Here is a 673,787-nt window from a genome sequence, read left to right as displayed (position 1 = left end):
TGGACAGACGACGAGCCTGCGAGGAGACTGCCCGAAGGGCGAGCGCAGCGAGTCAATCCCCCCCTCACCGCCATATTCAAGAAAGAGCTCGTATGAAAGTACGGGCTTTTTTTCGCATTAAACCCCCGTCGATTACCGGATGATGACGCAATTTACAAGCGCCTTGTCCGCCTACCGCGAGCACAACGCCATCAGGCTAACTATTAGCCGGCGTAAAAAAACCGGGCGCTAAGGCCCGGTTTGTACGGCAGTGAAACGAAGATTAATGCGCGGCTTCCGGCTTGTGCTTTTGCGCACTCTGGAAGCCATACGTCAACGCATTTTTCTCTTTATCCAGCGCGACGGTGACCTGTCCGCCGTCAACCAGCGATCCAAACAGCAACTCATTGGCCAGCGGTTTTTTCAGGTTATCCTGAATCACACGCGCCATCGGTCGTGCGCCCATCGCCCGGTCATAGCCCTTTTCCGCCAGCCAGTCGCGCGCTTCCTGACTGACTTCCAGGGAGACGCCTTTCTGATCCAACTGGGCCTGCAACTCGACGATAAACTTATCGACAACCTGATGAATCACCTCGCCAGACAGATGATCGAACCAAATAATGTTGTCGAGACGGTTACGGAACTCCGGCGTAAACACTTTCTTGATCTCGCCCATCGCATCGGTACTGTTGTCCTGATGAATAAGACCAATAGATTTACGTTCGGTTTCTCGCACGCCGGCGTTGGTGGTCATCACCAGCACCACGTTGCGGAAATCCGCCTTACGGCCGTTGTTATCGGTCAGCGTACCGTTATCCATCACCTGCAGCAGCAGGTTAAAGACATCCGGGTGCGCTTTTTCGATCTCATCCAGCAACAGCACCGCATGAGGATGCTTAATCACCGCATCCGTCAGCAGCCCACCCTGGTCGAAACCGACGTATCCCGGAGGCGCGCCGATCAAACGGCTCACCGTATGACGCTCCATATATTCGGACATATCGAAGCGCAACAGCTCAATACCCAACGCTTTTGAAAGCTGTACCGTAACTTCAGTTTTCCCTACACCAGTTGGCCCGGCGAACAAGAATGAGCCGACAGGTTTATGCTCATGGCCCAGACCCGCACGACTCATCTTAATAGCTTCGGTCAGCGCCTCAATCGCGTTATCCTGGCCGAAGACCAGCATTTTCAGACGATCGCCCAAGTTCTTCAGCGTATCGCGATCGCTCTGCGAGACGCTCTTTTCAGGAATTCGCGCAATTCGCGCCACTACGGACTCAATATCCGCCACGTTGACCGTTTTCTTACGTTTGCTCACCGGCATCAGACGCGCCCGCGCGCCCGCTTCGTCAATCACGTCAATGGCTTTATCCGGCAGATGGCGGTCATTGATATATTTTACCGCCAGCTCGACCGCCGCACGCACCGCTTTCGCGGTATAACGCACGTCGTGGTGCGCTTCGTACTTAGGTTTCAAGCCGTTGATAATTTGCACCGTCTCTTCTACCGAAGGCTCGGTAATATCAATTTTCTGGAAACGGCGCGCTAATGCGCGGTCTTTCTCAAAAATATTGCTGAACTCCTGATAGGTCGTTGAGCCGATCACCCGGATCTTGCCGCTGGAAAGCAGCGGTTTAATCAGATTTGCCGCATCCACCTGTCCGCCCGACGCCGCGCCAGCGCCGATAATGGTATGGATTTCATCGATAAACAGGATGCTGTTGGTATCCTGCTCAAGCTGTTTCAGCAACGCCTTAAACCGTTTTTCAAAATCGCCGCGGTATTTGGTGCCCGCCAGCAGCGAACCGATATCCAGCGAGTAAATGGTGCAATCGGCCATCACTTCCGGCACATCGCCCTGCACGATACGCCAGGCCAGCCCTTCGGCAATCGCCGTTTTGCCAACGCCGGATTCCCCCACCAGCAGCGGGTTATTTTTACGGCGACGACACAAGACCTGGATCGCGCGTTCCAGTTCTTTTTCACGACCAATCAGCGGATCGATGCCGCCCACGCGAGCAAGTTGGTTAAGATTCGTCGTGAAGTTTTCCATACGTTCCTCCCCACCAGCTTGTTCGTCGCCAGTTGGCTGATTGCCGAGATCGGAAGATTGGCTCGGTTCGTCTTTTCGCGTCCCGTGAGAAATAAAGTTCACGATATCCAGACGGCTCACTTCATGCTTACGCAGCAGATAAGCCGCCTGTGATTCCTGTTCGCTAAAGATAGCCACCAGCACATTCGCGCCAGTCACTTCACTACGCCCGGAAGACTGAACGTGGAAGACGGCACGTTGCAGGACACGCTGGAAACTTAACGTCGGCTGCGTATCACGCTCTTCTTCACTGGCAGGCAGTACGGGTGTGGTTTGTTCAATGAAGGCTTCGAGTTCCTGACGGAGCGCCACCAGATCCACGGAGCATGCTTCCAGCGCTTCGCGAGCCGATGGGTTGCTGAGCAGCGCCAGCAACAGATGCTCGACGGTCATAAACTCATGACGGTGCTCGCGCGCTCTGGCGAAAGCCATGTTTAAACTGAGTTCCAGTTCTTGATTGAGCATAGGCACCTCCCCCAATTTTTATACCTGCATTCAGGCTTTTTCCAGCGTACACAGCAACGGATGCTCGTTCTCCCTTGCATACTTGTTCACCATCGCCACTTTGGTTTCCGCCACCTCGGCGGTGAACACGCCGCAGATGGCTTTGCCTTGATAGTGAACCGCAAGCATCAATTGCGTTGCACGTTCTACATCATAAGAAAAGAATTTTTGTAACACGTCAATAACAAACTCCATCGGAGTGTAATCATCATTGACTAATATCACTTTATACATAGATGGCGGTTTTAGCGCGTCGCGCACGCTATCTTCCACCAGCTGGTCAAAATCCAGCCAATCGTTCGTCTTACCCATCGTCAGTCGTCATTATCGGTTACGGTTGTCGGCAGGAAAATCTGCCGCTGACCAGAGTCTATGCACACAATCAATCTACCTCAATTGATAGATAACTAACATCTATCAGTACCATCCGCGACATCTGTCACATTCCCGGCAATAGCGTTAACTGCTTCAAATTTTTGATTCATTTTTACCCGATCCCCCCTGCCTGATGCTTGACGCCTCGCCTGATTTCTCTAAATTGTAATGTCGAGAGTTGGTGAGGTTTTGAACAGCCCCCACTCCGTCACCGGTTCATTCCATCTTACTTATATAAGATTTACGAAGGATGTCGAAGCATGGAAACGGGTACTGTAAAGTGGTTCAATAATGCCAAAGGGTTTGGTTTCATCTGCCCTGAAGGCGGCGGCGAGGATATTTTCGCCCATTATTCCACCATTCAAATGGATGGTTACAGAACGCTTAAAGCCGGACAGTCTGTCCGGTTTGATGTACACCAGGGGCCAAAAGGCAATCACGCCAGCGTCATCGTGCCCATCGAAGCAGAGGCCGTTGCATAGCTCCTCTGTCTCATTGTGTACATCCAGGAGGCAAAATGCCAGCCCGATCGGCTGGCATTTTTATTTAACGCCAGTTCCTGATAGCGACACTGTTACATCTTATCAGGCCGACAAATGACGTCAGCAAGATTACTCCCTTGCCAGCGCATCCACCGGGTCCAGTCGCGCCGCGTTTCTCGCCGGTAGCCAACCAAACAGTATCCCAGTAAACGTCGAACATAAAAACGCGCTCGCCAGCGCAGTCAGTGAAAAACCGATCTCCCAGCCGGGCAGGAAAAGCTGTAGCATAAATGCGATGAACATCGACAAGCTAATCCCCAGCGCTCCCCCAACCAGGCAAACCAGCACCGCTTCAATAAGAAACTGCTGTAGCACATCGCTGGCGCGCGCGCCTACCGCCATACGGATGCCGATTTCACGCGTTCGCTCGGTGACGGAAACCAGCATAATATTCATAACGCCGATGCCGCCGACAACCAGCGAAATGACGGCCACCAGCGTCAGAAATAACTGAAGAGTATAGGTGGTTTTTTCAGCCGTTTTCAGGACGCTGTCCATATTCCAGGTAAAGAAGTCTTTTTTACCGTGGCGTAAGGTGAGCAGGCGGGTAAGCTGCTGTTCAGCCTGATCGCTATCAACGCCATCTTTCACACGAACGGTGATCGAGTTAAGCCATGACTGACCCATTATGCGATCTGACATCGTGCTATAGGGCAACCAAACTTGCAACAGATTGCTATTGCCGTACATGGACGGTTTCTCTTCCGCCACGCCAATAACAATAACCGGCATATTACCCACCAGCACCACTTCCCCTACGACATTCGCTTTATTTGGAAATAGCTGGCGTCGCGTGTTGGCATCCAGCACCACCACCTGTGCGCGATCCTGTTGCTGTACAGCATTGAAGGTGTTCCCCTCCCTAAAGGACATGCCGTAAACGTTAAAATAATCGCCACTGACGCCATTAGCATTTACGGCAATATCAATATTGCCATAGCGAAGACGTAGGCTCTTTGAAACACTGGGCGTCGCAGAGTTAACCCACGGCTGTTTCTGAATAGCCACCAGATCGTCATATTTCAGCGCCTGTCGATACTGCGGGTTGTCGTCGCCAAAATCTTTGCCTGGATGAATATCAATCGTGTTAGTGCCCATAGCGCGGATATCCGCCAGTACCATCTGTTTTGCGGCGTCGCCGACCACCACAATCGACACCACCGACGCAATACCGATAATAATTCCCAGCATGGTCAGTAAAGTACGCATTTTGTTAGCGGCCATCGCTAACCACGCCATCGACAGCGCTTCGCGAAAGCTGCTGGCAAATTGCCGCCAGCCGGGAGCCGTATTAACTACGGCAACGTCAACGCCCTGTTCGCGTTTCTTTTCCTGCGCGGGCGGATTATGGACAATCTTGCCATCGTGAATTTCAATAATCCGCTCCGCCTGGGCGGCAAGCAGCGGATCGTGCGTCACAATGATCACCGTATGTCCGCGATCGCGCAGTTGGCGCAAAATCGCCATCACCTCTTCGCCGGAATGGCTATCCAGCGCGCCGGTCGGCTCATCCGCCAGAATCACCTGTCCGCCGTTCATCAGCGCGCGGGCAATGCTGACACGCTGCTGCTGTCCGCCAGAAAGCTGTGAAGGTGGGTAATCGACGCGATCGCTTAATCCCAGCCGCAAAAGCAACTCTCTGGCGCGCGCCTGGCGTTTTTTGCGTTCAATGCCGGCGTAGACGGCGGGGATTTCAACATTTTGCGCTGCCGTTAAATGCGACAACAGATGGTATCGCTGAAAGATAAAGCCAAAATGCTCACGCCGCAGCTGCGCCAGCGCGTCCGGGTCCAGCGTAGAGACGTCCCGCCCCGCCACCCGATAAGTGCCGCTGGTCGGTTTATCCAGGCACCCGAGGATATTCATCAGCGTTGATTTTCCAGAACCGGAAACGCCGACGATCGCCACCATCTCCCCGGCGTGGATTTGCAGGGAGATATCTTTTAACACCGCCACCTGCTCTTCTCCGGAGGGGTAGCTGCGACTCACATTGCGCAGTTCAAGCAATGCCGTCATGGCGTCGCTCCTGGCCTGCTCTCGCCGATGATCACCTCATCGCCCGCTTCCAGACCTTTAACCACTTCCACGTCTGTATCGTTACGCTCGCCAATGACCACTTCGCGCTCACGTTTTTCGCCGTTACGCAACAGCGCCACTTTATAACGATTGCCGCCCACCGGTTCGCCAAGCGCGGCGAGAGGAATAATCAGCACATTTTTGACATCCATGAGTTGAATATAAACCTGTGCGGTCATATCAAGACGCAAGATTCTTTTGGGATTCGGCACTTCAAACCGGGCGTAATAAAAAATAGCGTCGTTGACCTTTTCCGGCGTCGGCAGAATATCTTTTAAAACGCCTTCATAGCGCGTTTGCGGATCGCCTGCAATGGTGAACCATGCTTTCTGCCCCGCCCGAAGATGGATCACGTCCGCTTCCGAGACCTGCGCTTTTACCAGCATGGTGCTCATATCCGCCAGCGTCAGAATATTGGGCGCCTGCTGAGCTGCAATCACCGTTTGTCCTTGCAGGGTAGTGATTTGCGTCACTTCCCCCGCCATGGGGGCAACAATACGGGTATATTCCAGGTTGGTTTTCGCGGTGTCCAACGAGGCCCGATTACGTTTGATCTGGGCATCTATGGTGCCAATACGCGCCTGTTTAACCGCCATCTCCGTCGCCGCGGTATCCAGATCCTGTTGCGATACCGCCTGAGTCTTAGCTAACTGCTGCTGGCGCGCCAGCGTAACCCGCGCCAGCTTTAACTCAGCGGCTGCCTGCTGACGCTCCGCGTTCAGCTCCATCAGGGTGGCCTCGACCTCTTTTATCTGGTTCTCCGCCTGATCTGGGTCAATCACGCCGAGTAGCTGATCTTTTTTAACGTTATCTCCAATGGAGACCAGCAGCGTTTTCAACTGGCCGCTCACCTGCGCGCCGACATCCACTTTACGCAACGCGTCCAGTTTTCCAGTCGCCAGTACACTCTGTTCAAGATCGCCTGGCCGCACGATTAATGTCTGATAAGTTGGCAGCGGCGCATTTATCATTCGCCAGCTAACCATCCCCCCCACTAAAAGAATTAAAATAATGGCCAGATAACGCTTTTTAAATTTCTTTCCCTTAGCACGCATAGAAACCCTGACGGCAAAATTTTAACCAGAAAGTAAACCGTATCTAAACAAACCTAACACAATAAAGATAGCGTCGGCCTGTATTGACGATTGGTTAATGTTTCCTGTGGTTCAATCTCGACAATCTTATGTCGCGGATTACGATCATGACACAGCTTACAGATAATACCTGGTACACTTCAGATCACATCTCTCCTTTACAATTATTTATTCGTCTGACGCGCGGGCAATTACAGCCAGGAAAATTCTGGCGTAAAGCCAGCTTTCGTCGCAAGTTTTTAATCCGCTCATTAGTCATGCCGCGTGCGACCAGCCAATTACTGACCAATCTCACCCAATGGCCGGAGTTAAATACGTTACTTGCTCGTCAGCCGCGTTTGCCTATTCGGCTACATCGTCCTTATATGGCTGTAAATATTAAACGCGATTTCGCCTTAGACGCTCTGTGTTTTCATTATCAACAGATGCGCCAACTTTTATCGCGGGAACAACAAGTTAGCTATTTAAGTCAGTATGGCCTGAATCTTGCTAAATTTGAAACTAAAACCGGCGAGTTGTTTCAACTTGATTTAGTCAGTCTGGTCTCACTGGATAAAGAAGGTGAAAGCACTATTGTTGTTCGCGACGCACAGTTACGTATTCTGGCAGAGATCACATTTACCCTGTGTCGCTTTAACCAACAACGCACACTATTTATCGGCGGATTACAGGGCGCGGCAAACGACGTCCCTCACGAAATTATCCAGCAGGCGACCAAAGCCTGCCATGGTCTTTTTCCCAAACGCATCGTGATGGAGGCTCTCTGTCAGTTTGCGCAAGTCTTTCAGGCGGAGCAGATTATAGCCGTGAGTAACGATGCGCACGTTTACCGTAGCTGGCGATACATGGATAAAAAGACGCAAATGCATGCCGACTATGACGCGTTTTGGGAATCGTTAGGCGGTGAAAGAATTAAAGGGAATTACTATACGCTACCGCTGGCGATCGCCCGAAAAAGCGAAGCGGAGATCGCCAGTAAAAAACGGGCCGAGTATCGCCGCCGCTATGCTTTACTCGATAGCGTTGTCGAACAGGTTCCGGCCACATTCAAACGCTAATCCGCCCGGCCCCGCGCCAGCCAAACCACGCGCGAGAACATCTTTCTGAACAGCGGCGGCACGGCGTCAATTCCCCGCCGCCCGGCTTCCATCGCAACTTCAATCGCCAAATCCGGCTTTGACGAGCGGTGGATAGCTTTAGTGATAATTTTCCGGGTATTCATCGGTACATTAGGCGGAAGCTGCGCAACCCGGTGAAAAACATCGGCAAAGCCCTGACGATACATAAAATGTTCCATATCCAGCGCAGGCAGCGCCGTGAGATGTTCGCGTTCTTCTTCCCGATCGTTATTAAGCAGGCTGCGGACCGTCGCGGCATATTTTTTCCCCGCTTCGTCGCCATCCACCAGGACATGCCACTCGATTCCCATACGGCGGGCGAACTTCACCAGCGGTTTCAGACCGGACTGAGCAAACTCAATGACTTTAATGCCCTCCGCATCAAAATGATGTCCACACTGACGCGCCAGCTCATTAATAACCCAGGTTTCCGTCTCGCCTTCCACCAGTAGCCAGCAACGCGCAAACAGCGACGACGCGCGATTAAAGCGGATATGAAAGGCGATGCGCCGTCCATCTTCCGCGCTTAACCCGCCCGGGCCCAAACGCCAGGCGGCGACGCGGGAAGATTCGCGCACCAGCCGTACGACATGCTCCACCGGCGTTAGCGAGAGCAATTCGCCTGAGTTAGTCGTCGCTATCCGCTGTAGCGGTAACAGATTGAGCAATTGCCAGGCGACTGAAAGCATAATGGGATGTAAACGGGTTTCCGGATCTTCCACCAGAAGTAATGGTCGCGCGTCTTTATGTAACCGCAGCGTCCCTTTCGCCTGTAACAGCGTGGAGAAAAGCCCCAGCAGGATCACCCGATGCGACCGGCTGCCCGGTTTGTCGATCATCCGATTAATAATATCCAGATAGCGCCAGCTACGCTGCTCATTTTGCGAACGCCGGCGCATGAGTCGGTGACGCGCCTGTCCTGCGCCCTGCTCTGAGAAATAGTGTTCAAGCAGTTGCACCATCGCGGACAGTCCCTGACGAATCTGCCCGTCGGTTAAATTTTGCGGCCGGGTCGCCAGCTCACGCGCCAGAAAATCCAGCTGTCGGGCCGTGACTTCAACATCCGGCACATTGGGCACCGTACCGTTGCGAATACGTCGCATAAAGCGCGCATCGCGCAAACGTAGCACTGGCATCAGACGAACCAGATGGCGCACCTGATCGTTAATATTTTCCACCGGCAATGGCTGCCCATCGCTATTAAGAAAACTGCGTAGCGTCATCACGCTGCCATCAGCGCCGCACTCTCCCTCTAGCCGATAAAAAATACGGTGAAAATCATCCTCGCAAGGCGACCAGCATGCTTCCAGCGCTCGATAACGACGTACCCGATGCCGCCCTGGCTGCGTTTCGCGAAAAGTCAGAATAATATGCAGGTGATGCTCGCGTCCTTTTATGTCGCCAGGCGGAAACCAGAAATCCTCACGGACAAAATGGTAGAGATCGAGTTCCGGCGACAATAACAGAGTCAGCGCATCCAGCAGGCTGGATTTGCCCCAGGCGTTTTCCCCAATCAGCACGTTGTTTTGTTCCAGCATCAACGACAGTCGGTTGATACCGCGAAATCCCACTATTTCAACGCGTTCGAGAATCATGCTTCCTCCAGAAAAGCGTCACCACTCCATTAAACTCACCGCAGTATAACGGCAAATGCTTCCGCCTGGCGTGATATTCCCTCCTTTGCCTGAGGCAACTGTATGATAAATGTACGGCTGACGGTGTCGCTTTACTGATAGTCTGGAATTCGGTAGTGTCATGTACGCTATTCAAACAATAAAAAAGGGCCCGGCTGTTCATGTTTTCAGGACTTTTAATCATTCTGGTTCCACTGATTGTGGGCTATCTCATTCCACTGCGACATAAAGCCGCATTACAACTTATTAACCGGCTACTGAGCTGGATCGTGTATCTTATTCTCTTTTTTATGGGAATAAGCCTGGCGTTTTTGGATAACCTCGCCAGTAATCTGGTGGCGATTTTTCATTATTCCGCTGTCAGTATTACGATTATTTTATTGTGTAATATCGCTGCCTTATTGTGGCTGGAACGTATCCTCCCGTGGCGTCACCATCATCAGCAGGAAAAACTGCCTTCGCGTATTGCCATGGCGCTGGAGTCGCTGCAACTGTGCGGCGTAGTGGTATTGGGGTTTGTTATCGGCCTGAGCGGACTCTCTGTTTTACAGCACGCCACCGAAGCCAGTGAATATACGCTGATCTTTTTATTGTTCCTGGTGGGGATTCAGCTACGAAATAGCGGCATGACCTTAAAGCAAATTGTGCTTAACCGCCGGGGAATGATGGTCGCGGTCGTTGTCGTGGCAAGCTCATTACTGGGCGGCGTGATTAATGCGTTTATCCTGGGCTTACCGCTAAAAACCGCCCTGGCGATGGCGTCAGGTTTCGGCTGGTACTCTCTTTCCGGTATTTTGCTGACGGAGTCGTTTGGACCGGTTATCGGCAGCGCGGCATTTTTTAACGATCTGGCCCGCGAACTCTTAGCCATTATGCTTATTCCCGGCCTGGTTCGCCGCAGCCGTTCAACGGCGTTGGGCCTGTGCGGAGCGACCTCAATGGACTTTACGTTGCCGGTATTACAGCGCTCCGGCGGCGTAGAGATTGTTCCGGCGGCTATCGTACATGGCTTTATCCTCAGCCTGCTGGTCCCCCTCTTAATGGCGTTCTTCTCGGCCTGATACCTCTTTGGCGGTAGGCATCTGCCGCCAAAATTGCGCTAAATCAATCTCCTTGCACATTATGGCAGAAATCCCTTTTATCCCTTTGTTCACAGGCATAACCTTAAACATGTATATTAAATATAACTTTAAAAGGTGTGACCATGTTTTGTGTGCAATGTGAACAAACCATCCGTACACCAGCCGGAAACGGCTGCTCCTACGCGCAGGGAATGTGCGGTAAAACAGCTGAAACGTCCGATCTGCAAGATCTGCTGATTGCGGCTTTGCAAGGTTTGTCTGCCTGGGCGGTGAAGGCCCGTGAATATGGCATCATTAATCACGACGTTGATAACTTTGCGCCGCGCGCGTTTTTCTCCACGCTGACCAATGTTAACTTCGACTCTCCGCGTATCGTCGGCTACGCCCGTGAAGCGATTGCCTTGCGTGAAGCGTTGAAAGCGCAGTGCCTGAGCGTGGATGCCAATGCGCATTGCGAAAATCCGATGGCCGATCTGCAACTGGTTAGCGACGATCTGGGCGAACTGCAACGTCAGGCGGCGGAATTTACCCCGAATAAAGACAAAGCCGCCATTGGCGAGAATATCCTCGGCCTGCGTCTGCTGTGCCTGTACGGTCTGAAAGGCGCGGCGGCGTATATGGAGCACGCGCATGTTCTCGGTCAATACGACAACGACATTTACGCGCAGTACCACAAAATCATGGCCTGGCTCGGCACCTGGCCTGCTGATATGAACGCGCTGCTGGAGTGCGCAATGGAAATCGGCCAGATGAACTTCAAAGTGATGAGCATTCTGGATGCCGGTGAAACCACCAAATACGGTCACCCAACGCCGACTCAGGTCAACGTCAAAGCGACTGAAGGCAAGTGCATTCTGATCTCCGGTCACGATCTGAAAGATCTCTACAACCTGCTGGAGCAGACCGAAGGCACCGGTGTTAACGTCTACACTCACGGTGAAATGCTTCCCGCACACGGCTATCCGGAACTGCGTAAATTCAAGCATCTGGTCGGTAACTACGGCAGCGGCTGGCAGAATCAGCAGGTCGAGTTCGCCCGCTTCCCTGGCCCAATCGTGATGACCTCTAACTGCATTATCGACCCGACCGTGGGCAGCTATGACGACCGTATCTGGACCCGTAGCATCGTCGGCTGGCCGGGCGTTAGCCATCTTGAAGGTGATGACTTCGGGCCGGTCATTGCCCAGGCGCAGCAGATGGCGGGCTTCCCGTATAGCGAAATTCCGCATCTCATCACCGTCGGTTTTGGCCGTCAGACCCTGCTCGGCGCTGCCGATACGCTCATCGATCTGGTCAGTCGTGAAAAACTGCGCCACATCTTCCTGGTCGGCGGCTGTGACGGCGCGCGCGGCGAGCGTAACTACTTTACCGATTTCGCCACCAGCGTACCGGATGACTGCCTGATCCTGACTCTGGCGTGCGGTAAATACCGTTTCAACAAACTGGAGTTCGGCGACATCGAAGGGCTGCCGCGTCTGGTCGATGCCGGTCAGTGTAACGATGCTTACTCCGCGATTATCCTGGCGGTGACGCTGGCGGAAAAACTGGGCTGCGGCGTCAACGATCTGCCGCTATCGCTGGTGCTCTCCTGGTTTGAGCAGAAAGCGATCGTGATTCTGCTGACGCTGCTGTCATTAGGCGTGAAAAATATTGTCACCGGGCCGACCGCGCCGGGCTTCTTCACGCCGGATCTGCTGGCTATCCTCAACGAGAAGTTCGGTCTGCGCTCCGTGACCACCGTTGAAGAAGACATGAAGCAATTGCTGAGCGCGTAAGGAGGCCAATGATGACGATGCCAACCTCACAATGTCCCTGGCGAATGCAGGTGCATCACATCCGTCAGGAGACGCCGGATGTATGGACAATTGCGCTATTATGCCATGACTACTACCCTTACCGCGCCGGGCAGTATGCGCTGGTGAGCGTGCGTAATTCAGCGGAAACGCTGCGCGCCTACACCCTTTCGTCTACGCCGGGCGTCAGTGAATATATCACGCTGACCGTTCGTCGGATTGAAGATGGCACGGGTTCACAGTGGTTGACCCATGACATCAAGCGCGGCGATTACATCTGGCTGTCTGATGCAATGGGCGATTTTACCTGTGACGATAAAACAGAAGATAAGTTTCTGCTGCTCGCCGCCGGTTGTGGCGTAACGCCAATCATGTCGATGCGTCGCTGGCTGGCGAAATACCGCCCGCAGGCCGATGTGCAGGTCATCTTTAACGTCCGTTCGCCGGATGATGTGATTTTTGCCGACGAGTGGCGACAGTATCCGGTCACGCTAGTGGCGGAAAATCATGCCACGGAAGGTTTTGTCGCGGGCCGTCTGACCACGGAATTATTACAGCGCGTACCGGATTTGGCATCGCGCACCATCATGACCTGCGGCCCGGCGCCCTATATGGATTTCGTCGAACAGGGCGTGAAAGCGCTTGGCGTAACGCGCTTCTTTAAAGAGAAGTTCTTCACGCCGGTGGCGGAAACGGCAACCAGCGGCCTGAAATTCACCAAACTACAGCCAGCGCAGGAATTTTATGCCCCGATCGGTACAACGCTGTTGGAGGCGCTGGAGAGTAATAAAGTACCGGTTGCCGCTGCCTGTCGGGCAGGTGTTTGCGGCTGCTGTAAAACCAAAGTCGTTTCCGGCGACTATACGGTGAGCAGCACCATGACGCTGAGCGAGGCGGAGATTGCCGAAGGTTACGTACTGGCCTGCTCCTGCCATCCGCAGGGCGATCTTGTTCTCGCATAATCGGTAAACGTTCCATCGTAGGCCCGGTAAGCGTTAGCGCCACCGGGCGATTTACCACTCGCTTCATCCTTTCGCCCCTCTCTTCGCCAAAGAAAAACGTCATCGTCATCTTCAACTAAACTTGTAACCGTTATCACATTTAAGGAGATGGAGAACCATGAAACAAACCGTTGCTGCTTTTATCGCCAAAACGCTGGAACAGGCTGGCGTAAAACGAATCTGGGGCGTCACTGGCGACTCCCTGAACGGCCTGAGCGATAGTCTTAATCGTATGGGAACCATTGAATGGATGCCAACCCGCCACGAAGAGGTTGCCGCTTTCGCCGCCGGCGCACAAGCGCAGCTTACCGGCGAGCTGGCAGTGTGCGCCGGTTCATGCGGACCGGGCAACCTGCACCTGATCAATGGCCTGTTTGATTGCCACCGTAACCACGTCCCTGTTCTGGCGATCGCCGCCCATATTCCGTCCAGTGAAATCGGCAGCGGTTATTTCCAGGAGACCCACCCGCAGGAGTTGTTCCGTGAATGCAGCCACTATTGCGAGTTGGTTTCCAGCCCGGAGCAGATCCCGCAGGTACTCGCCATCGCCATGCGCAAAGCGGTGCTAAACCGCGGCGTCTCCGTGGTCGTACTGCCGGGTGACGTGGCGCTGAAACCCGCGCCTGAAAACGCCGTCACTCATTGGTACCATGCCCCGCACCCCGTCGTCACGCCGGCGGAGGAAGAGCTGAAAAAACTGGCGCAACTGCTGCGCTACTCCAGCAATATCGCATTGATGTGCGGTAGCGGCTGCGCGGGCGCGCATGAGGAGTTGGTCGCGTTGGCGGCAAAGCTAAAAGCGCCAATCGTTCATGCCCTGCGCGGCAAAGAGCACGTTGAGTACGATAACCCTTATGATGTGGGAATGACCGGCCTGATTGGCTTCTCTTCTGGCTTCCACACCATGATGAACGCCGATACGCTGATCCTGCTCGGCACCCAGTTCCCCTACCGCGCCTTTTATCCGAGCGATGCCAAAATCATTCAGATTGACATCAACCCGGGCAGTATTGGCGCGCACAGCAAAGTCGACATGGCGCTGGTGGGCGATATTAAAGCCACGCTTCGCGCCCTGCTGCCGCTGGTGGAAGAAAAAAGCAATCGTAAATTCCTCGATAAAGCTCTGGAGCACTATCAGGACGCCCGTAAGGGACTTGATGACTTAGCCAAACTCAGCGATAAAGCCATCCATCCACAATATCTGGCGCAACAAATTAGCCATTTCGCCGCTGACGACGCTATTTTTACCTGCGATGTCGGCACGCCGACCGTCTGGGCGGCCCGCTATCTAAAAATGAACGGCAAGCGCCGCCTGCTGGGCTCGTTTAACCACGGGTCAATGGCCAACGCCATGCCACAGGCGCTCGGCGCTCAGGCCACCGCGCCGGGTCGGCAGGTTATCGCGATGTGCGGTGATGGCGGCTTCAGTATGCTGATGGGCGATTTTCTCTCGGTGGTACAGATGAAGCTGCCGATAAAAATCGTCGTCTTTAATAACAGCGTGCTGGGCTTTGTGGCGATGGAAATGAAAGCCGGCGGCTACCTTACCGACGGTACCGAACTGCACGACACCAATTTCGCGCGTATCGCCGAAGCCTGCGGCATTACCGGTATTCGCGTGGAAAAAGCCGCAGACGTGGACGGTGCGCTACAGCGCGCGTTTTCCATTGACGGCCCGGTACTGGTTGACGTGGTCGTGGCAAAAGAAGAGCTGGCGATCCCGCCGCAGATCAAACTGGAACAAGCGAAAGGCTTTAGCCTGTACATGCTACGCGCCATTATTAGCGGCCGCGGCGATGAAGTGATCGAACTGGCGAAAACGAACTGGCTAAGGTAAAACAGTGCACATCACCTTTTAAAATCCAGGGATGTGCCATGATTGATTTACGCAGTGATACCGTTACCCGACCGGGCCGCGCCATGCTCGAGGCGATGATGACCGCCCCGGTCGGGGACGACGTATACGGCGATGACCCTACCGTTAACGCCCTTCAGCGCTACGCCGCCGACCTTTCCGGTAAAGAAGCGGCGCTTTTTTTACCCACCGGCACCCAGGCCAATCTGGTCGCGCTGCTTAGCCATTGTGAACGCGGCGAAGAGTATATCGTCGGTCAGGGCGCGCATAATTATCTCTATGAAGCTGGCGGTGCGGCGGTGCTCGGCAGCATTCAGCCGCAGCCCATCGACGCCGCCGCGGACGGTACGCTGCCGCTGGAGAACGTGGCGGCGAAGATTAAAGCGGATGACATCCACTTCGCGCGTACGCGCTTGCTCAGTCTGGAAAATACGCATAACGGGAAAGTGCTGCCGCGCGCGTATCTGAAAGACGCCTGGACGTTTACCCGCGAACGTGGGCTGGCGCTGCACGTTGACGGCGCCCGAATTTTTAACGCGGTGGTTGCCTACGGCTGTGAGTTAAAAGAGATTACGCAGTATTGCGACTCTTTTACCATCTGCCTGTCAAAAGGTCTCGGAACGCCGGTCGGTTCGCTGCTGGTCGGCAACCGCGATTACATTAAACGCGCGACGCGCTGGCGTAAAATGGTCGGCGGCGGAATGCGTCAGGCCGGGATTCTGGCAGCGGCCGGACTGTATGCGCTGAAGCATAACGTGGCGCGTCTGCAAGAGGATCATGATAACGCCGCCTGGCTGGCGCAGCAGCTTCGGGAAGCGGGCGCGGAGGTCATGCGCCACGAAACGAATATGCTGTTTGTTCGCGTTGGCGAAGCACAGGCCGCCGCGCTTGGCGACTATTTACGGGAACGGAATATCCTGATTAACGCCGCGCCGATTGTGCGTCTGGTGACGCATCTGGATGTCTCTCGCGAACAGCTTGCCGACGTCGTCGCCCACTGGCGCGCCTTTTTAGCCCGCTAAGGAGAGCAACGTGGCGCAACGCATTCTGGTTCTCGGCGCCAGCGGCTATATTGGCCAGCACCTGGTCTTTGCGCTAAGTCAGCAAGGGCATCAGGTGCGGGCGGCGGCGCGGCGCGTCGAACGTCTGGAAAAACAGCGCCTCGCCAACGTCAGTTGTCATAAGGTCGATCTGCACTGGCCGGAAAATTTACCCGCACTGCTTCGCGACATTGATACCGTTTACTATCTGGTACACGGCATGGGCGAAGGCGGCGATTTTATCGCCCATGAGCGTCAGGCGGCGCTCAACGTGCGCGACGCGCTGCGCCAGACGCCGGTTAAACAACTTATTTTCCTCAGTTCATTGCAGGCGCCGACGCATGAGCAATCCGATCACCTGCGCGCCCGCCAGCTTACGGCTGACACACTGCGCGACGCAGGCGTGCCGGTGACGGAATTACGCGCCGGGATCATCGTCGGCGCAGGCTCCGCCGCCTTCGAAGTCATGCGTGACATGGTTTACAACCTGCCAATACTCACGCCGCCGCGCTGGGTGCGTTCGCGCACCACGCCCATCGCTCTGGAAAATTTACTCTACTACCTGGTCGGCTTACTGGACCACCCTGCGCGCGAGCATCGTATTCTGGAAGCCGCCGGGCCGCAGGTATTAAGCTATCAGCAGCAGTTTGAACGTTTTATGGCCGTCAGCGGTAAACGGCGTCCGCTGATCCCGGTGCCTTTTCCGACCCGCTGGATTTCGGTCTGGTTTTTAAACGTCATTACCTCTGTGCCGCCGACTACCGCAAAAGCCTTAATCCAGGGGTTAAGGCACGATTTGCTGGCCGATGACGCCGCGTTAAAAAAGTTGATCCCCCAAACGCTTATCACCTTTGATGACGCCGTTCGCCGCACGCTAAAAGAAGAAGAAAAACTGGTGAACTCCAGCGACTGGGGCTACGACGCGCTGGCCTTCGCCCGCTGGCGTCCCGAATACGGCTATTTTCCAAAGCAGGCGGGCTTTACCGCGCAGACCCCGGCCAGCCTATCGGCGCTCTGGCAGGTCGTAAATCGGCTGGGTGGCAAAGAGGGCTATTTTTTCGGCAATATTTTGTGGCAGACGCGCGCCGCGATGGATCGTCTGGTGGGGCATAAACTGGCGAAAGGCCGCCCGTCGCATACCTTGCTCAAGCCTGGCGATACGGTAGATAGCTGGAAAGTGATCATTGTCGAACCAGAAAAACAGCTCACGCTCTTGTTTGGCATGAAAGCGCCGGGTCTGGGGCGGCTTAGCTTCACGCTGCACGATAAAGGCCGCTACCGCGAAATTGACGTGCGCGCCTGGTGGCATCCACACGGAATGCCGGGCCTGATTTACTGGCTACTGATGATCCCGGCGCACCTGTTTATTTTCCGGGGAATGGCAAGGCGTATTGCCCGACTTGCAGAACAAATCACAGAAAAATGAGAAAAAGTTGCTGTATTCTTTCGTGTTTCCCATTGCATACCGACGTAATTCACGGAAGAATGCGCACGACGGTTTATTAAACAATGCAATGGGTACAGACCTGATTTTAAACAATTAAATCAAAGTTGATTTTACATTTTAGGTGCGGAAAAAGCAAATTTAGGTACTGGAATTATTTTACACTCCAGCTATTCATTGCTTTATTTGTGCCGCCTTGCCTGTTTGATTGAACGTTTTGCTGTTTAATCCAGTTTTGCGCGGCGCGTTGAAGGGCTTTACCTAAATCCTGACCCTGTTTTGTACTTGATTGTACATTTCCATTTGTATTTCCTCCCTGATTATACACGTAAACCTGAATGCCGGAAACAGAAGAAGAACCGACACCTGATGTTTTCGTGGCGCTTAGATTTGGCACGCTTGGTACTGGAAGTGAATTATAATCCATTGCTGATTCAGTGGCTGAAACTCCACTTGAAGAACTACCAACACCAAGTAACCCGCCCATCCAATTACTAAACGGAGTAACAATAACATCCCTTACCATTACTTTTTCGATCATGATTAAAATATCTTTTAAATAATTTTTCCATTCCGCCTCCCCTGTTGTGAAAAAATCAGTTAATGAATCGGTCATATAATCTAAGGATTTATCCCATACTTGCGCAACTTGCAAAGCAACTTTATCAGATGTTTCTTGGTAACTTTTCATTCCTTTTTTAGCGCCAGCTAATACGGAATGAAGGTTATCCTCATAATTATTATATCCTTTTAGGTTATCCTCTAAAGCATCGCCGCGCATTTTATTTATATCAGCAATTTGTTTTACAAATTCAGGAGATGAGATTGATTTATGTTGATGTTCTGCCATGATTTTTAAGTTATCAATCATGTTATCAAACTGTTCGTTGATTTGTTCTTGCGTCTGCTCAAAATCATAAGCATCAGAAGATAAATCGCTAAAAGGTTGATTTTTATTCGCCCACCTTTTATTTATAGACAAATCCATTGATTTAAATTGCTCATTAACTCTAGTGCTATAATCACTTAATTGTTGAGCATATCTTGCGGCATCTGCGGCGGCTTTATTTGCGGCCCTTTGAGCAGCAGTTAAACCGTGATGACTAAAGGATGTATGATAGAAAGCGTTAAAATCATGGTATTCTTTTGTATCGCTTAAATCTTTTGATTTCGATGAATTTATTGAATTAGCAACATCCTTATGGTATTCATCAGTTTTTTTAATAATAAAATCTTTTCGTTGTCTCATCCCATTTAATATATTCTGTTGAACCTGAACCCCAGCAGATGAATAGCCCATAGCACCCATACCCATATAAGATAAAGCATCATCCAACCATGTTGATTGTTTTAGCTCACCCTGTTTCCCCTGTGATTCGGTTACTTCATTTTGCATCCCCTGCAATAACCCAGCCATAATATCAGAACCAGCGGTTTTATAATTCCCAGATTCAATATCTTTATTTACCTTATCAAGAAGACCGTCACCCATTTTATATAGTGCGGCATATCCTTTGGTTGCATCAGTTTGTGTTTCTGCAAGTATTTTCTCCATCGCTTCAGTTTGCTTATCACCGAATTCCTGTTGATATTGAAGAAGAAGAGAACCATTCTTTTTCAAAAAATCAGGTGTTAGCCCAGCATTAAGCGCATTGGAAATAAACTCTTCTTTAGCTTCCCTTGAAGCATATTTAATAGTTTGTAGACCGTTAACAATATCATCAACTTTCCCTGAAAATAATGCATTAGCATTACCGGATAATATTGATGATTGTTGTAAATCCCTTTGTGCTTGCGCGGCTTCCTGCATTGATTCTGTTAATTCTTCAATCCCTTCAATTAATCCGGTTACACCCATAATGATTCCAGTGCCAGCAAGACCGCCCAATCCGGCAGCGCCCATAAATATACTCGCAGAACCGCGAAGATTAGTCCATCGCCCCGACATAGCCTCATGAGACATTACGCCAAGCTCTCTTAATGCGCCGTGGTTTTCTTTAATTCCACTAATAAAATTAGTGAACCAGTTACCTCCAGTTTTTTTAGCGCTTTCTGCAATTTCAGCCTCCGCTCTAGCTAACTGGTCTTTTGTTTTAGATAGCAGACCAGAATAATAACCGCCAGCGTGCATGTTAATAGGCTTACTCATTTGGTCTGCTAATTTACTTGCGGCATCAGTAGCACCTTTAGCTGATTTAGCTAAATCATCTAAACTACCAGAAGCGGCGGTTATTTGTGATGTATCTACAGAAAAGCCTAATTCAGCATCTGTTCCAGACATTTTATTTTACCTCTTTAATGTATATTGGTTCGCTTCGCTCACGCCCCTGCGGGGCTGGTGGGTAAAGAAAAGGAAGTTTTTAAACCTTGTGTTAGAGTGATTTAATATGATGGGTTAAATTCCATTAACCCACACACTATTTGATTCTAAAGATAATTATGTATTTATACGTCCTGATATTTAATGCCCCTGTCTAATTAACATTTCCCGTCTTTTCCTTTGCTGACTCTTTTTTAATTCTTCCAAGTCCGCCTTCTCAGCATCATAGTCATAAAATTTTTGCGTGGAATATTTTGAATCTCCTTTTAGTTTACTGTTTCTTTCTGCACAAACATAAGCGGCCTCCCTTCGGGTTGAGTATTTAAAAACAGGCTTGTTCTTCTTGTTGTAAAAAGAATTAGGGTCTAAAGGTTCGGACTTCTTATGGTATACGACCGTCCAAAAAACATAATCTGGGTTCATCTTAATTAACCTTTTTACTTGGAGTTATTCTTAATCATCAATTTCTTGAGAATTTCATAACGGTTATCCTTTTCCGCTTCCACTTCATCGTTTTTACTGGCGATTTGCTCTTGTTTATAAATTTCAACATCAACCAAATCAAGCATTGTTCTAACTACGACTTTTCGCTTGTCATTTGATTTATTTAAAATGTTAATAAGTGAGCGGCGCTTGTCATTTGCCAGTGCCGTTGATGGAAATATCGACAAAGGCTTTAAATACGCATTACAGTACATAGTATCAGGGTTATCGCTATCCGTTTCAGGGTTGATAACAAATACTCCATAACGCCTTTTATCAGTGTTCATTTTTAAACTCCGTTCTTAATACATGGGAGGCAACTGCCATGATAACGATAAGCGCAATAATCATTTAGCATATCCTCTATAAAGCACAGTCTGGACTAGTAAGATAGTTACTTTCCTTTTTAATCATCCCTAAATAAATAGCGATAACATAATCTTTGCTGTACATTCCGGCCTCAGTTAGTTCGGCCTCGATTAATTTTAAATTTTCAACCTCGTCCTTTATCGGAAAGTTGTATGACATAGTGCTAAAAATTCTCTCACAATTATTATTCATTTAATCACCTCGTTAATTTCTTTATCTAAACGACAAACCAACATTCTGATAATCGCATTTCTACTAAGATTTACTCCGTATTTATCCTTATAATAAAGCTTATATTTTTCAATAATATTAAGCTCCTGCTCATCAATAGAGCATATAACACGTCGCATGGACATACATTCTTCCTCTTGTTCATTGAATGAAGCTATCATAATATAATCACCACACCATCAACAAGCGTTTGATGATATATTTTTGATGAAACTAACCTAAAGGATCAAATAATGATCAATACTGACGATACGTTACCTATAAGTAAAGAAGAAGCACTCTCACTAGTTAACAAAGCCGAAGCTAACCTATTGAAAGCAAAGGAAAGACTAGATTACTTCACCAGGAAAACATATTTAATTCAATTAACCATAAATAATAAAATCTACTTTTTATGTAATGATGATTCTTTAACTGAAAAATTCGGGGGCGCAATTAAATTTAAAAGAAAATGCGATGCACAACAAGAATTGATGTTTTATCTTGAAAGAATTGAAGCTGTAGGTAACCCAAAGATAAAAAGTGAAATCGTAATTGAAAAAGATCTGCTTAGAAATTTTATCTCACACACTGAGAAAAAAATTAACAATTAATCCCATTCTAATTATCGGTTCCAGTAATTACTATGCTATCAGGGTGGTTTAATCTAAATCACCCTATTTTTATGGATACACACAATGATTAGTCTGAAAAATATCTTAGTTGGTTTGATAGCGTTTTTGTCTTTACTTTTATCTGGGTGCGCCCAGTTTAACAGGCCAAGTAACATTAAAATTCAAAATGGTGATTATGGATTGGCACCTACAGATGAAGATAAAGTTGAAATTAAAGATTTTATACGTAGCAATTTAATTGACCCAAATTCAGCCATATTCAAAATTGACACCCCCAAAAAATACTGGCTAACTGATTATAAAGGAATCACACATTTTGGTTATTTTATTGGTGTACTGGTTAACGCTAAAAATAGTTTTGGAGGATATACGGGATGGCAACCTGAAGGTATTTTCTATAAAAATGGTTCAATGACTGATGTGACAGGAATTGAAATGTGCGACAACTGGGCATGTCAAGCTCACGGTTACGTGCAATAACAATCCAGCCATCAGTAAGGGGCGCTCCGTGCGCCTCTATACGGCTTCATCCTGACAGGTCACCCAATCATACCCTCTCACCTCTTGCGCTTGCTGGCGGTATAGTTCCGGCGCAAATCTGAGGCATCCAGCATCATGCCTATATCCACCCAATGACGAACACCAGTCACGCCATATATGTACAATTATCAACCAAAGAATTCACAGGAAGCATCAGGAGGCGATGGCGCACTAAGCCGTACAATCACCTTGCCTGACAGACGTTGGGCCCGCTGTGATGGGCTGACGCCGAGCGATAGGAGCTATCGACCTGAAGCAACATTTTCGTCCGCTTCCATTTAAAAATTACTCTTTCGACAATTTACATGTTGACGAAACAATATACCCACCAATAAATAATAAAGCGCCGACAACGTTAAATTCAAACTGATTAAATAAAAGCCCAATATTCAGCGTTTCAGAAAACCCACTAGTGGTTTTCATTGTTGCCCCGTACATTACAAGAATTCCACCAGCAATAATAAACATATATGCGAAAAACACTTTCATTAAAATATCTCAAATAATTTTAAAACTAAATTGTGTAGAATGTCACTAAAAATGCAATATGCCAAATGGCATAAACTATCAAGCCTTTTGGCTGTGATAAATTATGAATTAAAAAGCTGAAACACAATGATAATTTTAGAAATTAATTTATAGCCGTTAATGGTGATAACATCCATTCCCTTTTACTGGAGTAACGAAAATGACCAAAGCAGAAACCAAGCGCCATTTACATGGGGTTTACCTTGAATGGATTCAGGGAAATATGGATACCAGAGAAAAAGAATTATCTTTTCATGGATATATTTGCCATCTCCCAGATTTTTCAACTTTTAGATTTGGTGCTGCCCGCGACTATCAACAAACAGCTATGTGGGTTAGAGAATGGAATGAGCAATTAGGAATTAACAGCTAATCATATTGAGCTCATTGTTCGCTTCGCTCACGCCCCTGCGGGGCTGGTGGGGTAAAAAGAAAGTTGGTTTTGAACCCGCCTTTTCTCTACCTCACCACGCCGTAGGCGGTGGAGCGAAGCGGAACAATGCTAATTAAGTTGGCCTGTGAAATTCGTATTTTCTAACTAGTACATAAATACAAATTAATTAATATCCATTACGCACACGCGCGCGGCATACCCCACTACACAAGAAGTCAGTAAAACAAAATGCGCCCCTTAAATTAGAGACGCATTGATTTATTTAAATAGGCTTTCGAATTACACGATTTTTCGGAGAGCCATCTTTTTCATAATATCTAGAAGGCCAAATTTCTTGAGGTGAAACGCCGATTGCATTTGCAATAATTAATTCACCCCTAGGCCAGTCTCGATTTAATGCATTTAATAATGTCCCATCAGATAAACCATGTTCGCGAGATAATCCAGCCATACTTATTTTCTTTTTCTTTAATGCGGCAAGAATATCCGCCTTGTGCCAGTCTGTTTCCTGCATACTTGCATCCCCGTGGTGACGATCACGACGAGGTTTGCAGTACCAGCAAACAAACAAAACTGGCGAGCCTTTCGACTCCCTCGCCGTGACCGCCATAACTGACGTGCGCACGCGCATCGGCAATTGCTTGCCAATGGTTTTGTTTGTTTGGGGCTGCAAATCCCCACCAGCGCCTTTTTCACGCTGGCACACTGAATTTACCACAAACAGAAATAAACGAAAAATACAGACGGTAAATGAATAATATTCCACCACTTCTTTTTTATAAAACACCCTTGCAAAGCCTGACGCCGCTGGATTCCTGCTAAAATTGATCACGCAATGAGCAATTAAATGTTAATTTTTTGTGTTAAATGTTATCAAGACATTAAAGTCATAGGAAAGTCAGCGACTTTCTGACTCAACATTCCCAAGCGCCGCAAGGGTTAGATAGTAGTTTTATAGTAAGTCATAAAAGTCATATATCCCCATTAAAATCCTTATACCCCCCTTACCCCATATCCCCATGTTTTTACCCTGTTTTATACTGTGACTTTCTGACTTTTGATAAAATCGGCCTGAAACCCGCGCCATTACTGGGTTTTACGTGTCAAAACACGTCTGACTTTTCCATGACATATCATGACTCGTTTGATTTTTAACCACTGAATGCGTGTAAGCGATTCTGAGCGGTTTTGCGCTTGTCTAAGGTGATTGTATGGATTAGGTATCTTGATGGCGTCAGCGTGGCGCACGTTGAGGGATTTAGATGGGTATGATGCGGTCGATGAGGATTATCCAAGATGAGAAGGTGATATTTAATATGCAAATAAAAAACCCGCCATAATCGACGGGTTAAAAAAAGAAGTGGTGGAATATATTATTATTCAAAATTTATCGTATTTCGCAATTTATAGCCATGTGATTTAAATACATCTTCAAATTCATTTAAAAATTCAGGCTTAACATAATAATATGTTTGCTTTCCTAAATCCTTTTTAATTTCCATTCTGTAAATATGACCATTTCTACACATTTTCATTAATGCTGCATCGCTTTCTTTATCATTATTAATAGATGATTTGCGTTTTAACATTCGCTCCCTAATCCATTTCCCTGTTACACCGTCATAATTTTGTGCATTCCCTGATTTATCAGACTTGATTTCGTTAATCGCTTTAATTACTTCACCCTGCAAACGCTCTATATTGCTATCTTTAATGCTATTTACGGCGCTGCTATATGAATAATCAAGACAAAATCTAACAAAATCATATGCGGCTTGAGCGTTATCGTATTCAATATGTGTACTGTTTATATTGCTTGTTACCTGAAATACAATTGCTACTCGTTTCGTTAATTCTGCAAGCCTTGCATAAACACAACCGTATTTATCATCAGATAAAATCAAATCTTCTTCTATTTTTGTCACCGACTGAAAAAGTTTATCAACATTGACACCATCAATTAAAGTCTTGCAATCATTAGATATGAACAAGCGACCGGACTCAACCGTATTAAAGCGCATATAAATACTGCTAACAAATTCACCCACATTTATTGGCATTGGTGAATTTTTTGGTTCTTTACGCTTTCCAATTGTCTTGGCTTCAATAACTACCATTCTATTTAAAAAACCCGTCCCAGCCTCACGGCTTGAAAATGCACTCCAGAATACATCCGGCGTTGACACGCCAAAAATAGATGGGCAAGCATTTTTAATTACACTGTTATTTTTATTATTATCACTATTTGCACTTTTTGCCTCCGGTGAATATCCAGAATTAAAAGCGGTGAACATTTTAAGGATTGCTCGTTGAATCTGTGTATCTGTCTGAGATGCTTTTGGCGACATAATGCGCGCAATTAAAAATCCTAATTCATCTAACATGAATGTTTTTGCTGCATTTTCCGCAACTTCTTTAGACATACCCCCTTCAGATTTAAAATTATCTGCGCCTATTCTATTTTCGTCCCCAGAATCTTGTAAGATTTTGGAAAATAAATCCATCGTCTGAGTTTTACCAACTGATGTCGGGGCTAAAACTGCAATATATAAATTACTCGTTAGCGTTCCCTTATATGACCATCTGCCAGAAATTAAAGAAGCCATTGACGCAACGGAAAACGCCAATGCTAATTCAGGGCAATATGTTCTAGTGTTTTCAATTTGCCAATCAAACAAGCCAGTTAAAACAGGATTGTTATTTAATAGCTTATGATATGGTTTTACTTCGTCATAACTTGGCATTCCGTAATTATCATCAAGCGGGTTAATTATTAAATCACCTACCATCTTATCTAATTCCGTCTTAGGTGTATAATTATTAAAACAAGTGGTAGAATTTAATGTAACCGATGGGTATTTTTGTTCCACTACTTCGGGATCATCAAAATAACCGTGTCTTGCATAATATTCAAAATCCGCCATTAATTCATCGGGTGTTCGTTCACCAATAAATGAGTGCGACCCATCTTTGTAATAAATAAAATCTGAATCACTACCAACAATAATTCTGCTTTCATCTTCTTGTCTAAAGCTTATTGAACCATCTGAATAATAAGTAGTGCCTACATCTTCATCATGACAGACAACATAAATTTCCATACTCATTTTAACCCACCTTATTTCTTAAAGCGGTTAAAAAATTCTGTCACTTCTGATGCGCTAAAAAGAGCATAACGACCATTACCAACGCCGTAATTTATCGGAAAATCATTAGTATCAATGCGGTAACGTCTTGCATAATGCCACTCAGTAGCGGTAATACCAACTAGCTTTTGCGCGGCTGATGGTGAAATTAAATCTTCTGGGCGTGTTGACAGTACTTTATTAACAGGAGTAATATTGGCGGCTGTGATGTTCATTCGATGAACCTCCATAAAATATGTAGTTGATTGGTTTAAAAGCCCCTTAGAGTTGGCGCTCTTTGATAGGGGCTTTTTTGCGTCTGGTGATAAGTATACGCCGCTTTCTAAAAAGAAAATAGCCTTATATAACAATAAGTTACTGATATGAATTCATAACAATAGTCAGTGTTAACCTTGTATGTGGTTATTGATCGACTATATCTATCAAAAATAGACGCGGCTTAATATGCGCCATTCTGAGCAGTTTTATTGCTTACTTGAAGGATTGCATTACCTACCATGAGAAAACGCCGCACAATGCGATACAGAAAGCCGATTTTTTGATCAAATCGTAAAAAATCCCCATTTAAGGGGATTAATTAATTAATCTTTATTTGATATTCTATCGGCTATAATATTTCGTGGTCTATAACTTAGGCTATTAATGCTTCTGCGTAACTCGATTATCTCACTTTCCATATCTTGTATTTTTTCTTTCATTTCCGCATCATCTGCGGTTTTTAAGACGGCATTTTGAAATAAATCAACTAATGCTTTATGCGTTCTTTCTTCTTTTTCATCACTCTTTTTCATTCTTGAATATACAGTTTCTAAACATTCATAAATATCATTTATCTTCTGTACATCATCCTTAAACCATCCTTTTACAAATGAATTAGAGGCGCTTACAGCGCGATTTTCTATATCTTCACAATATTCCTTAATTTCTGAAAGGTCTATGTGCTGCGGTTTCTGCGGCGTGGTATTTCGCATTTTAAAAAAGCAAATAGTATAACCAATAGCCGCGCCAATTAATGCGGGTATACCTAAAATTAACAATGCATCATTCATTTATAAAAACTCCAAAAGATAATCATTAACGGGCAGGATCTTAGCGCCCCATAAATTCATTAGGCGCTTATAGTTAAGTGCCTGATATTCATAAAAGTTTTAAATATTATTTTACCTTTATGCACAACACCCCATTTAAAGCCGTGATTGCAAAGCGTCTGTAATGTGTCCTGTTTTTCCACATCAGAATTAATATGATACGACATGATAAATTTATTTTTTGCGTAAGCGTGCCTAAATTCCACCACTTTTATTTTTACAGGCAAGTGCAAGCCTCACACAAAAAACGTGGTGGAACATTTTTTGCTCACTGGTGTAACTGATGGTGTAGTAATCAGTTTTCCACCAGCGTTTTTACACTGGTGTAGGTGTCATATAGTTGACGAAAAATAAAAATTTAACCAATTTAAATTCATTATTTTTAATTGAAAAAATAAAACAGTATTAATTAATTATTGCTCTTTTAATTTCTATTTATCGAAATTGAATTTACATACAGTGGTTTGTTGTATGCTTTATGATCGACATGAACCATTAATGCTATTCATCATGATCCAACAAAAACATAAAAACACTTAGGAATGAATCTGATAGCTTATCTTAACAAAGGTCTCAGCACCAATGGAATCCACGCGCGACAAGGCTTACAGGCTTATTGTTGACATATTTTAAGGCGTTAAGTGCCATCAAAATATGCATTGCATTCATATCCTATTCTTATATCATTATGGCATTCAAACCAAGCTACAAAATAAATATATCACTAATGCTTAAATTAAAAGGTGCATCATCACAACTGGTACTATAAGAATCAATATACAATGAAATCAGCAGGAAACAATATGCTAAACCAATCAATTTAAAATTATTTTTAAGTACAAATGATAGTAATGTCGGGAAAGGAAGGATTCGATAAAAAGAGCATTCAGTGAAATGGTTCGCAAAGGCGTCATAGAAATGGATGGCAAAGCAATATCATTACCAACACCGCCAGTACCAATAATGACATGTATTTAATTTTAGGAAAAATAAAATGACCGACACAAATTACTTTGAAGAAAAATTGCGTTCAATGGCAATTGAAAAATACACCAAAGAAAATAAGAAATTAATCGCCGCACAAATCAATGAGCAATCCCAGAAAGTACAACTTGCAGGGCTTGTATGTGGTAAGGATGCAATTGCCCTTTCAGGCGTAACTTCCCCTATGTTCTATGCTGCAAAGCGTTTTAACCCAAAGGAATTTCCACAAGAAATTTACCATGAGACAGAGGGTTATATCTGGTATCGAAAGCAAGACATTGTAGACTTTTTTGCAAAACATCCAGCAAGACGATATGGTAGTAAATATAATGGCTAATTTCTTTACTGATTTAAATAACTATATTAAACAAAATCCTATTGAATACATGCGTGATTTTGGTATTGAAATTCTGGAGAACAAGAGTCAACCATGCCCTATTTGTGGTGGGTCAGATAGATTTAACTGGCGTAAAGCTGGTGACTATCCGCAGACAGGATATTGCCGAAAGGGATGTGGAATAAATGGCAGTAAGATATTACAGCCCCTTTATATAATAACTCAAAAGACCAGCTTACCATATAAGGACATAGGCGCACGTATTGGATTTAATAAATCGGAAAAATGGACTAACCCGAATCATTTTTATATGCGCCCTACGCCAAAACAGAAGAAACAGGAATTTAAACCTGCCGATTTAGATGATAAGAAACTTGAATTATTTACGCAAAGCATAAGCGAACACACGAAAAACGCCACATGGAAAGAATCACCTTACCTGCTAGCCAAAGGGATTAGAAAAATGATGTGGGTTGGCGGTCACGGTCAAACATTATTAGATTACTATCGCGCCGACAATACATTTTGCGCATTGCAACGACTGCCAGTAAGTGCCGATAAAACATTTATTAAAGATAGTCAATTGTCAGGAGCTTTTCACTGTGAGCGCAATCAGGATGGGAATATTGAAACAATATTTATTGGTGAAGGTTTTGGAACGGTTACGGCTTTTCAATACTCAATAAGTGAATTATATCCGGCATCATTATTTTTAACTGCCGGAAATAACAATAACTTACTGAACGTTGCCAAAGAAGCAAGAAGATATTACCCCAATGCTGATATATGCATTTTGACTGATAATGATAGTCATAAAGATAGTACAGGCTTAAAAGCCACCGTAAAAACAATGTCGCAAGTAAATAAATGTTGGTGGGCTATGCCCGTAACTACTGGTGAGGATTGGTGTGATGTTTTTCAGCGCGGAAAAATTGCAGTGCGTGATGAGTTTCGAAGGGTTCTTACAGACCGCAAACCAACAATACAGTAATAAATACAGATATTATAATTTTACTGATTTATTTTCTAAATTACACATTTATTGCTCGTTGCATGGGACTTATAAACGAATTGGTATATATCATATTTATGGTGATGAATGTCCGATTTGCCAGAACAACAGGGAAAAAACTTATTTTAATTACATTATTCTTTGCGGAGGGATTATAAAGATCGGAAGGACAGCTAATGTTAATGCAAGATTAAGTGAACTGTCTTTCAGGCTAGGAATAGGATGTACGCTGTATTCACTATTTTCCTACCCTTCCAGACAAATAGCCTGCATTGCCGAAAAGAAAGCACATGAAATTTTAAAGCCTTATCAAACATTACCTTTTAATTTAAAATTTGGCGGTTCATCAGAATTTTTTAATGTAGAACCATCAATAGCATTAAGCGCATTAGCATTTACAGGAGGGGATATTATATATCAACATTATTAGATTAATGCCCCTTACGGGGCTGCGCTTCGCGCTGGTGAGGTAGAGAAAAAGCGGGTTCAAAACCAACCTTCTTTTTACCCCACCAGCTCCGCAGGGGCGTGAGCGAAGCGAACAATATTACTTCAACAATGCCAAGTTAATTTTATTAATAACTAAAAATAAATGTTCTATATCGTCTAAGTTTTTATTTTTAGCCAGATAAATTTTACGCCCCGTATCTTTAAAGGCGTGACCTGTTATCTGGTCAATATGTGTTGTATTTATATTTTCATATTTGCTTGCGCGTGTTTCGAATGAATGGCGGAAAGAGTGAAACGTTAAATTATCTTCTAACGCTTCTGGGATAATCTTTTTTATGGTTTTATTTACTTCTTTACCAAGTGTATCCTTAGTGAAATACTTGTAATCTTCATTCCTGCAAGTACGAAACAACGATAAATCTAACTTAAACCACTTAGGGAAATCACCAAGCGGAATAAGGCGTTCACTTGCTGAATTTTTTACCGCACCATGAATATAAATACCTTTGGGTGCGCCATTTGCATCACATAAAAAATCTTCCTTAGCTAAATCTTGTAGTTCAGCTATACGCGCTCCTGTAAACATACCTAATACAATTAGTTGTTGAACCAGACTTTCACCATCATCACCATAAGTCCTTCTCTTACTGTTGTTGCAACTAAATCCCGCATGAATTAAATCAAGGATTCTATGACACTGTTCATTCGTGAAAGTCCCTCTCTTGTCATTATCTGAACGTTTATCTTTAAATTTAATATCTATTGCTCTATTCTCATTTATTATCCCTTTTACTTGCAGCCATTTAAAAAACGCAATTATTTTACTAAGTCTAAGATTTACCGTTGCTTTTAATGTATCTTCACTTTTACTTTTCCCTGCTTTTAATTTATCCTTGAAATATGTTTCTCGCATTTCAATAAAATCACCATGCGTCATTGAAGCTAAGTTTTTATCTATTAAATAAAATGATAATTCATTATAAGTTGTTTGATTTGTTTCTTCCGTACCTTTTGTCCATTCACCAGAGCTAATTTTTTCTTTTTGATATTTAGGAAACCAGTCCTTAAAAAATATCGCGTTATCTGTTTTCGCTTGATTAATAACGATAGTTTGCAATAAATCCCGCATGGTTATTTCTTCAGATTTTTCACAATCAATAAGACTGAATATTAATTGTTTAATCTTGAATCGATATTCAGATATACTTTCTGCTTTTAGTTGTCGTTGCAAATTAAAACCAATTTTTACCATTTTTAACATTTTTTGAGCGGTCATTAAATCTGTACATCTTTTCAACGAAACTATCACATCACTGTATTTTTTAGAGTGAATTTTCAGAATTTGCGAAGGAAGTTGTACCCTGACGCTGTAAGTGTTTCCACGGCGTTTAAGTGATGGATTTGGAAGGGGAAATTTAGGTACAATTTTAGGTACATCGTTTTTCCGCATCTTTTCGCAGCCCTTTGATTTTTAATCTTTTTGACTGCACCCATTGCATACCGACGTAATTCACGGAAGAATGCGCACGACGGTTTATTAAACACAGTGGATTGATATGAAGGTACTGGTTACCGGCGCCACCAGCGGCTTAGGTCGAAACGCGGTTGAATTTTTGCGCAATAAAGGCATCAGCGTCAGAGCGACGGGTCGCAATGAAGCGATGGGCAAGCTGCTTGAAAAAATGGGCGCGGAGTTCGTCCATGCGGATTTAACCGAACTGGTCTCCTCGCAGGCTAAAGTGATGCTCGCCGGGATCGACACGTTGTGGCACTGCTCCAGCTTTACCTCGCCCTGGGGAACCCAACAAGCTTTCGATCTGGCGAATGTTCGCGCCACCCGCCGCCTGGGAGAATGGGCGGTCGCCTGGGGCGTGCGCAATTTTATTCATATCTCCTCTCCCTCACTCTATTTTGATTACCACCATCACCGTGATATCAAAGAAGATTTCCGTCCGCATCGGTTTGCCAATGAGTTCGCCCGCAGTAAAGCCGCCGGTGAAGAGGTGATTAATCTGCTGGCGCAGGCTAATCCGCAAACACGTTTTACGGTGTTGCGTCCGCAAAGCCTGTTTGGCCCGCACGATAAAGTATTTATCCCACGTCTGGCGCATATGATGCACCATTACGGTAGCGTCTTATTACCGCACGGGGGCAGCGCGCTGGTCGATATGACCTACTATGAAAATGCGATCCACGCCATGTGGCTGGCCAGCCAGCCGGGCTGCGATCATCTGCCTTCTGGCCGCGCTTATAACATCACTAACGGCGAAAACCGCACCTTACGCAGCATCGTACAAAAGTTAATAGATGAACTGACTATCGACTGCCGCATTCGCTCTGTGCCTTACCCGATGCTGGATATGATCGCCCGCAGTATGGAGCGCTTCGGCAAAAAATCCGCCAAAGAGCCCCCGCTAACGCATTACGGCGTGTCAAAACTGAATTTTGATTTTACGCTCGATACGACTCGCGCGCAGGAAGAGCTGGGCTACCAGCCCATCGTCACGCTGGACGAAGGCATTGAACGCACCGCCGCCTGGCTACGCGATCACGGAAATTTACCGCGTTAATCCTGGCCGTACTTCTCCAGTAATGCTTCGGCAATCGCCTGCGTTTCGGCATCTGCGATACCGTTCCATTGCGCCGGACGGAAGTGCATCTGGAACGCCATAATCACCCGCTGCTGCTCGCGTGTCGTCATATCGGCTTTGACTTCATAACCATAGCGCGAGAGTAACGCAAGCACCGTTGCGGTATCGACTGGCGTATACGGCGCGCGTCCAGCCAGATAAAACGCCACACGCTGGGCGTCAGGCCAGGCGCCAATCCCCTGCGCCGCCAGCTCGCGCCACGGGAAGCGCGGGCCGGGATCGTCTTTACGCTGCGGCGCGATATCCGCATGGGCCACCACATTCTGCGGTTTGATGTCATAGCGCGCGATAATGTCCTTCGCTAACGGAATCAATGCCTGAATTTGCGCGGATTCAAACGGCGCGAAAGATTTCACCCCGCCGGACATTCGCCAGCCGCGATTTTCCAGCTCAATGCCAATAGACGTATCATTGAGACGCGTGGCGCCTCGCCAGAAACTGGCGCCCGCATGCCAGGCCTGATCCTGTTCCGGCACCAGTTGCCAGATGCGCGGTTTACCGCCATATAATGGCGGGGTTGCGGGAATCAGGTAATGCGAACTGACGTTGCGACCCGTTAACGTCGCCAGCGAAACGTCAAAGTTTTCCGCCGTATAGTGAATCACCAGAACTTTAATGCGCGGATAGGCCGCCTGCGCCCGATGTCGGGTATCAAGCTGATATCCCTCTTTATCGATAATTCCTTTTTCGCTCGCGCAGCCTGTTAACAGCAACGCGAGACCCACCAGCCACAGTAGCGCTCTCATCGGCGCGTTTTCACCGCCGTTCCGCTGACGCTGACCATCAGCATACTGCCATCCTTGCCGACAGTTTCGTAATCAATATCGATGCCTACCACCGCATCGGCGCCCAACGCTTTAGCCTGCTCGCCAAGTTCCTGGAAAGCGATTTCACGCGCTTTACGCAGCTCTTTCTCATACGCGCCGGAACGTCCGCCGACGATATCCCGAATGCCGGCGAAAAAATCGCGGAAAATATTGGCGCCTAAAATGGCTTCGCCCGTCACCACACCGCAATACTCCACGATGCTTTGTCCTTCCAGCGTTGGGGTTGTTGAAAACTGCATAGTGAATCTCCCGGGTTAGCTAAGCACACGATCTCAAACGCATTATCAAGCTGATACGCTATCATTGAAAGGATATAATTGATTATCGTAGATCGGTTTTTGCTCGATCGCCTATAAGGAAATCATCATGCGCTATTCTAAACTCTCTTTGCTCATCCCGTGCGCGCTTCTGCTTAGCGCCTGTACGACCGTCACTCCCGCCTACAAAGATAATGGCCCGCGTATCGGCGCGTGTGTGGAAGGCGGCCCGGACAGCGTGGCTCAACAATTTTACGACTACCGTATTCAACACCACAGCAATGATATCGCCGCGCTTCGCCCCTACTTGAGTGATAACCTGGCGAAATTGTTGACCGACGCCAGCCGCGATACGGAGCACCGCCAGTTGATGAGCGGCGATCTGTTCTCCAGCCGCGCTACGCTGCCGGATAGCGCCAACGTCGCCAGCGCATCAACCATTCCGAACCGAGATGCGCGCAACATTCCTCTGCGGGTGGCGTTAAAACAGGGCGATCAAAGCTGGCAGGATGAAGTGCTTATGATTCACGAAGGCTCATGCTGGGTGATTGACGACGTTCGCTATCTGGGCGGAGATGTCCATGCCCCTGCCGGTACGCTGCGCCAGTCGATAGAAAACCGTTAACAGCCAGTATTCCCCGCTTTTGCACCCATAACCCCGTAAATTGTCTGGCATTCTGCCCGGGATGCCGACAATTCTTCTTACCTACTATTCCTCCTGCTATTTTGTGCTATGTTTAGGGAAGAATGTGGGATATATTTAACTTTTAACGCATAAATATTGCATAACTATTCTGCGAAAGGTACTATCTGCGGCTTCAATAGCTATCAGACTGCCTGTATACGAGTGTCAATGAGTATTCAATTAAACGGCATTAATTGCTTTTACGGCGCGCATCAGGCGCTGTTCGATATCACGCTGGATTGCCCCGAAGGCGAAACGCTGGTGTTGCTTGGCCCAAGCGGGGCGGGTAAAAGTTCGCTGCTGCGTGTACTCAATCTGCTTGAGATGCCGCGCTCCGGCACTCTGACTATCGCCGGGAACCATTTTGATTTTACGAAAACGCCGTCCGATAAGGCGATTCGTGAGCTACGTCAAAATGTCGGAATGGTCTTTCAGCAATATAATCTTTGGCCGCATCTCACCGTTGTGCAGAATCTGATTGAAGCGCCCTGCCGCGTACTGGGTCTGACAAAAGATCAGGCGCTGGCGCGCGCAGAAAAGCTGCTGGAGCGTCTACGTCTGAAGCCATATAGCGATCGTTATCCGTTGCACCTTTCCGGCGGTCAGCAGCAGCGCGTCGCGATTGCCCGCGCGCTGATGATGGAGCCGCAGGTGCTGCTGTTTGATGAACCGACCGCCGCGCTGGACCCGGAAATTACCGCTCAAATCGTCAGTATTATTCATGAGCTGGCGGAAACGAACATTACTCAGGTGATCGTTACGCATGAAGTCGAAGTGGCGCGTAAGACCGCCAGTCGTGTGATTTATATGGAAAATGGTCACATCGTCGAGCACGGTGATGCGGGTTGCTTTGCCCACCCTCAGACCGAAGCGTTCAAAAACTATCTCTCTCACTAAGATTCGGGACAATGACAATGAAAAAAGTTCTGATTGCCGCGCTAATTGCAGGCTTTAGCCTTTCCGCTACAGCAGCCCAGACCATTCGTTTTGCGACCGAAGCGTCCTATCCGCCGTTCGAATCGATGGATGCTAATAACAAGATTGTCGGCTTTGACGTCGACCTGGCCAACGCGCTATGTAAAGAGATCGACGCCTCCTGTACCTTTACCAATCAGGCGTTCGACAGCCTGATCCCCAGCCTGAAATTCCGCCGCTTCGACGCTGTAATGGCGGGAATGGATATCACGCCGGAACGTGAAAAGCAGGTGCTGTTTACCACGCCATATTACGACAACTCCGCGCTGTTCGTGGGTCAGCAGGGCAAATACACCAGCGTCGATCAACTGAAAGGCAAGAAAGTCGGCGTACAGAACGGTACGACGCACCAGAAATTCATCATGGATAAGCATCCGGAAATCACCACCGTACCGTATGACAGCTATCAGAACGCGAAGCTGGATCTACAAAATGGCCGTATCGACGCTGTTTTCGGCGACACGGCGGTCGTGACCGAATGGCTGAAAGCCAATCCTAAGCTGGCACCGGTCGGCGATAAAGTCACCGATAAAGATTATTTCGGCACCGGCCTGGGTATCGCGGTACGTCAGGGCAACACCGAGCTGCAGCAGAAATTCAATACTGCGCTGGAAAAAGTGAAGAAAGATGGGACTTACGAGACCATCTATAACAAATGGTTCCAGAAGTAATCTTTGATGAACGAATTTTTTCCTTTAGCAAGCGCCGCCGGGATGACCGTCGGCCTTGCCGTCTGCGCGCTGATCATTGGCCTCGCGTTAGCCATGTTCTTTGCCGTCTGGGAGTCCGTAAAATGGCGCCCGATTGCCTGGATAGGCTCCGCGCTGGTCACTATTTTACGCGGCCTGCCGGAAATTCTGGTGGTGCTGTTTATCTATTTCGGCTCCTCGCAACTCCTGCTTACGCTGTCTGACGGGTTTACCCTCCATCTCGGCTTTACGCAGATCCCGGTGCAAATGGAGATTGAGAACTTTGACGTCAGTCCGTTCCTGTGCGGCGTGATTGCGTTGTCCCTGCTGTATGCGGCCTATGCGTCGCAGACGCTACGCGGCGCGCTGAAAGCCGTTCCGTCTGGTCAGTGGGAGTCGGGTCAGGCACTGGGATTATCAAAGACGGCGATTTTTTTCCGTCTGGTGATGCCGCAGATGTGGCGTCACGCCCTGCCAGGGCTGGGTAATCAGTGGCTGGTGTTGCTAAAAGATACGGCTCTGGTCAGCCTTATCAGCGTTAACGATCTGATGTTACAGACCAAAAGTATTGCCACACGCACCCAGGAACCGTTTAACTGGTACATTATTGCGGCGGCTATTTACCTGGTCATTACGCTGATCAGTCAGTACATTCTCAAACGCATAGACCTGCGCGCGACACGTTTTGAGCGGAGGCCAGACTAATGCTTGAGTACTTACCTGAACTGCTAAAAGGGCTACACACCAGCCTGACGCTGACCGTGGCTTCTATTGCCGTCGCTTTGGTGCTGGCGTTAGTTTTTACCATTATCCTGACGCTAAAAACGCCGTTCGTGGTGTGGCTGGTGCGCGGCTATATCACGTTGTTTACCGGTACGCCGTTGTTGGTGCAAATTTTCCTGATCTACTACGGACCCGGTCAATTCCCGACACTGCAAGAGTATCCGCTACTCTGGCATCTACTGTCTGAACCGTGGCTGTGCGCACTGATCGCGTTGTCGCTAAACAGCGCCGCTTATACCACGCAGCTATTTTATGGCGCGATTCGCGCGATTCCGGAAGGTCAGTGGCAGTCCTGCGGCGCGCTGGGGATGAGTAAGAAAGATACGCTGGCGATTTTGTTGCCCTATGCGTTTAAACGCGCCCTCTCCTCCTATTCTAATGAGGTAGTACTGGTCTTCAAAAGTACCTCTCTGGCCTATACCATCACCTTGATGGAGGTCATGGGGTACAGTCAGTTGCTCTATGGTCGTACCTACGATGTGATGGTATTTGGTGCGGCAGGCGTAATTTATCTGGTCGTCAACGGTCTATTGACGCTGATGATGCGTTTGATTGAGCGTAAAGCCCTGGCGTTTGAGCGGCGCAATTAACCAGGCAGGATAAGGCATTCTCGCCGCCGTTCGACAATGGTCAGATGGCGCTGCGCTTATCAAGCCTACGATGCATAATATTGAATAAACCCGACGGACAAGTGGTTAACTTGTCCGTCTTTTTTTATCCATTTTAAAATATTTAATCATTTTTATTGCATACAAATTCAATTAATGGCATTGTAAATCTATGCCGCAGACACGGCGCATAATCATAAGATTACGGGAGTGACATCATGAAAAAGTTAGTTCTGGCCGCATTACTCGCCTCTTTCGCCACTGGCAGCATCGCCGCTGAAAAAATCAATTTCGGGGTTTCCGCCACCTATCCCCCGTTTGAATCCCTGGATGCGAGTAATAAAATTGTGGGCTTCGATATCGATCTGGCAACCGCATTATGCAAGCAAATGCAGGCAGAATGTACTTTTACCAATCATGCTTTCGATAGTCTTATCCCGGCGCTGAAATTCAGAAAATATGATGCCGTCATTTCCGGAATGGACATTACCCCGGAGCGCAGTAAGCAGGTCGCCTTTAGCAATCCCTATTATGCGAACTCCGCGCTGGTGATTGCCAAAAAAGACACCTATAAAACCTTTACCGATCTAAAAGGTAAGCGTATCGGTATGGAAAATGGCACCACGCATCAAAAATATCTCCAGGATAAACATCCGGAGGTCAAAACCGTGGCCTACGACAGCTACCAGAATGCGATTATCGACCTGAAAAATGGCCGTATTGACGGCGTCTTTGGCGATACCGCAGTGGTCAATGAGTGGCTGAAAACGAATCCGCAACTGGGTCCGGCAACAGAGAAAGTGACCGATCCGCAATACTTCGGTACCGGACTTGGCATCGCGGTGCGCCCGGACAATAAGGCGTTGCTGGAAAAACTGAATGATGCGCTGGCCGCCATTAAAGCGGACGGCACTTATCAGAAAATCAGCGATCAGTGGTTCCCGCAGTAAGACGTATGTGATTAGCCCACCGTGTTGCGAAATGGCAGTATAAATACCTTATTCAGACCACGAAATCATCCTGGCCTGATAAGCGCAACGCCATTGAGCATTCTACAGTTTGTCATCAGTCTCAAACGCCTGCATCAACAGGCGATTCGGACTAATACTTGCCGGGTGACGCTGACGCGTACCCGGCTTATAACATTGTTACGTTTTTAGATAACATCCAGACCCAGACGGCGATACTGCTCCGCCGGAGCATCATTTTCTTTCATCAAACGGATAAGTAAGTTGATCATCCTTGCTTCGATGGCCTCATCATGAATAGGATGTTGCTGCTGCGGATCGTCTCTGAGATCAAACAAGAGATGACCAAAGCTATTCACACCTTTATATTTTTCCCTGGCCGGAATACGTAATACCTGAAGCCCTTTAGTGAATTTAAACGGAGGCGCCAGAGATAATTTTCCCAGTTCATCCACGTCATAACGCGCATTCATCTTGATCGGCATTAACGTGTAGTTCGCAATGTCATGCTCACGCCCCGGCTGCGCGGCCCGCATATAAACATACCGTCCGTCGGTAACATTAACATGTCCGCTAAACACGCCAAACAGCGCGCCTTCCCTGACGGGTTCATCACTGGCAATGACTTTCGCCAGCGGTTGGCCCTGCATATCTGCGGGAATAGGTTGTTGAAAATAATCCAGTAGCGTTGGCGCCCAGTCAATCATCTGCACCAGCGACTGCCGTCGCGCTCCGCATACCGCGCTGCGCGGGTCCCAGATAAACAGCGGGTTATTCGCCACCTCGTTATAATAGGGCATTTGATTTTTAGCCCACCAACCGTGCTCCCCCAGCAAGAAGCCGTGATCGGTACCGACAATCAGCATCGTATCGCGCCAGAGATCGTGTTCACCCATCAGATCAAGGATACGTCCAAGATTGCGGTCGCACATGGAAACCAGGGCCCGATAACGACAGCGAATATGCGCTATCGCCTCCTCGCTTTCACTGACTTTGCCGCGCGGCCAGTCATAATGCGGGCCTTGCCACTCATCGTCATAGAGCGATAAATATTCCTCGGTGGTATAAAACGGTTCATGCGGATCGAACGTCTCAACCTGCAATAACCAGTTATCTTCGGCATGATTTTTATGGATAAAATCGCACCCGGCGTCAAAAACTTTCGTCTGGGGAAAATCGGCTTCCTGCTGGATGTATTCGCGGTTCGCCCAGTCATGACGCCATAGCCCGGAAACGCCGCCTCCGGTTTGTTTTTGTGGAACGCGCAGTACTTCCGGAATGGGCGGCTCGCCAACACTTGCCTTCCAGTGATCGCCCTCCTGACCGCGTACTACGTCCCAGGAGCTATAGCGGTTATGGTAGTTACCGCCGCCGTCTTCCCAGTAATGCAAATGATCGCTGATAAGATGGGTGTAGATCCCCGCTTTTTTCAATAATTCCGGCATGGAATCATTAAAGGGTTCCAGCGGCCCCCACTCACGATGCAGGAAATTATAGCGCCCGGTGTGCAGTTCCCGACGGGCTGGCATACAGGGCATACTGCCGACATAACTATTGTCAAAGGTGGCGGCATGTGCCGCCAGGCGTTGAAAGTTAGGCGCTTTCGTTAGCAAATCGCCATAGGGCGGCAAATAGTTTTTATTCAGACTGTCAAACAGCAGAATAATCGCTTTCATGACTCAGCCTCATTTGTTGAGCAGGTGCGGAAAATTTTTCTCTACCACATCGTAAATCTGTTTACCTATTGATTCGCCATCCATGATATTTTCAATGGGAATGAGATATTGTCCGTGTTTAGGATCGAGGCTAACGACATCAAGCAATTTTTTTGAAATCGCATAAATATCTGCCCAGTCGGTAAATCCACCGACCTCTCCCGCTGCCGTATGCTCCATATCAAAAGAGAAGTCATATTTTGCTAACGCTTTTTTAACCACAGTCTGTAACATTACGCTACTGCCTACACCATAACCGCATACGAATAAAATATTTACAGAATCTTTCATAATAAAATCCTTTATATAAACCGAATCAATTAAATGGAATAAGGACCAAGATGGAACGTTGAAGCAATAAATTTCAGTAATTCACAAATCGCAGGCCACAGAGTCGCCCAGTCAAATATTCCCGTCCAGCCCACACCTTCTTTTGCCAGCCCGGTTAAAGGAATGGCCCATACCGTACCGAAAGTCTGAATAATCCCTAACAGGAAAGTACAAATAATAACGGAACGATATCCCCCCATTCGGTTGGCTAATACGCCGATGGGACCGCCGGAAAAGAAGAGCGGAACAAAACCAGGCAATACCATAATAGGGCTATGGATGAGCAGCAGAATGCCCATGGAAAAAATCGTGCCGAAGGTACAAAAGACGAATCCCAGCGTGGCCGCGTTCGGCGAAAAAGGTAATAAAGCAGCAACATCCACAGCCGGTATAGCGTTAGGAATAAAGCGATCCTGCCATCCTTTAAACGAACCGTTAATTTCGCCTACCATCATCCGCACGCCCTGCAGCAAGATGACCATATACATAGAGAATTGCAGGCCCAGATTGATGATATAGATATACCAGGGTTTGCCTTTCGCCATTAACTGTACGTTATCGATTCCTGTCGCCAATAAAAAACCGCCAACGAAGAGCGTCATCACAATGGCGATTGCCGTCACGTTGTGGTTAAAAATGGCTAACCAACCGGGAAGTTTCAGGTTTTCGGCGTCATGCTTTTCCGGATCGCCGAATTTATGCGCGAATTTCGAGAAAAACCACAGTCCCAACATCTGGTTATGCGCGATGGTAAAACCGGCGTTATTGGTCACTTTGGCGATGGGTTTAACAATAAGCGTGGTTGAAAACGCCCAAAAGACCCCGGTCAATACCCCGGCAATCACAATGGATTGTACCCAACCGAACCCCAGCCAGAAGACAATTAACCACAGTACCGCCTGTGAATGTGAGACCCCGGTATTACCGGTAAGAAATATACCTTTTGCGCCAGTATAACGACCAAATAAAACTAATATCAGGTTAGTAAAAAACGCCAGTACAAAAACGTATCCTACATAGCCAAAATTATCGCCCAGCGCTATTTGCGTCGCGGCTTTCATGGCGTATGAATCCATTAAGTATCCATGCACGCCATAAGCCTTGCTGACTGCCTCTGCAACCGGTTTAAAAGTGGCTGAAAATTGAAAGCCGCCAAATAACACCATCATCAAACCGACCATCGCGCTGATCATACCGGTGATAATTTTTATAGGCGTCTTTTTATCCAGCGCATAGCCAACACCGACTAATATCCCAATTAATATCGCCGGTTCAGTTAAAAACGTTTGAATAACATCTATAAATTTGGCAAACATCGTCTGAACGCCCTCCATAAGCGTGCCTATTCGTTGTCATGATTGACCCCTTTACTGACGTTACGTATTGCTTCGCTGATGCTATTGAAATTTACCCGATAAACCACCTTGTCTAATTTTGCCTTACACGCACTGTAATAATCAAAATTAGTCATTAAAAGATTTAAAGTGATTATTTGTGATTTGATTTGCAAAAATAGGATAATATATAACCATGATCGATCGGAGTTTTTTATCGATCGATCATGGTTATTATTATTTATGGATAATTAGACAGTTAATATAGATATTTTGTATGTCTGGCTTTTGGCGCTACAGCCTGCAAAGCAATGTTAACACTTCATAATGCGCGGTATGCGGGAACATATCGAAAAGCTGAACACGTTGAATACGGTAGTTCGGCAGATGGCGAATATCCTGCGCCATCGTCTGCGCGTTACAGCTTGAATAAATAATAAAACGCGGCGCCATTTGTGCAAGGTAATCGCACAACGGCTTGCCAATGCCACGGCGGGGAGGATTCACCAACACCAGGTCGGGCGTTTCGCCTTGTGCGGTGGCGAATTGGGTGGAATCCAACGCCTGGAAATGAAGGCGGGTCAATCCCAGCTCGGCAGCGGATTGCTTCGCGCAGGCAATCGCCTCCGGCGCGATCTCAATACCGGTTAATTGCATCTGCGGCGTCGCGCAGTGCAGGCCGAATCCGCCCACTCCGCAAAAAAGATCCCACATATGGCGTACCGGCAGTTGCCCTACCCAATCGCGCGCCGTTGCATATAATCGGCTGGCGACCGTAGGGTTGGTCTGAAAGAAACTTTGCGGACGAATCCACAGCGGCACATCGTTAAAACGTTCCGCCAGCGCCTGCTGATCCGTCAGATAGATTTCCGTCTCCCCTTCCATAATCGCCATATGTACCGGCTGAATATTTGCGGTGATCACCCTGAGCTGCGGCAGTTGCGCACGCAGCCACGGTAACGCTGCGCGAAGTTGCGTAAGTTTGGTTTCTGAACGCAACACGAAGCGTAGCATCATGCCGCCATCGAACTGACTTTCCGTCAGCAACAGGTATTTCAGTTCGCCACGTTTTCGCGCCACGTTATAAGGCGTGAGTCCGGCACGGGCAATAAAAGGTTTTAGCGCGCTGAATACGGGGGCAAAGGAGGCGGGATACAGCGGGCAGCCGCAAAGATCGACTGGCGTACCGTCGCGATGCAGCATCCCGAAGAGCGGTTTTTCTACACTACCGCTCACGACCATTTTCGCTTTGTTGCGGAAATGCTGTTCCGGGCCGCCAATCGACGCGCACCACTGTTCAACAGGCAGCCCGGTCAGCAAACGATGTAAATCGGCTGTTTTTGCGGAAAGTTGTTCATTAACCGACTGCGTAATCCATTGACAGGAACGGCAGCGACCCGCGTCATAGAGTGCGCACTGCATACCAAAAAACCTTCATATTATCCGGGGCGACGATTATACACATTATTGCAGCCGGAAGAACCGACGGCTGGGAGCGGGAATAAACAGCAGAAACAGAATTAAAAGATCGGGGAGTTTTTGCATGACCAGGGAATGCAGGATATCACGCTTCGATTCTCCCGCGATGCTAAACAACTCCGGATACCCGTAGCCTAACGACGCCGCCCACAGATATCCGCTCACAATAATTTGTGTCGCCAGGTACACCCAGCGCGCCCAGCTACGGCCTTTCACCAGCGAAAACGCACAATAAATTTCAACAAAGACCAGCACTAAGCTTGCCAGAAAGACAAGGGTTAAGCTCCACGTCTGTACACTGCGATGAATAAACTCGCCCATCCCGCGTATGCCGAGGGTATTCATAATCATCAGCACATCGAGACCGCGAATCAAAATAATCGCCATAGCCGCAACCTGCACCAGCGTAGGCACATTTAAACGGGCATGTGATGAGGTTGATTGCTTTATAAATCCCAATGAATGTCTTCCCTGAAAATGATGCCGCGACCCGCGCGGCAACGCATTGCCATAGTGGAAGATTTTAGTGGCTTCAGCCGCGTCTTGCACGCTGGATATCGCGAATCCGCTGTTTTTCCGCTCGCGCCATCAGGTACCAGGCAATAAATCCGACGATTCCTACCACGCCGAGGATTAACGTCGCCAGCGCGTTGATTTCCGGGTTCACGCCCATGCGCACGCTGGAGAAAACTAGCATCGGTAGCGTGGTGGCGCCGGGACCGGAAACGAAGCTGGCAATCACCAGATCGTCAAGGGAAAGCGTAAAGGCCAACAGCCAGCCCGAGATCACCGCTGGCATGATCATCGGTAACGTAATGACAAAAAAGACCTTCAACGGCGCCGCGCCAAGATCCATCGCCGCCTCTTCAATCGAACGATCCAGTTCGCGTAATCGCGAAGCGATCACCACTGCCACATAGGCGGTACAGAAAGTGACGTGCGCCAACCAGATGGTCAGCATCCCGCGATCGGAGGGCCAGCCGATAGCATGACCGAGCGCGACAAACAGCAGCAGCAGCGACAGCCCGGTAATCACATCCGGCATCACCAGCGGCGCGGTGATCATAAACGCAAAGCCGTTTGCGCCGCGAAACCGTCCAAATCGCACCATCACCACCGCGGCAATGGTACCGAGCACCACCGCCATCGTCGCCGCGCAGGCGGCAATTGTCAGGCTTAGGCCCACTGCGCTCATCATGGCGGTATCCCGAAAGAGCTCGCCATACCAGCGCGTCGACCATCCCGCCCACACCGTCACCAGCTTCGAACTGTTAAACGAGTAAATCACCAACATTAACATCGGCGCATAGAGAAAAGTAAACCCCAGCACCAGAATCAGAATGCGCCAGGGCGAGCGAACGACCGGTAAGTTATTCATCCGTGCTCCCCCACACTTTTTTGCTGATGTTTATGGAACCACATGATCGGTACTATCAGCAGCAGCAACATAATAATGGCGACCGCAGAAGCCACCGGCCAGTCGCGGTTATTGAAAAACTCCTGCCACAGAACGCGACCAATCATGATACTGTCCGGCCCGCCAAGCAGTTCCGGGATCACGAACTCGCCCACCGCCGGGATAAAAACCAGCATCGAGCCGGCGATGATTCCGCCTTTGGTGAGCGGTACAATGATGCTAAAAAACGTTTTCAGCGGTCGGGCGCCGAGATCCAGCGACGCTTCCACCAGCGAATAATCAATGCGCGTCAATGCGGTATAAATGGGCAGAACCATAAACGGCAGATAAGCATAAACAATGCCGATATAGACGGCCAGGTTAGTGTGCAGGATCGTCAGCGGCTGATCGATAACCCCTAGCCACAGCAACACATTGTTCAGCACGCCGTTGTTTTTCAAAATGCCCATCCAGGCATAGACGCGTATTAAAAAAGACGTCCACGAGGGCAGGATCACCAACAGCAGCAGGATATTGCGCGTGGAGGGCTTGCTGTGCGCCACCGCCCACGCCAGCGGGTAGCCCAACAGCAGGCAGCAGATGGTGGAAATACCGGCAATTTGTAACGATTGCAGATAGGCTTCGAAATAAAGCGGATCGTCGGTCAGTTGCAAAAAATTGCCGAGATTGAGCGTAATCGACAACTGACCGTCAGCCCATTCCAGCAGATCGGTATACGGCGGGATCGCCCTCGCCATTTCCGCCAGGCTTATCTTAAAGACGATAAGAAACGGCAGTAAAAACAGCAGAATGAGCCAGATATAAGGCAAAGCAATAACCAGCTTACGCCCATGTTTCATTTGCATCCGCGCCAACCATAGCGCCGCGCCGCCAGGTTTACTGATGCGTGCCGGAGGTTCAAGTGTGCTCATGTTTCCCCCTTATACCGTCAGGACCACGCAGCTATCCGCTTCCCAGCACAAACGCACTTCATCGCCCCAGGTCGGTAACCCTTTCCGGTAACGGTGCGCATTCTGCAGTTGAGCGCTGATCATCTGCCCGCTTTTTAGCCGCACATGATAAATAGACAGATCGCCGAGATACGCAATATGCGCCACTTCGCCGACGGCGAAATTATAGCCATCGGCAGGCGGCGACTCACACAGCATGATTTTTTCCGGACGTAGCGCCACATATACCGGCACATTATCAACGACAGAGGCATCTGCATCGACTTTTAACGGATGAACCAAACCGGGCGCGTCAATGACCAGACCGTCCTCTTCACGCGCTTTCAGTAAGCCCTCAAAAACATTTACCGATCCGATAAATTCGGCGCTGTAGCGGGTCGTCGGATGCTCGTAAATCTCCTCCGGTTCGCCAATTTGTACAAATTTTCCACGGTTCATGATGGCAATGCGCCCCGCCATCGTCATCGCTTCTTCCTGATCGTGCGTCACCATGACGCAGGTCACGCCGACGCGCTCAAGGATATCCACCACTTCAAGCTGCATCCGGTCGCGTAATTTTTTATCCAGCGCGCCCATCGGTTCATCCAACAAGAGCAGCTTAGGACGTTTCGCCAGGCTGCGCGCCAGGGCCACGCGCTGACGCTGACCGCCGGAAAGCTGATGCGGCTTACGTTTCGCAAACTCCTGCATGTGCACCAGACCCAGCATCTCATTGACGCGGCTGGTAATCTCCGCCTTTGGCAGTTTGTCCTGCTTCAGACCAAAAGCGATGTTCTGCTCTACCGTCATATGCGGAAACAACGCATAGGACTGAAACATCATATTAATCGGACGCTGATACGGCGGAACATGCGCCAGATCGACGCCGTCGAGCATAATTTGCCCGCTGCTCGGCGGTTCAAAACCTGCCAGCATCCGTAGCAGAGTCGATTTTCCACAACCTGACGCACCCAGCAGGGCAAAAATCTCGCCTTTATAGATAGTCAGACTGACATCATCGACAGCATGTTGCCCGTCGAATGACTTCGTCAGGTTGCGAATTTCCAGAAGCGGCGTCAGCGCTTTACGGGTTTTCACCTGCGGGCGGTGGGGGACATCATTCACAAGGCGCTCTCCGGCATAACACAATCAAACGATACAAACGGTGGAATGCCCGATAGCGCACGCTTATCAGGCCATACCGTTAATAAATTACTTACCGCTTTTCACCTTCGTCCATGCGCGGGTGCGGACGCGATCAATCTTCGGCTCCTGCACTTTCAGGGTAAACAACTTGGCCCGCACATCCGCCGGCGGATAAATTCCCGGGTTATCGCGCACCTGCTGGCTGACCAGCGCCGTCGCCTCTTTATTCGCATTGGCGTAGAAAACGTGATCGGAAATATGGGCAATCACATCAGGGCGCAGCAGATAATTAAGGAACTGGTAGGCCTCGTCTTTATTTTTGGCGTCAGCCGGCATGGCAAACACATCAAAAAACGCCATTGCCCCCTCTTTGGGAATCGAGAAAGAGATATTGACGCCATTTTTCGCCTCTTTCGCCCGGTTAGCGGCCTGCCAGACATCGCCCGCCCAGCCGATGGCCACACAGGTATCGCCATTAGCCAGATCGTTAATGTATTGCGAGGAGTGGAAATAGCGAATGTTTGGCCGTAGCTTCAACAACAGATCGGTTGCCGGGCCGGTGTAGTCATCCGCTTTGCTGCTATTCGGATCTTTACCCAGATAGTTCAGCACGGTGGCAAAAATTTCTTCAGGCGCATCAAGGAAAGAGACGCCGCAGCTTTTTAGCTTCTCCAGATTTTCTGGCTTGAGGACTAAATCCCAGCTATTCACTGGCGCATCATCCCCCAGCACCGCTTTCACTTTATCAACGTTATAGCCAATGCCCGTCGTGGCCCACATGTAGGGCATGGCGTATTTGTTGTCAGGATCGTGCTTCGCTACCAGTTTCAGCAGTTCAGGATCGAGGTTTTTCCAGCCGGGAAGTTTGCTTTTATCCAGCGGCTGAAAAACGCCCGCGGTGAGCTGGCGCTCAAGAAAACTGGCCGATGGCACCACCAGATCGAACCCGGTGCTGCCTGCCATTAACTTGCCTTCCAGCACTTCGTTAGAGTCAAAGACATCATAGATAACGTTAATCCCGGTCTCTTTTTCAAAGTTCGCCACCGTGTCCGGCGCGATATAATCTGACCAGTTATAAATGTGCAGCGTTTTTTGTTCGGCAGCGAGCGTGCCGACAGAGACGACCATCAAAGCACCCGCAACCAGACCCGATAGCCATTTTTTCTTTAAGGCGGTCATCATCGCTTTCCTTCTGAAATCCGTTAACAAATGAACCCATTAGGCGTGGTTTAAAACATGCCTGAAATGTGCATACCTTTTCATTTGATACAAATAAAGAAGAGAGGTCGCCCTCCCTGCCATCAAGCTCGCTATAGAAGCTTCGCAAGAATAACTTTAGCTAAGGTTTGAGGCTATAGCCCAGATTAAAAAACGCCTTTTATCAATTTTTTATGCAGGTTTTGTCTATGTGATAAAGCGAAATGGTCAGAAATGAGGTGAATAATTCTTTAAATAAAGGTTAACTGCAGCATAAAAAAACGTAAACAGCAGCCGCGCTGGCAGCGACTGCCTGATTATCGGGAGGGATCAGTGAAGAAAATGGTCAACCGCGCTGGTTTTTTGCGCGTCTTCTTCCGCGTTAAACAGAAGCTGATGCGCCCCGGCCTCAAGGATCACCATAGAAATCTGCTCTTCACTTTGGCGAACAAACCATTCGAACTGTTCGTAGGTGACGCCTTGCATAACGGATAAAGACTGGCACACAACCAGTTTTGGCAGATTATCATCCTGCATATCGAGAAAGGCTTTTACCGTCAACGAACTGGCGTTGATAGCAGAGAGATCGGCCGCCAGCGGCAGCAACGCGGAAGGCCTGACCTCCGCCATCGCGGAAAAAAGAATGGTGTTGTCCACCAAATCGATTTTAGCATCGTAGACGCCGTCAAAATTCTGCATATGCGGCAAATGCAGCGCCTGGCAGGTATCACATTCGAAGAAATTCATGCCCAGGTCGTCGAGCCATTGACGCAACGTATCCAGAGTGGGAACGACCAGTGATATCATAATAATGTGCTACCTCTTACGATGACGATGAAAAATTACCGGCACAGCTTACGCAAAAAGCGTGCTTCGTACTACGGCGGAATCCACGATTGCGATTAGCCGCCGATTTTAAGGCAAAATTCAGGCGTAGCGTGACGTTCTATCCACTGAATCATTCGCCCCGCGATATCCACGCCCGTAGTCTTTTCGATACCTTCCAGTCCCGGCGAGGCATTCACCTCCATCACCAGCGGCCCGCGCGCGGCGCGTAAAATATCGACACCCGCCACATCCAGCCCCAGCGTCTGTGCGGCTTTGATGGCGATATCCCGTTCACGGGGCGTGATCGTCGCGATGCTGGCCACCCCGCCGCGATGAAGATTGGAGCGAAAATCACCGGCTTTCGCGCACCGCTCAATCGCCGCCACAACCTCATTGCCGACGACCAGACAACGAATATCGCATCCTTTAGCTTCGGCAATGTATTCCTGAACCAAAATATGGGCATTCAGCCCCCGAAACGCATCAATAACGCTTTCAGCAGCCTGACGCGTCTCCGCCAATACCACGCCGATCCCTTGCGTGCCTTCTACCAGCTTCACGACCAGCGGCGCCCCGCCAACCATCTTAATAAGATCGCTGGTGTCATCCGGAGAATGGGCGATCCCGGTAATGGGAAGATCGATCCCCTGGCGCGCCAGAAGTTGTAGCGATCGCAGCTTATCGCGCGCGCGGGTAATGGCGACGGATTCATTCAGCGGATAGCTACCCAGTAGCTCAAACTGACGTAGCGCAGCGGTACCATAAAAGGTAATGGCCGAACCAATACGGGGAATAACGGCGTCATAATGGGGCAGACGACGCCCCTTGTAATGGATCGACGACGCAGCCGGATTAATATTCATATAGCAGGAAAGAGGATCGAGTATCTCGACCAGATGGCCGCGCCGCATCGCCGCTTCGCGCAGACGTTTGCAAGAATAGAGCGTTCCATCCCTGGACAATATGGCAATTTTCACCCTGCACCTCGCTGAAAACCCTGAAAAGCCCGCGTATCATACACTGGCCCGCAGGTTTTAGCGCGTCGCCCAGCCCTGTTTATGCAAATATTCAAGGATAAATGGGCGATTTTCTTTAATCAGGGTGCGACGGATATGATCGCTCCAGGTATCGCGTCGCGTATTACTGCCTCGGGTCAGATAATACTCAGCCAACTGCTCGTCATAGCGCGCCAGCAGCTTTTCATCAAGCGGTTGATACTGGTTCTCATGAACCACAAGCTCTGCAGGCAGGCGCGGTTTCAGATCCGGATTATCCGCAGGCCATCCCAAACACAGGCCAAAGAGCGGCAATACATGCTTCGGCAATTTTAACAGTTCGGTAACAGATTCAATATTGTTACGAATGCCGCCGATATACACGCCGCCTAACCCCAGTGATTCCGCCGCCGTCAGCGCATTTTGCCCCATCATCGCCGTATCGACGACACCGAGCAGCAGTTGTTCGGCAAGCCCCAACTGCGCGTCAGGGCAGATCTGCAAATGACGATTAAAATCGGCGCAAAATACCCAGAACTCAGCGGCCTGCGCCACATGCTTTTGCCCGCCCGTCAGGGGCACTAACGCCTCGCGCAGCGCCCGATCGGTAATACGGATAATAGAGCTGCACTGTAAAAAACTGGAACTGGACGTACTGCGCGCGGCGGCAATAATGGCTTCTCGCTGCGCGTCAGCCACGGGTTCATCGGTGAAATGGCGAATAGAACGATGGCCACAAAGAAGTTCAATGGTCGGACTCATTATGCTTTTCTCTATCTGAACGGGAAGAAATGTCGGGTGGACGTTTCATCAACTGCGGCGCCAGTAACTGCGCAATACGCCACATCATCGCCACCGCGGCGGGGAGGATCAACACGACGCCCAGGAAAACCATCAACACGCCAGCCAGCGGCGTATTGAACGGCGCGGGCAGCGTAAGGTAATGATTAAGCGATAGCAGAGCAAGCGCCAGCAAAATCATACCGAGGTATTCCAGTATCAGTACGCTTTTGGGTAACACGCCAATCGTGCGCATATCAAGCCTCCCGGTTAACTGACGCACAGTGTAGAACGTTCTGGTCCGGCGTGCTTAACAGATATAGCCCTGGGTTATCAAAGGAACAGGCGTAACCTGCTTTTCATCTGCCGTAAATCGCGGCATGATAACACCTGTTCGCCGTCTGGCTTTATGTTCGAGGAGAGATATGTTTACTGTTATTTTTGGCCGCCCAGGGTGCCCTTATTGCGTGCGTGCAAAAGAGTTGGCGGAAAAACTGAGCAAAGAACGCGACGATTTCAACTACCGCTATATTGATATCCATGCTGAAGGCATTACTAAAGCGGATTTGGAAAAAACCGTAGGTAAACCTGTAGAAACCGTACCGCAGATTTTTGTCGATCAAAAACATATCGGCGGCTGTACGGATTTTGAAGCATGGGCAAAAGAAAATCTGAATCTTTTCGCCTGATTGCTCTGGCAACGCCCTCTACCGGAGGGCGCTATCGGCGTTTTTTTCGCCGGTGGCTAAACAGGCTGCTAATAAACAAATAACAGAGCGCGCCTAACGCACACCAGAATACGGCGCTAAATAACCACGCCAGTTCTTGCCAAAACGATCGGGTAGGCATAAATACCACGCGCATTAACACCAGGCAAAACGGCGCCGCCAGCATCGCCCCGATCAGCGGTCGGATCACCTCGCGTCGGTGAGAACAAAAACTGGCCACCGCGCCAGGTAACGTAAAAAATAACAGTCCAATCTCAGGATGCCCTGCCGCGCGAAAAGCGCCTTGTACATGCATAGTTAATGAAAGACACACCACAATAAAGAGTACAAAGCAGCAGACAACGCTTGCCCACCCGTGTTTATGTTTCAATCGTTCCTCCTGACACTCTCTATCGAACACGCTTTCCGCCGTGAGGCATCCAGTCAGATAAAGTCATGTGGCATTCCATGCCAAAAACACACCTGCACGATTCTTATAGCCGTTAGTACGCAATAAGATTAAACTAGCAGGATATATTGTTGTGTTGTTTTTATTTGGATGCTGTATGCAATACGATTGCACCCTTAATTCATGATAAAAACAGTAGCGTAAATTACCATTTCTTTCAACAGCTTACTCGTAAACAAGAAGTTAGTCTCCGTGAATATAAACGTCGCAGATTTGTTAAATGGGAATTACATCCTGTTATTATTTGTGGTCCTGGCTCTTGGCCTGTGTCTTGGCAAGTTACGTCTGGGTTCAGTCCAACTTGGTAATTCCATTGGCGTTTTAGTGGTCTCTCTATTATTAGGGCAGCAACACTTTAGTATTAACACCGACGCGCTAAATCTGGGATTTATGCTGTTTATTTTTTGTGTCGGCGTCGAGGCTGGCCCCAACTTTTTTTCGATTTTTTTTCGCGACGGTAAAAATTATCTGATGCTTGCCCTGGTCATGGTCGGTAGCGCTCTGCTAATCGCCTTAGGCCTTGGTAAGCTATTCGGCTGGGATATCGGCCTGACGGCCGGTATGTTGGCCGGCTCAATGACTTCCACGCCCGTGCTGGTTGGCGCAGGCGATACCCTGCGACATTCCGGCATCGCCAGCACGCAACTCTCCTCCGCTCTTGATAATCTGAGCCTGGGTTATGCCCTGACCTATCTGATTGGGCTAGTCAGTCTGATCGTGGGCGCGCGCTACTTGCCTAAACTACAGCATCAGGATTTGCAAACCAGCGCCCAGCAAATTGCTCGCGAGCGCGGTCTGGATACCGATGCTAATCGCAAGGTTTATTTGCCGGTTATCCGCGCCTATCGGGTTGGCCCGGAGTTGGTGGCCTGGACTGACGGCAAAAACCTGCGCGAGCTGGGTATTTACCGTCAGACAGGCTGCTATATCGAACGTATTCGCCGTAACGGTATTCTGGCGAACCCGGATGGCGATGCGGTGCTGCAAATGGGCGATGAGATTGCGCTGGTCGGCTATCCGGACGCGCACGCCAGGCTCGATCCCAGCTTCCGTAATGGTAAGGAAGTGTTTGATCGCGATCTGCTTGATATGCGCATCGTAACGGAAGAAATTGTGGTGAAAAACCACAATGCGGTCGGTCGCCGCCTCGCTCAGCTCAAGCTGACCGATCATGGCTGCTTCCTTAACCGCGTCATCCGCAGCCAGATCGAAATGCCTATCGACGATAACGTCGTGCTGAATAAAGGCGACGTGTTACAGGTGAGCGGCGACGCCAGACGCGTAAAAACCATCGCCGATCGCATTGGTTTTATTTCGATCCATAGCCAGGTGACGGACCTGCTCGCCTTCTGCGCTTTTTTTATCATCGGGTTAATGATCGGGATGATTACCTTCCAGTTCAGCAATTTTAGTTTCGGCATCGGCAACGCGGCCGGATTGCTGTTCGCCGGGATCATGCTCGGTTTCCTGCGCGCTAACCATCCTACCTTTGGTTATATTCCGCAGGGCGCGCTTAACATGGTGAAAGAATTCGGCTTGATGGTATTTATGGCAGGCGTTGGTTTAAGCGCCGGCAGCGGTATCAGCAACGGTCTGGGCGCGGTCGGCGGACAAATGCTGATCGCCGGGCTTGTCGTCAGCCTGGTACCGGTGGTGATCTGCTTCTTGTTTGGCGCTTATGTGCTGCGCATGAACCGGGCGCTACTGTTTGGCGCCATGATGGGCGCGCGTACCTGCGCCCCGGCGATGGAAATCATTAGCGATACGGCGCGCAGCAATATTCCAGCGCTGGGTTATGCGGGGACTTACGCCATCGCCAACGTTCTGCTAACGCTGGCGGGGACGCTTATTGTCATCATCTGGCCGGGGTTAGGATAAAACTGAAGTTTGCCTTTAAGTGAAAAAATTTTGCCAATAGGTCGAACTTTTCGTTAAAGCATCAGTCATACCTATTGCCACTGCTTTTCTTTGATGTCCCCATTTTGTGGAGCCCATCAACCCCGCCATTTCGGTTCAAGGTTGGTGGGTTTTTTGTTGCCCGACGCAGAGTGACACGACATTGACTCTCCGGCGATTCGCTTTACCATCTGTAAAATCGCTTCACGCGCCAGCGGCGTTCGATCCGTCACAAAATGCAACGTCATCCCCTCGATAAACGCATCCAGCGCGCGGGCGGTCTGCGCGTCAAACCACTGCGCCAGCGTATTTTGGCTACGTTGCATCCAGTTTTGCATGACTATTTTTAACGCTGGCTTATCGCTGGCATAGGCATATAACTGATACATTAACGCCATATTATCCGGCGTCGTAACCTGCGAGCCGTAAATCATTTCCGTTATCGCCTGGCACGCCCCCTCCGCATCCGTCACCTGCGCAAAAAAGTCCTGGTATTGATGCGACATGTTCTCGGTGAAAAGTGTAAAAGCTTCACTCAATAACGCATCCATACCGGCAAAATAGTAGGTCATCGAGCCAAGCGGCACCTGAGCGATAGCGGCGATTTTCCGGTGCGTCACGGCATGAACGCCATAGGTCTTTACCGCTTCCAGTGTGGCCTGAATTATTTTTTCCCGTCGCTTAGGATCATTGGCGCGTCTTACGGCATTTTCTTTCATGATGAGTTCCACATCTCATTCAGGATGCAGGCTATAGTAACCTGCCGCTTACGCTGAAAAAATAGACAGTAAAAACTGTCTGCACAACGAAGTATGACGACGATATGTACAAATGTACACAAGCTTGCTAATGTTTACCTCTCGCTTCTATTTTCTGGCCTGACGCTATGACCGTCCTCTCCTCACGTAACGCCTTAAAACGCCGTACCTGGGCGCTGTTTATGTTCTTCTTTTTACCCGGACTGCTGATGGCCTCCTGGGCAACCCGAACGCCTGCTATTCGGGATATTCTTTCCGTCTCTACCGCGGAAATGGGGGCGGTCTTATTCGGGCTTTCTATCGGTTCAATGAGCGGTATTCTTTGTTCCGCCTGGCTGGTGAAACGATTTGGCACCCGAAAGGTTATTCGCACGACGATGACCTGCGCAGTAACCGGGATGGTTATTCTTAGCGTCGCGCTGTGGTGCGCCTCGCCGCTGATTTTTGCCCTTGGATTAGCCGTTTTCGGCGCCAGTTTTGGCGCCGCCGAAGTGGCGATTAATGTCGAAGGCGCGGCGGTCGAACGCGAGCTGAATAAAACCGTTCTGCCGATGATGCATGGTTTCTACAGTTTCGGCACGCTGGCGGGCGCTGGTGTCGGCATGGCGTTAACCGCATTAAGCGTCCCGGCTAACATCCATATCATCCTCGCGGCTGCCGTGGCGATCGCGCCCATTTTTATCGCCATTCGGGCGATCCCTGACGGTACGGGTAAAAACGCATCGGAAGATGCTCACCTTCAGGAAAAAGGATTACCTTTTTATCGGGACATCCAGCTTTTGCTTATTGGCGTGGTGGTGCTGGCAATGGCATTCGCCGAAGGCTCTGCGAATGACTGGCTGCCGCTACTGATGGTAGACGGACACGGTTTTAGCCCAACCTCCGGCTCTCTGATCTACGCCGGTTTCACGCTAGGTATGACCGTTGGCCGCTTTACCGGCGGCTGGTTTATTGACCGCTATAGCCGGGTGACGGTTGTTCGCGCCAGCGCGTTGATGGGAGCGCTGGGCATTGGTCTGATTATTTTTGTCGATAGCGACTGGGTTGCCGGCGTCTCGGTCATTCTTTGGGGCTTAGGCGCTTCGCTCGGCTTCCCGCTGACCATTTCCGCCGCCAGCGATACCGGTCCCGACGCGCCGACGCGCGTGAGCGTTGTCGCCACGACCGGCTATCTGGCGTTTTTGGTCGGGCCGCCGCTGTTGGGCTATCTGGGAGAGCACTATGGATTACGCAGCGCCATGATGGTTGTGCTGGCGCTGGTTATTCTGGCGGCGCTGGTGGCGAAGGCCGTCGCCAAACCTGTATCGACTCCGCAACCGGTGATGGAGCATAACGCATGAGTATCAAATTAATCGCCGTCGACATGGACGGCACTTTTCTGAGCGATCAAAAAACCTATAACCGTGACCGGTTTATGGCGCAGTACCAACACATGAAGCGGCAAGGCATTCGCTTTGTCGTGGCCAGCGGCAACCAGTATTACCAGTTAATCTCCTTCTTTCCGGAAATTGCGCACGAAATCGCTTTTGTCGCGGAAAACGGCGGCTGGGTGGTCAGCGAAGGAGAGGATATTTTTAACGGCGAGCTGACAAAAGCCGACTTCCAGACGGTTGTCGAACACCTGCTCACACGCGCCGATGTGGAGATTATCGCCTGTGGAAAAAACAGCGCCTACACGCTGAAACGGTATAACGATGCGTTAAAAGCCGTTGCGGCAATGTATTATCATCGTCTGGAGTTTGTGGATAATTTTAATAATATCAACGATGTCTTTTTCAAATTCGGCCTTAATATTACCGATGAACGGATACCGGAAGTACAGGCGGCGCTGCACGACGCCATTGGCGATATCATGGTCCCTGTTCATACCGGCTATGGCAGTATTGATTTAATAATTCCCGGCGTGCATAAAGCCAACGGCCTGCGTCTGTTACAGCAGCGCTGGGGCATTCATGATAGTGAAGTGGTGGTCTTCGGCGACGGCGGCAACGATATTGAGATGCTGCGTCAGGCCGGGTTTAGTTTTGCCATGTCGCACGCCAGCGAAGCGGTCGCGGCGGCGGCGAAATACCGCGCCGGATCGAACAACCAGGAAGGCGTGCTGGATATTATCGACAGCGTATTAAACAACGAGCCGCCGTTCAACGTCTAGCGGATACCTCTCTATGCCTGATAACAGAAAGCTTATCAGGCGTAGCCGCTCTCTCAGACTGTTTGCAAATTCCCCGTCCGCTTATCTTTTAAGAAGACCAGCATCAGCAGTAGCCAAAGAATACCGTTTGCCAGATTAAACAGGCTAAATAGCCCATTGCCGCCGCTTAACCAGGCATGTTTACTTACTTCAATGCCAACGGTAAAAATCAGCATTTGTAGCATTCCCATCGCCGCCGAGACCGTTCCTTTACTCATATCGCTGGAAAAGAGCGTCAAACGCACCAGTCCGGCATTCGCCAGCCCAATGCCAAAAGCGTATACGCTTAATCCCGCCGTCATCCATAAATAAGCATGGGATGAAACCACCGTCGCCGCCGCGGCGATGATCAGCCCCGCGACGATAGGCCAGCCGCCCATCACGATCAGCGAGCGAACCGTACGTCGGGAGGTTAAACGCGCCAACACCAGATTACCGGCAATGAGCGCGCCAAAAACGGGCACCTGTAGCAGACCATATTCATAGCTGCTGAGCTGTTCGCCGCTAATGATGATAATTGGCGACTGCGCAATCCAGGCCAACAGCGGCAGGCTGACAAATCCCAGCGCTAACGCCCCTGCGACGAACCGCCGGTTTTTTATCACCAGCCGATAATCCCGGCCCAGCGCCTTAAATGACAACGTTTCGCCCCGCCGCGTGGCGGTCTCCGGCATTGCGCGCTGTAGCCCGAAAAAGGCGATAGCGGCCAGTGCGGCAAATAAAATAAACATCCCCTCCCACGGCAGAACATGCACCCATGCCGCCCCAACCAGTGGTCCCAGTAGCGGCGCGATTAACGCCACGTTCGCCATCAGCGCGGTAATTTTTATACACACCGCCTCCTCAAAGGATTCCTGAATCGCGGCATACCCTACAGCGCCGATAAAACACAGGCTAATCCCTTGCAAAAAACGCAGGAAGGTAAATTGTTCGATGTTTTTCGCCAGTAACGTCGCCAGGCAGGTGACAATAAACCACACGACGCCCGCCAGCATCACGGGACGACGGCCAATCCGGTCAGACAACGGGCCAAGCAGCCACTGTAAGAACATACCGCCCGCCAGATAAGCGGTCATGGATGTCGGAACCCAGTCCAGGCCCGCCTGATACTGCTCAACCACCGCCAGCATACCCGGCTGGATCATGTCGTTGCCAATATAAGTAGAAAATTCGTACAGCACCAGACAGAGAGGAAAAAGCAACGCCTGACGTCCCAGCCTGCCGCCTGATTGTAAACGATTCTGCATACCATCTCTTCGCCAATAAAAACCGCGCAGAGTGTAATGAAAGTCGGGGAACTGAGATAGCGAATTATGAGGCTGCAAGGGAAATAGCGCACATTTTTACAGAAAGCCACTTAGCGCTTGCGTACTTTAAGGTTAATTTAAGTTTGCGCCGTTATCATCGACATTATTTTATGCCATTGTCTTAAATCTCTTCATGTTGCCGCCAAATAAGACAATACTGCTTTTCCTCCCTGTTACGCTGCATTTATGCTCAGTTTGCACGGGGATGAGCTGGCTATCCCTTTTGATTTCATTGCTCCGAGCCTGGATGTTATGCTGGAAAACCTTAACAACTCGCTGTTTTATTTTATTAACGCCACGCCTGATTCCGCGCAGTGGACAATTTCGCTCGCTATCTTTATCGCCAAAGATGTCATCAACATCGTCCCGCTCTTAGCCGTGGTACTCTGGCTGTGGGGTCCCCGCGATCGGGTCTGCGCCCAGCGTCAGCTGATCGTTAAAATCGGCATCGCGCTGATTATCAGTCTGGCGGTCTCCTGGACAATGGGACACCTTTTCCCGCACGACCGTCCGTTTGTCGATCATATCGGCTATAACTTCCTGCATCATGCCGCCGATGACTCGTTCCCCAGCGATCACGGTACGGTGATTTTTACCTTTGCGCTGGCGTTTTTGTTCTGGCACCGCCTCTGGTCAGGCATCGTGATGATGGCGATAGCTATTACCATCGCCTGGTCGCGCGTCTATCTCGGCGTACACTGGCCGTTAGATATGATTGGCGCGCTGCTGGTAGCGATGCTTGGCTGCCTGAGCGCACAGCTGATCTGGCAATGGTACGGCGCGCCGCTCTACCAGGCGCTGCAACGTTGTTACCGTTTCTGTTTCGCGTTGCCCATTCGAAAAGGCTGGGTACGTGACTAAACAGCGAAAAAAAGAGTAATATTAAGCGCTCTGTATGGTGCGGAGCGCTTATTTAACTCTCCAGGGGAACTATGGAAACGCGACGCGACGAGCGTATTGGTCAATTGCTGCAGGCCTTAAAACGCAGCGATAAACTTCACCTTAAAGAAGCCGCGACCCTGTTGGGCGTCTCTGAAATGACCATTCGTCGCGACCTGAACCATAAAAGCGCGCCTGTCGTGTTGCTGGGCGGCTATATCGTACTGGAGCCCCGCAGCGCCAGTCATTATCTGTTAAGCGATCAAAAATCTCGTCTGGTGGAAGAAAAACGCCGAGCCGCTCAGTTGGCTGCGGGCCTGGTACAAGCGCATCAGACGGTATTTATTGACTGTGGCACCACCACGCCGTGGATCATTGAAGCCATTGATAATGACCTTCCCTTTACGGCGGTGTGCTATTCACTTAATACCTTTCTGGCGCTGCAGGACAAACCCCATTGCCGCGCCATCCTCAGCGGCGGGGAGTTTCACGCCAGCAACGCCATTTTCAAACCGCTTGATTTCCATGAAACGTTAAACAATATTTGTCCGGATATCGCGTTTTATTCCGCCGCCGGCGTTCATACCAGTAAAGGCGCTACCTGCTTTAATCTGGAAGAGCTGCCGGTAAAACATTGGGCCATGACAATGGCACAGAGCCATGTACTGGTGGTGGATCACAGTAAATTCGGCAAGGTACGTCCGGCGCGGATGGGGGAACTATCACGCTTTGATACGATTATCAGCGACCGCCGTCCCGATGAGGCCTTTGTGGCCTACGCTAAAGCGCAACAAATTACTCTGATGTATTAACCGCCCGTTGCCGGATGCGACGCGCACCCGGCAACGGGGTTATTTTACGAGAACCAACTGCCAAACCACTGATGGAGTTTCATCAGCACAAAATCCCACATCCGGCTGAAAAATCCCCCCTCCTCGACGTTTTCCATCACCATTAACGGGCGTTGCTCAATGGATTTTCCGTTAAGCTGGAAATCGATGGTGCCGACAACCTGCCCTTTCTTCAACGGCGCCGTGAGCTGTGGTTCGTTCAACGTAAAGCTGGCCTTCAGGTTTTTAAGCTGCCCACGCGGAATCGTCACAGACCCCGCATCGCCCGCCCCCAAATTGACCTCAGGCTTATCGCCAAACCAGACCCGTTGCGTCACGAATGTCGCGTCAGGTTTAATCGGCGTGACCGTTTCAAAGAAGCGGAAACCCCAGGTCAACAGTTTTTCTGACTCATTAAAACGAATACGGTCCGTTTTCGCCCCCAGCACGACAGAGATCAGGCGCATATCGCCCTGGGTGGCGGAGGCGACAAGGTTATACCCTGCGCCAGCCGTTGTCCCCGTTTTCATGCCGTCGACATGCAGATTGGTGCTCCACAACAGGCGGTTGCGGTTCGGTTGACGAATATTATTAAAAGTAAATTCTTTCTCTTTATGAATGGCGTATTCGTCAGGCACATCGTGAATCAAGGCCTTGCCGAGCAACGCCATATCGCGAGCGGTACTGAACTGCCCTGGCGCATCAAGACCGTGTACCGTCTGGAAGGTTGTATTCGTTAACCCCAGTCGTTTCGCATAGGCGTTCATCAGGCCGATAAAGGACTCCTGGCTTCCGGCGACGTAGTCGGCAAGCGCGATACAGGCATCATTACCTGACTGAATGATGATGCCTTTATTAAGATCCGCAACCGACACCTGATCGCCTGGCTTCAGAAACATCACCGACGACCCACGTAGCGCCGGGTTCCCCGTCGCCCAGGCATCTTTGCCCACCGTCACCATATCGGTCAGCTTGATTTTCCCTGCCTTCAGCGCCTGGCCCACCACGTAGCTGGTCATAATTTTTGTCAAACTGGCAGGGTCGAGTTTCTCATCGGCATTGCCTTCCGCCAGTACTTTACCGCTGGCGTAATCCATTAAGATCCAGGCTCGCGCATCAACGCCCGGCGGCGCGATCGTTTGTTCCTCTGCCTTTACAGGCGAAGCGAAAAGGAATAAGAGAACCGAACCTGCCGCGAGGCTACGAAGGGAAGAAGCGTATTGCGTCATAGTACCACCCGAGTATCCATTCCAAAAACACACGTCACACCACCGTGTAATAAGTGCGGTGAGTAATAACGCACTCACGACGTTAAAGAAACCGTAACTTGGTAAAGTTTTTAAAGTTTATGCAATAACATCCCGTTACGCTTCCTTCATAACGATTTTTTTACAGACCATTGTGTAAATGTTAGGTTTATCTCACGGTAGGCCGATTACTGTCATCATCCTGATAAAACAGAAGGGGTTAATATGATTACGCTGTGGGGCCGGAACAACTCGACTAATGTTAAAAAAGTGTTGTGGACGCTTGAAGAGCTGGAACTGCCATACGATCAAATTCTGGCAGGCGGAAAATTCGGCGTTAACCAGGATGCCGACTATCTGGCGATGAATCCTAATGGGCTGGTGCCGCTGCTTAAAGATGATGAAACCGACCTGTTATTGTGGGAATCCAATGCCATTGTCCGCTATCTGGCGGCGCAATACGGCCAGAACCGGCTATGGGTTGATAATCCGGCGCGGCGTGCGGAGGGCGAAAAATGGATGGACTGGGCGAATCAAACGTTAAGCCCGGCGCACCGCGTGATCCTGATGGGTCTGGTCAGAACCCCGCCGGAAAAAAGCGACCAGGCGGCAATTGAAGCTGGTATCGAAAAGTGTGACAGCCTGTTTGCGCTTCTTGATGATGCTCTGGCCCACCAGCCGTGGTTCTCCGGAGATAACTTTGGCACCGGTGATATCGCTATTGCGCCTTTCGTCTATAACTTGTTGAACGTGGGTCTGAAATGGACGCCGCGCCCGAATCTGGAGCGCTGGTATCAGCAGCTTACCGAGCGCCCAGCGTTTCGCAAAGTGGTGATGATCCCGGTGACCTAACGCGTGGCTGCAGGACTTACCTTGAGTAACTGCCCGTCGGACTCATCGGTTAACACATATAAGTAGCCGTCAGGTCCGACACGCACATCCCGAACACGCTGCTTTCTGTCACCCAGAATACGGCCTTCTTCCGTCACCGTATTGCCATCGACGCGCATCACAATGACCTCTTTATCTTTTAGCGCGCCGATAAACAGTTTGTGCCGCCACGGCGCAAAAACGTCGCTGGCATAAAAAGCCATCCCGCTGATCGCCGGAGAATCCTTCCAGTAGTAAACCGGTTGTTCCGTTCCCTCGACAATTTCACCTTTGGCTTCCGGCACTTTCAGACCACTATAGTTGACGCCCCATGTGGCCAGCGGCCAGCCATAATTTTTGCCTTTTTCCGGGATGTTAATTTCATCGCCGCCGCGCGGACCGTGTTCATGCAGCCATAGCGCGCCGCTCCAGGGATTGATGGCCAGCCCCTGCGGATTACGAATACCGGCATTGTACATGGCAAGATCAACAACCTGCTCTTTCATGCCGGGCTGACAGGCGCGGTATTCATAGTCGACCTGAAAGCTGCGGCAACATGCCTGACAGCGGTAATGCTGGTACCCTGCACTCCCCGGACCATACTTTTTAACGGATGCCGTTTGCGCGCAAAACGGGCATTTCACATCGACTTTAACCATCATAAATCCTGCGATAAAAGTCGGTATTCGAAACGATAATCACCGATTGAATACATGATCGTTTTCTGGGGATTTCACTGCATGTCATGATGGTTTACTCCTGCGATGAATAAGAGAACGGCGTTTAACCGTAAAATCAACATGCAGCGGGTCGAGAATAAAGATTATTAACGGAGTGATACCGACTTGAATCCGCCGAGTACTTTTTAGAGTATGTTCCATTCTTCGCGCCGGAATCCCTGAGTAATAGCCTGTCTGATCTAAAATGGAGATCAGAAAAATATGACACAAGCTGTTGCATAACATGGATAAAATGGGTAGTCATGCAAGCGAGATAAGACAATGAATGTATTCATTACTGATGCTGGTCGCTTATCGTGGTTACAGTGTGATCCTTTTTGCTCCGCTGGTAGCACTTGGCGCAGTTCTGTTCACCCGTCCAGTGACGGTCGCCCCGGTTTTCAGTGATATATTTATGGATAAGTTGATCGGTTTTGTAAAACTTTATTTTCCTGTCTTTCTGCTGGGTGCAGTATTTGGCAAGCTGATTGAATTTGCTGGTTTTTACTACTCAATTGTCAGTGCTGTGACCTGTATGGTGGGCCAGAACAAAGCCATGCCGATGATTATTCTTGTATGCGCTTTATTGACCTATGGAGGCGTATCATTGTTTGTGGTGGCGTTTGCCAATCTGTTCTTTACTTGGCTGATTCCACATATTTACGGTGATCAGTTTATGATAAATCTGCCGGGGCTGAAAAAACCGCTGTAAACGGGTTAACCTGATGACCACGGGGAGCAGGTATTAGCATCTACGTTACAACGGTTCCGACAATATGTCTGACCTGACCCCCTGTCAGCGGTCACCAGCGTCCTACCAGATCCGCCCCGGATCATGGTAGGGCGGTGACACCGTCAGCCTACATTTTGTAGTTATCTCGACGTGACAGGAATTCGGATAGGCCGAAATACTCAGTCTGACTGAGTCTATAAAAAAGCAGCACACTGTATTATACGTTAATTATGAGCCACAACGATGCACTTTGATATAAAAGATTTAAAATTATTCCTTGCTATCAGTGAAGAAGGGAGCTTAACACGTGGAGCGGAAAAAACTTACATGTCTGCCGCATCTGGTAGCGTGCGTATACGTAATCTTGAACAGAGTATCAATCTGAGATTGCTGTATCGTAGTAGCAAGGGGATAACGTTATCCTCTGCTGGTGAAACATTTAAACACCACGCCAGCCTTATTGTGAATCAGATGGAAATGTTACGTAGCGATATGCAGGAGCATGTTAAAGGCATCAAAGGACATGTCAGAATATTTTCCAGTATAACTGCTATTGCAGAGTATCTCCCCCCATTGTTGAGCCATTTCCTTACACTATATAACGATGTGAATATTGATTTCAGGGAGTATCCAAGTCCGGAAATTGTACGTTCTGTTATTGAGGGGAAAACTGATCTCGGAATTGTTGCTGGTAATATTACAACAGATAATCTTGAAATACTGCCGTTCCGTACTGATAGGCTAGTGCTTATCACCGCGACAGACCATCCCTTTGCTGACAGAAAAAGCGTGACCTTTCATGAATTAATTCAATATGAACAAATCAGCCTGCCTGAAGGGACAGGAATGTTTGAATTTATCCGAAAAAAGGCAGAACTAGTACCATCTAAACTGAAAATTAGAATACAGGTCGGCAACTTTGAAACATTTTGCCGTATGGTTGAAGCAAAAGTGGGCATTGGTATAATGCCTCACTCTGCTGCATCCCGTTTGCGTCAGTTGCATGAATTTTCGATTATTGATCTTGATGAATTTTGGTCATTAAGAAAATTACAAATCTGCGCCAGAAGCTTTGACAAATTACCCGGCTTCACACAAAAACTGGTTACTATGCTCACAGCTCAGACTGAGTGATAGCGTTACATCCCTGTATAATTTGGTCCGTTGCCACCTTCAGGCGTAGTCCAGGTTATATTTTGTTTAGGATCTTTAATGTCACAAACTTTACAGTGAATACAGTTCTGTGAATTTATTTGCAGACGCATGTTTTGTGTTTCACTATCCTGTAAAAATTCATATACTCCGGCAGGGCAATATCGTTCTTCGGGGCCACCATAAATATCCAGATTAATGGATATAGGGATATTCTGATCACTGATTTTCAAATGTACTGGCTGGTCGTCATCATGCCAGGTGTTACTGAGATAGACGGATGACAAAATATCAAACGTCAGTTTACCGTCAGGTTTGTCGTACAGTTTTTTCTGGCTTTTGTTGGCCGGTTGCAGAGTGATATTGTCCGGTCGGTTATTTTTTACACGCCAGGGGATTTTTTTTATACCCATTCGGGGAAGCAGCCAATGCTCAATGCCAGTCATGATAAAACCTATCACACGCCCTTTTTTAAACCAGGGTTTGAAATTACTACCATTTTCCAGTTCCTGCCAAAGCCAGCTCTGTCGCAGTAATGTTTGATATTCTGTCAGTATGTCGTTTTTCCTGTTGTCCAGCAAAGCATTAAATATAGCGTCAGCCGCTATCATGCCACTTTTGATAGCTGTATGGATGCCCTTGATTCTACTTGCATTGAGCGTACCGGCATTACAACCAATCAGCAGACCACCAGGTAAACAGGGATCAGGCATAGACGCAATCCCGCCGTTATTGATTGCTCTTGCGCCATAACCAATACGCTTACCCCGGTCAATGTATTTGCGTATAGAAGGGTGTGTTTTCAGGCGCTGCATTTCCTGAAAAGGGCTTAACCAGGGATTTGAATAATCAAGTCCCACAACCAAACCTAGTGCAATTTTATTATCATTAAGATGATAGAGAAACCCACCCCCAAACGACTCTTTATCCAGAGGCCAACCTGTGGTGTGAATTACAAGCCCCGGGTGGGACTGGTCTGATGGAACCTCCCACAACTCTTTTATGCCTATGCTAAAACTCTGGGGTGCTTTGCCTGTATCAAGATGAAATTTTTTGATCAGTTCTTTAGCCAGACTACCGCGGGCCCCTTCGGCAAAAATTGTATATTTTGCCAGAATTTCTATTCCACTCTGGAACCCCTCTTTCTTGCTGCCATCCCGATGACGTCCCATATCACCAGTTACTACACCGATAATGTTAGTATCCTGATCATACAGTATCTCAGTTGCCGAAAAGCCTGCATAAATATCCACGCCTGACGTTTCTGCCTGACCGGCGAGCCATTTAATGAGATTACCGAGGCTTACGATAAAGTTTCCATGGTTGCGAAAATTATCAGGAATCAATGCATCCGGCAAATTAATACATTTTTCATTCGTCAGTAACAGTAATTTATCCTGAGTAACAGGCTGTTTAATGGGTGCGCCTCTTTCCTGCCAATCAGGAATTAGTTCATTCAGCGCTCGGGGATCCATGACTGCCCCACTGAGAATATGAGAACCAGGCTCAGCTCCTTTATCAAGGACGATAATGGACAGTTCTTTTCCTGCGTCATTTGCCTGTAATTTAAGTTTAAGAGCTGCAGATAATCCGGCGGGTCCTGCTCCCACAATAAGAACATCACATTCTATTGTCTCACGTGATTGCTGGGTATTAGAAAGTGTATCGTTCATTATTAACTCCTTAATTTTTCAGCACCGTAGGAACAGCTATATTATGTAAATAAAATTGCATTCATATTGTAACCAATGAAATAAATATCATAGTGATAAAACAGATGAAATGGTATAGGAATGTTCAACCTTAGAAAAAGGTGCCTATAAGACTATATAGCCAGTTATCAACTATTAAAAAAATGTCGGTGATGATGAAGCATTCCATAACATTTATATTTAGCTTTCTCCCTCAGATGAAAAATAATATACACAAATCATTTTTAAGCCGTTCATCATAATTGCAGGAAAAGTCCCTATTTTCTTGGCATTCTATTATAGTTACCCGCGAGAAATAATCAGCCAACTGTCGGGTACAGAAGGGAGCGGCAATGACATGTTCAATCGAGACTATAATGACTCCGGACAGAGGTAACTGTTTCATAATATTTTTCCAATTGATTTGACATCAGAATGAACGTGGCATCTCCAGCACATGCTCAGCGATATAGCTCAGGATCAGGTTGGTAGATATGGGAGCAACCTGATATAAACGTGTTTCTCTAAACTTTCGTTCGATATCATACTCACAGGCAAAACCATATCCACCATGAAATTGCAAGCAGGCATTGGCTGCTTCCCAGCTGGCTTTCGCAGCAAGGTATTTCGCCATATTAGCCTGTGCTCCACAATCAAGATGCTGATCAAAAAGCTCGCACGCTTTAAAACGCATCAGATTAGCCGCTTCCACTGCAATAAATGCTTCTGCAATAGGAAACTGCACCCCCTGGTTCTGACCAATGGGACGACCAAAAACCTCACGCTCGCAGGTATAGCGGGTAACACGATCCATAAACCAATATCCATCGCCTATACATTCTGCCGCAATCAAGGTACGCTCTGCATTTAAACCATCAAGTATGTAATGAAAACCCATACCCTCTTCACCAATAAGATTTTCTTCGGGAATTTCCAGGTTGTCAAAAAAGAGCTCGTTGGTTTCATGATTGACCATATTGGGAATAGGTCGTACTGTCATTCCATTTTTCATAGCTTCTTTAATATCAACCATGAAAATAGACATCCCTTCGGATTTACGTTTTACATTTGCAAGCGGAGTAGTTCGAACCAGAAGAATCATCCAGTCTGAATGTTGAACACGTGAAATCCAGACTTTTTGTCCGTTTATCACATACCGGTCTTCTCTTTTTACAGCTGTAGTTTTAATTCTGGTGGTATCTGTACCTGCTGTGGGTTCTGTGACGCCCATCGACTGCAGGCGCCATTCACCAGTAGCTATCCGTGGCAGCCAGAATTCTTTCTGTTTATCGGATCCATGACGTAACAACGTATTCATGTTATACATCTGACCATGGCAGGCTCCAGAGTTTCCCCCCGATCTATTGATCTCTTCCATGATAATAGATGCTTCAGTTAAACCAAGCCCTGACCCTCCAAATTCCTCCGGGATGAGCGCAGCCAGCCAACCAGCTTTGGTTAGTTTATTAACAAACTCTTCAGGATAGGCTTTTGCTTCATCTATCTTACGGTGATATTTATCATCAAATTCACTACATAATGAACGAACCGCATCACGAATATCCTGATATTTATCCTTTTCAATACTTTTCATAATTTTTTCCTCAATAAACCAGCGCCAACAGGGGGTAGAAAATGACCTTTTATCGGATGACCATCAGCAGATAGATCTGACTGGCGGTCGACAGGAAGAAAATAGAGCCAGTGCCATAATTCTGGCAGAACGCCCCCCTCTTTAAAGATTTTGATGTCTTTATCCAGAGTGGCGGCCAGCAGCTTAGCGGGACCGGGGTTAAGATAATCGGTGTTGCGCAGAATGCCAGGCTGCCAAATTTGAATATCGGTATATTGCATAAAAGTTACCTTTAAGGAGGAAAAAATATGATTTATAATTTATCGATAAGTTCAGGTACAGCTTTGAAAATATCAGCTACCAAACCATAATCCGCAATAGAAAAGATAGGAGCGTCAGGATCCTTATTAATAGCGACAATGACGCCTGACTCTTTCATCCCGGCAAGATGTTGTATGGCGCCAGAAATTCCCAGAGCAATATAAAGTTGAGGCGCAACGATTTTTCCGGTCTGGCCAATCTGATAATCATTTGGTGCATAACCAGCATCTACAGCAGCCCGGCTTGCCCCCACGGCAGCGCCTAATTTATCTGCCAGGTTATCAACAAGTTCTTTGAATGCCTGTGCACTTCCTACTCCTCGTCCACCTGATACTACAACTCTGGCGGATTGTAAGTCTGGACGGTTACTTTTATTAACATGTTGGCTAATAAATTTTACCTGATCTGAACCAAGAACAACCTCTGTAAATTCAATGGGGGCTTTTCCCTCATCTTCCGCAACCGCAGCCGCAGCCGCAAATGAGGTAGGACGAACAGTTATCACTTTATATTCATCATCACTGTGTACTGTGGCAATAGCGTTACCCGCATAGATTGGACGTTCAAAGGTATGTTGATCAATGACACGCGTAATATCACTAATCTGAGATACATCAAGTTTTGCTGCTAAGCGTGGCGCACAGTTTTTTCCAAAAGAGCTTGCAGGAAAAAGAATGGACTGATAATGATTTTTCCCACTATTCAAAAAATAGCTGATCTGTTTTTCCACATTCTCTGCCAGAAGGTGTTCGAATAGTGGGCTGTCAGCAACAAATACAGTGGATATCCCCTGAATATGACTGGCTTTAACTGCAATACTTTCTATACCATATCCTAACATAAGTATATCTATATCACTATTAATGGCTTTTGCCGCAGTGATAGTACTGAGTGTTGAAGGTAAAAGAGTATTGCCGTTATGTTCAGCAATAACTAAAGAAGCCATATTTTTCTCCTTAAATTACTTTTTCTTCGTTTTTTAATTTATCTAGCAGCGTGTTAATATCTGGAACGATTATGCCTGCTTTCCTTCTTGCTGGCTCATCAACTTTAATAATAGTCAATCTGGATGACGGGTTAATACCAAGTGAATCGAAATCTATCTCCTTAACAGGTTTCTTTTTGGCTTTAATAACATTCGGCAAGCTGATATTCCTCGGTGTATTCAGACGTAGATCTGTAGTGAGTACTGCAGGCAGGGATAAATTTAACGTTTCTAATCCTCCATCAACCTCACGAACAGCAGTTAATGAATTATCAGAAATAGTAATTTCACTAACATTAGTGGCTTGGGGAAGATCGAGTAATGCTGCCAGCATTTGGCCTACCTGATTACAATCATCGTCAATAGCTTGCTTGCCTAATAATATAATATCGGGTTTTTCATTCCGGGTAATAGCGGTGATAGTTTTGGCCACAATTAGTGGTGTAAGAGAGTTTTTTGTTAATATGTGTATTGCCCTGTCTGCCCCTGCTGCCAGTGCTGTACGCAATACATCCCCTACACCTGTGTTTCCTATAGACACTACAACAATCTCACTGATTAATCCCCGTTCTTTTAAACGTACTGCTTCTTCAACTGCAATTTCATCAAATGGATTGATACTGAGTTTTGAATCAGAAATATCAACATCAGAATGATCTTGCTTTATTCTAATTCTAACGTTATGATCGACAACTTGTTTTACACAAACTAAAGCTTTCATTGGTGACTCCTTCATATATTTACTAAATGCTATGAGCCAAAATCCTTTTTGCTTTTTCCAGTAACGGTTTATCCACCATTTGCCCTTCATGACTGAACGCTCCATGGGGATATTGAGCCAGTCGCATAATCTGGGGAACCCACTCGATTTCTTGTTTTAAATAGCTGAATGCTCTGTTTACATGTGAAATTTGTGGAGGGTGAATACATACCTTGCCACTGAACCCCATTTTACAGGAGTGAATAGCATTTTGTATTGTCAACTCGTTTTTCATAAATTCAGTTGTGATACCGTCAACAGAAGGATATGATCCAGCCAGGCGTGAAGTTATTACAATTTTTGCACGTACAGCAATCAGTACTTTTTCATCATTACTCATGAAATTCAGAGCATTTTCTCTGGCAATTATTTTTTTCTCAGATGACACCGCATTTTCTAAATCAAGGATTACGCTATCAGCCCAACTGCTATTTGCTTTTTCAAATCGTTCAGGTTGGTCCCCCGTAACGAAAAGAAAAAACCGTTCTAACGTTTGCATTCTCGTCTCTCATTTGAATGGAGCATCTGATAATTCAATATATCTTAAAAAAATAATTTTCTGAATTAGCTTTTATCTAACCCCCCATTAAAATTGGTTCAGGTTCGCTGATAACAGAAAGAAACATGTAATTTATTGTTACAATAACAAAGATAAAAATAAAATTTAATTATTTGATATAAATAACGTTTCAGAATAGTAAACTGCCGACATTCCGTACCTGTTTCAGGAGTGAATTCGACTATACCGTTCCCTAAGAACATCAACGATTGTCTGGTGAACCGAATTTAGTCACCTTTGGCGGAGAACAGGCTGGCATATAGGAGAGCATGACAACCCGGGTCATTCCCTCCGTGATTTTTTAGTAACACGCTGAAAAAGTATCTGAAACTTCATTCTGCAAGTGAGACTTTCCCCGAAGTCGATCGATACGTTTTATCTTGTGCCTGACCGATGCTACTCCTGACAAATCACGCCCAATACTGAATAAGTGTAAGAGATGCACCGTTAATCACTACACTGGTAGCCTCAATCAGAGATTGACGGCGGTAAAGGTGCAAAGGCTCCAGTATATTTTTAAAGGATTTTTGGCATAATGAACGAGCAGGCATAGTGATGATTTCCTTGAAAGTGTTAGCGCAATCAATTAGATCACATAACACTATGCCTGTCCTGGTTTGCTGGGGATTCCTCAGGAGTCGCCTCCCCCTTATTCAGACCTGTGTAAGCGGTGAATGTGCTTTCAGACTCTGAATACTCAGCGTCAAAGTTGTCAGACAGTTTTCAAGTTTATCTGCGTTGACGGCAATAAAGGTCGGACAATCATGGTGTCCGCTCATTAAACAAACGGCGGCGGCTGCAAGCGCGCCTTCGGCACGGCGCAGCGCGTTCCACTCTTCCTGATCGAGATGCAGTCCCTGCCGTAAAGCGTGATCGTGGAGCTCGCGATTCAGTTCAAAAAAATTGTCACGCAGAGTGTCACTTTCGCTGACTGACATATACCCCTTCGCTTTTCGCAATTGCAGATAAGCGGCAAGATCGATACGCGCGTTTATCAGCTTGTTGAGAAGATCGGTTCTCAGTCTGTCAACGACCATACCTTTTTTCCTCCTCTTTTCTACCAGGGTTCAACTTAATAGTATGGTCGTTTTTTAGACAAAGTGGTGTCAGAGATCAAGAATTTTCTTAGAATTGCCCTTTTTCACCTTTTGCTGATAACCACAACGGTTGATGCCGCCGCTCCCGATGAGATTGCGATACAATTTTTGTTCGGATATCTGTAGAATCCCTGCCCTGACCATTCCAATAAATGAACATTTTTTAAGCTATGAGTAATGTAACCCACCAGCCAAAGATCGGCTTCGTTTCCCTGGGCTGTCCGAAAAACCTCGTTGATTCGGAACGCATCCTGACTGAGCTGCGTACCGAAGGCTATGACGTTGTGCCACGCTATGACGATGCGGATATGGTTATCGTTAATACCTGTGGCTTTATTGACAGCGCGGTACAAGAGTCGCTGGAAGCCATTGGCGAAGCGCTGAACGAAAACGGTAAGGTAATCGTCACCGGCTGCCTGGGCGCAAAAGAAGATCAGATCCGCGAAGTGCATCCGAAAGTACTGGAAATCACCGGGCCGCATAGCTATGAGCAAGTTCTGCAGCACGTACATCATTACGTACCGAAGCCGAAGCACAATCCATTTTTAAGCCTCGTACCGGAACAGGGTGTAAAACTGACGCCGCGCCATTATGCGTATCTGAAAATTTCTGAAGGCTGTAATCACCGCTGCACGTTCTGCATCATCCCGTCGATGCGCGGGGATCTGGTCAGCCGTCCGATTGGCGAAGTATTAAGTGAAGCGAAACGTCTGGTTGATGCCGGGGTCAAAGAGATTCTGGTGATTTCGCAAGATACCTCCGCCTACGGCGTAGATGTGAAGTACCGCACCGGATTCCATAATGGCGAACCGGTGAAAACCAGTATGGTGAGCCTGTGCGAACAGTTATCAAAACTGGGCGTCTGGACACGTCTGCACTACGTCTACCCCTACCCACACGTTGATGATGTGATTCCGCTAATGGCGGAGGGCAAAATCCTGCCCTATCTGGACATTCCGCTGCAACATGCCAGCCCGCGGATTCTTAAACTGATGAAACGTCCTGGTTCCGTTGACCGCCAGCTGGCGCGCATTAAGCAGTGGCGCGAAATCTGCCCGGAACTGACCTTACGCTCCACCTTTATTGTCGGCTTCCCCGGCGAAACGGAAGAAGACTTCCAGATGCTGCTCGACTTCCTGAAAGAGGCGCGCCTCGATCGTGTAGGCTGCTTCAAGTACAGTCCGGTGGAAGGCGCAGGCGCGAATGACCTGCCGGATCAGGTGCCGGAAGAGGTGAAAGAAGAGCGCTGGAACCGCTTTATGCAACTGCAACAGCAAATCTCCGCTGAGCGCTTGCAAGAAAAAGTGGGCCGCGAAATTCTGGTGATCGTCGATGAGGTTGACGAAGAAGGCGCTATCGGACGTAGCATGGCGGATGCGCCGGAAATTGACGGCGCGGTCTATTTGAACGGCGAAACCAACGTCAAGCCGGGCGATATCGTGCGCGTGAAAGTGGAAAACGCCGACGAATATGATTTGTGGGGCAGTCGGGTTTAACGCCACCTCCCCCGGCGCGGGTGCCGGATGTGTTACCCCACCTGGCGAGCCCGTTCCAGGCCCGCCAGGCGTCAACGCCACCGGGCTGGCTTACCCCTTAATCTTCGGGTCCAGCGCATCGCGCAACCCGTCGCCTAACAGGTTAAACGCCAGCACAGTCAGGAAAATCGCCACCGCCGGGAAGAGCGCTACGTGCGGCGCGATGACCATATCCGCCCGCGCTTCATTGAGCATCGCTCCCCACTCCGGCGTTGGCGGCTGCGCGCCTAATCCGAGAAATGACAGGCTTGCCGCGGAAATAATTGACGTACCGATACGCATCGTAAAGAAAACCACAATTGACGAGACCGTTCCCGGCAAGATATGGCTAAACAAAATCGTCGTGTCGCTGGCGCCGATACTGCGGGCAGACTCAATAAACGTCTGCTGTTTTAAGACCAGGGTATTTCCGCGCACCAGACGTGCAAACGCCGGAATAGAAAAAATCGCCACCGCAACGATCACATTAGCAATACCGCTGCCTAACACCGCCACAACGGCAATCGCCAGCAAAATGCCGGGGAAGGCGAACAACACATCGCAAATGCGCATAATAAAACGATCCCACCAGCCTTCATAATATCCCGCCAGTAATCCCAACACCGTACCGATTATCGCGCCGATAAATACCGCGAACACGCCCGCCGCCAGTGAGATCTGCGCCCCAACGAGAACCCGGCTAAAGATGTCTCTTCCCAGCGAGTCAACGCCAAACCAGTGCTGCAAAGAGGGGCCATTGTTCAGGCTATCGTAGTCAAAATAGTTTTCCGCATCGTAGGGCGTCAGCCAGCGGGCAAAAATCGCCACCAGAATTAACGCCAGTACGAATCCCCCGGCGACCAACGCGACATGCTGGCGGCGAAAACGACGCCAGAACTCCCGCCATGGCGTGCGTATCTGGTCGGGTTTTACCACCGGCATAGCATGTAAAATCGCCTGACGGCGCCAGTTAAATAATCGCATCCTTACTTATACCTGATAGCCGGATTAATGGCGGCATAGAGGACATCCACCACTAAGTTGATAAGAATAAATTCCAGAGAAAACAGCAGCACTTCCGCCTGAATCACGGGGTAGTCGCGCATGTCGACCGAGTCGACCAGTAATCGCCCAAGCCCCGGCCAGTTAAACACTTTTTCGACGACGATCGATCCGCCAAGCAGAAAGCCAAATTGCAGTCCCATCATGGTGACGACCGGGATCATCGCATTGCGCAGGCCATGTTTTAACACCACCCACGTTTCACTGACGCCTTTCGCCCGCGCGGTCCTCATGTAATCCTCGCTCAGGACATCGACAAACGAGGAGCGCGTAAAACGCGCCATGACTGATGCCACCGCCGCGCCAAGCGTCAGGGAGGGTAAAATATAATGTTGCCAGCTATCCGCCCCCACGGTCGGTAGCCAGCCCAGATCCACGGAAAAAATCTGCATTAACAACATTCCCAGCGCAAAAGCCGGGAAAGAAATGCCGGTCACGGCAAGCGTCATTCCTACCCGGTCAGGCCAGCGATTACGCCACACGGCGGCGGCGATGCCGATCGCCATGCCAAACAGAACCGCCCATATCATACTGGTTATCGTCAGCCACAGCGTCGGCAAAAAGCGGCTGGCGATCTCCTCAGAAACCGGGCGGCGGGAAACCATTGACGTACCGAAATCGCCTTGTAAAACATGAGTGATGTAATGCCAAAACTGGACATGAAGCGGCTGATCAAGCCCCAGCTGCTGACGAACCAGCGCGATCACCTGCGCGTCGGCTTCCGGTCCGGCTATCAGCCGCGCCGGGTCGCCGGGCAACAAATGAACAAATAAAAACACCAGCACTGCCACAATCAACAGCGTAGGAATTAATCCCAGCAGGCGCTTGAGAACATAGTTAAGCATCACACGAACCTTTTACCGGATGGCGGACAACGCGCGCGCCATCCAGCCCCATCGCATTACTTACTTCAAATCCGCATCGTCAAAGCTGAAACCGGTATCCGGCATAATCCAGAAACCGGTCAAATTTTTACTGTGCGCAGAAACCAATTTCTCCACCACCAACGGTATCCAGGGCGACTCTTTCCAGATAATATCCTGCGCCTCTTTGTATAATCGTGTTTTCTCCTGCGGATCGTTGGTCTTTAAGGCCGCCGCCAAATCGCTGTCGACCTGCTTGTTGCTGTAAAAAGCGGTATTAAACTGCGTCGGCGGCCAGTTTTGTGATGCGAAGAGCGGCGATAACGCCCAGTCAGCTTCGCCCGTCGACGCCGACCAGCCGGTATAGAACATTCGCACGCCGCTCTCTTTTTGCCCTTTGCCCTCAACTTCCGCGGCGCGCTGGCCAGCGTCCATCGCGGTTATCCGGGCTTTAATGCCAATCTGCGCCAGTTGCTGTTGGGTAAACTGCAACACTTTTTGCGCGGTGCTATGGTTGTGCGATGACCACAGCGTGGTACTGAAACCGTCTGGATACCCCGCCTCTTTCAACAGTTCGCGCGCTTTAGCCGGATCATAGGGCCACGGCTGATAGCTTTGCGCATAGGCTATCGACGGCGGCACCACGCCCGTCGCCGGCGTGGCGTATCCGGCAAACGCCACTTTAACCAGCGCCTGACGATTGATAGCGTAATTCAACGCCTCACGCACCTTAGGATTATCAAACGGCTTCTGCGTCACATTCATACTGATATAACGCTGCATAATGGACGGGCTGGCGACCAGTTCGAGGTTTTTATTTTTCGCCAGTAACGCGGCCTGCTCATAAGGGATAGGAAAAGCAAATTGCGCTTCGCCGGTTTGCAGCATCGCCGCGCGGGTATTGTTGTCAGTAACCGGACGCCAGGTAATAGAATCCAGCTTGGGTAAGCCCTGCTGCCAGTAACCGGCGAACTTTTTCACTTTGACAAAGTCGGTCTGATTCCAGGTTTCAAGCTGGTATGGACCGGTACCGACCGGATGAAAACCAATATCCTTGCCATATTTTTCCAGCGCTTGCGGCGAGATCATCGCCGTCGCCGGGTGCGCCAGAATATTAATGAAAGCGGAGAACGGCTGTTTCAGGGTAATTTTTACCGTTGCCGGGTCGACAACCTCCGTTTTTGCGATATTTTTATACAGGTTATAACGCTTGAGGTGGTTATCCGGATTGCTGGCGCGATCGAGATTCGCTTTCACCGCCGCCGCATCAAAATCCGCGCCGTCCTGAAATTTCACCCCCTGCCGTAGGGTAATGGTGTAGGTCAGACCGTCATCAGAAACGGTATAGCCTTTCGCCAGGACGTTTTTTACCTTCATGTCTTTATCCAAGCCAAACAGCCCCTGATAAAATGACTTCGCCACCGCCTGCGAGAGCGTATCGTTGGCGTCATACGGATCGAGCGTGGTGAAATTAGACCCTACCGCCACCACCACATCTTTGGCCGCCAGGGCCGGAAAAGCCGCAATGGATGAGGCCAGTCCCAGCGCCGCCAGCCATTTATGCGTAATAAATTGCGTCATGTTGTTCTCCTGAAACCCTGCCTGTCTGAATGTTATAAGCGCGAGAGCGCATTATCCTGCAGCGGCCGCGCAACATAATGTCCCGGCCCGACCAACTGTAATGAAACGGCGGGCGTCTCTTCGCCACGTTTATGAATATTGCTGGGTATATCATCTGATAGCAGAACGCGCCGCGGCCGGTGTCTGGAGGGATCGGCAACCGGCACCGCCGCCATCAATTTACGCGTATAAGGATGCTGCGGATTTTCAAAAACGGCGCGCCGCGGCCCCATCTCAACAATTTGACCAAGATACATCACCGCTACGCGATGGCTAATTCGCTCCACGACCGCCATATCATGCGAAATAAACAGGTAGGCGATCCCCATTTCCCGTTGTAAATCGAGCAGTAAATTAATGATCTGTCCGCGAACGGAAACATCCAGCGCGGAGACCGCCTCATCAGCAATAATCACTTTAGGATTCAATGCCAGCGCGCGAGCAATGCAGATGCGCTGACGTTGACCACCGGAAAACTCATGCGGATAACGCCAGGCATGTTCAGGACGTAATCCGACACGCTCAAGCAACCAGGCCACGCGCTTTGCCGCAGCGTCCCCCTGCCCCAGGCCATGAATCCGTAAAGGTTCCATAATGGAATACCCCACGGTCTGGCGCGGGTCGAGCGAGGCGTAAGGGTCCTGGAAAATACATTGAATATCGCGGCGCAACGGCTGGAGTTTACCCGCAGACAGCGTGTCAATGCGCTGGCCGTTAAAGATAATCTCCCCCTGCCGGGATTCAACCAACCGCAGCAGCGCGCGTCCGGTCGTCGATTTTCCGCTACCGGACTCGCCCACCAGCGATAGCGTTTCGCCCGGCCAGAGATCGAAACTGATATTCTCAACGGCATGAACTTCACGCGTAACGCGGTTAAAGAGACCGCTACGCAGCGGGAATCGCGTCACCAGCCCCCGAACCTGGAGAATAGGCTCGCCTTCCACCACCGTGTCTTGCTCAATCTGCGATTCATAAAGGGCCGGTTCGTCAGCGGAAATCAACGGGAAACGGCGTGGCAGCGAGTGGCCGCGCATCGCGCCAAGCTGAGGGACGGCGGCCAGCAACGTTTGGGTATAAGGATGCGTCGGCGCATGGAAAATCTGCTCTACGCTGCCGGTTTCCACGGCCTCGCCTTGATACATCACCAGCACGCGATCGGCAATATCCGCCACGACGCCCATGTCGTGGGTGATAAAAATCACGCCCATCGACATCTCTTGCTGCAACACTTTGATAAGTTGCAGAATTTGCGCCTGGATAGTGACATCCAGCGCCGTGGTGGGTTCATCGGCAATCAATACCGCCGGACGGCAGGATAGCGCCATCGCGATCATGACTCGCTGGCGCATCCCGCCGGAAAGCTGATGCGGATAACGCGATAAAATCGCCTGCGACTCCGGGATCCGTACCTGATCGAGCATACGTTTCGCTTCCGCCAGCGCCTCTTCGTGGCTGGCGCCCTGATGCAAACGAATAGATTCGGCAATTTGCTCGCCAACGGTAAATACCGGGTTGAGCGAGGTCATTGGCTCCTGGAAAATCATGGCGATATCCGCGCCGCGCACACGCCGCATCTGCGCGTCACTCTGCTCAGACAACTCAATCACCTGGCGATTACGCCGACGCAACAGCATTTCGCCGCAGCGCACGTTCGCGCCCGACTGCTCAATCAGCCGCATTAACGCCAGCGCCGTCACCGATTTTCCCGATCCCGACTCGCCGACAATCGCCAGAGTCTCTCCACGCTTCAGGCGTAATGACACATTACGCACGGCGTCTATCTGTTGCCCTTCGTGGTGAAACGCGATATTCAGGCCACTGACGGACAGAACATCGCGGCTATCCAGTTCATCGCTGTGCGGCACCTGCGGCTCCTTATTCCCGGTAAATTCCTGTGGTAGGGGTATCCCCGGCATATCCCCAGGCGCGATACATCCCTTCGCTGTTAAACGGCAACGCGACATTACCTTCGTGATCAACGGCGATTAATCCACCGCTGCCGCCCAGCGCCGGTAATTTTTCCATCACCACGCGCTCGCAGGCGTCGGCAAGGCTGAGTCCGCCATATTCCATCAATGCGGCGATATCGTAAGCCGCGAGCGTGCGAATAAAGACCTCTCCCGTTCCGGTACAGGAAACGGCGACGCTGGCGTTGTTGGCATAACACCCTGCGCCGACCAGCGGGCTGTCGCCGACGCGCCCGGGCAATTTATTGGTCATCCCACCGGTAGACGTTGCCGCCGCCAGATTGCCGAATTTATCCCGCGCCACCGCGCCGACTGTACCCATTTTTTTCGTTTCGTCCAGCGGCGCGCCGCTGTGATCGAGCGCCATTTCGCCCGCCGCACGCGCCGCCAGCAATTGCTCGTAACGCGCCGGGGTGGAAAAGATATCCGGCGAAACGCGCGCCATCCCCTGTGAAAAGGCAAAGTTTTCCGCCCCTTCCCCCACCATGAGTACATGCGGGCTGCGCTCCATCACCAGTCTGGCGGCGAGCACAGGATGGCGAACATGACTCACGCCCGCGACGGCTCCGGCTTTCAGGGTATTGCCGTCCATCACGCAGGCATCCAGTTCATGAGTTCCGTCTCGGGTATAGACCGCGCCGATACCCGCATTGAAGAGCGGACACGCTTCCAGCAGGCGCACCGCTTCCGTCACTACATCAAGCGCGCTGTCACCTGCTTCCAGCATCTTTTGCCCGCTTTCGACAATCTCTGACAGCGCCTGGATATAGCGTAGCTCCTGCTCATGGCTCATTTGCGCGCGAGCAATCGCGCCTGCGCCGCCGTGAATCGCAATCACTGCTTTATTCATTTTTAGGGTCCATTAACGGTGGCACACAACTTTTACTATAACTATCAGAATTGTTGTGAGTTATTCATTCGATTTTTGAATATAGAAAGATGCGTAAGGTATGTAAAGGCGCAAGGCCGTCTCTAAGACCGAGGTAGCATACTGCCCGCCACTGTTTTCTGACATAATAGCCGGATTCGATTTTGCCTCGCAGGAGTATGTTCATGGAATTTTCCGCCGGATTGATGCCGCTTGAAACGGCGCTGACCCAGATGCTTTCACGTATTACCCCGCTCACCGCCGTAGAAACGTTGCCGCTGGTGAACTGCTTTGGCCGCATCCTGGCGACCGATATCGTATCTCCCCTTGATGTCCCCGGCTTTGATAATTCAGCTATGGATGGTTATGCGGTACGCGTGGCGGATTTGTCCGCCGATAAGCCGCTGCCCGTCGCCGGCAAAGCATTTGCCGGTCAGCCTTACCAGGGAGAGTGGCCTGCGGGAACCTGCATTCGCATTATGACCGGCGCCCCGGTACCGGCAGGTTGCGAGGCGGTAGTCATGCAAGAGCAGACGGAACAAACCGATGATGGCGTGCGTTTTACCGCCGATGTTCGTTGCGGACAAAACATCCGCCGCCGCGGCGAGGATATTCGCCAGGATGCGGTGGTCTTTCCGGCCGGTACGCGCCTGACTACTGCCGAACTGCCGGTGCTGGCGTCGCTGGGAATTGCCGATGCGCAGGTTGTACGTAAAGTGCGCGTAGCGCTGTTCTCGACCGGCGACGAGCTCCAGCTTCCGGGCCAGCCGCTAGAGGCGGGACAAATTTATGACACTAACCGTCTAACTATACATTTGATGCTGCAACAGCTTGGCTGCGAAGTGATCAATTTAGGCATTATTCCTGACGATCCCGGTAAGCTTCGCGCCGCGTTTATCGACGCCGACAGCCAGGCCGATGTAGTGATAAGCTCCGGCGGCGTCTCGGTTGGTGAAGCGGACTATACCAAAACCATCCTTGAGGAGTTGGGCGAAATCGCCTTCTGGAAGCTGGCTATCAAGCCAGGCAAACCGTTTGCCTTCGGCAAACTCAGTAATAGCTGGTTCTGTGGCCTGCCGGGGAATCCAGTCTCTGCGGCGCTCACTTTTTATCAACTGGTTCAGCCTTTACTGGCGAAGCTTGGCGGCAACACGGCAAGCGCTGTACCGCCGCGCCAGCGTGTACGCACAACATCTCGCCTGAAGAAAACGCCGGGGCGTCTCGATTTCCAGCGCGGCATCCTGCAACGTAGCGCCAACGGCGAACTGGAGGTCACGACCACCGGGCACCAGGGTTCACATATTTTCAGCTCGTTTAGTCTGGGCAACTGCTTTATTGTGCTGGAGCGTGAACGCGGCAATGTTGAGCCGGGAGAATGGGTGGAAGTCGAGCCGTTTAATGCTCTGTTCGGAGGCCTGTAATGGCGGAACTTAGCGACCAGGAGATGCTGCGCTATAACCGACAAATTATTCTGCGCGGCTTCGATTTTGAAGGGCAGGAAGCGTTAAAAGATTCGCGGGTATTAGTGGTCGGGCTGGGCGGACTCGGCTGCGCGGCAACGCAGTATCTGGCCGGCGCTGGCGTCGGGCAACTGACGCTACTCGATTTTGATACCGTTTCCGTTTCCAATCTCCAGCGTCAAACCTTGCACAGCGACGCCACGGTCGGGCAGCCAAAGGTAGAGTCCGCCCGCGACGCGCTGGCGCGAATCAACCCGCATATTACCATTACGCCCGTTAACGCGCGGCTGGACGACGACGCCATGACCAGCCTGATTGCCGGGCATTCGCTGGTACTGGACTGTACCGATAACGTTAGCGTACGTAATCAACTTAACGCCGGGTGCTATACCGCGAAAGTGCCGCTAATCTCCGGCGCGGCCATTCGTATGGAAGGACAAGTTACCGTCTTTACATATCAGGAAAACGAACCCTGTTACCGCTGCCTGAGCCGTCTGTTTGGCGAAAACGCTCTGACCTGCGTAGAGGCAGGGGTGATGGCGCCGCTGATTGGCGTGATCGGTTCGCTACAGGCAATGGAGGCCATTAAGCTGCTGGCGCATTACGGTCAGCCTGCCAGCGGAAAAATCGTCATGTACGATGCGATGACCTGTCAGTTCCGCGAAATGAAGTTGATGCGCAACCCCGGCTGTGAGGTCTGCGGGCAGTAGTCACTTTACAGATAAACATACCGAAGCACGGTTTATGGCCGTGCTGTATCAACAGATAATTACTGTCATCAGACGCAAAGCCAGCTTACCCAAGCTCCGACTGACGATCGGCTCAAGCAGCGCGGCATCATCTTAAACGCCATACCACAACCTCAAACCGTGATGTTGTACCTCATTTAACGCCTCTTTGTCAGAACCTCTCCATTCGTTGACGCACATCAAGATAACTTTCATTCGAAAGTAATTTAATCTTTATATGAAATAAGAGAGGCCGTTTATGATCTTCAATATTCAGCGCTATTCTACCCACGATGGCCCCGGTATCCGTACCGTAGTATTTCTCAAAGGCTGTTCGTTGGGCTGTCGCTGGTGCCAGAACCCGGAAAGCCGCGCCCGCGCTCAGGATCTGTTATACGACGCGCGGCTGTGTCTCGAAGGATGCGACCTGTGCGCGCAAGCCGCGCCGGACGTCATTGAGCGCGCGCTAAACGGCCTGCTCATCCATCGCGAGAAACTGACCGACGCCCATTTTTCCATCCTGGCGCATTGCTGCCCCACACAGGCGTTAACCGTGTGCGGCGAAATAAAAAGCGTGGATGAGATCATGGCGACGGTACTGCGCGATAAACCTTTTTACGATCGCAGCGGCGGCGGTCTTACGCTTTCCGGCGGCGAACCGTTTATGCAGCCGGAACTGGCGGCAGAGCTGTTTAAAGCCAGCCATGACGCCGGTATTCATACTGCGGTTGAGACCTGTCTGCATGTTCCATGGAAATACATTGCGCCCTCACTGCCTTATATCGATCTGTTTCTGGCTGATTTGAAGCATGTCGCCGACGGGCCGTTTAAGCAGTGGACCGATGGCAGCGCCTCGCGGGTGCTGGAAAATCTCAGGAAACTCGCCGCCGCGGGCAAAAAAATGGTGATTCGCGTCCCGCTGATTCAGGGATTTAATGCCGATGAGGAGGCCATTAAAGCCATTACCGACTTTGCCGCCGACGAACTGCACGTCGGGGAAATTCATTTTCTGCCCTACCACACGCTGGGCATCAATAAATACCACTTACTCAGTCAGCCCTATCATGCCCCGGATAAACCACTGGATGCGCCGGCGTTACTTGATTTTGCCCAGAAGTACGCCTGCCAAAAAGGTTTAACCGCGACCCTACGAGGATAATTATCATGACCCAACTGAAACTGGACACGCTCAGCGACCGCATTAAGGCGCACAAAACCGCGCTGGTACATATCGTGAAACCGCCGGTCTGTACCGAACGCGCACAGCATTATACCGAAATGTACCAGCAGCATCTGGATAAACCGATTCCGGTACGCCGCGCGCTGGCGCTGGCCCATCACCTGGCGGAACGCACTATCTGGATAAAACACGATGAACTGATCGTCGGCAACCAGGCAAGTGAAGTCCGGGCCGCGCCGATTTTCCCAGAATATACCGTCTCGTGGATTGAAAAAGAGATCGACGACCTGGCGGACCGGCCCGGCGCAGGTTTTTCCGTAAGTGAAGAAAACAAACGTATTCTGCACGACATCTGTCCGTGGTGGCGCGGTCAAACCGTCCAGGATCGCTGCTACGGCATGTTTACCGATGAACAAAAAGGGCTTCTGGCGACTGGCATTATCAAAGCCGAAGGCAATATGACTTCCGGTGACGCGCACCTGGCGGTGAACTTCCCGCTGCTGCTGGAAAAAGGGCTTGATGGCCTGCGCGATAAAGTCGCCGAGCGCCGCTCACGCATCAACCTGACCGTGCTGGAAGATCTGCATGGCGAGCAGTTCCTGAAGGCGATTGATATAGTGCTGGACGCGGTAAGCCAGCATATCACGCGCTTTGCCGCGCTGGCGCGCCAGATGGCAAGCGAAGAGTCCCGTGAAAGCCGTCGTAAAGAACTACTTACCATCGCCGAAAACTGTGAGGTGATCGCCCACCAACCGCCGCAGACCTTCTGGCAAGCACTGCAATTGTGCTACTTCATTCAACTGATTCTACAAATTGAGTCTAACGGTCACTCGGTGTCATTTGGTCGTATGGACCAGTATCTTTACCCCTATTATCGTCGCGATGTCGAACTAAACCAGACGCTGGATCGTGAGCACGCCATTGAACTGCTGCACAGCTGCTGGCTGAAACTGCTGGAAGTAAACAAGATCCGTTCCGGTTCGCACTCTAAAGCTTCCGCGGGCAGCCCGCTGTATCAAAACGTCACCATTGGCGGTCAGAATCTCATCAACGGTCAGCCAATGGACGCAGTGAATCCGCTGTCTTACGCCATTCTGGAGTCCTGCGGACGTCTGCGTTCTACCCAGCCCAACCTCAGTGTGCGTTATCACGCCAGAATGAGTAACGATTTCCTTGACGCCTGCGTCCAGGTCATCCGCTGCGGCTTTGGGATGCCGGCGTTTAACAATGATGAAATCGTCATCCCGGAATTTATCAAGTTGGGAATCGAACCACAGGACGCTTACGATTACGCGGCGATCGGCTGTATCGAAACCGCCGTCGGCGGGAAATGGGGTTATCGCTGCACCGGCATGAGCTTTATTAACTTCGCCCGCGTCATGCTGGCGGCGCTGGAAGGCGGTCGCGACGCCACCAGCGGCAAAGTATTTCTGCCGCAGGAAAAGGCGCTCTCCGCAGGCAACTTTAACAATTTTGACGAAGTGATGGCCGCCTGGGATACCCAAATTCGCTACTACACGCGCAAATCGATCGAAATTGAGTATGTGGTCGACACCATGCTGGAAGAGAACGTCCACGATATTCTCTGCTCAGCGCTGGTAGACGACTGTATTGAACGCGCGAAGAGTATCAAGCAAGGCGGCGCGAAATATGACTGGGTATCCGGTCTCCAGGTCGGTATCGCCAACCTGGGCAACAGCCTCGCCGCCGTGAAAAAACTGGTCTTCGAACAGGGTGTTATCGGTCAACAGCAGCTTGCCGCCGCGCTGGCCGATGACTTTGACGGCCTGACTCACGAGCAGCTGCGCCAGCGTCTGATTAACGGCGCGCCGAAGTACGGTAACGACGATGACAGTGTCGATACCCTGCTGGCGCGCGCTTATCAGACCTATATTGATGAGCTGAAGCAGTACCATAACCCGCGCTACGGTCGTGGCCCTGTGGGCGGCAACTATTACGCCGGTACGTCCTCTATCTCAGCAAACGTGCCGTTTGGCGCCGCGACTATGGCTACCCCGGATGGTCGCAAAGCGCATACACCGCTGGCGGAAGGCGCAAGCCCTGCATCGGGTACGGATCATCTCGGCCCGACGGCGGTGATTGGTTCCGTAGGCAAATTACCTACCGGTTCTATTCTCGGCGGCGTGCTGCTCAACCAGAAACTGAACCCAACGACGCTGGAAAACGAATCCGACAAACAGAAACTGATGGTTCTGCTACGGACGTTCTTTGAGGTGCATAAAGGCTGGCATATTCAGTACAACATCGTGTCACGCGAAACGCTGTTGGATGCGAAAAAACATCCAGACCAGTACCGCGATCTGGTCGTGCGTGTGGCAGGCTACTCCGCCTTCTTCACCGCGCTGTCGCCGGACGCGCAGGACGATATCATCGCCCGTACCGAACATATGCTGTAATTTGCCCAGGCGCCATCGGCAATATGTCCGAATTGCCTGATGGCGCTACGCTTAACAGGCCTGCGCAGGCCTGTTAATCAGAAGGGATCGGTGCCGTCAAGCACGGCCTGAATGACGTTGAGCGCGCCTTGATGGTTATTATCATCAGTGTGATAGCGTGAAAGCGCTTTGATATTGTCTGCAGCATTGCCCATGGCAAAAGAGTAATGCGCCATTTTCAACATTTCCGCATCATTACCGCTGTCGCCAATGGCGACGACATTCTGTGGCGACCTGTTCCAGCGCTTTAACAGACGACTGATGCCATTCGCTTTATGCAGTCCCGGGATAATCAGGTCGATAAAACCGAAGCCGCTGGTGACGGGCTTCATGATGCCATCCAGAGATACGTGCAGTTTGTCGATAACCAGCGGAATTTGTTCATCAGGCAAATTCAGGGAGAACTTAAACAGGATATCGTCAATGTCGTGATAATCGTTTACCGGCTGCAGGCGGTGATAATGTTTGGCCATCAGCGCCACGAAAGCCTCGGGAGCGTTTTTGCTGACATAAGCGCTTTTCAGACCACAGGCGACGAAGTTAAGCTGCTTATCCTTCAGCAGTTCGCCAATCACAATACGCGATTCATGCCGGGTTAGCTCCCCGTGAAACAACTGTTTGCCATGTTCATACACCAGCGCGCCATTTTCTGCGACGAAGGAAATTTCGTCTTTCAGCTCGGGGAAGAAGGAGATCAACTGATAGTACTGATTACCGCTAGCGACCACAAATTCGATATTACGTTTTTTCAGTTCCTGGTATTGCGCCATGAAGCGTACACGATCGTACTGCTTGGCATCGTCGAGAAAAGTGCCGTCCATATCGGTAACGACAACGTTAACGGTCATACTTAAGCTCCTGGCTGTAACTGCGACCAGAAACATTTTAATAACAATGTGAGCAGAACCACAAATTTATTTCGAATGAAAAGTGGCTGAACGAAAGGAATAGCCGCATAAGACATTAAGGCGTCCTGGCCACCTTACGTTTTCCTCTCGCTTCCCTCTTTGTGTTCCCCTGCAATATTTTAAACTTGCATTAACCTTATTTTAACTTAAAGTATCACATGTAACTAATTTTACTTTCGAACGAAAGACGATGAGGTTAATATGACGACTCCTTTTACCCACGAAACGCTGCCCGCCGACCCAAAAGCGGCCATTCGTCAGATGAAGCAGGCGCTACGCGCGCAAATCGGCGACGTACAGGCGGTGTTCGACCGTTTGAGCGCCACCATAGCAGCCCGGGTGGCGGAAATTAACGATCTGAAGGCGCAGGGACAGCCGGTATGGCCAATTATCCCTTTTAGCGAACTGGCGATGGGCAACATTAGCGATGCCACCCGCGCCGAGGTTAAGCGCCGCGGGTGCGCGGTGATTAAAGGTCATTTTCCACGCGAACAGGCGCTGGCATGGGACCAGTCGATGCTCGACTATCTGGACAAGAACCATTTTGACGAGGTGTATAAAGGACCGGGGGATAATTTTTTCGGTACGCTGAGCGCCTCCCGGCCTGAAATCTATCCTGTCTACTGGTCGCAGGCGCAAATGCAGGCCCGCCAAAGTGAAGAGATGGCGCTGGCGCAGTCGTTCCTCAACCGTCTGTGGCAGGTAGAGCACGACGGCAAGCGATGGTTTAATCCGGATATCAGCATCATTTATCCGGATCGCATCCGTCGCCGCCCGCCAGGCACCACATCCAAAGGACTGGGAGCGCATACCGACTCCGGCGCGCTGGAACGCTGGCTGCTACCAGCCTATCAGCAGGTATTCGCCAGCGTGTTTAACGGCAACGTCGAGCAGTACGATCCGTGGAATGCGGCGCACCGTACCGACGTTGAAGAGTATACGGTGGATAACACCACCAAATGTTCGGTATTTCGCACCTTCCAGGGCTGGACTGCGCTCTCCGATATGCTGCCCGGTCAGGGGTTGCTTCATGTCGTCCCTATCCCGGAGGCGATGGCGTATATTCTGCTGCGCCCGCTGCTGGATGATGTCCCGGAAGATGAATTATGCGGCGTCGCGCCGGGCCGGGTGCTGCCGATTTCTGAACAGTGGCATCCTTTACTGATGGCGGCGTTAACCAGCATTCCGCCACTGGAAGCCGGGGATTCCGTGTGGTGGCATTGCGATGTCATCCACTCCGTCGCCCCCGTAGAAAATCAGCAGGGCTGGGGCAATGTGATGTACATTCCTGCCGCGCCAATGTGTGAGAAAAATCTGGCCTATGCGCGTAAGGTGAAAGCGGCACTGGAGACAGGCGCATCACCGGGCGATTTCCCGCGCGAGGACTATGAAACCACCTGGGAAGGGCGCTTCACGCTGCGCGATCTGAATATTCACGGTAAACGGGCATTAGGTATGGACGTTTGACGGTCGTACAGCCCTGCCCGCTCAACTGCGGTGTGCCCTTTGCCTGGGCGCACCCGTCTTACCGAACCGACGCGCCAGGATACGTTGGCCCGGTAAGCACAGCGCCACCGGGCGTCAGTGTTTAGCTTTCAATCCCTTTACTACGCAAATAATCGTCGTAGTTGCCGCTGAAGTCCACCACGCGCTCTGGCGTAATTTCAATGACGCGGGTTGCCAGCGAGCTGACGAACTCACGGTCGTGCGAAACAAAGATCAGCGTGCCCTGATACAGCTCCAGCGCCATATTCAGCGATTCGATCGACTCCATATCCAGGTGGTTAGTCGGTTCGTCCATGATCAGGATATTCGGCTTTTGCATCATCAGTTTGCCGAAAAGCATACGGCCCTTCTCGCCACCGGAAAGGACTTTCGCAGGCTTTTTGATATCATCCTGGCTAAATAGCAGGCGGCCCAGAATACTGCGCACTGCCTGCTCGTCGTCGCCTTCCTGCTTCCACTGACTCATCCATTCAAACACCGTCAGGTCATTTTCGAATTCATATTCGTGGTCCTGCGCGTAGTAACCAATACGCGCGTTTTCCGACCATTTAACGGTGCCGTGATCGGCGTCCAGATCGCCAACCAGCGTCTTCAGCAGCGTAGATTTACCCACGCCATTGGTGCCGAGTACCGCCAGCTTCTCGCCGACTTCGAGCAGCAAATTGACATTTTTAAACAGCGGACCGTTATCAAAACCTTTCGTCAGCGCTTCCACTTCCAGAGCGTTACGGAACAGTTTTTTATCCTGCTCAAAACGGATGAACGGGTTCTGACGGCTGGAGGCTTTCACCTCTTCCAGCTTGATTTTATCAATCTGCCGCGCGCGCGACGTTGCCTGACGTGATTTAGAGGCATTGGCGCTAAAACGGCTAACAAAAGATTGCAGCTCGGCAATTTGCGCTTTTTTCTTCGCATTATCGGCCAACAGACGTTCACGCGCCTGAGTCGCCGCCGTCATATACTCATCATAGTTACCCGGATAGACGCGCAAGTCGCCGTAATCCAGATCCGCCATATGCGTACAAACCATGTTCAGGAAGTGACGGTCGTGCGAAATGATGATCATCGTGCTATCGCGCTCGTTCAGCACCTGCTCCAGCCAACGGATAGTATCAATATCCAGGTTGTTGGTCGGTTCGTCGAGCAACAGGATGTCCGGATTAGAGAATAACGCCTGCGCCAGCAGCACACGCAATTTCCAGCCTGGCGCGACTTCACTCATCAGACCGTAATGCTGCTCCAGCGGGATGCCCACCCCCAACAGCAGTTCGCCCGCGCGCGCCTCAGCGGAATAACCGTCCATCTCGCCGTATTTTACTTCCAGATCGGCGACTTTATAGCCGTCTTCTTCGCTCATTTCCGGCAAGGCGTAGATACGGTCGCGCTCCTGCTTGACTTCCCACAGTTCGCCATGCCCCATAATGACAGTATCAAGTACGGTGAATGTTTCAAAAGCGAACTGGTCCTGACGCAGCTTACCGATGCGCTCATTCGGATCGAGGGAAACATTGCCCAGCGTCGGCTCCAGGTCGCCGCCGAGGATTTTCATAAAAGTGGACTTTCCGCTACCGTTGGCGCCGATCAGGCCGTAACGGTTGCCGCCGCCAAATTTGACGGAAATGTTTTCGAACAGCGGCTTACTGCCGAACTGCATGGTAACGTTGCTGGAAACTAACACAGGCTTATCCTGAAAAAAGATGTGACAAACCGCTTATTATGCCACAAGTCTGAAATAAGATCGCGCCCTGTACAAAGGGCTACACTGAACCGTAAGGGAAAAAAACGTGATTTCGTACACATCTGAATTCCCTGTTTACTGGAATGCACCTATAATGCGCTCCCAACATGACAGAATTCTCAACCTACTAGCCTGCTTGGCACAGAATCTCGCATAACATGAATATGAAATTAACAACGCTTTTCGCGGCGGCTTTCGCTGTAGTTGGTTTTTGTAAAACAGCCTCAGCAGTCACTTACCCGCTGCCTACCGATGGTAGCCGTTTAATTGGGCAAAATCAGGTCATCACCGTTCCGGAGGGCAATACCCAGCCGCTGGAGTATTTTGCCGCGGAGTATCAGATGGGGCTCTCCAACATGCTGGAAGCCAACCCTGGCGTGGATACCTTCCTGCCGAAGGGCGGTACCGTGCTGAATATTCCGCAGCAGCTGATCCTGCCGGATACCGTACACGAAGGCATTATCATCAATAGCGCGGAAATGCGCCTCTATTACTACCCGAAAGGCACAAACACCGTTATCGTCCTGCCGATTGGGATCGGTCAGTTAGGTAAAGACACGCCTATCAACTGGACGACCAAAGTTGAACGTAAAAAAGCCGGTCCGACCTGGACGCCTACGGCAAAAATGCACGCTGAATATCGCGCCGCCGGCGAGCCGCTGCCTGCCGTCGTGCCTGCGGGCCCGGATAACCCGATGGGCCTGTACGCGCTGTACATTGGTCGCCTGTATGCTATTCACGGCACCAACGCCAACTTCGGCATCGGGCTTCGCGTGAGCCACGGCTGCGTGCGTCTGCGCAACGACGATATCAAATTCCTGTTTGAAAATGTGCCGGTCGGCACCCGCGTGCAGTTTATCGATGAACCGGTAAAAGCCACCACCGAGCCGGACGGTAGCCGTTACATTGAGGTGCATAACCCGCTGTCAACGACGGAAGCGCAGTTTGAAGGTAAGGAAGCGGTGCCGATCACGCTTAATAAGAGTATCCTGGCCGTCACCAACGAGCCTGACGTTGATCAGACCGTCGTACAACAGGCGGTTCAGGATCGTTCCGGGATGCCGGTTCGTTTGAACTGACAGACTCTGCCTGCGAAGCCCGATAGATACTATCGGGCTTCTCTTACGGTATCAGTTGCAATAATCCATATCCCACCAGCGCCGCCCATGCCAGCATCGGCAGTGAATAGAAATGAAATCGCCACCAGATTCGGCGATCGTTCGCCATCCGTAAAGCAATAAGATTTGCCAGCGACCCCGGCAGCAGACCAAACCCGCCGATATTCACCGCCCACGCCAGCAGCGTCGAGGCCGGTACATAGTTCAGCAGGAGAATGGTACTGGGCACATTACTAATAACCTGAGACAAGCCGATAGCGGTTAGCCAAAGTCCTAGTTGAGACAGTGCGCCAACCTGGTTGAAAACGCCCTGCAACGCCGGCAATTGCGTTAGCAGATGGACATCAATAAACATCGCCATAAATACCAGCAGCAGCGTCCAGTCCACGCTGACTATCACCCTGCGCGCCAGCACAATAAACCCAGCCGCCACCAACACCAGTCCCCATAACTCTTGCCTGAGCTCCAGCGCGGTAAGAAAAACGACATATAATCCCAGGCAACTCCACACCAGACGGGGCTGCCACTGCGGCGAACGCGTACCGGTATGGTACTGTAACGCCCTACCCGGAAAACAAAACCAGCACAGGAGCAGTAACGTCAGCATCATCATGACGGCAAGCGGCGCCATTTGCCCGCTAAATTCAGCAAAGGTTAAGCCGGAGCGTCCCCACAACAGAATATTTTGCGGATTACCGACAGGCGTCAGCAGCGAACCGGCGTTCACCGCCAACGCCTCAAAAATAATCAATCGGTTGACCGGAATCGCACACAGCTTTTTCAACGTTATCGTCAGCGGCACAACGATAAACAGCGCGACATCGTTTGTCAGAAAGGTCGACAGCGCCGCCGCAGCCAGCACCAGGAACATCGCCAGTTGCCGCTCGGTATGAAATCGGCGCGTCATCTTGCGTCCCAGCACATCAAAATAGCCGCTCAGCTCAACGCCTTTAGTGAGCAACATTAACCCACTGAGGGTAATAATGGTGTGCCAGTCAATCGCGCCAGGCCAGGCGCGGGGCGCAAAAGGAACAAACAGGCTTAGCGCCATCCCCACAATGATCAACAACTGAAAAAAACGGTCACGCCGCAGCGCCCGTAAAAAGGCCAGATTCATTCTGCAGATGTTCCATGCTGTTGCGTGAAGGCCAAAAAGGCATCCAATGTCTCCTGGCTGACATGGTGTTCCATCCCTTCCGCATCACGACGCGCGATCTCCGGGCTTACGCCTAATACCAGTAAAAAATTTTCGACAATTTGATGCCGCTCGCGGCTTTCCTGCGCCAGCTTCTCCCCTTCCGGCGTCAGAAAAACGCCGCGCCAGGGGATCATTTGAATAAATCCTAACGATGCCAGGCGCTTAAGCATTTTGGCCACAGTCGGCTGGGAGACGCCGAGCCGCGCCGCCATATCCACCTGACGCGCTTCCCCTACCTCAATAATTAAATCGGAAATCAGCTCAACGTAATCGTCTATCAACTCACGGCGATGCGCCTCTCTGACCTGACGAAATCCTTCAACGTGTTCTTCTACGTTCACCAATTGCGTCACTTTTTTTGTTGTTGGCGTACCTGCGCGACGACCCATTTTGCTTCCTCGTTTCTGTGACGCGTTAACGCGTCAGCTGACAGAGCGCTCATTGTAAACCAGAGTTGTCCGGGCACAAAAAATTAACGTTTTAGCAATAGCTATAAAACATAGCCTGTGCTATATCTGTATGTAATGCAGACATCCCTCACGGATCGATGGGATAGAAACATCAGGAGGTTTATATGAACGAATTTAAGAGGTGTATACGCGTGTTCAGTCACTCTCCCTTTAAAGTCCGGTTAATGCTGCTCTCTATGTTGTGCGATATGATCAACGGCAAACCGGAACAGGATAACCCTTCCACGAAATAACGCGGCGGTGCGGTACGCCGCTTTATTTTGCATCCTCAACGGAAATGGCGCCCATTTCCCCTGTTTTTTTGTGGTTTTGCTATTCTCTTCGCAAAACATTTTCTTTCCGGCGGTTGACCTTCTTACCCGCACGCTCTATCTTCTGGCAGCCCTGAATATTTTGCGACTCGCCGTTGCGAACCCAATACCTTTTTTACGCATAATCAGGCAGGTAATGACCCTTCGCGCCAGGGTTAGCACATGGCGTTTTTGCAATAGTGGCATATGAATTCAACCCTTATCGATTCACTTCTCGCCCGTCGTCGGGCTGTAAGCCCGTGGACGGGCCTCTACTTTTTACAGTCGCTGCTGATTAACCTCGCGCTCGGCTATCCCTTTAGCCTGCTTTATACCGCGGCGTTTACCTGCCTGTTGCTGCTGCTCTGGCGCTACCTGCCTCGCGGACAAAAAGCGCTGCTCGGCATCTGTTCGCTGGTAGCCGCTTGCTATTTTCCCTTTGGCCAGGCTTACGGCGCGCCGAACTTTAATACGCTGCTGGCGCTGCACTCCACCAATATGGAAGAGTCGAGCGAAATCCTGACCATCTTCCCGTGGTATAGCTACCTGACCGGACTTTTTATTTTTGCGCTGGGTATTATTGCGCTTCGCCGCCGAAAAGAAGAGGTCAGGCCGCGCTGGAATAGCCTCGACAGCCTGTGCCTGCTGATTAGCGTCGCGGCATTTTTCGTCGCGCCGGTACAAAATCTGGCGTGGGGCGGCGTTTTTAAGGTTATTGATACCGGCTATCCGGTTTTTCGCTTCGCCAAAGACGTTATCGTCAATAACAACGAAGTCATTGAAGAGCAGCACCGTATGGCGCAGCTATCCGGCATAAAAGATAGCTGGACGGTTACTGCGGTGAAACCCAGATATCACATCTATGTCGTGGTGATTGGTGAAAGCGCGCGACGGGATGCCATGGGCGCTTTCGGCGGCCACTGGGATAATACCCCCTTCGCCAGCCATGTGAATGGCGACTTCTTTATGGATTACATCGCCGCCAGCGGCTCAACGCAAAAATCGCTCGGTTTAACGCTCAATCGCGTGGTGGATAACAAACCGCAGTATCAGGATAACTTCGTCACGCTGGCTAACCGCGCCGGTTTTCAGACATGGTGGTTTTCCAATCAGGGGCAAATCGGTGAATACGACACGGCCATCGCCAGTATCGCCAAACGCGCCGATGAAGCGCATTTCCTGAAAAACGGCGATTTTGAAGCGGATAAAAATACTCGCGACGACGCGCTGTTAAGCATGACGGCGCAGGTATTGGCGACAGAACGCACGCAACCGCAGTTGATTGTGTTGCATTTAATGGGGTCGCATCCCCAGGCCTGCGACCGTACTCAGGGAAAATACGCGACGTTTGTCCAGTCGAAAGAGACGTCTTGTTATTTATACACCATGACGCAAACCGATGATTTACTCCGTCAGCTCTATACTCAGCTTCGTCATAGCGGCGACAGTTTTTCGCTCGTCTATTTCTCCGATCACGGGCTGGCGTTTAAAGAGCGCGGCAAAGCGGTACAGTACCTGGCGCATGACGACAAATTCCAGCAAAACTTCCAGGTGCCGTTTATGGTGCTATCCAGCGACAGTAAAGCGCATCGGATCATTAAAGCTCGCCGTTCTGCGAACGATTTCCTGAGTTTTTTCTCGCAATGGACAGGAATTAGCGCTAAAGAGATCAAAAATCGCTATCGATTTATTTCGGAGCAGAAAGCCGGGCCCGTTTATATCACCAATTTCAAATTACAAAAAGTGGACTATAACCATCTGGGCAGCGATATTTTTTCACTAAAATAATGCACGTTTCAGGCAAAAAAAATCCGCCCCGAAAGGCGGATTTTTCATTTTCACCGACGTGATTAGAAGCGGTAACCCACGCCAGCAATCCAGGTGCCAACGTCAACGCTACGAATACGGCTCTGCTCGTAAGAGAAGTCCAGAGCAACATTTTCCATCGGGTTGAATTGCAGACCAGCGCCATAGGAGAAGCCATAATCGCTGGTGTCATGTTTGTAGGTTGGGTAATCGGTCGTCTGGAATTTACCGTAACCCACACCGACTACACCGTAGATGCTCGCCCAATCGTTCAGACGGTAAGCCGGGCCGGCAGTGATGCCGTAGTACTGACCTTTGTTGTAATCGCCCGCACCGTTAGTACGATCTTTTTCGGTGTAGGTGAAGGAACCGATTACGCCCAGCGGGTTGTCGTCCTGCTCATAACGATACTTCAGGTTAAAACCGCTCATTTTATTCGCTACGCCCTGCGCGTCGCTCTGAGCGTAACCACCGGTAACGGTAGAAGTAGCAGCTACTGCAGTACCTGCGGAAAAAGCCAGAACAGCGGCCAGTGCTGAAAGACATGCAATTTTTTTCATAACCACCTCAAATGTGCTTCAAGTAAGTCCTAAGTTTTAAATATATCAAAAATTAATGGGAAACTCTTTGCGATTCACGGTGTCTAAGGGCGCCTTTCATGTAACAGAACGTTTCCATATCGCGCTATCTTATTCAATTAACATCACTTTTCCGGCTGATTGCACCAATAATGCGCGTGCGGCGCGATACATTCATCCAGATTATTCCTAAACTAACAGTCTATTTATCCATCAATTTAAGTTCATTTTATGGAATCCTGGAAATTTTTTTTCAACGAATCCTCAACCGCCGCGGGGAATTTCCATTACACTGCCACCTTTACTCGTACTGACATTTTTTGACAGGAGAAAGGATGCCGGGGTCAACACGTAAACTACCAGTCTGGTTGCCCATTTTGGTTTTGCTCATTGCCATGTCCTCTATTCAGAGTGGCGCTTCACTGGCGAAATCGTTATTTCCTCTTGTCGGCGCGCCGGGCGTAACGGCGCTTCGTCTGGCGTTGGGAACGCTTATCCTTATCGCCTTTTTCAAACCCTGGCGTTTGCGTTTTGCCAAAGAGCAGCGGCTGCCTTTACTGTTTTATGGTCTGTCGCTGGGCGGGATGAACTATCTATTCTATCTGTCGATTCAGACGGTGCCGTTGGGTATTGCGGTCGCGCTGGAATTTACCGGTCCTCTGGCGGTCGCGCTGTTTTCATCCCGGCGGCCGGTAGATTTTATTTGGGTCGTACTGGCTGTGCTTGGGCTCTGGTTCCTGCTGCCATTAGGGCAAGATATGTCTCACGTCGATCTTACCGGGGCCGCGTTAGCGCTCGGCGCTGGCGCCTGTTGGGCTGTCTATATTCTTACTGGCCAGCGAGCAGGCGCGGAACATGGTCCGGCCACGGTGGCGGTAGGCTCGCTGATTGCCGCCATCATTTTCGTGCCGATTGGCGCAGTTCAGGCTGGCGACGCGCTATGGCACTGGTCGATTCTTCCCTTAGGGTTAGCGGTCGCTGTGCTTTCTACGGCGCTGCCTTATTCACTGGAAATGATTGCGCTGACGCGCCTGCCAACCCGCACCTTCGGTACGCTGATGAGCATGGAACCCGCGCTGGCCGCCGTTTCCGGGATGATTTTTCTGGGCGAAACGCTTACGGGCATACAAATCATGGCCCTGTGCGCCATCATTGCCGCTTCAATGGGATCTACCCTAACGATTCGCCGCGAACCGCAAATTAAACAAGTTGACGTAAAATAGTTTCTTATTCTGCATGATGTGCATAATCATGCAGAATATCACCTCGTTATTCACCTTTTATTATCGCGCTATTACTTCGTCATTTTTTGTCATATTTTTTCTCATTTTTTACATTAAAATGAGAATTATTACCCACCAAACAGCAAACTCGTCTAACTAATTGATTTTTAATCATAATAAATATTAAATCTTGTCTGTACTATTAAAGTGATAGGTAAATTCAAAAAAGCAAAGTTAAAAACCGGTGCTATACTTATTTTCGTTAATTACCTGGGACACAAACATCAAGAGGATATGAGATTATGAGTACCGCTAAACTGGTAAAAACAAAAGCGTCTAATCTGCTTTATACCCGTAACGATGTATCAGAGAGCGATAAAAAAGCGACGGTTGAGTTGCTTAATCGTCAGGTGATCCAGTTCATTGACCTGTCGCTGATCACGAAACAGGCCCACTGGAACATGCGCGGTGCTAACTTTATTGCCGTTCATGAGATGCTGGATGGCTTCCGTACCGCACTGACCGATCATCTGGATACTATGGCCGAGCGCGCCGTACAGCTTGGCGGTGTGGCGTTAGGCACCACGCAAGTTATCAACAGCAAAACTCCACTGAAAAGCTATCCGCTCGATATCCATAACGTGCAGGATCACTTAAAAGAACTGGCCGATCGCTACGCTGTTGTCGCTAATGATGTTCGCAAAGCTATCGGTGAAGCCAAAGATGAAGACACTGCCGATATCTTTACCGCTGCATCACGCGACCTCGATAAATTCCTGTGGTTTATCGAATCCAACATCGAATAAATCTATCTCTACCCTGAATACTTCGAGTTGCAGGAAGGTACAAACGCAGCGAATCCGCAGGAGCCTGACTTCCGTCGGTAACTGAAGCGAACGCACCTGCAACTTGATGTACACAGGTATATAAGTCATCCCTATACCCCTGCCTGTCACAGGGGTTTTGCACTTAAATAGTGCACACGTCTTGTACTCCCCTCCGATAAAAGTGAATTATTTGTAATAATTACATCACACAATCGTTAATTAAAGATTGTTTTAACAACAATTTTTACGCTAAATAGACCCTGTATCTCTACTTTGTTATTCATGCACTAAATCAGTGCCCCGAAACGGTGCGGCATACTGGTTTTGCCCGACTTATTGTGCACAGGAATGATTCATGCTTCTGTTAAAACAATGAGTTACATAATTGGCATGATTTTTTCATTACGCTACATGTTCTCGCAGGGGATCGCCCCGTGGATAGAAAAGGAAATGCTATGAAGTCTCTATTAAAAGTTTCACTGGCTGCACTTACCCTGGCTTTTGCGGTGTCTTCGCACGCTGCGGATAAGAAACTCGTTGTGGCAACCGATACGGCGTTCGTTCCGTTTGAATTTAAACAGGGCGACAAATACGTCGGTTTTGATGTTGATCTGTGGGACGCTATCGCGAAAGAACTGAAGCTGGACTACACCCTGAAACCGATGGATTTCAGCGGCATTATTCCGGCATTACAAACCAAAAATATCGATCTGGCGCTGGCGGGTATTACGATTACGGACGAGCGTAAAAAAGCGATCGACTTTTCCGATGGCTATTACAAAAGCGGCCTGCTCGTGATGGTGAAAGCCAATAATAACGACATTAAAAGCGTGAAAGACCTCGATGGCAAAGTCGTTGCCGTGAAGAGCGGAACCGGGTCGGTGGATTACGCGAAAGCGAATATCAAAACCAAAGATCTGCGTCAGTTCCCGAACATTGATAACGCGTACATGGAATTAGGCACCAACCGCGCAGACGCCGTTCTGCACGATACGCCGAACATCCTGTACTTTATCAAAACCGCAGGCAACGGCCAGTTCAAGGCGGTAGGCGAATCGCTGGAAGCACAGCAATACGGAGTTGCCTTCCCGAAAGGCAGCGATGAACTGCGCGAGAAAGTCAACGGCGCGCTGAAAACGCTGCGTGAGAATGGCACCTATAACGAAATCTACAAAAAATGGTTCGGTACAGAACCTAAATAAAACGACCTGATGTTGGCTTGTGGCCCGGTAGTGAGGACGCTCACCGGGCCTACAGCTCTTTTTCGTGACGGATAAGACACTTTCACGCCATTTCCGCGCCGGATAGAGCATTTGACTATTTACACCACGGTAACAGGAACGACATATGCAGTTTGACTGGAGCGCCATCTGGCCCGCCATTCCGCTTTTACTTGAGGGCGCTAAAATGACCCTGTGGATCTCGGTCCTCGGTCTGGCTGGCGGCCTGGTTATTGGACTGGCGGCAGGTTTTGCCCGTACGTTTGGCGGCTGGTTCGCCAACCATATCGCCCTGGTTTTCATTGAAATTATTCGCGGCACGCCCATCGTTGTCCAGGTCATGTTTATCTACTTTGCCCTGCCGATGGCATTTAATGATTTGCGTATTGATCCGTTCAGCGCAGCGGTCGTGACAATTATGATTAACTCCGGCGCTTATATCGCGGAAATTACTCGTGGCGCAGTACTATCCATTCACAAAGGCTTTCGCGAAGCGGGTCTGGCGCTGGGCCTTTCTCGCCGGGAAACCATCCGCCATGTTATTTTACCGCTTGCTCTGCGCCGTATGCTGCCGCCGCTGGGCAACCAGTGGATCATTAGCATCAAAGACACCTCGTTGTTTATTGTTATCGGCGTAGCCGAGCTGACCCGTCAGGGCCAGGAAATTATTGCCGGTAACTTTCGCGCCCTGGAAATCTGGAGCGCCGTGGCCGTCTTCTATTTGATCATTACGCTGGTGCTGAGCTTTATTTTGCGTCGTCTTGAAAGAAGGATGAAAATCCTGTGATTGAATTTAAAAACGTTTCCAAGCACTTTGGCCCCACCCAGGTGCTGCATAACATTGATTTAAACATCCGTCAGGGCGAAGTGGTTGTGATTATCGGCCCTTCCGGTTCGGGTAAATCCACGTTATTACGCTGTATCAATAAACTGGAAGAGATCACCTCCGGCGATCTGATTGTCGATGGTCTGAAAGTCAACGATCCTAAAGTAGACGAACGGCTGATTCGCCAGGAAGCCGGCATGGTGTTTCAACAGTTTTATCTGTTCCCGCATCTGACCGCGCTCGAAAACGTGATGTTCGGCCCTCTGCGCGTGCGCGGCGTAAAGAAAGAAGAAGCGGAAAAACAGGCGAAAGCTCTGTTAGCGAAAGTTGGACTGGCGGAACGGGCGCACCACTACCCCTCCGAGCTTTCCGGCGGTCAACAACAGCGCGTCGCCATTGCCCGAGCGCTGGCCGTGAAGCCGAAAATGATGCTCTTTGACGAGCCAACCTCCGCTCTGGACCCTGAACTGCGCCATGAAGTGCTGAAAGTCATGCAGGATCTGGCGGAAGAAGGCATGACCATGGTCATTGTCACTCACGAAATCGGCTTTGCCGAAAAAGTCGCCTCACGGCTGATTTTCATCGATAAAGGCCGTATTGCCGAAGATGGCAGTCCGCAGGCGTTGATCGAAAACCCGCCAAGCCCACGTTTACAGGAATTTTTACAGCACGTCTCCTGAGATATCGCCCTTCCTGCCCTGCGGCAGGGAGGGCATCATGGAATAGTCCCATTTCATTTTCCCTTCCCTGCGCCATCTATACTTAGTGTTTTGCGTCTCTTTTCTCACTGGAGGAGTCATGCGGTGGACCCTGTTCATCCTTTTTTGTCTACTGGGCGCGCCTGCCCATGCGGTCGCCATACCCGGCGTGACCACGGGGACATCAACCAGTCAGCAAGCAGCGCCAGAGCCCAGTCCTGAACAAAAAAAAGCGGCCTATGCGGCCCTGGCTGACGTACTGGAGAACGAGGCTTCACGTAACGAATTAATAGCGCAACTCCGCGAAGCCTCAACCACGCCGCCGACCGAGCCAGCGCCAGCGCTTGCGCCGCCTGCGGCCAAAGATGAGAAAACGGTACTGGAGAACGTCACCACCGTTACCCGTCAGTACGGCGATGCTTTCGCTACCCGTTTCGCCCAGCTTTATCGCAACATCACCGATGCGCCGCACAAGCCGTTTAACTCGCAAACCTTCACCAACGCGTTAACCCACTTTTTATTTCTGGCCGTCGCGGTATTTGGTTTTTATAGCGTGATACGGCTTTGCGCCCTGCCGTTATATCGAAAAATGGGCCTGTGGGCACGCAAGAAAAACCGTGAACGCAGCAACTGGTTACAGCTCCCGGCGATGATCGTCGGCGCGTTTATTATCGACCTCCAGCTACTGGCGCTCACCTTATTTATCGGTCAGATGCTCAGTGATAATTTCCATGCGGGAAGTCGAACTATCGCTTTTCAGCAAAGCCTGTTCCTGAATGCCTTCGCGCTAATAGAGTTCTTTAAAGCGATTCTGCGGCTTATTTTTTGCCCTAATGTACCGGAATTACGCCCATTCGCGATTCAGGATGCGACAGCGCGTTACTGGAATCGCCGTATGAGTTCGCTTAGCAGTTTGATTGGCTACGGGCTGATTGTTGCCGTTCCGATTATTTCCAATCAGGTGAATGTTCAGGTTGGCGCGATGGCTAATGTGGCGATCATGCTCTGCATCACCATCTGGGCGCTGTACCTGATCTTTAAAAACAAAGCGGAGATTACGCAACATTTATTAAGCCTGGCGGAACGATCATTAGCCTTTTTTAGCCTGTTTATCCGCGCCTTTGCGCTGGTGTGGCACTGGCTGGCCAGCGCTTACTTTATCGTGCTGTTTTTCTTCTCGTTATTCGACCCAGGCAATAGCCTGAAGTTTATGATGGGCGCGACCGTGCGCAGTCTGGCGATTATTGGCATCGCCGCGTTTATCTCCGGCATGTTTACCCGCTGGATAGCGAAAACCATCACCCTGTCGCCCCACACGCAGCGCAATTACCCGGAATTACAAAAGCGGCTTAACGGCTGGCTCTCCTCGGCGCTAAAAGTCGCACGCTTTTTGACCGTCTGCGTCGCCGTTATGCTGTTGCTCAACGCCTGGGGATTATTCGATTTCTGGCACTGGCTACATTATGGCGCGGGGGAAAAGATGGTCGATATCCTCATCCGTATCGCGTTAATCTTATTCTTCTCCGCCGTGGGATGGACGATTCTCGCCAGTCTGATTGAGAATCGCCTGGCCTCCGATATTCATGGCCGCCCGCTACCCAGCGCCCGCACGCGCACGCTGCTGACGCTGTTCCGCAATGCGCTGGCAGTGATTATCAGTACCATAACCATCATGATCGTGTTATCGGAAATCGGCGTCAATATCGCGCCATTACTGGCTGGCGCGGGCGCGTTAGGTCTGGCTATCTCTTTCGGTTCGCAAACCCTGGTGAAAGATATTATTACCGGCGTCTTTATTCAGTTTGAAAACGGGATGAATACCGGCGACTTAGTCACCATAGGCCCGCTGACGGGGACGGTCGAAAGAATGTCGATTCGTTCCGTCGGCGTGCGGCAGGATACCGGGGCATACCATATTATCCCGTGGTCCTCGATCACCACTTTCGCCAACTTTGTGCGCGGTATCGGCTCTGTTGTCGCCAACTATGACGTGGATCGCCATGAGGATGCGGATAAAGCGAATCAGGCGCTGAAAGACGCGGTAACGGCGCTGATGGAGACGGAGGATATTCGCGGGCTGATTATCGGCGACCCCACGTTCGCCGGTATTGTCGGTTTAACGAACACGGCGTTTACTTTACGCGTATCGTTCACCACCCTACCACTCAAGCAGTGGACAGTGCGTTTTGCCCTTGATAGCCAGGTGAAAAAGCATTTTGATCTGGCTAATGTGCGCGCGCCGGTGCAAACGTATCAGGTTCTGCCCGCCCCCACCGGCGGCCCGTCGTCTGATTCGCTGCCGCCGCGCGAACCGACGATTTAGCGTTTGCGGGTGATAAAACGGCGACGCTGGTCGTCATCCATAAAGGTCCAGGCAATAAAGCGGCTTTGCTTTTGCCCCTGGGCCATCTCTTTTTTCACCACTTTCACCGCGCCAGCCTCCGTCAACGCCCGGTAAAGCGGCGGTAAATTCTCGCCGCGCGACACCAACGTCGTAAACCACAACACCTGACGGCGGAAGGATTGGCTTTCAGCAATCATTTTTTTAATAAAGGCGACTTCGCCGCCTTCGCACCATAGCTCCTGCTGTTGACCGCCAAAGTTCAGCGCATCATCTTTATTCTGCCCCAAATTGCGGCGCTTACGCTCGCTGCCCGCGCGGGCTGCGGCGGCGGAGTCGTGAAAAGGCGGGTTACAAAGCGTTGCGTCATAAAATTCATTTTTATGAATGATACCGGTAAAAATGGCCGCCGGATCTTTTTGCCGACGCAGACGAATGGCGCGGCTTAACCCCGTATTAGCCTGAATGATAGCCTGCGCGCTGGACATCGCTGCGTCGCTGACTTCACTACCGGTAAATCGCCAGCCATATTCATGGACGCCGATAAGCGGATAAATACAATTGGCGCCCACGCCCACGTCCAGAATAGTTGCCTGCGCCGGAATACTCCCTGTCGTTTCGCCAAGCAGATCCGCCAGATGATGGATATAATCCGCACGACCAGGCACCGGCGGACATAAAAACCCTGGCGGAATGTCCCAGTGTGTAACGGCATAAAAATGCGCCAGCAACGCCTTATTGAGCGCTTTTACCGCTTGCGGATTAGCAAAATCAACGCTCTGTTCACCGGCGGGCGTGCGGATAAGAAAGGACGTCAATTCCGGCGTGGTCTGACACAGTGCGGCGAGATCATAACGGTGTTGATGGCGGTTGCGCGGGTGTAACCCCGATTTCTGGGCGGACATGGCATTCTCCTTTTAGCAGCGGCGTAAGATACCCGTATAACGCCACGGGGTAAATATACCACCGCGAATTCCCTGCCTCGCTCGTTTGATCGGATATCTGAATGACATTGGTTCTGCTCATGGTCTGAAAAGATCGCGCGATGCGATTTTTTCACCTGACGGCGCTACACTTAACCTCAGGTACCCTAAAATCAGGAGAGCGTGATGGCATCCGGCTGGGCAAATGATGACGCAGTGAATGAACAAATCAACAATACCATTGAAGATGCCGTTGCTCGCGCTCGCGGCGAACTTCCCCACGGCGAAAGTCGCGATGAATGCGAATCGTGCGGCGACCCTATCCCTGAAGCGCGGCGTAAAGCCGTACCGGGCGTTCGGTTATGCATATCCTGCCAACAGGAGAAAGATTTACATAACGCAACATTTTCAGGATATAATCGTAGAGGTTCAAAAGACAGCCAGTTACGCTGACTTTTCTTTACCGAAACCGCCAGTATCATCCATTCCTTTACGCTCATGCTTTTTAGCGTTCTGCGTCGCAGAATGTGCCGTTAACCTCGACTCTGTAAAGCCAGATGACAAGAACGGTAAATTCCACCGTTGAATTAATTAATAATCAATAGGTTATTTGTCATTCAAAAATTTTGAGCAAGGCCGTCAATTCTATTCGATTTTATCTTTCGCAAAAAACCGTGATACTCATCACATCGACGGAACATCGTCCCATAAACAGAATAACCTGCGAGAGATTAATCATGAAAACCATTAAATATGCTGTTGCAGCCATCGCGCTTTCCACCCTTTCTTTTGGCGCTTTTGCCGCAGAACCGGTTAGCGCGTCTCAGACGCAAAACCTGCATAAAATCGGCGTAGTGTCTGCCGACGGCGCCACCACGCTGGATGGCCTGGAAGCTAAACTGGCTGAAAAAGCCGCCGCTGCTGGCGCAAGCGCTTATAACATCACCTCCGCCGTGGGTAATGACAAAATGAGCGGCACTGCGGTGATTTATAAATAATTTACCTGCCCGCCAGATTTCAGGCTGTAACATCGCTGTTGTTTGAATTCTGACGGGTATTACCCTCGTCTGTTTGCCAACAGACCCACTGCTCCAACCCTCATTAACCCTGTTTGTTACCCTTATTTGCCCGTCCGTCACTGGACGGGCTTTTTTTATTCGCTAAAAGTCTGTTCGACACGCGCAAGCCCGTCTTCTAACGTCGCCGCCTCTCTCGTCGCAACCAGACAACAGGCCATTTGCGTTTTTAATGATTGCGGCATCGGCTCGCGGCCGGCAAGGCAGCACTCAATCCAGCGCGCGGTGATTTCAGGATCTTTAGTCGCAGGCAGTGAAAGCGGCTCGTCGTGCGTGTCGCTCTGACGCTCATGCAGTACCTGCACGCCACGGCTATCAATCAGGCTGATTTGCGGACAGCGTTGCGGGTTGGCATAGACTTCGCCTTCGGTACCATGCATCAGCAAAGCCCGCCCGCCAATGCGGCTAAAAAAGGTCGCCACACGCGGGACATATTCAGGGTGAGAAACGCTTGATAAACGCAGCGCGGCATCCTCAGCAAATGGCGTCGCCAGCTTGGCCAGTGAATGCGCGCTGTTGCGCACACCCATCCGCCAGCGCATCGCCAGCTGTTTTTCCAGCGGCGGGCAGAGCGCGCTCACCGGGATAAACACCGGCTGGTGCCCGTCCAGTTTGGCCTGCGCTTGTCCACCGTGTAGAGTGGGGACAATCCCCATCAGCTCAAATATTGTTTCCGTCAGTACACGGGTCGGATCTTCGCTGACGCCGTGTACTACGACTGGAAAGCCCAATTTATGCAGCAGGATAGCCAGCAGCGGCGTTAAATTCGCCTGTTTACGCGCGCCGTTATAGCTGGGAATAACGACCGGCAACGGCCTATCTGCGGGCGGTGTCAGTTTGATGGTATGATTCTGCATGGCTTCATAAAAGCCCAGCATTTCGGCTTCGCCTTCGCCTTTAATACGCAGCGCCATCAATATACTGCCCATTTCCAGGTCGGGGATGTCGCCATTCAGCATTCGGGTATACAAACCGCGCGCGGTATCCAGATCCAAATCGCGGGCGTGATTTTTACCTCGCCCGATCTCTTTGATGATCTTGCGATAATCCATTGAAAGCTCCTTGAAGTGTGCTCACAGCATTAACGCCGTCGGCGGCGTGCAGGTTTTGCTTTTGGTTTTACTATAACGTCTGGCACGGCAGGCTGCTCTATCGGAAAAACAGGTAAAGCATTCAGTAAACGCTGTCCGTAGTTTTTGGTCAACAACCGCTTATCATAAATGACCACTTCTCCCCGACAGGCATGGCTACGGATCAATCGCCCTACCTGCTGAATTAAATTAAAAGACGCGCTTGGTAAGCTTTGTACCTCAAACGGATAACGATTCAGGCTTTTTAGCCATTCGCCTTCGGTGATCACGACCGGGCTGTCGATCGGCGGGAAGGCAATTTTATGGATATGGACCTGCGTCAGCAGCTCGCCTTTAAGATCCAGCCCTTCGGCAAAAGACTGAAGCCCAACCAGCACGCTGCGTTCGCCGCTCTCCACCCGTTTACGGTGCAGCTCCACCAGCCGGTAACGCGGCTGGTCGCCCTGGACCAGGAGGAGTAAGCGCACATCAGCGACATGCTCCAGAAAACGCTGCATCGCCCGCCCGCTGGCGAACAGTACCAGCATACCATGATGTTTTTTGCTCTCCAGTTGCTCACGAAAATAGGCCGCCATTTCGGCAATATGCTGCTCTTCGTTATCAATGGTGGGTTCGTAGCGCATTTGAGGAATCACCAGTTTCCCCTGTTCCACATGATTAAACGGCGAATCCAGCGCCACAAAGCGATCGCCGGCTTTTTCTTTTAAGCCGCTCATTTCCTGCAGGCGCGAAAAGCTATTGAGCGAGCGCAGTGTCGCCGAGGTGACAATAATGTGCGGTACGCTGCGCCATAACAATCTTTCCAGCTGATCGCTGACGCGGATACCGACACAATGGAACCAGACGTGGAGTTGCCCTTCGCGTATTTCACGCGTCGCCCATTTGGACACCGGCGCGCCTGAAGACTGCGCCATCGAAGCCAGCCGCCATAATTTACTTTGCGCCTCGAACATTCCCAGCGCCCGGTTCATCTGTAAAATCACCCGATGCAAACGCACAATATCGTGCGACCCGGTTTTTTCGCTGAGATCGTTGAGAAAGGATTCCGCCAGCCCACGCAGCGTCTCGGTCAGCTTCGCCAGTCGCTGACAGATTTCCATGACCTCATCAGGCAACTCGCCCATTGCAAAACGGTGCTCCGCCTCCTGCGCTGCGGGCATATACAGATTAAGAATGGCATTGAGCGAGGCGATCAGTTCGTATACCTCCTCGCAATGGGCGTTAAGTCGCTCAGGATTCGCTAACGGCGGCGTGGTTTTAGGGCGAAATTGCTCCATGCAGGTCGCCACCAGTTTGCTGAACAGATCCAGTTGCAAGCGATACCAGGAGGCGGTAATTTCCGCGCTCATCTCCAGCGCATCGCGAGCGACATCGGGCAGATGATGACCTTCATCCAGTACCAACAGCAGATGCTTTGGTTCCGGCAGTACGGCTTCACTTTCCATCGCCGCCATTACCAGCGCGTGATTCGCCACCACGACTTCCGCTTCCTGTATTTCACGTCGGGCGACAAAGAATGGACATTCGCGGTAATAGTGACAGTTGCGGTTCAGACAACTGGCTTTATCGGTACTTAATCGCCGCCACAGATCGTCGTCAATAGCAATGTCGGTATGATCCCGCAGACCATCCCATTTGTAACCGTCAAGATCCCCTTTCAGCCTGGCGCAGCGCTTTTGCTCTTCCTGGTTGTTAGGCGTCAGTTCGTCATCAAGAAAGGCGAGCAGATCCTGCTGCGTAGGCTCGCTACTGGCGAGCGCCGCCAGGTTTCGCGGACACACGTAACGCCCGCGGCCAAAGGCGGCGGTAAAGCGCAGATCGGGGATGATTTTTCGTAGCAGCGGCAAATCTTTGCTAAAGATCTGATCCTGTAACGCCACGTTAGCGGTACTGACCACCAGTGTTTTTTGCTCTTCCCGGGCAATGGCGATACCGGGAATAAGATAGGAGAGGGTTTTCCCGACGCCGGTCGGCGCTTCAATAGCCAGATGTCTCCCTTCTTCCCCGGCCAGCGTTCTGGCGACGTCAGCAATCATCTGCCGCTGCGGCGCACGGGGAATAAAGTCGGGGATCTGGTCCTGAAGCGCCTTATACCAGGCGGCGATTTGCGCTTTCAGCGCAGCGGTCAATGCCATGAGAAAACCTGAAGTACTGTATAAACAGCCACTATTGTGTCACATTTCAGGGGCGGGAAGTACCTTTTTTACCGGTTCTGGAAGGCGGCTCGCAACGCGATGTGTATTTTGCCGGATGGCGGTGCAAGCACCTTATCCGGCCTACGTATTTGCATAGTCCGTAGGCCCGGTAAGCGTCGCGCTACCGGGCATGTTGCCGGATAAAATTTACTGGGCAGGCGTGATTCTGCGCGGGCGACGCGGCGGACGTGCTTTGTCGCCAGCGGGTTTCCCCTCGCCTGTGCGCGGTTTTGGTTTCGCCTTCGCCGCCCCGCTATCCTGACGTCGCGGCTGCTGACTGCGCCCCGCTCCCCCCTGATTTTGTCCGCGACCACGACCGCCGCCGCCGCGCTGCTGACGGCCATTCTGAATCGGCTCCGCTTTAATCGACGGGTCCGGCTCATAGCCCGGCGTCGTAATGCGTGGGATCTCTTTTTTCAGCAATTTTTCGATATCACGCAACAGTTTATGCTCGTCAACACAGACCAGCGACAGCGCCTCGCCAGTTGCCGCCGCGCGACCGGTACGGCCAATACGGTGTACATAATCTTCCGGCACGTTCGGCAGCTCATAGTTGACCACGTGCGGCAGCTCTTCAATATCCAGACCACGCGCCGCAATATCCGTCGCCACCAGCACGCGAATATCGCCGGATTTAAAATCGGCCAGCGCGCGGGTACGTGCGCCCTGCGATTTATTACCATGGATCGCCGCGCTGCGAATACCGTCTTTGTTAAGCTGTTCCGCCAGATGGTTCGCGCCATGCTTGGTGCGGGTGAAGACCAACACCTGCTGCCAGTTGCCCTGGCCAATCATCTGCGACAACAGTTCACGTTTGCGTTTTTTATCGACAAAGTGCACGTGCTGCGTTACCTGCTCTGAGGCCGTGTTGCGGCGCGCCACTTCGATTTCCAGCGGGTTGCGCAACAGCTTTTCGGCAAGCGCTTTGATGTCGTCGGAGAACGTGGCGGAGAACAGCAGATTCTGACGCTTCGCCGGCAGTTTCGCCAGCACGCGACGAATGTCGTGAATGAAGCCCATATCCAGCATACGGTCGGCTTCATCCAGTACCAGAATCTCAATCTGATCCAGCTTCACGGCATTTTGATGTTCCAGGTCGAGCAGACGTCCCGGCGTCGCCACCAGCACATCCACGCCACCGCGCAGTTTCATCATCTGCGGATTGATGCTTACGCCGCCAAATACCACCAGCGAGCGAATATTGAGATATTTACTGTAATCTCTGACGTTTTCGCCAATTTGCGCCGCCAGCTCGCGGGTTGGCGTGAGGATCAACGCGCGCACCGGGCGACGACCTTTAGCGTGCGGCTGATGGGTAATCAGATGCTGCAACAATGGCAGGGTAAAACCCGCCGTTTTACCGGTTCCGGTCTGGGCGCTGGCCATCAGATCGCGGCCTTCCAGCACGGCGGGAATCGCCTGTTGCTGAATAGGGGTAGGTTCACGGTAACCCTGCTCGGCAATGGCGCGCAGGATATCAGGGTTTAATCCCAGGGAATCAAAAGACATAACTACTCCGGACCGCCCCGACCGTTGCCGGTGTAGTTTTCAGGGAGATGCTCAAATTTGGAATGACAAAAACCACAATGTCATGAAGGGGCGGAGTGTAGCAGTTTTTGTGATGCGGCGCATAAATTATCCCGGAAGGTGGCAAAGACAAATTAATCGACCACACTGGACAAGTGCCATTATGAGTCATAATCTTAATCAATCGATTGATTAAAAATTAGGGCGTGTGATGAATATTCCCACCACGACCACCAAGGGCGAGCAGGCGAAAAGTCAGCTCATTGCCGCCGCGCTGGCGCAGTTTGGCGAGTATGGCCTCCATGCCACCACGCGCGATATCGCCGCGCTGGCGGGGCAAAATATTGCCGCTATTACTTACTATTTCGGCTCAAAAGAGGATTTATACCTCGCCTGCGCCCAGTGGATTGCCGATTTTCTTGGCGAAAAATTTCGCCCCCATGCTGAAAAAGCGGAACGTCTGTTTAGCCAGCCTGTCCCTGACCGGGACGCCATACGCGAGCTTATTCTGCTCGCCTGCAAGAACATGATTATGCTGCTGACGCAGGAAGACACCGTTAACCTGAGCAAATTCATTTCACGCGAGCAGCTCTCTCCCACGTCGGCCTATCAATTAGTTCATGAACAGGTTATCGATCCGTTGCACACCCATCTGACAAGATTGGTTGCCGCTTATACCGGCTGCGACGCCAATGATACGCGCATGATTTTGCATACCCATGCCTTACTGGGCGAAGTGCTGGCGTTCCGTCTCGGCAAAGAAACTATTCTGTTACGTACCGGCTGGCCGCAGTTTGATGAAGAAAAAGCGGAGCTGATTTACCAGACGGTAACCTGCCACATCGATCTTATTCTGCACGGTTTAACGCAAAGGAGTCTGGACTGATGAAAAAACCTGTCGTTATCGGACTGGCAATCGCAGCGATCGTCGCTGTGATTGCCGGTGGAACCTGGTGGTATCAAAGTCGGCAGGACGATGGGCTGACGCTATACGGTAATGTCGATATCCGTACCGTCAATATCAGCTTTCGCGTCGGCGGCAGACTGGCGTCGCTGAATGTTGATGAAGGCGATGCCATCAAAGCCGGACAGGTGCTCGGCGAACTGGATCACGCGCCATACGAAAACGCGCTGATGCAGGCGAAAGCTGGCGTGTCGGTCGCGCAGGCGCAATATGATTTGATGCTGGCAGGCTATCGCGATGAAGAGATAGCCCAGGCCGCCGCCGCCGTCAGACAGTCGCAAGCCGCCTATGACTACGCGCAAAACTTTTATAACCGTCAGCAAGGATTGTGGAAAAGCCGCACCATTTCCGCTAACGATCTGGAAAACGCCCGCTCATCGCGCGATCAGGCGCAGGCAACGCTGAAGTCCGCGCAGGATAAACTGAGCCAGTACCGTACCGGTAATCGTGAACAGGATATCGCCCAGGCGAAAGCCAGCCTGGAACAGGCAAAGGCCCAACTGGCGCAGGCGCAGCTTGATTTACAGGACACCACGCTTATCGCGCCTGCCAACGGAACCTTGCTCACCCGCGCGGTCGAGCCTGGCAGTATGCTGAACGCCGGCAGCACGGTATTAACGCTCTCGCTGACCCGCCCCGTCTGGGTGCGCGCCTATGTCGATGAACGCAACCTCAGTCAGACGCAACCGGGGCGCGACATTCTGTTGTATACCGACGGTCGTCCTGACAAACCTTACCACGGCAAGATTGGTTTCGTTTCGCCCACCGCGGAATTTACGCCGAAAACCGTCGAAACGCCGGATCTGCGTACCGATCTTGTCTATCGCCTGCGCATTATCGTCACCGATGCGGACGATGCGTTACGCCAGGGGATGCCAGTCACGGTGAAATTTAATGACGAGGCACGGCATGAGTGAGGCCGTTATTACGCTGCACGGTCTGACGAAGCGCTTTGCGGGAATGGATAAACCCGCCGTCGCGCCGCTCGACTGTACCATTCATTCCGGTTATGTCACCGGGCTGGTAGGGCCGGACGGCGCAGGAAAAACCACGCTGATGCGTATGCTGGCGGGCCTGCTCAAAGCCGATGGCGGCAGCGCGTCCGTATTGGGCTTCGACCCGATACAAAACGACAGCGAGCTGCACGCGGTTCTGGGCTATATGCCGCAGAAATTCGGTCTGTATGAAGATCTTACCGTCATGGAGAACCTTAATCTCTATGCCGATTTGCGCAGCGTTACCGGCGAGATACGGGAAAAGACCTTTGCCCGTTTGTTGGAGTTTACCGCCCTCGGCCCTTTCACTGGCCGTCTGGCGGGGAAATTGTCCGGCGGGATGAAGCAAAAACTGGGGCTGGCCTGTACGCTGGTCGGCGAACCGAAAGTGCTGCTGTTGGATGAACCGGGCGTTGGCGTTGACCCGATTTCACGGCGCGAGTTGTGGCAAATGGTCCACGAACTGGCGGGCGACGGGATGCTGATTTTATGGAGCACCTCCTATCTGGATGAAGCCGAACAGTGTTGCGATGTACTGCTGATGAATGAAGGCGAGCTGCTCTATCAGGGCGAACCTAAAGCGCTGACGCAAACGATGGCCGGGCGTAGCTTTCTGATGAGCAGTCCACAGGAAAACAACCGTAAGTTACTACAGAGAGCGCTCAGACTGCCGCAGGTGAGCGACGGCATGATTCAGGGACGTTCGGTACGCCTGATCCTGAAAAAAGAGGCGACCGCAGCAGATATTCGTCAGGCCGAAGGGATGCCGGAAATCACCCTCAATGAGACCGCGCCGCGTTTCGAAGATGCGTTTATCGATCTGCTTGGCGGAGCGGGAACCTCGGAGTCTCCGCTGGGTTCAATCCTGCATACGGTTGAAGGCACTGCCGGCGAAACGGTGATTGAAGCGCAGGAACTGACAAAAAAATTTGGTGATTTCGCGGCCACGGACCATGTTAATTTCGTCGTACAACGCGGCGAGATTTTTGGCCTGCTCGGCCCGAACGGCGCGGGTAAATCAACCACCTTTAAAATGATGTGCGGCCTGCTGGTGCCGACATCCGGCAAGGCGCTGGTGCTGGATATGGATCTGAAAGTCAGCTCCGGCAAAGCCCGTCAGCATCTGGGCTATATGGCGCAAAAATTTTCGCTTTACGGCAACCTGACGGTTGAGCAGAACCTGCGTTTTTTCTCCGGCGTCTACGGTTTGCGGGGCCGCGCGCAAAATGAAAAAATTCAGCGCATGAGTGAAGCATTTGGTCTGAAAAGCATCGCGTCGCATCCCACCGATGCGCTGCCACTGGGTTTTAAACAGCGACTGGCGCTGGCCTGCTCGCTGATGCACGAACCGGATATTTTATTCCTTGATGAACCAACATCCGGGGTTGATCCCCTCACCCGCCGTGAATTTTGGCTGCACATTAATAGCATGGTGGAAAAAGGGGTCACGGTAATGGTGACGACCCACTTTATGGATGAGGCGGAATATTGCGATCGCATCGGACTGGTTTATCGCGGGAAGCTTATCGCCAGCGGTACGCCGGACGATCTCAAAGCGCAGGCCGCCGATGAGCAACAGGCCGATCCGACGATGGAGCAGGCCTTTATCACTCTCATCAATGACTGGGATAAGGAGCATACGCATGAGTAAGTCTCTCTCCTGGCGCCGCGTGCGTGCGTTGTGCGTCAAAGAGACGCGCCAGATCGTGCGCGATCCCAGTAGCTGGCTGATTGCGGTGGTGATCCCGCTGCTGTTGCTGTTTATTTTTGGTTACGGCATTAACCTCGACTCCAGCAAGCTGCGGGTGGGGATTCTGCTTGAACAGCAAAGCCAGGAGGCGCTGGATTTCACTCATGCGATGACCGGTTCACCCTATATCGACGCGACCATTAGCGATAATCGCCATGAATTAATTGAAAAAATGCAGGCCGGACGCATTCGCGGACTGGTGGTGATTCCGGTGGATTTCGCGCAGCAAATGGCGCGCGACGGTGACAGCGCGCCGATTCAGGTGATTACCGACGGCAGCGAGCCAAACACCGCCAACTTCGTTCAGGGTTATGTGGAAGGCATCTGGCAAATCTGGCAACAGCAGCGGGCGGAAGATCGCGGCGACACCTTTGAACCGCTCATTGACGTCCAGACGCGCTACTGGTTTAACCCGGCGGCGATCAGTCAGCATTTTATTATTCCCGGGGCGGTGACCATTATCATGACGGTAATTGGCGCAATCCTCACCTCGCTGGTCGTTGCCCGCGAATGGGAGCGCGGCACGATGGAGGCGCTGCTCTCAACCGAAGTGACGCGTGTTGAACTGCTGCTGTGTAAGCTTATTCCCTATTATTTTCTCGGTATGCTGGCGATGCTGCTCTGTATGCTGGTATCGGTGTTTATTCTCGGCGTGCCGTATCGCGGTTCGCTGGTGATTCTGTTTATTATCACCAGTCTGTTTTTACTGAGTACGCTGGGGATGGGGCTGTTGATTTCCACCATCACTCGCAACCAGTTTAACGCCGCGCAGGTGGCGCTGAACGCCGCCTTTTTACCCTCGATTATGCTGTCCGGATTTATCTTCCAGATAGACAGTATGCCTGCGGTGATCCGCGCGGTGACCTATATTATTCCGGCGCGCTATTTTGTCAGCACCCTGCAAAGTCTGTTTCTGGCCGGCAATATTCCGGTCGTGTTAGGCGTTAACGTACTGTTTTTAATCGCCTCGGCGGTGATGTTTATTGGCCTGACGTGGCTAAAAACCAAACGACGGCTGGATTAAATATGTGTATGGATAATTGTCGTCGTAGGCCGGATAAGGCGTTCACGCCGCCATCCGGCATTATGCCTGATGCGCTTTGCTTATCAGGCCTACAAACTGGACCGAGAGGACGGACATGTTTCATCGCTTATGGACATTAATTCGCAAAGAACTGCAATCGCTTTTACGCGAACCGCAAACGCGCGCGATCCTGATTCTGCCGGTGCTGATTCAGGTCATCCTGTTTCCATTCGCCGCGACGCTTGAAGTCACTAACGCGACTATCGCTATCTACAACGAAGATAACGGCAAACATTCGGTAGAACTTACCCAGCGCTTTGCCCGCGCGAAAGCGTTTACCCATGTGCTATTGCTGAACAGTCCGCAGGAGATCCAGCCGACTATCGATACGCAAAAAGCGCTGCTGCTGGTGCGCTTCCCGGCGGATTTCTCGCGGAATCTGGATACCTTCCAGCCTGCGCCGATGCAACTCATTCTTGATGGACGTAACTCTAACAGCGCGCAAATCGCCGCCAATTATCTGCAACAGATCGTCAAGGAGTATCAGCAGACATTGATGGACGGCAAGCCAAAGCCCAACAATAGCGAACTGGTGGTACGCAACTGGTATAACCCGAATCTGGACTACAAGTGGTTTGTGGTGCCCTCGCTGATCGCCATGATCACCACTATTGGCGTGATGATCGTCACTTCGCTGTCCGTCGCCCGCGAGCGTGAACAAGGCACTCTGGATCAGCTGCTGGTCTCTCCGCTCACCACCTGGCAGATTTTCGTTGGTAAAGCGGTGCCGGCGCTGATTGTCGCGACCTTCCAGGCCACGATCGTGCTGGCTATCGGCATTTGGGCATACCAAATTCCCTTCGCCGGTTCGTTAGCGCTGTTTTATTTCACGATGGTGATTTACGGGCTGTCGCTGGTAGGCTTTGGCTTGCTGATATCATCGCTTTGCGCCACGCAACAGCAGGCGTTTATCGGCGTCTTTGTCTTTATGATGCCGGCGATTTTGCTCTCGGGTTATGTCTCGCCGGTGGAAAATATGCCGGTCTGGCTGCAAAACCTGACGTGGATAAACCCTATCCGCCACTTTACTGATATTACCAAGCAAATTTATCTTAAGGATGCGAGTCTGGGGATTGTCTGGGGAAGTTTGTGGCCGCTACTGGTGATAGCGGCCACCACGGGTTCAGCGGCGTATGCGATGTTTAGACGCAAAGTGATGTAGCTTTTTATCTTTCGCCAGTAGCGAGACCACGGCGGGCCCGGCCAGGATAGCCAGCCCCGCCAGCGCCAGTAAGACATTGTTTTGCAATACGCGGGATAGCAGCCAGAGGACAATCAGCGCGGTGCCGAAGTACCAGGTGGTAGTCAGCTCTTCCAGCACATCCGCCACATCGCGCCAGCGTTGCTCATGATGGCGCTGCAACGCCAGCATCAGCAGTACCGTCACGCCATAAAGCACGCATAATCCCAGGCCGACGCGCACTAATGTGCCGCTCATCCAGCCTATTACCAGCATCGCCACTACCAGTAAATGCAACATAATCTGCCAACAACCGAGGCCGGTTGCGACACGAACGCGTTGTTGCCACTTCATGGCTTTTCTCCTGAAGCATTTTTCTCTCATTATTCAGAGTACCGAACTTTACGGAAAATTCCGTAAGACCGCATCTTTTTGTGACGACGACTACACTATTTCAATCAGGATAGTGACGCGGACAGGAAGAAAATGACTCAACACACGCGAAATTTTTCATTCAAAGTGCTCACAATTAATACGCACAAAGGTTTTACCGCCTTTAATAAACGCTTCATCCTGCCGGAGCTGCGCGACGCCGTCAGAACGGTCGGCGCCGATATCGTCTGTCTGCAAGAAGTGATGGGCGCGCATGAAGTACATCCGCTGCATATCGAAAACTGGCCGGACACTACCCACTATGAATTTTTGGCCGACACCATGTGGAGCGATTTCGCCTATGGCCGCAATGCGGTCTATCCGGAAGGCCATCACGGTAACGCGGTTCTTTCTCGCTATCCCATTGAACATTATGAAAATCGCGACGTCTCGGTCGGCGGTAGCGAAAAACGCGGCGTGCTCTATTGCCGCATTACGCCGCCCATGCTCAACCGCCCTATCCACGTCATGTGCGTACATCTCGGCCTGCGGGAGAGCCACCGCCAGGCACAGTTAACCATGCTGGCGGGATGGGTGAATGCCTTGCCGGAATCAGAACCGGTGCTGGTGGCCGGAGACTTTAATGACTGGCGGCAAAAGGCCGGCCCGCCGTTAAACGCGGCCGGGCTGGAGGAGATATTCACCCGTGCCCATGGCCGACCGGCGCGCACATTCCCGGTGAGTATGCCGCTGCTGCGACTCGATCGTATTTACGTCAAGAATGCGAACGCCAGTTCTCCTACGGCACTACCGCTGCGGAACTGGCGACATTTATCAGACCATGCCCCCCTTAGCGCGGAGATCCATCTATGAAATGCGGCTGGCGTGAAGGTAATCAAATTCAGCTACTGGAAAACGGCGACCAGTTCTATCCTGCCGTGTTTGAGGCTATCGCTCAGGCACAGCAAAAAATCATTCTGGAAACCTTCATCTTGTTTGAAGATGAGGTGGGTAAAAAACTCCATGCCGCTCTGCTAAAAGCCGCACAGCGCGGCGTAAAAGCCGAAGTATTACTCGACGGCTACGGCTCTCCCGATCTCAGCGACGCGTTTGTCGGCGAATTAACCTCGGCGGGCGTGATTTTCCGCTATTACGACCCCCGCCCGCGTCTACTGGGGTTGCGAACCAATATCTTCCGCCGAATGCACCGCAAAATTGTGGTAATTGATGATCGTATTGCCTTTGTCGGCGGCATTAACTACTCCGCCGAGCATATGTCGGATTACGGCCCGCAGGCGAAACAAGACTACGCGGTACGGGTCGAAGGGCCTGTTGTGGCCGATATCCTGCAATTCGAAGTCGAGAATCTGCCGGGGCAAAGCCCCGCGCGCCGCTGGTGGAAGCGCCATCACCAGGCTGAAGAAAACCGTCACCCCGGCGAAGCGCAGGCGCTGTTTGTCTGGCGGGATAACGAAGAGCACCGTGACGATATCGAACGTCATTATCTGAAAATGCTGACCCAGGCAAAGCGTGAAGTGATTATCGCTAACGCCTATTTTTTCCCCGGCTATCGCTTGCTCCACGCAATGCGTAAAGCCGCCCGCCGTGGCGTGAGCGTAAAACTGATTGTCCAGGGGGAACCAGACATGCCGATAGTCAAAGTCGGCGCGCGGTTGCTCTATAACTATCTGGTGAAGGGCGGCGTGCAGGTTTATGAATACCGACGCCGTCCGCTGCATGGCAAAGTGGCGCTGATGGACGATCACTGGGCCACGGTAGGGTCGAGTAATCTCGATCCGCTCAGCCTGTCGCTTAACCTTGAAGCTAACCTGATCATTCACGATCGTACCTTTAACCAGACCCTGCGCGATAATTTACAAGGCATCATCGTGAACGATTGTAAGCAGGTCGATGAGTCTATGCTGCCGAAACGCACCTGGTGGAACCTGACCAAAAGCGTGCTGGCGTTCCACTTTTTACGTCATTTCCCGGCGCTGGTCGGCTGGCTACCTGCGCATACCCCGCATCTGGCGCAGGTTCCCCCGCCTGCCCAGCCAGAAATGGAAACCCAGGATCGCGTTGATCCAGAAAATACAGGAGTGAAGCCCTAATGGCTAAATCGCATCCGCGCTGGCGGCTGGCTAAAAAAGTGCTGACCTGGCTGTTTTTTATTGCGGTCGTCGTTCTGCTGGTGGTTTATGCTAAAAAGGTCGACTGGGGTGATGTCTGGACCGTCATCCGCGACTATAACCGCACGGCGCTTTTAAGCGCTGTAGGACTGGTGATCGTTAGCTATCTTCTGTACGGCTGCTACGACCTGCTTGGACGGCTTTATTGCGGCCATAAACTGGCGAAGCGACAGGTGATGTTGGTATCGTTCGTCTGCTATGCCTTTAACCTGACGCTCAGCACCTGGGTCGGCGGGATCGGGATGCGTTACCGACTATACTCTCGCCTCGGGTTGCCCGGCAGTACTATCACGCGCATTTTCTCGCTCAGCATTACCACTAACTGGCTGGGCTATATTCTGCTGGGCGGCATCATTTTTACCTTCGGCGTTGTCCAGCTTCCCGACCACTGGTATATCGATGAAGGCACGCTACGTATTCTCGGTATCGTTTTATTGTTGATTATCGCGGTCTATCTGTGGTTTTGCGCCTTTGCAAAGCGGCGGCATATGACGATTAAAGGGCAGAAACTGGTGCTGCCATCATGGAAATTCGCGCTGGCGCAGATGGCGATCTCCAGCGCGAACTGGATGGCGATGGGCGCCATCATCTGGCTGCTGATGGGTCAGGATGTGAACTATTTCTTTGTGCTGGGCGTACTGCTGGTGAGCAGTATCGCGGGCGTCATCGTGCATATTCCGGCAGGCATCGGCGTGCTGGAGGCCGTATTCATCGCGTTGCTGGCGGGCGAACATACGTCGCAAGGCACGATTATCGCCGCCCTGCTCGCGTACCGCGTGCTTTACTATTTTATTCCCCTGTTGCTGGCGCTGGTGTGCTACCTGATCCTGGAAAGCCGGGCGAAGAAGCTGCGGGCGAAAAACGAGCGGGCGATGGCGAAATAAATTTAAGCAGACGCGTTTTCGCTTTCCAGCACAACGCGTTTTATCCGGTAAAAATAAACATATGCTGAGAAAAAAGACGTATTCATCTGTAAGCGGGAAAAAAGCAGCAATGACCAGCTAAACAGCAGCAGGAGCACTTCGTTAAACTCACCCATGAATACTGATGACAGGGTACAGAACGTTGCCAACGTAACGGAAATAATGGCCAGCAATAGCGCATAGCGGTAAATAATGACCCCGCTCATTCTTCCTTTAAGCAGCAGCTGATTTGACGGGGTAAGAAAAGCGATATAGCCCACGGCCAGGAAGAAGACCAGCTCCAGATGCTTTTTATTGTGCAGCTCAAACTGCGCAATAATCATGTTTATACTGACGATCCATGTCATCGTCATCATGATCGCCGTAAGCCCGATAACGCCTCCGTGAGGAATACCTTGTTCATACCAGTTTTTTTTGTAGTGGCTGGCCGGATACACAGGTAACTTAATCTCTGGCGGGATCAACTGCCCTTTTTTCACCAGCTCCGCCAGTGTTTTTCCTGTTAGCCACGTCATCAGGTTCATGGGCTTATCATTTCCTTGTCTGTGAGGTGAGATATTTTTGTAATGCGACTCGCACTAATCGACGCCCCAGGCAGAAACGAATCATCATCGTAAACGTTTCGCCATTCATCACCCAGCGGCAAAGCACAACCATAATAATCGCGATAACCAGATCGCCCCTTAATTCACCATTTTGCTGGCACAACACGTCAAATAATCCAGTACCGCAGAATACAATGTTTAATAAAAGCAGTAAAACGCAGAGGCGCAAACCCAGGATAAAACCTTTGGCAATAAGCCATAGCTCAGCCATAACGCATAACACCATACCTATAGCACTGCCAAAATAAATGATTATATTTAGCGGCCAATATAGAATAAACTTATCGAAAGCAAAATGCGCACTGCACACACCTCCCACAAGAAGCATAAAACTAAACGCGCAAACAGGCGCAGGATTGGGTAATGAATATTCCCATGACAATCCGTTAATAAAATGAGAAATCAGCGCTGGCGGGCATTTCTTATTAAAATCCTCGCCGCCATTTTTAATGGCGCGAGTGACGTCTTTAGCTTCACAAAACGCTAACCAAAATTGTTTGCCACATAATTTACTCATTATACCCATCATCACCAACCTGAATAAAAAACCTGCAACGCCTACGGCCTGAAAGATAATAGTATTTCCAGAATCATCAAAATGATATAACGACACAGCGTAACCACAGCATTAATAATGCCAAGGTAAAGCGTCAGCGCGCCAAATAAAGCGCAACGAGACAGGGATGAAAACTCGCTGTGGTATAACATGCGGGCATAACCATGAAGTGTCGATTTTTCTAGCGCTGTAATCAATGTCCACACCAATACCGTCACCACACTGACTATCCAGACCAGAGTGCTACTGGCCACCAGGCTATTGACAACTATCGCAGCGATGATCCCGCTTACCGCCATAAAAATTAACGGCCTGAATAGACCAGAACTGATATTCAGGTAGAAAATAAATAAAGCATTAAGACTAAACATGATTCCAACAATCACGAAAATGGTCGCGCCACCTGAGAAAAAGTAAGCTAATGACACGCCGGTAAGCGTAATGATGGCAATATATATCAACGTTACGGCAACAGTGCCAAAGCGGGAAAGACAGGTAACGGCCCCATACCCCAGGCCAAGCAAAAGTGCTGATACCCACAAAACAACAACAGGTTGAACGTAGGTTATCAAAAAATGAGTATACAACGTTAACCATATAATGCCGGCGGTACACCATAGTCCCAACGCAGTATACCAATAGGTAAGGGATAACATTGTCGCGGGAATAAATGCTATTTGCCGTATACGTATTGCAGCCAGAGGGCCCACTTGTCATTTATCACTCTTCACATGATCACGGTGATAAGAATGGCAAGCGCAGGAAAACATTTCTAAGATATTTATGCTGTTTCGCCCTAAATATATTCCTAAAAAAATCCTGGCGCAGGGCCAGGATTTTAAGAGATCAATATAATTAGCGGCGATTGCCAAAAATACGCAGTAACATCAGGAACAGGTTGATAAAGTCCAGGTACAGCGTTAACGCGCCGAGAATCGAATATTTACGCAGATTAGCGCTATCGCGGGTATCTATTTGCTCGCCGATATTCTTCAGTTTCTGCGTGTCATAGGCCGTCAGACCGACAAACACCACCACCCCGATATAGGTTACCGCCCACATCAGCGCTTCACTTTTCAGCCAGAAATTGACCAGCGAGGCCAGAACGATACCAATAAGCGCCATAAACAGCATATTGCCGAAACCGCTAAGATCGCGCTTAGTGGTGTACCCGTACAGGCTCATGGCGCCAAACATTCCCCCCGTCACCACAAAGGTGCTGGCGATAGAGGAGTAGGTGTAAACGATAAAAATACTGGATAACGTCAATCCGGTTAGCGCCGAATAGAGCATAAACAGCGTGGTCGCCATTCCGGCGCTAAGTTTATGCACCAGTCCCGACAGAACAAACACCAGCGCAAGCTGGGCAATAATTAAGCCAAAGAAGGTGATCTTACTGGAAAAGACAAACATCATGACGGCTGGCGTATTAGCCGCATACCACGCGATAAACGCGGTCAGTAACAGTCCGACCGTCATCCAGCCATACACTTGCGCCATATAGGTCTGCAGGCCGGACCGCGCCTGCACTATTGAATCAGATCGTGGAAATCTGTCCATGATGAACTCCTGTGTGGAAATGATACCCTAAAGCGTATCACATTCTGCTACCAACGTTTCGCCGACTGCTGGTCGCTGTCGCGCGCTTCGACCCAGCGATCGCCTTCCGGCGTGGCTTCACGCTTCCAGAACGGCGCACGGGTTTTCAGATAATCCATAATGAACTGGCCGGCGTCGAACGCGCTACTGCGGTGCGCGCTGGTGACGCCGACAAACACAATCTCATCGCCCGGCCATAATTCGCCAACGCGATGAATCACCGTGACCCGCCCCAGCGGCCAGCGGGAACGCGCCTTCGCGACGATCTCCGCCAGAGCTTTCTCAGTCATGCCGGGATAATGCTCCAGCGTCAGCGCCTTAACGCTATCGCCCAGGTTATGATTGCGCACTTTTCCGGTAAAGGTGACGACCGCGCCGTCTTCGTCGCGCGCCGCCAGCCAGGAATATTCCTCCCCGACGCTAAACGGCGCAGGGCCGACTACAATTCGCGTTTCGCGCATGTTAGCCCCCCGTGACTGGCGGGAAAAACGCCACTTCATCGCCCGCCGTCAGCGGATGGTCAAAACTTACCAGCGTCTGGTTGACCGCCGCCAACAGCTTGCCGTCTTCCAGCGCCAGCGCCCAACGATCGCTCTTTGTCGCCAGATGCTGTCGCAGCGACTCAACGGTGGAAAAATCTGCTGGAAGCTCCAGCGCGTCAGTTCCTGTAAGCTCGCGAACCTGGGCGAAGAAAAGCACCTTAATCATGCGCATCCACCTTAAAATCCCCCGATTTGCCGCCGCTTTTCGCCAGCAGGCGCACCGGACCAATTACCATATCTTTTTGTACCGCTTTGCACATGTCGTAGATGGTTAACGCCGCGACGGACGCCGCGGTTAATGCTTCCATTTCGACGCCGGTTTTACCGGTCAGACGGCACAGAGACTCAATACGCACACGGTTATGCTCCGGCTCGGCCTGAAGCTGAATCTCCACTTTACTTAGCAGTAGCGGGTGGCACAGCGGGATCAGCTCCCAGGTGCGTTTGGCGGCCTGAATACCGGCAATACGGGCGGTCGCGAAAACATCGCCCTTGTGGTGTTTGCCATCAACAATCATCGCCAGCGTTTCACTACGCATGGTAACGAATGCTTCCGCACGCGCTTCACGAACGGTTTCCGCTTTCGCGGAAACGTCCACCATGTGCGCTTCGCCTGCGGCGTTTATATGGGTTAATTGCGACATCGTTATTTCTTTAAATGAGGGTGAAAATTACATGGGCGTGTACGGGCATCCAACTGCGGCGCAATGATATTCTCCCATGCGGTTCTGCACGCTTTTGTGGAGCCCGGCATGGCGAAAATCAAGGTGTTATTCGCCACGCCAGCTACCGCGCGCGACTGCAGAGTTGCGGTGCCGATCTCTTCAAACGAGAGCATGCGAAACACTTCGCCAAATCCTTCCACTTCACGATCGAACAGCGGCAACAGCGCTTCCGGCGCCTGATCGCCTTCGGTCAAACCGGTCCCACCAGTTATCAATACGACCTGCACCTCATCACTGGCGATCCAGGCGGAAACCTGGGCGCGAATCGCGTAACGGTTCTCTTTAACGATGGCTTTCGCCACCACTTCATGCCCGGCCTCCTGCGCCGAATCACGCAGATAATGACCGGAGGTGTCGTCTTCTTCGCCGCGTCGGCTGGAAACAGTAAGAATAGCGATGCGGGTCGGGATAAATTCAGCGCTGACCTGACTCATCTGAAATCTCCTTATTAAGGATTAACCGCCAATGTAAGATAAATTTTGCGTAATACCAGTATTGCTCTGGTGAAGGAAATGGGTCTGCTTTTTCTCCCGCAACGCGTCGGAAATACGTTCCTCAAGCGCGTATTGCTGCGCATCATCCTGTAACAGGTCGCGTAAACTTACGCCGCCGTCGCCAAACAGACATAAATGCAGCTTACCGACAGACGAAACACGCAGGCGATTACAGGTGGCGCAGAAATCTTTTTCATACGGCATAATGAGGCCGATCTCACCGGCGTAATCGGGATGACAAAAAACCTGCGCCGGGCCATCGCTGCGCAGGCGTTGCTGGTGGATCCAACCGCGCTTAATCAGCTCGTCGCGTAATACCTGACCCGAAATATGATGTTTGCGGAAGAGATCGCTCCCCTCGCCCGTCTCCATAAGTTCAATGAAGCGTAGCTGAATGGGGCGAGGCTGAATCCAGGCAAGGAAGGTATCCAACTGATGGTGATTCACGTCGCGCATCAGCACGGTGTTGACTTTCACCTTTTCGAAACCGGCGTCAAAGGCGGCATCGATGCCCGCCATCACCTGGCGGAATTTGTCCTGACCGGTAATCGCATGGAACTGACGCGCATCCAGACTATCCACGCTAACATTGACGCCCGTCAGCCCCGCTTCGCGCCAGTTCGCGGCATCGCGCGCCAGTCGATAACCGTTAGTGGTCACCGCGATCTGGCGAATAGCATCATTTTCACCCACGGCGGCAATGATGTCGGTAAAATCGCGGCGTAATGAAGGCTCGCCGCCGGTAAGACGCACCTTCTCCGTGCCAAGACTGGCAAAAGCGCGCGTAACGCGACGAATTTCATCGACGGTAAGGAAACCGTTGTTAGTGACGCCGCCAGGTTTGTAGCCATCCGGCAGGCAGTAGGTGCAACGAAAGTTACACACATCGGTAATCGACAAACGCAAGTAGTAAAACTTACGCGCGAAAGCATCGGTAAGTTGTGAAGCCATGTACACCTTTCCAAATACGGGAGGCGGAGTCATTTCTTCCTGCGCCCTGGTGGCAAACGTTAAACGTTGTCACGGCCAAAGCACCGTATCAAAAATGACCCAGGTGCAGAGGCTAGAGTGTTTACTGTGGTTACGCCGATACTAGCGTGTAAATGACAATTTCGCCATCACGCTTTCGCTATATAAACATATACATAGCGATATGATCGTGCTATTTAGCGACAGAATACGTGAAAATCACACTTTTACATTGATATATATCATTTAGCCGTGGTAACGCCCTCGCTATAAAGGGGTAGTCGGGAATAATTAATTGTCTTTTAGCCGGTCGGCTAATTGCTGAAAACCCGCGACTTGCGCTACTGTAGCGCTGCTTATTTGACTTCAGGAATTTTTATGCGCAATCGTACGCTGGCTGACCTTGATCGTGTCGTTGCCCTCGGCGGAGGGCATGGATTAGGACGCGTCCTCTCCTCGCTTTCTTCTTTAGGTTCGCGCCTGACCGGCATTGTGACTACCACAGATAACGGGGGGTCAACTGGCCGTATTCGCCGCTCGGAAGGCGGAATCGCCTGGGGCGATATGCGCAACTGTCTGAATCAGTTAATTACCGAACCCAGCGTCGCATCCGCTATGTTTGAGTATCGTTTTGGCGGTAATGGCGAACTTTCTGGTCATAACCTCGGAAATTTGATGTTAAAGGCGTTAGATCACCTGAGCGTGCGGCCTCTGGAAGCGATTAATTTAATTCGTAATCTGCTTAAAGTGGACGCGCAGCTGATCCCGATGTCGGAGCTACCGGTAGATCTGATGGCGATTGACGAACAGGGGCATGAGATTTACGGCGAGGTGAATATCGATCAGTTAGCGACGCCGCCGCAGGAGATCATGTTAACGCCGAACGTGCCGGCGACGCGGGAAGCGGTACAGGCCATTAATGACGCGGATCTGATTCTGATTGGCCCTGGCAGTTTTTATACCAGCCTGATGCCTGGCCTGCTGCTGGATGAACTGGCGCAGGCGCTGCGGCGCACCCCGGCGCCAATGGTGTATATCGGCAATCTGGGCCGCGAACTAAGTCTGCCCGCCGCCAGTTTAACGCTGGTCGATAAGCTGGCAATGATGGAGCAATATATTGGCAAAAAAGTCATTGACGCAGTAGTGGTTGGGCCGCGAGTTGACGTCAGTGCGGTGAACGATCGGCTGGTGATTCAGGAAGTGCTGGAGGCCAGCGATATCCCCTATCGCCACGATCGTCAGTTACTACACAATGCGCTGGAAAAAGCGCTACAGGCGTTGGGTTAAGCCCGTTTACCGACGACGCTGCGCTTATCAGATGCCTGTTTACACCGAAGGGTAAACAGGCTCTCTCCCCCTTCTGATAAACTGCGTTCAGCTATCGCCAGTAGGCGCTCATGAGCGAGCTCACCTCTTTTTTCAGCAATATATTCTCCATGATCCCAGTAAAGTGGGTCTGATTGATCTCTTCCATTATCCGCATCCCAGCCATGCGCTCTGCGTCAGGATCACCCGCTATTCCTAACGCTTCCAGTTCAGCATTGACCCGGCTCTGATACTCATCCGTTTCAATATACTCAGCCCTTTTAGCCATCATTTCACGCCACTCTTCTGGCGCTATACGCTCCAGCACTTTATGCCACGGCCCCCACAGCGCAAACCATTTGTGAAAATCCCTATTTTCAGCAATTTTTATCCTTAATTCCGCCTCGTCAAGGTCAGACTCAGTGATACCCGAAACGTTATAAAATCGCATATCCTGGGTCATTGTTGTCAGCGACAGCGACTCTCGTAACTGATTCTGAAAACCCAGAAATACTTCGATTTCGTCAATAAAAAACAGCCGTTTTACCTTTTCTCTCGCGAGCGATTCTATTTGCTCCAGCCGAAAGATTTCACGCCCCGCCATAATCAGTTCCGCTAAGTGGCTATCAAAGACGCCTCTTTCAGCATCATGAACCAACGTCGCTTCCTGCATTTGGTGGTATGCCAGTGTGACCCGATCTTCACAGCTTATCGTTGCATCCATCGCTATAATAAATGCGGTTTCTCTTAGTGTGCTATCATCAGCCAGGCGCATTAGCCAGGCGGAGACTTGCTCCTTAAAATCCGAATGTCGGGTGTTCTGCGTATCGCCAAGACGATCCAGAAACATGCTGAAGGCTGCCGCGTTTACTTCCGTCTCAAACGCCCGCCATTGGTTGACGTCTTCCTCCTCGAGACAGGTTAGCCAACCCTGGACAGCTTCATGCAGTGGTCGAGTTACCCGAACAATTGAAAAGTCGCCCATGGCAAACAATACCCGGGGTCCCTGATAACCCGCAGAGGACATTAGCCGCTGCATATTCTGTATTGTTCGTTCTGAAAAAGGATTACGTTCTACGATTATTCTTGTAGGTTGAGGTCCTTCACCACGAAAATGGGGTAACGACTCCGGGAGACGGACCAGGCGATTGCGAGAGGCCTGCATTATTTGTAATGCCGCCGGGAGGTTTTCCGGTAGATTACTCAATGCGTTACGGGAAACGTCCAGCGTTGTTATCGTGGGAGGTAGTGTTTCAGGCAGAACAGTAATCTGATTTTTACTTACATCCAGGAACTGTAATTCTGGTGGTAACGATGCGGGCAGACTGGTTAAGGCATTTTCGCCGGCCTCCAGATTCTTCAGGCCCGGCGGCAATGTTTCAGGCAGAGCGGTTAACGAATTACTCTGCACATTCAAATGGGTAATCCCTGACGGAAGATGTTCTGGCAGTGTCCTTATGCGGTTATCATAAACGCTCAGGTACCGAAGTTCCTCAGGTAGATTTTCAGGTAAAGAACTAATTTTATTATGGAAAAGATCCAGCGATTGAAGCGCTGAAGGCAAACGTTCCGGTAATTCAGTAATACGGTTAATGCTCAGCTCCATTTTCTGTATGGTATCCGGTAACGTGGCAGGGATACTGGTTAGCCGATTACTGCTGGCATACAGGGTCTTTATATTTCCCTGTAAATTTTCCGGCAAACTTTTCAGTTCATTGTTATCGAGTGTCAGAGTAGTTATCTGCTCAGGAATACAGGCGGGTATAGTGGTAAGTCCTAATATTTTCAGACGGAGTTCCGTCTTATTATTTTTCAGGCAGTCACGCATCCGTTGTACGGCTTCTTCACGATTTGCTGCCTCTTCCGCTGGTGCCTCTTTTACCCACTCAGACCAGATTAACTCATAATTCACAGCAACTTTGGAGCCGGAAGCGCTACTCGCCTGCTCGCTTTCTGTTACACGGGTATAGGTGACTGACTTTCCCCCTCCCTCAACGGTATAGCCCTCTGTATTAAAAATTATAGACAGAATTTCCTGACTATTTTCATTCAAAATACAGTATTGGTCTGTCCCCCCTCTATTACTCTGAATATTATCCGCATACGCCGGGAAGGCTAACTCCCTCAAACATTCAAACTTGCTTTTGATCTCTTCTGGCGAGGCGGTTTCAGGTGGATGACAAAGATAAGCGATGCAGCTTTGTGCTTCAACCTGATGTTCTGAAGAGAAAAAGGCACTTATTTTATTCCATATCTCTTCTTTTAAAGGCACCTCTGTTGATGCCTCATTGCTAATACTTTGATGCCTTGCCGTAGATTGTATATTAGTAATATTAAACATATTTTCCCTACCTGATCTGAACGTAACCTAAAGTAACAGATAAGGATATTCTCAACTTTAAACAAGAGGTCATAGTCGTCATTATTTCGGACAAATCATTCAGTATTTGCAGCGCTTGACTTATAAATGCTCGCGCTTCCATCACCTCTTTTTTAAGTAGAATGATGTAATCTGTTGCCATGACACGCTTTCAACGAACTCACATAAGATTAAAATGACGATCATAAGGATAGCTATACCGATAATACGGGGCGTTTTTTTTCATAGCCGAGGAGAGAGGGAAAATTAGCGTTGGGTTCAGCCTCAACGCTAATTTTCTTCAGTTGTGATTAAACTAGCTACCCCATTGATGTTTTGAGTTTTTCGACAATCTCGTTAGTCAAAGCCTGTCACTGTTTTTCATTCCTGACTGACTTAGCCCTTACTATTGCACTGAAATTCTCAAAAGCGAGCCATGGTAACGATGACTCGCTGGCGATCGACACATTGTCAGGACGCCGCGATAAACAACTCGCGTAACTGATGCAACTGGTCGCGAATTTGCGCGGCTTCTTCAAACTCCAGATTTTGCGCGTGCTGCATCATTTGCCCTTCCAGTTCATGAATTTTCTGCTGCAACGCTTTCGGCGTCATATCCAGTTCGACAATTCCGGCTTTTGCCGTAGAACGGCCCTTGCCTTTCCCCTTCGCTTTGGTTTTCGCAATGTTCTGCCCCAGCGCCAGAATGTCGACCACTTTTTTGTTCAGCCCCTGCGGCGTGATACCGTGCTCTTCGTTGTACTTCTGCTGCTTCTCGCGACGTCGCTCGGTTTCGCCAATCGCCTTCGCCATCGACGGCGTGATTTTATCGCCATACAGAATCGCTTTACCGTTAACGTTACGCGCCGCGCGTCCTATGGTCTGAATCAGGGAGCGCTCGGAGCGCAGGAAGCCCTCTTTATCGGCGTCCAGAATCGCCACCAGCGAGACTTCCGGCATATCCAGCCCTTCGCGCAGCAGGTTAATCCCCACCAGAACGTCAAACTCGCCCAGACGCAAATCGCGGATGATTTCCATGCGCTCCACGGTATCAATATCTGAGTGCAGGTAACGCACGCGCTCGCCGTGTTCTTCCAGATATTCGGTCAAATCTTCCGCCATCCGTTTGGTAAGCGTAGTGACAAGGACACGCTCATTAATGGCCGCACGCTGACGAATTTCGGACAGCAGATCGTCCACCTGGGTCGCCACCGGACGCACTTCAATAATCGGGTCCAGCAGCCCGGTCGGTCGCACGACCTGATCCACCACCTCATCACCAGATTTTTCCAGCTCATAGTTGCCGGGCGTGGCGGAAACATAGATAGTTTGCGGCGCTAAGGCTTCAAACTCCTCAAACTTCAGCGGACGGTTATCCAGCGCCGAAGGCAGACGGAAGCCATACTCGACCAGCGTCTCTTTGCGCGCCCGGTCGCCGCGATACATGCCGCCTATCTGCGGGATGGTGACATGAGACTCATCCACCACCAGCAGTCCGTCGGCGGGCAGATAATCGAACAAGGTTGGCGGCGGTTCGCCCGGCCCGCGGCCCGACAGAAAGCGGGAATAGTTTTCAATGCCTGAGCAGTAGCCCAGCTCGTTCATCATCTCTAAATCGAACTGCGTGCGCTGGCTTAATCGCTGCTCTTCAAGCAGCTTATTATTTGCCAGCAAGACTTTACGCCTGTCCGCCAGCTCATCTTTTATCTCTTCCATCGCCTGCAGAATACGCTCGCGCGGCGTCACGTAGTGCGTTTTGGGATAGATGGTATAACGTGGCACCGTTGACTCTACCTGCCCGGTTAACGGGTCGAACAGCGACAGGCGTTCCACTTCTTCATCAAACAGCTCAACGCGTAACGCGATATCGTCAGATTCAGCCGGGAAGATGTCGATCACTTCGCCGCGCACGCGAAAGGTACCACGCTGAAAAGCTTGATCGTTACGGGTGTATTGCAATTCCGCCAGCCGACGCAAAATCGCGCGCTGGTCAATCAGCATTCCCACCGTCAGATGCAGCATCATTTTCAGGTAGAGATCCGGATCGCCCAGACCGTAAATCGCGGACACGGAAGCCACCACCACGACATCGCGTCGCTCAAGCAACGCTTTCGTTGCCGACAACCGCATTTGCTCAATATGTTCGTTTACCGAAGCGTCTTTTTCGATAAACGTATCCGAACTTGGCACATACGCTTCCGGCTGATAGTAGTCATAGTAGGAGACGAAATACTCCACCGCGTTTTCCGGGAAAAACTCTTTCATTTCGCCGTAGAGCTGCGCCGCCAAGGTTTTATTGGGCGCAAGCACCATCGTTGGCCGCTGCAAGTCCGCAATGACGTTGGCAATGGTGAATGTCTTCCCGGAACCGGTCACGCCCAATAACGTCTGATGCGCCAGCCCGTCCTCCAGCCCTTCTTCCAGACGACGTATAGCGTCCGGCTGATCGCCAGAAGGTTTAAAAGCGGAATTCAGTTTGAACGGTTTACTCATGAGCGGCTACCTGAAGGAGTGAGCGGGCAGGGGTGTAATTTTACTCTCGACGGTGAATATTGCCAATAAAAAATACTGGATGAAAAAACAGTAACACTCCAGTGTATAATGGCTATCGGCAGATACCCCACGCTATTTAGAGGTAAAACATAGACAGTCGCGGGGTAAAATTCCAGCAGTGTGCTGGTTATCCCCAGACCAGAGTCTTTTTTAACATTTGTCAAGTCGGATGATGAAAGTTTTATGTCAACGTATCCCCCTTCCTTTACAACCATTGATTTTATATAACTTGCTGTCTAGAAAGGGATATTTTCTCAAGCCGTCTTTCGCGCCAATTTAGTCGCAGGCCGCGTCGCCTCTCGCTTACGTTGTGTTTTCTAACTCTAATACACAAGGTTATCCACAGGAATAGTGGATAACTGCTTCCAGCCCGTATCCCCTGCCGCCTGGCAAAATCAGCCCCTGACGTTTTCGCCGGGCGATAAAAAAAAATTATCGCTATTTTTGGCAGATTATTGGCTAACGAGAAGGGAAAAATTGAGGCGTAGACGCTCACATTTTGCACATTTTTAGCCTGGCGACGTCAGGAGGGTCTGGCGAAAGAACAGCAGGATCGTCTGATCCTGCAAGAAGGCGGTTTTTAAGCGCGGTCAGGCGCGTTCCAGGGGGCTAAGGTCCAGATACTGTCCTGTCGCCGCCTGCGATGGAGAAACGCCCAGCCACGGGATTTCCCCTAACAGCGGGGCCGGGATGACGCGGCGAAGCGTCGCGAGATATTCACCATGACGCGCGCCCGGCGGCTGTATGTCGTTGGCTATCCATCCGACAAGCGGTAATCCGGCCTGTTCTACCGCCAGCGCCGTCAGCATGGCGTGATTAATACAGCCCAGCTTGACGCCAACAACCAGAATCACCGGCAGCTGCTCCGTCTGTACCCAGTCGGCAAACGTCAGCGTGGCAGAGAGCGGTGTAAACCAGCCGCCCGCCCCTTCTGTCAACACCCAGTCTGCCTGCGCCTCCAGCGTTCGCAATCCGCGTGATAATACCGCCGCGTCTATCGCCCGGCCTTCGTCGGCGCTAACGATGTGGGGAGAGGTAGGCTCGGCAAAAGTATAAGGATTGATAGCGGAATAAGGTTGCGGCAGGCTGCTGTTACGCTGCAAGGCCAGGGCATCGCCATTGCGTAGCCCGTCGGTTGTCATTTCGCTGCCGGAAGCGACGGGCTTATAGCCTACGGTTTGATAACCTAACTGCGTTGCGGCCTGCAATAAGGCGCAACTGGCAACCGTTTTACCGACTTCAGTATCAGTACCGGTCACAAAATAGCGTTTAGTCACGTTCAATCACTCCCATAAAAAGATGGTACGTCAGCGGATATTTCCCCTGCCGCTGCGGCCATGCCAGTTGAATCTGTCTAAGCCGGGCGCGGGTTAATACATCCGACTCCCGCCCTTCATGAAGATGGGTGGCGCCAATGCCTTTAAGCGAGCGCATCGCACTCAGGGCATCCTCAAACCACAATGTCATCGCCTGAGTATGACGAGACGCCCGCCAGCCGCGCAGCGCGTGGTCAATTGCCTCTTCCGGCAAAAAGCTATTCGCGTGAGCGCGATTATCGACGGCCTGCCATGCCTGACGCAGCTCCGGCAACGACCCCTGGCACAAGGTGGTAAACGCCACCACGCCGCCGGGCCGTACGACCCGGTACAACTCGCTCAACGCATCACGTAAATCGCCGCACCACTGGACCGCCAGGTTGCTCCAGGCCAGGTCAAAAACTTCGGCGTCATGGGGAATCGCTTCGATATCCGCCAGCAAATAGTGATGCGCCGCCTGACGATCGCGCGCCTGTTGCAGCATCGCCAGCGAAAGATCCAGGGCGGTCACTTCGCTCCCCCGCTCTCGCCAGTAACGACTCATACGTCCAGGGCCGCAGCCTGCGTCCAACACACTGGCAAACTGGCGGCCTGCCAACAGCGTCAGCAGCGCATCCGCGCTGTGTTGCTGCAAAGAGGCGTGTTGTTCATATTGCGATGCGGCCCGGCCAAACGCCGCCGCAATAGCCTGCTTATTCACCTGCGCCATGCAGCACCTCCAGCAGACGGTCTATATCGCACGCTTCATGCGCCTGCGTTAACGTTAAGCGCAGGCGCGCCGTGCCGACAGGCACCGTCGGCGGGCGAATCGCCGTCGCCCAGCATCCTTGTTGACGCAGCGCCTCCGCCAGGCGCAATGCACGGCTGTTATCGCCCACGATTAACGGCTGGATGGCGCTATGGGCATTCAGTAGCGTAAATCGGGACGCGTTAACGCCGGCCCGAAAGCGCTGCACCAGAGCGGCGAGTTTTTCGCGCCGTTCACCACCTTCATCGCTACGGATCACCGCCAGCGAGGCGCTTAACGCCTGCGCCTGGGCGGGCGGCATACTGGTGCTGTAAACCAGATGGCGGGCGAATTGCAGCAGATAATCCGCGACGCTTTCCGAGCAGAGCACCGCTGCGCCGCTGACGCCAAACCCCTTACCGAAAGTCACCACCAGCAACTCAGGCTTCACCCCCCGTTGCCAGCAGGTGCCCCGCCCCTCATCGCCAGTCACGCCGATGCCGTGCGCATCATCAACCAACAGCCAGGCATGATGCCTGCGGGCAATGTGCTGGATTTCCGCCAGCGGCGCGCTGTCGCCGTCCATGCTGTATACACCTTCTGTCACCACCAGTTGCTGACCCACGCAGGGCGATTGCAGTAAACGCGACAGATGCTGCGTATCGTTATGGATAAAGCGGCGAAGCTGCGCCGGACTCAGATTGGCGGCCTCCAGCAGGGAAGCATGACTCAACCTGTCGGCCACAATCCGGTCATTTTTTTTCATTAAGGCGGTAATGACCGCCTGATTCGCCGCAAAGCCAGAGATAAACAGTAGCGCGCGCGGATATCCTAACCATTGCGCCAGTTCCTCCTCTAACGCCCGGTGCGCCACGGAATAACCGCTGATATGACCCGACCCGCCGCTGCCGACGCCAAAACGCATCGCTGCCTGTTGCCAGGCGCGAATAATCTGCGGGTGTTGACTTAAGCCGAGGTAATCATTGCTGGAGAAGTTAAGATACTGTCGCCCGTTCGCTACCAGCCAGCGTCCGGCGCCCTGCGACACCACATAGCGGCGGCGCAACGTATCCGTCGCCCGACGCGCCGTCAGCGCATCGTCGACGCGTTGTTGCCAACTCATAAGGCTGCCGCGTTGTAATAATCATCGGTGTCAGGCGTCATCAGCGTCTGCTCCAGACGTTGCTGCTGCTCGTTATCGCCCGCCAGCACTCTGGTCTGCTGCGGATTCAGCCCCAGCTTACGGAATAACTGCAGATCCTTGTCCTCTGCCGGATTTGGCGTAGTTAACAATTTGCAGCCATAGAAAATCGAGTTCGCCCCGGCCATAAAGCACATCGCCTGGGTCTGCTCGTTCATCTGTTCACGTCCTGCGGAAAGACGCACGTATGAAGTCGGCATCATGATGCGCGCCACGGCGATAGTACGAATAAAATCAAACGCATCCACGTCATCGTTATCCGCAAGCGGTGTGCCTTTCACCTTCACCAGCATGTTGATTGGCACGCTTTCCGGCGGCGTCGGCAGGTTCGCCAACTGCAACAACAGACCGGCGCGATCGGTAACCGTTTCGCCCAGACCCACAATGCCGCCAGAGCACACTTTAATCCCTGCTTCACGGACTTTTTCCAGCGTGTCGAGGCGCTCCTGATAGGTACGGGTAGTGATGATATTGCCGTAAAACTCCGGCGAGGTATCGAGGTTGTGGTTGTAGTAATCCAGCCCGGCATTAGCCAGACGCTGCGCCTGGCTCTCGTTCAACATACCGAGCGTCATACAGGTTTCCAGCCCCATCGCTTTGACGCCCTGTACAATCTTCTCCAGATAAGGCATATCGCGTTCATGCGGATTCTTCCAGGCCGCCCCCATACAGAAGCGGGTCGAACCGGCGTTTTTCGCTTTACGGGCGGAGTCCAGTACCTGCTCTACTTCCATTAAACGCTCGGCTTCCAGCCCGGTTTTATAGCGCGAGCTCTGCGGGCAGTATTTACAATCCTCCGGGCAGGCGCCGGTTTTGATCGACAGCAGCGTACTAACCTGTACCTGCTGCGGATCGAAATGCTGGCGATGAATTTGCTGCGCTTCAAACAGCAATTCCAGCAGTGGTTTTTCAAATAATTCGGTTACTTGCGACAGTGTCCAGCGTGGGTGGCGAGCCATCGGGCTTCTCCAAAATATGTTGTTTGTTTTTGATATGGTGTAGACTCGTAAACCTAAATCTTTTTAATTTGGTTTACAAGTCGATTATGACAACGGACGATCTGGCCTTCGATAAACGCCATATTTGGCATCCTTACACTTCCATGACCTCGCCGCTGCCGGTATATCCCGTTGAGCGGGCCGAAGGCTGCGAGCTGGTTCTCGCCTCGGGCGAACGCCTGATTGAGGGGATGTCCTCCTGGTGGGCGGCCATTCATGGTTATAACCACCCGCAATTGAACGCGGCGATGAAAGCGCAAATTGACGCCATGTCGCATGTCATGTTCGGCGGCATAACCCATCAACCTGCGGTGAATCTGTGCCGTAAGCTGGTCGCGATAACGCCTGAGCAGCTGGAGTGTGTCTTTCTGGCCGACTCCGGTTCGGTGTCGGTAGAAGTGGCCATGAAGATGGCGCTGCAGTACTGGCAGGCGCGGGGCGAATCGCGTCAGCGTTTTCTGACGTTTCGCCACGGTTATCATGGCGACACGTTCGGCGCGATGTCGGTGTGCGATCCGGATAACTCCATGCACAGCTTGTGGAAAGGCTATCTGCCGAAAAATCTGTTCGCACCGGCGCCGCAAAGCCGGATGGATGGCGAATGGGATGAAAGCGACATCGCGCCATTTGCCCGCCTGATGGCCGCGCATCGCCAGGAAATAGCCGCCGTGATTCTGGAACCTATCGTTCAGGGCGCGGGCGGGATGCGCATATATCATCCACAATGGCTCAGGCGTATTCGTCACATGTGCGATCGCGAAGGCATTCTGCTGATTGCCGATGAAATAGCCACCGGGTTTGGCCGTACCGGCAAACTGTTCGCCTGCGAGCACGCCGGGATCGCGCCGGATATTCTGTGTCTTGGCAAAGCCTTAACCGGCGGCACCATGACCCTCTCGGCAACGCTCACGACACGCCAGGTTGCAGAGACTATTAGCAACGGCGAGGCGGGGTGTTTTATGCATGGCCCGACGTTTATGGGGAATCCGCTGGCCTGCGCCGTCGCTTGCGCCAGCCTGACGCTGCTGGAAAGCGGCGAATGGCGTCAGCAGGTGGCGTCTATCGAGTCTCAGTTACGCGCTGAGTTAGCCCCCGCGCAAAGTTCTCCCTGGGTGGCGGATGTGCGGGTGTTGGGCGCGATTGGGGTGGTTGAAACCACGCATCCGGTCAATATGGCGGCGCTTCAACGCTTCTTCGTCGGGCAAGGCGTCTGGATCAGGCCGTTCGGCAAGCTAATCTACCTGATGCCGCCCTACATTATTCGTCCGGATCAACTGCGCCGTTTGACCCAGGCGGTCAATGACGCGGTACACAATGAAACATTTTTTAGCCATTAATCAGCGGTAAGCGATGCTGCTTCTGGCTACACTTCTGGTGAGTCAAAAGGAGAGCGCATGAAACTTATCAGCAACGATTTGCGCGATGGAGATAAACTTCCTCATCGCCACGTTTTTAACGGTATGGGCTATGATGGCGATAATATTTCGCCGCATCTGGCCTGGGACGACGTGCCGATGGGCACCAAAAGTTTTGTCGTGACCTGTTACGATCCCGACGCGCCGACCGGCTCCGGCTGGTGGCACTGGGTGGTGGTGAACCTCCCGGCGGATACGCGCGTACTGACCCAGGGGTTCGGCTCAGGCCTGGTGGCCGTACCAGACGGCGTCATTCAGACGCGTACCGATTTCGGTAAAGCGGGCTACGGCGGCGCGGCGCCGCCTAAAGGGGAAACGCACCGCTATATCTTTACGGTTCACGCGCTGGACGTCGAGCGTCTTGACGTTGATGAAGACGCCAGCGGCGCGATGGTCGGCTTTAACGTGCATTTCCATTCGCTCGCCAGCGCCTCGATCACGGCGATGTTCAGTTAAACGCTGTGCCGGATGGCGGCGTAAACGTCTTACCCTGCCAACGGGTTGGGTAAGCCGAATAAGCGCCGCGCCATCCGGCAGCATTCACATAAAGTCCGGCACCAGACGCTGTAACGCGCCTTGCGCCAGCAGCGCCGTAGCACACTCAATATCGGGCGCGAAAAAACGATCCTGCGTATAGTGCGCCACCCGCTCGCGCAGTGTCTGCCGCGCCTGTTCCAGTAACGGGCTGGAGGTTAACCCTTCCCGTAAATCTATCCCCTGACAGGCAGCCAGCCACTCCACGGCAATAACGCCGCGGGTATTCGCTGCCATTTCCCAGAGTCGCCGCCCTGCCGCCGGGGCCATTGAGACATGATCTTCCTGATTCGCCGAGGTCGGCAGGCTATCCACGCTGTGCGGGTGCGCCAGCGCTTTATTCTCGCTGGCGAGCGCCGCGGCGGTGACCTGGGCAATCATAAAACCGGAATTAACGCCGCCATTTTTTACCAGGAACGGCGGTAACTGCGACATATGTTTATCCATCATCAGCGCGATGCGCCGCTCCGATAGCGCGCCGATTTCCGCTATCGCCAGCGCCAGATTATCCGCCGCCATGGCAACCGGTTCAGCATGGAAGTTACCGCCGGAGATCACCTCCCCCGCATCGGCAAAGACCAGCGGATTATCGGACACCGCATTGGCCTCAGCCAGCAGTACCTCTTTCGTCTGACGTAACTGGGTCAGACAAGCGCCCATTACCTGCGGCTGGCAGCGAAGGGAATACGGGTCCTGAACTTTATGACAGTGGTGATGTGATTCAGCAATGGCGCTGGTATCGGTCAGCAGATGCCGGAACAACCGCGCGACGTCAATTTGCCCCTGTTGTCCGCGTGCGGCATGAATGCGCGCATCAAAAGGACGGCGCGATCCCAGTACGGCTTCGGTGGTCAGCGCGCCACAGACGACGGCAGAGGCAAATAACTCCTGTGCCTCAAACAAACCGCGCAGCGCGAAGGCCGTTGACGCCTGGGTGCCGTTAAGCAGCGCCAGCCCCTCTTTGGCCGCCAGCGCGACAGGCTCCAGTCCGGCCTTTTTTAGCGCCGTCTGCGCCGGAAGCCATTCGCCCTGCCAGCGCGCTTTTCCTTCGCCAAGCAGCGTCAGCGACAGATGCGCCAGCGGCGCTAAGTCGCCCGACGCGCCAACCGAGCCTTTTGCCGGAATCAGCGGATACACGCCGGCATTCACCAGAGCGATGAGCGCCTCTATCACGCTCAACCGAATCCCGGAAAACCCACGCGCCAGACTATTGATTTTCAATACCATGATCAGACGCACCATCGCGTCATCCAGTGGGTCGCCTACGCCCGCGGCGTGAGACAGCACCAACGATCGCTGTAGATTTTGCAAGTCTTCATCAGCGATGCGCGTCTGCGCCAGCAGGCCGAAACCGGTGTTGATGCCGTAGGCGGTACGCCCTTCGGCAACGATATCATTGACGCACGCGACGCTGGCGTTAATGCCGTCAATGGCGCTGGCGTCCAGCCGAAGCTGTACCGGATGACGCCAGACATCGTACAGTTGAGAGAGGCTTAACTGCCCCGGAGTAAGTGTTATGGTGTTCATATCAGCCTTTCCCCTGCGTCGCCGCAACCATCGGTAAATTCAGACCTTGCTCAACAGCGCATTCCACCGCGAGATCATATCCGGCATCGGCATGGCGCATGACGCCCGTCGCCGGATCGTTGTGTAACACGCGGCGAATACGCGCGGCGGCCTCGTCAGTGCCATCACAGACAATCACCATACCGGCGTGTTGCGAAAACCCCATCCCCACCCCGCCGCCATGATGGAGCGATACCCATGTCGCCCCGCTGGCGGTATTCAGCAACGCATTTAACAGCGGCCAGTCGGAAACCGCGTCGGAACCGTCGCGCATCGCTTCGGTTTCACGGTTAGGGCTGGCGACAGAACCGGAATCCAGGTGATCGCGGCCAATCACAATAGGCGCGGATACCTCGCCGCAACGCACCATTTCGTTGAACGCCAGCCCCAGTTTTTGCCGCCACTCCAGGCCTACCCAGCAGATACGCGCCGGTAACCCCTGAAAATGAATGCGCTCGCGCGCCATATCCAGCCAGTGATGCAGATGTTTATCCTCAGCCACTATCTCTTTGACTTTGGCATCGGTTTTATAGATATCCTGCGGATCGCCGGACAGCGCCACCCAGCGAAACGGCCCGATGCCACGACAGAACAGCGGACGAATATAGGCTGGCACAAATCCCGGAAAATCAAAGGCGTTTTCCACCCCCATCTCTTTCGCCATCTGACGAATATTGTTGCCATAGTCAAAGGTCGGCACGCTCATTTGACTGAACGCCAGCATCGCCCGAACATGCGCCGCCATGGAACGTTTCGCTGCCTGCATCGTCCCGTGGGGATCGGATTGCGCGTTTTTCTGATACTCCTCCCAGCGCCAGCCGGAGGGTAAATAGCCATGTAGCGGATCGTGGGCGCTGGTCTGATCGGTCACCAGGTCCGGGCGCACGCCGCGATTAACCAGTTCCGGCAGGATATCCGCCGCGTTCGCGCACAGGGCGACGGACACGGCTTTCCCCTCGCGGGTGTAGCGCGTAATGCGGGCCAGCGCGTCATCCAGCGTGGCGGCCTGCTCATCCACGTAGCGAGTACGCAGACGAAAATCGATACGGCTTTGCTGGCATTCAATCGTCAGCGAACACGCTCCGGCCAGCGTCGCGGCTAGCGGTTGCGCGCCGCCCATGCCGCCCAGCCCGGCGGTCAGCACCCAGCGTCCCGCCAGCGTGCCGTTATAGTGCTGACGCCCCGCCTCGACAAAGGTTTCGTATGTTCCCTGCACGATTCCCTGACTGCCGATATAGATCCAGCTTCCGGCCGTCATTTGACCGTACATCGCCAGCCCTTTCGCATCCAGTTCGTTAAAGTGTTCCCATGTCGCCCAGTGGGGAACCAGGTTGGAGTTGGCGATTAATACCCGCGGCGCGTTGTCGTGCGTTTTAAATACGCCGACCGGTTTGCCAGACTGAATAAGCAACGTTTCGTCCGCCTCCAGCCGGGTGAGCGCATCAACAATAGCGTCATAGCATTCCCAGTTGCGCGCGGCGCGACCAATCCCGCCGTAGACCACCAGCTCATGCGGATTTTCCGCCACGTCAGGATCGAGATTATTCATTAACATCCGCAGCGGGGCTTCTGTCAGCCAGCTTTTCGCCGTTAATACCGTGCCTCTGGGCGCGCGGATAGTCTGCTGACGATACTTGCTTTCAGGCATAGCAATGACTCCTCATTATTATCGGTCTGCCATCCCCAAATAACGCTAAAACGCCACTATCAGGCACCGCCGCAGACCCACAGATAAGAATCAGACATATACTTGTCTATACAAGTAAGCACAAGAATAGAATTAACAAAAATAATACAATTTTGTTATATTGTGTCAGCAATCACGTTTTCCGGCAGCAGTCCGCTCAGGAGATAAATCGTCCCTGTAGCCGGTAGCGCGACCCGGGGAAAAGTAAGCGGGCGTGAGAAACAATCCGCGACGCGGACCAGGTTGTACGACGAATGAGCAGACAAGGCTCATGCTCTTTGATAGTTAACCACGCGCACTCTTGCGCCGTGGCGCGCACCGCCTCCACAATATGTTCCCCTTCCGTTAGCGGCGCGATCCGCGACAAATAAGCGTGCGGCGTGGTCTGACGGTAATCTTGCGTCAGGTAATCCACGGCAATATCCGCATTCACGCAGCGATCTTCAATTTGTACCGGCAGATCGTTTTCATAATGCACCATGATGGAATGGAAAATGACATCGCTCTCATTGACGTTGAGAGCGCTGGCCTGGATGGCGTTTGCCCGCACGCGCTCCAGCGTGAGCACCTCACAACGATGCTGATGACGGCGGGCGGCAATCTCCTCGGCGATACTGCGGACTTCAAACAGCGCGGACTGGCCTTTTGGTTCGGCGACAAACGTCCCCACGCCCTGTAAACGCACCAGCCACCCTTCATCCGTCAGCTCACGCAGCGCCCGGTTGATGGTCATTCGGCTAAAGCCATACTGCGCGACCAGTTCAGCTTCCGACGGAATGCGATCGTGCGGCTGCCAGACGCCGTCGGCTATTTTTTTACAGATGTCCTGTTTCACCGTTTCGTAAAAAGGCGCAGGCGCAGAACGGGAGCGGGATGAATACATGCGTGAAGCCTTCCTTATGCGGATAGTGTTTTCCGGATGACAGATTAACGCCACCAGTGCGCGATTTGCCAGCCAAGCCGCGCCGCCACGCGCGCCGCTGCGCCATCGTCATCAAAGCGTGGATTAAACTCAACCAGATCCGCCGCCTGTAATTTTCCGCTGCGGCAAACCGGCTCAATTAAACGCAGAACCTGTATCAGCGGCACGCCCAGCGCTGCGGGAGCGGAGACGGCCGGCATTTCCCAGACAGGCAATACGTCGAGATCGATAGTCAGATAAATTTTATCCACCTTGTCGATAAACTGCGTCATCTGCGCCAGCGCGTCATGGCAGTCAAGATCCTCCACCACGGTAACATTCCGCCACTGCGCTTCCCGCCACAACGCCTGCGTATTCGCCGCACGGCTCACGCCGAAACAGGCATAATGAAACGCGCGGCTCTGCGCGTCGCATAGCTGCGCCAGTTGACGAAACGGCGTCCCGGATGTTGCCCGGTCGGTCTGACGGAGATCCAGATGCGCATCAAGATTAATGATCCCTACGCTTTCCTGCGCAAACACGTCCAGCACCCCCGCGCCGTGTCCAAATGCGGTTTCATGCCCGCCGCCCAGCACCAGCGTGCGCATCCCGGCCCGCAGGCAGCGGCTTACCGCATCGCGCAAGGCCTGCTGCGCGCCTTCCAGATCGGGCGTCGGCGCAACCCAATTGCCTAAATCCACCAGCCGTTCATGTCCCTGATGGCTGGCCATATTCGCCAGCGCTTTACGCAACGCGTCCGGGGCGCCTGCCGCGCCGGGACGCCCTGCATTGCGTTTTACCCCCTCGTCGCAGGCAAATCCCATTAACGCGATCTTTTGCTGCCAGTTTTCGGGGGAAAAGGTCTCGCTGCGCGTGACGGTCTGAAACAGACGCCGCGCATCCGGCGCTTCTATACTGTCATCGCGCCCCTGCCAGAGCGCCGGAGAAGCCGGATACCATTGCGTCATGAGATTTGTCCTCTGTATACCCGCTGATATAAAGGGTTACGCCCCGGCTCATACACTATCTCTACCGGCTGTTCAGCATCCCATACCACAAAATCCGCCCGGTAGCCGGCCCTGAGCTGCCCATGCGTCGCCTGTCTTCCCAGCGCGCGAGCGGCATGGCGCGTAACGCCCGCCCATGCCTCTTCCGGCGTCAGACCAAACTGTACGCAGGCCATATTCATCGCCAGATGCAAACTGCAAAACGGGCTGGTGCCGGGATTGAAATCGCTGGCGACGGCGACAGGCACCTGATAGCGGCGCAGCAGTTCCACCGGCGGGCGCTGCGTCTCGCGCAGAAAATAAAACGCGCCGGGCAACAACACGCCGACAGTACCGCCGTCACGCATCGCCGCGACGCCCGCTTCATCAAGATATTCGATATGATCCGCCGATAAACCCTGATAACGGCTCACCAACTGCGTGCCGCCCAACAGCGAAAGCTGCTCAACATGGCCTTTAACGGGAATACCTAACGCCTTCGCCGTCTGCAACACGCGCTCACTCTGCGCCACATTAAAGCCGACGCTCTCGCAAAAGAGGTCTACCGCATCAAATAACCCTTTTTGCCAGAGCTGCGGAATCATCGTCTCGCAGACCAGAGTGATGTAGCCGTCCGGGTCGTCACGATACTCCGCTGGCGTAGCATGAGCGGCAAGTAGCGTGGGGCTAATGTCGATAGCGTTTTCGGCGGCAAGTTTTGCAGCGACGCGCAACAGCTTTTCTTCTGTCGCCAGCTCCAGACCATAGCCGGATTTAATCTCCAGCAGCGTAACGCCTTCGCTGGCAAGGCGCATCATGCGTTCGCGCGCCAGCAGGTAGAGCGTCTCTTCCGCACAGGCGCGGGTTGCTGATACCGTCGCGTTAATGCCGCCGCCCTGAGCGCTAATATGCTGGTATGACGCGCCGTTAAGCCGCTGCTCCCACTCTGCGGCGCGGTTACCGGCAAACACCAGATGCGTGTGGCAATCGATAAGTCCCGGGGTTACCAGTCGTCCCTGCATATCATGGATATTGTCCCCGCTGACAGGAAGCTGCGTCTCTGGCACGATATCGCAAATATGCCCTTCGCGTACAATCAGCGCCTGGTTATCCACCAGCCCGTACGGGGCTTGCCGCTGCGGGTCCATTGTCGCCAGCCTGATGTTTCGCCAGACAGTATCGCCCGGTAAAAGTTGCCGCATTCCTGTCGCTCTCTTGCCTGTCATGAGTTGTATAGACATTTATTTTCTTTCTGCTCCGGATTGTCAACTCAAAGCGCGAAAGTTGTTGCTTAATTGTGATAAAACTATCTGATGCTACAGGTGTTTCCAGCCTGAAAAGGAACTTTTTACCTTTTCGCCTTCCCGTTTCGTTCAACTTAGTATAAAAAAGCAGGCTTCAATGGATGTCATTTAACTTTTTCAAGCCCGGAGCAACCTGTGAATACATTATCGGTTTCCCGTCTGGCGCTGGCACTGGCTTTTGGCGTGACGCTGAGCGCCTGTAGCTCTACGCCACCCGATCAGATCCCTTCCGATCAAACCGCGCCTGGCACCGCCTCGCGCCCAATTCTGTCGGCAAATGAAGCGAAAAACTTCGTTGCGGCGCGCTATTTTGCCTCCCTGACGCCGAATACCGCCCCGTGGTCGCCGTCGCCGATTACCCTGCCCGCACAGCCTGACTTTGTGGTGGGGCCGGCAGGTACGCCAGGCGTTACGCACACCTCAATTCAGGCCGCGGTCGATGCGGCAATGGTTAAACGCACGAACAAACGCCAGTACATTGCTATTATGCCGGGCGACTATCAGGGGACCGTGTATGTTCCCGCCGCGCCGGGAAGTCTGACCCTGTACGGGACCGGTGAAAAACCGATCGATGTGAAAATTGGGATGGCGATTGATGGTGAAATGAGTGTCGCTGACTGGCGCCGCGCGGTGAATCCCGGCGGGAAATATATGCCTGGTAAACCCGCCTGGTATATGTTCGATAACTGCCAAAGCAAACACGCCGCGACGATCGGTGTGATGTGTTCTGCCGCGTTCTGGTCGCAGAATAACGGTCTGCAGCTACAAAATCTGACCATCGAGAACACGCTGGGCGACAGTGTCGATGCCGGAAACCATCCGGCGGTGGCGCTGCGTACCGATGGCGACAAAGTCCAGATTAACAAGGTCAATATCCTTGGCCGCCAGAACACCTTCTTTGTGACCAACAGCGGCGTGCAGAACCGTCTGCAAACCGATCGCCAGCCGCGTACGCTGGTGACGAACAGCTATATTGAAGGCGATGTGGATATGGTTTCCGGACGCGGCGCCGTGGTGTTCGATAACACCAACTTCCAGGTCGTCAACTCCCGCACACAGCAGGAAGCCTACGTCTTCGCCCCGGCGACGCTGTCCAATATTTACTATGGCTTTTTGGCGATCAACAGCCGCTTTAACGCCTCCGGCGATGGCGTTGCGCAGCTTGGCCGCCCGCTGGATGTCGACGCCAACACCAACGGTCAGGTAGTGATCCGCGACAGCGTGATTAACGAGGGCTTTAACGTTGCCAAACCGTGGGCCGACGCGGTCATCTCGAAACGTCCGTTTGCCGGAAATACGGGAACCGTGGATGACAAAGGCGAGGTGCTGCGTAATCTGAACGACACTAACTACAACCGCATGTGGGAATACAACAACCGCGGTGTAGGCAGTAAAGTGGTGGCGGAACCTAAGCAGTAATCGCCGTTCCGGTTCAGGCTTATAAACGGGCCGCCGCAGCAGATGTGGCGGCCCGTGGTTTTACTGCAAGCGATGTTTATTGAAATTAATCAGGCATCCCGCCGCCCTCCGGCACACAGCGCTTTAGTACGCGTTCACCACAACCCACATCGGCCCCTGGCCGACGGCATAACGGCCTTTTTCCGTCAGCAACCCCTGAGTGCCCGTAATTTCATAGACCGCGATATGATGTGATTTTTGACCCGCAGCAATCAGGTATTTCCCGCTATTGTCGATATTAAAGCCGCGCGGTTGGGCTTCCGTCGGCTGGAAGCCTTCAACGCTCAGTACGCTGCCGTCTTCGGAGACACTAAAGACGGTAATCAGACTGGCGGTGCGGTCACAGGCATACAAATGCCGTCCATCCGGCGTAATATGAATATCCGCCGCCCAGCGGGTATCGGAAAAATCGGCGGGCATCATATCCAGGGTTTGTACGCACTCTATCTCACCATGCGGATTTTTAAGCTGCCAGACATCCACCGAACTGTTCAGTTCATTGACGCAATACGCATATTGTCGATTCGGGTGGAAGACCATATGACGCGGGCCTGCCCCTTCGACTGTATTTACTTCCGCCGGCTCCTGGGCCACCAGATGGCCGTCATCGCTTAGCGTAAACAGACAAATGCGATCCTGTTTTAGCGCAGGCACCCACAGGGTACGGTTATCAGGCGTAATATTTGCCGAGTGGCAGCCGTCCAGCCCTTCCACCACATCCACCAGCTCAACCGGCAGGCCATCCTGTAAGCGCGTCACGCTGACATTACCGGCGTTATACGATCCGACAAAGACAAAACGACCATGATGATCGGTAGAAATATGGGTCGGGCTACCCGGCAGGGCGGATTCGGCGGCAAACGTCAGCGCGCCATCATCTGGCGCAATACGATACGCCAGGACACGAAACTCCGGGCGCACGCCGACATAGAGGTAGCGTTTATCCGGACTGACCACCATCGGCTGAACCTGACCGGGCACATCCACGACCTGCACCAGCGTCAGCGTCCCTTCGTGGTTCAGGCTCCAGACGTGAATTTGCTGGCTCTCAGGGCTGGCGGTATAGACTGTTTGTTTCATGAATACTCCTTTGCATATGGCATGTAGCTGCAATAACAGGACACAGCTTAACGTAGTCGCTTTTGACGGCGAATGCTGAATTCAGACGCAGAATTTTGTCTGCTTACCGTCCCGGTGTACCATGCCGACAGACGGAATTATTACTCTTAATCTGGAAAAAATTATGACTGCACGCGTGATTGCCCTCGATTTAGACGGAACATTATTAACCCCGCATAAAACCTTACTCCCCTCCTCGCTTGACGCGCTATCACGCGCCAAAGAGGCGGGTTTTCAACTTATCATTGTCACTGGTCGCCATCACGTTGCTATTCATCCTTTTTATCAGGCGCTGGCGCTGGAAACACCTGCTATTTGCTGCAACGGCACCTATTTGTATGATTATCAAGCTAAAACTGTCCTGGATGCCGATCCTATGCCCGTGGATAAGGCGTTGCAGTTGATTGATTTACTGGATGAGCATCAGATTCACGGCCTGATGTATGTTGATGACGCTATGCTTTACGAACACCCAACCGGTCACGTCGTGCGTACCTCCCGGTGGGCGCAGACCTTGCCGCCGGAGCAACGTCCGACCTTTACACAGGTTTCTTCGTTAGCGCAGGCGGCGCGCGACGTGAATGCCGTGTGGAAGTTTGCGCTTACCGATGAAGATATTCCCAGGCTACAGCGGTTCGGTCAGCATGTTGAACAAGCGCTTGATCTGGAGTGCGAATGGTCATGGCACGATCAGGTGGATATCGCGCGCAAAGGCAACAGTAAAGGCAAGCGCCTTACCCAGTGGATAGAAGCGCAGGGAGGGTCAATGAAAAATGTGATCGCTTTCGGCGATAACTACAACGACATCAGTATGCTGGAGGCGGCAGGCACCGGCGTTGCGATGGGCAACGCCGATGAGACGGTGAAAGCGCGCGCTGACGTTGTGATCGGCGATAACACTACCGATAGCATCGCCAAATTTATTTACACCCACCTGCTATAGTCAGGCGGTGATAGAAACGCTTTTCACCTGCGCGTAAAGCCACAGGCCAGGCTTGATATTCAGCTCATCCCTGGCCCACGGGCTTATTCGCGCCCACAGCGTTCTGCCGCCTATCTCAAGCTGGACTTCCACCTGCCCGTTATCGTCATAACAATTCGCCACTTTTGCCCGCAATACGTTGCGGATACTGGTCTGCTGCGGCGGCTGTAGTACCAGCGAGACATCCGACGCCTGTATACGAATACGCAGTGTGGATTGCAGCGGCTGATTGAGTTTATTTACCCACAGGTGCTGGTCGCCAAGCGCCAGAGCGGTCATGGCATAATGCGGGTGATGCTCCAGCACGCTGACTTTCAGAATACTGCTCTGTTGCTCTTTCGGCAGCCACGGGTGCATAACGCTGCTTCCCCAGACCTCCTCCAGCGGGCCAAACGCTTTAACCTGTCCATCCTCCAGCACCATGACTTTATCCGCCAGGTGGAGAATTTCATCAAGAGAATGGCTGACATACAGCATGGGAATATTGATTTCTCGCGCCAGCCGTTGCAGGTACGGCAGTAATTCGCGTTTTCGCGGGATATCCAGTGAGGCCAACGGTTCGTCCAACAGCAGCAACTCCGGGGCGGTGAGCAATGCCCGGCCTATCGCTACGCGCTGTTTTTCTCCGCCGGACAAGCTCCCCGGCAGGCGATCAAGCAACGCTTCAATTCCCAGCAGCGACACCAGCTTATCAAACTGACCGGTCATGCTTTTCGCCATGCCGTAACGCAAATTGCCGCGTACTTTGTAATGGGGGAACAGGCGCGCATCCTGGAAAACATAACCGATGCGGCGCTTTTCCGGCGTTAAACAGATACCGTTTTCCGCGTCATGCAACACCCGGCCATTCAACGCGATGCGTCCTTTTTGCGGGCGAGTCAAACCGCTGATGGCATTAATCAGCGAGGTTTTTCCCGCGCCGGAGACGCCAAAGATAGCCGTGATCCCACTGGCTGGCAGCGTTTCGTTGAGGGTTAAACAGTGCGTTCCCAGCGTCTGGGAAAAATTAAGCTCCAGCATGGTTAGCGCCCCGTCCGTTCACGGCTAATCCGCGCCAGCCATTCAGAAATCAACAGCGAAATCAGCGCTAATACAATCGAAATCACGCACAGCCTCGCCGCCGCGCTCTCCCCGCCCGGCGTCTGGATCAAGGTATACATGGCGGAAGGTATGGTGCGGGTTTCGCCCGGAATATTGGAAACAAAGGTAATGGTCGCGCCAAATTCGCCAAGCGAACGGGCAAACGCCAGCACCGTACCGACAATAATGCCCGGCAGGGTAAGCGGTAAGGTGATAGTCAGGAAAACGCGCCAGCGCCCGGCGCCCAGCGTTCTGGCGGCCTGTTCAAGCTTGATATCCACCCCCTCCAGCGCCAGCCGAATGGCCCGCACCATCAGCGGGAAGGACATCACCGCCGCCGCCAGCACGGCGCCGCGCCAGCTAAAGGCAAACGTGAGACCGAACCAGTCATACAGCCACTGGCCAATAAACCCGCGTCGCCCCATCGACACCAACAGCAGATAGCCGACCACCACCGGCGGCAGCACCAGCGGCAGATGCAGGACGCTATCAAGTAAGGCTTTGCCCGGAAACCGGCATCGCACCAGTAACCAGGCAAAAAAGATCCCAAACGGCAGGCTAAACAGCACGGCCAGGGAAGACACTTTCAGGCTAAGAAGGACAGCCTGCCATTCTGGATCGGTCAGTATCATTACTTCGTCGTAAATCCATAACGTTTAAAGATTGCCGAGGCCTGCGGTCCTTTCAGGTAATCATAGAACGCGCTGACGGTCGCATTTTTATGCCCCTCCACGATAGCGATGGGGTATTCCACTTTTTTATGTGAATCTTCCGGGAACGTCGCCACCACGTTGACCCCCTTGCTGGCGACCGCATCAGAACCGTATACAATGCCCAAAGGCGCTTCGTTACGTTCGACCAGCGCCAACGCGCCGCGCACATCCTCGCCCGGCGCCAGTTTCGGTTCAAGCGTTTGCCATGCGCCCAACTTTTGCAGCGCTTCTTTGGCATAAATTCCCGCCGGTACGTGTTGCGGATCGCCCACTGCCAGACGTCCGCCGTTCAGCAGACGAATCCAGTCCGTTTTGTTGTCGATGGTAAACGGTTTTTGCTCGCTGGCTTTCGGTGCCACCACCACCAGGCTATTGCCAAGCAATGTTTCGCGCGTCGTGGTATCCACCGCTTTTTTATCGGCTGCGTAATCCATCCATTTCTGGTCAGCAGAGATGAACAGATCCGCCGGCGCGCCCGCTTCTATCTGGCGCGCCAGCGTTGAAGAGGAGGCGAATGAGGAGACCACATCCACATTTTTCTCTTTTTTATATTCTGCCGCAATGTCTTGCATCGCGTTCGTTAGCGACGCGGCGGCAAATACGGTGATCTTGCCTTCATCCGCCAGCGCATGACCAGCGATGACGAAAGATAATGTCGCCCCTGCGACCAGGCGTAACCAGGAATGCGCCATCTGTAACTCCTTGTGCGTTTCGTTATGTAAACAACAATATAACGATAATCTCAGGGGTTTCCCAGCGGTTATTCATACCCATTAACGATTAAACACAGAAAATATCGGCAGGAAAAGCAGGATCTTGAGTAACAAAAACGCCCGACTGAGCGGGCGTTTGGGGAAATCAGCGGTTCTGTCTGGACTGGTCTTTCTGACCGATACCGGAAAAAATGTTGAACACCTCACCCAGACCGTAAATCAGACCGAGGATGATGGCCATCACTACCGGTACCATGATGACGGCGAATACCAGACTTTTTAATAACTCTAACATGGGCAACTCCAGATATAGTCCTTTTTGTATTTTAACCGCATCACACAGAAAAGCACTCCCCTTTTGTGCGGTCGGCTTTGCGCTGACGCGCTTTTCAGTCACAATAGTCTTTTTACCAGGAGCTGGTTATGCAGGCCGAAATCCTTCTTACCCTGAAACTTCAGCAAAAGCTTTTTGCCGATCCCCGACGTATCTCTCTGCTGAAACACATTGCGCTTTCCGGCTCGATTAGTCAGGGCGCGAAAGACGCGGGAATCAGCTATAAGAGCGCCTGGGATGCGATAAACGACATGAACCAGCTTAGTGAACATATGCTGGTTGAACGCGCAACGGGCGGCAAAGGCGGCGGCGGCGCGGTATTAACCCGCTATGGTCAGCGTCTGATCCAGCTTTACGATTTGCTGGGCCAAATTCAGCAAAAAGCGTTCGATGTGTTAAGCGACGATGACGCCCTGCCGCTTGACAGTCTGCTGGCCGCTATTTCCCGCTTTTCACTGCAAACCAGCGCCCGAAATCAGTGGTTCGGCACCATTACCGCCCGCGATCGCGATCAGGTGCAACAGCATGTCGACGTACTGCTGGCCGACGGCAAAACGCGGCTCAAAGTTGCGCTGACGGCGCAAAGCGGCGAGCGTCTCGGCCTGGAGGAAGGTAAAGAAGTGCTGATCCTGCTAAAAGCGCCGTGGGTTGGCATTACCCGGGATGCAGCCGTTGCGCGCGCCGCTGACAATCAGTTGTCGGGAACGATCAGCCATATCGAGCGCGGCGCGGAACAGTGTGAAGTGTTGATGGCGCTGCCGGACGGCCAGACGCTGTGCGCTACGATACCGACTGCGGATGCCGCCACGTTAAAGGAAGGCGATGACGTGATTGCCTGGTTTAATGCGGACAGAGTGATTATTGCAACGTTGTGCTAAGCACATTGACATCCGTTGCCGAAAGACGTATCCCTGTCATTCATCGCTGCAAAAAATGGGATGCAAAATGTCATCGTTGCAAATTTCGCAAGGCACGTTTCGTCTGAGCGATACAAAAACACTTCATCTGGATTCGCTGACGCTCAATGCGGGCGATAGCTGGGCATTCGTTGGGGCTAACGGGAGCGGGAAGTCGGCGCTCGCCCGCGCGCTGGCGGGTGAACTGCCATTATTAACAGGCGAGCGCCAGTGTCAGTTTACCCGCATTACTCGTCTGTCCTTTGAACAATTGCAAAAGCTGGTCAGCGATGAATGGCAACGTAATAACACCGATATGCTCAGTCCTGGCGAAGACGATACCGGGCGCACTACCGCGGAAATTATTCAGGATGATGTTCACCATCCTGCCCGCTGTGCGATGCTGGCGCAGCAGTTCGGCATTTCCGCTTTACTCAACAGGCGTTTTAAATACCTTTCTACCGGCGAGACGCGAAAAGCGCTGCTGTGTCAGGCGCTGATGTCTGAGCCGGAGTTATTGATCCTTGATGAACCGTTCGACGGACTTGACGTGACCGCCCGTCAACAACTGGCGCAACGCCTGACGGCGTTGAACCAGGCGGGTATGACCCTGGCGCTGGTACTCAACCGTTTTGATGAGATCCCGGACTTCGTGCAGTTTGCCGGCGTGCTTGCCGACTGTACGCTGGCGGAGACCGGAACGACGACAGAGTTACTGCAACGGGCGTTGGTCGCTCAACTCGCGCACAGCGAGCGTCTGACCGACGTACAATTACCCGAACCGGACGAACCTTCCGCCCGCCATGCGTTACCCGATGGCGAACCACGGATCGTACTTAACGATGGCGTAGTCTCGTATAACGATCGCCCTATCCTCCACCACCTAAGCTGGCGAGTAAATCCAGGCGAACACTGGCAGATCGTCGGTCCTAACGGAGCGGGTAAGTCTACATTGCTTAGCCTTATTACTGGCGATCACCCGCAAGGCTACAGCAACGATCTTACGCTGTTCGGGCGGCGGCGAGGAAGCGGCGAAACAATCTGGGATATCAAAAAACATATCGGCTACGTCAGCAGCAGTTTACATCTGGATTACCGCGTCAGTACCACGGTACGCAATGTCATTCTCTCCGGCTATTTCGATTCTATCGGCATTTACCAGGCCGTTTCAGACAGGCAACGAAAACTGGCGCAACAGTGGCTGGATATTCTGGGAATCGATAAGCGCACGGCGGATGCCCCTTTCCACAGTCTCTCCTGGGGACAGCAGCGGCTGGCGCTGATCGTGCGCGCGCTGGTTAAACATCCGACAGTGTTGATTCTGGATGAACCGCTGCAAGGGTTGGATCCGCTGAACCGCCAACTGGTACGCCGTTTTGTGGATGTATTAATTCGCCAGGGAGAGACCCAACTGCTGTTCGTTTCCCATCATGCAGAGGATGCGCCTGCCTGTATTACCCACCGACTGGAATTTGTACCAGAGGGCGAAAGCTATAAGTACGTTTCCGGACGATGCAATAATTAAATGTATTATCAGAATGGCGCCGCGCGCCATTCTGGAACCGCTCTCCTTTTATTAAGAATAATAATAACGGTCGATAAGCTTACTATCTCTTGAATCGCTGACCGCCTCATTGTCATAATAATCCTGAAATTTTCGACAATGATGTCGTATGTGAATATAAGGGATTCATTATGGCTTTTCGTTTTCCACAAATAATACTATTTTTACTGGCAGCCATGTTATTTTGCCCCGGCAGTTATGCTGAGCAAAAGCCAACCGCTGCGCAGGAAGCACGTAAAACCGCCGTTGAGGTCGCTGTTGAAGGCATGAGTCGCGCCGCCGTTGCGGGTCCGACAAAGATTAGTTTAGGTGATAAAGCCACGCTTAATCTGCCGGAAGGATTTACCTGGATACCCGCAAAAGAAGCGGCGGTATTTATGCGTGAAATTGGTAACTATGTTGACGATGAATATTTTTACGGTCTCGTATTTAAAAAGGAAATGAATGGATTTATTTCTATCGAATATGATGATTCTGGTTATGTAAAAGATGATGATGCAAAAAATTGGGATGCCGATGAATTAATGGATAACCTGCGCAAAGGCACAAAAGAAGCGAATAAAGATCGTATTGCAAAAGGCATTGAGCCGATAGAAATTATTGGCTGGATCGAGAAGCCTACCTACGATGCAACCAATCATCGTCTGATCTGGTCCGCCGCCATCCATGATATCGGCACCAACGAACCACTGAATGAACAAGGCGTGAACTACAACACCTATCTGCTGGGACGTGAAGGCTATTTTTCTTTAAATCTGGTGACCGACAGAGGTTCTGTTGACCACGAAATCCCTCTGGCGAAAAGAATTCTCAGTTTCGTCAAGTTCAACCCTGGACAACGCTACGCTGACTTCAACGAATCAACGGACAAAATAGCGGAGTATGGGCTCGCCGCGCTGATTGGCGGTATCGCGGCCAAAAAAGTAGGTCTGCTTGCTATGCTCGGTATCGCGTTACTTAAATTCTGGAAAGTGACCGCCATCGGCGTCGTCGCCGTCGGGGCGCTCGCCAGGAAGCTACTCTCGCGTAAAAAAGACTGACAGCCCCTGCCCCGTCCGTTTCATTTCCAGGCGCATAACGCGCCTTTTTTTCGGATAAAAAGCAGAAGCATTCTCAAGCCAGATGATTTGTAATCATTTAATCGATACAAATGCGTAAAATCACCAGTGTGTAAACGATTCCACTAATTTATTACATGTCACACTTTTCGCATCTTTGTTATGCTATGGTTATTCCATACCATAGGCTTAACGGAGCGAATTATGAGAGTATTGGTTACAGGTGGTAGCGGTTACATTGGAAGTCATACCTGCGTACAATTGCTGCAAAATGGTCATGACGTCGTCATCCTCGATAACCTCTGCAACAGCAAGCGCAGCGTGCTGCCCGTTATTGAACGTCTGGGCGGTAAGCACCCGACCTTTGTCGAAGGCGATATTCGCAACGAAGCGCTTATAACCGAAATTCTGCACGATCACGCGATTGATACCGTGATTCACTTTGCCGGCCTGAAAGCCGTCGGCGAATCGGTCGCCAGGCCGCTGGAGTACTATGACAACAACGTCAACGGTACGCTACGGTTAATCAGCGCCATGCGTGCGGCCAACGTTAAAAACCTTATTTTTAGCTCCTCTGCCACCGTTTATGGCGATCAGCCCAAGATCCCTTACGTCGAAAGTTTTCCTACCGGCACGCCGCAAAGCCCCTACGGCAAAAGTAAATTGATGGTAGAACAGATCCTCACCGATCTGCAAAAAGCCCAGCCGGAGTGGAGTATTGCGCTGCTGCGTTATTTCAACCCGGTCGGCGCGCACCCGTCGGGCGACATGGGAGAAGATCCGCAAGGTATTCCGAATAACCTGATGCCCTATATCGCCCAGGTCGCCGTGGGTCGTCGCGAATCGCTCGCCGTTTTCGGCAACGATTACCCGACCGAGGATGGCACCGGCGTACGCGATTACATTCACGTTATGGACTTAGCCGACGGGCACGTCGTGGCGATGGAAAAACTGGCGGACAAATCCGGCGTACATATTTATAACCTCGGCGCGGGTGTCGGCAGTAGCGTCCTGGATGTGGTCAACGCCTTTAGTAAAGCCTGCGGTAAACCCATTAATTACCACTTCGCGCCGCGTCGCGACGGCGATCTCCCGGCGTATTGGGCGGATGCCAGCAAAGCCGATCGCGAGCTGAACTGGCGCGTCACCCGCACGCTTGACGAAATGGCGCAGGACACCTGGCACTGGCAGTCACGCCATCCGCAGGGATACCCAGATTAAGGACGTTGTTATGACCCCATTTAATCCCATCGATCATCCGCATCGCCGTTATAACCCGCTTACCGGCCAGTGGGTTCTGGTTTCGCCGCATCGCGCAAAACGCCCCTGGCAGGGGGCGCAGGAAACGCCGTCTCAGCAAATGCTGCCGGCCCATGATCCCGACTGCTTCCTGTGTGCGGGCAATACGCGTGTCACCGGCGATAAAAATCCCGATTACAAAGGGACTTACGTCTTTACTAACGATTTCGCGGCGCTGATGGCCGACACGCCGGATGCGCCGGACAGCCACGATCCGCTGATGCGCTGCCAGAGCGCGCGCGGCACCAGCCGCGTGATCTGCTTTTCTCCCGATCACAGTAAAACGCTGCCGGAGTTGAGCCTGCCCGCGCTGACGGAAATCGTCAGAACCTGGCAGACGCAGACCGCCGAGTTAGGCAAAACCTATCCGTGGGTGCAGGTCTTTGAAAATAAAGGCGCGGCGATGGGCTGTTCGAACCCGCATCCGCATGGACAGGTCTGGGCCAACAGCTTCCTGCCGAATGAGGCCGAACGCGAAGATCGTTTACAAAAAGCCTATTTCGCCGAGCAGCGCTCGCCAATGCTGGTGGATTATGTCCAGCGAGAACTGGCGGACGGCAGCCGCACCGTGGTCGAAACCGAACACTGGCTGGCGGTGGTGCCTTACTGGGCGGCGTGGCCGTTCGAAACGCTACTGTTACCCAAAACGCATGTCCTGCGCATTACCGATTTAAGCGACGAGCAGCGCGACTCTCTGGCGCTGGCGTTGAAAAAGCTGACCAGTCGTTATGACAACCTGTTTCAGTGTTCCTTCCCCTACTCAATGGGCTGGCACGGCGCGCCGTTTAACGGTGAAGAAAACGCACACTGGCAGTTGCACGCGCACTTTTATCCGCCGCTGCTGCGCTCTGCGACCGTCCGTAAATTTATGGTCGGCTATGAAATGCTGGCGGAAACCCAGCGTGATTTAACCGCAGAACAAGCGGCTGAACGCCTGCGCGCGGTCAGCGACATCCATTTTCGCGAATCCGGAGTATAAAAATGAATCTGAAAGAGAAAACGCGCGCGCTGTTTGCTGAAATTTTCGGCTACCCTGCCACCCACACGATTCAGGCGCCAGGCCGCGTCAATCTGATCGGCGAGCATACTGATTACAATGATGGTTTTGTTCTGCCCTGCGCTATCGATTACCAGACCGTAATTAGCTGTGCGCCGCGCGACGATCGTACCATACGGGTGATTGCCGCCGATTACGACAATCAGGTGGACGAATTTTCACTGGATGCGCCGATCGTGACCCACGATAGCCAGCAGTGGTCTAACTATGTGCGCGGCGTAGTGAAACATCTGCAACAGCGTAACAACGCGTTTGGCGGCGTGGATATGGTCATCAGCGGTAATGTGCCGCAGGGCGCCGGGTTAAGCTCCTCCGCTTCGCTGGAAGTGGCGGTGGGCACCGTCTTCCAGAAGCTTTATCACCTGCCGCTGGACGGCGCGCAAATTGCGCTCAACGGACAAGAGGCCGAGAACCAGTTTGTCGGCTGTAACTGCGGCATTATGGATCAGCTCATCTCTGCGCTCGGCAAAAAAGATCATGCGTTGCTGATTGATTGCCGTACGCTCGGCACCAAAGCGGTTTCCATGCCGAAAGGTGTCGCCGTGGTGATCATCAACAGTAACTTTAAGCGCACGCTGGTGGGCAGCGAGTATAATACCCGCCGTGAACAGTGCGAAACCGGCGCCCGTTTCTTCCAGCAGCCGGCCCTGCGCGATGTCAGCCTTGAGGCGTTCAATGCCGTTGCCAGCGAACTGGACCCGGTAGTCGCAAAACGCGTTCGCCATGTATTGAGCGAAAATGCCCGCACCGTTGAAGCGGCAAGCGCGCTAGAGAAAGGTGATTTGCAACGTATGGGCCAACTGATGGCGGAGTCCCATGCCTCAATGCGCGATGATTTCGAAATTACCGTCCCGCAGATAGACACGCTGGTAGACATTGTCAAAGCGACCATCGGCGATCAAGGCGGCGTGCGCATGACCGGCGGCGGCTTTGGCGGGTGTGTTGTCGCGCTGATCCCGGAAGATCTGGTTCCCGCTGTTCAGCAGGCCGTTGCGCAACAGTACGAAGCGAAAACCGGAATCAAAGAAACCTTTTATGTATGCAAACCGTCACAAGGAGCAGGACAGTGCTAAATGAAACGCCCGCACTGGCCCCCGATGGTCAACCGTACCGCCTGCTAACCCTGCGCAACAGCGCAGGGATGGTGGTAACGCTGATGGACTGGGGAGCCACTCTTCTTTCCGCCCGTATACCGCTGTCTGACGGCAGCGTTCGGGAAGCATTGCTGGGCTGCGCCAGCCCGGAACACTACCCTGAACAGACGTCATTCCTCGGCGCCTCTATTGGCCGTTACGCGAACCGTATCGCCAATAGCCGCTATACGTTTGCCGGCGAAACCGTACAGTTAAGCCCAAGCCAGGGCGAGAACCAGCTACACGGCGGACCGGAAGGCTTTGACAAGCGCCGCTGGCAAATTGTGAACCAGAACGATCGCCAGGTATTATTCGCCCTCACCTCTGATGACGGCGACCAGGGCTTTCCCGGCCATCTTTGCGCCACGGCGCAATATCGTCTGACCGATGACAATAGAATCTCCATCACCTACCGGGCAACGGTCGATAAACCCTGTCCGGTGAATTTGACCAACCACGTCTATTTTAATCTGGACGGCGATCGGACCGACGTGCGCCAACATAAGCTGCAAATTCTGGCGGATGAGTATCTGCCGGTAGATGAATCCGGTATTCCACGCCAGGGGCTAAAATCGGTAGCCAATACCTCGTTTGACTTCCGGATGCCAAAAGTCATTGCCAGCGAGTTTCTCGCCGATGACGATCAGCGCAAGGTTAAAGGCTACGATCATGCTTTCCTGCTACAGACGCAGGGTGATGGCAAAAAGCCGGCGGCCCGTCTGTGGTCACAGGATGGAAAGCTACAAATGATGGTTTACACCACCGCCCCGGCGCTACAGTTTTATTCCGGCAATTATCTGGCGGGTACACCTTCCCGCGGGCCGGAACCTTATGCCGACTGGCAAGGGCTGGCGCTGGAGAGCGAACTGCTGCCGGACAGCCCGAATCATCCTGAATGGCCGCAGCCTGACTGTATCCTTCGCCCTGGCGAGGAGTACGCCAGCCTGACCGAGTATCAGTTTATTCCGTTCTAACGATATGCCGCTACATGCCCGATGACGCAAGCTTATCGGGCCTACGCGCCATTGCCCTGCTCAAACCTCCACCACTTAAAGACAAAATCGCAACTCTGAGTTCACAAGAACCTTACACTGCGCCACTATTTTCGCTATGGTTATGCGTAAGCATTGCCGCCAACACCTCGCGGCAATATAATGAGAATTATTATCATTACATATGATTTATAGGAGTGAGAGTATGGCTGTAACTAAGCTGGTTCTGGTACGTCACGGTGAAAGTCAATGGAACAAAGAGAACCGTTTCACCGGCTGGTATGATGTTGACCTGTCTGAAAAAGGCGTAAGCGAAGCAAAAGCAGCGGGTAAACTGCTAAAAGAAGAAGGTTTCAGCTTTGATTTTGCCTACACTTCCGTACTGAAACGCGCTATCCATACGCTGTGGAACGTACTGGATGAACTGGATCAGGCGTGGCTGCCGGTGGAAAAATCCTGGAAACTCAATGAACGTCACTATGGCGCGTTGCAGGGGCTGAATAAAGCGGAAACGGCAGAAAAATATGGTGACGAGCAGGTTAAACAGTGGCGCCGCGGTTTTGCCGTGACGCCGCCGGAACTGACTAAAGATGATGAGCGTTATCCGGGTCACGATCCACGTTATGCCAAACTGAGCGAGAAAGAGCTGCCGTTGACCGAAAGTCTGGCGCTGACCATCGACCGCGTTATTCCTTACTGGAACGACACCATCCTGCCGCGTATGAAGAGCGGTGAGCGCGTGATCATCGCCGCTCACGGTAACTCATTGCGTGCGCTGGTGAAATACCTGGATAACATGAGTGAAGATGAGATTCTTGAGTTAAACATCCCGACCGGCGTGCCGCTGGTGTATGAGTTCGACGAAAACTTCAAGCCGATCAAACATTACTATCTGGGTAACGCTGACGAAATCGCCGCGAAAGCGGCTGCCGTGGCGAATCAGGGTAAAGCGAAGTAATCACCTTTGCCGGATGGCGGTATAACTGCCTTATCCGGCCTACGAGCAATGGGTAGGCCGGATAAGCGCAGCGCCATCAGGCAATATGTCTTAAACAGCGATCACGCCGTCCAGCACCACCTGCAATTTCCCCTGCGAACAGCGCTCCACGCGTCCTCGTACCCGGTACACTTCAGCCAGACGCTCCGCAGTAATCACCGTCTCCGGCGCGCCGCTGGCGACCAGCCTGCCGTCTTTTAGCATCAGGACATGGTCACCATGACGCAGTGCAATATTAATGTCATGCGCCACGACTATCGTCACTCTATTTTGCGCCTGGGTATCCCGACGCACGAGATCCATTACGTGAAACTGATAGTTTAAATCCAGCGCGCTGAGCGGCTCATCCAGCAACAGAAGTTCAGGGCGACGAATCAGCGATTGCGCCAGACCCACTAACTGCCGCTGACCGCCGGAAAGCTGGTCGAGATACTGCAACGCCAGATGCGTTATGCCCAATTGCTCAAGGATAGCCAGTATCTGCGATCTGCCCTGCGCATTGTCTCTGCCGCCTGATGCCCGCAGTACCACGATAATCGACTCCAGAACATGCAGATGTACGCCCTGCGGTAATGACTGCGGCAAAAACACAACTTTCTGCGCCCGCTCGGCAAACGATAACGACATGAGATCTTCGCCATCAAGCAGCGCCTCGCCGTCGGCGTTATTCAGCCCGGCCAGCGAACGTAGTAACGTCGATTTACCACAGCCGTTCGGCCCCAGCAAAATGGTAATTTTCCCGCGCGGCAGTAAGGGAACGTTGAGATCTGTAATAACCGGCTGAGTGGAATAGCCGGCGCTAAATGAGCGGAGCATTAACCCGCGCATCAGAGACTCCCCCGATGTCGCAATACAATGCTTAAAAAGAACGGAACCCCGACCAGCGAGGTGACAATCCCCACCGGCACCATGACGCCCGGAACACTATTTTTCGCCGCAATAGAGGCCAGCGATAACACCAGCCCGCCTATCAGCACGCTGCCCGGAAGGTAGAAACGGTGATCTTCCCCCAAAAGTATTCGCGCAATGTGCGGTGCAACGAGACCAATAAAACCAATCGGCCCGACGAAAGCTACCGTCAGCGCTGATAACAAGCTGATACGCAACAATGACAGCAGGCGTAAACGGCGGACATGAATCCCAAAGCTCATCGCCCTCTCTTCGCCCAGACGTAATGCCGTGAGTTGCCAGGCGCTTCGTAACGCGCAAAAAAGCACAGCAATAAACACCACGGCCAGTACGCCCAATTTTTCCCACGACGCACGGACCAGGCTCCCCATCGTCCAGAATACCAGCCCCTGCAGCGTATCTTCATCAGCCACAAACTGCATAATGGCGACCAACGCGTTAAAGGTGAATACCAGCGCAATGCCGAACAACACCACTCCGGATGCGGCGACGCCTGTCCAACGGGTAATACCGTCCAATAGTAACGCGGATAAAAGTGCAAAGATGAACGCATTGGCCGGGATAAACCAGGTGGCTGGAATACCGGGAATACCGATCCCCAACACAATCGCCAGCGCAGCGCCAAAAGCCGCCGCGGACGATACGCCAAGGGTAAACGGCGTCGCCAGCGGATTATTTAAAATGGTTTGCATTTCGGCGCCCGCTAACCCTAACGCCATGCCTACCAGCAGCGCCATCAGGGCATAGGGTAAACGAATATCCCAGACAATAACGTGTATGCCCGCATTCACCTTTTCCGGCTGGAAAAGGGCCTGCCACAGCGCACTGAGCGGTAAACCAGAAGACCCACAGGTTACATCCACCATCAGTGAAGCCATCATCGCCAGCGCAATAGCTAACATGAGCACGGCCCGTTTGCGTATGAGCTGGCGATAGCGCGGAATGACGGGCGTGGAAGCGAGAGCGGGGGCTAAAAGTGATTTGTCCTGACAGGTCATGGTTCGGGCTACGTTATTAATCAGAGGAGAATTATAGCGCCGAATTATTTCGTTATATATTTATTTATATTTCGATTGATGACACGGTGGCCTATCTCACCGGTTTCCAAATAAAAAACCGGCCTTACGGGCCGGTTTAAGACGTAATGAAGATTAACCACGACGGGCTTTTACCGCTGTCGACAACTGACGAAGCAGCGCATCGGTATCTTCCCAGCCAATACAGGCGTCAGTAATGCTTTTACCGTAGGTCAGCGGCTGACCGCTTTCCAGACTCTGGTTGCCTTCTACCAGATGACTCTCGACCATCACGCCAATAATCGCTTTTTCACCGCCCGCTATCTGCTGGCAGACATCGGCGCAAACCTCCATCTGCTTTTGAAATTGCTTACAGGAGTTGGCATGGCTGAAATCGATCATGACCTGCGGCGTCAGTCCCGCTTTGGTGAGGCCTTCTTTCACCTCAGCAACATGTTGCGCACTATAGTTTGGCGCTTTACCGCCGCGCAGAATGATATGGCAGTCGCCGTTGCCGCTGGTATTCACAATCGCCGAATGACCCCATTTAGTGACGGAGAGGAAGCAATGCGGCGCGCCGGCGGCGTTGATGGCGTCAATGGCGACTTTAATCGTGCCATCAGTACCATTTTTAAAACCGACCGGACAAGAGAGGCCAGACGCCAGTTCGCGATGAACCTGGGATTCAGTAGTCCGCGCGCCAATGGCACCCCAGCTCATCAGATCGGCCAGATATTGCGGCGTGATCATATCGAGGAATTCGCCGGCGGCAGGCAGGCCGCTGTCGTTAATATCCAGCAGCAGTTTGCGCGCAATACGCAGACCGTCGTTAATCTGGAAGCTGTTATCCATGTGCGGATCGTTAATCAGCCCTTTCCAGCCGACGGTGGTACGCGGTTTCTCAAAATAGACGCGCATGACAATTTCAAGCTCGCCTTGAAGCTCATCACGTAGCGCCAGCAAACGGGCGGCATACTCTTTCGCCGCTGCCGGATCATGAATTGAACAAGGACCGATCACCACCAGCAGACGATCGTCATTGCCTTTGAGAATTTTATGGATGGCTTTGCGCGCGTGAGCAACGGTATTTGCTGCATTTTCCGTGGCGGGAAACTTTTCCAGCAGCGCGACCGGAGGTAATAACTCGTTGATTTCTTTAATGCGTAAATCGTCGTTCTGATAATTCATGTTTATTCCAGTGTTGCCGTACTTATCCCAATGAATGCAATCCCTCCAATCTATCTCTTCAATTAAATAGTGTAAACGGGCTTTTACACTTTGAACGGAATAATCCTGGAATTCAGGAAAAAAACGCACAAATGTAGCGAAAAATGGGATCTAACCTACACTTTTTAACTGTAACCACTCTGTTTATGAATTATTGCAAGATTCTCTGCTGCGTTAACCCGCGGCGGCGAACGCTTTTTATCCCTTATTTGAGGATTTGACTGACACGTGCACTGTTGGAAGAGGTTATCCGACATATCCACCATAACAGGAGCATCTTATGAAAATGACAAAACTGACTACGCTTTTACTGACCGCTACCCTCGGCCTTGCCAGCGGCGCAGCGTTAGCTGCTGAATCTAACGCGCAATCCAGTAATGGCCAGGCGAACTCGGCGGCAAATGCCGGTCAGGTTGCCCCGGACGCCCGCCAGAATGTGGCGCCAAATGATGTGAATAACAACGACATCAATACCAACGGCAATACTAACAGCACGATGCAGCATCCGGACGGTTCAACCATGAATCATGATGGAATGACCAAGGATGAAGAGCATAAAAATACCATGTGTAAAGACGGTCGCTGCCCGGATATTAATAAAAAAGTGGAAACCGGTAATGGCGTCAATAATGACGTGAATACCAAAACCGACGGTACCACACAGTAATGCAGAAAAAAGTCTGATAACGGGAGAGCTTTCGCTCTCCTTTTTATTTTGTCAGCGAAAAATCAGTATGATGTCTACAGTATTGATGAGAATAACAAAGGAATGACGTTATGGCGCACTCACACTCTCATGCCGATTCACACCTGCCGAAAGATAATAATGCTCGTCGCCTGCTTTTCGCCTTTATCGTCACTGCCGGATTTATGCTCCTTGAGGTGGTGGGCGGGATACTCTCCGGCTCTCTGGCGTTGTTGGCGGATGCGGGACATATGCTCACCGACGCGGCGGCCCTTCTCTTTGCGCTGCTGGCGGTTCAATTTTCCCGTCGCCCCCCGACTGTTCGCCACACTTTTGGCTGGCTAAGACTCACCACACTGGCGGCCTTTGTGAATGCCATTGCGTTGGTGGTCATTACCCTTCTCATTGTCTGGGAAGCGATAGAGCGCTTTTACACGCCACGTCCGGTGGCGGGTAATCTGATGATGGTGATTGCGGTCGCGGGTCTGCTGGCGAACCTGTTTGCATTCTGGATTCTCCATCGGGGAAGCGATGAAAAAAATCTGAACGTGCGCGCTGCCGCGCTACATGTGATGGGCGATTTGCTGGGTTCCGTCGGCGCAATAGTCGCCGCGTTGATCATTATCTGGACGGGCTGGACGCCAGCGGACCCGATTCTCTCTATTCTGGTTTCGGTACTGGTGCTACGCAGCGCCTGGCGTTTGTTAAAAGATAGCGTCAACGAATTGCTGGAAGGCGCGCCGGTTTCGCTGGATATTAATGCCTTACAGCGCCATTTAAGCCGGGAAATCCCCGAAGTCCGCAACGTACACCATGTGCATGTCTGGATGGTCGGCGAAAAACCGGTCATGACATTGCACGCTCAGGTCATTCCGCCACACGACCATGATGCGCTGCTGGAACGTATCCAGGATTTCCTGATGCACGAATACCATATTGCGCACGCTACGATTCAAATGGAGTATCAAGTGTGCCACGGCCCGGACTGTCATCTGAATCAGACGCCATCCGGGCATGTTCATCACCATTAACGGGAAAGCGCGCGCGATCCTCGCTCCCGCGCGCTGTTTATCCACAGGCGGCTACCGTTCACGGCGATAAATGTCAGGATCAGATATTCCAGCGACATCGCATAGACGCCCTGCAAAGCAAAAATAACCACACTGATCACGTTGATTATCACCCACAGGAGCCAGTTTTCGACATATTTGCGTGTCATCAGAATCATCGCCGCGATAGACAGCACCATCATGCAAGAGTCCCAGAACGGGAAGGCGTCCGGTTGCAGTACGGGCATTGTCACCTGTAACCCCAGCATCTGCATAATGGCGACGGCCACGCGCGTCAGGACGGCGAATACGGGATCGATATATAGCGTCATCAAACCAATGGCTATCACACATATCGCCAGCCATGCCATTGCTTTTGGCAACGGCAGCCAGCGGATTTTAAGCTCGGCTTGATTATCCTTTGTTTGCCGCGACCACGCATACCAGCCATAAATATTGGCGGCAAAGAAAAAGAGTTGCAGCAACAGGCTGGCATAAAGCTGGATCTGAAAGAAAATAATCGCAAACAGGGTGACGTTAACCAGTCCAAAAAAGTAGTTGCTGATCTTCTCCAGACTGGCAAGCCAAATACAGAGCAGGCCGGCGATGGTCCCTACCGCTTCGATCCACGAGAGATCGTACCCGCCAGCGCCAATCGGAATATGAATCAGTATGTTGTGCGTACTAAAAAAATCCATTCTCTCCCCCAAAGATTTCCGTCTTTACGCCCGAAGTGTAGTCGCAAAATCCAGCATTCGGTTGAGGGGCAGTAATGCGCCCTCGCGTAGCGCCGCATCAACCTGTATTTCATGCGCCGCGCCTCCCTGCTCCAGCCCTTCAGCAATGGCTTTCAGGCCATTCATCGCCATCCACGGACAGTGCGCGCAGCTACGGCAGGTCGCCCCCTCGCCAGCCGTGGGCGCTTCAAGCAGCTCTTTTTCAGGCACCGCCTGCTGCATTTTGTAGAAGATGCCGCGATCGGTCGCCACGATAAGCTGTCTGTGCGGCAGCGTTTTTGCCGCCTTAATAAGCTGACTGGTGGAGCCCACCGCATCGGCCATCTCGACAATGGACTGCGGCGATTCAGGGTGAACCAGAAGAGCGGCATCGGGATAGATTTTTTTTAAACGGGTCAACGCCTGGGTTTTAAACTCGTCATGCACGATACACGCCCCTTGCCAACACAGTACATCGGCCCCGGTCTGTTTTTGCACGTAATTCCCCAGGTGTCTGTCCGGCGCCCAGATAATTTTTTCCCCCAAACTATCCAGATGCTCAATCAGTTCTACGGCGATACTGGAGGTCACAACCCAGTCCGCACGCGCTTTAACAGCAGCCGAGGTGTTAGCATAGACCACTACGGTTCTGTCAGGATGCGCATCACAAAAAGCGCTAAATTCGTCTATTGGGCAGCCTAAATCCAGCGAACATTCCGCCGCCAGGGTAGGCATAAGAATGGTTTTTTCCGGGCTGAGGATTTTGGCGGTTTCCCCCATAAACCGTACGCCCGCTACCAGTAACGTGGATGCGGCGTGCTTCGCGCCGAAACGGGCCATTTCCAGCGAGTCGGAAATACAGCCGCCGGTTTCTTCTGCCAACTGTTGAATTTCCGGATCGGTGTAGTAGTGCGCCACCATCACAGCATCCCGTTCGCTGAGGAGTCGTTTGATTTTCTCACGATAAAATTGCTTTTCATCGTCGTTCAACGGCGTTGGTTTCGGCGGGAACGGGTAGATTGCGGCTTGTGGGTCAAACATTACGCTCATCGTGGTTTCTCGTTTTACTGACTTAACGAAACAACCGAATGAAAGCGTAATAAACGCCACAATCGGTTAATTTGTTTTATATGCTAAACAAGATAGCTGATTCAATAAGGAAAGTCACAATAATTACGTAGCCCCGTATCTGATGGCGGCGTAACGTCTTATCAGGCCTACGTGAGCGGTGCCGTCTGTAGGCCTGATAAGCGCAGCGCATCAGGCAAGACCCGAACCTGCGGCAGGTTCGAATCTTCCATATTGCAGATAGCAAAAAGGCGCCTTTAGGGCGCCTTTTTACATTGGTGGGTCGTGCAGGATGACTCGGCTTCGCCTCGCCCTACGGGCCGTCGCTGACGCAACGTTATCCTTCACGCTCAACATCTGAGTTTGATGTTAAATTGGTGGGTCGTGCAGGATGACTCGCTTCGCTCGCCCTTCGGGCCGTCGCCGTAAACGGCTCCGTTGTCTCACTGCGTTCGACCCGAACCTGCGGCAGGTTCGAATCTTCATATTGCAGATAGCAAAAAGGCGCCTTTAGGGCGCCTTTTTACACTGGTGGGTCGTGCAGGATGACTCGCTTCGCTCGCCCTTCGGGCCGTCGCCGCAAGCGGCTCCGTTGTCTCACTACGTGAGACCCGAACCTGCGGCAGGTTCGAATCTTCTATATCGCAGATAGCAAAAAAGCGCCTTTAGGGCGCTTTTTTACATTGGTGGGTCGTGCAGGATTCGAACCTGCGACCAATTGATTAAAAGTCAACTGCTCTACCAACTGAGCTAACGACCCCCTGGATAAGGGTTACTGCTTCAATCATTCAGGATGGTGGGTCGTGCAGGATGACTCGGCTTCGCCTCGCCCTTCGGGCCGTTGCTAAAGCAACATTATCCTTCACGTTCTCTACCAGTTACCACCTTGTATATTGGTGGGTCGTGCAGGATTCGAACCTGCGACCAATTGATTAAAAGTCAACTGCTCTACCAACTGAGCTAACGACCCATACGGGTGCTGCCTGAAAGATTTTACTCGGACCATCTAAAGATGGTGGGTCGTGCAGGATGACTCGGCTTCGCCTCGCCCTACAGGTTGCTGACGCAACGTTATCCTTCACGTTCAACATCTGAGTTTGATGTTAAATTGGTGGGTCGTGCAGGATTCGAACCTGCGACCAATTGATTAAAAGTCAACTGCTCTACCAACTGAGCTAACGACCCGAGTGGTGGGTGATGACGGGATCGAACCGCCGACCCCCTCCTTGTAAGGGAGGTGCTCTCCCAGCTGAGCTAATCACCCGATACTACGCTGGATATTACTGACTAACCGAAGTTAGTGGTGGGTTGTGCAGGATGACTCGGCTTTGCCTCGCCCTACGGCGCCGTTGCTGATGCAACGTTATCCTTCACGTTTTATTCTCGTTTCCACCGAACGATTGGTGGGTCGTGCAGGATTCGAACCTGCGACCAATTGATTAAAAGTCAACTGCTCTACCAACTGAGCTAACGACCCACTTTTACGTTGCTTTCGAGTTGTTTAATATCCCGTGGCAACGGCGGCATATATTACTGATTTCAGATTTGAGCGCAACAAAAATTTCGACGCAGGGGGCTCAACTGCTTAGGAATCGCACGACGCGACCAGAAAAAAGGCGTTTTCTGGTCGCATGGTACGCATTACATCGCGTTAAGGCGCTTTTGCGCCTGTTTCGCGCCATCAGTGCCAGGATATTTGTTAATCACCTGCTGATAAACCGCTTTCGCTTTTGCCGTATCACCTTTGTCCTGCATGATAACGCCAACTTTGTACATCGCGTCCGCAGCCTTCGGCGACTTAGGATAGTTTTTTACTACCGAGGCGAAATAATAGGCGGCATCATCTTTTTTACCCTTGTTGTAATTCAACTGGCCCAGCCAGTAATTGGCGTTCGGCTGATAAGTAGAATCAGGGTATTTCTTGATGAAGTTCTGAAACGCCACAATCGCGTCATCCTGGCGAGACTTATCCTGCACCAGCGCAATTGCCGCATTGTAATCGGTATTCGCATCGCCACTTTGTACCGGCGCCCCTGAGGTTGCCGTACCGGCATCCGGGGCGGGGGTCGCAGCGGTTGCCGCCCCGCTCTGGTCACCAGCTGCTGGCTGCGCTGCGCCGCCATTATTTAAGCTTCCCAGCTGCAGCATAATTTGCTTCTGGCGCTCCATCACCTGATTCAGTTGATACTGATTTTCCTGGATTTGGCCGCGCAAAGAATCGATATCAGACTGATTATCGGAGAGCTGCTGCTGAAGTTGGGTTAAAAGCTGGCTGTGAGCGTTAGAGATACGCTCAAGTTGAGTGACGCGGTCTTCGACCGAGCCTGAGCCGACACTACTGATTGGCGCCTGAGCAAAAGCGGCCCAGGGGGCCGCTATGCCAACCAGTAACGACAGACTCAACAGGTGATGTCTGAAGTTACTGCTCATGCAATTCTCTTAGTAAACCAGTACAGCGCGACGGTTCTTAGCGTAAGCCGCTTCGTCGTGGCCCAGTACGGCAGGTTTCTCTTTACCGTAAGAAACGATGGAGATCTGGTCAGCGGAAACGCCTTTACCCTGCAGGTACATTTTAACGGCGTTAGCACGACGTTCGCCCAGGGAGATGTTGTACTCAGGCGTACCGCGTTCGTCCGCGTGACCTTCTACGGTGACTTTGTAAGACGGGTTGCTACGCAGGAAGTTAGCGTGCGCATCCAGCATTGCCGCGAAGTCAGAACGGATATCGTACTTGTCGAGATCGAAGTAAACGATGTTGTTCTGCTGCAGCTGCTGCATCTGCAGACGCGCTTGCTCTTCAGATGACATGTTGCCGTTGCCGTTAGCGTCCATACCAGTGCCGGCGCCGTTCAGCATGCCGCCTTCGCTACCGTCATTGCTGGCGTTCTTGTTGGAAGAACATGCCGCGATTGCCATAACAGGCAGGGCAATCATCAGGCCCTTCAGCACTTTGTTCAGTTGCATTTCTTTAATTCCTTTAGTAATCAATTAATTATTATCACAGATACGGCGACCAGGCAGGCGATTTCACCTGACCATCAGTTGCCGGAAGACGCGCTTTGAAACGCCCATCTGTAGAAACCAAATTCAGCACAGATCCCATCCCCTGAGAAGAGCTGTAGATTACCATCGTGCCGTTAGGTGCCAGACTTGGCGTTTCATCCAGGAACGTTGACGACAGAACCTGTACGCCACCCGTCACCAGATCTTGTTTGGCAATGTGCTGCTGCCCGTTATTTGAGCTTACCATTACCATAAATTTACCGTCGCTGCTGACATCCGCATCCTGGTTTTGCGAACCTTCCCAGGTAATACGCTGCGCCGCACCGCCGTTAATGTTCATTTTATACACTTGCGGACGTCCAGCCTGGTCAGAGGTAAAGGCCAGAGTCTGGCTGTCCGGGAACCAGGTCGGCTCCGTATTGTTGCTACGCCCGTCCGTTATCTGACGAATCTGGCCGGAAGCAAGATCCATAACGTACAGGTTCAGACTTCCGGTTTTCGATAACGCGAACGCCAGTTTCGTCCCATCCGGCGAGAAGGCCGGCGCGCCGTTGTGACGCGGGAAGGACGCAACCTGACGCACTGCGCCGTTTGCCAGCGTCTGGATAACCAGCGCGGAGCGACCGCTTTCAAATGTCACGTAAGCCAGTTTTGAGCCGTCCGGAGACCACGCCGGAGACATCAACGGCTGCGGAGAACGGTGCACCACAAACTGATTGTAACCATCGTAATCCGACACACGCAGTTCATACGGGAACTGACCGCCATTAGTCTGTACCACATAGGCGATACGAGTACGGAACGCGCCCTTAATGCCCGTCAGTTTTTCAAAGACTTCGTCACTGGCGGTATGACCTGCATAACGCAACCACTGCTTGTTCACTTTATAAGAGTTTTGCGCCAGTACAGTCCCCGGCGCGCCTCCAGTGTCAACCAGCTGATAAGCAACATTGTAGGAACCGTCCGGATTCGGCGTGACCTGCCCAACGACGACGGCATCAATACCCAGCGCAGACCATGCGGTAGGCTGAACTTCCTGAGCGGTGGCTGGCTGCTGCGGCAGTCGGGACCGGTCTAACGGATTAAATTTACCGCTATTGCGTAAATCTGCCGCCACGATGCCGCCGATATCTTCAGGCGCAGCGCCCGGCCCGGCCCATTTAAAAGGCACAACGCCAATCGGTCGCGCCGAGTCCACCCCCTGGGTGATCTCGATACGGACTTCTGCGTGCAGCACCGCCGCCCACAGCATCAGAAAACCAAATGCTACTCGTAATGCCTGCTTCATCATATCTCCCATACCTGGGCCTGCGACCCACGATAATTTAGCAGAATGTTAACAAACTCAAATACACAAAACCACCAGGACCAGTAACAACTCAACTGCTCCAACTTCCATAAAGAAAAGTATCTACAGTTTAAAGTCTAGTTTGGCATCCTTTATTTTCTCATAAACAGCCTGGCTTGGCGGTTTAGGAATTTTCGCGGTTTTTGCCGCCATTAACGCCGCCTGACAAAGCGCCGGATCGCCGCCCTCAGACGTAATGCTTTTTAATGAGCCATCCGGCGCCAGGCTAATATGCAAGACACATTGTTTGCCCTGATACAGGCTCGCATCATACAGGCGGCTCTGAATGGCGACCTGAATCTGTTTCGCGTAGGCGCTGATATCAGCGCCTGTCGCCCCACCGTTAGCGCCCGATGTACCGCTATCTTTCGATGGCTGGCCATTCCCTTTCGCGCCGCCGCCGGTTTTCGGCGCATTCTTACCCGAGCTGAGATCGCCAAGCAGATCGTCGACGCCTTCTGCGGCGGCCGCTTTTTCGGCAGCCGCTTTCTTCTTAGCGTCCGCCGCTGCTTTCGCCGCCGCGGCATCCGCTTTCTTCTTCGCCTCCGCCGCCGCTTTCGCCGCCTCGGCATCCGCTTTCTTCTTCGCCTCCGCCGCTGCTTTCGCCGCTTCGGCCTCCGCTTTCTTCTTCGCCTCCGCCGCTGCTTTCGCCGCTTCGGCCTCTGCTTTCTTCTTCGCGTCCGCCGCCGCTTTCGCCGCTTCGGCTTCCGCTTTCTTCTTCGCGTCCGCTGCCGCTTTTACCGCCTCGGCCTCTGCTTTCTTCTTCGCGTCCGCCGCCGCTTTCGCCGCCTCGGCCTCCGCTTTTTTCTTCGCGTCCGCCGCCGCTTTCGCCGCTTCTTCGGCCTGTTGCTGCTGCTGTTGCGCCAGTTTTGCCGCTTCTTCAGCCTGCTTTTGCTGCTCCTGAGCCGCTAAACGTTCTTTCTCAAGTTGTTTCAACCGCTCCTGTTCGGCAGCCTGCTTCTGCTGCAGCTCCTCTGCTTGCTGCTGTTGCAGCTTTTTACGCTCTTCTTCCGCGCGTCTGGCGCTGGCCTGTTGATCCTGCTGACGGTTGTACTGCTGCACAACGGCGCCAGGATCGACCATCACCGCGTCGATAGCGGAACCACCGCCGCCGCCGGCAGAAGCCTCTATATGCTCATCAAACGAACTCCAGATCAGCACTGCAAATAAGATGATATGCAGCACGGCTGAAATAATTATCGCCCGTTTGAGCTTGTCGTTTTGTTCGGTTGCCTTTGACACTCTCGGTTCCCAAAAAACTGTTCGCCTGTTACTCGCCGTCTTTCAAGCCAACGGGACGCAGACTTCAGATTGGCTGCGTCATTAAGCCAACCGATTTTACGCCCGCGCTGTGTAACAAGTTCAGCGCTTTAATTATTTCATCGTACGGCACCTCTTTCGCGCCGCCGATTAAAAAGACTGTTTTCGGATTAGCCTGCAGATGACGCTTTACTTCTGCGATCACCTGTTCAGACGGCAGTTGATCCATTCGATCTTTATCAACCACTACGCTGTATTGCCCTACTCCGGAAACCTCAATAATGACCGGTGGATCGTCGTTACTACTGACCGCCTGCGACTGATTCGCCTCCGGCAAGTCGACTTCCACGCTCTGGGTAATGATCGGCGCGGTTGCCATAAAGATCAGCAGCAGCACCAACAGTACGTCGAGCAGCGGTACAATATTGATTTCGGACTTAAGTTCGCGACGACCTCGTCCACGCGTTCTGGCCATGGCTTACCCCTTGTTGCTTTCGCTTACGGTAAACGCCTGGCGGTGCAGAATCGCGGTGAACTCTTCCATAAAGTTGTCGTAATTCAGTTCCAGCTTGTTCACGCGCTGATTCAGTCGGTTGTAAGCCATAACCGCAGGGATGGCGGCAAACAAACCAATCGCCGTGGCAATCAATGCTTCGGCAATACCCGGCGCAACCATTTGCAGAGTCGCCTGTTTCACCGCGCCCAGGGCGATAAACGCATGCATAATCCCCCATACGGTGCCAAACAGACCGATATAAGGACTGATAGAGCCTACCGTGCCAAGAAACGGGATATGCGTTTCCAGCGTTTCCAGCTCTCGGTTCATGGAGATGCGCATCGCACGCGACGCCCCCTCTACCACGGCCTCCGGTGCATGGCTGTTGGCGCGATGGAGCCGGACAAACTCTTTGAACCCGCTATAAAAGATTTGTTCCGAGCCCGACAGACTATCGCGTCTCCCCTGGCTTTCCTGGTACAGACGCGATAGTTCGATTCCGGACCAGAATTTATCTTCAAACGCTTCCGCCTCACGCGCAGCGGCGTTCAGGATACGCGTTCGCTGGATAATGATGGCCCAGGATGCTATTGAAAAACCAATCAAAATCAACATGATAAGTTTAACCAGAAGGCTTGCCTTCAGGAACAAATCAAGGATATTCATGTCAGTCACTGCTTAAACTCCGCGACAATAGACTTAGGAAGCGCACGAGGCTTCATTTTGAGTGGATCAACGCAAACAATCAGAACCTCTGCTTCATTTAGCAGCGTGTTCTCTGCGTTGACAATGCGTTGCGTGAAAACCAAAGCGGTGCCACGCATTGACGTAATTTCTGTTTGAACTTCAAGCATATCGTCGAGCCGCGCAGGCGCATAGTATTCCAGCGTCATCTTGCGCACCACAAAGGCGACCCGCTCCGCCAGCAGCACCTGTTGGCTGAAGTGATGGTGACGCAGCATCTCCGTGCGCGCTCTTTCATAAAAAGCGACATAGCTGGCGTGATAAACCACACCGCCGGCGTCCGTGTCTTCGTAATAAACTCGAATTGGCCATCGAAACATATACTTATTCATCCCTGCAGCCTCTTTGTTGGCGTCATCCGCTTGCCGCCGTAATGCCTCAAGAATGCCGTTGTATATCGCCTTGTATTCACTTTACATCCCGGTAATGCAACAAAAGTAGAGCTTTTAAACGTTGCTACTATACGCGCGGGAATGAGGCTTGGGAATGGGGGGAAGTTAAGGGAGAGTAAAAATATATGGGCTTATGCAAGCCCCTATATTTTTAAGGAGGTTTCTTATTCACAAGAAGAAGAAAATCAGGCCGACGATAAGGACGATATCCGCAAGGAGCGGACAAAAAATCCCTTGCCAGTGTACGGATTCAGGGCGAAAACCCACGCCGTGGATTATGCCTGCGCAAACCGCCCACATCAGCAGTAATCCGTGCCAGATTTCAAGCGTGCTGGTCCTGGCGGCAAACCGTGACGGGTCCCAGAACATACATCCTGCCAGCACTATCGCCATCACGAAGGAAAGCGCCCTTAACGGGCGCTTGTCCATTACCGCATACAGTTTTGCGATAATATGGGTCATTAGCTTTCTTCTTGACCGGTTTTACCCGCTTCAACGTGCTCAAGCGCCAGGGCGGTAATGATCCCGAATGCACAGGCAAGAAGCGTTCCCAGAATCCATGCGAAATACCACATTTTAAGCTCCTTACTTAGTACAGAGAGTGGGTGTTGCTTTCAATATGTTCTTTAGTGATACGACCGAACATTTTCCAGTAACACCAGCTGGTGTAGATCAGAATGATCGGTACGAACACCGCCGCAACCCAGGTCATCAGGTTCAGCGTCATCTGGCTGGATGTCGCATCCCACATGGTCAGACTGGCATTCATCATCGTGCTGGACGGCATCACAAATGGGAACATAGCGATACCCGCCGTCAGAATAATGCAGGCCAGGGTCAGCGAAGAGAACAGGAATGCCCACGCGCCTTTCTCCATACGGGAAGTCAGGATAGTCAGCAGCGGCAGAACCACTCCCAGAGCCGGAACCAACCACAGGATCGGAGCATTATTAAAGTTCACCAGCCAGGCGCCAGCTTCACGCGCCACTTCTTTAGTCAGCGGGTTAGAGGCGGCATGATGATCAATCGCGGATGTCACGACATAACCATCAATACCATACATTACCCAAACGCCCGCCAGCGCAAAGCACACTAATGTCACCAACGCCGCAATCTGCGAGGTGGCGCGCGCGCGCAGGTGCAGTTCGCCAACGGTACGCATTTGCAGGTAAGTCGCCCCCTGCGTGATGATCATCCCTACGCTTACGATACCCGCCAGCAGACCAAACGGGTTCAGCAACTGGAAGAAGTTACCGGTGTAGTACAGACGCAGATACTCATCTACGTGGAACGGTACGCCCTGCAACAGGTTGCCAAAGGCCACGCCAATCACCAGCGGCGGCACAAAGCTACCGATGAACACGCCCCAGTCCCACATGTTGCGCCAGCGCGGGTCTTCAATCTTGGAACGGTAATCAAAACCGACCGGACGGAAGAACAAAGACGCCAGCACCAGGATCATCGCTACATAGAAACCGGAGAACGCCGCGGCGTAAACCATCGGCCAGGCAGCAAACAACGCACCGCCCGCGGTGATCAACCACACCTGGTTACCGTCCCAGTGCGGGGCGATAGAGTTAATCATAATTCGACGTTCGGTGTCGTTACGACCGAGGAAACGGGTGAGCATCCCCACCCCCATGTCGAACCCATCGGTGACAGCGAAACCAATTAGCAAAATGCCAACCAGCAGCCACCAGATAAAACGTAGTACTTCATAATCGATCATTTGACGACTCCTGTCTTAGCGTGCCGGCTGAGAAGTCACGGTGGACTGCTCAAAGTGATAGCGACCGGTTTTCAGGCTGCTTGGGCCAAGGCGTGCAAATTTGAACATCAGGAACAATTCTGCCACCAGGAACAGGGTATAGAGGCCGCAAATCAGGAACATGGAGAACAGCAGATCGCCCACGGTCAGCGATGAGTTCGCTACGGCTGTCGGCAACACTTCGCCGATCGCCCACGGCTGACGACCATACTCGGCGACGAACCAACCTGCTTCAACCGCAATCCACGGCAGTGGAATACCGTACAGCGCCGCGCGCAACAGCCATTTTTTCTCACCGATGCGGTTACGAATCACGCTCCAGAAGGAAAGTGCGATGATCGCCAGCAGCAGGAAGCCGCACGCCACCATGATACGGAAAGCGAAGTACAGCGGCGCAACGCGAGGAATGGAATCTTTCGTCGCTTGCTGGATCTGCGCTTCGGTCGCGTCAGTCACATTAGGCGTATAGCGTTTCAGCAGCAGGCCGTAACCGAGATCTTTCTTCATGCTGTTGAACTGGTCGCGAACGGCCTGGTCGGTAGAACCGGCGCGCAGCTGTTCCAGCAGTTCATAGGCTTTCATCCCGTTACGGATACGCTCTTCATGCTGAACCATGAGATCTTTCAGGCCAATAACCGGCGTGTCCACGGAACGCGTAGCGATAATACCGAGCGCATAAGGGATCTGAATCGCCAGATGGTTTTCCTGTTTGTCCTGGTCAGGAATACCGAACAAGGTAAAGGAGGCCGGAGCAGGTTGCGTTTCCCATTCAGCTTCAATCGCAGCGAGCTTGGTTTTCTGCACGTCGCCCATTTCGTAACCGGATTCGTCGCCGAGTACGATAACGGACAGTACGGCAGCCATACCGAAGCTGGCGGCAATAGCAAAGGAGCGTTTAGCAAAGGCGAAGTCACGACCTTTCAGCATGTAGTAAGCGCTGATACCGAGGATGAACATCGCGCCGGTGACATAGCCGGACGCCACAGTGTGAACAAATTTCACCTGTGCTACCGGGTTCAGCACCAGTTCAGAGAAGCTCACCATTTCCATACGCATGGTTTCGAAATTGAAATCCGCAGCGATTGGGTTTTGCATCCAGCCGTTCGCTACCAGAATCCACAACGCGGAGAGGTTGGACCCCAGAGCCACCAGCCAGGTGACGCACATATGCTGAACTTTACTCAGACGATCCCAGCCGAAGAAGAACAGACCTACAAAGGTGGATTCGAGGAAGAAGGCCATCAAACCTTCGATGGCCAGCGGCGCACCGAAGATGTCCCCAACATAGTGGGAGTAGTACGACCAGTTTGTCCCGAACTGGAACTCCATGGTCAAACCGGTAGCCACACCCAGAGCAAAGTTGATACCAAACAACTTGCCCCAGAACTTGGTCATATCTTTATAAATCTGTTTGCCGGAAAGGACGTATACCGTTTCCATAATGGCCAGCAGGAACGCCATACCGAGCGTTAGCGGCACAAACAGGAAGTGGTACATCGCGGTCAAGGCAAACTGTAAGCGCGACAGTTCGACTATATCTAACATCATGACTCCTTGCTCATCGCATGAAGACTCCGAGAGTGAACCCCGTTAGAAAGGGTCACACGCATGCCCCAATACAAATTTATTTGCGGCCTCTCATCGTACTATCCCCTCGGGAAGGAAACAGTAATGATGAAAGGTTACAAACATGTTAATAAAAAACCCAAATTGATCCCGCAAATATATTACGCCGTAAAACCCTTACAATAAACAGGTTTTTAGTGGGTCAGATTTGCTTTTTTCGACAGCGATCAATTTATGGCTAATCTATCGCTTTTCAGGGAATTTGATCACGGACAATTTAACCAGTTTTGATGCTCTTTTCCAACATTTAAATATTGATTAAAATCAATTTTTAAAGTTAATGTTAATAATGTTTATTCATTGAATGCATGGTGAATTTTTTGTTAACTTTTTGTTTTTACAAAGAGTAATTTCCAACCCTCTGCAAAAAGAGGCTTATTCGGTAAGGCTAAACATTTTGTGCGCTTTTTACTGCCCCGCATCCCGTAAAAAACATTGCACATTGATGTTCAATTATTGCTAAATAGCTCACAGATTTTTTCTGTAGGTTATCAACACTTATTATTTTATACATTTAATCTATTTTTATTTTACTTATAATTAACACCGCAAAGAAACTATCTCATTGCACACGCGCCATCATCCCACCGGGATTACCCTGCCCCAACTTCCCTTTCCCGACGACTAACGGCCAGGATCATCTTGCCAGGTTATCGCCTTAATTATCGCTAATAAGCTTTCCAGATAGCCAGAAACAAACATTTTATTCGCTAATTTTTCTTTATTTCAATAACACCGTATTTACCTCTCTATAATTATTATAGCGAAGATTCTGTTATCACCTTCACAGATTCACCCTCAATTTCTACGTCACTCATAGTGATAATTCTGTTTATTCGCAGCCATAAATACCCTTTAAACATGATTAATCACGAACGAATAGTGTCAATAAGTTCTTAATAATTTTTAAAGTTAACCTCTTTTAACCAGCAAAAGTTCATATAATTTATTAAACGATATCTTTAATACTTCAGGGAAATAATGCCGGTACTCTTATGATTAAAATAGCTGTTTTATTCTGCCATTAAACAAGCAGCCTGTGTAAGCGCGATACATCTGAGGAGGCATGTAGTTCGCACTCAGGCAAACATGCGCGGCCACAGAGTCAAGCGTCAATTTACTATAGAGGTTAGCGTCAACATAGTGTAATGCTGCAATGCGTTTTTTTCATGGAGAAAAGCGCATAATCCGTCTCCAGTGAGGTCGGCAGGTCTTTCACTAAGACAGCATCTGTATTTGCTGAAAAAGAGTTAACCGGCAAACTGAGTAAATTTACTGCCGCTGCCAGACGGTTATTATCAATTATTTTTAGACTCCACCATGTTTTTTTACTGAGGCATCATTTTCCTATAGCTCAATATTTACAAAGCCAATAATTTTATATCCCGGATGCTTCACCCGTACTTTGCCACAAACAATAAAGCCATAAAAAAGGCCACCGTAAAGGTGGCCAACCATGTCGAAAACGGACATTTATCTGTTCCCGCAGGAACAGCGAGTTTTATTTTATAATTGCTTTCAGCGCTTCGCCGATATCGGCCAGGCTGCGAACGGTTTTCACGCCCGCGGCTTCCAGCGCGGCGAATTTTTCATCCGCAGTGCCTTTACCACCGGCAATGATGGCGCCAGCGTGGCCCATACGCTTGCCTTTCGGCGCGGTAACGCCCGCGATATAGCCAACAACCGGCTTGGTCACGTGATCTTTAATGTAAGCCGCCGCTTCTTCTTCTGCGCTACCGCCGATCTCACCGATCATCACGATCGCTTCAGTCTGCGGATCTTCCTGGAACAGTTTCAGGATGTCGATGAAGTTAGAGCCCGGAATCGGGTCGCCGCCGATACCCACGCAGGTGGACTGGCCGAAACCGTAGTCGGTGGTCTGCTTAACCGCTTCGTAGGTCAGCGTGCCGGAACGGGAAACGATACCCACTTTACCCGGCTTATGAATGTGACCCGGCATGATGCCGATTTTGCATTCGCCCGGGGTGATCACACCTGGGCAGTTCGGGCCGATCATGCGTACGCCTGCTTCGTCCAGCTTCACTTTCACGGTCAGCATATCCAGCGTCGGAATACCTTCGGTGATGGTGATAATCAGTTTGATGCCTGCGTCGATCGCTTCCAGAATGGAGTCTTTGCAGAACGGCGCCGGGACGTAGATAACGGATGCGGTCGCACCGGTGGCTTCTACCGCTTCGCGCACGGTGTTGAACACCGGCAGCCCCAGATGCGTGGTGCCGCCTTTGCCCGGCGTTACGCCGCCGACCATTTGCGTACCGTAAGCAATCGCCTGTTCGGAGTGGAAAGTCCCCTGGCTACCGGTAAAGCCCTGGCAGATAACCTTGGTATCTTTATTAATTAAAACGGACATTATTTCCCCTCCACTGCGGCAACAACCTGCTGAGCTGCATCCGTCAGACTTTTCGCTGCAATAATATTCAGGCCGCTGTCAGCCAGTTTCTTCGCGCCGAGTTCGGCGTTGTTGCCTTCCAGACGCACCACCACCGGAACGTTAACGCCCACTTCTTCCACCGCGCCGATGATACCGTCGGCAATCAGGTCACAACGGACGATACCGCCGAAGATGTTAACCAGAACCGCTTTCACGTTGTCATCCGAGAGGATGATTTTAAACGCTTCGGTGACGCGCTCTTTGGTTGCGCCGCCGCCCACGTCAAGGAAGTTAGCCGGTTCGCCGCCATGCAGCTTAACGATGTCCATGGTGCCCATCGCCAGGCCCGCGCCGTTCACCATGCAACCGATGTTGCCGTCCAGCGCGACGTAGTTCAGTTCCCACTGCGCCGCCTGCGCTTCACGCGGATCTTCCTGAGACTGGTCACGCATTTCACGCAGATCCGGCTGGCGGAACAGCGCGTTGCCGTCAGCGCCCAGCTTGCCGTCGAGGCAAATCAGATCGCCCTGCTTAGTGATCACCAGCGGATTAATTTCGATTAGCGCCAGGTCGCGCTCAAGGAAAATGGTTGCCAGGCCCATAAAGATTTTGGTGAACTGCTGCACCAGTTTACCTTCCAGACCCAGTTTGAACGCCAGTTCCCGTCCCTGATACGGCATCGGGCCGGTCAGCGGATCGAGCGCGACTTTATGGATCAGATGCGGGGTTTCCTCCGCGACTTTTTCGATCTCTACGCCACCTTCGGTAGACGCCATAAAGACCACGCGACGAGAACTACGGTCAACCACCGCGCCGAGGTACAGTTCTTTGCCGATGTCGGTCGCCGCTTCAACCAGAATCTGGTTTACCGGTTGGCCATTAGCGTCTGTTTGGTAGGTCACCAGACGTTTGCCCAGCCAGTTTTCCGCAAAGGCGCGAATCTCTTCTTTGCTTTTTACTACCTTCACACCGCCCGCTTTGCCGCGGCCGCCAGCGTGAACCTGACATTTCACTACCCACGGGCCGGCGCCGATTTTAGACGCGGCTTCTTCGGCTTCACGCGGAGTAGTACAGGCATAACCCACCGGCGCCGGTAAGCCATAGCGGGCAAAAAGTTGTTTTGCCTGATATTCATGTAAGTTCATGTGTTCTGTCCATCCTTCAGGTAATCGTTATCTTTAGACCTGTAGGCCTGAAAGCTGCGCGCCATCAGGCATTACACCATCGCCGGATGGCGGCGTGAACGCCTTGTCCGGCCTACAGGTAGCAGGTGATGCTCTTGCTGACTACACGTCCAACAGCAGACGGGTCGGATCTTCCAGCAACTCTTTGATGGTGACCAGGAAGCCCACGGATTCGCGACCATCGATCAGGCGATGATCGTAAGAGAGCGCCAGGTACATCATCGGCAGGATTTCTACCTTGCCATCCACCGCCATCGGCCTGTCTTTAATAGCATGCATTCCCAGAATCGCGCTCTGCGGCGGGTTGATGATCGGGGTAGACATCAGCGAACCGAATACGCCGCCGTTGGTAATGGTAAAGTTACCGCCGGTCAGGTCTTCTACGGTCAGCTTGCCGTCGCGGCCTTTGACAGCCAGTTCTTTAATTTTTTTCTCAATGTCAGCCATGCCCAGCGTATCCACGTCACGCAGGACCGGCGTGACCAGGCCGCGCGGCGTAGACACCGCCATGCTCACATCAAAGTAGTTGTGATACACCACGTCATCGCCGTCGATAGAGGCGTTCACTTCCGGATAACGCTTCAGCGCTTCCACTACCGCTTTCACGTAGAAGGACATAAAGCCCAGGCGGATACCATGACGTTTTTCAAACACTTCGCCATACTGCTTACGCAAATCCATAATCGGCTTCATGTTGACTTCATTGAAGGTCGTCAGCATGGCGGTGGAATTTTTCGCTTCCAGCAGACGCTCGGCCACGCGCTTACGCAGGCGGGTCATTGGCACGCGTTTTTCGCCGCGCGCGCCCAGAGCGGGTTGTGCTGCAGGTTCAACAGCGGGTGCTTTAGACTCACCTTTCGCCAGATGTTTTTCCACATCTTCACGGGTCAGACGCCCACCCACACCAGTGCCTTTAATGGCGCTGGCTTCCAGATTGTGTTCAGCCAGCAGGCGACGGATCGCCGGGCTGAGCGCATCGTTGTTTTGTTCTTCCAGCGACGCCTGCTGGCGCTGTGCCGGCGTAGACGCTTTCTCTTCAGATTTCGCGCTGGTCTCTTTACCCGCGCTGTTGCCTTCACGCAGGCGACCCAGGATCTGGCGAGAGGTGACAGTCGTCCCCTCCTCTTCCAGAACCGCATCCAGAATGCCGTCCGCTGATGCCGGTACTTCCAGTACCACTTTGTCAGTTTCGATTTCTACCAGCACTTCGTCACGAACAACCGCATCGCCCGGTTTTTTATGCCAGGTGGCGACGGTCGCGTCCGCTACGGACTCAGGCAGGTCGGGAACAAGAATATCTACGCTACTCATTATTTATCCTTTATTTAATCGACGTTCAGCGCGTCATTAACCAGATCTTGTTGCTGTTTCTGGTGAACGGACATATACCCTACCGCCGGAGAGGCGGAGGCCGGGCGACCTGCATAACGCAGAGCGGCCCCAAACGGAATCACTTCACGGAAATGATGCTGACTGCAGTACCATGCGCCCTGGTTGAGCGGCTCTTCCTGGCACCAGACAAAATCATGGACGTGAGCGTATGGTTGCAGCGCTTCCTGCACCGCTTTATGCGGGAACGGATAGAGCTGTTCGATGCGCACGATAGCGACATCTTTCTGGTCGTTTTTGCGCCGTTGTTCCAGCAGGTCGTAATAAACCTTACCAGAACACATTACCACGCGTTTTACGGCTTTAGGGTCCAGCTCGTCAATTTCGCCAATGGCCGGCTGGAAGGAACCGTTCGCCAGTTCATCAAGCGTGGAAACCGCCAGCGGGTGACGCAGCAGCGATTTCGGCGACATCACCACCAGCGGACGACGCATCCCGCGCAGCGCCTGACGGCGCAGCATATGGTAGACCTGCGCCGGGGTGGACGGCACGCAAACCTGCATATTCTGCTCGGCGCAAAGTTGCAGATAACGTTCCAGACGCGCGGAGGAGTGCTCCGGTCCCTGCCCTTCATAGCCATGCGGCAACAGCATCACCAGACCGCACATCCGGCCCCATTTCTGCTCGCCGGAGGAGATGAACTGGTCAATCACTACCTGCGCGCCGTTGGCAAAATCGCCAAACTGCGCTTCCCAGATAGTCAGGGTACGTGGTTCCGCCGTGGCATAACCGTATTCAAAAGCCAGTACCGCTTCTTCAGACAGCACGGAGTCCCAGACTTTAAACTGTCCCTGACCGCTGTGAATATGCTGCAACGGCGTATACGTTGAGCCGTTCGTCTGGTTGTGGATCACCGCATGACGATGGAAGAAGGTGCCGCGACCGGAGTCTTCCCCGGACAGGCGCACCGGAATGCCTTCATCGACCAGCGTGGCGTAAGCCAGATTTTCCGCGCCGCCCCAGTCAAACAATTTCTCGCCTGCCGCCATTGCCTGACGGTCGCCATAAATTTTCGCCACGCGAGACTGCATTTCAATGGCTTCCGGCACGGTGCTGATACGTTTTGCCAGCTCCTGCAGGCGCTTCATTTCTACCTTGTTCGGGTATGCTTCATCCCATTCGTGGTTTAGATACGGCGACCAGGTGAACGAGTGCATATTCATCGGACGCCACTCTTTCACCACGCATTCGCCTGCATCCAGCGCATCGCGATAGAGGTTGACCATTTCGGTGGCATCTTCCAGCGTTGCGACCTTATCAGCTTCCAGTTTGTCGGCGTAGATTTTACGCGGCGTCGGATGCTTTTTGATTTTCTGGTACATCAGCGGCTGGGTTGCGCTTGGCTCGTCGGCTTCGTTGTGGCCGTGACGGCGGTAGCACACCAGATCGATGAACACATCGCGTTTAAAGGTATTACGGAAGTCCAGCGCCAGACGGGTCACAAAAGCGACGGCTTCCGGATCGTCCGCATTGACGTGGAAAATCGGCGCCTGGACCATTTTACCGATATCGGTGCAGTAAGGCGTTGAACGCGCATCCAGTGGGTTAGAGGTGGTGAAACCCACCTGGTTGTTGATAACGATACGTACCGTACCGCCCACTTCGTAACCGCGCGCTTTCGACATGTTCAGGGTTTCCTGAACCACGCCCTGGCCGGTCACCGCGGCGTCGCCGTGAATAGTGATCGGCAACACTTTGTTGCTGCTCGGTTCGTCCAGTCTGTCCAGACGGGCGCGCACGGAACCCATCACCACCGGGCTCACAATTTCCAGATGCGATGGGTTAAACGCCAGCGCCAGGTGAACCAGACCGCCTTCGGTTTCGATATCTGACGAGAAGCCCATGTGATACTTCACGTCGCCAGTACCCAGATGTTCTTTATGCTTACCGGCAAATTCGTCGAACAGATCCTGCGGTTTTTTACCCAGTACGTTGATCAGCACGTTCAGGCGACCGCGGTGCGCCATCCCCAGCACCACTTCGCGAGTGCCACTGTTACCCGCATGGCGAACCATCTCTTTCAGCATGGGTATCAGCGCATCTCCCCCCTCGAGCGAGAAACGTTTCGCACCGGGGAATTTGGCACCCAGATAACGTTCCAACCCTTCAGCGGCGGTCAGTTCGTTCAGGAAGCGTTTTTTCTCGTCAGCGCTAAAGGCCGCACGACCGGATTCGATGCGCTGTTGGATCCAGCGTTTCTCTTCGGTGCTGGTGATGTGCATATACTCAGCGCCAATCGGGCCGCAGTAGGTCTGTTTGAGCGCGTCGAGCAGCTCGCCCAGCTTCATCGTCTCTTTGCCGCTGGCAAAGGAGCCGACATTGAAGGTTTCCTGGAAATCGGTCTCGGTCAAATCATGGAAAGAAGGATCCAGATCCGCCACGCGTTCTTGCTTCCACAGTCCCAGCGGATCGAGGTTTGCATGCTGATGGCCACGGAAACGATAAGCGTTGATAAGCTGCAGGACTTTAACCTGCTTCACATTGGTGTCAGGGTCGGAAATCGTAGAAGAGTGACGTGAGCCAGCCAACGCCTGCCGCCGGAAATATTCACGTGTTTTTGAATGGAGTTGATCCGGTTTGACTCCGGTACCAGGTAACTGCTGGAACGTCAAACGCCAGTTAGCGTCTACCGAGTCAGGATCGGTTAAGAAGTCTTCATAGAGCTGTTCTATCCAGCTCTGATTCGAACCAGAGAGGTAAGAAGAGTCCAACCAGGCTTTCAAAGCGCTGTTCTGCATCGTGATCCCTTAAGCATCTTTTCTGCTTATTTAATACTCTAAATAGGTCACGTTTCAGGAAGGCGGCAAGCTTGCGAATCCCTGGGAGCTTACATCCAGTAAGTGACCGGGGTGAGCAAGTGCAGCCAACGCACATGCAACGTGAACTATGACGAGTATTTCGCCGTGGATACTAACCACGCATACGCTGTATGCGTGCCGGGGTTCACTTGTTGCGGACTGTCGTGTCATCTGCGTCCGCTAAGGAACCTTTAAAAACTGTCTAATAATCTTCGCTGTTCAGGCTACGACTGCGTTGCGGCCTTCGCTCACTCCGGTCACATAGTTAACTATGCTCCCGAAGATTCGTTCAGACCGCGCCTTGTCTCGCTCTGAACATCTCGATTATTACTAATCATATGGCAGTTTTTAGAGGTTTCCTGCACTTCTATTGCCTGATGGCGCTGCGCTTATCAGGCCTACGGGATTGCGCCTGTAGGCCTGATAAGACGGTACGTCGCCATCCGGCAACTACTACAACTACTTATGCACTACGCTGCAACAGCATCGACTTAATATGGCCGATAGCGCGCGTCGGGTTCAGTCCCTTAGGACATACACTGACGCAGTTCATAATGCTGTGACAGCGGAATACGCTGAATGCATCGCTCATCCCTTCCAGACGACTGTCGGTCTCGGTATCACGACTATCGATCAGGAATCGATACGCCGCGAGCAGCCCCGCCGGACCGATAAACTTATCCGGGTTCCACCAGAATGACGGGCAGGATGTTGAGCAACAGGCGCAAAGAATACATTCATACAGCCCATCGAGTTTTTCACGCTGCTCCGGCATCTGCAGATGCTCACGAGCCGGTGGATTTTGCCCATTATTCAATAAGTAAGGCTTAATCTTCTCATATTGTGCGTAGAATTGCCCCATGTCTACCACCAAATCGCGGATCACCGGCAAACCGGGCAGCGGGCGAATCACAATCTTCTTACCCGGCTGGTTCAGCGCCGAAATAGGGGTAATACAGGCCAGACCATTCTTACCGTTCATATTCAAACCATCAGAACCACACACGCCTTCGCGGCAGGAACGGCGGAAAGAAAGGCTGGGATCTTTTTCTTTAAGCTGGATTAACGCATCCAGCAGCATCATGTCGCGCCCTTCTTCGCCTTCCAGGGTGTAATCCTGCATACGCGGAGCGTTATCGACATCTGGGTTATAACGATAAATCGAAAATTCGAGTTTCATCATCCTGTCTCCGCAATTAATAAGTACGAATCTTCGGCGGGAACGCCGGACGCAGTTTCGGCTCCATATTGACGCTTCGGCGCGTCATGGATTCCGTTTGCGGCTGATACAGGGTATGACACAACCAGTTGGCATCATCACGCTCCGGGAAATCGAAGCGGCTATGCGCGCCGCGGCTTTCCGTCCGGAAGTTGGCTGATACGGCAGTGGCGTAGGCGGTTTCCATCAGGTTATCCAGCTCCAGACACTCAACACGCTGGGTATTAAACTCGCTGGACGTGTCATCCAGACGGGCGTTTTTCAGACGCTCGCGGATCACTTTCAACTGCTCAAGCCCTTTCGCCATCGCGTCGCCTTCACGGAATACGGAGAAGTTATGCTGCATACACTCCTGCAACGCTTTGCGGATAGCCACCGGATCTTCGCCATTGCGGTTATTGTTCCAGCGATTCAGGCGCTCCAGAGAACCTTCAACGTCAGACTCGCTGGCGTCGCGCAGCACGCCCTGCTCGGCGATGGATTCCTGTAAATGCAGCCCCGCCGCACGGCCAAAGACCACCAGATCCAGCAGTGAGTTACCGCCCAGACGGTTGGCGCCGTGAACCGATACACAGGCGATTTCGCCTACCGCAAACAGCCCCGGAATCACCACATCTTCGCCCTGCTCGTTCACGGTCAGCGCCTGACCGGTCACTTTAGTCGGAATACCGCCCATCATGTAGTGGCAGGTCGGGATAACCGGAATCGGCTCTTTCACCGGGTCAACGTGGGCGAATGTGCGGGACAGCTCCAGGATACCCGGCAGGCGAGATTCCAGCACCTCTTTACCCAGGTGATCCAGTTTCAGTTTAGCGTGCGGCCCCCACGGACCATCACAGCCGCGACCTTCACGGATTTCGATCATGATGGAACGCGCCACCACGTCACGACCCGCCAGGTCTTTGGCGTTCGGCGCATAACGCTCCATAAAGCGCTCGCCGTGTTTGTTCAGCAGGTAACCGCCTTCGCCGCGGCAGCCTTCTGTCACCAGCACGCCCGCCCCGGCGATACCGGTCGGATGGAACTGCCACATTTCCATGTCCTGCACCGGGACACCGGCACGCAGCGCCATACCGACACCGTCACCGGTATTGATATGAGCGTTGGTGGTGGACTGGTAGATACGGCCTGCGCCGCCGGTCGCCAGCACCGTCGCGCGGGCTTTGAAGTACACCACTTCACCGGTTTCGATGCACAGTGCGGTACACCCCACCACCGCGCCATCCTGGTTTTTCACCAGATCCAGCGCATACCATTCGGAGAAAATCGTGGTGTGGTTTTTCAAATTCTGTTGATACAGCGTATGTAGCAAGGCGTGACCGGTACGGTCAGCCGCTGCCGCGGTACGTGCCGCCTGCTCGCCGCCAAAGTTTTTCGACTGGCCGCCGAACGGGCGCTGATAGATACGTCCATCATCAAGACGGGAGAACGGTAGCCCCATGTGCTCCAGTTCCAGAATCGCTTCCGGTCCGGTCTTACACATATATTCGATGGCATCCTGGTCACCAATGTAGTCCGACCCCTTAACGGTGTCGTACATGTGCCATTCCCAGTTATCTTCATGGGTATTGCCGAGCGCCACGGTGATACCGCCCTGCGCGGAAACGGTATGGGAACGGGTCGGGAAGACTTTCGAGAGCAGCGCACAGGTTTGGCCGCTTTGGGAAATTTGCAGCGCCGCGCGCATACCTGCGCCACCGGCACCAATCACAACAGCATCAAATTCTCTGACTGGCAGTTTCATTACACACCCCACACCACAACAAATCCATAGATGACGTAAACCACCAGCGCAACAACAATAACGAGTTGCAGTATCAGACGCACTGCTAGTGGTTTAACGTAGTCGGTTAACACCTGCCACATGCCGATCCAGGCATGAATCAAGATGGAAAAAAGCGCCAGCAGGGTGAAGACTTTGGTGAAGGCCGATGAGAAGAAACCGGTCCAGGCTTCAAAGGTCAGTTCGCCGCTCGTGGCGAAAAAACCCACCATGTAGATGATGTATAACGTCAGAACGATAGCGGTAGCACGGACCAGGATGAAGTCATGTACGCCATTGCGTCCTAATGCGGAGGCGTTGCTTACCATACGAGGACTCCTGCGAGAAGTGAAAGCACGACAGTGATAACAAAAGAGATTTTGGCAGAGCGTTGACCCGCTTCGAATGTTTCTTCCAGATAGCCAAAATCCATTAACATGTGACGAATTCCCACGATGACGTGATACGCCAGCGCGGTAAGGATGCCCCACATGATAAATTTAACGATGAAGCCGTCCATGATATCGGCGGCCTGCTGGAATCCTTCCGGAGAAGAGAGGCTGGTGCCCAGTAGCCACAGTAGTATGCCGACTGCGATGAAAGTAATCACACCGGATACGCGATGGAGAATGGACGCTATCGCTGTGATGGGGAACCGAATCGTTTGTAGATCCAGATTGACAGGTCTTTGTTTTTTCACATTTCTTATCATGAATAACGCCCACATGCTGTTCTTATTATTCCCTTAAGACTTCGGTTACAGAGGTGAATCTACCTGTAGCCAGAAAGACGACGGGATTTCCTTCCTCCGGTCTGCGTGCGGGTCAGACAGCGTCCTTTCTATAACTGCGCGTCATGTAAAACACTGCTTCCAGTAGCTAAAACGACACGTTACAACGCTGGGTGGCTCGGGATTGCAGGGTATTCCGGAGACCTGGCGGCAGTATAGGACGTTCACAAAATCATTACAATTAACCTACATATAGTTTGTCAGGTTTTATCCTGAACAGTGACACAGGTCACGATAACAACATTTTTTTAATTTTCAATCATCTGATTTGACAAACATTAAACAAAATTGTTACAAACAACACCAGAAAAAGCATATAATGCGTAAAAGTTATGGGGTCACTCTTTCACCTGTTAATAAGTTATGCAACAGTACAATGATATTGACCCATTCTTTCAGGACAGTTATTAGTGATAGACAGGTTACATTACTCGGATTGCTACGTTCCTGATTTGCTGCTAATTCGAAATTAATCAATCCGTTACCTGCAAGCGCCCATTGCTCTGTACCCAGGTCATCCCCTCTTTCACAGAGCGGCGAGCCAAATAACAAACTGGTAACGGTTGATTGATGCATACACAGAATCTTCCCTGCGCTAACGACAGGGAAGGTGACGTGGAGAAGGCAAGTCTGAGTTCCGGCAGTCTTAAGCAATAAGGCGCTAAGGAGACCGTAAATGGCTGATACAAAGGCAAAAATCACCCTTACTGGTGACACTGCTATTGAACTGGATGTGCTAAAAGGTACACTCGGTCAAGATGTTATTGATATTCGTAGTCTCGGTTCAAAAGGAGTTTTTACTTTTGACCCTGGTTTCACCTCTACCGCATCCTGCGAATCTAAAATCACCTTCATCGACGGCGACGAAGGCATTTTGTTGCATCGCGGTTTCCCGATTGACCAGCTTGCTACCGATTCCAACTATCTGGAAGTCTGTTACATCCTGCTGTACGGCGAAAAACCGACGCAGGAAGAGTATGACGAGTTCAGAACGACAGTCACCCGCCATACGATGATCCATGAGCAAATCACTCGCCTGTTCCATGCTTTCCGTCGCGACTCACATCCGATGGCGGTAATGTGCGGGATCACTGGCGCGCTGGCGGCGTTCTACCACGACTCGCTGGATGTGAACAATCCGCGCCACCGTGAAATCGCGGCGTTCCGCCTGCTGTCCAAAATGCCGACCATGGCGGCGATGTGTTACAAATATTCCATCGGTCAGCCGTTTGTTTATCCGCGCAACGACCTTTCCTACGCCGGTAACTTCCTGAACATGATGTTCTCCACGCCGTGTGAAACCTATGAAGTGAATCCGGTACTGGAGCGCGCGATGGATCGTATTCTGATCCTGCACGCTGACCATGAGCAGAACGCCTCTACGTCAACGGTACGTACCGCAGGTTCAAGCGGCGCCAACCCGTTCGCCTGCATTGCCGCCGGGATCGCCTCCCTGTGGGGACCCGCGCACGGCGGCGCAAACGAAGCCGCGCTGAAAATGCTGGAAGAAATCAGCTCTGTTAAACACATTCCGGAATTTGTTCGTCGTGCGAAAGACAAGAATGATTCTTTCCGCCTGATGGGCTTCGGTCACCGTGTTTACAAAAACTACGATCCGCGCGCCACCGTGATGCGTGAAACCTGCCACGAAGTGCTGAAAGAGCTGGGCACCAAAGATGATCTGCTGGAAGTGGCGATGGAGCTTGAGCACATTGCGCTGAACGACCCGTACTTCATCGAGAAGAAACTGTACCCGAACGTAGACTTCTACTCCGGCATCATTCTGAAAGCGATGGGCATTCCGTCCTCCATGTTCACCGTGATCTTCGCCATGGCGCGTACCGTTGGCTGGATTGCACACTGGAATGAAATGCACACTGACGGCATGAAAATCGCCCGTCCTCGTCAGCTGTATACCGGCTACGATAAACGCGATTTTAAATCGGCGCTGAAGCGTTAATTGACAACCGGATGGCGACGCAACCCTCGCCATCCGGTACATTTTCCCTTTTTCTTATCCTCATTATTTTATTCTTATCCCGTTACTCTCTATGATTAATTAAGGTTTCGCTAAATATCATTCAGGGAGCATGGAATGCCGATTCTGCAGTGGTTTTTGTTGTTCCTGTTATCGCTGCTCATTTCCCTTATTTTTCTCTATCTGCACCTTCCGGCGGCAATGCTGCTCGGTCCAATGATTGCGGGTATCGTGTTGAGTTTGCGAGGTAGTACGCTACAACTTCCGCGCGGTATTTTTCTCGCCGCACAGGCGATTCTCGGCTGTATGATCGCCCAAAATCTAACCGGTTCGATATTGACCACCCTCGCCCTCTACTGGCCGGTCGTGCTTTTAGTGTTGCTGGTGACGCTGCTTTCCAGCGCGATAGTCGGCTGGCTGCTGGTACGCTACAGCTCGCTGCCCGGCAACACCGGCGCATGGGGGTCATCGCCGGGCGGCGCAGCGGCAATGGTAGCGATGGCGCAAGATTACGGGGCGGATATCCGCCTGGTGGCGTTTATGCAGTATCTACGGGTACTGTTTGTGGCTGGCGCGGCGGTGCTGGTGACACGCCTGATACTCGGCGACAGCGCGGCAGCGGTCAGCCAACAGGTGATCTGGTTTCCGCCGCTTAGCGGTAATTTATTGACGACGCTGCTATTAGCGATCGTGGCGGGCATTGCCGGTCGCCTGATGCGTATCCCTTCCGGCACGATGCTGCTCCCCATGTTGGCAGGCGCGCTTCTCCATTCGCAAGGCATCATTGAGATTGAATTACCCGAATGGCTGCTGGCCGTGGCGTATATGGCGATAGGCTGGCGTATTGGGCTGGGTTTTGACAGACAGGTGTTTTTTATGGCGCTGCGGCCATTGCCGCAAATCTTATTGTCAATTTTCGCGCTGATGGCGATTTGCGCCGCGATGGCGTGGGGAATGGCTTACTACATGCAGATTGATTTTATGACGGCTTATCTCGCCACCAGTCCCGGGGGTCTGGATACGGTTGCCGCGATCGCGGCAGGAAGCAGTGCCGATATGGCGCTCATCATGGCAATGCAAACCCTACGGCTGTTCAGCATTCTGTTAACTGGGCCAGCAGTGGCCCGTTTTATATCAACCTATGCGCCCAGACAACCTTTGTAGGACTGATAAGCGTCGCGCCATCAGGCAATAGCAGCTCGCCGATGGCGGTTCCGGCTATTTCTGGCAATGCGGGCACCAGTAAAACGGGCGTGAGGAAAGTGTTGTTTTTTCAATAATGCCGCCGCACCGCTCGCACGCTTCGCCGTCACGGTGGAAAACCTTAAAGCGAAACAGTGCGCCATGATGCTTGTTTTCATCCGCCTGACCGCGAGTAGTGTAGGAAAGGCGCGGAATATCCAACAGCGCGTGAGAAAGCGCATTCAGTTGCGCCTCGTTGAGATCTTTCGCTTTATGCTGTCCGGTTAACCCTACCTGCCAGAGGATTTCAACGCGCAGATAATTCCCCAATCCCGCCAGAAAGGCCTGATCCAGCAACAGTCCGGAAAATTGTCGGTTGCGAAAACGCGGCGACAGCAATCGAGCTTTAACCTCTTCCGGAGTGAGACGCGCGTCCAGCACATCCGGACCGACTCGCTGTAAAAAGGGGTGCGTCGTGAGCTGCTCTGCTGTCAGCATTTCGATATCAGACGCGCTATAAAGCAGTATAGTTTTATCCGCCGTTTGTAGCCTGACGCGCAATATACGCGTGGTCTGCGGTATTTCACCAGTGTCGATCACCCGCCATACGCCATAGAGTTGGTTGTGGCTGTAGAGCGTCAGGCCATTTGAAAAGTGGGTCAATAACGCTTTTCCCCGCGTCTCTATCCGGGTAACAATTTGACCGGTAAGCTGCGATTCATACGGTTTTAACTGTGCAAAGGCAAACCAGACATCGGTTAAGGGTTTGCCTTTGATTGCCGCCTCCAGATTATCCGCCGCACGACGAATTTCCGGGCCTTCAGGCATGATAATATCCTTTGTTAACAGTTGATTAATGGACTACACCGCCTCTGACTATCTGGAATGCACATCGAACGCCATAATGAACATCCACAGCCGTAATATAATAGCTTCAATCGTCTGGCTCTCAGGCAATAACGTGTATATTACGCGCATTGAACGCGGCGCGTAGCCTGCGTGCGAATGCAAGCGCATACTCGCCGTCGCCATGAATGCACACCGTTTGCGCCGTGACAGTCGTCCACACACCAGTAACGCTTTTCACTCTCCCGGCTTGTACCATATCCAGCGTTTGCGCCAGCACCTGCTCTTCGTCGTGAATCAGCGCGCCAGGTTGCGTGCGCGGCACCAGGCTACCGTCGGCCTGATAGCCGCGATCGGCAAACACCTCCTGCCGCGTCACCAGGCGATGGCGTTCACCGGCCCGGATCAGCTCACTTCCCGCCAGTCCAACCAGTATCAGTGACGGATCATAGTCGTGTACCGCTTTCGCAATCGCCTGTGCCAGATGGGGATCTTTCGCCGCCTGGTTATAGAGCATACCGTGCGGTTTGACATGGCGCATCACGCCGCCTTGCGCCTGAACAATCGCCCCCAGCGCGCCGATTTGGTACAGAGTCTGGGCGTATACCGTTTCCGGCGGCAAAACCATCGCCGTCCGCCCAAAATTATCCCGATCCGGAAAGCTGGGATGCGCGCCGATCGCCACGCCGTTTTTCAGCGCCTCGCGCACGCAGGTCAGCATGGTTTGCGCATCACCGGCGTGAAAACCACAGGCGATATTGGCGGAGGAGACCAGCGTTAATAATTCGCTGTCGCTGGCGCAACCTTCGCCCAAATCCGCATTTAAATCAATGTTCATGCTGAAGTCGCCAGGTAAGCTGTTCCAGATAGCGCTGACGCTCGCGGCGCGCGTTGAGCGCCTCTTCCAGCGAACATTGCACAAAATGGATCGGTTGCCCTAGCGGAATCTGCGCCAGATGGTACATATCTGCCTCGATGATGCAGGCAATGCGCGGATAGCCGCCAGTTGTCTGGGCATCATTCATTAGCACAATAGGTTGACCGTTGTAAGGCACCTGTACGACACCGGGCAGCAAACCGTGCGACAACAGTTCGCGATCCGTTGTCCGCGTTAACGATTGTCCCTGCAACCGATAGCCCATGCGATTACTTTGCGGACTGAGTTGCCACGGTGAACGCCAGAACGCTTCTTGCGAGGCGCGATCGAATTCACGGTATTCCGGCCCCGGCAGCGCACGGATGCGATTCCCCCACAGTAACTGCTTCACGCCCTGCGGCCCGCTAAACTGTCGCGATGGTTTACCCGTCGCCAACCGATCGCCATCTTTTAGCAGCCGTCCTTCCAGCCCACCGATACCGGACTTCAGATCGGTACTACACGATCCCATCACCTCCGGCACAGCAATACCGCCCGCCACCGCCAGATAGCTACGCATCCCGTGAAGCGGTCGATGCAGCGTAAGACGTTGACCCGCTTTTACCGGCAATCGCCAGCCTGTCCAGACCGGTTGATCATCCAACTGCGCTTCGCAGCCTGCGCCGGTAAGAGCGAACCAGGTCTCATTTTCAAATTCGACAACCAGTTGACCGAGAGTGATTTCCAGCGCCGGGGCATTCGCATCGTTCCCGACCAGGAGATTAGCGGTCTGAAAGGCGGGTTTATCCAGCGCACCGCAGTGACTCAGCCCCGACTGACGAAAGCCGTGACGCCCGCTATCCTGCACGGAGGTGTAAATCCCCGCGCGAATAATATTCAGCATATTCCCTCCTTTTGCGGCACAAAGCGTACGCTATCGCCAGGGCGTAGCAGAACCGGAGGCTCCCGCATCGGATCGAATAACTTCAACGGCGTGAGGCCGATCAGCTGCCAGCCGCCCGGCGTGGATAATGGATAAATCCCCGTCTGCGCGCCGCCGATGCCGACAGAACCGGCCGGAACCTGCAGGCGCGGCTCCGCGCGTCTGGGCATATGGAGCGGTTCTGGTAAATTCCCAAGATAGGGAAAGCCGGGCTGAAAGCCTACAAACCAGACGACATACTCAACGGAGGCATGTAGCTCCACGACCTGCTTTTCACTCAAACCGCTGTGCCGTGCCACCGCCGCCAGATCCGGCCCGCCTGCGCCGCCATAGATCACCGGGATCTCAACCGAACGCGAGTCCGGCTCCAGCGCCTCGCTCTCTTCCCACCAGCGCTGCAGACGCTCAATCGCATCCAGCGCCAGGGTTTGCGGTTCCCGCAAGATCACGGTGATATTGTTCATCCCGGGAATGGCTTCCACCACGTTCGGCATATCGACCAGACGCTGCGTCAGACGCCAGATGCGTTTCTGGCTCGCCAGCGTAATCGGCGGTTCAAGTTCCAGGACGACTGCCGTTTCGCCTAACAGATAACAACGCGCTCGCTGCACTTTATTACCTCTCAGTTATGCCGGGTTAGGGATATCAATAAACGTCACATCCAACGCCGTGTTTTCGTTCAACCATTCGCTCAGGGCGCGAATACCGCCGCGTTCAGTGGCATGGTGCCCGGCGGCATAAAAATGCAGCCCCTGTTCGCGCGCGGAATGAATGGTCTGTTCAGACACCTCGCCGGTAATAAAAGCATCCACGCCGAAGCGGGCGGCGCTATCAATAAAACTTTGTCCGCCGCCGGTACACCAGGCGACACGCTGCACATTCTCTGGCCCGGTATCGCCGCACCATAGCGGTTTACGCCCCAGACGCGCTTCAATCCATGAGGCCAGTTCCAGCCCCGGCACCGGCATTGAGAGCTCTCCCCACGGCACCAGCGGCTCAATTTCTCCTTTCACGGTAATGCCCAATAGCGCCGCCAACTGCGCATTGTTGCCCAGCTCAGGGTGCGCATCCAGCGGCAGATGCCAACCGTAAAGGTTAATATCATTTGCCAGTAACGTTTTTAAGCGACGGCGTTTCATGCCGCGAATAACCGGAGACTCGCCTTTCCAGAAGTAACCATGATGAACAATGACCGCATCGGCCTGCAAACGCACCGCCTCATCGAGCAGCGCCTGACTTGCGGTCACGCCGGTAACGATTTTCTGTACCGTCTCTTTTCCTTCGACCTGTAAACCATTCGGCGCATAATCGCTTATTGCCGCACTGTTCAGCTTGTCGTTAATCAGTTGTTCCAGCTCGGTGTTTTTCATCATCGCTCCCTTTAACCCACGTTCTACTTTCCCGTTACGGGTTCAGTCTCCGTTAACATAGCCTCCCGTTAGCCGTTCGTCGATAAACATTTGTTTGACACATCAAGAAACAATCACCCCCGGGTTTGGCGCAAATTACTTAGCAAAACACGATCGGTTTCATGTATATTTATGCAATCAGAACGCATATTGCGGAAAAAATCAGTTCTGTATCATGTTGGTAACTTTAAGGAAACACGGCGATACGGCAGGCTTAATAAGCCCACAAAGAAAGGCATTATCTGAGAATGCCGCGTTCTTGCCGCAGCGTCTCTATCCCGGAAATACGATGAATAAACAAGCATCTCAACCCCGCGCTATTTACTACGTTGTCGCCCTGCAAATTTGGGAGTACTTCAGCTTTTATGGTATGCGCGCCCTACTGATTCTTTATCTCACCAATCAGCTAAAATACGACGATAACCACGCCTATGAGTTATTCAGCGCTTATTGTTCGCTGGTCTACGTAACGCCGATTCTTGGCGGCTATCTGGCGGATAAGGTGCTTGGCAACCGAATGGCAGTCATGCTGGGCGCATTTTTAATGGCGATCGGTCATTTAGTGCTGGGCGCCAGTGAGATCGCGCCGACATTCCTTTATCTGTCGCTGGCGATCATTGTCTGCGGCTACGGCCTGTTTAAATCGAATATTAGCTGCCTGCTGGGCGAACTGTACCAGCCTGAAGATCCGCGCCGCGACGGCGGGTTCTCGCTGCTTTACGCAGCGGGTAATATTGGTTCGATCGTGGCGCCTATCGCCTGCGGCTATGTGCAAGAGGAGTACAGTTGGGCGATGGGCTTTGCGCTCGCCGCCATTGGTATGCTGGCGGGGTTAGTGATCTTCCTGTGTGGAAATCGTCATTTCACCCACACCACCGGCGTGAATAAAGCCGTGTTGTGCGCCAGAAACTACCTGCTGCCGAACTGGGGCTGGCTGTTAATTCTGCTGGTAGCGGCGCCGTTGCTGATTACCGTTCTGTTCTGGAAAGAATGGTCTGTCTATGCCTTAATCGTGGCGACCGCGATCGGCCTGGTCGTGCTGGCAAAAATTTATCGCCAGGCGCAAACGGCCAAACAACGCAAAGAACTGGGGCTGATTGTCACCCTGACCCTGTTCAGTATGCTGTTCTGGGCGTTTGCCCAGCAGGGCGGCAGTTCTATCAGCCTGTATATCGACCGCTTTGTGAACCGCGATATTCTGGGCTATTCCGTTCCTACCGCCATGTTCCAGTCGGTGAACGCCTTTGCCGTGATGCTGTGTGGGGTCGTCCTGGCCTGGCTGGTTAAAGAGAGCGTAAGCGGTAATCGCACCGTGCGTATCTGGGGCAAATTCGCGCTGGGTCTCGGTCTGATGAGCGCCGGATTCTGTATTCTGACCCTGAGCGCACGCTGGTCCGCCGCTTACGGACACTCTTCAATGCCGCTAATGGTGCTGGGACTGGCGGTGATGGGCTTTGCCGAGCTGTTTATCGACCCGGTCGCCATGTCGCAAATTACGCGCATTGACATCCCCGGCGTCACCGGCGTATTAACCGGAATTTATATGCTGCTGTCCGGCGCGATAGCTAACTATCTGGCAGGCGTCATCGCTGACCAGACTTCGCAAAGCGCCTTCGACGCCAGCGGCGCGGTTAATTACGCCATCAACGCCTATGTGGATGTTTTTGAACAGATCACCTGGGGCGCGTTAGCCTGCGTAGGGGTTGTCCTGCTGATTTGGCTGTATCAGTCCTTCAAATTCAAAAGCCGCGCGCTGGCCGTCGAATCCTGATAGCAGAAGGCCCGGTAGTTTGCGCTACCGGGCCTGTATCACGCCCCTTTTCTCGCCGCCTCATAGGCGGAAAGCGTCGCGATTCTCGCCTGTTTGTGCTCCACAATAGGCCGAGGATAATCAAGCACGACTCCCGCTTTTTCCGCCCACCGCCACGGCTCGTGAATCGCTTTTCCAGGGATATCGCGTAATGCCGGTAGCCACTGGCGGATAAATTCGCCGTCGCGATCGAACCTCTCTCCCTGAGTCGTGGGATTAAAAATACGAAAATAAGGCGCGGCATCAGTACCGGTTGAAGCGGCCCACTGCCAGCCGCCATTATTGGCGGCAAGATCGCCGTCAATAAGCTGCGACATGAAATAGCGCTCCCCTAACCGCCAGTCAATTAGCAGATCTTTTACCAGAAAGCTGGCGGTAATCATGCGTAAACGGTTATGCATCCAGCCCGTCGCGTTAAGCTGGCGCATCGCCGCATCGACAATGGGATAACCGGTTTCGCCTTTCTGCCATGCCTGAAAATAGTGCGGGTTCTCCTGCCACGCGACGCGTTTTGTCCAGCGGATAAACGGCTGGTGTTTGCATAAAGCCGGATACCAGGTCATTAAATGACGGTAAAATTCCCGCCAGATGAGTTCATTCAACCAGACGCTTCCCGGTCCGCCGTCCAGAGCCTGCGGCTGCTCCGCCAGTAATCGGTGCAGGCACTGTCGCGGCGACAGTCCTCCCGTCGCCAGGCTGGCGGAAAGCCGACTGGTGCCTTCAACCGCAGGGAAATCGCGCCGTGACGCATACCCGTCTGCGCCCTGCGCGCAAAACTGACGTAGCTGCGCGATAACCGCGTTTTCTTCCACCGGGAAAAGCGCGGCGTCAAACGCCTGTTGCGGGTAGTTAAGCGAGACTGGCGTTAAGGGTGTAGAAAGCGCGCCGCTCACCCGGATCTTCGGGGCCGGAACGCATGGCGGAATATCCTCTTTTAGCCGTTTCAACCAGGCGTTTTTAAACGGCGTAAAAACTTTATACATTTCATGATTGCCGGTCATCACCGCGCCGGGCGCCAGAATCACGCTATCGTCAAAGCCTTCGCAGATGACAGATGGCAGCGTTTTTTCCACCGCCGCATCACGCTGACGCTCGTTAAACTCATACTGATAGTTATAAAACAGATGGCTGACGTCATGCTGTCGGCAAACGTTTTTGACCGTTTCAATACTGGCGTTAAAATCCGCCACTTCATGAAACAGCAGCGGAATCCCTTTCTCTGCAAGGGCCGTCTGTAGCGCGTTGAGCTGCGCGCTGATGAATGCCGCCTGCCGCGGCGCCATATCATGGGCCTGCCACTGCGCGGGGGTGGAAATATAAAGCGCCAGCACCCGCGCGGATGCATCGCGGCAGGCGGCGGCCAGCGCAAGGTTATCCTGTAAACGCAGATCGCGCCTGAACCAGACTAAATGGGTGGGCATACAACTCCTGAAAGATGAAACGTCATGGCGAATAGCGTTAAACAGTGTAGACCCTGGCGCATAAAAAAACCGCCAGCGTGGCGGCTGACGGTTTTTCAGGCTGGTCGCGATTAATAAAAGTCGCAGGTGGCTTTTTCAGCCTGCGCCATCCATACCGGCTTATCACTGGTTTTCGACCAGACACGGTGCAGATAACTATAAAAACGCGCGCGGTCTTTCCAGAAGAGCATCACCGGCAGCGCCAGCACGCCTGCGATCACCGCGAAAGCACGACGGGCAAAAATGACATGCGCCGGATAGTCTTTATAGTGTTCCATACGTTTTCCCCCTTTATACCGACGCTACCCGCCCCGGTATAGATTGAATCGGTGAATAGCACCGAAAAATTGAACCTCGTTACCTGATTAAAATAGTACCGCTTTCGGTGTAATTTTACTACTCATCCGACCACTTATTTTCACGCTTTTCCAGCAGATTTACATTCAAAGCGTAAATTAGTTACAAAAAGGTTAAATTAATACTAAACATTAGTTAAATAATGGTCTTTGCCATTTTTATACTTTTTTTACACTCCGCCCGCCAATTTTTGCGAAATCTTTGCAGCCAAAAAATTACCTTTCTCAGGAGTAAAACAATGCCACTGGAGGTGCTCTGTGAGTGCAGGCGTGATAACCGGCATCGTGCTGGTTTTCTTACTTTTAGGTTATCTGGTCTATGCCCTGATTAATGCGGAGGCGTTCTGATGGCCGCGCAAGGATTTTTACTGATCGCCAGTTTTTTACTGATTTTATTGGTACTGGCGAAACCGTTGGGTTCGGGCCTGGCAAGGCTCATCGCCGCCGTTCCGTTGCCGGGCGTGGCTGGCATTGAGCGTATCCTCTGGCGAACTCTTGGCATTACCGACCACGAAATGAACTGGCGTCAGTATTTACTGGCGCTACTGACGCTCAATCTGCTGGGACTGGGCATCCTGTTTTGCCTGCTGTTCTGGCAGGAGTGGCTGCCCTTAAATCCGCAGCGGCTACCGGGTCTGTCCTGGGATCTGGCGCTGAATACCGCCGTCAGCTTTGTCACCAATACCAACTGGCAAGCCTACAGCGGCGAAAGCACGCTGAGCTACTTTAGCCAGATGGCGGGGCTGACGGTGCAAAATTTCCTGTCGGCGGCGACCGGGATTGCGGTGGTTTTTGCACTTATCCGCGCCTTTACGCGCCAGAATGTGCACACGCTGGGTAATGCCTGGCAAGATCTGGTACGCATTACGCTATGGATATTATTTCCTGTCGCGTTAATTATCGCGCTGTTTTTTATCCAACAAGGCGTACCGCAAAACCTGTCGGCTTATCAGCCCATCACCACTCTTGAAGGCGCTAAACAACTCTTGCCGATGGGTCCGGTTGCTTCGCAGGAGGCGATCAAAATGCTTGGCACCAACGGCGGCGGTTTCTTTAACGCCAACTCTTCGCATCCGTTCGAAAACCCCACCGCGCTCACTAATCTGGCGCAGATGCTGGCGATATTTTTGATTCCAGCCGCGCTCTGTTTCGCCTTTGGCGAAGCGGCGGGCGATCGCCGTCAGGGACGCGCGCTACTGTGGGCAATGTCATTCATTTTTGTGGTCTGCGTAGCGGTAGTGATGTGGGCGGAAGTTCAGGGAAATCCACATCTGTTGGCGGCAGGCGCGGACAGTAGCGTCAACATGGAGGGTAAAGAAACACGCTTTGGCGTGCTGGCCAGCAGCCTGTTTGCCGTCGTCACGACCGCGGCGTCCTGCGGGGCGGTAAATGCCATGCACGACTCGTTTACCGCTCTGGGCGGTATGGTGCCGATGTGGCTGATGCAAATTGGCGAAGTGGTCTTTGGCGGCGTCGGTTCAGGGCTGTACGGCATGTTGCTGTTTGTCCTGCTGGCGGTGTTTATCGCGGGGCTGATGATCGGTCGCACACCGGAATATCTGGGGAAAAAAATCGACGTGCGCGAAATGAAAATGACCGCGCTGGCGATTCTGGTCACGCCGATGCTGGTCTTGTTGGGTTCGGCGCTGGCGATGATGACGGATGCCGGACGCAGCGCAATGCTGAACCCTGGCCCGCACGGTTTTAGCGAAGTGCTATATGCCGTCTCCTCTGCCGCCAACAACAACGGTAGCGCCTTTGCGGGTCTGAGCGCTAACTCGCCTTTCTGGAATTGTTTGCTGGCGTTCTGCATGTTCGTCGGACGTTTCGGCGTGATTATTCCTGTCATGGCCCTCGCCGGATCGCTGGTCAGTAAAAAAGTACAGCCGGCCAGTCAGGGAACGCTGGCGACCCACGGCGCGCTATTTATTGGACTGCTCATCGGCACGGTACTGCTGGTCGGCGCGCTGACGTTTATTCCTGCCCTGGCGCTTGGCCCGGTAGCGGAACATTTCTCTTTACCTTGAGCGATGTGGAGTACATTGATATGAGTCGCAAGCAACTGGCGCTGTTTGAACCTGTTTTACTCGTACAGGCGCTAACGGATGCCGTAAAAAAATTAAGCCCACGCGCCCAGTGGCGTAACCCGGTGATGTTTGTGGTCTGGGCCGGCAGCGTGCTAACCACTCTGTTAACGCTCGCTATGGTAACAGGACAAATAGCGGGAAGCGCCTTGTTTACAGGGGTGATCAGTCTGTGGTTATGGTTCACCGTACTGTTCGCCAATTTTGCCGAAGCGCTGGCGGAAGGCCGCAGCAAAGCCCAGGCAAACAGTCTGAAAGGGGTGAAAAAGACCGCGTTCGCTCGCCGCCTGCGCGCCCCTCGCCATGATGCGCAGGCTGATAACGTGCCCGCCGCTGAACTGCGGAAAGGCGACATTGTCCTGGTCAAAGCGGGCGATATTATTCCCTGCGATGGCGAGGTCATCGAAGGCGGCGCCTCGGTGGATGAAAGTGCGATTACCGGCGAATCCGCGCCCGTGATCCGTGAGTCCGGCGGCGATTTCGCCTCTGTCACCGGCGGCACGCGAATTCTTTCCGACTGGCTGGTGATTGCCTGTAGCGTCAATCCTGGCGAAACCTTTCTTGACCGGATGATCGCGATGGTGGAAGGCGCACAGCGGCGGAAAACGCCTAACGAGATTGCCCTGACGATTTTGCTCATTGCCCTGACCATTGTCTTTTTGCTGGCGACCGCCACCCTGTGGCCCTTCTCCGCCTGGGGCGGTAACGCGGTCAGCGTCACCGTGTTGGTGGCGTTGCTGGTGTGCCTGATCCCCACCACCATCGGCGGGCTACTCTCCGCCATTGGCGTAGCCGGAATGAGCCGAATGTTGGGCGCGAACGTCATCGCCACCAGCGGCCGCGCCGTAGAAGCCGCGGGCGATGTCGACGTGTTACTGCTGGATAAAACCGGCACTATCACGCTCGGCAACCGCCAGGCGTCCGATTTTATACCCGCCCGAGGGGTGGACGAACGCACGCTGGCTGACGCCGCGCAGCTCGCTTCGCTGGCCGACGAAACGCCGGAAGGCCGCAGCATTGTGATCCTCGCCAAACAGCGCTTTAACCTGCGTGAACGCGATGTGCAGTCGCTTCATGCCACCTTTGTTCCGTTTACCGCGCAAAGCCGCATGAGCGGGATTAATATCGATAACCGGATGATCCGTAAAGGCTCGGTGGACGCGATTCGGCGTCATGTCGAGAGCAATGGCGGCCATTTTCCCGCCGATGTCGAGCAAAACGTCGAGAACGTGGCGCGTCTGGGCGCGACGCCGCTGGTGGTCGTGGAAGGCGCGCGCGTACTGGGTGTTATCGCCCTCAAGGATATCGTTAAAGGCGGCATTAAAGAACGTTTCGCCCAGCTACGAAAGATGGGCATTAAAACGGTGATGATCACTGGCGATAACCGCCTGACGGCGGCAGCGATTGCCGCCGAAGCCGGTGTGGACGATTTTCTTGCCGAAGCCACGCCGGAAGCCAAGCTGGCGCTGATCCGTCAATATCAGGCGGAAGGACGGCTGGTCGCCATGACCGGCGACGGCACTAACGATGCCCCGGCGCTGGCGCAGGCTGACGTCGCGGTGGCGATGAACTCCGGCACCCAGGCGGCAAAAGAAGCCGGTAATATGGTGGATCTGGACTCTAACCCGACCAAATTGATTGAAGTGGTGCATATCGGTAAGCAGATGCTGATGACGCGCGGCTCGCTCACCACCTTCAGTATCGCGAATGATGTAGCGAAATATTTCGCCATTATTCCCGCCGCGTTTGCCGCTACCTATCCGCAGCTAAACGCGCTCAACGTGATGGGGCTGCATTCGCCGAACTCCGCCATTCTGAGCGCGGTGATCTTTAACGCCCTGATTATTATTTTTCTGATCCCGCTGGCATTAAAAGGCGTGAGTTATAAGCCGCTTTCCGCATCGGCCATGCTGCGCCGTAATTTATGGATCTATGGTCTGGGTGGTCTGGTGGTGCCGTTTATTGGCATCAAAGTGATTGATGTGCTGCTGACCCTGCTGGGTCTGGCGTGAGGTGTATGATGATCGGTTTACGTCCTGCTTTTTCGACAATGTTATTTCTGCTGTTATTGACCGGCGGCGTGTATCCGCTTCTGACCACGGCGCTGGGGCAGTGGTGGTTTCCCTGGCAGGCTAATGGCTCGCTGATTCATAAAGACAATGTGATACGCGGCTCAGCGCTTATCGGACAATCGTTTACCGCCGCAGGCTATTTTCATGGCCGGCCCTCCGCCACCGCCGATACGCCTTATAATCCACTGGCGTCGGGCGGAAGCAACCTGGCCGCCAGCAATCCCGAACTGGATGCGCAAATTCAGGCCCGCGTCGCCGCGCTACGCGCCGCTAACCCCCAGGCGAGTTCCGCGGTTCCGGTTGAGCTGACGACGGCGTCGGCAAGCGGGCTGGATAATAATCTGACGCCCGGCGCCGCGGCATGGCAAATCCCCCGCGTGGCGGCGGCTCGCCAGCTTCCCGTTGAACAGGTCGCGCAACTGGTTGCAGAATATACGCACAGGCCGCTGGCGAGCTTTCTTGGGCAACCAGTGGTGAATATTGTTGAGCTTAATCTGGCGCTGGATGCGCTACAGGGACACAGAGCGAAATGAACGACGAACCCTTGCGTCCTGATCCGGATCGCTTGTTGGAACAAACGCCCCCGCCCCACCGGGGGAAGTTGAAAATTTTCTTCGGCGCCTGCGCAGGCGTCGGAAAAACCTGGGCGATGCTGGCGCAAGCGCAGCGGCTGCGAGCGCAGGGGCTGGATGTGGTGATCGGCGTGGTAGAAACGCATGGCCGTAAAGAGACCGCCGCGCTACTTGACGGGCTGACCATTCTGCCGCCAAAACGTCACTCGCACCGGGGGCGGCAAATCCGCGAATTTGACCTGGATGCCGCCCTCGCCCGGCGTCCGGCGCTGATTTTAATGGATGAGCTGGCGCACAGTAACGCGCCTGGCTCACGCCATCCTAAGCGCTGGCAGGATATTGAAGAGCTGCTGGAAGCGGGAATCGACGTTTTCACCACCGTGAACGTACAACATCTGGAAAGTCTGAACGATGTGGTGAGCGGCGTCACGGGGATTCAGGTGCGCGAAACTGTCCCCGATCCCTTTTTTGATGCCGCCGATGAAGTCGTACTGGTCGATCTGCCGCCCGACGATCTGCGCCAACGGCTCAACGAAGGTAAAGTGTATATCGCCGGTCAGGCGGAACGCGCTATTGAACATTTTTTCCGCAAGGGCAATCTGATCGCCCTCCGCGAGCTGGCGCTACGCCGGACAGCCGATCGCGTGGACGATCAGATGCGCGCCTGGCGCGCGCATCCGGGCGAAGAAAAAGTATGGCATACCCGCGATGCGATTTTACTGTGTATCGGGCATAACACCGGCAGCGAAAAACTGGTGCGTACCGCGGCGCGTCTGGCCTCCCGGCTCGGCAGCGTCTGGCACGCCGTCTATGTCGAAACGCCAACGTTACACCGCTTACCGGAAAAGCAACGACGGGCCATTTTAAGCGCGCTGCGCCTGGCGCAGGAGCTTGGCGCGGAAACCGCCACCCTGTCCGATCCCGCCGAAGAGAAAGCGGTCGTGCGCTATGCCCGCGAGCATAATCTGGGGAAAATCGTCATGGGCCGCCCGGCGTCGCGACGCTGGTGGCGACGTGACGCTTTCGCCGACCGTCTTGCCAGGCGCGCGCCGGATCTCGATCAGGTGATCGTCGCGCTGGAAGAACCGCCTGCCCGCGCGTTGGCGCAAACGCCTGATAACCGACCTTTTAAAGAGAAATGGCGTGGGCAGATTCAGGGCTGTCTGGTCGCCGTGGCGCTTTGCGCCATCACCACGCTTATCGCTATGCAGTGGCTTGTCACCTTCGACGCCGCCAATCTGGTGATGCTCTATTTGCTGGGCGTAGTGGTGATTGCGCTGCTTTACGGACGCTGGCCGTCGGTGGTGGCGACGGTGATTAACGTGGCGAGTTTCGATCTCTTTTTTATCGCGCCACGCGGTACGCTCGCCGTTTCGGACGTGCAGTATTTGCTGACCTTTGCCGTGATGCTGACGGTTGGTCTGGTGATTGGCAATCTTACTGCCGGGGTGCGCTATCAGGCGCGCGTCGCCCGTTATCGAGAACAGCGTACCCGCCATTTATATGAAATGTCTAAAGCACTGGCCGTCGGGCGTAGCGAACATGATATCGCCGCGACCAGCGAGCGGTTTATCGCCTCGACGTTTCAGGCGCGCAGCCAAATTTTATTACCTGATGCTAACGGTAAGTTGCGGCCTCTCACCCACCAGCAAGGCATGACGCCGTGGGACGACGCAATTGCGCGCTGGAGTTTTGATAAAGGCCAGCCTGCCGGCGCAGGCACCGATACCCTCCCAGGCGTGCCTTATCAAATCCTGCCGCTGAAAAGCGCCGATAAAACATACGGTCTGGCTATCGTCGAACCGGGTAATTTGCGTCAGTTAATGGTGCCGGAACAGCAACGCCTGCTGGAAACATTTACTCTGCTTGTCGCCAACGCGCTGGAACGACTGACGCTAACCGCCAGCGAAGAACAGGCGCGTCTCGCCAGCGAGCGCGAAAGTATTCGCAACGCTCTGCTGGCGGCGCTATCGCATGATTTACGCACGCCGCTGACGGTATTGTTCGGCCAGGCGGAAATTTTGACGCTGGATTTAGCCAGCGCAGGATCGCCCCACGCGCGTCAGGCCAGTGAAATCCGCCAGCATATTCTCAACACCACCCGGCTGGTGAATAATTTGCTGGATATGGCGCGTATTCAGTCCGGCGGGTTTAATCTTAAAAAAGAGTGGCTGACGCTGGAAGAGGTCGTCGGTAGCGCGTTACAGATGTTAGAGCCGGGTTTATTGCATCCGATTACATTGTCGCTGCCGCAACAGTTAACGCTTATCCATGTCGATGGCCCCTTATTTGAGCGTGTCCTGATCAACTTGCTGGAAAACGCCGTTAAGTACGCCGGGCCGCAGGCCAGTATCGGCATTGATGCTGCGGTTAAGGACGATCGTTTACAACTGGATGTCTGGGATAACGGGCCGGGTATTCCTGCGGGGCAAGAACAGAAGATTTTCGATAAGTTCGCCCGCGGCAACAAAGAGTCCTCCGTCCCCGGCGTGGGGCTGGGGCTGGCGATTTGCCATGCTATCGTAGAGGTACACGGCGGCACGCTTACCGCCTATAATCGACCGCAGGGCGGCGCCTGTTTCCGTGTGACGCTGCCGCAAGGAAAGCCACCTGAACTTGATGATTTTCATGAGGATATGTGACAAACGTTCTGATTGTTGAAGATGAACAGGCCATCCGCCGCTTTCTGCGCGCCGCGCTGGAAGGCGACGGCCTGCGCGTGTATGAAGCTGAAACATTACAACGTGGTTTACTGGAAGCCGCCACGCGAAAGCCCGATCTGATTATTCTCGATCTCGGCCTGCCGGACGGCGACGGAATCGATTTTATTCGCGACCTGCGTCAGTGGAGCGCAATACCGGTGATTGTCCTTTCCGCCCGCAGCGAAGAAAGCGATAAGATTGCCGCGCTTGACGCCGGAGCTGATGATTACCTGAGCAAGCCATTCGGCATTGGCGAGTTGCAGGCGCGTTTGCGTGTCGCGCTGCGACGGCACGCCGCCAGCCCTTGCGCCGATCCGATCGTCCGCTTTTCCGGCGTGACGGTCGATCTCGCCGCACGGTTGATCCACCGTGGCGACGAAGAAATCCATCTGACGCCGATTGAGTTCCGCCTGCTGGCGGTATTACTCAATAATGCCGGCAAGGTATTAACCCAACGGCAGTTATTAAACCAGGTCTGGGGCCCTAACGCCGTGGAGCATAGCCACTATTTGCGCATCTATATGGGACATTTACGCCAGAAACTGGAACAAGATCCCACCCGCCCACGCCATTTTATTACCGAAACCGGAATTGGCTATCGCTTTATGCCGTGAATAGCCATTCATTATTTTTAAATAACTTCTAATTTTTATGTCATTTATTTTCGGCGTCGCGAATAATTATTTTCGCGGCGATATTATATTTTATGAAGGATATAAAAAACATATAATTAACATTTAAGAAACAATCCGTTATTTCACAGCACGATATGCATAATCGCCGACTAATTATTTTTCAAATGATCGTTTTTTGTTGATCTGGTTCACAGATCGCTGGCGCTCCCTGGATAAAATATCCATGCTTTCAATAAATCAATGAAAGGACCTCAAAATGGAAAATAATAATCGTTTTATGCCCCATATAAGGCGGACAACGCATATTATGATGTTTGCCCACCGTAATAGTTTCGATTTTCATTTCTTTAATGCCCGGTAGTTTTTCTGCTACGGGTACTTCAGCATACAGGTCTTTCCGACCCTTATGTCATTCAGGTCTATTGCCTAAATAACTCGAATTGTTAAAAGCGACAGCACGGTAATTCCTTTACACCAAGCCAGCTAACCATCTGGTTTGACAGAAGAAATTCCGACTCAGCGCAATTTTAGTTATCACGGTTTCTGCCTGTATATCGTAGTACTCAACTCCTTAAATCCTGAATTTCCTGCAACCGGACGGGTTGGGATTTATTACATCTAAAATAAAGCTAATTTACTGATTTTTTTATCAGCGGGATAGCTTTGATTTTTTCCGGAAGAATCAGTTTCTCATGCGAGAAATTGAGGGCCTGCTATTACCTGAAATAAAGAGATGAAAAAATGTCAGAATTAAAAATTGCCGTTAGCCGTCATTGCCCGGATTGTTTTTCTACACACCGTAATATTGTAAATGTTGATGAGAGTCGTTTCATCGACGTGGCTGCCATCGTGTTATCCATCGACGACATTGAACACGGAAAACTCGATGAAATCGACGCAACGGGTTACGGTATTCCCGTGTTTGTCGCGACTCATGACGAAGGGCGCGTACCGCCTGAGTATTTGCCGCGTATCTCTGGTGTATTCGAATATAATGAATCCCGTACTGCCTTCTATGGTCGCCAGTTGGAAACCGCAGCAAGCCACTACGAAACGCAGTTACGTCCGCCGTTTTTCCGCGCGCTGGTGGATTATGTCAACCAGGGCAACAGCGCATTTGACTGCCCGGGGCATCAGGGCGGCGAATTCTTCCGCCGTCATCCTGCCGGTAATCAGTTCGTGGAATACTTTGGCGAAACGCTCTTCCGCTCCGACCTATGCAACGCGGACGTGGCGATGGGCGATCTGCTGATTCACGAAGGCGCGCCTTGCATTGCGCAGCAACATGCGGCGAAAGTCTTTAACGCCGATAAGACCTACTTTGTGCTGAACGGGACCTCCTCCTCTAACAAAGTCGTACTCAACGCGCTGTTAACGCCGGGCGATCTGGTACTGTTTGACCGTAACAACCACAAATCTAACCACCACGGCGCATTATTGCAGGCGGGCGCAACGCCAGTTTATCTGGAAACCGCGCGTAACCCGTATGGTTTTATCGGCGGGATCGACGCTCACTGCTTCGAAGAAGATTACCTGCGCGAGCTGATTAGCGAAGTCGCGCCGCAGCGTGCCCGCGAAGCACGTCCATTCCGTCTGGCCGTCATCCAGTTAGGCACCTACGACGGTACCATTTATAACGCCCGTCAGGTCGTCGATAAAATTGGTCATCTGTGCGACTACATCCTGTTTGACTCCGCCTGGGTCGGCTATGAACAATTTATTCCGATGATGGCCGATTGTTCGCCGCTGCTGCTGGAACTGAACGAAAACGATCCGGGTATTCTGGTGACGCAGTCCGTTCATAAACAACAAGCCGGTTTCTCCCAGACCTCGCAGATCCATAAAAAAGATAGCCATATCAAAGGGCAATCGCGCTACGTTCCGCATAAGCGCATGAACAACGCCTTTATGATGCACGCCTCCACCAGCCCGTTCTATCCGCTGTTCGCCGCGCTGGACGTTAACGCCAAAATGCACGAAGGCGTCAGCGGTCGCAATATGTGGATGGATTGCGTGGTTAACGGCATCGATGCCCGTAAATTGATCCTCGAAAACTGTCATCACATCCGTCCGTTCGTACCGGAACTGATTGATGGTAAGCCGTGGCAGTCATACCCGACATCAGAGATCGCCAGCGATCTGCGCTTCTTCCACTTCGTTCCGGGAGAACACTGGCATGCGTTTGAAGGCTATGCCGAACATCAGTACTTTGTCGACCCTTGCAAACTGCTGCTCACCACACCGGGCATTAATGCAGCGAGCGGCGAATATGAAGACTTTGGCGTTCCTGCCACGATCCTCGCCAACTTCCTGCGCGAGAACGGCGTTGTGCCGGAAAAATGCGACCTCAACTCCATTCTGTTCCTGCTGACGCCGGCAGAAGACATGGCGAAGTTACAACAGCTTGTCGCCCTGCTGGCTCGTTTCGAAAAACTGCTGGAAGCTGATGCGCCGTTAGCGGAAGTATTACCGTCCATCTACAAACAGCATGAAGCGCGTTATGCCGGCTACACCCTGCGTCAGCTTTGCCAGGAGATGCACGATCTCTATGCGCGGCACAACGTGAAACAGCTGCAAAAAGAGATGTTCCGTAAATCGCATTTCCCGAAAGTCAGTATGAATCCGCAAGAGGCCAACTATGCCTATCTGCGCGGCGAGGTCGAACTGGTTCGCCTGCCGGAAGCGGAAGGTCGTATCGCGGCTGAAGGCGCTCTGCCTTACCCGCCGGGAGTGCTGTGTGTAGTTCCGGGTGAAATCTGGGGCGGTTCTGTCCTGCGTTACTTCAGCGCCCTGGAAGAAGGGATCAACCTGCTGCCGGGCTTTGCGCCTGAACTGCAGGGCGTTTATATCGAAGAACACGACGGCCGTAAGCAGGTCTGGTGCTACGTCATTAAACCTCGTGACGCGCAGCGCTCCCTGCTGAAGGAGGAAAAATTATGAGTAAACCTAAATCCAATAAAATGGGTGTCGTGCAGCTCACAATTCTGACTATGGTCAACATGATGGGCTCCGGGATCATCATGCTACCGACCAAACTGTCTGAAGTCGGCACGATATCCATTATCTCCTGGCTGGTCACCGCCGTCGGCTCGATGGCGCTGGCCTGGGCGTTTGCGAAATGCGGTATGTTTAGCCGTAAATCCGGCGGCATGGGCGGTTACGCCGAATATGCCTTCGGTAAATCCGGCAACTTTATGGCGAACTATACCTACGGCGTCTCGCTGCTGATCGCCAACGTGGCTATCGCCATCTCCGCTGTCGGCTATGGCACAGAGCTGTTCGGCGCCGCGCTGACGCCGCTCCAGATCGGTCTGGCGACTATCGCCGTATTGTGGGTTTGTACCATCGCAAACTTTGGCGGCGCGCGTATTACCGGACAGATCAGTAGCGTTACCGTCTGGGGCGTCATCATTCCGGTTGTCGGCCTGTGCATCATTGGCTGGTTCTGGTTTAGCCCCAGCATGTACGTAGCGTCATGGAACCCGCACCATGTTCCGTTCTTTAGCGCGGTCGGTTCTTCCATCGCCATGACGTTGTGGGCATTTCTTGGACTGGAATCCGCCTGCGCCAACGCAGACGTGGTCGAGAATCCGGAAAAGAACGTCCCCATTGCGGTACTGGGCGGTACGCTGGGCGCGGCGGTCATCTATATCGTTTCGACTAACGTGATTGCCGGGATTGTGCCGAACATGGATCTGGCGAACTCCACGGCGCCGTTTGGTCTGGCGTTTGCACAGATGTTCACGCCTGCGGTAGGTAAAGTGATCATGGCGCTGATGGTAATGTCCTGCTGCGGCTCGCTGCTGGGCTGGCAGTTCACTATCGCTCAGGTCTTTAAATCCTCCGCTGACGAAGGCTATTTCCCGAAAGTCTTCTCTCGTGTAACGAAAGTCGACGCGCCGGTTCAGGGGATGTTGATTATTGTGATTATTCAGACTGGCCTGTCGCTGATGACCATTAGCCCGTCGCTGAATAGTCAGTTTAACGTCCTGGTTAACCTGGCGGTGGTGACGAACATTATTCCGTATATTCTGTCGATGGCCGCGCTGGTTATCATTCAGAAAATGGCGAATGTGCCGTCATCAAAAGCGAAAGTCGCTAACTTCGTGGCCTTCGTTGGCGCCATGTATAGCTTCTACGCGCTATATTCCTCCGGTGAAGAAGCCATGCTGTACGGCTCAATTGTGACCTTCCTCGGCTGGACGTTATACGGCCTGGTCTCACCGCGTTTTGAATTGAAAAATAAACACGGCTGATGGCGCGCCCGGGCTGCGGTAACAGTAGTCCGGGCATTTTCACTCTTTGAATAAGATAATAGAAATGAGTAATCCAGAACGGGAAGTCACTGATATAGCAGAAATACTGGCTATTCTCAGTAAACACGAAGTGTGTCGGATAGGGTTTAACGACAATCTCTGCCCGTATGTTGTCCCCGTAAATTTTGGCTACGAGTATCAGAACGGACGCTGGATATTTTATTTTCACGGCGCACGCACCGGGAAAAAGATGCGTCTGTTACGTAAGAACCCGGCAGTATGCATTGAAATGGACGGCGACCATGCATTACTACGTGCCGATGACCCCTGTGATTATAGCTACGCCTACACCAGCGTTTTCGCCACCGGACTGGCATCGATATTGCAAACACGCGAGGAGATGCGCTACGGCCTGGACGTCATTATGCGCCAGACCGATCCGGGAAAAACCTTCAGTTATCGGGAAGATATGATGAAAGCGGTTTGCGTGGTGCGTATCGAATGCGACACCCTCACCTGCCGCCGACATCTGGCGACTCAGAGCGAATAAGTCTGATATCACACGCGCCTTATCCGGCCTGGAGGCGATTTACAGGCCTGATAAGCGCAGCGCCGTTAATACAAAAAAGGAGCCGTAAGGCTCCTTTTTCTTTCGTATCACCCATCAGGCGTTTTTCAATACTTCGCTAACGATTTCAACGGCTTCTTTCTCAATCTGCTTGCGATGTTCTTCCCCCAGGAAGCTTTCGCAATAGATCTTGTAAGCGTCTTCCGTACCGGATGGACGCGCGGCGAACCAGCCGTTATCGGTCATTACCTTCAGGCCGCCAATCGATGCGCCATTACCCGGCGCTGCGGTAAGACGCGCGGTAATCGGGTCGCCTGCCAGCGTGCTGGCGCTGACCATTTCCGGAGACAGTTTAGACAATGCCGCTTTCTGGGCCGAGGTCGCTGCCGCCTGCAGACGGTTATAGCTCGGCGCGCCAAAACGCGCTGCCAGTTCATTGTAATGCTCTTGCGGGTTTTTCCCGGTAACGGCGGTGATTTCCGCCGCCAGCAGGCACATGATGATACCGTCTTTATCGGTAGACCACGGCGTACCGTCGAAACGCAGGAACGAAGCGCCCGCGCTCTCTTCCCCGCCGAAACCAAAGCTGCCGTCGAACAAACCGTCAACAAACCATTTGAAGCCAACCGGCACTTCCACCAGCTTGCGTCCCAAATCATTCACCACGCGGTCAATCATCGCGGAAGAGACCAGCGTCTTACCGACGGCAACATCTTTGCCCCACAGCGGACGATGCTGGAACAGGTAGTTAATGGCGACCGCCAGATAATGGTTCGGGTTCATCAGCCCTGCAGGCGTCACGATGCCATGACGGTCGTAGTCCGGGTCGTTGGCGAAGGCCAGGTCAAACTTGTCACGCAGCGCCAGCAAACCCGCCATCGCACATTCGGAGGAACAATCCATGCGGATCGCGCCGTCTTTATCAAGGTGCATAAAGCGGAAGGTTTGATCAACCTGATCGTTAACTAACGTCAGGTTAAGCTTGTAATGCTCAGCGATACGTTTCCAGTATTCAATACCGGAGCCGCCCAGCGGATCGACACCCAGCGTCAGACCGGCTTTCTGAATCGCCGCCATATCAACGATATCCGCCAGCCCTTCGACAAATGGCTGTACCAGATCTACCGCTTTAACGTGGCCCGAGGCCATTGCCGCATCCAGAGAGATGCGCTTAACGCCTTGCAGGCCGCCCGCCAGCAGCGCATTGGCGCGATCTTCTACCACTTTAGTGACGTTGGTATCCGCCGGGCCGCCATTGGGCGGATTATATTTAATACCGCCATCTTCCGGCGGGTTGTGCGACGGCGTAATGACAATACCATCTGCCAGCGGGCCGCCTTTTTTGTTATGGACCAGGATAGCATTTGACACGGCAGGCGTTGGCGTAAAGCCATTATTTTCCTGCACGATAACGTCTACGCCGTTTGCCGCCAGCACTTCCAGCACGGAAATGAAGGCCGGTTCCGAGAGCGCATGGGTGTCTTTCCCCACATAGCAGGGGCCGGTAATGCCGTTCTTCGCCCGCTCTTCAGCAATCGCCTGGGCGATCGCCAGAATATGCGGTTCGTTGAAACTGTGACGACCTGCGCTGCCGCGATGGCCGGAAGTGCCAAATTTCACGGCATGTTCTGCATTCCCTGCCTCCGGTTTCAGTACATAATACTGCGCCGTCAGTTGGGCGACGTTAATCAAATCACTCTGTTGCGCGGGTTGTCCTGCGCGGTTGTGGATTGCCATTGCCTGGTCCTTCTAATGCAAGGATTAAATTGTTCCGCAAACCTTTTCAATCAATTCCGCCGGGAATTGCATTGACTGCATGATGTGTTCGATCATGCTGCATTTACGGCCGGTGTTGGTGTTGGTGATCACCCAGTACGGCGTGCCGGGAACGTGCTTAGGTTTAGTTTGATTCCCATTTTTCAGCAGCGTTTGTTCATCCGCCGCAAAATAGACGCGCGTGCGGCCATGCAACGACTCCGTCGCCTCCGCAAACGCGTGGTGATCCAGTGAATAGAGTGTAGTCAGAATCAGCATAAAGCGGTTGACCGCTTTTTTCTGCTCGGCATATTCGTCAGACAACAGCAGCTCACGCATCGCGCGAACTTTGTCTTTTACCGGGTTGACCGGTTTCGCTTCGGCAACGGGTTGCGCCGCAGGCGTCCCCTTCACCGCTGAAGCCGTTGGCTGTGTCGTGGCGGAAAACTTCAACATACGCCGTAAAATGTCGGATGCGCTCTCGCCGATATGCTTGGTGTGGCTGGCAATATAGCTATAGAGTTCATCATCAACTTCAATCGTTTTCATCTTAATCCAGTGCGATGTCTTTGCTGAATACAAGTCATTGGGATTATAGGAACAAATCCCAACAGCGGATAGCGTTAAGCCCGGCTGACAAAAAAACTCGGAGTAAACCTTAGAGGTTGCAGCCCAGTGGCAGAATGGTCAACATAATACCCTAACCCGACAGAGCGAAAAAAAGAACTTTGCCATGAAATTAAACATCCGAGCGCAATCTGCACAAAACCTGCACAATAATTCCCCCATCGTTCTCGTTCATGGCCTGTTTGGCAGCCTGGACAACCTCGGCGTACTGGCGCGCGATCTGGTGACCGATCACGACATTATTCAGGTCGATATGCGCAATCATGGTTTATCGCCGCGCGATCCGGTCATGGATTATCCGGCAATGGCCCAGGATCTTCTGGATACGCTTGACGCGCAGCAGATTGAAAAAGCGACGTTTATTGGTCATTCCATGGGCGGAAAAGCGGTAATGGCGCTGACGGCGCTGGCGCCCGATCGCATCGATCGTCTGGTCGCGATTGATATCGCCCCCGTGGATTATCACGTTCGCCGCCACGATCGCATTTTCGCGGCCATTAACGCCGTCAGCGAATCCGATGCGACATCCCGCCAACAGGCGGCAGGGATTATGCGCCAGCACCTCAACGAAGAAGGCGTGATCCAGTTTCTGTTAAAATCCTGGGCTGAAGGCGAATGGCGTTTTAATGTTCCGGTATTATGGGAGCAGTATCCGCATATCGTCGGCTGGGAAACCATTCCGCCCTGGGAACATCCGGCGCTGTTTATTCCAGGCGGTAACTCGCCCTACGTGACCGAAGCGTACCGCGACGCGCTGCTGGCGCAATTCCCTTTGGCGCGCGCGCATGTGATCGCCGGCGCGGGCCACTGGGTACATGCCGAAAAACCAGAGGCGGTTCTGCGCGCCATCCGCCGTTATCTGCACGATAAACGCTAACTGATTAAAAACTCATCGCCTGTGCGCGATTACGCGCGCGGGCGTTGGCGTCGCTTCCTCGCTGATGTATGATGGCGCGCTATCCATCCGGGCATAAGCCTGGCTGATTGTTTCCCCCGAAGTCACCAAAATCATGGCCAAAGAACAAACGGACCGTACGACATTAGATCTGTTCGCGCACGAGCGTCGCCCGGGACGACCTAAAACGAATCCGCTTTCGCGCGATGAACAGTTACGCATCAACAAGCGCAACCAGTTAAAACGCGACAAAGTTCGTGGCCTCAAGCGTGTCGAATTAAAACTCAACGCACAAGCGGTTGACGCGCTGAATGAGCTGGCCGAAGCGCGCAACATTAGCCGCAGCGAGCTCATTGAAGAAATATTAATGAAGCAGCTTATGGCGCTGCGCGGCCAGGGTTTAGTCTGAAAATAAGTTTTGTTTCATATTTCGTGTAGCAGAGCGTGCAGTCCCGCGTGATTGCTGTTTCCGCATATCTGCCTGTTCTGCTATGATTGCCCTTATCCGTGGGCAATTCGCCACCACCATTTCAATAAGTTTCAAGAGGTTATTTTACTCATGGCAATCACTGGCATCTTTTTCGGCAGCGACACCGGTAATACCGAAAATATCGCAAAAATGATTCAAAAACAGCTTGGTAAAGACGTTGCCGATGTGCATGACATTGCAAAAAGCAGTAAAGAAGACCTGGAAGGGTATGACATTCTGCTGCTGGGCATCCCAACCTGGTACTATGGCGAAGCGCAATGTGACTGGGATGACTTCTTCCCGACTCTCGAAGAGATTGACTTTAACGGTAAGCTGGTGGCGCTGTTTGGCTGTGGCGATCAGGAAGACTACGCGGAATACTTCTGTGATGCGCTGGGCACGATTCGCGACATTATTGAGCCGCGCGGCGCCACGATTGTGGGTCACTGGCCAACCGCAGGCTATCATTTTGAAGCCTCTAAAGGTCTGGCTGACGACGATCATTTTGTCGGTCTGGCGATTGACGAAGACCGTCAGCCTGAACTGACCGCCGAGCGTGTTGAAAAATGGGTTAAGCAAGTTTCGGCTGAATTGCACCTCGACGACATCCTCAACGCCTAATCTTATGCGGCGCAGCGTTATATCTGCGCCGCATCAATAGACAAGACCAATCAAAATAATTGCTACAAATTTGTAACTTTCGCACCCATCCCTGTACAATGTCCGGGTGTAATCAGGTGGCGCCAGAATTTGCAGGCAAAACCACAGTTTTATTAACATCTGCGAGAGACTTGCGGTTTTCATTTCGGCATGGCAGTCCTATAATGATACGCATTATCTTGAGTGCAATTTCTGTCACTTCTCTAATGAAGTGAATCGTTTAGCAACAGGACAGATTCCGCATGACTGACAACAATACCGCATTAAAGAAGGCTGGCCTGAAAGTAACGCTTCCTCGTTTAAAAATTCTGGAAGTTCTTCAGGAACCAGATAACCATCACGTCAGTGCGGAAGATTTATACAAACGCCTGATCGACATGGGTGAAGAAATCGGTCTGGCAACCGTATACCGTGTGCTGAACCAGTTTGACGATGCCGGTATCGTGACCCGCCATAATTTTGAAGGCGGTAAATCCGTTTTTGAACTGACGCAACAGCATCATCACGACCATCTTATCTGCCTTGACTGCGGAAAAGTGATTGAATTTAGTGATGACTCTATTGAAGCGCGCCAGCGTGAAATTGCGGCGAAACACGGTATTCGTTTAACTAATCACAGCCTCTATCTTTACGGCCACTGCGCTGAAGGCGACTGCCGCGAAGACGAGCACGCGCACGATGACGCGACTAAATAAGTGTAAATCTTTCGAAGAGCCAACCGCCCGGTTGGCTTTTTTATATTCTCCTCTTTCCTGCTGCTTGATGTTGATTTAATGTAAAAAACGCTATCGCATCTCAGGAGAGCAGGAATGGAGCTTCGCCAGTTACGCTATTTCGTGCGTATTATTGAAACCGGCAGTATGGGTAGCGCCGCACAGGATCTTGATATTGGCGTTTCAGCATTAAGTCAACAGATGTCCCGTCTGGAAAACGAGCTTGCTATCCGTCTGCTGCAGCGCACCTCGCGCGGCGTAACGCCAACCAACGCCGGGCTGGCCTTTTATTCGCAGGCGCAACTCGCCCTGCGTCATGCCGACGATGCGATTCTCGCCGCCAGAGAAGCGCGCCTTTCCGGTCATGTGAGCGTAGGAATGGCCCCCAGTACCGCCTCCATACTGGGTATACCGTTTATCCATGCCATGCAGGAAAACTATGCCGATGTCCGACTGCATGTGGTGGAAAGCTTGTCCGGTAATCTGGAAAGAATGATCAATACCCGCCAGATTGATTTAGCCGTTGTCTTTCAAAAAGATAAAATCCTGCGCTGGAGCGCCAGACCGATCCTTGAAGAACAGCTTTTTCTGATTGGCTCCCATGCCCTGCTGGCGGCGCTTCCTGATAACCCGATCACACCTGAACAACTGGCAGGCATTCCGCTCATTATGCCAAGCCAGGGACACGGGCTGCGCGGCAGGCTGGACGCTGTCTGCCAGGAACATGCGCTTAACGTTGAAATCGTCGCGGAAATTGACGGCCTGGCGTTGTTGATGCGCGCCGTGCGCGACGATCTTGGCGCCACGTTGCAGCCCGGCGCGGCGATTTCTCATCTGGATAACGACGCGCTACGCGTGATCGGCGTCCATAATCCGGTACTCAGCCGCCCCAATTTTTTAGTCAGCCTGTCGGATGATGAACTGACGCCCGCCGGCCTTGCCGCCAGAGTAGTCCTTACCAAAGTTATGCGTCAGTTAGTCGACGCCGGTGAATGGCCAGGCGCAACCCTTTACGCTTACTAAACCCCTGTTTAGCGCTACCTGATAGCGCGCCGCTTATTTATCCGTATACATTTCAATTACAAATTTAACAAATAGTTAAATGGTACGGGAGTATAAGATGGTTGATGTACTGGTGATAGGCGGAGGCAATGCCGCATTATGCGCCGCCCTGACCGCACGGGAAGCGGGCGCATCGGTTCTGCTGCTGGAGGCTGCCCCGCGGGAATGGCGCGGCGGAAATTCTCAGCACACACGAAACCTGCGCTGTATGCATGATGCGCCGCAGGATGTGCTGGTAGAAAGCTATCCTGAAGAGGAATTCTGGCAGGATCTGTGGCGAGTCACCGACGGCAACACCAACGAGGCGCTGGCGCGGCTGGTCATTCGCACCTCTTCGCAATGCCGCGACTGGATGCGCAAACATGGCGTTAACTTTCAACCGCCGCTATCTGGGGCGCTCCACGTTGCGCGCACCAATGCGTTTTTTATGGGCGGCGGGAAAGCGCTCGTCAATGCCTATTACCGTAGCGCCGAACGGCTGGGCGTACAGATTCGCTATAACACGCCGGTTCACGCGCTTGAACTTCATGACGGCGAATTCGTAGCTGCGCTGGCAGGTAGCGAACGTATTACCGCCAAAGCCTGCGTATTAGCGGCTGGCGGTTTCGAATCAAACCGTGAATGGCTGCGGGAAGCCTGGGGAGAAAACGCCCGCGGCGAATGGCCCGCGGATAACTTTCTGATTCGCGGCACGCGTTTTAACCAGGGCGTATTACTCAAATTTATGATGGATGCCGGCGCGGATATCATTGGCGATCCGTCCCAGTCGCACTGCGTAGCGATTGATGCCAGGGCGCCGCTGTACGACGGCGGTATTTGTACTCGCGTGGATTGCGTATCGCTGGGTATTGTCGTGAATCGCGACGCCGAACGTTTTTATGATGAAGGCGAAGATTTCTGGCCGAAGCGTTACGCCATTTGGGGGCGGCTGGTGGCTCAACAGCCAGGACAAATTGGCTATTCGATTATTGACAGCAAAGCCATCGGCCACTTTATGCCGCCGGTTTTTCCTGGCGCGCAGGCCAATACGCTGTCAGAACTGGCCTGCCAGTTGGGGCTGGACGCGGAAAAATTTACCCATACCGTCACGCAGTATAACCAGGCCTGCCAACCCGGTCATTTTGATCATACCTTGCTTGATGACTGCGCCACCAAAAACCTGACGCCGGCGAAAACCCACTGGGCGCGCCCGCTTGATGCGCCGCCCTACTACGGTTATGCGCTGCGACCCGGCATCACGTTTACCTACCTGGGCCTGAAAGTTAACGAACGTGCCGCGGTGCATTTTGCCGGTCATCCAAGCCGCAACCTGTTTGTTGCCGGCGAGATGATGGCAGGAAATGTTCTGGGCAAGGGGTATACCGCAGGCGTAGGCATGTCTATCGGCACAACCTTTGGCCGCATTGCGGGAATAGAAGCCGCCCGCGCGGCGCACAAGGAGGCGCAGCATGAAACAGCTTGAAAAATTAATCATTGAGGCCACCGTGCTTACCGAACCGGAAGCCGAGGTCGAACGCGTCATGCAAGTGTGTAACGCATGTCGCTACTGCGAAGGTTTTTGCGCGGTATTTCCGGCGATGACCCAGCGGCTCGAATTCGGTAAAGCCGATATTCATTATCTGGCGAATTTATGTCATAACTGCGGTGCCTGCCTGCACGCGTGCCAGTACGCGCCACCCCATGAATTTGCCATTAACGTGCCGAAAGCGATGGCGCAAGCCCGCCTGGAGACGTATCAACAGTATGCCCAGCCCGCCGCTTTTGGCGCGTTATACCGCCGGGCGGGGATCACCGTCGCGCTGGCGCTGATAGTCGGTCTGACGCTCTTTTTATTACTGGCGATGGCGCTGAAAGGGTCGCTGATTCATCCACCGCTGGCCGGTGACTTCTATCAAATTTTTCCGCATAGCCTGCTGGCATGGATGTTTGGCTCAGTTTTTGTGCTGGCAATCGGTTTGCTTATGGCGGGCGTAATTCGCTTCTGGCGTGAGATCTCGCCGGGCGTACCGCGTTCGGCGGAGATTGCGGAAGCGTCGCACAATGCGTTAACGCTGAAATATCTCGACGGCGGTCACGGCAAAGGTTGTAACGAAGCGGACGATGCGTTCACGCTGCTGCGCCGTCGCTTTCATCACTTTACCTTCTACGGTTTTATGCTCTGTTTTGCCGCCACGGTCGTGGCGACGGGCTATCACTATGTCGCCGGTTGGGAAGCGCCCTACCCGTTTTTTAGCCTGCCGGTCATGCTCGGCACGCTGGGCGGTATCGGTCTGCTTATCGGCCCGGCCGGGCTACTGTGGCTCAATCTGCGGCGGTCGCCGTTACATGGCGATGCGCGCCAGAAACCCATGGATCGCAGCTTTATTCTGCTGCTGTTCTTAACCAGTCTTACCGGGCTGGCGCTGCTGGCAGGCAGAGACACCAGCGGAATGGGCATACTGCTGGCGCTCCATTTAGGCGTGGTGATGGCGCTCTTTCTCACCCTTCCCTACGGAAAATTCGCCCACGGATTTTTCCGCTGCGCGGCCTTACTCAAATGGGCAATTGAGAAGCGACGCGGAAAACATGCGGGGGATACAGGCAACTGACCCGCAACATCTTACCCATAAAACAATAAAGACAGTGGAGAGCAAACCCTATGGCACAACACACACCTGCAACATCGCGCGCCGGCACGTTCGGCGCAATACTGCGCGTGACAAGCGGCAATTTTCTTGAACAGTTTGATTTTTTCTTGTTCGGATTTTACGCCACCTATATCGCCAAAACGTTTTTTCCGGCGGAAAGCGAATTTGCCTCATTAATGTTGACCTTTGCCGTCTTTGGCTCCGGTTTTTTAATGCGCCCCGTCGGCGCGATTGTGCTTGGCGCCTATATTGACAGAATCGGACGTCGTAAAGGGCTGATGGTGACGCTGGCGATTATGGGCTGCGGTACGTTGCTCATCGCCCTCGTCCCCGGCTACCAAACGATCGGCCTGGCAGCGCCTGCGTTGGTGCTGTTAGGCCGGTTATTACAAGGATTTTCTGCGGGCGTTGAGTTAGGCGGCGTCTCGGTCTATCTGTCCGAAATCGCAACGCCAGGCAATAAAGGGTTTTATACCAGTTGGCAATCCGCCAGTCAGCAGGTCGCGATCGTTGTTGCCGCGTTGATTGGTTATAGCCTGAATATCACGCTGGGACACGACGCGATATCGGAGTGGGGCTGGCGAATTCCGTTCTTTATCGGCTGTATGATCATTCCGCTGATTTTTGTTTTACGTCGTTCATTACAAGAAACAGAAGCGTTTTTACAACGCAAGCATCGCCCCGACACCAGGGAAATTTTTGCAACTATCGCCAAAAACTGGCGCATTATTACGGCCGGAACGCTGCTGGTGGCGATGACCACCACAACGTTTTATTTTATCACCGTTTATACGCCGACCTATGGCAGAACCGTGCTTAATCTCAGCGCGCGGGACAGTTTGATCGTTACCATGTTGGTGGGGGTGTCCAATTTTATCTGGTTACCCATTGGCGGCGCGATTTCCGACCGGATTGGCCGTCGCGCCGTGTTAATGGGCATTACGTTGCTGGCGCTAATCACCACCTGGCCAGTCATGCAGTGGCTGACCGCCGCGCCCGACTTTACCCGCATGACGCTGGTACTGCTGTGGTTCTCTTTCTTTTTTGGCATGTATAACGGCGCAATGGTCGCGGCGTTAACCGAAGTGATGCCAGTCTATGTGCGTACCGTTGGTTTCTCACTGGCCTTTAGCCTGGCGACAGCGATTTTTGGCGGCCTGACGCCGGCCATCTCTACCGCGCTGGTAAAGTTAACCGGCGATAAAAGCTCGCCCGGCTGGTGGCTGATGTGCGCGGCGTTATGTGGACTTGCCGCGACGGCGATGCTGTTTGTACGTCTGAGTCGCGGCTATATCGCGGCAGAAAATAAAGCCTGAAAAAACCACGGGCGGAAAACATTCGCCCGTGGGTGGCAAGGCAGGGTTTTATTGCACGTTATTATGACTGCGAATTTCCTGCCAGACCTTATCGCAGTCAGCCTTGACCGCCTGATCGTTACCCGTGCGCGTCGCCTGAATGCACTGCTGATAGTCCAGTACCCGCACACTTTCTTCGTTAGCAAATTGCTGATGTTTGCGCTCTTTTTTAAGGACATTCAGTACGCTTTGGCAGGCCTCTATCTTCTCAGGCGAGCCCTGTGCGGTATTGATACAGGCGCTGTACGCCTCTTTCAGCCGGCTATCTTCTTCCGGCGCGGGTGATGACGCACAGGCCGTCAAACCGGCGGTCATGCTGGCGATGAGTAAAATTTTTTTCATAGGTCGTTCCTCAACAGCGCGGCAGACCGGCAGCCTGCCGCATCTGACATCAGAAAATAGTGAATGGCGCAATAACAATAAATTTCACGTCACGCTCATCCTGGAAGATGTTGCCGTAACCACCGCCCCAGCTTGGAATATTGGAGTGGTTGTCATATTCGGTGAAGTGCAGCTTGAACATGGTGCCTTTGGCACGCCCCTCCTGCAGGGTATAAACCGCATCCAGACTGTATGAGGACTCTTCGATAGTGCGGTTTTTGTCGTAGTAAGCATCCGGGTTACTTTGCCAGGTTGCCGGTTTGGCATCCCAGGCGTAAACGTAAGACGCGCCCACAGCCCAGCCCGGCAGATTCCAGTTTTTCAGGTCATACATCGCGCCGAAGAAAACCGCCTTTTCACCGTTAGCGTTAAAGTCGGAGCGGTTATCCCACCAGATATCCAGACGACCGTTTGAAGAGGCGTAGGTTGGCGTCATACGTTGCAGAAAATAGCCCTGCTGACCGTCCGCTTTCACCCAGGTGCCTTCCAGACGCAGGTCAACCACTTCCGCGACTTTGTAGCCGAAGGTCAACGCCTGCAGCCAGGCCGTACCGTCGTAAATATCATTCACGCTGCGATCGTCTACTTTGTCGCGCGCGCCGTAGAACTGGTAACTGGTGGTGAACGGATTGCCGCCTAAATCAAATTTATAGCTGGCCTTCGCGAAATATTGATCGACATAGCCTTCGGACTGACCAAACGCCGCTTCCAGCACCAGATCATTTTTAAAGTCGTACTTCGCGCCGATGGAGTGGAGATAATCTACATTGGTTTTTTTATCCGCCTGATAAAACTTATCCATTTCGGTATGCCACGGCGCTTTATATTCGTTAGTCCACATGTAGGAAAAACTTAACGCGCCCGCATCGCCATAGTCAAAACTGGCGCCGGCTTCCGCACCCTGATAGGTACCTGGCATAAAACTCCAGTGCGGCGCTAACAGCGTCTGACCGGTAGGCTGAATATAACCGGCGCGCGCCCAGACCGGGCCATATTTAAATTTCGCGGCGGCTTTATAAAGACTGATACCACTCTTATCGCCGGAATAGTCTTCGTCGTAGCCTTTATTCTTTTTCGAGAAGGCAATTTCGTTTGGATGACCGCTGTCGCCGTTTTCTGCCATTTCAATCGCGGTAAACGCTGCGATATCCAGACCGAACATATCCGCAGCGTAACCAGACTGAAAATCCAGGTTAGCGTTCCAGGTCGCATGAGAAAGGTTAGTTTTATATTTGTCGCCGTCGGTCACATCTTTGCGATCGCGTTCACGCTGCCAATAATAGATGCCGCCCGTTAACGTGGAGTCGTCGAAAAAGCCGGAGGCTTGCGCCTGCGGAACAACGATCCACCCCGACATTGCTGTGATACCGGCGATAGCCAGAGCCAGCGTACTACGTTTGCCACTAAACGTACGCATAAGTTAATCCTCTTTGACGTATAAATTGCTGCCGACAAAAGCGAACAGCGAAAAAATAAAAATAAAAAGTAGCGCTGAGAAACCTCATTTACTACGTTAAATAGACTATTTTTCGCGATGCGAATTATCAATCTCTTTCTGTAACCAGTATGTAATAATATGAGCAACCGCACATATTTAATTGCTTTCTGTTACATTCAACTGCTGGTGGGGGAAGCAGACCGCCAGAAAGAAAATTGACTTGTTTTCCATAGGCATGAAAATAATTGTCTCCTGTTGACCTGACGCTTATAACATTTAGATTAATAATCATTTATCAGATCAATAATTTTCAGAGAATAATTAATTCGCCTCGCAAAAAAGAGAATCGACTTAGAGCCTATCCCACCAGGCGTTATTGGCGCAGCCAGTTTGGACACGGACAGCGCGCAAAAACCGGAGCGTACACGTAGTACGTGAGGTTTGACTCGCTACGCTCGCCCTTCGGGCCGCCGCTAGCGGCGTTCAAAACGCTAACGCGTTTTGGCGAGCACTGCCCAGGTCCAAAATGGCAAGTAAAATAGCCCTAATGGGATAGGCTCTTGGAAATGCAGAGAAAAAACGCCGCAGAACGCGGCGTTGACAAGGTATTTTTACAGCATTCGCCTGTTGGCGCAGTGCTTATTCGCCCGCTTTCGCCCAGGTATCACGCAGGCCCACAGTGCGGTTAAAGACCAGCTTATCGGCCGTTGCATAGCGGCTGTCGAGGCAGAAGTAGCCTTCACGTTCAAACTGGAAAGCTTTCCCTGCTACCGCCGCTTTCAGTGACGGCTCGCCATAACCCTGCTTAATCACTAATGATTCGGGGTTGATAACGGACAGGAAGTCCTCCGCGGCGCCTGGATTCGGCACGCTGAACAGACGGTCGTAGAGACGAATTTCAATCGGCAGCGCATGTGCTGCGCTAACCCAGTGGATTACGCCTTTCACTTTACGCCCGTCAGCCGGATCTTTACTCAGCGTATCGGCATCATAGGTACAGAAGATGGTGGTGATATTCCCTTCGGCATCCTTCTCTACGCGCTCCGCTTTAATGACGTAGGCATTACGCAGACGCACTTCTTTGCCCATCACCAGACGCTTGTACTGCTTGTTCGCTTCTTCGCGGAAATCTGCGCGATCGATCCAGATCTCACCGCTAAACGGCACTTCACGGCTGCCCATCTCCGGTTTATTCGGATGGTTAGGCATGGTAACCATTTCGCTCTCACCCTGCGGGTAGTTTTCGATAACCAGTTTTACCGGATCGATTACCGCCATTGCGCGCGGCGCGTTTTCGTTCAGATCTTCGCGAATGCAGGATTCCAGCGACGCCATCTCAATGGTGTTGTCCTGCTTGGTGACGCCGATGCGTTTGCAGAACTCACGAATAGAAGCCGCGGTATAGCCGCGACGGCGCAGACCGGAAATAGTCGGCATACGCGGATCGTCCCAACCTTCGACGTGTTTGTCGGTCACCAGCAGGTTCAGCTTACGCTTGGACATCACGGTGTATTCCAGATTCAGCCGCGAGAATTCGTACTGGCGCGGGTGAACCGGAATGGTGATGTTGTCCAGTACCCAGTCGTACAGACGACGGTTGTCCTGGAACTCCAGCGTACACAGAGAATGAGTAATACCTTCCAGCGCATCGCTGATGCAGTGAGTAAAGTCGTACATCGGGTAGATGCACCACTTCGTGCCGGTCTGATGATGCTCGGCGAATTTAATGCGATACAGCACCGGATCGCGCATCACGATAAACGGCGACGCCATGTCGATTTTAGCGCGCAGACAGGCTTTACCCTCTTCAAAACCGCCGGTACGCATTTTTTCAAATAGCGCGAGGTTTTCTTCCACGCTGCGATCGCGGAACGGGCTGTTTTTACCCGGCGCGGTCAGCGTACCGCGGTATTCGCGGATCTGCTCCGGCGTCAGCTCATCAACGTAGGCCAGGCCTTTATTGATCAGCTCGACCGCATAGGCGTGCAGTTGGTCAAAGTAATCGGAGGAGTAGCGAATATCGCCAGACCAGTGAAAGCCTAACCACTCGACGTCGTTTTTGATCGAATCAACGTACTCGATATCTTCTTTTACCGGGTTGGTGTCATCGAAACGCAGGTTGCACTGGCCCTGATAATCTTGCGCGATGCCAAAGTTCAGGCAGATAGATTTCGCGTGGCCGATGTGCAGATAGCCATTCGGCTCCGGCGGAAAACGGGTATGGACAGTGGTATGTTTACCACTCGCCAGATCTTCATCAATAATCTGACGAATAAAGTTAGTCGGGCGGGCTTCAGCCTCACTCATCGTGGATTCCTCAAAGCGTAAACAACGTATAACGGCATATGATCTTATAAGCCGGACAGACTGACAACCTTTAGTTACTTAAAAAGTGGCTTTGCAGAAAATATTGGGGCTAATTGCGGTAAAAAAAAGCGGCGAAGGTTCCCCTCTGCCGCTTATGTTTTCTGTGATATCGCCGGATGACGTCTTACGCCTTATCCGGCCAGGAAGCGATTATTTGCTCTTGATCTCGTACAGTGGCGTTTGACCCGCTACCACGTGACCATCCGCTTTGATGACCAGAGCGCTGAAGTCATCGCTGTTGCTACAAACAACCGGGCTTATCATGGAACGCGCATTGGCATTCAGGAAGTCCAGATCCAGTTCCAGAACCGGCTGACCCGCCGTGACTTCCGCCCCCTCTTCTACCAGACGCTTGAAGCCCTGACCGTTCAGAGCGACGGTATCGATACCCATATGGACAACGATCTCCGCGCCTTTTTCGGTTTCCAGACAGAACGCGTGGTTAGTGTTGAAGATTTTCACGATAGTACCCGCGGCCGGAGAAACCACGGTTTTATCGGTGGGTTTCACTGCTACGCCGTCGCCGACCGCTTTGCTGGCGAAAGCTTCATCCGGTACCTGATCCAGCGCCACTACCTCACCGGTAATCGGAGAGACCAGTTCAGCGATAGTCACCGCATTCGGCACCGCCTGGGGTTTGGCCGCCGGAGCAGGTGTTGCAACGTGAGCCGCATCAGCAGACGCTGCCGCGACCGGCCCCCGCGCCACCACTTTCTTCATTTCATCGCCAATCGATTCCGCTTTCGCGCCGACAATAACCTGAATGGTCTGTTTGTTCAGTTTCACCACGCCGGAAGCGCCGAGGCGTTTGCAGGCCGCATCGTTGACACGAGCAGAGTCATTCACGGTCAGGCGCAGACGGGTAATACACGCATCGATCGCTTTCAGGTTGTCCGTACCGCCAACCGCAGCAATATAGCTGGTCGCCAGTTGCGTTAACCCTTCTTCGGTGTTGCTGTTGGCTTCTTCCGTTACCATCTCATCAACTTTATCTTCGCGGCCCGGCGTTTTCAGGTTAAACATACGAATAACCGCGCTGAACAGCAGGAAGTAGATGATAAAGAATACAACGCCCATCACCAGCAACATCCAGACGTTATTGCTGGCCGCTGGCAGGTTATACATCAGAACATAGTCGATCGCGCCTGCCGAGAAAGAGAAGCCTGCATGGATACCCAGCAGCGTCGCGACGAACAGGCTGATACCGGTCAAAATGGCATGCAGGAGGTACAGCAGCGGCGCCAGGAACATAAACAGGAATTCCAGCGGCTCGGTTACGCCGGTCAGAAACGCGGTGATCGCGACAGACAGCAGCATACCGCCCACCATCGGACGACGTTCTTTCGGCGCGGCGAAATACATCGCCAGAGCGGCGCCCGGCAGACCAAACATCATGATCGGGAAGAAGCCGGACATAAACATCCCCGCCGTGCCGTCGCCAGCATAGAAGCGGTTGATGTCGCCGTGGAATACAGTGCCTGCGGCATTGGTGAATTCACCAATCTGGAACCAGGCGATGGTGTTCAGTACCTGATGCAGACCGGTTGGGATCAGCAGACGGTTGATGAAGCCAAAGATACCGGAACCCAGCGCGCCTGCGGAAACGATCCATTCACCGCCCGCATGGATGCCATGCTGTACCGGCGGCCAGACGTAACCGAAAATAGCGGCCAGCACCAGACAGAAAAAGCCCGTTGCGATCGGCACAAAACGTTTTCCACCGAAGAAACTGAGAAAATCAGGCAGTTTGATACCAGACCAGCGATTATAAACCGCGCCGCCGACCAGACCGGTAATAATCCCCGCCAGCACGCCCATGTTGATTTCCGGGTTAATCGTCACCATCGCTTTGGTCATGACGAAGTAACCCACGGCTCCCGCCAGCGCTGCCGCGCCCGCGCTATCTTTAGACCAACTGGATGCCACGCCGATAGCGAAGACCAGCGCCAGGTTATCGAAAATAGACCCGCCCGCTTGCGCGATAAACGGCATATTCAGCAAATCTGGTTGGCCGAATCGCAGCAACAACGCTGCCACCGGCAACACGGCGATAGGGAGCTGCAACGCCCTACCCAGCCGCTGGAAAAAACCTAAAATATTCATCTTATTCCCCCTACGAGACGCCGATATGGCTTCTTTGAAGCCGTTTTTTATTGTGTTGCAAACGTTAAAAACGTGATGTTCTGTAATCGAACGGTGAGATCATCTTCTACAGAGTGTGTGGAAAATTAATTCGCCTCGCAAATTAAACGGGTGTTTTTTGTGATTATAATCACTAAATATCGTAATCACCCCCACCATCCACTGGCTAACACGGAAAACTTATTTTATGATTCAAAAAATCAGGACGGATTGAACACGAACCCTGGATATCCAGGTTACGCTTAATACGATCCGCCAAATTTTGACATTGATTATTGAGGTGAAGAATGAGACTGATCCCCCTGAGTACCGCAGAACAGGTTGGCAAATGGGCCGCTCGCCATATCGTTAACCGTATTAATGCGTTCAAACCGACCGCCGATCGTCCGTTTGTCCTTGGACTGCCTACCGGCGGCACGCCGCTAACGGCGTACAAAGCGCTGGTTGAGATGCACAAAGCGGGCGAGGTCAGCTTTAAGCATGTGGTCACCTTTAATATGGACGAATATGTTGGCCTGCCGAAAGAGCACCCGGAAAGCTACCACAGCTTTATGCATCGTAACTTTTTCGATCACGTTGATATTCCAGCAGAAAACATCAATCTTCTCAACGGTAACGCACCGGATATCGATGCAGAATGCCGTCAATATGAAGAAAAAATTCGTTCTTACGGTAAAATCCATCTGTTTATGGGCGGCGTCGGCAACGACGGTCACATCGCCTTTAACGAACCGGCATCTTCCCTGGCTTCCCGTACCCGTATCAAAACGTTAACCCATGATACTCGCGTAGCGAACTCCCGCTTCTTTGACGGCGACGTAAACCAGGTGCCGAAATACGCGCTGACGGTAGGCGTGGGCACGCTGCTGGATGCGGAAGAAGTGATGATTCTGGTGCTGGGCCATCAGAAAGCCCAGGCGCTGCAGGCGGCGGTTGAAGGCAACGTCAACCACATGTGGACTATTAGCTGCCTGCAACTCCATCCGAAAGCGGTTGTGGTATGCGATGAGCCGTCCACAATGGAACTTAAAGTTAAAACATTGAAATATTTCAATGAATTAGAAGCAGAAAATATTAAAGGTCTGTAATGTTGTCTCCGCCCCGCCAGTCAATGCGGGGCGGTAAATTTTTGATATCGGGGGTCAGAATGTATGCTTTAACCCAGGGCCGGATCTTTACCGGTCACGAAATTCTTGATGACCATGCGCTTGTTGTCGCTAATGGCCTGATTGACCGCGTTTGTCCGATGGCCGAACTGCCGCCGGGAATAGAACAACGCTCATTGAATGGGGCCATTCTCTCCCCCGGTTTTATTGATGTGCAGTTAAACGGCTGCGGCGGCGTGCAGTTTAACGATACCGCAGAAGCCGTCAGCGTTGAAACGCTGGAAATTATGCAGAAAGCCAATGAAAAATCGGGCTGTACTAACTTTCTGCCAACGCTTATCACTACCAGCGACGAATTGATGAAACAGGGCATTCGCGTCATGCGCGAATACCTGGAAAAACATCCACACCAGGCGCTGGGTCTCCACCTGGAAGGCCCCTGGCTTAATCTGGTAAAAAAAGGCACCCATAATCCTGATTTCGTGCGTAAACCAGACGCTGCGCTGGTCGATTTCTTGTGCGATAATGCCGACGTCATCACCAAAGTTACACTCGCGCCGGAAATGGTGCCTGCCGACGTAATCGCTAAACTGGCGAATGCGGGCATTGTGGTTTCCGCAGGCCACTCCAACGCGACGTTAAAAGAGGCAAAAGCGGGCTTCCGCGCCGGGATTACCTTTGCGACTCACCTGTTTAATGCGATGCCGTACATTACAGGGCGTGAGCCGGGCCTTGCTGGCGCTGTTCTGGACGAAGCGGATATTTATTGCGGCGTTATCGCCGATGGTCTGCATGTCGACTACGCCAACATTCGCAATGCCAAACGCCTGAAAGGCGACAAACTTTGTCTGGTGACAGACGCCACCGCACCGGCGGGGGCCAATATTGAGCAGTTCATTTTCGCAGGTAAAACAATATACTACCGCAATGGACTGTGTGTGGATGAAAACGGTACGTTGAGCGGTTCGTCCTTAACCATGATTGAAGGCATACGTAACCTGGTCGCGCATTGCGGCATCGCGCTGGATGAAGTGCTGCGCATGGCAACGCTCTATCCGGCACGCGCTATCGGCGTTGATAAACATCTCGGTAGCATTGCGCCGGGTAAAGTCGCCAACCTGACCGCGTTCACCCACGATTTTAAAATTATCAAGACCATCGTTAATGGTGACGAGGTCGTTGACTTGAGTAAGTGAGAATATGACACCAGGCGGACAAGCTCAGATAGGTAACGTTGATCTCGTAAAACAGCTTAACAGCGCGGCCGTTTACCGCCTGATTGACCAGCATGGTCCTATCTCGCGCATACAAATTGCCGAGCAAAGCCAGCTTGCTCCCGCCAGCGTAACGAAAATTACGCGTCAACTCATTGAACGCGGGCTGATCAAAGAAGTCGATCAGCAGGCCTCTACCGGAGGCCGCCGCGCTATCTCTATCGTCACGGAAACCCGCAACTTCCATGCCATTGGCGTTCGCCTGGGTCGTCATGACACCACTTTAACGCTCTACGATCTGAGCAGTAAAGTGGTCTCTGAGGAGCATTATCCGCTGCCGGAGCGCACCCAGGAGACGCTGGAACACGCGCTGCTCAACACCATCGCCGTCTTTATTGATAGCTGTCAGCGTAAAATTCGTGAATTGATCGCTATCTCGGTGATCCTGCCAGGGCTTGTCGATCCGGAAAGCGGCGTGATTCGTTACATGCCGCACATTCAGGTTGAAAACTGGGGACTGGTCGAAGCGCTGGAAAAACGGTTTCACGTTACCTGTTTCGTGGGACACGATATTCGTAGCCTGGCGCTGGCGGAACACTACTTCGGCGCCAGTCAGGATTGCGAGGACTCGATTCTGGTGCGCGTCCATCGTGGTACAGGCGCCGGGATTATCTCCAACGGGCGCATCTTCATTGGCCGTAACGGCAACGTCGGCGAAATTGGGCACATTCAGGTGGAGCCGTTGGGCGAGCGCTGCCACTGCGGTAATTTCGGCTGTCTGGAAACCATTGCCGCCAATGTGGCGATTGAACAACGGGTGCTGAATTTACTTAAACAAGGGTATCAAAGCCGTGTTCCGCTTGACGACTGCACAATTAAAACCATCTGTAAGGCGGCAAACCGGGGCGACAGCCTGGCCTCGGAAGTCATTGAGCATGTTGGTCGCCATTTGGGCAAAACGATCGCCATTGCTATCAACCTGTTTAATCCGCAAAAAATCGTCATTGCCGGCGAGATCATTGAAGCCGATAAAGTCCTGTTGCCCGCTATCGAAAGCTGTATCAATACGCAGGCGTTAAAGGCATTTCGCAAAAATTTGCCGGTGGTACGCTCCACGCTGGATCACCGTTCTGCTATCGGCGCATTTGCCTTAGTTAAACGCGCCATGCTCAACGGAACATTGCTGCAACGTTTGCTGGAAAGTTGATGCGCTCTTATAGTATCGGATTATTCACAAATTCCCTGGGTAGTTCATGACCATCAAGAATGTAATCTGCGATATCGACGGCGTGCTGATGCACGACAACGTAGCCGTACCCGGTGCGGCGGAATTTCTGACGGGGATTCTGGAAAAAGGTCTGCCGCTGGTGCTGCTGACCAATTACCCGTCGCAAACCGGCCAGGATCTGGCGAACCGTTTTGCTACCGCTGGCGTTAACGTGCCGGACAGCGTGTTTTATACTTCAGCAATGGCGACAGCCGATTTTCTGCGCCGTCAGGAAGGTAAGAAAGCGTATGTCGTGGGCGAAGGCGCGCTTATTCACGAGCTCTATAAAGCGGGTTTTACCATTACCGATGTGAACCCTGATTTTGTCATCGTTGGAGAAACCCGCTCCTACAACTGGGACATGATGCATAAAGCAGCATTTTTCGTCGCCAATGGCGCGCGCTTTATCGCCACCAATCCGGATACCCACGGTCGCGGCTTTTATCCGGCCTGCGGCGCGTTGTGCGCAGGCATTGAAAAAATTTCCGGCCGGAAGCCGTTTTATGTCGGCAAACCCAGCCCGTGGATCATCCGCGCGGCGTTAAACAAAATGCAGGCGCACTCGGAAGAGACCGTTATCGTCGGCGACAACCTGCGCACCGACATTCTGGCGGGATTCCAGGCCGGTCTGGAGACCATTCTGGTGCTTTCAGGCGTATCAACAATCAATGATATTGACAGTATGCCGTTCCGCCCAAGCTGGATTTACCCTTCCGTCGCTGAGATCGACGTTATCTAAACCTGTCCCCTGCCTGATGACGCGCCGCTTTCAGGCCTACGGTTCGAACAACATTGTAGGTCTGATAAGCGAAACGCCATCAGGAAAAACATAATTCAATTAAACCACGATAAAACTGAAGATCCATCAATAAATCCACGCAATACGTAATCATTTTTCACTAATCAACAATGACGATTGCATTTTTCATTTTTCAGACCGTAATCCCCTTGCGCCTTCCACGCCTTTGCGGCATTTTTTAGTCAAGCAAACACAAAAAGTACGACGCAACAGATTAACGGAGAAGGCTATGTGTTCTATTTTCGGCGTATTCGATATCAAAACAGATGCAGCGGAACTGCGTAAAAAAGCCCTTGAACTGTCACGCCTGATGCGCCATCGCGGCCCGGACTGGTCCGGCATCTACGCTTGCGATAACGCGATTCTCGCACATGAACGCTTGTCGATTGTTGATGTTAACGCCGGCGCCCAGCCCCTGTATAACGCCAGAAAAACCCACGTACTGGCGGTGAACGGTGAAATTTATAACCATCAGACGTTACGCGCGGAGTATGGCGATCGTTACGCGTTCCAGACAGGCTCCGACTGCGAAGTTATCCTCGCGCTATATCAGGAAAAAGGGCCGGATTTCCTTGACGATTTACAGGGGATGTTCGCCTTCGCCCTGTATGACAGCGAAAAAGACGCTTATCTGATTGGTCGTGACCATATCGGTATTATTCCGCTCTACATGGGCTATGACGAATTCGGCAACTTCTACGTAGCGTCAGAAATGAAAGCGCTGACCCCGGTCTGCCGCACCATTAAAGAGTTCCCGGCGGGCAGCTACCTGTGGAGCAAAGACGGCGAAATTCGTCAGTACTATCAGCGCGACTGGTTCGATTACGATGCGGTAAAAGACAACGTTACCGACAAAAACGCGCTGCGCCAGGCGCTGGAAGAATCCGTGAAAAGCCACCTGATGTCCGACGTCCCTTACGGCGTGCTGCTCTCCGGCGGTCTGGACTCGTCGATTATCTCGGCTATCACCAAAAAATTCGCCGCCCGTCGCGTCGAAGATCAGGAGCGCTCCGAAGCCTGGTGGCCACAGTTGCACTCTTTTGCAGTCGGTCTGGAAGGTTCGCCTGACCTGAAGGCGGCCCAGGAAGTGGCTAACCACCTCGGCACCGTGCATCATGAAATTCACTTCACCGTGCAGGAAGGTCTTGATGCCATTCGTGATGTTATTTATCACATTGAAACCTATGACGTGACCACTATCCGCGCCTCAACGCCAATGTATCTGATGTCGCGTAAGATCAAAGCGATGGGCATCAAAATGGTGCTCTCCGGCGAAGGCTCCGATGAGGTGTTTGGCGGCTACCTGTACTTCCATAAAGCGCCGAACGCCAAAGAGTTACATGAAGAGACGGTTCGTAAGCTACAGGCGCTGCATATGTATGACTGCGCCCGCGCCAACAAAGCGATGTCCGCCTGGGGCGTGGAAGCGCGCGTACCGTTCCTGGATAAAAAATTCCTCGACGTGGCGATGCGTATCAACCCACAGGATAAAATGTGCGGCAACGGCAAGATGGAAAAACACGTGCTGCGCGAGTGCTTCGAGTCTTATCTGCCGGCAAGCGTCGCGTGGCGTCAGAAAGAGCAGTTCTCTGACGGCGTAGGCTACAGCTGGATTGATACGCTAAAAGAGGTGGCGGCGAAACAGATTTCCGATCAACAACTGGAAACCGCCCGCTTCCGCTTTCCATACAACACGCCGTCGTCTAAAGAGGCGTATCTGTACCGGGAAATTTTTGAAGAGCTGTTCCCGGTGCCGAGCGCGGCGGAATGCGTACCCGGCGGCCCGTCCGTGGCCTGTTCTTCCGCCAAAGCCATTGAGTGGGATGAAGCATTCAAAACGATGGATGACCCGTCAGGCCGCGCGGTCGGCGTGCATCAGTCGGCGTACCAGTAAATTAACGATGACGAAAGAGCCCTTAGGGGCTCTTTTTTTATAGCAAACCACTTTCGGAAAAACGATTAATAACCAATAATTGCCGAATATTGCGCCACGCTGTTCGCAACCTAACCAAACAGACACTTTCCGACGTTTTTCGATGAAAAAGAGGTTGACGCTTCAAGGCTCAATACGCATAATGCGCCCCGCAACGCCGATAAGGTAACGCGAAAAAAAAGATGGCTACGTAGCTCAGTTGGTTAGAGCACATCACTCATAATGATGGGGTCACAGGTTCGAATCCCGTCGTAGCCACCATCTTTTTTGCGGGAGTGGCGAAATTGGTAGACGCACCAGATTTAGGTTCTGGCGCCGCAAGGTGTGCGAGTTCAAGTCTCGCCTCCCGCACCATTCACCGATAAGCGTTGTACGGATGGGGTATCGCCAAGCGGTAAGGCACCGGTTTTTGATACCGGCATTCCCTGGTTCGAATCCAGGTACCCCAGCCATATTTCTTCGAGTTTGCGGTTCACCGCGACGGTATTGGGGTATCGCCAAGCGGTAAGGCACCGGTTTTTGATACCGGCATTCCCTGGTTCGAATCCAGGTACCCCAGCCATCGAAGAAATCATCTGGCTACGTAGCTCAGTTGGTTAGAGCACATCACTCATAATGATGGGGTCACAGGTTCGAATCCCGTCGTAGCCACCATATTCAGAACGCGTCGAGGTATCCGACCGGTTCGAAAATAATTTGTTGGGGTATCGCCAAGCGGTAAGGCACCGGATTCTGATTCCGGCATTCCGAGGTTCGAATCCTCGTACCCCAGCCAGTTTTAAAGACGCTCTGCTAATGAGCGCAAGAAGTACGACAATTGGGGTATCGCCAAGCGGTAAGGCACCGGATTCTGATTCCGGCATTCCGAGGTTCGAATCCTCGTACCCCAGCCACCTTTAAAAAGCTCGCTTCGGCGAGCTTTTTGCTTTTCTGGCAATTCGGACTGCCTGATGGCGCTACGCTTATTAGGCCTACGGGCGAATACAGGCCGGGTAAGGTATTACCGCCACCCGGCATAACACAAACTACAACCCCAACGCATACTTCAGCGCCTGACGTTTTAGCACGCCTGCGCGCTGCGCCGCCATCAGCCCCATATTGCGTAAAATACGCAGCGGCGGCAATTCATTGCTGAACCCGGCATAAAACAGATCCATTCCACTTTGCATCATAAAATTATCTGCCATGCGCCGCGTCTGATAGCGTTTCAACACCGAATGGCTGGCCCAGGACTCGCCATAGCTACGGGCACTCGCCAGCACATCAATCAACGCATCAACATCCCGATACCCCAGGTTGACGCCCTGCCCGGCCAGCGGATGAATGGTATGCGCCGCGTCGCCTACCAGCGCCAGCCCCGGTTGTACATACTGCAACGCGTGACGACGGGTTAGCGGAAACGCGCCCGCCGCGACCGGCATCACCGCCCCCAGACGCGCCGGAAAATGCTGGTTAATTTCCACCTGCAATTGCGTCATCGATAAACTCTGTAGCTGGCGAATACGTGCCGGAGCGTCATACCACACCAGCGACGCCCAATCGTCGAACAGCGGCAAAAAGGCGCGCGGCCCCGTCGGCGTAAACTGCTGCCAGGTGCTGTCGCCTGGCGCATTTTCACACTTGACGGTGATAAGCATACACGACTGCGCATATTGCCAGGCATGAATGCCAATTCCCGCCATTTGCCGAACCTGCGAATTCGCGCCGTCGGCGCCAATCACTAACTTCGGCGTTACCCATTCGCCGTCGGCCAGTTCCAGCGCATAACCATCGTGGCGGCGGTGCAATGCCGCCAGTGAAGCCGGAACGCGCAGCGTCACGCCGGGGTGCGCTTCCAGCGCCTGCCATAGCGCCTGTTGCAGGACGTTGTTCTCTACCATATAGCCTAACAGCGGCAGCTTGAGTTCAGCGGCGTCGAACACCACATGGGCGTTTTCCCACTCCCAGGTCTCCAGTCGCCGATAAGGATGGCTACGCATCCCCTGCACCGCCTCCCAAACGCCCAGCCCCTTGAGCAGCGCCACGGATGCCGCGCTAATGGCCGAAATCCGCACGTCAGGCTGGCTGTCAGCCACAAACGGCGCAGGCGCGGCATGTTCTATTACCATCACCGTAAATCCTTGCTGCGCCAGACCCAGCGCCAGCGCGCCGCCGACCATTCCCCCGCCGACAATGGCAATTTCCGTTGGTTGATTTGTCATGGTCATTCATCCTGTTACGTTTTAGACAAGTTTACAGGATTTTTTACCCATTAGGGCTGACGTCAGTCATACTGGTCACAACCGCGCCAAAGCATTACACTATGCGCCCTGCTTTTCAGCCACTATTTCGCAAGAGCAAGTCGATGACTAAAAAACTCCATATTAAAACCTGGGGCTGTCAGATGAACGAGTACGATTCATCGAAGATGGCCGATCTGCTGGACGCCACCCACGGCTATCAACTGACCGACGTGGCGGAAGAGGCGGATGTGCTGCTGTTGAATACCTGCTCAATCCGCGAGAAGGCTCAGGAAAAAGTCTTCCATCAATTAGGTCGCTGGAGACTGTTAAAAGAGAAAAATCCCGATCTGATTATCGGCGTCGGCGGCTGCGTGGCTTCCCAGGAAGGCGAGCACATTCGTCAACGCGCCCATTACGTCGACATTATTTTTGGCCCGCAAACCTTACACCGCCTACCGGAGATGATTAACTCCGTGCGTGGCGACCGCAGCCCGGTGGTCGATATCAGCTTCCCGGAAATCGAGAAGTTCGACCGTTTGCCGGAACCGCGCGCAGAAGGCCCGACCGCTTTCGTTTCTATCATGGAAGGCTGCAATAAATATTGTACTTACTGCGTGGTACCGTATACCCGCGGTGAAGAAGTCAGCCGTCCCTCAGACGATATCCTGTTCGAAATCGCCCAGTTAGCGGCGCAGGGCGTGCGTGAGGTCAACCTGCTGGGCCAGAACGTTAACGCCTGGCGCGGAGAAAACTACGACGGCACCACCGGCACCTTTGCCGATCTGCTGCGTCTGGTTGCCGCCATCGACGGCATTGACCGTATTCGCTTTACCACCAGCCATCCGATTGAGTTCACCGACGATATTATCGAGGTGTACCGCGATACGCCGGAGCTGGTCAGTTTCCTGCATCTGCCGGTACAGAGCGGTTCCGATCGCGTGTTGAATCTGATGGGGCGCACCCACACTGCGCTGGAATATAAAGCAATCATCCGTAAACTGCGCGCGGCGCGGCCGGACATTCAGATAAGCTCTGACTTTATCGTCGGTTTCCCAGGCGAAACTACCGATGATTTCGAAAAAACCATGAAGCTTATCGCCGACGTCAATTTTGATATGAGCTACAGCTTTATCTTCTCTGCGCGTCCGGGAACGCCGGCTGCCGATATGGTTGATGACGTACCGGAAGAAGAGAAAAAGCAGCGTCTGTATATTCTGCAAGAGCGTATCAATCAGCAGGCGATGGCATGGAGCCGCCGTATGCTCGGCACGACACAGCGCATTCTGGTGGAAGGCACGTCACGTAAAAACATTATGGAACTGTCTGGCCGTACCGAAAACAATCGGGTGGTGAACTTTGAAGGCACGCCGGAGATGATTGGTAAGTTTGTCGATGTGGAAATTACTGACGTCTATCCGAACTCCCTGCGCGGAAAAGTGGTGCGTACCGAAGATGAAATGGGGCTGCGCGTCGCCGAAACGCCGGAGTCCGTCATTGCCCGTACCCGTAAAGAAAATGAGCTGGGGGTAGGATTCTACCAGCCTTAATCCTGCTGGAAAGGCAATAATGCCCGATGGCGCTACGCCTGTCGGGCTTCCTGGTCATGGCCTGTCGCCCGACGGGCCTTGCAATTTTCTCTCTCCATCCCCATCTTCATTGCAATGCTTGCGCCTTTTCCCTATGGCGTGAATAATTTCCTTAGATGCCGGTAAATGTTCAGCGTCCGGCGATACAGACACAAGAGGAACAGTTTGAATATAGACACTCGCGAAATTACCCTTGAGCCCGCAGACAACGCCCGTCTGTTGAGCCTTTGCGGGCCGTTTGATGACAATATTAAACAGCTCGAACGTCGTCTCGGTATTGAAATCAACCGCCGTGACAATCACTTTAAACTGACCGGTCGTCCGATTTGCGTGACCGCGGCGACAGATATTTTGCGAAGTCTGTATGTCGATACCGCACCGATGCGCGGCCAGACTCAGGATATCGAACCGGAACAAATTCATCTGGCGATCAAAGAAGCGCGGGTGCTGGAACAGAGCGCGGAAAGCGTGCCTGACTATGGCAAAGCGATTAATATCAAAACCAAGCGCGGCGTGATTAAACCGCGTACCCCGAACCAGGCGCAGTACATCGCCAATATTCTCGATCATGATATTACCTTTGGCGTCGGCCCGGCGGGTACCGGTAAAACTTATCTTGCGGTCGCCGCTGCGGTAGACGCCCTTGAGCGCCAGGAGATTCGCCGTATTCTGCTGACCCGTCCGGCGGTGGAAGCGGGCGAAAAACTGGGCTTCCTGCCAGGCGATTTAAGTCAGAAAGTGGACCCGTACCTGCGTCCGCTGTATGACGCGCTGTTCGAAATGCTCGGCTTTGAAAAAGTCGAGAAGCTGATTGAACGCAATGTGATTGAAGTCGCGCCGCTGGCCTATATGCGCGGACGCACATTAAACGACGCCTTTATCATTCTGGATGAAAGCCAGAACACCACTATCGAACAGATGAAGATGTTCCTGACGCGTATCGGCTTTAACTCGAAAGCGGTGATCACCGGCGACGTGACGCAAATTGACCTGCCACGCAACACCAAATCCGGCTTACGTCATGCTATTGAAGTGCTGGCGGAAGTCGATGAAATCAGCTTTAACTTCTTCCACAGCGAAGACGTGGTGCGCCATCCGGTCGTTGCCCGCATTGTTAACGCCTATGAAGCCTGGGAAGAGGCAGAACAAAAACGCAAAGCGGCGTTGGCGGCAGAGCGTAAGCGTGAAGCCCAGGAGCAGGAGCAGAAATGAGCCAGGTGATCCTCGATTTACAGTTGGCCTGTGAAAACCACGCGGGCCTTCCGGATGAAGCTCAGTTTCAACGCTGGCTGGACGGCGTTATTCCGCAGTTTCAGGAAGAGGCGGAAGTCACAATCCGTCTGGTGGATGAGGCCGAAAGCCACGACCTTAATTTAACGTACCGCGGGAAAGATAAACCCACTAATGTTCTCTCCTTCCCGTTTGAAGCGCCCCCCGGCATTGAAATGCCGCTACTGGGCGATCTGATTATTTGCCGTCAGGTCGTGGAGCAGGAAGCGCAGGAACAGAGCAAGCCGCTGGAGGCGCACTGGGCGCACATGGTCGTGCACGGTAGCCTGCATTTGCTGGGTTACGATCATATCGACGATGACGAAGCGGAAGAGATGGAGTCTCTCGAAACGGAGATTATGCTTGCTATGGGCTATGAGGATCCGTACATTGCCGAGAAGATTGCAGAATAGTAGCTTGCCGGATGGCGGCGCTTGCGCCTTATCCGGCCTACATTCATGCCTTTTGTAGGCCTGATAAGCGTAGCGCCATCAGGCAAAACATGCCGTCACAGCTGAGTATACGCATGACGAGCTTTGTATTAACTAACATGAGAACCCATACGACGCCATGAGCGACGACAATTCACACAGTAGTGACACAGTAAACAGTAAAAAGGGATTTTTTTCCCTGCTACTCAGCCAGCTTTTCCACGGGGAACCTAAAAACCGTGATGAGTTGCTGGCGCTGATCCGTGATTCCGGGCAGAACGAGCTTATCGATGAAGATACGCGCGATATGCTCGAAGGCGTAATGGACATCGCCGACCAGCGCGTTCGCGATATTATGATCCCGCGCTCCCAGATGATTACCCTGAAACGCAACCAGACGCTGGACGAATGTCTCGATGTTATCATCGAGTCCGCCCACTCGCGTTTTCCGGTGATCAGCGAAGATAAAGATCACATTGAAGGGATTCTGATGGCCAAAGATTTGCTGCCGTTTATGCGCAGCGATGCCGAAGCCTTCAGCATGGACAAAGTGTTACGCCCCGCGGTTGTCGTACCGGAAAGCAAACGGGTTGACCGTATGCTCAAGGAGTTCCGCTCCCAGCGCTACCATATGGCCATCGTTATCGATGAGTTTGGCGGCGTTTCCGGCCTTGTGACTATCGAAGACATCCTCGAACTGATTGTCGGTGAAATTGAAGATGAGTATGACGAAGAAGACGATATCGACTTCCGTCAGCTTAGCCGCCATACCTGGACGATTCGTGCGCTGGCGTCGATTGAAGACTTCAACGACGCTTTCGGCACCCACTTCAGCGATGAAGAGGTCGATACCATCGGCGGGCTGGTGATGCAGGCGTTCGGCCATTTACCGGCCCGCGGCGAAACCATTGACATTGATGGTTACCAGTTCAAAGTGGCGATGGCCGATAGTCGTCGTATTATTCAGGTGCATGTCAGGATCCCGGATGACTCGCCCCAGCCAAAACTGGACGAATAACAGCAATAGTGGACTAAAAATGGCATTTGCCTCGTTAATTGAACGCCAGCGTATTCGCCTGCTGCTGGCGTTATTATTCGGCGCCTGCGGAACACTGGCTTTCTCTCCGTATGACGTCTGGCCCGCAGCGATAGTGTCGCTTATCGGGCTGCAGGCCTTAACGTTTAATCGCCGCCCGCTCCAGTCTGCCGCCATCGGCTATTGCTGGGGACTCGGACTTTTCGGTAGCGGGATTAACTGGGTTTATGTCAGTATCGCGCAGTTTGGCGGCATGCCGGGCCCGGTTAACGTTTTTCTGGTGGTGCTGCTTGCAGCTTATCTCTCGCTGTATACCGGACTGTTTGCCGGGATTTTGTCGCGCCTGTGGCCAAAAACCAACTGGCTGCGCGTCGCTATCGCCGCGCCTGCAGTATGGCAAATCACCGAATTTTTACGCGGCTGGGTGCTGACCGGCTTCCCCTGGCTGCAATTTGGCTATAGTCAGGTCGATGGCCCGCTAAAAGGCCTGGCGCCGGTAATGGGCGTCGAAGCGATCAACTTCCTGCTGATGATGGTCAGCGGCCTGTTAGCGCTGGCACTGGCGACACGGAACTGGCGTCCGCTGGCTGTCGCCGTGATTCTGTTTGCTTTGCCCTTTCCGCTACGTTATATCCAGTGGTTTACGCTGGAACCGGCCAAAGCGACCCAGGTATCGCTGGTGCAGGGCGATATCCCGCAGTCGCTGAAGTGGGACGAAAACCAGCTACTGAATACGCTAAAAATTTATCTCAACGAAACTCGCCCAGAGTTAGGCAAATCACAGATTATTATCTGGCCTGAGTCGGCGATTCCGGATCTCGAAATCAATCAGCAGCCTTTCCTTCGTTCGCTGGACGAGATGTTACGCGAAAAAAATAGCACGCTGATCACCGGTATTGTCGATGCGCGTCTCAATAAACAGAATCGATACGACACCTACAATACGATTATTACGTTGGGCAAGGATAATCCATACAGTTATGACTCGCCCAATCGCTACAATAAAAATCACCTTGTGCCCTTTGGCGAGTTCGTTCCGCTGGAGTCTATCCTGCGTCCGCTGGCGCCGTTCTTCGATCTGCCCATGTCCTCCTTTAGCCGCGGCCCTTATATCCAGCCGCAGTTACATGCGCACGACTATAAGCTGACGGCGGCAATCTGCTATGAAATTATTCTTGGCGAACAGGTGCGGGATAACTTCCGCCCGGACACCGACTATCTGCTGACGATTTCTAACGACGCCTGGTTTGGTAAGTCCATTGGCCCGTGGCAACATTTCCAGATGGCGCGGATGCGTTCGCTGGAGCTGGCGCGTCCGTTGCTGCGCAGTACTAATAACGGTATTACGGCGGTGATTGGCCCTCAGGGCGAGGTTCAGGCGATGATTCCGCAGTTCACACGCCAGGTACTGACCACCAATGTCACGCCAACCACGGGGTTAACTCCCTATGCCCGTACCGGCAACTGGCCGCTATGGGTACTGACCGCGCTGTTTGCTTTTGGCGCGGTAGTGATGAGTCTGCGACAACGACGGAAATAATCTCTCCCCAGGCCGGATAGCGCTTCATTTATCCGGCCTGAAAATCCTCCTTTTTCCCCCATTCTGGCACGTCTATTGCTTTGTTAAACATGGCAAACCTGTTCTGGCTGCTTGTGCAACCTGGTCGCACCAAAATCGATCATCGGTAGCACCTGAACGGTGCAATGTAGGATTTTTGCCTCTGAACGGTGCGGCGCACTTCGCAAAAATAAACAATATCGCAGCAAAATATTTACAACAAGCCACACTAAATGTTAACAAACACACATAACACTGCACGCGCAAGTTGCAGGCAATAACAACATCACAATAGCTATCAATGCGTCGACGGCGCAGATGATAAAGGAGTTGGATATGCAATTACGTAAGCTAACCACAGCAATGCTGGTCATGGGACTGTCTGCGGGCCTTGCGCACGCAGAAGATGGCGCGCCTGCCGCTGGTAGCACCCTGGACAAGATCGCTAAAAATGGCGTGATCGTCGTCGGGCATCGCGAATCTTCTGTGCCCTTTTCTTATTACGACAACCAGCAGAAAGTGGTCGGCTATTCCCAGGACTACTCCAACGCCATTGTGGAAGCGGTAAAAAAGAAACTTAACAAGCCGGATCTGCAGGTGAAGCTGATTCCGATCACCTCGCAAAACCGTATTCCGCTGTTGCAAAACGGAACCTTCGATTTTGAATGTGGTTCAACGACTAACAACCTTGAGCGCCAGAAACAGGCCGCCTTCTCCGATACGATTTTCGTCGTCGGGACGCGACTGCTGACTAAAAAAGGCGGCGATATTAAAGATTTCCCGGATCTGAAAGGCAAAGCGGTCGTCGTCACCTCCGGGACGACCTCTGAAATTCTGCTGCATAAGCTTAACGAAGAGCAAAAGATGGGGATGCGTATTATTAGCGCGAAAGACCACGGAGACTCGTTCCGCACCCTGGAAAGCGGTCGCGCCGTCGCCTTTATGATGGATGACGCGCTGCTGGCCGGCGAGCGCGCCAAAGCCAAGAAACCGGATAACTGGGAGATTGTCGGTAAACCGCAGTCCCAGGAAGCCTACGGCTGTATGCTGCGTAAAAACGACCCTGAGTTTAAAAAGCTGATGGACGATACCATCGCCCAGGCGCAAACCTCCGGCGAAGCGGAAAAGTGGTTTGATAAGTGGTTTAAAAATCCAATCCCACCGAAAAACCTGAACATGAATTTTGAGTTGTCTGACGAGATGAAAGCCCTGTTCAAAGCACCGAATGATAAAGCGCTTAACTAACTAAAACTAAATGGGACGGGACTCCTGTCCTCTCGATTGTCGCTCAGCACGGACAGACTATAAGCCTGATGGTCGTTCCCCCTCGGGCCTGAAACCGCAAATCGCCGGGCAACAATCTTCGAGGGTAGCACTGCTACCCTTTTTTTTCGGAGTAGATGTATGTCAATAGACTGGAACTGGGGTATTTTTTTACAGGAAGCCCCCTTCGGCAATACCACCTATCTCGGCTGGCTATGGAGTGGTTTTCAGGTCACCGTAGCCCTTTCGATTACCGCCTGGATTATCGCTTTCCTGGTAGGATCTATTTTCGGCATTTTACGTACCGTTCCCAACCGTTTCCTCTCCGGACTGGGCACATTGTACGTAGAACTGTTCCGTAACGTGCCGCTGATCGTGCAATTCTTCACCTGGTACCTGGTGGTGCCTGAACTGTTGCCGGAAGATCTTGGCATGTGGTTTAAGGCGGAACTCGATCCCAATATTCAGTTTTTCCTCTCCTCAATGATCTGTCTGGGACTGTTTACCGCCGCCCGCGTTTGCGAACAGGTGCGCGCCGCGATTCAGTCTCTGCCTCGCGGGCAGAAGAACGCGGCGCTGGCGATGGGGCTAACGCTGCCGCAGGCTTATCGCTATGTCCTGCTGCCGAATGCCTATCGCGTTATCGTGCCGCCAATGACGTCAGAGATGATGAACCTGGTGAAAAACTCGGCTATTGCCTCAACCATCGGTCTGGTGGATATGGCGGCGCAGGCAGGCAAACTGTTGGATTACTCGGCGCACGCCTGGGAATCCTTCACCGCCATTACGCTGGCCTATGTGCTGATTAACGCCGTTATCATGCTGGTCATGAGCCTGGTTGAACGCAAAGTCCGCCTGCCGGGCAACGTGGGGAGCAAATAATGTACGAATTTGACTGGAGTTCGATTATCCCCTCACTGCCTTACCTGCTGGCCGGGTTGGTCATCACGCTGAAGATCACCGTCACCGCCGTTGTCGTGGGGATAGTCTGGGGAACCATTCTGGCCGTCATGCGCCTCTCAAGCTTTACCCCTATCGCCTGGTTTGCTAAAGCGTATGTTAACGTTTTCCGTTCCATCCCGTTGGTCATGGTCTTGCTGTGGTTCTATCTGATTGTCCCCGGCTTTTTGCAAAACGTGCTGGGACTATCGCCGAAAACCGATATCCGCCTGATCTCCGCGATGGTGGCATTCTCCATGTTTGAAGCGGCCTACTATTCCGAGATTATTCGCGCCGGTATTCAAAGTATTTCCCGCGGGCAGTCCAGCGCCGCGCTGGCGCTGGGGATGACCCACTGGCAATCGATGAAGCTCATTATTCTGCCGCAGGCGTTTCGGGCGATGGTACCGCTGTTGCTTACACAGGGCATCGTGCTATTTCAGGACACCTCTTTAGTTTATGTACTCAGCCTGGCGGACTTCTTCCGCACCGCGTCGACTATCGGCGAGCGTGACGGTACTCAGGTCGAAATGATTCTGTTCGCCGGCGCCGTTTATTTTGTTATCAGCCTGAGCGCGTCGTTGCTGGTCAGCTATTTGAAGAAAAGGACAGTTTAATGATTACCCTGAAAAATGTTTCAAAATGGTATGGTCACTTTCAGGTGCTGACCGATTGTTCAACAGAAGTGAAAAAAGGTGAAGTGGTGGTAGTCTGCGGGCCATCGGGTTCCGGTAAATCCACGCTAATTAAGACCGTCAACGGTCTGGAACCGGTGCAAAAAGGCGAAATTACCGTTAACGGCATTATTGTGAACGACAAAAAAACCGATCTGGCGAAACTGCGTTCCCGCGTGGGCATGGTATTCCAGCACTTCGAGCTATTCCCCCACCTGTCGATCATCGAAAACCTGACGCTGGCGCAGGTGAAAGTGCTGAAACGCGATAAAGCCGCCGCCCGCGATAAAGGCCTGAAGCTGCTGGAGCGCGTTGGTCTGTCTGCACATGCCAACAAGTTCCCGGCGCAGCTTTCCGGCGGTCAGCAGCAGCGTGTCGCCATCGCCCGTGCGCTATGTATGGACCCCATTGCCATGTTATTCGATGAACCGACTTCCGCACTCGATCCGGAAATGATCAACGAGGTACTGGACGTGATGGTCGAACTGGCGAACGAAGGGATGACCATGATGGTGGTGACGCACGAAATGGGCTTTGCCCGTAAAGTGGCTAACCGGGTGATCTTTATGGATGAAGGTAAAATCGTCGAAGATTCGCCAAAAGAGGAGTTCTTCGCTAACCCCAGTTCCGATCGCGCAAAAGACTTCCTTGCGAAAATCCTGCACTAATCTTCCCGGCGCGCACGTCAGAGTGCGCGCTATCTCACGCTTTACCGCTTCGCTTCTCGAAACGTATCCAGCCGGGCGTTAACCTTGTCACAAAGTACCGCTTACAAGGAGCCACAATGGCACTGCCCATTATTATTGATTGCGATCCGGGTCATGATGACGCGATCGCCCTCGTTCTCGCCCTCGCCTCCCCTGAACTGGAAGTGAAAGCGATCACTTCTTCCGCCGGCAACCAGACGCCGGAGAAGACCCTGCGCAACGTGCTGCGGATGCTGACACTGCTCAAACGCCCGGATATTCCGGTGGCGGGCGGCGCGGTGAAACCTCTCATGCGCGAACTGATTATCGCCGATAACGTTCACGGCGAAAGCGGTCTTGACGGCCCGGCGCTGCCCGAACCGTCATTCGCCCCGCAAAGCTGCACTGCCGTTGAGCTGATGGCAAAAACACTGCGCGAGAGCTCACAGCCAGTCACCATCGTCTCCACTGGCCCACAGACCAACGTGGCGCTGCTGCTGAATAGCCATCCTGAACTGCATACGAAAATCGCCCGCATTGTGATCATGGGCGGCGCGATGGCGCTGGGTAACTGGACGCCTGCTGCGGAATTTAATATTTACGTCGACCCGGAGGCCGCCGAAATTGTCTTCCAGTCAGGCATTCCGGTGGTGATGACCGGGCTGGACGTCACGCATAAGGCACAGATTCACGCCGCCGATATCGAACGCTTTCGCGCTATTGGCAACCCGATTTCCACCATCGTCGCCGAACTGCTGGACTTCTTTATGGAGTACCACAAAGACGAAAAATGGGGATTTGTCGGCGCGCCGCTGCATGACCCATGCACCATCGCCTGGCTGCTGAAACCGGAGATTTTCACCACCGTTGAGCGTTGGGTTGGCGTGGAAACTCAGGGGAAATACACCCAGGGGATGACGGTGGTGGATTATTATTTCCTGACGGGGAATAAGCCGAATGCAACGGTGATGGTCGATGTAGACCGCCAGGGATTTGTCGATTTGCTGGCGGAACGGCTGAAGTTTTACGCGTAATATTTGCCGGATGGCAGCTTCGCCATATCCGGCCTACGTGAACGATTTTTGGTAGGCCGGATAAGACGCACCGGCGCTCTTCCTCTCACGGCTCAAACGGTCTTCTCTGAAACTGGTCGTGCCCACACTTCGGGCAGCGCGGCAGCACATCCGGCGTATAAACCGCCAGGTGATAATGACACTTCTCGCACACCAGATTCCCCAATCCCACCACTTCGCCACTGTGATACACGCCGTGGTGATTCAAATCCTGAAACACCTCGCGCCATTCCAGCTGGGTTTTGTCGGTAATGTCCGCCAGTTCCTGCCAGAGACTCTCTTTAATCACCCGCAAGAAGACGCTATCTTCCTGGCTCTCTTCGTAGCTCATGGCGAACTCTTCCAGATCGCGTCTGACAGCGCGCGTCAGTTCGTCCACCTCGGTTCGCGTTAACTCCCCTGTTTGCATCACGCGCTGGCGCGCCTGCTCCACCAGCGCATCAATGTCGCGCTCGCCATTGCGTAAACGCTCGCTTAATGAGGCCACCAGTTCACGGTAATATTGAGCAACCTTGTTCATCACTTCACCTCTTGGATCGTTAACTGTCTATAATAATAGACGTTATTTGCGTTACGCTTTGCAAGGCTGCCCACAGAGTCTGTAAATTCTTGTCAGGCCGACTCACGTATCCAGCGCGTCAGCGAGGTACGATCGACATTTAATCGTTTCGCCACTAACGATTTATTATCCCTTTCCGCCTCTAATAATTTTCTCAAAATACGCAGGCGAATCGTTTTATAATCGCCAGCCAACATCTGGCAGTCGTGGCAGGTACTTGGCTCGCGTCGGCTCCCCTCTTCCAGATCGTCCAGCAAGAGGCGACCCTCATCCAGCGTTGCCGGGGAGTGATCAATAGAGAGCACCAGCCGTTCGATAATATTGCTTAACTGCCTGACGTTTCCGGGCCAGGCGAAGCGCTGAAGCTCTTGCCACAGCGCCGGGGTTAACGTTAGTGCCGGGCGTTTATAATGCTGGCTGAAACTGGTAAGCAGCGACAGGCCGATGGCTTTGATATCCTCCGGACGTTTGCGTAGCGGGATGGTGGTCACTTTTAATACGTTAAGCCGATAGTAAAGATCTTCGCGAAATGTCCCGTCCGCAATGAGCTTCGTTAATGTCTGATTGGTCGCTGCAATCACGCGAATATCAACAGGTATCATCTGGTCTGAGCCCAGCCGCATAATCTGCCGCTCCTGCAATACCCGTAATAAGCGCGTCTGTAGCGGTTTATCCAGCTCGCTAATCTCATCCAGAAAAATGGTACCGTGGTGCGCTAATTCAAACAGGCCTATTTTGCCTTTCGGCGACGCGCCGGTAAATGCGCCGGCGACATAGCCAAAGAGTTCGCTCTCCAGAATCTGAGGGGCCATCGCGCCGCAGTTAATGGCGACGAACGGGCCGTTGACGCGTTGGCTGGCATTATGAATACTTTGCGCCAGCACCTCTTTTCCCGTCCCGCTTTCGCCATTAATTAAGATAGTCGCGTCCGTACCGGCATAATTTTTAATGATCGCCAAACGACGCAGCATTTCCGGATTTTCGGTAAGCAGATCGTCGAAATGATAGCGGGCGCTCAAGCCGCGGCGAGACAGTTCCTGGCGGCGAACATGATGTTCCGCCCCCTGTAAACTGGAGACGGTTTGCATCGTCAACACCACCCGGCTTAACTGTCTGGCCGCAAATACCGGATACAGATTAACCACCATCGCGCCTTGCGGCGTATCGACGACTTTCGCGCTGACGGTTTTTCCCTCACGTAATGTATGCCGCTCCTGGTGCAATACCTGTTTCAGGAAAGATGCGTCATAAATTTCACCGGAGGCGTTAATTTTAAAAAGTTGGCTCGCATATTTATTGTAATGCAGTAACGCGCCGGTATCATCAAGCGTGATAACAGCTTTATCAAACTGATCGAGAATCAGCTGCAGATGATGGCGCTCCAGTAATTGGCTGCGAAAAGCCAGATATAATGAGCGGGCTTCTTCCAGAGCTTCGGTTATTGAGGCGGGGCTGGAATCAAGTAAACGGAATTGCGAGCCCAGCGGTGAAAAATAATCCTGACAAACGGTATCGCCAACAATGCAATCTAATGGCGTGGACGCTAATTGTTGCTTCAGGCAAGAAATCGTTTCTTTATCATTTCCCTGTAAGGTAAAAATTTTATAGTTAATATTTAACTGTTCCGCTACGCGCGCGCATCCTTTGATCACACTGGAAAAGCCGACAATACCGACAGTGCCTTTTTGTCCTTTAAAAGGGATAAGCGCATCAAGAATGTCGTAGCCGGACATTTTAATTTCGACTACCGGTAATTTACTGTGCTTTTTTAATATTTCCGCACAGCCGCCACGACTAATCAGTACCTGGTGCCCACGGGACTCTAATAAAGGTAGCTCATCCAGGATACGATTAAGCGTCGTTTGATGAATAGTGACGGCGTAATCCAACCGCGCGACCAGCGCCTCGGCAGCCTTTGCCAGTTGAGGGTAAGGAGAGACAAAACAGAGAGGAGATGCGGCTATATCTTTCGTCTTATTCATCACTCACCATCCTGTTGGTTTATGAACGGGCGAGACCGCCCGCCGTGATTTATTTTCCGCCGAAACGCTAACCGCCTGCGGCGGCTGGGTTCAGTTTACGATCGTAGCGTTTTTTTATCCATACGGTCAGGAAGGGGGCGCACAGAGCGGTAATAATCGTCGAGGCCGCCACCTGCGCCGCCGCCGTCGACGCCAGGTCGGTAAAATGCGGATCGAGCAGCGCGATTGCCGCTGGCGTCGCGACGGCGTTGCCAGAGGTAGTGGATACCGCCGCACCTGCCACGCCGCTGCCTCCCGTCAGACGATCGGCGAAAATATTAAAAAATCCGCCAATCGCCACCGTCATGAGTCCCAGTAAAATGCCTGAAGAACCTGCCGTGATAAGTCTTGCGAAATCAATACCGTATCCTAACCCAAAGGCAAAAAAGGGAATCGTTACCACGCTGCCCTGTTTAAGAAACTTGCGCATGTCCTCATCCAGATTACCCAAAATCATGCCAATGATAATGGGAATAATAACCGCCACCAGATTCATAAAGGGTATCGACACCATGCCTGCCGACCCTAACGCCAGCATGGTGAAAAAGGGACCATCGTTCAACGATATTACCGCAATCGCGCCGCCGTCGGTTTCATCGCCGTACTCCCCCACCAACGCGGCATATAACCCACTGTTCGAGTTGGTCATCGCCGAAATAATCGCTAAAGCCGACAGACCTAATAACCCATCCGGGCCGCAAAATTTTCCGACCAGAATGCCAATAATCACGCCGCTGGCAAATTTCGCAAAGGTGATCGCAGCGCCTTTTTTCAGCGCTTTCGGCGCGGCTTTAAACTGGATATCCGCGCCCATACAGACTAAAAACATGCCTAAAATCGCCATTGCGCCATGCGAAATAGAGGTGACAAAACCGCCTATTTCCAGCGCCTCCGGCGCAAAAGTTTTAAACAATGCGCCGATGATTAGCGGTACAACCATCATACCACCAGGAAAACGTTCCAGTGTTTTTTTAATTTTCATAGCTTATTCCCAGGAGATAACCGGACAGCTGGTGCTGCCCGATTTGGTATCAGAACGTCGGCGCGATCTTATAAATAGAGAATTCGTTATGACCTAAATCTTCTGATTTAGTCGTTTTCCCATTCGCGACGCGTAAAATTTCCTGATAAATTTCCTCGCCCATTTGCGTAATAGAAGCCTCGCCAGACATAATGGCGGACACATCAATATCAATATTGTCCTGCATCATTTCCCACGTTGCTTTATTACCCGTAATTTTTATTACCGGCGCTATTGGGTTACCGGCAGGCGTTCCGCGACCGGTAGTAAAAATAACGATCTGCGCTCCACCCGCCACCATGCCGGAAATAGATTCAATATCCTGCCCCGGGGTATCCATAATCCACAGGCCCGGATGCGTTGGGCTATCGGCATATTCCAGTACACCCTGTAGCGGCGCATGACCCGCTTTATGCATACAGCCTAACGATTTTTCTTCAATGGTAGTCAACCCGCCTTTAATATTGCCCGGCGTCGGCTGTCCCCCGCGAATATCCTCGCCCAGCGCTTTTGCTCGCGCCTCGCAGCCGACCACTAAATCAATGAGCTGTTGACCAACCTCCGGCGTCACCGCACGTTTCGCCATCACATGCTCGGCGCCAATAAATTCCGTCGTTTCAGAAAGAATTGAGCTTCCGCCGCAGCGTATCAGCTTATCCGAGGCGACCCCGCAGGAAGGGTTAGACGCCAGCCCCGATGTCGTATCTGACCCGCCGCACTCCATCGCCAGCAGCAGCTCGCTAACCGGTGCTTGCTGCGGTTTTTGCATGGAGAGTTGTTGCGCATAGTCGCGGGCCAGCGAAATCCCCCTGGCCTGACATTTAAGCGTGCCGCCCTCTTCCTGAATGGTAATGCAGGAGGTCGGTTTGCCAAATGCGGTAATCTCCTCTGCGATGCGTAGCGGCTCCGCGCCTTCACAGCCTAAGCCCACAACCACAATAGCGCCGACGTTGGGATTATTCGCCACATTAATCAATGTTTTTTCCGTCAGACGCGCATCGCCTGCCACCTGGCAGCAGCCAAAATCGTTATTCACCCATGTCGCGCCTTTTACCTGCCGGGCAATATCCTGGGCGACTTTATTCGCACAAACGCTGGTAGGTAAAATCAGTACATAATTACGGATGCCAAAACGGCCGTCAGGGCGGCGGAAACCCAAAAAAGTCTCATTGCTCATAATCATTTTCCCTTGTTTTATATTATTTCCAGTCACCACGTCCGCGTTCGCTTTCCACATTGTGGACGTGCACATAGTCGCCACTTTTTATTTCCTGAGTGGCGCGGCCAATGGATTCGCCATATTTATAAACTTCGCCATGAAAAGGCACATCGCAGATGGCGAATTTGTGGCCAAATGGCACATCCTGATGTAACACAACGCTTATCTCGCGTTCGCCAATGAACATTGTGGCGGTTTCGCCGGCCTTGAGCGCCGTAATAGCCGTCGCGACGCAATCCTGAGGGTGAATCACCACTGCATTTTTTTTCACGATTAACTCCTTTGCTTTAGTCCTGTCTTCCCTAATCAAAAGGCGTGCCATTTTTTAACTGCATGGTTTATATGACTTTATTTTTATGGGCCGATCTGGCGGTGACAGGAACTGCGGTAATTTGCCTCAGTCGTGTCGCATTTTGCGTCACCTCCTCATGAACGCCTGGCGCGACAAATGTTCTACCCCCTGTTTTGACGTGCGTGTTTGGGCTATGCTATGCGGATCTAAACACCACCTCTAAAGCTACATTTGTAGCTGTATCGAAAACAGGACTACTGGCTGCCATGCAAGAGCAATACCGCCCGGAAGAGATAGAATCCAAAGTACAGCTTCACTGGGATGAGAAGCGCACATTTGAAGTGACCGAAGACGAGAGCAAAGAGAAGTATTACTGCCTGTCGATGCTTCCCTATCCTTCTGGCCGACTACACATGGGCCACGTACGTAACTACACCATCGGCGACGTGGTTGCCCGCTACCAGCGTATGCTGGGCAAAAACGTGCTGCAGCCAATCGGCTGGGACGCCTTCGGCCTGCCGGCGGAAGGCGCGGCGGTGAAGAACAACACCGCGCCGGCGCCGTGGACGTACGACAACATCGCGTACATGAAAAACCAGCTCAAAACGCTGGGTTTTGGCTATGACTGGAGCCGTGAAATCGCGACCTGCACCCCGGAATACTACCGTTGGGAACAGAAGTTCTTCACCGAGCTGTATAAAAAAGGCCTGGTGTACAAGAAGACTTCTGCCGTTAACTGGTGCCCGAACGATCAGACCGTTCTCGCCAACGAACAGGTGATCGACGGCTGCTGCTGGCGCTGCGACACCAAAGTTGAGCGTAAAGAGATCCCACAGTGGTTTATCAAAATCACCGCTTACGCAGACGAGCTGTTGCGCGATCTGGATAAGCTGGACCACTGGCCTGATACCGTAAAAACGATGCAGCGCAACTGGATTGGCCGCTCTGAAGGCGTGGAAATCACCTTCGATGTGAAGGGTTACGATAACACCCTGACCGTCTATACCACCCGTCCGGATACCTTTATGGGCGCCACTTACCTGGCGGTGGCCGCCGGTCATCCGCTGGCGCAAAAAGCGGCGGCGAACAACGCCGAGCTGGCGGCGTTCATCGACGAATGCCGTAACACCAAAGTGGCCGAAGCCGAAATGGCGACCATGGAGAAAAAAGGCGTCGACACCGGCTTTAAAGCGATTCATCCGTTAACTGGCGAAGAGATCCCGGTCTGGGCGGCAAACTTTGTCCTGATGGAGTACGGCACTGGCGCGGTGATGGCCGTTCCGGGTCACGATCAGCGCGACTACGAATTTGCCTCCAAATACGGTTTGACCATCAAGCCGGTGATTCTGGCCGCTGACGGTTCCGAGCCGGATCTTTCCGAACAGGCGCTGACCGAAAAAGGCGTGCTGTTTAACTCCGGTGAGTTCGACGGTCTGGCCTTTGAAGCGGCGTTTAACGCAATTGCCGATAAACTGGCGGAAAAAGGCGTCGGCGAACGTAAAGTGAACTATCGTCTGCGTGACTGGGGCGTTTCCCGTCAGCGTTACTGGGGCGCGCCGATCCCAATGGTCACCCTGGAAGACGGCACCGTGCTGCCGACGCCGGAAGATCAACTGCCGGTTATTTTGCCGGAAGACGTCGTCATGGACGGCATCACCAGCCCGATCAAGGCCGATCCTGAGTGGGCGAAAACCACCGTTAACGGTATGCCGGCGCTGCGTGAAACCGACACCTTCGACACCTTTATGGAATCGTCATGGTACTACGCGCGTTACACCTGCCCGCAGTATCAGGAAGGAATGCTGGATTCGAAAGCGGCAAACTACTGGCTGCCGGTCGATATCTACATCGGCGGTATTGAACATGCCATCATGCACCTGCTCTACTTCCGCTTCTTCCATAAGCTGATGCGCGATGCGGGCATGGTCACCTCTGACGAGCCGGCTAAACAGTTGCTGTGCCAGGGCATGGTGCTGGCGGATGCGTTCTATTATGTCGGCGAGAACGGCGAGCGTAACTGGGTTTCGCCAGTTGACGCTATCGTCGAGCGCGACGAAAAAGGCCGCATCGTAAAAGCAAAAGACGCAGCGGGTCATGAGCTGGTCTACACTGGCATGAGTAAAATGTCCAAGTCGAAAAATAACGGTATCGATCCGCAGGTAATGGTTGAACGTTATGGCGCGGACACGGTACGCCTGTTTATGATGTTCGCTTCTCCGGCGGATATGACTCTGGAATGGCAGGAGTCCGGCGTAGAAGGCGCAAACCGCTTTATTAAACGCGTCTGGAAGCTGGTTTACGAACACACCGCTAAAGGTCCTGTCGCGGCGCTGAACGTCGATGCGCTGAGCGAAGATCAAAAAGCGCTGCGTCGCGATGTGCATAAAACCATTGCCAAAGTGACCGATGATATCGGCCGCCGTCAGACGTTCAACACCGCCATTGCGGCGATCATGGAGTTGATGAACAAACTGGCGAAAGCCCCGCAGGAAGGCGAACAAGACCGCGCACTGCTTCAGGAAGCGCTGCAGGCCGTCGTACGTATGCTTAACCCGTTCACCCCGCACGTCTGCTTTACCTTGTGGCAGGAACTGGGCGGCGAAGGCGATATCGACAACGCGCCGTGGCCGGTTGCCGACGAGCAGGCAATGGTGGAAGACACCACGCTGGTTGTCGTGCAGGTTAACGGTAAAGTTCGCGGTAAGATCACCGTTGCGGTGGATGCCACCGAAGAACAGGTGCGTGAACGTGCAGGCCAGGAACATCTGGTGGCAAAATATCTTGATGGCGTTACCGTGCGTAAAGTGATTTACGTTCCGGGTAAACTCCTCAATCTGGTTGTTGGCTAAGCGCGGGAGGAAGCGTGCGATATCTGGTAACACTGTTGTTATCTCTGGCGGTGCTGGTCACCGCCGGATGCGGCTGGCATCTGCGTAGCACTACGCAGGTTCCGGCTTCAATGAAAACGATGATCCTCGATTCAGGCGATCCGAACGGTCCGCTAAGCCGTGCGGTACGTAATCAGTTACGGCTGAATAACGTAAACCTGCTTGATAAAGACACAACGCGCAAAGACGTTCCGTCTCTGCGGCTTGGAACGGTGACTATTTCGCAGGATACGGCGTCAGTGTTCCAGGATGGCCAGACGGCGGAATATCAGATGGTAATGACCGTCAATGCCTCGGTATTGATTCCGGGCCATGACATCTATCCTATCAGCACGAAAGTGTACCGTTCGTTCTTCGATAACCCGCAGATGGCGTTGGCGAAGGATAACGAGCAGGCCATGATCGTTCAGGAGATGTACGACAAAGCCGCTGAACAGCTGATTCGTAAGCTGACCAGCGTCCGCGCGGCGGATATTCAGGCGACGAAAGAGGAGGCTACCGCCGACAATGAGACGGCGGCGCCCGCCTCTACGCCAGCACGCGTCTCCACTACGCTGAGTAACTAATGATCAGGTTGTATCCTGAACAACTCCGCGCGCAGCTCAACGAAGGGCTGCGTGCGGCATATTTATTATTGGGCAACGATCCGCTGCTGCTGCAGGAAAGTCAGGACGCTATTCGTCTGGCGGCTGCGTCGCAAGGCTTCGAAGAGCACCACGCTTTTACTCTCGATCCCAGTACCGACTGGGGATCGCTTTTCTCACTCTGCCAGGCGATGAGTCTGTTCGCCAGTCGTCAAACGCTGGTGCTGCAACTGCCGGAAAACGGGCCTAACGCGGCAATGAATGAGCAACTCGCCACGCTGAGCGAGCTGCTGCATGACGACCTGTTATTAATAGTACGCGGAAACAAGCTCACCAAAGCGCAGGAAAACGCCGCCTGGTATACCGCGCTGGCAGACCGTAGCGTTCAGGTCAGTTGTCAGACGCCGGAGCAGGCGCAGCTTCCCCGCTGGGTGGCCGCCAGAGCGAAAGCACAGAATTTGCAACTGGATGACGCCGCGAACCAACTGCTGTGCTATTGCTATGAGGGCAATCTGTTGGCGCTGGCGCAGGCGCTGGAACGGCTGTCGCTGCTTTGGCCTGACGGTAAGTTAACGCTTCCTCGCGTGGAGCAGGCCGTCAATGACGCCGCCCACTTTACCCCTTTCCACTGGGTGGATGCGTTACTGATGGGGAAAAGCAAACGCGCGCTGCATATTCTGCAACAGCTACGCCTTGAAGGCAGCGAGCCGGTCATTCTGCTGCGAACCCTCCAGCGAGAGCTGCTGCTGCTGGTAAATCTCAAACGTCAGTCCGCGCATACGCCGTTACGCGCGCTGTTTGATAAACACCGGGTCTGGCAAAACCGTCGCCCCATGATCGGCGACGCGTTGCAGCGTCTCCATCCTGCACAGCTTCGCCAGGCCGTGCAGTTACTGACGCGTACAGAAATTACGCTCAAACAGGATTATGGTCAGTCAGTATGGGCAGATCTTGAAGGGCTGTCGCTCCTGCTCTGCCATAAGGCGCTGGCAGACGTATTTATTGATGGGTGATATGAAATCGTTACAGGCTTTATTCGGCGGCACCTTTGATCCGGTGCATTATGGACATCTTAAACCTGTTGAAACGCTGGCGAATCTGATCGGCTTATCGCGGGTGATTATTATGCCTAACAATGTGCCGCCGCATCGCCCCCAGCCGGAAGCTTCCAGCGCGCAGCGTAAATATATGCTGGAGCTGGCTATCGCCGATAAGCCGCTTTTTACGCTGGATGAACGCGAGCTACAGCGAAACGCGCCCTCTTACACTGCGCAAACGTTGAAAGCATGGCGCGAAGAACAGGGTCCCGAAGCGCCGCTGGCGTTTATTATCGGCCAGGACTCTCTGCTTAACTTCCCCACCTGGCATGAGTACGACACCATCCTTGATAACACTCACCTGATCGTTTGTCGTCGTCCGGGCTATCCCCTTGAAATGACGCAGGCGCAACACCAGCAGTGGCTGGAACAGCATCTGACCCATACGCCGGACGATCTGCACCAGTTGCCAGCCGGTAAAATTTACCTGGCGGAAACGCCCTGGCTTAATATCTCCGCAACCCTCATCCGCGAACGTCTGGAAAAAGGCGAATCCTGCGACGATCTGTTGCCGGAAAACGTGCTGAACTACATCAATCAGCAGGGGTTATACCAGTAAGCACATTGCGCAGCGCCGACAGCAGACGCTCGTTTTGCGCAGCGCTGCGTATCGCCACACGATAATAGCGGCTGTCCAGCCCCGGGTAGTTAGCGCAGCTACGGATTAAAATCCGCTGCGTCAGCAACCGTCGCTGCAGGTCAATATCCTCTCGCTCACAGCGTAGCAACAGATAGTTTGCCCGCCCGGGATAGACCGTCAGCAGGGGGAGCTGACAAAGCGCCTGATAAAACCGGGCGCCCTCCTCCCGTAACCAATGCCAGGTCGCCTGTTGCCAGGCGCTATCCTGTAACGCTACCTCACCGGCAAGCGCCGCCAGCGCGTTAACCGACCACGGCATTTGTTGGCGACGCATCCGCGCCACCGCCGCGTCATCGCTGTTGACGAGATATCCCAACCGCAGGCCGGGAATGGCATAAAATTTGGTCAGCGAACGCAGCACCCAGATATGCGGATTATCTTTAAGAGCAGGAATAAAGCCCGCCTCATGCGGAATAAAATCGATAAACGCTTCATCCAGGATCAGGTTAATGTTCAGCGATTTGCAGCGATCGGCAATGGCCTGTAATAACTGCCGCTCCGGCAGCAGGCCGGTAGGATTATTGGGCGTACACAGAAACAGGCAGTCCAGATCGGGCGTCAACGCCTCAAGAATGGCATCGGTAAGCTGCCAGCCATCCGCTTCGCGTAGAGACCAACCACGAATTTCACAGCCACTTTGCGCCAGCGCCCGGCCATACTCCGCGAAACCTGGCGTGACAATCATTGCACGACGCGGTTTAAGACCGCTCGCCACGGTAAAGATTGACTCCGTCTCGCCATTTCCCGCCAGTATCCACGATGCCGGCACCTGATGATGACGCGCCAGCGCCTGGTGCAAATGAAAATAATCGGCGTCCGGGTAGCGCTCAATGCAGTCCAGATTGTCGATAAGCGCGCGTTTCACGCTGACAGGCATACCCAGCGGATTAATGTTTGCGCTAAAATCCAGTAACTGGTCAGGCGAGATGCCCAACACCGTCGCGGCTTCCCGAATATTACCGCCATGCGCGCTGTTGAATAACGCCATTATGCCTCCGGCCAAAAAATGCTATTTTAGTGAAAAAAACGTTGCGCAATCAGGGGCATTATCATGTTTTGCGCATTTAACCTCATGAGGAATACCATGCGATTGTGGCTGGTGCGTCATGGCGAAACCGAGGCCAATGTCGCCGGGTTGTATAGCGGACATGCTCCCACGCCGTTAACGGAAAAAGGGATTGGCCAGGCGAAAACGCTACATACTTTATTGCGCCACGCGCCATTTGACCGGGTGTTATGCAGCGAGCTGGAGCGCGCGCGCCATACCGCCCGGCTCGTACTGGAGGGCCGGGATGTGCCGCAACACATCTTACCTGAGCTTAATGAGATGTACTTCGGCGACTGGGAAATGCGCCATCACCGCGACCTCACCCATGAAGATGCCGAAAGCTATGCCGCCTGGTGTACGGACTGGCAGAATGCGGTTCCGACCAATGGCGAGGGTTTTCAGGCTTTTACCCGGCGCGTAGAGCGCTTTATCTCGCGACTCGACGCGTTTAGCGATTGCCAGAACCTGCTAATCGTCAGCCATCAGGGCGTACTCAGCCTGTTGATTGCCCGTCTGCTCGCGATGCCCGCCGCCTCGCTATGGCATTTCCGGGTAGAACAGGGATGCTGGAGCGCAATCGACCTGTGCGAAGGGTTCGCTACCCTGAAAGTATTAAATAGTCGTGCCGTCTGGCGGCCTGAGTGATGAATTTTCCGTTTTTTCTCGCCGCAGTGGTTTCGCCCATTGACAGCCCCCGACAGGCTGTTATTCTCCGCAGCCAGGCTTTTTTCACCTTGCAGAGCTTTGCAGAAATTGTTTTACAAAAATGGCGATGCTTTCTGTGACGTGGGATGGGATGATAATCTGGTTTTAAACGCCGATCCGGCGACATAAGTCCCGGTATCGCCGCTGATTCAGGTATACTACACGGCGTCCCGCCGGAAGGTTAGCGTTAACTCGCAACGCCTTACCGGTCCAGCCTGTTGGCCTTTTTCTATCGTTATAACGCAATTATTCACCCAGGGGGAAAACTTGCAGGGTAAAGCACTCCAGGATTTTGTTATCGACAAAATTGATGACCTGAAAGGTCAGGACATCATCGCCTTAGATGTTCAGGGTAAATCCAGTATCACCGACTGTATGATTATTTGTACCGGCACCTCCAGCCGTCACGTTATGTCTATTGCCGACCACGTGGTGCAGTCGTCGCGCGCGGCCGGTATGTTGCCGTTGGGCGTCGAAGGCGAAAATGCGGCTGACTGGATTGTCGTCGATCTGGGCGATGTGATTGTGCATGTCATGCAGGAAGAAAGTCGCCGCCTGTATGAACTGGAAAAACTCTGGAGTTAATGCGTGAAGCTGCAACTTGTCGCTGTCGGCACGAAGATGCCCGACTGGGTTCAAACGGGATTTACGGAATATCTGCGTCGTTTTCCGAAAGATATGCCCTTTGAGCTGATCGAAATCCCTGCGGGCAAACGCGGCAAGAACGCGGATATCAAACGCATTCTCGACAAAGAGGGCGAGCAGATGCTGGCCGCCGCCGGTAAGAATCGCATTGTTACCCTGGATATTCCAGGCAAGCCGTGGGATACGCCGCAGTTAGCCAATGAGCTGGAGCGCTGGAAACAGGACGGGCGCGACGTCAGTTTGCTGATTGGCGGCCCGGAAGGATTATCTCCCACCTGCAAAGCGGCAGCGGAACAGAGCTGGTCGCTCTCGGCGTTAACGCTCCCTCACCCGCTGGTTCGGGTTCTGGTTGCGGAGAGTTTGTACCGGGCGTGGAGCATCACAACCAACCACCCTTATCACCGTGAGTGATCGTGAAGTCTTGAGAAGATTAAGCAGCGGATGAAACGACAAAATTCTTTTCGTGACTATACGGCTGAGTCCGCACTGTTTGTGCGTCGGGCGCTGGTCGCCTTTTTGGGTATTTTGCTGCTGACCGGCGTACTGATCGCCAATTTGTATAATCTGCAAATCCTTCGTTTTACCGATTACCAGACCCGCTCGAACGAAAACCGTATCAAGCTGGTGCCAATTGCGCCAAGCCGCGGGATAATCTACGACCGTAACGGCATTCCCCTTGCGCTGAACCGCACTATCTATCAGATTGAAATGATGCCGGAAAAGGTGGATAACGTTCAGCAAACGCTGGATGCGCTACGCAGTGTGGTCGATTTAAACGACGACGATATCGCCGCCTTTAAAAAAGAGCGCGCCCGATCCCATCGCTTTACTTCTATTCCGGTGAAAACAAACCTGACGGAAGTTCAGGTCGCGCGCTTTGCCGTCAACCAGTACCGTTTTCCGGGCGTTGAAGTCAAAGGCTATAAACGCCGCTATTATCCATACGGATCGGCGCTGACCCACGTTATCGGCTACGTATCGAAAATCAATGATAAAGACGTCGAGCGTCTCGACAGAGAAAACAAACTGGCAAACTACGCCGCCACCCATGACATCGGCAAGCTGGGCATTGAGCGCTACTATGAAGATATTCTGCATGGGCAAACCGGTTATGAAGAGGTTGAAGTCAACAACCGCGGCCGCGTCATTCGCCAGCTCAAAGAGGTGCCGCCGCAGGCCGGACACGATATCTACCTGACGCTGGATCTCAAGCTCCAGCAGTATATTGAAACGCTGCTGGCAGGCAGTCGCGCGGCGGTGATTGTCACCGATCCGCGTACCGGCGGCGTGCTGTCGCTGGTCTCCATGCCAAGTTACGACCCTAACCTTTTCGTGGACGGCATCTCCAGCAAAGATTACTCCGGGCTGCTTAACGACCCGAACACGCCATTAGTGAACCGTGCGACTCAGGGTGTCTACCCACCCGCTTCTACCGTTAAGCCTTACGTCGCCGTATCGGCGTTAAGCGCTGGCGTCATCACCCGTAACACCAGTCTTTTCGACCCTGGCTGGTGGCAGTTGCCGGGGTCTGAGAAACGTTATCGCGACTGGAAAAAATGGGGCCACGGGCATCTGAATATCACCAAATCCCTTGAAGAGTCGGCGGATACCTTCTTCTATCAGGTGGCCTATGACATGGGGATCGATCGCCTGTCAGAATGGATGGGTAAGTTCGGCTATGGTCACTATACCGGAATTGATCTCGCAGAAGAGCGCTCTGGTAATATGCCGACCCGCGAGTGGAAACAGAAACGCTTTAAAAAACCGTGGTATCAGGGCGATACGATTCCGGTGGGCATCGGCCAGGGTTACTGGACGGCAACGCCGATTCAGATGAGTAAGGCGCTGATGATCCTTATTAACGACGGTGTAGTTAAAGTCCCGCACCTGTTAATGAGCACCGCGGAAAACGGTAAACAGGTGCCGTGGGTACAGCCGCATGAGCCGCCGGTGGGCGATATTCACTCCGGCTACTGGGAAATTGCGAAAGATGGCATGTATGGCGTCGCCAACCGCCCTAACGGCACGGCGCATAAATATTTTGCCAGCGCGCCCTATAAAATCGCGGCGAAGTCGGGCACCGCGCAGGTCTTTGGCCTGAAGGCCAACGAAACGTACAATGCGCATAAAATCGCCGAGCGCCTGCGCGACCATAAATTAATGACCGCCTTTGCGCCGTATAACAATCCCCAGGTCGCCGTCGCGATCATCCTTGAAAACGGCGGCGCAGGCCCGGCAGTAGGCACGATCATGCGCCAAATCCTTGATCACATCATGCTGGGCGACAACAACACCCATTTGCCTGCGGAAAACCCGGTGGTTGCAGCGGCGGAGGACCAATAATCATGACGGATAATCCGAACAAAAAAACCTTCTGGGATAAAATTCATATCGATCCCACGATGCTACTCATTCTGCTGGCGTTACTGGTTTACAGCGCATTGGTCATCTGGAGCGCCAGCGGCCAGGACATCGGCATGATGGAGCGTAAAATCGGTCAGATTGCGATGGGGCTGGTGGTTATGGTGGTGATGGCGCAGATCCCGCCGCGCGTATATGAAGGCTGGGCGCCCTATCTCTATATCATTTGTATCATTTTGCTGGTCGCCGTTGATGCCTTCGGCGCAATATCCAAAGGCGCGCAGCGCTGGCTCGATCTGGGAATCGTTCGCTTTCAGCCTTCGGAAATAGCCAAAATCGCCGTGCCGCTGATGGTCGCCCGCTTTATTAACCGCGACGTCTGCCCGCCCTCGCTGAAAAATACCGCCATCGCCCTGGTATTAATCTTTATGCCTACCCTGCTGGTTGCCGCCCAGCCGGACCTCGGGACGTCTATTTTGGTCGCCCTTTCCGGTCTCTTTGTCCTATTTTTGTCTGGTCTGAGCTGGCGCTTAATTGGGGTCGCCATTGTATTGATCGCTGCATTTATTCCTATTTTGTGGTTTTTCCTGATGCACGATTACCAACGCCAGCGCGTCATGATGCTCCTTGATCCGGAGACCGATCCGCTGGGCGCGGGCTATCATATTATTCAGTCTAAAATCGCCATTGGCTCAGGCGGCCTGCGCGGTAAAGGCTGGCTCCACGGCACCCAGTCGCAGCTGGAGTTTTTACCCGAACGCCATACCGACTTTATCTTCGCGGTACTGGCGGAAGAGCTCGGTCTGGTGGGCATCCTGATTCTGCTCGCGCTCTATATTTTGCTAATAATGCGCGGTCTGTGGATTGCCGCCAGAGCGCAAACTACATTTGGTCGCGTGATGGCTGGCGGATTAATGTTAATATTATTCGTTTATGTCTTCGTAAATATTGGTATGGTGAGCGGTATTCTGCCTGTGGTTGGAGTACCTTTACCCCTGGTCAGCTACGGGGGCTCCGCACTGATTGTGCTGATGGCCGGGTTCGGGATTGTGATGTCGATCCACACCCACAGAAAAATGTTGTCGAAAAGCGTATAAGGGGTGCGCAATGCGTAAGCAGTTGCCTGTAATCTGCGTCGCGGCAGGGATAGTACTACTCGCGGCATGTACTAATGACGGCGGTCAGCAGCAAACCACCGTCGCGCCGCAACCTGCGGTATGTAATGGTCCGACTGTGGAAATCAGCGGAGCGGAACCGCGTTATGAACCTCTGAATCCGACCGCAAACCAGGATTATCAGCGTGACGGTAAAAGTTATAAAATCGTTCAGGACCCGTCCCGCTTTAGCCAGGCTGGCCTGGCCGCTATTTATGATGCGGAACCCGGCAGTAATTTAACCGCCTCCGGGGAGATGTTCGATCCGATGCAGCTTACCGCCGCCCATCCGACACTGCCTATCCCCAGCTATGCGCGAATCACCAACCTGGCCAACGGTCGCATGATCGTCGTGCGTATTAACGATCGCGGCCCCTATGGCACCGATCGGGTCATCTCCCTGTCCCGCGCGGCGGCGGATCGTCTGAATACCTCGAATAATACTAAAGTACGGATTGACCCTATTATCGTGGCGCCGGATGGTTCGCTCTCCGGCCCGGGGATGGCCTGTACGACGGTGGCGAAACAGACCTACGCTCTGCCCCCGCGCCCTGATTTAAGCGGCGGAATGGGAAGCGCCTCTTCAGCGCCTGCGCAACCGCAAGGCGACGTTCTTCCGGTCAGTAATTCCACGTTGAAAAGTGACGATACCACCGGTGCGCCGGTGAGCAGCAGCGGCTTCCTCGGCGCGCCGACCACGCTGGCGCCTGGCGTGCTGGAGGGTAATGAACCGACGCCGGCGCCACAGCCAGCGCCGGTTTCCGCGCCGGTGACGGCTCCAGCGACTGCGACGCCGGTTAGCGCGCCTGCCGCCACGGCCCCGGTATCTGCCCCGGTGAGCGCGCCTGTCGCCGCGGCGAGCGGCCGTTTCGTCGTCCAGGTCGGCGCCGTCAGCGATCAAACGCGTGCGCAGCAATACCAACAGCGTTTAAGCCAGCAGTTCAGCGTACCAGGACGCGTAATACAAAACGGCGCGGTCTGGCGTATTCAACTGGGGCCTTTTGCCAGTAAAGCCGAAGCCAGCGCGTTACAGCAACGTTTGCAAACAGAAGCACAATTACAGTCCTTTATCGCCAGCGCGCAGTAACCGATCGCAGGTATCTGTACTGTCAATTTCTGTAAATGACATTAACAAAGTCACGCGGAAAGTCAGATGCCTGCCAGTTATGCTTTTGCTATAGTAGGGCTCTTTTTTTAATTTCATCACGGACGTCGTAGTTCAGACCATGAAGACCACTTTTTCCGCTCGTTTTATGCAGCGCATGGCGCTCACCACGGCGCTTTGTGCCGCGTTTATCTCAACCGCACATGCCGATGACCTGAATATCAAAACTATGATCCCGGGTGTTCCGCAGATCGATGCGGAATCCTACATCCTGATCGACTACAACTCCGGTAAAGTTCTGGCGGAACAAAACGCCGACGAACGTCGCGACCCGGCGAGTCTGACGAAGATGATGACCAGTTACGTCATCGGACAGGCAATGAAAGCGGGTAAATTTAAAGAAACCGACCTGGTTACCGTCGGTAATGACGCCTGGGCCACCGGCAATCCGGTATTTAAAGGCTCCTCGCTGATGTTCCTCAAGCCGGGAATGCAGGTACCGGTCTCTCAGTTGATACGCGGCATCAATCTGCAATCCGGCAATGACGCCTGTGTGGCAATGGCTGATTTCGCCGCCGGTAGCCAGGATGCTTTCGTCGGGCTGATGAATAGCTATGTGAACGCGTTGGGGCTGAAAAATACCCACTTCCAGACCGTACACGGCCTGGACGCCGACGGACAATACAGTTCAGCTCGCGATATGGCGCTGATTGGTCAGGCGTTAATTCGCGATGTGCCTAACGAATATGCCGTTTATAAAGAAAAAGAGTTCACCTTTAACGGCATTCGCCAGTTAAACCGTAACGGTCTGCTGTGGGATAACAGCCTGAATGTGGACGGCATCAAAACCGGCCATACCAGCAAAGCGGGCTATAATCTGGTCGCTTCCGCAACCGAAGGCCAGATGCGATTGATTTCCGCCGTGATGGGCGGACGGACCTATAAAGGCCGTGAAACAGAAAGCAAAAAACTGCTGACGTGGGGCTTCCGTTTCTTTGAAACCGTTAATCCGCTGAAGGCTGGTAAAGAGTTCGCCTCTGAACCCGCCTGGTTTGGTAATACCGATCGCGCCTCGCTGGGCGTCGATAAAGACGTTTACCTGACGATCCCTCGTGGTCGCATGAAAGATTTGAAAGCGAGCTATGTACTGAATACCGCAGAACTGCACGCGCCGCTGCAGAAAAACCAGGTGGTCGGCACCATCAACTTCCAGCTGGACGGTAAAACCATCGAGCAGCGTCCGCTGGTCGTACTGCAAGAGATCCCGGAAGGGAACTTCTTCGGTAAAATCATTGATTACATTAAATTAATGTTCCATCACTGGTTTGGATAAAAATTGAACGCTTGAAAGTGTGATTTTCGTCCCCATATACTATGCATCAGTAAAACTCCCGCCCTGTGGCGGGAGTTGTTATTTTTTTACGTAATGCCGGAGCTGACATGAAAACCAAACTTAACGAACTGCTTGAATTCCCTACGCCATTTACTTACAAAGTAATGGGGCAGGCGTTACCTGAGCTGGTTGATCAGGTGGTTGAAGTGGTACAGCGCCATGCGCCTGGTGATTACTCTCCGACGGTAAAACCGAGCAGCAAAGGCAACTACCACTCGGTCTCTATCACCATTAATGCCACCCATATTGAACAGGTTGAAACGCTGTACGAAGAACTGGGCAATATTGATATCGTGCGAATGGTATTGTAATACATCCAGACGGTTACCCGGTCTTATCCGGGTAACTCCCCGCCTCCCCCGCTGTGATATACTTTCCTCTCTTTTTTCATTCTCTACGGAGATGCCGTTTTGTATCAGGATAAAATCCTTGTCCGCCAGCTCGGCCTTCAGCCCTATGAAGCTATCTCTCAGGCCATGCATAACTTTACCGATATGCGCGATGAAAACAGCCATGATGAAATCTGGTTGGTTGAGCATTACCCGGTGTTTACCCAGGGCCAGGCCGGTAAAGCGGAACATATATTGATGCCTGGCGATATTCCCGTTGTGCAGAGCGATCGTGGAGGACAGGTGACCTATCATGGTCCGGGCCAACAGGTAATGTACGTTTTACTTAACCTGAAACGACGTAAACTGGGCGTGCGTGATTTAGTCACCCTACTTGAACAGACCGTGGTGAATACGCTGGCTGAAATTGGTATTGAGGCGCATCCGCGCGCCGATGCGCCGGGCGTCTATGTGGGTGAAAAGAAAATCTGCTCGCTGGGTTTACGTATCCGTCGCGGCTGCTCATTCCACGGTTTAGCGCTAAACGTTAACATGGATCTTTCTCCTTTCCTGCGCATCAACCCGTGTGGTTATGCCGGCATGGAAATGGCCAAAATAACGCAGTGGAAGGAAGACGCTACCACGGATAATATTGCGCCCCGCTTGCTGGCGAATATTTTAGCTCTGCTAAATAATCCACCGCATGAATATATTGCTGCTTAATGCGTAAAATATAATGGCCCAAGAAATTTATGGGTCATTAATCATATATGATTTGAATGCTTTACTTCTCCCCCCGCTTTCTATATTTTCGTTATATCCCTGCTGTAGCCGCCAGGCGGCATGGCCTCTTCAGTCCTCATGATGAGGAATTTTCCGTGAACAAAATCCCGGCCTTGCTGTTACTTATCTTATTGAAATGACTAAAAATACATTCATAAGAGTAATTTTAAAACCAACTCATAAATGCAAAATATACTATTTCATCTATTATTCATAATACGAATGAATTCGGAGCCAGAGCGTGAGTGATAATAATCAGGCAGAAAGACAACCGGCCGATCAACACCTACAAGACAAACCGCAAATTTTCAGAACACTGAGAAATATTGACCTCAATCTGTTGACGATTTTTGAGGCCGTATATGTCCATAAAGGGATCGTCAATGCAGCGAAAATTCTTAACCTGACGCCGTCAGCCATCAGCCAGTCCATTCAAAAATTACGGACTATATTTCCCGATCCGCTGTTTATTCGCAAAGGCCAGGGCGTAACGCCCACGACGTATGCTACGCATCTGCACGAATACATCAGCCAGGGGCTGGAATCTATTCTTGGCGCCCTGGATCTTACGGGCAGCTACGATAAGCAGCGTACCATTACAATTGGCACGACGCCTTCGGTCGGCGCGCTAGTGATGCCGATTATTTACCAGGCCATCAGGCCGCGTTATCCTCAGCTTTTGCTGCGCAATATTCCGGTAGACGATGCCGAAAGCCAGCTTAGTCAGTTTCAGACCGATCTCATTATCAATACCCATAGCTATAACAACCGGAGCATCCAGCATCACGTCCTGTTTAGCGATACGCTTGAGATTGTCTGCCGCCAGCATCACCCGTGTCTGGCGAACGCCATTACTGAAGAAAGACTGAACAGCGCGGATCACACCTTTCTGATGCTGGAGGGACAACATCTTTCCCTGCTGCGCCAGCGACTGCAGGAGACATTTCCCGATCAGCAAATCAGTTTTAGCAGCTACAATATTTTTACCATTGCCTCGCTGATCGCCAGCAGCGATCTGCTGGGACTGATGCCCACCCGCTTCTACGACTTATTTAGCCGCTGCTGGCCGCTTGAACGCCTTCCCTACGCGCCGGTGAATAGTGAACAGGTCGAGTTCTCGCTGCATTACAATAAACTGAGTCTGCGCGATCCGGTGCTGGAGAACGTCATTGATATCATTCGTGAGGCGTTCTGACAAAAATGTTGCATTCAGGTCACGGAAGATATGGGCAAACAGCACAAAACAACAACTATTTTACATTTTGCCGGGCTGTCAGGCTGCTTTATGGCCCTTATCAATGATATACTGCGTGTCACAAATTCAAAAATAGTTGATAAATACAACTTTCCCTTGAATTGAAACGCTTTCCTTCGTTATTCGCAACTGGAACACGCACGCTATGAGTAAACCCATTGTGATGGAACGCGGTGTAAAATACCGCGATGCCGATAAGATGGCTCTTATCCCGGTTAAAAATGTGGTCACAGAGCGCGACGCTCTACTACGTAAACCGGAATGGATGAAAATAAAACTTCCGGCGGATTCTACCCGTATCCAGGGCATCAAAGCCGCAATGCGCAAAAATGGCCTGCATTCTGTCTGCGAGGAAGCGTCTTGCCCAAACCTGGCTGAATGTTTCAACCACGGCACCGCTACGTTTATGATCCTTGGCGCCATTTGCACTCGCCGCTGTCCGTTCTGTGATGTCGCCCATGGCCGCCCCGTTGCGCCGGATGCGGAAGAGCCGCAGAAACTGGCGCAAACGATCGCCGACATGGCGCTACGCTATGTGGTCATCACCTCTGTCGACCGTGACGATCTGCGTGACGGCGGCGCCCAGCATTTTGCTGACTGCATCACCGCTATCCGTGCCAAAAGCCCGGAGATAAAAATAGAAACCCTGGTGCCAGACTTCCGTGGACGTATGGATCGCGCGCTGGATATTCTTAACGCGACGCCGCCGGATGTGTTTAACCACAACCTGGAAAACGTGCCGCGTATTTACCGCCAGGTTCGTCCGGGCGCCGATTACAACTGGTCGCTGAAATTACTGGAACGCTTCAAAGAAGCGCACCCGGAAATTCCGACAAAATCGGGTCTGATGGTGGGCTTAGGCGAAACCAATGCGGAAATCATTGAGGTTATGCGCGACTTACGCCGTCATGGCGTCACCATGCTGACGCTTGGTCAGTATCTACAGCCAAGCCGCCATCACCTGCCGGTACAGCGTTATGTCAGCCCGGAAGAGTTTGACGAGATGAAAGCGGAAGCCCTGGCGATGGGCTTTACCCATGCCGCCTGTGGCCCCTTTGTACGTTCTTCGTACCATGCTGATCTCCAGGCCAAAGGCATGGAAGTGAAATGATCGTGTAATAGACGCTTACATTTCAGGCAAAAAAACCGGCAACTTGCCGGTTTTTTTACTCTGCGGAGCAAGCGCATCGCGCTATTACTCTTTGTGCGAGAGTTTTTCAGCCTGAACGCTACCGTCGACGTCTTTCTTAACGCCCGCGTCTTCATCGTTCATTGCTTTCTTGAATCCTTTAATCGCCGTGCCCAGGTCTCCGCCCAGCGTACGTAACTTCTTGGTACCAAACAGCAGAACAACCAGTGCGGCAACCACCAGCAGTTTGGTAATACTAATCTCACCCATAGATACCTTCTTCACTAAAAACAGGCTGCGTAACGCGCCGGATTAACCTGAGAATATTAACGGTCTTTCGACGCGCGCACACAATAGCAATCTGTAACAAGGTGAATCAAGCTTTGCGTAAAAAAACATCATAATAATTGCGGTGGCGCAAATCGTCGTTGCTGCAAAAGAGGAAGTTGCTCCCGCACCTGGTCTATTCGTTCTCTGAATATTTCCGCGACGATCAGCGCCGGACGATCGGCTGCTGCGGCTATCGTTACCCCCAACGGATCGATAATACGACTTTGACCAATATTACGATTACCACACTCCCCGGCCGCAATCATATAGCAGGTGGTATCCAGCGCTCTCGCCGCCAGCAGCGTCGACCACTGCTGCTCTTTCAACGGGCCGCGAACCCAGCCCGTCGGCAGCGCCAATACGTCAGCCCCCTGTAAAGCCAGCGCTAACGCCATGTCAGGAAAGCGCAGGTCATAACAGGTCATAAGCCCCACCTTAACCCCCTCCACGTCCAGCACAGGCGCGATAGCGGTTCCGGCATCAATACTTTGGGATTCTTGCATCGAAAACGCATCATAGAGATGCAGCTTCTCGTAACGCGCGACAATGTGACCTGCCCGTAGCGCCACCAGCATATTAACCGCCCGTCCAGGCGTTGACGGGACAAGGATAGTGAATATCGTCGTCATATTATTATGAGCGCTTTCTTCCAGAAGCCGCGTCATAAACGCGCCATCCAGCGGCTGCGCGGCGCGAATCGGCAGGTCAAGGTCGATGTCATCTCGCGCTAATATCCCCTCAGGCAACACCAGAAGCGATACGCCGCGGCCCGCCGCCTGAGCCATTAACGAAACGCAAACTTGCGCATTCTTTTCCCATACAGAACTCACCACAAACTGCCCGGCTGCAACGAACATATCCCCTCCCACACCTCTGTCAGGACTCGCCAATTATGCGTGTTCGGCGTTACACTCCTCCTGTATAGCAATTAAATAAAGGATTCGGCAGTGTTACAGCTTCTTTTAGCAGTTTTTATCGGCGGTGGAACGGGGAGCGTAGCCCGGTGGATGCTAAGTATGCGTTTTAATCCGCTTCATCAGGCGATTCCCATCGGTACGCTAACAGCAAATTTGCTTGGCGCGTTTATTATCGGCATGGGGTTCGCCTGGTTTAACCGCATGACACATATCGATCCGATGTGGAAAGTGCTCATTACGACCGGCTTTTGCGGCGGCCTGACGACCTTTTCTACTTTTTCTGCCGAAGTGGTATTCTTGCTGCAAGAGGGGCGCTTTGGCTGGGCGCTGCTGAATGTGCTGATTAACCTGTTGGGTTCGTTTGCCATGACGGCGCTGGCATTCTGGCTATTTTCCGCCGCAGCGGCGCGTTAAGCGCAAAAAAAACCCGCCGAAAGGGCGGGTTTTGAAATCTTGCTGTCGGACGTATGCTTACAGAGCAGTTACGTTTGCAGCGGAAGGGCCTTTGGCACCGTTAGTGATTTCGAACTCTACGCGCTGACCTTCAGCCAGAGTTTTAAAACCATTGGTCTGGATTGCAGAGAAGTGTACGAACACGTCTTTGCTGCCATCTTCCGGAGTAATGAAACCGAATCCTTTGGATTCATTAAACCACTTAACGTTACCTTTAATCTTAGACATCAAAATTACCTTTACATGAAAAATAGACACAAATGCTGTGTCGGATACCAGTACAACAATTGTGATGCATTTTGTCCAGTCGAACTTTGCGAAAAAGTGATAAATATCGCGTTAATTTTTAGCTAACCCTGTCTACTTATTGTTTTCTAAGGCTTTTTAATTCACAACAGAACAATGCCCTTCTCCGTCAAAACTGGAACCGCATCCAGGCGAAATAGACGTTTCCGTTGTTATACGAACCCGGAATGTAGGTCATCTGAAAGGTAGCGGGACCATAGCCTATCGACGCTAAAGGCAACAGCACAGGGATGGGAATATAATTCCAGTTGTCGCGCGCGGTAACGCCTGCGGTAAAGCCCAGTCCCAGACGAAAATTATCGTCTTCCAGCGGTCGCCAGGTTTTTTCCCAGCCATAACCGCCTATGGGTTCCCATTTGTTAAATGAATCTTTAAAGGCCATCATATAGAGGCCATGCCAGTTGCCTTTGTCGTCCCAGCGCGACTGACCAAAACCAACGCCCCACGGCCGCTCGTTATAGCGATCCGTTTTCTCTTTATCGTAGGCAAAGCGCGCATGCCAGGTAATGGCGGGGACATACAAATCATAATGCTCAGGCTGTCGCCACGTTTCTGCGACGTTATCGGTAAACGTGTTAAACCACCCTTTATCCGCCGCAGAGACTGAAGGAATAGCCAGCCATGGCATAACAAGGAGAGCAATAATAAGAAAATACTTTCTGATAATCATCACAACAGCCATACCGTTCAAAAATTCGACCGTGATAATAACAACATTAACCTGAATAAAATCTTAACAAACTATAAACAGAGAATAATCTGAGAAAGTATCGGGTTAACGGCGTTTGATTTAGCACTCAGAACCGTCGCGCTCTCCTTACTAAGTTTTCACAAAAAACACAAAACAAAGCACAACAAACAAAACAATAAAATAACAATAAATTAATACTTATAGCGCTACAGAAAATTCGCATAAACATATTTCATCTTTAGTGATGACATAAAAAAAATAACCGCGCCGTGATTTTAATCAGTAAGGCGCCATCCTTTATTCGGTACATTTTTATACCACTTTTGTGGTTCTTATTTTTACTCTGGGTGTCGATAAGACAGGGGAAACAATGCTAACAGTTATAGAGCTCCTTATCGGAGTCGTCGTTATTGTGGGTGTAGCGCGCTACATCATTAAGGGATATTCCGCCACTGGCGTTTTATTTGTCGGCGGTCTGGTTCTGCTTATTATCAGCGCACTGATGGGGCATAAGGTATTACCTGCCAGCGAAACCAGTACCGGCTATACCGCAACAGATATTGTTGAATACATCAAAATTTTGCTTATGAGTCGCGGCGGCGATCTTGGCATGATGATCATGATGCTGTGCGGCTTTGCCGCTTATATGACGCATATCGGCGCGAATGATATGGTCGTGAAGCTGGCGTCGAAACCTTTACAGTACATAAACTCGCCCTACCTGTTGATGATTGCCGCCTATTTTGTCGCCTGCCTGATGTCGCTGGCCGTCTCTTCCGCGACGGGGCTTGGCGTACTGCTCATGGCTACTCTCTTCCCGGTGATGGTCAACGTCGGCATTAGCCGCGGCGCGGCGGCGGCTATTTGCGCCTCTCCGGCCGCCATCATCCTCTCGCCAACGTCTGGCGATGTGGTTTTAGCCGCAAAAGCGGCGGAGATGCCGTTAATCGATTTCGCGTTCAAAACCACGCTGCCGATTTCCATCGCCGCAATTATCGGTATGGCGATTGCGCACTTTTTCTGGCAACGCTATCTGGATAAAAAAGAGAACATTTCACATGAGATGCTGGACGTGGCGGAGATTACCACCACGGCCCCGGCGTTTTATGCCCTTTTGCCGTTCACGCCCATTATCGGCGTACTGATTTTTGACGGTAAATGGGGGCCGCAGTTGCACATTATTACCATTCTGGTGATCTGTATGCTGCTGGCCGCCGTGCTGGAATTCGTGCGCGGTTTCAACACGCAAAATGTGTTTTCCGGCCTGGAAGTGGCTTATCGCGGCATGGCGGATGCGTTTGCCGGCGTCGTGATGCTGCTGGTCGCGGCGGGCGTTTTCGCCCAGGGGCTGAGCACCATTGGCTTTATCCAAAGTCTGATCTCGATTGCCACTTCTTTTGGCTCCGCCAGCATTATTCTGATGCTGGTATTAGTGATTTTAACCATGCTGGCCGCGATGACCACCGGTTCAGGCAATGCGCCTTTTTACGCCTTTGTTGAGATGATCCCTAAACTGGCGCACTCCTCCGGCATCAACCCAGCCTATTTATCCATCCCAATGCTGCAAGCCTCAAACCTGGGGCGCACGATTTCGCCGGTCTCCGGCGTGGTGGTCGCTGTCGCCGGGATGGCTAAAATATCACCGTTTGAAGTGGTGAAGCGCACGTCCGTTCCGGTCATCGTCGGTCTGTTGATCGTCATTATCGCCACGGAAATTATGGTGCCAGGCGCCTCTTCCGCCGTTACTGGCGGCTGATAGCCGGTAAGCCGGGGCGAGGGAAAACATCGCCCCGGCATCTTAAACCAGGCTTAGCCGCCGTGGTAAATACGCTGCGGCCTGCCCACTTTGCCATGAATAATCTCTGCGACAATCAGGTGCTGACTCGCGCAATATTCCAGGTAGCGTCGGGATGTGGTGCGGCTTATTGTTAAGGCCTGCGCGACCGTTTCAGCCGTGTGGCGTACGGTTGGATCGGCAAACAGCTTCATCACCGCATTAAGGGTTAAGGCATCAATACCGGTCGGCAAATCCCCTTTCGGTTCGCCGCGCGCATAGGCGTTGAACATTTCATCTATCTGCTTCTGGCTTGCGCTATCCGCGCTCGCCAGCATACGTCTGCGCTGTTGATAGCGGGTCAGCGTCTGTCCCAAACGTTCATAAGCAATAGGTTTGACCAGATAATCAAACGCGCCGCTACGTACCGCTTCCGCTACCGTCTCCATGTCACTGGCGGCGGTCGTAAACACGACGCCGCCGGGATAGCGCGACTGCATTAATTCATGCAGCAGCGTAATCCCCTTCCCATCCGGCAGATAATTATCCAACAGAATTAATCCAGGTTTGAACCGGTCAATCATCATTCTCGCCTGCGCCAGATTGCCCGCCAGCCATATCTGCTTAAAGCCAGGAATATGGCGGATATATTCTGCGTGCATCTCCGCCAGCAGCGTTTCATCCTCAACGATCAATAGGGTTAATGGTTCTGTCATCGTTTTTTTTCACTTTCGGAAGGAATAAAGAAAATAAGGTGCCACAAGGATCATTGTCTTCCAGCGTAATGACCCCGCCACAGCGCCCCACATAACTTGCAATCAGATATAACCCGATACCATGCTCACCGGGTTCGTCGGTTCGGGTACTTACGCCCTGTTCAAAAATTTTTTCCCGCAGCGCTTCAGGAACGCCGCAGCCCTGGTCGGCGACCTCTATCACCACCTCGTCGCCCTCGTCGCTCAGGAAAAGTTCGATGGTATTGTCGCCTTCTTGTGTACGCAAACTCGCTTCAAACGCGTTATCCAGCAGATTACCGACGATGGCGGCGAACTCCGTACTATCCAGCCCCTCCGGCAGTTGATGTAGCTGGCTGCCGGGAACAATCACCATCTTGAGCCCCAGTTCACGCGCGCGCTGAACTTTGCCAAACAGCAAACCGGCCACCTGACGATCGGCGAAGGCGCCGCGTAAACTATCAATAAGTTGCTGCTGCGCCTGCGACTCACCCTGCACCATCTCTCTGACCCGATCATACTCCTTCATTTGCAGCAGGCCGTTCAGAGTCGACATCCAGTTCAGGTGCTCATGGCGTAGCGTGCGCAGGCTCTCAACATACTGTTTAATCTGGGTTAGCTGCGCGTTCAACGTCGCGATTTCATCTTTGCTGCGAAAACTAATAATAGCGCCCAGCAACTCCTCGCCGGAACGGATAGCTTCACGATTGGCGATGACGCTCAGGCCATTGAAGTTGGCCATCACGTCCTGGCGTCTTTCTGCGATCTGGCAGGTAAAAAAGTCTGCCGGATTGACGACTTCCGCTATCAGCTTGCCCAGCCACTGACGCCCCGGCGACGGCAGCCCCAACATTTTTCTCGCATTGCGGTTAATCGCGGTGATATGTCCCTCCGGATCAACGGCGATCAGCCCTTCATAAACCGAGCTAAACAACGCCTCCTGCTGGCGTACCACGCGCGCAATCTGTTTCGGCTCCATGCCCAGCATTTGTCGGCGGATATGCGCGGCGAAAAACCAGGAAAGCAGCATTAATACCAACAGCAACAGGACAAAAACCCCCGCCATCGGTAATAAGAAGTCCAGCCGCCAGGAGTCGATTTTACTGACCAGATAGCCAATTGAAACAACGCCGATCACGTTGCCTTCGTTGTCAAAGATAGGCGTTTTGGCGCGCATCGCCATCCCTATTGAGCCCTTACCGGTAATGAAATAACTTTCTCCTCTTTCCAACGCGCCGGGTTTCGTAAACTGCATGGGATAGCCGATTTTTTCCGGATTCGGATGGTAAAGCCGGATCGAGTGGCGATCGCCTATCACCACATAGTCAAAATCCGTCCCGCGCTGCAGTTTATTCGCAATTATCGCCAGGCGTTTATAGTCCCGGTTTTTTACGGCGGCGATAATGCTGTCGTTAGAAGCAATAATTTTTGCCTGATTCATCGCCATATCACGAACATGGGACGCCAGATAATCTTCGAAACTGGCAGACAAATATTGTGCTAACGCTGCCACGATGAAAACAGAAACCACCAGAATGAGCAGAAAAATACGTAACGGAAACGCGAGTTGCCGAAAAAAAGGAAACAGCTTTTTATTTTTCTGATAGGACATTAAGGTTCCTTATGGGTATTTCTCTGCAGATTTATCGCAAATGTAATAAAAATGTTTTGAGCATCTTGAAGCCTATAAAAACCAATCGTTACAGATTCCCCACATTAAATCAATTAAACAACTAAAACCCATCGCCGGAATGGCGATTAAATTAATTAAAAAACTTAAAACCATAAAACACTTAAAAACCATCTAACGCTTTGTGAAATAAATCAAAATTTACCACCAAAATACTCCTTACGATGTATACGTCAGTGAGAAAAAATAAATAACTCGTCATAAAAATACTCCTACTCTGACTGAAAAGAAAAAGTTATCAAGTTGCAACACAGCGCAACATATACAGAAAAGTGGCAACAAGCATATCACCAGGATATTTCTTACTATGTTTGGCAATAATGTATTCACTCGGGTAAAACGCTCTGAAAATAAAAAAATGGCGGAGATCGCTCACTTTCTCAAAGAGAATGATTTAAGCGTCGATACCACTGTAGAGGTGTTTATTACCGTCAGCCGTGATGACCGTCTTATTGCCTGCGGCGGTATTGCCGGAAATATCATTAAATGCGTGGCCATTAGCGAATCAGTACGCGGCGAAGGCTTAGCGTTAACGCTAGCGACGGAATTGATTAATCTCGCCTGGGAACGGCACTGCACCCATCTTTTTATTTATACCAAAACGGAATACGAAGCGCTGTTTAAACAGTGCAGCTTTTCGACGATAGCCAGCGTCCCCGGCGTGATGGTCTTAATGGAAAATAGCGCGACCCGGTTGAAACGGTATGCGGAATCGCTGGCGACATTACGTCACGAGGGAAAGAAAATTGGCTGTATTGTGATGAACGCCAATCCTTTCACGAACGGCCACCGCTATCTGATCCAACAGGCGGCTGCGCAGTGCGACTGGCTGCATCTGTTCCTGGTCAAAGAAGATACGTCACGCTTTCCCTATGAAGACCGACTCGATCTGGTTCTTAAAGGGACCACCGATATCCCGCGCTTAACCGTTCACCGCGGCTCCGAATACATTATTTCTCGGGCGACGTTCCCCTGCTATTTCATTAAAGAGCAGAGCGTTATTAATCACTGTTATACCGAAATCGACCTGAAGATTTTCCGCCAGTATCTGGCGCCCGCGCTTGGCATCACACACCGCTTTGTCGGTACGGAACCATTTTGTACCGTTACCGCCCAGTATAACCTTGATATGCGTTTCTGGCTGGAGACGCCAACGCTTCCCGCCCCACCCATTACGCTGGTGGAAATAGAGCGGCTTTGCTTCCAGGAGACGCCGATATCCGCCTCCTGGGTACGCAAGCTGCTGGTTAAACACGATCTCACGGCTATCGCGCCGCTGGTTCCCGACGCCACCCTGCGCTATTTGCAGGGCATGGTCGAACGCCATCCGGGCAGCGCGGCAGCCCGTCAAAAGTCCCCCGTATTAGCAACAGGTGAAAAATGAAAATAAACCAGCTAGCCGTCGCAGGCACGCTTGAGTCCGGCGATGTGATGATACGCATTGCGCCGCTCGATACGCAGGATATTGACCTGCAAATCAGCAGTAGCGTTGAAAAACAGTTTGGCGAGGCCATTCGCGCCACCATCCTGGAGGTGCTTTCTCGCTACGACGTGCGCGGCGTACAACTGAACGTCGATGATAAAGGCGCTCTGGACTGCATTTTGCGCGCCCGACTGGAAACGCTACTGGCGCGCGCCAGCGGTATTGCCGCTCTGCCCTGGGAGGATCGCCAATGATTTCCGCCTCTCTGCAACAACGTAAAACCCGCACCCGCCGCAGTATGTTATTCGTACCGGGCGCCAACGCGGCGATGGTGAGCAATTCGTTTATCTATCCGGCCGACGCGCTGATGTTTGACCTGGAAGACTCTGTTGCATTACGCGAAAAAGACGCGGCGCGCCGTCTGGTATATCACGCGCTGCAACATCCGCTTTACCGTGACGTCGAAACCATCGTCCGCGTGAATGCGCTGGACTCCGAATGGGGCGTCAACGATCTGGAAGCGGTCGTGCGCGGCGGCGCGGACGTGGTGCGTTTACCGAAAACCGACACCGCGCAGGACGTCATTGATATCGAAAACGAAATTCTGCGCATTGAAAACGCCTGCGGTCGCGAACCGGGCAGTACCGGCCTGTTAGCCGCCGTGGAATCGCCGCTGGGTATTACCCGCGCGGTAGAAATCGCCCACGCCTCTGAACGGTTGATCGGGATTGCGCTGGGCGCGGAAGACTATGTTCGCAACCTGCGCACCGAACGCTCTCCGGAAGGCACCGAACTGCTGTTCGCCCGCTGCGCCATTTTGCAGGCCGCGCGTTCCGCCGGCATTCAGGCCTTCGATACCGTCTATTCCGACGCCAACAACGAAGCCGGTTTCCTGCAAGAAGCCGCCCACATTAAACAGTTGGGCTTTGACGGTAAGTCACTGATCAACCCCCGCCAGATAGAGCTGCTGCACAACCTTTATGCGCCGACGCGTAAAGAGGTCGCCCATGCGCGTCTGGTCGTTGAAGCCGCAGAAGCCGCCGCCCGCGAAGGTCTTGGCGTCGTTTCCCTTAACGGCAAGATGGTCGACAGCCCGGTGATTGAACGCGCCCGTCTGGTGCTCTCCCGTGCAGAACTTTCCGGTATTCGCGAAGAATAAGGCAAAACAATGACGCAGAAAAATGAATCTCAACGCCAGGATCGCGTAGCCGCCTGGAGCCGTCACGCTGAAAGCGAACTGAGCGCTTACCAAAGTGCGGCAAAATTGGATCTACAAGCGCAAAAACCGCGCGACCACAAACTGTGCGCCAGCCTGGAAGAGGCCATCCGCCGTTCCGGTTTACGCGACGGCATGACGCTCTCTTTTCACCACGCGTTTCGCGGCGGCGATCTGACGATTAACCTGGTGATGGAAACCATCGCGAAGATGGGCTTCAAAAACCTGACCCTGGCCTCCAGTTCGCTAAGCGACTGCCATGCGCCGCTGGTTGAACACATTCGTAACGGGGTGGTCAGTCGCATCTATACGTCAGGCCTGCGCGGCCCGCTGGCGGAAGAAATTTCTCGCGGCCTGCTGGCTGAGCCGGTTCAGATTCACTCCCACGGCGGTCGTGTACATCTGGTACAAAGCGGCGAACTCAATATTGATGTTGCGTTTCTTGGCGTGCCCTCCTGCGATGAATTCGGTAATGCTAACGGTTATACCGGCAAGGCCTGCTGCGGTTCACTGGGCTACGCGATGGTGGATGCCGACAGCGCGAAACAGGTCGTAATGCTGACGGAGCAACTGCTGCCGTATCCGCATAACCCGGCAAGCATCGCTCAGGATCAGGTTGATCTGATCGTGCAAATCGAAGAAGTCGGTGATGCAAACAAAATCGGCGCTGGCGCGACCCGTATGACCACTAATCCGCGTGAACTGCTGATCGCCCGCAGCGCGGCGGAAGTCATTGCTCACTCCGGCTACTTCAACGAAGGTTTCTCCCTACAAACCGGCACCGGCGGCGCATCGCTGGCGGTCACCCGCTTCCTGGAAGACAAAATGCGTAGCCGCAACATTGTGGCTAATTTCGCGCTGGGCGGTATCACCGCCACCATGGTCGACCTGCATGAAAAGGGCTTAATCCGCAAACTGCTTGACGTGCAGAGCTTCGATCGTAACGCTGCGCAATCTTTGGCCCGCAACCCGAACCATATCGAAATCAGCGCTAACCAGTACGCCAACTGGGGCTCTAAAGGCGCTTCCGTCGACCGTCTGGACGTGGTGGTGCTGAGCGCGCTGGAAGTAGACACCCACTTCAATGTTAACGTGCTGACCGGCTCCGACGGCGTTCTACGCGGCGCGTCCGGCGGTCACTGCGATACCGCCGTCGCGGCGGCGCTGTCCATCATCGTCGCGCCGCTGGTGCGCGGTCGCATCCCAACGCTGGTTGATAACGTCACCACCTGCGTCACACCAGGCTCCAGCGTTGACATTCTGGTCACCGATCACGGTATCGCCGTCAATCCGGCGCGTCCGGAGCTGGCTGAACGCCTGAAAGCCGCGGGAATGAAAGTGGTATCGATTGAGTGGCTGCGCGAACGCGCGCAACTGCTTACCGGTCAGCCCCGCCCTATCGAATTCACCGACCGCGTGATTGCTGTCGTGCGTTATCGCGACGGTTCAGTGATCGATGTGGTGCATCAGGTGAAGGAATAAGCCATGCGCCTGTTTCCTGAACTCGCCACCTGTCACGACGTTTCTATTCCTGAGCTGCTCGCCAGCCGGGATGAGAGACAAGCAAGACAGCGCGCCTGGCTAACGCGCCACGCCACTCCACTGGTCTCCTTTACCGTGGTGGCGCCAGGCCCGATAAAAGACAGCGCGTTAACCCGCCGGATCTTTAATCACGGCGTGACTGCCCTGCACACGCTGGCAGAAGAGTATGGCTGGACCATCCGGGAGCAGGCTGCACTGGCTTCCGCCAGCGGGCCGGAAGGGCTGCTGGCGATTGACGCGCCCGCTCAGGCGCTCAAACAGGCGACCATCACGCTTGAACAGCGTTATCCACTGGGGCGCCTGTGGGATATCGATGTCCTGACGGCGGAAGGCGAAATACTCTCCCGCCGCCATTTCGCGCTTCCCGCTCGCCGCTGTCTGCTGTGCGGGCAAAGCGCGGCTGAATGCGCGCGGGGTAAAACCCACGCGCTGACTGATTTACTGACTCATATGGAGGCGCTGCTGCATGATGCCGATTCCCGCCAACCCGACTAACGCCTCCATTCAGCCTCAGTCGCTGTATGACGCCTGGGCCGATTTGGCCTGGCGCGCTATGCTGACCGAGGTAAATTTATCGCCAAAACCCGGTCTGGTAGACCGACTAAACTGCGGCGCGCACAAAGATATGGCGCTGGCGGATTTTCACCGCAGCGCGGAGGCGATTCGACACTGGCTGCCGCGCTTTATGGAATATGGCGCCAGCTGCACGCGCCTGCCGCCAGAGTCAGTTCTGGCGGGCCTGCGTCCATTGGGGATGGCCTGTGAAGCAGCGATGTTTCGCGCAACGGCGGGCGTCAATACCCATAAAGGCAGCATTTTCTCGCTGGGGTTACTGTGCGCCGCCATTGGCCGCCTGTATCAGCTACGCCAGCCGATCGCCGCAGAAACACTCTGCGCTACCGCCGCCGATTTTTGCCGCGGCCTGACCACGCGCGAACTGCGCCAGAACAACCTACAGCTCACCGCAGGTCAGCGGTTGTATCAGCAACTGGGATTAACCGGCGCGCGCGGCGAAGCGGAAGCAGGCTATCCGCTGGTCATCCGCCACGCGTTGCCGCACTACCGCGCATTGCTGGCGCAGGGGCGCGATCCCGAACTGGCGCTGCTTGATACCTTACTGCTGCTGATGTCGCTTAACGGCGATACCAACGTCGCGTCGCGCGGCGGGGCGGACGGTCTGCGCTGGTTACAGCAGCAGGCGGCTTTCTTATTACATCAGGGCGGCATACGGACGCCTGACGATCTCGTTTATCTCCACCGGTTCGATCAGCAATGCATTGAACGCAATCTCAGCCCAGGCGGTAGCGCCGATCTGCTGATCGTGACCTGGTTTTTAGCGCAAATTTCGCAAGTTAATCATTAACACAATTATAGAAAATATCCTTTCCGGAGAGTCATTTATGTCTTTATCCAAAGATAATATATGGAAGTTGTTGGCCCCATTAGTGGTGATGGGCGTCATGTTGCTAATTCCTGTTCCAGATGGTATGCCGCCGCAGGCCTGGCACTATTTTGCGGTTTTCGTCGCGATGATTGTCGGTATGATCCTGGAGCCGATCCCGGCGACAGCGATCAGTTTTATCGCCGTAACCATTTGCGTTATCGGCAGCAATTACCTGCTATTTGACGCTTCAGAACTGGCCGATCCGGCGTTTAACGCCAGTAAACAGGCGCTGAAATGGGGGCTTGCCGGTTTCTCCAGCACCACGGTCTGGCTGGTTTTCGGCGCGTTTATTTTCGCGCTGGGCTACGAAGTGACCGGGCTGGGGCGCCGCATTGCGCTGTTTTTGGTAAAATTCATGGGTAAACGCACGCTGACGCTCGGCTATGCGATTGTCATTATCGATATTTTGCTGGCGCCATTTACTCCCTCCAATACGGCTCGTACCGGCGGGACTGTCTTCCCGGTCATCAAGAACCTGCCGCCGCTGTTTAAATCGTTTCCAAACGATCCTTCCGCACGCCGCATCGGCGGTTATTTGATGTGGATGATGGTGATCAGTACCAGCCTGAGCTCTTCGATGTTTGTCACTGGCGCGGCGCCAAACGTGTTAGGTCTGGAGTTCGTCAGCAAGATCGCCGGCGTCCAGATTAGCTGGCTGCAGTGGTTTCTCAGCTTTCTGCCGGTAGGGATTATTTTACTGATCGTTGCGCCGTGGCTCTCCTATGTGCTTTATAAACCCGAAGTGACCCACAGTGCGGAAGTCGCAGCCTGGGCTGGCGGCGAGTTAAAAAACATGGGGCGTCTGTCCCGCAAAGAGTGGACGCTGATTGGCCTGGTGCTGCTTAGCTTAGGATTGTGGGTTTTTGGTGGAAAAATCATCAACGCCACTGCCGTGGGTCTGCTGGCCGTCTCGCTGATGCTGGCGTTGCATGTTGTGCCGTGGAAAGACATTACGCGCTACAACAGCGCCTGGAACACCCTGGTGAACCTCGCTACGCTGGTGGTCATGGCCAATGGCTTAACCCGCTCCGGCTTTATTGACTGGTTCGCCAATACCATGAGTACGCATCTGGAAGGTTTCTCGCCGGATGCAACCGTCATTGTACTGGTACTGGTGTTCTATTTCGCGCACTATCTGTTCGCCAGTCTTTCCGCTCACACCGCGACCATGCTGCCGGTTATTCTGGCGGTGGGTAAAGGCATTCCGGGCGTTCCGATGGAACAACTGTGTATTCTGCTGGTGCTGTCTATCGGTATCATGGGCTGTCTGACGCCGTATGCCACCGGCCCTGGTGTGATTATCTACGGCTGCGGTTACGTGAAATCCAAAGACTACTGGCGGCTTGGCGCAATCTTTGGCGTTATCTATATCGCGATGCTGTTGCTGGTGGGCTGGCCGATTCTGGCAATGTGGAATTAAACATTACGCCAACGTAGGTTAAAAATGATGCCGTTCAGGTTCACCTGAGCGGCATTTTTTATGATTAAATGGGTAACATTCATAATGTGTATAAATTATCGAATTCATCATGAACACAATATGGCATTACAGTCCGCTGCTGGCTGCCCTCTTAACCCCGATTTTTGCCGCCAACGCCGACGAACTTCAGGCGCAACAGTACGGTGATTTCACTGACTATGTGCTGGCGCTTTCCTGGCAAACCGGTTTTTGTCAAAGCCAGCATGAACGCCGCCATCGGGAGCCCGATGAGTGCCGTCTGCAAAAAGAGCCAGCCAACAAAGCAGACTTTCTGACCGTCCACGGCCTGTGGCCTGGATTACCCAAATCTATCGCCGCACGCGGCGTTGACCAGAGACGCTGGCAGCGCTTTGGTTGTGCGACGCGGCCAATCCCGAATCTGCCTGAAGTCAAGGCCAGCCGGAAATGCTCCGCCCCCGCCCCCGGACTTTCGCCTGACATCGCGGCAGCGCTTAAGGAAGTGATGCCCGGCGCGGGGGGGAATTCCTGTCTGGAGCGCTACGAATATGCCAAACATGGCGCCTGTTTCGGGTTTGATCCCAATGCCTATTTCGGCACCATGATACGGCTGGATAAGGCGATAAAAGACAGCGCGCTGGGGCAGTTTCTGGCGGATAATTACGGCAAGACCGTTAGCCGCGCTGAGTTTGATAGCGTCGTCGCACAAATGTGGGGCCAGGATAATGTCAAAGCCGTTAAAGTAAACTGCCATGGCAATCCCGCCTATTTAACAGAGATTCAGTTTTCACTAAAGGCGTCGATGATTAACGCCCCGCTCTCCTCTGCCTCATTTCAGCCGCAGCCGCATCCCGGCAACTGCGGGAAACAGTTTATTATCGATAAAGCCGGTTATTGACGAAGCAGAGGTTTAAAACCGTAGCCACATTTGAGAACACGCCCGAATGTAGACTAAAATTCACTCAAGGCTATGACGTTTGAGGATTTACCCGAATGTGAACTAAATCACTTCAAAGACGGGGGAAGTCTCAGTATCATCATGAGAGTTAAACCCTCGCCGCCAGACGGTGAGGGTTTTCTTTTGGGACCATTTACCTGCACTACTCGCAGTATCGATGACATGGAGTAAGAAATGTCCAGACCCACTATTATCATTAACGACCTTGACGCCGAACGTATTGATCGTCTTCTGGAACAGCCTGCGTATGCGGATCTGCCGATTGCCGACGCGCTCAACGCCGAACTGGATCGCGCGCAAATGTGTTCGCCACAAGAGATGCCGAACGATGTCGTCACCATGAACAGCCGCGTTAAATTCCGCAATTTGAGCGATGGTGAAACACGCGTGCGGACGCTGGTGTACCCCGCCAATATGACGGACAGCAGTACCCAGCTTTCGGTAATGGCGCCCGTCGGCGCGGCGTTGCTGGGACTGCGCGTCGGCGACACTATTCACTGGGAACTGCCGGGCGGCGCCTCCACCCATCTCGAAGTGCTGGAACTCGAATATCAGCCTGAAGCCGCGGGCGACTTCCTGCGTTAAACCCCATCTGCATAAGCGTTAATGCGTTTACACAGAGGATGCCTACGCATCCTCTTTCCGTTAGCCCTTTCATTTCTGCCTGTTTCAGACAACGCCGCCTGGCATCGGGTTGATTACTCCCGTCGCCTGTTTCTGCGCCGCTTGTGCCGACGTCGCTCCCGGCACCAGGATAACCTTTCGGCACTCTTCTTCGCGTTTTTCGAAAATTTCGTAGCCGCGCGCCGCCTCTTCAAACGGCATATAGTGCGTGACAATCTCCTCCGGCTTCAGCAACCCTTTTTCAATAAGCGGTAATAACTCCCCCAGCCACGCGTGAACATGGGTTTGACCCATTTTAAAAGTTAGCCCCTTATCAAAGGCGTCGCCGAATAAAAAGCCGTGAATAAAACCGGCATACACGCCGGGTACGCTGACCACGCCGCCGCGTCTGACCGCCGCGATACATTGTCGCAGCGCTTTGCCGCTACTGCCTTCCAGTTTAAGGTTCGTCAGCACCGTCTCCGTCAAACTGCCTTTCGCTTCAAAGCCTACGGCATCAATTACCGCGTCCACGCCGCGGTGTCCTGCCGTCTGCTCGATGATTTTTTCCGCCGGATCGTTCTCATCATCGAAGTTGATCGGTATCGCGCCATAACGTTCTTCGGCGAAACGCAAGCGCCAGGCGTGGTGATCAACGACGAAGATCTGCTCCGCGCCCAGCAGGCGCGCACAGGCGATAGTCAGTAATCCTACCGGCCCTGCGCCAAAAACCGCCACGCTGGAACCTTGCTGAATCTGGGCATTTTTTGCCGCCTGCCAGGCGGTAGGCAAAATATCAGAAAGAAACAGCGCCTTATCGTCAGATAACAGCGGCGGCACCTTAAATGGACCGACATTACCTTTTGGCACGCGAACATATTCGGCCTGTCCGCCGGGAACGCCGCCATACAGATGGCTATACCCAAACAGCGCCGCCGGTGGCGGGATCTGTTTTTTATTCATCGCCGCGCCGTGTCCGTCGTTAGTGTTTTCACACGCTGAATACTGCTGTAGCCGACAGAAAAAGCAGTCACCACAGGCAATGACAAACGGGATAACGACCCGATCCCCTTTCCGAATATTCTTTACATCATGTCCGGTTTCCACCACCTCGCCCATAAACTCATGGCCGAAAATATCGCCATGTTTTACCTGTGGGATCTTGCCGCGATAGAGATGCAAATCAGATCCGCAAATCGCGGTGGCGGTAACACGCAAAATGATATCGTCAGGCTGCTCAATGCCGGGATCGGGTACGTTTTCAACCTTTACGTGATGTGGACCGTGATACGTCAATGCTTTCATGCAGCCTCCGGGGTAACGGTGAATGTTGCGTTCGACTATAAAAGGGTAGCTATCCCGGAGAGACTGCCGGCAAAACAGGCGGCTTTAGGATTTTTCCTGGAAAATACACGATTTTTTAGCGCCAGGTTGTCGCAATATTTAAAATTGCCAGACAAATAGCAGAAAGAAACATTATTATATGCTTGAATAAATTCAGTATTGATTAACAGGGAGTAACGGGTATGTATAAGACAATCATTATGCCGGTTGATGTTTTTGAAATGGAACTTAGCGATAAAGCTATTCGCCACGCTGAGTTTCTGGCGCAACAGGATGGCGTCATTCATCTGTTGCATGTACTGCCTGGGTCCGCGAGCATGAGTCTGCACCGCTTTGCCGCCGACGTGCGTCGCTTTGAAGAACATTTACAGCATGAGGCGGAAACGCGTCTGCAAACGATGGTGGGACACTTCAGTATCGATCCTTCACGAATTAAAACACATGTTCGCTTTGGTAGCGTGCGCGATGTCGTCAATGAGATGGGCGAAGAACTGGATGCGGATGTCGTGGTAATCGGTTCGCGTAATCCGTCCATCACGACACACCTGTTGGGGTCTAACGCCTCAAGCGTGGTGCGCCATGCGACGCTGCCGGTATTGGTTGTGCGTTAACTCTGGTGGCTAAAAACTGACACGCCCTGCCAGGTCGCGCCTGGCAGGGCTTTTTATTGCATCATCGTTAGTACAAATGCCCGATATTCACAATAGTACTCACCGTGTCGCCAAAAAAGACCAGCCGACTCAGAAATACGCCAACGAATAACAAGACGAACAGGAGTTTCGGGCGCGAATCACCGTGACGGCTGGCGACAAAAGCGAGCGCAAGGCAAACCAGGCTTGCCAGATAAAACGGTGAAGCCAGCCATGAATGCGCCGTCATCTGCATTATCGTTCCCCCGCTTAACCACACCAGCGGCGCCGCGATAAGTACCGCGATACACACCACAATTCCCTGGCGTAACGCAGGAACGGCAGGCCTGAGTTTTAACAGCGGAATCGCCGCGCAACCCATGACCCATACCGTAATAAAAAATAACAGCATGGTAAATCCATTAGCGATAGCCACCATCGCTGGCGCGGCGTAGGTCATCCCCTGCACCGCCACCAGTAACACGCCGAACACGGAGGCGATAAGAGTCATCGCTTTATGTCCCTTTGCCAGGAACGTTACGCCGACCGCTGCGCCAAACAACGTAGCACCAAGAATTTCCCGACTTAACCAGGCATGTCGCAGGTTAATCAGCGCATTATAAGCGCGATCGGGATGCGCCAGATGCAGAATCGCGGCAATAGACGCCAGTGCCAGCACCAGCCCAGTGACCAACCAATAGAAACGCTGGCCTTCCACTTCACCACGCAGCGTACGCCATGTCAGTACCAAAGCCATACCGACAGACATCTGGCTTAATACCGTAAAAAACACCAGCGGCAGTTCATATTTTTCCATTACTTGTCCTCCGGCTGCTTAGGCTGGCGCGCCAGAATAAAGCGCGTTCCTGGATTGAGCTGTGGCATATGCGGGAACCCTGGCGGATACTGCACCGCATTATCGGGCACAGGATCGACATCCAAATCGATAATCGACAAGGCGCCCACCGGACAGGCGTTCACGCACGCCGGATTCATACCGATATCAAGACGCTCGTAGCACATACTGCATTTTTCCGCTTTACGCGTCTCTTCATTAAAACGCGGCGCGCCATAAGGACAGTTACGAATACAGTTTTTACAGCCGATGCAGCGCTCAGGGTTATGCACCACCACGCCATCTTCACGTTTGGTATAGGCTTCGACCGGACAGGCGGCGACGCAGGCCGGATGTTCGCAGTGGTTACAGGCCAGCGAGTAAAACGCCCGCTCTTCATGTGGATAGATGTCTTTATCCAACGGATAAACGTAGCGCCAGAAGCGATCCGGCTCCAGTTGGTTAAAGCTTTTACACGCCATAGCACAGCCGCGGCAGCCGATGCACTTATCGCTATTCACTAAAAACGCACGTCTCATGCTACGGACTCCCCTTTACCGATCAATACAACGTCAGCAAACTGACTGTGGATAGCGGCGCCCGGCGCGCCAGTTTTCATCAGCCCCATATCAGCAGGCGTATCAGCCACGACGTTTTGCACGTTGTACTGCCGTTTCGGGAACCAGGCTTCATACATCACCAGAAAATCTTCCGGCACGTTGGTGGTGACTTTTGCCCGCAGCTCAACTTCACCGGTGCCATTGAAAACTTTGACCAGATCGTTCTCGCTGATGCCTTTTTTCTGTGCGGAAGAAGGATGGATATAAACGAACGGTTCCGGGTAGAACACCTGCATCCAGTCCAGGTTGATAAACTGCGAGTGCAGGCCAAACTGCACGTGCGGCGTAAACAGATGGAACGGCAGTTTGCTCTCGGCTTCCGGTTTGTATTCCGGCAGCGCGGTGTGGCCGTTTTTCTCCGCCAGTTCAGATTTAAATTCATACTTGCCTGACGGCGTTTTGAACTTGCGGTCATACCAGGCGGCAGAGCTTGGCAGGATCGCTTTTTTCGGCCCGTCCAGCAGATCGTCCCAGGAAGAGATGCCGAACATTTTCGCCATACCGTCGTTGAACTCCTGATCCAGCCAGCGCTTGTGATCGAACTCTTGCGGGAAGGTACAGGAACCCGGCGCCATCTTATTAATGGTGCGCGACAGCATGGTAGCGATTTCGAGATCGCATTTTGCTTCATACATCGGCTTAATCGCCGGCTGATTAATGGAAAGCCAGTAGTGCCAGTAAGAAGCATCCACGTTCCACTCTTCAAACGCGGTGGTAACGGGCAGCACGATATCAGCGTGTTGCACCGTTTCGTTGAAGAACTGATCGGCGCAGACCACCATTTCCAGTTTTTCAAACGCTTTCTTCATCTTGCTGCGATCGAAATCCTGGGCAAACGGGTTTTTACAGGCGACCCACAGCATACGAACCGGCGGATCGTTGGCCTCCAGAATCCCCTGCGCCGTCTGGTTAATATTCAGGGAGCGATCGGAGTACTGCACGGCGTCGCTGCCAGCGGCAGCCCCGAATTCACTGGTGGTGCCCGCCGCTCCCGGTATGCCAATAGCGCCCTCCGGCGGCTTCTGCAGCATGGCGTTATAGTTAAAGCCCCAGGTATGCAGATGGCCATAACGCGCGCCGCCGCCTTCGACACCGATGTTGCCGGACATAGCGACAAAGGCATCGATAGCGCGAACGTTGGCGCCGCCGTTGACATGACGCTGCATCCCGTAACCAATCCAGACCGTGGCCGGCTTAACCGCCGTAAACTCTTCTGCCAGCTGGCGAATGACATCCGCAGACAGGCCGCAGATTTCTGCTGCCCACTCCACGGTCACATGGTTACGCAGATAGGCTTCAAATTCCGGATAGCCGTGAGCATCGTTGTTGACAAAATTCTGATCCACCAGGCCTTTATCCACCAGATGACGCGCCATTCCCAGCGCCAGCGCGCCGTCTGAGCCAGGCCGCACGCGCAGGTAGAGATCGGCTTTGGCGGCAGTCTGCGACAGCAGCGGATCGATAACGACGACCTTCGCCCCTTTCTCGCGCGCCTGATAGATGTACTTCATGCTGTGCATTGAGCACCAGGCTGGGTTGGCGCCCCAGATAATGATGTATTTCGCTTTCACCATATCTTCCGGGTCGTTACACCACATGTCGCCCATGTCGTAGTTTTGCGCGTCGATACCGGCAGGCCAGCACGGCGTACCGGCAAAACGGGTGGTATAGCCAAGCGAGGACATCATCCCTTCAACGGCATAGTTCAGCACGCCAAACTTACCGGAATATTTGGTCAGCGCCAGACCGAGCATAGAACCGTCTTTTTTCTTAATCTCCAGCATCCTGGCGGCAATGCGCTGCATCGCCTCTTCCCATGAGATGCGACGCCAGTTGCCGCTACCGCGAACGTCCTGCGCCATGGGATATTTAATACGATCGGGGCTATAAACCCGGCGCGGATAGCTTAACCCTTTGACGCAAGGGGTACCGTGAGTAAATGTTGATTCCGGCGCGCCTTCCACGAAAGTAATGACCCCGTCCTTTACCCATGTCTTGAGGCTACAGGTGTCATAGCAGTTACGCGGACACGCGTTACGATAAATTTTGTACGTTTTAGGGTTAAAGGGAACAGGCGGCTGCGCAAGCGCGCATCGGGAGGTCAGTAATCCTCCGGGTAAAGCCGCAACGGCGCCCAGTGCCACTATCCCCTTTAAAAAAGAACGTCTGTTCAGATGTCCCGTCTCATTACTCATATTGATACTCTCGTTTTAATTCATCAAGCCAATAAAATAAGATGTCCGCCACCGTATATAACGTGGCCGTTTGTGCATGAGTTTTTATTTTTTCGATATATAATGGCACCCACTTTGTTAAATAATTATTGATATATTGAGTGAGAGTAGATCGGTATGGTGACGTTTGCCGAGTGTTAGCCAGTAATAGTGTGGTCAATTCCAGCACGCAGGAAATATGATCGTCAGGAATATTGCTCTCCTGATTAACCGATAATCCCAACGCTGCCATAAACTCCCGTATCTCCAGCGTCGCCTTTCCCATCACCAGCGCATCGTCTTCCAGATACACTGAAGCGAAAGGCGCAGCCAGCAGCTTGCCAGGACCAACGAATAGCGCATTAAAGTCATACTCCGCCTCCAGCCACGCCCGATCGGTAAGGTTTACCGCAGCAGTGGGATTTAATCTCACGTAGGCAGATTTCAGTGAACGACTATCATGAGAATTAAAAAAATCACGCAATGTAAGCCCTGTTTTTTCTAATTCCGTCAGTGATTCATAGATTGAATCCATGAATAAATAACCTCACATACAAATGCAATATAAATCAAGAAAAAAGAATGGGCATGTTAACGGAAGCGCTTAATCTTTCTTTGATAAAAAAACAGAAAAATTCCCGTTAAATCCGTAGAAGAGGTTTTTATTGTTTCAAAGTTTAAAAACAGAAGACCGTTGAAATAAAAAACCGTCTGTTATTAACAGACGGTTTCAGAGTATTGATAATGAAGAATGTGTTTTAGCTGGCGGCGTGCCCCAGGCATAAACAGCGCAGGCCCGAATAGCTTACACTATCGGGCCATTTACGATGGCCAGTTAACTGACCTTGCAGGTGTGCTTACTTCTTTTTATGCGATTTTGGTGCGAATCAGATAATCAAAGGCGCTCAACGAGGCTTTCGCCCCTTCGCCTGTGGCGATGATAATCTGTTTGTAAGGAACGGTGGTACAATCGCCTGCGGCGAAGACGCCCTTAACACTGGTTTCACATTTGGCGTCAATAATGATCTCGCCCATGCGGTTACGCTCAAGCACGCCTTCCAGCCAGTGGGTATTCGGCAACAGACCAATCTGCACAAAAATCCCTGCCAGCGCGACGCTATGAATATCGCCGCTGACACGGTCACGATACTCCAGCCCCACCACTTTCGAACCGTCGCCCTTCACTTCTGTCGTTTGCGCATTCAAAATGATATCGACATTTTTCAGGCTACGCACTTTGTCCTGTAGCACCTGATCCGCCTTCATCTCCGGCGCGAACTCCAGCAACGTAACGTGTTCTACAATACCTGCCAGATCGATAGCCGCCTCAACGCCGGAGTTGCCGCCGCCGATGACCGCCACACGCTTCCCTTTAAATAGCGGACCGTCGCAGTGCGGACAATAGGTGACGCCTTTGGTGCGATACTGATCCTCGCCCGGCACATTCATATTGCGCCATTTCGCGCCGGTGGCGATGATGATACTGCGCGCTTTCAAGACTGCGCCGGACGCCGTTTCAATCTGATGCAGGCCACCTTCTGTCGCGGCCGGAACCAGTTTACTTGCGCTCTGGCTGTCGATAACGTCAACGTCGTAATCGCTGACATGCGCTTTCAGCGCGCCCGCCAGTTTCTGGCCTTCGGTTTTCGGCACCGAGATATAGTTTTCGATATCCACGGTATCCAGCACCTGACCGCCGAAGCGCTCGCCCATCAGACCGGTACGGATACCTTTGCGCGCCGAGTAGACCGCCGCCGCCGCGCCCGCCGGGCCGGAGCCGACAATCAGCACGTCATACGCATCGCGTTTGTTCAGCGCTTCCGCCGCACGTTTTTCTGCGCCAGTATCCACTTTAGCGACAATCTCGGTCAGAGTCATACGTCCCTGGCCGAACTCTTTACCGTTGACAAACACCGCCGGAACGCCCATCACGTTACGTTCGGTAATTTCGTTCTGGAAGGTGCCGCCATCAATTGCCGTATGTTTAATACGCGGGTTCAGCACCGCCATCAGGTTCAGCGCCTGCACGACATCCGGGCAGTTATGGCAGGAGAGTGAATAATAAGTTTCGAATTCAAAATCGCCATCAATATCGCGAATCTGCTCCAGCAGCGACTGCGCTTCTTTTGACGGATGACCGCCGGTCCACAGCAGCGCCAAAACCAGCGAGGTAAATTCGTGGCCCAGCGGAGAACCGGCAAAGCGCGGCCCCTGCTGAGAACCTGGATTCGTAATCAGGAAAGACGGCTTGCGCACCGGCAGAGTATTGTCTTCTTTAAATGTGACTTTGTCGGACAGCTCGGCGATTTCAGCCAGCAGTTCCTTGATTTCCGCCGATTTAGCGCTGTCATCCAGCGTGGCAATCAGCTCAACAGGTTTGGTCAGTTTCTCAAGGTAAGCCCTGAGCTGGGTTTTCATATTTGTGTCGAGCATTCTTCTTCCCTCTCTGAAAACATCATCATGCAAGCCGACTTCGCGGGACTGCATTAATACAACTTGCGTCATGGTGCTGAAATGAAATGGGCGCGGGTGCGCCCATGACTGAAACAATTTCCAAAGTATTTCACGTCAGAGTAAGGCGGCTAGCCTGAGAATCCCCGGGAGCTTACTGAAGTAAGTGACCGGGGTGAGCAGGCGACGCCAACGCAGCTATGGCGTGAAAGACGACGGAAATTTAAATTTTACCGACCAGGTCTAAAGATGGAGCCAGAGTCGCTTCACCTTCTTTCCATTTCGCCGGGCATACTTCGCCTGGGTGAGCGGCAACATACTGTGCTGCTTTAATTTTACGCAGCAGGTCAGACGCGTCACGGCCGATACCTTCAGCGGTAACTTCGATCGCCTGGATGATACCCTGCGGGTCAACAACAAAGGTCGCACGGTCTGCCAGACCTTCATCTTCACGCATGTTGTCGAAGTTACGGGTCAGGGCGCCAGTCGGGTCGCCGATCATCGCATATTTGATTTTTGCGATAGTTTCAGAGCTGCTGTGCCATGCTTTGTGCGTGAAGTGAGTATCGGTTGAGACGGAATAAACGTCTACGCCCAGCTTCTGCAGTTCTTCGTAATGGTCGGCAACGTCACCCAGTTCAGTCGGGCAAACAAAGGTAAAATCGGCCGGGTAGAAGAAGAAGACGCTCCAGCGGCCTTCGGTATCTTTCTCGGTGACTTCAATGAAATCACCGTTTTTGAACGCCTGGTTTTTGAAAGGTTTGATTTTGGTGTTAATTAAGGACATCTATACTTCCTCCGTGTTTTCGTTGAGGAGTAAGTTAACGAAATTTTGCTGATTCGGCTAATGCGTTTCCATTATCAAATCAATAAGCGTTAACTAACAACCCGATTCGGGCGACATTGTGAACACTGCGCCCTGTCAGCCATCTAAAGTAAAAAGGCCGCCTGACAGGCGGCCCCATTACCTGAACTACCCGTAGGTAACTTCAGAGCCAGTACGACTCGTCTTGCAAATTACAGACGTATTGTCTGCAACTCGAAATCCATAGCGTATATGCTGGCTAAGTGTTGCGCTCTACATTACCTTAACAAAGGCTGTAACAGCGAAAAGGATTACATCACCCCAGCATAGAAAGGGCAATCCCGGCACGCCAGCTCTTACCTATGTCTGTGATAGGCATCATCATTAATATTCTTTTCGCTTTGATCTTAAAAGGAAAAAATATGATTAAACGTACATTGCTGCTTGCTATGCTGCCCATTCTCGCCCACGCGGAAGAACTGCCTGCGCCGGTTAAAGCCATTGAAAAACAGGGCATAACAATCCTGAAATCCTTCGAGGCGCCGGGGGGCATGAAGGGCTATCTCGGAAAGTATCAGGATATGGGCGTCACGATTTACCTGACGCCGGACGGCAAACACGCGATTTCCGGCTATATGTATAATGAAAAAGGTGAAAATCTTAGCAACGCCCTGATAGAAAAAGAGATCTATGCGCCGGCCGGACGAGAAATGTGGCAGAAAATGGAAAAGGCGTCATGGATACTCGACGGTAAAAAAGACGCGCCGGTGGTGCTGTATGTCTTCGCCGACCCTTTCTGCCCCTATTGTAAGCAGTTTTGGCAGCAAGCTCGCCCGTGGGTCGAATCCGGCAAGGTACAATTACGTACGTTACTGGTCGGCGTGATTAAACCGGAAAGCCCGGCCACAGCCGCAGCGATTTTAGGCGCGAAAAACCCGGCGAAAACATGGCATGACTATGAAGCCTCCGCAGGAAAGATGAAGCTGGAGGTTCCGGCGTCCATCCCCCCGGCGCAGATGAAAGTCATTAATCAGAATCAGCAGTTAATGGACGATCTTGGCGCTAACGCGACGCCAGCAATTTATTACATGAATAAAGATAAGACGTTGCAACAGGTTGTGGGTTTACCGGAAAAAGCGCAACTGGACGCCATGATGGGGCAGCCTTAACGCAGAAATTAGCAAGGCAGAAGCTTAACCGTACCACGCCCGATAGCGCTGCGTTTGTCGGGCCAACCTCCTCCTGGCATTAACGCGACGCCAGACCAGCATATCATCCAGCACAGCTTTTTTAGACTAACGGCGTGATTATAAAAGTGTAAGTTATGTTCGTCTTTACTGTGATTATTTACTCGCTAAAATATTCATAACTGTGGTATTTTAGTTTAAATAAACTCTACATTAAGTTTAATAAACATAATTCTGGTAAATTATTGAGATTAAGTCATAATCATGGAAGATACCATGATTATGCCTGGAAGATACTATGGCTAACCTTTACGACCTTAAAAAATTTGATCTTAACTTGTTGGTTATATTTGAATGTATTTATCAACATTTAAGCATTAGCAAAGCGGCAGAAACTCTCTATATTACACCTTCTGCCGTAAGCCAGTCATTGCAACGCCTGCGCACGCAATTCAATGACCCTTTATTTATTCGTTCAGGTAAAGGAATTACGCCTACCGTAACAGGCATTAATTTACATTATCATTTAGAAAATAACCTTAACAGTCTGGAACAAACTATTAATATAATGAATCAGTCCAGTCTGAAGAAAAAGTTTATTATCTATAGCCCACAGCTGCTGATCACCCAATATGTGATGAAATTAGTTGAATATATTCGCAAAGATTCACAGGTTGAAATTGAACATCACGACATTTTGACCACTGACGAACAGCCTGAAGATCTTCTTGCCTACCGCAAAGCAGATATTGTGGTTTCAATGGCCCCACTCAATAATCGTTCTATTGTTTGTACTCACTTTAATAAGGTGGAATGTATCCTGGCTTGCAGTGAAAACCATCCCCGGCTAGGTGAAACCGCAACTATCGACGAAATTCTACAAGAGTCATTTACGCAATTCGTCGCCCGGAAAAACGATATAAAAGATCATCATTCAGTTATCCATGATATGCTGGGGGAAAGAATAATTGGTTTCAGAAGCAAATCGCTGATAACCATCGCCAACGCCATCAGCGCCACGGAGCTTATTGGTTTTTTACCACAATCACTTGTTGACTATTACTCATCCACTATCAAACTTAAAAAAGTCTCCATACCTTTTACCATTGCTCCTGTACAACTCTATCTTATGTATAATAGAGCTTCGATGAATAATAGCGGATTTACTGAGCTCATTGAGTACATTACAAAAAAGCATGAATAAAAAGGTCAGGTAACGGGCATTAACATAAATTCAATCTATATATTTATAGAATGCATTTATTTAGTAAATATAATAAAGCATTGCAAGTTCATCTAATCTGCTTATCCTTTATGTTAATTATTTCGAATATACTGTAGTTAACACATCGGAGACTATCCAGAGATGTCGGTTTATAAAGTTCCGCTTGAGCAAAATGTTCTGGAAGCGGCTCAAGAGCGTATAATGTGGACCCTGGAAACCTTACCCCGGGTCTGCGTCTCATTTTCCGGTGGTAAAGATTCAGGACTTATGCTGCACCTGACGGCAACGTTGGCGCGCAAAATGAATAAAAAGATCCACGTTCTCTTCATTGACTGGGAAGCGCAATTCTCCTGTACCATCGCCTATATTGAATCATTACGTGAATACTACGCGGACGTTATCGAGCGTTTTTATTGGGTCGCATTACCCTTAACCACACAAAATTCCCTTTCACAATACCAGCCGGAGTGGCAGTGTTGGCAGCCGGGTGCCGACTGGGTACGACAACCGCCAGAAGATGCGATTACCGATCCGGCCTTTTTTTCCTTTTATCAACACGGCATGACCTTTGAACAGTTCGTTCGCGATTTTGCCGACTGGTTTTCAGAAAAGCGTCCTGCCGCTATGCTGGTCGGTATTCGTTCCGACGAATCCTATAACCGATTTGCCGCTATCGCTAACTCGCATAAGCTGCGCTTTGCCGACGATAAGCCCTGGACCACGTTAGCCCCTAAGGGTCACACCTGGTATATCTACCCCATCTATGACTGGAAAACCGCAGATATCTGGACCTGGTTCGCCAAAACAGGTAAACCCTGTAACCCTTTGTATAATTTGATGTATCAGGCTGGCGTACCGCCCCGTTACATGCGTATTTGCGAACCGTTCGGCCCGGAACAACGACAGGGGTTATGGCTGTATCACGTTATCGAACCTGAGCGCTGGGCGGCCATGTGCGCCAGAGTCAGCGGCGTACTCAGTGGAGGTATCTACGCCGGACAAGACAACCATTTTTATGGCCACCGGAAAATTTTAAAACCCGATCACCTTAACTGGGAAGAGTACGCGCTGCTCCTGCTACACAGTATGCCTGAAGTCACTGCTGAACATTACCGTAATAAAATCGCCGTTTATTTGCAGTGGTATAAGAAAAAAGGCATGAACACCATCCCACAGACGCAGCAGGGCGATATCGGATCGCGCGATATTCCGTCGTGGCGACGGATCTGCAAAGTTTTACTGAACAATGATTACTGGTGCCGGGCGCTGTCATTCAGTCCGACAAAACCTAAGAATTACCAGCGTTATAACGAACGTATGAAAGCTAAACGCCAGGAATGGGGGATCTTATGCAACACCGACTCACAACCGAAATAACTCACTTTCTCTCTGAACTGCCTGAAGAAGAGAGAATCGCCGCCATTAATGAATTTAGAATGGCGATACATAACGTTAGTCCTTTTCGCGATGAGCCTGTCGATTGTGTCCTGTGGGTGAAAAACGATCATATTTCGCCTAATGACTACAACCCGAATAACGTTGCGCCGCCGGAGAAAAAACTGCTGCTTAAATCGATTGAACAAGATGGGTTTACTCAGCCGATAGTGGTGGTAAAGGCCGATGCGGAGGAGTACGAGATTGTGGACGGTTTTCACCGTCATGAGCTGGGCAAAGGAAAAACGGTCCTGAAAAGGCGTCTGAAAGGCTACCTGCCGATAACGTGTCTGGACAGAGAACGTCACGAACGCATGGCGGCAACCATTCGGCATAACCGCGCGCGCGGACGCCACCAGATCCACGCCATGTCAGAAATCGTGCGCGAACTTTCTCTGCTAGGCTGGGACGAAAGCAAAATCGGCCAGGAGTTAGGTATGGACGCCGATGAAGTCCTGCGCCTGAAACAGATCAACGGCCTGCAGGAGCTTTTTGCAGACCGTCGATTCTCCAGAGCGTGGACGGTTAAATAACTACAGTTTACACAGGCGCTCTGCGGCGGCCAGCAGCGTTGATTCCTGTTTAGCGAAACATAAACGTATAAGCTGATGCGGGAAAGGGGCGGCGCAAAAGACAGAGAGCGGAATAGCGGCGACGCCGACTTCTTCGGTTAGCCACTGACAAAACTCAACGTCATTTAGCGTCGACACTGCGCTGTAATCGATTAAAAGAAAATAGGTACCTTCACAGGGCAGCACTTTTAATCGGCTTTGCGCCAGCGCGTTAACCAGCACATCGCGTTTTTTCCGGTAAAAATCGGGTAACGCGCGATAGTGTTCCGGCGCGGCGCGCAGCATATCCGCCAGCGCCAGTTGCGCCGGCGTATTGACGCAAAACGTCAGGTACTGGTGAACTTTGCGTATTTCGGCGCTAATGGCCGCAGGCGCAACGCAGTAACCAATCTTCCATCCTGTCATATGAAAGGTTTTACCAAACGATGAAACGGCAACCGCCCGCTCTCGTAACTGAGGGTGCGCCAATACGCTGGCATGACCTTCGACGGCAAAACAAATATGTTCGTACACTTCATCGCTTAACACATAAATTTCCCGCTCGCCGATAGCCTGCCACAGCGCCTCGATATCCGCCTGACGCCAGACGGTAGCGGTGGGATTATGCGGCGTATTGAGGATCACCAGCCGCGTGCGCTCGCTAAGCAACGCCGAAAACGCCTGCCAGTCGACGCGAAAATGCGGCGGCGTAAGCGCTATGCGTTTTAACACGCCGCCGGAAAGCGCCACGGCCGGGGCATAGCTGTCGTAACTGGGATCGAAACAGATAACCTCATCCCCTGCCCGCACCAGCGCGGTAATCGCCGCATACAGCGCTTCTGTCGCGCCCGCCGTGACGGTGATATCACTGACGTCATCGGGTCGATAACCATATATTTCCGCCGTTTTATCGGCAATGGCCTCCCGCAGCGCCTGCGCGCCCGTCATCGGCGCATATTGATTCGCGCCCTGCGCGACATGATAAGCCAACCGCTCGTGCAAATAACGAGGACCATCAAAATCAGGGAAGCCTTGCGATAAATTTATTGCCTGATGTTTCTGCGCCAGCGCGCTCATTTGCGTAAAAATCGTGGTGCCAAGATTGGGCAATTTGCTTTTTGGAATCAGTGGGTTATTTCTCATTATCTTCATACCCGCCAGTGATGTGGTTGTTGACACACTATCACAGGGTGTTAGTATTTGGCAATCAAGACGTTTAGATGTCTAAATATAATAACAACGGTGAGAAGACCCTAAGGACAACACAACATGAACCACACTGAAATCCGCGTCGTTACCGGCCCGGCGAATTATTTTTCCCATGCTGGAAGCCTCGGAAGACTGACAGACTTTTTCACGCCGGAACAGCTTTCCCACGCCGTTTGGGTGTTCGGCGAACGCGCGATTGCCGCCGCCCGGCCTTACCTGCCGGAAGCGTTTGAACGTGCTGGCGCAAAACATCTGCAGTTTACCGGCCATTGTAGCGAACGCCATGTTGCCCAACTGGCGCACGCCTGCAACGACGATCGTCAGGTGGTGATAGGCGTCGGCGGCGGCGCGCTGCTCGATACCGCCAAAGCGCTCGCCCGCCGTCTGGCGCTGCCGTTTGTCGCTATCCCGACCATCGCGGCGACCTGCGCCGCCTGGACACCGCTTTCCGTCTGGTATAACGACGCGGGACAGGCGTTACAGTTCGAAATTTTTGATGATGCCAATTTTCTGGTGCTGGTCGAACCGCGCATTATTCTGCAGGCGCCCGATGACTATCTGTTAGCTGGCATTGGCGATACGCTGGCGAAATGGTATGAAGCCGTTGTGCTTGCGCCGCAGCCTGAAACGTTGCCTTTGACCGTAAGACTGGGCATTAACAGCGCGTGCGCTATTCGCGATCTCCTGCTGACCAGCAGCGAACAAGCATTAGCGGATAAACAGCAGCGTCGGCTGACCCAGGCATTTTGCGACGTGGTGGATGCGATTATCGCTGGCGGTGGTATGGTCGGCGGCCTCGGGGAACGCTATACCCGTGTCGCCGCCGCCCATGCTGTACACAACGGTCTGACCGTCCTGCCGCAAACGGAAAAATTCCTGCACGGAACGAAAGTGGCTTATGGCATTCTGGTGCAAAGCGCGCTACTGGGACAAGATGACGTGCTGGCGCAATTGATTGCAGCGTACCGGCGATTTCATCTGCCGGCCCGACTTAGCGAACTGGAGGTGGATATTCATAACACCGCCGAGATCGATAGGGTAATCGCGCATACCCTGCGCCCGGTCGAATCCATCCACTATTTACCGGTGACGTTAACGCCTGACACCCTGCGTGCGGCGTTTGAAAAAGTTGAATTTTTCAGAATATAGCCTGGTGACGTTGCGCTTATCAGGCCTGGCAACACTCAGCAGCAACGCGCGCCGCCTTTTCCACCATAGCGCGCATCCTGCCGCTCGCGGAAAAATTCTTCATAGGTCATCGGCGTCTGATCCGGATGCGTTATGCGCATATGTTCCACATAGTTGTCGTAGTCTGGCACGCCAATCATCATTTTTGCGGCCTGTCCCAGATATTTTCCGGCTTTCGAAAGCGTATCGAACATCGTTGTCACCTGTCATCCAAATGCCCTCTCCTTATTCTGGAGAGGGCTATTGATGTAAAAAGATTAGTGCGCGCCTTTCGCCTGCGTCACGATCTCATCCACATTTTCCGGCATCGGCTCATACGGCGTTTCATTCGCCGTCGGTTTATCAATCTTCAGAGCGGCCAGCGCCGTCTTAATAGAGAAGACCGCCAGCACCACGACCACCACCATAAAGAAGATGGTTAGCCCGGCATCCAGACGGTTATTGAATACCAACTGCGCGAGCTGCGATTCGGTGTACTGCGGCGGAATATTGCCGCTGTCGATCATCGCCTGGAACTTATTGGCAATGGCCAGGAAGCCGATTTTCGCATCCGGACTAAACGCTTTCTGCCAGCCCGCCGTCAGCGTACAAATCAGCAGCCAGGCCGTTGGCACCAGCGCGACCCACGCATAACGCTGACGCTTCATTTTGAACAGTACCACGGCGCAAAGCATCAGCGCCATCCCCGCCAGCATCTGGTTAGCGATGCCAAACAGCGGCCACAGGGTGTTAATACCGCCCAACGGATCGACCACGCCCTGATGGAGGAAATACCCCCACGCCAGCACGCACAATGCCGTAGCAAGCAGGTTCGCTGGCAGCGAATCGGTACGTTTCAGCCCTGGCGACACTACGCCCAACAAATCCTGCAACATAAAGCGCGCCGCACGGGTACCCGCATCCACCGCCGTCAGAATAAACAGCGCTTCAAACAGAATGGCAAAGTGATACCAGAACGCCACATCCATCATGCCGCCCAACGCGCCATGTAAAATGTAGGCCATCCCTACCGCCAGCGTTGGCGCACCGCCTGCGCGGGAGATAATGGATTGTTCGCCGACTTCATTGGCAATCTGGTGTAACGTATCCGGCGTGATAGCGAAACCCCAACTGCTGACCACCTGCGCAGCAGAAGCCACGACATCCGCTGTCCCCGCTGGCGCCAGTACCGCCATCGGGCTATTCATCGCAAAGTAAACGCCCGGATCGATAATACAGGCGGAGACCAGCGCCATAATGGCGACGAAAGATTCCATTAACATCCCGCCGTAGCCGATAAAGCAGGCCTGGCCTTCGTTGGCCAACATCTTCGGCGTCGTGCCGGAGGAGATGAGCGCATGGAAACCGGATACCGCGCCGCAGGCGATGGTGATAAACAGGAACGGGAACAGGTCGCCTGTCCAGACCGGCCCTGTACCATCAACAAATTTGGTCAGCGCTGGCATAGTCAGCGTTGGACGCATGATCAGAATCCCAACCGCCAGACCGACAATCGTACCAATTTTCAGGAAGGTAGAGAGGTAATCACGCGGCGCGAGCAGCAGCCAGACCGGCAGTACCGCCGCGACAAAACCATAACCCACCAGCATCCAGGTAAGCTGCACGCCAGTAAAATCAAAGTACGGCGCCCAGGTTGGGCTTGCCGCCACCCATCCGCCGGAAATAATAGCGAAAATAAGAAATACCAGCCCAATGACCGACACCTCGCCGATGCGCCCCGGACGCAGATAACGCAGGTAGATGCCCATAAAAATCGCCAGTGGAATGGTGAACGCAACAGTGTACGTTCCCCACGGGCTATGGGTCAGCGCTTTCACCACGATCATCGCCAGGACGGCCAGAATGATCACCATGATCATAAAGCAGGCCACCAGCGCGATCACCCCGGCCGTCGCGCCCATCTCCTCTTTAACCAGCTCGCCAAGCGAACGCCCATCGCGCCGGGTCGAGACGAACAGCACCATAAAGTCCTGCACCGCTCCCGCCAGCACAACGCCCGCCAGCAGCCAGATCATCCCCGGCAGATAGCCCATCTGCGCGGCCAGTACCGGCCCGACCAGCGGACCTGCGCCAGCAATGGCCGCAAAATGGTGACCAAAAAGCACTTTTTTATCGGTCGGGACATAATCCAGACCATCATTATGACGTACCGCGGGCGTCATACGCGTTGGGTCAACCGCCAGCACTTTTTTGGCGATATAGAGCCCATAAAAACGATACGCAATAAGATAGACACAGACCGACGCCACCACGATCCATAGCGCGTTGATCTGTTCCCCACGATTTAACGCAATATAGCCCAGGGCAAACGCACCCAATACTGAGAGCGCTGTCCAGACGAGGTATTTCCCTGATTTATTCATAGTTGTTGTCCGTTTGGGTGTTCCAGAGAGATGTTACATTTTGTTTCTATAACACCTTTACCGTAATTAACAACACAACAACATGATAAAACCGGATCGTTACCCATTTTTTACATTACAGTGTTAACCAGATCACTTCCTTTCTTCGTTAACGCTGCAATTGCATTTTACTTTGCCAGAACTATCCCATTACCGCCGTTCCCAGGCGACAGGTGCAGCAGCGCCTCCCCTGCTCGTCAAAGAGCGTAATTTCCCAGCTTTGATTCTGCCGCCCCAGATGCAGCGGCAGGCAAACGCCGCGTACTTTCCCCTGCGAGACGGCGCGGTGGTGGGTGGCGTTTAACTCGGTCCCGACCACGCACTGCCCGTCGCGGGTCATCAGATAACCCGCCATTGATCCTAACGTCTCCGCCAGCGCTGCCGATGCGCCGCCGTGTAGCAGACCAAACGGTTGATGAGTGCGGGCATCGACGGGCATTTCCGCCTCCAGCACGTCATCGCCCAGACGGGTGTAAACAATGCCCAGATGCGCCACCAGCGTGTTCTGACTGGTAGCGTTCAATTCATCCAGCGTTAAATGTCGTTTCCAGATCATCGTCAGGCTCCCAATGTTGAACCACCGTCCACCACGATATCCTGCAAGGTAATGTGGCTGGCCAGATCGGAGGCAAGAAACAAAATGGTATTGGCTATCTCCTGCGGACGGGCGATTTTACCGAGCGGAATACCGAGCTTAAACTGTTCGCCGAAACCGCGGATACGCTGCTGTTCGGCATCTTCACTCACCCATAAAGTGCGCTGCATATCGGTGTCAGTCGAACCGGGCGACACCACATTACAGCGCACCCCGCAGCCCGCCAGCTCCAGCCCTACGGTTAGCGCCAGGCTTTTCAGCGCCGCTTTAGAGGCGCCGTAGGCGCTCATACCGATACGCGGCGTATGCGCCGCATCTGAGGCTACGGTAACAATCGCCCCTCCCTGCTGACGGCGAAACTGCGCCATCGTCTGTGAAAACAGGTTAAATGCCCCGCCCACATTGACCGCAAACGTCTGCTGCCAGTCGTCGACGCTAAGCGCATCGGTCGCTCCCATACGCAAAATACCGGCGGCGTTGACCAGCACATCCAGCCGCGGCGTTTTTTGCAACACACGCTGACACACCTGCGCAACCTGTGCGGCATCCGCCACATCCATGAATTCGGTAGCAAAGGGATAATTCTCTTGCGTAAATTCGCGATCGAAGCCGATCACCCGCGCCCCGGCGTCAACAAACGCCAGCGCCGTCGCGTAACCGATCCCTTTCCCCGCCCCGGTCACCCATACCGTTTTGTCTGAAAAATCAAAGCTGGCCATTACTCTACCCCGCGAGAAAGCAGCGCCCACCAGGCGTCAATGGTCGGATTTTTCGCCAGCATCACGAAGTCGATATCGCCGTGTACTTTACGCCAGCGCGCCGCCAGCCCCATCATGCGTACTGAATCCAGGCCATAATCAATCAGGTTTTCATCATCCAGCGGCTCGTCAGTCTCATCCAGCAACGGCAGAATCAACGCCCGCAGCGCCGCTTTACTGGCAGGAACCGGCGTCGGCAGCAGCGATTCAGTCATGACGACGCGACCGGAACGCCCCGCCACATAGTTCAGCGCCATCAGATGCTCTTCCCGGCTGAAATCCGCCAGCGCATCCGCCACCATAAACGGCTTAATGTCGCGCATAAACGCATCGGTAGCGGTGGTCATACAGCCAATATGCGCATACACACCGGTAATGATGAGCTGATTGCGTCCGGTATCTTTTAACATCTGTTCCAGCGGCGAGCGGTGAAACGCGCTATAACGCCACTTCACCAGCACCGTATCCGCCTCATCCGGCGTTAAGGCTTCTACCACCTTCTGCTGTTCCGGAGAGCGCGTCAGTCCCGGTCCCCACATATCATTGAGTAACGCGCGATCTTCATCGCTTTGCTCTTTCGGCTGAGCGGTGTAATAGACCGGGATATGATGTTCCTTACAGTACTGGCGCAGAGCGGCGATATTGGCAATCACCTGGTCCATCATTGGGCAGTTGCGGCCCCAAAAGCTGACAAAGTAATCCTGCATATCGTGGATGAGCAGCGCCGCGCGCTCCGGCTCAAATGCCCAGTTCACTTTGTTGGTCGGGATATCCAGTGCGGTGGGCAGCGCGTAAGACTGTAGTTTCGGAATGGCCATCTCTCTTTCTCCTTCAGAGCGGTGAACGTGACGCCAACCGCTGGCGTAATTGTTTTTTATCGACTTTACCAACCGGCGTCAGTGGCAGTGACGCAACGCACTCCACGCGATCCGGTAATTTAAATTCCGCCACGCCCTGCTCTCGCAGGAAACGGCGTACCTGTACCGCTCGCAGCGGCTCTTTTACCACCAGATATGCGCAACTTTTTTCCCCCAGCAGTTCATCTTCCATGCTGACCAGCGCCGCATGGATCACCGCCGGGTGGCGCAGTAACAGGTTTTCTATCTCTTCGGCGGCTATCTTCTCGCCGCCCCGATTGATCTGATCTTTTTCACGCCCGTGAACGGTGATGTAGCCGTCTTGATCAATGGAGATCAGATCGCCGGAGCAGTAAAAACCGTTGGCGTCAAAGGCGCTGGCATTGTGTTGCGGACTGTTGAAATAGCCGCGAAAAGTATAGGGGCCGCGCGTCATCAGACGACCAATCTCGCCCGGCGGCAGTGGATTCCCGTCGGCATCCGCCACCCACACTTCGTCGTCCGGACACATGGGTCTTCCCTGGGTATTGATAATCCGTTCCGGACTATCGTCCAGCCGGGTATAGTTCACTAACCCTTCCGCCATACCAAAGACCTGCTGCAACTGACAGCCAATTTCAACCGGAATACGGGCGGCCAGCGTCGCAGAAAGCCGCGCGCCGCCAACCTGCAATAACCTTAATGACGCCAGCGGCGCATTGCCGCCCCACTCCTGGATAGCCTGTAGCCATAGACTGACCGCGGGCGGCACCAGCGCCGTGGCATTAATCTGGTGTTTTTCGATCAGCGGGAAACAGAGCGTGGCGCTGGGATCGGTCGCCAGCACTACCGTTCCTTTGGCGAGAAAAACGCCCAGCGCGCCCGGCGAACTCATGGCGTAGTTATGCGCGGCGGGAATCGCGCACAGAAAACGCGTCTCCTCGTTGAAACCGCAAATCTCATTGCTGCGGCGCACGCTGTAGTAATAGTCGTTATGGGTACGGGGAATAAGCTTTGGCGTGCCGGTAGTACCGCCGGAAAGCTGAAAGTAGGCCACTTCGTCAGCAGGTGATGGCGTGGCGGTGAAATCTTCCGCCGCCTGCCGCATCGCCGCGTCCAGGCTGTGATCGCCGTCGTCGTTACGCAATAACACCACCCGCACAGAGCGGTGTTCAGCCACAAACGTGTTGAGAAAGTCCTCCCCGGCGAACAGCGTATGTTGGCGATCGGCAATCACCAGCGTCGGCGCGATCTGCATCGCATAGGCGTTAAGTTCGGTACGTTGATGGCTAAACAGCGCCAGAACGGGCGCTACGCCAAGCTTCAACAGGGCGAAAAAGGTGATATACAGTTCCGGTACATTCCCCAGTTGCACCAGAGCGGTTTCGCCAGGTTTGATGCCCTGACGGCGTAAACTGCAGGCCAGATTATCCACGGCCTGGTTGAGCTGGCGATAGCTGAATGCGCGCTCGCCTTCAATGACCGCCGTCTTATCGCTGTCAGCGTGGCGGGTCAGAATATCGGTCAACGGCACGTCTTGCCAGTAGCCTTTTTCACGATAACGGCGGGCAAATTCATCCGGCCAACGGGTGAAAGGTATACGCATCATCGTTCCTTAATGCAGTCCAAAAACGTTCAACATCGTAGAGAGCTTGACGCCGGTTTCCCGCCACTCGCCGACTGGCGAAGAGGCAGGGACAATCCCGGCGCCGGCGAACAGGCGCACCTGATTACCTTGCAATTTCGCACAACGAATCGTCACTACCCACTCGCCGTTTCCTTCGGCGTCGCACCAGCCGACAATGCCGCCAAACAGTTCACGATCGAACGGTTCCAGTTCAGCAATCAGCTTTTTCGCGACCTGATGGGGGAAACCGCTTAACGCAGGGGTCGGATGCAGCAGACAGGCCAGCGTCAGCGCGTTTTCTCCGGCGTTGGCCTTGCCCTCAAACGGCGTACCGAGATGCCATAGCGTCGGCGTGGTGATCAACTGCGGAGAGGAAGGTAATTGCAGTTCCGTGCTGCGATCGCGCAGGATCTGCTTCATCGCCTGCGTCACCAGCTCATGTTCATGGCGATCTTTTTGTGAAGCCAGTAGTCGGTTTCCCGCCTCGCGATCCAGAACGTCATCCGGCTGTCGGCGTGCCGAGCCTGCTAACGGCAGCGAACTAAACCGCTCGCCCTCTTTGCGTAGCAACAATTCGGGGCTGGCGCCCAGCAGAACGCCGCCATCCGCCAGTGGCACATGGAAGTTGTAACTAACTGGATTCTGCGCAACCAGCCGCTCCAGCAATGCTCCGCTATCCACCGCCACATCAGTGGTGATATCTATTAGCCGGGAAAGCACCACTTTATCGACGTCTGGCGTGGCGGTCAGCATAGCCGCGCGTGCGACCATTGCTTCAAAAGCATCCTGCTCCGGAATCGCCTTTCGCGCCGTCACCGTCAGTGGCTGATGGTCAGTAAAATAACGCGCCGTGCGCTGCTTTTGCTGGCGGGAAAAGGACTGCCACGCCATCGGGATAAATAGCGACGACGGCTGACGGGTATCAAAGGGGATCGCCCCCACCAGGATAGGGTTGGCGATGCCCTGCGATTTGGCCTCGGCAAACTGCTGGCGCAATTTCTGCTGGAAAGGGCTATCCGGCGAATCTCCGGCAACCGCAGGCTCGGTATAACGGGCGAAGCACCCGGAAGTGGTAAAACTGCGATACGGCGACATGAAGAAAAAGCGATCGGGAGCAAGCGTTGCCATTGTCTCCTGAGCGTCCTCGGCCAGTGACATATCCATATCATCCTCCAATGATAAAGGCTTATATACACTTCATCTTTCAAGCTGCCTCTTTGTTGGCTGCGCTCAGAAACCCCGGTCACACAGTTATCTATGCTCGCGGGGATTTCTTCCCTTGCCGTTGCGATGCTTCTTGAATGATTTTGTGTATAATAATGATTATTATTTCTATTTTTAGTGCGCTAACCTAAGAGTAAAACGTCGCTCTGTCAACTCTGGTCATGAGTTAAATGGCACTAAGGCTTGCATCTCGCTGCCGCTGACATGAAAATGAGAAGCATTAACTTTATTAATAACAGGACGCTATTGTGAGACTCCCCGCCTTTTATCGTTGGCTGCTTTTAGTGGTTGGTTTATCAATTTCAGGAATATCCTTAGCCCAGGACGCCAGTTGGCCCCGGCAAATCCAGGACAGCCGCGGCGTTCATACTCTGGACCACAAACCCACGCGTATCGTCTCTACCAGCGTGACGTTAACAGGCTCGCTGCTGGCGATTGATGCCCCCGTCGTCGCCAGCGGGGCCACTACGCCGAATAACCGCTTTGCTGACGATCAAGGGTTTATGCGCCAGTGGAGCGACGTAGCAAAGGCTCGCCATGTCGCCCGGCTGTATATCGGCGAACCGAATGCCGAAACGGTCGCCGCGCAAATGCCGGATCTCATTTTGATTAGCGCCACCGGCGGCGACTCCGCGCTGGCGCTTTACGATCAGCTCTCCGCTATCGCGCCGACGCTCGTCATCAATTATGACGATAAAAGCTGGCAGAGTTTGCTCACGCAGCTTGGCGAGATCACCGGTCAGGAGAAACAGGCCGCCGCGCGAATAGCGGAATTTGAGGCGCAACTGACGACGGTTAAACAGCGAATCGCCCTGCCGCCGCAACCGGTTAGCGCGCTGGTGTATACCCCTGCCGCGCATAGCGCCAATTTGTGGACGCCAGAATCAGCACAAGGCAAGCTATTGACGCAGTTAGGCTTTACGCTGGCGACATTGCCCCGAGGGCTGCAAACCAGCAAAAGCCAGGGTAAGCGCCACGATATCATTCAGCTTGGCGGTGAAAATCTGGCCGCCGGGTTAAACGGCCAATCTCTTTTCCTGTTTGCCGGCGACAACAAAGATGTCGCGGCCCTTTACGCCAATCCGCTGCTGGCGCACCTGCCAGCGGTGCAAAATAAGCGCGTCTATGCCCTGGGCACGGAGACGTTCCGTCTGGATTATTACAGCGCAACGTTGCTGCTTAACCGGCTGGCCGCCCTGTTTTAGCCTTATCGGAGTCTTATCCGACTGACCAGACCGATTTTGTCAGTCGGATAAACGCCTCTTCATCAGCCAGCATCGCTAACCGGCGGCGTCTGGCGAAAACGACGTAGCTCGCCCAGCACTAACAGCAGCAGCAAACCAATAATTACCAGCCCGAATCCACTCACGCTTGCGGAAGCGACCGGCGTCATCATTGCGCCAAGACCGCCTAACAGCGCCGCGCCGATAGCGTCTCCCGTGACGTTTTGCGCGGTCCACAGGCCGTTCATTCGCCCCAGCATATTTTCCGGCGTCTGGGTTTGCAGCAGGGTATATTGTAATAACGAACTGATGGCGCTAAGCCAGCCAAACAGCGCCAGACAGATAACACCTGCGATCCAGACCGGCATGATGGCGAACAGCCCCACAGCCAGAAAAGAACCCACTGTCGAAACCAGCATAATGAGCCCCGGACGAACGCTATGCGCCAGTTGTCCGCTGGTCAGCGCGCCAATGGCCGCCCCCAGCGGAATTGCCGCATACAGCAAACCGATTTGCGCCGCCGACATCTGCCAGCTCATCGCCAGCGCCGGATAGAGGACGCGTACCGCGCTTGCCATCGTCACCAGGCCGCCAAGCAGCGCAATACCGCCGATAAGCGGACTGGCGAGCAAAAAACGAAATGCCGCCAGTAACGCGATAAATGGATTTTCCCGCGGCTGCGGAGGGACAGGCAGTCGCGGCAGCGTCAGTAACGGCAATAGCGTAATAAACGTCCCGGCGGCCGCCAGCCCATAGTTCCAGGCTACACCGCCGCTGGCAAGCAATATGCCCCCCAACATCGGCGAAATAACCGATCCCAGACGTACCGTCAGCATGGTAATCGCGCCGGCCTGCATCAGATTTTCTCTTCCGACCAGCGCTGGCGTCGCCGCCAGTAACGCGGTCACGCCCAGAGACGCGAAAAAGCCGTCCCACAGGCCAAGGAGATATATCGCCAGCAATGATGGTTCCGGCAGCAGCGCGTTCACGCACAGGCCAATAAAGCCAATACCGCAAGTACCGCGCGCCAGCAGAATCACCTTTTTACGTTCGTAGCGATCGGCCAGTACGCCGCCCACCATTAAGCCAATAAACATGGCGCCGCCGGTTAACGTTACCGACAGCCCTACCTGCCAGGTGGAGTACGTCATCATTTGGATCTGTACCGGAACCGCCACGCCAAGCAGCCCCAGCGAGACAATAGAGATAAAACGGGCCAGAAATACTGCGCGAAATGCAGGGTGCGTCTTCAACAGGCTGAGATTGAGCAGCCAGGATTGTCGATTCATTACAACGCCTTAATGCGAGTTTTTTTAAATATCCATTCAATGGCTGCACATGCTAACATAACCAAATAAGATAGATAACGATAATTACTATCATTATCAGGGAAGTTACTATGTCATGCTCATTTTCCGTGACGCGCGCGTTTGCCGTGCCCGGATTGTTGTTATTACTGAGTCTCGCCGCGGTTTTAAGCCTGGTCATTGGCGCGAAACCGCTGCCCGCCGCCGTCGTGCTGGAGGCGTTCACCGGCGTATGCCAAAGCGCCGATTGCACCATCGTCCTGGATGCGCGTTTGCCGCGTACGCTGGCCGGATTACTGGCAGGCGGCGCGTTGGGTCTCGCCGGGGCGCTCATGCAAACACTTACTCGCAACCCGCTCGCCGACCCGGGGATTCTGGGCGTTAACAACGGCGCCAGCTTCGCCATTGTACTGGGCGCGGCGCTGTTTGGTTTCTCCACGCCGCTGGAACAGCTTTTCATGGCATTTAGCGGCGCGCTTATCGCATCGCTGATTGTCGCCTTCACCGGTAGTCAGGGCGGCGGCCAGTTAAGCCCGGTCCGCCTGACACTGGCGGGCGTGGCGCTTGGCGCGGTACTGGAAGGGCTGACCAGCGGCATCGCGCTGTTAAATCCAGAGGTCTATGACCAGCTTCGCTTCTGGCAGGCGGGATCGCTGGATATTCGCAGCCTGCAAACGTTGAAAGTCGCGCTCGCGCCCGTGGTTATCGCTGGGATCGTGGCGCTATTTCTGAGCCGAGCGCTGAACAGCCTGAGCCTCGGCAGCGATACCGCGACGGCGCTGGGGAGTAAAGTGGCGCGCACCCAACTTATCGGTTTACTGGCGATTACCGTCTTGTGCGGCAGCGCAACGGCGCTGGTTGGCCCTATCGCCTTTATTGGTCTGATGATGCCGCATATGGCGCGTTGGCTGGTGGGCGCAGACCACCGCTGGTCGCTGCCAGTGACGCTACTGGCAACCCCTGCTCTGCTGCTTTTTGCCGATATTATTGGTCGTCTGTTGGTGCCGGGCGAACTCCGCGTATCGGTTGTCAGTGCATTTATCGGCGCGCCGGTACTTATTTTTCTGGTACGCCGTAAATCGAACGGAGGCGGCCTGTGATGTTTCTTTCTCGTCGGCTTATCGTAAGCTGCCTGCTTCTGGCGGCTGGCTGCTTCGCCATTGGTTTATGGAGCCTGCAAAGCGGCGCCGTGCCTCTTGAGACCGGGCAGATTATTGCCGCGCTGTTGGGCGACGCGCCGCGTAACATCACCCTTGTCGTAACCGAATGGCGACTACCGCGCGTATTAATGGCGTTGCTGATTGGCGCTGCGCTTGGCGTCAGTGGCGCGATTTTTCAGTCGCTGATGCGTAACCCGCTAGGCAGCCCTGATGTGATGGGCTTTAATACCGGCGCCTGGAGCGGCGTACTGGTCGCAATGGTCCTGTTTGGCCAGCATCTTACCGCGATCGCGCTGGCGGCAATGGCGGGCGGTATCGTCACGTCATTGATTGTCTGGCTGCTCGCCTGGCGTAACGGGATTGAAACTTTCCGGCTGATTATCATCGGTATCGGCATCCGCGCGATGTTAGTCGCCTTTAATACCTGGCTTCTGTTGCAGGCGTCGCTGGAAACGGCGCTCACCGCCGGCTTATGGAACGCCGGGTCGCTCAACGGTCTGACATGGGCAAAAACCTGGCCTTCGGCGCCGCTGATTATTGTGATGCTGACAGGCGCCGCGCTACTGGTGCGTCGTATGCGGCTGCTGGAGATGGGCGATGACAGCGCCTGCGCGCTGGGTGTTAGCGTGGAGCGGTCACGCCTGATGCTGATGCTGGTGGCGGTGTCGCTCACCGCTGCGGCAACGGCACTGGCTGGCCCCATCTCGTTTATTGCCCTTGTCGCGCCGCACATCGCCCGCCGTCTTAGCGGCACAGCGCGCTGGGGATTAACCCAGTCGGCGCTGTGCGGCGCGTTGTTACTACTGGCCGCCGATGCATGCGCGCAGCAACTGTTTATGCCTTATCAGCTTCCAGTGGGCGTGGTCACCGTCAGCCTCGGCGGTATTTACCTTATCGTCTTGTTAATTCAGGAGTCCCGCAAAAAATGACCGAATCCGTAGCCCGTTTGCGCGGCGACCAGTTAACGCTGGGTTATGGCAGCTATACCGTCGCAAAAAACCTTAATGTTTCGATTCCGGACGGCCATTTTACCGCCATCATCGGCCCTAACGGCTGCGGCAAGTCAACGTTGCTACGCACGCTAAGCCGTCTGATGACGCCTGTTGACGGCCATGTCTGGCTAGATGGCGAACAAATACAGCGTTACGCCAGTAAAGAGGTGGCGCGGCGCATCGGATTGCTGGCGCAAAACGCCACCACGCCGGGCGATATCACCGTACAAGAGCTGGTCGCCAGAGGGCGCTATCCGCATCAGCCGTTATTTACCCGCTGGCGCAAGGAAGATGCCGACGCCGTCGCCAGTGCCATGCGTGCAACAGGTATCACCTCACTGGCGACGCAAAGCGTAGATACTCTGTCCGGCGGCCAACGCCAGCGGGCGTGGATAGCCATGGTGCTGGCGCAGGAAACGTCCATCATGCTGCTGGATGAGCCGACAACGTGGCTGGATATTAGCCATCAAATTGATTTGCTGGAATTGTTAAGCGATCTCAACCGCGAAAAAGGTTATACGCTCGCCGCCGTCCTGCACGACCTGAATCAAGCCTGCCGATACGCCACGCATTTGATTGCATTACGCGAAGGTAACATTGTCGCGCAGGGCGCGCCGAAAGAGATTGTTACCGCAGAGCTTATCGAAAAAATCTATGGGCTGCGCTGTATGATTATCGACGATCCGGTTGCCGGGACGCCGCTGGTGGTACCGCTGGGGCGGCGATAGTCGTTCACACAGATGACAAAGCCGGATAATCGCTATCCGGCTTTTCATGTAAATCAGACTAACCGTTCATCTATCGCCAGCGCGTTTTCCATTTTACGCGAGACCATCGCGTGACGCAGTAATACGCCGCCGCAGGCCATCATACCGCCAATCAACGCCGCCAGAATAATAATGATCGCTTTACCCGGGCCATCTTTTTTCACTGGCAGAGACGGCGACAGTTGATATTTAAACGGGGTAAACTTCACGTCGCTCACATTCATTGCCGCCAGTTGTTCAACATGGTATTGACGGTTACGCAAATCACCGTCGATCTCGGCCACGTCCGTTACCCCTTTTTCAATTTCCAGTTTGCGGGAAATACCATCCGCACCGAGAGAAATAGAAAAATCCGGATCATCTTTTACCGCCTGACCATTGCTGTAAACCGGTCTCTTAATGCCAGCGGCGTTGGCGATTTCCAGCGAATAATGGAGACGTTGAATATTGGCATCAAGCTGGTTTTTGAGACGCACCCGATCCATCGCCAGCTTTTCCTGCTCATAGCGGGTTTTGATTTCCAGCTGGTTACGAATATTTTCCAGCGTCTCTTTCACGACGATATCAGAGATGTACTGAATATAGCCAGCCAGCACTTTTTGCGCTTCTTCCCGCGTCGGCGCGGTAAAACTCAACGTCCACGACGTGAATAATGATGTTTCATTTTTCTTGCCGACATTGCTGTCCACTGCTTTCATTTTTTCGCTCAGCACGACAATCGCCCGGTGAAGATCCTGCTCGTCTATTTGCGCGCCTTTTAATTGATCCATGACATACGGAGAAGAACGAAGATATTCTTCCAGCAGCGAGGGCGAGCTAAACTTTTTAATAAACAGATTAAAGACGCTGGCCCGATCAACGCTTACCTCCATATCCAACACGCGCAGCGCGGTCAACGTTCTCTCCAGTCCCTGCCACTGTACCGACTCCGCCGGTGTGACAATCGCCTGGCTGGTCCATTTTTGCGGCAGCAAAAAGGACAGAAGTAACCCCACGCACGCAAAGGCGAAAACGGTAGCAAGAATACGACGTTTCGCCTGCCATAACACCTCTATAAGGCTAAACAAATCGATTTCATGACTGTTGGCGGGCGGCAGTGAGTAACCTGCAAGTGACTGATGTTTTTCTTGTTTTACATTAAGAGATGGCATGCCGTATGACCTGAAAACTTTATCCAATGAAAGAACACATTCCTGTCAGAGATTCTAACAGCAAGTCAGAATTATCCGAAACACTCTTTGCGCGCCAGTGCCCGAAAAGCTAAATATTCGGAATTAAACTTGCCTGTAGCATGTATCACTTATGTTAAAAGAATTAATCGTTGCAATAAAAAACCCATAATAATTAGTAATTATTATGGGTTTCAGGATTTAATTTTTTAAAGGCAGAAACAACGCCCGTTATTTATTAATGAGCTCGCTGATGATGGGCCCGATAGTTTCAAAAGCGGAGGGAGAAATAATATCTACATGCGCGCACGGCTGGTGATAAATAGCCAAAGACGCTATCCACGGCGACCAGCTCTGTTCAGGCGATACGCCTTCCGGCACCGTTTTATCCGCCACAAAGAGCGTAGCATGTCCATCAAACGGTACGCTATGCGCCGTCGTCAGCAAACGGACGGCATCCGCATAATTGCCTTCAATGGCGGTAAATAAGGCTTCGGAGGCATTTCCCTGCTGAGCGGCGACAAACGCTGCGCGTTCACGTTCAATTTCCGCCAATACGTCCGGATTGAGGCCATTCGCCTCTTTTTCCCGCCAGTTTTGCGTTTCCGGCGGCCAGGTGTCCAGTAACCCCAAAAACGCTACGGTTTCGCCGCGTGCGCGCAACCGGGCGGCGATCCCTTGCGCCAGCGTCCCGCCCAGCGAATAGCCTAATAAATAATAAGGGCCATGCGGCTGCCGGGCGAGCAAAGTCGCCAGATGATGTTCACATACCTCATCAAGGGTGGTTGCGGTTTGCATAGGGCCAGCGGGGCGCGGCGACTGAATCCCCATAATCGACCACGACGGGCTGAGATAGCGTGATAACACGCTAAATTGCCAGGCGAACCCCGACGCCGGATGGAAACAAAATAACGTTGGACCATCGCTTTCACGCAGCGGCAACAGCGGCCCGAACCCCAGATTGCGCGAGCGTTCGTCATCGTCAGTATCGAGCAGCTTACTCAACTGCGCCACGTCAGACGCCACCATCACCTGCCCCGGCGTCACCTGGCGATTAAACGTCTGGCTTAGCTGCGCGGCCAGTTTCATCGCCAGCAGCGAATGTCCGCCCAGCGCAAAGAAATCACTTTCAACGTCGTTAATCTCACAGCCCAGCAGGCGGGAAAACGCCGCGGCGACAGCAATCTCCGTTGCGGACTGCGGCGCACGCCCTTTCACGCGCGGCGTCAGGTCCGGCAGCGGCAGGGCTTTGCGATCCAGCTTGCCATTAGCGCTAAGCGGCAAGCTGGCAAGTTGCAACAGCACAACTGGCACCATATGCGCGGGAAGTTTTTGGCGTAATTTTTCCTGCAGCGCTGGTAAATCCAGCGGCAAACCGGAGTGCGACACCAGATAGCCGACCAGTTGCCGGGCATCCCCGCCCGTCGCCGCCGCCTGATTAAAGACGCAGGCATGTGCTACCGCCTGTTCAACATCCGGCAGCGTTTGCATGACGCGGTCAATCTCGCCCAGTTCAATACGTTGCCCCCGAATTTTGAGCTGATCGTCGCTGCGCCCCAGGTACTCCACCGCGCCGGAATCCAGCCAGCGCGCCACATCTCCGGTACGGTACATCCGTTCGCCTGGCGCAAAAGGATCGGCGATAAAACGGCTGGCGGTAAGATCCGGACGCCCCAGATAGCCCTGCGCCAGTTGGATACCGGTAAGATAGAGATCGCCAGCCACGCCCGGCGGCACCGGCTGCATATGCGCATCGAGAATACGTAAACCGGTATTCCAGACGGGATAACCAATCGGGATACTGTTGCCGTCAACAGCCGCCAGCTCATCGCCACAGGCCGGATACCAGCTCACATCCACCGCGGCCTCCGTTGGCCCGTACAGATTGTGTAGCGGCGCGTTGGTTAACGTCTCCCATTCGCGGCACAGCGCCGTCGGCAGGGCCTCGCCACTACAGAAAACGCGCTTTAAGGAAGCGCAGCTTTTCCCAGCCGACGCTGGCGTGAGCGAGGCAATAAAGGCCGCCAGCATCGACGGCACAAAATGGGTGGTCGTGACGCCGTATTGCGCAAAGAACCGCTGCATCGCGAGCGGGTCGCGGTGCGCTTCCGGTTCAGCCATCACCAGTTTCGCCCCGGCGATAAACGGCCAGAAAAACTCCCATACTGAGACGTCAAAACTGCACGGCGTTTTTTGCGCTACTACATCATCCGCCGTCAACGGATAGTGATCCTGCATCCACAGCAGCCGGTTGACTATCGCCGTTTGTCCCACCATCACCCCTTTCGGCCTGCCCGTCGAGCCAGAGGTGAAAATGATGTAAGCGGTATGATGCGGTAACGACAGCCCCAGCGGAGTGGCGTCACTGACCGGTAGCGGTTGGCTATAACACAAATATTCCATCCCCGGAATATCGTGAAAGCGCGCCAGCTGCGCCTGAGTCGTAATTAACAGTTTCGGCTGCGCATCTTCCAGCATCATTCGCAGCCGATCGTCAGGATAACCGGTATCCAGCGGCAGCCAGGCGGCGCCCGCCTCGACAATGCCATGCAGCGCTAAGGTCAGGAAAACCGCCCGCGGCAACGCCACCGCCACGCTATCGCCAGGCTGAACGCCGCGTTCCCGCAGCGCGTACGCCAGCGCCACAACCTGTTCACGCATTTCACGGTAGGTAAAATGATAGTGCGCATCTGCCAACGCGGAAGCCTCCGGCGTTTTTTGCGCCTGCTGCGCCACCAAATCGCTAAGCGTGGTGGCGGGAATCGTTACCGCTGTATTATTAAGGTGTGCTAATTGCGTTTGTTCTTCTGCCAGCAGCATTTGCGCATCGCCGCAGCGCAGCGCCGGGTTATCCGCAAACTGTGTGATAAGCGCCATCAACCGTAAGGCATGGCGGGAGAGCGTGGCGTCATCGTAACGCTGTGCATTCGCCAGCAATTCAATATCCAGACCGCCGTTTTCATCCGGAAAAAGCGCCAGTTCAAGATCGTTAACCGGCCCCGTCGCCAGGGTATGGGTTTGCGCCTGTATGCCAGGAAGATCCAGATGATAATCAAACACTTTTATGTTGAGCACTGGGCCAAATAGCGGCGTATCCCCTGCGGCTCGCCCGCTATCGCGTACAATCTGTTCGGCGTCGTAACGCTGGTGGCGGCGCATCTTCTTTAACTGCGCCGCAAGACGCTTCGCCAGCGTTGGCAGATCTTCCGTCGCATGAAGGTTCACCGCCAGCGGCAACACGTTAAGGACAGGCCCGGTCGCCGTTAACGCCGCCGAGCCCATCCGCCGCATAAAGATAAATCCGGCGGCATAATCCATACGCCCGCATAATCGTCCCAGCCACAACGTCACCAGCGCCAGGGCAAGATCCGCTCGCGGTATCTCAGGCATGTGCGCCGCCAGTTGGCGAAACGCCCCCGCCGGCGCGCTCAATTTCATACGCAGAATATCCGCGCTCGCCGACCGCCCCGGCAGCGGCGCGGCAGAAATTGACGCCGGCGGCGGCAGCTCGCGGCGCTGCTGCGCCCAGAAGGCGCCGTCACGCTGCCAGGCCTCGCTCTGGCGATAGCGCTGATATTCCTCGACCACATCCGCAAAGGGGGTAAAAGGCGACTCCGGCGTAGGAGCGTCGCTCTGCCAGGCGCGATAAATCGCCGCAATCTGGCGGGTTATCGCCGGGAAGCTAAAGCCATCCACCAGCAAATGGTGATAGCGCTGATACCAATACCAGCGGGTATCATCAATGCGGATTAACTGGTGAAACGCCAGCGGCTTACCGCTATCTGCGCGCAGGTTTTGCCGTAAATCCGCCTGCATTAACGCCAGCGCCGCGTGATGCGGATCGGGCTGGTTGCGTAAATCGGCAATCGGGGGCTCGCCGAAGGTGTGCTCAGGATCTATCCATTGCCAGACCTCGCCGTTCTCTTCGGTAAAACGCATCCGTAGCGTATCCGCCTGTTGCATCCCTACCGCTACCGCTTTTGCCAGCAAGGGGGCATCCAGCTCGCCGTTCAGTTCCACATAGTGCGCCACGCTCCAGGCGGAGGGTAAATCAGAGAGTTTTTCCGCCATCCAGATCCCCGGCTGGGCGGCGACTAACGGTAAACGCTGCGTCATTTCGCCTCCTGCTTATCGGCATAATGCGCCGGATTCAGTGTTGTCCAGCTCGTATTAAGCCACTGCTGGCACGCGTCCTGCGATTGCGGTTCGCATACCACGTCCCAGCCTGCGGGAAGCGCGCACGCCGCTGGCCAAAGGCTGAATTGACGCTGCGCATTTTGCAGGATGTAAAACTGTCCCTGCGGATTATCGAAGGGATTACTGAATTCCATACTCAACTCCTGTCATGGACATGTGCCCGGTTAAAGCGTGTCGATAAGCGGCTGCCAAAGCAGCATCAGCCCTTGCGTTAGCCCGCCGCGCCAGCAAAGCGCATCGTGTCCGCCGTCAACCTGACGCCAGAAAATGGACTGCTGCGAAGTATTCAGTTGGGCATAAAGCGCCTGATTCGCCTGAAACACGATCGGCTCACGCACGCCGGCTTCTAGTACGATACGCAGTCCGCGCGCGCATAATGCGCCGGTTTTCAGCCGGGTAATGACTTCCCCCTCCGGCGGGGTGATGCGATGAGGCCACCAGAACGATCCTGACTGGCTTAGTACACAGCCAAAACGCGTCGGCCAGTTCAGGCCGGCATACAGCGCCGACAGGCCGCCAAAACTCTGTCCGGCGACCACCGTTCGCCCGGCATCATCGCTAAAAGGCGTCACGGCTCTGACTTGCGGCAACAGTTCCTGCTGCACCGCCAGCCAGAAATCGGCATTGCAGGGCAACTCCTGGCTGCGGTGTTGAGTATCAATCGCGTCAATCAGCAGATAGACGGCACCGGGAAGCAGGCGTTGATGAGTCAGCGAGGCGAGCGCGGGCCAGACGGGCATATTTTCCGCCCAGAATTGACCGTCCAGCAGAATAGCCAACGGTCTTTCCTCCGGCGCCTCGTCTCCGGTCGTCAATATCCATACGCGGCGGGAATTGCCCAGACGTGCGCTATGCCACTGCATCATCAAAGGCGGCGAGTACGGCGTTTCAGGACGATCCCATCCCGGCTGAAGGGGCGCATCCGGCATTTCCAGCGCTGAAACCGCATGACCACGTCCTCCCCGCCAGCTTTGCGAATTAAGCGGGTCGGCAATCGCCTGCGGTAATAGCTGTCGCCAGCCTTCACGCAGTGCGTTCCGATCGGGCGTTTCGCCCGGCGCAAAAGCGGCAAAAACGTCATCGCGCTCGGTAGGAATAAAACAGTAGCTGCCGCGCCAGTTAGCGCTAAGCGCCGTGCTCCAGCGCCAGACATCCGTTCCGGCAATACGCGCCATCGTCTGAGGCTGCGCGTTTTGATGATGATCGGTTACGCCAGTGATGTAGACCCAGACATGCCGTATCGGGGAGTGTGTTTCGTTTCCCTGCGGGTCGCGCCACCAAAAAGTGACCCGATAATTTCCGTCTTTTTCCCGTATCCATTCCGGCCCGGTTTTCGTCCTCCACCAGGCCTCACTTCCCGTTGCCAGCGCCTCTTTCATTATAACCCTGTGTTTATTATGAATTTTGTATATAAAAGGTGAAATATATTGATAATATTATTGATAACTATTTGCATTTGCAATAGCGTATTGTCGCGCTATGGGACGCGCGAACACAATTTCACCACCCGGCCAATGCCTTTGACGGGCGCTTTGGCTTATGTGGCTAAAGAAAAGCAGGATATACAATGAACAAGAAGATTCATTCCCTGACCTTACTGGTCAATTTAGGGATTTACGGGGTCGCTCTGCCCGTGATGGCAGAAGAAAAAACCGATAGCGCTGCGCTCACCAATGAAGACACCATCGTGGTGACCGCTGCCCAGCAAAACCTACAGGCACCAGGCGTATCCACCATCACCGCCGATGAGATCCGCAAAAATCCGCCCGCGCGCGACGTGTCAGAAATCATCCGCACCATGCCGGGCGTGAACCTGACCGGCAACTCCACCAGCGGTCAGCGCGGGAATAACCGCCAAATCGATATTCGCGGCATGGGGCCGGAAAACACCCTTATCCTGATTGACGGTAAACCCGTCACCAGCCGTAACTCGGTACGCCTGGGCTGGCGCGGCGAACGCGATACCCGTGGCGATACCGCGTGGGTGCCGCCGGAGATGATCGAACGCATTGAAGTGCTGCGTGGCCCTGCCGCCGCACGCTACGGCAACGGCGCGGCGGGTGGCGTGGTCAATATCATTACCAAAAAAGGCGGTAGCGAGTGGCACGGTTCCTGGAATACCTATTTCAACGCGCCGGAACATAAAGACGAAGGCGCGACCAAACGCACTAACTTTAGCCTGAACGGCCCGCTGGGCGGGGATTTCAGCTTCCGTCTGTATGGCAACCTCGACAAAACGCAGGCGGATGCGCGTAATATTAACCAGGGGCATCAGTCTGAACGTACCGGGAGTTACGCCGACACGCTACCGGCAGGACGCGAGGGGGTCATTAACAAAGATATCAACGGCGTAGTTCGTTGGGATTTTGCTCCGCTTCAGTCTCTGGAGCTGGAGGCCGGTTACAGTCGCCAGGGCAACCTCTATGCCGGTGATACTCAGAACACCAATACGAACCAACTGGTGAAAGATAATTACGGAAAAGAGACGAACCGCCTCTATCGGCAGAACTACTCTCTGACCTGGAACGGCGGCTGGGATAATGGCGTAACCACCAGTAACTGGGTGCAATACGAACATACCCGTAACTCCCGAATGCCGGAAGGCCTGGCAGGCGGCACCGAAGGAATTTTCGATCCCAAAGCATCGCAAAAATATGCCGATGCCGATTTGAATGACGTCACCCTACACAGCGAAGTGAGCCTTCCTTTCGATCTGCTGGTCAATCAAAACCTGACGCTGGGTACCGAATGGGCCCAACAGCGTATGAAAGACGAGCTCTCCAACTCGCAAACCTTTATGGGGGGAAATATCCCGGGTTACAGCAGTACCAATCGTAGCCCCTATTCAAAAGCGGAAATTTTCTCTCTGTTTGCTGAAAACAACATGGAACTGACCGACAGCACCATGCTGACGCCGGGGCTACGTTTCGATCATCACAGTATTGTGGGGGATAACTGGAGCCCGTCGCTGAACCTGTCGCAAGGTCTGGGGGATGACTTTACCCTGAAAATGGGGATCGCCCGCGCTTATAAAGCCCCGAGTCTGTACCAGACTAACCCAAACTATATTTTGTATAGCAAAGGTCAGGGTTGCTACGCGACTGGCGCGGGTACCGGCATCGGCTGCTATATGATGGGTAACGATGATCTGAAAGCCGAAACCAGCATCAATAAAGAGATCGGTCTGGAATTTAAACGCGATGGCTGGCTGGCCGGCATCACCTGGTTCCGCAATGATTACCGCAATAAGATCGAAGCGGGTACGGTGCCGTTGCAGCGTATCAACAACGGCAAAACGGATGTCTATCAGTGGGAGAACGTGCCGAAAGCGGTCGTTGAAGGTCTGGAAGGCACGTTAAACGTACCGGTTAGCGACACCGTCAACTGGACGAATAACGTTACGTATATGCTGCAGAGTAAAAACAAAGAGACCGGCGAACGCCTGTCGATTATTCCACAGTACACGCTTAACTCAACCCTGAGCTGGCAGGTACGTCAGGACGTTTCTCTGCAATCGACCTTCACCTGGTACGGCAAACAAGAGCCGAAGAAATATGATTATCAGGGTAACCCCGTTACCGGAACAGATAAGCAAGCGGTCAGCCCATACAGTATTGTTGGCCTGAGCGCGACCTGGGACGTGACCAAAAATGTCAGCCTGACCGGTGGCGTGGATAACCTCTTTGACAAACGTCTGTGGCGTGAAGGTAACGCGCAAACCGTCAGGGATACTCAAACTGGCGCTTATATGGCGGGCGCTGGCGCGTACACCTATAACGAACCGGGACGTACGTGGTATATGAGCATTAATACCCATTTCTGATGGCAACCTTCCCTCCCTCATTCGGGGAGGGAATTAGCAAAAAACGATGCGGACATCTCATTTTCCCCTTCCCTTTGCCGGACACAGGCTGCATATCGTCGACTTTGATGCGAGCAGCTTTCACGAGCACGACCTGTTATGGCTGCCTCATCACGATCGGCTCCGGTCTGCCGGACGCAAGCGTAAAGCTGAACATCTGGCAGGCCGCATCGCCGCCGTTCATGCGCTACGCGAGGTGGGCGTCAGGACAGTGCCCGGTATTGGCGACAAGCGACAGCCGCTATGGCCGGACGGCCTATTTGGCAGCATCAGCCACTGTGCGTCAACGGCGCTGGCCGTCATATCCCGACAGCGTATCGGCATTGATATAGAAAAAATCATGAGTCAGCACACGGCGACAGAGCTGGCGCCGTCCATTATTGATAGCGATGAGCGCCAAATTCTCCAGGCGAGCTCGCTCCCTTTTCCGCTTGCCCTGACGCTGGCTTTCTCCGCCAAGGAGAGCGTTTATAAAGCCTTTTCAGACCGCGTCACGCTCCCGGGATTCGATAGCGCAAAAGTTACCTCGCTTACCGCCACGCACATCTCGTTACATCTGCTGCCAGCCTTTGCCGCCACGATGGCTGAACGTACCGTCCGTACAGAATGGTTTCAACGTGGCAATAGCGTTATTACTCTTGTTTCTGCAATAACGCGCTTTCCCCACGACAGGAGCGCTCCCGCTTCTATACTTAGCGCAATACCCCGATAAATGAGATCACTATGGCGCTGAATGATTTTCACGTTTCTGAACCTTATACGCTTGGTATTGAGCTGGAGATGCAGGTGATCAATCCACCTGGCTACGATTTAAGTCAGGACTCTTCTACACTGATCGACGCCGTTAAGCCCCAACTTACTGCGGGAGAAATTAAGCACGATATCACCGAAAGTATGCTGGAGATGGCCACGGGCGTCTGCCGCGATATTGACCAGGCGGCGGCCCAACTTTCTGCCATGCAGCACGTTATTTTACAGGCGGCGTCGGAACACCATCTCGGCATTTGCGGCGGCGGTACGCACCCTTTTCAAAAATGGCAGCGTCAGGAGGTCTGTGATAATGAGCGCTATCAACGCACGCTGGAAAATTTCGGCTACTTAATTCAACAGGCGACGGTTTTCGGCCAGCATGTCCACGTCGGCTGCACGAACGGCGACGATGCGATTTATCTTTTACACGGGCTGTCGCATTTTGTGCCACACTTTATTGCGCTCTCCGCCGCGTCTCCCTATATGCAAGGATCTGACACCCGTTTTGCCTGCGCGCGCCTGAATATTTTTTCCGCTTTTCCCGATAACGGTCCCATGCCGTGGGTCAGTAACTGGCAAGAGTTTGCCGGACTATTTCGTCGTCTGTCTTACACCACGATGATCGACAGCATCAAAGATTTGCACTGGGATATCCGCCCCAGCCCGGCCTTTGGCACGGTAGAAGTTCGGGTGATGGATACGCCGCTCACCCTTGATCATGCCATCAATATGGCAGGGTTGATTCAGGCGACCGCGCACTGGCTGCTGACCGAGCGTCCCTTTAAACCGCAGGAACAAGACTATCTGTTATATAAATTCAACCGTTTTCAGGCTTTCCGCTATGGTCTGGAGGGCGTGCTAACCGATGCCTATACCGGCGACCGCCGTCGCCTGGCAGATGATACGCTGCGTCTGCTGGACAACGTTACCCCCTCTGCGCGCAAGCTGGGCGCCGACAGCGCCATTGACGCACTACGTCTGCAGGTGAAAAAAGGCGGTAACGAAGCGCAATATATGCGGGAGTTTATTGCCGACGGCGGATCGCTGATAGGCCTGGTACAAAAACATTGTGAAATCTGGGCGGGACAATAGACAGCATATTTGCCTTACCAGGCGATATCCCGGACAATGGCGTTTTAACTTACGTTTAACAAAGCCATGAAACACCCGCTTGAATCATTGATGACCGCTGCCGGTATTTTGCTGATGGCGTTGCTCTCCAGCCTGCTGCTGCCCGCCCCTTCGCTCGGCCTTGCGCTGGCGCAAAAACTGGTCGGGATCTTTCATCTTATGGATCTCAACCAGCTTTATACTTTGTTGTTTTGTTTATGGTTTCTTTTGCTCGGCGCGCTGGAATATTATGTTATTCGCTTTATCTGGCGGCGTTGGTTTTCGCTGGCCGATTAAACATTTCAATGCGTACGGCCATGCTTTTCTTTACGATAAGCGCCTGGCGGCAGGTTGAACGTGCGGGTAAAAATGCGCGTAAAGGTTTGCTGCGAATCAAAACCATACTTTAGACAAATATCATACACCTTCTGGTCGGTGTCGCGCAGGTCGCGCGCCGCCAGTTTTAGCTTACGTTCACGCACGTAGCGCCCCAGACTCTCCCCTTTGTACTGCATAAAAAGGCGCTGCAGGTGCCACTTGGAATACCCCGCATGACGGGCAATATCATCAATACGTAACGGCTGATTCAAATTATCATCAATCCACTCGACAATCGTGTCGATAACCTGAGCGGAAATGGTCATCGTGCTCTCCCCTCTATCAAACTCGTCAGCGGCTCCCGTACCGCACATTTACGGCAACAGCAATAAGCATAGTAATAACCACACAAATTGTGAGACGGCTTATCGCATGGCCTGCAATATGCTTTTCTACCACTTCATGCGGCAGCCCTTGATTATGAGTGAGTAAGCACTCATTATAGAAAGCAAAGATACGCCGTCAAGGTACTTTTCAAAGGTTGACATTCACCGTTGCGACGCGACAACGGGCATGATTCAATCATGTTTTTCCAGACATAAGGGTAACGTGTAGTGGCTCGTCCGAAGAGTGAAGACAAAAAACAAGCATTACTGGAAGCGGCAACCCAGGCGATAGCGCAATCCGGCATCGCTGCCTCAACGGCGGTGATTGCGCGTAACGCAGGTGTTGCAGAAGGAACATTGTTTCGCTATTTCGCGACCAAAGATGAGCTGATTAACACGTTGTATTTGCATTTAAAGCAGGATCTCTGCCAGTCAATGATAATGGAGCTGGATCGATCCATTACCGATGCCAAAATGATGACTCGTTTTATCTGGAACAGTTACATCAGTTGGGGTCTGAACCATCCCGCGCGCCATCGGGCGATCCGTCAACTGGCCGTCAGCGAAAAGCTCACCAAAGAGACGGAACAACGGGCCGACGATATGTTCCCCGAATTGCGCGATTTATGTCATCGTTCCGTTTTGATGGTGTTTATGTCGGATGAGTACCGCGCCTTCGGCGACGGCCTTTTTCTGGCGCTGGCTGAAACAACAATGGATTTCGCCGCGCGCGATCCCGCTCGCGCTGGCGAATATATTGCGCTGGGATTCGAAGCCATGTGGCGCGCGCTGACTCGCGAGGAGCAATAATGGACGGTCAAACACTGCACGCCTGTGCAAAACGCTTTGCGCTGGAACTGCCTTTTACCGAACACTGCTGGCCTTTCGGCCCACAGTACGATGTGTTTAAAGTCGGCGGCAAAATATTCATGCTGTTCACTGAACATCACTGCCGTCCAGTGGTGAACCTGAAGTCGGATCCCCAAAAATCCCTGGTAAATCAACAAATTTACCCCAGCATTGCGCCTGGCTATCACATGAATAAGAAACACTGGATTTCAGTCTATGCGGGTGAGGATATCACCGTCTCGCTACTCAACGATTTGATAAATGACTCATGGAATCTGGTCGTAGACGGGCTGCCTAAAAGAGAGCAACTGCGCCTGCGGCCGCGCTGATGCAATAACCGTTTCCGCATTTTCCTCCCTTATCTTTTTACCGATAACCCGGTACCCTGCTGATACAAAAGGGTACTAAACCAACCAGGAGCATTTATGGATATCGTTTCTGTCGCCTTAAAGCGCTACTCCACTAAGGCGTTCGATCCCAGCAAAAAACTGACCGCCGAAGAAGCGGATAAAATAAAAACACTACTACAGTACAGCCCCTCCAGCACCAATTCCCAGCCGTGGCACTTTATTGTCGCCAGTACGGAAGAAGGCAAAGCGCGCGTAGCAAAATCCGCTGCCGGAAACTACACGTTCAACGAACGCAAAATGCTGGACGCCTCCCATGTGGTGGTCTTCTGCGCAAAAACCGCGATGGACGACGCCTGGCTGCAACGGGTGGTCGATCAGGAAGATGCCGATGGCCGTTTCGCTACGCCGGAAGCTAAAGCGGCAAATGATAAAGGTCGCCGCTTTTTCGCCGATATGCACCGCGTCTCGCTAAAAGATGACCACCAGTGGATGGCGAAACAGGTCTATCTGAACGTCGGCAACTTTCTGCTGGGCGTCGCCGCGATGGGTCTCGACGCCGTCCCCATTGAAGGTTTCGACGCCGAGGTGCTCGACGCTGAATTTGGTCTGAAAGAAAAAGGCTATACCAGTCTGGTCGTGGTGCCGGTCGGCCATCATAGCGTCGAGGATTTCAACGCCGGGCTGCCGAAATCACGTCTGCCGCTTGAAACCACACTGACGGAAGTCTAATCCCCTGCCTAAGCCGGACGCCCGTCCGGCTTTTTTCACCTTTCTGCCAGGTTCCTCAATGATCAATGGCGCGAAGTGCCAGGTTTTACATCGCTAGTGTTAACTTCCTCTTTCAACTTATTGAAAATAAATAATATTTAAAACTGGCACGCCGTTGACCATATCTGGATACCCCCTATCTGGATGAAGGAGAAAACGGCGTGACACCGGTTTGCACCTACGATGGCGATATTGTCACCACGAGGTTGGCCCTCCCTGGCGTGTCATCAAAATCGGGCGCTAAACCCAACGTTATAACGGGTTTGATTGCCATCGCTTAACCCTGCCGTTTGCGACAGCCCGGCGAAAGCGGACACCGTTGCCGACAGCGGAAAATCTGCGCCAATCGCGATATCAACCCAGTTTTTATCCTGCGCTTTTCCGTCGCGGCTAAACGTCAGCGCGGTCGATTTAAGGCCGCCGTTCGCCACATACGTATCATCGCCAAACTGACGGCGATAATTAATCTGCGCCCAGGAGTGAATGATGCTGTGGCGGAGATCCAGACGCCAACCAGCGCTACCCACCTGCGAATGGGCGTTTTGGTCGCCAAAACGCATTGATGTACTGGTATTGAGCTTCTCGCTATAACCATTAACGTGGCTGTAATCCCATGCATATTGCAGCATCGGTCCGGTCGTTAACCACGGCATCATGACAAAATCATAACCACTGGTTAACCTCGCGCCCCACAGCCGACCGTTGGTTTCGCCCTCTTCCACCCGTCTTAACGCACCGAGCGTTATACTGCGCTGAATGTTACTGAATTTAGCGGACAGATAGTGTAAATCGCTATCCAGCCACGCCTGACCAGCGCGTAAATGGCTGAATACGGCGGCCTGAAAACCGCGGGCATCATAACGATAATTATCGTCAGGATGTTGCTTATCCAGAGAACCGGCTATCAGCCCTCCCAGCAGTACCTGCTCGTTAAGCTGATAATCGACGCCAACCGTCAGATTATTATGATTACCGTTCCCGTCGGCCTCATTATTATCATAACGTTGATATCCCCCGCTGTATCCGCCGAACATGCCCAGTGAACCAACAGGATTTTCCCCCTGGCGAAGCTGCTGATAACGGCTGTCAAGCGTGGTACGACTGCCTTGCGCCATCGACTGAACGCTTTGGTTCAGGTATGTCGCCTGTACCGGCGCGGCAATGATCGACTGGATATATTGCGCAATAATGGTATGGACCTGCGGACCGGGATGTAAATGATCGGCAAACAGATAGTCCTGCGACGCATTAAATCCAGGCATCGCCGAGGAGCACGCCGAAGCGGATACGCCTGGCGGGCAGGCCATACCTACGGTATTTGTCAGACCAAACGCCTGCGGGTTGGCAAGAATTTCCTTAAAGAGGCCGTTGATATCGGCACGGGCTATATTGCCGCCGTGTTGCTCCAGCCCCTTCTCTTCCATCTGATTATAATAATCGGTCAGAGCTGACGCCTGCCCTGCCGCCGCTTCATAGCCCGCCAGCAGTTGTTCAACGAGCAATTGCTGAATAAACGGATTGCTGCTTACCGTTGCAGCCGCCGCCAGCAACGCCTTGCGGATCGCCTGTTGCCGACTGGCGAAATCGGGCGTAGCGCCCTCCGCCAGCGCATCTAACGCCGCTTTTAGCGCCGGGGGCGCCGCTGCGCCCAGCCCGGCGGTGATTACCGCCTCCAGAAGCATTGGCGTCGCACTAATATCCGGTACGTTTGGCACCACGACCAGCCCGGCGCCGGCATCCAGTAACAGCCCTACCTGCGCCGCCGCGCTAGTGGCGCTATTACCGGCTATTTGCTGTGCCATGGTTGGTTGCGCGATGGCCGCCGCCAGATCGTTTCCGCCGACCCAGTGAATATACAAACCGTTGTGGTCGGCTTTTCCCCCCGTTTTGGCAAGCCACTGCCGTACCTGATCCGCGGTATTATCCTGCGGGTTTAATTCCGGGGTCGCCGTCGCGCCGCCGGCGGCATAATTAGAACCGCCATTGTTGGAAGGGCTTAATGCCAGCCCAAATCGTTCGGCCAACTGTTCGTCGTAGAGCTTATTTTGACCACTATCCCAGGTCCAGCGACCGTTATTCCCGGTATCGCTAAGGCTATCGCCAAATACCGTAAGAGAGTCAAACGCACAGGCAGATAATGGCGCGGCCAGCGCCAGCGAGAGTATGCCGTATTTTAGCAGGGTACGCTTTTGGGTCATCCGATGTTCCTTAATGTTATTGTTGAGAGGTACGACGGTGCTAATCATCATCCGACAGAAACATTGCAATCGTTTTAAGCATTCTGGTTAAAATGTTTTCATCCATTGTTGACGAACTTGCGCCTGTTCAAAAAAATGGGGTGGCGTAAAATAACGACGTTTATGGGGCGCTGGATAAAATATAGCGTATGGATAACCCCTGAAGCGCTTTTACCCGTCTGTTGCTGATTATGCCTGAAGCGCGAGCGTCCTGATTTGCATAAATGCCATTCAGCAGTCATCATAGGCTGCTGTTTATAAAGGAGAGATTATGCAGGAATTGATATCCCAGGTAGAAGATTTAGCGGGAATTGAAATGAATCACACCACGTCGCTGGTGGTGATATTTGGTATTATTTTTCTGACGGCAGTTGTCGTGCATATTATTTTGCACTGGATAGTACTGCGCGCTTTCGAAAAACGCGCCAGCGCCAGTTCCCGCCTGTGGCTGCAAATTATTACCCAGAATAAATTATTCCATCGTCTGGCTTTTACGCTGCAAGGCATCATTGTCAATATTCAGGCCGCGCTCTGGCTACAAAAAGGCAGTGAGGCTGCGGATATCCTGACGACCTGCGCGCAGTTATGGATTATGACCTACGCCCTGCTGTCGTTATTTTCTCTGCTGGACGTGATTTTCAATCTATCGCAAAAATGGCCCGCCGCCTCTCAGTTACCGCTAAAAGGAATATTTCAGGGTATTAAGCTCATCGGCGCAATTATCGTCGGCATTCTGATGATCTCACTGCTGATTGGCCAGTCACCAGCAATTTTAATCAGCGGGCTGGGCGCGATGGCCGCGGTATTAATGCTGGTCTTTAAAGACCCGATTCTTGGCCTGGTTGCCGGTATCCAGCTTTCCGCCAACGATATGCTCAAACTGGGCGACTGGCTGGAGATGCCAAAATATGGCGCAGATGGCGCGGTCATTGATATTGGCTTAACCACGGTAAAAGTACGCAACTGGGATAATACCATCACCACCATTCCCACCTGGTCACTGGTTTCCGACTCGTTCAAAAACTGGAGCGGCATGTCTGCGTCCGGCGGACGCCGGATTAAACGCAGCATTAATATTGACGCGACCAGTATCCATTTTCTGGATGATGATGAAAAACAGCGGCTGTTAACCGCGCAACTGTTAAAGCCGTACCTTACCAGCCGTCATCAGGAAATCGATGAATGGAATAAACAACTGGATGCGCCGGAATCAGCCTTAAATCACCGCCGAATGACCAATATCGGAACATTTCGCGCCTATCTGAACGAATATTTACGCCACCATCCGCGCATCCGTAAAGACATGACGCTGATGGTACGCCAACTGGCGCCTGACGATCATGGTTTGCCGATAGAGATCTACGCCTTTACCAATACCGTCGTGTGGCTGGAATATGAGAGCATTCAGGCCGATATTTTCGACCATATTTTTGCCGTGGTGGAAGAGTTCGGCTTGCGTATTCATCAGACGCCGACCGGCAGCGATATTCGCGCGCTGTCAGGGACATTGCGGCATTAATGGATTGCCCGATCGCATGAGCATGGGATCGGGCAAAAAAGTTAATGAGCCTTACGGCGCAAAACTGTAAACGCGATAAACAGGAATACAATCCATACCGGCAGCAAAATCGCCGACAATCGCATATCGTCCATCGTACACATTAACACCAGAATCAGCGCCAGAAACGCAATGCACAAATAGTTTCCGGCGGGATAGAACAGCGCCTTAAATTGCGTCTCGCGCCCTTTACGACGCATCGCCGCGCGAAAACGTAAATGCGCGAGACAGATCATTATCCAGTTTAGCAATAGCGTCGCGACAACCAGCGCCATCAACAGGCTAAACGCTTTTTGCGGCAACAGATAGTTGATCAGCACCACCAGCGAGGTAATCGCTCCGGAAAGTATCAGCGAGTTCACCGGCACGCCGCGATGGCTGACGCGGGTTAAAAATTTCGGCGCATTGCCTTGTACGGACAGGCCGAACAGCATTCGGCTGTTCGAATAAACGCCGCTGTTATACACCGAAAGCGACGCGACCAGAATAACGAAATTCAGCGCCGAAGCCACCACATTACTGTCCAGGTTATGGAAGATCATCACAAAAGGGCTGCTATTGGATTTCACCTCTACCCACGGATAGAGCGCCAGCAACACCACCAGCGAACCGATGTAGAACAGCAAAATACGGTATACCACCTGATTCACCGCTTTCGGAATGCTTTTTTGCGGATCGCGCGCTTCCGCCGCAGTAATGCCGATCAGCTCCAGTCCGCCAAAAGAAAACATAATCACCGCCAGCGACAGAAGCAAACCATGCCAACCGGTAGCGAAGAAACCGTTATAACGCCAGAGGTTATCAATGCTGGCATGTTCGCCGCCGTGGCCGGAGAACAGCAGCCACAGACCAAAACCTATCATGCCGATAATCGCCAGCACTTTAATCAGCGCGAACCAGAATTCCGTTTCGCCATACAGACGAACGTTCACCAGATTCACGGCGTTAATGATAATAAAAAACACCGCCGCCCATACCCATGTTGGTACGTCAGGCAGCCAGTACTGCATATAGATGCCCGCCGCGGTCAGCTCCGCCATCCCGACCAGCACAAACATGACCCAATAGTTCCAGCCCGACAAAAAGCCCGCAAACGGCCCCCAATATTTCCAGGCGAAGTGGGCAAACGATCCGGAAACCGGCTCTTCCACGACCATTTCCCCCAACTGGCGCATAATGAGAAAAGCGATAATCCCGGCAACGCCATAGCCCAACAAAACAGCCGGCCCCGCCATTTGAATCGCCGGGCCGATGCCCAGAAACAGTCCGGTGCCAATGGCGCCGCCCAGCGCAATTAGCTGAATATGGCGGTTTTGCAACCCCCGTTGAAGCGTCGGTTCATTCTTCGACGCGGCATCCGACACGCTGGCGCCGGATGCAGTTGACGCGTTTTTCACGTCCTACCCCTGTATCGTTTTTATTGAGGGGCACCTTTTAACATTTCGCTCTCGCTGCCGCAAGGCGCAATCGTTTGTCAAGGCTCAACTCCGGACGTTAACGTTATCGTGTAAAAAAAGATGTCGCGGGGAGTAAAAAGAAAAGAGTGCGCGCCGATATAGAACGTTACGGGTGACAGACGCCGAGTATAAAATATGTGAATAACTCTGGACGAAAAGTACGACACCCTACAGAATACATTTAGTATTTTTTCAGTATTTTCAAAAAGGTGAATCAGACCTGGTATCTGTTATCCGTTTTTGAGCCACGCCAGGCATCAACGTCATGAATAAGATCATCAAACGTTTAGAGATCATCAAAAGCGCCATCGAACTTGAGGACGAAGAGATTATCCGTCAGCAGCTCATCTACCTGAAAAATGAGCCGCAGGATGCCGTAATCAGCGCCATTGCCCAGGCGATTGAAGCTCGTAGATTCAGTGACGCCATGCAAGAGATCGCCGCCTGGCTACAGGCTCAACGGGCGCTCTCGACGTGGCAAGATCCCTCTATTGCCGCCAGTAAACTGGAGCTGAAAGCACTTGAAGCCCAACTTCGCGATCTGATTGACAAACGAAATGCGCGGGTACAAATCCTCGACGATTTCAACGACCTCTATCATCTGCGTCTCGGGCCGTTGATGAGCCGTATTCTGGAGTTGCGTAAACAGCTCGCGGTGAGTATGCAGCGTAAGCAAGAAGCCGAAATAAAACGCCGGGAAAAGGATTATCAATCCTGCCTGCAATTTATTTCCCAGGCCGTGGATCAACTGGCAACGCTAAAACAGCAGTGGACAGGATTGAATGCCGCCTCGCGCGAAGCGGTGGGCATCCGTCAGCGAATCCAGCAGCAGACGGAATTAATTACCGCGTTGCTGGCGGAAATTCGCGAGCTGGAAGCGGATTTTTCCCATCAGGACGACAGCGCATTCCGCCAGGCGCAGGAAAATGCGGAACAGGACTATCACCAGTACCGGGAGCAGCAGCAGGAAGCGCAATTCCGCTACGCCCGCGATCAACGTTTGTCGGCTGACGAACGCAGTGAATTAAAACGTTTGTGGCGTCAGGCCAGCCGCCTGTGTCACCCGGATGTAGTCGCCGATGAATTGAAAGAAAAAGCGCACCAGATGATGGTACAGCTTAATCAGGCGCGGCAGAATGCCGATCTGGCGGCAATTCGCGCGTTATTGACGCAGCTGCAAAGCGGTCTGGAACCGATGATGGCAAGCGACAGGCTAAATAACCTGGAACATCTACGCCATAAAATACGCCAGCTCCGCACACAAATCGACGCGCTGTTGAAAGAGATAACGCAACTGGAAACGGAAAACGCCTGGCGGCTCGCCTCTTCCGTTGCGGATAAGGAAGCCTATTTCTCCGAGCAGGAACGGGCGCTAACCGAAATTCGCAATACGCTGGAGGCGCAGGTTCAACAGGTGGAACAGGAACTTCTGTCAGGGTAGTCCATCATTCATCAATAAATTGTCGGATGGCGCAAGCGCCACCCGACGAATCGCGGCATAAAGAGGGTAAGAGGGGCGCTACTGTCGCTGTAAAAGTAACGAACGGGCGGAGTCCGCCATGATCATCACCGCACCTGCCAGCATTAACGTATCTTTTAATACCAGCCGTCCGGCGCCCGATAAATACGGAAAACCATAATGCGCATCGCCCAGCGGCATAACCCAGGCCTCCGGCGTGGTGATTAAAAACGACAGCGTGACAAATGGCGTCAGGAATGCCAGCACGCCGCCTGCCAGCCCTAACCAGCGGCTGACAGGGTTAGCCAGTACCAGCGCCGCGATAATCAATTCCACCACGCCCAGACCATCCGAAAACGCATACGTATTATTGGCCGTTTGCCAGGCGCGTTCCTCCGGTTTTAGTTCGCCCTCATGAGTCAGATGCTGACGATATTCTTCCGGATGTTCATAGAAAAAAGACATAAACGGGCTGTTCGCCACAAACGGGGTAATACTGTCTGCCTCATAGGGCACAAATTTTAGTAGTCCAATCCAGATAAAAACGATGGCGATACTCAAGCGAATTAATGTTAATCCCAGCCGATCCCCCTGACTTAACAGACGAAGATATTTATCCATCTCAGGCTCTCCTTATTTATATAATATCGCAGTGGCGTAACCCGTATTATCAATACGCATGGACGTAATTTTCCATGACGACGCCTGTTTACTTTGCGCCAGTCTGGCAATAGCGTCTTCAAGCATTGACGGCGTTGCTGACACCGCAGAAACGCTGATATATTCAACGTCAGTTAGCGGCTGGGCGGAGGCGGAAAACGCCAGCGGCGCAGCCAATAATGAAGCAATAAGTGTGGTAACTTTTAACATCGAGATTTCCAGTCGTGGGTTATTTCAATGGTGTTATAATACGTTACGCCTGACTAAAGCCTTTTCTTTCAGACGCCAGCATATTTGTCCTGGCGTATTTTTATGGCCTGACAGGCAAAAAAAAGCCCTGATTAACAGGGCTACGTTATTTATGTTTTACTTAATGAGAGAGAAGAGATCGTTTAAAGACTCACTCATTGTAGGATGGGTAAATATCTGGTCGCGTAACACCGTATAAGGTAAATCTGCATCCATAACGGTTTTAACAATATTAATCATTTCATGAGAATCGACGCATAACAATGACACCCCTACAATACGCTGCGTATTCACGTCCACTACCGCTTTTAGTACGCCACGGGTATCGTTCATAACACGGGCGCGAGGGATCGCCGCCACCGGTAATGTCACCACCTGCACCGTTGCGCCGCTTGCCCGCGCTTGTTCTTCCGTCAGCCCGACACGAGAGAGCGGCGGCGTCATAAAGACGGAATACGGAACGTTCTGGCGATCGCGGGTACTGCGTTTGCCATCTCCCAATAATCCGTCGCGTACAATACGAAAATCATCCAGTGAAATATAGGTAAACTGCAACCCACCGGTAACGTCGCCCATCGCCCAGATATTGTCCGCCGTGGTACGCAGGTAATCATCCACGATGATCCCGCCGCGCTCGTTCACCGCCACGCCGGCGTTCTGCAACTGTAAACCAGCCGTCGCCGGTTTTCGCCCCGACGCCACCAGCAGGGCATCCACAAGATGCGCGCCTTCCGGCGTTTCTACTTGTACCGCGCCCTCCTTTGAGGATACGGCCTGTACGTTGGCGTTTAAAATTAGCTCGACGCCCTTTTCCTGTAAAATGCGGGTAATTGCCTGCGCGATATCCCGATCTTCACGAGGCAGGAATTGCGGCGCTGCTTCAAAGATAGTGACCTTCGTACCGAAGTTGGCGAACATTGAGGCAAATTCAAGGCCAATATAACCGCCGCCTAAAATCCCCAGCCGCGCCGGACGCTGGCTCAGGCTGAGTAGCCCGGTGCTATCGAACACCCCTGCCGTCGTTGTTAAGCCCGTAATAGCCGGGATCACCGACTCTGCGCCAGTATTAATGAAGATCTTTTCTCCCCGTAACACCCGCTCGCCGTCCGCCTGAAATACCCGTAAGGTATGGTTATCAATAAACTCCGCCCTTCCCTCAATCACATCGACATTGTCCAGGTCGGCAAGATTATGAAAATTTTTGTCGCGTAAAAAATTTACGACCGCCGCTTTGCGTTGCATGGCGACAGAAAAATCGCCCTCACGTTCCGCATCATGCACCAGCGTTTTCGTTGGAATACAGCCAATGTTGATGCAGGTTCCGCCGAACATACTGGCGGACTGTTCGATAATCGCCACGCGCCATCCCGTCTTCGCCAGAGTTGCCGCCAACGTTTTTCCTGCCTTGCCAAAACCAATAATGAGCGCCTGATACTGTGTCATCTTCTTTCTCCGCCAAATCACCATCTGTTTGTCAGGACAAGTATAAGTAACGTCAAAAAAGACAGGGTTATCCGCAACGCGTCATTTTTTGTCTTATCGTCTAAATTGGCGGTTAGCAAAAATAAGGGTAGAAATGACATTGAGTCAGAAATATAGTGAACAGATACAGAAATGGTTATCTCTATTTTTGAAAATAAATCTGTTCTGGAGTCTATATGGATGCGCTTAGTCGGCTATTGACGCTTAACGCCCCTCAGGGCTCAATCGACAAGAATTGCCCGTTAGGCGGCGACTGGCAGTTGCCGCACGCCGCTGGCGAGCTATCGGTGATTCGCTGGCATACCGTTACGCAGGGCGAAGCGCAACTGGAAATGCCTACCGGCGACGCCATGACGCTTACGCCGGGAAAGGTGGTGATTCTGCCGCAAAACTCCGCCCACCGTTTGCGCCAGTCTGGCGAAGCACCGACACATATCGTGTGCGGTAGTCTACGTCTGCACACGACGTCACGTTATTTCCTTACCGCGTTGCCGGAAGTGTTATGTCTTGCCCCGCCGCCGCATAGCCCCGCCAGTATCTGGCTTAACGCCGCCATTTTGCTGTTACAGCAGGAGTCAGAACGCCATTTACCTGGCGCTGAGGTCTTATACAGTCAGCAGTGCGCCACGCTGTTTACCCTCGCCGTTCGCGACTGGCTATCGCAGGCTGGCACAGCGAAAAGCGTGCTCAATTTATTGCTGCATCCCCGGCTGGGCCGCGTGATCCTTCACATGCTGGAAACACCGGCGCATCCCTGGACGGTCGAAACGCTGGCGCAACGGGTACACATGTCGCGGGCGAGCTTCGCCCAGCTATTTCGCGACGTGTCCGCTACGACGCCCTTAGCCGTGTTAACAACGCTGCGCCTGCAAATCGCCGCCCAGACCCTGTCGCGTGAAGCGCTGCCGGTGATGGTGATTGCCGAGTCGGTAGGTTATGCGAGCGAATCTTCTTTTCACAAAGCTTTTGTCCGTGAATTCGGTTGTACACCAGGCGAGTACCGCAAACGGGTCAGCGCGCTCGGACGATAAACGTAGGCTGAACCCGCCTGCAGTTTGACGCCGCAGGCGGGCGACACACGTTATGCCGCAAGGCGACGATGCCTGCGCAGCCACATCAGCTTGTAGGCTGCCGGAATGATGAACAGCGACAGCAGCGGCGCGGTAATCATGCCGCCGATCATCTGCGCGGCAATACGGCTCATCCCCTCAGAACCCGCGCCGGCCCCCCATAAAAAAGGCAGCAGACCGGCGATAATCACCGCTACCGTCATGGCTTTTGGCCGCCCCCGAAGCACCGCCCCGTGGTAAAGCGTCTCATCGAGTTTTTCTGCCGAAAAGGTGTTGGGAGCTTGCGCTTTGAAGGCCGCGCCTGCTGGATCACCGGCGATCCCATCATGCTGCGCAGAGCGATCAGTAATTTACTCTCTAATACGATGCGCTATACGCCGCCGGGTAAAACCATTACTCTTCGGATAAAAGAAGCGGACGACCAGATACATATTATTGTTGAAAACCCCGGTACGCCAATCGCGCCGGAACATTTGCCGCGCCTTTTCGATTGTTTTTATCGCATTGATCCCTCCCACCAGCGTAAAGGGGAAGGCAGCGGTATAGGCCTGGCAATTGTAAAATCCATCGTCATTGCGCATCAGGGAAAAGTTTCTGTCACCTCCGATACGCGCGCTACTCGTTTTATTTTGACATTACCCAAACACCTCCGTTGAACTGTAGCGATAGTGAAAGGCGCTATCACTAGCCAGCAAAATAATCTGACATCATCGTCATTATCCCGTCACGCGCCAGACCCAACGACTGTTTTATTATTTCTCTTATTAACCCACACCGGAGAAATAAGATAAATAAGTTTACATCCCTTTTAGCTGTCGTTTTTTTATTTCAGCTGGCGTAAACGCCGCAGAGAAAATGGAATCCCGCCACTTATCCGCCACGGCGCATGAGATGATGAATAACGGTGACGCCTTCGCGCATCAGCAAATGGCTCAGACACAGAAACCCAGCGCCCCGACTACTGTGGAAAATGCGACACCCTTTTCTGAAATGGACGACTATGAAAAAGCAATGGTCATCCATCAATCGATGAATAATGCCCATTCTTTCGCCCACGAGATCCAGGCTGAGGAACACCATAAACAGATTAAACGCAATTAGTTATTTGCATATTAGCGTCACGTACTGCGGATGGCGCAACGTCGTCGCCGCAGAAGCTTACGGATTAACATAATTTTGAGAGGTTAAATGGCGCGCCCTGCAGGATTCGAACCTGCGACCCACGGCTTAGATGTTTCTGGAACTACCTGAGCTAACAACAAGTTATCCCATACTACGGCACTCACACTCGCCCCATCTTCGAAAAACATGCAAAGCCTTGCAAGCCGATGCAAAGCTTTGTGTGTCCCGTTTTTGTCCCAAACCACTTAGCAATCAGTAGTCCCAATTGATCGGTAACAACGATCAATTAATAAGATAACAATAAGTTTAAACTATCAAATATCACATTATTGATCGTTTATATCGATCAAAACAATTTGTAGTGCTACACTCCAGACCTTTCCGAATCCGCTGATTTTCATAATGTTGAAGTTATTCGCTAAGTACACATCGATCGGTGTTCTTAACACGCTTATTCATTGGGGCGTATTTGCTTTTTGTGTGTATGGGATGCATACGCATCAGGCGTTGGCGAACTTTTCCGGTTTTGTTATCGCTGTATCGTTCAGCTTCTATGCCAATGCTCGCTTCACCTTTAACGCCAGCACCACCACGCTTCGCTACATGATGTACGTGGGATTTATGGGAACACTGAGCGCTGTTGTTGGCTGGATGGCTGACAAATGCTCCCTGCCACCACTCCTTACGCTTGTCACCTTTTCAGCTATCAGCCTGATATGCGGATTCATTTATTCAAAGTTCATTGTCTTTAGGGATGCGAAATGAAAATCTCGTTAGTCGTTCCGGTCTTCAATGAAGAAGCCACGATACCTATTTTCTATAAAACGGTTCGCGAGTTTGAAGAGCTGAAACCGTATGAAGTTGAGATTGTTTTCATCAACGACGGAAGCAAAGATGCGACTGAATCAATAATTAACAAAATAGCTGCATCTGATCCGCTCGTTATTCCGCTTTCGTTTACGCGAAACTTCGGTAAAGAACCTGCTCTTTTCGCGGGTCTCGACCATGCAACCGGGGATGCGGTCATTCCTATTGATGTCGATTTACAGGATCCGATAGAAGTTATCCCCCATCTCATTGAGAAGTGGCAGGCTGGCGCAGATATGGTGCTGGCTAAGCGCTCAGACCGCTCAACTGACGGGCGCATGAAGCGTAAGACAGCTGAATGGTTTTATAAGCTGCACAATAAAATCAGCAATCCGAAAATTGAAGAGAACGTCGGTGATTTCCGGTTAATGAGCCGTGAGGTTGTCGAAAATATTAAATTAATGCCCGAACGCAACTTGTTCATGAAGGGGGTGCTCAGTTGGGTTGGCGGAAAAACGGATGTTGTTAAATATGTCCGTGCCGAACGCGTGGCCGGTGATTCGAAATTCAACGGCTGGAAATTATGGAATCTGGCGCTCGAAGGGATTACCAGCTTCTCAACTTTCCCTCTCCGCATCTGGACGTATATCGGGTTAGCTGTCGCAGGTGTTGCATTCCTGTATGGTGCCTGGATGATATTTGACACTCTGGCGTTCGGTAACGCCGTGCGGGGATACCCGTCACTTCTGGTGTCGATACTGTTTCTTGGTGGTATCCAGCTAATCGGCATCGGTGTACTCGGCGAGTATATCGGAAGGATTTACATTGAAACCAAAGCAAGACCTAAATATATCATTAAGAAAGTTGGTCAAATAAAATGATGGAATTTAAAAAAAATTATTTTTGGCATGTATCTGTAATCATTATTGGCCTTGCCATTGGCTTAGTGCATCACATTTATATTTATCCGAATTTTTTTCACGCAGATTCAGCAGCATATCAAGTTTTAGCTTCAGCCATAAGAGATGAAGGGGTTTTACTTCCACATGATTTTTTCTACGGCAACCAACTTATTATGCTAAAAATAAGCCCATTCATAGCCTTAGCCAACTGCATTGGTTTTTCAGGATATAAGGCTTATGCAATAGGCGGTGCAATAGCGATCTGCGTTTGGTTTTATATTTGCAATCTAATTATCTCTAAATATTGTGGTAATAAATATTTTTCTCTTTTACTATCAACTTGCTTATTCATTCCGCTTGGTATGGATGATATTGATTTTTTACTTGGTCAGGAATCGCATCTTTCGAATGTAGTACTTTCTATTATGATATGCCTACCGGTTATCATATATATTCAAGAAAGCAAAAAGAGTTTTTTGTGTATTTCTGCCCTTGCTGTTATTCTAATGACTGCAGAGCAGCCAATTAGAACTTTGATTATTATAGCACCTTTCATTTTATTCATACTGATTATATTCAGATCAAAAAATTCAGTTGTGTCAATGTTATCTATAGCTGTATCTTTTGTTATCGGCAAGATGGCAAATGATTATCTTTTAGGCAGACATTTCCCACTCAAGGTCGACTATTCTCAAGCATCGTTGTTAATATCTCCAGATAAAGCAATTGACAATCTTTTTATAATTTTAAAGTCAATCCTGGTGTACTCTTCATCCTCTAGCTTGGCTGTTGGAAGTAACGCAATAGGAATATTGACACCTTTCTACTTTATGGGCTTATTGTATATACTTTTATTTATTGCAACTATTGTATATGGCTTAAAAATATTTCTTCACATTTTGATTGATGGCAGAAAAACTAAAACTAGTATTTGTCGACTAGATCTGTTATGTGCATTGGGAGCTACAGGTTTTGTTTTAGGACTGCTACTTATATCATGCCTCAACCCAGAAGGTCGTCATATTTTCTGGGCAACTTGTATACTAAAAATTTCTGTATTTGCCACCATTTTTAAAATTTTTAAAAGTAATATAAAAAATAATACATATTCATATTCATTAACTATTGCAATGGCTATATGCATGTCAGCAATAGCACCAGTACTATATACAACAAAAGCAGAGTCTTTTAGTTACAATAAATCCAATATGAATTCAGAAATAAATAAAAAAATTATTTCAATTGTAAAGTCAACTGGAATAACATATATTTATGGAGAGGATTTTTGGAGAATGCAACTATTAAACTCGATTGATGCAGAAGTACACTCTTCTGAACTCACAGACTCTTATAATAAATTTGTAATTCCTAGAACGTGGTTGTCCAGACCAAGTTGGTACTGCATTAATGGTGAGGTTTTATATTACACAAAAGATGGCAAGGCGGATAAAATAATAGAGTCAGAATTAAAGAGTAAAAACGGAAAAATATTGTATAACGGTGCGGAAGGGAAAATATGGTTAGGACCTGTAATATGGAGCAAGCCTAAGTGGTGTAATTAACTATAATTCCGCCTCAGAGACTGTAATTTAAATTGTGTATCTGCCTGTTTTTGATATGTTCATTCCGACAACGGAGACAGGCAAATGATGGACGAAAATAAACTCAAAGCGCTGGCTGCTGAACTGGCTAAAGGCCTTAAAACCAAAGCCGATCTCAACCAGTTTTCCCGAATGCTGACGAAGCTTACTGTCGAAACTGCGCTCAATGCAGAACTGACCGACCATCCCGGGCATGAGAAAAACACGCACAATAAAGCTCAAACATCCGTACTGGCTACTCGTCAAAAACCCTGCTTTGCGGTGATGACGAGATTGAATTGAACACGCCGCGTGACCGTGGAAACACCGTCAAACCTCAGTTGATTAAGAAGAACCAGACGCGGCTCACATAGATGGACAGCCAGATTTTATCGCTATATGCCAAAGGCATGACCACGCGCAAAATCGCCGCCACCTTCAAAGAAATGTACGATGCCGATGTGTCGCTCACATTGATATCCAAAGTCACAGATGCCCTAAAAGAGCAGGCTACGGAGTGGCAAAACCGGTAACTGGATGCGCTGTATCCCATTGTTTACATGGACTGCATTGTCGTAAAAATCCGACAAAATGACAGCGTCATAAACAAAACTGTCTTCCTGGCGCTGGGTATCAACACCGAAGGCCAGAAAGCTCTGCCGGGTAGGTGGCTGACCGAAAATGAAGGCGCAACATTCTGGCTGAATGTGCTGGTGGAGCTGAAAAATCGTGGTTTTCAGGACATCCTGATTGCCTGTGTGGACGGCCTGAAAGACTTTCCGGATGCGATAAACAGCGTCTACCCGCAGACCCATATCCAGCTGTGCATCATCCATATAGTACGTAGCAGCCTGAAATACGTGTCCTGGAAAGACTACAAGGCGGTCACCAGTGGTCTGAAGACGGTTTACCGAAGAGGCGGCGCTGATGATGCTGAATGTGTTCGCGGGCGTGTGTGACGACAAATACCCGCAGATCAGCAAAAGCAGGCGTGCGCACAGGGAAAACCTGAACACATTATTCAGCTACCTGCCGGATATCCGCCAGGCGATCTACACCACAAACGCTATCGAATCACTGAACAGTGTGATCCGGGCCGAGATAAGAAATGCAAGGTATTCCCGGGAGACGACTCAGTGTGGAAGGTTATTTATCTGGCGATCAAAGATGTCTCAAAAAAGTGGAGTATGCCGATCCAGCACTGGCGGCTGGCAATGAGTCGTTTTATTATTGAGGTCGGTGACCGCTAGAGCGCTGAGGAATCCCCAGTAATGGGCGGGTAAAAAAAGACAGACATAGAGTTTTGTGATCTACTGATTTGTGTAACCAATTCAATGAGATCACCTCTATGTCTGCTCGCCAGGTATGTCAAAATTTTTTCTGCGGCGCTTTAGCTCCGTTTCACAAATATCGACAAAATGCTTTGCTGGACGCCACCATCGCACTTATCAATGGCGCATCTCTGACGCTGACCAGTATCGGACGTTATTTACCAGGTACTGCTCAGGTCAAAAATAAAATAAAACGTGTTGATCGTTTGCTCGGTAATGTGTCTCTTCATCACGATATCCCCCTGATTTTCAGAAATATTATTTCCATGCTGACGAACCGACTATCACTGTGCGTCATCGCTGTTGACTGGAGCGGGTATCCCTCTCAGGAGTATCACGTACTCCGTGCCAGCCTGATTTGCGATGGACGTTCGCTACCCTTGCTGAGCTGGATAGTTCCTTCGGAAAAACAGCAAAACGCAAAGGTACAGCAAGCTTTTCTTAATACTCTTTTCGAGGCGGTAAACCCAAAAGCAAGGGTCATCATCGTCACGGACGCAGGGTTCCAAAATGACTGGTTCCGGCACATAAAATCTCTCGGCTGGGATTTTATCGGACGCATCAGAGGCAATGTCCGGATGCGTTTGGACAGCAAGGGGGAATACTGGTTCCGGCGTCAGGAATTGCAGGCCAGTACTAAACCGGAATATCTGGGGCCGGGAATGCTTGCCCGATCAAAATATACCCGATGCGATGGTCATTTTTATTTGCCGAAAGGACGGAAAAATAAATGCTCTCGCTGTGGTATAGCCAGACCATCACAGATAAAAGATGCCCGCTCGGCGGCAAAAGAACCGTGGTTAATATTCAGTAGCACAAACAACTTTAAGCCGCGAGAAATCATGAAGTTATACAGTCGCCGAATGCAGATTGAGCAAAACTTCAGGGATGAAAAAAGTGAACGTTTTGGGTTCGGCCTGCGTGCCAGCTACAGCCGTTCGGCAGAAAGAGTGCTGGTACTGAGCCTACTGGCAACACTGAGCACAATAGTGCTGTGGCTTATCGGCTATCACGCTGAAAATCAAGGGTTACATCTTAGGTACCAGGCCAATAGCATTAAAACACGGCGTGTAATCTCGTATCTGACGTTAGCGGAGAATGTCTTACGACACTCCCCGCTAATTTTAAAACAAACGGTGCTAAGCACCGTTCTTAATCACCTCGCCAGAACCTACCAGAATATGGTGTTGGTTTATTAGCACTGATTTATGGGGATCCCTCAGCGCCAGAGCGATCACCTTTAATACAGTTGCAGTTACACAGAATTATGGACAGGCTCCTTGTTGACTACTCTATAACAATCCTTGCATCATCATAGTAAATTATATATGCGTTATCAATCTCTTTTATATGCCCCTCCCGTCCATACTGGTTTAATATTTTATCAATATCATGCTTGAACTCTGTGACGATATATCTTGATTTAAAACCGTACCATGCTTTATTGGACAGCCAGTTTAACCTAACCGTTTTGTTTTCATCAGTAAACGTGATTGGCCTTACGTCTCCGTTTTTAAACAGAGTCACGGCAGACGCAACCCAGTATGTGCCGTAACCATCACCGAGGTTATTATCACGAACAAAGTTACTAATATCTTGTACTCTCGAATTCGGTAGTTCGTATCTTCCGCTTGGGATGAAAATAAAAATCAGTATGATAGTTGAAGCAAAAGCATAGAGTCTTTGATCGGCTTGTGAATTTAGATAACGTGCAATTAGAGCGGATCCAGTAATAAAAGAGAAAACCAGATACCTTGTAGTGCCAAGGTCTACAGGCATATTACTTGCTACATATGCGGCTGGTAGCAATACTGAGGAAATGGATAATGCAGTATCAACAAACGAAGCTTTAAACCTGTTTTTAATAGCTACAACTAAAAGAGCTAACCAAAATATCATCACTGCAAATCTACTAAATATCATCACATTGCTTGCAGAAAGCTGTTTTCCGAAAATGAAGGCGTCGAAATACTGGATGATGCCAACAATGAAAAGATTGAGGTTAGATGGTATATTCTCGTAGTTAACAAATGCTGGAGGTTGAGTCCCGGGGGTGTTTAGTAGACCAAAATAATTTGCCACTAAAGCAAGAAACTTTGCTATGGCAACACCAACAATAACTGCAAATACATAGCGCCACTTGCTAAAGTCTTTGTTTATCAATACATGAACAATAAAAGTAACAACTATCGGTATAGTGATATAGTAGTTGAATATCGAGTCGCTGAATACAGATGCAGCAGTGAGAGTCGTGACGCATGCCAGTTTAATTGTTGTATGTTTATCATACCTAAGCATATTTAAGCACACCAGAGCAAATATGATAGTTCCTACATGTACACATGTCTCTAGTGTCATGGTTGACGCCATAGGAGATGAAATGATTACGCATGGAATTAGCGCTGCGATTGACCACTTCATTTTCCCATCTGTATGTGACAGAGCAAAGGCCAGCATAATAGTAATCGTGTAGAATACGGCTGGTAACACATACATCAGGTATATACTGTCACCAAAAACCCTGATTACTATCATATACCATATCGCCTCAGTGAAATAAAACGATACAGTAGAAAGAGTCCATCCTCGTAGCAGAATGTTTCCATCCGCCATATCTTTTGCTTCTAAAAATAAAGATGCTCCATCAGATGTAACTGGGTTATTGAAGGAAATATAAAGGCAAAGCGCGAAAACGCATAATGAGAAGATCAAATATAAAGCCACCGTGCTTTTATTTAACACTATTCTTCCCCTTCAAAATATATTTAGGTCTTGCTTTGGTTTCAATGTAAATTCTTCCGATATACTCGCCGAGTACACCAATGCCGATTAGCTGGATGCCACCAAGAAACAGTATCGACACCAGAAGTGACGGGTATCCCCGCACGGCGTTACCGAACGCCAGAGTGTCGAATATCATCCAGGCACCATACAGGAATGCAACACCTGCGACAGCTAACCCGATATACGTCCAGATGCGGAGAGGGAAAGTTGAGAAGCTGGTAATCCCTTCGAGCGCCAGATTCCATAATTTCCAGCCGTTGAATTTCGAATCACCGGCCACGCGTTCGGCACGGGCATATTTAACAACATCCGTTTTTCCGCCAACCCAACTGAGCACCCCCTTCATGAACAAGTTGCGTTCGGGCATTAATTTAATATTTTCGACAACCTCACGGCTCATTAACCGGAAATCACCGACGTTCTCTTCAATTTTCGGATTGCTGATTTTATTGTGCAGCTTATAAAACCATTCAGCTGTCTTACGCTTCATGCGCCCGTCAGTTGAGCGGTCTGAGCGCTTAGCCAGCACCATATCCGCGCCAGCCTGCCACTTCTCAATGAGATGGGGGATAACTTCTATCGGATCCTGTAAATCGACATCAATAGGAATGACCGCATCCCCGGTTGCATGGTCGAGACCCGCGAAAAGAGCAGGTTCTTTACCGAAGTTTCGCGTAAACGAAAGCGGAATAACGAGCGGATCAGATGCAGCTATTTTGTTAATTATTGATTCAGTCGCATCTTTGCTTCCGTCGTTGATGAAAACAATCTCAACTTCATACGGTTTTAGCTCTTCAAACTCGCGAACCGTTTTATAGAAAATAGGTATCGTGGCTTCTTCATTGAAGACCGGAACGACTAACGAGACTTTCATTTCGCATCCCTAAAGACAATGAACTTTGAATAAATGAATCCGCATGTCAGGCTGATAGCTGAAAAGGTGACAAGAGTAAGGAGTGGCGGCAGGGAACATTTGTCAGCCATCCAGCCAACAACGGCGCTCAGTGTTCCCATAAATCCCACGTACATCATGTAGCGAAGCGTGGTGGTGCTGGCGTTAAAGGTGAAGCGCGCATTGGCATAGAAGCTGAACGATACGGCGATAACAAAACCGGAAAAGTTCGCCAGCGCCTGATGCGTATGCATCCCATACACACAAAAAGCAAATACGCCCCAATGAATAAGCGTGTTAAGAACACCGATCGATGTGTACTTAGCGAATAACTTCAACATTATGAAAATCAGCGGATTCGGAAAGGTCTGGAGTGTAGCACTACAAATTGATTTGATCGATAAAGACGATCAATAATCTAGTGTTTGATAGCTTTCAGCTATCACACACATTAAAATCGATCGTTGCAATCGATAGGTTGATATTGGAAAATGCTGTGAGTTACAGCGAGTTTGATGATTACCTGGTGATTTGGGGCATACAAAGCTTTGTATGTTTCTCGAAGGTGGGTCATGTGTTTGCATTGATAACAGGATAACTTGTTGGCTTAAACGGCGGTTACAGAAACTTCTAAGTCGAGGGTTCCAAGTTCGAATCCCGCAGATTAATAATTTTATAATCAACTATTTACTCTTATTTTAGTATTTTTATTCCACTGTCTATTGGGGATTATGTACTGCTGGCATGCAGATCATCAGGGGAATGTCGCTGCGTTTTTCAGGGTGTAGATAAAACCGGATTAACAGATGAGAGAGACACTATTGCAGTGGCCTCTACCTATGCGTAGAAATGTATCATCGGCCCATGAGATGCGACTAAATTTGGCACCATGCCGAATGCCGGGAGTACATTTGAGAATAAGCAGTATATTGAGGCTACAGAAAGCGTTAAAAAATGTATTTTGCCCGTCGCGGAATATTACTCATCAAAAATCTCTCTAGTGCACCGTTGCATCTCCGAAATTGGCGGTCATGCGATATTACGACAGACAGGCACGGATATCACTGCCTGATCATTTTTGTCTATTGAGACTATCACGTGGCCGGATGTGAGAATCATCGGCGGAGTTATCGAGAACCTAGATATCTACCAGTTAACCGAAACTACAGCCATTTACTCCAGTTCCACACAGAATTGCAATGCTGATAATGTGCTCACGTTTGGTGGATATAACGGGATTTTCTTCATGCCGCTGGCAACAGGAACTCAAGGGGGCAACTTTGACGGGGTTTCCAATAATGTCTGTCGATTGGAGACGCGTTTCATTGGCCCTGTAGAAGAGAAAGAAAAATAAAACAAGGTGCATCTACGTTTTGTTGAGAGACTGTAATTTAAATTGTGTATCTGCCTGTTTTTGATATATTCATTCCGATAACGAGGACAGGTAAATTGCGGTGATGGCGAGATTGAACTGAACACGCCGCGTGACCGTGAAAACACCTTCAAACCTCAGTTGATTAAGAAGAACCAGACGCGGCTCACACAGATGGACAGCCAGATTTTATCGCTGTATGTCAAAGGCATGGTCACGCGCGAAATCTCCGCCACCTTCAAAGAAATGTACGACGCCGATGTGTCGCTCACATTGATATCCAAAGTCACAGCATCATAAACAAAGCCGTCTTCCTCGCGCTGGGTATCAACACCGAAGGCCAGAAAGCGCAGCCGGGTATGTGGCTGGGCGAAAATAAAAATAGAAGACTTTCGCTTTCACGGCCTTAGGCACACATGGGCAAGCTGGTTAATTCAATCAGGAGTTCCACTGTCAGTGCTTTAGGAAATGGGGGATGGAAATCTATTGAAATGGTTCACAGATATGCTCACCTTGCGCCTAATCATTTAACGGAACACGCGAGGGAAATAGACGACATTTTTGGTGATGATGTCCCAAATATGTCCCATATGGAAAATAAGGAGGAAATAAAGAAGCGTAACGCGTTGATTTATAAGTGGCGCGCCCTGCAGGATTCGAACCTGCGACCCACGGCTTAGAAGGCCGTTGCTCTATCCAACTGAGCTAAGGGCGCCTTGTGAAGTGAAGACTTCGTGTAGACGAAACGCGAGAATTATACGGTCAGGCACTCCTGAGTCAATGGCTTTTGTTCTGGTTGCTGACTAAGTGTACGAATATCGTCTTTTCTGGCGCTATGCCAGGTTCCAGGAAATCGCCTGGACACATCTCAGCACGCATAAAGTGGGAATTAAGGCCGCCAGCATTTAGAAAATCAATAAGTTTCTTTAATATTTCACCATGATTCACCTGCTGTGTAGGATATTTTTTATGCTGCGTATCGCTATTAAGGAACAAAACAGTCACTTTGAGCATGGGTTGAAAATCATCATGACGCGTCTGGCGAATCAATGGCAGCAGAAAATTGACTTTCTGCCGCCAGAAGAGATAGATAATGCCGATATCGCTTTCCTGGCCCTGGATGATGATTGGTTCAGCGCAGGCTGTTACCAGATACCTATGCATACCCAACATCAGCTACGGGTAATTATTTGTAATAAATGCGATAAAGAAAAGCTCATGTTCAGACCATGTCTGTATATGCTGCCGCATATTTATCGGGAAGATGATGTTGAAGAAATTACCCGGAAAATGATATTGATCTTACATAAGCGAGCGCTTCGACATAGCGTCCCTTCCGGCATTTGCCACTATTGCACGACTCGTCATTTTTCAGTAACAGAACGTCACTTATTAAAACTGATCGCCAGCGGTTATCATTTAAGCGAAACGGCTGCTTTACTTTCACTTTCTGAAGAGCAGACAAAGTCACTCCGCCGGAGCATTATGCGCAAATTACATGTTAAAACGGAGCAGCAGTTTTTAAAGTATATTAGAGTTAACCTTCATTTCTTACTCAGTAAGTAAACTCACTTAACTTTTTACAAGGCTTACGAAATATCTCACCAATAATTAAGTAACGATACCTACAGGCATTTTTTTAACGCTGCCACAATGATGCCCATAATATCCTGATAGATTCAGGGGTCGAAAATATATGGCTGCATCATAAATGCCTGGAGGAGTGTTTGGTGGCACAGGGTACTTTATTAAAGGAAAGGATAAATCCCCCACACCTGGCGTCTTCACCCACACGTCATTCATATCTCAACAGCAGATTGTTAAAATCTGAGCCAATCGTTAATCTCTCAACTGCGCAATTAATCGGCTATGAGGTCCTGACGCAACTTCCGTCAAAACATGATAGCGAAGTTTTTTTTCAGCAGTTAATGCTGATGGAAGGCATTGAAACATCAGAGCAACGAGGCATTGCTTTTTACGCTGGTGCAACGATGGGACAAGGTTATTTATGGCCAGCCATATTACCAGATATATATTAGAGCAATGGAAAAAGCAGGATGCGCAGCGTACCACGCAGGGAAAGACACCGCCGTTTAAGAAATGCCAAAGACTGCGCCTGCCGTTATCACTCTCCAACGCCGCAGATATTTGATCGCCTTGAGTTACTGGACCAACAGCTTAATTATGCCTTGCCGGTTGGTATCATTTCCCAGGCAATAATTACAACTGATAACTACCTCGGCTATTCATTGAGTCACTACTTATTTTCCGGAAAACGTACCGCAGCATTCCGCTCATTAGATGACATTTCTTTGTGGATTGAAAAGGGGTCGCTCAGACAACTGATTGTAGATATGGAGACGCTACCTGTCTCCTGTATTGAGGCGCTTAACCAGCTACGCGCGCTCAGTTGGCAACAAAGCGATATCCAGATTTACCTGCTGGTATCAGATAAAACCGCCGCTATAACACAGTTTATCCGTATGGCTGGGCGTTTTTTTGTTCTGTCACGACGACAAAATCTGGCTTCAGTACGCGAAGCCTTGTTATCAGCCGCCGAACCTCGCTTATCGGAAAGCTTTAGCCGTACTGACTGGTTGATGATTGAAACTTTAGCGCAAGGTGCCTCTTTAAAAGAAATAGCACGTCAGCAAAGCGTATCTTATCATCGTGTAGTTTACCGGCTTAAACAACTTATCACCCTCCTTAACCTTCCCCACAGGCAAAGCTTTCTTCGGCTGATCCAGCAGCTAAACGTTACTTTCCACGATATTTTTTAACGGAGTAACGTTTTGGCGAATAAGATTTTTTAAGAAATTACTTATTTTCACTTCCATTAAATGTAAATATTTCACATAAAATTAATATTTACAACTTGTCCTGGTAAGCGATAAAAATTTTTTTCTTACATCGTCCCCTGTCCCTCCTCGTTTTTTGAGGTCTCCAGCGTCAACATCTTTCTGTTATTACATAACAAATACTAAACAATTAGTCTTTCATATTATTTTTATACTTAAAAACAACAGTTTAAACTACTCAATGTCAACTCCAAAGAAAATAGCTCCACCACGAACAAATTTTCTATAACGCCACAGAACATCCTACCCGCTATCCATAATTCGCATTTCGCAAGACTTTTCCGAGAAATCAGACCAGGTATAATCCATATTGTTTTTACTTAATCAGAAATTTCTTTTTTGTTGGTGCGAAATGGACATTCCACATATTTATTACTCTTACGCAAAATAGCCAGTCAACAGGGAAGTCTCATTCTTTATTATTGCTCCACTGTGTGGTGTGTAGATCTGGCTATTTCACAATCTTTAAGGTGTCTGACGCTTATTCTAAAACGAAGGACGCATAACAGTCTGAGGCATACAACAATGAAACCTGCATCTGTTATCATTATGGACGAACACCCTATTGTAAGAATGTCGATCGAAGTTTTACTCGGTAAAAATAGCAATATTCAGGTTGTCCTGAAAACGGATGATAGCCGAACAGCGATAGAGTATCTGCGCACTTATCCTGTTGACCTTGTCATTCTGGATATTGAATTACCGGGCACCGACGGCTTTACCTTACTTAAACGAATCAAATCTATCCAGGAACATACCCGGATACTTTTTTTATCGTCGAAATCAGAGGCTTTTTATGCCGGAAGAGCAATAAGAGCGGGCGCAAACGGATTTGTAAGTAAACGCAAAGACCTCAATGATATTTATAATGCGGTAAAAATGATTTTATCCGGCTATTCTTTTTTTCCATCTGAGACGCTTAACTTTATCAGTAATACCCGTCCCCCCAAAGGCGGGCACCATGATATGCCACTTTCTAACCGCGAAGTCACCGTGCTGCGCTATCTGGCCAATGGAATGTCTAACAAAGAAATTGCCGAGCAACTTTTATTGAGTAACAAGACTATCAGCGCGCATAAGGCCAATATATTTTCTAAACTTGGCCTTCACTCTATCGTTGAGCTTATCGATTACGCCAAATCACACGAATTATTGTAAAGGTACTCCCGGCGAATTATCGTTCGGGAGCCACAATAACGGGCATTAATTGTAATTGATCAGGAAAGTCGCATCCGCGTTAGCAAGTCCGGGCTGCACGCCATCTGCTAAGGCGATATAGTTCGCATAGAATTTCAGGGTAGCATTGCCGTTGTTGTCAATATCGACGGCCTTGCTGGCCTGTTCAAGTGGCAATCGACGTTGATCGCCATCGCGAATTTCAATCGCCAGTTTTTGCGCCATTGCCGTATCAGCAAGCGCCAGTAATGCCGTGCCAGGCGCTGGCGTCCCGGAAAACGTTATAGACGCCGACCCCGGCGGGCAGCCTTCAAGCTTTAGGCTAAAGGCTACTGGTTGCGTAGCATCACCGGCGGCGTGAAGCTGTTTTGTCGGCCAGGTGCCGAGATTAACCGACTTGTTACTGTCGCCCGCCACCACGGCGCAGGTAAAATCCACCACGTTACCGCGCAGTTCAATATTCACTTCGCCCAGAGATGAGTTGGCCTGACTCAGCGGGCTGAACAAAACACAACCGATAGCGATGAAAACGCGCCGAAGGATCATTATGCCTCCTTAATCATAATCGACTCGTAGATAGCCGCGCGCAGTAAACGGCCCTTCCGCCGGTTTATTCCCCGTCACGCTGATCGGCCAGGCGCGAATACCTACGCGAGCGGCGGCGTTATCATCAAGATGAAACGGAATTTTACTCGACAAATTATTGGGTGTGAGCGGCGTACCGTTGCTATTAGCAACCACAAAGCCTAAATCCGGATTATCGGACACCATCGCCTGCCCTGAGGCCTTTTCGGCTTCAAGCCGCATCGATAAATAGGCCTGCGCCGCGACGTTGGTACATTTGATAGCAATGGTTTTCGTTTGCGGCGTGACGCCTTGCGGACGATTACCCGCCCCCGCCTGACTAAATAACGACGCGCCGATATCGCCGAAATCAAACTCCACGACCTGTCCGGCATTCACTTCACAGTTTTGCGGTACTTCCACTTTGCCGCTGTAGCTAATGGTATACACCGGCGTGCTCAACGCGTCGCCGGTAGAGGTCGTCACATAGACGGTAAACATTGTCTGGCGAGGGATCGTCACCATATTAATAAAAGGCCGTATCACTTTTAATTTAAAAACCAGCTTTGAGTCCTGCACGCCAAACGGCATTTGCTGCGACACGTTAGAGTCGACGCCCATGCGAATATAGTTACGGGGCGGATAAAATACGCCAGCGACACTATCGGTGATGCTCATCGCGCCCAGAAGGTAGTCATTCAGTTTGAGGTATTTAAAATTTCCTTCGGTGCTTCGTACCGGTAATTCTGATACATAGCTTCGGTAGGTATAATTTACCATTGTCCCCGCCGGGCACGTCGCGTTTACGCCGACCCAACCTGATTTTTCCGGCAACGTAACCACCTGTCCCGGCTGATTATTACCGCTGGTGAAAACATCTGACAGGTCGTAAAAGATATCGGTCGCCGTCCCGTTTGAATTGCGGCAAACCGTCGCCAGCGCGGGATGGGTGAAAAAGAGCGCGGTCCCCGCCAGCAATAGCGCTGAGTATATTTTCATCTCTATTTTTCCTTTTATGACGCCGGACGGATACAGGTCGCGCTGGCTATCGTAATCGCCTGCTTCAGACTATCCTCCGCCAGGGCGTAAGGGGCGATACAACGCGCGTTTTTCCCCTCTCCCCACTGGATGAACAGTTCACCTTTTAGCGGCAAGCCGCTCAGATAAATTTGCCCGTCATCGCCGACCATACTGGTAATGCCGCTGGCGGTTTCTCGTACTATCGCGCCAAACGGTAACGGACGTCCGCCAAGCCTCGCGGTAATGATGGCCCTTACGCCTATCCGCGTATCAAAAGCGGCCCGCACCAGCGCGCCCTCTGTCGGCACCACGCTGCTGACGTTATTCTCGACATCGGTATGGTTGTCCATCGTGTTGGTATCTAACGCGACGCGGTTATAGCGATATACCGTGGCGTAGGGCATTACCGCATAGCCCCGCCAGTCCGTTTTCACGCCGGTCTGGTTTTCGATGCGCACGCCTTTCGCTCCCGGCGCTTTAATCAAGACATTGGTATCGCCCAATGGTTGGCTAAACGTAATACCATCCGCATGACCAACCACGCCGCCGGAAAGTTGCCAGTTATAGTCATGCTGATCGCGATCGTAGTTATATCCCACGCCCAGCGTGCCATACGTCGCCTGCCAGCTAGCGCTGGCGCTGCCGCTATAACCATTGGTACTGCTACGCCCCTGCGTCACGCTGTAGCTCAGATTACGTCCTTCCAGAAGCGTGCCGCCCACGCCGGTCTGCCAGCTATTGTCGCCGTCGCGGTTGCGGTTGGCGTTAAACGTGGCATAAGTACGATCAAGAATAGTGTCGCGCGCATAGCGCCGTCCGGTCAGAATGCTAAACGGAACGGACATATTGAATGCCAGAATGCGGTCGGCGCCTGAGATCCCCACCGACTCGCTCCACGACCATGACAGCGAATAACTTATGCCATGCCATCCACTGGCGTATCCCAGTTGATACCAGGTATTGGTATCCGCCGTATTCCAGTAATTTTGTTGACTGCCGGAAAGATACAGTGACCCGTAATCCCCCAGGTTTTGCGAAATATTGACCTGAAAGCGGCCTTTTTTGCTGTAGCGGAGATTGTGGTAGCTCTGCGCCACCGGCACTTTATGGCGGCGTCCGTCGCTATCGTATTCGTAGTCGTACCCTTCCATACTGCGGTATGCCACATCATCCAGGGTGTAAAATCCGCGTGTGGAATAGCGGTAACCCAGCAATTGAAAATTAGTCCCGTAATTATTCAGCGATTTGGCGTACAGAAAACGCAACGATTGCCCCTGATGGGTGCTGTCATCTGCCAGTTGGCTACGCGCATGTGTGACATCGACCGACACGGCTCCCCAGTCGCCCAAATTTCGCCCCGCCCCGACCACCACGGCACGGTAACGATCGGCAAGTTGCGTACCGCCGTAAGCCGTCAGCCCCGCAGGCAGGCCGGCAATCACCGTTCCCTGGAAAAAGAATGGCGAAGACTGCTGACTATTGCCGCTGCGAAAATCCCCGGCCACCAGGTCATACTTCACCCTGCCCTCACGCTGCAATAGCGGAACGGTAGAGTAAGGCACCGTGTAACGTTGTTGGCTACCGTCTTTTTCATCTACCGTCACCTCAAGGTCGCCGCTGGAAGAGGTAGGATTAAGATCGGTAATCGCAAACGCGCCCGGCGACACATAGCTTTGGTAGATAACATACCCGTTCTGTCGTATCGTCAGCTTTGCCGCCGTCCGGGCGATCCCTCTGACCGTGGGAGCGTAGCCCTGCAGGCTATCGGGATACATATTGTCAGAAGAGTACAGCCGCGCTCCACGAAAGCCGACGCTGTCGAAAACATCGTTCCCGGTATTGCTGTCCCCCATGACCAGTTCGCTTTTTAGCGGAATGATGGCGCGCTGTACCCAGGTGCCAATGTTGTTCCAGCGTTGCGAATAATAGCCGTCCCCTTTCGAATAGTTCCAGGCTCCGTTATTACGCAACCGCCAGGGGCCATAGTTCAAGCCGCTCAGCAGACTCAAAAAATAGCTATCGCTGTCTGTTCCGCGGCTACCGGTAAAACTGTAATTAATAAGTGCGGCGGGTATCCCTTCATCCCACTCTTCCGGCGGGATATAGCCACGCGCGCTGTTGAGCAATGACGCCTGCGGCAAGCTAATATTTAAGCGCATCAACGCGAAATCGAACGCGACCTCCGCGCCCGGGATTTTCTCAGGAAGGTGAATACACGTGGTATCGACGCCTTTATCTGAGACAGGGAACGCCGCGGTATTCACGCCCAGCCGTTTAATCCACTCCGGTGTAAAACAAGGCATCAGGCCGCCGGATTTATCGCCGGCGCCCACGGCGCCCGCCTCAAAACGGATATCCTGCGTCGCTACGAATTCGTCGTTACGCCAGATATCCACCCGGTAAATACCGGGAGGCTGATGATTACCTTTTTCAAAGCGAGATAAATCCGCCACAGACGCGGTATCCGCCGACAAAAACGCAGGGTTGAAATAACTTTCGCCGCGGCTCGTCAGCGGACACAGCGCCGCCAACACCGACAGCGCCACGCCGCTTAACGGTGATACATAGCCGGGAAATCGCCCTGCAAACCAGGTTGTCTTCTTCATCGTGTTCTCGTGTGGCTTCACGCGATCTGCTTAACCGAGACTGGCCGTTGTCGCCGACGTCAATGCGCCGTAATCATTGACGGTCTGAAATGTCACGCTGCCCTGCGCGCCAGTCGGTAAGGGAATTTGCATGTCGCTTTTTGGCGCGATCATCACGTTATCAATCTTTTTCGCGCCCACGCTGATATTGACCAGCGTGAGGTAATAAGCAGATGGGTTGGTTATCTTGAGATGGTTGCCGATACGGGAAAATTTCAGCAAGGTCGGCGCGTCTTCCGGCGTCTGCGGCAAATTCGCCGGACGCACAAACAGTTTGATGCGCGACAGAATCGCCAGTTGCAGAACGTTTTTTCCTTCAATATGACTTTTGTCGACCGACGGGATGGCTTTCACGTTCATCCAGAATAACGACTCCCGATCCCCGGGTAGCGGTTGCCCGGCGTAGATAATACGCAGCGTGTTTTCGCTTTTGGGTTCGCTGACGAATAAAGGCGGCGTAACGATAAACGTTTTTTCTTTCTGCCCGGCGCTATTTTCGATCCATGAATTGACGAGGTAACGTTCTTGAGTATCGCTATTACTGATTGCCAGAGAAGTCTGTTTCGCCGCCGAGGGATAAATAACGCGCGTGGCGCCTAATGCAATCCCCCCCGCCGCCTGTACGTTCAGCGAAGTAAATAACGTGAGAAGAACAATAAAGCCTAATTTTATACTATTCAGCATGGTAAAAAATACCTTTTGCATTGAGTCACGTCGGCAAGAAAATTCATGGGTAAACCAGCGTAAACCACACTTCTGAATGAATTCGTCCCGGCGTCATATTTTCTGAAATTGCCCGATAGCGGGCAGTAAAATGCAAAGTCATTTCTGACGTTAAAATGGGCGTGTAATGAAGCGGTAACGTGTTAGGTATGATTTGCCGCTGCTGGTCATCAAATAATGCCAGGCCGATTCCGGCATTACCGATACCCTCGCCGCTGGCCAGAAAAACATGGGGATCTTCCGCAGGCGTAACGCCGGCAAACGCAATGCCGACATGACGCCAGACCTCCGCGCTACAGGAGATTAACCGTAACGAAAATGGAACGCTGACGGGAGCGAAGCTGCCAGGACCGGTAAACGCATTCGTGCGGTACTGTCCCATCAGTACGCGCAAATCCTGGCTTTCTGTGGCGACAGCGCAGCCGCCATTGACCAGTTGTCCGCGCAGGTGAATACGCCCGCTCTCCACCATTACCGGCTGCGCAATAACGGGCGACATCAAAACAAGCCCCACTAGCGCCGCGCCTTTCCTTATCATCTGCTATGTTCTCTTTTATCCCCAATAGCCTCTTCCGTTGAGGCGCCTCCCTTCCCTGGCGTTCCCAGACGGGATTATTCGTATTTCATGATAAAGGTGGCGTCGGCATTAGCCTGGCCTGGCGTCGTGGCGGTGGCGGTTGCCTTATAGCGTGCGGTAAAACGCAGCGTATTGGTGCCTTCAACCAGCGCCTGCTTCGCCGAGAAGGTCGCGCCGTCCGGTTTCAACGGTGAGGAGGTGTTATCAATAATCTCAATCCCGACGCCGGTTGCGGTAGTGCTATTGTCCGCAGAGGAGACAGCCAGCAAATTAGGGTTGGTGTTATCTGCCTGACCAGAGAAAGCCACGGCAGCGGTAGCCGCCACTTTCGGATCGCAGTCATTCAGGACGATGGAGAAAGGCACCTGCGCGGTCGTATCATCAATCGCCGTAAAGCTGGCGGTACGGTATTGACCCAGCGTCACCGTTTGATCGGCGGATTTAGTGCTAACGGCACAGGCTGCATTAACCAGTTTACCTTCGAAATGAATAGTACCGCCACTCACGCTCACCGGAGTAGGATCAGCCGCAACCGCTGCGCCAGCGACAAACATCAGACTCGCAATAGTAGAGGTCATTAATTTATGTTTCATGGATTTCCCTTGAATTACACACACCCGGTTTCGGCATCCTGTCGGCTCCGTTTGAATTATTATCGACATAGCATGTCAGAAAAGTTATCTCTGCATCCTGTAAAGATAGATATCGCGGATTAATTAGTTTTCTGTTTCTCCCCTGAGTATCAGACGCAGTAATTAATCTTTGCGAATATGACATTTCGTCACGGTAATAAATTAAACATTTCGCTAAATAAAAAATAGCCGCAAACTCTTTTAATGACCTAAGCTAATTCTTATTGGGATATAAGAAGGGTCTAATCTTATTTTGTATAAAATGTCGCATTATGCCGCCCGATGCTATTAACGGCGAGGGATTACGGTAACCATAACCAGGGTGATGAATTGTTTCTTTTTGGTTAATCATGGCTCGCTTACTGGTCACGTCTCAGTATCGTCAACAGACGGGGGAGACGTCGCGTTTGCATCGGAAACACAAACGTTAACTGACAGCGAGGCCCGCTTCTGACAAAATAGCGTCATCCCCTTTGACTTGAAGTAACAGATGGAATCTTCTCTCTGATGGCAGCAAAGATTATTGACGGTAAAACGATTGCGCAGCAGGTGCGATCTGAGGTTGCTCAAAAAGTTCAGGCACGCGTCGCAGCAGGTCTTCGCGCTCCCGGCCTGGCTGTGGTGTTGGTCGGCAGCAATCCGGCCTCACAGATTTATGTCGCAAGTAAACGTAAAGCGTGCGACGAAGTGGGATTCGTCTCCCGCTCCTATGACCTGCCAGAAACCACCAGCGAAGCCGAACTGCTGGCGCTTATCGATACTCTGAATGCAGATAACACAATCGACGGTATTCTGGTGCAGTTGCCTTTACCGGCAGGTATCGACAACGTTAAAGTGCTGGAGCGTATCGCGCCAGATAAAGACGTAGACGGTTTTCATCCTTATAATGTCGGTCGTCTGTGTCAGCGTGCGCCACGCCTGCGTCCCTGTACGCCCCGCGGTATTGTGACCCTGCTTGAGCGTTACAACATTGATACCTACGGCCTGAATGCGGTGGTCATTGGCGCGTCCAATATCGTTGGACGCCCAATGAGCATGGAGCTGCTGCTGGCTGGCTGTACGACTACCGTTACGCACCGCTTTACCAAAGATCTGCGTCACCATGTCGAGCATGCTGATTTGCTCATTGTCGCCGTAGGTAAACCGGGCTTTATTCCCGGCGAATGGATTAAAGAAGGCGCAATTGTGATTGATGTCGGTATTAACCGTCTGGAAAATGGCAAGGTCGTTGGCGACGTCGTGTTTGACGAAGCCGCGGCGCGCGCGTCATACATCACGCCAGTTCCGGGCGGCGTCGGCCCGATGACGGTCGCTACGCTTATCGAAAACACGCTGCAGGCGTGCATTGAATATCACGATCCACAAGGAAAATAACATGGCGACATTCTCTTTAGGCAAGCACCCGCACGTCGAGCTGTGCGATCTGCTCAAGCTGGAAGGCTGGAGCGAAAGCGGCGCACAGGCGAAAATCGCCATTGCCGACGGGTTGGTGAAGGTTGATGGCGCGGTTGAAACGCGTAAACGCTGCAAAATTGTCGCCGGGCAAACCGTTAGCTTTGAAGGCCAAAGTGTGAACGTCGTGGCCTGATACAGAGTGCCGGATAGCGACGCAAAGCGTCTTATCCGGCCTGATTACGCTGTCTTTTCAGATAATCATCCACTTAATCCTCTGCGTTCCAACTGCTAGCATGGCTATTTCCCTGTGAACCATCGCTATGCCTACCGTTATCACCCACGCCGCCGTTCCCCTGTGTTTTGGCGCAGGCTTAGGCCTGAAAGTTATCCCTCCTCGCCTGCTGTTTGCCGGTGTTGTGCTGGCGATGCTCCCCGATGCCGACGTGCTGGCCTTTAAATTTGGCATCGCCTACGGCAACGTTTTCGGCCATCGCGGATTTACCCACTCTTTACTTTTCGCATTCGTCCTCCCCCTGTTGTGCGTACTCGCGGGACGACGATGGTTTCGAGCTGGGCAGGTGCGCTGCTGGCTGTTTTTAACCGTTTCATTGTTGTCGCACAGCCTGCTGGATTCGATAACCACGGGTGGTAAAGGCGTCGGCTGGCTGTGGCCGTGGTCAGATGAACGTTTTTTTGCGCCCTGGCAGGTGATTAAAGTCGCGCCGTTCGCGCTTTCAAGCTACATCACGCCGTATGGACACCAGGTCATTCTCTCAGAATTGCTGTGGGTGTGGTTGCCGGGAAGTATTTTAGTGTTATTTCTATGGGTACTTAAAACGCATATTAAAAGGAATCAATATGAATAAAATGGCATTCGCCGCCGCGGTCGTCTGTTTCTCATTTTCCCACGCCAGCTATAGCGAAGAAATGTCTGCCACTGGCTGGTATGCGGCATCGTCTGCGGTTGTCAGCGTGGGCAGTTCCGCACTGGTTAGCGGAATTATATTCTCCCCCGTACTGCTGCCGCTCAACCTGAGCATTGGATCTGTTGTCGAAAATAAAAAGCAAAAAACCGCGCTGTTAACCACTAAGTCCCCCGATAACAAAGACATTAAAATGCAAGTTCCGCTACATGTCGTCAAAGAAGGCAACCTCAAAGCAGGTGATAAAGTCACTCTGGAAAAAACGCAGGAAGGCACCGGCGCTTATTTGAAAAAAGAGGGCAAGGTCCTTGCCCATATGGTAAATCAGGACGATGCAGGACTTTCCAGCAACCAGACGGTACCGGCCAAATGAAGCGGTTCGCGTTTGCCCTGTGGCTCAGCGCAATCTCGCTCAACGCTTATGCAGACAGTGCTAACTGTCACCAAAAAGCAAACACGCCGGAGAGCATCGCAGCGACAATGGATCAGGCGTTACAACTCAAACAGCAGCTTAACAGTCAACCCGATCCGGTCGTCATTCTGGTTCGCCAGGGGCAAGATATGTCGAGCCGACATTTAATCTGGTCACATGCTGGCTATGCCATGCGCCAGCCAAACGGAGACTGGCGGGTTTACCATAATCTGAATACTTGCGGAACCGCTGAATCAGCGCTCTATATACAAGGTCTGTATGAGTTTCTGGCTGATGACCTGGTGAATCAGAGCATTGCCGTTTTGCGCCCGCGTTCAGATATCGCGACGGCATTACAAACGCTCTTACATAGCGCTATCAAACTCAATCTCTTCCACAGTCCCCGCTATAACCTGATTGCGTGGCCTTTTTCCGGCCCTTATCAGAATTCGAATGGCTGGCTTCTCGAAGTGTTTGCGCGAGCAAACGATGCGCAGGTTTGGTCACGTAATGATGCCCGCCGCTGGCTGCAGCTTCAGGGTTATCAACCCTCTATCGTTAGTGCTGGCACTTTTGAACGATTAGGCGCAAAACTGTTCACCCCTAACGTTTTCACCGACGATCAGCCAGCAGAATTGCTGCGAAAAGGAGATGTGGGGCTAAACAGCGGCGACAGCGTCATCCGCTTTATTGCCCGTTACAGTCGGGCAATATCCGGATGTGAACATCAGAATCTGGGGGAGTCGGTGTGCGTTTATCTTTCGCCCGGCGCGAAAAAATAAAAAACAGGCCGTTCTATGCCAAATAGAGCGGCCTGTAAAAGCGCTTACTTACGTCGCCAGGTGGTGCCCTGCGGGCCATCTTCCAGAATAATGCCCATTTCAGTGAGACGATCGCGCGCCGCGTCCGCCGCCGCCCAGTCTTTCGCTTTACGGGCATCCAGACGCTGTTGAATCAAGGCTTCAATTTCCGCAACTTCACCGTCATCCGCCTGCGCACCGCTTTGCAGGAAAACATCCGGCTCCTGCTCCAGCAGTCCCAGCACGCCGGAAATCTTCCGCAGATGAGACGCCATCGCATTCGCGGCGGTCATATCTTCGCCCTTCAGACGGTTGACTTCACGCGCCATATCAAACAGGACGGAGTAGGCTTCCGGCGTATTGAAATCGTCATTCATCGCCTCGACGAAACGCGCTTCAAACGCCTCGCCGCCCGCCGGGGCCGCTGATTTATCCGTTCCACGCAATGCAGTGTATAGCCGCTCCAGCGAGGCGCGCGCCTGCTTGAGGTTCTCTTCGCTGTAGTTCAGTTGGCTACGGTAATGCCCGGACATCAGGAAGTAGCGCACGGTTTCCGCATCGTAGTATTTCAGCACGTCGCGCACGGTAAAGAAGTTGCCCAGCGATTTGGACATCTTCTCGCGATCCACCATCACCATACCGGAGTGCATCCAGTAGTTGACGTATTCGCCGTCGTGGGCGCAGGTAGACTGGGCAATCTCGTTTTCATGGTGCGGGAACATCAGATCGGAACCGCCGCCGTGAATATCAAAATGGTTGCCCAACTGCTTACAGTTCATTGCCGAACATTCAATGTGCCAGCCCGGACGCCCTTCGCCCCACGGCGACGGCCAGCTCGGCTCGCCCTCTTTCGACATTTTCCACAGCACGAAGTCCATCGGGTTACGCTTCACGTCAACGACATCCACGCGCGCGCCCGCCTGAAGCTGCTCAAGATCCTGACGGGAAAGCTGCCCATAAGTCGGATCGGTCGGTACATCGAACATCACATCGCCGTTATCCGCCACATAGGCGTGCCCTTTCTCGATTAAGGTGCGGGTGAGCTCGATAATTTCCTGAATATGGTGCGTCGCACGCGGCTCGCTGTCCGGACGCAGAATATTCAGCGCGTCAAAGTCCTGATGCATTTCCGCAATCATTCTGTCGACCAGCGCGACAAAACTTTCGCCGTTTTCATTGGCGCGTTTAATAATTTTATCGTCGATATCGGTAATGTTACGCACATACTTCAGCTTATAACCGAGAAAACGCAAATAGCGTGCGACAACGTCAAAAGCGACAAACGTGCGTCCGTGGCCAATGTGGCAGAGATCGTAAACGGTGATACCACACACGTACATGCCGACTTCCCCGGCATGAATGGGTTTGAATTCCTCTTTTTGGCGCGTCAGTGTATTAAAAATTTTTAACATCGAAGATTCCGTATAGACGTGTGTGGGTAATAATCTCCGTATGATACATATTATTCGTAATCGAAGCAGCACACTTTGCAAGGTGATCGCAGCTTACGGTTATGCTATAACAAGCCCCTATATGTGCCCCATTGCGGGCTAAAGCACCACTCTCTTGGAACAGGATGCAAAAATGGTTACTTTCCACACTAATCACGGCGATATCGTAATCAAAACCTTTGATGATAAAGCGCCTGAAACAGTTAAAAACTTCCTGGACTATTGCCGCGAAGGTTTTTACAACAACACCATTTTCCACCGTGTGATTAACGGTTTTATGATTCAGGGCGGCGGCTTTGAGCCGGGCATGAAACAGAAAGCCACCAAAGAGGCGATCAAAAACGAAGCCAACAATGGTCTGAAAAATACCCGTGGTACGCTGGCAATGGCGCGTACTCAGGCACCACACTCGGCTACCGCGCAATTCTTCATCAACGTGGCAGACAACGACTTCCTGAACTTCTCCGGCGAAAGTCTGCAAGGCTGGGGCTACTGCGTCTTTGCGGAAGTCGTAGAAGGTATGGACGTGGTAGATAAAATCAAAGGCGTCGCCACTGGCCGTAGCGGTATGCATCAGGACGTACCAAAAGAAGACGTCATCATTGAAAACGTGACCGTCAGCGAGTAATCGTGGCGACACTGTTTATTGCAGACTTGCATCTGCAAACGGAAGAACCGGCGATCGTCGCCGGTTTTCTGCGTTTTTTAGCCGTAGAAGCCCGTCAGGCCGACGCGCTGTATATTCTTGGCGATCTCTTCGAAGCCTGGATTGGCGACGACGACCCCAACCCGCTACATCGTGAAATGGCCGTTGCCATTAAATCGCTGGTTGATTCCGGCGTCCCCTGCTTCTTTATTCATGGTAATCGCGACTTCCTGATTGGCAAACGCTTTGCCCGCGAAAGCGGCATGATTCTACTGCCGCAGGAAAAGGTGCTCGACCTGTATGGCCGCAACGTGTTGATTATGCACGGCGATACGCTTTGTACCGATGATGCCGGTTATCAGGCGTTTCGCGCCAAAGTCCATAATCCGTGGATTCAACGACTATTCCTTACCCTGCCGCTGTTTATCCGCCGCCGTATCGCCGCCAGAATGCGCGCCGGCAGTAAAGCCGCCAACAGCAGCAAATCGCTGGATATTATGGACGTCAATGCGCAAACCGTCGTCGCCGAAATGGAAAAACACCGCGTACAGTGGCTGATTCACGGTCATACCCACCGCCCGGCGGTCCATGAACTTTCCGCCAACGACCAGCCCGCATTCCGCGTGGTGTTAGGCGCATGGCATCATGAAGGTTCAATGGTAAAAGTCACACCGGACAACGTGGAGTTAATCGCCTTCCCCCTGTAAATGTTCGTCGAATCGTCCGTTACGGCGCACACGCAACCGTTTTCCTTGCCTGATTATCATGCTATTCTCTGACACCTCAAAAGCAGCGTGTCCCGCACCACAGGAGTTTTAAGACGCATGTCTTCCCGCAATAATCCGGCGCGTGTCGCCATCGTGATGGGGTCCAAAAGCGACTGGGCTACCATGCAATTCGCCGCCGAAATTTTTGAAATTCTGGATGTCCCGCACCATGTAGAAGTGGTTTCCGCTCATCGCACCCCCGATAAGCTGTTCAGCTTCGCCGAAACGGCGGAAGAGAACGGATATCAAGTGATTATTGCCGGCGCGGGCGGCGCGGCGCACCTGCCGGGAATGATTGCGGCAAAAACGCTGGTCCCGGTACTCGGCGTGCCGGTACAAAGCGCTGCGCTAAGCGGCGTGGATAGCCTTTACTCCATTGTGCAGATGCCGCGCGGCATTCCGGTGGGTACGCTGGCGATCGGTAAAGCCGGTGCCGCTAACGCCGCCCTGCTCGCCGCGCAGATTCTGGCGCAACACGACGCGGAACTGCATCAGCGCATCGCTGACTGGCGCAAAGCGCAAACCGATGAAGTTCTGGAAAACCCCGATCCGCGGGGGACGCTATGAAGCAAGTTTGCGTTCTCGGCAACGGACAACTGGGCCGAATGCTGCGCCAGGCGGGCGAACCGCTGGGTATCGCCGTCTGGCCGGTTGGTCTGGATGCAGAGCCTACTGCTGTTCCGGTACAGCAGAGCGTCATTACCGCAGAGATTGAGCGCTGGCCGGAAACCGCGCTTACCCGCGAGCTGGCACGCCACCCGGCATTCGTCAATCGCGATGTATTTCCGATCATCGCCGACCGTCTGACACAAAAACAGCTTTTCGATAAACTGGGACTCGCGACCGCGCCGTGGCAGCTGCTGACCAGCGCCGACGAGTGGTCCGGCATCTTTGACCGCCTGGGCGAACTGGCGATTATTAAGCGTCGCGTTGGCGGCTACGACGGTCGCGGGCAGTGGCGTCTACGCGCGGACGAAACCGGGCAACTGCCGGATGACTGCTATGGCGAATGTATTGTTGAGCGCGGCATCCATTTTTCCGGCGAAGTGTCGTTAGTCGGTGCGCGCGCTCATGACGGCAGTACCGTGTTTTACCCGCTGACGCACAATTTGCATCAGGACGGCATCTTGCGGACCAGCGTCGCGTTCCCACAGGCGAACGCCGAACAGCAGGAGCAGGCGGAATCGATGCTGTCAGCAATTATGCAGGCGCTGAACTACGTCGGCGTAATGGCGATGGAATGTTTTATCACGCCGGAAGGCCTGTTAATCAATGAACTGGCGCCGCGCGTGCATAACAGCGGACACTGGACGCAAAATGGCGCCAGCATCAGTCAGTTTGAATTGCATTTGCGCGCGATTACCGGCCTGCCGTTGCCCGCGCCAGTGATTAACGCCCCGTCGGTGATGATCAACCTGATCGGCAGCGAGCTGAATTACGACTGGCTGAAGCTGCCGCTGGTACATCTGCACTGGTATGATAAAGCGGTACGTCCAGGGCGAAAAGTCGGCCATCTGAATCTGACCGACAGCGATACGTCACGTCTTAGCGCCACCCTGGAAGCGCTCTCTCCGCTCCTGCCGGGCGAATACGCCAGCGGCATTATCTGGGCGCAAAGTAAGCTTAAATAAACAGCGTGGGCGGCGCATTCTCTGTCGCCGCCCGTCGCGATCACAGACAGATGCAGGTTCCCGCCCTGCCCGCCAGGGTATCGTCAATACGCGATAATGCGCCAATCCATGCCGGCTTTCCGCACCGCTTCACATACCCGCTTACCGCGGTCACCTTCGGCCCCATCGCGCCATCGGCTTTGGCAAACGGCGCCAGCTCATCGGGCGAAGCCTGACGAATAGCGCGCTGCTGCGGCGTTCCCCAATGTTCATACACCGCATCCGCATCCGTCAAAATGATCAGACCATCGGCCGCTATCTGCTCCGCCAGCAATGCCGCCGCCAGGTCTTTATCTATCACCGCCTCGACCCCTTCGCCCTCGCCGGCAACAGGTACCCCGCCACCGCCGCTGCAAATCACCACATGGCCCTCTTTTAGCAATAACTCAATAGCGGCGCTTTCGATAATCTGACGCGGTGCCGGGGAAGCGACGACACGGCGCAGATATTTTCCATCACGTTTCATATGCCAGCCATAAGTCGCTTCCAGCGCCATTTGCTCTTCTGGCGAATAAACGGGACCGATAAACTTTTCCGGTTCAAGAAAAGCAGGATCGTCCGCCGATACCTTTATTCGCGTTAATACCGCAGTCACCGGCGGCATATCGGGTTCAAGCGCCAGACGCTGCGCCAGCATATAGCCGATCATTCCCTGACTTTCCGCTACCAGCACATCCAGCGGATAAGGCTCAACGGCTTTCCAGGCAAGGTTCTGTAAAGCCAACAGGCCGACCTGGGGGCCGTTGCCATGTACTATCGCCAGCCGATACGAGCGGGCAAGTCGCGCCAGCGCAGGCACCGCGTCGGCAATATTGCGATATTGATTCTCTGCCGTTAGCGCTTCTCCGCGCTGCAATAATGCGTTGCCGCCAAGAGCAACTACCAACGTTTTCATTCCCTATCCTTTTACTATTTGTTGTCCAAGCCAGAACCCCAGCAGCGTATCCGCGCCAGAGGTGTGCCCCAGCGCCAGCAGTCCGTCAATCGCCGTTTTTGTGCGAACATCTCGTCGCAGCGCATGAATAAAGTGGAGTAAAGGCGACGCGAAATAACCCATAGCCGCATAGCGTAAATAGCTAACGCTCACGAGCGTCGTCGCCCGATCAAGGCTGCCGGATTGGGCAAAAAAATTACGCCCGGCGCGTTCATCTATGGCGCCAAAATACCAGGCCGCCAGCAACATTCCCGTCAGCGTGTCGTCATGACTGGGCGTTAAGCCCGGCCCTTTACCCAGCCATAGCCGCCAGTCAGTCGCAGCACCTGCAAGCGCCGACTGAAAGCAGTGACAAAACTGGCGAAGTTCCGGACATAGAGGCTGAGCTGCGGCGACGGTTAACGGCCCAAACAGTCCCGTCTCCTCACTACGCTGCATGTACGTCGCGTTAAGACGCGGCGACGCAAGATAGCGTGGAACCCGCAGCGAACAGCGCCTCTCCGGCTCGCATAAAAGAAACTCGCCAATCTGAATACCGGCAGCGGTTGACTGCGGTTTTTCGCCATCGGTGAGCACATCGCGCAATGCGTCAAAATCGCCGCCGCGCAGTATCCACCCTCCCGGACTGAAGCCGCTCCCCCGACGGTGAAGCGTTAATAACTCACCGCTTTTCGCCACAAAATTAATAGAGCGACGCCATACCCCTGACATCTGCCAGGGTTGCCGATAATCCGCCGATTGTCGGCTTGCCATAAGAGGATGGATACGTTTCATGAGACGCTCTCTTAACTTACGCCCATGCTTTCCGCCAGCGCTTCCAGCGCCTGCTCGAAACAGGCCAGCGGCGCACGGACGGTTCCCGCGCCAATCTGTCCAATCCCCGCCTCTTTATGCGCGATACCCGTGTTAATCAGCGGCGTAATTCCGGTCTCGACCACGCGGCGGATATCCAGTCCCAGACAGGCCCCCTGAAAATCCCAACCGGGGATTTGTAGCTGCATGTTGCGTTCGAGATAAATTTCAGCCATCTCTTCAGAAACAGATTTCGCCGCTTCCATTCCCCCGGCGCCGACAAAACGCGTTACGCCAGGCGCGGCAATCATCGCTGCGCCGCCGATACCAAACGTTTCAGTAATGGCGCTGTCGCCCATGTCCGGGTTGGCCTGATCCTGCGAAAAACCGGTAAAAAATAGCCCCTGTGGCGTATTAACAGGCGCGGTGAACCAACGGTCGCCCAGACCGCTAACCCGAATGCCAAACATATCGCCATTGCGGGTCATCGCCGTCACAATACTGCCGGCGCGAATCTGCGCGCCCGCGTCCATGGCGGCTTTACAGTAGGCCATCGCCAGATTAAGGAAGAATTGATCGGTGACGCTCAGAAAATCCATCACTTCCGCTATCTGCTGCTTATCGTGTTCCAGACGGGCGATATGCGGCGCCAACGTGCGCATCAGCAATGCGGAAGAAGCGATATTGCGCTGGTGGAATTCATCTCCCATCGTAATGCCCTGCGCCATCATTGCGGTCAGGTCGAGGCCCCGCTCAAGACGTCCCAGCGCCGCGCTTAATACCGGCATCAGCACATCACGCATCCAGCGCAAACGTTGCTGAACATCCTCGCCATAGGCGCCGAAACGCATCACTTTGCCGATCCCTTCGTTGAGATTGCAGTACGCGCGATTGCCATCGGTGATATTTTCCACGACCAGCATCGGCATACTGGCTGACGTAATACCGCCCATCGGCCCCACGGCGTTAACGTGATGGCAGGGAATAAAGTTGACCTTTCCCTGCTCTAACAGCGCGAGCGCGCTCATTTCATCTTTGGCCCATCCTTCAAACAGGCATGCGCCGATACAGGCGCCTTTCATCGGGCCGGTCATCTCTTGCCAGCGCATCGGCGGGCCGGCATGAAGAAGCGTTTTCCCCTGATTGAGCACGCTAATTAATGAAGAAGCTGGCTTCACATCCAGCCAGTGCGGACGTGCGCGACGAATTTGTTCGATGACTGCAGCGTTGGCTTGCGCCACTGATGTAAACATGGGAACCCCTTATTGCAAACGTTCTAACAGACGAGCCAGTTTTTTATTACCGCCAGCGACAGGCGCCCACTGGTAGTGCACCACGGGCATACCGGCAGCCTGTAAATCCAGCGCGAAGCTACGTAACCCGGCATTAATCACCGCTACCGCTTCCAGTAACCGGGGAGCTGATGGATGAGTGGAAGAGAGAGTGGGTCGAATCAGTTCCGCGGCCAACAGAGTGGCTTCGGGAAGAGAATCCACTACCGTGATGCCGGCATCTTCGAGCGCGGCGATTTGTTGCGAGCGGCACTGAGGATCGCGTTCCGTTCCGGTGACGGTTGCGATGGCGAACAGCGGCTGATCGCTGGCGCGTGCGGCGCATGCCTTCTGCCAGGCCTGAATCAGCGATGCGGCGGGATCGGCGGTCGCGCCAAAACCAATAACGACGTCCACTAATAACACGCGTACCTGCGGCTGCGCGCCAAGCCCGGCGATAAGCTGATTACGTAACGCCGGGTCGATCATCGGATGTGGTCGCCCAACGGTATAAAAGTCATCGCCCAGATCGATAATCTGGTGGCCGTCAGCGTCAAGCATCATGCCATGGTGATGTTCCGTATCCGTCGCGACGCCCAGATAGCCAGCCAGCAGCCCCGCCGCTTCCGCCGCCAGCGTTCCGCCGGTATAGAGACCACGAATCACGCCGCCTGTTGAAACCATGTCTTTACGCTGCGACGTCACGCGAGACAATAAGCATGCCAGTCGGGCGGCTTCATCCAGCGTCGAGGCAAACCAGACGTTTTCCTCACGCGTAACGGGGGAGGAAAACCCTAAGAACAGCGCTACAACGGGTTTGCCGGTGGCTTTCATCGCCGCGATAATATGCTGACGAACCGCATCGGCAGGCGGTTTGGAGACAAAGGCCAGCACCTGGCTCTTTTCATCCGCGCTGAGTATCTCCAGTGCCGTTAGCGCGCTGATCCCGCCGACCTCGGCGCTCAAATCGCGTCCGCCAAGCCCGATGGCATGGGTAATCCCTTCCCCCGCCAGCGCAATCTGTGAACAGAGCTCCTGAATACCGGTGCCGGAAGCGCCAATCACCCCGATGTTGCCCTCTGGCATGACGTTAGCGAAAGCCAGCGGCGTATTGGCGATCATAGCGGTGCCGCAATCCGGCCCCATGACCAGTAGTCCTTTATCACGCGCCCGGCGTTTTAGTCTGATTTCATCGTCCAGCGTGACATTATCGGAGAAGATCATCACGTTCAACGAACGATCCAGCGCCTGCTCCGCCAGTTCCGCCGCATATTCGCCGGCCACCGACACCAGCGCCAGATTCGCCTCTGGCAGTTTCTGACAGGCGCTTTCCCAGCGTCTGACCTGGATTAACGACTGGCTGCCGCTGCTTCCCTGCGCCAACTGCTGCAATGCTTCTTCGAGCTGTTGCACAATCACTTGCGTAATGCCGTCATCTACCGCTTCGGTACGAATCGCCACGCAAATGTCATTGGGCGTAGCGCCATGAAAATCGTCATGCCAGAAACCGGTAGTTTCCAGCAGCGACTTATTCGCAGGCGTACCCATCATTACCGATACATCATCAACATTTTCGGACTCACTCAGCTTTCGAGAAATAATCATTAAGCTGACAGAGTCCTGAAAACACCCTTTTTTAATAAAGGCGTGGATCATAACAACTCCTTAATAATTGCACCCATTGCAATTGCACGAGCAGTGTTAATGTGCGCTTCACGGTATATATCAGGGAGGGTAAATAGAGTGATTAACGTCACATCAAATTTATTAACAAAAGAATTCAAACAACGGCTAAAGGATTAGTTATGATTTTCTAAAAAAGCTTTTTATTTAAGCAAAAAGATAAAACCCGCCTGATTATCAAATAAATTCTAATTATATTTTTTTGCCTGTCTGGATCACATAATCATTTTATTTTCCCGGTATGTTAATCGCAGTCATGCTTCACACCGTCGTTAAAAAGGAAGACAGATGAAAATCAGTCGGGAAACACTCCATCAGCTTATCGAAAATAAGCTTTATAAAGCCGGACTAAAACGTGAGCACGCCGCCATCGTCGCCGACGTACTGGTTTATGCAGATGCCAGAGGTATTCACTCACATGGCGCCGTACGCGTTGAATATTATGCCGAACGAATTTCAAAAGGCGGCACCAACCGAGAGCCGACGTTCCGCATTGAGAATACCGGTCCCTGTACGGCGATACTGCATGCCGATAATGCTGCCGGACAGGTCGCAGCAAAAATGGGAATGGAGCATGCTATTGAAATAGCTAAAAAAAAATGGCGTCGCGGTTGTCGGCATTAGCAGAATGGGCCATAGCGGCGCCATCTCTTATTTCGTCCGCCAGGCTGCTCGCGAAGGCCTGATTGGTCTGTCTATCTGTCAGTCCGATCCTATGGTCGTGCCGTTTGGCGGGGCGGATATTTACTATGGCACTAATCCGCTGGCCTTTGCCGCGCCGGGCGAAGGCGACGACATCATTACCTTTGATATGGCCACCACCGTGCAAGCCTGGGGAAAAGTCCTCGATGCACGGTCCCGCAATGAGTCCATTCCGGAGAGTTGGGCCGTCGATAAAAACGGCGCGCCGACACATGATCCTTTTGCCGTCAATGCGTTATTACCCGCCGCAGGCCCGAAAGGTTACGGCCTGATGATGATGATCGATATTCTGTCCGGTATTCTGCTGGGGCTGCCGTTTGGCCGCCAGGTCAGTTCGATGTATGAAGATTTACACGCCGGACGCAATTTAGGACAACTTCATCTGGTCATTAATCCGGCGTTCTTCTCTTCCTGTGAATTATTCCGCAAACATATTAGTCAGACCATGCAGGAACTCAATTCCGTGAAGCCCGCCCCCGGTTTTAAACAGGTTTATTATCCTGGACAGGATCAGGATATTAAACAGAAAAATGCCGATATGAATGGTATCGATATTGTTGATGATATTTATCAATATCTGATTTCCGATGCCCTCTATCTCAAGTCATACGAAACAAAAAATCCCTTTGCCCAATAATTATTGAAACAGGAATTTTCTATGATAAAGTATTTTCGCCACGCGATAGAAGAAACATTGCCCTGGCTCTCTTCCATTGGAGCCGATCCTACGGGTGGAATGACGCGTTTACTTTATTCGCCTGAGTGGCTGGAAACACAGCAGCAGTTTAAAAAGCGAATGGCAGAAAGCGGTCTGGAAACACGCTTTGATGACGTCGGAAATTTATATGGCCGCCTTTGCGGCACACAATTTCCGGAGCAGGTGATTTTAAGCGGTTCGCATATTGATACGGTCGTCAACGGCGGCAATCTGGACGGGCAATTCGGCGCGCTTGCCGCCTGGCTGGCGCTCGACTGGCTAAAAGCGACCTACGGCGCGCCGCTGCGCACCGTCGAGGTAGTATCAATGGCTGAGGAAGAAGGCAGCCGTTTCCCTTACGTTTTTTGGGGCAGCAAGAACATTTTTGGCCTGGCGAATCCTGAAGAGGTACGCCATATCCAGGACGCCAAAGGCACAGGCTTTGTCGACGCTATGCAGGCGTGCGGATTTACCCTTCCCGCCGCGCCTCTCGCTGCGCGAACCGATATCCGCGCCTTTGTTGAATTGCATATTGAGCAAGGCTGCGTTCTGGAGAGCAACGGACAGTCGATTGGCGTCGTCAACGCCATCGTCGGGCAACGTCGCTACACGGTGACGCTCAACGGTGAGTCCAACCATGCAGGCACAACGCCAATGGGCTATCGTCGCGATACGGTGCATGCCTTCAGTCGTATTTGCAGTCAGTCCATTGAAAAAGCCAAACAGCATGGCGATCCCCTGGTATTAACGTTCGGCAAAGTTGAGCCGCAGCCGAATACGGTCAATGTTGTCCCTGGAAAAACCACATTTACAATCGATTGCCGGCATACGGACGCCGCGGTACTTCGCGAATTTACCGAACAGTTGGAAAACGATATGCGCGCCATCTGCGATGAAATGGATATCAGCATCGATATCGATTTGTGGATGGACGAAGCGCCGGTGCCGATGAACGCCGAACTGGTCGCGGCCCTCACCAGGCTGTGTGAAACCGAACAACTGAACTATCGCATAATGCATAGCGGCGCAGGTCATGACGCGCAAATTTTCGCGCCGCGCGTCCCTACCTGTATGATTTTCGTCCCCAGCATTAATGGTATTAGCCATAACCCGGCGGAACGTACCAACATTAATGACCTTGCTGAAGGGGTCAAAACTCTGGCATTAATGCTTCATCAACTTGCCTGGCAAAAATAAGGAGCCATCAATGGGATATCTGAATAACGTCACGGGTTACCGCGATGATTTACTGGCGAACCGCGCCATTGTGAAACACGGTAACTATGCGCTCTTAACGCCGGACGGTCTGGTGAAAAATATTATTCCCGGCTTTGAAAACTGTGACGTCACCATCCTTTCGACGCCGAAGCTGGGTGCTTCTTTCGTCGATTATCTGGTCACCTTACATCAGAATGGCGGCAACCAGCAGGGCTTTGGCGGCGAGGGGATTGAAACTTTTCTCTATGTCATTACGGGAAATATTGAAGCTAAAGCAGAAGGAAAAACATTCTCTTTAACTCAGGGCGGATACCTCTATTGTCCACCGGGCGAGATGATGACCTTTAGCAACGCTCAAACGGAAGACAGCCAGCTATTTTTATATAAACGCCGCTATACTCCTGTCGAGGGGCATGCCCCGTGGTTGGTTTCCGGCAATGCCAGCCAGCTGGAGCGTATTCATTATGAAGGCATGGAAGATGTTATTCTGCTGGATTTCCTGCCTAAAGAGCTGGGCTTCGATATGAATATGCATATTCTGTCGTTCGAACCGGGCGCCAGCCACGGCTATATTGAAACCCACGTCCAGGAACATGGCGCTTATATCCTTTCCGGCCAGGGGGTTTATAACCTCGACAACAACTGGGTGCCGGTGAAAAAAGGCGACTACATCTTCATGGGCGCTTATTCCCTGCAGGCCGGATACGGTGTAGGTCGTGGCGAAGCATTCAGCTACATCTACTCCAAAGACTGTAACCGCGACGTTATGATTTAACGGCGGGCAGCCCTCCTGATTATTTTTATTTAGCTATGTTGGATTTTGCCACGGTGAGAACCGTGGCTTTTTTTATGCTTAACGAGTCCCGATGTCCTGGCCAAGTTTGATGACGCGGGCAATATTACAGGCGCTGTGGTAGAGATTTTGTTCACCGTTCGCCAGAACTTCCGGCAAAGGCGCCAGCCGCGGCAAAATACTGAATACGGCATCAATACCGTGGCGATGGACCACTTCCACGCCGTCGCCCAGTACGCCGGCAATGCCGATAACCGGGACATGATGCCGTTTCGCCACTGACGCGACGCCTATCGGCGCTTTTCCTCCCGCCGTTTGCGAGTCGATTCGCCCTTCTCCGGTAATCACCAGCGAAGCCTCTTTTACCGCCTCCTCCAGCTTCACCGCCTGCATAACAATCTCAATACCGGGCTTCATTTCCGCTTCCAGAAAGACGATAGCGGCAATCCCCATTCCTCCGGCCGCGCCACCGCCCGGTATTTGAGACATGTCGCGTCCGGTCAGGGCATGTAAGACACGGGCATAATTACGCAATCCATTTTCCAGCGTCTCGACCATTTCAGGCGTCGCCCCTTTCTGCGGACCGAATACCGCCGCCGCGCCGCGAGGCCCCACCAACGGGTTATCAACATCACAGGCGACCTCAATACGACACTCTGAAATTCGCGGATCGCACCCCTGCAGGTCAATGCTCGCCAGGCGCGATAAATTGCCGCCTCCGGCGTCAAGCGGCGCTCCCTGCGCGTCCAGAAAACGCACACCGAGCGCCTGCGCTACTCCCATTCCGCCATCCACCGTGGCGCTGCCGCCGATACCCAGAATAATATGGCGAATCCCCGCGTCCAGGGCGTGACGAATCAATTCGCCGGTGCCGAAACTGGATGCCAGCAGCGGATTACGCGCCTCGGGCGCCACCAGCATCAATCCGCTCGCCGCCGCCATTTCAATAATCGCCGTTTTGCCGTCGCCGGTCAGGCCATAAAATCCGTTTACTTTTTCCCCCATCGGCCCGCTAACGTCCACAGAAACCCGTTTCCCGCCGGTCGCTGCCACCATCGCGTCCACGGTTCCTTCTCCACCATCGGCGATCGGTAAACAGACATAGCGCGCATCAGGAAATACGGTTGAAAATCCCGCTTTAATAGCCTGACAGCATTTATCAGCGCTTAAGCTCTCTTTAAATGAATCTGGCGCAATTACAATCTTCATCATGTCTCCTTGTTTTCTCACGTTATTTAATGCGTTCCCACGGAATAAGATTTTCCATAAGCACTGCCAGTAAGATTCCCACCAGTAATCCGTTGCTAAGCAAAGGACGAATCATCAGTGGAAGATCCTGTAAATAGACCGGAGGAAGCCCCATCAAAAAAATGCCGACAAAAAGCGGTAATGCCAGGCGATAAATATTCCGTGCGGTAAACGTAATTTGCTGGCTAAAAACCAAACCGGAATAAAGTAAAGGTAAATAAGAGACCAGCATAACGGCGCTGCTGATCGCCAGTGGAATAGCGCAAAATAAGCGGGTTAACGGCGTTATAATGGCAACCAGCAGACACAGCGCGCTACCGCAGATAAAGGATTTGCGAGAACTGTCGCCGGTTTGCGTTAATAAACCAATGGAAGACACAAAAGGCGAAAAAGGCACGACCGCGAAAGGCACCGTCACTAACGTCATCAGTCCGGAAATCATAAAGCTTCGGCGATAACGAGAACTGCCCGACCCTTGATGCAGATAAAAGATATCGGTACCGCGGATGGCGCCGTAAGTGTTGCTGATGTTGACTAACCCCGTCATCACCGCCGTCACAATAATACCCGGCATCAGCGTGCCGTGGCTGCCCAGCGGAAACCATCGCCAGCTTAATTCACCCGGCGGTAAGTGTGATGAAGGAAAGCATAACCGCCATAGCCCCCACCCGACCACGGTCCCTACCAGTAACGCGTAACGGGAGATACGCTGTTGCAGGAAAATAATCATCGCGAGGATAAAACACATCACCGCGACCGCCAGCCCAAAGGGGGCCAATTTGATTCTGGCGCTGGTATCGGCAATGCCAAAAGGCAGCCCCAGCATGCCTTTAAAAAATATTGAGGTCAGCTGCGCGCCCAAAAGCAGCATGAAAAAAACCATTACCGCCGGCGTAAACAGGCGAGCCAGACGGTGTCCTAAGCCGCTAATGCCGATAAATATCGTCACCATCGCGGAGATCGCAATCCCGACCGACAGGCTGGAGGCGATATCGTTCAGCGGCGTGCCGCGAGACGCCTCGCCAAGCGTAATCGTAAGAATAGCGCCCCACCACAGCCCTGTCGGCCCTTCCATAATGGCCCGGCGATGGCCGCAAAATGCCTGAACCAGGCAGGCCAACGCGGTGGTCAAAAAAGCGTATTGTGTGAGCATTAACAGGTTATCAGCGGGAAGATGAAAAGCGGACAGCAAGGTAGGGGGAACCACAACCGTGTTACAGAAAATAAAGAAAAACCACTGAAAGCCGGACAATACACTTTCGCGGTTAATAACAGGGAACATATCCACACCTTAAAATAGAGAATGCCCGTCGTGACGACGGGCATTAAATCACACCGGATTATTGCTGATGTTTAAGGATAAACTGGCCTTTTGGCGGCACAGGGAAGCCATGCTCGATGTCATAAATAACATCGCCGCGCAAAATCGTTTTGGTAATACGCGCGCCAATAGTACGGCCAACATACGGACTGACTTTATGGCGATATTCCAGATCTTCATTTTTCAGAACATAGCTGCTGTCAGGCTGAATAAAGACCAGGTCAGCATCTTTGCCGGGGGCAATACGTCCTTTATGTTTCAGACCAAAAATATCGGCGGCGTTGGTCGCCATTAATTTGCCAAACATCGGCAACGACATACCGCGTTTTTGCACCGCTTCATCAAACATGACGTCCATGCAGTTTTGCAGTCCGGCAATTCCCTCCCATGCTTGCATGATATTGCCTGCTTTCATTTCCGGAGGGCATGGAGAGTGGTCGGATACCAGGCAGTCGATTTCGCCGTTAAACAGTTTTTCCCACATCCCTTTCTGGTTTTCCTGGTCGCGAATTGGCGGAGAACATTTTGCCAGGGTGCCAATCTCTTCGAACTGATCGGTATCGAGGACAAAATAGTGCGGGCACGATTCACAGGTGACATCCTGGCCTTCCTGACGCGCGCGCGTTACTTCCTCTACCCCCTCCGGGCTGCTGATATGGCAAACGTGCAGACGGCAACCTGCCGCTTTCGCCAGATACAGCACGCGACGAATGGCTTCCACTTCAGTAAATACCGGACGTGAGGCGACATAATCATGCGCCGTTACGCGACCTTCGCGTTTAGCTTCTTCACCCAGCTCATCGCAAATCAGAGCATTTTCGCAATGTACCAGTACCGTCTGGTCCATCTCCCCCAGTTTCTGCGCGCCTTTGTAAAACTGCCAGTCATTAACGTCGCGAAAATCATTATCGATGCCACGATCGCCGCAGGTGGCGACAAAGCACTTGAAGCCGACAACGCCCACTTCGTCCAGCTCATGAAGCCGATCCAGGTTATAAGAAACCAAACCGCCCAACTGCGCGGCGTCGATGGTCAATTTACCTTTTGCCGCGTCAAACTTGAGTTCAATCGTCTCACGATCAACCGTCGCCGGCAGCTGATTGAGCGGCATCTCAATCATCGTGGTAATACCGCCTTTCGCCGCCGCGCGCGTACCGGTTTCATAGCCTTCCCAGTGGGTACGGCCCGGTTCAGAAATGTGGGTATGCGCGTCAACCATGCCCGGCGAAACGATCAATCCCGTCGCATCCAGCACATTTTTCGCGTCCCCCAGGTTCTCGCCAACCGCGGCGATTTTTCCGCCCTGGACGGCGATATCGATAACTCTCGCTTCGTTTTCTAAGATGACAGTACCGTTCTTAATAATTAAATCAAAAGACATAACAAACTCCTTGTATGGATACAGATAGTTTTTAAATAGCGCACACTTCATTAAATACGCTTAATGCTTTTTCAATATTTAACCTGCGAGTTTTTTCTCTCCTGTATTTTCAAAACCCGTGCGTTTCTTCAATAGCGCATAAGCAACGAACGCAACTATTACTCCTACAAACCAGGACACGCGGGATAAAGGCTCCATAAATGGTATAAACTTGCCGCCTAATGACAGAATGACTGCTACCAGGGTCACTGAAAATGCAGTCAGGTTAAATCCATTATCATAATATTTGTAATCACCGCTGGCGGTGTACAGCTCATCAAGATTAATTTTTCCACGCATTACCACAAAATAATGAGCTAACATTACGCCGATTACCGGGCCAAGCATACCGCCGATAATATCGAGGAACAGATAAATACTGTCCTGATTCTCCATTAATTTCCATGGGCAGATCAGTAGACTGATAATACTGGCAATCATTACGCCATTTTTATAGTTAAGCTTTGTCGGGGCAAGCGCCGCAATTTGATACCCCGCAGGTATAATATTACCGGTGGCGTTGGTTGAAATTGTCGTCATCAGAATCACCAGCACCGCAAAGAATGAAGCAAACAGGCTGTCCCAGCGCTGCACAATATCCAGCACGTTCCAGGTATCCATACCATAATGAATACTGGCTCCGGCAATAATGCACACGCTGGCTACAGCGAATAATATATACGCTACGATAAGCCCCAATGTTTGTCCCAATGCCTGAGCGCGAAATGAATGCGCGTTTTGCGTGAAATCGGACGCGCTCACCGCTGGCGCAGCCCAGACGGCGACTACGGCGTTAATCACCACCAGGAACAGAAAGCCGCTGTGCTCTGCTTTTTGCACGCCTGAAGGCAGATAGTCCAGAATCGGGCCAATGCCGACCAGCGATATTGCCCAAATAGCCATGCCGCCAAAGACAATGTAAATACATGGATTGAGAATAGCGGTAAATTTATTTAATACTTTACCACCGCCAAAACCGATGCCAACGTTAATAATCCAAAAAATTAGAAAAGTAATTAGTCCTGGCAGTGAAAGACCCAGCAGCTTGAAATCTCCGCCTAATGTCAGAAATCCTGGCCAGATCTTCCCAATCAAAATAAGAAATGCCAGCGATCCCGCGTAACACTGCAAGCCGAACCACATAATTGCCGCGATTCCCCCTCGCAATAATCCAGGGAATAGCGCGCCGCGGACGCCGTAAGAACCTCGCAATATCATAGCAAAAGGAACGCCATATTTGCTGCCTGCCGCGCCATTCATTACCATCGCCGCCGCAATAAATAATGCGCTGATAATAATGGCCAACATGATATTAAATGTTGATAGCCCCAGTATAAAAAAACCGCCGACCATAACGTAATTTGGCACGTTATGTACAGATCCCATCCATAAGGTGAAATAGTTAAATGCCTTCCAGTTTCGTTGGGTTTCTGTTTTAGGTAATAAGTCTTCGCTATAACCGCGCTGCTGGTATAGCTCTCTTTGATGTTCCATAAATCCCTCTTTTCACGCATCGGATAACGTTGTTATGGGTTTAGCTATGAGGAACAAATAAATATAAAATAAAGAATTAGTAGATATAATTATTTTTAAGCTGAAGCAATACGTTGCGTTGCTTTCTTTTTATATAAAGTGACGACAGCAAAGATCAGCGTCCCGGTGACCACTAAACATGCTGAAATCACAAAACTGATCTCCTTCGACCCCGTTACATCCGAAATAAACCCGGTCAACGTTGGGGCGACAACCGCCGAGCTCATGCCAAAGAAATTAAAAAGGCTGAAAGCTCTTCCCAGACTTTTTGCCGAAGCCTGTTCAGATACAAAGGAGATCAGGATCGGGTCTACTGCCATTTTCCCCAGCAAGCCGTATAGCGTCAGACTGACCATCAGCATCGTGGTATTCGGGGACAAAACCGTAAACGCCAACATTGCCGCCGCCACAATTTCCAGACCGAGAATAACCTTAACTTTACTGTTACGGAATTTATCTGACAGATGGCTAAAAAATAACGCCCCCGGTACGCCAACCACCGCCACTAGCGCTGATGCCAGCCCGATAGCTCCGCCATCAAATCCTCTTTCAGTCTGTAGATAAGAGGGCAGCCAGGTCACTATCAAATAATAACCGTAGCAGGTACAGAAATAGAGGAAGTAAACGCTACACAATAAACCAGAGAATAAAGGCGCGCGTTTCTCATCTTCCGTAACGGTTTGGGTTTGCTTTTCCGCTTGCGCAGAGTCGCTTTTGGCTTTACCGCGAATGATCAGCGTAAAGACGCACAGCATGATTACTAATATCGCGGCCACGATATACAGTACATTTTGCCAGGCCATGCTCATGTTTTTTACTAATACGCTGGAACCGATTAAGCCAATCCCCATCCCTATAGCCGACCCGCTGTTGATAATCGCGTTGGCTAATGCCCGACGGGCCTGCGGCACGTTTGCCGAAGAGAGTGAATAAGCCGAGCTAAAGAAAGAAGCGCATCCGCCGCCTGCCATTAGCGACCCTATATAGATCATGGTCAGGCCATTGGCTTTCGCGATACAGAGTGTACCAATAATAAAAAGCGTAAATCCGGCCATCAGCATGATTTTTTGACCGAATTTATCGACCAATATTCCGCAAGGAATTTGCATACTGCAGTAAGCAAAAAAGTAAAAACTTGCAATGGCGCCTATTTCTGCATTACTTACATTGTCTAAAGATGCCTGAATTTCTGGATAAATTGGCGTAAGCACGGTGCGATAGATCCAAATCGCTACCCAGCCCAGACTCATTACGACAACAATTTGTTTCCAGTAATCAATCCCGGATTTTTTAGTTTCACTCATGTTCTTCACCTTTACAGAGTGTTCCTTGTGAACAGGTATCGCTGCAGCCGCAGCGATACACATAATTAGGACAATTTATGATTGGCCATTAATTCCAGCGCCTGTACCATTGCCGAATGATCAAGCTGGCTCCCGCCATTTGCCGCACAGGTATTGAATAATTCCTGGCAGGTCGCCGTATTCGGTAAATTCAGCGCCAGCGCTTTTGCGCTTTGCAATGCAAGATTAAGGTCTTTCTGATGAAGCGCGATTTTGAAACCAGGCTCGAACGTCCGGTTGATCATCCGCTCGCCGTGAACTTCCAGAATGCGTGAAGAGGCGAACCCGCCCATTAACGCCTGGCGCACGCGTACCGGATCGGCACCTGCTTTTGAAGCAAACACTAAGGCTTCAGAAACCGCTTCAATATTCAGCGCAACAATAATTTGGTTAGCCACCTTACAGGTTTGCCCATCCCCATTACCGCCCACCAGGGTGATATTTTTTCCCAGGATGTCAAAGAGCGGTTTAACGCGGTCAAAGACTTTCTGCTCGCCGCCAACCATAATCGACAGAGTGCCTTCACGCGCCCCGATTTCTCCCCCGGAAACCGGGGCATCCAGGTAATCAGCGCCCATTTCATTAACGCGCTGGGCAAAACGTTTGGTTTCGATAGGAGAAATAGAACTCATATCGACGATGGTTTTTCCCTGAAGCGATGTTTTGGCGCAACCGTGTTCGCCAAATAACACCTCTTCAACCTGAGGCGTATCCGGCACCATTATGAAGATGATGTCTGCAAATTCAGTTACCTGACGTGCAGTCTCAACATTTACCGCCCCCAGCGAGAGCAGTTCGTCCGCGACCGGACCAATAGTCGTAACGTGTAATTGATGACCGGCGCGTGCCAAATTGATAGCCATTGGCGAGCCCATAATTCCCAGGCCAATAAATCCCAGTTTCATATACAACCTCTTTTATTGCTTTCGGTGCTTCCAGATTCAGGCAACACAATCCCCTTCCAACACAGTGGAAAAAAAAGCGCTGCCCGAATTATTCTGCGTTTTAACGGTACTGATTAATCCACGATAATCCCGCTTCCGTGGTAGTCAGTGGTTTATATTCACAGCCAACCCAGCCATCATAGTCAGACTGTTTAATGACATTAAAAATAAAGTCATAATTGATTTCCCCGGTCCCCGGCTCGCCGCGACGCGGGTTATCAGCAATCTGTAAATGGCCTATTTTATCGGCCCATGCCGTCATGGTTTGCGTTAATTCCCCTTCCATGCGTTGCATGTGATAAATATCATACTGAATTTTGATATTATCGCTGCCGATATCCTTAATTAATGCTAACGCCTGTTGAGTGCCGGTGAGATGGAATCCCGGCATATCAAAGTGATTAATAGGTTCGATAAGTAATAAAATGTCTTCTTTCGCCAGCATATTTGCCGCATAGCGCAGGTTTTCAACCAACGTGTCGTGGATCTCCGTTGCGGAGAATCCTGACGGCGTTTTACCCACCAGACAATTTATTTTCTTATTGCCTAACGCACGTGCATAACGGATTGCGGCCGCTACGCCATCGCGAAATTCTTCTTCGCGCCCAGGAATACAGGCAATTCCACGTTCGCCAGCAGCCCAGTCGCCAGCCGGTAAATTATGTAACGTATGTTCAAGATTATTATCCCTGAGTTTACGTTTTAACACTTCGATGTCGTTATCGTAGGGAAACATGAATTCCACGCCGCGAAATCCCGACAACGCCGCTTTATCAAAGCGTTCCAGGAAATCATATTCCGTAAACAGCATAGAAAGATTGGCAGAGAAACGTAACATCGATTACCTCCCTTACTCATATTTCATAAAACAGGTTTCTGTTGGCGCATCTTTCGCACTATCCGCAACCTCTTCAAACTCGGTTACGTTATCCAGTTCGCTGCCCATGGAAATATTGGTTACGCGTTCCAGAATGACTTCCACCACCACCGGAACGCGATATTGCGCCATTAGCGCTTTGGCTTGTTCAAATGCAGGCGCAATATCTTCCGGTTTAAAGACACGAATGGCTTTACAGCCTAACCCTTCCGCCACTTTTACATGGTCAACGCCATAGCCATTCACTTCGCTGGAGTTGATATTTTCAAAGGCGAGCTGTACGCAGTAGTCCATGTCAAATGCGCGTTGCGACTGGCGAATCAGACCAAGATAAGCGTTGTTAACCAGCACATGGATATACGGAATGTTAAACTGCGCGCCGACGGCTAACTCTTCAATCAGGAACTGGAAGTCGAAATCGCCGGAAATCGCCACCACATTGCGTTGCGGATCGGCAGCACATACCCCTAATGCCGCCGGGATTGTCCAGCCAAGAGGCCCCGCCTGGCCGCAGTTGATCCAGTGTCTGTCTTTAAACACATGCAGCATCTGCGCTGCCGCGATTTGCGACAATCCAATGGTGGTGACATAGCACACATCGCGACCAAAGGCTTTGTTCATCTCTTCATAGACGCGCTGCGGCTTCACTGGCACGTTGTCAAAGTGGGTTTTACGCAGCAAAGTCCGTTTACGCTGCTGGCATTCGTCCACCCAGGTTTTCCGGCATGGCAAACGCCCCGCTTTTTGCATCTCCTGCGCGACATCGATCAGCAACGTTAGCGCCGCTTTGGCGTCCGAAACGATGCCCAGATCCGGACACAACACGCGGCCAATTTGCGTTGGTTCAATATCGATATGGATGATTTTTCGCCCCTGAGTATATTTCTCAACGGACCCCGTATGACGGTTGGCGAAACGGTTACCGATGCCAAAAACCATATCAGATGCCAGCAGAGTGGCGTTGCCGTAGCGATGCGCCGTTTGCAGGCCGACCATCCCCGCCATTAAGGGGTGATCGTCCGGGATACAGCCCCAGCCCATCAGAGTAGGGATCACCGGTACGCTGGTCAGTTCGGCAAACTGCTGCAGCAGTGGCGCGGCGTCGGCGTTAATAACCCCGCCGCCCGCGACAATTACCGGACGCTCGGACTGAATCAGCATCTCCAGCGCCTTTTCAATCTGTACGCGGCTGGCGGCTGGCTTATATACCGGCAGCGGCTCATACATATCCGGATCGAATTCGATCTCCGCAACCTGGACATCAAACGGTAAATCAACCAGCACAGGACCTGGGCGGCCTGAGCGCATCAGATGAAAAGCCTGTTGTAATACGCGCGGCACCAGCGCCGCCTCACGAACCGTTACTGCCATCTTGCTGACTGGTTTTGCAATCGCTTCAATATCGACTGCCTGGAAGTCTTCCTTGTGCAGACGCGCTCGTGGCGCCTGACCGGTAATGCATAAAATCGGGATAGAGTCGGCAGAAGCGGAATAGAGCGCGGTGATCATGTCGGTTCCCGCCGGGCCGGAAGTGCCCAGGCAGACCCCAATATTACCTGCCGCCGCACGTGTGTAGCCCTCAGCCATATGCGAAGCGCCTTCCACATGACGCGCCAGTATATGGCGAATGCCTCCATGCTTACGCATTGCAGAATAGAAGGGGTTGATTGCAGCCCCAGGAACGCCGAATGCTGTGGTGATACCTTCTTTTTCCAGCACATACATTGCCGCATCCACGGCTCTCATTTTTGCCATTTTATTGCTACCTCTTTTTATTGGAAAAAGTTTCCAACTTTTAAAAATTTTAAAAAAGTCCCGCTCCAGCGAGCGGGATGCGGCTCAGGCTACAGGGGGTTTTAGCCCAAGCGCCGTACTGATGTCTTTCGCGGTATCCCGTACCAGTTCACCCTGGCTGATAAAGCGATCTTCCGTCAGCCGGGAAGCCGGTCCCGATATCGAGATAGCGGCGACCACGCTGCCCGCATCGTCATAGATAGCGGAGGCGATACAATTCAGCCCGACAACATGTTCTTCCTGGTCGACGGTGTAGCCCTGTTCACGCGCCTGCTCCAGATTTTTAAGCAGGATAGGTAAATCCACCAGAGTGGTCGGCGTAAACCGCCGCAAACCGGTATTGACGACGATCCCCACCAGCTCTTCTTCGGTGAGCGGGTAAAGCAGCGCTTTTCCGGCGCCGGAAGCATGTAACGGCAGACGACTCCCTAAGGGCGCGCACATTCTGACCATCGATTTGCACTCCTTTTGACCGATTAACACCGCTTCATTACCGTTGCGAATCGCTACGTTGACCGTCTCGCCAGAAAGCAGCATAAGTCGGTGCATAAAGGGTCCGGCCACCGAGAGGACATCGCGATTATGAATATACGCAGAGCCCACATTAAATACGCCTAAACCAATATGCCACCAGCCAAGCTGGCTATCCTGGTACACAAAATCAGCCGCTTGCAGTACCTTTAACAGGCGAAACGTCGTAGAAAGCGGTAAATCCAGGCTGCCGGAAATATCGCTAACTGATGAACTGCCGCCGCTTCTTTCGAGATATTGCAATATCGCTATGCCCCTCTCCAGCGCCTGAGCGCCTTTCTGCGCAGTCGGCTCTGCCTGTCCTGGCCTGCCGCGTCGTCTTACTTCCGTCATATTTACGTTAACTCCGGCCCAAAATATGAGCATAAACAATGAACAATATGTTCATCTTATGCAAGAAGGCCAATAGCGTCACGCAAAACAGAGTTCATGTGTCGGGATACTTTCAACATCACAGTTATCGCTGCCGCCGCGATCCACCGTCAGAAAATCGGTAACCGTCTGCCACGCAAACAGCGGGTGATGCCATACATTACGGTGATAATTGACGCCCTGCCGTCCATTGCTAATAAACGCCCGCAGCGTGGAGAGATCGGGTTTATCATCGCCGAGCGCGACAATAACGACAAAAGCCTCGCCGTTCATCGGCACAAACGCCTGCGTACCTAAAGGATGACGTTCCAGTTCATGTACCACAATAGGCATCGCGGCCGGTTGCGCCCTGTTAATACTGATCAGCGTGCGATCCTGCTCCAGAACTTCAACCTTCGCCAGGTCGTGGTATCGCTCAACTAACCCGTTGTTTATATGAAAAAAGTCACGTTCCTGCGTCTCAATAACATCGCCATAAGCGCTGAACGTCTTCTGATCTAACGGTAATACCTCAAGTTTCATTATTTTTCCCTTGTAGCTCGATTCCGTTTAACCGCGGTTTGGACTCTGTCCGGTTTCAATACCATGCAATCTAAAACCTTCGGGATTTAACATCAACATAAAAGTTGGAATATTTTTCCAAAAGTAGATTTAGACCACAAATCAAACATGGCTATTATGTAAAACTACTTAAAAATCATAGGAAAACAATTCTGGTTTTATCAGGATCGTAAGGAGGCATCTGACGATGTTTGACCCGGAAACACTGCGTACCTTTATCAGCGTTGCCGAAACGGGGAGTTTCTCCAAAGCGGCGGAGCGCCTGTGTAAAACCACGGCAACCATTAGCTACCGCATCAAACTGCTGGAGGAAAATACCGGCGTAGGGCTGTTCTTTCGCACAACGCGAAGCGTCTCGTTGACGGCGGCGGGCTCTCACCTTCTCTCTCAGGCAAAAGACTGGCTTGCGTGGCTGGATAGCATGCCTGACGAGCTACGCCAGGTTAACGACGGCGTAGAGCGTCAGGTCAATATTGTGGTGAATAACCTGCTCTATAGCCCGCAAGCGGTCGCCAGTCTCTTATCGTGGCTTAATGCGCGTTACCCTTTCACTCAGTTTCACTTTTCCCGGCAAATTTATATGGGCGTCTGGGATTCGCTCCTGTATGAAGGTTTTTCGCTGGCGATTGGCGTAACTGGCACCGAGCCGTTAGCTAATACCTTTATGCTCGATCCTTTAGGTTCCGTACAATGGCGTTTTGTGATGTCTGCGGATCATCCTTTAGCTCACGTCAGCGGGCCTCTAACAGAAGCGCAGTTGCGCCGTTTCCCGGCAATTAATATCGAAGACAGCGCGCGTACGCTGACCAAACGGGTAGCCTGGCGCCTTCCGGGGCAGAAGGAAATTATCGTGCCTGATATGGAAACCAAAATCGCCGCTCATCTGGCAGGCGTCGGTATCGGTTTTGTCCCGCAGCCGCTCTGTCAAACGCTGATCGACAAAAACGAACTGGTAAGCTGTACCATCCCGACGATGCGTCCGCCCTCACCGTTAAGCCTCGCCTGGCATAAATTTGGCGGAGGCAAAGCGGTAGAAGACATTGTGAAATTATTTACCCAACGACAACCCGAAATAGCCGGTTTTTTATCCATTTTCAACACGGTACGCTGTTAAAAATCAAGCCACTTTGCGAATTGGCGCGTAAAATAGCGCAAAGGATGATTTAAGGTTACGTTTTACGTTATGCAAGACAGACAAAAAGCACAGGACTATCGCGCGCTCCTCCTTGCCGATACGCCTTTAATTGATGTACGCGCGCCGATTGAGTTTGAACAGGGCGCCATGCCGGGCGCCATCAACCTGCCATTGATGATGGACGACGAGCGAGCCGCCGTCGGCACCTGCTACAAACGTCAGGGCGCGGATGCGGCGTTAGCGTTGGGGCATCGGCTGGTTTGCGGCGACATTCGCCAGCAGCGGCTTGAGGCCTGGAAAGCCGCGTATCAACGTTTCCCCAATGGGTATCTGTGCTGCGCGCGCGGCGGTCAGCGGTCACATATCGTACAACGTTGGCTGCAAGAAACAGGGATTGACTGCCCGCTTATTGAAGGCGGCTATAAAGCGCTGCGCCAGACAGCAATTCAGGCGACCTGGCAACTGGCGCAAAAACCGATACTTTTAATTGGCGGCTGTACGGGCAGCGGCAAAACGCAACTGGTGCGACAACAGCCCAACGGCGTGGATCTGGAAGGTCTCGCGCGTCATCGCGGCTCCTCTTTTGGCCGCACGCTGAAACCCCAACTCAGCCAGGCCAGTTTTGAAAACAAACTTGCCGTTGAATTGCTGAAAATTAACGCGCGTCAGACGCTAAAAAGGTGGGTACTGGAAGATGAAGGGCGAACGATCGGCGCCAACCATCTGCCTGAGTGTTTACGCGAAAGAATGGCGCAGGCCCCCATTGCGGTAGTGGAAGATCCGTTTGCGCTTCGTCTGGAACGACTGCGTGAAGAGTATTTCATCCGTATGCATCACGACTTCACCCACGCCTACGGCGATGAAGCCGGTTGGCAGGCGTATAGTGAATATCTTCATCATGGACTGTTCGCTATTCGCCGCCGTCTGGGGTTGCAACGCTTTGCCGAACTGACGGACACGCTGGATAGGGCGCTGGCGGAGCAATTATCCAGCGGCAGCACCGGCGGCCATATGGCATGGCTGGTTCCGCTACTTAACGAATATTACGACCCAATGTATCGCTATCAACTGGAGAAAAAAGCCGCGAATATCGTTTTTCGCGGCACATGGCAAGACGTTGCCAACTGGCTAAAAGCGCAATAGTTTATTTTTATTGCCGGCTGACGCTACATTGAGCCGGCTTAGTGTCTGTCGCGCTTGTCGGCACGTTTTGCCAGCCAGTCGCCCAGCATCTGAACGACCTGAACCAGCACAATCAGCGCCACTACGGTAACAACCATCACTTCGGTTTCGTAACGGTAGTAGCCATAGCGAATCGCCAGGTCGCCTACCCCGCCGCCGCCGACAATCCCGGCCATCGCCGAGTAGCCGATTAAGCTTACCAGCGTAATCGTCAGGCCGCGCAGCAGCCCTGCGCTGGCTTCCGGCAACAGTACGGTACAGATAATACGCATCGGACTAGCGCCGAATGCCAGCGCCGCCTCAATAATCCCTTTATCGACTTCACGGAGCGCGCTATCTACCAGGCGTGCATAAAACGCGATTGCGGCCACCGACAGCGGGACGGAGGCTGCAATCGGGCCAATCGTATTACCCAGCAAAAGCTGCGTTAGCGGCAGTAACAGCACCAGTAAAATAACAAATGGCACCGAGCGGATAATATTCACCAGAACCGAGGCGACGAGATAAATAAAACGGTTCTGCCAGAACAGATGACGATCGGTGACAAAAATCAGAAAACCGAGCGGTAGACCGCCAAGAATCGCCAGCACCGTTGAAATACTCAACATCTGGAAAGTTTCATTGAACGCCAGCGTTAAATCCGGCAATAAATCATCCACGGATCACCTCCACCTGTGCGGTACGTTGACGGATATGCTCCACGGCGGCGGCCACCGCCGTTGGATTATGCGGCGCGGTTAATTGCACTACCAGAATGCCCAACGCGCGTTCGCCGATATATTCAATCTTGCCATGCAGGATATTGACCGCGACGCCAAACTTGATCGCCACCTCCGACAGTACCGGCTGCTCCGCCGAATCGCCGATAAACAAAATTTTCAGCAACTGCCCGGGCAGGTGTTCCCGTAAACGTTCCGGCAGGGTCAAATTAAGGGTATGAGACACCAGTTGCTGTGTGAAAGCGTGTTGCGGGTGGGCAAACACATCAAACACCTCGCCCGATTCCACAACCTTACCGCCCGACATCACCGCCACGCGATCGCAAATAGATTTGATCACGTTCATTTCATGGGTGATCAGCACAATAGTAATCCCGAGCTGTGCGTTGATCTGTCTGAGCAGGGCCAGAATCGTGGCGGAAGTTTCCAGATCCAGAGCGGAAGTCGGTTCGTCACATAGCAACACATCCGGATGGTTAGCGATGGCGCGGGCTATCCCCACCCGCTGTTTTTGCCCGCCGCTGAGCTGTACCGGAAAACGGTTCGCTTTATCGGCAAGGCCCACCAGCGTTAAAATTTCCGCCACCCGCGGCGCGATTTTGCTGCGTTCCCAGCCAGCCGCTTTCAGGCTAAACGCAACGTTTTGCGCCACTGTCCGGGTATGCATTAAGTTAAAATGCTGGAAAATCATACCAATACGCTGCCGCGCCTGGCGTAACGCTTTTCCGTCCAGCGCCGAGATTTCCACGCCGTTGACGTTGACGCGCCCCTGGCTGGGACGCGTTAAGGCGTTCAGGGTACGCAGCAGAGTGCTTTTTCCTGCGCCGCTGGTACCAACAATGCCAAAAATCTCGCCCGCGGCGATATGCAGGCTCACATCATCCACCGCGCGCGTGGGGGTACCGCGACCGGCGGTAAAATCGACGCAGACTTTTTCTATTTCAATCATATTCACCTCAGAAATTGGGGATGGCCACCGCTGCGATCAGGGTGTCGCGGTCATCCATTCCGGTTTCTGGAAGGCGCTATAAATATTCTTTGGATCGTCGATGACCGCGCGATAAGCCGGCGATTTCACCGCCTCGACAATATCTTTGGCAAACGGCTTATCGGCATCTTCACTGCGTACCGCAATGATATTTTTCAGATTCTCATCCAGGTGTTCCTGCTTAATCGCGCTGGAAAGATCCAGTCCTGCCGCCACCGCAAAGTTCCCGTTAACCAGCGCGCCGGTCACGCCATCCAGCGTGCGCGGTAGCTGTGCGGCTTCCAGCGGTTTGAAAACCAGTCCTTTTGGATTGCTGGCGATATCTCGTTCAGAGGCTTTGGTCGGATCGATATTGTCCTTAATCGTGATAAGCCCCAACGATTGCAGGAAGCGAAGGCCGCGCGCCAGGTTGGTCGGATCGTTGGAGAGGGTAATAATGTCCCCTTTTTTAAGCGCATCCAGACTGTTGATTTTACGTGAATAGAAGCCCATCCCGGCGGTCGGTACCACAATAAGTTTGCTGAGCTTCAACCCTTTGTCAGCGGTGAATTTGTCAAAATAGAGGGTATGTTGAAAGAGGTTGGCGTCAATGCTGCCGTTAGCTAACGCCATATTGGGCTGGACATAGTCGCTAAACTCGCGCACCACGACCTTATACCCTTTTTCTTTTAATGTCGGCGCAATCGCCTGCTTCACCATGTCGCCATACGGCCCTGGCGCGACGCCAAATACGATCGTTTGCGGGGAACTATCGGCATGGGCAAACTGTAATCCGCAGGCCAGTAATAGCGTGCTGGCCGCAATGCGTAAACTCTGACGCAATCCCATAATTTCTCCATTTTAAATAGTGTGATGCTGTGCCGGATGCCGTTCATGCGGCATCGTCTGTTTTGGCCCAAACGAAAGGCTATTTCTTAACATGACACAGATCACAGCCTGCTGTCCTTGAAATTATTTCATGATGTTTCCTGGTGTGTCGTTAAATGTACGAGGCAGGCGCTCAGGCGTGTGTCAGGCGGGAATGGCGTAAAGGGAAATGCCGGATAAGAGGTCTTAACGCCAACATCCGGCAGAGGAAAACGCTTTAGAAATCGTAACGCAGACGCACCAGGTTCATATCGCCCAGATTGTCAGTGCTGGAGGTGAAAACATGTTCATAATCAACGCGGAAACCATAATCCAGTTGGAAGGTGATCCCCACGCCGTTATCGGTGCGCAGATAGTCGCGGCCATTCACATATTCAATGCGGTCGCCCATAAAGTACGGTTGAATAGCTTTCACGGCATACTGACCAATCGGGAAAGCGTAACCGACAAAATATTCCAGACCCCACGCATCGCCGGCAAAGTAATCATTCACAGACACTTTTTTGGTCGTCATAAAGTTCTGATACCAACCGCCGCCTGCGGCAATAGTCCAGTTTTCCGGCGTCCAGCTTAACGCGGTACCGACAATATTTTGATCGTAAGTTTTATTGCCGTTGCCGCGCATCTCCGCACGGGTATAGTTCCATGCCGTCCCCCAGGTCAGATCGTCGGTGAGATGGTAATCCGCGCCTAAAGAACCGCCGCCTTTACGTTTGTAATTCAGGCCGTTATTGGCATTATAATCGTCGCTGAACAGATAAGACGCGTAGAGATCGACATTACCAATGCTTTTCTTATACTTCAATGATTTACGCGTGCGATAAGAACCATCGTAGTCGCCGTTAATCCCGTTGCCCGGCGCCTGACCTATCATGTCGTAATCCCAGATATCGGTTTTTGCGCCCACCACATCGTAATAAATGCTGTTCTGTTGACCGAAGGTCAGCGTTCCCCACGTCGCGCTCTTGAAGCCGGTATACAGCATACGGCGAGTGGTATCAGTCGCGCCCTTCGCATAATGGTTATCCCAGTCAAATACCGCAGGGATATTGACGCCCAGCTCGTAATAGCTAATCCAACTGATATCATCAAACAGATAGTAATCCGCGGCGAAGCGGAAACGCGTCCCGCCATCAAAACCATTACGTTTATAACCGTTCGCGCCGTCATTGCCGGTCATATTCTGGAACTGCGGACGAATACTCCCGCCAACGGTGAAATTGAGTCGGCTGAGTGGATTACCCGCCTGGGGATCTTGTTTTAAAACGGTGATTTCCGCCTGAGTAGCGAAAGGCATGAAAGCCACTGCCGCGCCGATCGATGCCGCCAACGCTGTTATTTTAATTGTCATTATATTTTCCTTGATAGATAGCCAATCCAAATCATTTAGCAGGCAAATAATAACTGTTATAAAACCTTACGTGTTGTGTATTTTTTAATGATTTGTGCTACTAAAAATCAAGGAGTTATCAATTTGTGCGACTAAAAAAGTACGCGCCGTTTTAAAAACCGGCGCGAAATTATTCACATCATGAATCATCCGCTAAACTGGCGGAATAGCGCTTTGCCTTTCAGCAAACGAACGCCAAGCCAGCCGCCGCATACGGAAAGCAGCAGCGCGCCGCAAAACGGCAGTGCGCCCCATAAACGCCAGTCCGGCTCCCAGGGGAAATCAAAAACGTTGATTTGTAAGATCGCCAGCGCCGTTTCCGCGCCAATCGCGGCGACCAACCCGGCAACTAATCCCAGCATGGCGAATTCGCACCAAAGTGTGGTACGCAACAGTTTCTTTCCGGCTCCTAACGTGCGCCACACCACCAGCTCCTGATGACGCTGACGCATCCCGACCTGCACCTGGGCCAGTAATAGCAACATACCGCAGAGGGTGACTAGCACAACCATCACCTCCAGCGCCCGGCTGACCTGCTCCAGCACCTGTCCCACCTGTTTCAGGATCGCCCCGATATCTAACAGGCTGACGGTAGGAAACTCGCGGTTAAGCTGCGTTAACATGCCGTTGCCATTCTCCCAGCGAAAACTGGTCAACCAACTTTGTGGTTGCCCGTCCAGCGCCCCGGAAGGAAAAATGAAGAAAAAGTTGGGCCGCAGGCTTTCCCAGTCCACTTGACGCAGGCTGGTGACTTTAGCGCTAAATGCCTGGGTATCGCCCATAAAGGTTACGCTATCGCCGAGTTTGACGTTCAACCGCTTCGCCAGCCCCTCCTCCATAGAGACTTCGCCCGGTTTTGGCGGCCAGTGACCGGCGACCAGCGGATTATGCGCCGGGCGCGTATCCTGCCAGGTCAAATTCAGTTCACGGTTGAGCGACTCATCCTGCTGACCTTCCGTCGGATTACCGTTTATCCTGGTTAACCGCGCCCGCACAATCGGATAAAACGTCTGCGGAATCACCTGATGTTCCGCCAAAAAGGCTTTCAGCGGCGCGACCTGTTCTGAAGCAATATTGATAAGGAAATAGTTCGGACTTTCCGACGGGAGCTGCTGTTGCCAGCGATCAAGGAGGTCGCCGCGCAGCACCAGCAAGAGCGCCAGCAGCATAAACGAAAGCGAAAACGCCGAAAGCTGACTCAACGTTGACCACGGCTGACGCAGAAGTCGGCTGACGGCCAGACGCAGCGGTAGCGACGTCAACGTCATGCCGCGCAGCACGTTAAGCAGCATCCAGCCCACCAGACCGCACAGCAGCGCCAGTATCACTGCACCCGCCAGAACCGCCCACAACAGCATACTTCCGCCCATCAATCCGGCGAGCAGCGCCACCACGACGGCGCAGGCGACAGGCAAATAAATTTTTAACGGCCAGACGCGAGCGACAACATCGCGGCGCAGCACCCGTAGCGGCTGGGTCGCCAGCAACAATCGATAAGGCCGTAAACCGACCAGCAGAGAGATGACCGTCATCGCACCCAGCGCCCACAGCCAGGGCCACAGGCTGGCGGGCGGCAAATCGGCGGGCAATACCGGTTTTAGCAGCACCAGCAATATGTTTTCAAACAGTAACCCAATCGCGCCTCCCGTGACGGCGGAAAGCCCCAGCACCATCAACCACTGTCCGATGATAAGTTTACGCAACTGGGCCCGGCCCGCGCCCAACGTTTTTAAAATCGCCACCAGATCGTAGCGGCTACGGCAGTAATGGCTCATCGCCACCGCGACGGCAGCTACCGCCAGCAGTAGCGTTAATAACGCCGAAAGCAGCAAAAACTGCTGCGAACGTTCGAGCGATTTCCCCAATGCCCCGTCATCCTGCTCCAGTCCGTACCAGCGATGTTCCGGTTTAAGCTGCGGTAACAGCCAGCTTTCATAGCCAGCAAGGTGTTGCGGCGTTCCGCCGAATTTATACCGCCACATCACGCGACTCCCCGGCTGTATCGCACCGGTTTTTGCCACATCGGCCATATTCATCATCAGACGCGGCGCCATCTGAAAAGGGTTAAACCCGGAATCCGGCTCCTGCACCACTTCACCGGCAATACGCAAGGTCACGTCGCCGACATCAATGGTATCGCCCGTTTTCAAATTAAGCAGCGCCATCAGACGCGGCGCCAGCAGTACGCTACCCGGCTGCGGTTTCACTCCGCCAGGACGGGTTTGCAATTCGCCGTACATCGGATAAACGCTATCTACCGCCTTCACGCTGGCCAGTTGCGGCGTATCGCCGGCAAACGTCATGGTCGCAAAGGTTAACTGCTCGCCCACGTTAAGACCGCGTTTACGCGCCTCTTCAAGCCAGGCTTTCGGTACCTCTCGCGAACTTTGCAGCGTCCGATCGCCTGCCATAAACTCACGGCTTTGCTGACTTAACCCTTTTTCCATCCGGTCGCTGATACTGCCGAGCGCCAGTACGCAGGCCACCGCCAGACTCAACGCCAGCCAGACAATAATCAGCGACGGCGAGCGCCATTCGCGCCAGAACCAGCGAGCTATCATGCCTCCTCCTGTAACTGACCGTTGACCAACCGCAGCCGCCGGTCGCAGCGCGCCGCCAGCGCCGGGTCGTGCGTCACCAGAATCAGTGTGGTGCCGTGTTCGCGGTTAAGCGAAAATAGCAGGTCGGCGATTTTATCTCCGGTCTGGCGGTCGAGGTTGCCCGTCGGCTCATCGGCAAACAGCACATCAGGACGCCCGTTAAACGCGCGCGCCAGCGCTACGCGCTGCTGTTCGCCGCCGGAAAGCTGTGCCGGAAGGTGGTCAAGCCGTTTTCCCAGTCCCAGTTGTTCGAGCAGCGCTTTCGCCCCCGCCTTACTCTGACCGCTGTTTTCACCGCGTAGCAGGGCCGGTAGCTCAACGTTTTCCAGCGCGTTAAGCGTAGGAATAAGCATAAAGGATTGAAAAACAAAACCGACATGCTGAGCGCGAAGCTGCGCCCGCGCCTCTTCGTCCATCTGGTGAAGCGGTTTCCCCACCAGACTGACCTCTCCGCTACTGCCGTCATCCAGTCCGGCGAGAATCGCCAGCAGCGTAGATTTTCCCGATCCTGATTCGCCAATCAGCGCAATGGTTTCGCCGCGTTTGACAACCAGTTCAACTCCGGTAAGGATGGAAAGCTCATGCTCACCCTGACCGACGGACTTCCTGAGACGATGAACTTCAACACTGTTTTCCGCTGGCATTTGCCCTTCCTGTTTTTGATCCTGTTAACTTTCCGTGCCGCCGCCGCAGACACCTTATTAATTCTGGGCGATAGCCTCAGCGCCGGTTACCGTATGGCCGCCAGCGCGGCATGGCCGTCGCTCCTTAATGATAAATGGCAAAACAAAACGTCGGTCGTTAATGCCAGTATAAGCGGAGATACCTCGCAGCAGGGACTGGCGCGTTTGCCGGCACTGTTGCAACAGCATCACCCGCGCTGGGTAGTGGTGGAGCTTGGCGGCAACGATGGCCTACGCGGTTTTGCGCCTGCGCAAACCGAACAGACGCTACGTAAAATCATTCAGACGGTGAAAGCCGCCGATGCCCAACCGTTACTGATGCAAATTCATCTGCCCGCTAACTACGGTCGCCGTTATAATGAATCCTTTAGCGCCATTTATCCTAAGCTCGCCAAAGAGTTCGATATTCCTCTGTTACCGTTTTTTATGGAAGAGGTATATCTGAAACCGCAGTGGATGCAGGATGACGGCATTCATCCCAACCGCGACGCCCAGCCGTTTATTGCCGACTGGATGGCGAAGCAGTTGACCCCTTTTCTCTCCTGAATAATTCGAGTTGCATGAAGGCGGCACGTAAGAGAATTTCCAGGAGCATAGATACCTATGTGACTGGAGTAAACGAACGCACAGGCAACTTGAAGTATGACGGATATAGTTAACCACGACTCTTAAATCAACGGAGATCCTGACAGGTAAAGTTATGCAAAAATCGGTCTTAATAACAGGATGTTCCAGCGGAATCGGTCTGGACAGCGCGCTTGAACTTAAACGCCAGGGCTTTCAAATCCTGGCGGGCTGCCGCAAACCTGATGATGTCGCCCGGATGAACAGTATGGGATTTACCGGCGTGTTGATCGATCTCGACTCCCCTGAAAGCGTGGATCGTGCCGCCGATGAAGTGATCGCCCTGACCGATAATCGTCTGTATGGGATCTTTAACAATGCCGGCTACGGCGTGTATGGCCCCCTTTCCACCATCAGCCGTGAGCAGATGGAGCAACAGTTTTCCAGTAATTTCTTCGGCGCGCATCAGCTTACCATGCGCTTACTTCCCGCCATGTTGCCGCATGGCGAAGGACGCATTGTGATGACCTCATCGGTGATGGGGCTGATTTCCACCCCAGGGCGCGGCGCTTACGCCGCCAGCAAATATGCGCTCGAAGCCTGGTCTGACGCGCTACGTATGGAGCTACGGCACACAGGCATTAAAGTGAGTCTGATAGAACCGGGACCAATTCGTACCCGTTTTACGGATAACATTAACCAGACGCAGCGTGATAAACCGGTAGAAAATCCCGGCATCGCCGCACGTTTCACCCGCGATCCTGACGCGGTAGTAGCGAAAGTGCGTCATGCTTTTGCAAGCGATAAACCCAGGCTGCGCTATCCCGTTACGCTGGTCACCTGGGCAGTGATGGCGCTGAAACGCCTATTGCCGGGCCGGATGCTGGATAAAATTTTACAAAGCTGAGTTGAAGTGCGCCCGTCAGCCCCCATGTAAACGTGACACAGACAAAAGAGAGCGACGCCATGTCCGTACAGAACATTGTCAATATTAATGAATCCAACCTGCAGCAGACCTTAGAGCAGTCCATGACCACGCCGGTACTGTTCTATTTCTGGTCTGAACGCAGCCAACACTGTCTGCAATTAACGCCAGTGCTGGAAAGTCTGGCTGCCCAGTACCACGGTCAGTTTATTCTGGCAAAGCTGGACTGCGACGCCGAACAGATGATCGCCGCTCAGTTTGGTCTGCGCGCCATCCCGACAGTCTATCTGTTCCAGAATGGCCAACCGGTCGATGGTTTCCAGGGACCGCAGCCGGAAGAGGCGATCCGCGCTCTGCTGGATAAAGTACTGCCGCGTGAAGAAGAGCTAAAAGCGCAACAAGCGATGCAGTTAATGCAGGAGGGCAACTACATTGACGCGCTGCCGTTGCTCAAAGACGCCTGGCAGCTCTCTTCGCAGAACAGTGAGATTGGCCTGTTACTGGCGGAAGCGCAAATTGCGCTGAACCGCTCTGAAGAGGCCGAAGCGGTATTAAAAACTATCCCGCTACAGGATCAGGATACCCGTTATCAGGGGCTGGTTGCGCAGATCGAACTGCTTAAACAGGCGGCGGATACGCCGGAAATTCAGCAACTTCAGCAGCAAGTCGCGGAGAATCCGCAGGATGCGGCTTTGGCAACGCAACTGGCGTTGCAGTTGCACCAGGTCGGACGTAATGAAGAAGCGCTGGAATTGCTGTTCAGCCATCTGAGAAAAGATCTTGCCGCCGCCGAGGGACAGACGCGCAAAACCTTCCAGGAGATCCTTGCCGCGCTCGGCACCGGCGACGCGCTGGCGTCGAAATACCGCCGCCAGTTGTACGCGCTACTGTATTAATCCTCTCTTGCCTGATGGCGCGCTTATCTGGCCTACCTGTCGTCCTCAGGCCGGATAAGGCGCTTGCGCCATCATCCGGCAACTATCATGATTTCTTGAGCGGCATCACTACTAACTGATGACGCGAATTATAGAACTTCCGGTAGGTTAAATAGCAGGCAATGATGGTAGACAGGCTGGCTGTCGACAACAGCATAAACGTTACCATAATTTGATATTTAATCGCTTTTACCGGATCGATCCCGGCAAAAATCAGCCCGGACATCATCCCCGGCAGGCTCACCAGCCCAACGGTCTTTGCCGAGTCGATCGTCGGGATAAGCGATGCGCGGATGCTATCGCGGATAAGCCCGGCGGAGGCCATTTTCGGCGTTGCGCCCAAACTTAACTTTTCCTGGATTTGCTGCTGCTCGCTATGAAAACGCAGCCCCAGTTGGTTGTAGCACAGCCCTACCGCCACCATCGCATTGCCGGCGACCATGCCAGCGATGGGAATCACCTGCATCGGCGCAAATTCAATCGAACCGGTAAGCACCAGTACCGTCAGCGTTAGTCCGGCGCCGACGGTGATGGCGATAAACGAGGAGAGAAATGCCTTATCGATATATTTACTGCGCTTTTGCGCGTTCCAGGCGGCGTTAAAACAGATGAACAGCACCATTAGCAGCGTCAGGGCGGCATGATTAACGCCAAAGATGTATTTCAGTACATAGCCGACAATAATGAGCTGTATCACCGCCCGGCATACGCTCCACAGAATATCTTTTTCCAGCGCCAGCTTTTCCTTGTGACTGATGAGCATCGCGACCACCACTAGCAGCATCGATAACGCCAGCGAGGTATTGGTAATATTATGCTCGTTCATAACGCGCCTCCTGCATCTCTCCGGCAAATGGCGTTAACGTTATCACCTTATCCGCGTGTTGAATTTCATCTTTATCATGCGTTACCCACAAGACAGCGACCTGCTTATCGCGAACATAGCGATGAATAATATCATTCACATTCCGTTTGTTATGTTCATCCAGCGCGCTGGTTATTTCGTCGAGTAACAGTATTTTCGGCAGAAACTGTAGATTACGAATTAGAGCAATACGCTGTTTTTCTCCGCCGGAAAGCGCGGTAATCGGTTTTTGCAGAATCGTCTCCGGCAGTTCAAAACGCGCCAGATCGTCTGCGAAGGCTGTCGGCTGCGGGCGCTGATGGCGAATTTGCCAGGGAAAAATCAGGTTATCGTAAACCGTATCGCCAAATAGCGCTGGCGTCTGAGCGCAATAAGAAACCTGCTGGCGATAGGCTTCCGAACTCAGAGTAGTAATATCCTGCCCCTCAAAAAGAATCACGCCGATATCAGGGCTTATTAGCGAGGCCACCATTTTCAACAACGTACTTTTTCCGCAGCCAGAAGGACCGGTAATTAACTTAAATTCGCCGCGTTGCAGCGTAAAACTGATGTTATTCACTATTTTTGTCGTCGCAGTCCGGTAACCGACCTGCTTTAACTCAAGCAACATGCTACGTTCTGTCATTTATTGCGCATCCGTTGTTCATATTTTTATAGCGATAGTGTATCCCTGTAATTAATAAGGGGGGAACATGCTTTACTGAATCAGGTATAATTCGCTTAATTCGTCAGCAAAATCGGTTTATGGACAACGCAACAGGAGGTTTAGCTATGCTCATTCTTATCCCTATTCTCATTTTCGTCGCGCTGGTGATCGTCGGCGCGGGCGTCAAAATCGTTCCGCAGGGATACCAGTGGACGGTGGAGCGCTTTGGACGTTACACCAAAACCCTGCAGCCGGGATTAAGCCTTGTTGTACCATTTATGGACAGAATTGGCCGCAAGATCAATATGATGGAGCAGGTGCTGGATATTCCGTCGCAGGAGGTGATCTCAAAAGATAACGCCAACGTCACTATCGATGCGGTCTGTTTTATTCAGGTTATCGATGCGCCGCGCGCCGCTTATGAAGTCAGTAACCTGGAACTGGCGATCATTAACCTGACCATGACCAATATCCGTACGGTGCTCGGTTCGATGGAGCTGGATGAAATGCTCTCCCAGCGCGACAGCATCAACACGCGGCTGCTGCATATTGTCGATGAAGCCACCAACCCGTGGGGAATTAAAGTTACCCGTATCGAAATTCGCGATGTCCGCCCGCCCGCGGAATTGATCTCCTCGATGAATGCCCAGATGAAAGCGGAACGTACCAAACGCGCCTATATCCTTGAGGCCGAAGGGGTACGTCAGGCGGAAATCCTGAAAGCCGAGGGGGAAAAACAGTCGCAGATTCTGAAAGCCGAAGGCGAACGTCAGTCCGCTTTCCTGCAGGCGGAAGCGCGCGAACGTTCCGCCGAAGCGGAAGCCCGCGCTACGCAGATGGTGTCTGAAGCCATCGCCGCCGGGGATATTCAGGCGATAAACTACTTCGTGGCGCAGAAATACACCGAAGCGTTACAGCAAATCGGCTCGGCGAATAACAGCAAAGTGGTCATGATGCCGCTGGATGCCAGCAGTCTGATGGGCGCTATCGCCGGGATCAGCGAGCTGGTTAAGGACAGCGCCAGCGAACGGAAAAAAGCATGATAGCGATGATTCTGGTACATCCGCATATCTTCTGGCTTAGCCTCGGCGGCCTGTTGTTGGCTGCGGAAATGCTCGGCGGTAACGGCTATTTGCTGTGGAGCGGCGTGGCGGCAGTGATTACCGGCTTAACCGTCTGGCTCTTACCGCTCGGCTGGGAATGGCAGGGCGTGCTGTTTGCGGCCTTAACGTTGCTGGCGGCCTGGCTTTGGTGGCGCTGGCTGGCGCGTCGCGTGCGGGAACAGAAGCCGACCGACAGCCGCCTTAACCAACGCGGACAACAACTGGTAGGCCGCCGGTTTATGCTTGATGCCGCGTTAGTGAACGGACGGGGTCATATGCGTGTCGGCGACAGCTCGTGGCCGGTATGCGCTGACGAAGACCTGCGCGCAGGTACGCATGTCGAAGTGATCGCCGTGGAAGGCATCACCTTACGCATTCGCGCCGTTTAATCAACGTGGCTTTTGCGCCTTGTGATGACAGCAGCCGGAAAGATTATCAATAATCGGGCAGTCGGCGCTGTCATCGCCGGGACAACTCTCCGCCAGCGCCAGCAATTGATCGCGCATTGATTGCAGCTCGCTGATATGGCGCTCGATCTCCGCGACCTTTTCCAGCGTCCGCTTTTTCACATCTGCGCTATGGCGTCGCGGATCGTTAAACAGATTGACCAGTTCGCCACACTCTTCCAGATTAAACCCCACCTGCCTCGCCTGTCGCAGCAACGTCAGCTCGTTTAAATGCTTCTGCGTGTAGGTGCGATAACCATTTTCGCTACGTAATGGCGGCGTCACCAGACCTTTCTCTTCATAAAACCGAATGGCTTTGCTGGTTAAACCGGTTTTTTTCGCCACATCGCTAATATTCATATTTCCCCCTTGACCTTAACCTTGCTGGAAGGTTTAACCTTTATCACAGTGAGTCACTACGATTACTAAGGTCAATGAATTGATGACCAATCATAAAGGAGTTTTTACTATGTCTCAAACTATCGACCTGACCCTGGACGGTTTGTCCTGCGGTCATTGCGTTAAACGCGTGAAAGAAAGTCTTGAACAACGTCCGGATGTTGAGCTGGCGGACGTCACCGTAACCGAAGCGCACGTTACCGGTACCGCCAGTGCGGACGCGTTAATTGAAACCATCAAACAAGCCGGGTATGGCGCGACGTTAAGCCACCCAAAGGCTAAACCGCTGACGGAGTCATCAATCCCGTCGGAAGCACTGGCAGCGGTTCCTCATGAGCTTCCGGTAGCGACGGCCGATGAAGAAAGCCAACAGTTGCTGTTAAGCGGCATGAGCTGCGCCAGTTGTGTCACCCGCGTACAACATGCGCTACAAAGCGTACCGGGCGTCACGCAGGCACGGGTAAACCTGGCGGAACGCACTGCGCTGGTGATGGGCAGCGCGTCCGCCGCTGATTTAGTGCAGGCGGTGGAAGAAGCCGGCTACGGCGCAGAGGCGATTGAAGATGACATCAAACGCCGCGAGCGCCAGCAGGAAACCGCCATCGCCACCATGAAACGTTTTCGCTGGCAGGCCATCGTCGCTCTGGCGGTCGGTATACCGGTCATGGTCTGGGGGATGATCGGCGATAACATGATGGTGACCGGCGACAACCGCAGCCTGTGGCTGGCTATTGGCCTGATCACGCTTGCGGTGATGGTCTTTGCGGGCGGTCATTTTTACCGTAACGCGTGGAAAAGCCTGCTGAACGGCACGGCGACGATGGATACGCTGGTGGCGCTCGGCACCGGGGTCGCCTGGCTCTACTCCATGAGCGTCAACCTGTGGCCGCAGTGGTTCCCGATGGAAGCGCGGCACCTCTATTACGAAGCCAGCGCGATGATTATCGGTCTGATTAATCTCGGACACATGCTGGAAGCGCGCGCCCGTCAGCGTTCCTCAAAAGCGCTGGAAAAATTACTCGATCTCACCCCGCCCACCGCACGCGTCGTGACAGAAGACGGCGAAAAAAGCGTCCCGCTGGCGGACGTTCAGCCAGGGATGCTACTGCGGCTCACTACCGGCGATCGCGTGCCGGTGGATGGCGAAATTACCCAGGGCGAAGCCTGGCTTGATGAAGCCATGCTGACCGGCGAACCCATTCCGCAGCAAAAAGGCGAAGGCGACAGCGTTCATGCCGGTACCGTCGTCCAGGACGGCAGCGTCCTGTTCCGCGCCAGCGCGGTGGGCAGTCATACCACGCTGTCACGCATTATTCGCATGGTACGCCAGGCGCAAAGCAGTAAACCGGAAATTGGCCAACTGGCCGATAAAATCTCTGCGGTATTCGTTCCCGTAGTCGTGGCCATTGCGCTGTTCAGCGCCGCTATCTGGTATTTCTTCGGGCCGGCGCCGCAAATTGTTTATACGCTGGTCATCGCCACCACCGTACTGATTATCGCCTGCCCTTGCGCATTAGGCCTGGCGACGCCAATGTCGATTATTTCCGGCGTAGGCCGCGCTGCCGAATTCGGCGTGCTGGTACGCGACGCCGATGCCCTGCAACGCGCCAGTACGTTGGATACCCTCGTTTTTGATAAAACCGGGACGCTGACGGAAGGCAAGCCGCAAGTGGTGGCGGTAAAAACCTTTAACGGCGTTGAGGAAGCTCAGGCATTACGTCTGGCAGCCGCGCTCGAACAAGGCTCCAGCCACCCGCTGGCCCATGCGATTCTGGAAAAAGCCGGCGACGATAAACTGCCTCAGGTGAACGGTTTCAGAACGCTGCGCGGACTGGGCGTCAGCGGTGAAGCGGAAGGTCATCAACTGCTTCTGGGGAACCAGGCGTTGCTGAACGAACAGCACGTCGCCACGGATGATATGACGGCGGAAATCACCGCGCAGGCCTCGCAAGGCTCTACTCCGGTCCTGCTGGCGATTGACGGTAAAGCGGCGGCGTTACTGGCGGTACGCGATCCATTGCGCAGCGATAGTATTGCCGCGCTTGAACGCCTGCACAACGCCGGATACCGTCTGGTAATGCTCACCGGGGATAACCCAACGACGGCTAACGCGATTGCCAAAGAAGCGGGTATTGATGAAGTGATTGCGGGCGTTCTGCCGGATGGCAAAGCCGATGCGATTAAACGTCTGCAAAGCCAGGGTCGTCAGGTTGCGATGGTCGGCGATGGTATCAACGATGCGCCCGCGCTGGCGCAGGCGGACGTCGGTATCGCGATGGGCGGCGGCAGTGATGTGGCGATTGAAACCGCGGCGATTACGCTGATGCGCCATAGTCTGATGGGCGTGGCGGATGCGCTGGCCATTTCGCGCGCGACGTTGCGCAATATGAAGCAAAACCTGCTTGGCGCATTTATCTACAACAGCATTGGTATCCCGGTGGCCGCCGGTATTCTGTGGCCGTTTACCGGTACCTTGTTAAACCCGGTAGTAGCGGGTGCGGCAATGGCGCTGTCTTCCATTACCGTCGTGAGCAATGCCAACCGGCTATTGCGCTTTAAACCGAAAGCGTAAAAAGTCCTATCAGGCAGCATTAGCTGCCTGATATATTATTAAGCCATCAGTAATTTACCGTATCAATATATAAAAATTTAACCGCACATCCTGTAGAAAAATAAAAAACAACATTTTATAATGTTTTTTTTGAATCATAAGGATGTGTTATTTATGTTTAGAAAAGCAGTTACGCTTCTTTTCCTGCTTTCTCCCGCAGTTAGTTATGCAGGGTTATTTGATTCCACTCCAGAGTTAAAATGTGGCAACGATAATGCAGTCACGGCGGCAAAAGAGTGGATCTATAATGAAGCATTAGGTCGTTTACAGCAAAGCTATATTAAAGCGCCCTCCACGCTTTTCTTCGATATCCCCCAGACTCAGTACGAGCAGCAACTCCGGGCTATTCCTGTTCAATTCAGTGATGTAATAACGCAGAACCCTCAACCAGAAAATGCTAACCTACGAACTTGCTCGGCTACCGTCACCATAGGTATTCCTCAGCCATTTCTTAAATTAATGAAAGACTTACCAGATACTCTATCCTATATTTCACAAGAAAACAGCCAGGTAATAAATAATACGATGACCTGGAAAGAGGTTAACTACAATATCCAGCTTGCTGACAACAACAAAGATATTGTCGTCACCCCTGTGAAAAAAATTTATAAATTGACGTGGTCTATTTATGTAATGGCAAGAATGACGGTATCTGGTGATAACCTCATAAAGAAAAAAAATAGCTCACTGATTGAAATCGCAGCAAAGAAATTTGAGAGTAGAGATCGCGAGCTTAATCAGGTCTGGAATTCACTACCCGCCTCTGCCCGAACGGCATTAAAACAAGAGCAGCGAGTCTGGGTGACAAAAAAAGAGCAGCAGTGCGGCAAACTTAGCGATGCAAAATCCGAGGCCTTACCTGCTGAAAAGCGCATCAGTATTTATACATGCCAGCTTGAAATGACCATCGCCAGAACGGCCTATCTCGACGGCAGCGAATAACCCGACCGATCGTTGACCTCCAGTCAGGGCGCATTGCGCCCTTTTCTCCAACGCGCTAGCATGAGCTTTTTCAAAGGGAGCGCGTATGGAGCTATTAAATCAACTTAAACGTTTATGGCGCGCGCTGCGTGGTACCCCAAATAGTTGGCCTGCTATCGATCTCTCCCTGCCCGGCGGTCGTCATCTGCATCTGGTTGGCAGTATTCATATGGGGACGCGCGATATGGCTCCTCTTCCAGCAAAGCTGGTGAAAAAGCTACGCCAGGCCGATGCGCTGGTCGTTGAAGCGGATATTTCTGGTAACGAAACGCCATTCAGCAATCTCCCCAAATGCCCGCCGTTGGTCGAACGTCTCAGCGCCGGGCAGCTAAGCGCACTGGAAAAACGGGTCAGCGAGTTGGGTATGCCGCTGATCCATTTTGATAATCAACCTTTATGGCAGATAGCTATGGTGCTACAGGCCACGCAGGCGCAACGGCTGGGATTGCGCCCGGACTATGGCATTGATTATCAGCTATTACAGGCTGCCCGCGAAATGTCGCTGCCGGTGCAAGAGCTGGAAGGGGCGAAACACCAGCTCGAACTACTATGCGATCTGCCCGATGGCGGGATGGCGCTGCTCGACGACACGCTGACGCACTGGCACACCAACGCACGGCTTTTGCAGGTGATGATCGGCTGGTGGCTTGAACAGCCGCCGACCAGCGTCGGCGCTTCGCTCCCCAGAACGTTTAGCCAACCGCTGTATGATGTACTGATGGTGAAACGCAATGAAGCCTGGCGCGACGCGCTGCTGGCACTGCCGCCGGGACGCTACGTGGTAGCCGTAGGGGCGCTACATCTGTACGGCGAAGGCAACCTACCGCAAATATTGAAATAAAAAAATGGCCAATATCGCTATTGGCCCGTCAAAGAGGAATTTCATCGTTATTATTATCCCGACGCTTTCGCTTCGGATCTTCAGATTGTCGCTCAAAGTTGCCGCAACTGCCAAGACCTAATGCACAAGATTATACTATTTTTTAGTCCGCTTTCGGGCGTATGCTGATGGCAAATCACGTCTGTAGTAAGAAGGAACGTTATGACACCCGCAGTTAAGTTACTCGAAAAAAACAAGATTCCGTTTAACATTCACACCTACGATCACGATCCGAATGAAACTAACTTTGGCGATGAAGTGGTGCGTAAGCTCGGGCTAAACGCCGATCAGGTGTATAAAACGCTTTTGGTCGCCGTGAATGGCGATATGAAGCAACTGGCCGTCGCCGTGACGCCTGTAGCCGGGCAGCTGGATTTGAAAAAAGTCGCCAAAGCTCTGGGCGCGAAAAAGGTCGATATGGCCGACCCGATGGTGGCGCAACGCACCACGGGATATCTGGTCGGCGGGATCAGTCCGCTGGGACAGAAGAAACGGCTGCCCACACTGATTGACGCGCCTGCCCGCGCGTTTGCCACTATTTATGTTTCCGGTGGTAAACGCGGGCTGGATATTGAACTGGCGGCTGACGATTTGGCCGCCATACTGGGTGCTAAATTCGCTGATATCGCGCGTCGGGATTAAGCCTGCGTAAAATACATTGCCGGATAGCGGCGCAAACGCCTTATCCGGCCTACAGCAGACATAATCCGTAGGCCTTAAGGCTGCGCGCCATCAGGCAGAAATGGCTATCCGTACCGCTACAGCCAGCTCACCTCACCCTTTGGCGTAAACGCCGCCGCATCCAGCGGTGAATTTTGCTGAATAAACTCTTTCAGCACTTCCGCGTCAATAAACCCGGTATTCACGTAGCCCGGTTTGTTATCGATGCGCGGATAACCATCGCCGCCCGTGGCGTTGAAACTCAGCGTCGCCATGCGGTAGGTTTTGGCCGGATCAACAGGCTCGCCTTTGATTTTCAGATCGGTGAGCTTGCCCTCTTTGGCGACAAAGCTCACATTGGCGAACTGTGGATAAGCGCCGGAGTCCGGTTTCATCTGCGCTACGGCGGTGAGATAATCAACCACCTCTTTGCCACTCATATCGGCATACACCACAATGTTGCCGAACGGCTGTACCTTGAGCACGCTTTTATAGGTAATATCTCCCGCCTCAATCGAGTCGCGAATACCGCCGCCGCTCATCACGCCAAAATCGGCGCCGGTGCGCGCGATCTGCGCAGCCAGAATCACCCGTCCCATATTGGTCTGGACAAATCTGACCTTACTGCGATCGCCTTCAAGCAGGCCATTCACGCTACCAATTTTCACCTCCAGTTGCGCTTTACCTTTATTCTGGAACGGTGTTAATAACGAGAGCATTTGCGGATTTTCTGCGATTTCCGGCGTGTAAAGTACACGCTCGCTTTTCCCGTTATCCCAGGTCACTTTTTTCTTGAGATTTACCGGAATAAGCTGGTAGTTAACCATTTTCATCTCGCCGTTACGGAATTCGAAATCCGCGCGGCCCACATATTTACCCCACTCATGCGCCTGCACGATCCAGATGCCATTTTGCTTATCCGGCGCGCAGGGCGTTCCCGGTACGTAATTCACCTGTTTTTTATTTTCCGACGCCATGCATACCGGGTCTTGTGAGTGACCGCCCACAATCATCGCCAGCGAACCGGCAGGCAGGCTACGCGCCATCTCAACGTCGCCCGGCGCGTTCGAACCGTGATCGCCGTTGTCATAATGTCCCATATGCGTGGTCGCGATAATCACGTCCGGTTTTTCATTCATATTAAGTTCCTGAATCACCACCTTTGCTTCTTCAGCAGGTTTACGAAACTCAATATCGGTGAAATATTCCGGGTTGCCTATTTTCGCCGTGTCATCGGTGGTTAAGCCAATTACCGCGATTTTTATATCCTGGCGTGTAAAAATAGCCCACGGCTTAAACAGACGCTCGCCGGTACTTTTTTGATAAATATTGGCGGAAAGAAAGGGAAACTTCGCCCACTTTTCCTGCTGGCGCAATACGGTGAGCGGGTTATCAAACTCATGATTACCGACGGCCATAGCGTCGTAGCCAATCAGATTCATCCCGCGGAAATCGGGCTCCGCATCCTGGAGATCGGATTCCGGCACCCCGGTATTAATGTCGCCGCCGGATAACAACAGGACGCTTCCCCCCTCTTGCGCCACCTCTTTACGGATACTGTCCACCAGCGTTTTTTGCGCCGCCAGACCATATTCGCCATATTCGCTGCGCCAGAAGTGACCGTGGTGATCGTTGGTATGCAGGATAGTAATTTTATAGGTTTTATCTTTTTCGTAAGCCTGTGCAGGCTGAGTCGTCAGCGCGAACGCCGCCAGTAACGCCAGCGCCACACCCCGTTTCAAAAATTTCATCTTTCTCTCCCTGACTCAATATCAACCGCAGAAATTACCTTTCCTTGCAATAATAGACAAATATGTTTTCAGAATTGAGACTTCCTTCAAACACATTTCACAGGTATGTTAGGCAAGTAATAATTACACATCCTACTATCTCCAACATCGCATAAAATTTAAGTGACTTTCTATGGCCATGAGTGAACCAACCCAGCCGTTAGCCGGCGCGCCCGCAGCGGCCGCTAAAGCACGTACTTCGTTTGGTATTTTGGGCGCGATCAGTCTTTCCCATCTGCTGAACGATATGATCCAGTCGCTAATCTTAGCCATTTATCCCCTGTTGCAGGCGGAGTTCTCGCTGACCTTCGTCCAGATAGGTTTGATCACCCTGACGTTCCAGCTCGCCTCATCGCTACTGCAACCGGTCGTCGGCTACTGGACGGATAAGTATCCCATGCCGTGGTCGCTGCCTGTCGGCATGTGTTTTACCCTGAGCGGGTTGGTACTGCTGGCAATGGCGGGAAGTTTTGGCGGCGTATTGCTCGCTGCGGCGCTGGTGGGTACCGGCTCGTCCGTTTTTCACCCGGAATCGTCCCGCGTGGCGCGCATGGCCTCCGGCGGACGTCATGGTCTGGCGCAGTCTATCTTCCAGGTCGGCGGAAACTTCGGCAGTTCATTGGGCCCGCTGCTGGCCGCCGTGATTATCGCGCCCTATGGCAAAGGGAATGTCGCCTGGTTTGTGCTGGCCGCGCTGCTGGCGATCGTGGTGCTGGCGCAGATCAGCCGCTGGTATGCAGCCCAGCACCGGATAGCGAAAGGCAAGCCAAAAGCGATAATCGCTAACCCGCTGCCGCGCAATAAAGTCGTGCTGGCGGTCAGCGTGTTATTGCTACTCATTTTCTCGAAATATTTTTATATGGCGAGCATCAGTAGCTATTACACCTTTTATCTGATGCAAAAATTCGGATTATCAATACAAAACGCGCAGCTCCATCTGTTTGCCTTCCTGTTTGCGGTGGCTGCCGGGACGGTAATCGGCGGGCCGGTGGGCGATAAAATCGGCAGAAAATATGTGATTTGGGGCTCTATTCTCGGCGTCGCGCCGTTTACCCTTGTTTTACCCTACGCCACGCTGTACTGGACGGGGATTTTAACGGTGATTATCGGCTTTATTCTCGCGTCGGCGTTTTCCGCCATTCTGGTGTATGCCCAGGAGCTGCTGCCAGGACGCATCGGTATGGTTTCCGGCCTGTTTTTCGGGTTTGCCTTCGGAATGGGAGGCCTGGGCGCAGCGGTGTTGGGGCTGATTGCCGACCATACCAGTATCTATTTAGTTTATAAAATCTGTGCTTTCCTGCCGCTTCTGGGGATACTGACCATATTCTTACCTGATAATCGACATAAAGCGTGATTTTATGGCGGTTAAAGGTACGCTTTAACCGCCTGTACATCCTGATGCCATCTTGCTTTGTCCATCCCATACTTATCACTTTTACGTTCCGTGCTCTTTTTGCCCTCAGATCGTATCTTTTTATAAAACACAACCATTTTTTATAAACATCCTGATTGAAATTGTCATAAACTATTACCCGGAGTTTTGGAGTCCAGCAACCAAAGGAGACGGAATGCATCACGCTACCCCGCTTATCACCACCATTGTCGGCGGCCTTGTGCTCGCTTTTATTCTCGGCATGATTGCCAACAAATTGCGTATTTCTCCACTGGTGGGATATCTGTTAGCGGGCGTTCTGGCGGGACCTTTTACCCCTGGTTTTGTTGCGGATACCAAACTGGCGCCGGAGCTGGCGGAGCTCGGCGTGATTCTATTGATGTTCGGCGTCGGGCTGCATTTTTCGCTGAAGGATTTGATGGCGGTAAAGTCTATCGCTATCCCCGGCGCTGTCGCTCAGATAGCGGTGGCGACGCTGCTGGGTATGGCGCTTTCCGCTGTGCTGGGATGGTCATTAATGACCGGCATCGTTTTTGGGCTCTGTCTGTCTACCGCCAGTACCGTCGTCCTGCTGCGCGCGCTTGAGGAGCGACAACTCCTTGATAGCCAGCGCGGACAAATCGCCATCGGCTGGCTGATTGTCGAAGATCTGGTGATGGTGCTGACGCTGGTCTTGCTGCCCGCCGTTGCCGGCATGGTGGAAAAAGGCGATGTCGGCATAGCCTCGCTGACGGTCGATATGGGGATAACCATTGGTAAAGTGGTAGCGTTTATCGCCATCATGATGCTGGTCGGACGCCGCCTGGTGCCGTGGATTATGGCCCGCAGCGCCGCCACCGGTTCGCGCGAATTATTTACCCTTTCCGTACTGGCGCTGGCGTTAGGCATTGCGTTTGGCGCGGTAGAACTGTTTGACGTCTCTTTTGCGCTGGGTGCGTTCTTCGCTGGAATGGTGCTTAATGAGTCGGAACTGAGTCACCGGGCGGCGCACGATACGTTGCCGCTGCGCGACGCCTTTGCCGTCCTGTTTTTTGTTTCCGTCGGCATGTTGTTCGACCCGTTAGTCTTGATTCAACAGCCGCTGGCGGTGCTGGCGACGCTTGCTATTATCGTCTTTGGCAAATCGATCGCTGCATTTTTCCTGGTGCGTATGTTCGGCCACTCGCCGCGAACCGCGCTGACCATTGCCGCCAGCCTGGCGCAAATCGGCGAGTTCGCCTTTATTCTCGCCGGACTCGGCATGGCGCTCAACCTGCTGCCGCAAGCGGGACAGAACCTGGTGCTGGCAGGCGCTATTTTGTCGATTATGCTTAATCCCGTACTGTTTACCCTGCTGGAGAAGTATCTGGCGAAAACCGAAACGCTGGAAGAGCAAACTCTGGAAGAGGCTATCGAAGAAGAGAAGCAAATTCCGGTGGATATCTGTAATCATGCCCTGCTGGTGGGTTTTGGCCGCGTAGGCAGTCTGCTGGGAGAAAAATTACTGGCGGCGGGGATTCCGCTGGTGGTTATCGAAACGTCCCGTACCCGCGTGGATGAGCTGCGCGAACGCGGGATTCGCGCCGTGCTGGGCAACGCCGCTAACGAAGAAATCATGAATCTGGCGCATCTGGACTGCGCCCGCTGGCTGTTGTTGACCATCCCCAACGGTTACGAAGCCGGCGAGATTGTCGCCTCAGCGCGGGAAAAAAGTCCTGATATCGAGATAATCGCCCGCGCGCACTATGATGATGAAGTGAAATATATTACCGAGCGGGGAGCCAATCAGGTAGTGATGGGCGAGCGAGAAATTGCCCGGGCGATGCTGGAACTGCTTGAAACGCCGCCCGCGGGTGAAGTCGTCGCCAGTTAAGGGTTTGCCGGACGGCCCGATGCGCGCAGCGCCATCGGGCAAGCCAGATTAGCGATCCCAGTACGACTCTTCCAGGCTGTCCTCACGCTCCGGCAGCCCGCGTGTCAGACGCGGAGAATGCTGGTTCAGTACCTGATAACTGACACGGTTAGCATATTTACACACCTGCGCCAGCGACGAATAGGTCAGCCAGGTGAATTTGTGCTTACTGGAGTTCGGTACGTTGCTACGATGGTAACTGTTCGCCGTAATATCGTGCAGCAGCGCCGCCAGCGCACCATCGCCCGCGCCGTTGGTGTTCATGATTTTTTCCGGCCCGCCCATATACGGCGCAATATGCGAATAAACGCGCAGCGGATTAATACAATCTTTATGGCGCATTGCCCGGCTAAATTCATACTGGTTAAATTCAGCAATAGCCCCTGGCAGCAGCGGATGCTGGGTTTTACGTTTTGCTTCCTCTTCGGTGAAGCCCGCCATATATAACCCTATCGGCCCGGCGGTGCATAACACCAGGTCGACCCAGTCCAGCGCCTTATCCGCCGCCAGCAGCGGGTCGTTTTCGCCGGTCAGCGCTTCCGCTTCTTCTTCGTTCATTGCCAGAATCGAGACATTCTCTTTGAGAAACGCCTGCCACCACTGCGGATTATCGGCGATCACAAATTTGGTGCCCAGCGTCATGACAACCGGCACGTTATGCTTTTTCGCGTATTCGATCGCTTTCATCGTCGCGTCAGGCATCGGTTCGCCAGGCTTACAGCGCACCAGATATGAGGTCAACACCAGCGCGGAAGCGCCAGCGATCACCGCTTCCGGAATACTTTCCGCCCGTAACTGATTCATATGGCCGGGGCTGATAGCGAAGGTACGCTCGCCGGATTCGCCAATCAGCGTGAAACAGCGGCCAATCGGGCCATCTACCGCTTGCAGATAATTCAGGTCGGTACGGCTGGAAGTATTACACAGGTAGCGATAAGCGTAGCTGCCAATCTCAATATTGCTGCACATCACGCCCAGTAACACCGAACGGTCATCCGCCAGTACCGAGTAATTATGCATCGTATTGCCTATGGTGCCGCCAGCAAACTGATGGGTGATCAGATTTTCCCGCGTCAGTTCCTGATACAGCTTCTCCGCCACCTCGTCTTCTATCACCAGAGAATGCCCGGCGCTTAATCCATAGCGTGTAATAAAATCGTCATCCACTTTCGCCTCAATATCCACCAACGTCTGGTCGATACCGACGACCCAGGAGGCGTTGGTTTCCTGTTCTGGCTGAATTTGTTGCAACAACGGGTCACGCGCATTGACGGGAAAATAGTGTTTGGATTTACGTTTACCGGGAAATTTCATGATTGTGCTTACGGATGAATAACGGAGCGCTGCATGGTAGCACATTCCCCCCGCTGCGCGCGACGGACGATGGCGTTTCAATATCGGACGACGAGATCGCAGTTTCTCCGGCCGCGTTTTTTACAATGGTTCACTTTCACAAGGAGCGTTTTATGAAGCCGGAAAATAAAATTCCCGTACTCACCCGACTGTCAGACGAAATGACAGCCGTCGTAAACTTCCAGCAACCAGGCCTTCCCCCCTGGCCTGCCGATGGCGATATTGAGACTCAGCGTCAGTATTATCTTCTTGAGCGCCGTTTCTGGAATGCCGACGCACCGTCCATGACCACCCGCACCTGCGCCGTCCCTACGCCTTATGGCGATGTAACAACCCGGCTCTACTCGCCGCAGCCGACCAGTCAGGCCACCTTATACTATCTGCACGGCGGCGGATTTATCCTCGGTAATCTGGATACGCATGACCGGATAATGCGTCTGCTGGCGCGTTATACCGGCTGCACCGTGATCGGTATTGATTATTCGCTGTCGCCGCAAGCGCGTTATCCGCAGGCCATCGAAGAAACCGTCGCGGTATGCAGCTACTTCTCTCAACATGCCGATGAATACTCGCTCAACGTGGAGAAAATCGGTTTCGCCGGGGATTCCGCAGGCGCCATGCTGGCGCTTGCCAGCGCGCTCTGGCTACGTGATAAGCACATTCGCTGCGGTAACGTTATCGCGATTCTGTTGTGGTATGGGCTGTATGGGTTGCAGGACTCGGTAAGCCGCCGTCTGTTCGGCGGCGCGTGGGACGGCCTGACGCGTGAAGATCTGGACATGTACGAAAAGGCCTATCTGCGTAACGAAAACGATCGGGAATCGCCCTGGTATTGTCTGTTTAATAACGATCTCACGCGCGATGTGCCGCCCTGCTTTATTGCCAGCGCGGAGTTTGATCCGCTCATTGATGACAGCCGCTTGCTGCACCAGACATTACAGGCGCACCAGCAGCCCTGCGAATACAAAATGTATCCCGGCACGCTGCACGCCTTTCTGCACTATTCGCGAATGATGACAATCGCCGACGATGCCTTGCAGGACGGCGCGCGATTCTTTATGGCGAGGATGAAGACGCCGCGTTAACGGTACGGCGCCGTGAGTTTCAGCATCATATCAATATGTTCCGGCGTCGCGTTCAGCGCCGGAATGTACGCATATTTTTTACCGCCCGCTTCAAGGAAAATCTCGCGGTTCTGTTCCGCTATCTCTTCCAGCGTCTCCAGACAATCCGCGGCAAATCCCGGACACATGACCTGAATATGGCCAGTCCCCTTTTCACCCAACATTTTTAGCGTTTCATCGGTGTACGGCGTCAGCCACGGTTCACGGCCAAAGCGCGACTGGAACGTCATCATTACCTTTTCCGGCGGCAGTCCCAATGCGGAAACCAGTTCTCGCGTGGTATCGCGACAGCGCTGCGGGTAGTCATCGCCTTCATCCGCATAACGTTGTGGAATGCCGTGATAGGAGAGCAGAAGCACATCCGGCTCGCCGTGTCTGGCGAACGACTCATGCGCGCTTTTCGCCAGCGCATCGATATAAGCGCCGTCATCCGCGTAATCGCGAATAAATGAGATACCGGGAATACGGCGTTTACGCGCCAGTATCCGCCCCAGTTCGTCCCAGACTGCGCCCACCGTTGAGCAAGAGTATTGCGGGTACAACGGCAGCACGACGATATGGTCGACGTCGCTTGCTAACAGTTCATCGACAGCGCTTTCCAGCGAGGGCGAGCCGTAGCTCATCCCCAGCGCGACGGGCGTGTCTGGCAGCCGCGCGGCCAGCGCCTGTTGCTGTTCGCGGCTATATACCATGAGCGGCGAACCGCCATCCATCCAGATAGATTGATAGAGTTTCGCGACGCGCGGCGAACGCAGCGGTAAAATAACGCCACGCAGCAGCGGCCACCACAGCAGACGAGGAGTATCCACCACGCGTCTGTCGCTTAAAAATTGTTTCAGGTAGCGCTTTACCGCTTCGGGAGTTGGGGCATCTGGCGTGCCAAGGTTAGCCAGCAGGATACCGGTTTTCGTCTGACGCATTGCCGCCTCTTATCTATTCAAATTGTTGATAATTGTAGCGGAAAAGTGATAAAGAAGAACTAATTGCTGCGAGAGGTAAGACGAGAATTTGCCGAATGGCGCTAACGATGCCAGTAGGCCGGATAAGGCGTTCAGGCCGCATCCGGCACCGATTGCCTGATGGCGTTACGCTTATCAGGCCTGCGGGATAATGGCAGGCCTGATAAGCGGTTCACTACGCGAAAAAATTAACCGAGGATTTTTTCCAGCGCTGCGCGCACGTCGGCAACGGCCTGCGTACCATCAACTTTAGCGTATTTGGTGTTGCCCGCTTCCGCTTCTTTCTGGTAGTAGCCAATCAGCGGCGCGGTCATCTGATGATATTCCACCAGACGTTTGCGAACGGTCTCTTCCTGATCGTCTTTACGGGTGGTCAGATCTTCGCCGGTGACGTCATCTTTGCCTTCCACTTTCGGCGGATTAAACTTTACGTGGTAAACGCGGCCAGAGGCGGCGTGTACGCGACGACCCACAATACGGTCAACGATCAGTTCGTCCGGTACGTCGAATTCCAGCACGTAATCCACGACAATACCCGCTTCTTTCATCGCGTCAGCCTGCGGGATCGTGCGCGGGAAACCGTCCAGCAGAAAACCGTTACGGCAGTCTTCCTGGGCGATACGCTCTTTAACCAGCGCAATCACCAGTTCATCGGTCACCAGTTTACCGGCGTCCATGATATCTTTCGCCTGTTTGCCCAACTCGGAGCCTGATTTCACTGCGGCACGCAGCATATCGCCAGTGGAGATTTGCGGAATACCATATTTCTCCATGATGAACTGAGCCTGAGTTCCTTTACCCGCGCCCGGAGCGCCAAGCAGAATAATACGCATTACGAAAATCCCCTCAAAGGTTGTCGATATTTTTTAAAAAGCGCTAAACGATACCACCATCACGCATTTCGCTCAAGGAAGCCGCCTGATGCTGAAACGGTTAACGAAGAGAAATCCAGAAAAGAGAAGGTATTATAAAAAATGCCGGATGGCGCTGGCGCTTATCCGGCCTACAAACAGTACTCGCCCGTAGGCCGGATAAGACGTTTCGCGTCGCTATCCGGCAATCAGATGAGCGTTATCAGGACACCAGCAACTGGTTCATACGGCGGATAAACTGGTTCGGATCTTCCAGCGTACCGCGTTCAGCGAACAGCGCCTGATCCAGCAGCAGCTCGACCCACTCTTTAAACTGCGCTTCATCCTCGGTATCGGCAGTGCGTTTGACCAGCACATGATCCGGGTTGAGCTCAAAGATGTATTTCACTTCCGGCACGGACTGACCGGCCGCGGCGAACAGTTTCGCCATCTGGGTGCTCATTTCATCCGCATCGGTGGTGACAATCGCCGGCGTGTCGGTTAAACGGTGCGTCAGACGCACCTCTTTCACGCGATCGCCCAGCAGAGTTTTGACACGCTCCACGAACGGCTCAAGCGCCTTTTCCGCTTCTTTCGCGTTTTCGTCGACTTCATCCGCCAGTTTTTCGATGGACTCATCGGCTTTAGCGACCGACTGGAATGCTTTACCGTCAAACTCGGTCAGGTAGTTCATCATCCACTCGTCGATGCGATCGGAGAGCAGCAGCACTTCGATGCCTTTCTTACGCAGCAGCTCCAGGTGCGGGCTGTTTTTCGCCGCCGCATAGCTGTCTGCGGTGATGTAGTAGATTTTTTCCTGCCCTTCTTTCATCCGGGAGACGTAATCTTCCAGCGACACGGTCTGGGCGGAAGAGTCGGTATAGGTGGAGGCAAAGCGCAACAGTTTGGCGATCGCTTCCTGGTTGGCGTGATCTTCCGCCGGGCCTTCTTTCAGCACCAGACCGAACTGTTTCCAGAAGGTTTGATATTTTTCCGCGTCGTCTTTCGCCAGTTTTTCCAGCATTTGCAGAACGCGTTTGGTCAGGGCGCTGCGCAGATTACGCGTTACCGTGCTGTCCTGCAGGATTTCACGGGAGACGTTCAACGGCAGGTCGTTAGAATCAATCAGGCCGCGCACGAAGCGCAGATAGTTCGGCATGAACTGCTCGGCATCGTCCATAATGAACACGCGCTGTACGTACAGCTTCAGACCATGTTTGTGATCGCGGTTCCACAGATCCCACGGCGCCTGCGACGGGATATACAGCAGGCTGGTGTACTCCTGCTTCCCTTCCACGCGGTTGTGGCTCCAGGTCAGCGGATCGGTGAAATCATGCGCGATGTGCTTGTAAAACTCGTTGTACTCGTCGTCTTTAATTTCCGACTTGTTACGGGTCCACAGCGCCTGGGCCTTGTTGATTTTCTCCCAGGAAATCACGGTTTCGCCGTCTTTTTCTTCCCGTTTTTCAATCTCTACCGGCAATGCGATGTGATCGGAATATTTACTGATAATCGAGCGTACGCGCCAGTCATCGAGGAATTCATCTTCGCCTTCACGCAGGTGTAAGGTGATTTCCGTACCACGGTCATTTTTGGTGATATCGGCAACGGTGTATTCGCCTTCGCCTGCCGATTCCCAGAACACGCCATTTTCCGGCTTGTCGCCTGCCGCACGAGTACGTACGGTCACTTTATCGGCCACAATAAACGCGGAGTAGAAGCCTACGCCAAACTGACCAATGAGCTGGCTATCTTTCGCCTGATCGGACCCCATTGATTCGAGGAAAGATTTGGTGCCGGACTTGGCAATGGTGCCTAAGTGGTCAATCACCTCATCACGATTCATCCCCACGCCGTTATCGGCAATGGTCAACGTACGCTTATCTTTATCGAAAGAGACGCGCACACGCAGCTCGCCATCTCCTTCATACAGGTCCGGGTTTGACAGAGCGCGGAAACGCAGCTTGTCCGCCGCATCTGAGGCGTTAGAGATGAGTTCACGCAGGAAGATTTCTTTATTGGAATAAAGAGAATGGATCATCAGGTGCAGAAGCTGTTTAACTTCTGACTGAAAACCACGCGTTTCTTGTCCTTTCATGTGGATAGACCTCAACAATGCCATTTTTAATGGTAAAAATACGTTGAGGGTGAGATGGGGACAAGCGGGTGTGATTTCAAGCGGAGGCCGCGAATGCCGCCTCCGTTTGTTCAGAAAATAATCTTATGGCGTCCCGCCAGCGAGTGGGACAGCGTCGTACCGTCGACCATCTCCAGTTCGCCGCCAACCGGCACGCCGTGGGCGATACGACTGGCTTCGACGCCGGCCTCCGCGCACAGCTCGGCAATATAGTTCGCGGTAGCCTCCCCTTCAACCGTCGGGTTGGTCGCGAGGATCAGCTCGCTGATTTTTTCTGACGCCAGCCGCTGTTCCAGACGATCGAGACCGATATCATCCGGCCCGATGCCGTCCAGCGGCGACAGGTGGCCCATCAGCACGAAATACCGCCCGGAAAATTGCCCGGTCTGCTCAATGGCGTAGATATCCGCAGGACTCTCCACCACGCAAATCTGGCCGTTTTCCTGACGCCGCGGGTTCGAACAGATATTACAAACATCCTGCTCGGTAAAGGTGCGGCAGTCGGCGCAGTGGCCGATTTCCGACATCGCCCGGGTCAGCGCCTGCGCCAGGCGCATTCCGCCGCTGCGATCGCGCTGCAACAGGGTAAACGCCATCCGCTGCGCCGACTTAGGGCCGACGCCCGGAAGGCAGCGCAACGCTTCCATAAGCTGAGTTAACAGCGGACTGGTTTGCATCAGAATGGCATCTTAAAGCCTGGCGGCAGTTGCATACCGGAAGAGACGGAGGCCATCTTCTCTTTTTGCGTCTCTTCAATGCGGCGCGCCGCATCGTTGAAGGCCGCAGCGACCAGATCTTCCAGCATCTCTTTGTCATCTTCCAGCAGGCTTGGGTCTATTTCCACGCGGCGGCAGTTATGCGCGCCGTTGATGGTAACCTTCACCAGACCCGCGCCGGATTCGCCGGTCACTTCCAGCTGCGCAATCTCTTCCTGCATTTTCTGCATTTTTTCCTGCATCTGCTGGGCCTGTTTCATCAGATTGCCCAGACCGCCTTTTCCAAACATAAGCTCTCTCTCTTGATGGTTCACAATCGCAAGCCAGGCTTACGATCAAATGGGGCGGATACTCTCTTCATCCAGCTCGGCGTCGAAGAATCGACGCAGCGTCTGAATGTTATTATCCGCGATAATTGACTCACGCGCTTGCGCGAGTTTCTCTTCATAAATAGCCTGACGCCATTCCAGCGGCGTACGCACCGCGGGATTATCATCTTCAACGATGGTCAGTTCAACCGTCGTTCCCGTCAGATCGCTGAGCGCTTGCGCCAGCTTTTGCTGCGCGCCGCTGGAATTGAGGTGCCGCTGCGTCGAGCGCAGATGCAGACAAACCGCGTTGCCGTTCTGCTCCTTCCAGGCATTAAGCGCCACCTGCTCCACCAGCTTAGGCAAAGAAAGCTGGCTTACCTGCGCCGCCCACGGATCGCGCTCAATCGCTTCCGCCGCCAGTTTAGCCGCCAGCTCCGGCGTTTTTTCATGCTCCAGAGCTTTCTTAAGCGCTTTTGGCGTAGCCACCACTTCTTTGGTTTGTACTACCGGCGTGGTGGCCTTCCAGCGATAAGCCTCTTTCTTTACTGGCGCCGTTTCCAGCGCAGACGGCGCCGGGCGCGCCTGTACGCGCTCCGAAACCGAGGCCAGCCGCTCCAGCGCAGAGTTATTCACCGGCCGCGCGCGGGATGCGGCTGCCGGTTCACTCTTTTTTGTTTTGGTTACTCCCTGCGCGCGCTGTAGCTGATTGCGCGCCGCCAGCACCTGACTGGTAGACGCCGGCAGCGGCGCTGGCGATGTCTGCGGCGCGGGCGCCGACTGCTGCTGCACCTGTGGCGGCGTCATTACCGCCGTTGGGGCCACGGGCGCAAAAGACTGCCGCGGCGTTTCAGGCTCCGGCAAGGGCATACGCGGGTGAAACGCCAGCGCACGCAGTAACGTCATTTCAACGCCCATCCGCCGGTCCGGCGCCCAGGGCAATTCTTTGCGACCAATCAACAACGTCTGATAATAGAGCTGAAGGTCGCCGGGAGGCACCGTCCGGGCAAGTTCGCGCATCCGTTGCTCGATAGCCGCCATATCGCTGCCTAACGCGGCAGGCGAAAGTTGCACCATCGCAATACGGTGCAGCAGGCTAAGCATTTCGACCAGCAGCGCTTCCCATTCAATACCGCGCGCCGCCGCCTCGTTGATAAGCGACATGACGCGTTCGCCGTTAGCGTCAACCACTGCCTCGACTAATGACAAAGCCTGGTCGTCGTCCAGCGTACCGAGCATGGCGCTTACCGCCTGCGTCGAAACCTGCCCGTCGCCGCTGGCGATCGCCTGGTCAGTCAGACTTAATGCATCGCGCAGGCTGCCGTCAGCCGCACGTGATAACAACTGCAACGCGCGGGGTTCGTGAGCGATATGTTCCTCATTGAGAATATGCTCAAGCTGATGGCGAATCTGTTCAACATCCAGAGCTTTGAGATGAAACTGTAGGCAGCGCGACAAAATGGTCACCGGCAGCTTCTGCGGATCGGTGGTCGCCAGTAAAAATTTCACATGCGCTGGCGGCTCTTCAAGCGTTTTAAGTAACGCATTAAAGCTGTGGCGCGACAGCATGTGGACTTCATCGATCAGATAGACTTTAAAGCGACCGCGCGCAGGCGCGTACTGGACGTTATCCAGCAGGTCGCGGGTGTCTTCGACTTTGGTACGCGATGCGGCGTCAATCTCAATGAGATCGACAAAACGCCCCTGCTCAATTTCCCGACAATTATCGCAAACGCCGCACGGCGTCGCGGTAATACCGGTTTCGCAGTTCAGCCCCTTCGCCAGCAGTCGGGCGATAGAGGTTTTACCGACGCCGCGCGTGCCGGAAAAAAGATATGCGTGATGAATGCGCCCTAACGACAAGCCGTTCGCCAGTGCGGTCAGCACATGTTCCTGGCCGACGACGTCAGCAAAGGTTTGTGGGCGCCATTTTCTGGCTAAGACCTGATAACTCATTGGCAGGCTCTGAAACGCTGGAAGGTGGATTCATAGAAGGGTAATGCTAACACAACCTCGCCGATACAGCGAGGTTGTCTCTCTGGCTAAAATAGCAGTGCGGATAGCCTGAATCAATGCCCTGGAAACGGCACCAGGCTATAACAGGTAATCCCCTGCTTTTCCAGACGCTGCTCGCCGCCCAGATCGAACAAATTGATGATGAACGCCGCATCGGTGACTTTCCCGCCCAGACGACGGATCAGCTTCACGGTCGCCTCAATGGTGCCGCCAGTCGCCAGCAGATCGTCCACGACCAGCACGTTGTCGCCAGGTTTAATCGCGTCGACATGGATTTCCAGCTGATCGGTGCCGTACTCTAATTCATAGGTCTCGGCAATAGTTTCACGCGGTAATTTGCGCGGTTTACGTACCGGAACAAAACCAACGCCCAGCCCAAGCGCAACCGGCGCGCCAAACAGGAAGCCACGCGCTTCGGTGCCGACCACTTTGGTGATACCCGCATTTTTATAACGCTCAACCAACAGTTCAATACTGAGCGCGTAGGCTTTCGGGTCTTCCAGTAAGCTGGTGACATCACGGAAAAGAATGCCCGGTTTCGGGTAATCCTGAATGCTTTTGATGCTGTTTTTGAGAAACTCAAGCTGCTGTGCAGTCGCGGTCATGGATATATGCCTGCTAAGTACGGTGTTACTCACGGCGCAATACTTTTCGGTCAGGGGTAACGCTCGGTTACTCTTTGACCGCCTGCGCCTGTGCTCGAAAACGGTCGAATTTACTGGCTGTGAACGACAATTGCAACAGCGATTCGTGTGCTTCAGCGCTTTTGTTGCTTTTCATCAATCACCGGTATCCGCCACATAAAAATCAGCAGACAGGCCAAAATAACCAACAGCAGCACCCGCACCCACATCATATTCACCAGCCACAGCGATATACCAAAGGTCAGCAATATCAACGCGATCGCTCGCGGTTTCGCTCCCGGCGGCATGGCCCGATAGCGCTGCCAGTGGCGCAGATAACCGCCAAACCATGAGCGGTATAACAACCAGGCATGGAAACGCGGCGACGAGCGGGCGAAACACCAGGCCGCCAGTAAAATGAACGGCGTTGTCGGCAACAGGGGCAAAACCACGCCCAATGTCCCTAATACTACCGCCAGCCAGCCAATGATGATTAAAATAGTACGTTGCATAATGCGAATCGTTATCAAACAGAAGGCTACTGTAGCACAGCCTGTCTTATTTTCATCGGGGTGTTGAATTGAAAACCGCTATGCTGTTACAGACGCTGGAAGAGAGGCTGGCGACGCTACGCCAACGCTGCGCGCCGCTGGCGCAACATGCGACGTTAAGCGCGCGCTTTGACCGACACCTTTTCCGTACCCGCAGTACTCTGTTGCAGGGATATCTGGAAGAGGCTGACGCCAATCTCGCCGCATTGCGTCAGGCGGTAAAACATGAGCAACTGCCGCAAGTCGCCTGGCTGGCGGAACATCTGGCTTCGCAACTGGAGGCGATATCGCGTGAAACCGCCGCCTGGTCGCTGCGCCAGTGGGACACCGCCGCGCCAGGGCTTGGCCGTTGGCAGCGCAGACGAATACAGCATCAGGAGTTTGAACGTCGACTACTGGCGATGACACAGGAGCGCAAAATTCGTCTGGCGCAGGCGACCGGCCTTGTCGAACAACAAACGCTGCAAAAGGAAGTCGAGATCTATGAAGGACGGCTGGCGCGCTGCCGACATGCGCTGGAGAAAATAGAAAACGTACTGGCGCGTTTAACCCGTTAATCCTGGAGAAAGTATGTCGCTTGAAAATGCCCCTGATGAAGTCAAACTGGCCGTGGATTTAATTGTGCTGCTTGAAGAGAATCGCTTACCGGCACGAACGGTGCTACGCGCGCTGGAAATAGTTATGCGTGATTATGAAAACAAGTTAAAAAGTACGGAAGACGACTCGCAAACAGAGTAATTGCCCTCTGGTTTGTCCTCGTTGTCGCTGACAGAGTGGTCGCTACAGTCAGGCAACAAGGGATGGGTCATGGAACGTCTACCCACCACGCCGCACGATGCGGTATTTCGACAAATGCTGATGCAAAAAGAGGTCGCCCGCGACTTTCTGGCTCTCCACATGCCAGAAGACTTTCTTGCAATCTGCGATCTGGATTCACTGAAGCTGGAGTCGGGGAGTTTTGTTGAAGACAATTTACGCAGCCGCTATTCAGATATTCTCTACTCTCTGCATACCCAACACGGCCCCGGGTATGTTTACGCGCTCATTGAACATCAGAGCAAATCAGACCGGCTGATGGCTTTTCGCCTGATGCGGTACGCCATTGCCGCCATGCAGCGTCATCTGGATGCCGGTCATGATACCTTGCCGCTGGTGGTACCAATCCTCTTTTATCACGGTCCGGAAAGCCCGTGGCCCTATAGCCTTAACTGGCATAATATGTTTGTGAAACCGGATATGGCGAAGGCCTTATACAGCCGCGAATTTGCGCTGGTCGACCTGACGACAATGCCGGATAATCAGCTTTTGCAGCATCGGCGGATAGCGATGTTAGAGCTCCTGCAAAAACATATTCGTCAACGCGATTTAAGCGAACTGCTCGACCCCCTTATCACGCTTTTAACGCAGGATCATTTGACGGACGCGCAGCTCAGTGTGCTGATCAACTATATGTTGAAAGCAGGAAACGCCGCAGAACCCGGGGCGCTGATTCGTCAACTGGCGCAGGGCGCGCCGCAGTATAAGGAACAACTGATGACAATAGCGGAATGGCTGGAAGAAAAAGGCCGAACGGAAGGGTTGCAAAAAGGCCTTGAGCAAGGGTTAGCACAAGGCCGTGAGGCCGAAGCGCGCGCTATTGCCCGCAAAATGCTTGCCAACGGGCTGGAACCCGGGCTCATCTCCAGCGTCACCGGCATTACGCCGGAAGAGCTTTCTACGCTTTCTCATTAGCGGCGCCGCGCGCACTCATAAAGCGCGCAGCCCACCGCCTTTTAGCTTGCCGTAGGCGCCAGATCGCCGCCGTTGAGATCGCGCTTCACTTCAGTGACTTCGTCGCCCTTCGCGTTATGCAGATGCACCTCAAGCTGGTTAAAGGCGATATTGATATCATTTTCACGGCACAGTCGATCGATCGCGCGGTTCAGTTCATCCACCGTATGGCTACGATCGCGCAATTCACGCACGTATAAACGCAGTTCATGATCCAGAGTGCTGGCGCCAAAGGTGGTGAAGAATACGGCAGGTTCCGGATCGTGCATCACCTTCGGATGCTCCATCGCCGCCTGTAGCAGGACTCTTTTCACTTTCTCCAGATCCGAGCCATAAGCCACGCCAAGCCGGATCACCAGACGGGTCGTGGTATCGGAGAGGGACCAGTTAATCAGCCGCTCCGTCACGAACGCTTTGTTCGGAATGATCACTTCTTTACGATCAAAATCGGTAATAGTGGTAGCGCGAATACGAATCTTACTGACCGTGCCGGAGTAGGTGCCGATCGTTACCGTATCGCCAATGCGTACCGGACGTTCGAAGAGGATGATTAAACCCGAGACAAAGTTACCGAAGATCTCCTGTAGCCCAAAACCGAGACCTACCGACAACGCCGCCGCCAGCCACTGGAGTTTATCCCACGAGACGCCGAGCGATCCGAATACTGTCATCGCGCCAACAGCGATAATGACGTAGTTAAGGATCGTGGTGATCGCATACGAAGCCCCCTGGCGCATATTGAGGCGTGAAAGCACCAGCACTTCCAGCAGGCCGGGTAAGTTGCGAATGAGCGCCCAGGCCACCATCGCGGCAATAATGGCGAATAGCAAGCTACCCATCGTCACGCTTTTCACCACCGCAGCGCCAGCTTCGGAGCCGTTGTAGTGCCACAGCGTGATGCTATCAAGATAGCTGAATACGGTGATCAAATCGGACCAAATCGCCCAGAACATAACGCCGAACAGGGCAAGCATTAGCAGCATCGTGATACGTAATGTTTGCTGGTTAATTTGCTCCAGCGCGATGGCGGGTTCCTCCTGTGGCTCCGCGCCTTCCGCTCCCTCTTTTACCAGGTTCTGACGACGAGCCAGCGCGCGTCGCCAGGCAATCCGGCGTGCCGCTACGCTTAACCCGCGCAGCACCGTTTGATAAAGCAGGTTCCAGATAATGACCAGATAGACGGTTTCAATCCAGCGCCCCGCCAGGCGCAGGGTGGTATAGAAATAGCCGGTCGCCGTTAATACCATTAACGCCACCGGAATGATGGAAAGAATCGTCACGGTCACCAGTCGAATGCCGTGAGATTCTTTATCGCGCCAGCTTTCCCGGCACAGTGGCCACACCAGCAATGTTATGACCAGCAGATTGAGGAAAATAACCGCCTGCCCCAGCACGTCATCCATCAGATTCAGCGGCGACAACTCCGCCACCACAGACCAAAAGTGCAGCGGCAGCAATGCGAGGCTAATGCGTACAATCTGGCGACGCCAGTGGCTGGTCAACTGCGCCGGCATACCAAAATGGCGTATCGCCACGCCCTCTTTTTCCAGCACCTTCCAGCACAGTCCAAAGACCAGCCAGAACATCGCGAGCTTTTTACTAAAGGCCCAGAGCAGATCGCTGATATTTAGCTGCATGGTCAGCAAGATCAGTCCAAGCGCGAGGATAATCAGGCACACCGGCAGCGCGCGGATCAGATCGATCAGAATAGCTTTTGGCGTATTGAGCTGACTATCGTTACGCAGCGATCCCACGGCGGCGGCCAGCTTCTGTTGATACGCTTTTAACCATTTCAGACGCCAGCGGATTAAACCGGCGATGAGCAAGAGCGGCAACCCGGCCAAAAAAGCAATAAATACCGCGGGCCAGGCTTTTTGCCAATTCACCGTGATTTTCATGGCGCTGAATTGCTCTTTTAACGTTTGGGGGAACGCTTTAAGCCAGTCCCAGTCCATAGGGCGGTTACTGTTCACCCAAAAAATCTGCTGCGTCAGAATGGCTTTCAGATTTTTCGAGACGCTCATCAACTGCTGCTGGTTAACTTGCAGGTTAATCGCCATCATCAGCTGGTTACCCAACTGTTTATTTAGCTGATCCAATAGCTCACGGCGCATCTCCACCACCTGAAGCAACGCATCATGAACTTCATCATTCACCTCGCTGGTATGCCCCTCCTCCAGCTTGTCGACAAAGGCATCGCTTTGGAATAAGGCATCACGCTGCTGGTTGATTTCAAACTGCTCCAGACGCAAATCCGCAATGCGGTTGGTCATATCTTCGAGTTCGTCGGCGGAGGGCAGGGTTTGCTGCTGTTGATAAAGAATACGCGACAGCAACAGGCTGCCTTTTAAGACGGCAATCTGTTCTTTGATATTTCTTTCCGACTGCAGCGCGCGATCGAGCCAGTTTTTTACTTTAATGTTTTGCTGCATCAACATATTGCCGTTTTCGGTCGCGACAATCAGACGCTGGCTGAGTTGATGGTTAATATCCAGTTCCTGTTTTACCAGTGGGTTCGCCTGGATACGCGCCGTTTCGTCCGGCGAAATGGCCTCCTGGGCCGTTTTTTCCGTTAGCGTAAGTCGTTTACTGTTGACCGCCTCCTGTAAAAGTTGAAGCTGATGTTCAAGGCGATTACTGTTGGCCGTCACGTAATCCCGCTGTTTTTGCAGGGTGTCCTGCAAAACGGTATTCCCTTCAAGACTCTTACGTTGCTGGTCGATCTGCGCATTAAGCAGCGCCTGTTTTGCCTGTAATAACACCTGTTGGCTGGGGCGAAGCGCGGCTTCCCCGACGTTATTGCCGTCCAGACGGTTACGGATTTGCTGTATTTGCTGCGAGGCGGTATACATGGCGTTTTGCACGCGCTCAGGCTGGGTCTGTAGCGAAACAAGCTGGCTGTTATAAGCGGCAAGATCGTTTTGCGAATTTTGCAAATCATCCAGTACCTGCGCCACACGCAGCTCAAGCTGACGTAACGAAAGCGCACTCAGCGTTTTTCGCATTTCATCATCATTATCGACATCGCTCAGCGCATTCAACGCAGCCGTCGCCTGGCGCATTTTTTCAGGCGCCTGCGCCACCTTCTGCCGTAGCTGTACGGTCTCCTCTTTTACCCGCTCGATTTTCTCCAGCGTAGCTAACGTATCAATAAGGTCTTGCTGGACGAGCTTATCCTGGGCGGAGAGATCTTTTTGCTTATTCAGCGTATCCAGCTGGTTTTGCACATCCGCTTTTGACGGCAGGTCGCCATTCGTTTGCCCCCGGGCAAATGCCAGAGACTGACAGGACAGCAGGATAATAAGAACGCTAATTGTAATAAAAACAAAATGCTGTGAACGTTTATAAAGCTGCAACATAGTCATGTGAATGAAGTGTCTGAACCGGCAAGCAGACCGGAAATAATTGAGTCGCAAGAATATCACGCCTGTAACAAACAGAATAGCGACACAGAAAATGTCCAGGAGTTTTCCTGGAATATTATCAGGGGGAGCCGGTGACCGTCGACGCGCGCAGCGTCGGACACAATTGATACATCTCCAGCAGGATCGTGACGTAGGCGCGAGCTTCTTTTTTTAAATCAAACGATTGCGGAGCAAATAACCAGTTTTCCATGAGCCCTGAAATAAAGCTGCGCATCAGTATCGCCGCACGACGGGTCAGCAGATTTTCAGGCAGCATTTTAGCATTAATACAATGTTTTAACGTTTGTTCAATCCGATCGTAACTTTCCAGACAAAGGCTACGTTGCGCCTGTTGAACCACAACCATTTCTCCGACAAACTCACATTTATGGAATATAATCTCCATCAATAAGCGGCGTCGTTCTTCTGTTACAGTAGCTTCAAGAATATGAACTAAAATTTCTCTTAATACAGATAGTGGATCGTCGGGGAATTTTGCCTGATACTCAATCTCAAGCTCACCAATATTGGATTCTGATAGCTCCCAGATCTCACTGAATAAATCCGACTTATTTTTGAAATGCCAATAGATTGCGCCGCGCGTCACGCCAGCAGCGTTCGCAATCTCCGCCAGCGAGGTTGCCGATACGCCTTGCTGCGAGAACAAACGCAGGGCCACATCCAGGATGTGTTGTCGTGTCTCCAGCGCTTGTTGTTTGGTTTTTCGTGCCATATGTCGGTGAATTTACAGGCGTTAGATTTACATACATTTATGGATGTATGTACCATAGCACGACGATAATATAAACGCAGCAATGGGTTTAAGGACCTTTGACCATTGACCAATTTGAAATCGGACACTCGAGGTTTACATATGAACAAAAACAGAGGGTTAACGCCTCTGGCGGTCGTTCTGATGCTCTCAGGCAGCTTAGCGCTAACAGGATGTGACGACAAACAGAACCAGCAAGGCGGCCAGCAGATGCCAGAAGTTGGAGTTGTCACACTAAAAACGGAACCACTGCAAATCACAACTGAACTTCCGGGTCGTACCGTTGCTTACCGTATCGCCGAAGTTCGCCCGCAGGTAAGCGGCATTATCCTGAAGCGTAATTTCGTTGAGGGAAGTGATATCGAAGCGGGAGTCTCTCTCTATCAGATTGATCCTGCGACCTACCAGGCGACTTACGACAGCGCTAAGGGCGATCTGGCAAAAGCGCAGGCCGCCGCGAATATCGCTGAACTGACGGTGAAGCGTTATCAAAAGCTGCTGGGTACGCAGTACATCAGTAAGCAGGAATACGATCAGGCGCTGGCTGACGCGCAACAAGCGACTGCCGCCGTTGTCGCAGCAAAAGCCGCCGTTGAAACCGCACGTATCAACCTGGCGTATACCAAAGTCACCTCACCGATTAGCGGTCGTATTGGTAAGTCATCCGTAACGGAAGGCGCGCTGGTACAGAACGGTCAGGCGTCGGCGCTGGCGACAGTGCAGCAGCTGGACCCTATTTATGTCGATGTGACCCAGTCCAGCAATGATTTCCTGCGCCTGAAGCAGGAGCTGGCAAATGGTTCGCTGAAGCAGGAAAACGGCAAAGCGAAGGTCGATCTGGTGACCAGCGACGGTATCAAATTCCCGCAATCCGGTACGCTTGAGTTCTCCGACGTGACCGTTGACCAAACCACCGGATCTATTACTTTGCGCGCCATCTTCCCTAACCCGGATCACACCTTATTGCCAGGAATGTTCGTTCGCGCACGTCTGCAGGAAGGGACAAAACCGACGGCATTACTGGTTCCACAACAGGGCGTTACCCGTACTCCACGCGGCGATGCCACGGTGCTGGTGGTTGGCGCTGATAACAAAGTGGAAACCCGCCAAATCGTCGCAAGCCAGGCGATCGGCGATAAGTGGCTGGTGACTGACGGGTTGAAAGCGGGCGACCGCGTAGTCGTCAGCGGGCTGCAAAAAGTACGTCCTGGCGCACAGGTTAAAGTGCAGGAAATTACCGCGGATAACAAACAGCAAGCCGCAAGCGGTGATCAACCTGCTCAGCCCAGGTCTTAACTTAAACAGGAGCCGTTAAGACATGCCTAATTTCTTTATCGATCGCCCTATATTTGCGTGGGTGATCGCCATCATCATCATGTTGGCAGGGGGGCTCGCGATCCTCAAATTGCCGGTAGCGCAATATCCGACGATTGCGCCACCAGCAGTGACGATCTCCGCAACCTACCCAGGCGCTGATGCGAAAACGGTACAGGATACCGTCACGCAGGTTATCGAACAGAATATGAACGGTATCGATAACCTGATGTATATGTCCTCCAACAGTGACTCCACGGGGACCGTGCAGATCACGCTGACCTTTGAATCCGGCACCGATGCGGATATCGCGCAGGTTCAGGTTCAGAACAAGTTGCAACTGGCAATGCCGTTACTTCCCCAGGAAGTACAGCAACAGGGCGTAAGCGTTGAGAAGTCCTCAAGTAGCTTCCTGATGGTAGTGGGCGTCATTAACACCGACGGCACCATGACCCAGGAGGATATTTCGGATTACGTTGCCGCCAATATGAAAGATCCGATCAGCCGTACCTCTGGGGTGGGCGACGTCCAGCTGTTTGGTTCGCAGTATGCGATGCGTATCTGGATGAATCCGACAGAGCTGACCAAATACCAACTGACGCCGGTCGACGTGATTAACGCGATCAAAGCGCAGAACGCCCAGGTCGCGGCAGGTCAGCTCGGTGGTACGCCGCCGGTAAAAGGCCAGCAGCTTAACGCATCGATTATTGCCCAAACGCGTCTGACCTCAACGGATGAGTTTGGCAAAATCCTGCTGAAAGTGAATCAGGATGGCTCTCAGGTTCGTCTGCGGGATGTAGCGAAAATTGAGCTTGGCGGCGAAAACTACGACGTCATCGCGAAATTTAACGGTCAGCCAGCGTCAGGTCTCGGCATCAAACTGGCTACCGGCGCCAACGCGCTGGATACCGCTACCGCTATTCGCGCCGAACTGAAAAAAATGGAACCGTTCTTCCCGCCAGGGATGAAAATCGTCTACCCGTATGACACCACGCCGTTCGTGAAGATCTCTATTCATGAAGTGGTAAAAACGCTGGTCGAAGCGATTATCCTCGTGTTCCTGGTGATGTACCTGTTCCTGCAGAACTTCCGCGCGACGTTGATTCCGACTATTGCGGTTCCGGTGGTGTTGTTGGGAACCTTTGCCGTGCTTGCGGCATTCGGTTTCTCGATAAACACGCTGACGATGTTCGGGATGGTGCTCGCCATCGGCTTGCTGGTGGATGACGCCATCGTGGTGGTCGAGAACGTCGAACGTGTTATGACGGAAGAAGGCCTTCCGCCGAAGGAAGCGACGCGCAAATCCATGGGCCAGATTCAGGGCGCATTGGTGGGTATCGCGATGGTACTGTCGGCGGTATTTATTCCGATGGCCTTCTTTGGCGGCTCAACCGGGGCAATTTATCGTCAGTTCTCTATCACCATCGTATCGGCGATGGCGCTGTCGGTGCTGGTCGCGCTGATCCTGACGCCCGCGCTGTGCGCGACGATGCTCAAACCCGTCGCCAAAGGCGATCATGGCGAAGGGAAAAAAGGCTTTTTCGGCTGGTTTAACCGCCTGTTCGATAAGAGCACGCATCACTACACCGATAGCGTAGGCAATATTCTGCGCAGCACCGGGCGTTATCTGCTGCTCTATCTCATTATCGTCGTCGGTATGGCTTATCTGTTCGTTCGTCTGCCAAGCTCTTTCTTGCCGGATGAAGACCAGGGCGTATTCCTGACAATGGTCCAGCTCCCCGCCGGCGCGACGCAAGAGCGCACGCAAAAAGTGCTGGATGAGGTCACGGATTACTATCTGAACAAAGAGAAAGCCAACGTTGAATCGGTATTCGCCGTCAACGGCTTCGGTTTTGCAGGGCGCGGTCAGAATACCGGTATTGCATTCGTGTCGTTGAAAGACTGGGCCGATCGTCCAGGCGAAAAAAATAAGGTTGAAGCGATTACCCAGCGGGCAACCGCAGCGTTTTCACAAATTAAAGATGCGATGGTCTTCGCCTTTAACCTGCCGGCGATTGTTGAACTGGGCACCGCAACCGGGTTTGACTTCGAGTTGATTGACCAGGCGGGACTTGGTCATGAAAAACTGACCCAGGCGCGTAATCAGTTGTTCGGCGAGGTAGCGAAATATCCTGATCTGCTGGTAGGCGTTCGACCTAACGGCCTGGAGGATACGCCGCAGTTTAAAATCGATATCGACCAGGAAAAAGCTCAGGCGCTGGGCGTGTCTATTAGCGACATCAATACCACGCTGGGCGCAGCATGGGGCGGCAGCTATGTAAACGACTTTATCGATCGCGGTCGTGTGAAGAAAGTTTACGTGATGTCCGAAGCGAAATACCGCATGTTGCCGGATGATATTAACGACTGGTACGTTCGTGGTAGCGATGGTCAGATGGTGCCGTTCTCCGCATTCTCCTCTTCCCGCTGGGAATATGGTTCGCCGCGTCTGGAACGCTATAACGGTCTGCCTTCGATGGAAATTCTGGGTCAGGCGGCGCCAGGCAAGAGTACCGGTGAAGCGATGGCGATGATGGAAGAACTGGCCAGCAAGCTGCCGTCAGGCATTGGGTATGACTGGACCGGGATGTCCTACCAGGAACGGTTGTCCGGCAACCAGGCCCCTGCCCTGTATGCTATCTCGCTGATCGTCGTCTTCCTGTGTCTGGCGGCATTGTATGAGAGCTGGTCTATCCCGTTCTCCGTAATGCTGGTTGTTCCGCTTGGGGTTATCGGCGCGCTGCTGGCTGCGACCTTCCGCGGACTGACTAACGACGTTTACTTCCAGGTGGGCCTGCTCACAACCATTGGGTTGTCGGCGAAGAACGCGATACTTATCGTCGAATTCGCCAAAGACTTAATGGATAAAGAAGGGAAAGGTCTGGTAGAAGCGACGCTGGAGGCCGTCCGGATGCGTTTGCGCCCGATTTTGATGACCTCGTTAGCGTTCATGCTGGGGGTTATGCCGCTGGTTATCAGTTCCGGCGCGGGTTCCGGCGCGCAGAATGCGGTAGGTACTGGCGTACTGGGCGGGATGGTAACGGCAACCGTACTGGCTATTTTCTTCGTACCGGTCTTCTTCGTGGTGGTACGCCGCCGCTTTAGCCGTAAAAGCGAAGATATTGAGCATAGTCATTCGACAGAACATCGCTGATTTGCTCACTGTAGATAAGGCCGCGCAAGCGGCCTTTTTTACGCAAAAATCATAAAATACGCTTATTGTTAGATTGATTATTTTTTGCCATATTAATAAAAGGTATAATCCTTACTGCGTTAAAGGCTTTTCTTAGGAAAGTTGGCCATTTCTTAATTCAGCCATTAATTAAGAAATATTAAGAATATTCCTGGCTATTTTCTCCTGTCAGAGTCTATTGTTTTAGCCTGAAAAGCTAAAAAACGTTAACCCAATGATTACACAAACAATAAAACTGGTTCCTTTTTAGGCGACCGACGATCACTGTTAAAATTCGAAAAAGTATGGCAACACGCGGCTTTCACGCAATTGTAATTTTTCGTAATATGACGATGAAAAGTTTTTTAGAGTAGATTATAGTTAAATCATAAGGTGACGTGGGAAGTACCAGGTTAGTTAGTTGTATCCATCCCGAAGGTGTTCGGTTAGTTTAAGCCACTAAAAAGGGGATGCATTATGGACGAATACTCACCCAAAAGACATGATATAGCACAGCTTAAATTTCTTTGCGAAACCCTGTATCATGACTGTCTTGCAAACCTTGAAGAAAGCAACCATGGCTGGGTTAATGACCCGACCTCAGCAGTCAACCTGCAGCTCAATGAGCTGATAGAGCATATTGCAACTTTCGCTCTTAATTATAAAATTAAGTACAATGAAGACAATAAATTGATTGCGCAGATAGATGAATACCTGGACGACACCTTTATGTTGTTCAGCAGCTATGGTATTAATACGCAGGATTTGCAAAAATGGCGTAAATCGGGCAACCGCCTGTTCCGTTGTTTCGTCAACGCCACCAGGGCTAATCCTGTTAGTTTGTCTTGTTAAAAATTATTACAATCATAGGTAGAATTTATGTCTGATAAACCATTAACTAAAACTGATTATTTGATGCGTTTACGGCGCTGTCAGACAATTGACACTCTGGAGCGCGTCATTGAGAAAAATAAATATGAATTGTCCGACAATGAGCTGGCTGTATTTTACTCAGCTGCGGATCACCGTCTTGCAGAATTGACGATGAACAAACTCTACGACAAGATCCCCTCTTCAGTATGGAAATTCATTCGTTAATCACGCTACATTACTTTTTAGAGAACACGCAGGTGTTATCTGCCTCCTCGTTCTGGCTAATAACACAACGGGCTATTATAGAACAGTGATATAGATCACATACCAATAGCAGGGAACGTTCCCTCTAATACTTTATTATTGCTTCTATTGCGATAATATCCACCAAGGGGAGCGCGCGATGAGTGACGAAAAACAAAAAATGATCGCTGGGGCACTGTATTGCCCGACCGATGAAACTTTATGCCAGGATCGACTGCGGGCGCGTCAACTCATCCATCAATACAATTATACTACGCCTGATGAAATAAATAAGCGTCAGGCGATTTTACGCGACCTGTTGGGTCGATGCGAAGACGCCTATATTGAACCTTCCTTCCGTTGCGACTACGGCTATAATATTTTTCTTGGTCACTCCTTTTACGCTAACTTCGACTGCGTCATGCTTGATGTTTGCCCAATTCATATTGGCGATAATTGTATGCTCGCGCCAGGGGTACATATCTATACCGCCACGCACCCGCTGGACGCCGTCGAACGCAACAGCGGCAGAGAATTCGGTAAACCCGTCACTATCGGAAATAACGTCTGGATAGGCGGACGAGCCGTCGTTAATCCTGGCGTAACCATCGGCGATAACGTCGTCGTCGCTTCAGGCGCTGTGGTGACAAAAAACGTACCGCCAGACGTCGTGGTAGGCGGAAATCCGGCGCGAATCATTAAAAAATTGTAGTCAAAATGATAACTGTTATGCTAATTCGTGGTTAATCTGTTACTTTTTTCACGTTACACCTCCCTTTAAAATGGGCTGTTATTACCCCCTATGTCGCAGAAATCATGAAGGCAAAAGATGACAGAGATACAGCGCCTGCTTAGCGAAACTATTGATGACTTAAACGTCCGTGAAAAACGCGATAACAGGCCGCGTTTTAGTATCAGTTTTATCCGCAAGCATCCAGGGTTATTTATCGCGATGTATGCAGCCTGGTTTGCGACGCTGGCGGTCATGCTGCAATCAGAAACGCTGGTGGGGTCGGTGTGGCTGTTAGTGGTGTTATTTATCGCATTTAATGGCTTCTTCTTTTTCGACATCGCCCCGCGTTATCACTATAACGACATCGATGTGCTGGACCTCCGGGTCTGTTACAACGGCGAATGGTACAACACCCGCTTTGTTCCCCCCACGCTCATTGAGACGATTCTTCAGTCTCCACAGGTGGATAATGAACATAAAGTCCAGCTGCAAAAAATGGTTGCCCGTAAGGGCGAACTTTCCTTCTACGATATTTTTACGCTGGCCCGCGCAGAAGCCAGCCGGTAATAAAAAAGTGCGCACCCTCCCTGGTACGCACTGCTTTCCCTGAACTGTTGGTTTTTTAACGTCTTTTTTTACGCCCCTGAACCGCCTTAAAACGCGGATTTGTTTTACAAATCACGTATAAGCGTCCTTTGCGTTTGACTATCTGGCAATCCGGATGCCGTTGTTTTGCATTGCGAAGTGAGTTTAACACCTGCATTTCATTTACCCCTTTTAGCGCCGATAAAATGACCAAAACGTTTCTGGAAGCGTGCGGCGCTACTTTCGCTATCAAACGTTTTCTGTCTACCGGTATAAAAAGGATGCGATTTTGATGACACATCAATAGTGACATACGGATATGTCACGCCGTCCAGTTCGATTTCACGTTCAGTTTTGATAGTTGATCCCACTTTCACATATTCATTTGCGCTGGTGTCGTGAAATACGACGGTGCGGTATACAGGATGAATATCAGGTTTCATTGCGCCCTCTCAATTATGTTATAACATAACAATAAAATACGCTATCAACGCTCCTTTTTCAACCGGTAAACATTCACGATCTCTTCCTGGCGGCAAAAGCAACGTGGCGTAACGCGTTAGTCTGGCCCCTGTATCTGTAAAATCGATAAAATAGCTTTATCATTCAAGGGCGCGATTTACGATCGGATATACTTTCTCTACGCTGTGTTTATAAGGACATCACTGTGACAACACGACATCTGGTCAGCCTGGTAACGGGAGTGCTTATCCTGTCTGTCCTTTTCCCGATAGGATTGAGCCTGTGGCTGGCGCACCGTCAAGTTGAAAAAAGGTTTAATGAAGAGCTGGATATCTTCTCGTCCCGGGTAGCGCTACGTACAGAAAGGGTCAGTGACCAGGCAAAAGCCGCGTTAACGCATATTGCCTCCTTTAAAGGCGAGCCCTGCAGCAGCGCCCATTTACTCGCCATGCGCCGCGTGTCTTATAGCTTTCGGTATGTCCAGGAAGTTCTGTATCTTAAAAATTCGATTCCCGTTTGCTCCTCACTTGAAAAAGAGAGCCATATTCCCGCTTTCCCTCCGCCCATGAAAATCACTCGCGACGGTTATCGCGCCTGGTTTACGGCGCAAAACGATCTGGGTATAAAACGCTATATGGCGGCACTCGGGAGCGACAGCTATATCGTGATGATCGACCCGGCGTCCTTTATCGATGTGATTCCGTTTGGCGCATGGCCGATTGACGTCGCTATTATTGGCCGGGAACGCAATACTGTGGTTGCCAGCAGCGGTAACCTTGACCCCGCTATTCTTCCGCTCATTCACCATGAGACGCCCCTGCGGCTGGAAAACCGAGGCATTCAGTATGCTATCCACCCCTTTCCGGAAATGGGCATTACTATCGTAAGCTGGGCACCGACCGCTCCGCTGGAAAGGAGCTGGTATCGACAGGCGTTTATCTGGCTACCGGCGGGCATCGTAACGGGTCTGCTGGCTGCGGCCTTTATTCTGCGTATTTTGCGTCGGCTACAGTCGCCCCGCCACCGTCTCCAGGATGCGATAGACAATCGCGAAATTAACGTACACTATCAGCCTATTGTCTCCCTGAGCAGCGGAAAAATTGTCGGTGCCGAAGCCTTAGCTCGCTGGCAACAGGCGGACGGCACTTTCCTTTCGCCGGAAATTTTTATCGCGCTGGCTGAACAAACCGGGCTCACGGAGCCGCTAACCCGGCTAATCATCGACACCGTTTTTGAAGACATGGGGAGTTGGTTAAAGTCCCATCCCGAACAACATATTTCAATCAATCTTGAGGCATCCGATCTGGCGTCGGAAACGTTGCCGACGCAGTTAAGCACGCTGCTGAACCGTAACCAAATTTCTCCGTCGCAAATCGCGCTTGAGTTAACGGAACGCGAGTTCGCCGATCCGAAAACCAGCGCGCCAATTGTCGCCAGATACCGTAACGCGGGACATTCAATTTATATTGATGACTTTGGCACCGGCTATTCCAGCCTCAGCTACTTACAAAATCTGGATGTGGATGTCCTTAAAATTGATAAATCTTTTGTCGATGCGCTGGAATATAAAAACGTCACGCCGCATATTATTGAAATGGCGAAAACGCTCAAACTCAAGATGGTCGCAGAAGGCATCGAAACGACCAGGCAAGAACAGTGGCTACGCCAGCATGGCGTACATTATGGTCAGGGCTGGTTATACAGTAAGCCCCTACCCGCTACGGCATTTATTCTTTGGGCGGAACAGCGGCTATAACGTCGCACAGCAGAAAAGAACAGTGTGGAGAGGCACAAATGGGTGGGGGCCCTGCCAGCTACATCCCGGCACACGCGTCATCTGCCTTGGCTGCTTCCTTCCGGACCTGACCTGGTAAACAGAGTAGCGTTGCGGGAGAACCAACAGAGCCCCCATTGAGAGCGTTGTGAACCAACGCGCAGGCGCATTATCACTGCTATATCGTGCAATTGCAACCCATCAGGCATCGGATGCTGGTTTCTTGCGCATCCGGGCTTTCCTCCCCCCTTATTCCAGATTATCCTGAAGCATTAACGCAGGATTCTATTATGGATATTCAGGACACTTTTCCTCAACGCGTCTGGCAAATCGTCGCCTCGATCCCGGAAGGATTTGTCACGACCTACGGTGATGTCGCCCGGCTTGCCGGTTCCCCTCGGGCGGCGCGTCAGGTCGGCGGAGTGTTAAAACGTCTGCCGGAAGGCAGCACTTTACCATGGCATCGGGTGGTGAACCGCCACGGCGCAATATCACTTACCGGGCCGGATCTACAGCGGCAACGTCAGGCATTACTGGCGGAAGGCGTGGTGGTGTCGGGAAGCGGACAAATCGATTTACAACGCTATCGCTGGGTGTATTAACCCTCTCCGTAACGGAGAGGGTTGGCGCAGGATTAATACTGGGTAGGCGCAGGAACGGCAGAAGACGGATTGACCTGGGTCGGCGAAGTCGATGGAACCGTCGTCGTCGCACCACCGCTGGCCTGCACAGGCACCGCCGTTTGCTGTACCGGTACCAGCGTCAGATCCGCTTTAGTGCCGCCATTGTTAATCACCGGTTTCACGCTATCGGTAATAAATACCAGCTTATTGTCAACGGTGATGGCCGCGCTCAGGAGAATACGCGCGTTAGGTTGAATATCTGATGGGTTAAACGGCAACACAAAACTGAAAGGCGCCTGTTTACCTTCGGTACGTACCGCTTTTTGCGACAGCACCTTAGACGGCGCATCAGCCAGCGAAGCATCTGAAAGCGTCACGGTCAGCACCGCATCTGGCGGCAGAGCGACCTTCTGGCGGATCCAGACGGTACCGGAAACATTGGGTTGCTGAATAGTAGACTGGTTAGCTGTAATCGACATGTTAGGGTTTGGCGCAGGCGTCTGGATATCAGCGCTTTTATCAGCGCAGGCCGCCAGAGATATCGCAACCGCTAAACCACTTACGATGTGCACGAGTTTCATTCAATTCTCCTTATCATCAATGCACCAGCAGGCCTTTCCCCCCGCCGGAAGAGTGGTTAACAGAAACATAACGTGATTAAGTGTGGCACATGTCACTCATTTTTGCCTGGAATTGGTCTGTTATTCAGACTTTTGTACCCATCGGACCACTTGCAAAATTGCGTTATACTCTGCCCTACCTCGCTTCGGCATCGTTGTCACCTGGAGAGTATGTATGAGTCAGACACTGAATAATTTGCTGACATTATTGAATCTGGAAAAAATTGAAGAAGGACTCTTTCGGGGCCAAAGTGAAGACTTAGGGCTGCGCCAGGTATTTGGCGGTCAGGTGGTGGGCCAGGCGCTCTATGCCGCCAAAGAAACGGTGCCGGAAGCGCGACTGGTGCATTCATTCCACAGTTATTTTCTGCGGCCAGGCGACAGCCAAAAACCCATTATCTATGACGTAGAAGTGCTGCGCGATGGGAACAGCTTCAGCGCCCGCCGCGTTGCCGCTATTCAGAACGGGAAACCCATCTTTTATATGACCGCCTCATTCCAGGCGCCGGAACCGGGTTTTGAACATCAAAAAACCATGCCGACGGCAGTCGGGCCGGAAGGACTACCGTCAGAAACGGAAATCGCGCAATCGCTGGCGCATTTACTGCCGCCGATTCTGAAAGAAAAGTTTCTCTGCGATCGCCCGCTGGAAATTCGTCCCGTCGAATTTCACAATCCGTTGAAAGGTCACGTCGCCGCGCCTGTGCGTCAGGTATGGATTCGCGCCAACGGCACCGTTCCGGATGACATTCGCGTCCATCAATATTTACTGGGATACGCCTCGGATCTGAATTTCCTTCCCGTCGCGCTTCAGCCTCACGGCATCGGTTTTCTGGAAAAGGGCATTCAGATCGCCACTATCGATCACTCTATGTGGTTCCATCGTCCGTTCAATTTTAATGAATGGCTACTTTATAGCGTGGAGAGCACTTCCGCCTCCAGCGCCCGGGGCTTTGTTCGCGGCGAGTTTTATACTCAGGATGGCGCGTTGGTCGCTTCAACCGTGCAGGAAGGGGTAATGCGCAATCACAATTAAAAAACATGCCGCTATGCGGCGTTAATGGCCTGATGACGCTGCGCTTATCCGGCCTACGGTAAACTGGATAAGCGCAGCGCCATCAGGCATGTTGCGCAATCACGCGTTATACGCATTCTCGCCGTGACTGTTCACATCCAGCCCCTCGCGCTCCTGCTCTTCCGGTACACGCAGTCCAACAAGGATATCCGCCAGTTTGTAACCAACAAACGCGACAACGCCGGACCAGACGACCGTAATAGCAATACTTTCCAGCTGTACCATCACCTGATGTCCCATCGTAACGCCGTCGACAAAGCCAACGCCGCCCAGCGAACTGGCGGCAAAAACGCCGGTCAGGATACAGCCGATTATTCCGCAAACGCCGTGAACGCCAAATACGTCGCACGGATCATCTACCCGTAACAGACGTTTAAGCATGGTGACTCCCCACAATCCCGCCAGCCCCGCAATAACGCCGATAACCAACGCGCCGCCAACGCCAACATAGCCACAGGCTGGCGTCACGCCGACCAGACCGGCAATCGCGCCGGAACACGCTCCCAGCAGGGAAGGCTTACCGCGTAGCGTCCACTCGCCGATAATCCACCCCAGAATCGCGGCGGCGGTCGCCACCACGGTGTTCACAAAGGCCAGCGCTGCTATCTCGTTTGCGCTACCAGCAGAACCCGCGTTAAATCCAAACCAGCCGATATACAGAATCGCAGTACCGGTAAAGACCATCGGCAGGTTATGGGGTTTAAATGCTTCTTTCCCAAAGCCGACGCGTTTGCCAATTAAATAAGCCCCTACCAGCCCGGCGATAGCGGCGTTAATATGCACCACCGTACCACCGGCAAAATCCAGCGCGCCGTGAGCAGCCAGCAGGCCGCCGCCCCACACCATGTGCGCAATCGGAATATAAGAGAGCGTGAACCACACCACGACAAAAATCAGTACCGCCGAAAAACGAATACGCTCCGCCAGCGCGCCGACAATCAGCCCGACGGTAATACAGGCGAAAGATCCCTGAAACGCGACATGAATATACTGATAAATCGTACCCGTTACCGCCGTCAACGCGATATTCTTCAACATCGCCCCATCGGTATTACCGAAGAAATGATTCCCTTCGCCAAAAGCCAGCGAATAGCCGTACACCACCCATAAAATACAGACCAGCGCAAAGGTGACGGTCACTTGCGTTAACATTGACAGCACGTTCTTAGCGCGAATTAATCCGCCGTAAAACAGCGCGATACCCGGTATCGTCATGAACAGCACCAGCGCGGTACAAATCATCATAAAAGCACTATCCGCTTTATCGGCAACCGCCGGCGCGGCTATCGTTAGCCCAGGCAGCAGCGCCAGTGAAGCCAGTGTGGTTTTTATCATCGCTATCTTCATTTTTTCATTTCCTGTTGCTGTGTGGCGGGTCTTACAGCGCTGCTTCGTCAGCTTCGCCGGTACGAATCCGAATAACGCGCATGAGCTCCGCGACGAAAATTTTGCCGTCGCCAATTTTTCCGGTGTAAGCCGCTTTACTGATGATATCGATCACCTCTTCCAGTTGGTTGTCGGCGATAGCCACATCAATTTTGACCTTCGGCAGGAAATTCACGCTGTACTCCGCGCCGCGATACAGTTCGGCGTGTCCTTTCTGACGGCCAAACCCTTTCACTTCGGTGACGGTCAGTCCCTGAATGCCAATGGAAGAAAGCGCCTCCCGCACGTCCTCCAGCTTGAACGGTTTGATAATCACGGTAACCAGCTTCATAGAACCCTCCAGTCAGAATTAGGTAACGGCTGCCGCCGCGCATGGACTCTTCAGAATGGATATTGCAAAGGATGTGCCAGAAGCTGGCGAGCGAGGAAAGGCGCGGTTAGCGGCGCGTCTTTATATTGACGCGCCCCAACATTGAAGCAGGGAAAGAAAAACGCACCACGACGGTGCATGATGGGCGAGGTTTTGCCCTGTGGCGCCAAACCTTACGCCGCAGGGCCGGGTTCTTCGTGTACGCTGGCGGCTAACTCCTCGCCAACTAACTGTAATTGATACATTTGCCAGTAGCGCCCTTGCGCCGCCAGCAATTGTTGATGCGTCCCGCGCTCCACCGCCTGGCCGCGATGGAGAACCAGAATGGTATCCGCCTCCACGATTGTCGATAGCCGATGGGCAATAACCACCAGCGTGGTGCGCTCGCGAATCGCCGCCAGCGCCTGCTGTATCGCCTGCTCAGTGCCGGAATCGATGCTGGCCGTCGCTTCATCAAGAATTAATATTTGCGGGGCGTCAACCAGCACGCGCGCCAGCGCCAATAGCTGTTTTTGCCCGACGGACAGCGTATTTCCCTGCTCGCCGAGATGCGTATGCAGCCCGTCGCTCAGGCCGCGCGCCAGGTCTGCCAGTTGTACCGTTTCCAGCGCCTGCCACACCTGCGCCTCGGAGACGTCGCGCCCCAGCGTCACATTAGCCAGAAAGGTATCCGCCATCACTACCGGGTCCTGTTGAACCATCGCCACGCCCTGGCGTAAAACGCGATGATTAAGAGAGGCGATTTCTCGCCCATCCAGCCGAATTTCGCCTTGCGTCAGAGGGTAGTACCCCATTAATAAGCTGGCGAGCGTGCTCTTCCCGCTGCCGGTGTGCCCCACCAGCGCCACAAAGCTACGGGACGGTACTGATAGCGTAATGTCCTGTAAAACAAGATTATCGTCGCGGTAAGCAAACGACAGATGATCAATATCAATCGCCCCGCTTTGCAACGGCCTGTCGTCGCTGCCATAGCGCTGGCGCGGGCGATCCATCAGTTCAAAAACACGCTCTCCCGCCACAACCGCCTGCTGTAGCATGGATTGCTGGGTGGTCAGTTCAATGAGCGGCTCGTTCAGACGTGACAAATAGCTAATGAACGCATACAGCACCCCGACCTCAATCGTGCCGGCAGACGTAAAGCTGAAAAGCATTAACAAACCACACAAAATGAGCGCGGAAAAGAGGCTAAGCAGAGGACGCAATAAAAAGCCGTCTAAGCGTAGCGTCTGCATCCGCGCCATGTAGTGCGAGCGGCTGGCCTCGCCCATGCGTTCGCCGAAGCGCGCCTGCTGGCGAAACTGCTGGATTACGCTCATCCCGTTGATGATTTCGTTAAAGCCGTCGTTAATATCCGCCAGATATGCCCGCACGCGGCGTACAATCGGCGTGCTGTAGCGCTGATAAATGATCATCACGGTCAATACCGCCGGAAAAATCAAAATCGCCACCAGCGCCATCCGCCAGTCAAGGCTGAACATAGCGACCAGCATGGCGCCGATCAACGCCGCGCTACGTAATACCGTCGCGACGACCGTGACGTACAGATCGCGGATGACTTCCGTATCGTTGGTCACACGTGAAATTAATTGTCCGACAGGCTGCGTGTCGAAGGCGCTTAGCGGCTGGCGCAAGGCGGCATCCATGACGTCCGTGCGCAAGGACTGAACCACGCCAACGGCCGCCCGGTTAAATAATAAAGACTGGGCGTAATGCAGACCCGCCGCCAGAAATTGTAGCCCCACATAGGCGGCCGCCAGCCCCGCGACCTTGCCCAACGGTAAATGGTGGCGGGCCACCATGTTATCAATGAAATAGCTGATCAGCAGCGGACCGCTAACTTCCGCCGCCGCCGCAATCCACAGCATCATCACCGCGACAGAGAGCGGTTTTCGCCATGGCGAGCCATACGCCAGTAACCGTTTCAGCGTCGGCCATAGCTGTCCAAAACTACGCATTCGCCGCCTCCTCGCCGCGTTCCGGCGCGTCATCCAGCGCGGCCTCCAGTTGCTGATAGCGATACATATCGCGATACCAGCCAATCTGCTGCGCCAGTTGATCGTGATCGCCGCGCTGAACAACATGACCATGTTGCATAACGATAATTTCATTGGCGTCGGTCAGCGCGGATAAACGATGCGCGCTGATAATGACCGTACGCCCTTCGCCCCACTGGCGCAAATTATGCAAAATCTGATGCTCCGTGCGACCATCTACTGCTGAGAGCGCATCATCAAGAAGCAGAATTTCCGCATTCAACAGCAGCGCTCTGGCAATCGAGATACGCTGTTTTTGCCCTCCCGATAACATGACGCCACGTTCACCTACCTGCGTGTCGTAGCCCTGAGGCAAACGGAGAATATCCTCATGTACGCTGGCTAAACGCGCCACCTGTTCAATCTCCTCCTGAGTCGCCTCCGGGCGTCCGAGCGCAATATTATTGGCAATAGAGTCCGAGAACAAAAACGGCGTCTGGCTGACGACCGCCAGTCGGCTACGCCAGCTATCCAGTTGCAGATGCGTCAACGGCATGTCATGGAATCGGATTTCTCCCTGCGTCACATCAAAATGGCGCTGGATAAGCGACAAGATTGTGCTTTTCCCCGCGCCGGTCGGACCGCATATCCCCAGCATCTGACCCGGTTTAAGGCGAAAGTTCACATTCTCCAGCGCCGGATGCGTCGTTTGCGGATAGCAAAACTCACGAATGGCCGCCGTCAGTTCGCCGCGCCCCGCCGGGACCGGCTCTTCACCATCCTTAACTACCGGCGCTTCCGCCAGCATGGCGCGGATGCGGCTGTAAGCGGCGCTCCCCCGCTCCACGATATTAAACATCCAGGCCAGCGCCAGCATCGGCCAAATCATCAACCCCAGATACATCATAAAGCTGGTGAGTTCGCCCAGCGTCAGGCTGCCGTTAACCACCATCCAGCTTCCGCCGCTAATCGCGAGCAGGTTCGCCATGCCAATGGCGATGTAAATGGTTGGATCAAAACGCGCGTCAATACGCGCCACGCGCATATTTTTCTTGCCGGTATCTTCGGCATCCGCCGCAAACAGCGAAGACTGGCGGTCCTCCAGACCAAACGCTTTGATCATGCGGATGCTGGTCAGACTCTCCTGCGTGCGGTCGTTCAGGCTGGAGAAGGCGGCCTGCGCCAGTTTGAAATAATCATGCAGCCGATCGCCGTAACGTTTGATCATCAGCGCCATAATCGGCATCGGCAACAGCGCTAATAGCGTTAGCTGCCAGCTAATTTGCGTCGACATGACAATCAGTACCGCGCAGCCCATTACCAGCGAGTCAACCAGCGTCAGAACGCCCTCACCCGCCGCAAATACGACGCGATCCACATCATTCGTCGCGCGCGCGATAAGATCGCCCGTTCGATGGCGCTGATAAAATTCAGGATGCTGACGGCTCAGCTGGCGATAATAATCTTCACGCAGTTCGACGGCTAATTGATAAGAAGCGCCAAATAGCAGCACGCGCCAGACATAGCGCAACAAATAGACCACTACGGCGATCAGGGCAATGGTGCCAATCCACATCGCTATTCGGCCTGGAGTAAAATGCTGTGCGGTTACGCCATCCACGACAATCCCCACCACTTTGGGCGGGATCAGCTGAAGCATCGCAATAAGCATAAGCAGGGCCACCGCGCCAAGATAGCGACGCCATTCCCGGCGAAAGTACCAGCTTAATTGAGCAAATAATCGCACGCGTTATTTCCTGATATGATTTCCGGCAATACCGGGAGAATTATTCAATGGGCAGAGAGGTGGTGTACTTAATCTGTTCCATCGCAAAACTGGAGGTGACGTCTGACAGTCCTGGGACGCTATTGACCAGACGTTTATAGAAGTCGTCATACCGCTTCATGTCGGCCACCTGAACTCGCATCAGATAGTCGTATTCCCCCGCCATCCGCCAGAAGCCAAGCACTTCCGGCATCTCAGAGACGACGGTCACGAACCGACAGTACCATTCACTGCTGTGGTGCTGCGTTTTTATCAACACAAAAGCGGTTAACCCCAGCCCCAGTTTTTCCGGGTCCAGCAGCGCGACCCTGCCAAGCAGGATACCGTCATCTTCCAGGCGTTTAAGCCGCTTCCAGCAAGGCGTTGTCGTCAGATTAACGGCATCCGCCAGCGCCTGCAAAGAGAGGGTACAGTCCTGCTGCAATAAGCAAAGCAGTTTACGGTCAATTTTATCTAACATACCCACTCCATAGAGAATATTTTTCTCCTTACATTGTAATTTAAAGGCCAAATAGCAACAATTTTTTCCGTACTTTTCGCTACTCTTGGCACAAAATGATAAATGGATATTAATGATGAGTAGCAATTGGGTTAAAAATGCCATTAATGAAATTAACGCTGACCACCAGCGCTCGGCGGATACGCATCTTATTCGTTTGCCCCTGTCGGCATTTCCGGGTATCCAGCTTTACCTGAAAGACGAAAGCACGCATCCCACCGGTAGCCTCAAGCATCGTCTGGCGCGCTCGCTGTTCCTTTATGGGCTGTGCAATGGCTGGATTAAAGAAGGCACTCCGATTATTGAAGCGTCATCAGGCTCAACGGCGATTTCCGAAGCCTGGTTCGCGCGTTTACTGGGACTGCCGTTCATCGCCGTCATGCCCGCCTGTACCGCAAAACGTAAAATCGAACAGATTCAATTTTACGGCGGCCACTGTCATTTTGTGGAGAGCGCCTGCGAAATTTATGCCGCCTCCGAGCGGCTGGCGCATGAACTGAACGGTCACTATATGGACCAGTTTACCTACGCAGAACGAGCTACCGACTGGCGGGGCAACAATAATATTGCCGACAGTATTTTCCGCCAGATGCGCAACGAACCCCATCCGGTACCGCGATTTATCGTCATGAGCGCCGGAACGGGCGGAACCTCTGCGACGATTGGGCGCTATATTCGCTGCCAGGGCTATGATACTCAGCTCATGGTGGTGGATCCGGAAAATTCCGTCTTTTTACCTTACTGGCAGGATCGCGACGCTTCATTACGCAGCCCGGTGGGCAGTAAAATTGAAGGAATTGGTCGTCCGCGAGTAGAGCCTTCTTTTATTCCGGATGTCGTAGATGAGATGCTGCGCGTGCCGGACGCCGCCAGCGTTGCCACCGCACACTGGCTGGAAACGCAGCTAGGCCGTAAAGTCGGTGCCTCTACCGGCACGAATATGTGGGGAGCGCTGCAGCTTGCGGCCCGGATGCGCGAGGCTGGAGAAACCGGCGCTATCGTGACGTTATTGTGCGATAGCGGCGATCGCTATCTGGATACCTATTACCATCCGTCCTGGGTTAGCGACCATATCGGCGATTTGACGCCGTGGTCAGCGGCCATCGCAAAATTACTTACCGGCGACTAGACACCAAAAAAAAGCCAGACTGAATGTCTGGCTTGCTGGAAGAGATCTCTCATTCGGGGGAATAAGGTAGATGCGGATTGTCCAGCCAATGCGTCAAAAAGTGTGATACCGCTTGATTACCACAATGTCCGATAACCGAAAGGTGTGGCAACGCGGCGATAAGCTGCGGCATGGCATTGCCCATAATGAGCCCCCGCCCGACGCTGCCCAGCATTTCCCGATCGTTCATCGCGTCGCCAAATGCCATGCAATCTGCCAGTGAAAGCCCTAAATGATTGCTCAATACCGCCAGCGCCGATCCTTTATTGCACCCCAGCGGTAGCACTTCCAGGCAGTCGACGGCAGAGAAACAGAGGTGAGCGCGTTCTTCCATCGCCTCATTGAGCTGAATGCGCAAACGGATCAGATCGTCATGATCGCCGCAAAAACAGATCTTCGTCACCTGATGGGCCGGAATGCTTTTTATATTGATAACCTGATAACGAAAGCCGCTGTAGACGTGCGCCTGGAGTAGCGCGGGGATCTCCTGGCCTGTAAACCAGCCGTTGTCATTAAACACATGCATACTGGCTCGGGTATCCCAGGCATGATGCATCACCGTATCGGCAACCTGAGGATCGAGATCCTGACGATGCAGCACGTCGCCTTCCAGCGAGTGAATTCGCGTCCCGTTACCGGTAATAAGATAAGCGTCCAGTGAAAGCGTCCCCAGAATATGCCGCATCTCCAGCACATGACGACCCGTAGCGAATGTCAGAGTGATATCGCGTTCGCGCAGACGCGCCAGCGTGGCGATCGTTTCTCTACCCAAATGGTGATCGGGCATTAATAACGTGCCATCCATATCAAATGCTGCCAGACGGGCCATCTCTTTCTCCACACTGTGACGCGGTTAACTTGTTGTTCAGTATTACCTGAGATATACGGAAGTAATAGTGAACAGATAAAAGGAAGTGTTCCGGGTTTTATGAGGCTACTGAATCGGCTTAATCAATATCAACGCCTCTGGCAGCCTTCCGCCGGGGAAACGCAACATGTCACCGTTAGTGAACTGGCCGAACGCTGTTTTTGTAGCGAGCGCCATCTGCGAACGCTGCTGCGTCAGGCCCAGCAGGCAGGTTGGCTAAGATGGGAGGCGCAGTCCGGGCGCGGGAAACGTGGACGGCTCCAGTTTCTGGTCACGCCGGAATCGCTCCGCACCGCCATGATGGAACAGGCGCTGGAAAAAGGGCAGCAGCTCAACGTACTGGAACTGGCGCAGCTGGCGCCTGGCGAGTTACGGGCGATGCTCCAGCCTTTTATGGGCGGCCAATGGCAAAACGATACGCCGACATTGCGTATTCCCTACTATCGTCCGCTTGATCCGCTGCAGCCGGGTTTCCTGCCAGGACGCGCGGAACAGCATCTCGCAGGGCAAGTTTTTTCCGGGTTAACGCGCTTCGACCGCGATAGCCAATATCCTTGCGGGGATTTGGCGCATCACTGGAAGGTTTCCGCCGACGGTTTACGCTGGGATTTTTATATTCGCTCCACGCTGCACTGGCATAATGGCGATGCGGTGGATACCGCGCAGCTACACGAACGCCTGGAAAGGCTGCTTACCCTACCCGCGCTAAGCAAATTGTTTATTAGCGTCGCACGGATCGAAGTAACGCATCCTCAGTGCCTGACCTTTCTCCTTCACCGACCTGATTACTGGCTGGCGCATCGTCTGGCGAGCTATTGTAGCGGTCTGGCGCATCCTGACCTGCCGCTTATCGGCACTGGTCCTTTTCGCCTGGCGTTGTTCACGCCGGAACTGGTGCGTCTGGAAAGTCACGACCATTATCACCTCAGCCATCCGCTGCTGAAAGCGATTGAATTCTGGATCACCCCGCAACTGTTTGCCCAGGATCTGGGCACCAGTTGCCGCCATCCGGTGCAGATTGCCATCGGCAAACCGGAAGAGCTGGCGACGCTGAGTCAGGTAAGTAGTGGTATCAGCCTTGGCTTTTGTTATTTAACCCTCAAAAAGGGCTCACGGCTCAACGTACAGCAGGCGCGGCGTCTGATACATATTATCCATCATACTTCGCTGCTGAAAACCTTGCCGGTAGATGAGAACTTGATTATGCCAAGTCAGGGGCTGCTACCCGGCTGGACAATCCCGCAATGGCGGGACGTTGATGAAACGCCATTGCCGAAAAAACTTACCCTGGCGTACCACCTTCCCGTAGAGCTGCATACGATGGCGGAACAGCTTCGACATTACCTGGCGACGCTCGGCTGTGAGTTAACATTGATTTTTCATAATGCCAAAAACTGGGATAACTGCCCTGCGTTGGCGCAAGCGGATCTGATGATGGGCGACAGGCTGATCGGCGAAGCGCCGGAATATACGCTGGAGCAGTGGCTACGTTGCGATCAGATCTGGTCACATGTCCTGGACGCGCCTGCGTTTTCCCATCTGCAGGCTACGCTTGACGCTCTGCAAATTCAGCCCAATGAAAAAGATCGCCGCGCCGCGCTACAACAAGTTTTTGCCAACCTGATGGATGACGCCACACTTACGCCGCTGTTTAATTATCACTATCGCATCAGCGCCCCACCGGGCGTTAACGGCGTTCGACTCACCCCTCGCGGCTGGTTTGAATTTAGCGAAGCCTGGCTTCCGCCGCCTTCGCCGTGAAGAAGCTGGTCGGGATTATCCGTACGCGTTACCATATTGGTTTTCGTCATTGATCAGGATAACTATGAAACGCGCCGTTGTTGTATTTAGTGGAGGTCAGGACTCCACCACTTGTCTGGCGCAAGCGCGGCATCAGTATGATGAAGTGCATTGTGTCACGTTTGATTATGGTCAGCGCCACCGCGCAGAGATTGATGTCGCGCGCGCGCTGGCGTTACAACTTGGCGCACGCGCGCATAAAGTGCTGGATGTCACTTTGCTGAACGAACTGGCGGTCAGCAGCCTGACGCGGGATAGCATTCCGGTGCCGGACTATGAACCAAACGCTGACGGTATCCCCAATACTTTCGTACCGGGACGCAATATTCTCTTTCTGACGCTGGCGGCGATTTACGCTTATCAGGTCAAAGCCGAAGCGGTGATCACCGGCGTTTGCGAGACCGATTTTTCCGGCTATCCAGACTGTCGTGATGAGTTCGTCAAAGCGCTGAATCACGCGGTGAATCTGGGCATGGCGAAAGATATCCGTTTCGAAACGCCCTTAATGTGGATTGATAAAGCTGAAACCTGGGCGCTGGCCGATTATTGGGGCCAACTGGATTTGGTTCGCGAAGAGACGCTGACCTGCTATAACGGCATTAAAGGCGATGGCTGTGGTCATTGCGCAGCATGTAATCTGCGCGCTAACGGCCTGAATCATTATCTGTCGAATAAAGCGGCGGTGATGGCGGCAATGAAGCAAAAAACCGGGTTAAGGTGATTGTTTTGCCGGATGGCGGCGCACGCACCTTATCCGTGCCTGGCGATATGCACCATGGTCAATATCGCCAGGCCGGACAAGTTCAACGCCATCAGACAGCGAGGGGCGTTATTGCACCATCTGTTCCAGCTTTTCACGCAATTCGCCTTCCAGCGGCAGCGCTTTTTGCGTTTTTAAATCAATACAAACAAACGTGATGAGCGCATCGGCCACCACCTGCCCTTCTGGCTCCAGCGTAATCGTCTGGCTTAATACGCCGCTTTTACCGTTAAGCTGTTGTACCTGGCTGGTCACGGTCAGTAGATCGCTCAATACCGCCGGGCGACGGTAATTTATGTTGATGTTTACCACCACAAAAGCAATATTGCGGGCCGTCATCCACTGAAAGCTGTCGCTGTTTTCCAGCCCATCCCAACGGGCCTCTTCCAGAAACTCCAGATAGCGGGCATTATTAACATGTTGATAAACATCAAGATGATATCCACGAACTTTGATTTGTGTTTGCATAGCGCAATAACCTTACGTTGTTGTTATAAGTAAACGACAAGTACAGAGGTCATAACTGGTATGACCTCTACAGTCTGGCAAATTTTTGCCACTGTGCAAGTGATTACAATGTTAAAACTGCCAGATTACGCTCCACCAGCGCGCTTCCCATTCCCGGCACCTGCTTTAAATCATCCACCGTTTTAAAAGGACCATACTCCTCCCGATAGCTCACAATAGCCTGCGCTTTTTTCAGCCCAACGCCGTTCATCACCCGCGCCAGATCCTCCGCAGACGCGGTATTAATGCTCACCCTGGTACCTTCATCATCGCTGGCTTTAGTAGGTAATGCCGCTTTGGCGGAGGATGAAGAAGGCGTATCCGCTTTTGTTTCCACCGCTGCATTTTTTGCGACAGGCGTCGCCGCCAGTGCGCTATGGGCCATGCCCGCGCAGGTTAAAGAAAGTGTAATAAGCAGTGCTTTAATTCCGTGTTTCATACTGTTTTCTCCTTGTTTGTTAACAGTGCAGCCACGATAGCGGGGCGGAGAAAAACGAACAAACGGCAATTCTCAGAAATGGAAAAGGCCGCGAAAGCGGCCTTTGTGGGATACAACGTTTTGCAATTTTTTGCGAAGCGCCTCGACGATTACTGCTGTTCCAGAGCGTCGCCGATTTTGATTTTCGCCTCTTTACGCAGATTACTCATCAGCGCTTCAAAGACAATTTGCGCATTGTTCTGCGTGATGCCCTGCACCATCGCTTTTTTCTGCGCTTCCGGCATGGCACCCGCTTTCACCTCGTCAAACGCCAGCAGAACGACGTTACCCTGCATATCGTTCGCCACGCCATAAACTGGCTTATCTTTCGTCGGAAGGCTTAATGCAAAGGCCGCCTGACTCACCGGATCCTGACTGGTACGACTTAACGTTTTAGGCTCGCCAAAACTCAGACCCGCCGCTTTCATCGCTTCCGCGCCTTTGCCCGCTTTCAGCTCGACCAGCAGTTTTTCCGCATCCAGCTTCGCCTGTTGTTCCGCTTTGTTATGCTTCACCAGGGCAGTGACCTGTTCTTTCACTTCTGCCAACGGCTTCACGGCTTCAGGTTTATGTTCGCTCACGCGTACAACAAAAGCCCGGTCGCCATCCACGGTGATAATGTCTGAATTCGGCCCCGGCGTACCGTTTTCGCCTACCAGACCGCCATTAAAGATAGCATCGGCTACCGGTTTGAAGTTCAGCTCTTCCGGTAAGGTGTCACGGCTAAACCAGCCGGTTTCAACCGCTTTTACGCCAGCGACCTGTTCAGCGCCTGCTAACGACTCATTGTCGTTGCTTGCCGCATCGCTCACCTTCTGCTGCAACGCATAGTAAGCATCCAGCGCTTTTTCCTGTTTCACTTTCGCGGCAATGTCGTCGCGAACCTCGCTTAACGGTTTCACTTTGGCAGGCTGAATATCATCCAGACGCGCCACCAGAAAACCGACAGACGACTTAATCACGCCAGATATCTGGCCTTTTTCTTTTAATCCGGCGTTTTTCAGTTCCGGCACCGTGGCAGACTCTTCCAGCCAGCCCATATCGCCGCCATTACGCGCAGAGATGATATCGGTAGATTTCTCTTTCGCCAGCGTGGCGAAATCTTCGCCCTTGTTCAGCGCATCCAGTACCGCTTTCGCATCATCTTCCGTTTTGGTCTGAATAATGCTGTAACGAATGCGCTCCGGCTGAGTAAACTGATCTACATGCTGGTCATAATAGGCCTGAATATCCGCATCGCTGACCGGTGCCTGCATCGTCGCGGCATCCAGCTTGATATAGCTTACGCGGAACTGTTCCGGCGTCATAAAGCGGGCTTTATTCTGATCGTAGTAGCTGGACACTTCCTGATCGGTCACCTGCTGCTTCGCCGCCAGCGCGTTGACATCAATAACGGCTTCACGCACCACGCGCTGTTGAGAGACTAATGCCGCCAGTTCGTCGGTTTCCCCTTTCAGCATAAAATCAGTACCGGCCACGCCGTTGATCAGTTGCTGAGTGGTAAGCTGGTTACGCAGCGCCTGAGCGTACTGATCGGCGGTCATTCCCATCTGATTCACAATCGCGTTATAGCGGTTGTTGTCAAACTTACCGTCCACCTGAAAAGCGGGAGTGGCGAAAATCGCCTGCTTTACCTGCTCATCGCTGATGCCCAGTTTCAGTTCGCGGGAATATTGATCCAACAGCGCTTCATCTATCAGACGATTCAGCACCTGCTGGCGCAGGCTTTTCATATAACCTTCGTTGGCCGCCAGTTCAGAATACCTGTCGCCCAACTGCTGCTGCATACGGTTACGTTCGTTATTAAACGCATTCTCAAACTGTGCCCGGCTGATTTCCTGGCCATTCACTTTTGCGGCGTAGTTATTGCTTCCGCCAATCAGGTAACCACTAACGCCGGTCAAAATGAACGATACGATAATGAGAACGAAAATAATCTTGAGCACGAGACTGTTTGCAGCCGTGCGTAAGCTGTCCATCATGGTGTAACCACACTCCGCTGTAGGTGACTTTACACTTTATCTTTCAGGCGGCTTCTCTGCTGGCTACCGAGTGATTCGCTCAGTTGCCGCGTCGACGCAACCTGAATGATTTGCGTATATAGACTTCACGCGCATCGCATTTTCTGAACGCGGCGCGCAAAAGCCTATTGTGACAAGAAACGAGGGCAATTGTCAGCCCGCAACGCGCAGAAAGTCCCGAATCGTCAATAAAAAAGGCACATCAGTTGATGCGCCCTTGTACTTTGTCACATCCCCCGAGGGGATCACGCTTAGTTTACCGCGTCTTTCAGCGCTTTACCTGCACGGAAACTCGGCACTTTGGCTGCGGCGATGGTGATCTCTTTACCTGTTTGCGGGTTGCGACCAGTACGGGCAGCACGCTCTTTAACAGCAAAAGTACCAAAGCCTACCAGTGCAACGTCATCCCCTTCTTTCAGAGATTCGGTAACAGAAGCAATAATCGCGTCTAACGCACGTCCAGCCGCAGCCTTAGAGATATCAGCCCCTGCAGCAATTTTTTCGATCAGTTGAGATTTATTCACTCTTCTCTTCCTCTTTATAATTTATATCGCACCTGAATCCTTCGAAGTACGACCGCGCAGCAGTTATATCAGGCCTGCCACGCCCTTACAACACCCGTTAATGGTGGCAGACCCAATCAACCATCTAAATTAGCTATACAAAAAAAGGCTGGCAAGTCCGAAATAGCCTGCCAGCCCTGTTTTTATTAGCGCTATTTGCGCGAGGTCACTATTTTGCGGTTACAACCTGCATTCCAGACGGTTCGTTTTGCAGAGCAAGCGTCAGAACTTCCTCAATGCGCTTCACAGGATGGATATCCAGATCGGCAATCACGTTGTCCGGAATTTCCTCCAGGTCACGTTTATTTTCGAATGGAATTAAGACCGTTTTAATCCCGCCGCGATGCGCCGCCAACAGTTTTTCTTTCAGGCCGCCGATCGGCAACACCTGACCGCGCAGGGTGATCTCACCGGTCATTGCCACATCTGCTCGCACCGGATTACCGGTCAGGCAGGAAACCAGCGCGGTACACATCGCGATACCGGCGCTTGGACCGTCTTTCGGCGTTGCGCCTTCCGGCACGTGAACGTGGATATCGCGTTTTTCGTAAAAGTCCGGATTAATACCCAGTTTTTCCGCGCGCGCGCGCACCACGGTCAGCGCCGCCTGAATAGATTCCTGCATCACTTCACCGAGCGAGCCGGTGTAGGTCAACTTGCCTTTGCCCGGTACGCAGGCGGTTTCGATGGTCAACAGATCGCCGCCCACTTCCGTCCACGCCAGCCCCGTCACCTGACCTACGCGGTTTTCGCTATCCGCACGGCCATAATCAAAGCGCTGCACACCGAGGTAGTCGTGCAGATTATCGCCGTTAATTTCGATATGTTTTAACGACTTATCGAGCAACAGTTGTTTAACCGCTTTGCGGCACAGTTTGGAGATTTCACGCTCCAGACTACGCACGCCCGCTTCACGCGTGTAATAGCGGATAATACCGATAATCGCGCTATCGTCGACCGTCAGTTCGCCTTTCTTCAGCGCGTTACGCTCGATCTGCTTCGGCAGCAGGTGACGTTTAGCAATATTTAGCTTCTCATCTTCGGTATAACCGGACAGACGGATCACTTCCATACGATCCAGCAGCGGCGCCGGAATGTTCATGGAGTTGGAGGTGGCGACGAACATCACATCGCTGAGATCGTAATCCACTTCCAGGTAATGATCGCTGAACGCCACGTTCTGCTCTGGATCCAGCACTTCCAGCAGTGCGGAAGCCGGATCGCCGCGCATGTCAGAAGACATTTTGTCGATCTCATCGAGCAGGAACAGTGGGTTTTTAACCCCCACTTTGGCCATTTTTTGGATCAGTTTACCCGGCATAGAGCCAATGTAAGTCCGGCGATGACCGCGGATTTCCGCTTCATCACGCACGCCGCCCAGCGCCATACGGATGTATTTACGCCCTGTTGCTTTAGCGATGGACTGGCCCAACGAGGTTTTACCTACCCCCGGCGGCCCCACCAGACACAGGATCGGCCCCTTGATTTTATTTACACGGCTTTGAACCGCGAGATACTCAAGGATGCGGTCTTTCACGCGCTCCAGACCATAATGGTCAGTATCGAGGATTTCCTGCGCCTGACGCAGGTCTTTTTTGACCTTGCTACGCGCATTCCACGGCACCTGCACCATCCAGTCGATGTAGCCGCGCACCACGGTCGCTTCCGCCGACATCGGAGACATCATTTTCAGCTTCTGCAGTTCCGCTTCCGCTTTCTCTTTCGCCTCTTTCGGCATTTTCGCCGCGTCGATCTTACGCTTCAGCGCTTCGTTTTCGTCCGGCGCGTCGTCCATCTCGCCAAGCTCTTTCTGAATCGCTTTCATTTGCTCGTTCAGATAGTACTCGCGCTGGGATTTCTCCATCTGCTTTTTCACGCGGTTGCGAATGCGTTTCTCAACCTGCAGCAGATCGATTTCAGATTCCATCATCGCCATCAGATATTCCAGACGTTCGTTAACGTCGGACATCTCCAGTACGGACTGTTTATCCGCCAGTTTCAGCGGCATATGCGCGGCGATGGTGTCAGCCAGACGTGCGGGGTCGTCAATGCTATTGAGTGACGTCAGCACTTCCGGCGGAATTTTTTTGTTCAGCTTGATGTAGCCTTCGAACTGGCTGATAGCGGTACGCACCAGCACTTCTTGTTCTCGCTCATCAATGGCTGGCGAATCAAGGTACTCCGCCTTCGCGGAGAAATGTTCGCCGTTGTCAGACAGCGCGGAAATACGCGCGCGCTGTAACCCCTCGACCAGCACTTTTACGGTGCCGTCAGGCAGTTTCAACATCTGCAAAATAGAGGCCACGGTCCCGACGGTGAAAAGATCGTTTACACCCGGCTCATCCGTTGATGCTTCCTTCTGGGCGACCAGCATGATTTTTTTATCATGGTCCATAGCCGCTTCCAGACAACGGATAGATTTTTCCCGCCCTACAAATAAGGGTATGACCATGTGCGGATAAACCACCACATCGCGCAAGGGCAATACGGGGATTTCAATGCGTTCAGAACGCTCAGGATTCATAGAGCTCTCTCTTAGTTTAGTGTCCGCCAGGTAATCAGATAGTATAGCTGTGCTCCATACCACCTATAACATGTACGTCAGTATATGGGGATGTTTCCCACACATTCAACGGCGTGTTTACAGGAAAAACGAAAGGGGAGATAAAATCCCCCCTTTTTTGGCTAACTGATTGTATGAATGTTTAATTATTCGCCAGAAGCCTGCGCTTCCGGTTTGCCGTAAATCAGCAACGGCTTACTCTGACCGGCAATAACGGACTCGTCGATCACCACTTTTTCGACGTCTTCCATAGATGGCAAATCGTACATGGTATCCAGCAGCGCCGCTTCGACGATAGAACGCAGGCCACGGGCGCCGGTTTTACGCGCCATTGCTTTCCTGGCGATAGCGTCCAGCGCTTCGTCACGGAATTCCAGATCGACGCCTTCCAGGTTAAACAGCGCCTGATACTGCTTGGTCAGCGCATTTTTCGGCTCTTTCAGGATTTGAATCAGCGCTTCTTCGCTGAGTTCGTTCAACGTCGCCACCACTGGCAGACGACCGATAAACTCAGGAATCAGACCAAATTTGATCAAATCTTCCGGTTCAACCTGCGACAACAGCTCGCCTTCGCTGGCTTTGTCGGACTTCGCTTTCACCGTCGCGCCAAAACCAATGCCGGAGCCGGTTTCAACACGGTTAGCGATCACTTTATCCAGACCGGCAAACGCGCCGCCGCAGATAAACAGAATCTTAGAGGTATCTACCTGTAAGAACTCCTGCTGCGGATGTTTGCGACCGCCCTGCGGTGGAACCGCGGCGACAGTGCCTTCGATCAGTTTCAGCAACGCCTGCTGTACGCCTTCGCCGGAAACATCGCGGGTAATGGACGGATTGTCTGATTTACGCGAAATCTTATCGATTTCATCAATGTAGACAATCCCACGCTGCGCTTTTTGCACGTCGTAGTCGCATTTCTGCAACAGTTTCTGAATGATATTCTCGACGTCTTCACCCACGTAACCCGCTTCGGTCAGCGTGGTCGCATCCGCCATAGTGAACGGCACATCCAGCAAGCGCGCCAGCGTTTCCGCCAGCAGCGTTTTACCGGAGCCGGTCGGTCCAATCAGCAGAATGTTGCTTTTGCCTAACTCGACGCCATTGCTGGTATCGCCGTTACGCAGACGCTTGTAGTGGTTATAGACCGCCACCGCCAGCACTTTTTTCGCCTGCTCCTGGCCGATAACGTAATCGTCCAGGTGAGTACGAATTTCATGCGGCGTCGGCAGCGCACTACGTTCACGGTGCGGAGCAACTTCTTTAATTTCTTCGCGAATAATGTCGTTACATAAATCGACGCATTCGTCGCAGATATACACGGATGGACCGGCAATCAGCTTGCGCACTTCATGCTGGCTTTTGCCGCAAAAAGAGCAGTACAACAATTTGCCCGAGCCATCTTTGCGTTTATCTGTCATGAGTCAAAACCTCTTCTTTGTTCTTTGTGCCGCACACGACGACGCAAATGCCATTCTCAGGCGCAAGCCGCTAATCAGCGTTGTGCCGCCCTTCATTAGTATATACACAAAATCATTCGAGCTACATCAAGGCGGCAACTCAGCGACTCCGCAGCGCTTACATAAGTAAGTCACCGGGAGGCGCGCTGGCAGCCAACACCGAGGTAGCGTGAAGGATGAAGTGTATAGCGGCACACTTGCGTCCAGGGCATCAATTACGATGGGTCAAAATTGAGTCAACCAAACCGTACTCTACCGCTTCAGGCGCGGAGAGGAAGCGATCGCGCTCAGTATCACGTTCAATCTGCTCAAGAGATTGACCCGTATGATGCGCCATAAGTTCATTCATGCGCCCTTTTACTTTCAAAATTTCGCGGGCGTGAATTTCAATATCCGTCGCCTGGCCCTGGTAGCCGCCCAGCGGCTGGTGGATCATGACGCGAGAGTTCGGCAAGCAGAAACGTTTGCCTTTCGCCCCGGCAGTCAGCAAAAACGCCCCCATAGAGGCCGCCTGTCCCATACAAATGGTGCTGACGTCTGGCTTAATAAACTGCATGGTGTCATAGATGGACATCCCCGCAGTAATTACGCCGCCAGGAGAATTAATGTACAGATAGATATCTTTTTCCGGGTTTTCCGCTTCCAGGAACAGCATCTGCGCCACGATCAAGTTAGCCATATGGTCTTCGACCTGGCCGGTCAGAAATATGACGCGTTCCTTAAGTAGACGAGAATAGATATCAAAAGAGCGCTCACCGCGTGAGGTCTGTTCAATGACCATCGGCACCAGCGCCATATGAGGGGCCAAATTATCTCGTTCTCCGCTGTATGACATTTCCGTCTCCTGGATAAAAATTGAAAAAACCTGCTGTACTGATTGTAACCTGATGGACGGATTATCAGCCAGTCCCTCTGTAATGGGTACGGCATCGCCATAATTCAAGCATAACAATCTTTTGCTCTAACGCTAACACTGAAACGCGGTTTTCGCACCCTTACCATGCAAAATGCGTGACAAAAAAAACCCGTCACTGAAAGGTGACGGGTTTTTGTGCAAATTTCGTGCTTTTAACGCGAAAAATTACGCCTGCTGGTTCATCAGCTCATTGAAGGAAGTGGCTTTTTCAGACACTTTCGCTTTTGCCAGAACCGCTTCAACAGCCTGTTCTTCCAGAGCGACGTTACGCATATTGTCCATCAGCTCTTTATTTTTGCTGTAGAACTCAATCACTTCTTTCGGATCTTCGTAAGCAGACGCCATCTCTTCGATCAGGCCTTTAACGCGTTCTTCGTCCGCTTTCAGCTCGTTGGTACGAATGACTTCGCCGAGCAGCAGACCGACAACTACACGACGCTTAGCCTGTTCTTCGAACAGTTCGCGCGGCAGCTCCAGAGCCTGTTTCTCGTTACCACCAAAACGCTGCGCAGCCTGACGACGCAGAACGTCGATTTCGCTGTCGATCAGCGCAGCCGGTACGTCGATGTCGTTAGCTTTTACCAGACCTTCGATCGCCTGAGACTTAACGCGGTTACGTACCGCGCCTTTCAGCTCGCGTTCCATGTTTTTACGTACTTCAGCGCGCAGACCGGCTACGGAACCATCTTCAACGCCGAAACGTTTGATGAATTCTTCGGTCAGTTCCGGCAGTTCACGTTCTTCAACTTTCTTCAGGTTGATAACGAACTTAGCCGCTTTACCTTTCAGGTTTTCAGCGTGGTACTCTTCCGGGAAGGTCACATCGATAGTGAACTCTTCGCCAGCTTTGTGGCCTTTAACGCCGTCTTCAAAGCCCGGAATCATACGACCCTGGCCCATCGCCAGAACGAAATCGGTCGCTTTGCCGCCTTCGAACTCTTCGCCGTCTACAGAGCCGGTGAAGTCGATGGTCACGCGGTCTTCCGCATCAGCAGCGCCGTCTTTTTCTTTCCAGGTCGCCTGCTGCTTACGCAGGGTGTCCAGCATCACATCAACGTCAGCGTCGGTGACTTCAACAACCGGTTTTTCAACCTCGATGGACTCGAGGCCAGTCAGCTCAACTTCCGGATAGACTTCAAACTCGACGGAGTAAGTGAAGTCTTCACCCACTTTGTATTCGCCCGGAACATAGTTCGGCGCGCCTGCCGGGTTAATTTTTTCTTTGATGATCGCGTCAACGAAGTTGCGGCTCATCAGATCGCCCAGCACGTCCTGGCGAACAGAAGCGCCATAACGCTGAGCGACGATATTCATCGGTACTTTGCCTTTACGGAAGCCGTCAATACGTACTTTTTTCGCTACGTTGACCAGCTCGCTTTTTACAGCGGTCTCGATGCTGTCAGCAGCGATTGTAATCGTTACACGGCGGCCAAGGCCCTGAGTGGTTTCAACTGAAACTTGCATCTTGTTACCTCAAAAAATCACAGTGCTCGGTCAACTCTACTCCGCAAGCACGTGCTATTTGCTTCGCGGAACCGGGATGTTCTCATAATCAATCACATTCCCTGTCGTCAGAATCATCCCGAAGACGTTCATATATAAGACGGCGCATTATAGCGGCATCACTTTTGTGAGTCGAGAACGGTGATTGTGCGATGCTGCGGCGGTTTTCACAATTCTCGGCTAATTTTTGTCTGAATACTGTACGACACGCTCAAAATTCAGACAAAACAAAACGGCCCGCAGGCCGTTTTCACATAATTCTGTAGCAACATACTGGAAAAGCGGAGGTAGTTGCAAATCCGTTTTGCTACGCGATGCTTCCCGCGCCGCGACAAGGAGGCGACGCGAAGATAGTATCCTGCAATCCTTCCCACTCTTTGAGGGTATAAGTATGCAGTGCCAGCGCATGTACGGTTGTGGAAAGTTCCGCCGTTAACGTACCGTAAATCATCCGATGACGATTAAGAAAACGTTCGCCTGTAAAGCGATCGCTCACCAGCACGACCTTAAAATGGCTTTCCGATCCTGCAGGAACATTGTGACGATAGCTTTCATCCACAACTTCGAGAAACACGGGGTCGAACGCTGTCCTTAATTTTTCTTCTATTTGCTCACGTATCATCATGAAAATCTCCTCCGACAACGCTGTGATGTCACCCATCCCTTTAAATACTAGCCGCTTTTACCGTTTCCATTACAGCATGACAACAAAAATTTAGCTTTCGTCTGATTATTTCAGCCAAACGTATGAAGTTTACTGCCTTAATCATTCTTTTAGCGCTCAAAATCCCCGCTCGCGCCGTTATCAATACCAAATCGGACATTACGACGAATTTACCTGCGTTGACCACTTCCCCTCGCCGTTAGCGGTGTTATGATGGCGGGAATTTTTACCTATCACGTTTTAAGCGTCATTGAGAGCCTGAATATGTTAAAAAAACTTCTCTTTCCGTTAGTCGCTCTGTTTATGCTGGCAGGATGCGCCACACCGCCGACGACCATTGACGTCGCGCCGAAGATCACCTTGCCACAGCAGGATCCGAGCCTGATGGGCGTCACCGTTAGCATTACCGGCGCGGACCAGCGCCAGGATCAGGCGTTAGCGAAAGTCACGCGTAACAACCAGCTGGTAACGTTAACCGCCTCCCGCGATTTACGCTTCCTGTTACAAGAAGTCCTGGAAAAACAGATGACGGCGCGGGGCTATATGATCGGGCCTAACGGCGCGGTTAATCTGCAGATTATTGTTAACCAACTGTATGCTGATGTTTCCCAGGGCAGCGTGCGCTACAACATCGCGACCAAAGCGGATATCGCGATTATTGCGACCGCGGCAAATGGCAACAAGATGACCAAAAACTATCGCGCCAACTACTCTATTGAAGGGGCATTCCAGGCCTCTAACCAGAATATTGCCGACGCGGTGAACAGTGTTCTGACCGATACTATCGCTGATATGTCTCAGGACACCAGTATTCACGATTTTATCAAGCAAAACGCCCGTTAATAGCAACAACAAGACCCGGCAGAAGCCGGGTCTGTAGATGCCTATGTCAAGTCAATATTTACGTATTTTCCAGCAACCGCGTTCAGCCATTCTGCTGATATTGGGTTTTGCCTCCGGCCTCCCGCTGGCGCTCACCTCCGGTACGCTACAGGCGTGGATGACCGTCGAGAATATCGATCTTAAAACGATTGGCTTCTTCTCGCTGGTTGGTCAGGCCTATGTGTTTAAGTTTCTCTGGTCCCCGCTGATGGACCGCTACACGCCGCCTTTTTTAGGTCGTCGTCGCGGTTGGTTACTCGCCACCCAACTGTTGTTACTGGCGGCGATTGCGGCGATGGGCTTTCTTGAACCCGGCACGCAGCTACGCTGGATGGCGGCGCTGGCGGTGGTGATTGCTTTTTGCTCCGCCTCGCAGGATATCGTGTTCGACGCCTGGAAAACCGATGTTTTACCCGCAGAAGAACGCGGCGCTGGCGCGGCAATCAGCGTGCTTGGCTACCGGTTGGGGATGCTGGTTTCCGGCGGACTGGCGCTATGGCTGGCCGATCGCTGGCTCGGCTGGCAGGGCATGTACTGGCTGATGGCGGCATTGCTGATCCCCTGCATTATCGCCACCTTACTGGCGCCGGAGCCGACCGATAGTATCCCGTCCCCGAAATCGCTGGAACAGGCCGTCGTCGCGCCACTACGCGATTTCTTTGGCCGTAATAACGCCTGGCTGATTTTACTGCTCATTGTGCTTTATAAACTGGGTGACGCCTTCGCCATGAGCCTGACCACCACCTTTTTGATTCGCGGCGTCGGCTTTGACGCCGGCGAAGTCGGCGTGGTCAATAAAACGCTGGGCCTGTTGGCGACAATCGTCGGCGCGTTATACGGCGGCATATTAATGCAGCGTCTTTCGCTGTTTCGCGCGCTGCTGATTTTCGGCATTTTGCAAGGCGCGTCCAACGCCGGTTACTGGTTGCTCTCCATTACCGATAAAAACATGTTCAGCATGGGCGCGGCGGTCTTTTTCGAAAATCTGTGCGGCGGGATGGGGACTGCCGCCTTTGTCGCCTTATTAATGACGCTATGTAATAAGTCGTTTTCCGCAACACAGTTTGCCCTACTGTCGGCCCTCTCCGCAGTAGGCCGCGTTTATGTTGGTCCCGTAGCGGGCTGGTTCGTTGAAGCGCACGGCTGGCCGACATTCTACCTCTTCTCGGTTGTCGCCGCCGTTCCCGGGCTGTTACTGTTGCTGGTCTGTCGGCAAACGCTGGAATATAGCTGGCAGAGCGAGCGTTTCATTCCCCGCACGCAATACCGTGGCGCCTACAATTTCGCGCTTTCAATCCTGCTCGCGGGCGTCGCTTTGCTGGCGGTATGGGTACTCCTGCTGACCATGAACGCGGTGGATTACACCAACTTCTCATTCCTGCCCGGATTGCTTGAGACCGCGGTAGCGGTTGCCGTGTGCGGCATTGTCTTTGGCGGGTTGCTGGACTACCTGGCGCTACGAAAAACACGCCTGCTCTAAAACATTATTTGCCGTTGTAATAACGACCCGGAATTATAACGGCTAAATAACCATCAATTGATAAAAAATATATTTGTCTTTTTGTGCGCAACAGAATTTTGGAAATTATTGGTAATTTCTACGCTACCTATTTTCTTTACACGATTCAGCCGATTAAATTTAAATTTCTGCCGTTGATTGTCCTTTTATTGATAATAAATTGTTAAGTAATTGTTTTATTTTCACATTGGTTATACCAATTATCCCTCAACATCCCACTTACAGACCTCATCCGTTATAACGCAAAGTTTCAACAGTGTCTTAAAGTTATTTCGACATACTTGGCAACATATGTGACATGCGCGGCAGAACTTGGTAACACAGAACCAATCATGTTTACAGTAATGTAACCTTACCGTAAAATGCCCCTACACTTTAAACGCCACCAGGTCCCGTGGAATTGAGGTCGTTAAATGAGACTCAGGAAATACAATAAAAGTTTGGGATGGTTGTCATTAATTGCAGGCACTGCATTACTCAGTGGCTGTAATTCTGCGCTGCTGGATCCCAAAGGACAGATTGGACTGGAGCAACGTTCGCTGATACTGACGGCATTTGGCCTGATGTTGATCGTCGTTATTCCCGCCATCTTGATGGCTGTTGGTTTCGCCTGGAAGTATCGTGCGAGTAATAAGGATGCGAAGTATAGCCCGAACTGGTCACACTCCAATAAAGTGGAAGCCGTGGTCTGGACGGTGCCTATCTTAATCATCATTTTCCTTGCCGTACTGACCTGGAAAACCACGCACGCGCTTGAACCAAGCAAGCCGCTGGCGCATGACGAAAAACCGATCACCATCGAAGTGGTTTCCATGGACTGGAAATGGTTCTTCATCTATCCGGAGCAGGGTATCGCCACCGTCAACGAGATCGCCTTCCCGGCGAACACGCCGGTTTATTTCAAAGTGACCTCCAACTCCGTGATGAACTCCTTCTTTATCCCGCGTCTGGGTAGCCAGATTTATGCCATGGCCGGTATGCAAACACGTTTGCATCTGATCGCCAACGAACCCGGAACCTACGATGGCATCTCCGCCAGCTATAGCGGCCCGGGCTTCTCTGGTATGAAGTTTAAAGCTATCGCCACCAAAGACCGCGCAGAATTCGACCAATGGGTCGCAAAAGCGAAGCAGTCTCCGAACACCATGAATGATATGGCGGCGTTCGAGAAAGTGGCTATGCCAAGCGAGTACAACAAGGTGGAATATTTCTCCAGCGTGAAACCAGATTTGTTCAAGGACGTTATTAACAAATTCATGGACCACGGTAAGAGCATGGACATGACCCAACCTGAAGGTGAGCACAGCTCGCATGAAGGAATGGAAGGTATGGACATGAGCCACGCGGAATCCGCCAACTCCAAGGGTTGAGGAAGATAAGATGTTCGGAAAATTATCACTGGATGCAGTACCGTTCCATGAACCTATCGTCATGGTAACGATCGCTGCAATTATCGTCGGGGGACTGGCGATACTGGCAGCGATTACTTACTTCGGTAAGTGGACCTACCTATGGAAAGAGTGGTTAACGTCAGTTGACCATAAACGCCTCGGCATCATGTATATCATCGTCGCGATTGTGATGCTGTTACGTGGTTTCGCCGATGCCATCATGATGCGTAGCCAGCAGGCGCTTGCCTCCGCAGGCGAAGCGGGTTTTCTACCGCCGCACCACTACGATCAGATCTTTACCGCTCACGGCGTAATCATGATCTTCTTCGTGGCGATGCCCTTCGTTATCGGTCTGATGAACCTGGTGGTTCCGCTGCAGATCGGCGCGCGCGACGTTGCGTTCCCTTTCCTGAACAACCTGAGCTTCTGGTTCACCGTTGTCGGCGTTATCCTGGTTAACCTCTCGCTGGGCGTGGGTGAATTCGCGCAGACAGGGTGGCTGGCTTATCCGCCGCTATCGGGAATAGAGTACAGTCCCAGCGTCGGGGTCGATTACTGGATATGGGCGTTGCAACTCTCGGGTATTGGTACGACGTTAACCGGTATCAACTTCTTCGTGACGATCCTGAAGATGCGTGCGCCGGGTATGACAATGTTCAAGATGCCGGTCTTTACCTGGGCCTCTTTGTGCGCCAACGTACTGATCATCGCCTCTTTCCCGATTCTGACGGTTACCGTCGCGTTGCTGACCCTGGATCGCTATCTGGGCACCCATTTCTTTACCAACGATATGGGCGGCAACATGATGATGTACATCAACCTGATTTGGGCCTGGGGCCATCCGGAAGTGTACATTCTGATTCTGCCGGTCTTCGGGGTATTCTCCGAAATCGCAGCGACCTTCTCGCGTAAACGTCTGTTCGGCTATACCTCGCTGGTTTGGGCGACCGTCTGTATTACCGTACTGTCGTTTATCGTTTGGCTGCACCACTTCTTCACGATGGGCGCGGGCGCGAACGTTAACGCCTTCTTCGGTATCACCACCATGATTATCGCCATCCCGACCGGGGTGAAGATCTTCAACTGGTTGTTCACCATGTATCAGGGCCGTATTGTCTTCCATTCCGCAATGATGTGGACCATCGGCTTTATCGTGACCTTCTCGGTCGGCGGTATGACCGGCGTTCTGCTGGCGGTACCGGGCGCGGACTTCGTCCTGCACAACAGTCTGTTCCTGATTGCGCACTTCCATAACGTGATCATCGGCGGCGTGGTGTTTGGCTGCTTCGCGGGTATGACCTACTGGTGGCCGAAGGCGTTTGGCTTCAAGCTGAACGAAACCTGGGGTAAACGCGCCTTCTGGTTCTGGATTATCGGTTTCTTTGTAGCCTTTATGCCGCTGTACGTACTGGGCTTCATGGGCATGACCCGTCGCCTCAGCCAGCAAATTGATCCGCAGTTCCATACGATGCTGATGGTTGCCGCCGCCGGCGCCGCGCTGATTGCGCTGGGTATCCTGTGCCAACTGATTCAGATCTTCGTTTCTATTCGCGACCGCGATCAGAACCGCGATCTGACCGGCGACCCATGGGGTGGCCGTACGCTGGAGTGGTCAACCTCGTCTCCGCCGCCGTTCTATAACTTTGCCGTTGTGCCGCACGTTCACGAACGTGACGCCTTCTGGGAAATGAAAGAAAAAGGCGAAGCGTACCAACAGCCTGGACAGTATGAAGAGATTCATATGCCGAAAAATAGCGGTGCCGGTATTGTTATCGCCGCCTTCGCGACGGTATTTGGCTTCGCCATGATCTGGCATATCTGGTGGCTGGCGATAGTGGGTTTCGCAGGCATGATCATCAGCTGGATTGTAAAAAGCTTTGATGAAGATGTGGATTACTACGTGCCGGTCCCGGAAGTCGAAAAACTGGAAAACCAGCATTTCGATGAGATTACTAAGGCAGGGCTGAAAAATGGCAACTGATACTTTAACGCACGCGACTGCCCACGCGCACGAACACGGGCACCATGACGCAGGCCAGAACAAAATCTTCGGATTTTGGGTCTACCTGATGAGCGACTGCATTCTGTTCTCTATTCTGTTTGCTACCTATGCCGTTCTGGTGAACGGCACCGCTGGCGGCCCGACAGGTAAGGACATTTTCGAACTGCCGTTCGTTCTGGTTGAAACCTTCCTGCTGTTATTTAGCTCCATTACCTACGGCATGGCGGCGATCGCCATGCACAAGAACAACAAGAGCCAGGTTATCTCCTGGCTGGCGTTGACCTTCTTGTTTGGCGCCGGATTTATCGGGATGGAACTCTATGAATTCCATCACCTGATTGTTAACGGTATGGGCCCGGATCGCAGCGGCTTCCTGTCTGCGTTCTTCGCGCTGGTCGGCACGCACGGTCTGCACGTCACTTCCGGTTTGATCTGGATGGCGGTGCTGATGGTGCAAGTTGCCCGTCGCGGTCTGACCAGCACTAACCGTACCCGCATCATGTGCCTGAGCCTGTTCTGGCACTTCCTGGATGTGATTTGGATTTGCGTATTCACTGTTGTTTATCTGATGGGGGCGATGTAATGAGTCATTCTACCGAGAGCGGCGGCGCATCCCACGGCAGCGTAAAAACGTACATGACCGGCTTTATCCTGTCGGTCATCCTGACGGTTATTCCATTCTGGATGGTGATGACCGGCGCTGCCTCTCCGGCCGTTATTCTGGGATCTATCCTGGCAATGGCAGTGGTGCAGATTTTGGTGCATCTGGTGTGTTTCCTGCACATGAACACCAAATCTGATGAAGGCTGGAACATGACGGCCTTCATCTTTACCGTGCTGATCATCGCCATCCTGGTTGTGGGCTCCATCTGGATTATGTGGAACCTCAACTACAACATGATGATGCACTAAGAGCGGCGAGTATGATGTTTAAGCAATACCTGCAAGTAACGAAACCAGGCATCATCTTTGGCAACCTGATCTCGGTGATCGGGGGATTTCTGCTGGCCTCAAAGGGCAGCATTGACTATCCCCTGTTCATTTATACGCTGGTCGGGGTGTCACTGGTTGTGGCGTCGGGTTGTGTATTTAACAACTACATCGACAGGGATATCGACAGGAAGATGGAAAGGACCAAGAATCGGGTGCTGGTCAAAGGCCTGATTTCTCCTGGCGTCTCGCTGGTATACGCCACCCTGCTGGGTATTGCTGGCTTTATGCTGCTGTGGTTTGGCGCCAATCCTCTGGCCTGCTGGCTGGGGGTGATGGGCTTCGTGGTCTACGTTGGCGTGTACAGCTTGTACATGAAGCGTCACTCCGTTTACGGCACGCTGATTGGTTCTCTCTCCGGCGCAGCGCCGCCGGTGATTGGCTACTGCGCCGTAACGGGCGACTTTGACAGCGGCGCGGCGATTCTGTTGGCTATTTTCAGCCTCTGGCAGATGCCGCACTCTTACGCCATCGCCATTTTCCGCTTTAAGGACTATCAGGCGGCCAATATCCCGGTTCTGCCGGTGGTAAAAGGAATCTCAGTCGCTAAAAACCACATCACGCTGTACATCATTGCATTTGCCGTTGCAACGCTAATGCTAACGTTGGGCGGTTATGCCGGTTACAAATACCTGGTGGTCGCCGCGGCGGTCAGCGTTTGGTGGCTCGGCATGGCGCTACGCGGTTACAAAGTGGAAGATGATAAGGTCTGGGCGCGCAAGCTGTTCGGCTTCTCTATCATTGCGATTACCGCGCTGAGTATCATGATGTCCGTTGATTTTATGGTGCCGAATTCGCAGAATCTGCTGACTTACGTCTGGTAACAAGCGTTGCTATTGAAAAAACCGCCGTGTCGCAAAACGGCGGTTTTTTTATTCATTTCATCAGGCAGTAACGCCCCACGAGTTATCAATTCTGAATAATATGTAAATTATCCGTTTTCAGTAAATCAACTTTTTTACCATTGATTGTTGCCGTCGCTGACTTCACGGTGAAAGTAAGTTTATGGTAATCACATAAGTCACCGTTTTTCATCAGGAGATATCCCATCGACTTAAAAGAATCCCCCATACCCTGTTCAGTACCCAGAGTATTGAGGCCCAAAGGAGGAAAAGCGACCATTCTTTCGTCGCTAACTCCAACATCATTTTTTAATATCAATTCCACATGTAAGTTCGCAACATGAATTAACTTTTTCGTATTGACAACAAATCCAATCTGACACAGTGGAACATTATCAATCCTGCCAAATAATCCCGCATATTTTTCTAATGTTAACTCAGGAAGTTGCTGACTAAAATCATTACGACTCTTTCGATCTTTTTCACAATAATCAAGATAATCGCGTTGTGTCATCTTTTTTATATAGCTGTTATCGTAATAGTGCCAGGATTGTTGGCAATCGACATCTACACCCTGGCCATTAAAATACATCTGTGCTAAATAATCAGCGGCCGCCTGTAATTCTTTCTCATAAGCTTTTTTGAAAAAATACAGCGCCTTATCGTAATCAACGTTAACCAGTACGCCAGAATAGTACACACGACCTAACGTATACAATGCTTCTCCATTACCTTGCTGCGCCGCCATTTCATACCATTTCCGGGCTTTCTCTCCATCTGGTTGTAATCCCAATCCGGCGTGTTCATAAAGAAAACCTAACAGCGTCTGTGAGTCGGCATCCCCCTTCTCGGCCGAAATTCGGAGCCATTTCAGCGCTTCAGCAATATCTATCGTTTTCGTTGCATTATTAAAATATAAAGTAGAGACCAGTTTTGCCGTCTGATACGCGACCTTAGGATCACCCTCGCTCGCCCAGAGTATCGCTATACGCGCAAGATGTGATGAGTCAAAACCTATTCGACTCAGCAGTTTTCGCTCATCTGATTGCGGGGCATAAAAATAGAAACTTAAGCCTTGAATAAAATGAGGACGAAATGAAAGGTCTTGATATGCCTCAAGTTTATTACTATAAACACTCCCAATTATACGTTCAATCACCTTTTTATCGAGATTGATATTGGATAGATTAATTTTTTCTCTAAGCTGTTTTGCTAATGTTTCCGCTTGTGTAATATCCTTTTGGGTACCGATGCCATACTCATAGAAATAAGCCGCATTAAAGCAACCATAATCACCGTCCAAATCACAAGCCTGTTCGTAGTACTTTATTGCCTGCGGAATATCCACAGATACTGAAACACCGTACTCATAAATAAACCCCAGTTCCGCCAGCGCTTGGGCGTTATTATCTTTGGCTAACGCTTTTAGCTCATTTAGCGCCTGAATATCTTTCTGCGCAATACGGCTATACAACGCGTCAATATCATCACCTGCCTGGCATACCGATGCGAAAGAAAGCCAAAGCAGAAGCAAAAAATTCCATTTCCGTTTTATCATTTTTCATTCCCTTATTCTTTATCTAAAAAGCGCACACTGTCAGCTTTCAGTAAATCGACATTCTTACCGTTAATCGTTGCCGTAGCGGATTTCAGCGTAAAATGGATATCGCCGATTCCGTGACAAAAATCTTGCGTATACAGCGGGAGATCGTATGGGGTAACGAGAGGATCAACATCATGATTTTGCATATCTATCCCCAGAGTATTCAAACCGAATGGCGGAATCATCAACGTTTCCTCAGTTGCCATTCCATCAGCATTCTTCAGCTCAAGCGTAATATGCAAATTCGCCATGTTACGGATTTTATCTGTGCCAATCTGAAAAATTAGTGCGCATTCTTTCGGTTTAGCCGTTATCCCGCGAGAGAAAATACTCTCTTTTTTTAGGGTTACTTTGGGTAAAGCATCCGCGTTGTTTTTTCGACTCTGAATATCCGCTGCGCATTTACTCAAAAATATTTTTTCCTCAACTTTCTTACCTACATATCGAGATGCTTTCTTGTAATACGACCAGGCTTTATCACAATCAGGTGCAGTACCTAAACCGTTATAATACATCCAACTCAACGGCATCGTTGAGCGCGAATTAGTACCATCATTTTCAACCTGCGTAAATAATGCCAGCGCTTTAGCGTAATCAGTGCGCCCTGTTACGCCAGAATAATAGATTTTACCTAACGCAATCTGTGCATCGCTGTCCCCCTGCTTAGCCGCCTGTCCATACCATTTTTGTGCTTCCTGAATGTCTGGCTTAATCCCCCACTCATCGCCCTCTCCCCCCGAATAAATACCCCCCAAGAGAGATTGGGCCTCAACGACGCCTTTTTCCGCGGCGGCGCGAAACCACTTCAATGACGCAGGTCTGGCTTGATAAGGCTCGTCCGCATAGCGACCGGAAAAGTCATTAAGGGTGAGTCGCCCCATCTGATAATCCATTTGCGGGTCGCCATCCTGCGACCATAACGTAGCCAGCCGAAATGTTTTTTCCTGGTTAAATCCAATACGGCTAAAAAAAAGCGCATCGCTCTCGGGTCTATTATTTAGAGCATGAATTAGTATACTAATAAATGCCGCCCGCTGCGATTTATCCGTATCGGCCAATGCTTTTGCCATGTAAATTTCTTGCGAAAACTTATCAATATATTCTTGCTCAATCAATAAATTATCCAGATTCATTTTCTTAGCATACTTATTGGCCTGAGCGCTATCTTTCGCCACTCCGTCGCCATACTGATAAGCATACTTCACATTATAACAGCCGTAGTTACCGCCAAGTTCACAGGCCTGCTTGTAATACTGCAACGCCTGTTCGCGATTCATCGGCACACCAATACCGTATTCATGGATAAACCCCAGCTCATCCAGAACCGAGGCTCTTTTCTCTACGGGCAAAGCATCAATATCTTTCTGGGTAAGCGCAGCATATTTTACATCATCTTTACCGTTGTTCTCTGATGCATTTACCTGGCTAACAAATAAAATACCCGCCACAATACATAATGATAAATATTTAATTTCCATAACGAATTCACTCCTTGAATAATATAATAAATGCGACTGCTGACGAACCTTCTGCCTGATAAACGCGCGCCATCACGCAGAAAGTTTGCTATCAGTCTCGGCGTTGTTGAATAAATCAAATTTTCAGGAGATGGACGAATCTGATCATTGCAGTCGTTTCAGAATCGGGTTCCTATGGCAAAGCAAAAGTTTAAAGTCACCCACCGGCCAGCCACACTCAGGCAGCGCGGTTCGCTGACAGTCTGGCTTGACGAGTTCTGCTATTGCGGCATGGAGCAACAGCGCACACAGCCTGAAGGCCGTAGCTAACCGCTACACTATACTGATATGGCTCAGATAGCCACTACAGCTCAAGGAGATCGGAATATGAATGAGCACAAGGCTATGCTGACTCTCCCGATCGCCCCTATCGTGTTAACAATTTATCTCTTTTTTAGCTCAACTGTTTCAAAAACATAATATTTGCTAATTAACCCTCTATTTACCCGGCACACTCCCCGCACTACACTACTCCCAGCTTTTATACAGAGGTGGCAATGAACGATTATAAAATGACGCCAGGGGAGCTGCGCGCCACATGGGGTTTAGGGACCGTCTTTTCGTTGCGTATGCTGGGCATGTTTATGGTTCTACCAGTACTGACCACATACGGTATGGCGCTACAGGGCGCCAGCGAAGCATTAATCGGCATTGCGATCGGCATTTACGGGCTGGCGCAGGCTATCTTTCAAATTCCCTTTGGGCTGCTGTCCGACCGCATTGGCCGTAAACCGCTGATTGTCGGCGGACTGGCGGTATTTGTCGCGGGTAGCGTCATTGCCGCGCTCTCCCACTCAATCTGGGGCATTATTCTGGGGCGAGCGCTACAGGGGTCCGGCGCTATTGCCGCCGCCGTCATGGCGCTCCTGTCTGACCTGACCCGAGAGCAAAACCGTACCAAAGCGATGGCGTTTATCGGCGTCAGCTTTGGTATCACCTTCGCGATTGCGATGGTATTAGGGCCGATCGTTACCCATAGTCTGGGATTGAACGCGTTGTTCTGGATGATCGCCGCCCTCGCCACCCTGGGCATTCTTCTGACGATCTGGGTGGTTCCCAACAGTACCAACCATGTGCTGAATCGCGAATCCGGGATGGTCAAAGGCAGCTTCAGTAAAGTGCTGGCGGAGCCGAGGCTGCTCAAGCTTAATTTCGGCATTATGTGTCTGCATATTTTATTGATGTCCACCTTTGTCGCCCTGCCCGGCCAGCTTGCCGATGCCGGTTTTCCTGCCGCCGAACACTGGAAGGTGTATCTGGCAACCATGGTGATCGCCTTTGCCGCCGTCGTGCCTTTTATTATCTATGCTGAAGTCAAACGGCGGATGAAGCAGGTATTCCTGTTCTGCGTGGGGCTCATTGTCGTCGCAGAAATCGTGTTGTGGGGAGCGGGCCAGCATTTCTGGGAGCTGGTGATTGGCGTACAACTCTTTTTCCTCGCCTTTAATCTGATGGAGGCGCTGCTGCCTTCGCTGATTAGCAAAGAGTCGCCCGCGGGGTATAAAGGAACGGCGATGGGCGTCTATTCTACCAGTCAGTTTCTTGGCGTGGCGCTTGGCGGTTCGCTGGGCGGCTGGATAGACGGCACGTTTGATGGGCAAACCGTTTTTCTTGCCGGGGCCGTACTGGCGATGGTATGGCTGGCGGTGGCAAGTACCATGAAAGAGCCGCCCTATGTCAGCAGCCTGCGCGTGGAAATTCCAGCGGATATCGTTGCTGACGACAGGCTAAAACAGCGACTGTTGGCAATGAAAGGCGTAAGCGAAGCGCTGATCGTGGCGGAAGAGCATTCCGCTTACGTCAAAATCGACAGCAAAGTGACCAATCGCTTTGAAGTTGAACAGCTTATCAGCAAAGGATGAATGCAGCATTGCCGGATGGCGACGAGGCTCTATCCGGCATAACAACTTAATCGCGGAAGTTTTTGAACTGGAACGGCTGGCCCAAATCGCCGCCGCGAACCAGCGCCATTACCGATTGCAGATCGTCACGTGATTTGCCCGTCACGCGAATCTCTTCCCCCTGAATTTGCGCCTGCACCTTCAGTTTGCTGTCTTTAATCAGCTTGACGATTTTCTTCTGCACGGCGCTTTCAATGCCCTGCTTCAGCTTCGCTTCCACATACCAGGTTTTACCGCTATGCACGAACTCGTCCGGTACATCCAGCGAAGCGCCTTCAATACCGCGTTTAAGCAGCTTGGCGCGCAGAATATCGAGCAACTGATTGACCTGGAAATCGGACTCGCTCAGCACCTTGATGGTTTTATTGGCATCGTTCAGTTCAATAGTCGCCTCTACGCCACGAAAGTCAAAACGAGACTCAACCTCGCGAACCGCGTTATCCACGCCGTTACGCGCTTCCTGCAGATCAACTTCAGAAACAATATCGAAAGATGGCATCTTTTCTTCTCCCTTCATTTTCGTTGCGTTGCATAATACCTGCAACGAGGCTTAACGAGAAGCTTAGCTGATGACGCTATAATTAGCGCCATAACACCTGGCGCTGTTGCAGGTGAGGAGGAACAATGAAAATTACTGTACTGGGATGCGGAGCCTTAGGACAACTTTGGCTTTCGGCACTGTGCAAACACGGACATGACGTACAGGGCTGGCTACGGGTGCCACAACCTTATTGCAGCGTAAATCTGATCGATACCGATGGTTCCTTTTTCAACGAATCACTGACGGCAAACGATCCGGATTTTTTGGCGAAGAGCGAACTGTTATTAGTCACGCTGAAAGCGTGGCAGGTTTCCGACGCAGTACGAACCCTGGCGTCAACCCTACCGGTGACCTCGCCTATTCTGCTCATTCATAATGGAATGGGAACCATAGAAGAACTGCAAAATATCCAACAGCCGATGTTGATGGGGACTATCACCCATGCTGCGCGCCGCGACGGTAATATCATTATTCATGTCGCTAACGGTACTACGCATATCGGCCCGGCGCGCGAGCAAGACGGCGATTACAGTTATCTCGCCGATATCCTGCAGGGGGTACTGCCCGATGTCGCCTGGCATAACAATATCCGCGCAGAGATGTGGCGCAAACTGGCGGTCAACTGTGTTATCAACCCGCTCACCGCGCTTTGGAACTGCCCGAACGGCGAGCTGCGCCATCATACTGATGAAATCAACGCGATTTGCGAAGAGGTCGCCGCCGTGATTGAACGTGAAGGCTACCACACATCGGCAGACGATTTACGCTATTATGTTGAGCAAGTGATTGACAGTACGGCAGAAAACATCTCATCCATGTTGCAGGACGTGCGCGCCATGCGCCATACCGAAATTGACTACATCACCGGTTATTTACTCAAGCGCGCCCGCGTGCACGGTCTCGCCGTTCCGGAAAATAGCCGCCTGTTTGAAATGGTAAAGCGAAAGGAGAGTGAGTATGAGCGCTCAGGCACTGGTATGCCTCGCCCCTGGTAGTGAAGAGACCGAAGCGGTCACCACTATCGATCTGCTGGTTCGCGGCGGAATCCACGTCACTACCGCCAGCGTCGCCAGCGATGGCAACCTGACGATTGTCTGCTCGCGCGGTGTAAAGCTGCTGGCGGATGCGCCGCTGGTTGAAGTTGCCGACGGCGATTATGACATCATCGTGTTGCCCGGCGGAATTAAAGGCGCCGAGTGCTTTCGCGACAGCCCGCTGCTGGTCGAAACCGTAAAACAGTTTCACCGCTCCGGGCGCATTGTCGCAGCCATTTGCGCCGCAGCCGCCACAGTGCTCGTGCCGCACGATATCTTCCCTATCGGCAATATGACCGGTTTTCCAGCGCTGAAAGATAAGATCCCCGCCGAACAGTGGCAGGATAAGCGTGTGGTGTGGGATGCGCGGGTAAAATTATTAACCAGCCAGGGACCGGGTACCGCTATCGATTTTGGCTTGAAAATCATCGACCTGTTGGCTGGTCGTGAAAAAGCGCATGAAGTGGCTTCGCAACTGGTGATGGCGGCGGGGATTTATAACTACTACGAATAAGAATGATTGCCGGATGGCGGCGTAAACACCTTATCCGGCCTACAAAACGGTACAGTCTGTAGGCCGAATAAGCGGCAGCGCCATCCGGCAGTTATTTTACGGGCGTTCGCCCTGCGCCAGACGCGCATTAATATGCGCAATCACCCCAGGTAAATCCGCCAGTGAATCCACCACGTAATGCGCCCCGGCGGCATACAGCTTGCTGGCCGCGTGCTCGCGGCGGACCGCAACGTCCTCTTGCGACATTGTCTGATAGGCGTCCCATGTTGCGCCGAATTCGTTACCCGATACCGCCAGCCCCACCGCCCACATACCCGCGTTAAGCCCCTCGCTAATGCCCGGCGCGGCATCATCTACCTTCACACAGTGCGCGACCGCATCAATGCCCAGCGCAATCACGTTTTGCAGCGCCATCCACGGCCCCGGGCGACCACCCGCGGCCAGGTCGTCCGTTGCCACCCAATGATCCGGACGATAACCATGCTCAGCGGCGGCGGGAACCAGGCGCTCCATCACCGCTCGTGGGTAACCGGAGCAGGAGCCTATCTTGATACCCTCGGCTCGTAGCGCCGCGATCGTGTCGATAACTCCGGCAATAGGAGAAGAAAAATCGACAACTTTAGCAATCTGTAGCGGCATGAAGGCGGCATAGATGGCATCAATATCTGCTGCGCTCATGGAGCGGCCAAACTTTGCCTGCCAGCGCGCGTCAACAGCAGGTAATTTTCCCAGCGCTTCAATGTGTTGCCATTTACCCAGCCCCATTGGCACGCGTGCTTCGGCGAGGGTGATCTCCACATCAAATGCCTGACGGAACGCCTCGACGAAAATTTGCGTCGGCGCGAAGGAGCCAAAATCGACGGTGGTGCCCGCCCAGTCGAGAATAACAGCGTGAATACGGTTCATCATGGTTCCTTATTTCGTCCAGTACATGGCGGTACGAATGGCGGTCAGCAGGGCAGTGATATCGGCGGCATATACTTCACCAATGTTGCCGATGCGAAAGCAGTCGCTTTGCGACACTTTGCCTGGATAGATAACAAAGCCCTGCTCTTTGAGGCGGCGATAAAATTCGCTAAAGCGATACTGCGGGTCTTCCGGTGAATAAAAGGCGGTGATAATGGGCGAGTGAAGTTCGTCATCCAGCAGCGTGTTAAAGCCCAGCGCCCGCATTCCGGCCACCAGGCTGCGCTGATTTTGCTGATAGCGTTGATGACGTGCCGCCACGCCACCTTCTTTCGCCAGCTCTTTCAACGCCTGGGCAAACGCCAGGACGGTATGAGTGGGCGAAGTAAAACGCCATTTGCCGTGGTTATCCTCCATGCAGCGCCACTGGGCGTAGAGATCTAACGACAGCGAGCGGGAACGCCCTTTGCACGCGGCCAGTTTTTGCTCGCGGGCAATCACGAAGGCAAAACCCGGCACGCCCTGAATGCATTTATTGGCGGAGCTGATCAGATAATCGATGTGTAATGCTGCAATATCCATGGGGATGCCGCCGAAGCTGCTCATGGCGTCAACGATGTAGGTTTTGCCATAGCGATGCGCCAGATCGCCCACCTCATCAATGGGGTTGAGCATCCCGGTGGTCGTTTCGCTATGCACCATGGCGATATGGCTGATCGTCGGGTCGGCGTTGAGGATCGCGTCGATCGCCTGCACGTCCGGGCGCGCAACTTCGCCGCAGTCGTAAGCGTGATGGGCGATACCCATAAGGCCGGCCATCTCGACCATTCGTGCGCCGTATGCACCGTTGCTGACGATCAGCACCTTATCCTGCGGCCCCAATGCGCTGCCCAGTACGGCTTCCACAGCATAGCTGCCGCTGCCTTGCAGCAGTACGGAGGTGTAGCCTTCGGAGGCCGTTGCCAGTGCGGTCAACTGCTGGCGGATCTGTTCTACCACGCCGATATTGTAATCATCATCCCAGGTACAGCTATCGAACAACATCGCTTCTTTCACGGTGCGAGAGGTGGTGAGCGGGCCAGGAGTCAGCAGCAGATAGTTACGCGAAGTCATGTTATTTACCTTTGGTCTATACCAGATTGCATTTATCATGACGATCTTTGCCGCGACGGGTCAAAGAGAAAATCGCGCTGCAACAAAAAATTCATCTCTGCTTGTATAATGGCGGCAGGTAAAACGGAAGCGAGTAAGCATGAAATCTATCCCGGGCGATATCCCGCAGTACCTGTTGATCAAGGCGCAGCTTCAGGCGCGTATTCAGAGCGGTGCGTTGAAAAGCGGTGATAAACTGCCGTCTGAACGCGAACTGTGCGCGATCTTCAACACCACGCGCATTACTATCCGCGAAAGTCTGGCGCAGCTGGAGTCCAGTGGGCTTATCTGGCGCGCCGATCGTCGCGGTTGGTTCGTTACGCCGGAACGCCTGTGGCTGGATCCGACCCAGAACACCAACTTCCATAAGCTTTGCCGCGAGCAGGGGCGGGAGCCAAAAACCGCGCTACTGAGCGGCGTGTTAACCACCGTGCCTGTCGAGGTTATGGAGCCCCTCCAGCTCCAGCCGTTTGATCAAATCTATCTGCTGACCCGTCTGCGTTACGCCGATGGCCGCGCCGTGTGCTACTGCGAAAACCATTGTTTGCCCGCCCGCGTGCCTGAGCTGCTGCAGTACGATCTCAACGGCAGCCTGACCGAGGTATACGAGTCGCACTACAACCTCGTCTATACCAGCATGCATCTGTCGTTCTACCCCACCGCCATGCCTGCGCAGGCCGCACATGCGCTGGGAGTTATGGAAGGACGCCCGGCGCTGTTGCTGCGCCGTCTGAACTACGATCAACACGGGCGAGTGCTGGATCTGGATATCGAATACTGGCGTCACGACAGCCTGCGCATTGAGGTAGATACCCACTAGCGGGTGCGCCGGATGTTGGCTGCGGGCCTTATCCGGCCTACCAATCGTATCGTCTCACGGCTATCCGGATAAGCGCAGCATCCTCCGGCGTGGACTGATTTATTTCTCTTTCATCGTTTTGTCACATAAGCCGTTTAGCGTAAAAAGCAAACCTGGTATAGGCCAGAAAATGCAACGTACGCTATGAGGCTATTACGATGAAACTTTCCCGACTTGCTCTGCTGTCTGTCTTCGCTCTCGCCAGCGCCCCGTCATGGGCGGAATCAGTGGTCACGGTGTACTCCATCGACGGGCTGCACGATGGTGATAACAGCTGGTACCAGGTGCAGTTTGACGCATTCACTAAAGCGACCGGCATTACCGTACGCTATGTTGAAGGCGGTGGTGGCGTGGTAGTGGAACGTCTGGCAAAAGAGCGTACGAATCCACAAGCCGACGTGCTGGTAACCGCGCCGCCATTCATTCAGCGCGCCGCCGCCGAAAAGCTGCTGGCGAACTTTAACACCGACGCCGCATCGGCTATCCCCGATGCCAACAACCTTTATTCGCCGCTGGTAAAGAATTATCTGAGCTTTATCTACAACAGCAAGCTGCTGAAAACTGCCCCGGCGAGCTGGCAGGATCTGCTTGACGGTAAATTCAAAAATAAACTCCAGTATTCCACGCCAGGTCAGGCCGCTGACGGCACGGCGGTGATGCTGCAGGCTTTCCACAGCTTCGGCAGTAAAGATGCCGGTTTTGCGTATCTCGGCAAGCTGCAGGCCAATAACGTCGGGCCATCTGCCTCTACCGGCAAGCTAACCGCGCTGGTTAATAAAGGTGAAATCTACGTCGCTAACGGCGACCTGCAAATGAACCTCGCGCAGATGGAACGTAACCCGAACGTGAAAATCTTCTGGCCGGCCAACGACAAAGGCGAGCGCAGCGCGCTGGCCATCCCTTATGTCATTGGCCTGGTCCAGGGGGCGCCGCAGAGTGAAAATGGTAAAAAGCTGATTAACTTCCTGCTGAGTAAAGAAGCGCAGACTCGCGTCAGCGAACTCTCCTGGGGAATGCCGGTACGCAGCGACGTGACGCCGAGCGACGAACATTATAAGGCCGCCACTGCCGCGTTAGAAGGCGTGCAGAGCTGGCAGCCCAATTGGGATGACGTAGCCGTTTCGCTGTCGGCAGATATTAGCCGTTGGCACAAAGTGACCGAAAGCGAGTAAGCCTGATGCTGATGAAAACGACCGCCGTTCACGCCCCTGCATCGCAGGGGACATCGGGGATAGTCCTCGACTCGCTGCGCGTTGCGTATCACGGCAACGTGGTGCTTAAACCGCTCTCTTTGACGATTGAACCTGGCGAAGTGCTGGCGCTGATTGGCCCATCAGGATCTGGAAAAACGACGGTGCTGCGTGCGGTTGCGGGCTTTGTGCAACCTGCAGGCGGTCGTATTCTGATTGGCGATACGGACGTCACCCATCTGCCACCCTATAAACGCGGGTTGGCGATGGTGGTGCAGAACTACGCCTTGTTCCCGCATCTGAAAGTGGAAGACAACGTCGCTTTTGGTCTGCGTGCGCAGAAGCAGCCAAAGGCGCTAATTAATGAGCGTGTCACGCAGGCGCTGAAAACGGTTGGCATGAGTGATTACGCCACCCGTTATCCGCATCAACTTTCCGGCGGCCAGCAGCAACGCGTGGCCATCGCCCGCGCGATTGCCGTGCGCCCGCGCGTGCTGTTGCTGGATGAACCACTGTCAGCGCTGGACGCACAGATTCGTCATAATATGGTGGAAGAAATCGCCCGTCTTCACCATGAGCTGCCAGAACTCACTATTCTCTACGTCACCCACGATCAAACGGAAGCGCTCACCCTGGCCGATAAAATCGGCATTATGAAGGATGGCTCGCTGATTGCTCACGGCGAAACCCGCGCGCTATATCAGCATCCGCCCAATCGTTTTGCCGCCGAATTCTTAGGTCGCGCCAATATTCTCTCCGCCATTGCGCTGGGGATAACGGAGATTCCGGGGTTGGTGGACGTCAGCTGCGGCGGTGCGGTGATTCGCGCGTTCAGCCGGGGCAGCCACCACGGTTACAACAAACTGCTGTGCATTCGTCCTCAGCACCTCAGCCTGACGCCGCGTTCGGCCTACAGCAACCGCTTCAACGCCACACTGCAATCGGTGCACTGGCAGGGCGATTTAACCCATCTGTTGTGTGACGTTGCTGGCGAAACGGTGCGGATGGTGTTGACGCATGTCAATCCGCTGCCGCGCGTGGGCGACAAGCTGGCGCTGTGGTTCGAACCGGATGATGCGGTCCTGATTGAGGTATAACCATGTCACTCATTTTACCTCTGGAAAAACCGGCGCTTAACCTACGCCCGCTGCTGTGGCTGCTGCTCCCGTTGCTGGTGCTGGCGACGCTGTTTTTCTGGCCTCTGTCGCTCATCGTTGAACAGGCGCTACGCGGTGCCAATGGCGAGATCGGGCTCGAGACCTTCCGCCAGGTGGTCGACTCGAAACGCTTTGTCGGCGCGTTGCTGAACACGTTGCAAATCGCCTTTTTCGCCACCGCCGGTTGCCTGCTGCTGGGCAGCGTGATGTCGCTGATTCTGGTGTTTATTCCTTTCCCCGGCAGCGAGTGGATTGGTCGGGTCGTCGATACTTTTATTGCGCTGCCGACCTTCCTGATTACGCTGGCGTTCACCTTTATTTATGGGTCAGCGGGTCTGCTCAACGGTACGCTGATGAGCCTGTTTGCCTTTGAGCTACCGCCGGTAGATTTTCTCTACTCGATGCAGGGCGTCATTCTGGCGGAGATCACGGTGTTCACTCCGCTGGTGATGCGGCCACTGATGGCCGCGCTGCGGCAAATTGATAAAAGCCAGCTAGAGGCAGCCAGCATTCTGGGGGCGCACCCGTTACGGGTGATTGGGCAGGTGATTTTCCCGGCGGCGCTACCGGCGCTGATGGCTGGTGGCAGCCTGTGCCTGCTGTTGACCACTAACGAGTTTGGCATCGTACTGTTTATTGGCGCGAAAGGGGTTAACACCCTGCCGATGATGGTTTACAGCAAAGCGATTCTGGAGTCCGACTATACGGTCGCCTGCATGATTGCGTTGATTAACATTGTTTTGTCGCTGGGGCTGTTCTCCCTCTATCGCCTGGCGGCATCGCGTACCGGCGTAAGGAGCTAGCCATGCTAATTTGGTCACCTAAAGGACGCGCAGCGGCGGGCGTTGTGGCTAGTGTACTGTTTATCGTGTTCTTTTTCCTGCCGCTGGCGGTGATTCTGATGTCCAGCCTTAGCCAGCAGTGGAACGGTATTCTGCCGAGTGGCTTCACGCTGAACCACTTTGTTAACGCTCTGCACGGTGCGGCATGGGACGCCCTACTTGCCAGCCTCACGATTGGCTTTTGCGCCAGCCTGTTTGCGCTGCTTTGCGGCGTTTGGGCGGCGCTGGCGCTGCGTCAATATGGGGTGAAAACGCAGAAATGGTTAAGTATGGTGTTCTATCTGCCGAGTGCGATTCCGTCAGTGTCCGTGGGCCTGGGCATTCTGGTTGCTTTCAGCCAGGGGCCATTGCAAATGAACGGCACCCTATGGATTGTGCTGACAGCGCACTTTGTGCTGATTTCCGCCTTTACCTTCAGTAACGTGTCGACCGGACTGGCGCGAATTTCCGCCGATATTGAAAACGTCGCGTCGAGTCTGGGGGCATCGCCCTGGTATCGTCTGCGTCACGTGACGTTGCCGTTATTGATGCCGTGGATGATGTCAGCGCTGGCGCTGAGTTTATCGCTCTCCATGGGGGAGTTGGGCGCGACGATGATGATTTATCCGCCGGGCTGGACGACGCTGCCGGTGGCTATCTTTAGCCTGACCGACCGTGGAAATATCGCCGACGGCGCGGCGCTGACCATTGTGCTGGTGGTCATTACGCTGCTGCTGATGATGAAGCTGGAGCGCATTGCAAAACGGTTGGGGCAGAAATAAAACGGTAGGCCGGGTAGGACATAGCCGCCCCCCGGCAAAGGAATTACGGACGATACACCTTCACATTGGCAAACCCCTGTTCGCGCAGATAGAGCGCCTGCAGGCGACTCATTACGCCGCGTTCGCACCATAGCAGCCAGGTTTTGCTCTGATCGAGGTCGCCAAATTTAGTACTCAGCTTGTAGAAAGGCAGCGAAACGACGTCGACGCCTTCCACTTTCAGCGGCTTGTCATCCTGCTCATCGACAGAACGGATATCCAGAATCACATCGTTGGCGCCAAAACCGCTCACGGTTTCTACTTCCACCACCTCCTGCTGGGTCTGCTGGGCGATTTCACGAATATCGACGTTGTTCGCTTCTTCTACCACCTTATCGAGAATACTGAAGTCGAAATTTTCTTCTTCGGCTTCAATTTTCGCTTTAATGGCTTTCACCGTCGGACTTTTTGAAATCACGCCACAGTATTCCGGCATCGTACGGGCAAAATCTTCCGTACCAATCTGGCGCGCCAGGTTGATAATGTGCTCTTTATCGTAAGAGATCAGCGGGCGCAAGATCAGCGTGTCAGATACGTTATCGATCAAGCGCAAGTTGGTTAGCGTCTGGCTGGATACCTGGCCCAGCGCTTCGCCGGTCACCAGCGCCTGTACGCCGTAACGTTCCGCCACTTTCGACGCCGCGCGTACCATCATACGTTTGAGCACCACGCCCATCTGGCCGTCGTCAACTTTCTCCAGAATCTCGCCGACCACCGGTTCGAAGTTAATCGCCACAAAACGCACGCGATGGGAGCTGCCAAAGCGGTTCCACAGGTAATGCGCCACCTGGCGAACGCCGATTTCATGCGCCGCGCCGCCGAGGTTAAAGAAGCAGTAGTGTACGCGGCAGCCGCGACGCATCAGCATATAGCTGGAGACGCCGGAGTCAAAACCGCCGGAGATCAGCGACAGCACATCTTCCTGGGTGCCAATCGGGAAACCGCCAATACCTTCATAACGCCCTTTGATCAGCAGCAGGCGATCATCTTCCACTTCCAGATGCACCGTCACATCCGGGTTAGTGAGCTTCACGCGCGCCGATTCAATATGCTGATTTAATCCGCCGCCGACATAGCGCTCCACCTCAATGGAGCTAAACTCATGCTTACCGCGACGTTTTACGCGCACGCAGAAGGTTTTGCCTTCAAGCTGCTCGCGATACTGCGCCAACGCTTTCTCAAAAATGTCGTGCATATCGGTGAACGGCACATCTTCGACTTCAAGAATATGGTGAATCCCCGGAATGCGGGTCAGCGCGTCGCGAATCGCCAGACGCTGGTTTTCATCTTTGGCGCGAACTTCAATGTTATCCCAGTGACGGACAACCGCGAGGGTCTCATCGTAGTGCTTTAAAACGTTACGGATGTTCCCGGTTAAAATTTTTATAAAGCGCAAACGCACAGATTGGCTTTTGATAGTGATTTCCGGGAACAATTTAATGATAAACTTCATGGCGGCAATGGTTCTTTAGCAAGCTATCTAAGGCTTGTCGTGGAGAAATAGTACAGCAGCCCATACCTACGGCTGCATCCAGGCGCGGAAGTATATCACTATCACGGACATCTTGCGCATTTCCCCTTACCATTGCGCGTTATTTGCTTATCAGTGTGAGTCCGTTACCATAGACTTGTGCTGCCATTACAGAGAGTCAAACAGTCATCATGCCGAAGAAAAATGAGGCGCCCGCCAGCTTTGAAACTGCGCTGAGCGAGCTGGAACATATTGTTACCCGCCTGGAAAGCGGCGATTTGCCGCTGGAAGACGCGCTGAATGAATTCGAGCGCGGCGTACAACTGGCGCGTCAGGGGCAGGCAAAACTGCAGCAGGCGGAACAGCGCGTGCAAATTTTGCTGTCTGATAATGAAGAGGCTTCACCTGAGCCTTTTATCGCGGATAATGAGTAAATGGACTTTACGCAGCAGCTACAGGCTTGCGTAACGCAAGCGAATCAGGCGCTGAGCCGTTTTATCGCGCCACTGCCCTTTCAGAACACTCCCGTGGTCGAAGCCATGCAGTATGGCGCATTATTAGGCGGTAAACGCCTGCGGCCATTTCTGGTTTACGCCACCGGTCAAATGTTTGGCGTCAGTACGGCAACGCTGGATGCGCCAGCTGCGGCGGTCGAATGCATTCATGCCTATTCGCTGATCCATGACGACCTGCCAGCAATGGACGATGACGATTTGCGTCGCGGCCTGCCGACTTGCCATATTAAATTTGGCGAAGCCAACGCAATCCTGGCGGGAGACGCGTTGCAAACGCTGGCGTTTGCCATTATCAGCGACGCGCCGATGCCGGAAGTCGCCGATCGCGATCGTATCGCGATGATCGCCGAACTGGCGAACGCCAGCGGCATCGCCGGTATGTGCGGCGGTCAGGCATTGGATCTGGCGGCAGAAGGCCAGCGGATCACTCTGGACGCGCTGGAACGCATTCATCGCCATAAGACCGGCGCGCTCATTCGCGCCGCCGTTAGACTTGGCGCGTTGAGCGCGGGCGATAAAGGACGGAATACTCTGCCGATACTTGACCGCTATGCAGAGAGTATCGGCCTTGCCTTCCAGGTTCAGGATGACATTCTGGATGTGGTGGGCGATACTGCAACGTTAGGTAAACGTCAGGGCGCAGACCAGCAGCTTGGCAAAAGTACCTACCCTGCACTTCTGGGTCTTGAGCAAGCCCGGAATAAAGCCCGGGACCTGATAGAGGACGCCCGTCAGTCGTTACATCAGCTGGCCGCGCAATCACTGGACACCTCGGCACTGGAAGCGCTAGCGAACTACATAATCCAGCGTGATAAATAAAACCCATATCCAATGAGCTTGCGATGAGTTTTGATATAGCCAAATACCCTACCCTGGCATTGGTCGACTCCACCCAGGAGTTACGACTGTTACCGAAAGAGATTCTGCCGAAACTCTGCGACGAGCTACGCCGCTACTTACTCGACAGCGTAAGCCGTTCCAGCGGGCACTTCGCTTCCGGGCTGGGCACGGTAGAACTTACCGTGGCGCTGCACTATGTCTACAACACCCCGTTTGACCAGCTAATCTGGGATGTTGGACACCAGGCTTATCCACATAAAATCCTTACCGGTCGTCGCGACAAAATCGGCACCATTCGCCAGAAAGGCGGTCTGCACCCGTTCCCGTGGCGCGGAGAAAGCGAATACGATGTGCTGAGCGTTGGGCATTCCTCCACTTCCATCAGCGCCGGTATCGGCATTGCCGTGGCGGCGGAGAAAGAAGGCAAAGATCGCCGCACCGTCTGTGTGATCGGCGACGGCGCCATCACCGCCGGTATGGCGTTTGAAGCAATGAATCACGCAGGCGATATCCGGCCCGACATGCTGGTCATTCTGAACGACAATGAAATGTCGATTTCGGAAAACGTCGGCGCGCTCAACAACCATCTGGCGCAGCTACTTTCCGGTAAGCTTTACTCTTCTCTGCGCGAAGGCGGAAAAAAGGTCTTCTCCGGCGTACCGCCAATTAAAGAACTGCTCAAGCGTACCGAAGAACATATTAAAGGCATGGTTGTGCCGGGAACACTGTTCGAAGAGCTGGGCTTTAACTACATCGGGCCGGTCGATGGTCACGATGTCATGGGGCTTATCAGCACATTGAAGAACATGCGCGACCTGAAAGGCCCGCAGTTCCTGCATATCATGACCAAGAAAGGCCGCGGCTATGAGCCCGCGGAAAAAGATCCGATCACTTTCCATGCGGTGCCTAAATTTGATCCTTCCAGCGGATGTTTGCCGAAAAGCAGCGGCGGTCTGCCAGGTTATTCAAAAATCTTCGGTGACTGGCTGTGTGAAACCGCCGCCAAAGACAGCAAGCTGATGGCGATCACCCCGGCAATGCGCGAAGGTTCCGGCATGGTGGAATTTTCACGTAAATTCCCGGATCGCTATTTTGACGTCGCCATCGCCGAGCAGCATGCCGTCACCTTCGCCGCAGGCCTGGCGATTGGCGGCTATAAGCCCGTCGTGGCGATCTACTCTACTTTCCTGCAACGCGCCTACGATCAGGTCATCCATGACGTCGCTATCCAGAAACTGCCGGTCATGTTCGCCATCGATCGCGCCGGTATCGTTGGCGCGGATGGACAAACACACCAGGGCGCGTTCGATCTCTCCTATCTGCGCTGCATCCCGGATATGGTGATCATGACGCCAAGCGACGAAAACGAATGTCGCCAGATGTTATTTACCGGGTATCACTATAACGACGGCCCGACGGCAGTACGTTATCCACGCGGTAATGCGCAGGGCGTGGCGCTAACCCCGCTGGAAAAACTGCCTATTGGTAAAGGCCTTGTGAAGCGTCATGGCGAAAAACTGGCGATTCTGAACTTTGGCACCTTAATGCCTGAGGCGGCGAAAGTCGCCGAAGCGCTGAACGCCACGCTGGTCGACATGCGCTTTGTTAAGCCGCTGGACGACACGTTAATTCTGGAGATGGCCGCGCAGCATGACGCGCTGGTGACGCTGGAAGAAAACGCCATTATGGGCGGCGCTGGCAGCGGCGTAAACGAAGTGCTAATGGCCCATCGTAAACCTGTACCTGTGCTGAATATCGGTCTTCCGGATTTCTTTATCCCGCAAGGAACGCAGGAAGAAGCCCGCGCAGAACTGGGGCTCGACGCCGCAGGCATTGAAGCCAAAATCAAGGCCTGGCTGGCATAATCCCCTCTTTGCTCCTGCTATGCTTGAAGAGTGACGGGTATAACAGGAGCGGAGTCATGCAATACAACACGTTAGGAAATACAGATCTTCGGGTGTCCCGCCTTTGTCTGGGCTGCATGACATTCGGCGAGCCGAGTCGCGGCAATCACGCCTGGACGCTTCCCGAAGAGAGCAGCCGTCCCATCATCAAGCGCGCCCTTGAGGGCGGCATTAACTTTTTTGATACCGCCAACAGCTACTCCGACGGCAGCAGCGAAGAGATTGTCGGCCGCGCGCTGCGTGATTTCGCCCGGCGCGACGAGGTGGTGGTAGCGACGAAAGTCTTCCATCGCGTCGGCGATCTGCCGGAAGGATTGTCCCGCGCGCAAATCCTGCGCTCTATTGACGATAGCCTCACCCGTCTGGGAATGGAGTATATCGATATCCTGCAAATCCACCGCTGGGATTACACCACGCCGATAGAAGAAACTCTGGAAGCGCTAAACGACGTGGTGAAGGCGGGTAAAGCCCGCTATATCGGCGCTTCCTCAATGCACGCCTCACAATTTGCCCAGGCACTGGCGCTACAAAAACAACACGGCTGGGCGCCGTTTGTCACCATGCAGGATCACTATAACCTGATCTACCGCGAAGAAGAGCGAGAGATGCTACCGCTGTGCTGGCAGGAAGGCGTCGCCGTGATTCCGTGGAGTCCGCTGGCGCGCGGACGCTTAACTCGCCCCTGGGGAGAAACCACGGCCCGCCAGGTCTCGGATGACGTGGGTAAAAATTTATACGCTGAAAGCGATAAAAATGATGCGCAAATAGCGGAACGGCTGGCTGGCGTCAGCGAGGCGCTTGGCGCAACGCGAGCGCAGGTCGCGCTGGCCTGGCTGCTCAGCAAACGAGGCGTCGCCGCGCCGATTATCGGCGCTTCGCGTGAAGAGCAGTTAGATGAGTTGCTGAATGCCGTTGATTTAACGCTCAAACCGGAGCAGATTGCCGAACTCGAAACGCCGTACAAACAGCATCCGGTGGTGGGATTTAAATAATCTGCCATTGCCCGATGGCGCGGCGCTTATCGGGCCTGCGAAATCGACATATTGTTCGGGGGTAGGCCGGATAAGGCATTTACGCCGCCATCCGGCAAACCCTTTAAATAATACCGAGCGGCCAGTGATGACCGATAAAATACAGTATGCCGGCGGATATCACCCCGGCGACGATATCATCGATCATAATCCCCATGCCGCCGTGCACGTTGCGATCAAACCAACGGATCGGCCAGGGTTTCCACATATCCAGAATGCGGAAAATAACGAACCCGGCAGCCACCCACTGCCAGTCCGTCGTCGGCAACGCCATCAGCGTTATCCACATACCGATAAATTCATCCCAGACAATACTGCCGTGGTCGTGTACGCCCATATCTTTCGCCGTCTGATGGCAAAGATAAACGCCAATGCAGATCCCAAACATCACGACCAGCGAATAAAGCTGCCACGGCAGAAACGTCATCAAATACCAGAAGGGGATCGCCGCCAGCGAGCCCATCGTGCCCGGCACCACGGGGCTCAGCCCGCTGCCAAAGCCGGTAGCGAGCAGGTGCCACGGATTGCGCAAATTCAGGCGGCTTTTCGCAACATCTTTATGGCGTGGCAAAATGGTCATATCCTTTCCAGTCAAAGGTGACAGGCATTCCGTCACGTACAAAATTCAGCCCTTCAATATCTGCGCTCATTTGACCTATGCAGGTAAAGGGAACACCCAGTTGACCAATGGCGACATCCAGCGCGCCACGATTCAGTTCCGGCACCGTAAAGCACAGCTCATAGTCTTCGCCGCCGGAAAGCGCCCAACGCAGCGCCTGCCCGTCATCAACATGGCGCATCATCGCATCGGATTTTGGCAGCGCATCAACATCTACTCTTGCCCCACAGCCGCTGGCCTTGACGATATGCCCCAGATCGGAAATCAAACCATCGGAAAGATCGATAGCCGCGCTGGCGATATCACGCAGCGCCTGGCCGTGTAAAATACGCGGCGTCGGGCGTAAATGCCGTTGAATTAAATAGTGAGCGTCTGTCTCCTCCGACACCTGTAGCCGGTTTTGCAAAACCGCCAGCCCGGCAGCGCTGTCGCCCGGCGTACCGGTGACATAAATCCAGTCGCCCGGCTTCGCGCCAGATCGCTTGAGCGCGCGCCCTGCCGGGATATAACCGTGGATACCCAGCGTCATCGACAGCGGTCCACGCGTGGTGTCGCCGCCAATGAGCTGCATATCGTAGTAATTCAATAGCGCAAACAGACTGTCGCTAAAAGCCTCCAACCACGCCTCATCCACTTCCGGCAACGTTAACGCCAGCGTTAACCAGGCCGGATCGGCGCCCATCGCGGCCAGATCGCTTAAATTCACCGCCAACGCTTTATAAGCCAGATCGGCAGGATCGATATTGGGGAGGAAGTGGTTGCCCGCCACCAGCGTATCGGTACTGATCGCCAGGGTCTGCTTTTCAGGAATATTCAGGAGCGCGCAATCGTCGCCAATACCGGTTTCAACATCAAGACGAGAGCTTCTTACACGGTCAAAATAACGGGCAATCAGGGAAAACTCGCCACATGCCATACGTTATGCCTCAGCAGAAAAAAAGAAAAGGCCGGAGACGGCGGGTATCGATCGCCCGCTATCTTTCCGGCCTGTGAATCACTTTTTGTTGGGACGAATCACCGGAGCTGCTTTATCCAGTACGCCGTTGACGAATTTGTGGCTGTCTTCAGCGCCAAAGGTTTTCGCCAGTTCAATCGCTTCGTTGATGGCCACTTTATAAGGCACATCGCTGCGTTTTGACAGCTCAAACAACGCAATACGCAGCACGGCTTTTTCAACCTGTCCCAGCTCTTCAAGCAGGCGGGACAGATACGGTTTCATTAAACCATCCAGGTACGCGCTGTTAGTCGCCACCCCGGATAGCAGTTCACGGAAATAGAGAACGTCGACGTCTTTTACGTCCTGTTCCGCCAGGAACTGGTATTCAACATCAGCGATGTCGTTCTGGGACAACTGCCAGGAGTAAAGCGCCTGGACGGCACACTCACGGGCGCGGCGACGAGCAGCAGGTTTCACGGAATTCCCCTTACAAAAAATCAGGCCTTAATGGCTTTCAATACATTAATCATTTCAAGCGCGGTCAGCGCAGCTTCTGCGCCTTTATTACCGGCTTTTGTACCAGCACGTTCGATGGCTTGTTCAATACTCTCGGTGGTCAGAACACCAAAGGCTACCGGCACGCCACTGTCCTGGGCAACGCTTGCCAGGCCATTGCTGGCGCCGCCTGCCACATATTCAAAGTGCGCAGTCCCCCCGCGAATCACGGTTCCCAGCGCAACCACGGCGTCATATTTACCGCTTTTCGCCAGCGCATCGGTCGCCAGCGGCAGTTCATAGGCGCCAGGCACCCACACTACGGTAATATTATCATCTTTTACCTGACCAATACGCGTCAGGGCATCAACCGCGCCATCCAGCAGGCTGTCGTTGATAAACTGATTGAAACGCGCAATAGTGATGGCGACGCGAGCGTCAGGGGCTGCAACGTTAGCTTTAATAATGTTCATATTCTCTCTTCCAGGGTTCATTTGGCCCCGCAGGGGGGCGGATTTTATCATAATAATTTGAGCGCTGCTCCCCTTTCGACGGGAGAACTCATACGCTCACCATATGCAGGCAAACATCCGGGCCGACATGTCGTATTTCGCTGAAGGTAAATTGCGGCGCGTCGGCGAGCTTTTCAAGCCCTGGCAATTCGCATAATCCCCGCGCCTGGGTTCCCAACAATTTAGGCGCGACATAGACAATCAGTTCATCCACCAGCCCGGCTTGCAGCAACGCGCCCGCCAGTCCCGGTCCGGCTTCAACCCATATGCTATTAATCTGCTGCCTGCCTAACTGCATCATCAGCACAACCAGATCCAAATGTCCGTTGTGCGCTGGTACGCTGATAGTACGAACCGAATCGGGCCACGTGCGGCTATCTTCCTGGGTACGCGCAATCCACGTTTCGCCAGGCTGCTGCACAATACGATGCGCAGGCGTTACCCGGTTTTGGCTGTCGATAACAATTCGCACCGGCTGGCGCAGATTTTCCTGCGGGTAAGACGCCTGCGTAGAGGCGTCTAACTCCGCCCAACGCACCGTCAAGGCCGGATCGTCAGCCAATACCGTCGCGCTACTGGTTAAGATAGCGTGGCTTTGCGCACGCAAGCGCTGAACGTCGCGCCGGGCCTGCGGCGAGGTGATCCACTGGCTTTCGCCGCTGGCCATCGCCGTCCGTCCATCCACGGAGGCGCCCAGTTTAAGCTGAAGATAAGGGAATCCGGTACGCATCCGCTTGAGGAAGCCTTTATTGAGCGCCTCCGCTTCACTCATCATTAACCCGTGGCTGACCGCAATACCCGCCTGTTGCAGACGATACAGTCCGCGCCCGGCGACCTGTGGGTTCGGGTCCTGCATCGCGGCGACCACGCGCGCGACGCCGGCCGCAATCAGCGCATCGCAACATGGCGGCGTTCGCCCATGATGGCTACAGGGTTCAAGCGTGACATAGGCGGTTGCGCCTTTGGCTTTTGCGCCCGCCATCCGCAGCGCATGAACCTCGGCGTGCGGCTCTCCGGCGCGATGGTGATAACCTTCGCCGACGATGTCGCCATTGTTAACAATGACACAGCCGACATTAGGGTTCGGGTGAGTGGTGAAACGTCCACGCTGCGCCAGTTTGAGCGCTCGCGCCATGTAAAACTCATCCTGCATGGCTTAGTCCTGTAGGCGAGCGATTTCTTCGCCAAAGTCTTTGATATCTTCGAAACTGCGATAGACGGAGGCAAAGCGAATATACGCGACTTTATCGAGTTTTTTCAGCTGCTCCATGACCAGGTTGCCAATCATCTTGCTGGGAACTTCACGCTCCCCAGTGGCACGTAATTGTGACTTAATATGGTTCAATGCCATTTCAACATCATCTGCGCTGACGGGTCTTTTTTCCAGCGCTCTCAACATGCCGCTACGCAGCTTATCCTCATTAAAGGGTTCGCGCACATCGTTACTTTTTATCACGCGCGGCATGACCAGTTCAGCCACTTCAAAGGTCGTAAAGCGTTCATTACACACCAGACACTGCCGACGGCGGCGCACGGACGAGCCCTCGCCTACAAGACGAGAGTCAATGACTTTGGTATCTACGGCGAAACAAAATGGGCAATGCATACGGCGTCCTGACCAGATGATTTAGAAAACACTATTTTACCCTGAACTGGCGCGACAACAAAGGCGGAGCGCTTTTGAGATAAAGGATCGGTGCCTTTGTGCGTATAGCGCACTACCATTACGCTATCGGACCACGAAGGAAATGATCGACATGACAAGACGTTACCTAAGAATTCTCCTGGTGGGAAGTCTCTTGAGCCTGACCGCCTGCGCGCCGCAGAGCGAAGTTCGCCAGATGCATCAAAGCATTAGCACCCTGAATAAAGAGATGACCCAACTGAATCAGGAAACGGTAAAAATTACCCAACAAAATAAGCTGAATGCGGAGTCAACCCGCGGCGTCTATTTGTTGCCTGGCGCCAATACGCCTGCCCGGCTGGAGAGTCAGATCGGTACGCTACGTATGACATTGCTGGAAATTACGCCTGTCGCAGACGGCGCTCACGCAACGTTACGCATTCAGGGCGAGTCCCGCGATCCGCTGCCGGCATTCAGCGCTACCGTAGAGTACGGGCAAATTCAGGGCACTACGGAGAACTATCAGGAGGTAAATGCACAGAGCCTTCTGGTAAATGCCCCTGCCAGCTTGCTGGCGCCCAGTGATGTCAATATTTCGTTACCGTTGAAGGGGATCACACCGGCGCAGTTAGGCTTCATTCGCATCCATGATATTCAGCCTGTTAATCAATAAACGTTCTGGCGGAGCGTTTTGTGCGTTCCGCAACATCCCCCGCGCGACTTTTGTTGCCCTACTGACATTTCCGTCATTTATGACATGGATTGGTAATATTCATGAAAGATAGTACTGTCGCCGCGCCTAAAGTGCGCAAACGTGAACGCAATCGATTACGTAAATGATAGATATGTGAAACAAGACATATTTTTGTGAGCAATGATTTTTATAATAGGCTCCGCAGAAACACGAAATATTTAGAAACGCAAATTGCGTTCTTTTCACTCCCGCAAGGGATTTCAAACAGTGGCATACATATGAAAAAAACTTTACTCGCAGTCAGCGCAGCGCTGGCGCTCACCTCATCTTTTACTGCTAACGCAGCAGAAAATGATCAGCCGCAGTATTTGTCCGACTGGTGGCACCAAAGCGTAAACGTGGTAGGTAGCTACCATACCCGTTTCTCGCCGAAATTGAACAACGACGTCTATCTGGAATATGAAGCATTTGCCAAAAAAGACTGGTTTGATTTCTACGGCTATATCGATATTCCCAAAACCTTTGATTGGGGTAACGGCAACGATAAAGGTATCTGGTCCGACGGTTCTCCGCTGTTCATGGAAATCGAACCGCGTTTCTCGATTGATAAGCTGACCGGCGCAGACCTGAGCTTCGGCCCGTTTAAAGAGTGGTATTTCGCCAACAACTACATCTACGATATGGGCGATAACAAAGCCAGCCGCCAGAGCACGTGGTATATGGGTCTGGGGACTGATATCGACACCGGCCTGCCGATGGGCCTGTCGCTGAACGTGTATGCGAAATATCAGTGGCAAAACTACGGCGCGTCCAATGAAAACGAATGGGACGGCTACCGTTTCAAAGTGAAATACTTCGTCCCCATCACCGATCTGTGGGGCGGTAAACTGAGCTATATCGGCTTTACCAACTTTGACTGGGGATCTGATTTAGGCGACGATCCGAACCGTACCAGCAACTCCATCGCTTCCAGCCATATCCTGGCGCTGAACTACGATCACTGGCACTACTCGGTCGTTGCGCGTTACTTCCATAACGGCGGACAGTGGCAGAATGGCGCCAAACTGAACTGGGGCGACGGCGATTTCAGCGCGAAATCTACCGGCTGGGGCGGCTACCTGGTCGTGGGTTACAACTTCTAAACCTGCAAAAAAGGCCAGAGGTCGCCCTCTGGCCCGTTTCGGGCGCATGCTGCCATGCGGCGGCGAGTCGCGCCCACTTCACATTACTTCCGGCGATGCCACCAGCCTAAAAACAGACCTGTCGCAATCCCGACCAGCGTTGGTGCCGCCAAATCGTGCCAGATAGTAATGCTCAACTCTGTGAGCGTCATATTGCCGCCTTTGTTGCAATGGCAACGGTTCGCGGCTATCCTCAACTTGTCTGGAGTCAAGTTAGCCCCCGTAATGTTGCCGGTGAATACCGAACAATGTGCGGGGGTTTTCTCTTTCCAGCGACAAGGCCACCGGGGATCAAGCCCCCGCAACATTGCGCCTCACCGGGTTGCCCCGGCTTACCGCTGATTCTACTCTGCTCGCCAGTATCGGCAGGACTTAAAAACAAAAAAATCCCAACCTTGCGATCGGGATTCCAGTGACAATGTATGCGTTACAGGACGTTTGGGGGCTGGCGACGAACTCCGGGGCTGAAAAAATGTCGGATTGCATCCGATCTACGAAAACCAATAGTTCATTTATATTGCGGATTCCGTTGGGTGGAGCGAAGCGTAACCTAACATTCAACAGCACCAACAACTTTGTCAGCAGCCTGCTTATTTCTTTTTGTTCATCATCGCTTTCAGATCGGCAAACGGGTTATAAGTCGCCTCGCCGACATCTTTTTGCGCATCTTCCCCGGCAATGACCGTCGAACCATACTGATCGGCTTCGGTATATTTGGAATGCTCGTGATCGTGGCAGTAGAGGCACAATAGCTCCCAGTTGCTGCCGTCTTCCGGATTATTGGTGTGGTCATGATCGATATGATGCACCGTCAGCTCACGCAGATTTGAATACACAAACTCACGGGAACAACGTCCGCACACCCACGGAAACAGCTTCAGCGCTTTTTCACGATAGCCGCTTTCCAGGCGCGCGTAGTTTTTTGGGATGATAGCCATGATAGTTCCTCATGCAATCGAGTTTATTCTGGATAATAAAAAGCCGCAGCACCCTGCGATGTTGCGGCTTTTTTCAGTCATGTTAACGCCAGCTTACGGCAGAATGGACGGCTGATCCGCCCCTTCTTTTTCGACTTTCTGCTGCAGCATATGCTCGCGCTTCATACCGAGTTTCAGCGCCAGCGCCGATGCGACATAGATAGAAGATGCCGTACCAATAGAGACACCGATCAGCATCGTCAGCGAGAAGCCTTCCAGTACCGGACCGCCGAAGAGGTACAGCATCAGAATTACCACTAACGTCGTACCGGAGGTAATCAACGTGCGGTGTAGCGTCTGGGTCAGCGACACGTTAAAGATTTCGTAAGGCGTCCCGCGACGGATTTTGCGGAAGTTTTCACGAATACGGTCAGAGACCACGATACTGTCGTTCAGCGAGTAACCGATCACCGACATCAACGATGCCACAATGGTCAGGTCAATCTCGATATGGAAAAGCGACAATATCCCCAGCGTAATGATCACGTCGTGCGCCAGCGCGATGACCACCCCTGCCGCCAGTCGCCACTCAAAGCGGAAACCGACATAAACGAGGATAGAGATCAACGCCACCAGCAGCGCCATAGCGCCGGTTTGCGCCAGATCGGCGCCCACGCTTGGCCCCACGAATTCAATACGCTTCACGGCCGCGTTCTGGTTGGTGGCTTCATTAATGATCGTCACCACTTTGCTACCCAGCACCTGACCACCGGTTTCACCTTCGGTTGGCGGCATACGCACCATAATGTCGTGACTGCTGCCAAAGTTCTGCAACTGCGGCTCTTCATAGCCCGCTTTTTGCAGCGCTTCGCGCATCACGTCCATTTCAGCCGGTTTTTCCAGCGTGATTTCAATTACCGTGCCGCCGGTGAAATCCAGCCCCCAGTTAAACCCGCGTACGCCCATAATGACAATGGCCGCGATCAGCAACAGCCCGGAGATGCCGAATGCCCAGAAGTCCCAGCGCATAAAGTCATAGACTTTACGGCCGTGGTTTAGTTGTTCAACAGTGTATTCCTGTGCCACATCGCACTCCTCAGATTGACAGCTTAGTGACGCGCTTGCCGCCATATAGCAGGTTTACGATAGCACGCGTACCGATAATCGCGGTAAACATCGACGTCGCCACACCGATACCGGTCGTAATCGCGAACCCTTTAATTGCCCCGGTACCGACAGCATACAGAATGATGACTTTAATCAGCGTCGTGATGTTCGCATCGAAGATGGAACTGAACGCGCCGGCATAGCCTTCGTTTATCGCCTGCTGTACCGTGCGGCCATTACTCAACTCTTCTTTGATACGTTCGTTAATCAGAACGTTGGCGTCGACCGCCACCGCAAGGGTTAACACGATACCCGCAATCCCCGGCATACTGAGCGTTGCCCCCGGCAACAGCGACATGATACCGACAATCAACACCAGGTTAGCCACTAACGCGCTGGTCGCAATCAGACCAAACTTCTTATAGAAGAAGATCATGAACAGGATGGAGACCACCAGACCGGCCAGACAGGCTTCCAGGCCCTGCTTAATATTTTGCATACCCAAAGTCGGGCCAATGGTGCGCTCTTCAACGATCTGAATCGGCGCAATTAGGGCGCCCGCACGCAGCAACAACGAGAGCTGACGCGCTTCGTTCGGGTTGCTGATACCGGTAATACGGAAGCTGTTACCCAGCCGAGACTGGATGTTGGCAATGTTAATCACCTCTTCCTGTTTCACCAGTACGGCGCGACCGTTAGCGTCTTTCTTACCGCTGTCTTTATACTCCACAAACAGGGTCGCCATCGGTTTGCCGATATTGTCCTTAGTGAAGTTAGACATGATATTGCCGCCTGCGCTATCCAGCGAGATGTTAACCTGCGGTTGGTTATATTCATCCTGGCTGGACGTCGAGTCGGTGATATGGTCGCCGGTGAGGATCACGCGTTTGTACAATACCACCGGCTGACCTTCGCGGGTCTGTTTCACTTCGGAATCACCCGGTACGCGCCCGGCAGCAGCAGCGGCCTGGTCAACGTTGGTATTCACCAGACGGAATTCCAGCGTCGCGGTCGCGCCGAGAATTTCTTTCGCACGAGCGGTATCCTGGATACCCGGCAGCTCAACCACAATACGGTCTGCGCCCTGACGCTGTACGACAGGCTCCGCGACGCCCAGTTGGTTAACACGGTTACGCAGAATATTAATGTTCTGCTGAACGGCGTATTCACGCGCTTCGCTCAGGCGCGCATCGGTCATTACCGCGCGAAGTTGATTGCCGCTCTGGCTGGAAATCACCAGGTCACGATGACGCGGCGTCAGATAGGCGATCGCCTCATCACGCGCTTTGCTGTCACGGAACGTGATGCTCAGCCCATAATTATTTTCTTTACGAACGGTGGTATAAGGAATGCCTTTTTCACGCAGATCGCTGCGCAGGCTATCGATATTTTGTTCCTGGAGTTTACCTAACGCGGTATCCATATCCACTTCCATCAGGAAGTGAACGCCGCCGCGCAGATCAAGACCGAGCTTCATCGGATCGGCGTGAATAGCCGCCAACCAGCGCGGCGTAGCCGGCGCAAGGTTAAGCGCCACGACATATTTATCCCCCAGCACGCTCATCAGCGCTTCACGGGCGCGTAGCTGGGTATCGGTGGTGTCGAAGCGCGCAAGAATAGCGCCCTCTTCCAGTGCCACAGACTTAGCGGGAATTTTTTCTTCTTGTAACGTTTTCTGGACCTGGATCAGCGTTTGCTCACTGGCGGCGACGCCGCGCACGCCAGTGATTTGAACAGCCGGATCCTCACCATACAGGTTGGGAAGTGCGTAAAGCAGGCCGACGATAATCACGACGACCAGCATGATGTACTTCCACAAAGGATAACGGTTTAACACGGCAGTTCCCTTTGGGAAAACGAAATATTACAGCGCCTTCATGGTGCCTTTCGGCAGAACGGCAGCTACGAAGTCACGTTTGATAACCACTTCCGTGGTGTCATTCAGCGCGATGGCAATGTAGCCGGCTTCCGCTACTTTGGTCACTCGACCGACCAGACCGCCATTCGTCAGAACTTCATCACCTTTCGCAATGGAGTCCATCAGCTTTTTGTGCTCTTTGGTGCGCTTCTGCTGCGGGCGCAGGATCATGAAATAGAAAATCAGACCAAACACCACCAGCATTAAAATCAGAGACATCGGGCTGCCCTGCGCCGGAGCACCTGTTGCCGCTACCGCATCAGAAATAAAAAAGCTCATTCAAATTCCCTCATTATTAAAATTAATCAACGTTCAAAGGTGGAACGGGTCGCCCCTGACGTTGGTAAAACTCGGTTACGAAGCTCTCTAATTTACCCTCTTCAATAGCCTTGCGTAAACCCGCCATCAAACGCTGGTAGTAACGCAAGTTATGAATGGTATTGAGACGCGCGCCTAATATTTCGTTGCAACGGTCGAGATGATGCAAGTAAGCGCGTGAATAATTGCGACAAGTGTAGCAATCGCACTCGGCGTCAAGCGGGCTGGTGTCGCTCTTATGCTTTGCATTACGAATCTTCACCACGCCGTCGGTCACAAACAGATGACCATTACGGGCATTTCGCGTTGGCATGACACAGTCAAACATATCAATACCGCGACGCACCCCTTCCACCAGATCTTCCGGTTTACCCACGCCCATCAGGTAACGCGGTTTGTCAGCCGGGATCTGCGGGCAAACGTGCTCCAGAATGCGGTGCATATCTGCTTTCGGCTCACCGACAGCCAAACCGCCGACAGCGTAGCCATCAAAGCCAATCTCTACCAGACCTTTCACCGAGATATCGCGTAAATCTTCGTAAACGCTGCCCTGAATGATGCCAAAAAGCGCATTCTTATTGCCAAGGCTATCAAAACGGTCGCGGCTACGCTTCGCCCAACGCAACGACATCTCCATCGAGCGTTTAGCATAGTCCCAGTCTGCCGGATACGGCGTACATTCATCAAAGATCATCACGATATCGGAACCGAGATCGTACTGGATCTCCATCGACTTTTCCGGATCGAGGAAAATCGGATCGCCGTTGATCGGGTTACGGAAGTGCACACCTTGCTCGGTAATCTTACGAATATCGCCGAGGCTGAAAACCTGGAAGCCGCCGGAATCGGTGAGAATCGGCCCTTTCCACTGCATAAAATCGTGCAGATCGCCATGCAGCTTCATGATTTCCTGACCCGGGCGCAGCCACAGGTGGAAAGTGTTGCCGAGAATAATCTGCGCGCCGGTCGCTTCCACTTCTTCCGGCGTCATGCCTTTTACCGTACCGTAAGTACCCACAGGCATAAAAGCAGGCGTTTCCACTACGCCACGATCAAACACCAGACGACCGCGACGCGCGCGACCATCGGTGGTATCTAACTCAAATTTCATTATCACTCCTGCGTCAGAAAAACAGTCCGACGTTTAACGACTCGCTACGGAATGATTCCATAGCTAATAAATTCCCGAAGGCGTCATCGGCGCAGCCAGTTTGGGGTCGGCCAGCGCACAGCCACCGGAGCGTACACGCAGTACGTGAGGATGGCGAGCACTGCCCGGCGTCAAAATGGCAAGTGAGATAGCCTTCTTACGGACGCTCAAAAATAGCCTGCGGATTGTACGTGATAAACATCGCGTCCCCGTAGCTAAAAAAGCGATATTTTTGTTCTACCGCAGTCTTATAGGCATTCATGGTGTGTTGATAACCGGCAAATGCGGAAACCAGCATAATCAACGTCGATTCCGGCAGATGGAAGTTGGTGATCAGCGCATCAATCACTTTGTATTGATAACCTGGATAAATAAAGATTTGCGTATCGCCGAAGAATGGCTCAATCAAATCGCTTTTTGCCGCCTGCGCCGCGCTTTCCAGCGAGCGTACCGAGGTGGTGCCGACCGCAATCACGCGGTTGCCGCGCGCTTTCGCCGCCAGCACCGCGTCGACCACCTCTTGCGGCACCTCAGCATATTCGGAGTGCATGATGTGATCTTCAATGGTATCGACACGCACTGGCTGGAAAGTGCCCGCGCCTACGTGTAGCGTAACAAACGCCATTTCGACACCTTTCTCACGAAGCGCCGCCAGCAGCGGCTCATCAAAGTGCAGCCCGGCGGTCGGCGCGGCGACGGCGCCCGGTTTTTCACTGTAGACCGTCTGGTACAGTTCGCGGTCGGCGTCCTCGTCCGGACGGTCGATGTACGGCGGCAACGGCATATGGCCGATGGCGTTGAGAATATCCAGCACCGGACGCGGGTCATTAAACTCAACTTCAAACAGAGCGCCGTGACGCGCAGTCATGGTCGCGTGAATACTTTCGTCGTCGCCCAGTAGCAGTTCCGTGCCCGGTTTTGGCGCTTTAGAAGCGCGAATATGCGCCAGGATGCGTTTATCATCGAGCATACGTTCGACCAGCACTTCTATCTTGCCGCCGCTGGCTTTACGGCCAAAGAGCCGCGCCGGGATCACGCGGGTATTATTGAAGACCAGCAAATCGCCAGGGTTGAGCTTATCGAGCAGATCGGTGAAAGTACCGTGCGTCAGCGCGCCCGTCGGCCCCTCTAATGACAGCAAACGGCAGCGACTGCGTTCCGGCTGTGGGTAGTGGGCAATCAGGGATTCGGGTAGTTCAAAGGAAAAATCGGTAACGCGCATGACTCTGACTCAGACTAAAATAAGAGGCGGGTAGTCTAGTGCCGGGGCGTTCCCGCTGCAACCGTTACCCGCTTTTTGGACAGAGAATCAATAATGAATTTTCTTGCTCACCTGCATCTGGCGCACCTTGCCGACAGCTCGCTTTCCGGTAATCTGCTGGCCGATTTTGTCCGCGGTAACCCGGCAACACATTATCCTCCTGACGTGGTAGAGGGTATTTATATGCATCGGCGTATTGACGTCATGACCGACAACCTGCCGGAAGTTCGTGAGGCGCGAGAGTGGTTCCGCCATGAAACGCGGCGCGTGGCGCCCATTACGCTGGACGTCATGTGGGATCATTTTTTATCGCGCCACTGGACGCAAATCTCTCCTGATTTTCCACTTCAGGCGTTTGTCGGCTACGCCCATGCGCAGGTCGCGACGATTCTGCCCGACTCCCCGCCGCGCTTTGTCAACCTGAATGATTATCTTTGGTCAGAAAAATGGTTAGAGCGGTATCGCGATATGGATTTCATTCAAAACGTGCTGAATGGCATGGCGAATCGCCGTCCCCGGCTGGATGCCTTGCGTGATTCCTGGTACGATCTGGACGCGCACTACGACGCGTTAGAAGAGCGCTTCTGGCATTTTTATCCGCGTATGATGGCACAGGCCGCCCGCAAAGCGCTGTGACGGCCTGATAGCGAGGGCGTGCGTCAGATCCGCCGTTGGCAGAAAGATGGTTCGCTGTCATAAAGGGGTCATCATTACGATTTATAATGAACCGATCGATAGGCAAAAGCTGTCTCATTGATTGTCAAGACCGCATTGTTTTGTCGCTTCGCCCTCCCTATACTGCCCGCGTTGCGTTCTAAAACCCTTAATATTGCAGGAGAATTATTATGGTACTGGTTACTCGTCAGGCCCCGGATTTCACCGCTGCGGCGGTACTGGGTAGCGGTGAGATTGTTGATAAATTCAACTTCAAACAGCACACCAATGGTAAAACAACCGTTCTGTTCTTCTGGCCGATGGACTTCACTTTTGTTTGCCCGTCTGAGCTGATCGCCTTCGATAAACGTTATGAAGAATTCCAGAAGCGCGGCGTTGAAGTGGTCGGCGTTTCTTTCGACTCTGAGTTCGTCCACAACGCATGGCGTAACACCCCTGTCGATAAAGGCGGCATTGGCCCGGTGAAATACGCAATGGTTGCTGACGTGAAGCGTGAAATTCAGAAAGCTTACGGTATCGAACATCCGGACGAAGGCGTTGCGCTGCGCGGCTCCTTCCTGATTGACGCTAACGGTATTGTTCGCCACCAGGTCGTAAACGATCTGCCGCTGGGTCGTAACATCGACGAAATGCTGCGTATGGTCGACGCGCTGCAGTTCCACGAAGAGCACGGCGATGTCTGCCCGGCGCAGTGGGAAAAAGGCAAAGAAGGCATGAACGCCTCTCCGGACGGCGTGGCTAAATACCTGGCTGAGAACATTTCCAGCCTGTAAGTCAGTGCATTGATAAAAGGCTCGCGAATGCGAGCCTTTTTTATGCGTGAGGTATTACGAACCACCTCACCTCAACGATTCATCCATACCGTCGCGGAAATCGCGGGTAAACTAAGTCTTCCCTCGCGGATGTCACCGCTTCCCGTTTTACATTGCCATCCGGCCACGTTCAGCAACGGCAACGCTTCCAGCGCCACTTCACAGGCTTCGCCCCGGTTAATCGCCACCAGCGCCCGCTGCTGCTGATAAACCCGCACGAATACCACTACGTCACCTTCGGCATACAGCGCCTGGCATCCGCCACGACGCAGCGCCAGGCTGCGCTGACGCAGTTTCGCCATACGCTGGTACAGCGCCAGCAAGTTGCCGTCCTGCTTGCGTTCATCCCACGGGAACGGTTTGCGGCACATGGGGTCATTTGCGCCGTCCACGCCGACTTCATCACCGTAATAAATACATGGCACGCCGGGCCAGGTAAACAGCCAGACCACCGCCAGCGGCAGGCGCGCCGCGTCTTTACCCAGCAGAGTTTTAAAGCGCGCAGTATCATGGCTGTCGAGTTGATTAAACATACGCAGTTGTTGCTGATGTGACAGCCCGGCGCGGTAGTTATCCATCCACGCGATACAGGTCCGGGCATCGATATGCTGTGGTTCGTAAGCGATATCAGTATTGGCGAGAAATCCCCACAGCGGGAAGGTGAAGCCGCGATAATTCATGGCGGCATCTTCCGCATCGGCCTGTAGCCACTGCCGCGCATCGCCGAAATGTTCCCCCACAATATAGGCTTCAGGCTGCGCCTCTTTTGCCGCCCGGGTAATGCCGGCAACGTGCTGCAAATTATGGCGCGCCCCGCCCGCCTCGCCCAGCATATGTACGACATCCAGCCGCCAGCCGTCCATATTCCACGGAGCCTTTAGCCAGTGACGAACGATACTGTCCTCACCGCGATAGATCTCATCCACCAGCGTTTCTGATTGATAATCGAGTTTCGGCAGGCTCGGATAACCCAGCCAGTCCAGCGCCACGCCTTGTGGTGAAAAGGAGTACCAGTCGCGCCACGGCGAGTCCGGGTGATGGCACGCGCCGCCAGTGCTGCGGTTATGCCTGTCAAACCACGCATGCGAGTCGCCGCTATGATTAAACACGCCATCCAGCACCAGCCTCATGCTCTGCGCCTGGGTTTCACGCCGCAGGCGTAGCAGCGCCCGATCGCCGCCAAATTGCGGATCGACATGGCGATAATCTTCCGTGTCGTACTTATGGACGCTCGGCGCGGTAAATACCGGATTCAGATATAGCGCTGTGGCGCCCAGTTTTTTCAGATACGGCAGCTTCTCACAAATGCCATTCAGACAGCCGCCGTAAAAGGTGGAACCGCCCGCCTGGGGGGTTAAAGGATCGTCCCAGTCGCGCAGCACAATCTCCTGACCTGCGGCATGATGGTAGTACACCCGGTCCTGATCGGCTTCACGCGTCGCGCTGCGGGCAAAACGATCCGGGAAGATCTGATAAAAAATTTGATCGGCGACCCACTGCGGGCCGCTATCCGGCGCATCAACGGCAAATTGTTCCAGACGCGCAGGCGGAAAACGGCTAAATCCCTGCGGCGTAAACCAAAGCTGGCGATCATGCCAAAGCAATTTAAAGCTGTAACGGCGACGGGGTTGCCCTAACGCGATATTGAGCGTCGCTCGCCACGCCGTCACGCCCGGCTGCGGCTGGCGGCGCTGTTTGCGCATCGCCAGTGAGATTTCTTCATTATCGAATTCTGAGCGCAACGTCACGCGAGACGGCGGATTTTCTCCGCTCAGCCACAGCGTAATGGTTAATTTGTCGTTATGTTGCTTCACAAATGGGGCAACCGGTAAGTGCCAGGCATTCAACATCTCGTATCCCCTCTACTGAAAATGGGGCCACCTTGCCATAGAGATTTAAAGGATAACTCATCATCCAGGGGTTTATTAGGGGAGGAGACTCCAGGAGGAGAAGCGGCTCCGCTTATCCGGCCTGCCGTTGCCTGCAGACCGGATAAGGCAGAGAAAAACGACTACGCCTGCGCCAATTGACGGTCGCGACGGCGTTTAAATATCCAGCCAATCAACAGCAGAACTATCCAGGCGAAGCCCACATACAGTGAGATGCGGGTATCCGGATGGTAGCCGATAAGCGCAATAATGAAGACCAGGAAAATCAGCCCAGCTATCGTCGTTACGACACCGCCCGGCACCTTAAACTTCAGCGCTTTTACCTCTTCCGGCGGTAAACGACGGCGGAAGGCGATTTGCGACAGCAGGATCATAATCCATACCCATACCGTCGCAAACGTCGCCAGCGAGGCAATCACCAGGAAGACGTTTTCCGGCATGATGTAGTTCAGGTAAACCGCAAACAGCAGCGCAATCGTCATCACCAGCACAGTGACCCACGGAATACCACGGCGTGACGTTTTGGCAAAGACTTTCGGCGCGCTCCCCTGCTCCGCCATACCATGCAGCATACGGCCTACGCCAAACACATCGGAGTTGATAGCGGAAAGCGAGGCGGTCAATACCACAAAGTTCAGAATGCTGGCGGCGAAGGTAATCCCCATATGCTGGAACGTCAGCACAAATGGGCTGCCGTTTGTGCCGACCTGATTCCACGGATAGATAGACATAATGACGAACAGCGTGCCGACATAAAATACCAGGATACGCATCGGTACTGAGTTAATGGCGCGCGGAATGGATTTCTCCGGGTCTTTCGCTTCCCCGGCGGTGATACCGATAATCTCAATCCCGCCGTAAGCGAACATCACCATTTGCAGCGACATGATCATTCCCAGCCAGCCATTGCTGAAGAAGCCGCCGTTGCTCCACAGGTTATGAATGCCGGTGGGCTGCCCGCCGTTGCCAATTCCCCACACAATGATGCCGATACCCGCGACAATCATGATAATAATGGTGGCGACTTTGAAGAAGGAGAACCAAAACTCCAGCTCGCCGAACACCTTGACGCTCATCAGGTTGATGGCGCAAATGATCAGCACCACGCTAAGCACCCAAATCCAGTGCGGCACGGCGGGGAACCAGACCCCCATATAAATGCCGAACGCGGTCACGTCGGCAATGGCGACGATCAGGATCTCAAAACAGTAGGTCCAGCCGGTAATATAGCCCGCAAGCGGGCCGAGGTTTTCCTGCGCATAGCGCGAAAATGAGCTGGCGGCAGGGTTGTGAACGGACATTTCCCCCAATGCGCGCATAATGATATATGCCGCGACCCCGCCAATAATATAGGCCAACAGCACGCTCGGCCCCGCCATTTTGATGGCGTCCGCCGAGCCGTAAAACAGGCCGGTGCCGATTGCCGAACCTAATGCCATAAAGCGAATGTGCCGGGTGCTCAGCCCACGCTTTAGCTTATTATTGCTTTCCATCAATTTCTGACCTATCAACACAATAAAAAACCACGGGGCGTTAAGCCCCGTGGTGTACACATATGTCAGCGATTTTAGTGAGCGCTGGAGGTCACCTGCCGACCCGCCGCGCGATCCCAGATAATCGCCAGGATCACCATCACCACCGTTGGCATCAACCACGCCAGTCCCTGTTCCGCCAGCGGCAAACGCTGACTCCAGGCTGGCAGCATATCGCCAAAGGCAGATGCTTTGATGCCGTCAAGGATACCAAAAAGCAGACTGATAAACATGGCCGGCGCGATGATGCGGGTGGAATTATGCCACCATGAGCGGGTAAAACTTAATACAACCAGTGCGATACACGGCGGATAGATAGCCGTCAGCACCGGAATGGAGATTTGAATCAGATGGCTCAGTCCGAGGTTTGACACCACCATAGAGAAGCCGCCGAGAATAAAAACCAGCGTGCGGTAAGACAGCGGAATATACTGCGCGAAAAACTCAGCGCAGGCGCAGGTCAGCCCCACCGCCGTCACCAGACACGCGATAAAGATCAGCGCCGCCAGCAGGAAGCTTCCCGCGCCGCCAAAGGTATGCTGAACGTAGGCATGAAGAATCGCCGCGCCGTTCGCTGACTGATCGACCAGCGTCGCGCTGTCAGAACCTAAGCGGAACAAGGCAAGGTAAAGCAGCGTCAGCCCCACGCCCGCCATCAGGCCGGCCCAGACCGTGTAACGCGTCAACAGGCGCGCTTCGGTCACGCCGCGAGAACGCGCCGCGTTCACAATAACGATACCAAACACCATCGCGCCCAGCGTATCCATCGTCAGATAGCCGTTCACAAATCCGTTAGAAAAGGCCGCATTCTGATAAGCGTCCAGGGCGTTGCTGATTGGACCGGCAGGCCAAACGATAGCCGCGACGGAAAGGATGACCAGCGCAATAATTTTCAACGGCGCCAGGAAATTCCCCACCGTATCCAGCAGCTTACCCGGATAGAGGGAAACCAGAATAACGATAGCGAAATAGACCACGCTGTAAATCAGCAACGGCATTGCAGAATCGCCGGTCAACGGAGCGATACCGACTTCAAACGACACCGTCGCGGTACGCGGCGTCGCAAATAACGGCCCGACGGCCAGATAGCAAACGGTCGCCAGCAGGAGTCCCGCCACTTTACCAATCGGCGTACTGAGGCTGTCTACCCCGCCGCCGACTTTCGCCAGCGCCACAACAGTAAGAACCGGTAGCCCCACGGCGGTAATCAGAAAGCCAATAGCGGCTGTCCAGACGTGTTCACCCGCCTGCAAACCGACCATAGGAGGAAAGATAATATTGCCTGCGCCAACGAACAGCGCAAATGTCATAAAGCCCAGGGCGATGATATCGCGCGATTTTAACTGATGGGTCATAAAGTCTTACTGCCTGTGGATGGTGATGTTGTAAACATTAAAATTTTTGCCTTTCCCGGAGGATTATAAAGCGGCGTTTTTTATCAATTTCAGCGGGAAAAGCTCCCGGACCGATGCGGCGAAGAATTGTTTTTCGATTTACCGCGCAAATGCAGTCGTAATGACAGCACCTGAAGCGCAATTTAAACGCTTATAACGTTTTAAAGCAAGGTGGGATCTAAAAACCAGATGAATATAGCGATATGAAATTTACAACCAGAATAAAACACCATTCTCATGAAAAAGTTATGGCTAATCATGCGAACAAAAAATCACCAAACGTTGAATGTTTCAACGAGCCCGTCTTAACTGCAAAGAAAATAAGCCAGCATCCGCTGGCTTATGGAAAGTTATACTTACGAAAGGCAATTAATCGCTATTTTTGGCAATTAAACGTTCCGGCAGCACAAAGCTAAATCGCGTTCCTTTGCCAGGCGAACTGTCGATTTCAAGGCGGCTTTCATGGTGATTCAACGCATGTTTCACAATCGCCAATCCCAGGCCGCTGCCGCCCGTTTGCCGCGAACGCGCTTTATCGACGCGGTAGAAGCGTTCGGTCAGACGAGGAATATGCTCGGCAGCAATCCCCGGACCGTTATCTTGAATGCAAAATTCAGCGCCATGCGCGGCACGTCGCCAGCTCACCGTAATATGCGTTCCCGCCGGCGTATGGTTTACTGCGTTATACACCAGGTTTGAGATCGCGCTACGTAGCTGCTCTTCATTGCCCAGAACGCTAAGACTATCGTCGACCTCAAACGTAAAGGTATGTTTCTGCTGGCTGAGCGTCTGCGCTTCACGCTCCACGACCCGCAGCATCATCGGTACATCCACTTTTTCATTTAATAACAGCGCCGGGGCCGCCTCAATTTTAGACAGCGTAAGCAGTTGTTTTACCAGCCCTTCCATACGATACGTTTGCTCGCGCATCGTATGCAGCGCTTTCTCTCGCGTCGCCCCCTCCAGCGCCTGTTCCTGCATCATTTCCAGATAGCCTTGCAATACCGTCAAGGGCGTACGCAACTCATGGCTAACGTTGGCGAAAAAGTTACGTCTGGCGCCTTCAAGCTGATGCATTTGCGTCACATCGCGCGCCACCATCAGGAGTTGTTTATCGGTATAAGGCATGACGCGGATCTCCAGATGCCGCCCGGTATTGAGCACCAAATGAAGCGGACGGGTGAAATCACGCGTTTTTAAATACTGGGTAAACTCCGGATAACGCAGTAGATTGAGAATATTCTGCCCGTTGTCATCCGGCCAGCGTAGCCCCAGTATCTGTTGCGCCAAACCGTTACACCAAAAAATACCGCCCTCTTCTGTGGTCAGTACCACGGCATCAGGCAGCGACTCCGCGCCGCTGCGAAAACGTTTAATCAGGTTCCCCAGCTCGCGGCGACGCTTCTTATTTCGCAACTGCATCTGGTGTAAACCGTATAACAGCGGTTCCCAACTTCCCCGTCCCGGCGGCGGCGTCATACTTCTGTCGACCCAAAGCCACCAGGAGAGGCGTAATAAATTCCAGAAATGCCAGACAAGCAGTCCCGTCACCGCCGCCAGTAAAAACCACGGCAGATAACCAAAAAAAGCGCTAAGGATAAGCGCGGGGATGCAACAGAGCACCAGCTCCAGCACCAGCCTTTTCCATGACAGCCGTTCCAGCACGCGTCATACTCCCTCAAGAATGGAAAGCCTTCCCCGCCAGAAACCTGTGTTCTACTGGCGGAAAAGGCATTAAAAGCGGGTCGAAAAACGATACCCTGTCCCGCGTACCGTTTGCACCATCCGGTCGTGGCCGCTGTGCTCCAGCGCCTTACGCAAACGGCGAATATGCACGTCGACCGTCCGGTCTTCAACGTACACATTGGTGCCCCAGACATGATTGAGTAGCTGTTCGCGGCTGTAAACCCGTTCCGGGTGCGTCATAAAGAAATGGAGTAATTTAAATTCGGTCGGCCCCATATCCAGCGGGCTGTCGCCGGTCATCACGCGGTGAGATCCAGGATCAAGGCTCAGTCCCTGCATCTCGATCACCTCTTCGACCGCCATCGGCGAAATACGCCGCATAACGGCTTTAATGCGCGCCACCAACTCCTTGGGGGAAAACGGCTTGGTAATGTAATCGTCAGCGCCGGTTTCCAGCCCGCGCACGCGATCTTCTTCCTCACCTCTCGCGGTCAGCATAACCACAGGAATATCCCGGGTCATGGCTTCACGTTTGAGATGTTTAATAAACTGTAACCCTGACCCGCCGGGCAACATCCAGTCAAGAAGGATGAGATCCGGCCAGGGTTCATTAAGTTTATTCACCGCACTGTCATAATCTTCGGCTTCTACGGGCTGAAAGCCATTTTGTTCGAGCACGAAGCACACCATTTCACGGATCGGCGCCTCATCTTCTACGACCAGAATACGTCTCGCCATAATTTGCCCTGTTAGTCGTTAGTTATCAATGCCGCGCCATTATGCGTCAGATTTATGACAGATTTATGAAAAAAAAGGCGGCCTTGACAGCATGTTGATGATTTATGACACCGGTGAAACCGTGCATTACCGTGTACCGGCGGTAAATTGCGCCCAAAAATGGAGGGGATGGCGTGTATAATCCCGTTCACGCTTTTTTTGCATGGAACAATTATGCGCATCCTCCACACCTCTGACTGGCATCTGGGACAAAATTTCTACAGTAAAAGCCGCGCCGCGGAGCATCAGGCTTTTCTGGACTGGCTGCTGGAGACCGCGCAGGCCCATCAGGTGGATGCCATTATTGTCGCTGGCGATATTTTTGATACCGGTTCGCCGCCAAGCTATGCCCGAGAACTTTATAACCGTTTCGTCGTTAATTTACAGCAAACGGGCTGTCATCTGGTGGTGCTGGCCGGTAATCATGATTCCGTCGCCACACTAAACGAGTCACGCGACATTCTGGCGTTTCTCAATACAACCGTGATCGCCAGCGCGGGCTATGCGCCGCAGCTACTTCATCGTCGCGACGGTTCTCCAGGCGCCGTACTGTGCCCCATTCCCTTTTTGCGCCCGCGCGACATTCTTACCAGTCAGGCGGGATTATCCGGCAGCGAGAAACAGCAGCAACTTCTTCATGCGATTGCCGATTATTATCAACAGCAATATCGGGAAGCGTGCCAGCTACGCGGCGAACGAAAGCTGCCGGTTATCGCGACGGGGCATTTAACCACCGTCGGCGCCAGCAAAAGCGATGCGGTTCGCGACATTTATATCGGTACGCTGGATGCCTTTCCGGCGCAGCATTTCCCCCCAGCGGATTATATCGCATTGGGACACATTCACCGCGCGCAATGTGTCGGCGGCACAGAGCATATCCGCTATTGCGGCTCACCCATCGCCCTCAGCTTTGATGAGTGCGGCAAAAGCAAATGCGTGCATCTGGTGACCTTCGAGCAGGGGAAATGGCAAAGTACCGAAAGTCTGGCTGTCCCCGTGACTCAACCGTTGGCGGTTTTAAAAGGCGACCTGGCGTCAATTACCGAACAGCTTGAGCAGTGGCGCGGCGTTGAGCAATCGCCCCCCGTCTGGCTGGATATTGAAATCACCACCGATGATTATCTGCACGATATCCAACGCAGAATACAGACGCTAACGGAGTCGCTACCCGTAGAGGTATTACTGGTGCGCCGTAGCCGCGAACAGCGCGAGCGCTCGCTGGCGAACGAGCGGCGGGAAACATTAAGCGAGCTTAGCGTGGAGGAGGTTTTTGCGCGGCGTCTGGCGCTGGAAGCGTTAGATCCCCCGCAGCGCGAGCGCCTGAATCAGCTCTTTTCCAGCACGCTCTACGCGTTGAATGAGGAGCATGAGGCATGAAAATTCTCAGTTTGCGTCTGAAAAACCTGAACTCGCTGAAAGGAGAATGGAAGGTCGATTTTACCGCCGAACCGTTTGCCAGTAACGGGTTATTCGCCATTACCGGCCCGACCGGCGCGGGAAAAACCACCTTACTTGACGCCATCTGCCTGGCGTTGTACCACGAAACGCCGCGCCTGAATACGGTATCGCAGTCGCAAAACGATTTGATGACGCGCGATACGGCAGAATGTCTGGCCGAAGTGGAGTTTGAGGTAAAAGGCGAGGCCTGGCGCGCGTTCTGGAGCCAGAACCGAGCCCGAAATCAGCCTGACGGCAATCTCCAGGCCCCACGCGTGGAGCTGGCGCGGTGTTCAGACGGAAAGATCTTTGCCGATAAGGTAAAGGATAAACTGGAGATGATCGCCACGTTGACCGGGCTGGACTACGGGCGCTTCACCCGTTCGATGTTGTTATCACAGGGGCAGTTCGCCGCCTTTCTTAACGCCAAAGCGAAAGAGCGCGCAGAGCTTCTGGAGGAGCTCACCGGCACTGAGATTTACGGGCAGATCTCCGCACAGGTATTTGAAAAACATAAATCAGCCCGTCTCGAACTGGAAAAGCTACAAGCGCAGGCCAGCGGCGTCGCCCTATTGGCGGACGAACAGTTACAGCAACTGGAAGCCAGTTTGCAGGCGCTTACTGACGAAGAGAAACGCCTGCTGGCCAGCCAGCAGGGACAGCAGCAGCACCTTCACTGGCTGACCCGAAAAAACGAACTCCACACTGAATTACACGCCCGGCAGCAGGCGCTGTACGCGGCGCAAGAGGCGCGAGAAAAAGCGCAGCCGCAGCTCGCGGCGCTGACGCTGGCGCAACCTGCTCGCCAGTTGCGCCCGCATTGGGAGCGCATTCAGGAACAAACCCGCGCCGTTGAGCGTGTTCGCCAACACAGTGATGAAGTGAATGCTCGCTTACAAAGTGCGTATCGCCTGCGCCAGCGTATCCGCGCCTGCGCGCATCGACAATTCACCCAACTGAACGCCACAGGGCAGCGGTTGAAGACATGGCTGGCGGAACACGACGGCATCCGCGTCTGGCGCAGCGAACTGGCGGGTTGGCGAGCATTGTTAACACAACAATCCCACGACCGGGCGCAACTGAGCCAATGGCAACAGCAGTTGCTGAGCGATACGCGTCAGCGTGATGCGCTACCGCCGCTCACGCTCGACCTCACGCCACAGGCGCTGGCGGAAGCCAGAGCATTGCATACCCGACAGCGTCCGCTACGCCATCGTCTCGCCGCGCTTCAGGGGCAAATTGTCCCGAAACAAAAGCGTCAGGCGCAGCTACAGGCAGCTATCGCGCGTCATCATCAGGAGCAGGCGCAATACACCCAACGTCTGGCGGATAAGCGCCTGAGTTATAAGACTAAAGCGCAGGAGCTTGCGGACGTTCGCACTATTTGCGAGCAGGAGGCGCGCATCAAAGATCTGGAAAGCCAGCGGGCGCACTTACAGTCCGGCCAGCCGTGTCCGCTTTGCGGCTCGACGACACACCCCGCCATCGCCGCCTATCAGGCGCTGGAGCTGAGCGCGAATCAAACCCGCCGCGACGCGCTGGAAAAAGAGGTCAAAACGCTGGCGGAAGAAGGCGCTGCGCTGCGAGGACAGTTAGATGCCTTAACGCAACAATTACAGCGGGATGAAAGCGAGGCGCAGTCGTTGTTGCAGGAGGAGCAAGCGCTTACTGAGGAATGGCAAACGCTGTGCGCTACGCTGGGCGTTCAGCTCCAGCCGCAAGAAGACCTCGCGGGCTGGTTGACCGCCGCGGAAGAGCATGAGCAACAGTTGGATCAGCTCAGCCAGCGTCATGCTCTACAAACGCAAATCGCGGCGCATACTGAACAAGTAGCGCGCTTTACCGCGCAGATTGCGCAGCGTCAGGCCTCGCTGACGGCTGATTTGGCGCAGTATACGCTTTCCCTTCCTGCGCCAGAAAACGAGGCTTCGTGGCTGAATGAGCGCGCCGACGAAGCGAAAATATGGCAACAGCGTCAGACAGAGTTCGCGGATTTGCAAACGCAGATCGACAGGCTTGCCCCGTTGCTGGAGACGCTACCGCAAACGGATACCGCGGATTCCGACGACGACGTGCCGCTGGATAACTGGCGGCAGGCGCATGATGAGTGCGTGTCATTACAAAGCCAGTTGCAAACCCTGCAGGAACAGACGACGCAGGAACAGCAGCGCGCCGCCGAGGCGATAGCGCACTTTGATGCGGCGTTAAAAAATAGCCCGTTTGACAGCCAGGCAACGTTCCTGGCGGCGTTGTTGGATGAAGAGACCGTGACCCGTCTGGAAAAACAACAACAAACGCTGGAAAGTCAGCTACAACAAGCGAAGGCGTTAAGCGCGCAGTCCGCGCAGGCGCTGGCTGACCATCAGCAACAGCCGCCCGCCGGTCTGGACCCAACGTGTACGGCAGAGCAGCTCGCGCAGCGGCTGGCGCAGTTGGCGCAACAACTGCGTGAAAACACGACACGCCAGGGGGAAATCCGCCAGCAAATTAAACAGGATGCAGATAATCGGCAGCGCCAACGGGCGCTGATGGCGGAAATGAAGCAAGCCTCTCAGCAAGTGGAAGACTGGGGCTATCTCAATGCGCTGATCGGCTCTAAAGAAGGTGATAAGTTCCGCAAATTCGCCCAGGGACTGACGCTGGATAATCTGGTCTGGCTGGCGAATCATCAGCTCACCCGCCTGCATGGCCGTTATTTATTGCAGCGCAAAGCCAGCGACGCGCTGGAACTGGAGGTTGTCGATACCTGGCAGGCCGACGCCGTGCGCGATACGCGAACGTTATCAGGCGGCGAAAGTTTCCTGGTCAGCCTGGCGCTGGCGCTGGCGTTATCAGATTTGGTCAGCCATAAAACGCGCATTGATTCTTTGTTCCTCGACGAAGGCTTCGGCACGCTTGATAGCGAAACGCTGGACGCCGCGCTGGATGCGCTCGACGCGCTGAATGCCAGCGGGAAGACCATCGGTGTGATTAGCCATGTGGAAGCCATGAAAGAACGTATCCCCGTGCAGATAAAAGTGAAAAAAATCAATGGGCTTGGTTATAGCAAACTGGACAAAGCGTTTGCCGTGGAGTAACGCGAGTGTCATCCTGCGCACAGCATACCGTCATGACATAGCATAATAATGAATACACAAAGACGGATAAGGAATGGTATTACCTCGCGCTTATCCGCAAGCTATACGTTGATTGGCTGTGACAATTCACAGCCACAGCGCGCAACATGCGCCTTTATTTTCGGCAGGTGGTATGAAAAAAGTTATTTTTTCTTTGGCGCTGGGTACGTTCGGACTGGGGATGGCCGAGTTTGGCATTATGGGCGTGCTGACGGAGCTGGCACGCGATGTCGGGATAACGATTCCCGCCGCCGGGCATATGATCTCGTTTTACGCCTTCGGCGTCGTGCTGGGCGCGCCTGTTATGGCGCTCTTTTCCAGCCGCTTTTCGCTTAAACATATACTGCTGTTTCTGGTAACGCTGTGCGTGATGGGCAATGCCATATTTACCTTTTCCTCGTCATATCTGATGCTCGCCGTCGGCAGACTGGTTTCCGGCTTTCCGCACGGCGCCTTTTTTGGCGTCGGCGCCATTGTCCTGTCAAAGATTATCCGCCCCGGGAAAGTCACCGCCGCCGTCGCGGGTATGGTTTCAGGGATGACGGTGGCGAATCTGGTGGGCATTCCGGTCGGCACTTACCTGAGCCAGGAATTTAGCTGGCGCTACACCTTTTTATTGATCGCGGTTTTCAACATCGCCGTGCTCACCGCGATTTTCTTCTGGGTGCCGGATATTCGCGACAAAGCCCAAGGCAGCCTGCGCGAGCAGTTCCACTTCTTGCGTAGCCCCGCGCCGTGGCTCATTTTCGCCGCCACGATGTTCGGCAATGCGGGCGTTTTTGCCTGGTTCAGCTATATCAAGCCATTTATGATGTACATCTCCGGTTTTTCGGAGACGAGCATGACGTTTATTATGATGCTGGTCGGGCTGGGGATGGTGTTAGGCAATCTGTTAAGCGGCAAACTCTCCGGCAGATATACTCCACTGCGCATCGCGGTAGTGACTGACCTCATTATCGTGCTCTCTCTCATGGCGCTCTTTTTCTTCAGCGGATACAAAACAGCATCGCTGACTTTCGCGTTTATCTGCTGCGCTGGTCTGTTTGCGCTCTCTGCGCCGCTGCAAATCCTGCTGCTGCAAAACGCCAAAGGCGGCGAACTGCTGGGCGCGGCGGGAGGGCAAATCGCCTTTAATCTCGGTAGCGCGATTGGCGCCTGGTGCGGCGGGCTGATGCTGACGCTAGGTTTTGCGTACCACTATGTAGCGCTTCCCGCCGCCCTGCTCTCGTTTTCCGCCATGTCGTCGTTGCTGGTATACGGACGTCTAAAACACAAGCAGCCATCGGTCACGCCGGTTGCCGGATGACGCTATCCGGCTAGAAACGTTACGCCAGCGGCCACAGCCAGGCCGCGCCGCGCACGCCGCTTGAATCGCCATGCCGCGCCTTACGTACCGGCGTCTCGCACTCGCCGCCAAAAACAAACGATTTCATCAGCGACGGAACCGTCTTGTACAGGCGCTCAACATTGCTCATACCACCGCCCAGCACAATGACATCCGGATCCAGAATATTCACGACATGAGATAATGCTTTCGCCAGCCGCAGCTCATAACGGCTTAACGCCAGTTCCGCCACGGCGTCCTGCGCGTCGACCAGACGAATAATCTCATCGCCTTTTAGCGCTTTACCGCTCAAACGCTGGTAATCCGTGGCAAATCCCGTACCGGAAATAAAGGTTTCGATACAGCCTTGTTTACCGCAATAACAGGGAATTTCTTCGCGGTAACGCAACTCATCGTCATCCATCCACGGCAACGGATTGTGGCCCCATTCACCTGCCGTACCGTTGCTGCCGATGTGCGCCCGGCCATTTAGCGCTACGCCCGCACCACACCCGGTACCGATAATCACCGCAAATACCGTTTGCGCCCCCGCCGCCGCGCCATCCACCGCCTCTGATACCGCCAGGCAATTGGCATCGTTGGCTAACCGCACTTCACGCTTCAGACGACGGCTCACATCGCTATCGAACGGCTGGCCGTTAAGCCACGTAGAGTTAGCGTTTTTTACCACGCCGGTGTAAGGCGAGAGAGAACCGGGAATGCCAATGCCGACGCTACCGGTCTGGCCGGTCGCCTGTTCCGCCATGTCGACCAGCGTAGCGATGGTTTCTATCGTTTGCTGATAATCCTCCCGCGGCGTAGGCAGACGATGGCGAAACCGCTGCTCTCCTGCATCATCAAGCGCAATGACTTCCGTTTTTGTGCCGCCTAAATCGATACCAATACGCACATACCGCTCCTCATTTTTTGGGAATATCAACAGGGTAGAATTCACCGTTCTGATTGGCAATGCAAGCCTGCCGACAATTCGTTACTATACCGTCTGGATTTAACGACAAGGCCGTGGAAATTATCATGCTGTGGTTCAAAAATTTAATGGTTTACCGTCTTAGCCGCGATATTACATTACGCGCCGAAGAGATGGAGAAACAGCTCACCTCAATGACGTTTACCCCATGCGGTAGCCAGGATATGGTCAAAATGGGCTGGGTTCCGCCGATGGGCTCTCACAGCGATGCGTTAACGCACACCGCCAATGGCCAAATTATTATTTGCGCGCGCAAAGAAGAGAAAATCCTGCCATCGCCAGTGATCAAACAGGCTCTGGAGGCGAAAATCCAGAAACTGGAAGCCGATCAGGGACGCAAGCTGAAGAAGACGGAAAAAGATTCCCTGAAGGATGAAGTGTTGCATTCGTTGCTGCCGCGCGCGTTTAGCCGCTTCAGTCAGACAATGATGTGGATTGATACCGTTAACGGCCTGATTATGGTTGACTGCGCCAGCGCGAAAAAAGCGGAAGATACTTTGGCGCTACTGCGTAAAAGTCTTGGCTCGCTGCCGGTCGTCCCGCTGGCGCTGGAAAACCCGATTGAGCTGACGCTCACCGAGTGGGTGCGCTCCGGTACGGTCGCTCAGGGTTTCCAGTTGCTGGACGAAGCCGAATTGAAAGCGATGCTGGAAGATGGCGGCGTGATCCGCGCGAAAAAGCAGGATCTGGTCAGCGACGAGATCGCCGTTCATATTGAAGCGGGTAAAGTGGTCACGAAGCTGGCGCTCGACTGGCAGCAGCGTATTCAATTCGTCATGTGCGACGACGGCTCCATTAAGCGTCTGAAATTCTGCGACGAGCTGCGCGATCAGAACGAAGATATCGACCGGGAAGATTTTGCCCAACGTTTTGACGCGGACTTTATCCTGATGACCGGCGAGCTGGCGGCGCTGATTCAAAGCCTGGTGGAAGGATTAGGCGGCGAAGCGCAGCGCTAACCAGAGGGTCCCTCTCCGCCGGAGAGGGGACTCACCGTTACAAATAGCGGCACAGATACGAGGTGGGCTCAGCAACCTGTAGATGAAACTCGCTGTGGCCAGGCACGTTAAACACCTCACCGGCTGTATACACTTTCCATTCGACAGTTCCCGGCAACAGTATCTTCAACGCGCCGCTCACAACCGTCATCTCTTCGGGGTCGGCGGTGCCAAAGGTATACTCCCCTTCCGCCATCACACCAACGCTGGCCCGGCCGGTGCTACTGCTGGTAAATCCAATAGACTTCACTTTCCCGGAAAAGTATTCATTACTTTGTAGCATAATCAGGCCCCGTCTCGTTATTAAATTAACACCCAATATAGAGTCCTGACGTTCGGCCTGTCACGTAAAATTAGACAAGCAGTTCTGAAGCTAACCGCGCAATCAAAACATTAGAGAGTAAAACCGGCACATCCAGCGCCTGCTGTAAAATATCCCGATGACGCTGATGAAAACCCAGACAATCCAGCATAATGACGTCCGCGCCTTGATCCAATAGCGCCTGCCCGGCATCAATTAACTGTTGCTCAGAACCGTGAACCGGATTCGCCAGCGAATACACCGGCGGCATTTGCAATACCTGCCATTTTTTCTCCTGGGCCGCCAGAAGTTCTGCAACAGGCACAATCACGCCCACCTGATGCCCATCCACAATAGAGGCGACAAGCGGTGGAATAATACGCAGCGGTTCAAGCAAAATAGAATTACGGGCTGCCATACTTTTAATCGCCGCGGTGCTCATCAGTATAATGACGTCATAACCCTGGTTATCCAGCACCTCGACAACGCTCTGTAAATCTCGCTCCACTTTCTGGCGGGAAACATGGGCTATCTGGTTATCATTCAGCAACGTCAAAAGCGGATCGTCGCCAGGCTCTACAGCGTAATCCGCCATAACGTCTTCCCGGCTCATTTTTCCCAGCAGGCTATGATGGGTGATGTGTTGTTCGTCGATGTATTCCGTCAGAAGCGGTAACACTTCGCTCATTGGCACAACGCCGATTGTGAGGATTGCCAACGACGCACTCATTTTTATTCCACCTTATTACTTCGTCGTAATTCCCGGGCAAATATTCACACGCTCACCGCGCTACCTGCCCTACAAATCTCAGAAAGCGTAGCAGCAGATGAGCAACGTATTGTGTAAAGATTCCAAATAACTCCAATATTGTATTGTTATCGCTTAATTTACGGTTTTAGTTGCCAGTATAAATGTTTCAAGAATGTGATGGAGATACAATTTAGGGGTACCCGGAATCCCTTCCGAGTGGTTCATGCGTCTATGATTTATCCGGATCTTCGTAACGTTTTTTCGCATCCATCGCTTCTTCTGCGGTCGGATGCTCGCTGATGAGCGAATCAGGTTTCGGATGATCAGCCCGTAGCTGATACCACGTCACCGTCTGGCCCGGCGTGCCTTTTTCAATGGTGACGATATAAGCTTCCCGCGGATAAGGTGGTCTGGTTGGCATAGCGTTTCCTTTATTCTGGGTGAGCGTTAAGTATAGACATCTCCCTGTAACCGTTGCGTCGACGGCGGCAACGCCGCAATAATTTCAGAAACGACCTGGGCCGGCGTTTTCGTCGCGTCAATAATGTAATGCGCCGTTTCGCGATACAACGCGTCACGCTGCTCAAGCACTTCCCGAACCTCTTCGCTCAACGGCTTGCCGGTGAGGGTCGGGCGCAGATCCGCTTCAGGTTCAGCCTCAAGCCGGTTAACCAGCGTGGATACCGGCGCGCACAGATAAATCACTACGCCAACACGGTGCATATAACGTCGGTTATACTCCGTGAGAATAATACCGCCCCCCGTCGCCACAACAGTCGAAGGCGCGCTTACCGCTTCCAGGGCCGCGGTTTCCCGGGCGCGGAACCCTCCCCAGCCTTCTTTTTCAACGATATCAGCGACGCTCATCTGCACGTGCGATTGCAGCCAGCGGTCGGTATCTGCAAACCGAAAACCGGTTGCCTGCGCCAGCGCCATACCGATGGTGGTTTTCCCACAGCCCCGCGGGCCAACAAGATAAAGAGGTTGCATCATAGCAGGCGTTCCCCCAGGAACTGCGCATACGCAGGATTTGATATCAGCAATGTTATAATCATATCATCTAACTAGTACAACGCATAAATGTAAACAATAATTTACATTAAAGTACTAAAGTCACAATATTAGTACTATAGCAAGAATCAGAAATGAATAAACTGTAAATTTTTCATTACACGATTTATTTTTTACGCTGGCTTTCCAGCCACCACTTATCCAGCTCGGCGGCAAAATGCTGACGATCGCGCGGCGAGAGAGTGTTTGGTCCCCCCGTTTGTACGCCGCTGGCGCGTAGCGTGTCCATAAAGTCACGCATCGTCAGACGTTCGCGAATCGTGGCGTCGCTATAGCGTTCTCCCCGGGGATTAAGAGCCGCAGCGCCTTTTTCCAGCACTTCAGCCGCCAGCGGAATATCCGCGGTAATCACCAGATCGCCCGCTTCGCATTGACGCACAATTTCATTGTCCGCCACGTCAAACCCGGCGGCCACGCGGAGCGTGCGGATAAAACGCGAAGGCGGCACACGCAAGGCCTGATTGGCAACCAGAATAAGCGGCAACTGCATCCGCTCGGCGGCGCGGTACAAAATTTCTTTAATGACATTCGGACACGCATCCGCATCCACCCAGATGGTCATAATGTCTCCCGTACGGTATACAATCTTTTATTGTCTCGCGCTTTTGTCTTTCATCAAAGTGCTGTTTCTCCTTCTGCCCGTTTTCAATCCGCGTTAAGCTAACCATTCCCCATAACACACAAACATAGGGAGTGACGAGATGGAGAAGAAAATCGGTTTTATTGGCTGCGGTAATATGGGCAAGGCTATTCTTGGCGGACTGATTGCCAGCGGTCAGGTACTTCCCGGTCAGATCTGGGTCTACACCCCCTCCCCCGATAAAGTTGCCGCCCTGCATGACCAGTACGGCATTAATGCGGCGCAAAGCGCGCAGGAGGTCGCTCAGGTCGCGGATATCGTTTTCGGCGCGGTAAAACCGGGCATTATGGTGAAAGTGCTCAGTGAAATCTCCTCCAGCCTGAACAAAGACTCTCTGGTGGTCTCTATCGCCGCAGGCGTAACGCTTGATCAGCTTGCGCGCGCGCTGGGACACGACCGTAAAATCATTCGCGCTATGCCGAATACGCCGTCGCTGGTTAACGCAGGAATGACCTCCGTCACGCCCAACGCGCTGGTCACACCGGAAGATACGGCTGATGTCCTGAATATTTTCCGCTGCTTTGGCGAGGCGGAAGTGATTGCTGAGCCGATGATCCATCCGGTGGTTGGCGTGAGCGGATCTTCGCCGGCCTATGTCTTTATGTTTATCGAGGCGATGGCGGACGCTGCCGTTCTGGGCGGTATGCCTCGCGCTCAGGCTTATAAATTCGCCGCGCAGGCCGTCATGGGATCGGCGAAAATGGTACTCGAAACCGGAAAACATCCCGGCGAACTGAAAGATATGGTGTGCTCGCCTGGCGGAACGACGATTGAAGCCGTACGCGTTCTGGAAGAACGTGGCTTCCGCGCTGCGGTAATAGAAGCGATGACGAAGTGTATGGAAAAATCAGAGGCGCTCAGTAAATCCTGAAGCCCGGCTGGACGTCATGCCGCCACTTCGGTGCGGTTACGTCCGGCATTCTTTGCTTTGTAAAGCGCCATATCCGCAGACTTTAGCCATTCCCGATAATGACCGATTTGTGGCGTTAACGGCGCCACGCCCACGCTGATACGTAACATGACCTGCGGCGCGCCCGGCAAGCGTAAGGTATTTAGCCGTTCATGCACTCGCGACATGGCGGTAATCGCGCTGTCTGCCGGCGTTCCGCACATAATCACCGCAAATTCGTCGCCGCCAAAGCGCCCGATAATATCACTCCCGCGTAGCGTTATCTGTAATTGACGCGTCAGGGCGATAATAGCCTCATCCCCAACATCATGCCCCCAGGTGTCGTTAATGCTCTTAAAATGATCGATGTCGATAATCAACAATGTCGCCTCCCGATGGTGGCGTCGGCTGTGATCGAATTCATTACGTAATAAAATTTCCCAGTGGCGTCGGTTATAGACGCCGGTCATGCCATCCCGCGAGCTCATCGCCTGCAAGCGTCGCTTATGTTCCGCTAATTTAATGGCCGTTTGGTAACTTACCCAGGCGAACAGAAGCGGATACAACATAATGACGGGCAAAGAGAGTGTGACTTCCAGCGACGAACTTCGCATAGCGACGGGTAGCCCGGTAAGCTGCAACGTCACCAGACATGACGCCAGCAAAAGCCCCATTCCGGCAGTGAATAGCTGCCGCCCGCCAGCCCCCATCAGATTCATGCTCATCATCATAAACAGCGCGGCGGCAGGCAACATATTGACGCCCATCAGCGCGACCCACATGCCGGAGAGGATCGCATCCACTTTCAGGTTGTAAATTTCCTGACGTAGCGGATCAAGGGCTTTCGCCGACCACTGCCACGCCAGATGCGGCCAGACAAAAGACCAGCCGACCAGCAACAGCCACCAGCCGCCAAAGACAGGTTGAGTCACTAACACGGCGGCCACCGGTAAAAACATCCCCCCTAACCCCACCGCGCGCGGTAGCCTGATGCGCCGGGCGAAGCGCAACCCGGAGCGCTGACGATCATCAGGAGGGTCAGGCGGCGCTACCGCCTGTTCAACTGCTTTTCGGTAAAAATTTTCATCATTCATTATTTTTGGGAACATTTAGAAACAATTTTCCCAAATTATAGAAACAGAGCGCATGGAGGGAGTATGAAATTTCGGGTGAGTGTTTTTCAGGGCTCACCCGATAGCACTACGCCGCTTTTTTCAGGCAGGCGCTCATAAACTTGCTACGGTCATCGCCTTTCAGGGATTGTTCCGTCGCCTGAACATTGCATTCACGCATTTTCTGCTGTTGCGGCGTCAGGCTTTTCTCGCCAGGGGCTGACTTACTGTTTTTCAGGCAGTCGCTAAGGTAGGTTTTACGCGCATCGCCTTTCAACGCTTGCGCTGTCGCCTGCTGATTACAGGTCGTCATGCGCTGCTGTTGCGGCGTTAACGGTTTCTCGGTTGCGCCGACGGCGGTTAAAAAGACCAGGCCAAAAAGTAAAGTCACCAGTAATGTTATTTTCATAGCGCCATCCTTTTGTCAGTGTACACATTACACGTTGTCCCTTTGGGAAATATCCCAGGGACTTTATATAAGTCTGGCTGTTACTGGCAAAAATACCACCCGGTTGTAAAAGTATTACTTACCGTGAGCAATAGATGTTTTATTGATTGACAAACCGTAGGCTAATGTGCAATTCGATTATCCACAGTCACACTGGCAGGATGCAGAAGAACAGCGCATAGCGTTACACTGTTATTACCATAGCCGCTTCGTTTTTATTTTCTTCTGGTTAATACAGAGCAAAATAAAAACGAAGCGGCCAGAGCTACTTTATAAAAGTAACGTTATAACAACTGTGTTGTTTTAAAATACGATTAGTGCCGGGGGTGTCTCAGCAACTTTTTTACATATTGGCGCAGCAATTCCGTATCGTGATCAGGAACGCTGGCATCCGGCTTTACGCCTTCAAGTGCCCCCTCTACCTGACGTATCAACATCTCCTGCTCGTTTTGCGCCATGTTACGTAACATTGCTGTGACGATAATCTCTAACGCTTCTACCTGAGCAACCAGTTCTTTCGACTCTTCTTCTTTTTGGGCTAGCTTAAGCAACAACTCTGCTATGAGATTTTTCATGACCATATTTCCTTATTAGTTCCAGGGTGACGTTATCACTATGAAGAACCACTGCCTAGAGGCTGAAAGTACTATTTTTATGATACAGGAAGAACTTTACACAAATAATTATCACTGTCGCCGCAGCGAAACGTTTCTCAGACCGAAAACGAGACGATAATAAACCATCAAAAAACAATAATCACGCTATATCATAATTTAAGGTTATGCCATCTATAGAAAAACTTCACGGATAAAGAATATATCTTTTAATTTAAACCATATCGTAACGGCAGAAGCGCCGTTACGACGCACCGCTATTGGCCTTTCGCTTTTTGCGCGTTACGCCGACGACGTAACGCCAGGGTCAGTTGCCCAATATTGATCAACACGATCGCCGCCGTAGCGATAAAAACCCAGCGGAAACCGGCCATCGCCGATACCGTCGCGCCCATCAACGGCCCAACCACGTTGCCCAGGTACATAAATGACTGGTTGTAACCAAAAATACGTCCGGTAATTTGATCGCTGGAGTATTTCACCAATAACGTTTGTACGGCGGGTAACATCGCGCCATCGGCAAAGCCTAACAAGAAACGCAACAGCCCCAACTGGAACGGCGTGGTGACCCAGGACATCGCGAAGAAAAGCAGCACTGCGCAGATAAGCGTGGCCATCAGAATTCTTTCCGTGCCGATTCTGTCGCCAAGTTTTCCCAGGCGAGGCGCGGAGATAAGCGCGGAGATACCGGGCACCGAGGCAATTAACCCGCTAAGAAAGGCGATGTTATTACTGTCCGGCATCATTGATTTGATAAACAGCGCCAGGATTGGACTGATGGAACCATTACAGAGTTGAATGACCATCGTGGTAAAAAACAAACTGATCACCAGCGCAGGATAAGGTAACGACGCAAAAACGGCTTTACCGCTCAGGCGTTCGCTTTTCCTGATGACCGGACGTACGCCTTCTTTAATTAAAAATAGCGTGACCAGAAAGCTCACCACCAACAGCATGGCGGTAATCAGAAATACCGCCCGCAGCCCGATATGATCCGCGACAAAGCCGCCCATTAACGGCCCGCCGATAACGCCGCTGATCTGCGCGGTAGAAAGCGTACTGAGCGCCCAGCCGCTACGTTCGCGCGGTACCTGAGAGGCTACCAGCGCCATGGCATTGGGGATATAGCCTGACGTTAACCCCATGATTCCGCGCAGCAGGAAAAGTTGCCAGACATGGGTCGCGAATGCCTGCAGTAGAATAGCTATCGCCATCCCGAGCGACGCGCGCAATAGCATCAGTTTACGCCCTTTACGATCGGCGAGACTGCCCCACATCGGCGACACAATGGCGGAAATAAGAAACGTGATGCTAAACGTTAACCCGGACCACATTGATAACGCTTCATGGGAAGAGACGCCAAGCTGGGAAATATAAAGGGGTAAAAATGGCAGGATTTGGCTGATTGCCAGCCCGGTAAAAAAACATCCAAACCAAACGGAAATTAGATTAACTTTCCAGGATTCCATAAGACTCGTAACGGTAAGTAGCTGAAAATACGCGTTAGCTTAGCAAGCTCTCATTTTCCTGGTGGTTCCAGAGGTGCGATACGTCACACTTTGCTATTTTGTCTCCCCGTTCATCATTTTTGTGAAACATATCACATTATATAGCCGCGCAAGGCAGACGTTTATGCTTTAACGACACACGCCGTAGCCCCGCATTCCAAGATGAAAATGGTTAGCATGAGCAGCGTTATAGTCAGGCCCGAGTCCATTGCCATAATAATGGCAACTGGCGTTTAACATAGCGCGTAACCAGGGCCCCGTCTCCTCACGCCCCCAGCCGCGCAGAACAGTGATTTTTCGGCCATCCGATAGCTGAAACCCGCTGACATCCAGCGCTTCTGCGCTGGCATGTTCACTGAGACGCGCATCCGGGCGATGATAAATATTACGGCAGGCATAGCTGCCCAGATGTTCGATGCGGGTCAGGCGGCGCTTCATCCACGTTTCTGTTAAAGGTTTTGCCTGCTGTTCGACAAACAGCGCGGAGCGCAGCGCCAACGGGCAGGAGGCTAAAAAACTGCTGCTCAGTTTGACCTGGCCAAAATCTCTGACGCGCACAACATGGGACAAGGGACATTCACCAGTGCTATCCGCAACAGGTTGTGATGAAATTAATCCCTGTTGATTGGCCGCCGTCAAAAGCTCCCGGCACTGCGACAGCGTAAGGCGCTGTAGTTTGAAGGTAGTGATCCAGCCTGGCGGATCGGCAAGTTGTAGCGGAGCAAAAGGATTATAATAAGAGGGAAGATAACGATATCCCAGTCCGCCAATGCCGCCCAACAGCACAATAATCAGAAAACCCTTACCTCTCACGCGGCCTCCGTTCTCACATCCCATAAACATTATGGCAGAAGCCCGCGAAACCCGCGTTTTGTCGTGGTAATGTATACGCTTTGCATTCGATGGAATGGGTTTTTAAGATGGCGAAATTGCGGGTAGGAATAGTATTTGGCGGTAAGTCGGCGGAACATGAAGTGTCTTTGCAATCAGCGAAAAATATCGTTGATGCGATCGATAAAACCCGCTTCGACGTGGTGCTGTTAGGGATAGATAAGGCAGGACAATGGCATGTTAACGATGCGGAAAATTATTTGCAGAATGCAGACGATCCGGCACATATCGCGCTACGTCCTTCGGCAATCAGTCTGGCCCAGGTGCCTGGCAAACACCAACACCAGTTGATTAACGCCCAGAACGGGCAGCCGCTACCGACGGTAGATGTTATTTTTCCTATCGTCCACGGTACGCTGGGCGAAGACGGCTCATTGCAGGGGATGCTGCGCGTCGCAAACTTACCGTTTGTCGGTTCAGACGTGCTGAGCTCCGCAGCCTGCATGGATAAAGACGTCGCCAAACGACTGCTACGCGATGCAGGACTGAATATCGCCCCGTTTATTACACTCACCCGAACGAATCGTCACGCGTTTAGTTTTGCCGAGGTTGAATCCCGTCTGGGACTGCCGCTGTTCGTTAAGCCCGCCAATCAGGGCTCTTCGGTCGGCGTTAGTAAAGTCGCTAACGAAGCGCAATATCAGCAGGCGGTCGCGCTGGCTTTCGAATTCGATCATAAAGTGGTGGTGGAGCAAGGGATCAAAGGGCGCGAGATCGAATGTGCCGTATTAGGTAACGATAACCCACAGGCCAGTACCTGCGGCGAAATCGTACTGAATAGCGAATTTTACGCCTACGATACTAAGTATATTGATGATAACGGCGCACAAGTTGTCGTGCCTGCGCAGATCCCTTCCGAGGTGAATGACAAGATCCGCGCGATCGCGATCCAGGCTTATCAGACGCTGGGGTGCGCGGGTATGGCGCGTGTCGATGTCTTCTTAACGGCAGACAATGAGGTCGTGATTAACGAGATCAATACGCTGCCAGGTTTTACCAATATCAGTATGTATCCAAAACTCTGGCAGGCGAGCGGATTGGGCTATACCGATTTGATCAGCCGCCTGATTGAGCTGGCGCTGGAACGCCATACGGCGAATAACGCCTTAAAAACCACGATGTAATAGCGCACGCCCGATAGCGCAACGTTTATCGGGCGTCTTTTACCTCATCATCTTCGCGCCGGCGAATGATGAACCCCGCCAGCCAGAAGCTGATAATCCACGTTACCAGCCCAACGCCATAGGTTTGCCATCCTTTCGCCTCAAAACCCAGCAATCCTACGACGCCATTCAAAATAAAGATAAGGCCAATAGAGAAGGCATAGTAGTGCCAGTCACGACGAATTTTTACAGGCAAACGCATAACGACTCCGACGTATTAACAGCAACAAAAACGTATTTTTGCATACTTCTGGCGAGCGAGTCTGTGGGGGATACGGAATTTCTTAAATGTTAATTGATTTTGATAAAAGTGATCGTTTTGTGACAGCTAACAAAAATTTACGCGATGGATACATTCCGTATGTGAAATTACCATGATTCTGATATTGACAAACACAATGACCTGTCAGACTTCACAGTAAGCCGATGGCATAACGCCAGATCGTAGCCGATCATCCTGGAGGTCTTTATGGCTGATTTCACTCTCTCAAAATCGCTGTTCAGCGGGAAGCATCGAGAAACCTCCTCTACGCCCGGAAATATTGCTTACGCCATATTTGTACTGTTTTGCTTCTGGGCCGGAGCGCAACTCTTAAACCTGCTGGTTCATGCGCCGGGCATCTATGAGCATCTGATGCAGGTACAGGATACAGGTCGACCGCGGGTAGAGATTGGGCTGGGCGTCGGGACGATTTTTGGCCTGGTGCCCTTCCTCACGGGCTGCCTCATTTTCGCCGTTATCGCCGCGTTTTTACGCTGGCGTCACCGTCACCAATAAACCTTAGCGCGCTGGAGAAAATATCCCAGCGCGAAATTTATCGCCCCATACACCGCGCCCGCCGCTCATCAACTCGTTTAGCAAACCAGGCGGTCGTCAGCTTGCGCGTGATCTTCGGACTTTCCAGTTGAATACCGGGCAACATTTCCCGCGCAAGCGTCTTGCCCGTTTTGGCCTCGGCCAGTTTATAGACTTTCTTGTAGAGCGCCGTTTTTTCAAACGCCAGGCTATCGCCTTTCTCCAGTTGGCTGCGAATTTCGCGCTCACTCATTCCCAACTGCCCTGCCAGTTTGCGCACCGCTAACTCTGTTTTGCCCGGTTTCTTGCTGTTATAACGAATCAGATCGCCATCCAGCGCCAGTTTTACCCCACTGGCTTTACTGACGGCATTCTGGAACGCAGCGTTACGGCTGGCGTACCATCCCGCGTTGAAGTCGGCGAAGCGGAAAACAGGCGCGCTGTAGTTCGCCGGGTAATTCAGCAAATGGTAGGTTCCAAACCACAATCCGCCACGGCGCGTAAAGACCTCCTGACGTACCGTACCCGCCATCTTCCACGGATAACCTTTCGCGTGCTGTTCGGCAAAGGCAATGCTGACCTGCATCGGGCCGCCCGTATGCACCGGGTTATATGAGCCAAATAGCGTCTGCCCCATAGGAACCATATTGATAAAGTCGTCAAAAATAGCGCTAAGCTGTTTTTCGGTTTTTACCGTGTCCAGGCGTTCGCTATAGCTCTTGCCGTTAGGGGAGTTAATTTTCAGCGCGGTGTGCACCAGAAACAGCGGAATGTGTAGTCGTTCAGCACGGCGATCAATCTCCTGCCAGGCTATTTTACTTAGCCCCGGCACGACAGGATCCGCCTGATAACCGGACTCCTGCTGGGCGACAGCCAGCACCGAACAGATATTTTCTACCGTCGGTGTCAGCCCCTGGCTCTTAAACGTTGTCGCGATGTCTTTCGCCCAGGCCTCTCTGTCTTTGACACTGGCCGGCATTTTCTGACGTACTACGCTTGCCACGTCGACAGGCTTCTCGCCCTTGCTCACCGGCTGCCCGGATTGACTACTACAGCCAGCCAATATGGCAACCGCCAGAAAAGGCAGAGGATAAAGACGGGACGCCGCCGACATAACGTTTCCTTCTGTTAGCTAAAAGAGTGGGTCACTTCCTGAACTGGCTGACCATCCAACTGACGTTCAAAGCTACGTAAACGTTTATAAATAGACATCAGCTCCACCAGAGTCGTCCAGGAGTTAATCAAATACTGGAACGAACCGCGCACCTGGCCAAACACGTTGGTGATTTGCGTCATCAGCCCCAGCGTAATCGTACCGGCAACAATGGAAGGAAACAGCAGGAACAAACCGAAAACGTTATCGACCTGCAAATAGAGAATGCGCGCGATGTTGAAATACATATAGTGAAAGTAGAGACGGAAGTAGTTATGGCGCACCGCGCTAAACAGTTCACGGACGGTTGGCGGCGTGGCGCGGCTGGCGTCATCTTCACCGTAGACCAGCTCCTTACGATAAGCGGCTTCCACTCGCTGATTTTTAAATTCCAGCCCCGGCAATTTGATCCCGACGACTGCCAGCAGGCCCGTCCCCATTAATGACCAGACTATAGCGGCAATGACCAGGCCGTAAGGGATATGTCCTACGATGGGTAAATCCGGCACATGCGCTGACAGGGTGACCAACACCGGCAGAAAGGCGATGAGCGTCATGATGGCATTGATAAAACTCACGCCCATATTCTCCAGTGTAGAGGCAAAACGCATGGTATCTTCCTGCACACGCTGGGCGGCCCCTTCGATATGGCGCAGGTACTGCCAGTGCGCCATATAGTGCTCATTCATTGCGGTACGCCAGCGAAATACATAGTGGCTGACAAAGAAGTTGTTCAGCACGCCGATCACCACGGCGATAAGCGCAATACCGAGAAACACCCCCACTTCATGATAAAATTGACCAAGAGTGACCTTGTGCGGCGAGCTGAGCGCCGTTTGAATCAAATCATAGAACGGCGCGTACCAGGCGTTAACCGCAACGCCAACCTCCACCAAAAACCAGGTGACAAAAATAATGAGCGAGGTGCCAAGTATCGACCAATACTGCCAGCGGTGCGGGCTATAGATGAACCAGAACGTTGCAAATAATCCCACGCAAATCAGGTAATAAGCATAAAAAATCAGATAGTCCAGCGACCAGAAGCGCGCTGCGCTGATAGGCACTTCATCGGATGCCCCTACAAGTCGCGCCACCCAATCTCCTCCTCCCGCCTGCCAGAAAATGACGGCGATCAGCGCCCAAACAAATGCCGACATGAAAAACGGCCCTGGCTTTGGGAAAAAAGATTTAAACATCATGCTCTCCTGCTAACTTCTTCTCTTTATTACGGCTGCTGTAACGGCGGCAATATCACGCCATGCCCACGCAAATGAAAGGGCTAAACCAGGCATTGTGACCTACGTTGTGACGCTTAGTTCGCACTTCTGCTCAACAGAATTGTTTCGACGAGTTTCATTCTAAGCAGGCAGGCTGGCGCTATCAGGTTATCACAAGCGCTCTATCACAAAAGTAAACATTCTTCATCACGAAAACCCGCCGTTACGTTTTTTCACCCACTTTTTTCTCTTTAACGTTTTGCAATGTGCCGCCGGGTAGTATAAATACGCATAACCACCGTTATTTCACTTATGGACATCACCGTTGAAACGTAGTCTGCTTTTTACTGCCATGCTGTTTGCGGCATCACTTACTTCTGTCCAGGCGGCTCAGCCGATTGCCGATCCGGTTTTTGCCTCTGATATCGTTGATCGTTATGCCGAGCATATCTTTTATGGTAGCGGCGCCACGGGCATGGCGCTGGTGGTGATCGACGGCAATCAACGCGTGTTTCGTAGTTTCGGTGACACCAGACCGGGCAATAATGTTCGTCCACAGCTTGATTCGGTCATTCGTATCGCTTCTCTCACCAAGCTAATGACCAGTGAAATGTTGGTAAAATTGCTCGATCAGGGAACGGTAAAATTAAACGACCCTCTCAGCAAATATGCGCCTCCCGGCGCGCATGTCCCGACGTATCAAGGCACGCCGATTACGTTGGTCAACTTAGCGACCCATACCAGCGCGCTTCCGCGAGAACAGCCCGGCGGCGCGGCGCATCGTCCGGTATTTGTCTGGCCAACCCGCGAACAACGCTGGAACTGGCTCTCCACAGCAACGTTAAAAGTTGCGCCAGGCTCGCAGGCGGCCTATTCCAATCTGGCGTTCGACCTGCTAGCCGACGCGCTGGCGACCGCCTCCGGCAAACCTTATACGCAACTGTTTGAAGAAAAGATTACCCGCCCGCTGGGAATGAAAGACACCACGTTTACCCCTTCTCCCGATCAGTGTAAGCGTCTGATGGTGGCAGAGAAAGGCGCAAGCCCCTGTAATAATACGCTGGCTGCCATTGGCAGCGGCGGGGTCTATTCTACGCCAGGAGATATGATGCGCTGGATGCAACAGTATCTGTCGTCAGATTTCTATCACCGTAGCCATCAGGCCGATCGTATGCAAACGTTGATTTATCAGCGCACACAGTTAAAGAAAATCATCGGGATGGACGTACCAGGTAAAGCCGACGCGCTCGGTCTGGGCTGGGTCTATATGGCGCCAAAAGACGGACGTCCTGGCATTATCCAGAAAACAGGAGGCGGCGGCGGTTTTATTACCTATATGGCGATGATCCCACAATATAATATTGGCGCTTTTGTGGTCGTAACCCGTTCCCCCCTCACGCGTTTTACCAATATGAGCGACGGGATTAACGATTTGGTTACTGAGTTAAGCGGCAATAAACCGATTGCTATTCCTGCATCCTGAGTCGTCGCGCCTCGCGCTATATCAGACGAGGCACAACATTTTTGTTAATATTCGGAGGGCAAACGGTTAATACTAATCAGTTTGCCTTTATTCATTTCAATGTAATTACCCTTACGCAGGGCCGCGAGAACTTCCGCCACCACCGATCGCGATACGCGCGTTCGTTGATGAATATAATTCATAACACCAATACGTGAGCGAAGTTCTTCATCCCACTCAATCATTGTCATTAACGTCGCACGAATCTGGTCGTAAGAATTATTACCAATGAGCTGCTTGTCACGAAGTTCCAGTACCTGGCTTTTCCATACTAACCAACAGAAGGCCTCACGCCACAGTTGGTTCTGCTCAATGATGGCGAGAGTTTGTGATGATGAGAGGCGATAACCGATGCAACCGCTCTCCGCAATTAATTTATATTGTGCCTCTTTTTTCGCCACACCATCGGCTAAGCCGAAAATAAAGGGGGCCTGCACAATACCAATAAGAACTTTATCACCCCGAACTAACGAAACAACCCCCTCTAAAATAACAAAGGTATGGGTATTACTTTCATCAGGTGAACAGATAATCTCTTTATCGTTAACAAACTCGAAACGCGTACCATGCTTAGAAAGGCATTTATCGAGTCTGTTGAATTCCTGTAGTGGCTTGCTTAAAGATAACATATGCATTCCTTGCAATAATGCCCGTCAAGTCCTTGACGGGCATTTTTCAGTTTAAATTACCTTTATTTCTCCTGAGAGAAAATGATTACCAGGTATATTTAACACCAACGTTTGCAGACCAGTCTTGATCAACATCACCGCCGCCGAGGTAGTTAGCATCGGTGTAGGCGCTGAAGTTCTTCGTGAAGCTGAACTGAGTACCCAGACCAACACGTACCGCAGAACCTTCTACGCCGTTGTCGATAGAGTCGCCGTTTACGTCAGCATCGTTGTTGGAGTCGTCGTAAACGTAAGCCAGTTTGAAGTACGGCGTCAGCGCCTGATCTTCGCTGTAAGTGAAGGTATAACCTGCATCTACACCGATTTCATAACGCATGCTGTCGTAGGACTGACCGTCAACTTTCATGTCGTTGCTCAGCTGGTAGTCGTCGCCAGACTGGAACAGACCGGATACGCTGCCGTAAGGCGTTACGTAGCCTGCATCACCCAGCTTCAGATCATAACCCAGTTTCAAGCCAAAGCCCCAGGCGTCAGAAGAGGTGTTGCCGTCAACGTAAGTACCGTCGCTCATGTTAGCAGACAAATCGTTGTTGAAGTGAGAGTAGCTCAAGTTACCATCAACAAAGATGTTGTTTGCGAAACGAGCGGAAGAGTAGATGTAGGCAGACTGGCTGTCCTGATCCACCTGACCGGTACGATCGCTCAGATCGCCTTTCGCGAAGCCTGCTGCCGCACCAACGATCCACTTAGCGTTGTTACCGTCAACTTTGGTATCAACACCGACCATGATGCCATTAACATCCTGATCGTAGTTAATGGTGCCGTTGTCGCCGTTGAAGTTACCGCCGAAGTAGCTTACCCATGCGCCGCCGTTATCCGCCAGGCCATGACGAGCGTTGGTCAGACGAGTACCAACGGTGTCTTGTTCCAGGTTCCAGATATTGGTGTTCGCAGAAGGAATGCTCAGCGCCATGTTAGCGTAGTCGGTCAGTTCCATCTGTTCCAGCACGACAGTGTTGCCTTCCTGCTTAGCCTGATAGGTGTAAGCACCCAGGTCAGCTTTGTTTGCTGCAGAGAAGGTCGCATCGGTGTTTACGTCATTGACATAAATCAGCTCGTTGCCTTTGTAATCCGCAACAGAACCAGCACCAGTAGCGTTGTCGATGCGAACTTTATAGTTACCAGTGGCCGCTACAACATTATCAACAGAGCTGTTATCCAGTTCGTCGCCGTTGTTGATATCGCCATTACCGTTGATGGTCAGGTGACCGTCAGAGTTCATCGCGATAGTACCGTAACCATAGTTAGCCTGAGTGGTATCCCAGGTACGGTCGTTCACCAGGTCAGCATTCAGAACATAATCACTGCTATGGATATTGAACACACCAGAAACAACATTACCGTTGTGATCAGCAGTATTGCCGCTGGTCAGTTCCAGTTTATCAGTGCTGAATACTTCGGTATCAAACTGACCAACATTCACATCCAACACACCACCGTTAGTTACGGTGATGGTATTGGCATACAGATTGGAATAAGTGCTCCATCCAGTAGATTCGGTCAAACCAACAGTACTATAGGAGTCAATTGTCAGGTGATCGGTGTCAACATAACCATCTTCACCAATGTTCAGTGAAGAACCATTAGTCAAATTAATGGTGTCTGATGTTAAATCAGAATTAGAAACATTAACCTGAGAACCATTGTTTACAGCCAGAGTATCAACAGTCGAGTCCCCAACGGTGTCCCATTCAGAACCATTGTTCAGCGTCACGTTAAACACGCCGCTCTGGAAAACTTCATTACCAACGATACGATTCCAGGCATTATCTTCCAATGTTGCGCCTGGAGTAAGGCTGTTCGTTTCAACATCATACATACGGGACGTTGTATCAACAGTATAAGTCGCCTGACCAACCCACTTACTGCCATTATCAAGTGTAAGGTTCAGTTCGTCGACGTTGAGGCCGTCATCAGCCCAGCCATGGTTGGTATCAGGAACACCATCACCGTTAGTATCATCACCATCCGCATCGAAATTGGCGTTCCAGTTACTGGTAAATTTGACATCACCCATCAGCGTAGAATTACTGAAGTACACATTGTTCTTCATTGCATAGTCTGAAGCACCATTGTCATCAGTGAAAGATAATGCAACGTCGCCAGCACCAGTATAATCGCTCGGCTCATCGGAATTGCCAAAGTGACCTGTGCCAAAAGTACCAGTGTCAGTAGTATAAGCACTATCCAGGATATAATCTGAACCGGAAGTTACAGTAGAGTCAAATACATTAATATTGTTATCCCAGTTATGGGATTCCGTCGTGTAAGTGTTGTTGTAAGTATTTCCCTGAGACAAGGCAATACCTGCAACACGGGAATTGTTGGAAATATTGATGTTGCTTTCTACATCAAGATTCACCGCCACGCCTTCGCTGACATCGAATGTTTCATTTGTGTACTTAGTTACATCACCATCCTTATAGGAATCAGTGAAGTAAAACGCTTCATAATCATCATCAATGGTGGAATTAGCGATGTTCAGCGTGAACACATCACCGTCATACCAGTTTCCGTCAACAGTATCAGTACCGTTGTTGAACCGATAATATTCAGAATACCCATCGTGATCCAACGTATCAAAACGATCGTAATAACCAATCGGCAGCATGGAAGTAATCGAGCCATGAATAACTGAATTACTAATATTCAGCTCATTACTGGTTGCGTCATTATAATCATGGTTCAGATAATAGGTAGAAATCGTACCGTTAACAGTGTCACCGTTGAACGTCTGATCGAAATCACCATTGGCATTGTTGTAGTAAACGAAACCGCTATAGTTTACATAGTTACCATCAACAGTGCCTGCGGCATCCATATTATTCCAATCAAGCGCGGTGGTAGGATTGTCGTAATAAGTCCAGGTATCGTAAGTAGTAGCATTCGCCTGAGAAGTGATTGCCAGAGTGCAAGCCAATGCTAATTGTGAGACTACAAGTTTCTTTTTCCAGGAGTGCATTTGTCATCCCTCCTCAGGGACGTAATATAGTTGATCCATCAATTATCAATGCATAAAAACATATAGATGTTTAGCAAGGAGGATTATGCGGCGTCATTGCTAAAAGGTTCAATTATTCTTTATCCTCAGTCCGGATTCGGACATGAATTAAAAAGACGTAATAAAAGGAAAATGGATAATTAAAAATCATTCTTTTTCATGAGGTTACAAGAAAATAAAAAAATAAAATACATATGAGATAAATATGGATTAAAGAAAAATAAAATAAATATGAATAATGTTAAAACCCACATTTACTTAAATGACGATGAAATAAAACTAAAAACAACGTAAAACTAATTCTTATTTAAAATGATATAGTGCCTGAGGTATTAATCTCCGGTATATAAAAGAAGCGCCATGTTCTGCCGCCGCTGGGGCTGCGCCTGCTACGTTAAGGACCGTTTTCGTAAAACATCTGCCTGCAGATTCAGGTATACTGGGCCTTCGATTCCACAAACATCAGGCAGACCATGACAGACCTTATCCATCGCCCTCGCCGCTTGCGCAAATCCGCTGCGCTGCGCGCTATGTTTGAAGAGACAACACTTAGCCTGAACGACCTGGTGTTGCCGATCTTTGTTGAAGAAGAACTCGACGATTACAAAGCTATTGATGCCATGCCCGGCGTAATGCGTATCCCGGAAAAGCAGCTGGCGCGAGAGATTGAGCGTATCGCAAATGCTGGCATTCGTTCCGTTATGACCTTCGGCATTTCCCACCATACTGATGACACCGGCAGCGATACCTGGAAAGAAGACGGTCTGGTGGCAAGAATGTCCCGCATCTGTAAGCAAACCGTGCCGGAGATGATCGTCATGTCCGACACCTGCTTCTGCGAATACACCTCGCACGGCCACTGCGGCGTGTTGTGCGAACACGGTGTGGATAACGATGCGACGCTGGCCAACCTCGGCAAGCAGGCCGTTATCGCGGCGGCGGCTGGAGCAGATTTTATTGCGCCCTCCGCGGCCATGGATGGACAAGTCCAGGCTATCCGCCAGGCGCTGGATGCCGCCGGTTTTACCGATACGGCAATAATGTCCTACTCCACCAAGTTCGCCTCTTCTTTCTACGGCCCCTTCCGTGAAGCAGCGGGTACCGCGTTAAAAGGCGACCGCAAGACGTATCAAATGAATCCGATGAACCGCCGTGAAGCGATTCGCGAATCACTGCTCGATGAAGCCCAGGGCGCGGATTGCTTAATGGTGAAACCGGCCGGCGCGTATCTGGACGTGCTGCGTGAAATCCGCGAACGCACAGAGTTGCCGCTTGGCGCTTACCAGGTGAGCGGTGAATACGCCATGATTAAATTTGCTGCTATGGCTGGCGCCATTGATGAAGAAAAGGTCGTGCTGGAAAGTCTGGGCTCGATTAAACGCGCCGGCGCCGATTTGATTTTCAGTTACTTCGCGCTGGATCTGGCTGAGAAAAATATTCTGCGTTAATTCTGTTACAGGGCGGCGCGCTGCCGCCCTTTCCCGACTTTACACCCCACTATTCAGTCGCTGACGCTAACCCGTTGCCGGACGCGGCTTATCCGGCCTACGGCTATTCCTCGATCGCCTGGCGAATTTGCTGCAACGACGCGGGATCGTCAATAGTTGTCAGATCGCCCGGATCGCGGCCTTCACAGATCGCCTGGATCGTGCGGCGAAGCATCTTTCCGGAACGCGTTTTGGGGAGCTGCGAGACAAACCAGACATGCGCCGGACGACCAAAGTGACCGATCTGGTTGTCCACCAGCGCCATAATCGCTTTTTCCTCGTCGCGCGCCGCCTCGCGATCCGCCAGCGTATCGCTCTGCTTCGGAATAACAAACGCCACCGCTACCTGCCCTTTCAGAGCGTCTTTTATCCCCACTACCGCCACTTCCGCTACGTTCGGGTAGCTGGAGATACTTTCTTCTATTTCTCGCGTCCCCAGCCGATGGCCCGCAATATTAATCACATCATCGGTACGGCCCAGAATAAAGTAATACCCCTCGGCGTCGCGGATTCCCCAGTCGAAGGTGGCATAAACCTGACGGTTAAACAGCGACCAGTAAGTCTTCACAAAACGCGCATCGTCGCCCCAAATAGTCTGAATACAGCCCGGCGGCAGCGGCCCCTCGATCACCAGCATTCCCTTTTCATTTATGCCGCAGGGCTCGCCGGTGACTTCATTGAGTAGCTGGACGTTATAACCGTACATCGGCACCCCTGGGCTTCCCAGACGCGACGGCCTGTCGTCCAGCGCGCGGGCCAGCGCCATGATCGGCCAGCCGGACTCCGTCTGCCAATAATTGTCGATAACCGGCACACCCAGCGTCTCCGTCACCCAACTGGCCGTCGGCTCGTCCAGCGGCTCACCGGCCAGATAAAGCGCCTCCAGCGAGGAGAGATCGTGATTGCGGATTTGCGCCGTCGGGAATTTTTTCAGCACGCGAATCGCGGTCGGAGCGGAAAACATCCGGTTAACCTGGTATTTCTCGACAATTTTCCACCAGACCCCGCAGTCCGGGTACGTCGGCAGTCCTTCGTAAACAATAGTCGCCATGCCTGCGAGCAGCGGCGCGTAAACGATATAGGAGTGGCCGACGACCCAGCCGATATCCGATGCGCAAAAGAATACGCCGCCCACCTTGCCGCCAAAAATGGTGTCCATCGAGGTTGCCAGCGCCACCGCATAACCGCCGACGTCGCGCTGGACGCCTTTCGGTTTGCCGGTAGTGCCGGAGGTGTAAAGAATGCATGAGGTTTCATTGGATTCCAGCCACGCCACCGGCACGCTCGCGCCGAGATGCTGCTGGCGCAACGTGGCAAAATCCAGATCGCGCCCATCCACCCACGCCATTTTCGCCAGCCCTCTGTCCACCAGCAGAACGTGTTTCGGCTGATGCTGCGCCTGCGCAATAGCGTCATCAAGCAGCTTTTTATACGGCAGGATTTTACCGCCCCGCGCTCCGGCATCCGCCGACACAATCAGCGCCGGTCTGGCATCGTCAATGCGCGCCGCCACGCTGTGCGAGGCAAAACCGCCAAAGACCACCGAATGGATCGCACCAATGCGCGCGCAGGCCAGCAGGGTTATCTGCGCTTCGGCAATCATCGGCATATAGACCAATACGCGATCGCCACGCTGCACGCCCAGCGACAGCAGCATAGCGGCCACAGCGTTGACTTCATCATGCAACTGGCTGAAGGTAAATGTACGCTCTTCATCGGTCTCTGATGAGACGGCAATCAGCGCCAGTGCCTCCGGCTGTTTATCCCGCCAGCGGTCAACGGCGTTATGACATAAGTTAGTGGTGCCGCCGCAAAACCAGCGGGCAAACGGTGGACGGCTATGATCCAGCGTCTGCGTAAACGGCTGTCGCCAGTCGATACGCCGGGCCTGCTCGGCCCAGAACGTCTCCGGTTCGTTAATGGAACGCTGATAAAATTCGCTAAAAGACATCACGCTCTCCTGTTGAACTTACGCCTTACTGCTGGCTGGCTCAGATGACATATAAATCGAGGTATTCGTTAACCGGCATCTGCTCCAGGCGGGCTCTGTCCAGGGAGACATCCAGAATGCGTTGCTGCTGGCGAGTCGGGAACTGACGCGCCAGGTTAATTTTAAATTTTTCGATAAGCTTCGGAATACCGTCGGCGCGGCGACGCGCATGACCAATCGGATACTCCACGACAACCTCGCCAAAGCGTGAGCCATCAGTAAACTCCACGGTGATCGCATTGCCGATAGCACGTTTTTCCGGGTCGTGATAGTCGGCGGTAAAAGCCGGGTCCTCATAACACACGATTTTCTCGCGCAGGGCGTCAATACGCTTGTCCTGCGCCACCTCGTCTTCATAATCCGCCGCGGTTAACCGTCCGAACAGCAACGGCACGGCGACCATATACTGGATACAGTGATCGCGGTCCGCCGGGTTATTGAGCGGGCCTTTTTTATCGATAATGCGGAGACAGGCTTCGTGGGTGCGGATGGTCACTTTCTCGATATCCGCTGCCGTTTTACCCGCGGCCTGCATCTGCTCATACAGCGTCATCGCCGCTTCGACGGCGGTTTGCGAGTGGAACTCTGCCGGGAAAGAAATTTTGAATAGCACGTTTTCCATCACGTAGGAGCCGTAAGGGCGCTGGAAACGGAACGTTTCACCTTTGAATGAAACGTCGTAGAAGCCCCAGGTTTTGGCGGTGAGCGCCGAGGGATAGCCCATCTCGCCGGTTTTCGCCATCAGCGCCAGACGTACCGCGCGCGAAGTCGCATCGCCCGCCGCCCAGGATTTGCGCGTACCGGTATTCGGCGCATGACGATAAGTGCGCAGCGACTGGCCGTCGACCCACGCCAACGATACCGCGTTGAGGATCTCATCGCGCGTCAGCCCCAGCATTTCAGCGACCACCGCGGTCGAGGCCACTTTGACCAGCAACACATGATCAAGCCCGACACGGTTGAAGGCGTTTTCCAGCGCGATGCAGCCCTGAATTTCATGGGCTTTGATCATCCCGCTCAATACCTGTTTCATGGTCAGCGGCGCTTTGCCGGCGGCGACGGCGTTACGTGACAACCAATCCGCAATCGCCAGAATACCACCGAGGTTATCAGAAGGATGGCCCCACTCGGCGGCAAGCCAGGTATCGTTAAAATCGAGCCAGCGGATCATCGCGCCAATGTTAAAAGCTGCCTGTACCGGATCGAGCTGGAACTGGGTGCCCGGCACGCGTGCGCCGTTGGGCACCACCGTGCCTGGTACGATCGGCCCAAGCAATTTTTTACAGGCCGGGTATTCCAGCGCTTCCAGACCACAGCCGAGCGTGTCGAGCAGGCAATAATGCGCGGTGTCGTACGCCACCTTTGAGGTGATGTCGTAGTTCATCACGTAATCCACGATATCGACGATTTCGCGGTCAAATTCCGGGCGGATGTTCAGTTCTTGGGTAGACATAGGGTACGTTTCCTGCGTTTTATTTTTAATAAGAGTGAGTTAGCAACGATCGTCTATCGAGACAAACGGACGATCTTCCGGCCCGGTATAGTTGGCAGAGGGGCGAATAATCTTGTTGTCCTGACGCTGTTCAATAATGTGCGCCGCCCAGCCGGTAACGCGGGCGATGACAAACAGCGGGGTGAACATTTCGGTAGGGACGCCCATCATGTTGTAGGAGACCGCCGAAAACCAGTCGAGATTCGGGAACATCTTTTTGGTCTCCCACATCACCGTTTCCAGACGGTCGGCGATGTGGTACATCTTCAGCGAGCCGCCTTCTTCTGAAAGCTGTTTCGCCACCCGTTTGATCACCTGATGGCGCGGGTCGGCGATGGTGTAAACCGGATGTCCAAAGCCAATCACCACCTCTTTGTTTTCCACGCGTTTACGGATATCCGCCTCTGCCTCGTCCGGCGTTTCATAACGCTGTTGAATTTCCAGCGACACCTCATTCGCCCCGCCGTGTTTCGGGCCCCGCAGCGCGCCAATCGCGCCGATAATCGCGGAGTAGACATCCGAGCCGGTCCCGGCAATCACCCGGCTGGTAAACGTCGAGGCGTTGAACTCATGCTCGGCATACAGCACCAGCGAAATATGCATCGCCTTTTCCCAGCTTTGGGTTGGCTTTTCACCATGCAGCAGATGCAGGAAATGGCCGCCGATGGAATCATCGTCGGTTTCCGGCTGAATACGTTCGCCGTTGTGACTGTAGTGATACCAGTAAAGAAGGATAGAGCTGAGCGAGGCCAACAGCTTATCGGCAATATCGCGCGCGCCGGAGACGGTATGTCCCTCTTTTTCCGGCAGGGTGCAGCCCAGCGCGGAAACGCCGGTACGCATCACGTCCATCGGGTGCGAGGCCGCCGGTAACGCTTCCAGAACGGTACGGACATTGGCGGGTAATCCGCGCAGCGCTTTTAACTTGCTTTTATAAGCGTTCAGCTCATCGCGGGTCGGTAATTTTCCGTGGATCAGCAAATGCGCGACTTCTTCAAATTCGCAATGCTCCGCCAGATCGAGAATGTCGTAACCGCGATAGTGCAGATCGTTACCGCTTTTTCCCACGGTACACAGAGCGGTATTTCCGGCTGGTACGCCAGACAAGGCGACGGATTTTTTGGGCTTAATGACATGGTTATTATTTTGCAGGATCGTGGTGTCGCTCATAGTGTCCTCGTCATTTTTTTAATGTGTAGGGTATTGAGGCGTGTAAGCCGGATAAACGTAGTGCCATCCGGCATTGCCTGATGGCGGCTTCGCCTTATCAGGCCTACAGGCTACGATTTTTTATTCCTGTACAGCGCGTCCAGCTTCTCTTCGAACTGGTAGTAATTGATGCTTTCGTACAGCTCGTTGCGGGTTTGCATGATGTCGATCACGTTCTTTTGCGTCCCTTCCTGGCGCAGCACGGTATAGACTCTTTCTGCGGCGCGGTTCATGGCGCGAAACGCCGACAGCGGATAGAGCGCCATCGCCACGTGTGCGCTGCGCAACTCGTCGGTCGTAAACAGCGGCGTCGCGCCAAACTCAGTGATGTTGGCGAGGATCGGCACCTGCGCCACGTCGGCGAACTGGCGGTACATCGACAGTTCGGTGATCGCCTCCGGGAACAGCATGTCAGCCCCCGCATCCACGTAAGCCTGCGCGCGATCGAGAGCCGCCTCCAGCCCTTCCACCGCCAGCGCATCGGTACGCGCCATGATCACAAAGTTCGGATCGGTGCGCGCATCCACTGCCGCCCGAATTCTGTCTACCATCTCCTCTTTCGAGACGATCGCTTTGTTTGGACGGTGTCCACAGCGCTTAGCGCCAACCTGGTCTTCAATATGCAGCGCGGCGGCGCCCGCTTTGGCTATGGACTTTACCGTCCGCGCGACATTAAAGGCGGAGGAGCCAAAGCCAATATCCGCATCCACCAACAGCGGCAGCGGGCAAACATCCGTGATGCGACGGATATCGGTTAACACATCATCCAGCGTAGAAATCCCCAGATCCGGCAGTCCAAGCGAGCCTGCCGCTACGCCGCCGCCAGAAAGATAGATAGCCTGATACCCGGCCCGTTGGGCCAACAGAGCATGGTTAGCATTGATCGCGCCGACAATTTGTAATGGATTCTCTTTAGCGAGCGCGGCGCGAAATGCCTGCCCCGGCGAATGTAAAGACATATCTCGTCCTCATGTTAGTAAATTGTTACTCAAGATGTATTCACCAAAGCAAAGGCTATGCCAGGCAAAGAGGCAGCGAGAAAATTAAATACAATGAGATTTAAAAACAGGTGATTACAGTCATTTCTGTTATGAATAAGCGCGATTAAGGGAAAAGAAAAACGTGTCAGCTAACGTTTCATGAAACGAATCGTTCCGTTTCATTGCAACATTTATGAAACACGTTTAAAACAAAAAATCGCCCCTTAAAGATGAACCTACTGCGATGACGACTGCCCACAGCGCTCCGCGCGATAATAGCGATAAACCGGTGATCTGGACGGTCTCCGTAACGCGTCTGTTCGAACTGTTTCGGGATATCAGCCTGGAATTCGATCATCTGGCGACCATCACGCCTATTCAACTCGGCTTTGAAAAGGCGGTGACCTACATTCGCAAAAAACTGGCGACCGAGCGCTGCGACGCGATTATCGCGGCGGGTTCGAATGGAGCCTATTTAAAAAGTCGCCTGTCAATACCGGTGATCCTCATCAAGCCCAGCGGATTCGATGTATTACAGGCACTGGCGAAAGCGGGAAAGCTCACCTCGTCTATCGGTATCGTGACCTATCAGGAGACCATTCCGGCTTTACTTGCCTTTCAGAAAACGTTTCACCTCTGTCTTGAACAGCGAAGCTATGTCACCGAAGAGGACGCGCGCGGGCAAATTAACGAACTTAAGGCCAACGGTATTGAGGCTGTCGTCGGCGCGGGATTAATTACCGATCTGGCGGAAGAAGCGGGAATGACCGCCATCTTTATTTATTCCGCGGCGACCGTTCGTCAGGCTTTCCATGATGCGCTGGATATGACCCGTCTGACACGGCGACAGCGCGTGGATTACCCATCCGGCAAGGGATTACAAACCCGGTATGAACTGGGCGATATACGCGGCCAGTCGCCGCAAATGGAGCAGCTCCGCCAGACGATTACACTCTATGCCCGCTCCCGAGCGGCAGTGCTGATTCAGGGGGAAACAGGGACCGGAAAAGAGCTGGCGGCGCAGGCGATTCACCAGACGTTTTTTCACCGCCAGCCTCACCGTCAGAATAAGCCATCCCCTCCCTTTGTCGCCGTCAATTGCGGCGCGATTACCGAGTCGTTGCTGGAAGCGGAACTGTTTGGTTATGAAGAGGGCGCGTTTACCGGTTCACGACGAGGAGGCCGGGCGGGGCTGTTTGAAATCGCACACGGCGGCACGCTGTTTCTGGATGAAATCGGCGAAATGCCCTTGCCGTTACAAACCCGACTCTTGCGCGTACTGGAGGAAAAAGCCGTCACTCGCGTCGGCGGACACCAGCCGATCCCGGTGGATGTCCGGGTGATCAGCGCTACGCATTGCGATCTGGATCGGGAAATAATGCAAGGACGTTTTCGCCCCGATCTCTTTTATCGCCTGAGTATTCTGCGTCTGACGCTTCCTCCTTTGCGCGAGCGGCAGGCTGATATTTTGCCGCTGGCGGAAAACTTTTTAAAACAGTCGCTGGCGGCGATGGAAATTCCGTTTACCGAATCGATACGTCATGGATTGACACAGTGTCAGCCGCTTTTGCTGGCCTGGCGCTGGCCCGGTAATATTCGCGAACTGCGTAATATGATGGAGCGCCTGGCGCTTTTTTTAAGCGTCGATCCCGCGCCAACGCTGGACAGGCAATTTATGCGGCAGTTATTACCTGAGCTTATGGTGAACACAGCAGAGCTGACGCCTTCAACCGTGGATGCGCACGCGTTACAGGATGTACTGGCGCGCTTTAATGGCGATAAGACCGCGGCGGCGCGTTATCTGGGGATTAGCCGCACCACTCTGTGGCGTCGTTTAAAAGCAGGTGCCAAAGACCAGTCGGGTAATTAAGACAAATGACCGCGTCCTGAATGCCTGATGGCGCTACGTTTACTGCAGGTCGTCATCCGGCAAAACGGATGCCGTTTGCCAGGAATAAAAATACCCGCCGGAAACCCAGGCGGGTATTTTTATGATGCAACGCTTTTATTTCTTTTTATAAATATCAGCCGTACCATGAATTTTATTTTCTGTCTGCCCGGACGTCAGCACCACCACATCCGCCCCTTTTTCATCCGCCTTTTTGATTAAATCTTCTCTGGCGTCCAGCGGCGACATTTCCCCGGTGGTGGAAATCGTGCCAATTTTCGTGTATTCGGAGGCGACTTTATCAAAGTCCGTTTTTTTCATGATTTCTGCGGCATAAACGTTTGTCACGACAAACGCTAATGCGCCAAGCATAACCTTGTAGCCAGTTTTCATAGCAAAACCCTCGTTTTATTATTACGCCATCATCGCTTTATCAGAACAAAAAGGCCGTTCGGACTGATTAAATAAGTAGTGTAGATTGCTGGAAAAATCCAGTCAGCCCCCGCTCTGTCGGCGTAACAACGCGGATTAAAACGCCCCTGCTTTGTGATCTCACTCGCAATCATCTGGTTTGACTATTAATAAGATGAACGTTATTTCTTGAGGCTATGGGAAGAGTTGTCTATGGAGCCGTTTCATGCCGTTGTGCTTACCGTCAGTCTGTTTGTGTTAACCTTTTTTAATCCCGGCGCGAATCTGTTTGTGGTGGTGCAAACCAGCCTCGCATCAGGACGCCGGGCGGGAGTCATCACCGGCCTGGGCGTCGCTACAGGAGACGCCTTTTATTCCGGGCTGGGACTTTTCGGTCTGGCGACGCTCATTACGCAATGCGAAGCGGTATTTTCTCTTATCAAAATTGTCGGCGGCGCCTATTTATTATGGTTCGCCTGGAACAGTATTCGCCACCAGGCGACGCCGCAAATGAGCACGCTCCAGACGCCGATTGCCGCCCCGTGGACGATTTTCTTTCGCCGGGGATTAATGACCGATTTATCCAATCCGCAAACCGTACTGTTTTTTATCAGTATTTTTTCCGTAACGCTTAGCGCAGAAACGCCCACATGGGCAAGGTTAATGGCCTGGGCCGGAATTGTGCTGTCATCCGTTATCTGGCGTATTTTTCTCAGCCAGGCCTTTTCGCTCCCCGCAGTCCGCCGCGCTTATGGGCGAATACAGCGCATTGCCAGCCGTGTTATCGGCGCCATTATCGGGATGTTTGCGCTCAGACTTCTCTATGAAGGCGTGACGCACCGCTAATGTTTGCCCGGTAGCCTTTGCTACCGGACGATAAGCGTTATCAAAACGCCCATGAAACGCTGCCTACAATGCTACGCTCGGCACCAAAATAACAATAAGAGAGCGAATTACAGGCAGCGACATAGCGTTTGTCCGTCAGGTTATTTACGTTGAGCTGGGCGCTCAAGCCATTTAACCCAATGCTGGATAAATCATACCCTACCACCATATCGACCAGTGTATAGGACGGCAAGGTGTGGGTATTCAGGCGATCGCTGGTCACGCCGTTGACGTACCGAATGCCGGAGCCCAAAGTCAGCCCCTCTAACAGACCGCTTTTCACATCGTAACTTAGCCAGGCGCTGGCCTGGTTCCGTGGAGCATAAACCGCGCGCTTACCCTGCTCTTGCGGGCTACTTTTCTTATAACGGATATCAGTATAGGTATATGCCGCCTGCAAACGGACGCTATCCGACAAATGGCTAATGGCCTCCAGTTCAACCCCTTTAGACTCAATTTCACCAATCGAGCGGTACGGATCGGTAGGTTCTTCTTTGGTCGCGATATTGGTCTGGTTAATACGATACACGGCGGCGCTAAACTGGCTGTTCCCCCCCAGCGGTTCGTATTTTACCCCCGCCTCCCACTGCTTGCCTTTCATCGGTTCCAGCACATTGCCGTTTTCGTCGGCGAAGCTGGTCGGCGTAAACGCGGTAGAATAACTGAGATAGGGGGCGACGCCATTGTCGAACAGATAAAGCAACGCGGCACGGGTGCTGACGTTGTTTTTATCGAGATCGCTGCGTGAATCATGAAGTTTGTCGATGTTAGACACGCTGACCCGATCGTAACGACCGCCCAACGTAAAGCGCCAGCGATCCCATGACATCTGATCCTGTAAATAGTATCCGGTCTGCCGCAGCTTATGTTTTTCACGGCTATACAACGTAATGTAATCCGGCTGAGCGCCATAAACAGGGTTGAAAGCGTCAATCGGCGGAAACGCGCCATAATAGCCAGTAGTATGATTACTGCGATCCTGATAATCGATCCCCACCAGCAGACGATGATTAATCGCCCCGGTATCCACACTGCCGTCGAGCTGATTATCCAGCGCGATAGCCGACATTTTCTCCCCGGAGCCGGAATAGCCGCGATTCAGCGCCGTTTCATTCAACCAACCTGCGGCATAGACCTGATTCAACGTCACTTTGGTATGCAAATAGCGCAATTTTTGCCGTACCGACCAGCCGTTATCGAACAGATGCTCAATGTTATAACCCACCATATTTTCACGGCGATCGTATTTGTCGTAGTCATCTTCACCTTCAAAGAAAGTGTTAGAAATTTTTCCGCCGTTATAAGGTACAACCGTGCCTTGATAAGGCAGTCCGGAGTGGCTACCGCCTTCCGGATCACGGTGCAGATAGGCCATAAGATCAAGACGCGTCCGATCGGTAATTCGCCAGGTCAGGCTCGGCATCAGCGCATAGCGTTCCTCTTTCAAGGGGGTAAACTGCGAATCGGCGTAACGTGTCATGCCGCTAAGACGCGCCGCCACACGTTCATTGTCATCCAGTGGGCCGGTCACATCAAAAGCCGCCCCGCGCTGGTTGTGATTGCCGGCAAACAGCTTCACCTCTCCCCCGGCATCAAACGCCGGTTTTCGCGACGTCAGCGCGACAATGCCGCCTGGCGATGAACGTCCATACAGAACGGACGCCGGGCCGCGTACCACCTCAATATCTTCCAGAAACCAGGGGTCAACCACCAACGAACTGTGCGAATTGGTGTCGCCCATCATTTTTAACCCGTCGAGATAGACGTTATCCAGACTACCGTCCGAAAAACCACGCAATACGATGTAATCAAAGCGGTTAGACGCGCCTATCTGATTACTGTATACGCCTGGGGTGTAGCTGACCGCCTGACGCACGCTGGTTGCGCCCTGCTCTTCAAACTGCTGGCGGGTAATAATGGATACCGACTGCGGCGTTTCAATATCTGGCGTCGCCAGCTTGGTCGCGCCACTCTGAACGGGCGAGGTGACAATGACGGTATCATTTTTTGTGGTTTCCTGGGCAAAAAGAGGAAAAGTCGCGCCGCCGATAGCTCCGCCTATCAATAGCGCCATACGCGTTGTCGCAAACATGAACATCTCCAAAGGCATCTTTATTGTAAATAAGAATTATTACCTTTTAGAGATGACGGACCACTATGCGTAACGCCAGATTGCCTATGCGCAATGATAAAAAATCACCCAAAGCGGCAGAAAACCGGGTTAGCGGCGGATATTACCGCTCTGGCGGAGCGCGTTACGCACAGTGTCGTGACGCCGTCAGAGACGCGTCACGCAGCTCGCCGGGCGAGCAGCCATAACGCCGACGAAATGCCGTCGCAAAGTTTGTGGCATGTTGATAGCCTGACATCCAGGCGGCCTGCTGCACGCTGTATCCCTCCATCAGATAACGACGCGCGCGCGCCAGGCGGCAATCGCGCAGATAATCAAACACGGTACACCCATAGGCATGGCGAAACTTGCACCGCAGGCTACTTGGACTCATTGCCGCCCGACGCGCCAGTTCGTTCAGCGTGTAGGCTTTTTCCGGCGTCTGCTCCAGTAAACGCCGAATGAGCTCCAGCCGCTGGTATTCACCGGTGACGGGAAGCCCGCGTTTTTGCGTTGCGGGCTGACATAGATTTAGCGCATAGCCCAGCAATTGCAGCATGATGCCTTCCAGCATTAACTGGCGTGACGCCGCATGAGGTCCGGGCTGCTGCGCATAACGTAACCCCGAAAGCAGAAACTCCGGCACCTGCCAGACCCTCGCCGAGGCTGCACTATTTTCCCACTCGTCTGCCAGCGAGACAGGCAAACGCTCCCGCCATCCGCCGTCCGGGTACATTCCCAGCGATAAGGTGCGCAATTTACTGTCTGCGCCGTGATGGGCGCGTATCGTCTGCTGCTCACTCAGTTGCGAGCAAAACGCCATCCCCGCGCTCAACAAAAAGGTCTGCTCATTGACAGCCAGCGCAACGTTACCTTCCAGCACCACCAGCATATACAGCGGACTGCTATGGCGAGAGGTGGTTTCATAAGGTTGTAACACGTGAACATCCGAGCGTGTAATGCAAATCCCGCCAGGAAGCGCTATCTCTTCGATATCGCCATGAAGTACGGGACTACTCTGCGTATACTGCGGTAACGCAGGGAAGCGGTAATCAATGCCATAACGCTCGCCAAACGCGATGAAGTCGCTGACGGAAAAGATCTTTTTCATCGCCGGGGCGGCGGAAGAGTGACAGGAGATCGGAGACATTATCAATACCGTTTATCTGCGTTATACCAGAGCGTTAGCCACTGTGTAACCATATCACTGCGGCCCGGGAACGACAATAAAGATGAGAATAATTATCAACCGCTATTGAGGGGAGAGATAAGGCGAGCAAAGGTGATCGATAAACGCCGATCTGTCGATAAAAACGCGCTTTCGCCAGAGACGAAAGCGCGTCCGGGGGGTATCAGTCAGGAGCGAAATCCTGCGGAGGTCATGAGCAGTCTGAACAACATTCCGACGCCCGCCAGCAGAAGCACGCTGGCGCACCATATCGCGACCATCCATACGACTCGCCGCGACCATTTTTTCACTTTAACCATCAGTGATATCCCTCTCCATGTCGCACTTTTCCACGGAAGACGTAGTAGCTCCAGAAGGTATAAGCCAGAATAATCGGGATGATTATCAGCGCCCCAACCAGCATAAAGCTTTGACTTTGCGGCGGCGCGGCGGCGGCATACAGCGAAATATCCGGTGGAATAATATTCGGCCAAATACTGATGCCTAACCCGCTGAACCCCAGAAAAATCAACCCTAGCGTGAGAATAAATGGACGCGCATGGGATTCTGGTTTTTTCACGCTGCGCCATAGCCAGACGCTAAAAGCCAACACCAGCACAGGCACCGGCAGGAAGTAGTATAAATTGGGCAACGTGAACCAGCGCTCGGCGATGTCGTCGTGGGTGAGCGGCGTCCACACGCTGACGCCTCCCATCACCAACAACAAGACGATCAACAACGGGCGCGACAGCGCGCACATCCGGCTATGCAGCGGATCTTCGCTTTTCATAATCAGCCAGGTAGCGCCCAGCAGCGCGTAGGTGACAACCAAACCGACGCCGCAGAACAGATTAAACGGCGTCAGCCAGTCAAGCTGAGAACCGCTAAAGGTTCGCCCTTCCACCTGAAAACCGCTCACCACCGCCCCCACCACAACCCCTTGGGCAAAGGTCGCCAGGATTGACCCGACGATAAAGGATTTATCCCAGAAAGCGCGATGCGACTCGGTGGCTTTAAAACGGAATTCAAACGCGACGCCGCGAAAGATAAGACCAAGCAGCATAACCACCAGCGGGATAGTCAGCGCGTCGGTGATGACGGCATAAGCCAACGGGAACGCGCCAAAAAGCCCGGCCCCGCCCAGCACCAGCCAGGTTTCGTTCCCGTCCCATACCGGCGCGACTGAGTTCACCATAACATCGCGATCGTGTTTATCACGAATAAACGGAAACAGGATACCGACGCCCAGATCGAAACCATCCATCACGATATACATCAGCGTGGCGAACACGATAATAGCAAACCAGATAACCGGAAGATCGATGGTCATTCGCGTTTCTCCTGCTCAAGCGATTCTCCCACGGCAGAGATAGGACGCGCGGGTCTGCCATCGGTTTCAGCGGTCGGTGTCTCCGCCGGCTGCGGCCCTTTCTGGATAAGGCGAATCATATAAATATAGCCAACCCCAAAGACCAGGGAATAGACCACAAAGAAGGCCAGCAAACTGATGCTCATCTGCAAGGTGCTGTGCGCGGAAACCGCATCACGCGTTCGCAGCAGGCCATAGACCACCCACGGCTGACGTCCTACTTCAGTCGTCACCCATCCGGCAAGGATGGCGATAAGCCCGGACGGCCCCATCCACAGCGCAAAGTGCATAAAGGGCCGCGAATGATACAGTCGGCGTCGGTAGCGTAGCCACAGGCTGGCCAGCCCCAGGAAGATCATCAGTACGCCCATGCCCACCATCAGACGGAAAGACCAGAACACCACGGTAGAGTTGGGGCGATCCTCTTTGGGATAATCTTTCAGCGCAGGCACCTGTTTGTCCAGGCTATGCGTCAGGATCAGACTGCCCAACGCCGGGATCTCAAGCGCATAGCGGGTCCGTTCCGCCTCCATATCCGGCCAGCCTACCAGCGTAAGCGGCGTTGGCTCGCCGGGCGTATTTTCCCAGTGCCCCTCAATCGCGGCAATTTTGACCGGCTGATGCTTCAGGGTGTTAAGGCCGTGCATATCGCCAATCAATGCCTGAACGGGCGCCACCACGACCGCCATCCATAACGCCATCGAGAACATACGGCGGATAGCCGGCGTATCGTTACCTTTCAGTAAATGCCAGGCAGCGGACGCGCCGACAAACATCGCGCTACTTAAAAACGCCGCAACGGACATATGCAACAGGCGATACGGGAACGACGGGTTGAAAATCACCGCGAACCAGTCCACCGGGACTACCTGACCGTTGTGAATTTCAAATCCCTGCGGGGTATGCATCCAGCTGTTAGACGCCAGAATCCAGAACGTCGACATTAACGTGCCCAATGCCACCATACAGGTAGACAAGAAATGCAGGCCCGGCCCGACTTTGTTCCAGCCAAAAAGCATCACGCCTAAGAATCCCGCTTCCAGGAAGAATGCGGTGAGCACTTCATAGGTTAATAAAGGCCCGGTGATACTGCCGGCGAACTGGGAGAAACCGCTCCAGTTCGTTCCGAACTGGTAAGCCATGACCAGACCGGAGACCACGCCCATCCCGAAGTTGACGGCAAAAATTTTGAGCCAGAACTGATAGAGCGAGCGCCAGACAGGATTACGCGTTTTTAGCCATAAACCTTCCAGTACCACCAGGTAACTGGCTAAGCCAATCGTAATCGCGGGGAAAATAATATGAAAAGAGACGGTAAAGGCAAACTGGAGTCTCGCTAAAAAGAATGCATCAAACTCCATGTTCCCTCCCGTTTATATATAGTCACTTCGTGTAAAATATTCACTGTTCGCAACCAGGTTGAAACGAAACGGTTATTTCCCCAAACGTAAAAACGTCGGGGAATATCCAGATAAATTACGATTTTTTTTGCGGCTGGCTGTCAGGCTTATCGCCCGACTCTGGCGCTTCGGAGGGGTCGTCTTTTTCGACTGCGAAACGGTAGTATCTATTTAGCATAACATGTCTCCCTTAGTTACATTCAATTGGCAATATCTACCTGGCCGTTATAAAAATAACGGCAAAACAAAAAAACAGAGTCCTCAAGACTATTTGCAATTTCAGCAAAATACGCTTAGCTGAAAGTTAAGAATAGACGTAAAACGATAACCTTCAAGTCAACGCGGTTTACGGGACGGGGGATCAGCACAGGGAGAATGACCGCAACGCTCGCTGCGCGGCGGCCATTTTATATGGTCTATCAAAAAGATAACCGTTAAGGTCCATTCAAACCCGTTAGTTTACCTTCCCCTCAATCAAGCCATTGATCGTAGAAAATACCGCCGGCGCGCTGGTCGCTTCCGCAAACTCGACATTGATATTTTGCCGACGCAGCATATCGAAGAATTTACGTTGCGCATCAAGAATAACCTGATCGCCTACGCGCATATTTTCTGCTTTAGTTTCAACCAGTAAATAAACACTGTCGGCGTCCTGACGCTCAATACGGTACACAAAATCCGGCGTAGTAGAGCCCCCCGTATATTTGGGGATCTGAATGGCCCGCTTAGGCAATTTGCCAAACACAGAAACCTGTTGCGGATAATCGTATTTTAATAGCGGCAATTCTGGATCGACGCTGTCATAACGCAACGGCGGTATTTGATAGAGAGAACGGGGATCGTCTATCGCATTCTCATCCACATTTTTCCCCACAATTTCAGCGCTAATCTCCTCTCTGAACTGCCGTGCCGTGGAATCAAATACCGACGTTGAAGCCTGAAAATCGAGAGGCAGATAATCGTGGCGCTGCGCAAAATGCGCATTAATCCGCGCCTGTAATGCGCGGGTCATATTGTCCAACGAGATCTCGCTTAAATAACGTGAATCTCCGTGCAAAACATCACGCAGCATCGCCATTAACACCGGGTGCAGGACGTTAACCGGCAGACTGGTGCGTAACGCCAGTTGCTTAAGAAAATGGCCATATTTCATGCCCGCCATAAATTCGCTGGCGGCTAATTCGCCTTCCCGCTGCGCCACTTCAAAACGGCCATTATCTTCATTCGATACCAGCCGTTGTTGCACCTGGCTTGGCTTCTGGCGTATATACAGCGCCGGATCGCGCAGCACCTCGGCGGCAATCTGTTCCAAAGAAGCGCCGCTACGCTCGAATTGCAGCATATAACGGCGGGAAAACTGCTCCCAGATACTGCTAAGTTGTTCCCAATTCTCTTTGCGTAACCTGACTCGCAGTCGGGAGGCGGGCTTATTGTCACGAATGCGATCCGCTCGCACCCGCGCCTGCGTCAGCTCAGGGTAGAACTCCAGTAGCCACGCAAAACCACTTTTAGTTTCCCCGTTAAGCGTTACGCTGGGTTTAAACTCATTACTCCGGTTGATCAGTTTTTTATCATCCAGATCTTCCAGCAAACGAAGCTCCGTAAACGCAGGATCGACTTTTTGTCGCTCGGTGACGATGAGTGTGATCATCGCCTCATCCAGTTTCTGCTCGTTAAGCTGAACTTTGCTGTCGCGATTAATCTCATCAACCAGCATACTGGCAAACGTTTTTTCATCATAACCAATCAGAAACGACAGCCGGGACGGCCACTCTTCCTGATGAACGCGATGACCGTTTTCATCTACCGGTAGCCGCAGACCGCGCCCCACTTCCTGAATTTTGCTCGACTCGCTACCGGAAGAACGTAATTTAGCAATGACAAAAACATTCGGGTTATCCCAGCCTTCGCGAAGCGTCCATTTTGAAAACAGAAAGCGGCGCGTTTCCCAGTTGCCGTGATGGTCTGAAAAACTGAGCAACTTCTCTTTATTTTTCAGAATATCATCTACTTCAGCCTGGATCGCCTCATCGCCGCTTCCCCGGTCTTCACCAAAGTAACCAGCGTGGACGTTTTGGTTATCCGAGTGCAGGCTGGCGAGCGTGGCCTGCAGAAACGACAGATACTCCACTTCTCGCGGCAGGGTCTTGCGCTGATAATCGTCAATCAGTTGCGTCAGTTTCTTTTTCAGCAAACGCTCAAAAGTGACTTTCAACCAGCCTTCGTCATCACGATAGCTTTTAATACTGTCAATAAAGAAAAGGCTTAAGGTCTTAATACGCGGGGCATTATTTTCTGGCTCATTGCTGCGTAAGAAATTTGCCTGCTCGGTGTCAAAATGCTTATCAATGGCGTCCTGAATAATCAGTTCCTGGTAGCTTGCGCCAAAGGTTCCTGGCACCAGCGCCATCCCTGCCTCCAGCTCCAGATCGTTCGACAACATTTTACTGCCGGCATATTCAATACTGCCCTCAAATCCTGCATCGACATCGGCGAGATTTTCGCCCACGCCAACCTCGGCAATTTTGCTCCCCCGTCGGAGGATTAATTTCTTTGCCGTGACGCTGTCAACGATATAACGATTGTTGGCCTGTTCTTCGGGGAGATTCGGGTAATAAATATCAATACCTTTCACCAAACCATCGTTAAAACTGTCCACCGCGTTGAGATCAAACTGCGGTTGCCGGCGATAGTAATCTTTACGTACACATTTATTTTTACCCTTACCTTCGACAATATCCGGGAAGGTAGCGCCAAAGCGGACGATCATTTGCGGCTGAATAGCCTGAATCGCTCGATAAAATTTGTTATCTCGCGCAAAACGATGCGGTTCATCAATAATGACCACCGGTCGCGTCATTTGCAGCCCTTTAACAGGCGACGTCAGCCCGCCCAGGAGCGTTTGATCGTAATCGTCTCGCGTCATGCTGGCGGAATTGAGCATTTGCGCATTGATCAGCAAAACCTGAATCGTATGGCTATCACGACGGCTGGCATCGGTAAAACTTAATAACTGGGCCGGAAAATTTTTACGCCCCGACTTTACTTTAAAATCACCGGCGTTAATGGTGCAAAGTTCCATCCGCGTATTTTCGTAGAACTGTGAAAAATGCTGTCTGGCGTAATCGCTGATGATAAAGTTCCGCGCGCCTTCTTTAATGGCTGGCGTCGGCACCACCAGCACAAATTTGAAGAGGCCATAGTTCTGATGCAGTTCATACATCAACCGGGTATAGACATAGGTTTTACCCGTCCCGGTCTCCATTTTAACGTCAATATTGGCCTTATCGTCGTAACGTCCCTTAATCAGCGGATTAGCATAGTGATTATGATCGGCCTGCGCGTGATCGATACCGGTGAAACTCGCCAGAATCGCCGCTAACGCCTGTTCCTGATGGGGAAGTTCTTCCAGTAAAATATTCATCATCATCCCCTCTTAATAACGCTTCACCAGGTTCACTTTTTGATCAAGCTGTTTTAAGCCGATTTCCAGTTCACGAATGGATTCAAGGTCGAAAGAGTAGCCGTAAATGACAATAGTCTGAACCGGAAGCTGGTGCGTACCAATGTGGTTGAGAAGATCGCGGGTCTGCTCTGTTCCCCATCGTTCATCAATCAGATACAGGCGCGTATTATCAACATACCTGGCGCAATAGCCGGAAAAATAAATGGTCTGTACGTCAATATCCATTTTGTAACCATCAGCGACCAGCCATGTCGTTAATAAGGTCTCTTCGCCGCTTGCGCCGCCCGGCACGCCCAATCCTCTGGCGGAAAAAGGATTGATCATGTCGGTAAATCCTGACTCGGTGAAAGCGGCCAGTTGACCGCTGGTATTGATAAAATGGCCGGTAGCAATATCGAAGCTATCCAGATCGTCCAGCGTCTGCTGTGTCGGAGTGGCAAAACGATAATGTTTAAAACCGAGGTCGCTATTGGTCGCGGGATTATTGGCGCGGATCTTCGCCGCAACGCGTGTAATTCGCTCACGGCTGATTTCATCAATAGTGTTATAACCTGCTTTTTTCGCGATAGTGTTATTGCTTAATGCCTGATCGATAGTACACAGAATAAACGTGCGCTGCCCCCCATCTTCTTCATTCAGCGCCATTACCGCATGGGCCGTAGTGCCGGAACCGGCAAAAAAGTCCAGAACGACGCCGTCTTTATCGATGGCGAGCTTGATAATTTTCTTCAATAATGCGGTCGGTTTCGGCGTATCAAAAACGTTGTCGCCGAAGAGATCCAGAATCTCCTTTTTCCCCTCTTTATTCGACGCGACGTTATCCCAGTAATTGGTCGTTGGCTGCCCTTTACTGTGGTGCGCGTACATGACTCGCTGGGGAATACCGCCGTTATCTTTGCCAAAATAGACCAGATTATCGGCCACCAGTTTTTGGTAACTGGCTTCAGGATAAGCCCATAGTCTTTCGTGTACCGTACCGTTCGGCGTGGTAATTTTATAGGTATAGCCGCCGCCGCTCAGCCCTTTTGACACCGTTAACGGCACCGGGCGCCATTTCCCTTCTGGAAACTGTTCGGTCGGTTCTTTATAGGATTTCTGAATATACTCTTTAGAAAGCGGTTCTAAACGTAAAGCGCCCTGACCGGTTTTGGCGTAAACAAGAATGTATTCCCCCTGGATGGAAACGTTATCAGAGTCGTTAGAAATCTCTTTTTTGCGCTTCCACATCACATTGGTGACAAATCCGCCTTCGCCAAAAATCTCATCCATCATTAATTTAAGATTGGCGTACTCATTATCGTCGATAGAGATAAAAATAAATCCGGTATCTTTCAGGAGCTTCCTGGCCAGGAAAAGACGCGGATACATGAAAGATAACCACGCGGAGTGCGTCGATTTACCCTGAATGGATTTTAAACGTGCCAGTTCAGTATCATTAAGACCAAACATATCCTGCAACGCCCGATCGCTATATTCAAAATGATCGGGATAGACAAACCCGTCCGACCCGGTGTTATAAGGGGGATCGATATAGATCATATCGACGGTATCGGCGTAATTATTTTGCAGATGGCGTAACACATCCAGATTATCTCCGGTCAGAAAAAGATTATGGCTGTTTTTATTTTCTGCCAGAGTATTGTGTTCCACGTCAGGAACGATAACGGTAACGGATTTTTCACCCGCCTGTTTTTTTGCGTAATCTTTGCCAATAAAATCAATCTGATAACCGCTAGTCAGCTCATCAATATTACGCGCTTTCAACGCGCGCTCAAATTTGGCGAGATCAAATCCGCCTTTCGCGATCAGTTCGCCCTGCTCGTTATAGCGATCGGCGGTAAAAAATTCCGGTAATGCACGTTGTAACTCAGACAGAAAGGCGCTATTCGGGGCAACAGACTCGTTGTGTTTTTGGTTATCTTTCAACATGATATCTTCGCTCCGTTGATAATTTTAAGGTCCAACAATCAATTTCTTATAAAGAAAAAAGTAAGCGATGATTGTAATGGTCACGAAAGGCAGATGCCATCATTAACCTTTGTTGTTCGTTGAAAGGGCGTGAAAACGACGGGGGGAAGGCGTGCTCCCGGCGACAGCATGCGCCAGGAGCGTAGTGTTTACGTGCGATGACCGATGGCCGACTCCGGGAGGGCGTCGCTATCTGTACCGGAGATGACGACTCCCCGGGTCTCGCGACCAAATGCCACAAATACACAGATTAAAATAGCCACCGCGCCAGCCACGATCGCCATTGCCAACCCGTAATTGCCACCATGCGTTTCCGCGATGCGGGCCTGTAACGTCGCATTAACCGACGCCAGTAAATTACCCAGTTGGTAAACAAACCCTGGCAGCACGGCACGCGCATTCGCCGGAACCAGCTCGTTCAGCCAGGTCGGTACGACTCCCCAGGCGCCCTGCACCATAAACTGCATCAGGAACGCGCCCAGACCAATCGTGAATGATCCGCTGGAAAATGCCCATAGCGGGAGTACCGGAAGCGCAAGAAAGGCGGCGATCATGATCGCTTTTTTACGCCCAATACGTTCCGATAGCGTACCGTAGAAAATACCGCCGAGCATGGCGGCAATGTTATAAAAAATCGCAATGATACTGATCAGATGCGGATCAAAACCATGCTGCATCTTCAGGAAGGTAGGATAGAGATCCTGCGTGCCGTGACTGAAAAAATTAAAGAACGCCATGACCAGCACCAGATACAGACACAACTTCCACTGTTTGCGCAGAACAGGAAGCAGCGCGGTATTCTCTTTACGCGCTCTGGCCGCCAGCCAGACGGGGGATTCCGGCACTTTAAACCAGATATAAGGCAGCAAGACAACAGGCAGGGCGCCAATCAGGAACATACCGCGCCAGCCTACCATACTGTAGAAGAGGCCAAAAATAACCGAGGCGAACAGATAGCCGCAGGGATAGCCCGCCTGAAAAATGCCCGACATCAGGCCACGCGAACGATCGGGAATGGTTTCCATCGCCAGTGATGACGCGACGCCCCATATCCCGCCCATCGCCACGCCGTACATGACCCGAAAAATCAGAAATGCCATGAAGGTGGGCGACCAGGCGGAAAGCAGTTCAAACACCGTGAAGAACAGAATGTTGAGCATCAGTATCGGTCGACGTCCGTACTTTTCCGCCATTCGGCCAAATAGCAGCGCGCCAATGGGACGTACCGCCAGGGTCAGCATAATCGCAATGGAAACGTCCGATACGGAAGCGTGAAACCATTCGGCGAGATCGCTAAGTACAAAGACAAGGATAAAGAAATCAAACGCATCCAGCATCCAACTGGTAAAGCTGGCAAACGCCACATGTCGTTGTGTCGTCGTCCAGTTCAGGGGGGTGTACATAGGTAGTGTCCTGCATCAAAAAATAACATCAAGCTTTGAAGCGGCGAAACGCTGGAGCGCTCCCGTCGTCAAAGCGACGTAACAAGGTAGCGTTGCGCTACTTATTTGTTATCTTTTTGTATATAGCAGGTAAAATGTTAGCAAAAATAGACAAATCATTACATATTATTAACAAAGCTTACTGGCACATGATTTGTCACAGTTTTTATGGGGATTATCTCATGCAAAGGAAAGCGAAGCGTGGCTAGCGTATCGCGACCGGCCTGTCGCCAGACCGATCGCCATTGACGATTACCTTTCGCGCGGCGGGAAACCGGCCTTTTGCAGGGCGGCGGCAATCTGCTCCGCGGATAGCGACGTTTCAACGTCAACCAGACGCGTCGCCGGGTCGGTTCTCACCGTCGCATTAGCATCGAGAGTCAGAATCGTCTTTTTTACCGTACTGGCGCAGCCGCCGCAGGTCATGTCATCAATATGGAACTGCATGGTGAACTCCTTTTGTGTGGGAACTGTTGCCAGTCTGGGCCTTGCCAGTGTTGGAAGGTCAAGCGTAATCTCAGGACTTACAGACGCTTTGCCAGTCCGTGGCGACGAGGACGGCGCAATACCGCTCCGGTACGCGCCTCCGGCTCGCTATCGTCAGGTTGTCCAAGCGTATGCAGAATGGGGCAATCTGGCAGCGCGTCGCCGGCGCAGCAGTGAATCAGCGCTTTGAGGGTTTGCGCCATGTGCTGCATGTTCTGGATACGTCTGTCCAGTTCATCAATGTGCGTCTGCGCCAGGCGTTTGACGTCAGCGCTTTGCCGCGACTGGTTATTCCAAAGATTCAGTAAGTCGCTGATTTCAGCAACTGAAAAGCCGAGATCGCGCGCGCGGCGTATAAAATGCAATTGATTAACATCAGCCTGGGTATAGGCCCGATAGCCGGAATCCGTCCGACTTGCCGCGGGAATCAGACCAATCTGTTCATAGTAGCGAATCATTTTGGCCGAGACTTTCGATGCTTTAGCTGCTTTACCGATGTTCATGACGCTCCTCCTCATGTCGTGGATGTATCGGATGGGGTTGCCATCGGCGCCCGGAAACGGCGCAGCCGCAAAGCGTTGCCCAGCACGAACACGCTCGACATCGCCATCGCCCCTGCGGCGAATACCGGGGACAATAATATGCCCCAGACCGGAAATAGCGCGCCTGCCGCGACAGGAATCAGCGCCGTATTGTAAGCAAAGGCCCAGAACAGATTCTGGTGGATATTGCGGATGGTCGCTTTAGACAGCGCGATAGCATTCGGCACGCCTTGCAGGTTGCCGGACATTAGTACGACGTCGGCGGATTCCACCGCCACATCGGTGCCGGTGCCAATCGCCAGCCCCACGTCGGACTCCGCCAGCGCTGGCGCATCGTTGATGCCATCGCCGACAAACGCCACCTGCCCATACGCCGCTTTCAGGCGCCGTATCGCCTCGACTTTCCCTTCCGGCAATACCTCGGCGACCACGTCATCAATTCCTAACTGTCTGGCGATAGCCTGTGCCGTGCGGGCATTATCGCCAGTGATCATGGCGACCTTAATGCCGAGCTGATGTAAAGCGTTAATTGCGGCGGGCGTACTGGGTTTGATCGGATCGGCCACGGCGATAATCGCCGCCAGTTGACCGTCAATAGCCGCATAGAGCGGCGATTTCCCTTCCTGTCCTAACCGTTCGGCGGTGGTGGCGAAGCCGCTAATATCCACGCCAATTTCGCGCATATAGCGATCGGCCCCCACGTCAACACGCGTACCGTCAACGGTAGCGTATACGCCCATCCCGGTCACCGATTCGAAGCCGCTCATGCCTGGTAGCGCGATCCCTTCCTCTTCTGCCGACACGACAATCGCACGGGCAATCGGATGCTCTGAACGCGATTCTACCGCCGCGACTTTCGCCAGCACCTCACGGCGTTCAAAGCCGCTGGCCACGTCGAGATCGGTCAGTACCGGGCGGCCTTCGGTAAGCGTCCCGGTTTTGTCTACGGCCACCACCTTAGCGTCTTTGAGTAGCTGTAACGCCTCCCCCTTACGGAACAGCACGCCCATTTCCGCCCCACGACCGGTTCCCACCATAATGGAGGTCGGCGTCGCCAGGCCCATCGCGCAAGGACAGGCGATAATCAGCACCGCAACGCCATTGATTAGAGCGAAAGTCAGCGCTGGCGACGGCCCAAACGCCAGCCATACCACAAAGGTCAGCGCAGCAATAAGCATTACCATTGGGACAAACCACAGCGTCACTTTATCCACGACGGCCTGAATCGGCAGTTTTGAACCCTGCGCCTGTTCCACCAGACGAATGATTTGCGCCAGCATGGTCTGTCCGCCGACGGCGGTCGCCCGCAGCGTGAGCGCGCCTTTTTGGTTTACGGTACCGCCCACCACCGCGCTTCCTGCGGATTTCTCTACCGGTATCGGTTCGCCGGTAATCATCGACTCGTCAACGAAGCTGCGGCCTTCGGTCACTTCGCCGTCAACCGGTATCCGCTCGCCTGGCCGAACCTCCACACAGTCGCCCAGCACAACCTCGTCGACAGGGATATCCACGATGCGGCCCTCGCGTAACACATGCGCGACCCGCGCCTGTAGCCCCACCAGACGTTTAATCGCTTCGGAAGTCCGCCCCTTCGCCCTTGCCTCCAGAAAGCGCCCCAGCAGAATAAGCGCGACAATCACTGCGGCGGCCTCGTAATAGACGTTTACCGTCCCTTCAGGCAACAGGTCGGGCGTAAAGGTCGCCACCAGCGAGTAGCCGAATGCCGCTGAGGTTCCCACGGCGACCAGCGAGTTCATGTCCGGCGCCAGACGCGCCAGCGCCGGGAACCCTTTAAGGTAAAAACGGCGACCGGGGATCGTCAGCACCAACAGGGTCAGTGCAAATTGCCAGTACCAGCTTTGTTGCAGGCCAATCGTTTTTATCACCCACTCGTGCATACCAGGAATAAGGTGCGAACCCATTTCAAGCACAAAAACGGGGAGCGCCAGCACGCTGGCGAGAATCAGATCGCGCTTCAGCCTGACGCGCTCGGCCTCTTTTTTCTCTTCAGAGTCGTCTTCGCCCTGCCCCGCCGTCTCTACCGGTCGCGCCTCATACCCCGTTTTTTCAATCGCCGCGATCACCGCCTCCGCCGACGCCGTCCCGCGGACGGTGGCGCGCTCCGTCGCCAGATTCACCGTAGCGTCCGTTACGCCAGGCACAGCCTTAATACCTTTTTCAACGCGAGCGACACACGACGCGCAGGTCATACCTTCAATAAGTAAGCTTATCGTGTCGTGACGATTTTCTGACTGACTCATGACGACTTCCCCATCCTGACTATTCGGTATCAGAAAGCCTAAAGCTTGCCATTGTGGGAAGGTCAAGCGTATTCAGGCTGCACGGTTCGGCGAGAATGTGAGATGGCTCATAAAAGAGGATGATGCGAGACATTTACGCCACGATGCCGCCCCACGCCCCGTAAAAACCCGTCAGGAACGCTTGACCTTTCCTTCGTTGTAACGCCTAGCCTTTGCCAAAAATTCTGCGGCAGCGTTGCGGAATGGCCGACACGCTGCGGTAAAGAGGGAAACGACATGCGTAGAACATTCAAAATTATGTTGATAGCCGGCGTCATCGCCGCCATCGGGGGCGTGATTTATATGGCCGGCGAAGCACTATGGGATAAAGGCAACGCCGTCGGCCCACCGGCCAGCGCGCCGCCTCCACCGTCGGTACCGGTTGCTAAAGCCCTTAGCCGCACACTCGCGCCTACGGCGGAATTCACCGGTTTTCTGGCCGCGCCGGAGACCGTGGAGCTGCGTTCGCGCGTGGGAGGAACCCTTGACGCCGTCAGCGTTCCGGAAGGACGTCTGGTAAGCCGCGGACAACTGCTGTTCCAGATCGATCCGCGCCCGTTCGAGGTCGCCCTCGACACCGCCGTCGCGCAATTACGTCAGGCTGAAGTACTGGCCCGCCAGGCGCAGGCGGATTTCGATCGCATTCAACGACTGGTCGCCAGCGGCGCCGTATCACGTAAAAACGCTGACGATGTCACCGCCACGCGTAATGCGCGACAGGCGCAGATGCAATCGGCCAAAGCCGCCGTCGCCGCAGCGCGCCTTGAACTCTCCTGGACCCGTATTACCGCGCCCATTGCCGGACGCGTTGACCGCATACTGGTGACCCGGGGCAATCTGGTCAGCGGCGGCGTAGCGGGTAACGCCACGCTTCTGACGACTATCGTGTCTCACAATCCCATGTATGTGTATTTCGATATTGACGAAGCCACCTGGCTGAAGGCGTTACGGCATACCCGCTCCGACAAAAATCCACCGGTAGTCAACATGGGGTTAACCACCGATAACGGGCTGCCTTATCAGGGCGTACTCGACTTTATGGGCAATCAGATGAACCGCAGCACCGGCACTATCCGGGCGCGCGCCGTGATTCCTGACCCCGACGGAATGCTTTCTCCCGGCCTGTTTGCCCGAATCAGTTTGCCCATCGGCGAGCCGCGGGAAACCGTGCTAATTGACGATCTGGCGGTGAGCGCCGATCAGGGCAAAAACTATGTGCTGATCGTCGGCAAGGAGAATCAGGTGGAGTATCGTCCGGTTGAGTTGGGACAAATGGTCGATGGACTCCGCGTCGTTACACAGGGAGTACAGCCGGGAGAAAAAATCATCCTCAAGGGGCTGGTGCGTCCTGGCATGACCGTTGCGCCGCGTCTGGTGCCGATGCGGCAGAATGTGACCGATAAACAGACCGCGACATTGACTAAAGCGGACGGCGACAGCGCGTCGAAGGCGGTGCGCCAATGAAATTCACCCACTTTTTCATTGCACGCCCCATCTTCGCCATCGTCCTGTCGCTGTTAATGCTGCTGGCTGGCGCTATCGCCTTTTTAAAACTGCCGCTGAGTGAATATCCGGCCGTTACGCCGCCCACGGTACAGGTTAGCGCCAGCTACCCCGGCGCTAACCCGCAAGTGATTGCCGATACGGTAGCCGCGCCGCTGGAACAGGTGATCAACGGCGTTGACGGCATGTTGTATATGAATACCCAGATGGCCATTGATGGTCGCATGGTTATCTCTATCGCCTTCGAACAGGGAACCGATCCTGATATGGCGCAAATTCAGGTGCAAAACCGGGTATCCCGCGCGCTGCCTCGCCTGCCCGAAGAAGTCCAGCGAATTGGCGTTGTAACGGAGAAAACGTCCCCCGATATGTTGATGGTGGTCCATCTTGTCTCGCCGCAAAAACGCTATGACTCGCTTTACCTGTCTAACTTCGCCATCCGGCAGGTTCGCGACGAGCTGGCCCGTTTACCCGGCGTCGGCGATGTTCTCGTCTGGGGCGCGGGCGAGTACGCCATGCGCGTCTGGCTGGACCCGGCGAAAATCGCCAACCGCGGTCTTACCGCCAGTGATATCGTTACGGCGTTGCGGGAACAAAACGTACAGGTCGCCGCCGGTTCCGTCGGGCAACAGCCGGAGGCCTCCGCCGCTTTTCAGATGACAGTAAACACGCTGGGCCGCCTGACCAGCGAAGAACAGTTCGGCGAGATTGTGGTAAAAATCGGCGCTGACGGCGAGGTGACGCGACTGCGTGATGTCGCCCGCGTCACGCTGGGCGCAGATGCCTATACGCTGCGCAGTTTACTGAATGGCGAAGCGGCGCCAGCGTTACAGATTATTCAAAGTCCGGGCGCCAATGCGATTGACGTGTCTAACGCGATTCGCGGCAAAATGGATGAGTTGCAGCAAAACTTCCCGCAGGATATCGAATACCGGATTGCCTATGATCCTACGGTCTTCGTGCGCGCATCGCTACAATCGGTGGCGATTACGTTGCTGGAAGCCCTCGTGCTGGTCGTCCTTGTCGTGGTGCTGTTCCTGCAAACCTGGCGGGCGTCCATTATTCCTCTGGTGGCGGTTCCCGTTTCGCTGGTCGGCACCTTTGCCTTGATGCACCTGTTTGGCTTTTCGCTGAATACGCTTTCGCTGTTTGGTTTGGTCCTGTCGATAGGTATCGTTGTCGATGACGCCATCGTTGTGGTCGAAAACGTGGAACGGCATATCTCGCAGGGCAAAAGTCCCGGAGAGGCGGCAAAGAAGGCCATGGATGAAGTCACTGGTCCCATTCTTTCTATTACCTCGGTGCTAACGGCGGTCTTTATCCCTTCCGCATTCCTGGCGGGCCTGCAGGGTGAGTTTTATCGTCAGTTCGCGTTGACCATCGCTATTTCGACCATCCTTTCGGCCATTAACTCACTGACGCTCTCCCCTGCGCTGGCCGCCATTTTGTTAAGACCGCACCACGATACTGCGAAGGCTGACTGGCTAACGCGGTTGATGGGCACGGTCACTGGCGGTTTTTTCCATCGCTTTAACCGTTTCTTCGACAGCGCGTCGAACCGCTATGTTAGCGCCGTCCGTCGGGCCGTGCGCAGCAGCGTCATTGTGATGGTGCTCTATGCTGGCTTTGTGGGGCTGACCTGGCTTGGCTTCCATCAGGTGCCGAACGGGTTTGTGCCTGCGCAGGATAAATACTATCTCGTCGGCATCGCCCAGCTCCCAAGCGGCGCATCGTTGGATCGCACAGAGGCGGTCGTGAAACAGATGTCCGCTATCGCGCTGGCGGAACCCGGCGTTGAAAGCGTCGTCGTCTTCCCCGGCCTGTCGGTTAACGGCCCGGTAAATGTGCCAAATTCGGCGCTGATGTTCGCCATGCTGAAACCCTTTGACGAGCGTGAAGATCCTTCGCTTTCCGCTAACGCTATCGCCGGAAAGCTAATGCACAAATTTAGCCACATTCCCGACGGATTTATTGGCATCTTCCCGCCGCCGCCGGTTCCAGGGCTTGGCGCGACGGGCGGCTTTAAATTGCAGATTGAAGATCGTGCGGAACTGGGATTTGAAGCGATGACAAAGGTGCAAAGCGAGATTATGTCTAAGGCGATGCAGACGCCCGAACTGGCCAATATGCTGGCCAGTTTCCAGACGAACGCCCCGCAATTACAGGTGGATATCGACCGGGTGAAGGCGAAATCAATGGGGGTATCGCTCACCGACATCTTTGAAACGTTGCAAATTAACCTCGGATCGCTTTACGTCAACGATTTCAACCGATTTGGCCGCACCTGGCGGGTGATGGCGCAGGCCGATGCGCCATTCCGTATGCAACAAGAGGATATCGGCCTGCTTAAAGTCCGCAATGCGAAGGGCGAGATGATCCCGCTTAGCGCTTTCGTCACGATTATGCGCCAGTCGGGGCCGGACAGAATCATCCATTACAACGGCTTCCCCTCGGTAGATATTAGCGGTGGACCGGCTCCGGGCTTCTCCTCCGGACAGGCGACGGACGCGATTGAAAAGATCGTGCGTGAAACGTTGCCGGAAGGGATGGTCTTCGAATGGACCGATCTGGTTTATCAGGAAAAACAGGCCGGCAACTCCGCGCTTGCTATCTTTGCGCTGGCGGTGTTGTTGGCCTTCCTGATCCTGGCGGCGCAGTATAACAGTTGGTCGCTGCCCTTCGCCGTCCTGCTTATTGCGCCTATGTCATTACTCTCAGCCATTGTCGGCGTGTGGGTATCTGGCGGAGATAACAATATCTTTACGCAGATTGGTTTCGTGGTGCTGGTCGGCCTGGCGGCCAAGAACGCCATTTTGATTGTCGAGTTTGCCCGCGCCAAAGAACACGACGGCGCAGACCCGCTGACCGCCGTGCTGGAAGCGTCACGCCTGCGTCTACGTCCTATCCTGATGACCTCATTCGCCTTTATCGCAGGCGTAGTACCGCTGGTACTCGCGACGGGTGCCGGCGCGGAAATGCGACATGCGATGGGCATCGCCGTGTTTGCCGGAATGTTGGGCGTCACGCTCTTTGGCCTGTTATTGACGCCTGTATTTTACGTGGTGGTTCGCAGGATGGCATTAAAGCGTGAGAACCGCGTTGATTCACATGATCAGCAAGCATAATGATGGGAATGGCATAATGAAGATCACTTTTACAGGCTATCGGCAGACCGCCACGCTGGCGACGCTTGCTTTCGTCACCACGCTTGCTGGCTGTACGATGGCGCCGAAGCACGAACGCCCCCCATCGCCGACTGCGATGGTCTATCCCTACGCAACGTCAACCGTTTCTGGCGCGCCGGATGCCGCTGACATTGGCTGGCGTGATTTCTTCCACGATCCGCTTCTACAGGAACTGATCGCGATCGCGTTACGCAATAATCGGGATTTACGCAAGGCAGGGCTCAATGTTGAAGCCGCCCGGGCGTTATACCGTATTCAGCGCGCGGAGATGCTGCCGACGCTCGGCATCGCCACCGCCATGGACGCCGGTCGCACTCCCGCCGATCTCAGCGTCACGGACGAGCCTGAGATTAACCGACGCTACGAGATGGCTGGGGCGACGACGGCCTGGGAACTGGATCTCTGGGGGCGAGTGCGAAGCCTTAGCGACCAGGCATTAGCCGCCTATATGGCGCTTGATGAGACGTACATTGCGGCGCGAATGAGCCTGGTTTCCGAAGTCGCCAGCGCCTGGCTGACGCTACGGGCTGACCGGGAGCTGCTGCGCTTAACCGAGGATACGCTGGCCGCGCAAAAAAGTTCATACACATTGACAACCCAGCTTGCCCGGACAGGCAACGCCACACAGCTCGATCTGCGTATGGCGGAGATCGCGCTGCGTTCTGCCGAAATCAATCGCGCGGCGTATACGCGACAGTTGGCGCGGGATCGTAACGCGCTGGAATTGCTGTTGGGCCAGCCGCTCACGCCTGAACTGTCGCGTCGACTAAACGAGGCGGTCACGCTTACGGAAGGCACGATCCCGACCACTCTGCCAGGCGGATTACCGTCAGATCTGCTGGTACGCCGCCCGGATATTCGCGCCGCCGAGTACAGGCTGCGCGGCGCAAACGCCAGAATAGGCGCAGCGCGCGCCGCCTTCTTCCCGACCATCAGCCTGACAGGCACGGCGGGAACGGCCAGCGCGTCTCTTAGCGGACTCTTTGAACCGGGATCGGGAAGCTGGCGTTTTCTACCGCAAATCACCTTGCCTCTCTTTCACGGCGGCGCATTACGCGCTGACCTGGATAGGGCGCATGTCCAAAAACAGATTGAAATCGCCAGGTATGAAAACGTTATTCAGCAAGCCTTTCGCGACGTGGCGGATGGTCTGGCGGGACAGCGTACGCTGAATGACCAGGTGCAATCAGAACAACGCGCGGTTGAAGCCAGTCAAATCGCCTATGAGCTGGCCGGACTCCGTTTTCAGGAAGGCATCGATGACTACCTTACGCTGCTTGATACCCATCGTATGCTTTATGGCGCGCAACAGCGCCTGGTACGCACACGTCTCATGCAACAGCTGAATATCATTAATCTGTATAAAGCATTAGGCGGCGGTTGGCGGGAATACAGCGAGAAAAAGCAAGGTTAGCCCAAATAGCGCGCGTCGCCAGTGCGGCGCGCGCGCTAAACAGGCATATATTGCCTGCAAAATAAGGTTAACGAGGGCAACGATAAACGTTCCCGCTTAACGTGACATTCGTTTGTTTGCTTGAGCCCGAACCGTGCCATGAACTTCCTGTCTGGCCTGCACGCTGGGTTAACAGGACTACCGTATTTCCGCCCATTTTATAAGCTTTGTTTTTCAGGTCGTTACGGGCACCCGTTTCCAGGTTACTGTTGGAAGTCCAGCCACCGGTAAAGAAATTCCCCTGGCTGCCCGTGATATCCCCTAAGTAGCTGCATTCCTTACCTGGCTCGCTGGTCATCACCCGTACCTGTTCAGCGCCATAATTCAACGAATTAGCGCTACATGCGGTTAAAGCCAAGCCGACGAAACATACTAAGATCTTTTTCATACTAATACCTGGTCTATTAATCATTAAATAATAACGCGTTCTTGCTTCTGAACGCCGTCAAGGAACTATATTTAAGATGTAACGAATGTCTTTCATTTGCTGAAGAAAAGTCTCTGTCATGATGCTATCATGTATGCTTGAGGCTATTTCTTGTTCAGTTTTTTCAATATGCTCTCTGAGCCTTATTTTTGTTTTTTCGTCAAGCGCCGAGATAAGTATCTTAATGGCAAGCAGCAAAGTAGGATTGATGCTTTCACACTCTCTCATCGTTAACTTTTTCATCTTGTTTGCTTCAAGCCTGATCGGCGTTTTTGTCTACACGGCAAATTTTAGATGCGAAGATATGGCGACTTCTTTGGTAAATAAATAGCAAATGGAAAAAGCGTTTGAAGCCATATTTACGACAGATACGCAATCTATGAATGTACAAAGTCTTACGACTCATGCCATAGCTACTGGCGATCTGACTCATCGACTTTTTATATAAAAAGTGCCATAACAACTCCTCCTCCTTTTTTGTCAACGGCGCAAGTTCACCGACCGCTACATCGTTTGCACAAGCGTATTTAATGAAATGTTCAATAAAAACAGGCTTTGCCAAATCGGGATCGATATCAGGATCTCTATCGCAGCCATGTGGATAAAGTTTTCCAATATCTCTGCGCGTGAGCCAGATTCGACGAGCATGTGGATAATGCTGCATGAGCGCCTTAAAACCTTTCCAGACCCCCTGAATCAAAACTCGTCCATCAATAATAATTATGATATCTTCGCTAGCTGATATCTGACACGGATTATATTCTCCATTGAGTGGGAACATAAAGCACTTCCCATCCTCAAAGAGTGAAGCGATGCCTAAATAAGTATAATAATCATCCGTTAAAACTATACCTATCGTTTTTAACGGAAGTTGTTCCGATAGTGAATTTATCATAATTTCATCAATAGAATAACGCTACGGTGAGTGTTTTATCTTCCTCTTAAGATTACCTGAGCGATCATAACCATCCCTATTCTGTAGCAGCGCCATATTATTTTTAATTCCTTGCCATAAACGTAACGCTTATACTTTTAATATCAGAAGCGATAACCTACGCTGACACCAAATGTATTGGTATCCACAGCGAAGAAACGACTGGCTTCCCATGATGCATCGATAGATATACTCTTAACTGGATTAAATATTACGCCAGCGCCGTAGGCAAAGGAGTCTTCTTTTGAGTGTTTATTAAATTTCATCGTCACTATACCCGCATTGCCGTACAGGCTCACATAGTCATTAAAACGATATGTTGGTCCAAACATCAAAGAACCATAGTCCACAGAATCGGAACCATTTTTATGCAACTTCCCCTCTTTCCAGGTGTAGTTCTCCATTTCATTGCGCGTCGCGGTGAATGAGCCTAACATCCCCCAGGTCTCATTGAACTCGTAACGATATTTAAAATTAAAGCCTCGCAGATCTTTGCTATCGCTATTTTTCAATGAACTGAGATGAGTTTGTGCATAACCAAACGATACGGTGTGCTGATCGTTAGCCAAAGCTAAAGGTGACGCTAATAATAAACCTAAAAAAACAAGGAACGAAGACCGTCTTTTCATTAAAACCACTCCATTTTTGATATATAATTAAGGCGGTACCGGAACTTATGGCACACAAATAGCATTTAGATTAAGAGCACCTAATGCGCTTATTACCAGTCATGCCAACTGCGGAGGTAATATAACCTGATATATTCGATAATGGATATGAAATCAGTCTTACAGAGTTCTTACTTTTTTATTAATAGCGGATTCATAGTTGCTTCAGACCCGCTCCTGGCATCTTATCCGTCAGGCGGGCTGCGAGAGGTTATCAGCGAGTATCAGTTACCTCCATGAAGAGTAAAAAATTCATAACTAATTGTTTTATATGCATTTTAATTGATTATTGAGTTAACCTTTACCTTTGCGGAGGGCAATTTCGCAACTCGCTTTCTGACGCATTCAGACAACATTCAGATCTACTGCGCGGTACAAACGTTATAAAGCTGCCGATTAAGAGAATAGAAAAAGGTTTTCTCACCCACTTTAGATATTCGAATCTCATTAGCCGCTTCCGGATGCAGAACCCGTAAATATGATAACAGATCGCCAGCCGTGTCCGTGGCAAAGGCTTTTACCTGGGATACTTCGAACGTATAAACACCAGGCGCTGTTCGATGTAAATTTTTCATATACACGTCCCGGTATAATATTTTTATACCGTTATCTTTTGTTTTTATTTCATATTGAAGCGTAATTCTCTTCATCTTAAAATCAAGAACAAGACTGCCATCGGCATGGATATCTTTAGGCTGTATCGTCGTTACCGTTCTTGTCGTACATAAAAATTCATTAGTATTAATAGAACTATGGTTACTGTTTCGTACCCAAACTACCATCAGTACGACTGAAACAGCCAACATACCAAGCGTCGCCACGCTTAATAACGTTCTTTTATGGAAATGCATTTCGGCTCCGCTATATCAAGTTGGTTAAGACACTGGACAAAAATATTTGTATTAGGAACGCGAATGTAATAAATGATTTTTCCGTTTTGTTTATGTATTTCATTACTCATCTCGGAGTACGCTTCAACGATATCCGTCAGATGGGTTTTATCATGCCCGACACTATAAAAAGTGTATCCATCATACGAACCCTGGAGGGTAAAGTAATCAATATTTTCACCCTTAACTTTATACATCATAAAAAACATCAGAAGCGCGGCCAGGCAAAAGTAGAGCCAATCTTTTTTATTCACAGCGTCCGGTATTGGGGTAATAATAGTGTCATCGCGCCGCACTTCAACCGTCGATAATTCTGTTTCAGCAACAGCAGGCAACGGCGTATTTTGCGCCTCATCACTCAACGGCTCAATGGAAACTGAGAGTAAAACACCCACGCGGGGACGAGTCACAACAGACGCCCCCTTAAGACCAATTTTATCAAATGATCCTCGTAGCTGGTTAATCAGTTTGTAATAACTGGCATCAGAGACCACGACACCTTTGCGCCCCCAGACATAGTTAATTAAATCATCTTTTTTAAAAAGGCCTTCATGAAAAGCGATAAGCAAACTGCGTTCCGATTCAGATATCGTTATCGACTCTCCGGCGCAGGAAAGCGTCATTCGTTCACAATCAAGAATAACTCTTTTGTCAATCAGATAATTGTTCTGACTCATAAAAATATCCGCCCCAGTGCTATCACGTTTCTTCACGGCATAAACATATTACCAGGATATATCGCGCTATTGAATTTTTTTCCGTAGCGAGCTCCTGTATTATTCAGCCACCAGGCCGCTCGCGGATCCGTTTTCCCCTTTGAGCAAACCATTTTGCCTCTGGGCCGACTTGCCAAGCCAGCTCATAAAGTCATTAGCCCCCATCGGCCTGGCATAAAGAAATCCCTGAACGAATCCTACCCCGTGGCTTAAGATGTAACGCAATTGGTGCTGGGTACTGACCCCTTCGGCAACCACATTAAGCCCCAGTCGCTGACTCAGCGTAATGATAGTATCCAGGACAGGAACATCATTGCTGCTGGTATCAATGGTATCGATAAACGTTCTGTCTATTTTAAGGTAGTCTACAGGTAATTGTTGGAGATAGGAGAGTGAGCAATAGCCGGTCCCAAAATCATCAATCGCTATTAACACGCCTTTTTCACGGAGCGTTGAAAGTTTTTCTGCGACCTGTGAAGGTTCTACAATCAGGCTACGCTCGGTGAGCTCCAACATAAGCGTTATCGTTCCCAAACGAGTCCTGAGCGCCTCTATATCTTGTATAAAACCGTCATCCATAAGATGCGCAGGCGATATATTTACGCTGATATAGAAATCATCCGGTACAGTCCAGTTTATCACGTCATGAGCAATCAGTTCGAAGAGATGACGAGAGAGTGGAATAATCATGCCTTCATTTTCTGCGGCGGTAATAAAAATATCCGGGGTTATAAAACGGCCATCCGGTTGCGGCCAGCGCATTAGCGCCTCCACGCCACCGCAACTACCGTGTTTAACATTAAAAACAGGTTGATAATGTACCGTAAACTCATTGTGTGTTATTCCCCTGGCAATCTCCCGGGCCAGAGATAAACGTTTTAAATACCAGCGCCTGTAGAACAACATCATCCCTACAGAAAGACACAATGACAGCGGAACAAAAATAAAAAGGTTTTGTAACCAGTATGCCGATAACGTTGAGAAAGGGGTTCGTACCATCAGCTGGATAGTGTGATCGGTTGAGGTGAACCGCTGCGTTAAAAACGCCTTACCGCGCAACGTCGCAGCGCTGGTAATCGCCTCCCCTGCGCCGAATGTCAGGCTAAAGGCTGATGCTCTCTCTGCAGCCAATATCTCCATGAGCTCCTGGACATACTGCGAGTCCACAATGACGAAAGCCGCTTTATTCGCTGCTACTTTTTTCACATAAACCACAACAAGGCGATTGGGTCCTTCGGCCATACTACCGATAGATCGCAACCACCGTTCCGGATAAGAAGCAGGTAAAGAAAGCCCTGCCAGCCGGGAAAAATGATAGCGTTCGGTTCCTGTGACAAAGGAGCAAGTGATATCACCATTTTCCAGAAACCCAATGTCACGGACATAAGGAGTGAAGGCCCGCGTTCTGGACAGTTCTTTCAGCGTGTCAGTGCAGGAACTCTCAGCCAGTCTGGCGGCTTTTCCGGCGACTTGCCAGGAGGCGGCAGATATATCCGCGCTAAACCGCAGCAGCGTATTGGCGCTGACGGCGATATCTCGTTTTAGCTGGAAGATACCCGCGAGTAACCCCACCAATATCATGACGATCAGTGGAACGGCAATAAACAACATCAGAAATAGCTTTCTTACTTTCAAATCATTGCCCTCTTACCGGCCTTCCTTTTGCCACTGTACGCTTTTATAGGATAACTAAAGTAACATTAATATAGAAAAGCAATATTGAGAGATAGGTTATACGTTCTTAATGATAGCAAGATAGCACTCCCTGTGCCGAAAATAGACAAGAAAATATCAATACCCAACAGGTGCAGGATACTATCGTTAAAATAAGCGATAGCAGATATCTAAAATACAGACGCATTCAATATGTTAGCCTGATACCAGGTTCGCTGCCTGATGAGGCGTAACCATCATGGAACGAATTCCCATCAATACAGGGATTATTGGCTACAACTCAACGTTACTACTGGTGGTACACACATTATACAAATGCCGATTAAGCGAAAACATGTAGGTATTTTTCCCAATTTTTACCATCTTTAACTCATTAATCGTACCAGGCTGTAACAGTCTCAACCAGGAAAACAAATCGCCAGCAGTATCAGACTCAAAAGTCTTAACTGAATTAACTTTAAAAGTAAATGTTTTCATACCCGTTCTGCGCAGTTTGCTGATGCAGATGTCACGAAAAAAAAGCCGTTTTTCTTTCGTATCGGTAGTAACATCGTAGTGTAGGGTAATCCTGCCGGATTTAAGATCCAGCACAAGTCCACCATCCATGTACAATTTTCGTGGCGCAATATACGCTTCTGATTTTGTCGTGCATATAAGATTATTGGTTCTATAAGAGTCACGATTTACCCACTCAAGCGCTATTACCGATCCGATTGCGACAATGGCGATAAATATTACAAATATAATCAGTAACGTTCTTTTACTGTAATACATTTTGGCACCGCCATTTCAACAGGATTTAAGCATTGCAGAAAAATATTCATGTTAGGCTCCCTGATATAATAAAGATGGCGTCCATTTTGCCGGTAAATTTTAATTTTTAGAGAGTTAAAAGCAAAAACTACTTCACTTAATGTGACCTTATCCTCTTTTGTTTTATAGATTGCATAATCGTTATATTCGCCAAGATATGTAAAAAAACTATCAGAGCTGTTACGAACAGGCGCTTTATATATAGTAAATACACCATAGAGCAATGCCAGAAGAATGGCTCCTGTTAATACCACAAATACGCTGTGACGTTTAATTTTGTAAAATATGTTCTCCCGAGTCGGGGTGCCCTTAACGTTTTCATCACTCACCTTGAGGGAGGTGATTTTTTTTATAGGTTCAATGGCAACAGACAGCGACACCCCCACCCGAGGGCGAGTTACGATATCAGATGGCTGTAGACCGATGCTACTAAAATCATTTCTCATTTGATTAATGAGTTTATAGTAACTTGATTCTGAGACGCAGCCTCCACGATTTTCCCAAACAAAATGAATAATATCTTCTTTTTTGTAAAGACCATGCCAAAAAGCAAGAAGCAGATGGGTCTCAGCTTCTGATATCCTGATTATCTCATTACCATGCGATAAGGTCATCTTCGTACTATCAAATACAACACGCTTATCAAGTAAAAATATGCTTTCATTCATGACAATCCTAAAGGTAACTGCATCCATCATTCAGACGACATATTATCATGCTCAAAAAAGAATTCAGCCCCCTAATTAACCTGAGTTTAACTTATAAGTCTCACTTATAGTAAACAATAATTGACACAAGTATTACCTGCACATTACAAATCAAACAGTTATAGGTAAATCTGAACACTTTTCTTTACCTTAACGCAAACTCAGGAAACTTCTGAAAGGCCAAAAGTAAGAAAAAAGTAAGACTAATTATACTGTTTCAGAAGCACATTTCAGAAAATTTACCTTAATCTCACCATCGTATTATCCATCAGGAGGTTTAACTGATGCGGATTTTACATAGCAAAAATGTGCAGGTTTGTATTGCAACATAGTCTATCTATTCAGACGCGGAGAGAATTGTTATCGGATTACACTCAATCAAATGATAACACTATCAGTTGTACTAATGAGATGTATGGACGAAAGCGCTTATCGCTCTATTTCATGATAAGAGAAATAAGTCTGTTTGTTTTATATCGCATTATCAATAGTCAGGAGGATATAGCTCACATCCAAAAATAGAGTTAATGATCGTTATTTTTACCACTCCTCCATAAGCACGAAACATTCGGGCGAATTGCACTCGTCCTGAAAAAGTAAAGATTAATACAGGAACATTATCATATGTCTATGAAAAAGTATTTAGCAATGATCACAGGCTCACTTCTTGTCTCCAGCAGCGCGATGGCTGTTTCTGATAACACCATCACCTTTCAAGGGGAAGTCTCTGATGAAACATGCTCTGTCGTGATTAATGGTAATCAGGCTAAACCCGTCGTGTTATTACCAACAGTAAGTACTAAAGATTTATCAGAACAAGGGAAAACTGCGGGGCCAATAACGTTTGATATTGGGCTGTCCGGGTGTACCGGCTCTAAGGACAAAACAACAAAAATTTCCACTGTCTTTGTCGGTAATCAGGTCACCAGTAACGGTAACCTGGGTAATACTGGCAGCGCGAAAAATGTTGAAGTCCAATTACTCGACACTTCAGGGGAGCCAATCAATCTGACCGGCGGCTTTACTGGCGACGGCGACCTACAGCTGGAACCAAATGCTTCTGAAGCGAGCGCGACTTATACCGCGCGGTATTACTCTACCGGGAAAGCAGAGGCTGGGACAGTCGCTGCCACCCTACAATACGCCGTTTCGTATAAATAATTGTCGCTACGGTCTGGCGTTGAAACGCCAGACCATTTTCAATCGTCAGGGAGTTGTTGAGATGAAAATGGATACCCGACATTCCGCATTATATTACTTAATAGTTTTTCTATTGCTGGCCCTACCCGCCACAGCATCGTGGGCGAGCGTTACTATTTTGGGTAGCCGAATAATTTACCCATCAACAGCCTCCTCCGTAGATGTGCAGTTAAAAAATAATGATGCAATACCTTATATCGTACAAACCTGGTTTGACGATGGCGATATGAATACCAGCCCGGAAAATAGCAGCGCGATGCCGTTCATTGCCACGCCGCCGGTATTTCGTATTCAACCCAAAGCAGGCCAGGTTGTACGCGTAATTTATAACAACACGAAAAAATTGCCGCAGGATCGTGAGTCAGTATTCTGGTTTAACGTATTACAGGTACCACCAACGAATATTGGCAGCGACAGCGGGCAAAATAAAATGTTGGTGATGCTGCGCTCAAGAATAAAACTTTTCTATCGTCCTGACGGGCTAGGTAAACCTGATAATCTGGCGAAAAAATTACAGATTAAAACGGTAAATAAAGGTTCTGGAAAAAGCGGTATTGTTATTGTTAATCCGCAGCCCTGGTTTGCCTCTTTAAGTAACCTGAATGTAAAAGTGAACGGCGCTTCGTATAACCTGGATGCTGACATGATTGCCCCTTTCTCCAGTCAAACCTGGTGGCTGCCGGGCAAGCGGTCACTCAAATCCTTTTCCGGTACAGTCACCGTTACTTTGGTTAACGACCTGGGCGCAAGGATAAGCGAGAGCTACGATGTCCCCCACCATTAATTTGAACCACAAAAGCCTTGCGCTATTGATCGCCATAGTTTGCTCAGGCTCCGCGCAGGGTGAAGAGTATTATTTTGATCCTGCGCTACTTCAGGGGGCCACTTACGGACAAAATATTGCCCGTTTTAATGAACAGCAAACGCCTTCCGGAGACTATCTTGCCGACGTTTACGTTAATGGCACGCTGGTAACTGCGAGCACTAATATTCGATTTAATGCTGTAAAAGAGGGTCAACAGACGGAACCCTGCCTGCCCTTATCGGTGATGAAAGCGGCACAGATAAAATCACTCCCCGCGACCGACGCTGCGACCGAGTGTCGCCCGCTCAGGGAGTGGGTACCTCATGCCGGCTGGCAATTTGATAGCGCCACGCTTCGCCTGTTGCTGACGATTCCAATGACCGAACTTACGCACAAACCGCGCGGTTATATCTCCCCTTCAGAGTGGGATAGCGGCGCGCTGGCGCTGTTTTTACGCCATAACACAAACTGGACCCGCACCGAAAATACCGACAGCCATTATCGCTACCAATACTTATGGAGCGGTTTAAACATGGGCGTTAACCTCGGACTTTGGCAGGTCCGTCATCAAAGTAATCTGCGCTATGCCAATAGCAACCAGAGCGGAAGCGCCTGGCGCTATAACAGCGTTCGAACCTGGATGCAAAGACCTGTCGCGTCTATTAACAGTATCCTGTCGCTGGGCGATAGCTATACGGACTCCAGCTTATTCGGCAGTCTGTCCTTTAACGGGGTTAAGCTTGTCACCGACGAGCGGATGCGCCCGCAGGGCAAACGCGGTTATGCGCCGGAAGTTCGGGGCGTAGCGGCCAGTAGCGCGCACGTGGTAGTAAAACAACTGGGGAAAGTGATTTATGAAACCAACGTTCCGCCGGGCCCATTTTATATTGACGATCTGTACAACACCCGTTATCAAGGCGATCTGGAGGTAGAGGTTATCGAGGCCAGCGGTAAAACCTCGCGTTTCACCGTGCCTTATTCTTCCGTGCCGGATTCGGTTCGCCCCGGTAACTGGCACTATTCGCTGGCCTTCGGCAGGGTTCGTCAGTACTACGATATTGAAAATCGTTTCTTTGAGGGAACGTTCCAGCACGGCGTTAATAACACCATTACCCTCAACCTCGGTTCACGAATTGCGCAGCGTTACCAGGCATGGCTGGCGGGCGGTGTCTGGGCCACCGGTATGGGCGCGTTCGGCCTTAACGCCACCTGGTCGAATGCGCGCGCAGAGCATAATGATCGCCAGCAAGGCTGGCGCGCGGAACTCAGTTACAGCAAAACGTTTACCACCGGCACTAACCTGGTACTGGCGGCTTATCGTTATTCAACCAACGGCTTTCGCGATCTTCAGGACGTGCTCGGCGTACGCCGGGAAGCAAAAACGGGGATTGATTACTACTCCGACACGCTGCATCAGCGCAATCGCCTGTCCGCGACGGTAAGCCAGCCGTTAGGACGGCTTGGCACGCTTAACCTCAGCGCCAGCACCGCAGACTACTACAATAACCAATCGCGTATAACACAGCTACAAATGGGGTATAGCAACCAGTGGCGGAATATAAGCTACGGGGTGAATATCGCACGACAGCGCACCACCTGGGATTACGATCGCTTTTATCACGGCGTTAACGAACCACTGGACGTGAGTAGCCGACAAAAATATACCGAAACCACAATGTCGTTTAATGTCTCTATACCGCTGGATTGGGGCGAAAACAGAACGTCTGTCGCCATGAATTATAACCAGTCCAGTCAAAGCCGTTCCTCAACCGTATCCATGACCGGCAGTAGCGGTGAAAACAGCGACCTGTCATGGTCGGTTTATGGCGGCTACGAGCGTTATCGCAATAGTAATAGCGATAGCAGCGCGCCAACGACGTTTGGCGGTAATCTACAACAGAACACCCGGTTTGGCGCACTTCGCGCCAACTATGACCAGGGTGATAACTATCGTCAGGAAGGGCTGGGCGCGTCCGGCACCCTGGTACTTCACTCTGGAGGTCTGACGGCTGGCCCCTATACCAGCGATACCTTTGCGCTTATTCATGCCGATGGCGCGCAGGGCGCGATCGTACAAAATGGCCAGGGCGCTGTGGTTGATCGCTTTGGTTACGCCATTCTGCCTTCGTTATCTCCTTACCGCGTCAATAACGTTACGCTCGACACCCGTAAGATGCGCAGCGATGCCGAACTGACGGGAGGAAGTCAGCAGATTGTGCCCTATGCCGGCGCCATCGCGCGTGTCAATTTCGCTACTATCAGCGGCAAAGCGGTGCTGATCTCCGTGAAGATGCCGGATGGCGGCATACCGCCAATGGGCGCTGATGTTTTCAACGGTGAAGGCACAAACATCGGCATGGTCGGCCAGAGTGGACAGATTTATGCCCGTATCGCCCATCCGTCGGGTTCTCTACTGGTGCGCTGGGGAACAGGGGCAAACCAGCGTTGCAGGGTTGCCTACCAACTCGATCTTCACACCAAAGAACCGTTTCTCTATCTGAACAAAATCTGCGAGAAGGAATAGCACAATGCTTTTTAGTTTCCGAACGCTATTGTTTATCACCAGCCTGTTCGTCAGCGCCGGAACATGGTCGTCATGTATCAAAGTCACCAATAAGAGCGCGCTCTCTGACGCGGCGATAAAAGCGGGCTACACGGCGCAAAACTGGATCGGCGCAACTGACACGAATACCGGTAATATCGGTTTGCCAACGGTGATTAGCATCAGTAATAGTGAAACATTTCAACCCTCCGGCACACTATTGGCCAGTGGGATCGGTAACTTCCTGACGGCCGCCACCGGAACGCCCTATTCCAGTAAACAGGTACTTTACCGCTGCGATACCGCCGATGCCGGGAAGCTCTATGAGATGTATTCGACAAATGGCGATAGCGCTTTTGCGGGGGCATTTTTTACTCCCGAAGTAGAAGGCGCCTATTATGATGTGGAACGTAATGTTGCTGTCCGTATGACAAACCTCAGTACCGGCGAATATTACAGCCGTTTCTGGAAAGAACGCCAACTTACCGCAGACAGTTGGTTTCAGGATGACAAATATATTTATATTCCTGCCAGCGCGTTTAGCAACGTGTTATATGAGATGTTTAAAATTGACTCAAGAAAATATTTTGCCTACCAGAATCCAATGGACCGAGATACCTGGACGCAGCCTCGGGGTTATATCGCGTTTAAAGGCCCAGGCTTGATTACCGAGCGGATCCAAGCGGGACTGGATCATGCCAGCGATTATTATGGCTGGCCCGGCTATTGGCCCGGGGCATGGAGTACATATAATAGCGTCACCTATGTTCGCGGCGCGTTATGTAAAATCACAGATTATCCTGCGATCGTGAAAATTCCCCCTGTCGCCGTCGGCATATTAGCCGCCGGAGGCAATAGCCAGGCGCCTTTCCACGTCAGCCTGGAATGTGAGTCCGGTGCCGTGTCCAGTGCCCTCCCGTCCACCAGCGCCGCTAATGTCGCAATGGGGTTTGTCGTTAATCAACCCACCGCCGTGGCGGCGGCGCGTCGCCTGGGGCTAACCACATCCGCAGGCGGTCTGTCGTGGCTACTGGACACCCATTATGGCGAACCTGGCGTAGCTTCCGGAGTAGGTATCCGCATCTATAACGATGCCGGTACGCCAATTAACCTGTTACCCGATCGGATCAAGACAGGCACTGGCAACGCCCGAGGCTGGTATGGCTATAAAGATTTAACCACACGAGTATCATCCGGTTCAGTAGAAACCTACAGCGGTGATTTTACTGCCTCGCTTGAGGCGATCGCCGGACAAACAGTAACGGCAGGAAGCGTGAATGCGCAATTACAGGCAGTGGTTAGTTTTCAGTAAAGTCATATTAACGCTACTTGGGTTGACGGGATGGTATGGCCCGGCACAAGCCGCCGTTAATATTGACAGAACCCGAATTATTTTTGCTTCAGATGATATCGCTCAATCGTTGACATTATCCAACGATAATACAACGCCGATGCTGTTACAGGTATGGACCGACGCAGGAAACATTGACGCCTCTCCGGATAATAGCAAAACGCCGCTGGTGGCGCTGCCGCCGGTATTTAAAATGCAGCCAGGGGAACTGAGAACGCTTCGCCTGCTCCTGAGTTCCCGCCAGCAGCTTGCAACGGACCGGGAGAGTCTCTTCTGGCTAAACATTTATCAGATACCGCCAGTCACCCAGGACATTAAAAACCACCCGCGAAAACTGGTATTACCGCTTCGTTTGCGGCTAAAAATTTTAATTCGCCCGACCGGATTAAAAGCGCCAACGGAAGCGGAGGAGAAAAAATTACGCTTTATTGCTAAAGAAAATACTATACGGATAGTTAACCCCACCTCGTGGTATATGAGTTTAACACTAACGACAGATGACAAGAAAAGTGTCGGCGATATCATGGTTGCGCCGAAAACAGCACTTGATGTGCCGCTAACACGCTCGCCAAAGCCGGGAGCATCGATAAATTATGCAGTAATCAATGACTCCGGGAACTGGCGACAATATACCGCCATACTGGAAAAATATATTAGTAAGAGTGATTTTATTCCTGAGTTTTGATGGGAAATATTCAGGGATACGGTCGTATCCCTGAGACAAGCCAGAATTCAGCATGTACCATTGTCAAAAATAGCATTAAGCTGATATTTTTCTTTTTGCACGGCATCTTTGTTCTGTTGAGTTCCCTTCTCCTCAACAGACATATCCCATACGTTTTCATTATCTGATTCAATTAATGTGTAGAACGTATTATTATTACGCATCATATAACCGCGAAAATTATTTTCGATGCCCGTTGTCACAGGCTTAGCAGCCCCTGAGAATAACGAAAGGCATACCATGCAGAACGAATGCTTTCCGGACTGACGTCCTCATAGACATCTATACCATGCAAAACAAGTACGCGAGAAAGAAAATGAGAAGATTGTTATGAAAGAAAAATTTGTAACTACTTGATTGAGATGGTGCCGATAATAGGAGTCGAACCTACGACCTTCGCATTACGAATGCGCTGCTCTACCAACTGAGCTATATCGGCCCTGAGAAGGGTGTGTTCACGCGGGTGAATCACGGGATAGAAGGTTAAAACTAACCGGGCGGTGCGTCAATAGCCTTGCTACTCAACCGGCTATTTTTGCACCGCTCGACATTAATTACGCACGAATCGTACCATCGCCAAAGCCGATCCACTTATAGGTGGTAAGCGCTTCAAGCCCCATCGGACCGCGGGCATGTAATTTCTGCGTGCTGACCGCCACTTCTGCGCCAAGCCCAAACTGCCCGCCATCGGTAAAACGGGTAGAGGCGTTGACATAAACCGCAGCGGAATCCACTTCGTTCACGAAACGCGCAGCATTATGCATATCACTCGTCAAAATCGCATCGGAGTGCTGAGTACCATGTTCGCGAATGTGGGCGATAGCGCCATCCATATTTTCGACCACCACAACGTTCAGATCCAGAGACAGAAACTCGTTATCCAGCTCTTCCGGTTTCAGCGGCACCAGTTTGGCAGGGCCATGCAGTGCCTGCATGACGGTTTCATCCCCATGCAACGTTACGCCGCTCTCCGCCATCTGCTTGCTCAGCACAGGCAAAAAGCGTTCTGCGATGTCCTGATGCACCAGCAAGGTTTCCACCGTGTTACAGGTGCTCGGGCGCTGGGTTTTGGCGTTGACGATAATCTTCAGCGCCGGGGCGATGTCTGCGCTGCTATCAACAAAAATATGGCACACGCCAATCCCGCCGGTAATCACTGGGATTGTGGATTGCTCGCGGCACAGTTTATGCAAGCCTGCGCCGCCGCGCGGGATCAGCATATCGATGTACTTATCCATACGCAGCATTTCATTGACCAGCGAACGATCCGGATTATCAATCGCCTGAACCGCTGCCTCCGGTAAACCGCAAGCTTTCAGCGCCTTCTGAATGACACGAACGGTTGCGGCATTCGTGCGATGCGTCTCTTTCCCACCGCGTAGAATCACCGCATTACCGGTTTTCAGACACAAAGAAGCCACATCAACGGTAACGTTCGGACGCGCCTCATAGATAACGCCAACCACGCCCAACGGCACGCGGCGGCGCTCCAGACGCAGGCCGCTGTCCAGCAGACCGCCGTCGATCACCTGCCCGACCGGGTCGGCGAGATTACAGACCTGACGCACATCGTCAGCAATCGCTTTCAGACGCGCAGGGGTCAGCGCCAGGCGGTCCAGCATCGCTTCGCTCAGGCCGTTGGCTCGCGCCTGCTCAACATCTTGTACGTTCGCGCTGAGGATACTTTCCATTTGCGCTTCCAGTTCATCGGCTATTTTTTCCAGCACGCGATTTTTTTCGCCGCTGGAGAGCAGCGCCAGCTTATACGACGCCGCTTTAGCAGCAATGCCCATTTGTTCCAGCATATGCCTGTTCCTTATCGAGTAATCATGTCATCACGATGAACAGCGACCGGGCCATATTCATAGCCCAGAATCGCATCGATTTGTTGAGAGTGGTGGCCGGCTATCCGCCGCAGAGCATCACTGTTATAACGGCTGACGCCATGAGCGATATCACGCCCTTGCAGGTTACAAATTCTGATGACCTCCCCCCGCGAGAAATTGCCCGTCACGCTTTTGATGCCTTTTGGCAGAAGTGAACTGCCACGTTCCAGCATTGCCGCGGTCGCACCTTCATCAACCGTAATTTCGCCTGCCGGCGGCGCGCCGAAGATCCAACGTTTGCGGTTCTCCAGCGGCGAGGCTTGCGCATGAAAACGGGTGCCGACGGAAATCCCCTCCATCACATCGCCGATCACGCCCGGTTTACTGCCTGAGGCAATAATCGTATCAATACCCGCGCGACAGGCCACGTCTGCCGCCTGAAGCTTAGTGCTCATACCACCGGTCCCCAGTCCGGAAACGCTGTCTCCCGCGATAGAGCGCAGCGCATCGTCAACGCCATACACATCTTTGATAAGCTCCGCCTGCGGATTGCTACGCGGATCGGCGGTAAATAATCCTTGCTGATCGGTCAGCAGCAGCAGTTTATCCGCGCCTGCCAGGATCGCCGCCAGCGCGGAAAGGTTATCGTTATCGCCCACTTTAATTTCCGCTGTCGCAACGGCATCATTTTCATTGATAACCGGCACAATATGGTTATCCAGTAATGCACGCAGCGTATCGCGGGCGTTCAGAAAGCGCTCTCTGTCTTCCATATCCGCACGCGTCAACAGCATCTGCCCGATATGGATACCGTAAATTGAAAACAACTGCTCCCACAGTTGAATCAGGCGGCTTTGCCCTACCGCCGCCAGAAGCTGTTTAGAGGCGATCGTTGCCGGCAGTTCCGGGTAGCCGAGATGTTCACGTCCGGCGGCAATCGCGCCAGAGGTAACAATAACAATACGATGTCCCGCGGCGTGTAGCTGCGCGCACTGGCGGACAAGTTCTACGATATGGGCACGGTTCAGGCGGCGCGATCCGCCTGTTAGCACGCTGGTGCCGAGTTTTACGACCAGCGTCTGGCTGTCACTCATGATTCTCTGCCGTTCAAAATAAGAAATAAAGACCAAATGAACGTTTTAGCAGGACTGGCTCCGGTTGCCAACAACCTGTACGCGTAGCGTGAAATTTTGTTGCGCAGGATCAGCAAGCGTAGCGGCAGAATTTGACCATTTTATTACCGCAACAATTAAACATATTTTTTTAAAAAAATTCTCACTTTGTCATAAATCTTTCATTACCGAACGTTAAAAACCTTCCTGTTTTTTACCGGGTCTCCCGACAAATCATAGCGCGTAATTAAAACAGGAATGGAAATGAATAAGAGCACTCTGGCAATAGTGGTGAGTATCATCGCATCAGCATCTGTTCACGCCGCCGAGGTTTACAATAAAAACGGTAATAAGCTTGATGTGTATGGAAAAGTTAAAGCCATGCACTATATGAGCGATTATGACAGCAAAGATGGCGATCAAAGCTACGTTCGTTTTGGTTTTAAAGGCGAAACGCAAATTAACGCTCAATTGACCGGCTACGGGCGCTGGGAAGCTGAGTTTGCCGGTAATAAAGCCGAAAGTGATTCGTCCCAGCAAAAAACCCGCCTGGCCTTTGCTGGCCTGAAATTAAAAGATATCGGTTCTTTTGACTATGGACGTAACCTGGGCGCGCTGTACGATGTTGAGGCCTGGACGGATATGTTTCCCGAATTCGGCGGCGACTCTTCCGCCCAGACCGATAATTTTATGACTAAACGCGCCAGCGGGCTGGCGACTTACCGCAATACCGATTTCTTCGGCATCGTTGATGGACTGGATCTTACCTTACAGTATCAGGGGAAAAACGAAGATCGCGATGTGAAAAAGCAAAACGGCGACGGCTTCGGCACATCCGTGAGCTATGATTTCGGCGGCAGCGATTTTGCCGTCAGCGGCGCTTATACTCTCTCCGATCGCACCAGGGAGCAAAATCTGCAGCGCCGCGGTACGGGCGATAAAGCCGAAGCATGGGCTACGGGTGTAAAGTATGACGCGAATGATATTTATATTGCGACTTTCTATTCAGAAACCCGCAACATGACGCCAGTTTCCGGCGGATTTGCCAATAAAACCCAAAACTTCGAAGCGGTTATCCAGTATCAGTTTGATTTTGGTCTGCGTCCGTCATTAGGCTATGTGCTGTCAAAAGGCAAAGATATTGAGGGCGTCGGCAGTGAGGATTTGGTGAATTACATTGACGTTGGCGCAACCTATTACTTCAACAAAAATATGTCCGCGTTTGTAGATTACAAAATCAATCAGCTTAATAGCGATAACACGTTAGGCATTAATGACGATGATATTGTGGCAATAGGGTTGACCTACCAGTTCTGATAAGTCGCATTGTGCCTGATGGCGCTACGCCATCAGGCATGACAGCAGGGTTATGCCGACAGTTTTACCGGCTCGTCGTTGAAATCGTCAGACGGCTCCAGCGCCAGCTCCATAGAAATCAGCAGGTCGCGTAGCTTTTCATGAAACTCGCGTAGCGTGTATTCCAGTCGCTCCACCACTTCGGTTTCGTTAATCGGCACTGCGGTCCAGTTGCCCTCTTTATCAAACAAACCAAACTGATAACGATAAGTGAAGCGTTTCTCTTGTGCTTCCAGCTCCATCCACCAGCCCCAAAATTCACGCTTCTCTGGCGCGGGCTTCACGTTGACGCAAACTGCCAGGCAATCGAAAAAAAAACGATTGTCTTCGCACTGCCCTTCCCGGATATAGGGGCCAAGCGCGGTAAATTTCTTGATCAATCTACTTTTCGGGTGTCCACTCGGTAACGTCATTGCGATCTCCTTTAATGAAGCAACTGTTTTACCAAATCAATAGAATTTATCAATCTATTAACACAATCTATGATTAATCCAGTCGGTAATTTCTTGCAGCGCGTGGTCAAAATTGCGGTACACCGGGTTAAAAGGGATCTCTATCAGCTTACCGTCTGAAGAGGATGTTGTAATTAAGCGAGACTCTTCTTCCGGGCTGAAAGGATCGTTTTTCCAGAAGCCGGAAAGCATTGGCGTAGGACAACGTCTGCCCAGTAGCCCCTGTACTTTCAACGAATAGCGATTGAGCTCCACACGCAGCGCCTCATCCGAAGCATCATGCATACCCAGACGGCTGGCCAGCACATCCAGATACATCTCCGGCACCGTACTCTGTCGTTGCGGATCGCTAAGTAGCGCATGAACCACCGGCCCCAGGCAAGCCACCGCTTTCAAACGCGGCGCTTCCAGATAGGCCAGACGCACCGCAACGTTGGCGCCAAAACGGAAACCAAACGCCGCAACACGGGTATGATCTACCCAGGGGACATTAGGAAGCGCTTTTAACACATGCTGGTGGAGCAAGCTGGAATCCTGGGTTAATTTCCACTTTGATGAAAATCCAACCGAAGGCATATCAAGCGTTAACATCGCGATACCGCGCGGCGCGAAATAGCGTTCATACAGGGTGTAATAGTCGGTTTGCATGGCGTCCAGGCCGCCGCACATGAGCACCGTCGGAAACGGACCATCCCCTTTCGGCATATGTAAAAACGCGGTGACAGGCGAACCACCAGGAACGGCAAATTCCATTTCACGTAACGAGCCGGGCAACCGCTGCGCGGCCTCTTCATAGGCGCGATTCGCCAGCGCCTGCGCCTGCTCCGCCAGCTCATCGCCCTTCAAATGCGGGTAGGCGGCAATGTTATAGAGCGTTGAGGCATGAAGCCAGTAGCGTCCGCTGCGCATGGCGTCCTGTTCCTGACAGGCTTTCTGCTGCCAGTCCATCGCCTGCTTTGCCCACTCATAAATCCAGTTGCCGCCGCGGTAACCGATGACCGTATCGTATAAATCATCATCCGTTCGCTCTGCGTCGCTCATCACAATGCGCGCCTGCACATCAAGGATTTCTCGTGGGTCAACGCCGCGCCAAATCCACATCAGGCGGTTTATCATGCGATACCAGTGCGGAACGTTCTTACCGTCCAGCGCGGATTGCATGGGCGGCTGCGACCCACGATTGAACCGACGGACAAGGGTAGACGTTTCAGTATGTTTAAAGCGGGGTTTGAACAGGGTTTCGCTGAGGTTAGCCTGTGTCATTCGTGCAGCCTCCTTGGATACTCATAGAGGCTTATTGTAACCAATAAAACAGCGCCCGGCATTGCCGGGCGCTCTGAAAAGCTGCTGATTAACGACCTGAAATCGGCGGTACAAATACCACACCCATATCCCAGGGCTGCTCAATCCAGGTGTTCTGAGGAATATCAATAACATAATCATCAACCAGCGGACGGCCCGCCGGTTTAGCGAAAATCGTGACGAAATGCGCTTTAGGGTACATTTCGCGAATCGCGACGGCGGTACCGCCGGTATCGACCAGATCGTCGATGACGATAAAGCCTTCGCCGTCGCCTTCTGCACGTTTCAGCACTTTCAGTTCGCGCTGGTTATCGTGATCGTAGCTGGAGATGCATACGGTATCGACATGACGAATGCCCAATTCACGCGCCAGTAGTGCGCCCGGTACAAGGCCGCCACGACTTACGGCAATAATGCCTTTCCATTGTTCTGAAGGCATGAGGCGGCTCGCCAGTTTGCGTGCGTGAATCTGCAACATGTCCCAGGTGACGACGTATTTTTCGCTCATGTGAAGTGTCCCAGCCTGTTTATCTACGGCTTAAAAAGTGTTCGAGGGGGAAATAGTTGCGCGAGATTATAGAGACCTGACGCGCTAAAAACCAGTGTTTAGCGGAATCCACGCCTCTTTTTGTATGCTTTATACTACCCGCAGGCGGAGAAAGTGGTATTCTCAGTCGCATCTCGTAAGAGTTATCAATTCCGCTAACCCTGTGGCCTGTAAGAACGTTTTTCAGACCACCGCCAAGGAGACTTATCGTGTCTGAACTGTCTCAGTTATCACCACAACCTTTGTGGGATATTTTTGCCAAAATCTGTTCTATTCCTCACCCGTCCTATCACGAAGAGCAACTCGCGGAACATATTGTGAGTTGGGCCAAAGAGAAAGGCCTTTACGTGGATCGCGACCAGGTCGGTAATATTCTGATCCGTAAGCCCGCCACTGCAGGTATGGAAAATCGCAAGCCGGTCGTTTTACAGGCGCATCTGGATATGGTGCCGCAAAAAAATAGCGACACCGTTCACGACTTCACTACAGATCCTATCCAGCCTTATATTGATGGCGAATGGGTTAAAGCGCGCGGTACTACGCTCGGCGCCGACAATGGTATTGGAATGGCTTCTGCGTTAGCGGTACTGGCTGATGATAATGTCGTCCATGGCCCGCTGGAAGTGCTGCTGACCATGACCGAAGAAGCCGGCATGGATGGCGCGTTCGGCCTCCAGTCCGGCTGGTTGCAGGCCGACATCCTGATCAACACCGACTCTGAAGAAGAAGGTGAGATCTATATGGGCTGCGCAGGCGGCATCGATTTTACCTCTAATCTGCCGTTGACCCGTGAAGCTGTACCCGCAGGATTTGCATGCTTTAAGCTAACCCTGAAAGGCCTGAAAGGCGGCCACTCCGGTGGTGAAATTCACCTCGGCCTTGGCAATGCCAACAAATTGCTGGCGCGTTTCCTGGCCGGGCACGCAGAAGAACTGGATCTGCGTCTGATCGATTTCAACGGCGGCACGCTGCGTAACGCGATTCCGCGCGAAGCGTTCGCTACCCTCGCCGTTTCCGCAAACAACGTAGGCGCTCTGAAAACATTAGTGAACGCTTACCAGGATATTCTGAAAAACGAACTGGCGGAAAAAGAGAAAAACCTGACGCTGCAACTCAATGAGGTTGCTAGTGATAAAGCCGCATTGACCGCGCCGTCACGCGATACCTTTGTGCGCCTGCTGAACGCAACGCCGAACGGCGTGATCCGCAATTCAGACGTGGCGAAAGGCGTAGTGGAAACATCGCTGAACGTTGGCGTGGTCACAATGTCTGATGCGAATGTCGAAATTCACTGCCTGATTCGCTCTCTTATCGACAGCGGTAAAGATTATGTGGTGAGTATGCTGGATTCGCTGGGCAAGCTGGCTGGCGCGAAAACCGAAGCAAAAGGCAGCTATCCTGGCTGGCAGCCCGATGCGAACTCGCCGGTCATGCACCTGGTGCGGGAAACCTATCAGCGTCTGTTCAACAAGACACCGAACATCCAGATTATCCACGCCGGCCTGGAATGCGGTCTGTTTAAGAAACCCTATCCGGATATGGATATGGTCTCTATTGGGCCTACCATTACCGGACCTCACTCTCCGGATGAGCAGGTACATATCGAAAGCGTCGGCCACTACTGGACTCTGCTGACCGAATTGCTGAAAGCGATTCCTGCGAAGTAAGAAAGCGCTAAAATGCCCGTCCCATTTCTGGACGGGCTATCAATATGGAATATCGGGTATCCATTGCCAGATAAGCTCTCCTGGATGCGCTGAATAGCGCTGCGGCTACACGCGAATAGCCGGACAGCCCGATAACAGCGCCGGTAACACCGAATTATTGTGGCGTAAACGCCATTCCTTTAAATATCCGTAGCGGATTGCCGCGCTCAATCTGATGATGGAACAGACGCCTTTCAGACTTCAACGCCGCACACTCATTTTGCCGTTGCTGTTCCAGCCGCCAGGCAATCAGCAGCCGGGCCAGACGCTTATTCGCATGTTGACTGCGCTCCGACTGAACCTTCACGCTAATCCCGCTCGCCAGGTGCGTGGCCCGCACTGCCGAGTCGGTTTTATTAACGTGCTGCCCACCCGGGCCGGAAGAGCGCAGAGTCTCGAAACGAATCTCATCAGACTGCATCTGTTCGTCGGCGGAAAAGCGCCCAATGCCGACGTACCAGTTTTTTCGCCCATGGTGCGGGCGATACGGGCTGGTACAAATCCACAGTAACGTTCCACACCAACGTTCACTGAAAGCCATAGCTTTTTCACCGTCCAGCGAGACCAGTGCGGAACGCAGCGTGTCTGGTAATCGTCCCGGCTCTGTTTCAAGTCGCGTCAACGATACCTTTTCTCTGGCGGCTTCTTTCGTCAGACAATCCAGCGCTTTTTTTACCGCCAGACAACACTCGTCCGGTCCCTGTGCGGAAGAAAGTTGCAGTAAGATCATGCGCTTTTCTCCCCTGAGGTTTTCAGCGTCAGCACCGGACGCAGGCAGGCAACCGGCGTAATCAGTCCGGCGTCTGCCAGACAATCCACAACGCTATCGATGGATTTATACGCCTGCGGCGCTTCCTCATAAATGAGCTGGCGATCGCGGCAAATCACCCGGCTGCCCATCCCGGTACGGCAGAGCTGTCGCGGGGTAAATTTTGCCGATAACCGGTCTTTACACTCGGTACGCATCCATTTGCGCCCCGCGCCGTGCGCCAGGGAGAAGAGGCTCTTCTCGCTGACGACGGGTTTCACCAGCCAGCTATAATCGCCGCGCGAGCCGGGGATAATCACCAGTCCCTGCCCATCTGGCGTAGCGCCTTTACGGTGCAGCCACCCCGCCTCACCCGCGACAGTACAGGGTTCAACGAAGTTATGCGCCACATCCAGCCGCGGTTCGCCCTCAGCCCTGAGCTGTTGCAGTATCCGGCGGGCAATCAGCGCGCGATTACTGCGGGCAAATGCCAGCGCATCGTCATGTTCTGCAAGATAGCGGCGCGCATCGTCGCTATCTTCCGGCAAACCGTTATGCGAAAACGCCTCCACATGACGACGCAGGATAGCTTGCCCCAGACCGCGGGAACCACTGTGTACCAGCAGTAATAACTGCGCTTTTTGCAACCCCGACAAAGCGAACGAATCAGCATCGACGATGCGATCGACCTGCTGCAGCTCGGCAAAATGATTGCCGCCGCCAATAGAACCCAGCGCAGAGCGCCACGAATGATGCTGCATTGCGGCGGGGACATTCTCCTCCAGCCACTGCGCGTCCGCCACGTCAGGCAGCGACGCCAGCCGCTTCTCCAGTTTATCGGCGTTATATTTACGCCCTAAAATATCCGTTTGCCATAACGCCATGCCGCAGCCGATATCGTTGCCGACCAGCGCCGGATAAAAGCGTCCACGCGAGAAAAAGGCTGCGCCAATAGGATAGCCACGCCCCGGATGCAGATCTGGCATCCCGATAACGCGTCTCATACCGGTTAACTTAGCCGTCGTATATAATTGTTGGATCGCGGAATCTTCGATCCACAGGTTCTCTGATGCGATAGAAAATACCACATCTGATAAAGGACGAATATAATTGCCCATATACCATTCCATATATGAATTAAAAAATCAGGAAATGGCAGACTAATCCAGAGCAATAAGAGAAAATTAATCCTGGAAATGTCTGCAAAGTGCGTTCAGAGAATAAAGTGTCATGATGAACCTCCTTTGCAGTTATTGAGAATGAGAAAACGCGGGTATAGTAATACTGAAATTTAGATGGCGCAATCGTAATAGTGATAAAATCTTAATAGCCTGACTTATAACCCTAACACCAACTGTCGTTCCAACTGAGGGTCGAGCAGCGTTACGTGTAGCCCCACCAGCCGTACGCCGCGCTCGCCGCGACGCTCGTCCCAGGTTTTACGGGCGGTGGTAATTAAGTCTTCTTTATTTAATTGCGGCCAGACATGTTCCTGAGTGGTTTGCTGAAAATCATTAAATTTTAATTTAACGCCCTGTCGGGCAATCAGTAAATCGGGCTTTACTATAGCCAGACGACGCTCCAGTTCCGGATATAAATGTTCAATAATGGCCTCGCAGTCCGACCATTCATGAATATCCTCCGCCAGAGTACGCTCAACACCTACCGATTTACGCAGCCTTTCGCTGTTAACATCACGCTCGTCAATACCCTGACTACGCTCCCATAATACCCGGCCAAATTTACCAAAGCGTTTGAGAAGCATCGCCAGATCGCACTGTTGAATATCCCCGCAGGTTCTTAACCCCATATTTTCCAGTTTGGCGGCGGAAACTTTCCCCACGCCTGGAATTTTGGCTAACGGCAACGTTTTAAGAAAGTCGGGTACATCGGCTGGCGTAATAACATATTGTCCGTTCGGTTTATTGAGATCGGAGGCGATCTTCGCCAGAAATTTCACTGGCGCAACGCCGGCGGAGGCGGTGAGTTGCAGTTCATTGAAAATAGTCTGACGAATCTCCCTGGCGATCAGAGTCGCCGATCCATAACAGTGTGGGCTGTCAGTCACATCTAGCCAGGCTTCATCCAGCGAGAGCGGTTCAATCAGTGAAGTGTAGCGGGAAAAGATGTCACGTACATGCCGCGAAGCCTCTTTATAGGCGTCAAAGCGGCCAGGCAGTAAGGTGAGATGGGGGCACAGCTTTAGCGCCATGGCAGTCGGCATCGCGCTGCGTACGCCAAACTGGCGCGCAGGATAGTTGGCGGTACTGATAACGCCTCTTCGCTCACGACTCCCGCCAATGGCAATAGGGATATCGCGTAACGCCGGATTATCACGCATCTCTACCGCGGCAAAAAAACAGTCCATATCAACATGTATGATTTTGCGCATCGCTCGCCCCCACAATACTGTTTAAGTGTACAGTATGTTTTATTGCGCGCAAAGATACATTCGCGTTAAAAATGCGACATATTCGAAGGTATGACGACGAAAGCGGCGGGAAAATTGTAAACGTACACACGGGGACTTGCGAAAAACTGCCGTGGTGCTAATGTGAGCGCTCCAAATCCAGATTACTCCGATTTGGGGACTCTTTTGCCGTTCTGGCGTGTGTAACCGTTTTATCAAGGAACAAGCAGTATGCGTAAAATCGCATTTTTTCTTGCGATGCTTCTGATGCCGTGCGTCTCATTTGCCGGTTTGCTGAGCAGCAGCAGCCCCGTCACGCCGGTCAGTAAAGAGTATAAGCAGCAGTTAATGGGCTCACCGGTCTATATTCAGATTTTTAAAGAAGAGCGCACTCTTGATCTCTACGTCAAAATGGGTGAGCAATACCAGTTGCTTGATAGCTACAAAATTTGCAACTATTCCGGCGGGTTAGGCCCGAAACGCCGTCAGGGCGATTTTAAAAGTCCGGAAGGGTTTTACAGCGTTCAGCGTAATCAACTCAAGCCAGACAGCCGTTTTTATAAGGCCATCAACATTGGTTTTCCCAATGCCTACGATCGCGCGCATGGCTATGATGGTAAGTATCTGATGATTCACGGCGCCTGTGTTTCCGTCGGCTGCTATGCCATGACCGACAGCGGCATTGATGAGATTTTCCAGTTTGTCACCGCCGCGCTGGTCTTTGGTCAGCCGAGCGTGCAGGTGAGTATTTATCCGTTCCGGATGACCGACGCCAATATGCAGCGTCATAAATATTCTTATTACAAAGATTTCTGGGCGCAGCTAAAACCCGGCTACGATTATTTTGAACAGACGCATAAGCCGCCAACTGTTTCTATCGTTGATGGACGTTACGTCGTGAGCAAACCGTTGAGTCACGAAGTCGTTCAGCCACAGCTGGCCTCAAATTATACGCTCTCCGAGGCAAAATAACGCCCATTCGCCTGGCATAATCTTTTGCCAGGTTTCATTCCCCGTTAGCGGCTGGGTAGCAATCACGGTAACCACGTCATTTGGCGTGGTCTGTGAACTGAAATCAATTTCCATATCCTGATCCACCAGCGTGGCTACGCCAAACGGCGCCCGGCGAGTGATCCAGTGCAAATGGGTTGAGCAAAACGCCATCACATATCGCCCATCTGACAGCAGCATGTTAAAAACGCCTTTTTCACGTAATACCGTCGCCAGTGTCGCAATATATTTAAATACCGCTGTCATGTTGCCCGTCGTGCGGGGATAACGCTGCGTTAATTTATGCAATAGCCAGCAAAACGCTTTTTCGCTGTCGGTTTCCCCCACCGGACGAAAATTACCGGTTTCCAGCGACTTATAACCGTTGAGCTGACCGTTATGAGCATAAGTCCAGTTGCGTCCCCATAATTCCCGGGTAAAAGGGTGTGTATTTTCCAGCGCCACTTCACCGCGATTAGCCTGACGGATATGGGCGATAACCGAGCAGGACTTGATCGGGTAATTCTGTACCAGTTTCGCAATCGGCGAATGGTAGCTCGGTTGCGGATCTTTAAACGTGCGACAGCCCTTTCCTTCGTAAAAGGTAATTCCCCAGCCGTCTTTATGCGGCCCGGTTCCGCCGCCACGCTGCACCAGTCCGGTGAAGCTAAAGCAGATATCCGTCGGCACATTGGCGCTCATCCCAAGCAGTTCGCACATACATCACCTCCACAAACGCCTTAAGCGGGAAGGCGTAATTTTTACAGCCAATCAAAACTAAAAATATCAAAGAAAACAATATGCTATACCCTAAATAATTCGAGTTGCAGGAAGGCGGTAAGGGAGGAAATCCCCAGGAACATAGATAACTATGTGACTGGGGTTTCTGAGCGCAACCAACGCACCTGCAGCTTGAAGTATGACGGGTATAGTTATTTAACCATCTCTTTTTCGATCAACTGAATCAGGATATGAATCACTTTGATATGAATTTCCTGAATACGATCGGCATAACCGAAGTGCGGTACGCGAATTTCAATATCCGCCGTTCCCGCCATTTTGCCGCCGTCTTTGCCGGTCAACGTGATCACTTTCATGCCTTTTTCACGGGCCGCGGCAATCGCTTTAATCACGTTACCAGAGTTACCCGACGTCGAGATCCCTAACAGGACATCGCCTTCGCGCCCTACCGCTTCAACGTAACGAGAGAAAATATAGTCATAGCCAAAATCATTACTGACGCAGGATATATGGCTAACATCAGAAATCGCAATTGCCGGGTAGCCCGGACGATTTTCACGATAACGACCTGTCAGCTCTTCAGCAAAGTGCATCGCATCGCAATGGGAGCCGCCGTTACCGCAGGAAAGTACCTTACCACCCGCTTTAAAACTGTCAGCCAACAGGACCGCCGCGCGCTGAATGGCGTGAATATTGGCGTCATCTTTTAAAAAATTAGCCAGCGTTTCCGCCGCTTCGTTCAGTTCGTTACGAATAAGATCCTGGTACATGAGGATATCCTTCAGCATGAATGTAAATGACAGTATGCAGTGTACCGGATAGCAGTACAGGCGAGAAGCATAAGCCGAATTAACGCCTCACGCTTTTGATTTTTCGTGCCCCCAAAAACGGCAACAATGTGAGCTTTGTTGTAATTATTTTGTAAACACATTGCTAAAAGATTTTACATCCACTACAACCTAATCATCACAAGTGGTCAGACCTCCTACAAGCAAGGGAGCTTTTCGTTATGATGATTTTGAGTATTATCGCTACGGTTGTTCTGCTCGGCGCATTGTTCTATCACCGCGTGAGTTTATTTCTCAGCAGCCTGATTCTGCTCGCCTGGACCGCCGCACTTGGCGTCGCTGGCCTGTGGTCCATCTGGCTGTTGGTTCCTCTGGCCATTATCCTCGTGCCGTTTAACCTCACACCGATGCGAAAATCAATGATTTCCGCACCGGTGTTCCGCGGCTTCCGTAAGGTCATGCCGCCGATGTCGCGCACTGAGAAAGAAGCGATTGATGCCGGTACAACCTGGTGGGAAGGCGATCTGTTCCAGGGCAAGCCAGACTGGAAAAAACTGCACAACTATCCGCAACCGCAACTCACTGCCGAAGAGCAAGCGTTTCTCGACGGCCCGGTAGAAGAAGCGTGCCGGATGGCGAACGATTTCCAGATTACCCATGAACTGGCGGATCTGCCGCCGGAACTGTGGGCTTATCTGAAAGAGCATCGTTTTTTTGCGATGATCATTAAAAAAGAGTACGGCGGGCTGGAGTTCTCCGCTTATGCGCAGTCCCGTGTACTGCAAAAACTGTCCGGCGTCTCCGGAATTCTGGCTATCACCGTCGGCGTTCCAAACTCACTCGGCCCTGGCGAGTTGTTGCAGCACTATGGTACGGAAGAGCAGAAGAATCACTATCTGCCGCGACTGGCGCGCGGCCAGGAGATCCCCTGCTTTGCGCTGACCAGCCCGGAAGCAGGTTCTGATGCAGGCGCCATTCCGGATACCGGCGTGGTTTGCATGGGCGAATGGCAGGGCCAGCAGGTGCTGGGTATGCGCCTGACCTGGAACAAGCGTTACATTACGCTGGCGCCGATAGCTACCGTGTTGGGCCTGGCGTTTAAGCTTTCCGATCCGGATAGATTGTTAGGCGGAGAAGAAGAGCTGGGTATTACCTGCGCTCTGATCCCCACCTCAACGCCGGGTGTGGAAATTGGTCGTCGTCACTTCCCGCTTAACGTTCCGTTCCAGAATGGCCCAACCCGCGGTAACGATATTTTCGTGCCTATTGATTATATTATCGGCGGCCCCAAAATGGCCGGACAGGGCTGGCGTATGCTGGTGGAATGTTTGTCGGTAGGACGCGGTATTACCCTGCCGTCCAACTCCACTGGCGGGGTGAAATCCGTCGCGCTGGCAACCGGCGCCTATGCTCACATTCGTCGTCAGTTCAAAATTTCTATCGGCAAGATGGAAGGTATTGAGGAACCGCTGGCGCGTATTGCAGGTAACGCTTATGTGATGGATGCCGCCGCATCGTTAATCACCTACGGCATTATGCTGGGCGAAAAACCGGCGGTACTGTCGGCTATCGTGAAGTACCACTGCACCCACCGCGGCCAGCAGTCAATTATCGACGCGATGGATATCACAGGGGGTAAAGGCATTATGCTGGGCGAGAGCAACTTCCTGGCGCGTGCTTACCAGGGCGCGCCTATCGCGATTACCGTGGAAGGCGCGAATATCCTGACCCGTAGCATGATGATCTTTGGTCAGGGCGCCATTCGCTGCCATCCTTATGTACTGGAAGAGATGGCCGCAGCGCAGAATAATGATGTCAATGCCTTTGATAAACTGTTGTTTAAACATATTGGCCATGTCGGCAGCAATACCGTTCGCAGTTTCTGGCTTGGCCTGACCCGCGGATTAACGAGCCATACGCCAACCGGCGACGCCACGAAGCGTTATTACCAGCATCTGAACCGACTGAGCGCAAACCTGGCGCTGCTGTCTGACGTGTCAATGGCGGTACTGGGCGGCAGCCTGAAACGCCGCGAGCGTATCTCCGCGCGTCTGGGCGATGTGTTGAGTCAGCTTTATCTGGCCTCAGCCGTACTGAAGCGTTACGACGACGAAGGTCGCCACGAAGCCGACCTGCCGCTGGTGCACTGGGGCGTACAGGATGCGCTGTATCGTGCTGAACAAGCGATGGACGATCTGCTGCAGAACTTCCCGAACCGCGTCGTGGCCGGATTGCTCACCGCGATGATCTTCCCGACTGGCCGTCATTATCTGGCGCCGTCTGATAAGCTGGATCACGCCGTGGCGAAGATCCTGCAGGTGCCGAACGCCACACGTTCACGCATTGGGCGCGGTCAGTATCTGACGCCTGCCGAACATAATCCGGTCGGTTTACTGGAAGAAGCGCTGCGTGATGTCATCGCTGCCGACCCTATCCACCAGCGCATCTGCAAAGAACTGGGTAAAAATCTGCCGTTTACTCGTCTGGATGAACTGGCGCGCAATGCGCTGGCGAAAGGGTTGATTGATAAAGATGAAGCCGCCATTCTGGCGAAAGCGGAAGAGAGCCGCCTGCGCAGTATCAACGTTGATGATTTTGAACCTGAAGCGCTGGCGACCAAACCGGTAAAGCTGCCGGAGAAAGTGCGTAAAGTCGAAGCCGCATAATCAGTCTCGCGTCTTTCCTGCCCCGCTTTCGCGGGGCTTTTTCTTGCCGCTTTTTTATTATTGCTCATGCTACAGTGTAAAGACGCTGTTCAATGAGGAGCTCCGATCGTGTCTGGTTTGAAAATTACTCTGTTGCAACAACCTTTAGTCTGGATGGACGGCCCGGCAAACCTGCGTCATTTTGACAGACAGCTAGAGCTCGTATCTGGCCGGGATGTGATTGTTCTGCCTGAAATGTTTACCACCGGCTTCGCGATGGAGGCCGCTAATAACTCACTTTCGCAAGATAGCGTGATTACGTGGATGCAGGCCAAAGCCCGACAAACTGACGCTCTGATTGCCGGCAGCGCGGCGCTACAAACTGAGCGCGGCGCCGTAAATCGCTTCTTACTGGTTGAACCGGAAGGTAAGGTTCATCTCTATGATAAGCGCCATCTGTTTCGTATGGCGGATGAACATCAACATTATGCCGCAGGCGATAAACGCATCATCGTGCAGTGGCGCGGTTGGCGCATCCTGCCGCTGATCTGTTACGATCTGCGCTTTCCGATATGGTCGCGCAACCGCAATGATTACGATCTGGCGCTGTATGTAGCGAACTGGCCTGCGCCGCGCTCGCTACACTGGCAAACATTACTGACAGCGCGCGCTATTGAAAATCAGGCTTATGTCGCAGGCTGCAACCGGGTTGGCACCGATGGCAATGGGTTACATTATCGCGGCGATAGCCGGATCATTAATCCCCAGGGTGATATTATCGCCACCGCCGAACCACACCAGGCGACACGTATTGATGCCGATCTTTCTCTCGTCGCCTTGCAGGACTATCGCGAAAAATTTCCAGCCTGGCGCGATGCCGATCCATTCACCTTGTAAGCAACCTGCCGCTCACCGCGGCGGGATTGTTTCACTCCGTAACTCTCCGTAAAACAAATTCGCGTGGCGTAATGTGGCAGGCAACGTATTCTGACTAAGAGCCTATCCCACCAGGCGTTATTGGCGCAGCCAGTTTGGACACGGACAGCGCGCAAAAACCGGAGCGTACACGTAGTACGTGAGGATTTTGAGCACTGCCCAGGTCCAAAATGGCAAGTAAAATAGCCCTAATGGGATAGGCTCTAAGATAATTGCTCGCCATTCGTGGGTAATAAAAACGGTTAATCACTCCCTTATCAGGATATCTTCATGAAAAACTTTGTACGCACAACTTTACTGGCAGCGACTCTGGCGGGCGTTTCTTTTGGCGCTTTCGCCACCGCTGTCCCCAATCCTCCCCTGCCCGCCCAGGATCCTATTGTCCAGCATCTGAAGCTGACAAACGATCAGATTACCCGGATCAAAAAACTTCACCAACAACTGGAAACCGACGTCAGTCAGATTTCTATGAAGGGAATTAAAGACGGTGCGCTGATAGAGGTGATTAAATCCGGTAAATGGGATGACGCCGCCGTAAAACAGCAGCTTGCAGCCTTCAGTAACATAGAACAACAGGCTCGCTATTATCGGGTTAAATATTATTTTGATTTAAGCAAAGTCTTGACACCAGAACAACGTCAACAGGTACAACAAGATCTCGCCCAGGCACTTGAGTAAATATTTTTGCCCGTTATTCCTGGATAACGGGCTTTATCCTGGTCGGGTACAAATTCATCTTCATCTTTTTCTTACAGCATCGCTCTATCTCACACTACCCGTTACATAACGTAGAAGTGAAACCGTACGTGGGGCAATTTGGCGAGGAGATGGATTTCCATACCGACGATTATCGTATTGTTATTTAAAATTTTCATCTCATTTTTTACCCGCTTACAGAAAACCCAGCGTTACAATAGACCGTTTTTTGGGCTTCGTTTATGTAATCGTTATATCACACCCTATACCGTGAAACTTGTCTTTTAGCCCAATATTAAGGCAGGTTCTGAAATGAAAAACTTTTTCGCAGTCTGCATCATTCCCCTTGTGGTAGCCTGGTCCGCTACTGCATCAGCAAAAGAAGGGATCTATATCACCGGGAAAGCGGGGACATCCGTAGTCAATGTCTATGGAATCAACTCAACCTTCAGCCAGGATGAGATAGTCAATGGTCATGCAACGTTACCTGACCGTACCAAAGGCGTTTTTGGCGGCGGGGTTGCTATCGGTTATGACTTTTATGATCCATTCCAGCTTCCAGTACGTTTAGAACTGGATACCACTTTCAGAGGTGAGACGGATGCTAAAGGCGGGCAGGATATTATTGCATTTGGTCAGCCAGTACACATAAATGTAAAAAATCAGGTCCGAATGACCACTTACATGGTTAATGGCTATTATGATTTTCACAATAGTACGGCGTTTACACCCTATATCAGCGCAGGCGTTGGCCTCGCTCATGTGAAGCTAAGTAATAACACCATTCCTGTTGGTTTTGGTATTAATGAAACTCTGTCTGCTTCAAAAAATAACTTTGCCTGGGGCGCAGGTATCGGTGCAAAATATGCTGTAACAGATAATATTATGATTGACGCCAGTTATAAATACATTAATGCAGGCAAAGTAAGCATTTCAAAAAATCACTATGCTGGTGATGAACATACCGCTTATGATGCAGACACAAAGGCTGCCTCCAATGACTTCATGCTCGGCATTACTTACGCCTTTTAAACACTATCGGTAAAATAGCTGGTCCTGTGGGTTCCCGAAGGCGCAATGGAGGATATCAGTAATGAATACTCCTGCGCCTTCAGAAAATCGTTGAACAGGTGCAACCTGGCGCCATTTTTCAGTACACTGCAACGTTTCTGGTATGGGCTTAACTTCCGGCTGCCCAAAAACAGCCCCGTCCTGTTGTATGATCTCTAAATGTGAATGGCACGATTATGCGAGATACTTACAAGTGTCTGGTATGAAGATATACTGCGAACGCCGATGTAAACGGCGCGCGTAACATTTTAGAGCGGGACACGCCGTGCTTGCCTGTGGAAGGAGCGTGCAGTCAGGCAGCCCGTTGGAGCAGGAACCCACGCCCTTCAGGACGTGGAGGATGTCAATGCACAAGAATTGGGGAATCTTTAGCAGAATTTATTATCTCTACAGTACCATCTCTCTTGTTCCCGTCATAAATAACCCAATGCCTCCAGAGCTGAAGCCGCTTTCAGCATGAGCACTGGCTGCAAATAACACCAAATAAAATAATAATATAACAATTACCGAGACAAAAAACACCTCTCTAAAGTATTTAGAATTCATACAGTCAGCTCATTTAAATTTAACGTCACATGCAACCATGCATGCGTAAAACAAGAACCACACTCATATTAATAATGATTAGTAATGTGAGCGTGCGTATAAAGAGATACAGATGTATATTCCTTAATGTAACGGAACATCATCAATGCAAATAGCAACCATCGATATATTAAACTAAAATAATACATCTAGTGCATATATAAACCATTCGTATGGTGGCTGTAATAAAATTGTTGATAAACGGTCATCCCCTAAACTTCCAGCCTCCCCACCGCACGAACAATGATGTTCTTTATATTTAATCGTAATAAAAAACAAAACAATAATTAAACAAAAAAATAAATAAGATACTTTTGATTCAAAATTTCATTTCTTCTGTTATATACACCAAATTTCATTTTTTTTATGATCCCGAAAGAAAAAACCGTCATATGACGATGGCCATTGCATTCCATACATGTAATCAACTTCGTTCTGGTACACAGCTCTCTGTTCTACATCATTTATATCCCCGACAAGAATCTTTTGGAACTTATGATAATGATAAACACTACTAATAAAATTAGGATCACGAGGCACTACGCAAGCCTGAAAAAAGAACCCAAGGTTTTTAATTTCACTGGAATAAGAATGTTTACCACAAAAATCAAACCAAACTTCCATACCATAATCTCTGCGACTCCTGATGTACTCGCTCAGAAATTTGTGGTTGTTATTAAAGTCAACAGAAACAGCAAATAACCCGACGCTATTTAATTTACTGATCCTTTCCAAATGTATAAGCACAAATTCCCAGGGAATCCTGAGTATATATTTATTTAACCCATATTTATGGTTGAATAAATTAAATGACTTTTGTAACTCTTCAAAAAACGTCAATGACTCAATTATGTGGTTTTCGCCTTCTTTCCAGAAGGGTTCAACGAAATAAATATCAGTAACATCATCTGTTTTAATGCGGTTTTTTGTTACATGCACGGGGTGATATTTAACCATATGATATTCCGCTATGTTATTCTGTGCCGCTTAATCTCACTACTGCTGATTAAAATCCTTGTTCAACAGCCGCAATCTGCCGTTGTTGTTCCGTAAGAAGGATAATAATGTATTAAATCAGTAAGTACACATCACACTTTCACACTGGCAGTTCGTTTGTTTCCTTTATTTGCTCAAGAACAAAGCTCGATGCAGATCCACTAATTGAAGAATTAGTTAATATTATTTTCTCATAAAAACTATAGTAATCGTTCATATCTGTAAATACTGTATGCATTAAATAATTAAATGATCCAGAAATTCGATAAAAGGCAATAACCTCAGGCATTGACTTTATTTTCTCAGAAATACTAGCGTATTGCTCCTCAGATATGTTAATCATAATAAAGACATTAAGTGAAAGACCTAGTTTTTCTTTATCCAATAAAGCGAACTGACCAATGATAACTCCCCTGTCTTTAAGTTTTTTTAAACGCTTGAAACATGGTGTGGGCGTAAGTCCCACTTTATATGCAAGTTGCCATAAAGTTTGCGCACAATCTTTTTGGATTTCTTTCAATAATTCTTTATCTTTATCATCTAAATACTCAGTCATAGGAAAGCAGAACCTCACGCATTGATTTTCATAAGTGAATAGATTTTCTTTATTAAATAAAGCAAGTATATAAAGAGAACTCTGATTTAAAAAACCATATAAGAAAGATATCAATAAAATAAATAATTACTGTCAGGGGGTTTGTGTTCCCATCAGCATTGTCACTGTCAGCGTTCCCTGATATTCACCAGAACGCTTCTCCCTGATGTTAAAGGGTTGTGTTGTCAGGGTAAGGGGCACTGGCACACAACGTACCGCCTGCCGTTGCCCGGGAAGTACCACCGGACGCGTTGCTGCTTTATCCACGTTATCCAGACTGAACTCCACGCCACGGGTGACAGGAATATTTCGTCCCCCATAATTCATACTGACCGCATAATCAATCGTATCAGCAGAATCGCTCTTTATAACCTGAAATCCCGTACCTGACTTATTGCTTCCTTCTATCTTCATCTGTAATGAACGGGCTTTCACACCTCCGTCATACAGACACATATCCAGATTAGCCCTGCCCGACATTTGTGAGGCATTCAGCCGGTGCAGATTCAGGTCCACCCGAGGTGTTGCAGTACCAAACTGCGGAAAGTAAATAGCAGCATTTTCTGCAAAGTGGTCTGTAACGGTCAACGTGATATCCGACATAAGACTACCGATTGGAATGTTAATCCATCCTTCAACCCGCATCCGTAAATGTGCAGTCCATTGCCCAACAGGGAGTTTTCTCCGTTCGCTAGCGGGTATCCATAACTCAAATTCTCTCATTGCGTAGCATCCCCCGCCGGCATCAAAAGCATAACGATTACCACTACAATAACTTTTACGATATCCCTGAAGAGCCAATACTGTTGTTTTACCTGTATTTAAATCTGTAAACATCAACCTGATTGGATTAGCAGGGTTATACCTAGAAGCCCAGTGACCGCTCGTAGCACATGCACCATTGCGGGGATCGCTCTCAGAGAAACAAAGTAATGTCCCCATATCCGCAGGATCGTCAGTAAAATTAATCCAGGTATTATGTAAGATAAACACGTCCTCACCTGGCTGACTGACGTCCTGAGTTTGTTCAATAGGTTTGTTGTAGATATCACTATCTGCCCACACGTTTAATGGCGTTATACCTGTAAGCAACAGAGTCAGCCAACACCACGTCATATTCGTCCACTTCATTTTATTCTTCATACTATCGCCTTTATCTTTATGTCAGGCTTCCTGAACGGAATGGCGCAGCAAACCTGCCACGTTCAGCAAACGGATGACCCGCGGCGATATTTGCAACGCCTGTGGCAGGGCATCCACGTCACTTAATTCACACCGCACATCACCCACTACCTGCATAACATCCCGACGTTTATGTACTGACATCGGACAACGCAGGATCCTGTTTTTAGACAGCAGCCACAGGCTGGATTCTTTATGCTCGCTCTGCAGGCTAAATCGCCCGGAAGGTCCCAGCGACAAAAATGGATGGTTCAGTGGCTGTGCGTCCAGCAGCGGTCTGCCATCCTTGTCCAGTACGCGGCCAACGTACAGTCGGCTCATACTGGCGCTGATGTTGTGAACCAGCAGATGCCCGGGTGTCAGGAAGTAACGCCTGCTTCCCCCTCCCGCTTTTACGTCTGCCATACCCTGTGAACTAACCCCTGCATCCTCAATGGTCACCTCCGTGGCGTTATAGCCTTCCATCAGCAACAGCGACTGCTGACCAAAACCGAGACTGAACGGCTGGCTGCTGCCACGAACGCTGACTACTTTCCCGCTACTGCCCTCGTCCCCCTCTGACTCCACGTTCACCGCCATGCCAGAGGCCGGTTCACCGTCCTGACCACCTCCCCAGAACAGTCCATTACGGGATAACGCCAGAGACGAGCTGTAGCCAGCGGTGAGTGAACTGGCGCTGCCCGCATTACGTTGATGGGAGTTACTGATAGTGGCGCTCAGTTCACCCATACGGCCGCTCATGCGTCCGCCGAGACTCCCGCTCCAGCTGTCGTCGTTATAACCGGAGAAACCCACCGACAGTTCACGATACAGATCCTGCTGCCAGGATCTCACATGGTTCACATTCCAGGACGTCTGTGTTTTTTGATTCCGGCTACTGTGAATATCGGTCCCGGCTGAGGTATACCCATTACTGCCAGTCATTGTCGGTGGTTGAGAGGCATATGACACACTGACACTCATAAACAAGCCATCATCATTCACTCCGTCATTTCGGGTTCGCCATACTCCCCCATGGGTATTAATATTCATGCCAGCCATATTAAGGTTGTACGTTGCACTAGCCTGAGCAGATTCGCGGTGAGAGGCAGGGATGTATGCCTGTCGCCAGAACACATTTTCTTTGTCACTGTTATCATCATATCCCCGGTAAACCGGCCGACCTTCTGTCCTGCTGGTACTGTATCCCAGTAGGGCATACCAGTTCCCCACCGGAACCGACAGGGAGGCGTTCATCGAAGTCTGGCAGGTCATACTGGCATGCACTGACTGTGGATGACGACCACTACAGGCATCACTTTCCGTATGGTTACGCCACAGACTCGCGGAAAATCCGTCGTTGTATGTCACCTGCTCAGTGTTACCGCTCGTGCTGTCTGTCCCATGCAGTATCCCGGCAGAAAGGTCCAGCGTGCCATCCAGCACTGCATGCTGTGAATTCAGTCGGGTTTCACTGTACCAGGCCTCATGTGCCAGAGAGATACCTTCGGTCAGACTGATATTTTTCCGCAGCCCAGTTCGGAATCCGGCAGCCATGACAGTCTCACCGTCATAATGGCTGGCTTTATCCCCGGTATCTTCCTGCCCGCCCTGAATAAACCACTGGGTCTGTGCACTGAAGCTATTACCCCCCTTACTGAAGGGCTGGCTCTCCGTTCGTCGCAGAATTCCATCCTCATATATCCGCAACGCCAGAGGATAGCTTCCCGGTGGAAGAGAGTGAGTATCCAGGGTATGCATTCCCGGGGTCAGGAACTGACTCCCCAGCAACTCGCTGCCACGATAAATATCAATACGGGCATTTCGGGTAACCTGAACCATAACCGGAGTGGCATTCTGGTCCACCTCATGGTTAACATAAGCTTGGGTGGTCCCGGTTCGTAATCCATCAAACCGGCTCAGGGGAAGCAGACTGAACCCAAAATCCCCCCCCGTGGCGCTGGACAGATTCCGCTGATCCATCCGACCAGCCTGGAGATAATACTGATTGCCGAGATCCTGACGGACAAACAGATTGTCAAACCAGGTCTGACTGTTATTGTAATGTTCTGACTGATTCCAGATAGCTGCCCAGTTGCCTCCCAGATAACGACCGTCACCAAGCCCCAGGGCACCGCTACCATTCAGTGTCATATTACGACTGTGGAGATCATCACTCAGATACAGCGTCTGGCGGTGAATAAATGCGCTGACACCCTCCGGGGTCGGAGTCAGCCAGCGTTTATCACGTCGTTCTTCATCCGGCAACCAGTCCCGGTTAAGAAACAAAGATAACTGACCGTTGTTCTCATCAAAAATAACCGCAACATCCTCTTTATCTGTTGCCACGTAACCACACTCGCTGCTGTCTTTTGCTTCTGAGACACCACAGACCAGATTGCTGTTACGTAGCAACGGACGGCTGAGTGCAGCCAGCGCTTTTTGCCGTTCTGCGGCCGGCAACGCGGCAAGCCCACTGCTTTCAAGTACCATCAATGGGGACATAAACTGCACGGTGTCCGGTTTAACCACCACCGGAAATAATCCCAGTGAATGCCCTGGTAGCAACACTTCAATTTGCTCAGTCTGTCCTTCCAGCAGAGATTCAAATCCAGGAGGGGGAATAAGAGTTGCCTGGCTGGTAAAACTGCACAATCCCAGTAAATAATACATCCAGAAATAACGACTCACGTAAAGAGACCTGAATTGCAATGAATAATAAGATCAATACCGGATCCGGTTCAGGTACGAACGGTGACACCCCAAAACCGGATCAGATGAAGAGCTAATAACCGGTTATTAGCCGGCAGTGACGGCCTGTGAAATCACCAGACTGACCAATCCGCTGTATTCACCGGCAGGCAGGTTTTGTAAGGCTGCTCCAGCCTTCTGACCAATATCCAGGTTCAGCGGAGCTGAAGCATCGCCAGTTTTTCCGTCCGGGAACAGGGTTTTAGCTTCCAGTACAGAATTGGTGGTGGTCAGTGACCGTCCTCCCAGAGTCACTTCCATATCAATGGTTTTGGTGGGATCCAGGACGTTGATAAGTTGTGGAGCATTCAACAGTTTTACATTAACCGACTTGGTCTGATCGTTGCTGTAAAGGCGGGTCTGGAGTGATTTATGGACCAGGCCCTTACCCGGCATGAAATCCAGCTTCATAGTCGACGGGAGGGATGAACCATCGGCCTGCAGCAGTTCAAGTGTACTGTCAATATTGGCAGTGACGGTAATATCCTTCTGAACCGCAGAAACAGAAAAAGAATAAACGGTGGCCAATGCCACAGCTGCGGCAATAAAAGATGTTTTCATGTTCATAAAAAATAACCTTGCTTTGTTGTTTATTACAGTGATATATGTACACTCGGTATACATCCGCTCCCCCTGAGAATAAATGTAGGGTATAGCGTACGCTCCGTGTGTTTTTACTTTCCGGCTGCTGTTAAATCAGCAGAGATTACCGGTGAATTTGCACCCGTACGATATTCCACACGAAATGCATTACTTTTTATTCCGGCCGGAATATCAGCACTCCCGCCGGGATAAATACTTTTGTCTATATTCTGCCAGTGGCATGTGGTGTCGCAGTTGCCGGCCCGAATAAGAGAAAGCCGGGTATTTCCCGTATTCAGCAGGTGGTGACCGTTCGTTACCAGCGCAGGCCTGGGGTCTGACGGAGAAACACGCAGCAACACCCCCCAGACAAGATTCACACTTACGGATGAATTTTGCTTTCCACCTGCCTGTGGATCATCTTCCAGTTCAGGAACAGCCTCGAAGTATACCCGCCAGGCTTCCTCTCTTTCCGGTGCCTGAGTACTGATAACACGTATTGTTTTTTTTGTTCCCGGGGAAAGGGCAAATTTCTCCGGGGAGACAACAAGTCCTGTCTCTATATCATTCCCTGCTGGTACCTCCTTCTCCTGTGGCATACCAGGATGTTCAATACGCATGATTCTTGTTCGAATATATTGCACATGATCTGATTTAGAATAGACGAACAGCGAGGTGGCCTCTTCGCGGCTACTATTAATTTCTGCCGCCATAGGATAAACGAGCATATTCGCCCTGGCATGACCACATGCAAACATAGCGACACAGAGAAACACCCCGGGAAGAGTATCTTTAAAATTCATACCAGATTTTACCGTATAAAAGTCATCTAAATTTTAGTATTAGCATAGACAGAAAGTTATCAGCATAAAGAAGCAAATTACGATTCAGTGTTAATACATTTTGTGTGGAGGGCATCATACGGAATAAAATTTTTCGCTCAATACCTCTGTTTTTTTCAGGAAAGGAAAAATTAGTAAATAAAAGTCCACGGATTTCATTCACCAAAAGCGAACGACAGATCTGTAAGAATCGCTGAACAATTAATAACGCCGCAGTAAAAATTTTGGAAATTCTTCATAAGAAAGTTGTTACTGTGTACCTGACTTACTCAGATAAATGGAACTGTATTTCCCCCTCCTTCAAAGCAACAAATACGTAACATAACAACGTAGGAGACAGAGAATCTAAAGAAAGCCCTCCAGGAGGGAGATACAATTCAGACTACAAAACCAAATAAACCTTAAACAAAGCCACAAATAGACTGATCATCATGAGGTTTTACAAAACCAGGTAAAAAAAAGTAAGCAAAGTAATTAATTTAGAAAACTAAAGTTACAGTTAGATCAGATTTACTTGCTCAATATCTGTTAAAAATATGATATCAGCAAACAAAAACTTATATACATCATATGGTTACACTTGATGTTTACACCTCTCCAGCAAAGTGTAATCAATATAATACACTATTTTTAGATGAAATATTGGTTAAATATTCCATAAACAACAATATAAAACAGAACAATTCACCATGAAAATACAATTCACCTTTTAAAACATAGTGTTATAAAAAAACACCATTCAAATTGATGCCAGTCCCTTACCTGTCAATGTTGTTTACGGTTCCTTTCCCCCTTTTGTGCGAGTAAGCAACATGAATATACAAGTCTTAACGACCAATGCCTCTGTCAGCCCAAAATAAGTCGACATTCCTGTGCATGGCGCTGCAGCAGGAATAGAACGGCAGACATCAGCGCGGAATGGAATCCCGGCTGAAACAGGCTCGTCTGCCATGAGTCAAAACGCTGGAGCAGTTCGACTTCAGCTTCCAGCCAGGCATCGATCGTAAGGTCGTCCGGGAGTTGGCCGGTCTGGCGTTCGTGGAGCGCTGCGAGAATGTGATCCTGCTGGGGCCCCCGGAGTGGAGAAAACCCACCTGGCCGCTGCCCCCGGTGTGAAAGCGGCAGATGTGGGCCATCGGGTGTTGTTCATGCCGCAGGACAGGTTGGTAGACGCTGATGAAAGCGAAGATGGAAAACAACCTGGAGCGCCAGCTACAACAACTGAGCTATGCGCGGGGGCTGATCCTGGACGAAACAGGTTACCTGCCAATGACCAGTGAGGAAGCCAGTCTGTTCTTCCGACTGCTGAACCGACGGTATGAAAAAGCGAGCATTATCCTGACGTCAAACAAAGGCTTCGCAGACTGGGGAGAGATGTTCGGTGATAACGTGCTGGCAACAGCGATCCTGGATCGGCTACTGCATCACTCAACCACACTGAATATCAAAGGAGAAAGTTACCAACTGAAGGAAAAACGCAAAGTCGGGGCGCTGACCAAAAGCGCAACGCCAATCAGTGAAGATGAAATGGCGGAAAGCGGACAGCAGAAGTGATCAAACAGCGGATATTAAAAATAGCGAAAAACGACCATAAATCCTGGCGTTGACATCCTCAAGATTTAATATCAGAAGCTTCCATGCCGCCGTATCCAGACTTCCAGTTGTCCCTGGTGGCTTCAGAAATACCGGCCTCCCGGTAGACATCTTTAACAGTCCGTCCGGATTCAACTGATCTAATCACAGCGATGATCTGGTGCGCAGTAATACGGGCTTTACGCACAGCGATCTCCTGCGTCGGCAGATTGATTATGTCGGATGATCTCTAAATGTGAATGGCTCGATTATGCGGGATACTTACAGTGCAACCTGGCGCCATTTTTCAGTACACTGCAACGTTTCTGGTATGGGCTTAACTTCCGGCTGCCCAAAAACAGCCCCGTCCTGTTTCCGGGTATTATCATTTCCGTCAGTCGGCATCATGTTTTGTATTGGGCATCGTCAAAAGACGACTGGCTGGCCAGTCGCATATCTCGATGCCTCAATTCAGTCATCATCATGTGGGTTTAAGTCAGGAACGTGTCAAAACCATTCCAAACGGGTTAATCATCATTCAGAAAATCAATTTGTGGGCGATTATTCCATTTATCTTCAATAAAAGACAGAAAGCGTTGAAATAAAGGAGAATAATACTGGCGATGACGCCATACAAGATAAATGGGGAGATCTGGGACCCTCCATTCAGGAAGTATAATTTCAAGTTCATTATTTTTTAAGTATTTGGTGGCAAGCCAGGCCGGAGTCATAAGGTTGATACCCTTTCCTTCTAAAACCAAATTAAGAACACTCAAAAGATTATTGGAAGATAAATGAACATTAACAGCGCCACTAATAGTGTATGATTCATCTTGACGGAAAAGAGTAAGAGGTCCGGAAAGACCATGGTTGTGAAGACCCACAATAATGTGATTTTCCAAATCGCCAGGATGTGAGATCCTGCCATATTTTCTGATATATTTCGGACTCGCACAAAGAACCAACTTTAAAGGGCTTATCTTTCGATACACGAGATCCTCACTTTCGATTATGCCACTTTTAAAAACCAGCTCATCAAACTCCAGGGATTTACTAAAAAAATCGCTACGCTCTCGTGAATCCAGGTAGATTTTTGTATCCGGATAGCTAGCTGTAAATTCCCATATCCACTTATTGGCAAGAAACTCACAGACAATAGCCGGAGCCGAAAATTTTATACTCCCTCTGATAATTTTATCCGGATTTCGCAATTCATCCAGCAAGGACTGAAAGGAAGATGTTATCCTTTTCATGCTTGCATAGGCTGTCTGACCAGCTCCAGTCAGTTCTAAGTGATGTGAATCGCGCCGAAGTAAAGTAACCTCAATAGAATTCTCAAGGCGGCTAAGCGATTTACTGACAGCAGAAATGCTAATATCTAATTCCCGCGCAGCCCGGGAAAGATTCCCTACTTCCGCCACTTTAATAAATATCATCCAGTCTCGCATACCACGATTATTGATCAGTTCCATCATTATCTTCCGTTGATAAAAGAAATTCTTATATTAAAGGAGCTATCAACGACTTACTGATGCGTCATTGTGTGCCTCAATGTCCTTGATATCATCTTAATAAAAAATCTATTGGCTGCAAAATAGCATCTGAATCGATCATGATTTTGCATCCATCTCCGGTTACTAATTGAACCTGTTTACCACTCAGTGTAAATACCCTATCTCGGAAGTGATCGTCAAGGTTGTCGCCGAACCAGATACCAATAATAAAGTGGTTCATTGTCATGCGCCCGTTCTGCAAAGGCATTGTCCTTTTCTGTGACGCAGTCTGGAACGCATTAATTGTATCGTTCACCTAACAAAGTATCCCGTGGAAACAAGCAAAACATCGCCAGATTATTCTTACTTGCATACCCCCCACCCGGCTCGATATTATTTGTGAAAGTGGAGGAAACAGAACAGACGGTTTAAATAAGACGCTTACTCAAAACATAAACCTATGTGCAGGCTCCTCTCATTTCGTCACGTCGCTGATATCCAGCTTTACTGGTGCCAGGGGAAGATATCTGCGCAAGGCAATAATTCCGGCGCAACAACAACCACTCCCGCTGGGCCTCTGTACATTCAAAATCTCCCATGACCAAAAGCCAGCGGGTAGAAGCCCTGCGCCAGTGACCTGCGGCCTCCAGATTCTGCGCAACCGGGTCTATCACGGCCTCCGGTGTTATCTTATTTCTGCTCAAAATCAGCACCATCATTTGGGATATAGCCTACAACCCCTGCCCGCCGATGATGGGGGAGGATTCGGTATGCAGCACTTTCATCCTGGTCTCCGGCTCAGTCAGCTATCCGACGTGCCCCCTTATGCCGGGCCAGCAGCGAAGAAAATCCGGGCGTGGTGTGATAAAACAGACGACGTTTCAGCCAGCCCACATTCTTTCGCTCCTTTGTGTTGATACGACCAATACGCTGTGAACCGATGACTGGATTGTTCATACGCCTTTCTGTGGTATACAGGTATGTGAACCCCAACTCTTCAGCCACATGAATATAATCAGAACAATACCAGCCCTCAGGCCAGCACAGATGCTGACTGCAGTAACCCAGCATCTCCCTCATCCGCTTACGACTAAGAAGAATATCGACACGAAGCAAATCCGACGGATTACGGGACACAGGTTTCTGGTCCCAGCGTCGGTGGGTGTGCGTGTGCGAGTGAAACTCAACAAGGCCACTGAGGTGCATCTCCCGAACCTCTGACCAACGCAGCATGACCTCATCAGCCTGGCCTTGTTTAACCAGCATCTGACACTCATCATGAGAGTACACCGGTTCGCCTGCAGGAATACGGACCGGTCCGTCACTGATCAAACTGGTCACAAGAAAGAGATGCGCATGCAGATTAAACTCCTGCAGCACCGGAAAAACCTGCAACCAGTTATCCAGCCAGCCGCCATCAAAGGTCAGCATGACGCTTTTACGAGGCAATCTTGCACCATGATAAAAAGCTTCCACCTCTGCAGCGGTAACGGTTTTCCAGCCAGATTCAGCCAGCCATTTCATCTGCGCCCGGAACGTACGGGGAGATAAGGTTATCTGTCCGGGTTTATCACTGACATGGTGATACATTAATACCGGTAAATGTCGTGCATAAGACATATGCTTTATTCCTTTATGTAAAAAATAAATTATTTTTACGCCTGAGGGGACAAGAAAAAGCCCCCTAAACATAAAATCTTAAATATCACATATGAATACCTGACAGATAAACAAACCTTATACCAAGGGCTTATAAAGCCCCGCTCACAAAAGAGTGAATCAAACAAATCCACAAAACAGAAAATAATAAAGGCATCAGTGTCTGTTAAATTATTTTACGAAACATAACATTCCTCTCCCTACAAAAAAGATGAATTTCAGATTTTAAAATAAATCAGCAATTGATTTTTCTGCAATGAAGATTGCTAACCATATTTGCCTTGAGTAAATTTTCAATACATCCTCGAACCTGATATACAGTATTCGCCTTATTCACTGATACAGGTAGTATGAGTGGAACAGATGTCTACGCCTCCTCGTGTGTCAATGCACAGGCCTTAAAATCCAGCGTCCAGGTATCCGCAGGCACTTCCTGATTGCCATCAACGACCACACTGAAACTGGCGTTATCTGCAGCGGTTCTTAAAATGGCGCCACGACCACTCACCGTATCTGGTTGCCACCCCTCACCCTCCAGGCGAACCTGAATGTGATGGCGAGGATCCTGTTGCCCGCTCAGCAGCAATACGGTAGGCGTGTTACCCGCCTTTTGCTCATCGCTCCATACCCGAAACCCGCTGTGACTGCCGTGATAAGTCACCCTGCCTTGCGCAAGCACCATCCCATCTGGCACATGCCCAGCCCGAAAGTAAGTCCCTACACGTAGCGTTGTCTGAAGTTTTTCTGCGGCGTTCGCTATCGGCATCAAGCTACTGGCAGCGACCAGTAAGGTTACGCTATAGATAACCGTTTTCATTCGCTGTATTTTCATCCACATTGTTCTCTCCTTCAGAATCGGCTATCTGCAGAGACCGCTCATTTGATACAAGCCCGCGATTCCCTTGTGGGCAGGTAGGCGGTAGTTAACCCGACATTGCTGTGCTCCCCATTTCACCGTCAGTTCGCCCTTATCCGCCAGACCAGTGAGATAAACCTGGCTATCAGTATCCACCAGAGCAGCACTGCCATCCTGCCCATTGACTGTAACCTGCGCCCCGAAAGGAATGGCGCTACCATCTTCCCGTTTCAGCGTCATCAGTGCCCTGGCCCCGATGCGAGTGTGAAACTTCGCTTCCACCACCGCCCCTTCGGTTGGCACCACGCGCACATCGGTTTGTGTGACCTCTGCGTCATCCGGTAGTCGCGACGGATCGAGGCTGACTGTATTCTCCTGATAGACGCTCAGGTTGCCCACTGTAGTGTCGCCACGAAAATCCGTCTTAACGCCAGGCCAGCCGCCAACTGGCACCCCCGAGGCCCCTGGCGCTTCAACCAGCGCCACTGAGCCTTGCAAAGGTTGCCCCAGCGTCACACCATGATGGTGGATAACTATACCTCCCGCGATATTGACTCCCATCTGGCGCATCGCCCGGCTGTAGCTATAGTCACCACCTAACAGGCCGTAATCCCCATTCCATGCCAAGTGCAATGCGCTGTTATTACCACCACCTGGCGGGGCATCGGCACGGTAACTCTGACGCACCTCCCAATCCAGTTGCTGACTGAATGCCTCTCCGTTGACCCCCACTTGTTGCGTCTGACCACCGTGTGATGGTGAAGTCATCTGCCAACTAGCACTTACATTATTCCCCGTCCAGCGGCTTAATGGCATACTGAACCACAGGCTGGTTATGTTCTCTTTACGGTGCTCGCCATTGCGCCACAGCGTTCTGTTTTGATTCCAGTTCAATGACAGCAAGCCCACTCCGATAGAGGTTCCCCAACTCAGTCCGTAGCTGTCATCATGACCGGGGCGATTACGCCAGTCGGTACGGGAACCGATTAAACTCAGATTGCCCAAATGCCTCCCCCATGACTGACTCAACATCAGGGTGGTACGTGAGCTCGGCTGCAAATTTTCCCGCCACGACCATAGACGGTTGCCATTATGTCGATAACTGTCGAGCACATCGGATAGGGTGTTATAGCCCTGCGAGGCATATTGCCATCTCGTCAGAAACAAATTTGTCCCCGTCGCAGTCAGCTGGTTGCTGTAACGCAGTCGCCAGGAGGCTCCTTGCTGTACCGCTTCCCCCTGACGCTGACTGTGTGTGTCGCTTCCATCGACAGATAAACTCCCCCACCGCCCGAGAGATCCCCCCAAACCAAGCAATGCAGCTTGATAGTGCGTTGCACTCTGTATACCGCCGTATGCAGTGAGATTCCACGGCAGACCATACATCAACGTAGCCTGCGCGATCTGCGCCTTATCCGTTGCAGAGTCTGACGATCGGTATCGGCCCGCCAACAGGCTGTACTTCAAATATCCCTGGTGCAGTGCTATCGCCGGGGTCTGATACGGCACCACAAACATTTGTGTACTGCCATCGGCCTCCCACACGGTGACATGCAGATCACCACTACTGTCTGTTACCGACAGATCCCGCAGTGCAAACGGTCCGGGCGCCACGGTGGTGTTGTAAATGGTGTAACCATTCTGTTTGACCTCCACCCGAGCCTGCGTGCGGGCAATCCCACGCACTACCGGAGCAAACTGCCGCTCACTGTAGGGCACCATGTTGTCATCCGATGCCAACATCACACCGGTAAATGGCACACTATCAAATATCTCCCCCTGCGAAGTCTTTTGCCCCAGAGTCAGACGACTTTTTAGTGAGTACAGTCCACGCTCAGCATAGGTATATGCTGCCTGCCACTTCCCCGACTGTTGACCACTCCGCTGCCAGCTGGTCGCATTGCGGACACGCCACGCACCTATATTGATTCCCGGTTGCAGTTGTACCCAGGAAGAGTTGTCACGCCTCTCCATATCCATTTTGTAATCCGTCTGCGTTGTCCTCGCACTGTAGTTCATCAGAAACGCCGGAATACCATCATCCCAGAGATCTTCAGGAGCGATCCCCTTAAATTTCGTACGCAACGCCACCTGAGGAATACTCAGTTGCAGTTGCTGATTATTGGTATCCAGTACCGCTTTAGCCTGTGGAATGGCGCTCAGATCCGCACACTCATCTGGGGTCTTTGCTGCTTTCCACAACTGAGGGTAATCTTCCGTTTTTACGCCGTAGCGTGAAAGCTGACTGACCGTCAAACAAGGAGCCAGAAAAGGCGTTCCTTGCCCATCCTTTTCCAATTTGAACACCACATCACGGGTGTCGACACGTTTACCATTCACCATCACGTCCACGCGATAAGTCCCTGGCTGTTGTACCCCCTGGTTAAAGAGCGACATATCAACCCCTTTCGCTGCATCGCCCAACATTGATGCATCGAATGTGTAAGCGTGCGCATTTGCGCAATGAACCACTCCCGCGATAAACAGTAGCAAGGCAGGTTGTTTGAACTTCATTTTCTGCCGCTAAACCCCTGGATTTATTTAAGAACGTAGTGGAACGGATGACTTTCACCACCAAAGTCTGTAATAACTCTCCACTCAATATCACCATGGGCACTACCTGGCATATTTAGTGTTTTGTCAGCAAAGGGGGGGACATACTCAAGCCCTGTAATGGGCTTTCCCCCTACTGTGACAGAGGCTAAATTCATGTAAAACGGGGTGGGGTTCTCCACCTTAAGTTTGTTGCCCGTCTCCACCCATCTTAAATTTCCTGCAACATCTTCCGGCGTCCCCTTCACGGCATCCGGGCGGAAAATCAGCTTATCACAGGCGTTGATGGACAAATTGAGGTCAAGGGTCGCGCCCTTAGCCTGTGTATCCGACGGTTCATTTTCGGGTGGTACCGCCTTTATACAGACCCACTGTAAAGTCTCACGATCCGTTGGCATGTCACCACCAGTACGGACAATACGCAGTTGACTCTGCTGGTTCGCTTCTAAACGAAATAGAGGCGGCATCACCAAAAAGGGAGCAGGCGAACTTTTGTCTGCTGCTTTGACTGAAGACTGAACCAAAATAGGGTAATTCTGCGGGTTGCTCACCGAGAGCGTCGCGCCGGGCGTACCAGCGTGATAAATCACTCGTGTAGCCCCCAGCTTCACGCTGAATAATTTAGTGGCTGAATTTAATTGCTGCCTGGCGGCATATACTGAAACCATAGAATTAGTGGCGAACAAAGCTACCGCCATTACAGCAAAATTAACTACTTTCATATCAAAAATTGTAAAAGAAAAATAGATGATTTGATGTGTATTGCGCCTTAAACAAGGCACAATACACTAATAGTTGTTTACTATTAAGGTTGATATCCCACTACGTCTACAGTTATTGGGTACGTGTCAGCTGTGACATTCTGCGCCACTCCTGTCAGGACAATATCAAGTGCGTCATTGCTATTAAAGGTCATCCAGTTCACCCCATTCCATTTTTCCGTGCCACCAGCTCTTCTAAGACTGTCACTTGATAAGCCCACAATGATCTCTCTACCAGTATTTTTACCAGCTACACGCCATGCAGTGCCAGTAAGGTCTACTATTTTGTTAGCAATCCCCCTGACCCCGAATTCTTTAAGAGTAGTAGAATTAACTTCAAGCTTCGCAATTTTCGTGCCAAGAGCATTTGGCCCAGCCTTTAAGCCCGACACAGGAATAAGCGATACGGATAAATCTTGGGGAGAGGAAAACACAATATCCACTGATTTTTGTTGCTCTGAGTTCGGCAAAAATGAGCCAGCATAACAACTAGCAGCCATCATGCTCAACGCACTTGCGATAATCAATTTTTTTATGATTTTCATTTGAAAAACCACCTTTTTTAACCAAATTAAAAAAATCCAGCACATCCAGAATACATAACACCATACCAAATCTTACCGTATGGAAAAATCCGTGGCTGGTAATAACAGCTTGTACTTATTGGTATTTGTTACCAATTCAAATAAGTAATGTCATAAAAATCTATATATCAGAGCACCTCTTAATCTGAAAAAAATTGCGTTATTGCCAATATAAACAGTGTTTATGTTAACATCGTGTTGTCAGGGTGGAATAGAATACTAGTCAAAAAGCAATTATACCTTCCATTTACATTCAAGTGATAACATTACAATGACACCCACCACACTGGGTGTGGGAAACTTATCTTCGAAGAGAGGATAATTATCAGGCATCGTTGCAACATTGTTTATATTTAAACATACATCTCCTAACTCGACGGTAAGATTATTAGTTAACTTTTCCTCGCAGGGAAGATCTTTAATGGAAAATCTTGTTTTCCGAAACGGAAAAGCAATTATAACGCTCCAACGAGAGTCTCAACACTAAGAGCTGACTGACACAGGTCAGACTGATTATACAGGCATGAAAAAGCTCTCCCCTTCCTTTCAGTTCTTGCTGGATTATGCAAACGTCGCACCACCTCCCCGTGAACATGGCACATTAATTTGAAGCAGCTCTCATCCGGTATCGCTTTTCAGTGCAGCGAAATTCATCGCAGGTGCCCCCGTAAATAGACCCGTTTTAGTTCCATGCATTTTTAAGATTCCGGCCAGATAACGTTATTGGCGGTATTCCTTGGGTATCATATTGTTCCGCGATTCATATGGACGTTCGCAGTTATATTCTGATAACCCTTTATCCGTAATTTACCGCACCTCATTCAGCGTTCTGAACAGATAAGAATTGAGTATTTCTGTACGGTATGTCCGGTTAAAACGCTCGATGAAAACGTTTTTCTTCGGCTTACCCGGCTGGATAAACGCCAGCTTTACTACATGTTTCTTTGCCCATTCAGCCAGTGCCAGCGAGATAAATTCCGGTCCCTTATCCATACGCAGCATGGCCGGATAACCGCGGTTGCTGTAATCCTGTCGAGTACACGGACCACTCGCAGAGCTGGCAGATTCAGATCGATTTCAATCGACAACGCTTCACGATTACAGTCATCAACAACATTGAACGTGCGAAAACGACGCCCATAAACCAGCTCTGGTTCAGCGCTCCCGGCGTGACCAGTGGCGAGGGATTGCGTACCGGCAGCCGTTGTTTACCCTTACGGCGAAAATTCAGCTTGAGCAGACAGTAAATACGGTGGAGCCTTTTGTGATTCCACGCGTATCCCTGCCGCCGTATCCAGACTTCCAGTTGTCCCTGGTGGCTTCAGAAATACCGGCCTCCCGGTAGACATCTTTAACAGTCTGTCCGGATTCGACTGATCTAATCACAGCGATGATCTGGTGCGCAGTAATACGGGCTTTACGCACAGCGATCTCCTGCGTTGGCAGATTGATTATGTCGGATGATCTCTAAATGTGAATGGCTCGATTATGCGGGATACTTACATACTCACGCATTGAGAGACTTTCAGTTCGTTTGTACGGTGAATGGATGCCGCAGGCGGGGTTTATTAACGGGATGCCCGTCAAGGTGCGGGTAATGAGGGATTGCATCGTGATCACGCCGCAGCATACCCACGGACTCTTTGTCTGTATTGAAGGGATGGGCGTAACCCGCATTAATAAACGGAGTGCAGAACAGTGGTTAAAAAAATTTCTGGGGGCGCTGAACAATACCGGAGATATTCCGGTGATTAAACGCAAAAGAACGGAACAGGAGTTAATGAGTAATTGATAATAAAAAGCCGGGAAAAGATAACCCCTCCGGCTTTTACACATTATTCCTCCGGTTCCAGATGTTTTATTTCAATCCTTTTGGTTTTATTTCGGGATGTTTTTCATATAATGGATTCATTATTTTAATAAGCATTTCACCCATGATCAAACCAACCGCTTCTCGATATACCTTAAATTCATCCTCATCACAACGGGACTGAACAACAGCAACAGATTCATCAAGTTTCTTACCAAATCTCAACATTAAATCACTAATTAATATAGCTGTATCCTTATCGTTAACCATACTTATTCCTGTAGTAAAAACATCAATAGCCTTGATTTCCTTTACATTCGTTAACACAATTCCAGCAAGCAAATCCGTTACTTTTTGTAGGTAAAGGCATAAATGAGCATTCACTAATGCAATTATTTTCAACCATTTTTCATCTTAATAACGTGCCAGGATCACCTTTATCAGCGCCACAAGTAATAAGACCAAGAAGATCACTATCTGTAATAGGATTCAGAGGATAATGATATCGGTTCCATCCCCCTTTCAGCCCTATCGGGTCCTGGCTGACGAACCAACCACACTCCGGTGCATAATATCTGAACAGATTTGAATGCAGGCCCGTTTCATCGTCAAAATACTGCCCCGGCAGCCGGTTGCTCATCACTGGCCGGGGCTGGCCGGGGAGAGGGGAGCGCAGTGCCAGGATGTCGCGCCCATACTCGCTCGCCCTGAGCTCCACAATCAGCCAGCATCCGGCGGAGAATTAAGAATTTATTTAGATGCCTCGGCGTCAGCGTCCGCCACATCAACAGCAAAGCCTGCATGCCCACCTGTTACTCACAAATCCCCAGCGGCGACTGGCAGGAAGAAGTGGGATTTGAGACCGGGCACGGCGTCACCGTGAAGATTTCACAGGGGTGTATTGTGCTGATGGCGGACAGTAACGAGGTGCAGAAGCTGCGCGAACAGCTTTATCATGCTAAACAGGTGGTTAAGGGGGTGAAGGATGTGCTGGTTTAGTGGATTGAACGAGAGCTAAATAATAAAAAAACCGGGAAGATTTAATTTCTTCCCCGGCTTTATTTAACTAATTATCTAATTTCCCATTTAATAGAACTATCTAAAGAAGTTAGCGGGCAACTTAGAAAATTCTTACTTCCTATGAAAGCCAGGTTATATCTCATAATATTCTTTCTGCCATAATACAATGAGTAATTTTTCCCAGAAAACTTCATTAAATTGCTAAAGTCCTTTGGAGGAATATAGTACCCATTTTGAGAATCCAATACTTCATGCATATCTTGTATTACAATTCTGCAAATATTCAAAAGTTTATTAGGGAAAAGAGGTGATGAATGAACAGTATCAGTCTCGATAATAATAATCAACTCATCATCATCATAAGTTGTGAGATTAACACTAAGCTCTTGTCCCTCAAAAGACCAATGATTTAAGGTTGCCTCAGCACAAAGCGATAAAAGTAATTTATTATCACTCGAAAAATTTTTCAAAGTCATCCCACTGCCCTCGATTAATAATTTTATCCCTCAGGAAGAGATGCCCTTTCTCACCATTAATATTTATATTCAGATGAGGGAATGTCGATTTCCCCACACCTTGCCCCCAATCTCCATGCCCCCAATAAACAGAGTCACCAGCTTTATTCTGCCAACCTATCCACTTACCATTAGAGTCATATATTCTGGTTTTTCCTAAACCTAGCTGATTAGCGGCCCAATTTTTTGCATCATTCATATTATTGAAAAGAGTATCAACCTTAGTAGTCCCTTTTTTAGTTGTGAGTCTTTCTATTTCGACCCCATTCTTTCCTGGATCTTTATTTTTTAAACTACCACATTTAAGCCCCAACGGATCGAGCCAGCTTAACGGATTCGGCGCATACTGATAAAGATTAATGCCCCCCGCCAGCCCTATCGGATCGCCCGATATAAACTTCCCGATATCCGGATCATAAAATCTGTATAAATTGTAATGCAGCCCCGTTTCCCTGTCCAGATATTGCCCCTGGAAACGCAGGTTCTGCTGTACGGGCCGGGTTTCTTTTTCATGCGTCAGGTTCCCCCATACCTGATAGCCCGCTTCCCAGACAATATTGCCCCCGCCGTCCGTCATCTCCTCCGGCGCGCCGTTTACGTCCGTATGGTAATACAGCACCTCATCCGCTTCGCCCGGCGCCGCCCTGTCCACCCGCGCCAGCGGCTCGTGGCTCCCCTGGTCGCTGTAGATATACAGGCTGCTGCTTCTTCCCAGCCTGCACTCCTGCGCCAGCCGCATTCCGTCCCATAAAAACGTCGTCCGGTTATACGGCTTTCCTTCCGCGTCCAGTTCGTGCTTCTCCACCCGCCTGCCCGGCGCGTCGTACACGTACCCGTAACGCCGTACGGTGTCCCCCCGGGTGACCGCCACTTCCGTCAGCCGGTGCTCCGCGTCCCAGCGGTAGTGCTGCGTGCCGTTGCGGCCCCGCTTTTCCACCACCCGGCCATATTCATCGTAACGGTAATGCAGCCCACGGTATGACGTTATCCGGTTGAACGGCACCACGCTGCCTGCACCCGCCTGCGCGGTCTCTCCCTGCCGCCTGTCCAGCAGGTTCGCCGCCGCGTCGTACTGCCAGCTGTCCAGGTATGCCTCATTCCGGCACGCCGTGATGCGCCCCGTCGTGTCGTAAAAATAATCCGTCACCCCCTGCCGGCTGTGCCGCTTTTTCAGCAGCTCATCCTGGCCGCTGTACGCATATTCCCGGTCAATAAACGTCTCCGGCACCACTCCGCGCATTCCTTTACAGGTCAGTTTCCGCGTTAACCGGCCCGTCCGGTCGTACATCCGCCGCGTGTCCAGCCGCCCCTGGCTCCGCTGCACCTCACGGTGCAGGTGGTCACGCGTGAACTCGCTGATGACATCACGCCCCAGGTTGACTTGCTGAAGATGGCCGCTCCCGTAGTACAGGTACCGCAGCGTCCGCCCGTCCGGCATCTGCGTTTCTGTGCGGTTGCCCTGAACATCGTACCGGTGCTGCAGCACGCCCTGCGCCGTCTCCTCGCTTAGCAGGTTACCCGCACTGTCGTAGCTGAACCGGATAACTTCCGGCTCTCCGCCTTCCGCCGCATCATGCTGCCTGCGGCGGATTTCCAGCAGACGGTCCGCCGCGTCGTACCGGTATTTCGTGCGCGTCTCCGGCGTGATTTTCGCCGTCAGCCTCCCCGCCGCATCACGCTCCAGACCGTGGCGGATTTCGCCCCCGCGCTCCCCGCCGTATATCACTGCCGTCACCGCATTCAGCGCGTTATACCCGTATACCCGGCGGCTGCCGCCGGGGTCCGTCTGTTCCGTCACCCGGTCCAGAACATCGTACCGGAACCGGTAGCTTTCCCCGTTCTCGTTCGTGAGCGTGGTCAGCCGCCCGTAAGCGTCGTACTCATACGCCGTTCTGCGACCCGTCGCATCCGTCTGCCTGCGCACCCGCCCCTGGCCGTCCCGCTGCCAGCGTGTTATCTGCCCTGCCGGGCTGGTGTATTTCACCAGCCGTCCCGCCGCATCCGGCTGGTAACGCTCCGTACGCCCGTCCGCGAACATGACCTCCGTCAGATGTCCGTTGCCGTCATAGCTGTAACGCGTACTGTTACTCTCCGCGTCCGTCACCCTTTCCAGCCGCGTGCGTTCATCATAAAACCATGCCGTCTGCGAGCCAGAACAGTCCGTGTGGCGCATAAGCTGCCCGTCTTCGTTCCACTGCAGGTATTTATCTCCGCCCCGCGCGTCGGTTATCCGCACCACCTGGCCGTGCCGGTCATACCCGTATACCGTGCGCTGGTGCAGCGGGTCGATGACCGCCTGCAGGTTGCCCCGCTCATCATACTCATAACGCCACGCCGCCCCCGCGGCATCCACCTCCGTTTCCGGCTGGTGCCACACCGGATGCCACTGCGTCTGCTCAACCCGGCCCAGCGGGTCATGCGTCTCCGTCAGGTGGCCGAGACGGTCATAGACATAACGCCATTTGCCGCCCTGCGCGTCCGTCATCCCCAGCAGTAACCGCTCTTCATCGCTCCAGCGGAAAGTGGTCATCTGCCCGGCCTCGTCCCGGTACGCCGTCACCAGGCCCTGCGCATCCCACCAGTGGCAGCGCGTACGCCCCAGGCTATCCGTCACGCACAGCGAGCGTTCTGCCAGATTCCAGTCCAGACGGTACTGCTCGCCGCTGTCCGTATGATGGCCCGTCACCCGCCACGCCGCATCGTCCGGGCCTTCAAACCACGCCCAGGTGTAGTAATACCGTTCGCCGCCCGGCTCCCGGTGCATCGTCATGCAGTCGTTGTCGTCGTACGCAAACTCGCGCTGATACTGACCTGCGTTGTCCACTACCCCGTTCAGCCGCCCCGCCTCATCGTAGCGGTAACGCCGCAGCAGCTCCGGCTCCCCTTCCGGGTAATGGCGGAAGATGCGCGTCACGCGCTGCGGGTGCGCTGCCAGCTCATAGTGCAGCCGGATGCAGGGGCGCTGCCGATCGCCGCTGATTTCCACCAGACGCCCGTGGTTGTCGTAGGTCAGGTGCTGGCAGTTACTGTTGCGGTCGCCCAGCATTTTCAGCCGCCGACGCTGTGGGCTGAACGGGTCCGCTTCAAACAGCCTGTACACGCCGTCATCACTGCTGATAAGCCAGTGGCCCTGTTCGCTGCGCCGCACTGCCAGCCCCTCGCCGGGGCTGTAAAAACCACTCCCCGGCTCCACCGCCTGCAGGTCAATTCGCCGTCCCATCGGGGCCACATACGTCATGCAGTTTTCATCCGGATTGTCCGGCGTACGCTCCAGGCACACTTCATACAGCACGCTCCAGCCCCGCCCGAACATCCCCTCCGTCCGTTCATCACGGCTGCTGTAGGTCCGCTGCCACTCCAGCGGGAAGTGGCCGGGCAGACTGAAATCAACGTCATCATCGCCTGCCAGGTACTTGGCTCCGGTGGCGGCGTTTACCGGGCGGTTCAGCGCACTCCCCGCCTTCTGAACCATCATGTTAATGCCCAATCCCATCATAAAGCAGGCACTTTTAGCTGACGCCCGTCCGGGCTGCATGAACGTCAGCGCAATGGTGGTCACCAGGGTTATTTGTGACTTACCGCTTTTGATATCCCGTACCACCAGAAGCGGCCCGCCGATACGTACATCACCGGATACATGTACGCCGTTCTCAGGCTCATCCACCACTTTTGCCTCGCAGGTACAGCGTACCCCGCTGCGCGCCGCAGGCTGGCTGTTGATACGCACATCCCGCGTCCCTTCGGCGATATATTCTGCTGCGGGCGGCTCATCGTCGCCTTTGAACAGGTTCGACACGCTGCCGATAAGCGCGCCTGCCGCCTGAAAACCGATTTCCAGCGCACCGAAAGGGTTCATCGCCCCCAAGACCGTCCCCACCGGGTCGTCCGTCAGCGCCTGCAGTTTCTGCGCCATAAACTGGCTGAATGAAGAGGGATGTTTGTGGCAGTCGATTTTATCATCCTGTTTCGGGTCAGACCCCGGATATGCCGTTGCCACCGTGGGCTGCCACATCTCTGAAATAAAGTGGCCCGTGTCGGAAAGCATATCGCCCGCCTCCGCCAGAGCATCATTTCCCAGCGAGGCCCATCCTTCCGCTGACCCCATCCGGCTCACCACGGAAACGACGCCCTTAGCCATATTCTCTGCCCGGCCTTTTACTGCATCCAGATATTCCCCGGCCACATCCCACATTGATTTGGCGTCCTGCCTGCGTTTTTCTTCTTCTGCCTCTGCCTGCGCCTGCGCGTCCAGGGTTTCCACATCATGGCGTGATAATGCCGTTGCCGCCGCCCGCGCCGCCCGTTTGCTGTTAATCCGGGTGTCGCCTGAGCCGGTCAGGATATATCCCTCAATTTTCGGCGGAAAAAGGCTGTTGGCTATGTCTTCACAGGCTTTACTGATTTTCTCCCCGGCGCCACTCAGCAACATCGTCGCGCCGACCACGGTCCCCACAAGTAATACGGCGCTGCATCCCAGCGTTGCCACTGTAGCCCCCGTCGCCAGCGCCACAACAGCCAGTGCCGCAAAATCAATAGCCGCATTGATGGCGAATTCCAGCGCACTGCCCACCAGATCTGCCAGAAAGGACGTATGCAGCAGCGCGTCGCCTTCCCTTGCCGCCCAGAATGCCTCTCCCATACCACACTCCCTGTGTTATTGTCCGGTTGCCGTGTTTTCCGGATCCAACCTGAAACGCAGATTCTTTTTGATATCCGCCCAGCGCACCCTATCCGCTTCGGTTAACGCTGTTGAGCGGGCATAGGTCAGGGCCATCATTACCCGGCTGCTCTGTAGCACAAATACCGCCTGGTACTGATATACATGCTCATTACCCCGGATGAACTGACTCTGTATTTCCAGCCCTTCCATTTTCCCGTCAATACCCAGCAGGACAACCTGTGCTGGCGTATAACGCAGTTCCTTAACCTGCTTTTCCAGTTTTTTCATCTGTTGTTCAACCTGGGACGCCAGCTCATCACCGTCCTGCATTTTGCCGCGGCTGATAATCAGCGCCGCATCCGGATCGCTCAGGCGGATCATATTGAGGGTGCTGTCCTGGGATATATTACCGGAGAAGCTCAGGATGGCTTCGTTGATATAATAGTTCGTCATGATTATATAAAATCCTTTTTGGTCTGAAGGTGTTGATAAGTCCGGCACTAAAATAAAAACTATTCTTTGGGTGGAAAAGTTTCCTTAATTACTGCTGCCATTGCTGTTTTTTCTGACTCACCAAATGTTCCCACTTTGGGTTCTCTTTTATCCATATTTAAATCCAGCTGCCCTTTTATAGTATTAATCTGACCATCGGCATCTGTTGCAGTAATATTGAACGTTTTACAGGTTACGTAAAATTCCCCCTTACTGCTCATGTACAGAACAGTGTCACCACAACTCAGGGTAATAGAATCACCCGCTGCCAGATATAACTCTTTTACCGTCTGAATGGTTTTATTTCCTCCGGCCAGAGAGGTATCGTCATACTGAACTTTATGGTCGCGGACAGCGCCAATAGTGGCTATTTCTGACTGATCAATGACCTTAACCCGATTATTCCCCACCCAGTGACTTTCATTATTATTAACTTCAATACGCTGATCTTTTTCAGCATGTAGCCAGACCTCTTCACTACCGGGTTTATCTTCAAAACGCAGGGCGTTGGCATTGGTCGGTCCGCCGCCGATAGTGTGGCTGTATATCCCGCTCTGTGTTGCCGCGCCCGGCAGTCCCCACGGCGGCATGGTGTCCTGGTTGTAGGTACGCCCCACGATGATCGGCAGATCCGGATCGCCGTTTTTGAAATCCACCAGCACTTCCTGGCCGATACGCGGGATCTGGATCATCCCGAAGCCTTTGCCCGCCCATGGGTAGCTGACGCGTATCCAGCAGGAGCTGTTTTCATCCATTTTGCCGTAGCGATCCCAGCCAAACTGTAACTTTACCCGCCCGTACTGATCCGTCCAGATTTCCTGTCCCGACGGGCCGGTGACGATGGCGCTCTGCGGCCCTTTGGTGTGGGGTTTGCTCACCGTCCGCTGCGGGCGGAACACCTCGCGGGTGGGGTGCAGTTCAAAACGGGTGGAAAAGGTAAAGTGCTGGTCCTGCCCGCTGTGCTGCGCGTTGTCCTGCACAAACAGCAAGGTCTGCATCAGCAGGTATTCCTGATTGACTTCGGCAGTGGGATAGTTTTCCAGCGTGAAGGTATAACCGGTCATGAGTGTGCGGATATTCCCTCCCCCCAGCACCCGACTGCCGGGGCTGCGCTGCGCCTCCATACGAATGCGCGTCAGCATCTCGCCTTCACTCTTGTCGAAGTAGTCTCCCGGCCACTCATAATGCTCGTAGGTGGCATGACCGGTTTCACGCGGGTTTGCCACCGTGTTTGCCAGCAATGAACGTGGCTTCGTAAAATCGAAATCATCCAGCACCCACTGTCCAGTCCGCAGACTCTCGTTTGCCGTGATAGTGTGGATAAACTCCTTGTCCAGCTTCAGCCCTTCCTGGTGCCACTCGACCAGCGGCGAGTCCGGACATGCTTTGTGGGCGCTGATGGCATCCGCCAGCACCAGCGTGTGGCTGTCCTCGCTGTGCTCAAACCACCAGTAGATGCCCCACTCCTGCATCAGTCGCTGAAGAAAATCAAAATCAGTTTCACCGTACTGCACCTGCCAGGTACGTACCGGGTAGCTTTCCACCAGCCGCTTTTCCACCGGGTAGGGGTATTCCGCCAGAACCTCATCCAGAATATCCACCACGGTTTTATTCTGGAATGCTTTGTAGTCGCTGGTATGGGTCAGCAGTTTTACCCACGGCTCCATACGCAGCTCATAGGTAACCGAACGCCCTTCATGGCCCACTACCCGCGCCGCCGTGACCAGCCCGCTGATATGCCGTTTACCGCCACCATCCAGTTCGATGTTGACGCACAGATCTTTGCCCACCATCGGTTTGAGCGGCAGGTTGGCCGCCGGGGAGACATAGCCCAGGTTCAGGGTGTCGGGCGTTTTTAGCTGTACCACATAGCTGAACAGTTCACTTAATGTTTCGCCGCCGTCCAGGCTGGCGAACAGTAATGCGCCCGGCGGTACGGCGCTGCCGCTGACCGTCACATTATGCGCCCCCGGCCCGCCTGCAACAGCGGAGACGATGGCCGATACCGCATCCTGCGCCATACCTGCGGCAGCCGCAGCCTGCGCCGCTGCCACCGCGGCTTTCACCAGTCCTGATGGCTCCGGCAATGCGCCAAACAGCGATCCCGCAGCCTGTTCCACGGCGGCTTCTGCCGCATCTGCCACGCTTCCGGTGACTGAATCTGCGGTGACACCGCCACTTTCTCCGGTTATCGGCGGCGTGGTTGTCGTCAGCCCTCCCATACCGGATTTATTATTTGTGGATACAAAACTCATGGTAGTGACTCCTTTAATACCGGATTAAAATAAATAGACTCACCGTCAGGAAACAGTGCCCCGCACTTTATAATGCAACCAGCCTGTTATATTTAAATATTTACCAGAAGAACAGGGTATATTGCTGACAAGAGCCATGAAAATAAAAACACAAAAATTAGCACATAACATAAATACTGAATTACATAAATAAGGAAATGAATATAACAATATTATGATTTTATTTTTATTACGCTTACCAGATTCGCATTGCATTTTATAAAAATTTGATTAATAACCAGCACACCGCCAGTCATATACTTTATCATTGGTGCTCGTTACTTATCTGGCCACCATTGTAATCATTGTCAACCACAGCACGTTCAGACACGATAATTTGATCCGGTTTTAACGGTATTATTGTTTTGTTCCACCATTCGTTTGCTGACCAGAAACATACTTAACATTAACCGTAAATGTCTTTTCACCATTTTCTTTTTCCGTCTCCTGTTTCAGAATACGGAAAAACACCGGTTCCACTTCAATACAACCATGACTGTAACCTTTGGTGGAATCATGGATATAAAAACCACCCCGCTTGCCCCCACAGGCTTTTCGGGTCTTCTCATCCGCTGATTCCAGCCGGATACGGTTATATCCCCAGTTCGCCCAGTATATCTCACATGTTCCGGCAGCCTGACCTCGCGGAATGGTACTCCAGCCCCATGATGGTCCCAGATCACAATCCGCAGCATTTCTTATCGGTGCCTCCCCCTGAAACTGAATAAACAATTTATAATTCCCTTCCGGTATCGCCGCATCCGGCACACACTGTTTATCTGGCCACTGTAAATCCGGTAACCCCGTGGTCGCCTTAAATATCCCGATACCAGGCCATGTCAGCTTTTGCCCGTCAAAAGTCAGTCTTACCGCCATCATCTTCTCCCTGATTATTCTGTGTATTACAGCGGTGGTGTACAACGTATCATTAGCGCCAGCTTCTGATCCCGTACAGACTGGTTATCCACCGATAATACAAAGCTGAAAGGATAACGTCCCTGCATCTTCGCCAGTGAGATATTCCCCTCCTGAAGGGAATATGCACTTCCGCGTCCGTAACCCTCAACATCCTGCGCCAGTAAGCTGGTATAGCTGATTAATGCTGAGAAACAGCCACATTCACCGGTACTTTTTTTCAGTGTGACCGTTGTTTTCAGAATGGTAAGGTTATCCATTTCCTGACGATGAACGGGATGGATATCCACACACTCCGCCAGCGGGTTATCAATATTTACATCTGTTCCGCCCCAGGCAAATACAGGCAGGAACACTCCTGCACAGGCAGACATAAACAGAACCTCTACAGCGTACTTTTTCACAGCATCTGACCTCTATTTTTTTCATCCACCAGCCCGCACCTCCTTCGCCAGCAGCTCAAAACTGCCCCGGCCGCTGCCACGCCGAGCGGCCACAGGCATCATGACCCTGCACCTGGATGTAGACCGAGTAGAAGCTGTGCGAACAGCTTTATCAGGCTGAACAGGAGGTGAAGGACGGATTGTTTAGTGTACTGAACGAGAGTTAAATAATAAAAAAGCCGGACACATTTAAATGTCTTTCCGGCTTTGATTTCATTGGCTAATATATACCGAAGGCCCCATAAGTTGTATGTGAGAACACTTCAGATTTAGAAGGATATCAGCTCCCTTTATTATAACTTCATTATTATCAGTATGTATTTCTATTTTTGCTAGCATATCTGTAGACATGCCATCTATTTTTAAATATCTAACTCCGCTACAATTTATACCACACCTACATCTATTGTAACCTTTAACCCATTTAGGTAGAGGATTATCCGGTAATTCATTAACCAAATCGAAGGATATTGTCACTGTAGCAGCTTCACGCTCTATTTTTATGTCAAAGACATCGATTTCATTTACTTCAATAGATTTAGTGAAAACTTTGTTAAATAATATACTACCATCAATATCATTCCAGTACATGTCGCTCTCCTCAAAATTCATAATGATCAAATGTACCAGGAACTGAACCCGTTCGAGTATTTTCGATTGGTCTTACATTTAAATGAGAACCTTGATTTCCTACTCCATCAGCATAAGAGTGTCCAGCAGAATGATCTTGGATGATAATTTTAGAACCATCCGCTCTGGTAAATTGATATTCTCTTGTCCAGACTTGATTGCCATTGTTATCAAAAATAGGATTTTTTCTGGAATCAGTCATTGGTACATTTCTGTGATCACTGAAAAATCCAGTTTTAGAATTAAATATTCTGTCTGGTTGTTGATTCATCGGAATACCGGCATCTCTTTTCGCAGCCCTGAAAGCTTCATTTCTCGATTTGAATTGTGCACTACATCCAGCTAACCCGTATGGATCTGCCCATGTCAGCGGATTGTGAACATAACCATAGGTGTTTAATCCCCCCGCCAACCTCAGTGGATCCTGGCTTAAATACTGCCCCGTCCGTGAGTCCATGTAGCGGTGTAAATTATACCACAGCCCGCTCTCCTCGTCCTGCCACTGGCCCATAAAGCCCGCGTCACAGCTTTCACGCCCGTCAGGCGACGCGTCGTTCGCCGCCGCCAGCCCCCACAGGCTTCGCTGCCGCCGCCACACCTTCCGTCCGTTAGCGCTGTACATCTCCTGCGGCGCACCATCCGGGCCGATGAGTATGGGATAAAAGTCGCTGGTGTCGTCGTTCGCCGCCCGCGCCTCCTTCGCCAGCAGCTCAAAACCGCCCCGGTAATGCCACTGCTCACGCAGCGCCGGACTCCCGTCCGCATAGCGCTTCTCACTCGCCGACAGCGCCATCCCCAGCCACTGATAACGTACCTCGCTGACGGTGTGGTGATTTTGTTTCCACGCCGCACGGATAATATTACGCTTCGCCGTTCTGCGTCCGAAAGCGTCGTAGCGGTACTGCCACACCTCACCGTCCGGCGTTTTCACCTCCCGCAGACGGTCGAAGTCATCCCAGCGGTAGCGCCATTCCTGTGGCCGGAAGCCCCGTTTCTGTTCGGTGCGTTTTATCACCCGCCCGCAGGCGTCGTATTCGTAGCGGCTGTCTCCCGCCTGCGTCACACATTCGTTGCGGTAATCATGCTGTGACAGAATGCCGTTTATCCGGCTTTCCGCGATTTGCTCGTTCACCGTGTAGCGGTAGCGCTCTTCCTGCGCCGGGCCGTCGGCGTTCAGTCGCAGCACGCTGGTTATCTGGTCGCGGTTGTCATAGCGGTAGCGCGTTTCCTGTTCGCTGCGCGTTTTCGACCACATCTCATGGCCCGTCAGGCGGCCCGATTTATCCCACGCGTAACGGTGCTCTCCCAGCGGTCTCCACGACGCCACGCTCTCATGGCTGCCTGCCAGTCGCTCCGCCCCCGGCCGCTGCCACGCCGTGCGGCCACAGGCATCATGGCCCTGCTCCTGGATGTAGACCGCGTGGTTCAGCGGCGTCTGCGCCAGCCAGCTTTCTTCATCCTCCGGGCGGTAGCGGCGGCTCCGCTCCTGCCCTGCCCGCGTATGACCAAACTCCATCCGGTGGCCGTTGCTGCGGTAAGCCGTTAATACGCCCGAGGCATCGTATTCCCGCTGCGTTTCGCCGTCCGCGGTTTTCGTTCCCGTCAGCCGTCCCGCGTCATCGTAGCGGTATTCCGTTCGCTGACCGTCCTGCTCTTCCGCCACCAGCCGGTGCCGGTCATCCCATTCCAGCGTGATGCGGCTGGTCAGCGTATAATCCTTCTGCGTGGCGTCGCTGCACTCATACACCTCCGTGCTCACCATCCGGTCATAACGGTCCCAGCCGTAGCGCAGTTGCTGGTGCTCACCCGTGATGGTTGTCACCCGACCGAATTCATCCCGCGCATAGCGCCACACGCTGCCGTCCGGGCGCACTTTCTCCGCCAGCCTGCCCTGTTCATCCCGGCGGTAAACCGTCCGCCGTCCCGACCAGTCATCCTCCCCCGCCAGTTGCCCCGCCGCATCATAATGCAGCCGCCAGCGCTGGTTGCCGGAGCGGGTTAACTGTGTCAGCCGCGCCGCGCCGTCATAGTCGCAGACAATGCGCTGCCCGCCAGCGTCCTCCACTTCGCGCAGCAGGTCGAATGCGCCGTGGCGGTAGCGCGTGGTCTGGCCCATCGCGCCGGTATGGACGGCGATTTTTCCCTCGCCGTCGTAGCGGAACGTTTCTGCGCCGCCGTCAGCCCGGATAACCGCGCTGACCTTCTCATGCGGGTTGCTCTCTCCTGGACGGTACTGCCAGTACGTGCTGCGCCCTTCCGCATCCGTCACGCCCGTCAGCCGCAGCCAGCGGTCTTCCGCATAATGTGTCGTCCGGCCTGCCGCATCGGTATGCGCCGTCAGGCTGCCCTGCGCGTTATAAGCCCACTGCTCGCGGCTGCCGTCCGGATAAATGACCTCCTTTATCTGGCCATCTTCGGTGTAACGGTACTGCCATTTCTGGTCATTCACTTCCCGATGAACCAGGTTGCCTTCGCTGTTATAGCGGTATGCCGCCGTGGTGCGGTGGTCCCGGTAAGTCGTTATCTGCCCGAACGCATCCCGCTGCCATTCCCGCTTGCGCCCGTCGGCATCCGTTTCGCTCAGGATGCGTCCGGCGTAATCGCGTTTAATCTGTGTGACACGCCCGCCCGGCTGCCGGATGCACACCGGATGGTCATATTCATCGCGCACCCGTTCCGTGATGCGCCCCAGCGGGTCTCGCTGTTTTATCAGCAACCATGTTTCATCAAACCACAGCGTGGTGACGGCCCCGGTTGCATCGGTGTACTCGGTTTTGCGCTCTGCCGGGAAGTAACGGAAGGTGTCGTTATACAGCCCCTCTTCGGTGCTCGTCGCTACCACCCGCCCTTCATCGTCGTAGCGCAGGTGAAAATGTGTCGGGCCGTTGTCCCGCCAGGAACTCAGCCAGCCCTGTTCGGTGTAGGTGTAATGCAGTGTGCCGTTAAACCGTGTCTGCGCGTCACGCAGCCACCACTCATCGCCGTGGTGAGTGTAGTCATAACGTACCAGCTCACTGCCATCCACCTCGTCGCTGACGCGGTAAATCAGTCCTTCCGGGCCACACATCACCCGCAGGTGCAAACCGCCACTGTGTTCGACGTTTGTCAGATGGCCCACGCCGTTATAAAGAAAGCGGATTTCGTTGCGGTTACGGTCTTTGATAGCGGACAGACGCAGGCGGCGTGCGCCGGGGGAAACGGGTGTGAAGATATAGCCCTGCTGCGTATGCTCATTGAAGATGACGGCCCGCCTGCGGTTACCCGTCAGGCGGTAGTGCGGCACCAGCAGATTGCGGCAGTTGTATGGTTCCTGCACCGTGGAATAGGCCGGACATAAACCCTCAGCATCAAAATAGGTGACATTCTGCCCGTCGCTGTCAAATTCCAGGTACTGCGACCAGTTACACAGCCAGCGAGTGCCCAGAAAGCCGCTCACGGTGTGGCGGCCAGTGTAGGCGCGTTTCAGCGTTAACGGCAGGATATGGGGCCAGTGGAAATCAGTACGGTAGTCGAGGTATTCGCCTGTTCCCGCGTCCACCGGGTCGCTGAATCCCTGGCTGATACGCTCATTGGCTGCCCGGTTTAACTGTTTTGCGCCCCACAGAGCTGTCAGAACCTCTAAACCGGACACGACAGATTGTTCTGTAACAGACATATCCGCATTAATCGGCCCGTACTGCCCGGTAGTCTTATCCGCCGTGATGGTTTTACACCCGTCCTGAATCACTGCCGAACAGGTGATTTTATGCCCCTTACGTGCGAGCGGCAGACTGTTTACAGAAATGATTTTGCTGCCCTCAGCTATCTGCGGCAGCGGTTCGCCCGGATCGTTGCTGCAAATCACCGGATCGGTTACCCGTGCCACTGCTTTTCCTTCAAAAGTGACATTGGGCGAACCTTCATGAATTTCTCCGGTATCAGAGGCCCAGCGGGAACCAATGGCCATCGCGGCACCGCCGACAAATCCCCCCGCCAGCCCTCCGGCTCCGGCAGCAACAGTGGCAGCGAGTACCCCCAGCGCAGCCCCTCCCGTCGCAACGACCAGTGCACCGACCGCAATCCCTACAATAAGTCCACCAATCAACCCACCAATTGCGCCCAGAAAGGAATTGTTATGAACAATATGATGTCCCACACACGCCGGTATATCTGTGGGGCCAGAAACCGCGTGATCTTTACCCCAGGTATCCATAAACCAGTCACCCGCTTTGGTACCCAGCCATCCTCCCAGCATCCCTCCCGCCATTCCGGCAACCAGAGGGCCGCCAAATCCAGCAACGGCTTTGGCTATTCCGGCGGCACAGGTTTTGGCCGCTGCTGCTGCCAGCCCTACCTTTGCCGTTGCCCCCACCATACTGACGACCGTGATTCCGACACTGGCAACATGCCCTGTGGTGGCGATGTTTTCTACTGTTTCGGTATTACTGTCCCGCTGGTCCAGTTCCGCCAGCTTTTCCTGCGCGCTTTTTTCCGTCATCCGTTCGTCCTTACCACTGCGTCCGCCGGGTTATTTGTCCTGCGGCATCCCAAAACGAAAATGCAACAATGTCCCCCGCATCGTTTTACGATCTTCCTCTGCCAGCGCCTGCGTTGAGGAATAGGTCAGCGTCAGCACCTGACGACCGTTAAGTATCACCAGCAGTAGCTGTTGTATCGTTATTCCGTTGTTGTTCCAGCTAAACTCCCAGTATTCCGCCGGACGCTCTTCCACATGGCAGGATTCTTCCACCGTGAATGTCATCGCCTTCAGCTCAGTACGGAATTTCTTCTTCTGTACCGCCAGATAATCACTGAACTCCGCCCCTTCCGGCAGAATTTCACGCGTGACCACCAGGTTTGCGCCTGCAATGTCGCTCAGCACCGGTGTCAAAATGTTCATCGTGTTATCCTGCCAGTTTCCGGGCAGGGAAAAATGTCCTTCATTAATAAGGTATTGCATGGAGATAAATCCTATTGAATGCAGCTATTTTTACTGTGGATTGAGTGCCAAATGGGTGGGGCCGTTCAATGTGATGGTGCCGTCTGAATTCATGGTGAGTGAGCTTTTACCTACGGTTAGCGTAATCTGTGTTTTTGCCGTCAGATGAATAGCCCCGGAAATGGATGTAATAGAGATATCTTTTTCAACCGTTTCAGTACTGGTGCCAGTTTTTACCGTTACCTCCCGTATCCCTTTCTCCACAGTCAGGAGCTGATCCCCTTCCGTCACCTTGACATTGCGGTTTCCCTTAATCGTCTCAGTATGCTTACCAAAAACATCTTCCGTGCGATCAATATGCACTTTTGTAATTTCGTTATGGATAATGGTCTTTGTCCGGTCGGCATTTACCGTATGTGTTTCATTATTCTTCACCGTGGTGTTGAGATCTTTTTCCGCGTGGAACTTCACTTCCTCCGCGCCGGTTTTGTCGTCAAAACGCAGCATGTTGCCATTCGTTGGCCCGCCATACAGCGAGTGGCTGAAGATCCCGCTCTGCGACGCCATTCCCGGCAGTCCCCACGGCGGCATGGTGTCCTGGTTGTAGGTACGCCCCACGATGATCGGCAGATCCGGATCGCCGTTTTTGAAATCCACCAGCACTTCCTGGCCGATACGCGGGATCTGGATCATCCCGAAGCCTTTGCCCGCCCATGGGTAGCTGACGCGTATCCAGCAGGAGCTGTTTTCATCCATTTTGCCGTAACGGTCCCAGCCAAACTGCACCTTTACCCGCCCGTACTGATCCGTCCAGATTTCCTGGCCCGACGGGCCGGTGACAATGGCGCTCTGCGGCCCTTTGGTGTGGGGTTTGCTGATGGTTCGCTGCGGGCGGTACACCTCGCGGGTGGGGTGCAGTTCAAAACGGGTGGAGAAGGTAAAGTGCTGGTCCTGCCCGCTGTGCTGCGCGTTGTCCTGCACAAACAGCGTAGTCTGCGCCAACAGATATTCCTGGTTGAGTTCTGCCGTAGGGTGATTCATCAACGCAAAGGTGTAGCCAGTCATCAGCGTACGGATATTCCCGGCACCGTGAACCCGGCTGCCAGGGCTGCGCTGCGCTTCCATACGAATGCGCGTCAGCATTTCGCCTTCGCCCTTGTCGAAATAATCGCCCGGCCATTCGTAGTGTTCGTAACTGGCATGGCCGGTTTCACGCGGGTTTGCCACTGTGTTCGCCAGCCGCGAGCGCGGTTTTTTAAAGTCAAAATCATCCAGTACCCACTGCCCGGTACGCAGACTTTCATTGGCTATAATGGTGTGGATAAATGCTTTATCCAGCTTTAACCCTTTTTGATGCCATTCTACCTCCGGTGAATCCGGGCAGGCGTGATGTGTACTGATGGCATCCGCCAGCACCAGCGTGTGGCTGTCCTCGCTGTGCTCAAACCACCAGTAGATGCCCCACTCCTGCATCAGTCGCTGAAGAAAATCAAAATCAGTTTCACCGTACTGCACCTGCCAGGTACGTACCGGGTAGCTTTCCACCAGTCGCTTTTCCACCGGGTAGGGGTATTCCGCCAGAACCTCATCCAGAATATCCACCACGGTTTTATTCTGGAATGCTTTGTAGTCGCTGGTATGGGTCAGCAGTTTTACCCACGGCTCCATACGCAGCTCATAGGTAACCGAACGCCCTTCATGGCCCACCACCCGCGCCGCCGTGACCAGCCCGCTGATATGCCGTTTACCGCCGCCATCCAGTTCGATGTTGACGCACAAATCTTTGCCCACCATGGCTTTAAGCGGCAGGTTGGCTGCGGGGGAGACATAGCCCAGATTCAGGGTGTCGGGCGTTTTTAGCTGTACGATGTAGGTAAACAAGCTACCGAGAGCTTCCGAGCCGTTCAGACTGGAAAACAGCAGCATCTGCGGTGGAACTGCGCTGCCGCTGACCGTCACGTTATGTGCGCCCGGCCCGCTGGTTGCACCAGAAATTAGTGCCGATATCACATCCTGCGCCGCGCCCGCCGCTGCCGCAGCCTGTGCCGCCGCAGCCACCGCTGCTTTCACCAACCCCGACGGTTCAGGCAGGTCGCCCATCAGAGATCCCAGCGCCTGTTCCACTGCCGCTTCTGCGGCTCCCGCCACGCTTCCGGCAACCGAACCTGCTGTAGTTCCACTGTTTTCACCTGTTATCGGCGGCGTGGTTGTCGTCAGCCCCCCCATACCGGATTTATTATTTGTGGATACAAAACTCATGGTATTTGCTCCTTTAATACTAAATTTAAGCGCAGTATTTGGCAGTCGGAAATAACATTCCACTGGCACAAACATATTTTAAAAAGCACAAAAAAGCGCTTACGTTTCAAAAAAAATGCAATGCTTATCTTATTTTTTTGAAAGCCAGCAAAATAAGTGGCATACAAATTAAAAAACCCACAACTGAAACAATGAACACATAATTATGATCCGATAAGAGTTGTCTGGCAAACCAGACACACTGGGACGAACTAAAATCCCCTCCCATGCTCATCGTTTCCGAGTAGTTCACTGCAAATATAATATTAAAATAAAAAACAACAATATAATAAATGGCAGAGATAAATAAAATAATCCCCCAGCGTATCCAGAATTTATTTGTCATTGTATGAACTCCCCAGAGAACCGCCAGATGTACCACCAGAATATGGCGACGAGGTACCTGATGAAGCAGAACTTTTTGCTCCCACCCCCATCAGTACAGCGCTCAATCCCTGTGCTGCTCCACTTTTATCACCAATATTAGGATATTGTTGCCTGAATTCACTGGTCATATTCATTACTGACATTGATGAAAAATCAGAACTTTTCTCAATAAGGTATTGTTGTAATGAGAAAGGGATCGTGAAATCTATCTCTGTGTCAACTGTTAACTGTGGCGAAGCAGATACCCCAAATGATGACTGTATAGAAGGTAATATATATTTTGTCTCAAATATTTTCGAACCAGAATATTTAATCCCCTCAACGGAGTGTGTCGTACAATTATTTCCGGTTACATCATAAATATCAATTGTACGCCCCCGCAACTTTACCCTGTCCGTCATTGATTTTGTAGGAACAGGTGGTTTTGCTGCATTCCACAATTTTTCAAAAAATTCACGAACCAATATCGGATTAGCATCATTTATTTCAAACACATGTGCTTCCATCTGATATAGCTCATAACGATAATAAGATCGGGCATCTTCATCTTCAAAGAAATTTAAAATACCATCTCCGACAGTCGCACTAGAGCCAGTCCTTCCATACCGCCCGTAAGTGTACAAATAAACAGAATTATCCATATGTACAGAGACAAAAGCATGACCCGCACCTGTGGTTTCAACCCACAAAAATACACCGTTTAACAACAAATTATCTTCTGGCTTACAGGTTGCAGCGAAACTATTTTGTTCTTGCGTGTTCAGTGCTGTCTGCCATAAGTCTTTCACTCTTCCCTCCTGTTATTCTCCGCCAGCCGCAGCGCATCCACATACCGCCCTTCACTGTTCTGCTGCCAGAACCAGCCTTGCCCCGGTGTTGCCTGCCCCAGCGTCTTACCCGGCCAGCCCGGCCACGGCAGATAACGCACGCCCGGCAGTTCTACTACCGGTGCTTCATCCGGCAGCCCGGTCAGTTCCCGGCTGCGTTGCGATGTACGTCGTAACCCGCGCAGCCACTGCGCCCACCACGGCCCCGGCTGCCACATCGCCCATAGCTGGTCCATCTGCTCCGTCAGCCGCCCGCGCCGCATCGTGTCCGGCGTGATATGCTGCGCCGCCAGCCTCGCCAGCCAGTACAGCCAGCCCTGCGTCTCCTGCAAACTCTCGTCCAGCCACTCCCGACCACAGCGCTGGTAAATCACCAGAGGCCACGGGCGTCCCACGCTATCCCGTGACGCCATCAGCACTCCGGTCAGCCAGTCAGTCGTCCCCCCCATCGGCAAAAATCCCGGCGACATTACAAAGCTCCACGGCAGCGGATGGTGTTCCGGCGCGGGCATATCATGTTCGCCACGCGGCGACAGGTGCATCCAGCCGTCACGCTCTTCATCTGTCGTCTGGCCTCCCGGCAACACGATATGCCGCCCGCTGCCCACCCACGTCTGGCGGTTCAGCCAGTCCTGCCATATTCGTCCCTCTTCAGCGCCCACCCGCCAGCGCACATAGTCGCGCTGGTCCGGCAGCCTGCCGAACATCGCCGGGGCTGATACCACCGCTGGCCGGCGCATTACAACGCCCTCGCCGGACAACTGAAGTTCTGCAACAGCTCCCGGCTGACCGGGTTAAAATCCCGCCCGGCGGTGATTTCCAGCACCACCCGGCGACCGTCAAAATCATATTCCACCAGTTGTCGCCCCCGCACCGCCGTTTCCTGCACCTTTCCGGCGTCCAGCAGATGAAACAGCGCCCACGGCCCGCCGGTCAGTAGCGTTGAGGTGTCCTGGCGAATACGCGGGCTGGCGGTGATTTCCGCCATCGAGCCGTTGCGCGGTCCCGGCCACGTCACTTTCAGGGGCCGGTCCGGACCATGGGCGTAGCGCAGCACCTGGCCGTCGATATCAATCACCAGTTCCGTGATGGCCGGGTCCATATCCACCACGCTAATCTGCATCGACCAGGAAAATTTTTTCCCGCCCTCGCTGTTAAAAAATACGCTGCGGATCTGCTTCGCCTGCTGAAACGGCGTTAAATCCGGCCCCTGCAACGTCATGTTGCCTTCGGTCGGTTTGTAGCGCCACGGATCGCTGGCGGTATCCACCAGCGGAGCCAGTTGTTTGCTCCAGAAAGCATCCAGTACGCCACCGCTGGCGAAGATGCGGTTAAAGTCCTCGGCGCTGACCTCCTGCGGACTGTCGGCGAACGGATAGCGCCCGTCGATGGCGTCACGGCAGTCGTCGCCCATCATCGCCTCCATCTGGGTGTTCAGCACGTCGCCGGTCCCGGCGTTGATTTTGCGCGTTCCCTGCTTCGTCAGATCCAGCAGGATGTTTTTCAGCGGCGCGGGCAGTTTCGCCGCCTCCAGTTGCAACTTGTCTGCGGCAGTAATGCGCGCTGGCAACGTCCCCGCTGCCAGCGCGCTATCAGCAATGGTCAGTTGGGTGTAATACTCGTTGAGCATGGTCAGCAGCGAAGCGATCTGCATCGTCCCACTGCCGCTCTGTCCGCCGTCCGTCCGCCCGGCAATGACCTCGCGCAGCGCGGCGAAACGGTCATCCACCAGCGTTTTTTCCAGCCGTTCTTCCGGGTGAATATCCTGGAACAGTTTTGCCGTCTGTACCACTTTCCCCGCGTTACCGGATGCGCGCTGCGCCAGTTGTTTCTGTCTGGCCTGCGGGTCCGGCGGCGGCACCAGCGTGGTCTGCTCCACCACCGCTTTTCCCAGCCGCATCAGCGGTGAGTCCGGCGACGCCAGGGTGCGCAGCACCTGTAAATCATAGGCCAGGCCGGAACTGCCCTCTTCCCCGGCACTGTTGATACTATGGATACTGTCCAGAAAATCCTGCCAGCGGCGGGCATATTCCGTCAGGTACAAACGGCGGACTTCGCGGGCGACAGACTGCTCCTGCCCCGGTATCTGGCTGCGCAGGCTGTCAGTCAGCTTTTTTGGCGTACTCTCCCGGCCCATCACCCAGCCATCGTTCGCCGTCGCCGCCGCCACAAATTCCGGTAATCGTTTGTCGAACAGCTCCCGGTAACCTTCACGGGTAAAAATACCCGGCACGCCCCGATCCAACGGCGCGCCGTTGCTACGCACAAACACCGTTCCCGCATCCGCGCCGACGGCGCGTACCAGCGTGAACTCCTGCGGCGCTTCGCTCTCCATTGCCGCCAGCGCCCGCGCATAGATACGCTCGGTACTGGTGTGACCGTCGAGGAATGCCCGCGCCTGGCGGATCAGCGCCTCATCTTTCTCATACGGTGAATGCACCACCCGGCTGCCGTCAAACAGCGCTTCGATATGCGTCAGCACGGCGGCGCGCCCGCCGAACCCGGCCACGCTGTCGCTGTTCCCCAGATCGTTAATCACCCACGACTGGATCTCCGCCGCGTTGTATTTATCTTCGTGATTTTTATCCAGATTCAGTAGCAGATAGATGCGCAGGGCATCATACGCAGCTTTACTGTCCTGACGGGCAATGGCGTCTGCCAGCACATACTCCATCCGTTTCACCAGCGGCGGCAGCAGCAGTTGATCCAGCAGGCGGTTGTACAGCGACGCCACGCTGTCGGTTACCGGCGGTACGCTGTACAGGCCGTAGCGCCAGGTCAGCGGCGGCGCGTCCGGGTCCAGTTCCGGCCAGGCGGACAGTTCCCTTGCGCTGTCCAGCAGTGCCGGGACGGGAGCCATCGCCGGTTTACCGGTGTAGGCTTTCACCTCGCCGTCCAGCCGGGTCGCGCGGGCGCTGATTTCATTCAGATAGTCGCCGTTGGTCTGCTGGCTGGTCTGCATCCCCTGCCACAACAGGAATGCCAGCACCAGTACCAGCAGGTGCCCGCCGAGGCGCAGCAGGCGGTAACGCCAGGCCCACTGGAGGTTTGGCTCCACCAGGTGCGCTTCACGGAAAATAAACTGTGTTAGCAGATCATGCAGAAAGTAGCTGCGGTTGCCGTCCGGCAGAGCGTGTGGGAGAGAGGTGGAGGATTCGCCACGGGCGGTTTTTATCGCCCGGACAAAGCGCTGCCAGATACTCAACTGGTCGGCCACGGCGTCGGCCTGCGCCTGCGCGGCGCTGGTGAAAAACACCCCGCGCAGCGTGTTATTCAGTTGCGTGGCATCGAATTTTGAATCGAGGAAGATCTGTTCAATAGCCTCCAGCAACGGCTCGCCGAGGGCGGCGAACTCACGCGGGAAGGTATACAGCCGCTGGCGGCTTTTAAGGTCGTACTCTTCCTGTAACCGGGTATCCAGTCCCTGATCCAGCCGCAGCGTCAGGCGTGCCAGCTCCTGCGCGCAGGCGGCGTGCAGCGCCTGCGGGTCGCCCGCTTTTCGCCTGCGGCTGTACGGCAACGTGAAGCCCCAGATTTGTGCGCGAAGATGGCTGGTCAGCGTGCGAAAATAGTCACTGAAGCCCGGCAACAGATCCATTTTGGTGACCACCAGATAGACCGGGAAGCGAATGCCCAGCGTCTCACGCAAATCGGCCAGCCGCGCACGTAAGGCAGCGCAGGCCGCCAGGCGTTCCGCCGGTGACTGCGCGGTTAAATCCGCCACGTTTAGCGTCAGGATCACGCCGTTAAGCGGCGCGCCGGGGCGATGTTTACGCAGCAGACCGAGAAAGCCCTGCCACTCTCCGGCGTTACGCTGCGCGGCGCTCACTTCTCCGCCGTCATCGTGGCGGGCGTAGCGTCCGGCCGTATCAATCAACACTGCTTCGTTGGTAAACCACCAGTCGCAGTGTAGCGTGCCGCCACCCGGCACCGTCAGGATGCGCGAGGTCTGCTCCATTTGCTCCGCCAGCGGGAACTGCAATCCGGTGTTCAGCAGGGCCGTGGTTTTGCCGTCGCCGGGACTGCCGACCACCATGAACCACGGCAGCTCATACAGAAAGCGTTTTCCCTCGAAGATTTTACGCCAGCCAGGCATATCCACCCGCAACTGCCGCAGTTGCCGGATGGCCTGCGTGACAATATGGTTGACGGTGCGCAGGTCGGCTTTGATCTCGCCTGCCACCGGTACCTCTTCCCCGCGCGGATGCAGGAAGCGACGCAGCAGTTGTTCATCCATACGCAGCGCACGCCACAGCCGGTACAGGCCGTACAGCGCGTACATCAACAGGATGAAACCAATCAGGGTCAGGCGAACCCACAACGGCGCAAACGGATGGACATCGCCCAGGGCCAGCAGCGGTGTGACGAAGCCAATCGCCAGGCACAGGACACTGATGCCGATGATACTCATCGACCAGTTGACCAGCCACAGTACCAGCAGCATCAGCAACAGGGCAATGGTCACTACCCGGCTACCCACGGAGGCCAGCGGGCGCAGGGTATCAAATGACACCAGCGGCCCGACAAACCAGACCAGTAGCGCCAGAACCAGAACGCCCACAACTGCCAGCGCGCGCCGGGAAAAAAGCAGACTAAGAAATTTTTGCATTATATTTCGACTCGCCACCCAATAATCAATATTTTAAAATTCCCTGGATAAAGTAATATAACCATTAAATCTTACAGAACACTCATCAGCATTCATGAAGCTGGATGCAATGAAAATATCTTTTTCTTTATCTTTGTTAATATAGGTATATTTTGCCACGATAGATTTAACCTGATTTTCATAGTAACTATCGGAATAGAATTTTTTATCTAATATTGCCACTTTATTTTTGGCCTTATCTTTTTCATAATCCATCCTGGCCAGAGATTCTGCATAGACCTTAGATACACTTTGTTTTATCCTTTATAATAGTAGCGACATCTATATTCAGGTCATTTTTTATGGCATCAAATAACGATGACTCCATTGATGCTCCAACCGTAGCACACCCATAACCCTGCGCATAAGAAATGGCAGGAATACCCACCAACAGACAGACCATCACCTTAAACATATCAATCCTTTACCACCAAGACTTTACCACCAATACTTTATCTGAACTGGCAGCGATAACATTATCACAGGGTATACCTGTCATACTTCAGGCTGCATGTGTGTTGGCTTTCCTCGCTCACCCCAGTCACGAACTAATGTACGTTCCTGGGGATTCACTCCCTTGCCGCCTTGATGCAACTTGAATGATTTTATATATTACAGGGATACTCTATTAATTTATTTATGATAAGTTCAGCCGCGCGAGAATTCAGTTCCTCATTGGTTTTATTTTTAAGAGAAACATAGACTAATTCATTTAATGTTAGCGTCTTAAATAAAGCGTATCCACACCACAGTTTGTTCTCTGTCGCATCCTCCACGCCGAGCAGATAGACACCCGCCCTGAGTTTATCCCGTTGATTACCAGACACCCAAAATTTAAAAAAGTCATTACCTGAAAGATTAAGCGCATCCGGAGTCAGGGATAAAATGGGAGATGACCGGGAAGCAATTTTTATAGAGGGGTCTGTCCTCTGACAGGGAAAATTTTTAACTAATGCTTCCTCTATTAGTATTGAAGCCCTTACATCAGGCTTTGTCACCGCGTGCTGTTCAAGCCAGGTCAGCACAGTATGGTTTATTGTTATACTGTCAACCTGACCATATCCACACCACGTCTTACCTTCTGTGGCATCCGCTACCCCCAACACATACATCAGTGTATTATCTTTTTCCTGTACGTTATCACTGGCATAAAATCCCAGAAAATCCCGTATACTGAGGTTGACATTATCGGGGGAAATTAATCCTGCGTTAATCAGGGACCCGGCAAAAACGCCACCGGGTAATAAACAACATAAAATGATCAAAAAAACACGGATAGATCGTTTTATGTGATATGTCGCTGAGATCCGATAATAATCCCCCGTCACGCCACATATTGCCGAATGATGAGACACATCATAGGTCGATTTTTTTATCATTCATTCACTCCACTACCAGAATTTCCACCCGACGGTTTTTCGCCCGCCCGGCTTTACTGCCGTTATCCGCCACCGGCACCGTATCGCCCTTGCCGACGATATGTACCCGTCCGGCAGGTACGCCGCCGGAGGTCAGCAACGCCGCAACTTCCGCCGCCCGTTTTTCCGACAGCACCAGGTTGGATGGGAATTCAGCCGAATGAATGGGCTGGCTGTCAGTGTGACCCGTTACAGTGACTGCGCCGCCCACGCGGGCGATTTCCCGCGCCGCTTTGTTAATCACTGGCCGGATTGCGTCACTCACCGTTTTTTGTCCCGGTACAAACATGGCGTCGCCACGGAAGACCACCCTACTGTGCTGGTCATCTTCGTCCACGGTCAGCAGGCCACGGGCGATTTCGTTTGCCAGCAGGATTTTCAACCGCAGCTTATGAACCGGCACGGGCGGCGGCGGCAGTTTTATACCAATCGCATCAATATGCTGTTGTACGGTGACGGTCTGCACATCCATCCGGTGGCTGTAAAGGCCAAACAGCGTCAGCATCGCCAACAGGGCTATCCCGGCGCTCAGCCAGACCGGCACCCGGCGCATCCGCCGCAGTCGTCCGCTTATCGCCCCCTGAAAGTCAGGCGAGAGCGCGGGCATGACCGGATCGCGACGCTGTGAAAGCTGTGTCAGCAGTTGCTGACGAATATTGTCCAGTTGCTTACGCCCGTCTGGCTGCACGCTGTAGCGGCCTTCAAATCCCAGCCCCAGCAGGTGGTAGATAACCTCCAGTACGTTGCCATGTTCCTGGAAGCTGGCCGCCAGACGCCCGATGATCTGGAAAAGTTTTATCCCGCCTTCGCTTTCACCATGAAATGTTACCAGCAGGCTTTTTCCGGCCCAGACGCCGCGCCGTCCCCAGGTTGTGTTATTGGCGGCTTCATCAAGCGCCGTACACAGGCAGTAACGTACCGCCAGTACGTGCTCGCGCCGCAGGTTCGCCTGATCGCATAATGTCTGGTACAGATGCATCTCGCGTACCAGCAGATTACGGTAAGGCTCTACCAGGGCCGCATCCAGTTTAGCGGGCATGGCTGCGAGAGCGCACAATAAAGGCCGGGCAGCGGCGAGCAACGGGTTAGCCGCCGCGCTGATTTCAGCCAGCCGGAGTTTGCTGTCCGGACCGTCTTCAACGATGACATTGAGTTCCGTGCGCTGGCTGGTGTGTACCGGCGTTTCATATTCACTGTCCTTATGCTCCGGCGTGGTGGACAAAAAGGACATCATGTCCGCCGCTGGCGGCGTCAGGGTACTGTCTGTCATTTATCGCGCACTCCCCACAGTTCTGTCTCCAGCCCCGGAAATTCCCCGGCGGTATGCATGGCCATCCCGCCGTAACGGGCAATGTGTTCCCACAATGCTCCCTCGCGGCGGATGTCGTAATAGATGTATCCGGCCTGAAACGGGATTTGGCGCGGTGGTACAGGCAAAACCTGCAAAGCCAGCCCCGGCAGATGCGAGCGGATCAGTTCCGGCAGGCGATCGGATGGCCCGATTTTGGTCTGGGCGGCAAAATGTTGCAGTAACACATCGGTCGGCATTGAAGCCTTTATCGCCAGTACCAGCGTGCTGAAATCGGCAAGATCGGAAGGGGCCACCACCGCATTCAGGATGCCGTAAGTCCCCTCTTTCAGCTCGATGCGCTGCGCGCCCCGGATCAGTACTGCATTCAGCAGGAACTGCACCTCATCGACCAGTGATTTCAACCCGGCATAGGGCGTCAGGTGTTTGTACTCTTTGTATTCAGCGGGCCGTCGCGTTTGTGGACGCACATAGGTGGAGAGTTCCCCGGCCAGTTCGGACAGGTAGCGATACAACACTTCCGGGGCCAGCGGGGTTTTCGCCAGGTGAGTCAGCAGCGGCTCAAAGCGATTGAGAATTTGCAGCAGCAGGTAATCGGAGACCTCTGCTGCTTCATGGCCGTGGTTGTCGCTGCCGGTCAGCCGTTCCGCCAGCGAATCGGCCCGCATCCGGATGAGATCGTTGATCCACGACAGCCAGGTACACATCAGTGAACTGGCCTGATAATTAATGATGGGCGGGATCAGGTCGTGGTCGATATCTATCCGCCCGTCAGGATTCAGCCCGATGATGCGGGTCAGCGGCAGGCCAATCCAGGCGCCCGTCACCGCCTTTTCCGGCAGCAGCCGCAGGCGCAGGTGACTGAGCTGTAATAACTGCGCGCCACGTCCCAGCGAGTTGGCGTCGCGGATGTCGTGTTCATGTACCGAGAAACGCGCCAATGATTCCGGGTTATTGTCAAACGTAGTTTCTTCGCTGTTCGGCGCGCGTACCGGTACCGCCAGACAAATCTGCTGGTTCAGGTGCTCCGGCAGGATGGTCAGCGGCGGCGGCAGCGGGGTATGGTCCGGTGCGTTAAACGGCGTACCGTCAGGAAAAATCCCTGATGCCTCTTTCAGTATCAGTTTACCGATGTTCAGCGCTTCGCCATCAATATTGTAGTGGCTGAATCCCCAGAAAAAGGGGGTCAGCGGCAGGCTGCGGTAATGCATGACGTGTTCCAGATAACGCTCTTGCTGCTGAAACATCTGCGGCAGTAAAAATTGTCCTTCACTCCAGACTACGCGGTCATTCCAGCTCATAATTCATTTATCCCGTTCCGTAATTACAATAGCGCTTTGTTCCAGTTCCGCATCCAACTGCACTTTTCCTTTCCCCGGTACGAAGTTGCTGTACCAGGCTTTTCCCGGGGCTTCCGGGATTTTGTAGGTTACCCGCCAGACCGATTTGGCCAGGTTACGGTATCCGGCCAGTACGCCGATTGCCGTGGTCTGCGCATTCAGCGGGCGACGCAGTTTTTTCTCTTCGCCGGGACGCAAAATAAAGCTGTCGCGACGCACTAAATCGTCGGTAAGGACGGATTTGTCGTTGTCATGGAGCGACCAGTAATCGGCTGTCGTGAAAGCGGCGTCATTTTTCAGTTCATAAACACGTATCTCAATGGGCGCGGCCTTCTTCTGATTGTCAGGATTCACCTTATCAGAGGCTTTCACGCTCAGGTCGAGTCGCTGTGATTCGAGGTCAGGTAACGCATCGCTACTGCCGCATCCGGAAAGCAGGAGCAGTGCAAAAGGCATAGCTACCGCACATAACCGTCGAGTGGGGTTACGCCATTTATTCACTGTAAATTCCTTTAAAATCAAAACAATAAATCCGGCCAGATATAAATCTGGCCGGAAAAACAACCGTTAAATTTCTTTGTTGGCCTTGAAGTCGTAGCCTGCGGTGATGGTGCCGCCGCTGCCGCCCTGCTGGTTCTGCACCACGTATTCCTGTTTCACGGTGCTGAAGGAGAGCTCAATTGATTCGCGAGACGCAATTTCCCCTCCCTGGCTTCCGCTGGGCGATACCATTGCAATAATCAGATCTGTGAAGGTGTACTTGAGGTACTCCAGCGGATTGCCGCCAGCCTTACGCATAACCAGAATGGCCTGCGGAATGTGCTTGCCGGAAGAGCAGTATTTGAACAGGTTCGGGCTGGCGCGATCGATGTAATGTTCAAATGAAAGATGAGTAACAGATACTTTACCGGAACCGAGACCGCTACCGGCGTGCATGGTGGATTCCTGATGGATATTCCAGCGCCAGCTCAGTACTTCAATTTCATTTTTGTGTTTGTCATCCATCGACTCACCGTCGATGCCGTCAATTTTCAGAAAAATATCATAAGACATATCTACTATCCTTTTAACTACCTAAATAAAGCCCTGATTTATCTGCTTTATTAGGTGGACAGATTAACTATTACTGTACAGCTCTCTATTACCCATAAATTCATCAGAGCAAGAGAACATATGCTTTTAATATCTTTGAATTTTACTTCTCGACACGCCTTTCAATTAATTCATTTAACTCACTGTCGTGGATAAAATCTATGCACTTCATGGTATTAAAATCTGATGATATCGAGCCATTATATTTCAACCCTGAATATTTTTTCGCAATCTCATCAATTTCATGATAAATCTCCACAGATTGTTTACCATATTCAAGGTAAGCACTGGCCGTAGCTCTGGCATCGTTTTTAACGACATCATCTTTGTATACTAATGCCAGACAATGACTCAGCGCCCAATTTTTTAAGAGTTCCGACTGTGAATATTGTGTGGTCAATGCTTCTTGTGCAAAAGATGGCTGCCATACCAGCATTCCACTTATGCTGAAAGTAACTAATATTAACCATTTCATGGCAGTATCCACAGAGTCCCAACTTCAGGAACAAATGGTCCATTATCTGGGTCATTTAATAAGTGGCACTGATCTGAACAGATACTGCCATTCCATAATGTAACGTGTCCTCTGGCATTGCTCCAGCCATGCCCTTTTACTACGATAATTCCTTTCTTCCCTATAAAGTCACTCTGTTTCGGATTATTAACAATAAGATCAGGCTTGCCCATATTATGAGTAAGATGATCAATCATATCATTCACGCGATAAATATAGAATTTATTATCGGCACCACTAACCTTTGCATACGGGGAGTTACGGGCTATTGGGAATCCTGTCGCATTCAAAACATAGCTCATTCGAATAGGACAGGCATTTTGAAAATAACCACCAGTTATATTTTTCCCAACGTTTCCACCAATAATGCTACCCACATCAGCGACGGAATGATTCACCTTCCTAAAAGCCAGCCACGCTTCATTGAATGAAGGTCTGTTCATTTTGCTTACCCTCTAAAAATTCTGTGTAGCTCATTAATTCTCAACACGTATCTTCATGGACGCCGCTTTCTTCTGATTGTCAGAATTCACCTTGTAAAACGCTTTCACGCTCAGGCCAGGCCGCTGCGATTAGGGGTCAGGTAGCGGCCGCATCCGGAAAGCAGGAGCAGTGCAAAAGGCATAGCTACCGCACATAACCACCGAGTGGGTTACGCCATTTATTCACTGTAAATTCCTTTAAAATCAAAACAATAAAACCAGCCAGACATAACATCTGGCCGGAAAAACAGCCGTTAAATTTCTTTGTTCGCCTTGAAGTCGTAACCTGCGGTGATAGTGCCGCCGCTGCCGCCCTGCTGGTTCTGCACCACGTATTCCTGCTTCACGGTGCTGAAAGAAAGCTCTACCGTTTCACGGGAGGCGATTTCACCATTGTGGCTGCCGCTCGGGGAAACCACGGCGACAATCAGGTCGGTGAAGGTATACTTGAGGTACTCCAGCGGATTGCCGCCAGCCTTACGCATAACCAGAATGGCCTGCGGAATGTGCTTGCCGGAGGCGCAGTATTTGAACAGGTTCGGGCTGGCGCGGTCGATATAGTGATCAAAATCCAGGTTGGTGACGGAGACCTTACCGGAGCCGAGGCCGCTACCGGCGTGCATGGTGGATTCCTGATGGATATTCCAGCGCCAGCTCAGTACTTCAATTTCATTTTTGTGTTTGTCATCCATTGACTCGCCATCAATGCCGTCAATTTTCAAAAAAATGTCATAAGCCATTTTTATATCCTTATTAAGTTTTACTTAAAATAAACCTGATTTTATCCATATCTTTTTGTTTATAGATAAATCATTGCCGTACAGAATCCTTCTCCAATAACTTCAGGAGAACAGAGGACTGTATATTTTTCCGGTACCGATAATGTATTTAGTTATTTTATGAATTTGCATTATTTAATGCATATAAATAATGCTTCATAACTTCCGATAATAAAAACCATAACCTGTACTGAAATTTTCACGTCTCAAATCGCTAATTACAGATAAAAGATACAGACTGGTCTTCTGGCGATCCCTCAAAATTACGAGTCTTACAGCGAGTAGAAGAAGCAGGTATTGGTTGCGTCAACCATATCTGTTCATGACCATAAATACACGAAACCCAATAGCGATCGGTTTCTTTATCGCTAACACGTTCTGTTTCCCATACAGACCAATTTTCACCGTTTACTTTTTTAGTCTCTGGTTTGAGATCCATCAGGTTTTCAGGTTTACCCTGCGTTACCCCAATACTACTTAACCATAAACGCGACATATATCGGGGAGAAAGCTGCCACGCCGCTGGGACATCAGACTTCAGGCTCACAGCAGAAGACTGAGTATCAATAACAGCCGGGCAACTGACTTCCCAGGCTACAGCATATTGTGAAAAGAGCAGAACAATACCAGGTAACAGATGAAAAGTTGGGCTTATGGTCATAATATGTATTTCCTACTCAATGATATAAAAAGCTTCGGCATTGTTACTGGCATTCGGATATGTGTCATCATTACGTACCCCACCTTTACGAGACCGTGGGCGAGACGAAATTCTTTTCTTCATATCCCTCTTTATATTCTCTATCTTCTCTGTCTTCACTCGCTTAAACATTCATAAAATATATATCAGGCATTGCCCTGCTTCACTGACGGCAGTTTTGTCACCAGGCGCAGCGATCCCGTCAGCCCTTCAAGCTGGAAATGCGGACGCAGGAAGAATTTCGCATCGTAATAACCTGGATTGCCTTCGACCTCTTCCACCACTACTTCAGCGGCAGCCAGCGGACGACGGGCTTTAGTTTCTTGCGAGGAGTTAACCGGATCGGCGTCGACGTAATTCATAATCCATTCATTTAGCCAGCGCTGCATATCCTCGCGCTCTTTAAAGGAACCGATTTTGTCGCGGACGATACATTTGAGGAAGTGCGCGAAGCGCGAGCAGGCGAACAGGTACGGCAGACGGGCAGACAGGTTAGCGTTGGCCGTCGCGTCCGGATCGTAGTATTCCTGTGGTTTTTGCAGCGACTGTGCACCGATAAAGGCGGCATAGTCTGAGTTTTTACGGTGGATCAACGGGATAAAACCGTTTTTCGCCAGTTCAGCCTCGCGGCGGTCAGAGATGGCGATTTCGGTCGGGCATTTCATGTCCACGCCGCCATCGTCAGTCGGGAAGGTATGGCAGGGAAGATTTTCCACCGCACCGCCTGATTCCACACCGCGAATCAACGTACACCAGCCGTAGTGTTTGAAGGAGCGGTTGATGTTTACGCCCATCGCGTAGGCCGCGTTGCTCCAGACGTATTTGGTATGGTCAGAACCATCCGCATCTTCTTCAAAATCAAACTCGTCCACCGGGTTGGTTTTTGCGCCATACGGCAGGCGGGCAAGAAAACGCGGCATCGTCAGGCCAATATAACGGGAGTCTTCGCTAGCCCGCAGCGAGTTCCACGGCGCATATTCCAGGTTCTGGGTGACGATTTTGGTCAGGTCGCGGGGATTCGCCAGCTCCTGCCAGGAGTCCATTTGCAGTACCGAGGGGGAAGCCCCGGCAATAAACGGCGCATGGGCCGACGCGGCGACTTTGGCGATAGAGCCAAGCAGATCCACATCGGGCGGTGTATGGTCGAAGTAGTAATCCGCAATGATACAGCCATAAGGTTCGCCACCTAACTGGCCGTATTCGGCTTCATACAGTTTCTTGAACATCGGGCTTTGATCCCAGGCGATGCCCTTGTAACGCTTCATGTTGCGCCGCAATTCATCTTTTGACAGATTCATGAAGCGGATTTTCAGCTTTTCGTCGGTCTCGGTGTTGTAAACCAGATGCTCCATACCGCGCCAGGAGGATTCCAGCTTCTGCCAGTCGGGATGTTGCAGAATCAGTTTGATCTGTTCGGTCAGTTTAAAGTCGATCTGCGCAATAATAGCGCTGATGCTTTTATAAGCGTCATCGCTGACGGTGATCGTGTTCGCCAGCGCCTGTTGCGCCAGCGTCTGCACCGCGGCTTCCACGGCTTTTGCCGCCTGGGTAGTCTTGGGTCGGAAGGCCTGATTCAGCAACGCATCAAATTCACCGGATGCGGAGACGGTATCCTGAGCAACCGCGTCGGTTGCCTGCATATTACTGTTTGCCATGAAAATTCCTTAAAAATTTGACGTTATTCCGCTGATTCATTATCCGCTGACACACCTTGCTGGGTAGCGGCCGGTTTCGGCGCATTCGCCAGCGTTTTCAGCAGGGTCGGGTCCTGCAACAGTTTATTGACCAGATTTTCCGCCCCGGCCTTGCCATCCATGTAGGTCTGGAGGTTCGCCAGTTGGGTGCGGGCTTCCAGTAACTGGTTCAGGGCGTCCACCTTGCGGGCAATCTGTGCCGGCGAAAAGTCGTCCATATTTTCCAGAGTGATATCGACCATCAACTGACCTTCACCCGTCAGCGTATTCGGCACAGCGAACGCCACGCGCGGCGCAATGGCTTTCATGCGCTCATTGAAGTTATCAATATCAATATCGAGGAATTTGCGATCCGTCACCGGCGGCAGTTCTTCCCGCGGTTTCCCGGCCAGATCGGCCAGCACCGCCATCACGAACGGCAGCTCGATTTTTTTCTCGGAACCGTAAATCTCTACGTCATATTCAATCTGCACGCGCGGCGCGCGGTTGCGCGCGATGAATTTCTGCGCGCTATTGTTGATAGCCATACTCTTTCATTTCCTTATCAATCTACCGACGACCGCCCGGATAGCGGTGCAACGGCACAGTTTAAAAATCATACTCAGAGAGTTTTTTTATAATCTCTTTGTTTTCTTTGTACTTTTCCCGTAACCCAGGAAGTGCTTTTTTCGCCGGAGGGCACCAGGTATTAATGCCCTTTTCTATGTCTTTTTTATCCTCTTCCGGTAAAGAACTGTCCCATTCGCCGGCCAGATGCTGGCACATCTCTGCATTGCTCAGAAAATGCTGCACATCCTGTGGTAAAGGCGGTTCGCCATGAACACTGAAAGCGAACATCATTAGCAAAGGAGTCAATAACGCCGGGTAACGTAATGTCATATTTAATGCCCATCAATTGACCAGTGGGGTTTATCTGTATTTCCGCCGACAAACTTAGTCACGCCATAAACCCACTGCGCACCACTTAACTCTTTTGGCATATTCCTTCCTGCGAGGTTGTCTCAAAAACAATCTGCTCATCACCATTAACGCCGATATCAATCTGCCTGATAGCGGCTTTTTCCGTCATGGCCTGCAACCAGTAGCGCGACAGTTGTGGCAAAATGTGCTGTTCGATGTAGCCAATCAGCAACCGCGCGCCCGTTTCATGCATTGGACAGCACGCCACAATATGTGCGACCAGTTCCTCGCTATACGTCAGCATCACGCCGTGCTGTTCACCCATCCGCGCCACCAGTCGGTCAAGGTGCAGACGGGCAATCACGCCACGCGACGTTTCGTCCAGCGGCAGGTAAGGGATCACCGTCACGCGGCCCAGAAATGCCGCCGGGAAATGCTTGCGTAATTCCGGCATTAGCGCCTCTTTAAGCCCCGTAGCATCGGGCATTAAAGCCGGATCTTCACACATCTGGCTGATGAGGTCGGAACCCACGTTGGTGGTGAGTAATAGCGTGGTGTTTTTGAAATCGACATGTGTACCCTCGCCGTCCTCCATCCCACCCTTGTCAAACACCTGATAGAAGAGTTCATGGACGTCATGGTGCGCTTTTTCGATCTCGTCGAGCAGCACTACGCTCCAGGGGTGGCGACGCACCGCTTCCGTCAGCACACCACCCTCGCCATAGCCCACATAGCCGGGCGGCGCGCCTTTCAGCGTGGAAACGGTGTGAGCCTCCTGGAACTCGCTCATATTGATGGTTACCAGGTTCTGCTCGCCGCCGTAGATAGCCTCCGCCAGCGCCAGCGCGGTTTCGGTTTTACCGACACCGGACGGCCCGGCCAGCATAAACACGCCCACCGGTTTGCGTGGATCGCCCAGTCCCGCCCTGGCGGTCTGAATACGTTCACCAATCTGCGCCAGCGCGCCGTCTTGCCCGGTAACGCGTTGCGCCAGTCGGGCAGGCAGTTCCAGCACCTGGCTGGCCTCATCTTTCACCATGCGCCCGGCAGGAATACCGGTCCAGTCGGCGACAATCGCCGCGACAACCGCCGCGCTGACTTCCGGGAACACCACCGGCGCGTCGCCCTGCCACTCCCTTAGCGCCGTTTCGGCCTGTTGCAGCGTGGTTTTGTCATCAGCATCAGACTCTGCGACACGCAGTTCCTGCAACGTATGTACCAGTTCCAGCTCCCGCTGCCAGCGGGATTCGGATGCAGTCAGTTCATCGTTGAGCGAGAAAATTCGCGCCGTCAGCGCATCGCGCCGCTCATCTGACTGAATCCCCATTTTTTCCTGCTTCTGCAACAGCGACCGTTCCATTTCCGCCGCTTTTAGCTGCTGGCGCAGGAACTGTACGCTGGCAGGCGGCGTGTGCAGCGTCAGCGCCACGCGGGCCGCGGCGGTATCCAGCAGGCTGATGGCCTTATCCGGCAACTGCCGGGCGGGAATGTAGCGGTGAGAAAGCTGTACCGCCGCACGTACCGCCTCATCCAGAATCAGTACGTTATGGTGTTTTTCCAGCGTATCCACCAGACCACGCACCATTTCCATTGCGGGGATTTCTTCCGGTTCGGCAATCTGCAACACCTGAAAACGCCGGGTCAGCGCCGGATCTTTCTCAATATGGCGCTTGTATTCGCTCCAGGTGGTGGCGCCGATAGTCCGCAGGGTGCCGCGCGCCAGCGCCGGTTTCAGCAGGTTAGCGGCATCGCCCGTGCCGGATGCGCCGCCCGCGCCCACCAGAGTGTGAACTTCATCGACAAACAGAATAACCGGCTGCGGCGAGCGCCCGGCCTCTTCCAGTAACCCTTTCAGACGCGATTCAAACTCGCCTTTCATGCTGGCTCCGGCCAACAGAGCGCCAACGTCCAGCGCCAGCAGCCGTACTTCCCGCAGCGCGGGCGGCACTTCTCCCTGCGCAATCGCGAGGGCAAAACCTTCAACGACCGCCGTCTTTCCGACGCCCGCCTCACCAGTCAGTAGTGGATTATTCTGGCGACGGCGCAGCAGAATATCCGTCATGGTGCGGATTTCATGCTCACGCCCCGTCACCGGGTCGATTTTGCCGTCGCGCGCCTGTGCCGTCATGTCCTGACAGTATTTCGCCAACGCGGATTTACCGTCCTGCCCGCCGTTGGGAATCGCCTGACTGCTTTCACCGGGAATGGTTGATGCCAGGCCGGAGCCGTCGTAAGGGCGCTCCTGCGCTTCCGGCGATGTTTCGATCAACGAGGGCAGTATTTCAGTCAGTTCATCAACCGGAAGCGTGGCCAGCGGCGCGCAGATACTGCTCAGTACCCGACGCAGTTCTGGCGTGGTCAACAAGGCCAGCAGCAACCAGCCGCTGCGAATTTTGTTATCGCCGTAACGGACGCTCGCCAGCATCCAGGCCTTTTCAACGCTGAGATCGATATGGTGAGAAAAATCACTAATGGCGCTGGCCCCGGCGGGCAGCATATCCAGTTGCCGGAGTAACGCTTTCTCCACATCAGAAAGAGGGATCTGGTAATGCCGAAGAACGTGGAGAATATCGTTATCGGGCTGCTGTGTTAACTGGTGCAGCCAGTGAGTCAGCTCAACCCAGGGATTAGAGCGTAGTTTGCAAAATGCCGTTGCCGATTCCAGCGACCGGAATAGTGGGCCGGCCAGTTTTCCATACAACGCACTGCGTGAAACAGGAGTTTCCATGTGTTATGCCTTGTGACATAAAAATTCATAAAAATAATGCATCAATGCATATAAATATATAAACAATTCTTTATTGATAGCATCGAAAAAATATCGAAACAAAACAATGATACAGATCAGGGACTAATTAGCAACTAAGCCGTTAATATTAAATAATCAATGAACAGCAAGATAAAAATCGCAATTGCAGAATTAAAAGAAATAATATTTCAAAAAAGACATCTATGCATACAACAATTCATTCACGACGAAAATAATAAAAAGGGTGTCATCAATAATGACTCCCTATGAATTTAGTTAAAATTATTTATGAATTAAAACTCCCTAAACGTTTCCTCCAGAAAAATAAATACATTTAAGGGACATAATGAAACAAGACATGTGGGAATTACGGAAAATACAGTCGCAGGGTATAACGGATAACGCACAGTATCCCGCAGGGACATACATCGTATTTACTGCCGCCGCCCCCTACATTCCGCTTTTTGAGCAACATGGGAAAGACGATATCGCGCTCAGTCTTGTTCGCCACGAAGAGGCGTGGTGGATTGTTAATCACTCTGATGAACTGTGCTGTGCCGTCAATGAGCAGGTGATGGAACCTCATCACCGTATGCGGCTGAATGATGGAGATACGATTGAATGGGGTCTGTCATCCTGGTGCCTTGCCCGCACCAATGATGAGTCCCGTCCCGATGTTTCGTTTCCTCAGTTGGTTCAGTCATCTGAATCCGTTGCTGAGTACCTGGATCTGGACTGGTTTAAACAACAACAGCTCAATCCGCAGAACCCGTTCGATATTATTCCCGTCCGGGAAACCGCGCCCTCTTACACCGGCCATGAAGCGGATAGCACGCTACACCAGCTTTACCAGGAATATCAGCAGGCATTGCGGCCCTCCGGGCAGGAAAAGCCCCTCCGTGATAAACCGTGTCCCCGAAATGAAGACGCTGTCACCCAGGATTTGACGTCGTTATACGATAAAAAGGGCGACACCGACACGTTACAGGATATGGTGGCAGGCGCGCCCGGTATTGATGCCATTCTGGATACGCTGGACACGACCGGTGAGGGTGAAATGCACTGGCTGGCGATGGAATCAATGCCCGATATCCTACAACTGCTCTCGCCGGAACTGGGGGGGAAAACCGCACATAGCGAGATACTGCCCGATCTGACCCGCCGCGAGCATCGTATTATTGGCATCGATAGCCACTACCGAATCACTCCGACACAGAAAAATGGAAATACCGCCTATGAAAAAAACTGACACGCTTCCTGCTACCCTGTCCGCGCTGCTACAGGAATACTCTATTGCGGAGGGGATTCAGATGGCGGAGCAGAAGGTTCGGGAAAATCCGGCGAAGGCGCTCTGCCGCCACAGCCTGTTTCAGTTGCTGTGTGTGGCCGGAGACTGGTCGCGGGCGCTACACCAGCTTCAGCTATGTGCCAGGATGGAGGCCAATTATACCCAGGAGGCCCGGCTGTACCGGGAGCTGGTTCGCTGCGAAATGTTCCGCCACACCGTTTTTCAGGGTGAACAACGACCCGGTTTTCTTCTGCCGCAGCCCGTTTGGGTGGAGTCACTGCTGGCGGCACTCGCCTGTCATGACGATACCGGTGAGGTTGATAAACACCGTAATACCGCACTGGAAGCCATAACAGACACGGGCGGGCAGTGGAACGGCGGCGCATTTGACTGGGCGAGCGACAGCGATTCCCGCCTTGGCCCGGTACTTGAGCTGGTCACCGGCGGCGTGTATATCTGGCTACCGTTTTCGCAAATACGCTCGCTGGAATCGCCGCAACCGACGCGCCTGACCGATCTGCTGTGGAAACCCATTAATATCACCCTGATGAATGGCGATACGCACGGCGCCTGGCTCTTTACCCGTTACAGCGGTTCGGAAAGTGCATCTGACGCCCTGCGTCTGTGCCGGGAAACCGCCTGGCAGGACGGCCCCGGCGAAACCACCGTGCGGGCGCTGGGGCAGAAAGTGTGGCTGACCAGCCACGGCGATATCAGCCTGCTGGACATGGCCCATTGTACCTTTCATGCTCAGGAAAACGATGGCGCATGAGCACGTCTCGTTTTACACCCGCTAACCACCTGCTGCCCACCCTATTTGATCGGCTGTGTGACAATGCTCCGTATCAGAAAATTGACCGGGATATCAGCGTCACGCCGGTACAACTGAAGGAGATCATTCGTCGGGATCTCTCCTTTTTGCTCAATACCATTAGCCACGAAGGTGACATCGACGCCCGGCGCTATCCGCAGGCGGCGGCGTCAGTGCTCAACTATGGCCTGCCGCCGCTGGCGGGCAGCTTTATGTATGAGCATAAGTGGGACGATATCAGCGAGGCGATCCGGCGCGCCATTATCCGTTTCGAACCCCGGCTGAACGCCGCCACACTCAGGGTCACGCCCTTGCTCGATAAAACCCGGCAGGGTAGCTATAACACGCTACAGTTTGAAATTCGCGGACAAATTCTGACGCAGCCGTATCCCACGGAGTTTCTGGTACGCAGCGCGCTGGATATGGAGCTGAGCCGCATTACGTTCTTTTAATACAGGGCATTATTCATGGATCCACGGCTACTGGAGTATTACAACCGCGAACTGAGCTACCTGCGGGAGACTGGTGCTGAGTTCGCCACCCTCCATCCCAAAATTGCCGCCCGACTGGGGATGCAGGGAACCGATATTGCCGACCCGTATGTGGAACGCATGATCGAGGCGTTCAGCTTTCTGAGCGCCCGTACTCAGCTAAAAATTGACGCCGAGTTTCCCCGCTTCACACAGCGGTTACTGGAAGTCGTCAGCCCCAATTACGTCACCCCCACGCCATCGATGGCAGTGGTAAAGCTGTATCCCGATACGCAGGAAGGCGACCTGGCGAAAGGGGTCACCGTGCCGCGCGATACCGCGTTCGTTTCCCCTATCCCGGAAGGCGAAAATACCGCCTGCCAGTTTCGCAGCAGCCAGGACGTCACGCTGTGGCCGCTGTCCATCGAGGAGGTACGCCTGACCGCCGCGCCACCGGATATGCCCGCCCTGCACCGCTATCTGCCGCCTAATATTCATGTCGCCGGGGCATTGCGCATCACCCTGCGAACCTTCGGGGAACTGACTTTCAGCGAGCTGGCCGGTCCGGCACGGCTGCCCTTTTACCTCTGCGGCGAAGAACGCATTGCGTCACACCTGTTTGAGCTGCTGCATACCAGCGCCGTCGCCACACTGGCCGGTGAACCCGGTCACTTTGACGGCGAACTGAATGTGAATCTTCAACACCCGGTGGCGCACGAAGGGCTGGAGCCAGGGCAGGGGCTGCTGCCGCTCGCCTGGAACGTGTTTCACGGCCATAATCTGCTGCATGAATTTTTCGCCTGTCCGGAACGGTTTTACTTCTTCACCCCGACCGGATTGTCTGCCGGGTTACAAAAGGTGCAGGGCAATGTGGCGGAAATTGTCATACTGCTTAATCGCCTGCCGCCGGACTGGCTGATTCATCAGACGGACGCTGCACAGTTCAGCCTGTTCTGTACGCCGGTGATCAACCTGTTTCCCCGCACCACCACCCGGATTGAAGTCACTCACAGCGTGACGGAACAGCATCTGGTGGTAGATCGTACCCGTCCGCTGGATTACGAGGTGTTTTCTGTTCAGGAAGTCGAAGGCCTGGAAGCGGAAACCACACGGAAGATGATTTTTCGTCCGCTGTATCACACCCGTAATAATGACGAAGGCAACCACGGGCGTTATTTTTCACTGCGTCGTGAGCCGCGCCGCTCGTCAGAAAACGCCCGCCGCTATGGCACCCGAACCCCCTATACCGGCTCGGAAGTCTTCCTGTCGCTGGTTGATCAGCATGAAGCGCCCTACCCGGAAAATCTGCGCCATATCACCGTCACGGCAATGGTGACTAACCGCGATCTGCCCTGCCTTATTCCACGTAATGGCCGGGATGATCTGACCGTAGATGCGGCGATTCCGGTGGCGGGCGTGGGTCTTATCAGACCGCCGCGCCCGCCGCAGCCGCCGCTGGCTGAACGCGAAATGGCCTGGCGGCTGATCCGGCAGTTGTCGTTTAATTATCTGCCGCTGGCCGATCTGGATCACCGCACCGGCGGCCAGGCGCTACGCGATCTGCTGAATCTGTTTATTCCGGCTCACGACAGCCCGCAGTCGCGCCAGGTGCGCAGCCTGATTGGCTGCAAAACCACCCCAGTAACCCGCCGCCTGCCCGGCTCCGGCCTGTTGGTCTATGGCCGGGGCGTCAGTTGCGAACTGACCGTGGACGAAGAAGGATTTTCCGGTATCAGTCCTTACCTGTTCGGTCTGGTGCTGGAACACTATATTGCCCGCCATGTTTCCATTAATACCTTCTCACAGATGACGCTGCACTCGATGCAACGCGGGCATGTCATGACCTGGCCGGTAAGAACCGGGCAACGGGGGAGCGTATGACCGGCGCTCTCGACCAGGCGCAGAAAACCCCATGGCGTTACGGATTCCTGAACCTGATGCGGCGCGTGGATGCCCAGCTCTGTGATACTCCGGCAGGCAGTATCTGGCAGCCACGGATGGAAAAATTCCGTCTGGGACAGACGCCGACGATGACCTTTGCACCACGGGAAATCGCCCAGGTCAGCTGGCAGGATGGACGCCTGCACCTGAGCCTGTACAGCCTCGGACTGTGGGGGCCAAACGGCCCGTTGCCGCTGCACTATACCGAGCTGGCGCTAAATCGCTCAGAGAGCCGTCACGATCCGACGCTGGTTCATTTTTCCAATATTTTTCACCACCGCTGGCTGACGCAGTTCTGGCAGGCATGGCGCAGCGGCCAGTCCGCTGGTGGCGGGCTGGACAAACCGGAACACGACCGTTTTGCGTTTTATATCGCCAGTCTCAGCGGGCAGAATCTACGGGAAAGCGCCGAAAGCCCGCTGTCAGATCATGTTCGCCTGGCAGCCTCCGCTCATCTGGTACGCGAATCGCGCAATCCTGACGGGCTGGCCGCCACGCTGGCGCACTATTTCAGCGTACCTTTTGCGGTGAAAGAGTTCGCCCTGCACTGGATAACGGTGGCGAACGATGAAATCACCCGTCTGGGCACGCCCGCGCAGTCTTCGGTGCTGGGCAACGGGGCGCTTATCGGCCAGGCCGTACCGGATATGCAGTACAAATTCCGGCTAATTATCGGCCCGCTCACGCTGGAGGATTACCTGCGTTTTCTGCCCGGCGGCAACAATCTGCCCGTGCTGACAGAACTGGTGCGTACGTTCATCGGTTTTGAATATTGCTGGGAAATTGAGCTGCAGTTGAAGCCTCATGCCGCACCGCCTGCGGTGATCGGCGGCGCGCAGCGGCTTGGCTGGACGGCCTGGGCAGGTAAAGCCATGCATGACCGTCCGGTGACCGGCATGATTTTTGAACCTGAACACGGCTTAACCCACTGAGAGTAATGATATGGATATGTGCCTGACTAAACCAGTAAGCGCGGAACAACCATGCGGCCCCGATCCGGAGTACGATCCGGAATACCTGCTGCTGTTCAGCCGCGCCGCCCCCCAGGCGGAGGCGCAATATGGTGATTTTGTCAGTACGCCGGAAGCCGTGAACTGGCCGGAAATTGAGCGTGATGCGCGCCGTCTGCTCACGCGCAGTAAGGATATCCGGGTGTTGATCCTGCTGCTGCGCAGTCGCATCCAGCAGGCTGGTGCACAGGGACTGGCGGAAATGCTCACACAACTGGCAGAACTGAGCGTAATCTGGTCTGATGCACTCCATCCACAGCTGCTTACCGGCGAAGGCGCATCCGCAGAATCTATTGAAGATGCGGCGCTGGCGCGCAGTAATGCCCTGGCGGCGCTGCTGGATCACGAAGGCGTGATGGCAGACATTCGCGGTATCACGCTGTCAAACAGTGCCGCCCTGCGCCTGCAGGTACGGGATGTCGAGCGCGCGTTATCCGCTCCCCGCCCGGCTGATGCGCTGGCCCCCGAATCCGTCCGCCAGCAACTGGCCGACCTCGAAGCCCGTGGGGCATTACCGCTGGCGGCGTTTCGCGAAGCGCAGGAAAGCGCAGAACGCCTGCAAGTGTGGGCGCGTGAGACATTAGGCAATCTGGCTCCAGATTTTTCACGCCTGCGGCAGTTGTTGGCGCTGCTGCCTGACGTGGTACAGACAACCACGCCGGAAATTCCTCCGTCGCCAGCGCCAGCGCCAGACCCCGCAGGCACGGTTATGGATAATGCCGTTCCGGCACGGGCAGAGGATGTGCCGCCTGTCAACACGCCACCCGGTATATCCCTCCCACACAATGCTGAACCGGGGCCAATTCGCGATCGTAATGATGCGCTGGAACGCCTGCGGTGCATTCGTCGCTGGTTTGAGAGCAGTGAACCCAGCAGCCCGACCATCCCACTGTTACGCCAGGCTGAAAGACTGGTGGGAAAACGGTTCTCGGAGGTGATCAATGAGATCCCGGTGGAGTTGCTGGAGAAGTGGGATGCCCTGGAATGATGATACGCATGTCTGGCGGTTGTCCGTGATTATCTGAATGACATCAACATTACGCAGTCTGCTTCTGCGCTGAACATGTTCCGATCCCGGTTAAACACAGCCTATGAGGCCGCGCCTTAAATGTCAGTGGGACAAAATAACCATGACAGTGAAAGAAGTGGCGGTAATATCCTGTTCGTCATCCAGGCGTAGGCCCATTTGCGTCAGATTCCACGATAGACGGAGGAACTTCTTGAAGACGAAAAAAAACCGTATCCCTTTTACAGTGATACGGTTTTTTTACTTTACAGGATGTATAAAAAACACCCTGAGATTTGTATCTGGCGGAACGGACGGGACTCGAACCCGCGACCCCCTGCGTGACAGGCAGGTATTCTAACCAACTGAACTACCGCTCCGTTATGTTCCCGCTGGGAACGAGGCGAATATTACGGTTTGCGGTGTCGCCCGTCAACGCTTTTTCTCACCTTTTGAATCAGTTGCTGCAAAAATCGCCCGAAGGATGATTTTTATAGCCTAAAAAGGAATAAATTACGCCCGCCAAAGGCAACTTCCGCCCTTTTTCTGCACCAGATCAAGCCGCGATTCATGCGCAGCCAGCTCTTCATCAGAGGCGAAAACGACCCGTAACCGGCTGGCCTGGCGAACGATTCGCTGAATGGTCTCTTCACCTTGCTGCCGTTGCGTCTCTCCTTCCATCGCAAACGTCATGGACGTTTGCCCGCCCGTCATCGCCAGATACACTTCAGCAAGGATCTGGGCATCGAGCAATGCGCCGTGCAAAGTACGTTTGCTATTATCTATCTCATAACGCGAACACAGCGCATCAAGGCTGTTACGCTTGCCGGGGAACATTTTCCGCGCCAACGCCAGGCTGTCGGTAACTTTGCAGAAAGTATTGGTTTTAGGAATATCGCGTTTAAGCAGACCAAACTCATAATCCATAAAGCCGATATCGAACGATGCGTTATGGATGACCAGCTCCGCGCCGCGGATATAATCGAGAAACTCATCGACCACATCAGCAAAAACCGGCTTATCCAGCAGAAACTCATCGGCGATGCCGTGTACGCCAAACGCTTCCGGATCCACCAGCCGATCCGGCTTCAGGTAAACGTGGAAGTTATTACCGGTCAGACGACGGTTTATCACCTCAACCGCACCGATCTCAATAATCTTGTGACCTTCATAGTGCGCGCCTATCTGGTTCATACCGGTGGTTTCGGTATCGAGGACAATCTGTCGTGTAATTGCAGTGCTCATATCGGTCATTTATGTCAGACTTGCGTTTTGTTATCGATTTCAATTACAGGAAGTCTACCAGAGATGCTTAAACAGGTAGAAATTTTCACCGATGGCTCTTGCCTGGGGAATCCAGGGCCTGGTGGTTATGGCGCTATCTTACGCTATCGCGGTCATGAAAAAACGTTTAGTGAAGGTTACACGCTGACCACCAATAACCGTATGGAACTGATGGCGGCGATCGTCGCGCTTGAAGCGTTAAAAGAACATTGCGAAGTGACATTGAGCACCGACAGCCAATATGTGCGGCAAGGAATTACCCAATGGATTCATAACTGGAAGAAACGCGGCTGGAAAACAGCGGAAAAGAAACCCGTAAAAAATGTCGATCTCTGGAAACGTCTCGATGCTGCGTTAGGTCAGCATCAGATCAAATGGGTATGGGTCAAAGGCCATGCAGGCCATCCCGAAAACGAGCGTTGTGATGAACTGGCGCGCGCCGCGGCAATGAATCCCACGCAGGAAGATAGTGGCTACCAGGCGGAAGCTTAGCCATCCGGTTTGCGATATTGCCGGGTGGCGCCAACGGTCTGGCGGATAGGGGTTTTACTTTTATTATGTCGCAGCGGATTAAGCGTAAGCGGGATGGTCCGCTTACGGGCCACAATAAGCTGTAAACAGCCCAGCGCCGGGATATGCGTATTTAATAGCCGCCCTCCCTGCTTTTTCCAGGGTAAGACATGAAAACGGCTATAATGTAGCACTTCAAAATTGAGTAAAGACAGCCAGTCCAGTTGCCGCATAAGGGTAAACATCCGACTATTATAGGGCGGTGTTTTACGTAAAACGGGTACCAGTTTACGTAACCCCATCAAACTCAGCGGGTTAAATCCACTGATGACCAGCCAACCGTCATCAATCAATACGCGGTCGGCTTCCCGTAATAAACGGTGCGGGTCGGTACACCACGGCAAAGTATGCGCCAGCAGACAAACATCGACGGATTTATCCGCAAAAGGAAGATGTAGCGGATCGGCCAGAACCTGCATCGGCGACCCCTGCGATGAAACATTCACCTGATGGGAGACCGCGCACGCTTCGGAATTGATTTCTGCGCTTAAATTACCGATTTTAAGCAAATGGAAACCATACATTTTTGCAAACCACGGATTGAGCTGCTGTTCCAGCGCCTCACGGTAGTAATTGCCCCAGGGCAACTCACCCCAACATCCGGGCGCAACGACAGTTTGAGAGAGCCTTGCCGGTTTCATCGCAACCTTCCGCTAATTATTTGAGAGGTAATATATGAATCTTAACAGTATTCCCGCGTTTCAGGACAATTACATCTGGGTGCTGACCAATGATGAAGGCCGCTGTGTGATTGTTGATCCCGGCGAAGCGGCACCCGTCTTAAAGGCCATTGCTGAACATAAGTGGATGCCGGAGGCGATTTTTCTGACGCATCACCATCACGACCATGTTGGCGGAGTCAAAGAGCTGTTGCAACACTTCCCGCAAATGACGGTTTATGGACCGGCGGAAACGCAAGACAAGGGAGCACCCCATCTTGTTGGCGATGGCGATACTATTCGCGTTTTAGGCGAGAAATTTACTCTTTTTGCCACGCCGGGTCACACGTTAGGACACGTCTGTTACTTTAGCCATCCTTACTTATTCTGCGGCGACACGCTGTTCTCTGGCGGCTGTGGTCGACTGTTTGAAGGCACGCCATCACAGATGTATCAGTCACTTATGAAAATTAATTCTCTGCCTGACGACACGCTCATTTGCTGCGCTCACGAATACACTTTAGCTAACATTAAGTTCGCATTGAGCATACTTCCGCACGATTCGTTCATAAATGAATATTATCGTAAAGTTAAAGAGTTACGTGTAAAAAAACAAATGACATTACCCGTTATTCTTAAAAATGAGCGTAAGATTAATCTTTTTTTAAGAACTGAAGATATTGATTTAATTAACGAAATCAACAAAGAAACAATATTGCAACAACCAGAAGCGCGTTTTGCATGGTTAAGGTCAAAGAAAGACACGTTCTGATAATTCTTACTTGTCATTCGCTAACTTCGCCGTTATGATCGGTCGTCTTTTAAGCAACTATTGACACACACATGAAGGCAAAAGCGATATTACTCGCCTCTGTCCTGCTTGTGGGGTGCCAGACGTCTCAGAACACTGGCAACGTCCAACAGCACGCACAGAGCCTTTCTGCAGCTGGTCAAGGGGAAGCAGGAAAGTTTACGAGTCAGGCACGATGGATGGACGACGGAACGTCTATCGCGCCAGATCAGGACTTGTGGGCTTTCATTGGCGACGAGCTAAAGATGGGAATTCCGGAAAACAGCCGGATTCGCGAACAGAAACAGAAGTATTTACGCAATAAGAGCTATCTCCACGATGTAACTTTACGGGCAGAGCCGTATATGTACTGGATAGCGGGGCAGGTTAAGAAACGTAACATGCCTATGGAGCTGGTACTACTACCCATAGTGGAGAGCGCTTTTGATCCTCACGCAACGTCTGGCGCCAATGCCGCAGGCATCTGGCAGATCATACCGAGCACAGGGCGCAATTATGGTTTAAAGCAGACCCGTAATTATGACGCGCGTCGCGATGTTGTAGCCTCTACGACCGCCGCGTTAGACATGATGCAGCGTCTGAACAAAATGTTTGACGGCGACTGGCTGTTAACCGTTGCAGCGTATAACAGCGGCGAAGGCCGTGTTATGCGGGCAATTAAAGCAAACAAAGCGCGTGGAAAACCGACGGATTTCTGGTCGCTTTCTTTGCCCAGAGAAACAAAACTCTACGTACCTAAGATGCTGGCATTGAGTGAAATTCTCAAAAACAGCAAACGCTACGGCGTACGTCTGCCAACAACAGATGAAAGCCGAGCGCTGGCACGAGTTCGTTTAAACAGTCCAGTTGAAATGGCCCAGGTTGCGGATATGGCGGGCATGTCTATCAGCAAGCTGAAGACGTTTAATGCCGGTGTAAAAGGGTCTACCTTAGGCGTAAGCGGTCCGCAATATGTTATGGTGCCCAAAAAGCATGCCGAGCAGTTGCGTGAGTCGCTGGCTTCCGGTGAGATTGACGCCGTTCAGTCCCAACTGATCGCCGACAATACGCCGTTGAATAGCCGTAGCTATAAGGTGCGCTCTGGCGATACGCTTTCCGGTATTGCTTCGCGGCTTGGCGTAAGCACGAAGGACTTGCAGCAGTGGAACAACCTGCGTGGTTCGCGCCTGAAAATCGGGCAAAGCCTGACCGTAGGTGCTGGCAGCAGCGCGCAACGACTGGCAAACAATAGCGATAGCATTACCTATCGTGTCCGTAAAGGCGATTCGCTTTCCAGTATCGCCAGACGTCACGGGGTGAATATCAAAGATGTAATGCGCTGGAACCATGATACGGATAATCTACAACCGGGCGATCAGCTTACGTTGTTTGTGAAGGACAATAGCACGCCAGACTCCTGATATTGTCCGACGAAAAAGCCAAAAGGCGCCGCTTCCCCCGGCGCCTTTTAAATTGCTATACCGCTTTATGCGCTTCCAGCATGATAGTATCGCTGCTAAACGAGCCGTCATCCTGCAACTCAAAATAACGCTTCACCTCTACCGGGGCACTCGCCTGATATAATCGAATCGCTTCAACCAACGGCGCTGGCGTACGCATCCGCGTTACCCATGAGCGAAACTCCAGCGATAAACGATCGGTTATCACGGTATTCGTTACCAGCATCGCGTTATTGACCATCGCCAGCCATTCGCCACTGGAATAGTTACGGACATGCGACGTGTCGCGTAACGCCTCCACCGTTTGCAGCCAGATATCGCGTACAGGATGTCCAGGCGACATGACATCCATGATAATCAGCACGCCGCCGGGTTTTAATACACGATAAACCTCACGCAATGCCTGACCAACGTCGTGCCAGTGATGCGCGGAATAGCGGCTAATCACCACCTCAAACGATGCATCTTCAAAGGGCAGTTTTTCGGCATAGCCTTGCCGGAGAGTAATATTACTTAAATGTCTTTCTTCCGCCGCTCCAGCGACAACCTCAAGCATGCTGGCGGATAAATCGTATGCCACGACCGAGTTGGCATGTTGCGCAGCGACAAAACTCGCGTGTCCAGCCCCACATCCCATATCCAGTACGTTCGCGTGGGAAAAATCAGACAGCCTTTGCGCCAGCCGCGCTAAGTCACGACCCGATGCGTGAACGGCGCTATGTAAATAGGCGTTCGCCTGTGAACCAAACTGCTTTTCAACATTGTCATGGTGGGAATGCGTTGTCATGGTAGTGCCCTTCTGTTATGAGAAAAATAGAGGGCAGCACCCGAAGAGGCCTGCCCCACGGCAGACCTGACGCACCTTTATTGCTCAGGTTTGCCGGGACTGAATTCAACGAGTAGCGGATTGTGATCGGAAGCGCGCGTCACCAGTACGGAGGCTTCATTCACGTTTAACCCACGATAAAAAACAAAATCCAGCGGTCGTCCAAACGCACGACGGCGCTGATCGTCAGTGAAACGCACCTGGCGCAGCGACATCTCACGTGCAAAGCGGTACAACGCATTCATACGTGGGCGGCTCCAGGCATTAAAATCACCCGCCATAATGACAGGGCCGCTATGGTGCGCAATCTGGTCGCCGATCGGAAGTAACTGCTTACTGTATACGTCCACGCCCAGACTAAAATTTACCGCATGAACATTTACTACCATTAATAAACGGGTATCCGGCAAGGGATATACCGTCACCAGGGCTGATTTCGCCAAACGTAAAATCGGTTCTCTTTCCCGTAAAGGGCAGCAGTAAACAGGATGGGCGGCAGACAGCGTCATGACGCCAGACGGATGCTGAGGTAATACAAAAGCGGGAACCTGGTCGGCGGCAAGATAGTTAGCGGTGGCAAACTGTACCAGTTCAGGCGTCGTCTGTGCCTCCTGCAACAGGACCAGATGCGCATCTTTGCCGTAGTTCTTCAGCACCGATAACCATTCGGCTCGCTGCTGCTTGAATATATTCCACACGAGGATACGGATCCGCTCTTCACTGCTTAGCGGTTCCCCGGCGGGCAATGCCTGGCCAATGCTCGCAAACGACCCTGGCGGCAAAATCCGCTCGGCGGGCTGTCCGGCAACATAGCGCATCGCATAGGTGTTTTTTCGCACTTTTGACTTTCAAACCTCTGTAACGTCAACCAGTCCTCAACCGGACTGGTTCTTCTGTTATAGGGATTTTAGCACTCACTTTCAACGAACAATTGCAGTTTGTTTTGTAAGTAGGCGCTTACATCAATAATTTACTCCAGAGCAATGCGTACAGGTTTATCAAGACGTCCGCTGACACCCATCAGCAGGAAAGCCACCAGAACAATGAGGGCGCCAATCCACGGCGTCTGCGCCAAACCGTAATGCGCCACCGTTTGCCCGCCAATCACGGAGCCCAGCGCAATACCAATGTTAAACGCCGCAATGTTCAGACCTGACGCCACATCAACGGCATTGGGCGTAAATTGTTCCGCTTTCTGTACCACGTAGACCTGCAACCCCGGTACGTTACCGAAGGCAAAGATCCCCATCACCAGAATGGTAGCCAGCGCGGCATACTGCGTGGAGGCCGTCACCTGGAAGACCATCAGCAGAACAAACAGCGCGGCGAAAATGAATTTCAGCGCCGGCACGGCACCATGCTTATCCGCCAGTTTACCGCCCCAGATATTGCCGATAGCCACAGATACGCCATACCCCAGTAAGATCCAGCTTACCGCTGCCGGGGAGAACCCCGCCAGATCCTGCATCATCGGCGCCAGGAAGGTGAATGCCGTGAATACCCCGCCGTAGCCCAGCGCTGTAACGGCGTAAATCAGCAACAGACGAGGATGAGTCAGTACTTTCACCTGGTCACGAATGCTGGCGGCCGCCCGACCGGGAATATTGGTCGGGATCAGCAATTGACTACTCATCAGCGCAATCACGCCTAACAGTGATACCGCAAGGAAGGTCTCACGCCAGCCAAAATGCTGACCGATAAATGTGCCCAGCGGAACGCCTGTGACCAGCGCTACCGTTAAACCACCAAACATAATAGCGATCGCAGAAGCCGCTTTCTCTTTTGGCACCAGACTTGTCGCGATGGTAGATCCAATCGAGAAGAACACGCCGTGCGCCAGGCCCGTCAGCAGACGGGCGACGATTAATGTCATATAGCCCGGTGCCTGCCATGCCAGCAAATTCCCCGCCGTAAACAAGACCATCAGCGCGACCAGTAACTGTTTACGCGGCAGGCGTCCGGTCAGCGCGGTCAGCACCGGCGCGCCAATAGCCACACCCAGCGCATAGATTGAAACCAGCATTCCGGCGGAAGGTAACGAGATAGCCAGTTGTTGAGCAATGGTCGGCACCAGGCCGACAATCACAAACTCAGTCGTACCGATAGCGAAAGCACTTATTGTCAGTGCAAATAAAGCGAGAGGCATAAATAACTCCATAACAGCAGTAATCAGATGACACGCAGTATGCCTGGATGTTTTAATGACAAAAACATCCAAAATATCAATTTAATTTTGCTTCAGGAGCAAAAATGAAAGCCACCTCCGAAGAACTTGCAATTTTTGTCGCAGTCGTGGAAAGCGGCAGCTTCAGCCGGGCGGCAGAGCAGCTTGGACAGGCCAATTCCGCTGTCAGCCGGGCAGTTAAAAAGCTGGAGATGAAGCTCGGCGTCAGTCTGCTTAATCGTACGACACGACAGCTGAGCCTGACTGAAGAAGGAGAGCGATATTTCAGGCGCGTGCAGCAGATACTGCAAGAAATGGCCGCCGCAGAAACGGAAATCATGGAGTCGCGTAATACCCCGCGCGGCTTACTGCGTATCGATGCGGCAACGCCGGTAATGCTGCATTTCCTGATGCCGCTGATTAAACCTTTTCGTGAACGGTATCCGGAAATAACGTTGTCTCTTGTCTCCTCAGAAACGTTCATCAATCTTATTGAACGAAAAGTGGATGTTGCGATACGCGCAGGCACGTTGACAGATTCAAGTCTGCGCGCACGCCCGTTATTTACCAGTTATCGTAAGATTATCGCTTCACCGGATTATATTGCCCGTTTTGGCAAGCCAGAGACCGTTGAAGAGTTAAAACGGCATCTGTGCCTGGGGTTCTCAGAACCTGTTTCGCTCAATACCTGGCCGATTGCCTGTAGAGATGGGCAGCTCCATGAAGTCGAATGTGGGATTTCTTCCAACAGCGGGGAAACGTTAAAACAGCTTTGCCTGAACGGTAACGGCATTGCATGTCTTTCAGATTATATGATTGATAAAGAGATCGCGCGGGGAGAATTGGTGGAACTGCTGGCCGATAAACGTCTGCCGGTAGAAATGCCTTTCAGCGCCGTTTACTACAGCGATCGCGCCGTCAGCACACGCATTCGGGCATTTATCGACTTTTTGAGCGAATATATAAGAACAGCCCCCGTAGGAGCTGTGAAAGAGGGGGGTAAAGGGTACAAAGGGTCAGGCAATTAATCCCACTCAGGGGCCAGACCTTCCGGACTAACCAGGCGGTCGTTGCAATCCAGTGCCGCGATCGCATTTTTATCTTCGGCATCCAGATGCAGTTCCAGTGCCAGCAGGTTGCTTGCTAGGTTTTCACGCCTGGTGGATGAAGGGATCACGGAGTAACCTTCACCCATTGCCCATGCCAGAATAACCTGCGCCGGCGTCGCATTATGTTTAGCCGCAATGCGCGCAATCACTTCATCTTTCAGCGCTTTGCCGTATGCCAGCGTCATATAAGAGGTGATGTGGATACCGTGCGCTTTCGCCCAGTCAACCACCTTACGATTCTGCAGATACGGAGATAGCTCAATCTGGTTGGTGGCGATATTGTCTACGCCCACCGCGGCAATAGCCTTTTCCATCAACGGAATGGTGAAGTTTGAAATGCCAATTTCGCGAGTCAGCCCTTGTTTTTTAGCTTCAAGCAATGCCTGCATAAATTCTTCGACAGACACGGCATCACCCGGAGATGGCCAGTGGATCAGCGTCAGATCGACATAATCGGTACGCAGTTTTTTCAGGCTCTCTTTCAGGCTTGGGATCAGCTTGTCTTTGCTAAGGTTTTCAATCCAGATCTTAGTGGTGATGTACAGCTCATTACGCGGTACGCCGCTCTCAGCAATCGCCTGTCCAACAGCAACTTCATTATCATAGATTTGCGCAGTGTCGACAGCACGGTAGCCCAGTTCAAGCGCCGTTTTCACAGAAGCGATAACCACGTCGTCTTTCAGGCGAAAAGTACCTAAACCGAATGCAGGGATAGTCATAGAATTCCTCTTTTTAATCACTATGTTCGTTAACTGAGGGGATTATGACCTTCAGCGCTTTGTAGAAAAAGAGCGAGAAATGCAGAGGATTTTTGCGAATTGAGCAATAATTAAATGACAGGCAAAGAAATAAATATCCTCCGGCATAGCCGGAGGTTTTTCAGATGCGCCTGTAAGGCTCTCTTACCAGCCGCGCCCTAACAGGCGCATACGATCTGACATTTGCATCAAACTTCGTTACTTACGGCCCGTAAACGGGCTGCCCGGATAAGGGATCGATAATTGCTCACCCATTTTATCCTCTTCAAGCTGGTGCTTTATGTAGTCCTGTATCTTCGCCGTGTTCTTACCCACCGTATCGACATAGTACCCTCTGCACCAGAACTCCCTGTTCCTGTATTTGAATTTTAGATCCCCAAACTGCTCGTAAAGCATCAGACTACTTTTACCCTTCAGATATCCCATGAAGCTCGACACACTCATCTTCGGCGGGATCTCCAGAAGCATGTGAATATGATCTGCACAACATTCCGCTTCCAGAATTCGTACGTTTTTCCATTCACACAATTTTCTTAATATGCTGCCTACTGCCCTACGCTTCTCTCCATAGAACGCTTGTCTTCGGTATTTGGGCGCGAAAACTATGTGATATTTGCAGTTCCATCGGGTGTGCGCTAAGCTCTTTTCGTCCCCCATTGGGACCCCCTTTTGATTTCTTGTTGAACTTTTGCAGTTGCCAGACCGCAAGATGTTTTAACAAATCAAAAGGGGTTTTAATAACTGGCTTAAAGCTGAAAGCTTTCCGGAACCCCCAGCCTAGCTGGGGGTTTTCCATAGACAAAAAGCCCTGAGCTAATGCTCAGGGCTCTTAATAAGTGGCGGAACGGACGGGACTCGAACCCGCGCCCCCCTGCGTGACAGGCAGGTATTCTAACCAACTGAACTACCGCTCCACCGAATTCTTTTACAACCACCGGTTTATGACCGGCTTACTGCTTAATTTGATGCCTGGCAGTTCCCTACTCTCGCATGGGGAGACCCCACACTACCATCGGCGCTACGGCGTTTCACTTCTGAGTTCGGCATGGGGTCAGGTGGGACCACCGCGCTACTGCCGCCAGGCAAATTCTTTTGTGCTCTGTACGCAATTCTTTATCGCATCAGCGGCGTTGCCTGCGCTCGTAAAGTCAGTCACATACTTCTGTATGCTCCTTCCTTTCCTTCGCTTGCCGCCTTGCTGCTGCGCAAATTATTGCGTACTCAACTCTGAATCAGTGCTGAAAATTGTTGTCTTCTCAACCGCCAAAACATCTTCGGCGTTGTAAGGTTAAGCCTCACGGTTCATTAGTACCGGTTAGCTCAACGCATCGCTGCGCTTACACACCCGGCCTATCAACGTCGTCGTCTTCAACGTTCCTTCAGGAGA

The 673,787-nt window shown here is 52.3% G+C and carries 609 protein-coding genes, 16 tRNA genes, 2 rRNA genes, 3 other RNA genes, 22 pseudogenes, 1 riboswitch and 1 other annotated feature; of the genes and pseudogenes, 279 read left to right on the top strand and 373 right to left on the bottom strand.

The features are described from left to right. Window positions 1–262: 262 nt before the first annotated feature. The 3 genes from clpA to J4645_RS22145 all read right to left on the bottom strand — a co-directional run bounded on the left by clpA (window position 263) and on the right by J4645_RS22145 (window position 3,063). Window positions 263–2,539: an ATP-dependent Clp protease ATP-binding subunit ClpA gene (clpA, locus tag J4645_RS03240; protein WP_000934064.1), complete on the bottom strand. Its 2,277-nt coding sequence runs from the start codon at window positions 2,537–2,539 to the stop codon at window positions 263–265. 30 nt (window positions 2,540–2,569) lie between these two features. Further along, complete coding sequence (gene clpS, locus J4645_RS03235; protein WP_000520789.1) at window positions 2,570–2,890, bottom strand: ATP-dependent Clp protease adapter ClpS; 321 nt, start codon at window positions 2,888–2,890, stop codon at window positions 2,570–2,572. A 95-nt stretch (window positions 2,891–2,985) separates the two neighbouring features. Then, window positions 2,986–3,063 carry a hypothetical protein gene (locus tag J4645_RS22145; RefSeq protein ID WP_212742690.1) on the bottom strand — a complete coding sequence of 26 codons (78 nt, stop codon included), beginning with the start codon at window positions 3,061–3,063 and terminating at the stop codon, window positions 2,986–2,988. Window positions 3,064–3,213: 150 nt separating this feature from the next. On the opposite strand from J4645_RS22145, the gene cspD reads away from it, so the two are divergent. Further along, complete coding sequence (cspD, locus tag J4645_RS03230) at window positions 3,214–3,435, top strand: cold shock-like protein CspD (RefSeq protein WP_000447499.1); 222 nt, start codon at window positions 3,214–3,216, stop codon at window positions 3,433–3,435. Between the two features lie 129 nt (window positions 3,436–3,564). On the opposite strand, the gene macB is transcribed toward cspD, so the two are convergent. Both macB and macA read right to left on the bottom strand, forming a co-directional pair. Beyond that, on the bottom strand, window positions 3,565–5,511 hold the full coding sequence (macB, locus tag J4645_RS03225) for a macrolide ABC transporter ATP-binding protein/permease MacB (protein ID WP_023215070.1): 1,947 nt from the start codon (window positions 5,509–5,511) through the stop codon (window positions 3,565–3,567). Continuing rightward, window positions 5,508–6,626, bottom strand: coding sequence for a macrolide transporter subunit MacA (gene macA, locus J4645_RS03220; protein WP_001201743.1), 1,119 nt, complete (start codon window positions 6,624–6,626; stop codon window positions 5,508–5,510). The genes macB and macA overlap by 4 nt, the downstream gene beginning before the upstream one ends. A 146-nt stretch (window positions 6,627–6,772) precedes the next feature. Between macA and J4645_RS03215 the strand changes: the two genes are divergently transcribed. Beyond that, window positions 6,773–7,723 carry a VirK/YbjX family protein gene (locus J4645_RS03215; protein ID WP_001528818.1) on the top strand — a complete coding sequence of 317 codons (951 nt, stop codon included), beginning with the start codon at window positions 6,773–6,775 and terminating at the stop codon, window positions 7,721–7,723. Here J4645_RS03215 and J4645_RS03210 read toward each other — a convergent pair. Then, on the bottom strand, window positions 7,720–9,378 hold the full coding sequence (locus J4645_RS03210; protein ID WP_000599770.1) for an ATP-dependent endonuclease: 1,659 nt from the start codon (window positions 9,376–9,378) through the stop codon (window positions 7,720–7,722). The two genes, J4645_RS03215 and J4645_RS03210, sit on opposite strands and share 4 nt — an antisense overlap. A gap of 200 nt (window positions 9,379–9,578) precedes the next feature. Here J4645_RS03210 and J4645_RS03205 point away from each other — a divergent pair, with 200 nt between their 5' ends. The 6 genes from J4645_RS03205 (at window position 9,579) to J4645_RS03180 (ending at window position 17,614) form a co-directional block, all read left to right on the top strand. Continuing rightward, complete coding sequence (locus J4645_RS03205) at window positions 9,579–10,478, top strand: lysine exporter LysO family protein (protein WP_000491120.1); 900 nt, start codon at window positions 9,579–9,581, stop codon at window positions 10,476–10,478. A 143-nt stretch (window positions 10,479–10,621) separates the two neighbouring features. Then, the gene (gene hcp, locus J4645_RS03200) at window positions 10,622–12,274 is read left to right on the top strand and encodes a hydroxylamine reductase (RefSeq protein WP_000458793.1); all 1,653 of its coding nucleotides are present in this window, start codon (window positions 10,622–10,624) and stop codon (window positions 12,272–12,274) included. An 11-nt stretch (window positions 12,275–12,285) separates the two neighbouring features. Next, window positions 12,286–13,254, top strand: coding sequence for an NADH oxidoreductase (gene hcr, locus J4645_RS03195; RefSeq protein WP_000178698.1), 969 nt, complete (start codon window positions 12,286–12,288; stop codon window positions 13,252–13,254). 157 nt (window positions 13,255–13,411) lie between these two features. Beyond that, the gene (gene poxB, locus J4645_RS03190) at window positions 13,412–15,130 is read left to right on the top strand and encodes a ubiquinone-dependent pyruvate dehydrogenase (protein ID WP_023215071.1); all 1,719 of its coding nucleotides are present in this window, start codon (window positions 13,412–13,414) and stop codon (window positions 15,128–15,130) included. Window positions 15,131–15,168: 38 nt separating this feature from the next. Beyond that, complete coding sequence (gene ltaE / locus J4645_RS03185) at window positions 15,169–16,170, top strand: low-specificity L-threonine aldolase (protein WP_000566346.1); 1,002 nt, start codon at window positions 15,169–15,171, stop codon at window positions 16,168–16,170. A gap of 10 nt (window positions 16,171–16,180) precedes the next feature. Further along, window positions 16,181–17,614 (top strand): SDR family oxidoreductase, encoded by a 1,434-nt coding sequence (locus J4645_RS03180; RefSeq protein WP_000079017.1) that lies wholly within the window; start codon window positions 16,181–16,183, stop codon window positions 17,612–17,614. 172 nt (window positions 17,615–17,786) lie between these two features. On the opposite strand, the gene J4645_RS03175 is transcribed toward J4645_RS03180, so the two are convergent. The 4 genes from J4645_RS03175 to J4645_RS03160 all read right to left on the bottom strand — a co-directional run bounded on the left by J4645_RS03175 (window position 17,787) and on the right by J4645_RS03160 (window position 21,160). After that, the gene (locus J4645_RS03175; RefSeq protein WP_023215647.1) at window positions 17,787–19,913 is read right to left on the bottom strand and encodes a phage tail tape measure C-terminal domain-containing protein; all 2,127 of its coding nucleotides are present in this window, start codon (window positions 19,911–19,913) and stop codon (window positions 17,787–17,789) included. A gap of 180 nt (window positions 19,914–20,093) precedes the next feature. Next, window positions 20,094–20,375 (bottom strand): hypothetical protein, encoded by a 282-nt coding sequence (locus J4645_RS03170; protein WP_023215072.1) that lies wholly within the window; start codon window positions 20,373–20,375, stop codon window positions 20,094–20,096. Window positions 20,376–20,389: 14 nt separating this feature from the next. Next, a complete protein-coding gene (locus J4645_RS03165; RefSeq protein ID WP_023215073.1) occupies window positions 20,390–20,722 on the bottom strand; it encodes a hypothetical protein in 333 nt (110 codons plus the stop codon). A gap of 270 nt (window positions 20,723–20,992) precedes the next feature. Further along, window positions 20,993–21,160 carry a hypothetical protein gene (locus J4645_RS03160; RefSeq protein ID WP_023215075.1) on the bottom strand — a complete coding sequence of 56 codons (168 nt, stop codon included), beginning with the start codon at window positions 21,158–21,160 and terminating at the stop codon, window positions 20,993–20,995. Window positions 21,161–21,268: 108 nt separating this feature from the next. Here J4645_RS03160 and J4645_RS03155 point away from each other — a divergent pair, with 108 nt between their 5' ends. The 3 genes from J4645_RS03155 to J4645_RS03145 all read left to right on the top strand — a co-directional run bounded on the left by J4645_RS03155 (window position 21,269) and on the right by J4645_RS03145 (window position 23,090). Next, window positions 21,269–21,628: a hypothetical protein gene (locus tag J4645_RS03155; RefSeq protein ID WP_208208934.1), complete on the top strand. Its 360-nt coding sequence runs from the start codon at window positions 21,269–21,271 to the stop codon at window positions 21,626–21,628. Window positions 21,629–21,712: 84 nt separating this feature from the next. Next, entirely contained in the window at window positions 21,713–22,129 is a 417-nt protein-coding gene (locus J4645_RS03150; RefSeq protein WP_023215077.1) for a hypothetical protein, read from the top strand. 748 nt (window positions 22,130–22,877) lie between these two features. After that, window positions 22,878–23,090, top strand: a complete 213-nt coding sequence (locus J4645_RS03145; protein ID WP_127702294.1) for a hypothetical protein — start codon at window positions 22,878–22,880, stop codon at window positions 23,088–23,090. A gap of 283 nt (window positions 23,091–23,373) precedes the next feature. On the opposite strand, the gene J4645_RS03140 is transcribed toward J4645_RS03145, so the two are convergent. The 4 genes from J4645_RS03140 to J4645_RS03125 all read right to left on the bottom strand — a co-directional run bounded on the left by J4645_RS03140 (window position 23,374) and on the right by J4645_RS03125 (window position 27,306). Continuing rightward, a complete protein-coding gene (locus J4645_RS03140; RefSeq protein ID WP_024147083.1) occupies window positions 23,374–23,625 on the bottom strand; it encodes a helix-turn-helix transcriptional regulator in 252 nt (83 codons plus the stop codon). An 862-nt stretch (window positions 23,626–24,487) separates the two neighbouring features. After that, window positions 24,488–26,218 (bottom strand): hypothetical protein, encoded by a 1,731-nt coding sequence (locus J4645_RS03135; RefSeq protein WP_023215081.1) that lies wholly within the window; start codon window positions 26,216–26,218, stop codon window positions 24,488–24,490. Between the two features lie 11 nt (window positions 26,219–26,229). Next, window positions 26,230–26,472, bottom strand: a complete 243-nt coding sequence (locus J4645_RS03130) for a hypothetical protein (RefSeq protein WP_023215082.1) — start codon at window positions 26,470–26,472, stop codon at window positions 26,230–26,232. 366 nt (window positions 26,473–26,838) lie between these two features. Further along, complete coding sequence (locus J4645_RS03125) at window positions 26,839–27,306, bottom strand: hypothetical protein (RefSeq protein WP_023215083.1); 468 nt, start codon at window positions 27,304–27,306, stop codon at window positions 26,839–26,841. A gap of 1,033 nt (window positions 27,307–28,339) precedes the next feature. Between J4645_RS03125 and J4645_RS03120 the strand changes: the two genes are divergently transcribed. The 3 genes from J4645_RS03120 to J4645_RS03110 are packed head-to-tail and all read left to right on the top strand — an operon-like array spanning window position 28,340 to window position 30,108. Beyond that, a complete protein-coding gene (locus J4645_RS03120) occupies window positions 28,340–28,666 on the top strand; it encodes a hypothetical protein (RefSeq protein ID WP_023215084.1) in 327 nt (108 codons plus the stop codon). Further along, entirely contained in the window at window positions 28,659–29,657 is a 999-nt protein-coding gene (locus J4645_RS03115; protein WP_023215085.1) for a primase-helicase zinc-binding domain-containing protein, read from the top strand. The genes J4645_RS03120 and J4645_RS03115 overlap by 8 nt, the downstream gene beginning before the upstream one ends. Next, window positions 29,578–30,108: a GIY-YIG nuclease family protein gene (locus J4645_RS03110; RefSeq protein WP_077910803.1), complete on the top strand. Its 531-nt coding sequence runs from the start codon at window positions 29,578–29,580 to the stop codon at window positions 30,106–30,108. Before J4645_RS03115 ends, J4645_RS03110 begins: the two co-directional genes overlap by 80 nt. A gap of 117 nt (window positions 30,109–30,225) precedes the next feature. Here the strand turns inward: J4645_RS03110 and J4645_RS03105 are convergent, their stop codons facing one another. After that, window positions 30,226–31,578, bottom strand: coding sequence for a site-specific integrase (locus J4645_RS03105; RefSeq protein ID WP_077911111.1), 1,353 nt, complete (start codon window positions 31,576–31,578; stop codon window positions 30,226–30,228). 106 nt (window positions 31,579–31,684) lie between these two features. On the opposite strand from J4645_RS03105, the gene J4645_RS03100 reads away from it, so the two are divergent. Beyond that, complete coding sequence (locus tag J4645_RS03100) at window positions 31,685–32,698, top strand: NAD(P)-dependent oxidoreductase (RefSeq protein WP_000866907.1); 1,014 nt, start codon at window positions 31,685–31,687, stop codon at window positions 32,696–32,698. Here the strand turns inward: J4645_RS03100 and J4645_RS03095 are convergent. Together J4645_RS03095 and J4645_RS03090 are read right to left on the bottom strand one after the other, a co-directional pair. After that, entirely contained in the window at window positions 32,695–33,525 is an 831-nt protein-coding gene (locus tag J4645_RS03095; protein ID WP_023215087.1) for an N-acetylmuramoyl-L-alanine amidase, read from the bottom strand. The genes J4645_RS03100 and J4645_RS03095 overlap by 4 nt on opposite strands. After that, complete coding sequence (locus J4645_RS03090) at window positions 33,522–33,845, bottom strand: heavy metal-binding domain-containing protein (RefSeq protein ID WP_001160725.1); 324 nt, start codon at window positions 33,843–33,845, stop codon at window positions 33,522–33,524. The genes J4645_RS03095 and J4645_RS03090 overlap by 4 nt, the downstream gene beginning before the upstream one ends. 127 nt (window positions 33,846–33,972) lie before the next feature. Between J4645_RS03090 and J4645_RS03085 the strand changes: the two genes are divergently transcribed. The 6 genes from J4645_RS03085 to artJ all read left to right on the top strand — a co-directional run bounded on the left by J4645_RS03085 (window position 33,973) and on the right by artJ (window position 38,553). After that, complete coding sequence (locus J4645_RS03085; RefSeq protein WP_001270724.1) at window positions 33,973–34,488, top strand: lipoprotein; 516 nt, start codon at window positions 33,973–33,975, stop codon at window positions 34,486–34,488. Between the two features lie 228 nt (window positions 34,489–34,716). Beyond that, window positions 34,717–35,445, top strand: a complete 729-nt coding sequence (gene artP / locus J4645_RS03080; RefSeq protein WP_000027186.1) for an arginine ABC transporter ATP-binding protein ArtP — start codon at window positions 34,717–34,719, stop codon at window positions 35,443–35,445. A 17-nt stretch (window positions 35,446–35,462) separates the two neighbouring features. Further along, window positions 35,463–36,194, top strand: a complete 732-nt coding sequence (artI, locus tag J4645_RS03075) for an arginine ABC transporter substrate-binding protein ArtI (RefSeq protein WP_000756586.1) — start codon at window positions 35,463–35,465, stop codon at window positions 36,192–36,194. 6 nt (window positions 36,195–36,200) lie between these two features. After that, on the top strand, window positions 36,201–36,917 hold the full coding sequence (gene artQ / locus J4645_RS03070; RefSeq protein ID WP_001001677.1) for an arginine ABC transporter permease ArtQ: 717 nt from the start codon (window positions 36,201–36,203) through the stop codon (window positions 36,915–36,917). Then, complete coding sequence (artM, locus tag J4645_RS03065; protein ID WP_000895393.1) at window positions 36,917–37,585, top strand: arginine ABC transporter permease ArtM; 669 nt, start codon at window positions 36,917–36,919, stop codon at window positions 37,583–37,585. The genes artQ and artM overlap by 1 nt, the downstream gene beginning before the upstream one ends. Window positions 37,586–37,821: 236 nt before the next feature. After that, window positions 37,822–38,553, top strand: a complete 732-nt coding sequence (gene artJ / locus J4645_RS03060) for an arginine ABC transporter substrate-binding protein ArtJ (protein WP_000737537.1) — start codon at window positions 37,822–37,824, stop codon at window positions 38,551–38,553. Between the two features lie 206 nt (window positions 38,554–38,759). Here artJ and J4645_RS03055 read toward each other — a convergent pair whose 3' ends face one another. The 13 genes from J4645_RS03055 to J4645_RS02995 form a co-directional block, all read right to left on the bottom strand. Then, entirely contained in the window at window positions 38,760–40,247 is a 1,488-nt protein-coding gene (locus J4645_RS03055) for a sulfatase (RefSeq protein ID WP_208208932.1), read from the bottom strand. 9 nt (window positions 40,248–40,256) lie between these two features. Then, entirely contained in the window at window positions 40,257–40,577 is a 321-nt protein-coding gene (locus tag J4645_RS03050) for a PTS sugar transporter subunit IIB (protein ID WP_000655399.1), read from the bottom strand. 29 nt (window positions 40,578–40,606) lie between these two features. Further along, window positions 40,607–41,950 carry a PTS sugar transporter subunit IIC gene (locus J4645_RS03045; protein ID WP_000399318.1) on the bottom strand — a complete coding sequence of 448 codons (1,344 nt, stop codon included), beginning with the start codon at window positions 41,948–41,950 and terminating at the stop codon, window positions 40,607–40,609. A gap of 294 nt (window positions 41,951–42,244) precedes the next feature. Then, window positions 42,245–43,372, bottom strand: coding sequence for a 23S rRNA (uracil(747)-C(5))-methyltransferase RlmC (gene rlmC / locus J4645_RS03040; protein WP_001633252.1), 1,128 nt, complete (start codon window positions 43,370–43,372; stop codon window positions 42,245–42,247). Window positions 43,373–43,414: 42 nt separating this feature from the next. Next, window positions 43,415–43,888, bottom strand: coding sequence for a YbjO family protein (locus J4645_RS03035; RefSeq protein WP_000505788.1), 474 nt, complete (start codon window positions 43,886–43,888; stop codon window positions 43,415–43,417). Window positions 43,889–43,961: 73 nt separating this feature from the next. Next, the gene (potI, locus tag J4645_RS03030; protein WP_001061629.1) at window positions 43,962–44,807 is read right to left on the bottom strand and encodes a putrescine ABC transporter permease PotI; all 846 of its coding nucleotides are present in this window, start codon (window positions 44,805–44,807) and stop codon (window positions 43,962–43,964) included. Further along, on the bottom strand, window positions 44,804–45,757 hold the full coding sequence (gene potH / locus J4645_RS03025; RefSeq protein WP_000105453.1) for a putrescine ABC transporter permease PotH: 954 nt from the start codon (window positions 45,755–45,757) through the stop codon (window positions 44,804–44,806). The genes potI and potH overlap by 4 nt, the downstream gene beginning before the upstream one ends. A gap of 9 nt (window positions 45,758–45,766) precedes the next feature. Continuing rightward, window positions 45,767–46,900 (bottom strand): putrescine ABC transporter ATP-binding subunit PotG, encoded by a 1,134-nt coding sequence (potG, locus tag J4645_RS03020; protein ID WP_001000698.1) that lies wholly within the window; start codon window positions 46,898–46,900, stop codon window positions 45,767–45,769. Between the two features lie 87 nt (window positions 46,901–46,987). After that, window positions 46,988–48,100 (bottom strand): spermidine/putrescine ABC transporter substrate-binding protein PotF, encoded by a 1,113-nt coding sequence (gene potF / locus J4645_RS03015; protein ID WP_000125769.1) that lies wholly within the window; start codon window positions 48,098–48,100, stop codon window positions 46,988–46,990. Window positions 48,101–48,448: 348 nt separating this feature from the next. Then, window positions 48,449–48,925 carry a YbjN domain-containing protein gene (locus J4645_RS03010; RefSeq protein WP_000624810.1) on the bottom strand — a complete coding sequence of 159 codons (477 nt, stop codon included), beginning with the start codon at window positions 48,923–48,925 and terminating at the stop codon, window positions 48,449–48,451. Between the two features lie 95 nt (window positions 48,926–49,020). Next, window positions 49,021–49,923 (bottom strand): 30S ribosomal protein S6--L-glutamate ligase, encoded by a 903-nt coding sequence (gene rimK, locus J4645_RS03005; RefSeq protein ID WP_000684366.1) that lies wholly within the window; start codon window positions 49,921–49,923, stop codon window positions 49,021–49,023. Between the two features lie 57 nt (window positions 49,924–49,980). Continuing rightward, on the bottom strand, window positions 49,981–50,703 hold the full coding sequence (nfsA, locus tag J4645_RS03000) for a nitroreductase NfsA (protein WP_023215088.1): 723 nt from the start codon (window positions 50,701–50,703) through the stop codon (window positions 49,981–49,983). After that, window positions 50,687–50,977 (bottom strand): YbjC family protein, encoded by a 291-nt coding sequence (locus J4645_RS02995; protein WP_001259137.1) that lies wholly within the window; start codon window positions 50,975–50,977, stop codon window positions 50,687–50,689. Before J4645_RS02995 ends, nfsA begins: the two co-directional genes overlap by 17 nt. A gap of 169 nt (window positions 50,978–51,146) precedes the next feature. Here J4645_RS02995 and J4645_RS02990 point away from each other — a divergent pair, with 169 nt between their 5' ends. Beyond that, window positions 51,147–51,410 (top strand): GrxA family glutaredoxin, encoded by a 264-nt coding sequence (locus J4645_RS02990; RefSeq protein ID WP_000495513.1) that lies wholly within the window; start codon window positions 51,147–51,149, stop codon window positions 51,408–51,410. Between the two features lie 31 nt (window positions 51,411–51,441). Here J4645_RS02990 and J4645_RS02985 read toward each other — a convergent pair whose 3' ends face one another. Next, window positions 51,442–51,819: an inner membrane protein YbjM gene (locus J4645_RS02985; RefSeq protein WP_000680850.1), complete on the bottom strand. Its 378-nt coding sequence runs from the start codon at window positions 51,817–51,819 to the stop codon at window positions 51,442–51,444. Window positions 51,820–52,089: 270 nt separating this feature from the next. Between J4645_RS02985 and J4645_RS02980 the strand changes: the two genes are divergently transcribed. Further along, a complete protein-coding gene (locus J4645_RS02980) occupies window positions 52,090–53,775 on the top strand; it encodes an aspartate:alanine antiporter (RefSeq protein WP_001024853.1) in 1,686 nt (561 codons plus the stop codon). A gap of 116 nt (window positions 53,776–53,891) precedes the next feature. On the opposite strand, the gene J4645_RS02975 is transcribed toward J4645_RS02980, so the two are convergent. Continuing rightward, window positions 53,892–54,512: a TetR/AcrR family transcriptional regulator gene (locus J4645_RS02975; protein WP_000661867.1), complete on the bottom strand. Its 621-nt coding sequence runs from the start codon at window positions 54,510–54,512 to the stop codon at window positions 53,892–53,894. A gap of 167 nt (window positions 54,513–54,679) precedes the next feature. Between J4645_RS02975 and J4645_RS02970 the strand changes: the two genes are divergently transcribed. Both J4645_RS02970 and J4645_RS02965 read left to right on the top strand, forming a co-directional pair. After that, window positions 54,680–55,891, top strand: coding sequence for an MFS transporter (locus J4645_RS02970; RefSeq protein WP_000217430.1), 1,212 nt, complete (start codon window positions 54,680–54,682; stop codon window positions 55,889–55,891). Continuing rightward, on the top strand, window positions 55,888–56,703 hold the full coding sequence (locus J4645_RS02965; protein WP_000023542.1) for a Cof-type HAD-IIB family hydrolase: 816 nt from the start codon (window positions 55,888–55,890) through the stop codon (window positions 56,701–56,703). Before J4645_RS02970 ends, J4645_RS02965 begins: the two co-directional genes overlap by 4 nt. A gap of 53 nt (window positions 56,704–56,756) precedes the next feature. Here the strand turns inward: J4645_RS02965 and J4645_RS02960 are convergent, their stop codons facing one another. Further along, window positions 56,757–57,989, bottom strand: a complete 1,233-nt coding sequence (locus tag J4645_RS02960) for an MFS transporter (RefSeq protein WP_001181284.1) — start codon at window positions 57,987–57,989, stop codon at window positions 56,757–56,759. A 312-nt stretch (window positions 57,990–58,301) separates the two neighbouring features. On the opposite strand from J4645_RS02960, the gene ybjG reads away from it, so the two are divergent. Both ybjG and deoR read left to right on the top strand, forming a co-directional pair. Beyond that, the gene (gene ybjG / locus J4645_RS02955) at window positions 58,302–58,910 is read left to right on the top strand and encodes an undecaprenyl-diphosphate phosphatase (protein WP_001531378.1); all 609 of its coding nucleotides are present in this window, start codon (window positions 58,302–58,304) and stop codon (window positions 58,908–58,910) included. Window positions 58,911–58,981: 71 nt separating this feature from the next. Next, window positions 58,982–59,740: a DNA-binding transcriptional repressor DeoR gene (gene deoR / locus J4645_RS02950; protein ID WP_000450106.1), complete on the top strand. Its 759-nt coding sequence runs from the start codon at window positions 58,982–58,984 to the stop codon at window positions 59,738–59,740. A gap of 44 nt (window positions 59,741–59,784) precedes the next feature. Here deoR and dacC read toward each other — a convergent pair whose 3' ends face one another. Next, window positions 59,785–60,987 carry a serine-type D-Ala-D-Ala carboxypeptidase gene (gene dacC / locus J4645_RS02945; RefSeq protein WP_000195710.1) on the bottom strand — a complete coding sequence of 401 codons (1,203 nt, stop codon included), beginning with the start codon at window positions 60,985–60,987 and terminating at the stop codon, window positions 59,785–59,787. A gap of 243 nt (window positions 60,988–61,230) precedes the next feature. Here dacC and J4645_RS02940 point away from each other — a divergent pair, with 243 nt between their 5' ends. After that, window positions 61,231–61,857, top strand: coding sequence for a glutathione S-transferase family protein (locus J4645_RS02940; RefSeq protein ID WP_023215089.1), 627 nt, complete (start codon window positions 61,231–61,233; stop codon window positions 61,855–61,857). On the opposite strand, the pseudogene J4645_RS02935 reads toward J4645_RS02940, so the two are convergent. After that, window positions 61,854–62,354, bottom strand: a pseudogene (locus tag J4645_RS02935) (PQQ-dependent sugar dehydrogenase); the annotation flags it as partial. The gene J4645_RS02940 and the pseudogene J4645_RS02935 overlap by 4 nt on opposite strands. Further along, window positions 62,334–62,534 (bottom strand): annotated as a pseudogene (locus J4645_RS02930) (IS1-like element transposase); the annotation flags it as partial. The pseudogenes J4645_RS02930 and J4645_RS02935, both read right to left, overlap by 21 nt. 346 nt (window positions 62,535–62,880) lie before the next feature. Between J4645_RS02930 and J4645_RS02925 the strand changes: the two are divergent. Together J4645_RS02925 and J4645_RS02920 are read left to right on the top strand one after the other, a co-directional pair. Beyond that, window positions 62,881–63,306 carry a GntP family permease gene (locus tag J4645_RS02925; RefSeq protein ID WP_000287110.1) on the top strand — a complete coding sequence of 142 codons (426 nt, stop codon included), beginning with the start codon at window positions 62,881–62,883 and terminating at the stop codon, window positions 63,304–63,306. 264 nt (window positions 63,307–63,570) lie between these two features. Beyond that, the gene (locus J4645_RS02920; protein ID WP_023197647.1) at window positions 63,571–64,461 is read left to right on the top strand and encodes a LysR family transcriptional regulator; all 891 of its coding nucleotides are present in this window, start codon (window positions 63,571–63,573) and stop codon (window positions 64,459–64,461) included. Between the two features lie 5 nt (window positions 64,462–64,466). On the opposite strand, the gene J4645_RS02915 is transcribed toward J4645_RS02920, so the two are convergent. The 8 genes and pseudogenes from J4645_RS02915 to bssR form a co-directional block, all read right to left on the bottom strand. Beyond that, the gene (locus J4645_RS02915) at window positions 64,467–66,152 is read right to left on the bottom strand and encodes an electron transfer flavoprotein-ubiquinone oxidoreductase (RefSeq protein WP_001000306.1); all 1,686 of its coding nucleotides are present in this window, start codon (window positions 66,150–66,152) and stop codon (window positions 64,467–64,469) included. Between the two features lie 448 nt (window positions 66,153–66,600). Continuing rightward, window positions 66,601–67,764 carry an acyl-CoA dehydrogenase family protein gene (locus tag J4645_RS02910; RefSeq protein ID WP_000835387.1) on the bottom strand — a complete coding sequence of 388 codons (1,164 nt, stop codon included), beginning with the start codon at window positions 67,762–67,764 and terminating at the stop codon, window positions 66,601–66,603. Further along, window positions 67,761–68,024: a hypothetical protein gene (locus tag J4645_RS02905; protein WP_001528824.1), complete on the bottom strand. Its 264-nt coding sequence runs from the start codon at window positions 68,022–68,024 to the stop codon at window positions 67,761–67,763. The genes J4645_RS02910 and J4645_RS02905 overlap by 4 nt, the downstream gene beginning before the upstream one ends. Before the next feature lie 32 nt (window positions 68,025–68,056). Then, window positions 68,057–69,010 (bottom strand): FAD-binding protein, encoded by a 954-nt coding sequence (locus J4645_RS02900; protein ID WP_000157772.1) that lies wholly within the window; start codon window positions 69,008–69,010, stop codon window positions 68,057–68,059. Between the two features lie 10 nt (window positions 69,011–69,020). Beyond that, on the bottom strand, window positions 69,021–69,770 hold the full coding sequence (locus tag J4645_RS02895; RefSeq protein WP_001542584.1) for an electron transfer flavoprotein subunit beta/FixA family protein: 750 nt from the start codon (window positions 69,768–69,770) through the stop codon (window positions 69,021–69,023). 22 nt (window positions 69,771–69,792) lie between these two features. Then, on the bottom strand, window positions 69,793–70,308 hold the full coding sequence (locus tag J4645_RS02890; protein WP_001542583.1) for a CoA ester lyase: 516 nt from the start codon (window positions 70,306–70,308) through the stop codon (window positions 69,793–69,795). Window positions 70,309–70,672: 364 nt separating this feature from the next. Further along, window positions 70,673–70,919 (bottom strand): annotated as a pseudogene (locus J4645_RS22140) (IS4 family transposase); the annotation flags it as partial. Window positions 70,920–71,021: 102 nt separating this feature from the next. Then, window positions 71,022–71,405, bottom strand: a complete 384-nt coding sequence (gene bssR, locus J4645_RS02885; RefSeq protein ID WP_000259651.1) for a biofilm formation regulator BssR — start codon at window positions 71,403–71,405, stop codon at window positions 71,022–71,024. A 230-nt stretch (window positions 71,406–71,635) separates the two neighbouring features. Between bssR and rimO the strand changes: the two genes are divergently transcribed. Beyond that, complete coding sequence (rimO, locus tag J4645_RS02880; protein ID WP_023215090.1) at window positions 71,636–72,961, top strand: 30S ribosomal protein S12 methylthiotransferase RimO; 1,326 nt, start codon at window positions 71,636–71,638, stop codon at window positions 72,959–72,961. A 90-nt stretch (window positions 72,962–73,051) separates the two neighbouring features. On the opposite strand, the gene gsiD is transcribed toward rimO, so the two are convergent. Genes gsiD through iaaA form a run of 5 tightly spaced genes read right to left on the bottom strand, consistent with a single transcriptional unit; the run spans window position 73,052 to window position 79,341 of the window. Next, complete coding sequence (gene gsiD / locus J4645_RS02875; RefSeq protein WP_001236024.1) at window positions 73,052–73,963, bottom strand: glutathione ABC transporter permease GsiD; 912 nt, start codon at window positions 73,961–73,963, stop codon at window positions 73,052–73,054. 2 nt (window positions 73,964–73,965) lie between these two features. Then, window positions 73,966–74,886 carry a glutathione ABC transporter permease GsiC gene (gene gsiC, locus J4645_RS02870; protein WP_000936066.1) on the bottom strand — a complete coding sequence of 307 codons (921 nt, stop codon included), beginning with the start codon at window positions 74,884–74,886 and terminating at the stop codon, window positions 73,966–73,968. Between the two features lie 60 nt (window positions 74,887–74,946). Beyond that, window positions 74,947–76,485 carry a glutathione ABC transporter substrate-binding protein GsiB gene (gene gsiB / locus J4645_RS02865; RefSeq protein WP_000191439.1) on the bottom strand — a complete coding sequence of 513 codons (1,539 nt, stop codon included), beginning with the start codon at window positions 76,483–76,485 and terminating at the stop codon, window positions 74,947–74,949. A gap of 32 nt (window positions 76,486–76,517) precedes the next feature. Beyond that, entirely contained in the window at window positions 76,518–78,389 is a 1,872-nt protein-coding gene (gene gsiA / locus J4645_RS02860; RefSeq protein ID WP_001120575.1) for a glutathione ABC transporter ATP-binding protein GsiA, read from the bottom strand. Window positions 78,390–78,399: 10 nt separating this feature from the next. Beyond that, window positions 78,400–79,341: a beta-aspartyl-peptidase gene (gene iaaA, locus J4645_RS02855; RefSeq protein WP_001030503.1), complete on the bottom strand. Its 942-nt coding sequence runs from the start codon at window positions 79,339–79,341 to the stop codon at window positions 78,400–78,402. Window positions 79,342–79,544: 203 nt separating this feature from the next. On the opposite strand from iaaA, the gene moeA reads away from it, so the two are divergent. The 4 genes from moeA to J4645_RS02835 all read left to right on the top strand — a co-directional run bounded on the left by moeA (window position 79,545) and on the right by J4645_RS02835 (window position 85,144). Beyond that, on the top strand, window positions 79,545–80,780 hold the full coding sequence (moeA, locus tag J4645_RS02850; protein ID WP_000395792.1) for a molybdopterin molybdotransferase MoeA: 1,236 nt from the start codon (window positions 79,545–79,547) through the stop codon (window positions 80,778–80,780). Further along, a complete protein-coding gene (gene moeB / locus J4645_RS02845) occupies window positions 80,780–81,529 on the top strand; it encodes a molybdopterin-synthase adenylyltransferase MoeB (RefSeq protein WP_000829283.1) in 750 nt (249 codons plus the stop codon). The genes moeA and moeB overlap by 1 nt, the downstream gene beginning before the upstream one ends. A gap of 277 nt (window positions 81,530–81,806) precedes the next feature. After that, window positions 81,807–82,706: a glycyl-radical enzyme activating protein gene (locus J4645_RS02840; protein ID WP_000576947.1), complete on the top strand. Its 900-nt coding sequence runs from the start codon at window positions 81,807–81,809 to the stop codon at window positions 82,704–82,706. A 5-nt stretch (window positions 82,707–82,711) separates the two neighbouring features. Continuing rightward, the gene (locus tag J4645_RS02835; RefSeq protein ID WP_000192652.1) at window positions 82,712–85,144 is read left to right on the top strand and encodes a glycyl radical protein; all 2,433 of its coding nucleotides are present in this window, start codon (window positions 82,712–82,714) and stop codon (window positions 85,142–85,144) included. Between the two features lie 77 nt (window positions 85,145–85,221). Here the strand turns inward: J4645_RS02835 and J4645_RS02830 are convergent, their stop codons facing one another. Next, window positions 85,222–86,031, bottom strand: coding sequence for a Cof-type HAD-IIB family hydrolase (locus tag J4645_RS02830; RefSeq protein ID WP_000217907.1), 810 nt, complete (start codon window positions 86,029–86,031; stop codon window positions 85,222–85,224). Window positions 86,032–86,292: 261 nt separating this feature from the next. Here J4645_RS02830 and J4645_RS02825 point away from each other — a divergent pair, with 261 nt between their 5' ends. Then, on the top strand, window positions 86,293–87,558 hold the full coding sequence (locus J4645_RS02825) for a DUF1479 domain-containing protein (RefSeq protein ID WP_000210951.1): 1,266 nt from the start codon (window positions 86,293–86,295) through the stop codon (window positions 87,556–87,558). A 121-nt stretch (window positions 87,559–87,679) separates the two neighbouring features. On the opposite strand, the gene J4645_RS02820 is transcribed toward J4645_RS02825, so the two are convergent. Then, complete coding sequence (locus tag J4645_RS02820) at window positions 87,680–89,275, bottom strand: ABC-F family ATPase (protein WP_000961480.1); 1,596 nt, start codon at window positions 89,273–89,275, stop codon at window positions 87,680–87,682. 218 nt (window positions 89,276–89,493) lie between these two features. Between J4645_RS02820 and ldtB the strand changes: the two genes are divergently transcribed. Then, window positions 89,494–90,414 carry a L,D-transpeptidase gene (ldtB, locus tag J4645_RS02815; protein ID WP_001056404.1) on the top strand — a complete coding sequence of 307 codons (921 nt, stop codon included), beginning with the start codon at window positions 89,494–89,496 and terminating at the stop codon, window positions 90,412–90,414. Window positions 90,415–90,457: 43 nt separating this feature from the next. Here ldtB and J4645_RS02810 read toward each other — a convergent pair whose 3' ends face one another. Next, on the bottom strand, window positions 90,458–91,570 hold the full coding sequence (locus tag J4645_RS02810; RefSeq protein ID WP_023215091.1) for an anion transporter: 1,113 nt from the start codon (window positions 91,568–91,570) through the stop codon (window positions 90,458–90,460). Then, window positions 91,567–92,040, bottom strand: coding sequence for a manganese-binding transcriptional regulator MntR (gene mntR, locus J4645_RS02805; RefSeq protein WP_000533542.1), 474 nt, complete (start codon window positions 92,038–92,040; stop codon window positions 91,567–91,569). Before mntR ends, J4645_RS02810 begins: the two co-directional genes overlap by 4 nt. 185 nt (window positions 92,041–92,225) lie before the next feature. Here mntR and mntS point away from each other — a divergent pair, with 185 nt between their 5' ends. Next, on the top strand, window positions 92,226–92,354 hold the full coding sequence (gene mntS, locus J4645_RS02800) for a manganase accumulation protein MntS (RefSeq protein ID WP_001001755.1): 129 nt from the start codon (window positions 92,226–92,228) through the stop codon (window positions 92,352–92,354). A gap of 264 nt (window positions 92,355–92,618) precedes the next feature. Next, window positions 92,619–94,199 carry a phosphoethanolamine transferase gene (locus J4645_RS02795; RefSeq protein WP_023212637.1) on the top strand — a complete coding sequence of 527 codons (1,581 nt, stop codon included), beginning with the start codon at window positions 92,619–92,621 and terminating at the stop codon, window positions 94,197–94,199. 62 nt (window positions 94,200–94,261) lie between these two features. Here J4645_RS02795 and ompX read toward each other — a convergent pair whose 3' ends face one another. Continuing rightward, window positions 94,262–94,777: an outer membrane protein OmpX gene (gene ompX, locus J4645_RS02790; protein WP_000716763.1), complete on the bottom strand. Its 516-nt coding sequence runs from the start codon at window positions 94,775–94,777 to the stop codon at window positions 94,262–94,264. Between the two features lie 353 nt (window positions 94,778–95,130). On the opposite strand from ompX, the gene rhtA reads away from it, so the two are divergent. The 6 genes from rhtA (at window position 95,131) to ybiO (ending at window position 101,912) form a co-directional block, all read left to right on the top strand. Beyond that, window positions 95,131–96,018 (top strand): threonine/homoserine exporter RhtA, encoded by an 888-nt coding sequence (rhtA, locus tag J4645_RS02785; protein WP_001119555.1) that lies wholly within the window; start codon window positions 95,131–95,133, stop codon window positions 96,016–96,018. Between the two features lie 302 nt (window positions 96,019–96,320). Continuing rightward, window positions 96,321–96,824, top strand: a complete 504-nt coding sequence (gene dps, locus J4645_RS02780) for a DNA starvation/stationary phase protection protein Dps (protein ID WP_000100805.1) — start codon at window positions 96,321–96,323, stop codon at window positions 96,822–96,824. 476 nt (window positions 96,825–97,300) lie between these two features. Then, entirely contained in the window at window positions 97,301–98,047 is a 747-nt protein-coding gene (glnH, locus tag J4645_RS02775) for a glutamine ABC transporter substrate-binding protein GlnH (RefSeq protein ID WP_000838671.1), read from the top strand. Between the two features lie 145 nt (window positions 98,048–98,192). Beyond that, complete coding sequence (gene glnP / locus J4645_RS02770; RefSeq protein ID WP_001159076.1) at window positions 98,193–98,852, top strand: glutamine ABC transporter permease GlnP; 660 nt, start codon at window positions 98,193–98,195, stop codon at window positions 98,850–98,852. Beyond that, complete coding sequence (glnQ, locus tag J4645_RS02765) at window positions 98,849–99,571, top strand: glutamine ABC transporter ATP-binding protein GlnQ (protein ID WP_000569093.1); 723 nt, start codon at window positions 98,849–98,851, stop codon at window positions 99,569–99,571. Before glnP ends, glnQ begins: the two co-directional genes overlap by 4 nt. Window positions 99,572–99,689: 118 nt before the next feature. Then, window positions 99,690–101,912 (top strand): mechanosensitive channel protein, encoded by a 2,223-nt coding sequence (ybiO, locus tag J4645_RS02760; protein WP_023215092.1) that lies wholly within the window; start codon window positions 99,690–99,692, stop codon window positions 101,910–101,912. On the opposite strand, the gene rlmF is transcribed toward ybiO, so the two are convergent. Continuing rightward, the gene (gene rlmF, locus J4645_RS02755) at window positions 101,909–102,835 is read right to left on the bottom strand and encodes a 23S rRNA (adenine(1618)-N(6))-methyltransferase RlmF (protein WP_001275974.1); all 927 of its coding nucleotides are present in this window, start codon (window positions 102,833–102,835) and stop codon (window positions 101,909–101,911) included. The two genes, ybiO and rlmF, sit on opposite strands and share 4 nt — an antisense overlap. A gap of 204 nt (window positions 102,836–103,039) precedes the next feature. On the opposite strand from rlmF, the gene J4645_RS02750 reads away from it, so the two are divergent. Together J4645_RS02750 and ybiJ are read left to right on the top strand one after the other, a co-directional pair. Further along, entirely contained in the window at window positions 103,040–103,306 is a 267-nt protein-coding gene (locus tag J4645_RS02750; RefSeq protein WP_000146332.1) for a DksA/TraR family C4-type zinc finger protein, read from the top strand. A gap of 284 nt (window positions 103,307–103,590) precedes the next feature. Continuing rightward, entirely contained in the window at window positions 103,591–103,851 is a 261-nt protein-coding gene (gene ybiJ, locus J4645_RS02745) for a DUF1471 family protein YbiJ (RefSeq protein WP_000849089.1), read from the top strand. 155 nt (window positions 103,852–104,006) lie between these two features. On the opposite strand, the gene ybiB is transcribed toward ybiJ, so the two are convergent. The 3 genes from ybiB to rhlE form a co-directional block, all read right to left on the bottom strand. Further along, a complete protein-coding gene (gene ybiB, locus J4645_RS02740; protein WP_023215093.1) occupies window positions 104,007–104,981 on the bottom strand; it encodes a DNA-binding protein YbiB in 975 nt (324 codons plus the stop codon). A 29-nt stretch (window positions 104,982–105,010) separates the two neighbouring features. Continuing rightward, window positions 105,011–107,155: an ATP-dependent DNA helicase DinG gene (gene dinG, locus J4645_RS02735; RefSeq protein ID WP_001218630.1), complete on the bottom strand. Its 2,145-nt coding sequence runs from the start codon at window positions 107,153–107,155 to the stop codon at window positions 105,011–105,013. Between the two features lie 207 nt (window positions 107,156–107,362). Next, window positions 107,363–108,724 carry an ATP-dependent RNA helicase RhlE gene (gene rhlE / locus J4645_RS02730; protein ID WP_000007065.1) on the bottom strand — a complete coding sequence of 454 codons (1,362 nt, stop codon included), beginning with the start codon at window positions 108,722–108,724 and terminating at the stop codon, window positions 107,363–107,365. A gap of 229 nt (window positions 108,725–108,953) precedes the next feature. Here rhlE and cecR point away from each other — a divergent pair, with 229 nt between their 5' ends. The 5 genes from cecR (at window position 108,954) to J4645_RS02705 (ending at window position 114,697) form a co-directional block, all read left to right on the top strand. Then, on the top strand, window positions 108,954–109,628 hold the full coding sequence (gene cecR / locus J4645_RS02725; RefSeq protein WP_001025260.1) for a transcriptional regulator CecR: 675 nt from the start codon (window positions 108,954–108,956) through the stop codon (window positions 109,626–109,628). Then, window positions 109,628–110,623, top strand: coding sequence for a secretion protein HlyD (gene hlyD / locus J4645_RS02720; protein WP_001528821.1), 996 nt, complete (start codon window positions 109,628–109,630; stop codon window positions 110,621–110,623). The genes cecR and hlyD overlap by 1 nt, the downstream gene beginning before the upstream one ends. Then, window positions 110,616–112,352, top strand: a complete 1,737-nt coding sequence (locus J4645_RS02715) for an ATP-binding cassette domain-containing protein (protein WP_023215094.1) — start codon at window positions 110,616–110,618, stop codon at window positions 112,350–112,352. The genes hlyD and J4645_RS02715 overlap by 8 nt, the downstream gene beginning before the upstream one ends. Next, window positions 112,345–113,475, top strand: a complete 1,131-nt coding sequence (locus tag J4645_RS02710; protein ID WP_000045765.1) for an ABC transporter permease — start codon at window positions 112,345–112,347, stop codon at window positions 113,473–113,475. The genes J4645_RS02715 and J4645_RS02710 overlap by 8 nt, the downstream gene beginning before the upstream one ends. Before the next feature lie 115 nt (window positions 113,476–113,590). Further along, entirely contained in the window at window positions 113,591–114,697 is a 1,107-nt protein-coding gene (locus tag J4645_RS02705) for an ABC transporter permease (protein ID WP_000469050.1), read from the top strand. Here the strand turns inward: J4645_RS02705 and J4645_RS02700 are convergent. Continuing rightward, complete coding sequence (locus J4645_RS02700; RefSeq protein ID WP_000871970.1) at window positions 114,659–115,069, bottom strand: YbhQ family protein; 411 nt, start codon at window positions 115,067–115,069, stop codon at window positions 114,659–114,661. The two genes, J4645_RS02705 and J4645_RS02700, sit on opposite strands and share 39 nt — an antisense overlap. A gap of 132 nt (window positions 115,070–115,201) precedes the next feature. Here J4645_RS02700 and J4645_RS02695 point away from each other — a divergent pair, with 132 nt between their 5' ends. Genes J4645_RS02695 through J4645_RS02685 form a run of 3 tightly spaced genes read left to right on the top strand, consistent with a single transcriptional unit; the run spans window position 115,202 to window position 118,160 of the window. Then, window positions 115,202–115,960: an endonuclease/exonuclease/phosphatase family protein gene (locus tag J4645_RS02695; RefSeq protein WP_000192039.1), complete on the top strand. Its 759-nt coding sequence runs from the start codon at window positions 115,202–115,204 to the stop codon at window positions 115,958–115,960. Beyond that, window positions 115,957–117,198 carry a cardiolipin synthase ClsB gene (gene clsB / locus J4645_RS02690; RefSeq protein WP_000649639.1) on the top strand — a complete coding sequence of 414 codons (1,242 nt, stop codon included), beginning with the start codon at window positions 115,957–115,959 and terminating at the stop codon, window positions 117,196–117,198. The genes J4645_RS02695 and clsB overlap by 4 nt, the downstream gene beginning before the upstream one ends. After that, on the top strand, window positions 117,198–118,160 hold the full coding sequence (locus tag J4645_RS02685; protein WP_023215095.1) for a YbhN family protein: 963 nt from the start codon (window positions 117,198–117,200) through the stop codon (window positions 118,158–118,160). Before clsB ends, J4645_RS02685 begins: the two co-directional genes overlap by 1 nt. 2 nt (window positions 118,161–118,162) lie before the next feature. Here J4645_RS02685 and J4645_RS02680 read toward each other — a convergent pair whose 3' ends face one another. The 9 genes from J4645_RS02680 to moaA form a co-directional block, all read right to left on the bottom strand. Continuing rightward, complete coding sequence (locus J4645_RS02680) at window positions 118,163–118,723, bottom strand: hypothetical protein (protein WP_023215096.1); 561 nt, start codon at window positions 118,721–118,723, stop codon at window positions 118,163–118,165. 7 nt (window positions 118,724–118,730) lie between these two features. Further along, a complete protein-coding gene (locus J4645_RS02675; protein ID WP_077911112.1) occupies window positions 118,731–119,339 on the bottom strand; it encodes a hypothetical protein in 609 nt (202 codons plus the stop codon). Window positions 119,340–119,362: 23 nt separating this feature from the next. After that, on the bottom strand, window positions 119,363–120,070 hold the full coding sequence (locus J4645_RS02670) for a Bax inhibitor-1 family protein (protein WP_023215098.1): 708 nt from the start codon (window positions 120,068–120,070) through the stop codon (window positions 119,363–119,365). 145 nt (window positions 120,071–120,215) lie between these two features. Further along, a complete protein-coding gene (locus tag J4645_RS02665; RefSeq protein WP_000373611.1) occupies window positions 120,216–120,920 on the bottom strand; it encodes a Bax inhibitor-1/YccA family protein in 705 nt (234 codons plus the stop codon). A 47-nt stretch (window positions 120,921–120,967) separates the two neighbouring features. Further along, complete coding sequence (gene moaE, locus J4645_RS02660) at window positions 120,968–121,420, bottom strand: molybdopterin synthase catalytic subunit MoaE (protein ID WP_001209385.1); 453 nt, start codon at window positions 121,418–121,420, stop codon at window positions 120,968–120,970. Window position 121,421: 1 nt separating this feature from the next. Then, the gene (moaD, locus tag J4645_RS02655; protein WP_000598599.1) at window positions 121,422–121,667 is read right to left on the bottom strand and encodes a molybdopterin synthase sulfur carrier subunit; all 246 of its coding nucleotides are present in this window, start codon (window positions 121,665–121,667) and stop codon (window positions 121,422–121,424) included. After that, window positions 121,660–122,145, bottom strand: coding sequence for a cyclic pyranopterin monophosphate synthase MoaC (gene moaC, locus J4645_RS02650; RefSeq protein WP_000080894.1), 486 nt, complete (start codon window positions 122,143–122,145; stop codon window positions 121,660–121,662). Before moaC ends, moaD begins: the two co-directional genes overlap by 8 nt. A 2-nt stretch (window positions 122,146–122,147) precedes the next feature. Beyond that, window positions 122,148–122,660, bottom strand: coding sequence for a molybdenum cofactor biosynthesis protein B (moaB, locus tag J4645_RS02645; RefSeq protein ID WP_000084604.1), 513 nt, complete (start codon window positions 122,658–122,660; stop codon window positions 122,148–122,150). A gap of 21 nt (window positions 122,661–122,681) precedes the next feature. After that, window positions 122,682–123,671, bottom strand: coding sequence for a GTP 3',8-cyclase MoaA (gene moaA, locus J4645_RS02640; protein ID WP_000168182.1), 990 nt, complete (start codon window positions 123,669–123,671; stop codon window positions 122,682–122,684). Continuing rightward, window positions 123,659–123,803: riboswitch (molybdenum cofactor riboswitch) on the bottom strand. Its footprint overlaps the gene before it by 13 nt. Before the next feature lie 264 nt (window positions 123,804–124,067). Here moaA and yvcK point away from each other — a divergent pair. Continuing rightward, window positions 124,068–124,976, top strand: coding sequence for a uridine diphosphate-N-acetylglucosamine-binding protein YvcK (gene yvcK / locus J4645_RS02635; protein ID WP_023215099.1), 909 nt, complete (start codon window positions 124,068–124,070; stop codon window positions 124,974–124,976). A gap of 91 nt (window positions 124,977–125,067) precedes the next feature. Here the strand turns inward: yvcK and slrP are convergent, their stop codons facing one another. The 7 genes from slrP to bioB all read right to left on the bottom strand — a co-directional run bounded on the left by slrP (window position 125,068) and on the right by bioB (window position 134,109). After that, complete coding sequence (slrP, locus tag J4645_RS02630) at window positions 125,068–127,335, bottom strand: SPI-1 type III secretion system effector E3 ubiquitin transferase SlrP (RefSeq protein ID WP_023215100.1); 2,268 nt, start codon at window positions 127,333–127,335, stop codon at window positions 125,068–125,070. Window positions 127,336–127,342: 7 nt separating this feature from the next. Next, the gene (locus tag J4645_RS02625) at window positions 127,343–127,516 is read right to left on the bottom strand and encodes a hypothetical protein (protein WP_001603763.1); all 174 of its coding nucleotides are present in this window, start codon (window positions 127,514–127,516) and stop codon (window positions 127,343–127,345) included. Window positions 127,517–127,824: 308 nt separating this feature from the next. Beyond that, window positions 127,825–129,846 carry an excinuclease ABC subunit UvrB gene (gene uvrB, locus J4645_RS02620; protein WP_000042502.1) on the bottom strand — a complete coding sequence of 674 codons (2,022 nt, stop codon included), beginning with the start codon at window positions 129,844–129,846 and terminating at the stop codon, window positions 127,825–127,827. A 650-nt stretch (window positions 129,847–130,496) separates the two neighbouring features. Continuing rightward, the gene (bioD, locus tag J4645_RS02615; RefSeq protein WP_000167212.1) at window positions 130,497–131,183 is read right to left on the bottom strand and encodes a dethiobiotin synthase; all 687 of its coding nucleotides are present in this window, start codon (window positions 131,181–131,183) and stop codon (window positions 130,497–130,499) included. Continuing rightward, on the bottom strand, window positions 131,176–131,931 hold the full coding sequence (gene bioC / locus J4645_RS02610; RefSeq protein ID WP_000079904.1) for a malonyl-ACP O-methyltransferase BioC: 756 nt from the start codon (window positions 131,929–131,931) through the stop codon (window positions 131,176–131,178). The genes bioD and bioC overlap by 8 nt, the downstream gene beginning before the upstream one ends. Then, window positions 131,915–133,072 (bottom strand): 8-amino-7-oxononanoate synthase, encoded by a 1,158-nt coding sequence (bioF, locus tag J4645_RS02605; protein WP_023215101.1) that lies wholly within the window; start codon window positions 133,070–133,072, stop codon window positions 131,915–131,917. The genes bioC and bioF overlap by 17 nt, the downstream gene beginning before the upstream one ends. Further along, complete coding sequence (gene bioB / locus J4645_RS02600; protein ID WP_000090724.1) at window positions 133,069–134,109, bottom strand: biotin synthase BioB; 1,041 nt, start codon at window positions 134,107–134,109, stop codon at window positions 133,069–133,071. Before bioB ends, bioF begins: the two co-directional genes overlap by 4 nt. An 86-nt stretch (window positions 134,110–134,195) precedes the next feature. On the opposite strand from bioB, the gene bioA reads away from it, so the two are divergent. Next, window positions 134,196–135,485, top strand: a complete 1,290-nt coding sequence (gene bioA, locus J4645_RS02595; protein WP_023215102.1) for an adenosylmethionine--8-amino-7-oxononanoate transaminase — start codon at window positions 134,196–134,198, stop codon at window positions 135,483–135,485. 57 nt (window positions 135,486–135,542) lie between these two features. Further along, window positions 135,543–136,019: a kinase inhibitor gene (locus J4645_RS02590; RefSeq protein ID WP_000767403.1), complete on the top strand. Its 477-nt coding sequence runs from the start codon at window positions 135,543–135,545 to the stop codon at window positions 136,017–136,019. A gap of 84 nt (window positions 136,020–136,103) precedes the next feature. Here the strand turns inward: J4645_RS02590 and hutH are convergent, their stop codons facing one another. From hutH to hutI, 5 genes are all read right to left on the bottom strand, one after another. Then, window positions 136,104–137,624: a histidine ammonia-lyase gene (hutH, locus tag J4645_RS02585; RefSeq protein ID WP_023215103.1), complete on the bottom strand. Its 1,521-nt coding sequence runs from the start codon at window positions 137,622–137,624 to the stop codon at window positions 136,104–136,106. Between the two features lies 1 nt (window position 137,625). Then, a complete protein-coding gene (gene hutU, locus J4645_RS02580; RefSeq protein WP_023215104.1) occupies window positions 137,626–139,311 on the bottom strand; it encodes a urocanate hydratase in 1,686 nt (561 codons plus the stop codon). A gap of 196 nt (window positions 139,312–139,507) precedes the next feature. Beyond that, window positions 139,508–140,233, bottom strand: a complete 726-nt coding sequence (locus J4645_RS02575; protein ID WP_000287407.1) for a histidine utilization repressor — start codon at window positions 140,231–140,233, stop codon at window positions 139,508–139,510. Window positions 140,234–140,277: 44 nt separating this feature from the next. Next, window positions 140,278–141,219, bottom strand: coding sequence for a formimidoylglutamase (hutG, locus tag J4645_RS02570; RefSeq protein WP_023215105.1), 942 nt, complete (start codon window positions 141,217–141,219; stop codon window positions 140,278–140,280). Next, window positions 141,216–142,439 (bottom strand): imidazolonepropionase, encoded by a 1,224-nt coding sequence (hutI, locus tag J4645_RS02565; protein ID WP_023215106.1) that lies wholly within the window; start codon window positions 142,437–142,439, stop codon window positions 141,216–141,218. The genes hutG and hutI overlap by 4 nt, the downstream gene beginning before the upstream one ends. A gap of 237 nt (window positions 142,440–142,676) precedes the next feature. Between hutI and J4645_RS02560 the strand changes: the two genes are divergently transcribed. Beyond that, window positions 142,677–143,960, top strand: a complete 1,284-nt coding sequence (locus J4645_RS02560) for a putative acyl-CoA thioester hydrolase (RefSeq protein ID WP_023215107.1) — start codon at window positions 142,677–142,679, stop codon at window positions 143,958–143,960. Window positions 143,961–144,083: 123 nt separating this feature from the next. On the opposite strand, the gene pgl is transcribed toward J4645_RS02560, so the two are convergent. Then, the gene (pgl, locus tag J4645_RS02555) at window positions 144,084–145,079 is read right to left on the bottom strand and encodes a 6-phosphogluconolactonase (RefSeq protein WP_000815468.1); all 996 of its coding nucleotides are present in this window, start codon (window positions 145,077–145,079) and stop codon (window positions 144,084–144,086) included. 163 nt (window positions 145,080–145,242) lie between these two features. Here pgl and J4645_RS02550 point away from each other — a divergent pair, with 163 nt between their 5' ends. After that, window positions 145,243–146,061 (top strand): pyridoxal phosphatase, encoded by an 819-nt coding sequence (locus J4645_RS02550; RefSeq protein ID WP_001562537.1) that lies wholly within the window; start codon window positions 145,243–145,245, stop codon window positions 146,059–146,061. On the opposite strand, the gene modC is transcribed toward J4645_RS02550, so the two are convergent. From modC to J4645_RS02530, 4 genes are all read right to left on the bottom strand, one after another. Further along, entirely contained in the window at window positions 146,062–147,120 is a 1,059-nt protein-coding gene (modC, locus tag J4645_RS02545) for a molybdenum ABC transporter ATP-binding protein ModC (protein ID WP_000891710.1), read from the bottom strand. A gap of 2 nt (window positions 147,121–147,122) precedes the next feature. Next, complete coding sequence (gene modB / locus J4645_RS02540) at window positions 147,123–147,812, bottom strand: molybdate ABC transporter permease subunit (protein ID WP_000604026.1); 690 nt, start codon at window positions 147,810–147,812, stop codon at window positions 147,123–147,125. After that, entirely contained in the window at window positions 147,812–148,585 is a 774-nt protein-coding gene (modA, locus tag J4645_RS02535; protein WP_000951416.1) for a molybdate ABC transporter substrate-binding protein, read from the bottom strand. The genes modB and modA overlap by 1 nt, the downstream gene beginning before the upstream one ends. A gap of 166 nt (window positions 148,586–148,751) precedes the next feature. After that, on the bottom strand, window positions 148,752–148,901 hold the full coding sequence (locus J4645_RS02530; protein ID WP_000891513.1) for an AcrZ family multidrug efflux pump-associated protein: 150 nt from the start codon (window positions 148,899–148,901) through the stop codon (window positions 148,752–148,754). Between the two features lie 128 nt (window positions 148,902–149,029). On the opposite strand from J4645_RS02530, the gene modE reads away from it, so the two are divergent. The 8 genes from modE (at window position 149,030) to gpmA (ending at window position 157,897) form a co-directional block, all read left to right on the top strand. Continuing rightward, window positions 149,030–149,818: a molybdenum-dependent transcriptional regulator gene (gene modE / locus J4645_RS02525; protein ID WP_001147416.1), complete on the top strand. Its 789-nt coding sequence runs from the start codon at window positions 149,030–149,032 to the stop codon at window positions 149,816–149,818. Between the two features lie 67 nt (window positions 149,819–149,885). Next, window positions 149,886–151,361, top strand: a complete 1,476-nt coding sequence (modF, locus tag J4645_RS02520; RefSeq protein WP_023215108.1) for a molybdate ABC transporter ATP-binding protein ModF — start codon at window positions 149,886–149,888, stop codon at window positions 151,359–151,361. Window positions 151,362–151,531: 170 nt separating this feature from the next. After that, entirely contained in the window at window positions 151,532–152,440 is a 909-nt protein-coding gene (locus J4645_RS02515) for a DUF2167 domain-containing protein (protein ID WP_023215109.1), read from the top strand. A gap of 222 nt (window positions 152,441–152,662) precedes the next feature. Then, window positions 152,663–153,679 (top strand): UDP-glucose 4-epimerase GalE, encoded by a 1,017-nt coding sequence (gene galE / locus J4645_RS02510; protein WP_001265457.1) that lies wholly within the window; start codon window positions 152,663–152,665, stop codon window positions 153,677–153,679. Between the two features lie 10 nt (window positions 153,680–153,689). Continuing rightward, complete coding sequence (gene galT, locus J4645_RS02505) at window positions 153,690–154,736, top strand: galactose-1-phosphate uridylyltransferase (protein ID WP_000187473.1); 1,047 nt, start codon at window positions 153,690–153,692, stop codon at window positions 154,734–154,736. Between the two features lie 2 nt (window positions 154,737–154,738). Then, the gene (gene galK / locus J4645_RS02500; RefSeq protein ID WP_023215110.1) at window positions 154,739–155,887 is read left to right on the top strand and encodes a galactokinase; all 1,149 of its coding nucleotides are present in this window, start codon (window positions 154,739–154,741) and stop codon (window positions 155,885–155,887) included. Continuing rightward, the gene (gene galM / locus J4645_RS02495; RefSeq protein WP_000931428.1) at window positions 155,881–156,921 is read left to right on the top strand and encodes a galactose-1-epimerase; all 1,041 of its coding nucleotides are present in this window, start codon (window positions 155,881–155,883) and stop codon (window positions 156,919–156,921) included. Before galK ends, galM begins: the two co-directional genes overlap by 7 nt. 223 nt (window positions 156,922–157,144) lie before the next feature. After that, a complete protein-coding gene (gene gpmA, locus J4645_RS02490; RefSeq protein WP_000301554.1) occupies window positions 157,145–157,897 on the top strand; it encodes a 2,3-diphosphoglycerate-dependent phosphoglycerate mutase in 753 nt (250 codons plus the stop codon). A gap of 90 nt (window positions 157,898–157,987) precedes the next feature. Here the strand turns inward: gpmA and J4645_RS02485 are convergent, their stop codons facing one another. The 3 genes from J4645_RS02485 to aroG all read right to left on the bottom strand — a co-directional run bounded on the left by J4645_RS02485 (window position 157,988) and on the right by aroG (window position 161,049). Next, window positions 157,988–158,764 carry an ABC transporter ATP-binding protein gene (locus J4645_RS02485; RefSeq protein ID WP_001214719.1) on the bottom strand — a complete coding sequence of 259 codons (777 nt, stop codon included), beginning with the start codon at window positions 158,762–158,764 and terminating at the stop codon, window positions 157,988–157,990. Continuing rightward, the gene (locus J4645_RS02480) at window positions 158,764–159,843 is read right to left on the bottom strand and encodes an iron ABC transporter permease (protein WP_000128335.1); all 1,080 of its coding nucleotides are present in this window, start codon (window positions 159,841–159,843) and stop codon (window positions 158,764–158,766) included. The genes J4645_RS02485 and J4645_RS02480 overlap by 1 nt, the downstream gene beginning before the upstream one ends. 153 nt (window positions 159,844–159,996) lie before the next feature. Then, the gene (gene aroG, locus J4645_RS02475; protein ID WP_023197071.1) at window positions 159,997–161,049 is read right to left on the bottom strand and encodes a 3-deoxy-7-phosphoheptulonate synthase AroG; all 1,053 of its coding nucleotides are present in this window, start codon (window positions 161,047–161,049) and stop codon (window positions 159,997–159,999) included. Between the two features lie 319 nt (window positions 161,050–161,368). On the opposite strand from aroG, the gene J4645_RS02470 reads away from it, so the two are divergent. Continuing rightward, the gene (locus tag J4645_RS02470) at window positions 161,369–161,755 is read left to right on the top strand and encodes a YbgS-like family protein (protein WP_000784380.1); all 387 of its coding nucleotides are present in this window, start codon (window positions 161,369–161,371) and stop codon (window positions 161,753–161,755) included. Between the two features lie 110 nt (window positions 161,756–161,865). Next, window positions 161,866–162,804: a CDF family zinc transporter ZitB gene (zitB, locus tag J4645_RS02465; protein WP_000951250.1), complete on the top strand. Its 939-nt coding sequence runs from the start codon at window positions 161,866–161,868 to the stop codon at window positions 162,802–162,804. Here the strand turns inward: zitB and pnuC are convergent. The 29 genes from pnuC to J4645_RS02320 all read right to left on the bottom strand — a co-directional run bounded on the left by pnuC (window position 162,801) and on the right by J4645_RS02320 (window position 187,353). Continuing rightward, window positions 162,801–163,520, bottom strand: coding sequence for a nicotinamide riboside transporter PnuC (pnuC, locus tag J4645_RS02460; protein WP_060634160.1), 720 nt, complete (start codon window positions 163,518–163,520; stop codon window positions 162,801–162,803). The genes zitB and pnuC overlap by 4 nt on opposite strands. A gap of 24 nt (window positions 163,521–163,544) precedes the next feature. Next, window positions 163,545–164,588, bottom strand: a complete 1,044-nt coding sequence (gene nadA, locus J4645_RS02455) for a quinolinate synthase NadA (protein WP_000115351.1) — start codon at window positions 164,586–164,588, stop codon at window positions 163,545–163,547. A 393-nt stretch (window positions 164,589–164,981) separates the two neighbouring features. Beyond that, window positions 164,982–165,106, bottom strand: a non-coding RNA gene (locus J4645_RS02450) — RtT sRNA. 29 nt (window positions 165,107–165,135) lie between these two features. Next, a non-coding RNA gene (locus tag J4645_RS02445) (RtT sRNA) lies at window positions 165,136–165,261 on the bottom strand. Between the two features lie 29 nt (window positions 165,262–165,290). Then, window positions 165,291–165,366, bottom strand: a tRNA-Lys gene (locus J4645_RS02440). A gap of 134 nt (window positions 165,367–165,500) precedes the next feature. Further along, window positions 165,501–165,576 (bottom strand) — tRNA-Lys (locus tag J4645_RS02435). A 139-nt stretch (window positions 165,577–165,715) separates the two neighbouring features. Further along, window positions 165,716–165,791 (bottom strand) — tRNA-Lys (locus J4645_RS02430). A 3-nt stretch (window positions 165,792–165,794) separates the two neighbouring features. Then, a tRNA-Val gene (locus J4645_RS02425) sits at window positions 165,795–165,870 on the bottom strand. Window positions 165,871–166,007: 137 nt separating this feature from the next. Beyond that, window positions 166,008–166,083, bottom strand: a tRNA-Lys gene (locus tag J4645_RS02420). 164 nt (window positions 166,084–166,247) lie between these two features. Beyond that, window positions 166,248–167,036, bottom strand: coding sequence for a cell division protein CpoB (gene cpoB / locus J4645_RS02415; protein WP_000097547.1), 789 nt, complete (start codon window positions 167,034–167,036; stop codon window positions 166,248–166,250). 9 nt (window positions 167,037–167,045) lie between these two features. Further along, entirely contained in the window at window positions 167,046–167,570 is a 525-nt protein-coding gene (pal, locus tag J4645_RS02410) for a peptidoglycan-associated lipoprotein Pal (RefSeq protein WP_001176621.1), read from the bottom strand. Between the two features lie 34 nt (window positions 167,571–167,604). After that, complete coding sequence (gene tolB / locus J4645_RS02405) at window positions 167,605–168,897, bottom strand: Tol-Pal system beta propeller repeat protein TolB (RefSeq protein ID WP_001562341.1); 1,293 nt, start codon at window positions 168,895–168,897, stop codon at window positions 167,605–167,607. Window positions 168,898–169,020: 123 nt separating this feature from the next. Further along, window positions 169,021–170,199, bottom strand: coding sequence for a cell envelope integrity protein TolA (gene tolA, locus J4645_RS02400; RefSeq protein ID WP_000030589.1), 1,179 nt, complete (start codon window positions 170,197–170,199; stop codon window positions 169,021–169,023). A 64-nt stretch (window positions 170,200–170,263) separates the two neighbouring features. Then, window positions 170,264–170,692, bottom strand: coding sequence for a colicin uptake protein TolR (gene tolR / locus J4645_RS02395; protein WP_000124676.1), 429 nt, complete (start codon window positions 170,690–170,692; stop codon window positions 170,264–170,266). 3 nt (window positions 170,693–170,695) lie between these two features. Continuing rightward, on the bottom strand, window positions 170,696–171,388 hold the full coding sequence (gene tolQ / locus J4645_RS02390) for a Tol-Pal system protein TolQ (protein ID WP_000131318.1): 693 nt from the start codon (window positions 171,386–171,388) through the stop codon (window positions 170,696–170,698). Beyond that, window positions 171,385–171,789, bottom strand: a complete 405-nt coding sequence (gene ybgC, locus J4645_RS02385) for a tol-pal system-associated acyl-CoA thioesterase (RefSeq protein WP_001046240.1) — start codon at window positions 171,787–171,789, stop codon at window positions 171,385–171,387. The genes tolQ and ybgC overlap by 4 nt, the downstream gene beginning before the upstream one ends. Before the next feature lie 228 nt (window positions 171,790–172,017). After that, on the bottom strand, window positions 172,018–172,311 hold the full coding sequence (ybgE, locus tag J4645_RS02380; protein WP_000148790.1) for a cyd operon protein YbgE: 294 nt from the start codon (window positions 172,309–172,311) through the stop codon (window positions 172,018–172,020). After that, the gene (gene cydX / locus J4645_RS02375; protein ID WP_000270278.1) at window positions 172,311–172,424 is read right to left on the bottom strand and encodes a cytochrome bd-I oxidase subunit CydX; all 114 of its coding nucleotides are present in this window, start codon (window positions 172,422–172,424) and stop codon (window positions 172,311–172,313) included. Before cydX ends, ybgE begins: the two co-directional genes overlap by 1 nt. A gap of 14 nt (window positions 172,425–172,438) precedes the next feature. Next, the gene (cydB, locus tag J4645_RS02370; RefSeq protein ID WP_000568258.1) at window positions 172,439–173,578 is read right to left on the bottom strand and encodes a cytochrome d ubiquinol oxidase subunit II; all 1,140 of its coding nucleotides are present in this window, start codon (window positions 173,576–173,578) and stop codon (window positions 172,439–172,441) included. A gap of 15 nt (window positions 173,579–173,593) precedes the next feature. Further along, window positions 173,594–175,162 carry a cytochrome ubiquinol oxidase subunit I gene (cydA, locus tag J4645_RS02365; protein WP_000884369.1) on the bottom strand — a complete coding sequence of 523 codons (1,569 nt, stop codon included), beginning with the start codon at window positions 175,160–175,162 and terminating at the stop codon, window positions 173,594–173,596. A gap of 1,582 nt (window positions 175,163–176,744) precedes the next feature. Beyond that, window positions 176,745–177,614 carry a succinate--CoA ligase subunit alpha gene (gene sucD / locus J4645_RS02360; protein ID WP_000114631.1) on the bottom strand — a complete coding sequence of 290 codons (870 nt, stop codon included), beginning with the start codon at window positions 177,612–177,614 and terminating at the stop codon, window positions 176,745–176,747. Beyond that, the gene (gene sucC / locus J4645_RS02355) at window positions 177,614–178,780 is read right to left on the bottom strand and encodes an ADP-forming succinate--CoA ligase subunit beta (RefSeq protein ID WP_001048590.1); all 1,167 of its coding nucleotides are present in this window, start codon (window positions 178,778–178,780) and stop codon (window positions 177,614–177,616) included. Before sucC ends, sucD begins: the two co-directional genes overlap by 1 nt. A gap of 141 nt (window positions 178,781–178,921) precedes the next feature. Then, window positions 178,922–180,130 (bottom strand): 2-oxoglutarate dehydrogenase complex dihydrolipoyllysine-residue succinyltransferase, encoded by a 1,209-nt coding sequence (gene odhB, locus J4645_RS02350; protein WP_000099858.1) that lies wholly within the window; start codon window positions 180,128–180,130, stop codon window positions 178,922–178,924. Window positions 180,131–180,144: 14 nt separating this feature from the next. Continuing rightward, entirely contained in the window at window positions 180,145–182,946 is a 2,802-nt protein-coding gene (sucA, locus tag J4645_RS02345) for a 2-oxoglutarate dehydrogenase E1 component (protein WP_023215227.1), read from the bottom strand. Window positions 182,947–183,469: 523 nt separating this feature from the next. Next, window positions 183,470–184,186 carry a succinate dehydrogenase iron-sulfur subunit SdhB gene (gene sdhB / locus J4645_RS02340; protein ID WP_001727709.1) on the bottom strand — a complete coding sequence of 239 codons (717 nt, stop codon included), beginning with the start codon at window positions 184,184–184,186 and terminating at the stop codon, window positions 183,470–183,472. Window positions 184,187–184,202: 16 nt separating this feature from the next. Next, window positions 184,203–185,969: a succinate dehydrogenase flavoprotein subunit gene (sdhA, locus tag J4645_RS02335; protein ID WP_000775561.1), complete on the bottom strand. Its 1,767-nt coding sequence runs from the start codon at window positions 185,967–185,969 to the stop codon at window positions 184,203–184,205. Continuing rightward, the gene (gene sdhD, locus J4645_RS02330) at window positions 185,969–186,316 is read right to left on the bottom strand and encodes a succinate dehydrogenase membrane anchor subunit (protein WP_000254356.1); all 348 of its coding nucleotides are present in this window, start codon (window positions 186,314–186,316) and stop codon (window positions 185,969–185,971) included. Before sdhD ends, sdhA begins: the two co-directional genes overlap by 1 nt. Further along, window positions 186,310–186,714: a succinate dehydrogenase cytochrome b556 subunit gene (gene sdhC / locus J4645_RS02325; protein ID WP_000263340.1), complete on the bottom strand. Its 405-nt coding sequence runs from the start codon at window positions 186,712–186,714 to the stop codon at window positions 186,310–186,312. The genes sdhD and sdhC overlap by 7 nt, the downstream gene beginning before the upstream one ends. Before the next feature lie 393 nt (window positions 186,715–187,107). After that, complete coding sequence (locus tag J4645_RS02320; protein WP_001539488.1) at window positions 187,108–187,353, bottom strand: hypothetical protein; 246 nt, start codon at window positions 187,351–187,353, stop codon at window positions 187,108–187,110. A gap of 100 nt (window positions 187,354–187,453) precedes the next feature. Between J4645_RS02320 and J4645_RS02315 the strand changes: the two genes are divergently transcribed. Both J4645_RS02315 and J4645_RS02310 read left to right on the top strand, forming a co-directional pair. Beyond that, on the top strand, window positions 187,454–188,737 hold the full coding sequence (locus J4645_RS02315) for a citrate synthase (RefSeq protein ID WP_000785811.1): 1,284 nt from the start codon (window positions 187,454–187,456) through the stop codon (window positions 188,735–188,737). Between the two features lie 135 nt (window positions 188,738–188,872). After that, the gene (locus tag J4645_RS02310; protein WP_001122054.1) at window positions 188,873–189,919 is read left to right on the top strand and encodes an AbrB family transcriptional regulator; all 1,047 of its coding nucleotides are present in this window, start codon (window positions 188,873–188,875) and stop codon (window positions 189,917–189,919) included. A gap of 54 nt (window positions 189,920–189,973) precedes the next feature. Here the strand turns inward: J4645_RS02310 and nei are convergent, their stop codons facing one another. From nei to ybgI, 5 genes are all read right to left on the bottom strand, one after another. Continuing rightward, on the bottom strand, window positions 189,974–190,765 hold the full coding sequence (nei, locus tag J4645_RS02305; protein ID WP_001113962.1) for an endonuclease VIII: 792 nt from the start codon (window positions 190,763–190,765) through the stop codon (window positions 189,974–189,976). Between the two features lie 121 nt (window positions 190,766–190,886). Beyond that, window positions 190,887–191,621 (bottom strand): 5-oxoprolinase subunit PxpA, encoded by a 735-nt coding sequence (gene pxpA / locus J4645_RS02300; RefSeq protein WP_023215226.1) that lies wholly within the window; start codon window positions 191,619–191,621, stop codon window positions 190,887–190,889. Continuing rightward, a complete protein-coding gene (pxpC, locus tag J4645_RS02295) occupies window positions 191,611–192,543 on the bottom strand; it encodes a 5-oxoprolinase subunit PxpC (RefSeq protein ID WP_000932044.1) in 933 nt (310 codons plus the stop codon). The genes pxpA and pxpC overlap by 11 nt, the downstream gene beginning before the upstream one ends. Continuing rightward, on the bottom strand, window positions 192,537–193,193 hold the full coding sequence (gene pxpB / locus J4645_RS02290; RefSeq protein WP_023214136.1) for a 5-oxoprolinase subunit PxpB: 657 nt from the start codon (window positions 193,191–193,193) through the stop codon (window positions 192,537–192,539). The genes pxpC and pxpB overlap by 7 nt, the downstream gene beginning before the upstream one ends. 15 nt (window positions 193,194–193,208) lie before the next feature. Next, window positions 193,209–193,952 carry a radiation resistance protein YbgI gene (gene ybgI, locus J4645_RS02285; RefSeq protein WP_000798844.1) on the bottom strand — a complete coding sequence of 248 codons (744 nt, stop codon included), beginning with the start codon at window positions 193,950–193,952 and terminating at the stop codon, window positions 193,209–193,211. Between the two features lie 328 nt (window positions 193,953–194,280). Between ybgI and J4645_RS02280 the strand changes: the two genes are divergently transcribed. Then, complete coding sequence (locus J4645_RS02280) at window positions 194,281–195,762, top strand: MFS transporter (RefSeq protein ID WP_001041123.1); 1,482 nt, start codon at window positions 194,281–194,283, stop codon at window positions 195,760–195,762. A gap of 38 nt (window positions 195,763–195,800) precedes the next feature. Here the strand turns inward: J4645_RS02280 and phrB are convergent, their stop codons facing one another. Together phrB and J4645_RS02270 are read right to left on the bottom strand one after the other, a co-directional pair. Next, window positions 195,801–197,222, bottom strand: a complete 1,422-nt coding sequence (gene phrB / locus J4645_RS02275; protein ID WP_001142021.1) for a deoxyribodipyrimidine photo-lyase — start codon at window positions 197,220–197,222, stop codon at window positions 195,801–195,803. Between the two features lie 110 nt (window positions 197,223–197,332). Beyond that, entirely contained in the window at window positions 197,333–197,539 is a 207-nt protein-coding gene (locus tag J4645_RS02270; protein WP_000401433.1) for a YbfA family protein, read from the bottom strand. Between the two features lie 336 nt (window positions 197,540–197,875). Between J4645_RS02270 and kdpF the strand changes: the two genes are divergently transcribed. The 10 genes from kdpF to J4645_RS02220 all read left to right on the top strand — a co-directional run bounded on the left by kdpF (window position 197,876) and on the right by J4645_RS02220 (window position 210,488). Continuing rightward, window positions 197,876–197,965 carry a K(+)-transporting ATPase subunit F gene (kdpF, locus tag J4645_RS02265; RefSeq protein ID WP_001670793.1) on the top strand — a complete coding sequence of 30 codons (90 nt, stop codon included), beginning with the start codon at window positions 197,876–197,878 and terminating at the stop codon, window positions 197,963–197,965. Further along, the gene (gene kdpA / locus J4645_RS02260) at window positions 197,965–199,644 is read left to right on the top strand and encodes a potassium-transporting ATPase subunit KdpA (protein WP_023215224.1); all 1,680 of its coding nucleotides are present in this window, start codon (window positions 197,965–197,967) and stop codon (window positions 199,642–199,644) included. The genes kdpF and kdpA overlap by 1 nt, the downstream gene beginning before the upstream one ends. 20 nt (window positions 199,645–199,664) lie before the next feature. After that, entirely contained in the window at window positions 199,665–201,713 is a 2,049-nt protein-coding gene (gene kdpB, locus J4645_RS02255; RefSeq protein ID WP_000088034.1) for a potassium-transporting ATPase subunit KdpB, read from the top strand. Window positions 201,714–201,721: 8 nt separating this feature from the next. Then, complete coding sequence (gene kdpC / locus J4645_RS02250) at window positions 201,722–202,306, top strand: potassium-transporting ATPase subunit KdpC (protein WP_001528784.1); 585 nt, start codon at window positions 201,722–201,724, stop codon at window positions 202,304–202,306. After that, the gene (gene kdpD, locus J4645_RS02245; protein ID WP_023215223.1) at window positions 202,303–204,987 is read left to right on the top strand and encodes a two-component system sensor histidine kinase KdpD; all 2,685 of its coding nucleotides are present in this window, start codon (window positions 202,303–202,305) and stop codon (window positions 204,985–204,987) included. The genes kdpC and kdpD overlap by 4 nt, the downstream gene beginning before the upstream one ends. After that, window positions 204,984–205,661 carry a two-component system response regulator KdpE gene (gene kdpE / locus J4645_RS02240; protein ID WP_000186053.1) on the top strand — a complete coding sequence of 226 codons (678 nt, stop codon included), beginning with the start codon at window positions 204,984–204,986 and terminating at the stop codon, window positions 205,659–205,661. The genes kdpD and kdpE overlap by 4 nt, the downstream gene beginning before the upstream one ends. 277 nt (window positions 205,662–205,938) lie before the next feature. Further along, the gene (gene speFL, locus J4645_RS02235) at window positions 205,939–206,043 is read left to right on the top strand and encodes a leader peptide SpeFL (protein WP_015632840.1); all 105 of its coding nucleotides are present in this window, start codon (window positions 205,939–205,941) and stop codon (window positions 206,041–206,043) included. A gap of 380 nt (window positions 206,044–206,423) precedes the next feature. Further along, the gene (gene speF, locus J4645_RS02230; RefSeq protein WP_001292402.1) at window positions 206,424–208,622 is read left to right on the top strand and encodes an ornithine decarboxylase SpeF; all 2,199 of its coding nucleotides are present in this window, start codon (window positions 206,424–206,426) and stop codon (window positions 208,620–208,622) included. Next, complete coding sequence (potE, locus tag J4645_RS02225) at window positions 208,619–209,938, top strand: putrescine-ornithine antiporter (RefSeq protein ID WP_000042658.1); 1,320 nt, start codon at window positions 208,619–208,621, stop codon at window positions 209,936–209,938. The genes speF and potE overlap by 4 nt, the downstream gene beginning before the upstream one ends. Window positions 209,939–210,002: 64 nt before the next feature. Further along, window positions 210,003–210,488, top strand: a complete 486-nt coding sequence (locus J4645_RS02220; RefSeq protein ID WP_000070057.1) for a pyridoxamine 5'-phosphate oxidase family protein — start codon at window positions 210,003–210,005, stop codon at window positions 210,486–210,488. A 114-nt stretch (window positions 210,489–210,602) separates the two neighbouring features. Here J4645_RS02220 and pgm read toward each other — a convergent pair whose 3' ends face one another. Both pgm and seqA read right to left on the bottom strand, forming a co-directional pair. Next, window positions 210,603–212,243, bottom strand: a complete 1,641-nt coding sequence (gene pgm, locus J4645_RS02215) for a phosphoglucomutase (alpha-D-glucose-1,6-bisphosphate-dependent) (RefSeq protein WP_000974385.1) — start codon at window positions 212,241–212,243, stop codon at window positions 210,603–210,605. 24 nt (window positions 212,244–212,267) lie between these two features. Then, window positions 212,268–212,810, bottom strand: coding sequence for a replication initiation negative regulator SeqA (gene seqA, locus J4645_RS02210; RefSeq protein WP_000848395.1), 543 nt, complete (start codon window positions 212,808–212,810; stop codon window positions 212,268–212,270). Window positions 212,811–212,994: 184 nt separating this feature from the next. Between seqA and ybfF the strand changes: the two genes are divergently transcribed. The 9 genes and pseudogenes from ybfF (at window position 212,995) to tcuC (ending at window position 220,630) form a co-directional block, all read left to right on the top strand. Continuing rightward, window positions 212,995–213,765 carry an esterase gene (gene ybfF / locus J4645_RS02205; protein WP_000773245.1) on the top strand — a complete coding sequence of 257 codons (771 nt, stop codon included), beginning with the start codon at window positions 212,995–212,997 and terminating at the stop codon, window positions 213,763–213,765. 133 nt (window positions 213,766–213,898) lie between these two features. Next, window positions 213,899–214,192: a LexA regulated protein gene (gene ybfE, locus J4645_RS02200; protein WP_001040939.1), complete on the top strand. Its 294-nt coding sequence runs from the start codon at window positions 213,899–213,901 to the stop codon at window positions 214,190–214,192. A gap of 150 nt (window positions 214,193–214,342) precedes the next feature. Further along, on the top strand, window positions 214,343–214,873 hold the full coding sequence (gene fldA / locus J4645_RS02195; protein ID WP_001018621.1) for a flavodoxin FldA: 531 nt from the start codon (window positions 214,343–214,345) through the stop codon (window positions 214,871–214,873). A 203-nt stretch (window positions 214,874–215,076) separates the two neighbouring features. Next, a pseudogene (locus J4645_RS02190) lies at window positions 215,077–215,162 on the top strand (ryhB-regulated fur leader peptide). Then, entirely contained in the window at window positions 215,155–215,607 is a 453-nt protein-coding gene (fur, locus tag J4645_RS02185; RefSeq protein WP_000131699.1) for a ferric iron uptake transcriptional regulator, read from the top strand. Before J4645_RS02190 ends, fur begins: the two are co-directional and overlap by 8 nt. Window positions 215,608–215,721: 114 nt before the next feature. Further along, on the top strand, window positions 215,722–216,648 hold the full coding sequence (gene tcuR, locus J4645_RS02180; protein WP_023215222.1) for a tricarballylate utilization LysR family transcriptional regulator TcuR: 927 nt from the start codon (window positions 215,722–215,724) through the stop codon (window positions 216,646–216,648). A gap of 97 nt (window positions 216,649–216,745) precedes the next feature. Beyond that, a complete protein-coding gene (tcuA, locus tag J4645_RS02175; protein WP_023215221.1) occupies window positions 216,746–218,149 on the top strand; it encodes an FAD-dependent tricarballylate dehydrogenase TcuA in 1,404 nt (467 codons plus the stop codon). Next, window positions 218,136–219,275, top strand: coding sequence for a tricarballylate utilization protein TcuB (tcuB, locus tag J4645_RS02170; protein ID WP_000811136.1), 1,140 nt, complete (start codon window positions 218,136–218,138; stop codon window positions 219,273–219,275). Before tcuA ends, tcuB begins: the two co-directional genes overlap by 14 nt. Window positions 219,276–219,325: 50 nt before the next feature. Next, entirely contained in the window at window positions 219,326–220,630 is a 1,305-nt protein-coding gene (gene tcuC, locus J4645_RS02165; protein ID WP_000057011.1) for a tricarballylate/proton symporter TcuC, read from the top strand. Between the two features lie 48 nt (window positions 220,631–220,678). Here the strand turns inward: tcuC and chiQ are convergent, their stop codons facing one another. The 4 genes from chiQ to nagE form a co-directional block, all read right to left on the bottom strand. Beyond that, a complete protein-coding gene (chiQ, locus tag J4645_RS02160) occupies window positions 220,679–221,011 on the bottom strand; it encodes a ChiQ/YbfN family lipoprotein (protein WP_000722260.1) in 333 nt (110 codons plus the stop codon). 49 nt (window positions 221,012–221,060) lie between these two features. Next, window positions 221,061–222,467, bottom strand: a complete 1,407-nt coding sequence (gene chiP, locus J4645_RS02155) for a chitoporin (protein ID WP_001258803.1) — start codon at window positions 222,465–222,467, stop codon at window positions 221,061–221,063. Between the two features lie 660 nt (window positions 222,468–223,127). Then, window positions 223,128–224,795, bottom strand: coding sequence for a glutamine--tRNA ligase (gene glnS, locus J4645_RS02150; protein WP_001287186.1), 1,668 nt, complete (start codon window positions 224,793–224,795; stop codon window positions 223,128–223,130). 210 nt (window positions 224,796–225,005) lie between these two features. Beyond that, on the bottom strand, window positions 225,006–226,958 hold the full coding sequence (nagE, locus tag J4645_RS02145; protein ID WP_001023069.1) for a PTS N-acetyl glucosamine transporter subunit IIABC: 1,953 nt from the start codon (window positions 226,956–226,958) through the stop codon (window positions 225,006–225,008). A gap of 326 nt (window positions 226,959–227,284) precedes the next feature. Here nagE and nagB point away from each other — a divergent pair, with 326 nt between their 5' ends. The 12 genes from nagB (at window position 227,285) to J4645_RS02085 (ending at window position 234,209) form a co-directional block, all read left to right on the top strand. Next, entirely contained in the window at window positions 227,285–228,085 is an 801-nt protein-coding gene (nagB, locus tag J4645_RS02140) for a glucosamine-6-phosphate deaminase (protein WP_001237059.1), read from the top strand. Window positions 228,086–228,144: 59 nt separating this feature from the next. After that, on the top strand, window positions 228,145–229,299 hold the full coding sequence (nagA, locus tag J4645_RS02135; protein ID WP_001528982.1) for an N-acetylglucosamine-6-phosphate deacetylase: 1,155 nt from the start codon (window positions 228,145–228,147) through the stop codon (window positions 229,297–229,299). A gap of 4 nt (window positions 229,300–229,303) precedes the next feature. Next, entirely contained in the window at window positions 229,304–230,524 is a 1,221-nt protein-coding gene (locus tag J4645_RS02130; RefSeq protein ID WP_001529052.1) for an N-acetylglucosamine repressor, read from the top strand. 46 nt (window positions 230,525–230,570) lie between these two features. Next, window positions 230,571–231,323, top strand: coding sequence for a ribonucleotide monophosphatase NagD (gene nagD / locus J4645_RS02125; RefSeq protein ID WP_000153143.1), 753 nt, complete (start codon window positions 230,571–230,573; stop codon window positions 231,321–231,323). Between the two features lie 289 nt (window positions 231,324–231,612). Then, window positions 231,613–233,277, top strand: a complete 1,665-nt coding sequence (asnB, locus tag J4645_RS02120; protein WP_000337032.1) for an asparagine synthase B — start codon at window positions 231,613–231,615, stop codon at window positions 233,275–233,277. A 223-nt stretch (window positions 233,278–233,500) separates the two neighbouring features. Then, window positions 233,501–233,577: transfer RNA gene (locus J4645_RS02115), tRNA-Met, on the top strand. An 8-nt stretch (window positions 233,578–233,585) separates the two neighbouring features. After that, a tRNA-Leu gene (locus tag J4645_RS02110) sits at window positions 233,586–233,670 on the top strand. A 23-nt stretch (window positions 233,671–233,693) separates the two neighbouring features. Next, window positions 233,694–233,768 (top strand) — tRNA-Gln (locus J4645_RS02105). A 35-nt stretch (window positions 233,769–233,803) separates the two neighbouring features. Beyond that, window positions 233,804–233,878 (top strand) — tRNA-Gln (locus tag J4645_RS02100). 15 nt (window positions 233,879–233,893) lie between these two features. Next, a tRNA-Met gene (locus tag J4645_RS02095) sits at window positions 233,894–233,970 on the top strand. Window positions 233,971–234,016: 46 nt separating this feature from the next. Then, a tRNA-Gln gene (locus tag J4645_RS02090) sits at window positions 234,017–234,091 on the top strand. Window positions 234,092–234,134: 43 nt separating this feature from the next. Next, window positions 234,135–234,209, top strand: a tRNA-Gln gene (locus tag J4645_RS02085). Window positions 234,210–234,341: 132 nt separating this feature from the next. Here J4645_RS02085 and ubiF read toward each other — a convergent pair. After that, window positions 234,342–235,517, bottom strand: coding sequence for a 3-demethoxyubiquinol 3-hydroxylase (ubiF, locus tag J4645_RS02080; RefSeq protein ID WP_000184627.1), 1,176 nt, complete (start codon window positions 235,515–235,517; stop codon window positions 234,342–234,344). A gap of 143 nt (window positions 235,518–235,660) precedes the next feature. Here ubiF and miaB point away from each other — a divergent pair, with 143 nt between their 5' ends. The 10 genes from miaB (at window position 235,661) to rihA (ending at window position 246,014) form a co-directional block, all read left to right on the top strand. Further along, window positions 235,661–237,085 (top strand): tRNA (N6-isopentenyl adenosine(37)-C2)-methylthiotransferase MiaB, encoded by a 1,425-nt coding sequence (gene miaB / locus J4645_RS02075; RefSeq protein ID WP_001519200.1) that lies wholly within the window; start codon window positions 235,661–235,663, stop codon window positions 237,083–237,085. Between the two features lie 204 nt (window positions 237,086–237,289). After that, on the top strand, window positions 237,290–238,336 hold the full coding sequence (locus J4645_RS02070) for a PhoH family protein (protein WP_001018045.1): 1,047 nt from the start codon (window positions 237,290–237,292) through the stop codon (window positions 238,334–238,336). Beyond that, window positions 238,333–238,806 (top strand): rRNA maturation RNase YbeY, encoded by a 474-nt coding sequence (ybeY, locus tag J4645_RS02065; protein WP_000084477.1) that lies wholly within the window; start codon window positions 238,333–238,335, stop codon window positions 238,804–238,806. Before J4645_RS02070 ends, ybeY begins: the two co-directional genes overlap by 4 nt. Window positions 238,807–238,963: 157 nt before the next feature. After that, the gene (corC, locus tag J4645_RS02060) at window positions 238,964–239,842 is read left to right on the top strand and encodes a CNNM family magnesium/cobalt transport protein CorC (RefSeq protein ID WP_001278612.1); all 879 of its coding nucleotides are present in this window, start codon (window positions 238,964–238,966) and stop codon (window positions 239,840–239,842) included. Window positions 239,843–239,861: 19 nt separating this feature from the next. Next, window positions 239,862–241,400, top strand: coding sequence for an apolipoprotein N-acyltransferase (gene lnt, locus J4645_RS02055; protein WP_023215220.1), 1,539 nt, complete (start codon window positions 239,862–239,864; stop codon window positions 241,398–241,400). A gap of 354 nt (window positions 241,401–241,754) precedes the next feature. Continuing rightward, window positions 241,755–242,663, top strand: a complete 909-nt coding sequence (locus J4645_RS02050) for an amino acid ABC transporter substrate-binding protein (RefSeq protein ID WP_001518176.1) — start codon at window positions 241,755–241,757, stop codon at window positions 242,661–242,663. Window positions 242,664–242,822: 159 nt separating this feature from the next. Next, the gene (gene gltJ / locus J4645_RS02045) at window positions 242,823–243,563 is read left to right on the top strand and encodes a glutamate/aspartate ABC transporter permease GltJ (RefSeq protein ID WP_000020930.1); all 741 of its coding nucleotides are present in this window, start codon (window positions 242,823–242,825) and stop codon (window positions 243,561–243,563) included. Beyond that, on the top strand, window positions 243,563–244,237 hold the full coding sequence (gene gltK / locus J4645_RS02040; RefSeq protein ID WP_000272802.1) for a glutamate/aspartate ABC transporter permease GltK: 675 nt from the start codon (window positions 243,563–243,565) through the stop codon (window positions 244,235–244,237). The genes gltJ and gltK overlap by 1 nt, the downstream gene beginning before the upstream one ends. Next, window positions 244,237–244,962 (top strand): glutamate/aspartate ABC transporter ATP-binding protein GltL, encoded by a 726-nt coding sequence (gltL, locus tag J4645_RS02035; RefSeq protein WP_000631369.1) that lies wholly within the window; start codon window positions 244,237–244,239, stop codon window positions 244,960–244,962. Before gltK ends, gltL begins: the two co-directional genes overlap by 1 nt. Before the next feature lie 116 nt (window positions 244,963–245,078). Continuing rightward, window positions 245,079–246,014 carry a pyrimidine-specific ribonucleoside hydrolase RihA gene (rihA, locus tag J4645_RS02030; RefSeq protein WP_023213791.1) on the top strand — a complete coding sequence of 312 codons (936 nt, stop codon included), beginning with the start codon at window positions 245,079–245,081 and terminating at the stop codon, window positions 246,012–246,014. An 85-nt stretch (window positions 246,015–246,099) separates the two neighbouring features. Here rihA and J4645_RS02025 read toward each other — a convergent pair whose 3' ends face one another. The 5 genes from J4645_RS02025 to J4645_RS02005 all read right to left on the bottom strand — a co-directional run bounded on the left by J4645_RS02025 (window position 246,100) and on the right by J4645_RS02005 (window position 251,195). Next, on the bottom strand, window positions 246,100–246,573 hold the full coding sequence (locus J4645_RS02025; RefSeq protein ID WP_001044886.1) for a zinc ribbon-containing protein: 474 nt from the start codon (window positions 246,571–246,573) through the stop codon (window positions 246,100–246,102). A gap of 92 nt (window positions 246,574–246,665) precedes the next feature. Continuing rightward, entirely contained in the window at window positions 246,666–248,594 is a 1,929-nt protein-coding gene (locus tag J4645_RS02020) for a sigma-54-dependent Fis family transcriptional regulator (protein ID WP_023215219.1), read from the bottom strand. A gap of 67 nt (window positions 248,595–248,661) precedes the next feature. Then, window positions 248,662–249,615 (bottom strand): 2-keto-3-deoxygluconate permease, encoded by a 954-nt coding sequence (locus tag J4645_RS02015; protein ID WP_000694477.1) that lies wholly within the window; start codon window positions 249,613–249,615, stop codon window positions 248,662–248,664. Between the two features lie 49 nt (window positions 249,616–249,664). Beyond that, window positions 249,665–250,837 (bottom strand): UxaA family hydrolase, encoded by a 1,173-nt coding sequence (locus tag J4645_RS02010; protein WP_001670689.1) that lies wholly within the window; start codon window positions 250,835–250,837, stop codon window positions 249,665–249,667. A 16-nt stretch (window positions 250,838–250,853) separates the two neighbouring features. Next, window positions 250,854–251,195 carry a UxaA family hydrolase gene (locus tag J4645_RS02005; protein ID WP_001574029.1) on the bottom strand — a complete coding sequence of 114 codons (342 nt, stop codon included), beginning with the start codon at window positions 251,193–251,195 and terminating at the stop codon, window positions 250,854–250,856. Between the two features lie 236 nt (window positions 251,196–251,431). Between J4645_RS02005 and leuS the strand changes: the two genes are divergently transcribed. From leuS to nadD, 4 genes are read left to right on the top strand one after another with little or no spacing between them, the layout of a single operon-like run. Next, on the top strand, window positions 251,432–254,014 hold the full coding sequence (gene leuS, locus J4645_RS02000; RefSeq protein ID WP_023215218.1) for a leucine--tRNA ligase: 2,583 nt from the start codon (window positions 251,432–251,434) through the stop codon (window positions 254,012–254,014). 14 nt (window positions 254,015–254,028) lie between these two features. Continuing rightward, window positions 254,029–254,619 (top strand): LPS assembly lipoprotein LptE, encoded by a 591-nt coding sequence (gene lptE, locus J4645_RS01995; protein ID WP_001269950.1) that lies wholly within the window; start codon window positions 254,029–254,031, stop codon window positions 254,617–254,619. Further along, window positions 254,619–255,650: a DNA polymerase III subunit delta gene (holA, locus tag J4645_RS01990; protein WP_000620491.1), complete on the top strand. Its 1,032-nt coding sequence runs from the start codon at window positions 254,619–254,621 to the stop codon at window positions 255,648–255,650. Before lptE ends, holA begins: the two co-directional genes overlap by 1 nt. A gap of 1 nt (window position 255,651) precedes the next feature. Continuing rightward, entirely contained in the window at window positions 255,652–256,293 is a 642-nt protein-coding gene (nadD, locus tag J4645_RS01985; protein ID WP_023197276.1) for a nicotinate-nucleotide adenylyltransferase, read from the top strand. Here the strand turns inward: nadD and cobD are convergent. Next, window positions 256,268–257,362, bottom strand: a complete 1,095-nt coding sequence (gene cobD / locus J4645_RS01980; protein ID WP_023215217.1) for a threonine-phosphate decarboxylase CobD — start codon at window positions 257,360–257,362, stop codon at window positions 256,268–256,270. The genes nadD and cobD overlap by 26 nt on opposite strands. Window positions 257,363–257,458: 96 nt before the next feature. Here cobD and J4645_RS01975 point away from each other — a divergent pair, with 96 nt between their 5' ends. The 11 genes from J4645_RS01975 (at window position 257,459) to lipA (ending at window position 268,263) form a co-directional block, all read left to right on the top strand. Continuing rightward, on the top strand, window positions 257,459–258,067 hold the full coding sequence (locus J4645_RS01975) for an adenosylcobalamin/alpha-ribazole phosphatase (RefSeq protein ID WP_001241923.1): 609 nt from the start codon (window positions 257,459–257,461) through the stop codon (window positions 258,065–258,067). A 327-nt stretch (window positions 258,068–258,394) separates the two neighbouring features. Further along, window positions 258,395–258,712, top strand: coding sequence for a ribosome silencing factor (gene rsfS, locus J4645_RS01970; RefSeq protein WP_001161670.1), 318 nt, complete (start codon window positions 258,395–258,397; stop codon window positions 258,710–258,712). A gap of 3 nt (window positions 258,713–258,715) precedes the next feature. Further along, window positions 258,716–259,183, top strand: a complete 468-nt coding sequence (gene rlmH, locus J4645_RS01965) for a 23S rRNA (pseudouridine(1915)-N(3))-methyltransferase RlmH (protein WP_023215216.1) — start codon at window positions 258,716–258,718, stop codon at window positions 259,181–259,183. Window positions 259,184–259,213: 30 nt separating this feature from the next. After that, complete coding sequence (mrdA, locus tag J4645_RS01960) at window positions 259,214–261,115, top strand: peptidoglycan DD-transpeptidase MrdA (protein WP_000828700.1); 1,902 nt, start codon at window positions 259,214–259,216, stop codon at window positions 261,113–261,115. 2 nt (window positions 261,116–261,117) lie between these two features. Then, entirely contained in the window at window positions 261,118–262,230 is a 1,113-nt protein-coding gene (gene mrdB / locus J4645_RS01955; RefSeq protein WP_000131713.1) for a peptidoglycan glycosyltransferase MrdB, read from the top strand. 10 nt (window positions 262,231–262,240) lie between these two features. Beyond that, window positions 262,241–263,374 carry an endolytic peptidoglycan transglycosylase RlpA gene (gene rlpA / locus J4645_RS01950; protein WP_001231297.1) on the top strand — a complete coding sequence of 378 codons (1,134 nt, stop codon included), beginning with the start codon at window positions 262,241–262,243 and terminating at the stop codon, window positions 263,372–263,374. Window positions 263,375–263,513: 139 nt separating this feature from the next. After that, on the top strand, window positions 263,514–264,725 hold the full coding sequence (gene dacA / locus J4645_RS01945; protein WP_000858711.1) for a D-alanyl-D-alanine carboxypeptidase DacA: 1,212 nt from the start codon (window positions 263,514–263,516) through the stop codon (window positions 264,723–264,725). A 107-nt stretch (window positions 264,726–264,832) separates the two neighbouring features. Then, a complete protein-coding gene (gene ybeD / locus J4645_RS01940) occupies window positions 264,833–265,096 on the top strand; it encodes a DUF493 family protein YbeD (RefSeq protein ID WP_000850547.1) in 264 nt (87 codons plus the stop codon). Window positions 265,097–265,195: 99 nt separating this feature from the next. Continuing rightward, a complete protein-coding gene (gene lipB / locus J4645_RS01935) occupies window positions 265,196–265,837 on the top strand; it encodes a lipoyl(octanoyl) transferase LipB (protein WP_000284008.1) in 642 nt (213 codons plus the stop codon). 301 nt (window positions 265,838–266,138) lie between these two features. Beyond that, on the top strand, window positions 266,139–267,092 hold the full coding sequence (locus J4645_RS01930; protein WP_001282817.1) for a YbeF family transcriptional regulator: 954 nt from the start codon (window positions 266,139–266,141) through the stop codon (window positions 267,090–267,092). Window positions 267,093–267,297: 205 nt separating this feature from the next. Further along, window positions 267,298–268,263: a lipoyl synthase gene (gene lipA / locus J4645_RS01925; protein ID WP_000042640.1), complete on the top strand. Its 966-nt coding sequence runs from the start codon at window positions 267,298–267,300 to the stop codon at window positions 268,261–268,263. Window positions 268,264–268,347: 84 nt separating this feature from the next. Here the strand turns inward: lipA and tatE are convergent, their stop codons facing one another. Both tatE and J4645_RS01915 read right to left on the bottom strand, forming a co-directional pair. Continuing rightward, entirely contained in the window at window positions 268,348–268,551 is a 204-nt protein-coding gene (tatE, locus tag J4645_RS01920) for a twin-arginine translocase subunit TatE (protein WP_000503938.1), read from the bottom strand. 128 nt (window positions 268,552–268,679) lie between these two features. After that, window positions 268,680–269,468: a deaminated glutathione amidase gene (locus tag J4645_RS01915; RefSeq protein ID WP_023215215.1), complete on the bottom strand. Its 789-nt coding sequence runs from the start codon at window positions 269,466–269,468 to the stop codon at window positions 268,680–268,682. Between the two features lie 90 nt (window positions 269,469–269,558). Here J4645_RS01915 and crcB point away from each other — a divergent pair, with 90 nt between their 5' ends. Next, window positions 269,559–269,942, top strand: coding sequence for a fluoride efflux transporter CrcB (gene crcB / locus J4645_RS01910; RefSeq protein ID WP_000939753.1), 384 nt, complete (start codon window positions 269,559–269,561; stop codon window positions 269,940–269,942). A 57-nt stretch (window positions 269,943–269,999) separates the two neighbouring features. Here crcB and cspE read toward each other — a convergent pair whose 3' ends face one another. Beyond that, entirely contained in the window at window positions 270,000–270,209 is a 210-nt protein-coding gene (gene cspE / locus J4645_RS01905; RefSeq protein ID WP_000034826.1) for a transcription antiterminator/RNA stability regulator CspE, read from the bottom strand. A gap of 187 nt (window positions 270,210–270,396) precedes the next feature. Continuing rightward, complete coding sequence (pagP, locus tag J4645_RS01900) at window positions 270,397–270,969, bottom strand: lipid IV(A) palmitoyltransferase PagP (protein ID WP_001623090.1); 573 nt, start codon at window positions 270,967–270,969, stop codon at window positions 270,397–270,399. Between the two features lie 379 nt (window positions 270,970–271,348). On the opposite strand from pagP, the gene dcuC reads away from it, so the two are divergent. Continuing rightward, window positions 271,349–272,734, top strand: a complete 1,386-nt coding sequence (gene dcuC / locus J4645_RS01895) for an anaerobic C4-dicarboxylate transporter DcuC (RefSeq protein ID WP_000958619.1) — start codon at window positions 271,349–271,351, stop codon at window positions 272,732–272,734. Between the two features lie 53 nt (window positions 272,735–272,787). Here the strand turns inward: dcuC and dpiA are convergent, their stop codons facing one another. Both dpiA and dpiB read right to left on the bottom strand, forming a co-directional pair. Beyond that, complete coding sequence (gene dpiA / locus J4645_RS01890; protein WP_000138778.1) at window positions 272,788–273,468, bottom strand: two-component response regulator DpiA; 681 nt, start codon at window positions 273,466–273,468, stop codon at window positions 272,788–272,790. Beyond that, window positions 273,437–275,098, bottom strand: a complete 1,662-nt coding sequence (dpiB, locus tag J4645_RS01885) for a sensor histidine kinase DpiB (RefSeq protein ID WP_000121807.1) — start codon at window positions 275,096–275,098, stop codon at window positions 273,437–273,439. The genes dpiA and dpiB overlap by 32 nt, the downstream gene beginning before the upstream one ends. 385 nt (window positions 275,099–275,483) lie before the next feature. Between dpiB and citC the strand changes: the two genes are divergently transcribed. The 9 genes from citC to rnk all read left to right on the top strand — a co-directional run bounded on the left by citC (window position 275,484) and on the right by rnk (window position 283,782). After that, window positions 275,484–276,560, top strand: a complete 1,077-nt coding sequence (gene citC / locus J4645_RS01880) for a [citrate (pro-3S)-lyase] ligase (protein WP_000467874.1) — start codon at window positions 275,484–275,486, stop codon at window positions 276,558–276,560. Next, window positions 276,557–276,853 carry a citrate lyase acyl carrier protein gene (gene citD / locus J4645_RS01875; protein ID WP_000700685.1) on the top strand — a complete coding sequence of 99 codons (297 nt, stop codon included), beginning with the start codon at window positions 276,557–276,559 and terminating at the stop codon, window positions 276,851–276,853. Before citC ends, citD begins: the two co-directional genes overlap by 4 nt. Beyond that, window positions 276,850–277,758, top strand: a complete 909-nt coding sequence (citE, locus tag J4645_RS01870) for a citrate (pro-3S)-lyase subunit beta (RefSeq protein ID WP_000622342.1) — start codon at window positions 276,850–276,852, stop codon at window positions 277,756–277,758. The genes citD and citE overlap by 4 nt, the downstream gene beginning before the upstream one ends. Window positions 277,759–277,767: 9 nt before the next feature. Beyond that, window positions 277,768–279,297, top strand: a complete 1,530-nt coding sequence (gene citF / locus J4645_RS01865; RefSeq protein ID WP_000192323.1) for a citrate lyase subunit alpha — start codon at window positions 277,768–277,770, stop codon at window positions 279,295–279,297. A 3-nt stretch (window positions 279,298–279,300) separates the two neighbouring features. After that, window positions 279,301–279,852 carry a citrate lyase holo-[acyl-carrier protein] synthase gene (citX, locus tag J4645_RS01860; protein WP_023215214.1) on the top strand — a complete coding sequence of 184 codons (552 nt, stop codon included), beginning with the start codon at window positions 279,301–279,303 and terminating at the stop codon, window positions 279,850–279,852. Continuing rightward, complete coding sequence (citG, locus tag J4645_RS01855) at window positions 279,824–280,720, top strand: triphosphoribosyl-dephospho-CoA synthase CitG (protein WP_000982652.1); 897 nt, start codon at window positions 279,824–279,826, stop codon at window positions 280,718–280,720. The genes citX and citG overlap by 29 nt, the downstream gene beginning before the upstream one ends. A gap of 37 nt (window positions 280,721–280,757) precedes the next feature. Beyond that, entirely contained in the window at window positions 280,758–282,221 is a 1,464-nt protein-coding gene (gene citT / locus J4645_RS01850) for a citrate/succinate antiporter CitT (protein WP_000059039.1), read from the top strand. A 109-nt stretch (window positions 282,222–282,330) separates the two neighbouring features. Further along, complete coding sequence (gene rna, locus J4645_RS01845) at window positions 282,331–283,137, top strand: ribonuclease I (RefSeq protein ID WP_001529051.1); 807 nt, start codon at window positions 282,331–282,333, stop codon at window positions 283,135–283,137. Window positions 283,138–283,371: 234 nt separating this feature from the next. Beyond that, entirely contained in the window at window positions 283,372–283,782 is a 411-nt protein-coding gene (rnk, locus tag J4645_RS01840) for a nucleoside diphosphate kinase regulator (RefSeq protein WP_000089748.1), read from the top strand. A gap of 84 nt (window positions 283,783–283,866) precedes the next feature. Here rnk and J4645_RS01835 read toward each other — a convergent pair whose 3' ends face one another. Then, window positions 283,867–285,105: a zinc-dependent alcohol dehydrogenase gene (locus J4645_RS01835; RefSeq protein ID WP_000646115.1), complete on the bottom strand. Its 1,239-nt coding sequence runs from the start codon at window positions 285,103–285,105 to the stop codon at window positions 283,867–283,869. 221 nt (window positions 285,106–285,326) lie between these two features. Between J4645_RS01835 and uspG the strand changes: the two genes are divergently transcribed. Further along, entirely contained in the window at window positions 285,327–285,755 is a 429-nt protein-coding gene (gene uspG / locus J4645_RS01830; protein ID WP_000278499.1) for a universal stress protein UspG, read from the top strand. Between the two features lie 67 nt (window positions 285,756–285,822). Here the strand turns inward: uspG and J4645_RS01825 are convergent, their stop codons facing one another. From J4645_RS01825 to ahpC, 6 genes are all read right to left on the bottom strand, one after another. Then, on the bottom strand, window positions 285,823–286,590 hold the full coding sequence (locus J4645_RS01825; protein WP_000417106.1) for a dimethyl sulfoxide reductase anchor subunit family protein: 768 nt from the start codon (window positions 286,588–286,590) through the stop codon (window positions 285,823–285,825). Then, on the bottom strand, window positions 286,590–287,147 hold the full coding sequence (locus tag J4645_RS01820) for a 4Fe-4S dicluster domain-containing protein (protein ID WP_001250387.1): 558 nt from the start codon (window positions 287,145–287,147) through the stop codon (window positions 286,590–286,592). Before J4645_RS01820 ends, J4645_RS01825 begins: the two co-directional genes overlap by 1 nt. Further along, on the bottom strand, window positions 287,144–289,423 hold the full coding sequence (locus J4645_RS01815) for a molybdopterin-dependent oxidoreductase (protein ID WP_023215212.1): 2,280 nt from the start codon (window positions 289,421–289,423) through the stop codon (window positions 287,144–287,146). The genes J4645_RS01820 and J4645_RS01815 overlap by 4 nt, the downstream gene beginning before the upstream one ends. Next, window positions 289,416–289,976, bottom strand: coding sequence for a molecular chaperone (locus J4645_RS01810; protein ID WP_023215211.1), 561 nt, complete (start codon window positions 289,974–289,976; stop codon window positions 289,416–289,418). Before J4645_RS01810 ends, J4645_RS01815 begins: the two co-directional genes overlap by 8 nt. Window positions 289,977–290,308: 332 nt before the next feature. Continuing rightward, a complete protein-coding gene (gene ahpF, locus J4645_RS01805) occupies window positions 290,309–291,874 on the bottom strand; it encodes an alkyl hydroperoxide reductase subunit F (RefSeq protein ID WP_000887645.1) in 1,566 nt (521 codons plus the stop codon). A gap of 241 nt (window positions 291,875–292,115) precedes the next feature. Further along, entirely contained in the window at window positions 292,116–292,679 is a 564-nt protein-coding gene (gene ahpC, locus J4645_RS01800) for an alkyl hydroperoxide reductase subunit C (RefSeq protein ID WP_023215210.1), read from the bottom strand. Between the two features lie 440 nt (window positions 292,680–293,119). On the opposite strand from ahpC, the gene dsbG reads away from it, so the two are divergent. The 4 genes from dsbG to J4645_RS01780 all read left to right on the top strand — a co-directional run bounded on the left by dsbG (window position 293,120) and on the right by J4645_RS01780 (window position 297,076). Next, window positions 293,120–293,866, top strand: a complete 747-nt coding sequence (gene dsbG, locus J4645_RS01795) for a thiol:disulfide interchange protein DsbG (protein ID WP_023215302.1) — start codon at window positions 293,120–293,122, stop codon at window positions 293,864–293,866. A gap of 316 nt (window positions 293,867–294,182) precedes the next feature. Beyond that, on the top strand, window positions 294,183–295,088 hold the full coding sequence (locus tag J4645_RS01790; RefSeq protein ID WP_000002491.1) for a LysR family transcriptional regulator: 906 nt from the start codon (window positions 294,183–294,185) through the stop codon (window positions 295,086–295,088). A 162-nt stretch (window positions 295,089–295,250) separates the two neighbouring features. Then, a complete protein-coding gene (locus J4645_RS01785; RefSeq protein ID WP_000118134.1) occupies window positions 295,251–296,486 on the top strand; it encodes a phosphoadenosine phosphosulfate reductase in 1,236 nt (411 codons plus the stop codon). After that, a complete protein-coding gene (locus tag J4645_RS01780) occupies window positions 296,459–297,076 on the top strand; it encodes a ParB/RepB/Spo0J family partition protein (protein ID WP_001164754.1) in 618 nt (205 codons plus the stop codon). The genes J4645_RS01785 and J4645_RS01780 overlap by 28 nt, the downstream gene beginning before the upstream one ends. Here J4645_RS01780 and J4645_RS01775 read toward each other — a convergent pair whose 3' ends face one another. Further along, entirely contained in the window at window positions 297,077–298,237 is a 1,161-nt protein-coding gene (locus J4645_RS01775; protein WP_001245597.1) for a pyridoxal phosphate-dependent aminotransferase, read from the bottom strand. A 126-nt stretch (window positions 298,238–298,363) separates the two neighbouring features. Between J4645_RS01775 and J4645_RS01770 the strand changes: the two genes are divergently transcribed. Continuing rightward, window positions 298,364–299,452: an oxidoreductase gene (locus tag J4645_RS01770; protein ID WP_001016865.1), complete on the top strand. Its 1,089-nt coding sequence runs from the start codon at window positions 298,364–298,366 to the stop codon at window positions 299,450–299,452. Window positions 299,453–299,487: 35 nt separating this feature from the next. On the opposite strand, the gene J4645_RS01765 is transcribed toward J4645_RS01770, so the two are convergent. The 7 genes from J4645_RS01765 to entC all read right to left on the bottom strand — a co-directional run bounded on the left by J4645_RS01765 (window position 299,488) and on the right by entC (window position 306,873). Beyond that, on the bottom strand, window positions 299,488–299,685 hold the full coding sequence (locus J4645_RS01765) for a YbdD/YjiX family protein (RefSeq protein WP_000460619.1): 198 nt from the start codon (window positions 299,683–299,685) through the stop codon (window positions 299,488–299,490). Between the two features lie 63 nt (window positions 299,686–299,748). Next, window positions 299,749–301,854 (bottom strand): pyruvate/proton symporter CstA, encoded by a 2,106-nt coding sequence (gene cstA / locus J4645_RS01760; protein ID WP_001043108.1) that lies wholly within the window; start codon window positions 301,852–301,854, stop codon window positions 299,749–299,751. A 181-nt stretch (window positions 301,855–302,035) separates the two neighbouring features. Beyond that, the gene (gene entH / locus J4645_RS01755; protein ID WP_000637966.1) at window positions 302,036–302,449 is read right to left on the bottom strand and encodes a proofreading thioesterase EntH; all 414 of its coding nucleotides are present in this window, start codon (window positions 302,447–302,449) and stop codon (window positions 302,036–302,038) included. A 2-nt stretch (window positions 302,450–302,451) separates the two neighbouring features. Further along, the gene (entA, locus tag J4645_RS01750; protein WP_023207880.1) at window positions 302,452–303,207 is read right to left on the bottom strand and encodes a 2,3-dihydro-2,3-dihydroxybenzoate dehydrogenase EntA; all 756 of its coding nucleotides are present in this window, start codon (window positions 303,205–303,207) and stop codon (window positions 302,452–302,454) included. After that, entirely contained in the window at window positions 303,207–304,064 is an 858-nt protein-coding gene (locus tag J4645_RS01745; RefSeq protein WP_001007166.1) for an isochorismatase, read from the bottom strand. Before J4645_RS01745 ends, entA begins: the two co-directional genes overlap by 1 nt. Window positions 304,065–304,077: 13 nt before the next feature. Beyond that, a complete protein-coding gene (gene entE / locus J4645_RS01740; RefSeq protein ID WP_001222461.1) occupies window positions 304,078–305,688 on the bottom strand; it encodes a (2,3-dihydroxybenzoyl)adenylate synthase EntE in 1,611 nt (536 codons plus the stop codon). 9 nt (window positions 305,689–305,697) lie between these two features. Next, complete coding sequence (gene entC, locus J4645_RS01735) at window positions 305,698–306,873, bottom strand: isochorismate synthase EntC (protein ID WP_000367597.1); 1,176 nt, start codon at window positions 306,871–306,873, stop codon at window positions 305,698–305,700. Between the two features lie 308 nt (window positions 306,874–307,181). Between entC and fepB the strand changes: the two genes are divergently transcribed. Then, complete coding sequence (gene fepB / locus J4645_RS01730) at window positions 307,182–308,138, top strand: Fe2+-enterobactin ABC transporter substrate-binding protein (RefSeq protein ID WP_023215207.1); 957 nt, start codon at window positions 307,182–307,184, stop codon at window positions 308,136–308,138. 62 nt (window positions 308,139–308,200) lie between these two features. Here fepB and entS read toward each other — a convergent pair whose 3' ends face one another. Beyond that, the gene (gene entS, locus J4645_RS01725) at window positions 308,201–309,445 is read right to left on the bottom strand and encodes an enterobactin transporter EntS (protein WP_023215206.1); all 1,245 of its coding nucleotides are present in this window, start codon (window positions 309,443–309,445) and stop codon (window positions 308,201–308,203) included. A gap of 110 nt (window positions 309,446–309,555) precedes the next feature. Between entS and fepD the strand changes: the two genes are divergently transcribed. From fepD to fepC, 3 genes are read left to right on the top strand one after another with little or no spacing between them, the layout of a single operon-like run. Then, complete coding sequence (fepD, locus tag J4645_RS01720; protein ID WP_001277879.1) at window positions 309,556–310,563, top strand: Fe(3+)-siderophore ABC transporter permease; 1,008 nt, start codon at window positions 309,556–309,558, stop codon at window positions 310,561–310,563. Then, window positions 310,563–311,552, top strand: coding sequence for an iron-enterobactin ABC transporter permease (fepG, locus tag J4645_RS01715; protein ID WP_000480064.1), 990 nt, complete (start codon window positions 310,563–310,565; stop codon window positions 311,550–311,552). Before fepD ends, fepG begins: the two co-directional genes overlap by 1 nt. Then, a complete protein-coding gene (gene fepC / locus J4645_RS01710) occupies window positions 311,549–312,343 on the top strand; it encodes an iron-enterobactin ABC transporter ATP-binding protein (protein ID WP_000140622.1) in 795 nt (264 codons plus the stop codon). The genes fepG and fepC overlap by 4 nt, the downstream gene beginning before the upstream one ends. 53 nt (window positions 312,344–312,396) lie before the next feature. On the opposite strand, the gene wzz(fepE) is transcribed toward fepC, so the two are convergent. The 4 genes from wzz(fepE) to fes all read right to left on the bottom strand — a co-directional run bounded on the left by wzz(fepE) (window position 312,397) and on the right by fes (window position 319,127). Beyond that, the gene (wzz(fepE), locus tag J4645_RS01705; protein ID WP_001139571.1) at window positions 312,397–313,533 is read right to left on the bottom strand and encodes an LPS O-antigen length regulator Wzz(fepE); all 1,137 of its coding nucleotides are present in this window, start codon (window positions 313,531–313,533) and stop codon (window positions 312,397–312,399) included. 249 nt (window positions 313,534–313,782) lie between these two features. Continuing rightward, entirely contained in the window at window positions 313,783–317,667 is a 3,885-nt protein-coding gene (gene entF / locus J4645_RS01700) for an enterobactin non-ribosomal peptide synthetase EntF (RefSeq protein WP_023215205.1), read from the bottom strand. After that, the gene (locus tag J4645_RS01695) at window positions 317,664–317,882 is read right to left on the bottom strand and encodes an MbtH family protein (protein WP_001603140.1); all 219 of its coding nucleotides are present in this window, start codon (window positions 317,880–317,882) and stop codon (window positions 317,664–317,666) included. Before J4645_RS01695 ends, entF begins: the two co-directional genes overlap by 4 nt. A gap of 30 nt (window positions 317,883–317,912) precedes the next feature. Continuing rightward, a complete protein-coding gene (gene fes / locus J4645_RS01690; protein WP_000656587.1) occupies window positions 317,913–319,127 on the bottom strand; it encodes an enterochelin esterase in 1,215 nt (404 codons plus the stop codon). A gap of 188 nt (window positions 319,128–319,315) precedes the next feature. On the opposite strand from fes, the gene J4645_RS01685 reads away from it, so the two are divergent. From J4645_RS01685 to J4645_RS01670, 4 genes are all read left to right on the top strand, one after another. After that, the gene (locus tag J4645_RS01685; protein WP_023215204.1) at window positions 319,316–321,571 is read left to right on the top strand and encodes a TonB-dependent siderophore receptor; all 2,256 of its coding nucleotides are present in this window, start codon (window positions 319,316–319,318) and stop codon (window positions 321,569–321,571) included. A gap of 46 nt (window positions 321,572–321,617) precedes the next feature. After that, complete coding sequence (gene entD / locus J4645_RS01680; protein ID WP_001260564.1) at window positions 321,618–322,322, top strand: enterobactin synthase subunit EntD; 705 nt, start codon at window positions 321,618–321,620, stop codon at window positions 322,320–322,322. An 11-nt stretch (window positions 322,323–322,333) separates the two neighbouring features. Then, on the top strand, window positions 322,334–323,452 hold the full coding sequence (locus J4645_RS01675; protein ID WP_023215203.1) for a YbdK family carboxylate-amine ligase: 1,119 nt from the start codon (window positions 322,334–322,336) through the stop codon (window positions 323,450–323,452). 66 nt (window positions 323,453–323,518) lie between these two features. After that, window positions 323,519–323,767, top strand: coding sequence for a DUF1158 family protein (locus J4645_RS01670; RefSeq protein WP_000682497.1), 249 nt, complete (start codon window positions 323,519–323,521; stop codon window positions 323,765–323,767). Between the two features lie 5 nt (window positions 323,768–323,772). On the opposite strand, the gene J4645_RS01665 is transcribed toward J4645_RS01670, so the two are convergent. Then, window positions 323,773–324,114 carry a RamA family antibiotic efflux transcriptional regulator gene (locus J4645_RS01665; RefSeq protein ID WP_000155633.1) on the bottom strand — a complete coding sequence of 114 codons (342 nt, stop codon included), beginning with the start codon at window positions 324,112–324,114 and terminating at the stop codon, window positions 323,773–323,775. Between the two features lie 288 nt (window positions 324,115–324,402). Here J4645_RS01665 and J4645_RS01660 point away from each other — a divergent pair, with 288 nt between their 5' ends. From J4645_RS01660 to nfsB, 3 genes are all read left to right on the top strand, one after another. Beyond that, window positions 324,403–324,984, top strand: a complete 582-nt coding sequence (locus tag J4645_RS01660; protein WP_000113609.1) for a TetR/AcrR family transcriptional regulator — start codon at window positions 324,403–324,405, stop codon at window positions 324,982–324,984. Further along, window positions 324,984–325,352, top strand: coding sequence for an MmcQ/YjbR family DNA-binding protein (locus tag J4645_RS01655; RefSeq protein ID WP_000348989.1), 369 nt, complete (start codon window positions 324,984–324,986; stop codon window positions 325,350–325,352). The genes J4645_RS01660 and J4645_RS01655 overlap by 1 nt, the downstream gene beginning before the upstream one ends. 96 nt (window positions 325,353–325,448) lie before the next feature. Continuing rightward, on the top strand, window positions 325,449–326,102 hold the full coding sequence (gene nfsB / locus J4645_RS01650) for an oxygen-insensitive NAD(P)H nitroreductase (RefSeq protein ID WP_001529050.1): 654 nt from the start codon (window positions 325,449–325,451) through the stop codon (window positions 326,100–326,102). 266 nt (window positions 326,103–326,368) lie between these two features. On the opposite strand, the gene J4645_RS01645 is transcribed toward nfsB, so the two are convergent. After that, a complete protein-coding gene (locus tag J4645_RS01645; RefSeq protein ID WP_023215202.1) occupies window positions 326,369–328,339 on the bottom strand; it encodes an autotransporter domain-containing esterase in 1,971 nt (656 codons plus the stop codon). 310 nt (window positions 328,340–328,649) lie between these two features. On the opposite strand from J4645_RS01645, the gene J4645_RS01640 reads away from it, so the two are divergent. Continuing rightward, a complete protein-coding gene (locus J4645_RS01640; RefSeq protein WP_001156971.1) occupies window positions 328,650–329,897 on the top strand; it encodes a mechanosensitive ion channel family protein in 1,248 nt (415 codons plus the stop codon). A gap of 41 nt (window positions 329,898–329,938) precedes the next feature. On the opposite strand, the gene pheP is transcribed toward J4645_RS01640, so the two are convergent. Then, window positions 329,939–331,333: a phenylalanine transporter gene (gene pheP, locus J4645_RS01635; RefSeq protein ID WP_000786291.1), complete on the bottom strand. Its 1,395-nt coding sequence runs from the start codon at window positions 331,331–331,333 to the stop codon at window positions 329,939–329,941. 325 nt (window positions 331,334–331,658) lie between these two features. Here pheP and J4645_RS01630 point away from each other — a divergent pair, with 325 nt between their 5' ends. Further along, window positions 331,659–332,834 (top strand): DnaJ family molecular chaperone, encoded by a 1,176-nt coding sequence (locus J4645_RS01630; protein ID WP_001033457.1) that lies wholly within the window; start codon window positions 331,659–331,661, stop codon window positions 332,832–332,834. 78 nt (window positions 332,835–332,912) lie between these two features. Here the strand turns inward: J4645_RS01630 and rclC are convergent, their stop codons facing one another. From rclC to rclA, 3 genes are all read right to left on the bottom strand, one after another. Next, window positions 332,913–333,473 (bottom strand): reactive chlorine resistance membrane protein RclC, encoded by a 561-nt coding sequence (gene rclC, locus J4645_RS01625; protein WP_000362177.1) that lies wholly within the window; start codon window positions 333,471–333,473, stop codon window positions 332,913–332,915. Window positions 333,474–333,485: 12 nt separating this feature from the next. Continuing rightward, complete coding sequence (gene rclB / locus J4645_RS01620) at window positions 333,486–333,722, bottom strand: reactive chlorine resistance periplasmic protein RclB (RefSeq protein WP_000922170.1); 237 nt, start codon at window positions 333,720–333,722, stop codon at window positions 333,486–333,488. Between the two features lie 156 nt (window positions 333,723–333,878). Then, the gene (rclA, locus tag J4645_RS01615) at window positions 333,879–335,204 is read right to left on the bottom strand and encodes a reactive chlorine resistance oxidoreductase RclA (protein WP_000195929.1); all 1,326 of its coding nucleotides are present in this window, start codon (window positions 335,202–335,204) and stop codon (window positions 333,879–333,881) included. A 215-nt stretch (window positions 335,205–335,419) separates the two neighbouring features. Here rclA and rclR point away from each other — a divergent pair, with 215 nt between their 5' ends. After that, complete coding sequence (gene rclR / locus J4645_RS01610) at window positions 335,420–336,274, top strand: reactive chlorine-specific transcriptional regulator RclR (protein ID WP_023214911.1); 855 nt, start codon at window positions 335,420–335,422, stop codon at window positions 336,272–336,274. Window positions 336,275–336,324: 50 nt separating this feature from the next. Here rclR and J4645_RS01605 read toward each other — a convergent pair. Further along, a pseudogene (locus J4645_RS01605) lies at window positions 336,325–336,591 on the bottom strand (efflux RND transporter permease subunit); the annotation flags it as partial. 3 nt (window positions 336,592–336,594) lie between these two features. Between J4645_RS01605 and J4645_RS01600 the strand changes: the two are divergent. From J4645_RS01600 to J4645_RS01570, 7 genes and pseudogenes are all read left to right on the top strand, one after another. After that, window positions 336,595–336,969 (top strand): annotated as a pseudogene (locus J4645_RS01600) (ATP-binding protein); the annotation flags it as partial. 235 nt (window positions 336,970–337,204) lie between these two features. Then, on the top strand, window positions 337,205–337,414 hold the full coding sequence (locus tag J4645_RS01595) for a hypothetical protein (RefSeq protein ID WP_000981670.1): 210 nt from the start codon (window positions 337,205–337,207) through the stop codon (window positions 337,412–337,414). A gap of 423 nt (window positions 337,415–337,837) precedes the next feature. After that, window positions 337,838–338,200, top strand: a complete 363-nt coding sequence (locus J4645_RS01590; protein WP_000915523.1) for a GtrA family protein — start codon at window positions 337,838–337,840, stop codon at window positions 338,198–338,200. Then, a complete protein-coding gene (locus J4645_RS01585; RefSeq protein WP_000703611.1) occupies window positions 338,197–339,123 on the top strand; it encodes a glycosyltransferase family 2 protein in 927 nt (308 codons plus the stop codon). Before J4645_RS01590 ends, J4645_RS01585 begins: the two co-directional genes overlap by 4 nt. Then, window positions 339,120–340,706, top strand: a complete 1,587-nt coding sequence (locus J4645_RS01580; protein WP_000969798.1) for a hypothetical protein — start codon at window positions 339,120–339,122, stop codon at window positions 340,704–340,706. Before J4645_RS01585 ends, J4645_RS01580 begins: the two co-directional genes overlap by 4 nt. A gap of 87 nt (window positions 340,707–340,793) precedes the next feature. After that, window positions 340,794–341,974: pseudogene (locus J4645_RS01575) on the top strand (IS256 family transposase). 98 nt (window positions 341,975–342,072) lie between these two features. Beyond that, window positions 342,073–343,254 (top strand): IS4 family transposase, encoded by a 1,182-nt coding sequence (locus J4645_RS01570; protein ID WP_001276202.1) that lies wholly within the window; start codon window positions 342,073–342,075, stop codon window positions 343,252–343,254. 88 nt (window positions 343,255–343,342) lie between these two features. On the opposite strand, the gene J4645_RS01565 is transcribed toward J4645_RS01570, so the two are convergent. From J4645_RS01565 to J4645_RS01555, 3 genes are read right to left on the bottom strand one after another with little or no spacing between them, the layout of a single operon-like run. Beyond that, a complete protein-coding gene (locus J4645_RS01565; RefSeq protein WP_023214906.1) occupies window positions 343,343–344,797 on the bottom strand; it encodes a hypothetical protein in 1,455 nt (484 codons plus the stop codon). Further along, window positions 344,787–345,713: a glycosyltransferase family 2 protein gene (locus tag J4645_RS01560; RefSeq protein ID WP_000868807.1), complete on the bottom strand. Its 927-nt coding sequence runs from the start codon at window positions 345,711–345,713 to the stop codon at window positions 344,787–344,789. Before J4645_RS01560 ends, J4645_RS01565 begins: the two co-directional genes overlap by 11 nt. Further along, on the bottom strand, window positions 345,710–346,072 hold the full coding sequence (locus J4645_RS01555) for a GtrA family protein (RefSeq protein ID WP_000915525.1): 363 nt from the start codon (window positions 346,070–346,072) through the stop codon (window positions 345,710–345,712). The genes J4645_RS01560 and J4645_RS01555 overlap by 4 nt, the downstream gene beginning before the upstream one ends. A 737-nt stretch (window positions 346,073–346,809) precedes the next feature. On the opposite strand from J4645_RS01555, the gene J4645_RS01550 reads away from it, so the two are divergent. The 3 genes and pseudogenes from J4645_RS01550 to J4645_RS01540 form a co-directional block, all read left to right on the top strand. Continuing rightward, window positions 346,810–347,085 carry a hypothetical protein gene (locus J4645_RS01550; RefSeq protein ID WP_000021430.1) on the top strand — a complete coding sequence of 92 codons (276 nt, stop codon included), beginning with the start codon at window positions 346,810–346,812 and terminating at the stop codon, window positions 347,083–347,085. A 102-nt stretch (window positions 347,086–347,187) separates the two neighbouring features. After that, window positions 347,188–347,483: pseudogene (locus J4645_RS01545) on the top strand (transposase); the annotation flags it as partial. A 1-nt stretch (window position 347,484) separates the two neighbouring features. Then, window positions 347,485–347,783, top strand: a pseudogene (locus J4645_RS01540) (tyrosine-type recombinase/integrase); the annotation flags it as partial. On the opposite strand, the gene J4645_RS01535 reads toward J4645_RS01540, so the two are convergent. Beyond that, window positions 347,742–347,818 (bottom strand) — tRNA-Arg (locus J4645_RS01535). The pseudogene J4645_RS01540 and the gene J4645_RS01535 overlap by 42 nt on opposite strands. 254 nt (window positions 347,819–348,072) lie before the next feature. Between J4645_RS01535 and fimW the strand changes: the two genes are divergently transcribed. The 4 genes from fimW (at window position 348,073) to fimZ (ending at window position 351,119) form a co-directional block, all read left to right on the top strand. Continuing rightward, window positions 348,073–348,669 carry a fimbria biosynthesis transcriptional regulator FimW gene (gene fimW, locus J4645_RS01530; protein WP_001523348.1) on the top strand — a complete coding sequence of 199 codons (597 nt, stop codon included), beginning with the start codon at window positions 348,073–348,075 and terminating at the stop codon, window positions 348,667–348,669. A gap of 161 nt (window positions 348,670–348,830) precedes the next feature. Further along, on the top strand, window positions 348,831–349,142 hold the full coding sequence (locus tag J4645_RS01525; RefSeq protein WP_000226500.1) for a hypothetical protein: 312 nt from the start codon (window positions 348,831–348,833) through the stop codon (window positions 349,140–349,142). Between the two features lie 18 nt (window positions 349,143–349,160). Next, window positions 349,161–349,883: a fimbria biosynthesis regulator FimY gene (gene fimY / locus J4645_RS01520; protein ID WP_001258112.1), complete on the top strand. Its 723-nt coding sequence runs from the start codon at window positions 349,161–349,163 to the stop codon at window positions 349,881–349,883. A gap of 603 nt (window positions 349,884–350,486) precedes the next feature. Further along, window positions 350,487–351,119, top strand: coding sequence for a fimbria biosynthesis transcriptional regulator FimZ (gene fimZ, locus J4645_RS01515; RefSeq protein WP_000801272.1), 633 nt, complete (start codon window positions 350,487–350,489; stop codon window positions 351,117–351,119). 45 nt (window positions 351,120–351,164) lie between these two features. Here the strand turns inward: fimZ and sfmF are convergent, their stop codons facing one another. The 6 genes from sfmF to fimA all read right to left on the bottom strand — a co-directional run bounded on the left by sfmF (window position 351,165) and on the right by fimA (window position 357,259). Then, window positions 351,165–351,683, bottom strand: a complete 519-nt coding sequence (gene sfmF / locus J4645_RS01510; protein WP_000603405.1) for a fimbria assembly protein — start codon at window positions 351,681–351,683, stop codon at window positions 351,165–351,167. A 9-nt stretch (window positions 351,684–351,692) separates the two neighbouring features. Beyond that, on the bottom strand, window positions 351,693–352,700 hold the full coding sequence (gene fimH / locus J4645_RS01505; RefSeq protein ID WP_023214905.1) for a type 1 fimbria D-mannose specific adhesin FimH: 1,008 nt from the start codon (window positions 352,698–352,700) through the stop codon (window positions 351,693–351,695). A 14-nt stretch (window positions 352,701–352,714) separates the two neighbouring features. Further along, window positions 352,715–355,327 (bottom strand): fimbrial biogenesis usher protein, encoded by a 2,613-nt coding sequence (locus J4645_RS01500; RefSeq protein ID WP_023214904.1) that lies wholly within the window; start codon window positions 355,325–355,327, stop codon window positions 352,715–352,717. A 30-nt stretch (window positions 355,328–355,357) separates the two neighbouring features. Beyond that, a complete protein-coding gene (gene fimC / locus J4645_RS01495) occupies window positions 355,358–356,050 on the bottom strand; it encodes a type 1 fimbria chaperone FimC (protein ID WP_001531073.1) in 693 nt (230 codons plus the stop codon). Between the two features lie 43 nt (window positions 356,051–356,093). Then, window positions 356,094–356,627: a type 1 fimbrial protein subunit FimI gene (fimI, locus tag J4645_RS01490; RefSeq protein WP_000619614.1), complete on the bottom strand. Its 534-nt coding sequence runs from the start codon at window positions 356,625–356,627 to the stop codon at window positions 356,094–356,096. 74 nt (window positions 356,628–356,701) lie between these two features. Further along, window positions 356,702–357,259: a type 1 fimbrial protein subunit FimA gene (gene fimA / locus J4645_RS01485; protein ID WP_208208929.1), complete on the bottom strand. Its 558-nt coding sequence runs from the start codon at window positions 357,257–357,259 to the stop codon at window positions 356,702–356,704. 546 nt (window positions 357,260–357,805) lie between these two features. Between fimA and folD the strand changes: the two genes are divergently transcribed. From folD to J4645_RS01460, 5 genes are all read left to right on the top strand, one after another. Beyond that, on the top strand, window positions 357,806–358,672 hold the full coding sequence (folD, locus tag J4645_RS01480) for a bifunctional methylenetetrahydrofolate dehydrogenase/methenyltetrahydrofolate cyclohydrolase FolD (RefSeq protein WP_000729165.1): 867 nt from the start codon (window positions 357,806–357,808) through the stop codon (window positions 358,670–358,672). A gap of 1 nt (window position 358,673) precedes the next feature. After that, on the top strand, window positions 358,674–358,886 hold the full coding sequence (gene ybcJ / locus J4645_RS01475; RefSeq protein WP_000190278.1) for a ribosome-associated protein YbcJ: 213 nt from the start codon (window positions 358,674–358,676) through the stop codon (window positions 358,884–358,886). Between the two features lie 127 nt (window positions 358,887–359,013). Next, entirely contained in the window at window positions 359,014–359,559 is a 546-nt protein-coding gene (locus tag J4645_RS01470; RefSeq protein WP_001143505.1) for a metal-dependent hydrolase, read from the top strand. Then, entirely contained in the window at window positions 359,552–359,989 is a 438-nt protein-coding gene (locus J4645_RS01465) for an STM0539 family protein (protein WP_001038403.1), read from the top strand. The genes J4645_RS01470 and J4645_RS01465 overlap by 8 nt, the downstream gene beginning before the upstream one ends. After that, entirely contained in the window at window positions 359,986–360,810 is an 825-nt protein-coding gene (locus J4645_RS01460) for a DUF2145 domain-containing protein (RefSeq protein WP_000818110.1), read from the top strand. The genes J4645_RS01465 and J4645_RS01460 overlap by 4 nt, the downstream gene beginning before the upstream one ends. Before the next feature lie 44 nt (window positions 360,811–360,854). Here J4645_RS01460 and cysS read toward each other — a convergent pair whose 3' ends face one another. After that, entirely contained in the window at window positions 360,855–362,240 is a 1,386-nt protein-coding gene (gene cysS, locus J4645_RS01455; RefSeq protein WP_000912377.1) for a cysteine--tRNA ligase, read from the bottom strand. Between the two features lie 172 nt (window positions 362,241–362,412). Between cysS and ppiB the strand changes: the two genes are divergently transcribed. The 4 genes from ppiB (at window position 362,413) to purK (ending at window position 365,323) form a co-directional block, all read left to right on the top strand. After that, window positions 362,413–362,907: a peptidylprolyl isomerase B gene (ppiB, locus tag J4645_RS01450; RefSeq protein ID WP_000255991.1), complete on the top strand. Its 495-nt coding sequence runs from the start codon at window positions 362,413–362,415 to the stop codon at window positions 362,905–362,907. Between the two features lie 2 nt (window positions 362,908–362,909). Continuing rightward, window positions 362,910–363,632: a UDP-2,3-diacylglucosamine diphosphatase gene (gene lpxH, locus J4645_RS01445; RefSeq protein ID WP_000212281.1), complete on the top strand. Its 723-nt coding sequence runs from the start codon at window positions 362,910–362,912 to the stop codon at window positions 363,630–363,632. 117 nt (window positions 363,633–363,749) lie between these two features. Beyond that, the gene (purE, locus tag J4645_RS01440) at window positions 363,750–364,259 is read left to right on the top strand and encodes a 5-(carboxyamino)imidazole ribonucleotide mutase (RefSeq protein WP_000098736.1); all 510 of its coding nucleotides are present in this window, start codon (window positions 363,750–363,752) and stop codon (window positions 364,257–364,259) included. After that, the gene (gene purK / locus J4645_RS01435; protein WP_000815601.1) at window positions 364,256–365,323 is read left to right on the top strand and encodes a 5-(carboxyamino)imidazole ribonucleotide synthase; all 1,068 of its coding nucleotides are present in this window, start codon (window positions 364,256–364,258) and stop codon (window positions 365,321–365,323) included. Before purE ends, purK begins: the two co-directional genes overlap by 4 nt. Window positions 365,324–365,363: 40 nt before the next feature. Here the strand turns inward: purK and J4645_RS01430 are convergent, their stop codons facing one another. From J4645_RS01430 to J4645_RS01415, 4 genes are read right to left on the bottom strand one after another with little or no spacing between them, the layout of a single operon-like run. Then, entirely contained in the window at window positions 365,364–366,257 is an 894-nt protein-coding gene (locus J4645_RS01430; protein ID WP_000855337.1) for a carbamate kinase, read from the bottom strand. Window positions 366,258–366,260: 3 nt separating this feature from the next. Continuing rightward, window positions 366,261–367,070, bottom strand: a complete 810-nt coding sequence (locus tag J4645_RS01425; RefSeq protein WP_023214903.1) for a DUF2877 domain-containing protein — start codon at window positions 367,068–367,070, stop codon at window positions 366,261–366,263. An 11-nt stretch (window positions 367,071–367,081) separates the two neighbouring features. After that, window positions 367,082–368,341 carry a DUF1116 domain-containing protein gene (locus J4645_RS01420; RefSeq protein WP_000495330.1) on the bottom strand — a complete coding sequence of 420 codons (1,260 nt, stop codon included), beginning with the start codon at window positions 368,339–368,341 and terminating at the stop codon, window positions 367,082–367,084. 9 nt (window positions 368,342–368,350) lie between these two features. Continuing rightward, on the bottom strand, window positions 368,351–370,015 hold the full coding sequence (locus tag J4645_RS01415; RefSeq protein WP_023214902.1) for an acyl-CoA synthetase FdrA: 1,665 nt from the start codon (window positions 370,013–370,015) through the stop codon (window positions 368,351–368,353). A 315-nt stretch (window positions 370,016–370,330) separates the two neighbouring features. Here J4645_RS01415 and allD point away from each other — a divergent pair. The 3 genes and pseudogenes from allD (at window position 370,331) to allE (ending at window position 373,434) form a co-directional block, all read left to right on the top strand. After that, a pseudogene (gene allD / locus J4645_RS01410) lies at window positions 370,331–371,381 on the top strand (ureidoglycolate dehydrogenase). A gap of 21 nt (window positions 371,382–371,402) precedes the next feature. Further along, on the top strand, window positions 371,403–372,638 hold the full coding sequence (allC, locus tag J4645_RS01405; protein WP_023214901.1) for an allantoate deiminase: 1,236 nt from the start codon (window positions 371,403–371,405) through the stop codon (window positions 372,636–372,638). 10 nt (window positions 372,639–372,648) lie between these two features. Continuing rightward, on the top strand, window positions 372,649–373,434 hold the full coding sequence (allE, locus tag J4645_RS01400) for a (S)-ureidoglycine aminohydrolase (RefSeq protein ID WP_000540985.1): 786 nt from the start codon (window positions 372,649–372,651) through the stop codon (window positions 373,432–373,434). A gap of 78 nt (window positions 373,435–373,512) precedes the next feature. Here allE and glxK read toward each other — a convergent pair whose 3' ends face one another. The 10 genes from glxK to allA form a co-directional block, all read right to left on the bottom strand. Beyond that, the gene (gene glxK, locus J4645_RS01395) at window positions 373,513–374,661 is read right to left on the bottom strand and encodes a glycerate 3-kinase (protein ID WP_023214900.1); all 1,149 of its coding nucleotides are present in this window, start codon (window positions 374,659–374,661) and stop codon (window positions 373,513–373,515) included. A 22-nt stretch (window positions 374,662–374,683) separates the two neighbouring features. Continuing rightward, a complete protein-coding gene (locus J4645_RS01390) occupies window positions 374,684–375,982 on the bottom strand; it encodes a uracil/xanthine transporter (RefSeq protein WP_000484505.1) in 1,299 nt (432 codons plus the stop codon). 58 nt (window positions 375,983–376,040) lie between these two features. Further along, window positions 376,041–377,402: an allantoinase AllB gene (gene allB / locus J4645_RS01385; RefSeq protein ID WP_208208927.1), complete on the bottom strand. Its 1,362-nt coding sequence runs from the start codon at window positions 377,400–377,402 to the stop codon at window positions 376,041–376,043. Between the two features lie 78 nt (window positions 377,403–377,480). Beyond that, the gene (locus J4645_RS01380) at window positions 377,481–378,935 is read right to left on the bottom strand and encodes a putative allantoin permease (RefSeq protein WP_000401063.1); all 1,455 of its coding nucleotides are present in this window, start codon (window positions 378,933–378,935) and stop codon (window positions 377,481–377,483) included. Window positions 378,936–379,030: 95 nt separating this feature from the next. Beyond that, the gene (locus J4645_RS01375) at window positions 379,031–380,278 is read right to left on the bottom strand and encodes an MFS transporter (RefSeq protein ID WP_000005070.1); all 1,248 of its coding nucleotides are present in this window, start codon (window positions 380,276–380,278) and stop codon (window positions 379,031–379,033) included. A 65-nt stretch (window positions 380,279–380,343) separates the two neighbouring features. Beyond that, entirely contained in the window at window positions 380,344–381,222 is an 879-nt protein-coding gene (glxR, locus tag J4645_RS01370; protein ID WP_000765815.1) for a 2-hydroxy-3-oxopropionate reductase, read from the bottom strand. A gap of 100 nt (window positions 381,223–381,322) precedes the next feature. After that, window positions 381,323–382,099, bottom strand: coding sequence for a hydroxypyruvate isomerase (gene hyi / locus J4645_RS01365; RefSeq protein ID WP_000943590.1), 777 nt, complete (start codon window positions 382,097–382,099; stop codon window positions 381,323–381,325). A gap of 12 nt (window positions 382,100–382,111) precedes the next feature. Continuing rightward, entirely contained in the window at window positions 382,112–383,893 is a 1,782-nt protein-coding gene (gene gcl / locus J4645_RS01360) for a glyoxylate carboligase (RefSeq protein WP_001096868.1), read from the bottom strand. A gap of 84 nt (window positions 383,894–383,977) precedes the next feature. Further along, window positions 383,978–384,796 (bottom strand): HTH-type transcriptional repressor AllR, encoded by an 819-nt coding sequence (gene allR, locus J4645_RS01355; RefSeq protein WP_000141265.1) that lies wholly within the window; start codon window positions 384,794–384,796, stop codon window positions 383,978–383,980. Window positions 384,797–384,874: 78 nt separating this feature from the next. Beyond that, window positions 384,875–385,357 (bottom strand): ureidoglycolate lyase, encoded by a 483-nt coding sequence (allA, locus tag J4645_RS01350; RefSeq protein ID WP_000764659.1) that lies wholly within the window; start codon window positions 385,355–385,357, stop codon window positions 384,875–384,877. 226 nt (window positions 385,358–385,583) lie between these two features. Here allA and allS point away from each other — a divergent pair, with 226 nt between their 5' ends. Together allS and mnmH are read left to right on the top strand one after the other, a co-directional pair. After that, window positions 385,584–386,510 (top strand): HTH-type transcriptional activator AllS, encoded by a 927-nt coding sequence (allS, locus tag J4645_RS01345; RefSeq protein WP_000460169.1) that lies wholly within the window; start codon window positions 385,584–385,586, stop codon window positions 386,508–386,510. Window positions 386,511–386,579: 69 nt separating this feature from the next. Continuing rightward, complete coding sequence (gene mnmH, locus J4645_RS01340) at window positions 386,580–387,674, top strand: tRNA 2-selenouridine(34) synthase MnmH (RefSeq protein WP_001154070.1); 1,095 nt, start codon at window positions 386,580–386,582, stop codon at window positions 387,672–387,674. Between the two features lie 38 nt (window positions 387,675–387,712). Here the strand turns inward: mnmH and J4645_RS01335 are convergent, their stop codons facing one another. From J4645_RS01335 to ybbA, 6 genes are all read right to left on the bottom strand, one after another. Then, complete coding sequence (locus J4645_RS01335) at window positions 387,713–388,372, bottom strand: methionine ABC transporter permease (protein WP_000342247.1); 660 nt, start codon at window positions 388,370–388,372, stop codon at window positions 387,713–387,715. Further along, window positions 388,365–389,381, bottom strand: a complete 1,017-nt coding sequence (sfbB, locus tag J4645_RS01330) for a virulence-associated ABC transporter ATP-binding protein SfbB (RefSeq protein WP_000569660.1) — start codon at window positions 389,379–389,381, stop codon at window positions 388,365–388,367. The genes J4645_RS01335 and sfbB overlap by 8 nt, the downstream gene beginning before the upstream one ends. A 36-nt stretch (window positions 389,382–389,417) precedes the next feature. Next, a complete protein-coding gene (locus tag J4645_RS01325) occupies window positions 389,418–390,248 on the bottom strand; it encodes a MetQ/NlpA family ABC transporter substrate-binding protein (protein ID WP_000524317.1) in 831 nt (276 codons plus the stop codon). Window positions 390,249–390,504: 256 nt separating this feature from the next. Beyond that, window positions 390,505–391,638 carry a porin gene (locus tag J4645_RS01320; RefSeq protein WP_000152866.1) on the bottom strand — a complete coding sequence of 378 codons (1,134 nt, stop codon included), beginning with the start codon at window positions 391,636–391,638 and terminating at the stop codon, window positions 390,505–390,507. 185 nt (window positions 391,639–391,823) lie between these two features. Further along, entirely contained in the window at window positions 391,824–394,238 is a 2,415-nt protein-coding gene (gene ybbP / locus J4645_RS01315; protein ID WP_023214897.1) for a putative ABC transporter permease subunit YbbP, read from the bottom strand. Then, entirely contained in the window at window positions 394,235–394,921 is a 687-nt protein-coding gene (ybbA, locus tag J4645_RS01310; protein WP_001110598.1) for a putative ABC transporter ATP-binding protein YbbA, read from the bottom strand. Before ybbA ends, ybbP begins: the two co-directional genes overlap by 4 nt. Between ybbA and tesA the strand changes: the two genes are divergently transcribed. From tesA to cnoX, 3 genes are all read left to right on the top strand, one after another. Next, on the top strand, window positions 394,892–395,506 hold the full coding sequence (gene tesA / locus J4645_RS01305) for a multifunctional acyl-CoA thioesterase I/protease I/lysophospholipase L1 (RefSeq protein WP_001010574.1): 615 nt from the start codon (window positions 394,892–394,894) through the stop codon (window positions 395,504–395,506). The two genes, ybbA and tesA, sit on opposite strands and share 30 nt — an antisense overlap. 154 nt (window positions 395,507–395,660) lie before the next feature. Beyond that, complete coding sequence (locus tag J4645_RS01300) at window positions 395,661–396,431, top strand: SDR family oxidoreductase (RefSeq protein ID WP_023207523.1); 771 nt, start codon at window positions 395,661–395,663, stop codon at window positions 396,429–396,431. Window positions 396,432–396,490: 59 nt separating this feature from the next. Beyond that, a complete protein-coding gene (cnoX, locus tag J4645_RS01295) occupies window positions 396,491–397,345 on the top strand; it encodes a chaperedoxin (RefSeq protein ID WP_000116060.1) in 855 nt (284 codons plus the stop codon). A gap of 85 nt (window positions 397,346–397,430) precedes the next feature. Here cnoX and fetB read toward each other — a convergent pair whose 3' ends face one another. Then, entirely contained in the window at window positions 397,431–398,210 is a 780-nt protein-coding gene (gene fetB, locus J4645_RS01290; protein ID WP_001002130.1) for an iron export ABC transporter permease subunit FetB, read from the bottom strand. Further along, a complete protein-coding gene (fetA, locus tag J4645_RS01285) occupies window positions 398,197–398,874 on the bottom strand; it encodes an iron ABC transporter ATP-binding protein FetA (RefSeq protein ID WP_208208926.1) in 678 nt (225 codons plus the stop codon). The genes fetB and fetA overlap by 14 nt, the downstream gene beginning before the upstream one ends. 146 nt (window positions 398,875–399,020) lie before the next feature. On the opposite strand from fetA, the gene J4645_RS01280 reads away from it, so the two are divergent. Further along, the gene (locus J4645_RS01280; protein ID WP_000906146.1) at window positions 399,021–399,938 is read left to right on the top strand and encodes an SPFH domain-containing protein; all 918 of its coding nucleotides are present in this window, start codon (window positions 399,021–399,023) and stop codon (window positions 399,936–399,938) included. After that, complete coding sequence (locus J4645_RS01275) at window positions 399,935–400,387, top strand: NfeD family protein (protein ID WP_000561177.1); 453 nt, start codon at window positions 399,935–399,937, stop codon at window positions 400,385–400,387. Before J4645_RS01280 ends, J4645_RS01275 begins: the two co-directional genes overlap by 4 nt. Here the strand turns inward: J4645_RS01275 and cueR are convergent, their stop codons facing one another. Beyond that, the gene (gene cueR, locus J4645_RS01270) at window positions 400,388–400,804 is read right to left on the bottom strand and encodes a Cu(I)-responsive transcriptional regulator (protein ID WP_001026760.1); all 417 of its coding nucleotides are present in this window, start codon (window positions 400,802–400,804) and stop codon (window positions 400,388–400,390) included. Between the two features lie 109 nt (window positions 400,805–400,913). Here cueR and copA point away from each other — a divergent pair, with 109 nt between their 5' ends. From copA to ybaK, 4 genes are all read left to right on the top strand, one after another. After that, window positions 400,914–403,415, top strand: coding sequence for a copper-exporting P-type ATPase CopA (gene copA, locus J4645_RS01265; RefSeq protein ID WP_023214895.1), 2,502 nt, complete (start codon window positions 400,914–400,916; stop codon window positions 403,413–403,415). Between the two features lie 153 nt (window positions 403,416–403,568). Next, window positions 403,569–404,396, top strand: coding sequence for a lysozyme inhibitor LprI family protein (locus tag J4645_RS01260; RefSeq protein ID WP_060634157.1), 828 nt, complete (start codon window positions 403,569–403,571; stop codon window positions 404,394–404,396). Between the two features lie 85 nt (window positions 404,397–404,481). Continuing rightward, window positions 404,482–405,276: a TraB/GumN family protein gene (locus J4645_RS01255; RefSeq protein WP_000421861.1), complete on the top strand. Its 795-nt coding sequence runs from the start codon at window positions 404,482–404,484 to the stop codon at window positions 405,274–405,276. A 201-nt stretch (window positions 405,277–405,477) separates the two neighbouring features. Then, entirely contained in the window at window positions 405,478–405,957 is a 480-nt protein-coding gene (gene ybaK / locus J4645_RS01250) for a Cys-tRNA(Pro)/Cys-tRNA(Cys) deacylase YbaK (RefSeq protein ID WP_000186616.1), read from the top strand. A 116-nt stretch (window positions 405,958–406,073) separates the two neighbouring features. Here ybaK and ushA read toward each other — a convergent pair whose 3' ends face one another. After that, window positions 406,074–407,726 carry a bifunctional UDP-sugar hydrolase/5'-nucleotidase UshA gene (ushA, locus tag J4645_RS01245; RefSeq protein WP_000670398.1) on the bottom strand — a complete coding sequence of 551 codons (1,653 nt, stop codon included), beginning with the start codon at window positions 407,724–407,726 and terminating at the stop codon, window positions 406,074–406,076. A gap of 172 nt (window positions 407,727–407,898) precedes the next feature. Between ushA and J4645_RS01240 the strand changes: the two genes are divergently transcribed. Both J4645_RS01240 and ybaL read left to right on the top strand, forming a co-directional pair. Beyond that, window positions 407,899–409,119 carry an MFS transporter gene (locus tag J4645_RS01240; RefSeq protein ID WP_001251593.1) on the top strand — a complete coding sequence of 407 codons (1,221 nt, stop codon included), beginning with the start codon at window positions 407,899–407,901 and terminating at the stop codon, window positions 409,117–409,119. Between the two features lie 214 nt (window positions 409,120–409,333). Further along, a complete protein-coding gene (gene ybaL, locus J4645_RS01235) occupies window positions 409,334–411,010 on the top strand; it encodes a YbaL family putative K(+) efflux transporter (RefSeq protein ID WP_000546209.1) in 1,677 nt (558 codons plus the stop codon). 48 nt (window positions 411,011–411,058) lie between these two features. On the opposite strand, the gene gsk is transcribed toward ybaL, so the two are convergent. Continuing rightward, a complete protein-coding gene (gsk, locus tag J4645_RS01230; RefSeq protein WP_000671592.1) occupies window positions 411,059–412,363 on the bottom strand; it encodes an inosine/guanosine kinase in 1,305 nt (434 codons plus the stop codon). Between the two features lie 152 nt (window positions 412,364–412,515). Here gsk and aes point away from each other — a divergent pair, with 152 nt between their 5' ends. Beyond that, the gene (aes, locus tag J4645_RS01225; RefSeq protein ID WP_023214892.1) at window positions 412,516–413,487 is read left to right on the top strand and encodes an acetyl esterase; all 972 of its coding nucleotides are present in this window, start codon (window positions 412,516–412,518) and stop codon (window positions 413,485–413,487) included. Here aes and hemH read toward each other — a convergent pair. From hemH to J4645_RS01185, 8 genes are all read right to left on the bottom strand, one after another. Continuing rightward, window positions 413,484–414,446: a ferrochelatase gene (hemH, locus tag J4645_RS01220; protein WP_023214891.1), complete on the bottom strand. Its 963-nt coding sequence runs from the start codon at window positions 414,444–414,446 to the stop codon at window positions 413,484–413,486. The two genes, aes and hemH, sit on opposite strands and share 4 nt — an antisense overlap. 227 nt (window positions 414,447–414,673) lie before the next feature. Beyond that, the gene (gene adk, locus J4645_RS01215; protein WP_001220237.1) at window positions 414,674–415,318 is read right to left on the bottom strand and encodes an adenylate kinase; all 645 of its coding nucleotides are present in this window, start codon (window positions 415,316–415,318) and stop codon (window positions 414,674–414,676) included. Window positions 415,319–415,559: 241 nt separating this feature from the next. Then, complete coding sequence (gene htpG, locus J4645_RS01210; protein WP_001543201.1) at window positions 415,560–417,434, bottom strand: molecular chaperone HtpG; 1,875 nt, start codon at window positions 417,432–417,434, stop codon at window positions 415,560–415,562. Between the two features lie 110 nt (window positions 417,435–417,544). Continuing rightward, a complete protein-coding gene (gene recR / locus J4645_RS01205; protein ID WP_001195023.1) occupies window positions 417,545–418,150 on the bottom strand; it encodes a recombination mediator RecR in 606 nt (201 codons plus the stop codon). Then, a complete protein-coding gene (locus tag J4645_RS01200) occupies window positions 418,150–418,479 on the bottom strand; it encodes a YbaB/EbfC family nucleoid-associated protein (RefSeq protein WP_000467098.1) in 330 nt (109 codons plus the stop codon). The genes recR and J4645_RS01200 overlap by 1 nt, the downstream gene beginning before the upstream one ends. A 45-nt stretch (window positions 418,480–418,524) precedes the next feature. Beyond that, a complete protein-coding gene (gene dnaX / locus J4645_RS01195; RefSeq protein WP_023214890.1) occupies window positions 418,525–420,453 on the bottom strand; it encodes a DNA polymerase III subunit gamma/tau in 1,929 nt (642 codons plus the stop codon). Beyond that, window positions 419,128–419,192, bottom strand: a sequence feature (DnaX frameshifting element). It overlaps the preceding gene by 65 nt. A gap of 113 nt (window positions 420,454–420,566) precedes the next feature. After that, complete coding sequence (gene apt / locus J4645_RS01190) at window positions 420,567–421,118, bottom strand: adenine phosphoribosyltransferase (protein WP_000127350.1); 552 nt, start codon at window positions 421,116–421,118, stop codon at window positions 420,567–420,569. A 152-nt stretch (window positions 421,119–421,270) separates the two neighbouring features. Further along, entirely contained in the window at window positions 421,271–421,648 is a 378-nt protein-coding gene (locus J4645_RS01185; RefSeq protein ID WP_001189860.1) for a DUF454 family protein, read from the bottom strand. Window positions 421,649–421,716: 68 nt separating this feature from the next. Here J4645_RS01185 and priC point away from each other — a divergent pair, with 68 nt between their 5' ends. The 3 genes from priC to J4645_RS01170 all read left to right on the top strand — a co-directional run bounded on the left by priC (window position 421,717) and on the right by J4645_RS01170 (window position 423,418). Next, window positions 421,717–422,244 (top strand): primosomal replication protein N'', encoded by a 528-nt coding sequence (gene priC, locus J4645_RS01180; RefSeq protein ID WP_001519637.1) that lies wholly within the window; start codon window positions 421,717–421,719, stop codon window positions 422,242–422,244. 13 nt (window positions 422,245–422,257) lie between these two features. After that, window positions 422,258–422,425 carry a pleiotropic regulatory protein RsmS gene (gene rsmS, locus J4645_RS01175; RefSeq protein WP_000051161.1) on the top strand — a complete coding sequence of 56 codons (168 nt, stop codon included), beginning with the start codon at window positions 422,258–422,260 and terminating at the stop codon, window positions 422,423–422,425. Window positions 422,426–422,494: 69 nt separating this feature from the next. Next, entirely contained in the window at window positions 422,495–423,418 is a 924-nt protein-coding gene (locus J4645_RS01170) for an Rpn family recombination-promoting nuclease/putative transposase (protein ID WP_023376729.1), read from the top strand. A gap of 41 nt (window positions 423,419–423,459) precedes the next feature. Here the strand turns inward: J4645_RS01170 and mscK are convergent, their stop codons facing one another. Together mscK and acrR are read right to left on the bottom strand one after the other, a co-directional pair. Further along, entirely contained in the window at window positions 423,460–426,822 is a 3,363-nt protein-coding gene (mscK, locus tag J4645_RS01165) for a mechanosensitive channel MscK (protein ID WP_000178238.1), read from the bottom strand. A gap of 118 nt (window positions 426,823–426,940) precedes the next feature. Then, entirely contained in the window at window positions 426,941–427,594 is a 654-nt protein-coding gene (acrR, locus tag J4645_RS01160; RefSeq protein ID WP_000101756.1) for a multidrug efflux transporter transcriptional repressor AcrR, read from the bottom strand. A gap of 141 nt (window positions 427,595–427,735) precedes the next feature. On the opposite strand from acrR, the gene acrA reads away from it, so the two are divergent. The 6 genes from acrA (at window position 427,736) to J4645_RS01130 (ending at window position 434,535) form a co-directional block, all read left to right on the top strand. Further along, the gene (acrA, locus tag J4645_RS01155) at window positions 427,736–428,929 is read left to right on the top strand and encodes a multidrug efflux RND transporter periplasmic adaptor subunit AcrA (protein WP_023214889.1); all 1,194 of its coding nucleotides are present in this window, start codon (window positions 427,736–427,738) and stop codon (window positions 428,927–428,929) included. Window positions 428,930–428,951: 22 nt separating this feature from the next. Beyond that, window positions 428,952–432,101, top strand: coding sequence for an efflux RND transporter permease AcrB (gene acrB, locus J4645_RS01150; RefSeq protein ID WP_001132508.1), 3,150 nt, complete (start codon window positions 428,952–428,954; stop codon window positions 432,099–432,101). 495 nt (window positions 432,102–432,596) lie between these two features. Next, window positions 432,597–432,971, top strand: a complete 375-nt coding sequence (tomB, locus tag J4645_RS01145) for an Hha toxicity modulator TomB (RefSeq protein ID WP_000344807.1) — start codon at window positions 432,597–432,599, stop codon at window positions 432,969–432,971. A 27-nt stretch (window positions 432,972–432,998) separates the two neighbouring features. Next, a complete protein-coding gene (locus tag J4645_RS01140; protein WP_001280991.1) occupies window positions 432,999–433,217 on the top strand; it encodes an HHA domain-containing protein in 219 nt (72 codons plus the stop codon). Window positions 433,218–433,395: 178 nt separating this feature from the next. Next, window positions 433,396–433,947 (top strand): maltose O-acetyltransferase, encoded by a 552-nt coding sequence (gene maa / locus J4645_RS01135; RefSeq protein ID WP_001278791.1) that lies wholly within the window; start codon window positions 433,396–433,398, stop codon window positions 433,945–433,947. Between the two features lie 117 nt (window positions 433,948–434,064). Further along, entirely contained in the window at window positions 434,065–434,535 is a 471-nt protein-coding gene (locus J4645_RS01130; protein WP_000136183.1) for a YlaC family protein, read from the top strand. A 55-nt stretch (window positions 434,536–434,590) separates the two neighbouring features. On the opposite strand, the gene ykgO is transcribed toward J4645_RS01130, so the two are convergent. Next, window positions 434,591–434,731, bottom strand: a complete 141-nt coding sequence (gene ykgO, locus J4645_RS01125; RefSeq protein ID WP_001197749.1) for a type B 50S ribosomal protein L36 — start codon at window positions 434,729–434,731, stop codon at window positions 434,591–434,593. Between the two features lies 1 nt (window position 434,732). Then, the gene (locus J4645_RS01120) at window positions 434,733–434,996 is read right to left on the bottom strand and encodes a type B 50S ribosomal protein L31 (protein WP_000801416.1); all 264 of its coding nucleotides are present in this window, start codon (window positions 434,994–434,996) and stop codon (window positions 434,733–434,735) included. Window positions 434,997–435,220: 224 nt separating this feature from the next. Between J4645_RS01120 and J4645_RS01115 the strand changes: the two genes are divergently transcribed. Then, window positions 435,221–436,771 carry an EAL domain-containing protein gene (locus J4645_RS01115; RefSeq protein ID WP_023215340.1) on the top strand — a complete coding sequence of 517 codons (1,551 nt, stop codon included), beginning with the start codon at window positions 435,221–435,223 and terminating at the stop codon, window positions 436,769–436,771. A gap of 49 nt (window positions 436,772–436,820) precedes the next feature. On the opposite strand, the gene ffs is transcribed toward J4645_RS01115, so the two are convergent. Then, window positions 436,821–436,917, bottom strand: an RNA gene (gene ffs / locus J4645_RS01110) — signal recognition particle sRNA small type. An 84-nt stretch (window positions 436,918–437,001) separates the two neighbouring features. Between ffs and J4645_RS01105 the strand changes: the two genes are divergently transcribed. After that, on the top strand, window positions 437,002–437,391 hold the full coding sequence (locus J4645_RS01105; RefSeq protein WP_000961285.1) for an MGMT family protein: 390 nt from the start codon (window positions 437,002–437,004) through the stop codon (window positions 437,389–437,391). A 32-nt stretch (window positions 437,392–437,423) separates the two neighbouring features. Here J4645_RS01105 and J4645_RS01100 read toward each other — a convergent pair whose 3' ends face one another. Further along, window positions 437,424–437,993, bottom strand: coding sequence for a YbaY family lipoprotein (locus tag J4645_RS01100; RefSeq protein ID WP_000779802.1), 570 nt, complete (start codon window positions 437,991–437,993; stop codon window positions 437,424–437,426). A gap of 214 nt (window positions 437,994–438,207) precedes the next feature. Here J4645_RS01100 and tesB point away from each other — a divergent pair, with 214 nt between their 5' ends. Further along, complete coding sequence (gene tesB / locus J4645_RS01095; protein ID WP_000084176.1) at window positions 438,208–439,068, top strand: acyl-CoA thioesterase II; 861 nt, start codon at window positions 438,208–438,210, stop codon at window positions 439,066–439,068. 99 nt (window positions 439,069–439,167) lie between these two features. Here tesB and amtB read toward each other — a convergent pair whose 3' ends face one another. From amtB to decR, 5 genes are all read right to left on the bottom strand, one after another. Further along, window positions 439,168–440,454 (bottom strand): ammonium transporter AmtB, encoded by a 1,287-nt coding sequence (gene amtB, locus J4645_RS01090; protein ID WP_000684916.1) that lies wholly within the window; start codon window positions 440,452–440,454, stop codon window positions 439,168–439,170. A gap of 31 nt (window positions 440,455–440,485) precedes the next feature. Then, window positions 440,486–440,824: a P-II family nitrogen regulator gene (glnK, locus tag J4645_RS01085; RefSeq protein ID WP_000780342.1), complete on the bottom strand. Its 339-nt coding sequence runs from the start codon at window positions 440,822–440,824 to the stop codon at window positions 440,486–440,488. Between the two features lie 212 nt (window positions 440,825–441,036). Further along, window positions 441,037–442,818, bottom strand: coding sequence for a SmdB family multidrug efflux ABC transporter permease/ATP-binding protein (locus J4645_RS01080; protein ID WP_001256070.1), 1,782 nt, complete (start codon window positions 442,816–442,818; stop codon window positions 441,037–441,039). Beyond that, window positions 442,811–444,583, bottom strand: a complete 1,773-nt coding sequence (locus tag J4645_RS01075) for a SmdA family multidrug ABC transporter permease/ATP-binding protein (protein ID WP_001235559.1) — start codon at window positions 444,581–444,583, stop codon at window positions 442,811–442,813. Before J4645_RS01075 ends, J4645_RS01080 begins: the two co-directional genes overlap by 8 nt. 40 nt (window positions 444,584–444,623) lie before the next feature. Beyond that, window positions 444,624–445,082: a DNA-binding transcriptional regulator DecR gene (gene decR / locus J4645_RS01070; RefSeq protein ID WP_000884593.1), complete on the bottom strand. Its 459-nt coding sequence runs from the start codon at window positions 445,080–445,082 to the stop codon at window positions 444,624–444,626. Between the two features lie 112 nt (window positions 445,083–445,194). Here decR and cdsH point away from each other — a divergent pair, with 112 nt between their 5' ends. Beyond that, window positions 445,195–446,250 (top strand): cysteine desulfhydrase, encoded by a 1,056-nt coding sequence (gene cdsH / locus J4645_RS01065; protein ID WP_000987850.1) that lies wholly within the window; start codon window positions 445,195–445,197, stop codon window positions 446,248–446,250. 49 nt (window positions 446,251–446,299) lie between these two features. Here the strand turns inward: cdsH and cof are convergent, their stop codons facing one another. After that, window positions 446,300–447,118, bottom strand: coding sequence for an HMP-PP phosphatase (gene cof, locus J4645_RS01060; RefSeq protein ID WP_000113033.1), 819 nt, complete (start codon window positions 447,116–447,118; stop codon window positions 446,300–446,302). Window positions 447,119–447,217: 99 nt separating this feature from the next. On the opposite strand from cof, the gene J4645_RS01055 reads away from it, so the two are divergent. Continuing rightward, a complete protein-coding gene (locus J4645_RS01055) occupies window positions 447,218–448,918 on the top strand; it encodes an SgrR family transcriptional regulator (protein ID WP_001238181.1) in 1,701 nt (566 codons plus the stop codon). A gap of 64 nt (window positions 448,919–448,982) precedes the next feature. Further along, entirely contained in the window at window positions 448,983–449,678 is a 696-nt protein-coding gene (gene queC / locus J4645_RS01050; protein ID WP_000817208.1) for a 7-cyano-7-deazaguanine synthase QueC, read from the top strand. Between the two features lie 108 nt (window positions 449,679–449,786). Here queC and fadM read toward each other — a convergent pair whose 3' ends face one another. From fadM to bolA, 9 genes are all read right to left on the bottom strand, one after another. Beyond that, on the bottom strand, window positions 449,787–450,185 hold the full coding sequence (gene fadM, locus J4645_RS01045; protein WP_001194543.1) for a long-chain acyl-CoA thioesterase FadM: 399 nt from the start codon (window positions 450,183–450,185) through the stop codon (window positions 449,787–449,789). A 103-nt stretch (window positions 450,186–450,288) separates the two neighbouring features. Then, on the bottom strand, window positions 450,289–450,663 hold the full coding sequence (locus J4645_RS01040) for a helix-hairpin-helix domain-containing protein (RefSeq protein ID WP_000680324.1): 375 nt from the start codon (window positions 450,661–450,663) through the stop codon (window positions 450,289–450,291). Between the two features lie 149 nt (window positions 450,664–450,812). Further along, on the bottom strand, window positions 450,813–452,684 hold the full coding sequence (ppiD, locus tag J4645_RS01035) for a peptidylprolyl isomerase (RefSeq protein WP_023197727.1): 1,872 nt from the start codon (window positions 452,682–452,684) through the stop codon (window positions 450,813–450,815). A 290-nt stretch (window positions 452,685–452,974) separates the two neighbouring features. Then, entirely contained in the window at window positions 452,975–453,265 is a 291-nt protein-coding gene (hupB, locus tag J4645_RS01030; protein WP_254888479.1) for a nucleoid-associated protein HU-beta, read from the bottom strand. Window positions 453,266–453,455: 190 nt separating this feature from the next. Further along, window positions 453,456–455,810: an endopeptidase La gene (lon, locus tag J4645_RS01025; protein ID WP_001067723.1), complete on the bottom strand. Its 2,355-nt coding sequence runs from the start codon at window positions 455,808–455,810 to the stop codon at window positions 453,456–453,458. 185 nt (window positions 455,811–455,995) lie between these two features. Continuing rightward, on the bottom strand, window positions 455,996–457,267 hold the full coding sequence (clpX, locus tag J4645_RS01020) for an ATP-dependent protease ATP-binding subunit ClpX (protein WP_000130314.1): 1,272 nt from the start codon (window positions 457,265–457,267) through the stop codon (window positions 455,996–455,998). A 250-nt stretch (window positions 457,268–457,517) separates the two neighbouring features. Continuing rightward, window positions 457,518–458,141, bottom strand: coding sequence for an ATP-dependent Clp endopeptidase proteolytic subunit ClpP (gene clpP, locus J4645_RS01015; RefSeq protein WP_000122257.1), 624 nt, complete (start codon window positions 458,139–458,141; stop codon window positions 457,518–457,520). Between the two features lie 246 nt (window positions 458,142–458,387). Continuing rightward, window positions 458,388–459,686 carry a trigger factor gene (tig, locus tag J4645_RS01010; RefSeq protein ID WP_001198403.1) on the bottom strand — a complete coding sequence of 433 codons (1,299 nt, stop codon included), beginning with the start codon at window positions 459,684–459,686 and terminating at the stop codon, window positions 458,388–458,390. 346 nt (window positions 459,687–460,032) lie between these two features. After that, window positions 460,033–460,350, bottom strand: a complete 318-nt coding sequence (gene bolA / locus J4645_RS01005) for a transcriptional regulator BolA (protein ID WP_000973433.1) — start codon at window positions 460,348–460,350, stop codon at window positions 460,033–460,035. 303 nt (window positions 460,351–460,653) lie between these two features. Here bolA and J4645_RS01000 point away from each other — a divergent pair, with 303 nt between their 5' ends. The 7 genes from J4645_RS01000 (at window position 460,654) to cyoE (ending at window position 467,997) form a co-directional block, all read left to right on the top strand. Beyond that, the gene (locus J4645_RS01000) at window positions 460,654–461,232 is read left to right on the top strand and encodes a lipoprotein (RefSeq protein WP_001539323.1); all 579 of its coding nucleotides are present in this window, start codon (window positions 460,654–460,656) and stop codon (window positions 461,230–461,232) included. A 43-nt stretch (window positions 461,233–461,275) separates the two neighbouring features. After that, on the top strand, window positions 461,276–462,751 hold the full coding sequence (gene ampG / locus J4645_RS00995; protein ID WP_000098466.1) for a muropeptide MFS transporter AmpG: 1,476 nt from the start codon (window positions 461,276–461,278) through the stop codon (window positions 462,749–462,751). A 452-nt stretch (window positions 462,752–463,203) separates the two neighbouring features. Further along, a complete protein-coding gene (gene cyoA / locus J4645_RS00990; RefSeq protein WP_001239448.1) occupies window positions 463,204–464,160 on the top strand; it encodes a cytochrome o ubiquinol oxidase subunit II in 957 nt (318 codons plus the stop codon). Window positions 464,161–464,170: 10 nt separating this feature from the next. Beyond that, entirely contained in the window at window positions 464,171–466,162 is a 1,992-nt protein-coding gene (gene cyoB, locus J4645_RS00985) for a cytochrome o ubiquinol oxidase subunit I (RefSeq protein WP_000467158.1), read from the top strand. Further along, on the top strand, window positions 466,152–466,766 hold the full coding sequence (locus J4645_RS00980; RefSeq protein WP_000179833.1) for a cytochrome o ubiquinol oxidase subunit III: 615 nt from the start codon (window positions 466,152–466,154) through the stop codon (window positions 466,764–466,766). Before cyoB ends, J4645_RS00980 begins: the two co-directional genes overlap by 11 nt. Beyond that, a complete protein-coding gene (locus J4645_RS00975; protein ID WP_000019878.1) occupies window positions 466,766–467,095 on the top strand; it encodes a cytochrome o ubiquinol oxidase subunit IV in 330 nt (109 codons plus the stop codon). The genes J4645_RS00980 and J4645_RS00975 overlap by 1 nt, the downstream gene beginning before the upstream one ends. Window positions 467,096–467,106: 11 nt before the next feature. After that, window positions 467,107–467,997: a heme o synthase gene (cyoE, locus tag J4645_RS00970; protein ID WP_000971352.1), complete on the top strand. Its 891-nt coding sequence runs from the start codon at window positions 467,107–467,109 to the stop codon at window positions 467,995–467,997. 85 nt (window positions 467,998–468,082) lie between these two features. On the opposite strand, the gene J4645_RS00965 is transcribed toward cyoE, so the two are convergent. Beyond that, window positions 468,083–469,573 (bottom strand): tetratricopeptide repeat protein, encoded by a 1,491-nt coding sequence (locus tag J4645_RS00965; protein WP_023214887.1) that lies wholly within the window; start codon window positions 469,571–469,573, stop codon window positions 468,083–468,085. An 11-nt stretch (window positions 469,574–469,584) separates the two neighbouring features. Further along, window positions 469,585–471,096, bottom strand: coding sequence for an SEL1-like repeat protein (locus J4645_RS00960; protein ID WP_023214886.1), 1,512 nt, complete (start codon window positions 471,094–471,096; stop codon window positions 469,585–469,587). Between the two features lie 174 nt (window positions 471,097–471,270). Between J4645_RS00960 and J4645_RS22135 the strand changes: the two are divergent. Both J4645_RS22135 and J4645_RS00955 read left to right on the top strand, forming a co-directional pair. Beyond that, window positions 471,271–471,402 (top strand): annotated as a pseudogene (locus J4645_RS22135) (IS5/IS1182 family transposase); the annotation flags it as partial. Between the two features lie 230 nt (window positions 471,403–471,632). After that, entirely contained in the window at window positions 471,633–472,997 is a 1,365-nt protein-coding gene (locus J4645_RS00955) for an MFS transporter (protein ID WP_001000938.1), read from the top strand. Between the two features lie 46 nt (window positions 472,998–473,043). Here the strand turns inward: J4645_RS00955 and J4645_RS00950 are convergent, their stop codons facing one another. Further along, the gene (locus tag J4645_RS00950; RefSeq protein WP_001138913.1) at window positions 473,044–473,535 is read right to left on the bottom strand and encodes a YajQ family cyclic di-GMP-binding protein; all 492 of its coding nucleotides are present in this window, start codon (window positions 473,533–473,535) and stop codon (window positions 473,044–473,046) included. A gap of 125 nt (window positions 473,536–473,660) precedes the next feature. Here J4645_RS00950 and panE point away from each other — a divergent pair, with 125 nt between their 5' ends. Continuing rightward, window positions 473,661–474,572 carry a 2-dehydropantoate 2-reductase gene (panE, locus tag J4645_RS00945; RefSeq protein ID WP_000705816.1) on the top strand — a complete coding sequence of 304 codons (912 nt, stop codon included), beginning with the start codon at window positions 473,661–473,663 and terminating at the stop codon, window positions 474,570–474,572. After that, window positions 474,535–475,125 carry a protein deglycase YajL gene (gene yajL, locus J4645_RS00940; protein ID WP_001275807.1) on the top strand — a complete coding sequence of 197 codons (591 nt, stop codon included), beginning with the start codon at window positions 474,535–474,537 and terminating at the stop codon, window positions 475,123–475,125. The genes panE and yajL overlap by 38 nt, the downstream gene beginning before the upstream one ends. A 96-nt stretch (window positions 475,126–475,221) precedes the next feature. Here the strand turns inward: yajL and phnX are convergent, their stop codons facing one another. After that, window positions 475,222–476,031 (bottom strand): phosphonoacetaldehyde hydrolase, encoded by an 810-nt coding sequence (gene phnX / locus J4645_RS00935; RefSeq protein ID WP_023214885.1) that lies wholly within the window; start codon window positions 476,029–476,031, stop codon window positions 475,222–475,224. Window positions 476,032–476,040: 9 nt separating this feature from the next. Beyond that, window positions 476,041–477,144: a 2-aminoethylphosphonate--pyruvate transaminase gene (gene phnW / locus J4645_RS00930; protein WP_001648064.1), complete on the bottom strand. Its 1,104-nt coding sequence runs from the start codon at window positions 477,142–477,144 to the stop codon at window positions 476,041–476,043. Window positions 477,145–477,283: 139 nt separating this feature from the next. Between phnW and phnR the strand changes: the two genes are divergently transcribed. The 5 genes from phnR to phnV all read left to right on the top strand — a co-directional run bounded on the left by phnR (window position 477,284) and on the right by phnV (window position 481,992). Further along, window positions 477,284–478,003 carry a phosphonate utilization transcriptional regulator PhnR gene (gene phnR, locus J4645_RS00925; RefSeq protein ID WP_001628453.1) on the top strand — a complete coding sequence of 240 codons (720 nt, stop codon included), beginning with the start codon at window positions 477,284–477,286 and terminating at the stop codon, window positions 478,001–478,003. A gap of 197 nt (window positions 478,004–478,200) precedes the next feature. After that, a complete protein-coding gene (gene phnS / locus J4645_RS00920; protein WP_000778008.1) occupies window positions 478,201–479,214 on the top strand; it encodes a 2-aminoethylphosphonate ABC transporter substrate-binding protein in 1,014 nt (337 codons plus the stop codon). A 5-nt stretch (window positions 479,215–479,219) separates the two neighbouring features. After that, the gene (gene phnT / locus J4645_RS00915; protein WP_000928792.1) at window positions 479,220–480,329 is read left to right on the top strand and encodes a 2-aminoethylphosphonate ABC transport system ATP-binding subunit PhnT; all 1,110 of its coding nucleotides are present in this window, start codon (window positions 479,220–479,222) and stop codon (window positions 480,327–480,329) included. Between the two features lie 2 nt (window positions 480,330–480,331). Beyond that, a complete protein-coding gene (gene phnU, locus J4645_RS00910; RefSeq protein ID WP_001602773.1) occupies window positions 480,332–481,192 on the top strand; it encodes a 2-aminoethylphosphonate ABC transporter permease subunit in 861 nt (286 codons plus the stop codon). A gap of 2 nt (window positions 481,193–481,194) precedes the next feature. Then, entirely contained in the window at window positions 481,195–481,992 is a 798-nt protein-coding gene (gene phnV, locus J4645_RS00905; protein WP_023214882.1) for a 2-aminoethylphosphonate ABC transport system, membrane component PhnV, read from the top strand. A gap of 43 nt (window positions 481,993–482,035) precedes the next feature. Here the strand turns inward: phnV and thiI are convergent, their stop codons facing one another. Beyond that, window positions 482,036–483,484: a tRNA uracil 4-sulfurtransferase ThiI gene (thiI, locus tag J4645_RS00900; protein WP_000668648.1), complete on the bottom strand. Its 1,449-nt coding sequence runs from the start codon at window positions 483,482–483,484 to the stop codon at window positions 482,036–482,038. A gap of 209 nt (window positions 483,485–483,693) precedes the next feature. Between thiI and xseB the strand changes: the two genes are divergently transcribed. Genes xseB through J4645_RS00880 form a run of 4 tightly spaced genes read left to right on the top strand, consistent with a single transcriptional unit; the run spans window position 483,694 to window position 487,753 of the window. Further along, window positions 483,694–483,936, top strand: coding sequence for an exodeoxyribonuclease VII small subunit (gene xseB / locus J4645_RS00895; protein WP_001124944.1), 243 nt, complete (start codon window positions 483,694–483,696; stop codon window positions 483,934–483,936). Next, window positions 483,937–484,836 carry a (2E,6E)-farnesyl diphosphate synthase gene (gene ispA, locus J4645_RS00890; protein WP_000348074.1) on the top strand — a complete coding sequence of 300 codons (900 nt, stop codon included), beginning with the start codon at window positions 483,937–483,939 and terminating at the stop codon, window positions 484,834–484,836. Window positions 484,837–484,859: 23 nt separating this feature from the next. Then, window positions 484,860–486,722, top strand: a complete 1,863-nt coding sequence (gene dxs / locus J4645_RS00885) for a 1-deoxy-D-xylulose-5-phosphate synthase (protein WP_000006768.1) — start codon at window positions 484,860–484,862, stop codon at window positions 486,720–486,722. A gap of 56 nt (window positions 486,723–486,778) precedes the next feature. Next, window positions 486,779–487,753, top strand: a complete 975-nt coding sequence (locus J4645_RS00880) for an aldo/keto reductase (RefSeq protein WP_023214881.1) — start codon at window positions 486,779–486,781, stop codon at window positions 487,751–487,753. Window positions 487,754–487,856: 103 nt separating this feature from the next. Here the strand turns inward: J4645_RS00880 and pgpA are convergent, their stop codons facing one another. The 6 genes from pgpA to nrdR all read right to left on the bottom strand — a co-directional run bounded on the left by pgpA (window position 487,857) and on the right by nrdR (window position 491,961). Further along, on the bottom strand, window positions 487,857–488,372 hold the full coding sequence (gene pgpA / locus J4645_RS00875; protein ID WP_000154063.1) for a phosphatidylglycerophosphatase A: 516 nt from the start codon (window positions 488,370–488,372) through the stop codon (window positions 487,857–487,859). Continuing rightward, complete coding sequence (gene thiL / locus J4645_RS00870; protein ID WP_023207506.1) at window positions 488,350–489,327, bottom strand: thiamine-phosphate kinase; 978 nt, start codon at window positions 489,325–489,327, stop codon at window positions 488,350–488,352. Before thiL ends, pgpA begins: the two co-directional genes overlap by 23 nt. 78 nt (window positions 489,328–489,405) lie before the next feature. Then, on the bottom strand, window positions 489,406–489,825 hold the full coding sequence (gene nusB, locus J4645_RS00865) for a transcription antitermination factor NusB (RefSeq protein ID WP_000801129.1): 420 nt from the start codon (window positions 489,823–489,825) through the stop codon (window positions 489,406–489,408). A gap of 20 nt (window positions 489,826–489,845) precedes the next feature. Then, window positions 489,846–490,316 carry a 6,7-dimethyl-8-ribityllumazine synthase gene (ribE, locus tag J4645_RS00860; RefSeq protein WP_001021370.1) on the bottom strand — a complete coding sequence of 157 codons (471 nt, stop codon included), beginning with the start codon at window positions 490,314–490,316 and terminating at the stop codon, window positions 489,846–489,848. A gap of 88 nt (window positions 490,317–490,404) precedes the next feature. Further along, window positions 490,405–491,508 carry a bifunctional diaminohydroxyphosphoribosylaminopyrimidine deaminase/5-amino-6-(5-phosphoribosylamino)uracil reductase RibD gene (gene ribD, locus J4645_RS00855; protein WP_023212893.1) on the bottom strand — a complete coding sequence of 368 codons (1,104 nt, stop codon included), beginning with the start codon at window positions 491,506–491,508 and terminating at the stop codon, window positions 490,405–490,407. 3 nt (window positions 491,509–491,511) lie between these two features. Continuing rightward, window positions 491,512–491,961, bottom strand: a complete 450-nt coding sequence (gene nrdR, locus J4645_RS00850; protein ID WP_000543533.1) for a transcriptional regulator NrdR — start codon at window positions 491,959–491,961, stop codon at window positions 491,512–491,514. Between the two features lie 151 nt (window positions 491,962–492,112). Here nrdR and J4645_RS00845 point away from each other — a divergent pair, with 151 nt between their 5' ends. After that, window positions 492,113–492,652: a DUF3251 domain-containing protein gene (locus J4645_RS00845; protein ID WP_000198486.1), complete on the top strand. Its 540-nt coding sequence runs from the start codon at window positions 492,113–492,115 to the stop codon at window positions 492,650–492,652. A gap of 299 nt (window positions 492,653–492,951) precedes the next feature. After that, window positions 492,952–493,815: a nucleoside-specific channel-forming protein Tsx gene (locus J4645_RS00840; RefSeq protein ID WP_000752021.1), complete on the top strand. Its 864-nt coding sequence runs from the start codon at window positions 492,952–492,954 to the stop codon at window positions 493,813–493,815. Between the two features lie 83 nt (window positions 493,816–493,898). On the opposite strand, the gene J4645_RS00835 is transcribed toward J4645_RS00840, so the two are convergent. The 7 genes from J4645_RS00835 to queA form a co-directional block, all read right to left on the bottom strand. Next, window positions 493,899–494,006 (bottom strand): type I toxin-antitoxin system toxin Ldr family protein, encoded by a 108-nt coding sequence (locus J4645_RS00835; protein ID WP_000176312.1) that lies wholly within the window; start codon window positions 494,004–494,006, stop codon window positions 493,899–493,901. A 438-nt stretch (window positions 494,007–494,444) separates the two neighbouring features. Then, on the bottom strand, window positions 494,445–494,792 hold the full coding sequence (gene yajD, locus J4645_RS00830) for an HNH nuclease YajD (RefSeq protein ID WP_000974818.1): 348 nt from the start codon (window positions 494,790–494,792) through the stop codon (window positions 494,445–494,447). Between the two features lie 93 nt (window positions 494,793–494,885). After that, window positions 494,886–495,857 carry a protein translocase subunit SecF gene (secF, locus tag J4645_RS00825; protein ID WP_000046629.1) on the bottom strand — a complete coding sequence of 324 codons (972 nt, stop codon included), beginning with the start codon at window positions 495,855–495,857 and terminating at the stop codon, window positions 494,886–494,888. Between the two features lie 10 nt (window positions 495,858–495,867). Continuing rightward, window positions 495,868–497,715 (bottom strand): protein translocase subunit SecD, encoded by a 1,848-nt coding sequence (gene secD / locus J4645_RS00820; protein WP_000934811.1) that lies wholly within the window; start codon window positions 497,713–497,715, stop codon window positions 495,868–495,870. Window positions 497,716–497,742: 27 nt separating this feature from the next. Beyond that, window positions 497,743–498,075: a preprotein translocase subunit YajC gene (gene yajC / locus J4645_RS00815; RefSeq protein ID WP_000007628.1), complete on the bottom strand. Its 333-nt coding sequence runs from the start codon at window positions 498,073–498,075 to the stop codon at window positions 497,743–497,745. Between the two features lie 22 nt (window positions 498,076–498,097). Then, window positions 498,098–499,225: a tRNA guanosine(34) transglycosylase Tgt gene (tgt, locus tag J4645_RS00810; protein WP_000667305.1), complete on the bottom strand. Its 1,128-nt coding sequence runs from the start codon at window positions 499,223–499,225 to the stop codon at window positions 498,098–498,100. Between the two features lie 196 nt (window positions 499,226–499,421). Beyond that, window positions 499,422–500,486 (bottom strand): tRNA preQ1(34) S-adenosylmethionine ribosyltransferase-isomerase QueA, encoded by a 1,065-nt coding sequence (gene queA / locus J4645_RS00805; RefSeq protein WP_001266529.1) that lies wholly within the window; start codon window positions 500,484–500,486, stop codon window positions 499,422–499,424. Window positions 500,487–500,579: 93 nt separating this feature from the next. On the opposite strand from queA, the gene acpH reads away from it, so the two are divergent. Next, window positions 500,580–501,161: an ACP phosphodiesterase gene (gene acpH, locus J4645_RS00800; protein WP_001009858.1), complete on the top strand. Its 582-nt coding sequence runs from the start codon at window positions 500,580–500,582 to the stop codon at window positions 501,159–501,161. Between the two features lie 209 nt (window positions 501,162–501,370). Next, window positions 501,371–501,973: a peroxiredoxin gene (locus tag J4645_RS00795; RefSeq protein WP_000244731.1), complete on the top strand. Its 603-nt coding sequence runs from the start codon at window positions 501,371–501,373 to the stop codon at window positions 501,971–501,973. Window positions 501,974–502,044: 71 nt separating this feature from the next. Here J4645_RS00795 and malZ read toward each other — a convergent pair whose 3' ends face one another. The 5 genes from malZ to phoB form a co-directional block, all read right to left on the bottom strand. Continuing rightward, complete coding sequence (gene malZ, locus J4645_RS00790; RefSeq protein WP_023214880.1) at window positions 502,045–503,862, bottom strand: maltodextrin glucosidase; 1,818 nt, start codon at window positions 503,860–503,862, stop codon at window positions 502,045–502,047. 161 nt (window positions 503,863–504,023) lie between these two features. Continuing rightward, the gene (gene proY / locus J4645_RS00785) at window positions 504,024–505,394 is read right to left on the bottom strand and encodes a proline-specific permease ProY (protein ID WP_001555879.1); all 1,371 of its coding nucleotides are present in this window, start codon (window positions 505,392–505,394) and stop codon (window positions 504,024–504,026) included. Window positions 505,395–505,468: 74 nt separating this feature from the next. After that, a complete protein-coding gene (gene brnQ / locus J4645_RS00780; protein WP_000149625.1) occupies window positions 505,469–506,788 on the bottom strand; it encodes a branched-chain amino acid transporter carrier protein BrnQ in 1,320 nt (439 codons plus the stop codon). A 408-nt stretch (window positions 506,789–507,196) separates the two neighbouring features. Further along, on the bottom strand, window positions 507,197–508,492 hold the full coding sequence (gene phoR / locus J4645_RS00775; RefSeq protein WP_000893642.1) for a phosphate regulon sensor histidine kinase PhoR: 1,296 nt from the start codon (window positions 508,490–508,492) through the stop codon (window positions 507,197–507,199). Window positions 508,493–508,561: 69 nt separating this feature from the next. Next, window positions 508,562–509,251 (bottom strand): phosphate response regulator transcription factor PhoB, encoded by a 690-nt coding sequence (gene phoB, locus J4645_RS00770; protein WP_000113921.1) that lies wholly within the window; start codon window positions 509,249–509,251, stop codon window positions 508,562–508,564. Window positions 509,252–509,464: 213 nt separating this feature from the next. Between phoB and sbcD the strand changes: the two genes are divergently transcribed. From sbcD to araJ, 3 genes are all read left to right on the top strand, one after another. Further along, a complete protein-coding gene (gene sbcD, locus J4645_RS00765; protein WP_001221249.1) occupies window positions 509,465–510,667 on the top strand; it encodes an exonuclease subunit SbcD in 1,203 nt (400 codons plus the stop codon). Next, the gene (gene sbcC, locus J4645_RS00760) at window positions 510,664–513,804 is read left to right on the top strand and encodes an exonuclease subunit SbcC (RefSeq protein ID WP_001662147.1); all 3,141 of its coding nucleotides are present in this window, start codon (window positions 510,664–510,666) and stop codon (window positions 513,802–513,804) included. The genes sbcD and sbcC overlap by 4 nt, the downstream gene beginning before the upstream one ends. A gap of 172 nt (window positions 513,805–513,976) precedes the next feature. After that, complete coding sequence (gene araJ, locus J4645_RS00755) at window positions 513,977–515,149, top strand: MFS transporter AraJ (protein WP_000755629.1); 1,173 nt, start codon at window positions 513,977–513,979, stop codon at window positions 515,147–515,149. A 19-nt stretch (window positions 515,150–515,168) separates the two neighbouring features. Here the strand turns inward: araJ and mak are convergent, their stop codons facing one another. Beyond that, the gene (gene mak, locus J4645_RS00750; protein ID WP_023214879.1) at window positions 515,169–516,077 is read right to left on the bottom strand and encodes a fructokinase; all 909 of its coding nucleotides are present in this window, start codon (window positions 516,075–516,077) and stop codon (window positions 515,169–515,171) included. A 125-nt stretch (window positions 516,078–516,202) separates the two neighbouring features. On the opposite strand from mak, the gene rdgC reads away from it, so the two are divergent. After that, window positions 516,203–517,114: a recombination-associated protein RdgC gene (gene rdgC / locus J4645_RS00745; protein WP_023214878.1), complete on the top strand. Its 912-nt coding sequence runs from the start codon at window positions 516,203–516,205 to the stop codon at window positions 517,112–517,114. A 37-nt stretch (window positions 517,115–517,151) separates the two neighbouring features. On the opposite strand, the gene ppnP is transcribed toward rdgC, so the two are convergent. The 5 genes from ppnP to J4645_RS00720 all read right to left on the bottom strand — a co-directional run bounded on the left by ppnP (window position 517,152) and on the right by J4645_RS00720 (window position 519,838). Further along, window positions 517,152–517,436 (bottom strand): pyrimidine/purine nucleoside phosphorylase, encoded by a 285-nt coding sequence (gene ppnP, locus J4645_RS00740; protein ID WP_023214877.1) that lies wholly within the window; start codon window positions 517,434–517,436, stop codon window positions 517,152–517,154. A gap of 70 nt (window positions 517,437–517,506) precedes the next feature. Beyond that, window positions 517,507–518,184, bottom strand: a complete 678-nt coding sequence (locus J4645_RS00735) for an AroM family protein (protein ID WP_001276437.1) — start codon at window positions 518,182–518,184, stop codon at window positions 517,507–517,509. 250 nt (window positions 518,185–518,434) lie between these two features. Beyond that, window positions 518,435–518,626: a protein YaiA gene (yaiA, locus tag J4645_RS00730; RefSeq protein WP_001143161.1), complete on the bottom strand. Its 192-nt coding sequence runs from the start codon at window positions 518,624–518,626 to the stop codon at window positions 518,435–518,437. Window positions 518,627–518,652: 26 nt separating this feature from the next. Next, complete coding sequence (aroL, locus tag J4645_RS00725) at window positions 518,653–519,198, bottom strand: shikimate kinase AroL (protein ID WP_000983570.1); 546 nt, start codon at window positions 519,196–519,198, stop codon at window positions 518,653–518,655. A 184-nt stretch (window positions 519,199–519,382) separates the two neighbouring features. Further along, window positions 519,383–519,838: a YaiI/YqxD family protein gene (locus J4645_RS00720; RefSeq protein WP_000158137.1), complete on the bottom strand. Its 456-nt coding sequence runs from the start codon at window positions 519,836–519,838 to the stop codon at window positions 519,383–519,385. Between the two features lie 139 nt (window positions 519,839–519,977). Here J4645_RS00720 and proC point away from each other — a divergent pair, with 139 nt between their 5' ends. Continuing rightward, entirely contained in the window at window positions 519,978–520,787 is an 810-nt protein-coding gene (proC, locus tag J4645_RS00715; protein ID WP_000412193.1) for a pyrroline-5-carboxylate reductase, read from the top strand. 14 nt (window positions 520,788–520,801) lie between these two features. Here proC and adrA read toward each other — a convergent pair whose 3' ends face one another. The 5 genes from adrA to J4645_RS00690 all read right to left on the bottom strand — a co-directional run bounded on the left by adrA (window position 520,802) and on the right by J4645_RS00690 (window position 525,330). Then, window positions 520,802–521,914: a diguanylate cyclase AdrA gene (adrA, locus tag J4645_RS00710; RefSeq protein ID WP_023214876.1), complete on the bottom strand. Its 1,113-nt coding sequence runs from the start codon at window positions 521,912–521,914 to the stop codon at window positions 520,802–520,804. A 91-nt stretch (window positions 521,915–522,005) separates the two neighbouring features. Beyond that, window positions 522,006–522,326, bottom strand: coding sequence for a phosphate starvation-inducible protein PsiF (psiF, locus tag J4645_RS00705; protein WP_000705162.1), 321 nt, complete (start codon window positions 522,324–522,326; stop codon window positions 522,006–522,008). A 353-nt stretch (window positions 522,327–522,679) separates the two neighbouring features. After that, entirely contained in the window at window positions 522,680–522,940 is a 261-nt protein-coding gene (iraP, locus tag J4645_RS00700) for an anti-adapter protein IraP (protein ID WP_001518423.1), read from the bottom strand. A gap of 296 nt (window positions 522,941–523,236) precedes the next feature. Further along, complete coding sequence (locus J4645_RS00695; RefSeq protein ID WP_000446772.1) at window positions 523,237–524,448, bottom strand: multidrug efflux MFS transporter; 1,212 nt, start codon at window positions 524,446–524,448, stop codon at window positions 523,237–523,239. 168 nt (window positions 524,449–524,616) lie between these two features. After that, complete coding sequence (locus J4645_RS00690; protein ID WP_024147073.1) at window positions 524,617–525,330, bottom strand: extensin family protein; 714 nt, start codon at window positions 525,328–525,330, stop codon at window positions 524,617–524,619. 77 nt (window positions 525,331–525,407) lie between these two features. Here J4645_RS00690 and ddlA point away from each other — a divergent pair, with 77 nt between their 5' ends. After that, window positions 525,408–526,502: a D-alanine--D-alanine ligase gene (gene ddlA / locus J4645_RS00685; protein WP_001096588.1), complete on the top strand. Its 1,095-nt coding sequence runs from the start codon at window positions 525,408–525,410 to the stop codon at window positions 526,500–526,502. Between the two features lie 25 nt (window positions 526,503–526,527). On the opposite strand, the gene J4645_RS00680 is transcribed toward ddlA, so the two are convergent. After that, window positions 526,528–526,743, bottom strand: a complete 216-nt coding sequence (locus tag J4645_RS00680; protein ID WP_001239240.1) for a DUF2754 family protein — start codon at window positions 526,741–526,743, stop codon at window positions 526,528–526,530. A gap of 267 nt (window positions 526,744–527,010) precedes the next feature. Here J4645_RS00680 and J4645_RS00675 point away from each other — a divergent pair, with 267 nt between their 5' ends. Then, window positions 527,011–527,319 (top strand): YaiY family protein, encoded by a 309-nt coding sequence (locus tag J4645_RS00675; protein ID WP_000763139.1) that lies wholly within the window; start codon window positions 527,011–527,013, stop codon window positions 527,317–527,319. A gap of 37 nt (window positions 527,320–527,356) precedes the next feature. Here the strand turns inward: J4645_RS00675 and yaiW are convergent, their stop codons facing one another. Together yaiW and sbmA are read right to left on the bottom strand one after the other, a co-directional pair. Beyond that, window positions 527,357–528,451, bottom strand: coding sequence for a surface-exposed outer membrane lipoprotein YaiW (gene yaiW, locus J4645_RS00670; protein ID WP_001271425.1), 1,095 nt, complete (start codon window positions 528,449–528,451; stop codon window positions 527,357–527,359). A 14-nt stretch (window positions 528,452–528,465) separates the two neighbouring features. Then, on the bottom strand, window positions 528,466–529,686 hold the full coding sequence (sbmA, locus tag J4645_RS00665; protein ID WP_000477023.1) for a peptide antibiotic transporter SbmA: 1,221 nt from the start codon (window positions 529,684–529,686) through the stop codon (window positions 528,466–528,468). A 346-nt stretch (window positions 529,687–530,032) separates the two neighbouring features. Here sbmA and ampH point away from each other — a divergent pair, with 346 nt between their 5' ends. Further along, window positions 530,033–531,190 (top strand): D-alanyl-D-alanine-carboxypeptidase/endopeptidase AmpH, encoded by a 1,158-nt coding sequence (gene ampH, locus J4645_RS00660; RefSeq protein WP_000830775.1) that lies wholly within the window; start codon window positions 530,033–530,035, stop codon window positions 531,188–531,190. Window positions 531,191–531,234: 44 nt separating this feature from the next. On the opposite strand, the gene iprA is transcribed toward ampH, so the two are convergent. Further along, on the bottom strand, window positions 531,235–531,858 hold the full coding sequence (gene iprA / locus J4645_RS00655) for a hydrogen peroxide resistance inhibitor IprA (RefSeq protein ID WP_000950236.1): 624 nt from the start codon (window positions 531,856–531,858) through the stop codon (window positions 531,235–531,237). Window positions 531,859–531,943: 85 nt separating this feature from the next. Continuing rightward, window positions 531,944–534,880: an autotransporter outer membrane beta-barrel domain-containing protein gene (locus J4645_RS00650; protein WP_000556519.1), complete on the bottom strand. Its 2,937-nt coding sequence runs from the start codon at window positions 534,878–534,880 to the stop codon at window positions 531,944–531,946. A 512-nt stretch (window positions 534,881–535,392) separates the two neighbouring features. Here J4645_RS00650 and hemB point away from each other — a divergent pair. Continuing rightward, a complete protein-coding gene (gene hemB, locus J4645_RS00645; RefSeq protein WP_000130724.1) occupies window positions 535,393–536,367 on the top strand; it encodes a porphobilinogen synthase in 975 nt (324 codons plus the stop codon). A gap of 103 nt (window positions 536,368–536,470) precedes the next feature. Here the strand turns inward: hemB and prpE are convergent, their stop codons facing one another. The 4 genes from prpE to prpB form a co-directional block, all read right to left on the bottom strand. Next, entirely contained in the window at window positions 536,471–538,357 is a 1,887-nt protein-coding gene (prpE, locus tag J4645_RS00640; RefSeq protein WP_023214874.1) for a propionate--CoA ligase, read from the bottom strand. A 40-nt stretch (window positions 538,358–538,397) separates the two neighbouring features. Continuing rightward, window positions 538,398–539,849, bottom strand: a complete 1,452-nt coding sequence (locus tag J4645_RS00635) for a bifunctional 2-methylcitrate dehydratase/aconitate hydratase (RefSeq protein WP_000107076.1) — start codon at window positions 539,847–539,849, stop codon at window positions 538,398–538,400. A 39-nt stretch (window positions 539,850–539,888) separates the two neighbouring features. Beyond that, window positions 539,889–541,058 carry a 2-methylcitrate synthase gene (prpC, locus tag J4645_RS00630; RefSeq protein WP_001285878.1) on the bottom strand — a complete coding sequence of 390 codons (1,170 nt, stop codon included), beginning with the start codon at window positions 541,056–541,058 and terminating at the stop codon, window positions 539,889–539,891. A 110-nt stretch (window positions 541,059–541,168) separates the two neighbouring features. Beyond that, window positions 541,169–542,056, bottom strand: a complete 888-nt coding sequence (gene prpB / locus J4645_RS00625) for a methylisocitrate lyase (protein WP_000052222.1) — start codon at window positions 542,054–542,056, stop codon at window positions 541,169–541,171. A 265-nt stretch (window positions 542,057–542,321) separates the two neighbouring features. Between prpB and prpR the strand changes: the two genes are divergently transcribed. Continuing rightward, a complete protein-coding gene (prpR, locus tag J4645_RS00620) occupies window positions 542,322–543,947 on the top strand; it encodes a propionate catabolism operon regulatory protein PrpR (protein WP_000205269.1) in 1,626 nt (541 codons plus the stop codon). Window positions 543,948–544,082: 135 nt separating this feature from the next. On the opposite strand, the gene yahO is transcribed toward prpR, so the two are convergent. Next, a complete protein-coding gene (yahO, locus tag J4645_RS00615) occupies window positions 544,083–544,358 on the bottom strand; it encodes a DUF1471 family periplasmic protein YahO (RefSeq protein WP_000848026.1) in 276 nt (91 codons plus the stop codon). Window positions 544,359–544,589: 231 nt separating this feature from the next. Between yahO and J4645_RS00610 the strand changes: the two genes are divergently transcribed. Then, window positions 544,590–545,222, top strand: coding sequence for a LysE family transporter (locus J4645_RS00610; RefSeq protein ID WP_000433131.1), 633 nt, complete (start codon window positions 544,590–544,592; stop codon window positions 545,220–545,222). 40 nt (window positions 545,223–545,262) lie between these two features. On the opposite strand, the gene foxA is transcribed toward J4645_RS00610, so the two are convergent. The 13 genes and pseudogenes from foxA to golT all read right to left on the bottom strand — a co-directional run bounded on the left by foxA (window position 545,263) and on the right by golT (window position 561,473). Continuing rightward, window positions 545,263–547,371, bottom strand: coding sequence for a ferrioxamine B receptor FoxA (foxA, locus tag J4645_RS00605; protein WP_001127717.1), 2,109 nt, complete (start codon window positions 547,369–547,371; stop codon window positions 545,263–545,265). A 145-nt stretch (window positions 547,372–547,516) separates the two neighbouring features. Beyond that, complete coding sequence (gene foxR, locus J4645_RS00600; protein ID WP_000074601.1) at window positions 547,517–548,521, bottom strand: ferrioxamine uptake transcriptional regulator FoxR; 1,005 nt, start codon at window positions 548,519–548,521, stop codon at window positions 547,517–547,519. Between the two features lie 95 nt (window positions 548,522–548,616). Then, window positions 548,617–548,809: pseudogene (locus tag J4645_RS22375) on the bottom strand (hypothetical protein). Further along, window positions 548,728–548,913, bottom strand: a complete 186-nt coding sequence (locus J4645_RS00595; protein WP_305954967.1) for a DUF2474 domain-containing protein — start codon at window positions 548,911–548,913, stop codon at window positions 548,728–548,730. Before J4645_RS00595 ends, J4645_RS22375 begins: the two are co-directional and overlap by 82 nt. Then, entirely contained in the window at window positions 548,859–549,869 is a 1,011-nt protein-coding gene (cydB, locus tag J4645_RS00590; protein ID WP_000151047.1) for a cytochrome d ubiquinol oxidase subunit II, read from the bottom strand. Before cydB (J4645_RS00590) ends, J4645_RS00595 begins: the two co-directional genes overlap by 55 nt. Continuing rightward, window positions 549,866–551,269 (bottom strand): cytochrome ubiquinol oxidase subunit I, encoded by a 1,404-nt coding sequence (locus J4645_RS00585; protein WP_000393711.1) that lies wholly within the window; start codon window positions 551,267–551,269, stop codon window positions 549,866–549,868. The genes cydB (J4645_RS00590) and J4645_RS00585 overlap by 4 nt, the downstream gene beginning before the upstream one ends. A 115-nt stretch (window positions 551,270–551,384) precedes the next feature. Next, a complete protein-coding gene (gene ssaA / locus J4645_RS00580) occupies window positions 551,385–551,486 on the bottom strand; it encodes a small effector SsaA (RefSeq protein WP_000934834.1) in 102 nt (33 codons plus the stop codon). Window positions 551,487–551,762: 276 nt separating this feature from the next. Further along, window positions 551,763–554,735 carry a type III restriction-modification system endonuclease gene (locus J4645_RS00575; RefSeq protein ID WP_001628403.1) on the bottom strand — a complete coding sequence of 991 codons (2,973 nt, stop codon included), beginning with the start codon at window positions 554,733–554,735 and terminating at the stop codon, window positions 551,763–551,765. A gap of 9 nt (window positions 554,736–554,744) precedes the next feature. Then, window positions 554,745–556,703 carry a site-specific DNA-methyltransferase gene (locus J4645_RS00570; protein ID WP_023214872.1) on the bottom strand — a complete coding sequence of 653 codons (1,959 nt, stop codon included), beginning with the start codon at window positions 556,701–556,703 and terminating at the stop codon, window positions 554,745–554,747. Between the two features lie 188 nt (window positions 556,704–556,891). Further along, window positions 556,892–558,145, bottom strand: a complete 1,254-nt coding sequence (locus J4645_RS00565) for an MFS transporter (protein WP_000288502.1) — start codon at window positions 558,143–558,145, stop codon at window positions 556,892–556,894. A gap of 291 nt (window positions 558,146–558,436) precedes the next feature. Beyond that, window positions 558,437–558,631 (bottom strand): gold resistance metallochaperone GolB, encoded by a 195-nt coding sequence (gene golB, locus J4645_RS00560; protein ID WP_001159470.1) that lies wholly within the window; start codon window positions 558,629–558,631, stop codon window positions 558,437–558,439. Between the two features lie 77 nt (window positions 558,632–558,708). Continuing rightward, window positions 558,709–559,173: an Au(I) sensor transcriptional regulator GolS gene (gene golS, locus J4645_RS00555; protein WP_001020583.1), complete on the bottom strand. Its 465-nt coding sequence runs from the start codon at window positions 559,171–559,173 to the stop codon at window positions 558,709–558,711. 11 nt (window positions 559,174–559,184) lie between these two features. Further along, window positions 559,185–561,473 carry a gold/copper-translocating P-type ATPase GolT gene (gene golT, locus J4645_RS00550; RefSeq protein ID WP_000083315.1) on the bottom strand — a complete coding sequence of 763 codons (2,289 nt, stop codon included), beginning with the start codon at window positions 561,471–561,473 and terminating at the stop codon, window positions 559,185–559,187. Between the two features lie 276 nt (window positions 561,474–561,749). Between golT and mdsA the strand changes: the two genes are divergently transcribed. From mdsA to mdsC, 3 genes are read left to right on the top strand one after another with little or no spacing between them, the layout of a single operon-like run. Beyond that, complete coding sequence (gene mdsA, locus J4645_RS00545; protein WP_001254860.1) at window positions 561,750–562,976, top strand: multidrug efflux RND transporter periplasmic adaptor subunit MdsA; 1,227 nt, start codon at window positions 561,750–561,752, stop codon at window positions 562,974–562,976. Then, entirely contained in the window at window positions 562,973–566,140 is a 3,168-nt protein-coding gene (gene mdsB / locus J4645_RS00540; RefSeq protein WP_000673156.1) for a multidrug efflux RND transporter permease subunit MdsB, read from the top strand. The genes mdsA and mdsB overlap by 4 nt, the downstream gene beginning before the upstream one ends. Before the next feature lie 16 nt (window positions 566,141–566,156). Continuing rightward, window positions 566,157–567,614, top strand: coding sequence for a multidrug efflux transporter outer membrane subunit MdsC (gene mdsC, locus J4645_RS00535; protein WP_023214871.1), 1,458 nt, complete (start codon window positions 566,157–566,159; stop codon window positions 567,612–567,614). Between the two features lie 67 nt (window positions 567,615–567,681). Here mdsC and J4645_RS00530 read toward each other — a convergent pair whose 3' ends face one another. The 9 genes and pseudogenes from J4645_RS00530 to J4645_RS00490 form a co-directional block, all read right to left on the bottom strand. Then, entirely contained in the window at window positions 567,682–568,041 is a 360-nt protein-coding gene (locus J4645_RS00530; protein WP_000722978.1) for a DUF4156 domain-containing protein, read from the bottom strand. A gap of 57 nt (window positions 568,042–568,098) precedes the next feature. Beyond that, entirely contained in the window at window positions 568,099–568,323 is a 225-nt protein-coding gene (locus tag J4645_RS00525; protein ID WP_000737124.1) for a membrane protein, read from the bottom strand. 10 nt (window positions 568,324–568,333) lie between these two features. Continuing rightward, a complete protein-coding gene (locus tag J4645_RS00520; RefSeq protein WP_023214870.1) occupies window positions 568,334–568,975 on the bottom strand; it encodes a helix-turn-helix transcriptional regulator in 642 nt (213 codons plus the stop codon). A 143-nt stretch (window positions 568,976–569,118) separates the two neighbouring features. After that, window positions 569,119–569,643, bottom strand: a complete 525-nt coding sequence (locus J4645_RS00515) for an Ail/Lom family outer membrane beta-barrel protein (RefSeq protein ID WP_023225868.1) — start codon at window positions 569,641–569,643, stop codon at window positions 569,119–569,121. Window positions 569,644–570,044: 401 nt separating this feature from the next. Continuing rightward, the gene (locus J4645_RS00510) at window positions 570,045–570,533 is read right to left on the bottom strand and encodes a hypothetical protein (protein WP_023214869.1); all 489 of its coding nucleotides are present in this window, start codon (window positions 570,531–570,533) and stop codon (window positions 570,045–570,047) included. After that, on the bottom strand, window positions 570,506–571,249 hold the full coding sequence (locus J4645_RS00505; protein WP_023214868.1) for a transcriptional regulator: 744 nt from the start codon (window positions 571,247–571,249) through the stop codon (window positions 570,506–570,508). Before J4645_RS00505 ends, J4645_RS00510 begins: the two co-directional genes overlap by 28 nt. 99 nt (window positions 571,250–571,348) lie before the next feature. Continuing rightward, window positions 571,349–572,923 carry an EAL domain-containing protein gene (locus J4645_RS00500; RefSeq protein ID WP_072206335.1) on the bottom strand — a complete coding sequence of 525 codons (1,575 nt, stop codon included), beginning with the start codon at window positions 572,921–572,923 and terminating at the stop codon, window positions 571,349–571,351. 512 nt (window positions 572,924–573,435) lie between these two features. After that, window positions 573,436–573,736: pseudogene (locus J4645_RS00495) on the bottom strand (hypothetical protein). Continuing rightward, complete coding sequence (locus tag J4645_RS00490; RefSeq protein WP_001005861.1) at window positions 573,709–574,443, bottom strand: membrane protein; 735 nt, start codon at window positions 574,441–574,443, stop codon at window positions 573,709–573,711. Before J4645_RS00490 ends, J4645_RS00495 begins: the two are co-directional and overlap by 28 nt. Window positions 574,444–575,106: 663 nt before the next feature. Here J4645_RS00490 and J4645_RS00485 point away from each other — a divergent pair. From J4645_RS00485 to stbE, 5 genes are all read left to right on the top strand, one after another. Next, window positions 575,107–575,643 (top strand): fimbrial protein, encoded by a 537-nt coding sequence (locus J4645_RS00485; RefSeq protein WP_000062033.1) that lies wholly within the window; start codon window positions 575,107–575,109, stop codon window positions 575,641–575,643. Between the two features lie 61 nt (window positions 575,644–575,704). Next, window positions 575,705–576,466 carry a fimbrial biogenesis chaperone StbB gene (stbB, locus tag J4645_RS00480; RefSeq protein ID WP_000781492.1) on the top strand — a complete coding sequence of 254 codons (762 nt, stop codon included), beginning with the start codon at window positions 575,705–575,707 and terminating at the stop codon, window positions 576,464–576,466. Beyond that, entirely contained in the window at window positions 576,450–579,011 is a 2,562-nt protein-coding gene (locus J4645_RS00475) for a fimbrial outer membrane usher protein (RefSeq protein ID WP_023214867.1), read from the top strand. Before stbB ends, J4645_RS00475 begins: the two co-directional genes overlap by 17 nt. 4 nt (window positions 579,012–579,015) lie before the next feature. Then, on the top strand, window positions 579,016–580,341 hold the full coding sequence (gene stbD / locus J4645_RS00470) for a fimbrial usher protein StbD (protein ID WP_023208150.1): 1,326 nt from the start codon (window positions 579,016–579,018) through the stop codon (window positions 580,339–580,341). After that, window positions 580,307–581,065 carry a fimbrial biogenesis chaperone StbE gene (stbE, locus tag J4645_RS00465; protein ID WP_023208151.1) on the top strand — a complete coding sequence of 253 codons (759 nt, stop codon included), beginning with the start codon at window positions 580,307–580,309 and terminating at the stop codon, window positions 581,063–581,065. Before stbD ends, stbE begins: the two co-directional genes overlap by 35 nt. Before the next feature lie 47 nt (window positions 581,066–581,112). Here the strand turns inward: stbE and J4645_RS00460 are convergent. The 4 genes and pseudogenes from J4645_RS00460 to proB form a co-directional block, all read right to left on the bottom strand. Further along, window positions 581,113–581,334, bottom strand: a pseudogene (locus J4645_RS00460) (hypothetical protein); the annotation flags it as partial. Between the two features lie 133 nt (window positions 581,335–581,467). After that, window positions 581,468–581,543, bottom strand: a tRNA-Thr gene (locus tag J4645_RS00455). Window positions 581,544–581,658: 115 nt separating this feature from the next. Continuing rightward, on the bottom strand, window positions 581,659–582,909 hold the full coding sequence (gene proA / locus J4645_RS00450; RefSeq protein ID WP_023214866.1) for a glutamate-5-semialdehyde dehydrogenase: 1,251 nt from the start codon (window positions 582,907–582,909) through the stop codon (window positions 581,659–581,661). Between the two features lie 11 nt (window positions 582,910–582,920). Next, a complete protein-coding gene (gene proB / locus J4645_RS00445; RefSeq protein WP_001285275.1) occupies window positions 582,921–584,024 on the bottom strand; it encodes a glutamate 5-kinase in 1,104 nt (367 codons plus the stop codon). Between the two features lie 282 nt (window positions 584,025–584,306). On the opposite strand from proB, the gene phoE reads away from it, so the two are divergent. Next, window positions 584,307–585,359: a phosphoporin PhoE gene (gene phoE / locus J4645_RS00440; RefSeq protein WP_023214865.1), complete on the top strand. Its 1,053-nt coding sequence runs from the start codon at window positions 584,307–584,309 to the stop codon at window positions 585,357–585,359. A gap of 50 nt (window positions 585,360–585,409) precedes the next feature. On the opposite strand, the gene crl is transcribed toward phoE, so the two are convergent. From crl to gpt, 3 genes are all read right to left on the bottom strand, one after another. Beyond that, the gene (crl, locus tag J4645_RS00435; protein ID WP_000174693.1) at window positions 585,410–585,811 is read right to left on the bottom strand and encodes a sigma factor-binding protein Crl; all 402 of its coding nucleotides are present in this window, start codon (window positions 585,809–585,811) and stop codon (window positions 585,410–585,412) included. Between the two features lie 57 nt (window positions 585,812–585,868). Further along, a complete protein-coding gene (frsA, locus tag J4645_RS00430) occupies window positions 585,869–587,113 on the bottom strand; it encodes an esterase FrsA (protein WP_000189586.1) in 1,245 nt (414 codons plus the stop codon). An 88-nt stretch (window positions 587,114–587,201) separates the two neighbouring features. Continuing rightward, a complete protein-coding gene (gene gpt / locus J4645_RS00425) occupies window positions 587,202–587,660 on the bottom strand; it encodes a xanthine phosphoribosyltransferase (RefSeq protein ID WP_001292018.1) in 459 nt (152 codons plus the stop codon). Between the two features lie 248 nt (window positions 587,661–587,908). Here gpt and pepD point away from each other — a divergent pair, with 248 nt between their 5' ends. Next, a complete protein-coding gene (gene pepD / locus J4645_RS00420; RefSeq protein WP_001292981.1) occupies window positions 587,909–589,366 on the top strand; it encodes a cytosol nonspecific dipeptidase in 1,458 nt (485 codons plus the stop codon). 154 nt (window positions 589,367–589,520) lie between these two features. Here the strand turns inward: pepD and prfH are convergent, their stop codons facing one another. From prfH to dinB, 3 genes are all read right to left on the bottom strand, one after another. Further along, a complete protein-coding gene (prfH, locus tag J4645_RS00415) occupies window positions 589,521–590,135 on the bottom strand; it encodes a peptide chain release factor H (protein WP_000602091.1) in 615 nt (204 codons plus the stop codon). Further along, window positions 590,132–591,271: an RNA ligase RtcB family protein gene (locus J4645_RS00410; RefSeq protein WP_023214864.1), complete on the bottom strand. Its 1,140-nt coding sequence runs from the start codon at window positions 591,269–591,271 to the stop codon at window positions 590,132–590,134. Before J4645_RS00410 ends, prfH begins: the two co-directional genes overlap by 4 nt. Before the next feature lie 218 nt (window positions 591,272–591,489). Further along, window positions 591,490–592,545 (bottom strand): DNA polymerase IV, encoded by a 1,056-nt coding sequence (dinB, locus tag J4645_RS00405; protein WP_001226198.1) that lies wholly within the window; start codon window positions 592,543–592,545, stop codon window positions 591,490–591,492. Window positions 592,546–592,794: 249 nt separating this feature from the next. Here dinB and dpaA point away from each other — a divergent pair, with 249 nt between their 5' ends. Further along, window positions 592,795–593,535, top strand: a complete 741-nt coding sequence (gene dpaA / locus J4645_RS00400; RefSeq protein WP_001225658.1) for a peptidoglycan meso-diaminopimelic acid protein amidase — start codon at window positions 592,795–592,797, stop codon at window positions 593,533–593,535. Here dpaA and J4645_RS00395 read toward each other — a convergent pair. Together J4645_RS00395 and lpcA are read right to left on the bottom strand one after the other, a co-directional pair. Continuing rightward, window positions 593,506–594,273: a class II glutamine amidotransferase gene (locus J4645_RS00395; RefSeq protein WP_023214863.1), complete on the bottom strand. Its 768-nt coding sequence runs from the start codon at window positions 594,271–594,273 to the stop codon at window positions 593,506–593,508. The genes dpaA and J4645_RS00395 overlap by 30 nt on opposite strands. 212 nt (window positions 594,274–594,485) lie before the next feature. Beyond that, the gene (gene lpcA / locus J4645_RS00390) at window positions 594,486–595,064 is read right to left on the bottom strand and encodes a D-sedoheptulose 7-phosphate isomerase (protein WP_000284051.1); all 579 of its coding nucleotides are present in this window, start codon (window positions 595,062–595,064) and stop codon (window positions 594,486–594,488) included. A gap of 239 nt (window positions 595,065–595,303) precedes the next feature. On the opposite strand from lpcA, the gene fadE reads away from it, so the two are divergent. From fadE to pagN, 4 genes are all read left to right on the top strand, one after another. Beyond that, complete coding sequence (gene fadE, locus J4645_RS00385) at window positions 595,304–597,748, top strand: acyl-CoA dehydrogenase FadE (RefSeq protein WP_000973041.1); 2,445 nt, start codon at window positions 595,304–595,306, stop codon at window positions 597,746–597,748. A gap of 108 nt (window positions 597,749–597,856) precedes the next feature. Beyond that, entirely contained in the window at window positions 597,857–598,624 is a 768-nt protein-coding gene (locus J4645_RS00380) for an amidohydrolase (RefSeq protein WP_000015789.1), read from the top strand. A 309-nt stretch (window positions 598,625–598,933) separates the two neighbouring features. Then, window positions 598,934–599,341, top strand: a complete 408-nt coding sequence (locus J4645_RS00375; protein WP_000788200.1) for a Spy/CpxP family protein refolding chaperone — start codon at window positions 598,934–598,936, stop codon at window positions 599,339–599,341. Window positions 599,342–599,671: 330 nt separating this feature from the next. Further along, entirely contained in the window at window positions 599,672–600,391 is a 720-nt protein-coding gene (gene pagN / locus J4645_RS00370; RefSeq protein WP_000787605.1) for an adhesin/invasin protein PagN, read from the top strand. A 3-nt stretch (window positions 600,392–600,394) separates the two neighbouring features. Here pagN and J4645_RS00365 read toward each other — a convergent pair whose 3' ends face one another. Then, a complete protein-coding gene (locus tag J4645_RS00365; RefSeq protein ID WP_031603649.1) occupies window positions 600,395–600,583 on the bottom strand; it encodes a hypothetical protein in 189 nt (62 codons plus the stop codon). Window positions 600,584–600,618: 35 nt separating this feature from the next. Here J4645_RS00365 and J4645_RS00360 point away from each other — a divergent pair. Next, window positions 600,619–600,752, top strand: a pseudogene (locus J4645_RS00360) (RNA-guided endonuclease TnpB family protein); the annotation flags it as partial. Window positions 600,753–601,354: 602 nt separating this feature from the next. Here the strand turns inward: J4645_RS00360 and tioA are convergent. The 6 genes from tioA to tcfA form a co-directional block, all read right to left on the bottom strand. Beyond that, window positions 601,355–601,972 (bottom strand): protein TioA, encoded by a 618-nt coding sequence (tioA, locus tag J4645_RS00355; RefSeq protein ID WP_000241751.1) that lies wholly within the window; start codon window positions 601,970–601,972, stop codon window positions 601,355–601,357. A gap of 139 nt (window positions 601,973–602,111) precedes the next feature. Then, entirely contained in the window at window positions 602,112–602,567 is a 456-nt protein-coding gene (locus J4645_RS00350; protein WP_000141547.1) for an Lrp/AsnC family transcriptional regulator, read from the bottom strand. Between the two features lie 132 nt (window positions 602,568–602,699). After that, window positions 602,700–603,749: a fimbrial protein TcfD gene (tcfD, locus tag J4645_RS00345; protein WP_000791812.1), complete on the bottom strand. Its 1,050-nt coding sequence runs from the start codon at window positions 603,747–603,749 to the stop codon at window positions 602,700–602,702. Between the two features lie 21 nt (window positions 603,750–603,770). Then, window positions 603,771–606,458, bottom strand: a complete 2,688-nt coding sequence (gene tcfC, locus J4645_RS00340; protein ID WP_001632496.1) for a fimbrial outer membrane usher protein TcfC — start codon at window positions 606,456–606,458, stop codon at window positions 603,771–603,773. A gap of 108 nt (window positions 606,459–606,566) precedes the next feature. Beyond that, window positions 606,567–607,142, bottom strand: a complete 576-nt coding sequence (tcfB, locus tag J4645_RS00335) for a fimbrial protein TcfB (RefSeq protein WP_000287812.1) — start codon at window positions 607,140–607,142, stop codon at window positions 606,567–606,569. Window positions 607,143–607,192: 50 nt separating this feature from the next. After that, entirely contained in the window at window positions 607,193–607,903 is a 711-nt protein-coding gene (gene tcfA / locus J4645_RS00330; RefSeq protein WP_001009507.1) for a fimbrial chaperone TcfA, read from the bottom strand. Window positions 607,904–608,905: 1,002 nt separating this feature from the next. Here tcfA and J4645_RS00325 point away from each other — a divergent pair. Then, window positions 608,906–609,496: pseudogene (locus J4645_RS00325) on the top strand (ATP-binding protein). A 39-nt stretch (window positions 609,497–609,535) separates the two neighbouring features. Here J4645_RS00325 and J4645_RS00320 read toward each other — a convergent pair. From J4645_RS00320 to J4645_RS00275, 10 genes and pseudogenes are all read right to left on the bottom strand, one after another. Then, a pseudogene (locus J4645_RS00320) lies at window positions 609,536–609,722 on the bottom strand (transposase); the annotation flags it as partial. Between the two features lie 80 nt (window positions 609,723–609,802). Then, window positions 609,803–609,922, bottom strand: a pseudogene (locus J4645_RS00315) (hypothetical protein); the annotation flags it as partial. A gap of 119 nt (window positions 609,923–610,041) precedes the next feature. After that, on the bottom strand, window positions 610,042–610,989 hold the full coding sequence (locus J4645_RS00310) for a LysR family transcriptional regulator (RefSeq protein WP_000970302.1): 948 nt from the start codon (window positions 610,987–610,989) through the stop codon (window positions 610,042–610,044). Between the two features lie 493 nt (window positions 610,990–611,482). Beyond that, window positions 611,483–611,723 (bottom strand): annotated as a pseudogene (locus J4645_RS00305) (PerC family transcriptional regulator). 82 nt (window positions 611,724–611,805) lie between these two features. After that, entirely contained in the window at window positions 611,806–612,627 is an 822-nt protein-coding gene (locus J4645_RS00300; protein ID WP_023214862.1) for a polysaccharide deacetylase family protein, read from the bottom strand. A gap of 406 nt (window positions 612,628–613,033) precedes the next feature. After that, entirely contained in the window at window positions 613,034–613,504 is a 471-nt protein-coding gene (gene afaD / locus J4645_RS00295; RefSeq protein ID WP_000266931.1) for an AfaD family invasin, read from the bottom strand. A 21-nt stretch (window positions 613,505–613,525) separates the two neighbouring features. Next, window positions 613,526–616,036, bottom strand: a complete 2,511-nt coding sequence (locus J4645_RS00290; protein ID WP_023214861.1) for a fimbrial biogenesis outer membrane usher protein — start codon at window positions 616,034–616,036, stop codon at window positions 613,526–613,528. A 23-nt stretch (window positions 616,037–616,059) separates the two neighbouring features. Then, complete coding sequence (gene safB / locus J4645_RS00285; protein WP_023197143.1) at window positions 616,060–616,797, bottom strand: pili assembly chaperone SafB; 738 nt, start codon at window positions 616,795–616,797, stop codon at window positions 616,060–616,062. A gap of 83 nt (window positions 616,798–616,880) precedes the next feature. Next, a complete protein-coding gene (locus J4645_RS00280) occupies window positions 616,881–617,393 on the bottom strand; it encodes a pilus assembly protein (RefSeq protein WP_208208956.1) in 513 nt (170 codons plus the stop codon). 747 nt (window positions 617,394–618,140) lie between these two features. After that, window positions 618,141–618,845 (bottom strand): annotated as a pseudogene (locus J4645_RS00275) (integrase core domain-containing protein). 52 nt (window positions 618,846–618,897) lie between these two features. Between J4645_RS00275 and J4645_RS00270 the strand changes: the two are divergent. Then, window positions 618,898–619,212, top strand: a complete 315-nt coding sequence (locus J4645_RS00270) for a SymE family type I addiction module toxin (protein ID WP_023892102.1) — start codon at window positions 618,898–618,900, stop codon at window positions 619,210–619,212. A gap of 66 nt (window positions 619,213–619,278) precedes the next feature. On the opposite strand, the gene J4645_RS00265 is transcribed toward J4645_RS00270, so the two are convergent. After that, window positions 619,279–619,557 (bottom strand): hypothetical protein, encoded by a 279-nt coding sequence (locus tag J4645_RS00265; RefSeq protein WP_077463746.1) that lies wholly within the window; start codon window positions 619,555–619,557, stop codon window positions 619,279–619,281. Window positions 619,558–619,639: 82 nt separating this feature from the next. Further along, entirely contained in the window at window positions 619,640–619,870 is a 231-nt protein-coding gene (locus tag J4645_RS00260; protein ID WP_223195471.1) for an RHS repeat-associated core domain-containing protein, read from the bottom strand. A 161-nt stretch (window positions 619,871–620,031) separates the two neighbouring features. Here J4645_RS00260 and J4645_RS00255 point away from each other — a divergent pair, with 161 nt between their 5' ends. Continuing rightward, window positions 620,032–620,229, top strand: a complete 198-nt coding sequence (locus J4645_RS00255; protein WP_001632469.1) for a SymE family type I addiction module toxin — start codon at window positions 620,032–620,034, stop codon at window positions 620,227–620,229. A 71-nt stretch (window positions 620,230–620,300) separates the two neighbouring features. Here the strand turns inward: J4645_RS00255 and J4645_RS00250 are convergent, their stop codons facing one another. The 29 genes and pseudogenes from J4645_RS00250 to tssH all read right to left on the bottom strand — a co-directional run bounded on the left by J4645_RS00250 (window position 620,301) and on the right by tssH (window position 656,233). Beyond that, a complete protein-coding gene (locus tag J4645_RS00250; protein ID WP_001805083.1) occupies window positions 620,301–620,726 on the bottom strand; it encodes a hypothetical protein in 426 nt (141 codons plus the stop codon). Further along, window positions 620,701–625,404 (bottom strand): RHS repeat-associated core domain-containing protein, encoded by a 4,704-nt coding sequence (locus J4645_RS00245; protein ID WP_208208924.1) that lies wholly within the window; start codon window positions 625,402–625,404, stop codon window positions 620,701–620,703. Before J4645_RS00245 ends, J4645_RS00250 begins: the two co-directional genes overlap by 26 nt. Window positions 625,405–625,419: 15 nt before the next feature. Then, window positions 625,420–625,878 carry a DcrB-related protein gene (locus J4645_RS00240; protein WP_000186511.1) on the bottom strand — a complete coding sequence of 153 codons (459 nt, stop codon included), beginning with the start codon at window positions 625,876–625,878 and terminating at the stop codon, window positions 625,420–625,422. A gap of 59 nt (window positions 625,879–625,937) precedes the next feature. After that, window positions 625,938–628,172 carry a type VI secretion system Vgr family protein gene (locus J4645_RS00235; RefSeq protein WP_023214857.1) on the bottom strand — a complete coding sequence of 745 codons (2,235 nt, stop codon included), beginning with the start codon at window positions 628,170–628,172 and terminating at the stop codon, window positions 625,938–625,940. A gap of 396 nt (window positions 628,173–628,568) precedes the next feature. Then, window positions 628,569–629,090 (bottom strand): DUF2778 domain-containing protein, encoded by a 522-nt coding sequence (locus J4645_RS00230; RefSeq protein WP_000968384.1) that lies wholly within the window; start codon window positions 629,088–629,090, stop codon window positions 628,569–628,571. A gap of 23 nt (window positions 629,091–629,113) precedes the next feature. Next, window positions 629,114–629,530, bottom strand: coding sequence for a DUF2195 family protein (locus J4645_RS00225; RefSeq protein WP_001632444.1), 417 nt, complete (start codon window positions 629,528–629,530; stop codon window positions 629,114–629,116). A gap of 252 nt (window positions 629,531–629,782) precedes the next feature. Beyond that, on the bottom strand, window positions 629,783–630,160 hold the full coding sequence (locus tag J4645_RS00220; RefSeq protein ID WP_023214856.1) for an Imm50 family immunity protein: 378 nt from the start codon (window positions 630,158–630,160) through the stop codon (window positions 629,783–629,785). A gap of 10 nt (window positions 630,161–630,170) precedes the next feature. Beyond that, window positions 630,171–634,676, bottom strand: a complete 4,506-nt coding sequence (locus J4645_RS00215; RefSeq protein ID WP_001632446.1) for an HNH/endonuclease VII fold putative polymorphic toxin — start codon at window positions 634,674–634,676, stop codon at window positions 630,171–630,173. A 30-nt stretch (window positions 634,677–634,706) separates the two neighbouring features. Continuing rightward, window positions 634,707–635,138, bottom strand: coding sequence for a DcrB-related protein (locus J4645_RS00210; protein ID WP_001199685.1), 432 nt, complete (start codon window positions 635,136–635,138; stop codon window positions 634,707–634,709). A 30-nt stretch (window positions 635,139–635,168) separates the two neighbouring features. Further along, window positions 635,169–637,376: a type VI secretion system tip protein TssI/VgrG gene (tssI, locus tag J4645_RS00205; protein WP_023214855.1), complete on the bottom strand. Its 2,208-nt coding sequence runs from the start codon at window positions 637,374–637,376 to the stop codon at window positions 635,169–635,171. A 374-nt stretch (window positions 637,377–637,750) separates the two neighbouring features. Continuing rightward, on the bottom strand, window positions 637,751–638,590 hold the full coding sequence (locus J4645_RS00200) for a hypothetical protein (RefSeq protein WP_000654209.1): 840 nt from the start codon (window positions 638,588–638,590) through the stop codon (window positions 637,751–637,753). Continuing rightward, complete coding sequence (locus tag J4645_RS00195; RefSeq protein ID WP_023214853.1) at window positions 638,587–639,369, bottom strand: TagF domain-containing protein; 783 nt, start codon at window positions 639,367–639,369, stop codon at window positions 638,587–638,589. The genes J4645_RS00200 and J4645_RS00195 overlap by 4 nt, the downstream gene beginning before the upstream one ends. After that, entirely contained in the window at window positions 639,369–643,238 is a 3,870-nt protein-coding gene (gene tssM / locus J4645_RS00190) for a type VI secretion system membrane subunit TssM (protein WP_023217544.1), read from the bottom strand. The genes J4645_RS00195 and tssM overlap by 1 nt, the downstream gene beginning before the upstream one ends. Window positions 643,239–643,271: 33 nt before the next feature. Further along, a pseudogene (locus J4645_RS00185) lies at window positions 643,272–643,680 on the bottom strand (Shiga toxin A subunit). Between the two features lie 202 nt (window positions 643,681–643,882). Further along, window positions 643,883–644,656 carry a Rap1a/Tai family immunity protein gene (locus tag J4645_RS00180; protein ID WP_001632438.1) on the bottom strand — a complete coding sequence of 258 codons (774 nt, stop codon included), beginning with the start codon at window positions 644,654–644,656 and terminating at the stop codon, window positions 643,883–643,885. A gap of 4 nt (window positions 644,657–644,660) precedes the next feature. After that, window positions 644,661–645,965 (bottom strand): type VI secretion system protein TssL, long form, encoded by a 1,305-nt coding sequence (gene tssL / locus J4645_RS00175; protein WP_000132483.1) that lies wholly within the window; start codon window positions 645,963–645,965, stop codon window positions 644,661–644,663. Further along, the gene (gene tssK / locus J4645_RS00170; protein ID WP_000118729.1) at window positions 645,962–647,305 is read right to left on the bottom strand and encodes a type VI secretion system baseplate subunit TssK; all 1,344 of its coding nucleotides are present in this window, start codon (window positions 647,303–647,305) and stop codon (window positions 645,962–645,964) included. Before tssK ends, tssL begins: the two co-directional genes overlap by 4 nt. A 3-nt stretch (window positions 647,306–647,308) precedes the next feature. Then, window positions 647,309–647,845, bottom strand: a complete 537-nt coding sequence (tssJ, locus tag J4645_RS00165; RefSeq protein WP_023214851.1) for a type VI secretion system lipoprotein TssJ — start codon at window positions 647,843–647,845, stop codon at window positions 647,309–647,311. A 66-nt stretch (window positions 647,846–647,911) separates the two neighbouring features. Further along, the gene (locus tag J4645_RS00160) at window positions 647,912–648,397 is read right to left on the bottom strand and encodes an Hcp family type VI secretion system effector (protein WP_000119439.1); all 486 of its coding nucleotides are present in this window, start codon (window positions 648,395–648,397) and stop codon (window positions 647,912–647,914) included. A gap of 142 nt (window positions 648,398–648,539) precedes the next feature. After that, on the bottom strand, window positions 648,540–648,923 hold the full coding sequence (locus J4645_RS00155; protein ID WP_000379083.1) for a type VI secretion system amidase immunity protein Tai4: 384 nt from the start codon (window positions 648,921–648,923) through the stop codon (window positions 648,540–648,542). Beyond that, window positions 648,908–649,393 (bottom strand): type VI secretion system amidase effector protein Tae4, encoded by a 486-nt coding sequence (locus J4645_RS00150; protein WP_001081548.1) that lies wholly within the window; start codon window positions 649,391–649,393, stop codon window positions 648,908–648,910. Before J4645_RS00150 ends, J4645_RS00155 begins: the two co-directional genes overlap by 16 nt. Before the next feature lie 42 nt (window positions 649,394–649,435). After that, a pseudogene (locus J4645_RS22130) lies at window positions 649,436–649,619 on the bottom strand (type VI secretion system lipoprotein TssJ); the annotation flags it as partial. Window positions 649,620–649,686: 67 nt separating this feature from the next. Next, complete coding sequence (locus J4645_RS00140; protein WP_000312803.1) at window positions 649,687–650,172, bottom strand: Hcp family type VI secretion system effector; 486 nt, start codon at window positions 650,170–650,172, stop codon at window positions 649,687–649,689. 253 nt (window positions 650,173–650,425) lie between these two features. Continuing rightward, the gene (locus J4645_RS22370; RefSeq protein WP_001602342.1) at window positions 650,426–650,872 is read right to left on the bottom strand and encodes an STY0301 family protein; all 447 of its coding nucleotides are present in this window, start codon (window positions 650,870–650,872) and stop codon (window positions 650,426–650,428) included. Between the two features lie 12 nt (window positions 650,873–650,884). After that, entirely contained in the window at window positions 650,885–651,043 is a 159-nt protein-coding gene (locus J4645_RS00130; protein WP_001632431.1) for a BPSL0067 family protein, read from the bottom strand. A 14-nt stretch (window positions 651,044–651,057) separates the two neighbouring features. After that, window positions 651,058–652,566 carry a type VI secretion system contractile sheath large subunit gene (tssC, locus tag J4645_RS00125; RefSeq protein ID WP_000013884.1) on the bottom strand — a complete coding sequence of 503 codons (1,509 nt, stop codon included), beginning with the start codon at window positions 652,564–652,566 and terminating at the stop codon, window positions 651,058–651,060. A gap of 23 nt (window positions 652,567–652,589) precedes the next feature. Beyond that, the gene (gene tssB / locus J4645_RS00120) at window positions 652,590–653,132 is read right to left on the bottom strand and encodes a type VI secretion system contractile sheath small subunit (RefSeq protein WP_000996815.1); all 543 of its coding nucleotides are present in this window, start codon (window positions 653,130–653,132) and stop codon (window positions 652,590–652,592) included. 61 nt (window positions 653,133–653,193) lie between these two features. Next, the gene (locus J4645_RS00115; protein WP_000175471.1) at window positions 653,194–653,484 is read right to left on the bottom strand and encodes a hypothetical protein; all 291 of its coding nucleotides are present in this window, start codon (window positions 653,482–653,484) and stop codon (window positions 653,194–653,196) included. Window positions 653,485–653,569: 85 nt separating this feature from the next. Continuing rightward, window positions 653,570–656,233 (bottom strand): type VI secretion system ATPase TssH, encoded by a 2,664-nt coding sequence (gene tssH / locus J4645_RS00110; protein ID WP_023214850.1) that lies wholly within the window; start codon window positions 656,231–656,233, stop codon window positions 653,570–653,572. Window positions 656,234–656,600: 367 nt separating this feature from the next. Here tssH and tagK point away from each other — a divergent pair, with 367 nt between their 5' ends. Genes tagK through J4645_RS00080 form a run of 6 tightly spaced genes read left to right on the top strand, consistent with a single transcriptional unit; the run spans window position 656,601 to window position 662,762 of the window. Further along, the gene (gene tagK / locus J4645_RS00105) at window positions 656,601–657,503 is read left to right on the top strand and encodes a type VI secretion system-associated protein TagK (protein ID WP_023214849.1); all 903 of its coding nucleotides are present in this window, start codon (window positions 656,601–656,603) and stop codon (window positions 657,501–657,503) included. Next, on the top strand, window positions 657,490–658,314 hold the full coding sequence (locus J4645_RS00100; RefSeq protein ID WP_000750541.1) for a type VI secretion system accessory protein TagJ: 825 nt from the start codon (window positions 657,490–657,492) through the stop codon (window positions 658,312–658,314). Before tagK ends, J4645_RS00100 begins: the two co-directional genes overlap by 14 nt. Beyond that, window positions 658,311–658,805: a type VI secretion system baseplate subunit TssE gene (gene tssE, locus J4645_RS00095; protein WP_000108007.1), complete on the top strand. Its 495-nt coding sequence runs from the start codon at window positions 658,311–658,313 to the stop codon at window positions 658,803–658,805. The genes J4645_RS00100 and tssE overlap by 4 nt, the downstream gene beginning before the upstream one ends. Window positions 658,806–658,820: 15 nt before the next feature. Further along, window positions 658,821–660,704, top strand: coding sequence for a type VI secretion system baseplate subunit TssF (gene tssF / locus J4645_RS00090; protein ID WP_000371508.1), 1,884 nt, complete (start codon window positions 658,821–658,823; stop codon window positions 660,702–660,704). After that, window positions 660,701–661,696 carry a type VI secretion system baseplate subunit TssG gene (tssG, locus tag J4645_RS00085; protein ID WP_023214848.1) on the top strand — a complete coding sequence of 332 codons (996 nt, stop codon included), beginning with the start codon at window positions 660,701–660,703 and terminating at the stop codon, window positions 661,694–661,696. The genes tssF and tssG overlap by 4 nt, the downstream gene beginning before the upstream one ends. A gap of 10 nt (window positions 661,697–661,706) precedes the next feature. Further along, window positions 661,707–662,762, top strand: coding sequence for an ImpA family type VI secretion system protein (locus tag J4645_RS00080; RefSeq protein ID WP_023214847.1), 1,056 nt, complete (start codon window positions 661,707–661,709; stop codon window positions 662,760–662,762). A 321-nt stretch (window positions 662,763–663,083) separates the two neighbouring features. On the opposite strand, the gene J4645_RS00075 is transcribed toward J4645_RS00080, so the two are convergent. Further along, window positions 663,084–663,160: transfer RNA gene (locus J4645_RS00075), tRNA-Asp, on the bottom strand. A 133-nt stretch (window positions 663,161–663,293) separates the two neighbouring features. Then, window positions 663,294–664,025 (bottom strand): DNA polymerase III subunit epsilon, encoded by a 732-nt coding sequence (gene dnaQ / locus J4645_RS00070; protein ID WP_001562201.1) that lies wholly within the window; start codon window positions 664,023–664,025, stop codon window positions 663,294–663,296. Between the two features lie 63 nt (window positions 664,026–664,088). On the opposite strand from dnaQ, the gene rnhA reads away from it, so the two are divergent. Continuing rightward, window positions 664,089–664,556, top strand: a complete 468-nt coding sequence (gene rnhA, locus J4645_RS00065) for a ribonuclease HI (RefSeq protein WP_000917872.1) — start codon at window positions 664,089–664,091, stop codon at window positions 664,554–664,556. On the opposite strand, the gene J4645_RS00060 is transcribed toward rnhA, so the two are convergent. Next, a complete protein-coding gene (locus J4645_RS00060; RefSeq protein ID WP_000801238.1) occupies window positions 664,553–665,275 on the bottom strand; it encodes a class I SAM-dependent methyltransferase in 723 nt (240 codons plus the stop codon). The two genes, rnhA and J4645_RS00060, sit on opposite strands and share 4 nt — an antisense overlap. A gap of 34 nt (window positions 665,276–665,309) precedes the next feature. Here J4645_RS00060 and gloB point away from each other — a divergent pair, with 34 nt between their 5' ends. Both gloB and mltD read left to right on the top strand, forming a co-directional pair. Beyond that, window positions 665,310–666,065 carry a hydroxyacylglutathione hydrolase gene (gene gloB, locus J4645_RS00055; RefSeq protein ID WP_192516172.1) on the top strand — a complete coding sequence of 252 codons (756 nt, stop codon included), beginning with the start codon at window positions 665,310–665,312 and terminating at the stop codon, window positions 666,063–666,065. Window positions 666,066–666,136: 71 nt separating this feature from the next. Beyond that, window positions 666,137–667,504, top strand: coding sequence for a murein transglycosylase D (mltD, locus tag J4645_RS00050; protein ID WP_000644706.1), 1,368 nt, complete (start codon window positions 666,137–666,139; stop codon window positions 667,502–667,504). A 55-nt stretch (window positions 667,505–667,559) separates the two neighbouring features. Here the strand turns inward: mltD and J4645_RS00045 are convergent, their stop codons facing one another. From J4645_RS00045 to J4645_RS00035, 3 genes are all read right to left on the bottom strand, one after another. Further along, the gene (locus J4645_RS00045) at window positions 667,560–668,330 is read right to left on the bottom strand and encodes a class I SAM-dependent methyltransferase (RefSeq protein WP_000207236.1); all 771 of its coding nucleotides are present in this window, start codon (window positions 668,328–668,330) and stop codon (window positions 667,560–667,562) included. A 77-nt stretch (window positions 668,331–668,407) separates the two neighbouring features. Next, window positions 668,408–669,208, bottom strand: coding sequence for an endonuclease/exonuclease/phosphatase family protein (locus J4645_RS00040; RefSeq protein ID WP_001230970.1), 801 nt, complete (start codon window positions 669,206–669,208; stop codon window positions 668,408–668,410). A gap of 131 nt (window positions 669,209–669,339) precedes the next feature. Beyond that, the gene (locus J4645_RS00035; protein ID WP_023214846.1) at window positions 669,340–670,515 is read right to left on the bottom strand and encodes an MFS transporter; all 1,176 of its coding nucleotides are present in this window, start codon (window positions 670,513–670,515) and stop codon (window positions 669,340–669,342) included. A 104-nt stretch (window positions 670,516–670,619) separates the two neighbouring features. Between J4645_RS00035 and yafC the strand changes: the two genes are divergently transcribed. Then, complete coding sequence (gene yafC, locus J4645_RS00030; RefSeq protein ID WP_023214845.1) at window positions 670,620–671,561, top strand: DNA-binding transcriptional regulator YafC; 942 nt, start codon at window positions 670,620–670,622, stop codon at window positions 671,559–671,561. On the opposite strand, the gene dkgB is transcribed toward yafC, so the two are convergent. The 5 genes from dkgB to J4645_RS00005 form a co-directional block, all read right to left on the bottom strand. Beyond that, a complete protein-coding gene (gene dkgB / locus J4645_RS00025; RefSeq protein WP_000154887.1) occupies window positions 671,558–672,361 on the bottom strand; it encodes a 2,5-didehydrogluconate reductase DkgB in 804 nt (267 codons plus the stop codon). The genes yafC and dkgB overlap by 4 nt on opposite strands. A 237-nt stretch (window positions 672,362–672,598) precedes the next feature. Next, window positions 672,599–673,057, bottom strand: coding sequence for an IS200/IS605-like element IS200F family transposase (gene tnpA, locus J4645_RS00020; protein WP_000502119.1), 459 nt, complete (start codon window positions 673,055–673,057; stop codon window positions 672,599–672,601). 180 nt (window positions 673,058–673,237) lie between these two features. Continuing rightward, a tRNA-Asp gene (locus J4645_RS00015) sits at window positions 673,238–673,314 on the bottom strand. A gap of 53 nt (window positions 673,315–673,367) precedes the next feature. After that, window positions 673,368–673,483 (bottom strand): 5S ribosomal RNA (rrf, locus tag J4645_RS00010). A gap of 201 nt (window positions 673,484–673,684) precedes the next feature. After that, a 23S ribosomal RNA gene (locus tag J4645_RS00005) occupies window positions 673,685–673,787 on the bottom strand; the annotation flags it as partial.

The organism is Salmonella sp. 32082101201600294FB01SM01 (genome assembly GCF_017572865.1).
Classification (GTDB): domain Bacteria; phylum Pseudomonadota; class Gammaproteobacteria; order Enterobacterales; family Enterobacteriaceae; genus Salmonella; species Salmonella enterica.
Note: the sequence above shows the minus strand (reverse complement) of the source record. Positions and strands in the feature narration are given on the sequence as shown.

Bases quoted from the DNA above. Each gene is read 5' to 3' on its own strand.
- clpA (WP_000934064.1), bottom strand. From the start codon at position 2,539: ATGCTCAATCAAGAACTGGAACTCAGTTTAAACATGGCTTTCGCCAGA.
- clpS (WP_000520789.1), bottom strand. From the start codon at position 2,890: ATGGGTAAGACGAACGATTGGCTGGATTTTGACCAGCTGGTGGAAGAT.
- J4645_RS22145 (WP_212742690.1), bottom strand. From the start codon at position 3,063: ATGAATCAAAAATTTGAAGCAGTTAACGCTATTGCCGGGAATGTGACA.
- cspD (WP_000447499.1), top strand. From the start codon at position 3,214: ATGGAAACGGGTACTGTAAAGTGGTTCAATAATGCCAAAGGGTTTGGT.
- macB (WP_023215070.1), bottom strand. From the start codon at position 5,511: ATGACGGCATTGCTTGAACTGCGCAATGTGAGTCGCAGCTACCCCTCC.
- macA (WP_001201743.1), bottom strand. From the start codon at position 6,626: ATGCGTGCTAAGGGAAAGAAATTTAAAAAGCGTTATCTGGCCATTATT.
- J4645_RS03215 (WP_001528818.1), top strand. From the start codon at position 6,773: ATGACACAGCTTACAGATAATACCTGGTACACTTCAGATCACATCTCT.
- J4645_RS03210 (WP_000599770.1), bottom strand. From the start codon at position 9,378: ATGATTCTCGAACGCGTTGAAATAGTGGGATTTCGCGGTATCAACCGA.
- J4645_RS03205 (WP_000491120.1), top strand. From the start codon at position 9,579: ATGTTTTCAGGACTTTTAATCATTCTGGTTCCACTGATTGTGGGCTAT.
- hcp (WP_000458793.1), top strand. From the start codon at position 10,622: ATGTTTTGTGTGCAATGTGAACAAACCATCCGTACACCAGCCGGAAAC.
- hcr (WP_000178698.1), top strand. From the start codon at position 12,286: ATGACGATGCCAACCTCACAATGTCCCTGGCGAATGCAGGTGCATCAC.
- poxB (WP_023215071.1), top strand. From the start codon at position 13,412: ATGAAACAAACCGTTGCTGCTTTTATCGCCAAAACGCTGGAACAGGCT.
- ltaE (WP_000566346.1), top strand. From the start codon at position 15,169: ATGATTGATTTACGCAGTGATACCGTTACCCGACCGGGCCGCGCCATG.
- J4645_RS03175 (WP_023215647.1), bottom strand. From the start codon at position 19,913: ATGTCTGGAACAGATGCTGAATTAGGCTTTTCTGTAGATACATCACAA.
- J4645_RS03170 (WP_023215072.1), bottom strand. From the start codon at position 20,375: ATGAACCCAGATTATGTTTTTTGGACGGTCGTATACCATAAGAAGTCC.
- J4645_RS03165 (WP_023215073.1), bottom strand. From the start codon at position 20,722: ATGAACACTGATAAAAGGCGTTATGGAGTATTTGTTATCAACCCTGAA.
- J4645_RS03160 (WP_023215075.1), bottom strand. From the start codon at position 21,160: ATGTCCATGCGACGTGTTATATGCTCTATTGATGAGCAGGAGCTTAAT.
- J4645_RS03155 (WP_208208934.1), top strand. From the start codon at position 21,269: ATGATCAATACTGACGATACGTTACCTATAAGTAAAGAAGAAGCACTC.
- J4645_RS03150 (WP_023215077.1), top strand. From the start codon at position 21,713: ATGATTAGTCTGAAAAATATCTTAGTTGGTTTGATAGCGTTTTTGTCT.
- J4645_RS03145 (WP_127702294.1), top strand. From the start codon at position 22,878: ATGACCAAAGCAGAAACCAAGCGCCATTTACATGGGGTTTACCTTGAA.
- J4645_RS03140 (WP_024147083.1), bottom strand. From the start codon at position 23,625: ATGCAGGAAACAGACTGGCACAAGGCGGATATTCTTGCCGCATTAAAG.
- J4645_RS03135 (WP_023215081.1), bottom strand. From the start codon at position 26,218: ATGAGTATGGAAATTTATGTTGTCTGTCATGATGAAGATGTAGGCACT.
- J4645_RS03130 (WP_023215082.1), bottom strand. From the start codon at position 26,472: ATGAACATCACAGCCGCCAATATTACTCCTGTTAATAAAGTACTGTCA.
- J4645_RS03125 (WP_023215083.1), bottom strand. From the start codon at position 27,306: ATGAATGATGCATTGTTAATTTTAGGTATACCCGCATTAATTGGCGCG.
- J4645_RS03120 (WP_023215084.1), top strand. From the start codon at position 28,340: ATGACCGACACAAATTACTTTGAAGAAAAATTGCGTTCAATGGCAATT.
- J4645_RS03115 (WP_023215085.1), top strand. From the start codon at position 28,659: ATGGCTAATTTCTTTACTGATTTAAATAACTATATTAAACAAAATCCT.
- J4645_RS03110 (WP_077910803.1), top strand. From the start codon at position 29,578: ATGTTTTTCAGCGCGGAAAAATTGCAGTGCGTGATGAGTTTCGAAGGG.
- J4645_RS03105 (WP_077911111.1), bottom strand. From the start codon at position 31,578: ATGCGGAAAAACGATGTACCTAAAATTGTACCTAAATTTCCCCTTCCA.
- J4645_RS03100 (WP_000866907.1), top strand. From the start codon at position 31,685: ATGAAGGTACTGGTTACCGGCGCCACCAGCGGCTTAGGTCGAAACGCG.
- J4645_RS03095 (WP_023215087.1), bottom strand. From the start codon at position 33,525: ATGAGAGCGCTACTGTGGCTGGTGGGTCTCGCGTTGCTGTTAACAGGC.
- J4645_RS03090 (WP_001160725.1), bottom strand. From the start codon at position 33,845: ATGCAGTTTTCAACAACCCCAACGCTGGAAGGACAAAGCATCGTGGAG.
- J4645_RS03085 (WP_001270724.1), top strand. From the start codon at position 33,973: ATGCGCTATTCTAAACTCTCTTTGCTCATCCCGTGCGCGCTTCTGCTT.
- artP (WP_000027186.1), top strand. From the start codon at position 34,717: ATGAGTATTCAATTAAACGGCATTAATTGCTTTTACGGCGCGCATCAG.
- artI (WP_000756586.1), top strand. From the start codon at position 35,463: ATGAAAAAAGTTCTGATTGCCGCGCTAATTGCAGGCTTTAGCCTTTCC.
- artQ (WP_001001677.1), top strand. From the start codon at position 36,201: ATGAACGAATTTTTTCCTTTAGCAAGCGCCGCCGGGATGACCGTCGGC.
- artM (WP_000895393.1), top strand. From the start codon at position 36,917: ATGCTTGAGTACTTACCTGAACTGCTAAAAGGGCTACACACCAGCCTG.
- artJ (WP_000737537.1), top strand. From the start codon at position 37,822: ATGAAAAAGTTAGTTCTGGCCGCATTACTCGCCTCTTTCGCCACTGGC.
- J4645_RS03055 (WP_208208932.1), bottom strand. From the start codon at position 40,247: ATGAAAGCGATTATTCTGCTGTTTGACAGTCTGAATAAAAACTATTTG.
- J4645_RS03050 (WP_000655399.1), bottom strand. From the start codon at position 40,577: ATGAAAGATTCTGTAAATATTTTATTCGTATGCGGTTATGGTGTAGGC.
- J4645_RS03045 (WP_000399318.1), bottom strand. From the start codon at position 41,950: ATGGAGGGCGTTCAGACGATGTTTGCCAAATTTATAGATGTTATTCAA.
- rlmC (WP_001633252.1), bottom strand. From the start codon at position 43,372: ATGCAGTGCGCACTCTATGACGCGGGTCGCTGCCGTTCCTGTCAATGG.
- potI (WP_001061629.1), bottom strand. From the start codon at position 44,807: ATGAATAACTTACCGGTCGTTCGCTCGCCCTGGCGCATTCTGATTCTG.
- potH (WP_000105453.1), bottom strand. From the start codon at position 45,757: ATGAGCACACTTGAACCTCCGGCACGCATCAGTAAACCTGGCGGCGCG.
- potF (WP_000125769.1), bottom strand. From the start codon at position 48,100: ATGACCGCCTTAAAGAAAAAATGGCTATCGGGTCTGGTTGCGGGTGCT.
- J4645_RS03010 (WP_000624810.1), bottom strand. From the start codon at position 48,925: ATGATATCACTGGTCGTTCCCACTCTGGATACGTTGCGTCAATGGCTC.
- nfsA (WP_023215088.1), bottom strand. From the start codon at position 50,703: ATGAGTCCGACCATTGAACTTCTTTGTGGCCATCGTTCTATTCGCCAT.
- J4645_RS02995 (WP_001259137.1), bottom strand. From the start codon at position 50,977: ATGCGCACGATTGGCGTGTTACCCAAAAGCGTACTGATACTGGAATAC.
- J4645_RS02990 (WP_000495513.1), top strand. From the start codon at position 51,147: ATGTTTACTGTTATTTTTGGCCGCCCAGGGTGCCCTTATTGCGTGCGT.
- J4645_RS02975 (WP_000661867.1), bottom strand. From the start codon at position 54,512: ATGAAAGAAAATGCCGTAAGACGCGCCAATGATCCTAAGCGACGGGAA.
- J4645_RS02970 (WP_000217430.1), top strand. From the start codon at position 54,680: ATGACCGTCCTCTCCTCACGTAACGCCTTAAAACGCCGTACCTGGGCG.
- J4645_RS02965 (WP_000023542.1), top strand. From the start codon at position 55,888: ATGAGTATCAAATTAATCGCCGTCGACATGGACGGCACTTTTCTGAGC.
- J4645_RS02960 (WP_001181284.1), bottom strand. From the start codon at position 57,989: ATGCAGAATCGTTTACAATCAGGCGGCAGGCTGGGACGTCAGGCGTTG.
- ybjG (WP_001531378.1), top strand. From the start codon at position 58,302: ATGCTGGAAAACCTTAACAACTCGCTGTTTTATTTTATTAACGCCACG.
- deoR (WP_000450106.1), top strand. From the start codon at position 58,982: ATGGAAACGCGACGCGACGAGCGTATTGGTCAATTGCTGCAGGCCTTA.
- dacC (WP_000195710.1), bottom strand. From the start codon at position 60,987: ATGACGCAATACGCTTCTTCCCTTCGTAGCCTCGCGGCAGGTTCGGTT.
- J4645_RS02940 (WP_023215089.1), top strand. From the start codon at position 61,231: ATGATTACGCTGTGGGGCCGGAACAACTCGACTAATGTTAAAAAAGTG.
- J4645_RS02925 (WP_000287110.1), top strand. From the start codon at position 62,881: ATGTATTCATTACTGATGCTGGTCGCTTATCGTGGTTACAGTGTGATC.
- J4645_RS02920 (WP_023197647.1), top strand. From the start codon at position 63,571: ATGCACTTTGATATAAAAGATTTAAAATTATTCCTTGCTATCAGTGAA.
- J4645_RS02915 (WP_001000306.1), bottom strand. From the start codon at position 66,152: ATGAACGATACACTTTCTAATACCCAGCAATCACGTGAGACAATAGAA.
- J4645_RS02910 (WP_000835387.1), bottom strand. From the start codon at position 67,764: ATGAAAAGTATTGAAAAGGATAAATATCAGGATATTCGTGATGCGGTT.
- J4645_RS02905 (WP_001528824.1), bottom strand. From the start codon at position 68,024: ATGCAATATACCGATATTCAAATTTGGCAGCCTGGCATTCTGCGCAAC.
- J4645_RS02900 (WP_000157772.1), bottom strand. From the start codon at position 69,010: ATGGCTTCTTTAGTTATTGCTGAACATAACGGCAATACTCTTTTACCT.
- J4645_RS02895 (WP_001542584.1), bottom strand. From the start codon at position 69,770: ATGAAAGCTTTAGTTTGTGTAAAACAAGTTGTCGATCATAACGTTAGA.
- J4645_RS02890 (WP_001542583.1), bottom strand. From the start codon at position 70,308: ATGCAAACGTTAGAACGGTTTTTTCTTTTCGTTACGGGGGACCAACCT.
- bssR (WP_000259651.1), bottom strand. From the start codon at position 71,405: ATGGTCGTTGACAGACTGAGAACCGATCTTCTCAACAAGCTGATAAAC.
- rimO (WP_023215090.1), top strand. From the start codon at position 71,636: ATGAGTAATGTAACCCACCAGCCAAAGATCGGCTTCGTTTCCCTGGGC.
- gsiD (WP_001236024.1), bottom strand. From the start codon at position 73,963: ATGCGATTATTTAACTGGCGCCGTCAGGCGATTTTACATGCTATGCCG.
- gsiC (WP_000936066.1), bottom strand. From the start codon at position 74,886: ATGCTTAACTATGTTCTCAAGCGCCTGCTGGGATTAATTCCTACGCTG.
- gsiB (WP_000191439.1), bottom strand. From the start codon at position 76,485: ATGACGCAATTTATTACGCATAAATGGCTGGCGGCGCTGGGACTGGCC.
- iaaA (WP_001030503.1), bottom strand. From the start codon at position 79,341: ATGAATAAAGCAGTGATTGCGATTCACGGCGGCGCAGGCGCGATTGCT.
- moeA (WP_000395792.1), top strand. From the start codon at position 79,545: ATGGAATTTTCCGCCGGATTGATGCCGCTTGAAACGGCGCTGACCCAG.
- moeB (WP_000829283.1), top strand. From the start codon at position 80,780: ATGGCGGAACTTAGCGACCAGGAGATGCTGCGCTATAACCGACAAATT.
- J4645_RS02840 (WP_000576947.1), top strand. From the start codon at position 81,807: ATGATCTTCAATATTCAGCGCTATTCTACCCACGATGGCCCCGGTATC.
- J4645_RS02835 (WP_000192652.1), top strand. From the start codon at position 82,712: ATGACCCAACTGAAACTGGACACGCTCAGCGACCGCATTAAGGCGCAC.
- J4645_RS02830 (WP_000217907.1), bottom strand. From the start codon at position 86,031: ATGACCGTTAACGTTGTCGTTACCGATATGGACGGCACTTTTCTCGAC.
- J4645_RS02825 (WP_000210951.1), top strand. From the start codon at position 86,293: ATGACGACTCCTTTTACCCACGAAACGCTGCCCGCCGACCCAAAAGCG.
- ldtB (WP_001056404.1), top strand. From the start codon at position 89,494: ATGAATATGAAATTAACAACGCTTTTCGCGGCGGCTTTCGCTGTAGTT.
- J4645_RS02810 (WP_023215091.1), bottom strand. From the start codon at position 91,570: ATGAATCTGGCCTTTTTACGGGCGCTGCGGCGTGACCGTTTTTTTCAG.
- mntR (WP_000533542.1), bottom strand. From the start codon at position 92,040: ATGGGTCGTCGCGCAGGTACGCCAACAACAAAAAAAGTGACGCAATTG.
- mntS (WP_001001755.1), top strand. From the start codon at position 92,226: ATGAACGAATTTAAGAGGTGTATACGCGTGTTCAGTCACTCTCCCTTT.
- J4645_RS02795 (WP_023212637.1), top strand. From the start codon at position 92,619: ATGAATTCAACCCTTATCGATTCACTTCTCGCCCGTCGTCGGGCTGTA.
- ompX (WP_000716763.1), bottom strand. From the start codon at position 94,777: ATGAAAAAAATTGCATGTCTTTCAGCACTGGCCGCTGTTCTGGCTTTT.
- rhtA (WP_001119555.1), top strand. From the start codon at position 95,131: ATGCCGGGGTCAACACGTAAACTACCAGTCTGGTTGCCCATTTTGGTT.
- dps (WP_000100805.1), top strand. From the start codon at position 96,321: ATGAGTACCGCTAAACTGGTAAAAACAAAAGCGTCTAATCTGCTTTAT.
- glnH (WP_000838671.1), top strand. From the start codon at position 97,301: ATGAAGTCTCTATTAAAAGTTTCACTGGCTGCACTTACCCTGGCTTTT.
- glnP (WP_001159076.1), top strand. From the start codon at position 98,193: ATGCAGTTTGACTGGAGCGCCATCTGGCCCGCCATTCCGCTTTTACTT.
- ybiO (WP_023215092.1), top strand. From the start codon at position 99,690: ATGCGGTGGACCCTGTTCATCCTTTTTTGTCTACTGGGCGCGCCTGCC.
- rlmF (WP_001275974.1), bottom strand. From the start codon at position 102,835: ATGTCCGCCCAGAAATCGGGGTTACACCCGCGCAACCGCCATCAACAC.
- J4645_RS02750 (WP_000146332.1), top strand. From the start codon at position 103,040: ATGGCATCCGGCTGGGCAAATGATGACGCAGTGAATGAACAAATCAAC.
- ybiJ (WP_000849089.1), top strand. From the start codon at position 103,591: ATGAAAACCATTAAATATGCTGTTGCAGCCATCGCGCTTTCCACCCTT.
- ybiB (WP_023215093.1), bottom strand. From the start codon at position 104,981: ATGGATTATCGCAAGATCATCAAAGAGATCGGGCGAGGTAAAAATCAC.
- dinG (WP_001218630.1), bottom strand. From the start codon at position 107,155: ATGGCATTGACCGCTGCGCTGAAAGCGCAAATCGCCGCCTGGTATAAG.
- rhlE (WP_000007065.1), bottom strand. From the start codon at position 108,724: ATGTCTTTTGATTCCCTGGGATTAAACCCTGATATCCTGCGCGCCATT.
- cecR (WP_001025260.1), top strand. From the start codon at position 108,954: ATGAATATTCCCACCACGACCACCAAGGGCGAGCAGGCGAAAAGTCAG.
- hlyD (WP_001528821.1), top strand. From the start codon at position 109,628: ATGAAAAAACCTGTCGTTATCGGACTGGCAATCGCAGCGATCGTCGCT.
- J4645_RS02715 (WP_023215094.1), top strand. From the start codon at position 110,616: ATGAGTGAGGCCGTTATTACGCTGCACGGTCTGACGAAGCGCTTTGCG.
- J4645_RS02710 (WP_000045765.1), top strand. From the start codon at position 112,345: ATGAGTAAGTCTCTCTCCTGGCGCCGCGTGCGTGCGTTGTGCGTCAAA.
- J4645_RS02705 (WP_000469050.1), top strand. From the start codon at position 113,591: ATGTTTCATCGCTTATGGACATTAATTCGCAAAGAACTGCAATCGCTT.
- J4645_RS02700 (WP_000871970.1), bottom strand. From the start codon at position 115,069: ATGAAGTGGCAACAACGCGTTCGTGTCGCAACCGGCCTCGGTTGTTGG.
- J4645_RS02695 (WP_000192039.1), top strand. From the start codon at position 115,202: ATGACTCAACACACGCGAAATTTTTCATTCAAAGTGCTCACAATTAAT.
- clsB (WP_000649639.1), top strand. From the start codon at position 115,957: ATGAAATGCGGCTGGCGTGAAGGTAATCAAATTCAGCTACTGGAAAAC.
- J4645_RS02685 (WP_023215095.1), top strand. From the start codon at position 117,198: ATGGCTAAATCGCATCCGCGCTGGCGGCTGGCTAAAAAAGTGCTGACC.
- J4645_RS02680 (WP_023215096.1), bottom strand. From the start codon at position 118,723: ATGAACCTGATGACGTGGCTAACAGGAAAAACACTGGCGGAGCTGGTG.
- J4645_RS02665 (WP_000373611.1), bottom strand. From the start codon at position 120,920: ATGGACAGATTTCCACGATCTGATTCAATAGTGCAGGCGCGGTCCGGC.
- moaE (WP_001209385.1), bottom strand. From the start codon at position 121,420: ATGCGCGAAACGCGAATTGTAGTCGGCCCTGCGCCGTTTAGCGTCGGG.
- moaD (WP_000598599.1), bottom strand. From the start codon at position 121,667: ATGATTAAGGTGCTTTTCTTCGCCCAGGTTCGCGAGCTTACAGGAACT.
- moaC (WP_000080894.1), bottom strand. From the start codon at position 122,145: ATGTCGCAATTAACCCATATAAACGCCGCAGGCGAAGCGCACATGGTG.
- moaB (WP_000084604.1), bottom strand. From the start codon at position 122,660: ATGAGTCAGGTCAGCGCTGAATTTATCCCGACCCGCATCGCTATTCTT.
- moaA (WP_000168182.1), bottom strand. From the start codon at position 123,671: ATGGCTTCACAACTTACCGATGCTTTCGCGCGTAAGTTTTACTACTTG.
- yvcK (WP_023215099.1), top strand. From the start codon at position 124,068: ATGCGCAATCGTACGCTGGCTGACCTTGATCGTGTCGTTGCCCTCGGC.
- slrP (WP_023215100.1), bottom strand. From the start codon at position 127,335: ATGTTTAATATTACTAATATACAATCTACGGCAAGGCATCAAAGTATT.
- J4645_RS02625 (WP_001603763.1), bottom strand. From the start codon at position 127,516: ATGGCAACAGATTACATCATTCTACTTAAAAAAGAGGTGATGGAAGCG.
- uvrB (WP_000042502.1), bottom strand. From the start codon at position 129,846: ATGAGTAAACCGTTCAAACTGAATTCCGCTTTTAAACCTTCTGGCGAT.
- bioC (WP_000079904.1), bottom strand. From the start codon at position 131,931: ATGGCGCAGGTGAATAAGCAGGCTATTGCGGCGGCGTTTGGCCGGGCC.
- bioF (WP_023215101.1), bottom strand. From the start codon at position 133,072: ATGAGTTGGCAACAACGCGTCGACGATGCGCTGACGGCGCGTCGGGCG.
- bioB (WP_000090724.1), bottom strand. From the start codon at position 134,109: ATGGCTCGCCACCCACGCTGGACACTGTCGCAAGTAACCGAATTATTT.
- bioA (WP_023215102.1), top strand. From the start codon at position 134,196: ATGACAACGGACGATCTGGCCTTCGATAAACGCCATATTTGGCATCCT.
- J4645_RS02590 (WP_000767403.1), top strand. From the start codon at position 135,543: ATGAAACTTATCAGCAACGATTTGCGCGATGGAGATAAACTTCCTCAT.
- hutH (WP_023215103.1), bottom strand. From the start codon at position 137,624: ATGAACACCATAACACTTACTCCGGGGCAGTTAAGCCTCTCTCAACTG.
- hutU (WP_023215104.1), bottom strand. From the start codon at position 139,311: ATGCCTGAAAGCAAGTATCGTCAGCAGACTATCCGCGCGCCCAGAGGC.
- J4645_RS02575 (WP_000287407.1), bottom strand. From the start codon at position 140,233: ATGTATTCATCCCGCTCCCGTTCTGCGCCTGCGCCTTTTTACGAAACG.
- hutG (WP_023215105.1), bottom strand. From the start codon at position 141,219: ATGACGCAATGGTATCCGGCTTCTCCGGCGCTCTGGCAGGGGCGCGAT.
- hutI (WP_023215106.1), bottom strand. From the start codon at position 142,439: ATGCGGCAACTTTTACCGGGCGATACTGTCTGGCGAAACATCAGGCTG.
- pgl (WP_000815468.1), bottom strand. From the start codon at position 145,079: ATGAAACAAACAGTCTATACCGCCAGCCCTGAGAGCCAGCAAATTCAC.
- J4645_RS02550 (WP_001562537.1), top strand. From the start codon at position 145,243: ATGACTGCACGCGTGATTGCCCTCGATTTAGACGGAACATTATTAACC.
- modC (WP_000891710.1), bottom strand. From the start codon at position 147,120: ATGCTGGAGCTTAATTTTTCCCAGACGCTGGGAACGCACTGTTTAACC.
- modB (WP_000604026.1), bottom strand. From the start codon at position 147,812: ATGATACTGACCGATCCAGAATGGCAGGCTGTCCTTCTTAGCCTGAAA.
- modA (WP_000951416.1), bottom strand. From the start codon at position 148,585: ATGGCGCATTCCTGGTTACGCCTGGTCGCAGGGGCGACATTATCTTTC.
- J4645_RS02530 (WP_000891513.1), bottom strand. From the start codon at position 148,901: ATGTTAGAGTTATTAAAAAGTCTGGTATTCGCCGTCATCATGGTACCG.
- modE (WP_001147416.1), top strand. From the start codon at position 149,030: ATGCAGGCCGAAATCCTTCTTACCCTGAAACTTCAGCAAAAGCTTTTT.
- modF (WP_023215108.1), top strand. From the start codon at position 149,886: ATGTCATCGTTGCAAATTTCGCAAGGCACGTTTCGTCTGAGCGATACA.
- J4645_RS02515 (WP_023215109.1), top strand. From the start codon at position 151,532: ATGGCTTTTCGTTTTCCACAAATAATACTATTTTTACTGGCAGCCATG.
- galE (WP_001265457.1), top strand. From the start codon at position 152,663: ATGAGAGTATTGGTTACAGGTGGTAGCGGTTACATTGGAAGTCATACC.
- galT (WP_000187473.1), top strand. From the start codon at position 153,690: ATGACCCCATTTAATCCCATCGATCATCCGCATCGCCGTTATAACCCG.
- galK (WP_023215110.1), top strand. From the start codon at position 154,739: ATGAATCTGAAAGAGAAAACGCGCGCGCTGTTTGCTGAAATTTTCGGC.
- gpmA (WP_000301554.1), top strand. From the start codon at position 157,145: ATGGCTGTAACTAAGCTGGTTCTGGTACGTCACGGTGAAAGTCAATGG.
- J4645_RS02485 (WP_001214719.1), bottom strand. From the start codon at position 158,764: ATGCGCGGGTTAATGCTCCGCTCATTTAGCGCCGGCTATTCCACTCAG.
- J4645_RS02480 (WP_000128335.1), bottom strand. From the start codon at position 159,843: ATGACCTGTCAGGACAAATCACTTTTAGCCCCCGCTCTCGCTTCCACG.
- aroG (WP_023197071.1), bottom strand. From the start codon at position 161,049: ATGAATTATCAGAACGACGATTTACGCATTAAAGAAATCAACGAGTTA.
- J4645_RS02470 (WP_000784380.1), top strand. From the start codon at position 161,369: ATGAAAATGACAAAACTGACTACGCTTTTACTGACCGCTACCCTCGGC.
- zitB (WP_000951250.1), top strand. From the start codon at position 161,866: ATGGCGCACTCACACTCTCATGCCGATTCACACCTGCCGAAAGATAAT.
- pnuC (WP_060634160.1), bottom strand. From the start codon at position 163,520: ATGGATTTTTTTAGTACGCACAACATACTGATTCATATTCCGATTGGC.
- nadA (WP_000115351.1), bottom strand. From the start codon at position 164,588: ATGAGCGTAATGTTTGACCCACAAGCCGCAATCTACCCGTTCCCGCCG.
- cpoB (WP_000097547.1), bottom strand. From the start codon at position 167,036: ATGAGCAGTAACTTCAGACATCACCTGTTGAGTCTGTCGTTACTGGTT.
- pal (WP_001176621.1), bottom strand. From the start codon at position 167,570: ATGCAACTGAACAAAGTGCTGAAGGGCCTGATGATTGCCCTGCCTGTT.
- tolB (WP_001562341.1), bottom strand. From the start codon at position 168,897: ATGAAGCAGGCATTACGAGTAGCATTTGGTTTTCTGATGCTGTGGGCG.
- tolR (WP_000124676.1), bottom strand. From the start codon at position 170,692: ATGGCCAGAACGCGTGGACGAGGTCGTCGCGAACTTAAGTCCGAAATC.
- ybgC (WP_001046240.1), bottom strand. From the start codon at position 171,789: ATGAATAAGTATATGTTTCGATGGCCAATTCGAGTTTATTACGAAGAC.
- ybgE (WP_000148790.1), bottom strand. From the start codon at position 172,311: ATGACCCATATTATCGCAAAACTGTATGCGGTAATGGACAAGCGCCCG.
- cydX (WP_000270278.1), bottom strand. From the start codon at position 172,424: ATGTGGTATTTCGCATGGATTCTGGGAACGCTTCTTGCCTGTGCATTC.
- cydB (WP_000568258.1), bottom strand. From the start codon at position 173,578: ATGATCGATTATGAAGTACTACGTTTTATCTGGTGGCTGCTGGTTGGC.
- cydA (WP_000884369.1), bottom strand. From the start codon at position 175,162: ATGTTAGATATAGTCGAACTGTCGCGCTTACAGTTTGCCTTGACCGCG.
- sucD (WP_000114631.1), bottom strand. From the start codon at position 177,614: ATGTCCGTTTTAATTAATAAAGATACCAAGGTTATCTGCCAGGGCTTT.
- sucC (WP_001048590.1), bottom strand. From the start codon at position 178,780: ATGAACTTACATGAATATCAGGCAAAACAACTTTTTGCCCGCTATGGC.
- odhB (WP_000099858.1), bottom strand. From the start codon at position 180,130: ATGAGTAGCGTAGATATTCTTGTTCCCGACCTGCCTGAGTCCGTAGCG.
- sucA (WP_023215227.1), bottom strand. From the start codon at position 182,946: ATGCAGAACAGCGCTTTGAAAGCCTGGTTGGACTCTTCTTACCTCTCT.
- sdhB (WP_001727709.1), bottom strand. From the start codon at position 184,186: ATGAAACTCGAATTTTCGATTTATCGTTATAACCCAGATGTCGATAAC.
- sdhA (WP_000775561.1), bottom strand. From the start codon at position 185,969: ATGAAACTGCCAGTCAGAGAATTTGATGCTGTTGTGATTGGTGCCGGT.
- sdhD (WP_000254356.1), bottom strand. From the start codon at position 186,316: ATGGTAAGCAACGCCTCCGCATTAGGACGCAATGGCGTACATGACTTC.
- sdhC (WP_000263340.1), bottom strand. From the start codon at position 186,714: ATGTGGGCGTTATTCATGATAAGAAATGTGAAAAAACAAAGACCTGTC.
- J4645_RS02320 (WP_001539488.1), bottom strand. From the start codon at position 187,353: ATGCATCAATCAACCGTTACCAGTTTGTTATTTGGCTCGCCGCTCTGT.
- J4645_RS02315 (WP_000785811.1), top strand. From the start codon at position 187,454: ATGGCTGATACAAAGGCAAAAATCACCCTTACTGGTGACACTGCTATT.
- J4645_RS02310 (WP_001122054.1), top strand. From the start codon at position 188,873: ATGCCGATTCTGCAGTGGTTTTTGTTGTTCCTGTTATCGCTGCTCATT.
- nei (WP_001113962.1), bottom strand. From the start codon at position 190,765: ATGCCTGAAGGCCCGGAAATTCGTCGTGCGGCGGATAATCTGGAGGCG.
- pxpA (WP_023215226.1), bottom strand. From the start codon at position 191,621: ATGAACATTGATTTAAATGCGGATTTGGGCGAAGGTTGCGCCAGCGAC.
- pxpC (WP_000932044.1), bottom strand. From the start codon at position 192,543: ATGCTGAATATTATTCGCGCGGGGATTTACACCTCCGTGCAGGATAGC.
- ybgI (WP_000798844.1), bottom strand. From the start codon at position 193,952: ATGAAAAACACCGAGCTGGAACAACTGATTAACGACAAGCTGAACAGT.
- J4645_RS02280 (WP_001041123.1), top strand. From the start codon at position 194,281: ATGAATAAACAAGCATCTCAACCCCGCGCTATTTACTACGTTGTCGCC.
- phrB (WP_001142021.1), bottom strand. From the start codon at position 197,222: ATGCCCACCCATTTAGTCTGGTTCAGGCGCGATCTGCGTTTACAGGAT.
- J4645_RS02270 (WP_000401433.1), bottom strand. From the start codon at position 197,539: ATGGAACACTATAAAGACTATCCGGCGCATGTCATTTTTGCCCGTCGT.
- kdpA (WP_023215224.1), top strand. From the start codon at position 197,965: ATGGCCGCGCAAGGATTTTTACTGATCGCCAGTTTTTTACTGATTTTA.
- kdpB (WP_000088034.1), top strand. From the start codon at position 199,665: ATGAGTCGCAAGCAACTGGCGCTGTTTGAACCTGTTTTACTCGTACAG.
- kdpC (WP_001528784.1), top strand. From the start codon at position 201,722: ATGATCGGTTTACGTCCTGCTTTTTCGACAATGTTATTTCTGCTGTTA.
- kdpD (WP_023215223.1), top strand. From the start codon at position 202,303: ATGAACGACGAACCCTTGCGTCCTGATCCGGATCGCTTGTTGGAACAA.
- speFL (WP_015632840.1), top strand. From the start codon at position 205,939: ATGGAAAATAATAATCGTTTTATGCCCCATATAAGGCGGACAACGCAT.
- speF (WP_001292402.1), top strand. From the start codon at position 206,424: ATGTCAGAATTAAAAATTGCCGTTAGCCGTCATTGCCCGGATTGTTTT.
- potE (WP_000042658.1), top strand. From the start codon at position 208,619: ATGAGTAAACCTAAATCCAATAAAATGGGTGTCGTGCAGCTCACAATT.
- J4645_RS02220 (WP_000070057.1), top strand. From the start codon at position 210,003: ATGAGTAATCCAGAACGGGAAGTCACTGATATAGCAGAAATACTGGCT.
- pgm (WP_000974385.1), bottom strand. From the start codon at position 212,243: ATGGCAATCCACAACCGCGCAGGACAACCCGCGCAACAGAGTGATTTG.
- seqA (WP_000848395.1), bottom strand. From the start codon at position 212,810: ATGAAAACGATTGAAGTTGATGATGAACTCTATAGCTATATTGCCAGC.
- ybfF (WP_000773245.1), top strand. From the start codon at position 212,995: ATGAAATTAAACATCCGAGCGCAATCTGCACAAAACCTGCACAATAAT.
- ybfE (WP_001040939.1), top strand. From the start codon at position 213,899: ATGGCCAAAGAACAAACGGACCGTACGACATTAGATCTGTTCGCGCAC.
- fldA (WP_001018621.1), top strand. From the start codon at position 214,343: ATGGCAATCACTGGCATCTTTTTCGGCAGCGACACCGGTAATACCGAA.
- fur (WP_000131699.1), top strand. From the start codon at position 215,155: ATGACTGACAACAATACCGCATTAAAGAAGGCTGGCCTGAAAGTAACG.
- tcuR (WP_023215222.1), top strand. From the start codon at position 215,722: ATGGAGCTTCGCCAGTTACGCTATTTCGTGCGTATTATTGAAACCGGC.
- tcuA (WP_023215221.1), top strand. From the start codon at position 216,746: ATGGTTGATGTACTGGTGATAGGCGGAGGCAATGCCGCATTATGCGCC.
- tcuB (WP_000811136.1), top strand. From the start codon at position 218,136: ATGAAACAGCTTGAAAAATTAATCATTGAGGCCACCGTGCTTACCGAA.
- tcuC (WP_000057011.1), top strand. From the start codon at position 219,326: ATGGCACAACACACACCTGCAACATCGCGCGCCGGCACGTTCGGCGCA.
- chiQ (WP_000722260.1), bottom strand. From the start codon at position 221,011: ATGAAAAAAATTTTACTCATCGCCAGCATGACCGCCGGTTTGACGGCC.
- chiP (WP_001258803.1), bottom strand. From the start codon at position 222,467: ATGCGTACGTTTAGTGGCAAACGTAGTACGCTGGCTCTGGCTATCGCC.
- glnS (WP_001287186.1), bottom strand. From the start codon at position 224,795: ATGAGTGAGGCTGAAGCCCGCCCGACTAACTTTATTCGTCAGATTATT.
- nagE (WP_001023069.1), bottom strand. From the start codon at position 226,958: ATGAATATTTTAGGTTTTTTCCAGCGGCTGGGTAGGGCGTTGCAGCTC.
- nagB (WP_001237059.1), top strand. From the start codon at position 227,285: ATGAGACTGATCCCCCTGAGTACCGCAGAACAGGTTGGCAAATGGGCC.
- nagA (WP_001528982.1), top strand. From the start codon at position 228,145: ATGTATGCTTTAACCCAGGGCCGGATCTTTACCGGTCACGAAATTCTT.
- J4645_RS02130 (WP_001529052.1), top strand. From the start codon at position 229,304: ATGACACCAGGCGGACAAGCTCAGATAGGTAACGTTGATCTCGTAAAA.
- nagD (WP_000153143.1), top strand. From the start codon at position 230,571: ATGACCATCAAGAATGTAATCTGCGATATCGACGGCGTGCTGATGCAC.
- asnB (WP_000337032.1), top strand. From the start codon at position 231,613: ATGTGTTCTATTTTCGGCGTATTCGATATCAAAACAGATGCAGCGGAA.
- ubiF (WP_000184627.1), bottom strand. From the start codon at position 235,517: ATGACAAATCAACCAACGGAAATTGCCATTGTCGGCGGGGGAATGGTC.
- miaB (WP_001519200.1), top strand. From the start codon at position 235,661: ATGACTAAAAAACTCCATATTAAAACCTGGGGCTGTCAGATGAACGAG.
- ybeY (WP_000084477.1), top strand. From the start codon at position 238,333: ATGAGCCAGGTGATCCTCGATTTACAGTTGGCCTGTGAAAACCACGCG.
- corC (WP_001278612.1), top strand. From the start codon at position 238,964: ATGAGCGACGACAATTCACACAGTAGTGACACAGTAAACAGTAAAAAG.
- lnt (WP_023215220.1), top strand. From the start codon at position 239,862: ATGGCATTTGCCTCGTTAATTGAACGCCAGCGTATTCGCCTGCTGCTG.
- J4645_RS02050 (WP_001518176.1), top strand. From the start codon at position 241,755: ATGCAATTACGTAAGCTAACCACAGCAATGCTGGTCATGGGACTGTCT.
- gltJ (WP_000020930.1), top strand. From the start codon at position 242,823: ATGTCAATAGACTGGAACTGGGGTATTTTTTTACAGGAAGCCCCCTTC.
- gltK (WP_000272802.1), top strand. From the start codon at position 243,563: ATGTACGAATTTGACTGGAGTTCGATTATCCCCTCACTGCCTTACCTG.
- gltL (WP_000631369.1), top strand. From the start codon at position 244,237: ATGATTACCCTGAAAAATGTTTCAAAATGGTATGGTCACTTTCAGGTG.
- rihA (WP_023213791.1), top strand. From the start codon at position 245,079: ATGGCACTGCCCATTATTATTGATTGCGATCCGGGTCATGATGACGCG.
- J4645_RS02025 (WP_001044886.1), bottom strand. From the start codon at position 246,573: ATGAACAAGGTTGCTCAATATTACCGTGAACTGGTGGCCTCATTAAGC.
- J4645_RS02020 (WP_023215219.1), bottom strand. From the start codon at position 248,594: ATGAATAAGACGAAAGATATAGCCGCATCTCCTCTCTGTTTTGTCTCT.
- J4645_RS02015 (WP_000694477.1), bottom strand. From the start codon at position 249,615: ATGAAAATTAAAAAAACACTGGAACGTTTTCCTGGTGGTATGATGGTT.
- J4645_RS02010 (WP_001670689.1), bottom strand. From the start codon at position 250,837: ATGATTATGAGCAATGAGACTTTTTTGGGTTTCCGCCGCCCTGACGGC.
- J4645_RS02005 (WP_001574029.1), bottom strand. From the start codon at position 251,195: ATGGCACGCCTTTTGATTAGGGAAGACAGGACTAAAGCAAAGGAGTTA.
- leuS (WP_023215218.1), top strand. From the start codon at position 251,432: ATGCAAGAGCAATACCGCCCGGAAGAGATAGAATCCAAAGTACAGCTT.
- holA (WP_000620491.1), top strand. From the start codon at position 254,619: ATGATCAGGTTGTATCCTGAACAACTCCGCGCGCAGCTCAACGAAGGG.
- nadD (WP_023197276.1), top strand. From the start codon at position 255,652: ATGAAATCGTTACAGGCTTTATTCGGCGGCACCTTTGATCCGGTGCAT.
- cobD (WP_023215217.1), bottom strand. From the start codon at position 257,362: ATGGCGTTATTCAACAGCGCGCATGGCGGTAATATTCGGGAAGCCGCG.
- J4645_RS01975 (WP_001241923.1), top strand. From the start codon at position 257,459: ATGCGATTGTGGCTGGTGCGTCATGGCGAAACCGAGGCCAATGTCGCC.
- mrdA (WP_000828700.1), top strand. From the start codon at position 259,214: ATGAAACGACAAAATTCTTTTCGTGACTATACGGCTGAGTCCGCACTG.
- mrdB (WP_000131713.1), top strand. From the start codon at position 261,118: ATGACGGATAATCCGAACAAAAAAACCTTCTGGGATAAAATTCATATC.
- rlpA (WP_001231297.1), top strand. From the start codon at position 262,241: ATGCGTAAGCAGTTGCCTGTAATCTGCGTCGCGGCAGGGATAGTACTA.
- dacA (WP_000858711.1), top strand. From the start codon at position 263,514: ATGAAGACCACTTTTTCCGCTCGTTTTATGCAGCGCATGGCGCTCACC.
- ybeD (WP_000850547.1), top strand. From the start codon at position 264,833: ATGAAAACCAAACTTAACGAACTGCTTGAATTCCCTACGCCATTTACT.
- lipA (WP_000042640.1), top strand. From the start codon at position 267,298: ATGAGTAAACCCATTGTGATGGAACGCGGTGTAAAATACCGCGATGCC.
- tatE (WP_000503938.1), bottom strand. From the start codon at position 268,551: ATGGGTGAGATTAGTATTACCAAACTGCTGGTGGTTGCCGCACTGGTT.
- J4645_RS01915 (WP_023215215.1), bottom strand. From the start codon at position 269,468: ATGTTCGTTGCAGCCGGGCAGTTTGTGGTGAGTTCTGTATGGGAAAAG.
- cspE (WP_000034826.1), bottom strand. From the start codon at position 270,209: ATGTCTAAGATTAAAGGTAACGTTAAGTGGTTTAATGAATCCAAAGGA.
- pagP (WP_001623090.1), bottom strand. From the start codon at position 270,969: ATGGCTGTTGTGATGATTATCAGAAAGTATTTTCTTATTATTGCTCTC.
- dcuC (WP_000958619.1), top strand. From the start codon at position 271,349: ATGCTAACAGTTATAGAGCTCCTTATCGGAGTCGTCGTTATTGTGGGT.
- dpiA (WP_000138778.1), bottom strand. From the start codon at position 273,468: ATGACAGAACCATTAACCCTATTGATCGTTGAGGATGAAACGCTGCTG.
- dpiB (WP_000121807.1), bottom strand. From the start codon at position 275,098: ATGTCCTATCAGAAAAATAAAAAGCTGTTTCCTTTTTTTCGGCAACTC.
- citC (WP_000467874.1), top strand. From the start codon at position 275,484: ATGTTTGGCAATAATGTATTCACTCGGGTAAAACGCTCTGAAAATAAA.
- citD (WP_000700685.1), top strand. From the start codon at position 276,557: ATGAAAATAAACCAGCTAGCCGTCGCAGGCACGCTTGAGTCCGGCGAT.
- citE (WP_000622342.1), top strand. From the start codon at position 276,850: ATGATTTCCGCCTCTCTGCAACAACGTAAAACCCGCACCCGCCGCAGT.
- citF (WP_000192323.1), top strand. From the start codon at position 277,768: ATGACGCAGAAAAATGAATCTCAACGCCAGGATCGCGTAGCCGCCTGG.
- citX (WP_023215214.1), top strand. From the start codon at position 279,301: ATGCGCCTGTTTCCTGAACTCGCCACCTGTCACGACGTTTCTATTCCT.
- citG (WP_000982652.1), top strand. From the start codon at position 279,824: ATGATGCCGATTCCCGCCAACCCGACTAACGCCTCCATTCAGCCTCAG.
- citT (WP_000059039.1), top strand. From the start codon at position 280,758: ATGTCTTTATCCAAAGATAATATATGGAAGTTGTTGGCCCCATTAGTG.
- rna (WP_001529051.1), top strand. From the start codon at position 282,331: ATGAACACAATATGGCATTACAGTCCGCTGCTGGCTGCCCTCTTAACC.
- rnk (WP_000089748.1), top strand. From the start codon at position 283,372: ATGTCCAGACCCACTATTATCATTAACGACCTTGACGCCGAACGTATT.
- J4645_RS01835 (WP_000646115.1), bottom strand. From the start codon at position 285,105: ATGAAAGCATTGACGTATCACGGTCCACATCACGTAAAGGTTGAAAAC.
- uspG (WP_000278499.1), top strand. From the start codon at position 285,327: ATGTATAAGACAATCATTATGCCGGTTGATGTTTTTGAAATGGAACTT.
- J4645_RS01825 (WP_000417106.1), bottom strand. From the start codon at position 286,590: ATGGAAAAATATGAACTGCCGCTGGTGTTTTTTACGGTATTAAGCCAG.
- J4645_RS01820 (WP_001250387.1), bottom strand. From the start codon at position 287,147: ATGAGACGTGCGTTTTTAGTGAATAGCGATAAGTGCATCGGCTGCCGC.
- J4645_RS01815 (WP_023215212.1), bottom strand. From the start codon at position 289,423: ATGAGTAATGAGACGGGACATCTGAACAGACGTTCTTTTTTAAAGGGG.
- J4645_RS01810 (WP_023215211.1), bottom strand. From the start codon at position 289,976: ATGGATTCAATCTATGAATCACTGACGGAATTAGAAAAAACAGGGCTT.
- ahpF (WP_000887645.1), bottom strand. From the start codon at position 291,874: ATGCTCGACACAAATATGAAAACCCAGCTCAGGGCTTACCTTGAGAAA.
- ahpC (WP_023215210.1), bottom strand. From the start codon at position 292,679: ATGTCCTTAATTAACACCAAAATCAAACCTTTCAAAAACCAGGCGTTC.
- dsbG (WP_023215302.1), top strand. From the start codon at position 293,120: ATGATTAAACGTACATTGCTGCTTGCTATGCTGCCCATTCTCGCCCAC.
- J4645_RS01790 (WP_000002491.1), top strand. From the start codon at position 294,183: ATGGCTAACCTTTACGACCTTAAAAAATTTGATCTTAACTTGTTGGTT.
- J4645_RS01785 (WP_000118134.1), top strand. From the start codon at position 295,251: ATGTCGGTTTATAAAGTTCCGCTTGAGCAAAATGTTCTGGAAGCGGCT.
- J4645_RS01780 (WP_001164754.1), top strand. From the start codon at position 296,459: ATGCAACACCGACTCACAACCGAAATAACTCACTTTCTCTCTGAACTG.
- J4645_RS01775 (WP_001245597.1), bottom strand. From the start codon at position 298,237: ATGAGAAATAACCCACTGATTCCAAAAAGCAAATTGCCCAATCTTGGC.
- J4645_RS01770 (WP_001016865.1), top strand. From the start codon at position 298,364: ATGAACCACACTGAAATCCGCGTCGTTACCGGCCCGGCGAATTATTTT.
- J4645_RS01765 (WP_000460619.1), bottom strand. From the start codon at position 299,685: ATGTTCGATACGCTTTCGAAAGCCGGAAAATATCTGGGACAGGCCGCA.
- cstA (WP_001043108.1), bottom strand. From the start codon at position 301,854: ATGAATAAATCAGGGAAATACCTCGTCTGGACAGCGCTCTCAGTATTG.
- entH (WP_000637966.1), bottom strand. From the start codon at position 302,449: ATGATCTGGAAACGACATTTAACGCTGGATGAATTGAACGCTACCAGT.
- entA (WP_023207880.1), bottom strand. From the start codon at position 303,207: ATGGCCAGCTTTGATTTTTCAGACAAAACGGTATGGGTGACCGGGGCG.
- J4645_RS01745 (WP_001007166.1), bottom strand. From the start codon at position 304,064: ATGGCCATTCCGAAACTACAGTCTTACGCGCTGCCCACCGCACTGGAT.
- entE (WP_001222461.1), bottom strand. From the start codon at position 305,688: ATGCGTATACCTTTCACCCGTTGGCCGGATGAATTTGCCCGCCGTTAT.
- entC (WP_000367597.1), bottom strand. From the start codon at position 306,873: ATGGATATGTCACTGGCCGAGGACGCTCAGGAGACAATGGCAACGCTT.
- entS (WP_023215206.1), bottom strand. From the start codon at position 309,445: ATGAATCGACAATCCTGGCTGCTCAATCTCAGCCTGTTGAAGACGCAC.
- fepD (WP_001277879.1), top strand. From the start codon at position 309,556: ATGTCATGCTCATTTTCCGTGACGCGCGCGTTTGCCGTGCCCGGATTG.
- fepG (WP_000480064.1), top strand. From the start codon at position 310,563: ATGTTTCTTTCTCGTCGGCTTATCGTAAGCTGCCTGCTTCTGGCGGCT.
- fepC (WP_000140622.1), top strand. From the start codon at position 311,549: ATGACCGAATCCGTAGCCCGTTTGCGCGGCGACCAGTTAACGCTGGGT.
- entF (WP_023215205.1), bottom strand. From the start codon at position 317,667: ATGACGCAGCGTTTACCGTTAGTCGCCGCCCAGCCGGGGATCTGGATG.
- J4645_RS01695 (WP_001603140.1), bottom strand. From the start codon at position 317,882: ATGGAATTCAGTAATCCCTTCGATAATCCGCAGGGACAGTTTTACATC.
- fes (WP_000656587.1), bottom strand. From the start codon at position 319,127: ATGAAAGAGGCGCTGGCAACGGGAAGTGAGGCCTGGTGGAGGACGAAA.
- J4645_RS01685 (WP_023215204.1), top strand. From the start codon at position 319,316: ATGAACAAGAAGATTCATTCCCTGACCTTACTGGTCAATTTAGGGATT.
- entD (WP_001260564.1), top strand. From the start codon at position 321,618: ATGCGGACATCTCATTTTCCCCTTCCCTTTGCCGGACACAGGCTGCAT.
- J4645_RS01675 (WP_023215203.1), top strand. From the start codon at position 322,334: ATGGCGCTGAATGATTTTCACGTTTCTGAACCTTATACGCTTGGTATT.
- J4645_RS01670 (WP_000682497.1), top strand. From the start codon at position 323,519: ATGAAACACCCGCTTGAATCATTGATGACCGCTGCCGGTATTTTGCTG.
- J4645_RS01665 (WP_000155633.1), bottom strand. From the start codon at position 324,114: ATGACCATTTCCGCTCAGGTTATCGACACGATTGTCGAGTGGATTGAT.
- J4645_RS01655 (WP_000348989.1), top strand. From the start codon at position 324,984: ATGGACGGTCAAACACTGCACGCCTGTGCAAAACGCTTTGCGCTGGAA.
- nfsB (WP_001529050.1), top strand. From the start codon at position 325,449: ATGGATATCGTTTCTGTCGCCTTAAAGCGCTACTCCACTAAGGCGTTC.
- J4645_RS01645 (WP_023215202.1), bottom strand. From the start codon at position 328,339: ATGACCCAAAAGCGTACCCTGCTAAAATACGGCATACTCTCGCTGGCG.
- J4645_RS01640 (WP_001156971.1), top strand. From the start codon at position 328,650: ATGCAGGAATTGATATCCCAGGTAGAAGATTTAGCGGGAATTGAAATG.
- J4645_RS01630 (WP_001033457.1), top strand. From the start codon at position 331,659: ATGAATAAGATCATCAAACGTTTAGAGATCATCAAAAGCGCCATCGAA.
- rclC (WP_000362177.1), bottom strand. From the start codon at position 333,473: ATGGATAAATATCTTCGTCTGTTAAGTCAGGGGGATCGGCTGGGATTA.
- rclB (WP_000922170.1), bottom strand. From the start codon at position 333,722: ATGTTAAAAGTTACCACACTTATTGCTTCATTATTGGCTGCGCCGCTG.
- rclA (WP_000195929.1), bottom strand. From the start codon at position 335,204: ATGACACAGTATCAGGCGCTCATTATTGGTTTTGGCAAGGCAGGAAAA.
- rclR (WP_023214911.1), top strand. From the start codon at position 335,420: ATGGATGCGCTTAGTCGGCTATTGACGCTTAACGCCCCTCAGGGCTCA.
- J4645_RS01595 (WP_000981670.1), top strand. From the start codon at position 337,205: ATGATGAATAACGGTGACGCCTTCGCGCATCAGCAAATGGCTCAGACA.
- J4645_RS01590 (WP_000915523.1), top strand. From the start codon at position 337,838: ATGTTGAAGTTATTCGCTAAGTACACATCGATCGGTGTTCTTAACACG.
- J4645_RS01585 (WP_000703611.1), top strand. From the start codon at position 338,197: ATGAAAATCTCGTTAGTCGTTCCGGTCTTCAATGAAGAAGCCACGATA.
- J4645_RS01580 (WP_000969798.1), top strand. From the start codon at position 339,120: ATGATGGAATTTAAAAAAAATTATTTTTGGCATGTATCTGTAATCATT.
- J4645_RS01570 (WP_001276202.1), top strand. From the start codon at position 342,073: ATGTCTGCTCGCCAGGTATGTCAAAATTTTTTCTGCGGCGCTTTAGCT.
- J4645_RS01560 (WP_000868807.1), bottom strand. From the start codon at position 345,713: ATGAAAGTCTCGTTAGTCGTTCCGGTCTTCAATGAAGAAGCCACGATA.
- J4645_RS01555 (WP_000915525.1), bottom strand. From the start codon at position 346,072: ATGTTGAAGTTATTCGCTAAGTACACATCGATCGGTGTTCTTAACACG.
- fimW (WP_001523348.1), top strand. From the start codon at position 348,073: ATGCTGCGTATCGCTATTAAGGAACAAAACAGTCACTTTGAGCATGGG.
- fimY (WP_001258112.1), top strand. From the start codon at position 349,161: ATGCGCAGCGTACCACGCAGGGAAAGACACCGCCGTTTAAGAAATGCC.
- fimZ (WP_000801272.1), top strand. From the start codon at position 350,487: ATGAAACCTGCATCTGTTATCATTATGGACGAACACCCTATTGTAAGA.
- sfmF (WP_000603405.1), bottom strand. From the start codon at position 351,683: ATGATCCTTCGGCGCGTTTTCATCGCTATCGGTTGTGTTTTGTTCAGC.
- fimH (WP_023214905.1), bottom strand. From the start codon at position 352,700: ATGAAAATATACTCAGCGCTATTGCTGGCGGGGACCGCGCTCTTTTTC.
- J4645_RS01500 (WP_023214904.1), bottom strand. From the start codon at position 355,327: ATGAAGAAGACAACCTGGTTTGCAGGGCGATTTCCCGGCTATGTATCA.
- fimC (WP_001531073.1), bottom strand. From the start codon at position 356,050: ATGCTGAATAGTATAAAATTAGGCTTTATTGTTCTTCTCACGTTATTT.
- fimI (WP_000619614.1), bottom strand. From the start codon at position 356,627: ATGATAAGGAAAGGCGCGGCGCTAGTGGGGCTTGTTTTGATGTCGCCC.
- fimA (WP_208208929.1), bottom strand. From the start codon at position 357,259: ATGAAACATAAATTAATGACCTCTACTATTGCGAGTCTGATGTTTGTC.
- folD (WP_000729165.1), top strand. From the start codon at position 357,806: ATGGCAGCAAAGATTATTGACGGTAAAACGATTGCGCAGCAGGTGCGA.
- ybcJ (WP_000190278.1), top strand. From the start codon at position 358,674: ATGGCGACATTCTCTTTAGGCAAGCACCCGCACGTCGAGCTGTGCGAT.
- J4645_RS01470 (WP_001143505.1), top strand. From the start codon at position 359,014: ATGCCTACCGTTATCACCCACGCCGCCGTTCCCCTGTGTTTTGGCGCA.
- J4645_RS01465 (WP_001038403.1), top strand. From the start codon at position 359,552: ATGAATAAAATGGCATTCGCCGCCGCGGTCGTCTGTTTCTCATTTTCC.
- J4645_RS01460 (WP_000818110.1), top strand. From the start codon at position 359,986: ATGAAGCGGTTCGCGTTTGCCCTGTGGCTCAGCGCAATCTCGCTCAAC.
- cysS (WP_000912377.1), bottom strand. From the start codon at position 362,240: ATGTTAAAAATTTTTAATACACTGACGCGCCAAAAAGAGGAATTCAAA.
- ppiB (WP_000255991.1), top strand. From the start codon at position 362,413: ATGGTTACTTTCCACACTAATCACGGCGATATCGTAATCAAAACCTTT.
- purE (WP_000098736.1), top strand. From the start codon at position 363,750: ATGTCTTCCCGCAATAATCCGGCGCGTGTCGCCATCGTGATGGGGTCC.
- purK (WP_000815601.1), top strand. From the start codon at position 364,256: ATGAAGCAAGTTTGCGTTCTCGGCAACGGACAACTGGGCCGAATGCTG.
- J4645_RS01430 (WP_000855337.1), bottom strand. From the start codon at position 366,257: ATGAAAACGTTGGTAGTTGCTCTTGGCGGCAACGCATTATTGCAGCGC.
- J4645_RS01425 (WP_023214903.1), bottom strand. From the start codon at position 367,070: ATGAAACGTATCCATCCTCTTATGGCAAGCCGACAATCGGCGGATTAT.
- J4645_RS01420 (WP_000495330.1), bottom strand. From the start codon at position 368,341: ATGTTTACATCAGTGGCGCAAGCCAACGCTGCAGTCATCGAACAAATT.
- J4645_RS01415 (WP_023214902.1), bottom strand. From the start codon at position 370,015: ATGATCCACGCCTTTATTAAAAAAGGGTGTTTTCAGGACTCTGTCAGC.
- allC (WP_023214901.1), top strand. From the start codon at position 371,403: ATGATAAAGTATTTTCGCCACGCGATAGAAGAAACATTGCCCTGGCTC.
- allE (WP_000540985.1), top strand. From the start codon at position 372,649: ATGGGATATCTGAATAACGTCACGGGTTACCGCGATGATTTACTGGCG.
- glxK (WP_023214900.1), bottom strand. From the start codon at position 374,661: ATGAAGATTGTAATTGCGCCAGATTCATTTAAAGAGAGCTTAAGCGCT.
- J4645_RS01390 (WP_000484505.1), bottom strand. From the start codon at position 375,982: ATGTTCCCTGTTATTAACCGCGAAAGTGTATTGTCCGGCTTTCAGTGG.
- allB (WP_208208927.1), bottom strand. From the start codon at position 377,402: ATGTCTTTTGATTTAATTATTAAGAACGGTACTGTCATCTTAGAAAAC.
- J4645_RS01380 (WP_000401063.1), bottom strand. From the start codon at position 378,935: ATGGAACATCAAAGAGAGCTATACCAGCAGCGCGGTTATAGCGAAGAC.
- J4645_RS01375 (WP_000005070.1), bottom strand. From the start codon at position 380,278: ATGAGTGAAACTAAAAAATCCGGGATTGATTACTGGAAACAAATTGTT.
- glxR (WP_000765815.1), bottom strand. From the start codon at position 381,222: ATGAAACTGGGATTTATTGGCCTGGGAATTATGGGCTCGCCAATGGCT.
- hyi (WP_000943590.1), bottom strand. From the start codon at position 382,099: ATGTTACGTTTCTCTGCCAATCTTTCTATGCTGTTTACGGAATATGAT.
- gcl (WP_001096868.1), bottom strand. From the start codon at position 383,893: ATGGCAAAAATGAGAGCCGTGGATGCGGCAATGTATGTGCTGGAAAAA.
- allR (WP_000141265.1), bottom strand. From the start codon at position 384,796: ATGACGGAAGTAAGACGACGCGGCAGGCCAGGACAGGCAGAGCCGACT.
- allA (WP_000764659.1), bottom strand. From the start codon at position 385,357: ATGAAACTTGAGGTATTACCGTTAGATCAGAAGACGTTCAGCGCTTAT.
- allS (WP_000460169.1), top strand. From the start codon at position 385,584: ATGTTTGACCCGGAAACACTGCGTACCTTTATCAGCGTTGCCGAAACG.
- mnmH (WP_001154070.1), top strand. From the start codon at position 386,580: ATGCAAGACAGACAAAAAGCACAGGACTATCGCGCGCTCCTCCTTGCC.
- sfbB (WP_000569660.1), bottom strand. From the start codon at position 389,381: ATGATTGAAATAGAAAAAGTCTGCGTCGATTTTACCGCCGGTCGCGGT.
- J4645_RS01325 (WP_000524317.1), bottom strand. From the start codon at position 390,248: ATGGGATTGCGTCAGAGTTTACGCATTGCGGCCAGCACGCTATTACTG.
- J4645_RS01320 (WP_000152866.1), bottom strand. From the start codon at position 391,638: ATGACAATTAAAATAACAGCGTTGGCGGCATCGATCGGCGCGGCAGTG.
- ybbP (WP_023214897.1), bottom strand. From the start codon at position 394,238: ATGATAGCTCGCTGGTTCTGGCGCGAATGGCGCTCGCCGTCGCTGATT.
- tesA (WP_001010574.1), top strand. From the start codon at position 394,892: ATGAACTTCAACACTGTTTTCCGCTGGCATTTGCCCTTCCTGTTTTTG.
- ybbA (WP_001110598.1), bottom strand. From the start codon at position 394,921: ATGCCAGCGGAAAACAGTGTTGAAGTTCATCGTCTCAGGAAGTCCGTC.
- J4645_RS01300 (WP_023207523.1), top strand. From the start codon at position 395,661: ATGCAAAAATCGGTCTTAATAACAGGATGTTCCAGCGGAATCGGTCTG.
- cnoX (WP_000116060.1), top strand. From the start codon at position 396,491: ATGTCCGTACAGAACATTGTCAATATTAATGAATCCAACCTGCAGCAG.
- fetB (WP_001002130.1), bottom strand. From the start codon at position 398,210: ATGAACGAGCATAATATTACCAATACCTCGCTGGCGTTATCGATGCTG.
- fetA (WP_208208926.1), bottom strand. From the start codon at position 398,874: ATGACAGAACGTAGCATGTTGCTTGAGTTAAAGCAGGTCGGTTACCGG.
- J4645_RS01280 (WP_000906146.1), top strand. From the start codon at position 399,021: ATGCTCATTCTTATCCCTATTCTCATTTTCGTCGCGCTGGTGATCGTC.
- J4645_RS01275 (WP_000561177.1), top strand. From the start codon at position 399,935: ATGATAGCGATGATTCTGGTACATCCGCATATCTTCTGGCTTAGCCTC.
- cueR (WP_001026760.1), bottom strand. From the start codon at position 400,804: ATGAATATTAGCGATGTGGCGAAAAAAACCGGTTTAACCAGCAAAGCC.
- copA (WP_023214895.1), top strand. From the start codon at position 400,914: ATGTCTCAAACTATCGACCTGACCCTGGACGGTTTGTCCTGCGGTCAT.
- J4645_RS01260 (WP_060634157.1), top strand. From the start codon at position 403,569: ATGTTTAGAAAAGCAGTTACGCTTCTTTTCCTGCTTTCTCCCGCAGTT.
- J4645_RS01255 (WP_000421861.1), top strand. From the start codon at position 404,482: ATGGAGCTATTAAATCAACTTAAACGTTTATGGCGCGCGCTGCGTGGT.
- ybaK (WP_000186616.1), top strand. From the start codon at position 405,478: ATGACACCCGCAGTTAAGTTACTCGAAAAAAACAAGATTCCGTTTAAC.
- ushA (WP_000670398.1), bottom strand. From the start codon at position 407,726: ATGAAATTTTTGAAACGGGGTGTGGCGCTGGCGTTACTGGCGGCGTTC.
- J4645_RS01240 (WP_001251593.1), top strand. From the start codon at position 407,899: ATGGCCATGAGTGAACCAACCCAGCCGTTAGCCGGCGCGCCCGCAGCG.
- ybaL (WP_000546209.1), top strand. From the start codon at position 409,334: ATGCATCACGCTACCCCGCTTATCACCACCATTGTCGGCGGCCTTGTG.
- gsk (WP_000671592.1), bottom strand. From the start codon at position 412,363: ATGAAATTTCCCGGTAAACGTAAATCCAAACACTATTTTCCCGTCAAT.
- aes (WP_023214892.1), top strand. From the start codon at position 412,516: ATGAAGCCGGAAAATAAAATTCCCGTACTCACCCGACTGTCAGACGAA.
- hemH (WP_023214891.1), bottom strand. From the start codon at position 414,446: ATGCGTCAGACGAAAACCGGTATCCTGCTGGCTAACCTTGGCACGCCA.
- adk (WP_001220237.1), bottom strand. From the start codon at position 415,318: ATGCGTATTATTCTGCTTGGCGCTCCGGGCGCGGGTAAAGGAACTCAG.
- htpG (WP_001543201.1), bottom strand. From the start codon at position 417,434: ATGAAAGGACAAGAAACGCGTGGTTTTCAGTCAGAAGTTAAACAGCTT.
- recR (WP_001195023.1), bottom strand. From the start codon at position 418,150: ATGCAAACCAGTCCGCTGTTAACTCAGCTTATGGAAGCGTTGCGCTGC.
- J4645_RS01200 (WP_000467098.1), bottom strand. From the start codon at position 418,479: ATGTTTGGAAAAGGCGGTCTGGGCAATCTGATGAAACAGGCCCAGCAG.
- dnaX (WP_023214890.1), bottom strand. From the start codon at position 420,453: ATGAGTTATCAGGTCTTAGCCAGAAAATGGCGCCCACAAACCTTTGCT.
- apt (WP_000127350.1), bottom strand. From the start codon at position 421,118: ATGACCGCGACTGCACAGCAGCTTGAGTTTCTCAAAAACAGCATCAAA.
- J4645_RS01185 (WP_001189860.1), bottom strand. From the start codon at position 421,648: ATGCAACGTACTATTTTAATCATCATTGGCTGGCTGGCGGTAGTATTA.
- rsmS (WP_000051161.1), top strand. From the start codon at position 422,258: ATGTCGCTTGAAAATGCCCCTGATGAAGTCAAACTGGCCGTGGATTTA.
- J4645_RS01170 (WP_023376729.1), top strand. From the start codon at position 422,495: ATGGAACGTCTACCCACCACGCCGCACGATGCGGTATTTCGACAAATG.
- mscK (WP_000178238.1), bottom strand. From the start codon at position 426,822: ATGACTATGTTGCAGCTTTATAAACGTTCACAGCATTTTGTTTTTATT.
- acrR (WP_000101756.1), bottom strand. From the start codon at position 427,594: ATGGCACGAAAAACCAAACAACAAGCGCTGGAGACACGACAACACATC.
- acrA (WP_023214889.1), top strand. From the start codon at position 427,736: ATGAACAAAAACAGAGGGTTAACGCCTCTGGCGGTCGTTCTGATGCTC.
- acrB (WP_001132508.1), top strand. From the start codon at position 428,952: ATGCCTAATTTCTTTATCGATCGCCCTATATTTGCGTGGGTGATCGCC.
- tomB (WP_000344807.1), top strand. From the start codon at position 432,597: ATGGACGAATACTCACCCAAAAGACATGATATAGCACAGCTTAAATTT.
- J4645_RS01140 (WP_001280991.1), top strand. From the start codon at position 432,999: ATGTCTGATAAACCATTAACTAAAACTGATTATTTGATGCGTTTACGG.
- maa (WP_001278791.1), top strand. From the start codon at position 433,396: ATGAGTGACGAAAAACAAAAAATGATCGCTGGGGCACTGTATTGCCCG.
- J4645_RS01130 (WP_000136183.1), top strand. From the start codon at position 434,065: ATGACAGAGATACAGCGCCTGCTTAGCGAAACTATTGATGACTTAAAC.
- ykgO (WP_001197749.1), bottom strand. From the start codon at position 434,731: ATGCAGGTGTTAAACTCACTTCGCAATGCAAAACAACGGCATCCGGAT.
- J4645_RS01120 (WP_000801416.1), bottom strand. From the start codon at position 434,996: ATGAAACCTGATATTCATCCTGTATACCGCACCGTCGTATTTCACGAC.
- J4645_RS01105 (WP_000961285.1), top strand. From the start codon at position 437,002: ATGCTGGTTTCTTGCGCATCCGGGCTTTCCTCCCCCCTTATTCCAGAT.
- J4645_RS01100 (WP_000779802.1), bottom strand. From the start codon at position 437,993: ATGAAACTCGTGCACATCGTAAGTGGTTTAGCGGTTGCGATATCTCTG.
- tesB (WP_000084176.1), top strand. From the start codon at position 438,208: ATGAGTCAGACACTGAATAATTTGCTGACATTATTGAATCTGGAAAAA.
- amtB (WP_000684916.1), bottom strand. From the start codon at position 440,454: ATGAAGATAGCGATGATAAAAACCACACTGGCTTCACTGGCGCTGCTG.
- glnK (WP_000780342.1), bottom strand. From the start codon at position 440,824: ATGAAGCTGGTTACCGTGATTATCAAACCGTTCAAGCTGGAGGACGTG.
- J4645_RS01080 (WP_001256070.1), bottom strand. From the start codon at position 442,818: ATGCGTAGTTTTGGACAGCTATGGCCGACGCTGAAACGGTTACTGGCG.
- decR (WP_000884593.1), bottom strand. From the start codon at position 445,082: ATGTTAGATAAAATTGACCGTAAACTGCTTTGCTTATTGCAGCAGGAC.
- cdsH (WP_000987850.1), top strand. From the start codon at position 445,195: ATGATGAGTAGCAATTGGGTTAAAAATGCCATTAATGAAATTAACGCT.
- cof (WP_000113033.1), bottom strand. From the start codon at position 447,118: ATGGCCCGTCTGGCAGCATTTGATATGGATGGCACGTTATTAATGCCC.
- J4645_RS01055 (WP_001238181.1), top strand. From the start codon at position 447,218: ATGAGGCTACTGAATCGGCTTAATCAATATCAACGCCTCTGGCAGCCT.
- queC (WP_000817208.1), top strand. From the start codon at position 448,983: ATGAAACGCGCCGTTGTTGTATTTAGTGGAGGTCAGGACTCCACCACT.
- fadM (WP_001194543.1), bottom strand. From the start codon at position 450,185: ATGCAAACACAAATCAAAGTTCGTGGATATCATCTTGATGTTTATCAA.
- J4645_RS01040 (WP_000680324.1), bottom strand. From the start codon at position 450,663: ATGAAACACGGAATTAAAGCACTGCTTATTACACTTTCTTTAACCTGC.
- ppiD (WP_023197727.1), bottom strand. From the start codon at position 452,684: ATGATGGACAGCTTACGCACGGCTGCAAACAGTCTCGTGCTCAAGATT.
- lon (WP_001067723.1), bottom strand. From the start codon at position 455,810: ATGAATCCTGAGCGTTCTGAACGCATTGAAATCCCCGTATTGCCCTTG.
- clpX (WP_000130314.1), bottom strand. From the start codon at position 457,267: ATGACAGATAAACGCAAAGATGGCTCGGGCAAATTGTTGTACTGCTCT.
- clpP (WP_000122257.1), bottom strand. From the start codon at position 458,141: ATGTCATACAGCGGAGAACGAGATAATTTGGCCCCTCATATGGCGCTG.
- tig (WP_001198403.1), bottom strand. From the start codon at position 459,686: ATGCAAGTTTCAGTTGAAACCACTCAGGGCCTTGGCCGCCGTGTAACG.
- bolA (WP_000973433.1), bottom strand. From the start codon at position 460,350: ATGATGATACGTGAGCAAATAGAAGAAAAATTAAGGACAGCGTTCGAC.
- J4645_RS01000 (WP_001539323.1), top strand. From the start codon at position 460,654: ATGTTAAAAAAACTTCTCTTTCCGTTAGTCGCTCTGTTTATGCTGGCA.
- ampG (WP_000098466.1), top strand. From the start codon at position 461,276: ATGTCAAGTCAATATTTACGTATTTTCCAGCAACCGCGTTCAGCCATT.
- cyoA (WP_001239448.1), top strand. From the start codon at position 463,204: ATGAGACTCAGGAAATACAATAAAAGTTTGGGATGGTTGTCATTAATT.
- cyoB (WP_000467158.1), top strand. From the start codon at position 464,171: ATGTTCGGAAAATTATCACTGGATGCAGTACCGTTCCATGAACCTATC.
- J4645_RS00980 (WP_000179833.1), top strand. From the start codon at position 466,152: ATGGCAACTGATACTTTAACGCACGCGACTGCCCACGCGCACGAACAC.
- J4645_RS00975 (WP_000019878.1), top strand. From the start codon at position 466,766: ATGAGTCATTCTACCGAGAGCGGCGGCGCATCCCACGGCAGCGTAAAA.
- cyoE (WP_000971352.1), top strand. From the start codon at position 467,107: ATGATGTTTAAGCAATACCTGCAAGTAACGAAACCAGGCATCATCTTT.
- J4645_RS00965 (WP_023214887.1), bottom strand. From the start codon at position 469,573: ATGATAAAACGGAAATGGAATTTTTTGCTTCTGCTTTGGCTTTCTTTC.
- J4645_RS00960 (WP_023214886.1), bottom strand. From the start codon at position 471,096: ATGGAAATTAAATATTTATCATTATGTATTGTGGCGGGTATTTTATTT.
- J4645_RS00955 (WP_001000938.1), top strand. From the start codon at position 471,633: ATGAACGATTATAAAATGACGCCAGGGGAGCTGCGCGCCACATGGGGT.
- J4645_RS00950 (WP_001138913.1), bottom strand. From the start codon at position 473,535: ATGCCATCTTTCGATATTGTTTCTGAAGTTGATCTGCAGGAAGCGCGT.
- panE (WP_000705816.1), top strand. From the start codon at position 473,661: ATGAAAATTACTGTACTGGGATGCGGAGCCTTAGGACAACTTTGGCTT.
- yajL (WP_001275807.1), top strand. From the start codon at position 474,535: ATGAGCGCTCAGGCACTGGTATGCCTCGCCCCTGGTAGTGAAGAGACC.
- phnX (WP_023214885.1), bottom strand. From the start codon at position 476,031: ATGAACCGTATTCACGCTGTTATTCTCGACTGGGCGGGCACCACCGTC.
- phnW (WP_001648064.1), bottom strand. From the start codon at position 477,144: ATGACTTCGCGTAACTATCTGCTGCTGACTCCTGGCCCGCTCACCACC.
- phnR (WP_001628453.1), top strand. From the start codon at position 477,284: ATGAAATCTATCCCGGGCGATATCCCGCAGTACCTGTTGATCAAGGCG.
- phnS (WP_000778008.1), top strand. From the start codon at position 478,201: ATGAAACTTTCCCGACTTGCTCTGCTGTCTGTCTTCGCTCTCGCCAGC.
- phnT (WP_000928792.1), top strand. From the start codon at position 479,220: ATGCTGATGAAAACGACCGCCGTTCACGCCCCTGCATCGCAGGGGACA.
- phnU (WP_001602773.1), top strand. From the start codon at position 480,332: ATGTCACTCATTTTACCTCTGGAAAAACCGGCGCTTAACCTACGCCCG.
- phnV (WP_023214882.1), top strand. From the start codon at position 481,195: ATGCTAATTTGGTCACCTAAAGGACGCGCAGCGGCGGGCGTTGTGGCT.
- thiI (WP_000668648.1), bottom strand. From the start codon at position 483,484: ATGAAGTTTATCATTAAATTGTTCCCGGAAATCACTATCAAAAGCCAA.
- xseB (WP_001124944.1), top strand. From the start codon at position 483,694: ATGCCGAAGAAAAATGAGGCGCCCGCCAGCTTTGAAACTGCGCTGAGC.
- ispA (WP_000348074.1), top strand. From the start codon at position 483,937: ATGGACTTTACGCAGCAGCTACAGGCTTGCGTAACGCAAGCGAATCAG.
- dxs (WP_000006768.1), top strand. From the start codon at position 484,860: ATGAGTTTTGATATAGCCAAATACCCTACCCTGGCATTGGTCGACTCC.
- J4645_RS00880 (WP_023214881.1), top strand. From the start codon at position 486,779: ATGCAATACAACACGTTAGGAAATACAGATCTTCGGGTGTCCCGCCTT.
- pgpA (WP_000154063.1), bottom strand. From the start codon at position 488,372: ATGACCATTTTGCCACGCCATAAAGATGTTGCGAAAAGCCGCCTGAAT.
- thiL (WP_023207506.1), bottom strand. From the start codon at position 489,327: ATGGCATGTGGCGAGTTTTCCCTGATTGCCCGTTATTTTGACCGTGTA.
- ribE (WP_001021370.1), bottom strand. From the start codon at position 490,316: ATGAACATTATTAAAGCTAACGTTGCAGCCCCTGACGCTCGCGTCGCC.
- ribD (WP_023212893.1), bottom strand. From the start codon at position 491,508: ATGCAGGATGAGTTTTACATGGCGCGAGCGCTCAAACTGGCGCAGCGT.
- nrdR (WP_000543533.1), bottom strand. From the start codon at position 491,961: ATGCATTGCCCATTTTGTTTCGCCGTAGATACCAAAGTCATTGACTCT.
- J4645_RS00845 (WP_000198486.1), top strand. From the start codon at position 492,113: ATGACAAGACGTTACCTAAGAATTCTCCTGGTGGGAAGTCTCTTGAGC.
- J4645_RS00840 (WP_000752021.1), top strand. From the start codon at position 492,952: ATGAAAAAAACTTTACTCGCAGTCAGCGCAGCGCTGGCGCTCACCTCA.
- J4645_RS00835 (WP_000176312.1), bottom strand. From the start codon at position 494,006: ATGACGCTCACAGAGTTGAGCATTACTATCTGGCACGATTTGGCGGCA.
- yajD (WP_000974818.1), bottom strand. From the start codon at position 494,792: ATGGCTATCATCCCAAAAAACTACGCGCGCCTGGAAAGCGGCTATCGT.
- yajC (WP_000007628.1), bottom strand. From the start codon at position 498,075: ATGAGCTTTTTTATTTCTGATGCGGTAGCGGCAACAGGTGCTCCGGCG.
- tgt (WP_000667305.1), bottom strand. From the start codon at position 499,225: ATGAAATTTGAGTTAGATACCACCGATGGTCGCGCGCGTCGCGGTCGT.
- queA (WP_001266529.1), bottom strand. From the start codon at position 500,486: ATGCGCGTTACCGATTTTTCCTTTGAACTACCCGAATCCCTGATTGCC.
- acpH (WP_001009858.1), top strand. From the start codon at position 500,580: ATGAATTTTCTTGCTCACCTGCATCTGGCGCACCTTGCCGACAGCTCG.
- J4645_RS00795 (WP_000244731.1), top strand. From the start codon at position 501,371: ATGGTACTGGTTACTCGTCAGGCCCCGGATTTCACCGCTGCGGCGGTA.
- malZ (WP_023214880.1), bottom strand. From the start codon at position 503,862: ATGTTGAATGCCTGGCACTTACCGGTTGCCCCATTTGTGAAGCAACAT.
- proY (WP_001555879.1), bottom strand. From the start codon at position 505,394: ATGGAAAGCAATAATAAGCTAAAGCGTGGGCTGAGCACCCGGCACATT.
- brnQ (WP_000149625.1), bottom strand. From the start codon at position 506,788: ATGACCCATCAGTTAAAATCGCGCGATATCATCGCCCTGGGCTTTATG.
- phoB (WP_000113921.1), bottom strand. From the start codon at position 509,251: ATGGCGAGACGTATTCTGGTCGTAGAAGATGAGGCGCCGATCCGTGAA.
- sbcD (WP_001221249.1), top strand. From the start codon at position 509,465: ATGCGCATCCTCCACACCTCTGACTGGCATCTGGGACAAAATTTCTAC.
- sbcC (WP_001662147.1), top strand. From the start codon at position 510,664: ATGAAAATTCTCAGTTTGCGTCTGAAAAACCTGAACTCGCTGAAAGGA.
- araJ (WP_000755629.1), top strand. From the start codon at position 513,977: ATGAAAAAAGTTATTTTTTCTTTGGCGCTGGGTACGTTCGGACTGGGG.
- rdgC (WP_023214878.1), top strand. From the start codon at position 516,203: ATGCTGTGGTTCAAAAATTTAATGGTTTACCGTCTTAGCCGCGATATT.
- ppnP (WP_023214877.1), bottom strand. From the start codon at position 517,436: ATGCTACAAAGTAATGAATACTTTTCCGGGAAAGTGAAGTCTATTGGA.
- J4645_RS00735 (WP_001276437.1), bottom strand. From the start codon at position 518,184: ATGAGTGCGTCGTTGGCAATCCTCACAATCGGCGTTGTGCCAATGAGC.
- yaiA (WP_001143161.1), bottom strand. From the start codon at position 518,626: ATGCCAACCAGACCACCTTATCCGCGGGAAGCTTATATCGTCACCATT.
- aroL (WP_000983570.1), bottom strand. From the start codon at position 519,198: ATGATGCAACCTCTTTATCTTGTTGGCCCGCGGGGCTGTGGGAAAACC.
- J4645_RS00720 (WP_000158137.1), bottom strand. From the start codon at position 519,838: ATGACCATCTGGGTGGATGCGGATGCGTGTCCGAATGTCATTAAAGAA.
- proC (WP_000412193.1), top strand. From the start codon at position 519,978: ATGGAGAAGAAAATCGGTTTTATTGGCTGCGGTAATATGGGCAAGGCT.
- adrA (WP_023214876.1), bottom strand. From the start codon at position 521,914: ATGTTCCCAAAAATAATGAATGATGAAAATTTTTACCGAAAAGCAGTT.
- psiF (WP_000705162.1), bottom strand. From the start codon at position 522,326: ATGAAAATAACATTACTGGTGACTTTACTTTTTGGCCTGGTCTTTTTA.
- iraP (WP_001518423.1), bottom strand. From the start codon at position 522,940: ATGAAAAATCTCATAGCAGAGTTGTTGCTTAAGCTAGCCCAAAAAGAA.
- J4645_RS00695 (WP_000446772.1), bottom strand. From the start codon at position 524,448: ATGGAATCCTGGAAAGTTAATCTAATTTCCGTTTGGTTTGGATGTTTT.
- J4645_RS00690 (WP_024147073.1), bottom strand. From the start codon at position 525,330: ATGTTTATGGGATGTGAGAACGGAGGCCGCGTGAGAGGTAAGGGTTTT.
- ddlA (WP_001096588.1), top strand. From the start codon at position 525,408: ATGGCGAAATTGCGGGTAGGAATAGTATTTGGCGGTAAGTCGGCGGAA.
- J4645_RS00680 (WP_001239240.1), bottom strand. From the start codon at position 526,743: ATGCGTTTGCCTGTAAAAATTCGTCGTGACTGGCACTACTATGCCTTC.
- J4645_RS00675 (WP_000763139.1), top strand. From the start codon at position 527,011: ATGGCTGATTTCACTCTCTCAAAATCGCTGTTCAGCGGGAAGCATCGA.
- yaiW (WP_001271425.1), bottom strand. From the start codon at position 528,451: ATGTCGGCGGCGTCCCGTCTTTATCCTCTGCCTTTTCTGGCGGTTGCC.
- sbmA (WP_000477023.1), bottom strand. From the start codon at position 529,686: ATGTTTAAATCTTTTTTCCCAAAGCCAGGGCCGTTTTTCATGTCGGCA.
- iprA (WP_000950236.1), bottom strand. From the start codon at position 531,858: ATGTTATCTTTAAGCAAGCCACTACAGGAATTCAACAGACTCGATAAA.
- J4645_RS00650 (WP_000556519.1), bottom strand. From the start codon at position 534,880: ATGCACTCCTGGAAAAAGAAACTTGTAGTCTCACAATTAGCATTGGCT.
- hemB (WP_000130724.1), top strand. From the start codon at position 535,393: ATGACAGACCTTATCCATCGCCCTCGCCGCTTGCGCAAATCCGCTGCG.
- prpE (WP_023214874.1), bottom strand. From the start codon at position 538,357: ATGTCTTTTAGCGAATTTTATCAGCGTTCCATTAACGAACCGGAGACG.
- J4645_RS00635 (WP_000107076.1), bottom strand. From the start codon at position 539,849: ATGTCTACCCAAGAACTGAACATCCGCCCGGAATTTGACCGCGAAATC.
- prpC (WP_001285878.1), bottom strand. From the start codon at position 541,058: ATGAGCGACACCACGATCCTGCAAAATAATAACCATGTCATTAAGCCC.
- prpB (WP_000052222.1), bottom strand. From the start codon at position 542,056: ATGTCTTTACATTCGCCGGGGCAGGCATTTCGCGCCGCGCTCGCTAAA.
- prpR (WP_000205269.1), top strand. From the start codon at position 542,322: ATGACGACTGCCCACAGCGCTCCGCGCGATAATAGCGATAAACCGGTG.
- yahO (WP_000848026.1), bottom strand. From the start codon at position 544,358: ATGAAAACTGGCTACAAGGTTATGCTTGGCGCATTAGCGTTTGTCGTG.
- J4645_RS00610 (WP_000433131.1), top strand. From the start codon at position 544,590: ATGGAGCCGTTTCATGCCGTTGTGCTTACCGTCAGTCTGTTTGTGTTA.
- foxA (WP_001127717.1), bottom strand. From the start codon at position 547,371: ATGCCTTTGGAGATGTTCATGTTTGCGACAACGCGTATGGCGCTATTG.
- foxR (WP_000074601.1), bottom strand. From the start codon at position 548,521: ATGTCTCCGATCTCCTGTCACTCTTCCGCCGCCCCGGCGATGAAAAAG.
- cydB (WP_000151047.1), bottom strand. From the start codon at position 549,869: ATGACCATCGATCTTCCGGTTATCTGGTTTGCTATTATCGTGTTCGCC.
- J4645_RS00585 (WP_000393711.1), bottom strand. From the start codon at position 551,269: ATGGAGTTTGATGCATTCTTTTTAGCGAGACTCCAGTTTGCCTTTACC.
- ssaA (WP_000934834.1), bottom strand. From the start codon at position 551,486: ATGCTAAATAGATACTACCGTTTCGCAGTCGAAAAAGACGACCCCTCC.
- J4645_RS00575 (WP_001628403.1), bottom strand. From the start codon at position 554,735: ATGATGAATATTTTACTGGAAGAACTTCCCCATCAGGAACAGGCGTTA.
- J4645_RS00570 (WP_023214872.1), bottom strand. From the start codon at position 556,703: ATGTTGAAAGATAACCAAAAACACAACGAGTCTGTTGCCCCGAATAGC.
- J4645_RS00565 (WP_000288502.1), bottom strand. From the start codon at position 558,145: ATGTACACCCCCCTGAACTGGACGACGACACAACGACATGTGGCGTTT.
- golB (WP_001159470.1), bottom strand. From the start codon at position 558,631: ATGCAGTTCCATATTGATGACATGACCTGCGGCGGCTGCGCCAGTACG.
- golS (WP_001020583.1), bottom strand. From the start codon at position 559,173: ATGAACATCGGTAAAGCAGCTAAAGCATCGAAAGTCTCGGCCAAAATG.
- golT (WP_000083315.1), bottom strand. From the start codon at position 561,473: ATGAGTCAGTCAGAAAATCGTCACGACACGATAAGCTTACTTATTGAA.
- mdsA (WP_001254860.1), top strand. From the start codon at position 561,750: ATGCGTAGAACATTCAAAATTATGTTGATAGCCGGCGTCATCGCCGCC.
- mdsB (WP_000673156.1), top strand. From the start codon at position 562,973: ATGAAATTCACCCACTTTTTCATTGCACGCCCCATCTTCGCCATCGTC.
- mdsC (WP_023214871.1), top strand. From the start codon at position 566,157: ATGAAGATCACTTTTACAGGCTATCGGCAGACCGCCACGCTGGCGACG.
- J4645_RS00530 (WP_000722978.1), bottom strand. From the start codon at position 568,041: ATGAAAAAGATCTTAGTATGTTTCGTCGGCTTGGCTTTAACCGCATGT.
- J4645_RS00525 (WP_000737124.1), bottom strand. From the start codon at position 568,323: ATGAAAAAGTTAACGATGAGAGAGTGTGAAAGCATCAATCCTACTTTG.
- J4645_RS00520 (WP_023214870.1), bottom strand. From the start codon at position 568,975: ATGATAAATTCACTATCGGAACAACTTCCGTTAAAAACGATAGGTATA.
- J4645_RS00515 (WP_023225868.1), bottom strand. From the start codon at position 569,643: ATGAAAAGACGGTCTTCGTTCCTTGTTTTTTTAGGTTTATTATTAGCG.
- J4645_RS00510 (WP_023214869.1), bottom strand. From the start codon at position 570,533: ATGCATTTCCATAAAAGAACGTTATTAAGCGTGGCGACGCTTGGTATG.
- J4645_RS00505 (WP_023214868.1), bottom strand. From the start codon at position 571,249: ATGAGTCAGAACAATTATCTGATTGACAAAAGAGTTATTCTTGATTGT.
- J4645_RS00490 (WP_001005861.1), bottom strand. From the start codon at position 574,443: ATGAATGAAAGCATATTTTTACTTGATAAGCGTGTTGTATTTGATAGT.
- J4645_RS00485 (WP_000062033.1), top strand. From the start codon at position 575,107: ATGTCTATGAAAAAGTATTTAGCAATGATCACAGGCTCACTTCTTGTC.
- stbB (WP_000781492.1), top strand. From the start codon at position 575,705: ATGAAAATGGATACCCGACATTCCGCATTATATTACTTAATAGTTTTT.
- J4645_RS00475 (WP_023214867.1), top strand. From the start codon at position 576,450: ATGTCCCCCACCATTAATTTGAACCACAAAAGCCTTGCGCTATTGATC.
- stbD (WP_023208150.1), top strand. From the start codon at position 579,016: ATGCTTTTTAGTTTCCGAACGCTATTGTTTATCACCAGCCTGTTCGTC.
- stbE (WP_023208151.1), top strand. From the start codon at position 580,307: ATGCGCAATTACAGGCAGTGGTTAGTTTTCAGTAAAGTCATATTAACG.
- proA (WP_023214866.1), bottom strand. From the start codon at position 582,909: ATGCTGGAACAAATGGGCATTGCTGCTAAAGCGGCGTCGTATAAGCTG.
- proB (WP_001285275.1), bottom strand. From the start codon at position 584,024: ATGAGTGACAGCCAGACGCTGGTCGTAAAACTCGGCACCAGCGTGCTA.
- phoE (WP_023214865.1), top strand. From the start codon at position 584,307: ATGAATAAGAGCACTCTGGCAATAGTGGTGAGTATCATCGCATCAGCA.
- crl (WP_000174693.1), bottom strand. From the start codon at position 585,811: ATGACGTTACCGAGTGGACACCCGAAAAGTAGATTGATCAAGAAATTT.
- frsA (WP_000189586.1), bottom strand. From the start codon at position 587,113: ATGACACAGGCTAACCTCAGCGAAACCCTGTTCAAACCCCGCTTTAAA.
- gpt (WP_001292018.1), bottom strand. From the start codon at position 587,660: ATGAGCGAAAAATACGTCGTCACCTGGGACATGTTGCAGATTCACGCA.
- prfH (WP_000602091.1), bottom strand. From the start codon at position 590,135: ATGATCTTACTGCAACTTTCTTCCGCACAGGGACCGGACGAGTGTTGT.
- J4645_RS00410 (WP_023214864.1), bottom strand. From the start codon at position 591,271: ATGGGCAATTATATTCGTCCTTTATCAGATGTGGTATTTTCTATCGCA.
- dinB (WP_001226198.1), bottom strand. From the start codon at position 592,545: ATGCGCAAAATCATACATGTTGATATGGACTGTTTTTTTGCCGCGGTA.
- dpaA (WP_001225658.1), top strand. From the start codon at position 592,795: ATGCGTAAAATCGCATTTTTTCTTGCGATGCTTCTGATGCCGTGCGTC.
- J4645_RS00395 (WP_023214863.1), bottom strand. From the start codon at position 594,273: ATGTGCGAACTGCTTGGGATGAGCGCCAATGTGCCGACGGATATCTGC.
- lpcA (WP_000284051.1), bottom strand. From the start codon at position 595,064: ATGTACCAGGATCTTATTCGTAACGAACTGAACGAAGCGGCGGAAACG.
- fadE (WP_000973041.1), top strand. From the start codon at position 595,304: ATGATGATTTTGAGTATTATCGCTACGGTTGTTCTGCTCGGCGCATTG.
- J4645_RS00375 (WP_000788200.1), top strand. From the start codon at position 598,934: ATGAAAAACTTTGTACGCACAACTTTACTGGCAGCGACTCTGGCGGGC.
- pagN (WP_000787605.1), top strand. From the start codon at position 599,672: ATGAAAAACTTTTTCGCAGTCTGCATCATTCCCCTTGTGGTAGCCTGG.
- tioA (WP_000241751.1), bottom strand. From the start codon at position 601,972: ATGGTTAAATATCACCCCGTGCATGTAACAAAAAACCGCATTAAAACA.
- J4645_RS00350 (WP_000141547.1), bottom strand. From the start codon at position 602,567: ATGACTGAGTATTTAGATGATAAAGATAAAGAATTATTGAAAGAAATC.
- tcfD (WP_000791812.1), bottom strand. From the start codon at position 603,749: ATGAAGAATAAAATGAAGTGGACGAATATGACGTGGTGTTGGCTGACT.
- tcfB (WP_000287812.1), bottom strand. From the start codon at position 607,142: ATGTATACCGAGTGTACATATATCACTGTAATAAACAACAAAGCAAGG.
- tcfA (WP_001009507.1), bottom strand. From the start codon at position 607,903: ATGAATTTTAAAGATACTCTTCCCGGGGTGTTTCTCTGTGTCGCTATG.
- J4645_RS00310 (WP_000970302.1), bottom strand. From the start codon at position 610,989: ATGATGGAACTGATCAATAATCGTGGTATGCGAGACTGGATGATATTT.
- J4645_RS00300 (WP_023214862.1), bottom strand. From the start codon at position 612,627: ATGTCTTATGCACGACATTTACCGGTATTAATGTATCACCATGTCAGT.
- afaD (WP_000266931.1), bottom strand. From the start codon at position 613,504: ATGTGGATGAAAATACAGCGAATGAAAACGGTTATCTATAGCGTAACC.
- J4645_RS00290 (WP_023214861.1), bottom strand. From the start codon at position 616,036: ATGAAGTTCAAACAACCTGCCTTGCTACTGTTTATCGCGGGAGTGGTT.
- safB (WP_023197143.1), bottom strand. From the start codon at position 616,797: ATGAAAGTAGTTAATTTTGCTGTAATGGCGGTAGCTTTGTTCGCCACT.
- J4645_RS00270 (WP_023892102.1), top strand. From the start codon at position 618,898: ATGGCTCGATTATGCGGGATACTTACATACTCACGCATTGAGAGACTT.
- J4645_RS00260 (WP_223195471.1), bottom strand. From the start codon at position 619,870: ATGAGCAACCGGCTGCCGGGGCAGTATTTTGACGATGAAACGGGCCTG.
- J4645_RS00255 (WP_001632469.1), top strand. From the start codon at position 620,032: ATGCCCACCTGTTACTCACAAATCCCCAGCGGCGACTGGCAGGAAGAA.
- J4645_RS00250 (WP_001805083.1), bottom strand. From the start codon at position 620,726: ATGACTTTGAAAAATTTTTCGAGTGATAATAAATTACTTTTATCGCTT.
- J4645_RS00245 (WP_208208924.1), bottom strand. From the start codon at position 625,404: ATGGGAGAGGCATTCTGGGCGGCAAGGGAAGGCGACGCGCTGCTGCAT.
- J4645_RS00240 (WP_000186511.1), bottom strand. From the start codon at position 625,878: ATGACGAACTATTATATCAACGAAGCCATCCTGAGCTTCTCCGGTAAT.
- J4645_RS00235 (WP_023214857.1), bottom strand. From the start codon at position 628,172: ATGAGTTTTGTATCCACAAATAATAAATCCGGTATGGGAGGGCTGACG.
- J4645_RS00230 (WP_000968384.1), bottom strand. From the start codon at position 629,090: ATGATGGCGGTAAGACTGACTTTTGACGGGCAAAAGCTGACATGGCCT.
- J4645_RS00220 (WP_023214856.1), bottom strand. From the start codon at position 630,160: ATGTACTGGAATGATATTGATGGTAGTATATTATTTAACAAAGTTTTC.
- J4645_RS00215 (WP_001632446.1), bottom strand. From the start codon at position 634,676: ATGACGGAAAAAAGCGCGCAGGAAAAGCTGGCGGAACTGGACCAGCGG.
- J4645_RS00210 (WP_001199685.1), bottom strand. From the start codon at position 635,138: ATGCAATACCTTATTAATGAAGGACATTTTTCCCTGCCCGGAAACTGG.
- tssI (WP_023214855.1), bottom strand. From the start codon at position 637,376: ATGAGTTTTGTATCCACAAATAATAAATCCGGTATGGGGGGGCTGACG.
- J4645_RS00195 (WP_023214853.1), bottom strand. From the start codon at position 639,369: ATGCGCCGGCCAGCGGTGGTATCAGCCCCGGCGATGTTCGGCAGGCTG.
- tssM (WP_023217544.1), bottom strand. From the start codon at position 643,238: ATGCAAAAATTTCTTAGTCTGCTTTTTTCCCGGCGCGCGCTGGCAGTT.
- J4645_RS00180 (WP_001632438.1), bottom strand. From the start codon at position 644,656: ATGATAAAAAAATCGACCTATGATGTGTCTCATCATTCGGCAATATGT.
- tssL (WP_000132483.1), bottom strand. From the start codon at position 645,965: ATGACAGACAGTACCCTGACGCCGCCAGCGGCGGACATGATGTCCTTT.
- tssK (WP_000118729.1), bottom strand. From the start codon at position 647,305: ATGAGCTGGAATGACCGCGTAGTCTGGAGTGAAGGACAATTTTTACTG.
- J4645_RS00160 (WP_000119439.1), bottom strand. From the start codon at position 648,397: ATGTCTTATGATATTTTTCTGAAAATTGACGGCATCGACGGTGAGTCG.
- J4645_RS00150 (WP_001081548.1), bottom strand. From the start codon at position 649,393: ATGAACAGACCTTCATTCAATGAAGCGTGGCTGGCTTTTAGGAAGGTG.
- J4645_RS00140 (WP_000312803.1), bottom strand. From the start codon at position 650,172: ATGGCTTATGACATTTTTTTGAAAATTGACGGCATTGATGGCGAGTCA.
- J4645_RS22370 (WP_001602342.1), bottom strand. From the start codon at position 650,872: ATGACCATAAGCCCAACTTTTCATCTGTTACCTGGTATTGTTCTGCTC.
- J4645_RS00130 (WP_001632431.1), bottom strand. From the start codon at position 651,043: ATGTTTAAGCGAGTGAAGACAGAGAAGATAGAGAATATAAAGAGGGAT.
- tssC (WP_000013884.1), bottom strand. From the start codon at position 652,566: ATGGCAAACAGTAATATGCAGGCAACCGACGCGGTTGCTCAGGATACC.
- tssB (WP_000996815.1), bottom strand. From the start codon at position 653,132: ATGGCTATCAACAATAGCGCGCAGAAATTCATCGCGCGCAACCGCGCG.
- J4645_RS00115 (WP_000175471.1), bottom strand. From the start codon at position 653,484: ATGACATTACGTTACCCGGCGTTATTGACTCCTTTGCTAATGATGTTC.
- tssH (WP_023214850.1), bottom strand. From the start codon at position 656,233: ATGGAAACTCCTGTTTCACGCAGTGCGTTGTATGGAAAACTGGCCGGC.
- tagK (WP_023214849.1), top strand. From the start codon at position 656,601: ATGAAACAAGACATGTGGGAATTACGGAAAATACAGTCGCAGGGTATA.
- J4645_RS00100 (WP_000750541.1), top strand. From the start codon at position 657,490: ATGAAAAAAACTGACACGCTTCCTGCTACCCTGTCCGCGCTGCTACAG.
- tssE (WP_000108007.1), top strand. From the start codon at position 658,311: ATGAGCACGTCTCGTTTTACACCCGCTAACCACCTGCTGCCCACCCTA.
- tssF (WP_000371508.1), top strand. From the start codon at position 658,821: ATGGATCCACGGCTACTGGAGTATTACAACCGCGAACTGAGCTACCTG.
- tssG (WP_023214848.1), top strand. From the start codon at position 660,701: ATGACCGGCGCTCTCGACCAGGCGCAGAAAACCCCATGGCGTTACGGA.
- J4645_RS00080 (WP_023214847.1), top strand. From the start codon at position 661,707: ATGGATATGTGCCTGACTAAACCAGTAAGCGCGGAACAACCATGCGGC.
- dnaQ (WP_001562201.1), bottom strand. From the start codon at position 664,025: ATGAGCACTGCAATTACACGACAGATTGTCCTCGATACCGAAACCACC.
- rnhA (WP_000917872.1), top strand. From the start codon at position 664,089: ATGCTTAAACAGGTAGAAATTTTCACCGATGGCTCTTGCCTGGGGAAT.
- J4645_RS00060 (WP_000801238.1), bottom strand. From the start codon at position 665,275: ATGAAACCGGCAAGGCTCTCTCAAACTGTCGTTGCGCCCGGATGTTGG.
- gloB (WP_192516172.1), top strand. From the start codon at position 665,310: ATGAATCTTAACAGTATTCCCGCGTTTCAGGACAATTACATCTGGGTG.
- mltD (WP_000644706.1), top strand. From the start codon at position 666,137: ATGAAGGCAAAAGCGATATTACTCGCCTCTGTCCTGCTTGTGGGGTGC.
- J4645_RS00045 (WP_000207236.1), bottom strand. From the start codon at position 668,330: ATGACAACGCATTCCCACCATGACAATGTTGAAAAGCAGTTTGGTTCA.
- J4645_RS00035 (WP_023214846.1), bottom strand. From the start codon at position 670,515: ATGCCTCTCGCTTTATTTGCACTGACAATAAGTGCTTTCGCTATCGGT.
- yafC (WP_023214845.1), top strand. From the start codon at position 670,620: ATGAAAGCCACCTCCGAAGAACTTGCAATTTTTGTCGCAGTCGTGGAA.
- dkgB (WP_000154887.1), bottom strand. From the start codon at position 672,361: ATGACTATCCCTGCATTCGGTTTAGGTACTTTTCGCCTGAAAGACGAC.
- tnpA (WP_000502119.1), bottom strand. From the start codon at position 673,057: ATGGGGGACGAAAAGAGCTTAGCGCACACCCGATGGAACTGCAAATAT.